894 protein-coding genes, 14 tRNA genes, 2 rRNA genes, 2 other RNA genes, 9 pseudogenes and 3 riboswitches (2 of these 924 cut by a window edge) are annotated in these 904132 nt (G+C 59.9%); of the genes and pseudogenes, 409 read left to right on the top strand and 512 right to left on the bottom strand.

All coding sequences use genetic code 11. The annotated features are described in order from the left end of the window. Positions 1-374 carry the 3' portion of a LysE family translocator gene (locus KBW81_RS04985; RefSeq protein WP_254248548.1) on the top strand. It extends 286 nt beyond the left edge of the window, so the window shows 374 of its 660 coding nt (coding positions 287-660); its start codon lies beyond the left edge, outside the window; the stop codon is at positions 372-374. Here the strand turns inward: KBW81_RS04985 and KBW81_RS04980 are convergent, their stop codons facing one another. Then, entirely contained in the window at positions 375-2771 is a 2397-nt protein-coding gene (locus KBW81_RS04980; RefSeq protein WP_254248547.1) for an ATP-dependent helicase, read from the bottom strand. It abuts the gene before it with no gap. Between the two features lie 183 nt (positions 2772-2954). Between KBW81_RS04980 and KBW81_RS04975 the strand changes: the two genes are divergently transcribed. The 3 genes from KBW81_RS04975 (at position 2955) to KBW81_RS04965 (ending at position 6836) form a co-directional block, all read left to right on the top strand. Continuing rightward, complete coding sequence (locus KBW81_RS04975; protein ID WP_254248546.1) at positions 2955-6395, top strand: pyruvate carboxylase; 3441 nt, start codon at positions 2955-2957, stop codon at positions 6393-6395. Between the two features lie 154 nt (positions 6396-6549). Then, a tRNA-Gly gene (locus tag KBW81_RS04970) sits at positions 6550-6624 on the top strand. Positions 6625-6761: 137 nt separating this feature from the next. Beyond that, positions 6762-6836 (top strand) — tRNA-Gly (locus KBW81_RS04965). A 47-nt stretch (positions 6837-6883) separates the two neighbouring features. Here KBW81_RS04965 and KBW81_RS04960 read toward each other — a convergent pair. Continuing rightward, positions 6884-7123, bottom strand: coding sequence for an Lrp/AsnC ligand binding domain-containing protein (locus tag KBW81_RS04960; RefSeq protein WP_090184460.1), 240 nt, complete (start codon positions 7121-7123; stop codon positions 6884-6886). Positions 7124-7243: 120 nt separating this feature from the next. On the opposite strand from KBW81_RS04960, the gene hisB reads away from it, so the two are divergent. The 4 genes from hisB (at position 7244) to KBW81_RS04940 (ending at position 10023) form a co-directional block, all read left to right on the top strand. Further along, on the top strand, positions 7244-7834 hold the full coding sequence (hisB, locus tag KBW81_RS04955; protein ID WP_090184463.1) for an imidazoleglycerol-phosphate dehydratase HisB: 591 nt from the start codon (positions 7244-7246) through the stop codon (positions 7832-7834). Continuing rightward, the gene (hisH, locus tag KBW81_RS04950; protein ID WP_254248545.1) at positions 7831-8472 is read left to right on the top strand and encodes an imidazole glycerol phosphate synthase subunit HisH; all 642 of its coding nucleotides are present in this window, start codon (positions 7831-7833) and stop codon (positions 8470-8472) included. The genes hisB and hisH overlap by 4 nt, the downstream gene beginning before the upstream one ends. A 17-nt stretch (positions 8473-8489) precedes the next feature. Next, positions 8490-9401, top strand: a complete 912-nt coding sequence (locus KBW81_RS04945; RefSeq protein WP_090184469.1) for a glutaminase — start codon at positions 8490-8492, stop codon at positions 9399-9401. Between the two features lie 115 nt (positions 9402-9516). Further along, on the top strand, positions 9517-10023 hold the full coding sequence (locus tag KBW81_RS04940; RefSeq protein WP_372806217.1) for a lytic transglycosylase domain-containing protein: 507 nt from the start codon (positions 9517-9519) through the stop codon (positions 10021-10023). Between the two features lie 67 nt (positions 10024-10090). Here KBW81_RS04940 and KBW81_RS04935 read toward each other — a convergent pair whose 3' ends face one another. Next, on the bottom strand, positions 10091-10480 hold the full coding sequence (locus KBW81_RS04935; RefSeq protein ID WP_090184473.1) for a DUF2147 domain-containing protein: 390 nt from the start codon (positions 10478-10480) through the stop codon (positions 10091-10093). A 138-nt stretch (positions 10481-10618) separates the two neighbouring features. Between KBW81_RS04935 and hisA the strand changes: the two genes are divergently transcribed. Continuing rightward, positions 10619-11335, top strand: coding sequence for a 1-(5-phosphoribosyl)-5-[(5-phosphoribosylamino)methylideneamino]imidazole-4-carboxamide isomerase (hisA, locus tag KBW81_RS04930; protein ID WP_254248544.1), 717 nt, complete (start codon positions 10619-10621; stop codon positions 11333-11335). Here the strand turns inward: hisA and KBW81_RS04925 are convergent. Continuing rightward, positions 11332-11778: a DUF302 domain-containing protein gene (locus tag KBW81_RS04925; RefSeq protein ID WP_254248543.1), complete on the bottom strand. Its 447-nt coding sequence runs from the start codon at positions 11776-11778 to the stop codon at positions 11332-11334. The genes hisA and KBW81_RS04925 overlap by 4 nt on opposite strands. A 93-nt stretch (positions 11779-11871) precedes the next feature. Between KBW81_RS04925 and hisF the strand changes: the two genes are divergently transcribed. Together hisF and KBW81_RS04915 are read left to right on the top strand one after the other, a co-directional pair. Next, positions 11872-12633 (top strand): imidazole glycerol phosphate synthase subunit HisF, encoded by a 762-nt coding sequence (gene hisF / locus KBW81_RS04920; protein WP_254248542.1) that lies wholly within the window; start codon positions 11872-11874, stop codon positions 12631-12633. Continuing rightward, positions 12630-12941, top strand: a complete 312-nt coding sequence (locus tag KBW81_RS04915) for a phosphoribosyl-ATP diphosphatase (RefSeq protein ID WP_090184485.1) — start codon at positions 12630-12632, stop codon at positions 12939-12941. Before hisF ends, KBW81_RS04915 begins: the two co-directional genes overlap by 4 nt. Before the next feature lie 174 nt (positions 12942-13115). Here KBW81_RS04915 and KBW81_RS04910 read toward each other — a convergent pair whose 3' ends face one another. Both KBW81_RS04910 and rlmB read right to left on the bottom strand, forming a co-directional pair. Next, entirely contained in the window at positions 13116-13577 is a 462-nt protein-coding gene (locus tag KBW81_RS04910; protein WP_254248541.1) for a CoA-binding protein, read from the bottom strand. Positions 13578-13744: 167 nt separating this feature from the next. Continuing rightward, positions 13745-14524, bottom strand: a complete 780-nt coding sequence (rlmB, locus tag KBW81_RS04905) for a 23S rRNA (guanosine(2251)-2'-O)-methyltransferase RlmB (RefSeq protein ID WP_254248540.1) — start codon at positions 14522-14524, stop codon at positions 13745-13747. Between the two features lie 121 nt (positions 14525-14645). Between rlmB and KBW81_RS04900 the strand changes: the two genes are divergently transcribed. Beyond that, positions 14646-14729, top strand: a tRNA-Tyr gene (locus KBW81_RS04900). Between the two features lie 168 nt (positions 14730-14897). On the opposite strand, the gene KBW81_RS04895 is transcribed toward KBW81_RS04900, so the two are convergent. The 10 genes from KBW81_RS04895 to gabT all read right to left on the bottom strand — a co-directional run bounded on the left by KBW81_RS04895 (position 14898) and on the right by gabT (position 30718). After that, complete coding sequence (locus KBW81_RS04895; protein WP_254248539.1) at positions 14898-17963, bottom strand: efflux RND transporter permease subunit; 3066 nt, start codon at positions 17961-17963, stop codon at positions 14898-14900. Beyond that, on the bottom strand, positions 17960-19213 hold the full coding sequence (locus tag KBW81_RS04890; protein WP_254248538.1) for an efflux RND transporter periplasmic adaptor subunit: 1254 nt from the start codon (positions 19211-19213) through the stop codon (positions 17960-17962). Before KBW81_RS04890 ends, KBW81_RS04895 begins: the two co-directional genes overlap by 4 nt. A 170-nt stretch (positions 19214-19383) precedes the next feature. Next, a complete protein-coding gene (locus tag KBW81_RS04885) occupies positions 19384-20748 on the bottom strand; it encodes a sensor histidine kinase (RefSeq protein ID WP_254248537.1) in 1365 nt (454 codons plus the stop codon). Then, positions 20745-21416: a response regulator gene (locus tag KBW81_RS04880; RefSeq protein WP_090184644.1), complete on the bottom strand. Its 672-nt coding sequence runs from the start codon at positions 21414-21416 to the stop codon at positions 20745-20747. Before KBW81_RS04880 ends, KBW81_RS04885 begins: the two co-directional genes overlap by 4 nt. A gap of 175 nt (positions 21417-21591) precedes the next feature. Beyond that, positions 21592-22722, bottom strand: a complete 1131-nt coding sequence (locus KBW81_RS04875; protein WP_411914378.1) for a Do family serine endopeptidase — start codon at positions 22720-22722, stop codon at positions 21592-21594. Positions 22723-22891: 169 nt separating this feature from the next. After that, positions 22892-23863: a C45 family autoproteolytic acyltransferase/hydolase gene (locus tag KBW81_RS04870; protein ID WP_090184501.1), complete on the bottom strand. Its 972-nt coding sequence runs from the start codon at positions 23861-23863 to the stop codon at positions 22892-22894. Continuing rightward, the gene (locus tag KBW81_RS04865; RefSeq protein WP_254248535.1) at positions 23864-25324 is read right to left on the bottom strand and encodes a biotin carboxylase; all 1461 of its coding nucleotides are present in this window, start codon (positions 25322-25324) and stop codon (positions 23864-23866) included. 13 nt (positions 25325-25337) lie between these two features. After that, positions 25338-28106, bottom strand: coding sequence for an aminotransferase class I/II-fold pyridoxal phosphate-dependent enzyme (locus KBW81_RS04860; protein ID WP_090184509.1), 2769 nt, complete (start codon positions 28104-28106; stop codon positions 25338-25340). An 84-nt stretch (positions 28107-28190) separates the two neighbouring features. Continuing rightward, entirely contained in the window at positions 28191-29162 is a 972-nt protein-coding gene (locus KBW81_RS04855) for a carbon-nitrogen hydrolase family protein (RefSeq protein WP_090184512.1), read from the bottom strand. Between the two features lie 149 nt (positions 29163-29311). Further along, positions 29312-30718: a 4-aminobutyrate--2-oxoglutarate transaminase gene (gene gabT, locus KBW81_RS04850; protein WP_254248534.1), complete on the bottom strand. Its 1407-nt coding sequence runs from the start codon at positions 30716-30718 to the stop codon at positions 29312-29314. Between the two features lie 211 nt (positions 30719-30929). On the opposite strand from gabT, the gene KBW81_RS04845 reads away from it, so the two are divergent. Next, positions 30930-31493, top strand: a complete 564-nt coding sequence (locus KBW81_RS04845) for a cupin domain-containing protein (RefSeq protein WP_090184518.1) — start codon at positions 30930-30932, stop codon at positions 31491-31493. Between the two features lie 12 nt (positions 31494-31505). Here KBW81_RS04845 and KBW81_RS04840 read toward each other — a convergent pair whose 3' ends face one another. The 4 genes from KBW81_RS04840 to KBW81_RS04825 form a co-directional block, all read right to left on the bottom strand. Continuing rightward, positions 31506-31928, bottom strand: a complete 423-nt coding sequence (locus KBW81_RS04840) for a hypothetical protein (protein ID WP_090184521.1) — start codon at positions 31926-31928, stop codon at positions 31506-31508. Between the two features lie 174 nt (positions 31929-32102). Next, on the bottom strand, positions 32103-33989 hold the full coding sequence (locus KBW81_RS04835) for an acyl-CoA synthetase (RefSeq protein WP_254248533.1): 1887 nt from the start codon (positions 33987-33989) through the stop codon (positions 32103-32105). Between the two features lie 103 nt (positions 33990-34092). After that, a complete protein-coding gene (locus KBW81_RS04830) occupies positions 34093-35886 on the bottom strand; it encodes an ABC transporter transmembrane domain-containing protein (RefSeq protein ID WP_254248532.1) in 1794 nt (597 codons plus the stop codon). A gap of 123 nt (positions 35887-36009) precedes the next feature. Continuing rightward, positions 36010-36084 (bottom strand) — tRNA-Gly (locus tag KBW81_RS04825). A 140-nt stretch (positions 36085-36224) separates the two neighbouring features. On the opposite strand from KBW81_RS04825, the gene KBW81_RS04820 reads away from it, so the two are divergent. Then, a complete protein-coding gene (locus tag KBW81_RS04820; protein ID WP_254248531.1) occupies positions 36225-36593 on the top strand; it encodes a hypothetical protein in 369 nt (122 codons plus the stop codon). A gap of 7 nt (positions 36594-36600) precedes the next feature. Here KBW81_RS04820 and KBW81_RS04815 read toward each other — a convergent pair whose 3' ends face one another. Further along, positions 36601-37263, bottom strand: coding sequence for an SOS response-associated peptidase (locus tag KBW81_RS04815; protein ID WP_254249003.1), 663 nt, complete (start codon positions 37261-37263; stop codon positions 36601-36603). A gap of 174 nt (positions 37264-37437) precedes the next feature. After that, the gene (locus KBW81_RS04810; protein WP_254248530.1) at positions 37438-38994 is read right to left on the bottom strand and encodes a bifunctional metallophosphatase/5'-nucleotidase; all 1557 of its coding nucleotides are present in this window, start codon (positions 38992-38994) and stop codon (positions 37438-37440) included. Between the two features lie 213 nt (positions 38995-39207). Between KBW81_RS04810 and KBW81_RS04805 the strand changes: the two genes are divergently transcribed. Both KBW81_RS04805 and KBW81_RS04800 read left to right on the top strand, forming a co-directional pair. Beyond that, complete coding sequence (locus KBW81_RS04805) at positions 39208-39543, top strand: DUF952 domain-containing protein (RefSeq protein WP_090184652.1); 336 nt, start codon at positions 39208-39210, stop codon at positions 39541-39543. A gap of 3 nt (positions 39544-39546) precedes the next feature. Beyond that, positions 39547-40596 (top strand): quinone-dependent dihydroorotate dehydrogenase, encoded by a 1050-nt coding sequence (locus KBW81_RS04800; protein ID WP_254248529.1) that lies wholly within the window; start codon positions 39547-39549, stop codon positions 40594-40596. Positions 40597-40701: 105 nt separating this feature from the next. On the opposite strand, the gene KBW81_RS04795 is transcribed toward KBW81_RS04800, so the two are convergent. Next, a complete protein-coding gene (locus KBW81_RS04795; protein WP_254248528.1) occupies positions 40702-42144 on the bottom strand; it encodes a Glu/Leu/Phe/Val family dehydrogenase in 1443 nt (480 codons plus the stop codon). Positions 42145-42491: 347 nt separating this feature from the next. Between KBW81_RS04795 and KBW81_RS04790 the strand changes: the two genes are divergently transcribed. The 3 genes from KBW81_RS04790 to KBW81_RS04780 are packed head-to-tail and all read left to right on the top strand — an operon-like array spanning position 42492 to position 45297. Next, positions 42492-44054, top strand: a complete 1563-nt coding sequence (locus KBW81_RS04790; RefSeq protein WP_254248527.1) for a pilus assembly protein TadG-related protein — start codon at positions 42492-42494, stop codon at positions 44052-44054. Next, on the top strand, positions 44051-44647 hold the full coding sequence (locus KBW81_RS04785) for a TadE/TadG family type IV pilus assembly protein (RefSeq protein WP_090184543.1): 597 nt from the start codon (positions 44051-44053) through the stop codon (positions 44645-44647). The genes KBW81_RS04790 and KBW81_RS04785 overlap by 4 nt, the downstream gene beginning before the upstream one ends. Then, positions 44638-45297: a TadE/TadG family type IV pilus assembly protein gene (locus tag KBW81_RS04780; RefSeq protein ID WP_254248526.1), complete on the top strand. Its 660-nt coding sequence runs from the start codon at positions 44638-44640 to the stop codon at positions 45295-45297. Before KBW81_RS04785 ends, KBW81_RS04780 begins: the two co-directional genes overlap by 10 nt. An 81-nt stretch (positions 45298-45378) precedes the next feature. Here the strand turns inward: KBW81_RS04780 and KBW81_RS04775 are convergent, their stop codons facing one another. Together KBW81_RS04775 and KBW81_RS04770 are read right to left on the bottom strand one after the other, a co-directional pair. Then, positions 45379-45843 (bottom strand): hypothetical protein, encoded by a 465-nt coding sequence (locus KBW81_RS04775; RefSeq protein WP_254248525.1) that lies wholly within the window; start codon positions 45841-45843, stop codon positions 45379-45381. A gap of 105 nt (positions 45844-45948) precedes the next feature. Further along, complete coding sequence (locus KBW81_RS04770; RefSeq protein ID WP_254248524.1) at positions 45949-46545, bottom strand: TetR/AcrR family transcriptional regulator; 597 nt, start codon at positions 46543-46545, stop codon at positions 45949-45951. Positions 46546-46638: 93 nt separating this feature from the next. Between KBW81_RS04770 and KBW81_RS04765 the strand changes: the two genes are divergently transcribed. The 5 genes from KBW81_RS04765 to KBW81_RS04745 all read left to right on the top strand — a co-directional run bounded on the left by KBW81_RS04765 (position 46639) and on the right by KBW81_RS04745 (position 51357). Then, the gene (locus KBW81_RS04765; protein WP_090191050.1) at positions 46639-46941 is read left to right on the top strand and encodes a hypothetical protein; all 303 of its coding nucleotides are present in this window, start codon (positions 46639-46641) and stop codon (positions 46939-46941) included. Between the two features lie 57 nt (positions 46942-46998). Next, positions 46999-48282: a homoserine dehydrogenase gene (locus tag KBW81_RS04760; RefSeq protein ID WP_254248523.1), complete on the top strand. Its 1284-nt coding sequence runs from the start codon at positions 46999-47001 to the stop codon at positions 48280-48282. Positions 48283-48402: 120 nt separating this feature from the next. Further along, positions 48403-49368, top strand: a complete 966-nt coding sequence (glpX, locus tag KBW81_RS04755; protein WP_090191053.1) for a class II fructose-bisphosphatase — start codon at positions 48403-48405, stop codon at positions 49366-49368. 64 nt (positions 49369-49432) lie between these two features. Further along, on the top strand, positions 49433-51184 hold the full coding sequence (recJ, locus tag KBW81_RS04750; protein WP_254248522.1) for a single-stranded-DNA-specific exonuclease RecJ: 1752 nt from the start codon (positions 49433-49435) through the stop codon (positions 51182-51184). A gap of 98 nt (positions 51185-51282) precedes the next feature. Further along, positions 51283-51357: transfer RNA gene (locus KBW81_RS04745), tRNA-Glu, on the top strand. A gap of 88 nt (positions 51358-51445) precedes the next feature. Here KBW81_RS04745 and KBW81_RS04740 read toward each other — a convergent pair. From KBW81_RS04740 to KBW81_RS04730, 3 genes are read right to left on the bottom strand one after another with little or no spacing between them, the layout of a single operon-like run. Next, positions 51446-52483 (bottom strand): ABC transporter substrate-binding protein, encoded by a 1038-nt coding sequence (locus tag KBW81_RS04740; RefSeq protein WP_254248521.1) that lies wholly within the window; start codon positions 52481-52483, stop codon positions 51446-51448. Beyond that, entirely contained in the window at positions 52480-53868 is a 1389-nt protein-coding gene (locus KBW81_RS04735; protein WP_254248520.1) for a sensor histidine kinase, read from the bottom strand. The genes KBW81_RS04740 and KBW81_RS04735 overlap by 4 nt, the downstream gene beginning before the upstream one ends. Next, positions 53861-54532 (bottom strand): response regulator transcription factor, encoded by a 672-nt coding sequence (locus KBW81_RS04730; protein ID WP_254248519.1) that lies wholly within the window; start codon positions 54530-54532, stop codon positions 53861-53863. The genes KBW81_RS04735 and KBW81_RS04730 overlap by 8 nt, the downstream gene beginning before the upstream one ends. Before the next feature lie 167 nt (positions 54533-54699). On the opposite strand from KBW81_RS04730, the gene KBW81_RS04725 reads away from it, so the two are divergent. The 3 genes from KBW81_RS04725 (at position 54700) to KBW81_RS04715 (ending at position 57772) form a co-directional block, all read left to right on the top strand. Further along, on the top strand, positions 54700-55689 hold the full coding sequence (locus KBW81_RS04725) for a Bug family tripartite tricarboxylate transporter substrate binding protein (RefSeq protein WP_090191076.1): 990 nt from the start codon (positions 54700-54702) through the stop codon (positions 55687-55689). A 97-nt stretch (positions 55690-55786) separates the two neighbouring features. Then, positions 55787-56218, top strand: coding sequence for a tripartite tricarboxylate transporter TctB family protein (locus tag KBW81_RS04720; protein WP_090191078.1), 432 nt, complete (start codon positions 55787-55789; stop codon positions 56216-56218). A 12-nt stretch (positions 56219-56230) separates the two neighbouring features. Then, positions 56231-57772 carry a tripartite tricarboxylate transporter permease gene (locus KBW81_RS04715; protein WP_090191079.1) on the top strand — a complete coding sequence of 514 codons (1542 nt, stop codon included), beginning with the start codon at positions 56231-56233 and terminating at the stop codon, positions 57770-57772. A gap of 79 nt (positions 57773-57851) precedes the next feature. Here the strand turns inward: KBW81_RS04715 and KBW81_RS04710 are convergent, their stop codons facing one another. Continuing rightward, entirely contained in the window at positions 57852-58121 is a 270-nt protein-coding gene (locus tag KBW81_RS04710) for a hypothetical protein (protein WP_254248518.1), read from the bottom strand. A 381-nt stretch (positions 58122-58502) separates the two neighbouring features. Between KBW81_RS04710 and KBW81_RS04705 the strand changes: the two genes are divergently transcribed. The 9 genes from KBW81_RS04705 (at position 58503) to KBW81_RS04665 (ending at position 65595) form a co-directional block, all read left to right on the top strand. Then, positions 58503-59699: a tyrosine-type recombinase/integrase gene (locus KBW81_RS04705; RefSeq protein ID WP_254248517.1), complete on the top strand. Its 1197-nt coding sequence runs from the start codon at positions 58503-58505 to the stop codon at positions 59697-59699. Between the two features lie 185 nt (positions 59700-59884). Continuing rightward, complete coding sequence (locus KBW81_RS04700) at positions 59885-60670, top strand: hypothetical protein (protein ID WP_254248516.1); 786 nt, start codon at positions 59885-59887, stop codon at positions 60668-60670. 142 nt (positions 60671-60812) lie between these two features. After that, complete coding sequence (locus KBW81_RS04695; RefSeq protein WP_254248515.1) at positions 60813-60983, top strand: helix-turn-helix transcriptional regulator; 171 nt, start codon at positions 60813-60815, stop codon at positions 60981-60983. Between the two features lie 110 nt (positions 60984-61093). After that, entirely contained in the window at positions 61094-61378 is a 285-nt protein-coding gene (locus KBW81_RS04690; RefSeq protein ID WP_254248514.1) for a hypothetical protein, read from the top strand. A gap of 90 nt (positions 61379-61468) precedes the next feature. Continuing rightward, entirely contained in the window at positions 61469-61639 is a 171-nt protein-coding gene (locus tag KBW81_RS04685; RefSeq protein WP_254248513.1) for a hypothetical protein, read from the top strand. Then, positions 61639-62028, top strand: a complete 390-nt coding sequence (locus KBW81_RS04680; protein ID WP_254248512.1) for a helix-turn-helix domain-containing protein — start codon at positions 61639-61641, stop codon at positions 62026-62028. The genes KBW81_RS04685 and KBW81_RS04680 overlap by 1 nt, the downstream gene beginning before the upstream one ends. 101 nt (positions 62029-62129) lie before the next feature. Continuing rightward, positions 62130-62456, top strand: a complete 327-nt coding sequence (locus KBW81_RS04675) for a hypothetical protein (RefSeq protein ID WP_254248511.1) — start codon at positions 62130-62132, stop codon at positions 62454-62456. A gap of 637 nt (positions 62457-63093) precedes the next feature. Then, complete coding sequence (locus KBW81_RS04670; protein WP_254248510.1) at positions 63094-64017, top strand: SEL1-like repeat protein; 924 nt, start codon at positions 63094-63096, stop codon at positions 64015-64017. A gap of 972 nt (positions 64018-64989) precedes the next feature. Continuing rightward, positions 64990-65595, top strand: a complete 606-nt coding sequence (locus tag KBW81_RS04665) for a hypothetical protein (protein ID WP_254248509.1) — start codon at positions 64990-64992, stop codon at positions 65593-65595. A gap of 113 nt (positions 65596-65708) precedes the next feature. On the opposite strand, the gene KBW81_RS04660 is transcribed toward KBW81_RS04665, so the two are convergent. The 12 genes from KBW81_RS04660 to KBW81_RS04605 all read right to left on the bottom strand — a co-directional run bounded on the left by KBW81_RS04660 (position 65709) and on the right by KBW81_RS04605 (position 72874). After that, positions 65709-65783, bottom strand: a tRNA-Phe gene (locus KBW81_RS04660). A 77-nt stretch (positions 65784-65860) separates the two neighbouring features. Continuing rightward, on the bottom strand, positions 65861-66034 hold the full coding sequence (locus tag KBW81_RS04655) for a DNA gyrase inhibitor YacG (protein ID WP_090191082.1): 174 nt from the start codon (positions 66032-66034) through the stop codon (positions 65861-65863). Then, the gene (locus KBW81_RS04650) at positions 66031-67062 is read right to left on the bottom strand and encodes a ribonuclease E/G (protein ID WP_090191084.1); all 1032 of its coding nucleotides are present in this window, start codon (positions 67060-67062) and stop codon (positions 66031-66033) included. Before KBW81_RS04650 ends, KBW81_RS04655 begins: the two co-directional genes overlap by 4 nt. Further along, positions 67059-67637 (bottom strand): Maf family protein, encoded by a 579-nt coding sequence (locus KBW81_RS04645; RefSeq protein WP_090191118.1) that lies wholly within the window; start codon positions 67635-67637, stop codon positions 67059-67061. The genes KBW81_RS04650 and KBW81_RS04645 overlap by 4 nt, the downstream gene beginning before the upstream one ends. Positions 67638-67736: 99 nt before the next feature. Next, the gene (infA, locus tag KBW81_RS04640; protein WP_056038395.1) at positions 67737-67955 is read right to left on the bottom strand and encodes a translation initiation factor IF-1; all 219 of its coding nucleotides are present in this window, start codon (positions 67953-67955) and stop codon (positions 67737-67739) included. 172 nt (positions 67956-68127) lie between these two features. Continuing rightward, positions 68128-68556 (bottom strand): YqaA family protein, encoded by a 429-nt coding sequence (locus KBW81_RS04635; protein ID WP_254248508.1) that lies wholly within the window; start codon positions 68554-68556, stop codon positions 68128-68130. A 9-nt stretch (positions 68557-68565) separates the two neighbouring features. Continuing rightward, positions 68566-68961 (bottom strand): arsenate-mycothiol transferase ArsC, encoded by a 396-nt coding sequence (locus KBW81_RS04630; protein ID WP_245754274.1) that lies wholly within the window; start codon positions 68959-68961, stop codon positions 68566-68568. Between the two features lie 73 nt (positions 68962-69034). Continuing rightward, positions 69035-69514 (bottom strand): UPF0262 family protein, encoded by a 480-nt coding sequence (locus KBW81_RS04625; protein WP_090191089.1) that lies wholly within the window; start codon positions 69512-69514, stop codon positions 69035-69037. After that, on the bottom strand, positions 69511-70815 hold the full coding sequence (gene hisD, locus KBW81_RS04620; RefSeq protein WP_254248507.1) for a histidinol dehydrogenase: 1305 nt from the start codon (positions 70813-70815) through the stop codon (positions 69511-69513). Before hisD ends, KBW81_RS04625 begins: the two co-directional genes overlap by 4 nt. Positions 70816-70901: 86 nt before the next feature. After that, positions 70902-71378 carry a DUF2948 family protein gene (locus KBW81_RS04615; RefSeq protein WP_254248506.1) on the bottom strand — a complete coding sequence of 159 codons (477 nt, stop codon included), beginning with the start codon at positions 71376-71378 and terminating at the stop codon, positions 70902-70904. After that, positions 71375-72643, bottom strand: coding sequence for a UDP-N-acetylglucosamine 1-carboxyvinyltransferase (gene murA, locus KBW81_RS04610; protein ID WP_254248505.1), 1269 nt, complete (start codon positions 72641-72643; stop codon positions 71375-71377). Before murA ends, KBW81_RS04615 begins: the two co-directional genes overlap by 4 nt. A 75-nt stretch (positions 72644-72718) precedes the next feature. Beyond that, complete coding sequence (locus KBW81_RS04605; protein WP_175499394.1) at positions 72719-72874, bottom strand: hypothetical protein; 156 nt, start codon at positions 72872-72874, stop codon at positions 72719-72721. 85 nt (positions 72875-72959) lie between these two features. On the opposite strand from KBW81_RS04605, the gene KBW81_RS04600 reads away from it, so the two are divergent. Next, positions 72960-73034: transfer RNA gene (locus tag KBW81_RS04600), tRNA-Thr, on the top strand. A 461-nt stretch (positions 73035-73495) separates the two neighbouring features. Here the strand turns inward: KBW81_RS04600 and KBW81_RS04595 are convergent. Further along, the gene (locus KBW81_RS04595; RefSeq protein ID WP_254248504.1) at positions 73496-75763 is read right to left on the bottom strand and encodes a choice-of-anchor F family protein; all 2268 of its coding nucleotides are present in this window, start codon (positions 75761-75763) and stop codon (positions 73496-73498) included. A 146-nt stretch (positions 75764-75909) separates the two neighbouring features. Between KBW81_RS04595 and KBW81_RS04590 the strand changes: the two genes are divergently transcribed. Beyond that, the gene (locus tag KBW81_RS04590) at positions 75910-76977 is read left to right on the top strand and encodes an IS630 family transposase (RefSeq protein WP_254247130.1); all 1068 of its coding nucleotides are present in this window, start codon (positions 75910-75912) and stop codon (positions 76975-76977) included. Between the two features lie 536 nt (positions 76978-77513). Here KBW81_RS04590 and KBW81_RS04585 read toward each other — a convergent pair. Further along, positions 77514-78434, bottom strand: coding sequence for an MBL fold metallo-hydrolase (locus tag KBW81_RS04585; protein ID WP_254248503.1), 921 nt, complete (start codon positions 78432-78434; stop codon positions 77514-77516). Between the two features lie 201 nt (positions 78435-78635). Further along, positions 78636-79109, bottom strand: a complete 474-nt coding sequence (locus KBW81_RS04580; RefSeq protein WP_090188231.1) for a tRNA (cytidine(34)-2'-O)-methyltransferase — start codon at positions 79107-79109, stop codon at positions 78636-78638. 245 nt (positions 79110-79354) lie between these two features. Between KBW81_RS04580 and KBW81_RS04575 the strand changes: the two genes are divergently transcribed. From KBW81_RS04575 to KBW81_RS04550, 6 genes are all read left to right on the top strand, one after another. Continuing rightward, on the top strand, positions 79355-80272 hold the full coding sequence (locus tag KBW81_RS04575) for a sugar ABC transporter substrate-binding protein (RefSeq protein ID WP_254248502.1): 918 nt from the start codon (positions 79355-79357) through the stop codon (positions 80270-80272). A gap of 79 nt (positions 80273-80351) precedes the next feature. Then, positions 80352-81923: a sugar ABC transporter ATP-binding protein gene (locus KBW81_RS04570; RefSeq protein WP_254248501.1), complete on the top strand. Its 1572-nt coding sequence runs from the start codon at positions 80352-80354 to the stop codon at positions 81921-81923. Beyond that, complete coding sequence (locus KBW81_RS04565; protein ID WP_254248500.1) at positions 81923-82909, top strand: ABC transporter permease; 987 nt, start codon at positions 81923-81925, stop codon at positions 82907-82909. Before KBW81_RS04570 ends, KBW81_RS04565 begins: the two co-directional genes overlap by 1 nt. Continuing rightward, positions 82906-83316: a D-ribose pyranase gene (rbsD, locus tag KBW81_RS04560; RefSeq protein ID WP_254248499.1), complete on the top strand. Its 411-nt coding sequence runs from the start codon at positions 82906-82908 to the stop codon at positions 83314-83316. The genes KBW81_RS04565 and rbsD overlap by 4 nt, the downstream gene beginning before the upstream one ends. Further along, positions 83313-84245: a ribokinase gene (locus KBW81_RS04555; protein ID WP_254248498.1), complete on the top strand. Its 933-nt coding sequence runs from the start codon at positions 83313-83315 to the stop codon at positions 84243-84245. Before rbsD ends, KBW81_RS04555 begins: the two co-directional genes overlap by 4 nt. 33 nt (positions 84246-84278) lie before the next feature. Next, positions 84279-85268 (top strand): LacI family DNA-binding transcriptional regulator, encoded by a 990-nt coding sequence (locus KBW81_RS04550; RefSeq protein ID WP_090188218.1) that lies wholly within the window; start codon positions 84279-84281, stop codon positions 85266-85268. Between the two features lie 13 nt (positions 85269-85281). Here the strand turns inward: KBW81_RS04550 and KBW81_RS04545 are convergent, their stop codons facing one another. After that, positions 85282-85824 carry a hypothetical protein gene (locus tag KBW81_RS04545; protein ID WP_254248497.1) on the bottom strand — a complete coding sequence of 181 codons (543 nt, stop codon included), beginning with the start codon at positions 85822-85824 and terminating at the stop codon, positions 85282-85284. 176 nt (positions 85825-86000) lie between these two features. On the opposite strand from KBW81_RS04545, the gene KBW81_RS04540 reads away from it, so the two are divergent. Further along, a complete protein-coding gene (locus KBW81_RS04540; protein ID WP_254248496.1) occupies positions 86001-87002 on the top strand; it encodes a hypothetical protein in 1002 nt (333 codons plus the stop codon). Positions 87003-87108: 106 nt separating this feature from the next. Here KBW81_RS04540 and KBW81_RS04535 read toward each other — a convergent pair whose 3' ends face one another. Continuing rightward, the gene (locus KBW81_RS04535; protein ID WP_254248495.1) at positions 87109-87522 is read right to left on the bottom strand and encodes a VOC family protein; all 414 of its coding nucleotides are present in this window, start codon (positions 87520-87522) and stop codon (positions 87109-87111) included. Positions 87523-87598: 76 nt separating this feature from the next. Between KBW81_RS04535 and KBW81_RS04530 the strand changes: the two genes are divergently transcribed. Continuing rightward, entirely contained in the window at positions 87599-88891 is a 1293-nt protein-coding gene (locus KBW81_RS04530; RefSeq protein WP_090188210.1) for an O-acetylhomoserine aminocarboxypropyltransferase/cysteine synthase family protein, read from the top strand. 36 nt (positions 88892-88927) lie between these two features. On the opposite strand, the gene KBW81_RS04525 is transcribed toward KBW81_RS04530, so the two are convergent. Next, positions 88928-89617: an SIMPL domain-containing protein gene (locus KBW81_RS04525; RefSeq protein WP_254248494.1), complete on the bottom strand. Its 690-nt coding sequence runs from the start codon at positions 89615-89617 to the stop codon at positions 88928-88930. Between the two features lie 145 nt (positions 89618-89762). On the opposite strand from KBW81_RS04525, the gene KBW81_RS04520 reads away from it, so the two are divergent. Next, a complete protein-coding gene (locus KBW81_RS04520; protein ID WP_254248493.1) occupies positions 89763-92606 on the top strand; it encodes a hypothetical protein in 2844 nt (947 codons plus the stop codon). Between the two features lie 88 nt (positions 92607-92694). Continuing rightward, the gene (locus tag KBW81_RS04515; protein ID WP_090188202.1) at positions 92695-94617 is read left to right on the top strand and encodes a cation:proton antiporter domain-containing protein; all 1923 of its coding nucleotides are present in this window, start codon (positions 92695-92697) and stop codon (positions 94615-94617) included. Here KBW81_RS04515 and cobT read toward each other — a convergent pair. After that, on the bottom strand, positions 94614-95630 hold the full coding sequence (cobT, locus tag KBW81_RS04510) for a nicotinate-nucleotide--dimethylbenzimidazole phosphoribosyltransferase (RefSeq protein WP_254248492.1): 1017 nt from the start codon (positions 95628-95630) through the stop codon (positions 94614-94616). The two genes, KBW81_RS04515 and cobT, sit on opposite strands and share 4 nt — an antisense overlap. Before the next feature lie 79 nt (positions 95631-95709). Between cobT and cobS the strand changes: the two genes are divergently transcribed. Beyond that, positions 95710-96471, top strand: coding sequence for an adenosylcobinamide-GDP ribazoletransferase (gene cobS, locus KBW81_RS04505; protein ID WP_254248491.1), 762 nt, complete (start codon positions 95710-95712; stop codon positions 96469-96471). A gap of 64 nt (positions 96472-96535) precedes the next feature. Here cobS and KBW81_RS04500 read toward each other — a convergent pair whose 3' ends face one another. Then, entirely contained in the window at positions 96536-97306 is a 771-nt protein-coding gene (locus KBW81_RS04500) for an FG-GAP repeat domain-containing protein (protein ID WP_254248490.1), read from the bottom strand. After that, complete coding sequence (locus KBW81_RS04495) at positions 97306-97629, bottom strand: 2Fe-2S iron-sulfur cluster-binding protein (protein ID WP_090188190.1); 324 nt, start codon at positions 97627-97629, stop codon at positions 97306-97308. Before KBW81_RS04495 ends, KBW81_RS04500 begins: the two co-directional genes overlap by 1 nt. 153 nt (positions 97630-97782) lie before the next feature. On the opposite strand from KBW81_RS04495, the gene KBW81_RS04490 reads away from it, so the two are divergent. Then, the gene (locus KBW81_RS04490) at positions 97783-98289 is read left to right on the top strand and encodes a peptidoglycan-binding domain-containing protein (RefSeq protein ID WP_254248489.1); all 507 of its coding nucleotides are present in this window, start codon (positions 97783-97785) and stop codon (positions 98287-98289) included. Between the two features lie 58 nt (positions 98290-98347). On the opposite strand, the gene KBW81_RS04485 is transcribed toward KBW81_RS04490, so the two are convergent. From KBW81_RS04485 to KBW81_RS04460, 6 genes are all read right to left on the bottom strand, one after another. Continuing rightward, the gene (locus KBW81_RS04485; RefSeq protein WP_254249002.1) at positions 98348-99853 is read right to left on the bottom strand and encodes a Do family serine endopeptidase; all 1506 of its coding nucleotides are present in this window, start codon (positions 99851-99853) and stop codon (positions 98348-98350) included. A gap of 150 nt (positions 99854-100003) precedes the next feature. Continuing rightward, entirely contained in the window at positions 100004-100201 is a 198-nt protein-coding gene (locus KBW81_RS04480) for a DUF2065 family protein (protein ID WP_175499227.1), read from the bottom strand. A 7-nt stretch (positions 100202-100208) separates the two neighbouring features. Further along, the gene (hflC, locus tag KBW81_RS04475; RefSeq protein ID WP_254248488.1) at positions 100209-101135 is read right to left on the bottom strand and encodes a protease modulator HflC; all 927 of its coding nucleotides are present in this window, start codon (positions 101133-101135) and stop codon (positions 100209-100211) included. After that, entirely contained in the window at positions 101135-102307 is a 1173-nt protein-coding gene (gene hflK / locus KBW81_RS04470; protein ID WP_254248487.1) for an FtsH protease activity modulator HflK, read from the bottom strand. The genes hflC and hflK overlap by 1 nt, the downstream gene beginning before the upstream one ends. 76 nt (positions 102308-102383) lie before the next feature. Next, positions 102384-103844, bottom strand: coding sequence for an FAD-dependent oxidoreductase (locus tag KBW81_RS04465; RefSeq protein WP_254248486.1), 1461 nt, complete (start codon positions 103842-103844; stop codon positions 102384-102386). 94 nt (positions 103845-103938) lie between these two features. Continuing rightward, entirely contained in the window at positions 103939-105240 is a 1302-nt protein-coding gene (locus tag KBW81_RS04460; protein WP_090188173.1) for an Nramp family divalent metal transporter, read from the bottom strand. A 141-nt stretch (positions 105241-105381) separates the two neighbouring features. On the opposite strand from KBW81_RS04460, the gene KBW81_RS04455 reads away from it, so the two are divergent. Both KBW81_RS04455 and KBW81_RS04450 read left to right on the top strand, forming a co-directional pair. After that, a complete protein-coding gene (locus tag KBW81_RS04455; RefSeq protein ID WP_254248485.1) occupies positions 105382-106476 on the top strand; it encodes a carboxynorspermidine decarboxylase in 1095 nt (364 codons plus the stop codon). A 38-nt stretch (positions 106477-106514) separates the two neighbouring features. After that, the gene (locus KBW81_RS04450) at positions 106515-107753 is read left to right on the top strand and encodes a saccharopine dehydrogenase family protein (protein ID WP_254248484.1); all 1239 of its coding nucleotides are present in this window, start codon (positions 106515-106517) and stop codon (positions 107751-107753) included. Between the two features lie 148 nt (positions 107754-107901). Here the strand turns inward: KBW81_RS04450 and rpiA are convergent, their stop codons facing one another. Beyond that, on the bottom strand, positions 107902-108690 hold the full coding sequence (rpiA, locus tag KBW81_RS04445; RefSeq protein ID WP_090188168.1) for a ribose-5-phosphate isomerase RpiA: 789 nt from the start codon (positions 108688-108690) through the stop codon (positions 107902-107904). A gap of 166 nt (positions 108691-108856) precedes the next feature. Between rpiA and KBW81_RS04440 the strand changes: the two genes are divergently transcribed. Genes KBW81_RS04440 through KBW81_RS04425 form a run of 4 tightly spaced genes read left to right on the top strand, consistent with a single transcriptional unit; the run spans position 108857 to position 112570 of the window. Then, complete coding sequence (locus KBW81_RS04440) at positions 108857-109963, top strand: type III polyketide synthase (protein ID WP_254248483.1); 1107 nt, start codon at positions 108857-108859, stop codon at positions 109961-109963. Continuing rightward, a complete protein-coding gene (locus KBW81_RS04435; protein WP_254248482.1) occupies positions 109960-110478 on the top strand; it encodes an isoprenylcysteine carboxyl methyltransferase family protein in 519 nt (172 codons plus the stop codon). The genes KBW81_RS04440 and KBW81_RS04435 overlap by 4 nt, the downstream gene beginning before the upstream one ends. Before the next feature lie 50 nt (positions 110479-110528). Beyond that, entirely contained in the window at positions 110529-111197 is a 669-nt protein-coding gene (locus KBW81_RS04430; RefSeq protein ID WP_090188163.1) for a glutathione S-transferase family protein, read from the top strand. After that, complete coding sequence (locus KBW81_RS04425; protein WP_254248481.1) at positions 111197-112570, top strand: L-serine ammonia-lyase; 1374 nt, start codon at positions 111197-111199, stop codon at positions 112568-112570. Before KBW81_RS04430 ends, KBW81_RS04425 begins: the two co-directional genes overlap by 1 nt. On the opposite strand, the gene KBW81_RS04420 is transcribed toward KBW81_RS04425, so the two are convergent. After that, a complete protein-coding gene (locus KBW81_RS04420; protein ID WP_254248480.1) occupies positions 112551-113231 on the bottom strand; it encodes a thiamine diphosphokinase in 681 nt (226 codons plus the stop codon). The genes KBW81_RS04425 and KBW81_RS04420 overlap by 20 nt on opposite strands. A 223-nt stretch (positions 113232-113454) precedes the next feature. Here KBW81_RS04420 and KBW81_RS04415 point away from each other — a divergent pair, with 223 nt between their 5' ends. Further along, the gene (locus tag KBW81_RS04415) at positions 113455-115665 is read left to right on the top strand and encodes a hypothetical protein (protein WP_254248479.1); all 2211 of its coding nucleotides are present in this window, start codon (positions 113455-113457) and stop codon (positions 115663-115665) included. Positions 115666-115741: 76 nt separating this feature from the next. Here KBW81_RS04415 and KBW81_RS04410 read toward each other — a convergent pair whose 3' ends face one another. After that, positions 115742-115978, bottom strand: a complete 237-nt coding sequence (locus KBW81_RS04410; RefSeq protein WP_090188153.1) for a DUF2842 domain-containing protein — start codon at positions 115976-115978, stop codon at positions 115742-115744. Then, entirely contained in the window at positions 115975-117270 is a 1296-nt protein-coding gene (locus tag KBW81_RS04405; protein WP_090188151.1) for an adenylosuccinate synthase, read from the bottom strand. Before KBW81_RS04405 ends, KBW81_RS04410 begins: the two co-directional genes overlap by 4 nt. Positions 117271-117450: 180 nt before the next feature. Here KBW81_RS04405 and secG point away from each other — a divergent pair, with 180 nt between their 5' ends. Both secG and KBW81_RS04395 read left to right on the top strand, forming a co-directional pair. Then, complete coding sequence (secG, locus tag KBW81_RS04400; protein ID WP_254248478.1) at positions 117451-117801, top strand: preprotein translocase subunit SecG; 351 nt, start codon at positions 117451-117453, stop codon at positions 117799-117801. A 164-nt stretch (positions 117802-117965) separates the two neighbouring features. After that, a complete protein-coding gene (locus KBW81_RS04395; protein ID WP_254248477.1) occupies positions 117966-119609 on the top strand; it encodes a CTP synthase in 1644 nt (547 codons plus the stop codon). A 191-nt stretch (positions 119610-119800) separates the two neighbouring features. On the opposite strand, the gene KBW81_RS04390 is transcribed toward KBW81_RS04395, so the two are convergent. Continuing rightward, a complete protein-coding gene (locus KBW81_RS04390; protein WP_090188143.1) occupies positions 119801-120562 on the bottom strand; it encodes a MipA/OmpV family protein in 762 nt (253 codons plus the stop codon). A 102-nt stretch (positions 120563-120664) separates the two neighbouring features. Here KBW81_RS04390 and rlmJ point away from each other — a divergent pair, with 102 nt between their 5' ends. The 9 genes from rlmJ to KBW81_RS04345 all read left to right on the top strand — a co-directional run bounded on the left by rlmJ (position 120665) and on the right by KBW81_RS04345 (position 128881). Then, positions 120665-121447 (top strand): 23S rRNA (adenine(2030)-N(6))-methyltransferase RlmJ, encoded by a 783-nt coding sequence (gene rlmJ, locus KBW81_RS04385; protein ID WP_254248476.1) that lies wholly within the window; start codon positions 120665-120667, stop codon positions 121445-121447. A 45-nt stretch (positions 121448-121492) separates the two neighbouring features. Continuing rightward, positions 121493-121927, top strand: coding sequence for a tellurite resistance TerB family protein (locus KBW81_RS04380; protein WP_254248475.1), 435 nt, complete (start codon positions 121493-121495; stop codon positions 121925-121927). A gap of 43 nt (positions 121928-121970) precedes the next feature. Continuing rightward, a complete protein-coding gene (locus KBW81_RS04375; RefSeq protein WP_254248474.1) occupies positions 121971-122750 on the top strand; it encodes an ABC transporter ATP-binding protein in 780 nt (259 codons plus the stop codon). A gap of 109 nt (positions 122751-122859) precedes the next feature. Then, a complete protein-coding gene (locus KBW81_RS04370) occupies positions 122860-123585 on the top strand; it encodes a transporter substrate-binding domain-containing protein (protein WP_090188138.1) in 726 nt (241 codons plus the stop codon). 90 nt (positions 123586-123675) lie between these two features. Continuing rightward, positions 123676-124560: an ABC transporter permease gene (locus tag KBW81_RS04365; RefSeq protein ID WP_254249001.1), complete on the top strand. Its 885-nt coding sequence runs from the start codon at positions 123676-123678 to the stop codon at positions 124558-124560. After that, positions 124557-125363 carry an ABC transporter permease gene (locus KBW81_RS04360; RefSeq protein ID WP_090188134.1) on the top strand — a complete coding sequence of 269 codons (807 nt, stop codon included), beginning with the start codon at positions 124557-124559 and terminating at the stop codon, positions 125361-125363. The genes KBW81_RS04365 and KBW81_RS04360 overlap by 4 nt, the downstream gene beginning before the upstream one ends. A gap of 66 nt (positions 125364-125429) precedes the next feature. Continuing rightward, entirely contained in the window at positions 125430-126113 is a 684-nt protein-coding gene (locus tag KBW81_RS04355; protein WP_254248473.1) for a type 1 glutamine amidotransferase, read from the top strand. Then, complete coding sequence (locus tag KBW81_RS04350; RefSeq protein ID WP_090188129.1) at positions 126110-127462, top strand: glutamine synthetase family protein; 1353 nt, start codon at positions 126110-126112, stop codon at positions 127460-127462. The genes KBW81_RS04355 and KBW81_RS04350 overlap by 4 nt, the downstream gene beginning before the upstream one ends. A gap of 114 nt (positions 127463-127576) precedes the next feature. Beyond that, positions 127577-128881 (top strand): NAD(P)/FAD-dependent oxidoreductase, encoded by a 1305-nt coding sequence (locus KBW81_RS04345; protein WP_254248472.1) that lies wholly within the window; start codon positions 127577-127579, stop codon positions 128879-128881. Here KBW81_RS04345 and KBW81_RS04340 read toward each other — a convergent pair. The 4 genes from KBW81_RS04340 to KBW81_RS04325 form a co-directional block, all read right to left on the bottom strand. After that, a complete protein-coding gene (locus KBW81_RS04340; RefSeq protein WP_254248471.1) occupies positions 128878-130056 on the bottom strand; it encodes a hypothetical protein in 1179 nt (392 codons plus the stop codon). The genes KBW81_RS04345 and KBW81_RS04340 overlap by 4 nt on opposite strands. A gap of 12 nt (positions 130057-130068) precedes the next feature. Then, on the bottom strand, positions 130069-130614 hold the full coding sequence (gene phaR / locus KBW81_RS04335; protein WP_090188123.1) for a polyhydroxyalkanoate synthesis repressor PhaR: 546 nt from the start codon (positions 130612-130614) through the stop codon (positions 130069-130071). A gap of 128 nt (positions 130615-130742) precedes the next feature. Continuing rightward, positions 130743-131189 (bottom strand): Phasin, encoded by a 447-nt coding sequence (locus KBW81_RS04330; protein ID WP_254248470.1) that lies wholly within the window; start codon positions 131187-131189, stop codon positions 130743-130745. Positions 131190-131365: 176 nt separating this feature from the next. Further along, entirely contained in the window at positions 131366-133156 is a 1791-nt protein-coding gene (locus KBW81_RS04325; RefSeq protein WP_254248469.1) for a PHA/PHB synthase family protein, read from the bottom strand. 68 nt (positions 133157-133224) lie between these two features. On the opposite strand from KBW81_RS04325, the gene phaZ reads away from it, so the two are divergent. After that, positions 133225-134532, top strand: coding sequence for a polyhydroxyalkanoate depolymerase (gene phaZ / locus KBW81_RS04320; protein WP_254248468.1), 1308 nt, complete (start codon positions 133225-133227; stop codon positions 134530-134532). A gap of 59 nt (positions 134533-134591) precedes the next feature. On the opposite strand, the gene KBW81_RS04315 is transcribed toward phaZ, so the two are convergent. From KBW81_RS04315 to KBW81_RS04300, 4 genes are all read right to left on the bottom strand, one after another. Next, on the bottom strand, positions 134592-135305 hold the full coding sequence (locus KBW81_RS04315; protein ID WP_254248467.1) for an alpha/beta fold hydrolase: 714 nt from the start codon (positions 135303-135305) through the stop codon (positions 134592-134594). 75 nt (positions 135306-135380) lie between these two features. Beyond that, complete coding sequence (locus KBW81_RS04310; protein WP_254248466.1) at positions 135381-136727, bottom strand: MFS transporter; 1347 nt, start codon at positions 136725-136727, stop codon at positions 135381-135383. A 69-nt stretch (positions 136728-136796) separates the two neighbouring features. Then, entirely contained in the window at positions 136797-137543 is a 747-nt protein-coding gene (locus tag KBW81_RS04305; protein WP_254248465.1) for an alpha/beta hydrolase, read from the bottom strand. Continuing rightward, positions 137536-138816 (bottom strand): MFS transporter, encoded by a 1281-nt coding sequence (locus tag KBW81_RS04300; protein WP_254248464.1) that lies wholly within the window; start codon positions 138814-138816, stop codon positions 137536-137538. Before KBW81_RS04300 ends, KBW81_RS04305 begins: the two co-directional genes overlap by 8 nt. Before the next feature lie 150 nt (positions 138817-138966). On the opposite strand from KBW81_RS04300, the gene thrS reads away from it, so the two are divergent. Beyond that, the gene (gene thrS, locus KBW81_RS04295; protein WP_090188100.1) at positions 138967-140913 is read left to right on the top strand and encodes a threonine--tRNA ligase; all 1947 of its coding nucleotides are present in this window, start codon (positions 138967-138969) and stop codon (positions 140911-140913) included. A 33-nt stretch (positions 140914-140946) separates the two neighbouring features. On the opposite strand, the gene KBW81_RS04290 is transcribed toward thrS, so the two are convergent. After that, the gene (locus KBW81_RS04290; protein ID WP_090188098.1) at positions 140947-141270 is read right to left on the bottom strand and encodes an arsenate reductase family protein; all 324 of its coding nucleotides are present in this window, start codon (positions 141268-141270) and stop codon (positions 140947-140949) included. An 858-nt stretch (positions 141271-142128) separates the two neighbouring features. Further along, positions 142129-143049, bottom strand: a complete 921-nt coding sequence (thyX, locus tag KBW81_RS04285) for an FAD-dependent thymidylate synthase (RefSeq protein ID WP_090188095.1) — start codon at positions 143047-143049, stop codon at positions 142129-142131. A 163-nt stretch (positions 143050-143212) separates the two neighbouring features. Here thyX and KBW81_RS04280 point away from each other — a divergent pair, with 163 nt between their 5' ends. The 4 genes from KBW81_RS04280 (at position 143213) to KBW81_RS04265 (ending at position 147047) form a co-directional block, all read left to right on the top strand. Continuing rightward, positions 143213-144274 (top strand): hypothetical protein, encoded by a 1062-nt coding sequence (locus tag KBW81_RS04280; protein ID WP_254248463.1) that lies wholly within the window; start codon positions 143213-143215, stop codon positions 144272-144274. Next, entirely contained in the window at positions 144271-145716 is a 1446-nt protein-coding gene (locus KBW81_RS04275) for a tetratricopeptide repeat protein (RefSeq protein WP_254248462.1), read from the top strand. The genes KBW81_RS04280 and KBW81_RS04275 overlap by 4 nt, the downstream gene beginning before the upstream one ends. Positions 145717-145787: 71 nt before the next feature. Next, positions 145788-146216 carry a VOC family protein gene (locus tag KBW81_RS04270; RefSeq protein WP_090188088.1) on the top strand — a complete coding sequence of 143 codons (429 nt, stop codon included), beginning with the start codon at positions 145788-145790 and terminating at the stop codon, positions 146214-146216. Between the two features lie 3 nt (positions 146217-146219). Then, a complete protein-coding gene (locus tag KBW81_RS04265) occupies positions 146220-147047 on the top strand; it encodes a DUF1194 domain-containing protein (RefSeq protein WP_254248461.1) in 828 nt (275 codons plus the stop codon). On the opposite strand, the gene KBW81_RS04260 is transcribed toward KBW81_RS04265, so the two are convergent. The 3 genes from KBW81_RS04260 to KBW81_RS04250 all read right to left on the bottom strand — a co-directional run bounded on the left by KBW81_RS04260 (position 147041) and on the right by KBW81_RS04250 (position 148285). After that, the gene (locus KBW81_RS04260) at positions 147041-147517 is read right to left on the bottom strand and encodes a MarR family winged helix-turn-helix transcriptional regulator (RefSeq protein WP_392338353.1); all 477 of its coding nucleotides are present in this window, start codon (positions 147515-147517) and stop codon (positions 147041-147043) included. The two genes, KBW81_RS04265 and KBW81_RS04260, sit on opposite strands and share 7 nt — an antisense overlap. 103 nt (positions 147518-147620) lie before the next feature. After that, on the bottom strand, positions 147621-147899 hold the full coding sequence (locus KBW81_RS04255; protein WP_254248459.1) for a succinate dehydrogenase assembly factor 2: 279 nt from the start codon (positions 147897-147899) through the stop codon (positions 147621-147623). Further along, the gene (locus KBW81_RS04250; RefSeq protein ID WP_090188080.1) at positions 147896-148285 is read right to left on the bottom strand and encodes a helix-turn-helix domain-containing protein; all 390 of its coding nucleotides are present in this window, start codon (positions 148283-148285) and stop codon (positions 147896-147898) included. Before KBW81_RS04250 ends, KBW81_RS04255 begins: the two co-directional genes overlap by 4 nt. Before the next feature lie 81 nt (positions 148286-148366). Here KBW81_RS04250 and KBW81_RS04245 point away from each other — a divergent pair, with 81 nt between their 5' ends. Further along, positions 148367-149569, top strand: a complete 1203-nt coding sequence (locus KBW81_RS04245; RefSeq protein WP_090188077.1) for a pyridoxal phosphate-dependent aminotransferase — start codon at positions 148367-148369, stop codon at positions 149567-149569. Between the two features lie 72 nt (positions 149570-149641). Next, positions 149642-150067: a hypothetical protein gene (locus tag KBW81_RS04240; protein ID WP_090188074.1), complete on the top strand. Its 426-nt coding sequence runs from the start codon at positions 149642-149644 to the stop codon at positions 150065-150067. On the opposite strand, the gene KBW81_RS04235 is transcribed toward KBW81_RS04240, so the two are convergent. The 4 genes from KBW81_RS04235 to KBW81_RS04220 all read right to left on the bottom strand — a co-directional run bounded on the left by KBW81_RS04235 (position 150064) and on the right by KBW81_RS04220 (position 154064). Then, complete coding sequence (locus tag KBW81_RS04235; RefSeq protein WP_254248458.1) at positions 150064-150672, bottom strand: DedA family protein; 609 nt, start codon at positions 150670-150672, stop codon at positions 150064-150066. The genes KBW81_RS04240 and KBW81_RS04235 overlap by 4 nt on opposite strands. Before the next feature lie 15 nt (positions 150673-150687). Next, positions 150688-152064, bottom strand: coding sequence for an MATE family efflux transporter (locus KBW81_RS04230; protein WP_090188068.1), 1377 nt, complete (start codon positions 152062-152064; stop codon positions 150688-150690). 150 nt (positions 152065-152214) lie between these two features. Continuing rightward, positions 152215-153099 (bottom strand): NAD-dependent epimerase/dehydratase family protein, encoded by an 885-nt coding sequence (locus KBW81_RS04225; protein WP_254248457.1) that lies wholly within the window; start codon positions 153097-153099, stop codon positions 152215-152217. Between the two features lie 14 nt (positions 153100-153113). Beyond that, positions 153114-154064, bottom strand: a complete 951-nt coding sequence (locus KBW81_RS04220; RefSeq protein WP_254248456.1) for a D-2-hydroxyacid dehydrogenase family protein — start codon at positions 154062-154064, stop codon at positions 153114-153116. An 83-nt stretch (positions 154065-154147) separates the two neighbouring features. Between KBW81_RS04220 and KBW81_RS04215 the strand changes: the two genes are divergently transcribed. The 3 genes from KBW81_RS04215 to KBW81_RS04205 all read left to right on the top strand — a co-directional run bounded on the left by KBW81_RS04215 (position 154148) and on the right by KBW81_RS04205 (position 158277). Further along, entirely contained in the window at positions 154148-155428 is a 1281-nt protein-coding gene (locus KBW81_RS04215) for an alpha/beta hydrolase family protein (RefSeq protein WP_254248455.1), read from the top strand. 82 nt (positions 155429-155510) lie between these two features. Beyond that, positions 155511-157466, top strand: a complete 1956-nt coding sequence (locus tag KBW81_RS04210; protein ID WP_254248454.1) for a DNA gyrase/topoisomerase IV subunit B — start codon at positions 155511-155513, stop codon at positions 157464-157466. Between the two features lie 13 nt (positions 157467-157479). Continuing rightward, complete coding sequence (locus KBW81_RS04205) at positions 157480-158277, top strand: hypothetical protein (protein WP_254248453.1); 798 nt, start codon at positions 157480-157482, stop codon at positions 158275-158277. Positions 158278-158343: 66 nt separating this feature from the next. On the opposite strand, the gene KBW81_RS04200 is transcribed toward KBW81_RS04205, so the two are convergent. The 3 genes from KBW81_RS04200 to KBW81_RS04190 form a co-directional block, all read right to left on the bottom strand. Further along, positions 158344-158736, bottom strand: coding sequence for a cytochrome c (locus KBW81_RS04200; RefSeq protein WP_254248452.1), 393 nt, complete (start codon positions 158734-158736; stop codon positions 158344-158346). Positions 158737-158808: 72 nt separating this feature from the next. After that, positions 158809-159444, bottom strand: a complete 636-nt coding sequence (locus KBW81_RS04195; protein ID WP_254248451.1) for a DUF3047 domain-containing protein — start codon at positions 159442-159444, stop codon at positions 158809-158811. Between the two features lie 118 nt (positions 159445-159562). Continuing rightward, positions 159563-159961, bottom strand: a complete 399-nt coding sequence (locus tag KBW81_RS04190) for a c-type cytochrome (protein ID WP_254248450.1) — start codon at positions 159959-159961, stop codon at positions 159563-159565. 95 nt (positions 159962-160056) lie between these two features. Here KBW81_RS04190 and KBW81_RS04185 point away from each other — a divergent pair, with 95 nt between their 5' ends. Further along, entirely contained in the window at positions 160057-160491 is a 435-nt protein-coding gene (locus tag KBW81_RS04185; RefSeq protein ID WP_254248449.1) for a DMT family transporter, read from the top strand. Here KBW81_RS04185 and KBW81_RS04180 read toward each other — a convergent pair. The 6 genes from KBW81_RS04180 to proS form a co-directional block, all read right to left on the bottom strand. Then, complete coding sequence (locus tag KBW81_RS04180) at positions 160488-161177, bottom strand: ABC transporter ATP-binding protein (RefSeq protein ID WP_254248448.1); 690 nt, start codon at positions 161175-161177, stop codon at positions 160488-160490. The genes KBW81_RS04185 and KBW81_RS04180 overlap by 4 nt on opposite strands. Then, positions 161170-162453, bottom strand: a complete 1284-nt coding sequence (locus KBW81_RS04175) for a lipoprotein-releasing ABC transporter permease subunit (RefSeq protein WP_254248447.1) — start codon at positions 162451-162453, stop codon at positions 161170-161172. Before KBW81_RS04175 ends, KBW81_RS04180 begins: the two co-directional genes overlap by 8 nt. A 176-nt stretch (positions 162454-162629) precedes the next feature. Further along, complete coding sequence (locus tag KBW81_RS04170) at positions 162630-163337, bottom strand: ThuA domain-containing protein (RefSeq protein WP_254248446.1); 708 nt, start codon at positions 163335-163337, stop codon at positions 162630-162632. 20 nt (positions 163338-163357) lie between these two features. Beyond that, positions 163358-163945 (bottom strand): DUF2937 family protein, encoded by a 588-nt coding sequence (locus KBW81_RS04165; RefSeq protein WP_254248445.1) that lies wholly within the window; start codon positions 163943-163945, stop codon positions 163358-163360. Further along, positions 163942-164523, bottom strand: coding sequence for a peroxiredoxin (locus KBW81_RS04160; protein ID WP_254248444.1), 582 nt, complete (start codon positions 164521-164523; stop codon positions 163942-163944). The genes KBW81_RS04165 and KBW81_RS04160 overlap by 4 nt, the downstream gene beginning before the upstream one ends. 168 nt (positions 164524-164691) lie before the next feature. Continuing rightward, positions 164692-166029 (bottom strand): proline--tRNA ligase, encoded by a 1338-nt coding sequence (proS, locus tag KBW81_RS04155; protein ID WP_254248443.1) that lies wholly within the window; start codon positions 166027-166029, stop codon positions 164692-164694. 129 nt (positions 166030-166158) lie between these two features. On the opposite strand from proS, the gene KBW81_RS04150 reads away from it, so the two are divergent. The 4 genes from KBW81_RS04150 to KBW81_RS04135 all read left to right on the top strand — a co-directional run bounded on the left by KBW81_RS04150 (position 166159) and on the right by KBW81_RS04135 (position 171719). Then, positions 166159-167217, top strand: coding sequence for an AI-2E family transporter (locus tag KBW81_RS04150; protein ID WP_090188030.1), 1059 nt, complete (start codon positions 166159-166161; stop codon positions 167215-167217). Positions 167218-167225: 8 nt separating this feature from the next. Further along, positions 167226-167885 carry an HdaA/DnaA family protein gene (locus KBW81_RS04145; RefSeq protein WP_335641206.1) on the top strand — a complete coding sequence of 220 codons (660 nt, stop codon included), beginning with the start codon at positions 167226-167228 and terminating at the stop codon, positions 167883-167885. Positions 167886-167927: 42 nt separating this feature from the next. Then, positions 167928-170093 (top strand): RNA degradosome polyphosphate kinase, encoded by a 2166-nt coding sequence (locus KBW81_RS04140; RefSeq protein WP_090188025.1) that lies wholly within the window; start codon positions 167928-167930, stop codon positions 170091-170093. Between the two features lie 78 nt (positions 170094-170171). Next, a complete protein-coding gene (locus KBW81_RS04135) occupies positions 170172-171719 on the top strand; it encodes a Ppx/GppA family phosphatase (RefSeq protein WP_090188022.1) in 1548 nt (515 codons plus the stop codon). Here KBW81_RS04135 and KBW81_RS04130 read toward each other — a convergent pair. The 7 genes from KBW81_RS04130 to KBW81_RS18735 all read right to left on the bottom strand — a co-directional run bounded on the left by KBW81_RS04130 (position 171716) and on the right by KBW81_RS18735 (position 177353). Beyond that, positions 171716-172114 carry a hypothetical protein gene (locus tag KBW81_RS04130; RefSeq protein WP_090188020.1) on the bottom strand — a complete coding sequence of 133 codons (399 nt, stop codon included), beginning with the start codon at positions 172112-172114 and terminating at the stop codon, positions 171716-171718. The genes KBW81_RS04135 and KBW81_RS04130 overlap by 4 nt on opposite strands. A gap of 5 nt (positions 172115-172119) precedes the next feature. Beyond that, positions 172120-173148: an endonuclease/exonuclease/phosphatase family protein gene (locus KBW81_RS04125; RefSeq protein ID WP_090188303.1), complete on the bottom strand. Its 1029-nt coding sequence runs from the start codon at positions 173146-173148 to the stop codon at positions 172120-172122. Between the two features lie 8 nt (positions 173149-173156). Further along, positions 173157-173837: a molecular chaperone DjiA gene (locus KBW81_RS04120; RefSeq protein ID WP_090188017.1), complete on the bottom strand. Its 681-nt coding sequence runs from the start codon at positions 173835-173837 to the stop codon at positions 173157-173159. Between the two features lie 10 nt (positions 173838-173847). Continuing rightward, the gene (locus KBW81_RS04115) at positions 173848-174333 is read right to left on the bottom strand and encodes a GNAT family N-acetyltransferase (protein WP_254248442.1); all 486 of its coding nucleotides are present in this window, start codon (positions 174331-174333) and stop codon (positions 173848-173850) included. After that, positions 174330-174935, bottom strand: a complete 606-nt coding sequence (locus KBW81_RS04110; RefSeq protein ID WP_254248441.1) for a VOC family protein — start codon at positions 174933-174935, stop codon at positions 174330-174332. Before KBW81_RS04110 ends, KBW81_RS04115 begins: the two co-directional genes overlap by 4 nt. Before the next feature lie 120 nt (positions 174936-175055). After that, the gene (gene scpA, locus KBW81_RS04105; protein WP_254248440.1) at positions 175056-177182 is read right to left on the bottom strand and encodes a methylmalonyl-CoA mutase; all 2127 of its coding nucleotides are present in this window, start codon (positions 177180-177182) and stop codon (positions 175056-175058) included. Between the two features lie 36 nt (positions 177183-177218). Beyond that, positions 177219-177353, bottom strand: coding sequence for a hypothetical protein (locus KBW81_RS18735; protein WP_281245318.1), 135 nt, complete (start codon positions 177351-177353; stop codon positions 177219-177221). An 81-nt stretch (positions 177354-177434) separates the two neighbouring features. On the opposite strand from KBW81_RS18735, the gene KBW81_RS04100 reads away from it, so the two are divergent. Beyond that, a complete protein-coding gene (locus tag KBW81_RS04100; RefSeq protein WP_392338184.1) occupies positions 177435-177938 on the top strand; it encodes a DUF4174 domain-containing protein in 504 nt (167 codons plus the stop codon). 25 nt (positions 177939-177963) lie between these two features. On the opposite strand, the gene KBW81_RS04095 is transcribed toward KBW81_RS04100, so the two are convergent. The 6 genes from KBW81_RS04095 to KBW81_RS04070 all read right to left on the bottom strand — a co-directional run bounded on the left by KBW81_RS04095 (position 177964) and on the right by KBW81_RS04070 (position 183545). Next, on the bottom strand, positions 177964-178341 hold the full coding sequence (locus tag KBW81_RS04095; RefSeq protein WP_090188007.1) for a hypothetical protein: 378 nt from the start codon (positions 178339-178341) through the stop codon (positions 177964-177966). Continuing rightward, the gene (locus KBW81_RS04090) at positions 178338-180335 is read right to left on the bottom strand and encodes an acetyl-CoA carboxylase biotin carboxylase subunit (protein ID WP_090188005.1); all 1998 of its coding nucleotides are present in this window, start codon (positions 180333-180335) and stop codon (positions 178338-178340) included. Before KBW81_RS04090 ends, KBW81_RS04095 begins: the two co-directional genes overlap by 4 nt. 93 nt (positions 180336-180428) lie before the next feature. Next, entirely contained in the window at positions 180429-180653 is a 225-nt protein-coding gene (locus KBW81_RS04085) for a hypothetical protein (protein WP_090188002.1), read from the bottom strand. A 190-nt stretch (positions 180654-180843) separates the two neighbouring features. Beyond that, the gene (locus KBW81_RS04080; protein WP_254248439.1) at positions 180844-181188 is read right to left on the bottom strand and encodes a hypothetical protein; all 345 of its coding nucleotides are present in this window, start codon (positions 181186-181188) and stop codon (positions 180844-180846) included. 331 nt (positions 181189-181519) lie between these two features. Beyond that, positions 181520-182038 (bottom strand): DUF6497 family protein, encoded by a 519-nt coding sequence (locus tag KBW81_RS04075; RefSeq protein WP_254248438.1) that lies wholly within the window; start codon positions 182036-182038, stop codon positions 181520-181522. After that, a complete protein-coding gene (locus KBW81_RS04070) occupies positions 182019-183545 on the bottom strand; it encodes an acyl-CoA carboxylase subunit beta (protein WP_090187994.1) in 1527 nt (508 codons plus the stop codon). Before KBW81_RS04070 ends, KBW81_RS04075 begins: the two co-directional genes overlap by 20 nt. Before the next feature lie 256 nt (positions 183546-183801). Between KBW81_RS04070 and KBW81_RS04065 the strand changes: the two genes are divergently transcribed. Further along, the gene (locus tag KBW81_RS04065) at positions 183802-185028 is read left to right on the top strand and encodes a multidrug effflux MFS transporter (protein ID WP_254248437.1); all 1227 of its coding nucleotides are present in this window, start codon (positions 183802-183804) and stop codon (positions 185026-185028) included. On the opposite strand, the gene KBW81_RS04060 is transcribed toward KBW81_RS04065, so the two are convergent. The 4 genes from KBW81_RS04060 to betI form a co-directional block, all read right to left on the bottom strand. Further along, complete coding sequence (locus tag KBW81_RS04060; protein WP_367305323.1) at positions 185025-185594, bottom strand: thermonuclease family protein; 570 nt, start codon at positions 185592-185594, stop codon at positions 185025-185027. The genes KBW81_RS04065 and KBW81_RS04060 overlap by 4 nt on opposite strands. A gap of 149 nt (positions 185595-185743) precedes the next feature. Continuing rightward, positions 185744-187402 (bottom strand): choline dehydrogenase, encoded by a 1659-nt coding sequence (betA, locus tag KBW81_RS04055; RefSeq protein WP_254248435.1) that lies wholly within the window; start codon positions 187400-187402, stop codon positions 185744-185746. A 49-nt stretch (positions 187403-187451) separates the two neighbouring features. Further along, positions 187452-188912 (bottom strand): betaine-aldehyde dehydrogenase, encoded by a 1461-nt coding sequence (betB, locus tag KBW81_RS04050; protein ID WP_254248434.1) that lies wholly within the window; start codon positions 188910-188912, stop codon positions 187452-187454. A 45-nt stretch (positions 188913-188957) separates the two neighbouring features. Further along, positions 188958-189524 (bottom strand): choline-binding transcriptional repressor BetI, encoded by a 567-nt coding sequence (gene betI / locus KBW81_RS04045; protein ID WP_090187982.1) that lies wholly within the window; start codon positions 189522-189524, stop codon positions 188958-188960. Positions 189525-189606: 82 nt separating this feature from the next. Between betI and choX the strand changes: the two genes are divergently transcribed. From choX to choV, 3 genes are all read left to right on the top strand, one after another. Beyond that, a complete protein-coding gene (choX, locus tag KBW81_RS04040) occupies positions 189607-190536 on the top strand; it encodes a choline ABC transporter substrate-binding protein (protein WP_090187980.1) in 930 nt (309 codons plus the stop codon). A 68-nt stretch (positions 190537-190604) separates the two neighbouring features. After that, positions 190605-191438, top strand: a complete 834-nt coding sequence (gene choW, locus KBW81_RS04035) for a choline ABC transporter permease subunit (protein ID WP_090187976.1) — start codon at positions 190605-190607, stop codon at positions 191436-191438. After that, complete coding sequence (gene choV, locus KBW81_RS04030; RefSeq protein WP_254248433.1) at positions 191435-192448, top strand: choline ABC transporter ATP-binding protein; 1014 nt, start codon at positions 191435-191437, stop codon at positions 192446-192448. The genes choW and choV overlap by 4 nt, the downstream gene beginning before the upstream one ends. A 54-nt stretch (positions 192449-192502) precedes the next feature. Here the strand turns inward: choV and KBW81_RS04025 are convergent, their stop codons facing one another. The 5 genes from KBW81_RS04025 to mgtE form a co-directional block, all read right to left on the bottom strand. Next, a complete protein-coding gene (locus KBW81_RS04025) occupies positions 192503-193252 on the bottom strand; it encodes a YebC/PmpR family DNA-binding transcriptional regulator (protein WP_090187969.1) in 750 nt (249 codons plus the stop codon). A 79-nt stretch (positions 193253-193331) separates the two neighbouring features. Further along, positions 193332-195110 carry an SLC13 family permease gene (locus KBW81_RS04020; protein WP_090187966.1) on the bottom strand — a complete coding sequence of 593 codons (1779 nt, stop codon included), beginning with the start codon at positions 195108-195110 and terminating at the stop codon, positions 193332-193334. Positions 195111-195234: 124 nt separating this feature from the next. After that, complete coding sequence (locus KBW81_RS04015; protein WP_254248432.1) at positions 195235-196053, bottom strand: TIGR00282 family metallophosphoesterase; 819 nt, start codon at positions 196051-196053, stop codon at positions 195235-195237. A gap of 79 nt (positions 196054-196132) precedes the next feature. Further along, positions 196133-196687, bottom strand: a complete 555-nt coding sequence (locus KBW81_RS04010; RefSeq protein WP_254248431.1) for a 5-formyltetrahydrofolate cyclo-ligase — start codon at positions 196685-196687, stop codon at positions 196133-196135. Then, positions 196675-198063: a magnesium transporter gene (gene mgtE, locus KBW81_RS04005; protein ID WP_090187961.1), complete on the bottom strand. Its 1389-nt coding sequence runs from the start codon at positions 198061-198063 to the stop codon at positions 196675-196677. The genes KBW81_RS04010 and mgtE overlap by 13 nt, the downstream gene beginning before the upstream one ends. A 105-nt stretch (positions 198064-198168) precedes the next feature. Here mgtE and guaD point away from each other — a divergent pair, with 105 nt between their 5' ends. Beyond that, positions 198169-199458 (top strand): guanine deaminase, encoded by a 1290-nt coding sequence (gene guaD / locus KBW81_RS04000; RefSeq protein ID WP_254248430.1) that lies wholly within the window; start codon positions 198169-198171, stop codon positions 199456-199458. Here the strand turns inward: guaD and KBW81_RS03995 are convergent. The 4 genes from KBW81_RS03995 to KBW81_RS03980 all read right to left on the bottom strand — a co-directional run bounded on the left by KBW81_RS03995 (position 199455) and on the right by KBW81_RS03980 (position 202682). After that, positions 199455-199997 (bottom strand): CAP domain-containing protein, encoded by a 543-nt coding sequence (locus tag KBW81_RS03995; RefSeq protein ID WP_254248429.1) that lies wholly within the window; start codon positions 199995-199997, stop codon positions 199455-199457. The genes guaD and KBW81_RS03995 overlap by 4 nt on opposite strands. Positions 199998-200058: 61 nt before the next feature. Next, positions 200059-201393 carry an 8-oxoguanine deaminase gene (locus KBW81_RS03990; RefSeq protein ID WP_254248428.1) on the bottom strand — a complete coding sequence of 445 codons (1335 nt, stop codon included), beginning with the start codon at positions 201391-201393 and terminating at the stop codon, positions 200059-200061. Then, positions 201386-202189, bottom strand: a complete 804-nt coding sequence (locus KBW81_RS03985) for an inositol monophosphatase family protein (RefSeq protein ID WP_254248427.1) — start codon at positions 202187-202189, stop codon at positions 201386-201388. The genes KBW81_RS03990 and KBW81_RS03985 overlap by 8 nt, the downstream gene beginning before the upstream one ends. A gap of 118 nt (positions 202190-202307) precedes the next feature. Further along, positions 202308-202682: a helix-turn-helix domain-containing protein gene (locus tag KBW81_RS03980; protein WP_090187949.1), complete on the bottom strand. Its 375-nt coding sequence runs from the start codon at positions 202680-202682 to the stop codon at positions 202308-202310. Between the two features lie 278 nt (positions 202683-202960). Here KBW81_RS03980 and KBW81_RS03975 point away from each other — a divergent pair, with 278 nt between their 5' ends. The 3 genes from KBW81_RS03975 (at position 202961) to KBW81_RS03965 (ending at position 205914) form a co-directional block, all read left to right on the top strand. Beyond that, positions 202961-203932 (top strand): NADPH:quinone oxidoreductase family protein, encoded by a 972-nt coding sequence (locus KBW81_RS03975; RefSeq protein WP_254248426.1) that lies wholly within the window; start codon positions 202961-202963, stop codon positions 203930-203932. A gap of 203 nt (positions 203933-204135) precedes the next feature. After that, positions 204136-204906, top strand: coding sequence for a Bax inhibitor-1/YccA family protein (locus tag KBW81_RS03970; protein ID WP_090187943.1), 771 nt, complete (start codon positions 204136-204138; stop codon positions 204904-204906). A 114-nt stretch (positions 204907-205020) separates the two neighbouring features. Further along, on the top strand, positions 205021-205914 hold the full coding sequence (locus tag KBW81_RS03965) for a DMT family transporter (protein WP_254248425.1): 894 nt from the start codon (positions 205021-205023) through the stop codon (positions 205912-205914). 60 nt (positions 205915-205974) lie between these two features. Here the strand turns inward: KBW81_RS03965 and rpmG are convergent, their stop codons facing one another. The 6 genes from rpmG to gatC all read right to left on the bottom strand — a co-directional run bounded on the left by rpmG (position 205975) and on the right by gatC (position 209916). Beyond that, positions 205975-206142, bottom strand: a complete 168-nt coding sequence (gene rpmG / locus KBW81_RS03960; protein WP_090187941.1) for a 50S ribosomal protein L33 — start codon at positions 206140-206142, stop codon at positions 205975-205977. A gap of 149 nt (positions 206143-206291) precedes the next feature. Further along, positions 206292-206708: RNase P RNA component class A (rnpB, locus tag KBW81_RS03955), an RNA gene on the bottom strand. Between the two features lie 12 nt (positions 206709-206720). Next, positions 206721-207344, bottom strand: a complete 624-nt coding sequence (locus tag KBW81_RS03950) for an N-acetylmuramoyl-L-alanine amidase (protein WP_254248424.1) — start codon at positions 207342-207344, stop codon at positions 206721-206723. Between the two features lie 59 nt (positions 207345-207403). Further along, the gene (locus KBW81_RS03945; RefSeq protein WP_090187935.1) at positions 207404-208111 is read right to left on the bottom strand and encodes a hypothetical protein; all 708 of its coding nucleotides are present in this window, start codon (positions 208109-208111) and stop codon (positions 207404-207406) included. A 36-nt stretch (positions 208112-208147) separates the two neighbouring features. Continuing rightward, positions 208148-209629 (bottom strand): Asp-tRNA(Asn)/Glu-tRNA(Gln) amidotransferase subunit GatA, encoded by a 1482-nt coding sequence (gene gatA, locus KBW81_RS03940; protein ID WP_254248423.1) that lies wholly within the window; start codon positions 209627-209629, stop codon positions 208148-208150. Beyond that, positions 209629-209916, bottom strand: coding sequence for an Asp-tRNA(Asn)/Glu-tRNA(Gln) amidotransferase subunit GatC (gene gatC, locus KBW81_RS03935; RefSeq protein ID WP_254248422.1), 288 nt, complete (start codon positions 209914-209916; stop codon positions 209629-209631). Before gatC ends, gatA begins: the two co-directional genes overlap by 1 nt. Before the next feature lie 182 nt (positions 209917-210098). On the opposite strand from gatC, the gene lysM reads away from it, so the two are divergent. Both lysM and KBW81_RS03925 read left to right on the top strand, forming a co-directional pair. Then, entirely contained in the window at positions 210099-210539 is a 441-nt protein-coding gene (gene lysM / locus KBW81_RS03930) for a peptidoglycan-binding protein LysM (protein ID WP_090187927.1), read from the top strand. A 79-nt stretch (positions 210540-210618) separates the two neighbouring features. Further along, entirely contained in the window at positions 210619-211302 is a 684-nt protein-coding gene (locus KBW81_RS03925) for a metal-dependent hydrolase (RefSeq protein WP_254248421.1), read from the top strand. 24 nt (positions 211303-211326) lie between these two features. Here KBW81_RS03925 and KBW81_RS03920 read toward each other — a convergent pair whose 3' ends face one another. Further along, a complete protein-coding gene (locus KBW81_RS03920; RefSeq protein WP_254248420.1) occupies positions 211327-211773 on the bottom strand; it encodes a nucleoside deaminase in 447 nt (148 codons plus the stop codon). Positions 211774-211838: 65 nt separating this feature from the next. Between KBW81_RS03920 and KBW81_RS03915 the strand changes: the two genes are divergently transcribed. The 16 genes from KBW81_RS03915 (at position 211839) to KBW81_RS03840 (ending at position 225399) form a co-directional block, all read left to right on the top strand. Further along, a complete protein-coding gene (locus KBW81_RS03915; RefSeq protein ID WP_254248419.1) occupies positions 211839-212873 on the top strand; it encodes a pseudouridine synthase in 1035 nt (344 codons plus the stop codon). Positions 212874-212953: 80 nt separating this feature from the next. Further along, complete coding sequence (locus tag KBW81_RS03910) at positions 212954-213157, top strand: hypothetical protein (protein ID WP_090187917.1); 204 nt, start codon at positions 212954-212956, stop codon at positions 213155-213157. Continuing rightward, positions 213157-214032, top strand: coding sequence for a 5-bromo-4-chloroindolyl phosphate hydrolysis family protein (locus KBW81_RS03905; RefSeq protein ID WP_254248418.1), 876 nt, complete (start codon positions 213157-213159; stop codon positions 214030-214032). The genes KBW81_RS03910 and KBW81_RS03905 overlap by 1 nt, the downstream gene beginning before the upstream one ends. Before the next feature lie 3 nt (positions 214033-214035). Further along, positions 214036-215205 carry a toxic anion resistance protein gene (locus KBW81_RS03900; RefSeq protein ID WP_254248417.1) on the top strand — a complete coding sequence of 390 codons (1170 nt, stop codon included), beginning with the start codon at positions 214036-214038 and terminating at the stop codon, positions 215203-215205. Positions 215206-215208: 3 nt separating this feature from the next. Then, a complete protein-coding gene (locus KBW81_RS03895) occupies positions 215209-216195 on the top strand; it encodes a DUF2927 domain-containing protein (protein ID WP_245754174.1) in 987 nt (328 codons plus the stop codon). Between the two features lie 27 nt (positions 216196-216222). Then, positions 216223-217335 carry an SPFH domain-containing protein gene (locus tag KBW81_RS03890; RefSeq protein ID WP_254248416.1) on the top strand — a complete coding sequence of 371 codons (1113 nt, stop codon included), beginning with the start codon at positions 216223-216225 and terminating at the stop codon, positions 217333-217335. A gap of 78 nt (positions 217336-217413) precedes the next feature. After that, positions 217414-217905, top strand: a complete 492-nt coding sequence (locus tag KBW81_RS03885) for a cytochrome b (RefSeq protein WP_090187908.1) — start codon at positions 217414-217416, stop codon at positions 217903-217905. 69 nt (positions 217906-217974) lie between these two features. After that, positions 217975-219087 (top strand): TFIIB-type zinc finger domain-containing protein, encoded by a 1113-nt coding sequence (locus KBW81_RS03880; protein WP_254248415.1) that lies wholly within the window; start codon positions 217975-217977, stop codon positions 219085-219087. A gap of 13 nt (positions 219088-219100) precedes the next feature. Continuing rightward, a complete protein-coding gene (locus KBW81_RS03875) occupies positions 219101-220006 on the top strand; it encodes a carbohydrate kinase family protein (RefSeq protein ID WP_254248414.1) in 906 nt (301 codons plus the stop codon). A 1-nt stretch (position 220007) separates the two neighbouring features. Next, positions 220008-220445, top strand: a complete 438-nt coding sequence (gene dtd / locus KBW81_RS03870; RefSeq protein ID WP_254248413.1) for a D-aminoacyl-tRNA deacylase — start codon at positions 220008-220010, stop codon at positions 220443-220445. 64 nt (positions 220446-220509) lie between these two features. Continuing rightward, the gene (locus KBW81_RS03865; protein ID WP_254248412.1) at positions 220510-221673 is read left to right on the top strand and encodes an alpha-hydroxy acid oxidase; all 1164 of its coding nucleotides are present in this window, start codon (positions 220510-220512) and stop codon (positions 221671-221673) included. A 191-nt stretch (positions 221674-221864) separates the two neighbouring features. Then, complete coding sequence (locus tag KBW81_RS03860) at positions 221865-222509, top strand: 50S ribosomal protein L25/general stress protein Ctc (protein WP_090187896.1); 645 nt, start codon at positions 221865-221867, stop codon at positions 222507-222509. A gap of 82 nt (positions 222510-222591) precedes the next feature. Continuing rightward, on the top strand, positions 222592-223296 hold the full coding sequence (gene pth / locus KBW81_RS03855; RefSeq protein ID WP_254248411.1) for an aminoacyl-tRNA hydrolase: 705 nt from the start codon (positions 222592-222594) through the stop codon (positions 223294-223296). Beyond that, on the top strand, positions 223293-224330 hold the full coding sequence (locus tag KBW81_RS03850; RefSeq protein WP_254248410.1) for a DUF2332 domain-containing protein: 1038 nt from the start codon (positions 223293-223295) through the stop codon (positions 224328-224330). The genes pth and KBW81_RS03850 overlap by 4 nt, the downstream gene beginning before the upstream one ends. Positions 224331-224359: 29 nt before the next feature. After that, on the top strand, positions 224360-224734 hold the full coding sequence (locus KBW81_RS03845) for a DUF2237 family protein (protein ID WP_254248409.1): 375 nt from the start codon (positions 224360-224362) through the stop codon (positions 224732-224734). Continuing rightward, positions 224731-225399: a DUF4893 domain-containing protein gene (locus KBW81_RS03840; RefSeq protein ID WP_254248408.1), complete on the top strand. Its 669-nt coding sequence runs from the start codon at positions 224731-224733 to the stop codon at positions 225397-225399. The genes KBW81_RS03845 and KBW81_RS03840 overlap by 4 nt, the downstream gene beginning before the upstream one ends. A 10-nt stretch (positions 225400-225409) precedes the next feature. On the opposite strand, the gene trpB is transcribed toward KBW81_RS03840, so the two are convergent. The 18 genes from trpB to miaB all read right to left on the bottom strand — a co-directional run bounded on the left by trpB (position 225410) and on the right by miaB (position 242580). Continuing rightward, positions 225410-226636: a tryptophan synthase subunit beta gene (gene trpB / locus KBW81_RS03835; protein ID WP_090187883.1), complete on the bottom strand. Its 1227-nt coding sequence runs from the start codon at positions 226634-226636 to the stop codon at positions 225410-225412. Between the two features lie 78 nt (positions 226637-226714). Beyond that, positions 226715-227356 (bottom strand): phosphoribosylanthranilate isomerase, encoded by a 642-nt coding sequence (locus tag KBW81_RS03830; protein WP_254248407.1) that lies wholly within the window; start codon positions 227354-227356, stop codon positions 226715-226717. 3 nt (positions 227357-227359) lie between these two features. After that, positions 227360-227728: a lipopolysaccharide assembly protein LapA domain-containing protein gene (locus KBW81_RS03825; protein ID WP_090187878.1), complete on the bottom strand. Its 369-nt coding sequence runs from the start codon at positions 227726-227728 to the stop codon at positions 227360-227362. A 37-nt stretch (positions 227729-227765) separates the two neighbouring features. After that, a complete protein-coding gene (ihfB, locus tag KBW81_RS03820; protein WP_090187877.1) occupies positions 227766-228047 on the bottom strand; it encodes an integration host factor subunit beta in 282 nt (93 codons plus the stop codon). Positions 228048-228348: 301 nt separating this feature from the next. After that, entirely contained in the window at positions 228349-230010 is a 1662-nt protein-coding gene (gene rpsA, locus KBW81_RS03815) for a 30S ribosomal protein S1 (protein WP_245754187.1), read from the bottom strand. Positions 230011-230254: 244 nt separating this feature from the next. Continuing rightward, the gene (locus tag KBW81_RS03810) at positions 230255-230887 is read right to left on the bottom strand and encodes an NAD(P)H-dependent oxidoreductase (protein ID WP_254248406.1); all 633 of its coding nucleotides are present in this window, start codon (positions 230885-230887) and stop codon (positions 230255-230257) included. Positions 230888-231113: 226 nt separating this feature from the next. Then, on the bottom strand, positions 231114-231722 hold the full coding sequence (locus tag KBW81_RS03805; RefSeq protein ID WP_254248405.1) for a (d)CMP kinase: 609 nt from the start codon (positions 231720-231722) through the stop codon (positions 231114-231116). After that, on the bottom strand, positions 231719-233071 hold the full coding sequence (gene aroA, locus KBW81_RS03800) for a 3-phosphoshikimate 1-carboxyvinyltransferase (protein WP_254248404.1): 1353 nt from the start codon (positions 233069-233071) through the stop codon (positions 231719-231721). Before aroA ends, KBW81_RS03805 begins: the two co-directional genes overlap by 4 nt. Before the next feature lie 133 nt (positions 233072-233204). Next, on the bottom strand, positions 233205-233921 hold the full coding sequence (gene trmB, locus KBW81_RS03795) for a tRNA (guanosine(46)-N7)-methyltransferase TrmB (protein WP_254248403.1): 717 nt from the start codon (positions 233919-233921) through the stop codon (positions 233205-233207). Between the two features lie 104 nt (positions 233922-234025). After that, the gene (gene metK / locus KBW81_RS03790) at positions 234026-235207 is read right to left on the bottom strand and encodes a methionine adenosyltransferase (RefSeq protein ID WP_254248402.1); all 1182 of its coding nucleotides are present in this window, start codon (positions 235205-235207) and stop codon (positions 234026-234028) included. A 6-nt stretch (positions 235208-235213) separates the two neighbouring features. Next, a riboswitch (SAM-SAH riboswitch) is annotated at positions 235214-235263 on the bottom strand. Positions 235264-235295: 32 nt separating this feature from the next. After that, positions 235296-236795, bottom strand: a complete 1500-nt coding sequence (gene lnt, locus KBW81_RS03785) for an apolipoprotein N-acyltransferase (RefSeq protein WP_254248401.1) — start codon at positions 236793-236795, stop codon at positions 235296-235298. Between the two features lie 12 nt (positions 236796-236807). Then, on the bottom strand, positions 236808-237704 hold the full coding sequence (locus KBW81_RS03780) for a hemolysin family protein (protein ID WP_090187858.1): 897 nt from the start codon (positions 237702-237704) through the stop codon (positions 236808-236810). Positions 237705-237735: 31 nt separating this feature from the next. Further along, a complete protein-coding gene (gene ybeY / locus KBW81_RS03775) occupies positions 237736-238227 on the bottom strand; it encodes an rRNA maturation RNase YbeY (protein WP_254248400.1) in 492 nt (163 codons plus the stop codon). Continuing rightward, complete coding sequence (locus KBW81_RS03770) at positions 238217-239032, bottom strand: ORF6N domain-containing protein (protein ID WP_090187853.1); 816 nt, start codon at positions 239030-239032, stop codon at positions 238217-238219. Before KBW81_RS03770 ends, ybeY begins: the two co-directional genes overlap by 11 nt. Then, positions 239029-240042: a PhoH family protein gene (locus tag KBW81_RS03765; RefSeq protein ID WP_090187850.1), complete on the bottom strand. Its 1014-nt coding sequence runs from the start codon at positions 240040-240042 to the stop codon at positions 239029-239031. The genes KBW81_RS03770 and KBW81_RS03765 overlap by 4 nt, the downstream gene beginning before the upstream one ends. Before the next feature lie 136 nt (positions 240043-240178). Then, positions 240179-240496 (bottom strand): hypothetical protein, encoded by a 318-nt coding sequence (locus KBW81_RS03760; RefSeq protein WP_090187847.1) that lies wholly within the window; start codon positions 240494-240496, stop codon positions 240179-240181. Positions 240497-240510: 14 nt separating this feature from the next. After that, positions 240511-241068 carry an OmpA family protein gene (locus KBW81_RS03755; protein ID WP_392338222.1) on the bottom strand — a complete coding sequence of 186 codons (558 nt, stop codon included), beginning with the start codon at positions 241066-241068 and terminating at the stop codon, positions 240511-240513. Positions 241069-241269: 201 nt separating this feature from the next. Next, positions 241270-242580, bottom strand: a complete 1311-nt coding sequence (gene miaB, locus KBW81_RS03750; protein WP_090187842.1) for a tRNA (N6-isopentenyl adenosine(37)-C2)-methylthiotransferase MiaB — start codon at positions 242578-242580, stop codon at positions 241270-241272. A gap of 111 nt (positions 242581-242691) precedes the next feature. Between miaB and KBW81_RS03745 the strand changes: the two genes are divergently transcribed. Beyond that, positions 242692-243555 carry a hypothetical protein gene (locus KBW81_RS03745; protein WP_254248399.1) on the top strand — a complete coding sequence of 288 codons (864 nt, stop codon included), beginning with the start codon at positions 242692-242694 and terminating at the stop codon, positions 243553-243555. A gap of 39 nt (positions 243556-243594) precedes the next feature. Here KBW81_RS03745 and KBW81_RS03740 read toward each other — a convergent pair whose 3' ends face one another. Both KBW81_RS03740 and irrA read right to left on the bottom strand, forming a co-directional pair. After that, entirely contained in the window at positions 243595-244014 is a 420-nt protein-coding gene (locus tag KBW81_RS03740) for an REP-associated tyrosine transposase (RefSeq protein ID WP_139222598.1), read from the bottom strand. 138 nt (positions 244015-244152) lie between these two features. Continuing rightward, on the bottom strand, positions 244153-244587 hold the full coding sequence (gene irrA / locus KBW81_RS03735) for an iron response transcriptional regulator IrrA (protein ID WP_090187834.1): 435 nt from the start codon (positions 244585-244587) through the stop codon (positions 244153-244155). A 156-nt stretch (positions 244588-244743) separates the two neighbouring features. Here irrA and fabA point away from each other — a divergent pair, with 156 nt between their 5' ends. The 3 genes from fabA (at position 244744) to KBW81_RS03720 (ending at position 247447) form a co-directional block, all read left to right on the top strand. Further along, complete coding sequence (gene fabA / locus KBW81_RS03730; protein ID WP_090187831.1) at positions 244744-245253, top strand: bifunctional 3-hydroxydecanoyl-ACP dehydratase/trans-2-decenoyl-ACP isomerase; 510 nt, start codon at positions 244744-244746, stop codon at positions 245251-245253. A 173-nt stretch (positions 245254-245426) separates the two neighbouring features. Further along, positions 245427-246656 carry a beta-ketoacyl synthase N-terminal-like domain-containing protein gene (locus KBW81_RS03725; protein ID WP_090187828.1) on the top strand — a complete coding sequence of 410 codons (1230 nt, stop codon included), beginning with the start codon at positions 245427-245429 and terminating at the stop codon, positions 246654-246656. Positions 246657-246661: 5 nt separating this feature from the next. Beyond that, the gene (locus KBW81_RS03720) at positions 246662-247447 is read left to right on the top strand and encodes an enoyl-ACP reductase FabI (RefSeq protein ID WP_090187825.1); all 786 of its coding nucleotides are present in this window, start codon (positions 246662-246664) and stop codon (positions 247445-247447) included. Positions 247448-247683: 236 nt separating this feature from the next. On the opposite strand, the gene KBW81_RS03715 is transcribed toward KBW81_RS03720, so the two are convergent. Beyond that, a complete protein-coding gene (locus KBW81_RS03715; protein ID WP_090187822.1) occupies positions 247684-248118 on the bottom strand; it encodes an FKBP-type peptidyl-prolyl cis-trans isomerase in 435 nt (144 codons plus the stop codon). A gap of 118 nt (positions 248119-248236) precedes the next feature. Here KBW81_RS03715 and KBW81_RS03710 point away from each other — a divergent pair, with 118 nt between their 5' ends. The 6 genes from KBW81_RS03710 to KBW81_RS03685 all read left to right on the top strand — a co-directional run bounded on the left by KBW81_RS03710 (position 248237) and on the right by KBW81_RS03685 (position 253928). Next, positions 248237-248914, top strand: coding sequence for a haloacid dehalogenase type II (locus KBW81_RS03710; protein WP_254248398.1), 678 nt, complete (start codon positions 248237-248239; stop codon positions 248912-248914). After that, complete coding sequence (locus KBW81_RS03705) at positions 248914-249729, top strand: alpha/beta fold hydrolase (protein WP_254248397.1); 816 nt, start codon at positions 248914-248916, stop codon at positions 249727-249729. Before KBW81_RS03710 ends, KBW81_RS03705 begins: the two co-directional genes overlap by 1 nt. Then, positions 249726-250697, top strand: a complete 972-nt coding sequence (locus KBW81_RS03700; protein ID WP_254248396.1) for a threonine ammonia-lyase — start codon at positions 249726-249728, stop codon at positions 250695-250697. Before KBW81_RS03705 ends, KBW81_RS03700 begins: the two co-directional genes overlap by 4 nt. Before the next feature lie 61 nt (positions 250698-250758). Then, a complete protein-coding gene (pcaD, locus tag KBW81_RS03695; protein ID WP_254248395.1) occupies positions 250759-251571 on the top strand; it encodes a 3-oxoadipate enol-lactonase in 813 nt (270 codons plus the stop codon). 4 nt (positions 251572-251575) lie between these two features. Beyond that, entirely contained in the window at positions 251576-252772 is a 1197-nt protein-coding gene (locus tag KBW81_RS03690) for a TCR/Tet family MFS transporter (RefSeq protein WP_254248394.1), read from the top strand. 73 nt (positions 252773-252845) lie between these two features. Next, on the top strand, positions 252846-253928 hold the full coding sequence (locus tag KBW81_RS03685; RefSeq protein WP_254248393.1) for a zinc-binding dehydrogenase: 1083 nt from the start codon (positions 252846-252848) through the stop codon (positions 253926-253928). 144 nt (positions 253929-254072) lie between these two features. Here KBW81_RS03685 and KBW81_RS03680 read toward each other — a convergent pair whose 3' ends face one another. After that, positions 254073-254468, bottom strand: coding sequence for a (R)-mandelonitrile lyase (locus KBW81_RS03680; RefSeq protein WP_254248392.1), 396 nt, complete (start codon positions 254466-254468; stop codon positions 254073-254075). 124 nt (positions 254469-254592) lie between these two features. Between KBW81_RS03680 and rpe the strand changes: the two genes are divergently transcribed. Next, the gene (gene rpe / locus KBW81_RS03675; protein WP_090187805.1) at positions 254593-255273 is read left to right on the top strand and encodes a ribulose-phosphate 3-epimerase; all 681 of its coding nucleotides are present in this window, start codon (positions 254593-254595) and stop codon (positions 255271-255273) included. Between the two features lie 3 nt (positions 255274-255276). Here rpe and KBW81_RS03670 read toward each other — a convergent pair whose 3' ends face one another. From KBW81_RS03670 to KBW81_RS03655, 4 genes are all read right to left on the bottom strand, one after another. Next, the gene (locus KBW81_RS03670) at positions 255277-257715 is read right to left on the bottom strand and encodes a heavy metal translocating P-type ATPase (protein WP_254248391.1); all 2439 of its coding nucleotides are present in this window, start codon (positions 257713-257715) and stop codon (positions 255277-255279) included. A 64-nt stretch (positions 257716-257779) separates the two neighbouring features. Then, on the bottom strand, positions 257780-259255 hold the full coding sequence (locus tag KBW81_RS03665) for a PhnE/PtxC family ABC transporter permease (protein WP_254248390.1): 1476 nt from the start codon (positions 259253-259255) through the stop codon (positions 257780-257782). Then, positions 259252-259911 (bottom strand): ATP-binding cassette domain-containing protein, encoded by a 660-nt coding sequence (locus KBW81_RS03660; protein WP_254248389.1) that lies wholly within the window; start codon positions 259909-259911, stop codon positions 259252-259254. Before KBW81_RS03660 ends, KBW81_RS03665 begins: the two co-directional genes overlap by 4 nt. Then, positions 259911-260756 carry a putative selenate ABC transporter substrate-binding protein gene (locus KBW81_RS03655; RefSeq protein WP_254248388.1) on the bottom strand — a complete coding sequence of 282 codons (846 nt, stop codon included), beginning with the start codon at positions 260754-260756 and terminating at the stop codon, positions 259911-259913. Before KBW81_RS03655 ends, KBW81_RS03660 begins: the two co-directional genes overlap by 1 nt. Positions 260757-260925: 169 nt before the next feature. On the opposite strand from KBW81_RS03655, the gene KBW81_RS03650 reads away from it, so the two are divergent. Next, a tRNA-Arg gene (locus KBW81_RS03650) sits at positions 260926-261002 on the top strand. A 354-nt stretch (positions 261003-261356) separates the two neighbouring features. Here KBW81_RS03650 and KBW81_RS03645 read toward each other — a convergent pair. Together KBW81_RS03645 and KBW81_RS03640 are read right to left on the bottom strand one after the other, a co-directional pair. Then, positions 261357-263207, bottom strand: coding sequence for a TniQ family protein (locus KBW81_RS03645; RefSeq protein WP_254248387.1), 1851 nt, complete (start codon positions 263205-263207; stop codon positions 261357-261359). Between the two features lie 316 nt (positions 263208-263523). Continuing rightward, complete coding sequence (locus KBW81_RS03640) at positions 263524-264045, bottom strand: 3'-5' exonuclease (protein WP_254248386.1); 522 nt, start codon at positions 264043-264045, stop codon at positions 263524-263526. A gap of 700 nt (positions 264046-264745) precedes the next feature. Between KBW81_RS03640 and KBW81_RS03635 the strand changes: the two genes are divergently transcribed. From KBW81_RS03635 to KBW81_RS03615, 5 genes are all read left to right on the top strand, one after another. Further along, complete coding sequence (locus KBW81_RS03635; RefSeq protein WP_254248385.1) at positions 264746-265885, top strand: extracellular catalytic domain type 1 short-chain-length polyhydroxyalkanoate depolymerase; 1140 nt, start codon at positions 264746-264748, stop codon at positions 265883-265885. A gap of 299 nt (positions 265886-266184) precedes the next feature. Continuing rightward, positions 266185-269178, top strand: coding sequence for a TrlF family AAA-like ATPase (locus KBW81_RS03630; protein WP_367305319.1), 2994 nt, complete (start codon positions 266185-266187; stop codon positions 269176-269178). 467 nt (positions 269179-269645) lie between these two features. Then, complete coding sequence (locus KBW81_RS03625) at positions 269646-270806, top strand: amidohydrolase (RefSeq protein ID WP_254248383.1); 1161 nt, start codon at positions 269646-269648, stop codon at positions 270804-270806. Positions 270807-271300: 494 nt separating this feature from the next. Continuing rightward, positions 271301-271774 (top strand): putative pterin-binding protein, encoded by a 474-nt coding sequence (locus KBW81_RS03620; protein ID WP_254248382.1) that lies wholly within the window; start codon positions 271301-271303, stop codon positions 271772-271774. Between the two features lie 14 nt (positions 271775-271788). Then, positions 271789-273180 carry a sensor histidine kinase gene (locus KBW81_RS03615; protein ID WP_254248381.1) on the top strand — a complete coding sequence of 464 codons (1392 nt, stop codon included), beginning with the start codon at positions 271789-271791 and terminating at the stop codon, positions 273178-273180. On the opposite strand, the gene KBW81_RS03610 is transcribed toward KBW81_RS03615, so the two are convergent. The 4 genes from KBW81_RS03610 to KBW81_RS03595 form a co-directional block, all read right to left on the bottom strand. Next, positions 273177-273866, bottom strand: coding sequence for a sulfotransferase family 2 domain-containing protein (locus tag KBW81_RS03610; protein ID WP_254248380.1), 690 nt, complete (start codon positions 273864-273866; stop codon positions 273177-273179). The genes KBW81_RS03615 and KBW81_RS03610 overlap by 4 nt on opposite strands. 706 nt (positions 273867-274572) lie before the next feature. After that, positions 274573-275070: a DUF1415 family protein gene (locus tag KBW81_RS03605; RefSeq protein ID WP_245754335.1), complete on the bottom strand. Its 498-nt coding sequence runs from the start codon at positions 275068-275070 to the stop codon at positions 274573-274575. Positions 275071-275409: 339 nt separating this feature from the next. Further along, positions 275410-275832, bottom strand: coding sequence for a GNAT family N-acetyltransferase (locus tag KBW81_RS03600; RefSeq protein WP_254248379.1), 423 nt, complete (start codon positions 275830-275832; stop codon positions 275410-275412). Between the two features lie 353 nt (positions 275833-276185). Further along, positions 276186-276773 (bottom strand): hypothetical protein, encoded by a 588-nt coding sequence (locus KBW81_RS03595; RefSeq protein WP_254248378.1) that lies wholly within the window; start codon positions 276771-276773, stop codon positions 276186-276188. A gap of 66 nt (positions 276774-276839) precedes the next feature. Between KBW81_RS03595 and KBW81_RS03590 the strand changes: the two genes are divergently transcribed. From KBW81_RS03590 to KBW81_RS03575, 4 genes are all read left to right on the top strand, one after another. After that, positions 276840-277358, top strand: a complete 519-nt coding sequence (locus KBW81_RS03590) for a Crp/Fnr family transcriptional regulator (RefSeq protein ID WP_254248377.1) — start codon at positions 276840-276842, stop codon at positions 277356-277358. Between the two features lie 322 nt (positions 277359-277680). Next, the gene (locus tag KBW81_RS03585) at positions 277681-278607 is read left to right on the top strand and encodes a sulfotransferase family protein (protein ID WP_254248376.1); all 927 of its coding nucleotides are present in this window, start codon (positions 277681-277683) and stop codon (positions 278605-278607) included. 20 nt (positions 278608-278627) lie between these two features. Then, complete coding sequence (locus KBW81_RS03580) at positions 278628-279725, top strand: acyltransferase family protein (protein WP_254248375.1); 1098 nt, start codon at positions 278628-278630, stop codon at positions 279723-279725. A gap of 25 nt (positions 279726-279750) precedes the next feature. After that, on the top strand, positions 279751-280233 hold the full coding sequence (locus KBW81_RS03575; protein WP_367305318.1) for a luciferase domain-containing protein: 483 nt from the start codon (positions 279751-279753) through the stop codon (positions 280231-280233). A gap of 102 nt (positions 280234-280335) precedes the next feature. Here KBW81_RS03575 and KBW81_RS03570 read toward each other — a convergent pair whose 3' ends face one another. The 9 genes from KBW81_RS03570 to KBW81_RS03530 form a co-directional block, all read right to left on the bottom strand. Next, positions 280336-280491, bottom strand: coding sequence for a hypothetical protein (locus tag KBW81_RS03570; RefSeq protein WP_254248374.1), 156 nt, complete (start codon positions 280489-280491; stop codon positions 280336-280338). Between the two features lie 285 nt (positions 280492-280776). Beyond that, complete coding sequence (locus tag KBW81_RS03565; RefSeq protein WP_254248373.1) at positions 280777-281901, bottom strand: Gfo/Idh/MocA family protein; 1125 nt, start codon at positions 281899-281901, stop codon at positions 280777-280779. Next, positions 281898-282956, bottom strand: coding sequence for a sugar phosphate isomerase/epimerase family protein (locus KBW81_RS03560; RefSeq protein WP_254248372.1), 1059 nt, complete (start codon positions 282954-282956; stop codon positions 281898-281900). The genes KBW81_RS03565 and KBW81_RS03560 overlap by 4 nt, the downstream gene beginning before the upstream one ends. After that, positions 282953-283264, bottom strand: a complete 312-nt coding sequence (locus KBW81_RS03555; RefSeq protein ID WP_254248371.1) for a putative quinol monooxygenase — start codon at positions 283262-283264, stop codon at positions 282953-282955. Before KBW81_RS03555 ends, KBW81_RS03560 begins: the two co-directional genes overlap by 4 nt. Positions 283265-283268: 4 nt before the next feature. Further along, on the bottom strand, positions 283269-284222 hold the full coding sequence (locus tag KBW81_RS03550) for an ABC transporter permease (protein WP_254248370.1): 954 nt from the start codon (positions 284220-284222) through the stop codon (positions 283269-283271). After that, on the bottom strand, positions 284215-285783 hold the full coding sequence (locus KBW81_RS03545) for a sugar ABC transporter ATP-binding protein (RefSeq protein WP_254248369.1): 1569 nt from the start codon (positions 285781-285783) through the stop codon (positions 284215-284217). Before KBW81_RS03545 ends, KBW81_RS03550 begins: the two co-directional genes overlap by 8 nt. Beyond that, the gene (locus KBW81_RS03540; protein WP_254248368.1) at positions 285780-286946 is read right to left on the bottom strand and encodes a levoglucosan dehydrogenase; all 1167 of its coding nucleotides are present in this window, start codon (positions 286944-286946) and stop codon (positions 285780-285782) included. Before KBW81_RS03540 ends, KBW81_RS03545 begins: the two co-directional genes overlap by 4 nt. Positions 286947-287050: 104 nt before the next feature. After that, on the bottom strand, positions 287051-288172 hold the full coding sequence (locus KBW81_RS03535; protein ID WP_254248367.1) for a substrate-binding domain-containing protein: 1122 nt from the start codon (positions 288170-288172) through the stop codon (positions 287051-287053). A gap of 56 nt (positions 288173-288228) precedes the next feature. Continuing rightward, on the bottom strand, positions 288229-289050 hold the full coding sequence (locus KBW81_RS03530; protein ID WP_254248366.1) for a sugar phosphate isomerase/epimerase family protein: 822 nt from the start codon (positions 289048-289050) through the stop codon (positions 288229-288231). Between the two features lie 223 nt (positions 289051-289273). Here KBW81_RS03530 and KBW81_RS03525 point away from each other — a divergent pair, with 223 nt between their 5' ends. Next, entirely contained in the window at positions 289274-290647 is a 1374-nt protein-coding gene (locus tag KBW81_RS03525; protein ID WP_254248365.1) for an ROK family protein, read from the top strand. Then, positions 290647-291648, top strand: coding sequence for a substrate-binding domain-containing protein (locus KBW81_RS03520; protein ID WP_254248997.1), 1002 nt, complete (start codon positions 290647-290649; stop codon positions 291646-291648). Before KBW81_RS03525 ends, KBW81_RS03520 begins: the two co-directional genes overlap by 1 nt. A 427-nt stretch (positions 291649-292075) precedes the next feature. On the opposite strand, the gene KBW81_RS03515 is transcribed toward KBW81_RS03520, so the two are convergent. Both KBW81_RS03515 and KBW81_RS03510 read right to left on the bottom strand, forming a co-directional pair. Beyond that, a complete protein-coding gene (locus KBW81_RS03515; protein ID WP_254248364.1) occupies positions 292076-293347 on the bottom strand; it encodes a Y-family DNA polymerase in 1272 nt (423 codons plus the stop codon). After that, the gene (locus KBW81_RS03510) at positions 293344-293778 is read right to left on the bottom strand and encodes a LexA family protein (protein WP_254248363.1); all 435 of its coding nucleotides are present in this window, start codon (positions 293776-293778) and stop codon (positions 293344-293346) included. Before KBW81_RS03510 ends, KBW81_RS03515 begins: the two co-directional genes overlap by 4 nt. A 149-nt stretch (positions 293779-293927) precedes the next feature. On the opposite strand from KBW81_RS03510, the gene KBW81_RS03505 reads away from it, so the two are divergent. The 5 genes from KBW81_RS03505 (at position 293928) to parS (ending at position 298115) form a co-directional block, all read left to right on the top strand. Next, on the top strand, positions 293928-295310 hold the full coding sequence (locus KBW81_RS03505) for a Y-family DNA polymerase (protein ID WP_254248362.1): 1383 nt from the start codon (positions 293928-293930) through the stop codon (positions 295308-295310). A 29-nt stretch (positions 295311-295339) separates the two neighbouring features. After that, positions 295340-295813, top strand: coding sequence for a DUF427 domain-containing protein (locus tag KBW81_RS03500; RefSeq protein WP_254248361.1), 474 nt, complete (start codon positions 295340-295342; stop codon positions 295811-295813). A 190-nt stretch (positions 295814-296003) separates the two neighbouring features. Continuing rightward, positions 296004-296333, top strand: coding sequence for an H-NS histone family protein (locus KBW81_RS03495; RefSeq protein WP_254248360.1), 330 nt, complete (start codon positions 296004-296006; stop codon positions 296331-296333). A gap of 8 nt (positions 296334-296341) precedes the next feature. Further along, entirely contained in the window at positions 296342-296809 is a 468-nt protein-coding gene (locus tag KBW81_RS03490) for a thermonuclease family protein (protein WP_254248359.1), read from the top strand. A gap of 835 nt (positions 296810-297644) precedes the next feature. Further along, positions 297645-298115 carry a type II RES/Xre toxin-antitoxin system antitoxin gene (parS, locus tag KBW81_RS03485; protein WP_254248358.1) on the top strand — a complete coding sequence of 157 codons (471 nt, stop codon included), beginning with the start codon at positions 297645-297647 and terminating at the stop codon, positions 298113-298115. A 337-nt stretch (positions 298116-298452) separates the two neighbouring features. On the opposite strand, the gene KBW81_RS03480 is transcribed toward parS, so the two are convergent. Both KBW81_RS03480 and KBW81_RS03475 read right to left on the bottom strand, forming a co-directional pair. Beyond that, positions 298453-298710, bottom strand: a complete 258-nt coding sequence (locus KBW81_RS03480) for a WGR domain-containing protein (RefSeq protein WP_254248357.1) — start codon at positions 298708-298710, stop codon at positions 298453-298455. Continuing rightward, complete coding sequence (locus tag KBW81_RS03475) at positions 298707-299405, bottom strand: SOS response-associated peptidase (protein WP_302059309.1); 699 nt, start codon at positions 299403-299405, stop codon at positions 298707-298709. Before KBW81_RS03475 ends, KBW81_RS03480 begins: the two co-directional genes overlap by 4 nt. A 163-nt stretch (positions 299406-299568) precedes the next feature. Between KBW81_RS03475 and KBW81_RS03470 the strand changes: the two genes are divergently transcribed. Then, positions 299569-300078: a 3'-5' exonuclease gene (locus tag KBW81_RS03470; RefSeq protein WP_254248355.1), complete on the top strand. Its 510-nt coding sequence runs from the start codon at positions 299569-299571 to the stop codon at positions 300076-300078. Positions 300079-300235: 157 nt separating this feature from the next. Next, positions 300236-300532 carry a hypothetical protein gene (locus tag KBW81_RS03465; RefSeq protein ID WP_254248354.1) on the top strand — a complete coding sequence of 99 codons (297 nt, stop codon included), beginning with the start codon at positions 300236-300238 and terminating at the stop codon, positions 300530-300532. Positions 300533-300548: 16 nt separating this feature from the next. Here KBW81_RS03465 and KBW81_RS03460 read toward each other — a convergent pair whose 3' ends face one another. Together KBW81_RS03460 and KBW81_RS03455 are read right to left on the bottom strand one after the other, a co-directional pair. Then, entirely contained in the window at positions 300549-300887 is a 339-nt protein-coding gene (locus tag KBW81_RS03460) for a hypothetical protein (protein ID WP_254248353.1), read from the bottom strand. Between the two features lie 115 nt (positions 300888-301002). Then, on the bottom strand, positions 301003-301557 hold the full coding sequence (locus tag KBW81_RS03455; protein WP_254248352.1) for a metallophosphoesterase: 555 nt from the start codon (positions 301555-301557) through the stop codon (positions 301003-301005). Positions 301558-301763: 206 nt separating this feature from the next. On the opposite strand from KBW81_RS03455, the gene KBW81_RS03450 reads away from it, so the two are divergent. The 7 genes from KBW81_RS03450 to KBW81_RS03425 all read left to right on the top strand — a co-directional run bounded on the left by KBW81_RS03450 (position 301764) and on the right by KBW81_RS03425 (position 310784). Then, positions 301764-302411, top strand: coding sequence for a hypothetical protein (locus tag KBW81_RS03450; RefSeq protein WP_254248351.1), 648 nt, complete (start codon positions 301764-301766; stop codon positions 302409-302411). Further along, positions 302408-303136, top strand: coding sequence for a hypothetical protein (locus KBW81_RS03445; RefSeq protein ID WP_254248350.1), 729 nt, complete (start codon positions 302408-302410; stop codon positions 303134-303136). Before KBW81_RS03450 ends, KBW81_RS03445 begins: the two co-directional genes overlap by 4 nt. A gap of 518 nt (positions 303137-303654) precedes the next feature. After that, positions 303655-305025, top strand: a complete 1371-nt coding sequence (locus KBW81_RS03440) for a hypothetical protein (protein WP_254248349.1) — start codon at positions 303655-303657, stop codon at positions 305023-305025. Positions 305026-305641: 616 nt separating this feature from the next. Further along, entirely contained in the window at positions 305642-306196 is a 555-nt protein-coding gene (locus KBW81_RS18785) for a transposase (protein ID WP_367305316.1), read from the top strand. A gap of 498 nt (positions 306197-306694) precedes the next feature. Continuing rightward, entirely contained in the window at positions 306695-307522 is an 828-nt protein-coding gene (locus tag KBW81_RS03435; protein ID WP_254248348.1) for a PDDEXK family nuclease, read from the top strand. Beyond that, on the top strand, positions 307519-309834 hold the full coding sequence (locus tag KBW81_RS03430; protein WP_254248347.1) for a hypothetical protein: 2316 nt from the start codon (positions 307519-307521) through the stop codon (positions 309832-309834). The genes KBW81_RS03435 and KBW81_RS03430 overlap by 4 nt, the downstream gene beginning before the upstream one ends. Beyond that, positions 309831-310784, top strand: a complete 954-nt coding sequence (locus KBW81_RS03425; RefSeq protein WP_254248346.1) for a TniB family NTP-binding protein — start codon at positions 309831-309833, stop codon at positions 310782-310784. Before KBW81_RS03430 ends, KBW81_RS03425 begins: the two co-directional genes overlap by 4 nt. A 313-nt stretch (positions 310785-311097) precedes the next feature. On the opposite strand, the gene KBW81_RS03420 is transcribed toward KBW81_RS03425, so the two are convergent. The 3 genes from KBW81_RS03420 to KBW81_RS03410 all read right to left on the bottom strand — a co-directional run bounded on the left by KBW81_RS03420 (position 311098) and on the right by KBW81_RS03410 (position 316544). Continuing rightward, the gene (locus tag KBW81_RS03420; protein WP_254248345.1) at positions 311098-311562 is read right to left on the bottom strand and encodes a hypothetical protein; all 465 of its coding nucleotides are present in this window, start codon (positions 311560-311562) and stop codon (positions 311098-311100) included. A gap of 603 nt (positions 311563-312165) precedes the next feature. Further along, positions 312166-314859, bottom strand: a complete 2694-nt coding sequence (locus KBW81_RS03415; protein ID WP_254248344.1) for a DUF2339 domain-containing protein — start codon at positions 314857-314859, stop codon at positions 312166-312168. 842 nt (positions 314860-315701) lie between these two features. Next, positions 315702-316544 carry a shikimate dehydrogenase family protein gene (locus KBW81_RS03410; RefSeq protein WP_254248343.1) on the bottom strand — a complete coding sequence of 281 codons (843 nt, stop codon included), beginning with the start codon at positions 316542-316544 and terminating at the stop codon, positions 315702-315704. A gap of 610 nt (positions 316545-317154) precedes the next feature. Between KBW81_RS03410 and KBW81_RS03405 the strand changes: the two genes are divergently transcribed. The 4 genes from KBW81_RS03405 to KBW81_RS03390 all read left to right on the top strand — a co-directional run bounded on the left by KBW81_RS03405 (position 317155) and on the right by KBW81_RS03390 (position 320902). Then, on the top strand, positions 317155-318144 hold the full coding sequence (locus tag KBW81_RS03405; RefSeq protein ID WP_254248342.1) for a taurine ABC transporter substrate-binding protein: 990 nt from the start codon (positions 317155-317157) through the stop codon (positions 318142-318144). Between the two features lie 31 nt (positions 318145-318175). Beyond that, positions 318176-318964 (top strand): taurine ABC transporter ATP-binding protein, encoded by a 789-nt coding sequence (locus KBW81_RS03400; protein ID WP_090191314.1) that lies wholly within the window; start codon positions 318176-318178, stop codon positions 318962-318964. Then, on the top strand, positions 318961-319806 hold the full coding sequence (locus KBW81_RS03395) for an ABC transporter permease subunit (RefSeq protein ID WP_254248341.1): 846 nt from the start codon (positions 318961-318963) through the stop codon (positions 319804-319806). Before KBW81_RS03400 ends, KBW81_RS03395 begins: the two co-directional genes overlap by 4 nt. Before the next feature lie 61 nt (positions 319807-319867). After that, a complete protein-coding gene (locus KBW81_RS03390; protein WP_254248340.1) occupies positions 319868-320902 on the top strand; it encodes a YeiH family protein in 1035 nt (344 codons plus the stop codon). Between the two features lie 50 nt (positions 320903-320952). On the opposite strand, the gene KBW81_RS03385 is transcribed toward KBW81_RS03390, so the two are convergent. From KBW81_RS03385 to KBW81_RS03370, 4 genes are all read right to left on the bottom strand, one after another. After that, positions 320953-322092, bottom strand: a complete 1140-nt coding sequence (locus KBW81_RS03385; RefSeq protein ID WP_254248339.1) for a YHYH protein — start codon at positions 322090-322092, stop codon at positions 320953-320955. 64 nt (positions 322093-322156) lie between these two features. After that, on the bottom strand, positions 322157-325276 hold the full coding sequence (locus tag KBW81_RS03380; RefSeq protein ID WP_254248338.1) for an efflux RND transporter permease subunit: 3120 nt from the start codon (positions 325274-325276) through the stop codon (positions 322157-322159). Further along, positions 325273-326508 carry an efflux RND transporter periplasmic adaptor subunit gene (locus tag KBW81_RS03375; RefSeq protein ID WP_254248337.1) on the bottom strand — a complete coding sequence of 412 codons (1236 nt, stop codon included), beginning with the start codon at positions 326506-326508 and terminating at the stop codon, positions 325273-325275. Before KBW81_RS03375 ends, KBW81_RS03380 begins: the two co-directional genes overlap by 4 nt. Before the next feature lie 158 nt (positions 326509-326666). After that, a complete protein-coding gene (locus KBW81_RS03370; RefSeq protein ID WP_254248336.1) occupies positions 326667-327557 on the bottom strand; it encodes a LysR family transcriptional regulator in 891 nt (296 codons plus the stop codon). 105 nt (positions 327558-327662) lie between these two features. Between KBW81_RS03370 and KBW81_RS03365 the strand changes: the two genes are divergently transcribed. The 11 genes from KBW81_RS03365 to KBW81_RS03315 all read left to right on the top strand — a co-directional run bounded on the left by KBW81_RS03365 (position 327663) and on the right by KBW81_RS03315 (position 335889). Beyond that, positions 327663-328163: a lactoylglutathione lyase family protein gene (locus KBW81_RS03365; protein ID WP_090191322.1), complete on the top strand. Its 501-nt coding sequence runs from the start codon at positions 327663-327665 to the stop codon at positions 328161-328163. 143 nt (positions 328164-328306) lie between these two features. Further along, a riboswitch (TPP riboswitch) is annotated at positions 328307-328407 on the top strand. A gap of 62 nt (positions 328408-328469) precedes the next feature. Then, the gene (thiD, locus tag KBW81_RS03360) at positions 328470-329279 is read left to right on the top strand and encodes a bifunctional hydroxymethylpyrimidine kinase/phosphomethylpyrimidine kinase (protein ID WP_411914377.1); all 810 of its coding nucleotides are present in this window, start codon (positions 328470-328472) and stop codon (positions 329277-329279) included. Then, entirely contained in the window at positions 329276-330283 is a 1008-nt protein-coding gene (locus KBW81_RS03355; RefSeq protein ID WP_254248335.1) for an FAD-dependent oxidoreductase, read from the top strand. Before thiD ends, KBW81_RS03355 begins: the two co-directional genes overlap by 4 nt. After that, on the top strand, positions 330267-330464 hold the full coding sequence (gene thiS, locus KBW81_RS03350) for a sulfur carrier protein ThiS (RefSeq protein WP_090191325.1): 198 nt from the start codon (positions 330267-330269) through the stop codon (positions 330462-330464). The genes KBW81_RS03355 and thiS overlap by 17 nt, the downstream gene beginning before the upstream one ends. Before the next feature lie 3 nt (positions 330465-330467). Continuing rightward, positions 330468-331241 (top strand): thiazole synthase, encoded by a 774-nt coding sequence (locus KBW81_RS03345; protein ID WP_254248334.1) that lies wholly within the window; start codon positions 330468-330470, stop codon positions 331239-331241. Further along, a complete protein-coding gene (locus KBW81_RS03340; RefSeq protein ID WP_254248333.1) occupies positions 331238-331834 on the top strand; it encodes a thiamine phosphate synthase in 597 nt (198 codons plus the stop codon). The genes KBW81_RS03345 and KBW81_RS03340 overlap by 4 nt, the downstream gene beginning before the upstream one ends. Next, positions 331831-332805 carry a HesA/MoeB/ThiF family protein gene (locus KBW81_RS03335; RefSeq protein WP_254248332.1) on the top strand — a complete coding sequence of 325 codons (975 nt, stop codon included), beginning with the start codon at positions 331831-331833 and terminating at the stop codon, positions 332803-332805. Before KBW81_RS03340 ends, KBW81_RS03335 begins: the two co-directional genes overlap by 4 nt. A 12-nt stretch (positions 332806-332817) precedes the next feature. Continuing rightward, complete coding sequence (locus tag KBW81_RS03330) at positions 332818-333756, top strand: ABC transporter substrate-binding protein (protein ID WP_254248331.1); 939 nt, start codon at positions 332818-332820, stop codon at positions 333754-333756. Beyond that, positions 333753-334433: a thiaminase II gene (tenA, locus tag KBW81_RS03325; RefSeq protein ID WP_254248330.1), complete on the top strand. Its 681-nt coding sequence runs from the start codon at positions 333753-333755 to the stop codon at positions 334431-334433. The genes KBW81_RS03330 and tenA overlap by 4 nt, the downstream gene beginning before the upstream one ends. Continuing rightward, complete coding sequence (locus KBW81_RS03320) at positions 334430-335152, top strand: ABC transporter ATP-binding protein (protein WP_254248329.1); 723 nt, start codon at positions 334430-334432, stop codon at positions 335150-335152. The genes tenA and KBW81_RS03320 overlap by 4 nt, the downstream gene beginning before the upstream one ends. Continuing rightward, positions 335149-335889 carry an ABC transporter permease gene (locus KBW81_RS03315; RefSeq protein ID WP_254248328.1) on the top strand — a complete coding sequence of 247 codons (741 nt, stop codon included), beginning with the start codon at positions 335149-335151 and terminating at the stop codon, positions 335887-335889. The genes KBW81_RS03320 and KBW81_RS03315 overlap by 4 nt, the downstream gene beginning before the upstream one ends. Here the strand turns inward: KBW81_RS03315 and KBW81_RS03310 are convergent. The 7 genes from KBW81_RS03310 to KBW81_RS03280 are packed head-to-tail and all read right to left on the bottom strand — an operon-like array spanning position 335886 to position 345123. Then, positions 335886-337307, bottom strand: coding sequence for an AMP-binding protein (locus KBW81_RS03310; protein WP_254248327.1), 1422 nt, complete (start codon positions 337305-337307; stop codon positions 335886-335888). The two genes, KBW81_RS03315 and KBW81_RS03310, sit on opposite strands and share 4 nt — an antisense overlap. Further along, complete coding sequence (locus KBW81_RS03305; protein WP_254248326.1) at positions 337300-338145, bottom strand: hypothetical protein; 846 nt, start codon at positions 338143-338145, stop codon at positions 337300-337302. Before KBW81_RS03305 ends, KBW81_RS03310 begins: the two co-directional genes overlap by 8 nt. Further along, a complete protein-coding gene (locus KBW81_RS03300) occupies positions 338142-339452 on the bottom strand; it encodes a diacylglycerol/polyprenol kinase family protein (RefSeq protein ID WP_254248325.1) in 1311 nt (436 codons plus the stop codon). Before KBW81_RS03300 ends, KBW81_RS03305 begins: the two co-directional genes overlap by 4 nt. After that, complete coding sequence (locus KBW81_RS03295) at positions 339449-340546, bottom strand: BtaA family protein (protein ID WP_254248324.1); 1098 nt, start codon at positions 340544-340546, stop codon at positions 339449-339451. The genes KBW81_RS03300 and KBW81_RS03295 overlap by 4 nt, the downstream gene beginning before the upstream one ends. After that, complete coding sequence (locus tag KBW81_RS03290; protein WP_254248323.1) at positions 340536-342956, bottom strand: PEP/pyruvate-binding domain-containing protein; 2421 nt, start codon at positions 342954-342956, stop codon at positions 340536-340538. Before KBW81_RS03290 ends, KBW81_RS03295 begins: the two co-directional genes overlap by 11 nt. Beyond that, positions 342956-343816 (bottom strand): UbiA family prenyltransferase, encoded by an 861-nt coding sequence (locus KBW81_RS03285; RefSeq protein ID WP_254248322.1) that lies wholly within the window; start codon positions 343814-343816, stop codon positions 342956-342958. The genes KBW81_RS03290 and KBW81_RS03285 overlap by 1 nt, the downstream gene beginning before the upstream one ends. A 41-nt stretch (positions 343817-343857) precedes the next feature. Then, positions 343858-345123: a hydroxymethylglutaryl-CoA reductase gene (locus tag KBW81_RS03280; RefSeq protein WP_254248321.1), complete on the bottom strand. Its 1266-nt coding sequence runs from the start codon at positions 345121-345123 to the stop codon at positions 343858-343860. 81 nt (positions 345124-345204) lie between these two features. Here KBW81_RS03280 and KBW81_RS03275 point away from each other — a divergent pair, with 81 nt between their 5' ends. After that, positions 345205-346323, top strand: a complete 1119-nt coding sequence (locus tag KBW81_RS03275; RefSeq protein ID WP_254248320.1) for a sulfotransferase family protein — start codon at positions 345205-345207, stop codon at positions 346321-346323. Then, positions 346320-347564, top strand: a complete 1245-nt coding sequence (locus tag KBW81_RS03270) for a cytochrome P450 (RefSeq protein ID WP_254248319.1) — start codon at positions 346320-346322, stop codon at positions 347562-347564. Before KBW81_RS03275 ends, KBW81_RS03270 begins: the two co-directional genes overlap by 4 nt. Here KBW81_RS03270 and KBW81_RS03265 read toward each other — a convergent pair. Together KBW81_RS03265 and KBW81_RS03260 are read right to left on the bottom strand one after the other, a co-directional pair. Next, complete coding sequence (locus tag KBW81_RS03265; RefSeq protein WP_254248318.1) at positions 347551-348324, bottom strand: COG4705 family protein; 774 nt, start codon at positions 348322-348324, stop codon at positions 347551-347553. The genes KBW81_RS03270 and KBW81_RS03265 overlap by 14 nt on opposite strands. Before the next feature lie 23 nt (positions 348325-348347). Beyond that, entirely contained in the window at positions 348348-348980 is a 633-nt protein-coding gene (locus KBW81_RS03260; protein ID WP_254248317.1) for a hypothetical protein, read from the bottom strand. Positions 348981-349193: 213 nt separating this feature from the next. On the opposite strand from KBW81_RS03260, the gene KBW81_RS03255 reads away from it, so the two are divergent. Together KBW81_RS03255 and KBW81_RS03250 are read left to right on the top strand one after the other, a co-directional pair. After that, positions 349194-349868 carry a winged helix-turn-helix domain-containing protein gene (locus KBW81_RS03255; RefSeq protein ID WP_090191356.1) on the top strand — a complete coding sequence of 225 codons (675 nt, stop codon included), beginning with the start codon at positions 349194-349196 and terminating at the stop codon, positions 349866-349868. After that, the gene (locus KBW81_RS03250) at positions 349865-351319 is read left to right on the top strand and encodes a sensor histidine kinase (RefSeq protein ID WP_254248316.1); all 1455 of its coding nucleotides are present in this window, start codon (positions 349865-349867) and stop codon (positions 351317-351319) included. Before KBW81_RS03255 ends, KBW81_RS03250 begins: the two co-directional genes overlap by 4 nt. Here the strand turns inward: KBW81_RS03250 and KBW81_RS03245 are convergent. From KBW81_RS03245 to KBW81_RS03220, 6 genes are all read right to left on the bottom strand, one after another. Continuing rightward, positions 351259-351885 (bottom strand): cytochrome b/b6 domain-containing protein, encoded by a 627-nt coding sequence (locus KBW81_RS03245; protein WP_254248315.1) that lies wholly within the window; start codon positions 351883-351885, stop codon positions 351259-351261. The genes KBW81_RS03250 and KBW81_RS03245 overlap by 61 nt on opposite strands. Before the next feature lie 370 nt (positions 351886-352255). Then, positions 352256-353335: a methyl-accepting chemotaxis protein gene (locus KBW81_RS03240; RefSeq protein ID WP_254248314.1), complete on the bottom strand. Its 1080-nt coding sequence runs from the start codon at positions 353333-353335 to the stop codon at positions 352256-352258. A 62-nt stretch (positions 353336-353397) separates the two neighbouring features. Beyond that, positions 353398-353976 (bottom strand): hypothetical protein, encoded by a 579-nt coding sequence (locus KBW81_RS03235; protein WP_254248313.1) that lies wholly within the window; start codon positions 353974-353976, stop codon positions 353398-353400. Further along, positions 353973-354359, bottom strand: coding sequence for a hypothetical protein (locus KBW81_RS03230; protein ID WP_254248312.1), 387 nt, complete (start codon positions 354357-354359; stop codon positions 353973-353975). The genes KBW81_RS03235 and KBW81_RS03230 overlap by 4 nt, the downstream gene beginning before the upstream one ends. Positions 354360-354579: 220 nt before the next feature. Then, a complete protein-coding gene (locus KBW81_RS03225) occupies positions 354580-354885 on the bottom strand; it encodes a transposase (protein ID WP_254248311.1) in 306 nt (101 codons plus the stop codon). 288 nt (positions 354886-355173) lie between these two features. Further along, positions 355174-356934: a sensor histidine kinase gene (locus KBW81_RS03220; protein WP_254248310.1), complete on the bottom strand. Its 1761-nt coding sequence runs from the start codon at positions 356932-356934 to the stop codon at positions 355174-355176. A gap of 192 nt (positions 356935-357126) precedes the next feature. Between KBW81_RS03220 and KBW81_RS03215 the strand changes: the two are divergent. After that, positions 357127-357351, top strand: a pseudogene (locus KBW81_RS03215) (transposase domain-containing protein); the annotation flags it as partial. Here KBW81_RS03215 and KBW81_RS03210 read toward each other — a convergent pair. From KBW81_RS03210 to KBW81_RS03190, 5 genes and pseudogenes are all read right to left on the bottom strand, one after another. Next, positions 357338-357562, bottom strand: a pseudogene (locus KBW81_RS03210) (transposase); the annotation flags it as partial. The pseudogenes KBW81_RS03215 and KBW81_RS03210 overlap by 14 nt on opposite strands. 199 nt (positions 357563-357761) lie before the next feature. Beyond that, positions 357762-358372, bottom strand: a pseudogene (locus KBW81_RS03205) (IS5 family transposase); the annotation flags it as partial. A gap of 132 nt (positions 358373-358504) precedes the next feature. Then, positions 358505-360904, bottom strand: a complete 2400-nt coding sequence (locus KBW81_RS03200; RefSeq protein WP_254248309.1) for a hybrid sensor histidine kinase/response regulator — start codon at positions 360902-360904, stop codon at positions 358505-358507. Between the two features lie 23 nt (positions 360905-360927). Then, complete coding sequence (locus KBW81_RS03195) at positions 360928-361170, bottom strand: YgaP family membrane protein (RefSeq protein WP_254248308.1); 243 nt, start codon at positions 361168-361170, stop codon at positions 360928-360930. 349 nt (positions 361171-361519) lie between these two features. After that, positions 361520-362011, bottom strand: a pseudogene (locus KBW81_RS03190) (IS5 family transposase); the annotation flags it as partial. 77 nt (positions 362012-362088) lie between these two features. Here KBW81_RS03190 and KBW81_RS03185 point away from each other — a divergent pair. Continuing rightward, positions 362089-363242, top strand: a pseudogene (locus KBW81_RS03185) (IS3 family transposase). A gap of 264 nt (positions 363243-363506) precedes the next feature. Here the strand turns inward: KBW81_RS03185 and KBW81_RS03180 are convergent. Then, positions 363507-363728 (bottom strand): hypothetical protein, encoded by a 222-nt coding sequence (locus KBW81_RS03180; RefSeq protein ID WP_411914376.1) that lies wholly within the window; start codon positions 363726-363728, stop codon positions 363507-363509. Positions 363729-363748: 20 nt separating this feature from the next. After that, entirely contained in the window at positions 363749-364528 is a 780-nt protein-coding gene (locus KBW81_RS03175; RefSeq protein ID WP_254248306.1) for a PRC-barrel domain-containing protein, read from the bottom strand. 479 nt (positions 364529-365007) lie between these two features. On the opposite strand from KBW81_RS03175, the gene KBW81_RS03170 reads away from it, so the two are divergent. The 4 genes from KBW81_RS03170 to KBW81_RS03155 all read left to right on the top strand — a co-directional run bounded on the left by KBW81_RS03170 (position 365008) and on the right by KBW81_RS03155 (position 368407). Continuing rightward, complete coding sequence (locus KBW81_RS03170) at positions 365008-365166, top strand: DUF3309 family protein (RefSeq protein WP_254248305.1); 159 nt, start codon at positions 365008-365010, stop codon at positions 365164-365166. Between the two features lie 267 nt (positions 365167-365433). After that, positions 365434-366381 carry a YihY/virulence factor BrkB family protein gene (locus KBW81_RS03165; protein ID WP_254248304.1) on the top strand — a complete coding sequence of 316 codons (948 nt, stop codon included), beginning with the start codon at positions 365434-365436 and terminating at the stop codon, positions 366379-366381. Positions 366382-366417: 36 nt separating this feature from the next. Further along, complete coding sequence (locus KBW81_RS03160; protein ID WP_254248303.1) at positions 366418-367155, top strand: DUF5765 domain-containing protein; 738 nt, start codon at positions 366418-366420, stop codon at positions 367153-367155. Between the two features lie 325 nt (positions 367156-367480). Further along, complete coding sequence (locus tag KBW81_RS03155) at positions 367481-368407, top strand: extracellular catalytic domain type 1 short-chain-length polyhydroxyalkanoate depolymerase (protein WP_254248302.1); 927 nt, start codon at positions 367481-367483, stop codon at positions 368405-368407. Between the two features lie 84 nt (positions 368408-368491). Here KBW81_RS03155 and KBW81_RS03150 read toward each other — a convergent pair whose 3' ends face one another. Continuing rightward, positions 368492-369817 carry a DUF2254 domain-containing protein gene (locus KBW81_RS03150; protein WP_254248301.1) on the bottom strand — a complete coding sequence of 442 codons (1326 nt, stop codon included), beginning with the start codon at positions 369815-369817 and terminating at the stop codon, positions 368492-368494. A gap of 725 nt (positions 369818-370542) precedes the next feature. Between KBW81_RS03150 and KBW81_RS03145 the strand changes: the two genes are divergently transcribed. The 4 genes from KBW81_RS03145 to KBW81_RS03130 all read left to right on the top strand — a co-directional run bounded on the left by KBW81_RS03145 (position 370543) and on the right by KBW81_RS03130 (position 372879). Beyond that, positions 370543-370743 (top strand): hypothetical protein, encoded by a 201-nt coding sequence (locus KBW81_RS03145; protein ID WP_254248300.1) that lies wholly within the window; start codon positions 370543-370545, stop codon positions 370741-370743. Between the two features lie 131 nt (positions 370744-370874). Next, positions 370875-371093, top strand: coding sequence for a hypothetical protein (locus tag KBW81_RS03140; RefSeq protein ID WP_254248299.1), 219 nt, complete (start codon positions 370875-370877; stop codon positions 371091-371093). A 30-nt stretch (positions 371094-371123) separates the two neighbouring features. Then, positions 371124-371927 carry an SLC13 family permease gene (locus KBW81_RS03135; RefSeq protein WP_254248298.1) on the top strand — a complete coding sequence of 268 codons (804 nt, stop codon included), beginning with the start codon at positions 371124-371126 and terminating at the stop codon, positions 371925-371927. Between the two features lie 124 nt (positions 371928-372051). After that, positions 372052-372879 (top strand): IS630 family transposase, encoded by an 828-nt coding sequence (locus tag KBW81_RS03130; protein WP_367305331.1) that lies wholly within the window; start codon positions 372052-372054, stop codon positions 372877-372879. Positions 372880-373013: 134 nt separating this feature from the next. Here the strand turns inward: KBW81_RS03130 and KBW81_RS03125 are convergent, their stop codons facing one another. The 4 genes from KBW81_RS03125 to KBW81_RS03110 form a co-directional block, all read right to left on the bottom strand. After that, complete coding sequence (locus KBW81_RS03125; protein WP_254248297.1) at positions 373014-373946, bottom strand: response regulator; 933 nt, start codon at positions 373944-373946, stop codon at positions 373014-373016. 1317 nt (positions 373947-375263) lie between these two features. Continuing rightward, the gene (locus KBW81_RS03120; protein WP_254248296.1) at positions 375264-376109 is read right to left on the bottom strand and encodes a sterol desaturase family protein; all 846 of its coding nucleotides are present in this window, start codon (positions 376107-376109) and stop codon (positions 375264-375266) included. Positions 376110-376154: 45 nt separating this feature from the next. Next, positions 376155-377564 (bottom strand): multicopper oxidase domain-containing protein, encoded by a 1410-nt coding sequence (locus tag KBW81_RS03115; RefSeq protein ID WP_254248295.1) that lies wholly within the window; start codon positions 377562-377564, stop codon positions 376155-376157. Positions 377565-377729: 165 nt separating this feature from the next. Then, on the bottom strand, positions 377730-378101 hold the full coding sequence (locus tag KBW81_RS03110) for an SHOCT domain-containing protein (protein WP_254248294.1): 372 nt from the start codon (positions 378099-378101) through the stop codon (positions 377730-377732). A gap of 240 nt (positions 378102-378341) precedes the next feature. Here KBW81_RS03110 and KBW81_RS03105 point away from each other — a divergent pair, with 240 nt between their 5' ends. Then, entirely contained in the window at positions 378342-378728 is a 387-nt protein-coding gene (locus KBW81_RS03105; protein WP_254248293.1) for a DUF302 domain-containing protein, read from the top strand. A gap of 173 nt (positions 378729-378901) precedes the next feature. Further along, complete coding sequence (locus KBW81_RS03100) at positions 378902-379405, top strand: rhodanese-like domain-containing protein (protein WP_254248292.1); 504 nt, start codon at positions 378902-378904, stop codon at positions 379403-379405. Positions 379406-380011: 606 nt separating this feature from the next. Here the strand turns inward: KBW81_RS03100 and KBW81_RS03095 are convergent. The 3 genes from KBW81_RS03095 to KBW81_RS03085 are packed head-to-tail and all read right to left on the bottom strand — an operon-like array spanning position 380012 to position 381922. Further along, positions 380012-380470, bottom strand: coding sequence for a DUF305 domain-containing protein (locus KBW81_RS03095; protein ID WP_254248291.1), 459 nt, complete (start codon positions 380468-380470; stop codon positions 380012-380014). 50 nt (positions 380471-380520) lie between these two features. Then, complete coding sequence (locus KBW81_RS03090) at positions 380521-381336, bottom strand: MauE/DoxX family redox-associated membrane protein (RefSeq protein ID WP_411914375.1); 816 nt, start codon at positions 381334-381336, stop codon at positions 380521-380523. 28 nt (positions 381337-381364) lie between these two features. Then, positions 381365-381922: a DUF305 domain-containing protein gene (locus tag KBW81_RS03085; protein WP_254248290.1), complete on the bottom strand. Its 558-nt coding sequence runs from the start codon at positions 381920-381922 to the stop codon at positions 381365-381367. A 154-nt stretch (positions 381923-382076) separates the two neighbouring features. On the opposite strand from KBW81_RS03085, the gene KBW81_RS03080 reads away from it, so the two are divergent. Both KBW81_RS03080 and KBW81_RS18780 read left to right on the top strand, forming a co-directional pair. Further along, positions 382077-382277, top strand: a complete 201-nt coding sequence (locus KBW81_RS03080) for a metal-sensitive transcriptional regulator (protein WP_367305314.1) — start codon at positions 382077-382079, stop codon at positions 382275-382277. Between the two features lie 306 nt (positions 382278-382583). Continuing rightward, the gene (locus KBW81_RS18780; protein WP_367305313.1) at positions 382584-383039 is read left to right on the top strand and encodes a GFA family protein; all 456 of its coding nucleotides are present in this window, start codon (positions 382584-382586) and stop codon (positions 383037-383039) included. 464 nt (positions 383040-383503) lie between these two features. Here the strand turns inward: KBW81_RS18780 and KBW81_RS03075 are convergent, their stop codons facing one another. The 6 genes from KBW81_RS03075 to KBW81_RS03050 all read right to left on the bottom strand — a co-directional run bounded on the left by KBW81_RS03075 (position 383504) and on the right by KBW81_RS03050 (position 391451). Then, complete coding sequence (locus KBW81_RS03075; protein WP_254248288.1) at positions 383504-384085, bottom strand: hypothetical protein; 582 nt, start codon at positions 384083-384085, stop codon at positions 383504-383506. Continuing rightward, positions 384082-384378 (bottom strand): hypothetical protein, encoded by a 297-nt coding sequence (locus KBW81_RS03070; RefSeq protein WP_090190568.1) that lies wholly within the window; start codon positions 384376-384378, stop codon positions 384082-384084. Before KBW81_RS03070 ends, KBW81_RS03075 begins: the two co-directional genes overlap by 4 nt. Positions 384379-386048: 1670 nt before the next feature. Beyond that, positions 386049-387545: a TniQ family protein gene (locus tag KBW81_RS03065; protein WP_254248287.1), complete on the bottom strand. Its 1497-nt coding sequence runs from the start codon at positions 387543-387545 to the stop codon at positions 386049-386051. Further along, on the bottom strand, positions 387536-388513 hold the full coding sequence (locus KBW81_RS03060) for a TniB family NTP-binding protein (protein WP_254248286.1): 978 nt from the start codon (positions 388511-388513) through the stop codon (positions 387536-387538). Before KBW81_RS03060 ends, KBW81_RS03065 begins: the two co-directional genes overlap by 10 nt. A gap of 2 nt (positions 388514-388515) precedes the next feature. Continuing rightward, positions 388516-390612, bottom strand: a complete 2097-nt coding sequence (locus tag KBW81_RS03055) for a hypothetical protein (RefSeq protein ID WP_254248285.1) — start codon at positions 390610-390612, stop codon at positions 388516-388518. Between the two features lie 83 nt (positions 390613-390695). Continuing rightward, positions 390696-391451 carry a hypothetical protein gene (locus tag KBW81_RS03050; RefSeq protein WP_254248284.1) on the bottom strand — a complete coding sequence of 252 codons (756 nt, stop codon included), beginning with the start codon at positions 391449-391451 and terminating at the stop codon, positions 390696-390698. Between the two features lie 1107 nt (positions 391452-392558). On the opposite strand from KBW81_RS03050, the pseudogene KBW81_RS03045 reads away from it, so the two are divergent. The 3 genes and pseudogenes from KBW81_RS03045 to KBW81_RS03035 all read left to right on the top strand — a co-directional run. Continuing rightward, positions 392559-393050, top strand: a pseudogene (locus KBW81_RS03045) (IS6 family transposase); the annotation flags it as partial. A gap of 233 nt (positions 393051-393283) precedes the next feature. After that, the gene (locus tag KBW81_RS03040) at positions 393284-393454 is read left to right on the top strand and encodes an RSP_7527 family protein (protein ID WP_254248283.1); all 171 of its coding nucleotides are present in this window, start codon (positions 393284-393286) and stop codon (positions 393452-393454) included. 79 nt (positions 393455-393533) lie between these two features. After that, positions 393534-393860, top strand: coding sequence for a DUF1127 domain-containing protein (locus tag KBW81_RS03035; RefSeq protein WP_254248282.1), 327 nt, complete (start codon positions 393534-393536; stop codon positions 393858-393860). 390 nt (positions 393861-394250) lie between these two features. Here the strand turns inward: KBW81_RS03035 and KBW81_RS03030 are convergent, their stop codons facing one another. Both KBW81_RS03030 and KBW81_RS03025 read right to left on the bottom strand, forming a co-directional pair. Then, positions 394251-394586 carry a hypothetical protein gene (locus tag KBW81_RS03030; protein WP_254248281.1) on the bottom strand — a complete coding sequence of 112 codons (336 nt, stop codon included), beginning with the start codon at positions 394584-394586 and terminating at the stop codon, positions 394251-394253. A gap of 23 nt (positions 394587-394609) precedes the next feature. Beyond that, a complete protein-coding gene (locus KBW81_RS03025) occupies positions 394610-394936 on the bottom strand; it encodes a hypothetical protein (protein WP_254248280.1) in 327 nt (108 codons plus the stop codon). A gap of 530 nt (positions 394937-395466) precedes the next feature. On the opposite strand from KBW81_RS03025, the gene KBW81_RS03020 reads away from it, so the two are divergent. Continuing rightward, positions 395467-395862, top strand: a complete 396-nt coding sequence (locus KBW81_RS03020) for an XRE family transcriptional regulator (RefSeq protein WP_254248279.1) — start codon at positions 395467-395469, stop codon at positions 395860-395862. After that, a complete protein-coding gene (locus KBW81_RS03015; protein ID WP_254248278.1) occupies positions 395859-396053 on the top strand; it encodes a hypothetical protein in 195 nt (64 codons plus the stop codon). The genes KBW81_RS03020 and KBW81_RS03015 overlap by 4 nt, the downstream gene beginning before the upstream one ends. 401 nt (positions 396054-396454) lie before the next feature. Here KBW81_RS03015 and KBW81_RS03010 read toward each other — a convergent pair whose 3' ends face one another. Continuing rightward, entirely contained in the window at positions 396455-397117 is a 663-nt protein-coding gene (locus KBW81_RS03010) for an ArsR/SmtB family transcription factor (RefSeq protein ID WP_254248277.1), read from the bottom strand. Positions 397118-397204: 87 nt separating this feature from the next. Here KBW81_RS03010 and KBW81_RS03005 point away from each other — a divergent pair, with 87 nt between their 5' ends. From KBW81_RS03005 to KBW81_RS02990, 4 genes are read left to right on the top strand one after another with little or no spacing between them, the layout of a single operon-like run. Next, positions 397205-398056 carry a sterol desaturase family protein gene (locus KBW81_RS03005; protein WP_254248276.1) on the top strand — a complete coding sequence of 284 codons (852 nt, stop codon included), beginning with the start codon at positions 397205-397207 and terminating at the stop codon, positions 398054-398056. Further along, positions 398053-399354 carry an MFS transporter gene (locus KBW81_RS03000; RefSeq protein ID WP_254248275.1) on the top strand — a complete coding sequence of 434 codons (1302 nt, stop codon included), beginning with the start codon at positions 398053-398055 and terminating at the stop codon, positions 399352-399354. The genes KBW81_RS03005 and KBW81_RS03000 overlap by 4 nt, the downstream gene beginning before the upstream one ends. Next, entirely contained in the window at positions 399347-400066 is a 720-nt protein-coding gene (locus KBW81_RS02995) for a DUF1499 domain-containing protein (RefSeq protein ID WP_254248274.1), read from the top strand. Before KBW81_RS03000 ends, KBW81_RS02995 begins: the two co-directional genes overlap by 8 nt. Before the next feature lie 24 nt (positions 400067-400090). After that, positions 400091-400516 carry a rhodanese-like domain-containing protein gene (locus tag KBW81_RS02990; RefSeq protein ID WP_254248273.1) on the top strand — a complete coding sequence of 142 codons (426 nt, stop codon included), beginning with the start codon at positions 400091-400093 and terminating at the stop codon, positions 400514-400516. Positions 400517-400998: 482 nt separating this feature from the next. Here KBW81_RS02990 and KBW81_RS02985 read toward each other — a convergent pair whose 3' ends face one another. Then, positions 400999-401580 carry a hemerythrin domain-containing protein gene (locus KBW81_RS02985; protein ID WP_254248272.1) on the bottom strand — a complete coding sequence of 194 codons (582 nt, stop codon included), beginning with the start codon at positions 401578-401580 and terminating at the stop codon, positions 400999-401001. 434 nt (positions 401581-402014) lie between these two features. After that, a complete protein-coding gene (locus tag KBW81_RS02980) occupies positions 402015-402776 on the bottom strand; it encodes a Gfo/Idh/MocA family protein (RefSeq protein WP_254248271.1) in 762 nt (253 codons plus the stop codon). Positions 402777-403275: 499 nt separating this feature from the next. Here KBW81_RS02980 and KBW81_RS02975 point away from each other — a divergent pair, with 499 nt between their 5' ends. Together KBW81_RS02975 and KBW81_RS02970 are read left to right on the top strand one after the other, a co-directional pair. Continuing rightward, the gene (locus KBW81_RS02975; RefSeq protein WP_254248270.1) at positions 403276-404400 is read left to right on the top strand and encodes an SIR2 family protein; all 1125 of its coding nucleotides are present in this window, start codon (positions 403276-403278) and stop codon (positions 404398-404400) included. Next, positions 404397-406202, top strand: coding sequence for an ATP-binding protein (locus KBW81_RS02970; RefSeq protein WP_254248269.1), 1806 nt, complete (start codon positions 404397-404399; stop codon positions 406200-406202). The genes KBW81_RS02975 and KBW81_RS02970 overlap by 4 nt, the downstream gene beginning before the upstream one ends. A gap of 680 nt (positions 406203-406882) precedes the next feature. Here the strand turns inward: KBW81_RS02970 and KBW81_RS02965 are convergent. Continuing rightward, entirely contained in the window at positions 406883-407194 is a 312-nt protein-coding gene (locus tag KBW81_RS02965) for an ETC complex I subunit (RefSeq protein ID WP_090190802.1), read from the bottom strand. A gap of 117 nt (positions 407195-407311) precedes the next feature. On the opposite strand from KBW81_RS02965, the gene KBW81_RS02960 reads away from it, so the two are divergent. After that, positions 407312-407818: a superoxide dismutase family protein gene (locus KBW81_RS02960; protein ID WP_254248268.1), complete on the top strand. Its 507-nt coding sequence runs from the start codon at positions 407312-407314 to the stop codon at positions 407816-407818. A gap of 1 nt (position 407819) precedes the next feature. Here the strand turns inward: KBW81_RS02960 and KBW81_RS02955 are convergent, their stop codons facing one another. Continuing rightward, the gene (locus KBW81_RS02955) at positions 407820-409058 is read right to left on the bottom strand and encodes an aminopeptidase (protein ID WP_254248267.1); all 1239 of its coding nucleotides are present in this window, start codon (positions 409056-409058) and stop codon (positions 407820-407822) included. A gap of 146 nt (positions 409059-409204) precedes the next feature. Between KBW81_RS02955 and uvrB the strand changes: the two genes are divergently transcribed. Continuing rightward, complete coding sequence (gene uvrB / locus KBW81_RS02950; protein ID WP_302059299.1) at positions 409205-411415, top strand: excinuclease ABC subunit UvrB; 2211 nt, start codon at positions 409205-409207, stop codon at positions 411413-411415. Between the two features lie 3 nt (positions 411416-411418). Here the strand turns inward: uvrB and KBW81_RS02945 are convergent, their stop codons facing one another. Beyond that, a complete protein-coding gene (locus KBW81_RS02945; RefSeq protein WP_254248266.1) occupies positions 411419-411721 on the bottom strand; it encodes a GlsB/YeaQ/YmgE family stress response membrane protein in 303 nt (100 codons plus the stop codon). A gap of 267 nt (positions 411722-411988) precedes the next feature. On the opposite strand from KBW81_RS02945, the gene KBW81_RS02940 reads away from it, so the two are divergent. Continuing rightward, complete coding sequence (locus tag KBW81_RS02940) at positions 411989-412246, top strand: hypothetical protein (RefSeq protein ID WP_090190810.1); 258 nt, start codon at positions 411989-411991, stop codon at positions 412244-412246. Here the strand turns inward: KBW81_RS02940 and KBW81_RS02935 are convergent. Further along, the gene (locus tag KBW81_RS02935) at positions 412243-412860 is read right to left on the bottom strand and encodes a PIN domain-containing protein (RefSeq protein WP_254248265.1); all 618 of its coding nucleotides are present in this window, start codon (positions 412858-412860) and stop codon (positions 412243-412245) included. The genes KBW81_RS02940 and KBW81_RS02935 overlap by 4 nt on opposite strands. Before the next feature lie 299 nt (positions 412861-413159). Between KBW81_RS02935 and KBW81_RS02930 the strand changes: the two genes are divergently transcribed. The 5 genes from KBW81_RS02930 (at position 413160) to KBW81_RS02910 (ending at position 420262) form a co-directional block, all read left to right on the top strand. Continuing rightward, the gene (locus KBW81_RS02930; RefSeq protein ID WP_254248264.1) at positions 413160-414542 is read left to right on the top strand and encodes an aminotransferase family protein; all 1383 of its coding nucleotides are present in this window, start codon (positions 413160-413162) and stop codon (positions 414540-414542) included. A gap of 107 nt (positions 414543-414649) precedes the next feature. Next, a complete protein-coding gene (locus KBW81_RS02925; RefSeq protein WP_090190814.1) occupies positions 414650-415390 on the top strand; it encodes a TSUP family transporter in 741 nt (246 codons plus the stop codon). A gap of 273 nt (positions 415391-415663) precedes the next feature. Continuing rightward, a complete protein-coding gene (locus KBW81_RS02920) occupies positions 415664-418504 on the top strand; it encodes a molybdopterin oxidoreductase family protein (protein ID WP_254248263.1) in 2841 nt (946 codons plus the stop codon). Positions 418505-418631: 127 nt separating this feature from the next. Continuing rightward, positions 418632-419393: a 4Fe-4S dicluster domain-containing protein gene (locus tag KBW81_RS02915; RefSeq protein ID WP_254248262.1), complete on the top strand. Its 762-nt coding sequence runs from the start codon at positions 418632-418634 to the stop codon at positions 419391-419393. Further along, a complete protein-coding gene (locus KBW81_RS02910; protein WP_254248261.1) occupies positions 419393-420262 on the top strand; it encodes a dimethyl sulfoxide reductase anchor subunit family protein in 870 nt (289 codons plus the stop codon). The genes KBW81_RS02915 and KBW81_RS02910 overlap by 1 nt, the downstream gene beginning before the upstream one ends. Before the next feature lie 89 nt (positions 420263-420351). Here the strand turns inward: KBW81_RS02910 and KBW81_RS02905 are convergent, their stop codons facing one another. Further along, a complete protein-coding gene (locus KBW81_RS02905) occupies positions 420352-421407 on the bottom strand; it encodes an ABC transporter ATP-binding protein (RefSeq protein WP_254248260.1) in 1056 nt (351 codons plus the stop codon). Between the two features lie 3 nt (positions 421408-421410). Beyond that, on the bottom strand, positions 421411-422223 hold the full coding sequence (locus tag KBW81_RS02900; protein WP_254248992.1) for an IclR family transcriptional regulator: 813 nt from the start codon (positions 422221-422223) through the stop codon (positions 421411-421413). Positions 422224-422368: 145 nt separating this feature from the next. Between KBW81_RS02900 and KBW81_RS02895 the strand changes: the two genes are divergently transcribed. From KBW81_RS02895 to KBW81_RS02850, 10 genes are read left to right on the top strand one after another with little or no spacing between them, the layout of a single operon-like run. Next, positions 422369-423616 (top strand): ABC transporter substrate-binding protein, encoded by a 1248-nt coding sequence (locus KBW81_RS02895; RefSeq protein ID WP_254248259.1) that lies wholly within the window; start codon positions 422369-422371, stop codon positions 423614-423616. Between the two features lie 58 nt (positions 423617-423674). Next, the gene (locus KBW81_RS02890) at positions 423675-424592 is read left to right on the top strand and encodes a carbohydrate ABC transporter permease (RefSeq protein ID WP_090190825.1); all 918 of its coding nucleotides are present in this window, start codon (positions 423675-423677) and stop codon (positions 424590-424592) included. A 1-nt stretch (position 424593) separates the two neighbouring features. Next, the gene (locus KBW81_RS02885; RefSeq protein WP_090190826.1) at positions 424594-425439 is read left to right on the top strand and encodes a carbohydrate ABC transporter permease; all 846 of its coding nucleotides are present in this window, start codon (positions 424594-424596) and stop codon (positions 425437-425439) included. Beyond that, complete coding sequence (locus KBW81_RS02880; RefSeq protein ID WP_254248258.1) at positions 425440-427518, top strand: alpha-galactosidase; 2079 nt, start codon at positions 425440-425442, stop codon at positions 427516-427518. Beyond that, positions 427515-428273 (top strand): SDR family NAD(P)-dependent oxidoreductase, encoded by a 759-nt coding sequence (locus KBW81_RS02875; protein ID WP_254248257.1) that lies wholly within the window; start codon positions 427515-427517, stop codon positions 428271-428273. The genes KBW81_RS02880 and KBW81_RS02875 overlap by 4 nt, the downstream gene beginning before the upstream one ends. Beyond that, complete coding sequence (locus tag KBW81_RS02870) at positions 428270-429151, top strand: 2-dehydro-3-deoxygalactonokinase (protein ID WP_254248256.1); 882 nt, start codon at positions 428270-428272, stop codon at positions 429149-429151. The genes KBW81_RS02875 and KBW81_RS02870 overlap by 4 nt, the downstream gene beginning before the upstream one ends. Continuing rightward, a complete protein-coding gene (locus KBW81_RS02865; RefSeq protein ID WP_254248255.1) occupies positions 429148-429753 on the top strand; it encodes a 2-dehydro-3-deoxy-6-phosphogalactonate aldolase in 606 nt (201 codons plus the stop codon). Before KBW81_RS02870 ends, KBW81_RS02865 begins: the two co-directional genes overlap by 4 nt. Beyond that, positions 429750-430577, top strand: coding sequence for an SMP-30/gluconolactonase/LRE family protein (locus KBW81_RS02860; protein ID WP_254248254.1), 828 nt, complete (start codon positions 429750-429752; stop codon positions 430575-430577). Before KBW81_RS02865 ends, KBW81_RS02860 begins: the two co-directional genes overlap by 4 nt. Before the next feature lie 51 nt (positions 430578-430628). Beyond that, positions 430629-432530, top strand: coding sequence for a beta-galactosidase (locus KBW81_RS02855; protein ID WP_254248253.1), 1902 nt, complete (start codon positions 430629-430631; stop codon positions 432528-432530). Continuing rightward, positions 432530-433504: an aldose epimerase family protein gene (locus KBW81_RS02850; protein WP_254248252.1), complete on the top strand. Its 975-nt coding sequence runs from the start codon at positions 432530-432532 to the stop codon at positions 433502-433504. The genes KBW81_RS02855 and KBW81_RS02850 overlap by 1 nt, the downstream gene beginning before the upstream one ends. Before the next feature lie 9 nt (positions 433505-433513). Here the strand turns inward: KBW81_RS02850 and uraH are convergent, their stop codons facing one another. Continuing rightward, entirely contained in the window at positions 433514-433873 is a 360-nt protein-coding gene (gene uraH, locus KBW81_RS02845; RefSeq protein WP_254248251.1) for a hydroxyisourate hydrolase, read from the bottom strand. A gap of 218 nt (positions 433874-434091) precedes the next feature. On the opposite strand from uraH, the gene KBW81_RS02840 reads away from it, so the two are divergent. Beyond that, positions 434092-434168 (top strand) — tRNA-Met (locus KBW81_RS02840). 481 nt (positions 434169-434649) lie between these two features. Beyond that, a complete protein-coding gene (locus KBW81_RS02835; RefSeq protein ID WP_254248250.1) occupies positions 434650-436068 on the top strand; it encodes an FAD-binding oxidoreductase in 1419 nt (472 codons plus the stop codon). A gap of 3 nt (positions 436069-436071) precedes the next feature. Here the strand turns inward: KBW81_RS02835 and hemC are convergent, their stop codons facing one another. Further along, positions 436072-437010 carry a hydroxymethylbilane synthase gene (hemC, locus tag KBW81_RS02830; RefSeq protein ID WP_254248249.1) on the bottom strand — a complete coding sequence of 313 codons (939 nt, stop codon included), beginning with the start codon at positions 437008-437010 and terminating at the stop codon, positions 436072-436074. An 81-nt stretch (positions 437011-437091) separates the two neighbouring features. Here hemC and hemE point away from each other — a divergent pair, with 81 nt between their 5' ends. Then, a complete protein-coding gene (gene hemE, locus KBW81_RS02825) occupies positions 437092-438126 on the top strand; it encodes a uroporphyrinogen decarboxylase (protein ID WP_090190843.1) in 1035 nt (344 codons plus the stop codon). Next, positions 438126-438743 carry an FMN-binding negative transcriptional regulator gene (locus KBW81_RS02820; RefSeq protein ID WP_254248248.1) on the top strand — a complete coding sequence of 206 codons (618 nt, stop codon included), beginning with the start codon at positions 438126-438128 and terminating at the stop codon, positions 438741-438743. Before hemE ends, KBW81_RS02820 begins: the two co-directional genes overlap by 1 nt. On the opposite strand, the gene KBW81_RS02815 is transcribed toward KBW81_RS02820, so the two are convergent. Both KBW81_RS02815 and hemF read right to left on the bottom strand, forming a co-directional pair. After that, positions 438740-439285 carry a cell wall hydrolase gene (locus KBW81_RS02815; protein ID WP_411914374.1) on the bottom strand — a complete coding sequence of 182 codons (546 nt, stop codon included), beginning with the start codon at positions 439283-439285 and terminating at the stop codon, positions 438740-438742. The genes KBW81_RS02820 and KBW81_RS02815 overlap by 4 nt on opposite strands. Before the next feature lie 129 nt (positions 439286-439414). Next, positions 439415-440305, bottom strand: coding sequence for an oxygen-dependent coproporphyrinogen oxidase (gene hemF / locus KBW81_RS02810; protein WP_254248247.1), 891 nt, complete (start codon positions 440303-440305; stop codon positions 439415-439417). Between the two features lie 99 nt (positions 440306-440404). Between hemF and KBW81_RS02805 the strand changes: the two genes are divergently transcribed. Further along, a complete protein-coding gene (locus tag KBW81_RS02805; RefSeq protein ID WP_254248246.1) occupies positions 440405-440791 on the top strand; it encodes a hypothetical protein in 387 nt (128 codons plus the stop codon). A gap of 3 nt (positions 440792-440794) precedes the next feature. Here KBW81_RS02805 and KBW81_RS02800 read toward each other — a convergent pair whose 3' ends face one another. The 6 genes from KBW81_RS02800 to KBW81_RS02775 all read right to left on the bottom strand — a co-directional run bounded on the left by KBW81_RS02800 (position 440795) and on the right by KBW81_RS02775 (position 444659). After that, a complete protein-coding gene (locus tag KBW81_RS02800; RefSeq protein ID WP_090190852.1) occupies positions 440795-441598 on the bottom strand; it encodes an SDR family NAD(P)-dependent oxidoreductase in 804 nt (267 codons plus the stop codon). A gap of 15 nt (positions 441599-441613) precedes the next feature. Continuing rightward, positions 441614-442591 carry a class I SAM-dependent methyltransferase gene (locus KBW81_RS02795; protein ID WP_254248245.1) on the bottom strand — a complete coding sequence of 326 codons (978 nt, stop codon included), beginning with the start codon at positions 442589-442591 and terminating at the stop codon, positions 441614-441616. Positions 442592-442615: 24 nt separating this feature from the next. Further along, positions 442616-442960: an ATP-dependent Clp protease adapter ClpS gene (clpS, locus tag KBW81_RS02790; protein ID WP_254248244.1), complete on the bottom strand. Its 345-nt coding sequence runs from the start codon at positions 442958-442960 to the stop codon at positions 442616-442618. Between the two features lie 115 nt (positions 442961-443075). After that, positions 443076-443678, bottom strand: a complete 603-nt coding sequence (locus tag KBW81_RS02785) for an SCO family protein (RefSeq protein WP_254248243.1) — start codon at positions 443676-443678, stop codon at positions 443076-443078. A 10-nt stretch (positions 443679-443688) separates the two neighbouring features. Next, positions 443689-444213, bottom strand: coding sequence for a copper chaperone PCu(A)C (locus KBW81_RS02780; RefSeq protein WP_254248242.1), 525 nt, complete (start codon positions 444211-444213; stop codon positions 443689-443691). 92 nt (positions 444214-444305) lie between these two features. Next, complete coding sequence (locus KBW81_RS02775; protein ID WP_139222645.1) at positions 444306-444659, bottom strand: hypothetical protein; 354 nt, start codon at positions 444657-444659, stop codon at positions 444306-444308. A 298-nt stretch (positions 444660-444957) separates the two neighbouring features. Between KBW81_RS02775 and KBW81_RS02770 the strand changes: the two genes are divergently transcribed. Continuing rightward, the gene (locus tag KBW81_RS02770) at positions 444958-446289 is read left to right on the top strand and encodes a D-alanyl-D-alanine carboxypeptidase family protein (protein ID WP_090190882.1); all 1332 of its coding nucleotides are present in this window, start codon (positions 444958-444960) and stop codon (positions 446287-446289) included. A 137-nt stretch (positions 446290-446426) separates the two neighbouring features. Here the strand turns inward: KBW81_RS02770 and KBW81_RS02765 are convergent, their stop codons facing one another. The 6 genes from KBW81_RS02765 to KBW81_RS02740 all read right to left on the bottom strand — a co-directional run bounded on the left by KBW81_RS02765 (position 446427) and on the right by KBW81_RS02740 (position 453462). Further along, positions 446427-446945, bottom strand: a complete 519-nt coding sequence (locus tag KBW81_RS02765) for a redoxin domain-containing protein (RefSeq protein WP_175499368.1) — start codon at positions 446943-446945, stop codon at positions 446427-446429. A gap of 94 nt (positions 446946-447039) precedes the next feature. Then, a complete protein-coding gene (locus KBW81_RS02760) occupies positions 447040-448635 on the bottom strand; it encodes an ABC transporter ATP-binding protein (protein WP_254248241.1) in 1596 nt (531 codons plus the stop codon). Further along, positions 448632-449765: an ABC transporter permease gene (locus tag KBW81_RS02755; protein WP_254248991.1), complete on the bottom strand. Its 1134-nt coding sequence runs from the start codon at positions 449763-449765 to the stop codon at positions 448632-448634. Before KBW81_RS02755 ends, KBW81_RS02760 begins: the two co-directional genes overlap by 4 nt. Before the next feature lie 34 nt (positions 449766-449799). Continuing rightward, positions 449800-450876 carry a microcin C ABC transporter permease YejB gene (locus tag KBW81_RS02750; RefSeq protein WP_090190861.1) on the bottom strand — a complete coding sequence of 359 codons (1077 nt, stop codon included), beginning with the start codon at positions 450874-450876 and terminating at the stop codon, positions 449800-449802. A gap of 6 nt (positions 450877-450882) precedes the next feature. After that, positions 450883-452778, bottom strand: a complete 1896-nt coding sequence (locus KBW81_RS02745) for an extracellular solute-binding protein (protein ID WP_254248240.1) — start codon at positions 452776-452778, stop codon at positions 450883-450885. 159 nt (positions 452779-452937) lie between these two features. Then, positions 452938-453462 (bottom strand): c-type cytochrome, encoded by a 525-nt coding sequence (locus KBW81_RS02740; protein WP_090190888.1) that lies wholly within the window; start codon positions 453460-453462, stop codon positions 452938-452940. A 131-nt stretch (positions 453463-453593) separates the two neighbouring features. Here KBW81_RS02740 and KBW81_RS02735 point away from each other — a divergent pair, with 131 nt between their 5' ends. Further along, positions 453594-454439: a prephenate dehydratase gene (locus KBW81_RS02735; protein WP_254248239.1), complete on the top strand. Its 846-nt coding sequence runs from the start codon at positions 453594-453596 to the stop codon at positions 454437-454439. On the opposite strand, the gene KBW81_RS02730 is transcribed toward KBW81_RS02735, so the two are convergent. Together KBW81_RS02730 and nudC are read right to left on the bottom strand one after the other, a co-directional pair. Beyond that, complete coding sequence (locus tag KBW81_RS02730; RefSeq protein ID WP_254248238.1) at positions 454436-454900, bottom strand: SRPBCC family protein; 465 nt, start codon at positions 454898-454900, stop codon at positions 454436-454438. The two genes, KBW81_RS02735 and KBW81_RS02730, sit on opposite strands and share 4 nt — an antisense overlap. Before the next feature lie 57 nt (positions 454901-454957). After that, the gene (gene nudC, locus KBW81_RS02725; RefSeq protein WP_254248237.1) at positions 454958-455911 is read right to left on the bottom strand and encodes an NAD(+) diphosphatase; all 954 of its coding nucleotides are present in this window, start codon (positions 455909-455911) and stop codon (positions 454958-454960) included. Positions 455912-456047: 136 nt separating this feature from the next. On the opposite strand from nudC, the gene ffs reads away from it, so the two are divergent. After that, positions 456048-456145: signal recognition particle sRNA small type (ffs, locus tag KBW81_RS02720), an RNA gene on the top strand. A 66-nt stretch (positions 456146-456211) separates the two neighbouring features. Next, positions 456212-457231: a ribosome small subunit-dependent GTPase A gene (gene rsgA, locus KBW81_RS02715; RefSeq protein WP_254248236.1), complete on the top strand. Its 1020-nt coding sequence runs from the start codon at positions 456212-456214 to the stop codon at positions 457229-457231. Here the strand turns inward: rsgA and KBW81_RS02710 are convergent. Beyond that, positions 457228-457644: a protein-tyrosine phosphatase family protein gene (locus tag KBW81_RS02710; RefSeq protein ID WP_254248235.1), complete on the bottom strand. Its 417-nt coding sequence runs from the start codon at positions 457642-457644 to the stop codon at positions 457228-457230. The genes rsgA and KBW81_RS02710 overlap by 4 nt on opposite strands. 123 nt (positions 457645-457767) lie before the next feature. Next, entirely contained in the window at positions 457768-458865 is a 1098-nt protein-coding gene (gene ychF, locus KBW81_RS02705) for a redox-regulated ATPase YchF (RefSeq protein WP_254248234.1), read from the bottom strand. A 73-nt stretch (positions 458866-458938) separates the two neighbouring features. On the opposite strand from ychF, the gene KBW81_RS02700 reads away from it, so the two are divergent. Then, a complete protein-coding gene (locus tag KBW81_RS02700) occupies positions 458939-459403 on the top strand; it encodes a VOC family protein (protein WP_254248233.1) in 465 nt (154 codons plus the stop codon). A 4-nt stretch (positions 459404-459407) separates the two neighbouring features. Here KBW81_RS02700 and KBW81_RS02695 read toward each other — a convergent pair whose 3' ends face one another. Continuing rightward, positions 459408-459593, bottom strand: a complete 186-nt coding sequence (locus tag KBW81_RS02695) for a hypothetical protein (protein WP_090190969.1) — start codon at positions 459591-459593, stop codon at positions 459408-459410. Between the two features lie 114 nt (positions 459594-459707). Here KBW81_RS02695 and trpA point away from each other — a divergent pair, with 114 nt between their 5' ends. Beyond that, a complete protein-coding gene (gene trpA / locus KBW81_RS02690; protein WP_090190970.1) occupies positions 459708-460499 on the top strand; it encodes a tryptophan synthase subunit alpha in 792 nt (263 codons plus the stop codon). A gap of 91 nt (positions 460500-460590) precedes the next feature. Here trpA and def (KBW81_RS02685) read toward each other — a convergent pair whose 3' ends face one another. From def (KBW81_RS02685) to def (KBW81_RS02675), 3 genes are read right to left on the bottom strand one after another with little or no spacing between them, the layout of a single operon-like run. Next, a complete protein-coding gene (gene def, locus KBW81_RS02685; RefSeq protein WP_254248232.1) occupies positions 460591-461082 on the bottom strand; it encodes a peptide deformylase in 492 nt (163 codons plus the stop codon). Then, positions 461082-461540, bottom strand: coding sequence for a peptide deformylase (def, locus tag KBW81_RS02680; protein WP_254248231.1), 459 nt, complete (start codon positions 461538-461540; stop codon positions 461082-461084). Before def (KBW81_RS02680) ends, def (KBW81_RS02685) begins: the two co-directional genes overlap by 1 nt. Continuing rightward, on the bottom strand, positions 461537-462058 hold the full coding sequence (gene def / locus KBW81_RS02675) for a peptide deformylase (RefSeq protein WP_254248230.1): 522 nt from the start codon (positions 462056-462058) through the stop codon (positions 461537-461539). Before def (KBW81_RS02675) ends, def (KBW81_RS02680) begins: the two co-directional genes overlap by 4 nt. A 113-nt stretch (positions 462059-462171) precedes the next feature. Here def (KBW81_RS02675) and KBW81_RS02670 point away from each other — a divergent pair, with 113 nt between their 5' ends. After that, entirely contained in the window at positions 462172-463341 is a 1170-nt protein-coding gene (locus KBW81_RS02670) for a MalY/PatB family protein (RefSeq protein ID WP_254248229.1), read from the top strand. Here KBW81_RS02670 and KBW81_RS02665 read toward each other — a convergent pair whose 3' ends face one another. The 9 genes from KBW81_RS02665 to KBW81_RS02625 form a co-directional block, all read right to left on the bottom strand. Further along, positions 463342-463692, bottom strand: coding sequence for a hypothetical protein (locus tag KBW81_RS02665; protein ID WP_090190979.1), 351 nt, complete (start codon positions 463690-463692; stop codon positions 463342-463344). It abuts the gene before it with no gap. A 96-nt stretch (positions 463693-463788) separates the two neighbouring features. After that, a complete protein-coding gene (cobM, locus tag KBW81_RS02660) occupies positions 463789-464559 on the bottom strand; it encodes a precorrin-4 C(11)-methyltransferase (protein WP_254248228.1) in 771 nt (256 codons plus the stop codon). Between the two features lie 62 nt (positions 464560-464621). Beyond that, positions 464622-466442: a precorrin-3B C(17)-methyltransferase gene (cobJ, locus tag KBW81_RS02655; RefSeq protein WP_254248227.1), complete on the bottom strand. Its 1821-nt coding sequence runs from the start codon at positions 466440-466442 to the stop codon at positions 464622-464624. After that, the gene (gene cobI / locus KBW81_RS02650; RefSeq protein ID WP_090190984.1) at positions 466433-467134 is read right to left on the bottom strand and encodes a precorrin-2 C(20)-methyltransferase; all 702 of its coding nucleotides are present in this window, start codon (positions 467132-467134) and stop codon (positions 466433-466435) included. The genes cobJ and cobI overlap by 10 nt, the downstream gene beginning before the upstream one ends. Positions 467135-467180: 46 nt before the next feature. Continuing rightward, the gene (gene cbiE, locus KBW81_RS02645; RefSeq protein WP_090190985.1) at positions 467181-468383 is read right to left on the bottom strand and encodes a precorrin-6y C5,15-methyltransferase (decarboxylating) subunit CbiE; all 1203 of its coding nucleotides are present in this window, start codon (positions 468381-468383) and stop codon (positions 467181-467183) included. Between the two features lie 64 nt (positions 468384-468447). Beyond that, positions 468448-469086, bottom strand: a complete 639-nt coding sequence (locus tag KBW81_RS02640) for a precorrin-8X methylmutase (protein ID WP_254248226.1) — start codon at positions 469084-469086, stop codon at positions 468448-468450. A gap of 72 nt (positions 469087-469158) precedes the next feature. Beyond that, positions 469159-470406 carry a sirohydrochlorin chelatase gene (locus KBW81_RS02635; RefSeq protein ID WP_254248225.1) on the bottom strand — a complete coding sequence of 416 codons (1248 nt, stop codon included), beginning with the start codon at positions 470404-470406 and terminating at the stop codon, positions 469159-469161. Then, positions 470403-470606 (bottom strand): DUF6732 family protein, encoded by a 204-nt coding sequence (locus KBW81_RS02630; protein ID WP_090190990.1) that lies wholly within the window; start codon positions 470604-470606, stop codon positions 470403-470405. Before KBW81_RS02630 ends, KBW81_RS02635 begins: the two co-directional genes overlap by 4 nt. 206 nt (positions 470607-470812) lie before the next feature. Beyond that, entirely contained in the window at positions 470813-472369 is a 1557-nt protein-coding gene (locus tag KBW81_RS02625) for a sensor histidine kinase (protein WP_254248224.1), read from the bottom strand. Between the two features lie 313 nt (positions 472370-472682). Between KBW81_RS02625 and KBW81_RS02620 the strand changes: the two genes are divergently transcribed. After that, on the top strand, positions 472683-473669 hold the full coding sequence (locus tag KBW81_RS02620; RefSeq protein WP_254248223.1) for a glutathione S-transferase family protein: 987 nt from the start codon (positions 472683-472685) through the stop codon (positions 473667-473669). Here KBW81_RS02620 and KBW81_RS02615 read toward each other — a convergent pair. Next, complete coding sequence (locus KBW81_RS02615; RefSeq protein ID WP_254248222.1) at positions 473649-474065, bottom strand: response regulator; 417 nt, start codon at positions 474063-474065, stop codon at positions 473649-473651. The two genes, KBW81_RS02620 and KBW81_RS02615, sit on opposite strands and share 21 nt — an antisense overlap. A 148-nt stretch (positions 474066-474213) precedes the next feature. On the opposite strand from KBW81_RS02615, the gene KBW81_RS02610 reads away from it, so the two are divergent. The 4 genes from KBW81_RS02610 to KBW81_RS02595 are packed head-to-tail and all read left to right on the top strand — an operon-like array spanning position 474214 to position 477638. Further along, complete coding sequence (locus KBW81_RS02610; RefSeq protein WP_254248221.1) at positions 474214-474606, top strand: DUF1636 family protein; 393 nt, start codon at positions 474214-474216, stop codon at positions 474604-474606. After that, a complete protein-coding gene (locus KBW81_RS02605; protein WP_254248220.1) occupies positions 474603-475538 on the top strand; it encodes a threonine-phosphate decarboxylase in 936 nt (311 codons plus the stop codon). Before KBW81_RS02610 ends, KBW81_RS02605 begins: the two co-directional genes overlap by 4 nt. Beyond that, positions 475535-476434: an adenosylcobinamide-phosphate synthase CbiB gene (cbiB, locus tag KBW81_RS02600; protein WP_254248219.1), complete on the top strand. Its 900-nt coding sequence runs from the start codon at positions 475535-475537 to the stop codon at positions 476432-476434. The genes KBW81_RS02605 and cbiB overlap by 4 nt, the downstream gene beginning before the upstream one ends. Positions 476435-476483: 49 nt before the next feature. Further along, positions 476484-477638, top strand: coding sequence for a lytic murein transglycosylase (locus KBW81_RS02595; protein WP_254248218.1), 1155 nt, complete (start codon positions 476484-476486; stop codon positions 477636-477638). Positions 477639-477727: 89 nt separating this feature from the next. Here KBW81_RS02595 and KBW81_RS02590 read toward each other — a convergent pair whose 3' ends face one another. Continuing rightward, entirely contained in the window at positions 477728-481183 is a 3456-nt protein-coding gene (locus KBW81_RS02590; protein WP_254248217.1) for a chromosome segregation SMC family protein, read from the bottom strand. 216 nt (positions 481184-481399) lie between these two features. On the opposite strand from KBW81_RS02590, the gene KBW81_RS02585 reads away from it, so the two are divergent. The 4 genes from KBW81_RS02585 (at position 481400) to KBW81_RS02570 (ending at position 484702) form a co-directional block, all read left to right on the top strand. Next, entirely contained in the window at positions 481400-482101 is a 702-nt protein-coding gene (locus tag KBW81_RS02585; protein ID WP_254248216.1) for a class I SAM-dependent methyltransferase, read from the top strand. 42 nt (positions 482102-482143) lie between these two features. Next, a riboswitch (cobalamin riboswitch) is annotated at positions 482144-482381 on the top strand. A gap of 36 nt (positions 482382-482417) precedes the next feature. Continuing rightward, complete coding sequence (locus tag KBW81_RS02580; protein ID WP_254248215.1) at positions 482418-483086, top strand: energy-coupling factor ABC transporter permease; 669 nt, start codon at positions 482418-482420, stop codon at positions 483084-483086. Positions 483087-483167: 81 nt separating this feature from the next. Next, positions 483168-484253, top strand: a complete 1086-nt coding sequence (gene cobW, locus KBW81_RS02575; RefSeq protein WP_254248214.1) for a cobalamin biosynthesis protein CobW — start codon at positions 483168-483170, stop codon at positions 484251-484253. Further along, positions 484250-484702: a GNAT family N-acetyltransferase gene (locus tag KBW81_RS02570; protein WP_254248213.1), complete on the top strand. Its 453-nt coding sequence runs from the start codon at positions 484250-484252 to the stop codon at positions 484700-484702. The genes cobW and KBW81_RS02570 overlap by 4 nt, the downstream gene beginning before the upstream one ends. Before the next feature lie 4 nt (positions 484703-484706). On the opposite strand, the gene KBW81_RS02565 is transcribed toward KBW81_RS02570, so the two are convergent. Further along, positions 484707-484952: a hypothetical protein gene (locus KBW81_RS02565; protein ID WP_139222656.1), complete on the bottom strand. Its 246-nt coding sequence runs from the start codon at positions 484950-484952 to the stop codon at positions 484707-484709. Between the two features lie 65 nt (positions 484953-485017). On the opposite strand from KBW81_RS02565, the gene cobN reads away from it, so the two are divergent. The 4 genes from cobN to bluB all read left to right on the top strand — a co-directional run bounded on the left by cobN (position 485018) and on the right by bluB (position 490690). Further along, on the top strand, positions 485018-488734 hold the full coding sequence (cobN, locus tag KBW81_RS02560; RefSeq protein ID WP_254248212.1) for a cobaltochelatase subunit CobN: 3717 nt from the start codon (positions 485018-485020) through the stop codon (positions 488732-488734). 232 nt (positions 488735-488966) lie between these two features. Next, on the top strand, positions 488967-489575 hold the full coding sequence (gene cobO, locus KBW81_RS02555) for a cob(I)yrinic acid a,c-diamide adenosyltransferase (protein ID WP_090191009.1): 609 nt from the start codon (positions 488967-488969) through the stop codon (positions 489573-489575). Between the two features lies 1 nt (position 489576). Continuing rightward, the gene (locus KBW81_RS02550; protein WP_090191011.1) at positions 489577-490038 is read left to right on the top strand and encodes a cupin domain-containing protein; all 462 of its coding nucleotides are present in this window, start codon (positions 489577-489579) and stop codon (positions 490036-490038) included. Between the two features lie 28 nt (positions 490039-490066). Further along, positions 490067-490690: a 5,6-dimethylbenzimidazole synthase gene (gene bluB, locus KBW81_RS02545; RefSeq protein ID WP_254248990.1), complete on the top strand. Its 624-nt coding sequence runs from the start codon at positions 490067-490069 to the stop codon at positions 490688-490690. A gap of 77 nt (positions 490691-490767) precedes the next feature. On the opposite strand, the gene KBW81_RS02540 is transcribed toward bluB, so the two are convergent. Next, the gene (locus KBW81_RS02540) at positions 490768-492402 is read right to left on the bottom strand and encodes a thiamine pyrophosphate-binding protein (RefSeq protein WP_254248211.1); all 1635 of its coding nucleotides are present in this window, start codon (positions 492400-492402) and stop codon (positions 490768-490770) included. 105 nt (positions 492403-492507) lie between these two features. On the opposite strand from KBW81_RS02540, the gene KBW81_RS02535 reads away from it, so the two are divergent. Next, on the top strand, positions 492508-493302 hold the full coding sequence (locus KBW81_RS02535) for an HTD2 family dehydratase (RefSeq protein WP_254248210.1): 795 nt from the start codon (positions 492508-492510) through the stop codon (positions 493300-493302). 75 nt (positions 493303-493377) lie between these two features. Here KBW81_RS02535 and KBW81_RS02530 read toward each other — a convergent pair whose 3' ends face one another. Beyond that, positions 493378-494415 (bottom strand): NAD(P)/FAD-dependent oxidoreductase, encoded by a 1038-nt coding sequence (locus tag KBW81_RS02530; protein ID WP_254248209.1) that lies wholly within the window; start codon positions 494413-494415, stop codon positions 493378-493380. Between the two features lie 49 nt (positions 494416-494464). On the opposite strand from KBW81_RS02530, the gene mnmD reads away from it, so the two are divergent. The 3 genes from mnmD (at position 494465) to KBW81_RS02515 (ending at position 497165) form a co-directional block, all read left to right on the top strand. Continuing rightward, complete coding sequence (gene mnmD, locus KBW81_RS02525; RefSeq protein ID WP_254248208.1) at positions 494465-495139, top strand: tRNA (5-methylaminomethyl-2-thiouridine)(34)-methyltransferase MnmD; 675 nt, start codon at positions 494465-494467, stop codon at positions 495137-495139. Next, complete coding sequence (locus tag KBW81_RS02520) at positions 495139-496017, top strand: DMT family transporter (protein ID WP_254248207.1); 879 nt, start codon at positions 495139-495141, stop codon at positions 496015-496017. Before mnmD ends, KBW81_RS02520 begins: the two co-directional genes overlap by 1 nt. A 113-nt stretch (positions 496018-496130) precedes the next feature. Beyond that, complete coding sequence (locus tag KBW81_RS02515) at positions 496131-497165, top strand: HWE histidine kinase domain-containing protein (RefSeq protein WP_254248206.1); 1035 nt, start codon at positions 496131-496133, stop codon at positions 497163-497165. A gap of 36 nt (positions 497166-497201) precedes the next feature. Here the strand turns inward: KBW81_RS02515 and KBW81_RS02510 are convergent, their stop codons facing one another. Beyond that, positions 497202-499556 (bottom strand): transglycosylase SLT domain-containing protein, encoded by a 2355-nt coding sequence (locus KBW81_RS02510; RefSeq protein ID WP_254248205.1) that lies wholly within the window; start codon positions 499554-499556, stop codon positions 497202-497204. Positions 499557-499714: 158 nt separating this feature from the next. On the opposite strand from KBW81_RS02510, the gene dapA reads away from it, so the two are divergent. Together dapA and KBW81_RS02500 are read left to right on the top strand one after the other, a co-directional pair. Then, positions 499715-500587 carry a 4-hydroxy-tetrahydrodipicolinate synthase gene (gene dapA / locus KBW81_RS02505; RefSeq protein ID WP_254248204.1) on the top strand — a complete coding sequence of 291 codons (873 nt, stop codon included), beginning with the start codon at positions 499715-499717 and terminating at the stop codon, positions 500585-500587. Further along, positions 500587-501057 (top strand): hypothetical protein, encoded by a 471-nt coding sequence (locus KBW81_RS02500; RefSeq protein ID WP_254248203.1) that lies wholly within the window; start codon positions 500587-500589, stop codon positions 501055-501057. The genes dapA and KBW81_RS02500 overlap by 1 nt, the downstream gene beginning before the upstream one ends. A 46-nt stretch (positions 501058-501103) precedes the next feature. Here KBW81_RS02500 and KBW81_RS02495 read toward each other — a convergent pair whose 3' ends face one another. Further along, positions 501104-502282, bottom strand: coding sequence for a winged helix-turn-helix domain-containing protein (locus KBW81_RS02495; RefSeq protein ID WP_254248202.1), 1179 nt, complete (start codon positions 502280-502282; stop codon positions 501104-501106). Beyond that, positions 502279-502713, bottom strand: a complete 435-nt coding sequence (locus tag KBW81_RS02490) for an ion channel (protein ID WP_254248201.1) — start codon at positions 502711-502713, stop codon at positions 502279-502281. Before KBW81_RS02490 ends, KBW81_RS02495 begins: the two co-directional genes overlap by 4 nt. A gap of 120 nt (positions 502714-502833) precedes the next feature. Here KBW81_RS02490 and smpB point away from each other — a divergent pair, with 120 nt between their 5' ends. From smpB to KBW81_RS02465, 5 genes are all read left to right on the top strand, one after another. After that, the gene (smpB, locus tag KBW81_RS02485; RefSeq protein ID WP_254248200.1) at positions 502834-503307 is read left to right on the top strand and encodes an SsrA-binding protein SmpB; all 474 of its coding nucleotides are present in this window, start codon (positions 502834-502836) and stop codon (positions 503305-503307) included. A gap of 118 nt (positions 503308-503425) precedes the next feature. Next, positions 503426-504292 carry a 3-mercaptopyruvate sulfurtransferase gene (gene sseA, locus KBW81_RS02480; RefSeq protein WP_254248199.1) on the top strand — a complete coding sequence of 289 codons (867 nt, stop codon included), beginning with the start codon at positions 503426-503428 and terminating at the stop codon, positions 504290-504292. Positions 504293-504336: 44 nt separating this feature from the next. Further along, on the top strand, positions 504337-505521 hold the full coding sequence (locus tag KBW81_RS02475; protein WP_254248198.1) for an amino acid aminotransferase: 1185 nt from the start codon (positions 504337-504339) through the stop codon (positions 505519-505521). Positions 505522-505719: 198 nt separating this feature from the next. Continuing rightward, complete coding sequence (locus KBW81_RS02470) at positions 505720-506676, top strand: L-malyl-CoA/beta-methylmalyl-CoA lyase (protein WP_254248197.1); 957 nt, start codon at positions 505720-505722, stop codon at positions 506674-506676. Between the two features lie 83 nt (positions 506677-506759). Further along, positions 506760-507722: an acetyl-CoA carboxylase carboxyltransferase subunit alpha gene (locus tag KBW81_RS02465; protein ID WP_254248196.1), complete on the top strand. Its 963-nt coding sequence runs from the start codon at positions 506760-506762 to the stop codon at positions 507720-507722. Between the two features lie 79 nt (positions 507723-507801). Here KBW81_RS02465 and KBW81_RS02460 read toward each other — a convergent pair whose 3' ends face one another. From KBW81_RS02460 to KBW81_RS02445, 4 genes are read right to left on the bottom strand one after another with little or no spacing between them, the layout of a single operon-like run. Further along, complete coding sequence (locus KBW81_RS02460) at positions 507802-508404, bottom strand: pyridoxamine 5'-phosphate oxidase family protein (RefSeq protein ID WP_254248195.1); 603 nt, start codon at positions 508402-508404, stop codon at positions 507802-507804. Next, positions 508401-509174, bottom strand: a complete 774-nt coding sequence (locus KBW81_RS02455; protein WP_254248194.1) for a lysophospholipid acyltransferase family protein — start codon at positions 509172-509174, stop codon at positions 508401-508403. Before KBW81_RS02455 ends, KBW81_RS02460 begins: the two co-directional genes overlap by 4 nt. Further along, complete coding sequence (locus KBW81_RS02450; RefSeq protein ID WP_090191035.1) at positions 509171-510085, bottom strand: cell division protein FtsX; 915 nt, start codon at positions 510083-510085, stop codon at positions 509171-509173. Before KBW81_RS02450 ends, KBW81_RS02455 begins: the two co-directional genes overlap by 4 nt. Then, on the bottom strand, positions 510085-510756 hold the full coding sequence (locus KBW81_RS02445; protein WP_090191037.1) for a cell division ATP-binding protein FtsE: 672 nt from the start codon (positions 510754-510756) through the stop codon (positions 510085-510087). The genes KBW81_RS02450 and KBW81_RS02445 overlap by 1 nt, the downstream gene beginning before the upstream one ends. 171 nt (positions 510757-510927) lie before the next feature. On the opposite strand from KBW81_RS02445, the gene KBW81_RS02440 reads away from it, so the two are divergent. Then, the gene (locus KBW81_RS02440) at positions 510928-511818 is read left to right on the top strand and encodes a zinc-ribbon domain-containing protein (RefSeq protein WP_254248193.1); all 891 of its coding nucleotides are present in this window, start codon (positions 510928-510930) and stop codon (positions 511816-511818) included. Between the two features lie 41 nt (positions 511819-511859). Here the strand turns inward: KBW81_RS02440 and KBW81_RS02435 are convergent, their stop codons facing one another. The 5 genes from KBW81_RS02435 to argH all read right to left on the bottom strand — a co-directional run bounded on the left by KBW81_RS02435 (position 511860) and on the right by argH (position 517886). Next, positions 511860-514448: a DUF4175 domain-containing protein gene (locus KBW81_RS02435; protein ID WP_367305329.1), complete on the bottom strand. Its 2589-nt coding sequence runs from the start codon at positions 514446-514448 to the stop codon at positions 511860-511862. A 67-nt stretch (positions 514449-514515) separates the two neighbouring features. After that, positions 514516-515781 carry a diaminopimelate decarboxylase gene (lysA, locus tag KBW81_RS02430; RefSeq protein WP_254248192.1) on the bottom strand — a complete coding sequence of 422 codons (1266 nt, stop codon included), beginning with the start codon at positions 515779-515781 and terminating at the stop codon, positions 514516-514518. Positions 515782-515923: 142 nt separating this feature from the next. Further along, on the bottom strand, positions 515924-516241 hold the full coding sequence (locus KBW81_RS02425) for a DUF2834 domain-containing protein (protein ID WP_090190780.1): 318 nt from the start codon (positions 516239-516241) through the stop codon (positions 515924-515926). A gap of 8 nt (positions 516242-516249) precedes the next feature. Beyond that, positions 516250-516501, bottom strand: coding sequence for a hypothetical protein (locus tag KBW81_RS02420; RefSeq protein WP_090190765.1), 252 nt, complete (start codon positions 516499-516501; stop codon positions 516250-516252). After that, positions 516498-517886 carry an argininosuccinate lyase gene (argH, locus tag KBW81_RS02415; RefSeq protein WP_254248191.1) on the bottom strand — a complete coding sequence of 463 codons (1389 nt, stop codon included), beginning with the start codon at positions 517884-517886 and terminating at the stop codon, positions 516498-516500. The genes KBW81_RS02420 and argH overlap by 4 nt, the downstream gene beginning before the upstream one ends. 16 nt (positions 517887-517902) lie before the next feature. Here argH and KBW81_RS02410 point away from each other — a divergent pair, with 16 nt between their 5' ends. Next, positions 517903-518466, top strand: a complete 564-nt coding sequence (locus KBW81_RS02410; RefSeq protein WP_254248190.1) for a TlpA family protein disulfide reductase — start codon at positions 517903-517905, stop codon at positions 518464-518466. Here the strand turns inward: KBW81_RS02410 and KBW81_RS02405 are convergent. Continuing rightward, the gene (locus KBW81_RS02405) at positions 518463-520388 is read right to left on the bottom strand and encodes a cation:proton antiporter domain-containing protein (protein ID WP_254248189.1); all 1926 of its coding nucleotides are present in this window, start codon (positions 520386-520388) and stop codon (positions 518463-518465) included. The genes KBW81_RS02410 and KBW81_RS02405 overlap by 4 nt on opposite strands. Positions 520389-520450: 62 nt before the next feature. Beyond that, positions 520451-521008 (bottom strand): YqgE/AlgH family protein, encoded by a 558-nt coding sequence (locus tag KBW81_RS02400; RefSeq protein ID WP_342713983.1) that lies wholly within the window; start codon positions 521006-521008, stop codon positions 520451-520453. A gap of 115 nt (positions 521009-521123) precedes the next feature. Here KBW81_RS02400 and KBW81_RS02395 point away from each other — a divergent pair, with 115 nt between their 5' ends. Next, the gene (locus KBW81_RS02395; RefSeq protein WP_254248188.1) at positions 521124-521885 is read left to right on the top strand and encodes a protein-disulfide reductase DsbD domain-containing protein; all 762 of its coding nucleotides are present in this window, start codon (positions 521124-521126) and stop codon (positions 521883-521885) included. On the opposite strand, the gene KBW81_RS02390 is transcribed toward KBW81_RS02395, so the two are convergent. The 3 genes from KBW81_RS02390 to moaB form a co-directional block, all read right to left on the bottom strand. Then, complete coding sequence (locus KBW81_RS02390; RefSeq protein ID WP_254248187.1) at positions 521882-525271, bottom strand: efflux RND transporter permease subunit; 3390 nt, start codon at positions 525269-525271, stop codon at positions 521882-521884. The two genes, KBW81_RS02395 and KBW81_RS02390, sit on opposite strands and share 4 nt — an antisense overlap. A gap of 20 nt (positions 525272-525291) precedes the next feature. Beyond that, positions 525292-526743, bottom strand: coding sequence for an efflux RND transporter periplasmic adaptor subunit (locus KBW81_RS02385; protein ID WP_254248186.1), 1452 nt, complete (start codon positions 526741-526743; stop codon positions 525292-525294). Positions 526744-526812: 69 nt separating this feature from the next. Further along, a complete protein-coding gene (gene moaB, locus KBW81_RS02380) occupies positions 526813-527355 on the bottom strand; it encodes a molybdenum cofactor biosynthesis protein B (protein ID WP_254248185.1) in 543 nt (180 codons plus the stop codon). Positions 527356-527515: 160 nt separating this feature from the next. Here moaB and KBW81_RS02375 point away from each other — a divergent pair, with 160 nt between their 5' ends. Then, positions 527516-528505 carry an LLM class flavin-dependent oxidoreductase gene (locus KBW81_RS02375; protein ID WP_254248184.1) on the top strand — a complete coding sequence of 330 codons (990 nt, stop codon included), beginning with the start codon at positions 527516-527518 and terminating at the stop codon, positions 528503-528505. Here KBW81_RS02375 and KBW81_RS02370 read toward each other — a convergent pair. Both KBW81_RS02370 and KBW81_RS02365 read right to left on the bottom strand, forming a co-directional pair. After that, on the bottom strand, positions 528502-530022 hold the full coding sequence (locus KBW81_RS02370) for a cryptochrome/photolyase family protein (protein WP_254248183.1): 1521 nt from the start codon (positions 530020-530022) through the stop codon (positions 528502-528504). The genes KBW81_RS02375 and KBW81_RS02370 overlap by 4 nt on opposite strands. After that, the gene (locus KBW81_RS02365; RefSeq protein WP_254248182.1) at positions 530016-530669 is read right to left on the bottom strand and encodes an SDR family NAD(P)-dependent oxidoreductase; all 654 of its coding nucleotides are present in this window, start codon (positions 530667-530669) and stop codon (positions 530016-530018) included. The genes KBW81_RS02370 and KBW81_RS02365 overlap by 7 nt, the downstream gene beginning before the upstream one ends. 303 nt (positions 530670-530972) lie before the next feature. Here KBW81_RS02365 and KBW81_RS02360 point away from each other — a divergent pair, with 303 nt between their 5' ends. From KBW81_RS02360 to KBW81_RS02330, 7 genes are all read left to right on the top strand, one after another. Continuing rightward, positions 530973-532532, top strand: a complete 1560-nt coding sequence (locus KBW81_RS02360; protein WP_090190747.1) for a 2-isopropylmalate synthase — start codon at positions 530973-530975, stop codon at positions 532530-532532. 212 nt (positions 532533-532744) lie between these two features. Next, the gene (locus KBW81_RS02355) at positions 532745-533782 is read left to right on the top strand and encodes a rod shape-determining protein (protein ID WP_072858148.1); all 1038 of its coding nucleotides are present in this window, start codon (positions 532745-532747) and stop codon (positions 533780-533782) included. Positions 533783-533809: 27 nt separating this feature from the next. Beyond that, entirely contained in the window at positions 533810-534724 is a 915-nt protein-coding gene (mreC, locus tag KBW81_RS02350) for a rod shape-determining protein MreC (protein WP_090190746.1), read from the top strand. After that, positions 534717-535256 carry a rod shape-determining protein MreD gene (locus KBW81_RS02345; RefSeq protein ID WP_090190744.1) on the top strand — a complete coding sequence of 180 codons (540 nt, stop codon included), beginning with the start codon at positions 534717-534719 and terminating at the stop codon, positions 535254-535256. The genes mreC and KBW81_RS02345 overlap by 8 nt, the downstream gene beginning before the upstream one ends. Continuing rightward, a complete protein-coding gene (gene mrdA / locus KBW81_RS02340) occupies positions 535253-537193 on the top strand; it encodes a penicillin-binding protein 2 (protein WP_254248181.1) in 1941 nt (646 codons plus the stop codon). The genes KBW81_RS02345 and mrdA overlap by 4 nt, the downstream gene beginning before the upstream one ends. Beyond that, a complete protein-coding gene (gene rodA / locus KBW81_RS02335) occupies positions 537193-538332 on the top strand; it encodes a rod shape-determining protein RodA (protein ID WP_090190741.1) in 1140 nt (379 codons plus the stop codon). The genes mrdA and rodA overlap by 1 nt, the downstream gene beginning before the upstream one ends. After that, entirely contained in the window at positions 538329-539261 is a 933-nt protein-coding gene (locus KBW81_RS02330; protein ID WP_254248180.1) for a 2-hydroxyacid dehydrogenase, read from the top strand. The genes rodA and KBW81_RS02330 overlap by 4 nt, the downstream gene beginning before the upstream one ends. 6 nt (positions 539262-539267) lie before the next feature. Here KBW81_RS02330 and KBW81_RS02325 read toward each other — a convergent pair whose 3' ends face one another. Together KBW81_RS02325 and KBW81_RS02320 are read right to left on the bottom strand one after the other, a co-directional pair. After that, complete coding sequence (locus tag KBW81_RS02325; protein WP_254248179.1) at positions 539268-540062, bottom strand: SseB family protein; 795 nt, start codon at positions 540060-540062, stop codon at positions 539268-539270. After that, the gene (locus tag KBW81_RS02320) at positions 540059-540640 is read right to left on the bottom strand and encodes a uracil-DNA glycosylase family protein (RefSeq protein ID WP_254248178.1); all 582 of its coding nucleotides are present in this window, start codon (positions 540638-540640) and stop codon (positions 540059-540061) included. Before KBW81_RS02320 ends, KBW81_RS02325 begins: the two co-directional genes overlap by 4 nt. A gap of 201 nt (positions 540641-540841) precedes the next feature. On the opposite strand from KBW81_RS02320, the gene KBW81_RS02315 reads away from it, so the two are divergent. The 5 genes from KBW81_RS02315 (at position 540842) to KBW81_RS02295 (ending at position 545467) form a co-directional block, all read left to right on the top strand. After that, complete coding sequence (locus tag KBW81_RS02315) at positions 540842-541501, top strand: ABC transporter ATP-binding protein (RefSeq protein ID WP_090190735.1); 660 nt, start codon at positions 540842-540844, stop codon at positions 541499-541501. Next, on the top strand, positions 541479-543149 hold the full coding sequence (locus KBW81_RS02310; protein WP_254248177.1) for a capsule biosynthesis protein: 1671 nt from the start codon (positions 541479-541481) through the stop codon (positions 543147-543149). The genes KBW81_RS02315 and KBW81_RS02310 overlap by 23 nt, the downstream gene beginning before the upstream one ends. Continuing rightward, entirely contained in the window at positions 543149-543982 is an 834-nt protein-coding gene (gene kdsA / locus KBW81_RS02305) for a 3-deoxy-8-phosphooctulonate synthase (RefSeq protein WP_090190731.1), read from the top strand. The genes KBW81_RS02310 and kdsA overlap by 1 nt, the downstream gene beginning before the upstream one ends. Before the next feature lie 58 nt (positions 543983-544040). After that, a complete protein-coding gene (locus tag KBW81_RS02300; RefSeq protein WP_254248176.1) occupies positions 544041-545327 on the top strand; it encodes a mechanosensitive ion channel family protein in 1287 nt (428 codons plus the stop codon). Between the two features lie 65 nt (positions 545328-545392). After that, a tRNA-Gln gene (locus KBW81_RS02295) sits at positions 545393-545467 on the top strand. A 129-nt stretch (positions 545468-545596) separates the two neighbouring features. On the opposite strand, the gene KBW81_RS02290 is transcribed toward KBW81_RS02295, so the two are convergent. Further along, positions 545597-545836 (bottom strand): HNH endonuclease, encoded by a 240-nt coding sequence (locus KBW81_RS02290; protein WP_254248174.1) that lies wholly within the window; start codon positions 545834-545836, stop codon positions 545597-545599. A gap of 320 nt (positions 545837-546156) precedes the next feature. On the opposite strand from KBW81_RS02290, the gene KBW81_RS02285 reads away from it, so the two are divergent. From KBW81_RS02285 to KBW81_RS02275, 3 genes and pseudogenes are all read left to right on the top strand, one after another. Beyond that, complete coding sequence (locus KBW81_RS02285; RefSeq protein ID WP_254248175.1) at positions 546157-547551, top strand: primase-helicase family protein; 1395 nt, start codon at positions 546157-546159, stop codon at positions 547549-547551. 109 nt (positions 547552-547660) lie between these two features. Further along, positions 547661-547900: an HNH endonuclease gene (locus tag KBW81_RS02280; RefSeq protein ID WP_254248174.1), complete on the top strand. Its 240-nt coding sequence runs from the start codon at positions 547661-547663 to the stop codon at positions 547898-547900. A gap of 849 nt (positions 547901-548749) precedes the next feature. Next, a pseudogene (locus KBW81_RS02275) lies at positions 548750-549123 on the top strand (IS5 family transposase); the annotation flags it as partial. A gap of 194 nt (positions 549124-549317) precedes the next feature. Here KBW81_RS02275 and KBW81_RS02270 read toward each other — a convergent pair. The 3 genes from KBW81_RS02270 to KBW81_RS02260 form a co-directional block, all read right to left on the bottom strand. After that, on the bottom strand, positions 549318-550631 hold the full coding sequence (locus KBW81_RS02270) for a pilus assembly protein TadG-related protein (protein ID WP_302059293.1): 1314 nt from the start codon (positions 550629-550631) through the stop codon (positions 549318-549320). 1 nt (position 550632) lies between these two features. Beyond that, positions 550633-551046: a TadE/TadG family type IV pilus assembly protein gene (locus KBW81_RS02265; protein ID WP_254248172.1), complete on the bottom strand. Its 414-nt coding sequence runs from the start codon at positions 551044-551046 to the stop codon at positions 550633-550635. A 738-nt stretch (positions 551047-551784) separates the two neighbouring features. Then, positions 551785-552180: a hypothetical protein gene (locus tag KBW81_RS02260; RefSeq protein WP_254248171.1), complete on the bottom strand. Its 396-nt coding sequence runs from the start codon at positions 552178-552180 to the stop codon at positions 551785-551787. 182 nt (positions 552181-552362) lie between these two features. On the opposite strand from KBW81_RS02260, the gene istA reads away from it, so the two are divergent. From istA to KBW81_RS02245, 3 genes are all read left to right on the top strand, one after another. Beyond that, on the top strand, positions 552363-553892 hold the full coding sequence (istA, locus tag KBW81_RS02255) for an IS21 family transposase (protein ID WP_254248170.1): 1530 nt from the start codon (positions 552363-552365) through the stop codon (positions 553890-553892). Further along, positions 553882-554673, top strand: a complete 792-nt coding sequence (gene istB / locus KBW81_RS02250) for an IS21-like element helper ATPase IstB (RefSeq protein WP_254248169.1) — start codon at positions 553882-553884, stop codon at positions 554671-554673. Before istA ends, istB begins: the two co-directional genes overlap by 11 nt. A gap of 278 nt (positions 554674-554951) precedes the next feature. Then, a complete protein-coding gene (locus tag KBW81_RS02245; RefSeq protein WP_254248168.1) occupies positions 554952-555884 on the top strand; it encodes an IS5 family transposase in 933 nt (310 codons plus the stop codon). Positions 555885-556201: 317 nt separating this feature from the next. Here the strand turns inward: KBW81_RS02245 and KBW81_RS02240 are convergent, their stop codons facing one another. The 4 genes from KBW81_RS02240 to KBW81_RS02225 all read right to left on the bottom strand — a co-directional run bounded on the left by KBW81_RS02240 (position 556202) and on the right by KBW81_RS02225 (position 560454). Beyond that, complete coding sequence (locus tag KBW81_RS02240; RefSeq protein WP_254248167.1) at positions 556202-557230, bottom strand: IS110 family RNA-guided transposase; 1029 nt, start codon at positions 557228-557230, stop codon at positions 556202-556204. Positions 557231-557266: 36 nt separating this feature from the next. Further along, the gene (locus KBW81_RS02235) at positions 557267-557455 is read right to left on the bottom strand and encodes a hypothetical protein (protein ID WP_254248166.1); all 189 of its coding nucleotides are present in this window, start codon (positions 557453-557455) and stop codon (positions 557267-557269) included. A gap of 909 nt (positions 557456-558364) precedes the next feature. Beyond that, on the bottom strand, positions 558365-559639 hold the full coding sequence (locus tag KBW81_RS02230; RefSeq protein ID WP_254248165.1) for a glutamate-5-semialdehyde dehydrogenase: 1275 nt from the start codon (positions 559637-559639) through the stop codon (positions 558365-558367). A 35-nt stretch (positions 559640-559674) separates the two neighbouring features. Next, positions 559675-560454, bottom strand: coding sequence for a pyrroline-5-carboxylate reductase family protein (locus KBW81_RS02225; RefSeq protein WP_254248164.1), 780 nt, complete (start codon positions 560452-560454; stop codon positions 559675-559677). Between the two features lie 274 nt (positions 560455-560728). Here KBW81_RS02225 and proB point away from each other — a divergent pair, with 274 nt between their 5' ends. The 5 genes from proB (at position 560729) to KBW81_RS02200 (ending at position 565896) form a co-directional block, all read left to right on the top strand. Beyond that, complete coding sequence (gene proB, locus KBW81_RS02220) at positions 560729-561889, top strand: glutamate 5-kinase (protein ID WP_090190724.1); 1161 nt, start codon at positions 560729-560731, stop codon at positions 561887-561889. Between the two features lie 224 nt (positions 561890-562113). Then, positions 562114-563022, top strand: coding sequence for a glycine betaine ABC transporter substrate-binding protein OsmF (gene osmF, locus KBW81_RS02215; RefSeq protein WP_254248163.1), 909 nt, complete (start codon positions 562114-562116; stop codon positions 563020-563022). A gap of 56 nt (positions 563023-563078) precedes the next feature. Next, a complete protein-coding gene (locus KBW81_RS02210; protein WP_254248162.1) occupies positions 563079-564218 on the top strand; it encodes an ABC transporter permease in 1140 nt (379 codons plus the stop codon). Continuing rightward, positions 564215-565150 carry an ABC transporter ATP-binding protein gene (locus KBW81_RS02205; protein ID WP_254248161.1) on the top strand — a complete coding sequence of 312 codons (936 nt, stop codon included), beginning with the start codon at positions 564215-564217 and terminating at the stop codon, positions 565148-565150. The genes KBW81_RS02210 and KBW81_RS02205 overlap by 4 nt, the downstream gene beginning before the upstream one ends. Beyond that, complete coding sequence (locus KBW81_RS02200) at positions 565147-565896, top strand: ABC transporter permease (protein ID WP_254248160.1); 750 nt, start codon at positions 565147-565149, stop codon at positions 565894-565896. The genes KBW81_RS02205 and KBW81_RS02200 overlap by 4 nt, the downstream gene beginning before the upstream one ends. Positions 565897-565942: 46 nt before the next feature. On the opposite strand, the gene KBW81_RS02195 is transcribed toward KBW81_RS02200, so the two are convergent. The 4 genes from KBW81_RS02195 to KBW81_RS02180 form a co-directional block, all read right to left on the bottom strand. Further along, positions 565943-566491: a YaeQ family protein gene (locus KBW81_RS02195; RefSeq protein ID WP_090190772.1), complete on the bottom strand. Its 549-nt coding sequence runs from the start codon at positions 566489-566491 to the stop codon at positions 565943-565945. Positions 566492-566660: 169 nt separating this feature from the next. Next, a complete protein-coding gene (locus KBW81_RS02190) occupies positions 566661-567791 on the bottom strand; it encodes a C4-dicarboxylate TRAP transporter substrate-binding protein (RefSeq protein ID WP_254248988.1) in 1131 nt (376 codons plus the stop codon). A gap of 44 nt (positions 567792-567835) precedes the next feature. Further along, positions 567836-569146 (bottom strand): TRAP transporter large permease, encoded by a 1311-nt coding sequence (locus tag KBW81_RS02185; protein ID WP_254248159.1) that lies wholly within the window; start codon positions 569144-569146, stop codon positions 567836-567838. After that, complete coding sequence (locus KBW81_RS02180; protein WP_090190715.1) at positions 569143-569655, bottom strand: TRAP transporter small permease subunit; 513 nt, start codon at positions 569653-569655, stop codon at positions 569143-569145. The genes KBW81_RS02185 and KBW81_RS02180 overlap by 4 nt, the downstream gene beginning before the upstream one ends. 147 nt (positions 569656-569802) lie before the next feature. Between KBW81_RS02180 and KBW81_RS02175 the strand changes: the two genes are divergently transcribed. The 4 genes and pseudogenes from KBW81_RS02175 to KBW81_RS02160 all read left to right on the top strand — a co-directional run bounded on the left by KBW81_RS02175 (position 569803) and on the right by KBW81_RS02160 (position 573732). Next, positions 569803-570681: a LysR family transcriptional regulator gene (locus tag KBW81_RS02175; protein WP_254248158.1), complete on the top strand. Its 879-nt coding sequence runs from the start codon at positions 569803-569805 to the stop codon at positions 570679-570681. Positions 570682-570793: 112 nt separating this feature from the next. Next, positions 570794-571534, top strand: a complete 741-nt coding sequence (locus KBW81_RS02170) for an alpha/beta hydrolase (protein WP_254248157.1) — start codon at positions 570794-570796, stop codon at positions 571532-571534. Between the two features lie 141 nt (positions 571535-571675). Beyond that, positions 571676-572569, top strand: a pseudogene (locus KBW81_RS02165) (bifunctional enoyl-CoA hydratase/phosphate acetyltransferase); the annotation flags it as partial. Next, positions 572566-573732 carry an acetate/propionate family kinase gene (locus KBW81_RS02160; RefSeq protein WP_254248156.1) on the top strand — a complete coding sequence of 389 codons (1167 nt, stop codon included), beginning with the start codon at positions 572566-572568 and terminating at the stop codon, positions 573730-573732. The pseudogene KBW81_RS02165 and the gene KBW81_RS02160, both read left to right, overlap by 4 nt. Before the next feature lie 22 nt (positions 573733-573754). On the opposite strand, the gene KBW81_RS02155 is transcribed toward KBW81_RS02160, so the two are convergent. The 7 genes from KBW81_RS02155 to chvE form a co-directional block, all read right to left on the bottom strand. Further along, the gene (locus tag KBW81_RS02155; protein WP_254248155.1) at positions 573755-575266 is read right to left on the bottom strand and encodes an aldehyde dehydrogenase (NADP(+)); all 1512 of its coding nucleotides are present in this window, start codon (positions 575264-575266) and stop codon (positions 573755-573757) included. A gap of 15 nt (positions 575267-575281) precedes the next feature. Next, positions 575282-576205: a Gfo/Idh/MocA family protein gene (locus KBW81_RS02150; RefSeq protein WP_254248987.1), complete on the bottom strand. Its 924-nt coding sequence runs from the start codon at positions 576203-576205 to the stop codon at positions 575282-575284. Between the two features lie 40 nt (positions 576206-576245). Then, entirely contained in the window at positions 576246-577988 is a 1743-nt protein-coding gene (araD, locus tag KBW81_RS02145; RefSeq protein ID WP_254248154.1) for an L-arabinonate dehydratase, read from the bottom strand. A 9-nt stretch (positions 577989-577997) separates the two neighbouring features. After that, on the bottom strand, positions 577998-578987 hold the full coding sequence (gene araD1, locus KBW81_RS02140) for an AraD1 family protein (RefSeq protein ID WP_254248153.1): 990 nt from the start codon (positions 578985-578987) through the stop codon (positions 577998-578000). Between the two features lie 5 nt (positions 578988-578992). Then, positions 578993-580201 (bottom strand): multiple monosaccharide ABC transporter permease, encoded by a 1209-nt coding sequence (mmsB, locus tag KBW81_RS02135; protein ID WP_411914373.1) that lies wholly within the window; start codon positions 580199-580201, stop codon positions 578993-578995. Further along, positions 580198-581730 carry a multiple monosaccharide ABC transporter ATP-binding protein gene (gene mmsA, locus KBW81_RS02130; protein WP_254248152.1) on the bottom strand — a complete coding sequence of 511 codons (1533 nt, stop codon included), beginning with the start codon at positions 581728-581730 and terminating at the stop codon, positions 580198-580200. Before mmsA ends, mmsB begins: the two co-directional genes overlap by 4 nt. A 109-nt stretch (positions 581731-581839) precedes the next feature. Further along, a complete protein-coding gene (chvE, locus tag KBW81_RS02125; protein ID WP_254248151.1) occupies positions 581840-582901 on the bottom strand; it encodes a multiple monosaccharide ABC transporter substrate-binding protein in 1062 nt (353 codons plus the stop codon). A 205-nt stretch (positions 582902-583106) separates the two neighbouring features. Between chvE and KBW81_RS02120 the strand changes: the two genes are divergently transcribed. Beyond that, complete coding sequence (locus KBW81_RS02120; RefSeq protein WP_254248150.1) at positions 583107-584087, top strand: LysR substrate-binding domain-containing protein; 981 nt, start codon at positions 583107-583109, stop codon at positions 584085-584087. Positions 584088-584138: 51 nt separating this feature from the next. Here KBW81_RS02120 and KBW81_RS02115 read toward each other — a convergent pair whose 3' ends face one another. The 8 genes from KBW81_RS02115 to KBW81_RS02080 all read right to left on the bottom strand — a co-directional run bounded on the left by KBW81_RS02115 (position 584139) and on the right by KBW81_RS02080 (position 593278). Then, the gene (locus KBW81_RS02115) at positions 584139-584843 is read right to left on the bottom strand and encodes a DUF1003 domain-containing protein (RefSeq protein ID WP_367305312.1); all 705 of its coding nucleotides are present in this window, start codon (positions 584841-584843) and stop codon (positions 584139-584141) included. A 99-nt stretch (positions 584844-584942) separates the two neighbouring features. Continuing rightward, complete coding sequence (locus KBW81_RS02110) at positions 584943-586013, bottom strand: DUF1513 domain-containing protein (protein WP_254248149.1); 1071 nt, start codon at positions 586011-586013, stop codon at positions 584943-584945. A 1-nt stretch (position 586014) separates the two neighbouring features. Continuing rightward, positions 586015-586998 (bottom strand): imelysin family protein, encoded by a 984-nt coding sequence (locus tag KBW81_RS02105; protein WP_254248148.1) that lies wholly within the window; start codon positions 586996-586998, stop codon positions 586015-586017. Next, a complete protein-coding gene (locus KBW81_RS02100; protein WP_411914372.1) occupies positions 586995-588572 on the bottom strand; it encodes a di-heme oxidoreductase family protein in 1578 nt (525 codons plus the stop codon). The genes KBW81_RS02105 and KBW81_RS02100 overlap by 4 nt, the downstream gene beginning before the upstream one ends. Before the next feature lie 106 nt (positions 588573-588678). Then, positions 588679-589941 (bottom strand): imelysin family protein, encoded by a 1263-nt coding sequence (locus tag KBW81_RS02095; protein ID WP_254248147.1) that lies wholly within the window; start codon positions 589939-589941, stop codon positions 588679-588681. Between the two features lie 23 nt (positions 589942-589964). After that, positions 589965-590468 carry a hypothetical protein gene (locus tag KBW81_RS02090; protein ID WP_254248146.1) on the bottom strand — a complete coding sequence of 168 codons (504 nt, stop codon included), beginning with the start codon at positions 590466-590468 and terminating at the stop codon, positions 589965-589967. Beyond that, positions 590465-590611: a hemin uptake protein HemP gene (hemP, locus tag KBW81_RS02085; protein ID WP_341223190.1), complete on the bottom strand. Its 147-nt coding sequence runs from the start codon at positions 590609-590611 to the stop codon at positions 590465-590467. The genes KBW81_RS02090 and hemP overlap by 4 nt, the downstream gene beginning before the upstream one ends. Before the next feature lie 399 nt (positions 590612-591010). Continuing rightward, positions 591011-593278 carry an adenosylcobalamin-dependent ribonucleoside-diphosphate reductase gene (locus KBW81_RS02080; protein ID WP_254248145.1) on the bottom strand — a complete coding sequence of 756 codons (2268 nt, stop codon included), beginning with the start codon at positions 593276-593278 and terminating at the stop codon, positions 591011-591013. 394 nt (positions 593279-593672) lie between these two features. Here KBW81_RS02080 and KBW81_RS02075 point away from each other — a divergent pair, with 394 nt between their 5' ends. Both KBW81_RS02075 and KBW81_RS02070 read left to right on the top strand, forming a co-directional pair. Further along, complete coding sequence (locus KBW81_RS02075) at positions 593673-594104, top strand: DUF1489 family protein (protein ID WP_090190528.1); 432 nt, start codon at positions 593673-593675, stop codon at positions 594102-594104. Between the two features lie 119 nt (positions 594105-594223). Continuing rightward, complete coding sequence (locus tag KBW81_RS02070; RefSeq protein WP_254248144.1) at positions 594224-595783, top strand: AMP-binding protein; 1560 nt, start codon at positions 594224-594226, stop codon at positions 595781-595783. Positions 595784-595905: 122 nt separating this feature from the next. Here the strand turns inward: KBW81_RS02070 and KBW81_RS02065 are convergent, their stop codons facing one another. The 4 genes from KBW81_RS02065 to hisS all read right to left on the bottom strand — a co-directional run bounded on the left by KBW81_RS02065 (position 595906) and on the right by hisS (position 600073). Beyond that, on the bottom strand, positions 595906-596679 hold the full coding sequence (locus KBW81_RS02065; RefSeq protein WP_254248143.1) for a glycoside hydrolase family 25 protein: 774 nt from the start codon (positions 596677-596679) through the stop codon (positions 595906-595908). Between the two features lie 135 nt (positions 596680-596814). Beyond that, a complete protein-coding gene (hisG, locus tag KBW81_RS02060; RefSeq protein WP_254248142.1) occupies positions 596815-597504 on the bottom strand; it encodes an ATP phosphoribosyltransferase in 690 nt (229 codons plus the stop codon). After that, on the bottom strand, positions 597504-598589 hold the full coding sequence (locus tag KBW81_RS02055) for an ATP phosphoribosyltransferase regulatory subunit (RefSeq protein ID WP_254248983.1): 1086 nt from the start codon (positions 598587-598589) through the stop codon (positions 597504-597506). The genes hisG and KBW81_RS02055 overlap by 1 nt, the downstream gene beginning before the upstream one ends. Beyond that, positions 598583-600073, bottom strand: coding sequence for a histidine--tRNA ligase (hisS, locus tag KBW81_RS02050; RefSeq protein ID WP_254248141.1), 1491 nt, complete (start codon positions 600071-600073; stop codon positions 598583-598585). Before hisS ends, KBW81_RS02055 begins: the two co-directional genes overlap by 7 nt. 217 nt (positions 600074-600290) lie before the next feature. Here hisS and KBW81_RS02045 point away from each other — a divergent pair, with 217 nt between their 5' ends. After that, complete coding sequence (locus KBW81_RS02045) at positions 600291-600494, top strand: SlyX family protein (protein WP_090190519.1); 204 nt, start codon at positions 600291-600293, stop codon at positions 600492-600494. Between the two features lie 150 nt (positions 600495-600644). Here KBW81_RS02045 and KBW81_RS02040 read toward each other — a convergent pair whose 3' ends face one another. Then, a complete protein-coding gene (locus KBW81_RS02040) occupies positions 600645-601220 on the bottom strand; it encodes a hypothetical protein (protein WP_254248140.1) in 576 nt (191 codons plus the stop codon). 79 nt (positions 601221-601299) lie between these two features. Beyond that, entirely contained in the window at positions 601300-604800 is a 3501-nt protein-coding gene (gene dnaE, locus KBW81_RS02035; RefSeq protein ID WP_254248139.1) for a DNA polymerase III subunit alpha, read from the bottom strand. Positions 604801-604902: 102 nt separating this feature from the next. Between dnaE and KBW81_RS02030 the strand changes: the two genes are divergently transcribed. The 9 genes from KBW81_RS02030 to KBW81_RS01990 all read left to right on the top strand — a co-directional run bounded on the left by KBW81_RS02030 (position 604903) and on the right by KBW81_RS01990 (position 615271). Further along, on the top strand, positions 604903-605247 hold the full coding sequence (locus tag KBW81_RS02030; protein WP_254248138.1) for an ArsR/SmtB family transcription factor: 345 nt from the start codon (positions 604903-604905) through the stop codon (positions 605245-605247). Beyond that, positions 605244-605723 (top strand): SRPBCC domain-containing protein, encoded by a 480-nt coding sequence (locus tag KBW81_RS02025; protein WP_254248137.1) that lies wholly within the window; start codon positions 605244-605246, stop codon positions 605721-605723. The genes KBW81_RS02030 and KBW81_RS02025 overlap by 4 nt, the downstream gene beginning before the upstream one ends. 276 nt (positions 605724-605999) lie before the next feature. Beyond that, positions 606000-607352 (top strand): xanthine dehydrogenase small subunit, encoded by a 1353-nt coding sequence (locus KBW81_RS02020; protein ID WP_254248136.1) that lies wholly within the window; start codon positions 606000-606002, stop codon positions 607350-607352. Further along, positions 607349-609787 (top strand): xanthine dehydrogenase molybdopterin binding subunit, encoded by a 2439-nt coding sequence (xdhB, locus tag KBW81_RS02015; RefSeq protein ID WP_254248135.1) that lies wholly within the window; start codon positions 607349-607351, stop codon positions 609785-609787. Before KBW81_RS02020 ends, xdhB begins: the two co-directional genes overlap by 4 nt. Beyond that, positions 609784-610524: a xanthine dehydrogenase accessory protein XdhC gene (xdhC, locus tag KBW81_RS02010; RefSeq protein WP_254248134.1), complete on the top strand. Its 741-nt coding sequence runs from the start codon at positions 609784-609786 to the stop codon at positions 610522-610524. The genes xdhB and xdhC overlap by 4 nt, the downstream gene beginning before the upstream one ends. Beyond that, positions 610521-612044, top strand: a complete 1524-nt coding sequence (locus tag KBW81_RS02005) for an ABC transporter ATP-binding protein (RefSeq protein WP_090190508.1) — start codon at positions 610521-610523, stop codon at positions 612042-612044. The genes xdhC and KBW81_RS02005 overlap by 4 nt, the downstream gene beginning before the upstream one ends. A 123-nt stretch (positions 612045-612167) precedes the next feature. Beyond that, positions 612168-613250: an ABC transporter permease gene (locus KBW81_RS02000; RefSeq protein ID WP_254248133.1), complete on the top strand. Its 1083-nt coding sequence runs from the start codon at positions 612168-612170 to the stop codon at positions 613248-613250. Then, positions 613250-614164, top strand: a complete 915-nt coding sequence (locus KBW81_RS01995) for an ABC transporter permease (RefSeq protein ID WP_254248132.1) — start codon at positions 613250-613252, stop codon at positions 614162-614164. The genes KBW81_RS02000 and KBW81_RS01995 overlap by 1 nt, the downstream gene beginning before the upstream one ends. A 24-nt stretch (positions 614165-614188) precedes the next feature. Next, positions 614189-615271 carry a BMP family ABC transporter substrate-binding protein gene (locus KBW81_RS01990; protein ID WP_090190503.1) on the top strand — a complete coding sequence of 361 codons (1083 nt, stop codon included), beginning with the start codon at positions 614189-614191 and terminating at the stop codon, positions 615269-615271. A 67-nt stretch (positions 615272-615338) separates the two neighbouring features. On the opposite strand, the gene KBW81_RS01985 is transcribed toward KBW81_RS01990, so the two are convergent. The 4 genes from KBW81_RS01985 to KBW81_RS01970 form a co-directional block, all read right to left on the bottom strand. After that, entirely contained in the window at positions 615339-615647 is a 309-nt protein-coding gene (locus tag KBW81_RS01985) for a hypothetical protein (protein WP_254248131.1), read from the bottom strand. Between the two features lie 105 nt (positions 615648-615752). Continuing rightward, positions 615753-616070 carry a lysozyme family protein gene (locus KBW81_RS01980; protein WP_254248130.1) on the bottom strand — a complete coding sequence of 106 codons (318 nt, stop codon included), beginning with the start codon at positions 616068-616070 and terminating at the stop codon, positions 615753-615755. Positions 616071-616154: 84 nt separating this feature from the next. After that, complete coding sequence (locus KBW81_RS01975; protein WP_254248130.1) at positions 616155-616472, bottom strand: lysozyme family protein; 318 nt, start codon at positions 616470-616472, stop codon at positions 616155-616157. A gap of 84 nt (positions 616473-616556) precedes the next feature. Continuing rightward, entirely contained in the window at positions 616557-616874 is a 318-nt protein-coding gene (locus KBW81_RS01970) for a lysozyme family protein (RefSeq protein WP_090190500.1), read from the bottom strand. A gap of 230 nt (positions 616875-617104) precedes the next feature. On the opposite strand from KBW81_RS01970, the gene KBW81_RS01965 reads away from it, so the two are divergent. The 3 genes from KBW81_RS01965 to KBW81_RS01955 all read left to right on the top strand — a co-directional run bounded on the left by KBW81_RS01965 (position 617105) and on the right by KBW81_RS01955 (position 619662). Then, the gene (locus KBW81_RS01965) at positions 617105-618037 is read left to right on the top strand and encodes an aldo/keto reductase (protein WP_254248129.1); all 933 of its coding nucleotides are present in this window, start codon (positions 617105-617107) and stop codon (positions 618035-618037) included. Continuing rightward, entirely contained in the window at positions 618034-619107 is a 1074-nt protein-coding gene (locus tag KBW81_RS01960; RefSeq protein WP_254248128.1) for an NAD(P)/FAD-dependent oxidoreductase, read from the top strand. The genes KBW81_RS01965 and KBW81_RS01960 overlap by 4 nt, the downstream gene beginning before the upstream one ends. Positions 619108-619332: 225 nt before the next feature. After that, positions 619333-619662 carry a hypothetical protein gene (locus tag KBW81_RS01955; protein WP_254248127.1) on the top strand — a complete coding sequence of 110 codons (330 nt, stop codon included), beginning with the start codon at positions 619333-619335 and terminating at the stop codon, positions 619660-619662. Between the two features lie 60 nt (positions 619663-619722). On the opposite strand, the gene KBW81_RS01950 is transcribed toward KBW81_RS01955, so the two are convergent. Next, on the bottom strand, positions 619723-622221 hold the full coding sequence (locus KBW81_RS01950) for a GcvT family protein (protein WP_254248126.1): 2499 nt from the start codon (positions 622219-622221) through the stop codon (positions 619723-619725). Positions 622222-622423: 202 nt separating this feature from the next. On the opposite strand from KBW81_RS01950, the gene panC reads away from it, so the two are divergent. From panC to KBW81_RS01935, 3 genes are all read left to right on the top strand, one after another. Then, on the top strand, positions 622424-623266 hold the full coding sequence (gene panC / locus KBW81_RS01945; RefSeq protein WP_254248125.1) for a pantoate--beta-alanine ligase: 843 nt from the start codon (positions 622424-622426) through the stop codon (positions 623264-623266). Further along, positions 623263-624075 (top strand): 3-methyl-2-oxobutanoate hydroxymethyltransferase, encoded by an 813-nt coding sequence (gene panB / locus KBW81_RS01940; protein WP_090190492.1) that lies wholly within the window; start codon positions 623263-623265, stop codon positions 624073-624075. Before panC ends, panB begins: the two co-directional genes overlap by 4 nt. 195 nt (positions 624076-624270) lie before the next feature. Next, complete coding sequence (locus KBW81_RS01935; protein WP_254248124.1) at positions 624271-624417, top strand: hypothetical protein; 147 nt, start codon at positions 624271-624273, stop codon at positions 624415-624417. A gap of 93 nt (positions 624418-624510) precedes the next feature. Here the strand turns inward: KBW81_RS01935 and KBW81_RS01930 are convergent, their stop codons facing one another. Continuing rightward, positions 624511-624834, bottom strand: coding sequence for a hypothetical protein (locus tag KBW81_RS01930; RefSeq protein WP_090190490.1), 324 nt, complete (start codon positions 624832-624834; stop codon positions 624511-624513). Between the two features lie 66 nt (positions 624835-624900). After that, positions 624901-625887, bottom strand: a complete 987-nt coding sequence (locus tag KBW81_RS01925; protein ID WP_090190489.1) for a 2-hydroxyacid dehydrogenase — start codon at positions 625885-625887, stop codon at positions 624901-624903. A gap of 108 nt (positions 625888-625995) precedes the next feature. Here KBW81_RS01925 and KBW81_RS01920 point away from each other — a divergent pair, with 108 nt between their 5' ends. Together KBW81_RS01920 and KBW81_RS01915 are read left to right on the top strand one after the other, a co-directional pair. After that, entirely contained in the window at positions 625996-626517 is a 522-nt protein-coding gene (locus tag KBW81_RS01920; protein ID WP_254248123.1) for an SH3 domain-containing protein, read from the top strand. Positions 626518-626555: 38 nt separating this feature from the next. Continuing rightward, positions 626556-627467 carry a cation diffusion facilitator family transporter gene (locus KBW81_RS01915; RefSeq protein ID WP_090190485.1) on the top strand — a complete coding sequence of 304 codons (912 nt, stop codon included), beginning with the start codon at positions 626556-626558 and terminating at the stop codon, positions 627465-627467. 32 nt (positions 627468-627499) lie between these two features. Here KBW81_RS01915 and KBW81_RS01910 read toward each other — a convergent pair whose 3' ends face one another. The 8 genes from KBW81_RS01910 to KBW81_RS01875 form a co-directional block, all read right to left on the bottom strand. After that, positions 627500-629521 carry a M3 family metallopeptidase gene (locus tag KBW81_RS01910; RefSeq protein ID WP_254248122.1) on the bottom strand — a complete coding sequence of 674 codons (2022 nt, stop codon included), beginning with the start codon at positions 629519-629521 and terminating at the stop codon, positions 627500-627502. A gap of 134 nt (positions 629522-629655) precedes the next feature. Further along, a complete protein-coding gene (locus tag KBW81_RS01905; RefSeq protein ID WP_254248121.1) occupies positions 629656-630423 on the bottom strand; it encodes an amino acid ABC transporter permease in 768 nt (255 codons plus the stop codon). Positions 630424-630429: 6 nt separating this feature from the next. Continuing rightward, the gene (locus KBW81_RS01900; RefSeq protein ID WP_254248120.1) at positions 630430-631209 is read right to left on the bottom strand and encodes a transporter substrate-binding domain-containing protein; all 780 of its coding nucleotides are present in this window, start codon (positions 631207-631209) and stop codon (positions 630430-630432) included. 30 nt (positions 631210-631239) lie between these two features. Continuing rightward, positions 631240-632313 (bottom strand): HesA/MoeB/ThiF family protein, encoded by a 1074-nt coding sequence (locus KBW81_RS01895; RefSeq protein WP_254248119.1) that lies wholly within the window; start codon positions 632311-632313, stop codon positions 631240-631242. After that, complete coding sequence (dut, locus tag KBW81_RS01890) at positions 632310-632798, bottom strand: dUTP diphosphatase (RefSeq protein ID WP_254248118.1); 489 nt, start codon at positions 632796-632798, stop codon at positions 632310-632312. Before dut ends, KBW81_RS01895 begins: the two co-directional genes overlap by 4 nt. A 65-nt stretch (positions 632799-632863) precedes the next feature. Next, entirely contained in the window at positions 632864-634060 is a 1197-nt protein-coding gene (coaBC, locus tag KBW81_RS01885; RefSeq protein ID WP_254248117.1) for a bifunctional phosphopantothenoylcysteine decarboxylase/phosphopantothenate--cysteine ligase CoaBC, read from the bottom strand. 60 nt (positions 634061-634120) lie between these two features. Next, a complete protein-coding gene (locus KBW81_RS01880; RefSeq protein ID WP_254248116.1) occupies positions 634121-634933 on the bottom strand; it encodes a ChaN family lipoprotein in 813 nt (270 codons plus the stop codon). Then, the gene (locus KBW81_RS01875; RefSeq protein ID WP_090190473.1) at positions 634917-635795 is read right to left on the bottom strand and encodes an RNA polymerase factor sigma-32; all 879 of its coding nucleotides are present in this window, start codon (positions 635793-635795) and stop codon (positions 634917-634919) included. The genes KBW81_RS01880 and KBW81_RS01875 overlap by 17 nt, the downstream gene beginning before the upstream one ends. Before the next feature lie 92 nt (positions 635796-635887). Here KBW81_RS01875 and cobU point away from each other — a divergent pair, with 92 nt between their 5' ends. The 3 genes from cobU to KBW81_RS01860 are packed head-to-tail and all read left to right on the top strand — an operon-like array spanning position 635888 to position 637885. Then, entirely contained in the window at positions 635888-636415 is a 528-nt protein-coding gene (gene cobU, locus KBW81_RS01870; protein ID WP_254248115.1) for a bifunctional adenosylcobinamide kinase/adenosylcobinamide-phosphate guanylyltransferase, read from the top strand. After that, positions 636412-636990, top strand: a complete 579-nt coding sequence (locus KBW81_RS01865; RefSeq protein WP_254248114.1) for a histidine phosphatase family protein — start codon at positions 636412-636414, stop codon at positions 636988-636990. Before cobU ends, KBW81_RS01865 begins: the two co-directional genes overlap by 4 nt. A 13-nt stretch (positions 636991-637003) precedes the next feature. Then, a complete protein-coding gene (locus KBW81_RS01860) occupies positions 637004-637885 on the top strand; it encodes a glutathione S-transferase (RefSeq protein WP_254248113.1) in 882 nt (293 codons plus the stop codon). 88 nt (positions 637886-637973) lie between these two features. Here KBW81_RS01860 and KBW81_RS01855 read toward each other — a convergent pair whose 3' ends face one another. From KBW81_RS01855 to KBW81_RS01840, 4 genes are all read right to left on the bottom strand, one after another. Then, positions 637974-639488, bottom strand: a complete 1515-nt coding sequence (locus KBW81_RS01855) for a YifB family Mg chelatase-like AAA ATPase (protein WP_254248112.1) — start codon at positions 639486-639488, stop codon at positions 637974-637976. Positions 639489-639644: 156 nt separating this feature from the next. After that, positions 639645-640718 carry a 5-(carboxyamino)imidazole ribonucleotide synthase gene (locus tag KBW81_RS01850; protein WP_254248111.1) on the bottom strand — a complete coding sequence of 358 codons (1074 nt, stop codon included), beginning with the start codon at positions 640716-640718 and terminating at the stop codon, positions 639645-639647. After that, positions 640711-641199, bottom strand: coding sequence for a 5-(carboxyamino)imidazole ribonucleotide mutase (gene purE / locus KBW81_RS01845; protein ID WP_090190464.1), 489 nt, complete (start codon positions 641197-641199; stop codon positions 640711-640713). The genes KBW81_RS01850 and purE overlap by 8 nt, the downstream gene beginning before the upstream one ends. A gap of 83 nt (positions 641200-641282) precedes the next feature. Further along, the gene (locus tag KBW81_RS01840) at positions 641283-641501 is read right to left on the bottom strand and encodes a YdcH family protein (protein WP_090190463.1); all 219 of its coding nucleotides are present in this window, start codon (positions 641499-641501) and stop codon (positions 641283-641285) included. Positions 641502-641712: 211 nt separating this feature from the next. On the opposite strand from KBW81_RS01840, the gene KBW81_RS01835 reads away from it, so the two are divergent. Both KBW81_RS01835 and KBW81_RS01830 read left to right on the top strand, forming a co-directional pair. Continuing rightward, a complete protein-coding gene (locus tag KBW81_RS01835; protein WP_090190461.1) occupies positions 641713-642126 on the top strand; it encodes an Hsp20 family protein in 414 nt (137 codons plus the stop codon). 3 nt (positions 642127-642129) lie between these two features. Then, complete coding sequence (locus KBW81_RS01830) at positions 642130-642354, top strand: DUF1150 family protein (protein ID WP_090190460.1); 225 nt, start codon at positions 642130-642132, stop codon at positions 642352-642354. 124 nt (positions 642355-642478) lie between these two features. On the opposite strand, the gene KBW81_RS01825 is transcribed toward KBW81_RS01830, so the two are convergent. Then, the gene (locus KBW81_RS01825; RefSeq protein WP_090190458.1) at positions 642479-644182 is read right to left on the bottom strand and encodes a bifunctional sulfate adenylyltransferase/adenylylsulfate kinase; all 1704 of its coding nucleotides are present in this window, start codon (positions 644180-644182) and stop codon (positions 642479-642481) included. A 220-nt stretch (positions 644183-644402) separates the two neighbouring features. Further along, a complete protein-coding gene (gene trxB, locus KBW81_RS01820; RefSeq protein ID WP_254248110.1) occupies positions 644403-645407 on the bottom strand; it encodes a thioredoxin-disulfide reductase in 1005 nt (334 codons plus the stop codon). 156 nt (positions 645408-645563) lie between these two features. Here trxB and KBW81_RS01815 point away from each other — a divergent pair, with 156 nt between their 5' ends. Next, positions 645564-646064, top strand: a complete 501-nt coding sequence (locus KBW81_RS01815; protein WP_090190455.1) for an Lrp/AsnC family transcriptional regulator — start codon at positions 645564-645566, stop codon at positions 646062-646064. Here the strand turns inward: KBW81_RS01815 and KBW81_RS01810 are convergent. The 6 genes from KBW81_RS01810 to lgt form a co-directional block, all read right to left on the bottom strand. Continuing rightward, on the bottom strand, positions 646061-646801 hold the full coding sequence (locus KBW81_RS01810; protein WP_254248109.1) for a SpoIIAA family protein: 741 nt from the start codon (positions 646799-646801) through the stop codon (positions 646061-646063). The two genes, KBW81_RS01815 and KBW81_RS01810, sit on opposite strands and share 4 nt — an antisense overlap. A 94-nt stretch (positions 646802-646895) precedes the next feature. Beyond that, positions 646896-647696: a Hint domain-containing protein gene (locus tag KBW81_RS01805; protein WP_254248108.1), complete on the bottom strand. Its 801-nt coding sequence runs from the start codon at positions 647694-647696 to the stop codon at positions 646896-646898. A gap of 446 nt (positions 647697-648142) precedes the next feature. Continuing rightward, entirely contained in the window at positions 648143-648325 is a 183-nt protein-coding gene (locus KBW81_RS01800) for a hypothetical protein (RefSeq protein WP_254248107.1), read from the bottom strand. Between the two features lie 275 nt (positions 648326-648600). Beyond that, positions 648601-649356, bottom strand: coding sequence for a peptidoglycan editing factor PgeF (gene pgeF / locus KBW81_RS01795; protein ID WP_254248106.1), 756 nt, complete (start codon positions 649354-649356; stop codon positions 648601-648603). Beyond that, a complete protein-coding gene (locus KBW81_RS01790; protein ID WP_254248105.1) occupies positions 649353-650360 on the bottom strand; it encodes a class I SAM-dependent methyltransferase in 1008 nt (335 codons plus the stop codon). The genes pgeF and KBW81_RS01790 overlap by 4 nt, the downstream gene beginning before the upstream one ends. Positions 650361-650404: 44 nt before the next feature. After that, positions 650405-651283, bottom strand: a complete 879-nt coding sequence (gene lgt / locus KBW81_RS01785) for a prolipoprotein diacylglyceryl transferase (protein ID WP_254248104.1) — start codon at positions 651281-651283, stop codon at positions 650405-650407. Positions 651284-651401: 118 nt separating this feature from the next. Between lgt and KBW81_RS01780 the strand changes: the two genes are divergently transcribed. Continuing rightward, a complete protein-coding gene (locus KBW81_RS01780) occupies positions 651402-651647 on the top strand; it encodes an accessory factor UbiK family protein (RefSeq protein ID WP_090190445.1) in 246 nt (81 codons plus the stop codon). Between the two features lie 124 nt (positions 651648-651771). Here KBW81_RS01780 and KBW81_RS01775 read toward each other — a convergent pair whose 3' ends face one another. After that, on the bottom strand, positions 651772-652518 hold the full coding sequence (locus tag KBW81_RS01775; protein WP_254248103.1) for an alpha/beta fold hydrolase: 747 nt from the start codon (positions 652516-652518) through the stop codon (positions 651772-651774). A gap of 78 nt (positions 652519-652596) precedes the next feature. On the opposite strand from KBW81_RS01775, the gene KBW81_RS01770 reads away from it, so the two are divergent. Further along, entirely contained in the window at positions 652597-653043 is a 447-nt protein-coding gene (locus KBW81_RS01770; protein ID WP_254248102.1) for an NUDIX domain-containing protein, read from the top strand. On the opposite strand, the gene KBW81_RS01765 is transcribed toward KBW81_RS01770, so the two are convergent. Further along, the gene (locus KBW81_RS01765) at positions 653040-653552 is read right to left on the bottom strand and encodes a GNAT family N-acetyltransferase (protein WP_254248101.1); all 513 of its coding nucleotides are present in this window, start codon (positions 653550-653552) and stop codon (positions 653040-653042) included. The genes KBW81_RS01770 and KBW81_RS01765 overlap by 4 nt on opposite strands. Positions 653553-653674: 122 nt before the next feature. Between KBW81_RS01765 and KBW81_RS01760 the strand changes: the two genes are divergently transcribed. Together KBW81_RS01760 and KBW81_RS01755 are read left to right on the top strand one after the other, a co-directional pair. Next, positions 653675-654199, top strand: a complete 525-nt coding sequence (locus KBW81_RS01760; RefSeq protein ID WP_254248100.1) for a methanogen output domain 1-containing protein — start codon at positions 653675-653677, stop codon at positions 654197-654199. A 3-nt stretch (positions 654200-654202) separates the two neighbouring features. Continuing rightward, the gene (locus KBW81_RS01755) at positions 654203-655189 is read left to right on the top strand and encodes a GGDEF domain-containing protein (protein ID WP_254248099.1); all 987 of its coding nucleotides are present in this window, start codon (positions 654203-654205) and stop codon (positions 655187-655189) included. 231 nt (positions 655190-655420) lie between these two features. Here KBW81_RS01755 and groL read toward each other — a convergent pair whose 3' ends face one another. After that, entirely contained in the window at positions 655421-657070 is a 1650-nt protein-coding gene (gene groL / locus KBW81_RS01750; RefSeq protein ID WP_090189725.1) for a chaperonin GroEL, read from the bottom strand. 79 nt (positions 657071-657149) lie between these two features. Then, positions 657150-657434: a co-chaperone GroES gene (groES, locus tag KBW81_RS01745; protein ID WP_090189426.1), complete on the bottom strand. Its 285-nt coding sequence runs from the start codon at positions 657432-657434 to the stop codon at positions 657150-657152. A 186-nt stretch (positions 657435-657620) separates the two neighbouring features. Here groES and KBW81_RS01740 point away from each other — a divergent pair, with 186 nt between their 5' ends. Beyond that, positions 657621-658604, top strand: coding sequence for a TraB/GumN family protein (locus KBW81_RS01740; protein ID WP_090189429.1), 984 nt, complete (start codon positions 657621-657623; stop codon positions 658602-658604). Here the strand turns inward: KBW81_RS01740 and KBW81_RS01735 are convergent. After that, a complete protein-coding gene (locus KBW81_RS01735; protein WP_090189728.1) occupies positions 658601-659257 on the bottom strand; it encodes a DUF2161 domain-containing phosphodiesterase in 657 nt (218 codons plus the stop codon). The genes KBW81_RS01740 and KBW81_RS01735 overlap by 4 nt on opposite strands. A gap of 81 nt (positions 659258-659338) precedes the next feature. Here KBW81_RS01735 and KBW81_RS01730 point away from each other — a divergent pair, with 81 nt between their 5' ends. The 6 genes from KBW81_RS01730 to KBW81_RS01705 all read left to right on the top strand — a co-directional run bounded on the left by KBW81_RS01730 (position 659339) and on the right by KBW81_RS01705 (position 664299). Beyond that, positions 659339-660256 (top strand): manganese-dependent inorganic pyrophosphatase, encoded by a 918-nt coding sequence (locus KBW81_RS01730; protein ID WP_254248098.1) that lies wholly within the window; start codon positions 659339-659341, stop codon positions 660254-660256. A gap of 104 nt (positions 660257-660360) precedes the next feature. Next, the gene (locus KBW81_RS01725; RefSeq protein WP_090189431.1) at positions 660361-661236 is read left to right on the top strand and encodes a TIGR01459 family HAD-type hydrolase; all 876 of its coding nucleotides are present in this window, start codon (positions 660361-660363) and stop codon (positions 661234-661236) included. 107 nt (positions 661237-661343) lie between these two features. Then, complete coding sequence (locus tag KBW81_RS01720; RefSeq protein WP_254248097.1) at positions 661344-661787, top strand: MaoC family dehydratase; 444 nt, start codon at positions 661344-661346, stop codon at positions 661785-661787. Positions 661788-661847: 60 nt separating this feature from the next. Continuing rightward, positions 661848-662786, top strand: a complete 939-nt coding sequence (locus KBW81_RS01715) for a bifunctional riboflavin kinase/FAD synthetase (RefSeq protein WP_254248096.1) — start codon at positions 661848-661850, stop codon at positions 662784-662786. Then, on the top strand, positions 662779-663249 hold the full coding sequence (locus tag KBW81_RS01710; protein ID WP_090189436.1) for a YcgN family cysteine cluster protein: 471 nt from the start codon (positions 662779-662781) through the stop codon (positions 663247-663249). The genes KBW81_RS01715 and KBW81_RS01710 overlap by 8 nt, the downstream gene beginning before the upstream one ends. Next, complete coding sequence (locus tag KBW81_RS01705; RefSeq protein ID WP_254248095.1) at positions 663250-664299, top strand: threonine aldolase family protein; 1050 nt, start codon at positions 663250-663252, stop codon at positions 664297-664299. Here the strand turns inward: KBW81_RS01705 and KBW81_RS01700 are convergent. Beyond that, a complete protein-coding gene (locus KBW81_RS01700) occupies positions 664280-665053 on the bottom strand; it encodes an alpha/beta fold hydrolase (RefSeq protein ID WP_254248094.1) in 774 nt (257 codons plus the stop codon). The genes KBW81_RS01705 and KBW81_RS01700 overlap by 20 nt on opposite strands. After that, positions 665053-665652, bottom strand: a complete 600-nt coding sequence (locus tag KBW81_RS01695) for a 2-hydroxychromene-2-carboxylate isomerase (RefSeq protein ID WP_254248093.1) — start codon at positions 665650-665652, stop codon at positions 665053-665055. Before KBW81_RS01695 ends, KBW81_RS01700 begins: the two co-directional genes overlap by 1 nt. Positions 665653-665751: 99 nt before the next feature. On the opposite strand from KBW81_RS01695, the gene KBW81_RS01690 reads away from it, so the two are divergent. Beyond that, on the top strand, positions 665752-666768 hold the full coding sequence (locus KBW81_RS01690; RefSeq protein ID WP_090189444.1) for a ribose-phosphate pyrophosphokinase: 1017 nt from the start codon (positions 665752-665754) through the stop codon (positions 666766-666768). Here KBW81_RS01690 and KBW81_RS01685 read toward each other — a convergent pair. The 7 genes from KBW81_RS01685 to KBW81_RS01655 all read right to left on the bottom strand — a co-directional run bounded on the left by KBW81_RS01685 (position 666765) and on the right by KBW81_RS01655 (position 673092). Continuing rightward, a complete protein-coding gene (locus KBW81_RS01685) occupies positions 666765-667112 on the bottom strand; it encodes an H-type lectin domain-containing protein (protein WP_090189446.1) in 348 nt (115 codons plus the stop codon). The genes KBW81_RS01690 and KBW81_RS01685 overlap by 4 nt on opposite strands. A gap of 125 nt (positions 667113-667237) precedes the next feature. After that, complete coding sequence (locus KBW81_RS01680; protein ID WP_090189448.1) at positions 667238-667678, bottom strand: F0F1 ATP synthase subunit epsilon; 441 nt, start codon at positions 667676-667678, stop codon at positions 667238-667240. A gap of 9 nt (positions 667679-667687) precedes the next feature. Then, the gene (gene atpD, locus KBW81_RS01675) at positions 667688-669112 is read right to left on the bottom strand and encodes a F0F1 ATP synthase subunit beta (RefSeq protein WP_090189450.1); all 1425 of its coding nucleotides are present in this window, start codon (positions 669110-669112) and stop codon (positions 667688-667690) included. A gap of 19 nt (positions 669113-669131) precedes the next feature. Continuing rightward, a complete protein-coding gene (locus KBW81_RS01670) occupies positions 669132-670010 on the bottom strand; it encodes a F0F1 ATP synthase subunit gamma (protein ID WP_090189452.1) in 879 nt (292 codons plus the stop codon). Between the two features lie 27 nt (positions 670011-670037). After that, entirely contained in the window at positions 670038-671573 is a 1536-nt protein-coding gene (gene atpA, locus KBW81_RS01665; protein WP_090189454.1) for a F0F1 ATP synthase subunit alpha, read from the bottom strand. After that, positions 671574-672134: a F0F1 ATP synthase subunit delta gene (locus KBW81_RS01660; RefSeq protein ID WP_175499289.1), complete on the bottom strand. Its 561-nt coding sequence runs from the start codon at positions 672132-672134 to the stop codon at positions 671574-671576. It abuts the gene before it with no gap. A 223-nt stretch (positions 672135-672357) separates the two neighbouring features. Next, positions 672358-673092 (bottom strand): class I SAM-dependent methyltransferase, encoded by a 735-nt coding sequence (locus tag KBW81_RS01655; RefSeq protein WP_254248092.1) that lies wholly within the window; start codon positions 673090-673092, stop codon positions 672358-672360. 63 nt (positions 673093-673155) lie between these two features. Here KBW81_RS01655 and gloB point away from each other — a divergent pair, with 63 nt between their 5' ends. From gloB to KBW81_RS01640, 3 genes are all read left to right on the top strand, one after another. Continuing rightward, positions 673156-673917 carry a hydroxyacylglutathione hydrolase gene (gene gloB / locus KBW81_RS01650; RefSeq protein WP_254248091.1) on the top strand — a complete coding sequence of 254 codons (762 nt, stop codon included), beginning with the start codon at positions 673156-673158 and terminating at the stop codon, positions 673915-673917. A 192-nt stretch (positions 673918-674109) separates the two neighbouring features. Next, positions 674110-676428, top strand: coding sequence for an ATP-dependent Clp protease ATP-binding subunit ClpA (clpA, locus tag KBW81_RS01645; RefSeq protein WP_090189461.1), 2319 nt, complete (start codon positions 674110-674112; stop codon positions 676426-676428). Beyond that, positions 676425-677390 (top strand): M23 family metallopeptidase, encoded by a 966-nt coding sequence (locus KBW81_RS01640; RefSeq protein ID WP_254248090.1) that lies wholly within the window; start codon positions 676425-676427, stop codon positions 677388-677390. Before clpA ends, KBW81_RS01640 begins: the two co-directional genes overlap by 4 nt. Here the strand turns inward: KBW81_RS01640 and KBW81_RS01635 are convergent. The 3 genes from KBW81_RS01635 to KBW81_RS01625 all read right to left on the bottom strand — a co-directional run bounded on the left by KBW81_RS01635 (position 677387) and on the right by KBW81_RS01625 (position 680746). Next, entirely contained in the window at positions 677387-678982 is a 1596-nt protein-coding gene (locus tag KBW81_RS01635; protein ID WP_254248089.1) for a peptidoglycan -binding protein, read from the bottom strand. The genes KBW81_RS01640 and KBW81_RS01635 overlap by 4 nt on opposite strands. A 3-nt stretch (positions 678983-678985) precedes the next feature. Next, complete coding sequence (locus tag KBW81_RS01630) at positions 678986-680086, bottom strand: biopolymer transporter ExbB (protein WP_254248982.1); 1101 nt, start codon at positions 680084-680086, stop codon at positions 678986-678988. A 129-nt stretch (positions 680087-680215) separates the two neighbouring features. Next, the gene (locus KBW81_RS01625; RefSeq protein WP_090189736.1) at positions 680216-680746 is read right to left on the bottom strand and encodes a gamma-glutamylcyclotransferase; all 531 of its coding nucleotides are present in this window, start codon (positions 680744-680746) and stop codon (positions 680216-680218) included. 63 nt (positions 680747-680809) lie between these two features. Between KBW81_RS01625 and KBW81_RS01620 the strand changes: the two genes are divergently transcribed. Then, positions 680810-681778, top strand: coding sequence for a DUF2125 domain-containing protein (locus KBW81_RS01620; protein WP_254248088.1), 969 nt, complete (start codon positions 680810-680812; stop codon positions 681776-681778). Here KBW81_RS01620 and gshB read toward each other — a convergent pair. From gshB to rsmI, 3 genes are all read right to left on the bottom strand, one after another. Beyond that, positions 681775-682719: a glutathione synthase gene (gene gshB / locus KBW81_RS01615; RefSeq protein ID WP_254248087.1), complete on the bottom strand. Its 945-nt coding sequence runs from the start codon at positions 682717-682719 to the stop codon at positions 681775-681777. The genes KBW81_RS01620 and gshB overlap by 4 nt on opposite strands. Before the next feature lie 66 nt (positions 682720-682785). After that, positions 682786-683187 carry a YraN family protein gene (locus KBW81_RS01610; protein WP_254248981.1) on the bottom strand — a complete coding sequence of 134 codons (402 nt, stop codon included), beginning with the start codon at positions 683185-683187 and terminating at the stop codon, positions 682786-682788. An 11-nt stretch (positions 683188-683198) separates the two neighbouring features. Beyond that, positions 683199-684062, bottom strand: a complete 864-nt coding sequence (gene rsmI, locus KBW81_RS01605; RefSeq protein WP_090189468.1) for a 16S rRNA (cytidine(1402)-2'-O)-methyltransferase — start codon at positions 684060-684062, stop codon at positions 683199-683201. 117 nt (positions 684063-684179) lie between these two features. Here rsmI and KBW81_RS01600 point away from each other — a divergent pair, with 117 nt between their 5' ends. From KBW81_RS01600 to murJ, 3 genes are read left to right on the top strand one after another with little or no spacing between them, the layout of a single operon-like run. Continuing rightward, the gene (locus tag KBW81_RS01600; RefSeq protein ID WP_254248086.1) at positions 684180-685379 is read left to right on the top strand and encodes a penicillin-binding protein activator; all 1200 of its coding nucleotides are present in this window, start codon (positions 684180-684182) and stop codon (positions 685377-685379) included. Position 685380: 1 nt separating this feature from the next. Continuing rightward, positions 685381-688152 carry a [protein-PII] uridylyltransferase gene (locus KBW81_RS01595; RefSeq protein ID WP_254248085.1) on the top strand — a complete coding sequence of 924 codons (2772 nt, stop codon included), beginning with the start codon at positions 685381-685383 and terminating at the stop codon, positions 688150-688152. A gap of 24 nt (positions 688153-688176) precedes the next feature. Continuing rightward, a complete protein-coding gene (gene murJ, locus KBW81_RS01590) occupies positions 688177-689763 on the top strand; it encodes a murein biosynthesis integral membrane protein MurJ (protein ID WP_090189472.1) in 1587 nt (528 codons plus the stop codon). Positions 689764-689808: 45 nt separating this feature from the next. Here murJ and KBW81_RS01585 read toward each other — a convergent pair whose 3' ends face one another. Next, positions 689809-690501, bottom strand: coding sequence for a rhomboid family intramembrane serine protease (locus tag KBW81_RS01585; protein WP_090189474.1), 693 nt, complete (start codon positions 690499-690501; stop codon positions 689809-689811). 117 nt (positions 690502-690618) lie between these two features. On the opposite strand from KBW81_RS01585, the gene trpS reads away from it, so the two are divergent. From trpS to KBW81_RS01515, 14 genes are all read left to right on the top strand, one after another. Next, entirely contained in the window at positions 690619-691632 is a 1014-nt protein-coding gene (gene trpS, locus KBW81_RS01580) for a tryptophan--tRNA ligase (RefSeq protein WP_254248084.1), read from the top strand. Between the two features lie 188 nt (positions 691633-691820). Continuing rightward, positions 691821-692327 (top strand): VOC family protein, encoded by a 507-nt coding sequence (locus KBW81_RS01575; protein ID WP_254248083.1) that lies wholly within the window; start codon positions 691821-691823, stop codon positions 692325-692327. Positions 692328-692497: 170 nt separating this feature from the next. Then, a complete protein-coding gene (locus KBW81_RS01570; protein ID WP_254248082.1) occupies positions 692498-693364 on the top strand; it encodes a branched-chain amino acid aminotransferase in 867 nt (288 codons plus the stop codon). A 54-nt stretch (positions 693365-693418) separates the two neighbouring features. Further along, positions 693419-693874 carry a universal stress protein gene (locus KBW81_RS01565; RefSeq protein WP_090189482.1) on the top strand — a complete coding sequence of 152 codons (456 nt, stop codon included), beginning with the start codon at positions 693419-693421 and terminating at the stop codon, positions 693872-693874. Positions 693875-693955: 81 nt separating this feature from the next. Continuing rightward, positions 693956-694519: a NifU family protein gene (locus KBW81_RS01560; RefSeq protein ID WP_090189483.1), complete on the top strand. Its 564-nt coding sequence runs from the start codon at positions 693956-693958 to the stop codon at positions 694517-694519. Between the two features lie 109 nt (positions 694520-694628). After that, entirely contained in the window at positions 694629-695291 is a 663-nt protein-coding gene (tsaB, locus tag KBW81_RS01555) for a tRNA (adenosine(37)-N6)-threonylcarbamoyltransferase complex dimerization subunit type 1 TsaB (RefSeq protein ID WP_254248081.1), read from the top strand. Next, positions 695288-695716: a GNAT family N-acetyltransferase gene (locus KBW81_RS01550; RefSeq protein WP_254248080.1), complete on the top strand. Its 429-nt coding sequence runs from the start codon at positions 695288-695290 to the stop codon at positions 695714-695716. Before tsaB ends, KBW81_RS01550 begins: the two co-directional genes overlap by 4 nt. Before the next feature lie 142 nt (positions 695717-695858). Further along, positions 695859-696854, top strand: coding sequence for a BMP family lipoprotein (locus KBW81_RS01545; protein WP_090189489.1), 996 nt, complete (start codon positions 695859-695861; stop codon positions 696852-696854). A 73-nt stretch (positions 696855-696927) separates the two neighbouring features. After that, a complete protein-coding gene (locus KBW81_RS01540) occupies positions 696928-697284 on the top strand; it encodes a nuclear transport factor 2 family protein (RefSeq protein ID WP_254248079.1) in 357 nt (118 codons plus the stop codon). Further along, positions 697281-698870 (top strand): ABC transporter ATP-binding protein, encoded by a 1590-nt coding sequence (locus KBW81_RS01535; protein WP_090189493.1) that lies wholly within the window; start codon positions 697281-697283, stop codon positions 698868-698870. The genes KBW81_RS01540 and KBW81_RS01535 overlap by 4 nt, the downstream gene beginning before the upstream one ends. A gap of 3 nt (positions 698871-698873) precedes the next feature. After that, on the top strand, positions 698874-699995 hold the full coding sequence (locus KBW81_RS01530) for an ABC transporter permease (RefSeq protein ID WP_090189495.1): 1122 nt from the start codon (positions 698874-698876) through the stop codon (positions 699993-699995). Positions 699996-699999: 4 nt separating this feature from the next. Beyond that, entirely contained in the window at positions 700000-700968 is a 969-nt protein-coding gene (locus tag KBW81_RS01525; protein ID WP_254248078.1) for an ABC transporter permease, read from the top strand. Between the two features lie 67 nt (positions 700969-701035). Then, entirely contained in the window at positions 701036-701953 is a 918-nt protein-coding gene (locus tag KBW81_RS01520; protein ID WP_090189499.1) for a sulfite exporter TauE/SafE family protein, read from the top strand. Then, positions 701950-702702, top strand: coding sequence for a TIGR02186 family protein (locus KBW81_RS01515; protein ID WP_254248077.1), 753 nt, complete (start codon positions 701950-701952; stop codon positions 702700-702702). Before KBW81_RS01520 ends, KBW81_RS01515 begins: the two co-directional genes overlap by 4 nt. Before the next feature lie 47 nt (positions 702703-702749). On the opposite strand, the gene KBW81_RS01510 is transcribed toward KBW81_RS01515, so the two are convergent. The 5 genes from KBW81_RS01510 to KBW81_RS01490 all read right to left on the bottom strand — a co-directional run bounded on the left by KBW81_RS01510 (position 702750) and on the right by KBW81_RS01490 (position 709060). Then, positions 702750-704291, bottom strand: coding sequence for an ATP-dependent DNA helicase (locus tag KBW81_RS01510; RefSeq protein WP_090189506.1), 1542 nt, complete (start codon positions 704289-704291; stop codon positions 702750-702752). A gap of 39 nt (positions 704292-704330) precedes the next feature. Further along, complete coding sequence (locus KBW81_RS01505) at positions 704331-704969, bottom strand: acyl-homoserine-lactone synthase (protein WP_254248076.1); 639 nt, start codon at positions 704967-704969, stop codon at positions 704331-704333. Positions 704970-705045: 76 nt separating this feature from the next. Next, positions 705046-705828: a helix-turn-helix transcriptional regulator gene (locus KBW81_RS01500; protein ID WP_254248075.1), complete on the bottom strand. Its 783-nt coding sequence runs from the start codon at positions 705826-705828 to the stop codon at positions 705046-705048. A gap of 449 nt (positions 705829-706277) precedes the next feature. Beyond that, complete coding sequence (gene ccrA, locus KBW81_RS01495) at positions 706278-707570, bottom strand: crotonyl-CoA carboxylase/reductase (protein WP_254248980.1); 1293 nt, start codon at positions 707568-707570, stop codon at positions 706278-706280. 107 nt (positions 707571-707677) lie between these two features. Next, a complete protein-coding gene (locus tag KBW81_RS01490; protein ID WP_254248074.1) occupies positions 707678-709060 on the bottom strand; it encodes a 1-acyl-sn-glycerol-3-phosphate acyltransferase in 1383 nt (460 codons plus the stop codon). Between the two features lie 135 nt (positions 709061-709195). Here KBW81_RS01490 and KBW81_RS01485 point away from each other — a divergent pair, with 135 nt between their 5' ends. Both KBW81_RS01485 and KBW81_RS01480 read left to right on the top strand, forming a co-directional pair. Further along, the gene (locus KBW81_RS01485) at positions 709196-711151 is read left to right on the top strand and encodes a protein meaA (RefSeq protein WP_254248073.1); all 1956 of its coding nucleotides are present in this window, start codon (positions 709196-709198) and stop codon (positions 711149-711151) included. 92 nt (positions 711152-711243) lie between these two features. Next, entirely contained in the window at positions 711244-711576 is a 333-nt protein-coding gene (locus tag KBW81_RS01480; protein WP_090189515.1) for an H-NS histone family protein, read from the top strand. Positions 711577-711578: 2 nt separating this feature from the next. Here KBW81_RS01480 and KBW81_RS01475 read toward each other — a convergent pair whose 3' ends face one another. After that, complete coding sequence (locus KBW81_RS01475; RefSeq protein WP_254248072.1) at positions 711579-712091, bottom strand: DUF4329 domain-containing protein; 513 nt, start codon at positions 712089-712091, stop codon at positions 711579-711581. 60 nt (positions 712092-712151) lie between these two features. Between KBW81_RS01475 and deoD the strand changes: the two genes are divergently transcribed. Further along, a complete protein-coding gene (deoD, locus tag KBW81_RS01470; RefSeq protein WP_090189520.1) occupies positions 712152-712856 on the top strand; it encodes a purine-nucleoside phosphorylase in 705 nt (234 codons plus the stop codon). Here the strand turns inward: deoD and KBW81_RS01465 are convergent. The 10 genes from KBW81_RS01465 to KBW81_RS01420 all read right to left on the bottom strand — a co-directional run bounded on the left by KBW81_RS01465 (position 712853) and on the right by KBW81_RS01420 (position 720282). Then, a complete protein-coding gene (locus KBW81_RS01465; RefSeq protein WP_254248071.1) occupies positions 712853-713686 on the bottom strand; it encodes an urea carboxylase-associated family protein in 834 nt (277 codons plus the stop codon). The two genes, deoD and KBW81_RS01465, sit on opposite strands and share 4 nt — an antisense overlap. An 83-nt stretch (positions 713687-713769) precedes the next feature. Then, positions 713770-714549: a succinate dehydrogenase iron-sulfur subunit gene (locus KBW81_RS01460; protein ID WP_254248070.1), complete on the bottom strand. Its 780-nt coding sequence runs from the start codon at positions 714547-714549 to the stop codon at positions 713770-713772. 27 nt (positions 714550-714576) lie between these two features. Further along, on the bottom strand, positions 714577-714876 hold the full coding sequence (locus tag KBW81_RS01455) for a hypothetical protein (protein ID WP_254248069.1): 300 nt from the start codon (positions 714874-714876) through the stop codon (positions 714577-714579). Further along, a complete protein-coding gene (gene sdhA / locus KBW81_RS01450) occupies positions 714876-716681 on the bottom strand; it encodes a succinate dehydrogenase flavoprotein subunit (RefSeq protein WP_254248068.1) in 1806 nt (601 codons plus the stop codon). The genes KBW81_RS01455 and sdhA overlap by 1 nt, the downstream gene beginning before the upstream one ends. 20 nt (positions 716682-716701) lie before the next feature. After that, on the bottom strand, positions 716702-717073 hold the full coding sequence (gene sdhD, locus KBW81_RS01445; protein ID WP_090189530.1) for a succinate dehydrogenase, hydrophobic membrane anchor protein: 372 nt from the start codon (positions 717071-717073) through the stop codon (positions 716702-716704). Positions 717074-717085: 12 nt separating this feature from the next. Beyond that, positions 717086-717469, bottom strand: a complete 384-nt coding sequence (gene sdhC, locus KBW81_RS01440; RefSeq protein ID WP_090189532.1) for a succinate dehydrogenase, cytochrome b556 subunit — start codon at positions 717467-717469, stop codon at positions 717086-717088. 196 nt (positions 717470-717665) lie between these two features. Further along, entirely contained in the window at positions 717666-718691 is a 1026-nt protein-coding gene (locus tag KBW81_RS01435) for a MaoC family dehydratase (protein ID WP_254248067.1), read from the bottom strand. Next, positions 718688-718894, bottom strand: a complete 207-nt coding sequence (locus tag KBW81_RS01430; protein WP_090189536.1) for a DUF1737 domain-containing protein — start codon at positions 718892-718894, stop codon at positions 718688-718690. Before KBW81_RS01430 ends, KBW81_RS01435 begins: the two co-directional genes overlap by 4 nt. Before the next feature lie 3 nt (positions 718895-718897). Beyond that, a complete protein-coding gene (locus tag KBW81_RS01425; protein WP_254248066.1) occupies positions 718898-719443 on the bottom strand; it encodes an NnrU family protein in 546 nt (181 codons plus the stop codon). Beyond that, on the bottom strand, positions 719440-720282 hold the full coding sequence (locus KBW81_RS01420; protein WP_254248065.1) for an HpcH/HpaI aldolase/citrate lyase family protein: 843 nt from the start codon (positions 720280-720282) through the stop codon (positions 719440-719442). The genes KBW81_RS01425 and KBW81_RS01420 overlap by 4 nt, the downstream gene beginning before the upstream one ends. Positions 720283-720443: 161 nt before the next feature. Here KBW81_RS01420 and KBW81_RS01415 point away from each other — a divergent pair, with 161 nt between their 5' ends. After that, entirely contained in the window at positions 720444-720755 is a 312-nt protein-coding gene (locus tag KBW81_RS01415) for a hypothetical protein (protein ID WP_254248064.1), read from the top strand. A gap of 131 nt (positions 720756-720886) precedes the next feature. Then, positions 720887-721525, top strand: coding sequence for a PRC-barrel domain-containing protein (locus KBW81_RS01410; protein ID WP_254248063.1), 639 nt, complete (start codon positions 720887-720889; stop codon positions 721523-721525). A gap of 63 nt (positions 721526-721588) precedes the next feature. Here KBW81_RS01410 and KBW81_RS01405 read toward each other — a convergent pair whose 3' ends face one another. Next, positions 721589-722344: a sulfite exporter TauE/SafE family protein gene (locus KBW81_RS01405; RefSeq protein ID WP_090189744.1), complete on the bottom strand. Its 756-nt coding sequence runs from the start codon at positions 722342-722344 to the stop codon at positions 721589-721591. Positions 722345-722499: 155 nt separating this feature from the next. On the opposite strand from KBW81_RS01405, the gene mdh reads away from it, so the two are divergent. The 9 genes from mdh to lpdA all read left to right on the top strand — a co-directional run bounded on the left by mdh (position 722500) and on the right by lpdA (position 733266). After that, positions 722500-723462, top strand: coding sequence for a malate dehydrogenase (gene mdh, locus KBW81_RS01400; RefSeq protein ID WP_090189546.1), 963 nt, complete (start codon positions 722500-722502; stop codon positions 723460-723462). A 350-nt stretch (positions 723463-723812) separates the two neighbouring features. Then, positions 723813-725006: an ADP-forming succinate--CoA ligase subunit beta gene (gene sucC, locus KBW81_RS01395; RefSeq protein WP_090189548.1), complete on the top strand. Its 1194-nt coding sequence runs from the start codon at positions 723813-723815 to the stop codon at positions 725004-725006. Beyond that, the gene (locus KBW81_RS01390; RefSeq protein WP_090189549.1) at positions 725003-725272 is read left to right on the top strand and encodes a hypothetical protein; all 270 of its coding nucleotides are present in this window, start codon (positions 725003-725005) and stop codon (positions 725270-725272) included. The genes sucC and KBW81_RS01390 overlap by 4 nt, the downstream gene beginning before the upstream one ends. Before the next feature lie 43 nt (positions 725273-725315). Then, the gene (gene sucD / locus KBW81_RS01385) at positions 725316-726200 is read left to right on the top strand and encodes a succinate--CoA ligase subunit alpha (RefSeq protein WP_090189551.1); all 885 of its coding nucleotides are present in this window, start codon (positions 725316-725318) and stop codon (positions 726198-726200) included. Positions 726201-726212: 12 nt separating this feature from the next. Next, entirely contained in the window at positions 726213-727121 is a 909-nt protein-coding gene (locus KBW81_RS01380; protein ID WP_254248062.1) for a hypothetical protein, read from the top strand. A 70-nt stretch (positions 727122-727191) separates the two neighbouring features. Beyond that, positions 727192-730152 (top strand): 2-oxoglutarate dehydrogenase E1 component, encoded by a 2961-nt coding sequence (locus KBW81_RS01375; protein ID WP_254248061.1) that lies wholly within the window; start codon positions 727192-727194, stop codon positions 730150-730152. After that, positions 730149-731399, top strand: coding sequence for a 2-oxoglutarate dehydrogenase complex dihydrolipoyllysine-residue succinyltransferase (gene odhB / locus KBW81_RS01370; RefSeq protein WP_254248060.1), 1251 nt, complete (start codon positions 730149-730151; stop codon positions 731397-731399). The genes KBW81_RS01375 and odhB overlap by 4 nt, the downstream gene beginning before the upstream one ends. Positions 731400-731454: 55 nt before the next feature. After that, positions 731455-731865 carry an MAPEG family protein gene (locus tag KBW81_RS01365; RefSeq protein ID WP_090189559.1) on the top strand — a complete coding sequence of 137 codons (411 nt, stop codon included), beginning with the start codon at positions 731455-731457 and terminating at the stop codon, positions 731863-731865. A gap of 12 nt (positions 731866-731877) precedes the next feature. Beyond that, positions 731878-733266, top strand: coding sequence for a dihydrolipoyl dehydrogenase (gene lpdA, locus KBW81_RS01360; RefSeq protein WP_090189561.1), 1389 nt, complete (start codon positions 731878-731880; stop codon positions 733264-733266). A gap of 200 nt (positions 733267-733466) precedes the next feature. On the opposite strand, the gene KBW81_RS01355 is transcribed toward lpdA, so the two are convergent. Further along, positions 733467-734114 carry a GntR family transcriptional regulator gene (locus tag KBW81_RS01355; protein ID WP_090189563.1) on the bottom strand — a complete coding sequence of 216 codons (648 nt, stop codon included), beginning with the start codon at positions 734112-734114 and terminating at the stop codon, positions 733467-733469. Positions 734115-734146: 32 nt separating this feature from the next. Then, positions 734147-734833: a M48 family metallopeptidase gene (locus tag KBW81_RS01350; protein WP_254248059.1), complete on the bottom strand. Its 687-nt coding sequence runs from the start codon at positions 734831-734833 to the stop codon at positions 734147-734149. A 110-nt stretch (positions 734834-734943) separates the two neighbouring features. On the opposite strand from KBW81_RS01350, the gene KBW81_RS01345 reads away from it, so the two are divergent. Together KBW81_RS01345 and KBW81_RS01340 are read left to right on the top strand one after the other, a co-directional pair. Then, positions 734944-735270, top strand: coding sequence for a TIGR02300 family protein (locus KBW81_RS01345; RefSeq protein WP_090189567.1), 327 nt, complete (start codon positions 734944-734946; stop codon positions 735268-735270). Between the two features lie 96 nt (positions 735271-735366). Continuing rightward, positions 735367-735442, top strand: a tRNA-Ala gene (locus tag KBW81_RS01340). A 135-nt stretch (positions 735443-735577) separates the two neighbouring features. Here KBW81_RS01340 and KBW81_RS01335 read toward each other — a convergent pair. After that, positions 735578-735742: a hypothetical protein gene (locus tag KBW81_RS01335; protein ID WP_254249084.1), complete on the bottom strand. Its 165-nt coding sequence runs from the start codon at positions 735740-735742 to the stop codon at positions 735578-735580. Here KBW81_RS01335 and KBW81_RS01330 point away from each other — a divergent pair. Continuing rightward, complete coding sequence (locus tag KBW81_RS01330; protein WP_254248979.1) at positions 735668-736216, top strand: 3'-5' exonuclease; 549 nt, start codon at positions 735668-735670, stop codon at positions 736214-736216. The genes KBW81_RS01335 and KBW81_RS01330 overlap by 75 nt on opposite strands. On the opposite strand, the gene KBW81_RS01325 is transcribed toward KBW81_RS01330, so the two are convergent. From KBW81_RS01325 to KBW81_RS01310, 4 genes are all read right to left on the bottom strand, one after another. Beyond that, the gene (locus KBW81_RS01325; RefSeq protein ID WP_254248058.1) at positions 736213-737625 is read right to left on the bottom strand and encodes a carnitine 3-dehydrogenase; all 1413 of its coding nucleotides are present in this window, start codon (positions 737623-737625) and stop codon (positions 736213-736215) included. The genes KBW81_RS01330 and KBW81_RS01325 overlap by 4 nt on opposite strands. Next, on the bottom strand, positions 737622-738530 hold the full coding sequence (locus KBW81_RS01320) for a beta-keto acid cleavage family enzyme (RefSeq protein WP_254248057.1): 909 nt from the start codon (positions 738528-738530) through the stop codon (positions 737622-737624). The genes KBW81_RS01325 and KBW81_RS01320 overlap by 4 nt, the downstream gene beginning before the upstream one ends. Positions 738531-738677: 147 nt before the next feature. Then, positions 738678-739898 (bottom strand): bifunctional alpha/beta hydrolase/OsmC family protein, encoded by a 1221-nt coding sequence (locus KBW81_RS01315; protein ID WP_254248056.1) that lies wholly within the window; start codon positions 739896-739898, stop codon positions 738678-738680. Positions 739899-739949: 51 nt separating this feature from the next. Beyond that, on the bottom strand, positions 739950-741392 hold the full coding sequence (locus KBW81_RS01310) for a DUF6880 family protein (protein WP_254248055.1): 1443 nt from the start codon (positions 741390-741392) through the stop codon (positions 739950-739952). Between the two features lie 183 nt (positions 741393-741575). Between KBW81_RS01310 and KBW81_RS01305 the strand changes: the two genes are divergently transcribed. Together KBW81_RS01305 and KBW81_RS01300 are read left to right on the top strand one after the other, a co-directional pair. After that, positions 741576-742628, top strand: a complete 1053-nt coding sequence (locus tag KBW81_RS01305; RefSeq protein WP_254248054.1) for a YeeE/YedE family protein — start codon at positions 741576-741578, stop codon at positions 742626-742628. Between the two features lie 63 nt (positions 742629-742691). Then, positions 742692-743612 (top strand): MBL fold metallo-hydrolase, encoded by a 921-nt coding sequence (locus KBW81_RS01300; RefSeq protein WP_254248053.1) that lies wholly within the window; start codon positions 742692-742694, stop codon positions 743610-743612. Between the two features lie 49 nt (positions 743613-743661). On the opposite strand, the gene KBW81_RS01295 is transcribed toward KBW81_RS01300, so the two are convergent. From KBW81_RS01295 to KBW81_RS01245, 11 genes are all read right to left on the bottom strand, one after another. Next, positions 743662-744087: a DUF302 domain-containing protein gene (locus KBW81_RS01295; protein ID WP_254248052.1), complete on the bottom strand. Its 426-nt coding sequence runs from the start codon at positions 744085-744087 to the stop codon at positions 743662-743664. A gap of 29 nt (positions 744088-744116) precedes the next feature. Continuing rightward, positions 744117-745229, bottom strand: coding sequence for a c-type cytochrome (locus KBW81_RS01290; protein WP_254248051.1), 1113 nt, complete (start codon positions 745227-745229; stop codon positions 744117-744119). After that, the gene (gene soxC / locus KBW81_RS01285; RefSeq protein ID WP_090189582.1) at positions 745213-746478 is read right to left on the bottom strand and encodes a sulfite dehydrogenase; all 1266 of its coding nucleotides are present in this window, start codon (positions 746476-746478) and stop codon (positions 745213-745215) included. The genes KBW81_RS01290 and soxC overlap by 17 nt, the downstream gene beginning before the upstream one ends. Positions 746479-746505: 27 nt before the next feature. Further along, positions 746506-746937, bottom strand: a complete 432-nt coding sequence (locus KBW81_RS01280) for a DsrE family protein (protein ID WP_254248050.1) — start codon at positions 746935-746937, stop codon at positions 746506-746508. Positions 746938-746946: 9 nt separating this feature from the next. After that, positions 746947-748647, bottom strand: coding sequence for a thiosulfohydrolase SoxB (soxB, locus tag KBW81_RS01275; protein ID WP_090189586.1), 1701 nt, complete (start codon positions 748645-748647; stop codon positions 746947-746949). Between the two features lie 93 nt (positions 748648-748740). After that, positions 748741-749583: a sulfur oxidation c-type cytochrome SoxA gene (gene soxA / locus KBW81_RS01270; RefSeq protein WP_090189588.1), complete on the bottom strand. Its 843-nt coding sequence runs from the start codon at positions 749581-749583 to the stop codon at positions 748741-748743. A 33-nt stretch (positions 749584-749616) separates the two neighbouring features. Beyond that, positions 749617-749946 carry a thiosulfate oxidation carrier complex protein SoxZ gene (gene soxZ, locus KBW81_RS01265; RefSeq protein ID WP_090189590.1) on the bottom strand — a complete coding sequence of 110 codons (330 nt, stop codon included), beginning with the start codon at positions 749944-749946 and terminating at the stop codon, positions 749617-749619. A gap of 17 nt (positions 749947-749963) precedes the next feature. Beyond that, positions 749964-750383: a thiosulfate oxidation carrier protein SoxY gene (gene soxY, locus KBW81_RS01260; RefSeq protein ID WP_090189592.1), complete on the bottom strand. Its 420-nt coding sequence runs from the start codon at positions 750381-750383 to the stop codon at positions 749964-749966. Positions 750384-750409: 26 nt separating this feature from the next. Then, entirely contained in the window at positions 750410-750880 is a 471-nt protein-coding gene (gene soxX / locus KBW81_RS01255) for a sulfur oxidation c-type cytochrome SoxX (protein WP_090189594.1), read from the bottom strand. 122 nt (positions 750881-751002) lie between these two features. After that, on the bottom strand, positions 751003-751566 hold the full coding sequence (locus KBW81_RS01250; protein ID WP_254248049.1) for a thioredoxin family protein: 564 nt from the start codon (positions 751564-751566) through the stop codon (positions 751003-751005). Between the two features lie 12 nt (positions 751567-751578). Further along, on the bottom strand, positions 751579-752316 hold the full coding sequence (locus KBW81_RS01245; RefSeq protein ID WP_254248048.1) for a cytochrome c biogenesis CcdA family protein: 738 nt from the start codon (positions 752314-752316) through the stop codon (positions 751579-751581). Positions 752317-752398: 82 nt separating this feature from the next. Here KBW81_RS01245 and KBW81_RS01240 point away from each other — a divergent pair, with 82 nt between their 5' ends. From KBW81_RS01240 to KBW81_RS01220, 5 genes are all read left to right on the top strand, one after another. Next, positions 752399-752779, top strand: coding sequence for a hypothetical protein (locus tag KBW81_RS01240; RefSeq protein WP_411914371.1), 381 nt, complete (start codon positions 752399-752401; stop codon positions 752777-752779). Between the two features lie 72 nt (positions 752780-752851). Beyond that, positions 752852-753187, top strand: coding sequence for an ArsR/SmtB family transcription factor (locus KBW81_RS01235; protein ID WP_245754219.1), 336 nt, complete (start codon positions 752852-752854; stop codon positions 753185-753187). A 181-nt stretch (positions 753188-753368) separates the two neighbouring features. Continuing rightward, complete coding sequence (locus tag KBW81_RS01230) at positions 753369-754502, top strand: efflux RND transporter periplasmic adaptor subunit (RefSeq protein WP_254248047.1); 1134 nt, start codon at positions 753369-753371, stop codon at positions 754500-754502. After that, the gene (locus KBW81_RS01225; protein WP_254248046.1) at positions 754502-755707 is read left to right on the top strand and encodes an ABC transporter permease; all 1206 of its coding nucleotides are present in this window, start codon (positions 754502-754504) and stop codon (positions 755705-755707) included. Before KBW81_RS01230 ends, KBW81_RS01225 begins: the two co-directional genes overlap by 1 nt. Continuing rightward, the gene (locus KBW81_RS01220; protein ID WP_254248045.1) at positions 755704-756381 is read left to right on the top strand and encodes an ABC transporter ATP-binding protein; all 678 of its coding nucleotides are present in this window, start codon (positions 755704-755706) and stop codon (positions 756379-756381) included. Before KBW81_RS01225 ends, KBW81_RS01220 begins: the two co-directional genes overlap by 4 nt. 19 nt (positions 756382-756400) lie before the next feature. On the opposite strand, the gene KBW81_RS01215 is transcribed toward KBW81_RS01220, so the two are convergent. The 9 genes and pseudogenes from KBW81_RS01215 to KBW81_RS01175 all read right to left on the bottom strand — a co-directional run bounded on the left by KBW81_RS01215 (position 756401) and on the right by KBW81_RS01175 (position 765485). Further along, positions 756401-758257 (bottom strand): heavy metal translocating P-type ATPase, encoded by a 1857-nt coding sequence (locus KBW81_RS01215; protein WP_254248044.1) that lies wholly within the window; start codon positions 758255-758257, stop codon positions 756401-756403. A gap of 60 nt (positions 758258-758317) precedes the next feature. After that, positions 758318-758728 carry a SpoIIAA family protein gene (locus tag KBW81_RS01210; RefSeq protein ID WP_090189607.1) on the bottom strand — a complete coding sequence of 137 codons (411 nt, stop codon included), beginning with the start codon at positions 758726-758728 and terminating at the stop codon, positions 758318-758320. Positions 758729-758867: 139 nt separating this feature from the next. Then, on the bottom strand, positions 758868-759872 hold the full coding sequence (locus tag KBW81_RS01205; protein ID WP_254248043.1) for an endonuclease/exonuclease/phosphatase family protein: 1005 nt from the start codon (positions 759870-759872) through the stop codon (positions 758868-758870). Then, entirely contained in the window at positions 759869-760912 is a 1044-nt protein-coding gene (locus KBW81_RS01200) for an ABC transporter ATP-binding protein (RefSeq protein WP_254248042.1), read from the bottom strand. The genes KBW81_RS01205 and KBW81_RS01200 overlap by 4 nt, the downstream gene beginning before the upstream one ends. An 11-nt stretch (positions 760913-760923) precedes the next feature. Then, on the bottom strand, positions 760924-761787 hold the full coding sequence (locus KBW81_RS01195; RefSeq protein ID WP_090189612.1) for an ABC transporter permease subunit: 864 nt from the start codon (positions 761785-761787) through the stop codon (positions 760924-760926). 12 nt (positions 761788-761799) lie between these two features. Then, positions 761800-762681, bottom strand: a complete 882-nt coding sequence (locus KBW81_RS01190; RefSeq protein ID WP_254248041.1) for an ABC transporter permease subunit — start codon at positions 762679-762681, stop codon at positions 761800-761802. 57 nt (positions 762682-762738) lie between these two features. Continuing rightward, positions 762739-764040: an extracellular solute-binding protein gene (locus tag KBW81_RS01185; RefSeq protein ID WP_254248040.1), complete on the bottom strand. Its 1302-nt coding sequence runs from the start codon at positions 764038-764040 to the stop codon at positions 762739-762741. A gap of 386 nt (positions 764041-764426) precedes the next feature. Then, a pseudogene (locus KBW81_RS01180) lies at positions 764427-764759 on the bottom strand (IS3 family transposase); the annotation flags it as partial. 123 nt (positions 764760-764882) lie between these two features. After that, positions 764883-765485, bottom strand: a complete 603-nt coding sequence (locus KBW81_RS01175; RefSeq protein WP_090189624.1) for a TetR/AcrR family transcriptional regulator — start codon at positions 765483-765485, stop codon at positions 764883-764885. Positions 765486-765599: 114 nt separating this feature from the next. Between KBW81_RS01175 and KBW81_RS01170 the strand changes: the two genes are divergently transcribed. Beyond that, positions 765600-766031: a DM13 domain-containing protein gene (locus KBW81_RS01170; RefSeq protein WP_245754221.1), complete on the top strand. Its 432-nt coding sequence runs from the start codon at positions 765600-765602 to the stop codon at positions 766029-766031. Positions 766032-766518: 487 nt separating this feature from the next. Here KBW81_RS01170 and KBW81_RS01165 read toward each other — a convergent pair whose 3' ends face one another. The 7 genes from KBW81_RS01165 to KBW81_RS01135 form a co-directional block, all read right to left on the bottom strand. Beyond that, complete coding sequence (locus KBW81_RS01165; protein ID WP_254248039.1) at positions 766519-766992, bottom strand: DUF2269 family protein; 474 nt, start codon at positions 766990-766992, stop codon at positions 766519-766521. Next, a complete protein-coding gene (locus KBW81_RS01160) occupies positions 766989-768281 on the bottom strand; it encodes an SDR family oxidoreductase (protein ID WP_302059278.1) in 1293 nt (430 codons plus the stop codon). Before KBW81_RS01160 ends, KBW81_RS01165 begins: the two co-directional genes overlap by 4 nt. Positions 768282-770389: 2108 nt before the next feature. Further along, entirely contained in the window at positions 770390-771439 is a 1050-nt protein-coding gene (locus tag KBW81_RS01155) for an acyltransferase family protein (RefSeq protein ID WP_254248037.1), read from the bottom strand. Positions 771440-772150: 711 nt separating this feature from the next. Beyond that, positions 772151-772227, bottom strand: a tRNA-Arg gene (locus tag KBW81_RS01150). A 58-nt stretch (positions 772228-772285) separates the two neighbouring features. Beyond that, complete coding sequence (locus KBW81_RS01145; RefSeq protein ID WP_254248036.1) at positions 772286-773686, bottom strand: sensor histidine kinase; 1401 nt, start codon at positions 773684-773686, stop codon at positions 772286-772288. Between the two features lie 13 nt (positions 773687-773699). Further along, on the bottom strand, positions 773700-775118 hold the full coding sequence (locus tag KBW81_RS01140; protein WP_254248035.1) for a dihydrolipoyl dehydrogenase family protein: 1419 nt from the start codon (positions 775116-775118) through the stop codon (positions 773700-773702). Between the two features lies 1 nt (position 775119). Next, entirely contained in the window at positions 775120-775872 is a 753-nt protein-coding gene (locus KBW81_RS01135) for a TVP38/TMEM64 family protein (RefSeq protein WP_090189634.1), read from the bottom strand. A gap of 282 nt (positions 775873-776154) precedes the next feature. On the opposite strand from KBW81_RS01135, the gene rpmH reads away from it, so the two are divergent. The 9 genes from rpmH (at position 776155) to KBW81_RS01090 (ending at position 782624) form a co-directional block, all read left to right on the top strand. Beyond that, positions 776155-776289, top strand: coding sequence for a 50S ribosomal protein L34 (rpmH, locus tag KBW81_RS01130; RefSeq protein WP_072858510.1), 135 nt, complete (start codon positions 776155-776157; stop codon positions 776287-776289). Positions 776290-776313: 24 nt separating this feature from the next. Then, entirely contained in the window at positions 776314-776694 is a 381-nt protein-coding gene (gene rnpA / locus KBW81_RS01125; RefSeq protein WP_411914382.1) for a ribonuclease P protein component, read from the top strand. Beyond that, positions 776691-776912 carry a membrane protein insertion efficiency factor YidD gene (gene yidD, locus KBW81_RS01120; RefSeq protein WP_090189636.1) on the top strand — a complete coding sequence of 74 codons (222 nt, stop codon included), beginning with the start codon at positions 776691-776693 and terminating at the stop codon, positions 776910-776912. Before rnpA ends, yidD begins: the two co-directional genes overlap by 4 nt. Before the next feature lie 104 nt (positions 776913-777016). After that, a complete protein-coding gene (ttcA, locus tag KBW81_RS01115) occupies positions 777017-777859 on the top strand; it encodes a tRNA 2-thiocytidine(32) synthetase TtcA (RefSeq protein ID WP_090189638.1) in 843 nt (280 codons plus the stop codon). Between the two features lie 63 nt (positions 777860-777922). Further along, entirely contained in the window at positions 777923-779755 is a 1833-nt protein-coding gene (gene yidC / locus KBW81_RS01110) for a membrane protein insertase YidC (protein ID WP_254248034.1), read from the top strand. After that, a complete protein-coding gene (locus KBW81_RS01105; RefSeq protein WP_254248033.1) occupies positions 779752-780501 on the top strand; it encodes an MOSC domain-containing protein in 750 nt (249 codons plus the stop codon). The genes yidC and KBW81_RS01105 overlap by 4 nt, the downstream gene beginning before the upstream one ends. Further along, positions 780501-781151, top strand: a complete 651-nt coding sequence (gene yihA / locus KBW81_RS01100) for a ribosome biogenesis GTP-binding protein YihA/YsxC (RefSeq protein ID WP_090189645.1) — start codon at positions 780501-780503, stop codon at positions 781149-781151. Before KBW81_RS01105 ends, yihA begins: the two co-directional genes overlap by 1 nt. A gap of 90 nt (positions 781152-781241) precedes the next feature. Next, a complete protein-coding gene (argB, locus tag KBW81_RS01095) occupies positions 781242-782120 on the top strand; it encodes an acetylglutamate kinase (RefSeq protein ID WP_175499299.1) in 879 nt (292 codons plus the stop codon). Between the two features lie 3 nt (positions 782121-782123). Then, on the top strand, positions 782124-782624 hold the full coding sequence (locus KBW81_RS01090) for a SixA phosphatase family protein (protein WP_254248032.1): 501 nt from the start codon (positions 782124-782126) through the stop codon (positions 782622-782624). A gap of 99 nt (positions 782625-782723) precedes the next feature. On the opposite strand, the gene KBW81_RS01085 is transcribed toward KBW81_RS01090, so the two are convergent. The 28 genes from KBW81_RS01085 to rpmC form a co-directional block, all read right to left on the bottom strand. Next, complete coding sequence (locus KBW81_RS01085; protein ID WP_090189651.1) at positions 782724-783515, bottom strand: amino acid ABC transporter ATP-binding protein; 792 nt, start codon at positions 783513-783515, stop codon at positions 782724-782726. Between the two features lie 13 nt (positions 783516-783528). Beyond that, on the bottom strand, positions 783529-784839 hold the full coding sequence (locus KBW81_RS01080; RefSeq protein ID WP_090189653.1) for an amino acid ABC transporter permease: 1311 nt from the start codon (positions 784837-784839) through the stop codon (positions 783529-783531). A 1-nt stretch (position 784840) separates the two neighbouring features. Continuing rightward, positions 784841-786079, bottom strand: coding sequence for an amino acid ABC transporter permease (locus KBW81_RS01075; RefSeq protein WP_090189656.1), 1239 nt, complete (start codon positions 786077-786079; stop codon positions 784841-784843). A gap of 141 nt (positions 786080-786220) precedes the next feature. Next, positions 786221-787240, bottom strand: coding sequence for an amino acid ABC transporter substrate-binding protein (locus KBW81_RS01070; RefSeq protein WP_090189657.1), 1020 nt, complete (start codon positions 787238-787240; stop codon positions 786221-786223). Between the two features lie 204 nt (positions 787241-787444). After that, on the bottom strand, positions 787445-788158 hold the full coding sequence (locus KBW81_RS01065) for an ATP12 family chaperone protein (protein ID WP_090189659.1): 714 nt from the start codon (positions 788156-788158) through the stop codon (positions 787445-787447). Continuing rightward, positions 788155-788829 (bottom strand): HAD-IA family hydrolase, encoded by a 675-nt coding sequence (locus KBW81_RS01060; protein ID WP_254248031.1) that lies wholly within the window; start codon positions 788827-788829, stop codon positions 788155-788157. Before KBW81_RS01060 ends, KBW81_RS01065 begins: the two co-directional genes overlap by 4 nt. 16 nt (positions 788830-788845) lie before the next feature. Further along, positions 788846-789901: an RluA family pseudouridine synthase gene (locus KBW81_RS01055; protein ID WP_090189663.1), complete on the bottom strand. Its 1056-nt coding sequence runs from the start codon at positions 789899-789901 to the stop codon at positions 788846-788848. After that, entirely contained in the window at positions 789898-790275 is a 378-nt protein-coding gene (gene crcB, locus KBW81_RS01050) for a fluoride efflux transporter CrcB (protein WP_254248030.1), read from the bottom strand. The genes KBW81_RS01055 and crcB overlap by 4 nt, the downstream gene beginning before the upstream one ends. Positions 790276-790305: 30 nt before the next feature. Then, entirely contained in the window at positions 790306-791628 is a 1323-nt protein-coding gene (locus tag KBW81_RS01045) for a replication-associated recombination protein A (protein ID WP_254248029.1), read from the bottom strand. A 115-nt stretch (positions 791629-791743) separates the two neighbouring features. Then, the gene (gene rplQ, locus KBW81_RS01040) at positions 791744-792160 is read right to left on the bottom strand and encodes a 50S ribosomal protein L17 (protein WP_090189668.1); all 417 of its coding nucleotides are present in this window, start codon (positions 792158-792160) and stop codon (positions 791744-791746) included. 135 nt (positions 792161-792295) lie between these two features. Further along, on the bottom strand, positions 792296-793312 hold the full coding sequence (locus tag KBW81_RS01035) for a DNA-directed RNA polymerase subunit alpha (protein ID WP_090189670.1): 1017 nt from the start codon (positions 793310-793312) through the stop codon (positions 792296-792298). Between the two features lie 113 nt (positions 793313-793425). Then, positions 793426-793818, bottom strand: a complete 393-nt coding sequence (gene rpsK, locus KBW81_RS01030) for a 30S ribosomal protein S11 (RefSeq protein ID WP_072858530.1) — start codon at positions 793816-793818, stop codon at positions 793426-793428. Between the two features lie 12 nt (positions 793819-793830). Beyond that, complete coding sequence (gene rpsM, locus KBW81_RS01025; RefSeq protein WP_090189672.1) at positions 793831-794199, bottom strand: 30S ribosomal protein S13; 369 nt, start codon at positions 794197-794199, stop codon at positions 793831-793833. Positions 794200-794404: 205 nt separating this feature from the next. Continuing rightward, complete coding sequence (locus KBW81_RS01020) at positions 794405-795049, bottom strand: adenylate kinase (RefSeq protein ID WP_254248028.1); 645 nt, start codon at positions 795047-795049, stop codon at positions 794405-794407. Next, positions 795046-796407, bottom strand: coding sequence for a preprotein translocase subunit SecY (secY, locus tag KBW81_RS01015; protein ID WP_245754222.1), 1362 nt, complete (start codon positions 796405-796407; stop codon positions 795046-795048). Before secY ends, KBW81_RS01020 begins: the two co-directional genes overlap by 4 nt. A gap of 105 nt (positions 796408-796512) precedes the next feature. Beyond that, positions 796513-797001: a 50S ribosomal protein L15 gene (rplO, locus tag KBW81_RS01010; protein WP_090189675.1), complete on the bottom strand. Its 489-nt coding sequence runs from the start codon at positions 796999-797001 to the stop codon at positions 796513-796515. Positions 797002-797252: 251 nt separating this feature from the next. Beyond that, complete coding sequence (locus KBW81_RS01005) at positions 797253-797474, bottom strand: DUF1127 domain-containing protein (RefSeq protein WP_245754223.1); 222 nt, start codon at positions 797472-797474, stop codon at positions 797253-797255. A 248-nt stretch (positions 797475-797722) separates the two neighbouring features. Next, positions 797723-797911 (bottom strand): 50S ribosomal protein L30, encoded by a 189-nt coding sequence (gene rpmD / locus KBW81_RS01000; protein WP_090189679.1) that lies wholly within the window; start codon positions 797909-797911, stop codon positions 797723-797725. 12 nt (positions 797912-797923) lie between these two features. Further along, positions 797924-798529 (bottom strand): 30S ribosomal protein S5, encoded by a 606-nt coding sequence (gene rpsE / locus KBW81_RS00995; protein WP_090189681.1) that lies wholly within the window; start codon positions 798527-798529, stop codon positions 797924-797926. 113 nt (positions 798530-798642) lie between these two features. Next, positions 798643-799002 (bottom strand): 50S ribosomal protein L18, encoded by a 360-nt coding sequence (rplR, locus tag KBW81_RS00990; RefSeq protein ID WP_090189683.1) that lies wholly within the window; start codon positions 799000-799002, stop codon positions 798643-798645. 11 nt (positions 799003-799013) lie between these two features. After that, positions 799014-799550 (bottom strand): 50S ribosomal protein L6, encoded by a 537-nt coding sequence (rplF, locus tag KBW81_RS00985; RefSeq protein ID WP_090189685.1) that lies wholly within the window; start codon positions 799548-799550, stop codon positions 799014-799016. 10 nt (positions 799551-799560) lie between these two features. Then, a complete protein-coding gene (rpsH, locus tag KBW81_RS00980; RefSeq protein WP_090189686.1) occupies positions 799561-799953 on the bottom strand; it encodes a 30S ribosomal protein S8 in 393 nt (130 codons plus the stop codon). Between the two features lie 12 nt (positions 799954-799965). Next, positions 799966-800271, bottom strand: a complete 306-nt coding sequence (gene rpsN / locus KBW81_RS00975) for a 30S ribosomal protein S14 (protein WP_090189688.1) — start codon at positions 800269-800271, stop codon at positions 799966-799968. A 17-nt stretch (positions 800272-800288) separates the two neighbouring features. Then, positions 800289-800852 carry a 50S ribosomal protein L5 gene (rplE, locus tag KBW81_RS00970; protein ID WP_254248027.1) on the bottom strand — a complete coding sequence of 188 codons (564 nt, stop codon included), beginning with the start codon at positions 800850-800852 and terminating at the stop codon, positions 800289-800291. Beyond that, positions 800852-801157, bottom strand: coding sequence for a 50S ribosomal protein L24 (gene rplX, locus KBW81_RS00965; RefSeq protein ID WP_090189692.1), 306 nt, complete (start codon positions 801155-801157; stop codon positions 800852-800854). The genes rplE and rplX overlap by 1 nt, the downstream gene beginning before the upstream one ends. Next, a complete protein-coding gene (rplN, locus tag KBW81_RS00960) occupies positions 801157-801525 on the bottom strand; it encodes a 50S ribosomal protein L14 (RefSeq protein ID WP_009574016.1) in 369 nt (122 codons plus the stop codon). Before rplN ends, rplX begins: the two co-directional genes overlap by 1 nt. An 84-nt stretch (positions 801526-801609) precedes the next feature. After that, positions 801610-801840, bottom strand: a complete 231-nt coding sequence (rpsQ, locus tag KBW81_RS00955; protein WP_090189694.1) for a 30S ribosomal protein S17 — start codon at positions 801838-801840, stop codon at positions 801610-801612. A 3-nt stretch (positions 801841-801843) separates the two neighbouring features. After that, positions 801844-802053, bottom strand: coding sequence for a 50S ribosomal protein L29 (gene rpmC / locus KBW81_RS00950; protein ID WP_090189696.1), 210 nt, complete (start codon positions 802051-802053; stop codon positions 801844-801846). A gap of 208 nt (positions 802054-802261) precedes the next feature. Here rpmC and KBW81_RS00945 point away from each other — a divergent pair, with 208 nt between their 5' ends. Together KBW81_RS00945 and KBW81_RS00940 are read left to right on the top strand one after the other, a co-directional pair. Continuing rightward, positions 802262-802438 carry a hypothetical protein gene (locus KBW81_RS00945; protein ID WP_254248026.1) on the top strand — a complete coding sequence of 59 codons (177 nt, stop codon included), beginning with the start codon at positions 802262-802264 and terminating at the stop codon, positions 802436-802438. A 222-nt stretch (positions 802439-802660) separates the two neighbouring features. Continuing rightward, entirely contained in the window at positions 802661-803170 is a 510-nt protein-coding gene (locus tag KBW81_RS00940) for a hypothetical protein (RefSeq protein WP_254248025.1), read from the top strand. On the opposite strand, the gene KBW81_RS00935 is transcribed toward KBW81_RS00940, so the two are convergent. After that, a complete protein-coding gene (locus tag KBW81_RS00935; protein ID WP_254248024.1) occupies positions 803171-803794 on the bottom strand; it encodes a TIGR02466 family protein in 624 nt (207 codons plus the stop codon). A gap of 117 nt (positions 803795-803911) precedes the next feature. Between KBW81_RS00935 and KBW81_RS00930 the strand changes: the two genes are divergently transcribed. Further along, on the top strand, positions 803912-804151 hold the full coding sequence (locus tag KBW81_RS00930) for a YdcH family protein (protein ID WP_090189703.1): 240 nt from the start codon (positions 803912-803914) through the stop codon (positions 804149-804151). 86 nt (positions 804152-804237) lie between these two features. On the opposite strand, the gene rplP is transcribed toward KBW81_RS00930, so the two are convergent. From rplP to KBW81_RS00800, 26 genes are all read right to left on the bottom strand, one after another. Beyond that, positions 804238-804651: a 50S ribosomal protein L16 gene (gene rplP / locus KBW81_RS00925; RefSeq protein ID WP_090189705.1), complete on the bottom strand. Its 414-nt coding sequence runs from the start codon at positions 804649-804651 to the stop codon at positions 804238-804240. Positions 804652-804664: 13 nt separating this feature from the next. Further along, positions 804665-805381: a 30S ribosomal protein S3 gene (gene rpsC, locus KBW81_RS00920; protein ID WP_090189707.1), complete on the bottom strand. Its 717-nt coding sequence runs from the start codon at positions 805379-805381 to the stop codon at positions 804665-804667. Then, positions 805381-805761 carry a 50S ribosomal protein L22 gene (rplV, locus tag KBW81_RS00915; RefSeq protein ID WP_090189709.1) on the bottom strand — a complete coding sequence of 127 codons (381 nt, stop codon included), beginning with the start codon at positions 805759-805761 and terminating at the stop codon, positions 805381-805383. Before rplV ends, rpsC begins: the two co-directional genes overlap by 1 nt. Positions 805762-805764: 3 nt before the next feature. After that, positions 805765-806043 carry a 30S ribosomal protein S19 gene (rpsS, locus tag KBW81_RS00910; RefSeq protein WP_090189711.1) on the bottom strand — a complete coding sequence of 93 codons (279 nt, stop codon included), beginning with the start codon at positions 806041-806043 and terminating at the stop codon, positions 805765-805767. A 1-nt stretch (position 806044) separates the two neighbouring features. After that, positions 806045-806887 carry a 50S ribosomal protein L2 gene (gene rplB, locus KBW81_RS00905; protein ID WP_090189713.1) on the bottom strand — a complete coding sequence of 281 codons (843 nt, stop codon included), beginning with the start codon at positions 806885-806887 and terminating at the stop codon, positions 806045-806047. A gap of 186 nt (positions 806888-807073) precedes the next feature. After that, a complete protein-coding gene (locus KBW81_RS00900; RefSeq protein ID WP_254248023.1) occupies positions 807074-808090 on the bottom strand; it encodes a hypothetical protein in 1017 nt (338 codons plus the stop codon). A 109-nt stretch (positions 808091-808199) separates the two neighbouring features. Then, positions 808200-808496 (bottom strand): 50S ribosomal protein L23, encoded by a 297-nt coding sequence (locus KBW81_RS00895; protein WP_090189717.1) that lies wholly within the window; start codon positions 808494-808496, stop codon positions 808200-808202. Further along, the gene (gene rplD, locus KBW81_RS00890; RefSeq protein ID WP_090189719.1) at positions 808493-809113 is read right to left on the bottom strand and encodes a 50S ribosomal protein L4; all 621 of its coding nucleotides are present in this window, start codon (positions 809111-809113) and stop codon (positions 808493-808495) included. The genes KBW81_RS00895 and rplD overlap by 4 nt, the downstream gene beginning before the upstream one ends. Further along, the gene (gene rplC, locus KBW81_RS00885; RefSeq protein WP_254248022.1) at positions 809103-809960 is read right to left on the bottom strand and encodes a 50S ribosomal protein L3; all 858 of its coding nucleotides are present in this window, start codon (positions 809958-809960) and stop codon (positions 809103-809105) included. Before rplC ends, rplD begins: the two co-directional genes overlap by 11 nt. 14 nt (positions 809961-809974) lie before the next feature. Then, positions 809975-810286 carry a 30S ribosomal protein S10 gene (gene rpsJ / locus KBW81_RS00880; protein ID WP_056032218.1) on the bottom strand — a complete coding sequence of 104 codons (312 nt, stop codon included), beginning with the start codon at positions 810284-810286 and terminating at the stop codon, positions 809975-809977. A 189-nt stretch (positions 810287-810475) separates the two neighbouring features. Beyond that, positions 810476-810922 carry an acyl-CoA thioesterase gene (locus KBW81_RS00875; protein ID WP_090189723.1) on the bottom strand — a complete coding sequence of 149 codons (447 nt, stop codon included), beginning with the start codon at positions 810920-810922 and terminating at the stop codon, positions 810476-810478. Between the two features lie 116 nt (positions 810923-811038). Beyond that, the gene (tuf, locus tag KBW81_RS00870; protein ID WP_254248021.1) at positions 811039-812214 is read right to left on the bottom strand and encodes an elongation factor Tu; all 1176 of its coding nucleotides are present in this window, start codon (positions 812212-812214) and stop codon (positions 811039-811041) included. Positions 812215-812274: 60 nt separating this feature from the next. Further along, positions 812275-814398 (bottom strand): elongation factor G, encoded by a 2124-nt coding sequence (gene fusA / locus KBW81_RS00865; protein WP_254248020.1) that lies wholly within the window; start codon positions 814396-814398, stop codon positions 812275-812277. A 15-nt stretch (positions 814399-814413) separates the two neighbouring features. Further along, entirely contained in the window at positions 814414-814884 is a 471-nt protein-coding gene (gene rpsG, locus KBW81_RS00860) for a 30S ribosomal protein S7 (protein WP_090191914.1), read from the bottom strand. Positions 814885-814947: 63 nt separating this feature from the next. After that, positions 814948-815319 carry a 30S ribosomal protein S12 gene (rpsL, locus tag KBW81_RS00855; protein WP_090191912.1) on the bottom strand — a complete coding sequence of 124 codons (372 nt, stop codon included), beginning with the start codon at positions 815317-815319 and terminating at the stop codon, positions 814948-814950. Between the two features lie 286 nt (positions 815320-815605). Then, the gene (locus KBW81_RS00850; RefSeq protein WP_254248019.1) at positions 815606-816508 is read right to left on the bottom strand and encodes a DMT family transporter; all 903 of its coding nucleotides are present in this window, start codon (positions 816506-816508) and stop codon (positions 815606-815608) included. A 158-nt stretch (positions 816509-816666) separates the two neighbouring features. After that, entirely contained in the window at positions 816667-820926 is a 4260-nt protein-coding gene (rpoC, locus tag KBW81_RS00845) for a DNA-directed RNA polymerase subunit beta' (RefSeq protein WP_090191909.1), read from the bottom strand. Positions 820927-821022: 96 nt separating this feature from the next. After that, the gene (gene rpoB, locus KBW81_RS00840) at positions 821023-825162 is read right to left on the bottom strand and encodes a DNA-directed RNA polymerase subunit beta (protein ID WP_254248018.1); all 4140 of its coding nucleotides are present in this window, start codon (positions 825160-825162) and stop codon (positions 821023-821025) included. Positions 825163-825454: 292 nt separating this feature from the next. Beyond that, positions 825455-825826: a 50S ribosomal protein L7/L12 gene (gene rplL / locus KBW81_RS00835; protein ID WP_090191905.1), complete on the bottom strand. Its 372-nt coding sequence runs from the start codon at positions 825824-825826 to the stop codon at positions 825455-825457. A 72-nt stretch (positions 825827-825898) separates the two neighbouring features. Next, complete coding sequence (gene rplJ, locus KBW81_RS00830) at positions 825899-826411, bottom strand: 50S ribosomal protein L10 (RefSeq protein WP_090191903.1); 513 nt, start codon at positions 826409-826411, stop codon at positions 825899-825901. A gap of 252 nt (positions 826412-826663) precedes the next feature. Further along, a complete protein-coding gene (rplA, locus tag KBW81_RS00825; protein WP_090191902.1) occupies positions 826664-827362 on the bottom strand; it encodes a 50S ribosomal protein L1 in 699 nt (232 codons plus the stop codon). Then, positions 827362-827787, bottom strand: coding sequence for a 50S ribosomal protein L11 (gene rplK, locus KBW81_RS00820; protein ID WP_090191901.1), 426 nt, complete (start codon positions 827785-827787; stop codon positions 827362-827364). Before rplK ends, rplA begins: the two co-directional genes overlap by 1 nt. Positions 827788-827892: 105 nt before the next feature. After that, positions 827893-828426, bottom strand: coding sequence for a transcription termination/antitermination protein NusG (gene nusG, locus KBW81_RS00815; protein WP_090191899.1), 534 nt, complete (start codon positions 828424-828426; stop codon positions 827893-827895). A 210-nt stretch (positions 828427-828636) separates the two neighbouring features. Further along, positions 828637-828834 carry a preprotein translocase subunit SecE gene (gene secE, locus KBW81_RS00810; protein ID WP_090191897.1) on the bottom strand — a complete coding sequence of 66 codons (198 nt, stop codon included), beginning with the start codon at positions 828832-828834 and terminating at the stop codon, positions 828637-828639. A 71-nt stretch (positions 828835-828905) separates the two neighbouring features. Then, complete coding sequence (locus KBW81_RS00805) at positions 828906-829796, bottom strand: immunoglobulin domain-containing family protein (RefSeq protein WP_254248017.1); 891 nt, start codon at positions 829794-829796, stop codon at positions 828906-828908. 38 nt (positions 829797-829834) lie between these two features. Next, a tRNA-Trp gene (locus KBW81_RS00800) sits at positions 829835-829910 on the bottom strand. 167 nt (positions 829911-830077) lie between these two features. On the opposite strand from KBW81_RS00800, the gene KBW81_RS00795 reads away from it, so the two are divergent. Further along, a complete protein-coding gene (locus KBW81_RS00795) occupies positions 830078-830578 on the top strand; it encodes a ferritin-like domain-containing protein (RefSeq protein ID WP_090191893.1) in 501 nt (166 codons plus the stop codon). A 210-nt stretch (positions 830579-830788) separates the two neighbouring features. Here the strand turns inward: KBW81_RS00795 and tuf (KBW81_RS00790) are convergent, their stop codons facing one another. Both tuf (KBW81_RS00790) and KBW81_RS00785 read right to left on the bottom strand, forming a co-directional pair. Further along, positions 830789-831964, bottom strand: coding sequence for an elongation factor Tu (gene tuf / locus KBW81_RS00790; RefSeq protein ID WP_254248016.1), 1176 nt, complete (start codon positions 831962-831964; stop codon positions 830789-830791). A gap of 215 nt (positions 831965-832179) precedes the next feature. After that, positions 832180-834522 carry a DNA topoisomerase IV subunit A gene (locus KBW81_RS00785; RefSeq protein WP_254248015.1) on the bottom strand — a complete coding sequence of 781 codons (2343 nt, stop codon included), beginning with the start codon at positions 834520-834522 and terminating at the stop codon, positions 832180-832182. 151 nt (positions 834523-834673) lie between these two features. Here KBW81_RS00785 and KBW81_RS00780 point away from each other — a divergent pair, with 151 nt between their 5' ends. The 6 genes from KBW81_RS00780 to KBW81_RS00755 all read left to right on the top strand — a co-directional run bounded on the left by KBW81_RS00780 (position 834674) and on the right by KBW81_RS00755 (position 838728). Further along, positions 834674-835216 (top strand): SH3 domain-containing protein, encoded by a 543-nt coding sequence (locus tag KBW81_RS00780; RefSeq protein ID WP_254248014.1) that lies wholly within the window; start codon positions 834674-834676, stop codon positions 835214-835216. Between the two features lie 40 nt (positions 835217-835256). Further along, positions 835257-836081, top strand: a complete 825-nt coding sequence (locus KBW81_RS00775) for an SDR family NAD(P)-dependent oxidoreductase (protein WP_090190669.1) — start codon at positions 835257-835259, stop codon at positions 836079-836081. A gap of 61 nt (positions 836082-836142) precedes the next feature. Continuing rightward, positions 836143-836343, top strand: coding sequence for a twin transmembrane helix small protein (locus KBW81_RS00770; protein WP_090190667.1), 201 nt, complete (start codon positions 836143-836145; stop codon positions 836341-836343). Between the two features lie 3 nt (positions 836344-836346). Beyond that, complete coding sequence (locus KBW81_RS00765; protein ID WP_254248013.1) at positions 836347-836919, top strand: cob(I)yrinic acid a,c-diamide adenosyltransferase; 573 nt, start codon at positions 836347-836349, stop codon at positions 836917-836919. Between the two features lie 124 nt (positions 836920-837043). Continuing rightward, the gene (locus KBW81_RS00760; RefSeq protein WP_090190664.1) at positions 837044-837802 is read left to right on the top strand and encodes an electron transfer flavoprotein subunit beta/FixA family protein; all 759 of its coding nucleotides are present in this window, start codon (positions 837044-837046) and stop codon (positions 837800-837802) included. Beyond that, positions 837802-838728 (top strand): electron transfer flavoprotein subunit alpha/FixB family protein, encoded by a 927-nt coding sequence (locus KBW81_RS00755; protein WP_254248012.1) that lies wholly within the window; start codon positions 837802-837804, stop codon positions 838726-838728. The genes KBW81_RS00760 and KBW81_RS00755 overlap by 1 nt, the downstream gene beginning before the upstream one ends. A gap of 56 nt (positions 838729-838784) precedes the next feature. Here KBW81_RS00755 and KBW81_RS00750 read toward each other — a convergent pair whose 3' ends face one another. Continuing rightward, positions 838785-839633: a DUF6473 family protein gene (locus tag KBW81_RS00750; protein WP_090190660.1), complete on the bottom strand. Its 849-nt coding sequence runs from the start codon at positions 839631-839633 to the stop codon at positions 838785-838787. Between the two features lie 167 nt (positions 839634-839800). Here KBW81_RS00750 and KBW81_RS00745 point away from each other — a divergent pair, with 167 nt between their 5' ends. Next, on the top strand, positions 839801-840676 hold the full coding sequence (locus tag KBW81_RS00745; protein WP_254248011.1) for a 3-hydroxybutyryl-CoA dehydrogenase: 876 nt from the start codon (positions 839801-839803) through the stop codon (positions 840674-840676). On the opposite strand, the gene KBW81_RS00740 is transcribed toward KBW81_RS00745, so the two are convergent. Genes KBW81_RS00740 through KBW81_RS00710 form a run of 7 tightly spaced genes read right to left on the bottom strand, consistent with a single transcriptional unit; the run spans position 840643 to position 845982 of the window. Then, entirely contained in the window at positions 840643-841554 is a 912-nt protein-coding gene (locus KBW81_RS00740) for a lysophospholipid acyltransferase family protein (protein ID WP_254248010.1), read from the bottom strand. The two genes, KBW81_RS00745 and KBW81_RS00740, sit on opposite strands and share 34 nt — an antisense overlap. Further along, entirely contained in the window at positions 841529-841798 is a 270-nt protein-coding gene (locus KBW81_RS00735) for an HPr family phosphocarrier protein (RefSeq protein ID WP_090190655.1), read from the bottom strand. The genes KBW81_RS00740 and KBW81_RS00735 overlap by 26 nt, the downstream gene beginning before the upstream one ends. A gap of 2 nt (positions 841799-841800) precedes the next feature. Then, the gene (locus tag KBW81_RS00730) at positions 841801-842193 is read right to left on the bottom strand and encodes a PTS sugar transporter subunit IIA (RefSeq protein WP_090190653.1); all 393 of its coding nucleotides are present in this window, start codon (positions 842191-842193) and stop codon (positions 841801-841803) included. Continuing rightward, a complete protein-coding gene (gene rapZ / locus KBW81_RS00725; protein WP_254248009.1) occupies positions 842190-843125 on the bottom strand; it encodes an RNase adapter RapZ in 936 nt (311 codons plus the stop codon). The genes KBW81_RS00730 and rapZ overlap by 4 nt, the downstream gene beginning before the upstream one ends. Next, complete coding sequence (locus KBW81_RS00720) at positions 843125-843541, bottom strand: HPr kinase/phosphorylase (protein ID WP_254248008.1); 417 nt, start codon at positions 843539-843541, stop codon at positions 843125-843127. The genes rapZ and KBW81_RS00720 overlap by 1 nt, the downstream gene beginning before the upstream one ends. Positions 843542-843544: 3 nt before the next feature. Next, positions 843545-845278: a sensor histidine kinase gene (locus KBW81_RS00715; RefSeq protein ID WP_090190648.1), complete on the bottom strand. Its 1734-nt coding sequence runs from the start codon at positions 845276-845278 to the stop codon at positions 843545-843547. Positions 845279-845280: 2 nt separating this feature from the next. Beyond that, the gene (locus KBW81_RS00710) at positions 845281-845982 is read right to left on the bottom strand and encodes a response regulator transcription factor (protein WP_090190645.1); all 702 of its coding nucleotides are present in this window, start codon (positions 845980-845982) and stop codon (positions 845281-845283) included. Between the two features lie 293 nt (positions 845983-846275). Between KBW81_RS00710 and KBW81_RS00705 the strand changes: the two genes are divergently transcribed. Both KBW81_RS00705 and KBW81_RS00700 read left to right on the top strand, forming a co-directional pair. Then, a complete protein-coding gene (locus tag KBW81_RS00705) occupies positions 846276-847874 on the top strand; it encodes a phosphoenolpyruvate carboxykinase (RefSeq protein ID WP_254248007.1) in 1599 nt (532 codons plus the stop codon). Between the two features lie 60 nt (positions 847875-847934). Further along, positions 847935-848468 (top strand): DUF3859 domain-containing protein, encoded by a 534-nt coding sequence (locus KBW81_RS00700; protein ID WP_254248006.1) that lies wholly within the window; start codon positions 847935-847937, stop codon positions 848466-848468. A gap of 1 nt (position 848469) precedes the next feature. Here the strand turns inward: KBW81_RS00700 and KBW81_RS00695 are convergent, their stop codons facing one another. Next, positions 848470-849240, bottom strand: coding sequence for a sulfite exporter TauE/SafE family protein (locus KBW81_RS00695; protein ID WP_090190687.1), 771 nt, complete (start codon positions 849238-849240; stop codon positions 848470-848472). Between the two features lie 150 nt (positions 849241-849390). Here KBW81_RS00695 and KBW81_RS00690 point away from each other — a divergent pair, with 150 nt between their 5' ends. Next, positions 849391-851073, top strand: a complete 1683-nt coding sequence (locus tag KBW81_RS00690) for an acyl-CoA dehydrogenase family protein (RefSeq protein WP_254248005.1) — start codon at positions 849391-849393, stop codon at positions 851071-851073. Here KBW81_RS00690 and KBW81_RS00685 read toward each other — a convergent pair. The 13 genes from KBW81_RS00685 to folK all read right to left on the bottom strand — a co-directional run bounded on the left by KBW81_RS00685 (position 851070) and on the right by folK (position 861708). After that, positions 851070-852281 (bottom strand): MFS transporter, encoded by a 1212-nt coding sequence (locus KBW81_RS00685; protein WP_254248004.1) that lies wholly within the window; start codon positions 852279-852281, stop codon positions 851070-851072. The genes KBW81_RS00690 and KBW81_RS00685 overlap by 4 nt on opposite strands. Before the next feature lie 81 nt (positions 852282-852362). Continuing rightward, positions 852363-852857, bottom strand: coding sequence for a DUF421 domain-containing protein (locus KBW81_RS00680; RefSeq protein ID WP_254248003.1), 495 nt, complete (start codon positions 852855-852857; stop codon positions 852363-852365). 54 nt (positions 852858-852911) lie between these two features. Continuing rightward, positions 852912-853640 carry a DNA repair protein RecO gene (gene recO, locus KBW81_RS00675; protein WP_254248002.1) on the bottom strand — a complete coding sequence of 243 codons (729 nt, stop codon included), beginning with the start codon at positions 853638-853640 and terminating at the stop codon, positions 852912-852914. A gap of 72 nt (positions 853641-853712) precedes the next feature. Beyond that, a complete protein-coding gene (locus tag KBW81_RS00670) occupies positions 853713-854048 on the bottom strand; it encodes a DUF1491 family protein (RefSeq protein ID WP_090190636.1) in 336 nt (111 codons plus the stop codon). Continuing rightward, positions 854041-854955: a GTPase Era gene (gene era, locus KBW81_RS00665; RefSeq protein ID WP_254248001.1), complete on the bottom strand. Its 915-nt coding sequence runs from the start codon at positions 854953-854955 to the stop codon at positions 854041-854043. The genes KBW81_RS00670 and era overlap by 8 nt, the downstream gene beginning before the upstream one ends. Beyond that, entirely contained in the window at positions 854952-855632 is a 681-nt protein-coding gene (gene rnc, locus KBW81_RS00660; protein WP_090190633.1) for a ribonuclease III, read from the bottom strand. The genes era and rnc overlap by 4 nt, the downstream gene beginning before the upstream one ends. Further along, complete coding sequence (gene lepB, locus KBW81_RS00655; protein ID WP_175499357.1) at positions 855629-856465, bottom strand: signal peptidase I; 837 nt, start codon at positions 856463-856465, stop codon at positions 855629-855631. Before lepB ends, rnc begins: the two co-directional genes overlap by 4 nt. A gap of 108 nt (positions 856466-856573) precedes the next feature. Further along, the gene (gene acpS, locus KBW81_RS00650; RefSeq protein WP_254248000.1) at positions 856574-856978 is read right to left on the bottom strand and encodes a holo-ACP synthase; all 405 of its coding nucleotides are present in this window, start codon (positions 856976-856978) and stop codon (positions 856574-856576) included. Continuing rightward, complete coding sequence (locus tag KBW81_RS00645; protein WP_254247999.1) at positions 856975-857718, bottom strand: pyridoxine 5'-phosphate synthase; 744 nt, start codon at positions 857716-857718, stop codon at positions 856975-856977. Before KBW81_RS00645 ends, acpS begins: the two co-directional genes overlap by 4 nt. A 26-nt stretch (positions 857719-857744) precedes the next feature. Next, entirely contained in the window at positions 857745-858392 is a 648-nt protein-coding gene (locus tag KBW81_RS00640; RefSeq protein WP_254247998.1) for a DUF2062 domain-containing protein, read from the bottom strand. A 20-nt stretch (positions 858393-858412) separates the two neighbouring features. Next, complete coding sequence (locus tag KBW81_RS00635; protein WP_090190627.1) at positions 858413-860548, bottom strand: RelA/SpoT family protein; 2136 nt, start codon at positions 860546-860548, stop codon at positions 858413-858415. Between the two features lie 40 nt (positions 860549-860588). After that, positions 860589-860942 (bottom strand): DNA-directed RNA polymerase subunit omega, encoded by a 354-nt coding sequence (gene rpoZ, locus KBW81_RS00630; RefSeq protein WP_090190625.1) that lies wholly within the window; start codon positions 860940-860942, stop codon positions 860589-860591. Between the two features lie 118 nt (positions 860943-861060). Beyond that, positions 861061-861708: a 2-amino-4-hydroxy-6-hydroxymethyldihydropteridine diphosphokinase gene (gene folK / locus KBW81_RS00625; protein ID WP_254248976.1), complete on the bottom strand. Its 648-nt coding sequence runs from the start codon at positions 861706-861708 to the stop codon at positions 861061-861063. Between the two features lie 47 nt (positions 861709-861755). Between folK and KBW81_RS00620 the strand changes: the two genes are divergently transcribed. The 6 genes from KBW81_RS00620 to KBW81_RS00595 all read left to right on the top strand — a co-directional run bounded on the left by KBW81_RS00620 (position 861756) and on the right by KBW81_RS00595 (position 865630). Beyond that, positions 861756-862316, top strand: coding sequence for a LabA-like NYN domain-containing protein (locus KBW81_RS00620; RefSeq protein WP_090190624.1), 561 nt, complete (start codon positions 861756-861758; stop codon positions 862314-862316). Positions 862317-862437: 121 nt separating this feature from the next. Beyond that, complete coding sequence (ispH, locus tag KBW81_RS00615) at positions 862438-863388, top strand: 4-hydroxy-3-methylbut-2-enyl diphosphate reductase (protein WP_254247997.1); 951 nt, start codon at positions 862438-862440, stop codon at positions 863386-863388. 88 nt (positions 863389-863476) lie between these two features. After that, positions 863477-863923 carry a DUF3429 domain-containing protein gene (locus tag KBW81_RS00610; protein ID WP_254247996.1) on the top strand — a complete coding sequence of 149 codons (447 nt, stop codon included), beginning with the start codon at positions 863477-863479 and terminating at the stop codon, positions 863921-863923. Beyond that, positions 863920-864516 carry a class I SAM-dependent DNA methyltransferase gene (locus KBW81_RS00605; RefSeq protein WP_254247995.1) on the top strand — a complete coding sequence of 199 codons (597 nt, stop codon included), beginning with the start codon at positions 863920-863922 and terminating at the stop codon, positions 864514-864516. The genes KBW81_RS00610 and KBW81_RS00605 overlap by 4 nt, the downstream gene beginning before the upstream one ends. Beyond that, entirely contained in the window at positions 864509-864961 is a 453-nt protein-coding gene (rnhA, locus tag KBW81_RS00600; protein ID WP_090190617.1) for a ribonuclease HI, read from the top strand. The genes KBW81_RS00605 and rnhA overlap by 8 nt, the downstream gene beginning before the upstream one ends. A gap of 45 nt (positions 864962-865006) precedes the next feature. After that, on the top strand, positions 865007-865630 hold the full coding sequence (locus KBW81_RS00595; RefSeq protein WP_090190616.1) for a trimeric intracellular cation channel family protein: 624 nt from the start codon (positions 865007-865009) through the stop codon (positions 865628-865630). Between the two features lie 66 nt (positions 865631-865696). Here KBW81_RS00595 and KBW81_RS00590 read toward each other — a convergent pair whose 3' ends face one another. Next, the gene (locus KBW81_RS00590) at positions 865697-866665 is read right to left on the bottom strand and encodes an NAD(P)H-quinone oxidoreductase (RefSeq protein WP_254247994.1); all 969 of its coding nucleotides are present in this window, start codon (positions 866663-866665) and stop codon (positions 865697-865699) included. Continuing rightward, the gene (locus KBW81_RS00585; RefSeq protein ID WP_254247993.1) at positions 866662-867366 is read right to left on the bottom strand and encodes a COQ9 family protein; all 705 of its coding nucleotides are present in this window, start codon (positions 867364-867366) and stop codon (positions 866662-866664) included. The genes KBW81_RS00590 and KBW81_RS00585 overlap by 4 nt, the downstream gene beginning before the upstream one ends. 103 nt (positions 867367-867469) lie before the next feature. Between KBW81_RS00585 and rpsU the strand changes: the two genes are divergently transcribed. Further along, the gene (gene rpsU / locus KBW81_RS00580; RefSeq protein WP_072857096.1) at positions 867470-867676 is read left to right on the top strand and encodes a 30S ribosomal protein S21; all 207 of its coding nucleotides are present in this window, start codon (positions 867470-867472) and stop codon (positions 867674-867676) included. Positions 867677-867818: 142 nt separating this feature from the next. Beyond that, positions 867819-868589 (top strand): EAL domain-containing protein, encoded by a 771-nt coding sequence (locus KBW81_RS00575; protein ID WP_090190611.1) that lies wholly within the window; start codon positions 867819-867821, stop codon positions 868587-868589. Between the two features lie 7 nt (positions 868590-868596). Here KBW81_RS00575 and KBW81_RS00570 read toward each other — a convergent pair whose 3' ends face one another. Then, complete coding sequence (locus tag KBW81_RS00570; protein ID WP_254247992.1) at positions 868597-869832, bottom strand: DUF2254 domain-containing protein; 1236 nt, start codon at positions 869830-869832, stop codon at positions 868597-868599. Positions 869833-870191: 359 nt separating this feature from the next. On the opposite strand from KBW81_RS00570, the gene KBW81_RS00565 reads away from it, so the two are divergent. Both KBW81_RS00565 and KBW81_RS00560 read left to right on the top strand, forming a co-directional pair. Continuing rightward, entirely contained in the window at positions 870192-870407 is a 216-nt protein-coding gene (locus tag KBW81_RS00565) for a hypervirulence associated TUDOR domain-containing protein (RefSeq protein ID WP_090190608.1), read from the top strand. Continuing rightward, positions 870407-871414 carry a DNA topoisomerase IB gene (locus KBW81_RS00560; RefSeq protein ID WP_254247991.1) on the top strand — a complete coding sequence of 336 codons (1008 nt, stop codon included), beginning with the start codon at positions 870407-870409 and terminating at the stop codon, positions 871412-871414. Before KBW81_RS00565 ends, KBW81_RS00560 begins: the two co-directional genes overlap by 1 nt. On the opposite strand, the gene KBW81_RS00555 is transcribed toward KBW81_RS00560, so the two are convergent. Both KBW81_RS00555 and KBW81_RS00550 read right to left on the bottom strand, forming a co-directional pair. Next, positions 871415-872143 carry a Crp/Fnr family transcriptional regulator gene (locus KBW81_RS00555; RefSeq protein WP_254247990.1) on the bottom strand — a complete coding sequence of 243 codons (729 nt, stop codon included), beginning with the start codon at positions 872141-872143 and terminating at the stop codon, positions 871415-871417. A 114-nt stretch (positions 872144-872257) separates the two neighbouring features. Then, the gene (locus KBW81_RS00550) at positions 872258-873073 is read right to left on the bottom strand and encodes a response regulator (protein WP_090190603.1); all 816 of its coding nucleotides are present in this window, start codon (positions 873071-873073) and stop codon (positions 872258-872260) included. Between the two features lie 103 nt (positions 873074-873176). On the opposite strand from KBW81_RS00550, the gene KBW81_RS00545 reads away from it, so the two are divergent. From KBW81_RS00545 to KBW81_RS00535, 3 genes are read left to right on the top strand one after another with little or no spacing between them, the layout of a single operon-like run. Next, positions 873177-873338 (top strand): NepR family anti-sigma factor, encoded by a 162-nt coding sequence (locus tag KBW81_RS00545; RefSeq protein ID WP_139222640.1) that lies wholly within the window; start codon positions 873177-873179, stop codon positions 873336-873338. Continuing rightward, a complete protein-coding gene (locus KBW81_RS00540) occupies positions 873335-873889 on the top strand; it encodes an RNA polymerase sigma factor (protein WP_090190602.1) in 555 nt (184 codons plus the stop codon). The genes KBW81_RS00545 and KBW81_RS00540 overlap by 4 nt, the downstream gene beginning before the upstream one ends. Continuing rightward, complete coding sequence (locus KBW81_RS00535) at positions 873889-875625, top strand: sensor histidine kinase (protein WP_090190600.1); 1737 nt, start codon at positions 873889-873891, stop codon at positions 875623-875625. The genes KBW81_RS00540 and KBW81_RS00535 overlap by 1 nt, the downstream gene beginning before the upstream one ends. Positions 875626-875944: 319 nt before the next feature. On the opposite strand, the gene mscL is transcribed toward KBW81_RS00535, so the two are convergent. The 6 genes from mscL to KBW81_RS00505 all read right to left on the bottom strand — a co-directional run bounded on the left by mscL (position 875945) and on the right by KBW81_RS00505 (position 882877). After that, positions 875945-876373 (bottom strand): large conductance mechanosensitive channel protein MscL, encoded by a 429-nt coding sequence (gene mscL / locus KBW81_RS00530; protein WP_090190598.1) that lies wholly within the window; start codon positions 876371-876373, stop codon positions 875945-875947. A 159-nt stretch (positions 876374-876532) separates the two neighbouring features. Beyond that, positions 876533-878929 carry a phenylalanine--tRNA ligase subunit beta gene (gene pheT, locus KBW81_RS00525; RefSeq protein WP_254247989.1) on the bottom strand — a complete coding sequence of 799 codons (2397 nt, stop codon included), beginning with the start codon at positions 878927-878929 and terminating at the stop codon, positions 876533-876535. 132 nt (positions 878930-879061) lie between these two features. Further along, complete coding sequence (locus tag KBW81_RS00520; protein ID WP_254247988.1) at positions 879062-880342, bottom strand: TRAP transporter large permease; 1281 nt, start codon at positions 880340-880342, stop codon at positions 879062-879064. Positions 880343-880344: 2 nt separating this feature from the next. Beyond that, positions 880345-880875: a TRAP transporter small permease gene (locus KBW81_RS00515; RefSeq protein ID WP_254247987.1), complete on the bottom strand. Its 531-nt coding sequence runs from the start codon at positions 880873-880875 to the stop codon at positions 880345-880347. 79 nt (positions 880876-880954) lie between these two features. Next, positions 880955-881947, bottom strand: coding sequence for a TRAP transporter substrate-binding protein (locus KBW81_RS00510; protein WP_254247986.1), 993 nt, complete (start codon positions 881945-881947; stop codon positions 880955-880957). A gap of 240 nt (positions 881948-882187) precedes the next feature. After that, positions 882188-882877 carry a GntR family transcriptional regulator gene (locus tag KBW81_RS00505; RefSeq protein ID WP_254247985.1) on the bottom strand — a complete coding sequence of 230 codons (690 nt, stop codon included), beginning with the start codon at positions 882875-882877 and terminating at the stop codon, positions 882188-882190. 213 nt (positions 882878-883090) lie between these two features. On the opposite strand from KBW81_RS00505, the gene KBW81_RS00500 reads away from it, so the two are divergent. After that, complete coding sequence (locus KBW81_RS00500; RefSeq protein WP_254247984.1) at positions 883091-883825, top strand: ribonuclease activity regulator RraA; 735 nt, start codon at positions 883091-883093, stop codon at positions 883823-883825. Here the strand turns inward: KBW81_RS00500 and KBW81_RS00495 are convergent. Continuing rightward, positions 883822-884421, bottom strand: coding sequence for a TetR/AcrR family transcriptional regulator (locus KBW81_RS00495; protein ID WP_090190589.1), 600 nt, complete (start codon positions 884419-884421; stop codon positions 883822-883824). The two genes, KBW81_RS00500 and KBW81_RS00495, sit on opposite strands and share 4 nt — an antisense overlap. A gap of 148 nt (positions 884422-884569) precedes the next feature. Here KBW81_RS00495 and KBW81_RS00490 point away from each other — a divergent pair, with 148 nt between their 5' ends. Beyond that, positions 884570-885133: a carboxymuconolactone decarboxylase family protein gene (locus KBW81_RS00490; protein WP_090190587.1), complete on the top strand. Its 564-nt coding sequence runs from the start codon at positions 884570-884572 to the stop codon at positions 885131-885133. Between the two features lie 40 nt (positions 885134-885173). Here the strand turns inward: KBW81_RS00490 and KBW81_RS00485 are convergent, their stop codons facing one another. The 5 genes from KBW81_RS00485 to KBW81_RS00465 all read right to left on the bottom strand — a co-directional run bounded on the left by KBW81_RS00485 (position 885174) and on the right by KBW81_RS00465 (position 890374). Next, entirely contained in the window at positions 885174-886304 is a 1131-nt protein-coding gene (locus KBW81_RS00485; protein WP_254247983.1) for a patatin-like phospholipase family protein, read from the bottom strand. Positions 886305-886358: 54 nt separating this feature from the next. Next, positions 886359-886622, bottom strand: coding sequence for a hypothetical protein (locus KBW81_RS00480; RefSeq protein ID WP_254247982.1), 264 nt, complete (start codon positions 886620-886622; stop codon positions 886359-886361). A 172-nt stretch (positions 886623-886794) separates the two neighbouring features. Continuing rightward, on the bottom strand, positions 886795-887469 hold the full coding sequence (locus KBW81_RS00475; protein WP_090190583.1) for a response regulator: 675 nt from the start codon (positions 887467-887469) through the stop codon (positions 886795-886797). Continuing rightward, a complete protein-coding gene (locus KBW81_RS00470; RefSeq protein WP_254247981.1) occupies positions 887466-888911 on the bottom strand; it encodes an ATP-binding protein in 1446 nt (481 codons plus the stop codon). Before KBW81_RS00470 ends, KBW81_RS00475 begins: the two co-directional genes overlap by 4 nt. A 95-nt stretch (positions 888912-889006) precedes the next feature. Further along, positions 889007-890374, bottom strand: a complete 1368-nt coding sequence (locus KBW81_RS00465; RefSeq protein ID WP_254247980.1) for an MATE family efflux transporter — start codon at positions 890372-890374, stop codon at positions 889007-889009. Between the two features lie 347 nt (positions 890375-890721). Here KBW81_RS00465 and KBW81_RS00460 point away from each other — a divergent pair, with 347 nt between their 5' ends. The 6 genes from KBW81_RS00460 to KBW81_RS00435 all read left to right on the top strand — a co-directional run bounded on the left by KBW81_RS00460 (position 890722) and on the right by KBW81_RS00435 (position 898489). Next, positions 890722-891825, top strand: coding sequence for an ABC transporter ATP-binding protein (locus tag KBW81_RS00460; protein ID WP_254247979.1), 1104 nt, complete (start codon positions 890722-890724; stop codon positions 891823-891825). Further along, positions 891822-892817 carry an ABC transporter permease gene (locus KBW81_RS00455; RefSeq protein WP_090190578.1) on the top strand — a complete coding sequence of 332 codons (996 nt, stop codon included), beginning with the start codon at positions 891822-891824 and terminating at the stop codon, positions 892815-892817. Before KBW81_RS00460 ends, KBW81_RS00455 begins: the two co-directional genes overlap by 4 nt. Before the next feature lie 12 nt (positions 892818-892829). Beyond that, positions 892830-893711 (top strand): carbohydrate ABC transporter permease, encoded by an 882-nt coding sequence (locus KBW81_RS00450; protein WP_254247978.1) that lies wholly within the window; start codon positions 892830-892832, stop codon positions 893709-893711. Positions 893712-893740: 29 nt separating this feature from the next. Next, positions 893741-895306, top strand: coding sequence for a type 2 periplasmic-binding domain-containing protein (locus KBW81_RS00445; protein WP_254247977.1), 1566 nt, complete (start codon positions 893741-893743; stop codon positions 895304-895306). 81 nt (positions 895307-895387) lie between these two features. Next, entirely contained in the window at positions 895388-897721 is a 2334-nt protein-coding gene (locus KBW81_RS00440; RefSeq protein ID WP_254247976.1) for a DUF4962 domain-containing protein, read from the top strand. A gap of 24 nt (positions 897722-897745) precedes the next feature. Beyond that, on the top strand, positions 897746-898489 hold the full coding sequence (locus KBW81_RS00435; RefSeq protein ID WP_090190573.1) for an SDR family NAD(P)-dependent oxidoreductase: 744 nt from the start codon (positions 897746-897748) through the stop codon (positions 898487-898489). A 51-nt stretch (positions 898490-898540) separates the two neighbouring features. On the opposite strand, the gene KBW81_RS00430 is transcribed toward KBW81_RS00435, so the two are convergent. Beyond that, a complete protein-coding gene (locus KBW81_RS00430) occupies positions 898541-898852 on the bottom strand; it encodes a cupin domain-containing protein (protein ID WP_090190571.1) in 312 nt (103 codons plus the stop codon). A 161-nt stretch (positions 898853-899013) separates the two neighbouring features. Here KBW81_RS00430 and KBW81_RS00425 point away from each other — a divergent pair, with 161 nt between their 5' ends. The 3 genes from KBW81_RS00425 (at position 899014) to KBW81_RS00415 (ending at position 901807) form a co-directional block, all read left to right on the top strand. Further along, the gene (locus KBW81_RS00425) at positions 899014-899958 is read left to right on the top strand and encodes a sugar kinase (RefSeq protein ID WP_254247975.1); all 945 of its coding nucleotides are present in this window, start codon (positions 899014-899016) and stop codon (positions 899956-899958) included. 974 nt (positions 899959-900932) lie between these two features. Then, positions 900933-901229 carry a hypothetical protein gene (locus tag KBW81_RS00420; RefSeq protein ID WP_090190568.1) on the top strand — a complete coding sequence of 99 codons (297 nt, stop codon included), beginning with the start codon at positions 900933-900935 and terminating at the stop codon, positions 901227-901229. Further along, positions 901226-901807: a hypothetical protein gene (locus KBW81_RS00415; protein ID WP_254247974.1), complete on the top strand. Its 582-nt coding sequence runs from the start codon at positions 901226-901228 to the stop codon at positions 901805-901807. Before KBW81_RS00420 ends, KBW81_RS00415 begins: the two co-directional genes overlap by 4 nt. A gap of 503 nt (positions 901808-902310) precedes the next feature. Here the strand turns inward: KBW81_RS00415 and KBW81_RS00410 are convergent. The 3 genes from KBW81_RS00410 to KBW81_RS00400 all read right to left on the bottom strand — a co-directional run. Further along, positions 902311-902387, bottom strand: a tRNA-Met gene (locus KBW81_RS00410). An 84-nt stretch (positions 902388-902471) separates the two neighbouring features. Next, positions 902472-902586, bottom strand: a 5S ribosomal RNA gene (rrf, locus tag KBW81_RS00405). Between the two features lie 153 nt (positions 902587-902739). Continuing rightward, positions 902740-904132, bottom strand: a 23S ribosomal RNA gene (locus KBW81_RS00400); it runs 1448 nt beyond the window's last position.

Here is a 904132-nt window from a genome sequence, read left to right as displayed (position 1 = left end):
CAGAGGCATCGCGCGTCACCGGCAAACCTTTTACATTTTTGCAAGCGGCGGCGTTTCAATGGGTGAACCCCAAGGCTTGGGTCATGGCGATCACGGCCATCACAGCCTATGCCCCGCAAGACTGGAGCGTTTGGTCAGGCTCCATGCTCGTGGCGGTCATTTTCCTGTGCACCAATCTGCCGTCGATCACGGTTTGGGCGGTGCTTGGCGTACAGGTGCGCCGTTTTCTTGGCACGGCAAAGCGCCTGCGGATTTTCAACATCACGATGGCCGCGCTGCTGCTGGCCTCACTCTATCCGATGCTTGTGCATTCGGATGGGACGGCGGGCGGGGCGTCTTTGGGCGGCAGCCCAAACAGCGCCGCACTGCCGTGATCAGAACGGCACGTCGTCGGCTGCGTCTGCGGCCACGATGAATTTGGCGACGACCTTCTTGGACCCAGCCTTGTCGAAAGCGATGTCCAGCTTGTCGCCCTCTATCCCCTCGATCACGCCGTAACCGAATTTCTGGTGAAACACCCGGTCGCCGGTCGTAAAAGCGCTGACCGCGCTCATATCGATGACCATATTGCGGGCCTCGACCGGCTGGGCCATGCCGCGCTGCTGGCCGCGTGCCTGCAACCGCCGCCAACCCGGCGAGTTATAGACGTTCGCGTCATGGGCCTTTTGATGCAGGTCCGACATGCTTTCTTCGCGCAGCTTGGGGCTCGCGCTGGCCGCCATCCCCGCCGCGCCGTAGCCGCCGCCGTAAAGCCCCGGCGGCGTCAGCACCTCGACGTGGTCTTCTGGCAGCTCGTCGATAAAGCGGGACGGCAATGCACTTTGCCACTGCCCGTAAACCCGCCTATTCGCGGCAAAAGAGATCGTGCAAATCGCCTCGGCCCGCGTGATGCCGACATAGGCCAGCCTGCGTTCTTCCTCGAGCCCCTTCACACCGCTTTCATCCATACTGCGCTGGGACGGGAACAAACCATCCTCCCAGCCCGGCAGGAACACGGCGGGAAATTCCAGACCCTTGGCGGCGTGTAGGGTCATGATGCTGACCTTCTCGCCCTCTTGTTCTGTCTCGTTGTCCATGATCAGCGCGACGTGTTCCAAGAACCCTTGCAGGTTCTCGAAGTTATCCAGCGCCTTAACCAGTTCTTTCAAGTTCTCAAGCCGGCCCGGCGCTTCTGGCGTTTTGTCGTTTTGCCACATGCCAGTATAGCCGGATTCGTCCAAGATCATCTCGGCCAGTTCTTGATGCGTATCCGCCTCTGACCGGACTTGCGCGTGCCAGCGATCCAAGCCGTCGACGAGTTGCGCCAGTTCTTTCAGGCCCTTACCGCCCAGCAGTTTGGCCTGCACCACGATCCGCGCGCCTTCGACAAGGCTGACGCCATTGGTCCGTGCGGCCTTTTGGATGGTCTGCACCGCCTTGTCCCCAAGGCCGCGTTTGGGGGTATTCACGATCCGCTCGAACGCCAGATCATCATCCTGCGATACCGCGAGCCGGAAATAGGCCATCGCGTCTCGGATTTCCAAACGCTCGTAGAATCGTGGCCCGCCGATGACGCGGTAGGGCAGACCGATGGTCAGAAAGCGATCCTCGAAGGCGCGCATCTGGTGGCTGGCGCGCACCAGAATCGCCATGTGATCAAGGCTGACTTTTTCCAGCCCGCGCGTGCCGCGCTGCAGGGCCTCAATCTCTTCACCGATCCAGCGGGCTTCTTCCTCGCCGTCCCAATGACCGATCAGGCGTACTTTTTCGCCGCCCGTCGCCTCGGTGAACAGGGTCTTGCCCAGCCGCCCCTTGTTGCCTGCGATCACGCCAGAGGCGGCCGCCAGGATATGTTCCGTAGACCGGTAGTTCTGTTCCAGCTTGACAACCGTCGCGCCGGGGAAATCCTGTTCAAACCGCAGGATATTGCCGACTTCGGCGCCGCGCCAGCCATAGATCGACTGGTCGTCGTCGCCCACGCAGCAGATATTTTTATGCGCCGCCGCCAGCAGCCGCAGCCACAGGTATTGGGCGACGTTCGTGTCCTGATATTCGTCCACGAGGATATAGCGAAAGCGCCGCTGATACATTTCCAGCACGTCGGTATGCGTCTGAAAAATCGTGACCATATGCAGCAGCAGATCGCCGAAATCGCAGGCATTCAGGTCCAACAGACGGCGCTGATAGGCGGCGTAAAGGTCGACACCTTTCTGATCAAAGGCCCCTGCTTCGGCCAGCGGCACCTTATCAGGCGTCAGCGCCTTGTTTTTCCACCCGTCAATGATTCCGGCCAGCATGCGCGGCGGCCAGCGTTTTTCGTCGATCCCGGCGGCAATGATCAGCTGTTTCATCAGCCGGATCTGGTCGTCTGTATCCAGAATCGTAAAGTTCGATTTCAGCCCGATCAGTTCCGCATGGCGGCGCAGCAGCTTGACGCAGATCGCGTGAAAGGTGCCCAGCCACGGCATCCCCTCGACCGTTTCGCCCATCAGGCGGCCCACGCGGTTCTTCATCTCTCGGGCGGCTTTGTTGGTGAAAGTCACCGCCAACACGTCCTGCGGGCGGGCCGTTCCCGTCACCAAAAGATGCGCGATTCGCGATGTCAGCGCCTTGGTTTTCCCAGTGCCAGCGCCCGCTAGCATCAACACAGGACCATTCAGCGCCATAACGGCGGCGCGCTGCGCGTCGTTCAGCCCCTCTAGATAAGGGCCGGCACTGCGTTGCGGCATGGCCCGCTGGCTAAGGGGGCGGGCGGCGGCCTCAAAGGCGTCGTCTTCGGAATAACTGCTCATGCCCTTAGGCATACGCCTGAACGCGGCGCAGATAAACCCCTGTTCACGATCCGTTCACATCACCGCGCGATCAATAAGCGGGCGATCTGCAAAGGGCACACACCCGCCAGCGCCTTTGCGCAACGGCTACTGGACATCCTTTCAGCAGCGCTTAACAATGCTGCAACTGCAAAAGGGATGACCATGGCCGACTTTGAAAAAATTCTAATCGCAAACCGCGGTGAAATCGCCATCCGCGTCATGCGTGCTGCAAACGAAATGGGCAAGAAAACCGTCGCGGTTTATGCCGAAGAGGACAAGCTGTCGCTGCACCGCTTTAAGGCAGACGAAGCCTACCGCATCGGCGAAGGCATGGGTCCCGTCGCGGCCTACCTGAGCATCGAAGAGATTATCCGCGTCGCCAAGGATTGCGGCGCTGACGCGATCCACCCCGGTTATGGCCTGCTGTCCGAAAACCCCGATTTCGTTGACGCCTGCACCGCGAACGGCATTACATTCATCGGCCCCAAAGCCGAAACCATGCGCCAGTTGGGCGACAAAGCCAGCGCGCGCCAAGTCGCGATCGACGCTGGCGTGCCGGTCATCCCCGCCACGCCCGTGCTGGGCGATGATATGGAGCTGATCAAAAAACAAGCAGCAGAAGTCGGCTATCCCTTGATGCTAAAGGCATCCTGGGGCGGCGGCGGGCGCGGGATGCGGGCGATCAACTCTGAAAAAGAGCTAGAAGAAAAAGTCCGCGAAGGCCGCCGCGAAGCCGAGGCCGCCTTTGGCAACGGCGAAGGTTATCTGGAAAAGATGATCATCAAGGCGCGTCACGTCGAGGTGCAAATCCTTGGCGACAACCAAGGCAACATCTATCACCTGTGGGAACGTGACTGTTCGGTCCAGCGCCGCAACCAAAAGGTCGTGGAACGCGCCCCTGCCCCGTACCTGTCCACCGCGCAGCGCGAGCAGATTTGTAATCTGGGCAAGAAAATCTGCCAGCACGTCAATTACGAATGTGCCGGCACCGTCGAATTCCTGATGGATATGGAAAACGGAGAGTTCTACTTCATCGAAGTGAACCCCCGCGTGCAGGTCGAGCACACCGTGACCGAAGAGGTCACCGGTATCGACATCGTCCGCGCCCAAATCCTGATTGCAGAAGGCAAATCACTGGTCGAGGCGACGGGCTGCGCGTCGCAATATGACGTCAAGCTGGACGGTCACGCGCTGCAATGCCGGGTCACGACAGAAGACCCGCAAAACAACTTTATCCCCGATTATGGCCGCATCCAGATGTATCGCAGCGCCACTGGTCCGGGCATCCGCCTTGACGGCGGCACCGCTTATTCCGGCGCTGTGATCACGCGGTATTACGATAGTCTGCTGACCAAGGTCACGGCCCGCGCGCCCACGCCTGAAATGGCGATTGCCCGCATGGACCGCGCCCTGCGCGAATTCCGTATTCGCGGCGTGTCGACGAACATCGCGTTTGTGGAAAACCTGCTGAAGCATCCGACGTTCCTGAACAACGAATACCACACTAAGTTCATTGACCAGACGCCAGAGCTGTTCGACTTCAAGCCGCGCCGCGACCGGGCGACGAAGATCCTGACCTATGTCGCTGATATCACTGTGAACGGTCACCCGGAAACTGCCGGCCGCCCGCGCCCTGCGGCGGATGTGAAACTGCCGAAGGCGCCGGTCAAATCGCTGGAAAAGATGATCCCCGGCACGCGCCAAATTCTAGACGAACAAGGCCCCAAAGCCGTCGCCCAATGGATGAAGGACCAGCCGCAACTGCTGATCACCGACACCACGATGCGCGACGGGCACCAATCCTTGCTGGCGACGCGGATGCGGTCGATCGACATGGTCACGGTCGCCCCGACCTACGCCGCCAAGATGCATCAGCTGTTTTCAGTTGAATGCTGGGGCGGCGCGACCTTTGACGTCGCCTACCGCTTTTTGCAGGAATGCCCGTGGCAGCGTCTGCGCGATATTCGCGAAAAGATGCCGAACGTCATGACGCAGATGCTGCTGCGTGCATCGAACGGCGTTGGCTACACCAACTATCCTGATAACGTCGTGCAAAGCTTTGTCGCGCAGGCGGCAACGTCCGGCGTTGACGTGTTCCGCGTCTTCGACAGCCTGAACTGGGTCGAAAACATGCGCGTCGCGATGGATGCGGTGATCGAATCGAACAAGGTGCTGGAAGCGTCGATCTGCTATACCGGCGACATGCTGGACCCGGACCGCGCCAAGTATGACCTGAAATACTACGTCGCGATGGCCAAAGAGCTAGAGGCCGCAGGTGCCCATGTTCTGGGTCTGAAAGACATGGCTGGCCTTCTGAAAGCCCCTGCCGCAGCGCAACTGTTCAAAGCGCTCAAAGAAGAGGTCGGCCTGCCGATCCACTTCCACACGCACGATACATCTGGCGCTGCGATTTCCACCGTGCTGGCCGCATCGGCCGCGGGCGTTGATTGTATTGACGCCGCGATGGACAGCTTTTCGGGCAACACATCGCAGCCGACGCTGGGATCGATCGTCGAGGCGCTACGCGGCACTGACCGCGACACGGGCCTTGATATCAAGGCGATCCGCGAGATCAGCAACTACTGGGAACAGGTCCGCGCGCATTATCTCGCGTTCGAATCTGGCCTGCAGGCCCCGGCGTCAGAGGTCTATCTGCACGAGATGCCCGGCGGCCAGTTCACCAACCTGAAGGCGCAGGCCCGCAGCCTTGGCCTAGAGGATCGCTGGCATGAGGTCGCCCAGACCTATGCCGACGTGAACCAGATGTTTGGTGATATCGTAAAGGTCACGCCGTCGTCCAAGGTCGTTGGCGACATGGCCCTCATGATGGTGTCACAGAACCTGACCCGGTCGCAGGTCGAGGACCCTAAGGTTGACGTGTCCTTCCCGGATTCGGTGATCGACATGATGAAAGGCAGCCTGGGCCAACCGCCGGGCGGCTGGCCTGCGGGCATTCAGAAAAAGGTGCTTAAGGGCGAAAAGCCGAACCTTGATCGCCCCGGCAAGCACCTGAAGCCTGTCGATCTGGCCGCTGTGAAGGCAGAGCTGACCGAGAAAGTCGGACATGAGGTCGATGGCGAGGATCTGAACGGATATCTGATGTATCCCAAGGTCTTTACCGATTACGCCGCACGCCACGACATCTATGGCCCGGTGCGGACGCTGCCGACCAAGACCTTCTTTTACGGGATGGAACCCGGCGAGGAAATCAGCGCCGAAATCGACCCCGGCAAAACGCTGGAAGTTCGCATGCAGGCTGTGTCCGACATGAATGAGGACGGCGAGGTGAAGGTGTTCTTTGAATTGAACGGCCAGCCCCGCACCATCCGTGTGCTGAACCGTCTGGCCGCTGCCGACCGCGTGCAGAACCGCAAGGCAGAGCTGGGCAACCCGAACCACATCGGCGCGCCGATGCCCGGTGTTGTGGCCACTGTCGCTGCTGTTGTCGGTGCAAAGGTCAAAGAAGGCGATTTGCTGCTGACGATTGAAGCGATGAAAATGGAGACCGGCATCCACGCCGACCGCGACGCTGTGATCAAGGCCGTGTTGGTTGGCGCTGGTAGCCAGATCGACGCCAAAGATCTGCTGATCGAGCTGGAATGAGTTAATCCGCCCCCTGATGGGGGCGGATGCCTCCGGCGGGAGTATTTGGGGCAAGATGATGCGCCATGACGCTGCGAAATAATTTGGACGTTTTTTGCATATTTCCTCTTGCGGCGGGCGTGCAGTGTTTATAGATCACGCCTACCGACGGGACGCGGGCGTAGCTCAGGGGTAGAGCATAACCTTGCCAAGGTTAGGGTCGAGAGTTCGAATCTCTTCGCCCGCTCCAGTCGGTGAAAACGAAAAGGGTCGCCCTGTTGGGCGGCCCTTTCGCGTTTCAGGGTCTTGAAAAATCTTGTGAATTTTTGTGCGATTGCCCCTTGCGACTGCCGCGCTGCTTTTGTAAATCCCCACTTACCGACGGACGCGGGCGTAGCTCAGGGGTAGAGCATAACCTTGCCAAGGTTAGGGTCGAGAGTTCGAATCTCTTCGCCCGCTCCATCGGTTAAATCGAAAAGGGCCGCCCTGTTGGGCGGCCCTTTCGCGTTTCAGAACGCTTTAAAGGTGAGCGTTGTCAGGGTGCGTTCGATCCCTTTGATGCCAGCGACGCTTTCGTTGATGAAATGGCCGACGTCACGATCTGTTGGCACATAGGCCTTCATCAGCAGGTCGAAATCGCCGCTGGTGGAATAAAGCTCTGAATGGATTTCGCGCAGGGCAATGGCGTCGGCGACATCGTAGGTGGTGCCGGGGGTGCAGCGAATCTGGACGAAAACGCAGGTGGTCATAGGCTTGGCCTTTCTTTGGAGTTGCGCCGAACTTGCACCACAGGGGCGCGGCGCGCAATCGGTGCCTTGGCGCAGGCCCCGCCCCTGCCTATAAGGCCCCAAGACATAAGGGAGACGCCGATGCGCACCGCCACTATCACCCGCCAGACCGCCGAGACGCAGATCAGCGTCACGCTGAATTTGGACGGCACTGGAGTTTACGACAACCAGACCGGTATTGGTTTTTTCGACCACATGCTGGACCAGCTGTCACGTCACGCGCTGATCGACATGACCATCCGCACGTCAGGCGATCTGCACATCGATGACCACCACACGGTCGAGGATACGGGCATCGCCATCGGGCAGGCGCTTGTGCAGGCGCTGGGTGATAAGCGCGGCATTAACCGCTACGCCGATTGCCACCTTGCAATGGACGACGCGCAGGTGCGCTGTGCGCTGGATCTGTCGGGACGCCCCTATTTGATCTGCAATCTGGATCTGCCGTTTGGCAAGATCGGGCCCAGCTTTGACACAGAGCTGGTGCGCGAATTCTTTCAGGCGCTGTCCACCCATGGCGGCATCACGCTGCACATCGACCGGCTGCACGGCTTTAACGCCCACCACATCACCGAGGCGGCGTTCAAATCCGTTGCCCGCGCGTTGCGCATGGCGATCGAAGTTGATCCGCGCAAAGCTGACGCCATTCCATCGACCAAGGGTAGCCTGTGACCACCACCGTTCTGATTGACTACGACAGCGGCAATCTGCACTCGGCGCAAAAAGCGTTCGAGCGGATGGCGCGGGAAACGGACGCCGGGCAGATCGTTGTGACGGGCGATCCTGATGCCGTGGCTAAGGCGGACCGCATTGTGTTGCCAGGCGACGGGGCCTTTCCCCATTGCCGCAATTCACTGTTTGAGCATGGCGCGCTGGCCGAGGCCTTGACCCAGGCGGTAGAGCAGCGCGGCGTGCCCTTTATGGGGATTTGTGTCGGGATGCAGATGCTGGCCAGCACCGGATTCGAGTACGAACCGGTGCAGGGTCTTGGCTGGATCCCCGGTGAAATCCGCCGCATTACCCCAGCCGATCCCGCGCTAAAGATTCCGCATATGGGCTGGAACGATCTGGTTATTGACCAGCCGCATCCGGTGCTGGCGGGGCTGGCGACGGGTGATCACGCGTATTTCGTGCACTCATATGCGATGCAGGTCACGGACCCCGCGCATTTGCTGGCGCATGTCGATTATGCGGGCGATGTGACGGCCATTGTTGGCCGCGACAACATCGTCGGCACGCAGTTCCATCCAGAGAAAAGCCAAGATGCCGGTCTGCGCCTGATCGCCAACTTTCTGAACTGGAAACCCTGACCTAAAGGACCGCTGCCATGGATATCGCTGCGATCCTAGACGACATCGGCGCAGCCATGGCCCGCGCGCCGGACCGGGGCCGTGTGGCCAGCTATATCCCAGAGCTTGCGGGTGTTGACCCCGGCCGCTTTGGCATGGCGGTCGCCCTGCCCGATGGCCGGATGTTCAGCACCGGTGACGCGGCGGCGGCGTTTTCGATCCAAAGCATCAGCAAAGTCTTTACCCTCGCGCTGGCGCTGGGGCGTATGGGCGATCAGTTTTGGACCCGCGTCGGGCGCGAACCGTCAGGGCAAGCCTTTAACTCTATCCTGCAGCTGGAACATGAAGGCGGCATTCCCCGTAATCCGTTTATCAACGCGGGTGCCATCGCGACCACTGATGCCGCGCTGGCGGGCCACGCACCGCGCGAGTTTCTGGGCGAGCTCCTGCGTTTCATCCGCACCGCGGCGGGCGACGAATCAATCCACATCAACGAAAAAGTCGCCGCCTCAGAGCAAGCGACCGGCGATCTGAACCGGTCGCTTGCCTATTTCATGGCCGCCCACGGCAATATGGTGAACCCTGTTGAACAAACCTTGGGGGCCTATTTCCATCAATGCGCGGTCGAAATGTCCTGCATCCAGCTTGCGAAAGCGGCGCTATTCCTGACCGGAACCGAAGGCGCGCCGCGGCTGGTATCCCCTGCCCGCCGGCGGCGGATCAATGCGATGATGATGCTGTGCGGGCATTACGACGCCTCTGGCGATTTTGCCTACCGCGTTGGTTTGCCGGGGAAAAGCGGCGTGGGCGGCGGCATTATGGTCGTTGCCCCGGCCAAGGCAGGGATTGCGGTCTGGTCGCCGGGTTTGAACGCGCAGGGCAATTCCAAGCTGGGCACTGACGCTGTCGAAATGTTTGCCCGCGCGACGGGCTGGTCGGTTTTTGACTAAGCGCCAAATCGCACCCCCTGCGGCAACAATCTGCCGACGGATTATCGCATTGTTTACCAATGACGCGGCGGCAGGTTAAGCCCGTCCTTAGGGACAACATCAACAGGCCAAAAAAATGCTTAAGCTACTGCGCGGCACATGCGCGATGATGACTTTGGTGGGCCTGTCGGCCTGCATGAATTCCACCGCGACACCGCCAGACGCTATGTCTTTTATGGGCACCGCACCGCAGATGGAATCGACGATCCCAATGCACCCGAACGAGACGCGCGAGCTGCGCGCCCTGATCCGGAAATACGCCGACATCTATGATATCCCCGAAAGCCTGCTGCACCGCGTGATTATCCGCGAAAGCACCCATAACCCGGGTGCCCGCAATGGCCCGTATTATGGCCTAATGCAGATCCTGCCCGCGACAGCGCGCAGCATGGGGTTCAAGGGCGGTAACGCTGATCTGCTCGATGCGGAAACCAACCTGAAATATGCGGGTAAATATCTGCGCGGGGCGTGGATGCTGTCCGACGGGTCGGAAGCGACGGCCGTAAAGTGGTACAGCCAAGGCTACTACTACGAAGCCAAGCGCCGTGGCATGTTGGTCGCAACGGGCCTGCGCAAGGCGTAACCTTTTTCGCGTTTTTGCCTAAGAAACACGCCGGTGCAGCAATGCCCCGGCGTGTTTTGTTTTCAGCTTACTGGATGCGCGCCCAGTTCTGGCTGGCGCACAGCAGACCGCCAGCAACGCAACCCTGCAGGCGCAGCGCGTTGCCGTTCACCTGCATCTTGCCGACATAGGTCTTGCCATTGGACGGGCGGTACACCTGCCCGCCGTATGTGCCGTCGCCGTTCGCTGCCATGTTGATCACGATCTGGCGGCCAATGTTTTCAGACTGATAGGGTGCGCCGTCAGCCTTGTAGGTGTTGGTGATCGTGCCGCAGACGGCCGCGCCGCAGGGCGACATCGTGACATAGGCGAATGCGCCGTCGTCAACTTCGGTCTGCCAGACGCCGACTGCGGCGTCCTGTGCGGATGCCGCTGTGGCAAAGGTTGCGGCCACAAGAGCTGCGATAAGGTGTTTCATATTGGGTCTCCTCCCCGATTGAACTGCGCTACCTTGCAAGGCGCGCGCGATTCCACGCAAGACTGACGCCACGTCGGTTGCCTTTTCATTAAGATCGCCGCAAAACGCAGCGAACTGATGCGCCTTAAGGAGCCTGCCATGATCCTCTATCCCGCGATTGACCTGAAAGACGGCCAGGCCGTGCGCCTTGTGCATGGCGAAATGGATCAGGCCACGGTGTTCAACGACGATCCGGCTGCGCAGGCGCAGGAATTTGTCGATGCGGGCTGCCAGTGGCTGCACTTGGTCGACCTGAACGGTGCCTTTGCCGGCACCCCCGTCAACGCCGCCCCGGTCGAGGCGATCCTGAAACGCTGCAAGGTCCCTGCCCAGTTGGGCGGCGGGATTCGCGATATGGCGACGATTGAACGCTGGCTTGATCTGGGCCTTGCCCGCGTGATCCTTGGCACCGTCGCTGTCGAAAATCCGGATCTGGTGCGCCAAGCCGCCAAGGCGTTCCCCGGCCAAGTCGCCGTCGGCCTAGATGCCCGCAATGGCCGCGTCGCCACCCGCGGCTGGGCCGAGGAAACCGACGTCATGGTCACCGATCTTGCGAAATCCTTCGAGGACGCAGGCATTGCCGCGATCATCTACACCGACATCCTGCGCGATGGCGCGATGAAGGGTCCCAACATCGACGCCACAGCCGATTTGGCCCGCGCCGTCGATATCCCGGTTATCGCCTCTGGCGGCGTGTCGTCGCTGGCGGATTTAACCGCGCTGCGCGACACGGGCGTCATCTCTGGCGCGATCTCGGGCCGCGCGCTTTACGATGGGGCTATCGATCTGCGCGCGGCGATGAATTTGCTGGCTTAATTCGCGGCCTTTTCGGTCAACATATCCAGCGCGCCGGCCATTTTCGCGGCATATTCCGCATCTGCGGGGATGTTCAAACCGTCGAACATGTCCGGCACCGCCTCATAGGCAATCAGCGTCTGGCCGTCCTTCTCGTAGACTAGCACTTTGAGCGGCAGAACAAGCCCGGCCAGACCGTCGGCCTGCAGCGCGGGCGTGCCAAGCTGCGGGTTGCCAAAAATCAGCAGCTCCATCGGCATCAATTCCATATCGACGCTGGCCGCACCGGTGGCATGATCGACGCGGGCAAAAACGGTAGCGCCTGCGTCGGTCACAGCCGTCTCTAGCGCGTTCATTGCGTCATACACGGTGCGATCTGTCGTTTTGGTGATGACCTCGGAGGACGCCGGGGCGGCCAAAGCGGGCAAGGCCAGCGCGGCGGCGGCAAGTGTTGTGCGAATCATGGATAGGTCCTTTGTGATGTGACCATAGTCTAACCTTAAAATCCCGGTCAGGTTCCCCTTCCCCTGCCCGGCGCTGCGCGGTATCACGCCCATATGCTGAAAACCCGGATCATCCCCTGCCTTGATGTCGCCAACGGACGCGTTGTCAAAGGTGTGAATTTCGTCGGTCTGCGCGATGCGGGTGACCCCGTCGACGCGGCCATCGCCTATAACGCGGCTGGCGCGGACGAGCTTTGCTTTCTCGACATCATGGCCACCGAAGAAAATCGCGGCACCATGTTCGAACTTGCCACCCGCACAGCCGAGGCGTGCTTTATGCCGCTGACCATCGGCGGCGGCGTACGCACGCACCACGACGTGCGCGCCCTGCTGCTGGCGGGGGCGGACAAGGTCAGCTTTAACTCTGCCGCCGTCGCCAACCCCGATGTCGTGACAGAGGCCGCGCTGCGCTTTGGCAGCCAGTGCATCGTCGTCGCCATCGACGCCAAAACCGTGGCCCCCGGTCGGTGGGAAATCTTCACCCATGGCGGGCGCCGCGCGACAGGCATCGATGCTGTGGAATTTGCCCGCACCGTGGTGGAAAAAGGCGCAGGTGAAATCCTGCTGACCGCAATGGACAACGACGGCGTTAAGACCGGCTATAACATCCCCCTGACCCGCGCCGTCAGCGATGCGGTCAACGTCCCCGTCATCGCCTCTGGCGGGGCCGGCACGCTGGATCACCTTGTCGAAGGCGTCACCGAAGGCCACGCCAGCGCCGTGCTGGCCGCGTCGATCTTTCACTTCGGCACCTACACAATACCGCAGGCCAAACAGCATATGGCCGACGCGGGCATCCCCATGAGGCTGTCATGACCCTTGATGATCTGGCCGCAACGATTGCCGCTCGCAAAGGCGCTGACCCGGATACCAGCTGGACCGCAAAACTGCTGGCCAAAGGCCCCGCGAAATGCGCTGAAAAATTCGGTGAAGAATCAATCGAGGCCATCATCGAGGCCGTGCGCGGCGACAAAGCGGCGCTGACGTCAGAGGCGGCAGATACCCTCTATCACCTGCTCGTCATGCTGACCGCCTGCGACGTGCCCCTGTCCGACGTGATGGATGAACTCGCCCGCCGCCAAGGCACCTCCGGCATCGCTGAAAAAGCGGCCCGCCAGCCCTAAAAGCCGTCCCTTTCTTCTCGCCTCAAATATTCCGGGGTCCGGGGCTGGCCCGGGTCAACACTTCCGCCTGCGGCGCCCTAAAGTGGCCCCTTCTTCTGGTCATAAATACCTCGGAGGTCTGGAGGCAGAGCCTCCAGCTGGCCCGGCACGGGCCACCGCGTCAAATGACGCACCTTACAGCTTTGACGAAATCACGCCCGTATTGAATCCGCCCATCCGCAGCTCGCCGAAAAGCCGCTGATATTCGATCTTCGGGCAGCGGTCTTGCACCACCGTGACACCGCGCGCAGTTGCGACCGCCGCTGCCGCGTCATGATGCACCCCAAGCTGTAGCCAGATCACATCCAACTGCGGCCAGCGGGCCAGCGCCTCGTCCACGATACCGGGCACCGCGTCGGACCTGCGAAAAACATCGACCATATCCACGTCCCCCGGCACCTCGGCCAAGCTGCCGTAAACCCGCTCGCCCAGCAATTCCTGCCCTGCAAGTCCCGGATTGACCGGTACAATCGTAAAGCCCTTCAGCTTAAGATAGCGCGCTACGAAATAGCTGGGGCGGACCGGATTGGCGGACACCCCCAATATGGCGATCCGCTTGACGCGGGTCAGAATGGATTTCAGCTCTGCATCTATCATAGCGCCATCATCAGGGCAAAAAAACGCCCGGGTCAAGCCCGGGCGTAAAGGTGTGGAACGAGGGACAGTCAAAGGCGCGGATCGGTTCCAGTGATCCGCTCTGACCCCATACATGGGGGCAAAATCAGCCGCCCCAAGTCCCGCTCGCCAAAGTGTGAACTGCGGGCTTAGACGCCCTTGCTGGCATAAAGCGCCACAGCGGCCGCGTTGGACACGTTCAGCGAACCAAAACCGCCCGCCGCACCAATCCGCACCACGGCATCGCAGGTCTCCATGCTTTTTTCGCGCAGGCCGGGGCCTTCAGCGCCCATGACCAGCGCCACGGGGCGGTCATGCTTGCCAACAAGCGCCTCGCCAATCGTCTGCTCGGCCTCGCCGTCCAGACCCAGCACGATATAGCCCATGTCCTGCAATTGGGTCATCGCATCCGCCAAATTGCGCACCCGCAGATAAGGCTGCCGTTCCAGCGCGCCAGAGGCGGTCTTGGCCAGTGCGCCTGTCTCGGGCGCAGCATGGCGCTGCACGGCGACAACGGCGCGCGCGCCGAACACTTCGGCAGAGCGCAGAATCGCGCCGACGTTATGCGGATCGGTCACCCGGTCCAAAAGCACGATGCGTGGCGGCTGTGGGCCGTCACCCAGCGCGATATCCTGCAAGCTGCCCCAATCCAGCGGCTTAACCTCCATCGCGGCCCCTTGGTGGACGGACTGCGGGTCAATGGGGGCGGCGAATTTGCGCGGATCGCTGATCTCTGGCTCGATCCCCGCCTCGGCCACGGCGTCGGCCAACTTATCCAGCGCATTGCGCGTCACGACCAGACGCAGCTTTTCCCGCTTGGGGTTCAGCAACGCATCGCGCACAGCATGCAGGCCAAACAGCCAGATCGTCTCTGCTGAGGCCAGCCGCTTGGCCTGTTCTTTTTCGATCACCCACTTCGGCTTTTGCATCTTCACGCTCCTGACTGTTGGCCCCCCGATACAGGGAATCGCAGCGAGTGTGAAGCAACCGCACAAAGGTGCTTTTTTGCGGTTGACGGCCCCATGGGGCAAGGTTATCTCGACCGCAAGTGGGCGACAGGCCGCAAGGTGTGGCAGGAGACTGTAACTCTCTCGCGGAGACGCACGCCTGGTTCGATTCCAGGGTCGCCCACCATTTCACCGCGAGACAGTCTTGATCGAAGCATACGATTTTCCTATGGAAAATGATGCTTCGTTATTTCACGACATCAAACACATCGCTGCGCTGATCGATTTGTCGATCAACAGCTGGCATGCCCCTTTTGACAGAAAAAAAGGGCTGCATGACACAGCCCCTTGATCGTTACTCTGCCGGCGCATCCTGCGGCTTGTTGACGTTCAAGCCGCGCATCAACAGCCGGGACACCCTGCTGCGCCCGCCGTCGATCACTGAAAACAGCGACGGGATGAAAATGAGCGATAGCAGCGTCGACAGCAGCAAGCCGCCAATCACCGCAACCGCCATCGGAGAGCGGAATTCACCCCCAGCCCCAAAGGCGAGTGCTGATGGCACCATGCCTGCGGCCATCGCGATGGTGGTCATGACAATCGGCCGTGCTCGTTTGTGACCTGCATCCATCATGCCTTCGGTCCGGGTTGCCCCTGCCTTCATCGCCTCTAGCGCGAATTCGACCAGCATGATCGCGTTTTTGGTGACGATTCCCATCAGCATCAAGAAGCCGATGATCACCGACAGGCCAATCGCCGATCCGGTCAGATACAGCGCCAGAATCGCCCCGCCGATGGCCAAGGGGAGTGACATCAGGATGGTAAATGGCGTCACAAAGCTGCCGAACAGCAGCACCAGCACAACATAGACCAGCATCACGCCCGCCCCCATCGCCGTGCCGAAGGATGCAAAGACTTCGCCCTGCACCTCGGCGTCGCCGGTGGGCTGCACACGCACGCCAGTCGGCAGATCGAACCCCGCGGCGGGCAGCGCAAAGATGCTGCCTGTCGCCTGACCCAGCACCGCGCCGTCAGCGAGGTCGGCCTGCAGGGTGATCCGTGTTTCACGGTCATAGCGTTCGATAGACGACGGGCCATTGGCCAGCGTCACGTCCGCGACAACCGACAACGGCACGGGCGCGCCTGCCTGCGTGGGGATACGCTGGCTGGTCAGCAGTTCCAGATTGCGGCGGCTATCTTCGGCGATGCGCACAACGATGGGGATTTGACGCCCATCAATGCTGAACTTCGCCAGATTCGCATCCGTATCACCGATCGTCAGCACCCGAATGGTCGAGGCGAGGTCGGACGCGGTAATGCCCAGCTCTGCCGCGATTTGCGGACGCGGGGTGATGCGCAGTTCTGGCCGTTCCAGACTGGCGGCATTGGTGATGTTTTTGATGGTCGCGACGCCGGACATCTGGCTGGCCAAATCCTGCGCGGCCTGTGTGACCGTTTCCAAATCATCGCCCAGCACGGCGACGTTCACGGCCCTTTCACCATTTGCCGCCAGCATGTTGATTCGTGCATCGGGAATATCGGCAAGGCGGGCGACCAGATCGTCCTCGATATCGAACTGACTGCGTTCGCGCGTGTCTTTCGCCCCGAGTGTGACCGTCACATTGGCCTTGGCCACATTGCCACCCGCGCCGCCCTGTACCAGCACATTTTGCACTTCTGCGATGTCCTGGGCACGGCTCGCGATTTCGTTGGTGATCGTGCGGGTTTCGGCCAACGTCCCGCCCGGTGGCAGCTCTACACTGACTTGCAAACGGCCCTCGTCTGCCTCTGGGATAAACTCGGACGGCAGCAGGGTCGCGGAATAGATAGAGCCCGCGAAAATCCCAAGGCCAAGGATCATCGTGATCAGGCGATGATGCAGCGTCCACGTCAGCAGGCGCATATAGCCGCGCATGATAAAGCCGTCTTTTTCCGCGACGTGGTTCGGCGCATCCTTTAGGATATAGGCCGCCATCATCGGCGTGATCAGGCGCGCGACAAGCAGGGAAAACAGCACTGCAACCGCGACGGTCAGGCCGAACTGTTTGAAATACTGCCCCGCGATGCCAGACATAAAGCTGACGGGCGCAAAGACGGCGACGATGGTAAAGCTGATCGCGATGACGGTCAGGCCGATCTCTCCGGCGGCTTCTTCGGTCGCCTCATAGGCGGGTTTGCCCATGTGGATATGGCGGACGATATTCTCGATCTCGACAATCGCGTCGTCCACCAAAATGCCTGTCACCAGCGTGATCCCTAGCAATGACACGGTGTTGAGCGAGAAGCCCAGCATCTGCATGACAAAGAACGTCGGGATGATCGACAGCGGCAAGGCCACGGCGGTGATCAGGGTGGCGCGCCAGTTTTTCAGGAACAGGAACACCACGATGATCGCCAGCGCGGCACCCTCGTAAAGGGTTTCCATCGCCGAATGATAGTTGCCGGCAGTGTATTCGGTAGCATCGTCAATCAGCGTGATTTCAACGCCGGGATAGGCGGCGCGCACCTCGTCCAGACGTTCGATCACGCGCTCTGCCACGGACAGATCCGACGCACCCGTTGCACGGAACACGCCAAAGGCCACGACGGGCTGCCCGTCGAGGGTCGCAAAGCTGCGCGCCTCTGACGGGCCGTCGATGACTTCGCCCACGTCAGACAGGCGGATCGTACGGCCATCCGCCAGCGACAACGGCGTGGCGGCAAGTTGTTCAATGGTGTCCGCCCCGCCAAGGGCGCGGATGGAAAATTCCTGCCCGCCGATATCGCCGCGGCCACCGCCAAGGTCGATATTGGTCGCCGACAATTGACGGCTGATTGAAGCGGCAGAGATACCAAAGGCGAGCAATCGCTGGGGATCAAGCTCTACCTTGATCTCTCGGTCGGCGCCGCCAAGGCGGGTGATTTTACCAAGTCCGGTGACGCCCTGCAGTTCGCGGTTCAAGACCTCGTCCACGAAATAGGACAGGTCTTCGATGCTGCGGCTGGGGTCAGCGACGGCATAGGTCATGATCGCCTGCCCGGTCACATCCAGCCGCTGCACCAGCGGCTCTGATATGCTGTCGGGAAGTTCAGCCCGCACGCGCGTCACGGCGTCTTTGACGTCATTAAGCGCGCGGTCGCTGTCAGTCGACAGTTCGAATTCGACGGTGGTCACGCTGCTGCTGTCCGTCGCGACAGAGGTGATATGTTTGACGCCCGTGATCGCAGAAATGCTGTCTTCAATCGGTTTGGTGACCTGAGAAATCAGTTCTGACGGGGCGGCACCGGCCTGCCCGACGCTGACGTTGATGATTGGCACGTCGATATTGGGAAATTGCGTGACCGGCAGGCTGCGAAACGCGAACAGGCCGACGATGACCAAGACCAGAAAGGCGGCGATCGACGGTACTGGGTTCCGGATCGCCCAGGTGGACATATTCATTCGGAAACCTCTGCGCTGTTGGTTGCGGGCGGCGCATCTTCGGCCAGCGGGGCAACGGGCGTCACCTTATCCCCGGTCCGAAAGAACGCACCGGCGCGCAGCAGCACGCTGTCGCCCTCCACCAAGCCTTGCGTGATTTCGCGCAGACCGGCTGACACAACGCCAAGCGACACGCTGGTTTGTTCAACCGTGTTGTCGACGACCTTTTGCACGACACTGTCGCCGCCCGTTGTGGTGACAGCGGACACGGGCACGGTCAGCGCCAAACGCTGCGCCGTCTGGATGGCAGCGCTGGCAAAGATACCCGCACGCAGACCGGATTGATCGTCGACGGACACGCGCACAGTGCCAAGCCGGCTGACCGGGTCGACCTGCGGGCTGATGCGGCGCACGATACCGCTGCGCGGCGGCAGGCCTGCGACCTGCACGCTGGCGGCGTTGCCGACACTGATCTTAACCAAATCGGTTTCGACAATCTGAAACTCAGCCTCGATCACACCGTCGCGGATCATATCGAACATCGCAGTGCCAGCGGACGACAAATCCCCCAAACGCGCAGAGCGGTCTGCGATGATGCCGTCCACAGGTGCGGTCACCGTGGCCCAAGACAGATTGAGCGCCGCGATATCGCGGGCTGCCATCGCTTGCGCCATTTGCGCATTGCCTGCCGCAATTGCAGCCTGCGCTGTCTGAATAGTTGCATTCGCGCTGTCGGCGGTGGCCTGCGCCTGATCCAACGCGGACTGCGATACCGCGCCATCCCGGCGCAACTGCGTGTTGCGCTCCAATGCCGTTGTCGCCTGCTTGGCCGTCGCATTGGCCGAGGCAAGCTGCCCTTCGCCCTGCGCAATCGTCGCCTGCGCGGCGGCAAGGTTGGCATCGGCTTGCGCCAGTTGCGCGGTCAGGGTCTGATCGTTCAGCCGGGCCAAAATATCGCCCTGTTTGACTGTATCGCCAACATCGGCCAGCAACTCGACGATTTCCGTGCCGGACACGCGGGCCGAGACGACAACGTCTTCACGCGCCAGCAGATTGCCCGATGCGCTGACGATCTGCGTCACCTGCGTTTGCTGGACGGGTACGACAGTGACCGACGGCGGCGCGACGCTGGCCGCGGTATCCTGCGGGGCCGCGGCGGTGTCTTGCGCCATCGCGGGCAGGCCTGTCAGGCAAAGTGCCGCCACCATCGCAAGGCACGTCCCCGCTGGGCGCAGGGACAACAGCGGCAGTTGGACAGCGTTATTTTTCATCGCGAGAGGCCCTTTAATACGTCAAGGGCCAGTCAGCACTGCCATCGGCAATGCAAAGGATCGCGCCCAGATTGAATTTCTTGTGTCAATGATCTGACGGCAGCGCGGCGCTAAAGCAAGTGCGCAGAATATCACAGCCGCGCACGGGCGATGGATTTATGCGCAGAAGGCTATTGTTTAAGCGCGGCCATTCGCAACGACACCATCAGCCCCGGCGCGTGATCCGTTAGGGTCAACGTGGCATCGTGCAGGTCTGCAATCACCTCGACAAGGCTAAGCCCCAGACCGCTGCCCGGCGTGGCGCGGCTGCGGTCAAGACGGTAGAGGCGCTGCAAAACGCGGCTCCGCTCGTCTTGGGGAATACCGGGGCCTTTGTCGGCGACGGTCAGGATCACATCGCCGCCCTGCCGGTGCAGACCAATGGTGATCGGCGTGCCAGCGGGGGTGTGGCGCAGGGCGTTTTCGATCAGGTTAGCAAGGATCTGCCCCAGCAAATCCCGATCGCCCAACACCATTGCTTGCGGCGCGGTGACATCAAGGATCAAATCGCGGCCGTCTTCGGTCGCGGCGGGATCGTAAAGCTCTGCAAAGGTGGCGACCAAGGCTGTCAGATCGACAGGGGCAAAGCGCGACTTGGGCGTGCCTGCCTCGATCTGGGCGATCTGCAGTAAGGCGTGAAAGACGGACACGACGCCCGCGACCTCTGCCTGCGCAAGGTCGACAAGGGCCGCCGCGTCATCCGGCAGCGGCAGGCCGGACAGATCGTCCAGATGCACGGAAATGCGCTGGATCGGGGTTTTCAGATCATGGGCCACGTCCGACGACACCTGCCGCAGCGCATCCACTGAGGTTTCTTGCGCCGCCGCCATCCGGTCAATGCGCGTGCCGATGCGGCGAAAATCGTCGGACCATTGCGCCGTGGGCTGCACGCGGGCTGCCAAATCGCCGCTGGTCAGCTGGTCCAGCGTGCGCCCCAGCGCATTCACCTGCCGCGCAGACCGCCGCGCCATCACCAGCCCGGCCCCCAGCGCGATCACAAGCGTCGGTAGCAGGGACAGCAGCACAATGTTGCGGAACACCGTCCAAAGCTGGTCAATCTCGGCCCGGCTGCGCGCGATGCTGAGCTGGCCCCCATAAAGCCGCGTGGTCAGCGCCAGATATTCGCCGCCGATGCGCGTGCCTTCGCCGTCCAGCGTCGTCAGGAAATAACCGTCTTGATCCTGCGCCAGCACGCCGTTGCCATAGTGCCGCCCGCGCGGGGAAACATAGGACAACACAATGCGCGCAGGATCGCTGACCCGCGCCTCTGCCGCGACCAATGCGGCCAGCGCGGTGGCCGATGGCGCGGCGCGAAAGCCTGCAACGTCCTGTTGCAAGTCGCTGCGCATGGTGGCATCCAGCGATTTCCGGCTGGCGGTATAGCTGGCGGTTAGGCTGGCGATACTAATCAGCGCAAAGACAGCAACCAGCCCCAAGGCCAGCCGCACGGGGCTGGCACGCAGCAGCGCGATGAGGCGGTGCAAGAAGGTCTTCATCCCTCGATCCGGTAGCCAGAGCCGCGCACGGTTTTGATCAGGTCCACATCAAACGGCTTGTCCACTTTGGCTCGCAGGCGGCTGATGTGGGTTTCGACGACATTGGTTTGCGGATCGAATGAAATGCCCCAGACGTTTTCCAGCAACATGGTGCGGGTCTGGATGCGGCCCTTGCGGCGCAGCAGGTGTTCAAGGATCGCAAATTCACGCGGCAGCAGATCAATCTTTTGCCCCGCGCGGGTGACGTCACGGGTGACAAGGTCCATCACCAGATCGCCAGCGGTCAGCGTCACGTCCTGCGCCAGCGCACGCGGGCGGCGGCCAAGGGCGTTGATCCGGGCTGACAGTTCGCCAAAGGCAAAGGGTTTAACCAGATAATCGTCCGCCCCCGCGTTCAGCCCGCCAATGCGGTCATCTACTGATCCCATCGCAGTCAGCATCAGAACCGGCGTGCGGTTTCCCGCGCCGCGCAAGGATTTCACGAGCGTCAGGCCGTCGATTTCCGGCAGCATCCGGTCGATGATCATCACGTCATGCTCTGCGCTTGTGGCCTGCACCAAGCCGTCGCGGCCATTTTCCACCAGGTCGACCGTATGCCCCTCTTCGCGCAGACCGCGCGTGATGTATTGGCCAGTCGTCCGGTCGTCTTCGACCACGAGTATCTTCATCGTGTTTCCATGCGTCATGCCTGATCCTTTGACAGATGGGGCGTGCGCGCCCGCTTGGCAAGAAAAAGGCCCCGCGCGTCCCAAGGCAGGAACGGCGGGGCCAAGGCTCAGCTGGTGCATCAACCAGAGCCAAGGACAGCAGCCCGGTGCATCGGGCCGTGCCTATAGGGTCGCCTTAGGCGGCTTTTTTCGCCAGATCGCCGACGGTCACGTCAATCGACATCTCGCGCCCTTGGCGCCAGACCGTCGCGACGGTGTCGGTGCCGGGGGTCACGTCAGCCACAGCGCGGGTCAGATCGCCGATATCCGCGATGTCTTTGCCCGCGAAGGTCAGAATGATATCGCCGTTCTTCAGGCCAGATTTTGCGGCGGGGCTGTCTGCAGAGACGTCTTCAATCACGGCCCCTTTGGGACTGTCATAGCCCAGCACAGAGGCGATTTCCTCTGTCATTGGCTTAATCTGAACGCCCAGCCAGCCACGCGCGATGGTGCCGTCATCTTGCAGATCGGCGACGACTTTTTGCACCAGATCAGATGGCACGGCGAACCCGATGCCCACAGACCCGCCGCCGGGGCTGAAAATCATCGTGTTCACGCCGATAACTTCACCATCCGCGTTGAACAGCGGACCGCCAGAGTTGCCCTTGTTGATCGCGGCATCGGTCTGGATGTAGTCGTCATAGGGGCCAGAGTGGATGTCGCGGGACACGGCGGACACGATGCCAGAGGTCACGGTGCCGCCAAGGCCAAAGGGATTACCGATGGCCAGCGCTTCGTCACCCGGGCGCACGGTATTGCTGTCGCCCCAAGGCACGATTGGCAGGTCAGCGCCGGTGTCGATCTTGATCAGCGCGATATCGGTCAAGGGGTCCACGCCGATCACTTCGGCATCGTATTCCTTATCGTCGCTCAGCGTGACCTTGACCGTCTGGGCACCGTCAACAACGTGGTTGTTGGTGACGATATAGCCGTCCTTGGACACGATAAAACCGGACCCCAGCGCGTGCATCGGCTCTGCCTGGCCGCCTTGCGGAGTCTGGAACATGGGGCCAAAGCGGCGCTCTAGCTCTTCACGGGGAAAGCCGGGCGGCAAGGCGTCGGCCAGCGACTGCGCGTCCTGCGCCTTTTCCGTCACTTCGATAAAGACCACGGCGGGGGACAGGGTTTCGACCAGATCCCCATAGCCGCCAGCGGGAACAGCCAGCGCGGCGGTCGGGGCGAGAGTCATGGCGGTGGAGCCGGCCAAAGCGGCAAACATCGTCAGCGCGGCAGCAGAGCGGCGGATCGAGGGGGTCATGGGCAGCATCCTTTGGTTGCGTCTTGATGAACCTTAGATGCACCCCTGCCCTGACGATTGCCTGACGCGCGCTATACAGATTTGTAAGGTTTGGATTGGCAGTGCGTTGGGCATCTGCCCCGCTGCGGGCGGGCACTGATTTTGAGTATTTTTGGCAAGATGAATGCCAAAGGCGCTATTATGCGACGCCGGGGATTGCGACGCGGCGGGCGCTATCTTGGAAATGATGCATCGACATGGGCCAGACGGTGCCGGGCCAGCGGACTTCCATCTCGCGTAGCCTTGGGCGGTAGACGGTGGTGTAAAGCGTGCCGAAGCCTTGCGCGAAGGCGGTGGAGTAGAGCGGCGGTTTCAGGAAGGCGTCGATGAACACATCCTGCGGGTCGCGGTGCAGGGTCAGGCGGTGCAGCAAGAACCGTTCGCGTTCGACCGTGGCGGTAAAGCGGGCGTGGCTGACCCATTCGACCTGTTCTTGGTGGTTGGTCGCGACGGCGTTGCGGGTCAGCAGCGTCTTGCGGTCCGGGCCCATCATCGCCGTCAGATAGTTGCGGTGCTCGTCCAGCACCGTGACGTTGTAGGACATATGGGTCGGGATACGCATCAGCACCTCGCCCGCCTCTTCTGTGGTGGTGCAGGTTTGCAAGATATAGCGCAGGATCAGCGGCACGCCGAACCCCTGCCCCACGATGCGCCGACCACCAAAGGTCAGCGAGATCGCCAGTCCCGCGTCGTTGATCCCGTCGACAAGGCCCCAAAGCCCGTCGCTGATGCCCATGACGCGGCGGCCGTTCCAATTGGTGTTCAGGATCAGGCTGTCAAAGGCGTTCGGGTTGTAGTCGTAGTTGCGCACCAGCACAGGTTCTGTGCCGGGCCAGATCGCTTGACTGCACCCGCTCAAATAGGGTGGCGGGTTGTAAAAGGACAAGAAACGGGCGGCCATATCGCCGCCGCCAGCCAATTCGCACAGGGAATCGTAAAGTGGCACCAGCTCTGGCATGTTGGATGCCAAAGCGCGGTGGCATTCCAGATAAGTCGGGCGCGCGCTTTCGCCGTCCCGCAACCACCACTTGCGGTAGGCAGGCCAGTATTCGGCGAACAGCCCGGCCCACCGGGGACCGGGCTGTTCTTCTGATAGCGCGCGCCAGAGCATTTACATGATCTTGAAGGCAGGTTCTGCCAGCGCGGGCCCTGCGGAGGCGACGGGAAGCGGCTTGCCCGAGACGCACTTCTTAATGCCGTGGATCCACTTGGCGGCGCGGTCGTTCAACTGGAACGACTTCGTCATGGACCGTCCGCGCGTCACAAGGATGCCGATGTCGGCACCTTCATAGCGGTAATCGCCGGGCTGCAGGATGCGCAGAAAGAACGCCTCGTTTTCCGATTCCACCGCGCGGCGGTGATAGTCGAAGCGGTCATAAACAACGCGGCCGTCTTCCAGCATTTTGTAGATGCCAGTCTCAGGCGCCTCGGTGCAGATATCGACCGTATCAGCCGTGTGCTTGATCACCATCTGCGACCAGCTGTCGATCATGTCTGGGTTCGCCCAGCGGTTGTTCAGCTCGTCCACGTCCAGCTGGAACTTTTTGCGGCTGAATTCCAGCAGGTGGAACAGGAACAGCGGCGCGTCGGCATGCGCAAACGCGGCGTGGTTCGTCATGGACGAACAGCCGGTGATGCGTGGGTTCAATTCGCCCAGCCACAGATCGCCCGTCTTTTTGTCGATCAGGAAGTCGAGTTCGAAGTAGCCCCGATAGCCTTCTTTGCGCAGCTGTTCGCCGAACTTAAAGGTCATGTCGCGCGCTTGCTGACGCACCTTGGGCGGAAAGGCTGTGGCAAGAATTTCGTTACCACACCAGCCGCCGCGATACGGCGTCAGGTCTTTGAAACCGACAAGTTCCGTCATCAACGGGCCAACGATCGTGCCTTGGGACGTGGCGCAAGCCTCGATCGCAGAGCCACGGCAGTCGATCCGTTTCATGATCTTGATCTCGCCCTCGCCGACGATCTCATGCTCGTGGCGGCGGAAATCCTCTTCGGATTTGATAAAGAACGTGGTGTGCCCGCTATCGCCAAAGGCCGATTGCAGAACCAGATCGTGACCGATCCCGGCCTTTTCGGTGATCCGGCGCAGCTCTTCGTAGGATTTGACCTCTGCCAGCGTGTTCGGCACGGACGGGACGCCCGCCTTGTTGCCGATACGCACAGTTTCGATCTTGTTATCCAGCGATTGACGCAGCTTGGCCTTGGGGAACCAGACGTCGGCGCCCAGTTCCTTGGACAGGCGTTCGGTTTCCTCGTCGAACATCAGGAACACAAACTTGGGCTTGCCACCGCGGCGCTTAATGAAGTCGATGACCTCTTTGTGCTGCAGCAGATAGTTGTTGATGTCCTCGATGGACTGGAATTCTGCGTGGGGCTGTTCGGACGGGCAGAACACGTTGGGGTGCTTGCCACCGTAACAGTCGATGTAGCAGATATACTTGAAGTTTTTCACCCACTCATCAAGGCCGAGCAGGTTAAAGTTGGTCGCAGAGATAAAGTAGACGGGCTCTTCGTTGCGGTGAAAGAACCGGCGAATTTCGGAGATATTCTTGAGAACTGTCGTGGTCATGAATCGTCCTTTGTTATTCTGCGGCGGTTTTATTTGATGTTAGCTTCTTCGCTGCTGTCAGTCGTTTTTGCGGCGTTTGGGCTGCCAAGGCTTCGGGTGTGAAGACGCGCAGGCCAAGGTCGGCGCGGTAGCCGTGGATCTCGTTCACGTCCAAAGCGCGCATGAAGGCGAGGATTTCAGACGAAATCACCTGCCCCGGCACGAGGATCGGAAAGCCGGGTGGGTAAGGAATGATGAAACTGGCGCTGACGACCTCTTCGCCCGCGTCTAGGGCGTGCTGAAGCGATCCGTCTAGGTCCATGTAATCGCAGTTGTTTTCGTCGTAAGCCATGTAATAGGCCGTGCGAATATCGCCCTCTGACGTGACATTGTCGGCGCGAAAAGCATCGTGGAAGCGGCTGAAATCGGGCAGCGGCGGATACTTTTCCGTCAGGTTGGCGACGCGGCGCTCAAAGCCAAGACGCTCCATCTTTGACGCGTCATCCAGCAGGTCATCCAGCCCGCGGGCAATTTCGACCAGCACTTCGATCAGGTAAGCGACGCTGGACCGCGTGGTGCCGATGTTCGTCATGAACAGCACCGAATTGCGCGAGGTTTTGTTGATCTGGATGCCGTATTTATCCATCAAGATCTGCGTCTTAAAGGTATCGCCATCCCAGCCCGTGCCGCCAACGCCCAGCGTCACGCGAGTGGCATCAAGGACGAATTCGTCGTCCTCCCACGCCTCTAGCATGTCGATCCAACCGCGGTCGGGATCGTAATAGCTCTCGGTCCCGCTTTCGCGGTATTCGGACGGGATCATTTCCGCCAGGCTGAGCACCTTAAAGTATTTCTTAAGCAGCGGATGCGTAGATATGGCGCGGCGCATCGACATGGCCGCCTCTAGCTGGCGCTGCACAAATTCGAACCCTTCAAGTTCGACTTGGCGGCGGCCCACATCAAGGGAGGCGATGATTTGATAATTTGGCGATGTTGACGTATGCGTCATATAGGCTTCGTGGAAGGCCTGTTCGACCTCGCCTTTGAAGTCCTGATCGTTGACGTGGATCATTGATCCCTGCCGCAGCGATGTCAGCGTTTTATGCGTCGATTGCGTGGCATAGACGCGGATGCGTGCCGTTGGCGGGGCGATCAACCGGGTATTCAGGATGGTTTCGGTGTCGGCCCCTTTGAGCATTTCCTGCTGCGCGGCATAGGCCTCGGCGTGCTCTTCGGTCTTAAACCGCGCGCGCATTTTATTAGCGGTCCGCATCGCGGTACGCTTGCGATAAGTCGGGTTAAAACGGGCAAAGGCGAACCATGCCTCGTCCCACAGGAAAATCAGGTCGGGCTTGATGGCCAGACACTCTTCCATCACGCGGTCGACGTTATAGACGATGCCGTCAAAGGTGCAGTTCGTCAGCAGCAGCATCCGCACGCGGTCCAGCTTGCCAGCGGCCTTAAGGTCCAGCAGCTGCTGCTTCATCTCGCGCAGCGGCACAGCGCCATACATGGAATATTCGTTCAGCGGATAGCTATCGAGGTAGCAAACCTGCGCGCCCGCCAGCACCATGCCGTAATGATGCGACTTGTGGCAGTCGCGGTCGACCAGAACGATATCTCCTGGTCGAACAAGGGCTTGCACGACGATCTTATTACAGGTCGAGGTGCCGTTGGTCGCGAAAAACGTCTGCTTGGACCCAAACGCGCGGGACGCCAGTTCCTGCGCCTCTTTGATCGGGCCGTGCGGTTCCAGCAGGGAATCCAGCCCGCCCGATGTGGCAGAAGTTTCGGCGAGGAAGATATTCGGCCCGTAAAACGCGCCCATATCCTGAATCCAATGGCTGCGCGTAATCGACTTGCCGCGTGAAATCGGCATGGCGTGAAAGACGCCTGTCGGCTGCTTGGAATAGTTAACCAAAGCCGTAAAGAACGGCGTTTTATAGCGCGACTGCACACCGCGCAGGATGTTCAGGTGCAGTTCCATGAAGTCTTCTTGGTTATAGAAAACACGGCGGCAGATGCCGAGTTCGGTGCCGGCAATATCCTCGACCGACCGTTCCGTCACCAAATAGGCGTCCAGTTCTGGCCGCACGTCATCGATCAGGCGGCACAGGGCGGGGCCATAATCCTTGGTTTGCAGGTCGTTCAGCTTGTCGGTGCCAGCAACGCCTTCAAGAAAACGCGCCAGAATGGGGTGGTCGGACTTGGACCGCAGGGTCACGCCGGGGCGCACGACGATGGCTTGAATGTTGTGGTTAAACAGCACCGCGATCAGCGCATCCTCGACCGATGGGACAACCAAAGCCTCGTAAATAAACGGATCTTCGGCGCGGCGCATGGCGTGGACATTGGCCTTGAGCCAGTGTTCCTGCGCGTCGGACACCTCGTCCACGATCAGCACCTCGAAATAGGGCTTGGTCATGGCGCGCACTTCGGGGGACAGCAGCGCCTCGTCGTCGTGCTCTTCGCGGTCGTCGCTGTCGTGGTCCAGCGGAATGTGGCGGCGGCGGTATGCGCCGGTGGTCAGGGCGCGGGCGACGCGGTGGACGCTGTAGGACAGTTCGGTAAAGCTGTTATGCTCGAACTGGCGGCGCATGTGGTCGAACACCTGCATGCCGGGGAAAGCCCAATAGGCCTCGATCTCGGCCAAGCCATCGAACAGTTCAGAGGCTTGGCTGCGCAGCGTCGGGTCGATCTTTGCTGGTGCCTCGCGGGCCAGTTGCGCTGTGACTTCTCGCAATTCGCTCCAACGGTCGGCACGCAACTGGGTCGCAGAATAATAGTCGGTCACGGAATGCATTACGGTCGGTCCTCGGTATTGTTACGCGGGACGCCGATTGGGCGGACTGGTCCGGTGAAACCCGGGCCAGTCGCCAAGGTGGCGTTAGATAACGTCAGTGTGGGGGACGATTGGCGGGACTGCAACAGTGCCCGTCGGAGTTTTATATTCGATCTCCATCTCGGCCTCTCCTGGCACGTCGACCATCAGACCGGCGCGTGTGCCCTGATGTGGAATTGCCAATGGTCCCAAGGTATTAAGGAAGCTGTCTACGCCGCTGGTGCGATCATAGACAGAGAAATCGACGTCCCGGTCACGGAAGGATTTCAGGACTTGCCCCAGACCCTTCATGCCAGTTTCGCGCTGGCGGCGAACCATATCCAGATCGATTTCAATCGGGAACATGTCCTCTTGACCTTGGCTTTGGTGCAGCACCATGGACGTCGGATCGACGACGCACGACCGCCCGATGCCGCCCGATCCCAGACCGTTTACGTCGATGACGTAGCACTGGAATTGCGCCGCCGTGGCGCGCGCGATGGCCAGTTCGGCGTCGCGGTCGGTGGTTCCGGTCAGCACGGGGTGCAACAGCACCTCGACCCCTTGGGCGGTCAGCTGGCGGGTCGTTTCGGGGAACCACATGTCATAGCAAATCGACAGGCCAAACCGGCCCACATCCGGCACGTCAAAGACGCAAAATTCGGTGCCTGCGGCGATGCCAGCCTCGTAGGGGCGGAATGGGAACATCTTGGCGTAGCGTTTGACGATATTGCCGTCGGGGTCGATCACAAAGGATGTGTTCAGAATGCGCCCGTCCGCGTGGCGGATGAACATCGAGCCGGGGATCAGCCAGACCTTGTGCTTGCGCGCGGCTTCGCAAAACCGATCAAGGGTTTCGTTCTGCGGCTCTTGCGCGAACTTATCCAGCGGGCCGAATGGCGCGAGTTCCGAAAACAGCACCATTTGGGTCCAAGGAAAGCGTAGCATCAGCACATCAAGGCGCTGGATCATGCCATCCACGTTGGAATGAAGCGGGTTCACGTACATCTGAACACCGGCGATTGCGAAGGGAGTCATTTCTATTTCTTCCTGAGGGCCGGGAAAATCCGGGAGGCCGTATGTCTAACAGGTCGCGTACGAAAAAGGAACGGCGTCCCCTGCAAGGCAAATTTGGTGGCAAAAAATGGCGAACCGACAGGTCCGCCATTTCATTGTTTTTTAGCTATTTAGGCCTGCTGCTGCTCGGCCACGGCAGCGGTCAGGGCGGCCTCAAAGATCGCGAGACCTTCGTCTATCACCGCATCAGACGCCGTCAGCGGCACCATGATCCGCAGGGCGTTGCTATGCAGGCCGCAGGACAGAAGGATCAGGCCACGCTGCAAGGCGTGCGCCACAACGCGCTTTGTCAGGTCGGCATCGGGTGCAGCAGTCGAGAAGTCGGTCACGAATTCAACGGCAACCATGCCGCCAAGGCCGCGGATGTCCCACAGACGGAAGGGCGCGGCGCGGGCACCGATTTCGGCAAAGCGCGCCTTGAAGTGCTCGCCGATTTCGGTCGAGCGCTCTAGCAGGCCTTCCTCTTCGATGACGTCAATCGCGGCCAGCGCTGCGGCGCAGGCGACAGGGTTGCCGCCGTAGGTGCCGCCAAGCCCGCCGGGGATCATCGCGTCCATCACATCGGCGCGGCCAATGACGCCAGCGATCGGATAGCCGCCCGCCATGGATTTCGCGACGGTGATCAGGTCAGGCACGACGCCAGAGTGTTCAATCGCAAACCATTTGCCAGTCCGGCCAAAGCCCGCCTGAATCTCGTCCGCGATCAACATGATACCGTGCTTATCGCACAGGGCGCGCAAGGCTTGCATCATTTCGAACGGAACAGGGGTATAGCCCCCCTCGCCCAGCACAGGCTCGATAATGATCGCGGCGATGCGTTCTGGCTGCGCGTCGGTCAGCATCAGGTTGCTCAGCGCGGTCAGGGCGTCCTGCACCGAAATACCATCGCGGGCGTTCGGAAACGGTGCGCGGTAGATGTCAGACGGGAACGGGCCGACGTCTTTTTTGTAGGGGCTGATCTTGCCGGTCAGGCCCAGCGTCAGCAGGGTGCGGCCATGATAGCTGCCAGTGAAAGCGATGACGCCGGGGCGGCCCGTGGCGGCGCGGGCGATCTTGACCGCGTTCTCCACGGCTTCAGCGCCAGTTGTGACCAGCAGCGTCTTTTTCGGGTGATCGCCGGGGGCCAGCGCGTTCAGGCGTTCGGCCAGCGCAACATAGGGTTCATACTGCACGACCTGAAAAGAAGTGTGCGTATACAGGTCTTCTTGCGCCTTTGCGGCGGCAACAACGCGCGGGTGGCGGTGGCCGGTGTTCAGCACAGCAATACCGCCGACAAAGTCGATAAAGCGGTTACCCTCGACGTCCCACAGCTCTGCGTTTTCGGCGTAGCTGGCAAAGATCGGCGTGGCAGAGGCAACGCCGCGGGGCACGGCCTGCGTACGGCGGCGCAGAAGGGCGGCGTTCGACTGCTGTTCAATGGGCAGATCAGGCACGACAGTCAAGGGGGTGCGCGGTGCCTCGGCTGCAGCGGTCGCAGGTTTGATCTTGGTCTTAGATGTCTTGCTTTTCTGGGTCATGCGCGCGGTCCTTTGCGGGCCAAAGAGTGTATAATAAATCATTGCCTCGTGTTTAATATAATTGTCAAACGGAGTTTTCGTTCCATTTTGCGTCACCTTTTGTCGCGCAACGACCTTTCGTTGATTTCGCTTGAAACTTTGCCGCGCAACGCCCCTTAATATTTCCTGCACCCGGCACACGCACGGGCGGCAACCGAAAGGGAGACAGGCGTTGGACATCGGAGAGCGGCTGCGCAGCCTGCGCGAAGAACATGGGCTGTCACAGCGTGAACTGGCCACGCGGGCGGGGCTGACGAATGGTACCATCAGTCTGATTGAAAAGAACAAGACTTCGCCGTCTGTGGCGTCGCTCAAGTCTTTGTTGGATGCGATCCCGATCAGTATGGCGGACTTTTTTACGCCCCCTGCGGCGGCTGAGGACAAGCCAGCATACTTTTTTAAGGCGCATGAGTTTCACGAAATTGCGCCGCAAGACGCCGATCCGCGCCCCCATGTCTCGCTGCGCCAGTTGGGCCGTGCATCGGAACACGCGCTGCAATTGCTGCACGAATCCTATCCGCCCGGCGCGGACACGGGGCCAGAGTTTCTAAGCCATACCGGCGAAGAGGCTGGCATTGTCGTAAAGGGGCAAATCGAGGTCACAGTGAACGGCGAAGTGTCCGTGCTGGTGCCCGGCGACGGATATATCTTCGACAGCCGCCTGCCCCACCGATTTCGCAACGCCAGCGATCAGGTCTGCGAAGTCATCAGCGCCTGCACGCCGCCGACGTTTTAGGCGGTTCGTTCATTAATTGTCACAAAGCTTGATCTGCGGATCAAGCGCGGCGTAGCGGCGGGCGGTGATCTTGTGGATTTCGGTTGGTGGAATGAACTGCCATTCCGCCAGAAATTTACGCTTTGCCGCACCGCGCAGATAGCGCGCCATCTGTTGATTACCGATGGGGCCCTTGTTCACATTCGATCCATGAAAGCCGATCGTCGCGGCGGGTCCGACACAGGCGTTTGGCAAGGTCGTGAAAATCACACAGGCCGAGCGGCAAAAGCCACGCACCTCTACCCTGCCACCCCAAGCCAGCAAGTCGGCGCGATCCGCCTCGGCGCTGATCAACTGACCTCCGCCGTCGTTTACGATCATGTAGGGCTCTGCTGTCGGGGGCGGTCTGCGGTCGGTGCAGAGGCCCATCTGACAGGCAATCGCGAACCAAAGCATAGGGCGGCCTTTCCAAGCGGTATGACGCGATCATCGATGCTGCGCGGACTGCAAGCAAGGGGGATTGGACTGTATCGGCGGCTTGGCGCGTGGCAGATAGCAAAGCGCCGAAGGCATCGTGTGATGCCTTCGGCGGGAGTTTATTGAGCCAAGTGAAGGTGCGGCTGGCCCCCGTTAATTCGCTTGGTTCCAAGCGACGGTGTAGTGCGACAGGACCCCCGAAATCTCCTCGGTGGTGGCCGTGCCCGCGATATGGGCGACAAGGCCGAGCTTTTTGTCCTCGGTCACCGTTTCCACATGGGCGGCGACGCCTTCGTCCTTGAGCGCTTTGTCATAAACGCGGGCGATGGCCTTTTTGCGCAGATCCGGCTTGAAGATCTTGCCGACGGCGGTTTTTGGCAGCTCGTCCAAAATTTCCAGATACTTGGGGTGTGCGGCGCGTTCATGAATGTGCGCCTTGGCATACTCCAGCAGCTCTGCCTCGGTGATCTTGGCACCGTCGACGAGTTCGACATAAACGCATGGCAGCTCGCCTGCGTGGGCATCGGGCTGACCGATGGCGCCAGCAAAGGCGATGGCGTCATGGCCCGCCAGCGCTTCTTCGATCTCGGCGGGATCGATGTTGTGGCCGCCGCGAATGATCAGGTCCTTGGCGCGGCCTGTGATCCAGACGTAACCGTCTTCGTCGACGCGGCCCAGATCGCCAGTCCGCAGGAACTGCGCAGCGTGATCGTCGCCCGCATAGTAAAGGTTCTTGTTCTTGTCGGCCTCTGTGTAGGTATTTCCGTTGAAAATACCGGGCGAGGACACGCAGATTTCGCCAATCTGATCGGGCCCGCATTCGACATGGCTTTCGACGTCCATGATCTTGACGCGGGTATAGGGGAAGGGAATGCCGATCGAGCCGACCTTCTTTTCACCATGCGGCGGGTTGATCGACACAAGGCAAGTCGCCTCTGTCAGACCGTAGCCTTCGCAGATCGTGACGCCTGCGGCCTCTTCAAAGCGGCGATAGAGTTCGAGCGGCAACGGCGCAGAGCCGCAGAACACAAGTTTTAGCGAAGAGATATCGGCGTTGACCGGGCGCTGCATCAGGGCCGACATCGCAGTTGGCACGGTGATAACAAAGGTGACCTTGTAACGCTCGATCAGCTTCCAGAAGTTATCGAACACCCCTGCCCCGCGATACCCCTGCGGCGTCGGAAACACGACATGCGCGCCAGAGCCTAGCGAGGATCCCAGCGACACGATGGTCGCAAACACGTGGAAAAGCGGCAGCGGGCAAATCTGAACGTCGTGTTCGGTGAACAGCAGGCGCGCACCAAGAAAGTTGTTGTAGATGATACCGGAATACAGATGCTGCACGACCTTGGGCATGCCTGTCGTGCCGCCGGTGTGGAAATAGGCGGCGACGCGGTCGGTCGGGCTGTCGATGAATTGCAGCGATGTCGGCTGTTTTTTCACGGATTTGTCGAAATCCATGATCTTGGCTTTGTGGTTCGCCACGTTCTTGGGGCGGATCCACGGCACGATCAGCTTTTTTGCGCCGGTCAAATAGCGGAGCAAGTCAACCTCGATCACGTGGCCCACATTCGGCGCCAGCGCCACGGCGGCAGCCGCTTTTTGCGCGACGTCGGATTTAGGGAAGGATTTCATCGTGACCAACACTTTGGCCCCGGTTTCGCGCAGGATCGCGGCGATCTGTTCGGGTTCCAGCAGCGGGTTGATCGGGTTTACGATGCCCGCAATCTGCCCGCCAAGATAGGTCAGGACAGCTTCGGTGCAGTTCGGCAGCATAAAGGCGACGACGTCGCCTTCGCGGATGCCAAGGCTGCGAAACAGGTTCGCGCTCTGCACGGTGCGGTCCAGCAGTTGCGACCACGTCAGCGTCTCTGCTGGGTCTTTGGGGCCCGATTCCAGTTGGAACGTGACCGCAGGGCGATCTGGAAATTTCCCAGCCGTTTGCGTCAGTTGCGCGAACGTCGTGACGGGTACGTCACGATTGGCCCAGGGTGTTTCCGCTTCGATGGCTGCGGCGTCGGCCCGGCCTGCATATCCCATGATGTCCCTCCCAGAACGTCTTCGGCCGCTCAACGGCCTGTTATTACCTGCCAACACTGAACGGAAAAGGCGCAGCGTCGCAAGACTGACGCCACGATATTTCCTATTCTGCAGCGATACCGTCGGTAAATTGCAGGCGCGCCAGCTGCGCGTATAGCCCGCCTTCGGCGACCAATTCGTCGTGCGTGCCGGTGGCCACGATGCGTCCGCCGTCAAAAACGACGATGCGATTTGCCTTTTTCACGGTCGCAAGACGGTGCGCCACGATCAGTGTGGTGCGGCTTTTGGCCAGATCATCGACGGCAGCCTGTACCAGCCTTTCGCTTTGCGCATCCAGCGCGCTGGTCGCTTCGTCCAGCAGCAAGATTGGCGCGTCGCGCAGAATCGCGCGGGCGATGGCGATCCGCTGCTTTTGACCACCGGACAGCATCACGCCGCGCTCTCCGACATAGCTGTCGTAGCCGTCAGGCAGCGCCATCAGGAAGTCATGCGCGGCAGCCGCCTTTGCAGCATCCTCTACCTGTGCGTCGGTCGCATCGGGGCGGCCAAAGCGGATGTTTTCCCGCGCGGTATCGCCAAAGACGACCGGATCTTGCGGCACGAGCGCGATCATTTTGCGGAAATCAGCGCGTTTCATATCGCGCAGATCGACACCGTCCAGACGGATCGCGCCTTCGGTCGGGTCATAAAACCGCTGCAGAAGTTGGATAATCGTGGTCTTGCCTGCCCCGGACGGGCCAACCAGCGCAATCGTTTCGCCCGGCTGTACGGTCAGGTTCACATGATCAAGGGCCGCAACGCCCAGACGCGAAGGATAGCGGAAGGTCACATCGTCAAAGCTGATCTGCCCTTTGGCCACGTCGGGCACAGCGACGGGCGCAACCGGATCGCGCACGGCGTCGTCGGCATTCAGCAGTTCAACCAGACGTTCGGTTGCGCCAGCGGCGCGTTGCAATTCGCCCCAAACTTCGGTCAAGGCCCCGACGGCCCCGGCGACCATCACAGCATAGATCACGAATTGCACCAGTTCGCCGACGGTCATGGTGCCAGCGCGCACGTCATGGGCCCCGATCCACATCACGCCGACAACGCCAGCAAAGATCAGGAAAATCACGATGGCCGTCATCCAAGCGCGGACCGCGATGCGGGTGCGGGCGGCGTCAAAGCTTTTCTCGGTCACGGTCCAGAACTTTTTACGGCTCAGGTCCTCGTGGGTGAAGGCCTGCACGGTCTGCACGGACAAAAGCGCCTCTGACGCGTTGCCGGACGACTGGGCGATCCAGTCTTGGTTTTCACGGCTCAGCACGCGCAGGCGGCGGCCCAGCACCACGATTGGCACGATAACGGCAGGCACCAAGAGCAGCACCAGCGCAGTCAGTTTGAACGACGTGATCATCAGCAGAATCAGACCACCGATAAAAATCAAAAAGTTGCGCAGGGCGATGCTGACCGAACTGCCGATCACGGAAAGGATCAGCGTTGTGTCGGTGGTGATGCGCGACAGCACTTCGCCGGTCATGATATTTTCGAAAAACGCGGGCGACATCCCGATCATGCGGTCAAAGACAGCGGTGCGGATGTCGGCGACGACCCGTTCGCCAAGGCGCGTCACAAGGTAATAGCGCAGGGCCGTGCCCACAGCGAGCAGCGCCGCGATACCAAGGGCGGCAGCAAAGTAACGGTCCAGCAACTGGCCCGCTTGCACGTCGAAGTTATCCACCACCCGGCGCACCGCCAGCGGCAATATCAACGATACACAAGCCGTCAACGTTAGCGCACCCAGCGCCAACGCCATCAGGCGGCGATAGGGCGCAAGAAACGGCCAAAGCTGGCGCAGCGCGCCCATGTTTTTTGATTTGGCGCGTTCTGCGTCGGTGACTGGGGGCGCATCGGCCATATCATTCATCCTGCTTAAGCTGCATCGCACATAAAACTGTGACAGCCGGGGCACAAGCGAAAGGCGCGACTATACAAATGCCAAAGCGGCACACCATCGACTAATCAACATAAGGGGGGAGCATGGAGCGGGCGACGGGAATCGAACCCGTATCTTCAGTTTGGAAAACTGAGGTCTTAACCATTACACAACGCCCGCGCGCTTTGCAGGTTTGGGTATAGCCCTGCCCCGCGCGCAGGTGCAAGCCCATTTTCGTGCATCATTTCGCCTTAGTCGCGCCACTTTTTTGCAGCAAGACCTTCTTAACAATCGTGGTGATCCGACCGGAGGACGTGCCAATGCGCAAACTGCTAATGAATTCGTGCCTGACTATCTTCGCCCTGCTGGCCCCCCTAGCGGCGGCAGCTGGTGATTGCGGTAGTGTCACCAAGATCATGCGGATTGAACCTAAAGGCTATGTGCCGGACGTCCACTATATCTGCAGTGGTCAGTCCGTGGCGATCTATAACCAAACTGGCCAGTATGTGACGTTTTATTATAAGGACTCCTACGGTCGTACGACAAAGCAAAGCGACTTACGGTCCGGTTCTTGGATCTGGATTTCGTCAGCGACGTCGATCTACAGCTCCACCTACACGCAAAGCCGTAGCACAGTTTACCTTGCGGACGGCACGGTTCGAAGCGGATCTGCGCCCGATAGCTACTAACCGTAAATTAGCTTACTGGTGTGATCAAATCCGGGCCGCTGGCCCGGTTTGAATTCACCTGACGCGATACTTTCGTAAAACGTAGCACGTCATCTGGCGCGGGCCGCATCAAAACCGCCGCGCCGTGCCCTGCTTCCCCTAACCAAAGCGGCCAGTCAGCGGGCTTTAGGATCACCGGCAAACGGTCGTGAATAGGGGCCATCGCCGCATTGGCAGTGCAGGTCACAACAGCGCAGGACACAAGGGGCGCATCGCCCTTATCCCACGCCTGCCAAATTCCGGCCATTGCCATGGGCGCGCCGTCACTGCGGTCAATGAACCAAGGTTGCGGCACCTGCCCCGCCTCTCGTTTCCATTCATAAAAACCGCTGGCTATGATCAGACAGCGCCGCGCGCGGACAGCGGCGCGAAAGGCAGGCTTTTCAGCAATCGTTTCAGAGCGCGCATTGATCAGCAGCGGCCCTTTCGTGGGCGTGTCGTACCACTGCGGCACAAAACCCCATCGCATGGCGCGCAGCCGCCGGCTGCCCTGATCCGATGTGACGACATGCACCGGCACCGTCGGGCAGACGTTGTAATTGGGTGTATCGGGCAAATCATTTGCGGGCACAGCAGAAAAGACCTGCGCCATCGCGTCATGAGGTAGGGTAATTGCCATGCGTCCACACATCCCAAAGACATAAGGTGGATCGCGGCAGCTGACCAGATGCAGGCAAATGTGTGCGGCGGGCAGCGGCAAAAGCTTTTCGTACGAAAAGCTTTAAGCGGGGGGAAATCTTCGAGGACGATTTTTCGGGTATCAAGGTGCACCGCCCCGGAACACGTCCGGGGCGGCGCATTATCATCAGTTCATGTTGATGCGGCCATCGGTGTACGGCGTGTAGCTGCCGACCTCTGCGATGTAATCCGCCACGACGTCAGCCAGATCGGGGCCAAAGTCGTAGGCGTTATCGGCAGTCTTGAACATCGCATAGCCGTCGCCGCCGTTACGCACGAAGTTGTTGGACACAACGCCGTAGGTCGCAGCCGGATCAAGCGGCGCGTCGCCGACCATGACGTTGGACACGCGGCTGCCTGCCTCGTTCGCGGCGGTCACGTCAAAGGTGATGCCAGCGACTTGGGGGAAGCGGCCATCGCCTTCGCCAACCTTGCTGACGCCGTTTTCAAGCGCTTCTACCAGAACCGCGCCGGTGACTTCGAAGGTGGACAAGGTGTTCTGGAACGGCAGCACCGTCAGGACTTCGCCCTTAGTGACTTCGCCCGCATCGATGCTGGCGCGAATACCGCCAGAGTTCGAGATCGCGACCTGAATGCCTTGATCGGCCACGCGGGCCAGCATGGCGTCGGAAATCAAGTTACCGCCGGAACACTCCATCTCGCGGCACACATCGCGGTTGCCCTCGATCGCCTCGGCCGCGTCACCCACAACCTGAGAGCGGATCGCTTCTAGCGGTGCGGCCAGTTCAGCGATCCGGTCCACGGTCGGCTGGTCTTCGGCGACAGCGCCGTCCATGACCAGCGGCTGACCAGAGGCTTCGGTGATGACGCCAGCGTCGTCAAAGGTCACGTTCAGCTCGCCCAGATATTTGCCGTAGGCATAGGCCTGCACGATCGCGGTGTCGCCAACCATGGTGGGGTATTTGCCCTTGGCCCCCTCCATATCGCCCAGCAGTGTGTTGTCGTGGCCGCCGACGATTACATCAACGCCGGTGGTGTTTGCCGCGACGTCTTGGTCAACCACGTAGCCAGAGTGGGACAGCACGATGATCTTGTTCACGCCTTCCGCTGTCAGCTTGTCGACCTCGCCCTGCACCGCATCGGCCGGCTGGGTAAAGGTGACGTTCGGACCGGGGCTGGCGATTTCCGGTGTATTGACCGGGGTCAGGCCGATCAGGCCGATCTTTTCACCGCCACGTTCGATGATCGCGGACTTGGCGATCTTGCCGGACAACAGCGCCTCGCCCGAGACGTCGGCGTTCGACATCAGGATCGGGAAATCGACAGCATCGACAAAGGCACCCAGCACTTCGGGGCCGTCGTCGAATTCGTGGTTGCCCACGGTCATCGCGTCATAGCCCAGCTTGTTCATGAACTCGGCCGTCATCGTGCCTTTGTACTGCGTGTAAAACAGCGTGCCCTGAAACTGGTCGCCGCCATCCACCAGAATCGAATTGTTGGTCTTGGCACGCGCCTCTTCCAGTGCTGTCACCAGACGGGCAGAGCCGCCAAAGCAATCGCCAGCGGTGTTATCTTCAACAGCGCAGGGGCCGTCGTATTTGCTGATCGGCTCGAACCGGTCATGAAAGTCGTTGGTGTGCAGGATGGTCAGGCTGTAATCAGCGCTGGCAGCCCCGGCCAAAAGCGCAAGCGCGCAAGAGGTTCCCAGAATGCGAAAGTTCATGTCGTGTCCCTGTCATTTTTAATTTGATGGTCAAAGATTGGCCGCTGACTGCACTTGAGTCAAATGAAGGTCGCATGACAGGCTGCTCCTTGCCGTTGGGTCAGGCGGTGCATTTAGGCAAATGACCGCAAAACGGGCAGATTGGGGCAGCAGGCCACCTGCCAGCGCCGGCCTGCGCTTGCTTTTGCCCCTGCCCTGCGTCATTTAACGCCCATGCTGATCTATAAAATCTTTCGCGCCCCGGAATGGGACGCCCTGCGTGCGGACGGATCGACGGCGGGTGCGCCCGTGGATCTGGCCGATGGTTTCATTCACTTCTCGACCGCCGCCCAAGCGCGCGAGACTGCAGCGCGTCATTTCGCCGATGTCGCGGGCCTGTGGCTGATCGCGGTCGATGCGGACGCCCTTGGCACCGATCTGCGGTGGGAGCCGTCGCGCGGCGGCGATCTGTTCCCGCACCTGTATCGTCCCTTGCTGGATGATGACGTGCGCTGGGCCAAGCCGCTGCCGATCAAGGACGGTGTGCATCAATTTCCAGAACTGGACTAAGTGATGTTTCGCCACCTCGATGATCTGGCCCTAACGGTTCTGCAACAGTTCGATCCCGAACGTGCGCATGGGCTGGCCCTGACGGCGCTTAATATGGGTCTTGGCCCCAGCGGCGGGCCTGTCACCTCGCCGCGGTTGCGGACAACGGTTGCGGGCATCGCAATGCCGAACCCTGTCGGTCTAGCTGCGGGGTTCGACAAAAACGCCACCGCCCTTGGGCCGCTGTCGCGCTGCGGTTTCGGCTTTATCGAGGTGGGCGCCGCAACGCCCCGCCCGCAACCCGGCAACGCCAAACCGCGCCTGTTTCGCCTGACGCAAGACCAGGCGGCGATCAACCGGTTCGGGTTCAATAACGACGGAATGGAAGCGATTGCCGCGCGTCTAAAGGGCCACAAAGGCATCGTCGGGTTGAACCTTGGCGCGAACAAGGACTCGGGCGACCGCGCTGGCGATTTCGCGCAGGTGCTGGCCGCTTGCGGGGATCACATCGACTTTGCGACCGTGAATGTCTCTTCTCCTAACACGGAAAAACTCCGCGATTTGCAGGGCAAAGCGGCTTTGGCCGCCCTACTTGCCGGAGTCGTCGCGACGAATGATGCGCTGAAGCGGCCCGTGCCCGTATTCCTGAAAATCGCGCCAGACTTGTCGCTGGACGAGGTGGCAGAGGTCGCCGAAGTCGCCAATGCCTCTGGTATCGCGGGCATCATCGCCACCAATACGACGCTGGATCGCAACGATCTGCACGGCCCGCACAAGGCAGAGGCTGGCGGGTTGTCAGGCCAGCCTTTGTTTGAGAAATCGACGCGGGTGCTGGCGCATCTGGCCGGGTTGACCGCATTGCCGATCATCGGTGTCGGCGGCGTTGGGTCGGCGCAGCAGGCCTATGACAAAATTCGCGCAGGTGCCTGTGCGGTGCAGCTTTATACGGCGCTGGTCTATGGCGGCATCCGGTTGGCCGAAGACATTGCCAAGGGGCTGGACGCACTGCTGGAACGCGACGGTTTCGCAAATGTGGCCGACGCCGTCGGCACTGGGCGCGGCGACTGGACTTAACACCGCTACGGCGGCGTTTGCTCTGCTCCGACTTTTCGCCAAACGAACAACAATACCGCAGCTGGGCGCAAAGGCATAAAACCTTTGCGCCCAGCGCGTTAGGACTTACAGACCCTTTGCGCGATAGCTATCGGCAACCTTGCGGATCGACACCAGATACGCCGCTGTGCGCAGATCGGGCACGTCATCCCGGCTGTGCCACACGTCGCGCATCGCCTGATAGGCCGTCCGCATCGTGTCATCGAGGCCCGAACGCACCAGTTCCAGTTCGTCCGCGCCGCGCAGGTACTTTTCCTTAAAGTTCGGCGTCATCGACCAGCGATGCTCTAGCATCTCGTCCAGACGCTCCAGCTCTGCCACGATCAACTCGTGACGCGCCTCTTCTGCGCGGCGCTGCATGCGGCCAAAGCGGATGTGGGACAGGTTTTTGACCCATTCGAAATAGGACACCGTCACACCGCCCGCGTTGGCATACATGTCGGGGATGATCACGACACCCTTCTTGCGCAGCACCTCGTCGGCACCGGCGGTGGTGGGACCATTCGCAGCCTCGATTATCAGCGGGGCCTTGATGCGGTCAGCGTTGGTCATGTTGATGACCCCTTCCAACGCGGCGGGGATCAGGATGTCGCATTCGTGTTCTAGCAAAGCTGCGCCGTCGGCATCATGAGTGGCGTGCGGATAATTCGCCACGCCGCCATGGGTCGCGATCCACTTCTTTACATCCTCAACGTCCAGCCCGGCTTCGGCATAAAGCGAGCCGTCACGTTCGATGATGCCGGTCACAATAGCATTATCTTCCTCGCTTAGGAACTTCGCGGCGTGGTAGCCGACATTGCCAAGACCCTGCACGATGACGCGCTTGCCAGCCAGTTTGCCTGACAGGTTTGCCTTGGCGATATCTTCTGGGTGGCGAAAGAATTCACGCAAGGCATATTGCACGCCGCGGCCTGTCGCCTCTGTCCGGCCTTGAATACCGCCCGCATTAATCGGCTTGCCCGTCACGCAGGCAGAACCGTTAATATCCGTCGTATTCATCCGCTTATACTGGTCAGCGATCCACGCCATTTCACGCTCTCCCGTGCCCATATCAGGGGCGGGGACGTTTTGGGCAGGGTTGATCAGGTCGCGCTTTATCAGCTCATAGGCAAAGCGGCGGGTGATCTGTTCCAGCTCATGCTCGTCCCAGGCGCGCGGGTCGATGCACAATCCGCCCTTGGACCCGCCAAAGGGCGCATCCACCAGCGCGCATTTGTACGTCATCAGCGCGGCCAGCGCCTCCACCTCGTCTTGGTGCACGCTCAGGGCATAGCGGATGCCGCCTTTGACAGGCTCCATGTGTTCAGAGTGCACCGACCGGTAGCCCGTAAAGGTATGGATCGCGCCGCGCAGGCGGACACCGAACCGGACCACATAGGTCGCGTTGCAGATGCGGATTTTTTCCTCAAGCCCGGGGCTAAGGTCCATCAGTTTGACAGCACGATTGAACATGATGTCAACGCTTTCGCGAAAGCCGGGTTCTGCCGGAGGGGTCTGCTGGTCCATCATGCTATCCTTGTACTGCGCCGACATACGGCCACCCGCGTGAATACGGGGCTGATGAAAGCCTAGACCGATTCGTAGCCTTAACCCAACACAACACTTACTTTCACAACAGACAGTTAACGCAGCTTTGTTCGCAACCATGCTTACCGCCTGCCGCGCGCGTGATCGCGTTGCGCGTGTCAACACAATCGACATCATTGCCCGCGATTGTCGGCGCAAATCGGCGGTTTAGCCAGTTTGACGGCGCAGTTCTGCCGTAATTTCGCCACCCCTTCCGTGTTTATGTCGGGTTGGCGGAATGGGTTTTCAGACCTGCCATGCGCCAAACGGCACCTGAAGGGGAAGATACGATGCGACACACAGGCCAGTCCCATAGCCAGCGATCCAACCGTTTGCGCGGCTGGCTCTTGCACCTTGTACGGTCCGAGGACGGCAACCTTTTCCTCGTCTTTATGCCGATGCTGTTTATCATGATGGTATGGGGCGGCATTGCCGTCGACCTGATGCGCTTTGAATCCCGCCGCGCCACGTTGCAGGGCGTGACAGACCGCGCCACGCTGGCGGCGGCCAATCTGGACCAGTCGCAGGATCCGGCAAGCGTCGTGGCAGACTACTTTGCCAAGTCAGGCTTGGCAGACAGCATGGATGGCCCGCCAATTATTGAACAAGGCTTTAAACGGCGCGAGGTGTCGGTGAAGGGTCGTTATGAACTTGATACCTTCTTTATGCGCCACCTGAACAATATCCTTTACGCCAACAACAGTGAAAACGACTTTAAAACGCTGACAGCCATTGCGAATTCCACGGCTGTTCAGGGTGTCGGCGCTGTTGAAGTGTCCCTCGTGCTCGATCTGTCGGGCTCGATGTACTATTACATTAACGGCACAACCACACGCCGGATCGACAAGCTGCGCACCGCTGCGGTAAAGTTTGTCGAAACGTTGCTGGTGCCTGAATTCAAAGACCGGATTTCGGTCTCTCTCGTGCCGTATTCGGAACATGTGAATGTTGGGCCGAATGTGTTCAATCTTTTGAACGTTGATCAGACCCACAACTTTTCCCATTGCGTCGAATTACCAGCTTCGGCGTTTACAACGACGTCGTTCAGCGCAAGCGTGGGCTACGAGCAGACACAAAACATCCAGACCAACGCTAACGGGTTTGGTAGTGCGTCAAAAGCGGCATCGGGCTACACGCGTGACAGTTCCAATCCCGTCTTGGATCAACCCGTTTGCCCGAAAGAGACATTTGAGCGGATTATTCCGATCAGCCAGAATAGTTCCGAGATTACCACAGCGATTAGGCAATTCCAGCCGCGCGCAGGTACCTCAATCTTTTTGGGGCTGAAATGGGGGACAACGCTGCTTGATCCTACGTTTCAGACCACGGCAGCCAGACTGCCGAACGGTGTCATCGACGCTGCCTTTGCTGACCGCCCAGAGCCCTATGAAGCGAGTGACGCGGCTAGCGCCAAGGTTCGGTCACTGAAATACCTTGTGCTGATGACCGACGGCTATAATGATCGGTCCTATCGTATGCGCGATGATTACTACGATGATCCCAGCGAACGGTATTACTGGGCGCACCATAACCTTTCTTGGGCAATGCAGTCCTCAAACAGCGGCCCAAGGCTATCACAGTGCAATTATCTTAACTGTAGCGAATACTACACGGCATCGCAGGGCGCGGGATATATGCGAAGCATGTGCACAGCGGCCAAAGATAAAGGCATCATCATCTATACAATCTCTATGTCTGGTGATGACGCCGATGCCGACGCTGTGGCAGGCCGGACCGAGATGTTAAACTGTGCCAGCACGTCGAACCACTTTTTTGCGACATCCGGGCAAGAACTGGACGAAATCTTTGCCACCATTGCAAAGCAGATCACCGATCTGCGGTTGACCCAATGATGCGCCGTCATCCCAAAACCGCGGCCCCCACCGATTGCGGGGCACCAACATCGCGCCTTGGGCGACTTCTGCGCCGGTTCCGCCGGTCAGAGGCCGGATCATCGACAGTGGAATTCGTCATCTTGTTTCCAGCGATCTGGATGATGTTTGGCATGACAATCGAGGCGGGCATGTATTCCATGCAGCAAGTCATGCTGGAACGTGGACTAGACCTGACGGTACGCGAAGTGCGCCTGGGGATCATGGAAAACCCAACGCACGACAAACTGGTGGCCTCTACCTGTAGCAATGCGCTGATTATGGTAGATTGCGAATCCAGCTTGCGGCTTGAAATGATCACCAGCAGCCCGACCGCATTTGCGGCACCAGCGGGCGGGATCACCTGCATCAACAAAGAAGAGTCCCCTCCGGGCCCAATCGAGATCGTAAACGGCAAGAACAACGATTTGATGATGCTGCGTGTCTGCATGCAGATCAAACCTTTGCTGCCCTTTGCGGGCCTCGGGAAGGCGCTGATTCAAGACGGCAATGGCGGTTATTATTCGCTGACCGCGACCTCTGCCTATGTGATGGAGCCATTCCAATGGAGTTAAAGGCACGCCTGCGCGCAGCGCTTTACCGCCTCTGGCGGCAAGAAGACGGCACACTGACGATCGAATTTCTGATTTTGGCCCCGATCATGTTCTGGACGTTTCTGGCCACGCTTGCCTATTTCGACGCCTATCGCGCCGAGGCGATCAGCGAAAAGGCCGCCATAACGATCGCCGACGTGATGAGCCGCGAGACGAACGCCGTCAGCGACACTTATCTTGACGGGGTCTATGGGCTGCTAAAATTCCTGACCTACAGCGATGCCAACCCCGAAATGCGGGTCAGCGTTTTGCGCTATCACGACAAGGACAGCGAAACGAATGAAACGTCGGACGACCACTTTCACGTTGTCTGGTCAGAAACGCGCAATGGTGGCGGCTCGAGCGTTCAGAGCAGGCTAACAACGGATGACTCCAGAGCAATGACCGCAAATCTGCCGACGATGGGGAATGAGGATCGACTTATCCTCGTCGAGACATGGACGCATTATTCGTCCGCTTATAACCTTGGTTTGCGCAACGTCTGGGGCGGGAATTCGGGCGACGGGGAAATCAAAGACATCGTGATGCAGACTTATGTCTTCAACGCGCCGCGCTTTGGACAGACCTGCTTTAGCAATACGCCGGCTGATGTGGACAGTCGCAACTGTTAAGGCGGCAGGGAAACCAAAGTTACCCGACCGCGTCTTAGACCAATCTTGCCTGCCCAGCCGCTGGGCAGGCACCACACCGCGCTAGATCACGCCCGCGATATCAAGGGCGATCCGGTCAGCCAACGCCTTTGCCACGCCCGGCGACGTCAGCCCGCCAACGCCGACCCGGCTGCGAATGCGCCAGTATAGCCCGGGCTGCCAACCACGCGTTTGCGCCGTCTTCATCCGCAGCGTGAACCCGTTCGACGGCTTCAGCGCCATTGGATTGCGATCAACCGCTTCAATGTCGCCCCGCGCCGCAATCAAGCGGCCCGCCCCGTCGGTCAGCCCGTCTTGCGTCCAGTTCAAACTGTCACTGCGCCCCCGCCACATCGCATAGGCCAGCGCCAGCGCGGCCAAAGCGGCGGCGACCATCAGCGCCTGCGTGACAAGGCCTTGCGAAAACGCAGTGCGCAGCAGCAGCGCCGCCATCGCCAGCATCACGCCAATCCCCGTCGCCGTGCGAAACACTGTAGGGGCAAGGATGGGCGGCGGGATATCGGTCATACGGTCTGCTCCGGTCGGGGCCGCAGGACGTTGCGGCGCGTGGCTGTGATAGCGGCAAATGGGGGTGGCGTCATGGACCATCTTAGCGCTGCTCGCGTTGCGGCCTTACGCCAAGCGTGCGCCGACGGATTGGCAGACCAAGGTGCAATAATTCGCCTCAATCTCGGCCGCGGTCAGGCGGCCACCCGGGCGATACCAATTCGTGATGCCGGTCAGCAGCGCAATCAGGCCAAGCGTCGCGACGCGGCAGTCGGGAACGGTAAAGTCGCCGGATGCGACACCATCGTGCAAGATATCCTCTAGCCGGTCCTCGTAGGCGCGGCGCAGTTCGGCAATCTGGGCAAAGTTTTCGTCCGTCAGATTGCGCAGTTCCATATAGCTTAGGAACACCGTGTCCCGGCGCGGCAGGTGAAACCGGATGTGGAACCGCGTGAAGGCGTCCAGCCGGGCCAAAGGCGACCCCGTCAGCGCCGCCGCATCAAGCGCGTCAATCAGTTCGGTCATATTGCCGCGCAGCAGGTCGAACAAAAGCGACTGCTTGTCGGCGGTATAATTATAAAGCGCGCCAGCTTGTACGCCGACCTCTGCCGCGATTTGGCGCATGGAAACGGCCGCATAGCCATGCTGCGCGAACAGCCGCAGGGCGGCGTCCTGCACCTTTGGTCCGGTAATCCCGGCATGAGAGCCTTGCTTGCGCGCCATGACCCCAATTAACTGAACATCCGTTCAGATGAAAAGCGGTTTCCCCCGGGGGCGGTCCTGCTATGTTGCGTGCGTGTCCCAAAGGTAGCACCCATGCCCCCTGCCCGCCCATTGTTCCTATCCCTGATGCTGCTTGCCGGCTGCGCCGATGCGCCGTCGCTAGACGGACGCATTTCCGCAGCCGCGGCTGCCGCCCCTTATCCGCAATTGCAGCCCTTGGCCCCGCTGTTGGCGCAGGCCGCACTGCCCGGTCGGATCACCCCAGCATCGACCGTGCAGATGGATGGCAGCACCGCCGGACTGCGCGCCCGCGCCGCTGCCCTGCGCGGCCCCGTTGTCGATGCCGCCACACGCGCCCGGATGCAGCGCGCCATCGCACGGGCCGCGTTGCGGTAGCCACCGCTTTTCGCTAGTACCGCCACAACTTATCGCCGCAATATCGGAGCCGCCCCTATGTCAGACCCCCTTCGCCTTGGTATCGCGGGACTTGGCACCGTGGGTGTCGGCATCGTGCGGATCGTGCAAAAGCATGGCGATCTGCTGGCGGCCCGCGCTGGGCGGCCCATCGTCATCACCGCCGTATCGGCCCGGTCGCAAAAGGATCGCGGCGTCGATCTGTCCGGCTACGCCTGGGAAGACGACCCTGTCGCCCTTGCCGCACGCGACGACGTCGACGTTGTGATCGAAGTCATGGGCGGCCATGAAGGGCCTGCCAAACACACCACCGAAGCCGCCCTTGCCGCTGGCAAAGATGTGGTCAGCGCCAACAAAGCGCTGCTGGCGATCCACGGTCAAGCCTTGGCAGAAGCGGCAGAGGCCACGGGCCGCGTCATCCGCTTTGAAGCTGCCGTCGCGGGCGGCATTCCCGTCGTCAAATCCCTGATCGAAGGGCTGGCCGGCAACGAGATCACCCGCGTGCTGGGCGTGATGAACGGCAGCTGCAACTATATCCTGACCCGCATGGAAGACGCAGGTCTGACCTACGCCGAGGTCTTTGAGGAAGCCAACCAGCTTGGCTATCTTGAAGCCGACCCAGAGCTTGACGTGGGCGGCATCGACGCAGGGCACAAACTGGCCCTGCTGGCCGCGATTGCCTTTGGCACGCAGGTCGATTTCAGCGGTGTCGCGCTGGAAGGCATTGGCGCGGTCACGATCGAGGATATCCGCCAAGCCGCTGATATGGGGTACCGCATCAAACTGCTGGGCGTGGCGCAGATGACCGGTCGCGGTCTGGAACAGCGCATGTCGCCTTGCCTTGTGCCCGCCACCTCGCCTTTGGCGCAGCTGCAAGGCGGCACCAATATGGTCGTGCTGGAAGGCGATGCTGTCGGCCAAATCGTGCTACGCGGCGCAGGTGCGGGCGAAGGTCCAACCGCCAGCGCGATCATGGCCGACGTCATGGATCTGGCACGCGGCACCCGATATGCCACCTTTGGCCAACCTGCGCACACACTGCGCCGCGCGCGTGCGGCAACCGCCGCCATCCCGGCGCCGTATTACCTGCGCCTGCAGCTGCTGGATAAACCCGGCGCGCTGGCCAAGGTGGCCGCTGCGCTGGGCGACGCGGGTGTCAGCATCGACCGGATGCGCCAGTATGACCACCACGACACCGCGGCACCCGTGCTGATCGTGACGCATAAAACGACCCGCTCGGCCTTGGACGAAGCCTTAGCGCGCTTCACGCAAACCGGCGTCGTCACGATGGCCCCCGTCGCGATCCGAATCGAAGCGGTGTAAAAAAGGCTTCGAACGAAGACTTTTAGGGCCGGCCTAGAATTGCAGGGCCTGTTAGCGATCACATGCTTGTCATCTGGCCCGGTTAAACGCTAGGCCAAGGCAACATGCGAAGGAGCTATCATGTCCGCCAATCCCGATTTCAACGACCGCAGCCTGTCACTTGGCCTTGCGCGCGTGTCCGAAGCCGCCGCCATCGCCTGCGCCCCGCTGATCGGGCGCGGCGATGAAAAGGCCGCCGATCAGGCCGCCGTCGACGCCATGCGCACCCAGTTGAACAAGCTGGACATCGCAGGCGTCGTGGTGATTGGCGAAGGCGAGCGGGACGAAGCGCCCATGCTGTTCATCGGCGAAGAAGTCGGAACAGGAAACGGCCCGGGCGTCGATATCGCGCTTGATCCGCTAGAAGGCACAACGCTGACCGCCAAGGACATGCCGAACGCTTTGGCTGTGATCGCGATGGGCCCGCGTGGATCAATGCTGCATGCACCCGACGTCTATATGGACAAACTGGCCATTGGACCCGGTTTCGCGCCGGGTGTCGTGACGCTGGATATGAGCCCGTCGGAGCGCGTCAAAGCGCTGGCGGAAGCCAAAGGCTGTTCGATCCGCGATATCACGGTCTGCGTGTTAGAGCGTCCGCGCCACGAGGACATGATTGCCGAAATCCGCGCCACCGGTGCCGCGATCCGGCTGATCACGGACGGCGATGTCGCTGGTGTCATGCATTGCGCCGAGGCCGCACGCACAGGGATTGATATGTACATGGGCTCTGGCGGCGCGCCAGAAGGCGTGTTGGCCGCAGCCGCGCTGAAATGCATGGGCGGGCAAATCTTTGGCCGCCTGATGTTCCGCAACGACGATGAACGTCGCCGCGCCACGGCGGCTGGGATCACCGATTTCGACCGCATCTATACCCGCGACGATATGGTCACCAGCGATGTGATCTTTGCCGCGACCGGCGTGACAGACGGCAGCCTGCTGCCCGGGATCAAGCGCGAGCCGGGGTTCGTGACGGCGGAAACCATGCTGATGCGGTCCAAGACCGGCTCTGTGCGGCACATGCGCTATCGCAATCCGGTTGCATAAGGGGCATCTGTGTGGCCCATGCCTTTCGCAAAGGCAGATATGACCACAAGACACAGGTGACACGATGACAGATCAAGCGGCGTATTTGGGTGTTGGGGCTTCTCTGACCGGACGCCGCTGGATCGGCCCCACCGCAGAAGAAGACCGTCTGGCCGAGGCGATGGCGCAGGACACGGATTTGCCCCCGGCGCTGTGCCGCACCTTGGTCAAACGCGGCATCACCGCAGACGGCGCTGCCGCGTTTCTGGCCCCTACCCTGCGCGATCTGCTGCCCGACCCGCGTAGCCTGCGCGATATGGAAAAGGCGGCAACGCGGTTTTTAGCAGCTGTAAAAGCACGAGAGCGGATCGCCGTCTTTGCCGATTACGACGTGGACGGCGGATCATCTGCGGCCCTGCTGCTGGTCTGGCTGCGCGATATGGGCCTGCGCGCGACGCTTTATGTGCCCGACCGCATAGACGAAGGCTATGGCCCCAATGATGCCGCCATGGCGGGTCTGGCAAAAGATCACGATCTGATCGTCTGCGTGGACTGCGGCACTGTTTCGCATGGCCCGATCGCTGCCGCTGCGGCCGCCGATGTGATTGTGCTGGACCACCACTTGGGCGCCGAAACCCTGCCCCCAGCGCTGGCCGTGGTGAACCCGAACCGGCAGGACGAAAACGGCGATCTGGGGCATCTGTGCGCCGCTGGCGTTGTGTTCTTGATGCTGGTCGAGGCGAATCGCCAGCTGAAGGACGCAGGCCAGCGCGGGCCTGACCTGATGGCCATGCTTGATCTGGTCGCGCTGGCCACCGTGGCCGATGTGGCCCCGCTGATTGGCGTGAACCGTGCGCTGGTCCGCCAAGGCCTGACCGTTATGGCGCGGCGGCAGCGCGCCGGGCTGGTGGCGCTGGCCGACGTGGCGGGCATGGATCAGGCCCCGACGTCGTACCACCTTGGCTTTTTGCTGGGCCCGCGCGTGAACGCGGGTGGACGCATCGGTGCCGCCGATCTGGGCGCGCGCCTGCTGGCGACCGCTGATCCGCATGAGGCGGGCGCACTAGCCGAACGCCTCGATTTGCTGAACACCGAACGCCGAGAGATCGAGAACCGCGTCCGCGAAGCAGCGCTAGAACAGGCGACAGAGCGCGGCCTTGACGGCCCCCTTGTCTGGGCCGCTGGCGCAGGCTGGCACCCCGGCGTCGTCGGCATCGTCGCCGCCCGCCTAAAAGAAGCGACCAACCGCCCTGCTATCGTTATCGGACTAGAGGACGGCGTCGGCAAAGGCTCTGGCCGGTCGGTCAGCGGCATCGACCTTGGCGCGGTGATCCAGCGCGTCGCCGCCGAAGGGTTGCTGTTGAAAGGCGGCGGTCACAAAATGGCCGCTGGCCTGACCGTGGCAGAGGACATGTTGCCCGCTGCGATGGACCGGATCGCCGTCCTTTTGGACAAACAAGGTGCGGGCGCCCTTGGGCCGTCAGATTTGCGAATCGATGCATTGCTGATGCCCGGTGCGGCCACGGTCGAACTGATCGAAAAAATCGCGGCAGCTGGTCCCTTTGGTGCCGGTGCCCCCGCCCCGCGATTCGCGTTTCCCGATTGCCAGATTCTTTTCGCAAAACAGGTCGGCACAGGGCACCTGAAGGTGACTTTTGGCGACGGCATGGGCGCACGCATCGACGCAATCGCCTTTGGTGCGATGGACGGACCGCTTGGCGCACGGTTGACGCAGCACGGCGGCGCGCGTTTTCACCTTGTTGGCCGGCTAGAGGTCAACACATGGCAAGGTCGGCAAAGCCCGCAGTTGCGATTAGAGGACGCAGCACCCGCTTAAGATGCGAAAAACGGGGGTCGGCAACTTTTTTCGAAATCTACGCGAAAATGTTCTTGCACCCCCCCAGCGCATTACTTAGAAGCCCCCTTACCAACAGTGGCCCGTTCGTCTATCGGTTAGGACGTCAGGTTTTCAACCTGAAAAGAGGGGTTCGACTCCCCTACGGGCTGCCACGGTAACTTCCTGAAAATGTTGATAGAAACATCCCCTCCGGGGTCATGTGACTAACGCGCGCTGCAGCGTTTGCGGCGCTTTTTCAGGTCAATACGCCTCTCCGAAAATCGCACGCCAGTTGCCAACAAATATGCGGCGCCGCGCTTGATCCATTGCGACCAAAAGGGTGGGTGCGATGGGGATCGTGCGCTGGATGCTGTCTTGCAGGACGGTTTGGTCGGGTTCGGCCGATTGCACCAAACGGTTGCGGCGCAAGATCGTTTGCCCTGCCGGGGACAGGATGAAATCCAGCAGCAGCGCGGCACCTTCGGGATGCGGCGCGGATTTGGGAATCATGTAAGCGCGGGACAGCACCAGCGTATAGTCCTGCGGATAGATCACCCCGACCCGCCCGTTCGCCATCACGTCCAGATAGGACCCCAGCACGTTGTAAGCGATCAGAAACTTGCCGCTTTCGACCGATGAGATAATCTCGGCCGAGCAGCAGGTGGCAACGGCATCAACGCGGGCGAAACCTTCGAGCAGGCCGCCAAAGGTCGTGGCTTGCTGGCTGTCCATAAAGGCGAACAGATAGCCAAGGCCCGATGCCTCGATATCATAGGTCGCGATCTTGCCCCGGTAGGATTCGGGTTTGCGGCGCAGCAGATCCAGCAGGTCGAAGCGGGTGCGCGGCACGTCCACGTCTGGCACCAGATCCTTGTTGTAGATCGTGACGGCCGCCTCTGCGGTGATGCCCCAAACCTCGTTGCGCCAGCGGCGCGCGTCCGGCAGCGCAAGGGTCCGGCCAGAGGTATAGGGCCGCGCGCAGGCCCGGTTCACCAGATCGACAATCTGATGCACCCCGGACGAGATGACTGCATCGGGCTGTGCGTCCCCGCTCCCATCGCAGGCCCGCAGCGCGGCGGCATAAAGCGCGTTAGAGCCCCATTGTTCGTAGGTGAGAGCAATGCCCGGATGAGCCGTAACAAAGGCGTCCAGCAGCGGGGCAAAGATTTCTGTATCGGTCGTGGAACGGACGACGAGCGGTGTGGTCACAGCCGCGCCGGGGGCGGCGTAGGTGCTGACGGCCTCTTGCGCGTGGGCGGCTGAGGATAGCAGCAGGCTGAGTGCGATGGCGCGGATCATGGCGTGTCCTGCTGTTTGAGCGGCAAGGTCAGGCTAACGCGAAAGCCGCCGGGCACATTTGCCATGATCATTTGCCCGTCAAAGGCGCGGGCGACGGCAGCGACGATGGACAGGCCCAGCCCTGCGCTATTGCCTTTGGATGCGGCGGTGCGTTCGAACCGCTGGCCAAGGGCCGCGCGCACGGCGTCAGGCGGGCCCGGGCCAGTGTCCTGCACCCAGATTGCGGCGCTATCGCCATCCACTGACACGCCCACAATGACAGGCGCGGTGCCATGGCGCAGGGCATTGCCCAGCATGTTACGCACCGCTTCGGTCAGGGAAATCTCGTCCGCGAGGGCCATCACAGCGTCTTCGCCAATTTGCAGTTGCACGTCTTTACCGGGGGCCAGCAGTTCGTGATCGCGGCTGTCCAGCACGGTCAGGGCAATGTCGCGCAGGTCAATCGGCGTTGGCGCAGCGTTATCGATGCGGTGGATCACCAGCGCCCGCGACAGCATCTGATCCAGCAGCGTGCCAAGCGATCTTGTCCGCAGCACCAACCGGTCCAGCCGCTGCGGGCGCTGCGCCTCGTCTTCAAGCGCAAGTTCGGCCTGCGCACGGATTGCGGCGACAGGGGTGCGCAGCTGGTGCGCGGTGTCGGAAATCAGGTTCTTCATCGCGCCGACTTGGCGATCAAGGCGGCCCATAAAGCGGTTCATCGCGCCAACCATGATTGTCACCTCTGCCGGGCCGCCGGCCTGCATGGGTGTCAGGTCATAGGGGTCGCGGTGCATCAGATCGCGGGTCAGGACAGCAAGCGGGCGCATCGCCGATCGGATCACGACAAAGGCGCTGACGATCAAGGCGATGCCGCCCAGTGCGGTCAGCAGCAAAGCGCGGCGGGTCAGGTCCAGCGCCATGGCGCGGCGCGCCTGCATGGTCTGGCCGACGGTGACGAACACCCGCCCGGAATAGGCACGTTCAGAAAATAGGCGCGACACGGTGACGAATCGCGCCGCGTCACCCTGCATGGTACCATCGCGGTACCGGGTCTGGGCGGGATTGCCGCTGCGTTCTGGCAAATCCTGACCATCGTAGCCCGTCAACAATGCACCGTCAGGGCCGTAGATCGCATAAAAAATCCGGTCATCCGGGGCGAGTGACAGCAGGCCAAAGGCCGAAACGGGCAGGTCAATCACTGGCGCGCCGTCGCTGATCGAGATTGATTCCGCGATATCCTGCGCCGCGCCCACCAGCAGCGGGTCAAACGCCTGCCGCGCGGCGCTGCGGCCATAAGCAAAGGACGCCAGCGCCACCACGACCCCGCCAAGCGCCAGCAGCGACAGCACGCCCACCATGACGCGGCTGACCAGCGTCCAACGGTGGTGCGGCGATCCACTAGGCATCAAGGCAAATCCGGTAGCCAATGCCGCGCTGCGTTTCAATCTTCACCGCCGACGTCCCGATCCGTTTGCGCAGGCGCGCAATATAAAGCTCGATCGCGTTCAGGCCGACGTCGGCATCGTCAAAAGCGAACAGCCCCTCGTACAGGCGCTGCTTGCTGATCGCTTGGCCTTGGTGGCGCAGTAGCAGGCCCAGCAGGGCAGCTTCGCGGCGCGTCAGGTCCATGGCGGCCCCGTCCAGCGTGGCGGTCTGGGTCGCGGGGGAAAAGGCCAGCGGGCCAAGCGTCAGCGCATCGGTTTTCTGGTCCGCATCGCGCCGCATCAAGGCGCGCAGGCGGGCGTCGAGTTCGCGCTGATCGAAAGGTTTCACCAGATAATCGTCCGCACCAAGGTTCAGCGCCGACACCCGGTCATCGACGGAAAACAGCGCCGTCAGCATCAGGACCGGCGTACGGTCGCCCCTTGCGCGCAGGTCTTTAAGCAGGTCCGTGCCATGGCGATCCGGCAGGTTAATATCCAGCACCATGGCGTCATAGCGCTGAACGCGCAGGAAATCCTCGGCATCTGCCACGCTGCCGGCAACATCGCAGGCCATGCCAGATTTCCCCAGCCGCGTCGCAATCGCGTCGGCGACATCGGCGGCATCTTCGACGATTAAAACGCGCATAGTCCCCCCCGCGGTGCCTAGCTGCCGCCCCATGACAGGTTGGCGACAGCTTTAGCGCCTAACCTCTTATCAGCCAAACGCGAGGAGACCGCAATTCTTGCGGTGCGTTGGCTCAGGCTTCCGGGCGGCCATAAGCCCCGGCAAAACGAATCTGGAGGGATTTCCACATGACTATTAAGGCAACACGCCTGACCATCGCCGCAGTTCTGCTGGGCGCATCGACCATCGCCGCATCGGCGCAGGGCTTTACCCCCGAAAGCCCAGAGTGCATCGCACCCGCCAACCCCGGCGGCGGCTGGGACTTTACCTGCCGTCAGGTCGGCAAGCTGATGCAGGACGAAGGTCTGATCGAGAAGACCATGCAGGTCGTGAACCTGGCTGGCGGCGGCGGCGGTGTCGCTTACGCCGAAGTCGTGAACAAGCGTGCCGACAGCAACGACCTGATCGTCGCGGCATCATCCGCCACGACCACCCGTCTGGCGCAGGGTGCATACCCCGGCAACACAATGGACCAGGTCCGTTGGTTGGCATCGGTTGGCGCTGATTACGGCATTATCGCCGTATCCGCCGATTCAGAGCTCGCCGACCTGCCCGCCCTGCTGGAGCAGATGAAGACCGATCCGACTTCAATCTCCATCGCTGGCGGCTCTGCTGTGGGCGGCTGGGATCACCTGAAGGTGCTGATCGCGGCCAACGCTTATGGCATCGATGACGTGCGTTCGGTCAAGTACATCGCCTTTGACGGCGGCGGCGAGGCTGTGACCCAGCTGCTGGCCGGTTCCGTGCAGGCGTTCACTGGCGACGCATCCGAAGCCAAGGGCTTTGTTGAAAGCGGTGACATCCGCGTGCTGGCCGTGCTGGCACCAGAGCGTCTGGAAGGTGACTTTGCCGTTTTCCCAACAGCAAAAGAGCAAGGCGTTGACGCGATCGGTGCCAACTGGCGCGGCTTCTACGCCCCCGGCGGCATGAGCGATGAAGCCTATGACGCTTGGGTGTCCAAGATCGCTGACCTTTATGCCTCTGACGCTTGGAAAGACGTCATGGCGAACAACGGTCTGGCCCCGCTGGACCTGCAGGGCGCAGAGTTCGAAGCCTTCGTGGCTGACGACGTTGCGCGCATCAATGCGATTTCCAAAGAAATCGGCATCATCCAGTAAACGGCGCGTTTGCCGTTGAACATCAGGGGCGCTGCAAAAAATTTGCGGCGCCCCAACCGTTCCCCCCTTCCCCACATACCTGTCAAAGGATCCCACCATGACCGATCGCATTTTTGGCGTCGTCGGGCTGCTTCTGGCGATTGGCTTTGCGCTAGCCGCATTGACGATCAATGAAAGCTTCTTGTCTGATGCCGTCGGCCCCAAGGCCTTTCCGCTGATCATCGCCACCATCCTTGGCCTTAGCTCTGCCGTGATCGCACTGCGCCCCGACGAATCGCCCCAGTGGCCCGCCCTTGGCCGCCTGGTCGAGATTTTCGCCGCCGCCGTCGTCATGGTGCTTTATGCCCAGCTGCTGCCAGAGGTTGGCTTCATCATCGCGACCTTCTTTGCCTCGGCTTACCTGACATGGCGTCTGGGGTCCGGGCTGGTTGGCTCGCTGTTGACCGGCGTTGGCACATCGCTCGGCATCTATGTCGTCTTTCACCTCGTGCTGGGCCTGTCGCTCGCACGCGGTCCACTTGGTTTCTAAGGACGCATCACCATGGATACCCTTACTTCCCTCGTCGATGGCTTTGCCATTGCGCTGACATGGCAGAATATTCTGCTGGCCCTGCTGGGCTGCTTTTTGGGCACGATCATGGGCGCCTTGCCCGGTCTTGGCCCATCGAACGGCGTGGCGATCCTGATCCCGCTGGCGTTTACCCTGGGCCTTGGGCCGACGGCCTCGCTGATCCTGCTGACTTCGGTCTATTACGGGGCCATGTATGGCGGGCGGATCTCCTCGATCCTGCTGAACATTCCGGGCGACGAGCCTGCAATGATGACCTGTCTTGACGGCTACCCCATGGCGCAAAAGGGCATGGCCGGTCAGGCGCTGTCGCTATCGGGTCTGGCGTCCTTTGTCGGCGCGTTCTTTGCCACGTGGGGCCTGATCTTTTTGGCACCCCAACTGGTCAAGATCGCGCTGCTGTTTGGCCCCGCCGAATACTTCGCCCTCTTCGCGCTCGCCTTCATGACGCTGGGCGGCGTGTCGTCCACGAACCAAGCTAAATCGGCCTTTGCGGCCGCCCTTGGCCTTGGCCTTGCGATGATCGGTGTGGACACCCAAACCGGCGTGCCACGCTTTACCTTTGGCGAAGTCCACCTTTACGACGGCCTTGATTTTCTTGTCGCCATCGTCGGCCTGTTCGCCCTGTCAGAGGTGTTCATCTTTCTTGAAAATCGCCACGGCGAAGCCAGCGCCGATGCCGCCAAGATCAAGATTGGCCGCCTGACGCCGCCGATGTCGATGATCAAGCAGACGACCCCAACAATGATCCGGTCCACCATCCTTGGCTTCCTTGCGGGCGTCTTGCCGGGAGCGGGTGCATCGCTAGGGTCATTCATCGCCTATACGTTTGAAAAGAAGCTGGTCGATCCCGAAGGCAAAACCTTTGGCAAAGGCGATCCACGCGGTGTCGCAGCGCCAGAGGCCGGCAATAACGCGGCCGCTGGCGGTGCGCTGGTGCCCATGTTGGCGCTGGGTGTGCCGGGATCAGGCACAACAGCCGTGCTGCTGGCGGTGCTGCTGTCGCTTAACATCACCCCCGGCCCGCTGCTGTTCAGCCAGAACCCCGACGTCGTCTGGGGCCTGATCGCCGCGCTGTTCATCGCGAACTTTATGCTGCTGGCGATGAACATCCCGATGGTTGGCATCTTTACCCGCGTGCTGATGGTGCCACCGCGCATCCTGATGCCCGTGGTCGCGATGGTGTCCTTTGTCGGGATCTACGGTATCTCTGGCTCGTCCTTTGACCTGCTGGTCATGGTCGGCTTTGGCCTGATGGGCTGGGTGCTGCGCAAACTGGACGTGCCGCTGGTGCCCATCATCCTTGGCACCCTTTTGGGCAACGCGATGGAGAACAACCTGCGCCGCGCGATTACCATCGACAACGGCAACTGGTTCACGCTGATCGACAGCCCGCTGGCCATTGGCCTGTGGACCATCGCCATCATCGGCTTTGTCATCCCGCTGATCGTCGGTCGCCGGGTTAAGGCGCAGATGCATGCGCGCCGTGACGAAGAAGGGTCGCTGTCCGACTAAAGCACCGGACGGCGCAAAAGACAGGGGCGGCGCGCCATATGGCACGCCGCCCCTTTTTGTTTCTCAATGACATTGCCGATTACGGGCGCGGTGGCCGGGCGTTCACCGATAGATCACAGACCGCGTCCGGGTCTTCAGACGCGCATCCTGCCTGCGTCTTCAGGCAGGACAGGATCGCGTTCCCGCCCGCCTCGCCTGCGTGGTAATGATAGCTCACGCCCTCGACCTCGTGGCCGTTGCACGCGTCCAGATCGTCCGGGGTCGCACCGTTGGCAAGGGCATGGGTACGGCGCGATGGTGTGCGCCGACAGAATAGCGTCCACTGGCGCAGGCCCATCCAAACCCACATGAATATAAACTACGCCAGAGCCAGAGACATTCCGCAGGTCAAAGAGGATCATTCTTGCCAAAATGGCCGTCGGTGATGAGGCGGACGAGAACCATTGCTGCCACAACTACCCCAGTGCAACCCAAACGCACCGCACAGTTACGAATGCACCAAAACGCGCGGCCATAAGGCGATCAGCACGATCTGTCTGTAAGTAAGTGTAACGCACTAAAGCGTTATAAATGGTGCCCAGGGGCTGCATCTAATCCCTACATCTTGATGCACCACCGCGACCGCAAACCCCTATTTTTCAATGCTTTTCACATCAACCACTGTATCAAGCCACTTCACAATGCCCCATAGCATACCATATGTTGAGGGGGATACAGAGGGGGATTGAAAATGGCGCGCGAGACAAACCGTCTAAGTGCATCCGGCGCGAAAGCGGCATCCGCTGGCAAACATGCGGACGGCGCGGGCCTGTGGCTGCACAAGCGCGATGACGGCGGGGCGCAGTGGGTGCTGCGCGTCACGGCGCACGGACGGCGGCGCGAGATGGGCTTGGGGGCATTCCCCGCTGTATCGCTCAAGGCAGCGAGAGAGGCAGCGGACGCCGCGCGGGCCGTGGTGCGGCAAGGGCTGGACCCAATCAAAGAACGCGAACGTCAGCAACGCGAGGCGGCGCGCAATATCCACATGCTGTCCGATATCGCGCTAGACGCCTTTGAAAGCCGCAAGGCCGAACTGAAAGGCGACGGCACGGCGGGCCGCTGGTTTTCCCCACTTGAATTGCACGTCCTGCCCAAGCTGGGCCGCGTCCCCGTCGCTGATATCGACCAAAAGGATATCCGCGACACGCTAGCACCCATCTGGCATACAAAGGCCGAAACCGCGCGCAAGGCGATGAACCGTCTGGGCATTGTCCTACGTCACGCGGCGGCGCTGGGCTTAGACGTGGATCTGCAAGCGACGGAAAAGGCCAAGGCGCTTTTGGGGAAACAGCGGCACACCGTCACGAACGTGCCCGCGATGAACTGGCGCGACGTGCCCGCCTTCTACCAATCGCTAGGGGGCAGCATCACCGAACTGGCGCTGCGCCTGCTCATCCTGACGGCAGTGCGCTCTGGCCCGCTGCGCATGATGCACGTTGACCAGATCGAAGGCGATATCTGGACCATCCCCGCAGCGGCGATGAAAGGCCGTCTGGGCGCAACCTCTGACTTTCGAGTGCCGCTATCGGCAGAAGCGCAGGCCGTCATTGCAGAGGCCCGCAAATTCGCCCGTGACGGGTTCCTGTTCCCCGGCGCGCGGCGCGGCGTCATATCCGATATGACAATGACCGCCTACATGGACCGCAGGGGGCTGTCAGAGCGTCCCCACGGGTTCCGGTCGTCATTCCGTGACTGGACAGCAGAGGCCACACAAACCCCGCACGACGTGGCAGAGACTTGCCTTGGACACACAACAGGCGGCACGGTGGAACGCGCGTATCGGCGCACGGACTTTCTAGAGCAACGGCGGGTGCTGGTCGAGAGTTGGTCAAACCGCATAATTCAGAACGATGACAACTTAGTATCCTTCGAGAGGCCGATTAGATGAAGATTCAGTTATTTCGGCGCGTTGAACTGCCCAGCCATATGTTAGTCACGGAGCTAATCGCTTGGACTGCGTTGGGCCGTGCGCCGGAAGTTGAGCTAACAGAATCACGGTCCCATCCTGGAAGATACGAAGTCATTGATTGGAGGCAATCATCGGATTGCTTTTACGACGGGACCCCCGACATAATGGGTTTTCCATTTTCAGAATCCGAGTTTTCAATAGTTGGCCAAACCGTCGACTATGATGAATACATTAAGCTGTGGGGGATTGTCGGAAGTGAAACAAGTGAGGAAATAATTGACAGACACGAGCGCGTTTGGGCATCACTAGAGGCCCACGGGGTCGACAAATTATCTGCCGATAGGCAAGCCGACAAAGAAGAAGTTCTCAGAGAAGCTCAAATCGCAGATAAACTGCGATATATTGAGATGAGCTTTCAACCGCTAATTGACCGCGCAACAGCTAAAGCTTTCGGGGCGCTATCAGAAGGAACATTGAAAAGCGAAGCATGGCTGTTGACCGACATAGATGACCCAGAGGCTGAGCCACAAACAGTTGAGGTCCCAGCAAGTTCTTGGACCTTAAAAGGGTTTTCGCTGACCGACAGTAGCTTAATATGTCGAAGCGATAAATATCATGCCGTCCGAGTTAACTTGAATGACGCCTTCACACTTTTCGACCGACCAGGAACGTCTGCAATCCCCGCCAACGGTCAAGTATTTGGTGATACTATGCTGATTGAAACAGACCATCCGGTTATGCAGCATCGCAGACCAGTAGGGCGACCGCCAAAAGGAAATGCGTCCGCACGCGATGTTATAAAAAATGTATTTCACGGCAGATTGCGCCGGGGGGAACTGCCCGGCAAGAAAGAAGCTCAAATACAAGAAGTTATTGAATTTGCTCGCGAGGCATTCGGTGAAGAATTGAGTAGGACGACTGCGCAGTCTTACCTTAAGAGCATACTTTGAACGTTGCCCGAATTTTTGCCCGAAATCCGCTGCACCATCATCGCATATTTTCGGCGCGAACTTTGAATAATAGGCTTAGTTCGCCCTCTCAGCGGGAAACTCCAGCTGTTAGATTGATCGTGTTGAAACACGGAGCAATCGCATGCGTTATCTTTCCTTCCCAGACCTACAATCCAAAATCGGCGGGCGTAGCCGTTCTAGCGTTTACCGCGATATCGCAATGGGCCGCCTACCGAAGCCGATCAAATTCGGAGCGAGACTGTATTGGAACGAGGCCGATATTGACGCGGCCCTGACCGCAGCCCAGAAATAACAACACCCCCGCACTTGCGGATAACCGCAGGCGCTGGGGGTGCTGTCCTGTTCTGACAAACAATGGATAGACCCAGCGTCCTGCTTTTTCAATCTGAAAGGCACGACACAATGACACTCAGCAAATTCTATTCTAGCGACAGTCAGGTTTACTGGACCTGCAAAGCATTACTGGACGGTCGCACCATCAATCACCGCACTGAAATCAGGGAAGTGCGCGGCTGGCGGTTGGGCGCAATCATCCACCGCCTGCGGCATCACTACGACTGGCCTATCCATGCGGAATACGTCGGGCCGCAGAACGTGGCGCATTATTCACTGAAAGCAGGGATAGACCGGGCCAAGCTGCGCTTTCCCAGATCCGCACAAGGGCTAGGCCAAGGGGGTGCGCAATGACCCCCGCCAGCATCCTGCGCCTGCGCCGCCGCTATGGCCTGACAGAAACCCAAGCCCGCCTTGTAGCGGCGCTGCACTATGGGGGCACACATGACTGACCCGCACACCCGCCTGACCCGCCGCAACGGCAAGTGGCATATCATCGCCCGCAAGGTCGCACACTGCACCGCGCAGGCCGTCTACACTGACATTGGCGGCTGCACCTGCCCCGTGGTCGCGGTGCGCCTCTGGCTGGCTACTCTGACAGGGGGCAAGCGTTAGTGGCAGGCAAGCGATACAAGCACAACAAAAAGGGGGCTGGGCGTTTCGTCCAGCTTCCCGAATGGGTGCAGGCATCCCCGGCATGGGCCACCCTGCCCCCCGGTCCCCGCGCGCTCTACATCGAACTGAAACGCAGGTTTAACGGCACGAACAACGGCGCAATCTATCTAAGCCACCGTGACGCGTCGGCGGCGCTGGCTGTTCATCGCAACACGGTCGGCCCGTGGTTCAAAATGCTAGAGGCGCGCGGGTTCATCTTTCTGACCTGCGCACCCCATCTAGGGCCGTCCGGTATCGGCAAGGCGTCGGTCTGGGGCTTGGCAGAGGAAGCGACGCCAGACGGTCGGCCCGCTCGAAAAACATTCATGCAATTTGGGAATTCAAGTTGAATTGCCCCCGCTTTGCCATTTTCCGGCCAAACATGAGACACAACCTAAGGGGCTTATCACAAACACGTTAACAACTTTTCAACACACCCCTAAGGTTAAATATGAAACTGATTAAACTCGCTTTTCCTTGCGTTATTGCTTTGTCGGCGGCTTGCACGCCACGCCCTGATAGCATTGCCCCTGTCCCAATGACCGGAGCGTTTTCAAGCATGGGTTGTTCACAAGCAGCAGCAACGCTTGCAACAGAGCGCCAGACTCTTGCCGCCCTTGAAGCCGATCAGAACCGCGCAGCCACTGCAGACGCAGTCGGCGTGTTCTTTGTCTTGGTCCCGGTCTCGAAGCTAACTGGAGGCGATAAAGCTGGAGAGGTCGGCACTTCGAAAGGCAAAGTCCTAGCCTTGGAAGATCGACTGGGCGCTTGCGGCTAATTTAAATTTGCGTCGCGGCAGCTTTTAAGCCGCGACGCACTACAAAAACTAAAATCCCCGCACAAAATCAGTGCATGGGCGTCACAAAAATCAGGACGGTTACGGATGAATGCTGACCGCCGGAGCCTACCACGTCCGGTATTTTGTGACGTAGTTTCCTAAATGCTGGAAAGCCGCGTCACAAATATCAGGACATATATACATCTAGCCATAGGCAGTGCCTTTAAGCGCGGCGTCGGAACATCTGGCTCAGACATATTGTGCAGCAGATAATCTGGACTCGGTACGATTGCCTCCCTAGCCTCAATCCATGACGAAGCTCGCCGACATCAAAGGCCACAGCCTATCACTGGAATGTTCCTGCGGTCATGCGGCGCTGCTGTCCGTGGATCGGTTGCTAGAACGCCTGCCACCCACGACCAAGTTCGCACAGATAGTGGCTGAGGCGCGATGCAAGGCGTGTGGCTGCAAAGGACAGGTGCTTTTCCCTCGCATCATTTACGCCATTCCCGGTGAGGTTCAGGGGACTTAGAACCCGCGCATCCCCCAGCGGAAATTTAAAGCCACCGTCTATTAAGACGGGTTGAATGGCATCGCTACCTAAGCCTAGCATGTTCTGAATTTGTAGGAAGTTATCATGCTCGGTTCGCTTCGCACGGCCCTCTTCGCCCTAACCCTAGCCTGTTCAGGTTCGACCGCTAATGCCGCTGATTTCGACAAGGGCCTAGCTGCTGCACAAGCTGGCGATTTTGCGACCGCATTGCAGGAATGGCGACCGCTCGCAGAGCAGGGCGACGCAGACGCCCAGACAAGCCTCGGCTGGATGTATCGCAACGGCGTGGGTGTGCTGAAGGACGACGCGGAGGCTGTGCGCTGGTATCGCCTCGCCGCCGAGCAGGGCTACGCCGGCGCTCAGTACATCCTCGGCTTCATGTATAGCAACAGCGAGGGTGTGCTGGAGGACAACGCGGAGGCTGTGCGCTGGTATCGCCTCGCCGCCGAGCAGGGCTACGCAGACGCCCAGTTCAACCTCGGCGTGATGTATCGCAAAGGCGATGGTGTCCTGAAGGACGACGCGGAGGCTGTGCGTTGGTATCGCCTCGCTGCCGAGCAGAGCAATGCAGACGCTCAGTCCAACCTCGGCTTCATGCATAGCAACGGCGAGGGTGTGCTGAAGGACGACGCGGAGGCTGTGCGTTGGTATCGCCTCGCTGCCGAGCAGGGCAACGCCGGCGCTCAGTCCAACCTCGGCTTCATGTATACCAAGGGCGAAGGTGTGCGGAAGGACGACGCGGAGGCTGTGCGCTGGTATCGCCTCGCCGCAGAGCAGGGCTACGCAGACGCCCAGTACAACCTCGCCGTGATGTATCGCAAAGGCGAAGGTGTCCTGAAGGATGCCGCTTTGGCGCACATGTGGTTAAATATTTCCAGCGCCAACGGCAAAGAAGCTGCTGGAGAATTACGCGATTTTATTGAAAAAAATATGACGCGTGAACAAATCGCCGAAGCAACGCAGTTAGCAAGGTCCTGCATGGAATCGAATTATCAGGACTGTGGCTGAGGTTATTAGGCCGAACCTGACAGAACCTTATATTGGCGCGTGACCCCGCCCCATAGGCCCCGTCGCTTTGGCGATGCTGTCGGATCTATTGGGGGCATCACAGCGAGTGAGCAATGGCGGCAAACCCAGTTGGAAAACAATCATGAAATTCAAAACCGCCGCACAAAATCAGTGCATGGGCGGCACAGAAAAGAGGACGGTCGCGAATGGATAACCACCGCCGGGGCCTGTCACGTCCGGTATTTTGTGACGTGGTTTCCAGAATGATGGAAAGCCGCGTCACAAAAAGCAGGGCATATATATCTAGCCATAGGCCATGTTCATAAGTAGCGTTCCGATGAAATTGAATTTTTAGAAAGCCAGAAGAAATGAGAATTTTTTACGCAGGAGCGTTTCTTGCCTTATCAGCTTGCACCGGGCCACTAACGGCCGCCACCACCGCTGATAAACCAACGGGCTTTCTCTGCCGCATTCTTGGACCAGACTACCTAACGACACCTTCTGAGCAGGAAGTCATCTATCGTGAACTGGATAAACGTGGTGAGCAGTGCTTGCCCACCCAACGGATTATAGTCGGATAGCTACCAAATTTGGCAAGGCATATGCCTTGCAGTGAAGCGCGGCGAGGCCAACCACACCGACTATCAAATTTCTGAACTGTGGATGCGCGTTTTTCAGGTCTGGCATCGGTCCCGACCCGGCGACAGTCAAAGTATCAGACCACCCCCCCGTGCTTTTAAGACCCGCCACCTTCACCGCCACCCTGCCCCATCATTCGTTTGCACTTTCACCCGCAAGCCAGACGGGGTGGGGGTGCTTCAAAGTCTGGCAGTCCCGGCGGCGAACCGGACCCACCCGCAGAATTTGTGCGCCGTCAGATCAGAGATAAAAAGTGGTGCTGTCATATCCGGCCCAGCGCTCCAGGATAAATCAAAACTTCCCAATGGATTTGGATAAAATAGGGGCGAATAAATGGGCGGTATCGGCAGCGGCACACACACGAGGTGGGGCACCCGCGACACGGTTGACGACATGCGCGCCTTGCCCATCGGCAAGCTGTCAAAGGCTGGCTGGTTATCCAGCGGCGGCACCTGCGCTTTCACGTGGTCACGCGCTGGGCGCAAGACGGGTGCTATCAATGTGACGGCAGCGGCGGGGCACGTTGTGCTGTCCTACAAGGCCAGATCGAACGGCGACGAATGGCGGGATATGAAATACCCCGTCCACATCCACCGCACACCCTGCAATCTAGGCGGCACACGCGCTTGGTTCATATGCCCAGCGCAAGGCTGCGGACGGCGCGTTGCAACACTCTATGGCGGCGCTGTGTTCGCGTGTCGGCATTGTCACCGCCTTGCCTATCCATCGGAGAATGAAAGCCGCCATGACCGGACAGCGCGGCGGGCCGACAAGCTGCGCGACCGCCTGCAATGGCCGCAAGGTATTCTGAATGGATCTGGCTGGGGCAGACCGAAGCACATGCACCGCGCAACGTATCATCGGCTTGAGCAAGAATATCGCCAGCTAGAGGCGCAGGCGCTGGGCGGCATCATGGAATGGCTGCACCGATTCAAATAAACAAACCCGCAAAAACGGCAAACCACCGCGCAGCGCAAAGGGGACACAGAGGGGGATTGGAAACTGACCAGTCAGCCCAAATACCTGATATTATTCAAGTATTTGGTAATAAATGGTGCCCAGGGGCGGAATCGAACCACCGACACGAGGATTTTCAATCCACTGCTCTACCCCTGAGCTACCCGGGCACCGGGATGGCCAAGGCCATCGGGTAGCGGCGTTCTAGGTCAGCCACGCGGGGGTGTCCAGAGCCTTTTTCACGAAATCAGTGAGGTTTTTCGAGGCCTTGAAAATCTTCGTCGTCGGCTTGCTCTTCTGGGGCCGCAGGAATGGCGTAAGAGCCGGTCAGCCACTTGGCTAGATCAACGTCAGCGCAGCGCTTTGAGCAGAATGGGCGGTATTGTGGGTCGGTTGCACGCTCGCAGATCGGGCAGCTCATGCAGGCAAACCTTTCCACGGCAGACGCTCGCGTTTGCGCTGCAGCTCGAACAGACCCATCGTGGTCCATCCGACCAACGACGTCTCGACCGCGTCAGCGCGAAAGGCCGCGCGCAAGGATTGTTCGACCTGTTTGCGGTGCGCCTTGGACATGGGCGCGAAATCGACGGCGATCTGCCCGCCAAAGCCGCGCAGACGCAGCGCACGGGGCAGCACACGGGCAGCCGCAAGGTTCACCTTGAGCGCCGCAGCAGGCGAGGTGTCGCCGCCTGTGTTCACATCGACGGCCACCAGCGCGCGGGTGGCTTCGACGTACATGGTGCCTTCTGCCAGCGTGATTTTTGGACGCAAGATATCGTCAATCTGGTCCAGCACGCCAAGGCTCTCGAACCCGCCCGGCTCGGTCACGACCTCTGCGGGGATGACCCACTCGCGCCACGCCAGCGCATGCGGGCCGTCGCCTTCGGTCAGGGCCTCAGGCTCGGTGCCTTCTGCTTCTGCCATGATGGCGGCGGCAAGGTCCTGCATCGCGATGATATCTTCGGTGATGTCGTCCTCTGATGCAAAGGCGCAAGAGGAGCGCAGAATCAGGCCCGTCTCTCCGTCCGCCTCGAACGCCGCATTGGCGATGCCAAGCAGCGCGTCGCGCTGGTCGTCGTCGGTAATCTGGCGGCTGATGTTCAGACCGGGTTTGCCGGGCGTCACAATGGCATAGCGGCTTTTGAACAGCACGCGGTCGGTGACAGGCACGGCCTTGCCGTCCTCGGCGTAGCCCGTGACCTGTACCAGCATGGGCTGACCTGGGCGCAGGCCCTTGGCGCTGCGCAAAAAGGCTGTGCCGCCCTCTGGCAGGCGCAGCATCATGCCGCCCTGCCCCTTGAGCGGACGATCGCAAATGCCGCGATAAATCGCGCCGGGGCGCGGCGCGTCAACGGCATCAACCAGCAGGTCGTCCAGCTGGCCATCGACCAACAAGGCTGCGGCTTCGATTCCGTTCAGATCGTCGAGGATAATCGTGCGGCCCTTCATGCGGGGACTCCGTAAATGGGATAGCCAGCGCTGGCCAAAAGGGTTGCGGTTTCCGCCAGCGGCAAGCCGACGACACCGGTAAAGCTACCGTTGATCCATGGGATAAAGGCACCGGCAGGCCCTTGGATGGCATAGCCACCCGCCTTGCCGCGCCAGTCATCACTGGCAATGTAGCTGTCGATTTCAGGTTGCGACAAACGCTTCATCATGACCGTGGTCTGCACGTCGCGCGCCCAGGTCTTGTCGCCGCGTTTGACGACAACGGCGGTAATGACCTTGTGACGGCGACCCGATAGCAGCGACAGAAAGGCACGCGCCTCGGCCGCGTCCACGGGTTTGCCCATGATGCGGCGCCCAAGTGCAACGGTGGTATCAGCGACCAAAACGATCTCGTCCGGGCCCGCGATAATAGCCGCGCTTTTCTGGGCGGCGATGCGTTTGACGTAATCGCGGGGTAATTCGCCTTTGGCCACATCTTCGTTAATGTCAGGTGGCGATACGGCGTCAGGCACAACGCCGATCTGCGCAAGCAGCTCGAGCCGGCGTGGAGAGCCGGAACCGAGGATCAGTTGCATTTTGTCAGTCATATTAGCACCCCGGTGCATGCGCAGGGTGTCGGTCGCGGTTTGCCAAGCAAACCGCAGGCCCGCAAAGGCGCGACACCGCGCCCTTGTTTATTTGAAACGATAGTTGATCCGACCCTTGGTCAGATCGTAGGGGGTCATTTCGACCTGCACCTTGTCGCCCGCGAGGACACGGATGCGGTTCTTCCGCATCTTGCCAGCCGTATGCGCGATAATTTCATGGCCGTTTTCCAACTCGACCCGGAATGTCGCATTCGGCAGCAGTTCCTTCACGACGCCCGGAAATTCGAGAAGTTCATCCTTGGCCATGTGGTCTCCTGTCTAAAATGTTGCCGCGCAAAGGCGGCTGCGGCGTGTAAATGCGCCTCATTCCCAAGATTTTCAAGGGCAAATGTCAGCCCCTGCCCCCCATATCCGGCGGGCTTTGCAAAAAACCCAAGGCAAAACGGGTTCTAAGGGGACCAATCGGGGTGTCCCGCTGTCATATCCACGCCAGAACCAACCCCGCCAATATGATATAGCGTAGGCCCTTGGCGCATGTCACCAGCAGCAAGAACGGAATAAACGGCTCTTTCATAACGCCCGCGACCAGCGTCAACGGGTCGCCGACGATGGGCAACCAGCTGCCCAGCAGCGACCAGCGGCCATAGCGCCGATACCAGCCCTGCGCGCGGTCAAGCTGGCGGTCATTCACTGGGAACCAGCGCGCATTTTGCCAGCGCAGCAACGACCGCCCCAGCACCCAATTCACCAACGATCCTAAAACATTGCCGAAAGTCGCGACAGCGATCAGCGCGGCGGCTGGATGGTCCCCCGCCACCAACAGGGCGGCCAAGACAGCCTCTGACTGCGCAGGAAGCAGCGTTGCCGCCAGAAACGCGGCAAGCCACAGACCAAGATATGAAATCATATCAGCGCGTTAGTCAGCAGGCGGCGGGCCAAAGCGGTCGGTCAGACGCGCGATGATCTGATCGCGGGTCTGGCGATACAGCGCAAGGCGCTCCTCGCGCTGGTCGACCATTCCCGTGGGGTCCAGAATGGGCCAATATTCAACGTCCAAATGATAGAACTGCGTCAAATCCAGCGCGCGGCGCTGGCTGGCGGGCGATAAGGCCAACACCAGATCAAAGGACGACAGATCGTCGCCCCATTGCTCCATCTCGTCAAAGCTGCGGGACCGGTGTCGTTCCAGCGCCACGCCGATTTCAGCGCAGACAGAAACCGCAAAGCCGTCGATCTCCATGTCGTTATTCACGCCGACGGATTGGATGTAAGCCCGCGTGCCGTATAGCTTTTTCATGATGCCTTCGGCCATGGGCGAACGGACGGCATTATGGTCGCAGCAAAACAAGACAGACTGCGGCAAACCTGCCGCCTTATGTCCGCTGTCATCCGCCAAAATGAAGCACACAGATCAGGGTAAACAAACGGCGCGCCGTGTCGATATCCACTTCGGCCTTGCCCTCAAGCCGTTCCTGCAACACCCGCGCACCCTCGTTGTGGATGCCCCGGCGGGCCATATCGATCGTCTCGATCTGGCTGGGCGGCATGGTTTTCACCGCGTCGAAATAGCTTTCACAGATCTGAAAGTAATCCTTCACCACCTGCCGAAACGGGCCAAGCGACAGATGAAATTCCCCCGCCTCGCCCAATTCTGCGTCGGTGATGTCGAACACCAGACGGCGTTCGCGGATTGACAGCTCTAGCCGGTAAGGGCCGGGCGGCACATCACGCCCTTCGCGGGCGGGCAAGGTAAACGTGTTGTCTTCAAGTAGATCAAAGATCGCGACCCGGCGCTCTTGCTCGATCTCTGGGCTGGGCGGCGGCAGGCCGCTGTCATCCAGCGAAATATCAACGATGCGGCTCATGTGCGGTTCAATCGGTCAAGGCGGGCCTGCACGGATAGCCCGTGCGCCTCTAGGCTTTCGGACTGCGCCAGACGCGCCGCAGCGGGGCCGATGGCGGCCAGCGCCTCGGGCGTCATCCGGGCCAAAGTGGTGCGTTTGATAAAGTCCATAACCGACAACCCACTTGAAAAGCGCGCCGACCGGGCAGTCGGCAATACGTGATTTGGTCCGCCAATGTAGTCACCAATCGCCTCTGGCGTCCAGCTTCCGATGAAAATGGCACCGGCATGGGCGATCTGTGTACTCAGCGCCTCAGCCTCTGCCACGCAAAGCTCTAGGTGCTCTGGCGCGATCCGGTCGGACAGCGCAACAGCGGTGGCCAGATCGGGCACGGTGATAATCGCGCCAAAGTCGCGCCAGCTGGCCCCGGCAATCTTGCGCCGCTCCAGCGTTTCTAAACGCTTGTCCACTGCCGCCGCGACCGCTTGGCCAAAGCCAGCATCGGTGGTGATCAGGATCGACTGGGCGCTTTCATCATGTTCGGCTTGGCTGAGCAGATCGAGCGCGATCCAATCGGGATCGTTGTCCGCATCAGCAATCACAAGGATTTCCGACGGACCCGCAATCATGTCGATGCCGACCTTGCCGAACACCCGCCGCTTGGCCGCCGCGACATAAGCATTTCCCGGCCCTGTGATCTTGTCCACCGGCGCGATGGTGTCTGTTCCATAAGCCAGCGCCGCAATCGCTTGTGCGCCGCCAACGCGGTAAATCTCGTCCACACCCGCAATCCGCGCCGCCAACAAAACCAACGGGTTCAGCACGCCGTCCGGCGTCGGCACAACCATCGCAAGCCGCCCCACGCCGGCCACCTTCGCCGGGATCGCGTTCATCAACACGGACGATGGATAGCTTGCCAGCCCGCCCGGCACATATAGTCCAGCCGCAGACACAGGTGTCCAGCGCCAGCCAAGGCTCGCGCCCGCATCATCAATCCAGCTTTGATCTTCCGGCATCTGCCGCGCGTGATAGGCGCGAATGCGATCCGCCGCCAATTCCAGCGCCGCGCGGTCCTCTGCGCTGACCTCGGCGCAGGCGGCATCAACCTCTGCCGCAGAAATCCGCAGTTTGTCCGCCGTCAGCGTCAAACGATCGAACTTGGCCGTCAGATCAATCAGCGCCTGATCACCCCTGCCCCGCACATCCGCAATGATCGCAGCGACGGCGTCATCGACATCGGGGCTGTCCTCACGCTTCGCGCTTAGCAGCCCTTGAAACTGCGCTTCGAAATCTGCGCTTTGCGCATCCAAAAACTGTGGCATATCTCGGCATCCTTGGTGGATTAGGCCTTCATCTGGCCAGGAAAACTCCCGCCGGAGGCATATAGCTCGTGATCGCGATCAGGCAATCAGTCCGGATGTCGCGGGGCCTTGCGCGACGGCGCAATATAGGGCCGCGTCACGTCGCGCAGCACGACTTCCAGCGCCTCGACCGCGCAGGAAATCACGCCGTCGCCGGCAAGCGTCATCACGATCTCTCCAGTGCCATCCGGGCCGGGGCGAAACTCTAGCGCCAGCAGCGACAGGATCGTATCCGCGTCGCCCTTTGGCACACCTTGGGACCGCACGCCCATGACGTCCTCGATCAGCAGAACGCTCTGCACCCGCTCGAAATCGCGGCGGCCATGCGCCTTGGCCGCGTCTTCCCAGCGAAACCGGTTCAGCAGTATCGCAAAGCGGCGGTCTGCCGGGGTCCAGCGCATTTCGGACGCGGGAAACACCGCATCCTGCGCCAGGGCAGAGATAACCTGCAAATCCTCGGCGTCCCGCGCCATCAGGGCGAGCGGTTTGTCGACCCCGTCTTCAAAGCGTGCATCTTCGGTCATACGCCTGTGACCCGTTCGATCTGGGCCCCAACGCCGCCAAGCTTTTCCTCGACATGCTCATAGCCGCGATCAAGGTGATAGACGCGGTTCACAATCGTTTCACCCTCGGCGGCCAGACCAGCAAGGATCAGCGACACGCTGGCCCGCAGATCGGTCGCCATAACGGGGGCACCTTTCAGCTTTTCAACGCCGTGCACGGTAGCATGGCCGCCGTGCACTTCGATATTCGCGCCCATACGCACCAGTTCTGGTGCATGCATAAAGCGATTCTCGAAAATCTTTTCTTCCAGCACCGATGTGCCTTCGGCCAAGCACAGCATCGCCATCATCTGCGCCTGCAAATCCGTCGGAAAGCCGGGGAACGGTTCAGTCACGACGTCAACCGCACGCGGCCGGTCGCCGCGGCGCTTTACCTTCAGGCCGTTCGGCGTCTCGGTCACATCGACACCTGCCGCATCCAGCCGTTCGGCAAAAGATTCAACCAGATCCATGCGCCCGCCAAGGCATTCGACTTCGCCGCCGCAAAACACAGGGGCCAGCATGTAGGTGCCCAGCTCGATCCGGTCTGTGACAACGGGGTGCGTCGCCGCGCCCAGACGGTCCACGCCTTGGATCGTGATGGTAGAGGTCCCCTCGCCTTCGATCTGCGCGCCCATGCTGCGCAGGCAGCGGGCCAGATCGACGATTTCCGGCTCGCGCGCGGCGTTTTCCAGAATGGTCGTGCCTTTGGCCAAAGTCGCGGCCATCAGAATATTCTCGGTCGCGCCGACAGAGGCAAAGCGCAACGGCACCCGCGCGCCCTTAAGCCCGCCGGGCGCTTTCGCGTGCAAATAGCCGTCGCGCAGTTCAATCTGCGCGCCCATCGCTTCCAGCGCTGTGACGTGAATATCCATCGGCCGCGCACCAATGGCGCAGCCGCCCGGCAGCGACACAATCGCCTGATGATGCCGCGCCAGCAGCGGGCCCAGCACAAGGTTAGACGCCCGCATCTTGCGCACGATTTCATAGTCAGCCGTCGTGGATGTCATGTCGTGGCTCGACAGCACCTGCACCTTGCCGTCCTGCATAGAGGTCACTTCGACCCCCAGCGACTGCAGCAAAGCGGTCATCGTCTTGATGTCCGACAGGCGCGGCGCATTGGTCAGCGTCAGCGGCTCTTCTGACAACAAAGTCGCGGGCATCAACGCCAGCGCGGCGTTCTTGGCCCCTGCGATAGAAATCTGACCTTGAAGCGGGCGGCCACCCTTGACGACGATTGAATCCATGGACCTGACCTTCCTGCTGCCGGCGTTGGCTGCCGTGTTACAGCGACCCGTCCGCGAGGTCCAGTCGCGCAAGTCTTAGTCGGCGGTATCAGCGCTGCGCGCCTTGGCCTGCGCTTTGCGCTTTGCCATGTTCGCCTTTAGCGCGGCCTTCAGCCTGTCTTCGCGGGTCTTGCCCTTGGCAGCAGGCTTGGCGCGCGGCGCGGCGGTATCGGGTGTGGATTTGTCTGTCATGCAATTCTTCTACCTGCTGTGCAATTTTTGGTCCAGAGAGGGCTTGCACCCCGCGCAAACGTCCGCTAATTCCCCGCTCACGGATGCTGTGGTAGCTCAGTGGCAGAGCACACCCTTGGTAAGGGTGAGGTCGAGAGTTCAATCCTCTCTCACAGCACCATCTGAACCCCTTGATAATAAATAGTACCCTTACGCTACAGGCGCATTGTCCCTTTTCGGGGTTACAAAACGCTGCATGATAGCGGGCAGATTTCGATACTTTACGGAACGTGATGGCCGGTTCTTTTGAACGACTCGTCATCCTTAGGATTTAAAGCCTTACCTCGACAATAGAACCGAACTGCGCGCACCATTGGGCGGCGACAGCTCCAGGCCGTATCCCCTGACGGTTCAGCAGATCGCATCGCACAGCTATTAGGATCGACGGATGCGGCAATAGCTTTGGCAGAAGAATGAGGAAAGCAGGCCCGAGGCTTATCACGGCTGGACGTGTCACCGCTGCCTTCATTTAATTCGCATTAAGCGACGTAATTTGTTTCAGGAAACCTAGCGTGGATCAGTCAAAAAAAGCGGCACCCAGTTCGGGTGCCGCTTCCATGTCGTGTCAGTCAAAGTCGAAGATTAGAAGCGGATGTTCAATCCAACCTGCACTTGCTGACTGTCATATTCGCTACCAAAGGACCCGCGGTAGCCGCCTTGGAATGCGACCTTTCTGGATGCGTTCGACGACAGGACACTTTCAAAGCCAAAGCTGACATTTACCATGTCGTCATCCATACCCGCGACGGTAAAGGATCGACCCGGCAAGCCGACAAAGCCGCTTTGCACCACCATGTCATCGCCGGATGCCTTGGTGTATTCCAAGCTTCCCGTCATGCGGCTGTCGGTCGCTGTGTTTGGCATTTGGTATTCACCGCGCACACCCACCGAAGCAAGGAGCGTATCAGCTGATTGCTCTGCGACGTCCAAATTCCAAAGGCCAGCACCGGTTTCCGTAAATGCATCGACTGAACCGCTATAGTATTCCAGCGACGCGATTGGACCTAGTTTGAACGCGCCCATGTCTTTCATATAGTCAAGCTTCAGCGCCGCGAAGGTCTGAGAGCCGTCTGTGCTGCCAGTTGCCGTTTGGCCCATCACATACCGCGACGAGTCATAGGAAAGGTTCTGATAGCCAACCAACGCCTGAACCAGACCGCCCTGACCAAACTTTGCGCGGGTAAATGCCGTCAGCGAAAAGCCGTCGGTGTCGATTTCGCCAAGTCCTTGGTAAGCGTCAGCAGAGCCAGATGCCGCCCCGACAGCAAGACCCACTGAAGCATGGGCACCCTTGATGTGTTTCTCGATACCGGCCGTGACCGATACGAGGCCAATGTCGTAACCGACCGATCCTGTCGTTGGCGAAAACGAGGATTGCGATCCGCCCACGGCGGCAAAGCCATAAAGGCCGTCGTGCATCGACCACGAATTCGCGTTGCCCTTGCTGGAAACGGCGTCAACCTCGCCGCTATGGTGGCCCCACGGCATGGACGAGGTGATCGTCGAAACCTGATTGCGTGCCGCTTCTAGCCCAAGGCTGGAAAAGGCTGGCGCATAGCTAAAGCCGACGCTGTTCAGGGCTGTCGCCCGCTCGCTTTGGGGCAATGCCATAATATCCGCGATGGCCGCCTGATATTCTGCTGCGTTGCCAAGGTCCCAGTAGGGCAGATTTGCCGCCGCATCAAAGTAGCCGGCCAGTTGGAACTGATAGTCGTCCTGTGCGCCCGACACGATGGGCGCGAAGACCGGAACGATGCGCAGGGTGACTTCGCCGCCATCCACTGTGCCGACCGTCATTGTGTAGTTCAGGTTGGCGTTGCGCAGGTCTTCGACCTCGGCGACTTCGAACAGCCCGTTCGCTTCGGCAAGGGCGACGATTTCGCTCGGCACAAGTTGCCCGTCGACATATCCCAACGCCGCGACATCGACACCAAGCGTGGATGCAAGTTCGGCCAGCCGCGCGTCGATATCGGCATCGGTGCCCAACGTGCCATAGGTCCACCCACCGCCGGCGATGTTATTCCACGCGACCAAGGCCGCCTCGTCTGCGGGATCGTTGTTGTCATCCCAGAACAGGCCGTCCGGGGTCATTGTGTTGTCGATGAAGCCAGTGCCGAAATTCGCCACGTAGTCTTCGTTGCTCAGCGCGCCAAATGTCAGGACGTCGTCGGATGCCGTCAAGGCGAGCGATGCGCGGCCGTCAGAAAAGAAACCGACTTCGCCTTCTTGCCCGCCAGCGCCGAACAAGCCGTCAGGCAGTCTGGCACCGAGGCCAATGTCTGCTGCATCAAGGTTGAAAAGAACGGCGTTCGACGGGTCAAGCTGACCCATGGGGTTTCCGTCAGCATCCAGCAATTCCAAAGAGAAACCGGTCATACGCGCACCGGTAAAGTTCGAGACCTTGCCAAATGTGAAGTAATCGACAGACGGGTGGTCCGCGCTGGCGGTTGTGCGCAGCGTGATGTCGAATGGATTGCGGCCGGTCAACTGCGTCTTGATACGCTTGCCGCTACCGCCTTCGGAATCGCAATAAATGTCTGGGTTGTTCGCCATCAGGCAGTTCGGCACAGCACCGCGCGAGTCTAGCGTGGAAAAGTCAGTGACGACAGTTTCGAACGGATCAACGTAGGTAAAACCGCCCGAACCGTCAGGAATTCTGGTCTGGGTAAAGGTGACAGCTTTAAGGCCCGGTTCCAACACGCCCTCTGCTGGATCAGAAAAGATCAGACCATCGCCAGATGTACCGATCAGGGGATTCGTATCGAATGTGTCCGCCCATGACGCGCTACACGTCAGCGCCAATATCGCAGCAGGTGCGACTGTGCCCAGCTTGTAGTTTATAACTTTCATTTGTTTCCCCTTCAGTGCTCCCAAACGCGCAAGACCGCACGGGCCTGTGATCGCGCAAAATTCACAAATATGAATTTGTATTATACTCCGAGTCCTGCGGAAGCCGAATTTGGTGACTTGACGGCTGGGTTTGGAACGATTCAGCTATGCCTATGATCCGCCCCGGCTTTCTTTCCTCAGCAGACCGCCTCGAGCTTGAGGCTTGCGTGCGTTGCCAGCGCGAGGACCACGGCATTGCCCGCCGGGCAAATGCGATCCTGCTGCTCGACGACGGGGAAAGCTGTGCTCGGATCGCAAAGTTTCTCTACTTAGACGACGATACCATCCGGGGCTGGCATAAAACCTACCTGCAAGATGGTTGGGATGCGCTTGCCTACGACGGCTGGAAAGGCGGTCAGTCCCGTATGACACAGGCACAGGAGGTTGCTTTATGCGCCTGGCTGGAAGCACGCTTCTGTCGCTCGACGGTCGAGATCAGGGCCCATGTCGCAGCTGAGTGCGGTCTGAACTATTCCCATTCTGGCTGCATTAAACTTCTGGCCCGACTGGGCTTTGAATACCGCAAGCCCAAGCCCCTGCCGCGCGTGGCATCCGTGGAAAAACAGGCCGCTTTCATCGCATTCTACGACCGCCTGATGCGTGAGTTACCAGCGGATGAAGCCGTCTACTTCGCCGATGCGGTGCATCCGGAATACCAGACCAAGCCTGCGTTTGGCTGGGTGAAGGTAGGATCAAATCCAGCGGTTCTCAGCACGGCAGGGCGCGGTCGTGTGAATATTCATGGGGCTGTGAACCTTGAAACCTTCGATGCACCCTTTGTCGAGCCCACAACCGTTGATGGCGTCAGTGCAGCACAGCTTCTGACCAAGATCGAAGTGCGCAACCCTGACAAGCGCATCATTCATGTCATCTGGGACAACGCGGCCTACCACAAAGGGCCCGATGTCAGAGCCTTCCTCGCCAGGGCAGCTTGCCGTATCCATCTGATCCAGCTGCCGCCTTACTGCCCTCATCTCAATCCCATTGAGCGGCTTTGGGCCGTCTTGCATCAATACGTTACCCACAATCGCTACTACCCAAGTCAAAAGCAGTTCGCCGACGCCATCCTTGCATTCATGCGTGAAACCATCCCGCAGGAATGGACGAAGTTCCGCGACAAGGTCTCAGACAACTTCCGCGTCATAACCTACGAAAACTTTCGGGTTTTGAAGTAGTGGCGGTATAACGGTATGGTTTCCTGAAAGAACCGGATTTGATCTGGATCAAGATCCGCAATGGGCGTGGCAAAAATGTATCACCCCACCCCCGAATGACGCAGGCAGTTGCTTTACGGCTATTCAACCGCACAGAAATGCCCGGCAGCCGCAGGTTTCACACGGACTCTCAGATAGTTAGGGACTGCTTGCGCACAATTTTGCTAAATTAACCCGCTGACGCGCAAGATAGGCGCGCGGTCTGACAGCTGTTGGCGGAACCCTGAAATCTGATCTTGCGCCCGCGCCTGCCCCGCTCGGAAAGCGCGCAGCGTATCCTTTGTCTTGGGCGAGCGACGACCGTATGACGTCCGATTCGAGCGCGCAGAGGGTCCCTGATCACGTATTCAGCCGAACCGCGGCTCTCGAACTTCATCCACCCACCGAAGCTGTGTCGGGCTTACCGCTTGGCCGCCCGCACAAGCTGATGCGCAAAGCGTGCGCGGTGTCGACGGATCAGGCGGCACTTACCCGCGGCCGCCTGCAGTCCGCCAAGATCAGAACTTGTCGACGGGGATTTTCAGGTAAGCGGCCCCGTCATCCTCTGCCACGGGCAGTTGCCCAGCGCGCAGGTTGATCTGCAAGGCGGCCAGCATGCGTTGCGGCAGGGACAGCGTCGCGTCCCGGTCCATGCGGGTTTTGATATAGGCGGCCTTTTCGGTGCCGTCGCTGACATGGATATTGTGCGCCTTGTGGTCCGCCACGGTCGCTTCCCATTCTGGCGCGTCCCGCCCGGTCGCCCCGTAATCGTGACCGACGAACAGCCGGGTGTCGTCCGGCAGCGCGAGGATTGCTTGCAACGATTCCCACAGATCGGTGGCACTGCCGCCGGGGAAATCGGCACGCGCCGTGCCGCTGTCCGGCTGCATAAAGGTATCGTGAACAAAGGCCGCATTGCCGCACACATAGGTGATCGACCCAAGCGTATGCCCCGGCGACAGCATCACCCGCACCGTCAGATCGCCTAGGGCAAAACTGTCCCCGTCGGCGAACAGATCATCGAAATCCGCATCAGGATCAAAGGCGTCCGGTGTGTTGTAGATATCGCGCCAAAGCTTTGCGATATCGCGCACCTTTTCGCCAATGGCATTCGGCGCGCCAGTACGGGCCTTTAACAAAGTGGACGCCATGACGTGATCGGCGTGCGGGTGGGTGTCGAGCACACGGTCAACGACAAGTCCGTTGTCGCGCACAAGGTCCAGCACCTGATCGATACTTTCGGTGCTTGTGGCGAAACTGGCAGGATCAAAGTTCCAGACCACATCGATCAGCGCCGCCTTTTTGGTCGTTGGATCGGCGCAAATATACTGGATCGACCCCGTGCCCGGTTCGTAAATGCCCCAGACATCTGGACTGCCTGCCCCGGTCGAGGCCGAGTGTCGCACGACAGGTTGTTTCAGCTTGCTCACTTCAGTCATCTATCTTGTCCTTCGCAGCTTGAAAAATCTGAATACGCTCAGAACACGACCCTTAACGTAGGCCTGATTCCTGATCCGGCAAAACCTGATGCGGTATCTGCGAACCTTTGGCGTTACCCAATCATCTTATCTTGCACCCGGCGCGCAGCAGGGCTTTGCGGCCGCGCGCAACTTACAAGTCGCGGATGAACTACCTTACACTCAACCGCCCAGTTGGGTGCGCATTGCTTGATAAACGACAGCTGTCGCCACGTTTGCTAGGTTCAGCGATCGGACAAGGGGATTGCGCATCGGCAAGCTAAAGACACGGTCGTCCATGTCATTCAGGATTGTAGCCGGAAGCCCGGCAGATTCACAACCAAAGACAAGATAGGCATCAGGTTGATACACCGGATCAAAGACGCTTTGCGCGCCGTGTTCCTCGAAGAAATACAGGCCATCCCGCGGTGGTTTGCGTGCGTCCAGAAAGCTTTGCCAGCTCTCATATTCACTTAGGTGAACATGCTTCCAATAATCCGTTCCGGCGCGGCGTACTGATTTTTCATCCAATGAAAATCCGTACGGCTTGATCAAGATCAGCTCTAGGTCCAGCGCGACGCAGGTCCGTCCAATTGCACCTGTGTTGAACGGAATTTCGGGCGTGACCAAAACCACTTTCATGCTCGGATTAGACATAGGGGATAGGCTCTCTGGGTCATGGGCGCGCAGTCACATCGCATTTCAAGCGTACCTAGTCGGTTACAGCCGTTTGTAACAGCGCCAACCGCGCGCCTTTGCCCTGCCCCAAACGGCCCCAATCGACGTTTTTGCAAATATGAAACGTTTCATATTGACAGATCTGTCGTCGCTATGGTCAGTTCCCCCCTATCGCATCGCACCAGATTAGGGGCGGCGCGGTATATATCCTTGGGAGGGAACCAATGACTTTTACAAAAATCGCAGCCTCGGCTGCGGCCGCTATCGCTTTGCTTGCTGCACCCGTAATGGCGCAGGACAAACCCGTCGTGGGACTGGTGATGAAATCGCTGGCCAACGAGTTTTTCCAGAACATGATGGAAGGCGCAGAGGCCCACGCAGCCCAGCGCGGCGATTATGAACTGCGCGCCGTCGGCATGCAAAACGAGACGGACTTTGAAAGCCAGATTAACGCGGTCGAGAATTTTATCACGCAAGGCGTCGATGCCATCGTCATCGCCCCCGCCGATTCCAAAGCCATGGTGCGCCCCATCAAAAAGGCGATCGCAGCGGGCATTACGGTCGTCAACTTTGACGTCGCCTTGGACGCGGACGCCAAGGCGCAGCAAGGGTTGGAACTGGCCTTTGTCGGCCCCGACAACCGCGGCGGCGCAAAGATGGCGGGCGATGCCCTTGCCGAAGCTTTGGGTGCTGGCGCGAAAGTTGTCATCATCGAAGGCAACCCCGGCGCAGACAACGCGACGCAGCGCCGTTTAGGCTTTGAAGACGCCGTGGCAGAGCATAGCCTTGACCTGCTGGACAGCCGCACTGCGCATTGGGAAACGGAAGAGGCGAACCAAGTCTTCTCGACCATGCTGACCGCGCACCCTGACCTGCAAGGCGTCATGGCCGCCAATGATTCCATGGCGATCGGTGTCGTCAAGGCGCTGGAAAACGCAGGCCGCAGCGACATCATCGTTGTGGGCTTTGACGCGATCCCCGCCGTGCTGCCCATGATCGAAGACGGGCGCATGCTGGCGTCGGTTGACCAGTTCGGCCAGCAAATGGCGGCGAATGCCATCGATCTGGCGCTGGACGTCGTCGCTGGCGGACCAGAGCTGGAAGGCTGGGTCACGACCCCTATCGAGCTTGTCACCAAGTAAGCGGTCCGGCGCGCCCGGCCGCCGGGCGCGCCACTTTTCTATACCCCCAAAAGAAGTGGTCGTTTTGATGTGTTCAGCTGTGCCTGATCCCAACCCTGTCGCCGCGCCGGATGACATCCTGACCGTCACGGGTCTGAAAAAGCACTTTGGCGGCGTGCGTGCGCTGGATGGTGCCAGCTTTTCCCTGCGACGCGGCGAAATCCACGCCCTTGTGGGCGAAAACGGTGCCGGTAAATCGACGCTGATCAAGATCCTGTCCGGGGTATTTCCCCATGACGCGGGTCAGATCACGCTGAACGGCGCGCCCTATCGCCCCGCCAGCCCCCATGACGCCAAGGCCAGCGGATTGCAGGTCGTGCATCAAGAATTCAACCTGCTGCAACATCTGAGCGTGGCCGAGAACATCTCGATCGAGGCAATGCCGCGCAACCGGTTCGGCCTGTTGAACCGGCCAGAGATGAACCGCCGCGCCCGCGTTGCGCTGGATGCCATCGGGCTAAGCGACGTTGACGTGCGCGCCCCTGTCAGCAGCCTTGGCATCGCGCATCGACAATTGGTGGAAATCGCCCGCGCCCTGCAATCGGACAGCGCGATCCTGATCCTGGACGAGCCGACGGCTACGTTAACCGAACGTGAAACCACCCGCCTGTTCGACATCGTCACCGGCATCCGCGACCGGGGCGTCACCGTCGTTTTTGTCACGCACTACCTTGATGAAGTCTTTGCCATTTGTGACCGCGTCACCGTATTCCGCAGCGGCGAGACGATCATCACCGAGAACATCCCCGACACCACGCCGCAAAACGTCGTGCGCAACATGGTCGGCCGAGAGTTGGAGGCCCAGATGGGCACCGCCACCGCCGCCCGCATCCCCGGCGATGTTGCGCTGTCGCTCAAAGGTCTGCGCGTCGCCTCTGACCCCAACCCTGCGGGCGTCAGCCTTGATCTGCACTACGGCGAAATCCTTGGCATCGCGGGCCTTGTCGGCGCGGGTCGGACGGAATTGCTACGCGGTATCGTGGCGGCAGACCCGGTGCTGTCGGGCACACTGGAATGCAACGGCAGCGCGGTGCATTTCAAAGGCCCGCGCGACGCCATCGCCGCCAGCATCGCCTTCGTCACCGAGGATCGCAAGGACGAGGGCCTGATCCTTGATATGCCCATCGCCGCAAATATCGCGCTGGCCAGCATGAAGGACATATCGCGAAGCGGGCTGCTGCGCTTTGCCCGCGAACAGCAAATTGCAGAGGAAGGCGGCGCGCGGCTGCGGCTGAAATGCGGCTCTGTGCGCGACCCCGCCTCTAGCCTGTCGGGCGGCAACCAGCAAAAGGTCGTCTTGGCCAAGTGGCTGGCCCGCAATCCCCGCATCCTGATTCTGGACGAGCCGACCCGCGGGATCGACGTCGGTGCCAAAGCCGAAATCTATGCCATCTTGCGCGATCTGGCCGCCCAAGGCGTCGCCCTGTTGATCGTGTCGTCGGAACTGCCGGAACTGACCAACCTGTCCGACCGGATCATGGTCATGGCCAACCACCGCATCATGGGCACAGTCCACCGCCCCGATTTCACCGAAGAGGGCATCCTCAATCTGGCTTACGGCCAGAGTGACACCTCCCCCATCGCAGACTTGCAAATTGAAGGAGCCCGCTGATGGCATCCCCCACCACCGCAACCCCAAAGCTGGCGGCCCTTCGGTCCCTGATCAACAACGCCGGCATTGGTCTGGCGCTGCTGTTCCTGATCGTCATCTTTTCGTTTTCGTCCGAATATTTTCTGACCGCGAATAACATCACCAACATCCTGACGCAGATCACGATCAACCTTATCCTTGCCGTCGGCATGACCTTCGTCATCCTGATTGGCGGCATCGATTTGTCGGTCGGATCGGTCATGGCATTCGCCGCCGTCGTCGCAGGCAAGGCGATCACCTTGCCCGGCTTTGGCGACACAGAACTGATCCTGCTGGCCTGTATTGCGGGTCTTGGCGTCGGCATGATCTGCGGATTACTCAACGGCGTGATCAGCGCCTATTGGGGCCTGCCGTCGTTTATCATCACGCTGGGCATGCTGAATATCGCGCGCGGCGCCGGGCTTCAGGTGTCAAACGCTGAAACCATCTATGCCTTCCCGCTCGCGTTCGAGGATTTCGGCTCCATGCTGATCGGCGGCGTGCCCGTAGTGTTCATCGTGGCGCTGGTGATGACGCTGATCGCATGGTTCGTGCTGAACCGCACCGTGTTTGGCCGCCTGCTGTACGGGATCGGCAATAACGAAGAAGCTGTCCGCCTCGCCGGGCATCCCGTGTTTTGGTACAAGGTCATCGCCTTTTCGATCAGTGGTCTGGCCGCCGGTTTCGCCGCGATCATCTATATGGCGCGCCTGAACATCGCGAGCCCGATTGCCGGCATTGGGTTCGAGCTAAACGCTATTGCAGCCGTGATCATCGGCGGCACCAGCCTTGCAGGCGGGCGCGGTTCGGTGATCGGCACGCTGCTGGGGGCCTTTATTATCGGCGTGCTGGCCAATGGTTTGATCCTGATGGGGCTCAGCGATTTTCTGCGCCAGATGATCACCGGCGTCGTCATCATCGTCGCCGTCATCCTTGACCACTACCGTGCAAAGTATAGCGCATCATGAAACGCACGGCCCTTCTGAACCGCCACCTCAGCGCACTGATTGCGACCCTTGGGCATGGCGACCGCATCGTCGTGGCGGACGCAGGCTTGCCTGTGCCGCCGGGGGTGGCGGTCATTGATCTGGCTGTCACAGCGGGCGTGCCGCGCTTTGATCAGGTCTTGCAGGCGATCCGCGCGGAACTGGTGATCGAAGGCATCGTCTGGGCGCAAGAAGCCTCTGCCGACCTGACCCGCGATCTGACTGCGGCCTGTGATGGCTGGGCTGCAGATCAAGGCCGCCCTATCGCCCGCAGTACGCTGACGCATGAGGCGTTCAAGGAAAGCACAGCCAGCGCCCGCGCCATCATCCGCACTGGCGAGGTCACGCCCTACGCCAATGTCATCCTGATCAGCGGAGTTGCGTTTTGAGCGTTCTTGTCGTCGGCAGTATTAATATGGACATGACCCTTTACCTGCCGCGCTGGCCCGCAGTGGGTGAAACCATCCGTGCGCACGAAACGCTGGTGCAACTGGGCGGCAAAGGCGCAAACCAAGCGATCGCCGCCGGGCGGCTGGGGGGCCGTGTCACCATGATCGGCGCCCTTGGCCGCGACGGGTTTGGCAGCCGCGCCAGTGCAGAGCTGATCGCGCAAGGTGTCGCGCTTTATGCCGATAGCTTGGACGATACGCCCACAGGCATCGCCAGCATCGACGTGGGGCCGGATGGTCAGAACATCATCCGCCTGTCCCCCGGTGCAAATGACGCCGTGACCGCGCAGACTGTGACCCGCAAAGCGGATGTCTTTGCAGGCGTATCTCTGTTGCTACTGCAAAATGAAATTCCCTTGGACGGCTCAAGCGCCGCTGCGCATCTGGCGCGGGCGGCCGGAGCGTTGGTGGTCATGGACCCCGCCCCTGCCCCAGACACACCTTGGGGCCCGGACATCCTAAGCCAATTTGACATCGTCACCCCCAACCTCGCCGAGGCGCGCCTGCTGTCCGGCCTTAGCGATGACATCCCGCCCGCACAGGTCGCAGCCAAGCTTGCCCAGCATTGCGGGCGCGGCGCGATTGTGACGATGGGCGGCGACGGTGTGGTCTGGTGCATTGACGGCCAGTCCGGTGCGGCCCCGGCCTGCAAGGTTGATGCCATTGATACGGTCGCGGCTGGCGATTGCTTTAACGGCGCGCTTGCCACTGCGCTGGCGCAAGGCGCACCCGTTGCGGATGCTGTGACTTACGCCCTGCATGCCGCAGCCCTTGCCACCACCCGGCGCGGCGCGGCCGCGTCCCTGCCCGCACACAGCGAGGTGACAACTTTCATCTCCAGCCGTGCGTCCGGTGCCAAGCAGTGCTAAACCGTTGATACCAGCGGTATCACGGAGCGGAACATGGCCACGATCAAGGACGTCGCAGCCACGGCAGGCGTATCCGTCGGGACTGTATCCAAGGTCCTAAGCGGCGATCCCACGGTCAAGCCCGCCCTGCAAACCCGCGTGCGCGACGCGGTCACGCAGCTGGGTTATCGCCCTAATCTAGCCGCCCGCGCCCTGCGCACGAATATGGTCAATGTGATCGGGCTAGTCGTGCCCGACATTTCCAACCCCTATTTCGCCCAGCTTGCCAAAGCGATCGAGACAGAGGCCGCGGTGCGCGATCATATGGTCATGCTGGCCAATTCCCACGACGACAAACCGACAGAGCATCGGCAGATCATGGCCCTGCTGGATCGCACCCCGCGCGGCATCATCGTCTGCGCCGTGTCGGACGAGGTGTCAGACCGCTACGTCACCGACACCGCCATCGTGTCCGTGGACCGCCGTCTGTCCGATTACAGCCTGATTTCGACCGATCACGCCGAAGGGTCGGCGCAGATTGCGGATCATCTGTTCGGGCTGGGCCACCGCCGCATCGCCTATATCGCGGGACCGCAGGACACGTTTGTCGGCCGCGCCCGTCTGGCCGGTTTTCAGTCCCGCATAGACGCCCTGCGCCAGCGTGACCCTGCCGTTGAACTGACAATCCACAACGGCCATTTCGGCTATCAATCCGGCGAGGATATCGCTCGCACAATCTTTGCCGCCCCTGCCGCCCAGCGCGTCACGGCCATCGCAGCCGCGAACGATCAGCTTGCCATCGGGGTGCTGCGCTGTGCGCGCGATTTACAGATCGAGGTGCCAGCGCAGGTGTCTGTCACAGGGTTCGACGACATCGACCTTGCGTCGCTTGTGGTGCCGCGCCTGACATCGTTTCAACAGCCGATGGACCAACTGGCCAAGCGGTCCATCGCTGCGATCTTTGACTGCAAAGCCGGATCAGCCGACGTGCTTCTGCAAGGCACGCTGATGGTGCGCAGCTCCAGCGGCGCTGCGCAAATTTAGGCCCGCCGCGCCCTTACCGCTTTTTAAGAAACGCAGCCGCCTGCAAGATGGCATCGGTCAGCCCGGCAAAGAAACCGGGATCCGTCACATCCACCAATCCGGCAGGGCGATCCGCGCCCTCAGTCTTAGCCTCAGTCTCAACCTCTGACAACGCCGCGTCCGGCGCGGGCCGCAGTACGACCAAAGGCGACGGGTCTTTGACAAGCGCGCGGTAGCTGTCGCCCTTGCCATGTTTCAGCACGTTCACTGCCAGATAATACTGATAAATCCGGTCCGCCAAATCAGCCTTGCCGCTTTCAATCAGCAGTGCCTGCAGCTTGCGCGAAAACGGTCCGCGTTTGAAATGGTGCTGCATCCGCGCTTCAAAGGCGGTGTAGATATCAATCGCTTCCAGCTCTAGCGCGACGGTCGCAGCGCGCAGCGCCTCGGCCTGATCGCCGGTGACATCAGCGCCGCCCGCCGTGCGCAAAATTTCACCAATCGTATCCTGCGCCGCCTGCGCATTCGCGCGCGATACGGCAACCAGTTCGACAACGTTCTTGGACGAGGCCATCATTCACCCTCCATAGGTTACAGCAGCCATAAGCGATCTGGCCGCGAATGTGAGGGGCAGAAATGCGCGCGCGCCTGCGAAAGTGCCCTGCCCCATCTTAATCCAGTCCTGTTCGCGTCTGGTCAGCCTGCCTTGCAGCCGTTATGGTCCGCCGAAAGGCCAAACAGGACGCATAGACCATGGCAAAGATGCAAGCGGGCCAGCAGCCCTTCAACATCATGATCGTGGGCCAAGGCGGGCGCCTGCAGTACGAGGCCTTGGTCTTTGTCGCGTCGCTGCGCGAGATGTCACCGCAGTTTTCAGGCGGGGTTTTCGTCGTAGAACCCCAGCCCGGCCCGCTGTGGGATCACGACCCGCGCATGAGCCAAGACATCCGCGACGCGCTGCTTGAGATGGGCGCGCAGGTCGTGCCCTTTGACAGCCATGTTTTTGGCAGCAGCTATCCTTATGGCAACAAGATCGAGGGGTTAGCGGCCCTGCCTACGGGCGAGCCGTTCATGTTCTTTGACACCGACACCCTAATCACCGGAGAGCTGTCGGAGCTGCCCCTAGATTTCAACCGCCCCGCCGCGTCCATGCGCCGCGAAGGCACCTGGCCCCAAGAAGAGCTGTATTGGCCGGGCTACACCGCGGTGTGGAAGTCGCTTTACGACCGTTTCGGGCTGGATTTCGCATCCAGCCTCGATCTGTCGCACCCGGATGATTACTGGCAGCGGTATCTGTATTTCAACGCCGGTTGGTTCTTTGGCGCGGACCCGGCGGCCTTTGGCCAACGTTTTTTGGACTACGCCAAAACCGTGCGCGACGACGCGCCAGAGGAACTCGTGATCCAATCGCTTCATCCATGGCTGGACCAGATCGTCCTGCCGCTGGTGATCCACAGCTTTGGTGGCGGCCGGCCAGGGCCAGAGCTAGACGGGCTCGACGGCGATGTGACCTGCCACTACCGCATCCTGCCGCTGTTCTATGCCCGCGAAAGCGACCGCGCCGTGCAAGTGATGGAGGCCGTGACCGCCCCCAATAAGATCAAGAAACTGCTGAAGGGGTATGATGCCTACAAGCGGATGATCTATCAGGGCCGTGGCCAAAAAGTGCGCGCGATGTTCGACCGCAATGATTTACCAAAGCGCGAACAACAGATCCGCAATCAGATCAAAGCCAAGGGATTTTGGATCCGCTAGGAATTGTGCGACAGCAGAGGGTTCCGATTTTTCGGCGAAAAATCGGATCTTGGGGCGCTGCCCCAAACCCCGAGGTATTTTTGACCAGAAGAAGGGGGGCGCGGCGCTATTTGGCGAAGATATCCGAGTCGGGCGCAAGGCCTTTAACTTCGATGGGATTACCCGAGGGGTCGCGGAAGAACATTGTCCATTGCTCGCCCGGCTCGCCCTTAAAGCGGACAGAGGGGGCGAGGATGAAATCGGTCTGACGCTCTTCTAGCCGGCCTGCGAGCTTATTCCATTCGTCCAGCGGCAGGATGATGCCAAAGTGCGGCATTGGGACCATGTGATCGCCGACCTTGCCCGTTGCGGCATTGGCGAAAGGCGCGCCCAGATGCAGCGACAATTGGTGGCCGTAGAAGTCGAAATCGACCCAAGTGTCCGTCGAGCGCCCCTCAACCGCGCCAAGCGCCCCGGTATAGAAGTCCCGTGCTTCGTCCAGATCGGTGACATGATAGGCAAAATGGAACGGGTAAGGCATTGGCGGCTCCTTGGTCGTTGAGTGGTGGGTTGAAACCTCCTAAACCTGTCGCAACGCATTGCAAAGGGAGAGAGACATGTCCGGCGAACCTACCTACGGTTTTGATACGCTACAGATTCACGCGGGTGCACGGCCCGACCCGGCCACGGGTGCGCGGCAGGTGCCGATCTATCAAACGACGGCCTATGTGTTCCGCGATGCGGACCACGCGGCGGCGCTGTTTAACCTGCAAGAGGTCGGCTATATCTATTCGCGCCTGACCAACCCCACGGTCGCAGCGCTGCAGGAACGGATCGCAACGCTTGAAGGCGGCGCAGGCGGTGTCTGCTGTTCGTCCGGTCATGCGGCCCAATTGATGGCGCTGTTTCCGCTGATGGCACCGGGTAAGAATATCGTCGCCAGCACGCGGCTTTATGGCGGCACGGTCACGCAGTTCACCCAGACGATCAAGCGTTTCGGCTGGTCCGCGACCTTTGTCGACTTTGACGATCTGGACGCGGTGAAGGCCGCGATCAATGACGACACGCAGGCGATCTTTGGCGAGGCGATTGCCAACCCCGGCGGCTATATCATGGACGTGCGCGCGATTGCCGATATTGCCGATGACGCAGGGATTCCCCTGATCATCGACAACACCACAGCCACGCCATATCTGTGCCGCCCAATCGAGCTTGGCGCGACACTGGTCGTTCATTCCACCACGAAATACCTGACGGGTAACGGCACTGTCACCGGTGGCTGCGTTGTGGATTCGGGCAAATTTGACTGGGCGGCATCAGGAAAATTCCCGTCCCTGTCAGAGCCCGAGCCTGCCTATCACGGCCTCAAGTTCGCAGAGACCTTTGGCCCGCTGGCGTTCACCTTTCACGGGATCGCTATTGGTCTGCGCGATCTGGGTATGACCATGAACCCACAGGGCGCCCACTATACCCTGATGGGGATTGAAACGCTGTCCCTGCGTATGGAACGCCATGTGCAGAACGCGCAAAAGATTGCCAAGTGGCTAGAGGACGACCCCCGCGTCGACTATGTCACCTATGCTGGTTTGAAGAGCAGCAAGTACTTTGACCGCGTCGAAAAAGTCTGTCCCAAAGGCGCGGGCGGCTTGTTCACCTTTGCGGTCAAGGGCGGCTATGAGGCCTGCATCAAGCTGATCGACAACCTCGAGATCTTTAGCCACGTGGCGAACCTTGGCGATACGCGCAGCTTGATCATTCACCCGGCGTCCACCACCCACCGCCAGTTGGACGAAAACCAGCAGCGCGCGGCAGGTGCAGCACCGGAAATCGTGCGTGTGTCCATCGGGATCGAGGATGCGGACGATCTGATTATGGATCTGGATCAGGCGCTGTCCAAAGCGACGGCCTAAAAACAATGGGCGGGGTTTCGGCCCCGCCCACATTAGTTACTCGCCAAAGCCCCAAGTCACAGTGACATCGGCGCTGATCGTGATTTGGCCAGCCGCCACGGGCACCTTTTCGGCGCTGTCCATCGCCATGCGCATATATGGCTGCGGCGCGCCGCCAGATGCGCCGCCTTCGGTCAGCGATTGCACTGGCCCCAAGGCTACGCCAGCCGCCTGCGCGTAAAGCTCAGCCTTATCCATCGCATCGGCGACTGCGGCGCGGCGCGCGTCGTCTAGGGCGGGCTTGCGGTCCTGCAGATCAAAGGTCAGGCCGTTCATCTGGTTCGCGCCCTCTTGGACCACGGCGTCGAGCGTCTGACCCAATTTGGACAAATCAAGCACTTGCACGCTGACATCTGTGGCCGCGACATAGCCCGTGATGCGCGACGACTGGGTCGCCTCGTCATAACTTTGCTGCACATCAACGCGCAGACCGCTGGTCTGGATATCCTCGGGCGCGATCCCGGCAGCGGTCAGGCTGGCCATGACCTTGTCCATATCCGCGCTCATGTCGCGCACGGCCTGCGCCGCTGTCGGGGCCCGCGCCAGAACGCCCAGCGACAGGCTGGCCATATCGGGGCTGGCCATGACCTGGCCGGTGCCCGTTACCGTCAGCCCGGCATCCTGCGCCGCAGCCGGAATGGCCGCACTGCACAGCAGCAGGCTTGCGATCTGTAATGTCTTAATCATGGCTCTATTCTTTCCAAATGGTTTACCACAAGCGAGCGAGCGCCAACGCCGTGTCGAACGCCTTGGCCCCGGCCCGGTTCTGCGTTAGCCTGCGCATAAGAATACCGAACATTTCTTGTATTGCGCACGGACGTATGGCCAATCGATGACACCTAATTTCGCACTCTCGCTTTCATTCGACGGTATCGCCCTTCTGCAACAGGTGCCAGATGGCTGGCACCTTGTGGGCGAGGTGCCGCTTGAGACAGCCGACCTACCTGCGGCCCTGTCAGTTTTGCGGGACCAAGCGCTTGCGCTGGACCCTTCTGGCATGCGCACAAAGCTGGTGATCCCAAGCGATCAAATCCGCTATATGACGCTGCAGGGCGAAGACACGACCGCGGACGATGTGCACCACGCGCTGGACGGCGAAACGCCCTATGCGCTGAATGAACTGGTCATTGATACGGTGCGCGCGAATGGCAGCACCTATATCGCCGCTGTCGCCCAAGAAACGCTGGTCGAGGCGACAGCCTTTGCCACGGACAATCTGTTCAACCCCGTCGCCTGCGCCGCCCTACCCGAACCGGGCACCTTTGACGCAGAGGTGTTCTTTGGCGCCCTGCCCGCCGGGCGCACTATGGACCTGACCCGGGCCGATAAGCCTGTCGTCCAAACCGGCGTCGTCGATTTGCCAAAATCCGCACCTGCGGCAGAACCTGACGCCGCGCCCACGCCTGAACCTGAACCCGAGCCCGATCCAGCGCCTGAAGCAGCCGCGCAGTCCGATGCGCCCATGCCGGTCAGCGACGCGGTGCCAGACCAAGACACCGCGCCCCAAACCGCAGAGGCATCTGCGCCGCCGCCAGAGGCAGATCAGCCCGCCTCCGTACCGGACCCGATCGAGCTAGGCGACGCACCAGTTTTTGCATCGCGCAGTAAAATCGTAGCACCGACGATCAACGCAGCCAAACGGTCCACGCTATCAGCCCAACCTGCCGACAACGCAATCGCGACAGCTTTGGCCGCACGCCGCGCGCCAAGCGAAGCAGCCTTGGCGCAGGGCACGAGCACCGCATCCCACCCCCCGCGTATCGCCCAGCCGGTAACAGGCACCGCGCCTGCCATCAAAGCCACAGCCATGCCCGATGGCGTGACCGCCGCCCCCCTAGCCGCCCCCGCGCAAGAGCCGTTGTTCACCCGCCGCAAAGAACCCCCCGCCCCGGTGGCCGCCAATGGGCGTGCAAAAGAGCCGGTGTCCGCACTCGCAGCCGCCATCGCGGCCCAGTCCGGCGTGCAGATCATCGACGACCGCCCTGCAGCGCAGGCGCAGGCCGCACCGCAGCCTGCAAAAGGACGCGTCAAGGAACGCGGCAAAACGCGCTTCCTCGGGTTGATCCTGACTGCAATCTTGCTCTTGGTAATGCTGCTGGTGGGATTGTGGTCCCTGACGTTGCCAAGCGGCACCGTGACAAGCTGGTTCACCGGCGCGGATGCCGAACCGCAAATCGCAGCCGCGACACAAGAGCCTTCCTTCGACGACACGCTTGCCGCTGATTTGGCGCAAGGCGAACCTGCGCCGCAAACGGATGTCGCGCCTCAGACATCTGTCGCCACCGCAGAGGAAACCGACGCCCCTACGGCCGAGGTCGCGCAAGCGGCGGAACCCGCCCCCTCTGCCATTGTGCCACAAGATATGGCGGCCGTAGTGCCCCCAGCGCCCATCGTGCGCGCCCCCGCCGGGCGGGTGTTGTCCCCTGACGAAGCGGACCGCATCTATGCCGCGACCGGCGTCTATCAACGCGCGCCCCGCATTGCCGCAACGCCCAGCAGCACAGCGCTGGAAGGGGTCGATCCGGTCGCCACCGTCGATGTCCCGCAGGCACTGGACCAGCCGGACATGCCCGGCCAAGACGCCGCTGCCCCCGACGCCGTGATCGCAGACCAGCCAGTGCCGCCCGCAGCGGGCGTTGTGTTTGCCCGCGATGCACGCGGCAATATCGCCGCCACGCCAGAAGGCGTCGTGACGCCGCAAGGCGCGTTGGTGATCGCAGGCGCGCCGGACCTGCGCCCGGTCCTGCGCCCCGGCACCCCGCGTGTGGCGACAGCACCTGTGGACCCGGTGGTGCGACCTGATGATCTAGCAGAGGCCGCTGCGGCTGCCGTCCCTACCGATGCGACAGAGCCGGAAGCAGCGCCCGCGACAGGCAGCCCCGCCTTCGTCGCCGGGCCACCGCCCCTGCGCCCGGTGCTACGGCCCGGTGATGCGGCGGCGCTGACCTTGCCGACCACCGACGTGGCAGAGGCGCCCACCTTGCCTGTTTCGCTTCCCTATACCGGGGTGCGTCCGCGCCTGCGGCCGGGCGGGTTGATCGCCACCGCCGCCACCCCGACCGAAGCTGAAGCCGTCATCGCCGCCTATACCGGCTCTCGTCCTGTTCTGCGTCCATCTGATCTTGCACCAGAGGTCGAAGCCGCGCCGGAAGAGCCGCAGCCCCTTCCCGGTGCCATCGTCACCGCCGATATTAACGCTGTTGCCGCTGCCATCGCCGCCGCCGCCCCGGCGTCATCGTTTAGCAATCGCACAGCGCTTGCTGTCAGCGTCGCCCGCCGTCCCGACGCACGCCCCAATAATTTTGCGCAGGTCGTGGCCCGCTCGCGCCAAGCCGCAGCGCCGCCGCCCGTGGCCGCCGCCCCAGCACCAACCCGCACCGCAGCCGTCGCCGCAACGCCAGCCCCGCCCACAATCGTCGCCCCCAGCGGCAATGTCCCCGGCGGCGTGGCGCAAGCGGCGACCGTCGACAATGCGATGAACCTGCGCCAGATGAACCTTGTCGGTGTCTACGGCAAACCCAACGCCCGCCGCGCACTGGTGCGTCTGGGCAATGGCCGCTTTGTTAAGGTCGAAGTTGGCAGCGCCCTTGATGGCGGCCAAGTCACCGCGATTGGCGATACCGCGCTGAATTTTGTCAAACGCGGAAAGACCTACGCCCTCGTGCTGCCCGGCTAAGGCGTTTGCCGCACATTTGTGACGGCTTCGAAACCTTCCGTGATTGCACCACCATTGCGTAACGCCAAGCGCCTTGTATGACAGGCACATGGAAACATTTCTGCTTCAGGCTACGATTTATCTAGGCGCCGCTGTCATTGCGGTGCCTTTTGCTGCCCGCCTCGGTCTTGGCAGCGTGCTTGGCTATCTGGCCGCCGGTATCGTGATCGGTCCCCTGACGGGATTGGTCGGGACAGAGGCGAAGGACATCCAACACTTTGCCGAGTTCGGCGTCGTGATGATGCTGTTCCTGATCGGGCTAGAGCTAGAGCCGCGCGCCCTGTGGGATATGCGCGGACGCTTGATCGGCCTTGGCGGCCTGCAAATCGTGCTAACGACGGCCATCGTCACCGGCGCGGGCATGTTTCTGGGCTATCCGATCCAGACCTCGCTGGCGATTGGCCTGATTATGGCGCTGTCGTCGACGGCCATCGTACTGCAGACCCTGTCGGAAAAGGGGCTGATGCAAACGGGGGGCGGGCGATCTGTCTTTTCGGTCCTGCTGACGCAGGATATTGCCGTGATCCCGATGCTGGCGCTGCTGCCGCTGCTGGCGGTGGCTGGCAATAAACTCAGCATCGCGCCCGATGGATCGCTGGTGCGAAACCTTGGCGAAGACAGCCACGCTGCCCTGTCCCTTGTCGACGGGCTGCCCGGCTGGGGCGTCACGCTTGTCACGATCGGTGCCGTCGCCGCCGTCGTGCTGACCGGCGTCTACCTGACGCGCCCCGTGTTCCGCTACATCCACCACGCGAAATTAAGGGAAATGTACACCGCCCTCGCCCTGTTGATGGTTACCGCGATCGCCGTGCTGATGGGCACGGTCGGCCTGTCACCTGCGCTTGGTACCTTTTTAGCGGGCGTCGTGCTGGCGAACTCTGAATTCCGGCACGAGCTGGAAAGCGACCTAGAGCCGTTTAAAGGCCTGTTGCTGGGCCTGTTCTTTATCACCGTTGGCGCAGGCATTAACTTTGCCCTGCTGGCGGCGCAGCCCGTGCGGGTTGCGACCTATGTCATCGGCATCATCGTGATCAAAGGCGCGGTGCTTTATGCCCTGTCCTTCCTGTTCAAGATGCGCGGCAAGGATCGCTGGCTGTTCACCCTTGGCCTTGCGCAGGCCGGGGAATTTGGCTTCGTGCTGATCTCTTTCTCTGACCAACAAGGCGTGCTGCCCGGCAGTCTGTCGGAAATGCTGCTGCTGGTCATTGCCCTGTCGATGCTGGTCACGCCCGCGCTGTTCATCGGCTACGACTGGCTGTCCCGCCGCATGGATGACAGCGAAGAGCATGAACACGACGAGGTCGACGAGCAAGGCGCGGTCATCATCGCGGGCATCGGCCGCTTTGGCCAAATGGCGAACCGGCTAATCCAATCCGCTGGCTTTTCCACCGTCGTGATCGACAACGACCTGCCAGCCGTTCAGATGATGCGGAAATTTGGCTATCGCGGTTTCTTTGGCGATCCCACCCGCCCCGATCTGCTGGCCGCTGCCGGAATCGACGACGCCCGCGTGATGCTGGTCGCCATCGACGACAAAGACATGGCAACACGCCTTGTCGCCTATGCCCGCAAGGTGCGGCCCGATCTGCACATCATCGCCCGCGCCCGTGACCGGGTGCATACCTACGAGCTTTACGCCGCTGGCGCAGACGACATCGTGCGTGAAATGTTCGACAGTTCCTTGCGGGCAGGCCGCTATGCGCTGGAAAACCTTGGCCTTACGGACTTCGAGGCCGCCGAGGCGGAAACGCTGTTCTATCACTCTGACCGCGACATGGTCCGCGATCTGGCCAAGCTGTGGAAGCCGGGCGTGCCGATTGCCGACAACCCCGACTATATCGCCCGCGCGCGGCAGCTGAACAGCGATCTTGAAACCGCCCTCGCCGCCCGCGCCCAGAACCAAGAGACAGAAGAAAAAGAGCGTCTTTTGCCCCGCCGGCCTGGCGACACCTCTTCTGGCGGCAATAGCTAGCCTGCGCTGACGGCCGCTTCGGCAAAGGTCGCCATATCCGAATGGCAGGCGGCAGCGGCTTTGACGATGCTGATCGCCAGCGCAGCCCCCGACCCTTCGCCAAGGCGCAGGCCCAGCTGCAACAGCGGCGGCTTGCCCAAGCGGTCCAGCAACGTAGCATGGGCCGCCTCGGCGCTTTGATGACCCGCAACCGCATGATCCAGCGCGCCGGGCACCGCAGCGGCGAGTGTCGCGGCAGCCGCGCAGCAGATGAACCCGTCAAGGATCACCGGAATGCCGTCCACCCGCGCCCGCGCGATGGCCCCCGCCATGGCAGCGACCTCGCGCCCGCCAAGGCAGCGCAGCGCCTGCAACGCATCCGTGCCTGCTGCCGGGTTGGCACCAAGCCCGCGCGCGACAACATCGGTTTTGCGCGCAAGACCCGCATCATCAACGCCCGTACCGCGCCCCGTCCAAGCGGCCGGGGTGCCGCCATACAGCGCATAGGCAATCGCCGCCGCCGATGTTGTATTGCCGATCCCCATTTCGCCCACGACCAGCAGGTCCGTCGCCGGATCAACTGCATCCCACCCAGCGGCTAGGCCTGCGACAACCTCTGCCTCGGTCATCGCCGGGCCTTGGGTGAAATCCTGCGTCGGGGTGTCCAGATCCAGCGGCACGACATCAAGGCGCGCGCCGCAGGCCTTCGCAAGCTGGTTTATGGCCGCGCCGCCGCCTTGGAAGTTTCCGACCATCTGCGCCGTCACCTCTGCCGGAAAGGCCGAGACGCCCTGCGCGCAGATGCCATGATTGCCCGCAAAGATCACGATCTGCGGCGCGGCAATGCGCGGTCTGTCCGTGCCCTGCCACCCGGCCAACCACAGGGCCAAATCCTCTAGCCGGCCAAGGGCACCGGGCGGTTTGGTCAGCTGGCCGTTCCGCGCGGCTGCCCCATCGACTGCGACCTGATCGGCCCGGGGTGCAGCGGCAAGAAGGCCACGAAAATCGGTAAGCGTGGTAAATGGGGCAGTCATGGTCGTCCTCGTTGCGGTTCGGTCCCGACCTGTCTAACCATAAGCGGACGAAAGAAAACCCTGTTCGATGGACACGCCTTTGCCCCGTACTGACGCACTGATGACCCTTGGCGATTTGCCCGCCGCTCTTGGCCTGCTGACGCGCCTGCCGGTGCGCGTCAACACCGCCAACGCCACAGCGCGCGGCGCGCGGGCGGCTTGGGCGTGGCCGCTCGCCGGAGTCGCGGTGGGCGCGATCGCAGCCGGGGCTGCGGCAGCGGCAATGTGGTGCGGTCTGCCCCTTGGGGTCTGCGCCCTGCTCTTAATCGCGGTTCAGATGATCGTAACCGGTGCGATGCACGAAGACGGGCTGGCCGACAGCATCGACGGCCTCTGGGGCGGCTGGGACAAAGACCGCCGTCTTGCGATCATGAAAGACAGCCAAATCGGCACCTACGGCGTGCTGGCACTGCTCGTGTCAGTCTTGCTGCGGTGGATGCTTTGGATCACGCTTTTGGACACGATGCTCTGGCCTGCGGCGCTGGCCATCGGCGCAGTATCGCGCCTGCCCATGATCGCGCTGGCCTTCGTCCTGCCCCACGCGCGTGGCAATGGACTGAGCCATGCCGTCGGCCGCCCGGCCTTGCCAACGCTTCTGGTCGCAACGGGCGTCGCGCTGGGTGCCGCCCTGCTTTGCCTTGGCTGGGCGAGCCTGCCCGCGATCATCATAATCACGGCGACATCCGCCGCTTGGGCGCTGATCGCCCGGCGCAAAATTGGCGGCCAAACCGGTGATATCCTTGGCGCATCCCAGCAAATCGCCGAAATCACAGCCCTCATGGCCCTCGCCACGCTGGCCTAACCGCTTCTTCTGGTCAAAAATACCTCGGGGGACGGCGCAGCCGGGGGGCAGCGCCCCCGCACCCTTACCCTTTACAGGCCAAAGCCCGATCAAACGCACCCGGCCCAACCGGTCCTAAATCACGCACCAATGCCGTGCCCGCATCGATCTGCACCGCCAAAACGCGCGACCAGTCGGGCGCGGCGACGACAGCTTCGGTCACACCGTCGCAAATGCGAAACCCGCCGCTGATCTCTCGTTCGCCAATGCGGTGGTTGGTCAGATTTGGCACGCGGTAGGCCTCAGCCAAATCCGCACCATCAAAGCGCCAGACCCGCAGCACCCGCGCCAGATGCGGGCGGTCGATATAGGCAACCTCGATCCGGCCATCGCCGTCGATATCACCCGCGCCAATCGGCGAAAGCCATCGGTGCGTCTGTCCGATATAGGGTGTCTGAGCCAGCAAAGCCAACGCGCCGCTGCGCATCCCATAGATCACCAGTTGCGCACCCTGCGTCAGGCTCGTGCGCACGGCGATGACTTCGGTTTGGCCATCCCCGTCTAGATCAGCCAGACGCGGGGCCGTGTCCTCGAACACATGGCCCGCGCCCGCTGCGATCCGAATGTCGCAATCCCCAGCAGCTGCGATCCGCAGCGTTGCCGCTTCAATCGCGTCACCAAGGATGCCGTGATCGTAAATTGTCGTGGGGTCGTCGTACCAGGCGCGCGTGATATCGCCGCCCGGTGCCACCGCCACGCTGCCTGACAGCGCAGCAGGCGGCGGTGGTGGGTTCTGGCAGGCCGCAGCAAGGCTCGCGTGCATGACAAGCAAACCTGCGGCGACCACGACCCGCATCAGATCTGCTTTTCAGGCATCTGCACGCGCAGGCCGTCCAAAGCGTCAGAGACTTTCAGCTGGCAGGTCAGGCGGGACAGCTCTGGGTTCGGCTTGTAAGCGAAATCCAGCATGTCTTCTTCCATCGCGTCCTTGGGCTCTAGCTTGTCAGCCCACGCTGGATCGACATAGACGTGGCACGTCGAACAGGCGCAGGCGCCGCCGCAGTCGGCCTCGATCCCCGGAATGCCGTTGTCGCGGGCACCTTCCATGACAGTCATGCCATTCGCCACGTCGACGACGTGCTCTTTGCCGCCGTGCTCTACATAGGTAATTTTCGCCATCGTCTTATCCTTTCGCGCCTATCAGCTTTGCCCCGATAACTAAGGGAATGGGGCTGGCCCTGCCAGTCACAAATGCACACGGCCCCGCCCTGCCCCACAATGGCGTTTGACCTGCACCGCCGACGCTTTAAGACGGACTGCGAAGGAGTCCCGATGCACCGCTTTTTACCATTCGCCCTGTTGCTGTCCGCCTGCACTCCGCTGCCGCCGCAAAGCGGCACTGGCACGGCACCGATCATCGTGTCCCTTGGCGATATCGAAACCGATGCAAAGGGTCGCTGCTTTGCCCGCACCGAAGGGCCGACGCAGACCAATATCATTAGCGAATTGATCGAAGTCGCGCCCGAGACGCGCGACGCCGCGGGCACTGTCATCAACCCGGCCGTCTTTCGCACAATCACCCGGCCGCAGACCGTTAAGGTCGGCGAAGGCAGCCGGTTCGAAACCGTTTGCCCGCCAGTTTACACGGCGGCTTTTGTGTCGACGTTGCAGCGCGCCTTGCTGATCCGCCGCGCCTATGACGGGCCGATTACGGGGCAATATGACGCGGCCACCAGCCTTGCTGTGCAAAGCTATCAGCGCCGCAGCGGCACGGACAGTCCGCTACTGGCGACTGACATCGCCCGCGACCTTGGGATTCTGGCAGTCCCCCGCAGCTAAACAAACGCAAAACGCCGCCCCCTTTCGGGGACGGCGCGCGTTTGAAGCTTAGCTAGATTTATTCGCTGTCGGTTTTATCCTCTAGCGCCAGCGCAAGAAAGCGCGGGTTGCCGTCGCGGCGGACCAGCAAAAGCAGGGATGTCTGACCCGCCTCAACCGCGTTATCGATGCGCGCTTGCAGCTCTTCCACGGTCGTCACGGCCTGTTGGCCCGCGTCCGTGATCAGATCGCCCGGTGTCAAACCTTTGCCTGCGGCGTCCGACGCGGGATCAACATCAGTGATCACCAGACCCGGACGGTCGTCCAAGCTGAACTCTTCGACAAGTTCCGGCGTGACGGGCGACAAGGTCAGGCCCAGCATTTCCGCGCCTGCGTCAGCGGGTTCAGGTGCCTCTTCGGACGCTGGGAAAGCGGTCGCTTCGTCCGTCTCGCGGCGGCCAAGGGTCACTTCCATTGCGGTTTCTTCGCCGCCCCGCAGCACTTGCAGCGGGATCGTCGCGCCCACGGCAGAGTTGCCGACCATGCGCACCAATTCGCGCGTATCAGCAACTTCGGTGCCGTCATAGGACAGGATCACGTCACCGGCCAGCAGACCGGCGTCTTCGGCTGGACCCGCTGGCACGTCGGTGATCAGCGCGCCGCGTGCGGTGTCCAGCCCGTCAATGGCGCTGACCATGTCGGGCGTGACGTCCTGAATGCGCACGCCCAGCCAACCACGACGGGTTTCGCCGAATTCCTGCAGCTGATCGACGACGTTTTCCACGACCTGCGACGACATCGCAAAGCCGATACCGATGGACCCGCCATTGGGCGACAAGATCGCGGTGTTCACGCCGACGACTTCGCCGTCCATGTTGAACAGCGGCCCGCCCGAGTTGCCACGGTTGATCGCCGCGTCAGTCTGGATGTAGTCGTCATAGGTGCCAGACAGCGCGCGGTTGCGGGCGGACACGATACCGGCAGAGACAGAAAAGCCCTGCCCTAGCGGGTTGCCCATCGCCATGACCCAGTCGCCGACGCGGGCCCCGACGCCATTGCTGTCGCCAAATTCCACGAACTGCAGCGGGCTGTCGTATTCAACCTTTAGTACGGCGATGTCGGTGTTCGGATCAGTGCCGACCAGCGTGGCGGGCAGTTGCGCAGCAGGCTGGCCATCGCCGGGAAAGAACTCGATCTCGATCTCGTCCGCGCCTTCAATCACGTGGTTGTTGGTGACGATATAGCCGTCCGCCGAAATCACAAAGCCAGAGCCAAGCGCGCTTGATCTGCGGGGCTGGCCGCCGGGGCCGTTTTCCAGATCGTTAAAGAAATCCTCGAACGGGGACCCTTCGGGCACGATACCTTGCGGCATTGTGCGTTCGGCCACGGTGGTGGAGGTGGTGATGTTTACGACGGACGGGCTGACCTGAGCGGCCAGATCGGCAAAGGTCAGCGGCCGGCCAGCAACGGCGCCCGGCAGGGCCTGTGTCGTTTCCGCAGTCGTGGTTTCGGGGTTCACCTGCGCAAATCCGGGCAGCGACTGCGACAGGATCAAGGCGGTGGTCAGGGCAAGGCCGGACAACATGTAACGGGGATCGGCGAGTGTTAAGACTTTGGCCTGTGACCTCACGGGGCGGACTCCTTGTTGTGTTGCGCAGGGCAGCGTTGACACTGAACCTAGGGCGCAAACCTGAGAGCGCAAAGTCTCAATGTAAAGGGTGAACGGATCGTGACTTTATGTCCCAATCAATGCCGCAAGCCATAACAAGGCGGCACCTGTCGCCAGCACCGCCAGCCCGACAAGGCGGCGTTCCGGCAAACCCAAGCTGCGCAGGGCTGCCAGCATGTCTTCGATAAGCGAAGGGGCCAGTGCGTACACCAGCCCCTCGATCAGCAGAACAAGGCCAAGGCCTGTTAATGCCAGTGCGATCATGCGCGCGTCAGTTCGACGCGGCAGGTGCCGGTGCCGCTGGGGCCCGCGCTGCATTATCGTTTGCGGCCTGACCCTGATCCGATTGCAGATAGTTAAAGAACTCTGAATTCGGGGACAGCACCATGGACGACCGGCCAGAGGCGGCAAAGCGCTCGTAGGCGGTCATGGAACGGTAGAATTCAAAGAACTCTGGGTCTGCGCCAAAGGCTTCGGCAAAGATGCCGTTACGCTCGGCGTCGGCCTCACCGCGTGTGACCTCGGCCAGACGGTTCGCCTCTGATGTGACCTCGACCACGGTGCGGTCTGCGGCTGCGCGGGTCCGCTGGGCGGCCTCGTTACCGCGTGCGACTTCGTCTGCGGCTTCACGGTCACGTTCCGCAATCATCCGCTCGTAGGTCGCGTTCAGGTTTTCTGGCGGCAGGTCCGTACGCTTCAAACGCACGTCGATGACCTCTAGACCCAAGCTGCGCGCCTCGGTGATTGCGTTGTTGCGGATGCGCAGCATCAGCGCGGCGCGGTCGGTGGACAGGATGTCGTTCGACGCAACCGTACCCAGCACGTTCCGGGTGGTGTCGCGCAGAATGCCGTCCAAGCGACGCGCTGCGACCTCTTCGCCGCCCGCGCCAACAGCCTGACGGAACTGGCGCACATCGGCGATGCGGTAGCGTGCAAAGGCATCGACGACCAAGCGGCGGTCATCGGATGGCGTGACTTCCAGCGGGTCCAGATCACGGGACAAGATGCGGTCGTCATAGCGCACGACGTTCTGGATAAACGGGATCTTAAAGGCAAGACCCGGCTCTTCTTTCACTTTCACGATCTGACCAAATTGGAGCACCAGCGCTTTTTCACGCTCGTCCACGATAAACACCGAGGAGATAGCCACAAACAGCACGACAACGAGGACGGGGAGTAGGAAAATAGATTTCCGCATTAGTTTGTCCCTTCGGTCGTTTGCGTCTGAGGACGGTTAGAGCCGCCGCCCAGTTGGTTCAGCGGCAGATATGGCACGACGCCCTGCCCGCCTTGGGATTCGTCAAGCAGGATGATGTCCAACTCTCCTAGAACCTTTTCCATGGTTTCCAGATACAGCCGCTTGCGCGTCACCTCTGGGGCTTTTTGGTATTCCGTCAAAACGGCCGAGAAACGGCTCGCCTCACCAGAGGCTTCGTTCACAGTCTGCGCGCGATAACCTTCGGCTTGCTCGATAGTCTGAGCCGCTTGACCGCGTGCCTCGGCCTCGACCCGGTTGGCATAGGCGTCAGCGACGTTCTGCAACCGGTCGCGTTCCTGCTCGGCGTCCTGCACCTTGCGGAAGGATGCAATGACGGGTTCGGGCGGATCGGCCTTGTCAAAGTTGACACGGATGATGTTCACGCCGGACTGATAGCTATCAAGCGTGCTTTGAATCTCGCTTTTCAGGCGTTCAGCAATCGAACCGCGATCCCGGTTTAGGATCGGTGCCAGCTGGCTTTGCGCGATGATTTCACGCATCACAGATTCAGATACAGCCTCGATCGTCTGTTCGGGATCGGCAAGGTTGAACAGGAAAAGCTGTGGATCAAGGATGTTCCACACAACCTGAAAGTCGATGTCGACGATGTTTTCGTCGCCCGTCAGCATCAAGCCCGCGTCCAAGCCGGACCGGCTGGTGCCGATATCGATGGACCGCTCTGACGTGACCGCCAGCACTTCACGCGTGACGATAGGCCAAGGCGCAAAGTTCAGGCCGGGGCCGTTGGTGGACATGTAATCGCCCAGCAGCAGCTCTACCGACTGTTCTTCTGGCTTGACGGTATAGATGGATGCCATGCCCCAAAGCACAGCCGCCGCCAGCACGCCAAGGCCAATGGTGCCGCGCGTCAGTGCCGGACCATTGCCGCCGCCCGTGCCGCCGCCGCCCGTGCCGTTGCCGCCGCCGCGTCCGCCCATCAGGACCCGCAGCTGTTCGCGGCCTTTGTTCATCAGCTCGTCGATCTCAGGAATTTGTGGCCCCTCGCCAGTGCGACGTGGTGGACGCGGCGGAGGGTTGGACCCATTGCCGTCGTTCTTACCCTGATTATCGTCGCCGCCGCCCCCCCAGGGGCCCCCGTTATTGCCTGCCATCGTGTGTCAGTCTTCCTTGATGTTACGATCCTGTTCGGACCCGTCAGTCTTTAGATCGGGCCAATGGCCCGATAATTCAAGTTGTCCGCACCGGTGTCTTCATCGTGACCAGTTCTTCGCCCATGGTTGGGTGGACGGCGCAGGTGCGGTCGAAATCTTCTTTTGTAGCGCCCATCTTGATTGCGATGGCCACCATCTGGATCATTTCGCCCGCATGGTCCGCGACGATGTGACACCCCAAGATCTTGCGGGTTTCGGTGCTGACAATCAACTTCATCAACACACGCTGGGGTGTATCCAAAAATGCAGTCTGCATCGGGCGGAACGCGGTGGAATAAACCTCGACGCTTTCGCCGCGGGCGATGGCGTCGTCTTCGGTTTCACCAATCGTGCCCAGTTCTGGCTGGGTGAACACGGCGCTGGCGATCAGTTCATGATCGACAGGCGTCGGGTTGCCCTTAAAGACGGTTTCGACAAAGGCCATGCCTTCGCGGATCGCAACGGGCGTCAGCTGCACGCGGTTGGTCACGTCGCCGATGGCATAGATCGACGGCACATTGGTTTGGCTGAACTCATCCACGACGATCTCGCCTTGGCGGCCAACATCGACGCCAGCCTCGTCCAGCCCCAGCCCCTTGGTGTTCGGGGCGCGGCCCGTGGCGAACAGCACGTGGTCGAATACCTTTTCGTCGCCGTTTGTCGCACGGGTCCAGATTGGGCCAGCGGCGCGGGCGTCGGTAAAGCTTTTGGGGTTACCGCCGAGCGGGTTCGTGCCACCAGCGGCCGCGTCAGACCCAGCTGGGACGCGGCCCTTGGGGGCCTGATCGGCAGCGCAAAGCTCTGTGATGGTGGTGCCAGTATGCAGATCAATGCCCCGGTGGCGCATCGATTCCGCCAAAAGGCCGCGGGCTTCGTCGTCGAAGCCTTTCAGGATCTGCGCGCCGCGGTGATACATCGTCACCTTCACGCCAAGGCCCGCCATGATGCAGGCAAATTCGCAAGCGATGTAACCGCCGCCGATGATCAGCAGCGTTTCGGGCAGCTTTTCCAGCAGGAACATGTCGTTGGACACAAGGCCCAGATCGCCGTTTTCCATGTCGGGGCGCACAGGGTGGCCGCCGGTGGCAATCAGGATGTGCTTGGCAGTAACAGATTTGCCGTCACCCAGTTTGACCGTATGCGCGTCCGTGACCGTCGCGCGGCAGTCGTGGATTTCCACGTTAGAACCGTTCAGCAGCTTGCGATAAACGCCTTCCAGACGGTCCAGTTCGGCGTGCAGCTTGCCGCGAAACTTGTCCCAGTTGAAATCGCCAATGGTGGCGTCCCAGCCATAACCCTGCGCCTCTTCGACCTTTTCAGCATAGGTGGATGCGTAGACCATCAGCTTTTTCGGCACGCAGCCGCGAATAACGCAGGTGCCGCCCATACGGGACTCTTCGGCCAAGGCGACTTTTGCACCTGTCTGCGCTGCCACACGGGCTGCACGCACACCGCCAGAGCCACCACCAATAACAAAAAGATCGTAATCGAAAGACATGTGCAGGCTCCGCATTGCAAATTTCAGTCGCAACCTAGCCGCAACCGGTCCGAAAGGCCAACGCCCCCTACCGGAAAAGTGAGCGCAATGCAGATCAGTTTGACAAGAACGGAATCGGCAGACCTGCCACATTGGCCAGCAGCACAAAATTAAGCGTCAGCACCACCGTAGCGGCAAGGATCGCAAGGGATTTCAATACCGGACCGATAGTGAAGGCCCCCATCACGGATCGCTTGGACGAGAAGATCACCAGCGCGATCATCGGGATTGGCAAGGCGATGGACAGTACGACTTGGCTGGCCACCAGCGCCGTCGTCACGTTTACACCCATCGCCACGACGATAAACGCGGGCAGCATGGTCACGACGCGGCGGATCAGCAGCGGGATCCGCAGGCGGATAAAGCCCTGCATGATCATCTGCCCCGCCATGGTGCCTACCACGGATGACGACACGCCGCTGGCGATCAGCGATATCAGGAATGCCGCCGCCGCCATCCCGCCCAGCAAGGGTGTCAGGGTGTGATAGGCGGTCTCGATCTCGGCGACCTCTGGGTTGCCAGCGTGAAAAGCGCTCGCCGCCATCATCACCATGGCGATGTTGATCATGCCCGCGATGGCAAGCGCCACGACGACTTCGACGTTGGAAAACTTCAGCACACGGGCGCGTTCAGTGTCGTTCTTAATCTGCACACGGTTCTGCGTCAGGCCAGAATGCAAATAGATCGCATGGGGCATCACCGTTGCACCGATGATCCCCACGGAAATCGTCAATGCCGCAAGGTCCGGCATCTGCGGAATAATCGCGCCGCGCGCGGCCTCGCCCCATGCAATCGGGGCGATGAACAGCTCTGCCAGATAGCAAAGCCCGATGACGCCCACCAGCGTGCCGATCAGCAGCTCCATCGGGCGAAAGCCGCGATTTTCCACCAGAAGCAAGGCATAGGTCACGATGGCGGTGATCCCCATTCCGGCCATCAGCGGCATATTGAACAGCAGCGCCAGACCAATGGCACCGCCCAGAAACTCTGCCAGATCGGTCGCCATGGCGGCGATTTCCGACACGATCCACATCGCAATCACCACTGGACGCGAAAACCCATCGCGGCAGTGTTCGGCCAAGTTCTTGCCCGTCACAATCCCCAGCCGTGCTGACAGCGCCTGAAACAGCATCGCCACAAGGTTCGCCATCACCACGACCCACAGCAGGGCATAGCCATAGCCCGCCCCCGCCTGAATGTTCGTCGCGTAATTGCCCGGGTCCATATAGGCGACGGACGCGATGACAGCAGGCCCGGCAAAGACCAGCCATGACCGCGGCCCGCGAATGCGGCCGGCCAACACATCATTCATGCGCTGCGACGTGCGATCGGTCAGGGATGTGCTGGGCGTGGACATATGGGCAGCCTGCCTTTTGCGAACGATTCGCAGCAATCTATGCACCCGCCCGTTGCAAACTGCCAGCGCCGCCTGCTTGTCTCTGATCTGTCATCTGATTATAGGACATCGTTTCATAGTTCCCGGCGAAAGGCCCCCGCAATGCAGACGCCTTATTACTTGATCGACAAAAGCCGCCTGCTGCCGAATCTGCAAAAGATTGCTTGGCTGACAGAGCATTCCGGTGCCAAGGCTCTGCTGGCGCTCAAATGCTTTGCGACCTGGTCGGTGTTCGATCTGATCTCTGAATACCTTGACGGTACCACGTCGTCGTCCCTGTTCGAGGTAAAGCTGGGCCGCCAACATTTCCGCGGCGAAACCCACGCCTATTCCGTGGCTTGGGCCGATCACGAGATTGATGATGTCCTGCGCAACTCCGACAAGGTGATCTTTAACAGCATCGGGCAGTTGTCCCGCTTTGAAGAGGTATCGCGCGGCCATACCCGAGGCCTTCGGGTCAATCCCGGCGTGTCGACATCGACCTTTGATCTGGCCGACCCGGCGCGCCCGTTCAGCCGCTTGGGCGAACATGACCCGGCTGCGATTGAAGCGGTGATCGACCAGATCAGCGGCTTTATGTTTCATAACAACTGCGAAAACGGCGACTTCGACCGCTTTGACGCGATGCTACAAGGGATCGAGGATCGCTTTGGCCATCTGATCGCGCAGATGGACTGGATCAGCCTTGGCGGCGGCATCCACTTCACCGGCGAAGGTTACCCGCTCGAAAAACTGGCCGCGCGGCTCAAAGCCTTTGCCGATACCTATGGCGTGCAGGTCTACCTTGAACCCGGCGAGGCGGTGATCACAAACTCCACCACGCTGGAAGTCACCGTGCTGGACACGCTGCACAACGGCAAAAACCTTGCCATCGTCGACAGCAGCACAGAGGCGCATATGCTTGATCTGCTGATCTACCGCGAAAGCGCCAAAATCGCACCGAACGCCGGACCAGAGGACTGGATGATCTGCGGCAAGTCCTGCCTTGCGGGCGATATCTTTGGCGAATTCAAATTCCCCGCCCCGCTGGCTGCCGGCGACCGCATTAGCATTCAGGACGCGGCTGGCTATACGATGGTCAAGAAGAACTGGTTCAACGGCGTGCAGATGCCGTCCATCGCGATCAAGGAACTGGACGGCACTGAACGCCTTGTCCGCGCCTTTTCTTACGACGATTTCGCCGCGGCGCTGTCCTAAGCGCCCTTCACCCACCCAGACGACAGGGGATGTTACCGATGAAGAAGAACGTTCTAATTATTGGCGCCGGCGGCGTGGCTCAGGTTGTGGCGCATAAATGCGCGCAGAATAATGATCTGCTGGGCGATATTCACATCGCCAGCCGCACGGTGTCGAAATGCGATGCGATCATCGCCTCTGTCCGTGAAAAATCCGCGATGAAGGTGGACGGCGTTTTGCAGGGCCACGCCCTGGACGCGCTGGACGTTAATGCGACATCCGCCCTGATCCGGGACACCGGCAGCCAGATTGTGATCAACGTCGGCTCTCCTTTCGTGAACATGTCGGTGCTGGACGCCTGCATCGCCACGGGTGCCGCCTATATCGACACCGCGATCCACGAAGAGCCGGGCAAGATTTGCGAAACGCCGCCGTGGTATGGCAACTACGAATGGAAAAAGCGCGAGATCTGCGCCGAAAAAGGCATCACCGCGATCCTTGGCTCGGGCTTTGATCCGGGCGTTGTGAACGCCTATGCGCGCTATGCCATCGACACATTTATGGACACCGTGACCGCCATCGACATCGTCGACATCAACGCGGGCAGCCACGGCAAATACTTCGCCACGAACTTCGATCCGGAAATCAACTTCCGCGAATTCACGGGCACGGTTTATTCGTGGCAGTCCGGCGCGTGGCAAGAGAATGAGATGTTCGAGGTTGGTCACGACTGGGACCTGCCCGTCGTCGGCACCCAGCGCGCCTATCTGTCCGGCCATGACGAGGTGCATTCGCTGTCCGCCAACTACCCGGACGCCGACGTGCGGTTCTGGATGGGCTTTGGCGCGCATTACATCAACGTCTTCACTGTGCTGAAAAACCTTGGCCTGCTGTCCGAACAGCCCGTCACCACGGCCGAAGGGCTAGAGGTCGTGCCACTGAAGGTCGTCAAAGCCTGCCTGCCCGACCCCGCGTCGCTTGCGCCGAACTACACCGGCAAAACCTGCATCGGTGATTTCGTCAAAGGCATCAAAAACGGCCAGCCGGTTGAAGTCTTCGTATACAACGTCGCCGACCACGCCGAGGCCTATGCAGAGGTCGGATCCCAAGGCATTTCCTACACCGCAGGCGTGCCGCCCGTCGCAGCTGCCTTGCTGGTCGCAGACGGCACTTGGGATGCGAACGCGATGAAAAACATGGAAGAATTGCCGCCCGCCCCGTTCCTGGCCCAGCTGGACCGCCTTGGTCTGCCGACCCGGGTAAAGGACGAAAACGGCGACCGTCCCTGGAACGCCTAAAAGGCGAAGGGGGCGATCACGCCCCCTTCGTCACATCTAAATTGGCAAACACGACCTGCCCTCCCCCTTCTTCTGGTTAAAAATACCTTGGGGGTTTGGGGGCAAAGCCCCCAAGCGGTCGCCTGAGCGCAGCTCAGGCGAAACCGGATCAGTCGCCCAGATCAGCGAAAATATTACCATCATCCAGAAAGTCGTAACGCGTCTCATCAACTTCGCCTTTGTTGATGTCATGCACTTCGACCCGGCCATCGCCGTACCCGGTAATCACGATGTCACAGATGTCGATGAAAAGCCCGTTTTCAACGATGCCCGGGATCTGGTTCAGGACAAGGCTCAACTGACGCGCGTTTCCGATACGGTTCAGGTGCAAATCAAGGATGTGGTTGCCCTCGTCCGTGATAAAAGGTGCCTGACCGTTCATGCGCAGGCTGGTCGTTGCCCCCATGACGTCCATGCCCACCAGCGCTTCTTCGACCAAGGCTTTTGATGTTTGCCAGCCAAAGGGGATCACTTCGATCGGCAGCGGGAAAGCCCCCAGCGTTTCGACCTTTTTGGATGCGTCAGCGATGACAATCATCTGATCGCTGGCGGTCGCCACGATCTTTTCCTGCAACAGCGCCCCGCCGCCACCTTTGATCAGGTTCAGCGCGCCGTCATATTCATCCGCGCCGTCGATGGTCAGATCCAGCCAGCGGGCCTCGTCCAGGGAAATCACCTCGATGCCGACGTCGCGGGCCAGTTGCGCGGTGCGCGTGGATGTTGGCACGCCTTTGATCTTCAGGCCCTCGTCACGCACCAGCTCGCCCAAGCAGCGCACCAGCCATGCGGCGGTGGACCCGGTACCAAGGCCCAGCTTCATCCCTGATTCGACATAGTCGCAGGCGCGTTTTGCGGCGACGTATTTCGCCTTGTCGATGGGGGACAGGTCAACGGGCATGGCGTGGCTCCTTTAAAACACGGGCGCGTTATAGGCGGCGCAGGGCCTGCATGACAGGGGCAATTGCGCCGTTACCGCAAACACATGGCGAATTAAGAAACCGGCCCGCGCGGAACTCTTTCGCTTTGGCCTTCGTTACTGAAATAACGTCTGAAAGGTTTTGAATATGTTGCAACAGCCCGCGACCCGCCGCCGCGCAATGACTGGGATGGGCAACACCACCGCCCTCAAAGGGATCGGCACCGCCCTGCCGGCGCATGAACTGGCGCAATCCGACGTGCTGGACCAAGCGCGCGCGCTGCTGGCGCCCAAGTATCCCTTTTTTGAAAAGCTGGTACCAGCGTTTGAAAACGCTGGCGTTGATAAGCGGTACAGTGTGATGCCGCTGGACTGGTTCGCCGCGGATCACGGCTGGGCTGACCGCGGCGCGGCCTATATGACCGGGGCCAAGGCGATGTTCATCGCCGCCGCTACCGATGCGCTGCAGGCGGCTGGCATCAGCGCCGACCAAGTCGACACCATCGTCACAGTCTCATCCACCGGCATCGCAACCCCCACGCTAGAGGCGCAGGCCCACGCAGAAATGGGCTTTCGCCGCGATGTGCGCCGGGTGCCGGTGTTCGGTCTGGGCTGCGCGGGCGGCGTGTCGGGCTTGTCCATCGCCCGGCGCTTGGCCGCTGCAGACCCCGGCAGCACCGTCCTGATGGTCGCGGTCGAGGCATGTTCCCTGTCCTTCCGGTCCGACCGTCTGCAAAAGGCCGACGTGATCGCCACCGTGCTGTTCGGCGACGGTGCGGCGGCGGCTGTGATCGGCGCAGGCTCTGGCTCTGGCGCGGCGGGCGAAGTCACCCTGCACGAGGGGCACGAGCATCTATTCCCGGACACCCTGCCGATCATGGGCTGGGACGTGGATGAAACCGGGCTTGGCGTGATCTTTGACCGCTCTATCCCCAGCTTCGTCACCGACGAATTCCGCCCCGCCATCGCATCCATGCTGCAAGAGGCGCAGCTGGACCTAAGCCAGATCGACCGTTTCGTCTGCCACCCCGGCGGCACCAAAGTGGTCGAGGCGATCGAGGCGACGATGGACCTGCCCGCAGGCGCACTGGACGCGGAACGCGCGACCTTGCGTGACTATGGCAATATGTCCGCCCCGACTGCGCTGTTCGTGCTGAAACGTGTGCTCGCCGCTGGGCAGACAGGCAAGCTGGCGCTTTGCGCGCTGGGGCCGGGCTTTACCGCAGCCATGATGCCGCTTACGGTCGCGCCATGACAACCGGCACATTCCTCTTCCTCGCCTTCATCGTCGTGCAGCGGCTAGGAGAGCTCGTGATCGCCCGGCGCAACACCGCCCGCTTGATGGCCCTCGGGGCCTATGAGGTCGGTGCAGGTCACTATCCCGTCATGGTCGCCCTGCACTCTGCTTGGGTACTGGCGCTGCTGGTCTTTGGCTGGAACCAGCCGCTGCATATGGGCTGGCTGGCGTTTTATGCCGTGTTGCAGGTGTTTCGCGTCTGGATCCTAGGCACGCTGGGGGCGCGGTGGACCACGCGGATTATCGTGCTGGACGAGCCGCTTGTCGTGCGCGGTCCGTTCCGGTTTATCCCGCATCCCAATTATACTCTTGTCGTGCTGGAAATCATCGCAGCCCCAATGGTGCTGGGCCTGACATGGGTGGCCGTGGTCTTTACCGTGCTGAACGCCGCGATGCTGTATCACCGCATCGGTGTCGAAGACGGCGCGCTGCGCGGCACGGGTCGCCATGCGGCTGGCCCTGCGCGCCGTTAAAGCGTCGCTTTCGGACTGACGCGGGCTGCGGCTTTGGATAGGGTTGGCGCATGGAATCTGTGTGCCTTCATTATGCCCCCGACAATGCCTCGCTTTGTGTGCGGCTTGCTTTGGAATTTGCGAACCGCCCGTATCGTACTGCTCTGGTCAACCGCGCCGCTGCGGGTCAGCGCAGCGCGTCTTATCTGCAGCTGAACCCGGCGGGATTGATCCCGGCGCTGGAAACGCCCAGCGGTCCGATCTTTGAAACCGGCGCGATCCTGCTCTGGCTCGCTGACAGCGCGCCCGGCACTTTGATGCCTGCGCCGGATGCGCCCGGGCGCGGCGCGGCGCTCAGCTGGCTGTTTTGGATGTCGAACACGCTGCACCCGACGCTGCGGACGCTGTTCTATCCCGAACAATACCTGCCCGCCGCCCCGTCCAGCCTGCGTCACGCGGCAAAGCATAGGCTTGCCAGCCATCTTGATTTGCTAGAGGCAGAATGGTCCCCCGATCATGTGGCGCAGATGTGCTATCTTGCGCCGATGCTGCGCTGGCCCGCGCTTTATGGCGGCCCGGCCGGGTGGTATGATTTGGGCAACTGGCCCCGCCTGCATCTATTTGCGCAGGTGTTCGAGCAAATGCCCGCCACAAAGCGGGCGGCTGCGGCCGAGGGCCTTGGTGCCACACCGTTTTCCGCGCCGCACCACCCAATCCCACCAGAAGGCAGCCCCACCTGATGTTCGTATCCGTCTTCGACATGTTCAAGGTCGGGGTCGGCCCGTCGTCGTCCCATACCATCGGTCCCATGGTCGCCGCCGCGCGGTTCCTAGATCATTTGCGCGCGCAGCCCTTTGCCGTGGCGGGCGTCCGGGTGTCGCTGCACGGATCGCTGGCCTTTACCGGCGTGGGTCATGCCACCGACCGCGCCGTGATCCTTGGCCTGACCGGCATGCGCGCCGATGCCTATGATGCCGACATCGCAGAGGCCGCGTTGAAGCAGGTCAAGCAGACCGCACAGGTCGCGCCTATGGGCCTGCCAGTGCTGCGGTTCCATCCTAAGGATGACTTGATCTTTGACTACGGCCCCGCCCTGCCCGGTCATGCGAATGGCATGATTTTCAAAGGCCTAGATAGCCAAGGTGACACGGTTACCCAGGTGACTTACTATTCCATCGGCGGCGGTTTCGTCCTGACGGAAGCAGAGCACGCCGCAGGCCGTGACGGCGACAGTGGCCCGCCCATCCCTTATCCGTTCAGCACCGCCACGCAGATGGTCCAGATGGCCGAAAGCAGCGGCAAATCCATTGCCCAGTTGAAACGCGACAACGAACGCAGCCGCCGCACCAGCCCTGACCTAGACGCTGGCCTACAGAATATCTGGTCGGTCATGTCGGATTGTATCGACCGCGGCCTTGCCACAGATGGTATCCTGCCCGGCGGGTTGAAAGTACGCCGCCGCGCGCGCGGCATTCATCAGGCCCTGCTGGCAGAGCGCGGGATGAACCAGCCTGCGCCTCATACGATCAACGATTGGATGTCCGCCTATGCCATGGCGGTGAACGAGGAAAACGCCGCTGGCGGCCGCGTCGTCACTGCGCCTACCAATGGCGCGGCGGGGGTTATTCCCGCAACAATCCGCTATTGGCTGGACCACGTACCGGGGGCAAGCGCCGCTGGCGTGCCTGATTTTCTGCTGACAGCGGCCGCGATTGGCGGGCTGATCAAGTTCAACGCCAGCATATCCGGCGCGGAATGTGGCTGTCAGGCAGAGGTCGGCTCTGCCGCCGCCATGGCCGCTGCGGGCCTGTGCGCTGTGCTGGGCGGCACCCCGGCGCAAATCGAAAACGCGGCAGAGATCGCGCTGGAGCATCATCTTGGCATGACCTGCGATCCGGTGCGCGGGCTGGTGCAGGTGCCTTGTATTGAACGCAACGGTCTGGGCTGCATTAAGGCCGTCAGTGCCGCAAGCCTCGCGCTGCGCGGCGACGGTGTTCATCTGGTGCCGCTTGATGCCGCAATCGAAACAATGCGCCAGACCGGCGCGGATATGAGCGACAAGTATAAAGAGACCGCCCTTGGCGGCCTTGCCGTCAACGTGCCGAACTGCTGACCTGCGCCAAGACGCATGCAACCACCGCGTCGCATTCCGATAGCGGCAAGGTCAGCAGGACCGGGCCAGTCACATCAAACGTCACCGCAGGCTGCGCCACCGCGTTAGAACTGCTGACCAAACCGTCCGGTGCCATTGCGCGGGACGCCAGATCCCACCTTAGCCCATCGCTGCTAACCTGCGCTTGGCCCAGCGGCAGAACGCCCGCCCGCAGGCCGGGCGACAGGTGCCACGTGCTACGCCCCTGCGGCAGCAAGACACAGACATCATCCTGCGACACAAGAATCACGTGATGTGCCCGCAGCCGCGCCAGCGTGCCCAGCACCGCAAGCGTATGATCCAGCCGCCCGCCCAAAAATCCCGTCGCCATTATCAGCGGTGCCACGATTCGCGTCAGACATTTTTCGAAATCCGTGCTATCCTGTTCCGATACACGGTGCAGCCCACTGGCAAAGGCCGCGCCGGCCGCAACGCTTAGCGAATCCATGTCGCCAATCACCGCGATCGGCGTCAGCCCATGGCGCAGCGCATGGTCGGCCCCGCCGTCAGCGGCCACCACGGATGGCGCAACCTTTAGGCAGATGTTAAGCTGACTGTTGTCTGTATCAGCACCACCAAGCAAAGTGATTGGGGACGAGATGTGAACAATCGGGTCAAACATGGCGTATTGTCTCTTTTTTGTGGACCTGCCTTGAAAGTGCCACGAAATCAACCCGCCAGCACCGCCGGACTGTTCCGATTTGCGAACCAATTGCTGGTAAACAGGCTGTCACTAGGACTGGCAAAAAGCGAGCGAAATCATGGTTGAGTCGAGCAAGATTCTTACCGTTTCCTATGGCACCTTTTCGTGCACGTTGGAGGGATTTGAAGATTCCTTCTCTACGATGAAGGCGATTGCAGAATATTTCCGCGATCTGGCCGCAGGGGACCGTTATTTTGGGGCTGAACCCCCTACCCCCGATGCAGAAATGCTGACGCGGATCGCAGAGCGCGAGATTTCGCGCCGTGTTGATGTGCGATCAAGCGAGACGGGCATTGTTTTGCGCGCCTCTGAACCGGCCGCAGTGCCGATGCAGGTTGCAGCGCCGATGGCAGCTGCCGCGCCTGCACCCGCACCAACCCCGGCAGCGCCGACGCCTGCACCTGCACCTGCACCCGTGCAGGCTGAAGTCGCCGCGCCAAGCGTTGCGGATGCACCAGCAGCAGTCGATGCGCCCACAGCCGATGCGACCGCGGCTGACAGCGACGAATCGCCCGTCATGCCCCCCGCGCCGCGCCGTCCGGTTGAAACGGACACCATGCGTGAAAAGGCAATTGCAGCGGCCCGCGATGCAGCCCCGGTCGAGGCTGTGGCACAGCCCGCCGCACCCCGCACCGAGCCCCCTGCCCATCCCGATTCGGAAAGTGTCGCAGCCAAGCTGCAGCGCATCCGTGCGGTCGTCGGCGGCGTGAACCCCGCCAGTGCACCCTCTGCCTTTGTAGAGGATCTGGAAGAGACGGCCCCGGTGGCTGGCGCGCCCGATCAACTGGAAACACCAGTCGAAACGGCAGAGCCTGCGCCAAAAGCCGAAACAGCTGCGGTAGAAGCCGTCGCTGAGGCCGAACCTGAGACGGACGATATCGTTGCGGATGACACCAGCGACGCTGATGTATCCGGCGACGAGGCGACGTCTTTGGACCAGGACGATGCGGAAACGGATACGGCGGAAGTTGAAGCGTCTGCACCTGTGGCAGAAGCTAAGCCAGACGAAGCTGAGCCAGACGCGGCACCCACCGCCGAGGCGGACGAGACTGACGATCAGATCAGTGCCGTTCTGCGCAATCTGCAGCGCGCGGGCCTGCGTACAACGCAAGCAGATGCGTCCCCCGAAGAGGCAGAAGCGGCCACCGCTCCTGCTGCGCCACGTGGCCGCATTCTGCGCGTCACACGTCGCCAGCGCCCGGTTGAGGCAACTGAGGCTGTCGCGACGCTGACCGCTGCGGATATTGCACAGCTGGCAACTGAAAAGTCGGAAGCCGCGGATCAGGCTACGCCGAAAGAGGACGACGATGCCTCTGCCGCGTCAACCTCGGTTGCGGCGATGATGGCTGCAACGCAAGACGCGCCGCAAGCGCAGGTCGACGTAGCTGATCTGGATGAAGCCGTTGATGACACGGCTGAGCTGTCCGACGACCGCGATGATGCGGCATCGACGATGATGCTTGATGACGCAGATGATATGTCGGATTTCGATACGCAGGCTGCGGATAGCACCCTGTCCGACGATGACGAGGCCGATCTGCAGCGCACCCTTGCGGCCCTGCGCCATGAGGATGATGCCGACACCGATACCGCGCCAGAAGTGGAACCCACATCAGAAGTGGAAGCCGCCCCAGCCGCAGAAACGACACACAAGCTGCGCCGCGACCCGCTGCCCGACACGTCAGAGGCAGAAATGTCGCGGATTATGTCGCAAGCGAACGAAGAGCTGGCCGATCCAGAAGCAAGCCGTCGCCGCAATGCGATTGCCCAGCTGAAGGCTGCTGTCGCCGCGACAGAGGCGGCACGCCAACTGGGTGAAACCGGTGACAAGCGGGCCGAAGCAGAGGATGTGTTCCGCGAAGATCTGGATCAGGTTGTCCGCCCCCGGCGTGCCCCGCGTGCCGAAGGCACATCCGATCGCGGCGAACGCGCCCGTCCTGCTCCGCTGAAGTTGGTGCCAAGCCAGCGTGTCGATCTGGAAAAGGAACTGGCGCAGGACAAGGCCGACGGCCCGGTCCAACCGCGCCGCGTGGCAACCGCCGCCCCTGCGCCCACCCAAGAGGCCGGCAACTTTGCCGAGTTTGCAGAGAATATGGGCGCGACAAGCCTGCAGGACCTGCTGGAAGCCGCTGCCGCCTACACCGCATTTGTGGAAGGCTCGGAGGACTTCTCTCGTCCGCATATCATGCAAAAGGTGCGCCAGACTGTGTCAGAGGACTTCTCTCGCGAAGACGGTCTGCGGTCCTTTGGCACCTTGCTGCGCCAAGGCCGGATCGAGCGGGTCCGCAATGGCCGCTTTGCCGTATCTGAACGGATCCGGTTCAAGCCAGAGGCAATGGCCGTCGGCAGCTAACCTGCCCGGCAGATGCACAAACAAAAAGGCGGGGGTGAAAACCCCCGCCTTTTTTCATGTCAGTGACCGATTGAAATCAGTCTTTTTCGTCCGGATCGGCCTGACCTATCCCTTTGAATATGCTGCGGAACGGATAGGCCCACAGAATGCCAAGACCGACGTAGATCGCCAGTTCAAGGAGGAACGATGGCCTGTCCAGCGTCGACGTGATGGTCACGGCGACAATCATGTAAGTCGGCAAACCCAGCACCAAAATCAGCAGCGCCCAGCGTTTGCGCGCCTTGTAGCTTAGATTGGCGAACCAGCCGTTCATCGTGCGGCGAACGGGTCGGTGACAAGGATCGTGTCCTCACGCTCTGGCGAGGTCGACACAAGCGCGACGGGGCAATCAATCAGCTCTTCGATGCGGCGGACGTATTTGATCGCCTGCGCAGGCAGATCGTTCCACGACCGGGCCCCTTCGGTCGATTCGGACCAGCCGGGCATTTCTTCGTAGATCGGCTTGCAACGTGCCTGTTGGTCTGCGGCGGTCGGCAGATAGTCCAGCACGGTGCCGTCCAGATCGTAACCAGTGCAGATTTTCAGCGTCTCAAACCCGTCCAGCACATCCAGCTTGGTCAGGGAAATGCCTGACACGCCAGAGGTCGCGCAGGTCTGACGCACAAGGGCCGCGTCAAACCAGCCGCAGCGCCGCTTGCGGCCCGTGGTGGTCCCGAATTCATGGCCGCGCTGGCCCAGCTTTTCGCCGTCGGCGTCCAGCAGTTCGGTGGGGAACGGGCCTTCACCGACGCGCGTGGTATAGGCTTTGACGATGCCCAGCACGAAATCAATCGCGCCCGGTCCGACGCCCGTACCAGTCGCAGCTTGGCCCGCGATCACGTTGGACGAGGTCACAAAGGGATAGGTGCCAAAGTCGATGTCCAGCAGCGCGCCTTGCGCGCCTTCAAACAGGATCCGCTTCCCCTCTTTGCGCTTGTCGTTCAGCACTTTCCAGACGGGGGCCGCGTAAGCAAGAATCGCAGGCGCGATCTCTCGCAGCTGCGCCAGCACCTCGTCCCGGTCGATCGGCTCTAGGCCCAGACCCCGGCGCAGCGCATCGTGGTGCACCAGCGCGCGGTCAATGCGCAGTTCAAGTGTGGCCGGATCGGCCAGATCGGCAACCCGAACAACGCGGCGGCCGACCTTATCTTCATAGCACGGCCCGATGCCGCGGCCGGTGGTGCCGATCTTGGCGACGCTGGCCTGATTTTCGCGGGCGCGGTCAAGTTCACCGTGGAACGGCAGAATCAGCGGTGTATTTTCCGCGATCATCAGGTTTTCTGGATTAATATCAACGCCCTGCGCGCGGATCGTCTCGATCTCTTTCAGCAGGTGCCAAGGGTCAAGAACGACACCATTGCCGATGACGCTCAGCTTGCCGCCGCGGACAACGCCGCTGGGCAGCGCGTGCAGTTTGTAGACCTTGCCATCGATCACAAGGGTATGGCCCGCATTGTGCCCCCCTTGAAAGCGGGCGACGACATCGGCGCGCTCGCTCAGCCAATCAACGATCTTGCCTTTACCTTCGTCGCCCCACTGGGCGCCAACGACGACAACGTTTGCCATGATACTTGTCCTATTACGGAAATTCCGCTGTCCGCTATATGCGCCTTGGGGCAGGCATGAAACCGAAAAAGCAAAGCTGCGCGCGGATGTACCTTTCGCGCGGCGGCCTTTGGGGTTGCGGCATGGGGGCCAACGGCATAGATAGCGCCGAACCGCAGACAACCCGCAGGCCCGTCCTACATGGAAAACGTCGTCCTCGTCATTCACTTGATCCTTGCACTGTCGCTGATCGGCACAGTCCTTTTGCAACGCTCTGAAGGCGGCGGATTGGGCATTGGCGGTGGTGGCGGCGCGTCCACTGGGCGCCCGGCCCCGACTGCCATGGGCAAAGTCACATGGATTTTGGCGCTTGGGTTTATTGCCACATCAATCGCGCTGACAATCATTGCCGCCGAAAACGCGGCAGGTGCATCGGTCGTTGACCGCCTGCAGGATGCGCCGGCCGCTGATGCGCCAGCATCATCCGGTCTGGGCGACAATCTGTTGCCGCCGTCAGCAAGTGATGCGCCGCTGGTGCCATCAGGCAACTAAGCCACTGATACCACAACACTTGGCCGGCCCTCGGGCCGGTTAATCAAAATATTGCGTCACGGGTTGCACGTGGGGGCCTGTTTCGGCTATCCGTCAATCCCGTGATGATGCGATCCAAAGCTGGATCGCAGGTCTGAATTATTGACACACACGGGGGCCCTTCCATGGCACGTTTCATCTTTATCACGGGCGGGGTTGTGTCGTCGCTAGGCAAGGGCCTGGCCTCTGCCGCACTGGGATCGCTGCTGCAGGCGCGCGGCTATACGGTCCGTCTGCGCAAGCTAGACCCGTATCTGAACGTCGATCCGGGCACGATGTCGCCGTTTGAACATGGCGAAGTCTTTGTGACCGACGATGGCGCGGAAACCGACCTCGATCTTGGCCACTACGAACGCTTTACCGGCGTTGCAGCCCGCATGACCGATTCTATCAGCTCTGGCCGGGTCTATTCCACGGTTCTGGAAAAGGAACGCCGCGGCGATTATCTGGGCAAGACCATTCAGGTCATCCCCCACGTCACGAATGAAATCAAAGACTTCATCTCTATTGGCGAAGACGAAGTCGATTTTATGCTTTGCGAGATCGGCGGCACTGTCGGCGACATCGAAGGGCTGCCGTTCTTTGAAGCCATCCGCCAGTTTTCCCAAGACAAGCCGCGCGGGCAGTGCATCTTTATGCACCTGACCCTGCTGCCCTATCTGGCCGCGAGCGGAGAGTTGAAGACCAAACCGACGCAGCACTCTGTCAAAGAATTGCGTAGCATTGGCATCGCCCCTGACGTTCTGGTCTGCCGGTCAGAGCATCCGATCCCAGAGCGGGAACGCGAAAAAATCGGTCTGTTCTGCAACGTCCGCAAGGACGCCGTCATTGCGGCCTATGACCTGAAATCAATCTACGAAGCCCCCCTCGCCTATCACGCGCAGGGCCTTGACCAAGCTGTGCTGGACGCCTTTGGCATTGCCCCCGCGCCCGCGCCGAACCTGACGGTCTGGCATGACGTCGCTGACCGTATTCACAACCCCGAAGGCGAAGTGCGCGTTGCCATCGTTGGCAAGTACACCCAGCTTGAAGACGCTTATAAATCCATCGCCGAGGCGCTGACTCATGGCGGCATGGCGAACCGGGTGAAAGTCCGCATCGACTGGGTCGACGCCGAGCTTTTCGACCGCGAAGACGCCGCGCCCTACCTTGAAGGTTTCCACGCGATCCTTGTCCCCGGCGGCTTTGGCGAACGCGGCACCGAAGGCAAGATCAAGGCGGCGCAATTTGCCCGCGAAAAAGGCGTGCCTTACCTCGGCATCTGCCTTGGCATGCAAATGGCCGTGATTGAGGCTGCGCGCAACGTTGCTGGCCTGACCACTGCCGGATCCGAAGAGTTCGACCACGAGGCTGGCGTTAAACGATTTGAGCCTGTCGTCTATCACCTGAAAGAATGGGTGCAGGGCAACAAGACAGTCGCCCGCAAATCCAGCGACGCCAAAGGCGGCACCATGCGCCTTGGCGCCTATAATGCGACCCTGCGCGAAGGCTCTAAAGTTGCCGAAATTTACGGCACCACCACGATCGAAGAACGTCATCGCCACCGCTACGAGGTTGACACCAAATACCGCGAACAGCTTGAGGCAACTGGCTTGTGCTTTACCGGCATGTCGCCCGACGGCAAGCTGCCGGAAATCGTCGAATGGAAAGACCACCCTTGGTTCATCGGCGTGCAGTTCCACCCGGAACTGAAATCCAAGCCCTTCGCGCCCCACCCCCTCTTTGCCGACTTCATCCGCGCCGCGGTTGAAAATTCGCGCTTGGTCTAAGCCCTCCGTCGCGACGTGATCGCGGTCCTTTCTTCTGGTCAAAAATACCTTGGGGGTATGGGGGCAAAGCCCCCACGGATCGGCCTGGCGGAGCAGGGTCGATCCTCACTCGCCCACGATATGCCCGACACAAAGCACAAAAAAAGGCGCGCCCCGCAGGACGCGCCTTTTTCAATTCAATAGCCGTCGCTTCAGAAGCTAAAGCGGCGGGTCACCAGCACACTAGCGGTCGTCGCATTGTCGCTGCCCTGCTGAACGATGGGGCTGTCAGCCGCGTCGTTTGCGAACTCTTCATAGCGCACGGTGCCGGTCAGACCCCAATCCTCGGAAAACGCATAGGACGCGCTCGCCTCGATGCCTTGGGACAGCAGGCCGCCTTTGGCGTTGTATGCGGTCAGGGTGTTGCCGTTACCGGCCTCTGCGGCCTCTGCGGCGGTCACGCCGAAATACTGCTGGGCGTATTCATCATCGCCGAAAAAGAACCGCGGTCCGACGCGCAACTCGACCGGGGCGGACGGGCGATAGATCGCATCAGCGCCAAGTTCGCCAACCAGCGCGTCGTGGCCGGTCACGCCTTTGCGTGCCAGCGCGAAGACGTAAAAGTTGTCTGCGGTGTAGGTCAGACCGCCACCCAGCTCCAGTGCGGCGTCGATCGTCTCGGTGCCGGCCAGCTCGGAATACTCAGCGCCGCTGCGCTCTCCGATGAAACGGACGGAGGCTGCAAAGCCAAAGCCCTGCGCTGTGCCGCCCTCAGATCCGCCGAGGCTCAGCGGGCCAAAGTTTAGCTCTTGGATGCTGAACGCACCCGTCAGGCTTGTCTCGTTCTCGGAAGAGCCGAAGTAGCTGGGGGCCGATTGTGGGCCTAGGCCGATCGACAGGGTGTTCTGGGCCGCAGCAGCGACGGGCAAAAGCGCCGTAACCAGCGCGGCGGACAGCAAGCGAGAGGACAACATGCGAAGACTTTCTGGGAAAGAGGTGTAATTGTTCGCACTCTAGCACCAATGCTTTGTGCAACAAGGCTTCACGGCCCCACCCGAACAGGTTAGGGCAATGTGATGCTTTCATATCAACACGCCTACCACGCCGGAAACATGGCCGATGTCCACAAGCACGCGCTGCTTGCTTGGATGCTGGATTACATGATCCAAAAACCCAAACCCTTGTCCTATCTGGAAACCCACGCAGGGCGTGCGGTCTATGATTTGCGCAGCCCCGAGGCGGTGAAAACCGGCGAGGCCGCGCAGGGCATCGCATTGGCGCAAGGCTGGTTTGCCAAGGATCATCCCTATGCGCGCGCGCTGGCGAAAAGCCGCGAACGCCATGGCCCGCACATCTATCCCGGCAGCCCGCAGATCGCGCTTGATACGCTGCGGTTCGAGGACAACGTGACCCTTGCCGAACTTCACCCAGCAGAGGCAGAGGCCCTGCGCGCCGCCCTGCCCGGCATCACCGTGACCCAGTCCGACGGGCTTGCCATGGCCCTGTCGCGCTGCCCCCCAGATCCGCGCCGCGGCCTGCTGCTGTGTGATCCCAGTTGGGAGGTGAAGACCGAATACGAGGATATCCCCGAATTCCTGCGCAAGCTGCACCGCCGCTGGCCCGTGGGTATTCTGGCGCTGTGGTATCCCGTGCTGACCGATGCGCGGCACAAGCCGATGCTGCGCGCGCTGCATCGCCAATTTCCTGACGCGATATCCCACACCGTGAACTTTCCGCCTGCGCGGCCGGGGCATGGCATGGTGGGATCGGGCATGTTTGTCATCAATCCGCCCTACGGTTTCGTTGATGAAGCCAACGCCTTGTCACGGCTTTTTGCGCGGGTGCAGCCACAGACCTGACGCCCGACCCTTTCCGAACCTCTGCGCCGGCTCTATAACCACCTCATGTTTGCAGATCTGATCCGGCGCATGACCGCCCCCGCCCCCGACCGTATCCCCGACGCCGACGCCCGCCTTGCGCTGGGTGCTTTGCTTGTCCGTTTGGCGCGGGCGGATGGTCACTACGACCCAATCGAAAAATCCCGGATCGAGGCGATCCTGCGCCGCCGCTACGGCCTGTCCGACGCCGGCGACCTGCGCACGCAATGCGAGGCGCTAGAGGCCGAGGCCCCCGACACCGTCCGCTTTACCCGCGCGATCAAGGATGCGGTGGATTACGACGACCGCCTCGCGGTGATTGATGCCATGTGGCAGATCGTGCTGGCCGACGGCGAACGCGACGCGCAAGAAGACAGCATCATGCGCATGGTTGCCCCAATGCTGGGCGTCACGGACCAAGACAGCAACGCCGCGCGCCGTAGAATCGAAAACGCGGGCTAAGGCCCGTTGCATTCATATGGGTTTTGCGGCCATATCGTCCCCCATGAATACCGCACAAACACCCGTCATCGCGATCCGCAACCTGCACAAGGCTTACGGCAACCTAGAAGTGTTGAAAGGCGTGGATATCACCGCGCCTGCAGGTCATGTCGTGTCCCTGATCGGCTCGTCCGGGTCGGGGAAATCCACCCTGCTGCGCTGCGCCAACCTTTTGGAAGACAGCCAGCAAGGCGATATCATCTTTGACGGCGAGCCGGTGAAATGGAAAGGCACGGGGTTGAACCGCCGCCCTGCCGATCATGCCCAAATGATCCGTATCCGCACGAATCTGTCGATGGTGTTCCAGCAGTTCAACCTCTGGGCGCATATGACGATTCTGCAAAACGTGATGGAAGCGCCGCTGACCGTGCTGAAACGCGACCGGGTAGAGGTCGAAGACGCCGCCCGCCGCTATCTGGACAAGGTCGGCATCGGCGACAAAGCAGACGCCTACCCCGCCATGTTGTCCGGCGGCCAGCAACAGCGCGCCGCCATCGCCCGCGCCCTGTGCATGGAGCCAAAGGCGCTGCTGTTCGATGAACCCACATCTGCGCTGGACCCGGAACTGGAACAAGAAGTCGTGCGCGTCATCCAAGCGCTGGCCGAAGAAGGCCGCACCATGCTGATCGTGACCCACGATATGCGCATGGCCGCCGATGTATCCGACCACGTCGTGTTCCTGCACCAAGGCGTGATCGAGGAACAAGGCGCGCCCGGAGATCTGTTTACGAACCCGCAAACCGACCGCCTGCGCGGCTTTCTATCTGCCACCTTGCCCGCCTAGGCCACCTGACCTAGCGTCAGCCTATTCACGCTTGCCATTTTGCGGGTTTCGCATAACCCTCCGTCCGATCAACGGGGCGCAACGCCGCCCCATCCAACGGGAGACGACAATGAATAAACTAACACTCACCACAGCAGCCTTCGCACTGCTGGCCGGGTCCGCCATGGCGCAGGACGTCGTGCGCATGGGCACCGAAGGCGCCTACCCTCCGTATAACTTCATCAACGACGCTGGCGAAGTCGACGGCTTCGAGCGCGTTCTGGGCGACGAGCTGTGCAAGCGCGCTGAGCTGAACTGCACATGGGTCACCAACGACTGGGACAGCATCATTCCGAACCTCGTGTCCGGCAACTACGATGTCATCATGGCCGGCATGTCGATCACGCCAGAGCGTGACGAAGTCATCGATTTCTCCGACCCTTATACCCAGCCCGATCCCAGCGCATTCGTGTCGATGACCGACGGTGTTGATCTGGCTTCCGCTGTTGTGTCCGCCCAGTCCGGCACAATTCAGGCCGGCTATGTCGCGTCCGAACTGCCCGGCGCGACCTTGCTGGAATTCGCAACCCCAGAAGAGGCCGTCGCCGCCGTGCGCAACGGCGAAGCTGACGCTGTTCTGGCCGACAAAGCCTTCTTGCTGCCAATCGCAGAAGCTGACGGCGATCTGAACATGATGGGCGAAGACGTCCTGATCGGTGGCGGCATTGGCCTTGGCCTGCGCGAAAGCGACGCAGAGCTGAAAACAAAGTTCGACGCTGCGATCCAGTCCATGAAGGCTGATGGCACCTTGAACACGCTGATCACCGACATGCTGCCGGGCTCTGCCACGTTCTAAAAATCAGGCGCCGCGCCCCCGTACTTGGGCGCGGCGCATCCCCATCATCTTGCCAAAAATACTCACATACCAACGTCAAGGATCGGCGCCATCTTTAGCTATTGCACAGATCCCGCCAGCTTATCTGGCCTGACGTGGCTCTCTTGCTACCTGACCACAGGCAAGCATATGGGCATCTATTGGTCCGTCGGTACGGTGCTTTTGCTGCTGGCGATCACCGCACCTGTGGCGCTGCTGTTCGGCTATGGCGGGGCCTCTGCCGCGCGCAGCCAGATCGCGCCAATCCGCTGGTTTGGCAAAACCTACATGGCCGTCGTGCGCGGCGTACCAGATATCGCGTTTTTCTTATTCTTCGTCATCGCACTGGATCAGGGCATCGAATACCTGCGCCAAAAGGTGCTGTGCCCCGATTGGACCGAACCTGTGCGGCAGGGCAACGACTTTGTCGTCTGCCAACAGGCCAAGATGCCGCTCGGCAATGCGGCGCAGTGGGTGCATGAAACTTACGGCTTCGGCCTTGCGGTCCTGACCTTTTCCATCGTCTTCGGCGCTTTCGCGGCCAACGTGATGTTCGGTGCCATGCGCGCCGTGCCGCGCGGCCAGCTGGAAACGGCAGAGGCTTATGGCATGACCCGCCGCCAAGTCACCCGCCGCGTGCTGGTGCCGCAGATGTGGGTCTATGCCCTGCCCGGCCTGTCGAACCTGTGGATGGTCCTGATCAAGGCGACCCCGCTGCTGTTCCTGCTGGGCGTCGAAGATATCGTCTATTGGGCGCGCGAGCTTGGCAGCACCAAGACCCCCAATTTCACCGACTACCCCCACAGCGACTGGCGCATGTGGTATTTTGGCGCGCTTTTGGTGTTCTACCTCGCGCTGACCAAAGTTTCCGAAGTTGTGCTAAGCCGCGTCATGGCCCGCCTGACCCGCGGCCAAGCCACCGCTGGCGGTGAAGCGCAGCGAAAGGCCGCCGGATGAGCTGTATTCAAACCATCGCCGACTACGGTTTGCGCAGCCTTGGCATAGGCGAGCGGCTTTTGCCGCGATCCGATTTCACCTTGTGCCAGCAGTTCACGCTGATCGGCTCTGGCATGATCTGGAACATCTATTTCGGCATCTTCGCGCTGGCGGCAGGCTTTGTGCTGGCGACTGCCCTAGCACTTGGCAAAGCCTCGCGCCACACTGTGCTGCGTAAAGTGTCGGAATGGTTCATCTTCATCTTTCGCGGCTCGCCGCTGTTCATCCAGTTCTTCTTTGCCTATTTCCTGTTCCTCTCGCTCAAAAGCGTGGCACCGGTCTTCGGCATGTTTACATCCGCTTGGGCGGGCGCGCTGGTCGTGCTGTTCTTTAACACCGCCGCCTATTCCGCCGAGATTTTCTACGGCGCGCTGCTGTCGATCCCCAAAGGCGACACAGAGGCGGCAGACGCCTACGGCCTGTCCGGCTGGTCGCGGTTCCGCCGCGTGATCTGGCCGACGATGCTGCGGCTGGCCTGGCCCGCCTACACGAACGAGGCGATCTTTTTGTTTCACGCCACGACGCTGGTCTACTTCTCTGGCTTTCCGGCGCTGCAACAGCGGGGCGACGCGCTGTATTACGCCAATTACTTCGCCGATAAGACCTTCAACCCCTTCGTCCCCTACCCGATCCTTGCGGGCTATTTCATCATCCTGACGCTGATCGTCATCACGTCCTTTGGCCTGATCAACGCCCGTCTGAACCGCCACTTGCCGCAGGAAAAACGCAAGCGGCTGCGGATCCGGCCCCAGATTATTCGCTAGACAAATGGCCCGCTTGCACGGGCGGACACGGCGTCCTAGATTACCAACATTAATAGCAGGTGATCCATGAAAATCGGAATTTTGCAGACCGGGCACGCACCAGATGCGATGCGGCCGGACACGGGCGACTACGCGGATCTGTTCAAGCAGCTGCTGGGCGATCAGGGGTTCGAATTCGAAACCTATGACGTCGTCGATATGCAGTTCCCGGCAGACGTTCACGCCGCCGACGGTTGGCTGCTGACCGGATCAAAGCACGGTGCCTACGAGGATCACCCGTTTATCGCGCCGCTGGAAATCTTTATCCGCGACGCCTATGCCGCTGGCGCGCCGATGGTCGGGATTTGCTTTGGCCACCAGATTATCGCGCAGGCCTTGGGCGGCCGCGTCGAAAAGTTTCCCGGCGGCTGGGCTGTCGGGCGGCAGACCTATGACTGGCAGGGCGACACTGTCGCGCTGAATGCATGGCATCAGGATCAGGTGACACAGCGCCCCGACGGCGCAGAGATTGTCGCCACCAATGACTTTTGCGAAAACGCAGCGCTGGTTTACGGCGACCGGATTTTCACAGTTCAGGCGCATCCAGAGTTCGAAAACGCCTTTACCAAGCGCCTTGGCGATGAACGCGGCGAAGGGGTTGTGCCAGATCCGCTGCTGACAGCAGCCCGCGCGGCCGCGACGATGCCCATCGACAACCACCGGATCGCGGATCAGATGACCCGCTTTTTCAAAACCCGGAGCCTGACATGACTTGGATGGATGCGATCCCAGAGGCCGCGCGCGTCTATCTGGAAAACAACCGCTTGGACGAGGTCGAATGCGTCATCGCCGACCTGCCCGGCATCGCCCGCGGCAAGGCTGTGCCCGCCTCGAAATGGGAAAAGCAGGCGCATTTCCACCTGCCAAACTCGATCTTTTTTCAGACCATCACCGGTGAATGGGGCGAGGCTGCTGGCCCCGAAGGCTTCTTAGAGCCTGACATGATCCTCCGCCCTGACATGTCCACCGCGACTGCCGCGCCGTGGACAAAAGACGGCACATTGCAGGTGATCCACGATGCCTTTGATCAAAAGGGCCGCCCAGTTGGATGCAGCCCGCGCAACGTGCTGAAACGCGTCGTCGACCTGTACAAAGCCGAAGGCTGGACGCCCGTCGTCGCGCCGGAAATGGAATTCTATCTGGTGGGCCGCAACATCGACCCCGCCAAGCCGATTGAACCGATGATGGGCCGCACAGGCCGCCCCGCTGCGGCGCGGCAGGCCTATTCCATGTCCGCCGTGGACGATTATGGCCCGGTGATCGACGACATCTATGAATACGCCGAAATCCAAGGGATCGAGATCGACGGCATCACCCAAGAAGGCGGCGCTGGTCAGCTTGAAATCAACCTGCGCCACGGCGATCCGGTCAAGCTGGCGGACGAGGTGTTCTTTTTCAAACGCCTGCTGCGCGAGGCGGCGTTGAAGCATAACTGCACCGCGACCTTTATGGCCAAACCGATCGAGGGCGAGCCGGGCAGCGCGATGCACGTCCACCACTCTGTACTGGACCGCAAAGGCCGCAACATCTTTACCGGCCCGCAGGGCGGAGAGACCGACGACTTCTTTCACTTCATCGGCGGTTTGCAAGAACATATGCCAAGCGTGATCGCCGTGATCGCGCCGTATGTGAACAGCTATCGCCGCTATGTGCGTGACCACGCCGCGCCGATTAACCTTGAATGGGGCCGCGACAACCGCACGACAGGCATCCGGATTCCGATTTCCCCGCCAGAGGCGCGGCGCGTGGAAAACCGTCTGGCTGGTATGGATTGCAATCCCTACCTGTGCATCGCGGCATCGTTGGCCTGCGGTTATTTGGGCATGAAAAACGAGATTTGGCCCGACAAACGTTTCCAAGGCGACGCCTACGAGGCCGAGGATGCGATTCCGCAGGGCCTATATGCCGCGCTAGAGCTGTTCGACGGAGCGAAAGAGATGCAAGCCGTGCTAGGCGAGGAATTCGCCCGCGTCTATTCCATCGTCAAGCATGCAGAATATAACGAGTTTCTACAGGTCATCAGCCCTTGGGAACGTGAACATCTGTTGCTCAATGTCTGATCGGATGAAACGCAACCTGCTTGCGGCCCTTGGGTTCGTGTTCTGCCTTGGCGCGCTGTCATTGGCCGTCGCGACGACATGGGACAAGGTCCAGCCACAGCAAATAGAGGCCGAATGAACCCACTGTATCGCAACGACACCGCCGGTGAATTTCCCGCCAGCTGGTATGCAGCGACGGCCGATTTGCCGCCGCAACGCCCATCACTGCGCGGTAACCAACAAGCTGACGTTTGCATCATCGGTGCCGGCTATACCGGGCTGACGGCGGCGCTGCGATTGGCGCAAGCTGGGCGCAAGGTCATCGTGCTAGAGGCGCATCGCGCGGGCTTTGGCGCGTCGGGGCGCAATGGCGGTCAGGTCGGGTCAGGCTATAATTGGCACCAGATTGATCTGGCGAAAAAGCTGGGCGATGGCCCGGCGCGGGCACTGTGGGACTGCGCGGAACAGGCCAAGGCCGATCTGCACGATTTAATCGACACCCATGCACCAGATGCGAAATGGACACCGGGCGTGGCCTTTGGCACCTATTCGGACAAGGGCCGCAAGGACTTGCACGCCGAGGCGGAGTTTCTGGCGCGCAACTACGGCTATGACAAGATCACGCCGCTAGACCGCGACGGGCTGCATGACATTGTGCGCACCGATGCCTATGCGGGCGGCTGGCTGGACAACGGTGCCGCCCATATCCACCCCCTGCGCTATGCCGTTGGCCTTGCCGCCGCGGCAGAGGCTGCGGGCGCTGTGATCCTTGAAGGTTCAGAAGTTCACTGCATCCAGCAAGGCACGCCCGCCCGCGTGCAGACCGGGCGCGGTGTGGTGACAGCGGATCACGTCATTCTGGCAGGCAACGGCTATTTGCCGGGCATCAACCGCAAGGTCGCCGCCCGCGTGATGCCGATCAATTCGTTCATCGGCGCGACAGAGCCGCTGGGCGATCTGGCGGACGAGGTTCTGACCCGCGATATCGCCGTGGCGGATTCCAAGTTCGTTGTGAATTATTACCGCCTGTCCGAAGACCGCCGCCTGCTGTTTGGTGGGCGCGAAAGCTACTCTGTCGGCTTTCCCACAGACATCGCCCCGGCGCTGCATGCGCGGATGGTATCGCTGTTTCCACAACTGGCGCAGGTCAAGCTGGACTACGTCTGGGGCGGCACGCTGGGCATCACGATGACCCGCCTGCCCGCGCTGCAACGCGTCGCGCCGAACATGATGTCGGGGGCTGGTTTTTCCGGCCACGGTGTCGCGTTGTCCGGTTTCACAGGTCGCGTCATGGCCGAAGCGATCCTTGGGCAGACCGGGCGCTTTGACGTGATGTCAGCGCTGCCAGTACCGAACTTTCCGGGCGGTGCTCGTTTCAGCACCCCGCTGCTGACGCTGGCGATGACATGGTATGCGCTGCGGGACAGGTTGGGGGTCTAACCGCCCTCTGCCGCGCGGCCCAGCACGACGATCAGCGCGCCAAATATCGCAAGGGTGGCCCAGCCAAAGGCGCGTGTCTTGGCACCCCGGCCTAACGACGTTTGCGCCGCAACGACGGCTTGAAGCGTATAGTACAACGCAAAGGCGCGGCTGGCGAAGGCGATGATCTGGAACACATCCAGCGTCCAAGTCATCACGATACCAAGCCCCACCAGCACCGCATAACCTGTGCGCGGGTCAACGCGTCCGCGCGTCACCTCTGCAATCAGCCCGCCTGATCCGCTGGTATCCGCTACCGCCGCGCTGAACTGCGCGGCAAGCGCGGCGGCGACCAGCAGCAGCGGCAACACCGGGGCGACCCCGTCCATCATGTCGATGATCGCGGTTTCCGACAGCTGGTACTCGGAAGCCGCAAACAGAGGCACCAGCAAGATGATATAGACCATGTAGATCGCGGCGGCTGTCAGCTGCGCCAGCTTCATCGATCGCACGCGCATGGGGGCGTCATAGCTTTCGCCAAGGAAGCGCGACGTCTCGAACCCTTGCACGGTCACGATTAGACCAAAGCCCAAGGTGATTGCAGGCCAAAACGCCAGATGCTGGGTTTCGATAATGAGCGTCCCCGCCCCGGCGCGCTGCGCAAAGGTGATGGCCAGCCCGGTTAGCAGTCCCGCGATAATCGCGAGTTTAATCCCGACCGACACCTGCTCCATCCGTTCCAGCGCGGCAAAGCCTTTGGTCCAGCCGACGATCAGGACGCACAGGAACACCGCGGTCGACACCGTGCGCGCCGCCAGATCCGTATCAAACGGTGTCAGGCTGACGGCGAAGGCACCGAACAGGTTCAGATAATATGCGACCGAAATGACATAGGCGAAGGCCAGCACCACCGACGCCGCCGTATCAAGGCGCGGGGATGGGCGCGGGTCTGCGATGCTTTGCCGGATCGCCGCACCAAAGGCCCAAGCCACAGCGTTCAACACCGCCATGACCAAGATCGCCCAGATGCCGTATGCCCCGCCCAGCAGCGGCCCCAGCACCAGAAATCCGCTGCCGATAATTGACGCGAGCGGCGTTGTCGTCGCGCGCCACAGCGGGGCGGATGCAACCCGGCGCGAGGCCAGAAGCGCGGCCATCGCAGTGACGACCGCCACCACGACGACATTCAGGATCATTGGCTTGGGCCTTTACTTGCCCAACTTGGACAGCTTGTCCTGCATTTCAGCAAGCTGCGCCTTGATCGTTTCCAGATCATCCGCAGGCTTCGTCTTTTGCGGCTCGCGTGACACGCCGGGAATCAACCCACCGGTCATCGCCTTAAAGAACGCGGATTGCTGGCTGCGCATCGCCTCGAACCCCGGCATATTCAGCAGCGGGTTCGTTTTGGTCATATTGTCCATCGCCTTGCTTTGCCCATCGCGCAGCATCTCGAAGCTGGCGGTCAGGAATTGCGGCACGACGGATACGGCTTGGCTGGTATAGCCGCGCACAAGGTCGGTCAAAAGATCGACGCCCAGCACGCTTTCGCCGCGGTTTTCGTGTTCGGCGATGATTTGCAGCAGGTACTGCCGCGTCAGGTCATCACCAGATTTCAGATCAACGATCTGCACTTCGCGGCCTGCGCGGATAAAAGTCGCGATATCTTCCAGCGTGACGTAATCGCTGGTCTCGGTATTATACAGGCGCCGGCTGGCGTAGCGCTTGATCAGCAGTGGTTTATCGGTGGCGGCCACGGTCTGCCCTCCCAAGCATGATGCAGTGCAGCAATGCTATGCCGCGACTGCAAGACAAACAAGAAAAACTCTAGATACAAAAAGGCGCACCCCGAAGGGCGCGCCTGATACTCGTCAACAGTGACGGATTACTTAGAAGTCGTTGCTTTTTTAGCAGCGGCTGTCATCTCGTCGGACGCTTTTTTCGCAGCGTTGGTCATGTCCTCGGACATGTCCTTGCCAGCGGCCATCATCAGTTCCAGCGTCTGGGTCTGAACCTTTTTCGCGATCTCAGCGAAAGCGGCCATGTGCTCGGCTGCGGACTCGGCGGTGGCCGATGCGAAGTCGGTCATCGACTTGGCGTAGTCTGCTGGCTCTGCCTTGACCTTGGTCATGTCCTGCATCTTGGTCAGGGTGTCCTGTGCCCACTTAGCGGACAGCTGTGCGGATTCCTGAGCGGCGGACAAGGAAACGGTCGACATCTTTTCGGCCAGAGTTGCCTGCGACTTGTAGGCATCTTCCATCGACTTTGTGTCGACTGGGAAAGAACCCATCATGTCCTTGAAAACGGTGGTGAAATCTTGTGTCTTAGCCATGGTATGCATCCTTTGCTATGTTGGCGAAGGTCATTCCCATCGCCTGTATCTGTACAAACAAGCTATATGCTGCACTGCAGCATTGCAAGTTTTTTCCGCACTGCAGCATTTTGATTTTCTGCAGGTGCGTAATGCTCTGATATGCCGATACAATTCATACGCGAAACAAACTGCCCCTAAGTCACATAGGTTCCAGGTGCCGGGCAAATCGGCGGAAATTTGGGCGAACCCGGTGCGCGGGGGGGAATCATCTCGCCTGATTTTTCCGCAAGCCACGCCTGCCAATGCGGCCACCAGCTGCCCTCTTGCTGGTTTGCCGTATCCTTCCACGCATCCGGATCAAGCGACAGATCAGGGTTCAGCCAATGACCGTACTTCTTTTTCGCGGGCGGATTGACGATGCCTGCGATGTGGCCAGAGCCGGACAGGATAAAGGTCTTGTCGTCCGATCCCATCTTTTGCACCCCGCGAAAGCAGCTTTTCCACGCGGCGATGTGGTCCGTTTCGCAAGCAATCGCGCAGATTGGCTGGGTGATCTGCCCGATCTGCACCGTCGCGCCGGCAACGTCGAACCCGTCGCTCGCGAACTTATCGTCCTGACATAGACCGCGTAGATATTGCTGCGCCATCTTGCCCGGCAGGTTCGTCGCGTCGCCGTTCCAATACAGCAGATCAAAGGCAGGCGGAGCCTTGCCCAGCATGTAGCTTTTGATCGCAGGCCCATAAATCAGGTCGTTGGACCGCAAAAAGCTAAAGGTCCGCGACATGTAGTATTTGTCCAAGATCCCCGTCTTGGCGACCTCAAGCTCAATCCCATTCATAAAGTCTTCGTCCAAGAAAACTCCGACCTCTCCGCGATCGGAGAAGTCGGTCAGCGCGGTGAACAAGGTGGCCGATTTGACCGAAGCATCACCGCGCTGCGCCAGCAAGGCCAGCGTCAGCGACAAGGTCGTACCCGCGATACAGTAGCCGATGGCATTGATCTGCGGCACATCGCAGATCGCCTTGACCGTGCTGATCGCCTGCAAGAACCCGTCCTGGATATAATCGGTCATCGAAGTGTCGGCATAGCTGGGGTCCGGGTTCACCCAAGACACCACGAACAGCGTATGCCCCTGATCGACAATCCATTTGATCAAAGAGTTTTCGGGCTTCAAATCAAGGATATAGTATTTGTTGATCCAAGGCGGAAAGATCACCAGCGGTGTTTCATACACGGTCTTGGTGGTCGGCGTGTACTGGATCAACTCGAACAGATGGTTACGAAATACGACCTCTCCCGGCGTAGTCGCCAGGTTTTCGCCAACGGTAAAGGCGTCCTTGTCCGCCAGCGTGACCACCAGATCACCGTTGTTCGCCTCTAGGTCGCGAACAAGGTTTTCCAGCCCTTTGACAAGGGATTCGCCCTCCGTCTCGACCGCAAGGCTCAGCGCCTCGGGATTTGTGGCCAAAAAGTTGGTGGGGCTGAACAGATCGACGATCTGCTGGCCGAAATAGCGCAGGCGCCTCTTTTCGGCAGGGTCCAGCGTTTCGACATCGTCAATCGCCTGCGTAATCGCCTCGGCGTTGATCATGTACTGCTGTTTGACGAAATTGAAAAAGGGATTGGTGCGCCACAGCTCGTGGGAAAAGCGGCGATCTGGCGGGGTCTTATCCTCTGGCGCGGCGATATGGCCCTGCGCCAGCAGCGCCTGCGCCTCAACGAAATGGGTCACGGATTTTGACCAGAACGACAGCTGATGTTCGATCAGCTTCGCCGGGTTGTTGACCATCTCGGTCCAATAGGCACCTGCGGCTTTGGCATAAAGCTCTTTGCTTGGCCCTTGCAGCGCGGTCGGCACCTGCCGCCCTTTGGACAACGCTGCAACCAGACGTTGTGTCAAAGCATCAACACGCGCCAAATTCTTTTCTAAATTGTCAAGTTCTTTACGGCTCGTTTCACCTTCATGAATATCAATAGTTGTCATATCACTCCCCCCGGCCTACCTTCGCAGCTGCAGCATTCATTGCGCGACCACATCAGGAACGTTCCAACATGAAGTATATGATGACCTACGACATGATGGAAAGCATGCGTAACACGAACCAATGGCTTGGGTCGACTGCGCGGGCTTTTGCCAGCTACCCCGCCATGGCGATGACGGCCAATCCGTTTATGGATTGGCTTGGCGCTTGGGGCGAAGTCACCGAACGTGCCTTCAGCCGTATGGTCGTGAAACCTGACTGGAACATTCCATCGCAAACCGCCGCTGACGGCACGGACCATATCGTTCATATTGAAACGGTGTTGGAAAAGTCATTTGGCAACCTGATCCACTTCAAGGTTGGCGGCCGCGAGCCTAAGAAACGCCGCGTGCTGCTGGTTGCCCCCATGTCGGGTCACTATGCGACGCTGGTGAAAAAGACCGTGATTTCCCTGCTGCCCGATTGCGACGTATATACCACCGATTGGCACAATGCGCGCGACATCCCTGTCAGCTCCGGCAAATTCGATATCGAAGATTACACGCTCTACCTTGTTGATTTCATGAAAGAGCTTGGCGCCGACCTGCACGTCATCGCCGTCTGCCAGCCTGCGCCGCTGACCATGGCCGCCGTCGCCTATTTGGCCGCCGAAGACCCCAGCGCACAGCCACGGTCGATGACCTTGATTGGCGGTCCAATCGACCCTGATGCCAACCCGACATCGGTCACAGAATTTGGCCATTCCGTCAGCATGGGCCAGTTGGAACAGCTGATGATCCAGCAGGTTGGATTTAAATTCAAAGGGGTGGGCCGCAAGGTTTATCCGGGCCTGTTGCAGCTGTCCTCCTTCATCTCGATGAACCGCGAAGCGCATACAAACGCCTTCCGCGACCAGATCATCGCGACGGCCAAGGGCGAAGCGTCAGAGCATGACAAGCACAATGAATTCTACGACGAATACCTTGCTGTCATGGATATGCCTGCCGAATTTTATCTGTCCACAGTCGAACGCGTGTTTAAAAACCGCGATATCGCCCGCAATGATTTCACGGTTGCTGGCAAAAAGGTCGATATCGGCGCAATCACCACGGTCGCTGTGAAGGTGGTCGAGGGTGAAAAAGACGATATCTCGGCGCCTGGCCAATGCCTTGCCGCGCTCGCCCTGATGACAGGCCTGCCCGACAGCAAAAAAGCCGCTCACCTAGAGCCGGGCGCAGGTCACTTTGGCATCTTTGCTGGCGGCAAGTGGCGCAAAAACATTCGCCCACTGGTGCTGCAGTTCATCGACGACAACGCTGATGCGCCGCAAACTGCGAAACCAGCCAAGGCCAAGGCGAGCAATGTCACGGCAATGCCAGCCAAGACCGCTGCGAAGTAAACGCACTGAAGTTATCAATCAGCCCCGCCCGATGAAAATCGGCGGGGCTTTTTGCTGCCCTATCGCAACACAAGCGGTTGCCGCATCCAATCGCGCATGACGGCCAATGTTGCCTCTGGCTGTTCCAGCATCGGCAGATGGCCAGCGCCTTCGATGACTTCCAGCCGCGAATAGGGAATCATTTCCGCCATAAATTCGTGGCGGCGCACAGGGTAAATCGTGTCTTCGGCCCCGCAGATCACCATCGCGGGCTGGCGAATCTGGCGCAGGGTCGCGGATTGATCGCGGCGGCGCTGCATGGCGCGGGCCTGCGTGACGTAGTGCTCTGGCCCCATCGCCCAAGCCATATCGGTCACGCATTCCATCGCCGTGCGGCGGTGCGGGCCTTCGGCAAAACAGGCGGCGGGCATTTCCTGCGCGACGACGTCCTTGAACCGCCCAGCGCGGGCGGCGACGATCAGCGGCTCTCTCGCGGCAGAGGTTTGCGGCGTTTCGGGCTGCGACGTGCAATTCATCAGCGCAATGCGCAACACCCGCGTCGGTGCGCGGCGGATGACCTCTAGCGCGACAGAGCCGCCCATGCCCGCCCCCAGCAGCGCAAAGCGTGCGGGAGCCCAGTCCAGAATGCGGCTTGCGATATCTTCGATCCGGTCGCCCCCGGTGGTCGGCATGATGCAGGTCGCATGGTCGACCGACATGGCGGCCGTCAGCGGGGCAAAAACGCGGGCGTCACACAGCATTGGCGGAATCATCACCAGCGGTTCGCGCGTCATATCTTTGCCCTGCCCTTGCGTGTTTTTTCCGTCATCGCACCGGGGGCAAGGCGGTGCAACCCTTAGCGGCGGGGGCTAGCGGTGGCTTGCCACATGCTTTGCCAGCGGGCGATAAATCAGCCACAGACCCAGCCCGCCAACCACAAAGATCGCCGCTGGCACCAAGGTCAGCGCCGTGCGCAGCGCGTTCAGCGCCTGATCGCTTTGCGCCGTAACACCCGCCGTTGACGCCTGCCAGCCCGCCGCCTGCAACATCAGGCCCAGCGCCAGCGGTGCCAGTGCGTTGGCGACCTTTTGCCCGAACAGCCACACGGCGCTGAACGCGCCTTCAATCGCGGCCCCTTGCTGGGCGCGGGTGACGTCCATCAGATCGGGATACATCGCCCAAGGGATCTGCTGATAGGCCCCGTTTGCCGCCCCCGCTGCCAAGAACAGCAAGGCCATCGCGGTCACGCCGCTGGCTGGCAAGCACAGCCAAACGCCGATCAGAACAACGACATACAGCATCAGGCCCAGCATCAGCGCCGTGATCTTGCCCCACCGCGCACTGGCCCAAACCCACGGAAATTGCGACAGGATTGACCCTAGGATGAACATCGCAAACAAGGTCGAAAAGATGCCCAGCGCGCCCGTCAACGCCGACAGCGGCCCCGGCGCATCGGTCATCAAATATAGCGCTGCCAATTGCAGCCCTGCCGCGATCAAGGCGACACCCAAGGTCAGCACGCCGTAAAGCGCGACGAGTATCGCAAAGGGGCGATTGCCAAGGACCAGTCGCAGCACGGCAGTGAACCCCGCGCTGGCGGGTGCCGTGATTTGCGGCGCGCGCCGCGTCGCCAACAACATCCACCAGATCGTCAGCACCACAACAGGGGCCACGATCAGAACCGCCCGCGCGTATCCGGCCTGCGTATTGCCCGCCAAGGCCGGCACCAGCGCCCCCGCTGTCAGCAACCCAAGCGATGCAAAGCTCATCCGGTAGGCCATCATCGCAGAGCGTTCGGCCGGGTCTTGCGTCATTTCCCCCGCCATTGCGCCATAGGGGATTGCAACAAAGGTAAACCCGACAGAGGCCAAGCCGAAAAACAGCGTGACCCATAAGGCATTGCTTTGCCAAGGCAGCCCCGCAGGCACCGCGAACATCAACACGATGGAGGTCGCCAAGATGACCGCACCGACGGCGATCCACGGGGCGCGGCGGCCCCAGCGGCTTTGGCTGCGATCAGACAGATAGCCGACGATCGGATCAGTCACGACATCGAAGGCCAGCACCGCAAAGGTGACAAGGCCCGCGACCGCTGGTGGCACGCCCAGATGCGTCGTCAGAAACGTGAAAACCAGCAGCTGCTTGACCACGACAAAGACGTTCACGCCCATGTCTGCTAAGCCCCAGCCCGCCATTTGCCCGCGTGTTAGTGCCATATGCCACCCCTTGTTCCAGCGGACGCTAGTGGCGGCGTGGCCTAATCCAAAGCAAGACGTTGCGGCAGATCAGTCAGCGGCGCGGTCCAACAGTTGCGTCACCGCAGCTGTTATCATGTCCAGACAGTCTGGGTCGGAAAAACGGTGGTCTGCGCCTTTGACCAAAGTCAGCCGCACATCGTCCCCCGTGACATGATCCATCAGCCGCAGCGCGACGCTAACATCCACGTCCAGATCGGCTGTCCCCTGCAGAAACCGCACCGGGAACGGCAGGTCCAGCGGGCTGCGCAAGACCAGTTGATCGCGGCCATCCTCGATCAGGCGACGGGTGATGATGTAAGGATCGCCATACTCTGACGGCAGCGCGATCTGGCCGTCGGCCAACAGGGCTTCGCGCTGGCTGGCGTCAAAGCTGGCCCACATGCTGTCCTCGGTGAAATCAGGGGCTGCGGCGATCGTGACCAGCCCCGCGATCCGTTCCGGCATCGCCCTTGCGCAAAGCAGGGAAATCCAGCCGCCCATGCTGGAGCCGACCAGCACCAGCGGCCCCTTGATCATGTCCAGCGCCGCGCGGGCATCCGCGAACCAATCGCCGATGGCCCCGTCGGTAAAAGCTTCGCTGCTTTCGCCGTGGCCGGAATAGTCGAACCGCAAGAACGCGCGGCCTTGTGCCTGCGCCCATGCCTCTAGGTGCACAGCCTTGGTGCCGCCCATGTCGGATTTGAACCCGCCCAGAAACACAATCGTCGGCCCCTGCCCGGGCGTGTGGCGATAAGCGATCTGCCGCCCCTGCGGTGTTTTCAACATGTTAGGCATCGGCCTGCACCTCTTTCAATCCTGCGGCCAGTCCCGCCGCACCCCAACACATCACGGCGAACAGGGCAATGACAAGGGGCACCGACGCCGCCCCCACGGCCGCGAACAGACCGCCCGCGACCAGCAGAACCAGCCCGACGATGGTGTTCGACAGCGCGGTATAGGGCGCGCGGTCGCCTTCATCCGCCATGTCGACCAGATGCGTGGACCGGCCGATCCTGACGCCTTGGTAGGCGATCATCAGGCCAAACAGCGCCACGGGGATCACGCCCGGCACGGCTATCCACCCTACCTGCGTCAGCGCGACAACCGCCGACAGCACCGCCCCGCCCGCGATCCCCGCATACATCAACACCTTGCGCGACGACTGGTCTGACAAGCGCCCCCAAACATAGCTCGACACCAGCGCCGCAGTGGCCGAGGCAAGGACCAGCGCCCCAAGTTGGTTCAGCGCGCTATCAGGGCGCAGCAGCAGGAAATACGGCGGCGCAAGCGCGGTGCCGACCAACAGGCTGCGCACTGCGATAAAACGCAACAGCTGTGGATCGGTGCGCAACAGACGGAACTGGCGCAACCCGATGCCACTTGCATCCTCTGGCTGGGAACGCGGCTCTTTGAGCCCCGCCATCACCGCCGCGGCAATCAGCCAGACCGCCGTCGCCAGCAGCAGCGCAGCGATCACGATGACCGCGCGATCGCCAAGGTCCAGCAGCAGTACCAGTGCAAAGGCGATGACACCGACAGCGGCAGCAGAGCTGGCAAAGCCTGTGGCCGTGCCCCGCCGGGACTTGCCCACGGTTTTGCCCAGCACGTCCTTATAGCTGGCCGAACAGACCGACCGCGCCAGCGCGAGCACGCCCAGCAGCGTGACGATCACCGCCCCGGCCACTGCGCCTTGCAGCGTGAGCCCCGCCACCGCGATCCCGCCAGCGCAGAGGCCCTGCACCGCCGATCCGCCCGCCCAGAACCATTTGCGATAGGGCGAGGCCGCAATATAGGGCGTCGTAAAAAGCTGCGGCAGCAACGCGCCGCTTTCGCGCACGGGCACCAGCAGGCCAACCCAGAACGATCCCGCCCCCAAATGTGTCAGCAGCCACGACAGCACCAGCTTGGGGTCGATCAACCCGTCCGCCAGCTTGCTGCCCGACAGCGCCGCGATATGACGCAGAAAATTGCCCGGCTCGGCCTGCTGCGCGTCCTTGTCCAAACCACCGCTGGCACCTGCATCCCGCGTTACGCGGTTAAAGACGGTTTTGGCAAAATCTTGCGGCATGACGCTTCCCTGCTTTGGCGCCGCAAACTTAACCGCAAACCGCGCACACGCCAGCCTCTTGACCCCGCGCGCACCAAACGGCATCTAAGCGCCACACATATCCCGCAACCGGGCGTTCCGTGGGCGCCAAACCGATGAGGAGCCAGCATAATGGCCCAGATCACCCTTACTTTTCCCGATGGCAATGCGCGCAGCTATGATGCTGGCGTCACCGCTGGCGATGTCGCGGCGGATATTTCGTCGTCCCTGCGCAAAAAGGCGATTTCCGCGACTGTGAACGGTCAGCACTATGACCTGCAGTGGCCCATTGACGCCGACAGCTCTATCGCCATCAACACAATGAAAGACGCTGTTCCCGCGCTGGAACTGGTACGCCATGACCTGGCCCACATCATGGCCCGCGCCGTGCAGGAAATCTGGCCTGACACGCAGGTCACCATCGGCCCGGTGATCAAGGATGGCTGGTATTACGACTTTGACCGCAAGGAGCCCTTCACACCAGAAGACCTTGCGACCATCGAGAAAAAGATGAAGGAAATCATCAACAAGCGTGATGATGTGCGCACGGAAATCTGGGACCGCCCCAAGGCGATCCAGTATTACCAAGACCGCGGCGAACCTTATAAGGTCGAGCTGATCGAGAGCATTCCCGGCGACGAGCCGCTGCGCATGTATTGGCACGGCGACTGGCAGGACCTGTGCCGCGGCCCGCACCTGCAGAACACCGGCCAAGTCCCCGGCGACTGCTTTAAGCTGATGTCCATCGCCGGTGCCTATTGGCGCGGCGACAGTGACCGCGCCATGCTGCAACGCATCTACGGCACCGCCTTCACCAACAAAGAGGACCTGAAGGCCCACCTGCACATGCTAGAGGAAGCCGCAAAGCGCGACCACCGCAAGCTGGGTCGCGAGATGGACCTGTATCACATGCAGGAAGAGGCCCCCGGTCAGGTGTTCTGGCACCCGAACGGCTGGACGATCTACACCGAACTGCAGGACTACATGCGCCGCAAGCAGCGCGCTGACGGCTACGTCGAGGTCAACACCCCGCAGGTCGTGAACCGCGTGCTGTGGGAAAAATCCGGCCACTGGGACAACTATCAGGACCACATGTTCATCGTCGAAGTCGACGAGGATCACGCCCGCGAAAAGACAGTCAATGCGCTTAAGCCGATGAACTGCCCTTGCCACGTGCAGATCTTTAACCAAGGCCTGAAATCCTACCGCGACCTACCGCTGCGCATGGCCGAATTCGGATCGTGCAACCGCTACGAGCCGTCGGGCGCGCTGCACGGCATCATGCGCGTGCGCGGCTTTACGCAGGACGACGCCCACATTTTTTGCACCGACGACCAGATCGTGGCGGAAACCGAAAAGTTCATCAAACTGCTCGCCTCGGTCTACGCCGACCTTGGGTTTACGAACTGGACGATCAAACTGTCCACCCGCCCTGAAAAGCGGATCGGCAGCGACGAAAGCTGGGACCGGGTCGAGGCTGCGCTGGGCGACGCCTGCAAGGCCGCTGGCTACGGGTTTGAACTGCTGCCCGGCGAAGGTGCATTCTATGGCCCCAAGCTGGAATTCACGCTGACCGACGCAATTGGCCGTGAATGGCAGTGCGGCACATTGCAGGTCGACCCCAACTTGCCCGAACGTCTGGACGCCAACTATGTCGCCGCCGACGGCGACAAGCATCGCCCTGTGATGCTGCACCGCGCCGTGCTGGGCAGCTTTGAACGTTTCATCGGCATCTTGATCGAGGAACACGCCGGCAAGCTGCCATTCTGGCTGGCCCCACGTCAGGTTGTCGTGGCCACCATCGTGTCCGACGCCGACGACTATGCCATGGAAGTCGTCGCGGCCCTGCGCGCCAAAGGCATCCGCGCCGAGGCGGACACTCGTAACGAGAAGATCAACTACAAGGTCCGCGAACACTCTGTCGGCAAGGTGCCGATCATTCTGGCGCTGGGCGGCCGCGAGGTTGAAGAGCGCACCGCCTCTGTCCGCCGCTTGGGCGAACAGCAGACGAAAGTCATGGCGCTGGACGAGATCGTGGCAGAGCTGGCGTTGTCCGCGACCGCGCCGGACCTGCGCTAAACACTTGGGCGGCCTGCCGAAAGGTGGGCCGCCTTACAGATGCGCGGCTTGCGCGTCTGCCTTCCAGCCAATTGTCCAAACATCGCCGTTCTGGATCACCGGACGCTTCATCAGCGTCGGATACAGGGTCAGCAGACTGGCCACAGGCTGCGCCTTCTCCCCCTCCTCTAAGTTTCGCCAAGTGGTTGACGATTTGTTAATCGCTGCATCACCGAACTGACCGATGATCGCCGCGCGGTCAGCGTCCGTCAGCCCGTCGGCACGCACGTCGATGATCTGCGGATCATGGCCCGCGTCCCGCAACGCTTTGATCGCTTTTTTGCAGGTATCGCAGGATTTGAGGCTAAAAACCTTCATAGTGGGTAACACCTTATGGCTTTGACAAAACAAGACTGACGCGCGTGACATTTGACATAGCACGAGAATAATCAAGAGCCACTTGCCGCGCGGCCTGCCAAGAGCGCAAGGGCTCAATTCGCACGATAAAGCCCGCTCCGGCGGATGCCGTGCGGGCTTTAAAGCACTCTGAAAACTGGCTAATCGTAAACAACGGGTGGTGATTTGCGCTAGGTTGGCAGACCATCCCAAACTCGACGGTTTAAAACCGGAGCTGGGTGCGCATCATCACATTACCAAGACAGCAAACGCGTCCAGCGGTGCAAAATATTTGCTTTCGTCTTCTGTGGCGGTGCCGCCAACCGGTCGGCTTGCTGAGACAGACGGTCCAGAATAGCCATCTGGATTTCTGGAAAACTAGAAGTTGCGGTCGAACATTTTGTAGCGTGCATTTTGACCCCCAAGGCGTTTGTCATTTCTAAGGCAAAATTATCGGATACGGGCAAAGCGCACTATGGGAACACGGGGCAAGATTTCCCCGAAAAGTGTTAATTTCCTGAAAAATCGTTTTATATCAGCGCTCAAACACGCCAAGGCATGGTTCGGACGTAGCGTCATTAACCAGATATCGTTGCACAATTAAGGCTATTTTTTGCCTCAAACGATCCAAGTCCAGCACGCGTGCGCAGCCAAATTCCCCTGCCAGAATCGTCTCGATTCGACCAATTCCGGACAACTTAAAGGGGTTACACATCTGCGCCACAGGTCGCATGCCGGAAATTCCCGGCATGCGACATTAGCAAAGCGCAGTTCAAACGAGTGTCGTCGACGATAGCACCGACCAAACGTCAGGCGATCAAGAGGATCGAAGCGCTGAGATTACGCCAAGACGCCCTGAAACTCCCGCCATTCGCCCTTGCTCATGCCAGAGGTCTCTTGCGTGACCTCCTCGCCCTTCAGCATGCGCTGCAGACAGGCCAGTCCCTTGGCGGACAGCACGGCCCCGCCCAGACGGTAGTCGGCAAAGGCACCGTAAGCGGCGGGGACCCAGTCGGCGACGATGTTGCAAATCACGTCGGCATAGACCCGAATTTCGTATTGGGCGTGGGCGTCGGCGCGCAGGCGCAAAAAGTGGAACAGGTTGTGCAAGTCCACCTTCCAGTACCACTGGGTATAGATGTTCGCGGGCAGGTTCATGCGGGCAAGCTCGCGGGCAAGGCCCTGCTTTGGGGTGCCGTCGGGACCTTCTTCGGCGATCATTTCCGCATAGTGATCATAGGTTTGCGCGGCGTCCCCCTTAAGGATGTCCAGCACCCGCGCGGATTCATCGGGTGTCAGGCTGGCGCCCCTACCCTGATTGTTGATGGTGCTTTGCGCCGCCAATTGGGACGGATCAGGCATGTAGAATTCACGATCAAGAATCGAATACCGCGCAGAATATTCGTTCACATTCGCCGTCCGGTGACGGATCCACTGCCGCGCGACAAAGACGGGCAGTTTGACGTGCAGCTTAATCTCGCACATCTCGAACGGTGTGCTGTGCCAATGCCGCATCAAATAGCGGATCAGCCCTTCGTCGTTCTGCACGGATTTGGTGCCTTTGCCGTATGACACACGGGCGGCCTGACAGATCGCGGCATCGTCGCCCATATAGTCGATCAGCCGGACAAAACCGTGATCCAGCACGGGGTGCGCTGTGTACAAATGCTTTTCCGCGCCGTCGGACACGGCCCGCAACGTCTGGCGGGGGCTGGCGCGCAGGGCATCGATTTCGGCCTGTTGGTCCGGGGTCACGGGCATGGGGATCGTCCTTTTATCGCGAATCGCTGCACTTTAGGCGGGGCGTGGCAAAACCTCCATAAGTGGTGAACAAACCGGCGGCGATATGGCGGCGCGCATTGACTCAGCGCTGTCAGCCCCGGACAGTAAAGTTCAAATTAAAGCCATTCCAAAGGACGATTCCATGATCCGTTTAACTCTCGCAAGCTCGCTGCTTGCACTGCTTGCAGCCTGCGGCGATGGTCAGCCCTTGTTCGACGAGAACGGCACTGACCCGACGGATACCACAGATACGACGGATCCGACGGATACCGATGGCGATGGCGGCGATATCGACACCGACGGTGCAACACCGCCCCTGCCCGGCACCGATGCGCCATCGCCCGACAACGGAATTTTCCGTTACGAGGATCGTAACGACAAAGGCGGCGGTTTGGTGACGGATGTGTCATACGACGCGGCTAACGATACCTTTACGGTCGACAACCTCGGCTTTGACGGCGCGAACACCTATCAGCGTGTTGATGCACCGCTGAACACCTTGGGTGTGACGCGGGTTTTTGCCGCTGACGAAGTGGTAGAAGATACCCTAACCGGCAAGCCCGTTGAGCAAATCATCCCTTATCGCGCACTCTACGGCGTCAGCGACAATCAGGTCGACGGCGAGCCGCGCACAAGCTTTGCCATCGTGCGTACCGGCGGCTACCGGGAATATGGCTTTGGCGGCTATGTTTACGAACGCAATGGCGGCGTTGTGATCCCAACCGAAGGTCAGGCGACATTTTCTGGCCAGTATGCCGGATTGCGCGTATTTGATAACGCCACTGGTCTGGAATATACCACTGGCAACATGTCGATGGACTTCGACTTTGACGATTTCAACGCGAATGATGCCGTCAAAGGTCAGATCACAGATCGGCGCGCAATCAATCAAGATGGCACCGCCGTCGCGTTGCGTACAGCCGACGGCCAGCTGCTGCTGCCGAACATCAACTGGGTCATCCAAGAAGGTTCACCGTCATTGAATGAGAATGGTGAAATCACCAGCGAAGTCGTCAACACGCGGCTCAACGACAGCGGCGCGCCTGAGACTTACGAATCAGGGACATTTTACGGCGTCTTGGCAGGCGATGCCACACGCGGCGACGGCGGAGAGATTGTCGGCATCATCACGATCGAATCGACGGACCCGCGCTACGAGGGTATCACTGCTCAGGAAACAGGCGGAGCGATCCTTTACCGATGATCACTCTGAAATCCATCGCCGCTGCGGCCGTGATATTGATGGCTGCGCCGGTGATGGGCGTGGCGCAAACGAGTTCGGACGAGGCCGTCAGCATGACGGCCGACGACATGCGTGTCCTTGCGCAGCAACTGCTGAACGCCGGGCGGCCATCGGACGCGGCGCAGATCCTAAATGCGCTTTTGACACGCGACGCGCGCGACCCCGCCGCCCTGATACTTGGCGCGCAGGCTGCCTTGGATCAAGGGCAGCCGGCACAGGCGACAGGTCTGGCGCAGCGCGGATACCGCGCTGCTGGTGACGACACCTCGCGCTATGTTGCAGCGCGGCTTGCGGCGCGGGCCCATGCGAGCCAAGGGCACGACACGCGCGCCCAGTTCTGGCTGCGCCGCGCCCGGCAGGCCGCGCCATCTGCGTCCGGCGCGCAGTCGGTTGCGCAAGACTACGCATTTTTGCGCAATCGTAATCCGCTGTCGTTCAACCTAGAATTCGGCGCGTCCCCGTCGAATAACATCAATAACGGCTCTCGCTCTGACACCGCGACGATCGGCCCCTTCGTGACCGTGCTGAGCGAGTCCGCCAAGCCGCTGTCCGGCGTCCAATTCGATGCTGCCGTGTCCGCGCGTTATCGCGCGCTTGAAACAGAGCGTGCGCAATTGTCCCTTGGATTTGATTTGCGCACCACTACCTATGCCCTGGGTCAGTCGGCCAAGGACGCCTTGCAGCGCGATATCGACGCAAGCTTTACCGACCCCAGCGACCTGCCCCGCAGCGGTAGCGATTTTTCCTATACAGAGGCGTCATTCAGCCTCATTCAAAAACGGATTTTGAAGGCCGGCGCGCGTCCGACGACAGTCACGTTACAGGTCGGAAAATCGTGGTATGGCGGCGAGCCATATCAGCGGTTCATTGCCCCGTCCATTTCGCATACCTTTCGTCTAAGCCAGACGGATCAGGTGCGTCTGGATGGATTTGGACGTAAAAATCAGTCAGCGCGCGGGGACCGGACAGACGCTTTCGGCAGCCCAATCGTTGATCCGGACATCTTGAATTACGGCGCTGGTATCAATTATTCGACCCTGCAGCCCTCTGGCAATCTTGTCAGCCTTGGCGTTGCGCGCCGTATCAGCAGTTCCGACAGCGCCGAAAATGATTTTACGGCGTGGCGGGTCAGCGCAGGACTTGATCTGGCTAAGCCGATCATGGACGTGAAATTCGGCTTTGGCCTACAGCTGGAAGAACGCAACTACGGCGAATCCATTTATGTCGACGGAACCCGGCGCGATCGCAGCGTGAACGCACAGGTGGCGGCGCAGTTTGACAACGTCGAATACTATGGTTTCAGCCCGGTCGTAACCTTGGGCGTTGGCCGCACCTTCTCTGCGGCAGAGCGGTTTGACACGGAATATGCCACCGTCGGAATGGATCTGCGCTCTGCGTTCTGATTGCGACTTGGCGGCGGCGACCTGCATGCTAGGTCTGGGCGCAGATACACCTCGATAAAGGAATGACAGCAATGTCCTTGAAATATCTGCACACCATGGTCCGCGTGAAAGACCTGGAAAAGACGATGGCGTTCTTTAACCTGCTGGGTCTGAAAGAAACCAAGCGCCGCGACGACGAAGGCGGTCGCTTTTCGCTGATTTTCATGGCGGCCGAGGGTGACGAGGATTGCCCGGTCGAGCTGACGTATAACTGGGACGGCGACGATGCGCTGCCGTCTGACAGCCGCCACTTTGGCCACCTCGCCTATGAAACCGACGACATTTACGCGCTGTGCCAGCACCTGATGGACAACGGCATCACGATCAACCGCCCGCCGCGCGACGGCAACATGGCGTTTGTGCGCTCTCCCGATAACATCTCGGTCGAGCTGCTGCAAAAAGGCGATGCATTGGCCCCGGCTGAACCTTGGGCGAGCATGCAAAACACCGGTCACTGGTAAGTCATGGCGCGGGCTGGCAGGTCTGAAGGCGGTGGCGCATTCGGCGTCGTTGTCACAGGCCTGCCAGCCCAAGCTGATATTTCTTATCACAGGGGCAGCGATATTCACCGCGCAGGGATCGCCCTAGCGGGCGTTATCACTGCCCTTTTGCTGACTGCCCCGGCAGCGAATGCCGCTTGCCGTCAGGCTCTGGCGCTGGGGCTTGATATCTCAGGCTCGGTCGATACGCGCGAATATGATCTACAACGGCAGGGACTGGCGCAGGCCTTGGGCACCGATGACGTCGCCCGCGCCATCCTGCAACAGTCCAGCGCACCCATCCGGCTGACCGTGTTTGAATGGAGCGGTCCAACCGCCCAGACTGTCATTCTGCCGTGGACGACAATTGCGAATGCCGATGACCTGACCGCAGCCCGGCAACGCATCCGGGCCGCCCCGCGCAGTATTCAGGACCAGACCACCGCACTTGGCTCTGCCCTGCTGACGGGATTTGCCATGCTGGACATGCAGGCAGATTGCTGGACCCGTACGCTGGATCTGTCCGGCGACGGCATTGCAAATACCGGGCCGCGTCCACAAGACATCCCCGCCAGCCGCACGCCGCAGGGTGTGACTGTGAATGGATTGACCATCGCACCAAACCAACACCCCGGCCAAGACGACAGCATTGCGGATATCACAGAACTATCCGCGTATTTCCGCGCCTACGTCATTCGCGGACCCGGCGCTTTTGTCGAAACGGCGCTTGGCTTTGAAAACTACGCCGCCGCGATGGAACGCAAACTGCTACGAGAGCTGCAAAGCCTCGCGCTGTCGGATGCCCGTCAATAGATATAGCGGATCTGTTCGGTCCAATACCGTTCCACCCGGCGCAGCGATCCTGTGATATCTTCGATCCCTTGCTGATCCACGACCCCGCGCGACAGCAATCCTTCGGCATGGGTCGCAAATAGGGTCGACACAATCTGCCGGATTTCCCGCCCTTTTTGGGTCAGGCGCACACGCACAGATCGTCGGTCAATTTCGGACCGTTCGTGGTGCATATAGCCGTTATCGACGAGCTTTTTGAGGTTATAGCTGACATTGCTGCCTTGGTAATAGCCTCGGGATTTCAATTCCCCTGCCGTCACCTCGTTTTCGCCGACGTTGAACAGCAGCAGCGCCTGCACAGGGTTGATTTCCAGCACCCCCATCCGTTCAAATTCGTCCTTGATCACGTCCAGCAGCAAGCGGTGCAGGCGTTCAACCAACAAAAGCGAATCCAGATAGGTCGCCATAAAGGCCGCGTTGGCCGGTGACATCGTGCTGTCATCGGTTTTCGTGTTCAGTTTGGCGTGCAAGGTCATTGCAGTCTCCGTTCCAGCTGTCTGAAACGGAGCCTGCACCAAATTATCAAAAATTTCGTTAAGTTGCGTGCGGTCGTGTCAACCCAGTTGCACCAGCTGAAATTTCGCTAACCAGCGGCGCAAATCTGTCAGGCGCTCCGCTTTGGCCGCTGACCCAGTGATAAATGTCCAGATCGCTTTCATCCAACAACGCCTCGTACAAGGCCAGCTGGTCCGCGTCATAGCCGCGTAGCGCGCGGCTGGCGAAATCGGACAGGATCAGGTCCATTTCCTTGATGCCGCGGCGCATGGACCGCATGATCAGGCGCTTGCGCGCAATTTCAACAGTCTCGGTCATTTGTCGTCCTTTAGCTTTTCACGCAGCCGCTTTTCTAGCCGCGCCAGCCGGTCCGCGCTAGCAGCCATCGACAGGCGCAAATCGCGCAGTTCAGCCAGCAAGGCGCGGGCATCCGTATCTGCCGGCGTGTCATCGCTCGGCGGCAGTAGACCGTCGCCCTGCCCTGTCAGTAGCCATGTCAGGCTGACGCCCAGCATACCTGCCAGCATTTGCAGCCTGTTGGCGCGGGGTTCTTTTACGTCCTGTTCCCACCCTGCAAGGGTGGACACCTTGACGCCCAGCCGGGTGGCCAAACCGTCAACGGTTAAATCTGCAGCTTCGCGCGCCGCTGTCAGGCGGTCGCCAAAGGTTGCTGCTTCGTCGCTGTACCAATCTGAATCGGGCATATAAACCTTCTGATCGCTTGCGTGAACTTAGGTCATCATCCTATGACACAGACAACGCCACTTGACCACAGGATGCCCCTGATGACCTTTCTGTCTGCGACCCTAGACCGCGTCAAACCATCCCCCACTATCGCCGTCACCACCCGCGCTGCAGAACTAAAGGCGCAGGGCCGCGATATCATCGGCCTTGGCGCAGGAGAGCCGGATTTCGACACGCCCGCCAACATCAAGGCCGCCGCGACGCAGGCGATCAAAGACGGCAAGACGAAATACACCGCTGTCGATGGCATTCCAGAGCTAAAGCAGGCGATCTGCGCCAAGTTCAAGCGCGACAACAACCTGTCCTATGCCCCCGCGCAGGTCAGCGTCGGGACAGGCGGCAAACAGGTGCTGTATAACGCCTTTATGGCGACGCTGAACCCCGGCGACGAAGTCATCATCCCCGCCCCCTATTGGGTCAGCTATCCCGATATGGTTTTGCTGGGCGGTGGCACGCCTGTGTTTATCGAAGGCGAAATGTCGCGCGGCTACAAAATCACCGCAGACCAGCTAGAGGCCGCGATCACCCCGCGCACCAAGTGGTTCCTGTTCAACTCGCCGTCCAACCCGACTGGCGCAGGCTATAGCTGGGACGAGCTAAAGGCCCTGACCGACGTGCTGCTCAAGCATCCCCATGTCTGGGTGATGACGGATGATATGTATGAACATCTGGCTTACGGCGCTTTCACCTTTTGCACCCCAGCAGAGGTCGAGCCGGGCCTGTATGACCGCACCCTGACGGTCAACGGCGTCAGCAAAGCCTATGCCATGACCGGCTGGCGCATCGGCTATGCCGCCGGGCCAGAAGCCTTGATCAAAGCGATGCGCAAGGTGCAGTCGCAGTCCACGTCCAACCCCTGCACCATCAGCCAATGGGCCGCGGTCGAGGCGCTGAACGGCACCCAAGAGTTCCTGAAGCCCAACAACGACATGTTCATTCGCCGCCGCGATCTGGTGGTTGATGCGCTGAACGCGTGCGAGGGCATCACCTGCCCCCGGCCAGAGGGTGCGTTTTATGTCTATCCGTCCATCAAGGACTGCATCGGCAAGACCAGCGCTGGTGGCACCTTGATCGACACGGACGAGGCGTTTGCCACCGCGTTGCTGGACGAAACCGGCGTGGCTGTCGTCTTTGGCGCGGCCTTTGGCCTGTCCCCGCATTTCCGCGTCAGCTATGCCACCGCCGATAGCGCGCTGGCGGATGCCTGCGGGCGGATCAAGACGTTCTGCGCGGGCCTCACCTGATGATGGCCGCCGCCTGCGGGCTTGATCGCCCCGGGCGGTCCGCTATCGTGACGCAAAAAGGGGCAACCGTGCATGGGCGCTGATCTTCCAGACTATTACTTTCGGATTCGTGAAAACGGGGCCGCCGTGTTCCGCGTGGACACGGAAAACCGTCAGCGCCGGATCGAGATGGACCAGATCGCCGTCGTCAATGTCCGCAACGGAGAGGTGAAGCCGCAAGGCGACCGCAGCCTGACCGATGCGGATATCGAAGCCATTCAAGAGTGGCTCAACAACCGTGTCGCCCTACTGGCCCAGCGCGATATCGACGATATCCACCGGGCTGTCGATTACCTGAACATCACGACGCAATGGGTGCAGGCCAAAGCCTCTGACGACCAGCTAGAGGATGTCACCGACGCCCTGCTGCTGGCGATGCACGACCTGCGCACCGTTCTGATACGCAAAAAGGCGGACCGCATGTTGGCGGAAGATGAAAAGAAATCAGGCGACGATTAAGCCTTGCGGCGCTGCATCAGCTGCCGCGCGACGCGGTACAGATAGGTGACGGCGATAGCGGCAAGGATCAGGTTTGTGACTGGGTTCAGGTAATCCACCACACGGTCATATTGCGACTGCAACAGATATCCCGCAGCAATCAGCGCCAGATTCCACAGCGCACTGCCTGCGGTTGTGTACAGCATGAAACGGGGCAACGACATTTCTGCCAGACCCGCAGGCACAGAAATCATCGTGCGCACGCCCGGGATCATCCGCCCGAAAAAGGTGGCCCCCTTGTCGTGACGGTCGAACCACTCGATTGCGTTTTGCACGTCGTCCTGGCTCAGCGTCAGCCAGATACCGTATTTGCCGATGAACCGCTGCAACCGCGCACGGCCAAGGCGGCGGCCCACCTCGTACCACAGCCACGCGCCCAGCACGGTGCCGATGGTGCCCCAGACAAACACCGCCAGCAGCGATACGCTGCCCTGCGCCGCGTTAAAGCCTGCCAGCGGCATGACCAGTTCCGACGGAATCGGCGGAAACACGTTTTCCAAAAACATCACGATACCGACGCCAAAAGCGCCCATCGTGTCGATCAGGTTGGTGATGAAATCAAACATGCAACTCAACACACCCTAAGGGGTAGCGGTTCCACTGGTCATCGGATGCTTGAACCGCCTGCGCCAGAACCGCGACGTCAGCGCCACGGCTGCAAACGCCAGACCGACAACAAGCCCCAGCCACAACCCCTGCGGCCCCCAGCCCAGCGTAAAGGCCAGCAAGTATCCCGTCGGAATACCGATGACCCAATAGCTGACAGCCGCAATGATCATCGGTATTGCAGTATCTTGGATACCGCGCAGCAGGCCCAGCGCCATAACCTGCGCCGCATCGACCAGCTGAAACAACGCCGCAAAGGCCAGAAGGCTGACGCCAAGGGTAATGACTTCGGCCCGCACAGGCGAATCCGCATCCACAAAGATCGCGATCAGCGGCTCTGGCACAGTCAAAAAGACGGCAATCGTCAGGGCCACGAAAATGCCCGACAGCGTGGTCACGGCAATCCCGCCGCGCCGCAGCGCTGTTTCGTCCGAGCGGCCAACAGCGCGCCCGGCCCGCACCGTGGCAGCTTGGCTTAGCCCGATGTGCACCATGAAGGTCAGGCTGGTGATTTGAAGGGCAATACCATGGGACGCCAGCGGGATCTCTCCGATCCAGCCCATCATGATGGCAGAGGCGGTGAACAGCCCGCCCTCGGCCAATGACGTCAGGCCAATCGGCACCCCAAGGCGGAACACGCGGCCCATGATCTGCGGGTCAGGCCGCAGCGGATTGCGCATCAATTGATAGTCGGGCAAGCGGCGCAGGACGTAGGCCCCCAGCACAAGAACGGTGGCGACTTGCATGGTGACAGAGGCAATGGCCGCGCCTTGAATCCCCAGCTCTGGCGCACCAAAGTTGCCGAAGATCAGCACATAGTTCAGCCCGATATTCAGCACGGCCGCAACCACCGTCGACCACAGGATCATCGCGGTCATTTCCAGCGCGACAAGGAAGGATTTGAGCACCATGACGATCAGCGCCGGGATCATGCCCAGCGCGATGATCCAGAGGTAATCCGCCCCCTCTGCCGCGACAGCAGGTGTTTGCCCCATGGCCAGCAAGATCGGCTCTGCCACAAAAAACGGGATCATAACGATCACGCCGTAGATGATGGACAGCCACACCGCCATGCGGGTGGCGCGCCGGGCGGTTGTGATATCCCCCGCCTCTGCCGCAGAGGCGACCACAGGCGTCACCGCCTGCGCAAAGCCCGCGCCCACGATGAAGATCACGAAATAAAGGCTACTTGCCAGCGTCGCCGCAGCCAGAGCCGTCACGTTGTACCACCCCAGCATCAGCGTATCAGTCATGTGGATCGCAAATTGCGCCACGTTCGACAGCGTCAGCGGCAGCGCGAGTTTCAGCGCGGCGCGGATGTGTTGCGGGTAGGTGTGGGCGGGTTGATCCATGGGGACTCGATTAGGCGTGTTTCGGGCGTTGGTCCAGCGCTGTGCGTGCGATGGAGGCTGTGGGCGCGGTGAAGGTATGGGGGGCCAGCCCCCCACCGCCTGCGGCGGCCCCCCGAGGTATTTTTGACCAGAAGAACGGGGGACGTGCGGCTAGGACTTCAAGACGTCGCGCCAGCTATGTTTGGGGGCAAAGCCGAGCATGCGTTTGGCTTTATCGTTGGCATAGAAGGTTTCGTTTTCGCCCATTTGCCGTGTTTTTGGCACGCCTTGATAAAAACGCGCGATTACCTCGTCAGAGGTCAGGTCCACGCTGAGGTCGTCGTTGGAGACGTTAAAAACCTCGTAGCCCAGACCGTCCGTGGCGAGGCAGCGTTCCACCATCTGCGCCAGATCGCGGGCGTCGATATAGGCAAAGATATTGCGGCGGCGCTTTTCGGGGTGCGCCATGAAGTCGGGGAAATTTTCCTCATATTCATGGGGTTCGATGACGTTGTTAATGCGCAGCCCATAGATGTCGGTGCCGGAGCGCGCCTGAAAACTGCGGGCCGTCGCCTCGTTCACGACCTTGGACATCGCGTAGCTATCCTGCGGCACGGTGGGGTGGTCTTCGTCGATGGGGATATAGGCGGGCTTCACCTCTCCATCATGGAAACACACGCCGTAGGTTGTTTCAGAGCTGGCAAAGATGATCTTAGGCACGCCCGCCTTCACGGCGGCGTCGATCACGTTGTAGGTCGACATGGTGTTGATGCGAAACGTTTCGTTGTCCGGGACGATCATGATGCGCGGCACGGCGGCAAAGTGGACGACGGCGTCATAGCGCGGCACGCCGGTGCCGGGGTCGAGTTCGTCGAAATCCGCATAGGCCTGCATCGCGCTGGCGACTTGCCCTGCATCCGCCAGGTCGACCCGCAGGCTGCGGCCATCGGCGGGGGCGTCCAGGTCAATGTTGGTGACAAGGTGGCCCAGATCACGCAGATGCTTGACCGCATATTGCCCGGCCTTGCCGCTGCCGCCGGTGAAAAAGATACGCATGGGGGTCATCCTTCTTACAATTCTCTGATCGGGGTGCCGGCCTGATAGGCGCGGATCGCCTCGACCGTTTGGGTATAGAACAGGCGAAACGTCGCCTCTGTGGTGTAGCCAAGGTGGGGCGTCAGCAGCAACTGGCCAGAGGCGATAAGGTCCGCGTCGCGCAGGGGGTCGTCCAGCGGCAGGGGTTCCACGTCAAACACGTCAAGCCCAGCCATCGCAGGTTTGCCAGCGCGCAGGCCGTCTAGCAAGGCCCCGGTGTCGACCAGCGCCCCGCGCGAGGTATTAATGAACACCTGTCCCTGTTGAGCAGCCGCAAAAGCCGCCGCATCCACAAGGCCCCTGCTGCGATCCGATAACACCATATGGACAGAGGCAACATCGGCCCGCGCCATCAGATCGGTCAGGCTCTCTGCACGTGCGACGCCAAGTTCAGTGCAACGCGCCTGCGCCAAGTTCGGCGACCAAGCGACGATATCCATCCCCAGCGCCCGGCCAATCACCGCCATCTGCGCACCGATATTGCCCAGCCCGATCAATCCCAGCGTCAGCCCCGCCACATCGCGGCCAAGGCCGCTTTGCCAGCCGCCTGACGACAGGTTTGCGACCTCTGGCAAGAGGCGGCGGTTCAGGGCGAGCATCATGAGCGTGGTCAGCTCTGACGTCGTCGTCTTGCGGCTTTGGGTGCCGCAGACGGTAATTCCGGCGGCGCCGGCCGCGGGCAGATCAATGCTGGCGTTACGCGGGCCGCTGGTCACGATCAGGCGCAGGTTTGGCAGTTGTGCGATCAGGTCCGCGCCCATGGGCGTGCGTTCGCGCATCAGGCAGATCACATCGAAGGGCCGTAGGCGGCCCACCAGATCGGTGCCCGTAATGGTATCCTGAAACACCGTCACATCGCCCAACTCGGGCCAGTCCGCCAGACGAGGTGACGCTAGGGCATAATCATCTAAAACCGCGATCTTCATTGTTTCCCCTCCGCCAGTCCGCTCTACCTAGCGTAGTAATCCGGCATGGCCAACGCAGCCGGACCATAAGTGGAGGAGAAACCATGAAACGTATACTGCCCATGGCCTTGATGAGCCTTGCCGCATTGCCAGCCGCCGCCGAAAACCGGATCGACGTGATCCGCCCAGACGCCCCCGCGCTTGCCGCATATGGCGACTACAAGGTCGGCGTTCAGACCATGACATTTACCAACATGGGTCAGGTCGATGTCGCCCAGACGCAAGCCGATGGTGATATCCCGACCTATGACCGCCCCCTGACGGTTGAAATCTGGTATCCCGCCGCCGCCGACACGGCCGCTGGTGGCAGCTATCAGGCGATGATGCGCGATGGCACCGACGTGACCTTGCAGGGCCAAGCCGTGCGCGACGCCGCCGCCCTGACCGGAGAGACGTTTCCGCTGGTTATCATCAGCCACGGCTATCCAGGCAACCGCTGGCTGTTGGGCCATTTGGGTGAAAACCTCGCGTCCAAGGGCTATGTCGTCGCCAGCATCGACCATACCGACAGCAACTATGACGACATGGGGAATTTCGGCTCTACCCTGTATAACCGCCCATGGGACCAGAAATTCGTGATCGACAGCATGGAATCGCTGGACGGTGATCTGGGCGCAATCACCGACGCCAGCAATACAGCCGTCGTCGGCTATTCGATGGGCGGCTACGGCGCGCTGATTTTGGCGGGCGCTGGCCTGACAGAGGCGATCACGTCATCCGACTACGCCCCGCCGCAGGGCCTGCTGGAACGCAATGTCATGGGCAGCGACACCCATGCGGAACTTGAAGACGACCGGATCAAGGCGTTTGCGGCCTTTGGACCTTGGGGTAACAACCGCGGGTTCTGGGATGCGGACGGTTTGGCGGGCATCGACAAGCCGCTGCTCCTGATTGCAGGCAGCGTTGACGATGTGTCCGAATATGACGCGATCCGCGGTATCTTTGACGGGGCGGTGAACAGCGACCGCCACCTGCTGACCTATCTGAACGCCAACCACAACGCCGGTGCACCGATGCCATCGCCCCAGGAAGGCTATGCCATTAACGAAACCCTCGGCTGGGCGCCGTTCGAACACTATGGCGACGCGGTCTGGGACAACGTGCGCATGAACAACATCGCGCAGCACTTTGTCACCGCTTGGGTCGACCAGAACCTGAAGGGCGCTGATATGTCCGAATATTTCGACCTGACCCCAAACGCCGCTGACGGCGTCTGGGCTGTGGATGACGCAGGCGCGCCGACGCAAGACAACACCTATTGGACCGGTTTTGCCAACCGCACCGCCGTTGGCCTGACCTTTGAATCCAAGCCTGCCGGGGAATAACCGCGCCTTGGGGCGGGGCGAGGCATTGCCCCGCCCCGCCCCGCCTGCCAATATGTGCCAAACCGTGAAAAGAGCAGCGCATATGTCCGATCTCCTGTCCGGGGGCTCCCCCGATTCTTATAATGCCTCGTCCATTCAGGTGCTGGAGGACATGGAACACGTCCGCCTGCGCCCCGGTATGTATATCGGCGGCAAGGACGACCGCGCCCTGCACCACATGGTGGCAGAGATCATCGACAACTCTATGGACGAGGCCGTCGCCGGCCACGCCACCTGGATTGAGGTCGAGCTGCACGCCAACGGCCACGTCACCGTGCGCGATAACGGCCGCGGTATCCCAATCGGGCCGCACCCCAAGGATCCCACCAAATCCGCGCTGGAAATCGTGTTCTGCACGCTGAACGCGGGCGGCAAGTTTTCCGGCGACAGCTATTCGACATCCGGCGGTCTGCACGGTGTGGGCTCGTCCGTTGTGAACGCCCTGTCCGACCACCTGCGGGTCGAAGTCGCGCAGAACAAAGAGCTGTTCGCGATGGAGTTTTCGCGCGGCGTCCCGCAGGGCAAGCTGGAAAAGATCGGCGCGGCCCCCAACCGGCGCGGCACATCGGTCACATTCCACCCGGACGCTGATATTTTTGGCCCGCTGCAACTGAAACCCGGCCGCCTGTTCAAAATGGCGCGGTCCAAGGCCTACTTGTTCAGCGGTGTCGAAATCCGCTGGAAGACAGACATCGACGACGGCGAAACGCCCACCACCGCGACGTTCAAATTCCCCGGCGGCCTGTCCGATTACCTGAATGAAACGCTGGGCGGGTCCACCACCTATTCCGACACCCCCTTTGCGGGCAACGTCAGCTTTACCGAAAAGTTCGGCGTGCCGGGCAAGGTGGAATGGGCGATCAATTGGACCCCCGCCCGCGACGGCTTTATCCAGTCCTATTGTAACACCGTCCCCACGCCAGAGGGCGGCACCCACGAAGCCGGCTTTTGGTCTGCGATCCTGAAGGGCATCAAGGCCTACGGCGATCTGACCAACAACCGCAAAGCGGGCAATATCACCCGCGAGGACCTGACCGCTGGCGGCTGTGCGCTGGTGTCCTGCTTTATCCGCGAGCCTGAATTCGTCGGCCAGACCAAGGACCGCCTTGCCACCGTTGACGCGCAGCGCATGGTGGACGCCGCTGTGCGCGACCACTTTGACAACTGGCTGGCGGCGGACACGAAATCAGCCGGCGCGATCCTTGATTTCCTAGTCCTGCGGGCCGAAGAACGCATGCGCCGCAAGCAGGAAAAGGAAACCGCCCGCAAGACGGCGACCAAGAAACTGCGCCTGCCCGGCAAGCTGACCGACTGCAGCAACAAGACCCGCGAAGGCACAGAGCTGTTCATCGTCGAGGGCGACTCGGCTGGCGGGTCCGGCAAGGGCGCGCGCGATCGCAAGACGCAGGCGCTGCTGCCGCTGAAGGGTAAGATCCTGAACGTGCTGGGCGCTGCGTCCAACAAGCTGACCACAAACGCCGAGATTTCGGACCTGTGCGAAGCGCTTGGCGTTGGCATGGGCACGCGGTTCAATCTGGACGATCTGCGCTATGACAAGATCATCATCATGACCGACGCCGACGTCGACGGCGCGCATATCGCATCCTTGCTGATGACATTCTTCTTTACCCAGATGCGCCCGCTGATCGACGCGGGCCACCTGTATCTGGCCTGCCCGCCGCTGTACCGCCTGACCCAAGGCGCGAAACGCATCTATGTCTCTGACGAAGCAGAGAAAAACAAGATGCTGGAAAAGGGCCTAGGCGGTAAGGGCAAGATCGACCTGCAACGCTTTAAGGGTCTAGGCGAAATGGACGCCGCCGACCTGAAATCCACCACCATGGACCCCGCCACCCGCAAACTGATCCGCGTCACCGTGGCCGACATAGAGCCCGGAGAGACCGCCGATCTGGTCGAGCGCCTGATGGGCAAAAAGCCGGAATTGCGCTTTGCCTATATTCAGGAGAATGCGCGGTTTGTGGAGGAGTTGGATGTTTGAGTGATAAAGTTGAATGAAACCTAAATCACAAAGATTTTCACTTTTCGACAGGATAGTTCACGAGACAACTCGCGGCTTTAAAGAGCTATTGAAGGAGGGGCACGATCAGGTCACTTTATCAAAAAACATCCAAGACCTTGAGCTAAAGAGCTTAAAAGATCTGCTTAAGGTTGGTGCCTTTTATCTTGCGCTATCTTTCTCCATGATGAGCTCAGGGCCGTCCAAAATCATCTCAATACCCACGCCGATTGGTAAGCTTGACTTACCTCTATCAATTTCAATTTTTATCGCATCCGCCGCACTTGCTGGAATTTGTCTTGGGCTTATTAAGTTCGCAGTACTAACAACAACAAAAAGTATAATAGCTCACAAAGTACAATCGAAGAGCCGCTTCATTGCTGGCCGATCTGTTGCTCAGGGCGATGAGAACTCCGATATTACGTCACCGCTAAGAGTTGGAACTTTCATCAAACTACAGACTGGCGACACAATTGGAGTATTTGGAATTTATGGATTTATCTTTACTTTATCAATTCTGCCATTAGTCTTTTCGTTGCCGACAATTATATCAGCAATATTCCTAGGAATATATCAGATCGACGGCATAAACTTAGAAAGCGCGGTAATCATATCGTCCTCCCTACTTCTATTCTCTTCCTTAGTTTACCTAATTCTATTCTTCACTCCACTAGATATAAAGCCGGATAGATATAAAATTAGGTATGGCCTTCTTTATCAGATAGGAAAAGATGAAAAAGGGCTTCACCCCAGATCATTTCAATGGGCAAGAGAAGACAACCCCCAGAAATAACAGGGTCTCAGTCACCTTTTTAGAACCCTATTTCCGAAGGTTCTAACAGAACAGACATTATCACCCTCACCTCTGCACACTCGCCAAATACGCCAGCAAATCGACAATCGGCAGGCTGGTCATGATCGGCTGGCCGGTCTCGGATTTGACGGCGACGTCCCAGCCCTCGAAGAAATCGCCGTAGACGGGCATCGGTGATCCGTGGCTGGTCAGGGGGTCGCGGCCGTCGATGCGCATCACGATGCGGGTGATCGGCAGCGTGCCGCCAAAGCGGAACTGCATGCGCGTCAGGTCGGGCGGCTGGATCAGGATCATGTTCGCCATCGGCCCGTCGCCCTGCGCCCCGACCCCGTGGCAGGTGGCGCAGTGGGTGGTGAACAGCTTCTCTCCGACCTCGGCGTTTTGCGCGTGCAGCGGCAGGCCAAGGCAGATCAGCAGGGCGGCAAGGGTGTGGCGCATGGGATCACTCCAATTTCGGTTTGATCCCAGCGTGGTCCCCCTGCCCGCCTTTTGCGTTGATTTAGATCAAAATCAGTTCAGGCTTAGCCCGCTGACCGTGGCTGCAATGCTGGTTTTGGTGTCGTCGCTGTCGCCGGATACGGCCAGCCCGATCAGCGCCCCCGGCGCGCCGCCGAATGCGCGGGTATAGTCGGCGGCAAGGTTCACGCGTTCGTTAAACGCGCCGGTGCCGGCCTGCCGCAGCGGGATCGTGACGCCGGTGCCAGCGGTGCCATAGGGCGACGGCAGGACCGATCCGACGGCGTTGTTTCCGCCGTAGGCGTATTGCAACACGCGCACGTCACTGCGGCCCAGCAGCGCGCGGATATCGGCGCTGGCCAGCTCTGCCGCGACGGCCTGCGGGACAAAGACGAAATAGACCGCGATGTTGCGGTCATCCCCGCCTTTGCGGCTTAGATCCGTGGCGGGCACGCTTTGCGTCACGTTCCACGACCAGCTGGCCGATGTCGCGGCCCAGTCCGCCTGCGGCGCGCGGCCCCATGCGATGCTGACGGTGCCGTTCGACGCCAGCCCAAGGGACGAGCCAAAGCTATAGTCGTTCGAGCCGAACAGCGACAAGCGCTGCTCTTTCCAATTGGCAAAGCTGACGGGGCCAGCGGTGGCGGCTGTTGCGGCGAGGATCAGGGCGGCGGCAAGGGGCAGTTTCATTGGGGCATCCTTTGGCTGATTTGGTCAAAAGATAGCCGAAGCCCCCGCTAATTCACCCCGTGACACCGTTTGTCACGCCATTGTCAGGCGCGCGGGGCGCTTTGCAACATGGGCCAGCTTAGGGCTGGCGCTGGATCAATTGCAGATAGTTGGACAGGGCCAGCAGCTCTGCCGGGACGGGCACCGGGTTGCCGTCCTGCGATGTCATCACCAGCGGGCCAAGGTCGCCGTCGCCGAAATGCGGCATCGGGTCCGCGCCGCCGTGTGCGCCGCGGGTAAAGCCGTCGATCTGGCTCATCACGCGGTCCTGCGGAAAGGTGCCGCCGTTGCGGTCGCTGATCAGGGTCAGGTCAGGCGGCGTCACGGCAAGGCTGGCCGCCATCGCCGCATTCCCGCGCCCGTCCCGGCCATGACAGGCGGAACATTGCGCCATAAAGGCGGCTTCGCCGTCGATGGTCGTCTGCTCTGGCGCGCAAGCGGCCAAAGCCAGAAGTCCTGTCAGGATGATGATACGCATGTGGGGGCCTCGTGCTGCTTGTGCGCGCCGTTGGTCCGGCGCATGTTGCCGCCAATCATGGGCGCTATGGCCCGGTCTGGCAAGTGAGGGCGCTGATGTCTGTGCAAGTGTGGATCATGTTGGCAACGGGGTTCGGCATTCCCGTGCTGGCGGCGATGAACGGCGCGTTGGGCCGCCATATCGGATCGCCCGCCGTCGCGGCCTGCGTGCTGTTTGCCGTGGCTTTCAGCATCGCGCTGGTGGCGGCGCTGGTCACGAACCCGGGCGCGGTGGCCAAGCTGCCGACTGCGCCGAAACAGTGGTTCATCGCGGGCAGCTTTGTCGCGTTCTATGTCTTGGCGATCACATGGATCGGCCCTGACATGGGGATCGGCAAGGCCGTATTCTATGTCCTGCTGGGCCAGCTGATCGCGGCAGCCGTCATTGACCACTTTGGGTTCTTCAACGCCCGCGTCGCGGCCATAACGTGGACCCGTTTTGCGGGCATCGCGCTGATGGCGGCGGGCGTCTACGTCGCCCAGCGCGCCTAGGCCGCGCCGTCCACCAACCGCCCATCCACCAAGCGCACCGCGCGGTCCATACGGGCAGCAAGTTCCAAGTTATGCGTGGCGATCACCGCCGCCAGCCCCGTGCTGCGGACCAGCGCCATCAGCGCGTCAAACACCTTGTCAGAGGTTGCGGGGTCAAGATTGCCTGTCGGCTCGTCCGCCAGCAGCAGCACCGGATCATTGGCCAGCGCGCGGCAGAATGCGACGCGCTGCTGCTCTCCACCTGATAATTCGGCCGGCCGATGGGCGGCGCGGTGGGCGACACCGACGGTTTCCAGCAGCATCATGGCGCGGTCGCGCGCGTCCTGATCACGCACACCGTTGGCCATCTGCGGCAGGGTGATGTTTTCAAGCGCCGAAAACTCCGGCAGCAGGTGGTGGAATTGATAGATAAAGCCGACGTCATTGCGGCGGATCGCGGTGCGGCGGCGGTCGTTCAGATTGGTCATATCCTCGCCCCGGATCGCAACCGTCCCAGTGTCGGCCGTGTCCAGCAGACCCGCGATATGCAGCAGCGTCGACTTGCCCGCGCCAGAGGGCGCGACAAGGGCGACGACCTCTCCGGCCTGCACGGACAATGTCGCGCCTTGCAGCACGCGCACTTCGTTCGGCTTACCGTGATTGTAGCCCTTTTTCAGGTCAGTCAGGGTCAGGATCGGATTATTCATAGCGCAGCGCCTCGACCGGGTTCATGCGGGCCGCACGGCGGGCCGGAAAGATGGTGACGATCCACGACAGACCCAGCGACAGCGCCACGGATGACAGCACATCGCCAAGGTTCAGCTGCGCTGGCAGTGCATAGATGCCGCGGATTTCAGGGTCCCAAACACCGCCGCCAGCGACGTAGTTCACGAAGGAAAAGATCGGATCGATATAAAGCGCAAACAGGCACCCAAGGATCAGGCCCAGAACAGTACCAACGGTGCCGATCCCTGCCCCGCAGATAAAGAAGATGCGCAGGATCGACCCTTCGGTCAGGCCCATGGTGCGCAGGATGCCAATATCGCGGCCTTTGTTTTTCACCAGCATGATCAGGCCAGAGATGATGTTCATCGAGGCAATCAGCACAAGGATCGAGAGCAGGACGAACATCACGTTATCCTCGACCGTCAGGGCCCGCAGGAAAGCGCCCGCGCTATCGCGCCATGACCACAGATAGGCGTAGTCGCCAGACGCATTCAAAATTTCGGGCATGATGTTTTCGACGTCGTCAGGATCGGCGACCATGACTTCAATCTCGTCTGCGACGCCTTCGCGGTTAAAGAAGGTTTGCGCCTGATCCAGCGGCATGTAGACGCGGGTTTTGTCGATATCATAGCGGCCAGCGGTGAAGATATAGACCACAGGATAGACGTTCACGCGCGGGCTGGTGCCCATCGCGGTGCGCACGCCGTTAGGGGAAATCAGCTTGATCCGGTCGCCAACAGCAACGCCAAGCTCGCGCGCGACGCCGGACCCGATGGCGATGCCGGTGGCAAAATCATCAAGGCTGCCGGTGGAATCTTCTGGTGTGACGATGCGCGGAACGGTGCGCAGGTCAGCCTCGGTGATGCCGTAGACTTCGACACCGGCGTTCTGCGTGCCGCGGTTCGCCATGACCTGCTGGCGCACCAAGGGGGCGGCGCGGGTGACGCCGGGGACCTGCGAAATGCGGTCCGTCAGCGCGGCATAGTCCGAAATGATCCGCGTGAACTGGTCCGTGCCTGCAATCGGCGTTTGTTCATAGACGGTCACATGGGCGTTGGAGCCGAGGATGGTGTCTACAAACTCTGCCCGGAAACCGGACCGGATCGCCAGCGTCGCGATCAGCGCGAAGACCGCCAGCGTGATGCCGATCAAGCTGATCCACGTCATTGTGGACACGCCGCCCTCTGCCCGTTTGGCGCGGATGTAGCGCCAGGCGATCAGCCATTCAAAGCGCGCGAAAGGAGGGGTCTGGGCCATGGCGGGTTCCGGTCTTTTGGTCGAGCGGACCTTGAACGCAAATCAAGGGGCGCGTCAATGCAAGGGGGTGTGAGGTGGGCGCTTGTCGCTTGCGGGGCTTGATCTGGGAGTGTCGAGGGGGCGCAGCCCCCCGTCGCGATGCGACGTCCCCCGGAGTTTATCTGGCAAGGTGAAGCTTAGCCGTGGTTGCCGCTGTTTTGCAGGTGGGCGATGGACTGGCCTGCGGCGGCGGCTTTGCCTTTGGCCGCCCAGATAAGCCCGCGGCGGAGCATTTCATGGGGCGGGCCGCTGGCGATGACATCGGCTTTGTGCCCAAGGGCGTTGTAGTAGACACGCCCGAGGCCCCATTTGCGCGTCCACGCGGCCGGCATATCCACGGCCCCGTTCGGGCTGTGGTACCATGTCACAACGTCGGTGCGGGTGGTGGCGAGGACGTGGTTGGCAGGGTCGGTGTGCAGGTAATATTGCTCTGTCTCGATGTCGAAATCCGGGATGCCGCTGGTGAGTGGATCGTCCCCGGTCATCGTCACGCGGTGTTTGACACCGTCGCCGCCGGGGTGGGCGACCCAGTTTGCGCCGGTGATGAATTGCCACAGCGGATTGCCGCGAAAGGCGTCGCACATGCCGCCGTGGCAGCCGGCAAGGCCGGTGCCGCGCGCGACGGCTTCTGACACGTGTGTTGCGGCCGCGCGGCTGAGGTCGGACATGGTCCAGACCGGCACGATCAGGTCGAGTGTTTGTAGCAAATCGGGATCGTCGAAGGGCGCAAGGCTGTCGGTTAGGGTGACGTTGGCTCCCTCTGCTGTCAGCATATCGCGAAAGACATGGGCGACCTGTTCAGGCTGGTGACCGTCCCAGCCGCCCCATGTGATCAAAGCCTTCATATTGCGTGACCTTTCAACGGTTAGCCCCGGCGCACGCCGGACAGGCGCGGGGTTGCCCGGGTGGTTTGGTGGGGATGCAGAGCGGGCTCTTGACGCAGGGCGGGTCCGCCGCGCTTTGGCCCCGGGCTGCGGCCGCGCAGGGTGCCCATGACCAATGCCAGCGCGATGCGCAGCGCGGCCCAGCCAAGCACAAAACCTGCGCCCGTCGCGGCCACGCCTGCCACGGACAAGGGCACCGCCGGGGTGAAGTCGGACCATGTTGCCGCAAAGGTTGCCGGATCGCCAAGGCGCTGCGGCATCGTCATGCGCGCCAAGGGGGACGCGCTGCGCAGGGTGGCAAGGTTATCGGTCAGCACGGCATGGCGGCGAAAGGTGCGGCGCATGTCGGCTTGGCGATCTTGCAGGAACGGGGTGCCTGTCAGTTCCTCCAGCGCTTGGGACCGGGTCAGTCCAGCGCGCATGGCAGAGTTTTCGAAATCTGCGACCACGATGTTCAGCGCATCCACTTGGCCTGCTAGCCGCTGTAGGTATTGCTGCGAAAATTCGGGGTATTGCGACAGCGCAGCACCGCCCGCCAAACCCCCGATCAAGGCCAAGGCGCGGATCATGCGTTCACCGGATCGTCGAGCCAAGCGATGACGCGGGCGGCATCCTCGTCCGGAGGAAAGACGGGGTAGTTGACGTGTTGGATCAGGCCGTCCCGCAGGATCAATGTGCACCGTTTAAGCAAGGTCAGGCCGTCAGCAGTCAACCGTGGCAGGTTCAGCGCACCCATCAGCGCGCCCTGCGCGTCGGACAGCAGCGGATAAGGCAGATGCAGACGGTTTGCTGCCTCTTGTTGATACGCCGTGTCTTGGGTGGACAGGCCAAAAAGGTGCTGCACGCCGCGCGCGCGCAGATCGGCCGCGTGATCGCGGTAGGCGCAGGATTGCGGTGTGCAGCCGCGTGCGCCGGGGGTTGCGTCCCAACCTGCGGGCAGATCGCGGTCCGGGCGGCCGGTCATAGGGTAGATGTAGACGACGCAGCGCCCGGCCAGCTTGGACAGATCCACAACCTGCCCGTCTGTGGCGGGCAGCGGGACGGACGGCATAGCAAGCCCCGGAAGATGGGCCGCGCCGCCGTCATCGCGCGGGGCTGGGATTTGGGTCCAGTCGACTTGCGTAAGGGACATCGGGGTCGGGGACATGGGATTTGCCTGTCTGCTGCGTCTTGTTTTGCGGGCACTGTGCCGCAAGTCGGGCTGCAGGTCTACCGCGGGGTACACGGGCGGCAATGATCAGCAGATGATGCGCAAAGGGCGGCGCAGGTTGCCCTGCACCGCCCTTTGTTAAGGTCATTCAGGACGATCGCCCGTTTAGACGTTCGCGTAGATCGCGATCAGCTTGGCGACGGCATCGCCGGGGGACAGCTCTTCGCTTTCCCCGGTGCGGCGGCTGGTCAGTTCGACCACGCCGGATTTCAATCCGCGCGGGCCGACGGTGATGCGCCATGGCAGGCCGATCAGGTCCATCGTGCCGAACTTGGCCCCTGCCCGTTCGTCCCGGTCATCATACAGCGGATCAAGGCCAGCGGCGCGCAGGCTGTCGTAGAGATCCTCGCAGGCCGCGTCCGTTGCGTTGTCGCCTTGGCGCAGGTTCACGATGCCGGCGTGGAAGGGGGTCACGCCCTCTGGCCAGATGATGCCTTTGTCGTCGTGGCTTGCCTCGATGATCGCGCCCAGCAGGCGGGACACGCCGATGCCGTGCGATCCCATGTGGACCGCGACGGGCTTGCCGTCGGGGCCCTGCACGGTTGCGCCCATGGCGTCGGAATACTTGGTGCCAAAGTAGAAGATCTGGCCGACTTCGATCCCGCGCGCGGTGCGGCGGCGTTCTTCTGGCACTTGTGCGAACAGCGCCTCGTCGTGGGTTTCATCCGTGCGGGCATAGCGAGAGGTGAATTCGTCAAGCACGGCAGCGCAGGCGGCTTTGTCGTCGAAATCAATCTGGCGATCGCCAAAGGTCAGATCGGTGATCTCGCTGTCATAGAACACCTCTGATTCGCCGGTTTCCGCCAACACGAGGAATTCGTGCGTATCGTCGCCGCCGATGGGGCCGGAATCGGCGCGCATTGGAATCGCTTGCAGGCCCATCCGCTCGTAGGTGCGCAGATAGCTGACAAGGTGACGGTTGTAGGCGTGCAGCGCGTCCTCTTGCGTCAAATCGAAGTTATAGCCGTCCTTCATCAGGAACTCGCGGCCACGCATCACGCCAAAGCGGGGGCGGGTTTCATCGCGGAACTTCCACTGGATTTGGTAAAGCGTCAGCGGCAGGTCTTTGTAGCTGCTGACATGAGAGCGGAAGATGTCAGTGACCAACTCCTCTGCCGTGGGCGTGAACAGCATATCACGGCCGCCGCGATCCTTGATGCGTAGCATTTCATCGCCGTAGGCGTCATAGCGGCCGCTTTCGCGCCACAGATCGGCGGACTGGATCGTCGGCATCAGCATTGCGAGATGACCCGCCTTTGCCTGTTCTTCATGCACGATCTGTTCGATCCGCTTGAGGATTTTGTACCCCATTGGCAGCCAGGAATAGATGCCAGCGCTGGCCTGTTTGATCAGGCCCGCTTGCAGCATCAGCCGGTGGCTGACGATCTGCGCCTCGCGCGGGGTTTCCTTGAGGACGGGGAGGAAGTAGCGCGACATACGCATGGGGTGTGTGACCTTATAACGAAAAGTGTTGCGGAACTGTCTAGTCGTCCCCCTGCCTGCCCGCAAGCATGGCTTGCGCGGCGGACGGGGCTGCGGCATTGAAAGAGAAGTGATCGAGAAGGATACCCGATGCCCATGTCAACGCGCCAACAAGCTGTCTATTGGGGCATCGCCACCATCATCTTTCTGATCGTGCTTTATGCGCTGGGCAACGTGATCATGCCCTTCATCTTGGGCGGGGCGATTGCCTATATCCTTGATCCCGTGGCGGACCGGCTGGAACGGCTGGGCCTGTCACGCAGCCTGTCGGTGGCGATCATCGCGCTGGTTGCGCTGTTGGTCTTTGTGCTGCTGATCCTGCTGGTGATCCCGACGCTGATCACGCAGGCCACGCAACTGGTCGAAACCGCGCCGCAGCTGTTTGACACGCTGCAAAACTGGCTAACGACCCGCTTCCCCGAGATTTTGGTCGAAGGGTCCACGATCCGCACCCAGCTTGATAATATCGGCAACATGATCCAGTCCCGCGGCGGAGAGTTGCTGAACACCGTGCTGTCGTCTGCGCTGGGCTTGGTCAACATGGTTGTGTTGCTGGTGATCGTGCCGGTCGTTGCGATCTATCTGCTGCTGGATTGGGACAATATGACCGCCCGCGTCGATGCGCTGCTGCCGCGTGATCACGTCAACACCATCCGCGATCTGGCGCGGCAGATTGACCGCACGCTGGCCAGCTTTATCCGGGGCCAAGGCCTGGTCTGCCTGATCCTTGGCACATTCTACGCTGTTGCGCTGGCGCTGGTCGGGCTGAACTTTGGCCTTGTTGTCGGGGCCATCGCCGGGGCGCTGACCTTTATCCCTTACGTCGGGGCCATCGTTGGCGGCGGCCTTGCGCTGGGTCTGGCGCTGTTCCAGTTCTGGGGCGAATGGCCTTGGCTGATCGCCGTCTACGCGATCTTTCAATCCGGCCAATTCGTCGAAGGCAACATCCTGACGCCGAAACTCGTCGGCTCTTCTGTCGGGTTGCACCCGGTCTGGCTGCTGTTCGCGCTGTCGGTGTTTGGATCGCTGTTCGGCTTTGTTGGCCTGCTGGTCGCCGTGCCCGTCGCCGCTGTCATCGGCGTGCTGGCCCGCTTTGCACTGGACCGCTACCGCGCCAGCCCGCTGTATCGCGGCACGCTGGGCGACTAAATATGGCGATGCAACTGACATTTGACTGGCCAACGGGTGTTGCGCTGGGGGCAGAGGATTTCTTTGTCACCGATGCCAACCGCGCCGCCTATACCATGATCGCCGCGCCAGAAATTTGGCCGCAAGGCAAGCTGGTGCTGACCGGGCCAGAGGGCGCTGGTAAAAGCCACCTGACCCGCGTTTTCGCCGCCCGCCACGGCGCGCAGCTTGTCAGCGCCGAAGATTTGCCAGACGGTTTGAACCCCGATCGCGCTGTCGTGGTCGAAGATATGGACCGCCTGCCGCCCGCGCGCGAAGAGGCGATGTTTCATCTGCACAACAACCTTGCCGCGCACCGCCTGCCACTGCTGATGACCGCGCGCAGCCACCCTGCCCGCTGGGCGATCGCCCTGCCCGATCTGGCCAGCCGGATGCAGGCGACGACCCCTGCCACCATCACCGGCCCCGACGACGCACTATTGCAGGCGGTTCTGATGAAGCTGTTCGCCGACCGCCAAATCCTGCCCTCGCCCGAAGTCGCCAGCTATCTGGTGCCCCGGATTGAACGGTCATTTGCCAGCGCCCAGCGGATCGTGGCGGCGCTAGATGCAGCAGCGTTGACGGAAAAACGGGCGATCACCGTTAAACTGGCAGCACAGGTTCTGGACAAGCAAGACGGCTTGTTGTGAACTCTGTCACACGCCTGCCATATCGGCGGGGTATAAGGCCCCATGATGAACGCTGATTTTTTAAATAGTGCCCGCCCTGACCCGGTGACACTCGACCTTGATCTGACCACCGCAGACCGCTTTGTGAACCGAGAGCTGTCTTGGATCGGCTTCAACATGCGCGTGCTCGAAGAGGCGGAAAATACCCGCGTGCCCTTGCTGGAACGCCTGCGGTTCTTGTCGATTTCGGCGACCAATCTTGATGAATTTTATACCGTGCGCGTGGCTGGCCTGCGCGAACTTGCCCATGCGGGCAACACGACCCCCGGCCTTGACGGGCTGACCCCTGCGGAACAATTGCGCCTGATCGACGTGAACGCCCGCGCGTTGATGGACCGCCAGCAGACGGTTTACCGCACCCTTGTCACCGAGATGTCGGACACAGGCATCCACATCCTGACCCGCGATGATCTGCGGGATGACGATATCAAATTCCTTGGCGATTTCTTTCTTGAACAGGTGTTCCCGGTCCTGTCGCCGCTGGCGATTGACCCGGCCCACCCCTTCCCCTTCCTGCCGAACGAAGGCTTCGCCCTTGCCCTGCAACTGGAACGCGGCAGCGACAAGCGGCCCTTGCGCGCCCTGTTGCCGGTGCCTGCGCAGATCAAACGCTTTGTGCGCCTGCCCGGCGAAGATTTCCGGTTTATCCCGCTCGAAGAGCTGCTGCTGCACTTCGTTGGCCGCCTTTACCCCGGTTACAAAGTCCGCGGGCAATGCGCCTTTAAAGTGCTGCGTGATAGCGACCTAGAGCTTGAGGACGAAGCCGAAGATCTGGTGCGCGAGTTCGAGACCGCCCTGAAACGCCGCCGCCGCGGCGAAGTGGTACGGCTGAAAATCTCTGACAATGCCCCCACCGCCCTGCGTGATCTTATCATGCACGAGCTGCATGTGACCGAAGAAGAGGTCGTGAACGTCGACGGTCTGATCGGTATCAGCGACCTGAGCGAGCTTGTGCTGGACGAGCGTCCCGACTTGCTGTGGCCCACGTTCAGCCCCCGCGTGCCCGAACGCGTGCAGGACCACGAAGGCGATATGTTCGCCGCGATCCAGCAAAAGGACATGCTGCTGCACCACCCGTACGAGACGTTCGATATGGTCGTGCGGTTCCTTGCGCAGGCCGCCCGCGACCCTGACGTCGTGGCGATCAAACAAACGCTGTACCGCACGTCCAAGAAATCCCCGATTGTCGAAGCGCTGTGCGAAGCAGCCGAAGACGGCAAATCGGTGACGGCATTAGTAGAACTCAAAGCGCGCTTTGACGAGGCCGCCAATATCCGCCAGTCGCGGCGCCTAGAACGGTCCGGCGCGCATGTCGTCTATGGCTTTTTGAACTACAAAACCCACGCCAAGATCAGCACTGTGGTCCGCCGCGAAGGCGAAAAATTGGTGACCTACACCCACTTTGGCACCGGCAACTACCACCCGATCACGGCGCGGATTTACACCGACGTATCCCTGTTCACCTGCGACGCCGCCCTTGGCCGCGACGCGACCAAGGTGTTCAACTACCTGTCCGGCTATGCCCAGCCAGAGGGGCTGGAAAATCTTGCGATCTCTCCCATCTGCCTCAAATCCCGCCTGATCGAAATGATCGAGGCAGAGGCCGCGAACGCGCGGGCCGGCAAGCCTGCGGTGATTTGGGCCAAGATGAACAGCCTGATCGAAAAGGACGTGATCGACGCGCTTTATGCGGCCAGCCAAGCCGGGGTCCGTATTGATCTGGTCGTGCGCGGTATCTGCGGCCTGCGCCCGAATGTGGCTGGTCTGTCAGAAAATATCCGCGTCAAATCTATCGTCGGACGTTTTCTGGAACACAGCCGCATCGTGTGTTTCGGCGCAGGCCACGCGCTGCCCAGCAAAAAGGCCAAGGTCTTTATCAGCTCTGCCGATTGGATGAGCCGGAACCTGAACCGCCGGGTCGAAACGCTGGTCGAGATCACGAACAACACCGTCAAGGCGCAGATCGTGAGCCAGATCATGGCCGCCAATATGGCCGATGTCGCGCAAAGCTGGGTGATGCAGGCTGACGGCAGTTTCATCCGCGCGACGTGGCCGGATGGCGAGTTCGCGTTCAACTGCCATAGGTTCTTTATGGAGAACCCGTCCCTGTCCGGCCGCGGCTCTGCCGGTGCGTCCGATGTGCCGCAGCTGACCCACACCGACGACTGATCGCACACCGCGGGGCGTTGACTCTGCGGCGCAGCGCGTCACATGGTAAACGGCAGAAATGACCGGGACGATAAGACGATGACGGACGATACCGCCACCGAAACCATCGACTGGGGCCCGTTTGGCCGACCGCTGTTCGACGATGCGGCATCCCAGAACCTTAGCCGGGTTGGCGTGGTGGACGTGGGATCAAACTCTGTCCGTTTGGTGGTCTTCGACGGTGCCGCCCGCAGCCCCGCGTATTTTTACAACGAAAAGATCATGTGCGCCTTGGGTGCAGGCCTGTCCGACACAGGCCGCCTGAACCCCGAAGGCCGCGTGCGCGCCCTGTCCGCGATCCGTCGCTTTGCCGCGCTGGCACAGGGGATGGGCATCGCCCCCCTGACCGCCGTCGCCACCGCCGCCGTGCGCGAGGCCAGCGACGGCCCTGATTTCCGCGCCGAGGTGGAACGTGAAACCGGCATCAAGCTGTGGGTGATCGACGGCGAAGAAGAAGCCCGCCTGTCCGCCCAAGGCGTCCTTCTGGGCTGGCCTGGCAGCTTTGGCACCGTCTGCGATATTGGCGGGTCCAGCATGGAGCTGGCAGATCTGTCCGAAGGCCGTGTCGGCCGCCGCGTGACCTCTCCGCTGGGTCCGCTCAAGCTGCGCGAGGTGAAGGGCGGCAAGAAGGCCTTGAAGGCGCATATCAAGACCATCATCGCCGATCTGCACGAAAAGATGGATTACGAGACTGGGATGCGTCTGTTTCTGGTCGGTGGATCGTGGCGTGCTATTGCCCGTGTTGACATGGAACGGCGCGGCTATCCGCTGACCGTTCTGCACGAATACCGCATGACCGCCCGCCGCATCGGCGAGACGGCGCATTATATCGCGGATTCGGACCTGCAAGACCTGCGCAGCCGCTGCGGGATTTCTGACAGCCGCATGTCGCTAGTGCCCCTTGCCGTGCTGGTCCTGAAAGAACTGGTGCGCGTGTTCAAGCCCAAGGACGTCGCCGTGTCGTCCTATGGCATCCGCGAAGGTATGCTGTACGAACAGATGCCGCGGGCCCTGCGCGAACGCGATCCCCTGATCGAGGCGTGCCGCTTTGCCGAAGCAAAAGACGCCCGCCTGCCCGGCTTTGGCCGTCTGCTGTATGATTTCGTCAAGCCGCTGTTTCCCCGCGCCAATTGGCAACGCCTGCGCATCATCAAGGCGGCCTGCCTGCTGCACGACGTCAGCTGGCGCGCGCATCCTGACTACAGGGCCGAGATTACGTTCGACAACGCGACCCGCGCCAACCTTGGCGGGTTAAAACATAGCGAGCGGGTGCAGCTGGGGCTGGCGCTGATGAAGCGGTATTCCAGCAAAACGCCGGACGGCCGCTTTGCGCCGCTGTTTGCGATGCTTTCGCCAGAACAGATGAAAGAGGCCGACATCCTTGGCCGCGCCCTGCGCTTTGGCGCGATGCTATGGCTCGAAGGCGACACACCGCCGGGCACGATCAAGTGGAGCGCGAAGTCCAAGCACCTGACCCTCACGCTCGCCGCTGGGGCCCGCCCGCTTTATGGCGAGGTCGCCGCGTCGCGTTTGACGGCTTTGGCGCAGGCCATGGACGCGACATTTGAGGTGAAGTTCAAAGGCTAAAGGTCGATCTCTCGCGGTGGATCGGACGGCACAAACTTTGGTGCGTCCGGCGCGCGGCGGATGATGATGTCGCCGTTGGGCAGCAATTCCGGGCCGCTGTAGTTTTTAATATCGTCGATCATCGCCATGATATCGGCCAGCGCAGGCCCCATCTGATCCGTCAGCGATTTCATCGCCGGACCCATCTGATCGGCAAACTCTTGCAGGTCACGCATCGCGGGCTCTGCCTCACTCAACAAGCCGCGCAGCAGCAGCTTTGCGCCCTCTTCCATCAAGCTGCGACCGGGCCGCTGCTCTTCGACCGCATCCGGGCTTTCAACCGGCGGATCGGACATCTGTGCCACGGCTGCAACTGCGGTCAGGGCAAGAACGGAGGCGAGGATGAGCTTTTTCATGCTCTTTAGGTAGGACCGTTGCCCACGCTTGCCAAGGGGCTGGGCAAATCCAAGGTGACGGGGAAATGATCAGACGCCAGCAGCAAGGCATCCCGCAACGCATCATTGGTATAGCAGGCAGGCGTGTCAAAGGGGTGCCAGATCGTCCACCGCGGCGCGCGCGCGGCAAGATCGGGACTGACCATGATGTAGTCCAGCAGCACCGACAAAAACACGCCGTCATGTTCAAACCGGGCAGAGGCAGGCTGCGCTGCGAGCCGTCCTGACAGCGCGAGCCGCGCGTTGGGGTCGAACATCGGCACAGTTCCGACCTCACCCAAGACCACCTCGACGCTGGAGCGGCCGAACAGCGTTTCGAACTCGTCCAGACCGGGGCCATCGTTGAAATCGCCCAGCACGGCAACCGGCTGCCCTTGCTGCAACAATTGATCCACCCGCGCGCGCAGCCAGACGCATTGCGCAAGCTGTTTGCGGCGGTTTTCGATATTGATCCGCAGCCTATGTGCGGGGTTGTCAGCGCCGTGCGGGGCCTTTGATTTCGCGTGAACACCGATCAGCGATATAGGCTGTCCGCCGTGCGGGGTCAGCGTGACCTCTAGCGGGGGTTTGGACCAGCGCACCGGCTCTGGTCGGCCGTCATGATCCAGATCGACGGAAAAGCTGCCATCGAATTGCGGCACATCCTTGGACCCAAGTGGCGCATGCGCGGCGTCCATCTTGCGCGGATCATACATCAGCGCGATTTCCTGCTGCGTGTCGTTCAGAAATCCGGTCAGCACGCGGTTTGCGCGCAGGTCAAACCGCTTGGCAAAGCCTTCAAGCGAACGCTGCGTGCTGCGCCTGCGCGATGTGTCCGGTGCCTCGATCACCATGATGGCGTCGGCGTCCATCGCGGTAAAAACAGCCCCAAGCGCCGCGATCTGGTCGCGCCGCGTCACGCCCCAGCGGCCCGACCAGTGAAGGTCATCCAGCAGATCACCCGCGTCATTGAACAGGTTATTGAACCATTCGATATTATACGTGGCCAGCCGCAGCCGATCCGTCACTGCCGCAGGTCCGAGATGTCTTCCCAAGCGCGGTTGATCGCGACCAGCCGCTTTTCTGCCAGCTTGACCGCCTCTTCTGGTACGCCGCGCGCGAGCATCCGGTCGGGGTGGGTTTCGCGGACCTGCGTGCGCCACGCGGCCCGGATCGTCGCCAAATCAGCATCCGGGGCGACGCCCAGCACGTCGTATGGATCGCGGGCGGCGTCGGGCACGAATTGCGCCCGGATGCGGCCAAAGCGGCGTTCGTCAAAGCCGAATATATCGGCTACGCGGGATAGAAAGGCGTCCTCTCCCGGGTGGTAGTTTCCGTCGGCAAGGGCGATGTGGAACAGCCCTTCCATCAGATCACACAGCGGGGCGTCGTTGTCGCCGAACATGCGCTTGATGCCCGCGGCGTATTCCTCAAAGCCGGCAACATCGGTGCGGGCCATGTTGAACAGGCGGGCGGCGTGCGCCTCTTCTTGCGGGGGGATGTGGAACACCTCGCGGAAGGCCGCGACCTCTGACCGTGTCACGGTGCCGTCCGCCTTGGCCATCTTGGCCCCCAGCGCGATGACCGCGATGGTAAAGGCGACCGACCGGTCGGGCGGTGTGCGCAGGCGGTCAAACACCGCGAACAGGCTTTCACCTGCGCGCAGGGCGGCAATAGCATCGGCAATGCGGGTCCAGATCGACATGAAACTTAGCCTAAAGCATCTTTTGCAAAAGGATAAGGTCGATCCAGCGATCAAATTTGCGCCCGACCTGCGGCAGATGCGCCACCTGCACGAATCCAAGGCGTTCGTGGAAGCGGACCGCGCCCGGATTATCGCCGCTGCACCCCGCCCACATGCTGTGCATCCCTTGCCCCGCGGCGTGATCACAAAGCGCCGCCATCAGCGCCCGGCCCGTCCCCAGACCCCGTGCAGCGGGGGCAAGATGGACCGTATGTTCGACCGTATGACGATAGCCGTCGCCGCCCCGAAACGGGCCATAGGTGGCGAATCCGGTGATGTCATCGCCTGCGGTGCTGACCCAGAACGGATGGCCGCTCGCGGCCTTATCGGCCAGCAGCGCAGTGATACCGGCGGGGGTCTTTTCAATCGCCGTGAAGGTCGCGGTGGTGTCCCGGATCACTGGGTTCCAGATGCCGCAGATCGCGGCTGCGTCAACTGGCGTCGCAGGCCGGATCATAGCGTCACAATCCCGCGCGGTGTTTGTAATGTCATCGCAAAACGGGCGGGGCCGGCGACGAACTGCACGCGGTGATCCACCAGCGGCAGCGTATTTTGCAGCATCTGCGCTTGTGGATGGTATACCGTCCAGTGTTGCAGGCGGCACGTGCTGTCGGGCAGCCGGTCCACCGGGTGACGGGTGCCCGCTGCCCACTGGATTAACGTCGGCACCCCGCCGTCCAGCGGCAGGCTGCCATCGTCCGGCACAGTGATGTCCCACACCAGATCACCGCGCGTCAAAGGCACTGCCGGGCCCGGATCGACGGGCATTTTTGCCCGCTCAGCCCCCAGATCATCGGTGCGGCAGATCCAGTTCGCGGGCCGCATCGGGCCGGTGAAATGATCAAGCCCGAACCACGTGGGCCGCCCAGTCTGTGCGGCGTCCGGGTCGCGGGCGATAAGTTCAAGATAGATATCCCCCATCCCCAGCAGCACATTATGGGTGCCATAGCGCGGATGTTGTCCGCCCGTCTGCAGCGGCGCGCCGATCATCTGCGACAGCAGGTCGGCCGAAGCGGCCAGATCGGTGCAGGCCAGTGCGATGTGGTCAAGTGTCAGCATGTTCACCTCTGCCGATTGCAACGAGAGGAGACAACGCGGTGAAGGAGGATGCAAGAGGTGCCGCCCTTTGCGTTGCAAAGGACGGTGCCTCCGGCGGGAGTATTTCCGGCAAGATGAAGCCTAGTCGCGGGTGGCGCGGATCAGGGTCAGGATATCGGCGGCGGCTTTGGGGATATTGGTGCCGGGGCCGAAGATGGCTTTGACACCCGCGTCGGTCAGAAACTTGTAGTCCTGCTGCGGGATCACACCGCCGCAGATCACAAGGATATCGCCAGCGCCAGCGTCTTCAAGCGCGCGGATCAGTTTGGGGGCAAGGGTTTTATGCCCCGCCGCCTGAGAGCTGATACCGATGACATGGACGTCGTTGTCGATCGCGTCCTGCGCCGCCTCTTCTGGGGTTTGGAACAGGGGGCCCACGTCGACGTCAAAGCCGATGTCGGCAAAGGCGGTGGCGATGACCTTGGCACCCCGGTCGTGCCCGTCCTGGCCCATTTTGACGACCAGCATGCGCGGGCGGCGGCCCTCTTCTGCGGCAAAGTCTTCGACGTCTTTCTGGATCGCGGCGAAGCCGGCGTCGCCATCATAGGCGGCACCGTAAACACCGGCGAGGGTTTTGACCTCGGCCCGGTGGCGGCCAAAGACTTCTTCCATCGCATCGCTGATTTCGCCCACGGTGGCGCGTTGGCGGGCGGCCTCGACCGCGGCCTCTAGCAGGTTGCCACCGTCGCGGGCGCGGCGGGTGACTTCGGCAAGGGCTGCGTCGCAGGCAGGCTGATCGCGGCCGTCGCGGGTTGTCTTCAAGCGCGCGATCTGGCTGTCGCGCACGCCTGCGTTGTCGATGTCGCGGATGTCGATGGGGTCTTCTTTGTCTTTGCGGTACTTGTTCACGCCGACGATGACTTCGGTGCCGCGGTCAATATCGGCCTGACGCTTGGCTGCGGTTTCCTCGATCCGCAGCTTGGGCATGCCAGAGGCGACGGCCTTGGTCATACCGCCAAGCTCCTCGACTTCCTCCATCAGCGCCCAAGCGGCCTCTGCCAGATCGTGGGTCAGCTTTTCAACGTAATAGCTGCCAGCCAGCGGGTCGACGACGTTGGTGACGCCGGTTTCCTCTTGCAGGATCAGCTGTGTGTTGCGGGCGATGCGGGCGGCAAAGTCGGACGGCAGGGCGATCGCCTCGTCCAGTGCATTGGTATGCAGGGATTGCGTGCCGCCCAGCACGGCGCTCATCGCCTCATAGGCCGTGCGCACGACGTTGTTGTAGGGGTCCTGTTCCTGCAAGCTGACGCCGCTGGTCTGGCAGTGGGTCCGCAGCATGGAGGATTTGGGATCCTTCGGTTCGAACTCCTCCATCACGCGGCTCCACAGCAGGCGGGCAGCACGCAGTTTTGACGCCTCCATGAAGAAGTTCATGCCGATGGCAAAGAAGAACGACAGACGACCTGCGAAACTGTCCACGTCCATACCCGCCGCAATGGCGGCGCGCACGTATTCGCGCCCGTCAGCAAGGGTATAGGCCAGTTCCTGCACCAGGTTCGCCCCGGCCTCTTGCATGTGATAGCCAGAGATCGAGATCGAGTTAAATTTCGGCATCTCGTCGGCCGTATACTGGATGATGTCAGAGATGATCCGCATCGACGGCTCCGGCGGGTAGACATAGGTGTTGCGCACCATGAACTCCTTGAGGATGTCGTTCTGGATCGTGCCCGACAGCACGCGGCGGTCATGGCCCTGCTCTTCCCCAGTGACGATAAAGTTGGCGAGGATCGGGATCACTGCGCCGTTCATCGTCATGGATACGCTGACTTTGTCCAGCGGGATGCCGTCAAACAGGATTTTCATATCTTCGACGGAATCGATAGCCACACCAGCCTTGCCGACGTCGCCTTCGACGCGGGGGTGGTCGCTGTCATAGCCGCGGTGCGTCGCCAGATCAAAGGCGACTGACACCCCCTGCTGGCCACCAGCAAGGGCTGCTTTGTAGAAGGCGTTGGATTCTTCGGCCGTGGAAAAGCCGGCGTATTGACGGATCGTCCAAGGGCGGCCTGCATACATCGTGGCCTTAACGCCGCGCGTATAGGGGGCCGCGCCGGGAATGCCGCCCATATGGGGCAAGTCCGCGATATCGTCCGCCGTATACAGCGGCTGTATGTCGATCCCTTCGAGGGTGTGCCACGTCAGATCGTCAAGGCTGCGCCCGCGCAGTTCTTTGGCTGCGATCTTTTCCCATGTGGATTTGTCAGTCATCGGTATCCCCCCAAATGATGTTGTGCGGCCCGGCGATCAGGCGCGCCCTGCCCAGCGGTGGGCTGTTAAAGCATTGATGGCAGCGACCAAGGCAAAGGTCAAAAACGGTGCAGCGCTGCCGCGTAAAAACGTCAGGTCATCGGTGCGGCGCAGGGCGATCATCCGGTGCATGACGTCCCATTCCTGTTCGCCGCGCCCGCACAGGCAATATGGCGCATCGTAAATCTGTGCGTAGTGGCTATATGATAGGGTATGATGAAAACAGTTTTTGCAATTGCCTGTCTTGCCACCCTGTCCGCCGCGCCCGTCTTGGCGCAAGCAGAGGCCGCGTCCACCGATCCCGTCAGCAACCCTGTTAGCGATCCCGTCGCGGCATGGAACGCGGACCGCACCATCTTTGTCGATGCGGCGGGGCTGGATTTGGACGCCTTCAAATGGATCGCACGCCCCGTGCTGGTGTTTGCAGATTCGCCCAATGACCCGCAGTTTGTGCAGCAGATAGAGCTTTTGGCCGCCCGCGCCGAAGAGCTTGCGCTGCGCGATGTCGTGGTGATCTTTGATACCGATCCAGCGGGCCGCAGCGACACCCGGCTGCGGCTGCGGCCGCGCGGGTTCATGCTGGCGCTGATGGGCAAGGATGGGGCCATTAAGGCGCGCAAACCAAGCCCTTGGGATGTGCGGGAATTGTCACGGTCCATCGACAAGATGCCGATGCGCCAGCAGGAAATGCAGGATCGGCGCGGCGTGGACCAGTGACGCAGGCCAGACAACGCTAAAGCCGTCATCGCCGGGCCTGCGCCGCCAGTTTGATCCACCACCATGCCAGTGACATCAGCGCGATCAGGTTGACCGCCAGCACCAGCGGCGGGCTTATGCCTGTGACGGCCAACACACGGCCCACCAGATACAGCATCCCGTAAACCGCAAGCGCGCCGAAAACATAAGTTTTCATCGGATCAAGCGGCACACCGCACGCGCGCACGATGCCCCAGAACACGACAACCGCGATCATCGGCGCCGTCACCGCGCTGCGCGGCATTTCAGTCGCGTAGCTGACGGTGCCAGAGGGGATCATCACCACCAGCGCGCCAAAGGCCACAAGCACCGCAGCGATGCAGGCCACAGCCCAGATCAGAACAAGAGGCGGCCTGCGGCTCATTCAAACTCCATGATGACATCGTCCACCGCAAGGCTGTCGCCCGCGCTGGCGTTGACCTTGGACACCACACCGCGCCGTTCAGCGCGCAGGATGTTTTCCATCTTCATGGCTTCGACCGTGCACAGGGTCTGACCCTCTTGCACTTCGTCGCCCACGGCCACGTCGACTTTGACGATCAGACCGGGCATCGGGCACAGCAGCAGCTTGGACGTATCCGCCGGGACCTTTTCCAGCATCAGGCCCGCCAGTTCCGCCTGACGCGGGGTGCGCACATGCACCTTTAGGTCGGCGCCCCGGTGCCGCACGCGGTAGCCGCCGGGAATACGGGCTGCTTTCAGCACCAGCGGTGTGCCATCAACGGACAATCGCACCAAGGGTTGCCCCGGCAGCCAATCGCTTTCGACCCGCAGCGTTTGCGCCCCGATTGTCACGTCAGCGCCGGCGCGGTCCGCTTTGACCACGGCGTCAAACGACTGGCCTTGAACCGCGACATTCCAGTCGGTTCCGACCGTGCGTTCGTGGTTATTCATACGCCCCGTAATCCGCGTGCGGCGGATTTCGCTGATCCGGTGCATTGCTGTGACAGCTGCCGCGATGCGAACCAATGTATCGCCGCCCAGCGCGACACCGTCGAAACCGTCGGGGAATTCCTCCTCGATGAACGCCGTTGTCATATTGCCGCTGGTGAACTTGGGATGGTCCATCACCGCCGCCAAGAATGGCAGGTTGTGACCGATGCCTTCCAATTCGAACCCGTCCAGCGCTAGGCGCATGTGGTCAATCGCCTCCGACCGCGTCGGAGCCCAAGTGCAGAGCTTGGCGATCATCGGATCGTAGAACATGCTGATCTCACCGCCCTCGAACACGCCGGTATCGTTGCGCACGGCGTAAGCATCCGTCGCCTCTTCAACCGGCGGACGGTAACGGGTCAGACGGCCGATGGACGGCAGGAAGCCGCGATAAGGGTCCTCGGCATAAAGGCGCGATTCAATCGCCCAGCCGTTGATCTTTAGATCGCTTTGCCCAAAGGCTAACTTTTCGCCAGCCGCGACGCGGATCATCTGTTCAACCAAATCGATGCCGGTGATCAGCTCCGTGACCGGATGTTCGACCTGCAACCGCGTGTTCATCTCTAGGAAATAGAAATTGCGATCCCCGTCGACGATGAATTCCACCGTGCCCGCGCTGGTATAGCCAACGGACTGGGCCAAAGCGACAGACTGCGCACCCATCGCAGCGCGGGTTTCTTCGTCAAGGAAGGGGCTTGGTGCCTCTTCGATGACCTTCTGGTTCCGGCGCTGGATGCTGCATTCCCGCTCGTGCAGGTAAACCGCGTTGCCATGGCCATCGGCCAAGACCTGAATTTCAATGTGCCGCGGCTGGGTCACAAACTTTTCGATGAATATCCGGTCATCGCCAAAGCTGTTGGCCGCCTCGTTCTTGGACGACTGAAAGCCCTCGCGGACCTCGTCCTCTTTCCAAGCGATCCGCATGCCCTTGCCGCCGCCACCAGCGCTGGCCTTGATCATCACCGGATAGCCGATTTCGCCAGCGATCTTGATCGCCTCGTCCGCGTCCGCAATCAGGCCCATGTGGCCCGGCACGGTGCTGACGCCCGCCTCTTGGGCCAACTTCTTGGACGTAATCTTGTCGCCCATCGCCTCGATTGCGCCGACGGGCGGCCCGATAAAGGCAACGCCTGCGGCCTGCAAAGCTTGGGCGAACTTTGGGTTTTCCGACAGGAAACCATAACCCGGATGCACCGCCTCTGCGCCGGTCTGGCGCACGGCATCCATGATTTTGTCGATCACGATATAGGACTGATTGGCCGGGCTTGGGCCGATGTGCACCGCCTCGTCCGCCATTTTCACATGCAAGGCATTGCGGTCCGCATCAGAATAGACCGCGACAGTGGCGATCCCCATCCGGCGGGCCGTCTTAATGACGCGGCAGGCGATTTCGCCTCGATTGGCGATCAGAATTTTCTTGAACATGTGAATCAGTCCTTCAAACGCAAAACCGCCGCCGAGGCGTAAACCTCGACGGCGGAAATGATCGTCCCTTGCGCCGAAATGGCGCCAGAGAATTTAGCGGGTGCTGCGGCAGATGCCTGCGTCATCGCACAGCAGGCCAGCGGCAACGCCAGCAACAGCCGTTGCAGTTGGGTCCGTGTTAAGGACTTCAGCTGCGACCAGACCTGCGCCTGCGCCGATAACGCCGCGCTCCAGGTCGGTGTCACCAATGCCAGAGCCGGCACATGCAGACAGGCCGAGTGCTGCGATAGGGGCGAGGATCCAGGTAGCTTTGAACATGTTATGTTGCCTTTGATTAGATTGTTAATGGGCGCAAAATCACTTGAGTCAGCGAGTAACTCAAGCCCGATTAGGGACAAAAGGCGCTTTGCCGCCGATTTGTTCCCATAAAAGCGATTGCTATACGATAGCAAAGCCGAAAAGGCCGCCGCATCACGGTGCATCGCACTTAAATGATGCGGCAAAGCCATCATGCAAAGATCTCTGGAAAGCTGATCCGCGCCCGCGCGACGTCGATACGCAGCAGCGCTTCATAGCTTTCGGGATCAAACGGATCCTCAACCGCGACGACCTCTCGGCCGAACAGCCAGCTCAGACGACCCGCGTCCAGATTGCCCCGCACGAATGGCTCTTCGCCAAAGTGCAGCCACAACGCTTCCATAAAGCCGACGTCCGCCCGCTTATCCGGCGGCCTGCGATCGGCATAACGCTCGCGTTCCACCAGTTTGGTCGCGCCTGCCTTCAGGCCGCGGCGAATCACGAATTGATAATCAGTGCCCGGCAGACGTCCGGGGAAACCGCGATGCTTTTCCATCACGCAGCCCCCTGTGCAGGGTTACTGGTTTGTTGTGATCTCGCCCAAACCAACGCGGGCTTGGCCTTTTGACCCGCTGACAGCGACAACTGCCATAAGGGCCATGACACAAAATAGTTTAAAACCGTTCGACATTTGCCTGATCTACCTGACTGCCGCAGCCAGCGTTGATCGCCGGTCTGCATGTGTTTCAGGGACGATTCTGTTGCGTCCCTCGAAACAGTCCTAGCAGGCCGGGCGATCCGGCATAGCGTATTATGCGCAAGATCACGCAACAGTGGCAGGAAAACACCGCTTAAGCGGCGGTAAACTGCCATCGCATCCATTGGCATCAAAAGTCCTCCCAGATGCATGTTTGATCTTTCAACCGAAACGGCTGAAAAAATTGAGTAATGGCCGGATCATAAGTTCCGAAATCAGCGCGCTGGTCTGAAATAGACAGCACAATTTCAGCTTCGCTCCAGCCGTTGCCTTGCAGCGCAGGCACGATCACTCTGTCGCAGACAAATTGCAGATCATCAACAATATCAGCAAATTCCAGATGCGCGCCCGCAGGGGCAATCGCCGGTACAACAAAGCGAAAACGCGCAATCCCGGCGTCTTCCTCTAGAATCACGTCATACAGCGCAAACTCGACCCCAGAAGGCACAGCAATTTGCTGCGCCGCGACTGCCGCGCCCGAAAACAGCGCACCTGTCAAAGCAAGCGCCGGACAAATTCGCGCAAATTGCGCCCCGGCGACAGACACCGCATTCATCTTGCCAAAAATACTCCGGGGGGAGTCCGCCATTGGCGGACGGGGGGCTGGCCCCCCTTCCCTGTTGCCGGTTCTAAAGCGGAATATTGTCATGCTTCTTCCACGGGTTCTGCAATGACTTGCCGCGCAAGGACGCGAAGGCACGGCATACCCGGCGGCGGGTAGACCGCGGCATGATCACCTCGTCGATGAAACCCTTGCTGGCCGCAACGAACGGATTGGCAAATCGGTCCTCGTATTCCTTCGTCCGCTCTGCGATCTCTTCCACGCTTTTGCCGCGATGGATAATCTCGGTCGCGCCTTTAGCGCCCATCACAGCAATCTCTGCTGTAGGCCAAGCGTAGTTAAAATCACCGCGCAGATGCTTGGACGCCATCACGTCATATGCGCCGCCATAGGCTTTGCGGGTGATGACCGTGACCTTGGGCACTGTCGCCTCGCCGTAGGCGAACAGCAGTTTGGCCCCGTGCTTAATCACGCCGCCGTATTCTTGGCTTGTCCCCGGCAGGAACCCCGGCACGTCAACCAGCGTCAGGATTGGAATTTCAAACGCATCGCAGAACCGCACGAACCGCGCGGCTTTACGCGAGCTATCGATATCAAGACACCCTGCCAGCACCATCGGCTGGTTGGCGACGACGCCGACGGTGGACCCTTCCAGCCGGATAAAACCGGTCAAAATGTTCTTGGCGAAATCCGCCTGAATTTCGTAAAAGTCGCCTTCATCCGCAAGCTTGTGGATCAGCTCTTTCATATCATAGGGCGTGTTCGTGTTATCGGGGATCAGCGTATCAAGGCTGTCATCAATCCGGTTCACATCGTCAAAAAACGGCCGCGTCGGCACTGTCTTGCGGTTGTTCAGCGGCAAGAAATCGAACAGGCGGCGGCATTCGGCAATCGCCTCGACATCGTTGTCATAAGCGCCATCCGCGACCGAGGATTTCTTGGTATGCGTGCTTGCGCCGCCCAGCTCTTCTGCGGTGACGACTTCATTGGTGACGGTTTTCACCACGTCAGGGCCGGTCACGAACATATAGGACGTGTCGCGCACCATAAAGATAAAGTCGGTCATCGCAGGCGAATAGACCGCGCCGCCCGCACAGGGCCCCATGATCAGACTGATCTGCGGCACAACGCCGGACGCCATCACGTTGCGCTGAAACACCTCGGCGTAGCCAGCAAGCGACGCCACGCCTTCTTGAATACGCGCGCCGCCGGAATCGTTAATCCCGATCACAGGCGCGCCGTTCTGCATCGCCATATCCATGATCTTGCAAATCTTCAGCGCATGGGTTTCCGACAGCGATCCGCCAAAAACGGTGAAGTCCTGAGAGAACACATAGACCATGCGGCCATTGATCGTGCCCCATCCGGTCACAACCCCGTCGCCCATCGGCGTGCTGTCCTGCATGCCAAAGTCGGTGGCCCGGTGCGTTACAAAGGCGTCGAATTCCTCGAAGCTGTCTGCATCCAGCAGCAGATCGATCCGCTCGCGCGCGGTCAATTTGCCCTTGGCATGCTGGGCATCAATGCGCTTCACGCCCCCGCCCAGTTGCGATTCCGCCCGCCGCGCCGCCAGCGCGTCCAAGTGATCTTTCATAATATCCCCCCGCAGCCTTCGCCTTGCTTTGGCAGGGATCATAGGTTCGCTGCACGCGCAGGTGAAGCCACAAAGCGCGGATACGTAGCGGAGTTTGTCAACAAATTTTCCTTTGCCAGCGTAGGGATGCGTCCCAAAGGCACAGTGCATGGGGTGTTAGCGCTATCCCCAAGGCGGCCCTTTGCGTTCATTTTTGCACAGAATGCTGCGCCGTGACGGCCATGGACAACCAAAGCGCGACTTGTAACTTGCGCCGATGAATACACCCGCGCAAATTCGGTTCTTTGACAACCGCACCCCGCCACATATTTCGACGCTGATCCTGCTGGCCGGGATTTCAGCGCTGAACATGTCGATCTTTTTGCCATCGTTGACCCGGATGGCTGAATTCTTTCAGACCGATTATGCCACGATGCAACTGTCGGTGTCCGGCTATCTGGCGGCGACGGCGGTGCTGCAAATCTTTGTCGGCCCGCTGTCGGACCGGTTCGGGCGGCGCAAGCTGATGCTGGGATCGCTGCTGATCTTTATTGCGGCGACGATTGGCGCGTTGTTTGCCACATCCATCGCCGCCTTTCTGACCTTTCGCATTCTACAAGCGACGGTAGCCACAGGCATCGTGCTGTCGCGGGCCGTCGTGCGCGACATCTATCCCGCGAACGTCAGCGCGTCCAAGATCGGCTATGTCACCATGGGCATGGCTGTGATCCCGATGATCGGGCCAACCATCGGCGGCGTGCTGGATCAAGCCTTTGGCTGGCAGTCGTCGTTCGTGTTCCTGTCGCTGGCAGGCGCATTGGTTTTTGTGTTTTGCTACTTCGATCAAGGCGAAACCGTGCGCCCCGGCGGCACCAGCTTTGCCCAGCAGTTGCGCAGCTATCCTGACCTGCTCAGCGCGCCACGCTTTTGGGGCTACGCCCTGTGCAGCGCTTTCGGCTCCGGCTCTTTCTTTGCCTTTCTGGGCGGCGCGGCTTTTGTCGCCGACCACCTGTACGGGCTGTCCGCGATGATGACGGGCGCAGCACTCGGCGCCCCCGCTATTGGCTATGCCTTGGGCAACTTTCTGACCGGGCGTTACGCGATCCGGTTTGGTATCGACACCATGGCGCTGGCGGGCTGTATCGTCAGCATCGCGGGCCTTGGCGCGTCCTTGCTGGTGTCGCTCGCCGGGTTCAACACCGCCGCGCTGTTCTTTGGCTTTTGCACGCTACTGGGCCTTGGCAATGGCTTGATGCTGCCCAATGCCACCGCTGGCCTGCTGTCGGTGCGCCCCCTGCTTGCGGGCACAGCCTCTGGCCTTGGTGGCGCGTTGATGATCGGCGGCGGCGCGGCGCTGTCGCAATTCGCGGGCACCTTGCTGAACGACACCTCTGGGACCGTTCCCTTGCAGGTCTTGATGCTGGTCAGCGCGATCCTGTCGCTGGTGTCGATTGGTGTTGTCATCTTGCGCACGCGCGCCTTGGCAAGCCGGCTGCCCGCCTAGCGACGCGATGCGCGCCAGCCTGCGGCGCGCGCTTCGCTTTCAGAGCAGAACCACCGCTCGCCCTTCGCTGTATTGATCCGGGTCGCGCCGTAATGCTCTTGCCCCGGCATGTGATAGATACTGCCAGAGCCGCTGATATTGCCCTTGATCGTGCAGCCATCCGGCGCGGCGGGCTGATCGGCTTTGGCGGCGCGGAAATCGGCGGGGTTTTGCATTTGCACGGCCCAAAAGCCAAGGCCCTTGGCCTGCGCTGCCTGTTCGACCGGGACATAGTCCATGCTGTATTGTCGGTAGGCAATCGCAAGGCCAGAGGCGACCATATCGCGCCCCAGATCCCGCCCGCCCACGTCGCAGCGCGCGATTGTCCGGCCATAGCGGTCGATATCACGCGGGGTGCAATGCACGGTATCGGTGCCAATCAGCACCTGCATCGCCCGCGTCGCGGCCAGACCGCAAGCGGCCGCCACACCTCCTGTATCAAGGCACGTCTGGCTCGCCTCTGGCGCGTCGATGCCATGCAGGCGGATGCGCGTTTGGCCGATTTGAAGCGTGTCGCCATCAATCACCCGCGCGCGGCCCGATATATCGGCAGCAGCCGGCACAGCACAAAGTAGTAAACAAATGGTTAATGATTTTCGCATATCCCCAAGATGGGTGCGAATGATGGCAAGGTAAAGGCAGCAAGTGCCGCCTTTACCCTTGATTTAATTCAAAATCAGCGCTGCTTGGTCTGCCAGTCCGGATGGATCCAAGGTGCCTCGTTCGCACGGGCCAAAGGATCAAGGCCAAGGATATGATCCGACGCCTTTTCACCCACCATGATCGACGGCGCATTCAGGTTGCCGTTGGTGATACGCGGAAAGATCGAGCTGTCTGCGACGCGCAACCCTTCGACACCGATGACCCGGCATTCGGGATCAACGACCGCCAGCGGATCATCCGTCGCCCCCATCCGGCAGGTACCGCAGGGGTGATAGGCGCTTTCGGCGTGTTCGCGGATGAAGTCATCTAGCGCGTCGTCCGATTCCACCGCCGCGCCGGGCTGAATTTCATGGCCGCGGAACGGCGCGAAGGCCTCTTGGGCGAAAACCTCGCGGGTCAGGCGGATGCAGGTGCGGAAATCCTCCCAATCCTTGGGGTCGGACATGTAGTTGAACCGGATTTCCGGCGCGACATCAGGATCACCGCTTTTCAGCGTCACCGCACCGCGCGACGCAGACCGCATCGGCCCGACGTGCGCTTGAAAGCCATGCCCCTCTGCCGCGACCTTGCCGTCATAGCGAATGGCGATGGGCAAAAAGTGGAACTGGATGTCGGGGTATTCAACGCCGGCCTTGGACCGCACGAAAGCCGCGCTTTCAAAGTGGTTCGACGTGCCAAGCCCGCGTTTGCCAAACAGCCACTGGGCGCCGATCAGCGCCTTCCAGAACAGTTTCCAATAGGTGAACAGCGTCACCGGCTTGGTTGCCGCCTGCTGGATATAAAGCTCTAGGTGATCCTGCAGGTTCTGCCCCACGCCGGGCCGGTCGGCCACGACGGGGATGCCATGCTGCGCCAGATGCGCGGCGTCGCCGATCCCCGACAACATCAGCAGCTTGGGCGAATTGATGGCAGAGGCCGCGATGATGACCTCTTTGCTGGCCGTAATCACCTCGGTCACGCCGCGACGAGATACTTCGACCCCGGTGGCGCGGCCATCCTCGATGATCACGCGGCGGGCAAAGGCGCGGGTGACGCGGCAGTTGCCGGTCTTTTGCGCAGGCCGCAGATAGGCGTTCGCGGCAGACCAGCGGCGGCCCAGATAAATCGTCGCATCAAAGGGGCCAAAGCCCTCTTGCTGCTCGCCGTTGTAGTCGTCCGTTGCCTGATAGCCAGCTTGCTTGCCCGCCTCGACAAAGGCTTTGACCAGCGGATTACGGCGCGGGCCGCGGGTGACATGCAGCGGGCCGTCTTTGCCGCGCCATGCCGGATCGCCGCCGTGCAGACCGGCGTGCCAGTGTTCCATCCGTTTGTAATAGGGCAGCACATCGGCATAGGCCCAGCCCTGCGCGCCCATATCGGCCCAGTGGTCGAAGTCCTTGGCGTGGCCGCGCACATAGACCATGCCGTTGATCGAGGACGATCCGCCGATCACCTTGCCGCGCGGTGTCGCAAGCTTGCGATTATCCAGATGCGGCTCTGGCTCTGTCTGGAAACCCCAATCGTAGGTTTTCATGTTCATCGGATAGGACAGCGCGGCAGGCATCTGGATAAAGGGGCCAGCATCGGTGCCGCCGTGTTCGATCACCAACACATCCTTGCCCGCCTTTGCGAGGCGGTAGGCGATCGCGCAGCCTGCGCTGCCCGCGCCGATAATGACATATTCAGCGTTCATTGGATGACCTCTTGGGATAATTCGGCGCGTGGGAACGAGGCAGCGCGCATTAGAACGGCGCCTCGACCGGGTTCATCGCGACATAGATGCCCTTGGTCTGGGTGTAGTTCATCACCGCTTCTTTCGAATTCTCGCGGCCGACGCCCGACAGCTTTGAGCCGCCAAAGGGGGCTTCGACCGGGGCAAGGTTGTGGGTGTTGATATAGCAGGTCCCCGCCTCGAACCCGGCGGCCATGCGGTGCGCGCGAGTCAGATCGCTGGTAAAAACGCTGGCGGCCAGACCGTAGGGCGTGGCGTTGGCGCGGCGCAGGACTTCGTCTTCGTCATCAAAGGTCAGCACCGACATAACGGGGCCAAAGATTTCGTCCGTGGCGATGGTCATCTCATCCGTGACATCGGCAAAGACGGTGGGTTCCAGAAAGAAGCCATCGCGGTCAGGGCGCGTGCCGCCGTAAACCAGCCGCGCGCCTTCAGCGACGCCCTTGGCGATAAAGCCTTCGACGATGTCGCGCTGGCGGGCGCTGACCATGGGGCCAAAGTTAGTGCCCATGTCCTGCGGATCACCCATAACAACAGCGCCGAGGCGTTCAGTCAGACGCGCAAGGAAGGCATCAACCATGCCGCGCTGCACAAAGACCCGCGTGCCGTTGGAACAGACCTGCCCGGTGGAATAGAAGTTACCAAGGATCGCGCCAGACACGGCATCCTCGAGGTTGGCATCGTCAAACACGACCTGCGGCGACTTGCCCCCCAGTTCCATCGTGACATTGCGCAGGCCAGCGGCGGCGGCGGCATAAACCTTTTGCCCCGTGGCAACAGAGCCGGTCAGCGACACTTTGGCGACGCGTGGGTCGGTGATCAGCGCAGACCCGACGGCCCCCATGCCCTGCACCACGTTGTAAACGCCCGCAGGCGCGCCGGCCTCATGCAGGATCTCTGCTACTTTGAGCGCGCAAAGCGGCGTGGTTTCCGACGGCTTAAAGATCATCGTATTGCCGCAGGCCAGCGCAGGTGCGCCTTTCCAGCTGGCGATCTGGGTGGGGTAGTTCCATGCGCCGATGCCGACGCAGACGCCCAGCGGCTCGCGGCGCGTATAGACGAAATCACCGCCAGCCAGCGGGATATGCTCGCCGGTGATCGTCGCGGCCATGCCGCCGAAGTATTCAAAGGCGTCCGCACCGGATGTCGCGTCGGCCACGGTGGTTTCCTGCAGCGGCTTGCCCGTGTCGAAGGTTTCGAGGACGGACAAATCGTGGTTCCGCTCGCGCATGATATCAGCGGCGCGGCGCAGGATGCGGCCACGCTCTGTTCCGGTCATCGCGGCCCAAGCGGCCTTTGCCTGCGTCGCGGCCTGCAAGGCGCGTTCAATGATGGCAGGGGTCGCGGCGTGGACGCGGGCGATAACCTCGCCGGTGTAGGGGTAGATGACCTCGATCACCTCACCTGCGGTGTCTTCGACGTATTCACCACCGATAAAGTGGCTGGCTTTGGGTTGTGTAGGATAGGTCATAGGTGCCTCCGGCGGGAGTATTTCAGGAAAAAGCGAGGATGAGGGTCAGGTCTGGGGCGTGGCGGCCCGCAGAACCTGCAGAAGCGAAAGAACTTGCGCAGCGGCGTCCGTATCAGGCGCGGCAAGAGCGCGGCGGATGTAGATGCCGTCGATTAAGGCGGCCAGAACATCAGCCACTTCGGCGGGATCAGCGACCTGCCCGCGCAGGGAATGGGTCAGGTTAGACCGCAGGCGCCGCTGGTACAGCGACAGCAAGCGGCGCGCGGCGGGGTTGGTTTGGGCCTGCACGTAAAATGCCATCCAGGCGGCGACAGTGCCGGGATCAAAGTGGGTCTTGGCAAAGCTGGCGCGAATGATCGCCTCTGCCCGGTCGGGAAAGGCGTGATAGGCGCGCAGCACTTCTTGGCGGAATTCGCGCAGCAGGTAGCGCATGGCAGCAAGGAAAATCTGATCTTTGCCGCCGAAATAATGGTGCGCCAGCGCTGATGACATGCCTGCACGCTTTGCAATTTGGCTGACGCTGACATTCAGCGAGCCATGGATGCCGACCTCTGCGATTGTTGCTTTGACCAAAGCGTCGCGGCGTATAGGTTCCATCCCAATCTTGGGCATTGCAGTATTCCTTGTTGCAATATCTGTCTAAACCGTTTTTGATTGACTCATCAATCAATAAAAACCGACCGGGAGAATTTCGATGACTTTGAAGACCACACTTTCCGTACTGGCGCTGGTCGCCGCGACACCTGCGCTGGCGCAAGATGACTGCAGCGCGGTGACCTTTGCCGACGTCGGCTGGACCGACATCACAGCGACCACAGCGGCCACATCCGTCGTGCTGGACGCGCTGGGCTATGACACCGAAACCAAATTGCTGAGCGTGCCGGTCACCTATATTTCCTTGGCTGCTGGCGACATTGATGTGTTTCTTGGCAACTGGATGCCGACGATGGAAGGCGATATCGCCCCCTACCGCGAGGCAGGCACCGTCGACACCGTCCGCGCCAACCTTGAGGGTGCCAAGTACACGCTGGCTGTGAACAAGGCCGCCGCTGACATGGGCATCAAAACCTTTGCCGATATCGCGGCCAACCGCGACGCGCTGGACGGCGAGATCTATGGCATCGAGCCGGGCAACGACGGCAACCGCCTGATTCTGGACATGATCGAGGCGAACGCCTTCGCGCTCGAAGGCTTCGAGGTCGTCGAATCGTCCGAGCAAGGCATGCTGGCGCAGGTCGAGCGTGCCGATGGCCGCGAGACGCCGATCGTGTTCCTTGGCTGGGAGCCGCACCCGATGAACGCCAAGTTCGACATGACCTATCTGGAAGGCGGCGATGATTGGTTCGGCCCCGACCTGGGCGGTGCGACTGTTTATACCAACACCGCTGCTGGTTATGTCGCTGCCTGTCCGAACGTCGGTAAGCTGCTGGAAAACCTGTCTTTCACGCTGCCGATGGAAAACGAAATCATGGGCGCGATCCTGAATGACAACGCCGACGCCGAAGTGGCCGCAAGCGCTTGGCTGAAGGCGAACCCAGACGCATGGGCTGGCTGGTTGGACGGCGTCACCACGCTGGACGGCGGCGACGCTGTTGCGGCTGTGACGGCCAAGCTGGAAGGCTAAGCCCCGCGGCTTAGTAACATATCGGCGCGGGCCACGGCGGCCCGCGCCATCCTAATTGAAGGCACCCGATGAACTGGCTGACTGATACGAAAATTCCTGTGGGCCTGTGGGCGCGCGAGATCTTTGACTGGATCAATGCAACCTTTGGCGGGGTGATCGATACCTTTGCCGACGGCCTGAAAGACGGCTTTGAAGGCATCGTCGATGGCCTGCTGGTCGTGCCGCCGCTGGCCATGGTCGCCATCTTCGTCGCGATTGCCTGGGGCATTCAACGCCGCTGGCAGACGCCGCTGCTGGTGCTGCTGGGCTTTTTGTTCATCCTGAACCAAGGCTACTGGGAAGAGACGATACAGTCTTTGACCCTTGTGATTATGGCCTGCACGGCCTGCATGGGGATCGGTGTCCCGATTGGGATCGCGGGGGCGCATAACCCGCGTTTTTACCGCGCCATCGTGCCGGTGCTGGACCTGATGCAGACCCTGCCGACCTTTGTTTACCTGATCCCCACTGTCGTGCTGTTTGGCATTGGCATCGTGCCGGGCCTGATTGCCACGGTGATCTTTGTGCTGCCTGCGCCGATTCGGCTGACCTACCTTGGCATCTCGTCCACCCCGACCGCGCTGGTCGAGGCCGCACAGGCCTTTGGCGCGACCAAACGGCAATTGCTGTGGAAGGTCGAACTGCCCTCTGCCCTGCCGCAGATCATGGCGGGCCTGAACCAAGCGATCATGTTGTCCCTGTCGATGGTCGTCATCGCAGGTTTGGTCGGCGCGAATGGCCTTGGTGTGCCGGTTGTGCGGGCGTTGAACACGGTCAATACCGCCCTTGGATTTGAATCCGGCTTCGTCATTGTGATCGTTGCCATCATGCTAGATCGAACTTTGCGGGTGCGTAAAAAATGAGTGCTGTAGAATTCGACAACGTCTCTATCGTGTTTGGCGACACGCCAGAGGTAGCCCTGCCCCTGATGGATCAAGGCATGACCCGGCCCGAGATTCGCAAAGCCTGCGATCAGGTGCTTGGCGTCCACAATTGTTCGCTGAACGTCGAGGATGGAGAGATCCTTGTCCTGATGGGCCTGTCCGGGTCTGGCAAATCGACGCTACTGCGTGCGGTCAACGGGTTGAACCCCGTCGTGCGCGGCGATGTGCGTGTGAAAACGCGGCACGGGATGCGGTCGGTCACCAGCGCCGACGCCAAGACCCTGCGCGATCTGCGCCTGCATGACATTGCGATGGTGTTCCAACAGTTCGGCCTGCTGCCGTGGCGCACTGTGCGCGACAACGTGGGGCTTGGGCTGGAACTGGGCGGCCAAACCGCAGCGCAGCGCCGGGCGCGGGTCGATGAAGAGCTGAAGCTTGTCGGTCTGGCAGATCGCGGCGATGCGCTGGTGGAGGAACTGTCAGGCGGTATGCAGCAGCGTGTCGGCCTTGCCCGCGCCTTTGCCACGGACGCTGCGATCCTATTGATGGACGAGCCGTTTAGTGCGCTCGATCCGCTGATCCGCACCCGCCTGCAAGACGAGTTGCTGGACCTACAAAAGCAGCGTGGTCGCACGATTATCTTTGTCAGCCATGATTTGGACGAAGCGTTTAAGATCGGCAATCGCATCGCGATCATGGAAGGCGGGCGCATTGTGCAGGTCGGCACCCCGCGCGAGATTTTCACAAATCCCGCCAATGGCTATGTCGCTGAATTCGTAGCGCATATGAACCCGCTTGGGGTTCTGACCGCGCGTGACGTGATGATTGACGGGGTGTCAGGCGGCGACCAAGTCGCGGCAGAGACACCGGTGAAAGACATCATCGACAAGGTGCAATCCGGCGCGGCACTGGACGTTATGGAAAACGGCCAATCGCTTGGCCAGATCACGCCATCGTCCTTGCTGACAAGGCTCGCACAGCGCGGCTGACAAAAAAGCCCGGACCATGGTGCAACCAAGGTCCGGGCGATGTGCGCATAAAAATTAGCTATTCGCGTAGGCAGCCATGACTTCGTCGCTGGCTTCAACGTTGGTTGTCACAGACTGGACGTCATCGTCGTCTTCCAGCGTTTCAACCAGACGCATCAGCTTGGTCAGACCCTCAAGATCCATCTCTGTCTGCATGTTCGGCAGCCAGATCAGCTTGGTGCTTTCAGACTCGCCCAGCGCCGCTTCCAGCGCGGTCGAAACCTCGTTCAGGTCGGTCGGCGCGCAATAGACGACGTGGTTGTCCTCGTCCGACTGCACATCCTCTGCGCCCGCCTCAATCGCGGCCATCATGACGGTGTCTTCATCGCCAACAGACGCGGGGTAGACGATCTGACCCTTGCGGTCGAACATAAAGCCAACGCTGCCCGTCTCGCCCAGATTGCCACCGTTCTTGGTAAAGGTGGAGCGGACGGAGGACGCGGTGCGGTTGCGGTTGTCGGTCATCGCCTCGACGATGACAGCGACGCCGTTCGGGCCGTAGCCTTCATACCGGATCTCGTCATAGCTTTCAGCGTCGCCACCGACGGCTTTGGTAATCGCGCGCTCGATCACTTCCTTGGGGACAGAGGACTGCTTGGCCTCTTTCACCGCAAGCCGCAGGCGCGGGTTTTTGTCGGGATCGGGGTCGCCCATCTTGGCAGCGACGGTGATTTCCTTGCTCATCTTGGAGAACAGCTTAGCGCGCAGTTTGTCCTGGCGCCCCTTGCGGTGCTGGATGTTCGCCCATTTGGAATGCCCGGCCATGGCGTGAACCCTCTTTTTGGTCTGTCGGTGATTGCGGCTCGCTATAGCGCAGAGGACCCTGCCCCCGCAAGCCTGCGCCTTACAGTGGGTAAAGCCAGGGGATTGCGGCAGAGCAGATGACCGCCAGCGACAGGTTCAGCGGCACGCCGATCCGCAGAAAGTCGCTGAACTTGTATCCGCCCGGGCCATAGACCAGCGTGTTGGTCTGATACCCGATGGGCGTCGAAAAACTGGCAGAGGCCGCCATCATCACGGCAATGACCAAGGGACGCGCATCGACGTCCAGCGCAGCAGCAAGGCCGATGGCGATGGGCGTCATGACGACAGCCACGGCGTTGTTGGACACCAATTCCGTCAGGACCATCGATAGCGCATAGATCGCAAAGACGACCACAAAGGGTGGCAGCACGGTCATATAAGGGGCCAGCGATCCGGCGATAATCTCGACCGCGCCAGAGGCTTCAAGCGCGGCACCAACGGCGAGCATGGCAAAGATAAGTGAGAGCAGATGGCCGTCGATCGACTCGAACGCCTCGTCCGCGTCAATGCAGCCGGTGACCAGCACGATGACCGCCCCAAGGAACGACAGCTGCAAGATCGGCGCAACGTTGAACGCAGCCAGCACCACGACAGCCAGCATCACACCGATGGCAATCGGCGCATGGCTGCGGCGATAGGCACGGGCCGACGGCTTGGACACGTCGGCAAGGTTCATGTCCGCTGCAAGGCGCTGGATATCCTCTGGCGCGCCTTCCAGCAGCAGGGTGTCGCCAACCTTGACGACCAGCTCGTCCAACTGACGGCCGATATTGCGGTCGCGGCGGTGAACGGCCAGCGTGTAGACGCCGTAACGGCGACGCAGGCGCAGCGCACCCAAAGTGCGGCCAACCATGCGGCATTCAGGCGAAATAAGCACCTCGACCGTGGATGTTTCCACCGCCGACACCTGATCGACCCGGCGCAATTCCTTGGTGGCCTGCAGCGACAACAGCTCTGTCATCGCGGTGCGCAGGACGATGCGGTCGCCGACCTCTAGCTTCACGTTTTCCAGATCGCGGCGCAGGGATGCATCGCCGCGGATCACGTCAATCAGGCGCACACCTTCACGCTTGAACAGCTGAACGCTCAGGACTTCGCGGCTGACCAGGTTGCTATCGGGGGGGATAACCGCCTCTGCGAAAAAGCGCATTTTGGACCGATCCGATAGCATGGTCGCCATGCTGGTACGGTCCGGCAGCAAGCGATTACCGAACAAGATCAGATAACCCATGGTCCAGACCGCAATCACGAGGCCAATGGGGGTCACTTCGAAAATGCCAAAAGGCTCCATCCCGGACTGGCGGGCCACACCGTCGACGACAAGGTTCGTCGATGTGCCGATCAGCGTCAGCGTACCGCCAACTATCGAGCCATAGGACAGCGGAATCAGCAACTTAGAAGCCGAAACCTTTAACGTTCGCGCCATTTGCACAAAGACCGGCAGCATCACCACGACGACAGGTGTGTTATTCACAAAGGCAGAGGCAGAGACCACGAAGCCCATCACGCCGCCGATGGCCTGACGCGGGTTCCGTTTCGCCGCGCGTTCGGCCATTTGCGTGACGTAGTCCAGCGCCCCGGTGCGCACGAGCGCGCCCATGATGATAAACATCATCGCGATGGTCCAAGGGGCCGCGTTCGACAGCACCTTGACCGCTTCGTCATAGGGCAGAATGCCTGTGAACAGCAAAAACGCTGCACCGATCATCGCCACAACTTCGGTCGGGAAGGTTTCGCGCATGAACAGAGTGAACATCGCAGCAAGGACCGCAAGGGTCACAATGGCCTGATGCTGGTCCAGAAAGGCGAAGTGAATCATGATTGGCTTTCGATGAATTGATCCACCCATTGTCGCCTTTTGCCCCGCCCTGCGCAATGTCCATCAGCGCGGGGCGCGGCGTGTTGCGCAAGGTCAGATGACGCCTTTAGGACGGACCGCTGGGTCAGACAGCAGGGCCGGATTGCGACAGTGCACCGCCTTGTCGGACCATCATGCAGGTCTTGGCCTTGCCCGTGGCATCGTCGGTTTCGACATAAATGCCAGACAGCGTCGCCTCGCCTTCGGCAGGGGTAAAGCGGGCCTTGGGCATCCCGGTGATAAAGCGGCGCAGCGGCTCTGTCTTTTCCATGCCAATGACAGAGTTGTAGTCGCCGCACATGCCAGCGTCGGACTGAAACGCCGTCCCGCCCGGCAGCACCATCGCGTCGGCCGTGGGCACGTGCGTATGAGTGCCGACAACGATACTCGCGCGGCCATCGCAATAGTGGCCGACGGCCATCTTTTCGGACGTCGCCTCGCAGTGGATATCAACCAGCGTGGCCTGCACCTGCCCGCCCATCGGATACTGCTTCAGCACCGCATCCAACGCCGAGAACGGGTCATCAAAGGGACGTTTCATAAACACTTGGCCCAGCGCCTGCACGACCAGCACCTTGCGCCCGCGCGCGTCGGAAAACACCCGCGCACCCGCACCGGGGGATGCTTTGGAAAAGTTCAGCGGGCGAATGATACGCGGCTCTTTGTCGATAAAGGACAGCATGTCCTTTTGATCGAAGGCGTGATCGCCCAGCGTTACAACGTCCGCCCCCGCATCAAGGATTGCCTTGGCGTGATCGGGCGACAGGCCCGCGCCATTGGTCGCATTCTCGCCGTTGACCACGACGAAATCGAGTTTCCAATCCTTGCGCAGTCGCGGCAAGTGATCGGTAATGGCGCTACGGCCGGCGCGTCCCATGACGTCGCCCAAAAACATGATTTTCATGGCCCCCTGTTAGGGGCTGAGGGCAAAATCTTCTAGAAGATTTTTTATCTTCCGGTTTTTCGACGAAAAATCGGCCTTTTCAGACGGTCAGAACGCCCGCTTCTGTCACGATCATGTCCAGCGGTTGATCCGTCGGCTCTAGCGGCAGGTCGTCCGTTTGCTGCGCCGCAAAGGCGAATCCAATCGCCAGAACAGGCCCCTGCGCGCGCAGCGCCTGTAAGGTGCGATCATAAAAGCCGCCGCCATAGCCCAGCCGCCCGCCGCGCAGATCAAAGGCAACCAGCGGCACGATCAGGATCTGCGGCACCATCCAATCGCCCGCCTTTGGGACGGGCGCGCCAAAGGTGCCGGGCACCGTGGCACACTCAGGGGTCCACGTGCGAAATTGCAGCGGCTGGTCCCTGGCCATGATGACTGGCACGCCGACGACGCCATGCGCCGCCGCCTCTGCCATGGCAGGCAGCGGGTCGATTTCCGTGCGCATTGGCAGATAACCCGCAAGCGGCGCGCCGCGATAGCCGGCCAGTACCTCTGACAGATACCCCGCCTGCGCGCCGTCCTGCGCATGGGCAACTGCGCGGCGGGCCAGCGCCGCCTGCCGCGCGGCAGCCTTGTCCAGCATCACAGCAGCCATACGGCCGCCAGCCCGAGGAAGGCAAAGAAGCCGACAATATCCGTCACCGTCGTCACAAAAGCGCCAGAGGCCAGCGCCGGGTCAACGCCCATGCGTTCCAGCACAATCGGCACGCCGGTGCCCGCAAGACCCGCCACGACAAGGTTGATCACCATCGCGCAGCCGATCACCGCACCCAGCATGGGCGAGCCGAACCAGACGATGCCAACGATCCCCATCACCACCGCAAACAGGATGCCGTTGATCAGACCCACAAGCACCTCTCGGCGGATGACGCGCCAGACGTTCGCACCAGTCAAATCCCGCGTTGCTAGTGCGCGCACGGCGACGGTCAGCGATTGCGTGCCTGCGTTACCGCCCATCGACGCCACGATGGGCATCAGCACGGCCAGCGACACCAGCGATTGCAGGGTACCTTCGAACAGGGAAATCACCATAGACGCCAGGATCGCGGTGAACAGGTTCACCGCCAGCCAAGGCGCACGCTGCTTTGTCGTCTCGATCACGCGGTCGGACAGGCTGCCTTCGCCCACACCAGCCAGACGCAAAAGGTCTTCTTCGGCCTCTTCTTCTAGAAAGGCCATGGCGTCGTCGATGGTGATGACACCCACGATGCGGTCGTCGTCGTCCACCACAGGGGCGGTGATCATGTGATAGTGGTTGATGGCCTGCGCGACCTCTTCCACGTCTTGTTCAACGTGAAAGGTGCGAAAGGTATCTTCCATGATGTCTTGCAGCCGCGTGGCGCGCGGATGGCTTAGGACGCGGCCCAGCGTGACATAACCCGTGGCCTTGAGCCGGGGATCGACAAGGATGATGTGATAGAACTGATCGGGCAGCGACACGTCGGATCGCAGAAAGTCGATGGCGTCCCCAACGGTCCAGTGATCGGGCGCGCGCACCAGTTCCACCTGCATGTGGCGACCAGCGGATTCCTCGGGATAGGACAGCGATTGTTCCACCGCGACACGGTCGCCGGGTTCCAGCGCGTCCAGCACCGCCTCTTGCTGCTCTTCGTCCAGATATTCGACAAGGTCCACGACGTCGTCGCTGTCCAGATCGCGCACGGCGTCGGCCAGTTCGGTCGGGGAAAACGCCGAGATAATCTCTTCGCGGATCCGCTCGTCCAATTCGGACAGGATATCGCCGTCCATCCCACCCTTCCACAGGGTCAGCAATTCGCGGCGCTGGCGGCTGTCGATCAGCTCGATCAGGTGGGCGATGTCGGCGGGGTGCAGCGGTTCCAGCAGCGCGTCGATGTCTTCGACATTGCGCGCCTCGATCGCGTCCAGCACATCCGCGACGACGCGGTCGTTAATACCAAAGGCTTCTTCGTCGTCGTCCTCAAGGTCGGGGAGCGTGTCAGATTCGGTCATAGCGGTCCCCTTGATGGCTTGCCCCGCAACATAGACAAGCTGGGCCGCGCCACAACAGTGATACAGCCGATTGTAGCCCCCCACGCCGCGCTTTAGGATGGGGATATGACAAAACAACTTCTTTTAGGACAGACCCTAGGGTTTGACGGCGACGCCCTTGCGGATTGGCAAGGCGCGACGCGCCATGACAGCGCTGGCGGCGTTGTTATTGATGCGGGCTTGATCGTGGCGACGGGCAGCGGGGCTGCGTTGCGTGCTGCACACCCTGATGCCGCCGTGACCGATTACGGCGATGCGCTGATCAGCGCGGGCTTTGTCGATGCGCATATGCATTACCCCCAGACGCCGATCATCGCCAGCTGGGGCAAGCAGCTGATCGACTGGCTGAACACCTACACCTTTCCCCAAGAAATGCGTCTGGCGGATACGGATTACGCGCGGCAGGTGGCGGATACGACGCTTGATCTGGCGCTGGCCCATGGCACGACGACGCTGACCAGTTTTTGCACGATCCACCCCGGCAGCGTGGATGCCTGGTTTGAAGGGGCCGCCGCCCGCGGCATGGCCGTTGTCGGCGGCAAAACCTGCATGGACCGCAACGCGCCGGATGGGCTGCGCGACACGGTGCAAAGCGCCTATGACGACAGCAAAGCCTTGCTGGACCGCTGGCACGGCAAGGGCCGCGCGACCTATGCGATCACCCCGCGCTTTTCGCCGACCTCTACCCCTGATCAGCTGGCGGCGCTGGGTGCGCTTTGGGCTGAACGACCCGAAGTGCTGATGCAGACGCATCTGTCGGAACAACTGCCGGAGATCGCGTGGGTCCGCGACCTGTTCCCCCAATCGCGGGACTATCTGGACACCTACGAGGCATTTGGCCTGCTGGGTCCGAAGGGTCTGTACGGTCATGCGATCCATCTGGAACCGCGCGAAATCGACCGCTTGGCCGAGATTGATGCCGCCGTTGTGCACTGCCCGACGTCAAACACCTTTATCGGCTCTGGCCTGTTCGACATGGCGGGGCTTGCGGCACGCGGGCTGCGCATCGGCCTTGCGACGGACACCGGGGGCGGGTCGAACTTTTCAATGCTGCGCACCATGGCTGCGGCCTACGAGATTGGGCAGTTGCGCGGCACCCCGCTGCATCCGGCGCAGCTGATGTGGCTGGCGACGGAAGGGTCGGCACGCAGCCTGCACATGGGCGGGCAGATCGGTCATCTGGGCGTCGGGTCTGCTGCAGATATCACCGTGCTGGACTTGTCATCCACCCCCGCCATCGCCCAACGCGCAGCCCAGGCGACTGACATCTGGGAGGCGCTATTCCCCACCATCATGATGGGCGACGACCGCGCTGTGCGCGATGTCTGGGTCGGCGGCGTGCGCGCCCGCGTTTAGGCCGCGCAGGGCATCAGCAGCACGATCACCCAAACATCGGCCCCGCGCCCGGACAGATCCGCCGCGTGGCCAAAGCCATAGTTGGCATAGCGCGTATCCATCAAGATTTTGGCCTGCTTCGGGCTGGACAGCCATGCGCTCAGCGCTGCGCCCTCGGTCGGGTAGCCTTGAGAGATCACTTCGCCTGACGTGCAGCCGGACACGCCCGCCGCCTTGATCCGTGCGCCCGCCCGCGCGCCGGTATCCAACCCCATCATCAGCTTGTCGCCCTGCGCCAGATCGGCTGCATATTGCGCAGCAACCCGGTCAAGGCCGCTGTTGGACACCAACGGCGCACGGCCCGTATCAGCGCGTGCCTTGTTCAGGGCCGCATCAACGGCGGTGGATTTGGGCGGGGTTGCTGCCAGCGCAAGCACCGGCTGATTGGTGACTGGCTGGCCAGAGGCGCTGAGCGGGACAACCATCGGGATCGGAATGGGCACACAGGCGGACAAAGCCAGCGCAGCAATCGCGGAAAAGGCGGACAGACGGATCGACATGGCAAAGCACCAGCGGCTAGGGAAAGGTCACCCGCATAGGGGCAGACCCCGCCCGCCACTGTCAATCCATCAAGGCGCGGGCCAGCTGGTTCTGGCGCAGGGTCAAGGCGGCGGTATCCACCGTCAACATCCGGCCATCGCCCACAACCTGCCGCCCTTCGACGAACAAATCGCGCACGCGTGTCGGGCCGGCCAGCACCAGCGCAGCGGCGTCCCAGCTGCCTGCGCTTTCAATGCCAGACACATCCCAGATCGCCAGATCAGCACGTTTCCCGGTGGCGATCTGGCCCAGATCATCGCGTCCCAGCACAGCAGCCCCGCCGCGCGTGGCAAGGCGCAATGCTTCGCGCGCGCTCATCTTATCGGCGCCGTTTTGCACGCGTTGCAGCAACATCGCCTGACGCGCCTCGCCGATGAGGTTACCGCTGTCGTTGCTGGCTGATCCATCAACGCCAAGGCCCACATTCACCCCCGCATCCCGCATGGCCCGCACGGGCGCGATGCCGGACCCAAGCCGGCAGTTCGAACAAGGGCAGTGCGCTACGCCGGTGCCCGATCTGGCAAAAAGGTCGATTTCGCCTGCGTCCAGCTTAACGCAATGCGCGTGCCAGACATCAGGGCCGGTCCAACCAAGGTCCTCGGCATATTGGCCGGGGCGGCAGCCGAAGCGTTCCAGCGAATAGGCGACATCCTCGTCATTTTCCGCCAAATGCGTGTGCAGCATCACGCCTTTATCGCGCGCCAGCAGGGCGGCATCGCGCATCAGGTCGGTGCTGACCGAAAACGGCGAACAGGGTGCCACGCCGACGCGCACCATCGCGCCGGGGCGCGGGTCGTGGAAGGCGTCGATGACGCGGATACAGTCGTTCAGGATCGCGTCTTCGCGTTCGACCAAAGCGTCAGGCGGCAGGCCGCCGGCGCTTTCCCCGATGCTCATTGCGCCGCGTGTGGGGTGAAAGCGCAGGCCGACCTGTGCTGCCGCCGCGATCGTGTCGTCCAGCCGCGCGCCATTGGGATAAAGGTACAGGTGGTCCGACGACAGGGTGCAGCCTGACAGCGCAAGTTCAACCAAGCCCGCTTGGGCCGATATGAACATTTCCTCTGGTCCGAACTTAGCCCAGATCGGATAGAGGGTACGCAGCCAGCCGAACAGCAAGGCGTCTTGCCCGCCGGGCACAGCGCGGGTCAGGGTTTGATACAGGTGGTGGTGGGTGTTGATCAGGCCGGGGGTGATGACGCATCCTGCGGCGCTGTGCACCGTGCCCGTCGTCGTCAGCCCCTGCCCCACCGCAGCAATCACGCCGTCCCGGATCAGGACGTCAGCGGCGGCAAGCTCTGTCCCGGCATCGTCCATCGTGACGACAACCTTGGCCCCGCGCAGAAGGGTTTCAGCCATCCATCGCGTCCTGCAGGATTTGCAGCGCAACGGTGTGGATATCGCGGTTCGCGGCGGCGATGATCTGGCCGCCGTGGTGCGCCGCGCCGCCTTGCCAATTCGACACAATACCGCCTGCCGCCTGAATAACGCAGATCGGGGCATGCACGTCATAGGGCTTTAGCCCCGCCTCGATCACCAGATCGACCTGACCGGCCGCCAGCAGCGCATAGCCGTAGCAATCCATGCCATAGCGCGTCAGCTTCATCTGGCTGGCAACCGCGTGAAAGGCGCGGCCTTCGGCGGTGGTGCCGACCTCTGGAAAGGTGGTCAGAATGATCGCATCCTTAAGCGGACGGCTGGGGCGCGTCGCCAACTTATGCGTGCCATGCGGGCCGCGCACTTCGGACTGGCCAAAGCCGCCGACAAAGCGTTCTTGAATAAAAGGCTGGTCAATCAGGCCAAACAGCGGCCCCGTCGCGTCAGCCACCGACACAAGCACGCCCCAGGTCGGCGTGCCGCACAGATAACCGCGGGTGCCGTCGATGGGGTCCAGCACCCAGGTCAGCCCGCTGGTGCCGCCTTGCACGCCAAGCTCTTCGCCTAGAATACCGTCGTTTGGGCGTTCGCGCGCGATCACGGCGCGCATTGCGACCTCTGCCGCGCGGTCGGCTGCGGTGACAGGGTCAAAGCCGCCATCTGCCTTGTTGTCGGCCAGCAAATCTGCCGATCGAAACAAGCGCATCGTTTCAGGCCGGGCCGCGTCAGCGATCAAATGGGCCACACGGATCAGGTCGGCTTTGAGTGCGTCATCCAAGGTAAGGCATTCCCGTAACTAAGAAATCTAGAATGACGCAGGCCAACCGGGCGTCAACCCGGTTAGCCTATCTGACGCATGCGCCTTTGAAAACGCCCAACCGGGCTGACGTTAGCGGTTACGCTGCAGCTTCGCTAAGGACGCGGGCCAGATCGAACAGACGGCGGCGCTGATTTTCAGGAATCGCATAGTAGGACCGCAGCAGATCCAGCGCTTCTTTGTCGGTCATGATGTCGCCCGGCAAATCGCCCGCTTTGGGCGTCGTCTGCGTATCGCTGTCCAAACCGTCAAAGAAAAACGACACCGGCACACCCAAGACATGCGCGATATCCCACAACCGAGAGGCACTGACACGGTTCATGCCCGTCTCGTACTTTTGGATCTGCTGAAACTTGATGCCGACGGCTTCGGCCAGTTGTTGCTGCGTTGTGCCATTCATCCACCGGCGGTGGCGAATACGTTTACCAACGTGGACGTCTACTTCATGCTTCATCGTAATTGATCCTGTTCAAAGGGACATATGCCCGACTTTTAATCTTGTAAAACGGCCTTAAAATCTCTTTCGCCGTTGCTGTTTGCCTGCCTAAATGATCGCACGGCGAACACGCAACGGTTGCACGCGGCATGCTTACCTTAAGGACAGGCACAGGGGTTCGAACCCACCCAAAAGGCTATAAGTTACCTTGCGTAAGACTACCCCAATGCGCCCTTGACTTTTGCGCGTTTCGGTTGCGCCATTGCCGCCCCGCACTCATTAATAGGTCCCGCCCCATGCGCGCATTCCAAGTTACGGGCTTTGACGCCCCGCCCAGCATCACTGACGTGCCGCAGCCCGTGCCCGCGCAAGGAGAGGTCTTGCTGCGCATCAAAGCCTGCGGGGTGAACTTTGCCGATATGCTGATGGCCAAAGGCAAGTATCAGGACACGCCCGCCCCGCCCTTTACCCTGGGCATGGAAGTCTGCGGCATTGTCGAAGGCCACGGCCCCGGCACAACGCAGCCTGCGATAGGCACGCGGGTGTCCGTGTTTGGCGGCCAAGGCGGGATGGCTGAATATGGCGTGTTTCCTGCTGATCTGTGCCGCCCCGTGCCAGACGCGATGCCCGACGACATCGCTGCCGGGTTTCAAGTCGCCTATGGCACATCGCACTTGGCGCTGACCCGCCGCGCGCGATTGCAGGCTGGGCAGACCCTGCTTGTCCTTGGCGCTGCGGGCGGCGTGGGGCTGACGGCGGTTGAAATCGGCAAAGCGCTGGGGGCCACCGTCATCGCCGTTGCGCGCGGCGCGGATAAGCTGGCCGTCGCGCAGGCCGCCGGGGCGGATCACCTGATCGATTCCGATGCTGGCGATTTGAAAGCCGCGCTCAAGGCGCTGGCCAAACAGATTGGCGGCATCGACGTCGTCTATGACCCCGTCGGCGGCGATGCGTTCAAGGCGGCGCTATCATCCTGCAACCCAGAGGCCCGCGTGATCGTCATCGGCTTTGCCAGCGGCGACATCCCGCAGATTCCTGCCAATATCCTGCTGGTCAAGAATATCGATGTCATCGGGTTCTACTGGGGCAACTACCTAAAGTTTGCGCCAGACGCCCTGACGGACAGTCTGGCAGAGCTGATGGAGATGTTCGCCCAAGGCCGGCTGAAGCCCCACATCAGCGACACCCTGCCCCTAAATCGCGCGGCAGAGGGGCTAGAGCTGATCGCAAGCCGCAAATCCACAGGCAAGGTCGTGATCACGCCCTAGGCGCAGCCCCATATCGGGGCCTTTAAAACAGGCTGATACAAAGCCATTTGAACCGCATCACAACGTGGCTGTCCGAACTGTGTGGCAACACACTGTGTCAACCTGCCGCGACGGGGTATGAGGTCTTGAAACGTGGGCCTGCTGTGCCAATATGTTACCCGAGCGCAGTACAAAATGCGCACGACATTAAACAGGAGGTCTTGATGGCTGAATATCAAACGATCAGGACCGCGGGCACCGTCCGCGGCGCCGCAATCGACGAGGGGCTTCGTGCCCACATGAACAAAGTCTACGGCATCATGTCCGTCGGCATGCTGATCACCGCTGCCGCTGCTTGGGCCATTTCCGGTCTGGCGCTGTCGTCCGTACCAACGGGCGCGCAGATTGGCGCGAATACCTATCTGACCGATCTGGGCGTGCTGCTGTACACCAGCCCGCTGAAGTGGGTGATCATGTTCGCACCGCTGGCCATGGTTTTCGCCATGGGCGCGATGATTAACAAGCTGTCGGTTGCTGGCGCGCAGACGTTCTTTTACGCCTTTGCGGCGTTGATGGGTCTGTCGCTGTCGTGGATCTTTGCGGTCTACACCGGCTTCTCGATCATTCAGGTGTTCCTGTTCACCGCAGTGGGCTTTGCCGGTCTGTCGCTGTATGGCTACACGACCAAGAAAGACATCAGCGGTTGGGGCAGCTTCCTGATCATGGGCGTTATCGGCCTGATCGTGGCGTCGATCGTGAACATCTTCCTTGGTTCCGGCATCGTGCAGCTTGCGATCTCTGCACTTGGTGTGCTGATCTTTGCAGGTCTGACCGCTTATGACACCCAGAAGATCAAGACTGACTACATCGCGCACGCCCAGCAGGGCGACGCAGAGTGGCTGGGCAAGTCCGCCATCATGGGCGCGCTGAACCTCTACCTCGATTTCATCAACATGTTCATGTTCATGTTGCAGCTGTTCGGCAACCGCGAGTAATCGCACCAGCCTAACACGATCAGGGGCCGGTCCGCAGGGACCGGCCCTTTTTCGTTGCAGCCTCGCCGCGTTCGGCGTTCAGTGCCGCGAACACCAAACTGCGGGACACATACCATGATCGACACGGCCATCGCCCGCAAAGCCGACCTGATCGGCAGCGCCTTTATGGTGCTTGCCATGGCCCTCTTCGCGGTCGAGGACGCCTTTATCAAAACCGCTGCCCTGACCCTGCCGATTGGGCAGGTGTTGATCCTGTTCGGATTGGGCGGGGCTTGCGTCTTTGCCGCGCTGCTGCGCTTGAACGGCATGGCACTGTTCGTGCCAGACGTCCTGTCCCGCCCCATGCGAATCCGCGCGGTGTTCGAGGTGACAGGCCGTCTGTTCTATGTCCTTGCCATCGCAATGATTCCCCTGTCGGCCGCCACGGTCATTTTGCAAGCGACGCCGCTGGTGGTCGTGGCGGGGGCTGCGATTGTCTTTGGCGAAACCGTCGGCTGGCGGCGCTGGACGGCGATTATTGTCGGGCTGATCGGGGTGATCATCATCATCCAGCCGGGGACTGACAGCTTTTCCGCGCTATCGTTGCTGGCGATCATCGGCATGTTCGGCTTTGCGGGCCGCGATCTGGCCAGCCGCGCGGCACCCGCCAGCATCGGCACCCTGCGGCTTGGGCTATATGGGTTCTGCGCCGTCATCGTCGCAGGGGCCCTGTATACGCTGTGGGAGGGGGCAGGCGTGATCCGCCCTACCCCGCTTGCCGCCTTATCCCTTTTGGGCGCTGTGGGGGCTGGTGTGGCCGCTTATGCCAGCCTGATGAAGGCGATGCGCACCGGTGACGTGTCCGCCGTGACGCCGTTCCGATATACCCGCCTGCTGTTTGGTATTGGGATGGGCGTTGTGCTGTTCGGCGAACGTCTGACAACAGCCACTTGGGCCGGGTCCGCGCTGATCGTGCTGTCAGGGTTGTTCATCATGTGGCGCGGCAAAAAGGCTGCCGCGCAAACCTGAGCCCCAAAACGCAAAAGGCCCCGCAAATGCGAGGCCCAGCGTAGCAATGAATGGCAGATCTTACTTGATCTTGCCTTCCTTGTACTCGACGTGCTTGCGCACAACGGGGTCGTACTTTTTGCAGACCATTTTCTCGGTCATGGTACGGGCGTTCTTCTTGGTGACATAGAAGTGCCCGGTGCCCGCGCTGGAGTTCAGGCGGATCTTGATGGTGGTTGGCTTCGCCATGTGTCTTCTCCTGTTCGCGGCGCGGAATGCGTGCTGCGCATCAAATCTCTTGAGGATTGCCTTCTAACTGGCGCTGGCCCCGAGTCAACCACAAAAGGGGCTTTTTGGGGCAGGTAACGCGCACAGGCGCCGATTGGCGCAGGCGGCAGGTGTGCGGATGGCCTATAAGCCGGATTTTGTCCCCCGCCTTGCGGCAGTTGGACGATCATTCATCTAAGATCGCCGTTACCGACGACCCTCTAGCTGCCAACCCGGGCCTTTTGGGTCAGGCGTCCCTACCGGGATATCCATTGCTGGATCACACCGGCGCAAGGCCCCTATTTGGCATTGCTCCCGGTGGGGCTTGCCGTGCCGCTTCTGTTGCCAGTCGCGCGGTGGGCTCTTACCCCACCGTTTCACCGTGACCTTGGTTTCTGCAATGCCGCACGCGTGGTGCGACCAAGGCCGTCTCTTCTCTGTGGCGCTTTCCCTGGGGTTGCCCCCGCCGGGTGTTACCCGGCACCGTTGCCGTCATGGAGTCCGGACTTTCCTCGGACATTGCTGCCCGCGACCGTCCAGCCATCCGCACGACAAATCGCCTAAGCGGTGACGGTGCCATCGTCAACGGGAAAGCGATGGGCCAGATCAGCGATCAGCGCCATGTCAGCGGCGCACAGCGGCCCCGTGGCACGGGGGCGAAAGCGCAGGCGAAAGGCGGACAGCAGCACGTCATCTGGCGCATCAGCGGTATAGCCAAAGCGCTGCATCAGGGGGCGGAAGTCTGTTGTACCCGGAATTTCACCGTGCGGCGCAGGCCAGATCGACAGGCCCAGCCTGACCAGCCGCTGCCAGTCGAACCGCGCGCCGGGGTCAATCTTGCGCCCCGGTGCCATGTCGGAATGGCCGATGATCCGCGCGGGACGGATCGCCCAGCGATCCGTGATGCCCGCCAGCAAATCGCACAGCGCATCCATCTGCGCTGCGGCAAAGGGGCAGTTGCCGGGGTTTGCCAGCTCGATCCCGATGGAGCTGCTGTTCACATCCGTCACCGCGCCCCAGCGCCCTGCCCCGGCATGCCAAGCGCGCATGTCCTCGGGCACAAGGCAGTGCACCGCACCATCCTGTGCGATCAGGTAATGCGCCGAAACTTCGGTGTCAGGATTACACAGCGTATTACAGGCCGCAGCGGCACTGGTCATCGCTGTATAGTGGATCACCACCATATCAGGCAGTTGCCCGCCCCGCCGCGGCCCGTGATTAGGCGATGTACGATCGGTAAGGATCAGTTTCCGCCCTCTGCCAGCAGAAACGGTGCCGGATCCCAGCCGCAGGCAAAGCCGTCGCCATCAGGATCAAGGCCGCGCGGGTCTTTGTCCGGGCCGCCCCGCGCCAAGAAATCGCGCTGCGCTGCATCGGGCGAATTATAGGTCGCGCAGTTGCGCTGGAACTTGCCCTGCCCCGCAAAGATAGAGCGGGAATACCATTCCTGCCCTTTGCGATTCGGTGCCTTCAGCGCGTATTCGACGATGTTCGGACCCGTATCGCTTGGCCGCTGCGGCAAGGCGCTTGGCATCACGACTTGGCGTTGCGCGATCTGCTGCGCACGGCGCTCTGCGTCGCTTTCGATGGTTTCGCGGCTAGAGACGGCAGTAAAGGACTGCTCGTCCGACAGGCCGGGATTGCTGGCCAGCGCCGGCTGCGGGTTCTGTGGCGACGCCTCTAGCGGGACTTGCTGCGCTTGTGCCTGCGCTAGCCCCACCGGTGCACCGCTGCCAATGCCCAATGCGGCAAGCTCTGACGGGTTCACCGCCGCGGACGGATCGGCAAGACCGCCGGACAGCGGCGTCGCCGCGACCTGCGCGGGGGCGTTAAAGGTCGAGGTCTGGCTTGCAGATTGCGCCTGCGCCACAGCCCGCCCGCTATCGGGCACCTGCGGGGCACAGGCAGCAAGCGTCGCAGCGACACCCAAGAATGCAAAGGAACGGATCACGGCAAAGGCCTTTTCAAATCAAAGATCGCACTGATGTTACCACCAGTGGTTCGGTTTCGCGACAAAACCTGCCGCACGTTCCAGTGAATAAGCAACATTCAGCAGATCGCCCTCTTCCCAAGGGCGGCCGATCAGTTGCAGACCCAGCGGCAAACCGCTGGCATCGGTGCCGGTCGGCACGGCGATACCGGGCAGACCTGCAAGGTTGACGGTCACGGTAAAGACGTCGTTCAGATACATCTTGATCGGGTCCGCATCCGCCATTTCGCCAAGGCCAAAAGCGGCCGAAGGCGTGGCTGGCGTCAGGATGGCATCAACGCCAGCGGCGAAGACTTCATCGAAATCACGCTTGATCAACGCGCGCACCTTGCGGGCGCGGTTGTAATAGGCGTCGTAAAAGCCCGCAGACAGCACATAAGTGCCGACCATGACGCGGCGCTGCACCTCTGCGCCAAAGCCTTCGGCGCGGGTCTTTTCATACATCTCGGTGATGCCGTCGCCTTTATCCAGCTTGGCGCGGTGGCCAAAGCGGACGCCGTCATAGCGGGCCAGGTTCGACGATGCCTCTGCCGGGGCGATGACATAGTAAGCAGGCAGCGCGTATTTGGTATGCGGCAGGCTGATATCGCGGATGTCGGCGCCAGCGTCGCGCAACATGGCGGTGCCGTCCTCCCAAAGCTTCGCGATCTCGGCGGGCATGCCGTCCATGCGATATTCTTTTGGGATACCGATGACTTTGCCGCGAATGTCGCCGGTCAGGGCGGCTTCGAAATCAGGGACAGGGATATTGGCGCTGGTGCTGTCTTTGGGATCGAACCCGGACATCGCGCGCAGCATGATCGCCGAATCGCGCACAGTCTTGGTCATCGGACCCGCTTGATCCAGCGAGGACGCAAAGGCCACAACGCCCCAACGGCTGACGCGGCCATAGGTCGGCTTGATGCCCGTGATGCCCGTAAAGGCGGCAGGCTGGCGGATAGAGCCGCCGGTGTCGGTGCCGGTCGCGCCTAGGCACAGATCAGCCGCAACAGCAGCGGCAGAACCGCCCGAAGAGCCGCCCGGTGTCAGTTTGCGATCGTCGACCTTCCACGGGTTTACAGCGTCGCCGTAAACCGAGGTTTCGTTCGACGAGCCCATGGCGAATTCGTCCATGTTCAGCTTGCCCAGCATGACCGCGCCTGCGTCGAACAGCTGGCTGGTCACGGTGGATTCGTATTCGGGTTTGAAGCCCGCAAGAATGCCGCTGGCGGCTTGGCTTGGCACGCCTTTGGTGCAGAACAGGTCTTTGATACCCAGCGGGATACCGCACAAATCAGGCGTATTACCTGCCTTTAGGCGGGCATCTGCGGCCTCGGCTTGGCTTTTTGCAACTTCGGGCGTTTTGTGCACGAAAGCGTTCAGCGCATCAGCGGCGTCGATAGCGGTCAGGCAGGCCTGCGTCAGCTCAGCGCTGGTGACGTCACCTTTGCGCAGGGCGTCGCGGGCGTCTGCGATGGTCAGTTTGGTCAGATCGGTCATTATTCCACCACCTTCGGCACGGCAAAGAACCCTTCACGGGCATCGGGGGCATTGGCGAGCACGGCGGCCTGCTGATTGCCGTCGGTGACGACGTCTTCGCGGCGGAAAAGGCGCTGCGGCGTGACGCTGGTCATCGGCTCGATGCCGTCAACATCGACTTCGTTCAACTGTTCGATAAAGCCCAGAATCGCGCTGAATTCTTGTGCCAGCGCTGGCAGGGCGGCGTCCTCGACCTTGATCCGGGCGAGTTTCGCCACGCGGCGGGCGGTGTCTGTATCAATGGCCATGCGGACTCCGAAACATCGTTGCAGGGTGTGTTGGCCCCGCATTTACCCCGCCCCCGCGTCCGCCACAACCATTTGCCGCCACGCGGTGTCACATGACAACTTGTCGCATGAACAATGCCGCCCTAGGTTTACCCGCAGGACGCGCCCCAGCATGGGCCGCGCAATGATCTGAGGATACGACCATGGGACTTTGGAACTTCGTAAAGAACGCTGGCAAGAAGCTGACCGGCCACGGCGACGAGGGCCCCTCGGCTGAGGCGCTGAACAAAGAAGTCACCGATCTGGGCCTCGACGCCAAGGACGTGGACATTAAAGTTGACGGCGACAAAGTCACCGTGACGTCCAAGGGCAAAGCCCTGACGCAAGAAGCAAAAGAAAAGCTGATCCTAGCCGTCGGCAACGTGGACGGCGTGGCTGCGGTTGAAGACGCAGTCGAAGCCGAAGACGCAGCAGAGCCCGTCTTTTACACTGTGAAAAAGGGCGACACCCTGTCCGCCATCGCGCAGGAAACCATGGGTAAAGCCAGCGCTTATCATGCGATTTTCGAGGCCAACAAGCCGATGCTGTCGCACCCCGACAAGATCTATCCGGGCCAGATGCTGCGGATTCCGCAGGACGCCTAAGCCTTTCGCGCTACAACCCTGAACACGGGGGGCAGACCATCCCGGTCTGCCCCCTTTTTCAATTCTGGAGCATGCCCTTATGAATATCATCTGGCTTGGCCATGCCAGCTTTCGCATCGAGATCGAAAACGCTGTGCTGCTGATCGACCCTTGGTTAGACGGCAACCCATCCTTTCCCGCGGACAAACGAGCCGATGCCATCGCTGGCGCGACCCATGTTCTGCTGACGCATGGTCACGGCGATCATACGGCAAATGCCGCCGCGATCTTGAAAGAAACCGGCGCTGTTCTGGTGGGCATCCCTGAAATCTGCGCGCTGCTGGGCGGCGAAGATGCAATTGGCTTTAACAAAGGTGGCACGGTCGATCTGAACGGGGCCAAGGTCACAATGGTGAACGCGGTGCATTCGTCCTCGATCGAAACAGGCGACGGCCCTCGATATGCTGGGCACGAGGCTGGTTTCATGATCGCCGGTGAAGGGCACACGATCTATGTCAGCGGCGATACGGACATCATGGCCGACATGGACTGGATGGGCGACTTGCACAAACCAGATATCGGCATCCTATGTGCTGGTGGTCATTACACTATGGACATGGCCCGCGCGGCCTATGCGGCGAAACGGTATTTCAATTTTACAACCGTGATCCCCTGCCACTATAAAACCTTCCCTGCGCTGGCCCAAGATGCACAAGTGCTGATCGACGGACTGCCGGGTGTGGACGTTAAAACGCCAGAGGTGATGGAACTCATCAGCATCTAGCTCCGAATTTTCCCCGAAAAATCGTCAGCGGCGCTGCGCAAAGAAATCTTTGAGCAACGCCTCTGACGCCGTCGCGTTGATACCGTCATAGACTTGCGGCGCGTGGTGGCACTGCGGCTGGGCAAAAATGCGCGGCCCCTGCGCCACGCCGCCGGATTTCGGATCTGCGGCCCCGTAATACAGCCGTGCGATACGGGCGTTGGAAATGGCGGCGGCGCACATTGGGCAAGGCTCTAGCGTCACATACAGATCATAGCCCGTCAGCCGTTCCTGCCCCAGGGCCGCGCAAGCCGCGCGGATCGCCAGCACTTCGGCATGGGCGGTGGGATCAAACAGTTCCCTTGTCCGGTTGCCAGCCTGCGCCAGCACACCGTCCGGTCCGGCGATCACGGCCCCGACCGGCACCTCGCCGCGGGCGGCGGCGGCCTGCGCTTCATCAAGTGCGATCTGCATGTAGCTGCGAAATGTCATGCCATCGTCATGCCCGCCCCTGCCCCGCTCTGGCAAGCCCCCGCGAAAGGCGCTATGCGTCAGGGATGAGCAATACCCCCCCTGAGGGCGACCGAATCGCCAAAGTTTTGTCCCGCGCCGGCATCGCCTCGCGCAGGGATGCGGAACGTATGATTAGCGAAGGCCGCGTGTCGGTGAATGGCAAGACCATCACCAGCCCCGCGCTGAACATCACGGACCGCGACCGCATCGTTGTGGATGGCAAGCCTGTTGGCCAGCCAGAGGTCGCGCGCCTGTGGCTGTATCACAAGCCGGCTGGCCTTGTGACGTCCGCCAAGGATGAAAAGGACCGCGCGACGGTCTTTGACAACCTGCCAGAAGACATGCCCCGCGTGATGTCGGTCGGACGGCTAGACATCAATTCCGAAGGTTTGCTGCTGTTGACCAACGACGGCGGCATCAAGCGGCGGCTGGAACTGCCCAGCACCGGCTGGCTGCGCCGTTACCGCGTGCGGATCAACGGATCGGTATCAGAGGCGCGCTTGGACGAGCTGCGCAAAGGTATCACCGTGGACGGCATTGATTATCAGCCGATGCTTGTGACCTTTGACCGCCAGCAAGGCGCGAACGCTTGGCTGACGATCAGCATCCGCGAAGGCAAAAACCGTGAAATTCGCCGCGCGATGGAAGCGGTGAATACAACCGTGAACCGTCTGATCCGCGTCAGCTATGGCCCATTCCAACTGGGCAAGCTGGAAGCTGGCGCTGTGGAAGAGGTCAAAGGCCGCGTGCTGCGCGAGCAACTGGGGCTAGAGTCGCCGGAGCCGCAAAAACCGCGCGCCCGCAAGCCCTTGACCCGCGTGATGAAACCCGGCGCTGGCGCGACGCGCGGTGAAGGCGGTCAGGGCGGTCCTGCAAAGGGCAGCGCGGCGCGCAGCGGGCCTGCGAAATCCGGTGACGTGAAATCCGGGCCATCAAAGGCTGGATTTTCAAAGGCTGGCCCTTCAAAGGCTGGGCCTTCTAAATCGGGACCACCAAAGGCTGGGCCTTCAAAGGCTGGGCCTTCTAAATCAGGGCCAAGCAAATCGGCCCCGCCTAAGCGTGGAACACGCCGGGACTGACCTTTGTGGCGAAAATACCTCGCAAATTGGGGTGAGCCTGATTACCTATCGGCTGTAACTGACTGCGCGAGTGTTCCGCCATGGCCCGATTGATACTGTTCCTGACGCTGCTCTGCGGCCTTGCCATCGTCGCGATGGCAGGGATTGCAGCGCTGCGGACGGCATCCACGCAAGAGGACGCCAGCACACCGCAGGGCCTGCCCGGCCCGGTACGCATGATCGCTTTTATCTTTTTATTCGCACTGACCACCGGGGTCAGCACCGGATTGCTGGGGGCTGACTGATGGCGAAATCTTACGGCGGTAAATTTAGCCCCGGCGCTACGCCTGCTGGTCATGTGCAGCAGCGACCTGTGGTTGATCCGGTTGGCGCGCGGGCGAACCTGATGCTGGTGCCGCCGGCAATCTTGCTTTTTGCGTCGCTTGGCAGCGATCCGGCCGGGCTGGCGACAGGGATTGCGGGGGCTGCGGCCTTGGGCCTTGGCGCTTGGCTGCTGCGCGGCGGCTTACGGGCCACGGCGGCATGGCAAGCGCGCAGCGTCGCGCGGCGCCCTGCCCTGCCGCGCAAGATCCTTGCCGCGCTGCTGACAGGTCTTGGCGTCGCGCTTGCCACGGCGACGGGCAGCGACGGGCTGCTTGGCAGTGCCATCTACGGCATCGTCGCCACCGCCGCGCATCTGGCGGCCTTTGGCATTGATCCGTTGCAAAACAAACGCTTGGCTGGCGTCGACAGCTTTCAACAAGACCGCGTCGCCCGCGTCGTCGAAGAGGCAGAAGCGCATTTGTCCGCCATGATGGCGCAGATCACGGCGCTGGGCGACCGTCCACTGCAGACCCGCGTCGCCGCTTTTCAGTCCACCGCCCTCACCATGATTCGCACAGTCGAAGAAGACCCGCGCGATCTGACCTCGGCCCGCAAGTTTCTGGGCGTCTATTTGCAGGGTGCCACGGATGCGACGACCAAGTTCGTCGATCTGACCCGGCGCAAACCCAGTCCCCAGGCCCGCGAGGCCTATGTCGCGCTGCTGGATGATCTGGACCGGAACTTTAATGCCCGCACCGCGCGTTTGTTAGATGACGACCGCAGTGATATGGATATCGAAATCAAGGTGCTGCGCGACCGTCTGGCGCGCGAAGGCATCGCAGACAGACAGGACTGATAGATGGCTGACACGACTCGCGACCGCGCACAGGCAACCCTTGCCGATGTGGAAAAAATGACGGCCGTCGTGCTGCCCGAACCGCCTGCGGAAATGGTCACGCTGGATACCGCCGACAAATCCACATCAGAGGCGATCACCCGACGCATGAACGAGATTGATCTGACGGACACGAACTCTATCGTGACCTTTGGCACTGCCGCGCAGGCCGGACTGCAGCAGATTTCCCAAGATATGCTATCGGGCGTGCGCAATAAGGACGTGGGCCCGGCGGGTGAAAGCCTGCGCAGCATCGTCAGCACGATCCGCGGCTTTTCCGTGGCCGAACTGGACCCGAACCGCAAGCAAAGCTGGTTCGACAAGCTGCTGGGCCGTGCGACGCCGCTTTCGAAATTCGTCGCCAAGTATGAGGACGTGCAGACCCAGATCGACAAGATCACCGACGATCTGCTGGGCCATGAAACCATGCTGATGAAGGATATCGAATCCCTCGACCGGCTGTATACCAAGACGCTGGCGTTTTATGACGAGCTTGGCCTGTATATCGTCGCTGGCGAAGCGCGTCTGGCCCGCATCGACGCCGAAGAAATCCCCGCAAAAGAGGCAGCCGTCGCTGCTGCCCCAGAAGCGGGCAGCGTCATGGAAGCGCAGCAACTGCGCGATCTCCGCTCTGCGCGGGACGATCTGGAACGCCGGGTTCATGATTTAAAACTGACCCGTCAGGTGACGATGCAATCGCTGCCGTCGATCCGGTTGGTGCAGGAAAACGACAAGAGCCTTGTGACCAAGATCAACTCGACCCTGCTGAACACGGTGCCTTTGTGGGAAACGCAACTGGCGCAGGCGGTGACGATCCAGCGGTCGGCCCAAGCGGCTGGCGCGGTGCGCGAGGCGAATGATCTGACCAATGACCTGCTGAAGGCCAACGCCAAGAACCTGCGCGATGCGAATACCGCGATCCGCACGGAAATCGAACGCGGCGTGTTTGATATCGAGGCGGTGAAGGCCGCGAATGCCGATCTGATCGCGACGATCGACGAAAGCCTGTCCATCGCCGACGAAGGCAAGCGCAAGCGCGCCGCGGCAGAGGCTGACCTGCAAAAGATGGAGCAGGATTTGAAAACCACGCTGGCCTCGGCCAAATCGCGCAACACTCCGGCAAAAGGCGCTTAAAACATGACAAAGCGGGCGGCATTGCGTGTTGGGATGATGGCAGCGGGGCTTGCTGCGCTGTCCGCCTGCACGACCCCGGCGGATGTCGCGGTCACGCCGGTGATCCCCCAGCAGGTCGCCCGACCCATTGTGCGCACGCCGCAGCCAGCGCCCGCACCGGAAACGGTGCCGCCCGTCAGTGCCGAAAGCGCGGCGCTTAAAGTATACTATCAACGCCTGCAGAACGATCTGATTACCCAAGGGTTGCTGCGCAGTGACGGCGGCGGCTCGGACACCCCGTTCACCGACACCATGCTGGCGCGAAACTTTGTCCGCATTGCCCTATTTGACGAATACGTCACGGACGGTGATTTCCTGCGCGCACAGGCCACGGAATCGCGCCTGCGGCGGTGGGATCAGCCGATCCGCATGTCAGTCGAATTCGGCCCCTCGGTCACGGCGGATCGACGCAGCAAGGACCGTGCCAGCGTTGCGGCCTATGCCGCGCGGCTGTCGCGGGTATCAGGCGTGCCGATCAGCATGACGGATAATAACGCCAACTATCACGTGCTGTTCTTGTCCGAAGATGACCGCGCCGGGTATGAGACGCGCCTGCGCGAACTGGTGCCCGGTATCGGCGGCAGTAGCCTGCGGGCGATCATGAACCTGCCCCGCGATCAGCTGTGCATCGTCATCGCCTTTTCCGAAGGCGGCTCTGCCAGTTATGCCAAGGCCGTCGCCGTGATCCGCGCCGAACACCCGACCCTGCTGACGACATCGTGCATCCACGAAGAACTGTCGCAGGGCCTTGGACTTGCTAACGACAGCCCGCAGGCGCGGCCTTCGATCTTTAACGACGACGAAGAATTCGGCCTGCTGACCCGCCATGACGAACTGCTGCTTAAAATGCTTTACGACAAGCGCTTTAAAACCGGCATGTCCGCCGCAGAGGCGGCACCGATTGCGCGGGTCATCGCAAAAGAATTGCTGGGCACGGACAAGGCCAGCTGATTAGACCGACTTACATAGGAGCCTGACATGGGTATTCTCGACTTCCTTTCTGGCCAGTTCATCGACGTTATTCAGTGGACCGACGACACCCGCGACACGATGGTCTGGCGGTTTGAACGTCACGGCCACGAGATTAAGTATGGTGCCAAACTGACGGTTCGCGAAGGTCAGGCTGCTGTTTTTGTTCACGAAGGTCAGCTGGCTGACGTGTTCACCCCCGGCATGTATATGCTGGAAACCAACAACATGCCGATTATGACGTCCCTGCAGCATTGGGATCACGGCTTTCAAAGCCCGTTCAAATCGGAAATCTATTTCATCAATACGACCCGCTTTACCGATCTGAAGTGGGGCACCAAGAATCCGATCATGCTGCGCGATCCCGAATTCGGCCCGATCCGCCTGCGCGCCTATGGCACCTATGCGATCAAGGTGAGCGATCCGGCCGTCTTTATGCGCGAAATCGTCGGCACGGATGGAGAGTTTACAGCGGATGAGATCAGCTATCAGATCCGCAATGTCATCGTGCAGGAATTCAGCCGCGCGCTGGCCGCGTCCGGCATTCCCGCACTGGATATGGCGGCGAATACCAAGGACATGGGCGATCTGGTCGCCAAGGCGATTGACGCCACCATGACCGCCTACGGCATCACGATCCCAGAGCTTTATATCGAAAACATCAGCCTGCCAGAGGCTGTGGAAAAGGCGCTGGACGCCCGCACCAGCCGCGGTATCGCGGGCAATCTGGACGAGCATATGAAGTGGAAAGCCGCAGAGGCGATGACCCAGCCGGGTAGCGCGGCAGGCCAAGCGATGGGCATGGGCATGGGCGCAGGTCTGGGCATGCAGATGGGCAACATGGTGCAATCCGGCCCTTGGGGTCAGATGCCGCAGCCAAGCGTCGCCGCTGCGGCCCCGCCGCCGCCGCCCCCTCCGGTGGAGCATGTTTGGCATATCGCCATTGCAGGCCAGACGACGGGTCCGTTTTCTAAGGCCGCAATGGGCCGCAAAGTGACCGAAGGCGCGCTTGGCCGCGATACGATGGTCTGGACCCAAGGTCAGGACGGTTGGAAGCCTGCCGTGGATACGGAACTTGCACAGCTTTTCACCGTCATGCCGCCGCCGCCGCCCGCAGGGTAAAAACTTGTAACGGCCCGCGACGGAACTGTGTTTACCTTGCGTTAGATGTCGGATGGCACAACGCAAGGGACCAGACTGATGGCCGACAAAACCCGCTATTCCAAACTTCAAATCGGCCTGCATTGGCTGATTGCGGTGCTGATCCTTGCAACCTGGTGGCTGGGCGATGGCATGGGCCGCGCCCTGCGGACCCGGATGCAGGAAAACCTAAGCGGGTTTGACGGCAATACATGGCATGTCTGGCTGGGCACGGCGGTGCTACTGCTGGTCGTGATCCGAATGATCGTGCGCTGGATGCAAGGTGCGCCAGCCCCCATTGCGGGCCAACCACCGCTGATGGAAAAAGCCGGGACTTGGGGCCACCGTCTGCTGTATCTGCTGATGTTTCTGGCCCCGGCGATGGGTGCCGTGACGTGGTATCTGAAAATCCGTGCCGTCGGCGATCCGCATGCGCTGGTGGCAAATGCGTTGATGATCGTGGCCTTGGGCCATGCGCTGATCGCGCTTTATCATCACTATTTCCTAAAAGACGCGACCCTGCGCCGCATGACACGCGGCACCGCAGATTAAGCCGCGCTGGCGCCCCGCCGCGCACCGCGCTATCCCTTGGGCAGTTCCGCAAACCTGCCCGAGGGTCCGATGACCGCCGAAGCCCCCCTAGTCGCCCCCCAAAACGACCACCGCTTTCCGTGTCACACCTGCGGGTCCGACCTGCGGTTTGATCCCGCCAGCGCGCAATTGGTTTGTGATCACTGCGGCAACACCGAAGCCATCGGCGGCGGCGCTGGCCCTTTTGGCGGCATGGTCGAACTGGATTTCCGCAAAGCCTTGGACAACGCACTGCCGGGGGCCGAGATGGAGGACACACGCGTCCAGTCCTGCCCCAACTGCGGTGCGCAGTTCGAGCTGGCAGGCGACACACATGCCGCCGAATGCCCCTTTTGCGCAACGCCCGTCGTCACCGACACTGGCCCGCACCGCCAGATTAAACCACGCGGCCTGCTGCCCTTTGCGCTGGACCAAGCCCGCGCCCGCGATGCGATGACCGACTGGCTGGGCAGCCTGTGGTTCGCCCCCGGCGGTCTGACCGAATACGCCCGCAAGGGCCGTGCGATGGACGGCATCTATGTGCCCTACTGGACCTTTGATGCGCAGACGGCCAGCAGTTACACCGGCCAGCGCGGCACCCATTATTACACCACCCGCACCGTGACGCGGGACGGTAAAACCCGCACCATCCGCGAACAGCACACCCGCTGGCGCAGCGCCGCTGGCCGCGTGCAGCGCTTTTTTGACGATGTGTTGGTGCTGGCCTCCACCAGTCTGCCCAAGCAATACACCGACGGGCTAGAGCCGTGGGATCTGTCGGAGCTTGAGCCTTACCAGCCGCAATACCTCGCTGGTTTTATGGCCGAAGGTTATCAGGTCGCACTGCAAGACGGCTTTACCCAAGCGCGCGGTTATATGGACCGGATGATCCTACGCGATGTGAAGTTCGACATCGGCGGGGACGAGCAGCGGGTGACAGGCGTGCAAACGCAGGTGTCAGCGGTGACCTTCAAACATATCCTGCTGCCGGTCTGGATGGCGGCCTATAAATACAACGGCCAGACCTACCGCTTTGTCGTCAATGGCCGCACCGGGCGCGTGCAAGGCGAACGGCCCTATTCCAAGTGGAAGATCGCGTTTGCGGTCCTCCTCGGGCTGGTGTTTGCGCTAACAGTCGGGTATTTCTACGCGATGAACCAATAGGGGGACCTGTCCGATGATCATCTGTTGCGGCGAAGCGCTAATCGACATGCTGCCACGCGAAACGCCTGCCGGCGAAGCCGCCTTTGCCCCCTATGCCGGCGGCGCGGTGTTCAATACGGCGATCGCTTTGGGCCGCTTGGGATCGCAGGTTCAGTTCTTCTCTGGCCTGTCCTCTGACCTATTCGGAGAGCAGTTGCGGACCGTGCTGGCGGACAGCAAGGTCGACAGCAGCCCATCCCATATCTCTGACCGGCCAACAACGCTGGCGTTTGTGCGGCTGCTGAACGGGCACGCGACCTATGCGTTTTACGACGAAAATACCGCTGGGCGGATGCTGACGGCCGCCGACCTGCCCGATATCACCGCCGATGCGCTGTTCTTTGGCGGCATCTCTTTGGTCGTCGAACCCTGCGGCGAGGCGTATAAAGCGCTGATGCTGCGCGAAGCACCGACCAAGCTGACCATGATCGACCCCAACATCCGCCCCGGCTTCATCAAGGACGAGGCCGCCTACCGCGCCCGCCTGAACGCGATGCTGGCCGTGGCCGATATTGTCAAAATCTCGGACGAGGATCTGACGTGGCTGACGGGCAACCACGACGGCGCATCCCTGCTGGGCGACAGCGCAACCCAGGTCGTGCTGATGACCAAAGGGGCCGAAGGCGCGACGATCATCACCCGCCGCGGCCAATTCGACGTGCCCGCCGTCAAGGCAACGGTTGTCGATACGGTCGGCGCTGGCGATACGTTTAACGCGGGCTTCTTAGCCGGGCTGGACCAAGCGGGTCTGCTGTCCAAAGCTGGCGTCGCAGGTGCAACGCACGATCAGCTGCGTGATGCCGCCGCCCTTGGCGCAAAATCTGCCGCTATTACCGTCGCCCGCGCCGGGGCAAATCCGCCTTGGGCGCACGAGCTATAAGATGCGCGCCCTAATCCAGCGGGTCACTCAGGCCAGTGTTGCCATCCACGGTGATACCGTCGGGGCCATTGGTCCCGGCCTGCTGATCCTGATCTGCGCGATGGCGGGTGATGCCCCGGACGCCCCGGCGAAAATGGCCGCCAAGATCGCAAAGCTGCGCATCTTTAAGGATGACGCTGGCAAGATGAACCTGTCCCTGCTGGACACGCATCGCACCGCGCTGATCGTGTCGCAGTTCACGCTGGCCGGCGACACAAGCCGCGGCAACCGCCCCGGCTTTTCCAGCGCTGCCCGCCCAGAAGAAGGCCGCGCAGCGTATGAGGCGTTCATCGCTGAGGTCCAAAAGCTGGGTATCACCACACAAACCGGGCAGTTTGGCGCGGATATGGCGGTGAACCTGACCAATGATGGGCCGATTACCTTGTGGATTGACATCTAGCAGGCATTGCCAGCGCACCCCGAAATTGGCAAGGTAAGCTGACCAATTTGCGAAGGTAGCGCCCATGCCCGTCATCACAACCATCGACGATCTGAAACAGATGCACCGCCGCCGGGCGCCAAAGATGTTCTTTGACTACTGCGAAAGCGGCAGCTGGACCGAACAAACCTTCCGCGAAAATACCTCTGACTTTGACAAACTGCGCCTGCGTCAGCGCATCGCTGTCGATATGTCCAACCGCACGCTGGCCAGCACGATGATTGGCCGCGACGTGGCCATGCCCGTCGCCCTTGCCCCTGTTGGCATGACCGGGATGCAATGCGCCGATGGCGAAATCAAAGCCGCCCGCGCCGCGCTGAAATTCGGCGTGCCCTATACCCTTTCGACCATGTCGATCTGTTCCATCGAAGACGTCGCCAAGGCCACCAAGGCCCCCTTTTGGTTCCAGCTTTACGTCATGCGCGATGAAGAATTCGTTGATAACATCATCAACCGCGCCAAACACGCAGGCTGCGATGCACTGGTGCTGACGCTAGATTTGCAACTTCTTGGCCAGCGGCACAAGGACCTGAAAAACGGCCTGTCTGCCCCGCCGAAACTGACGCCTAAAACGATCCTGAACCTTGCGACCAAGTGGTCTTGGGGGTTGGAGATGCTGCAAACCAAGAACCGCAGCTTTGGCAATATCGTCGGCCACGCAAAATCGGCGACCGATATGTCGTCCCTGTCGTCTTGGACCGCCGAACAGTTCGAGCCGAAGCTTGATTGGGGCATGATCGCGCGCCTCAAGGAAAAATGGGGCGGCAAGCTGATTCTTAAGGGTATCCTTGATGTCGAGGACGCGAAAAAGGCCGTCGCCGTCGGCTGCGACGCCATTGTCGTGTCCAACCACGGCGGCCGCCAGCTGGACGGCGCACTGTCCGCGATCCGCATGCTGCCCGCCATCGTTGCGGCCGTCGGCACCCAGACCGAAGTGCTGATGGACAGCGGTATCCGGTCCGGTCAGGACATCCTGAAGGCCCGCGCGCTGGGGGCCCACGGCGTCATGATCGGCCGCGCTTACATCTATGGCCTTGGCGCGATGGGCGAAGCGGGCGTGACGAAATCGCTCGAAATCTTGGCCCGCGAAATGGATCTGACCATGGCCCTGTGCGGCAAGCGCGACATCGCCGATGTCGACCGCGACGTCCTGCTTGTGCCAAAGGACTTTGAAGGCGACTGGGCCTAACGCCTCCCATCATCTTGCCAGATACACTCCCGCCGGAGGCACCGACCCCGCACCCGGCACCACCGCCAGCCACGGGGCGCACATTTTAATATACGCACCCTCTTTCAAAACAGACCAAGGAACGCTATAGGCGCGACTTCATCGGACCGCACACCCTTGGAGGGCGGTCCCACTACATTTGGAGAATACCAATGGCTGACAAGATCCCTGATCTGCACGCCGAGGTCCGCGCGGGGACAGGCAAGGGGGCCGCCCGCACAGCCCGTCGTAACGGAATGGTTCCTGGCGTTGTTTATGGTGGCGGTGTTGACCCCGTTGCCCTGCAACTGGACTTTAACAAGCTGCTGACGCGTCTGCGTAAGGGCCGCTTCATGTCCACGCTGTTCAACCTGAAGGTTGAAGGCCACGACGACGTCCGCGTCATCTGCCGCGGCGTTCAGCGCCACGTTGTGAAAGACCTGCCAACGCACATCGACTTTATGCGCCTTAAGCGTACAAGCCGCGTGAACATCTTCCTTCCTGTTGAGTTCATCAACGAAGAAGAGTGCAAGGCGCTGAAATCCGGTGGCGGCACGCTGACCGTAGTTCGCAACGAAGTCGAGATGAACGTCCTGGCCGGTGAAATCCCCGACCACCTGACGATCGACCTGGCTGGCCGTGCGATGGGCGATACCATCCACTTCAGCGACGTACAGCTTCCCGAAGGCGCAAAGCCGGTCATCTCTGACCGTGACTTCGTCATCGCCAACATTGCAGCACCTAAGACGATGACTGCCGATGATGAAGATGATGTCGCAGCTGACGAAGTTCCAGCGACCGAAGTCGACGGCGAATAAGACGACCGAACGGGGGCCCTGCGGGGCCCCTTTTCACATCAGGCCCCTTTTCCATGCGCCGCGCGCGGGTTAACGATGGGTCATGAAAATACTTGTTGGTCTTGGTAATCCCGGTTCGCAATATGCGGGCCACCGTCATAACATCGGGTTCATGGCGATGGACCGGATCGCGTCCGATCACGGCTTTGGCCCATGGCGCGCAAAATTCAACGGCGATGTGTCCGAAGGCCGGCTTGGCGCGGACAAGGTGCTGCTGCTGAAACCCACCACATTCATGAACGATTCGGGACGATCGGTTCAGGCTGCCTGCGCCTTTCATAAAGTCGCGCCTGCCGATGTGATCGTGTTCCATGATGAACTGGACCTTGCGCCTAGCAAGGTGCGGCTGAAAACAGGCGGCGGTCATGCGGGGCACAACGGGCTGCGGTCGATCCATGCGCATCTGGGGCCTGAATACGACCGCGTGCGCCTTGGCATTGGGCATCCTGGGCACAAGGACCGGGTCGCGGGCTATGTGCTGCACGACTTTGCCAAAGCGGATCAGGACTGGCTGGACGACGTGATGCGCGGCATATCTGACGGCATCGGGCAGTTGATCGACGGGCACGGCGACAAATTCCTGAATGCGATTGCCCTGCGCGCCGCGCCGCCCCGGTCTTCGACGACAAAGCCCGGCAAAGCCCCCGCCTCTGCCCCCGCGTCCAGCCCCGCCCCCGCCCCATCCGAAGCCGCACCACAAGAAGACACCCGCAGCGCACTGGAGCGTTTGAAAGACCGTTTCCGATGATGCCTCAGGCCATCGCCGCGTCGTTCATCGATCAGGCGGTGCATTGTGCAAACATGGAATCGCCCTTTATGGCGCGGCTGTGCACTTTGTTGACCCAGCGCGAATGGCCTGAAGGCCAGATCCGGGACCGGGTCTTTCACTGGCTGGGTGACACGGGCGCAAAAGGGCAAAGCGTGCCGCTGCGCCTGTGCGGTGCGCTGCATGCCCTTCGGTTGAACGGGGATGACGCCTTGATGCTGGCCTATCCGCCCCATAATGTCAGCGATGATGCGCTATGGCAGGCGGTTAGCGCGGCGCTGGTGGAACACGCGGCCTTTATCGACCGCTTTATCGACAATGCGCCGCAAACCAACGAGGTGCGCCGCGCTGCGGGCATCATCGCCGCACTGCACTGGCTGCACGCACGTCATCCGCTGCCCGTGCGACTGACAGAGCTTGGGGCCAGCGCAGGGCTGAACCTGATGTGCGACCGCTTTGCCCTATCGCTGCCAGATATGCGCTATGGACCGGATGATGCCGCGCTGACGTTGTCGCCGACATGGACCGCGCCTGTGCCGCCCTGCGCTGCGCCTGTTGTCGTGGACCGCCTTGGTGTCGATCTAAACCCGCTGGACCCGCAAAACCCCGATGACGCCCTGCGCTTGCAAGCCTACCTGTGGGCGGATCAACCGCATCGGCTGGACATGACCCGCGCTGCCATGGCAATTGCGGGCGCGCCTGTCATCAAAGGCGATGCCATCGACGAGCTGACGCCCCGCCTGCCCCATGTGCGCGGCCAATTGCACCTGATCTATCACACGATTGCATGGCAATATTTCCCCGCTGACCGCCAAGCCCTAGGCCGCGCCCGCATCGAGGCCGCCGGAGCATGCGCAACCGATGACACTCCGCTGGCATGGCTGGGGATGGAGGCGGACGGCACTGACGCCCCCGGTGCTGCACTGACCTTGCGCCTGTGGCCGGGGAATGTGACCGTACAGTTGGCGCGGATCGATTTTCACGGACGCTGGATTGACTGGATCGCCCCAGACTGACGCCGCCCGCCATAACGTTAGGATACCGCATGGAAAAAGACCCCTCTTTCAACGTTCTTGGCAGCACGTTGCAGACCTGCTCGACCGCGCCCATGACTGGGTTCTTTCGGAACGGGGCCTGCGACACCTGCGCTGCCGATCAAGGCAGCCACACGGTCTGCGCCGTAATGACGGCAGAGTTTCTGGCATTCTCAAAATACCTAGGCAACGATCTGACCACGCCGCGGCCAGAGTTCGGCTTTGCCGGCCTAAACCCAGGAAGCAGTTGGTGCCTGTGCGCCAGCCGCTTTTTGCAAGCTCATGACGAAGGCTGCGCGCCGCAGGTGAACTTGTACGCGACCCACGTCCGCGCCTTGGAAAACGTGCCCATCGATGTGCTGCGGCTGTATGCGGTATCCCTGTGATCCGCGCCGTTTCCCTTGCGCTGCTTCTACCCACCGTTGTCTTCGCGCAAGACGCGTCCCCTATCCGCGGCGCAGATCAGGCGCGGCTGGATGCTTTTGACGCAACCGCCGGATCGGCGCTGCTGCAGGCCTTTGCGGGTGGCGGCTTGGGTGATGTGGACCTGCTACAGGAAGTCCTGTCAGGCACCGCTTTGGCACCGCTGGCCACCAGCCTGCCCGGCGACTGGACCTGCCGCACGCTGAAGCTGGGCGGGGATTTAAGTGCGCTTGTTACTTATGCGCCCTTCGACTGCACAATCACCGCAGACGGCGCTGCCTTTGTCATTGATAAGACAAGCGGCTCTCAACGCCTGACGGGGCAGATTACACTGGTTGATGGTGAGATGATCCTGACCGGTACCGGCTATGTCACGGATACCGCGCCCATGCCCTATGCCGATCTGCCGCCTGAGAATACCAGCGACGGCACCCTATGGCCCGTCGTCGGTATCGTCACCCAGCCAGAGCCGGACCGGATTCGCATTCTGATGCCGCAGCCCTTGCTGGAATCTGATCTGGATATTTTGGACCTGCGCCGCAAACCAGCGCCAGAGGCACCAGAAGAAGCAGCCCCCACCAAAGAGGCGGACGCCGCCCTGATCCCGGACGACGCCCCTGTTGAATGACCCGCTAAGGTCAGATTTTCATATCAAACCCAAGGTGCTTGGCGACGGTAAAGATGTCTTTGTCGCCGCGCCCACACATGTTCATCACCAGCAGGTGATCCTTTGGCAGGGTCGGTGCGATCTTCATCACATGGGCCAGCGCGTGCGACGGCTCTAGCGCGGGAATGATGCCTTCTAGCGCGCAGGACAGCTGGAACGCCTCAAGCGCCTCAACATCCGTGATGGACACATATTGTGCGCGGCCGATGTCATGCAGCCAAGCATGCTCTGGCCCGATGCCGGGATAATCAAGGCCGGCCGAGATGCTGAACCCTTCAAGGATCTGGCCGTCATCGTCCTGCAGCAGATAGGTGCGGTTGCCGTGCAGAACGCCGGGGCGCCCGCCAGTCAAGGACGCACAATGCTCCATCTTGGCATTCACGCCTTTGCCGCCAGCCTCGACCCCGATGATGTTCACCGATTTGTCGTCAAGGAAGGGAAAGAACAGGCCCATGGCGTTCGACCCGCCACCGATCGCAGCAATCAGCGTGTCAGGCAAACGGCCCTCAGCAGCGTGCATCTGTTCGCGGGTTTCTTTGCCGATGATGGCCTGAAAATCGCGGACCATCGCAGGATAAGGGTGCGGGCCAGCCACAGTGCCGATGCAATAAAAGGTGTCGCGCACGTTGGTCACCCAGTCGCGCAGCGCGTCGTTCATCGCGTCCTTCAGCGTGCCACGACCAGAGGTCACGGGCACGACTTCCGCCCCCAGTAGGCGCATGCGGAACACGTTGGGGGCCTGACGTTCAACGTCGTGGGCACCCATGTAAACAACACACTTCAGACCAAACTTGGCGCAGACCGTCGCGGTGGCCACGCCGTGCTGCCCTGCCCCGGTTTCAGCGATGATCCGGGTTTTGCCCATGCGGCGCGCCAGAATGATCTGGCCCAGCACGTTGTTGATCTTATGCGCGCCGGTGTGGTTCAGCTCGTCGCGCTTCATATAGACCTTGGCACCGCCCAGATGGTCGGTAAGCCGTTCGGCAAAGTATAGCGGGCTGGGACGGCCAACGTAGTGGGTCCACAGATCGTTCATCTCGGCCCAGAAACTGTCGTCCGTCTTGGCCTTTTCGTATTCTTCCTCAAGGCTCAGGATCAGCGGCATCAATGTCTCTGACACGAAACGCCCGCCGAAATCGCCAAAACGACCCTTTTCGTCGGGCCCATTCATAAAGCTGTTGAAAAGATCTTCAGGCATGGCCCATCCCCCGTAAAATTGTTGAGCTAGCAGTAAACCCGTGCGCGCCAAGGGTAAAGCGGGCAGCACGCCGCAGGGTTAGACGCTGCGCACCGCCGCGCAGAAATCGCGGATCATATCGGCATCTTTAACGCCCGGGCTGCTTTCGACGCCAGATGACACATCGACTTGCGGCGCGCCGGTCAGACGGATCGCCTCTGCCACGTTGGACGGACGCAGACCGCCGGCCAACATCCAAGGCACAGACCAGCTGCGCCCTTGCAGCAAACGCCAGTCAAAGGTCAGGCCATTGCCGCCGGGCAACACAGCTGTTTTCGGCGGCTTAGCGTCGACCAAGATTTCTTCGCAGACGGCCATGTAGGCGTAGAGCGCCTCCAAGTCTTCTGCGTCGCCGATGCCGACAGCCTTCATCACAGGCACACCGGTGCGGGTGCGAATCTCTGCCACGCGGTCGGGCGATTCGTGGCCGTGCAGTTGCAACAGGTCGACGGGCACGCGGGCTAGCAAGGTATCAAGCACCTCGTCCGTCGGGTTCACGGTCAGCGCGACCTTGCGCACGCCCAAAGGGACGGTCAGTGCAAGTTCGGCTGCGGCATCTAACGTCAAGTGGCGCGGGGATTTTTCAAAGAAAACCAAACCGATATCATCGGCACCACAGGCCACGGCTGTTGAGACGTCCTGCGGAGTCCGCAGGCCGCAAATCTTGATACGCGTTGTCATACCTTAGGCAGTCTGCCGCTTGGGTGCGTCCAGCAGAGCAAGCACATCGTCACCCTTTTTCGGGCTGGCACTGACAGACCGTAGCTGGGCGACTTCGGCGCGCAGACGCTCAATCTCGCGCGCACGGGCGCGGGCTTCGACGCGTTCGGGGTATTCACGAATCCATTCCCAGACCAGCCCCAGCAGCAGACCAGCACCGACGGCCAGAAAGATCACGATGAACAGCGGCAGCGTGATTTGCGGGGAAATGCCAAACAGATTGGCAAAGGCAGTCGGCATCGCCTGCAAGGTCGTCGCGTCGCGGTTCGCAAGCCCAACAAGGATCAGAACCACGGCCACAATGGCCCAAAAGACGTATTTCAGGGTTTTCATCCGGTCGCGATCCTTATTTGTTTTCTAAAGCAGCGCGTTACGCGCCGTTCAGACGGTCGCGCAGCAACTTACCTGTTTTGAAGAATGGCACATGCTTCTCGTCGACTTCAACCGCTTCCCCCGTCCGCGGGTTCCGTCCGGTACGGCCATCACGTTTTTTCACCGAAAATGCGCCGAAGCCCCGCAGTTCAACCCTGTCACCTTGGACCAGGGCACCTGTGATCTCTTCAAAGATCGTGGTTACGATGCGTTCGACGTCACGTTGGAACAGATGTGGGTTCTGTTCAGCAATCTTTTGAATAAGTTCCGAGCGAATCATGTGTCACCTCGCAGGCACAAACAGCTAAAATTGGCAGACCTGCCATATGCTTGACCATAGACCGGATGCCCCAGTCAAGAAATAGCCCGCATACACGTAAAGGTGTAAAAATTCTTGGTTTTCCGGCAAGAACCGGCCGATCAGCCCCGCAAAACCCAACCCGACTTTGGTCGCGGGACAATTGCGCGCCCGCGCGGCGGGCCTATTCGAGCAGCGATTCGGGTTATGGAAATTGAAAAAGGCCCCGCCGGATCAACCGGCGAGGCCTTCTTATTTCAGATCGTCAGGTGACGGTCCGGGTTTAGTTGTCGCCTTTCAGCGCTGCACCCAGAATGTCGCCCAGCGACGCGCCGGAGTCGGAGGAACCATACTGATCGATGGCCTCTTTCTCTTCTGCGATCTCGCGTGCCTTGATCGACAGGCCCAGCTTGCGGGTCTTGGAGTCGATGTTGGTGACGCGCACGTCGATCTTGTCGCCAGCACCGAAACGCTCAGGGCGCTGCTCGGCACGGTCACGGGACAGGTCAGAGCGACGGATGAAGGATTTCATGCCCTCATACTCGACCTCGATGCCGCCGTCTTCGATCTTGGTGACCTCAACGGTGATGATCGAACCGCGCTTCACGCCGCCAATGGCGTCGGCAAACGGGTCAGCGTCCAGAGCTTTGATCGAGAGCGAGATACGCTCTTTCTCGACGTCAACTTCGGAAACCTTGGCTTTGACGATGTCGCCCTTGCGGAAGTCACCGATGATGTCTTCACCGCGACCATCCCACGACAGGTCGGACAGGTGAACCATGCCGTCGATGTCGCCTTCAAGGCCAACGAACAGACCGAATTCGGTGATGTTCTTGACTTCGCCTTCGACTTCAGTGCCCTCGGGGTGGGTTTCTGCAAACACTTCCCATGGGTTACGCTGAGTCTGCTTAAGGCCAAGGGAAACGCGACGCTTGGCAGAGTCGATTTCCAGCACCATGACTTCGACTTCTTGCGAGGTCGACACGATCTTGCCTGGGTGCACGTTCTTCTTGGTCCAAGACATTTCGGACACGTGAACCAGACCTTCAACGCCTGGCTCCAGCTCCACGAATGCGCCGTAGTCCGTGATGTTGGTCACGCGGCCAGTGTGGTTGGAATCAAGTGTGTACTTGGCTTCGACTGCATCCCACGGATCGGCCTGCAGCTGCTTCATGCCAAGGCTGATACGGTGAGTTTCTTTGTTGATCTTGATGACTTGCACCTTGATCGTCTCGCCGATCGACAGGATCTCGGACGGGTGGTTGACCCGGCGCCAAGCCATATCGGTGACGTGCAGCAGACCATCAACGCCGCCCAGATCAACGAACGCACCGTATTCGGTGATGTTCTTGACCACGCCGTCAACTTCCTGACCTTCGGTCAGGTTGCCGATGACTTCAGCACGCTGCTCTGCACGGGATTCTTCGAGGATCGCACGGCGCGACACAACGATGTTGCCCCGGCGGCGGTCCATCTTCAGGATTTGGAAAGGCTGCTTCAGACCCATCAGCGGGCCAGCGTCGCGCACGGGGCGGACGTCAACCTGAGAGCCGGGCAAGAAGGCAACAGCGCCGCCGAGGTCGACAGTAAAGCCACCCTTCACGCGGCCAAAGATCGCGCCATCGACACGCTCTTCGTCAGCATAAGCTTTTTCCAGACGGTCCCACGCTTCTTCGCGGCGAGCCATTTCACGCGAAATGACGGCTTCGCCACGGGCGTTTTCCACCTGGCGCAGGAACACTTCGACTTCGTCGCCAACCTTCAGGTTGGGTTCTTCGCCGGGTTCTGCAAATTCTTTAAGATCGATGCGGCCTTCCATCTTGTAGCCGACGTCGATGATGGCCTGACCGGCTTCGATCGCGATGACCTTGCCTTTGACGACCGAGCCCTCTGCGGGCGTATCAATTTCGAAGCTTTCGTTCAGAAGGGCTTCGAATTCTTCCATGCTTGTGTTGCTTGCCATGTGGCGCTGATTTCCTAATCTTGTGTTTTTATACGGGCCGTGCGGTTGTCTCCGCCGGTCTTTGGATTGCGGTTTGGCCGGTGCGGCGAGTCGAACATAAAACAACAGGGCCGGTGTGATACCGACCCTGCTCGAGTCTCATGCCCGCACCTGTCTCGATGCTTCGGCCCGCCCCATATACAGCGTGGACCGTTTTATCGCAAGCCCTAGGGCTGGACAGGCGAGATTAGGCCACGTGTGTGAACAGAACCTTTGGATCGCGGCGCACCTTGGCTTGACCGTTCAGCCAGTCGCCTTCGGCAGCGCGGTAGCCCAGCGGTAAAATGCAGACGGATTTCAATCCCTTGGCACGCAGGCCGAGAATTTCGTCAAACTTGGCAGGCTCGAAGCCTTCCATTGGGGTGGCGTCAACCTTCTGCTCTGCTGCGGCGACCATTGCCACGCCAAGCGCGATATAAGCCTGACGCGCGGCATGCTGAAAGTTCACCTCGGCGTCGCGGCCAACGTAGTTGCCCTTTAGGTTCTTGTAGTATTCCTTGATGTTGTCGCTCACGCCGCCACGCGCTTCGCCGGTCTCATCGCGGACCATGTCGATGCGTTCTGCGGTGTAATTATCCCAGGCCGCGAACACGAGGACATGGCTACCGTCGACCAGCTGCTGCTGACCGTATGCGGCCTCGGACAGCTTGGCGCGGGTGTCTTTGTTAGTGACAACGAAGACTTCGAATGGCTGCAGACCGCTGGATGTCGGGGCTAGACGCAGGGCGTCAAGGATTGCCTGCACCTTGTCTTCGGAAACGGATTTGTCGGCGTCCATTTTCTTGGTGGCATAGCGCCAGTTCAGATCATCAATCAGCATAAGAGCTCTCTTTCGTGATGCGGCGGCGTCCACATCGGACGACCTGTCCCCTGCCAGATAGGGCATTCCAAACGGGTCCGCAGCATCCCGCTTTGCACATGGTCTGTGCAGCGCTGCACTGGGTGCGGCGCGTCCCGCGAACGGAAGATCGGGGTGAGAGGTGGATTGCGGGGGCCAGCCCCCGCGCCCCCGAGGTATTTTTAACCAGAAGTAGGAGGACGCTGGGCTAAGCGCGCTTTGCGGTCACGATAGTGATGGCCTCAGCCAGCGCCTCTGCGGCGGTCATGGACGTGGTGTCGATCAAGGTTGCGTCGGCGGCGGCGATCAAGGGGGCCTCTGCCCGGTTTTGGTCGCGGTCGTCGCGGGCGCGCACTTCGTCAAGGATCGCGGCAAGGTCGGTTTGCACACCTTTGGCGGTGAGTTCGGCAAAGCGCCGGTCGGCGCGGATTTCCGCGCTGGCGGTGACGAAGAGTTTCACGTCCGCGTCAGGGCAAATCACCGTGCCAATATCGCGCCCGTCCAGCACCGCGCCGCCGTCCCGGCGGGCAAAGCTGCGCTGAAAGGCTACGAGTGCGGCGCGCACGTCGGGAATAACCGCAACGCGGCTGGCGGCCTCTGCCACAGCTTGTGTACGCAGGGTGTCCGCATTCAGGTCGGATGGATCAAGGGCCTGCGCAACCGCGACCGGATCACCGCCCGCAATCACGCCAGCGCCGACGGCGCGGTAAAGTAGTCCGGTGTCCAGATAAGCAAAGCCGAAATGCGCGGACAAGGCTTGGGCGAGCGTGCCTTTGCCGGCAGCGGCGGGGCCGTCGATGGCGATGGTGAAGCTCATCCGTTCGCCCGGCTGACCTGCGCGCCGAGTTGCGCCATCAGCGGTTCAAATATCGGGAAGGACGTGGTGATCGGGCTGCCGTCATCAACGCTCATTGGCTTTTGCGAGGCCATGCCCATGACCATAAAGGCCATCGCGATGCGGTGGTCGAGGCGGCTTTCGACCGTGGCCCCGCCGGGCACATTGCCAGCGCCAAGGCCCGTAACCTGCCACCAGTCGTCGCCTTCGGCCACGTCGATGCCAGCGGCGCGCAGGCCCTTGGCCATCGCGTCGATGCGGTCGCTTTCCTTGACGCGGAGTTCCCGCACGCCCTGCATATCGGTGACGCCCGTGGCAAAACACGCCACGACGGACAGCACAGGGTATTCGTCAATCATGCTGGCCGCCCGGGCAGGCGGGACGCTGTTGCCCTTCATATCAGGCGAATAACGGGCGCGCAGGTCGGCGACAGGCTCGCCGCCCTCGATGCGCTCGTTCTCATAGGTCAGGTCGGCGCCCATTTCGCGCAGGGTGGTGAACAGACCCGCCCGCGTTGGGTTCAGGCCGATCCCGGGCACCAGCACGTCAGAGCCGGGCACGATCAGCGCCGCGCACACCGGAAAGGCCGCGCTGCTGGGATCGCGCGGCACAGCGATCTGCTGCGGCTGCAGTTCTGGCTGGCCTTGCAGGGTGATGACGCGGCCCTCGTCTGTGTCCTCGACGTCAATTTCGGCACCGAAGCCGGCAAGCATCCGTTCAGTATGATCGCGCGTGGCTTCTTTTTCGATCACGACCGTCTGGCCGGGGGCGTTCAGGCCGGCGAGCAGCACGGCGGATTTCACCTGCGCCGAAGGCACCGGCACGACGTAGCGCACAGGCACCGGGTGCGCCGCACCGACAATGGTCATCGGCAGACGCCCGCCTTCACGGCCCACGGCGCGGGTGCCGAACAAGGCAAGCGGATCGGTCACGCGGCCCATGGGGCGGCTGCACAGGGATGCATCCCCGGTAAATGTCGCGGTGATGCCGGTGGTCGCCATCGCGCCCATGATCAGACGCACGCCGGTGCCGGAATTCCCGCAGTCGATAACGCCCGCAGGTTCGGCAAAGCCGCCAACGCCCACGCCCTGCACCGACCATTCGCCGCCGCCGTGGTCCGTGACCGTCGCGCCAAAGGCCCGCATCGCCTTTGCCGTATCCAGCACATCGTCGCCTTCGAGCAGGCCGGTGATCCGCGTTTCGCCCACGCACATCGCGCCAAGGATCAGCGAGCGATGAGAGATCGACTTGTCCCCCGGCACTTCGGCCACGCCGGTCAGCGGCCCGCAAGCGCGAGAGGTCATCGGAACGGGGGTGCCATGGCCGGACATAGGGGCTTCCTTTGCAAATTCGGCCCCTGCTTAGCCCAGCCGCCGATCCGGGTCGAGGGGCGCCAGATCAACGAACGTCTGGGATGGCGGGCGGGGTGCCTTGGCCCCGCAGTGTCAACAGCGCCGGACGGCGTCAGGCCGGTTTGCGGAATGTCAGGTAATGGGGATCGCGCCCTTCGCGCAGCGCTTTCTGCTCGTAACGCGTTGACACCCAGTCATCCCAAGGCGTGTTCATACCGTCCGGCAGCGCCGTTTCCAGCACAAAGCCCGCCTTTGGCACCTCTTCCAGCGTCTGGCGCACGTAGTCGGGAATATCCGTCGCCACGCGGAATTCTGCGCCGGGTTTCAGCACGCGAAACAGCGGCTCCAGATGCTCTGCCGTCACGAAACGGCGGCGGTGGTGGCGGGCTTTGGGCCATGGGTCGGGGTAGTTTAGAAACGCTTTGGATATTGCGGCGTCAGGCATCACGTCGAACAGATCGCGCACGTCGCCGGGATGCACCTTTAGGTTTTCCACGTCAGCCTTGCGGATCTTGCCCAGCAGCATCGCCACGCCGTTAATAAACGGCTCGCAGCCGATCAGGCCAATCTCGGGATAGCGCTCTGCCATGGCGACCAGATGTTCGCCGCCGCCAAAGCCGATTTCCAGCCAGATATCTTTGCCGTCAAAGATCGCGGCAGGGTCCAGTTTTACCCGGTCCGGGTTGATGTCCCAGTCAATCGGCCCCGGCGACAATGCGTCCAGGTCGTTTTCAAGGTAATCCTTCTGGCTCGCACGGATGGTCTTGCCCCGGAAGCGGCCATAGAAATTGCGCCATGGGGCGCCCGATGGGTGTCTATCTTCAGTCATGGCCGCAGGCTTTAGCCGAGCCCGACCGCGCCCGCAACCGCTGCCGAGATGCAAAAAGGGCGGACCACTGGCCCGCCCCTTTCCGCTGTCACATCAGTCAGCGTTTAGACAGCGCGCTTGAGCGCATCAGCCAGATCAGTGCGTTCCCAGCTAAAACCGCCGTCCGCCTCTGGCGCGCGGCCAAAGTGGCCGTAGGCCGCGGTGCGGGCATAGATCGGGCGGTTCAGGCCCAGATGGGTGCGGATGCCCTGCGGGGTCAGGTCCATCGTGGCGCGGATCGCTTTTTCGACCGCAGCCGGATCGACTTCGCCCGTGTCATGCAGATCGACATAGACCGACAGTGGCTGCGCGATGCCGATGGCATAGGACAGCTGCAATGTGCACTTTTCGGCCATGCCGGACGCGACGACGTTCTTGGCCAGATAGCGCGCCACATAAGCGGCAGAGCGGTCAACCTTGGTTGGATCCTTGCCAGAGAACGCGCCGCCGCCATGCGGGGCCGCACCGCCGTAGGTATCCACGATGATCTTGCGTCCGGTCAGGCCGGCGTCGCCGTCGGGGCCGCCGATGACAAAGATGCCAGTCGGGTTGACCCACCATTCGGTTTTGTCGGTGATCAGCCCCTCTGGCAGCACTTCGTGGAAATACGGCTCGATGATCGCGCGAATATCGGCGCTGGTCTGGCTTTCGTCGGAATGCTGGGTGGACAGCACAATCGACGTGACCTCCACCGGCTTGCCATCGACATAGCGCATTGAGATTTGGCTTTTCGCATCGGGGCGCAGCGTCGGCTGTTCGCCGGATTTGCGCACTTCTGCAAGGCGGCGCAGCACGGCATGGGCGTACTGGATCGGGGCTGGCATCAGCTCTGGTGTCTCGCGCGTGGCAAAACCGAACATGATGCCCTGATCGCCCGCGCCTTCGGGCTTATCGTCCGAGGCATCGACGCCCTGTGCGATATGCGCCGACTGCTCGTGCAGCAGGTTCGTGATCTCGCAGGTGGCGTGGTGGAACTTGTCCTGCTCGTAGCCGATATCCTTGATCGCAGCGCGGGCGATGTCAGGAACGCCAGCCAGAAACGCTTGTGTTTTCTCTAGGGTGCTCAGGCCGACTTCGCCGCCGATCACAACGCGGTTGGTGGTGGCAAAGGTTTCGCAGGCGACGCGGGCCTCGGGCTCTTCGGTTAAGAACGCATCAAGGATGCTGTCGGAAATACGGTCGCAGACCTTGTCAGGGTGTCCCTCTGACACGGATTCAGAGGTGAAAATGTAATCTTGGCGTGCCATGGGACGTGCTCCATTTAAAATTACCCCGCCACGTCAGGAAGCCGTTGTGGCAGGTCATCCGCTTCGTTAAGCAGACAACCCCGCAGGGTCAACGCAAATCGCCCCGCCCCTTGCGGTGGTGCAAGGCCGCTGCGATCAGGCTCAACAACACCAAAATCATGACCGGCACATCACCCCAACGCACGTAGGGCGTTGCAGCGCGCGCCGCAGGTAGCGGTGCATCAACATAGCCCGCTGTATCCAGCGGGATCATCGCGGTGATGCGACCATATGCATCAATCATCGCACTGATCCCTGTATTGGCAGAGCGTACCATTGGTAGCCCTTGTTCAATTGCGCGCAGCCGGGCCTGCATCAAATGCTGCGTCGGCCCTGCCCCTTTGCCGAACCAAGCGTCATTGGTGATCAGCAGCAGCAGGCGCGGCCGTTCGGCTGTCGCGATCTCTTCGGCAAAGATGCCTTCATAGCAAATCAGTGCCCGCGCAAGGCCGATGCCCGGCAAATCGATCAAAGGCTGCGGCACCGTGCCGCTGGCAAAGCCGCCGCCTTCTGACGTGGCAAGGCCGTGGATGCCGAACCGCTTTAATGTCTCACCAAAGGGAACGTATTCGCCAAAGGGCACCAGATGCGCCTTGTCATAGGTCTGCACCACCTGCCCCATCCGGCCCAGCACGATCAGCGCGTTATAATAAAGCCCGCCTTGACTGCGATTGATGCCGGTGACCAGCGGCACGCCCATGGCGGCCTCAGATATCGCCTCTAGCTCTGGCTGGGCATAATCCATCAGGACAGGCACGGCGGTTTCGGGCCAGACGATCAGATCAGGGCGCGGGCCCGCTTGGGTATAGCTGATCATGCGGCGCAAAAAGGTCAGGTTGCGTTCGGGGTCCCACTTTTCCTCTTGCGGGGCATTGGGTTGCACGATGCGGATGTTGGGGGCATTTGCGTCGATCACCGTGGCAGGCGGCAGCAACAGCGGCACCGCAGCCAGTGCGATGACGAAGGGCACAGCGCCAAGCCACCGTTTGCGTGCCACCCAAACTAGACCCGCTGCCACGCCAAGCGTCAGCAGCGTCAACAGATGCGGGCCGCCATAGGATGCAAGCTGTGCCCAAGGCGTCGGGATCAGCACATGACCGATCAGGGCCCAAGGGAAGCCCGTGAACAGATAGCTGCGCACCGCCTCGACCAGCGTCAGCGACAAAACCAGCGCGGACAGTCGTCCCGGTGCGATCACGCGCGCAAGGCATGTCCCCGCAACCCAGAACAGCGCCGCCCCCAGTGCCATCAGCGTGACAGCCAACGGCGCGGCCCAGCCCCACGTGCCCGCGTCGACCAAGAACGGATCGACCAGCCAGCGCAGGGTCAGGCCGAAATAGCCAAGCCCTATGAGCAGCGCCCCGCGCCCCGCCGCCCGCAGCGTCGGGGCAGAGGTCAGCACTGCCAGCACCAACGCCCAGCCCGGCACGGCAACAAACCACCAGTCCAGCGGCGCCATGCCAAGGGCGATAACCAGCCCAAGCGCAAGCAAAGCCGCAACGCGCGGCCAGCGGCCAAGCAGCCACAGCCGGTCTGTCAGGATCGTCACATCAGCCCCGCATCAGGCCTGCGGCATGCGCACGCGCAGCCGCTTTATCCGGCGCGGATCGGCGTCCAGCACTTCGAACTCTGGCCCGTCAGGATGGCGGATCACTTCGCCGCGTACCGGCACATGGCCGGAAAGCATCATGACAAGGCCGCCAAGGCTGTCGATTTCCTCTTCGTCGATGTCATCGTGATCGGTCAGGTTCATCCCGATTTCGGCCTCGAAATCCTCCAGCGCGGTCTTGGCCTGCGCGATATAGACGCCGGGGCTTTCTAGGCTGAAGCTTTTCACCTCGTCCACGTCATGTTCGTCCTCGATCGCGCCGACGACCTGTTCCAGCAAGTCCTCGATCGTGACCAAGCCGTCAGTGCCGCCGTATTCGTCGATCACAAGCGCCATATGGGTGCGGTCGGCCTGCATCTTGGTCAGCAAAATGCCAAGCGGCATAGACGGCGGCACAAACAACAAAGGCCGCAGCAAAGCGCGCAGATCAAAGGCAATGGCATCGCCGTTAAAGCCGTATTTCAGCGCAAAATCCTTGAGGTTCACAAACCCCAGCGGCGTATCCAGCGTTCCGTCATAGACAGGCAGCCGCGTCAGGCCGCTTTCGCGGAAGGTCGCGACAAGGTCTTCCTTGGTCGTGGTGACAGATGTGGCGATGATATCGGCCTTTGGGATCGAGACATCTTCGACCCGCATCCGGCGCAGATTTAGCATACCCGGCACGGTCAAGGTCGGCGCAGTGGACCTTGCACCTTCGCTTTCCTCATCCTCGCCGTCGCCGTTTGGCGAAAGGGCGTCAAACAGCCTGCTAAAGAAATTGCCGCGCTGTTCGTCGCTTTGTTGTTCGTCTGCCTGCTCAGGCTGCGCGCTTTGCGCTGCCTCCAAAGACCCGTCGTCGGTATCGCCCATCGTCTCCCTGCCTATCTGGTGCCTTGCGGCGTTATTCACGGTATGGATCATCTAGACCCATCTTGCCAAGTATCTGCGTCTCCAACCCCTCCATCAGGGTGGCGTCTTCGTCGCGTTCGTGATCGAAACCCAGCAAATGCAGCGTTGCATGCACGATCAGATGCGTCACATGCTCTGTCATCGGCTTGCCCGCGGCCTGCGCTTCGGCTTCGCAGGTCTGATAGGCAATCGCAATGTCGCCCAGTTCGGGGTCAGTGGGATCTGGGGCGGCCGGCATTTCGCCCGCCAGATCCACGCCGCGTTCATCCGATGGCCATGACAGCACATTTGTCGGGGTCGGTTTGCCGCGAAAATCAGCATTCAGCGCGGCGATGCGATCATCGTCGCAGCCCATCAGGCTGATGTCCCAAGCTTCTGGATCAAGGCCAAGTTCGGCCAAGGCCGCGTCCGATGCGGCCAGCGCAAGCGCTTCCAAATCCAGCGCATCCCAACGCGGGTCTTCATTCAGGCAATCAATCGTCATGTATCGTGTCCCGTGACGGCAAGCTGACCGGCGCCCGTGCCGGCCCAAAGCTGTCATCCAGCATTCCGCTTAGATCGTCACGCTCTATCTGCTGCACCATCGCGCGAAGCTGCCGCACCGCGTCGAGGCGTTTCAGCACCGTATCCGCCCAAAGGTTGGCGGTTTCCGCATCCGTGCGCCTAATTTCGGCATAGGCCTTTTGCGTATCAGCGGCCAGTTTTGCGATCTCGCCGTCAAGCTTGGTGTTTTCCTTGCCCGGCTGATCCAGCCAAGCGCGCACCCGGCCCAGCGCCGATTGCGTGGCTTGATCCAGTTCCGTCATCACGGTGGACCCGCCCGGCAAGGGCATCGCGGCAATCGCGCCCAGCATTTGCCCCAACTGCGTACGCAAGGACTGACGCAGTTCGGGCGCATCGGCCCCGTCAAAGACGCGGCCTGCGGGCAATTCGCCCCGGCGGTACGCGACAAAGGTTTCCGCGACCGTGCGGGCCACCCGGTCTGCCGCCGCGCCGCGAAACCCCGTGACCAACATGATAAAGCCCTGTTCGGAATAGGCCCAAGGCCGCCCGCGCCGCCCGCCATGCGCACTTGAAATCACATTTTGTGATTTCAAGTTGGCCCATTCATCGGCGGTCAGCTGAAAGGCATAATCGTCCAAAAACCGCCCCGCATTGCGCTGGCGGCTTTGGTTTACCGCCCCTGTCGTGCGATCAAAGATCGCCGCGACATCAGCGTCCAGAATGACGGGCTGGCCGCGCAGGTGAAAGATCGCCTGCCGCACGCCAGCCACAAGGTCATGGCTCATCCGGTCTTTTCCGCGTCCGCCTCGTAGGCTTCGATGATCCGCGCGACCAGCGGGTGCCGCACCACGTCCTTAGAGGTGAAGTAGTTAAAGCTGATCTTGGGAATATTCTTCAGCAGACGCTCTGCTTCCCACAGACCGGAATTCACACCGCGCGGCAGGTCGATCTGCGTGCGGTCGCCCGTGATCGCCATGCGCGACCCTTCGCCCAGACGGGTCAGGAACATCTTCATCTGCATGGTCGTGGCGTTCTGCGCCTCGTCCAGCACCACGGCGGCATTGGCCAGCGTGCGGCCACGCATAAAGGCGAGCGGCGCGATCTCGATCCGCTTTTCCTCGATCAGTTTTGCGACCTGCTTGGACGGAAAGAAATCGTTCAGCGCATCATACAGCGGCTGCATGTAAGGATCGATCTTGTCCTTCATGTCGCCCGGCAAATAGCCCAGCTTTTCCCCCGCCTCGACCGCGGGGCGCGACAGGATGATCCGGTCGACATTGCCGCTGATGAAATGGTTCACCGCGACGGCGACGGCCAAATAGGTCTTGCCCGTGCCCGCAGGCCCAATGCCAAAACACAGCTCGTTTTCGAACAGCGACCGGACATAGGCTTTTTGTGCCTCGGTCCGCGGCTCGACCAGCTTTTTGCGGGTCTTGATTTCCACCCGGTCGGCCAGTTCGCCTTTGAACAGCTCTGGCTGGTCGCCGTTGGTGATGGACATGTCAGGGTGCATCCGCAATTCGCGGTCGATATCGCCCGGCTCCAGCGTTTTGCCGGATTCCAACCGCTCGTACAGCGATTTAAGGATATCTAGCGCATCATGGCGCGGGGCTTCGGCGCCGACCACCTCTAGCCGGTTGCCCCGGCGCAGGATTTGCACGCCAAGCGCGCTTTCGATCGCAGTCAGATTGCGATCGAACTGGCCGCACAAGTCGATCAGCAAAAAGTTGTCGGGAAATTCCAGAACGGATTCCGAAACGTCGGCAGCGGTGGGGGTCAGAACGCCAGAGGGCAATCGTATCTCCTGATACAGAGTGTCTATGATTATCGTTGCAAGGCTGAACGCCGGCCGCAAGTCATTGGTCGCACCGGAAACGAAAAAAGGCCGCAGCGTGTGCTGCGGCCTTTGAAATGCTTATGATGCAAGCAAATTACAAGAAGTCCGGGATCGGAGATCCGGCCTTGAATGGGCCAACGGCGGTGTTCGGCGGGGCAACGCCGGAACAAACCGGAAGGCCATCGGGCGTCAGACGCTCTGACAGGTAGCCTTCGACGCCGTCATCGATGATCCAGTGATCGCAGCCTTCTGGGTCAACCCAGACGCCAGCAACCAGCGTGGACAGGTGGTGCGCGTTCACGCCGCCGTCGATGGATTTATCAGGACCGATTTGGCGAATACCTTCGCCGCCTTCGCAAGCTGCAAGCGCGCCGCCAATGGCCAAAAGCCCGATGAGTTTCATGATTTTCATATCAGGGCTTCCTTTCAGCGGATGCAGTAGATTTCGACGCGGCGGTTTTCTTGCATCCCGGCAGCGGAGTTGTTGTCGGCGCGTGGCTGGCGTTCGCCAAGGCCCCGGACGTCCACAACGCGGCCACCAACGGACTGCGCAACACCTGCAACAGCGTTAGCGCGGTTGGCAGACAGACGCATGTTGTATTCGTCAGATGCACGGCTATCGGTGTGACCGTAGATCATAAAACCAAAGGCGTTCGCCGTCTGGAAAAAGTTCTGCAAGGTCGCGCGGCCAGCCGCGCTGATCGCGTATTTGTCCGTTGCGAACAGCTGATCTGTCGGGACCACGCCGCAAATTTCAGAGCGGTGGCACACGGCGCTGCCGTCACGGCGGCGGTGCGGCGACATGAAGCCTTCGGAACCGTCGTCCATCGCCCAATGCTCGCAGCCATCGGGATCGATCCAAATGGTGGGGACGTACTTTTCGGAACGGTTGACCTGCTGGGCAGATGCGCCCCCGGCGACAACTGTCAGCGCCAGAACGCCCGCAAGCGCGGCCTTTGCAAATTGGGTCGGGGTGGTTGCCACGGCGAATACCTCTTTATTGAAACAGCGCATACCATCATGGGTATGGATAGGTTTCTTTAACACACAATGGACGCAGTTTTAGCAAGATCAGCGGACATTGAAAGCGGAATTCACAACATATTGTGTCGCAGGCGGCAACAGTGGGTTGCCACAACTGACATTCCTTAACAAAACGTTAACGCTCTCGGGCATTGGCACTTTTCAGCGCACAAGCTCTCCGCCCAAAGAATTCGTGCCCGCGACGGTGATTCTAACCTGCCGCACCTGCCCCAGCACATCGGCGGGTGCGTCCGCGTAAACCGCATGCAGGTAATCAGATTTTCCAATCATCTGCCCGTCAATCCGGCCCGGCTTTTCAAACAGCACGCCCACGGTGCGGCCCACCATGTCGTCCTGAATCTTGCGCTGCTGCTGCGTCAACAAGGCCTGCAGGCGGGATAGACGCTCTGCCATGACGTCCTCTGGCATCTGCGGCTTTTCGGCCGCCGGGGTGCCGGGACGGGTGGAGTATTTGAACGAATACGCCTGCCCAAATTCGACCTTGCGGATCAGCTCTAGCGTCGCCTCGAAATCCTCTTCCGTCTCGCCGGGGAAGCCGACGATAAAGTCAGAGGACAGCATGATATCAGGCCGTGCTGCGCGGATGCGGTCGACCAGTTTCAGATAACTTTCCGCCGTATGCTTGCGGTTCATCGCCTTCAGGATGCGGTCAGAGCCGGACTGCACAGGCAAATGCAGATAGGGCATCAGCTTGTCGCAGGTGCCATGCGCCTCGATCAGGGCATCATCCATGTCGTTGGGATGGCTTGTGGTAAAACGGATCCGCTTTAGCCCATCAATGGCGGACAAATCCCAGATCAGACCGGCAAGGCCGGCGTCATGACCGTGATAGGCGTTCACATTCTGCCCCAGCAGCGTGATCTCTGCCACGCCAGCGTCGACCAACTCTCGCGCCTCGCGCATGACGCGGTCGGCCGGGCGGCTGACCTCTGACCCGCGGGTATAAGGGACAACGCAGAAGGCGCAGAACTTGTCGCAGCCTTCTTGCACGGTCAGAAACGCAGCTGGCGCGCGCTTCATCTTGGTGCGCGCCTTAAGCGTGTCGAATTTGTCGTCATCAGGGAAATCGGTGTCCAGCGCCTTGGCCCCGCCGCGCACGGCGCGGTCCATCGCGGGCAGACGGTGATAGCTTTGCGGGCCAACCACCAGATCAACCATCGGCGCGCGGCGCATGATCTCTTCGCCCTCGGCCTGCGCGACGCAACCTGCGACACCGATCTTCAGATCAGGGTTCGCGTCCTTGAGCGCCCGCATCCGGCCAAGTTCGGAATAGACCTTTTCCGCTGCCTTTTCACGGATATGGCAGGTGTTCAGCAGGATCATATCCGCATCTTCAGCGCGGTCCGTCGTGACATACCCCTCGCCGCCCAATGCTTCCGTCATACGCTCTGAGTCGTAGACGTTCATCTGGCAACCATAGGTCTTGACGAAAAGCTTGCGTGGCGCGGACATGGGCGGGACCTGACAAAAAGGGACGGCTCCTTCCCTAACGCTTGGGCGGCGGGCTTGCAATGCAGGGCGATTCCGCCGAAGTTGCGCGCGACCTTCTGACCCGGCGCATCCATGACATTTTCCAGCCTGACCGACTTTTTGCAAAACGGCCGCGCGGCGCTGGCCAAAGGACCGATCGCGATTATCTTGCTAGAGGACAGCGTCGAGGTCGACAGCACCCTGCGCCACTACCTTAAATCTGGGTTCCGGCAGGTCGTCGCGATTGGCAAAGCGGATATCGACGTCGCCGCTGACCTTGCTGCGCAAATCACGCGGGTGAACCACGATGCTGCCACGGAAAACACCCTGACCGACGCCGTAAATGGCGTGATCGATGCGGCACCGGGGCAGTGGATTTACTACGGCTACAACACAGAATACCTATTCTTTCCCTTCTGCGAAACGCGCGCTGTCGGCGAAATGCTGGCCTTTTCCGTAGAGGAACGGCGCTTTAGCCTTCTGACCTATGTCGTCGACCTTTATGCCCGCGATCTGGACGCCCACCCGACCGCTGTTAGCCTGCAGGACGCCCATCTGGACAAATCCGGCTACTACGCGCTGGCCCGCAAGAATAAAGACGACGCCTTTCTGGACCGGCAATTGGACTTCTTTGGCGGCCTGCGCTGGCGGTTCGAAGAACATATCCCCGTCCCCCGCCGCCGCATCGACCGCATATCTTTGTTCCGGGCGCAGCCCGGTCTGCGACTGCGGGACGATCACACATTTAACGACCCGGAATTCAATACCTTTGCCTGCCCGTGGCACAACAGCCTTACCGCGACCCTATGCTCTTTTCGCACGGCCAAGGCACTGCGCCGCAACCCCGGATCCTCTGCGCATATCAAGACATTCCACTGGCACAACTCTGCGCCGTTTGAATGGCACTCCCAGCAGCTGTTGGACTTAGGCCTGATGGAGCCGGGTCAGTGGTTCTAAGGCCGTAGCTTTACGGCTGCGCCCCTTGGACTGCGCGACCTACCGACCACCCTCGATCACATGCAACAGCGGTGACCCGCCGGAATTTCCGCGCAGGTAGGCTTGGCTTGCTGTGGAATAGGGCCAATCAGCGGCATGACGCACCAACCCCGCGCGCACCGGCGCCTCGTTGATCAAGGCGCGGCACTCCGCCAAATCAGCCTGCGTCAAGATGGGCCGGTCCCAGACCCGCCGCTGCCAGATCGCCATCTTTCGCTCATGGACCTCTTGCTCTGGCACGTGGCGCGCAAAGGTGGACCGGATGGACTGCCAGCGGACGGCATAATTGTCATCCCCCGGCGGCAGGGTCCAAATCACATGCAGCCGGTCCGGCAACGCGACCGCATCCCCAATATCAAAAGGGTGCCTGATTTGGCACATGCGAGTCGACAGCCGCAGCAGTTCAATATGCCGCGTCAACAAATCCGATTCTGGATCAGCCAAGCGGACAGTAAAGAAATATGTGCCGACTCCAGGTAGGACCCGGCGTCCTGAATTTACCATGTCCCAACGTGCCTCGCAAAAGGTTAACGCGCCGTTAACGCTTTGACGAATATCTCAGCTGCGCCGCAGCCGGATGACTACATCGACGGCCACGATCTGGGCGCCGTTCGGGGCTTGCGGCAGGCTGCGGATATCCAGCGCCTCGCGCGGGGCATCGGTCAGCTCGGCGGTGTCTTCCCAATAAAAGTGCGGATGATCGCACATATCGGTGTCGAAATAGCTTTTGGCACCGTCGACAGTGATTTCACGCAGCAACCCCGCCGCACAGAACGCACGCAGCGTGTTGTACACGGTGGCAAGCGATACCCGCTCGTCACAAATCGCGGCGGCCGCAAACAACCCCTCGGCGGTGGCGTGACGGTCCATCCCGTCCCCCATCAGCAAGGCGGCCAGCGTCACACGTTGGCGGGTCGGACGCAATCCAACGCCCGCCAGCCATTGGCTTGCGGTGTCGGTCGTGCCGGGCGAAAGGTTGGCAAATTCACTCATGTCCCATTCATATGGGATCAAGGCCCTGCGGATCAACGTCTTTCCCGCATCTAGGCAAGCCTTGCCCTTGCAAAGGCCGTAATGCTAGACGTGGCGCGCAAAATACTAACCTGCAGCCGGCGCAAGATGCGCCCAGACCGGACACGAAGGATCGCCATGGCCGAGTATCCCACCCACTTCGACAAAGACGCCCTTTTGGCCTGCGCACGCGGCGAACTTTTCGGCCCCGGCAATGCCCAACTGCCTGCGCCGCCCATGCTGATGATGGACCGGATCACCGACATCTCTGGCGATGGTGGCGCGCATGGCAAGGGCCACGTGGTCGCTGAATTCGATATCACGCCGGACCTGTGGTTCTTTGACTGCCACTTCCCCGGCAACCCCATTATGCCCGGCTGCCTTGGCCTTGACGGCTTGTGGCAGCTGACAGGCTTCAATCTGGGCTGGCGCGGCTGGCAGGGTCGCGGCTACGCTCTTGGTGTTGGCGAAGTGAAGCTGACCGGCATGGTCCGCCCCGACCGCAAACGCCTGACTTACAAGATCGATTTCACCAAAGCGATCCAGACCCGCCGCCTGACGATGGGCGTCGCTGACGGCATCGTGGAAGCTGACGGCGAAGTCATTTATATCGTCAAGGACATGAAGGTCGCCCTCAGCGAAAGCTGATCGCGACAGCCTTTGGCACCCCCTTTCTTGCGGATCGGCTTGCGCGAGCAAGTCGATCCCTTTGCTACTAAAAACCCTACAATTTGCCCCGTAGCGCGCCGCCGCACCTCTATATGGTTGCGGCAGCAGGCCAGTGTGGCCTAAACATACCCCAACTATGAAGGAGTGCGCCCATGCGTCGCGTCGTCATCACCGGTTTGGGAATCGTGTCCCCCATCGGTAATAATGCACAAGAAGTCACCGCTGCCCTGAAAGCAGGGACCAGCGGTATCGAAGCCTCGCCCGAGATGGCAGAACGCGGTTTCCGCAGCCAGATCGCTGGCACGCTTAAGATCAACGTGGCGGACCACGTCGACAAGCGGACCCTGCGGTTTATGGGTCCGGGTGCGGCCTATGCCCATATTTCCATGACGCAAGCGATTGCGGATGCGGGCCTGACAGAGGAACAGATCGTCAATCCCATGACCGGCGTGATCGCCGGTTCGGGCGGGCCGTCCACCTCTGCCATGTTTGCCGCGCACCAATCGGTGCTGGCCACCGGCGCGACCAAACGGATCGGGCCGTTCGCTGTGCCCAAGACGATGTCTTCGACGGTCAGCGCAAACCTTGCGACGGCCTTCAAGATCAAGGGCATGAACTTTTCCATCACCTCTGCCTGCTCGACATCCCTGCATTGCATCGGCATGGCCGCGCAGCAGGTCGCGCTTGGCACGCAGGACATCATGTTCGCGGGCGGCGGCGAGGAACTGGACTGGACTCTGTCCTGCCTGTTCGACGCCATGGGCGCGATGAGCAGCAAATATAACGACACCCCCACCAAGGCCTCTCGGGCGTTTGACGCAGGCCGCGATGGTTTCGTGATTGCAGGCGGCGGCGGCATGGTTGTGCTGGAAACGCTGGAAGGCGCGCAGGCACGCGGCGCCAAGATCTATGCCGAAGTCACCGGCTTCTCTGCCACCTCTGACGGGGCCGACATGGTCGCGCCGTCTGGCGAAGGCGGCGAGCGGGCGATGCGGATGGCGCTGAAAACGCTGCCCGAGGGCCGCAAGATCAGCTATATCAACGCCCATGGCACCAGCACCCCCGTCGGCGATGTAGGCGAAGTTGAGGCCGTGCGCCGCGTCTTTGGCCAAGGCAGCACGCCGCCGATCTCCTCGACCAAGTCGATGACGGGCCACAGCCAAGGCGCAACTGGCGCACAAGAGGCGATCTATTGCCTGCTGATGCTGCAGGACGATTTCATCGCACCGTCAATCAATGTGGAAACGCTGGACCCAGCGCTCGATGCGTCCGAGATTGCCATGACCCGCGTCGATAACGCAGGTTTGGATACGATTATGACGAATTCGTTTGGGTTTGGCGGCACCAACGGATCTATGTTGCTGTCGCGCTTCAAAGGGTAGTGAGTATGATCGAGCTAAAGGGCAAACGCGGCCTGATTATGGGCGTGGCCAACGAGCGGTCGATCGCTTGGGGCATCGCCAAGGCCATGGCCGAGGCGGGCGCGGAACTGGCGTTCACCTATCAGGGCGAAGCCTTTGGCAAGCGTCTGGCCCCGCTGGCGGAAAGCGTCGGATCGGACATCATGATCGACGTCGACGTGAATGATGATGCGAGCATGGACGCCGCGTTTCAGACCTTGAAGGACAAGTGGGGCAGCATCGACTTTGTCGTGCACGCCATCGCCTATTCCGACAAAAACGAACTGGCAGGCCGTTTCATCAACACGACGCGGGCGAACTTCCAAAACTCGCTGACCATTTCGTGCTATTCGCTGATCGACGTCGCCAAACGCGCGTCAGAGATGATGCCGGACGGCGGCACGATCCTGACGCTGACCTATCAAGGCAGCAACCGCGTGACCCCGTTCTATAACGTCATGGGCGTCGCTAAGGCCGCGCTGGAATCTGCAGTGCGCTATTTGGCGAACGATCTGGGCCCGCAAGGCATTCGCGTAAACGCGATCAGCCCCGGCCCAATGAAAACGCTGGCCGGATCGGCCATCGCCGGTGCGCGGCGCACGTTCAAGCACACCGAACAGAACACCCCGGCCCGGTCCAATGCGACATTGGAAGCGGTGGGCGGTACGGCAGTGTATCTGGCGTCCGATGTTGGTGCTTACACCAACGGCGAGATTATCCGCGTCGATGGCGGGTTCCACGTTCTGGGCATGCCGCAGCCGGATCACCTGTAAAGCGGGTCGATTTTTCGGCGAAAAATCGCAAAAGGCGGGGGGCCAGCCCCCCGTCCCTGCGGGTCTCCCCCCGAGGTATTTTTGACCAGAAGAAGGATGGATCTCCTTCAGCGGCGCAGACCTTCGGGGGTGCGCGACGTCAGGTGCATAATTTTTGGGTAAAGTAAGAGGCGTGACCTTGGGGTGCGCCGGTCGGCCGCGGGGATGATCCCCGCGGCCTTGTTCGTATTGCCTGATTAGGCTGCCTTGATTTCGACGATCTCGATGTCGAAGTTCAGGTCTTTGCCAGCCAGCGGGTGGTTTGCGTCCAGCGTGACTTCGGTCTCATTCACGTCGGCGACCGTGACGGGCACAACTTGGCCGTCAGGGGTCTGCATCTGCAGCTGTACGCCAACCTCTAGCGGGATATCCGCGGGGATGTCAGCGCGCGGCACGGCCTGACGTGCTTGGTCGTTGACCGGGCCGTATGCCTGATCAGCCGCGATGTTCACAGTCTTTGTATCGCCAACGGTCATGCCGGGGATTGCCACGTCCAGACCGGGGATGATCATGCCGGATCCAACTTCGAATTCCAGCGGGTCGCGACCCGTAGAGCTGTCGAAAACCGTGCCGTCGTTCAGCGTGCCGGTATAGTGGATGCGGACGGTGTCGCCCTGTTTTGCAGTCGTCATTTTGCGTCCTTTCAGTTCAAAATCCCGGGGACGCTAACGAATCGCGCTATGGGATGCAAACCGCTTTGCCCCTGCCGCCGCGTCGTGCAAGTCTTCGCCAAGCGACAGGAGCCTTCCCATGACAATCACCACATGTATTTTCGACGCCTATGGCACATTGTTTGACGTCAACGCCGCCGCCCGCAGGGCCGCACAAGAGCCGGGGCAAGAGCGACTTGCCGCCGTTTGGGAACAGCTGGCCCGCGACTGGCGGCAAAAGCAGCTGGAGTATAGCTGGCTGCGCGCCGTCGCCGATCGGCACTGCGATTTCTGGCAGCTGACCCAAGACGGTCTGGATTGGGCGATGGAGGCGGCGGGCCTAGACGATCCTGCCCTGCGCAAGCGTCTGCTTGCGCTCTATTGGGAACTTGAGGCCTATCCAGAGGTCCCCGCCATGCTGCGCACCTTAAAGGATCGCGGCATGACAACGGCGATTCTGTCGAACGGGCCGCCTGATATGCTGCGCGCGGCGATCACGCTGGCGGGCTTGAATGACCTGCTTGATGACGCGCTGTCGGTCGAGGATGTGGGCGTCTTTAAGCCGCATGTGTCCGTCTATGACATGGTCGGCAACCGCTTTGGCTGCCGCCGCGATCAGGTGATGTTCGTGTCCTCGAACGGCTGGGACGCAGCGGCGGGGGCTGGCTATGGCTTTCACACGGCTTGGGTCAACCGCCTTGGCGCGCCGATTGACCGGCTTTATGCCCAGCCACAGCATGTGCTGCCGGACCTGTCCACCTTACCGGAGTATGTCTAATGCCAAATTTCATCGCACCAGACGGCACCCGTCTGCATTACACCGATAGCGGCAGCGGCCTGCCCGTACTGGCGCTGGCAGGGCTGACGCGCAACGGCACGGATTTTGACCACGTCGCGCCGCATCTGGACGCCCGGCTGATCCGGCTGGACTATCGCGGGCGCGGCCAATCGGATTGGGCCGATCCAGCCACCTACACCGTCCCGGTCGAGGCGAAAGACGCGCTAGCCTTGATGGATCATCTGGGCCTGGCAAAGGCGGCCGTGCTTGGCACGTCGCGCGGCGGGCTGATTGCGATGATACTGGCCGCCACCGCGCACGACCGATTGCTGGGTGTGGCCCTGAACGACATCGGGCCAGAGATTGATCCAGCAGGGCTGGCCGTCATTGCCGGATATGTCGGCAAGAACCCGGCGCAGAAAACCTATGCCGACGCCGCCGCCTTTCGGGACCGCGTCTGGACGACGTTTCGCGGCGTGCCCATGGATCGCTGGCTGGCCGAGGTTGAGCAGCATTATGAGCAAACAGACGGCGGCCTTGTGATCCGATATGACCCGGCGCTGGCGCAATCGCTAGGCGATGGTAAAACCGCGATGCCGGACCTGTGGCCACTGTTTGATGCGACAGCTAACCTGCCCTTGGCCGCCATACGCGGCGCGAACAGCGATCTGCTGACGCCCGCGACATGGGCCGAAATGCAGCGCCGGCGCCCGGACGGCATCTTTGCCGAAGTGCCGGATCGCGGTCATGTGCCGTTCTTGGACGAGGGCCCTGCCCTAACAGCGTTGCAATCTTGGATAAGGTCCATGGCATGAATATCGATATGATCACCGCCGCCGCAGCGCGCCTTGATGGCCACGTCCGGCGCACGCCGCTGCTCTCCTCGCCCTTTCTGGATCAGATCGCGGGCCGCCGCGTTTTTGTCAAAGCAGAATGCCTGCAGCACACCGGCAGCTTTAAGGCGCGGGGCGGATGGTCGGCAGTATCGGCCCTGACCGAGGCCCAGCGCAAAGCGGGTGTCATTGCCTATTCGTCCGGCAACCATGCGCAGGGCGTCGCCCGCGCTGCGGCCGCCCATGGCAGCCCCTGCGTCATCATCATGCCCGCAAATGCGCCAGCGATCAAAATCGCAAACACCCGTGCCTTGGGCGCCGAAGTCGTTCTGTATGACCGCGCGACCGAAGACCGCGATGCCATTGGTTTGCGCCTCTCCGCCGAACGTGGCCTGACGCTGATCAAGCCCTTTGACGATGCGCAGGTCATGGCGGGCCAAGGTACCACGGGCCTAGAAATCGCCGCTCAAGCCGCCGCGAGGGGCATCACAAACGCCGACGTTCTGATCTGTTGCGGCGGCGGCGGATTGACCGCTGGCGTGGCCCTCGCACTGGAAGCATCGGCCCCCAGCCTGCGCGCGCGCCCCTGCGAGCCGGAGGGTTTTGACGACACCGCCCGCAGTCTGGCCACGGGGCAGATCCAGCGCAATGCCGCTGCCGAAGGGTCGATCTGCGACGCCATTGTCACGCCGCAGCCGGGCGATCTGACCTTTCCGATCATGCAACGCCTGTGCGGTCCCGGCCTTGTGGTCAGCGACGACGACTGCCTGCGCGCGATGGCGCTGGCCTTTGCCCGCCTGCGGATCGTGACTGAACCGGGCGGCGCGGCTGCACTGGCAGCAGCCCTGTTCCACGGGGACAGCTTGCAGGGCGACGCGGTCATCGCCATCGCCACGGGCGGCAATGTCGACCCGAACACCTTTACACGCGCGATCGCCATGGACACCTGACCGCCTGACGCGTCAATCAATACCGGGTCTGTCGGCCCCACTTCCACACAAAGGCTTTCGCATGAGAGAAACCACCGTCACCCGCGGCGATATCACCCTTCACACCCGCATTGATGGCGTGGACGACCCTGCCGCGCCCACCGTGGTCTTTGCCAATTCGCTTGGCACCACCCTGCACCTGTGGGACCCGGTGATGGACCTGCTGCCAAAGGGCATCCGCTATATTCGCTGGGACAAGCGCGGCCATGGCCAAAGCAGCGTGCCGGACGGCCCCTATACCATGGGCCAGCTGATCGGTGACGCAGAGGCCGTGTGCGACGCGCTGGACGTGCGTGATTGCGTCTTTGTCGGCCTGTCCGTCGGCGGCATGATCGCACAGGGACTGGCGGTTAAACGCATGGACATCGTGCGCGCCATGGTGCTGTCGAACACGGCCGCCAAAATCGGCACCCCCGCCATCTGGGCGGACCGGATCGCCACAGTCCGCGCACAAGGGCTAGAGGCGATGGCGGGCGGCATCATGCTGCGCTGGTTCGGACCGGACTTCTGCGCCACCCCCGCAGTGCAGCCATGGCAAAAGATGCTGATCGACACCCCGCTAGAGGGGTATCTGGGCGTCTGTGCCGCCATTTCCGGCACCGATTTCTTTACCCCGACTAGCGGCCTGCGCTTGCCGACGCTGGGCATTGCCGGCAGCGAGGATAAAGCCACGCCCCCTGATTTGGTCAGGGAAACGACCGACCTGATCCCCGGCAGCAGCTTTGCCTTGATCCGCCGCGCGGGCCACCTGCCATGCGGCGAAAAGCCAGAAGAATACGCGCAGATCCTGACGGACTTTCTGACCCGCACCGGCACCGTGCCGCACACCACCTAACGCCATGCCGCTGCCGGTCCTTTTTATTCTGATCACGGTTGTCATTGATGCGATGGGGATCGGGCTGATCCTGCCGGTTATGCCCGACCTGATCCAAAGCGTCGAAGGCCCCGGCCTTGCCAGTGCCGCGCTTTGGGGTGGTTTGCTGGCAACGATCTTTGCCGCAATGCAGTTCCTGTTCGGCCCGATGATCGGCGCGCTGTCCGACGCATATGGGCGCCGCCCCGTGCTGCTGCTGGCGCTTGGCGTCATGGCGCTGGACTATCTGCTGATGGCCCTCGCCCATACGATTTGGCTGCTGATCTTGGGCCGCATCATCGGCGGCATCACGGCAGCGACGCAATCGACCGCCAGCGCCTATATGGCCGACATTTCGAAACCGCATGAAAAGGCTGCCAACTTTGGCCTGATCGGCGCGGCCTTCGGCGTCGGCTTTGTGATCGGCCCGATGCTGGGCGGCGCACTCGCAATCTGGGGCGAGCGCGCGCCGTTCTATGCGGCGGCTCTGCTGGCGGCGCTCAACCTTGGCTTTGGCTGGTTAATCTTGCCCGAAACCGTGACCGACCGCATCCGCCGCCCCTTTACCCTTGCCCGCGCAAATCCGCTTGGCGCGCTGCGCCACATTGCAGCCCTGCCCGGCCTTGCGCCACTTCTGACCGTCAGTTTCATCTATACCATGGCGTTCTTCGTCTACCCGGCGATCTGGGCCTACTACGGCCAAGCCCGCTTTGGCTGGGGGCCGGGTATGATTGGCCTGTCGCTTGGGTTTTTCGGCATCGGCATCGCCATCGTCCAAGGCTTGCTGATGAAGCCAATCCTGCGCGTGCTGGGTGAACGCAACACCGTCATCGCAGGCCTGGCCGTCGACGTGGGCGTTTTTATCTTCCTCGGCTTTGTCACCAGCGGCTGGCTCGCGCTGGCGCTCACCCCGCTCACCGCCCTCGGCTCTGTCGCGGGGCCTGCACTGCAAGGCATCATGTCGCGCCGTGCCGCCGACAACCAGCAAGGCGAATTGCAAGGCGTGCTGACCGGCGTCAACGCGATCGCCACTATCATCGGCCCCTTGCTGATGACGCAGACCTTCTGGCTCTTCACGGCGGCATCCGCGCCCATCTACCTGCCCGGCGCGCCGTTCCTGCTGGCGGCTGGCCTGGTCGTCCTTGCAGTCGCCGTTTTCATGCGCGCGCGCACCGCTTTCTAGCGCAGCCGCATTCGCCCTTGCAGCCTAACGCCCCCCGGCCCAGACTGACGGCCAACCCCAGCAAGAGGCCCCCATGCCCCAGATCAAAGCCGCCGTCAGTCACGCCCATGGCGATCCTCTGCAGATCGAAACCTTGAACCTGCGCGCCCCCCTGATGGGAGAGGTCGAAGTCACCCTGAAAGCCTGCGCGATCTGCCATTCCGACATCCACTTTGCCGAAGGGGCTTGGGGCGGAAAGCTGCCCGCCGTTTATGGCCACGAGGCCGCCGGCCACGTCACCGCCATCGGCGAAGGCACGCGCGGCCTAGCCATAGGCGATCCCGTCGTCGTCACCTTAATCCGCGCTTGCGGTACCTGCGCCACCTGCGGCGGCGGCATGCCGGTGCTGTGCAGCGCGCCCGCCGCCCACGATGGCCCGCTGACCACCCTTGATGGCGCGCCGGTAGAGCAAGCTATGAACAGCGGCGCATTTGCCGAAAAAGTCGTCGTGGACCAAAGCCAGATTGTAAAACTGCCCGCTGATATGGACCTTGTCGCCGCATCCCTGCTGGCCTGCGGTGTCATCACTGGCGTCGGTGCTGTGGTTAACGCCGCAGGCCTGCGTGCCGGCCAAGACGTCGTGGTCATCGGCGCAGGCGGCGTCGGGTTGAACGCGATCCAAGGGGCCCGCATTGCTGGGGCCCGCCGTATCATTGCCGTCGATATGACGGACGACAAACTTGCTATCGCCCGCGATTTCGGCGCGACCGACGGCGTCCTTGCCACCGACACCAAACCGTGGCGCGCCGCGAAAAAGGCGATGGGCAAAGGCGCTGACGTCGTCGTCGTCACCGTCGGTGCCATTCCCGCCTATGACACCGCCGCGCAGTACCTTGCGCCGGGCGGCAAGGTCATCATGGTCGGCATGCCACACTCTGGCGCCACCAGCAGCTACCAGCCGGTGATGATCGCCGCCTCTGGCCAGGCGATGATCGGATCAAAAATGGGCGACGTCGTCATCGCCCGCGACATTCCGTGGCTGGTCGATCTTTACCAACAAGACCGCCTGAAATTGGACGAACTTGTCAGTCGCACTTGGACGCTGGACCAGATCAACGACGCCATCGCCGACACTAAATCTGGCGCGGCCAAACGCAATGTCATCGTTTTCGACTAACGCCCTGTCCTCGCTTTTTCTTAAATACTCAAAACGGGGCACCTGACTGTATCGCCTTGCCCCGCCCGACAGGCCGCGACGCCGCATTCATCTTGCGAAATAAACTCCCGCCGGAGGCATCCTGCCTCCGGCGAAACGTCCACGTCAGCTAAGGTAATCTGCCTCTGCAACAGGCTCCGCCCAGGTCACCGCACTGCCATCAACGGCCTCATGGATGGCGATATGCGTCATGGCAAGGCCCGGTGCAGCCCCGTGCCAGTGCCGCTCGCCGGGGTCAAACCGCACCACATCGCCGGTGCGAATGACCTGCACTGGACCGCCCTCGCGTTGCACGCGTCCTTCGCCCTCCGTCACGATCAGGATCTGCCCCAGCGGATGAGTGTGCCAATTTGTGCGCGCTCCCGGCTGGAACGTCACCCGCGCCCCGGCTGCGTGCGACGGGGCCTCGTCGTGGAATAGCGGCGACATTGTCACGTCCCCAGTAAACCAATCCGCACTGGCGGGCTTTACGATCAGATCGGCGGCGGCAGTAATCTTCATAGCAATTTTCCCTTGCGTGATCCCCCACCATCCGCCGTGCCGCGCCCCGTTGTAAAGCCGCCGTGTTTGGACGATGGTGCGCCGCACCCTTTGCCCCTGCCCTTTTGACCACAGGAAAGCCGCCATGACCTTTGATCGCAGCCTCAAGATTGCCCCCTCGATCCTGTCCGCAGACTTTGCCGACTTCGGCCGCGAAATCCGCGCGATCGAGGCGCAGGGTGCTGACTGGGTCCACATCGACGTGATGGACGGCCACTTTGTGCCAAACCTGACCTTTGGTCCCCCCGCCGTCAAAGCCTTCCGCCCGCACGTGAAAACCGTGATGGACGTGCACCTGATGATCTCTCCGGTGGATGCCTATATCGACGCCTATGCCGACGCCGGGGCCGACATCCTGACCGCGCATATCGAGGCTGGACCCCATATCCACCGCACCCTGCAGGCGATCCGCGCCGCGGGCATGAAAGCTGGCGTCGCCCTGAACCCCGGAACCCCGGCGGATGCCGTCGCTGACCTGATGGACGTCGCCGACATGGTGCTGGTGATGACCGTGAACCCCGGCTTTGGCGGGCAAAAGTTTATCGACATGACCGCCAAAATCCGCCGCGTCCGCGAACTGATTGGCGACCGAGACATCCACATTCAGGTCGACGGCGGCGTCGACCCTGTCACCGCCCCGTTGGTTGTCGAGGCCGGGGCCGACGTGCTGGTCGCGGGCTCTGCCGTGTTCCGGGGCGGATCGGTCGATAAGGCGGATGTTTACGGTGCCAACATGGCCGCGATCCGTAAATCCGTCGCTGGCTAAGGTTTAGCCAGCGCGGCGCAGGCGCAGCGCGTTGGAGACCACAAGCACGCTGGACGCCGCCATCGCGCCGGCGGCCAGCATCGGTGACAGCATCATGCCTGTGAACGGATACAGCGCGCCTGCCGCAACCGGGATCAGCGCGACGTTATAGGCAAAGGCCCAGAACAGGTTCTGCCGGATATTCCGCAGGGTTGCGCGCGACAAGTTCAGCGCGGTACCCACGCCAGCCAGATCGCCCGACATCAGCACCACGTCCGCCGTTTCAATCGCCACATCCGTGCCGGTGCCCACTGCGATGCCAACGTCAGCGGCGGCCAAGGCGGGCGCGTCGTTGATGCCATCGCCCACAAAGACCAGCGTGTCCCCTGCGCGGCGCAGATCGTCCAGCGCTGCGACTTTGCCCTCGGGCCGTACCTCTGCCACGACGGTATCAATCCCAAGGCTGGCCCCGACCGCATCCGCCACGCTTTGCGCATCGCCTGTGATCAGGGCCGTGCGTAAGCCCCGCGCTTTTAGGGCGGCGATGGTTTTGGCGGCGTTCGGCTTGACTGGATCGGACAGGCCGAGCACTGCGACCGCCACACCGTCGATCACGGCGAAAACGGGCGTCTGCGCCGAGGCCGCGATCTGATCTGCTGCCTGACGCAAAGCGCTGATATCGATCCCCTCTTGCACCATCAGACGCGGCGCGCCGACGAACACAACCGCGCCGTCCACCACGCCGCGCACGCCCATGCCAGTCAGGGCCGTGACCTGCGTCGCGGCGGGAACGGTAAGCCCACGTGCCTTTGCGGCCTTCACGATGGCGCGGGCCAAGGGATGCTCTGACGCGCCCTCTACCGCTGCGATCTGCGCAAGCACGCGGCCTTCGTCCTGTCCGGGGGCCACAGTCAAGGCGGTCAAATCCGGTGCGCCAAGGGTCAGCGTTCCGGTCTTGTCAAAGGCAATCACGGTCGCATCCGACAGGCGCTGCAAGGCATCGCCCCGGCGAAAGAGCACGCCCAGATCCGCGGCCCGGCCCGTGCCGACCATGACGCTGACCGGTGTGGCCAGCCCCATGGCGCAGGGGCAAGCGATGATCAGGACCGACACACCAGCGACCAGCGCATAGGTCAAGGCGGGCGTGGGGCCAAACACCAACCAAGCCGCCACGGTCAAGGCGGCGACCACCAGAACAGCCGGCACGAACCAGCGCACGACCCGGTCGGCCAGTGCCTGAATGGGCAGCTTTGCACCCTGCGCGTCCTGCACCAGCCGCACGATCCCGGCCAAAACCGTCTGCGCGCCCACAGCCTGCGCCCGCACCCGCAAGGCGGATTCGCCGTTCACGGTACCGCCTGTCACGCTGCGACCGGGCTTCTTTTCGACGGGCGCGGGCTCTCCGGTGATCATGCTTTCATCGACCCAGCCGGAGCCGGTCAGGACGGTGCCGTCGACGGGCAAACGCTCTCCGGGCCGGACGATCACAATGTCGCCGACGACGATCGCATCCGTGGCGATTTCGGTCGCGACCCCGTCACGTTCCACCTGCGCAGACTGCGGCCGCAACCCGGCCAGTGACCGGATCGCAGCGCCTGCCCGGCCCCGCGCCCGCGCCTCTAGCCAGCGGCCCAACAGGATCAGGGTGACGATGACGGCGGCTGCCTCGAAATAGACGGCCTGCGTGCCTGCGGGCAGCAGGCCGGGCGCGAAGAGGGCGACGGTGGAATAGGTCCACGCGGCGGCTGCGCCAAGGGCGACAAGGGCGTTCATTTCTGGCGCGCCGCGCAGCAAGGACGGGATGCCGTGGACAAAGAACCGGCGGCCCGGACCGATCAGCACAAGGGTCACCAGCACGAACTGGATAAGCCACGACGCGGTGCGCCCAATGCTGCCGTCGATGGCCGCGGCCATTCCGGGGATGACGTGACCGCCCATTTCCATAATGAAAACCGGCAGGGTCAATGCGGCGGCAATCGCCGTGTCGCGGCCCAAGGCGTGCTGCTCTGCCGCTGTGCGATCCTCTTGCGGGGCGGAAGGTTCGGCGCTGGCGGTATAGCTGGTATTGTCGGTGACACGCTGCGCCAAGTCCTGCGCTGTGACCGCCCCAACCAGCGCCGTCACAGTGGCGCGGCGGGTGGCCAAATTGACCTGCGCGTCCAACACGCCGGGGGCCTTGGCCAAGGTGCGTTCGACCGTGCCGGCGCAGGACGCGCAGGTCATGCCGTCCACTTCGATCTGCATCACGGTGGTGGCGGCGGGATAGCCCGCGCGCGTCAGTGCCTGCGTGACGTCCGTCAGCGATGCCCCGTCCAGCGACAGCCGCGCCTGTCCCGTCGCAAAGTTAACGCGCGCGTCCTGTGCGCCCGGCACGGCGGCCAAGGCACGCTCTGCCCGGCCAGCGCAGGCGGCGCAGGACATGCCAGTGACATCAAATGTCAGATCGGTGGTGGTGGCGGCCATGATGCAGGCTCCGGTTTGGAATACACTCTATGAAAGCCCGCAAGGCGCGGACGTCAAGGGACGCCTATGTCGCGAGGCAGCGCGACGCCTCGATCCGCAGGGGCGGGCCGTCGCGCATGGCGCGGCGCAGGCGGCGTGAAAGCGTGTCGATCAGCAGCGTCAGGAGGGCCGACACGACGAGTAGCGCAACGACCCGGTCCATGCGCAGGGTCTGTACGTTGCTTTGAATATAAAAGCCCAGCGTGCCGATCCCAAGCAGGCCCATGATGGCGCTGTCGCGCAAAATAATCTCCCACCTATACAGACACAGCGCCCAAAAGGCGGGGGACAGGCGGGGGAACAGATCCCACGCCCACAGCGTCACGCCGCGCGGCGCGCCGGTGCGCTGCGGCAGGCTCGCCGCTTGACGGCCCAGCAGGTGGGCGATGATCGCGCCGTTGTGCAGGCCAAGTGCCAGAATGGCGGGCAGCATCGACGGGCCCAGCACTTGCAGCAGCACAAAGGCCAGCATGTAATCCGGAATTGATCGTAGCACGACCAGCACGCCATGGCCGATCACGGCACCCGCGCGGCCCACGACGCGGGGCACGATCGCCGGAAAGGCCACAGCCGCGATCAGCGCCGCCGCCGCCAGCGCGATTTGCGACAAGATGAGCGTGTCGATACTGCCGGGCAGCGCTTGTTGCAGAAGCACCTTATCAAGCCAGCCGCCCCAATCGGCCCCAGTGCGCAGCGGGCTTGGCACAATGCCTGTTAAGAAACGCATCAGCGCGCCCTGCCCCATCGGCGGCGTCGGCAACCAGATCAGCGCCGTGGCAGAGGCCGCGAGCATCAGCGGCACCAGCCGCCAGATCACCCAAAAGCGCAGCGGCAAGATCAGCGCGAGGAACAGCGCCAGCACCGCGGCGGCTTGGCCGTATTGCGCCTGCTTGAACGCGGTTTCCAACTGAAAGCCCAAGGTCGGCAGCCCGATGAACCCCAGCACAGCGGACGAGCGCAGACCGCATTCCAAGCGATACAGCGTATAGGTCCGCATCTGCGGCAACGCCTGCGGCAACCGGACCCACAGTAGCGCCGTCAGGCGCGGCAAGCGGCGGCTCAGGGGCGCGCTGGCGGCGGCGTCCTCTAGATATTCAGAGAAGACTTTGGCGAAGATGCCCGCATAGGGCAGCCCGATGGCCAGCACGCCGGTCAGGGGCGACAGGCCCGTCAGGCCCAGCAGCAGAAGGGCCCAGAACAGTTCGTGCACGGACCGCACCGCGATGCAGGTCAGGCGCACGGCGGCGCGGCCATAAAATGGGGCCAGCAACAGGCCCAGCACAGCGCCCAGACCGACACCGCAAAAGGCAAAGGCAACCGTCAGCCCGGTCGCCCGCAGCAGACCCGCGATATCGGAAAAATCAGGATGCAGAATACCCTGCCCAATCGCGCGAAGCGTCATCCAAGGGTCAGGACGCATCGCGCCAAGGTCGGCGAACCAAAGGGCCATAAGGGTGAGCGCGGCAAAGCCCGCCAGCACATGACGCCGCTGCAAGATCATCGGTAAAGCTGTAGCAGATCGTCTGCGCTTAGATCAGAAGCAGGCGCATCCACGGCAACCCTGCCCTGCCGCAGACCGATAATCCGCGTCGCGACCCGCAAGGCTTGATCCACGTCATGCAGCACCAGCACGCTTGTCGGAAAGGCCCCCAGCAGATGATCGAGCAAGGCCGCGCCTTGTTCGGGGTCCAGCGCCGTCACAGGCTCGTCCCCCAGCACCAGCGCCCCGCCGCGCAGCAAGGCGCGGGCCAGCGCGACCCGCTGCCGCTGCCCGCCGGACAGTTGCGACACGGGGCGTCGCCCCAGATCATCAAGGCCGACAACGCCAAGGACCTGCGCAACCCGTCCGCGTTCATCAGCATTCGGCCAAATCAGCGTGCGCAGGTTGCTGGCGGTGCCGTGATCATCCAGCACGCCCATCCAGACGTTGTGAAATACCGACAGCGCCCCGATCAGCCCGTGGTCCTGCGGCACCAGCGCCAGCCGCCCCTGCGCCCGGTCGTGCAGCGCAGTCAGCAGCGTGCTTTTGCCCGCGCCGCTGCGCCCTAGAATGGCAATCCGCTCGCCCTGCGCAATCTGCAAGGACACATCGTGCAGCGCCAGCTGGCCACCCCACCCAAGGCTTTCGCCCGTCAGCGTGACCAGCGGCTGTGTCATCAGTCGATCAGATCCAGCGCGCGCGCCGTATCAACGATGGGCTGATACAGCGCATCATCAGCTGCGATAAAGGCGCTACGCGGAAAGGATTCGAGCAGCACTGGATCGTCCATGCCGATCAAAGCAGCCTGCACCTTGTCCGCAAAGCCCGCGCCAAAGGTGGCATCGACATCGCCGCGGATCGTCCAGTTATAGTCGGGATAAGGCGGCGTTTCCCAGATGATCGTGGTCGCCGCAGCCTCTGGCGTCATATCAGCGACCGCAGTGTCATAGACGGAATAGTTCAGCGCGCCGATCTCGTAAGCGCCCGATGCCACCAGACGCAGCGTCTGCCCGTGATCGCCAGAGAAGCCGACGTTGGAGAAGAGCTCTTCTGGCGCTTGGCCCGACTCTGCACGGATGTAAAATTCCGGCATCAAGCGGCCAGAGGTCGAGGTTTCAGCGCCGAAGGTAAAGCTGCGTCCTACCAGATCGGGGAATGCGGGGTCCAGCGTCAGGCCGGTGTCCTTATTGGCGATGAAATAGGTGACGAAGGTCTCGTCCTCTGCGCCTTGCGCAATCGCGTGGGATTCCGGCACTGCAATGCGCGCCTGCACGCCGGACAACCCGCCGAACCAGCCCAATTGGATTTGATCATTCGCAAAGGCGGTGACGGCCGCGGCGTAGCTTTTGACCGGCACATACTGCACGTCAACGTCCAGGGCGTCCGACAGATAACCCGCCACCGCGCCAAAGCGTTCGACCAGACGGGATTCGTCATCGTCAGGAATCGCCGAAAAATATAGCGTCTGCGCCGCAAGCGGCTGCGCGGACAGGACAAGCAGACCAAGCAAGATATGACGCATGGGGGCACCTTTCATAATTGTTGCGCCCTCATACCGTGTCCCGCGATCAAGTGTCACGGGGCCCGCCCTAAGAATGCTGCGATCCGGCCGGGAAATTCCGCTTTTGCCGCGCTTTAACGCGCAACCCGCTTGCCAACCGCCCGCCAACCCCGCAAAACACGACCTGTGCGGTCCCGTAGCTCAACTGGATAGAGCAGCCGACTTCTAATCGGCAGGTTGAGGGTTCGATTCCTTCCGGGATCGCCAGTTTTGATAAGTTGCTGTCAGTTACAGCATCCCTTTTCTGGGAATCACACCATGCGCTTTCCGAGTGCTTTGGTCCGACACGCCGACGGTCGACAACTTTAGTAGAGGCAATGGTAGGAAGCGCCTCCCCAGGCCTTAAAATTCAGGCGTAAGCGCACTGCACTACTGTCAGAAAAAGACAAATCTTGCGCAATAATTGTTTGTTGCTGTCAGTTGGAGCGTGCCTTTTCCGGAAATCCTAACATGCGCCATTCTAAGCTCTTTGCTCCGGCCGGTCGGCGGATGCCAACTTAGTAGAGGCGACACAAGTGAGCGCGAACTGAGGCTATAAAAGTTAGAAAGTATAGCTCTGGACTACAGGGACTTTCCTGACGCTGAGACCGCTGCTTCAACATCACGCCTCAGGTAAATGCCCTCGAAACAGACGTCTTCAAATGCAAATGGCCTTACTCCAGCATTCTCAAGTATGAACTTCAATATCCGCTTCTGGATACCAAAAGCGGCGGCCCCCGTCCGAAGGGTGACGAATTTCGCTTGAAACGCATCAGCGTCGGCTTGCGTCACCCGGTGGCGCGTTTTCCCCGACCGGGAGTCGCGGATGAGGGTGGCAGGCATTTGGCCGCTATCGAACAACGCCTGCATGGTCCCCTTCGACGTTATCCCGACGCTCTGGCCAAATACAAAAGGGGATTGCCCCTCAGGGACAACAGCGACGCGCAGCCGATCAACCTCAGCAGAACTTACAAATAATGCCGCATACCCGTTCACCCCGTGAAGCCGCCCGACAGAGATTGCCCCCTCTCGCACTGCGTTAGAGATAAGGGTGACGGCGATGCCAGCTCTGACTGACGCGTCGTGGATTTGTTCCCATCCATTATCCTGAGCTACTATGTTGACAGAATTCCGGAACATATCTTTCAGAAAGCAGGCGAACGGCTCTGGATCCCAGGCCGATCTTGCGCGCCGTCTGTCCAACGTAGGCGCAAAAAGTTTTTCACGTCTGAGAGAGATAAATTGAAACTCCGTAACATTAAATCTGTCGCGTAAAGTTGCTAGATCAACCAAGCCAGACAGCTTAGTGCTTAATCCTTCTAGTGCAGTGGCTGGGAACGTCAGGCGAGCGTCTGAGCGCGGGTCATTATCCGAAATAATATCTTCAGCCGCCAAGACCAAACGCATACGGTCAGGATGCAGACCAAAGGCACCAGCGGCACTGGCAACCGAATGAAGCCGTGATTTTTCCTGAACTTGTCCCAGCAAAACTTCACCAACTTTTATGGGCCATTGGTCTAAAATAACATCTCGGAGAATGTCCCTGAACGGATCAAATGCAGTATCATAGCTTAGGGTCGTTGAAAGATCCCGGTAGAGGTCACCAAAGGCGCTGGCAGCCCCACCCAGGCCGCCAGATTTTTCAGCTACCAGATCGACCAGCACCGCTCTGAAGTCACGTTCATTACCGCTAATTGTCTCGAAACCAAGTGAATAGCATTGCCAGTCCCGATCTGCTGGCGGGACATTGTCCAGCAAACGATCCGTTAATAGTAGTTGCCTGCCGATAAGACGGCAGATTGTAGCGGCGACGTGGGGTGTATGGCAGGAAAGCCAAGTCTCGTCGTCGCCAGTTTCCAGCCGCGCAATCAACCATTTGTCGTAAGCTGTTTGTGTTCTAAACGCGCGTTCAAAAGTGCTGTTGCTTAGCGGCTTGATCAAGCTCGACATTTGATCTGCAAGATATCGGCGCGTCGGATTCTTATCCGACCAAAGCATGACCAGCGGATGGCCATCCTTGCTACAGGTCTGGCTATGCCGGAAAAGAAATTCACCGCGAAGCACCATCTTCGTTAGCGGGTTCGCTTCGCTACTTGCAGCATCGTCGCGCAAGCATATTGGGCAGCCATACACATCCGGGTTTCGCACGGCGCGCGACACGACGGCAGCCCCCCGAAATTCTATGCGGACGCTTTTAAGTGGTCGACCAGTCCACGACATCAACTCAGCTATCTGTGTGTGCGATAGACCTGCAATATCAGCAACCTTGTCGACTGCCTTGGGTTCAAAATTGCTTAGAGACCGAAGCGGCACCCCCATATCCTGACAGAAGCTTGCGGTATCAAGCCGGTTAACAGCGGCCATACGACCGACAAATGAAAAGATCGTCTCTCGCGGAGCAGGACAAACGCGGAGTGGCAGTGGGCTCGTCATGTCATCGCTTTAATTACAAATTAGCAGAGGGAAACAGATCAGGATCGATCCGCCTACAGTGAATAGAGAAGGCTCTTATGAATGCCGGCGTAAAAGTGAAGTCAGACAACATCGCACCATATACCTAAATATTACATCTGACAGTTGCTCTCTGATGGGATCGCAGACACCCGGGGGATCGAAGGGGTTGATGACAATGCCCGCAATAACCCGCTCGCATGCGATGATGCCGTGTTCCGTTTTCAAGAACTGCATTACACCCCTTAACCCATTCTCTAAGCAAGGCACTGCCGCTGACTGACACATCCCGCCATACTCAGTTTTCAGCCCTCAACTTCATCGCAAGTAAAATTGCCTCCGCCAATCGGGCCGCGTCAGGGCCGGCCCGGTGTGGTCGAGGCGTTCCATTAAGTTGCGTGTGGACATGATGGGTAAGCGCTGAATTACCTTTGCATACCGCCGTGATCACCTTTTCGATGCTGGCAAAAGGCGGCGGCTGGAAACCCAGCGGCTCCAGTAATAATTCCGCCCACCAGTGATCGTGCGCTACGGCGTCACTGACAACGTGTTTTCCATGTATCCGATGAAGAAGGTCACTGGCGACGTCAGCCGCGCTTGGTGCGGATCGAAGCTCTTCTCGTTGGATTTTGTGAATGCTGGCTGATTGCGATGACCACGCATTTTCGTTCCAGTTCGGTTCGGGTCGGATCAGAGAGGACCATTTTTCAACAGTGTCATTCTCAATCCACGCCACTCCGACTTCAATCGGCCACGAATTCGGGCCAAGACCTGACGCCTCGAAGTCGATGAAGATGAGGTTCTGTGGTGTCAGCGTCATATGCGGCAATCGCTACGCACCTTCGGTGTCGCGACTTTCAGGTTCGGCTTTGGCCATATCCCAACCACACTGCGGGCAACGCGGTGGCCGCCTCTTGGAAATCCGATCTTGCATGAAGGCACTATGCCGCTCCTTGCTCTCCTTACGCCATTCCCAGTTTGACCAAAACATTATGGCCGCCGCAAAGGTGAGAAAGGCCACGATCGCACTGTCGACGTATGGCAATCTCTATCTCCCTGCTCTGCTCTGCTCTGCTCCCCGAACAAATTCGGATGTCGGAAAATACCAGGGAAACCTTACATCCGCAAGAATTAATAATAATTAAGTCACTGTTTATACTGTATAATTTTTCGCAACTCAAAGACTCACGAAAGCGTCATGAAAAGAAGAACAACCGTTGTCTTAAGGATTTTCGGGACGGCCTTTTTCGCAAATTCGTTCGCGCATTTCATAGCCGCCGAGACCGACAAGGTGCCGTTTGATAGCTATAGGAATGACGAGGCGCGGCCATGGATGAATAGTCATTCATTGCAATGCAACCCCAGACTTTGACCCCAACGCATAGCCGGTTTGCGCCGCGCAGTCCGTTTCTAACGAAACCCATCACGTCCTAATTGGTTGTGCTATGTCTGCGCTGGCATGTGCAGCACGATTAGGAAGCCGCTGCAGCGGCTTTGTCCGCATTCAACTGGTGAGGCGCATGTTTAACCCATTTCAGAAAGTGCAAGCTCGTAGCCGCAAGAAGGTCCGCCATGCCACTGCAACGGCATTTGGACAGATGGTTGGTGTAATGCTGCCCAAACCCGCCAAGGCAAAGGCCCGGCCAAAACCCACATCGAAGGGTGCCGGCCAAGCGCTGAGCCGGGTCAAAGTTCATCCAATACTATCTGTAAAACCTGCGGCTAAAGCCAAGCCGGTAACGGCAACCGCACGGGCGCAAATGCCGATACCGCGCGGAGCAACCTTCAGGTCGCTGACCCACGACAGTTCGTTTGGCAGCCTAGACTACAAACTGTATCTGCCCGCCAGCGCCACAAGTGCAGAGCGCCCCCTACCACTCCTCGTCATGCTTCACGGCTGCGGACAAACGCCCGATGATTTCGCGACCGGCACGAGAATGAACGCATTGGCCGAGGAGTTGAGCGTCATCGTCGTCTACCCTGCCCAGAACCGGCAAGCGCAGAAGAACCGCTGTTGGAACTGGTATCGCCGGGGGGATCAAAGCCGGGTTGCCGGTGAACCTGCCCTTCTTGCAGACCTGACGCGCATGGTCCTCAGCACCACACCCGCCGATCCAGCGCGGGTCTACGTCGCCGGTCTGTCTGCAGGGGCCTCAATGGCACTGATCCTCGCCGCAGCATATCCGGACATTTTTGCCGCCGTCGGTGCCCACTCGGGACTTTCAGTGGGGTCAGCACACGATGCGTCCACGGCAATGATTGCCATGAAGCATGGCGCGCCGGGTAGCCGCTCGCGCGCGCCGATACCCACGATCAATTTCCACGGCGAGAACGACAAGGTCGTTCATGTCCGGAACGGACGCTATGTTGCCGCGCGCGCCGCCGACGCTTACCCGACCCTGGTCAGCACCGAACGCAAGGGGCGCATCATTGAAGGGCATCTGTTCGTGCGGCAGTCGCACCGCAAGGGCAAAGGGAAATCGTTCACCGAATTCTGGGTCATTATGGGCATCGGTCACGCGTGGTCAGGCGGGAGCCCGGCGGGGCGATTCACCGATCCGGCCGGCCCCGATGCGTCCCGTGAGATGCTGCGCTTTATGTTGCAGCACCGGACGACGTTGAAGCAACGCAAGGCTGGGAAACTGGCCAGCGCGGCCTGATATCTGGGAATATAAGACAACGATGTTTTCGCGGAAGTCGGTGAACTGGACATTGGTGTTGGGCGCGGCGAAAGTCCGGTTCGAACCCTCTTTACCGAATGCCGTCGCGCAGCATTTTGCGAGTGCAGAAAATCCAGCCTGTTGCTCACGGCCCAATGCGGACCTTCGCGATGGGTTCGATCGCTGCGGTGCAACTTCCCCGTAGCGGCCATTCGTCAAACAGCAAGCCCCAAAGGCGCGGCAATCAACAATGCCCAAATGAACTCAGTTCAATCTAAAGTAGTGCGACCGCTAGATTTGTGGTGCGGCGAGGCCCCCTCCTAGATAAGATAATCGAAATTCTACTTGGTTGGCTGGGGCAAGCTGTCGTGATCACAAACAAAATTGAACAAGGTGCAACGTGGCGTAGATGGGATCTACACGTTCACACCCCTGAAAGTGTAATTGGATCTCGGTCAGCTACGAATTCGTATTACGGTAACTGGGATGAGTACTTGGATGTACTTGAGCAAAAGGCGCTAGACCACAATATTTCAGTAATTGGTGTGACAGATTATTGGAGCATTGAAGGCTACAAACGCCTATTTAAAGAAAAGAAAGCTGGGCGCCTTTCAAGCGTTGACCTTTTAATACCAAACATAGAATGCCGGTTTGCTCTTCAGACGCAGGCAGGCAAGTCATTTAATATTCACCTTCTGATTGATCCAACTCCCAAGCTTAACGAAGCTGATGATGCTCATATCAAAGAGATTGAGGCTGCACTTAAACACCTTCGATTTGAGGTGGAGAAAGGTAAGAAGTTCTCCTGCACTCAGGATGACTTGCGTAGCTTAGGTGAATTCATGGAATCGTCCCCAACTGATGCCAAAGGGCGTCTGAAGCTTGGGACCGAGCAATTCAAACCTAGCCATGATGTGTTTCTTGAATGGTTAGACAATGAAGCTGGCCAATGGTTGAAGTCTCGAACGCTTTTGGCGGTCGCCAACGGAAGTGATGGTATCACCGGTTTAACCCAGTCGTCCGGACTGACCGCGTTGCAGGGACGCCTCCAGCAGTGGGCTGATTTGGTGTTCTCAGGCAGCGATCGAGACAGAGAGCACTACCTTCAGTTGCCCAAGCCGAAGCCCTGCATCCATGGGTGTGATGCGCAAGCCGTTTTTGAGCCGGTTGATCAGAAATACTGTTGGATAAAATCTGACCCCACATTTGTTGGCTTTCGGCAGATACTCAGGGAACCCCAAGAACGTATTTGGATTGGCTCGACCAAACCTGGGCCAACTGACCCTGCAAAAATCATCGAAAGGGTTTCACTTAGCGGAAACGCATGGTTCGAGACTACTGACATAACTTTAAATTCTGCACTAGTAGCCGTTGTTGGAGAAAAAGGTGCGGGGAAAACAGCGATTGGTGAGCTGATAGCCCGAGCTGCTGGTGTAAAGATTTCTGAGCTGCGGTCAGGTAATCATTCTCAGACCTTCGTTGGAAGGGCAGGCAAAAGTTTGAATGGATTGTCCGTGACGCTTGGCTGGGGCGATGGAAGCAAAACTTCATTCAAGGTTGGTGATGAACCCATGAGCTTGACCGAAAGAGTGAGGTATTTATCTCAGGACTTCGTAGAGCGGCTATGTAGCGAAGACCATTCTGGCGATAGCTTGGTCAGTGAACTCGAAAAAATGGTTTTCAATCATCTCCCTGTTGAGAAACGCCTGCAATGCGCAACATTCTCGGAACTACGAAATAAGCACACTGCAGCGATGGTAACGAGAAAGGTAGACCTTCAAGACGAAATCAAGATTCTGAATGAAAAAATTGACAACGCAGAGAAAGAAATTGAGTCCAAGCATAGGCTCGAGGCCGAAACGGCTGAACTTCAGGTTGAAATTGTTCGGCTCAAGTTGCTTCTCGAAGAAGCCCAGTCATCTATCAATCCAACAGCTCTCGCAAGGTTAGAGAAAGCTGCAACGATCAATCAGAAATTGGAGAGCGAGTTATCTGAACTGAATGAACAGCGATCTCAGCTGAAGAACGCCTTTGAAGCTTATGAACTATTTAAAAGAAGAACGTTTGTCGCTTTTTCTGAGCTGGAAACACAGCTGATACGTGCTGGAATTGATCAGGAAAGCATCGCAACTTTCAAACCAAGCTTCCAAGGGTCTGTGGTTCTGGTTTTTGCGAAATTGCTGGAGAAAGTAGAAGCAAACATTACTGCATTGGGAGCCACATCGTCAGATGATGGTGACGGCTTGACGCCGGGCACGAGGTCGGATGCAGCACTTGAACTGGCGGCAGCTCAACAAGAAGTGTCCATTGATATGCAAGTCAAAGCCAAGGTTCTTAAGCTGCGTGAACAAATATCGGACAATGAACAGCGCGCAGGATCAGGTCAGAAACGCTTAGAGCGCTTAACGGCAATAGAGTTGGACATTGCCGAACAGAAGGAACGGCGGTTTGAATGTTACCGCAAGGTTTTGAAAACTCTTCAAGATGAGGCTGAGGTACTAAAGGTTCTATACAGTCCGCTGACGCAGCAGATTGCTGAAAGGCTCGCGGAAACTGAGACAGAAGAATTCTCAGTAGGTGTCCGACCTCGTTCCAATTGGAAAGGTTGGCTAGAAAAATGCCCGGATTTTTTCGATAGAAGAAAGCCATCCAATGTCAATCTGACCGATGAGAGGGTCAAGCAATTGAATGAGGCGTTACTGACAGATGAGACAGGAAATGAGCTCATTGCGGTTATTAAAACATTAGACGCTGAGTTAGGTTCTCGGGAAGAAATGGAGCAGCGGCTAAGAACGGGCTTCAAAACGCAAGACGTTTCGGATTGGTTGTTTGATACCACAGGTATTTCGGTCAGCTATGTTCTTGAGTATGGTGGTGTAGAGCTTTCACATCAGTCGCCGGGTACGCGAGGAATCGTACTCTTACTCTTGTATTTGCTGGTCGATGACAAAGACAATCGCCCTCTCATCATTGATCAACCCGAAGGAAACTTGGACAACTCATCAGTCGCAAAAGCGTTGGTGCCGTTTATCCGGACGAGTAAGCGAGAACGGCAAATCATCATTGTATCTCACAATCCTAATCTGGTCGTTGTCACGGACGCGGAGCAAATAATCATATCTACTGCAACGCGTCCCACAGGCTTAGACCATCCTGTGTTGTCATATAGCGGGGGAGCTTTTGAAGCTATTGAGGGCGAAAGTTCACCACATGAAGAGACAATCCGAATCTTGGAAGGTGGGCGTGCCCCCTTTGGTCAACGTACAGAAGGCTATAAAATTTCGAACCGTTGAGCCTGCATCTAATCGTCGCCTTAGACCTGTCGCTCCTTAAGCTACCTCAAGTGCTCATTAAAGTGACTTTTCATTCGAAAGCGATGGACTTTTCCAACGCAGTGCTGAGTAGCGTAGCCTGACGTTCAGATGGCTGCTTAGAACCATTATCACATACTTTTCGCACCTGCAGCGAATGACCGTTGTCCGCCCTACGTGTCAGCGTCAGCGAACGGCCCAGACCGGCCATTCACGCGCTGACACGATGCTGCGGCGCAGCCCGTCAGAGCGGCCATTCGTGCATCGCGCAGCATTTTGCTGGATGAAACGTCGGTCAGTGGACGAAGCGTGAATTCGTTGCGGCGGAGCCAGTTGCGGCTATGGATCTCGGGTGCGCTGTAGGTTGTTTTCTGAAGGCGGCTGTCGGTCCGTTGTTCGGCTTGGTATGGCAATGATTAAGGAAGTTGAATTCGAAGGCGGAGCGAAACATGCTAACAAATAGCGACCTGGTCGAATTGACAGAATTTCGCCGTGCTCTTCACCGTCGTCCGGAAGTGTCTGGCGAAGAAGCGGAAACCGCTAAGACTGTTGTGGCTGCATTGAAACTGATGTGTCCGACGGGCATCCTCACAGGGCTGGGCGGACATGGCGTGGCTGCGATCTTTGACAGCGGCAAGGACGGCCCGACAGTTCTCTTTCGCGCTGAACTTGATGCCCTGCCCATCGAGGAACGCAATGACGAAATCGCGTGGCCTTCGGAGATCTCTGGCAAAAGCCACGTCTGTGGTCATGATGGCCACATGACGATGTTGCTTGCCTTGGGCCGTATGATCTCGCGCAAGCCGGTCGCGCAAGGGCGCGTCATCTTGATGTTTCAGCCCGCCGAAGAAGACGGAAGCGGTGCGAAGGCGGTCGTCGCTGATCCGGCCTTTGACGAAGTTAAGCCGGACTGGGCCTTTGCCATTCACAACGACCCCGGAAGCCCGTTTGGGTTCGTCTCGACCCGTGTGGGGCTGATGAACTGTGCGTCGCTGGGGCTGAAGGTCATGCTCAGCGGAAAAACTGCCCACGCTGCCAACCCGCAGGACGGTGTCTCCCCTGCGTTAGCGGTCGCCAAATTGATCCCTGCGCTGGATGATCTGGGGCATGGCGAAGGCGGTCCACGCAACGATGCATTTCGACTGGTGACGATCACTCATGCCAACATCGGGGAACCAAACTTTGGCATCGCCCCCGGTGAAGCAGAGGTTTTCGCAACCCTGCGCGCGGCTGGTGATGCTGGCATAGAAAGCCTTGAAGACGCCGCACGAAGCCTTTCAACATCTATCGCAGACGAATACGGGCTTAGCGTCGTGTGCGATATCCATGACCATTTCGCGGCGTCGGTAAATGACGCGGACGCCTACGATGTCGCGACCAGGGCGATGGAGGCAATCGGTGTTCCCCACGGGCAAGAGAGCGTGCCGATGCGTGCATCAGAGGATTTCGGCGTATTTGGATGGGGCGCAAAAGCCGCGATGTTGTTCTTGGGCTCCGGCGAAGATCATGCGGCCTTGCACAATCCGGACTACGATTTCCCCGATGATTTGATCCCTATGGGGAGCGCAATCTTTGAGCGCATTGCGCGAGATTTGTTGGGAACCGCTTAGGCGCATCGGAACCTACGGCTTCCCTAAAGCAGCTATTCGCTGCGATGCAAATTGGGCTCGGACCTGCCGTTCGTTGCGGTCGCGAACAAATTGGACGACGAATGGCGGCAGAGCGAACTTAGACTAAGTGTGCTTTTTCTGCGGCTGCGCCAATGGCTGCTTTTAGCAACTGGGCATGAGAACGCCATAAGGTTCGCGTTGGACGGATATCGAGCGGCGCTCGCTTGAAGCAATTTTCCGCCATGAGGGCGGATTGCAAAATTACCGGTCGCGTTGATCCATCGCCATTCGCTCCTTTGCTGATTGCGAAAGGATGTGACGTGTGATTTCCGGGCCAGCCAGCGCCGCACCGGGTCGCCTGGAGGCGAAATCACCCTGCCTGCCTCAAGCCCATGGTTTTACATAATATTTCTGGCACTCCGGCAGTTGCCCAAAAAATGCCATAAGTATATGTCAGCGCCTTGGTAGACCGGCGAACTCAATAAGGATCGAAGATGGATATTCAGAGAATAATGCGGGCCGCCCTCGCGTCCTCCCTGCTCATGCTGCCGACCTTTGGTTTTGCGCAGGCGATTTTAACTGTCACGAATTCTGACAATTCAGCAACCTACACCCTCGAAGAATTGTTGGCGATGCCGCAGACAACTGTCGTGACTAAAAACGACTATGTGGACGATTTGACCACCTTCCAAGGGCCGAGCCTGCGGTCGGTCCTCAACGATATGGACATCGACCGCACTGCGAATTTAAAAATGGTCGCGCTCAACGATTTTGCCTCTGAAGTGCCCGCCGGCGACGCTTTCACCTACGACGTCATTCTGGCGGTGCTTCGCGACGGTGAGGTGATGTCGGTGCGGGACAAAGGACCAATCTGGGTCATATATCCGATGGACGATTATCCCGAACTTCAAGACGACGTCTTTAATGGCCGGCTGGTATGGCAACTCAAGAGCATTGCTGTCAAGTGACCCATCGGAGCAGGTTGACCCGGATTGTTTTCCTGACTTTGTTTGTCGGAGCCGTTTTTTTTGGTATCGGCGTGATCTACAAACTGGGCGATAGAGTCCAAAGTATCCAGACTGCTGAGCAGAGTGATCCTCTTTGGATCGGGTCGCAGTTGCAGTTTGAATTGCTGCGGCTCGAGAACAACCTCGGCGAGGTGGCTCTTGGTTACAAACCTGCGGCAGATGCGGTGCTGCGCTTTGACATAGCCTGGAGCCGGATAAATATCCTTCAGGAGGGCAAGCTGCCGCAGCTTCTCGCAAACTTTGAGATAGACCAAGGCGTCCTGACCGACCTCGAGGCCACATTCACGACCATTGAGCCTCAGATTGAGGGGCTCACCGCGTCAGGTATGACCGACGAGGTGCGCCGTCAGAAGGCCGCGACTATTCTGGCCGCGCTTGAAGGCTTTGATCTGTCGCTCAGGGAATTCTTGCTGGCGCTGGCGCAAGCAAAGAACCACGCTATGGCGGAGTTTAGAACCGGCATACTGTCTCTGTCTCATGCCATTGCATACCTCGGTGCTACGATCCTGACCCTTTTCGGCATCTTCGTGTTTCTGCTCATGATCGAGCTTAGGGCCGCCAAAGACACAGAAAACGAAATGCGCGTGCTCGCGCAGGAGGCGACATCGGCATCACGGATGAAAATGAACTTTATGAGTGTCGTCAGTCACGAATTGCGCACCCCCCTTACATCAATTCTCGGTGGACTTGCCCTGTTGAAGGTCAGAATTTGCAAAACATCCAAAGACGAATCCACCCTAAAGTTGCTCGATGTAGCCAGCCGCAACGGAGATCGACTTCTGATGCTGGTCAATGACATCTTAGACGCCCAAGCCCTTAGTGACGGAAAAGTCTCTATAGAGCGCAACCCAGTGGACCTTAATGAAATTGTCGTAACGGCGGTCGAGAATTGCAACGTCTATGCCGAAAAGCTCGGGGTTGCCTACTGTGTGACCACGACGAATGAGAAGATGGTAGCTTTGACCGACAGTGCGCGCGTCACGCAGGTTCTTGTCAATCTCATCTCTAACGCGGCAAAGTTCACCGCCTCGGGCGATGTGGTGAAAATCGACGTGAGGCGAAACAAACAAATGGCGCGGATCGAGGTCATCGATCACGGTATAGGCATCTCAGCCGACCAACAGGACAATGTCTTCTTACCATTTCATCAGATCAACCCCGGCACCACCGCTGGCAACAAGAGCAGCGGCCTCGGCCTGAGCATAACAAAGCAACTGATGGATCTGCTTGGCGGAAAAATCGGCGTCAGTTCGATCGAAGGAGAAGGGTCAATTTTTTGGATCGAATTGGATCTGGTTCCTGCACAGCACGACAGCCGCAAGGTGTCACCATTGCCCGTAGTCTAAATAAGCGACGCAAATATTGAAGTTCGGGCAACCCTGGCCTTCTTGACCAACAAGAAGTCCCCACGGTAGTAGTCCAAGATCATCTTGCGGGTCGCATCCAGCATGTGGATGGTGAACTTCGAACTGGCATTGCGGTCGAGGTTGACCAAAGCCCGCTCGGTATCCGTGATATGGTCAATCCAAGTAAAAACCGGTTCAAGACCGTCCTCGAACAAAAAGACCTTTGCCGTTCTCCCGATGAAGTCGGCCTGCGGCCTGACGTGATTGTCGCAGAGATAAGGATCACTAGCTTGGCCTGAGAAGATTCGCTCAACCCATTGATCGAAGGTGCCGTGAAATTCAGCTTCCCAATCAAACTCTACTGTAAGCTTGTCGCAAGGTCCGATGCGGTCGGGAAGGTCATTGGCGTGGTTTCGCCGCAAGGCGCGGTAGCGATACTCACTCAGTAGGCGGTCGAATGGGTCGCGCAGAATAGCAAAGGTGTGATCGGCAAACCCATCTGGTATGAGCACACTCTGTGTTGCTAATTCAATGTGTTGCGGCGTCGACCTCGACCATTCTACGCGTTCACGACTGTATAATGCCACCGGGCCTTTTGCCCTTAGATAGCTTGAGACGGAGGATCCACCTGTCTTGGGTATATGGATAAAGTTGAGAAGTCGTCCATTGATCTTCGCAAGTGGCACCGGTTGCCTCGCGCAATACCCTATTTTTCCAAACCCCTGGGGGCAAACCACGGATGAGTCAACTTGAGATCGGAGGTTGGACAACGTTTTCCGGCATAGTCACGCTAACCGGCAGCGGTTGCCTTCTGCTGCGTAATTCCTCGGACGCGCTCATTTACCACGACGCGCAGCATCCGAGCCGGTGGAAAGGTTTGCACCTCGAGTTAAAGCGAGGGTGGTCGGTCGTGCTCATCCCTACCGATGGTCGCTTGGCAAGGTTTTGACCTCAATTCGGATGCTGCCATTCGCGACGATGCAGAATATCAGCAGGAAGGGCTCACTGCCGACCTTCGCTGCAGATGCACCCCCGAAGAAAACTGGGTCGTGGCCCTGAGCGTCTGCTTTCTTAGGACGTGCCCATTTAGTTTGCAGGTGCAGCGAATGTCGGCAAACCGCCCCTCGTGTCAGTGCGGTCACTTCCGGCCCAAACCGGACCTTCATGCTCGCTGCGACGAAGGTCCGGTTTGAGCCCTCTTTACCGAATGCCGTCCCGCAGCATTTTGAGAGTGCAGAAATTCCAGCCTGTTGCTCACGGCCCTTTGCGGACATTGGCCCAATGATCGGCATGCTGCGGTGCGGCCCGTCATTGCGGACCTTCGCTGCCACTGCAAAACGAGCGATAATGGTAGCTGGGTTAACAGCGGTTACAATACAATGCTAACGTTTTTTATTTACCCCAGGGGCAGAGTGCTTCGACCTGTTGGCGACCAAGTTTATTCAATGTTTTTATGTTATCTATATAAATCTTCTTAGGGTCCAAAACGTGAGCGAGGGCTTTAGTCATTTGATCTTGACGCAGAAGATGTATGGTTGGATAGGGTGAGCGATTAGTGAAATGGCTAAGATCGTTAGCAGCTACACCTTCAAATTGATATTGAGGATGAAATGATGCTAATTGGACATGCTCTGTCAGTTCTGCCTTCTCCAATAGCTGCTGAAACCAATCGAGTAAGTCGAGGTAATCGTCGAACTCTTCTAGACCTCGGGTAAACATGAGCAAGCTAGTGGCAACGTCATTTTCGTTAGCCCCAAGCAGGCGCTGTAATTCATTCACATAGAACTGCTTTAGTTGTGCATCGATGGTGGCATCACAGATGGCATAATACACTTGGTCTTGGGCTATGACGTTATGGGAAAATGGGCATAGATTTAATCCTACTACCATTTGTTCAAGCCATCGACGGGTGTTTTTAACTACGTCTTGATGAGCTATTGATAGTGTCTTAGGGCCAAACTTATTGATACGATAGATCCTTTCTTGCTTAACTAACTTAAAGCATATTTTGCCTATATCTCTAATTTATCTGCAAAAGCCAAATCCATCAACTCGGTGGAGTTACAAGCGTCCATTGTGTCATACCATCCTTCGCCATTGGCAAGCGGCCCTAAGCTGACATTGACTATGCCTTCCCAATGCTGCGGTGTGGCCCGTCGAAGCGGACTTTCGCGCATCGCACAGCTTTTTGTCGGCTTGAAACGTCGCTGTGCAGACTGAGCTACTTTGTCAGGAGAGTCTCATCTCCATGTCTCGATGTAAGATTCCAGCATCTAAATACTCTTTGCTGCATTCGATGAATCCTAGCTTGTGATAGAATTCAAGGGCATGTGTCTGCGCACCCAAACGGATCGAAGCGATGCCCCCAGAATTTGAGGCGTGACCGACAATAAATTTGATAACTTCGGCACCAATCCCATGTCCGCGGTGCTCTTTGGGGACACAAACTCGTTGGATTTTTACATATGAACCAAGCTGCTGAAAACGGGCTGCACCCGCTGGCATTCCGTTTGCCAACGCAAGAACGTGAGTGCAATTTTGATCTTGGCCATCGACTTCTTCATGTTCGGCGACGTTCTGCTCTTTGATAAATACTGCCCGACGAAGCCGCATGCATGCGGCCACCTCGCTCTCATCGTTAGCAATTTTCACGTCTAGGTTCATTTCACATACCCACATCAAAGATCGTTAATGATTAGGTTCTCATGCGATTTTCTACAAGGCACTAAGGACTCACAGCCGCCTTCAGCGCTGCTAAGTGAACTTTGTCGCCGTGGATCATGCTGCGCGACATGGACGGCCAAAAGCCGCCTTCCAGCGACCATCCCGAATGCTGCGGCGCGGCCCGTCATTGCGGCCATTCGCGCATGGCGCAGCATTGAAACGTCGGTCAGCGGACTATGCTGCCTTCCAACCCAGCGAAGCGAACGGCAGGTTATCATCGACCTCGTATCCCTTGCGCCACAATATATTCCGCGGCTTTAGGCAGAACGTGTCGCATCGCGTCAGTGCGCGTGGGCATCTTCTCCGCGCGCCATCATCATATGATGTGCGCGATGATGGTCTTGGCTTGCCATAAGTCCGAAGAACCCCAGCCCTCTTATGCGCGCCACCACGGCAGGATCACCGCTTGTCACGCGAAGCTCCACACCGTTTTCCGTTTCGATTGCCTCGACGCTCCACCGATCGTCCTGCGCCAGCTGGGCCGCGTGTGCGGGCACCATCCGTCGGAGCGTGGCGACCGTGTCCGCATCTCCCGTCGCCATCGCGGAAAGGCCGTTCGGCAGATCTGTCTCTTTGACAATCGTGTCCGAGAACATGCGATCCATATCGACCAAGTGTGCCCGCAGTCCCGTCAGGTCGACGCGCTCCCAGTCGGTGCCGGGATCGGCTTCCAGCACACCCACGATTTCCGAAAGTGCCGCAAAGGCGCCTTGCCCCGGTTCGGTCAGCCTCGCCACCCCGGGCGGCTGGTATTGACCATGCATCGCGTGATCCATGACCTCCCCGTGACCGGAGTGAGCTGTCTGGGCGGCCGCGAAAGCTGTTCCACCAAGCAGCGCCGTCACGATCAAAATCATCTTTGTTTTCATTCTGTGTCCTCACATTTTTCAAGAACACCCTATCGGTCACTGCGGCCATACCGTATGATTTCTATCATGTCAGACTGGCAGCATATATTTGGTGACGCGCTGATGAAGACCTTCGATCAGGGGGCCGTTCTCTTTCGCAGGGAGGATCGCGTTCATTCGATGTATCTTGTTCGATCCGGCATAGTCGCACTTGAGCGTCCACTTACGGATGGAACCGCACTTACGCTCAACGTTGCCACGGCTGGAATGGCGCTGGCCGAGGCGTCGTTGTTCGCCACTACCTATCATTGCGATGCGATTGCACGCATGAATGCCGAAATAGCGATCATGCCTCGCGCCGCCTTTCGGTCCGCGCTGCGCGAACGGCCAGACGCTGCTTTGAGCCTGATCGAAACTCATGCCAAAGAGGTCCAATCCCAACGGACGCGGATCGAGATATTGCGCCTGCGCCGGGTGTCCGACAGGCTGGACGTTTGGCTGGATCTAAATGCTGAGCCACCGACGGGTGAATGGATAAGGGTTGCCGATCAGATTGGTGTATCGCCACCCGCGCTTTATCGCGAGCTTGCACGTCGGAGAAAGTGAGCGAGATCATCGTCCGAAACATTGATCGGTAAGAGCAGACCTTCGCTGCGCAGCAGCATTTTCGGTAAGATGGGCTCACTGCCGACTTTCGCCGCGGCTGCACACGAAATCAGCGCGAAATCGGAAGGCGAGCGGCGGCAGTGCGGACAAAGCTGCCGTTGGGTTTCACCCTACGAATGACTGCTTAAGATCGCATCTTGTAATACGACAGCTCTGAATTGAGGAATTGGCTATCCGAAAGTATGATGACGTACTCCAGAAAGCCAACGAACCTATACCGTTCCGTTGTTGAAATGGTGGGCCAATATGCGATGTCTCGAACATGATTAAATCGCATACAGACTTCTCCCCACAATTCTTCGTCGTTGGAGCACCAAAAGCTGGTACGACGGCAGTCTATCATTGGTTACGTTCGCATCCTGCAGTTTTCTTACCGAGTGTTAAAGAGCCAAGCTATTTCGCCTATGTTGACAGTTCTGCAACTCCAAGAGGCGGTCCCTACGATCCGGATTACGTAAGGAAAATCACCGTCAACCGTAAATCCTATGCCGAACTCTACGACGCAGCGGGCTCAGGGCTAACTGGTGACATCTCGCCAGTTTATCTGTTGAATGAATGTGCGGCAGAGCGGATCGCAGCGGCGCGCCCTGATGCACGGATTATCATTCTTCTGCGAGATCCAGTTGAACGGGCATTCTCGCAGTTCATGCACCACCTGCGCGATAGTATCGAACCCTGTGAAACTTTCGAAGAGGCGCTTGAGCAAGAAGAGAAGCGTTTGTTTGACGGCTGGAGCCCGGGCCATGCCTACGCGGCCCATGGCCACTACCTGTCACAGATCGAAAAATACTTTGCCGTATTCCCCAAAGAGCAGATACTCGTTCTGGAATATCAAGATTTGCAATCCGCACCCGAACACTGTTGGCGTCAGATCTGTGAGCATCTGCGCATTGAACCAATTGGCTTGGTTCAAAATGAGCGGGTCAACGCAACCTGCGACTTGGTGGACGTGTCAGGCCGCCCTGGATTGGCACGCCGATTAAAACATCCAGGACCGGTTCAGGCGCTGCTCAAACGATTAATGCCCCCGCGCCTTAGGGCAAAGCTTCGTCATTTCCTCGAAGGACCTCGGCGTCCGGTTCCTGCGTTGCGCGCGGACACAGCGCATTCTCTCGCAGGCAGGTACCAAAGCGAACGCCGCAAAATCGAACAACTCATTGGTCTGTCTCTGGCTCACTGGACATCATGAATCGAAGAAAGCATACGTTGGTGCATGATGCAGCATCTGTCACGATGGGACTCTGTCCCGTCATTCGCTGCAATCCGAGTGAACGGCGGCTTATGATACGATTACGCCCCCAGCCGGACTCGACCCCTATCTTGCAAGAACATTCTACGAGATCACGTAAGAAACACGTTCCCGAATTGGATGGGCTTAGAGGGATAGCTGTACTTGCCGTTATCGTAGCACATTGCGCTAATGCTGGCTTCCTGCCACAATTTCTAGGGAAGGGGTTTGGGCAGCAAGGCGTCGCGCTGTTCTACCTACTCAGTGGGTATCTGATCTTCTATCTCTACCTCGACCGGGATTTTACAAAGCATAACATTGTCCAATATACGGTTGCGCGAGGTGCGCGAGTGTTGCCGCTGTTTTATGCCGTAGTTCTCGGAGCAGCGGTTGTCTGGGCTATTACAGGCCTTACCGCTTATGGCTTTGATTCCACCCGCGAACTCATGGCTAACCTGCTTCTAATACAGGGAAACGCCGTGCTGTGGTCGATTCCGGTCGAGATTCAATTCTACGTTCTCTTCGTCGGTCTGTGGTGGGTATATGCGTATGGCTATCCAATCTGCGCTCTTCTTGGTTTGCTGGCGATACAGGCGGCACTGTTAGTGCTGACAGATACAAGTGAATACAGTCTACCATATTGGTTGCATTTCTTTGTTATTGGAGGAGCAGCGTCGCTGATTAACCCCAATATCAAGGTGCCCAGCTGGATTAGCGTCGTAATGCTATGTGCCCTACCACTAGCGCTACCTGAGGTGCGGCGGATGCTGAACTGGACTGTTCTTCCGAATTATTATGATCCGATTACTGCTGGCTATCCAGTGTTGTTGTTTCTTCTGGTGCTATGGGCCACGCCCGCCTTTCGTTTCCTCGCACATCCCCTGCTGCGTTATCTGGGAAAGATTTCATTTGGCGCGTATCTGCTTCACTGGCCATTGATTGGAGTCATGTTCAAACTCGGTATAGGGGGGTGGGGAGCATTTAGTCTCGTAACGGGAGCTACACTGATACTGGCAAGTATGAGCCTTTATTTATACGAACGGCCTATCCAGAGTTTCTTACGATCTCGAAGATGGTAGAACCGCGGTCGATCATTCTTCCAGTATGTCTGCGCCTGCAATGGCCCAAGACGGGTCCTTCCCAATGCGTGAACTCCCTCGGCCTGAAACAACGAATGGGGTGCCACACGTGCAGGCAATCCCTGAGCTATCCGAAGAGATGCTACGTCAGGCTGCAGAATTTCCCGGAGTCGTTCTTGGTGCTACCCGTGTATCACTTCCCAATGCTGTCGGCTTTCAAATGGCGGGTGAGGTCTCGATAGCCCAACCACAGGCAATTGTCGGGGGGCGTGAGTTTGCGCATCTCCATCCTGATGGCTGCCTCCATACGTCGCTTCACTGGGACACAGCTCGCGGCGCAATAGACGCCGGTTGGGCCGTGGCGCATCCTTGGGCCGATCAACGCGCAGGTTGGGAAGGGTTCGTTATGATCTACACCCCGATCACCGAAGCCGCATTGGACGTGGTGCTTCAATTGGTGCGTGGGTCTTACACATACCTCACAGGCGAGTTGTTACCCGAAACGTAACGATAGCAGCCATTGGTGCGACGTGCAGCATAGGTCAAAGAGGGCTCAATGCCGACCTTCGCTGCAGATGCACCCCGAAAGAACTGGTCGATGCCCTGAGCGTCAGCTTTCTTCGAGCTGCCCTTTCGATTTCGCTCTTGCGGCGAAAGTCCGCAATCCGCCCATATTGCCGGGCAACTGAGCAGCGACACGAACGGCCCAAACCAGACCTTCACGATATTGTAGAGCGCTGCGGCGCAGCTTCACCAGACCGGCCATTCGTGCATCTTGCAGCGTTATGTTGGCTCAAACATCGGTCAGCGGACCTTTTTGCCGTTAACTGCAGACGCGCAAGCTCTGTCTAACTCGGTGCCGCATTCGGTCTATGGCGGAATGAAAACGGGTCCCAAGTGGCCTTACTGCTCAGGATCAACGAGCATCGGACACTCATCCACTTGCTGAAAGAATACAGCGCAAATTCAGGATCCCAGCCCAATCTCCCCTTTGGCAAATCGAGGGGTTGGCTCGGCGGAATTGCCGACGTCCTGTCGTCAATGCTGTTTTTCATAGATTGATCCACACCGCGCCACCTTCGTGCGACCGAACGCCAGCAGAGATAAAGCGCATACCCGCCAGCCCGTCAGTCACCGTCGGCAACATCGTCGCTTGATCCGGTTTTGCCCCTTCGCGAAACCTCCGAACCATTCCCGCGGCCTCGGCGTAAAGCGTGGCAAAGGCCTCAAGATAGCCTTCCGGGTGACCTGCCGGCAAACGGGATGCTGTGGCCACCCCCTCACCGCCACGCCGCAAGCTCTGTGTGGGTTGGCCGATGGGAGTAAACTCCAGATCGTCGGGGTGCTCCTGATCCCACATCAGGCCCCCGGCCTCGCCTACCACGCGGAGGCGTAGACCATTCTTCGTGCCAGGCGCCACTTGGCTTGCCCAGATCATGCCCTTGGCCCCGCCCTCGAACCGGAGCAGGAGTGCCGCATTGTCGTCAAGTGCTCGGCCAGGGACGAAAGCTGTCAGATCAGCCAGTAGGGCATGCGGCACAAGACCGGATACGAAGGTTGCAAGGTTGAAGGCATGGGTGCCGATATCTGCGATGCACCCGCCCGCTCCCGACTGCGCTGGGTCAGCGCGCCACGCAGCCTGCTTCTGACCCCCACGCTCGACCGGTTCAGCCAGCCAGTCTTGTAGATACTCTACCTGCACATGGCGCACGTGCCCAATACGGCCTGCCGCGACCAAGGCGCGCGCCTCGCGGACCATCGGGTAGCCGGTGTAAGTCTGGGTTAGAATGAAGGGTATGCCGGTCTCGGTCACCAAACGCACAAGCGCCTCGGCGTCTTTAACAGTCGTCGCCAGCGGCTTGTCGCAGATCACAGGAATCCCCGCGCGCAAAAAAGCCGTGGCGATCGGAACGTGCAAGTGATTGGGCGTGACGATCGCGACAGCATCGATGCAGTCTGGCCGTGCTGCCTCTGCTTTAGCCATAGCGGCGAAGCTGCCATAGCTGCGCTCTGCCACTATCCCCAGTTCCGCCGCTGACGTAGCCGCCCGTGTAGGATCAGATGAGAAGGCCCCTGCTACCAGTTCCCAGTGGCCGTCGAGCCGCGCCGCAATGCGATGCACTCCGCCGATAAAGGCACCCCTGCCGCCACCCACCATCCCGAGTTTCAGGCTCATTCCGCAATCCCCAGCATGGCACACAGCGCCGCACGATCAACCTGTCCGCCCGCAAAGTCATCGAACGCCTGCCCCGTCACCTCGATCAGATGCTGCTCAATGAACGGCGCTCCCTCAGCCGCCCCTTGCACAGGGGACTTCAGGAAACACTCCCACTCCATCACCGCCCAGCCGCGATAACCGCGCTGCGTCAGTTTTGTGAAGATGGCGCCAAAATCAATCTGCCCGTCTCCAAGACTGCGAAATCGTCCCGCCCTTTCGGGCCAGGCAGAATAGCCGGAATAGACACCCTGCCGACCATCTGGCCGAAACTCGGCATCCTTTACATGAAAAGCCGAGATGCGGTCATGATAGAGGTCAATGAAGGCCAGATAGTCCATGGCCTGCAGTAAAAAATGTGATGGGTCATAGTTGATCCGGGCACGCGGATGTTCTGCCACCGCCGACAGGAACATTTCCCAGCTAGCGCCGTCAAAGACATCTTCTCCGGGATGCAATTCAAAACCGATATCGACCCCGACCTCGTCGTAGGCATTCAAGATCGGCGTCCAACGACGGGCAAGCTCGGCAAATGCTTCGTCGATCAAACCGGCTGGTCGCTGTGGCCATGGGTAAAGGAAGGGAAAAGCCAGCGACCCGGTGAAGCTCACCGTCCCAGCAAGCCCAAGGTTGCGAGCAGCCCGTCCGGCATTGATGACCTGTGCCACCGCCCAATCCTGTCGGGCCTGCCTGTTACCTTTCACCGCTGCGGGCGCAAATGCTTCGAAGGCCGCGTCATAGGCCGGATTTACGGCAACCAGTTGGCCCTGCAGATGGGTCGAAAGCTCGGTGATCTCCACGCCTGCCTCGAAGCAGACACCCGCAACCTCGTCAGCATAGGTCTGGCTTTCCGCGCAAAGCTCCAGATCGAACAGCCGCCGATCCCATGTCGGGATCTGAACCCCCTTGTAGCCCAGCCCCGCTGCCCACTTCGTGATAGCGGGCAGACTGTTGAAAGGTGCGGCGTCAGCCGCGAACTGAGCGAGAAATATGCCTGGTCCCCTGATCGCAGTCATGTCTGACCCGCCATATCCGACAGCATCTTCAGAGGCCGGATCTCAACCGGCCGGGCCAGCAACCTATCAAGCTGAGAAAACAGCGGCGCAAGGTGGGGCATGACCATATGCATGTCCAGATCAGCCTGTGTTCGCCAGTTTTCGTAAAACACAAAGCAGCACGAGTCGGCGGCATCGCAGTGGAAGTCGTAGTTGAGACAACCGGGTTCGGCTCGTGTAGCGGCTACTTGGGCGCTTAGCAGCGCCTGCAGCTCGTCGCGGGTTTCCGGCTTGGCGGTGACGGTGCCAATGATGGTGACATGTGCCATGGTTTCACCGCTTCTGGCTAAGGGCGACGGCAATGATAATGATCCCGCCCCGCGCGATCAGTTGCTGGCTGAACTCCAGCCCGAACAGTATCAGCCCGTTGTTAATCAAACCGATCATCATGGCACCTACGATCGTGCCTATGACTGTGCCCTTGCCGCCAAACAGGCTGGTACCGCCCAGGACCGCTGCCGCGATGACCGAAAGCTCATCCCCTTCGCCCAGCTGAAAGCGGCCCGACTGCAGACGCCCGGCATAAAGCATCCCGGCCAATGCAGCGGCACAGGAGGACAGAACCAGCACCTTCATCTTGATGTTGGCGGTATCAATGCCGGAATAGCGCGCGGCGGTCTCGCCGCCACCGGTGGCCAGCACCCGACGGCCAAATCCCGATCGGCGCAGCACGATGTGTCCCAAGCCTCCCAGCACCGCGATCCAGACAAGGAGCACCGGGATCGGCCCGACGGACCCGCCGCCAAACAGCCAGGCATAACCGGGCGACAGGATCGGCACGGCAGCGGTATCGGAAATCCACATCGCCACCCCCTTAGCTATGCCCATCATCGCAAGGGTCGTTAGAAAGGAAGGGATACCGATGCGGGTCGTCAGCCAGCCGTTGAACATGCCGACTGCGAGGCCGGTGGCAATACCTGCCGCGACCCCACCGATCGGGCCCGCTACGGCGATGGCCATAGCAACGGTAACCGTCGTCAACCCGGCAACCGCACCTACGGAAAGGTCAATCTCTCCAGCCGACAGAACGAAGGTCATTGCGATCGCCATGACGGCAATCATCGCCGTCTGCCTTACGATGTTCAGCAGGTTATTGGGGTTCAGAAAGCCTTTGTCGCCGAGTGTCACCGCGAAGATCAGAAAGATCACGACAAAGCCGATGTAGATGATGTTCTGCCGCCAATTCGCGAACAGGGCCCTGCCGGGGGCTGATACTGCATTAGCCATGTGTGGTCTCCTTTGCGGTCAGTGCTTTCTGGATTTCGATCTGCAGACGGCGCTCGGCGGCTTGCAGGGCATGTTCGGGGTTGGTCTCGGTCGGATCGTCCAGATCGGCACGGTCCAGCATTTGATGTGCGCGGCCATCGGCCATGACCAGAATTCGGTCGCAGGCGGTCAGTAGTTCTGACAACTCAGACGAGATTACCAGCACCCCTTTGCCCGCCATTGCAAGATCGCGCACTAAGCGAATGATTTCGGACTTCGATCCGATGTCGATGCCGGCCGTGGGTTCATCCAAGATCAGGATGTCAGGGTCAGTGGCCAACCATTTCCCGATGACCACTTTCTGCTGATTACCGCCCGAAAGCGTAGAAACAGCATGATCCCGACTGGCCGTCTTAATTGACAGACGTTGGATCATCTGGTCAGCGATCTCGCTCGCCTGGGTGCGATCCACGAGACCACCTTTGGTGATGCGGCCAAGAACGGCCATGACCATATTGTCAGAAACGCTGTGGGCTGGGATGATGCCCTGCGTTGCGCGGGCTTCGGGCACCAGCGCCACCCCTTCCGCAATCGCATCCGCCGGACGGCGGATCTGCACTGCGCGGCCATTGATGGCGATCTCTCCCGCAACGGCGGGTTCGATTCCCGCGATGACCCGCGCCAGCGCGGAGCGGCCCGAGCCAAGAAGCCCCGCCAACCCCAGCACTTCACCCCGATGGAGAGTAAAACTGACGTTGTCGGGCTTGTGCGGCCCAGTGACGTCTTTCAACTCCAGCAGCGCCGCGCCCCGGGTCACATCGCCGCGCACCACGTCGGCAAACCCCTTTGATCGCCTCCCAACAATATGCTCGATCATCGTGTCGACAGGTAGGTCCGCCAGCGGTGCAGTAATGACGTGCCGCCCGTCGCGCAGGATCGTGGCGCGGTCCGCGATGCGGGCAATTTCGTCCATCCTGTGGCTAACATAGATGACCGCCACACCTTTGGCCTTCAGCTTACGCAGGAACACGAACAACCGCTCAACATCCGAAACGGCCAACGCGGTCGAGGGTTCGTCCAGGATCAACACCCTTGCGTCTTGGCTGATGGCTTTGGCAATTTCCGTTAATTGCTTTTGCCCAGCCCCCAGATCCCCCACCAGAGCACGGGGGTTGACCTCTACCTCAAGCATCTTGAAGATTGCTGCTGCCCGGTGGATCGAGTCTTCGTCGTCGATCAAGCCGCGCGCATTTCGGGCTTCGCGCGTCAGAAACACGTTCTGTGCTACGGTCAGGGTGGGGACCAGCGACATTTCCTGAAAGTTCATCGCCACTCCCGCAGCGCGGGCCGCTTCCGGGGTATGAGCGGCAAGTTTCTGGCCTGCCACCTCGACTATGCCTTCATCTGGGATATGCACCCCGTTCAGCACCTTGAGAATGGTCGATTTGCCAGCCCCGTTGCCACCCAGAAGGGCGTGGACCTCGCCCGGCAGAACCTCCAGATCAACATTGTCCAACGCGCGCACTCCGCCGAAGGATTTGGAAATTCCCGTCATGCGAACAGCAGCAACGGGGCTGGTCATTTTACCGATTCCCACTTGCCGGTTTCACCCGAACGCAACATCGCATCCGCCACCAACTCGGTCAGAAGTCCATCCTCGAAGTTAGGGCTGGGCTGCTCGCCAGAGGCAATGGCGCTGAAGAAGTCAAAGCATTCCACGATCTTTGTCTCGGAATAGCCAATGCCCAAGCCCGGGATCGGCCACAGGCCGTTACCGTAGGGGTGCGCCGGACCGGTATAGATTGTGCGGAACCCGCGCGCATCCGCTGGATCATCGGCGAACATGACCTGCAACTCGTCGCGGCGCTCGTAGTTAAAGTGGATTGACCCCTTGGTGCCGTGAATTTCCAGCGTGATGAAGTTGTTGCGACCCCAAGCGTTACGCGTCGCCTCAAGGCTTCCGACAGCACCATCGGCGAATCGCAGCATTGAGATCACCTCGTCATCCACATCCACCGGGGCGCGCTCGACATCGGCGGCCTTCTCTGACGCGCCCAGCTTATCGACGCCGCCCTGCTGGATCGGACGTGTTTCCACATAGGTCTTAGTCATCGCGATCACCTCGGCGATGGGGCCGACAAGGTAGTGAGCCAGGTCGACGACGTGGGTGCCAATATCGCCCACTGCGCCAGACCCGGCGATTTTCTTCTGGAACCGCCAGGACAGCGGGCCATTCTCATCCGCCGACCAGTCCTGCAGATAGGTGCCGCGGAAGTTCAGGATACGGCCAATGCGGCCTTCCTCGATGAATTTTTTTGCCAGCGCCACGGCGGGCGTGCGGCGGTAGTTGAATGCGACCATGTGGATTATACCTGCGGCCTTGGCCGCCTCGGTCATCGCGCGAGCCTCTTCAACAGTGCGCGCGAGGGGTTTCTCGCAGATGATGTGCTTGCCCGCTTTTGCCGCCGCGATGGCGATTTCGGCGTGGACGTTGTTCGGGGTGCAGATATCCACGACGTCAATATCCGGCCGGTTTATCACGGCACGCCAGTCGCTGCTGGCCTCGTCGAAGCCGAAGCGTTGACGCGCCTCTTCGGCTGCTCCATCAGTGATATCAACCACGACCTTGCGGTGCGGAATGGCTGGGGCGGGCCAGAAGAACATTGGCATCGACGCATAGGCCATGGCATGCGCCTTGCCCATGAACCCGCCGCCGATCATGGCTACATTCATCACTTTAGTCATTTTCAGTCTCCATGGCTGAGGGAGAGGCTTCGGTCGGGCCAGGAAATAATCTGCCGAGCCGAAGACTCTGATGTCGCGCGGGGATGATCCCCGCGCCGCAGTGATCACTTCATCAACGACTTGATGTTGTCGGTCGCTTCGGCGGAGTAGACTTGCGTCCAGGCTTCCAGCAGGTTGTCCCTTGTGACGGGGAGCGCGGGCAATGCTACAAATGCCGGGGCCTCTTTGCCCAAAAGCGCGTAGCCAGCCAGTTTGGCCTCGACGATACCCGCATCATAAGGACGCTGCGCACCAAGACCCTTGATGAATCCGCCTTGTGCCATGTTGATTGCCACGTTTTCCCCAAGGTCGACGGTCGTAATGATCAGATCATCGCGCCCTGCAGCCCTTGCAGCGGAAACCACGCCCTCGGCGGGCACGTCCCAGACCGCCCAGATGCCTTTGATCGATTGGTTGGACGTCAGCATAGCCCCGGCGGCCTTTTCTGCGTCGCCCGAAAAGTCAGGCCCGCCGATCCCTTGTTCTGCTACGATATTGATCTGGGGATAGTCGCTTGCGATCGTCGCTTTGAAGGCGTCGTAGCGCTGCTTAGTCACGAAGAAATCGGCGGCGTGATAGACGAGGCCGATATCCCCGCCGTCCGGACCCAAGGCCTTGGCCATCAGATGTGCTGCGGCGACACCGTTGCCGTAATTATCTGCCGAGACAACCGAGACGAAGTCCTCGCCTGCAACAAAACCGGTGGGCACGTTGTCCATAAAGACCAGCTTAACCCCGGCCTCTGCTACTGCCCGATAGGCGGCAGCGGTGGCGGTGGGATCGGCCGGGATCGACACAATAATGTCTGGCGCCTGCGCCATGATAGTTTCCAGATCGCTGACCTGCTTTTCCGGCTTGAACCCGGCATCGGTGACCGCGATCACCTCAATCCCCATTGCGTCAAACTGCGTCTGTAGCCCGTTGATCTGTGCGCGGGACCAGTCATTGCCACCGTAGTGCATGACGATGGCGGCAGTGGCCCCCATCTCCTTGATCTTTGCCAGTTCTTCGTCGCTAAGGACAACGGCTGACGGCGCCGTCGGCTCCTCGCCGTTCGGACCCTTAGACAGCACGGTTTCCTGCAGCGCAGCCAGTGCCGCATCGGGGTCGGCAAAGGCGGGGGTATTCAACCCGAGGACCAGCGCAAAGGCGGTGGCCGAACCTAAAAGAACACGTCTATTGAGCATAACTTCTTCCTCCCAGAGAAGAGATGGGGGATCACCCCAGGTAAAGGGCTGGCGGTTCAGTCCGCCATCGCCCGGTTCAGATACTCCATACTGACACGCGCGCCTTCGGCGGGATCGTCCCAGCTGTCGAGTTCGGTGCAGACCCATCCCTCAAAACCCACGTCCCACATTGCCTCAAGGATGGGGCCGGTCGGCACGTCCCCCTGGTCCAGGGGGGTGAAGGCGAAGGGGTCTTTCTGCAATCCTTTGAGGTGGATATAAGAGATGCGCGTCGCGTGATCGCGGATCAGTTGCGCAGGGTCGCCCCCTGCGGCGGCCAGATGCGCCGTGTCCGGGCAGAATTCGATGGCGGTCAAATCAAAGATTTTGGCGACCTCGGCCGGTCCCTCGACGATGGTGGAAAGGTGCGGGTGATAATGCGCACGCAGCCCCCGGGCATCGGCAATTGTCTTGACCCGGTCCAGCGCCCCGCCCAGCTTGTGGTAATCCGTTTCCCGTACACCGTCGAACCGCTTGGCCCCGCCACCCACCACCAGATGCGGCGCATCCAGTTCGGCGGCGCGGTCGGCCGCACGGGTCACCCGGGCCAGCTCCTCTGGCAGGATATCGTCGAAGATAAAGTTCCCGCCAGCATAGGCGGCGACGAGCGTCAGCCCGTTGTCCGCTAGACTTTGCCGCATTTCCGCAGCTGTAGCGTCCAGCAGGTTGCCGTCGAACAGCTCCACCCCCTCATAGCCCGCTGCCGCAATGTCAGCGAAGGCGCGGTCCATCGCGCCGAAGGTGCGATAGCTGAGTTGGGTGATTGAGGTGACGCCCTCGGCATTACCGCCAAGCGCCCCCCAGCAATTGGCGTGATACGCCAGCTTCCATGCGGCCATTTGCGACCCCTCCCTCGTTGCGTGCCCGGCGCGGTCTTACTTGCCGAAGCGATCCTCCCAACGGCCTCCTCGACCGCAAGAACAGCATTAAGTCTACAAACAGCACAGGTCAACTATATATCTGCTAAAGTTATTCAACTTTTGCAGATAATATGCAAAAGTATCTTCTTGAACGACGAAAGCGTGGCGACTATTCCTGTTGTATCCACTCGAGGAGTCACTTTTGCCAATCGACGCTACGGACACTGCCGAATCATCCCGCTCACGCGGCAAGGGCCGTCCACGCATTAGCGAAACGGCAGTCCCCTCGCTGGTCCAAATCCTGAACCTGATCCGCACCGGGCGCGCTTCGACGCGGCAGGAACTCGAACAGAAGGGCGAACTGGGTCGGGCGGTGGTAGCGGACCGGTTGCAGCTGTTATCGGATCTGGGCCTTGTCGATGAAAGCGAACTTGGTAACGCGACTGGCGGGCGAGCACCGCGCCTTGTGCAGTTCTCGGGCCGGCAAGGGTTCATATTGCTGGCGACGCTGGATCAGACGTCGATCGGCGTGGGCGTTTCGGATCTGACGGGAAAGCTGCTGACCCAACACCACGAGGCCGCCGACCTGACTGCCCCTGTAGCACAACTGGCAGACAGGCTGACGTCCCTGTTCAACTGGTGTCTGGAACGCCAGGCCACGCCAACCGCGCCCTGGGGGATCTCCCTGTCGGTTCCGGGCACGGTGCAGGCCGGACGCGACGATGTATTCATGACCACGACTCCGACCACTCTTCCCGCTTGGGAAGATTTTCCGCTGGTCGAAACGCTGACCCGCCAGTTCGGCGTGCCGGTCTGGATCCGTTCCAGCGTCGAAACCATGACGATGGGAGAGTTGCACGCCGGCGCGGGGCTCGGCCGACGCTCTATTTTATTTGTTAAAGCCGGGCGCCGGATCGGAGCCGGGATCATTTGCGACGGGCAGTTTTATCGCGGTGCGCAGGGAGCGGCTGGGCTGATCGGAGCGCTGCCGGTGGTCTCGGACGGGGTAACCGGCACGCTGGACGTGATGGCAGGCTCCGACATGATCGAGCGCGAAGGGCGCAACGCGGCGCAGAGCGGTCGCAGTCCCGTTCTGGCGGATCTCTTGCGTCGCGGATCCGAGATTACCGCCATTGAAGTGTCTCAGGCTGCACAGATAGGCGATCCTGCTGCGTCGGCGATCCTGTCGAAGTCGGGGCATCTGATCGGGCAAGTGGTCGCGACGCTCGCCAATGCCCTAAATCCTGAAATCATCGTGCTGTCGGGCACGCTGACCCAGACCAACGACATTTTGCTGGCGGGCATCCGAGAGGCGGTCTACGGCGCGTCCCATCCGCTGGTGACGCGGGACCTGCAAATTATCTGCTCGCAAATGGGCAGTTCCGCCGGGCTAGTCGGCGCTGCGCGCGTTGCCTCCGAAGCATTGTTCGCCCCTGCCTTCCTCAAGGACTGGATTCTTCACGGAAAGCCAACCCTGCATCCCGATTTCGTCAACTTTCGGGCCCGTGCTAACAAGGCAGAGCTCCCACCACCAACTCACTTGCCGCCATCTGACCCAGGGAGAAACGCACCGTGATGATTTCCGGACTCGGCCCCCATGGCGAGCGCGCATCGCCACCTGAACGGGTCAGCCTGCTGCCCGAAGATATGGCCGCCGCGAAGGCGGCAACCAGACGCGTTGCCATCGTGCTTCATACGCTGGACGGCGATTGGACCAAACAGCAGATCTCCGGCATGCTGGGCATCTTCGGCGATTGTGGCGTGGTCGTCACCGAGGTGATCGATTGCGGCTTCTCGGCAGACCGGCAGGTGTCCGAACTGGACCGACTAATAGTGGCGGCACCGGATGCAATCGTGGCCCTGCCCGTGGCAAACGAACATGTCGCAGCAGCATTCCAGCGGGTTTCGGAGGCAGGCATCCGCCTTATACTGCTGGAGAACGTTCCCACAGGCCTCTTGCCCGGCACGCATTACACCTCGATGGTATCGTCGGATAATTTCGGGTTGGGGAAAATGGCCGCCGCCGGCCTTGCGCCCCACCTACTTGAGGGGGCGGAAGTAGGTGTCCTCGGCTTTGCAGCAGATTTCTTCGCCACCAACGAACGTGAGATCGCCTTTACCAACTGGATGCAGACCAACCGCCCCGACGTGCGCAGTCATGTCCGGCGGTTCGGTGCGATGGATGAAGCCTCCGATCTGGCCCTGCAGATGATTGCGGATGACCCTAACATATCGGCCTTTTTCGTTGTCTGGGACACACCCGCGAATGCGGTGGCGACCCGGCTGCAGTTGGCGGGCCACACACCTGCTATGGCGACGGTCGATCTGGGCGAAGATGTCGCCATCGCGCTGGCAGCCGGGCGGCAATTCGTCAGCGTGGCCGCCCAATTGCCCTTTCAGCAAGGGGTTGCTGCTGCCCGCACGACGATCCTCGCACTTTTAGACCGGACAGTTCCGGCCTGGATCGCCATACCTGGAATGTCTGTGGCCCAAAGCAATGTGGCCGACAGTTTTCAGATCATCTGGAGAAAGCCTGCCCCCCGCGAGGCACTGCGCTTGCTTGGCCTGGCGCCCTGACGGCAAGGGTCGAACCGTTCGCCCGGTATAAAATGATTGGCTGCATAGACCCCTGCTGTCCTGATGAAAGGCCGCTATGTAGAACTCCATCGAAACGAAAGCACTGTCAGTTAATGACCGAACAGGGTCGTCTTTGCTAACCGTTTGGAAGCTACGGGATCGAAGACAGCCAGGAATAGCGCGGTCCGTTAGGGACCTCTGCTGCCTATCGGCGGCGCAAGGAAAAGTTTCATTTTGAGGATTCACAATGTCGACTCCCGCGTCATTGGCAACCCGACTTCGCGCTTGCAGCGAAGGTCCGGTTCCCGCCCTTGGTGTCTGTGCTGGCTTTCAGGCCAATCCAATTTCGCGGTTGCAGCGAAAGTCGGAAAAGTCCGCGTCGTGGACCTTGCAGCACTGCGGGATGAACGTCAGCTTCGCCGTCTACCTATTTCACCACCGGCAAATCGCTCAGCCTTGTTGTGTAGCGCGGGCTGCGGTGATCCGCGCGCAGCTGCCAGGATCGCAACATTCCCTCGCTCGCCAAGACCATGGTCTTCTTGCCGAACCGCCCGTTGACCTCGTCTAAGGCCTGCATCAGTGCTGGCGATCCCTCCCGAGAGGCGTCGAATAAGGTCAGCGGCCGTTGCTCAAAGGGCAGCAAATCGTCGAGCATGACGCCAGCCTTCGTAAATCCGTAGCTTGCCGCGCCTATCTTAGGCCAGGCCGCCAAAGCGCAACGCTTCGCCGCTGCGACTAGGTCGAACGTGTCCGACGACATCGGCGTCAATCGTGTCGATCGTGAGCCAGCATACTGCGGACGATCTTGACGGTGGCGGTTTGTGTGGAAAAACACTGTGAGTGTTCCCGCCACCAGGCCATGCTGCCTTAACTTCTCTGCAGCACGGGTCATATGCGCAGTGATCGCCTGAAACAGCGTATCAAAATCGGTCATCGGCGTGCCTGAAGACCGCGTAACCGCCATGCCCTTGCGCTGCGGCTCCACATCGTCGAAGGCGATGCAGGGCTCTCCCTGCAACTCCAGCACGGTCCGCTCCAGCACGACGGTTCCGAGGGCGCGGGCTTGGCGCAGCGGCATGTCACGTAGCTCCGCCGCCGTGCCAATGCCGATCCCTTTCAACTTGGCTTGCGTCTTTCGCCCGACCCCCCAGATGTCACCGACCGGCACCAGTGGCAGCAGCCAGTTGGCCAGCGATTGGTCCATAATGTCGAGCACACCCGCAAAAATGGGGTTCTTCTTCGCGATGTCATTGGCGCATTTCGCCAAGGTCTTCGTTGGCGCAATCCCGACACGCACCGGCACACCCACCCGACGCAGCACATCACGCCGGAGCGCCTTGGCATGGGCGGTGCGATCCTTGAACCCGGTGAAGTCTAGAAAGCACTCGTCGATCGAGTAGATCTCCACGGTGGGCGTGTAATCCTCATAGACCTCCACAACCCGCCGGCTGATGTCGCCGTAGAGGGTGTAGTTCGACGAGAAGACGCGAATGCCATGCGCCTCGACCTTATCGCGGATGAGGTGCAGGGGCTCGCCCATCTTGATGCCTAAAGCCTTGGCCTCGTCGCTGCGGGCTACAGCGCAGCCGTCGTTGTTCGACAGCACGATGACTGGCACGTTCTTCAGCGTCGGATCGAATATCCGCTCTGCACTGACGTAGAAGTTCGCGCTGTCGCTAATCGCGATCGGCCGCGTCACGCCAGATCATACCGACGCACAATGCCGGCAATGACACCCCAAATCTCGCTGTCCTCGGTCAACTCAATGTCCGGATAGGACTCCCGGCTGTTGGCCGGTGCCAGGTAGAACCTGCCATCCCGCTTGCGCAGGATCTTCGCCGTCACGGCCCCCTCGACCACCGCGAGGACGGCACGTCCCAGCCGCCTCTTGCCTGCGCGATCGACAGCAATGATATCACCGTCACGAATGCCGACATCCCAGAGGCAATCCCCCTCTACGCGCCACCAGAAGGTCGATGCGGGGTGCCGCACAACCCAAGCGATGGGATCAATCTCGTCTTCGAGATCATCACCTGCGGGTGACGGAAAGCCTGCACTGACTCGCATGGCAGGCATGCCAATGATGTGCCGGTCTGCCAAAATGGGGGCTTCGATGGGATGAAGGGGCATCCACGACTCCTGCGTTGTTCTTGTTATGTTCCACTTCTATCTGATACCCGTGTGTCACCTGTCAAGCAGCGCTCGCGAGACGATCACGGTTTTCCAAGCGCCCACATCTTGCGACGTGTCGCATTGTCCGACACGCACCAAAGGCTATAATGACCATTCCCGGTCCGGAGCTCTCGATGACACAGCATTCACGCGGTCAGGCACGCGGCATTGAACGGCTCTACTTAGATTTCGACAGCTTCTTCGCGTCGGCCGAGCAGCATTTCAATCCGGACCTGCGCGGCCGTCCCGTCGGTGTCGTGCCACTGGATGCGCTGCATACCGGCTGCATCGCGGTCAGCCGCCAGGCCAAGGCGCGGGGCGTCAAATCCGGTGCGACAATCCGACAGGCGCGCGAGATCGTCCCGGACATGGTCTTCGTCGTGGCACGACACGACGTCTACGTCCGCCTGCACAAGCGCATCCTCGACGTCATCGAAACGGTCGTGCCCGTCGCCCACGTGAGATCAATCGACGAAGTCGTCTGCAACCTACTGCCTTCGGAAGGCGAACGCGCTGAAGGTCTTGCCCAGCAACTGAAGACCGCACTCTCCGCCGCGTTCAGTGACGTGCTGACCTGCTCGATCGGGATGGCACCGACCGAACTTCTCGCCAAGATTGCGGCTGAATTGCATAAGCCGGACGGGTTCAAGCTTATCAAAGCCGAGGATCTGCCACAGGCTCTGTCCGGCATAGACCTTGATGATCTCCCAGGCATCTCAAAGGGCATGCGCGCGCGCCTTGAGGCAGCGCAGGTTCACAGCTTTAATGACCTCTGGGCGCTGGCCCCCAAACAGGCGCGGGCGATCTGGGGCAGCGTCGAGGGAGAGCGGTTTTGGAATGGGCTACACGGCTACCACACCGAACGCCCAGCCACCAAGAAGAGCATGTTCGGTCACAGCCGGATATTACCGCGGGACTGGCGCAATCCAGAAAAGGTAAAGAGCTGCGCGAGGCTCCTGACAGAGTGCGCCAGCCGCCGTGTCCGCCGCGCCGACGTTCGCGCGACAAAGCTGACGCTGAGCTTTAAAGGCGGCGGAGCCCGGGATCCATCTGGCCGGCGATCGGACGACAAGCACTGGAGCTGGGAAGGGTCATTCGCACCGGCCCGTGACGACCACACCTTCATGACAGCCCTCGGCGCCGGACTTGCAGAGGCTGAGCGCAGACTGCCCTTTCAACCGCGATCGGTCAGCGTGATGATCCACGGCCTGATTGGCACCACCGAGGTCATGGACGACCTATTCGCGGCGTCACCGGGCGTATCTGGCGGCGCATCGGAGACGGAAAACCGCGCCAAGTGGGAGAAGGTCAGCGATCTGATGGACGGCCTGCGCGCAAAGCTAGGACCGCAGGCACTGTCGATGGGACCACAGACAGAAGTGCCCGGCGGCTATGTCGGCGCGAAGATCGCCTTTGGCCGGATTCCGGACGAGGAGGACTTCAGTGGGCCGCCAGTCGCTGATGAAGACACCCACTTCGTCACGTTTTGAACCACGATCAGAGAATTCAGGAAACAGACATGCAAACGCTTCCCATCGAGAATGTTCAGGACTACCCGCGACCGCCCAGCCTTGAGGACGTCCCGCAGCATCTGCGGGTCATGCTCGCCGATCAGGTCGCCGCTGATACCACCAAGGGGCTGCGCGTCCTCGAAACGCATCATGCACCGACCTACTACTTGCCGCGCGACAGCGTTCATGCCGATCTTGTGCCCGTCAGCGGCGGCAGCTTCTGCGAATGGAAAGGGCAAGCGCAGTATTATGATGTCGTGGTAGAAGGCAAAGTCGCACGACGCGCGGCATGGACCTACGAGCGACCGTCGTCCAGCTTTGCGCCCATCGCCGGACATGTCGCCTTCTACGCCGGACTCATGGACGCGTGTTTTGTGGGCGAGGAGCGCGTCATCCCGCAACCGGGCGACTTCTACGGCGGCTGGGTGACGTCCAACCTGCGAGGCACGCCGAAAGGCAGTCGCGGAACGACGCACTGGTGATCAAGGCAACCAATGTGCAGCCCCTTTCTGGACACATCACTGCCAATTCGACGTTTCTCGTTCACGAAACAAAATGGCATAATCACGCACATATCAGGCACCGCTGTGAAGCGTTCCATTGCCGACCTGTTGCCTATAATAACAATTGGAGATGTCCGTTTTGCAGGGCAAACAAGACAAGGAAATGAGAATGGCCGATATCGATCTGAACAGCATGTCGCTGGATGACCTCAAGAAGCTTCAAAAAGCCGTAAACAAGGCTGTTGATGGCTATCAGGACAAGCAGCGCAGAGAGGCCCTGGCGGCCGCAGAAGCCGCAGCACGAGAATTGGGCTTTACCTTGGCCGAATTGACCGGACAGCCGAATAAGAAGGCCAAGGCAGTTTCATCCCCGAAATATCGTCATCCGGAAAACCCGGAGCAGACTTGGACCGGTCGCGGCCGCCAGCCTGATTGGATGAAGGACGCCTTGGAAAATGGGCGATCCAAAGACGAGTTCTTGATCTCGACAGCCGACTGAGTTGCAGCGTGATGCGCATTCAAAGACGTGTGTGCTCCAGCTTCATTGTCATTTGCCTGCTCGCAGCAGGCAAATGCTCTGACGCATCTACGACTGAGAGTAATGTTGTCCCCGCCGCAAACCTCCCGATCTGCGGGCAGAACCAGCGCAACACGTCAGACAAGACATGCATCGTCGACGGGGATACCCTCTGGCTGAATGGGGTCAACATCAGGCTGAAGGACTTTGATACGCCGGAATCCCGCACGAATATCTGCGGCAGTTTCTTTGAGATCGACTTGGCGCGAGCAGCCACGGATCGGCTTCAAGAATTGCTCAATGGTAATGCATGGACCATTGAGACCTTTGGAATTGATGGGACGGGAAAGCGTCAGCTGGCAACGATCCTGATCGACGGCGGCGATATTGGCGACATCCTGATTACCGAGAAGCTTGCAAGGCGCTGGCCAGATGGCGACGAATTCTGGTGTCGGTGAGCGGCCCAAGCGCGAGCTATCCCTTCCATGGGACTTGGGTTTTCTGACGATATTCTAAAGACGTGGATTTTAAATGTGTGGATGCTCATTTTAGTGACAAAGGAGAACGGGTATGACTGAGGCCAAAATCCTTCTCATTGGACTGCGCCATATTCTACGGTGAATTGTTTTTTGTCAGGAAAGACGTTTGCGGAAATGGAAAAAAATTTGCATCTTCAACAGATGATCGAGCCCGATGGCACCGTCATGGCTGATGATCTCGCGCAAATATTATGCACGTCAAAGCCTGATCTTGCGGCCGTTTTGGGCCTGCCCCTGAATGCGTTGTCCGCGAACGCAATATCGACCGCAGAGGGAACGCACAGAACGCTAAGAGGCTTTATTGATGTTCTAACCAGCGTGAGTCGGTGGACAGAGTCGCCACCACAAGCATTCGTATGGTTTAGCACAGAACCCCTTCCCTCGTTTGGCGATCAGACTTGCGCAGATCTCATGCGTGAAGGCCGGGTAAGTGCAGTGAAGAGTTACGTTTCTCGCATCGCGATAGGAGGCTATGCCTGATCCCTGCTACCAGCTTCTGTGAGGCCAAGAAGCGCAACGCTGTGACCTGTGTCTGGTTCGGGGTGACTGGTGAGGATGTGCGGCCATCTTTCGCGCTTGCGCGTATTTGGAAGGCCTACAGGGCAACCACGGGGCGGAGGGAGAAATACTTTCCACCATATTGGCGTGCTTGCCGTGGTCACTGTATATTTCGCTGTGGTTAACGCGGTCTGGCGCGGTCGATGGGGGAAGGCCTCAACCTCGAATTGTCATGCGTGCAACATTGGAGATTTGAATGACCCAGACAGGACTGATCAAGCACAACATCGCTCGGACTTACGCGCTTTTGGGCGGCGGCAAAACAATTCGAAAACCGTTACGCAATCTATTGGACGCACATGACGCCCTTATCGCAGGTCTGCCTACCTCTGCTCTATTGCACCTCCAGTCTAAAGTTCCACTTCTGGCCACAGATGATGCCCTAGAGAAAGTGATCGGGATTAGTGCGAAAGCGCTTCGGCGGCGAAAGATAGATGCGTCCGAGATTGCTCTAAGCACTGAGCAAAGCAATCGAACTTGGACATTTACGGAAATCCTCCTGCGAACCACAGACGTTTTAGGTGCGCAAGCAGAAGCGGAGGCATGGCTAAATAGGCCTGCGATCGGTTTAGATCGGCGACGGCCTATCGATTTGCTCTGCACGGCCGCAGGGGTTGACGCCGTTGAGGACTATCTTACCCGTATCGAGTATGGGGTTTATGCATAACGCCATCGACCGGACAGCCATGTGAAAATTACGCTTCAGCATGTTACCTTTGGTCACGGATGAGGACCGTAACAGTGCGTTCGAAATTAATTTGAGCGTAGCTAACATGGACTGCTCACGTCCCTTTAGCGATCAGATGGGGGGCTCTACTTTATCAAGAATGGCGAGAAAGCTTGCGACCTCCTCAGCCACCTGATGGGCCGGCGGTTTCGGGGGTGCGATGCCGCGATCGGCCAGCGCGTTGAGAAGGTGAGAGTAAGTTGACATATGCAGCCTCTCCATCGTGTCTTCCCTGCTAAGGTCACCAGCCACGAAACTGTCGATTATTTGGGTGGTGCTAAACATCGCCGTAGCCGCGTCGCGATTTGATCTTTGCCATTTGTGCCAAAGCATCGATTGCCTGCCCCTCATCAGGGTATACCTCGCGCACTATTTGACCTCCCGCGCCGATCCGTCCCCATTCTCGGATCAATGCTGTGCCACCAAACAGATCGGCTTGAACCGTCATAAGGTAAAACCGCTGCATATTGCGATCCGGATCCCGACGCTGCAGGCGTATCGAGGTCGGAAACATTTCGATTTGGACGTTTGTCATGTGGGCCCTGTTTCTTCCAGACCGCCGTGATCCGACTTAAGGCCCTCCCCACTTTGATGGATTACCATCCGCTCTGCCGGGAACGGCTTGAGAAGTGCGTAGGCCTCGTCCGGCGTGCCGATCAGCCACTCCGCGTAGTCCTCGGGGGCCAGGATCACCGGCATCCGGTCCGGGTGGGTCTGCCTGACGAGTTCGTTCGGCGTCGACGTGACCATAGAACTCATGATCATGTCGCGTAGCTCGCCGCCATCGTAGATCCCCTTGTAGGCGCGCCAAATGCCCGCCAAGGCGAAGGGCGGCCGCGCCCCCTCCCCGGCCACGCCGAACCAGACGTATGTCGCCGGATTGCGTCCCTTGGCCTCACAGAAGCTTGTTGCCGGGATCAGACAGCGGCGCTCTTCAAAGCTCTTTTTCCAGAAGCTGGACGTGCGCAGCTTGTCATCGCGTGCATTGTTCACGGCCTTTGGTTGGATCGGCTTGCCGGTCTTCTTTGACACCTGCGGCATCACAAAGCCCCAGTGCGCCGGCTGGAGCCAGCGCATGCCGTCGGCGTCGGTGCCGACAATCGGGGACATGCCTTTCGGAAAAATGGCCATCAGCGGTTCGACATTGCCGAGCGCGTCATGCGCCGCATCGACAGCGAAGAGCTGTCGCATCGCGTCCTTCGCCATCGTGTTCGAATAGAGATTGCACATGCATCCAAGGATAGAACCTTGGGGGCGCGTCGGCACCTGTTTTCCGCGGTATTAGTTTTCACGCCAATGTCGCGACAACTTTCTGGCAAGGTAAACAGCAGCCTTTGACAAGTCGACTGCCCAGCTGCGTAAGATAAACATGTGATGTGAGCGGGGACGTTTCGTGAAAATTGACGATATCATCTTCATCGACTTCGAAGCCTCAAGCCTTTCGGCTCAGTCTTGGCCGATCGAGGTTGGGCTTGCGTGGATCGTTAGTGGCTCTGTCAAAACGTGGTCTTCGCTCATTCGACCGCATTATAACTGGGACGAAGTTGCCTGGTCGGAACAATCGGCCGACATTCATGGGATCCCGCGAAACACTCTCGATACTGCGCCATCGGCTGACGTTGTCGCAGAAGATACTGCGAGGCGCTTAGAGGGTAAAATCGTCGTCAGCGATGCCCCGGAACACGATTATCGCTGGGCTGAAATGCTCGGTAATACCATTGGGGTTCAGCTAAAGCCGTTTGCCGATTTCGACGCAGCAGTCGGCACGTTCTGTGCAGTAAACCCCAAGGCAGTGAGTGCTGTTTTTGCCCATCTTGAAGCGACACCCAGTCCACACAGAGCCGGTCTAGACGCTGCGCGTTTGGCATTAGCGATCCTCAAAGGCATAAGCGCCGCCAAATAACCAACGCACAATTGAAGTCGACGTCACGGCTGGCGACATCGGATTCCAGATTGAGCGAGACCTGAAGTCGGGTCACAGCTGTTACAAAGTCGCCGCAACTTGACTTTGTTCATGTTATGTTCTATCTGCAAGCTTCAGTCATCGTTGGAGTTCTGTCATGGAAACATCAGCCTTTGTCCTGCCCGCCACCTCGCGTCAGATTGCCTACGCACGCTCGCTTGCAACGCGGAACGGCACACTCTTGCCGTGGGACGTGCAGCAAGATCGCCGGACCCTCAGCGCTTGGATCGATGCGCAGGCTCAGTTGACGCCAGCTGCGGACAATGACCCCCGGCCCAGCTCCAAGCAGGTTGCCTTCGCGGAGAAACTTGCACGAATTAAGCGACGCGCTGTGCCCGATGAGTGCTTTCGCGATAAGGGCCTGATGTCGAAGTGGATCGATGGCAATAAATAGCTGGGGCGGCTTAAGGCTATGATTTCCTTATGAAGCGATAGGGCTTTGCGACGTGTAACATTCCTTTGCGCCGTAAGGCCTTCGTGCGTGCCTGCGCTTTTCGATAAGCCTGTTTTTTTGCCGCTGCTTCTAAGGTATTCACGTCAACAAGCAGCGGCGTGCCATCTGGTGTTATAGGTTTCATCGGCCGCGTGTTATCGATACGGTTCCAGTCCTTTAGCAAAGCTTCAAAACCGCTGAAAAGACTGTCTCTGGCATCACGTTCCATCTTGACTTGCGCATAGACACCGTGCGCGAAGAAAAGGAAAAACCCGATCAACAGAGCGCCATATACGATATTTTCAGACGTCATCATTTAAGCCTCTCCGTTCCAAATAGTTACGGCACCATATGAAATACGATAGCGTCTTTCATATTCGGTTTCTACTTACTGTCGTTTCGGGCGCAGCGAAGACGCAATCCAAGCCAAATCATTCAGGCTCAACGGCAGTCCAGTGCGGGCTAACAGGCAAAGCAGCACCTCGCGCAGCGATGTCCTCAAACCGCACCGGCTTGAAGTCCCAGACATCCACCCCGACATTCACGCAGTTCCGGTGCCCCTGCCAGTTATCGTGGACGTGACCAAACATCATGAGGGCGTCGCGGCGCGAATGGTTCCACGTCAGCATCGGATAGTGGCACAGGGTGTGACGCTGGTTCCTTGGCCCGTCACGCACTTCGGCGAGCGGCGTGACCGTGTCCCAAGGCAAGGACAGCACCAGATCCTTGTCATGGTTACCGGTGACGAGATGCTTACGCCTGCCGGGCAGTAAGCCGAACAAGCTATCCAGCCAGTCGCGGCTCTTTGCGCGGGGACCCACCACCACGTCGCCCAAAATCCAGAGATCATCCTCGGCACCGACACTGGCCTGCAAATTATCCAGCAGGACTTGCTCCATGTGCGCGGTGCTGCGGAATGGGCGATTGCAAAACTTAATGATGTTGTCGTGACCAAAATGGGGGTCGGCCGTATACCAGTTGACCATGAGCTATTCCTGTTCGTGAAGGGGATCACACAGGTGGCGATGGGTCTCAGGGTGATGTCAGGTCACGCGCATGGCCAATGCCACCCGCGATGCGGGTGTCTATGGGCGTGGGGGTATGAGACACAGATGAACCATAAGATCAAAATAAGCCTGTTTCAGTTGGGTCAGCAAGAGACTTCACGATAATGGTTTGGTAGCTGAAGGACATGACAGACACGATCGACAGCACCATTAGAGACCTACAAAATGCATCAGATCTGTTGACCGCAATCACTGGTCGCATTTTGCAGGTCTCTGACCGCAAGGCCGGCGTTGTCATGGGGGTGACGACGAAAGTTTTGACAGGATCAGCTTTTGCATCTGTAGTGACAGGGGCAGTTGGTTCACTTGGGACGGCTGGGACAGGCGCAGCGATTGCAGGATTATCAGGCGCCGCAAAGACGACTGCCACTCTTTATTGGATCGGTGGCGTTGTCGGAGGTGGCGTAGCCGCCGGGTCCGCCCTTCTCGGCGTCGGTGCGCTCGGGGTAGGTATCTACGGATCGGTTAAAGTCAGGCGCGCGATCTTGGGTCATGCACGCGATAAGGGTTCCCTGTCCCCGCAAGAGGAGAAGATCCTTCACGCTGCCAACTCTTTGGTATCAGGAATCCAGACTGCGATCAGCAGTAGCCAAACGATCCGTCAGAATGAACGGATAGTCTTCTCACGAGTCGGGATCGGTCCATTTTTGGCGGAGATTGATCATGCCCTTTTCAAAGGCGATTTTGATGACTTGAAAATCTATAATCGGGCCAGGTTGCGTGGACACGTGATCAACCTTCGGTCTCTTCAGCTGAAGCTGGAGCGCGCATGATCCGCCGAAGTGCAGCAGTCGCTGTTGCTGTTACAATCCAGCAGCTTGCTTCCGGCAAAACAGCCGATTGGACACCGGATCAAAAACTCGTCCTTGATGCACTGCGCCGATCCAAAGAGACCCTAAATCACGCCTCGGACGCTGACTTGAGCGAGTATGTCAAATCATTGCGACCTGACCAGCTGAACGGTGTCGCATCGAACGTGAAGGGCATCTTTCATGAAATGCTGGTCAAGCGCGCTGAAAATATGGATGGAGATCTGACTACAGCGGAGATCTTCGATGCAACCAACCATCCAGGTGCTGATATTGAGTTCATAATCGATGGAACGGTTATTCAGCAGGTGCAGCTGAAAGCGGTCCAAGATCCTGCGTCGATCGTTGAGCATTTTGCCTGCTATCCGGATATCGACGTTATGGCGACCTCTGAAATTTATGCAGAAGTTGGCGCCGACTATGCAGGTCGGCTTTTTGACTCAGGATTCAGCAATATCGAGATTTCCAAGGAAACTCAGGAAACGCTTTTGGATTTGGCCGGTGAAGACATCAGTGATTTCATCGAGGATGGAGCTTTGACCTCAATACTGATCGCCGGGGCGCTACAGGCGAAGGCGACCCTTCAGGGTCAAGCAATAGATCGGACACAAATCCGCTCTACGCTTGAACTTGTGGGTATTGGAATGGGCACAGCTATTACCGTGGAAACCCTTCTCAATCTGATTTGATGTCACCGTCCATAATGAGCCGATTTGATCACGCATATCACTGGCGCTATAATACTGATTTTCTATAGCTCACATGTTCTGAGCCAGCCCAACTTACCGAAATTTTGCAGCCTTTTCTATTCGTGGAGTGGGCCTTCGTTTAAGCACATTCCCAGTTCGTGTTGGTCAGCTAAACTGACAAAAATGAGAGCATAGAGTGGTGCTCCATAAGTCGACAGTTCGTGTTTGTCGTAAAAGCTCTCACTCAGACTGGCATCAAAAATTCGGCTTGAAGGCTTGGGTTGCAGCGAGGTTGATCGTAAGCGCAGCGCTTCAGTAGCAAATCTTTACATCGCCACTTGGGCCTCAGACGGAACGGATGTGTTGATGATATCTTGCGGTAGCAAATGTGCCGGTATAAGTGCTCAGACCAGACGCTTACCATTCAAAAGAGTTTATTATTTTTTTCTGCAAAGTATTAACTCTCGTTAGTCAAGAGCCTGCAGAGCGTCGAGAGTTAATTAAAAGATGACAAGTGAATGAAATTACTAAACATTGAGTCGTTAACATTTAGCTTTATTCTGGGGGTCGTAGCAGTCATTGCCGCCATAACCCTATCATTAATGATGGCTTCAACACTACTTCTAGAAGTCTCCGCTGATTGGGGCAATAGGTCAGAGTATATCACTCTTATATTAGGATTGCCATTTGCCATTGGAGCAACAACAGTTACAATATGGATCGCGTTCAGGGTTGAGAGAATATCCAATGAACAAACAGATATTCTCAAAAGGCAAGAGATATTTTCGATTAAACAGAACGAATTTGAAGTCGGGAAACAGATATACGACCAGATCGGCGAGGAGCTCGCGCATAGAATATTAGAGTTCACAACAATACGAGAGCATATTGCAAAGACTCTAGTGGCTGATGCAAATCTCGCAGAAGAGTTAAAGCTTGTTAACGAATATATCGATGTGGAGGAAATTCATTCGGATCGCGACCAATGTCAATCTTGCAACAAACGGCTGCCGAGCGCTAAACTCAAAGATCTCCAGAAAAGACGAGATGAATATCAAAATGCCTTGGTGGCCAACTCTCTAGTACTACTCACGATAATATTTAAGCACTTCAATAGCGATCAGCGTATGAGTATTATTTCAAAATTAGTTAGTGAGAATGAGAGCAAGAATACTCCATTTGACTATCACCTCAAAAATAAAATTCTCACCGCAATGCAAGAAACAGATGAAAATACTGATTCTTACAACTCCGACTCAGAAATCTTGGACCTCAGAAGAGAAAATATCAGATTTCTCGAATCCTTAAGCGCAGAATCTCAAAATTTCAGTTCATTGTTACCAATAAAGGCAACACAGGCAATCGTTGAAATTATACTATTAGACTGGATACGCAAGGCATCTTCTGAAGATAAGATGGATTTGGACGATCTCCTTTCACATACGACAGCTGAGAATAGCGAAAACCTATGGAAAAGGAACTGGAACTTTAAAAAAGAACTTCCGAAATTTCATGGTGTTAAAATTGAAGGTTTCGCCCTATCAAATTCGCTTGGTATTAGCTCAAATCTAATCAGCACCATAGCAGATGCAAGTGTTTCTGGAGTGTCATTTGATAGCTTCAAGAACATATTAGACTCTGAAGATTTCGATCATTTAGACGATAGGCTGGTAGAAATCGCACTTAAGCGTCACTTTGGTAAAATTCGTAATTCGATAGAAAATATGTGTCGAAACTTCAGTCACATTAAGAAATTTGAAGGAAGACTTAAGTCAACAAAGCTAGAATTCGTTGTGGGGTATTTCGATTATTCAGAATTCGACAACGAAGATACTTATTCCTATGAGTACGTCACACCTCATGATGTCTGTGTAAGCTGTGACCAATAATCTCCGTCATAGTTGGTTCCCTCTACAGTTCGGTTTCTATAAACCGCTATAGGGACCTTAGACCCGGCTATGACTACCACCTGTGCTATTTGGAGGGTTGCGCTGATGGCCATATCCTCTCAATCAGCGATATTCCTAAGGCGTTGCTGACCGGTGCTGCGCGACAATCACGATTAGATTCCCCGTCAATCTGGAGGCACACACCCACCGCGGCGTGAACTTTCTGTCTCCATAATCGCAGTCGGTTCGATTCGCTGGTATTTTTCTGTAAGGGAGAACCCCTTTGTGCCGGGCCGCCACGCAACCGATCAACAGATAAGGCGTTCATGAAACTCAGGCATGACCACCCGACTGAAGCTCCCGCCGCCAGGGCGGTTATTTGTAAGCGTTGGCTGCAAGTGATGACCAGCTAACGCTTACTCTGAGCCGTCGCTCTCAAAAAACTTTCTTCATGTCCAAGGGAGTTGCCAGCCATGCGGCTCTCTGCAGTGGAAGTTATTCATACGCGCTGGACCATGGAGGTGGTCATAATGATACTAAGTGACTACCTCCCTCCCTGCATGAGCCGCGGCTACGTCAAGCCGTCAGACAAAATTCGAGGCCGACGATTTCAAAAGTGGACGACCACCCAACAGATACAAACGATAGCGATCTTGAATGGATTTACTGGCTCACTCTCGCAGCACAGCTTCCAACGGAGGGCGTTAGATCAGCTTTTCCAACCGAAGCAGATTGCCTTCAGCGGCTCCAAAAGGTGCGCTGGACCAACGAGCAGCGTTGTGAACACTGCGGCAGCAACAAAATTGTTTCGCTCGCCACGCGCCCGGTCTTCCAATGCCAAAACTGCAGACGGCAGTTCTCAGTCACATCTGGCACGACCATGCATCGAAGTCATTTGCCCCCAACACTGTGGTTCGCGGGTGCCGAGCTACTGATAAGGACCCACGCCTATCGCGGCGGCCTAAGACACGTGATCAACCGTGAGATGGCCGACTGTCTGGGCGTGGAATACGAAGCAGGTTGGCGAATGAATAAGAAATTGCTGGCTGACCTTACGCTTGGCGGACCCGGCCTTCTCAGAAAGGCTATATGCGTAACTTCACCGATTATGCCATCAGGCACCGTTATTGGAAGCGCAGATCATCTGAACTGGCTGCTTGAGCAGGAATAGCTCGCCCTTACGATCTTCCGCCAACAACTGAGGCTGCAACTCGACCGGCCATCTGCTGCGTAAAGCAGATAGGCGCTCCACAGCCCTGGTGTGCCAGCTGTCTACCGCGAGACGCACCTTAGCATTATACCTTATGACATCACGGCAGGATCATCCGCAGCCGAGAGGTGATACGAGTAATGAGGAAAAACGGGAAAATAAGAGGTTTAGATATTTTCGCAATTATTAAGCTATATCAGGTGGTTGACTCAAAAATGCAGGCATGGAAATGGAAGCGCGCACGGCGCGCTGCCCTCAATGTGGCAACCGGGTCAGCAAACTCAAATGTAGTAACAACAAATGGTAGGGAAACTGCGTGTCGGCTTACGACGAACCCAAGCGACGCAATACAACGCAACAATCCCGCTGAGGCCCCTTCGAACGACCGATAAGTAACACCCCAACATAGCACACAAGTATAAACGAGCCGGCACTCCGATGTCCGGCAACGGAGAAGTCATGCCTGAAACCGAGACCACATATGCTGACACGGCCAAGGTGACCTCTTGTGAAACACAGGAAAGCAATTCCTTCGTTGTCGAGGATGATCATGGCCATTCAATGTATGTCGACTTGGCACCGCGCCAAGAGGTTTTCGCAGACAATCTGGAAGGTATGCTTCTTTACGATGGGCTTCGCGGAACCGTTCATCGAAGCCATGTCGCCAAAACAGGCATGCTCGTCGGGCGCACTGAAGACGACGGCGGCAATCCACGCCCAGTTGGGTTTGAAAGTAGCCTAGAACGAGCGACTGCGATTGCATTTCTGCTGCACCCAAACACAGTTGGCCTGAAGTGTCAGCCGCGCAAAGTGGAATTTCTCGAGCCGGTTCACAAGGTCGCGTCAAATACTTTGGATTTTCTTTTGACGCAGAGGTCGGGTGCAAAAACCTACGTTTTCGTCAAAAATGAAGAGGCGCTCGGACTGCCTAAAACCGCCTTGATTTGTCAAGCGATCCGTAAAGTCTTACCCGAAGGCTACGGTTTCGCCACAATTTCTGAGGCGACGCTGCCAACAATTATGCGTGGCAACAATGAACGGATGTTCTTAGCAAAACGCTTTCCCGACCCTGAAGCAGACGCTCGTCTTGCTTTGGTTTTCAACGACATTCTGGATGTTGACCGGTTCACTGTGAACGAATTGGTGCAGCGGTGCCAACCGGGATCAAGACTTGCTGATCAGGGTCGGATTTTCGACGCAATTCTTCGCGCGATCGCTGACCAAAAGATTGCGACCTCTCGGCTTGAAGCGATCGACTACCCCACCGTTCTGGGCTGGCACGCGTGAACGCGATCGTCCAACACTTTCATTTTTCGCCCGGCACGCTCATCGCGTATGACGGGTATGAAGTGGTTGTGTCGGGCCCCGTAAAAGGAGGCATTGCCGTCCGAGACCGTTTCGTTGGAGAGAACGAGGCTCAACGGTATTTCGTTCTTGACGACCAAATGGTGCAGAAGCTATTGCAACGCACCGATGCTGTTATCGACGATAATTTCGACACTGATAGCTCAGATATTTCCGAAAATTTAAATTCACCTTCGCGATTTGAGGACCGGTCAGAGGCTGAGCGTCATACAGCCTTTCAGCGCGAAGCTTGGTGCAAAGCGACCCATTCTACTCTGCAAGGTGGCCCGTATACTGAGACGAGGATCAAATATAAGTTTGCGCAAATTCAATCCCACGCCATTGACCTCCAGCGCATCAACGCACTGGGCATAAAGTCTAAGAATGGGAAATTCGAGGGCCGCACATGGGGAGCAAAATCTGTAAGCAACTTTTGCAAGACCTATTACGCGCAAAAGAATCCCCATCCCCGCGCACTTCTCAGCGACACTCCTTCCGGCAATACAAGAAGGCGCCTGAGTGCTGCGGAAGATTGTCTCTTGGAAACTTGCTGCCGGGCTTATCTTAGCAAGGCGCAGCCGGCTAAAGCGTCCATCGTTAGGCTTGTAGAGCGACGGTTCAGGGAAGTGCGCAACGAACGCTTGAGGGCTGGAAACACAGCACCGTTCCTGACACCCCATAGCAACACCGTCTACAGGCGCCTTGACCGGTTTAACCGTCTTGAATTGGTTTTCTCACGAGAAGGCCGTCAGGCCGCCCAGAAGGAGTTTTCGCCAACTCAGCATGGTGTCAGGGCCCTGAAACCCGGCGAGCTGATAGAACTAGATTTTTGGAAGGGTGATGTCTTCACCTTCAGCAAGCGTAGCGAATTTTGGGATCTATTAACGCCCGATCTGCAAAAAGTCCTGAAAGACGGAAAAAAAGATGGGCCCAAAAGTCAGCGCCAACGCCTCTGGATCTGCGTTGCGCTCGATGTGGCCACCAGGATGCCTCTAGGCATCGGCATTGCTGAGACCCCAAACCCCAGAACTGTAATAGAACTGCTCGATCAGATCATGCGTGAGAAGATCGAAATGAGCACCCTAGCCGGGTGCAGCACGCCTTGGAGCCAGCATTCAGGCATCGGCACCATCATCGTTGATACGGGAGCGGAGTTTTTTGATAACGAAGTGCGCACGGCCATTTTGGCTACGGGTGGATCGTTCGTCTACGGTCGGGCCGCTGTGCCAATGGACAAGCCGTTTGTCGAGCGCCTTTTTGGAGGCTTTCGAACTCTTTTTGCGGATGAGCTGCCAGGTAAGACAGGCTACTCCCCGCAATGTCTTGTAGCATACGACAAAGCCGGTATGGCCGCTTTTAATACTGAGCAGTTCCGACATTTAATCCTACGCTACCTGGTAGATCACTACCCTCTTCGCAAACACACTGGCCTGTTGGGCAAACGCCCGATCGATGCATGGAAAGACTCCCAAAAATACGGTGCTGTAAGACCCCCGACCCTCCGGGTTCGACGCAAAGCGACAGGCTTGAAGCTCAAAAGGATGCTATCGAAGGAAGGCATCAAGATTTGTGGCATACCGTTCAGCTCCCCATCCCTGTTTCCGCATGCGCTGCGAAATGGAAAAATTAAAGTCGAAGTGTTTGTTGACCCGCAAAATCTGCGAGAGGTGACCATCCACGTCGAGGATCAAATTTTTTACCTTGCGAACCAGCGTCCCGACCTCGAGCATCATTCAATTCGGACTTTGATGGCAGCAATCAAAAAAATGACTGCAACCAAACCGTCAGACCGCACCTATTACGAATATGTTCTCGCAAAGCACGCAGATTGGTTTGCCGAGCAAATCCGAGCTGGAATTCAAGCGCGCGGCCTTCCTTCCCAAGAGGCAACTGCGCAAGAGATTGATTGGTTCGAGTCCACCTTCTGCCTGAGGCTTCAAATCGAGAAGAACCCTGAACAGGCTCAGTCAGCCGACATTGCTACTCTGCTGCAAGGTGGGACAGGGCCCGGTATCTTCAGTCCCGCTGACATTGCAGCAGAAAAGGCATCAGCAACGGCCGAGCCTGTAGTCGAAGTGGATCAAGAAGCAGATCCGCCTCCTCAACCAAAACTAATCGGCGCTGTGGATATCACTGGCAGCAATGATGCCAGCGTCGAAGGCCCGACCGTTCAATCCAGAACTCGTAAACGTAAAGATACCAGTTCAACTGGACCATTTGTCGGAAAGCCGAAAGGAAAAGGAAAATTCATATGACGTCCACTAAGATAAAAACATCTATTACACCCGTGCAGCGTCGCGCGTTCCTCAAGTCAAAGTATTTCAAAATGGCTCGTGCAGAGGAATTAGACGCGCGGCTGAGAGCCATCGTCGATGATTTTGATGCGGGTAAGTTGTCAGGGGAGCGCTTGGAAGGACAAGGATTGGTCGTCATCGGCGAGAGCGGCTCAGGAAAGTCCACAGAAATCGATAAGGCTCTGGAGCGCTTCTTGGCCGATGGATCGGCGTTAGAATGCGGCCTTGAAAAACTTATTCTGCAGGTTGCACTTGACGGCGAGACAACGTGGAAGGCTTTGGGGCTGCAGGTCCTCACCAAGCTCGGCTATCCGCTTGCAACAAGTCGGACGGAGCATGAAATTTGGGAGCGTGTTCGTTCTCAGTTAGAGGGGCAAGGCATTTGGCTCCTCCATATCGACGAGTGCCAACATATGTTCGAAACGCTTGGTGAAAAGGAAACTCGAAAGGTCATAAATTCAATCAAAACCTTAATGAAACATCGTGAGTGGCCCGTTATCGTTATACTGAGCGGCATCCCGGACCTTTTGGCTAAAGTGAATCTCGATCCACAACTCCGCAATCTTATGACACCATACTCCTTAAATCGTCTCGATCCACGGTCCGATGATCTTCATGAAATCGACAGCGTCATCTACGAAATGGCAGAAGCACTGGGTCTCGATATCAGCGGCATCCGCACCGAGGAAACCTACCTACGCATTTGTTATGGGCAGGAACATCTATACGGCAAAATCTTCAAATTTATTGTCAACGTCTTCAGCGCCCTCCCCAGTGGCGAAACCATGGTAACGGTGTCGCATCTGGCGGGTCAGTATGAGTGCGACACAGGCTGCATGCCTGGGCACAATGTCTTCCTGCGTGCTGATTATGAATCCTGTAACGTGCAGGAGCTCATGGCCGACTACTGACCGGCTAAGCGACTTTCGGACATTCCTGTTGGGCTAATGGAGCGTCGGCAGTGTGAACGATTCCCCTATTAGATCTATTAGCCCAAAGTGGGTGTCCAGTCTTAAGCAGCCGTTGCGTAATAGGAGTTAAGCAGGGAGTTGAAGGTATTCAACAAAGTCTTCTGTAAATTCATATCGATCAATGTTGTTGTGCGTCGTTTCGGTGATCGCACCGTAATTTTGCATCACTTTTAGCATTGGCTTCAGATTTTCGTGCTCTTCGAAGTAATACAGAAAAATGGGATTCTGGGGATCACCATTATATGACCAATGCTTAGCGAGAATTACAAACTCGAATAAAAGGCGCATTTCTGATATGATTTCGCATCTCCATCACAAGGCTTGGCATCTTGCCTTCAAGTTTTTGAAAACTCCTAGACACAGCAATCGCAAACCCGCGAATGCCCAAGTAGGCCCGCATTTCAGCGAAGGTTTTCCACTCTCTTAGTTGCTCTTTGGAATGACTAATGACATCGACGTCAACCAGCCTGCTACAGGTCTGACAGAGCCAAATACCATTTTCAGCAGCAGCTCGTTCTCTGGAGGTCAAAGCCGGATCATACCTTGGCCCGCCCTCAGCAGCGGCAGTGATGTGCGCGGCAACACCTATGCTCGCGCTATCATCGGCACCGTCCGGTCCGATGGCAGGGCGTAAACAGGTTTGATTTGAACAGCGGTAACCTGCACGTTGCGCAATCGTTCTTATAATGGGCGCTCTAAAATCATCACGGTTTGACATAGATAACCCGATACGGCACCGGACGTCTCGTGAAAAGGGCTGAAACAGAGCGTGAGCCTGCTTTGCGACTTTTCGAAGTCCAACGAAAGTCGACTTTCACCATATACTGCTTACAAACGTGTCTACAGCTGACCTGCTCCCCTTCGGAAGACATTTCTGCTCGCTCTATTATTTGACACTCCGGGCTCGAATATGCCCTTAGCTGCGTCCTAAGTGAATGGCAGCTTTTGTTGTAATATCAATGTGGGCGTCCAACCATCTAAGGTTGCGCGGTCAATCTTCCTGAGTTTTAGCTTGATCGGTGGGAGTTTGCAGTGCCCGGCGGAAAAGGCTTAGTGGAAAACGGAATACGGTTGGTGTGAGTGAATGTTAAGAAGTTCAATAAAATCAATCTTCAGTATTCGGGATTTAGAAAAAGGATGCTGTAACTGACAGTTGCTGTCGGCATCGATCGGCGGACTTCGCTAAAAATTCCTGTTCATTGATCACCGCGATGATCTGTTCGTCCGTAAATTCGTGCCTTCAATTGCCCGTCCTCTTTTCGGACGGACTCTACACAAGATCGGAGGCGTTTTAGGGGCTCCGGTCAGAGGCATCAGCAGATTACTTTTCAGCCTGCTGATGTTCCAACTGCGGATCGTGGCCGTTTGCCCAGCGGTTAAGCCATGCGAGCGCGGCTAATGTCAGGCCTAGGAAAAGCAGCGCGAACACACGTGTCAGTCCATCCAGTTCACCGATGTCGATGAAGAAGACCTTGGCGACAGCAAGTCCGATGATGATCAAGCCAGCTCTGCGTAGATTTACGCTCCTTCGGGCAAGGGACTGGTAGAATGCGGCCGCCCCGACAATCATGATTGCCACGGTATAGGTGTAAAGCTCGCCCTGACTTGCGCTGACAGAAGCCATATCCTCCGCCCCGCGCCAGCCGTGCCTGATCGTCATTGTCAGCCAGAAGGTCGCCACCGCGCCCGCGAGTATCATAAGAGCCTTCCTGAGGACGCTTTGCAGATCCTTGAGCCATATGGCCCCCAGCAGCAAAGCCGCGGCAGGAAGCAAGTAAGCGGGCATCAATGTATTCAACAGGACGGGTCCGATGACCTGATCATCTATGTAAACAGATATGGGGTTTGAGAATACCAGCGCGACAGCGAACCGGATGAAGGCGATAGTGAAAAAGATCACCGCCATGCCAATCCTTACCGACCGCAGCGGCCCGCCAAGCTGCAAGCGGCGCAATTGAGCCAATCCAAGCACAATCCAGATCGCTGTATCAATACCTGCCGCCCAGTGGCTTTCACCGGCGCTGGGTAGTCCCGTCCAATGCAGCAGAAAGCGATACAGCGCCACGGATAGCAGCAGCCCAAACGATGAGATGGACGCGCTTTCTAAAATGACCTCTGACCGCGGACGGTTGATGGATGTCATGAAAACCCACGACACGGCAAAAGCGGTAAATGCGATAAGATAGGTCGGCAGCACTTCCATGATGGGCGCATCCAATGCCCAACCTAGTCCGGGATCGGCGACGAGCCGGTAGCCGATGGCTGCAACGCCGGCGAGGATATAGGTGCCCATCAGTGGCAAGCTATACTGCCGATCAAGCCAAGCTGCAGCGACGACCGTAACCGCCAAGGAGATCGTTAGTGCGGCTGATGTCAGGATCACCACCATACCAAACGCGATACAGGCCAATGAGGAAAGAACCGCAAAGGAAACCCGAGTTCTATCTTCAGGACCGTCCTGCCGTGCAAACCGATAAGCAATCAGCACCATAGCTGCGCCGATAACCATAGCGTGCAGGGCCCAAGGATATGCTCCTATGGAATGCGCCGGCTGCCACTGGACCTCGATGATGACTGCCAGAACCGGAGCAAAGAGCGCTGCGAAGGCGGCGGCGAATTGGTAGGCCGGACCGCCGCGCAGGGATCGCCAAGCTGCGGCAATCGAGATGAGTAGACCGATCGCAACCATAAGCGTTGGCATCAGGATAAGCTCGTTGCCTGGCGTCTGAGAGGCGTTGACGACGCTTCGCCAAACTCGAGAGCTGCTCCATACGATGGCCAGCAGAGCGGCGGCCGGCAAGGCGATTAGATCGGCCAAGGCAGGTGCATTGCGGGCCCAGACGATCAGCGCCATGGTCAGCGCGGTGAGCGTTAGAACGGCGACCCAGAACAAGCTTTGGTCTGAGGTTTCCAACGTCGTGTGCAAGATCAAAAGGCTCGCGGCCAAAATTGCAGCTCCAGCGAGGCGCGCGGGGAACTCTGGCCAAGCAGCGCCTTCCGACCGCGCCAGAATGGACATGCTAAGCAGCGCCCCCTGATGATCGGGCTTCAGGCTTCTGACCGGGACCGTGATCGCGGCAAACGATAGTACGGCAAGGTAAAGCACAAACGAGATTGAAACGATCGCTCCGGCACCGACACTCAGAAGCCATCCTGACGCGAAGCCTGAAATGAGCGCCAGCACCGACACCCATGCCCAGCGTCGGAATGTGTCGATGGCTAGCCCCATTACGGTAACGACCGCGAAGTATGCATATAGGCCTGAAGGATCTTCCGATGGTCCACCAATGACAAACGGTGCGGCCATTGCGCCAAGGATACCTACTGCGGCGAGGAAGGGACCGTAGAACCAGCCTAGCACCATGGCGATGGCACCAACCGCGGCCAGACCCGCTAATGTCACCTCTGGACCGGTAAAGCCGTATAGCCAACGTGCAGCCAGTATGGCCGCAAACAGCGTGACGATACCTGCTCCTGAAAGCGTGGATGGCAGGTAAGTCGTGCTGACTGTTTTCCCGTCGCCATATCGCCGTCGGATATACTCTCCTGCAGCTATGAGGCCGCAACCAAGCGCCAGAGCCGATATGATACGGATCGATGGCGGAAGCAGGCCTTGTTCAGCGCCGTAGATGACCAAGAACACCCCGGCGAGAGCCAGAGACAGCGCTGACACCGCGTAGAACCAGTTCTGAGTGATCCAGCTGGTAAGCTTCCTCATGTTGACTGCGGTGAACACGATAGTTTGCGAGACGGTGGCTGAATTGTCCGGCTGTGGCAGAGGTGGCCGTTCATGAAAGTCGCCGCCAACACCGTCAGTTTCTGAAATCTTAGTGAGCGGTGGCGGACCAGCGCGCTGGACGGGAATGGCTGGCGTGGCGTTTCCCGGTCTCGCAAATGCCTGCTCTAAAATGGCAACGCGGCGACGCAAGCTGGCATTTGATATCAATAGATAGATGATGGCGGCAGGAACGCCAAAAACCACCAGGGCACCGATAAGCATATATGCCGGGATCATGATGGCTCCATCTCTAACTTCTTTAACGCACGTCAGTCATCAGCTTGCCCTAAATACTTAAACTATCTTGAACAAGAAGGGCCGGGCAGCTTTATCAATGTGAGCAAAAAACCATGCAATGCTAGGCTTTTATAAGCGTTCAAAAAGATTGGGCTGTGGAACAGTTTGCGTAATACAGATGCCCGTCTGGCACCCTAAAAACCAGCACGCCTCGAACCACAGCGCCAAACACATCGGATCGATCCATGAAGAACCGCTTGAAATACATAACCCCTGCCGGTCTTGCTTCGTCCTGTTTAGCTCAGCGGCATCTGCAAACTGCCTGCCACCGATGCAGACCTTGTTCGCTTGCACCTTTGAAAACATCGATACGCGGGTCGAATTTTGCCACGAAATAGCGACAGAACGCACATCGAACGCATCTTCGGTGCCAGGGGACCAAAGCAGCTATTCCTTAGCGCGGGGAACCGCCCCAACAGAGCTATATTTCACGCCAACAACGTCCTATTTTAACGTAATAAGTGCCAGTGCGATTGACCAAAAGATATACGGTCGAGATTTACCGATTTCTTGGTTATCGGGTATGAAAACGTCGATTACGTTTACGCAGCCCTCATAGGTGTGGACGACAGATACTACGACAGCTTTTATGGCGCCGAGGTTCGGGTCTATAAGAACGAAAATGATTTCCAAAATATGGCTGACGCAACTCCCACAGGAAATCTCCAGAAGCCCCGCTGGCGACAAGAATTGAAAAGGGGCGGTAAAACCTCCACCTGTCGGTCAAACCGCATTAAGAATACAGTCGAATGCTTAGCGCGCTGCCTTCGGTAATCTAATGACTATTCGTCTTCCTTTGTGTGAATCAGATCATGGCGCAGCGCGTCTTCGTCCAGCGGTAGCCCGGCAAAAATCGCCCAAGCGTGCACGCCTTGGTAAAAAAACAGTTCCCACCCGGACATCACCGTCAGACCAGCGGCGGCGGCATCGGTCAGGAATTGCGTGTCAGCCGGCGTATAGACGGCATCAAAGGCCCATTCGGCCCCGGTCATTGCTGCAGCGGCAAGCGGCGTGCCCTCGTACCCGGTCATGCCCACCGGCGTGCAGTTGATCAGCCCAGCCGCCCCCGGCGCTGCTGCAACGGCGTCGCTGCCAACGCTGATCTGCACATTCGGGGCCGCGCAGCGCAGGTCGGCGGCCAGAGCTTTGGCCTTGGTCAGATCCCGGTCCACCAACCGCAAATCGGTCGCGCCAAGTGCAATCAGGCCAAAGGCCACGGCCCGCCCGACACCGCCAGTGCCGATCATCAGCACCGGACCGGTGGCCGCATCGCCGCGCACCCGCGCGTAGGCTGCTTTGAACCCAGTGTAGTCCGTGTTGTGGCCCTGCGGCCCATCCGCGGTAAAGATCACTGTGTTGACCGCCCCAATCGCCCGCACCAAGGCATCGTCGATCCGCAGCCCTTGGGTGACGCGTTCTTTATAGGGATAGGTCACGTTGACCCCGCGATAGCCCCCGTCGCGGCAGGCGGCAAAGACCTCCTCGAACAGTGCGCCGCGATCAACCGGGACCAGCAGATCATAGGTCACCGCCAGGTCATTTTGCTCCCCCGCCAGCCGGTGCAACAAAGGCGAACGGGACCGGGCGATATTGTCCCCGATAAGCCCCAGTTTTAACGTCGTCATGCGCGATCCTTTCGCAGCAAAGCCTTACATTGCGCCCGGGCCGAAAGGCACCGCCGGTCCCTGGCAATGCGCCGATGATGACGCCGATCAACGCGGTTTGCACTGTCTGACAGACTTTCGCGTCAAAATGGACATCACGCGACCGTTTTAGGTCACCACGTCGGTTTTGATCGGCAGGGTTTCCTACACAGGGTGCCCGATCAGATCTTGTTGCACCAGTCCGGCCACGGTGACGCATGGCTGGACTGCAAGGGGATGCCTCCTAAACAAAACGGCGCGGCTTTTGCTAATCCGCGCCGCGCCATAAATAGCCGCTGGCTACTTACATTGCAGGCAAGATCGCAATGTCGCGGATCGTGCCGTCGACGCCTGCCAATCAAGGCTGCGGTCGGACCGCTGTCATAAGGACGCTACATTCGCCCTTCACGCACGCGTAACCTGCGCCCCGTTCGAAAAAGGAGGGGTGGCAACGCGGGCCGCGACATTTCATAGTCACCCCAATCCGCGCCAGACAATCGTGTCTTGCGCGAGGGCCATACAAATGACCTTCGGCCCCTTTCGACCACGAAGAATGCAGCATAATCCTATTATTCCATTCAGGAGCCGACCTATGACCCGCCCTTCAAAGATCATCATGATGGGGACTGCGGTGCTGGCGTTTTCGGCCTCTACCCTTGCGGCCGAAACGATGGTCATCGCGACCTTCAGCGATCCGACCCCGATGAACGCAGTGCGCGGCACCGACGCCTTCGCCGCTGCAACCGGATGGGACATCGAATGGCGGGTCTTTAACTCTGGCACAGAGGTCATCGCGGCATTGGCCTCTGGCGATGTGAAGGTGGCGGAACTGGGCTCGTCGCCTCTGGCAATTGCGGCAAGTCAGGGCGTCGACTTGCAGATGTTCATGCTGTCCTATGCGATCGGCCAAGCGGAAAGCCTGATCGCGCACGACGGATCGGGCATCACCACCCTTGCCGATCTGAAAGGCAAACGCGTCGCCGTTCCGGTCGGATCGACAGCGCATTATTCCCTGATGGGCGCAATGGCCCACGCTGGCCTGACCGAGGCTGACGTGACCATCGTGTCCATGCCCCCGGACCAGATCGCCGCAAGCTGGAGCATGGGCGTGCTGGACGCCGCCTTTATCTGGCCGCCCGTGCAGACCCAACTGCTGGAAAGTGGCACGCGCATCGTCGGCGCGGATCAGACGGCGGACTGGGGCTATCCGACGTTTAACGCTTGGGTCGTCGACACGGATTTCGCCGCCGCGCATCCGGCGGAAATGGCCGCCTTTGCCCGCGTGATGGACGGCGCCAATCAGGCCTATCTGGCCGATCCTGCCGCGTGGACACCCGGCAGTGCGCCCGTGACGGCCATCGCCGATCTGACCGGCGCGCCAGCGGACCAAATCCCCCAAATTTTGCAGGGCTATACCTTTGTCCCGCTGGCAGATCAGACCGGCCCGGCGTGGCTGGGCAATGCGGCGAATGTGATGCAATCCACCGCTGCATTCCTAAAATCAGCCGGGCGGATCGACACGGTCGCAGATGATTATGCCCCCTTTGTGAACGCCGATATTGCGGCGGCCGCTACGCAATAGCCGCCGCTTTGCCCAGCTAAGGAGCCCCCGTTTGGGACTGATCATTACGGACGCCTCGGTCGTCTATCCGGCGGCGAAACGTCGTGCGCCAGTTGCGGCGCTCAGCGAAATTAATCTGACGATCAAGGATGCTGAATTTGTCGTCGCGCTTGGTGCCTCTGGCTGCGGGAAATCGACGCTTTTGAACCTGATCGCAGGCTTTCTGGCCCCCAGTTCGGGTCAGTTGCTGCTAGATGGCAAAGTGGTGTCTGGCCCCGGCGCGGACCGTGCGGTGGTGTTCCAGAAACATGCGCTGCTGCCATGGCTTAGCGTGCGCGACAACGTCGCCTTTGGCCTGAAAATCCAAGGCGTGCCCAAGGCGCTGCGCAACAAAACGGCCGATGCGTTTCTAGACATGCTGGGGCTAGACGGGTTTCACGATGCGCCGGTTTACGAATTGTCCGGCGGCATGCAGCAACGGGTCGGCATCGCCCGCGCCCTGACCTGCGATCCGCGCATTTTGTTGATGGACGAACCGCTTGGCGCGCTGGACGCACTGACCCGCGAAAAGGCGCAAGAGCTGATCCTGAAGGTTTGGAACGACACACAAAAATCGGTGTTTTTCATCACTCATAGCGTTGAAGAAGCACTGTTCATGGGCACCAAACTGGTCGTCATGTCGCCGCGTCCGGGCCGCATCACCCATACCTTTGACCTGCCGTTTTCGCGCGCCCATCTGAACGGCACCCCTGCCCGCGCACTGAAATCCAGCCCCGATTTTATCGCGATGCGCGAACAGGTGCTGGACATCGTCTTTGCCGACCAAGAGGCCATGGCATGAGCCAAAAACCGTCCCTGTTCGCCCGCCTATCCCGCGGCCGTCCAGTCAAACCGGGCGCAGTTTACGGCGTCCCCGGTGAAGGCAACACGCTGTGGCTGTCGCTAATGTCCATCGCGGCGCTGCTTTTTGCGTGGTGGCTGGTGACCTTCATGGGCTGGGTCAAACCGCTTTTTGTGCCCGCGCCCATGACCGTTTTGCAGAAATTTCTATCGATCTGGGACACAGGCTTTACCGGCACACCGTTTTTGGAACACGTGGGCATTTCGACAGCGCGCGTCTTTGGTGCCTTCATCCTTGCCTGCGTGATCGGCATCCCGCTGGGGCTGGCCATGGGCATGAGCCCGGTCATGCGCGGGTTGCTTGACCCGCCGATTGAATTCTATCGCCCGATCCCGCCGCTGGCCTATCTGCCGCTGATGATCATTTGGTTCGGCATCGGAGAGACCTCTAAGGTTTTGCTGATCTTTCTGTCTGTCTTTGCGCCGATTGTTTTGGGCGCACGGTCTGGCGTGAAATCTGCTGCGATTGAACAGATCCACGCGGCCTATTCCTTTGGCGCAAGCCGCTGGCAGGTGCTGCGCCACGTCATCCTGCCATCCGCGATGCCAGAGATTTTGACCGCGATGCGCATCGGGATCGGCTTTGGCTGGACGACGCTGGTCGCCGCCGAAATGGTCGCCGCGACCAAGGGTGTGGGGTATATGGTTTTGTCGGCCAGTCAGTTCCTGCAAACGCCCGTCGTCATCATGGGCATCTTTGTCATCGCGTTTATCGCCTTTGCCTTTGATCTTTTCATGCGGCTGATGATCCAGCGCCTTGTGCCTTGGAAAGGCCGGATGTAGCCCGTCGGTTGCGCGGGCGCGGCTGCCACGCCGCGCACCGCCCCCAGATCAAGGCCCGCCAATGTCCCGACCAGACGATATGAAGCTGTCACCTCGCCCCCAAACTGGCCCCGTTCCGCAAACTTTGGCGTGGATCGCGGATCATCGCGGCGGCATTATTTTGGCGGTCACCGTCGCGCTGGCGTCCAGCTTTTTGGCGGATCACTACAACGCCCCCGCAATGCTGTTTGCCCTGCTGATCGGCATGGCGTTCAACTTTATGACCGACACGCCGCGCACGATGGAAGGCATCACCTTCTGCTCTCGGACCCTGCTGCGTGTCGGGGTCGCTTTGCTGGGGTTGCGCCTGACCTTTGCGGATGTGTCACAACTGGGCATCACGCCGATCATCGGCGTGGTGGGGATGCTGATCCTGACCTTGCTGGGCGGTGTTGTGTTTGCGCGGCTGTTTGGGCGGACGACGGCGTTTGGCCTGCTGACAGGCGGCTCTGTCGCGATTTGCGGTGCCTCTGCCGCCATGGCCATCGCGGCGGTACTGCCCAAGAAATACCTGAAAGAAGAAGACGTCTTGCTGACCGTCGTCGGCGTGACGGCCATGTCGACCATCGCGATGATCGTCTATCCAATGCTGTTCAGCCGGCTTGGCCTTGCAGATGTCGAAAGCGGTTACATGATTGGCGCGACGATCCACGATGTCGCGCAAGTCGTCGGCGCGGGCTATTCGGTCAGCGACACCGCAGGCGATATCGCCACCTTTACCAAGCTGCTGCGCGTCGCGCTTTTGCCGGTCGTCCTGCTGGTCGTCGCGGTGATTTTCCGCAAGGACGCTGGCGGCACCGCTGGTCTGCCATGGTTCGTCGTAGCGTTCATCGCGCTGATGCTGCTGCGCAATTTCGTGCCGCTGCCAGAGGAGCTGCTGAACTTCGTCAACGACACGTCGCGGTTCCTGCTGGTCGTCGCGATTTCGGCGCTTGGGGTCAAAACATCGCTGCAAAAGCTGTTTGCGCCGGGCGTCAAAGGCTTGGTCCTAATCGCGGTCGATACGGTGTTTCTGCTGCTGCAGGCCGTGATCTTTGCGCATATCTTCTTGCTTTGAACTGCGGAGGTGTTCAGCCCAGCTTGGACTGAACACCACTTCGTAACCCGTTATGGCCGCCCCGGCATAGCGGCCTGAAGATCGTCCAGCGACACATTCAAACGTGCGGCCACCTTGGCAAGGTCAGCGTCCCGGCCCCCCTCTGCGTCAAGTGCGGCTTGCAGATCGGCCAGATCAACGCCCAGCGCCGCTGCAGTGCCTGAGAAGTCGGGACCACCTTGGCCACCGCCGCCCGGCCCACCAGCAGAACCGATACCCTGCGCCGCAGTCGTTGCAAAATTATCCTGCACAACAACGCCCACCAGACAGGTCGGCAGGTTCGGAAAACCGTCACCCGCGTGGTAATGGTAAACCTCTTCCGCGCTGCCCAGAGTCGTACCGATATGGCCGCCGCATTGGTCCAGCCCGACAGGTGCCGCTCCATCTGCCTCAAGCGAGCCGAACATCGCAAAGCCGTCAAAGGCATAGGCGAACTGCGCGGTCTGATCTTGCGCGACATTGGCGCAACTGGCGTCAACACCGTCTTGGGCAAAGACTGTGTCGATATCCGTCGCCGTGGCGTGCCAGTGATACCAGCCGCCCGGATCTACGTGGCCGCCGCAGGTGTCCAGCGCGGGCATATGTCCGGTGTCCAGCACGCTGGGCGCATCGGCAAAGATCGGAACGCCGTCGAGCGCGATCCCGACCTTGGCCACAGTGCCGAGCGACGTTGGCGCGTCCGCCAAGACGGGTGCGATCGGGATCAGCGTGGTGATCGACATCTCGCTGCCCGCGTCCAGCGATCCGGCGATACATTCGTGCTCGGCTTCTGGCCCTTCGACGCGGATGTCAAAGACGTTCACGACGCCGTCGTCGTTGTAGAACGTGTAGCCAAGTCCTGACAGCATCTTAAAGTAGTCGCCGTCGATCCGGTAAAGGCCTGCGTTCTCTCCATCCCAGTCCCAGATGCCGCCGACGTCGTCTAGTGTCGCGGGGCAGAACGGCCCGATTTCCAAATCATCCGGCACGAATTTCAGCGTATAGGACGCGCATTGCGCCACGTCCCCATTTTCCAGCGTGCAGTCCACGATCTGCGCAGGCTGCACCAAAGCTTTGTCGGAAATGCTGTCCACATCCGAATGGGCAAATGCCATGGCAGGTGCAAAGCACCCTGCCGCGATAAAGATTGAGGTCGTCCAAACACGCTGCATCGTCAACTTTCCTTTTCACTTTGATGGTTCAAACGTCAGCCCGCCGTTTTTACGGCGTTAAAACTCACACCCGGTCAAACGTCGTGTCGAACCCGCGGGCCTGCTGCTCGCCTTGCAGACGCTTGGACGCCATCCCGGGCTCTGACCCCCAAATGGCAATCCAGCGATAGAACACCGGCGTCAAGAACAGGGTAAAGATAGTGGCAAAGCCAAGCCCGCCGACGATGACCCAACCCACGGCAATCCGCGCCTCTGCCCCCGCGCCAGAGGTGATGATCAGCGGCAGGCCGCCAAAGACGGTGGACACCATCGTCATCATCACAGGCCGGATGCGCAGTGCCAGCGCGTCACGGATGGCGCTGTCGATATCCTGCCCGGCCTCGCGCAGCTGGTTGGCGAATTCGACGATCAGAATGCCATTCTTAGCCATGACCCCGATCAGCATCACAAGGCCGATCTGGCTGTAATAGTTTAGTGATCCGCCCGTCAGTTTAATCGCGAACAAGGCCGCGGCCAGACCGAAAGGCACGGTCAGCATGATGACAACCGCACTTGCGATGCTTTCGAACTGGGCGGCCAGCACAAGGAACACAATCAAAAACGCCACGCCAAAGACAGTGTACATCGCCGACTGGCCGTCCGTCAGCGTTGCGGCTTCACCGGTAAAGATGATGCCCATGTCATCCGGCAAAACCTCCTCGGCGATTGTGGTCAGATGCGCCATGGCCGTGCCCAAATCGACGCCTTCGGCAAGGTTCGCTTGCGCTGAGACGGCCAATGATCCGCCCTGCCGGGTGATGCTGGACTGGCTGACCACAGGCACCAAGGTTGCCGCTGACGACAGCGGGACAAAGCTGCCGCCGGGCAGCTGCAAAAAGATGCCTTCGATATCGCTTGGATCGTCAATCGGCGGCCCGCCCGCGACGACATTGACGTCAGTTTCCGTGTCATCTTGGAACACGGTGACGGCCACGCTGCCTTGGATCATGGTGCTGACGGTTTGCGTGATTTCTGCCTCGGTCAGGCCGAACACTTCGGCCATTTCAGGGTCCACGCGCACCTCGTATTGCGCCTGCACATCGTCGCCAGACAGCTGCGGATTCACAAAGCTGGCGTCGTTGCCCATCGCAGCCACCAGCGTATCAGCCGCATCCGTCATCGCATCGACGTTGTTCCCCGTCACCGCGAACCCAAGACCCTGCCCCGCGCCGCGAATATTCAAGCTGTTGGTGGACCGGGCGCTGACCTGCACACCGGGCACGCTGCCCAGCTTGGCGTTAATCTCGGCGATCAGTTCTGCCTGCGACCAGTCGCGATCTGCCCAATCTGGCAAGCGCACCACGATAAAGGCACTGGTGCCGCCGCCGACGCCGATGATGCTTTGCACCACGTCGATCTGGCCGCTGGCGCGGTAGGGATCAAGGATCGCTTCGATCTGGGCGACCTGCGTGTCTAGATAGGCGACGGTTGTATCAGCCGCGCCCCGCGCTTGGATCAGGAAAAACCCGCGGTCTTCCTCTGGTGTGATGCTGGACGACAGGGTCTGCGACGCGCCTGCGGCCATGATGGCAAAGCCCATGGCGACGGTCAGCACAAGGATCGGCGCGCGAATTGCCCGGTCCATGATCGCGTCAAAGCCGCGCGCCATGCGGCTTTTCGGCTTCGGCTCAGCCTCTGCCTTGCCCGGTTTTCCCGGGTCTAGGAACGCCGCCATGACGGGGGCCAGCGTCAGCGCCGTCAGCGACGACAACGTGACAGAAAACGCCAGCACAAAGCCAAATTCGCTGAACACGCCGCCCGCTTGGCCCGGCAGAAATGAAATCGGAATGAACACAGCGGCAAGCGTCGCCGTGGTTGAAATCACGGCAAAGAACACCTCGTTTGTGCCAGCGGCGGCGGCGGCAAAGGGGCCCATGCCTTCTTTGCGTTTGCGCACGATGTTTTCGATCACGACGATGGCGTCATCCACGACCATGCCCGTGGCCAGCACCAGCGCCAGCAAACTGATCGAGTTCACGGAAAAGCCTGTGATCCAGATCGCCGCGACCGTGCCGACCAGCGACACCGGGATCGTAACCGCCGGGATGATCGTCGCGCGCGGCGAGCGCAGGAAGGCAAAGATCACGGCAACAACGATCACCGTCGCAAGGCCAATGGATTTGATCACCTCGTCGATGGACCCTTCAATGAACACACCATCGTCGGATGCGATCAGCAGCTCGACCCCTTCTGGCAGGGTGGTGCGCAGATCATGCACAGCTGCGCGCACGGCCTTGGAAATCGTCAGCGTGTTGCCCACGGATTGCCGCGTAATATCAAGGCCCACCGCCGATTGGCCATTCACGCGCGTGGACACATCGCTGTCCTCTGGCACGATCTGGACAAAGGCCACGTCTGACACGCGCGTCGTCGCATTGATCGCCACCTGATTGACGGAATCGACAGTCACATCGGCATTGCCGACCCGCAGCGCCAAGGTTTGCGCATCCGTTTCCACCGACCCCAGCGGCGTGTCATCGCGCAAGGACGCCAGCGCATCGGTCACGTCTGCGACGTCCAGCCCCCGGCTTAGCAAGGACCGCATATCAAGCGTGACCCGAAATTCATTCGCGCGATTGCCGCGCACAGTCACCTCGGCGATGCCATCAATCGTGGATAGGCGGTCATAGACCGCGCCTTCGGCAATCGCTGTCAGTTCGTCAAAACTCGCGTCCCCCAGCAGGGCCAAACGGATGATCGCATCGGCGTTGCTGTCGCTTTTCGTCACGCTGGGGTCATCGTCGATATCGTCCGGCAACTGCCGCAGCGTGGCGAATACGATCTCTCTGGCCTCGTTCGCGGCGACGTCGACATCGGTGCCTTCGGACAAGTCGATTGTAATGCGGCTGGACCCAGTAGAGGAGCTGGATTCCATATAGGACAGCCCCTCAAGCGCGCTGAGCGCGTCCTCTAGGACCTGTGTGATTTCTTGGTCCACGGTGGACGGCACAGCGCCCTCATAGGACGTGCGCACAGACAGCACCGGCTGGTCCACGTCAGGCATTTCGCGCACATCGACCGAAGACAGCGCCGCCAGACCCGCGATCAGGATCAGCAGGTTCAGCACGATCCCAAGCAAGGGCCGCGCCACGAACAGGTCGGCAAAACCCTTTTTGACGTGGTTCATTTTCGAAGGATCGCTCATGTCGGATCACCTGCCGGTGCAGTTTGCGCACTTGCGTCAGCCCCGACACGGGCACCGCCTTCTCGTGGCGCACCGTCCCTAGCACCGCTGCGCACGGCATCCGGCGTCGTGATCGCCGCGCCAGCGCGCAGCTTTTGCGCGCCTTCGCTGATCACAGCGGTGCCTGCAGCGATATCAGCATCAATCCAAACAGTGCTATCGCGCCGATACAGGATCGTCACGGCGACCTGCTCTGCCTTGCCATCGGCGTCGATCCAAACGCTGGACCCGGCCCGCGACCACGTAATCGCCGTCGCGGGCACGGCAGGCAGCGGGTCGCTTTCTTGCAAGATGCGCACGGCAAAGGTCATGCCCGGCCACAGTTCCCCGCTGGCGTTATCAATCCGCGCCTTGACGGTCACGCTGCGGGTCACATCATCAAGGCGGCTGTCAAAGGACACCACCTCGCCCTCGAAATTGCGCCCGGTAAAGCTGGGGGTACTGGCGACGACGGTCTTGACGTCCTGCAGAATGCCGATGGCACGCTCTGGCAGTTCAAACTCCACCAGCAAGGCTTCGTCATTGTCGATGGTGACGACGACATCATTGGCGGACAACTGATCGCCGACCTCGATATCGCTCAGCCCCAGCTTGCCTGCGATGGGCGCGCGCAGGGTGCGATCGTCTAGCGCCACTTGCGCCAAGCCGACATTCGCCTCGGCCAACCGCTGGGCGATGCGCGCATCCGACAGGGTCACGTCGGTCACGGTGGAATTGCCGCTGGCCCGCAGGCGATCATAACGCCCAACGGTCTCGTTCGCTTGATCCAGTTGCGCCTGCGCGATTTCCAGATCCAGCGTCTGGGTGCGGGCGTCCAGTTGCACTAGGACATCACCCGCCGCGACAGTGGTATTGGCGCTAAGGTTAACCTGCGTCACCTCGCCCGCCGTGTCGGACACAACATCGGCGCTGCGCAGGGCGACAGCGGTGCCAAGCGCGTTCAAGACGACCTCAAAGGGTTGCAGTTCCAGCGGCGTGGTTACCACGGTCGTCGCACGGCTGCCCCCGCCGGGCCGTCCGCCGCCGCCGGGGCGGCCCCCAGCGGCAGGGCCAGCAGCTGCGGCCTGATCGCCTTGTGCCTCTGCCGTTTCTAGATTGAGAGCGCTCGTGACGCGGTCCGGCATGCCAAAGACCGCAGCATAGATCACAAACAAAATCACAACCGAGAATATCACTGAAAATAGTCTGCGCACGCCCTGTGCCCCTTTGATGCCAAGATGTATCCCGGCTTGAACGCGCGGTGATGCAGCATCCGTCGCAAGTTTCTTTCGATTGTTTTGCTTTGCAGATCACATCGGCGTCAGACGCGCCGTTGCGTATCAAGGCCGCGCGCGAATTTAAGGCATTTAACTTAGCTTAACTGTCCCGCCGCCAATGCAATCAGTTCGCTGGCATACTGCAGCCGCGCCGACATCGTGCGTCCGCGCCGCCCCGCGAGCCACAGCGGATGCCGCCGCCGCTTTGCCAGATGCACGACCTTTAGCAAATCCCTGCGAGCAAAGGCTTCTACCCCGCTGCGCGGCAACAACGTATAACCAACGCCCTGCGCCACCGGGGCCGGGATCTGGCCGATCTGGTTGACAAAACCACGCACGCGCAGCCTGTCGGCACCGGGGTATGCGCCGGGAAAATTAAGGTGTAGCAAGTCATCGGCATAGGCGTCGCCATCAGGATGCCCGATCATCCCCCGCGCTTGCAAATCGGCAAAGCTGGGCGGCGTATCTGGCGCATCTGCTGGCAGGACAAGGCACAATTCTTCTTCGCCCAAATGCGTCGCTTGCAGGCGCGGGTGGCCGGGGTCTGCGTCCAGCACGCCCAAGTCAAACTGCCCGTCGATCAGCCCCGACAGCACCTGCGCTTGCGGCGCGGCTTGCAGGTGGATCACCAGATCAGGCGCAGCCTGCATCCAAGGCATCAGCGCGGGATACAGCAGCATCGCAAAGCTGCCGGAACAGGCGATCCGCACGGTGCCACTGTCGCGATCATCGGCGGTGATTGCGCGGCGCAAGGCGTCCTCTTGCGCGCGGCGGGACTGACCAAGGGCCAAGACCGCTTCCCCCGCCGGGGTCAGGGTAAAGCTTTTGCCTTGCCGCGTGATCAGGCTTTGACCGACCTGCGCCTCTAGCTTTCGCAGATGCTGCGACACGCCGGGCTGCGTCATGTTCAACCGCGCCGCCGTGCGGGTGAAATGTTCCGCCTCGCACAGGGTTGTAAAGGTCTCGAGCCAAGTCGCGTTCAGCATGGGCTAACCAAATATTTTGTTATGATTTTTATTGTATATCATAATTTCACACGCAAGGCACGCATCGCTATCTGATGGGTATCGCAACCTTGCAGGAGACCTAAAATGTCCCAGACACCCCGCACCTTTTCCCACATCGGCCTCTCCGTTCCCGACCTTGACGCCGCCGTAAAATTCTATGCCGACGTGCTTGGTTTTTACGTCGTCATGCAGCCCACCGAAGCGTTCGAAGATGACAGCGCCATCGGCGTGATGTGCACCGATGTTTTCGGCCCCGGCTGGGTGTCGCTGCGCATCGCGCACCTTTCCACCGCCGATGGTATCGGTATCGAAATCTTTGAATTCCCTGGCAATTATGCCCCTGATGAAAAGCTGGAACACAAGCGCCACGGCGCCTTTCACTTTGCCGTCCAAGACCCCGATGTCGAAGGTTTGACCAAAGCCATCGTCGCCGCAGGCGGCCGCCAGCGGATGCCGATCCGCGAATATTTCCCCGGCGAAAAACCGTATCGCATGGTCTATGTCGAAGACCCTTTTGGCATCGTGTTCGAGATCTACAGCCACAGCTACGAGCTGACCTACTCTGCCGGGGCCTACGCGTCGTAAAGCCCGCGCGACCGGGAGGACGCCCAGCGGCACGCGGTTGCAGTGCGCGCCCCCGGCACAACCATTCCGCTGTTGCGATCCGCAAAATTCGCAACTAGCGTCCGGTCAAATCGCCACCCCAAACTTGGGGGCGGCGCAAGACATATTATCCGTCGGGGGGCCCTTTGGGGCTGAGAGGTGCACGCACCGACCCGTCGAACCTGATCCGGGTTATACCGGCGTAGGGAACGGGTAGAACGCACCACTCTTGGGGCGTATTCTCGTTTTTTCACGTCGGCATTTCCCAAAACTTGGAAAGTTGCCGCCGTGAACACTGCCCCTCCGATCACCTTGACGATTGCCGGATCCGACAGCGGTGGCGGCGCTGGCGTGCAGGCTGACATCAAGGCGATGTCCGCCAATGGTACCTATGCCGCCAGTGTCATCACCGCCGTGACCGCGCAAAATACCTGCGCTGTCACCCATCTGCACGCGATCCCCGCCGACATCGTTGCCGCCCAGATTGCAGCAGTGCTGTCCGATCTGGACGTGCGGGCGATCAAGCTGGGGATGCTGTTTTCCGCGCCCATCATCGATGCCGTGGCGCAGGGGCTGGCTGGATTTACAGGCCCCATCGTCCTTGATCCCGTAATGATCGCCAAATCCGGCGATACGCTTTTGCAAGATGCCGCCGTCGCCGCCATGACCCGTGCACTGCTGCCCCGCGCGACCCTGCTGACCCCCAACCTGCCGGAGGCCGCCCGCCTGCTGGGCACCGCCCCCGCCACGACCAAGGTTGAGGTGATCGCCCAAGGCATGCGCCTGCTGGACCTTGGCCCGCAGGCCGTTTTGATGAAAGGCGGCCATGCTGAAGGTGCGGTCTGCACCGATATCCTGATCGGCCCGGACGGCGTAATGGCCACGCTAAACGCCCCCCGCGTTGCCACCCGCAACACTCACGGCACCGGCTGCACCTACTCTGCCGCGATCACGGCGCAACTGGCGCTGGGGCTGGACTTGCCTGCCGCCGTCACGGCCGCGCACCGCTATCTGCAAGGCGCGATCAAAGCCGCCGATCAACTGAACGTCGGTGCCGGTCACGGTCCGGTGCATCATTTCCACGCGGTCTGGGCATGACCGCCAACACCGCCTCTGTCACCGTCATCGGCGCAGGCGTTGCAGGCCTGTGCACCGCCCGCGCCTTGCTGGATCGCGGCGCGCAGGTCACGGTCATCGACCGCCACGCCGCCCCCGGCCCCCACGCCTGTTCATGGTGGGCGGGCGGCATGCTAGCCCCATTTTGCGAAGGCGAAAGCGCCGAGGAACCCGTGGTGCGGCTAGGCCAAGAGGCGGCAGACTGGTGGGCCCGGCGCACCGGGTCCGTGCAACGCTGCGGCTCTCTCGTAATCTCTCCCGCGCGGGATAGGGCGGAACTTGCACGCTTCGCCAAGCGGACGACCGGGCACAGCACCGTCGATCAAGGCGCCATCGCCGCGCTGGAACCCGATCTTGCCGGACGTTTCACCAGCGGGCTGTATTTCGCGCAAGAGGCGCATCTGTCCCCCCGCACCGCGCTTGCCGATCTGCGTGCTGGCCTTGTGGCAGATGGTTGCGCCTTCCAGATCGCCGACGCGCGCCCCGAAGATCACGCCGCCCGCAGTCTGACGATTGACTGCCGCGGCTTTGCAGCGCGGGATGCGATCCCTGATTTGCGCGGTGTGAAGGGTGAAATGCTGATCCTGTCTTGCCCTGACGTGTCGCTGTCCCGCCCCATCCGCCTGCTGCATCCCCGCGCGCCGCTCTACATCGTGCCGCGCGGGGATGGCATATTCATGCTGGGGGCGACGATGATCGAAGGCCGCGCAGGCCCGCACATCACCGCCCGCGCCCTGCTGCAACTGCTGTCCGCCGCCTACGCCCTGCACCCCGCCTTTGCCGAGGCGGAGGTGATCGAGGTTGGCGTCGATAGCCGCCCCGCCTTTGCCGACAACCTGCCGCGCATCCGCCGCAGCGGCAATCTGATCCGGCTGAACGGCCTGTTCCGTCACGGCTTTCTGCTGGCCCCTGCCGCCGCCCGCATGGTGGCCGACCTGATTTTCGACAACCAAATGCCAGAGGTGATGGATGAGACTGCAGCTTAACGGAGCGCCCATCGCGGCGCAGGCAGCGACCCTTGCAGAGCTGTTGGACGCCTACGGTTTTGCCAATGCCAAAGTGGCAACCGCGGTGAACGGCAAATTCGTGCCCGCCACCGACCGCGCCGATTATGCGCTGTCAAACGGCGATCAGGTCGAAATCCTTGCGCCGATGCAGGGGGGCTGAGTGATGCGTGATTTTTATGGCACCGCCTTGCCCGGCGGTTTGATGCTGGGCACCGCGCAATACCCGTCGCCTGCGATCCTTGCCGACGCCTTCCGCCGCAGCGGGGCCAGTGTCGCCACCGTGTCCCTGCGCCGCGAAAGCGGACAAGACCGCGCAGGCCAAGATTTCTGGCGGCTGATCAGCGATCTGGGCGTACGCATTCTGCCCAACACCGCAGGGTGCCACACGGTAAAAGAGGCGGTGACCACCGCCCATATGGCCCGCGAAATATTCGATACGCCGTGGATCAAGCTAGAGGTCATCGGCGATGCCGACACGCTGCAGCCCGACGTCTTTGGCCTTGTCGAAGCCACCCGCATCCTGACCGCCGATGGCTTTCAAGTGTTCCCCTACACGACTGAGGATCTGGTTGTCGCAGACCGCCTGCTGGATGCGGGATGCGAAGTCTTGATGCCTTGGGGGGCACCCATCGGGTCGGGGCTGGGGCTCAACAACATCTTTGGCCTGCGGGCCTTGCGCGCCCATTTTCCGGATGTGCCATTGGTGATCGACGCAGGCCTTGGCCTGCCATCGCAAGCCGCACATGCGATGGAACTGGGGTTCGACGCCGTGCTGTTGAACACCGCCGTCGCCGCAGCCGGCGATCCCGCCGCGATGGCAGAGGCGTTTGCGCTGGCAATCCGCGCCGGACAACTCGCCGCGCACGCAGACCCGATGGAGCCGCGCGACATGGCCGCACCGTCCACCCCCCTGCTTGGAAAGGCGTTCCTTGGATGAGCCTTGATCGTTTCTATCCCATCTTTGACAGCGCCGACTGGCTGGAACGGCTGGTCCCGCTGGGCATCAAACTGGTGCAACTGCGGATGAAAGACGCCAGCGAAGCCGTGCTGCGGGGTCACATCCGCCGCGCCAAAACGATCTGCGCCGCGCAGGGCTGCACGCTGGTCATCAACGATCACTGGCGCATCGCGATTGATGAAGGCTGCGACTGGCTGCACCTTGGTCAAGAGGATCTGGACACCGCCGACATGCCCGCAATCCGCGCCGCTGGCCTGCGCCTTGGCGTCAGCACCCATGACCGCACAGAACTGGCCCGCGCGCTGGAATTGGTCCCCGACTACATCGCCCTTGGCCCGATCTATCCGACGATCCTGAAGCAGATGAAGTGGCACCAACAAGGCGTGGACAAGCTGACCACATGGCGCAGCCTGATCGGTCAAACGCCCCTGATCGCCATCGGCGGCATGACCATTGATCGCGCGGCGGGGGCCTTTGCCGCCGGGGCAGACACGGTGTCCGCCGTGACAGATATCACCCTGCACACAGACCCAGAGGCGCGGGTCCGCGCTTGGCTGGCGGCCACTCGATGAGCCGCTATATCCGCCAGGAAATCCTGCCCCAGGTCGGCCCCGCAGGTCAGGCCGCCATCAGCGCCGCCCGTGTGCTTGTCATCGGCGCTGGCGGGCTGGCCGCGCCGGTGCTGCAATATTTGGTTGGGGCAGGCATCGGACATCTGACGTTGGTCGATCCGGACACCGTGTCCCTGTCCAACCTGCACCGGCAAACGCTGTTTCGCATGGATGACATCGGCCAACCGAAGGTAGACGCCGCCGCCGCGACCCTGCGGCAACTGAACGATGACTGCCGGATCGACACGGTGCAGGCCGCCCTTGATCCGGCAAATGCCGCTGCGCTGATTGCGGCCCACACCCTTGTGCTGGACTGCGCCGATAGCTTTGCCGCCTGCTACATCCTGTCTGACGCCTGCCTTGTCGCCGGGGTGCCGCTGATCAGCGCCTCGACCCTTGGATTTACCGGCTATGTCGGCGGGTTCTGCGCCGGTGCCCCATCCCTGCGCGCCATATTCCCCGATCTGCCGGACCGCGCCGCCAGCTGCGCGACCGCAGGCGTGATGGGCCCCGTTGTCGGGCTGATCGGGGCGGCGCAGGCGCAGATGGCGCTGGCTGTCCTGATCGGGCAAACCCCTTCCCCGCTTGGCCAGATGTTGCAGTTCGACTTGGCCAGTTTTCGCGCCAGCGGCTTTCGTTTTGACACAGCGCCAGAGCCCGAAGCCGGTTTTCGCTTTATCGCCCCCGCGCAGATTGGCCCCGCCGATGTGGTCATCGACCTGCGCGATACCCAAGAAGCACCATCCCCCGTCATCCCCACCGCCCTGCGCATGACCAACGCGCAGATCGCGGATCAAACTTTTCCTGATACGGGCCGCATCGTTTTCGCCTGCCGCTCTGGCCTGCGGGCATGGCAGGCGGCCAGCACGTTGCGGACCAAACGGGGCGGCGAAATCTCACTCATTGCATGCGGCGATACGCCGGAAATTTGAAAGGCACAGACCATGAAACTGACCACCCTCACCGCCGCATTGGCCCTCACCGCTCAGCCGCTTTGGGCTGCTGACGATATGACTATTCTACTGGATTGGTTCGTGAACCCCGACCACGGCCCGATCATCGTGGCGCAGGAAATGGGCTATTTTGCGGACCAAGACCTGAACGTCACGATCATCGCCCCGGCTGATCCGTCCGATCCGCCCAAGATGGTCGCCGCGGGTCAAGCCGATCTGGCGATTTCCTACCAGCCGCAACTGCACCTACAAATCCACGAGGGGCTGCCGCTGCGCCGTGTCGGCACGCTGGTCGCGACCCCGCTGAATTGCCTGCTGGCGCTGGCGGACGGGCCGATCAAATCCCCCGCCGACCTTGCGGGCAAAAAGGTCGGCTTTTCTGTCGGCGGCGTTGAAGAGGCGATGCTGGGGGCCATCCTGACCCACAACGGCGTCGCCCCGGATGATGTCGAAATGGTCAACGTAAATTGGTCACTATCGCCGTCGCTGATGTCGGGCCAAGTCGACGCGGTCATCGGGGCCTTTCGCAATTTCGAGCTGACCCAGATGGAACTTGAAGGCGTCAAAGGCCACTGCTTTTTCGTCGAAGAAGAAGGCATCCCGTCCTATGACGAGCTGATCTATGTCGCCAACGCGGACACGATGGACAAAGACCGCATCGCCCGCTTTTTGGCCGCTACGCAGAAGGCGACCCAATATATCGTCAACCACCCGCAAGACAGCTGGAAGGTCTTCGCCGCCACCTCGGCAGAGCTTGACGACACCCTGAACGCCCGCGCTTGGACCGACACGATCCCGCGCTTTGCCCTGCGCCCCGCTGCCTTTGACGTCGGCCGCTATGCCGCGTTCGAGGCGTTTCTGGCCGAAGCTGGCCTTGTGCCTGACCAGACGCCTGTGTCCGGCATCGCGATTGACGTGACCGCGCCATGACGGCACCGGATTACGGGCAAACCTTTGCCCTGTGGCGCGGCGGCGCACTGGGGCCGTGGCGCGATTATACCCGCCACGCCTTTGTCGCGGGACTGGGCGACGGGACGCTGCCGCGTGCGGCGTTCCTGCACTACCTGACGCAGGACTACGTCTTTCTGGTGCACTTCGCCCGCGCGTGGTCGCTGGCCGTGGTCAAATCGGAAACGCTGGAGGAGATGCGCACCTGCGCCGCAACCGTAGACGCGCTGGTCAATCACGAAATGGCCCTGCATATCGGCGTCTGCGCTGCGCACGGCATTGACGAGGCAACACTTTTCGCAACGGCCGAGGCCGCGCCCAACCTTGCCTATACCCGCTACGTTTTGGACGCGGGCCTGCAGGGGGATTTCCTTGATCTGATGGCCGCGCTTGCGCCCTGCGTCATGGGATACGGCGAAATCGGCCTGCATCTGGCGCAGACCTGCACGCCGGACACGCCCTACAAGGACTGGATCGATACCTATGCCGCCCCGGACTATCAGGCCGTTTGCAAAAGTGTCGGCGTGATGATCGACGACGCCGTGACGCAGCGGATCGGCACCTTGTCCGCCTCTGCGCGTGCTGCGCGGTTGCAGCAGCGTTTCACCACGGCGACCCAGCTAGAGGTCGGCTTTTGGCAGATGGGTCTGGACGCATGACACCCCCGCCGGGCATCACACTAGCGGGGGATTATGCCCTAGGGGGTGCGCCGCTGTTCAGCGCGGATTTGCACCTGCGGGCGGGGGAATGGACCTGCTTGCTTGGGCGGTCCGGCACTGGCAAAACGACGATCCTGCGGTTGCTGCTTAGCCTGCCGACGGGTGGCCATTTTGCCGGGCAGATTGCGGCCTCGGACAGTGCCAGCCTGCAAAACCGCGTCAGCTATATGGCGCAATCTGATCTGCTGCTGCCCTGGCTGAACGTGCTGGACAATGTCTGCATCGGCGCCCGCTTGCGGGGCACGCCCCCTGACCGTGCCCGCGCGGCAGAGCTGCTGCGCCGTGTCGGTCTGTCAGGTGCCGCACATTACATGCCGCGCCAGCTTTCCGGCGGCATGCGCCAACGCGCCGCCCTTGCCCGCACCCTGTGCGAGGATCGCCCCGTTGTTCTGCTAGACGAGCCCTTCTCGGCGCTTGATGCAGGCACCCGCGCCGATATGCAGGACCTTGCGGCGCAGGCGCTGGCGGGCCGCACTGTCCTGCTGGTCACTCACGACCCGGCAGAGGCCGCGCGGCTGGCCCATCAGATCGTCCTGCTGTCGCCGCAAGGGACGGCAGTCTGGCCGACCCCGCCGCAATCCCCGCCCCGCGCCATCGACGCCCCGGACACGATCGCGAGCCAAAGCCGCCTGCTGGCGCATCTGCGCTGCGCCGCATGAGGGGGCGGGATATCTTGGCTGCGGTACTGCTTGCGCTGGCCCTGTGGCAGGCGGCGGTCACACTGACAGGCGCGCCGCATTTCATCCTTCCCTCGCCGCTGCGGGTCATGCAGGCCGCTTGGGCAAGCCGGGCTTTAATCGCGCAAAACGCGTGGGTGACGGGGATCGAAGTGATGCTGGGCCTGGTCCTTGGCACGGCTTTGGGCGCCGCGACGGCGGTCGGTCTGGCGTTCTCAAAAAGGGCAGAGCGGCTGATGCTGCCGCTGCTGGTCTTCAGCCAAGCGGTCCCGGTCTTCGCCCTCGCACCCTTGCTGACGCTGTGGTTCGGCTATGGCATGGGGTCCAAAATCGTGATGACCGTGCTGATCATCTTCTTTCCCGTGACATCAGCCTTTCACGACGGGTTGCGCCGCGCGGCCCCAGGCTATCACGATCTGGCCGCGACGATGGGCGCAAGCCGCTGGCGGTTCATGCGCCAAATCGCGATCCCGCAGGCCCTGCCCGCGCTGGGGTCTGGCCTGCGGTTGGCCGCAGTTTATGCGCCGATTGGGGCCGTCATTGGCGAATGGGTCGGGGCGTCGCGGGGGCTGGGATATCTAATGCTGCTGGCCAATGGCCGGGCCAAGATCGACCTGATGTTCGCCGCCCTGATCGTTTTGGCCTGCCTGACGGTCGCTTTGCATCTGGCTGTGGGAAAGCTTGCAGATCAGTTGTCACGCTATGCGCACGGCGATTAAAGCAGCTTTTGCAACGCCTTGCGGTCTACCTTTGACGCATGGCGGCGGTCCATCGGGATGCGAGCGATATGCTTGATGCTGGGGATATCCAGCTGTGCGGCGGCTTTCGTCCAAGCGTTCAGGCACGCCGCGTCCCCTGCGATCACAAGACAGGGCGCACCGCGCACCGACATCAATGCGCATTGGGCCGCTCCGGGCCAAGACCGCGCGGCGACCTCAATCTGAAACGGATATGTCGGCTTGCCAGCCAGATCGACCTGCGTGCCAACGCGCCCCAGAAGCCACAGCCGTCCTTGCGCGTCGAAATACCCCGCATCGCCAGTGCGGTGCCAGATGATTTGCCCGATCCGCACCTTGTTTTCCGCATCATGCGCGGGGTCCAGATAGCCGCCGTTGACATGCCCGCCGGCGACCTGAATTTCGCCCGCGACGATGCGCACCTGAATATCGCGAACGGGCGGTCCGACCAGAAGGCCCTGCCCCGCCGCCATTGCCGCCACGTCCTGAGCGGTGATCTGGGCGCTGCTGAGGTGCGCAATCGGCTCTGCCTCGGTCGAGCCGTAGACGCAGGTGATGTCCAAGGCGGGCCCCTCAGCTTGCAATCGCCGCAGCAGGTCCGGGAAAATCGGGCCGCCGCCAGTAAAGACGGTGTGCAGTGACGGCGGTATCGCGCCGCCAGCCAGCGTGTCGCAAAGCGCGGGCGGCAGAAGGGCGCGGGTGACGATGTGCTGCGCTATCCAAGCCGTCAGCGCGGCGGGTTGCACCTGCGCGAGCTGCGACATCTTCCAGTTTGGCAGGACGGACGTGCGGCCGCTGGCGATGTTGATCAGGACAAAGACCGGAAAGGCGACAAGGTCGACCTCTGCGGCGCTGCTGTCCAGCATCGGCGCAATGGCGCGGTGCTGGGCGGCGAGGAAGCCATGGCTGCGCGGGATCGCTTTGGGCGCGCCGCTGGTGCCAGAGGTGAAAGAGATCAGCGCCAGATCACCCGCATCTGGCAGGGGCAGTTCAAGCGCGGGGCCCAGCTTTGCGATGGGGCGCAAATGCGGCAAGCGCCACAGCGCTGGCAAGGCAAAGCGGAGCAGCCCGTATGCGCCCGCGCTGGCAAAGGCCGTGACCCCCGCCACCCGCACCGCATGGCGCAGGCCCGCCAGACCCATCGCAGGCTCTGGCAAGACCACGGTCGCGCCCAGCGACCACAGCGCCGCAAGGCTGGCGTAAAGGTCGGCGTCCACGCGCATCGCAAGCAGCACGCGGTCGCCTTTGCCGATGCCGCAGGCGTGCCACGCCCGCGCCAATCCCTGCGCGCGGGCCTGCAACTGCGCAAAGCTGACCCGCCGCCCTAGCCCGTCGATGATTGCGGTTCGGTCAGGGGTCCGTGCGACGGCGGCGGCAAAGTCGGACAGCAGATCAGCCATCGCGGATCAGCCCGAACAGACCATAGCGGCGAAAGATCTCCGCGCCTTCGGACGCGCTGCGCAAGGCCGACAGGTTGTCGTCATGAATCAGCGCATGGATCGCGGTGTCATAGCCCAGCGCGGCGGCGGCGGTGTGAAAGGCATGGGCCAAATGCTGCCCCGCACCCTTTTGTAGGCTGGCATAAGTCTTGAGGATCGCACTGCGCGGCGCAAACCCTTCGGCATAATTGGGCGTGCCGAACAAAAAGCCCGCCAGCGTGCCATCCGGGCGGCGGGCAAAGAAGATCAGCTCGCGCTTTAGCATCGGCACCATGGGCATATACATCGCCAGAAAGGCGTCCCGACTGATCGGTTTGTAGAAGGCGTTGCGCGCAAAGGCTGCGCTGGACAGGGCGTAGACCTGCGCAAACAGCGCCTCTGGCGCGGTGCCGTCCCACGCCTGAATTGTAAAATCATCGGTGGGCGCAGGCGGCGTGGCTGCGGCAGTGGCCAGTGGCACCCGGGCGGAAAAGTAGCTGCTGATCTGGGTGAAGCCTGCGTCCGTGAACAGGACGCGCGCTGCGGGATCGTCCTTCGGCTCCAGCAGGAATGCGGGGCTGCCGTCTGTTTGCGTGACAAAGCGGTAGCTGTGCCATGTGTCGCCGTCCATCGGGCCGATAATGCGGCGCTGGCAAGCATCCCAGACAAGGGCGATCGCCTGATCCAACACCGCGCGGCCTGCCTCTGGCGTTTTGCAGGCGAACCCGCCCAGCGTCGCCGTTGGTGCGCCGTCCCATGCCGGGCCGTCCAGATAGACGGTGATCTTGGCGCCGTCATTTTGAAACACACGGCTTGTCATGCGGCAAATCCAATCGCTGCCAGATAGGTTGTCACCGGGATCGCGAGGGACATCAGCGTCACCTTTGTCACGCGGCTTGCCCCGAACGCGGCTGGGATCAGGGACGGCGTCAGCCCTGAAAGCAAAACGCTGGCGACCACGGCGGGCCACATCGGACCGTTCCAGTTCGACGCATCAGGGTTTAGCCCAAATGCCACTGCGTAAATCACGCAAAGCCCCCCTGCTGCCAGCAACAGCAGCCCGCCGCGCACCGCTACGGGACGGTCTGCCAGCGCTAAGGCGCACAGCGCCAAGGTCATGCCCATCGCGGTCAGCCCGTAAAAGGTCACCGCGTTCCACCCCGTCGCATTGCCCAGCGTCAGCCAGCCGAAACTGACCAGCGCCAGCCCGGCGACGATGTCCAGATCGGGGTATTTGCCCCGGCAGGGTGCGGCGCTGCGGCTGAACGCATGGGCGGCAAGGACAAGGATCGGGATGATCGCGTTGTGCACCTCTACCGTAGCAAGCAGCAGGAAAACCGTGGTGACATAGACGTGGGACGCGTGATGCGTCAGCCCGATGCGCGGCGCAATCAGGCGGAATGCCACAAGGGACGCCGCAAAAACAGCCGCCAGCCACAGCAGGTCGCCCAACGGGCTGGCCGCATGGACGGACAGGAATGTCAGCAGACCCAAGGGCAGGAACAGGTTGTCGAAGCCGCGCCAACTGGCGGCCTCGACCAGTGTGCCAAAGCCGGCGACCATCAGGGCAATGACGATGATATTGGGCGGCGGGAACGGCGTCATCAGCATCAGGCACAGGATCGCAATCAGCAGGGTGACTATGAAAAAGACGACGCTGCCTTCGACGCTTTTGCGCCCTTCTTCGATCTTGAAAAACCGCGTGCCATAGGTGCTGCCCGCCAGCGCCGCCGCAGCATCCGCCAGTGTCAGCACGGCCATCGGCAGCACATAAAGGTAAGGCTCGTCGCCCGCGAGAAAGAGGCAAACGCCGACGGACAGCGCCAGCAGCAGATCGCCATAGGACGTGCGCTCGACGCCGTGCAACGTCTGCCCAAGCCGCGATCCGGGACGCCGCAGCACCAGCATGACGACAAGCGTCACCGCGACCAGCACATAGACAGGCCAGCGATCCGGGAACAGCCACGGCAGGGTCAGGGCGTAAAGGCCGGTGGCGATGTGCACCAGCTTGCGCTGCACTTCTGCCCCGATCTGCCAGACGCCCGCCAGCCGCCGCACCAAAGCCATCACCCCCAGCAGCACCGCAACAGAGCCAAGCGCCAGCCCGATCTGGAGCGGAGCCGTCACGCAGTGACCTCTTCGACGATCAGGTCGGAGTAGAAGAACGCCTTGTCGATAGCTTTCAGGCGATCCTCGGTATCTGCCAGCGTCCGGACGCGGCCGGCGTATTGTGGCGGCATCCGGCGCGGGGCCATCATATTCCAATACACCAGCCGCGCACCGGGGGCCGCGGCACCAAGGATGTCGCCATAGACCTGCGCAAAGGTATCCGGCGACATGTATTCAAAGATGTCTGACAGGTTGAACCCGTCGGCCTTTTCCCCGGTCGAGATAAATGCCTCTAACGCACCGGGGCGGATGTCGAGGCGATCAAGGCGCGCCTTGATCACCTCAAAATGCTCTGCCCGCCACGTCATCGGCAGGGCCGCGCCGTGAGTGCCTTTCATGATCCAGTGCAGATAGGGGTTTTCCGCCGGATCACAGGTGACGGCAGCATGGTGAATGCGGCGGGCAACGTGTTGCGCCGGGCTGCCGTCGACGTGGTCAAAGAACGCCTTGTCCCGCCCCATCCGGCCCATAACAAAGCGCGAAAAGAAGGTGTTCAGCAGCAAACGCCACCGCCACGTGTTAAAGCGCTGATCCAGAAACGCCTGACGCGCGGCCAAAGGGCGGGTTTCAAAGATAGCATCGATCGTCCGCTTGCTGTGGACCAACGGCAAAAGCCGGGTGCGAAAGATGCGGAAATAGCGTTCGAACTTGCCCACGCCGCCAGCGCCATAAAGCGCGACGTCATCGGCGAGCGCCTGCCAGAAGGTCTGCGTGTCTGGGTCCAGCCCCGCCAGCGCCCGGTCCAGCAGACCTGCGCGCTGCGTGCTGGGGCGCGCGCCCATCAGCTCCAGAAACTCTGAGTGGGATAGGTTGCGAAACGCGCCGATCCGCAAGTGCAGGCAGGCGATTTGCGCCGGCGACAGATCGACGACCACGACCTTTGCAGGGTCCAGCGTCAGCATCGCCAATGCGTTATCCCCGGCGGAACAGATCGACACCAGCGTCCCGCCTGCGCAATCGCCAAGGGCCTGGGTCAGGACATCCGCGTCCTCCCACAACTGGGCATAGCGGATGTGGTCAAAAGCCGCCTTGCCTGCGATTTCAGAGGTCATTCAAACGCTCCACTATGCCAGTTGCCCCATCGACGCAGATCAACTCCCCGTCGCTAATCCACTGTGTCGCGCCTTTCAGACCCACAACGCAAGGGATGCCCAGTTCGCGCGCCACGATGGCCGAATGGGACAAGAGCGAGCCGCGTTCGACCACGATGGCGGCGGCGTTGGAAAAGACCGCGATCCAGCCCGGATCGGTATGGCGCGCAATCAAGATGTCGCCGGGGGTCAAGGTTTCCGTGCGCGGATCGCGGATCACCCGCGCCCGCGCCGTGACGCGGCCAGCAGAGCAGCCTGTCGCGCTGCGCTGCGTGGCGAGGTCTTTTGTCGTGCTTTCGGGTTGCCACACCGGTGCAATCGCAGGGCCGCGCAGCGTAATCCGCTCTGGCGGGTCGGGGCGCAGGGCGGATGCGGCGTCGTCTGCCTTGCGCAGGGCGATCAGGGATTTCAGGTTCGGCGACAGACCGTAACCTTCGACCGCGCCCAGCGCCTCGTCCTTGGTCAGATAGAAGATGTCGCGCGGCGCGGCGATCAGCCCACGGGCAGCGAATTCGCGCCCCAGCGCCAGGAAGACGCGGCGCGTCAGGCCAAAGATGCGCGTGCGTTCAAACCGCAGGTTTTCGCGGTCGCGCACCCGGGCCTTGGTCCAGTTGATAAGCCATTTGGCAAAGTGTCGCTTGATGGGATTTTGGGGAAACAGCGCGGACCAGTCCGGCGCGGTCCCCACCCGATCAGCCACCGGGCCGCGCCCGGCACTGGCGGCGATGGCCTGCAATAGACTGCTGGGATCATCCGTCAGCGGGATGCTTTCCAGCTTTAGCTCTTCGGTGCAGCGATCACCAAAGCGGTCCAGATAAGCGTGAACCTTTTGCAATATCGCCGGATGTCCGGCCAGCGCGTCCAATCCATCAGCGGCCAAAGCCTTGGCCAGACCCGCCTGCGCCACCAACTGCCCCATCTGCGCAATGCGCTGCGCAGGCTCGGCCGAGACGATATCCCCCTGCCCGATCATGACATCGTTGTGCAGGATAAGCCCCTGTGGCCCCAGCCATTTTTCCAGCAGATTGCGCGAGGCCCCAAAGGCGATCATGCACAAAAAGTCATTCACCAGCGGCGCGTCCCAGCGGTCCAGTAGCGTGCTTTCAATCCGGCGGTATTCGGCGGCCAGCGCGGTTGGCCCCGCCGTTTGTGGAGCAAATCCGCTATCCAGTGCCGCGTTCAGGCGGTCATAAAACCGCGCGCGCGTGCGGGGTAGCCGGGTCGCCTGCCAGATCAGACCGCCCGCAACCCGCACCAGCTTGAGGTATTCCCGCGCGCGCGCGGCACCCTTGGCGGGGGGCGGGCCGATGCTTTGCGTGACTTCATCCGGCATCGGGGTCGCGACGCCCATCATGGTTTCCATATAGGCGCGGTTCAGCGAAAACCCCGGCAGCAGGGCCAAGGCGCGATACCAGTTCACAAGGTTATAATAGACACGGCCATCAACCCGCCCCAGCATATTGCCAAAGACGCCGGCATGCGCTGCAACCGTGGCATCAGGGACCCCCAACAGGCCAACAAAGGCGCGGTAAACGCGGGCATAGACATGCACGGCAAAGGAATAGGTTAGCGGGCTAACCATGCCGGGATAGCTTTCGACAATGTTGGAATTGTCAAAGATCGTCAGCGCGCTGTCTGCCTGCGGCGCTGGCAGCAGCGGCGTCGTGATCGGGCGCGATTGCAGGATATGCAGGCCAGCGGCGTCGATGGCCCATTCGATATCCTGCGGCGCGGCAAAGGCCGCCTCTGCCCGGCGCGCAAGGTCTGCGACGGCCAGCGCCTGCGCGGGGGTCAGCACCTGCGGCGCATCTGGCCCTTGCGCTGTATCCGTGACGATCCAATCCTCGCCGTCGACTTCGCCCGACACCAGCCTTTCGCCCAAGCCTGCGATGGCAGAGATCACAACAACGCCCCGCTGCCCCGACACCGGATCGGCGGAAAAGGCGACGCCTGCGGATTGCGCGTCAATCATGCGCTGGACAATGACGGCGGGCCCTTCTGCCGCACCGCCGGATTTAAGCTGGCGATAGGTGGCGACGGTATCGCCAAAGCCTGACTGGTAAACCTGTTGCGCGGCCTGCCAGACGTTAGCGGCCGCGACGTTCAGCATCGTATCAAACTGCCCCGCGTGGCTATGCTCTGCCCCGTCCTCTGCCCGGGCAGAGCTGCGCACGGCAAAGGGGCCGACCCCCAGCGCGTGCAAGGCCGCGTCCAGCCCGGCGATCGGTTCACGCGCAGCGCAGGCGCTTGCCGGGATGACAAAGAACGCAGGCGGGTTGAACCCCAGCTTGGCCAGCTGCGCGAGGGACGCAGCCTTGCCGCCGACCTGCTGCACGTCCTGCGCGGCCTCTTGAGCGATGATGCCAGACATTAAAGAACCCTTATCAAGACGGGCACAAAGCCTGCGATGGCATAGCAGGCGAAAACCCAAAGACCCGCAACCGTATCCATGCGCTTTTCCGCGCCGGGTGTGGGGGATATGGCATAGGCCCGCGCGGCCCAAAGGCAGGCGGCAAAGCCTGCCCCGCCCAATACAAGCGTGATCCAAGGTGCGCCTGTTACGGCACCGACGCCTAGCAGCAGGCCAAAGGATAGCGCGGTGCAAGCCGCCCAGATAATGGCCGCGCGGCGCGGCCCCCAGAGGCGGGAATAAGTTTCCACCCCCGGCAATTCGCTTTGCGGTGCCCACAGCTTGCGCCCGATTTCCAGCACGCAGCCATTGACGAAAGATAGCGCCAGAAACAGCCAGATGCCCCGCGCTGCCCCGCCGCCGGGCATCCATTCGATCCCGGTCAGCAAAAGATCAATCAACGGCATGATCGCCATATGGCTGACCAGATACAGCAGCGGCCGCGCCTTGAGCCACGCTGCCACGCCGAATTCTGCGGTCATCGCAGCCAGCCAGAGCCAGACCAGCGCGAGCAGCCAAAGCGCGGGGGGATGCCACAGCCAAACGGCCAGCGCCGTGACGGGCAGCGAGGCAAGCCCAAGCGCGATAATCTGGCGCAGCGACACCAACCCGCGGGGGATCGGGCGGTGCGGTCGATAGCGGCGGTCGTCGTCCAGATCCTTGTATTCATCGCAAACGCGCATCTGGAAAAACAGCATCATCGCGGCCATGAAGGCCGCCACAAACGCCCACGCTTCGGGCAGCGGCCGCCCTGCCATTTCAGCCGAAGCGCACAGGCTTGCCGCTGAAAACACCGCCAGCAACGGGACCGTCTTGGCCAACGGAAAGCGTTCCTTTTGATAGGTCCAAAGCGCCGCAGTCTTCATCGGTGCCGCGCCAATTGCTGATGCGCCCGCGTAAAATGCCCCGCCGCAATCGCCGCCACGATCGAGATTTCACCGCACAGACACGTCGCTGCCGCGACCTCTGCCAATGCCGCGCCTTTGCCCGCACCCTTGAGCCCCAGAATGTTCAGCCCTGCCGATTGGCTGGGCAGCGATGTGCCGCCGCCGACCGACCCCACAAGGATGTTGGGCATGGTGACAGAGCAGAACAAATCATCGCCCCGCGCCTCCATCCTTGTGATCCCAACGGCGCTTTCGGCCACGCAGGCGGCGTCTTGCCCGGTGGCCAGATAAAGCGCGGCCAAACCGTTCGCGTAATGCGCCTGCGCGCCAAGCTGGCCTGACAGATGTGATCCAAGGTTCGCAACCTGACCGTAATCCAGCATCGCCTGCACACTGGTGCCAAGCACGCCTTCGACCACCTTGGCGGGCAAGGTGACAGACGCGCTGACCTTGCGGCCGCGTCCGGTGACGAGGCCCAAAAAGGACGCCTTTTTATCGCCGGAAAAGTTGCCTTCGATATACCACGCCTTCACCTTGATGGGGCAGCGCGCGTTGATGTCTTCGCACAGCGCGTTTGTCGCGATGGTCACCATGTTCTGCCCCGCCGCGTCGCCCGTTGTGTAGCGGCAGATCAGAAACACGATGTTATTGTCCACCATCGGCTCGACCGAGGTCAGCTTGCCGTGGCGCGTTGTCGCCTCTGCTGCGGCCTTGAGCGTTTCGATGTCATTCACGACCCACTCCACGAACAGCCCTGCGTTGACCAAGCTGTCAAAGACAAAGGCTGGCGTGCGGATCACGCCCTCGTACAGCAGCGCGGTGCTGATGCCGCCGGATTTTGTCGCGGCATAGGCGCCCCGCCCGTAGGACGCGACCAAGGCCGCCTCTGTCGTGGCCAGCGGGACGTTGTAATCGCCGTGGGCGTTCAAGCCGTTGATGCGCAGCGGGCCGATGATGCCGACGGGGATTTTTACAGTGCCGATGAAGTTTTCAATATTGGCGTCGAATAGCGCCGGACCAGCCATGGTCAGCGGGTCGGCCAAGGCGTCTCGGTCCTGCGTCGATGCTGTATCCAGCAAACGGTTCCAGTATTTCGCGACCGATGCCGCCGTGGCGCGGCGCACCGGGCGAAGGGCGGCAAAGGCAGCCGCGCTGGGCTGCATACGGTTTGCCAGTGGCTCTGCCTGAAACGTTGCGCGGACTTTGCGCAGCATGTCGATCACATGGGACGGGATGGTCATAGGCAGAACTCCGGCTTTACTTCGCGGGTGATAGCCTAAAAACATATCGGCAATGCGGTAAATATGCGATCGGACCCGGAAATGAGCGCCCAGCTGAAACATCAATGGAGCATTGGGCACAATTATCTGACCGGAATCACCTTTGGGCGGTGGTGCAAATTGCTGGCGCAAAACGGGTTTCAGGTGTCCCCTGCCTATTTGCACCGCGCTGCCGCGATTACGCTGGCAAGCTTGTCCAATTCGGTCTGCGCCGGGGTAGAGGAATTGCGCTATGGCCCGGCGATCCGCCAGGCCCCGCGCCCCAAAGCGCCGCTATTTATCCTTGGCCATTGGCGCAGCGGCACGACCCTGCTGCACGAATTGCTGGCGCAGGACCGCGCCCAGTTTCAATTTCCTAACACCTATCAGGTTGTGAACCCTTACACTTTTCTGACGACCGAAGGCTTTACCACCCGCATGTTCCCATGGCTGGTCCCGCCAAAGCGCCCGATGGATAACATGGCGCTGGCCTTTACGTCCCCGCAAGAGGACGAGTTCGCGCCGCTGCTGATGACGCTGACCTCGCTTTACCTTGGCACGAGTTTTCCGCGCCGGATGGATCATTACGACCGCTACATGACGTTTCAAGATGCCGACCCGCAAGAAGTTGCAGCCTGGCAGTCCGCCTTTGTCACCTTTTGCAAAAAGCTATCGCTGCATGACACACGCCATTTGCTGATCAAATCACCGCCGCATACCGCGCGCATTCGGCTGATATTACAGATGTTTCCGGACGCCCGTTTCATTCATATCCACCGCGACCCCTACCGCGTCTTTCAATCGCAGCGGCATTTCTTTGATACCGCTGGCTGGTACACCTATCTGCAAAAGCCCGATCTGGGGGCGATTGACGATGGCATCCTGCGCCGCCACGAGGCGATGTATGACGCCTATTACGCCGACCTGCCCTTGGTCCCAAAAGGCCAGATTCACGAGCTTCGCTTTGATGCGTTAGAGGCCGATCCGGTCGGCGAAATCGCAAAGGCCTATGACGCGCTGTCGCTGGACGGTTTCGCGGAATTCTCTTTGGTCTTGCGCGATTATGTAGCCAGCCTGAAAGGGTATAAAAAGAACAGTTTCGGCGAATTGGACGCCCCCACCAAAGCCATCGTCGCAGACCGCTGGGCCCGCAGTTTTGAACGCGGGGGCTATGCGAAATGACGCGTGCGCCGGGGCCAAAGGGCAGCTTGCTGTGGGGATCGCTAGGGGCGTTTAAGGCGGACTCGCTGGGGTTTTTGGCGCAGGCCGCGCAGGACCATGGCGATATTGTGCGCCTGCGATTTGGGCCGATCACGGCGCATTTAGTCAACCACCCTGCGCTGGTGGAACGGGTGCTGTCGCGCAATGCGGCAAACTATGACAAGGCCACCCGCAGCGCGGACCGGATCGCGGCCACCACAGGGCGCAGCCTTTTGTCTGCCGATCAGACCGCATGGGCCCGGCACCGCCGCCTGATCCAGCCCGCATTCCAGCCTCGCGCCTTCGATGGGATCGGCCCTGTCTTAGACGACCTGATTGCTCCGATGTTTGTCCGTTGGGACAAGGCGGGCAAGATCGATATCGTGGACGAGATGATGCAACTGGTCATCGCTGCCGCGATCCGCATCCTGTTTTCATCCAGCATCGATCCGCAGCGCATTAACGCGCCTTTGGAAATCCTGCTGGCCGACACCTGGCGCCGGATCGAGGCCCCTTTGGACGCCTCTCTCCTCTCTCCCCGTCTGCACCGCCCCGCCTTTAAAAAGGCTGTTGCGCAGATTGATGCGATCGTGCTCGATCTGATCCAAACGCGCCGCGCCAGTGTCCAGCGCCCGGACGATGTGCTGACCCGCCTGCTGGATGCCCACGCGGCAGAGGGAGAGGCGCAATTGACGGATCAAGAACTGCGCGACGCCGCCGTGACGCTGCTGCTTGCGGGGCACGAGACGACGGCCAATGCATTGTCTTGGGCCTTCATCCACGCCTCTGGTACCATTCAGGTCGCAGACCCCGCACACATTTTTGCAGAGGCGATCAGGCTTTACCCGTCGATCTGGATCATCGAACGCCGTGCGTTGCAGGCGGACACCATTGGCGGCGTTGACATCCCGCGCGGCAGTTCGGTCCTGATCTCTCCGTTTCTGCTGCACCGCCGGGCTGATTTCTGGCCTGATCCGACGCGATTTGACCCCGCCCGCTTTGCCGATGGCACACCGCGTCCGCGCGATGCTTACCTGCCGTTCGGGCTGGGGCAACATCGCTGCGTCGGCCTGCATCTGGCGAACAAGATCGCAGCCCACGTGATCGGCCGGGTCTTTGCAGAATTTGACCTGCAGCCCCTGCCCGGCCAGACGCCCCGCACCGATCCCGGGATCACCCTGCGCCATGCGCAGCCATTCTGGATGAGCGTTAGCCGATCATAGGCTGCACGCGGGTTTGGCGCCCCAGCGACATGTAGATGACAATCGCGACAATGGCGGCCAGAAACAGCGCGCTGGTCATGATCGCCCCAAGACCGTAGCCGCCATATTCCGCAGGCTGCGACAACAGATCGCCAAAGGATGCGCCCAGCGGGCGGGTAAAGATATAGGCGATCCAGAATGCCCAAACCCCGTCAAGTTTGAGCACAAAATAACCCGCCGTCACCGATGCGATGATCATGCCGAACAAGATGCCCGTCGCCATGTAGCCCAGCGCAAAATGCTCTGCCACCAGATCGCCCGCAGCGGTTCCAAGGGCAAAGGTGAACAGGATCGCAAGCCAATAGAAGCCCTCGCGCAGGGTCGTCTTGACCTCGTGGATCGACAGTGTGCGTTCTGACGCGAACCAAGCGGCAAAGGTCAGGGCCAGCAAGGCGCTGAACAAAACCGTCGTCGTCACCAGCGATACGCCAAAGTTGTCGACAAGGTTGTCAGTCACCAACGTGCCAACGATCGAAATCAGCACGACCGCCAGCCAATATGACCACGGCACGTACCGCCTTTGGCGAAATTGCAGCGCCAACGCGCCGATCAGAATGGCCGCCATCAGCAGCGAGGTCGCAGTCAGCCCAAGGCCAAGGTTCACAGCCAAAAAGTCGGCCGCGGTTTCCCCCATCGTAACGGCCATCAGTTTGATCAGCCAGAAGTCGACGGTCACATCAGGTACGCGGTTCAGGGCGGCGGATGGTGCAAAAGTGCTCATGGTTTTTCCCTTAGCTCGCAGATTCAGTGGGTCATCAGGGCAATGCCCTGCACGAAAAAATCATCGGCGCGGGTGTCGTCGTCAGCGTTGCAACGCTCTGTCCCCTTCGCCTGCAGCGTGTCGATGGTGGCGCGATCGAGCGGCGCGATGGTGGCTTGCGACAGGGCCGTGCGGAACTTGTCCAGCATGACTTCACACGGCAGGGCGCGACCGTTTCCGTCAGTGGTGGCCACGCCGGACACGGTTTGTAGCGGCCCGCCTGCGGCCCCTGCGGCGGGATCGGCAAGAGCGGTTTGCAAAACGGCCAGCGTCGCGGTGACCGTGGGGCCGTCCGGAGCCTTAGCGCGCAACGCCGTCAACGCGTCGTCAATCGCCCTGTCAACATTGCCCCAAGCCATTGTATTATTGGGCCGCAACGTGCTTTGTGCGTCATCCCAAGCGGCTTCCAGATCAGTGATCCGCGCCTTGGCAGCTGGCAAATCGCCAGTCGCCGCGATCCCCTGTACGTCCGTTGTGATTACGACGAAGGGCGCCATGTCGCCAAGGCTGGGCGCGGCGGCCTGCACAATCTGCGCCGGCGTTAAAAAATTGTATCCGGCGGCGAAAAGGCCGACCGGGACGATGACAAGCACCGTGCTTAACAAAAGGTTCCTCATCGCGGCTGCCCCTGATGGTCCGGCACAGGGCCGGGGATGATCGTGCAAGCAGTCGCAAATCCTACGCTGCCATGCTGCGTGGCGTGACAGCCCCGCCCCCACGCGGCGTTTTCCGGATCATTGCAAATTTGCAATGATCGCAGTTCAGCGCTCTGTGATACTCAGCCCCAAAGCCGCGGCTTTGTCAGTCGGTTCAACGCGTAAGGGGCGACCATGAAAATACTCGTCATCGAAGACGACGCAGCCACCGGGGCCTATATCGCGGACGGGTTGCGCGAAGAGGGACATAGCGTTGATCTGATCGCCTCTGGCGCTGACGGATTGGTGCAGGCCACGATCGGGACCTATGACGTGATGGTCGTGGACCGGATGTTGCCGGGACTAGACGGCATGAGCGTGGTCAAAACCCTGCGGGCCACGAAAAATGCAACACCCGTGCTGTTTCTAACTGCGATGGGCGGCGTCGATGACAGGATCGCCGGGCTGCACGCGGGCGCGGACGACTATCTGGTCAAGCCGTTTGCCTTTGGCGAACTCTCTGCCCGGATCGCAGCCATTGGTCGGCGCCCCAAGATGCAGGACGACCCGATCAGCCTAACCGTCGCGGATCTGGACATGAATTTGCTGACCCGCAAGGTCACGCGGGCGGGCCAGATCATTGATCTGCTGCCGCGTGAATTCGCCCTGTTAGAGCAGTTGATGCGCCGAAAAGGCCGGGTGCAAACGCGGACCATGCTGATGGAATCGGTCTGGGACATTCACTATGATCCGCTGACCAATGTTGTCGACACCCACATCAGCAGGCTGCGGGCCAAGATCGACAAACCCTTTGGGTCAGAACTGATCGAGACAGTGCGCGGCGCGGGCTACCGGATCAACGTCGCATGATGCCCGCCCACTTGCTGCGCATCAGGTCTACGCCGCTGCGCCTGACCGTCATCTTGTCGGTCATCTTTACCGCGGCGTCGCTGGCCTGTTTTGCCACAACATTTTTCCTCGTGCGCGCCAATCTGACGGCGGCGATCCTGTCTGATATGCAGCAGACCGTCGATACCTTTGGGTCAACCGCCGACCTTGCCGAACTGCGCGAACATTTGACAGAGGCGTCCCTGACGACCGACCCGGCTTACCGGATCCTGCACTTTCTGCCGGATGATGGGGCTGTCATTGCGAACGTTAAACGGGCCGCACCGGTTAGCGGATTTGCCGTCTTGCCGGGGTCCGACTTTGCCACGTCTGGTCGGCCCCTCGCCGAAAGTTATCAGGTGCGCAGCCTTCGGATCGGGGATGGGCAATTGATCGTCGCGCAATCCCGCGATTCTATTATTGAAATGGCCGAAGTGTTTGCCGCCGCCGTTTTAATGGGATTGTTGCCCGCGATTGGCATCGCCGCCAGTGCGGGCCTGTGGGTGGCCCGGCGGACGCAGCAGCGGATTGGCACCATCCAGACCGCGTTAAGTGCAATCACAAGCGGCCAAACCGCCGCGCGCGTGCCGGGCGTTGCTGGCCGCCACGATGATCTGTCAGGCATCGGGCAGGACGTGAACGACATGGCCGCCGCGCAAGAGGCGCTACTTGTGTCCATGCGCCAAGTCTCGACCGATATTGCGCATGACCTTAAGACACCGATCCAGCGGGTGTCGGTGCTGCTGGATCAAGTGATGACGAAAACACACCTGTCCGCAGCGCAGGAAACGCTGCTGCTACGCGCAAAGGATGAGACCGCGCGCATCGTGCGCACGTTTCAGGCGCTGCTGCAGTTGGCACAAATCGAAGGCGGTGCCGCACGCGACCGCCTGACGACGGTTGATCTGACAGATATCGCCCGCGACGTTGTCGATTTTCTAGAAGTCGACGCCGAGGCAAGAGGGTTGATCCTGACGACGGATTTGACTTCGGATGCTATCGTGGCAGGCGACCGACAACTGCTATCGCAATTGCTGGTCAACCTGATCCAAAATGCCATGCTGCATGGCGGCGATGGCGGCACCATTCAGGTCACCGTTTCCACTGGAGCGGATGGCGTCACGCTTGTTGTCGCAGACCGAGGTCCGGGTATTCCAGAGCATGAGCGCAGCAAGGTTTTACAACGTCTTTACCGCCTTGAACGCAGCCGCACGGCGGATGGAAACGGGCTTGGCCTGGCGCTGGTGGCGGCAGTCTGCACTTTGCACCGCGCGCATTTGACCTTGGCCGACAATGCGCCCGGACTGGCCGCGCGCATCGATTTCCCTAAGCCCCCGGACTGGCCGCGCGCATCGATTTCCCTAAGCCCCCGTCAGGCACCGGGATGTTTGCGCAAGGACCACATCTGCCGCAGTGATAGGGTGCCACCATAGTGCGCAATCAACCCCATCGCCGCGTGACCGATGAGATAAATCCAGACAAGATTAGCCAGCGTCGTATGGACGGTCATCGCAACCTTGACCAAGCCGCCTGCGTCAGGATCGCCCGTGGTTACGAAATAATACAGCGTGCCCGACGCAGCCATCGCCGTCACCAACAGCAAACCAAGACCATGAATGGCTGAAGCAAAGGGGGAATGGGTGTCGTGCACCGGAAGGCGTCGTTTTGTCAGCGCGGACAGGTGCGCCTTAAAATCAGACCAGACCGCGCCAAGGCGCTGGCCGTTAAACCAAGGGATCAACATGCCTAGCGGCGTGCCGCGCTGGCGCAAAAGCGTCTGCACCCAAAAAGCAAGCACGAGGGCAAAGGCCGCCAGCCCAACATAAGAATGAACACGAAAGATATTATCGCCCCCGTCGTCAGGGTTCATGAACTGACTACTGCCAAGCTGCACGACGATCGCCGTCGCAAGCCCTGCATGCAAAACGCGCGTTGCGATGGCGTGGCGCGGCGTTTGGGTGGCACCGGTCGTGTAGAAAAGCGGGGGTGTCTGCGACATGATCAATCTCTCGGACCGTGGACCTGACCCGGTGTCAGATCGCTTACCCTTCACGATATTGGGCATACCATGTCGCTTCATGTCGCAAACATGTCTTCGGTGTAATGTGCGCCCCATTTGCCCAAGGATCACGCAGTCATAAGATTAGGCCGCCTTCCACAAATCGTCAGGTCCGGGTCTAGGCACCCGTCATTTTGCGGCATTAGATCCGCCAAACGAACGGCGGATCTAATGCGGTCCCATCTGGCTTTTAGGCGCGATCACGGGATCAATCGAAATGTGCTAGACGCGTAAATCGGCAAGATTTGAATACATTCACCTTTTTCGATTCTATCTGACCAAACTTGGCCAAGAGACAGGGCTTGATACTTTACGCTACTTTGCGTTTGACAGATTTCGTGCTTTTAGGAACGAACACAGCAATCGTCTGCACCAATTCCTGCACATTTGTGGCGACCGAAGAACTGGCTGCTGTTGTCTCTTCAAAGGTTGCGGCATTGCGCTGGGTTACCAGATCAAGCTGGCCCAAAGACTGATCGATCCCTTGACTCACTTTGGCTTGTTGTTCTGCGGATGTCGCAATTTCCGTGACGCGCGATGACATCGCGATGATACGCTCTGCCACGTCTTTCAGTGCGACCCATGTGCGCTGCACCAGATCAACGCCTTGGGTCACTTGTGCGCCGCTGTTTTCGATCAACCCTCTGATCTCGCTTGCCGCCTGCGACGAACGTTGTGCAAGGGCGCGCACTTCAGATGCGACAACCGCAAAGCCCCGACCAGAATCCCCGGCGCGTGCAGCTTCTACGCCGGCGTTCAGCGCCAATAGGTTCGTCTGGAAGGAAATGTCTTCGATCACTTTGATAATTGATGTGATTTGCTGGGACGATGCTTCAATCTTTCCCATGGCAACGACCGCATCGCCAACCAATGCAGCACTTTTTTCCGTTTCGACCTGCGTTTGGTTCGCTTCCCCGCTTGTGGTTTTCGCCAGCTTTGCCGTGCCGCGCACGTTTTCATTCACCCGCGACATCTGCGCTGCGACATCAGCAAGCATGGTTGCCTGACTTTCAGTCCGGGTCGCCAAATCTGCTGTCGCCTTAGAGATTTGACTGGTTTCGACACTGATATCGTCAGCGCCTTCTAGGACAGATTCCATCGCCCGCCGCAGTGACACGACAGCGTCGTTAAAATCGCGGCGTAGGTCATCATATTCGTCAGAAAATAGCTGATCGAGCTGCTGATCCAGACGCTTATCAGACAGGTTTTTCAATCCGATCCGCAACTGTTCGACGACAAAGGACACCCGCTCGGCTTGGGCGCGGTCGCGCTCCGCCTCGTTTTGCTGACGTTCGCGTTCGCGCGCGTTAGCGACATCCAATTGGGCCATCGCCTCGCTTGATTTCAGAGTATCTTGTTCTGCTTTGGTCACAGCGGTCTCTGCGCGCATGCGCAGTTCCTCGCTTTCTTTTTGACCGGCTTTAGCCTGCACAAGCGCAGCAGCAGCATCAGTCATTGCCGTTTCGATCGCGCTACGATCAAACTGGACTGACGATCCAAGCGTGCCCGTGTCGAGATGGCCCGGAGTAGCGCAGCAGTTTCAACAATCACGGCAACACCGTGAAAAAGCGATCGTTCGACATTTAGGATCATGTCCGACGACGGGTAAATAAGCGAGGGAACCAATACTGATAGCAGCAAGTGATGTACGACGATCGCGAGCGCAGCGACGATGGTGGCAGAGGCATCGTTAACCAGCATGGTACAGGCCAGAATAGCAGAAAACATCATGTGACTGTCCAGTTGCCACCCCTGCCCGGCCAGTGATGCGGTCAGCATAAAAGCCTGCCCTACCAAGGCGAGGCAAACACCGACCGTCGCGTGTTTTTCACCCATCCGTAGCGCGATAGATCCCATAACAGCGAAAAGGGCCGTCCCGATCAAAATTGGCAAAATCGGGTTTCCAACGAAAAATCCAACCAACACTGGGATCGGCGCAAAACACCATCCACTGACAGCGACGATGCGCATGGCGCGCTGGCGTTCGATTCGGATGTTATCGCAGAGTTTCGGTTCGGTTGAAGAAGTCATATTGAAGCTCCACAAAGTTGGGCAATCGAACGACCATCCAGCACCATAAAGGTGCCTAGGGATCGCAACCGTTCGACAAATTCAGGATCGTCAGACACAGCAAGGCTTGCCAGCGGGGCTGATGTTGGACCTATCAATCGGCCCCCACTGCTGCGGACAATGTGTTCGCGCGACAAAACGCCTTGCGCCGAAAGGATCAAGACGGGTTCACCTGGCACAGGATTAGCCGACACAACGGCGACAAGACTGCCCGAGGTGACGACCATGAAAAAAAGAAAAAGGTTTGCAATATTTTGCAAGGCGGCAATGACCCCGTAGGTTGATACCGGGGTTGTTGAATTGTGCGAGAAATTGACCCAGTTTTCCGAAACGTCGTGACCCACCAGCTTTCATTAATTCCGCCGCCTTTCCATGATGTTATCATAAGCCAGAGGGGTCAACGCGAAATGAAAAAATGGATCAATTCGACCCGGAAATCAACAGAGCGGCATCAAACCGCGACAGGTCCAGTCTCACCCTGCGGCGTGTAGTAAAACGACGACCGAGGGATCGACAGCAGTGCGCACTGCTCACCAACCGACAGGTCCGGATGATCGCGCAGGGTCATCCCGCGCCTCTCTTCCCGCCCCAGGGTTTGAGCTTTCTTTCCAAAAAAGAGTTGGCCACCGCCAGCTCTCCGATCTTGGCATGCAGGTCCCTGACCTGGTCTTCATCGATGACCGGGACCTTACGGCTACCGCGTTCAAACACATCGGACGCGCCATCTAGCAGCGCACGTTTCCATTGATTGATCATCGTCGGATGCACGCAGAACCTGCTCGCCAGCTCAGACACGGTCTCCTCGCCTTTTAGCGCTTCAAGCGCCACCTTCGCTTTGAAATCAGGGGCATGTTGCTTTCGTTTCGACATCTTCGATCTCCTTCGTGGTGAAGATCAGCAGACAGCAAATCGGAGCTTACGTCAGTGTCCAGTTTTCGGGGACCACCTCATACCAAGGGTTCGCCGTCGTCGGTGGCGGACATGATTGATGCATTGACTGCGGCGGGAAAGGCTCAGAAGGGCTTCGTGTTAAGGGCGGAAAGCTATCCGTTGGATGGTTTTCTGATCACCCCTCATCCCGCGAGGCCTCAGCCGGGACCATCTTATCCAGCGTCAGATCAAATACAGATAGCCTTCAATTTGCATCATATGGGTTAATTATTCGATCCGAGGCACGGTAAACCAGAAGGTCGTCTCTTTATTGATGTCGCTGGTAAAACCAATACGGCCCCCGGACTGTTCAACAATCTGCTTACTGATAACCAGTCCAAGACCCGTGCCGCCACGCGAACGAGTATCCGCCATAGAGGCTTGAGCGAATGCAGAGAAAATCTTATCACGAAACGAAAGGGGAATGCCTTGTCCAAAGTTGGTAACTGAGATCTTGATGAAATCACTATCCTCCTCAATTTTCAAGCGAACTTCGCTTTTTGTGTCAGAAAATTTCGCAGCATTCGTAAGCAAATTTGTCATCACTTGTTGGAACCGTTTGGGATCCAAGTGGCCAAGATTGCCTTCGCATGACTCATATAGCTTGAACGTCACATCATACCTGCACGCGACGTCTGCATTCGTCGCGATAGCTTCGTTAACCTGCGACCAGACATTATGGGACCCTAGGGATAGTTCCAGTTGGTTTGCCGAAAACTTTTCGAAGTCTAGAAGATCGTTGATTAGCGAATACAACCGATCGCCATTTTGCTGAGCAATGAAAAGCAACCGCTTCACTTTCTCGGAGAGGTTTTCGCTCTTCATTGCCGTCAGCAGGCGTAGTGAGCCGAGTACGGATGTCAAAGGTGTTCTCAGCTCGTGGCTGATGACCGCTATAAACTCACCTTTCATAGCTGCAAGTTTGTGCTGCTCGGTCATATCCACAACTTGAGATATAATATGATCAGGCTTGCCTGCGGCACCCCTGACCAGACTGACGGTAACTTGGGCCCACATCGTTGATCCGTCTTTTCGAATGTAGCGTCGGTCTTCAGAGTAAGTATCGATCTCACCAGCGATCAATTTGCCTAACTGCTCGGAGGCCCTCCCCATGTCCTCGGGATGGGTTAGTTTCTCGACTGGTCGGCTATAGATCTCTGTTCGCGTGAAACCGAGTGCGTTGCAAAGGGCTTTGTTGGCCCGTCGCCACTGACCATCGATACCGAAAATAGCGTGTCCGATCGGGGCATTCTCGAATGCTGATCGAAACTGCTCGTTGCTGCTGCGCAGTGAAACTTCTATATTCTTGCGTGCCGATATATTGCTCATTGAGCCAACCAGTGACGTCACCTCCCCCAAGTAGTTTCTGTTGATACCTGCGACGTTCACCTGCATCCACTGCCAGGTGAAGCCATCCTTGGATAGTAGTCTGTATTCACTTTGTGCCTTTTCTTGCTCACCTTCGACACAAACACGGACTGCTTCCTCGGCGAAAAAGAGATCGTCCGGGTGGACCCGAGAACGCCATTCAACTTGGGTGTCGACGGGATCACCTTTTGACAGTTCCATGAGTTCGCGCCACATTTCGGAAACAACAACGCGGCCCTCAATCGGGAAATACTCGAAGACACCGATACGTGCTGAGTTTATGGCTATGTTTGCTCGCTGTAGCTCAACACTTGAAGCCCTCTCAGCAATCATCAGTTCGGTGAGGTTTCGTAAAATCATCGCGTATTGGAGCCCTCCCTCATCTGTCCATGATGTCAGATGTATCGACAATGGCACCTCCCCGCCGGACTTGGTCTTTCCCATCATCAACTTGATGTTCGCATCAACCTCCGGAGGGTGAATGAAGCTGTCAAGAGCTTCCAATGATTGAACATCTAAGAGCTCAGAAACAGCCAACCCCATGAGTGATTCATCATAGCCAAACAGTTTGTCAGCCGCTGCATTGCTATGGGATATGCCGCCATGAACATCGATGGTCAAAATTGGTACCTGGACATGCCTAAAAGCTTGAAGGATTGGGGCGGTAAGCATAAAATCGCTTTCACTTCAAATAATGCGGCGTTTACTGCATATACTCCGTAGTATTTGTCAAATCAAACGTAACCACTCCATTGGGACCGCCTGCCTGATTTCCTGATGATTTGCTAAGAGACGTGCTTAACGACGTCCTTTGGAATCGGAAGAAAAAACTGGCTCTTCGCCGGGGCCGACACCGGTGCGGAAACACTCGCCCGCGCCATGACGATCATTGAAACCGCAAAGCTGAACGGCCTTGATCCGCAGGCGTATCTCGCTGACATCCTCGAACGCATCCATGATCACAAGATCAACCGGCTGGATGAACTACTGCCGTGGAATTGGACGCCGATGGCCATGCAGAACATTCAAGCTGCATGACCGCGGTCTCAATGGAGCGGTTACCATTCTCTTGAGCGAGGCTCATATCCTCTTTTGACACCACATCCGTGTCTCGATCCGCCGTGATTCACTTGTTCAGTGTCGACATACCGACACCAAGGTCGTCAGCCACCTGTTTGCGTGTCAGCCCACTGGTTAACGCGATACGCACCGCATCTTGGCGGAATTCGTCTGTCCGTTTCAGTCCCATAGTCCGTCTCCTTTGTTGCAGTAAATGCTATCACAGGAGCGGCATCAAACCGCGACAGGTCCAGCCTTCAGCCTGACGCAGGATCGCAAGGATCTGGGATTCGCTAAATCTCGTCATCTTCATCAGAATCTCATCAGGTATCTTGCTGAGAAAATTCTACGTCCGCATCCCCTTAGTTTTGGGGAGGATTACCCGAGGTCTCATTGCCATGCAGCAGCGCATCCCAGACCTGGCTGTCGTGCAGCTTGGCCGTCGAGGTCTCAAGGCTATGTGTCACGCCGCTCTCGGCGTCGACGCCAATGTTGGCTTTCATACCGAAGAACCAGTCATTGCCCTTCTTCGTGGACGACATTTCGGGATCTCGCGCCTTGGACTTGTTCTTGGTCGATGACGGCGCGTCGATAATTGTTGCAACCACCAGTGTTCCCGAGCGTAGGGTGATGCCCTTGTCGGTGAGATGCGCATCACCTCCGCAAAGATCGCCTCGGTCAGCCCGTGCCGCTCCAGCAGGTGGCGGAAGTTAAGGATGGTGATCTCATCAGGAATGCGGTCGTCGCTCAACTCGATCCCGGCGAAACGGCGCATAGCCTCGCTGTCATAGAGCGTCTCCTCAGCCATTGGATCGCTCAGGGCATACCAGTTCTGGAGGAAGTAGACGCGCAGCATGGTCTTAATTGGCATCGGTGGGCGACCGCCCTTCGGTCCGGTTTTCGGGTAATGTGGTGTGATCAACCCCAGCAACCGACCCCAAGGCACCACGGCCTCCATCTCGGACAGGAACACCTCGCGCCGCGTTTGCTTCTTCTTCATCGCATCGCGCAGGACCGGAAAGGCAGGTTGCTTTGGCATCTTAAAGGCTCCTCGCTGGGGATGCCCAAGATTACCACATAACGCTGATAGCGGGAGGTTTTTCAGATGTTCCTTAGGTAGTAATTAAGAGATTCAAATTTGTGTCCCTGAGCTCTTCTTCCACTCGCGGCCTGACCCGGTGACGCTCAGAGCTTCTTGCAATTCATTAAGCCTGGTCGGCTTCGATAGGTAGCCATCCACTCCTGCGGCACGGCACCTTTCGGCTTCACCCTGCATCGCATTGGCAGTAATCGCGATGATCCTAGTAGGCGTACGCCTTTCGGCTTTTTCCGTTTCGCGAATCCACCGGGTCATTTCGAGACCGTCCATCTCAGGCATATGGCAGTCCGTCATCACTAAATCAAAATCTCCAGTTTTCCACTTCTGAAGCCCCTCTAAACCGTTTCCGGCAACCTCGGGCACAAATCCTAGTATTTCTAACTGCCTTGTTAGTACCGCGACGTTGATTTCGTTGTCTTCGACCAACAGGATTTTTAGGTTCTTACGACCTGATTCAAATTTTGCTGAGCACCCAATTGGAGGTGATTTCTTCTCGGTAGCCAGCTCCTCTTTTGGATGCAAAAGAGCGGCCGTCGCTTTTTCTAGTTCGGAAGGCAAAACTGGAAAACGTGAGGCGACGTAGTACCCTGACGGATGAAGCCCCAATTTTGCTGATCTATCTGAAGTCAAAAGCAGAAACCTTTCGCAACCGGCTGCCTTGATCAGTCTTTCTCTTGCAGCGAGATTATCTGACATCATTCCCAAACCGAGGACAATGATGACGCGTTCCTCTGTTTCAAGAACGGCGGAGCGTAATTTGTCCTCATCCAGAAATTCACGAATGGGGTCCGATTCCGGCACCTTTGCATTCACGTCTGCCAATTGCGGGTTCATTTCTTCGTCAGACAGAAAATATAGGGTGACCGGTTCCTTTGACTCTTCAAGCCCCTTCGTTTTCAGCTCCTTGCAGGGCAAACTGACCGTAAAGGTCGATCCCTTCCCAAACTCTGATTCAAGCTTGATATGCCCACCCAGAAGCTCGGCAATGTTCTTGGTTATGCTTAACCCCAAACCGCTTCCGCCAAACCGCCGTGTCGTCGAAGCTTCAGCTTGTGAAAAAGGTAGGAACAATTTCTCAGATTGTTCTGCGCTGATGCCGATTCCATTGTCGCAAACCTTAACTTCCAAGACCTCGCCATCGAGGTGGTCAAGCCTGAAAAGGACCTTTCCTGGTTTATCAAGGTTGGCGCTTTCCGAGAATTTGATCGCGTTGCTCAAAAGGTTGTAGAAGATTTGCCGCAGTCGGACGGGATCGGATAGCAACTCTTCAGGAACATCAGGAGTAACGATCATGCTGAGGCGAACATTCCTCCTGTCTGCTTCCGGCGCAAGGGCCATCGAAATGGTCTCTGCTAGGTCACGGACTTTCGTCCGGGTATGTTCAATCTCCAGTTGGCCAGCCTCGATCTTCGAAATATCCAATATGTCATCAAGGATTCTCATAAGCGCCTGGCTGGAATTGATAATCGTCTGAAGTTGTCGGCGCTGGTCTTCCCCCAAGTCGGTTCTGGCCATCAGTTCCGCCATACCTAATACACCGTTCATCGGCGTACGGATTTCGTGGCTCATGTTAGCAAGAAAATCACCTTTTGACCTGTTGGCGGATTCGGCTGCCACCTTGGCCGCCTCAAGTTCACTCGTCCGATCGGACACGATGCCTTCCAGCTCAAAATTGATCCGGTCACGGGCCTGCAAAGCCTCGACGATCACGGAGTTTGACTGATCGATACGGCGACCGACGAACGTTGCCACTAAGATTGCGAACCAAACGCCAAGCCAAAACACTACCACGGCAAACGCTATCGAACTCCGAACCGTACTCCAGAGCGCGACTTGGCGCGTGATGGATTTCTGGACAAAAATTACTTGTCCTTTTCCGCCCATGAACCGCGCTTGCGCTACCAGAAAACTCTCGGAACCGAGGTCGGTGTAAATGAATTGATCAAGCTGTTCGAGCATCAATTCGAAATCGTTCGTCAGCAGTGTGTTTTGAATTCCGTTTTCCGCCAAGAAATTGGATACGACTGCGGTTTGTTCTTGGCGCATATTACTGGAGACGGCAAACTTCTTCTCCCCAACCCCGACGCTCAACAAGGATGGGGAAGACATGTGCAAATCGTCGAGATGGTTTTCCTCGCCGAGGTACTCCAGAAACTCCTCGACAGCACGCGCTTTGTCACCCGGGGTAGCTTCGATCATTCCCGCGTATTTAGCTTCCAGATGGTCCCCGATCATCTGAAGCTCGCCTAAATAGTTTGAAATCTCCACTCGCTGCGCACTGGCGACCGCTGACCGGACGGAATCGTAGGCATGACCAGCGTTGAGAAGAACAAGCGCTAAAGTTACGAAAAAGATAATCCTGACCCGGACCGGTCCGGACTTGCGGATCATGCATTCAAGATTGCCGGGCGAAGAAGGGTTGGCATCTGCCAATTCCGAACACATCTTTTCCTATATCATTTCTCAGAGTCTTCGGGGGTGACATGGGATGAAATCCCCACCAAGTGGTAAACCAAACACCATCCCGAAAAAGCTGTGGCGATGTTCAGGATTCCGAAAAGGAAGATTACGTACTTGAAAATCGATTCACCGAGTAGGTCGACACCTGGTGCTGCCACGAACATTAGGCAAATTCCTGACACTAATCGCACGCCGCGGTCGAACATGCCGACGTTCGGGTTCAATTCAATAAGTGCCATGTTACCCCTATCACTATTTTGCGTCATAGCCCATTATAAATATTCTATGCAGATGGCCGGTCGCTTCGAATGTCCAGCAAAGAATCGCCGAAACATAACTTCCTCGCAATGAATTTTACGCTAATCTCAGGACGTGGCGCTGGCAATGTATCCTTTAGAATAGTGGGCCGACGAAATAGTATAGGAACATCTGATCAACGCTGTCGGCTGCGCCGCAATTACCGCCTGAGCTTTGCGGGGGCGGATTTCGGAGCCAAAAGCAGCCGTGGTCATGCGTTTTGTGCCGCTGTTGCGGCCTGTCACCTGTTTCCAGGCGGACTTGTCCTCATGCCATCAGCTTTCGTCGAACCTAAAACAGGTTGCCGAGGGCGAACAGCGTAAAGAGTTGGGCCCGGTTCTTGGCGAGGCCGCGGTAACGGGTCTTCACATGGCCAAACTGGCATTTAATGACACGGAAGGGATGCTCAACCTTGGCCCGCACCTTGGCGATGATGCGGTTTGCGCTTTCCTCAAGCGGATGCAGGTTGCCGCCCTTTGGGGCCTTGCGCATGACGCCCCAGAACTGGCCAGGGCCACTGAACACGCCCGCGCGCTCGGCACTGACATATCCTTTGTCAGCCCAGACAGAGGTCTCATTGCCATGCAGCAGCGCATCCCAGACCTGGCTGTCGTGCAGCTTGGCCGTCGAGGTCTCAAGGCTATGTGTCACGCCGCTCTCGGCGTCGACGCCAATGTGGGCTTTCATACCGAAGAACCAGTCATTGCCCTTCTTCGTGGACGACATTTCGGGATCTCGCGCCTTGGACTTGTTCTTGGTCGATGACGGCGCGTCGATAATTGAGGTGGTCCCCGAAAACTGGACACTGACGTAAGCTCCGATTTGCTGTCTGCTGATCTTCACCACGAAGGAGATCGAAGATGTCGAAACGAAAGCAACATGCCCCTGATTTCAAAGCGAAGGTGGCGCTTGAAGCGCTAAAAGGCGAGGAGACCGTGTCTGAGCTGGCGAGCAGGTTCTGCGTGCATCCGACGATGATCAATCAATGGAAACGTGCGCTGCTAGATGGCGCGTCCGATGTGTTTGAACGCGGTAGCCGTAAGGTCCCGGTCATCGATGAAGACCAGGTCAGGGACCTGCATGCCAAGATCGGAGAGCTGGCGGTGGCCAACTCTTTTTTGGAAAGAAAGCTCAAACCCTGGGGCGGGAAGAGAGGCGCGGGATGACCCTGCGCGATCATCCGGACCTGTCGGTTGGTGAGCAGTGCGCACTGCTGTCGATCCCTCGGTCGTAGTTTTACTACACGCCGCAGGGTGAGACGGAGCAGAACCTTGCGCTGATGCAATTGATCGATGTTCAGTTTTTGGAGACGCCCTTCTTCGGCGTCCGTCAGATGACCTGTCACCTGCGCAACAAAGGCCACGAGGTAAACGAAAAGCGCATCCGTCGGCTTATGCGCCTGATGGGGTTGATGCCGATCTATCAGAAGCCCAACACCAGCAAGCCAGCGAAGGGGCATAAGACCTACCCCTATCTGCTGCGAGGGCTGCGAGTGGACCGGCCAAACCAGGTCTGGTGTGTGGACATTACATACCTGCCGATGCCTCGCGGGTTCCTTTATCTGGTGGCGATCATGGACTGGCATACTCGCATGGTTCTGTCGTGGCGGATATCGAACACGCTGGACGCCGACTTCTGCGTCGAGGCGCTGAACGAGGCAATCCATCGGTTCGGATCGCCGGACATCATGAATAGCGATCAAGGATCTCAGTTCACGTCGTTTGTCTGGACAGATCGCTTGCGCCGGTCAGGCGTCCGCATCTCAATGGACGGCAAGGGTCGTTACTTGGACAACATCTTCATTGAACGCCTGTGGCGCACCCTGAAATACGAGTGCGTCTATCTGCATGCTTGGGAGACCGGCTCTCAGGCTCGCGCGGGTGTCCGGAAATGGATGGAGTTCTACAATCACCGCCGCCCACACAAGGCTCTTGGCGGCCGACCGCCAGCGGTGGTCTACTCACTGAGATTCGATGCAACGCAACCCGATCAGCAGGAGCAGATCAGAGCTTGAAAAACGCCAGATCCTGTCCAGGGAATGGGGAGCACCTCACTGTCCGACATTCCCCAAGTAGAATGCCGTTCGGCGTCAAGGTCGCCTGATCAGGCGCGTAGATCAGGGATTTTGGGGTCATTGAGGCTCACATCGCTGCGGAGGCAGCTGGAACTGTGCGGATCAAGCTGCGAATCCGCATCATCCTAGCCTGGCTACCCCGTTTTTCAGCGCGACGGACAGACCTGTCCTGCTGCTTTCGTCCGGTTTGGGTCTGGTTTGCGGTCACGCGCATGACGGCGGCGCTCGCAGGCGTTGGATCGCGGCAAGGATGGCGCACACCATCGGGCCGGTCACCGGACCCGGGTGGCGGCCTTCGGCGCGAAAGGCGCGGCCATCGTCCAGCACCAGATCGAGCCGCCCGTTTTCCAATGACTGCGCCACGTCGAACACCTGCGCGAAGTAGCGCGGCAAGCCGGTCTGGCCCTCAACGGAAGTCAGCATCATGATCCCATCCCACAGCCCTCTTAACTTGCGGCTCCATGCGTGGCCTCAGGGATGTAGTGACGCGCCATCCGCGCCTCGAACGCCGCATCCACCGGAACGGAAGGGTCATAGGTTGGGCTGTCCATGACAGTTTTCCTATCGACATCCAGATTGACCAAATTCTCCGCCCACTGGATGTTCTTTGCTGAGCGCGGCGAAATCAGGACATGTTTGCCCGGCCACCAGTTCTTTGTATCCACGGTCAGGAAATGGATCGTCCAGTCGGTATCGTCGATCAAAAAGCCCTCGACATGACCGATGGAGCCATCGGTGGCCTGCAGGTTATAGCCGGTCACGGCATCGATGCTGCGCAGATGGGGTTCATCGCCCTGATGCCGCTTGGCGTCAAGCGCGTCCTGACGCCGTCGTGAATCAACGTAATGCACGTCTGACATGTCCGCGGTCCAGCCGCCATAACCGCTCATGTAGAAGCCGTTTCCCCAATAGGGACTCATGTTGTAGTAGCTATACATGCGTTCTTCGTGCTGCCGCGACACGGGTTTATGCGTGTCGATGGCCGGGCTGTCTTTGACCCTGGCCATTGTCAGGCGGACTGGAAAACTGCGGGCAGACGTATCCGGGTGACCCAGAACTGAAACCGGCAGCAGCACCTTGCGCCCAGACAGCCAAGTTCCAGTATCGACGACGATCCAGCGGAGTGTCCAGCTTTCGTCATCGAACAGGAAATCCGTCACGGTGCCGATGCTGCCGTCGGTCGCGGCGATCTTGAAACCCTTGAGAGTCGAAGCCTCTATTAACATTTGATATTTTCCTTTCATATGACTGAGTTTGGCGCCCCAACTGGCGCCGCCCGCCTTGCGCGTAGTGTTCGCCGCGCTCGGCGGGTTAGGAACCTGCACACAGCAAACGTTTCTTCGGTAGCCTCATGTCGTGGCCTTGCGATCAAAACCGATGTCTCCGGCACATAATGCGTGCTGCGGCACGCCGCGCATTGATCCATGTCAGTTCGCCCGGAATTGTGATGGCTTATGCTTGGCGATATCGGTGGCCTTGGGCCACTCCCTGAGCAGATAGGAATGCAATGAACCGGATCGTGTATATCATCGGCCTCGTGGTCGTCGTCTTGGTCATCCTGGGCTTTTTTGGCCTGCGCTGAGCGCAGATACGCGGCGAAGCAGCCCCGAATGATTGACTTGGGGATGAACCCACGGACCTCGATTGCCATCGAGGTTACAGGTGCTTCACTCTTAACCCATCGGCAAATAGAAAGTTATCTCCCATGAGTACAATTCTGATTATCATTGTCCTGCTGTTGGTGTTCGGCGGCGGCGGCGGTTACTACGGTTACAACCGCTATGGAACGCGTGGCCTCGGTGGCGTCCTCGGCCTTGTGATCGTTATCTTCATCGTGCTCTGGCTATTGGGTGTGCTCGTTTAATGCGCCCGTTGCCGGGCCTTTGGCGTCCCAATCAGGTTAGCCAGAATTATCGTTTCTGGTGACCTGATAGGGATCAGTATACTGATTGAACGAGCTACTTACCGTTCAGGACAGAATGGCGGCATTTGGAATGCTTCCCTCGTCAAATGACGAGGGTTTGCCGGGGCTTTGCTTGTCCATCACAAGAAGCGACGGAATACGACAGCGTGAAGGTCATACGAGAGGGGCGTGTGCAGTCGCGATATTTTTCTGAAGTGAGGATCGCCTATGACACGCCGCCGCGATGCCGCAACTCCGGCAGACATACCGGTTGTGGGCTGGAAGGACGTGGCATTTCGCGTCAAGGATGAAATCGCAAAGGACCGCGTCGGGCTGCTTGCTGCCGGGGTGGCGTTCTATGGCTTGCTGGCCCTCTTTCCGGCCATCACCGCTGCCATCGCCATCAGCGGCCTGTTGATAGAGCCAAGCCGCATCCTCGCGCAACTTAGCAGCCTTTCGGGGCTTGTCCCCGAGGACGTGATCGCAATCGTGACCAGACAGGCCACGGCTGTTGCGAATTCCCGCCAAGGCAGCTTGGGCTTTGCTGCCATCCTTGGACTGCTGATTGCATTTTATTCCGCATCCAAGGGCATGGCCAGCCTGATGCAAGGCCTCAATATCGCTTATGACGAACAGGAAACGCGCGGGTTCACCGCGCGTTTGTTGGTCACGTCCGCTTTAACGCTGCTGTTGATTGCCGGGCTTGTCTGCGGGCTTGGCGCGACGCTGGCCCTGCCCGTCATTCTGGCCTTCGTGGATATGGGACGGGCCGTCGCGATCCTATTGACGGCGGCCTTTTGGGCCGGATTGATCGCACTGACCATTGCCGGGCTTTGCGTGCTTTATCGCTTTGCACCGTCACGCGAGACGCCAGAGTGGAAATGGACGTCGGTCGGCGCAGTCGCAGGATGCCTTGTCTGGATCGCGGCGTCGGCCAGCTTTGCGTTCTTCGTCAGCAATTTCAGTTACTATAACCAAAGCTTTGGGACTTTGGCCGGCGTTGTCGTGCTGCTGATGTGGTTCTGGATTTCAGCCTACATCGTCCTGATGGGGGCGGAATTGAATGCCGAACTCGAGGCGCAAACGCGCGCCGACACGGCGGCCGGGGACGACAAAGCGACGGCCCCGCAGGACGCCGCAAAACCGGGCAATCCGCGTGCAACGGGCGGCAGATGACAGTCGCATTATTCTGGAAGTCGAAGGAGATGTCTTATGTGCTGGAGCGGTGAAGCCTCGGCGGCGCTGGCAATCGTTGGTATTTCAACCACCGTCTACGCCGCATACAAGAAAGAACCGGCGCCATTGTGGATGGCTCTTGGCTATTTCTCGTCAATGGAGCTTTTGCAGGCCTTCACTTATTCGGTGATTGACCAATGCGCACTGCCTTCAAATCAGGTCGCCACCCTGCTTAGCTATTTGCACATCGTATTTCAGCCCTTTTTCATCAACATGCTGTCGATGTATTTCATTCCAGATGCTGTGCGGGTCAAGATTCAGTGGCCGGTTTATACGGTCTGTTTTGCATCGGCCATCGTCATGCTTTTGCAGCTTTATCCGTTCGCATGGGCAGGATCATGTCCACTGGGTGAGGTGCTGTGCGCAGAGCGCCTTTGTTCAGTGTCGGGCAATTGGCATATCGCTTGGGAGGTGCCGACGAACGGCATGCTGAACTTTATAACGGTTGATTCCTGGGCCTCTTTTTTGACCGCTTATCCCACTTATTTCATCGCAGCGTTTGCAATGCCGCTTCTTTACGGGTCATGGCGCATCACGATCTATCACTTCCTAATCGGACCACAGTTGGCCGTTCTGCTGACCAACGACCCTAACGAGGTCGCCGCGATCTGGTGCCTGCTATCAATCGGCATCCTGCTGCTTGTCGTGAAAACACCCATAAGACGCTTCATGTTTGTGAAATCTTGGTGGCTGTGGCCAAAACAAAGCGCCTGAAGCCGAAGCGCTTTGTGATCAGGCCATACCTTTGGACGGCAAAAGCGGTCCGTCCTACGGATGCGCCGCGCTAAGGTCAGGCTCATTTCGATTATAAGTGCCCACGCTAACCTACATCGGTGCGCAAGACTTAGGAAACGGGCAAGCTGCGCAGGACAATCCACACAATTGGCCTGCGCATCAGAGGGAAATCACCACGTTCGGGTGCCAAAGCAATTTGGCGCCCGTCATGAAATGCCATCCTTCACACAGCGCCCGGCCCGCAAAATCTGGCCAAATGCGCCCCGCGCAGGCCGCCCACCCCCGCCCATTCAAAGAGGTTTCTATGTCAATATTTTCCAATACCAGCGATCGCCTTTCCGTCCTTGCAAACTTCGGGACGGACCCAGGTTCGCTAAGTGCCGACATCTACGTGCCAAAGAACTTCCCGAAAAACGGACCGCTTGTGGTGGTGCTGCATGGCAGCACCCAGTCACCAGATGACTACGATATCGGATCCGGCTGGTCCACGCTCGCCGAGGAGTGCGGGATCGCGCTGCTGTTTCCGGGGCAAAGACTGACCAACAACATGATCGGCAGCTTTAACTGGTTCGAGACAGGCGACAGCCAGCGCGGCGAAGGCGAGCCTTTGTCTATTCGTCAAATGATCGGCCAAGTCGTCGATGATCATGCAGTCGACCCGTCGCGTGTCTTTATCACGGGGATGTCGTCGGGCGGTGCCATGACATCGGTGATGCTAGCAACCTATCCAGAGGTCTTCGCCGGAGGGGCAATCATCGCAGGGATCGCCTTTGGCAGCGCGACCAACATGATGGAGGCGGTCATGCGCATGAATGGTTTCGGAAGCCCATCGGACAGCCGCCTAGATGCGCTTGTCCAAGGCGCGACGGACTTTGCCGGGCCTTGGCCGACGATCTCGGTCTGGCAAGGCGATAGCGATACGACCGTCGCCAGTTCCAACGCCGCGTCCATCGTCGCCCAGTGGCAGCAAATTCACAAAGTCGCAGACAAGCCGACCCGTGTTGAGACCGTTGACGGCTTTCCGCGCAAGGTCTGGTGCGACGCGGACGGGCGCGTGGTGATCGAGGAATTTATCATCACGTCCATGGGCCACGGCACGCCGATCAGCGCAGATGGCGTTGAGGGATTGGGGGAAGAAGGCAAATACATGCTAGAGGTCGGCATATCTTCCACCCGCCACATCGCTGATTTCTGGGGTTTGACGCAAGGCTGGTGCCGCAAATGCGGCTGAACCGGACATACAAGACGCGGGCTTCGGCATAGGCCACGGCCGGGTGCGTCTCCGCGTCGCAAGGGCGCAGGAACGCGCCCGGACTCAGGGTATCTTCTCGCTATTCTCCTGTAAATCCAAAATAATTTTGCGGTCAAAGGCATGAACTGTCGGCCCCCCGCTTTCGCGCAAAACCTGTTCACGCAACTCGGCAACGGCGGCACTCGCGGCCAGCGGAAAGGACTTTTCCAATTTCGCGAGGGTTTCAGCAAGCCGGGTGACGACATCCGCATCGGTCATCCCGTATCGTGCAATCGCCGCGAAGGCCCGGCAGGTGACTTCCCCAAGATCAAAGACTTCGGTCAAGACGCGCAACTGGCCGCCCTCGTCGAGCCGCATTGGCGAGGGAATGTCCCGGTCGGCCACTCGGCCAAGAACTTGTCCCAGCCGGTCGATACAATAAAGCGCGGTGGTGGGGTCGTTGATTCCGGGCGACAGGGAGCGTTGCGCCAATTCTACGATGCGGCGGATCGCGAACTCCAAATCCTGATAGGGTGTCCGATCCCGTCCGATGACGACCGCACCGCGCAGATCCTCGTCGATTTCATCCGAAACCCTTGCCTCCGGATAGGCTGCAATCACGCACGTGCCTTTGGTGACGAACACGCCGGGGCGCGCTGCGATCGACAGGACAAGATCATTCTTGGTAGCGATCCGCATCAGTACATCACCGCCGATATACTGGACGTAGCCATCTGAATCGGCCGGGATTTGCCTGCTGTCAGCCTCGAAATCGAAAGGAAGAGTCTGTCCGGCCGCTTCGTCTGCCGGCCCATGGCCGAGTCGCTCGGGAAAGACCTGCTCGACGGCGGCGCAACCCTCGACAGCGAGATTTTCCAGCAGTGTTTCGACCCGGATCGACGTTGCGATGTGATGAATGAAGTAGAGAAGGACAGCCACACTTGCCGCAGCCATCAGCACTCCGAACGCAACCGCCAGATGCGGAACGAAGCTGAACCCTTCGGTGCCGCGCACCGACCGCAGCACGAACAGGCAATATAAAAAAGTCGCAATGAACGTACCCAGCACGATCTGGTTGCTGCGGTCCCGCATGAAGTTGCCGAGTGTCCGCGGACCAAACTGCGAAGAGGCAAGCTGCAACGACAGCATCGTGATCGAAAAGATCAGGCTGGCCACCGTGATCATGGAACTTGCGATCACCGACAGCATCGTCCGGGCCCCTTCAGGTCCGAACGTAAAGAGAGCGCCCGGATTGTCCCCCTGGGTCACATCGAGTAGGGTATCTACCGCAATGAGCACAAACGAAAGAGCGACACCTGACAATGCCATGGCTGCGGGCACAAACCAGAAGCTGGAGTTGAGCCGTCCCCAAAACGCTGTGACGCGGGTTATCGAAAATGAGGCAGCCATGCGCAACTCCTTGCTTTATTACAATCTACGAGGCGGATGAGTAGCCGGTTTCCGATGGGCTGCTTGCTTTTCCCTCGCGCCAAACATTTTGGACCTCGAACCTCATTTCACGGTGTTCACCGCACCATTGGCATGATTGCGGCACGCAGGCTGAGCCCCTCAACAATCCCTTCCGGCGCAATCACGGCGTCGAGCCGCAGCACGAGTTCGGCGATCCCGGCATCTTCCAAGGGCAGGCCATCGGTCGCGCATCGTGTTCAATACGCTCTGAGGGTATCACGCGGGCCGGTCGCAGCATTGATATGGATCATGCCGCCCTTCTTAAATTGTTTGTGGAGATGCCCTCGACCGCGGCTAACTGAGGCGCAAGGCGACGAATCTTGCGAGAACCGGTATGACGCGGCGGGACCCATTGTATCATGACGCCATTTTCTGCGTCGGTGGGTGGCGACTCTTCGCCAAGGCTAATCTCGATCAGCACCATCTCACTAATCTTGTGGTAAGTTGACTGAGCAGTCGGTGCCAAACTCAGCCTGAACGCCATCTTGGAGAAATCCAGTAGGTCCATCGCTGCCGTGCCCTATCCGGTCAGATATGCGTTCAGGACCATTCTGTCGCTGATCGGGGGATCTTTCTCAATGATCCTGTTCTGACGCACCCAACTCGACGGCCTATCCGGACGCGGGTGCGTTCATTCGGTAACACTACAAAGCAGAGGAACAACCATGACCCAGGATAAAGCCCCAAAACCCGACACCTCAGACCACGGCCTTGGTGCCGAAGGCACGATATCGCAGGCCGGTCGGTCCGGCGGCCGTCTGCCGCGAGACATTGGCACGCAAGATGAACTTAAGCGGTCCAACGAACGCCCTGCCGGCAAAACCCGCGTCAACAAAGCCGACGAGAAGGAAGGTTCGTCAGAGTGACAGAAATGGGGTGAGGCGTAAGCGATCGTTCAGTTTCGCTTGTGACCGAGGGCTGAGCCAAGTGGTCCTGACACTGGGGCGCATCCGGATCAGCACCCGATAAAGAAACGCGTCTTGCACGAAGACCCGGCTTGAAAGCTATGTCCCTGACCACGCCGCAGATCCTGATCTTCGCAATCCTCGTCGCTATGATGGGACTGTTCCTGTGGGGACGGTTTCGCCACGACGTGGTCGCACTCACGGCTCTTTTGGCCTGCGTGATCGCGGGGCTCGTTACATCAGGCGTGGCCTTCGCAGGCTTTGGCCATCCGGCGGTCATAACGGTGGCTTGCGTCCTGGTGCTAAGTTAGGGGCTGCGCAGCATAGGCGCGGTTGATTGGTTGGCGCGCAGCATTCTGCCACGCCATGCCGGACGGATCACAACCCTGCTGGCGTTGATCGGGCTGGGGGCCGCGCTGTCGGGCTTTATGAACAACGTGGGCGCGATGGCGCTTTTGATGCCCATCGCAGTCCAACTGTCGGCTCGTTTGAATCTGGCACCCGGACAAATCCTGATGCCGCTGGCCTTTGGGACAATTTTGGGCGGCATGACCACGCTGGTCGGCACGCCCCCCAACCTGATCGTTTCCGGATTTCGCGAAGAGGCCGGGCTGGGGCAATTTGCGATGTTCGACTTTGCGCCCGTTGGCATTGCGGTTGCGACCTTGGGCGTTCTGTTCGTCGCGTTGATCGGTTGGCGTCTGGTACCTGCCCGCAAATCTGCCGCTGGCACAGGTTTCGACACTGGCACCTATCTGACCGAGGTCCGCGTCCCTGACGGTGGCAAGGCCGTCAGCCTGACCCTGCGCGATTTCGAGGCCGAAATCGAAGACAGCGGCGCACAGATTATCGGCTTAGTGCGAAACGAAGTCCGCCTGACCGGGCCCCATGGCTTGCGCCGGATCAAGGCGGGCGATGTGCTGGTGCTGCAGGCCGACGTTGACGCCTTGGCCGAAGCGCTGTCCGTCTTCGGCATTCAGCTTGAGGCGCAGAAATCAGCCGACGATGAAAAAGACGCGCCGGCAGACGACGCCTCCGAAAAGGTGCCGCATAAGGTGATGGCAGAAGCCGCCATCCGCACTGCTGAAAAAGTAGAGAAGACCGCCGAGAGCGATGAAAGCGACCAGCGTGACGAGGACTGTTGAATTGTGCGAGAAATTGACCCAGTTTTCCGAAACGTCGTGACCCACCAGCTGTCATTAATTCCGCTGATTTCCCATCAGGTTATCATAAGCCAGAGGGGTCAACGCGGAATCAAAAAATGGGTCAATTCGACCCGGAAATCAACAGACACAGGCACAGGAGGTTGCTTTATGCGCCTGGCTGGAAGCACGCTTCTGTCGCTCGACGGTCGAGATCAGGGCCCATGTCGCAGCTGAGTGCGGTCTGAACTATTCCCATTCTGGCTGCATTAAACTTCTGGCCCGACTGGGCTTTGAATACCGCAAGCCCAAGCCCCTGCCGCGCGTGGCATCCGTGGAAAAACAGGCCGCTTTCATCGCATTCTACGACCGCCTGATGCGTGAGTTACCAGCGGATGAAGCCGTCTACTTCGCCGATGCGGTGCATCCGGAATACCAGACCAAGCCTGCGTTTGGCTGGGTGAAGGTAGGATCAAATCCAGCGGTTCTCAGCACGGCAGGGCGCGGTCGTGTGAATATTCATGGGGCTGTGAACCTTGAAACCTTCGATGCACCCTTTGTCGAGCCCACAACCGTTGATGGCGTCAGTGCAGCACAGCTTCTGACCAAGATCGAAGTGCGCAACCCTGACAAGCGCATCATTCATGTCATCTGGGACAACGCGGCCTACCACAAAGGGCCCGATGTCAGAGCCTTCCTCGCCAGGGCAGCTTGCCGTATCCATCTGATCCAGCTGCCGCCTTACTGCCCTCATCTCAATCCCATTGAGCGGCTTTGGGCCGTCTTGCATCAATACGTTACCCACAATCGCTACTACCCAAGTCAAAAGCAGTTCGCCGACGCCATCCTTGCATTCATGCGTGAAACCATCCCGCAGGAATGGACGAAGTTCCGCGACAAGGTCTCAGACAACTTCCGCGTCATAACCTACGAAAACTTTCGGGTTTTGAAGTAGTGGCGGTATAGCGCTGACCCGTCTGGCTTATGAAAAGCTCATTCAACGTCGACGGAATTGATGACAGCTGATGGCTCACGACGTTTCGAAAGGCTGGGTCAAATTCCCACATAAATCAACAGACAGAATTGCCCCTATGCGCATTTGATTTGTGTCCGCTCGCGCGCACGTAGCAGGGTTTCGTCGATGCTGTCAAAATCGCCGGACGTCTTAAGAAAAACGCGGCCAACAGACATCTCTATTGGACTCAGGTCGCTTGCCGGATGGCGCAAGTCTATGCGCGAGAGCTCTTTCCTTACCAAAAACTCAAGCTCAGTCTGGAAATTGGACTTTTCAGTAGCAACTTTCATGACGAGGAAGCATCCGTACCCACCATAAGTGAAGTGACATTGTTCCTGTCTCAACGCGACAGAAAGCGCTTCGCTTATGTCTGAAAGTAGCCCCAAAAATTCCTGTGGGGTCGAATTTTCGAAAAGTTGGAGAGGGTTCTGGAACTTGACCGAGGCGACCCCGCCAAGGCGGAATTGGCTGCGCTCCATCCGGTCGATGTAATTTCTGAACGCAGGCTGCTCAAGGTAGCCCGTCGTGCCTTCGAAGCTGACAGCATCCTCAAACTTTAGCCCCGATAGAATGCCCTGGCCCTGACATGCCGAAGCGATCTGACGCACAAGCCGATCAGTGGATGTAATTTGGCGGCTCAGACGCGCTGCCGTCTCGATCCTAGCCATCAGGTCATTGAACTGAAAAGGCTTCACGATGTAATCGTTCGCACCGGCCGAAAAAGACTTCTGGATGTACTCCCGATCAGACATTGCGGTCAGCATTATGATCGGCGCGCGCTTGTATGCCTGATCCTGTCGAAGCTCCCTGCACAACTCCATTCCGTCCATACCCGGCATTTGGATATCGATCAGAAAACATTCGTATGGATCATTAGCTCTTTTGACCATGGCCAGCGCCTCGTGCGCGTTGTTCGCGGCCTCAAAATTTGCGAACCCCATAGCTTCGAGAGCCATCCCGAGAAGCTCAATGATGAAAACATCATCATCTACAATCAAAATTTTCATTTCATGATCGCTTTTGCCACACTCTATAACTTGATCCCGAAGAATATCAGTCTCCACTCAGCTGTATAATCAATGCCCTAATCGTCATGTAGGTGCCGATTATGGCCGGAGTTGGACCAAACTGACAGAACTTTAGTTGCTGAGGCCGAAATCTCGACCACGTGTTAAGTCCGCGAACCCAATCGCAGCGAGCTATATGTGCGGCTAGCTCTATGATTAAACGTTGGAAGGGGGGGTGATGGGCTGGATTTGGCCTGAACGATTAGGTGTGAGCTGTTGTCGAACGGGACTTTCCAAAGCAAGAGCGCGGATAGGCAGGCAGAGACAACCGGATGGTGCCGAACGGAAACTTAAACTGGCACGCCGTGGCGGAAATCGCCGGGAGCACACAACCCTCACACGACTGTCTAAAACCGCTATGTTCTCTGTGCTGAACGCGGCATTTTGCGAGGGATTGATTGATCCGAATACCAATGCTGCGACGTTTATGGACGCCCGCGCGGCTAAAGCTGATGCGTGGATTCGAGCCAACCAGCAAACGCTGGGTTAGAACTGAAGAAAGATTCGATTTTAGCTCTGCGTGCATCGCATCAATTCTACCTATGTGCACCATGGGGTACTTCGGGCTCACTGCCGACCTTCGCTGCGTATGCACCCCGAAAAGTATTGTGGCGCGGCCCTGAGCGTCCGTTTTCTCTAGATTGCCCATTTTAGTTTGCGGGTGCGGCGAACGGCGGCTTTCCGCCCTTCATGTTGCTTGTCGCTTCCGGCCCATTGCGGACCTTGGGCGGCACTTGGGACGCTGCGATGTATCTTCCCGAAAGCGGTCATTAACTGGTGTTCTAATTTTCCATCTACAAGCTGATCTCTACGCGCAGTTGCACGAGCCGCACACTGCATGTTAGCGGGGCCATAGCCATTCTTGGGTATGCTGCTCAGGTGTCGGTTAGGGCTGGCTCGGTGATTGCACACCTTGCCAGCCTGAACAGGGACGGCCCAAAGCCGCCTTCCAGCGATCATCCCGAATGCTGCGGCGCGGCCCGTCATTGCGGCCATTCGCGCATGGCGCAGCATTTTCGGCAACTGATAGACCGGTTCGCGGACAAAAATGTGATTTTGCTGCGCTTACGGCATGTCTTCTTTGGGCTGGTTACTTGCTATCGTTCTACCAAGCGTTCTTCCATTGGTGAGGACTGAACGATGGGCGAGTCTATCGCGCCAAAAGGCGTTCAAGAAAGCCCACCATTTCGCACCTTCTGCTTTGCCGAAAACACTTAAAACAGTTGGCGGTCGGAACGCGACCACCAGCATGTTCGCTTAAGGCTTCCGCGCCGTCTTACGATTGATCGGATAGCCGCTTGCCGGGCCTTTGATCGGTTGGACCAGCATCCGGTCGAGCCACAGGTCGCGCGTTGTCCGGAATTGCTCGATCCCGATCGACATTTCCTCGTGGCCCGCTTTTGGCTGCGCCTTGTAGGTCCCGAGCAGTCTGTCCCACCAGGGAAGGTTGAAGCCAAAATTGCTGTTTGTTTCCTCTGGAATGATTGAATGATGGACGCGGTGCATATCTGGCGTGACCACGATCAAGCGGAGGACGCGGTCCACAAGCATCGGCAGCCGGATATTGGAATGATTGAACATCGCAGTTGCGTTCAACAAAACTTCGAAGATTAACACCGCGACGGCGGGTGGCCCCAATGCCACGACCACCGCCAACTTGATCCCCATCGACAGTAGGATTTCGACCGGATGAAAGCGCAGGCCCGTCGTGACATCAAACTCAAGGTCGGCGTGATGCATCCGGTGCAGCCGCCACAGCGCGGGCACCGCATGGAACATGACGTGCTGCAGATAAATGACCAGATCGAGGACGACGATCGAGACGAGAACCGCAACCCATCCCGGCACCGCGATGATATTGAACAGCCCCCAGCCAAGGTCTTGAGCAGTCACGGCTAATCCGACCGCAAGGATCGGAAAGCTCAATCGCAACACAATGGTATCGATCACAACGAGACCCAGATTGTTCGTCCAGCGGATGACTCGCGGAATCTCTCGCCTGCGCCGGGGCGCTGCGAGTTCCCAAAGGGCCATCGCTACCAAAACACCGAGAAACACGATGAGGCGTAGCTGCGGTTCAGTAGCAAGTAGGGACTCTGTCATCGGCACTCCCGGAGCTTCTTTGTCGCGGTCCGCGCAGCGCGCGCGTCAGGTGACGGTGAATTGCCCCATCATGCCTGCATCTTCATGTTCGAGGATATGGCAATGGAACATGAACGGCGTGTCGCGGCTTGCGGGTTGGTCGAACCGCGCGAGGATTTCGGCCTCTCCGGTCACCAACACGGTGTCTTTCCAGCCGGAGTTCTCGGGCCGCGGAGGGCCGCCGTTCTCAGTGACCACCCGGAAGCGTACGCCATGAACGTGGAACGGATGCGCGACCATGGTGCTGCGGATTTGCCAGCGTTCTACCGACCCGAGGGCGACTTCAAAATCGATCCGGCCCATGTCATAGGGGCGCCCGTTGATGGCAAAGCCACCGCCGCCCATCATCATGCCACCCATGCCCATGTCGAGAGAGACCTGCCGCGTCGCAACCTCTGCTCCTGTCAAATCTTCGGGCGCACCATCCAACTGCTCTGGCAGGCGGGTGATCCGCGCGGGAAGCGTGTTGTCGGAGGCGAACTGCAGGACACCGTAGGCTTGGTCAGGATCGCTCATCAGTACGGGCGCGCCACCATCCGAGAAATCGACAAGAACCTCGGCCCGTTCTCCGGGTGCAAGGCGCAGCACATCCAATGCGACGGGCGCTGGCAGGAAGCCACCATCTGTCGCCACCAGATGCATCGGGCGCGTATCGTCGAAAAACAATGCGTAGCTGCGCGCATTCGAGCCATTCAGCAGGCGCAGTCGGGCGAATCCCTCTGGCACGACCGCTGTGGCACCCGCCTGACCGTTGACCAGCATCCGGTTCCCGACAAACCCGTGCATGATGTCCATCATCGACGGGTCATAGGCCATACGTCCGGCGGCATCGAACTGACGATCCTGTAAAACAAGCGTCAGATCGTCGATCCCGTAAGCGGACGGCAGTCCGCGCGCATCGTCCTGCCCGTCCGTCACGTGGATGACCCCGGCCAGCCCGAAATAGACCTGTTCTGCAGTGCGTTCGTGAATATGCGAATGATACCAAATGGTTGCCGGATCCTGTGCAATCGACATTTCTGGCTGCCATGTCGCACCGGGCGCGATCGGAAGGTGCGGGCCGCCATCATGCTCTCCGGGCACTAGAAGGCCGTGCCAATGCGCGCTGATGGGTTCATCAATGTTATTCTGCACCTCGGCCGCCAAATCGCCGTTCTGCATGATGATGGTCGGTCCCAGATAACCCTGATTGAACCCAGCGGTCGGTGTGCCGGGCCCGCCGAAAAAGCTGCTGCTGCCTGACGTTGCCGTCAGCGATAACCGGCCAGTCGGACGCGTGTCCAAAAGAGGCGGCATTGCAAGGCGGGTCAAAGCCGGTTGGCCTTGTGCAAATGCACGCAGGCCGAACATTGGTGACACAATACCCGCAGTCATGATCGCTGCGGAGGTAGAGGTCAGGAATTGGCGTCTTTTCATGCTGATCTTTCAAGGCTTGGTTAGAAGCGTTGCAATAGCAAACCACGTCTGTGGTTAAGGCGTATGACCCAGCGCTTCACAAGGCAACAGCAGGCTGAAGCCCCGCGCATCAATGACGGAATCGCCACGGTACCGCGAGGCTTGAACCCACACGAAAATAGCAGGTTAGTCAGCCAGCAGCTTCTTGCGCTCGGCGAACTCGGTCGAGTCGATTTCACCTTTGGCATAGCGTTCCTTCAGCAGCACCAAGGCACGGTCTTGCGCAGCGTGACTGCTGGTGGCAGGTCCAGTCGCACCAAACAGGCGCAAAAGATATATGATCGCGGCGACGATCCCGACGACGGTCAGGATCATAAAAATCGGCCCAATGACCATGCCGAAGCCGCCCCACTGGTTGCTGCCCCACATCATGTCATGTCCATGATTGTACTGGCCAAAACGCTCTGGGATTTCCCCGACCTGCGCCATTGCAGAGGTGGCGGTCGTGTAAAGTATGCCCGCGACAATCGGGGCAATCGCCCTATTTTTGAATTCCATTCTGCGACTCCTTTTGCACGGCATCAACGCTGGCCGCCTATTGCATGTGTCAGTGTAGGATCGAAGCGGCGCGAGGGCTTTGATCTAAATCATGGCGGGAAGATTGAGATACGTTAGCCAGCTGCACACAGACAAAGGCGTGAATTATGGACCGTCGCAACTGATTTGGGCGCGCAAGGCCGATGTCAGTGGTGCCTCGCCTACTCATCGCCCTTCACCCGCAAAATAAGGATATTTTCAGTGAGCTATACGATAAACCGCATGTTCGAAGGTGCCACACTTAACGATATTGATGCCCGCACTCGAACTGCCCTTGCGAACAACGGCTTCGGCGTGCTGACCGAGATTGACGTGAAGGCGACGATGAAAAAGAAGCTCGACATCGAAATGCCAGCTTACCGCATCTTGGGGGCCTGCAATCCGAAGATGGCGCATCAGGCGATCGGGATGGAGCCGCGGGTGGGCGCGATGCTGCCCTGCAACGTCATCCTGCGCGAAGTCGATGGCGGCGTTGAGGTCAGCGCCATTGATCCGGTGGCGTCGATGCAGGCGATCGAAAACGCTGAACTGACGGCCGTTGCGGGCCAGGTCCGGGACCTTCTGGCGGAGGCGGTAGAGGCAATCTGAGATGCGATTACGCATCGGCATCCTTGCTGCGATTGTAGTCTTGGGGCTCGTCGTATTCGGGGTCTGGTGGTTTGTCGGTCTTGACCGACAAACAACCTGATGCCGCGTAAGACGCCCAAGGTGCCGATGGCGCCGGCTGCAAAATGAAACAAGAATGGACCGGAGATCGATCAATGGTTGAACTGCTCAATATCACGGCGGACGAGACGAAACGGGTTATCGAAATGGCTGGCGGACCGGTTGAAATCGAACGCCACCGGAACGACATGCAACTCATTACCGGGTATCTGCAACCGATGGTCCCGATCGTCGGTGTCACCCCCGTCGGCGAGCTTGAGGTTCTGACCTGCTTGGGGGATGACGACTATATCGTGGTGGACATGCGCGATCCCGACTGGCGATTGAAGGGCACGATTCCAGGAAGCATCTCGGTTCCATTTGAAGAGGTGGCCAACCGTCTGGACGTGTTGGGATGTGTGCGATCATCGTCCGGCTGGAATTGCGACGCCGCCAAGAAAGTAGTCGCGTTTTGCAATGGCCCAGCCTGCCCTCAAAGTACGCGCGCGATGCACGCGATGGTCGACAACGGCTTTCCGCCGGACAAAATCTACTACTACCGCGGCGGCATGCAGGACTGGCTGGTGCTGGGCCTGACAACAGAGGCTTCGGCTGCGTGACCGTGCCTGGTCCTCTAGGGCTTGCCGCCCGACCTGCCGACGACAAGGTTCCGGCAGGGCCCATGGACTGGGCCGGGCTCAGTTCGCTGAGTGCTTGGCGTTTCGCGCCAACTACAGTGGCCGATATTGTGCCTGTGAGTTTCCTCCCCGCGCATTTCGGTTGCGAGATAGTCATCGGGAACCTCGGGCGTGCGACATAGGCGGCAGTCGGCCTCGGCTTGGTCATGGGATTGCCGCTGCTCTGGATCGCGACCCCACGCAAAACCGATGCACCCCAAAAAGTACTGGGGCGCGTTCCCGAGCGTCCGCTTTCTTCGGATTGCCCTTTTTAGTTTGCGGCCGCCGCGAACGGCAGCTCTCCGCCCTTGGTGTCGATCGACGTGTTCGGCCCAAAGCCGCCTTCCAGCGACCATCCCGAATGCTGCGGCGCGGCCCGTCATTGCGGCCATTCGCGCATGGCGCAGCATTGAAACGTCGGTCAGCGGACAAAGAAAGCCTTAGCTCCGCTTGGCTAAAGGTCCGCTTTCGGCACAGCTACAAAATTGTCTTTTTTGAGAGATGGCGAGGTTCTGGCTCCATAGTCTGGACCATGAGGCCTGAGCCGTATTATTTGGCGTTCTCGACCAACCAAGTGGTCATCTCATCAATCTCACCGACCTGCGCGGCAATAATTTCGCCTGCAAGTTCGATCATCTGTGGGTCATCGCCATACTCAAGCAGAACCTGGGCCATGTCTATTGCCCCCTGGTGGTGGGCTATCATCGCGCAAGCGAATGCCACGTCGGCATCTTCCTGCATCATGCCTTCCTCCATCGCAGGCATGGTTGTAGCCATTCTGCGCAGGTTTTCCTGCACATGCTCTGGCATGGCATCAAAACCAGCAATTTCTGACCCCATGTCACTCGCCTGATCTCCATGGCCAATGGCAGAATGATCCATTTCGCTCCTAGCAGACATGTCGGTGCACTGTTCAGGAAGTTGGAAACTGGCATCCTGCGCCCAAGCCGGTGCAGAAAACGCAAACGCCGCAAGGGCAGTTACGAAGACCGGCTTTATTATGTTCATTTTGAATTCTCCTGTTTCTATCATTTCGAAATGGGTAGGTGCGGAGCGTTTTAGGCTGCGAACCACATCGCCAGCATCCAGAGGCCCATGCCGAGCATGACTAGGTTCTCGCTCAGCGAGATGAATCCGAGCGGCACATTTGATCCACCGCCAACACAGGCGCATTTTAGGTCGCGCTTTTCGATATAGACCGCCTTGATGACGCTGACGGAGCCGATGGTGCCGATGAAGATGGCCACTGGGGCTACCAGCCAGACCAGAGCGCTGCCGGTGCCGATCAGCGCCATCATGCCCACGCCCGCATAGAGTTCGGCGAAAGGATAGGCATAGCCGTAGGGGACGTATTTTCGGGCCAACAGATCGTAGCCAAGAAAGCCGTTCACGAAGCCCTCGACGTCTTGCAGTTTCTGGATCGCAAGGACGACCATCGAGGCTGCGAAAAACCACTTGAGGAACGTGAGGAAGGGAAAGCCGTCGTATAGGTTCAAAACGATGGCCAGTGCCATCAGCGCCGTGGAGGCGAAGATAGCGATCACCGGCGTGTAGGTCGTGTCGTCCTTACCCAGAACCTTGTAACCAAAGTGCTTCTTAAGGTCAGTGTAGCCACCAACCTGTTCGCCGCTGATAAAGGTGACCGGTGTCGTCGCGACCCCATGCGCTTTCTTGAAGGCGTCCACGTCGTCGCGGGTCGTGAGCAGGTTGTCATCTACCGTGTAACCCTTGCGCTCCAGCATGGACTTGGACTTCAGGCCGAAGGGACACAGGTGACCTGGCATGGCCATCCGATAGAGGGATGCGGTTTTTCCCGTGCCTTCGCTCTTGGTGCGTGCGGTGTTAGGGCCGTCTATCATATCTGTTGCCGGCATAACGGGTTCTCCATTTGTCTGATGTCGGTCACTTGTATTGCTCGTCGCGGGCGGTGCCCGCAGGCGCATCTCCGTTCGCTTCGATATCGGTGATGTAGAGCTTCATTTCTGCAATTTCGGCGAGCTGCGCGTCGATGATCGCATCGGCGAGTGCGCGCACACGCGGATCGGAAATGTTGGCGCGCTCGCTGGTCAAGATCGCAATGGAATGGTGCGGGATCATCGCCTTCATCCAGGCCACATCGCCTACCGTTGACTGCGTGCGAACAAGACCGACGCCGACTGCGAACGCTGCCAGCGCGCCGACGATGAGCGCGATGTTCGCGCGTTTGTTGGAATACATGCCCAGCATGAATGCGAGCATCACGATGGCCATGGCCCCTCCCATGTAGAGAGCCATCCACATGCGGGTCTGCGAGAAGAAAACATGATCGAGTGCATAGGTGTTGAGATACATCAGCCCGAACATCACGACCGTCGAGGTTGCGATCATTGCGAGGAAACGTCCGTATCCGCCGCCCTTGTCGCCGGACCTATCGTGATGCGTCGAATTTGAGTTCATTGTAGTGTCGTCCCGCTGTGCCATTGCCTGTCTCCTTGATATACCCATGGTGGGTATACAACTAAGAAGTCGATAGCCGGTTCCAAACCACAGGGAGACGTAGAACGTGAAGGCAAACAAGGATAGGACACTGGACCGGCTTTCTCGGCTTGAAGGTCAGGTGCGAGGAGTAGCACGCATGGTCGAAGCGGATCGTTACTGCATGGATATCCTTGCGCAGACGGCCGCCATCCGGTCCGCAATCCTGGGCGTTGAAAAGCTCATCCTAGAGAACCACGCAGAGCATTGCGTCGAGACCGCCATCCAGAGCGGCGACCCGGATGAGCAGCGCGCAAAGTTCGGTGAACTGATCGGTCTTCTGCAAAAAGCGTCGCGGTAGGCTTTTCGGATCGAGAAAGCATTAGGTCCGCTATAAGGCCCTCATTTGGACGAACACCAACCTCCTTGATTACCGTTGCAATAAGCCTCAGTCCAAGCCCCAAACTGCCGTGAAGCAATCTGGCTACACCTTAAAAGCAGTCATTCGCCGCACAGCAGAAAACATGCACTTTAGGCTCACTGCCGACTTTCCCCGCGGCTGCACACGAAATCAGCGCGAAATCGGAAGGCGAGCGGCGGCAGTGCGGACATAGTGAACATTAGATTCCGCGCATCGACTGCTTGCTCCCAAGACTGATGTCTGACTATGCTTGCGACCGTTGACCAAAGTCTTGTGGGATTGGCGATGAGCGATGAAGTTTTTTCCGGCGGCTGCGCATGTGGTGCTATCCGCTACGGTGCATTTGGCCAAGCTCGATACATGGGCAACTGTCATTGCCGCGACTGCCAGCAGGCAACAGGGAGCGCTTATTTCCCTGCTGTCCTTATCAAAAGGTCGGATTTTAATCTTAAGCGCGGCGAACCGAGTTGGTTCGAACGCATGTCTGATAGTGGTCATGCAATGAGCCATGGATTCTGTTCGAAGTGTGGCTCACCATTGTTTTTAAAAAATGAAGTGAATGAGGGTGCGATTATGTTGTTCGCTGGGAGCTTAGATGACCCAAGCTTATACAGACCCAGTCGCAATATATATGTGAATAGCGCACAGCACTGGGACTTTATGGATTCTAGTCTTCTAAAGTCGGATGGGATGCCGCGATAGCCACGAATACGATTAGTGAAAAAAGGGCTCGAAGCGGACCTCTGCGGCGCATAGCACTAAGGTTCGGTCTGCGGACAAAACTGCCGTAGAGTATGGCTGCGCAAACGTCCGGTTCGGGCGCTTCAATTCAACGAACGGTGATCTCTGGAAACGTCATGCGACGCATGCGAAGGCAGCAGCGTATTCCTACCTCTGCATAAATTTAACTATGAGAAAATTTAAGAAGTCCGGGGAGTTGATGATCTCAAAGCCATACTTCAGGATCAATGATCGAAAAGCGTGGGAGCGACGTGTCAATTTCCAAGAACGATACGCTGCGATGAATATCGGCTGGGCGGACAAGCTTAACAAAGCTTGTGTCGGTAACTACGAAAAGCCAATGACAAATGGCGCGAGTCTGACATCAACAACTTCGTAGTGCTGGCGACGCGCTTCTTTTGGTGAGCGACTAATTTCTGTGGGACTTAATCGCTCACGGTTTCAAATCTGCGCAACACCTTAAAGGCAAGCATCAGTATTAGCATACAGGCAAACATCCCTGAAACATCACCGACGAGATATCCAGCGGACGTTGAAGCGGCTTGCTGGAAGGCTAGCAACATGCCGCCGGTATTGATGACGGATGCGATACAACCAGCAATCAGGATGTCTCGCCAGTTCGCACGGGTGCCTGAGGTGATGCGAAAATCCATGCCAGCGCGTGCCAGTGCCCAAAATGTAACAACGGCACAGACGACACCTGACATCAGTCCGATGATCTGAAGCGGTGTGAACCCGGACAAGCCGAAGTTGAGCCAGTGGGTAAATGCTGCGGCCGGTAGCAGGAGAGGGATCGCCTTCCACCCCATCAGCCAAGCTGATAGCACCCGAACCCCATGAGGTAGGAACAGGAGGCTTGCATAGGCTGCCATCTCAGGGGTGTATTGCTGTTGCCACGGCAAAAGCACATCCATCGAGAGGCTAAAAGCCGCTAAATATGCGATAGATATAAGAGCGAACGCGATAAGTAGGCCGCCAAGATTTCGACCGAATTCTGAAATGGTCACGTCAACTTCTTTGATAATGAATAGGTTGATCGCTTTTTTTCATTGCTATGGACAAGATAGCCGGCATCTACGACGTCCTTCATAGCTCGGAAGAAGCTACTGCGTGGCACGCCAGCAAGCAATGCGTGCTTGCGGATTTCGTCCGTCTCAACGGTTGTGCCATTGGTCTCGGACAAGATTGTAGCGGCATAGACAATGTCCTTTTGAATCGACCCTAAATCATCGATCCCAAGATCCCGCTCCATCCCGAGGAGCAGCTCCTTAAGATGAGCGATTGAAGCGAGCCTTTTCATAGCAACCTTTCTACGCGACGATAAATTTGTCAGACCCGTCAGGCCTTCAACGATAGGAATTGACATCTGTGAGAGCAAGTCTCAAATTGGGACTGCATTAGCAGAAAAAATTTATTTTGTAGCACCAGCGCCCCGCGAGCTTACGCCCGCGGGGCGTGATTGTTTTAGCCTATCAGGTGGCTCTTCCGGTGGCGAGTATCGACAGCATCTCATGCGGAAAGAAGTCGACCACGGCGATCACGTCCTCGCCATCCCTGCCATACTGGTTCTGCACAAAAATAATGTTTTCATTGGATCAGATACAAGCGTCCGCTTTCTCGATCATGTCGAAGCCGACGGTGTGCTGTCCCACGAATTTGTAGCGAGGGATGTCGGACCCGCCAGGCAATGGTGCCATCCGAAAAGAAATTGGGTGGAAACGGCCGGTTGCTGCCATTGTCTATATTAGCAGGGTATGGGCTGTTCGTCCTGCTCAGGCTCGGCATCAGCATTGGGGGACTCGGCGGCCTTCTTGTTCCAAGGCATCATGGTTTCAGACAGCTTGTTCAGTTAATCCTAAGATATTTGACAAGTCACTTTGAAAGCGGTTGAGAAGCGCCCGCCGAAAACGCTCGTTTTTGAAATATGCGTAAGCCACCTCACCTGAAGCTACCAAAAATCCCGTTCCAAACCCGAGCCGTAGTTGAAGGTTTTTGAATGTCTCTTAATAGCTTACAATCGCTGCGAAGCAGAAATCCTGCAACACGGGCTCGCTGCCGACCTTCGCTGCAGATGCACCCCGAAAGAACTGGTCGATGCCCTGAGCGTCAGCTTTCTTCGAGCTGCCCTTTCGATTTCGCTCTTGCGGCGAAAGTCCGCAATCCGCCCCTATTGCCAATCAACTGAGCAGCGACACGAACGGCCCTAAACGTAGAAACTCGAGTAGTTTCAGGACCCCCAAACCTCCCGAAAGTTTGATGAAAATGATTTCGTCCATTGAATGCCGGTCGACGTTGCGATGAGCCACAGCCTCTACAGCTGGATGATAACCTATAGGGACATTGGGGGCATGTTGCGCCTTCGTTCTACGCAAAGAATTAAACGGAAAACGCCGCCTCGAAAGGCGGCGTAATATTACTCTATTAAATCAGCCCTTGACGCAACTTGGCAAAAATAGGCTACGAAAGTGGCAGTCAAAACACCCATTTTGGCAGAGAAAGGCCGGCATTCTCATCATCATGTGACCCAACAGCTGATCATCAGCACTTTGAATAGCCGCAGCTGTCGCAGGTCATGCACCCTTCAGCCATGCGCAACCTCGCCACTCGCCTATCAATCTGAGCGTTTCATGCTGAAGAAGACTGGAAGCTATAGGCGGCTATCCGAGCCGACTCGTCGCTCCCTACATTTAGATGCCGCACAGATTGGAACCCAACATATTGATGCCATGTCGCCATCGCGGGATCTTTACGCCGATTCCGCGACAACTTTGCCCCGATTTACAATAATGACAATGTGAGTAAAGTTGCCGCCGAACTGCCGAAATAACCCAATGAAATCAATGACTCTTTCCAGGCTCGCACTAAGGATCCAGCCACTTGGCGGTAAAGATCCCGCCAAGTCATATAGCCACAAAAAAAGGCCCGCGAATGCGGGCCTGATAAAACGGAGTTTTTGAAGTTAAAAGGGTTTCAAGCCGCAGCAGGATCCTTAGTGGCAATTGCTTCAGAAGGCCTTACCAAAACCTTGGAAAGGCCGGGCTCACCTGGTCGGCGCATGGCAAAGATCTTCCCATTGAGAATTCTCGCGACAACATCTGTGGTTGTTCCGCCACCTCTCTGACAAGCATACGATATCGACTGAAAATCATCGAAGCCGTCACTTTCCAGAACGATCAAATCAGCGATCTTTTGCAAAAATACGTTCAAGTGACGCTGAGCGAAGACAACATTTCGGACGGCCCCTCGCTCCTCAACTGGGAAAATTGGACTGATTATTCCAGCAGCATAGAGGGCCAGGAACTGACCTTTCGAAGCACCGATAAAGTCAGGGGCATCTTGAAGCTGGATTGCGTCCGCGATGTCAGCACATAGGTCCTCAACATCTGTCGCCGGAAATACCAAACGGCCACTTTCGGCGTCAGACATCCCATCAGGAACCAGCCCTGATTTTTGAAGAAGTCTTGAAAGACGACGGCGCTCAATCCCGGTCACCTCAACCAAGCTGTTCAGGGAATGAAACTTCCGACGTGCAATTTCGACACCCAAAACAACATCACCGTGGCCGACAGCAGAGTGCTCCACGATGTGGTCTCGAAGTATGTCCCTGATTGGCCCAGGATCAATAAGATTTGCCCGGCGATCAAGCCAATCAAAAAGGCGGCCATACATCGCAAGTGGACCTGCTTGGACGGCCCTTGCTTGGCTCGCCCTTCGAATGTCAGTCAGGGCTTCGGCAACGACATCATGACCTTGCATGTAGATCCTAAATCCCCGCTCTGTTGCATCCTCGAGGTTGACGGCAGACACCCTTTTCAAGTTAACGTCATGCCCGAATGTCATGACAGCACCGATCATTTCTGCTGCTGCGATCACCTGCTCAATCGTTTGATCTGCCGTCCAATCCGTCGCAAGGCTCCGGTTGTTCAATCGGCCTGACAGCCATGCAGCGAACGATGGCCTCTCGTTGTTTTGCGCGATGCCCCTCCCTGCCCCACTCAAAAGGATTGAACTCGCAACCTGACGCAAATCCATTGCCTTGGTGGACCCAGTTTCAATCAATGTCGTGCCGTGAAATTCGCAGCTTCGGATACAGCGAAAGGTCCACATGACCTGGTGCCGATAACCACCCAGAATGCGATCTTTGGCCAGGCACTGCGGACAAATCTTCGTAACGCGGGGATTGATGAACTCTCGGGACATGGCCTCCCCTCTGAACTCATTATGGCGCGTCAAAAGCCGGATCGTGCCGCGCCTTATTTTTTCGTAATCGGATCCCGTTTGTTCGGAGAATTGAGCCACAGCGTCCAAGTCGCCGGACAGGAATGCTTGTCGGTTGATACCTAAATCCGAAAGCAACTGCTGAGTGCCCAAACCCGTGTGGATGGCAGCAAGACGCGCAGCATAAGACAGAAGCGTTTCCGACCCATCAAAATGAATATGCGGCTTTAAAATGTGCATCAGACCCATCCCAGCTCTATGAGAGTGGCTTTGACCACGGGCCAAGTGCCGGCGTCGAAAGGGCCGGCCTGCGTATGCTTATGCAGCATCTTGTAGGTTCGTGCAGCATCGCCAAGAGTGAGCTCTACCTTGCCGCTTGTTAAGGCCTGCCGCAGAATTGCCTTGGCGAGCTTGATCGACCGACCAAGCTCACCATTCATCGCAAATACGATCCGCTCTGCGAAATGTGGGTCTCGCGGCATACCAACGCCGAGTTTGTCGGCGCAAATCTGTATGAAGCGCTGAAACCGTTCGAATTCCCCAGCACCCTCCGTCATCGGGAAAAGGTTCAATGTCACGAATCGCAGCGCAGTTTCTTCGTCTTTCAGGATGACCTCTTCGAGTTTGGGAACACCCGAAATAATGACTGATACACCAGTGTTTTCTTGGAGAAGGCTCTTGAGAGCCTGCACCGCGCCTGCAACGTCGCGCCCAGCACCAGGGCGCAAAAGGTGATGCGCTTCGTCAATCCAAACCAACTTGACGCCAAACTCCTTCATTCGATGCCGCACGATGGTCCAGACCTCGTGACCTTTTGATCTGTCGGAAACCTGATAACCCGTCGCCAGAGCAACGAGCTGGCCAAGGCTCTTGATCGTCGCATCAGCAGGAACCCGGCAATGAACATAGTTGCCAGCTGCATCGCCGTCCATTTTCGAAAAGATGCCAAGGTGTTTCAGATTGCGATCAATGAGCGCCGACTTACCAGTTTGTGACGCGCCGATCACCATCAGCCCCCTAACTTCATTCGTCAGGGGATCGCGGACGGGTTCGGGGATTATGGAGCCATCTATGTCGACTTTCAGGATTTCGCGGAGGTAATCAGCAAAAATTTCGTCACGGTCGTTTTTCAAATAGCGATCTGCGAGCCAATCCAGCTTTTCTTTCAAATTCATTTGTTCGTTAGAATTCATGGGATTTTTGATATATTTGGTCATGTTCACTCCATCAGATCATCGACCGAGATCACATCAGAAGACTCATCACGGTTGGTTGCAGGGTTCGTTTCAGGTCTGACCGACACAGGCGTTGCTGCATGCGACGGGACGACCTCATCGCCAAATAGGCTCATTTTAGCCGGTGCTGCGTGACGGCGGTCGGCCGTGTCAGTATGCCGTGTGAATAGTTCTTCCAGCTTCTCAAATTCTTTAGCCGTAGGAGAACTGGCAATCATGCCGCGCAGCTTCTTCTTCCTGTGCGATAAGGCATCAATATCAACGACGGCTTGGTCGTGTGCAGCTTGCTCGACAGGGTCAATTGGATCGCGTTGAGCTAACCACTCTTCAAGATCAATGTGATCTTTGCCGATCCATCGCTCATCGGCGGCCGTGACAGTCATCCACGTATCGCCGTGAAGCTTAACTTCGATTGCGCCAATATCTCCACGCCAATAGGCGAATTCGACAAACCCCAGCCGCTTCTTTAAAGCAACCTTTTCGAATGCTTTGGTCTGATAGTTAATGTGCATGGCGAGTAGGCCGTGCGGGCCAGCCTTGCGGGTCAGACGAGTCCCGAAAACCAAGCGCATTTCTCTGCTAGAAAGTTCCTTGAGTTTGCAATCACCAATTGCCCTGCGCCACGCTGTTTGAGGCGTGGTATGATTGAGCCCGGGATGCGGTGTCGTATGATACATATCAACAATCCAGCGAACGAGTAATGGAAGGAATTCGTCCAGCGTAACCGTCGCACGCGCTTCAGCGTCGTTATCGCCTTTTGCAACGACATCGGAGAAAGTGCGGCCACTCAGGCGATGCAACAAAGTTTTATGTAACGTCTGAAAGATCCGTTCAATGAACGGTCGGAGCCACGGCAAACCTGCCGGCGCTCCCATATTTGTAATTCCAAGAGAGGACAAAACAGAATACGCATCATCTGCGGTATACTTAGATCCACGATCCATACAAATTTCTTCTGGTTTTCCAAATTGCTCCCAAGAAAATTCACAACCTGCCGCATCTGATAGCGGCTTTTTGTTGGTGTAAATCATTTCGACAGTATCGCGCAAAGTATGGCGGGCCCCTTCAGGCACCATTTGCATGGCTACAATGCAGCGGGTATGAACATCAATTGCAGCTGATATGGTGACGCGCTTTGGTCCGCCGTCCAGGCCCCACTGAAGCTTCTGCCATGGCAGCAGATTTTCAAGAATTCCGCTATCGCGAAATAGCACCATTAGGTCTACAGTATATTCATCAGTCTCAACCCTCTCAAGAGCCCGACTGGTCGTAACACCGACGCCGACACCATGCATATTCTTATATGCGACCTTCAGACCACGCGTACGAATTGCGTGTTCGACCGGAGCCATTTCGTTAATAAGGCTCCAGACATACCGGTAGCCTGGAACTGCGAGAGGCGCATGCGGTGATATTTGCCGTGCCCGTCGCTTGTTCAGCAATCGGATGAAGGCCTGAACGCTGTTAACAATGCTTGAAATCGAGCAGCGCTCCTCATCCAAACGCCTGCCGACAATCTTCTCGCTGATCTTTCTTTCTTCTTCAGTGTAGCGCGAACCACTTCCGCAGCAGCGATAATTGTCGAAAAGCCCGCCTTCTCCACCAGACTTCCAACGCTGGTACCAATCGAAAATTTGCCGACCGCTTTCAGAATAACCGAGTTCACCCACAACAACTTTGGTCTTTGCCATTCCACGGGCCTGTGGCCGGCCAGAGCGATCTCTCGCCCACTTTTGGTCAAGTCGCTTAGCGTCGTGGGCAATTGCCTCAGCTTGCCTTTCAAAATCAGCGCGACGATCTCTCAAGTCGCCGCGCGCGATCATATCCTCCACCGAAACAGCAAACGCCTTCCGAAGAATCATTCTCCGAATTTCGTCTTGCGACCGGTCATGCCGCAAGACATCTTCACCAAGACTTACGCTGACGTTTGGGCGTCGAACCACGCGAAGAGTTCCAAACCGGTCTCCCTTTCGAACGTCTTCGTGCGACAACATACTGCAGTCAGACTCACGGACCTCACCGGTTTCGGGATCGATCCATTCATCCCAGAGGATCACATACCCCTCTTTTCTGATTTCCAATACCGAGCCCGGCCGCTCAGACATCGTGAAAGCGCAGTCTGTCTCCAATATATCATGCGTTCGGGGTAAATACGGAGCGGGCATTACGCTGCTTCCGCCACACGAATGTGAGTTGCACCGGTGATTTTCTCACCGTCCTCAGCAGCAAGAGCTTTGCTTCTGATGTGGCGCGCTATGCTGTGAAAGCCATCACCCCTCAATCCGATTTGGTCAAGAAAGGCGTTGATTGGTGTCGGAATTCTCAGCTTCTGAATATTTGCGGAAATGTGTTCATCGATACTGGCTTCTGTCGTCCGCGCAGCGTGGAATAGCTTCGCATTATGAAACTCGACCGGGCAGATATTTTGCTCTGTGACGATGCAGACCCTGTCTGCCACCGTCGGAACAGCTGCGTCTGCAATCAATTGCATTTTTGCTCTGAACTTCGCTGTGATGGCGATCTTTCTTGGTTTGACTGCCATAGCAATGCGCAATCCACCTGTCATCGTCATCCGAAAATCAAACCAGTGCGGGACAATCCGTCCCTTTAGGTTCCGATAGAAAACGGGATCGATCTGTTCCTCCAGATCAAAGAAACCAGGCTGGTACACGGCACAGAGTCCTGCCTTATACTCGAGCAAACTTTCAAATCCGACGACTTGGCTAACGCCATTTCGATCAAACACAAACTCCCCTACGAAATGCCCTTGAGAGGACTTGGGAATCTTGCGGCGTGCGCGGCTCGGGATCGGGTCCCGGTAGATATAGGTGTCGTCGTCAAGCATAAGCATGGCGTGCAAAATCCATCGTTGCCGCGCAGATTCATTGCGCGGATCGTGAGGCATGGTGGTTTCAGCCACCGTTAGAGTGTGATCCGGAAATTAAGGCGGTCCGGCACCGCTGCAATTTTGAGGTCACCCACGTGATCAGCTGCTTTTGAAGCGGCTTTCCTCGCTGAAGCCATTGCTTCGGCGAGATGAAAATCCTTTGCCTTTTCGACGCCTTTCGGCTATCGAAAACGTACGAAGTTTGGCTGGAATTCCGGTCACAGAAGCTCAGCCGTTTGACCCGGCTGGGCTTTTTTTTGGACCCTGTGTCTGTTTCATCGGCCTCCTTTCAGTCCAAATTTCTCTTGCGTATCAAGCCTTCCGATCCGCGCTGCCCTAAGCATCCGTTGAATCTAGGAAAAACACTAACGCCAATTTTGGTTTTCCACAGGAAATACGTGGATGAGTCAAGCAATTGTTTTTAAACGATTTTGTTAATACTTGCACCGTTGTGTTTTTCGCAACGCGGCAGAAGGCGAAAAAACTTGGCAGAGTTTAAGGTGTAGGTTCCTACTAACGAATCACTTCAATATCTGCCCAAAGACAAGTTTTCGATCCGCAGACTGCGCCATTACGGAATCCGGAAATCACACACAGATCGGTTGCCCGTGTTCACATCTTGAAAATCAATTAGTGCAAGAGACTGCGAGGCGGTTGGAGGGCAAGTTAGCAGTGAGCGACGCTCCCGAACACGACTGTCTCTAGGCTGAGAAGTTGACTGATCCCGTCAGGGTGCGTCTCAAGATGCTTGCCAATTTCGATGCCGCGATCGGCGCGTTTTGTGTGGGAAATCCCAACGCGGTGAGTACGGTGTTTGCACATCTCGAAACCACGCCCAGTCCGCACCGAGCGGGCCTAGACGCAGCACGCTTGGTGAGAGCGACCCTCTGCGTGATGAGCACCCCCTAAAACCCAGTGCGCAATTTACGCTGATATAATCGGCTGGCGGCAGGCGGTAACGGTCTCTGCAAGACCTGAAAGAGCAGCAGCTGTTGAATTGTTCGAGAAATTGACCCAGTTTTCTGAAACGTAGTGGCTCACCAGCTGTCATTAATTCTGGCGACTTCCCATCAAGCTATCATAAGCCAGAGGGGTCAACGCGAAATGAAAAGATGGGTCAATTTGACCCGGAAATCAACAGTGGAGGATCTGTTGCACGAACGCGGCATCGACATCAGCCATGAGATGGTTCGATTTTGGTGGAACAGATTTGGCCCGATGTTTGCAGCTAAGATCCGCCGCAGACGTGTTGACCGAATGCGGTCTGGCACACATTGGCAGTGGCATCTGGATGAGGTGTTCGTGAAGGTCAACGGCGAGACGCACTACCTCCGGCGGGCTGTGGATCACGAAGGGGAAGTCTTGGAAGGACTTCGTCGCGAAGCGCCGTGATCGCCCACATATCTTCGTCACCGACAAGCTACGTTCCTACGGCGCGGAGATGAAGGAGATCGGCAACGTAGTCAGACAGGAATCCGGACGCTCGCTAAACAATCGAGCCGAGAACTCACACCAGCCATTTAGACGAAGAGAGCAGGCCATGCTTCGCATTAGGCAGATGCGAACTTTACAGAAATTGTCGCCGTCCACGCCTCGGTCCACAACCATTTCAATCAACAGCGCCACCTCTATTGACGCAATTCCTTTAAGCTCAACCGCGCCGCCGTTCTGGACGCGTGGCGTCAACTTTTTCAACATAGGCTCCGACGTGTGGCGGCGAACTCAGACTGGATCGAATTAGTCTGACAGCACCCATCGCGCCCTTTGCCATGCAGCCATAGCATACCGTCTATGGTTAGGGATTTGGTGTTTGGCCCATATCTTTGGGTCAAGCAAAGACGCACAGTCAATACGAAAGGCCCACCATGAATACGCAACCACAATTCAAGACGCCCACCCAGGCCGAAGTTCAAAAGATCATCCATCGGGCGCATCGGATGCGCAGCGAATATTTTGCCAAGTCGATCAAGGCTGGGTTGTTCAACCTTCAAGGTGTTTTTGGTCACAAGAATCCTGTAGCCAAAGCAACTGCCTGACCCCTGGCTTCCGCAGATGCAGTGATCGCGGCTTGTCCGCGACCGATCGCTCTCAGGCTTAGTCCAAGCTGAGGGTACAGTGACGATCAGCGTACAAATCCAGAATGACCCAAACGCCATCATCGGCGATATTTGGTGGATCGAATTCCACCATTTGAAACGAAAGACCGAAAACATGACACTTCAGAACATTCTTACCGTCCATCCCTTCGAGGGATTCCACAATACGATCCAACAGTTTAGGGCTGACCACGCCGAGCGGCGCAGGGTAAGAGCCGTTTACGACAGGACATGGCGCGAGCTTTCGGCAATGTCCGGACGTGAACGAGCGGATATCGGTATCCACAGTTCCGACATTCCCCGGATCGCCTCCGAGGCCGCCGCAATGAGCCGCAAGACATCGTAGCTCCGCGACGGTTGCTGCGGCTGCCAAGCTGCACCACGCATGCCCGTTACCCGCCCGACCTGCTGGTCACATCGTTCTAACAGTACGCCGTCGCTGAACGTCCGCTATGAAAAATTCTGCGGCTGCTGCGCCGCGCCGCCGTGTGTCCGCTCACCGCCCCTCGTGGCGAATTTACCAAGCCTGTCATTTCCGGCCCATAGCGGACATCCAGTTGCCGATACAAAACTGCACCGCAGCCCGCTAAAGCCACTATTCGTGCATAGCCCGGTAGTGGGCCCGAAACGCCTTAAGCAGTGGAAACTTAGAAAAGATGCACAACCTGCTCTGCCACAAATTTGCAGTGGGGAGGCTCTGCATGGTTGTCGTAGCAGTCAAAAAATACGACATCTTTTATTGCCATTTTTCCGCCCTGCAAACTGCTTCCATTTCGTATGCAAAGGCCAAATTTGCAGTTTGTTGAGCAGTGTAGAGCTCATGCAGATGCACCCCCGTAGCGAGATCGCGCTTGAACGCTTCCTTCACGATAAACGCGCCATGTGTGCCCTGATTGTTCGCGCTCATGTCGGCGGCGGCGACCTCCAGCTGCCGAAGGCCCATCGTAACTTTCGCTAGATCGTGGATTGCCGTGCAATAGCGGTCGAGCAATTGTTCTTGGACTGAAGGGGAAGCCTCCGCAGAGGTGGCGTAAGCGAGCACAAGGATTGCCAAACTAGTGTAGCGTTTCATGTTCGGGCCCTCCGTTCAGTTGCTTACTGATTGCTCTTGTAGCACATTAACATGACATCGTTCTTGAACGTCTGGACGGCGTCGGCACGTCGGCCTTCGCTGGCATATTGCGGTTGCTCGTATGCTGCCAACACCATGGTTTGGAAAGCTGGATAAGCTGCGAAAATGCCCATAATTGTGCCGATGTCCACGCCAAGTTGTCGGTTGTCCATTATTTCTGCAGCAAACTGACCTAGCTGGTTACAGTCTGTCTGTGGTTTTTCCGGCTGGGGCTGCATCCACTGGCTGGAGACGGATGTGGCCGTCATTGTTAAAATGGCAATGGCAAGTGAAGTTGCGGTCAGTTTCAAGATTGCATCCCTAAGAAAAATTTCATCCTCTGATATAGTGGGCAATATTCAAGCTGGATATAGCTAAAGCGTATGGGTGAGTTAATCCCCCCCCCAACTTTGGCAGCGAGTCGTAGCCTGTCGATCCAGCGTGGCGCGGGGCGATTACCTACGGCGGCTGGGAAAGGGGTAGTGATAGAAATTTGACAAATAGCAAATGCCTTGCGTTTTGCCATTTGAAAATCGTTAATAGCGTCAGACACCCGAGTTTAAATTCTATATTCTTACGACATCTGCAAATGTAGCCGTCGGGAAAGTAAGTGTAGGTGGAAACGCGCATACCTAACAGGCGAACAACTTTGTTTGCCCCTAGGGGCAACACAAGATTTAGATGTGCTGACTAACATCGTCAAATATTTGATGTGAATAAATTGAGGAACATGCGTTTGTGTTCCGGAGCTTAATCGCTAGCAGTTCCCAATCAGCCCCTACTTGCGCGACGCTATAAAGAAAGTGCAGCAGTCAGCTGTGTGCTTTTTTGGAATTGAAAGATGAAACGACCCTATGCAGACACCGCACTTGCGGCCTACGTCTCTAAGCGCACCTTGCAATTGCGGCCGAAGTCACAGATCGAAATTGCGGGTGAGGCAGGTTTCGTGAACGCCAACGTTTTGTCGATGATTAAATCTGGCACGACGAAGCTTCCACTCGACCGCGTTCTGGCACTTGCGAATGCGCTAGAATGTGACCCAAAGCGCCTTTTCCTACTCGCATTCCAGCAGCGGGGCAACGAGACCGAGAAAACCGCGATTGCGGACATCTTTGGCACCGTCGTCACACGAAACGAAGTGATCTGGTTGGAGGAGTTGCGCGATGCTTCCGGTCGCATCGACCCGTCCCTCACGAGCCGCTCGCGCACCGCACTCCGGGGGATATTCTCGAAATGACAGAGCATGGTGATGGGATGTTCAAGCTGCCGAACCGCCGTCCTCTGACGGATACAGAATGGGAATGGGTCATGACGTTGCGCGCGATTACGGGTGGTCGGTTGCCACGCGTGACGTTCAATCTGACGCAAGAGTTGCAGCTACTGCTGAAGGAGGGTGTGCGGGCTGATCCTGAGCCACCGCGCGCCTGACATCACGTCCCGCTTTATCACTTCGGTGATTGGTGTGCAGGACGCCTTAGCAACTAGTTGAGGGAGGAATGGCTCGTCATTTGTGACGATGTCCTAGAAAGGGTGCCTATGCTGACGGGGATGCCTTGGGGTGCCGATGCATCGGGGTGAACAATTCTGCCTATCATCGTCAGGCCGTTTGAGGCATCTCGGCTGACAGTCGAGCCATCGTCGGGAACGGCCCACAGCTGCCGTTGGTGTGAAACACGTCTAACAACCGCTCACAGCGCGAAGCGGACGCGAGACGGACTTCCAATCAGGCCGCCAAAGCAGTCGCCGCGCGGTTCTGAAACCCGCAACGTCTGCTTTGAAAGGAAGTAACTAAATTGGACGGTGGTGACAGCAAACAAGGTTTCTGTTCATCAGGACATTGACCGAATGGCACGCCCGTCCTCGCGCCATTCGGGAAACCCGCCCTCAAGGCGCCGTGCATTGAAGCCATATTTGCGCAGGGCGGCGACGGCTTGGTGGGCATAAACACAGTAGGGTCCCCGGCAATAGGCCACGATCTCAGCGCGTGGATCGAGGGTCGCGATAATTCCTTCAATCTCAGTCACTGTCGCGTTGACCGCCCCCGGTATGTGGCCGACGGCGAATTCATCCGCGGGTCGGATGTCGAGTACGGTGACTGACCCCTCGGCCAATCGGGTTGCGAGTTGATCTCGGCTGATCGGTTCGGGCGCGTCTTCGCCGCCTGAGAGCCCACGCAGGATGCACCCTACCTGCGCCAGATTCCGTTCGGCGACGACGCGCATGAGGTCCATCAGTTCCAGCGTCTTCGCGTCGGTCAACCGGTAGATCACGGCCTTTCCGTCTCGGCGGCTGGTGACAAGGCCCGTGCGTCGCAGTTGCTGCAAATGCTGGGAGCAATTTGCGATGGTGAGGCCGGCCTTCTCAGCAAGTGCCTCTACGCCACGCTCGCCTTGCGCCATTTGTTCAAGGAGCATGAGACGTGCGGGTGCCGACAGGGCCCTCGCGACGAGGGCGTATTCGTCGAGAAGGGCCTTCTTTGGGCTGATTGACATGGGAGACCTCGGGAGATTATATCATTCAAGCAATAACTTGAATGATATCGATTCCATCGCGCATCGCAAGTCGGAAGTCCCAAACGAATGACCGAGACCATCCTTGCCGCTGGGCCAACGATCCGACTTGCCGCTTTCTTGGGCGTCCTGGCGACGATGGCACTGTGGGAGGTTACAGCCCCTCGGCGGCAAAGGGACATCCCGCGCGTGATCCGGTGGACGAACAACATTGCCCTTGTCGTTCTCGATACCGTGATCCTGCGCACGATGTTCCCGATCCTCGCGGTCGGACTTGCCGTCATGTCGGAGGAACGTGGATGGGGTTTCTTCAATAACATAGATGTGCCTGCCTCGGTCTCCATTGTCGTGTCGATGGTGATGCTCGACCTCGCGATCTACCTTCAACACGTCATGTTCCACGCGGTGCCGGGGCTTTGGCGGCTGCACCGGATGCACCACGCGGATCTCGACTTCGACGCGACGACGGGGCTGCGCTTTCATCCTGTGGAAATTCTCATCTCCATGGGGATCAAGTTGGCCGTAGTTGCCGCCCTTGGCCCGCCAGCCGTTGCCGTCCTGCTTTTCGAGGTGATCCTGAATGCCACCGCACTCTTTAACCACGCCAACATCAACCTGTCGCGTCCTGTCGATCGCGTGCTGCGCCTGTTCGTGGTGACACCCGACATGCACCGGGTTCACCATTCTGTCGACCCGCGCGAGACCAACTCGAACTACGGTTTCAATCTGCCATGGTGGGACCGATTGCTTGGCACATATGTCGCCCAACCCGCCAAGGGTCATGAAAAAATGAACATCGGGATCGAGCAGTTCCACACCCGCCGCGATCTCTGGCTGGACCGGATGCTGATCCAACCCTTGCGCGGCCCGCCATCGGGTCACGCGCTTGATTCACACTCAACAGCGAAAGAGCAGAAATGACCTACGCCCTCGGTATCCGCGAGAACCTGCGCCCGTTTCTTGAGCAGCTATTACAGGTATTCTTCGTAGGCCTGACTATCGGCCTGCAACGCACAGTGGTCCCTGCTCTGGCCGAAACGGAATTCGGCGTCGTTCAGGGCTCAATGACGACAATCTTTGCCTTTGTTGTCTCTTTCGGGATCGTGAAGGGCACGATGAACTTCGTTTCGGGCCGCCTATCCGAGCGGGTCGGGCGGCGGCGGGTTTTGATTTGGGGTTGGCTGGTCGCCCTGCCGATCCCGTTCTTGATCCTTTGGGCACCGTCCTGGGGCTGGATCGTGGCCGCAAACGTGCTTTTGGGCGTCAACCAAGGGTTCTGCTGGTCGATGACCGTCACCGCCAAGATGGACATCGTGAAGGGATCGCAGCGCGGGCTGGCCACCGGATTCAACGAATTCGCAGGCTATGGAGGCGTGGCGCTGGCAGCCCTCTCGACCGGCTATCTGGCCAGCTATTTCGATCCGCGTATGACCCTGTTTGCTTTTGGCCTTGTCGTGACCCTTATCGCCCTTGCGGCAGCGGTGCTGGCTTTTACCGAGACGCTTCCTTATGCCCGCGCCGAGGCCGCGCGACACAAGTCGGGCACGAGCAACGGACCGCACCCGCGTTACGTCGAAGGGTCCGAAAACCCGACCTCGGCCCAGATCTTTGCCTTGGTCACTTGGCGCAACCGCACTTTTATGGCGCTGGCGCAAGCGGGCAGTATCGAGAAATTCGTCGATGCGCTGATGTGGGCTCTGGTGCCGGTCTTCATGGTGGCGAAGGGGGCAAGCTTGATCGAGATCGGCTGGGTAACTGGCATCTACGGTCTCGTCTGGGGCGGTAGCCAACTGTGGACTGGACCACTGTCTGATGTTTTGGGGCGCAAGTGGCCTACTGTTGCAGGCTTTTTCATCTGTTCCGGTGGCGTCCTTGTGTTTCCGTTCCTCGCAACAACTTCGGGTTGGGCCGTTGCCGCCGCCATCATCGGGGTCGGCATGGCGCTGCTCTATCCAACCCTCATTGCAGCGATGGGTGACATCGCGCACCCCGCTTGGCGCGGTTCGGCACTGGGCGTTTACCGGTTCTGGCGTGACCTCGGTTATGCCATCGGGGCGCTTGCTATGGGATTGATCGCAGATGCCTCGGGTATGCTCGAGGCAGGGTTCTGGTTGACGAGTGCCGCAATGGCGCTGTCGGGGCTTTGGCTTGTCCTTAAAATGGACGAAACGCACCCTCGCCTCAATCCCGTCCCCGATCAGGAGCTTACAGATGCATGACTCGTTGACCCGCCGCCTTGGCGTCCTATCCACCTTGCTGGGCCTTTCGTCCCTTGCGCTTTTTACCGTATCGGTCTGGGGCTTTCGGGCAGGCGGCTGGCCTTGGCCCAAAGCCTATGACCTTGCCGGTTGGGGTGCTTGGACGGCGGGAGCCGGAGTCATCGTTGCGCTCGCCGCATTGCTGAGGTGGATGCTTTCGCGACGGGGCGGAGCCTTGGTTGCGCTACTTGGCCTGATCCTGTCGTTGCCAATTGCTGGTCTCGGAACTGTCTTCGAGATCGCCGCGCGAACGACACCACCAATCAACGACATCTCGACCGACATCGAAGATCCGCCGGTATTCTGGTTCACCGTGACACCGAGCGACTACCCGACACTGAATGTTGAACCGCAACTCGCCGCTTACCCGCATGTGCGGCCGCTGGAATTGCCGCTCTCTGTCGACGACGCATTCGAAACGGTGCGGGCCCTAGTCGAGGCGCGCGGCTGGGAGGTGCTCTCGGCCGATCCCGTCGAAGGCCAGCTCGAAGCCATCGCCCGGAGCCATATCTTCGGGTTTGAGGACGAAGTGGCGATCCGCGTCACCGAAACCGAAGTGGGCACCCGTCTCGACATGCGCTCGCGCTCGCGCCTTGGCCAGATCGACCGTGGCGCCAACGCCCGGCGTATCGAGGCTTTCTTTACAGACTTGAAACTGAAAACCGGTGAATGAGAACGAGAATAGAGGAGTAATTTGATGAAGGTATGCCACGTTCTTGCGGCGGCGACCGTCGCGCTCGGCATCCATATGGCACCCGCCCTGGCGCAAGACGCCGCCATAGAGGCGATGCAGGAATATATGATGTTCTCGGAATATGAATCCGGCATCATCCTGCCCCAACAGATCGATCAGTCCGTGTTCGAGTCGGCACTCTTCGTCGACACACGTGATCCGGGACAGTTTGAAGACGGAACGATTCTGGGTTCCGTCAACATCGAATGGCGCGAAGTGCTCGACCGGATCGATGAAATTCCAGAAGGTCGCATGACGATCCTATTCTGCAATACTGGGAGCTTGTCGGCCCAGGCGGCCTTTGCCCTGCGCGTAGCCGGTCGAGCGAACGTCGTTGTGATGCAAACCGGACTCATCGGTTGGCAACAGGACGCGGCATACAAGCCTTGAAGGAAACGTCCTGCTCGAAATCTCGGGCAGAACGAATTTACCTAAGCAGACAATGGTCGTGGGCGCACCCGGTTGCCCCCACCAGGCCGATACGACCCAACTATACCGTAGGAGCGCCGTGCCTTTGCAAAAGGCAGCTTCCTGCGCATTGCAGACATCGGAGCAGACCGCAGCGAACGGCAGCTCTCCGCCCTTGGTGTTGATGCTGGCTTTCAGGCTAATTCAATTTCGCGGTTGCAGCGAAAGTCGGAAAAGTCCGCTCAGCAGACCTCGGTGCAAGTTGCAGCGAAGGACCGCTTCCCGCCCCTCGTGTAGGTGGGGTCGCCTCGGTCGTTATCGGCTCATAGCTACCGATTGAAGGCCAGCTTCGCTACGGCCGATCGCGTCCAATTCCGGACCTTTGGTAAAATGGTCATCGCTGAGGCACCGCTTTTCCATAGCGGCATGTCGTAGCGCTTTGCAGAGTTATCCGGGGTGCGACGTCAGATCGCCCCGAGGTAATACCCGATGGCCTCCGCCAACTCCGTTTCCTCATAGCCAAAATGGGAGCGAACGACCTCTTCCAGCTTTCGGTAGGTGGTGGCCGCTTGAACGAAGTTCGCCTCTCCTGGATCGTCCGCCAGCGCGTCAGCGGCTCGACCGAGGCGGATTATCAATTCATGGACCACCTCGTGCTCTGAAAGCAGCTTGGCTACGACCTCTCGGAACTTACCTCCGCCAGCCGCCTCGATCCGGGGGAACATATCGGAGCCTTCGATGTCGTGGTGAAACTTGAGAACCTGGCACTCTCGCCCGCAGAGAGATCCGAACGCGCGAAAGTTCTCGGCCATATCGAGAGAAAGCACGATCTTCTTCAGATGTTCCGGGGGGGTATCCCTCGCTTCGATCCGCGCCAACACCGCACCGATCTGGGCCATCTCCATCAGATAGTGACGATGAATTGCCGCCAGCTGTCGACCTTGGCGACGGTGCATGTCTGTTGCCGCCGAAACCTTCGGCGCTTTAGGCCGTGAAGCCTCATCAATATTGAGGTCATGGAGCGATTGGGTTGAGAGGTCAGTCATGCTTGGTAAGAAAGCCTTTACCCACGCCGTGTCAAGAACGTCGTCTCGGCGGAAGAGGCAATCGCCGTAAGGTTGCAAACGATATCGGCCCAAACCAGACCTTCACGATATTGTAGAGCGCTGCGGCGCAGCTTCACCAGACCGGCCATTCGTGCATCTTGCAGCGTTATGTTGGCTCAAACATCGGTCAACGGACCTTTTTGCCGTTAACTGCAGACGCGCAAGCTCTGTCTAACTCGGTGCCGCATTCGGTCTATGGCGGAATGAAAACGGGTCCCAAGTGGCCTTACTGCTCAGGATCAACGAGCATCGGACACTCATCCACTTGCTGAAAGAATACAGCGCAAATTCAGGATCCCAGCCCAGTCTCCCCTTTGGCAAATCGAGGGGTTGGCTCGGCGGAATTGCCGACGTCCTGTCGTCAATGCTGTCTTTCATAGATTGATCCACACCGCGCCACCTTCGTGCGACCGAACGCCAGCAGAGATAAAGCGCATACCCGCCAGCCCGTCAGTCACCGTCGGCAACATCGTCGCTTGATCCGGTTTTGCCCCTTCGCGAAACCTCCGAACCATTCCCGCGGCCTCGGCGTAAAGCGTGGCAAAGGCCTCAAGATAGCCTTCCGGGTGACCTGCCGGCAAACGGGATGCTGTGGCCACCCCCTCACCGCCACGCCGCAAGCTCTGTGTGGGTTGGCCGAGGGGAGTAAACTCCAGATCGTCGGGGTGCTCCTGATCCCACATCAGGCCCCCGGCCTCGCCTACCACGCGGAGGCGCAGACCATTCTTCGTGCCAGGCGCCACTTGGCTTGCCCAGATAATGCCCTTGGCCCCGCCCTCGAACCGGAGCAGGAGTGCCGCATTGTCGTCAAGTGCTCGGCCAGGGACGAAAGCTGTCAGATCAGCCAGTAGGGCATGCGGCACAAGACCGGATACGAAGGTTGCAAGGTTGAAGGCATGGGTGCCGATATCTGCGATGCACCCGCCCGCTCCCGACTGCGCTGGGTCAGCGCGCCACGCAGCCTGCTTCTGACCCCCACGCTCGACCGGTTCAGCTAGCCAGTCTTGTAGATACTCTACCTGCACATGGCGCACGTGCCCGATACGGCCTGCCGCGACCAAGGCGCGCGCCTCGCGGACCATCGGGTAGCCGGTGTAAGTCTGGGTTAGAATGAAGGGTATGCCGGTCTCGGTCACCAAACGCACAAGCTGTTGATTTCGGGGTCGAATTGACCCATTTTTTCAATTGGCGTTGACCCCTCTGGCTTATGATAACCTTATGGGAAGTCGGCAGAATTAATGGCAGCTGGTGGGTCACGACGTTTCGGAAAACTGGGTCAATTTCTCGCACAATTCGACAGGTACGTAAAAATATGAAAAATTTATCGCGCCCTACGCTCCGTAGGGCGCTAAAAGTTCACATAAAGCCGATTATTTGCGGTCAGAACGCTAGTACGGTCAACGATCGACTTCTGACTAAGATTATCACCACCAAGCACCCGCAAAGAATTTTTCTCAGCTCAATTTGGTGCCAAGACGCCGCATTTAGGCGTGCCCGTCGAGCATCGCGACCTTAGCAGAAATCCTCACACCTTGCACTGCTTGACAAAAATCGTGCTCAGGCAACATCAGCCTGAAACGCTTGATGCTGGAGGGGTCTAATCGTATAGGTTGTAGCGTAAAATTAGGGGGCAACGTGACTATCATTAATAGAAGCGATATTTACGACAAAAATCTGAGTTTCCTTATTGGCTCAGGTGCATCAGTTGGAATTCTTCCCACACTCGAGTTAAAGATAAAGCAAAGCAGTAATTCTAAACCGCATACACTAGAGACTCTTGCCACTCTGTTCGAAGATGATGAAGACATAATGTGTCTTTTATTCTCTTACTACGTCGAGAACGTCATAGCCCCCGCCGCGAATTTTGATGTTGACTCACTGAAATCGCCGCAGAGAGCGGTTCTCATAAATTACATTAAGTTCTTGAAGTCCATTCTAGCTATATTAAACAAAAAGGGACAAACTAAAAGAGCTAACATTTTCACCACAAATTATGACGGGCTTATCGCACACTGCGCGGAAAGAATGTTGCAAAGTGGAAAATATGATTTCATTTTGAACGACGGCAGTATCGGATTTGTAAAGCGCACACTTCAAACGAGAAGCTTTAACAGATATGTAAAGGATCAAGGTACTTTTGATCAACACGAAATTAGCGTACCTCAGATCAACCTTATCCAGCCGCATGGTTCTGTCTATTGGTACAAAGATGGCGAAAATATCGAAGTTTCTTACGATCTAAATAAGTCCTCAAATCGAGCGACGAACGTTTCCACGTGGATGACATCTGATTTTGAAGATATAATATGTGATGAAACATTAGATGATAGCGATATTGACCCCGATGAATTTGTAGTGCCCGATAGTGATCGCAAAGCATTCTGGGACGATTACCGCGAACTGCCAATCGTCAACCCGACAAAATGGAAATTCCACGAAACAGTCTTCGAGGAACACTACTACCAATCGCTGCGAGCTTTAAGTTATGAACTTGAACGACCGAACTCGGTATTCATAATATTTGGTTTTTCCTTTGCAGATGAACATATTTTAAGCTTGGTAAAAAGATCGCTATCTAATCCAACGCTCAAAGTTTTCATTTGCTGCTACTCCGATTCAATAAAATCTTTCCTCGAATTTAAATTCAGTGGCTTTGATAACGTGCAGCTCATTCGAACAGTAGGCGCATTAAATTTCGACGCCTTTAACAATGATGTCTTTTCAGCAAATCCTCCACCTCCGACGAGTAGCGAAAAATGATTGAGATAGGTCAAGTAACTGCTGTGGTCGGAGTTGAAATAACGATCAAGGCCAACGACAATTCAAACCTTGAAACTCACTTTTACCATGGGCAGTCCTACAAGGGAGTATCAATTCGTGAATTTATTGCAATCGACCATGGCTTCCGAGAAGTAATATGCATTGTCGAGGGTGAAATTCTGGATGAAAGATGGAAGGAGGGAGAGGGGCCGAATTTTCAATATGTCAGGAAACTAAAGGCACGTCCCATCGGGTATTTTGAAGACGGGAAATTTCAAGACGGCATAAAATTTCTACCTAAAATTGGCGACCCAGCCAAACTGATGCCTGCGAAACAAGTGGAAAAAATATTTGAGAAGAAATCTTTAGATAGCTTTGTAATTGGGAGCCTACTTAAAGAGGACTTACCAATCTCTCTACCCTGGAGAGATATTTTCAATACTCATATTGGTATTTTTGGGAACACCGGTAGCGGTAAATCTAATACGCTTGCTAAATTATTTACCACGCTTTTCGATACTAAGATCGAAGGAATGATTAATAAGAGTAAGTTTATTTTTCTCGACTTCAACGGAGAGTATACGGGCGAACAACTTGCGCAAGAACAATTTAAAGAAGTTATAAAGTTGAGCACAAGGCGGTCTAAGGCTGACCGCTTCGCTATATCCAATCAAGAATTTTGGGATGCGGAAACTCTAGGAATTTTGTTTCAAGCTACAGCCAACACGCAAAAGCCATTTCTAAAGCGTGTTGTGTCAGGTCGCAACAGATTCAAAGAAATTGATAATTCTCTTGCAAGGTACCTCAGAGCAACCTTTGAACTAGTTCTTAAATCGAAATCTCCTAGCCTCGAAGCCCTAGAACAACTCAAGTATCTTGCGCGTTTTCTAGACGATGAAGGCGATTTGACAGAAGCACTTGATGGTGTTGGACTTAGGCGCGGTCCTGATGTCGACAGCTTCCATTATATAGAGAATGGAACATGGAAATTCCTAAGTCAGGAGGGCGAGTCCAAATTCTGCAAGAAGAGGTTTTTGGATTATGTGGATGATCTAGACGCCGGAACGTTAGATGGATTCGATGAGCTTCAAGTGCGCTCAAATCTGCAAATTATTCGTGACGTTTTAGGCGGCTCAGCACAATACGACCACATTCAACCCCTTCTTCGTAGAATGGAGGCCATAAAAGAGGATCTAAAAAAAGTTATTTCAGTAAGCGATGATCAAGCTGAGACTACTAAGCCATTGACTGTAATTTCTCTCAGAGAAGTTAAGCAAGAAATAAAAAAAATCATTCCTATACTTGTCGCAAAACAATATTTTGAACACCAAAAGGAAACAAGCACATCACCCCCTACCACTACAGTTCACCTAGTTATTGATGAAGCTCATAATATATTGTCGACACAATCCTCCCGAGAAGCTGAAAGTTGGAAAGACTATCGGTTAGAGCTTTTTGAGGAGATCATTAAGGAGGGCCGGAAATTTGGAGTTTTTCTTACACTTGCAAGTCAAAGGCCGTCGGATATATCTCCGACCATAGTTTCGCAAATCCACAACTATTTCATACATCGTCTCGTCAATGATCGAGACTTGGCATTACTTGACAGTACTATTTCAACACTTGATTCCGTTTCAAAATCCCAAATCCCTTCTTTACCTAAAGGAGCGTGTGTGGTGACGGGGACAACATTTGACATACCCATGTTGCTACAAATCGATAAACTAGAGGTCGACCGTGAGCCTGACAGCAGAGATGTCGATCTGACCGAGCTGTGGGGCGGCGTCGACGATATCATATAGACTTGACGAACAATGCGCCGCTAGTACGACAGCGACGGATCATTTTCTACATCTCGTTTGAATGCCCTGCTTGTGTGCCAATCGAAGGTTCCTGCACCACGCTAGGCTGGAGAGAATCCGATTTTAAAATATTCCAGCACAGGTGCTCCATGGAATGGCGGATTGGCATGCAGATCTAGGAAATCTTGTCTTTCAATCCGCGAGACATGAGTCTCTTTTAGTGTGTTCCAAGCGCCACAGTAGAACAAGAGGTTCCTATAAGCTTCCGGAATTTTAAGACAGCTATCGTCAGAACCGAAAACTATACAAGTACTTGAATTTTATATAAAAATGGTGCCCCCACACGGACTCGAACCGCGGACCTACTGATTACAAAGCAGTTGCCAATGCCACGTCAGCGGCTTCTTTCTTATCCCGAACACTACTTATGAAAAATGTCATGCTCTGGGGAGGTTCGAGCCCTTTCCGTGCCACGCTGAACGCGCTTACAGCAGCACTCTTTCAGTTCGCAACGAATTTTACGCGACATCAGGCTTCGACATTTAGTCGCAAACCAAACAAGAAAACGAAAACCATATCTACACAAAGAAATCGCAAAGCCACATCATGTTGATTTACACAGTGTTTTGGCCAAATCTTTACGTCGAATTGGCGGCAACTTTACTACGATTCACAAATAATCAGTGTGTCCAAACACCGCGCCGGAAGGTCGCGAAATTTTCACCGTAGCCGCCAGCGCGCACGTTGGCTTGGCGCGTTTGGGGTTCGGTCACGACAGCGTCGATACCGTGGTCGCGGGCGTAATCGACGGCCTCTTGCTTGGTGTCGAACTGCAGGCGCACTTGGCTTTGCGTATCGGTAGAGCTGGTCCAGCCCATCAGCGGATCGATCTCTCTTGCGCTGTCTTTCACGAAATCCAGAACCCAGACGTGAGTCTTGGCTGTGCCAGATGACATGGCGGTTTTAGCGGGGCGATAGATACGGGCCTGCATGGACTGTGCTCCTGTTGAACCGCCGCTGTTATCGGCAAAACCAGTGCCAAGGGCAAGAGGAACCCGCAGTCACATCGCCGCGTTGATCCCTCACAGACATTAACAAAGGCTGAACCCATGAAAATGCTTCCTCTTATTGCTGCGCTGAGCGTCCTGCCCGCCAGCGCATTTGCCGCAGCACATGCTGATATGACGCCGACGACCGCCGCCATTTCAGGCCCAGATGGTGCCGCTGGCACCGTCACCGTCACGCCCACAGAATCAAGCGCGGTGCTGGTTCAAATCGATCTGTCCGGCCTGCCTGCGGGCCAGCATGCGATCCATGTGCATGAAACCGGCGACTGTTCCGCCGCTGATTTCACCAGCGCTGGCGGTCACTTGGCGGACGGGCACGACCACGGCGTGATGGCCGCCAATGGTCCGCATCCGGGCGATATCCCCAACATCACCGTGGCAGAAGACGGCACGGCGAAGATGGAATTCTTTAACGCGATGTTGACGCCAGAGCTGATGAACGACGAAGACGGCTCTGCTTTCATCGTGCACGCCGGGACTGACGATTACGCCAGCCAGCCGTCGGGTGCCGCAGGCGACCGGATCGCCTGCGGTGTGTTTGGCGAATAACTTAAAACGCCCATTCGCCTTTGCGCATCACCGGGACGATGTCCCCCGTCCGGGTGATGCCATCGATATCGACATCGCCAGACCCGATCATCCAATCGACATGGATCAGCGACTGGTTCGCGCCCTTTTGCTTTAGCTCGTCCTCGCCCAGCTCTGATCCGCCAGCGACCGTATCCGCATAGGACTGGCCCAGCGCGATGTGGCAGGAGGCGTTTTCGTCGAACAGCGTGTTATAAAACAGCGTGCCTGACTGAGAGATCGGTGAGGAATGCGGCACCAGGGCGACTTCGCCAATACGGCTAGACCCATCATCAACGCCTAGCAAGTCGCGGAACACCGCCTCGCCGGCTGACGCGGTCGCATCCACAATCTTGCCCGCTTCGAACCGAACAGAGATGTCGCGGATCACTGTGCCTTGATAGGCCAGCGGCTTAGTCGCGGACACGGTGCCGTCGACCTTATAGGCGTGCGGGCAGGTAAAGACCTCCTCTGTCGGAATGTTGGGCTGGCACACAACGCCATTGAGCGCAGGCGATGCGCCGCCCTTCCAAATGTGACCTTCGGCCAGACCAAGGCGCAGGTCGGTACCGGGGCCAGTGTATTGTAGCGCTTCGAAGTTCTGCGCGTTCAGCCACTTCACGCGGGTTTTCAGCTCTGCCGTGTGGTCAGCCCAGTTCTGCACCGGGTCTGCGCCATCAAGGCGGGATGCGTCATAGATCGCGTCAAGCAATTTGGACTGCGCCTCTTGCACCGGAACATCGGGAAAGACGCGCGCGGCCCATGCGGCACCGGGAAAGGCGACGATGTTCCAGTTCACCTCGAACCCGACAATCGGGCCCATCGCGGGTTTGCCAGCGATGGACACAGCCTTGGACGCGCGGGCGACCTTGCCAGCGTCTTGGTCTGCCAGCAGCATCGGGTCGTCGCCGGTGATCGCCATGCGCGCAGCCCCGCCGTTATAGGCTTTACCCAGACCTTCGTAAAACCAGTCGGCGGCCCGGTCAAAGCTGGCGTCATCAGCGTTTTCATACCGCGCCAGCGTGATCGCATCATCGGTAAAGAACGGCAGCACCAGACCGGCCCCGGCCTTATAGGCGTGCACCGCAATCCGCTGCACCAGCGGCAGGGCAGACATGTTTGCGGTGATGATCAAGTCCTGCCCCTTTTGCAGGTTCACACCGGTACGCACGGCAACTTCGGCAAGACGGTCTAGTTTTTCAGGATCTAGGTGGGATGACATAATGTGTCCTTTTCAGATGTGCCCCATACCTACGCCCGCTATGCGTATCGTCAAGCAGCGCGCGCCTGCTGACGTATCCTGTCAGCAGTGCCCCTTGAACCGGGGCGCTTCGAGGTCAAATATAGCGCAGCCCCAAAGGATTCCGCATGGCCTACGCCCAAACCGACAAACGTGAAATTGCTGACGCTGCCTATCTGTCCAATCCCGCGCCCAATGTGCGCGACCGGGAAAAGATGGAAGGCGGGCGCGCCTTTGTGCTCAAAACCGAATTCGAACCTGCAGGCGACCAGCCCAAGGCAATTGTTGAACTCGCAGGCGGCTTGCGCGCCGGCGAGCGGGATCAGGTGCTGCTGGGGGCGACCGGCACGGGCAAGACATTTACCATGGCGAAACTGATCGAAGACACCCAGCGCCCAGCCATCATCCTTGCGCCGAACAAGACGCTGGCGGCGCAGCTTTACGGCGAATTCAAAGGCTTCTTTCCCGACAACGCCGTCGAATACTTCGTCAGCTACTACGACTATTACCAGCCCGAAGCCTATGTCGCGCGGTCGGATACCTATATCGAGAAGGAATCCCAGATCAACGAGCAGATCGACCGGATGCGCCACTCGGCCACGCGGGCACTGCTGGAACGCGACGATGTGATCATCGTGGCGTCCGTGTCTTGCATCTATGGCATCGGGTCTGTCGAAACCTACGGCGCGATGACGCAGGACATCCACGTCGGCAAATCCTACGACCAGCGCAAGATCATGGCCGACCTGATCGCGCAGCAGTACCGCCGCAACGATGCAGGCTTCCAGCGCGGCTGTTTCCGCGTGCGCGGCGATAGTCTGGAAATCTGGCCCGCCCACATGGATGACCGCGCATGGAAGCTGTCGTTCTTTGGCGAGGAACTAGAGGCGATCACCGAATTCGACCCCCTGACCGGAGAGCGCACGGATACCTTTCAGAAAATCCGCGTTTACGCCAACAGCCACTACGTCACGCCGAAACCCACGATGCAGCAGGCCGTCATCGGCATCAAAAAAGAGCTGCGGATGCGGCTGAACCAGCTTGTCGCCGACGGCAAACTGTTAGAGGCGCAACGTCTGGAACAGCGCACCAATTTCGATTTGGAAATGCTAGAGGCCACCGGCGTGTGCAACGGGATCGAGAACTATTCCCGCTATCTGACCGGCCGCGCCCCAGGAGAGCCGCCCCCCACCCTGTTCGAATTCATCCCCGACAATGCCATTGTTTTCGCTGACGAATCCCACGTCAGCGTTCCGCAAATCGGCGCGATGTATAAGGGTGACTTTAGGCGCAAGATGACGCTGGCGGAACATGGCTTCCGCCTGCCGTCCTGCATGGATAACCGCCCGCTGAAGTTCGAAGAATGGGACGCCATGCGCCCGCAATCCGTGTTCGTCAGCGCCACGCCAGCGGCGTGGGAGCTGGAGCAGACAGGCGGCGTCTTTACCGAACAAATCATCCGCCCCACCGGTCTGATCGACCCGCAGATCGAAATCCGCCCGGTCGAAATGCAGGTCGACGACCTGCTGGACGAGGTGCGCAAGGTCAACGCCGCAGGCTACCGCACGCTTGTCACGACCCTGACCAAACGCATGTCAGAAGACCTGACCGAATACATGCACGAACAGGGCATCCGCGTGCGCTACATGCACTCTGACATCGACACGATCGAACGGATCGAGATTTTGCGCGACCTGCGCCTTGGTGCATTCGACGTGCTGATCGGCATCAACCTGCTGCGCGAGGGTCTGGATATTCCCGAATGCGGCCTTGTCGCTATTCTAGACGCGGACAAAGAAGGCTTTTTGCGCTCTGAAACCTCGCTTGTGCAGACCATCGGCCGCGCCGCGCGGAACGCCGAAGGCCGCGTGATCATGTATGCCGACCGTATCACCGGCTCTATGGAACGGGCGATGCTGGAAACCGAACGCCGCCGCACGCGGCAGATGGCCTATAACGTCGAACACAACATCACGCCGATGACCGTGAAAAAGAACGTCGAGGATATCCTTGCCGGCCTCTACAAAGGCGACGTGGACATGAACCGCGTCACCGCCAAAGTGGAACGCCAAGGGTCAAACATGAAGGCCGTTCTGGAAGGTCTGCGCACCGATATGCGCAAAGCGGCCGAGAACCTAGAGTTCGAAGAAGCCGCCCGCCTGCGCGACGAGTTGAAGCGGCTTGAGGCGGTTGAACTGGCCATCGCCGACGACCCACTGGCGCGCCAGCAGGCCGTAGACAAAGCGGTCGAGGATTCGGCCAAAGCGTCAGGCCGATCCACCGGTGGCCGCGGCGGCATGCGCGGCGGCAAGTCCCGATATGGCGGCAAGAAGAAATAAATCCTAACGGCGGGGCGTGTCGGCACGTCCCGTCAGCGCCTTAAACAACACGACCAGCAGCACCGCGCCAATTATCCCCATCACCAAGATCGCAATCAGGCTTGCGCCGATGGCAGCCGTGACGCCCAGCAGCGCCAGCACAAAGGGCAGCGCGATTGCGCCAAGAATGCCTGCGATCACATAGGCGGCGCGGTTGCCGCCGGTAACAGCGGATGCAATCAACCCCGCCACAAGGCCGATGATCGCAAGGAATGTCAGCGCACCCCAGCCGACTACTTCGAAAAACGTCTCCATCACCGTCTCCATTTGTTAACCTTGATTTAGCATGATGGATGATGCGCAGCGGCGCAATGGGACCTGCCCCGCACCACCTTATGTGCAACGGTGGGAACCTAGCCCCGCCGGGAGGGCGCGTCGTTCGCAACGACAAGGTGGCCGATCGATCCCGATCGGCTCCACCATTTTGCACCATCTATGAACTATATATTTTGCATGCGGGATCGCGCCCTACTTGCACGCCTCAAAATTCACGCCACTTACAGTTTTGTAACACTTTACCCAAGGACACCGGCCATGCGCCTTTTGTTGATCTCTGCTGCCCTGACCGCCTTTGCGCTGCCCGCGCTTGCGGATGATACCACCGGCACCGTTGTCGCCTATGACCGCGTGTCCCATGTGATCGTGCTGGACGACCGGTCCATCTGGGAAGTCCCCGCTGACTTCGCCCTGCCGACGGATCTGATCGCCGGTGATCGCATCCTGATCGACTACCAAAGCAATGGCGACAACGGCGTCGGCAAATTCCTCAGCATCACCCGCGTCGAAGGCTAAAGCTGCACCATGGGGGTGCCCTGCTGCCAGCGCCCCTTGACCAAAAAGCCGCGGTTTCCGATTTGCGGGAACTGCGGCCGCCACTCCATAAATCGATCATTAGTGACAACTCGCAGCCCCGCCTTGATCGCATGTTCTAGCAGCACAGGATCGGCAGGGACGCCGGCGTCGACGACGGTCACGCGCTTTTCAGGCAGGCCCAGCATCGCCGCCATGGCGCGATCGCCCAGATACTGCCCTTTCAGTTTATACCCAACATTGGCGTCGAAATAGACATGAGGGCGCTCTCCGCTTTGGACCAGCTTGGCGATGACGCGGGTCAGAACCATATGCGACGCTTCGCCGTTCCAATGCATCACGTTTGATCCGTCCACGATCAAGGTTGCCGGACGGGCCTGTGCGCGTGGCGCTGGCCGCGTCGGCCGCCGCGGCCTGACCCGCCCCCGCTGCCGGGCAGGCCCGCGCTGCACCAGCAACGACAGCCCGTCCCACAACAGACCCAGCGCCAAAACGATCAACGTCGCCACGCCAAGCGCGCGCAATGCGGCAGGATCCATCCCCGCCAGCGCGGCCAGCACGAACAGCGCGCCCAGCGCCCCTGCGACATTCAACATGATCTTCGCCTTAGCCCTTTTGCGCAGCGCCGCCGCCACAAGGGCGGCATCCGGCGATCACGCAAACGTCAAAACCTACGGTTGTGGTATCAGTGCTTTGACATCCCAAAGCAACCGCGATCCTACGTATCCCCCGCGCAATGGGGCAAAGCGCCAACCCGCGTGTCGCGGACAGACTGCGAACTGTCGCGGTCCTTGCTGCAATTTTAACCATTTGGTCACATTCTCTTGCAAATGATCGGGCCTGATCTCAAGATTGGGCTTGCCATCGCATTGCACCAGCTTACCGGAACCCAGCCATGAACCAGCACGCCTTGTCGAACGATCCCGCCGCAATCATCTCTGCCGACAAGGCCCATGTCTGGCACCATTTGGTGCAGCACAAACCTTTTGAAACCGTTGATCCGCGCATCATGGTCGAAGGCAAAGGCCTGCGCGTCTGGGACATCACAGGGCGCGAGCATCTGGACGCGGTGTCCGGCGCGGTCTGGACAGTGAACGTCGGCTACGGGCGCAAGCGGATCGCTGATGCGATGGCCGCCCAACTGACCAAGCTGAACTTTTATGCCGGTGCCGCTGGCAACATCCCTGCCGCACAGTTTGCCGAAATGCTCACCGCCAAAATGCCGGGGCTGGACCGCGTCTACTATGCCAACTCCGGGTCCGAGGCGAACGAGAAAGCCTTTAAGATGGTGCGCCAGATTGCGCACAAGCACCACGGCGGGCGCAAATACAAGATCCTGTACCGCGAGCGGGATTACCACGGCACCACCATCGCCAACCTGTCCGCCGGCGGTCAGGAAGAGCGGAATGCGCAATACGGCCCCTTCACGCCCGGCTTTATCATGGTGCCGCATTGCCTTGAATACCGCCGCCAAGACGGATTAACCGACGCCGATTACGGCCGCCGCGCTGCCGTCGCGATTGAAGAGGTCATCCTGCGCGAAGGCCCCGACACCGTCGGTGCGCTGTGCCTAGAGCCGATCACCGCAGGCGGCGGCATCATCACCCCGCCGCAGGGCTATTGGGATCGCGTGCAGGAAATCTGCAAAAAATACGACATCCTGCTGCACATCGACGAAGTCGTCTGCGGCCTTGGCCGGACCGGCACATGGTTCGGCTACCAGCACTACGGCGTGCAGCCCGACATCGTGACGATGGCCAAAGGCGTTGCCTCTGGCTATGCGGCGATTTCGTGCTGCGTGACGACGAATGCGGTCTTCGAACAGTTCAAGGACGACACGGACCACCTGTCCTATTTCCGCGACATCTCGACCTTCGGCGGCTGCACCGCAGGCCCGACAGCCGCGATCGAAAACATGGCGATCATCGAAGAAGAGGGTCTACTGGAAAACTCCACCACCATGGGTGCCCACCTGCTGAGCAATCTACATGCGCTGATGGACAAACACGCCGTCATCGGCGACGTGCGCGGCCAAGGCTTGTTCGCCGGGGCGGAACTGGTGACAAACCGTGGCACCAAGGATCCGCTGAACGAAAAGCAAGTCGGCGCCATCGTCGCAGACTGCATGGGGCAAGGCGTGATCATCGGTGCAACCAACCGCTCTGTCCCCGGCTTTAACAACACCCTGCTGTTCGCCCCCGCCTTGATCGCGACGAAAGATGACATCGACGAAATCACCGGTGCCGTCGACAAGGCCCTGACCCGCGTCCTCGGGTAAGGGTCCGTCCTTCTTCTGGTCAAAAATATCTCGGGTTTTAGGGCAGAGCCCTAACCCGATTTTTCGCCGAAAAATCGGGTCGCCCCCCGGATGTTAGGCCGTGAAATATGCCTTTTGACCTCGCCCCAGCCGCAGCGGCCTTTCTGGCATGCGCCCTGCTTGGGGCGGCGATCATACGCGGCTACACAGGCTTTGGCTTTTCCGCGATTTTCATTGCCTGCGCGAGCCTTGTCACAAACCCGCTGCCTTTGATCCCGGTCGTCTTCATGGCAGAAATTGCCATGACATCCCTGCAAGCACGGGGCATGCGGGGGCACATTGACTGGCACCGCGCGGGCGCGTTGCTGGCGGGGGCGGCGTTGGCCCTGCCCGCCGCGATCTGGGTCATGTTGCAACTACCCGCGCCAACGGTCCAACTGTTGATCAGCGCCATCATCGGGGTTCTGTCTCTCGTCATGCTCAGCGGCTGGACGCTCCAGCAGCCCTTAGGCCGCATGGGTCACGTCCTCACGGGCATAGTTGCAGGCAGCGCGAATGCAGCAGGTGTCGGCGGGTTGCCCGTTGCCGCCTGCCTTGGGGCGCAGCCGATCCCCGCCGCAACTTTTCGCGCGACTATGATCGTGTTTCTGACCGGCCTTGATCTGATGACCCTGCCCCTGCTGGGGCTTGGCGGCCAGATCACCACGGACACCTTTGCCGCAGCCTTGATCGCGACGCCCTTTCTTGCCGCTGGTATCCTGCTTGGCAATCGCCGCTTTGCCGCAGCGCCGCCCGCCACCTTTCGCCGCTTTGCCACGTGGTTGCTGCTTTGCCTGTCAGTGCTTGGTGTTCTGCGCAGCTTGACCTGATTGATACGGCCCGCTCTGCGCGGTTTTACGTCGGTATTCTTGCCCCTTGCGCCGCAAACCGCTGCAGAGATTACCAAATTGATACACTGGTCATTGCGCCTGTCATCATGAACAATACCCGCACCATCAGCGCCGCGACCCGCAAGGGGGGCTGGTCCATGACGGACCGGGCAGGGTCACAGCAGCCAATGCGACAGGAGGGGCCCGTTTGCACATGATCCGCACGTCGACCAAGCCGCAACCTTGCGCCGATCCGGCACGAAAGGCGAACCCATGACCGACCCTGTGCTCGACCTGTCCAAGCCCATCGGCACCGAAATCCGCAAAACCACTTGCTATATGTGCGCCTGTCGTTGCGGCATCGACGTGCATATGAAGGACGGCCCTGACGGCAAAAAACGCGCCGCCTATATCGAAGGCAACCGCGACCACCCGCTGAACAAAGGCGTGCTCTGTGCAAAGGGCTCTGCGGGCATCATGCAGCACAATGCGCCGTCCCGCCTGCGGGCACCGATGAAACGCACTGGCCCGCGCGGGTCGGGGGAATACGAAGAAATCACCTGGGACGAGGCGCTGGAGCTCGCGACGTCTTGGCTCAAGCCACTGCGCGAAACAGCGCCGGAAAAGCTGGCGTTCTTTACCGGGCGCGATCAGTCGCAAAGCTTTACCTCGCTTTGGGCGCAGGGCTTTGGCACGCCGAACTACGCCGCCCACGGCGGCTTTTGCAGCGTGAACATGGCGGCGGCGGGCATCTATACGATGGGCGGCGCGTTCTGGGAATTTGGCCAGCCGGATTGGGACCATACCAAGCTGTTCCTGCTGTTCGGCGTGGCCGAAGACCACGACAGCAACCCGATCAAGATGGGGATCGGCAAGCTGAAGGCGCGGGGCGCGCGCATCGTCGGCGTGAACCCGATCCGGACCGGTTATAACGCTGTCGCAGACGATTGGTTCGGCGTGACCCCGGGCAATGACGGGCTGCTGATCCTATCGCTAATTCACTGCCTGATGACCGCAGCCCAGATCGACACCGACTATCTGGCGCGCTTCACCAATGCCTCTGTCCTGGTGAACCAAGACCCCAAATCGCCAGACTATGGCCTGTTCATCCGCGATGACGAACTACGCCCGCAAGTGATCGATCGCCGCACCGGCAAGCTGGCCCCATGGAACGGGGTTGGTGTCGAACCCAGCCTGACTGGCACATGGCGCAACGCGGGTTTCACCCACCGCAGCGTGTTTCACCTGATGGCCGACCGTTATACCGACCCGGTCCATGCGCCCGAAAACGTGGCGGACCGCGTCGGCATCCCCGCGTCCCGCATCCGCCAGCTGGCCGCCGATATGGCCGACGTCGCCTTCAATCAGCCCGTCATTCTGGACCAGCCTTGGACCGATTTCCGCGGCAAAAAGCACGACCAAATGATTGGCCGCCCCGTCAGCGTCCACGCCATGCGCGGCATCAGCGCCCATTCCAACGGCTTTCAGACCTGCCGCGCCCTGCATACGCTGCAGATCATCCTCGGCGCGGTGGAAACCCCCGGCGGCATGCGCTTTAAACCGCCCTACCCCAAGCCCGCGACGGCTCACCCCAAACCGCATTGCAAAGTTGTCCCCGGTCAGCCGCTGAACGGCCCCCACCTTGGCTATCCCCAAGGGCCAGAGGATCTGTGCTTGACCGACGCTGGCGATCCAGCCCGCATCGACAAGGCCTTCACCTGGGAAAACCCCATGTCCGCCCATGGCCTGATGCACATGGTCATCAGCAATGCCCACGCCGGCGATCCCTATAAAATCGACACGCTATTTATGTATATGGCGAATATGTCTTGGAATTCGTCGATGAACACGCGCGGCGTGATCGATATGCTGACCGACCAAACCGAGGACGGCGACTATGTCATCCCGCGGATCATCTATTCCGACGCCTATGCGTCTGAGATGGTGGCCTACGCCGACCTGATTTTGCCCGATACAACCTATCTGGAGCGTCACGACTGCATTTCCCTGCTCGACCGCCCAATCTGCGAGGCGGACGCCGTCGCTGACGCGATCCGCTGGCCCGTGGTCGCACCGGACCGTGACGTGCGCGCCTTTCAATCCGTGCTCTGCGATCTGGGTGCGCGGCTGGACTTGCCCGGTTTCGTGAACGCCGACGGCAGCGCCAAATACGCCGACTACGCCGATTACATCACCCACCACCTGCGCCGCCCCGGCATCGGCCCACTGGCGGGCTGGCGCATAGGCGACAACGGATTGCAAGGCGGGCGCGGTGAGCCGAACGACAACCAGCTGAACGAATACATCGCCAACGGCGGCTTCTGGACCAGCCATATCCCGGCAGAGGCAGCATACTACAAACCCTTCAACCGCGCCTATCAGGACTGGGCGGTAACCATGGGTCTGTATGACGCGCCGCAGCCCTATATCTTTCAGCTTTACGTCGAACCGATGCGCCGCTTTCAGCTCGCCGCCGAAGGGCACGGTTTGCGCCAGCCCCCCGACCACCTGCGCGGCCAGATCAAAGTCACCATGGATCCCCTGCCGATCTGGTATCCCCCGTTCGAGGATGGCCATATCGACCCCGCCGAATACGACCTGCACGCCCTGACCCAGCGGCCCATGGCGATGTATCACAGCTGGGGCGGCCAGAATGCGTGGCTGCGGCAAATTCACGGGCATAACCCGCTTTATGTACCGACGAAAATCTGGACCAAGCACGGCTTCAAGGACGGCGACTGGGCCCGCGTAACCTCTGCCCACGGGTCGATCACCGTGCCTGTCGCGCTACAGGAATCCCTGAACGAAAACACAGTCTGGACGTGGAACGCCATTGGCAAACGCAAGGGCGCTTGGGCGCTGGACAAGGACGCGCCGGAGGCAACAAAAGGCTTCCTGCTAAACCACCTAATCCACGAGCTGCTGCCGCCCAAAGGCGACGGTCTGCGCTGGTCCAATTCCGACCCGATTACCGGCCAGGCCGCGTGGTTCGACCTACGCGTCAAAATCGAAAAATCCGGCGCACCGCAAGAATCGCAACCGATCCTACCGCCCATCGCGTCCCCGCTTCCGCAGGCACCGCGCAGCCTGCGCTGGAAGGTTGGCAAAGCATGATCGCTCTTTCGCACCGCCCCGCCCTCCTTCTTCTGGTCAGAAATACCTCGGGGGGAGTCCGCAGGACGGGGGGCTGGCCCCCCCGATTTTTCACCGAAAAATCACCCTTCCGCAAAGGCTGCACCAAATGACAACCTTGCCGCCGCCCTCTGCCGTAAAGCTCGGCCTTGTGATCGACCTTGATACCTGCGTTGGCTGTCATGCCTGCGTCGTGGCCTGCAAAGCGTGGAACACGCAAAGCGATCTGGGCGCGCCGCTCTCGGACCAAGACCCTTACGGCGCGGACCCCAGCGGCACATTCCTGAACCGCGTGCACAGCTACGAGGTGACCCCCCAGGACCGCCCGACGCAGCAAGTCCACTTTCCCAAATCCTGCCTGCACTGCGACGACGCGCCCTGCGTTACCGTTTGCCCCACGGGTGCCAGCTATAAGCGGCAGGCCGACGGCATCGTCTTGGTGAACGAGGACGCCTGCATCGGCTGCGGGCTGTGCGCTTGGGCCTGTCCTTATGGCGCGCGGGAAATGGACCCGGCGGCGGGGGTGATGAAGAAATGCACGCTTTGCGTCGATCGCATCTATAACGAGGCCCTGCCAGAGGTCGACCGCACCCCCGCATGTGTGCGGACCTGCCCCGCAGGCGCGCGGCACTTTGGTGATCTGGGCGATGCGGACTCGGACGTCAGCAAGCTGGTGGCCGAACGCGGCGGCTTTGATCTGATGCCAGAGATGGGGACCAAGCCCGTGAACAAATATCTGCCGCCGCGGCCCCGCGACGCCGATCAAATCAATATCCTTGCGCCCTTGCTGGCCCCCGTGGCCAGCGACAGCAAAGGGCTGATTGCGTGGCTGGACAAGGCGTTGTCCAAGCTGCCGGGGGGACATGCCTGATGCATCCGGCACCCTCCGTCATTTTATTCACGACGTTTTCCGGGCTCGGGTTCGGCCTGCTGTTCTGGCTTGGCCTTGGCCAACCCGCCCCCACCGGCTGGGTCGCCTTTGCGTTTTTTGCGCTGGCCTATGCCATGGCGGTCGGCGGGCTTTTGGCATCGACATTCCACCTTGGCCATCCAGAACGCGCCTATTTGGCAGTCACCCAGTGGCGCACCAGCTGGCTGTCACGCGAAGCGATCGCGGCGATTGCGACGCTGCTCACAGGCGGGGTGTTCGCCTTGCTGCGGATCTGGGACATCTCGGCCGCGCCCTTGGGATGGCTGGTATCGCTGGGTTGCCTTGCCACCGTTTTCACCACCGCGATGATCTATACCCAAATGCGCACCGTGCCGCGCTGGCGGCACTGGACGACGCCTTCGCTGTTTCTGGCGCTGTCGCTGGCGGGCGGGGCCATCTTGGCCAATCGCGGCAGTGCCGCGCTGGTCCTGCTGGCCTTGGCCGCCGTCTTGCAACTGGTTGCGTGGATCACGGGCGATACGCGCTTGCAGCAGTCTGGCACGACATTGGGCACGGCCACCGGGCTGGGTGACATCGGCCGCGTGCGCGCATTCCTGCCGCCGCACTCGGGGTCAAACTATCTGCTACGGGAATTTGTTTATGTTGTCGGCCGCCGCCATGCGCTGCAGCTGCGCGCCATCGGGCTAATTCTGGCGTTTGGCGTGCCGATCCCGCTGATTGCGGCCGGGCTTGGGCATATCACAGCGCTGGTCGCCGTACTGGCCCATATCGCCGGTGTGCTCTGCCTGCGCTGGCTGTTTTTCGCACAGGCCGAACATGTGGTCGGCCTGTACTATGGAAAGCGATAGCGGCGGGGCGGTCCGATTTTTCGGCGAAAAATCGGGTTGGGGCGCTGCCCCAAACCCCGAGGTATTTTTGACCAGAAGAAGGGTGGACCTTACGTTCTGATGCGCGCTTCGGTCTTTGCGTCAAACAGGTAGACACGGTTTGCGTCGATGGTGATGCCAACGCGGTCGCCGAGACGCGAGCGGTGGTCGCCGCGTTCCTCAATGACGATCCGCTCTCCGGTGTCGCCCAGAAGATAGACGTAGGACACGCCGCCAAGGCTTTCGGTCAAGTCGACCGTGTGCGTGTCGCCGTCCGAATCCACGACAAGGTGCTCTGCCCGCATACCGACGGTGAAAGGGCCACTATGCGATGTGACGCCAAGGTCGAAGTGTGCCTTCATCCCCGGGACTGCGACCGTGCCATTCGCGATTTCGCCAGCCATAAAGTTCATCGCGGGGCTGCCGATAAAGCCGGCGACGAATTTGTTGTCTGGGTCGCGGTACAGGTCCATCGGTGCGCCGACCTGTTCGATCACGCCTTTGCGCAGCACGACGATTTTATCAGCCAGCGTCATCGCCTCGACTTGGTCGTGGGTAACATAGATCATCGTCGCGCCGATTTCCTTGTGAAGGCGGGCGATTTCGACGCGCATCTCGACGCGCAGTTCAGCGTCAAGGTTCGATAGCGGCTCGTCGAACAAGAACACCTCTGGCCCGCGCACGATGGCGCGGCCGATACTGACACGCTGGCGCTGACCGCCGGACAGGGCGGCGGGCTTACGGCTGAGGTATTCATCCAGCTTTAGGATCCGCGATGCCTCTGCCACCTTGGCAGCGATTTCCGCCTTGGGGTGGCCGTTCATTTTAAGGCCGAACCCCATGTTATCCTGCACGGTCATATGCGGGTAAAGCGCGTAGGTTTGGAACACCATGGCCACGCCGCGGTCGGACGGATCAAGGCGCGTCACGTCCCGCGCGCCGATGTTGATCTGGCCTGCGGTCGTTTCCTCTAGCCCTGCGATCATGCGCAGCAGGGTGGATTTGCCGCAGCCTGACGGGCCGACAAAGACGCAGAATTCGCCGTGTTCAACTTCTAGATCGATCCCGTGAACGACCTGGATGTCGCCATATTTCTTGATCGTATTCTTAAGCGTTACGCCCGACATGAATTATTCCCACGCGAGTTTCAGTGTGTGTGTCCCGTGATCGGGAAAGCTCCATTTCGCCGCGTCCTGCGCGATGGCATCGGCCGCGTCGCGCACTTTGGGAGCCAGTGTTTCCAGCCCCTTTAAATCGGTACGCGCTGTCGTGCTGGTGACGGACACCGCCCCCAGCACCCGGCCTGACGGCGTCAGAATTGGCATGGCGATGCAGATGATCCCCGGCTCGTGTTCTTCGCGGTCAAAGGCATATCCGCGTGCCCGGATCGCCTGCAGTTCCTGCCGCAAGGCGGCGGGCGTTGTCAGGGTGCCGGGCTGAAATCTGTGGAACGACTGCTGCGCGATGATGTCATCCGCCTGCGCGTCATCGGTAAAGGCCAGCATCGCTTTGCCAACGCCCGTGCAATAGACGGGTCCAACCTTGCCCGCCTGAGAGAAAATCTCGACCGGGTGGGCGGCGTTGCGTTTATCTAAATACAGCACCTGCGCATGATCTAGCTGCGCCAGATGCACAGTTTCGCTGGTGGCAACGGACAGCCGCAACAAATGCGGGCTGGCGACTTGCACAAGGCTTGATTGTGCCCAAGCGGCATGGGCCAGCCGCACCAGCCGCGCACCGGGGGCATAGGTTTGCCGGTCCAGATTATAGGACAGCATATTCTGGCTCACGAGGGTTTGTAGAAGGCGATACAGCGTTGGCTTTGGATAGGCGCTATCCGCCAGTACCTCAGAAAATCGTACCGGGCGGCCAAAGCTGGCCACCTGATCTAACACCTCTAGTGCTTTGCCGACTGTGCCATCGCCGCTGCCGCTGCCTGCCATATCCATCCCTATCCCTCACCCGAATGCTGCGCTGCCGCGTAACGGGTGTGTTGACAAGCCTAGGGGATTCGCGATTAAGTATCAATACCCAAAACCAAGTTTCAAATAATGAAACCATTGGACGCTAATTTAGGGAGGAAACCAAATGTTGCGCAAACCACTCACCGCCGGTCTGGCACTTTCGATCGCTCTGCTTGCTGGCACATCTGCCATCGCCCAGCAGCGCGTGCTGACGTTCAACACCGACACGTCTGACCCCGCACCAAAAGCCGCCTTTGAAGCGCTGATCGCTGATTTCGAGGCCGAGTATCCCGACATCGACGTGCAGGTGAACCTGTTCGACCACGAGGGTTACAAGACTGCGATCCGTAACTTCCTGACCGCTGACAGCCCGGACCTTGCCAACTGGTACGCCGGCAACCGCATGAAGCCTTTCGTTGACGCAGGCCAGTTCATGGATGTGTCCGACGTTTGGGCCGACAATGGCCTGAACGAACAGCTGGCCTCTGCCGCGTCGTCCATGACCATCGACGACAAGCAGTGGGGCGTGCCCTATACCTACTACCAGTGGGGCATGTATTATAACAAAGCCCTGTACGAGCAGGTCGGCGCAAAGGTTCCAGAAACCTATGACGCGTTCGTCGAGAACTGCAAATTGTTCAAAGACGCAGGCATCGACTGCTTGACCACTGGCACATCCGCGATGTGGCCCGGCGCTGGTATCTTTGACTATTTCAACCTGCGCACCAACGGCTACGACTTCCACATGCAGTTGACGGGCGGCGAGATCCCGTGGACGGACGAGCGTGTGCGCGAAACCTTTGCGCAGTGGAACCGTCTGGTCGAGCCGGGCTATATCACTGCCAACGCAGCTGCCATCGACTGGCAGGACGCTGCGGCCCTGATGAGCCAAGGTAAGGCTGCGAACTATGTCATGGGCAACTTTGCCGTGGCCACGTTCAAAGACGGCGGCATGACCGACGATACGCTGGGCTTCTTCCCGTTCCCAACGATCAACCCTGACGTCGCCCGCGCCGAAGACGCGCCGACTGACACGGTCCACATCCCTGCCGGTGCGAAGAACCCAGAAGACGCCAAGACCTTCCTTGCGTTTCTGGCCCGCGCCGATGTGCAGACCAAGCTGAACGCCGCCCTTGGCCAGCTGCCCGTCAACAACGAGTCCACCGTGGACGAAGCTGACCCCTTCCTGTCCCAAGGCTTCGAGATGCTGTCGACGGCATCTGGTCTGGCGCAGTTCTTTGACCGTGACGCGCCTGCCGAAATGGCCGCATCGGGCATGGAAGGCTTCCAAGAGTTCATGGCGTACCCAGACAATCTGGAAGACATCCTGACCCGTCTGGAATCCGATCGTCAGCGTATCTACGCAAAGTAAAACTTGATGGCGGCCCCTGTTGCGGGGGCCGCCGTTCATCGCAAGGGGGGACTACACCATGACCGCACTACCCGACGCCCACGGACCCAAGCGGTCTTGGTGGAAATCCAACCAACAAAAGCTGACGCCTTGGCTGTTCCTCGCCCCGGGCATATTCATGTTTGCGGTCTACGTCGTCTGGCCCATCTTCGCGTCGTTCCAGTTCTCGTTCTATGATTGGGACGGATTGTCGCCCAAAGAATGGGTCGGCTGGGGCAATTACCAAGAGCTTTGGGGTGATCGCAATTTCATCATCTCGCTGAAAAACAACCTGATCTGGCTGGTGCTTTACATGCTTGCCGTGCCTGCAGGTCTGGGGATCGCGATTTTCCTGAACCAGACGGTCAGCGGTATCCGCATCTATAAGTCCCTGTTCTTCTTCCCTTTCGTGATTTCCCAAGTCGTCGTCGGCCTGATGTTCGCGTGGTTCTATGCGCCCAACTTCGGCCTGTTCTTTCAGCTGACGGAATGGCTGTTTGGCACCGGCACCGCCGTTCTGGCGAACCCCGACTACGCGACCTATGGCATCATCGTCGCCGGCCTGTGGCCGCAGATTGCCTATTGCATGATCCTATACCTGACCGGCCTGAACAACGTCGCCCCCGACCAGATCGAGGCGGCCCGTCTGGACGGTGCCAAGGGCCTGAAAATGCTGTGGTATGTCGTGCTGCCGCAGCTGCGCCCCGCCACGTTTATCGCCGTCGTCGTCACAGTCATCGGCGCCCTGCGCAGCTTTGACCTTGTGTCGATCATGACCAACGGCGGCCCCTTTGGCCAAACCCGCGTGCTGTCGTTCTACATGTATGAAAAAGCGCTGTCGGAATACGGCTACCGCATGGGTTATGGCGCTGCCATTGCCGTTGTTCTGTTCCTAATCATGATGGTCTTCATCGCCGGCTTTGTCTGGAAGATGGTCCGCGACGAGAGAGGCCACTAAGATGTTCCCACGCCCCATTGCCCAGCGGTCCCGCGCCGCACAACTGACATATCAGGCCCTGCTACCCGTGGCCCTGATCCTGTGGCTGCTGCCCCTGCTTGGTATCGCCATGACGTCCATCAAACCGTCCTCCGATCTGGCGGCTGGCAACTATTTTGGCCTGCCCACGCATATCGCGATCGAAAACTACTGGACGGTCCTGTTCGATTTCGACCTGTGGAAATACATCCGCAACTCTTTCATCGTCACGATCCCGACCGTGATCGGGTCCGTCGCCCTGTCCTGCCTGACCGGCTTTGCCCTTGGCATTTACCGGTTCAAAGGCAACCTGCTGATCTTTTTCATGTTCGTGGCGGGTAACTTTGTACCCTTCCAGATCCTGATGGTCCCGGTTCGCGACCTGACGCTGAACCTTGGCATGTACAACACACCGCAGGCGCTCATCCTGTTCCACATCGCCTTTCAGACCGGGTTCTGCACCCTATTCATGCGCAACTTTATCGCCGCCCTGCCGCGCGAACTGATCGAGGCCGCCCGCGTCGAAGGCGTAGCCGAATGGCGCATCTTTTGGTTCGTCGTGCTGCCCCTGATGAAGCCCGCGATTGCGGCGCTGTCGGTGCTGATCTTTACCTTCATCTGGAACGACTTCTTCTGGGCGACCGTGCTGACCACTAGCGCCGAAACCCGTCCCGTTACCGCTGGCCTGTCATCGCTCAACGGCCAATGGGTCGCTGCGTGGCATCTGGTCTCTGCCGGGTCTATCGTCGCCGCCCTGCCCCCTGTCGCGATGTTCTTTTTGATGCAAAAGCACTTCATCGCTGGCCTCACCCTCGGAGCCGTCAAGTAAATGACCCACTATCGTCTTGATGCCGGTCGCCAGACGATCGTTCTGGCCGCCCCCGCGAACGGTTTGCCGCACTGCACCTATTGGGGTGCGCGGCTGCCGGACGGGACCGACCTTGGCGCGATTGCCGCTGCCGCTGAAATCGACCTGACGGGCGGTATGCTGGATGCGAACCCGCTGGTCACGCTGTGTCCGCAAACCGCGTCTGCCTTTCCGGGGCAGCCGGGCCTTGACGTGCGCAGCAAGGATGGCACGCCCCTGCGCCCCGTCTTTGCACAAACCGCGACCAAACGGGCAGAGGCACTGTCGCTGTCCTATGCTGACGCCGCCCTTGGGCTGACCCTGACCTTCAAGTTCAGCGCCGATGCGGCGACTGGAATCATCACCGCCCAAACCGCGCTGGATGCAACACAACCTGTCCTGTGCGACTGGCTGTCCGCGCCGACCCTGCCCGGCCCGCAGTTGGCCGACGAGATGATCGATTTCGCGGGCCGCTGGTGCGATGAATTCCAGCCCGTCCGCACACCTTGGGCCGCTGGCATCCGCGCCCGCGACAACCGCACGGGCCGCACCGGGCACGAACATTTCCCCGCGTTGATCCTGCCCGCCCGCGGCTGCACTAATACCGGCGGAGAGGCGCACGCCCTGCACTATGGCTGGTCCGGCGGCCACCGCATGATCGCAGAGGAGCTTCCCGACGGGCGCCGCCAGATCCAGTTCGGCCACGCCAGCGGCAGCGATCCCCTGCCCGGCACCCATTTTAAAAGCGCCCCGCTTTATGTGGCCTATTCGGACACAGGCTTGAACGGCTGCGCTGTCAGCTTTCAGCGCCATCTGCGCGACCGCATCATCACCTGGCCGCAGCCAAACACACCCCGCCCCGTGCATTACAACTGCTGGGAGGCGATCTATTTCGACCACTCTCTATCTGCCCTGACCGCCATCGCCGACCGCGCCGTTGCGCTAGGGGCAGAGCGTTTCGTGCTGGACGACGGCTGGTTCAAGGCGCGCAATGACGACACCACCAGCCTTGGCGACTGGACCATCGACGCCGCGAAATGGCCAGACGGGCTGACCCCGCTGATCGACCATATCCACAGCCTTGGCATGACCTTTGGCCTGTGGTTCGAGCCTGAGATGGTCAACGCCGACAGCGACATGGCCCGCAATCACCCAGATTGGATCCTTGGCCCAATGGATCAGCCGCTTGGCCGGGGCCAATATGTGCTGGACATGGCGAACGCCGATCTGCGCGAAAATCTGTTTGATCAAATCAGCAGTATTCTAGCCAGCCACGACATCGAATACATCAAATGGGACCACAACCGTGTGCTCCCTCATAACGACGCGGCCCAGACACGCGGCACCTACGCCCTGCTGGACCGCCTGCGCACAGCACATCCAGAGGTAGAGATTGAATCCTGCGCCTCTGGCGGTGGACGCATCGACTTTGGCATTTTGAAGCACACCCAGCGCGTCTGGCTGTCCGACAGCAACGACGCCCTGACGCGCCTGCGCATTCAGCACGATGCGGCCCTTTTCTTGCCATCCTGCGTCACCGGCAGCCACGTTGGCCCGCGCCACTGCCACACGACCGGACGCGTCCATTCCATCAGCTTCCGCGCATGGGTCGCCGCCCAGCGCCACATGGGGTTCGAGATGGACCCGCGCGAGCTGACACAGGACGAGGCCGCGACCCTCACGCGGGTCACCGCGTGGTACAAAGCCAACCGCGACTGGATGCGCAGCGCCGATATCTTGCGGCTGGAGAGCGCCGACCCCGCCATCATCGCCGAACAGCAGCAAGCCGCCGATGGCACGCGGTTTGTCGTCTTCGCGGGTCACGCAGGCACCAGCACACAGATCGCGCCGCGCCCGCTGCGCCTAACGGGGCTTGATCCGGATGCCACCTATACGGTTAATATCGCGAACAAAGACGACCTATCCACCCTGTCACGCGGCACGCCTGCGCTGAAATCTGGCCCCTTGACCCTGACGGGCCGTACGTTGATGTCACAGGGCATTGCCCTACCCTATGCCGTCCCCGACAGCATATGGATCATCGAAGGACATCGCCTATGACAGCCCAGTTTCACGACCTTGAAAATGCCCACGTTTTTATCACCGGCGGCGGCGGCGGCATCGGTGCCGCGCTGACGGAATCTTTTCTGACGCAAAAGGCCAAGGTCAGCTTTGTCGGCCGCTCTGACTACAGCGATTTCGCGGACGACATGGCGGAAAAAACCGGCACTAAGCCGTTCTTCCTGCAATGCGACGTCACCGACACCAAGGCGCTGCACGCCGCGATGGACGAAGCCGTCGCCAAGCAAGGCGCACTGAAAGTCCAAATCAACAACGCCGCTGCCGACACGCGCATGGACCCCGCCGACATCACGGTCGAAGATTGGGACAGCCAAATTGCCGTGAACCTGCGCCACTACTTCTTTGCCTGCCAAAAGGCGGGTGCGCTGATGACGGATGGCGGGTCAATCATCAATTTTTCGTCCGCCAGCTACCAGATCGCAGGCGAACAGCTTGCACCCTATGTGTCGTCAAACGCAGGCATCCTCGGGCTGACACGCTCGCTGGCCCGCGACTGGGGCCCGCGCGCTATTCGCGTGAACGCGATCTCTCCCGGTCTTGTGCTGACCAAAAAGCAGATTGAAGAGGTGCATACCGATGAAGACCTTGCTGAATTCCGCAAAAAGCAGTGCATCCCCGAAAACCTGTATCCCGAAGACGTGCCGGGCACCGCGCTGTTCCTTGCCTCTGATTTGTCGCGCATGATGACCGGGCAGTGCCTGTTCATTGACGGCGGCTTGGCGTTCACAGGATGAGTGCCGCCGCCGCCACATGGATCGCCGCCGATTGGGGCACGACGCATCTGCGCGTTTGGGCCATGTCGGACAGTGGCACCGTGCTGGCGGCGGCTGGGTCCGCCGACGGCATGGGCACGCTGACCCGCGACGGCTTTGCCCCGGCGCTGGACGCCCTGACCGCCGATTGGCCCGCCGTGCCCGTGATTGCCTGCGGCATGGTCGGGTCCCGCCAAGGCTGGACAGAGGCACCCTATTCCGCCGTCCCCTGCCCCGCACTGGCCAGCAACCTGACCCTTGCAGGCACCCGTTGCCACATCATTCCGGGGTTAAAACAAGCCAGCCCCGCCGATGTCATGCGCGGCGAAGAGACCCAGATCGCGGGATTTTTGTCGCTGAACCCGCGCTGGGACGGCGTGATCTGCCTGCCGGGCACCCACACAAAATGGGTGCACGTCAGCGCGGATGAAGTCGTCAGCTTTCAGACTGTGATGACCGGCGATCTGTTCGCCGCCATCACGGGCCACACCGTGCTGCGCCATTCGTGCACCGACGGCTGGGACGACGCGGGCTTTTTGCAAGGCGTCGATGACGCCATCGCCCGCCCGGAAAAGCTGGCCGCCCGCCTGTTTTCTTTGCGCGCCGAAGGGTTGCTGAACGATCTGCCCAATGCCACCGCGCGCGCCCGCCTGTCGGGGCTGCTCATCGGGGCAGAACTTGCCGCGACCAAGCCCTACTGGCTCGGGCAGCAAATCGCCGTGATCGGCGCTGGCACCTTGGCGGGGCTTTACGTGACGGCCCTTGGGGCGCAGGCTGCCCCGGCGACCCAAGTCAACGCGGACCGCGCCACACTGGCCGGGCTAACCGCCGCCTATCGCAGCTGGAAGGACCAGACATGACCCGCCCCATCATCGCCATCCTGCGCGGCGTCACGCCCGACGATGCCGTCGCCGTCGCCCGCGCCTGCATCGACGCAGGCATCACACGGATAGAGGTGCCGCTGAATTCCCCCGCACCCTTCGACAGCATCCGCCGTATGGCTGACGCGCACGGGGATATTGCTGAAATTGGCGCAGGTACCGTGCTGACGCCAGACGACGTGAACCGCGTGCGTGATGCTGGCGGAAAGCTGATCGTATCCCCCAACGCCGACCCGCGCGTGATCATGGCGACCAAGGCCGCAGGCATGGCCAGCTGGCCCGGCGTGATGACACCCACCGAATGCTTTGCGGCGCTGAAAGCCGGCGCTGACGGGCTCAAGATTTTCCCCGCCTCGCTGATCGGTCCCGCCGGGATCAAAGCCATGCGCGCCGTGCTGCCTACGGATTGCCCGGTCTATGCCGTCGGCGGCGCTGGCCCCGATAACTTTGGCGACTGGATCAAGGCAGGTGCCGACGGCTTCGGCATCGGCACCGCGATTTACACCCCCGGTCTAAGCGCCGACGACGTTGCCACCCGCGCCCGCGACATCGTGGCCGCCTTTGATGCAGCCATCCAATGATCTTCGACGCCACCCCCTGCGCCTTGGGCGAAGGCCCGCTCTGGCATCCTGAACGCGATCAGCTGTTCTGGTTCGATATCCTGTCGCGCCGCATGCACACCAAAGGGCAGCATTGGGATTTTCCCGGCCATGTCTCGGCTGCGGGCTGGGTGGATTATGAAACGCTGCTCGTCGCCTCTGACATCGCACTCAGCCGCTTTGACATCGCCTCTGGCGACACCGTCAAGATCATGGATCTGGAACACGATCTGGCGGGCAACCGGTCCAACGATTGCCGCGCTGACCCGCAGGGCGGCTTCTGGATTGGCACGATGGGGTTAGGGGCAGAGGCAGGCCACGGCAGCATCTGGCGCTATTACCGGGGCGCGCTGCGCAAGATCTACGCCGACCTTGCGATCAGCAACTCGATCTGCTTCGCCCCAGACGGCAAAACCGCCTATTTCACCGACACACCCACCAAACAAATCATGCGCGTCGCGTTGGACGCCGCTGGCTGGCCATCAGGTACACCGCAACTCCATATTGACCTGACCGGCACGGACTATAACCCCGACGGCTCTGTCGTGGACGCCGCGGGCAACCTGTTCAATGCGCAATGGGGTGCGGGCCGCGTCGCCGCCTACGACCCACATGGCCAGTTCATCGAAGCCTTCGCATTCCCCGCGCACCACACATCTTGCCCGGCTTTTGGCGGCGCGGACCTGTCGACGCTCTATGTGACTTCGGCCCGCCAAGGCATCGACGCCCCGGACGACGCCCAAGGCGCGACTTACGCCATCAAAACCAGCTATACCGGCCAACGGGAACACCGCGTTATCCTTTAAACGCGGGCGTCCCCCATCATCTTGCCAAAAATACTCAAAAAGGTCCCAGACATGACCCGCACGCTCGGCGTTTGCTACTACCCCGAACACTGGCCCGAATCCCAATGGGCCGTTGATGCCGCCCAGATGAAGGCCACCGGCCTGACGTGGGTGCGCATTGGCGAATTCGCCTGGAGCCTGATGGAACCCACCCCGGGCACCTACGACTGGGATTGGCTGGACCGAGCTGTTGAAACGCTTGGCGCGGCTGGCCTCAAGGTCGTGATGGGCACACCCACTGCCACCCCGCCGCGCTGGTTGGTGGACAGCATGCCCGACATGCTGCCCGTCGACGCGCAGGGGCGCACGCGGGGCTTTGGCTCGCGCCGGCATTATGACTTCAGCCACATGGGCTACCGCGACGCATGTCGCCGCATCGCAACAGCGATGGGCGAGCGTTATGGCCGCAATCCCCATGTCGCCGCTTGGCAGATCGATAACGAATACGATTGCCACGATACGACGCTGTCTTATTCGAGTGCTGCAAAGCAGGGGTTTCAGGATTGGCTTGCGCAGAAATACCAAAGCACGGACGCGCTGAACCGGGCTTGGGGCAATATCTTTTGGTCAATGCAATACGACACCTTCGACCAGATCGAATTGCCGAACCTGACCGTCACCGAACCCAACCCCGCGCATGTGCTGGATTTCCGGCGCTACAGCTCTGACCAAGTCGCCGCGTTCAACCGCGTACAGGTCGACGCTCTGCGCCCTTTGACCGACACGCCGCTGATCCACAACTACATGGGCCGCACGCTGACGTTTGATCATTTCAAAGTCGGTGCCGACCTCGATATCGCGTCGTGGGACAGTTACCCTATCGGCTTTCTGTCCGATAGGATCGAAGGGACGACGAAGGAAAAGCAGACCTATCTGCGCCAAGGTCACCCGGATAACCAAGCCTTTCACCACGATCTGTACCGCGCTGTCGGCAATGGCCGCCTTTGGGTGATGGAGCAGCAACCCGGCCCGGTAAACTGGGCCCCCTACAACCCGGCCCCCCTGCCCGGCATGGCCCGCCTTTGGGCATGGGAAGCCTTCGCGCACGGGGCAGAGGCCGTCTGCTATTTCCGCTGGCGTCAAGCCCCCTTTGCGCAGGAACAAATGCACGCAGGCCTGCTGCGCCCCGACAGCGAACCCGCCCCGGCCTTGGGCGAGGCCGCGCAGGTCGCGGCAGAAATCGCTGCCATGCCAGACCTTGATCACGCCACAGGCTCTGCCGCGCTGATGTTTGATTACGAAAGCGCATGGGCGTGGGACACGCAGCCGCAGGGTGCGGACTTTGACATGTTCCGCCTGGCCTTTGCCGCCTACCGCGCCTTGCGCCGGGCGGGTCTGTCCGTGGACATTCTGCCGCCCCATACGGGCGATCTGTCGGCCTATAAACTGGTCCTTGCCCCCGGCTTGATGACGATTTCGGACAACCTGCGCGCCGCTTTGGCAACATACGAAGGCATCGCGCTGATCGGCCCGCGCAGCGATCTAAAAACCCGCGACATGGCGATCCCCGTGCCCATGGGCCCCTCCCTGCCCGATACGGACGTCACCGTCACACTGACCGAAAGCCTGCCTCCCAGCGACAAGATCAAGCTGCAAGGCGGCGGCCGTTTCCGCCATTGGTTCGAACATCTGGACGGCACAGCGCCGGTGCATCTGTCCACGAAATCAGGCCAACCAGCGATCATGGGCGGCGATCACCTGCGCTATCTGGCCGGCTGGCCGGATGACGCGACCTTTGACGGCATCATTGGCGGGCTTTGCGACGCAGCGGGCATTGCGACCCTGCGCCTGCCAGATGGCCTGCGCGTGCGCGACACGGCCACCACGCGATTTTTCTTCAACTACGGTCCCAAGCCTGTCACATGGAAAGACACAATCATCCCCGCTGCGGGGGTTCACTGGGAGGCACTTTGATGATCGCACATTTTGGCACATCCGCCGCTGGTCATGACATCGACAGCGTCACACTGCATGCAGGCGACTTGTCCGTCACCCTGCTGACATGGGGCTGCGTCGTGCAGGACGTGCGGCTTGCGGGCGTTGACTATTCCCTGACCCGCGGCTCTGACCTTCTGGCCGATTACGAGGGCGAGATGCGCTATAGTGGATCGCTGATCGGTCCGGTTGTGAACCGGATCAGCACCGGCCGGGTCGAGATTGACGGCATGATGTACGAGCTGGAACGGAACCTGAAAAACCGCATCCACCTGCATTCCGGCAGCCGCGCGACGCACCTGCGGCCATGGAAGCTGCACGAATCCTCGGCCGACCGTGCTGTGTTCAAACTGCATCTGCCCGATGGTGATGGCGGACTGCCCGGCGACCGGCATATTCGCGCTGTGTTCACCGTGATCGCCCCCGCCATCCTGACGATGGAAATCACGGGTACCACCGACCAGCCGACGCTGATGAACTTCGCGAACCACTCTTATTGGAACCTTGACGGCACCCCGACATGGGACGGCCACACCTTGCAAGTCGCCGCCGACCGCTATCTGCCCACGACCGAGGATTTCTATCCCACCGGAGAGATCGCCGATGTAGACGGCACCCCGCTCGATTTCCGCGCACCGCGCGAGATCAGCGTCAAGAACCCCGAGATGGACAACAACATGTGTCTGTCAGATGGACAGGTGCCGCTGCGTGATGTTCTGTGGCTCACCGGGCAATCCGGCGTAAAGCTGACCATCGCGACCGATCAGCCCGGCATGCAGGTCTTTGACGGGCGCCACGCGATCCGCCCCGGCAAGCCGCAATACGAAGCGCTGGCGTTCGAGGCGCAAGGCTGGCCAGACGCCCCCACCCACGCGAATTTCCCGTCCATCCGCGTGGGCGAGCACACACCTTATCGCCAGTTCACGACTTATACCTTCGCTAAGCCAGACTAAGCCGCAGGCTTAGCTGCCGCGATAGGTCGAATAGCCGTAAGGCGACAGCAGCAGAGGCACATGGTAATGCGCCTCTGCATCCGTGATGCCAAAGCGGATTGGCACAATATCCAGAAAGAGCGGCTCTGTCCCGTCCTGACCGGTCGCGCGCAGGTAGTCACCCGCATGGAATGTCAGCTCATAGGTGCCGACGGCGAACTGCCCTTTGGGCAGGATCGGCGCATCAGTGCGCCCGTCAGCATTCGTCGTCATGCGCGCGATCTCTGCCGGGCCCGCGTCCGTGATCCGCGACAGCACGATCTGCAACCCGCCCGCAGGCAAACCGCGTGCAGTATCAAGTACATGGGTCGTTAAATATCCCTGCGACATAAGCGCACTCCTTTTCATTTCGCCTGTGAACAAGCGGCCTGCTTCCCCGCTTGTCAACCCGGTCAGCGCCAAGCCGGAGCCTAAAACTTTTCGCCCAAAAGGTTTAACGCCGGACGATTATTCATCGAAAAATCGTTGCACCCCGCATCCCGCGCATAAAAGTGGAAAAATGCGTTTGACACCGCCCCCTGGTCCGCTTATCGGATGCGCCGTGGTGAGGCGCGGTAGCTCAGTTGGTTAGAGCGATCGACTCATAATCGATAGGTCGGGAGTTCAAGTCTCCCCCACGCCACCACCACAGTCTCCCAGTTCAAATGCAGCACGACATCGACACCCCGGACCGACCGGCGCGTTTGCTGCGCAAGCCACGCAGGGTCGAGAGTTCAAGTCTCCCCCACGCCACCACCACAGTCTCCCAGTTCAAATGCAGCACGACATCGACACCCCGGACCGACCGGCGCGTTTGCTGCGCAAGCCACGCAGGGTCGAGAGTTCAAGTCTCCCCCACGCCACCACCACAGTCTCCCAGTTCAAATGCAGCGCGAAATCGACACCCCGGACCGACCGGCGCGTTTGCTGCGCAAACCACGCAGGGTCGAGAGATCAAGTCTCCTCCACGCCACCACCACAGTCCCCCAGTTCAAAACGAAACGCAAAGCAGCCACCGCAGATCGCTCACGCGCGTTTGCCGTTCAGCGCGCCTCAAAATTTGGCATACCATCTTGCAACGTCCCCACAGCAGGTTCAGGGTCTGCGCAACAGACCGGGGGACCACGATGACTTTGCTGACGACACTTGCTGATATTCTAGGCCCCCAAGGTCTACTAACCGACCCCGCCGATATGGCGCGCTGGACCAACGATTGGACGGGCTATTACACCTCTGTCCCGCTGGCCGTCGCGCGGCCCACCACGACGCAGCAGGTCAGCGCTGTGATGGCCGCTTGTCACGCTGCCGGGCAGGCTGTGGTGCCCGTGTCGGGCAATACCGGGCTGAATGGCGGCGCGTCCGCCATGGGGGCTATTGCCCTGTCGCTGGACCGGATGACGGCAATCCGCAACGTCGATCCCGCCTCTCGTACGGCAGAGGTAGAGGCTGGCGTTATCATTTCGCGCCTTCACGACGCGGCAGACGCCCATGATCTGATCTTTCCTCTGACGTTTGGCGCGCGCGGGTCTGCAATGATCGGCGGTGCGCTTTCGACGAACGCGGGCGGGTCGAACGTGCTGCGCTATGGCAATACCCGCGATCTGGTGCTGGGCCTGACCGTCGTGCTGGCGGATGGTCGGATCATGGATCTGATGGGGCGGCTTCATAAAGATAACAGCGGCCTGAACCTGCGGCACCTGATGATCGGCGCAGAGGGGACGCTTGGCATCATCACGGCCGCCACGGTCAAGCTGTTCACCAAGCCGCGCGCCTATGCCACGGCGATGGTCGCGGCCGCGTCGCTGGATGCTGCCCTGACCCTGCTGCACCGCATCCAAGCTGCCACAGGGGGCGCGGTCGAGGCGTTTGAATACATGCCTGCCAATTACATCGACACCCATCTGCGCATCACCCCCGGGGCCAAGGCGCCCTTTGCCGACCGCCACGACGTCAACATCATGATAGAGGTCGGTGCCACCGCCCCCCGCGATGCCACCCCGCTAGACGACGGCTCTGTGCCCATCGTCACCCTGCTAGAGGAAACGCTGGCCGAGATGATGGAGGACGGCCTGATCCTGGACGCCGTGACCGCCCAATCCGAACAGCAGCGCAGCGACATGTGGGCCCGGCGCGAGGCAGCGTCAGAGGTGATCTTTGACCGCCGCCCCTTTGTGAACACAGATATCGCCGTCGCCCTGCCCGACGTGCAAACCTTTCTAACCGAAGCGCGCAAACGCCTTCTGGCGCTGGACCCCGGCGCAGATGATCTGTCTGTCGTGCACTTGGGCGATGGCAATGTGCACTACACCGCATACCCCAGCAAAGAGGACCCCGACCTAAGCGCCGCGATCCGCGAGATGGTGGATGATGTAGTGCAAGATTTGGGCGGATCATTCAGCGCCGAACACGGCGTAGGGCTGTCAAAGCTGGATAGCATGGCAAAGCGCAAGGATCCGGTCGCGCTGGATGTCATGCGGGCGATCAAGGACGCGCTGGACCCCAGCGGCATCCTGAACCCCGGCAAGGTGATCCCGCCAAAGCGCTAGGGTTTAGTCAAAGAACCCCGGCCCGGCGCGTTCCAGCAGCTTGGCCGCCATTTCGCGGCCCATCTGTGCGCCGTCGGCAATGGGGCCTGTCATATCGTCGGACAGCACGCGGGTGCCATCCTCGCGCAGGATCTCGCCGCGCAGGCGCAGATTGCCGCCCTCAAGCTCTGCCAGACCCGCGATCGGCGTTTCGCACGACCCATCCAGCGCCAGCAGCAAGGATCGTTCTGCAGCAAGCCGGTAGCCGGTTTCGGCGTCGTGGATCGCTTCCAGCATCTGGGCGGCGCGGCTATCATCTGTGCGCCGCTCAATCCCGATGGCACCCTGCGCAATCGCGGGCAGCATGTCGTCGGCGCTGATGCCGTGATGCGGGACGTCGTCCATTTTCAGACGGTTCAGGCCCGCCATGGCCAAAAACGTCGCGGTGGCCACGCCATCATCAAGCTTTTTCAAACGTGTCTGCACGTTGCCGCGAAATTCGACCACGTTCAGGTCAGGGCGTCGCGCCTTGACCTGTGCGCGGCGGCGCAAGGACGATGACCCGACCGTCGCCCCCTGCGGCAAATCAGCCAGCCCGGCGGCATTGCGGGATACAAAGGCGTCGCGCACGTCTTCACGCGGCAAATAGGTATCCAGCAGCAAGCCACCCGGTTGCAGAGTCGGCATGTCCTTCATCGAATGCACCGCGATATCAATCTCGCCAGACAACAGCGCCTCTTCGATCTCGCGGGTAAACAGGCCCTTGCCGCCGATTTCTTTGAGCGGGCGATCAATGATCTGATCGCCTGTCACCTTGATGATGACGATGGTAAACGCCTCGAACGGCAGATCAAAAGCCTGCGCCAGACGCGCACGCGTCTCGTTGGCTTGCGCCATCGCAAGAGGCGATCCTCTGGTTCCGATCTTGAACGCGGCGGCGGGTGTGGGCAAATTCAGCTTCATAACACAACTGTTAGCCCTGCCAATCCGGGTTGACAACAGCCCTGCGCGTTGCGACGAAACCCACAACACAAAGGACGTCACATGCCTCAGCAAAAGACCATTCTGCGCGCCCTTGCGGGTGAAACACTGCCCACGCCGCCGATCTGGATGATGCGCCAAGCCGGACGCTACTTGCCGGAATACAAGGCGACCCGCGCGCAGGCCGGTGATTTCCTGTCGCTGTGCTATAACCCCGAACTGGCGGCAGAGGTGACGTTGCAGCCGATCCGCCGCTACGGCTTTGACGCGGCGATCCTGTTTGCGGACATCCTGCTGCTGCCACAAGCGCTGGGTGCGGACCTGTGGTTCGTCACGGGCGAAGGCCCGCGTCTGTCCACAATCACCGATCAGGCCGGTTTGGATAAACTCGGCCCCGTGGACGAGATCGACGCCGTGCTGTCGCCCGTCTATGAAACCGTCAAGATCCTTTCGCGTGAACTGCCTGCGGATACCACGCTGATCGGTTTCGCTGGCGCCCCTTGGACCGTCGCGACCTATATGATCGCAGGCCAAGGCACCCCGGACCAAGGCCCGGCGCATGCGCTGAAAAACGAAAACCGCCCCGTGTTCGAAGCGCTGCTTGCCAAGATCACCGCAGGCACGATCCACTATCTGTCGCGCCAGATCGACGCCGGGGCAGAAGTCGTCAAGCTTTTCGATAGCTGGGCCGGATCGCTGCAAGGCGAGGATTTCGCCAAATACGCAGTAGAGCCCGCGCGCGAAATCACGGCGGCGCTCAAGGCTAAGTATCCGCATATCCCGGTCATCGCCTTTCCGCGTGGCGCAGGTCACCGGTACGAGGGGCTGCATGCCGCGATTGGGGCCGATTGCATCGCGCTGGATGACGGCGTCACGCCGAACTGGGCGGCTGGTCATGTCCAGATCGATGGCTGCGTGCAGGGCAATCTGGCGTCACGGCACATGGTTACCGGCGGCAAGGATCTGATCCGCGAGACACGCAAAGTCGTGCAAGCCTTTAGCAATGGGCCGCACATCTTTAACCTTGGTCACGGCATCACGCCCGACGCCGATCCGGCGAATGTGCAGCTGATGATCGACACGGTGCGCGGCATCTGATGTACGCCCCCCCGGCCTTTCAAGAGGACCGGACTGAAGTCCTGCGCGCCGCCATCGGTGATATCACCTTTGGCGCGCTAGTCACGCAAACGGATGATGGTCCGGTCGTCACGCATGTGCCAATGATGCTGACCGGGCCGGACGATGCCATGGTACTGGAAACGCATGTCGCCCGCGGCAATCCGCATTGGCGCCACGCAGGGCCGACGGTCGCGATCTTTCAAGGGCCGCACGCCTATATCCGGCCGGGGTTTTATCCGTCAAAGGCGGAAACGGGCAAGGTCGTACCGACTTGGACCTATATCGCGGTGCATGCGCACGGGATGCTGACCGCTGTGCAGGACGGCGACTGGCTGCATGCCCATGTGACCGCGATGACCAATAAGATGGAATCAGGCCGCCCTGCCCCTTGGGCTGTGGACGACGCACCTGCCGGTTATATCGCTAGCTTGCAGCGCGGGATCGTTGGTCTGCGCATGCCTGTCACACGCCTGACAGGGGCGTGGAAGGTGAACCAGCACAAGTCAGAGGCCGATCGCGCGGGCACAGCGCAGGGGCTAGCAGACAGCGGAGAGATGGGCCGCGCCCTTGCCCAAGTGCTAAAGCCGGAGGCTTAGCGCCCCGTCAGCCCCTCGATTGCTGGCAGCGGCACGGGCTGGGTCACATATGCGCTTTTGCGCTTTTCATAAAACGCATTGCCACCAGCGGTGACGACGTAATTCATGTTGTCGTAGGAAAACCGATGGCCTGCCTGATGAAAAAACTTTGCATCGCCAATCATCGGATGCCGCTCGCCCAGCATGACTGAAATCGCCGCCTCTTGCACCGTCGGCAGGCCGCTGGCGGACATCGGGCGCGACATCACGCCGGGGGCAAACTGGTTCTTTTGCCCCACAACACCGCAGACCGTATCGGGATATGCGTCTGACTGAACACGGTTCATCACGACATTTCCGACGGCAACCAACCCGTCGCGGCTGGACCGGTTCGATTCAAAAAACATCGCCCGTTCAAGGCATTCCAAGTCATCCGTGTCCACGCGGGCAAAGCTGCGCGCGGCAACGTCATCCTTTTTGCCGCCGACCATGCCGCATCCCGCAGCCGTCAGCGCCAAAGCGATCAGACCTGCCAGCCACAGTGCTTTGCCCGATTGGTTCATTGAATGGCCCCCGCCCCTATTTTGAAGGCACCTTATGCGGGGCGATACGCCGCGCTCAAGCCCCGCTCTGCCCATGAAGCGCCCCACGCCCGCCCGCAGGCGGACACTCGCCGATCCGCATGGGCCCTGTCAGACCCACTTGGCCATCGGCGGCAGGCTCATCAGGACCGCGTTGGCGTCGTGCCCGGTGGTCAGGCCGAATTTGGTGCCGCGGTCGTAGACAAGGTTATATTCCGCATAAAGGCCGCGGTGGATCAGCTGCGTGTCCTTGTCGGCGTCGGTCCAGTCTTGGCTGCGGCGCTTTTCCACCAACGGCTGATAGGCGGGCAGAAAGGCGCGGCCGATGTCTTGGGTCAGGGCAAAGTCAGCATCCCAGTTGCCGGTGCAGTGGTCGTCCATAAAGATGCCGCCGACACCCCGCGCACGGTTCCGGTGCGGGATATAAAAATACTCATCCGCCCAAGCCTTTAGCCGGGGGTAAAGGTCGGTGCCATGCGGGTCGAGGTGGGTTTGCTGGGCTGCATGAAAATGGGCCGTATCCTCTGCGTATTCGATGCAGGGGTTCAGATCGGACCCGCCGCCAAACCACCACGCGTGCGGCGTCCAGAACATGCGGGTGTTCATGTGCACGGCAGGCGCATGGGGGTTTTGCATATGCGCGACCAGCGAAATGCCAGACGCCCAAAAGCGCGGATCGCTGTCCATGCCCGGCACACCGCGTGCGGCCATAGCGCGCTGCGCCGCCTCGCCCAATACGCCGTGGACGGTCGACGTGTTTACGCCGACCTTTTCAAACACCCGCCCGCCGCGCATGACGGACATCAGGCCACCGCCCGCCTCTGACCCATCATCGGCGGTGCGACGCGTCTGCGTGCGTTCAAACCGGCCTGCGGGCAGCGCTGCCGTGGGGCCTGTGGTCTGGGTGTCTTCTAATCCTTCGAACGCGGTCACGATCGTGTCGCGCAGGGTTTCGAACCATGCGCTAGCCCGCGCTTTTTCAGTATCCATCGTGTCGGTCATCTGGCCCTTGCCCTGCTGTTATTGCATATCATCTTAAAGGGACACTAAGGGTAAAGCCAAGCGCCAGCCCCTTGGCACACCCTCTACCGGAGCCCCGATATGCGGTATCTTCTGCCCCTTGCCCCACTTGCCCTGCTGGCCGCTTGCGCCACGCCGCAACAGCAATGCCTGAACAATGTGTCAGAGCCGCTGCGTGTGAACGCCTTTTTGATTGCGCAAACGCAGGCTAATCTGGATCGCGGCTTTGCCGTTGACCAGCAGCAGCGCGTCAGCCGGGGCTTTGATATGTGCCGCCAGCGTGACCGCGACGGCAACGTGTCGACCACGCTTTGTCCGACAACGCGGGTGAAGACGGTCAACGTGCCGCAGGCGATCAATATGGATGTGGAACGCGGAACGCTCGATCAACTGCTCGCGCGGCAAGCGATTTTGGAAAAGCAGGCCAGCACCGCGACAAACCAATGCCGCCTGCTGTATCCTGAATAGCGACTAGTGAACAGCGATGGCGGCGGGATCGACCAATGTGCGACCGCCGTCCAGCGTCACGATCTGACCCGTCACAAAGCTCGACGCATCAGAGGCTAGGTATTGCACCGTGTCCCCGACCTCTGCCGCGTTAGCAAGGCGGCCCATGGGCGTGGCGTCTAGGATCGCGCTACGGGCGTGTTCGTGATCGCGCATCCAGCCGAGCAAATTGTTGGACAGCACCGAACCGACGGATACGCCGTTCACCCGGATCTGCTGGGGCGCAAGCGCGACCGCCATAGAGCGTGTCATCTGATCCAGCGCCGCATTCGCGATGGAAAAGCCCATCAAGTCAGGATGCGCCCGCTGGCCTGCGATGGATGACAGGTTCACGATGGACCCGATGGGGCCGTCTTCGCTAGGTGCCTTTTGTTTAACAAAGCGCCGCGCGATGGCCTGCGACAGGCGCAGCGGCATCATCAGGTTCTGCTGCATCAGCTCTTCGACAGAATTATCTTCGGCGTCCAGCGGCGCAGTGCCAGTCACAAGACGCGCCGCATTCACCAGAATATCGACCCGGTCAAAGGCATCCACTGTCGCCGAAATCAGGTTCGCCACGCACAGCTTTTGCCGCAGATCGCCGGTAAACATCCGCACGCGGTCCTCATCGGCGGACAAATCAGCAATCTCACGCTCTAACGCTTCTTCGTTTATATCAGCGAACATAACGTTGGCACCGGCACGAACGAAGTGGCGGGCAATCGCCAAACCAATGCCGTTACCAGCACCGGTCACGATGGCCGTGCGGCCTTTGATGGAAAAAGACATGAAACAGTCCTTTGATCAGGATTTCAGCGGGCGGGTCGCGTGAAACAGCTTAAAGCCGCCGTCGCCCGGCAGTTCTTCGACATTGCGGAAATGCTCGCGCAGCGCCGCCTCGTAAGGCAGATGGCGGTTTGCAACCATCCACAGCTTGCCATGCGCGGCCAGCATCCGAGCAGCACCCGCGATAAAGCCTTGGCCCAGCGATGGTGTGCCCTTGGACCCGGTATGGAACGGCGGGTTCATCACGATGCCATCGTATTTCGTGGCGGGCTTGAACGTCAGCGCATCGCCCCAATGGAACGCGGCGCGGGGGTCGGTCACGTTAAGGCGTGCGCAATCCAGCGACAGCGCCTCTGCCTCGATCAAGTCCAGCGATTTGACGCCATCGCGCCCTAGCACGGCTTGGCTCAGATAGCCCCAGCCTGCGCCAAGGTCGGCCATACGGTTGGGCAGTTTCGCAGGCAACGCGCCCGCCAGCAGGGCAGAGCCCTTGTCGATTGCGCCGTCAGAAAAGACACCAGCGGTGGTGTAAAAGCCGTGATCGCCAACTTCGGGCGGCGGAGCGGCCCAGTCTGCCAGCTTGTCCGTGGCATTGAACCAGAACAGACGGCCCTTGGCCTTGGGCAGGGATGGCAGATCGCCCAGCACGGCGCGCACATCCTTGAACAGGCTATCGATGCCGTCGGTACGCTGACCGTCAACAATGACGACCTTCCCCAATGCACAGGCCTGCGCGATCATCGACCGCGCCAGTGCCTTGGACCGGGGCACAGTGACGATCATCGTCGGCGATGCGGCGGTGTCTTGGCTGACGGCATAGCCTGCCTGGGCAAAGGCGTTGGCGTCGGGGGCAAAGCCATGACTGATGCGAATATCGCGGTCCGCCAGCGGCGACAGGTCATAGTCGGCGGCGGGGCGCATGACTGTGACAGGGCCTGCAGGCAGGGTCACAAGTTCGTCGTTCAAGACGGTGAAAAGGCGGGATGTTGCGGCCATTAGGGGCGGAACAGCGCGACAGCGCTATTCCTTCTCCATCGTGCATTGCAGCGGATGCTGGTGACGTTGAGCATAATCCATGACCTGCGCCACCTTTGTTTCTGCGATTTCGTGGCTATAGACGCCGACAACCGCGACGCCTTTTTTGTGGACGGTCAACATGATGTCGAACGCCTGCGCGTGGGTCATACCAAAAAAGCGTTCCAGCACCATGACGACAAATTCCATCGGCGTGAAATCGTCATTCAGGATCAGCACTTTATAAAGCGGAGGCTTAGCCGTCTTTGGCTTTGTCTTCAGCACGACGCCGATGTCGTTTTCGCCGTCATCGTCGTTATTGGCCGCCATGATGTCGTGTCGCGTCTGCATCGAGACTCCGGTCCTGCATCCATGTGAATAAGGCTGTCTATATAGTCGGAAATGGCCACAAGAAAACCCCCTGCGATCCAGCAGGACCGCAAGGGGGTCGATATGCCGCCGCTGCCTAGCTGGCGATCATGCGCCTGATTTTCGCAAGCGCGCGATCGGTGCCTTCTTGATAGCCGATCGGTTCATAAAAGCGGCCCTGATCGTCGAACAACAGCACAGAGGCGGAATGGTCCATCGTATAGCCGCCGCCATCCAGCGGCACTTGGCGGGCATAGATTCGGAACGCCGCCTCTGCCGCCTTTACCTGTTCTGGCGTGCCAGACACACCGGTCACGCCGGGCACCCAAGAGACATAGTCGCGCAGGGTGTCCACCGTGTCACGTTCGGGATCAACTGTGACGAAATAGACGTTCAGCGCTTGGCCGTCCGTAGCCAGCGCCTCTTGCCACATCGACACATCGCCTAGGGTTGTCGGGCACACCTCTGGGCAGTGGGTGAAGCCGAAAAACACCGCTGTCGCGCCGCCTTTTAGGTTGTCAGAGGTAAAGGCCCCGCCGTCGGTTGTCGTCAGCGCGTAATCGCCCTGCCCCAGTGTATCGGTCAAGTTCAGCGGATCGCTGCCGTCCGGCCCGGCCAGTTGCAGCCAGACCAAAGCGCCAAGGGCCAACACGACGGCACCCCACAGCGCAAAGCCTGCGCGTTTCATATTGCGTGTCATCAAGAGCCCCCTAGTGCGCCATCTTGGCCGCGGTCGCGCCAACGGGCAGCACCACGTCAATTTCGCCGGCGGTTTCAAACGTCAGGGTGACGGTGACGGCCTCTCCTTCAACCAAAGGCTGGTTCAAATCCATGAACATCAGATGAAAGCCGCCGGGTTGCAGGGTCACGGATTCACCCGCTGGGATCGGCAAACCTGCTGGCAGCTCGCGCATTTTCATCACGTCGCCTTGCATCGCCATTTCGTGGATCTGGGTGTCACCTGCGATGCTGCTGCTGGCCCCAATCAGCGTGTCATCGACCGTGCCCGCGTTGGTCACAGTCAGAAAACCGCCCGCGACGGGGGCGTTCGGCAGGGTTGCGCGGGTGAATGTACCTGCGATGGTCAGATCGCCAAGCGTGTAGGTGGCGCCGCCCGCATGATCCATTGCGCCATGATCCACGTTGCCGTGCATCATCGTGCCGTCTGCCGTTTGGGCCTGCGCTGCGGTGCAAAGGGTCAGGGCGGCTGCAAGTGTCAGAGTTGTCAGTTTCATAATATATCTCCGGTATCGCTGGACGCGTGCGGACACACCGCAACCCGCGCCTGCGAAATTGACTGAAAAACACGCCAAAGGGGCGCGGTGGATCAGACCGAAGTGGGGGGCGCGCGGGACCGGACATGGGGATCGCCGCTTTGCGATCCGGCGATCAGGTCGGATTGATCCGCCAGATCGAACACTGTGGACAGGCGAAATTCGCGCGGACTGGCGTGACAGGATGGCGGATCGGGCAGCAGGTGACAAAACGGGCAATGATTGTGGCCCGAAATCGGACCATCGCCGCACAAATCATCTGCCGACGCACCAAGAGCGACGAGCATCTGAACCGCAGCAGCCTGCGCAGGTGTCGGTGCCTTTTGCGCAGCAGACGTGATGCTGGACACCGCAACGACAAGAATCGCAGTCAGGGTCAGCAAGGTGTGGCGCAGGTGGCGGATCATTGCCAACGCATACAAAACTGTCGCGCGATCTGTAAGAGGCCTTTACGTCGCAACCACGCCGACCCACCGCATCTAGACGTGCGCACAACATCGCCCCACTACATCTGGAAATTGTGCAGAAAGACCACAGTCAAAGCCTTTGAAAATTAGCTATTTTCGCCTGTACCGCGCCTGTGTTAGCGTTAATGCAATAACAATGGTCACCGAAAAAATTCGGGGCTTTGAGGCAGATTCGTAAAAAGAGGCAAGAGACGTGCAAAACCGTCCCCATACCCGCGCTATGCGTGCGATTTCCGTGATGCTATTCCTTGCGTTGACGCCGGTGGTCGCATTCGCTGCCCCCTACGCCGCCTACGTGATGGATGCCCGCACCGGAGAGCAGCTGTATTCGCAAAACGCCGATACCCGCCTGCACCCCGCGTCCCTGACCAAGATGATGACCCTTTATATCGCCTTCCAAGCGATCCAGCGCGGAGAGATCACGCTTGATTCGATGGTTACCGTCACCAGCAACGCGTCGGCAGAGCCGCCCAGCAAACTGGGTCTAAAGACCGGCCAGCAGATCAAGCTGCGCTATCTTTTGCGCGCTGCGGCTGTGAAATCGGCAAACGACGCTGCCACCGCGATTGGCGAGGCGATTTCGGGATCCGAAGAGGCATTTGCCGTCCGCATGAACCGTACTGCCGCTGCGATGGGCATGACCAATACGACCTTTAAAAACGCCAACGGCCTGACCCAAGAAGGCCATTTGTCCACCGCCCGCGACATGAGCGTGCTAGGCCGCCACGTCATTTATGACTTCCCCCAGTATTATAACCTGTTCTCGCGCCGCACCGCTGATGCAGGCATCGCCGAAGTACGCCACACGAATCGCCGGTTTCTGGACAGCTATGAAGGTGCCGACGGCATCAAGACAGGCTTTACCAACGCGGCCGGCTTTAACCTTGTTGCCTCTGCGCAGCGCGGCCAAGAACGCATTATCGCGACCGTCTTTGGCGGCACATCGACCGCGCAGCGCAACGGCAAGATCAAAGAGCTGATGGACATGGGCTTTAACCGCGCGCCAGCGAACGCAACGCTGCAGCGGCCCCAGCCGCCTTCGGCTGCACCTGCGACCGATCCCTTGCTGGTATCCTCCAACGTTGGCCCGGCCACGAATGGCGGCGCGGGCAAGACCGTCCGCGTGTCTGGCCGCGTATCCCGCAGCCTGCGCCCCGCCGCGCGTCCAACACAGGCCGTCAGCGCACCCGTGCAGCTGGCCGTCGACACGGACCTGATCAACTCGGTCCTGGCAGAGGCCGTTCAGGTCGCCGCCGTCGCCCCTGCAGCCGGAGCCATCGCCTCTGCCCCCGCCGCACCAGAGGTTGTCACGCGGATCTCGACGTCTGGCGGACGCCATTGGGGCGTTAACGTCGGCCGTTACAATTCCCGCTATGAGGCGGAAAAGGTGCTTTTGCGCGTAGCTTTGAACGAAATGAGTACGCTGGACGGTGCTGTGCGCCGCGTAACGCAGAATGCCCGTGGCTTTGATGCCAACTTTATGGGTTTAACGCGAGAAGGTGCCGATTTAGCCTGCCGACGCTTGCAGGCCCGTAGCCAATCGTGCTTCATGATCGGGTCAGAGGGTTAATAGCCCTCGCTAGCGACAATCGGATGGCCGATTTGGACGATCGTTCGCCATCTGTGATGCCGACGCTGCCGGGAAACCGGCGGCGTCGTTTTCGTTTGGGGGGTTGGCAGAGGGCGCTTTAGCCCCCTGCCCCGCCTTCAGGCGGTACCGCGCACGGGGCGATCGTTGGTGATGTTGAACTTCATACCGTCCAGCAACTCTTCTAGATCAGGACGTGCAGCTGGCCCGTTCGAGATATCGACCAGCATCAGCGTGCCATTGGGCCGGATCGCGAAAGCGCCTGGTTCTGCGAACATTTCGGTCGTTTCCGCATCCGACAGTGGCTCTGACACGTAAAGCCCCAATGCGCGCATCTGATCGACGCTAAGGCCATAGCACAGATCGAAGTCCCAGCCGAATTCCGCCTTATCCGCAATCGCCTTATCCTGCGTATCAGCCGACACGACCGCGACGTCCATGACGTCTGTCCACTGCGGCAGCACGGCATTCAGCTTGTTCAAAAAGCGTTTGCACCGCGGGCAGTGGCGACCGCGATAGACGAACAGCATCGTCCAGCGATCCTTTGGCGCGCCAATCGTGACGGTTCCGTCCTGCCCTGCGATGGCAAAGGTCATCTGTTCGACTTGTGCGCCGACGTTCGGCTTGGCTGTGGTCATCTGCTGTCCTACTGATTTGGTTTAAGAAATGGCTTGCGGCACACTGGCCCAAAACTTTCCCAATCAGCAAGTCACAATCCCCGGATCAAATCCTTCAGACGGCACGCCCCTCAAAGGCGGCAGCCATCAGGGCGCGGGTGTAGTCAGTTTGGGGCGCGTCAAAGATATCTGCCGCGCTGCCCGCCTCGACCACGTCGCCCTGCTTCATCACCATGACCTTGTGCGACATGGCGCGCACGACCTTCAGGTCGTGGCTGATAAAGATATAGGCCAGCCCGTACCGCTGCTGCAGATCGCGCAGCAGATCAACGATCTGCACCTGCACAGTCATATCCAGCGCACTTGTCGGCTCGTCCAGCACCACCAGTTTCGGACGCAGAATCATCGCGCGAGCGATGGCGATGCGCTGGCGCTGCCCGCCAGAGAATTCGTGCGGGTAGCGGTCCATCAGGATAGGATCAAGGCCGACCTCTGCCATGATCTCTGCCACCATGTCGCGCGGTTTGCGGGCCGGGTCGATGCGATGGATCGTCAGCCCTTCTGCGATGATCTGCTCGACCGTCATGCGCGGCGACAGGCTGCCAAAGGGGTCCTGAAACACGATCTGCATGGCAGAGCGCAGGGGCCGCATCTGGCGTTGATTGTGGTCCTGAATGTCCTGCCCTTGGAACCGGATCCGCCCTTCTGATGCAATCAGGCGCATAATCGCCAGTGCCATGGTCGTCTTGCCAGAACCCGATTCGCCGACGATGCCTATCGTCTCCCCTGCCCGGACGGACAGGTTCGCGTCGTTCACGGCCTTGATATGCCCGACCGTGCGCTTCATCAGCCCGCGGCGGATCGGGAACCAGATTTTCAGATGATCCGTTTGAACGATAACGGGCGCGTCAGTAGCAACCGGGCCGGGCGTGCCGACGGATTCAGCGGCCAGCAGCATCTGCGTATAGGGGTGCTGGGGGCGGGCAAAAATCTCGGCCGTGGGGCCGGTTTCAACGATGACGCCGTCTTTCATCACGCAGACCCGGTCGGCGATCTTGCGCACGATGGTCAGGTCATGGGTGATGAACAGCATCGACAGCCCTGTGTCGCGCTTTAGCTCTGCCATCAGTTCCAGAATTTGCGCCTGGATCGTGACATCCAGCGCTGTCGTCGGCTCGTCCGCGATCAACAGGTGCGGGCCGTTCGCCAGCGCCATCGCGATCATCACGCGCTGACGTTGGCCGCCGGACAGCTGGTGGGGATAGGCCTCTAGCCGCTCCTCAGGCTCGCGGATGCCAACTTTCGTCAGCAGTTCAATCACACGGGCGCGGACGGCGTCGCCGCGCAGGCCCTGGTGCAACTCGATGGATTCGCCCAGCTGCCGCTGGATCGTGTGCAGCGGGTTCAGCGATGTCATCGGCTCTTGAAAGATAAAGCTGATGTCGTTGCCGCGCACCCGCATCAGATCGCGTTCCGGCGCGCCGACCATCTGGGTGCCGTCATAGGTGATCGACCCCGTGACCTGCGCCGAATCGCCCAGCAACTGCACCGTGGACAAGGCGGTCACGGATTTGCCCGACCCGCTTTCGCCGACGATGGCGACGGTTTCACCCTTATGCACCTGAAACGACACCCCGCGCACGGCGTGGGTCGTGTCGCCGTCCTGCCGGAAGGAAACGTTCAGGTCGCGGACATCAAGCAGGACGGTCAAGAGAAGGTCTTTCTGGGGTCGAACGCATCACGCACCCCTTCGAAAATGAACACCAGCAGCGACAGCATGATCGCAAAGGTAAAGAACGCGGTGAAGCCAAGCCAAGGCGCCTGCAGGTTCTGTTTGGCCTGCAACGTAAGCTCGCCTAATGACGGAGCAGAGGATGGCAAGCCAAAGCCAAGGAAATCCAGCGTCGCGAGTGTGCTGATGCCGCCTGTGATCAGGAAGGGCAGCATTGTGACGGTGGCGACCATGGCGTTGGGCAGGATGTGCCGCATCATGATCGTCCGGTCGCGCACACCCAACGCGCGCGCCGCACGGACGTATTCAAAGTTACGCGCCCGCAGGAATTCAGCGCGCACAAGGCCCACAAGTGACGTCCAGCCAAACAGCACGATTAAGAACACCAGCAGCCAGAAACTTCGCCCCAGAATCGCGAACATAATGATGATGACGTAAAGCGACGGGATGCCGGTCCAAATCTCGATCACGCGTTGAAAGGTCAGATCGACCCAGCCGCCGAAATAGCCCTGCACCGCCCCGGCCACGATCCCAATCAACGATGACGCCACGGTCACGATCAGGGTAAAGACGATGGACAGGCGGAAGCCATAGATCACACGCGCAACCACATCGCGCTTGGTGTCATCCGTGCCCAGCCAGTTGTTGGCGTCAGGGGCGGACGGTGCCACGCCCGGCACGTCAACGATGGTGTTGTAGCTATAGGGGATCAGCGGCCAGACCATCCAACCCTTTTGGTAGTTCGGATCGTCAATCGTGCCTGCGTCCGACGCCGCAATGGTGGCTTCGGGGTCGTCAAAGCACATATCCGCAAGGCCGCCCGTGGCGATCAGGCACTTCACCTCAACGTCGGTGTAACCCGCTTCGGTCAGGAAATCGCCGCCAAAGTCCGCCTCTGAATAGAAGCCAAAAATCGGCATCCGCAATTCGCCGCGGTAGTCGACCAGCAGGGGTTTGTCGTTAGCGATGAATTCGGCCAACAGCGACAGACCGAACAGGATCGCGAAAATCCAAAGCGACCAGACGGCCCGGCGGTTGCGTTTGAAATTGCGCCAGCGGCGCTGGTTGAGCGGCGACAGGTACGGCGCGCGGGACTTGGCTGCGCCCATCAGCGCCTGTTCATTTGGGTCGATATTGGTCATGTCAGCCCCTCGCCTCGAAATCGATGCGCGGATCGATGAACATATAGGTCAGATCGGTGATGATCCCGACGACAAGCCCCATCAAGGAAAACGCAAACAGCGTGCCAAAGACGACAGGATAATCGCGGGCCACGGCGGCCTCGTATCCCAAACGCCCCAAACCATCGAGGCTGAACAGCGTCTCGATAATCAGCGAGCCGCCAAAGAAGACAGAGATAAACAGCGCCGGAAAGCCAGAGATGACGATCAGCATCGCGTTGCGGAAGACGTGGCGATACAGGATCGTCCGTTCCCCCAATCCCTTGGCCTTAGCGGTCAGAACGTACTGCTTTTTAATCTCGTCCAGAAAGCTGTTCTTGGTCAGCAATGTCAGCGTTGCGAAACTGGCGATGGTCATCGACAGCACTGGCAAGGCGATGTGCCAGAAGTAGTCGCCGATCTTGCCCAGCATCGACAGGTCGTCAAAGTTCGTCGACGTCAGACCGCGCAGCGGGAAAATGCGCCAATAGCTGCCACCTGCAAAAAGCACGATCAGCAGGATCGCGAACAAAAAGCCGGGGATCGCATAGCCGACGATGATTGCGCCGCTGGTCCAAGTGTCGAACTTTGACCCGTCGCGCACCGCCTTTTTGATGCCCAGCGGGATCGAGATCGCGTAGGCGATCAACGTCGTCCACAGGCCCAGCGTGATCGACACGGGCATTTTTTCCATGACCAGATCAAAGACCGAAATCGACCGGAAGTAGCTTTGGCCAAAGTCGAACCGCACGTAGTTCCACATCATCGACAGGAACCGCTCCAGCGGCGGTTTGTCGAAACCGAACTCTTTTTCCAGCTCTTCAATGAACCCCGGCGGCAAGCCGCGCGATCCGATGTAGTCACTGCCGCCGCCATCAACCAGCTCTCCGCCGCCGCCGCCAGAGATGCCCTCGAACACGTCACCGCCGCCTTCCATCTGGGCGATGATCTGTTCAATCGGCCCGCCGGGGACGAATTGCGTCAGGGTAAAGTTCACCACCATGATCCCGATCAGAGTCGGAATCACCAGCAGCAAGCGACGTAGGATATAGGCGCTCATGTCAGGTCAGCGCAGCGCGCCGGACGCTTTCAGCGCCTCGGCTTTATCGGCGTTGAACCACCAGAAATCCGTCTCTCCAAGCGCGTAGGGCGGCAGGTTTTCTGGATGCTCGAACATGTCGTAATAGGCGACGGTATAGACCGCCTTGAACCATTCCGGCACCCAAAACCCCTTGGCCCGCAGGACGCGGTCCAGCGCGCGGGTTGCGGCATGCATGTCATCGGCCGTCTGGGCGGCCACGACCGTGTCGATCAGGCTGTCGACAGCCGGATCGGCGAGGCCCATCAGGTTGCGGCTGCTATCCTCGGCGGTCTCGGACCCGAACCACTGCTTCAGCTCTGTCCCCGGCTCTAGCTGCATCGAGAAGCTATGCGTCACGATATCCCAGTCGCCCGACCGCGTGCGTTCGGTTTCCTGTGCAGGATCAACACGGTCCAGTTTGGCATTCACGCCAAGCCGCTTTAGGTTTTCAACATAAGGGTTAATCACGCGGTCAAACGCCGGGCTGCTTTCTAGGAAAGCCACATCCAACGTCTTGCCATCCTTGCGGCGAATCCCGTCATCACCCGCAATCCAGCCTGCATCGTTCAGCAGGGCAGATGCACTGCGCAGGTTGCCCCGGTCCAGCTGGTTTGCGTTGGATGTCGGGGCCATCGTGACCTCGTCCGTCAGGATGGCGGCGTCCAACAAACCTTGATCGACCAGCGGCTGCAGCACGGCGATCTCTTCTGGCGTGGGCGTGCCCTTCGCCTCCATCTCTGTGTTGGCCCAAAAGGATTCGACCCGGTCGTAAAGGCCGTAAAACAGCGTCTCGTTCGACCATTCGAAATTGAACATCAGCCTGATCGCCTCTCGGACCGCCGGGTCCTGAAACTGGCTGCGCTTAAGGTTAAAGACAAACGACTGCGCACTTGGCAGGCTGCCGTTGGGCAGTTCTGCCTTGATCACGCTGCCGTTCTGGATGCCGGGGAAATCGTATCCCGTCGCCCAGCTTAGGGACGAATTTTCCACGCGGAACGTATATTCGCCCGCCTTAAACGCCTCGAACGCGGTATCGCCGTCGGCGAAGTATTCAATGCGGATGGAATCAAAGTTGTTGCGGCCCAGATTGATCGGCAGGTCCGCGCCCCAGAAGTTCGGATTACGGCCATAGGTCAGGCTGCGGCCATAGTCGAAATCCGCCAGCATATAGGGACCCGTGCCCATAGGCGGTGTTTTCCATGTCTGGTCGATCCGGCGGCCATCGCGCTCCCACTCTGCCTTGGAGAACGGCGGGAATGTCGCGGCAAGGCTGATGCGGTCGCGCAGGGGCGCGTCATCGCCAAAGGTGAATTTGATTCGGTGGGGGTCCAGCACCTCTACCAGTGTAATCTGGCCGTCAAAGGCAGCGCGGAATTCCGGCAGGCCCTGTTCCATAAACGTGTCGTAGCTGAACTTGATATCATCGGCGGTCATCGGGCTGCCGTCGCTGAATGTCACGTCATCGCGCAGGTTAAAGATGACGTAGGACAGGTCCTGCGGATACTCCATCGTTGTGCACAAATAGCAGTACAGCGCAGTCGGATCGTCCGCCGTGGTGGTCACAATCGCCTCGAACGGGGCGGTGGACATTACGGCGGTATTGCCACCGCGGAAATACGGGTTGTAGCCGTCAAAGGTGCCGGGGGCCCATTCGGAGATTTCCCCGCCCTTGGGGGCGTCCGGGTTCACATAATCCAGATGGGGGAAATCGGCGGGGTATTTCAGATCGCCGAAATAAGAATAGCCGTGGGATTTGACCAAATCCTGCGCGCCCGCCTGCCCTGCCAAAAACATGCCACCCAGCAGTAAAACCGAACCAGCCAGTAAATCCAGTGGACGCGGCACAGCAAGGGCGCGGGGGCGGCGGGGGGTCTGAGGCATCGAAGTCTCCGGTCAATGGGCTAAGCTACAGCGTAGCGCCCCGAAAGCGGGCGGCACAAGTTGCGAAAATGTAATGTCTGCGTGAACATCGGCTGGCGCAACAAAAAACCGCGCCCATTGCAGGGCGCGGTTCAAATCTTGCGCAACCTGCGCGAGCAATTAGCCCGGAATGGTTGCGAGGTATGCGATCAGGTTCGCGCGATCCTCTGGCTTGGCCAGACCCTTGAACGACATTTTGGTGCCGGGGGCATAACCTGCGGGATCTTGCAGGAAGTTATAAAGGTTCTCTTCGCTCCAGACTTCGGCGACCTGCTCTAGTGCGCCGGAATAGGCGTAGCCATCAACCGCATCGACGGCGCGGCCGACGACACCGTCCAGGTGGGGGCCGACGCCATTGGCACCGTCTAGCGCGTGGCAGGACCTACAGTTCCGGAACACGCCTTCGCCTGCAGCCGCATCAGCAGCAGCAAAAGCGACGTCGAACGGCACTTCTTCTTCGACAGCGGCGGCTTCACCAGTTCCAGCTTCTGGAACCTCGATGACATAGGCGGCGTGCTCGCCTTCGCCGTGCCCGCCTTCGGACCCTACATAAATGGCTTCAGCTGCCCAGCCGCCCAGCAAAAACACCAGAAACGTGCCGCAAAGGCCGCCGACCACCTTGGTCATCGTCATTGTGTCGAACATGTCGCGTTCCACCCCGCTTTGATCAGTTGCGTCCTAGTATCCGTTTCCCCCCCGGATACGCAAGCTATAGTGGCGCGACGAAACGACCTGTTTGTCGCAAATGCTGCCAATTTGTCTGGGGGGACACACTTATGCCCGCAAAAATCGCCTTTCAGGGCGAACTGGGTGCCTACGGCCACCAAGCCTGCGCCGAGGCGCGGCCTGATCATGACCCCCTGCCCTGCGGCACGTTCGAGGACACGATCGAGGCCGTGCGCAAGGGCGATGCCGAACTGGGCATGATCGCAATTGAAAATTCGACCTATGGACGCGTCGCCGACGTGCATTCCCTGCTGCCCGGCAGCGGTCTGCATATCGTGGACGAAGCGTTTGTGCGCGTGCACGTCAATCTGCTCGGCGTGCCCGGTGCCAAAGTTGCCGACGTGAAACAGGCGCATGGTCATGTTGTTGTTCTGCCGCAGTGTTCCAGTTTTTTGCGCGAACATGGCATCAAGGGAATCGTCAACGCCGACAACGCCCGCGCCGCACGCGAAGTGGCCGAACGCGGTGACATCACCCAAGCCGCGCTTGCGTCAGAGCTGGCCGCCGATATCTACGGCCTGCACGTTCTGGCTCGCCACATCGAGGATCACGCCCGCAACACGACTCGCTTTGTGATCATGTCGCGCGAACCTGATTTGCGCCGCCGCGGCCGCGGCCCGATGGTCACGTCGTTCGTGTTCCGTGTGCGCAACATCCCTGCCGCGCTGTATAAGGCGATGGGCGGCTTTGCGACGAACGGCGTGAACATGACAAAGCTGGAAAGCTACATGGTCGGCGGCAACTTCACCGCAACCCAGTTCTATGCGGAAATCGAAGGACACCCAGACGATCGCAACGTGCAGCTCGCGCTAGAGGAACTGGATTACTTCACCGACCACATCAAGCTGATGGGCGTCTTCCCCGCAGCTCCGCGCCGGCACGAGCGCAGCGATTAAACGCTGCGCTTTTCGCCGTCGATGCCCACGGCGAAATCGGCAACCCGCTTTTTAAAGCGCTTGGTTAGGTTCGATTTCGCCAGCTTCAGCGATTGCAGCAGCAGACGCGCCGACAGCGATTTCGCCGATAGATCAATCGACACAGACAGCCGCGTACGCTGGGGCGACAGGGCCACCAGTTCCACGGTTGTTTTGCCATCAAGCCCGTTCGACGCCAGATCAATCACCACATCCGTGGGCGATTTCAGGCTCGCGACAACTGCCCGCAGCCGCCGTTCGCGGCTGCGAAACGTAAACGCCACATCCCATGCAGATCCAATCGTTACCGTCTGCCCCGGATCCATCCGGCGCACATCGGCCCCGCGCCGCATCATCTGACGCTCGAACCCGGCAAAATCCGTGACCTGCGCATAGACTTTTTCAATCGGTGCTTCGATATCTTCGCGGGCGCTGAATTTCATTGAGTCTGCCTTGTCCTGTCCTGTCCGGTGCCCCGGTACTTTATGCGCGTAAAAAGCTTAACCGAGCCTGTCTGCCAACCAGTTTTCCAGCAGAAAATGGGCGATTGCACCTTTTCTTGCTGGGTTAATGTCCGGGTGCTGTCCGGCGAAAACGTCAGCCATCTCTTCGCGGGTCACCCAGCGGGCATCCTCGATTTCAGCGGGATCGATCGTGATATCGCGGCTCGTCGCCTCGCCCGCCATACCGCACATCAAAGATGCGGGGAACGGCCAAGGTTGGCTGGCCAAATAGCGCACATTGCCCACGCGCACGCCTGATTCTTCGAACACTTCGCGCCGCACCGCGGCCTCCAGCGTCTCGCCCGGCTCGACGAAGCCGGCCAGCAAGGAATACATCCGCTCCGGCCAGCCGGGCGAACGACCGACAAGGACAGAATTCCCATGCGTAATCAACATGATGACGACAGGATCGGTGCGCGGAAAATGGTGACGTTCGCAGGTCTGGCAATTGCGCTGCCATCCGCCCATCGCCAGATCGCTGGCTGTGCCGCAATTGGCGCAAAACCGGTGGCTGCCGTGCCACATGAACATCGCCCGCGCGGTGGCGGCGAGTTCAGCCTCGATCGGGGTCAGCCGGGTCATGACGCCGCGCAATTCGGCAAAGGCGGGACCACCCGGCAGCGCGGGATGCACCTGCAGGCTGGCATCCATAAAGCTGTTCAGCGCCCCGGTGTCCGCATCGTCTTGCGGCGTCCAGCCTGACAGATCGGCGGCAAAAACCGCTGCACCATCCACGCGCCCCAGCATCAGCCAATCGGGCTCGGCATCGTCCAGAATAGGGTGATCGGGCGGCAGCATCACAAGACCCGAGTCATCCATCAGGGGCTTGCCCTGCCACAAAACGATCACGCGCGAATCGGCATGCTTAGCGCGGTCAGTGGCGGTTGAACGCCACTCTGCCGCACGATCAAGGCCGCCTCCGGCGAATGTCACGGTCTCTGCAATTTTCATGCACTTGCAATCGCATGAGCCGCTGCGATGCGCAATGTTTTGAATGGGGCGGAATTCCCCCTAAACCCGGCCTTGCGGCATCAGCATTTACATCGCAGCGGGTTGCACAGCACCCTATGCCTCGCTATATGGACATTGAGAGGTTGGCGCGGGCGAGCGCCTCGCCAACCTGGTCAGGTCCGGAAGGAAGCAGCCATAACGAGCCCCGCTTGGGTCGTTGTCAGCCTCTCACCTAAGTTTTCCCCGCATTTGTCAGGGTCACACGCATTTGCCCTACCCCTTTCCCAAGCAGTATTCCCGTTGAGCGACCTTACGCTTGATGCCTTGGGCTGGTCCGCGTTCGAAATTGAACAGCTGACGGCAGATGACGCAAACCTGCACCCTGCGCGTATTACCAGCGTGCACCGGCGCAATGTATCCGCGCTGACCGCCAGCGGCCCCCTGACCCTTGTTGCCGACCCCGGCGTGACGACCGCCAGCTTTGCCGTCGGCGATTGGGTGATGTGCGATCTGGAATCAGCGCACTTGGTCCGCCGCCTGGATCGCCGCAGCCTGCTGCAACGCGGGGCAGAGTATAAATCAAGCCAGCGCCAGCTGATCGCAGCCAATCTAGATACCTTGTTCATCGTCACGTCCTGCAACGCCGATTTCAACGTCGCCCGGCTGGAACGCTATCTTGCCTTGGCGCATGACGCCGAAATTGCCCCCGCGATCCTGCTGACCAAAGCCGATCAAACTGATGAAGCCGCCGATTACATAGCGCAGGCGCAGTCCCTTGGTGATTTCCCCGTGCTCGCGATCAACGCCAAAGGCGCAGATGTCGCGGACGCGCTCGCGCCGTGGTGCGGGCCGGGCAAAACCGTGGCTTTGGTCGGATCATCCGGTGTAGGCAAAACAACGCTGGCAAACGGTCTGACGGGCCGCGTCGACGAAACCCAAGACATCCGCGAAGACGACGCCCGCGGCCGCCACACCACAACGAAACGGTCGATGCACGTGCTGCCCACCGGCGGCTGGCTGATCGACACCCCCGGCATGCGCGGCCTTGCGGTCGCCGATGTGACCTTTGGCATCGACGCGACCTTCCCGGAAATCAGCGCCCTGACTGACGATTGCCACTTTCGCGATTGCAAGCACGAGGGCGAGCCGGGCTGCGCGGTGCAAGCTGCCGTGGACGCAGGCCTTGTCGATGCTGAACGCGTTCGCCGCTATCGCAAACTGCGGGCCGAAGACGCGCAAGCGACCGAGACAACGGCCGCCGCCCATGCCCGCAAGCGCCGGACGGGCAAACCAACCAAATCTGCCAGCCGCCGCCGCTAACGCGTCGCCCAAATCTGCTGCCCGCGCGCATCGACCGCGCCCGGCTGCACCGCCCGCAACCGCGCCAGCGCATTCTTTGGCGGCTCGCCATGCAGAACCATCAGGCGCAACACGGCCATCCCGGCCCTGCCGCAGTCCCCATTGCCATGAAACAAAACCCGGCGACCCGCTGCCAGCTGCGAAGTGATCCGGCTTTCAAGGCCAATCCACCGCGTTGTTGTTGGGGCGTCCGGCACACCGGAGAAGGGCATAGGCAACCCGGTCCAATCAGGCGGCGCATGACTTAGGTCTGTTCCTAAATTATGATCCAGCGCGTCCATTTCCGCAGGCCCGGTCAAGGAGACGACAAGCGCAGGCTGCCACCGCAGGATGGCCCGGAAATCAGCGGCATAGTCGCCCCCAATCCCCGGCATCGGACACATCCCAAGCTTGCCCCGCCCAACCGGCAGGCGCGCGATACGAAAGTCAGAAATCACACGCGTCATCAGCGCGCGGCGCGCCGATTTTTCGGCGAAAATCTGGCCTCTGCACGCATCTTAGGTATTGAACAAGAAGTGCAGAACGTCGCCGTCCTTGACGGTATAAGTCTTGCCTTCAGACCGCATCTTGCCCGCTTCTTTCGCAGCCTGCTCGCCGCCCAGCGTGACGAAATCATCATAGCCAATGGTTTCAGCGCGAATGAATCCACGCTCGAAATCGCCGTGAATAACGCCAGCCGCCTTGGGTGCCGATGTCCCCGCATTGATCGTCCAAGCGCGCGCTTCTTTCGGACCGACGGTGAAGTAGGTCTGCAAATGCAGCAAGGCATAGCCCGCACGGATCAGGCGATCGAGGCCGGCCTCGGCCAGACCCATTTCGGACAGGAACATTTCTGCTTCTTCGGCGTCCAACTGGCTGATCTCTTCCTCGATCCGGGCAGAGATCACGACGGCAGAGTTACCCTCTGCCTCGGCCATGGCGCGCACGCGCTCGGACTGGCTGTTGCCTGTGGCGCTGGCTTCTTCCTCGACGTTGCAGACATACAGCACTGGTTTGGTGGTCAGCAGCTGCAGCATCCGCCACGCCTTCGCGTCTTCGGGGTCGACATCGACGGTACGCGCGGGCTTGCCGTCTTCCAGCGCCTTTTGCGCGGCTTCCAGCAGGCGGACCTGCTGACCGGCCTCTTTGTCACCACCGCGCACTTTGCGCTGCAGGTTGGTCAGGCGCTTTTCGATGCTTTCCAGATCGGACAACATCAATTCAGTCTCGATCACCTCAGCGTCGTTGACTGGGTCAACACGGCCTTCGACATGGGTGATATCGTCGTCTTCAAAGCAGCGCAGGACGTGGGCAATAGCATCGCACTCGCGGATGTTCGCCAGAAACTGGTTGCCCAGCCCCTCGCCCTTGGACGCGCCTTTGACCAAACCTGCGATATCAACAAAGGTCATCCGCGTTGGAATGATTTGCTTGGACCCCGCAATCTGCGCCAGTTTGTCCAAACGCGCATCGGGCACAGCCACATCGCCGACGTTCGGTTCAATCGTGCAGAACGGAAAATTCGCCGCCTGCGCCGCCGCCGTCCGCGTCAGTGCGTTGAACAGCGTGGACTTGCCGACGTTCGGCAGACCAACGATCCCCATCTTGAAGCCCATGACGCATCTCCTGTTTTAAATCCCGCTGGGCATAGCCCCGCAGCCCTGTCCGCGCAAGCCAAAGGCTTTGGGAATGCACCGATCCGTGCTATCCTGCCGCGACATTCCGCCACAGGAGGTGAAAATGCAGCCCGTCCCTTACCTTTTCTTCAATGGCACCTGCGAAGACGCATTCCTGTTCTACGCCTCTGTCTTTGGAAATGCGCCTGATTTCATGCGCGTCAAAGGGTCACCCATGGAAGAACACCTTCCGCCAGAGGCCGCCAATTCCATCATGCACGCAAGCCTCAAGATCGGCAGCGGCCAAATCTATGGCTCCGACGATCTGGACCCCGCACCGGGCGCGGCCATGGCAGGCTGTAACGTGATGGTCGAACTGCCGGACGCGGACACCGCCCGCCAACACTTTGACGCGCTATCAAAGGGGGGAGAGGTCCGTATGCCGTTCGAGGCGCATTTCTGGACGCCCGGCTTTGGTGCCTTCACCGACCGTTTCGGTATCCGCTGGATGATCGGCACCGAAGACGGCGCGCCTTAGGCCGTTATTCGGTCCGGTTGCGGCCTTCCCAGATCAGAATCCAAGCGAGGATAATGAACATCGGATGTGTCAGCCCGCCACTGAACAGCAGCGCCGGAATCCACACCAGAAACGTGATGATCGCGATGATGGGACGTCCTGCGAACAGGATCGACAACGGCGGAAGCAGCAGGGCGAGTAAATAATTCATAGCCCCAATATGGGGCGACCTGCGCAAATTTCAATTCTGGCGAAAACAATTGGGGGCCATTGCATTTGCGCGTCCCATCCCCCAAAAACACGGCGACCCAAGAAGGATGCCGTCATGTCCCGTATCGACGCTAAATTTGCTGATCTGAAAGCGCGCGGCCAGAAGGCGTTTGTCGCCTATGTCATGGCGGGCGATCCGACCTACGACACCAGCGTCGAGATCGTCAAAGGCCTGCCCGCTGCAGGCGTTGATATCATTGAACTCGGCCTGCCCTTTACCGACCCAATGGCCGACGGCACCACGATCCAGCTCGCCGGTCAACGCGCGCTGGCCGGGCATATGACCTTGGACAAGACGCTGAATATTGCCCGCGAGCTGCGTAAAACCGACGACACCACACCAATTGTGCTGATGGGCTACTACAACCCGATCTACTCGCGCGGCGTGCCTAAGTTTCTAGAGCAGGCGGCAGAGGCCGGGATCGACGGGCTCATCATCGTCGACCTACCGCCAGAGGAAGACGAAGAGCTTTGCCTGCCCGCACAGGCCGCCGGCATCAATTTCATCCGCCTTGCGACCCCGACCACGGACGACAAACGCCTGCCTAAGGTGCTAACGAACACATCCGGCTTCCTCTACTACGTTTCGGTCACCGGAATCACCGGCACCGCCGCGGCACAAACCGCCGATGTCGCGCCCGAAGTCGCACGCATCAAGTCGCACACCGACCTGCCCGTGATCGTCGGCTTCGGCATCCGCACACCAGAGGCAGCAGAGGCCATCGCGAGCGTCGCAGACGGCGCTGTTGTCGGTTCTGCTATCGTCGAAAAGATCGGCGCAGGCGAATCCGTCGCGGACGTCCTCGCCTTTGTCAAATCCCTCGCCGACGGTTGCCATCGCGGCTAAGCGTCCGGACTTCTTCTGGTTAAAAATACCTCGGGGGAATCGGGCATAGCCCGATGGGGGCAGCGCCCCCCTCCCTCTCCTCATTTGTCGCCTAGCGCGCCAGCTTTGCCGCTTTTTTCAGCAGCATGTCCCGCTTCAGCTTGGTCAGCCGATCAAAATACATCTTGCCCGCAAGATGATCGATCTGATGCTGCACGCTCGTCGCCCAAAGCCCGACAAAGTCGCGCTCTTCGGTCTCGCCCGCTTCATTCAGAAAGCGGACCGTCACAGCCCGGGGACGTTTGACGACCGCTGAAACTCCCAGCAAACATGGGCTGGCCTCGTCATGCTCGCGAAATTCAATGCTGGCATGCAACACTTCCGGGTTCGCCATCCGCACCACCTGCCCACGCGCCGTGCTGGCATCGACGACAGCCAGACGCAGCGGAACGCCCAGTTGCACAGCGGCAAGGCCGACGCCCGGCATCGCCTCCATCACATCGACCATATCCTCCCAGATCGCGCGGACCTCGTCCGTGATCTCGGGAACATCAGCTGCAGGGGTCCGCAGGGCGGCATGGGGCCAGGATACAACAGTCCGCATCACATAATCTCCGTGTAATCGGTGCATAGGATGCCATCCAGATGGTCGCGCTCGTGCTGAACGATGACAGCATCTGTGCCCTCAAACGCCTCTTCATGCGCGGCGCCATCCAGATCCTGCCACCGCAGCACCAGATCGCGCGGACGCGGGACGGCGACGGTCAGCATCGGGATCGACAGGCAGGATTCGTCATTCACGACCAGCGCCACATTGGCCGTCACGATGTGCGGGTTCACAAACACACGCGGGGTCCGCGCGCCCGTTTTCCATGTCACGTCCATGACAAAGATCCGCTGCAGCACGCCAATCTGCGGCGCCGCAAGCCCCCGCCCCGGCGCGGCATACATCGCCGCGAACATCTCTTCGCTCAAATCCGCAAGCGCTGCGTCAAACACCGTAACCTGTGCACAAACCGCGCGTAGCGCCGCGTCTGGCACGGTCAGAATGGGGCGTGTCACGCCCGCGCTCTTTCGCGCTTTAGCTTTTGCATCTTGCGCGTAATCATCTGGCGCTTCAGCGGTTTCAGATAATCGATGAACAACTTGCCATCCAAATGGTCAATCTCGTGCTGCACACAGGTCGCCCACAGTCCGTCGAATCGCTCTGTCTGCTCGGCACCATCAAGGTCCATCCAGCGCACCTCGACCTCTGCCGGGCGTTCGACATCGGCGTATTGCTCTGGGATCGACAAACAGCCTTCTTCATAGACGCTGTGCGTGTCGCTTTCCCACGTAATCTCTGGGTTGATCAGCACCATGGGCCGCGCCGGATTGATGTCATCCTTAACGCAATCCATCACCATCACGCGCAGCATCACGCCGACCTGCGGCGCAGCAAGGCCGATGCCGGGGGCGTCGTACATCGTTTCCAACATATCGGCAGCCAGTACCCGCAGGTCATCGTCCACCTGCGTGACAGCTGCGGTGACCTTTTTCAGGCGCGGATCGGGGTGGATCAAAATGGGGCGTAATGTCATGCCCCCGATCTAATCGCTGGACCGCCAATTGCCAAGATGGCCCGCGATTTATCCCTTGGCACGCGGTTTGCGCCTGCTAGGGTCGCCGCAAACTCCCAAATAGGTATCCCGCCATGAGCTTTGACACCCCCGTAAACCGTCGCAACACCCACTGCGTCAAATGGGACGCGATGGAATCCGTCTACGGCGTATCCCCCGATGACGGCATCGCGATGTGGGTGGCAGACATGGAATTTCGCGCACCAGACGTCGTTCAGGACGCACTCGCCGCGATGCACGATCACGGCGTCTATGGCTACTACGGCAACCCAGAGCCCTATACCGACGCGATCCGCTGGTGGATGCAAACCCGCCACGGCTGGCAGGTAGACGCGGACGCGATCATGACGACCCATGGCCTTGTGAACGGCACCGCGCTGTGCGTCGACGCCTATACCAAACCCGGCGATGCCGTCGTGCTGTTCACCCCCGTCTACCACGCCTTCGCCCGCGTCATCACTGCCGCCGGGCGCGAGGTCCGCAGCTGCGAGCTGGTCAATAACGCCGGCCGGTACGAGATGGACTTTGACGCCTACGATGCCCAGATGACCGGGTCAGAGCGGATGGTCATCCTCTGCTCGCCGCACAATCCCGGTGGCCGCGTCTGGACAAAGACCGAATTACAAGCCGTCGCCGCCTTTGCAAAACGCCACGATCTGGTGCTGGTATCCGACGAGATTCACCACGACCTACTGATGCCCGGCCAGACCCATATCCCCATGGCCCACATCGATGGGATCGAAGACCGCCTTGTCATGATGACCGCCGCGACCAAGACGTTTAACATCGCAGGCAGCCACACCGGCAATGTGATCATTCCAAATGCTGACCTACGCGCGCCCTTTGCCGCCCGGATGGCGGCCCTTGGCATATCTGCCAACAGCTTTGGCCTGCACATGACCACCGCCGCCTATTCCCCCAAAGGGGCCGCTTGGGTGGACGAACTTTGCCTCTACCTCGACGCGAACCGCCGCTTGTTCGACGACGGCATCAACGCCATCCCCGGCGTCCACTCCATGCCGCTCGAAGCAACCTACCTCGCGTGGGTCGATTTCACAGGGACCGGGATGAGCAGCGACGAAGTCATCCGCCGCGTCCAACAAGACGCACTGATCGCGCCAAATCACGGCGTGACCTTTGGCAAAGGCGGCGAGAATTTCCTGCGTTTCAACCTAGGTGCCCCGCGCGCGCAGATCGCCGACGCGGTGGACCGTCTGCAAAAGGCCTTTGCCGACCTGCAATAACTACAGGCGGGGCAATAGCCCCGCTGGCGCATCATCCGCGCGTACGAAATCGACAGGCGGGTTATCCGTGACGGCGTGCAACCATTTGAAATCAAAGATGCACTCTTCACCCTCGACCCGGCTGCCGACGATCAGCGCCTGATACAGGTGCCGCATCCCGTCATAAATATCGACGCGGCCCCGCAGCAGGTCGCCAGCATCAGCGTCCAGCGCCATGCCATCGGCCCAAAAGCGGCGGATGCGCATGATATCGTCGCCATCATGCACACACAGGCGATTGCCGCGCGAAATCGACGCGCGGCGGGCGTCCTGCAATCCCTTGATCACGGCATCGGGCAAAAAGTCATTCATAGCAGCGCCTCCTTCGCGTTCACAGTAACGCGCAAGTGTGACGATTATTCAAACGCCTTATCCGCCGCGCTGCAGCAGTGCAGTCGCAGAAAGCGGTCAGCCCGTTTTCACCTTAGGCCTTAAAACATGGGGTTTCGCCGCATCATACAGCGCCGAGTCGGGGAACCCGTGTTGCGATCCCAGCACGGGGCCAACCATAATTAATGCCGTACGCGTAATTTTCGCGTCCCGCACCTTGGCGTGAATGTCGCTGAGCGTGCCGCGCAGAATCAGCTGATCCGGCCAAGACGCACGGTAAATCACCGCCACTGGACAATCGGCGCCATAAAATGGCGTCAAACGCCGCTCGATATCGCGCAGCGCCCTGATCCCCAGATGGATCGCCAGCGTCGTGCCGGTGGCCGCAAAATTCTCGAGCGTCTCGCCCTCGGGCATACCGGTGGATTTCATGCTCATCCGCGTCAGCACGATCGACTGCCCAACCTCTGGCACGGTCAGCTCCGTCCCCATGGCCGCAGCAGCCGCTGCATAGGCAGGCACGCCGGGGATGATCTGATAATCGATCCCATCCGCCTTCAAGCGCCGGATCTGCTCTGCAATCGCACCGTAAAGCGACGGATCGCCCGAATGCACCCGCGCCACATCCTGCCCCGCCGCATGCGCCGCCAAGATTTCGCCGTGCGTGTCATCCAGCGTCATCGGGGCCGTATCCAGCACCCGCGCGCCTTCGGGCGCAATCGCGACCACCTCTTCTGGCACCAGCGATCCCGCGTACAAACACACCGGACAGGCTGCGATCAGCCGCGCCGCTTTCAGCGTCAACAGCTCCGGATCACCCGGCCCCGCACCAATAAAATAAACCGTCATGCCCGTCCTCGCTTTTTTCTAAATACGCTCGCCGAAAGCCTGAATTTTCGACGAAAATTCGACTACCCCGCCAGATCGCCATCAATCTTGCGGGCATAGCCGCGCGGCGTAAACATACGCGGCCCCTCGCCCAGCTGTGCAAGGCGCGAGTTGCTCGACCCCACCAGCACGACCGTCAGCATGTCGACCTCGTCAACTTCCAGCGCGTCCAAGCGCCGATAGCGCACATGCTCCTCTGGCCGCCCAAGCGAGCTTGCCAGCATAACGGGCGTATCGCCGGGGCGATGTTGCAGCAAAATATCCCGCGCCTCTGCCAAAAGCGTGCGCCGCGTTTTACTGACCGGGTTATAAAAGGCGACGACAAAATCGCCCTCTGCCGCAGCCTTCAGCCGCCGCAAAATATCATCCCGCGGCGTCAGCAAATCGGACAAGGAAATCGCGCAGAAATCATGCCCCAGCGGTGCCCCCGCCCGCGCTGCCGCGCCCTGCAAAGCACTGACGCCGGGCGAGCAAACGACCTCGACCCGCCGGGCGGCATCAGACACACCCAGCGCCTCTGGTCCGCGATCAAGCAATTCGAACACCAAGGCGCCCATGGCGTAAATGCCGGCATCGCCCGAACACACCAGCGCGACGTTCTTGCCCTGCCCTGCCTGCTCTAGCGCATAGCGGCAGCGCGCCTCCTCCCCGCCCAGCGGGAAATCCGACCGCGCCTTGCCCACGGCCAGTGGCCCAAGCAAATCGATATACAGCCCGTAGCCTACCAATTCCTCGGCATCGGCGACCAGCCGCGACACTTCTGGCGTGCGCCAGGATGCCTGCCCCGGCCCGATCCCCACGACCGACAGCTTGCCGCGCGCGCGGCCTTGCAGCGCTGTCAGCGGCGCATCCAGCGCAGCCACGGCGCAAGTTGCCATCGCCGCCTTGCGCTTTTCGACAACCAAACGCCCCTGCGCGCCGACCTGTGCCAAAGCTGCTGCTTCGGACACGCCGTGCGTGCCGACCTCGGCAAATACCACGTCTGACGGATGCGCCAGACGGGGCGTCTCTGCCTCAAGCGTATCCGCATCGAACAACCGAAGCGGCACGCCAAAGGCCTGCGCCAGCGCGATAATCGCGGGCTCGTCCGCCTTCAGTGAAATCGTATTGACGCAAGCAATCGCCTCCGGCGCGATCCCAGCTTCCGCCAAAGCCTCGCCCACCAAGGTCGCCAAATCCACCTCTGGGCAATTGCGCGCGCACCCTACGCCCAGTGCAAAGCGCTGCGGTGCAAACTGCAAGTGATGCGGACCAAGTTCCGCGACAGGCGCCGTGCCGCAAGTGATCGTCACGCCGTCCCCCGCCGGCAGATCCGCCAACCATTCCGCAGCAGCCGCCTCTGGCCCGGTCACCCGCGCGCCAGCGCCGGACAGCAGCAAGGCCATCGCGTCCTTCGCATCCCACGGATTGACCAATCGCCACCCCAAAGGCGGTGCATCCAAAGCAACCCCAAGCGCCACATCGCCCGCCGTCGTGACAGCCGCAACCGCCCCCAGTGCATCCGCAATCCGCGCCGCTAGCCGGTTCGCGCCCCGGTGCCCGCCCAGCAACGGCACGACAACGCCGCCATCATCACTGACCGACACAACAGGCGGCTCGGTCGTCTTATCCGCCAGCAATGGCGCCACCGCCCGGATCAGGATCCCGCTGGCACAGACGCCAACAACAGGCACGCCCGCCGCAAACAAGTCGCGGGCATGATCCAGCGCGTTGTCAAAAAACGCATCCGCCACATCGACACGCCCTTTGCGCCCATGCACCAAAGCGCCAAGCGTTGCCGCCACACGGTGCGCCGTCGCCTCGCCAGACCGCGACAGGGCCAATACGACAGGTTCTACAGCCATGGATCGGCCCCTTTTGTCAGTAAGATCATTGAAAAATAAGGTGCCGAAGCCGGTGCCTGCGCAAGCGGGCAAACGACCTGCTCTGGCAGACTGGCCCGTTCGACATAGACCGCGTGGTCCGTCAGCCCAAGGTCATCGAACACGGCGCGGATCTTCGCCAGATGCCGGCCAACCTTCATGATGACAACGCTTTCGGCCCCCGCAATCCGCTCTCGCAACTCTGCCTCTGGCAGCGGGCCGGGCAGCACCGTCAAACGCTCGTTCCGCGCAACAAGCGGACGCGCAGCCACCGCGGCACAGGCCGCAATAGACGTCACGCCAGGCACAACTTCGACCCGGTAATCAGCCGACAACCGGGCAAACAAATACATAAACGATCCGTAAAAGAACGGATCCCCCTCGCATAGGCAAACCACGTCCCGCCCCGCATCCAGATGCGCCGCAATCGCCGCCGCGCCGGTATCATAGGCCGCCTGCGCAGGTGCGCGTTCCACGCTCATCGGCACGTCCATGACGATCTCAATCGCATCCGCCGGGATCAAATCCGCAGCGATCGACCGGGCGAAACTCGCGCCGCCCGCCAGCGCCGGATAGGCCACGACCGCAGCGCCTTCAATCAGCCGCGCCGCCCGCAGTGTCATCAGATCCGCCGCCCCCGGCCCCAAACCCACACCATAAAGCACGCCGCTCATCCGCATTCACCTTGCCAAATAAACTCCCGCCGGAGGCTCCGCCCCCTCATCGCTTCACAAGGCTCCATTGGGTCACCGGCATCGCTGGCCGCCATCCTGTCAAACGCCCGACCGGTTCAGCCCGGCACACCGACAGCCGCACCAGATCGCCGCCATGGCGGGCGTGCAGCGCCATCAGCACCGCCTCTGACTCCAGCGTCACCGCATTGGCCACTAACCGGCCCAGCGGACGCAGCGCAGACCATGCCGCGTCAAATACCGCTTCGCTGAGGCCCCCGCCGATAAAGATCGCATCCGGCGCGGCAAGACCATCAAGACAGTCCGGCGCAGTGCCTTCCAGCAGCTCTAGTTTTGGCGCGCCAAGCGCCAGCGCATTGGCCGCCGCCATCGCGCGGCGATCATCGCGCGGCTCTATCCCGATAGCGCGGGCATAGCGCGCCGCGCGCATCCATTCGATCGCAACAGAGCCGGAACCGCAGCCGATATCCCACAGCAGCGCCCCGCGCATCGGCATCAGCTTGGCCAGCGTGGCCGCACGAATTTCCTGCTTGGTCATCGTACCGTCGGACTGGAACAAATCATCCGCAAGCCCCGGCACCCGCGGCAAAAGCGCAGCGTCCGGGGCTGCTATGCACTCGACCGCCAGCGTATTGAACGGCGGCACGACATGGTCCCAGCTCTCGGCCACGCCATCAAAGCGCGCCTCGTCCTTGCCGCCCATCGCAGCCAACACCGTCATCCGTGACTGACCAAAGCCGCGCGCTGCCAGATAGGCCGCAATCTGATTTGGTGTCTCGGCCCCGGTCGTCAGGATCAACAGGCGTGCATCGGGCTGGATAAACGCCACCATCTGCGCCACGGGCCGCCCGTGCACGGTCAGCGTTTCAACATCCGCAAGGCTCCACCCCATGCGGGCCGCTGCCAGCTGGAAGGCACTCAGTTGCGGGTGATAGACGATCTCTGACGGATCAATCGCCCGCCCGATCCGCGCGCCAACGGAAAACCACAACGGATCGCCGGTCACCAGAACAACCGCCCGCCGTCCGCGCAATCCGTGAATAGTCTCGATCATGGCGTCAAAAGGCGATGGCCAAGCCAGACGTTCGGCAGTCACGCTGCCTGACAGGGCATGATGCCGCCCGCCGCCCAAAATGACCTCTGCCGCCTCGACCACCGCGCGGGTGGCGGGGCTCAGCCCATCCATGCCGTCTTCGCCAATGCCGACAATGTGCAGCCACGGTTGCGTCATGATCCACTCCGATTTTTCGGCGAAAAATCGGCACTGCCGCCCGCCTTGCGATAATTTTGTGCCATTAAATCCGGTCTTCCGGCAGGCCAGCAGCCAAAGCGTTGACCGCCGCCGCCGCCAGAGCAGAGCCGCCGCGACGCCCCCGCAACGCGATGAAGTCGCAGCCGCGCGGATGCGCCGCGAGTTCAGCTTTGGATTCAGCCGCGCCGACAAAACCCACAGGAAAGCCCAAGATCACCGCAGGCTTCGGCGCGCCTGCGTCGAGCAGTTCCAGAAGGTGAAACAGCGCTGTTGGCGCATTGCCGATCGCGACGACCGCACCTTCAAGATGCTGGGCCCACAGCTCTACCGCGGCAGCAGAGCGGGTGTTGCCAATCGCTTGTGCACGGTCCGGCACGCTGACATCGTTCAAGGTGACGATGACCTGGTTCTGCGCTGGCAGATAACGGCGGATGATCCCCGCCCCCACCATTTCGCAATCGCATAGGATTGGTGCCCCAGCCGCCAGCGCGGCATGGCCTGCTTTGGCGGCCCCTGCCGAAAACGCCAGCCTATCCGCAATTTCAACCATGCCGCAGGCGTGGATCAAGCGAGTCATCACCGGATGCATGTCTGCGGCAAAGCGGTCCAGACGTGCCTCGGCCCGCACGGTCGCAAAGCTTTGCGCGTAGATCGCGGCGGGGTCTTTTTCGTAGGGTCTCATGCAAGCGAGGCCTTTGCGTGGGAGGAGAGGGCGGACCCTCTGGGGGGAGTTTATTTGGCAAGGTGATGAGGATCAGACCTTGCGGGTTTTGCGCGCGCTTTCGGGGCCGTGGGGGTGCTGGGCGTGCGGATAGACCGGGTGGGCGTGGTCGTGATCGTCGTGGTGGTGATGATTGTGCCCGTGGTCGTGGCTGTGATCATGGCCGTGGTCATGACTGTGCGGCAGGCCGTGCGCGTGGGCGTGGGCGTGTTGCGCTTCTAGGCGGCACATGCCGGTGCAGAAGGTGTCGCACAGCGTGCAGTCGGCCACGTTAGAGCCGGGGGCGTTGGCACCCTGACCTTCAACGTGGTGGTGGTGGCTTTCTTGCACTGCGCCGACTTCGCCTTCGAACCCAAGCACTTTGGTCCGGTATTTGCACATGACGCACAGCGCAGGCGGCGTTGCGGCAAAGGCCGGGTGTTGGCGGTCAGCGGCACTGATTTCGCGCTGCTCTCCCCCTGCAAGGGCCAGCACTTGATCACGGTAGGCACAGATGCCGCAGTTGGGCGGCGGCGTCGCGCCCGCCTGTTCGGTGATCCGTTCGGCGAAGGTTTCCAGCACTTTGGGATGATCGCCCAGATAGCCGGCTTTGACGAATTGGATGCCGGGATGCTCTGCCGCGACTTGGTCGGTGAAGCCATAGATGCGGTCGATCAGAATGCCCGAAAACAGGAAATACGGGAACACGATGACGCGCTTGTAGGGCAGCATCGCGACGTGTTGCAGGCAAGGTTCCACCAGCGGGAAGGTCACGCCGGAATAGCCCACCTCGTGCCAGCCAAAGCCCATGCCTTCGGCCAGCATCCGGGCGATCTTGGCCACGTTGCCATTGGCGTCCGGGTCAGAGGCACCGCGGCCGATCACGACAAGGCAGGTCTGCGTCAGCGGCAGCGCGCCGTGTTCGGCGTTGGCGCTGTCCACAGCGTCCTGAATACGGCTGGCGGCGGCGGCGATCATCTTGGGATCAACACCAAGTTCGCGGCCATAGCTGATGGCCGTGCCGTGCTGGGCGGCATAGGTGTTGAGCACCGTGGGAATGTCGTTCTTGGCGTGCATGGCAGCAAACAGCATGCCCGGCACCGCAAAGATCCGGTCGCACCCTGCATCCCGCAGCCGGTCTAGACCGTCGCGGATCACCGGGTTCGCAAATTCCAGATAGCCGTAGTCGACCATCCAGTCGGACGGCAGGAACGCGGGCAGCTTTTCGGCCAGCGTGGCAAATTCGTCGACGGCGGACTGGCTACGCGAGCCGTGGCCGCAAATCATCACACCGGTTTTCATGCGGGCTGTTCCTCGCGCTCTGGTTCGGATTTTTGTTTTGCTTTGCGGCCCTTCAGCGCGCCCAGCGCGATGGCGATTCCCGCCGCGCCAAGGGCAATACCCGCGACCCAGTGGTTATGCCCTGCCGCATCGACCAAATGGCCGGGGTGGGCAGAGGCTGTCGTGGCCGTCAAGATCAAGATCGTCGTCAGCAGGCGCATGGCGTATCTCCGGGCGTGGGTAGGCCGGGGCCGAGAGCTGGCTATTGACGATGTGGCATTCCGGTCCCCGTCAGGGTCGACCCGTCTGCCACCAACCGCTCTGGCCCCGTATCGGGCTTCGTCAGGGATGGGGTATAGGCGGGAGCCGCGCAGTGCGCAATGCATAGGACCCGTTGAAATCGCAGCGCCGTCTGTTGGCGCAGCGTTTAGCTGACGAGGCGCAAGCCGGACCGCGGGCGGGCCGCCGCTGCCTCTTCTGCGGCTTGCAGGGCGCTGGTGGGCATAGCGACGGTAAAGGTCGTGCCTGCGCCAGCTGCGCTTTGCACCGTCACCCCGCCGCCGTGCGCGATGGCCAGCGTCTTGCAGATGGCAAGGCCAAGGCCTGCGCCGCCTTCGGACCGGTTATGGGTCGCTTCAAGTTGCTGGAAAGCATTGAAAATCACATTGTGGGATTCTTCCGGGATGCCGCAGCCGTTGTCTTCGACCTCGATGTTAAAGCCGGTCGCCGTCAGCCTTGCGCGCAGGGTGATATCGCTGGACTGGGCAAACTTGAACGCATTGCCAACAAGGTTCGACAGAATCTGCAAACAGCGGGCGCGGTCGGCAAAGGCCATGACCTCTTCGCAATCGACGCTGATCGTGACGCCCTTTTCAACGGCCATCGGGGCGAACTGCGCTTTGACGTCTTCAAGCAGTCCGCGCACCGGAAAGGCCGTGCGGTCCAGCGTTGCCTCGCCCAGCTCCATGCTGGTGTAGTCTAAAATCTCGTTGATCATGCCCAGCAAGTGGTTCGCCGCGACGGTGATCTTGTGGCCATAAAGCTCTGCCTGATCGCCGATCCGGCTGTCAGATTCTATAGCCGCTTGCCCTGTCTTGGCGGCGTTCATGTCCTTCAACCGCCCTAGAATGCTGGCGTAGCCCAGCACGATGGTCAGCGGCGTGCGCAGCTCGTGGCTGAGGATGCCAAGGAATTCCGACTTTGCCCGGCTTGCGCTTTCGGCGGCATTGCGCGCCTCGGTCAGTTCTTGGATGTTTTCCATCCACGTGCGGTTTTCGATCGTATAGCTGAACAGCGCGCCCATCACGATGACGATGGCCGTGCCGGTGATGGCAAGAGCTAGCACCTTGAACGCTTCGGGGTTGATAAAATCGCCAGAGATATCTAGCGGCGACACGCTAAAGGCCGCCATGCCTGTAAAGTGCAGGCTGATGATGCCGATCGCCAGTGCGATGGACATCTGGTATTCGCCCGCGCCCTTGCTTCGGTTGCCAAACACCAAGGCCGCCGCGCCAAAGACCACGGCTAAAACGATAGATGCGATCAGATAGGTTTGATCCCAAAAGATCACGCCTTGGACCCGGTAGGCAATCATGCCCGCATAATGCATCCCGGCGATCGCAAGGCCCAGAATTGCGCCGCCCAGCAGCGGGGCAAAGCGGATCGAGCTGATCGTAGACACCAGAACGCCAATGGCGCTGCCCAGAACCGCAATCGCGAAAGACACCAAGGTCAGACCCAGATCAAAGCTGACAGGAACATTGGGGCGAAAACCCAACATGGCGACAAAATGGGTACACCAGATCGACACACCAGCGGTCAGCGCCGTCAGCAAATACCACGAAATCGCATGCCGATGTGACCGATTGCGCGCGTGGCGATACAGGCGCGACGTCACCCAACTGCCAAAGCCGCATAGGATCGCCGCCAAAGCGACCAGGCTCATGTCGTGGAATGCCGTAATACAGGTGACGATGGTCATCATAGTGCTGCTCTGACTAACTCTTTACCAAGTTTAACGATTAACGATGTTTTAACCTCTCTATTCTGGCCAACTGTGGCGAAGTTTGGGCGCAGTTAAGTATATCGCAGGTTGTTATTTTCTGACGTTAGGTCACGCTTACGATGATCCCGAAATGTGCCTTTAAGATCGGCCATTTTCGTCCAATCCAGCCGACTAGCCGCCGAATCCCGGCATCATCCGCGCTGCGCACAGCACCTGCGCGGCAATCCGTGTATCCAGTTCGTCCCGCCTGCCCTAGCTTTCCCTCAACACGGTAAAAAAGGGAGCGATGGCTATGGGCCTGCTGGTTGACGGACAATGGCAAGATAAATGGTACGACACCAAGAAAAGCGGTGGCAGCTTTGAACGTGACGTCGCCAGCTTTCGCAACTGGATCACCGCAGATGGCAGCGCCGGGCCGTCGGGTGATGCGGGTTTTAAGGCGGAAACCGGGCGTTATCATCTGTATGTCAGCTATGCTTGCCCTTGGGCGCACCGGGCACTGGTGTTTCGCATGCTCAAGGGTCTGACGGACCATATCAGCGTCTCGGTCGTGCATCCGAACATGCTGTCCGAAGGCTGGGAGCTGTCGGATGATTGGGACGGGGCCACCGGGGACACGCTGTTTGGCCTGGATTACCTGCGGCAGGTCTATCTGAAGGATACGCCGGATATGACCGGCCATGTCACCGTGCCCTTGCTGTGGGACAAGGTGCAGGGGCGCATCGTGTCGAATGAATCGTCCGAAATCATCCGCATGTTCAACAGCGCCTTTAACGATCTGACCGGCAATACAGACGACTATTGGCCAGAAGACCTGCGCGCCGCGATCGCGCCGATCAACGACCGCATCTACAACACGGTCAACAACGGCGTCTACCGGTCAGGCTTTGCCACCACGCAAGAGGCATATGACGCCGCCGTGCACCCGTTGTTCGACAGTCTTGACTGGCTCGAAGACATCCTGTCGCGCAATCGCTACCTGATGGGGGACCGCATGACAGAGGCTGACTGGCGGCTTTGGACGACCCTCGTGCGGTTCGACAACGTCTATCACGCCCACTTTAAGTGCAACCGCGCCTTTATCCGCGACTATCCGAACCTGTGGGGTTTTACGCGCGAGCTATATCAGTGGCAGACGCAGGACGGCGCGATCGCGGATACGGTGAATATGGATCACATCGTGCAGCATTATCACTACAGCCATGAAACGGTGAACCCCTACCGGATCATCCCGATCAATCCGAACCCGGATTTTGACTTAGCGCACGGCCGCGGCTGACTGCTCGCCGTAATGGGACGCGATATCCGCCAGCTCGTCTGGCGGAACATCGCGGTTCAACGTCAAACGCGCCGTTGCGCAATGGTTAAAGATCGACCCGTCCGAGAAAAAGCTGCTGTCCGTGACGCAAAGCACATTCGCCCACGGCTGCCGGAATGCGGCAACATCAGCGACGGTCAGCCCGTTGCCCCGTTCAAGCACCAGATCCAGAACAATGGCGTCAAAGGTGAAATCTTCTAATGCCTGCACCGCAGAATCGGAATCGCCGCACAGTGTCACCTTAGCCCCGTGCCGCTGCATATGGCGCTGCCAAACCGCGCCAAGCGCCGCATTGCTTTGCACGATAAGGATACGCACAGGCGCAAGAGCGATATGATGATCCGAAGATTTTACCATGAGTAAAAATTTACCGCAGAAAACGGCATCTGCATACACTCAATTGATACCTTACCCCCGAAAGGCTGATTCTTGCCGCGGTCAGCTTGTATCGTAGGCGAAAATCCGGTTGAAACAGGCATAACTTGTTGCAAAGGGCCGCGCGAAGATGACGACATGGATCACGATCTGCGACACGTGCAAACGTGACGGCTGGGATTTGACTGGCGCGGCACAAACCGACGGCGAAGCACTGGCCGCCCTGATCGAGGATGCAGCCCGCGATGTGCCTGACGTGCGTACCCGCCGCGTGGCCTGCTTGATGGGCTGCAAAGCTGGCTGCAACGTCGCCGTGCAGGCCCATGGCAAACTGTCCTATACCATCGGTAACTTTGAACCCATGGCAGAGGCCGCAGACGGCATCGTGACCTATGCGGCCCTGCATGCCGGGTCCAAAAACGGGCAAGTGCCGTACCGCGACTGGCCGCAGGCGATCAAAGGCCACTTTGTCACCCGCCACCCGCCCCTGCCGGACGCCGCATCAGACTCGGACGCTGCATGAAGGCGCCGCGCGATCACGGCGGCGGTCTGGACGCGGCTATTGCGGAATACGGCGGCACCCGCGCCGATTGGCTTGACCTATCGACGGGCATTAACCCCGTCCCCTATCCGCTGCCCGACCTTGCCCCCCATGCGTGGAACGCCCTGCCCGATCAGGCCGCGCAGGCCAAACTGATCCAGCGCGCCCGCGCCTTCTGGAATGTCCCGGACGCAGCGGCCGTGTTGCCGATCCCCGGTGCCTCTGCCGCGATTGCCCAACTGCCGCGCCTTGGCAAAGCGGGTCAGGTCTCGATCCCCGGCCCGACCTACAACGAACACGGCGCAGCCTTTCGCGCTGCGGGCTGGACACTGGTGGATGATGCCAGCGATGCCATCGTCGCGGTGCACCCGAACAACCCGGACGGCATGGTGTGGCAAGCGGATCAGATCACCGCGGACCTCAGCATCATCGACGAAAGCTTTTGCGATGTCATGCCAGAGGCGTCGCTGATCCGCCTGTCCGCGCGGCCCGGCACCATTGTGCTGAAAAGCTTTGGCAAATTCTGGGGGCTTGCGGGTCTGCGCCTTGGCTTTGCCATTGGCGATCCGGCGATTATCGCCGATCTGGCAGAAGCGCTTGGCCCTTGGCCCGTGTCCGGTCCGGCCCTTTCCATCGGGGCAGAGGCGCTGGCCGACCCGATGTGGGCGGACGAGACATGCGCCCGGCTGACCAAAGATGCCCAGCGCCTTGATGACCTGCTCATCGCACAAGGTGCGATCGTGAAAGGCGGCACATCCCTGTTCCGCCTGTATCAGGTCGAAGACGCCGCCGCCGCGCAGGCGCATCTGGGCCAGAGCCATATCTGGAGCCGGATTTTCCCCTACGCGACCGACTGGCTGCGCCTTGGCCTGCCTCCGCCGGACCGCTGGGATCAAATTGAAGGTGCCTTTTGACGCTGATCTTCGGCCTTTTGCTGGACGCCATGTTTGGCGAACCGCGCTGGCTATGGTCCCGTATTCCCCATCCTGCCGTCATGATGGGAGCCTGCGTCAGTTGGATCGACCGCCGCGCTAATAATGGTGCCAATCGCCGTGCCAAGGGCGTCATTGCCTTTGGCCTACTGGCGCTGGCCTTTGTCCTGCTAGGCTTTGTGCTGGCCGCCATTCCCGGGCACGCCGTGGACATTATCGTGCTGGCCATCCTGCTGGCGCAGCGCAGCCTTGTTGATCACGTCCGCCTTGTGGCAACGGCCCTGCGCCAGTCGCTAAGCGCTGGACGCACCGCCGTCGCGCAGATCGTCGGCCGCCAGACCGCGACCCTGAACGAAGCCGCCGTCAGCCGCGCCGCGATTGAAAGCGCCGCCGAGAACTTCTCTGACGGTGTGATCGCGCCTGCTTTCTGGTTCGCCGTTGGCGGGTTGCCGGGTTTGCTGCTGTATAAAATCACCAATACCGCTGATTCCATGATCGGCTATCGCACCGAAAAATACGCTGAATTCGGCTGGGCCGCGGCGCGGTTCGACGATCTGCTGAACCTGATTCCTGCGCGGCTATCTGCCCTGCTGATCTGGCTGACCGCCCCTAATCGCTATGCCCTGCCCGCGATCATGACAGAGGCGCCGCGCCACCGCTCTCCCAACGCAGGCTGGCCAGAGGCGGCGATGGCCCAAGTGCTGGGCGTCGCCCTCTCCGGCCCGCGCACCTATGACGGTGTGCGGCGCGATTATCCCTTCGTGAACGATGATGGCCGCCATTTGATCGGCCCCGCCGACATCGAAAACGCCTGCACCGTGCTGTGGCGTACCTGGGCACTGGGGCTTTTCGCCGCCCTGATTGTGACCCTGTTCTAATCCGCAGATGCCTCTGGCAGGATAGGGTCACATCAAAAGGACCGATCCCATGCGCTTGACTGCCCTGCTCCTCACCCTCGCCACGCCATTGGCCGCACAGGACTGCGGCGCACCGTTGCCGGACTTCAAGGCGGGGGTTCTGGCCGAGGCAACCGCAATGGGCATCGCACCCGATGTGGCAGAGGCATTCTTGTCCAGCGCGCAGATTGACCCAGCTGTGTTGAAGGCGGACCGGGCGCAGGGGGTGTTCCAGCTTGATTTCGTCACCTTCTCTCGCCGCTTGATCAGCACCGCGCGGCTGGACACCGGCAAAGCGATGGGACAGCAGTATTCCGACACCTTTGCGCAGATCGAGGCGCAATACGGCATCCCGCGCGGTGTCCTGCTGGCGTTTTGGGCGTTCGAGACCGACTACGGCGCAATCCAAGGTGATTTCAATACGCGCAACGCGCTCTTTACCCTCGCCCATGATTGCCGCCGGCCAGAGCTGTTCCGCCCCGAACTGCTGGCCGCAATGCAGCTATACGCACGCGGTGATTTCGATCTGGGCACGACGGGTGCTTGGGCCGGAGAGATCGGACAAGTCCAAATGCTGCCCCGCGACATCATCGCCCACGCCGTGGACGGCGATGGTGACGGACATATCGACCTGAAAGGCTCTGCCGCCGATGCATTGATGTCAGGCGCGGCGCTTCTGTCCGCGCTGGGTTGGCGCGCGAATGAGCCTGCGCTGCAAGAGATTACCGTTCCCGATACGTTGGACTGGTCCCGCACGGGACTTAATCACGAACTGCCCGCTGCCGATTGGGCCGCCCTTGGCGTGACGGGACGCGGCGAAGCGCTTTCGGATCTGCCCGGCGCAGTGCTGCTGCCCATGGGGCGGAACGGTCCGGCCTTCATGGCCTACCCCAATTTCAGCGTCTATTTCGAATGGAACCAGTCGCTGACCTACGTGACAACCGCCGCCTATTTCGCGACCCGGTTGGCGGGGGCACAAATCTATGATGCGGGGGGCACCGACCCGGGTTTGGACGGGGCGCAGATGATGGCGCTGCAGGAAAAGCTGGCGGCACGCGGCTATGACGTGGGCGGGATCGACGGGATCTTGGGCGAGAAAACGCGCGAGGCTGTGCAGTTGGAGCAGGCGCGGCTGGGCTTGCCTGCGGATGCGTGGCCAACGGCTGCGCTGCTGGGACAGCTTTGATCGGGGGGCCAGCCCCCCGTCCCTGCGGGACTCCCCCCGAGGTATTTTTGACCAGAAGAAGAATGGACCCGGGCTGCGGGGCGGCGCGACTAGGCGACCATGCTTTCGGCTTTTTTCAGATCGACCGAGACAAGTTGGCTGACGCCTTGTTCGCCCATGGTGACGCCGAACAGGCGGTCCATGCGCGCCATCGTCACGGCGTGGTGCGTGATGATCAAAAAGCGCGTGTCGGTGCGGCGGGTCATTTCGTCCAGTAGATCGCAGAAACGCGTCACGTTGGCGTCGTCCAGCGGCGCGTCGACCTCGTCCAGCACACAGATCGGGGCGGGGTTCGCAAGGAAGACCGCGAAGATCAGCGCCATCGCCGTAAGGGTTTGTTCGCCGCCTGACAGCAGCGAGAGGGTCGAGAGTTTTTTGCCCGGCGGCTGGCACATAATCTCTAGCCCCGCGTCAAGCGGGTCTTCGCTTTCGACAAGGACCAGACGCGCCTCTCCGCCGCCGAACAAGCTGCGAAACAGGGTCGAGAAGTTGGCGTTGACCTGCTCGAAAGCGGTCAGCAGCCGTTCGCGGCCTTCTTTGTTCAGCCCAGCGATTCCAGAGCGTAGGGCGTCGATTGCGCCTTCAAGGTCGGCCTTTTCCGCGACCAGCGTGTCGTGTTCGGTCATGACCTCGGCCGCGTCTTCTTCGGCGCGCAGATTCACCGCACCAAGCGCGTCGCGCTGGCGGCGATGGTTCACGATATCGACATCGATTTTATCGGCACCCGGCAGGTCCGCGGCATCGATGCCTAGGCTGTCCCACAAAGCTTGCGGGGTGATGTCGCGATCCTCGCTGATCCGCTCGACCGCCGCAGTTACGGCATCGCTGGCTGCATCGCCGCGGGCCTGGGCGCGGGCGCGGGCCTCGCGGGCGTCCGAGGCGGCACGTTCGGTTTCGCGTTCCGCCAATGTTACATCGCGCAGGCTGGCTTCGCCCAGTGCCAGCGCCTCGGCGGCGGCGGCGCGGCGGGCATCCGCGTCTGCGATGCTGGCGGTCAGCTGTTCGCGCGTTTCCGCGATCTGGGCGGGGACGCTGGCGGCGTCTTCCAACTCATCCTCTGACGCGTCTTTGCGGGCGGCAAGCTCGTTGCTGCGCTGGGTTGCGTTATCAAGGCGCAGCCGCCAGCCCGACAATTCCTTGGTGATTTCCTGACTGCGCTTGAGGCGCGCGTCACCTGTCCGGCGCAGATCATCCGCGCCAGCACGGCGGGCAATCATCGTCATCCGCGCGGCTTCAACCGTCATACGGATGTCGTCAACGCCAGCGCGGGCGTCGTCCAGATCGGCAAGGTCCGCTTGCGCGGCCTCTGCCTCGATCACCTGTGCGCGTGCGGTGGCGGCTTCTTCTGCGTGGCGCGCCATGGCGAGCGAGAGGGATTCCAGTTTGCCAGCAGCCAGATTGCGGTCGGCTTCGGCGCGGCTGGCGGCGCGCTGCGCTTCGGCGACGCGCATATCGGCGTCGCGGCGGGCATGGCGGGCGGTTTGGTCGGCCTGCGTCAGGGCGGATAGGCGGGCGGTCAGGGTTTCATGCGTCTCTACCGCTTCGGCAGCAGCGGCCTGTGCGATTTCCAGCTCACTCCGCAGGTCGGCCAGCCGGTTCAGTTGCTGCAAACGCAGCGCGGCGGCAGAGGGGGCGTCGGCCGCGCCAGCGCGGTAGCCGTCCCAGCGCCACAGATCGCCTGCTTGAGATACAAGGCGTTGGCCCGGCATCAAATCGGCCTGCAAACGGGGACCATCGGCGGGATCGACAACGCCGATCTGGCCGATCCGGCGGGCCAAAACGTCCGGCACATCGACAACTTCGGATAGGGGCCGCGCCCCGGCAGGCAAAGGCTGCGCGCGCGCGTAGCCGGGCAGTTCGACCCAGCCAGAAGGGTCAGTCGCGAGCACGGCAGGTGCCTTGAGATCATCCGCCAGCGCCGCACCCAAAGCCGCCTCGAATCCGCGAGCAACGGTCAGCAGGTCAAGCACTTGGCCACCTGCCCCCGCATCGCGTTCGACCAGCCGCGCCAATGCGCCAACTTCGGCTTGCAGCGCTTTCGCCTCGCCTTCTGCCGAGGAACGCTGCGCGCGGGCATCGCTTTCCAGGCCTTGCGTCGCCGCACGGGCCGCTTCGGTTTCAGCCAGTGTCTCTTCGGCATTGGCCGCCGTCGCTGTCGCGATCTCCTCGGCCAGCGTGGCTGCATCAAAGGCCGCTTCAGCGCTGCTCCGTGCGGCCTCTGCCTCTGCCATGGCGCTGCGGGCACGGGCGGCTTCGGCTTCTGCGCGATCAGCCGTCTTGCGGTAATCGTCCAGCAGGCGCTGCGCCGACTGGTGGCGCGCGGACAGGCGGGCGACATCTTCGGTTAGCTGGCCAAGGTCCTGTTCCCGCTGGGCCAGCACCTCTGCCGCCTCTGATGCGGCGTCTTGCGCGGCAGACAGGGCATCGTCGTGGCCCGCGCTGGCCTTGGCGATTTCCGCCGCTTCCCACGTCAGGCGCGCGATGGTGTCTTCGGCGTCGGCGTTCAGGCTGTCCTCTCGCGCGATGTCATGCGCCAGCTGTTCAATGCGCCGCGTCAGCGTGGCGATTGCAGCGGTGGCCTGCGCGTCCTGATCGGCCAGCTGGTCGCGCTGGACGGTCAGGCGCTGTAGAACCGCGCTGGCGATTGCGTCCTCTTCACGCAGAGGCGGCAAAGCCTCTTCGGCGCCTGCGCGCCTTGCAGTCGCCTCTTCTGCAGCGCGTTCCGCCTGCGCTGCCGCAAGGGCAGAGCTGCGGACCTCGGCCAAAGCGGCCTCTAGCGCGGCGTTGGCGTCATGCCAGCGGCGATACAGCAGCAAGTCTTCGGCATGGCGCAGGGCGGTGCCGATTTCGCGGTAGCGGGCGGCCTGCCGCGCTTGCCGCGCCAGTGTGCCAAGTTGCGCGGCCAATTGGCCAACCACGTCATCCACGCGCAGCAGGTTCGCCTCTGCGCCTTTTAGCTTCAGCTCTGCCTCGTGACGGCGCTGATACAGGCCCGAAATGCCTGCCGCCTCTTCCAGAATCCGGCGGCGGCTGGTGGGTTTGGCGTTGATCAGCTCTGAAATCTGGCCTTGCCGCACCAAGGCGGGCGAATGCGCACCCGTCGAGGCATCGGCAAAGAGCATCTGCACGTCCCGCGCACGCACGTCCTTCGTGCCGACTTTATACGCCGAGCCTGCGTCGCGCGTGATGCGCCGGGTGATGTCCAGACTGTCGCTGTCATTAAACGCGGCAGGTGCAAGCCGCTCGCCGTTGTCGATGATCAGCGCGACTTCGGCAAAGTTGCGGGCCGGGCGTGTAGCGGTGCCGGCAAAGATCACGTCCTCCATCCCGCCGCCGCGCATCGCTGTGGGACGGTTTTCGCCCATCACCCAGCGCAAAGCTTCAAGCAGGTTGGACTTGCCGCAACCATTGGGGCCGACAACGCCGGTCAGGCCATCGGCGATCACCAAGTCAGTGGGATCAACGAAGCTTTTGAAGCCGTTCAGGCGCAGGCGGGTAAAACGCATGGGCCATGGCCCCTTGTTTGATTCTTTGAGGGTCGAGGTTGATCGTCGAAACTGCGCCAAGTCAACCAAGCCGCCGCTGAACCAGCCGGGGACACCGAAGTTATCCACAAGATCTTAAATGCGCGGCACCACAATTATCAGTAGGCACCGCCATATTGTCGCCATCCCAGACCTGTCTAAGGCGGCGCAATACACAGTTAAAAGGGTCCCCGCGTTTTGGCATTTTTCGATTTTCTGCACGAGCTAGAGGATTACTCTCCCGATATGGTGACGCGGATGAACCGCCGTCATGCGCGGATCGTCGCCCCCTTCAAAGAGGATCTGATTGGTGCGCAGGTGCTGGATCTGGCCGCCCATGACGGCCGGTGGAGCTATGCCTTGGCCGAACATGCAGAGCGTGTCGTCGGCGTCGAAGCGCGCCCAGATTTGATCGGCCGCTTCGCCCAATATCCCGCAGGGCCGCAGCATGGCCGGGTGAAATTGGTCTGCGACGACATCTATCGCGATTTGGACAAACGGCTGATCCGCGACGAAACCTTTGATGCGGTCATGCTGTTCGGCATCTATTATCACGTCATGGATCATTACGGCCTGCTGGCCCGCGTCACACAGCTAGAGCCAGAGCTGATCGTGATCGATTCGGAGTTTATGGTGGACCGCAATCCGATCATCCAGATGGTCAAGGAACGCACCGATAACCCGCTGAACGCCATCGCGCAGGTGCCGGGCCAAGAGGTCACGATGAAGGGTGTGCCGTCCACTGGTGCGATGGAACGCATGGCCGATGTGCTGGGCTATGGCTGCACCTGGGTTGATTGGGACGCCGTGCCCGAAGATCAGCGCGGCACCGTGCGCGATTATTTCCGCGACGGCGAAATGCGACGTAAAACCTGCGTTCTACGCCCCCTGCCCACCTAAGATCACGCCCGAATCCGGGTTGACGCGCCCGCTGCGCCGGGCGCACAAAGAACCCTGCAAGGTTCCCCACGACAGACGCAAAGCGTTGGGGATGAAACTGGGAATGTGGAAGGGGCCGATCCTGCGATCGGGAGGCCCCGTGCCACAGCCGCCCCCGCGACTGTAAGCGGTGAGCGTGACGTCATTAAGCCACTGGGCTGCCAAGCAATTGGCCCCCGGGAAGGCGACGCCGCGTGCACGAGCCGCAAGCCAGGAGACCGGCCTCGCATGATGAAACCCCATCCCGTCGGGTGTGACGGGCTATAGGAGAGACAAAATGCATATCGAACCCGGCGTCGTGACAGGCGCAAAACTGGCTCTTGGCAGCGTGACCGCTGCAGGTGCCGCCACTGTGTCCGCCAAAATGGTTTGGGAAAATCTGGTGCAGCGCGGGGCCGCGTCCCTGATCGCACGCAGCGCCATGGCCACCGCCGCGACCTTCGTCTTCTTTGAACTGCTGCCGCATCTGGCCGTCGGCCCGTCCGAAGTGCACCTGATCCTTGGATCGACCCTGCTGCTGATGCTGGGCACCGCGCCCGCCGCTGTCGGTCTGGCCCTTGGCCTGCTGCTGCAAGGTCTGCTGATGTCGCCAACGGATCTGCCCCAGTACGGCATGAACGTCACCACCTTGCTGGTGCCCCTGCTGGCGCTGCACATGGTCACGAAATCCGTCGTCGCGCGCGGCACGGCTTATGTCGATCTGACCTACACGCAGGCGCTGAAGCTTTCGACCACGTACCAGGCTGGCGTTGTGGCTTGGGTCGCGTTCTGGGTTGTCTGGGGCGAAGGTGCCAGCATGTCCACGCTGGCGTCGCTGTCGACCTTTGGCGCAGCTTACATGACCGTCGTGCTGATCGAACCGCTGGTTGACCTGGCCGTGCTGGCTGTCGCCAAGCGCATGAAAGCACAGGGTTCCGGCCTTCTGGACGCCCGCGTTTACGGCTAAGCCCGCATTCGCTGATCTGACACGCCGGGCCGAAGTCGCAGGACTTCGGCCCGCATCCCTTTGACATATCGAGTTCCCCTCATGGCCGCGAAAATCCCCGCAACCGTCGTCACAGGCTTTCTGGGCGCTGGCAAAACAACCCTGATCCGCAATCTGCTGCAAAATGCCAAAGGCAAGCGCATCGCGCTGATTATCAATGAATTTGGCGATCTTGGCGTCGATGGCGACATCCTGAAAGGCTGCGACAGCGATGTCTGCGCCAAGGACGACATCGTAGAGCTGTCGAACGGCTGCATCTGCTGCACCGTCGCCGACGACTTCATCCCCACAATGGAAGCGCTGCTAGCCCGCGATCCGCAGCCCGATCACATCGTCATCGAAACATCGGGCCTTGCCCTGCCGCAGCCGCTGGTGCGGGCCTTCAACTGGCCCGGCTTGTCGACCCGCGTGACCGTCGACGCTGTCGTGACCGTGGTTGACGGCGTCGCCGTGACCGAAGGGCGCTTTGCCCATAACGTTGCCGCCGTGGACGCCCAGCGCGCCGCAGACGACGGCCTTGACCATGAAACGCCGCTGTCGGAACTGTTCGAAGACCAGATCGCCTGCGCCGACATGATCGTCATCAACAAGACCGACCTGATGGACCCCAAGGCCGCGTCCGAACTGGCCGACCGCCTCAAATCAGAGGCCCGCACCGGCGTACAAGTCATCCGCACCTCGATGGGAGAGTTGCCCGTCGACGTGCTGCTGGGCCAAGGCATTGGTGCTGAAACCGACCTGGAATCGCGTCACGAAGTGCATCACCACCATCACCACGACGATGACGAAGATGATGACCACCACGATGACGATCATCATGACCATGATCACCACGACCATGGGCACGATGAATTCGAATCCTTCATCGTGGAACGCGGCGAAATCACTGATCCTGCCGCATTCGCCGCGCAGGTCTCTGACGTGATCCGCGCCCATGACATCCTGCGCCTTAAGGGCTTCGGCTCTGTCACCGGCAAGCCCATGCGCCTTACCGTGCAGGCCGTCGGCCCCCGCGTGGATCACTACTTTGACCAACCGCTCGGCGACGCGCCCCGCGGCACACGTCTGGTCGTGATTGGCGAAGCTGGCCTTGATCAGGACGCGATCCGCGCTGCGTTGCAGGCATGACGATCACGGTCGATCTGGCTGACCCCCGGTCGGCCGAGGGACTGGCGCTGCTAAACGCCAGCCACGCCTTCCTGATGTCGCGTTACGCGCCAGAGCACAGCTTTGCCCTAAACCCCAACCAACTGGCAGAGCCGCATGTCAGCTTCTTCATCGCAGACCGCAATGGAGAGGCGCTAGGCTGCGCGGCCTTGTCCAACAAGGGCACCTACGGCGAGATTAAATCGATGTTCGTCCACCCCGACGCCCGCGGCAGCGGCACTGGGGCCGCCTTGATGCAAACGCTAGAGGACGAGGCCCGCACGCAGGGTCTGACCCTGATGCAGCTGGAAACCGGCAACGATCTGTATGATGCCCACCGCCTGTACCAGCGGCACGGTTTCGCAGTTTGTGGCCCCTTTGGCGATTACGCCGAGGGGCCCCATTCCGTCTTTATGGAAAAGCGGCTGTGAGCCTTCAGTCCGGCAGGTTTTCTGTGCCGCGAATGGCCTTACCCTTTGCCTCGTCCGTGGCAAAATCGTCGGCAGGATCGCTGGGCTTATCCAGATCGGTCTTGCCCGCGCTTTTCTTCATGCGCGCCAGCAGCTCTTCTTTCGAAGGCCGAGAGCCAAATGGCGTCTTGTCAGAACCATATTGGTTATGTTCCTGATGCTTCGGCCCTTTTTTCGCCGTTTTCGGTGTTCCCGATTTTCCGTAGTCCATGGGACTGGCCCCCTTGCGTGGTTTGATAACCCCATGTGGCCTTTTGCAACGAAAGGTCAAGCGTGATGCACCTGCTTGCCGCCAGCGCCAACGCGATCCCCGACGGCACAGAGCCTGTCGATCCCGGCCAGACCCCCGCCGATGTGGTCTTTATCAGCGCCGCTGATACCGAACTCGCCGCCTTGTCAGAAGCGCGAGCCGCAATGGACGCGGCCCCGTCCCTGCGCCTGCTGAACCTGATGAACCTGACCCATCCGGTGTCCGTGGACATGCACCTCGATGCCTGCGCGACGCGGTCCCGCTTGGTGATCGCCCGCGTGCTGGGCGGCATGGGCTACTGGAACTACGGTGTCACCCAATACGCCGCACGCCTGCGCGAATCCGGCGTCAAACTGGCCCTGCTGCCTGGCGACGACAAAGACGACCCCGACTTGCGCGGCCTGTCCACCGTCACCGACGCAGACTACGATGCGCTTTGGTCCTACCTTGTCGAAGGCGGCCCGCAGAACACAGTCCGCTTCCTTGCATGCGCCAAGGCCATCGTGGATGGCACTGACCGCCCCGCCGGCCCCAGCCCCTTGCTGCGCGCCGGCGTCTACTGGCCCGGCGCAGGCATCGCAGATTTGTCCACCGCGCAGGCCGCGTGGCAGCCGGACGCCCCCATCGTGCCCATCGTCTTCTACCGCGCCCTCGTGCAGGGCGGCGGCCTCGCGCCGATCAACCGCCTTGTGCGGTCCCTAACCCGCGCGGGCCTGAACCCGCTGCCAATCTTCGTGGCCTCGCTCAAGGACTCCCTGTCCGCCGACACGTTGGGCCAGTTGTTCAGCCAAGCCCCCCCTGCCGCGATCCTGAACGCCACCGCATTTGCCGTCGGCAGCCCGCATGACGGCGATGATAGCCCCGCGAACCCGCTGATTGCCAATGACGCTCCCGTCTTCCAGATCGTCCTGTCCGGCGGGTCCGAAGACGCATGGCGCGCCTCCCCCCAGGGCCTGACCGCCCGCGACATCGCCATGAACGTCGCCCTGCCAGAGGTCGACGGCCGCATCCTGACACGCGCCATCAGCTTCAAAGGTGCCGCCTATTTCGACGAGGCAACGGAATGCGCGATCACGACCTATCAGGCGATGGGCGACCGCATCGACTTTGTCACGCAGCTGATCGCAAACTGGACCCGCCTGCGCAGCACCGCCCCAGCGGAGCGCAAAGTCGCCCTGATCCTCGCCAACTACCCGAACAAAGACGGCCGCCTGGCCAATGGTGTCGGCCTCGATACGCCAGCGGCGACGGTCCACACCTTGGACCTGCTGGCTAAGGCAGGCTACACCACCACGCCGCCAACTGACGCCCAAACCCTCATGAACACCATGATGGCCGGCCCCACCAACTGGCTGACCGACCGCGCGGATACGGACGGCGGCGAACTCCTCTCCCTCGACGTCTACAAACAACACTTCGAAACCCTCCCCTGGGACGTCAAAAACCAAATCACCACCCGCTGGGGTGCGCCAGAGGACGACCCGTTCCTCTCTGTTTGTGAAATATCCCCGCCGGAGGCATCCAAGCCCTCAAAGGCCACAGGCTTCAAGCTATCGATCCACCGCTTCGGTAATGCCGTCGTCGCCCTGCAACCTGCGCGTGGCTATAACATCGACCCGACTGAGACCTACCACTCCCCCGACCTCGTGCCGCCCCACAACTACCTCGCCTTCTACTTCTGGCTGCGCCACCACTGGGGTGCCCACGCTGTTGTCCACATGGGCAAACACGGCAACCTTGAATGGCTACCGGGCAAGGCGCTGGCCCTGTCACAAGACTGCTGGCCAGAGGTCGCCCTTGGTCCCACGCCGCACATCTATCCCTTCATCGTCAACGACCCAGGCGAAGGGACGCAAGCGAAACGCCGCACCAGCGCTGTCATCGTCGACCACCTGACCCCGCCCCTGACCCGCGCCGAAAGCTACGGCCCGATGCGCGACCTAGAGGCGCTGGTGGACGAGTATTACGAGGCCGCAGGCCTCGACCCGCGCCGCCTGACCTACCTGCGCGAACAAATCCTGTCGTTGTCAGACGCCACAGGCCTTGCCCAAGACGCAGGCCTGTCCGGCGATGCCGACAGCGATCTGGCGAAACTCGACGCCTACCTGTGCGAGCTGAAAGAGGCGCAGATCCGCGACGGGTTGCACATCTTTGGCCAAAGCCCGACGGGCCAGCAGGAAATCGACCTGACCATCGCCCTCGCCCGCGTCCCGCGCGGCGACGGCAAGGGCGCGAATGCCTCGCTCTTGCGTGCGCTGGCCCTCGACTTCGGGCTCAGCATCGATCCGCTCGACTGCGACCTGTCGGCCCCTGCCCCCGAAAAGCCCGCCGCTTTGGGTGACCTCAAAGGCTGGCGCAGCAACGGGGACACGGTTGAACGGCTCGAACTTCTCAGCCAGCAGATCATCGGGAACGGCGGGCGGGGTGCCTTAGGCGTCAGCCCCATCGCGTCATCTGCTGTCCTTGAGGAAATCGAAACCCGCATCCGCCCCGCCGTCGCCGCCTGCGGCCCCAGCGAAGGCGCAGGCTTGCTCCGCGCGCTCGATGGCCGCGCCATCCCCCCCGGCCCATCCGGCGCGCCGACCCGTGGCCGCCTTGACACGCTGCCCACAGGACGCAACTTTTACTCCGTCGACAGCCGCGCCGTGCCGACCCCGACCGCTTGGGCGCTGGGCTGGAAATCGGCGAACCTGCTGCTGGACACCCACCTGCAATCCGAAGGCGATTGGCCCAAATCCTTGCTGATCACCGCATGGGGCACGGCCAATATGCGCACGGGCGGCGATGACATCTCACAGGCGCTGGCGCTGATGGGCGTCAAGCCGACATGGGACGCCGCCAATCGCCGCGTCACCGGCTTTACCGTCATCCCCGCCACCACCCTTGGCCGTCCGCGCGTCGACGTCACCTTGCGCATCTCTGGCTTCTTCCGCGACGCCTTCCCCCAGCTGATCGCCCTCGTCGACGGTGCCGCCCGCGCGATCCAAGCACTGGACGAGCCCGAGGACATCAACCCCGCCGCCGCCCGGACAAAACGCGGCGAAGATGCCTCGCGCGTCTTCGGCTCCAAACCCGGCGCTTACGGTGCGGGCTTGCAAGCCATGATCGACGAACGGCTTTGGTCAGACCGGGCCGACCTTGCGCAGGCCTATCTAACATGGGGCAGCTACGCCTACGGCGCAGACGGAGCGGGCACCGCTGCCCGTGCAGCCTTCGAGGCGCGGCTGTCGCAAACCGACGCCATCGTGCAAAACCAAGACAACCGTGAACACGATATTCTGGACAGCGACGACTACTACCAATTCGAAGGCGGTGCTGCTGCCGCTGTGGCCACCCTGCAAGGCACGGATCGCCCGATCTATCACAATGACCATTCACGCCCGGAACGCCCGGTCATCCGGCGGCTAGAGGATGAAATCGGCCGCGTGGTCCGGTCCCGCGCCACGAACCCGAAATGGATCGCAGGCGTAAAACGCCATGGCTACAAAGGCGCGTTCGAAATTGCGGCAACAGTCGACTATCTCTTTGCCTTCGCGGCAACGACAGGCGCCGTGCGGAACCACCACTTCGATCTGGTCGAAGACGCCTTCCTTGCCGACGACGATACCCGCGACTTTATCGCAGAGGTCAACCCGCCCGCCCTGCGCGAAATCGCCCAGCGCCTGCAAGAAGCCATTGACCGCAATCTGTGGACGCCCAAGTCAAACTCGGCCCGCGCCCGTATCGCGGGACTGCTGGATTAGCCTGCGACAGACAGTGCGCCAATCAACAAATAGGACAACAATAAAAATCCGGCAAAATAGTGCATAACATACCCCAATGTGTTCTGCCGCTGTTCCTAGTCTGACTTCATTCGTGCGGCACGGGGAATAACACGCAATCCGGCCCCCTGTTCCCACGACTGGCGCATTCGGCCTTGCTTGCGCCCACACCCCACGCCGCCTACACATACACCTGCAAAAAGGGAGTGCCGCCATGACCGACGATCCAGACCGCCACGCGATGAAAATGGCCAAGAAAAAGGCCGCCCGCGACAAGATCATGGCGACCAAGACCGACCAGAAGGGTCTCGTCATCGTCCACACTGGCAAGGGCAAAGGCAAATCCAGCGCCGCCTTCGGGATGATTTTCCGCTGCATCGCACACGATATGCAATGCGCCGTCGTGCAGTTCATCAAAGGCGGCATGAGCACGGGCGAGCGCGACTTGATCTTGGCGAAGTTCACCGACATCTGCGCGTTCCACACCATGGGCGAAGGCTTTACCTGGGAAACGCAGGATAAATCCCGCGACACCGAAATGGCGCAGGCCGCTTGGGCCAAGGCCAAAGAGCTGATCCGCGATCCCGCCAACACCATGGTCCTGCTGGATGAAATCAACATTGCGATCCGCTACGACTATGTCGACATCAACGACGTCGTCACATTCCTACGCGATGAAAAGCCGCCCATGACCCATGTCGTCCTGACGGGCCGCAACGCCCACGACGACCTGATTGAACTGGCCGACTTGGTAACCGAAATGGAACTGGTCAAGCACCCGTTCCGTGCAGGCATCAAAGCGCAGATTGGCGTGGAATACTAATATGCCGCTGATTCCGCAGGGCACGAGCCGCATTGACCACGGTGACGGTGTCTGCGGGCCGTACACGGCTGCGCTTTTGTCTGACACAGGCGGGCTGACGCAATTCGGCGCGTTCATCGAAACCCTGCCGCCCGGCTCGGCCTCCTCCACGCTACACTGGCACGCGCAAGAGGATGAAATGGTCCACATCCTAACCGGTACCGTGACCCTGATCGAAGGGGACATGCAGACAGCAATGCACCCCGGCGATACCGCCTGTTTTCAGGCCGGCATTCCCGTCGGACACTGCCTGCGCAATGACAGCGACGCGCCGGCCAGTTACATGGTGATCGGCACACGGTCAGGCCGTGATGACGTGACCTACCCGCTCACCGGCGATACGCTGACAATCCGGGACGGCATCAAGACCTACCGCGACGCGGATGGCACCATCACCCACACCGCGCCATATCACGGCGCATGACAATGCCCTGCCCGCCCAAGGCTCGCCCATGCAGATGACCCCAGACCACGCGCAAGCCTTGCAGGATATCCTGACATGGCGCCGCGATGTGCGGCATTTCCGCCCTGACCCGGTCGCGCAGGACCGCTTGGACCGCCTGCGCGCCGCCATGGACCTTGCGCCATCTGTCGGGAATGCGCGGCCGTGGCGCGTGATGCAAGTCACCACGCCTGCACTGCGATCCGCCGTCATCGCCAATTTCGAGGCCGCCAATACCCAAGCTGCCGCGCGCTACGACGGTGCACAAAAGGACGCTTACAACGCCCTGAAACTGGCGGGCCTGCGCGACGCCCCCGTCCATCTGGCGATCTTCACCGAACGTGACCCGGACGAAGGCCATGGCCTTGGCCGCCAAAGCATGCCGGAGATGCTGACTTTCTCGACCATTTGCGCCATTCACAGCCTGTGGCTCGCCGCCCGCGCCGACAACATCGGCGTCGGCTGGGTGTCGATCCTCGATCCAGAAGCGCTCCACGCCACCCTGAACGCCCCGTCAAACTGGACCTTCACGGCCTACCTCTGCATTGGTATTGCCGCCAGTGACGACGACACACCGCTGCTGCACCGCACCGACTGGCAGGCCAACACCCGCACTGCGTGGCGCAGGGTCTAACCTTCTTCTGGTCCCAAATACCTCGGGGTCCGGGGCAGCGCCCCGGCTTTTTTTCCGATTTTTCGCCGAAAAATCGGCTAGCTCAGCGACGCCCCCGGCGACAGCACACGCGGGTCAAGCACACATTCGATCACCGCAACCGTCCCCGCAGCCCGGGCCTGCGCGAAGGCATCCGCAAACTGCGCCTGGTCCGTCACGGTTGCGCCAAACCCACCGTAAGCCCGCGCTAAGGCGGCGAAATCAGGGTTCGCTAGCACCGTGCCCGATACGCGTCCCGGATAAGTCCGCTCTTGATGCATGCGGATCGTGCCGTAGCGGCCGTTATTCATCACGATGATGATCGGAGCCGCGCCATGCTGAACCGCCGTCGACAGCTCGTTGCAGGTCATCTGAAAGCAGCCATCGCCCGCCAGACAGACCACCGTTTTCGCTGGATGCTCTAACGCCGCTGCGATGGCTGCGGGAAAGCCATAGCCCATGGAGCCAGAGGTCGGCGCCAATTGTGTGCCGTATTGTTTGTAGGTGAAATAGCGGTGCAACCAAGCTGCATAATTCCCGGCCCCATTCGTCAGGATGGCGTCCTGCGGCAGCGTTTCTGACAACCAGCGGATCACCTGCTCTTGCTTCACATCGCCGGGGCTTTCCACCGGGTCCTGCCATTTATCAAAGGCCGCCCGCGCCGATTGCACCTCGCCGGGCCAACCCGCCCAATCAGCTTGCCGCTGCACCGCACCCGACAGGCCAGCCACCGCAACATCGCCGCGGCACACGACGCCCATATCCACGCCGTAAACGCGCCCGATCTCGTCCGCGTCCGCGTGGATATGCGCGATCATCTTGCCGGGGGCCGCAGGCTCCACCAGCGTATAGCCCTGCGTTTCGATATCGCTGAACCGCGTGCCCACCAGCAGCAGCGCATCCGCATCGCGCACCCGCGCCGCAAGCGCCGGGTTCACGCCGACATTCAGATCGCCAGCAAAGCAAGGGTGGCGGTTGTCCATGTAGTCCTGCCGCCGGAACGACGTCGCAACCGGAATTTGCGCCGCGGTTGCAAAGGCGGCCAGCGCCGCCGCGGCCTCTTGCGACCAATGCGGCCCGCCCACGACCATAAGGGGCCGTTTGGCACGGCGCAGCCGCGTCAGCAGGTCATCCCAAACGCCCGCGTCTGGCGTCACATCTGTGTGCCAACCGCCGGTGAAATCAGGTACGTCAGAAGACGCGCTCAGCATATTTTCAGGCAGCGCCAGCACCACTGGCCCGGGACGCCCGGACATCGCTAGGCGAAACGCGCGCGCGATGTATTCCGGCAGGCGGGCCGTGTCATTGCATTGATAAACACCCTTGGCCAGCGTGCCAAACATCGCTTTGTAATCAACCTCTTGAAAGGTCTCCCTATCCGTCTGGCCATTGTCGATCTGGCCAACGAACAGCACCATCGGCGTGCTGTCCTGCCGCGCCACATGCACGCCCGCACTGGCGTTGCAGGCCCCCGGCCCGCGCGTGACAAAGCAGACGCCAGGCTGGCCGGTCAGCTTGCCCTGCGCCTCTGCCATCATCGCGGCCCCGCCTTCGTGGCGGCACACGACGTTTTGGATGCCGCTGTCATAGAGCCCGTCAAGCGCGGCCAAAAAGCTTTCGCCCGGCACAGAGAACACGCGCTGCACGCCAAGTTTCACCAGTTGATCGCTTAGGATTTTACCGCCGTGCCGCATGTCATCCGCCCTTTTTTAAACTTGTCCCAGCATGTCGCGGCGACAGCAGCCCCGCAAGGTAGATCGGCATTTGCGCCCCTTTGATTTTGCAGTCACATTAGCGGGATGAACACAGCCGACGACCGCACACAAACCCGCACAGACCTGATGGACCCCGCCCGCGCGCAGGCCTTGCAGGCCGCCATGGGCGCAGAGCCGACGATTGCAGCGGGCGATCCGCTGCCGCCCTTTGCGCATCACATCTATTTCTGGGAGGCCGCGCCGCCTTCCCGCCTAGGCCGCGATGGTCATCCGGCCACAGGCAGCGGCTTTATCCCCGACCTTGGACTGCCGCGCCGCATGTGGGCGGCGGGCCGTTTGGTGTTTCACCAGCCGCTGCTGGCAGGTGTGCGGGCGGAACGGATCAGCCGGATCGAAGGTATCACCCGCAAGGACGGCCGTAGCGGCCCGCTGGCTTTTGTGCGTGTGCGGCACGACATCCGGCAACGGCAAGCGCTGGCGCTGACGGAGTGGCAGGATTTGGTCTATCGCCCGGACGGCACGGACCAATCGCCGCCGCCTGCGGCCCGCACGGACGAGGCGATCGCTGAACCCTTTGCGCCAGATACCACGCTACTGTTTCGCTATTCAGCGCTGACCTTCAACGGTCACCGCATCCACTACGACGAGACCTACGCCCGCGACGTTGAAGGCTATGACGGCTTGGTCGTCCATGCCCCGCTGCTGGCGCATCTGCTGATGGGATTGGCGCAGCGGCAGTTGGGCGAGTTGCGTGAATTTGCCTATCGCGCCACAGCGCCCTTGCTGCACCACGAGGCGGCCAGCCTGTGTTGGCGCGATGGTGTCGCATGGGTGCGGGCCGCAGACGGGCGTCAGTGCATGGTGGCCGAAGCGCGGTGATATCTTCAGCGGCAAAGGGGGGCCAGCCCCCCGGCGCTTTGCGCCGCCCCCCGAGGTATTTTTGACCAGAAGAAGCTAAAGGGACGCGGCGGGGTCGAAGTCGGCGGGGATCGTGTCCCGGTCGTCGATCAGCAGATCTGCCATGACCTGCGCCATTTTTGGGGCCATGCCGAAGCCGATCTTGAACCCGCCATTCGCGACGAATGCGCCGGGGATGAAGGGGTGCCGGCCCAGCATCGGGGCGCGGCTGCGGCTGCGCGGGCGCACGCCGGCCCAGCGGGCGATGACCGGCGCGTTTTGGAGAGCCGGCAGGGCAGCGCGGGCCTTGGCGACCAGTGCGTCAAGTTGATCATCGGTGGCGGTGCCGTCATCGAAATCCCGTTCTGTCGTCGATCCGATGGCAACGGTGCCGTCCAGATGCGGCACGATATGCAGCGTATCGACGAAAAGTTGCGGCAACCCGCGCGCATCAAGGCGCAGCAGCGCTGCTTGCCCCTTCACCCCTGCCCCAACAAGGCGGGTATGGGTCCCGGTCATCTGCTCTAATCCGGCGGCACCGGTGGCCCAGACGACCTTACCCTGTGCATCGCCGCCCCGCAGGATGTCCCCGCCGCCCGCTGTGATCGCAGCGGCAAGGGCGAGGGTCGCTTGGCGCGGGTGGATCAGGGCGGTCAGCGTGTCTTGGACCAGAAGGCCGCTCGGGCTTGGCGGTTCCCAATCCGCATGGGTGGCGGGCACGATGCGCCAGTCCGCCTGCCCCAGCCACAGGCCTGCCGCGCCAAACGCGCGGGCCTGCGCGAGCGCTATGGCAGCCTCGTCCGCCAAGGGCTGCAGGCGGCCTGTGCGCGCGTAGCCGGTGGCGCGCCCAGATGCCTCTGTCACGTCCGCCCAAAACGCTTGCGACATCAGCAGGCTGCCCAGCTGAAAGTCCTTCTTGGCGTTCCAATTTTCCGGCACATGCGGGGCCAGCGCCCCGACGATCCCGCCAGAGGCACCTGCCGCCACGCCGTTTGGGTCGATGACCTGCACCTTTGCCCCGCGCTGCACGCAGGCCCACGCAATTGACAGGCCAATCACGCCCGCGCCCATTACCGTCACATCCGCCGTTGCCATTACCCGCCCCGCGCTTCACAAGTCAGCTTACCCCATACGGCAAAGCATCATGACCGGCCAGAGCACCGACCCCCATCCCCTTGACTGGCGCGAAACTGCGCATGGCACCGTGCCGGTGTCCTTGCAGTTCGACGATCCATTCTATTCGCTGCAAGGCGGGCTGGCGGAAACGCGCCACGTCTTTTTAGGCGGCAACGACCTGCCTGCGCGGTTTGTTGATGGGTTCCATATTGCAGAGCTTGGCTTTGGCACGGGGCTAAACTTTTTGACGACGCTGCAGGCCTTTCGCGACAGCGGCACCCCCGGCCGTTTGCAGTTCACCAGCTTCGAGGCTTATCCCCTTGACCCTGCAGCCTTGCAGCGTGCTCTTGCGCCTTTTGCAGCAGACTTGCCTGTACAGGTGTTGAGCCGGGTCGGCGATATCACCGGGCCGGATTTCGATCTGCGCGTGGTGATTGGCGATGCGGCCACAACCTTGCCCGCGTGGGATGGCCGCGCAGATGCGTGGTATCTGGACGGCTTTTCGCCTGCCAAAAATCCCGGTCTGTGGACGCCCCAGATTATCGCCGCCGTTGCGGCACACACCAAAGCCGGCGGCACCGCCGCGACCTATTCGGCGGCGGGCCATGTGCGGGCATCGCTGACAGCGGCGGGCTTTGACGTGACCCGCGTGGCGGGTTTCGCCACCAAACGCCACATGACCATCGCGCGAAAGGCGAGTTGATGCAAAGCTCGAATACCAAGCTGGGCATCGGCCTGATGATCGCCACGACCTTTGTCTTTGCGGTGCAGGACGGGATCTCTCGCCACTTGGCGGGCGAATACAATGTGCTGATGATTGTGATGGTCCGGTATTGGTTCTTTGCCGCTTTCGTGATCGCGATTGCGCGGCTTAAGGCCGGATCGGTCCGCCGCGCCGCGGCCACCCGCCAGCCCGCCGTGCAAATCTTTCGCGGCCTGCTGCTGGCCGGAGAGATCTGCATCATGGTCGCGGGTTTCGTGGCCCTAGGGCTTGTCGAAAGCCACGCGATCTTTGCCTGCTATCCGCTGCTGATTGCCGCGCTGTCTGGCCCGGTATTGGGCGAAGGTGTCGGCTGGCGCCGCTGGGCGGCCATCGGGATCGGCTTTGTCGGGGTGCTGATCATCCTAGAGCCGGGGATCACCGTTTTTGCCCCTGCCGCCATCCTGCCGCTGGCTGCGGCTGTGATGTTCGCGCTTTACGGCCTGCTGACCCGCTATGTCGCGCGCCAAGACACCACGGCCACCAGCTTTTTCTGGACCGGGGTCAGCGGCGCTGCCGTGATGACCTGCGTCGGCATCTGGGGGTGGGAGCCGATGAGCGCGCCGGACTGGGGCTGGATGGCAGCGCTGTGTGTCACCGGCGTGACCGGCCACTGGCTGCTGATCCGCTGCTACGAGGTCGCCGAGGCCAGCGCTGTGCAGCCCTTTGCCTATCTGCAACTGGTCTTCGCCAGCGCCATTGGCCTGCTTGTGTTTCAGGAAACGCTGCAGACGCACGTGGCCGTCGGTGCGCTGATCGTTGTCTGTGCAGGCGTTTTCACGCTGATCCGCAGCCGAAAGGTTGCAACAGGCGGCGCATGATGGGAGGAACGGGCCGTTTGGTTCACTTTGCTGCCATAGCTTAAGGCGGCTTCGTTGATCAAAGATTCAATGTTTGTTAAGGTTTTCCTCCACCGATAAGAAGCAAGGCGACGATGTCACAGACCGAACCCCTCGCGGCATCCGCTGCCCCCCCTTCGGACGCATTGCCGCCACTTGGCATGCGAGTGACCGATCTTGGCCTCGGGCTAGGAACAATCGATTATATCGCCGATACGATTACGTTGGATGACCGGGCCGCCGCGCTGTTCGAACTGCCTGCGAATACGCCTGTGCCGCGCAAGACGCTTCATGCGCAAATCCATCCCGATGACATCGGCGAAGTCGAATGTCTGGTGGAACAGATGCTAAGCCCGCAGTTGCCCAACTTCATCGACGTGATCCACCGGGTCCAAACCGCCGACGGCAGTGAACGCTGGGTCAGTGCCCGCAAGCGGGTCAGCTTTGGCCCTGCGGACGCGAACGGGATTATGCCACCGGTTTCTGGTATCGTGGCGATCATGGACATGACTCCGCATAAAAAGGCCGAACGTCAGGTGCAGGACCTGATGCGGGAAACCAACCACCGCCTGAAAAACCTGCTGACTGTCGTGCAAAGCATCGCCCGCATGACGGCGCGCAGCTGCGACGTGTCCGAATTCCTGCCGCGCTTTAATGCGCGCCTGCGGGCGCTGTCGCATAATCAGGATTTGCTGGTGTCGCGCGGCCACGAAGGCGTCGTTCTGGGCGATTTGGTCAGAGAACAGCTGCGCCCCTTCTCCGGTGATGCCAATGCCGCGATCAGCATCAGTGGCCCGGACTTGCCTCTGCGCTTTGCCGCAATCCAGCCCATCGGGCTCGCCCTGCACGAGCTTGCCACCAATGCCGCCAAATACGGCGCGCTGTCGGTGCCGGATGGCACGTTGGACATCCGCTGGGATATTCAGGACGGGCAGTTCACCCTGTCATGGACCGAAAGCGGCGGACCTGTTGTCGTGCCGCCGCAGCGTACCGGATTTGGCAGCACGGTGCTGCAAGGCATGACGCGCAGCGCGCTAGAGGCAGAGGTCACCCTGCGCTACGACCCAACGGGTGTGCATTGGGGCGTTACCTGTGATCCGTCCATCGTGCGGGACCCCGCCGCGCTGTAACTTGCGCCGCGCGATATTTAGCCAAATAGACTACTTTCAGGGCCGCGCGACGGGACGCAGTGTTGCGCGCGGACCGTTCGCTGTGGGCGGGTTTGCCGCGACCACATCAGACGGGGCAACATCAGACGGGGCGGCCGCAGCGGCCTGCACCGCTGGGGCAGGCGTCGTCACAGCACCCGAAGCTATCGTCGCCGAGGCATCATCCGCAATATCCTCTGGCCGCGCGATAGGGCGCTGCGGTGGCACGCTGGCCGTCGTCAAAGAGGTCTGCACAAGCTCTGCCGCAGTCGGCGTCGCCGCACCATCCGTCACCGCATCAACCGGACGCGCCACAGGGCGGGGCAAAGCGGGGGACGGGTCTTGTTCGCTGTTATCCCCGGTCACAGGGGCCGGAAGTTCCAAAGTACCATCGGCCCGCGCGACCGGGCGCACGATGTTTTCTTCGCCGCGCAGCAGCTGCGTAAAGGCGATAGGTCCGGCCACACCCGTCAGGCGCGCCTCATAGACCGGGATCGATTCTGTGACGCGCTGCACGTAGTTGCGGGTTTCGCGAAAGGGGATCATTTCGATCCAGTCGATGACATCAACCTCGCCGCTGCGCGGATCGCCGCGTTCTTGCATCCAGTCGCGCGGACGGCCCGGCCCAGCGTTATAGCCTGCGGCGATCTGCACCGGGCTGTCGCCAAAGCGGTCGGTCAAATCGGCCAGATAGCGACTGCCAAGCGTGGCGTTATAGCGCCAATCCGTCGTCAGGCGGTTTTTGTCGTAGGGCAAATCAAGACTGCGGGCGACATCGCTGGCGGTGCCCGGCATCAACTGCATCAGGCCCAGCGCGCCAACAGGGCTGCCAGCAGCCTCGTTAAACTCGCTTTCGCGGCGGGCGATGGACAGTGCCAGCGCGGTGGACACGGGCAGCTCAGCCTCTGCCAAACCATGCAGCGGGAAATACAGCGACGGGATAACCATGCCGCGGGTGGCGGCGGTTTTGCCCAGCAGCACCTCAAAGTAGGTTTGATCCTGCGCTTCAAGCGCTGCGCCAAGGCGGGACAGATCGTCCGCGTCCAGCGTTTTGCCGAGCTCTGCAAAGAAGAGCACAGCCTTGCCACGCTCCCCCGCCTCTAGCAGGGCCATGCCGGCCTGAACAAAATCGTTCTGCATCACATCAGCGTTTTGCCAGTCCCGCGCATCGCCACGCCCCGTCAGGAAAGGATCAAGCGGCACGCCCAGCTTTTCCGCTGCCAGCAGCCCGTAAAAGCTAGTCTGATGCTGCGCCGCGCGGGCATAGGCCATGCGCGCATCATCCGTTCGGCCCAGCACATCCAGCGCCCGCCCCTGCCAATACCCGGCGCGGCCAAGGGAAATCGGGCTATCAACCTCTGCCGCGGTGCGGTCAAAGTGCGTCAGGGCTAGGGCTGGATCATTCAGGAACCGCAGCTGCAGATAACCCGCAAGCCATTCGAGGTCGGCGTAATTGGCGGCGCTATCGGATGGCGCAACAAAATGGTTCGCCGCCAGATCATAGGCCGCTTGATAATTCCCGTCACGCATCTGCCAGCGCGCCAGAATGCGCCGCCAGCTGGCCCAACGCCACGGCTGCCCCAGTGCTTCGGCAGAGGTGGATTGCGCCGACAAAATAGCAATCGCGTCGGACTGCCGCCCCTTGCCGGCCAACCAGTTGAAGCGGTCATACATCAGCCCGGGCGTATTGCGAAGCGCAGCTGGCACAGCCTCGATCGCGGCGTCAGGGTTGCTGGCTTTGCGGATCAGCGCAATGCGCGCGCGCACCAATGCGGCCTGGCCGTCGTCCAGCAGGGGCAGCATCAGCTCTGCCTCTGCGGTCTGCCACCGCCACAGCAGGGCATCCGCCCGCGCGGGGTGCAGGTCGGCCAGATCAGGGCCGAAAGCGTCCAGCAAAGCGGTCTGTCCATCAGCCGTCAGCGACAGGTCCAACCAAGCGGCCCGCACTGCGCTGCGCGCGGCGGCCTGATCGCCAGTGGCCACATAGGCTTGCGCAAGCCGCACTGCCCCTTCGCCCGTTGTCGGCGCGGCACTGCTGAACCAGCCGATAACGCTTTCAGGCTTAAAATTTGCCGGGATCAGCAATTCGCCCGCGCCGCGCAGCACGTCCTGCCCCGGCCAGTCGCCATGGGCCTGCTGAAAATCGACGTAGTCCTGAAACACCGCATCGCCAAACCGCAGCCGCTGCCACGTCACCAACGTCCTGATCGCGTCATCCTGCGGTCCCGCCTTGGAATAAGCGTTCAGAAAATCCCGCTTCATCGCGAATTCCACAGCGGCCACGTCATTACCAGACACTTGCCCGGCAACGGGCAGTGGCAAGGCAAACAAGCAGGCTGCGACGGCAAGGCGGCGCGCGGCGGGGAACGGCATCAATAGGTCCCGGGGATCAGGGCAAGAGTTTCACTATGGTATCGTGCATGCACTGCGATGCAACGCACAATCTTGGCATTGCGCGCAAACCGGTCTAGGGTCCGCGACGTTCTACCGGCCCGGTTCTGGGCCGCCCATTCGCACAAGGTCACAGGTCTATGTTCAAAGGCTCTTACGTCGCACTCGTCACACCGTTCACACACGGAGAGGTCGACCTTGCCGCCCTGAAACGCCTTGTCGACTGGCATGTCGATCAGGGCACACACGGGCTGGTTCCGGTCGGCACAACTGGCGAAAGCCCGACACTTACCCACGCCGAACACGATCTGGTCGTGAAAACCGTCGTCGACCACGCCGCTGGCCGCATTCCGGTCATTGCAGGTGCCGGGTCCAACAACACGACTGAAACCGTGCGTCTGGTGCAGGCCGCCAAGGATGCGGGCGCCGCCGCCGCGCTGGTCGTCACGCCCTATTACAACCGCCCGACGCAGGCTGGCCTGATCGCGCATTTCGCCGCCGCTGCCGACTGCGGTTTGCCCATCGTGATCTACAACATCCCCGGCCGCTCTGCCGTGGACATGAGCGTCGCGACGATGGCCGAACTGGCCAAGCTGCCGATGATCGTCGGCGTCAAGGACGCCACCGGCGATCTGTCCCGCGTGCCCAAGCAGCGCCTGTATTGCGGCACCGACTTCGTCCAGCTGTCTGGCGAGGACGCCACAGCGCTTGGCTATAACGCCCACGGCGGCGTCGGCTGCATTTCCGTCACCGCCAATATTGCCCCCGCGCTTTGCGCGCAGATGCAAGAGGCGACACTGGCTGGCGACTTCGCCACAGCGCTGGATATCACCGACCGCCTGATGCCCCTGCACGAGGCGATCTTCCTCGAGCCCGGGCTTGTCGGCGCAAAATACGGCATGTCCCTGCTGGGCATGGGCAACGAAGACGTGCGCCTGCCGCTGGTCGTTCTGACGGACGGCGTAAAAGACCGCATCCGCGCTGGCATGGTCCACGCTGGCCTGCTGAACTGATGCCGCAGCCCGCTGCTGTCTATGCAACGACCCGCTCTGCGGACGCGGCAAAGCGTTTGCGGCGCAATGCACTGATGGCAGCGGTCGGTTTGGGCGTGATCGGCTGGGCTTGGGTGACGACCGATCTGTCCTATTGGGCGATTTCGTTCTTTATCCTGCTGACGCTGTTTCAGGCGCTGATCCTAGCCCTGACGGTGGCGGGGCTGATCGTGTCGCGCCAGCCGCTGATTGTCACGGATCAGGACGTTGTCATCCGCACTGCGCTGACAGCCCGCGTACCCCGTGCGCATATCACCGCCATCGCCCCCCACGCGGATGGCAAAGGCATGGCGCTGACCTATGACGATCCAGCCAAGGGCCATCAGGGGCAGATCAAACTGCCTTGGAATTTCATTGCAGAGCCGCAGGATCAGGTCGTGGCCGATCTGTCCCGCATTCTAAAAATCCCGAGCCAAAGCGCCGCGGCTTAGCGGGCCGGTGGGCGGGGTGCCTTTGCGGGCCTGCCCGCAAACAGCTTCAGCCGCCGGATCGCAACCAATCTTCTGCATAAACGACCTCACCGCAGCCACCAAACCGCGCAGCCCGTGACAGCTCTGACCTGAGCCGCGCTAGCCGCCCTGCCCCCATGGCAACGCCGGATTCGGGCCAGAAGGCGCGCACCTGCAGCACATCGCCCTGCCGCGCCATGTCGATGCGGCCGATGGCCCGCGCGCCTTCCCACACCGGGAAAACGTAATAGCCATAGGTGCGCTGCGCCGCTGGCACGAAAATCTCGATCCGGTAGCGAAAGCCGAACAACCATTCCGCCCGTTTGCGGTCGCGCAAGGCAGGGTCAAAGGGCGACAGGATGCGCACCTTTCCCGGCAGGTCAGCGGCTTGATCCAGCACATCGGGCCGCGCCAGACAACGGCGCAGCTTACCGTCCGCCCCTGCCACATCCAGCGCAATCGCGTGCCCATCCGCCAGCGCCGCCTGCGCCCAATCGCGGGCCTCTTCTTTTGTGACGACATCCCAGAACGCCGCGACCTCGGTTGGTGTCGAAAACCCCAGCCGGTCCAGCGCCGCATGGCACAGCGCGTCCACCGTCGCGGCCGCATCAGCGGGCTGATCGCGCACGGCATCCGGAATCACCCGCTCTGTCAGGTCATAGACCTTGCGAAACCCCTCGCGCCGGGCAACCGACACTTGCCCACTGCGCCACAAATACTCCAGCGCGGTCTTGCTGGGATGCCAGTCCCACCACCCACCTTTGCCGCGCACCTCGTCCTTACCCACGTCACCGGACGTACAGGCCCCGTGATCCGCAATCTGGCGCAGCACTGTATCAACCTGCCCGCCAAAGCCTGTCGGCCGGTCATTTTCCCAGCGCCGCTGCAGCCGCGCCGCGTCGCGGGCAAAGCGCAGCCGCCAATGCGGCCACAGGTCTATCGGAATAACCGCTGCGTCATGGGTCCAATGTTCGAATACAGCCCGGTCCTGCGCCAGCAACCCGTTCATCGCATCCGGGCGATAACTGCCATGGCGCGACCACAAGATCAGATCATGGGCGCGGGCAAAGGTATTCACGCTATCCAGCTGCACAAAGCCCAGATCAGCGATCACATCCATGGCCGAGGCCGGTGCCTTCGCCCCCAAGCCATGCCGCGCCAGAAACACAGCCCGCGCGCGGGCATTGTCCAGCACGGGCACGCTCATACGTCTGGCCCCATCTGGCCCGCACGGATGCTGCGCAGACTGTCCAGCATCAGCGCTGTCGTCAGACCGATATTCAGCAACCCATTCGTCGCCGCCATCCCCGCAAGCAACCGCCATTCCACCGGCAGCAACACATCGCCAAACCCAAGCGTGGTAAAGGCGACCAGCGCGAAATAAACCGCCTCTTCGAGGTGTACGAAAATCCCAAGCCCCCGCAACGCCAGCGCCCAGATCCACACGCCCACCGTCATTTGCGCCAGCACCCAGACAGCCGTCATGCACAGAACCAACACCAGCTTGGGCTTATGTGGCCGCTTGGCCAGCCACGGATGCAGACGGCTTAGCACCACTTCCATCAGCCAATAACTGATGCCCGCGACTAGGATCGACGCCAGCACAAGCGCACTGCCAAGGGTAATCTGGATCAGCATGACGCCTCCTGTTGTCGCAGCCTCACCATAGCAGCCCTGCCCCGCGCCACCAGACGCCCCGTGTAACCTGTCGGCGCAGAGCGCCTTGTGCAGACTGGCTAGCACGACTACATCGGGGCCATGGCCAAGAAACCTGACAGTAAAAACTACAAAGTCGTCGCCGAAAACCGGCGCGCCCGCTATGATTTCGAGATCCAAGAGGACCTTGAGGTCGGCATCATCCTGCACGGCTCCGAGGTGAAATCCCTTCGCGTCGGTCAGTCGAATATTGCCGACAGCTACGCCTCCGTCGATAACGGCGAGCTGTGGCTGACGAACGCCTATATCGCGCCTTACGAACAGGCGATGTTCAGCCACGAGTCGCGCGCCAAGCGCAAGCTGCTGGTGAAATCGCGCGAGCTGGCCCGGATGTGGAACGCTACCAAGCGCGAGGGCATGACCCTTGTCCCGCTCGTGATGTATTTCAACGAACGCGGCTTGGTTAAGCTTAAGATCGCCATCGCCAAGGGTAAAAAGAACCACGACAAGCGCGCCAGCGATGCAAAGCGCGACTGGTCCCGGCAAAAGCAGCGTATCCTCAAAAACCACGACTAACGCCCGCAGCACAGGTGCCGCGCACCGCACCCGCTGCACGCATCTGCGTGTCAGCGCGAACTTGCACGGGGGCGGCCCCTGCGCTAGGCAGTGACCGATCAGCTGCAAAAGGTGCAATATGGCCGAACTGTCCGACGATCCGCAAACGCTGGTCAGCACTGACTGGCTCGCTGCCCACCTCAATGACCCCGATCTGCGCCTGCTGGATGCCTCTTGGCACATGCCGGACACCGGGCGCAGCGGCGCGGCTGAATACGCGCAGCAGCACATCCCCGGCGCACGTTTTTTCGATATCGACGATATCAGCGATGCGCGGTCCGAACTGCCCCACATGGCCCCTGCCACGGAAAAATTCATGTCCCGCCTGCGCGCCATGGGCGTGGGCGACGGCCATCAGGTCGTGATCTATGACAGCACAGGCCTGTTTTCCGCCGCCCGCGTCTGGTGGCTGTTCCGCCTGATGGGCAAACGCGACGTTGCCGTCCTTGATGGCGGATTGCCGAAATGGCTGGCCGAGGGTCGCCCGGTCGAGGACATGGCCCCCGTCATCCGCGACCGCCACATGACAACCAGCCGCCAGAACCAGATGCTGCGCGATGTCACCCAAGTCGCCCGCGCGGCCAAGCTGGAAGACCACACCATTCTGGATGCCCGCGGCCCCGGCCGGTTCGAAGGCGCAGAACCCGAACCCCGGGCAGGCCTGCGCAGCGGCCATATCCCCGGCGCGCGCAATGTGCATTACGCCACATTGCTGACCCCCAATGGCACGATGAAATCCGTCCCCGCGCTTCAAAAGGTCTTTGCCGAAGCTGGTGCCGATCTGACCAAGCCCGTCATCACGACCTGCGGCTCTGGCGTGACCGCTGCGATCATCAATCTGGCGCTGGAACGCATCGGCAAGACGGATCACGCGCTTTACGACGGATCGTGGTCCGAATGGGGCATGTTCCCCGACCTGCCGATCGAAACTGGCCCCGCCCGCTAAACCTTACCTTCGCAACTGGCCTGCAGGCCCAAAGGAAATCCGCGATGTTCCAAACGCTTAAGGCGCAAGCCCCTGACAAGATCCTGTCCCTGATGCAGGCCTACAAGGCTGACGACCGCGACACCAAGATCGACCTTGGCGTCGGTGTCTACAAGGACGCATCCGGCAACACGCCCGTCATGCGCGCCGTAAAAGAGGCAGAGCGCCGCTTGGTCGCGGAACAAACCACCAAGGCCTATACCGGCCTTGCCGGCGATCCTGCGTTTGCCGACGCCATGATCGACTTGCTGCTTGCGGACACTGTCAAACGGGACCGCATCGCCGCCATCGCGACCCCGGGCGGCACAGGCGCCATCCGCCAAGCGCTGGAAATGGTAAAGCTCGCAGCACCCGGCGCCACGATCTGGATCAGCAACCCCAGCTGGCCGAACCATGCGTCCATCATCAAATTCCTCGGCCTGCCCCTGCGCGAATACCGCTACTTTGACGAAGCGACCCGCGGCGTCGATTTCGACGGCATGATCGCGGACCTGTCCACCGTGGCAGAAGGCGACGTCGTCCTGCTGCACGGCTGCTGCCACAACCCGACCGGCGCGAACCCGACGCTGGACCAATGGGACCAGATCATCGCCACCTTGCAAAACGTGCAGGCCGTGCCTTTCGTTGACGTCGCCTACCAAGGCTTCGGCGACGGCCTTGACCAAGACGCGCAGGCCACCCGCAAAATCGCGGCAGCCTTCCCCAACGTGATGATCGCCGCCAGCTGTTCCAAGAACTTCGGCATCTACCGCGAACGCACCGGCATCCTGATGGGCATCGCCCGCGACGCGGATGAAGCGAAACTGACCCAAGCCAACCTGAACTTCCTGAACCGTCAGAACTACTCTTTCCCGCCCGACCACGGGGCCCGCGTCGTCACCACGATCCTGACCGACCCCGCCCTGCGCGCCGATTGGGAAGCAGAGCTGGAAGAGACTCGCAACGGCATGCTTGGCCTGCGCAAACAGCTAGCCGACGAGCTGCGCCAGCGTGCGAACGACGACCGCTTTGACTTTATCGCCGACCACCGCGGCATGTTCAGCCGCCTTGGCACGACAGAGGCAAAGGTCGAAATCCTGCGCGCCGATCACGGCATCTATATGGTCAGCGACAGCCGTATGAACATCGCTGGCCTGAACGCCGAAACCGTCCCGATCCTCGCGCAAGCGATCGTCGACGCTGGCATCTAAACCTCTGTGGGCCCGCCAATAACGCGGGCCCACCCTTCTTCTCGTCCGAAATATACCGGGGGGAGGCGCAGCCGCAGGGGGCAGCGCCCCCCCTTTTTGTTTGCGCAAACATGCTGCACCTGCAAACAGAACCCTTGCGACTCGTCACGCAACAATATACCGATTGCGTAACTTAAAATGAAATAAAGAACCTCACTCATGTCATTCCGCATCCAACCGACACCCCCTGCCCGTCCCAATCGCTGCCAGTTGTTTGGCCCCGGCTCGAACACCAAGCTTTTCGCGAAAATGGCCGCGTCGGATGCGGATGTCATTAACCTCGACCTCGAAGATTCCGTGTCCCCAAACGACAAAGACGCCGCCCGCGCCAACATCATTCAGGCGATCGGCGACATCGACTGGAACACCAAGCACCTCAGCGTGCGGATCAACAGCCTTGATACACCCTTCTGGTATCGCGATGTGGTCGACCTGCTGGAACAGGCGGGTGACCGGCTTGATCAGATCATGATCCCCAAGGTCGGCTGCGCCGCCGATGTCTACGCCGTCGACGCCCTTGTCACCGCGATCGAGGCCGCAAAAGGTCGCCGCAAGCGCATCGCCTTCGAAGTCATCATCGAATCCGCTGCAGGCCTAGCGAACGTGGGCGACATCGCCGCCGCCAGCCCGCGCCTGCAAGCCATGAGCCTTGGCGCTGCCGACTACGCCGCCTCGATGGGTATGCAAACAACGGGCATCGGGGGCACGCAGGACAACTATTACATGCTGCACGGCGAGACCCGCCACTATTCCGACCCGTGGCACTGGGCGCAAACCGCAATCGTCGCCGCCTGCCGCACCCATGGCATTCTGCCCGTCGACGGCCCCTTCGGCGATTTCAGCGATGACGAAGGCTACCGCGCCCAAGCCCGCCGCAGCGCAACGCTCGGCATGGTCGGCAAATGGGCGATCCACCCTAAGCAAATCGCTCTCGCCAACGAGGTATTCACCCCCTCGGCAGAAGCCGTCGCAGAGGCGCGCGAGATCCTTGCCGCAATGGAACAGGCCAAGGCCCAAGGCCAAGGCGCAACCGTCTACAAAGGCCGCCTTGTCGACATCGCCAGCATCAAACAGGCCGAGGTGATCGTAAAGCAATCCGAGATGATTTCAGGTTAACGCAGCCTCGCGCAAATTGGGGTGCCCATTGCAATTCGAACCTTACGTCGCCTATATCGACGTAAGGCAAAAAGGGCGTTCCCATGACTCAGTATCTCGACTTTGAAAAACCACTCGCCGAAATCGAAGGCAAGGCAGAAGAACTGCGTGCCATGGCCCGCGACAACGCCGAGATGGACATCGAGAAAGAGGCCGCCGCGCTGGATAAGAAAAGCGCCGACCTGCTCAAATCGCTCTATAGCAACCTCACGCCTTGGCGCAAATGCCAGGTCGCGCGCCACCCAGAGCGCCCGCATTGCAAGGACTACATTGCCGCCCTGTTCACCGATTACACGCCGCTGGCAGGGGATCGGAACTTTGCCGACGACCACGCCATCATGGGCGGCCTTGCCCGTCTTGATGGCCGCGCTGTCATGGTGATCGGCCATGAAAAAGGCAACGACACCAAATCGCGGATCGAACATAACTTCGGCATGGCCCGGCCCGAGGGCTATCGCAAAGCCATCCGCCTGATGAACATGGCGAACCGGTTCGGCCTGCCCGTGGTCACGCTGGTCGACACCCCCGGTGCCTACCCCGGCAAAGGCGCAGAAGAACGCGGCCAATCCGAAGCCATCGCCCGCGCGACAGAAGCCTGCCTAGAACTCAACGTGCCCCTCGTCAGCGTCGTGATCGGCGAAGGCGGCTCTGGCGGCGCTGTCGCCTTTGCCACCGCAAACCGCGTCCTGATGCTCGAACACTCCATCTATTCCGTGATCAGCCCCGAAGGCTGCGCATCGATCCTGTGGAAAGATGCCGCAAAAACGCAAGAGGCGGCCGCCGCCCTGCGTCTGACCGCACAAAACCTTAAGGAACTTGGCGTCTGCGACACGATCATCGCCGAACCCCTTGGCGGTGCCCACCGCGGCGCACAGACCGCCATTGCGGCGGTTGGCAAGGCCCTGACGGCGACGCTCAAAGACCTCGACAAAGTCGCCGCTGACAAAATCCGCCTTGATCGCCGCAAGAAATATCTCGACCTCGGCAAAAAAGGCCTCGCCGCCTAAGGCTCGCCCTTCTTCTGGTCAAAAACACCTCGGGGGAGGCGCAGCCGGGTGCAGCGCCCCCTCCGTCCCCCGGCGCAGATCACCACATCCCGTCTTGTGCGCGCGCCACATAGTTGTCGTCGTAATCGACCGCATCGAACGTGCCGTCTTGCTCGCGCAGCATCTCTCCCGCTGTTGGCACAGCGGTACGCATCGCCCCTGTATCCCATGTCTGCGACCGCATCAGTGCTTTGGCGCATTGAAAATACGCCTCTTGCACTGTCACAACGATCACGCTGCGGGGGTGCTTGCGGTTCTGGGTAAAGCTTTCCAGCACCTGCGCATCCGCCGTTACAATCGCCTGCCCGTTCACGCGCACGACGTTGTTTTCACCCGGCACCATGAACAGCAGACTAATCCGTCCGTCGCGGACGATATTGCGCAGGCTGTCGATGCGGTTGTTACCCTGCCAATCGGGCAGTAGCAGCGTGCGCGCATCCGCGACCCGCACCACCGGCCCCACATCGCCGCGCGGGCTGCAATCGGTACCTTCCGGTCCGGCCGTGGACACCATGACCAGCCGCGACGCCGCGATCCAGCGCCCATATGCGGGCGTAATCTGCTGTACGACCTTCGTCAGCGATGCTGGCACCGGGGGACCATACAGCGTCTCTAGCGCGGCCAAATCCGCAATGGGGGTCATACAGGCGGCCCTTCGACCTCTGGCGGGGTCGCAGTACGCACGGGCACAGTAAACCCAGCCTCGCGCGCTAGCGCGTCAGAGGCACCTTCGACTGCGACCTCAAGCTGGTGCAAAAAGGGTCGTAGGCCGATGCCTGCCGGGATCGGGTCTAGGAACTGGAACACCGCCGTGCCGGGTTTGCGATAGATGCCGCGCTTGGGCCAGAAGACGCCCACATTCGTCGCCACGGGCACAACCGGCTGCTTCAAATCGGCATAAAGCGCTGCTGTGCCTTTCTTATAGGGCATGACAGCGCCCGGCCCGACGCGGGTGCCTTGGGGATAGATGCACAGTTGGCCCGGCGCGCCGTCACCGGATTTCACCCGCGCCAGCATATCCCGGATCGCTGCACCCTTTTTGCCGCGGTCCACGGGGATACAGCCAGCACGATAGGCGAAAAAACCCAAGATAGGTGCATAAAGCAAAAGCCGCTTCATGATGAAACGTGGGCGCGGCAGCAGTTGATAGATATACATCACATCCATGAACGACTGATGCTTGGCCGCAATCATGCAGCCATAGGTCGGCGGCGTGCCGCGCACCTCGAACTTCAGGCCGATCATCCAGCCGGCCAGCCAGATCACAGCGCGAGAGTACCACAGGCAGGTATTCGCCGCACCGCGCGGATGGATTAGCGCATAGGGCAGAAACACGATGCCCATGACGGCCATCAGAATATACATCACGATGCTGAACAGCAGCGATCGCAGCCATTGAATTGCATAGCTCATGATTGCGTCCTCAAGGTACGCAGGGCAGCAGCCCTAGTGGCGAAAAAGGCGGTCACGCCCGCCAATGGCGGAATCATCAGCGGCGCAAGCCAGCCCAAACCTGTAAAGCCCAAACCGGTTAAGAAACCACCCGCATCGCCGCCGTCAGGCAAAATGGCCACCGCCATCACGCCCAGCAATGTCCCCAGCGCCGCCCCTGCCGCAGCCCGCAAGGTAAATCGCCGCACAAAAGCGCGGGCAATATAGGTGTCGCGCGCGCCGACCAGCCGTAGCACACGGATCACCTGCGCATTGGCCGCCAGCGCCGATTGCGCGGCCAGTGTGATCATCGCAGCCGTCGCCCCGCCGATCAGCGCCAGCGCAACCCAGCCCAGCATCCGCAGCCGGTTCGCGGCCGTCACGAGCGGCTGCCGCCACCGCGTGTGATCGTCCAGCACCGCGCCGGGCACCTCGGCTTGCAGGCGGGCACGCAAGCCCGTCGCGTCGTAGCCGTCCGCCGTTTCGACGATTTCAATCAGTTGCGGGATCGGCAAGGCGTCGAGCGGCAAATCAGGCCCGAACCACGGCTCTAGCAAGGCGCGCTCTTCATCATCGCTGAGCGCGCGGGCACTGGCGACACCGGGCGTTTGTTCCAGTACCGTCAGCGCGGCCCGGACCTGTGCATCGGCTTGATCGGCGGGCGCAGAAATGCGCAGCGTCGCGGTGCGCGCCAGTTCGGCTGACCAACGATCGGCCAGACGGCCTGTCGCTAGCGACAAAGCAATCGCAAAGACGGCCAGAAACGCCATGGCAGCTGCTGTGAATAGCGTCAGCCGCGCGGTAAATCCCGTGGGCGGCACAGCGCGGTCTGCTTGCGGATCACCGCCCAAAAGCGCCAAGGCGCGGGCTGTCAGTTCTGATATACGGTCCATCACAGCGCCACCCCCGCCTGCAATCGCCCGCCCTTTAGCCGCAGCACATTGGCGCTGACCTGCGCCTTAGCGGCGCGGATCAGGTTCAAATCATGGCTGGCGATCAGCACGGTTTTGCCCATGCGGTTCAACTCGACCAGCAGCGTCAGCAGGCGCTGCGACATTTCCCAATCGACGTTGCCCGTCGGCTCGTCCGCGATGATCACATCCGGCGACGTAATCACAGCCCGCGCTAACGCGGCGCGTTGCCGTTCGCCGCCTGACAGCTCTGGTGGCAATTGACCCGCTTGGGCGGACAGGCCGACCCACGCCAGCAGCTCGTCCAGATTGCCCTCAGCCTCGTTCGCGCGGCCAGCGACCTGCAAAGGCAGCGCGATATTTTCGGCGACCGGCAAATGGTCAAGGAACTGACAATCCTGATGCACGACGCCAATCCGGCGCCGCGCCAGCGCGATTTCGTCCCGGTTCATCTGCGCAGCATTTTGCCCAAACAGGCTGACCACCCCGCTTGTCGCCCGCAGATCGCCGTAGCATAATTTCAGCAACGTCGTCTTGCCCGCGCCTGACGGGCCGGTCAGGAATTGAAACGATCCCGGCGCAAGCGCAAGCGAAAGGCCCGAGAACAGCTCTGCCCCGCCATAGTTGTAGGCCACGTCCGATAGCTCGATCAAAGTGGTATCCTCACCTGTGTCAGCAATGTTTTGCCCAAATCTGCAACAGGTTACAATGCAATCACGCCGGATCGTGCTGCAAAACCTTGGCCTTAGGCGCGCGCATTGCTAGGAATGACGAAACAATGGGTGCCGATTGGTGCCTTGTGCTGTGCAAAAGGACCTGTGGCGATGCGGCTGATCTGCCCGAACTGCGGCGCTCAATACGAAGTCGGCCTGGATGTCATCCCCGATGACGGACGTGATGTGCAGTGTTCAAACTGCGGCCAGACATGGTTTGAAGACCCCAAAGACCCCTCTGCTGCGGCAGAAGACGATATGCGTGCGCCTGCAAAACCGGGATCTGTGTCGGTCGCCGCCGCATCGCTGGCTGCTGTTGTTGCACAGCCCCAAACCGCGCAAAGCGCGCCAGAGCAAAAGCCCGCGCCGAAGGTTGATGATAAGCCAGAGCCGAAACCGACTGCCCCTGTGGCCAGCACACCGCCGCAGCCTGTGCGCAGCCAGCTGGACCCATCCATTGCCGATATCCTGCGCGAAGAGGCCGCACGCGAAGAAGCTGCGCGCAAATCCGAATCCGCTGGTGGTCTGGAACAGCAGGCTGATTTGGGACTGACCGAACCGGTCCGCCCCCGCCCCGTCCAGCCGGTCCCGCCGATGCCTTATGACCAAAGTCATGTGCACAAAGACAACGCGCAAAGCGCGCCCCCTGCCATGCCGCCAAAACTGCCATCTGACACGCCGGGCAGCCGCAAAGAATTATTCCCCGATATCGAGGAAATCAATTCGACCCTGCGGTCCAGCGCGGACCGGGGCGGCTTGCCCCTGCTGCCGTCAGAAGAGGACGAGATCGCACGCCGCAGCAGCTGGCGCGGCTTTTTCGTGATGATCACACTGATCGTCATTCTGGCACTGATCTATGCCTATGCTGACACGATTTCAGCGCAGGTCCCGGCCCTGTCGGCGGTCCTGTCAAGCTATGTCGATGCTGTGAATGGCGCGCGCCTTTGGCTGGACAACCAGATCGCAGCGATGCTGGGCGACGCGGTACCGCCCACCACCTAAGCCGTACCGCCGCGCAGGCGGTACGGGCCTCACCCCTTAGATCAAAAGCGGTCCAGCAAACGGTCCAGATAGTCCCGCTCGACCTGCGGGCGTTCTTGTTCGGCCGAGCGGCGGCGCAGCTCTTCCAGCAGTTCTTCGGCGCGGCGATAGGTGTCTTCGCCCTGCAGCAGGTTTTCTTCGGTGCCATATTGCCCGGTGCTGCCCAATTGGCGCCCCAACGGATCGCGGCGGCCGGGCTGCGCTTGCCCAGTCTGATCGCCCGTCGCATTGCCCTGCCCCGGCTCTTGGCTCTCGTTCTGGGCCAGCGCTTCGCCAATGGCGCGCATGCCGTCGCGCAGGGCGTCCATGGCATCGGCCTGACGATCAATCGCCTGCGCCATATCGCCATCACGCAGTGCCTGTTCCGCCCCGTCCATGGCGCCTTCGGCGCTGTCCAGTGACCGCCGCGCCTGATCGCCCGCATCGCCGGGCAGACCGGGCAAGGCACCGCGCTGACGGTTCAATTCATCGCGCAAGGCTTGCTGGCGCTGCGCGAGGGACTGACCTTCGTTTTCCCCTGCGCCGCTGCCCTGTCCGTCGTTCTGGCCTTCGCCGTCACCCTGCCCTTGCTCTTGGCCCGGCTGCTCGCCAGAGCCATCAGCCCCCGGCTGCTGACCTTGCCCGGGTGCCTGGCCCTGCTGGCCTTCGCCCTGCTCTTGGCCGGGTTGCTGGCCTTGCTGGCCCTGCTGCCCTTGGTTCTGCATATCGCGGAAGGCATCATCGGACAGATCTTGCTGGTCGCGCAGCGTATCAGCCAGATCCTGCATCGACTGTTGTCCCGGCGTCTGCGGGCCATCGCCGCTGCCTTCGCCTTGGGTGATGCGCATGTTTTCCAGCAGGCTGTTCAGCTGCTCCATCAGTGCCTGCGCCTCGGCCATACGGCCTTCTTGCATCAGCTCTTCGATGCGGTCCATCAGCGCCTGCAGTTCGTCTTGGCTCATCTGTGTTGAATTTTCGGCCGACTGCGGCTCGTCCGTGCCGTCGCCCGGCTCCATCTGATCGGCCAGCATTTGCATATAATCCTGCGTGGCGTCGCGCAGCTCTTGCATCAGCTCTGCGATTTCCGCCTCTGACGCGCCGTTACGCATCGCCTCTTCCAGCCGCTCTTGGGCGCGGGCAAGGCGTTCGCGGGCGTCGGCAAGGGTGCCATCCTCAAGCTGGACCGCCAGATCCCACAGGGCCTGCACGATCTCTGCCTCGTTCTCGTCCGTTATGCCGTCGCGATCGAACTGGTCCAGCCGCTTAATGATAAAGCGCAGGCGCAAATAGGTGGCCTGATTGGTGAACAGCGTGTCCGGCTCGTAAGAAATGGCGCGCAGCACCTGCACGATGCGGCGGGCGTTGGCCCTGCTCCACATCAAATCGCGGCGCTGTTCTACAATCGCCTTGGCGACAGGCTGGAAAAAGCGGCGGCCCGGAAGGGTGATCGGCTCTGCTGGGGTGCTTGCGGTCTGGCCTGCCGCGTCAGTTACGGACAGCGTCAGCGTGACGGGCAGGTTCGCCAATTCATGCTGGGACAGGTTGTCGATCAGAAATTCGTCAAAGTCGCTGCGGTCACCGCTGAATGGCATCGGCAGATCCAGCACCACCGGGTCAATCGGGTCCGGGTCCACCGTCAGGCCAAAGCTGCGATCAACCGCGCTAAGGTCCAGCGCGAATGTCGCCGTGCCGCTTTCCACACCGTAATCATCCGAGGCGGCGAAGGCTTGGTTCAACTCTCCCATTGCGTCGGATTCAATCGGGGCGGTCAAAGTGACATAGGGGGCGGCGTCGGCCAATATTCCGACATCCCACGCCGCGCCGTTCGGCCCGTCGATGGTGATTTGCCCCGCCTGCGCGACGCTAAAGCTTTGCTGTGGATCGGTGACGGGGGGCACCGCGGCGTCGCCCGATACGGTCTGTTTCACGCTCAGCGCGCCAACCTCGCCGTACAAACGCAAGGTGATGTCAGAGCCGAGCGGCAACTGCACCGCCCCCGGCGCGATGTCGTTCAAATATAGCACAGGCTTGCCGGTATAGGCGGGCGGCGTGATCCAGCCTTCCCAGACGGGGCCGGTCGCCAGCGCAGCGCCGCCGCCATTTTGGGCGATCTGCGCGACAGACCCCACGCGCAGGACCGATCCGAACAGCAAGGCCACGACGAACATCAGCAAAGCCATAAACCGCAACCCATAAGGATCGCGGTCCGACACGCGCAGGTCAGGCTGCACCGCGCGGGCGGACTGCGTGGCCACGCGCATCCGCGCCTGATGCGCCTGCCACACAGCGGCAGAGGCCGGATCGGACGCCCCGATCGCCTGCGCATCACGCACGGCAGAGATCGGACGCCCTGGCAAGGCGGCGTCAACGCGGGCAAGCGCCTCGTCTTTGCTCGGCCAGCGGAACATCCGCAGCCCGCGCACCAAGGCGGCACCCACCGCCAAAGCGGCAATCAGCGACAGACCCCAGAACACCTCTAGGCTCATGCGGTCCTGAAAACCGAACATCAGCGGGGTCAGAATAACGAAAAGCACGCTCCACAGCGGCCAGAAGGCACGCGTCGCGCGCTCGGCCACAAGGCCCATGCGGGTCAAGGCAACGGGACGCGACAGGTGCGCTAGATCGTCAGGGTGATCGGTCAGCGGGCCTCTCCCTTGGCGCGTCGTGCGACCGAATAGGTCACAACCATGCAGGGATGATATCGCGCGCAATCATTTCGTCAAAGGTCGGACGTGCCCGGATAACCGCAAATTGATCGTTGTGGACCAAAACTTCGGGGATTAGCGGGCGCGAGTTGTATTCCGACGCCATGACCGCGCCATAAGCCCCGGCAGAGCGGAAGACGACCAGATCGCCGGGCGCGACCTGCGCCATGGCGCGGCCCTTGGCAAAGGTGTCGCCGCTTTCGCAAACTGGCCCGACGATATCATAGGTCGCACGCTCTGCCCCGGCTTCGGGCTGCACAACAGGCACGATATCGTGGTGCGCATCATACATCGCCGGGCGGATCAGGTCGTTCATCGCGGCATCAAGGATCAGAAACTGGCGATCAGCGCCGTCTTTGACGTAAATCGCGCGGCTGACCAGCACGCCAGCATTGCCGGAAATCAGACGCCCCGGCTCGATCTCGATCTCGCACCCCAGATGGCCAACAGTGCGCTTAATCATCGCGCCGTAATCCAGCGGGCTTGGGGGGGCTTCGTTCGACTGCACATAGGGAATGCCCAGACCGCCGCCCAGATCAAGGCGCTTGATCGTATGACCATCCGCGCGCAGCTGCTCTGTCAACTCGGCGACCTTCAGATAGGCGGCCTCGAACGGGGCCAGATCGGTCAATTGGCTGCCGATGTGCACGTCGATGCCAATCACTTCGATCCCCGGCAAACGCGCGGCGTGGGCATAGACCTCGCGGGCGCGGGCGATGGGGATACCGAACTTGTTTTCCGACTTGCCCGTGGCAATCTTGGCATGGGTCTTGGCGTCAACATCGGGGTTCACGCGGATGGTAATCGGGGCGATCTTGCCCAGCTCGACCGCGACAGCGGACAGCGCTTCCATCTCTGGCTCGCTCTCGACGTTGAATTGGCGAATGCCGCCCTCTAGCGCTTGACGCATCTCAAGCCGCGTCTTGCCGACGCCGGAAAAGACGATGCGATCGCCGGGCACACCAGCGGCGCGGGCGCGGGCGTATTCGCCGCCCGACACCACGTCCATGCCGGCCCCAGCCTCGCCCAGCAATTGCAGGATCGCCTGATTGGACAGCGACTTCATCGCAAAGCAGACAAGGTGGTCCATGCCCGCCAAGGCTTCATCGAACAGGCGGTAGTGGCGCAGCAAGGTCGCGCTGGAATACAGATAGAACGGCGTGCCGACCTGCGCCGCGATTTCCGCGACTGACACATCTTCGGCGCACAAAACGCCGTCTTGATACACAAAATGATCCAAGGCACTGCTCCCGCTCTTACCGGGGCGTCATAGCAGATTGATCCGCCAACCCAAGCGCGGAATCCGAAATCAGGTGCGATGGAACGGGACGGCGGGCGGGGCGCATTTGCCGCCGTAGGGCGGCAAACAGCAGCGCGCGCCGTCAGCGGATCGGTTTGGCCCGCAAGAACAGATACAGCGGCAGCCCGCAGCTGACCCCGATGCAGAACGTCGCCGGGATCGCCAGCAAGGCGATCCAATTGCGCCGCACCGCGACCTCTGCCAGCACCCAAACCGTCAGGGTGATCGCTGCAATCGTCAGATCCCAGGTCAGTCCGGTTGTGGCCGTATTGACATACCACGCGTCGATCATGCGCGGCAGCGACCAGCCTTCGGTCCGGAACCAAGCGACGAACCAATACATCGGATGCACCGCGCCCCAGACGGCCAGCGCCGCCCAGACCCAGCGCAGGGGCGACATATCACGCATCACAGACCAAGGCTAAGCGGGATGCCCGCAGCCCCAAGGCGCACGCCGCCCGGTCCAAGTGTGACGCGGCCAATGCCGTCCGCCAAGGTCACGCCCGGGGTCACGCCGTTCGGCCCAAGGCCGAGGCCCACGTTCGCCGTCGCCCCCGTCTGCGCCGCACCCGGCGCGACAGGTTTATCCTGCGCGCCGCAGCCAGCCAGTGTCATGGCCAGTGTCAGGGCCAGCAGCCCCGCAATCGTTGCCTTGTTCATCCAAGCACCTTTCGCCAATGGGCGACGGCCTCCCGCACGCAGGCGGGGGACGTGCCGCCGAAACTGGTCCGCGATGCGACAGAGTTTTCCACCCCCAGCACGTCAAAGACCTCTTGGGTGATACCCTCATGTACCGATTGCATCTGGGCAAGGGTCAAATCAGGCAAATCTTCCCCTTGGCTTTCGGCAAGCGCCACCAGTGATCCAGTGATGTGGTGCGCATCGCGGAACGGCAGACCCAACTCGCGCACCAGCCAGTCGGCCAGATCGGTGGCGGTGGAAAAGCCGGTGCCAGCGGCAGCCTTCAGGCTTTCGCGGTTGGCGGTCATATCGCCCACCATGCCCGCCATCGCGGCCAGCGCCAGCATCAGGTGGTCGGCGGCATCAAAGACCTGCTCTTTGTCTTCTTGCATGTCCTTGGAATAGGCCAGCGGCAGCCCCTTCATCACCATCGTCAGGGCAACGTTGGCACCAAAGATGCGGCCGATCTTGGCGCGGATCAGCTCTGCTGCGTCAGGATTGCGCTTTTGCGGCATGATGCTGGACCCGGTGGACCACCGGTCCGACATCTTGACGAACCGGAATTGCGCGGACGACCAGATCACCAGCTCTTCTGCCAGACGCGACAGGTGGACGGCGCAAATTGTCGCAGCCCCAAGAAATTCCAGCGCAAAGTCGCGGTCGCTGACGGCATCGAGCGAATTGCCCATCGGTCCGTCAAAGCCCAGCGCCTGCGCCGTCATGTGGCGATCGATCGGGAACGACGTGCCCGCCAGCGCAGCTGCGCCCAGTGGCGACAGGTTCATCCGCTTGCGCGCATCAGCAAAGCGGGACCGGTCGCGGGCGAACATTTCGACGTAAGCCATCATGTGATGACCCCATGTGACAGGCTGCGCGACTTGCAGGTGAGTGAAGCCTGGCATGACCCAATCGGCCCCGGCCTCTGCCTGACCCAGCAGCGCGTTCTGCAACGCCTTCAGTGCCTCGCCGGCTGCATCGCATTGATCGCGCACCCACAGGCGGAAATCGACGGCGACTTGGTCATTGCGCGACCGGGCCGTGTGCAAACGGCCTGCCGCCTCGCCGACGACCTCTTTCAGGCGTGCTTCCACATTCATGTGAATGTCTTCTAGCGCGGTGGAAAACTGAAACGTGCCGCCCTCGATCTCTGACAGTACCGTGAGCAGGCCTTCCCGGATCGCGTCCGCGTCGTTATTGCTGATGATGCCCGTGGCCGCCAGCATGGCGGCATGGGCACGAGAGCCGGCGATGTCTTGGGCTGCCAGCCGCTTGTCGAACCCGATCGAGGCGTTGATCGCCTCCATGATCGCGTCCGGCCCTGCGGCGAAACGGCCGCCCCACATCGAGTTAGCAGTTTTGGTCATGAGAAGGACGCGCCCCTTGAAATCCCTGAAATCCGCCTTGCTTTATACGGGCCTTGCGATCCTTGCAAATGCCGCCGCAACCACGGCCCACGCAGATGCGGCGCTAGAGGCGCTGAAAGACGGCGATATGCGCAAGCTGGTGATCGCATCAGCGCCCGCCGCGGCGCCTGATGTGACCTTTACCGCGCAGGACGGATCGCAGGCCACACTGGCCGATTACGTTGGCACTCCGGTGCTGTTGAACTTTTGGGCGACATGGTGCGCGCCCTGCCGCAAAGAAATGCCGCACTTGTCCGAATTGCAGGACGCGATGGGTGATCAGATCAAAGTGCTGACCATCGCCACAGGCCGCAATCCGCCAGAGGCGATTGACCGATTCTTTGCCGAAATCGAGGTCGAGAACCTGCCCAAGGCACTGGACCCGAAACAGGAAATGGCCCGCGCCTTTGGCGTGCTTGGCTTGCCCGTGACGATTATCCTGAACGCCGAAGGCCAGGAAATCGCCCGCCTGCAAGGCGACGCCGATTGGTCGTCGGATAGCGCCAAAGCAATCCTGACGGCCGTGGCTGCAGGCGATTAAACCTTAGGCACCTCGTCGTCAGGCGACAGCGCCACACCGTAAAGGCGGATAATTTCGTCCACATCGTCGCCCGCATCTTTCATGCGGGCGCGCATCAGGCCAAAGCTAGGACCGTTCTGGGCAAAGACCTGATCTTGCAGCGCAATCAGCGCCTTGGTCTTGTCCAAATAGCGCGGGTCCATGGGATCGCCTTTGACCTCTGCGAAGACGGGTGCCATGACGATCAGCCGCGCCGAATCGTCGTCGACAAAGCCATCCGCCATGTCGGTTGCGTCCGCGTGGGACACGCCCATCGCCTCTAGCGCGGAACGCCCCATCCGGACCGAGCTGTCAAAGGTTTCGCGAATAATGTCCCGGCAGCCAGCGTTGAATAATTCATAAACATGATGCCTGTCGCGGGCGCGGGCGATGACGTGGACGCGGGGGAAATGTTCTTTCACATAAGCCACCAGTTGCGTCGCCTTTTCGCGGTCATCAATCGTAACAATCAGCATTTTCGCGCTGCGAATGCCTGCCGCCTCTAGCATGTCGGGGCGGGTGGCATCGCCAAAATAGGCGCGCAACCCGTACAGGCGCAGCGTGTCGATTTGGGCGGCGGAATAGTCGATCACGGTCGGGTCAAAGCCGCCGCCTTCCAGCATCCGCTTCACGATTCCGCCGACCCGTCCGTGCCCTGCGATGATAATATCAGCAGGACCGTCGATCGTGTCCTGTTCGCGGGCCAGCCCCTTGGCGGCGCGGGGCAGGATCACCTTGTCATGAAAGATAAACAGCCCCGGCGTCAGCAGCATCGACAGCGCCACCACCAGTAACAGCTGGTCGGCCAGCGCCTGCGGCAGGATATCCCCCGCCACGACAAAGGACAGCAGCACAAACCCGAACTCCCCCGCTTGCGCAAGGCCAAGGCTGAACAGCCAACGATCAGTTGGTCGCAAACGAAACACCAGCGCCAGCCCGAACAAAACCGCCGCTTTGATCGCGATCAGGCCCAGCGTCAGGCCGATGATCAGCGCGAATTGGTCATACAGCAGGACAAAGTTGATCCCCGCCCCCACCGACATGAAAAACAGGCCCAGCAGCAGGCCGCGAAACGGGTCAATATCGCTTTCCAGCTCGTGCCGGTAATCACTACTGGCCAGCACGACGCCTGCGATAAACGTGCCCAGCGCGGGCGACAGGCCCACCAGCGACATCAGCAACGCGATGCCCACAACCATCATCAAGGCTGCGGCGACAAACAATTCGCGCAGGTCCGCCTTGGCGATAAAGCGAAAGACCGGGCCCGTCAGGGTGCGCCCGATGATCACCACCGCCGCAATCGCGGCAACGGTGGCCAGCGCGGTCTGCCAACCGTTCAAATCCGCCACAAGGCTAAGGCCCGCGTCATGCGAATCCGCAGCCCCTGCCCCGGACACCGCCAGCAGCGGCAATAGCGCCAGCATCGGGATGACCGCGATGTCCTGCGTCAGCAGCACGGCGAAACTTGCCTGCCCGCCATCGGATTTCAACACGCCCTTTTCCGTCAGGGTCTGCAATACGATCGCCGTGGATGAAAGCGCCAGCACCGCCGCTGCCGCCAATGCGACGGTCCATGTCAGTCCCAAGGCGATACCGGCCGCCATCACGGCGGCCATCGTCAGCACAACCTGCCCGCCGCCCAGCCCAAGCAGCCGGCCGCGCATGTCCCACAGCTTTGCTGGCTCAAGTTCTAAACCGACAAGAAACAGCATCATGACGACGCCAAATTCCGCAAAATGTTGGATTTGTTCTACATCGACATTCAGCACATGCAGCGCAGGGCTGATCACGATGCCGGCAATCAAATAGCCCAGCACCGACCCTAGCCCCGCGCGGGTCGCAAGCGGGACAGCCACGACCCCGGCCACCAGAAACAGAAACGTCAGCAGCAGGATCGAGGTCATATCATCAGCCCTTTGGCAAAGTGGCGGTCACATTAGGCCACATTTCCGCCGGGGAACAGTGTTCAAGCGCGCCCGCCCGACTGGGACAACGCCACAGGAGAGATCCCCATCAGCGCCAGCGCTGCCGCCCATTTGCCAGCATGATCGGTGCCAAAAAGGATGGCTTGATTCGCAGGCCCAGTCAGCCAGCCATTGTCAGCTAGCTCTTCTTCTAATTGGCCGGGGCCCCAGCCAGTGTAACCCAGCGCCAACAGCGATGTGGCGGGGCCTGTCCCCTCGGCCAGTGCTTGCAGCACGTCTTGCGTGGCTGTCATGCCGATGTCGTCATCCACCTGCAGCGTGCCCTTGTCAGCGGTATAATCCAGCGTGTGCAAGACAAAGCCGCGCACCTTTTCGACCGGGCCGCCAAAATGGACGCCAATATCTTGGCACGCGTCGCCGCAGGAAATTCCCATTTGCGCCAATAGTTTGCGGAATGCGATGTCTGGGAATGGGCGGTTGACGATCAGGCCCATCGTGCCTTCATCCGAATGATCGCAGATATAAATGACGCTGCCCGCAAAGCGCGGGTCTTCCATGTCGGGCATTGCGATCAGCAGCTTGCCTGCCAGCGTTGTCATTTCATCCATACCCCATGATGCGCGGCACCGTGCGCCTGTGCAAGTGGATCACGCAGGTTTGCAATCGCCCTTTCGTGACTTCCCATGTCAAAGGGTTTTGCGCAGGAAGGGCGGCATGACATATATCCATGCCCTTTTTGCCGCCGCCTTGCTGGCACCCGCCACAGCCCATGCCCAAGACGTCGCGTCGGTCGAGGTTCTGCCCGGCTGGGAAACCGCGCAAGGCACCCATATGGCCGCCCTGCGCCTGACGCTTGCGCCCGGGTGGAAAACCTATTGGCGCGCGCCCGGGGATGCGGGCATTCCGCCGCAAATCACCATCACGGACGGAAACGTGCAAAGCGTCGCGTTTCACTGGCCCACGCCAGAGGTGTTTGATCAGAACGGCATGCGGTCCATTGGCTATCACGACAGCCTGACGCTGCCGATCGAAGTGACCGGCAGCGGCGATCTACGCCTGACCGGCACGCTGGATATCGGGGTTTGCCTTGATATCTGTATTCCCGCGCAGCTGCACTTTGACGCGCCCTTGACCGACGGCGGACGCGATCCGGCGATTGTTGGGGCGCTGCTGAACCAGCCGCAAAGCAGCGGCACCGCCACATGCCGCGTCACACCAACAGAAAACGGCCTGCATCTAGAGGCCGTTTTGACCCTGCCCACAACGGGCACGCGAGAGGCTTTGGTGGTCGAGGCTGGCGATCCGCACATCTGGGTGTCCGAACCCGTCATCGCACGGCAAGGCAACACTGTGACCGCGCAGGCCGAATTGGTGCGCGGCGCTGGCGACGCCTTTGCCTTTGACCGCAGCGCCGTGCGCTTTACGCTGCTGGGATCGGATCGCGCGGTCGAAGTGCAGGGCTGCACCGCAGGCTAACTGCGGCGCAGGCCCAGCGCTAGCGCGGCCATCAGATAGATCGCCCCAAGAATGGCCGCCAATCCAGCGATGAAGATGCCCATCGCCAACCCCGCGTTGGCGGGCGCAATACCTTGCAGCGCAGGCCACGCCGCCCCGGTCAGCAGCACCGGCACCACCAAGGCACCGAACAGTGCAAGGGCCGCCGCAACGCCAAGGCCCGCAGGCAGCCACATCGCCCGTCGGCCAGCGCGCAGGGCGCGGCGGGCGGCGGTGATCTGCCGCGCAAAGTCCGCCTGCATCGCGATCAGCGACGGCACGACCAGCAGCACCAGCACCATGCCAAAGCCCAAGCCATAGACCAGCGTCACCACCGTCGGCTTTAGGAATTCGGCCTGCGTCGACCCTTCGAATAGCAGCGGCGCAAGGCCCAGCACGGTCGTCAACGTGGTCAGCAGCACAGGCCGCAAGCGGTTCGCCGTGCCGTCGATAATCGCAGGTACCAACCCGCGATCGGCGGCGTATTCGTCGATGGTTGTGACCAGCACAATCGAATCGTTAATGATGATCCCGACCATGCCAATCATCCCGACCACGGTGAACAGGCTCATCGGGATGCCCCACGCGTTGTGGCCGTAAATCGTGCCGATCAAACCAAAGGGAATGATCGCCATCACCACCATGGGGCGGGTCCAGCTGCTGAAAATCCACGCAAGGCTAAGGTAAATGCCGCCCAGCACAAGGATCAGCGCATTGCGTGCGTCGGTCAGAAACGCGCTCTCTTGCTCTGACAGACCAGCCAGCCGGGTTTCGACGCCAAAGCGTTCGGCAATCGCGGGCAGGATCGTCTCATCAATGATCTTGTTCACCTCTGCCGCGCGGTCAGGGTCGTCGTCCGACAAATCGCCCGTGACGGAAATCAGTGGAACGCCGTTTTCCCTGCGCACCGTGCTAAAGCCGGTGCGGCTGGTCACGGTCACCACGTCGCCCAAGGGCACATAAATGCCGTCGCCGGTGCGGATTTGGGTGCGATCAAGGAAGTCCTGCGTCAACTCGTCGTCAGGCAGTTGCACCTGGATCGTGGCGGACCGGACACCATCGGGATAACTCGCCGCCTCGATCCCGCCAAGGCGGTCGCGCAGGATGCCGCCCAGCGCGTCGATGGACAGGCCCAGCGCCTCGCCCTGCGGGGTCAGTTCCAGCAGCAGTTCTTCTTTGTCGTAGGCAAGGCTGTCCTCTAGCCCGCTGATTTCGGGGAATTGGGTCAGTTCGGATTTGAGCGCCTCTGACGCGGCTTTCAGCGTTTGCGCGTCCGCGCCGAACATCTGCACATCTAGGCTATCGCCCCCCGGCCCCGATCCCCAACTGCGAAAGCTGACAGTTTCGGCCATGGGCGATTGCACGACCTCTTCCTGCAGGGCGCTGACGAACTCAGAACTCGTCATCTCTCGGCTATCGGCATCGACAAGGCTGATGCTGATGGCGCCCAATTGATCAGGGTCTTTCTGGTCGGACCCAGCAATCCCGCGCCCCGCATTGCCGCCGATTTCCGCGACGACATAGGTCACCGGATTGGTGCCCGTCTCGGCCGCGATGCGGTCCGATAGGACCTGCGTTGCGCGCTGCATTTCGTGCATCATTTCAATCGTATCAGCGCGGGTGGCACCGGGGAGCATGGCGAAATTGCCCGTCACCTCGCCCTGTTCGGGGTTGGAAAAGAACTGCCAGCGCACGTCACCCCGAATGAACAGCGCGACCTGGGTGGCCAGGATCAACAGGACGGCTGCAAACACCGGATAGCGCGCGCGGATCACCAGCGCCATGAAGGGGCGAAACACCCGCAGGCTAAAGGCATCAAAGCCGCGATTGACCCAGCGCGAGGGCGCATCATACCACGCCTGTCCGGCGTTAGGGCCGATGGAATGGCTTAGGTGGTGGGGCAAAATCAGAAAGCATTCGACCAAGGACGCCGCCAACACCACGATCACAGTGAACGGAATGTCCGCGATCAAACTGCCAAAGCGCCCGCCCACGGCGACAAGGCCAAAGAAGGCGATGACCGTCGTCAGGGTCGCAGAAAACACCGGGCTGAACATCTTTTTCGCCGCATTTTCGGCGGCAACCTGCGGCGGCTCTTTCAAGGTGCGGGCGCGGTAATCGGCGTGTTCGCCCACGACGATGGCGTCATCAACGACGATACCCAGCGTCAGGATCAGCGCGAACAGGCTGATCATGTTGATGGTGATGCCAAAGCCATACATCAGCGCAATCGCCGCCAGCATCGACGCCGGAATCCCCATCGCGACCCAAAGTGCGGTGCGCGCGTTCAGGAACAAAAACAGCAGGATCACAACCAGCGCGAGGCCTTGCAGCCCGTTTTCGAACAATAGGTCCAGCCGTCCGGTAATCTGCTCTGCCCGGGCGTTGATCAGGTCAATCGTCGTGCCCGCCGGCAAAGTCGCCTGCAGCTCTGCCGCGACCTTTTCAACGCTTTCCTGCAAACCGATGGCGTCCCCAGTGGCAGAGCGCACGACGCTGATTTCCACCGCCGGGTTATCGCCGACGAAATACGCGCGGCTGCGGTCCACGCCTTCCACACTCACCCGCGCCACATCACCTATGGTCAGGGTCGACCCATCAGGGTTGGACCGCAAGGCAATCGCCGCGATCTGCTCTGCGCTGCGTTTTGCCACGCCCGTGCGCACCCGCGCAGCGCCACTGACGTCGCCGACCGCATCGCCGACCGCTTCTTCCGCGATCCGGTCCGCAATATCGGCAAGCCCGATGTCGTATTCGATCAGCGACAGCGACAGCACTTCAACGACAGTAGAGGGCGCGGCGATGCCTTTGACGGTGGCCTGCGTGACGCCCTCTTGGAACAGGCGCACGATCATCTCGTCTGCAAAGCGGCCCAGCTGGTCCACGCCGACGGGGCCGGTGATCACAACGTCCGTCACCCGGTCGGACCAGCCACCGCGGCGCAGTTCGGGATCTTCGGCGTCGTCTGGCAGATTGCCCGCGGCATCTATCGCGGCCTGCACGTTTTCGGCGGCGCGGTCGATGTCGGTGCCGGGCGTAAATTCAAGGCTGATGCGGGCGCTGCCTTCGGTCGACCGGGCAGAGGTGTCGCTGACGCCTTCGACGGCTTGCAACGCAGGGCCAAGCACCTGCACGATGCCTTCGTCCACGGACTCGGCCCCAGCCCCATCCCAGCGGACGCTGACGTCGATTCCATCCACAATCACATCGGGGAAATACTGGGCGCGCATATTCGGCCAAGCCATCAGGCCCGCGCCAATCATGATGAACAGCAACAGGTTCGCGATGGTCCGGTGCCGGGTGAAATAGGACAGAATGCCCCCGGCGCGGGCGTTCAACGCGTCGCCCCCCGTTTGATGAGGTCCCATTTGATTGTTACCCCCTGCCATCAGCTCCCCATCCGGCTTTCCAACCGCGCAATAGTCGCGGCGGGCACTTCGGGTTCATCCAGTTGCGCCAGAATACGCGCCTTGGCGTCATCCGGCATACGGCTATCCGTGACAAACGCCTTCAGCTTGGCGCGGCGGTCATCATCCAGCGTGATATTCTCTGGCGCGGGCGCGGCGGTGCCCTCAGGCGCGATGGGACGCACGCCGATGCCAGCGCCAAGCAAGGGGGTGCGGGCGGTGACGATGCGCGCGCCCTCTAGCCCGGCGGTGGCGATAATCACGTCGTCGCCTTGCCGCCGCAGGACCTGCGTTTGCTGCGATTGCAGGCGGTCATCCGCATCAACGACCAGCACGGTGCCATCGGCAGCGACCGCTGTGGCGGGCACTTGCGCCACGCCGTCAAGCGGCGGTTCGAGCACATGAACGGTCACGAAATCCCCCGGCCGCAGCCCCGGCGCGTCATCCAGCGCGGCAAAGATCTGCCGCCCGGTCTGACCTGCGCCCACCGCCCCACCAATGCGGTCGACAGTGCCGCTGGCATCCAAATCCAGCCCTTCGACATTCAGGCTGGCCGTCACAGGCAAGCCGATCACCTCGCCACCATCCTGCAGCAGCCGCGCGAATTGCGCGGTCGAGATGCGGAACGCGATCTCTAGCTGATCGGGGTCCATCAACGTGCCGAACTCTTCGTTCGCGGTCAGGCGCGCGCCCTGCGCGGTGGACACGCCCGTCAGCACGCCGTCGAAGACCGCCGTGACAACTGTGTCGTCTAGCGTGCGGTCCGCCTCGCTTAGGTCGATTTGCACGCGGGTCAGTGCGGTGCGGGCGAGGTCCAGCCGCGCCGCCGCCTGCGCCTGCGATTGGCGGCGGGTCAACACGGTGGATTCGGCGTTTGAGACGGCAAGCTGCGCCTCTTCAACCACCGACTGCGTGCCCACGCCGCGCCGCGCCAGATCGCTGGCCCGCGTCAAGACTGCCCTGCGTAAATCCAGTTGGGACTGCGCTTGCGTCAGCTCGTCCGCGGCCAGCGTCACACCCGTTTCGGCGTCCCGCACCTCGCCTTGCGCGTCTTGCACATCAGCGGCGATCCGGTCGCGGGCGGCCTGTGCGTTGGCCCCGTCCAGTCGCAGCAGGTCCTGCCCTGCCGTGACGCGGCCGCCTTCGACCAGCGCCGGCGCGGTCCAGATCACCGTGCCGCCAACCGCGCTGCGCAGGCCAAGGGTCGTACGGCTGCGGACCTCTCCGAACACGGTCAGTTCGGGCGACAGGGTGCCGGGCGTGATTTCGGTGACATTGACCGCAAACACCCGTTCCCGCTGGGCAAAGCTGCGCGGCTCTTCGTTCATGCGGGCGACGACAGCGCCGCGCAGGGTGTTCACAGCCCAAGCCGCAAGTCCCAGCGTTACCGCCAAAAGAAACACACCAACCAAGGATCGCCGCAAAAATCGCATTCACTCATCCCGTAAGTTTACTTGACGCAAGGTAGGCCGAAACCCGCAGATCACCACATCACAGGCGCGTCACTTGCGCCGCTGATGTTCGTCCAGTCGCGGCATGATTTCCACAAAATTGCAGGGCTTGTGCCGATAATCGAGCTGTTTGACCAAGATTTCATCCCAAGCGTCCTTGCACGCCCCCGGGCTACCCGGCAGCGCAAACAGATAGGTGCCCTGCGCCACGCCGCCCGTCGCGCGGCTTTGCACGGCGCTGGTGCCGATTTTAGCCATGCTGACATGGGTGAACACCGTGCCAAAGGCGTCGATTTCTTTCTCGTAGACATCGCGGTGCGCCTCGACCGTCACATCGCGGCCGGTCAGCCCAGTGCCCCCGGTCGAGATGACGACATCAATGTCAGGGTTCGCACACCACGCCCGCAGGCAATCCGCGATCGTTCCGCGATCATCCTTCACGATATCACGGGCCGCCAAACTGTGCCCAGCATCCTGCAACCGCGCCACCAGCGTATCACCGGATTTGTCATCGTCTGGCGTACGAGTATCGCTGACCGTCAGCACGGCGATGCGGACGGGGATGAAGTCTCTGGTCTCATTGATACGGCTCATGGCGGGCCTCCTTAATGGCAGCGGGGCGTTGGGGCGCAGTCTTTTTCTGTGCGCAATAGCACAGAACAGGACGCTGCGGCGCGTGCAAGCATGTTATCACACCACTTGCACAGATCGGGATGCGGCATAACTTACAAGTAACCCTAAAGTGGACCACCCCATGCAGTATTCCATCCTCGACCTTGCCTCTGTTCCCGAAGGCAGCACCACCGCGCAGGCGCTTGCCGCCAGCGTCACCCTTGCCCAGCGCGCCGAACAGCTTGGCTATCATCGCTATTGGCTGGCAGAGCATCACAACATGGCGGGCATCGCATCCGCCGCGACCTCTGTGCTGATCGGGCATATCGCTGGCGCGACCAAGACGATGCGCGTCGGTGCCGGCGGCATCATGCTGCCGAACCATGCGCCGCTGGCGATTGCTGAACAGTTTGGCACGCTTGCGACGCTGTATCCAAACCGCATTGACCTTGGCCTAGGCCGCGCGCCGGGCGGCGACGGCCATGTGATGCGTGCGATGCGTGTCGAACGGCGCGGCGACACCTTTCCGCAGGACGTGATGGAGCTGATCGACTACCTTGGCGACGACGCCTCTGGCCCGGTGCAGGCCCACCCCGGCCAAGGCACGCATGTGCCAGTCTGGATGCTGGGCAGTTCGCTGTTCGGCGCGCAACTGGCGGCCCATCTGGGTCTGCCCTATGCCTTTGCCAGCCACTTTGCGCCTGACGCGCTAGAGGATGCGATTGCCACCTATCGCGGCAACTTCCGCCCATCTGATAGCTTGGCCAAGCCCTATTTCATGCTGGCCGCCAACGTCATCGCGGCCGATACAGATGCAGAGGCGCAGCGCCTGCGCACCTCTGTCCAGCAAGCCTTTGCCAACCTGCGCAGCGGCAAACCGGGCAAGCTGCCCGCCCCTGCTGACGATATCGACGGGCTGATCGGCGCTGGCATGCGCGCGGCGGTGGATCACGCCCTGCGCATCACCGCCGTCGGCAGCCCTGACACGGTGCAACGCCAGATGTCCGACCTGATCACCCGCTACCAGCCGGACGAAGTCATCCTGACCGGCCAGATCCACAACACCGCCGCCCGAATCCGCAGCTTTGAGATCGCGGCAGAGGTGATGCAGGGCACGTCCTTGGCGGCCTAAACCGGTTCGCCCGCGTCCAGCCGCGCCAGAATGTCGTCGCCTTCGGTGATGATGGTCTGGCGTTTGGCCGCGTCCATTCGGTCCCAGACGGCATACATATTGCCCATGCGCGGATTGCCTTTGAACAGATCGCGGTGCCGGTCAAGGAAATGCCAGTACAGCAGGTTGAACGGACAGGCCTGCTTGCCCGTTTTCTGCGCCACCTTATAGGCGCAGCCACCACAGTAATCCGACATCTTGTTGATATAGTTGCCAGAGCTGACATAGGGCTTGCTGGCGATGATGCCGCCATCGGCGAACTGGCTCATGCCGATGACATTGGGGGCCTCGACCCATTCATAGGCGTCAGCATAGACCGCCAGATACCATTCATGCACTTGCGCGGGCGCGATCCCCGCCAGCAACGCAAAGTTACCCGTCACCATCAACCGCTGGATATGGTGGGCATAGGCTTCCTCTTTGGTTTGCGCGACGCTTTGCTTCATGCAGCGCATGAACGTCGCGCCGCCCCAATAGACGGCAGGAAGATCGCGCGTGTGCTTTAAACCGTTGCGCTGGGTGTAATCCGGCCCTTCTAGAAAATAGATCCCCCGCACATATTCGCGCCAACCAATTATCTGGCGGATAAATCCTTCTGCCGCGTTAATCGGTGCGTCACCCGCCTGCCAAGCAGCCTCTACCGCCTCACAAACCTCCACCGGGTCCAACAGCCCCGCGTTGATATAAAGCCCGACCAGCCCGTGATAAAGAAAGCGGTTGTCGTCCAGCATGGCGTCCTGAAAGTCGCCAAACTGCGGCAGACCGCCCTTGATCCAATGCGCCAGATGCTGCCGCGCCTGCCCCTGATCGGTGGCGAACCAAAAGTCATCCAGATCACCAAAGTTGTCGCCAAAACGCGCCGCCACCAGCGTCAGCACCTCTTGCACAGTATCGTCCGGGGTGAACCGCATCGGCCCGCTGTAATCCACCTGCCCTGGGGCAGGTTTGCGATTGTCGTGGTCATAATTCCACTGCCCGCCCGCGGGATCGTCCCCTTCCATCATCAGGCCTGTCTTGCGGCGCATATCGCGATAGAAATACTCCATCCGCAGCGCTTTGCGTCCCTTGGCCCAGCCGGCAAAGTCCTGATGCGACGCGATAAAGCGATCGTCCGGGCGCTGATCTACGGGCACAGGGCAATGGGTCAACGCCTCAATCAGACGCCATTCGCCCGGCTCTGTCGCGATCACACGGTCCGCCCCGTGCCGCGTCGCGGCGGCCAGCAGCGCGCCGACGATACTGGTCTCGCCAGCCTCTAGCCGGGCATAGTCGACGGTCCAGCCATCATCGCTAAGCCGCTTGGCAAACTTTCGCATCGCAGCAAACAAAAACGCGATCTTCTTAGGATGATGCGGCACATAGCCCGCCTCGTCCGCCACCTCTGCCATGACGACCACATCGCTGGCTTTGTCGCCCGCGCGCAGGGCGCTTAGGTTCATCGACAGCTGGTCGCCCAGCACCAAGATCAAGTTTACCATGGCACAGCCTTTCCGGCGTAATCAAAAAACCCGCCGGACTGATCCGCCGTCAGCCCGCCCATCACGCCCAGCAAATTGCCAGCCGCCTCACCCGCCGTCACCGTCTTATGTCGTCCGGCATAATTTGCGGTAAACGCCGTTTCGACCGTCCCCGGATGCAGCGAGACCACGATGCTATCCTTGTGACTGCGCCCCAGCTCAATCGCCGCGCCATGGACGATCTGGTTCAGCGCCGCCTTGGACGCGCGGTAGGAATGCCAGCCGCCAATGGCGTTATCGCCAATCGACCCCACCCGCGCCGACAACACAGCACAGACGCTGCGCCCACTGCGCGGCAAAAGCCGGGGCAGATGCCGCAGAATAAGCGCGGGACCAATCGCGTTCACCGCGAACACCTGTGCCATCGCGCCTGCGTCAATCGCATCCAGCGACTTCTCTGGCACGCCCAGCACACCCACTGCGACAAAGATCGTCTCGAACGGGCCATCAAGCCCGCCCAAAACCGCCGCGACTGACGCGGCATCTGTGACATCCAGCCCGTCCGCACGCCGCGACAGCGTCACCACGTCGTCGCCGCGATCATGCAGCGCCTGCACAACGGCCTGCCCGATCCCGCCGGAGGCCCCAATCACCAATGCCCGCGCCATATGCCGCCCCTTATCCAAGCCAGACTGTGACCTAGCCCCAGCTTCCCGCAGGTCCATATTTCTTCTCGTCAAAAATGTCCCGGGTGAGGCCGCACCGCGGCCGAGGGCAGTGCCCTTATTTCCCCCCTTTCATCCCGCGAAACCTGCGCTATAGTCACCCCCATGAATTCGAGCCGCATCACCTTGGCCCTAGGCCTGCGTAACCTACGCCTGAACCACGCCTGAGCGTGCCCTTCGGCGCGACCGCTCGATAGGTGACAGCGCCGAACATCCCCACACAGACCAAGCTCAGGACCAAAGACCATGACCGACCGCGTTCTCATTTTCGACACCACCCTTCGCGATGGCGAACAATCCCCCGGTGCCACGATGACCCATGCTGAAAAGCTGGAAATCGCAGGCATGCTGGACGACATGGGCGTCGATATTATCGAGGCAGGCTTTCCCATCGCGTCTGAGGGCGATTTTGCCGCCGTCGCCGCCATCGCCAAAGCCTCGCGCAACAGCACGATCTGTGGCCTGTCCCGCGCGAACTTCAAAGATATCGACCGCTGCTGGGAAGCGGTCAAGCACGCCGCCAAGCCGCGCATCCACACGTTTATCGGCACCTCGGAATTGCACCGGGCGATCCCGAACCTGACGATGGACCAGATGGCCGAACGCATCCATGACTGCGTCACCCATGCCCGCAACCTGTGCGAAGACGTGCAGTGGTCGTCAATGGACGCGACCCGCACGGAATGGGACTTCCTCAAGCGCACGGTCGAGATTGCGATCGCAGCCGGTGCCACGACGATCAACATCCCCGACACCGTCGGCTACACCGCGCCTGTCGAATCTGCCGACCTGATCCGGCGCTTGATTGCAGAATGCGAAGGCGGCACGGACGTGATCTTTGCCACGCACTGCCATAACGACCTTGGCATGGCGACGGCGAACAGCTTGGCCGCTGTCGAAGGCGGCGCGCGTCAGATCGAATGCACGATCAACGGCCTTGGCGAACGGGCGGGCAATACCGCACTGGAAGAGGTCGTAATGGCCATGAAGGTCCGGTCTGACATCATGCCGTTCCATTCGAACGTGGACAGCAAAAAGATCATGGCGATCTCTCGGCGCGTGGCCACGGTGTCCGGCTTTCCGGTGCAGTTCAACAAAGCCATCGTCGGAAAGAACGCCTTTGCCCACGAATCCGGCATCCACCAAGACGGCATGCTGAAAAACGCCGAGACGTTCGAGATTATGCGCCCCACCGACGTGGGCCTGACCGAAACCTCGCTCGTCATGGGCAAGCATTCTGGCCGCGCCGCGTTGCGATCAAAGCTGCTGGAACTTGGCTACGAGCTTGCCGACAATCAGCTGGCCGATGTCTTCGTCCGGTTCAAGGAACTGGCCGACCGCAAGAAAGAGGTCTTCGAGGACGACCTTGTCGCGCTGATGCGCCAGAACGATGCGGTCGAAGACCGGATCAAGCTGAAATCCCTGCGCGTGGTCTGCGGCACCGATGGCCCGCAAACGGCCGATATCGTGCTGACGATTGACGGCGTTGAAAAGTCCGCCAGCACCACGGGCGACGGTCCCGTCGATAGCGCCTTTAACGCGGTCAAAGCGCTGTTTGATCACAAGGCGCGGTTGCAACTGTATCAAGTCCACGCCGTCACCGAAGGCACCGATGCGCAGGCCACCGTCAGCGTCCGGCTTGAGGAAGATGGCCGTATCGCAACCGGCCAATCGGCGGATACCGACACGGTTGTCGCGTCCACGAAGGCCTATATCAACGCGCTGAACCGCCTGATTGTGCGCCGGGAAAAGACCGCGCCCGATCACGACACCAAGGGCGTCAGTTATAAGGACGTTGGTCAGTAGTCGACTGAATGTTGCAAAATGACAAATTGCGGGGTGATCCGAACCTAGGATCGCCCCGCAAAGTTGCAAAAGTCATAGTGGCAAAAACGTGCCACTACGTCACCAAACCGGGGCTTTCATTTCACCAAGGCTTGTCCTTATAAGGCACAAGCCTAGCGGCACCGGGAATCGCTTGGCAAATCTGCTTTTGCGACTTGGGAAGGCCACTACACATGGCGATCTGGCACAGTTTGTTTTCATCCGACATGGCGATCGACCTTGGGACAGCGAATACGCTGATCTATATCAAGGGTCGTGGGATCGTGCTGTCGGAACCTTCCGTCGTCGCATATCACGTCAAGGATGGCGTGAAAAAAGTGCTCGCTGTTGGCGAAGACGCCAAGCTGATGCTGGGCCGCACCCCCGGTAGCATCGAGGCGATCCGCCCGATGCGCGACGGCGTTATCGCTGACTTTGACGTCGCCGAAGAGATGATCAAGTATTTCATCCGCAAGGTCGCGAAACGCTCTACCTTCTCTAAACCCAAGATCATCGTCTGCGTGCCCCACGGCGCGACGCCCGTTGAAAAGCGCGCGATTCGTCAGTCGGTTCTGTCCGCTGGTGCCCGCCGCGCTGGCCTGATCGCTGAACCGATTGCGGCCGCTATCGGTGCAGGCATGCCCATCACCGACCCGACTGGTAACATGGTCGTCGATATCGGTGGCGGCACGACCGAAGTGGCTGTCCTGTCGCTGGGCGATATCGTCTACGCACGGTCCGTCCGCGTTGGCGGCGACCGCATGGACGAGGCAATCATCAACTACCTGCGCCGCCAGCATAACCTGCTGATCGGCGAATCCACCGCCGAGCGTATCAAGACCAGCATCGGCACCGCCCGCATGCCCGACGACGGGCGCGGCGCATCCATGCACATCCGTGGCCGCGACCTGCTGAACGGCGTGCCCAAGGAAACCGAAATCAGCCAAGCGCAAGTCGCCGAGGCGCTGGCCGAACCCGTGCAGCAAATCTGCGAGGCCGTGATGACCGCGCTAGAGGCGACTCCGCCGGATCTGGCCGCCGATATCGTTGACCGCGGCGTCATGCTGACGGGTGGCGGAGCGCTGCTTGGCCAGCTTGATCTAGCCCTGCGCGAGCAGACAGGTCTGGCGATTTCCGTCGCAGACGAGTCGCTGAACTGCGTTGCACTCGGCACCGGCAAAGCGCTGGAATACGAAAAGCAGCTGCGCCACGTCATCGACTACGACAGCTAAGCCCTAACCCCGGAAGGGCGCCGAGCATTGGCCCGCGATCGCAACACCCATGACGATTTCATCGCCCCGATCCGCAGATTGCTGGTCGGGGTTGGTGTTGTGTTGCTGCTGGGTATTTTCCTTGTGTGGCGCATCGATAGCCCCCGTGTTGAACGCTTTCGCGCGGCCGTGATCGACCGGATCGTGCCGTCCTTCGACTGGGCCATGGCGCCTGTGACGGGCGCGGTGGAGCTGGTCGATGACTTCCGCAGCTACTCTGCCCTGTCAGAGCAGAACGCCAACCTGCGCCGCGAATTGCAGCAGATGAAAGCGTGGAAAGAGGCGGCCCTGCAGCTAGAGCAGGAAAACGCCCGCTTGCTAGAGCTGAACAATGTCCGCCTTGATCCCCAGCTGACCTATATCACCGGCGTCGTCATGACCGACTCCGGGTCGCCGTTTCGCCAGTCGGTGCTGCTGAATGTAGGCCACCGCGATGGGATTGTGGATGGCTGGCCGGCGATGGACGGGATCGGCCTTGTGGGGCGGATCAGCGGCGTGGGGCGCAGCACGTCCCGCGTGATCCTGCTGACCGACACGTCCAGCCGCATTCCCGTGACGATCCAACCGTCAGGACAAAAGGCGATTCTGGCGGGCGACAACACGCTGAACCCGCCGCTGGAGTTTTTGGAAAACGCCGATGCCGTCCGCCCCGGCGACCGGGTTGTGTCGTCCGGCGATGGCGGTGTGTTTCCTGCCGACCTGCTGATCGGCCAAGTCGCGCTTGGCAGCGACCGCCGCTTGCGCGTGCGCTTGGCCGCGGATTACGGCCGCCTTGAATTTCTGCGCATTCTGCGCGCCCATGCCCACGAAGACATCAGCGATCCCGGCGGCCTGCTGATCCCCGAAGAAACGCTGATCGGCCCCCTGCTGCCGCAGTCGGCGCAAGTGGGCAGCGATGGCTGAAAGCCCTGCCGCACGCATCTGGATTGGCCGCGCCGTGTTTCTGGCATTGGCGACAGCGGTGATCTTTATCCAGCTATTACCGCTGGATACTGCTCCGCCCAGCTGGGCCGCGCCGGACCTGCTGCTTGCCATCTCGCTTGCTTGGGTGGCGCGGCGGCCTGAATTCCTGCCGTTCATCGTGGTCTTTGCGGTGTTCTTACTGACCGACCTGCTATTTCAACGCCCGCCGGGCCTCTGGGCCGCGCTGGTCGTGGTCCTGACAGAGACGGTGCGATCACGCTCTCGTGGTTTGCGCAACGTGCCTTTGGCGCTGGAATGGGGTACAGTGGCCTTCGGGATCGTCGCGATCACGCTGGTCAACCGCTTGGTGCTGGCGATCATGCTGACCCCGCAAGCGCCGCTAACGCTGACCCTGATCCAGATGGTGATGACCATTATGATCTATCCGGTTGTCGTGCTGGTGGCGCAGGTTCTTTTTGGTCTGACCCGGCCCGCGCCCGGTCAGGTAGATAGTCTGGGGCACCGATTATGAAGCGACCCGTCAAGGAAAACGAACAGTCGTCACGCGGCATCAGCCGCCGTGCGTTGATCCTTGGGTCGGCGCAGCTTGGCGTGGCGGGCGTGCTGGGCTGGCGGATGCAATCGATGCAGATCGAACAGGCCGACCAGTTCCGCCTACTGGCCGAGGAAAACCGCATCAACGTGCGCCTGCTGCCGCCGGCGCGGGGTCTGATCTTTGACCTGAACGGTATTCCGCTGGCTGCGAATGAACAAAACTACCGCGTCGTCATGGTGCGCGAAGACGCAGGCGACGTAGACGCTGTGCTAGCCCGTCTGCAAACCATCGTCGACATTGACCCCGCCGACATCGCACGCGCCAAGGAAGACATGCGCAAGCTGTCGTCCTTCGTGTCGGTCACCATCACCGACCGCCTGCGCTGGGAAGACGTCGCCAAGATCAACGTCAACGCCCCCGCCCTGCCCGGCGTCAGCGCCGAGGTCGGCTTGTCCCGCCATTACCCTTACGGCGCAGATGTGGGTCACGTCATTGGCTACGTGGGCCCGGTCAGCGATTACGACCTGTCCAAGATCGAAGATCAGGACCCTTTGCTGCAAATTCCAAAATTCCAGATCGGCAAAACCGGTGTGGAAAACAAGCTGGAACACACCCTGCGCGGATCGGCTGGCACCAAACGGATCGAGGTCAACGCCCTTGGCCGCGTGATGAGGGAACTTGACCGGCAAGAAGGCCTTGCTGGCAAAGATATCCAACTGACGCTGGACGAGCGGCTGCAATCTTATGCGCAGGCGCGCATGGACGGCGAAAGCAGCGGCGCGGTGGTGATTGATCTGGAAACCGGCGATCTGCGGGCCATCGCCTCTGCGCCGTCGTTTGATCCAAACCTGTTCGTGCGCGGCATTTCGGTCAAGGATTGGACCGACCTGAACGAGAATAAATACCGCCCCCTTGCGGCAAAGGCCGTGCAGGGTGCCTATCCGCCCGGCTCTACCTTTAAGATGGTCACAGCGCTTGCCGCGCTAGAGGCCGGCGCAATCAGCCCCGAGGAAACCGTCTATTGCCGGGGCTACACCGAAGTCGGCGGCACGCGGTTCCACTGCTGGAAAAGCGGTGGCCACGGCAATGTCAATTTCCACGACAGCCTGAAATTTTCCTGCGACTGCTATTATTACGAAGTCAGCCAGCGCGTCGGGATCGACAAGATCGCTGAAATGGCGCGCAAGATGGGGATCGGACTGAAGCATGACCTACCGCTGTCTGCAGTGTCGTCAGGCCTTGCCCCCGACAAACAGTGGAAGACCGAAGTGCGCGGCGAAGCGTGGCGCATCGGCGATACGGTGAACGCGTCGATTGGTCAGGGCTATGTCCTGGCCTCGCCCTTGCAACTTGCGATCATGACGGCGCGGATTGCGACGGGCAAAATGGTGACCCCGCGCCTGATCAAATCCATCGACGGCGTCGAAGAACCGAGCGGTATCGGCGAGTCCCTTGGCATTAACGAGAACATGCTGCGGCGCTGCCGCCAGTCGATGGACGCCGTGGTCAACGACCGGCGCGGCACCGGCGCGCGCGCAAAGATTCTGACCGCCGGGTACGAGATGGCCGGCAAAACCGGGACATCACAGGTGCGGCGCATCACAGCGGACGAGCGTGCCCGCGGCGTGACCCGCAATGAGGACCTGCCGTGGGAACGGCGTGACCACGCGCTGTTCGTCTGCTTTGCGCCGATCAATAATCCGAAATTCGCGGTGGCCGTCGTGGTCGAACACGGCGGCGGCGGATCGACCGCCGCGTCACCCATCGCCCGCGATATTATGTTGCAGGCGCTGTATGATGGCCCGCCCCCGCTAGAGGCCTACCCTTCGGCCGATCGCGGCCGGATCGAGGAACAGCAAAAGCGCATCGCAGAGCGGATCACAAAGATTAGACCAGCACAGGACCGCGTCTGATGAGCTATCTGGCGCATAACACCCAGTTCGTTCCCACCGGGTTTCGCAAGATCCTCTACCTGAACTGGCCCGTCATCATGCTATTGATGGCTGTCGCCTCTGCCGGGTTTGTCATGCTGTATTCCGTCGCGGGTGGATCGGCGCAGCCGTGGATGGAGCCGCAGATTAAGCGTTTCATCCTTGGCGTCGTCCTGATGATCGGCGTTGGCATGGTGCCGATCTGGTTCTGGCGCAATATGGCTGGTCTTGCCTTTGCCGTGTCCCTCGCCTTGCTGGTCGGGGTAGAGCTGTTCGGCAGCGTCGGCATGGGCGCGCAGCGTTGGATCGATCTGGGCTTTATCCGCCTGCAACCGTCAGAGCTGACGAAGATCACCCTCGTGATGTTTCTGGCCGCCTATTACGACTGGCTGCCGACGAACAAGACGTCGCATCCGGTGTGGGTTGCACTGCCGGTGATCTTTATCCTCGTGCCAACGGCGCTGGTATTGAAGCAGCCCGACCTTGGCACGGCCTTACTGCTGCTGTTTGGCGGCGGTGCGGTGATGTTTTTGGCAGGCGTGCACTGGGCCTATTTCGCGACCGTGATCGGGGCTGGCGTGGGCGCTGTCTATGCGGTGTTTGTCAGCCGGGGCACGACATGGCAGCTGCTAAAGGATTATCAGTTCCGCCGGATCGATACGTTTCTGGACCCGGCCAATGACCCTCTTGGCGCGGGCTATCACATCACGCAGGCCAAGATTGCGCTGGGATCGGGCGGTTGGACCGGGCGCGGCTTTATGCAGGGCACGCAAAGCCGGCTGAACTTTTTACCAGAAAAACACACCGACTTTATCTTTACGACCTTGGCAGAAGAGTTCGGCTTTGTCGGCGCGTTTTCACTCCTTGCGCTTTATGTGCTGATCATTGTGTTCTGCGTCGCCTCTGCCATGAATAACAAAGACCGCTTTGCGGCGCTGCTGACGATGGGGATCGCGATGACGTTCTTTTTGTTCTTTTCGGTCAATATGGCGATGGTCACGGGACTGGCCCCGGTGGTTGGCGTGCCGCTGCCGCTGGTCAGCTATGGCGGGTCCGCGATGCTGGTGTTGATGGTGGCTTTCGGTCTGGTGCAATCCGCACATGTGCATAAGCCGCGATGATCAAAGTCCTATTTTCTGCCCGCCCCGCCGCTTGGGATGAATACGAGGCCCCGCTGCGCCGCGCCTTTGACGCCGCCGGGCTGGACTGCGATCTGTCCCGCGATCACGCGCCGCAGGACACGCGCTATATCGTCTTTGCCCCTAGCGGGCCGGTCAAGGATTTCACGCCCTACGTGAACACCCGGCTGGTGATGGGTCTATGGGCCGGGGTCGAAACCGTTGTCGGCAACACCACCCTGACCCAGCCGCTGGCACGTATGGTGGATGACGGGCTGACGCGCGGGATGGTCGAATACGTCGTCGGCCATGTGATGCGCCACCACCTTGGGATGGATGCGCATTTGGCCGGGCAAGACGGCGTCTGGCGCGATACGGTCTATCCGCCGCTGGCCAAGGATCGCCCCATCACGGTGCTGGGCCTTGGCGCGCTTGGTGCTGCCTGCGGGCAAGCGCTGGCCGCGCTTGGGTTTCCGGTCACGGGGTGGAGCCGGTCGCAAAAGCAGATCGACGGGCTGACCTGTCTGTCAGGCGACGATGGTTTGACAACGGCCCTGTCCGGCGCGCAGGGCGTCGTGCTGTTGCTGCCGCAAACGCCTGCGACGGACAGTATTCTGAACGCCCGCAGCCTTGCGCTGCTGGAACCGGGTGCTTTTATCGTCAACCCCGGACGCGGGCCGCTGATTGACGACGCGGCTTTGCTGGCGGCACTTAGCAGTGGACAAGTCGGGGCGGCAACGCTGGATGTGTTCCGCAAGGAACCCTTGGCCGCGGGCGACCCCTATTGGTCCCACCCCCGCGTGACCGTGACGCCGCATATCGCATCGACCACCCGCCCCGATACGGCGGCGCAGGTCATCGCAGAGAATATCCGCCGCGGCGAGGCAGGCTTACCTTTCCTGCATCTGGTGGATCGCAAGGCTGGCTATTAACGCGCCTTAACGCAGCTTTGGCGGCGCGGATGGATCAGACCCCGGTGCCATCGGCACGGCAGCCGCCGGGCGCGATACATCGGGCAGATCGAACCGCAGGCCGACGCGGGCTAAACGCTGCGATACCGCATCGGCGCTCGCCACGAACATCACGTCCATCACGCCTGCTTCGATACCGGAAAAGGTCAGCGCTTCTCCTGCTGCATGGGCCAGCGCGGCTTGCGCTGTTTCGGGCGCATCCACAAAGGCCAACACGTGCCCCTTGGCCCCGTCGGCATAATCCGCCGCAACCAGCAGTGCGTGATCGGCCAGACCGGCGCAGCGGCTTAGCTTGCGATCCAGCGCCTCTAACACTGCGTCCGGCAGGCCAGTGGGGCGGGACACGCCGGTCAGGCGCGCCTCTGCCTGCTCTGGCGCGTGATCAAGCGTCGAGGCTAGCCAGTCGACCGCATCCGCAGGGATCAGCATTTCGCTAGGGGCGGTTTGCAAGTTCAGCCCAAGGCCAATGCCCTGCCCGGCCATCATCTGCACCAAGGCGCGGCCCGGAAGGCCAGCATAAGGCGCGGCGCGGCCGGTGAAGGCGGACAAACGTTCCTCTGCGTCGAAAACCAGCGTGTAGGATGCGCCATCAACCGTGAAAAGCGAGGGGCGCACGCTGTCGCCGTCAGGCTCTGCGTCCAGCAGAATGAACAGGTCCGTATCGGCCAGCAGTTCATAGAACCGCAGGCGCAGGGTGTCAGAATCGCCCATCAACGCATGGGCGCGGTCCAGGTCGGTTTCGATTTCGGGGGCGGCAGTCATGACAGCACCTCTTGTACGCGGGCCCGCAGCACGGGCAACAGATCGGTCGCAAACCAAGGATTGCGGTTCAGCCAAGCCGTATTGCGCCACGACGGATGAGGCAAGCAGAACACGCGCGGCGCATGATCGCGCCACGCGGCAACGCGGTCCGTGACGCCGACCTTACCGCCCAAGTGCCAGCCTTGCGCATAACCACCGATGAGCAGCGTCAGGGGGATATCGCCAAGGCTGTCCATCACCGGCTGCCGCCATGTCGCTGCGCAAACACGCGGCGGCGGCAGGTCGGACCCTGCGGCGTTATACCCTGGAAAGCAGAACGCCATTGGCACGATCGCAACCCGGTCCCGGTCATAAAAATCGTCGTGGCCAATCCCAAGCCAGTCGCGCAAACGGTCGCCGGATTTGTCCCAAAACGGCGTTTGCGCTGCATGGACCCGCGCGCCGGGGGCCTGACTTGCGATCAAAATGCGCGGCGGACCACTGAACCAAACCACCGGGCGCGGCGCGTGACGCGTCGCCGTTGCGGCAAACCGGTCCGCACAGATGCGGCAGGCAGCAATGTCGTGTTTTAGATCCATGCCATCCATTTAGGTCGCGCGCCCGGCAATCAACCGCTAACGCCCGGTCACACCACAGTGAAAGGCTGCGCATCTACGAGTTCCGCCTGTCTTTAGCCATAATTCTACGGCATACCGATGAAAAGAAGGCCCGATGTGACGGACGGTTAACCCCTGTGCGTCATCAAAAGGCACCCAAAAGTTGGGCGGATCAGGGACGCGATGTTGGAGTTTAATCAGGTCAGCAAGTCCTATTGGACGGGCAAAACGCGCAAGGTGATCCTTGATCGCGTGTCGTTTCGCGTTGAACTGGGCAATTCGCTGGGCATCCTTGCACCGAACGGAACTGGCAAGACCACGCTGATCAACATGATGGCAGGCCTTGAAAAACCTGACGAAGGCACGATTTACCGCGGCTGCCGGATTTCGTTCCCGCTGGGGTTCATGGGCGGCGTCGTGAACCGCCACACGGCGCGGGAAAACGTGCGCTATATCGCACGGCTTTACGGGCTAGACCCTGACTATATCGAGGCGTTCTGCCGTTGGCTTTGCGGGATCAAAGAATACTTCGACATGCCCGTCGGCACCTATAGCGCGGGTATGCGGTCGCGCTTGACCTTTGCCTTGATGCTGGCGCTGGAATTCGACATCTACCTGATCGATGAAGGCATGCCATCCACGACTGACGTCGAATTTAATCGCAAAGCTGGTGAAATCCTGCGCGAGCGGCTGGAAAAGACGACCGTGATTATCGTGTCGCATCAGGCGCAAATCTTGGAACGGTTCGCCCGCTCTGCTGCCGTTTTGCGCCACGGTAAATTACACATGTTCGACACTTTGGAAGAGGCCAAGCAGCTTTATGACTACGAAGCCGACCGCTAAGAAATTCCGCATCCGCACGCCGGGTGCCGCCGCTGCAACGCCCGCCGCGCCTGAACCCCTGCGCCCCGCAGAGGCAGAAGCCCCGCGCCCAGTGCCCCCGCAGCAGCCTACGCTGGACGAGCCTGCGGATGTTCCTGCGACGGGCGATGCACCCGAAGGCAGCGCCGATATCGAAGACATTCGCCGCGAGGGTCTGACTGGACGGCAGCTGCGCATGGCACGGCGCGTCGCGCAAAAGAACGGCATGGCCGTGACCTCTGATTTTGATGCCGTACGGCAGCTGCGGCTAGCAGGTGTTGACCCATTCCAGCGGTCCACCGTGCTGGAACTGGTTGCCCCTGATGGAAACGCGACCGGCGGCACGCGTGCGCCGGGTGCAGCGCTGGGTGCGCCGCCGGGCATGCCGGGGATGCCAAATGCGCGCGTTCAACTGCCACAAACCATGGCCGACACGTCCGGCAACCTGCCGTCCACTGAATTTGCCAGCCCTGCCGACCGGCACCTGTCAGAGATCATGAAAATTCAGGCCGATCTGGGCAAACGCCGTCGCCGGCGCACCGCGATGATGATGTCCCGGCTTGCGGTTTTCGTGCTGCTGCCGACGCTGATGGTCAGCTATTATTTCTACAATGTCGCGACCCCGATGTATGCGACAAGCTCTGAATTCGTCATTCAGCAGGCGGAACCTGCGGCGGCTTCAGGTGGGCTTGGCGGGTTGTTTCAAGGCACGTCGATGGCCACGCAGCAGGATAGCATCACGGTGCAATCCTATCTGTCGTCCCGTGCGGCGATGGTACGGCTGGACGACGATCACAACTTTAAGGATGTGTTCAGCGATCCGGCGATTGATCCCATTCAACGCCTGCCAGAGGGTGCCACGAACGAGGCCGCCTTTGGCATCTACAAAAGCCGCGTCAAGATTAGCTATGATCCGACCGAAGGCATCCTGAAAATGGATGTCATCGCCCCCTCGCCCGAGACCAGTCAGGAATTTTCAGAGGCGTTGATCGGCTATGCCGAGGATCAAGTCGACCAGCTGACCCAGCGTTTGCGCGAAGACCAGATGGCCGGCGCGCGCGAAAGCTACGAATCAGCGGAAGGCAAGCGTAGCGACGCTCTTGCCGCTTGGCTGCAGCTGCAAGAAGACGTGCAGCAGATCGACCCGATTGGCGAAACGCAGGCCCGCACGCAGCAGATCTCTCAACTCGAAAGCGAACGCCAACGCCTGACCCTGTCCTTGCAGGAACGGCTGAACGTGCGCGTCCCGAACGAGGCGCAGGTAAATGGCTTGCAGGCGCAGATTTCCAATATCGAAGCCTTGATCGCCGATCTGCGCAACCAAATGACGAACTCTGCCATCACAGGCACGTCGCTGGCGTCGCGTAACACCGAACTGCGGCTGGCCGAGGAAAACTATACCTTCCAGACCATGCTGGCCCAGCAAGCCCTGACTCAGATGGAAACCGCCCGGATCGAAGCAAACCGCCAGGTCCGCTATTTGTCGATGGGCGTCGAACCCGTCGCCCCAGACGAGGCGACCTATCCCAAAGCCTTCGAGAATTCGATCTTGGCCTTTTTGATCTTTGCAGGCATCTACCTTATGATCTCGATCACCGCTTCCGTCCTTCGCGAACAGGTAACAAATTGATGCATGACGTCCACATCGGCGACCTGACGGTCGGCAACGACCGCCCCCTTCTGGTCATCGCTGGCCCTTGCCAGCTAGAAAGCGCGGACCACGCGCAGATGATCGCCGGCCAAATGGCCGAGGTCTGCAAAGCTGCCGGCGCGCAGTTCATCTTTAAGGGCAGCTATGACAAGGCCAACCGTACGTCCCTATCGGGCATGCGCGGCCTTGGCATGGACGAGGGGCTCAAGGTGCTGCAAGGCGTCAAGGACTCCATCGGTTGCCCGGTCCTGACGGACATCCACGGCATCGACCATTGTGCCACCGTCGCCGAAGTTGTCGACGTGCTGCAGATCCCCGCCTTCCTGTGCCGCCAGACCGACTTGCTGCTGGCCGCTGGCGAAACGGGCGCGGTAATCAACGTGAAAAAGGGTCAGTTTTTGGCCCCCTGGGACATGCCAAACGTCGTGTCCAAAATCGAAAGCACCGGAAACAAACGCATCTTGCTGACCGAACGCGGTTCTTCTTTTGGTTATAACACACTGGTTGCGGACATGCGGTCCCTGCCAACGATGGCGAAAACAGGCTATCCCGTCGTTATGGACGCGACCCATTCGGTGCAGCAACCGGGCGGCCAAGGCGGATCGTCTGGCGGGCAGCGTGAATTCGCCCCTGTCATGGCCCGCTGCGCCGTCAGCATCGGTATCGCCGCCGTCTTTATCGAAACGCACGAGGCGCCGGATACCGCCCCGTCTGACGGGCCGAACATGATCCCGCTGGACCAGATGGGCGCGCTGATCAATTCGCTGATGCAATTCGATGCGCTGGCCAAGGCGAACCCACTACGGGTCTAACTTTACGACCCTCCCCCCTGCCCTAGATTGCAGGGCAGCCAAACCAAAGGGGCTGCCCATGCGATACCTGCTGCTGATTGCCGTTTTGTCCTGTCTGGCCGCCCCCGTGGCAGCGCAGGACCCCACCACCACGATCGACACTGTCGCCACGACGCAGCAAGACGGCGCGATCGCGGCCCGCTTGCAGGATATCCTAGGCGTGCTGGGCGGCTACGATGCCGTCAGCGTCGCGGTACAAGAAGGTGTCGTGACCTTCGACGGCACGGTGACAAACGCCAGCGATGCCGCGCGCCTTGATGATCTGGCGAACCGCGTGGCGGGCGTCGTCGCGACCCGCAACAATGTCGCCGAAACCTCTGACGTGGGCGCACGGCTGAACCCTGTGCTGGACCGCTTTCAGACCCGGATTGCGCAGACCATTGCGCTCTTGCCGCTGCTCGCTGTGGCCACCGTCGTCTTTGCTCTGATCGTCTGGGGCGGGTTCTGGATCGCCCGGCGCCCCCAGCCGTGGAACAGGCTGGCCCCCAATCCCTTTATAGCCGAGATTTTTCGCCAAATCGTGCGCCTTGGCTTTGTTGTGCTCGCGCTGGTCATCGCGCTGGATATCCTTAGCGCGACGGCGCTGCTGGGCACGATCCTTGGTGCCGCTGGTATCGTCGGCCTCGCGCTTGGTTTTGCGGTCAAGGACACGGTTGAAAACTTCATCGCCTCGATCATGTTGTCGATCCGCCAGCCGTTTCAGCCCAATGATTTGATCGAGATTAATGGCGACCAAGGCAAAGTCATCCGCCTGACCAGCCGTGCCACAATCCTTTTGTCAAACGATGGCAATCACATCCACATTCCCAACGCGACGGTCTTTTCTAACCGCCTGATCAACTACACCCGCAACGCGGAACGGCGGTTTCAATTCCGCATTGACGTGTCCCGCGATAGCGACCTATCCGCCGCCCGCGCCCTAATCGAAGCGACGATCCAAGACCTGCCCTTCGTGCTGAACGCCCCCGCGGCGCAGGTCTGGATCACCGCGCTAGAGGCAGGCGGGATCGCCATGCAGGCCACCGGCTGGATAGACCAACGTAGCGCATCACTGACGCTGGCGCAGGGCGAAGCCATCCGCAAGGTAAAGCGCGCACTCGAGGCGGCGGGAATCACCATTCCCGACAACACACAAGCCATCGCCATCACCAAATCCGCCCCCCACCGCGAACACCCCGCCCCCGAGAATGACACCGAAACCGTCGTCGATTCGAGCCATGAAACCGCCCTAGAAGCCATGATTGCAACCGAAAGGCATAGCGACGACAGCCCCGATCTTCTTCGGGATGGCGGTCAGTCAGAATAGTGCGAAAAAAGTGCGATCTGGGGCTTGAAGCCCCCCGAAGCTTATCGTATCCACCGCCTTGCTGATGGGGTGTAGCCAAGCGGTAAGGCAACGCTTTTTGGTAGCGTGTACCGTAGGTTCGAATCCTACCACCCCAGCCAGCTCCTCCCTCCACTTGATTACTTAGGCCTACGGGCCCGCCGAGAGCGCAAAGTGCCCCGGATAATGCCTCGGGTCCTGCGGGTGTTGTGGGTGCCTTCAGAGGTCGCCCGGACGGCCTGCGCCACACGCTACAAGTGGCGGTAATCAGTCCCGTTGGCCCAGTGATCATAGTCGTCGCGCTTGTTGTCTGCCCGGGTCCCCTCAATCAGATGCTCGGGGTTCACACAGCGCCGGTTATGGCACCGATGCCGCACGACCTGATCCTCGGTCAGCACCGATCCGGTCAGCACACAATACACGAAGCGGTAAGCCGCGACCTGCCGCCCGTTGAACCTGATCTTACGGGGCCGCTCCGTATCCGTGACCATGCAGCCATTCTCGTCGGTCGTCGTGAGCTCAAGAAGGTTGGCAGCCCTCGCAAGGGCCACCTCCGTGTGGTTCGTCAGCAGGTCTTGGAGCCAGACCTCGGAAGGGTCTTTATCAGGACGTCCAGTCGATAAGGTGTATTCCTGCTAAGTGGCTGTAATTGCTTAAAATTGATCCACCCCCTCCGCCAGGGGACATTATAGCTAGAGATCACAGTAAACTGATGCGCTTGGCCGAGCGATTGCACCCCACTCTAAGCACCTTTCATTCATAGCAATCCGGCCCCTAAGTCAGCGCGATCAGTCAATGGATATTCAAATCTATGACTACTCTAAACGATCAGAACCCCGATACTACGCTCGACAAAATCTGCGCCCTCGCAAGCTCATGGTTCGTGCGGCAGGACAATAAGTTTTATGCCGTCGACCGGCCAACGGTTAAGCTATCCCAGAACGACGTCCAGCAGATCATTCTCCACCGCTTATCGGAAGCGCTGCCGGACACCGAACTAACGCACAAACTCATTGGTGAGATGTTCAGACGCATCATCACTGAGCGCCACACGGATCGAGCGCAAAGCATTCCCGTCTGGAACGGTGCGATTGACTGCACCCCGAGCACCGGCGAACGGGTCGTCTGGCAGAACGGGTCCGTGAGCCTGAACGCTTGGTCCTCCCCTGAATACCGAAGTCAGCGCGGGAACTCTCGCGAATACGGGCCACTACGGGAGCTACTTTCTGCAATGTTCGCTACTGATATCGAGGCTGATTTATTCCTCGACTGGGTTGCGTGGAGCTTACAGAACGAAAGTGACAAGCCGTTCTGGGCTCCCTTCCTCTTCTCCAGCTCTAAGGGCACCGGGAAGAGTACCCTGTGCGGGATCGTGGCCCAGCTCTTCGGGCTAGAGAACACAGCGACCCTGAACAACGTCGATCAGTTGACCGGTCGCTTCAGCTCCACCTCGCTGCAAAGTAAGCTGGTCGTTTGCGAAGAGACCCAACTGCGGCCCGGGTCATCGCAGGGCAATACCCTGAAGATGAACATTACCGAGGAATACATGATGGTAGAACGGAAGGGCCGTGAAGCCGAACGGATCCGCCAGCGCTGTTGCTTCCTCTTCACTTCTAACCACCTCCCGACGTGGATGGAGAAGGGAGAGCGGCGTTATCAGGTCTTCGACGTTGACCATGAAGGTCGCGCTGGTGGGGCAAGAGCTAAGGAGTTCAGCGAACTTGTCGGTCATTGCCGGGAGTTCTTCTCGCACCCCCACAACCTCGCCAGCCTCTACGCGGCACTGATGGAGCGCGAGCTGTCGGATCACTTCAACGCAAAGGCGCTGGACCTGAGCCACTACCAAACGTCCACCATGATGCGACTATCCGAGCTCTCTGACCACACGGTCGTGGACCAGCTGAGGGAGGCCTTGGGCAAGCTGAAGATCGTTGTGATCGCACAGGATCGGTTGATCGAGATCATCAGGGACAAACTGGGAGGGTCAACGAACCAAACCAAGTATCTGATGGATGATCTGGGCTGGAAGATGCGCAAGCTGAAATGGGGTGGCGTCGACTACGCTCGGGCGGTCTGGCACACGGACGATGTGCAACTGGATGCCGGTAAAATCTACGGTTCCGGGTTCGATGGGAAGTCGATCGGGGACTACCTCGATGAAACGTCCTCGCCTGAAGAACAGGAGTTGGTCAATGGTCAGGTATAAAGACCCTTCCGAGGTCTGGCTCCAAGACCTGCTGGATAACCGTAAGGAGGTGGCCCTTTCGAGGGCTGCCAACCTTCTTGAGCTCACGACGACCGACGAGAACGGCTGCATGGTCACGGATACGGAGCGGCCCCGTAAGATCAGGTTCAACGGGCGGCAGGTCGCGGCTTACCGCTTCGTGTATTGTGTGCTGACCGGATCGGTGCTGACCGAGGATCAGGTCGTGCGGCATCGGTGCCATAACCGGCGCTGTGTGAACCCCGAGCATCTGATTGAGGGGACCCGGGCAGACAACAAGCGCGACGACTATGATCACTGGGCCAACGGGACTGATTACCGCCACTTGTAGCGTGTGGCGCAGGCCGTCCGGGCGACCTCTGAAGGCACCCACAACACCCGCAGGACCCGAGGCATTATCCGGGGCACTTTGCGCTCTCGGCGGGCCCGTAGGCCTAAGTAATCAAGTGGAGGGAGGAGCTGGCTGGGGTGGTAGGATACCCTCTAGCTGGAAGAAGCGGATCAACTTCCCTCTTTCTTGCGGCACCTTGAGGCAAAGCTTGAGGCATTCCGGGTGGTACGGGTGCTTCGGGTTGGCTCAAAACGACGCTGGGCGGACTGGACCACGGGTCGACTTAGTGTGGACCACTAGCCCTCCTCAGCACGGCCCCGGTCCCGGTCTAGTCCCATGAAGTCGGCGGCAACGGGGACGGTGAACCAGTATGACGGCTACGACGATCGAGGCTCCGGCGGTCCCACACGACCCGAGAGGCGACCCCCACCCAATCCATGCGACCCGAACGTCGAGCTCAAGCAACGGCCCCAGCAACGTCCAAGGCCCGCTCTACAAAGCCTGACCGGACTGATCAGCACAAAGAAAGGTGGGGCAGGACGAACCCCCAGCAGCCGAAGCCACCGAGGGTCAGGATCATCTAGCTACCGTAGTGGAACAGCTGGACCTCGTCTGACTGCACCACCGGGTCTAGGTCATTAAAGGTTGCCTGTTCGAAGTACTCCGACGCCTTCACCAACTCCTGCAGAGGAGGCGGTAGCCAGTCGCCGTTCCAGAGCTGGTGGTCAGGATCGGTGACCGACCGGCACAGGGGTTCGCTGTAGACGGCCCCTAGGTCGATACGGCCGGTAAAGCGCTGCAGCCATAGTTCCAGTTGCCCTGAGTGGGGAACGGCCTCGAACTTTGGGGCAAAAAGGGGGGGCTGGACGTCTGATCGGGCGAACGAAAGGCAGTACGAACAGCAAGTTTCATGCTTTTACCGATGCGCGTGGTTGGCCCATACAGATCTTCATGACGGCCCGGCAAATCAGCGATTATACTGAGTGAGGGCACTGCTGAGCCGTCTTCCGTCCGCTGACTGGCTCTTAGGGGACCGCGGACATGACGCGGATTGGTTCCGCGAAGCCCTTATCGACAAGAAAATAACGCCCTGCATTCCGGGTCGAAAGTTGCGCGAGAAACCCGTCAAATACGACAAGCGTCGCTACAGAAAGCGCAACCGGATCGAAATCATGTTCGGACGACTGAAGGACTGGAGGCGCGTGGCCTCACGTTACGACTGAAGCCCCAAGGGCTTTCTCTCAGCCATCGCTCTCCCTGCGGCCGTGATCTTTTGGTTATGAGGCCAGAGCCTAGGAGAGACGATGCGAGGGCCTTGGGGATATAGGAAAGGTAAGTTTACAGGGTTGCATGATCGTACACGCGGACTTTCAGGCAAAAGGCTAATGCCGTGTGAACTATCGGATTACTTGCCCCTTTATTCAGCCATCCGATAGTAGTCAGTTTCAAAATTCTGCTCCATTCCAGACAAGCAAAACCCCATCTTTGAGTTGGATGTTCCATTGATCGTGCCGCGTGTAACAATGGAGGCACCTTGCATGCCATCCGCGTTTGCAGCGAAGTCTACATCCTTTTTAGCTAAAATCTGACCTCCAAACATTGAGAGCTTGGAGGCGACACTTACGCCACCCATCGTAATCAACTGGGCACCGCCGCCTTCAGCGCAGTCGTCGTTTCGTCCGATCTGAAGGCCTTGTGGTGCCGTGATGGATCTTGCCGATGTGTCCGTCGTGAAAATTGCTGCATTAGCTATTTTGCTGTCATTAGAAAAACTGATAGGGCATGGTGTAATGATTACTACATTTTCAATTGCCGCCGACGATCCATCGATGGTCAGTTTAGATCCTTGGCAGTCAATTCTGTGGATGACGTTTGAAGTTAACATGTCTTGAGTCACCGTCTGAGCTTTCATGTAGGCAATCACTGGTGATTGAATATAGGTTGGAACATATTGGCCGATGCCAGATTCCAGTCCAGAGCGAATTTCATCAAGGCGGTTTAATACATTCAAATTCATTCTCTGATCACGCAACGCTTCTTGGAGGCCGCTGTTCTTATCGAAACCGGATCTTGGCATGTCCAAGTCTGCAATGTTGGGCATTGACACCACAGTCCCTGGTTCAAAGTAGTTGTTCTGGTTAATTGAAACATAGGTATTGGAATGCATGCAAAAGCCGTTCGAGAAGCTGTTGTTTGACTGGAGGTCAACGATACCGTCCGCCATCAAGCCTTCCCTTAGGCAACCCGGCTTATAGGTCATGAAGGTTGCTCTGGCCTTAATATCGAAATGATCAACGCCCAGCATGGTGAATAGATAGCTTGGTGCGGCATTGTTCTTCTCTGCCAGCATTGATGTAGTCACGCGAACGGCTTCGTTTGATCCCGCCTCTGATGTGAACTGTAAGCTGTCACGATCATATGTTCCAAATTCAATGCTGTAATCCGAGATTATTTCTCCGTACTTTCCGCTTGGTAGCAGGGGTTGAATTATTCCAACCGCAGCTATTTTTGCATCTGCCTCAGACATTGTTCGTCGGTTGTAAAGCGCGGCATGGGCTGCTTGATCCGCCGCCACTTGAAGCTGGGTCTTCGTCGCCTCAAGGTAAGTGTAATCAAGAGCAAAAGCACCGATCATCGTACCTACAACGAACATATAGAGCCCCAAAAGGCTTACTGATCCTTCGCAATCGTGGAGTAGCTTTGAGCGTTTCTTGATTTTGCAATTTCCCATCTTATTGCTCCAGAAAATGTTGTGATGCAATTGTAACATCAACGTTTGAAAGTCCGGGGACTGCGCCGACTGATGTAAAGCTGCTGGCGGGCAGCGTAAGTACCGTCTTAATGATTCCGCTTGTGACAGTTGTGGTAACCGAAAGCTGCTCTGATACATGGGACATGCCGGTACGCACTAAATTTTCCACTTCGTCGGTCGTAGCGACGTGGCCGACTGAGAGGGCGCGATTGCTGTCCTGAACCAACCTAAGGGCTTGCGCCTTGCCATAGAAAACGAATGAGAAGTCAGCAATCATGGTCATTAGGTAGACAATGATTGGAACCCAGATGAGCGCTTCTAAGGTGGATGAGCCCGATTCGGACTTGCGAAAACGTTCGAGGTAAAGAGTAAATCTATTGCTTATCAGTGACATTATGCATGTCCATTTATTGGGTTAACCCTAGATTAAATAAGATTGTGTTTTGACTAAGGCGGGTTAACGCAGAAATTACGTCTATGAAGTGCATCAAATCTTTGCCTTGCGCTCATTTAGGTCAAAATCGGGTGAGGGCCCCAGATCTATAGACGCTTTGCTTGATAATTTTGTACCGAGGAGAGACGGATATGAGTAAGGGCATTCGGTTTAAGGACGAGTTCAGACGGGACGCTATGGACAGGTTGTCGAGCGTGGATGTGCGGTTAGCCAGGTGGCTGAGCGCTTTGGGATTAGCACGAAGTCGTTATTATACTTGGCAGGCGCAGTTTTCGAAGCCACCACAGGTACGTGCCAAAGTAGTGGATCAGGCTGCCGAAACGTGGCGATTAAAGCAGATCCTGGGCCTGTCCCGCTTTACTTTAGTGTGGATCAGAAGCCCCCCTCAGCACGACCCCGGTCCCGGTTTAGTCCGATGAGGTCGGCGAACGGCGACGGTGAACCAGACTGAAGGCTGTGACGGTCTAGGCTTCGGCGGTCTCACTCGCCCCAAGAGGCACCCCCCCCCCCCCACCCGAACGTCGAGCTCAAGCAACAGCCCCATCAAAGTCCGAGGTCCGCTCTCTAAAGCCTGACCGATGTCTCTGAGGGGACTGATCAACAAAAAGAAATTTAAGGCAGGATGAACCCCCAGCAGCCGAAGCCACCGAGGGTCCCCTTTAATCTGCCGTAGATGGCCTAGCTACCGTAGTGGAACAGCTGAACCTCGCCCGACTGCACCACAGGGGTTAGAGCAAGGAACACCCCCTGATCGACGTACTCGGACGCCTTCAGCAACGTCCGATGTTTTACGTGCACCCAGTTGCTGTTCCAAAGCTGGAACTCAGGGTCGACGACGGCGTCGCAGAGCGGCTCACTGTAGGTCACGTTCAGCCCGAAAGGGGCAGCAACCCGCTGCAACCACAATTCCAGCTGGCCAGCATGGGGGACGGACTCGAACTTGGTCTGGATATTCTCCAAGAGCCCCTCCCGTTCTTGTGGCCTGACCCACGTAAACATCCGGCTCAGGATCGACGCGTAGATCGAGAAGGTCCGGGGGTTGTGGATGGCAATGTCTGTCAGGATCGCGACCATGGGCCCAACTCTTTCCGCCGTGCCGGCTATCCCCACAATCTCCTTCTGAAACTCCATCAAAGCCCGGGCTGTTGATTGTCACTGAGAACTGACCCGGCAACTGCAGAAATTGTCATTGAGAATTGACCCATGTGCAACCTTGCCCCTGCTTGATTCAGCTGGGGGCTATTGGAGTGGTAGACATGGGATTTTTGAGGGTTATTCGGAAATGGGCGCTGCGAGACAAGATGCCCATTCGCGAGATTGCGCGGCGGACAGGCGTGTCTCGCAACACGATCAAGAAGTATCTGCGGGCCGGGATTGTTGAGGCTGAGTTCCAGATGCCGGACCGTCCGAGCAAGCTGGACCCGTATGCTGAGAAGCTGACAGCCTGGTTGGTGTCTGAGCAGCGCAAATCACGCAAGGAGCGGCGAACCGCCAAGCAGATGCATGCCGATCTGGTGCAGCTTGGCTTTGATGGTTCATATGAGCGTGTCGCGGCCTTTGTGCGGGACTGGAAGGGTGAACGACAGCGCGCGCAGCATACGACTGACCGCGGGGTCTTCGTGCCGTTAGTGTTTCAGGCTGGTGAAGCGTTTCAATTTGATTGGAGCGAGGACTGGGCCTATGTCGGCGGCGAGCGCATCAAGCTTCAAGTCGCCCATATCAAGCTGTCGCACAGCCGCGCCTACTTGGTGCGGGCCTATCTGCTGCAAACGCATGAGATGCTGTTCGATGCCCACTGGCATGGCTTCCGGGTGTTTGAGGGTGTTCCGGGGCGCGGCATCTACGACAACATGAAGACAGCCGTCGACCGGGTTGGTGTCGGAAAGAAGCGGGATGTAAACGCACGGTTCCTGGCGATGACCAGCCACTATGTCTTTGATCCTGAGTTCTGCAATCCAGCAGCAGGGTGGGAGAAAGGTCAGGTTGAGAAGAATGTGCGCGATGCGCGCCATCGGCTTTGGCAGATCATGCCCGCCTTTCCTGACCTTAATGCGCTGAATGACTGGTTGGAGGAGCGCTGCAAGCTCCTGTGGGCGGAGACCCCGCATGGCACCTTACCTGGCAGCATTGCCGATGTCTGGGAGGCCGAAAAGCCCGCGCTGATGCCACTGCCCACAATGTTTGATGGCTTTGTCGAGCAGAGCAAGCGGGTGTCGCCCACCTGCCTGATCACATTCGATCGCAATCGCTACTCAGTGCCCGCCAGCTTCGCAAACCGGCCCATCAGCCTGCACATCTACCCCGAACGGCTGGTCATCGTCGCCGAAGGGCATGTGGTCTGCACGCATGAGCGCATCATTGAACGATCGCACCGTCAGCCGGGGCGTGTCGTTTATGACTGGCACCATTACCTCGCTGTGGTCCAGCGCAAGCCAGGCACATTACGGAACGGTGCTCCCTTCGTTGAGATGCCAGAAGGGTTCCGGAAGCTGCAGGATCAGATATTGCGCAGGCCCGGTGGCGATCGCGAGATGGTCGATGTCCTGTCACTGGTGCTCCACCATGACGAACAGGCCGTGCTTTGTGCTGTGGAAATGGCGCTGGAGGCAGGAGTGCCAACAAAGACCCATGTGCTGAACCTGCTCCACCGTCTGGTGGACGGCACACCGATAGACCAGCCCGATGTGACTCAGCCCGAAGCCCTTTCTTTGAGCAAGGAACCCGAGGCCAATGTCGCACGGTATGATGGGCTGCGCACCACGGGAGGAACACGTCATGCGTCATGATCCCGCCGGTGCTGCCATCGTTATCATGATGCGCAGCCTGAAGATGCCGGGCATGGCGCAAGCCGTGCAGGACCTGCATGAGCAGGGATCGCCCGCTTTCGATGCAGCGATCCCCATCTTGTCGCAGCTGCTCAAGGCCGAAATGGCCGAACGTGAGGTGCGTTCCGTTGCCTATCACATGAAGGCAGCACGCTTCCCAGCATACAAGGACCTCTCTGGCTTCGACTTTGCTGCCAGCGAAGTCCGTGAAGCCTTGGTCCGCCAACTTCATCGGTGCGAGTTCATGGACGCGGCTGAGAATGTAGTGCTGATCGGAGGCCCCGGAACCGGAAAATCGCATGTCGCCACCGCCCTCGGCATTCAAGCGATCGAGCATCATCGCAAGCGCGTGCGCTTCTTCTCGACGGTCGAACTCGTCAATGCGCTGGAGCAGGAAAAGGCCCAAGGCAAGGCGGGGAAGATCGCTGAAGCGCTGGTGAAAACCGACTTGGTGATCCTGGATGAGCTGGGATATCTGCCTTTCAGCGCTTCAGGTGGCGCTTTGTTGTTCCACCTTCTCAGTAAACTCTACGAGCGCACCAGCGTCGTCATCACAACCAACTTGAGCTTCAGCGAATGGGCCAGCGTGTTCGGCGATGCGAAAATGACTACCGCGCTCCTCGACCGCCTCACCCACCGCTGCCACATCCTGGAGACCGGTAATGACAGCTATCGGTTCAAGGCCAGCTCAGAGACCGCGAAAAAGAAACGAAAGGAGACAGCAGCATTGACGCCATCATGACGCAAAGAACATAACAACTGGGTGGGTCAAGTCTCGGTGACAATGCCGGGTCAGTTCTCAGTGACAATCAACAGACTGATCAACAAAAAGAAATTTAAGGCAGGATGAACCCCCAGCAGCCGAAGCCACCGAGGGTCCCCTTTAATCTGCCGTAGATGGCCTAGCTACCGTAGTGGAACAGCTGAACCTCGCCCGACTGCACCACAGGGGTTAGAGGCTCTGTTGCACAAATCGGTTGAGGGATTCATGTCGTGAATCCAGTGTGGTAGCTGGCCCGCATGAGCAAACCGTCATCACCTACCTATAAGACGACGAACTGGGCTGCCTATAACGCGGCGCTGAAGCGCCGCGGATCACTGACGATCTGGTTCGATCCCGAGATGAACTGGGATGCCAAACCTTCCGGCAAGAGGGGCAGGTCGCGGAAATTTAGTGACGCTGCCATCCAGACGTGCCTGACCATGAAAGTGCTACTCGGAATGGCGCTTCGGCAGACGACGGGCTTTGTGGAAAGCCTCTTACGGCTGACGGGCCTCGATTGGGACGTTCCTGACTTCAGCACCATCTGCCGACGCCAAAGGACGCTTGCGGTCAACATCCCGTATCGTTGCGCGAAGGGCCCGCTGCACCTGCTTATCGACAGCACAGGCATCAAGGTCGAAGGGGAAGGCGAGTGGAACGCCCGCAAGCATGGCGGCCGCAAACGGCGCGTCTGGCGCAAGATCCACATCGGCATTGATGAGCAAACGCTGGAAATCAGAGCAGTCGAGATCACGGGCAGCAACACCGGAGATGCACCGATGTTGCCCTGTCTGCTCAACCAGATTCCAGCTGACCAGCAGATCGTCACCGTGACTGCGGATGGTGCCTACGACACGCGCAAATGCCATGACGCCATTGCCGATCGTGGAGCCTCTGCAGTCATCCCCCCGCGTAGAAATGCCCAGCCATGGAAGCCAACCACTGCCGGCGCCATCGCCAGGAACGACGCACTGCGCGCATCGAGATATTTGGGTCGGGCACTCTGGCGAAACTGGAGCGGATACCACCGCCGGAGCCGCGTCGAGACAAAGATGCATTGTGTAAAACTGCTGGGCCAGCGGCTGATGGCGCGCGACTTTGACCGCCAGGTCGCCGAGGTTCAGGTGCGCATCGCGATCCTGAACGGTTACACCGCCCTTGGCATCCCTGTCACGAAAGCCGTGGGGTAAATCCGTCTGGGAAAGGGGAGAACCGTTCGTCAGCTGATTTGCGCATGTATGGATGCCCCCGTTGGTGCAAGTGATTTTTGAACGGTGCGAGCGTGTGATCGGGTGCTGTCATGTATCAGGCCTCTGTGTGCGGCGTTGATGTGACCGCGGGCCGGTATGGCGATGCGCGGACCAGAAGCAAATCAACAAACCGAGCTCTTTGGCTCCTGCGCAAATGCTGCTTTCTCTGACCCGGATCTGATCGATCCTTTGCCCTTACTGTTCAGTGACCTCCTCACACCCCCAACTTACCGGGACGTCGTGACGCGCAATCTTTGCTACGCTATCGTCGCCGCCGGATTCCGGTAATCCTCTTGTTTCGTCATCATGGCCCAGAGGCCTCGCGCCATCTTGTTGGCGAGCGCAATCGCGGCAACCATGCGTGGCTTGCGGGTCAGCAGGCGTTTCAGCCAGCCATTATTTGGTGTGTCAAACCTCTCGACAGCCTGAAGAACTGCCATGGCTCCTGAGACTAAGAGGGTGCGGATGTCGCGCTGTCCCATCTTCGACGTCTTCCCGAGCCGGGCCTTGCCGCCTGTCGAGTGCTGCTTAGGCACGAGTCCAAGCCACGCGGCAAAATCGCGACCGCGTTTGAAGGTGGCCAGGTCAGGTGCAAACGTCTCGATCGCAAGAGCCGTGACAGGGCCTACGCCCGGCATGGTCTGTGCGCGGCGGACCGAGTCCGCTTTCTTAGCGGCGCATCTCATCTTCGCGTCGAGCTCTGCAACACGTGCATTCAACCCCTCGATTTGCTCCAGATACATCCGACCAAGTTCCCGCACTTCAGGCAGCAGAGTCGTGTCAGTGTCTGCAATTGCGTGCGCGAGCGTCTTGAGATGAGCAGGCCCCCGGGCAGCGACCAGTCCATGTTCGGCGAGGTGGCCGCGTAAAGCGTTGATCATCTGGGTGCGTTGGCCAACGAACATCTGCCGCGTGCGAAACAGCATGGCGCGGGCCTGCTGATCTTCCGTCTTCACTGAGACAAAGCGCATGGTTGGACGCAATGCAGCCTCTACGATGGCCTCTGCATCGGCCACATCATTCTTTTGACGTTTGACGAACGGCTTCACATAGATTGGCGGGATCAGGCGCACGTCGTGGCCCAACTTCTCAAATTCCCGAGCCCAGCCATGCGCCGTTGCACAAGCCTCCATGGCGATCAGGCATTTAGGCTGCTGCGCCACGAACGCGAGAAACTGACCTCGTGAAAGCTTCTTACGAAACGCGACCGAACCGTCTTGGTGTGCACCGTGCAGCTGGAAAACGCGCTTTGCCAGATCGACACCGATAATAGTAACTTCGGACATGGATGCTCCTTCCTTCTGTGATGGCTTCAACACTCATCATAGTGGCACATTGCGATGCCGTCGGGAGGGGGCATCCAAGCCATCAACAAAGCCGCGCTGGCTATTCAAATAGCGTGACACCAGTTGCGTGCTGTCATCCACGACGCGGCGGTCCAGTTCTGACGAAAACATCACAACACCAGAACCGACGACCGCCAGAAATATGATCACGGACAGTAACGACATCAATGTCATCTTACGCGGTGTGTACATAGACATTTTCACCTGGCTATACATTCAATATTTTGCGTACTTTGGACATCTTAAATAACGATGAAGATGCCACTCCAGACGTCCCTGACGAGCCACGACTAAATGCTGTTGATGATGTATTGGTCGGGCCACTAGCACCTAACGGTGCGGCCCATATCGCGCGATGTAGGCGTTCTGATCTGGCGAAGACGCGTGCGCTGGGGAGGGCTGCCTGCTCAGGGACTTGGTGAGAACTGGGATGGCGTTAACAAGCAAACCGATGCTCGCCTGCGGGCTGCTCTGGAACCCTCTGGGGTTAAGGGTTTCAGCGGAACCAAACGAACCTCTGCAAAGGTTGGGGATCTTGCCAAAATCTACCTTAGGAAGCGGGCCGAGGCGTTGCGTCCTGGGGGCTACAAATCAGGCCGGCATTCCATCGGGCTGTTCGTTAGCCAGTACGCCAACGTTCCAGTGTCCCATCTAGGCCGTGACGAGGGACGGGCATTCCCTGAAACCACCCCCTGCTGTCAAAGGTAATCGGGAAGTCGGAGGTTTCCGCTGCCGCGAGAAAGAGGGAAGCTGACCCGCTTCTTCCAGCTAGACGGTATCCTACCACGCCAGCCAGCTCCTCCTATATCTTAGTGAAGCATGAATGATCTGATCACTGCATGGCAAACACCGCCGCAGGTTACGATCGCTCTGCTGGTATGCATCCGCGGGTTCAGACATCCGCGAAACAATTGCTTCGTTTGCGCTGGAAAGACCAGCCAGCTTTCGACCGAAAGCTGGCTTGGAACGCGCATATGGGGCGGCTCGGCATCGCGGCCGGGCCACCCTAGCTTAGATCGACGTCAGCCCGTGACCGCTCGCGCCGCCTGTCTATTGCTCCAGCGGTTGCGAGAGTTATGGCCGCTGCTGCCCGTCACCGAAGACGAAATACTTGAAGCTGGTCAGTTGTTCGGCCCCCACCGGGCCGCGCGCATGCATTTTACCAGTTGCGATGCCAATTTCTGCGCCCATGCCAAACTCACCTCCGTCGGCGAACTGCGTTGACGCATTGTGCATCACGACGGCTGAATCAATCGCCGTCATGAACCGCTTCGCGGCGTCATGGTTTTCCGTCACAATCGCATCAGTGTGGCCGGACGAATGGGCCTGAACGAACGCAATCGCCTCAGCCAAGTCGTCGACAACCTTCACAGAAATAATGTTGCTAAGGTATTCGGTGTCCCAATCGGCGTCCGTTGCAGGGATTATGCCGGGCAGGATCTTTTGCGCCGCATCGTCGCCACGCAATTCGCAGTCGCCAAGTGCATCGCGCAGCAGCGGCAAGACCTGATCTGCGATCTGGCGGTCGATGACGACACATTCGGTCGCACCGCAAATCCCAGTGCGCCGCATCTTGGCGTTTCGCACAATGCCCACGGCTTTCGCGATATCGGCATCTTGGTGAATATAGCTGTGATTATTGCCATCCAGATGCAGCAACGTCGGCACGCGCGCCTCTTTTTGCACCAAGGACACAAGCCCGCGCCCACCGCGCGGGATCACCAGATCGACCGTATCCGTGCTGTGCAGCAAAAGCTTTACCGCCTCGCGGTCGCGGGTATCCACCAGTTGCACGGCATCCTCGGGCAGGCCCGCAGCCAAAAGGCCCTGCGCCAGACAGGCCACAATAACCCGCGAGGAATGAAGGCTTTCTGAACCGCCCCGCAAAATCACCGCATTGCCGGATTTCACGCAAAGCGCACCTGCGTCAGACCCGACATTCGGGCGCGATTCATAGATCATCGCGATCACGCCAATGGGCACGCTGACGCGGTCAATCTTGAGGCCATTGGGCCGGTCAAACGTCGCAAGGGTGCGGCCCAGCGGGTCGGACTGCCCCGCAATAGCATCGACCGCATCCGCCATCGCCGCGACGCGGTCTTGGGTCAGGGTTAGGCGATCAATGAATGCCGCATCCTTGCCGCTGATGCTGTCCAGATCGGCCGCATTCGCGGTCAGAATGTCATCCGTGCGCGCACGCAGCGCCTTTGCCGCCTCGCGGAGCGCCAAATTGCGCTGGTCTGCCGTGGCCAAAGCAAGCTCTTGCGCCGCGGCTTTCGCGCGCTGGCCAAGGTCTGCAACAACGGCGGCCACGTCCATACCGGCTGTATCGGTGCTTAGGTCATTCATATGTCTCTCCTTTCGCAGCGCCAAAAGCGCCGCGCTTATTTCAATTCTGTGGCCCGGCGATATGCGGCCTGCACGGTATCACGAAACAGCGCGTCCAATTGCCCGTCGTGCATCAGCGCGTTCAATCCGGCCTCCGTCGTGCCGTTCTTGCTGGTCACGGAATTGCGCAATTCTTCAAGCGAAGCGTCTGACTGGCGCGCGGCCTCGACCGTGCCCGTGATCGTGTCGAACACCAGCGCACGCGCCGTGTCGTGGTCAAACCCCAGCTCTTCAGCGGCGGCCACATAGGTGCGCATCACCTCGAATACATAACCCGGGCCGCTGCCACTGATGGCGGTCAGGCGGTCAATCTCGTCCTCGCTTTTTAGCGGAACGCAGCGCCCTGTCTCGGCGATGAACGCGGTGACGTCGGTGATCTGCTGCGGCGTGCAGGCATCGTTCGCGTAGAGCCCCGACACGCCCATCCCGACCATCGCCGCAAGATTTGGCATGACGCGAATGATCGCAGCTTGGCCGACGATATCCGTCAATGCGCCAACGCTGAAACCCGCCGCGATCGACACAAAGCAGCCACCGGGTTTCAGGGCGTGGGCATAACCCGGCAGCAAATCGGCGATCATCTGCGGCTTGATTGCGATCACGATGACATCAAATGCGGCGGACGGCAGATCTGTCGTTTTTGTGACATGAGTTACGCCGTCCGGCAGGTCTGTGGCCCCCGGATCAGCGACCGTAAATTGGTTTGCGTCCTGCTTGATCCACTGGCGCAACATCGCGCCGCCCATCTTGCCGCAGCCTATCAAAAGTATGTTCATCGCTTTTGTCCTTTCTGTTCTCGGTGACCCTTGCATATAGCGCAGCGCGCCTGCACTGAGCCCGGCACCGGATTGCGCCCCTTTGATCACGTCGCCCGGCGGCCAAAAGGCGCCAGAATGAATGCTGCAATGCAGCGACATGGTTGCACTTATGCAGTGGGTGCATGTTATAGGACCCCTAACAATGATTAGGGGCTGGCTACAAGGGTGCGTCCAGATACGCAAACGGCCAAGGTTTTTCCCTATTAATTCAAATATATATCGGAGACTTACTATGTCGAAGAAACAAAAGATCGTCGTAAAAATCGGGTCCAGCCTGCTTGCGAACAGTGACAACCTGACCTTGCGCTATGCATTTATGAATGGGCTGATGAGCGATCTAGCCCACCTTCAACGCGAAGGTCACGACATTGTTTTGACCTCGTCCGGCTCTGTCGCGCTGGGTCTGAATATGATCGGAAAGCGGCCCGAGGATGCCGGCATTTTGGACAAACAGGCCGCTGCCGCCTGCGGCCAACCCCTGCTGATGAACGCCTATCGCCAGGTCGCGTCAGAGTTCGATTTGGACGTGGCGCAGATGCTAGTCACGGTCGAAGACATGGAAGAACGTCGCCGCTTTTTGAACATTAAGAACACGATGTTTAGATTGTTCGAAAACGACATCTTGCCGATCATCAACGAGAACGATTCAGTCGCAACCCGCGACCTGCGCGTAGGCGACAACGACCGCCTGTCAGCCAAAGTCGCCCAGATGATCGAGGCGGATCTTTTGATCATCCTGACCAGCGTCGAGGGTCTGTATGACCGCGACCCGTCCGACCCGGATGCGACATTCATCTCTGAAATCGAAGACGTCAGCGAGCATCTGGAATCCACAACAGGCATCAGCGCTTTGGGCAGCGGCGGCATGTTGACCAAGATGCAGGCTGCGAACATGGCCCAGAACGCAGGTGTCGAAACGATTATCGCCGAAGGCATCATTGAACGCCCCGTGTCATCAGTGCTGAACAAAGAACGGCGCTTTACCCGCTGCTTGGTCACAGGCGAAACCGCGTCTCCGTTGAAAGTCTGGCTCAGCAACCGGCTGCAGGTATCCGGAACGCTGGTCGTGTCCAATGCATTGGCCGCCGATCTGGCGAAAAAGGATCGCGGCATTAGCCGGGCCGATGTGATTTCGCTGCAGGGCGATTTCCTAAAAGGCGATGTGCTGCACGTCTATAGCGAAGACGGCGAAGAGGTCGCCCGCGGCCTGACCAACTTCTCCTCTGAGGAAACGCTGCTGATGGCGCGCAATCTGGATAGACCGGTCGAAGACGTCATTGGATATAAGACCCAAAGCAACATCATCGGTGCGGAAAACATATTGGTTCTTATGGATAACCACCTTCCGCTTGATGCGCCTGCGCAGGACCAGAAGGTCGTCATTCCCGTCTAAATGACCGGGCGAAAAATTAAATCACGGCCATAAGGCAGCGCAACTTGATGCGCTGCCTATGCGGGGCGAAAGCGGATAGCTCGATTGCTTTTCTTTCGCCGTGGCACAGCCCGCCTAGGTATTCCCAAGATTTTCACTTGGCAAAAGGTCCCCCCACGCTAGATTTTAGCGTCGAATGGCTGCATTGTGTGATGCAGACACAGGTAATCAGGGACACCGTGAACATGGCTTCTAAACTCATTCTTGCCTCGCTGGGGCTGACTGCCGCACTGACATCAGCCGCGCAGGCCGACGTCGTGGTGTCCTCTAAGATCGATACCGAAGGCGGCTTGCTGGGAAATATGATCGCCCTCGCGCTGGAAGACGCGGGTCTGCCGGTTGAACGGCGCCTGCAATTAGGCGGGACACAGGTCGTGCGCGAAGCTCTGCTGACAGGCCAAATCGACCTTTATCCCGAATACACCGGCAACGCGGCATACTTCTTTAACGAAGCTGACAGCGAAATCTGGAAAGATGCCGCAGCTGGCTATGCCCGCGCGGCAGAGCTTGATTTGGATGCCAACGGTCTGGTCTGGCTGCAATCCGCGCCAGCGAACAACACATGGGCCATCGCAGTGACTGGCCCTGTCGCCGAGGAAAACAGCCTTGTGACCATGTCCGATTTCGGCGCTTGGGTTGCGGGCGGCGGTGATATCAAGCTGGCCGCCTCGACAGAGTTTGTATCCTCTCCTGCTGTGTTGCCTGCGATGCAAGACACCTATGGCTTTACCCTTTCGCCGGATCAGACGGTCGTGCTGTCGGGCGGCGATACGGCGGCCACCATTCAGGCGGCAGCGCGCGGCACATCGGGCGTTAACGCGGCGATGGCCTATGGCACCGATGGCGGTGTTGGCGCGACGGGTCTGGTCGTGATGGCCGACGATAAGGGCGTGCAGCCGGTGTATGAACCAGCGCCCGTGATCCGCGGCGAAGTGCTGGCCGAATATCCCAGCATCCCAGAGGTTCTGAATCCGATCTTTGCAGGCCTAGACATGGCGACCCTGCAAAAGCTGAACGGCCGCATCCAAGTCGGAGGAGAGCCAGCTGAGGCCGTCGCGCGGGATTACCTGACGCAAATCGGAGTCCTGCAGTAATCTCTGCCCGGTGGTCATACGGCTTGGCAGGCCCGGTGCTTTCAGCGCCGGGCCTGTTGTTTTTCATCCTCGGGTGCGCGGCCCTGACCGCACCCTATATGACGCTCGCGGCGAACCGCATCGTGGCGGGCGATGGATTTCGCGCATGGCAACTTGCGGGCCCCGGCCCGTCGGTGCTTGCACTGGGCGTGCTGGCGGCAGGATTGGCGATGGGTGTGCTGGGCGCATGGCCCACCCTGCGCGTCATCGGTGCCGCGGTTGGTTTGGGGGCGCTGATCTGGCTGCTGACCCTCGGCAGTACGACCTTGCTGGACGGCGCCGGGGAATATGCACGCGTCTCTCCTGCTGCGGGGTTCTGGTGTTTGGTGGTGGTATTGGCGCTGCTGCTGGCAGACGGGCTGACCAACCTATCGCCGGGGCCATGGGCGCGGCTTGGCATTCTGGGCGTCATACTCGGCCTTCTCGCTGCGCTTTTGACATCAGGGCTGCTGTCCCACCTGTCGATCATGCAGGAATTTTCCAGCCGGAAACCTGCGTTCTTTGACGCCTTGTCACGGCATCTTTGGCTTTCGCTTGGATCGCTGCTGTTGGCTGCCATCATCGGCCTGCCACTCGGGATCGCCTGCTATCGCAAGCCGCGCCTGCAGGACACGCTGTTGCCGGCCCTTAGCTTTTTGCAGACGATCCCGTCGCTGGCGATGTTCGGCATCATGATCCCGCTACTGGGCTGGGTCGGTGACACCATCCCTGGCGCGCAGGCAATCGGCATCGCCGGTATCGGCTTTGCCCCCGCCTTTATCGCGCTGGTCCTGTATTCCCTTTTGCCCGTTGTCGCCAATACCGCTGCCGGGCTCAGCAGCACGCCCCCCGCCGCGCAAGAGGCCGCGCGCGGGATGGGCATGACGTTTATCCAACGCTTAGCCAAGGTAGAGCTGCCGCTGGGCCTGCCAATCATCCTTGCCGGATTGCGCATCGTTTTGGTGCAAAACATCGGGCTTGCTGTGATTGCCGGGCTGATCGGCGGCGGAGGCTTTGGCGCATTTGTTTTTCAGGGGCTGAACCAAACTGCGACCGATCTGATCCTGCTGGGCGCGCTGCCGACGGTGGCCCTTGCCCTTGTCGCGGGCGTCTTGATGGACATCCTTGTCGCCCTGACCCAGCCGCACACTCGCCACGTTTCAGAAAGCGCGCCATGATCGAAATTGACCAGATCTCAAAGGTGTATGACGGCAAGGCCGCTGTCGATGCGGTGTCGATGACGGTGGAAACCGGCACGATCACCGTCATCGTCGGCACCTCTGGCTCTGGCAAAACGACACTTCTGCGCATGATCAACCGGCTAGAAGAGCCTACCTCTGGCGAGGTGCGGATCAACGGCGTGGTGACGACATCCATGCCCGGCCATATTCTGCGGCGGCGGATCGGCTATGCCATTCAAGGGCACGGGCTGTTCCCGCATCACACCGTGGGGCGCAACATCGGGGCCGTGCCGCAGCTTTTGGGCTGGTCCAAAGAGAAAACCCGCGCCCGCGTGGACGAACTGCTGGACCTGTTTTCAATGGACCCGGCGCAATTCCGCGACCGCTATCCGGCAGAGCTGTCGGGCGGGCAGCAGCAGCGCGTCGGGGTCGCACGCGCCTTGGCATCGCGGCCCGATCTTTTGTTGATGGACGAACCCTTTGGTGCGCTTGACCCCATCATTCGCGCGCGGGCGCAGACCGACCTGCGGCGCATCCAGCGCACCCTTGGCTCGACCATCATGCTGGTCACGCACGACATGGAAGAAGCGATTCATCTGGGCGACCGCGTTGCTGTCATGGACGGCGGCCAGCTGGTGCAACACGGCACCCCGGCCGAGATTATCCAGAACCCCGCGACCCCCTTTGTCGCTGATATGGTCGGCGGTGTTGATCGCCCCCTGCGGCTGCTATCGCTGATCGCGGTCGCGGATATCGTTGAAGACGGCCCCGCCACCGGCACCCCCATCGCGGCAGAGGCAAGCCTACGCGACGCGCTGTCCGCCTGCCTATGGAGCGGGCGAGACGCCCTGCCCGTCACGCGCGGCGATGCGATCATTGGGCGTGTCACCCTGCCCGCGATCCGTGCACAAGCGCAGGCCACGGCATGACCGGCGGAGGCCTGCGCCGCATCGCGCTGACCGCGTTGCTAATTGCCCTTGTTGTGCGGCCCAGCTGGTTCGCTTGGGCCTTTGCACCCTTTGCCCCCACGGGCGGGCCGGTAATTTATGAGCGCGCCTCGCTGCTGTCCCTCTCGCTCAACCACCTTGGGCTGGTTGTACTGGCCTCTACCGCGGCGACGGTCGTGGCGGTAACGCTGGCGATCTTGGTGACCCGGCCCGCCGGGGCGGCATTCCTGCCGCTGTCGCGCACGATCACGAATATTGGGCAGACTTTTCCACCCGTCGCCGTTCTGGCGCTTGCGGTGCCTGCGCTTGGCTTTGGGTCTGGCCCAACACTGGTTGCGTTGTTTCTGTATGGCCTGCTGCCGATTTTCGAAAACGCGATCACCGGCCTGACCACCCTGCCCCCCGCCACGATGGAGGCCGCGCGCGGCATCGGCCTGAACGGCTGGCAGCGGCTAAACCGGGTAGAGCTTCCGCTTGCCCTGCCAGTCATCCTGACCGGCATCCGCCTATCCGTCGTGATCGCCCTTGGCACCGCAACCATCGGGTCCACCGTCGCGGCCAAAACGCTGGGAGAGGTGATTATCGCCGGCCTGCTGACCAATAACACCGCCTACGTTCTGCAAGGCGGCCTGATTGTCGGCCTATTCGCAGTGCTGATCTATGACGCCATGATCCGGCTGGAAACCTATCTATCGCAGCGCGTGACAGGCGGGGCTGCCGGGCGCTAATCACCCGTCCAGCCCGCGCATATGTCAGCGGTTTAGAGAATTTACTTTACTGGTCAGCAGATTTCCATTTGACCGGGTTAACGTAGACGATGCGGTCATCGACGCTGACCATAACTTCACCGTCTTGAATATTGACCTGCAATTTCATCGACCGATCCGCCAGATTTGCCAATTCGCTCGTCTCGTTTTCGGACAAATTGACAACCTGAAGGTTGTTAAATCGCGTGGTGCTATTCTTAATCTTGTCCCACCAGACCTCTGCCGTGCGCCCGCCATAGCAATAGATAACGACCGCATCCGCCTTGCCGCAGGACTGACGCACGACCTTCTCGCTCGGCAGGCCTAGCGCCACCCATAACTCTAGCTCGCCGCTTAGGCTTTTCTGCCAAATGTCCGGCTCGTCATCCGTCGACAGGCCTTTTGTCATTTCTAATTGTTCGTGGGCATTCAAGGCGAAGGCAAGAATGCGCACCATCAGCCGTTCGTCCGTTTCGGACGGATGCTTGGCTACGGTCAGTTTATGGGTTTCGTAATAGTGTCGATCCATATCCGATACGGACAGTTCAACTTTATAGATGGTGGCTTTTTGCGCCATGATGTTCCCCAAAATAGCCAAGTTGGGGATGCCTAGTGCGTCCAGACCGTTTGTGAAAGCGGATAAAAGGGGCGCGGTGCCCCATCGCGGTGCCAGCGATCTGAGCCGCAAAAAGGTCGGGGCGACCCCATGGCCGCCCCTTTTGCGTCACCTCAAAGGCGGTGAACGATCAATTCACGCCGTAAGTTGTTTCGTCGATCTTGTCATAGATTTCGCTGCGGGCCAGCGCTGCAAGGGCGTCAACGTCGGTTGTATCCACATCCGCCAGCAGTCCATCCCATTTATCGATGATCGCTTTGAACGCGGTCAGGATCGCCTCTGGGTCTGCCACGCCACGCTCTTTGGCGGTCGAAATCAAGGTGGCTTCGTCAGCGACCACGAATTCCGCCAGCGCATTTGTCAGCGTCTCGTCGGGGTCAACGACCGTCATGCCGCCGTCCTTGGCGGACTGGACGGCTTCATCGACGTCCTTGTCGAACGCGATGCGGTGCTCGCCCAGATAATAGGCCATTTCGTTGAACAGCACGCGGCGGTTTTCAGGTGTGATGGATTGCCAGAACGGCACGTTATAGCCCCATTCAAACCCGGCATAGTAATTGCCGATGGCAAGGGTATTCATGTCGGTGACGACGTCTTTCAGGCTAAAGCTGTCCAGCGCATCAGCCGCAGCCACGGCGCAATCAAGCGATCCTGCATCAAGGCCGGTATACATCTCGCTTGACGGAATAGAGACAGGCACCGCCCCGGCGAATTCAGCGAAACGCGACCAAGCGCCGCCAGCCATCCGCAAACGCTTGCCTTGCATATCTTCCAACGTGCGGATCGGGGTATTGCACTGCATGAAATATTCAGAAGTCGAATAGCCGCCGCCATAGACAACGCCGTTCGCTTTCCATTCCGCCTGCTGTTCAGCATTGGTCAGGCCGAATTCAGTCGATGCAAAGGCCATGACCAGCGGGTCTGTATTATAGAACGCCATGTTGCCAATCAGGTTATCAATTGGCAATTCGGACGGCGTATAGGTGCCCGCGTGATAGGTGACCTGCGCGACGCCGTCACGCACGCCTTGCAGCGACGATGCTGGCGGCAGCAGCGAACCGGCTGAAAAGACTGTAAAATCAATCTCTCCGTTGGTTTCCTCTGCGACCTTTTTCGCAAACTCAACGTAGGGGCCGCGCACCATCGAATGGCGTTCGGCAAAGAAATGGTTCGCATTATAGCTCTCGGCCGATGCGGCGGTGGTCATAGTCGTTGTCATGGCCGCAAGTGCGACGACCGTGGATTTCAGAATGGACGTCATGTTCACAGGTTTCCTCCCTTTGGAACGTGCAGTGGTTGTGTGGTTCAGTTCGCCATCAAGGACGGCAGGAACAGGCTAAGCGCGGGGAATGCGATCAGCAGGATCAGGGTCACCATGTCCATCGCGATGAACCATGTTGTCCCGGAAATGATGTCGCCCAGCTTGACCTTGCCCGACAGGGCAGAGTGCAGGACGTAAAGGTTCAGACCAACGGGCGGCGTCACAAGGCCAATTTCAAGCAGTTTGATCGTGATGATGCCGAACCAGATCAGGTTGATGTCAGCGCCTTCCAAAACCGGCAGCAGGACCGGCAGTGTCAGCAGCATCAGGCCAATGGAATCGATCACCATGCCAAGGATCACGAACAGTCCAGCGACCATCAGAATGATAACAATCTTGTTGTCAGACACCGACAGCATCGCGTCCGTCAGCGCGCGCGGCACGCCCGACAGCCCCATAAAGCGGGTGAACATGATGGCACCGATGGACAGGAAAAAGATCGACGACGTCGCCACGACGGTTTGCCGGATGGCGTCGCGCATCGCCTCCCATGTCAGGCTGCAGCGCAAAAGTGCGATGATAATGGCCAGCGTCGCGCCGACCCCGCCCGCCTCGGTCGGGGTGAAAAAGCCGCCGAAGATGCCGCCAAGCACGCCCATGATCAGCACCGGGAACGGCCAGACCGACCACAGCAGGCGCAGGAACTTAGACGCGTCGAAGGTATCCGTGCTACGCGGGGCAAGATCCGGGTTCAAGGTGCAGCGCACCGTGATCATCCCCATGTAAATCAGGGCCGAAATCACGCCCGGGATGACGCCAGCAATGAACAGCTGGCCGATCGATTGCTCTGTGAAAATACCGTAAAGCACCATCAGGATCGACGGTGGGATCAACGATCCCAACGTACCAGAGGCGGCAACCACGCCCGTCGCAAGCGATGGGTGATACTTTGCCCGCAGCATTTCCGGCACAGCGATCCGCGACATGGCGGCGGTCGTGGCGATGCTGGACCCAGAGGCCGCGGCGAACAGCCCGCAGGCCCCGACGCTGGCCGATGCAAGCCCGCCGGGCACACGGGCCAGCAGCAGCTTTAACAGATCAAACGCGCCCGTGGTCAGGCCCGTATTTGCCGCAATAAACCCCATCAGCAAAAACATCGGAATCGCCGTCAGGGACCAGTCCCCGATAAAGCTAAAGGGCAGCGCGCTGACGATCCCAAAGGCCGCCGTTGTGTTCAGCATGACCGAAATGCCAATGAACGACACAATCATCAGGGCGATGCCGATGGACATGCGCAGGGCGAGCAGACCAAAAAGGCTCGCGACCCCGATCCAACCGATGGTCAACATGCTCATGCTGCGGAATCCAAATCATGAAGTTTCGTGACAGGGCGGCCGCGCAATAGCATGACCGCCCGCAAGACGGCCGCGACAGCCGCCAGACCAAAGCCCAGTGGCAACATGCAGCGCGCGGGCCAGACGATGATTTCGCGGCTGCCCATGACAACCTCGCCCACCTTGAATGCGCGCACGGCGTCTAGCCCGGTGCGCCAGGTCATGACCGACAACATCACCGCCGTGGCGACGAATGTGATCATCAGACATGTCCGCTTTAGCCAGCTAGGGAAATGGTTGAACAACAGATCCACGCTGATCTGCTCATCATCATATTCCACCATGGCCATCGGCAGCATGACGATCGCAACCATATAATAATATGACGAAATCTCGACCGTGCCTTGGATTGGGGCGTTCCAAAACACCTTTAGAATGACATCGAGTGTGATGTTCAGCATCATCAGAATGATACCCAAGCCGCCGACAAGCATCAGCCCATGGGTCAGTTTGCGAAATGCACGGTCCATAGATCCTCCCTGCGCATTTGACCCTCCTGATCTCCTGCGCCTTACCACAGCATTCCGCACGGACCCGCCCACTTCAAATCGCAAAGCTTGATCGGGTGATCGCACTTCGTTATCGGTCCGGTATTCAGAATATAATCGGAGAACGCGATGGGTCCGACCCGCATAGGCATCCGTCACCTACGCTATACGATTGCCGTCGCCGATGCTGGCGGGTTTCGCTCCGCCGCCGAGGCGCTGAATATCGCACAGCCCGCGGTCAGCAAGACCATTCAAGACACGGAAAAGGATCTCGGCTTTGCCATCTTCCTGCGCGCGGCCGGCGTGTTTGAAATCACCGACGCCGGGCGCGTTTTTCTTGACGATGCCCGCCTGACGCTGGCCACTTTTGAACGCACCATCCGCGCATCCCGCCAGAACGAGCTTGGGGCACGCGGCCATATTATCGTGGGATATTCGGCGCTTGCGACCTCTGCCCAGATCTCTGCCGGGCTGGATCGCTTTCACAAACGCTATCCGGGCTGCCAGGTCGAAATGCACGTGATGTCGACCGACGCCATGATGCGGAACCTTAAAACCGGAAAGATCGACATCGGCTTTTTGCTATCCCACGACAGCGTGCAAGACCCAGAGGTCGCGCAGCAGCCGGTCTGGTCAACACAGATCGGGGTCGTCGTACCCCGCGATGTCCACGCCGTGACGCTGGATACCCTGCGCGGCAGCGATTTCGTCATGGGTGTGCGCGAAAACTGGCGGTCCTTTCGCGCCCTTCTTGACGCTGCGTTCCTTGCGCCCGGCCTGACCCCGCACGTCGTGGACGAGGCGTGGGACGTGCAGGTTATCTTTCAGCGGGTGGCCGACGGGCGCGGTTTGACCTTCTATCCGATCAGTGCCGCAGATAGCATGCCCGCCGCTTTGACCATCCTGCCGGTCCCCGATTGGACCCCGCAACTGACCATCTCAATGGCATGGAGCCGCGTCGTCGATACCAAGCTGCTGCAAGCTTTCCGCGACAGCTTTCCTAAATAGCGGCGCGCGGGTGATCCAATTCTACGATCACCCGATCACACAACCCTATTTGAGCGCCGTGCCAATCCTGCGTCTTATGATCCAGCAATAGCCGCTGCGAGTGTAAAAGCCGATGGATTACGACACCGATCCCCGACCGTTTCATCTGAAGGGATCGACCACGGGGGTGCTGCTGCTGCATGGTTTCACCAGCACACCGCAAAGCGTCGCCTATGTCGGCCACGCCATTCACGCGGCCACCGGCGCAAGCGTCAGCGTGCCCTTGCTGGCGGGCCATGGTGACACGCCGCAGGCTTTGGCGCAGACCGGTTACCGCGATTGGCTCGCCTCGGCCGAGGCTGCGCTAGATGCCTTGCGGACCACTTGCGATCACGTCGTCGTCGCAGGCCTGTCGCTAGGCGGCACGATTGCGCTGAACCTTGCCATCCGCTTGCCGGACCGCGTTGACCGGGTGATCACCATCAACGGCTCTACGGGCATTTACCGGCCGGATCAGGTCGCCAAACTCTTTGCCGATCAGCCCACCGCATTCCACCCCGGCATCGGATCCGACATCCAGCACCCAAGCCGCAAAGAAGTTTGCTACGATCAAATCCCCACCGCAACACTGCGCGAGCGTTTCATTCTGACCTGCGCGACGGGTCTGATGCTGCCAGATCTGAAACAGCCGATTTTGGTGTTTCAATCCCGCCAAGACCATGTTGTTGCGCCCGAAAATGGCCTGCGCATCGTGCGCGACGTCGGCTCTTCGGACGTGACGCTGCATTGGCTGGAACGGTCCTATCATGTCGCCACACTGGATCACGACCGCGATACCATCGTCGCCCGCGCCGCAGCCTTTATCACTGGCTAAACCTCGCCAATTTGCCCGCACCTTGCGTCAAGATTGATGTGGATCAACACCCCAATCATGGGATACGACTATCAGACGGACAGGAGCCCTTTGCGTCCCTGCTTCGAAGGATATTCAATGCCTCGCACCGTAGCCCTACCCAGCCAATACGCCCGCTTGATCGACGCCAGCGCCGCTTTGCCGCCGGTCCGCACTGGGGTCGTTCACCCCTGCGATGCCTTATCCCTAACCGGCGCGCTGGACGCGGCGGCGCGCGGTATCATCGTGCCGGTCCTGATTGGACCCGCAGCTAAGATCACGGCGACAGCGCAGGACGCAGGCCTGTCCCTGACCGGCATCGAAATCATCGACGCCCCGCACAGCCACGCCGCTGCCGCCACAGCCGTCGCCCTTGCCCGCGCGGGCAAAGTCGCCGCCTTGATGAAAGGTGCACTGCACACGGACGAGCTGATGGACGCCGCTGTCGACAGCGCGGCCGGGCTGCGAACAGAGCGCCGGATGAGCCACATCTACGTCCTCGACGTGCCAACATATCCAAAGCCGCTGCTGATCACGGACGCCGCGATCAACGTGGACCCGGACCTGTCCGCCAAGCGCGACATCGTGCAGAACGCCATTGATCTGGCCCATGCCCTTGGCGTCGCCTTGCCCAAGGTCGCGATTTTGGCGGCGGTCGAAACCGTGAACCCGCGTATGATCTCGACCCTGCATGCGGCGGCGCTTTGCAAGATGGCGGATCGCGGCCAGATCACAGGCGGGCTGCTGGACGGACCGCTGGCGTTTGACAACGCGATATCATCCGAATCCGCGACCGCTAAGGGGATCGTATCGCAGGTCGCAGGGGATGCAGATATCCTTGTCGCGCCCGATCTAGAGTCCGGCAACATGATGGCCAAGCAGCTGATCTACCTTGCCGGGGCGCAGGCCGCAGGCTTGGTCATGGGGGCGTCGGTGCCGATCATCCTGACAAGCCGTGCTGATAACAGTTGGGCGCGGCTGGCGTCCTGTGCGCTGGCACGGTTGGTGATCGGATGACACAGGCGATTTTGACGCTGAACGCGGGATCAAGCAGCCTTAAGTTCGCGCTGTTTCCCGTCACTGACGATTTTCCCGCCCTGATGCGCGGCAAGATCGCAGGCATAGGCACGGCAGCGCGTTTCACGGCGACCGACCACGATGGCAAGCCCGTGACGCAACCGATGGGGGTCAAGCCGGACGCCCAGCACGATGCCCTGATCCCCGACCTGCTGCGCTGGCTTGGGCGGCAATTTCCGGACGTCACCATCACCGCCGTCGGGCACCGCGTCGTGCACGGCGGGCGCAGCTTCAAGGCGCCAACGCTGGTCACGCCAGAGGTGCTGGACACCCTGACCGATCTGGTGCCGCTTGCGCCGCTGCATCAGCCACATAACATTGCCGCCATTCGCCGGGTTGCGGCGCTGCTGCCGAAGGTGCCGCAAGTGGCCTGCTTTGACACCAGCTTTCACCGCACCCAATACCGCCTTGCCCAACTCTTTGCCCTGCCCCGCGCGATGACGGACGACGGCGTCATCCGCTACGGCTTTCACGGGCTGTCCTATGATTACATCGCAGGCGTCTTGCCTGACTACACGGACCGGGCGCAGGGCAAGGTCGTCGTCGCCCATCTGGGCAACGGGGCTAGCATGTGTGCGCTGTCAAAGGGGCGCAGCACCGCGACCAGCATGGGGTTCACCGCGCTAGACGGCTTGATGATGGGGCAGCGCTGCGGCGCGATTGATCCCGGTGTGCTGCTGTATCTGATGGACGCAAAGGGCATGACGGCCGCGCAGCTTTCAACCCTGCTGTATACCCAATCCGGGCTGCTGGGCGTGTCCGGCATCAGCCCCGACATGGCTGTGCTTCAGGCCAGCACAGCGCCTCAGGCGCACCAAGCCATCGACCTGTTCTGCTACCGCGCCGCGAACGAGCTGACGGCGCTTGCCACCGCGAACGGCGGGCTGGATGCGATCGTCTTTACCGCCGGGATCGGCGAACGATCCGCCCTTGTCCGCGCGCAAATTTGCGAACGGCTGGCGTGGCTGGGCGTGAATATTGACCCAGAGGCCAACGCAGAAAACGCCCCGCGCATTTCCACGGACACCTCTGCGATAGAGGTGCTGGTCATCGCCACCGACGAAGAAATCGTGATCGCCGAAGCGACCCGACGCTGGGCCTAGGCACCAGCGGCGGCGCGTTTTACTAGTCCTGCAAGTCCTGCGGAAGCAAGGCCTGCGGCATGTCCTGATAGCACACCGGGCGAGTAAAGCGGCGGATCGCCAGCGTTCCGACGGACGTCGCGCCAAAGTTCGTGCTGGCCGGGAATGGGCCACCGTGGACCATGCTGTCCGCCACCTCTACCCCGGTCGGGAAGGCGTTGACCAACAAACGGCCCGCTTTGCGTTCCAGCACGGGCACAAGCGCGCGGGCGGCGTCCAGATCGGCGTCGTCCATCTGCAAGGTGCAGGTCAGCTGACCATGCAAAGCCTGCGCGATCTGCTGCACTTCGCCCTGATCTTTGGCGCGAATGACAATGCCAGCGGGGCCGAACATCTCTGCCGCCAAATCGGGGTTTGCCAGCCAATCGGTGCCCGCGACAACAAACAGCGCCGGACCGCCTTCGCGCCCTGTGCCGCCGGCATTCAGGCAGGTTTGCACGCTGGCATGCGACGCCGCATGCGCCACGCCCGCGCGGTAACCTTCCGCCGTGCCGCCCGTCAGCATCGGGGTGGGCGCGACCTGCGCCAATGCATCCTGCGCTGCGCCGATAAAGGCGTCTGCCTGCGCATCAGGCACCACGACAACGCCGGGGTTGGTGCAGAACTGGCCAACGCCCATGGTTAGCGATCCGGCCCAGCCAGTGCCGATAGCAGCGGCACGCGCTGTGGCAGCGGCGGGCAGGATAAAGACGGGGTTGATCGCGCCAAGCTCGCCAAAGAACGGGATCGGCTCTGGCCGTGCCATCGCCAGATCGAACAGCGCCTTGCCGCCGCGATAAGACCCGGTAAAGCCTACGGCGCGGGTCAGCGGGTGCTGGACCAGCGCCTCGCCTGCTGCGTTCGTATTGGACTGCACAAAGCCAAAGGTGCCCTTGGGCATGCCTGTCTTTTCAACCGCGGCGGCGATGGCTTGCGCCACGATTTCCCCGGTTGCGGGGTGGCCGGGGTGGCCTTTGTAAACCACCGGACATCCAGCGGCGAGGGCGGCCGCCGTGTCGCCGCCAGCGGTCGAGAACGCGAGCGGGAAGTTCGACGCGCCAAACACCCCCACCGGGCCAAGCGGGCGCTGGATCATCCGCAGATCAGGGCGCGGCAACGGCGCACGGTCCGGCAGTGCGGGATCAAAGCGGCGATCCAGAAACTCGCCCTTGCGGATGTGATCAGCAAACAGACGTAGCTGCCCGCAAGTCCGCCCCCGCTCGCCGTTCAGGCGGGCGGCAGGCAGGCCAGTCTCGGCGCTGCCATAGGCTGTTAGATCATCGCCGCGTGCGTCAATCTCGTCGGCAATCGCATCGAGCAAGCCTGCGCGGTCTTCGCGGCTAGTCCAACCATATGTGGCAAAAGCCGCCTCGGCCGCCTGCATCGCCGCGTCGATTTCCGCCGCGCCACCAGAGTGGACCGTCACCGGATCGCCACTGACGGGATCGGACTGAAACGTTGTTCCGCCTGCGACCCAAGTGCCGTTGATGTAATGAAGGCCAGTCAGTTCGGTCATGTCGTGTCCTTTAATTCAGTCATAAAAAGCGGCGACCACCTCGCGGCGGCCCAGCATGAAGGCATCTGCAACATGCTGTAACGGGCTAATGTCCACATCGGACTGACCAGCCTCGATAAGTTCGGCAAAGCGGTGATACAGGCCCGGATATTCACCGGGGCCTTCGGTTTTTTGCGCCATACCGTCGATAATTAATGTTGCACCCCCGTCGGTCAGACGAAGCTGGCCATCAGTCGTATCTACGGTGATATTCCAGCTTTGCGGACCTTCCTGACGCCAATCGAAAACCGCATCAACGGTCATGCCCGCAGGTCCGGCAAAAGCCAGATCCGCCGCAATCGGCGTTTCGCAGTTGTCCGGGAATGCCAGCGTTGCGGCAGTCAGATGCACCGGGTTTGGTAGGATTTCCGTCATAATCGACAAAGCGTTGATGCCAGGATCGAACACCCCAAGGCCGCCAGCCTGCCAGATCCAGTCTTGTCCCGGATGCCAGCGGCGCACGTCCTCTTTCCAGTCAATCTGGACATGTTTGATCTGCGCATCACGCAGATAGGCGCGGGCCTGCGCGACGCCAGCGGCATGGCGCGAATGCCATGTCGCAAACAGGGTAACACCCTTGGCGCGCGCAAGGCGTTCAAGCTTGAGCACCTCTGACACTGTAGCGCCGGGGGGCTTTTCCAGCATGACATGCTTGCCTGCCGCCAGCGCGGCCATGGCGATATCAAAGCGCGGCACCGGCGGCATGCAGAGCGACACCGCGCGGATATCCGGACGGGCCGCCAGCAGATCCGCAATATCGTCATGGTTTTCAACGCCGTCCACACCGCCCGAACGGCTGACCGTGGCCGCCAGCGCAAAGGCGTTTAATGCGGCAATCGCCGGGATGTGCTGATCGCGCGCGATCTTGCCGATGCCCAGCAGGGCAATCGGCTCGCTCATCAACTGGCGGCCCACGCCGCCAGCGCCTGCGCCTCTAAGATTAGTGACTGTCACGCGGCACCTCGTTTCCACGGTTTCCTTTCAGGATCCCGAAGTCGGCCCCTGTATCCGCCCCTTCCACCATATCGACGAACAGCTTGGAATACCCCGACGTGAACATCGGCGCGGCGGGGGTCCATGCGGCCAGACGCGCGGCAAGCTCGTCATCGCTGATGTCCAGATGGATGCGGCGGGCCTCGACGTCGAGCTCGATCATATCGCCCGTGCGCACGACGGCCAGCGGGCCGCCAGCGGCTGCCTCTGGCGCGGTGTGCAGGACGACAGTGCCGTAAGCCGTGCCTGACATGCGTGCGTCAGAAATGCGGACCATGTCGGTGATCCCCTTCTTCAGCACCTTGGGCGGCAGGCCCATATTGCCGACCTCGCTCATGCCCGGATAGCCCTTTGGGCCGCAGTTTTTCAGGACCATGACGCAGTTCTCGTCGATATCCAGCGCATCATCGTTGATCCGCGCCTTATAGTCGTCGATGTCTTCAAACACGACGGCCCGGCCCCGGTGCTTCATCAGATGCGGGCTGGCGGCAGACGGTTTCAGCACCGCGCCATTGGGCGCAAGGTTGCCGCGCAGCACGGCGATGCCACCGGATGCCGCAAGCGCCTTTTCCACCGGCAAGATCACGTCGTCGTTCCAGTTTTGGGCACCGGCAACTTCTTCGCCAATGGTGGTGCCGGACACGGTCAACGCGTCGTCATGCAGCATCCCGGCCTCTGACAGACGCTTCAGCACGACAGGCAGGCCGCCCGCGTAAAAGAACTCCTCCATCAGGTATTTGCCCGATGGCATTAGGTTTACGATCGTCGGCACATCGCGGCCGCAGCGATCCCAGTCGTCCAGCGTCAGGTCAACGCCAACCCGGCCCGCCAACGCCAGCAGGTGAATGACTGCATTGGTCGACCCGCCAATCGCGCCGTTGCAGCGGATCGCGTTCTCGAACGCCTGCTTGGTCATGATGTCCGACGGTTTCAGGTCGTCCTTGACCATCTGCACGATACGGCGGCCCGTCATCTGCGCCATGACCCGGCGGCGGCTGTCGACACCGGGGATCGCGGCGTTGCCGGACAGGGCCATGCCCAGCGCCTCGGCCATGCTGGCCATGGTGGACGCGGTGCCCATCGTGTTGCAGGTACCCGATGAACGGCTCATCGCCTGCTCTGCCGCAAGGAAGTCTTCTTGCGTCATCTTGCCAGCTTTGATGTCTTCGGACATCTGCCAAAGTGCAGTGCCAGAGCCCACGCGCTCGCCCTTGAACCAGCCATTCAGCATCGGCCCGCCGGTGACGACGATGGACGGGATGTCCGTCGACGCGGCCCCCATCATCAAGGACGGCGTCGTCTTATCACAGCCGACCAGCAGCACCGCGCCGTCGATGGGCTGGGCGCGCATCACCTCTTCCACCGCCATCGCGGCAAGGTTGCGATACATCATCGCCGTGGGGCGGAATGTGTTTTCGGACGCGCTGAACACGGGAACTTCGACTGGAAAGCCGCCAGCTTCCCACACGCCAGCTTTCACCTTTTCCGCCAGCTCGCGCAGGTGGCCGTTGCAGGGGGTCAGATCAGACCATGTGTTCAGAATGCCAATCACAGGGCGCCCGTCGAACAGATCGTCAGGATACCCCTGATTTTTCAGCCAACCCCGGTGATAGATATTATCGCGGCTCGTGCCGCCATACCATTCTTGCGAACGCAGGGTGCGGGGCCATGGAGCGGGAGTGAAAGTCATCGCAAATTCCTAAAGAGTTGTAACGTGAACGCGGGGCGATTGCGGCGCGTCATCTATGGCCAGGGGATTGCGCAGGGGCAAGCCAAAGGCCGGGGCACCGATTTCATAGATATCGCCCGACTGGCACACAACTCCCTTGGCGAACGACAGAGTCGCCGTGCCGAACATATGCACATGCACATCGCCGGGCTGGCAAAAGATCCCGTATTTGAAATGGTGATGCTCCAGATTGGCGATGGTGTGAGACATGTTCGCCTCGCCGCTCACAAATGGGGCGTCAAAAATCGTCTCTTCCCCGCGCAGAATGCGGCTGTAGCCCTGCACATCCGCAGGCAGATCGCCAACCAGCAACTCTGGGCCAACGGAACAGACACGCAGCTTAGAATGGGCCAGATAAAGGTAATTCTGCTTTTCCGTCACATGGTCCGAAAACTCGTTCGCAAGGGCAAAGCCGACGCGGAATGGCGCACCGTCCGGGCCGATGATGTAGATGCCTGCGATCTCCGGCTCCTCGCCCGCGTCCAATGCAAAGGACGGCGAAGGCAGTGCGGCACCCGGGGCCATCATGGCGTGGCCCGTGCCCTTATAGAACCACTCCGGCTGCACGCCGGGACCATCGCCAACGGGCTTGCCTGACTCCACACCCCAGCGGAACATCTTCATCGAATCCGTTTCGGCCTTGTCGTCCTTTTCATGCATCGCCGACCGGGTAGAGGCGCTGCCCAGATGCGTCAGGCCGGTACCGGTCAGATAGGTATGCGCGGGATCGGGATGGAACAGGGGCGGTAACATCTGACCGGCGGCATAGATTGCTTCTAGATCGACAACATCGCTCATACCCAGCTGTCCCACCCGGTCGCGCAGGGACGTGCCAGTCGCGGCGCAATCCATCGCCAGATCATACAGCGACAGATCAGTCGCCACATTACAGGCCTGTGTGCCGTCGCGGGCGACAAGCTGAATGCGGCCATCAGTCGTACGGTATTGTGAAAGCAGCATGTCGCTTATCCTTTTCTTTTGTTCATGACGTCAAAGATGACGGCGGCCAGCAGCACCAAGCCTTTGATGCATTGCTGCCAGTCGATGCCGATGCCCAAAATCGACATACCGTTGTTCATCACCCCCATGATGAAAGCACCGATGACGGCACCCACCACGGTGCCGACGCCGCCCGCCATGGACGCCCCGCCGATAAAGACGGCGGCAATTACGTCAAGCTCAAACCCCGCCCCGGCCTTGGGGGTCGCGGTGTTGAGACGCGCAGCAAAGACGAGGCCCGCCAGCGCTGCCAGCACGCCCATGTTGGCAAAGGTCAAAAAAGTCAGGCGCGGCGCGTTGATGCCCGACAGCATCGCCGCCTTCTCGTTCCCGCCGATGGCATAGATGCGCCGCCCGATGGTCGTGCGACTGGTGACAAAGGAATAGACCGCGATCAGCAGCGCCATGACGATGAACACGTTCGGCAAACCTCGGAAGTCAGCCATGAGATAGCTCATGTAGACCAGTGCTATAAAGATCAGGCCGTTCTTTGCCACGAAGAAAGCAAAGGGCTCCTCGACGCTGCCGGTTTTGGCAGCCTCACTCCGGCTACGGATTGCCAGAAACAGGATGGTGCCTGCGACCAGAACGCCCAGCGCGAGCGAGAAAAGGTTCAGATCTTCGCCGCGAAACACATCGGGAATAAAGCCAGAGGCGATCAGTTGGAACTGTTTGGGGAACGGCCCCACCGACTGACCGGCCAGCAGCCACAGGGTCAGACCCTTAAAGACCAGCATCCCGGCCAACGTGACGATAAAGCTGGGAATCTTAAAATAGGCGATCCAGAACCCTTGCGCCATGCCGATCAACCCGCCCGCAACAAGGCAAAGCAGTCCGGCAAGAAAGTAGGGAATATCGAAATTCACGATCATCACAGCGGCCAGCGCCCCGACAAAACCCATGACAGACCCAACGCTCAGGTCGATGTGGCCCGCCACGATGACCAGCAGCATGCCGATCGCCATGATAATAATATAGCTGTTCTGCAGGATCAGGTTGGTCAAGTTGACAGGCTTTAGCAGGATGCCCCCCGTCGCGATTTGAAAGAACGCCATGATCGCGATCAGCGCAAACAGGATGCCGTATTCGCGCATGTGACCGCGCAGGAACGACCAGCTGGATTTAACCTGCACGGGCGGCAAGTCTGCGGTGTCCGGGTTGGTGGTATTGGTCATGGACGATCCCCTGATCTGATAATGGTTGCCATGATCTTCTCTTGGCTCGCCTGCGCCGTGGGCATTTCCCCCACAAAGCGGCCTTCGTTCATGACATAAAGGCGGTCAGTTATACCCAGCAGTTCCGGCATCTCGGACGAGATCACGATGATCGCCTTTCCCGCCGCCGCCAGATCACGGATCACCGTATAGATTTCGTATTTCGCACCGACGTCGATGCCGCGCGTGGGCTCGTCCAGGATCAGCACGTCCGGGTCCGCGAACAGCCATTTCGACAGGACAACCTTTTGCTGGTTGCCCCCAGACAAGTTCACGGTCTGCTGCTCGATACTGCTAGATTTGATGTTCAGCCGGGTGCGGTATTGCGCTGCCACCTCGGCCTCGCGCTGACGGTCCACGACCATGCCATTCGCGACACCATCCAAATGTGCCAGCGGCACGTTGCGGCGGATCGTGTCGTCCAGCACAAGGCCATATGTCTTGCGATCCTCGGTAGCATAGGCAAGCCCCGCATCAATCGCGCGGCGCACAGTGGACAGGTCTGCATCTGTACCGCCGATCTGCACCGATCCGGTGATATGGGTACCATAGCTGCGTCCAAAGAGGGACATAGCCAGCTCTGTCCGGCCAGCGCCCATCAGGCCCGCAATGCCAACTACCTCGCCCTTTTTGACGTGAAAGGACACGTCCTTCACCACTTGACGGTCAGAATGCAGCGGATGAGTGACGCACCAGTTGCGCACATCCATGGCGACCTCTACCTTCGCAGTATCCACTTTTGGCGGATAGCGGTCATCCAGCGACCGGCCGACCATGTCGCGAATGATGTCACCTTCGCTGATGCCATTGCGGCAGTCCAGCCGCGACACCGCAGCGCCATCGCGAATGACGGTGATCGTGTCGGCGACCTTGCTAATCTCGTTCAGCTTGTGACTGATCAGGATGGACGTCACGCCGTGGCGTTTGAATTCTAGCAACAGGTCCAGAAGCTTGGCACTGTCTGTCTCGTTCAATGACGATGTCGGCTCATCTAGGATCAGCAGGCGCACGTCCTTGGACAACGCCTTGGCGATTTCAACCAACTGCTGCTTGCCCAGACCCAGTGCGTCGACCAGCGTGTCGGGGTGTTCCCTCAGGCCAACGCGGGCCAGCAGTTTCGCGGCACCAGCGCGGGTCGCGCGCCAGTCCATGATACCGCGCGTGGCGCGTTCATTGCCCAAATAGATATTTTCAGCGACCGATAGCAGCGGCACAAGGGCCAGCTCTTGGTGGATAATAATGATACCTTGCGCTTCGCTATCGCGAATGCCCCCAAAGGACTGCACCTTACCGTCATAGACGATATCGCCGGAATAGCTGCCGTGGGGATAAACGCCAGACAGCACCTTCATCAGCGTGGATTTGCCTGCGCCGTTTTCACCAACGAGAGCGTGGATTTCGCCCTCTTCGACCGTCAGGTTGACGGCGTCCAGCGCTTTGACGCCGGGAAATTCCTTGGTGATCGCCCGCATTTCAAGAAGTATTGTCATGGCCCCCCCGGATGCCCGATTGAAAAAAAGGGCCTTTGATCTGTGCCAACCGGCGCAGATCAAAGGCCAGCGCCGGGGTCGCGCAACCGCGCGCCCCCGGCAGGGAGGATTACTCGATCTGGTCTTTGGTGTAGTAGCCACCGTCGATCAGAACAGATTCAACGTTGTCCTTGGTGACAGCCACAGGCTCCAGCAGATAGGCCGGGACGACTTTGACGCCGTTGTCATAAGTCTCGGTGTCGTTGATCTCTGGCTCGCCGTCGTTCAGCAGCGCCTCGACCATGCCAACGGTGACACGGGCCAGCTCGCGGGTGTCCTTGAAGATCGTCGAATACTGCTCGTCCGCCAAGATCGACTTGACCGACTGCACTTCAGCGTCCTGACCCGACACGATCGGCATTGCCATATCGCCAGAGCCGTAGCCCACGCCTTTCAACGAGGACAGTATGCCAATGGACAAACCGTCATAGGGCGAAAGGACCGCTTGGACTTGCTTGTCAGTATAGTTTGCGGACAGCAGGTTATCCATCCGCGCCTGCGCAACAGAGCCATCCCAACGCAGCGTGCCGACCTGATCCATGCCCATCTGGCCGGATTGGATGACAATATCACCAGCGTCGATCAGTGGCTGCAGGACCGACATCGCGCCATCATAAAAGAAATAGGCGTTGTTATCGTCCGGGCTGCCGCCGAACAGTTCAACGTTCCATGGCTTTTGATCGGCAAAGCGCGCGTTCAGACCATCGACCAGTGTCGATGCCTGCTGTACGCCAACTTTGAAGTTGTCGAAGGTCGCATAGTAGCTGACATCGCCGCTGTCGCGGATCAGGCGATCATAAGCGACTACGTCGATGTCGGATGCGGCGGCATTGGCCAGAGCGTTCGACAGGGTCGTGCCGTCAATGGCCGCGATGACCAGCACGTCGACGCCCTTGGTGATCATATTCTCGATCTGGGCCAGCTGGTTGGGAATGTCGTCTTCTGCGTATTGCAGATCAACGGTATAGCCTGCTTCTTCGAACTGCTTGACCATGTTGTCGCCGTCCGCGATCCAGCGCGCCGACGATTTCGTCGGCATCGCGATCCCGACATAGCCGGCGTCCTGCGCGATTGCGCCGCTGCTAAAGGCCACGAGCATCGTCGTCGCCAGCATGGATGTCATTAATTTCATGTCGTCCTCCCTTGCGCGAATACCACCCGTTTCCTCCCGGTGGTTGCCGCTGATGATATTCGGCAGGTCTCGGCGGCCCAATTTGAACGCCATCTGCACGGGCGCACCTTGAGCGCCCGCGATATGACCTTCAAATGCAAAAATGCCGCTTGGATATATCAGTACGGGTATGTCATTATTCCCGAGAAACCAAATGGGCGGCGAAATGATACGATCAAATGTATTAGACGGCACAGCCGCCAACCTGATCCACCGCGGCCTGCGCTTGCCGCAATTACGCCTGCTCATCGCGGTTGCCGATTTGGGTCAAATCTCGGGCGCTGCGGCGCAAGTTGGCATCACGCAGCCGGCCGCCTCTCGGATGCTGACAGAACTGGAACATACGACCGGCACGCGCCTGTACGAGCGTCACCCGCGCGGCGTAATCCTAACCGCGGCAGGCGCTTTGCTGGCCAAAGGCGCGCGGACCGCCTTGCATGATCTGGAAATCGCTTTTGCCCAAGTTGACACGCTTGCGCAGGGAACTGGTGGACTAGTCCGGATCGGCACTGTGACGGGTGCAGGCTTGGAACTGGTCCTGCCCCTGATCCGCGATATGCGCGTCACCTATCCAGAGATCGAATTCGACGTCATGGTCGATACATCCGATGTGCTGGCCGATGCCCTTTTGGCGCAGCGCATCGACTTTTACCTTGGGCGGATGCTGTCCAATGTCACCGCCCACGATGTCACCACGACGACCATCGGCGCAGAGCCCATCGCCCTTATCGTCCGCAAAGATCACCCCTTGATGCGGCGCAGCGATACGACGCTGGCCGACACGCTGGCCTATGACTGGGTCATGCAGGCACAGGGCGGGTTGATGCGGCAGGCGGTCGAATCCTATCTGCTTCATCACAATCTAGAGCCGCCGGTCCGCACCCTTAGCACATCGTCGCTGGTGCTGACCTTGGGGATCGTTTCAGACACCAATGTCGTGGCACCCGTCGCCCGGTCCGTGGCCGACGTGCTGGTGTCCCCCAAGCGTATGAATAGTGACATCCGCATCCTGGATGTCACCCCCGACATGGCGGTTGCCCCCTACTCCCTGATTTGTCGCCGCCAGTCGGAAACATCACCCACCGTCGCGCGTGTCCTACGGATGCTGCAAAGCCGCATCAAAGACAGAGAGCCCCACCTAACTTAAAAGACCGATCGTCGAGGTCCCGCGTCATGGAACCTTTATACGGCTGCCCCCCTACTGCCCCGACAGAGTGTCTATTGGGTCAGCCATATCCAACTGCGCGCGCTGAATGCGCAACAGATGCTCCCACTGGTGGTCGATTTTTTCATGCAGGGCGCGGATTTCCAGCTCTGACTTCAGATTGACGCGGTAGTCACTCTCGGCACGGATGCGGTCCTTTTCGTCCTGCCGGCGCTGGCTCATCATAATGATTGGGGCCTGCAGCGCCGCCACACAAGACAGGATCAGGTTCAAAAAGATGAACGGATAGGGATCGAATGCCCGGAACATCAAGCCGGTCACGTTCAGCAACATCCACGCCACCAGCGTCACAACAAAGCCAATGATAAAGGTCCACGACCCACCAAAGGCGGCCACCCGGTCCGACATACGTTCGCCAAAGCTGGTTGCGGCTGGGTCGTCGCTATCGCCCGGATCTTGCGTCAGCATTTGGCCAGAGGCGAGGGCATCGATCACCTCGCGGTCCAGCGCGCTCAGGCGGCCCGCCTCGTCGGTCAGGATGTGTTCCAGATGCTTCCTGCGATAGCGCGCCAGATCGGCACGGCAGATCAAGGCGTTCGGGCCCATATCTGGATGATCCGCCAAGATCATTGCCGTCATATCGGGCCGCATAACAGCAAGCGACACAGCATCGCCGCGCGGCATCGCCTTGCCGCACAGGGCGCAGGTCGTCTTGTCTTGATCGTCGTCGCCAGCCATCCCGGCCTCCTTGATGCCCAACCACAGGGCGAAACCGGCGGGGGCTGCGGGCAGCTTACAGGACCGCCGCAGGGCCGCAAAGCCTGCGATATCAGGCGATCAGATCGTGATCAGGTGGTTATCCCAAGCGACATCAAAGGCCGCGACACCCGCCAAAGCACTGGCCCCAAACCGCGCCATCCCGCCAAAGCCATCCGTCAGCATAAAACCATCCGGCGCGGCCCCAATCCCGCAGACATCGGCCCGCACGGGCATGTCGATGAATGTCCCGTCCAGATCGAAAATCGCCAGCACACCGCCCTTGGGCGATGTGATCGCGACGCGGTCCCCTGCGGCCTCGAACACGACGCTGCCCGCGTAATTTTGCATCCGCGTCGCCATCGTGTCGGGCAGTTTACACATAACGGGTGCCTGCCGGCGGCGGTGCAGCCCCAGCAAGGGCGGCGTGACCGCTGCCGCGCCTTCCCACTGCATCGCAAAGGCGATGGTGCCATCCGCATGGGCGGCCAGATGGCGGATCGAATTCCAGTGCAGATCGGGGGACAGTGCGACCTGTTCCTCGACCGTGCCATCCAGCGCCAGATAGGTCAGGTTCGGGCGCATCGTATCAAGGTTCAGCTTGGTGCGGTCGTCGTCCAGCGCAGCGATGATCCCGCCATTGGCGACAACCAAGCCCCCATCCGGGCGGCGCAAAATCTCGTGCGGGCCAATCCCGCCGGAGGCGAATTGCCGGGTACGGCGATAGCCACCGGAACGGGTCCATTGACCAATCCAGCCGCTGCCGGTGGCGTTATCGACCTCTCCGGTGAACAGCAGTTCACCATCCGCCGAAAACGCGCCATGCCCGCTGAAATGATGCCCCTCTGGCGCGGTCAAGGTGCGGATCACGCGGCCCTGCGCGCAGTCGATCACCAACGCATAGGTGCCGGGCCGGCGGGCAAAGGTCACCGCCTCTGGCCGGACTGGATGGCCCGCGCCGGCATGGCCGCGCCCCGGCAGCGGAATGCGAAACCGCTGTTGCCCCTGCGCCGTCACACCGTACAGCGCAAAGCTGCCGTCAGGCTCTCGCGCGGCGGCAAGGTAGTCCGGCGATCCCGCATCCGCCCAGGTCACACTTGGGATCGCAACCGCTGCCGCAAGGCTGGCCAGAAATCCGCGCCGTGTAGTCATGTCAGTCCCCGTCCGCGGAGTTAAAGCCTGCCGAAACGCCCAGCGATGCGCCGATTTCGCCCAGCACCGCGTCATATGCGGTGGTGATCGCTTGTTGCACAATTTCAATCTTTAACCGCTTGGATGGGTTGTCCACCCCTGCCAAAATTGGATCATCCAGACCTTCGGCCAATTCAATCGCGCGGGTCATAGCGGCATCCGTGATCGGCGCATTGCCATCCGTTAACTGCCGCGCCAGATCGGCCAGCCCCTGCAGAGACAGCGCGATGTTGCGCTGACTGCGGCCAGACCGCCACGCCTCTGCCCGGTTCGGACGGGGGCGATCAAAGGTACCCAGCGGACGCGCCAAACGCTGTTCAACATCAAAGTCGAGCCCCGCCAGCAGCGCCGTGAACAGCGCCTGCGTGGCCTCGTCATCGCTCAGGTAAGTCTGGTTGCCAGCCGCGCCCGCCGTGCGCATCGTCTCGGCGTAGCCGTCCTGCCAATCCTGATCAACGCGCGCCGCAATGGTCGCCAAGTCGGCGGTCAAAGCCCGGAGCAAGGCACAGCCATAATCCCCCGCCTGATCGAACTGCGGATCATACAGCAGATATTCCAACGCATAGATGCCCCGCGCCGCGACCGAGATTTGCGCCGTCCCCGTCGCCGTGTCGATGATCGGGTCTTGATCGGCGATCAGCCGGGCCAGCGCCTTTGGCGTCGCGCTGCGTTCGTCCGGCCAGAAGGCCACGATAACGGACGCGCCGTCTTGTTCGATGGGTCCGAACTTCAGATGGCTGACCGCCATCCAAGCGTCAAAGGTGTCGTTCCAGGCCGGGCGCACCGCATCCGGCGTGCAATCGGAAGCGGCAATGTCGCGCAAGTCAGCGGCGGACGCTTCGAGCGCCGCATAGCCGGGCAGGATGTGGGCATCCACCACCTCCTCTACGCCAGCAAAGGCAGGGGATGCGGCCAGCGCGGCGATCAGGGACAATGCGGATTTCATAGGGACTTCAGATATTTGATCAGATCAGCGCGGTCCTGCGGAGCCATCGCGACGACCGCATCACGCTGCGATTGCGCCTCTCCACCATGCCACAGCACGGCTTCCAACAAGGACCGGGCGCGGCCATCGTGCAGAAAATATGTGTGCCCCGATACCGTCTGCGTCAAACCAATGCCCCACAACGGCGGGGTGCGCCATTCTTGGCCATTTGCGCGACCTTCGGGACGGTTGTCTGCCAGACCGGGGCCCATGTCGTGCAGCAGCATGTCGGTATAGGGCCAGATCAGCTGAAAGCTTTGCTCTGGCTGATCGTCCAGCCGTTCGGTGACATATTTCGGCGTATGGCAGGCGATGCACCCGGTGTCATAGAACACCTGCTTGCCGCGCAGCACGCGCGGATCGTCCACATCGCGCCGTTCCGGCACGCCCAGATTGCGGGCATAGAAAGTCACCAAATCAAGCCCTTCGGCGTTGATCTCGGTCAGCTCTTCGGTGCCTGTCGTGCCGTGCGGCGCGCCTTGGCAATCTGCCTGCGCCTGCGTGCAATCGCCCCAAGGCGCGTCAAAGATCGGGGTGGAAATGCCGATATCGCCAGCAAAGGCAGCGGCGGATTGTTCCCGGATCGTCGGCGCGCCCGCCTTTAGGCCAAAGCGGCCCAGCATCGGGCGGTTTTTGTCAAAGGACCAAACCACCTGCGCCCGCCCCGAAATACCGTTCCCATCCGCATCATCCGGGTCAGCTTGTGCCAGAATATCGGCGGCAGGGATCGCCTCTAGCAGGCCAAGACCGATCATCTGCGGGGCCACGCGGGGCGACAGCATCGCGCCGGGGGCCAGCGGGCCATAGCCTAGATTGTCAGCCGTATAGGTCGGCTCGGTCAGTGTGGCCGTCTGCCCGCCCGCCAATTGCACCTTTTCATCCGCATAGGTGATGCCCATGCGATATTCCGCCGGATGCCCTTGCACCGCAAAGTTCTGCAACTGCCCGCCGTAGACCGGATCGGGCGCTGTGCGCGGCGTGTCATCATCGCCAAGGCTCAGCAGGAAAGCGTCCAGTTCTGACATATCCGCATCGGTCGGTGCCGGGACCGAGATGCGCAGGAACATCGACACGGCCTCTTCATCGCCTTCAGGCGGATGGCCGCGCCCGTCTTTCAGGTGGCAATTCTGGCAACTGCGCGCATTATACAGCGGCCCAAGCCCGTCCGACACAAGCGTCGAGGACGGCGACGACACCCAAAGTTTGCGAAACAGCCCGTCGCCGACCTTAAAGTCCAACTCGCGCGCGAACGGCATATTGGCAGAGGGGATCGAGAATGCATCGCCGTTGTCCCGCGCCCGCACCGTGGCCGCGCCTGCGCCATTCGCCTCGAACGGTTCCGCCTTGGTGAAATCTGTCGTCGGCGCGGTGACCGCCGCGATGCGCGCGGCCTCTGCGTCCGTCCGCGGTTGACCCGTCAGATGCGGCGCGTTCAGGTCGTAGCTTTCAGCCTGCGTCTGCGCCGTCAAAGCCGTGCCGCCCAGCGCCATGGCCGCCGCGCATCCAAGCAAAAGGGTTCTGTATCGCTGGGTCATATCGGCATCTTGTCTTTTGAAATGGGTCGATGCGGCGAGGCCCCGCCGCATCACTTGCAAACATCACATGGCGCCGTCTGACAAACAGCGCAACGCGAGACCTGCGTTACTGGAACACGGCGTTCGGGTTATCCAAGCTATCGGACCCTTCGACCGCGATCCCGTTCAGGTCCAGCGCAGCGACCGCCCGCTCGATCGACCGGGTCTGGATAACCAACGCGTCCACCGCGCCCATCACCAGCGCCTCGCCTTCGGTATTGTCGCGGGCCAGCATCTGGTCATAGGCCATTCCAGCCTCTGCCTTATCGCGGATCACGGCCAGCGCAGCGACGGAAGCCTCAAGCTCGGTCTTTAACTGCGCATCAATCGCCGGATCAGCCTGCGCGACCAAATCAGACAGCGATGGGCCGCTGACGGTGCTGCCATCAACGCGGGTATAGCTGCCAAGATAGACGTTTTGGACGCCAAGCCCGTCGTAATAATGGCTCATATGCGTGTTGTCGGAAAAGCAGTCATGCTCTTCTTCTGGGTCGTTCATCATGACGCCCAGTTTCATGCGCTGGCCTGCCAGCTCGCCATAAGACAGCGACCCCATGCCCGTCAGCATGGCCGAAATGCCAGCGGTTTCATCCGCCAAAACTGCGGTCCGCGCAGCCCCGCCATCGGCCCAAGCAGCGGCCATTTCGTCCAGATCCGTCACCAGCAAATCAGTCACCGCACGCAGGTAATCGCCGCGACGATCACAGTTGCCGTTGGTGCAATCGTCCCCTGCCGCATAGTCGGTCCAAGGCCGGTCCCCGGCCCCCGCATCCGTGCCGTTCAGGTCTTGGCCCCACAGCAGGAACTCCACCGCGTGATAGCCTGTCGCGACATTCGCCTCGACGCCGTCCGCCTCTTGCAATGTGTCCTGCAACAAGGCGGGGGTGATCGCGCTCGCGTCCACCTCTTCGCCGGACAGGGTGAACGACGGGTTCGCCACGACGTTCAGCACGGCAAATTCGTTTTCGTCCGTCGCACCGCCATAGGTGGCGTCAACGTAGTCGATCAGCCCTTCGTCCAGCGGCCAGGCGTTCGCGCGGCCCTCCCAATCGTCGACGATCGCGTTGCCAAACCGGTAGGCTTCGGTCTGCATGTAGGGCACGCGCGCCGCGATCCATGCAGTGCGGGCTGCTTGCAGCGCCGCCTCTGACGGTTGGTCCAGCAATACGTCCACTGCCGTTTGCAGCGCCTGCGCGGTGGTCAGGCTGTCGGCATATCCGGCCGCCGCGATGTTGGCATAGGTGTCCAACACCTCGGCCCGCTCGACCGCGAATGCGGGCAGGGCCGTCAGTGCCGTGGTCGCCGTCATGGCGAAAAGCATGGATTTCATCGGATCGTGTTCCTTAGTTTTTTTTAGCGTAAGTTATGTTGGCTATGTGTCGGGACGGGTGCGGTATTTGGCATCCGTGCAAGCCGCAGGAAAACCTGCCCAAGGCGCAAAGCCAGCTCCACCGCAGCCCATGCCGCATGGCCCTTGATCAAAGTGCTGGCGAACAAAAGCGCCTCTTCATGGTCCCGCCCAGCGGCAGCAGCCACCAGATTGGCAAAGGCGCTTTCATCCCCGCAGAAACAACTGCATCCCAGCCCGTGCCGCATAATAGGCCGCCGGGCATTGGTCAGAACCGCGGTCATCAGCGCATCAAAATCGGCCACCATCGGCCCAGCGGCATCGCCCATGACAAGGGCAAAGTCCCGCGCAATCATGCCGCGATCCGCGCCGCCCGTGCACCACGCCCGCAGGTAGACAACGGCCCCAAGCTCAATTGGCCCCAGTTCCTGCAAAGTGCCAACAGGGGCACCGCCACGCGGTGTCTGCTGCGGCACATCCACACCGGGGAAATGCGGACGCACGCTCATTTCGTCAGGATCAGTTTGCCAGCGCGGGTCACGCGCAGCAGATACGCCTGCCCCGAAAGCAAAATCCACGCCTGATCGCCGCCCGCCATTAGGTCTTTGGCGTTATGCGTTGGCGCATCCTGCGTATGGGTAGAAGCGGACATAGCGTCACCTTTTGGCATTGTGTGTTCCGGGCTGCCGTAAGGGTGGCTAGGATGATGCGCCTTTTCTGACTGAAACAGTCAGATACGTCAACGGGAATAGTTGACTAAAAGAGTTTATAGCGCGAGCGGGGGATATATCCTTCGATATTTTCACTTATTAACAACAACTAAACAAAAAAATGACGGCTTTCTGATCTGCGCACGCCACGCGTCAATCACCCGCACCGCGCCCAGTCGCGTCATCAGCGGCGCTCCATCATTCTTCCGAAAATTGCCATATAGAATGCAAAAAAGGGCCACGCCGCAGCGTCGCCCCCTTTCTTATGTCGCGTTCGGAGCCGCGTCAGTGCTTCACGTAAAGCACATCAGACGATCAACAGATGGCCGACTGGCCACCCATCACCCACACTTGGAATAGCCGCAGCTCCCGCATGTCATGCAGCCTTCGACCATGCGCAGGTCATAGCTGCCGCAGCTGCCGCAGGCTTTACCACGTGGCGCATTGCCAAGGGTGACCACATCCGCCTGCGGATCGCTCTTCAGGCCTTCGCCCTCGCCCGACAAAAAGCTCGTCGCGATCATGTGCTTTTCGATCACGCCGCCAATGGCCGCCAAGATCGAAGGCACGTACTTGCCCTGCATCCAAGCGCCGCCGCGCGGATCGAACACCGCCTTCAGCTCTTCGACCACAAAGGTCACATCGCCGCCGCGCCGGAACACAGCAGAGATCATCCGTGTCAGCGCCACGGTCCAAGCGAAATGCTCCATGTTCTTGGAGTTGATGAAGACCTCGAACGGACGGCGATGCCCGCCGACGACCAGATCGTTCACAGTGATGTAGATCGCGTGCTCGCTATCGTGCCACTTCAGCTTGTATGTCGCGCCTTCCAGCTCGGTCGGGCGATCCAGCGGCTCGGTCATATAGACGACCTCGGCGGTGCCGTTCTCTTGCTCGACGGCGACTGGCTTGTCGTCAGACACGCTCAGCACGGAACCGGTCACGGCGTTCGGACGATAGGTGGTGCAGCCCTTACAGCCTTGATCCCAAGCGGCCATATAGACCTCTTTGAAATCGTCAAAGCTGATGTCTTCGGGGCAGTTGATCGTCTTGGAAATCGACGAGTCGATCCACTTCTGCGCCGCAGCCTGCATGCGCACATGCTCTAGCGGGGCCAGCGTCTGGGCGTTGACGAAATAGTCGGGCAGCGGGGTGTCACCCTTCAGCTCGCGCCACATCTGCACGGCGTAGTCCACGACCTCTTCTTCCGTGCGCGACCCGTCCTTCTGCAACACCTTGCGGGTGTAGGCATATGCGAACACCGGCTCGATGCCCGACGACACGTTGCCCGCGTAAAGAGAGATCGTGCCAGTGGGCGCAATCGAGGTCAGCAGCGCGTTGCGGATGCCATGCTCGCGGATCGCTTCGCGCACATCCTCGTCCATTGCTTCCATCGCACCGGACGCAAGGTAGGCCTCTGCGTCGAACAGCGGGAACGCGCCCTTTTCCTTGGCCAGATCGACCGACGCCAGATAGGCGGCGCGGGCGATCGCGTGCATCCACTCATCCGTCTGACGCGCCGCTTCTTCAGAGCCATAGCGCAGACCGACCATCAGCAGCGCATCGGCCAGACCCGTCACGCCCAGACCGATCCGGCGCTTGGCCTTCGCCTCTTGGCGCTGCGCTTCCAGTGGGAATTGCGACGCATCGACGACGTTGTCCATCATCCGCACAGCGGTGGCGACCAGTTCGCCCAGCGCCGCAATATCCAGCGCAGCCGCATCGCCAAACGGATCGCTGACCAGCCGCGCCATGTTGATCGAGCCAAGCAGGCAAGCACCGTAGGGGGGCAAAGGCTGCTCGCCGCAGGGGTTGGTCGCGGCAATCGTCTCGCAATAGCTCAGGTTGTTCGCCTTGTTGATCCGGTCAATGAAAATCACGCCCGGTTCTGCGACCTCATAGGTCGACTTCATGATCGCATCCCACAGATCGCGAGCCTTGACGGTGCGGTACACGGTGCCCTTGAACACCAGATCCCAGTCGCCGCCAGACTTGACCGCATCCATAAACGGATCGGTGATCAGCACCGACATGTTAAACATCCGCAGCCGGGCCGCGTCGTGCTTGGCGGTGATGAAATCCTCGACGTCGGGGTGATCGCAGCGCATCGTCGCCATCATTGCCCCGCGGCGCGAGCCTGCGGACATGATCGTGCGGCACATCGCGTCCCAGACATCCATGAATGACAGCGGACCAGAGGCATCCGCCGCCACACCATGCACAATCGCGCCCTTGGGGCGGATCGTGCTAAAGTCATACCCGATCCCGCCGCCCTGCTGCATCGTCAACGCAGCCTCTTTGAGCATGTCAAAGATGCCGCCCATGCTGTCTGGCACAGTGCCCATGACGAAACAGTTAAACAGCGTCACCTGACGCGCGGTGCCTGCACCGGCAGTGATCCGGCCAGCGGGCAGATATTTGAAATCCTCCAGCGCACCGTAAAACTTGTCTTCCCAAGCCTTCGGCGACTTCTCAACCGACGCCAAAGACGTCGCAATCCGCCGCCACGTATCCTCGACTGTGATATCCTTCGGCGTGCCATCAGCTTCTTTAAAACGGTATTTCATATCCCAAATCTGCGCGGCGATGGGGGCACTGAAATGGGTCATGATAGCAATCCTTGGGATGGGGGAATCAAGTAGGGTTAAGGATGCCCGTTCTAGGTGACGGGTCTTGAATTGGCAATTCACTTACGGCCATTTTGCACACAAAATATCAGGCCAAAATGCCGCATAGGCACAACATATGGGGTTGCGCTTCGCACTCCACCGCATATGTGGCCCTAACTTCCCTCGCGACGGAACGCCGAATCTGGGCTTGGGGTGGGTTAGCTCAGCGACCTCAATTTCGGACTCAACAAGGTAATTTTTATAGGAATACTCGCGTCACCTCGAGCCTCCCCCCGCTCACCAAGCCTTGCAGTTGGCAACGCCCGGACTAATTGATAACCACTGATGACCTGCGGTAAGGCGTCACACATACCACAACATCTAGGTGAACTCATTGCCCTCTCACATAAATCTGGTGAAACTCTCTGTCGGGACCGAGTCCATCGACGACATGCTCGGCTGGCAGCAGCAACGCGCCAGTCAATCGCGTGATGGCCAGTACTACCACGTCACCCGCATGTGGCCCAAGCGCGAGGCAGAATTGCTGGACGGCGGCAGTATCTACTGGGTGATCAAGGGCGTCATCCAATGTCGCCAACGCATTTTGGAACTGCGCGAGGTGATCGGCCAAGACGATATCCGCCGCTGCGGCATCGTGCTTGCACCCGAAATCATCCGCACCGCCTCTACCCCGAAAAAGGCGTTCCAAGGCTGGCGCTACCTGTCCCCCGCCGACGCGCCCGGCGATTTGACAGACAGTCAACAGGCCGAAGATTCCCTTCCCCCAGAGCTGCAAAAAGCCCTCGCCGCCCTCGGCGTCCGCTAACCGCCCGGCGCACAAGACACCCGCCCCAAGCCCCCAAATGGTCTATATCATGACGTGGCGTCAAAACCGGTGACAGTCGCCCCGCTCCGATGCATGCTCTGCACAAGAGGAGATCCATCATGACCATTTTCCAAAGCCCCTTCGACGACGTCGCCCTGCGCGATATCTCGATCACGGAACGCGTCTTTGAGGGCCTGCGCGACCGCCCGTCAGAGGTCGTGCTGACCGACGGCCCCACGGGCCGCACCATCACCGCCGCGCAGTTCATTGATCAGGTCGAATCCCTCGCGGGCGGGCTTACCGCACGCGGCTTCGGCGCGGGTCACACCATTGCCTTGATGGCCCCGAACTGCCCCGAATACTGCGTGATCTTCCACGCCGTCGCCTTCGCTGGCGGCACCATCACCACGATCAACCCGACCTATACCGCCTCGGAAATCCGCCATCAGTTGCAGGATTCCCGCGCTGAATTCCTGATCACCGTGCCGATGTTCCTCGACACCGCCCGCGAAGCACTACCCGGCACCAACGTCACAGACATCGCGACCATCGGTAAAGCCGACAACACGCTGGAACTCAGCGACCTGATGGAAGAGCCGCTGTCCGCCCAAGTCCTCGTCGATCTGGACCACCATACCGTCGTGCTGCCCTATTCCTCTGGCACCACCGGCCTGCCCAAAGGCGTGATGCTGTCGCACCGCAACTTGGTCGTGAACGTCGATCAGATCATCGCGGGTGCAGACTTTGAACGCGGCGAAGTCGCTGCCGCCTTCCTGCCGTTCTTCCACATTTACGGCATGACCGTATTGATGAACCTGCACCTTGCAGGCGGCGGCGGCCTCGTCACCCTGCCCCGCTTTGATCTGGAAATGTTCCTGCGCATCAGTCAGGACTACAAATCCAAACGCATGTGGATCGTCCCGCCCGTCGCCCTCGCACTGGCCAAGCACCCGATGGTCGATCAGTTCGACCTGTCCGCGCTGCAGCAAGTCTTTACCGGTGCCGCCCCTCTGGGTGCCGACCTGTCGAACGCCGTCGGTGCCCGCCTAAATTGCGTGTCCCTGCAAGGCTACGGCATGACCGAACTGTCCCCCGTCAGCCACCTGTCCCCGATCGACAGCGCCATCCCCGGTGCCTCCGGCCTTGCCGCGCCAAACGTGCTGTGCCGCATCGTTGACATCGAAACCGGGCAAGACCTTGATACCGGGGCAGAAGGCGAGCTTTGGATCAAAGGCCCCAACGTCATGCAGGGCTACCTCAACAACGCCAAAGCCACTGCCGAAACCATTGTAGAGGACGGCTGGCTGCGCACGGGCGACATCGCCGTGATCGACGCAGACGGCCAGATGTTCATCGTCGACCGCCTCAAAGAGCTGATCAAATACAAAGGCTTCCAAGTCGCCCCGGCAGAGCTGGAGGCGACACTTGTCGCGATGGACGGCATTACCGACGCCGCCGTCATCGGCCTGCCAGACCCAGAGGCCGGTGAAATCCCCATGGCCTTTATCGTGCGCACCGAAAACGGCCCTGATGACGCCGCGATCAAGGCGCACCTTGCGAAAACCCTGTCGTCCTACAAACAGGTCCACCGCATCGACTTCGTGACCGAAATCCCGAAATCCGCCTCCGGCAAAATCCTGCGCCGCTTCCTGCGCGACAAAATCAAAGCCGAAGGCTAACCGCAAAACCCGCAGCCCCCCACCTTCTTCTGGTCACAAATATCTCGGGGGGCCGCGCAGCGGCGGGGGCAGCGCCCCCTCAACGCCCGCCCCGGCACCGCCGGGGCGACACCATCAGGCGATTACTCGATCCACTTCGCCCATTGCGCCGGGCTCCCGGCAAAGGCGTTCACGTCGACAGGCCGTGCAATCCCCGGCACAATCCCGGTGCCGGTGTATTGCCAAAACGCCCAGCCCTCACCGGGATAGCGCTCGGATGGATGCGCCGCGACGGACCGCAGCCAGAACTGCGTGCGCGGCAGCTGGCCAAGGGCTGTGTCCCAATAGAAATCAGGCGTCGTATAAACCAGCGGCCGCTTGCCATAGTGCCGCTCTAGCATGTCCAGAAACACCGTAGCCTCTGCCCGCACAGTGGCGGCATCGGGCTTGCGGCTGCACGTCCGGGACTGGTGGTTCCATTCCATATCCAGCACCGGCGGCAGCGCACCCGGGTCGCGCGGCACGTTCCGGATAAACCACGCCGCCTGCTCCTGCGGCGAACGGCAGAAGTAATAGAAATGATAAGCCCCATGCCGCACCCCGGCTGCGGCCGCCCCCGCGCGGTAGGTATGGAACATCGGATCGGCCACATCGCCGCCCTCTGTCGCCTTGATATAGGCAAAGGAAATGCCCCCCGCCCGGGCACGGTGCCAGTCAATCGCCCCTTGATAGCGGGACACATCAACCCCGTGGATCGGATAATACGACGGCAATTGCCCGACGTTTGCGTGGGGCGCGGCATCGGCAAAAACCGGATAAACTGGCGCGCTTGACGTCGCAATGCGGTCGCGAGACACGCGCCCGCCGCAGCCGGCAAGGACAAGAGCACAGGCAGCAAGACAGAAAAATGACCGCATGACGGCTCCTGCAGAAATGGTTGAAAAATGACTAAGGGCCCGGACACAACCGCACGGCCCAGCGCACAAGTCAACGGCCGGGACCGCTGCACAAGCGGATCCCGGCCGTTCACATCATCACAAAGGCGCCCGCCTTTAGGTGCCCAGCAACTGCTCTAGCGTCTTAAATGTCGCGCGCTGCTGCATGGTCCAGTCGCGGCGGGACGTGCGGAACAAGGTCGCCTGCGACGCATGGATCATACCGTCGCTTAGGATTTTCAGCCCGTTCGCGCGCAGCGTTTCCCCGGTCGAGGTGATGTCAGCAATCGCCTCGGCGGTCTCGTTCTTGACCGTACCTTCTGTCGCGCCCTGGCTGTCGATCAGCGCGTAATCCGCAACGCCCGCTTGCTTCAGGAACTCGCGCACCAGGCGGTGATACTTGGTCGCGATCCGCAGCCGATGACCGTGCACCGCACGAAAAGCGGCAGCCGCTGCATCCAGATCGTCGAGTGTATCGACATCGACCCAAGCCTGCGGCACGGCGATAATCAGGTCCGCCCCGCCAAAGCCCATCAGCGCGACCTCTCGCACCGACTTTTCCCAATTCACCAGCTTTTCACGGACAAGGTCCGATCCGGTCACACCCATCTGGATGCGCCCTGCTGCCAGCTCGCGCGGGATTTCCCCGGCGCTCAGCAGAACCAGCTCGACACCCTCGATCCCATCAACAGCGCCCGCATATTCGCGGTCGCTGCCCGATTTGCGCAGGGTTACGCCGCGCTGGCCAAACCATTGAAAGGTCTTCTCCATCAGCCGCCCTTTGGACGGCACACCCAGCTTCAGCATCAGATATCCCCCCGCAGCTGCAGCAGCAGATCAGGCCGGATCACACCGCCCACCGCAGGCACGGCCACGCCTTCGCCCAGCCGCGCTGTCAGTGCGTCATAACGCCCGCCGGTCGCCACAGGCGGCAAGGTCGGATCGTCCGCTGCGTAAAAGCCAAAGACAAAGCCGTCGTAATATTCAAGCGAAGTGCGGCCATAGCTGCCCTCGAACTCGAGCTTAGACACATCCACGCCGTAATCCTCTAGCGCGTCCAAACGTGCATTCAGACGCGTCACAGCCGGACCAATCGCCGGCATATCCACCGCGATATCACGCAGTTGGCTTAGCACATGGTCAGAGGTTTCGCGCAGCCCCGTCAGCGTATCCAGCAAGGCCAGTTCCTCGCCGCTGATCGGCGCAGTGGCCGCATCAGCCCGCAGCGCCTCGATCCGGCGCGCGACCTCGACGCGGCTGCGTTTACCCATATCAGCACCCGCCCCGGCAAAGGGATCGCTGGCCGCCAGCAACGCTGCGCGGCTTGGCGGCACAACTGTACGCCCGCCGAACCGGTCGAGCAAATTGCGAAACCGCCGTGGCCGCCAGATATGCCGCGCCAACGCATCCTTGCGCGCCTGCGACGTGCGCAGACCCGAAACGGCAGCCATCAAAATCCCGATGTCCCCCGTCGCAGCCCGCAGCGGCACATCGCCCAGCGCATCACGGATCGCGGCAAAGACTTCGGCATCGGCCAACGCCGGATTAACGCCATCAAAGACCTCGTACCCGACCTGCACGAATTCATTCGCCCGGTCGGGATCGCTATCCTGCTTACGAAACACCTTGCCCGCATAGGTATAGCGGGCCGGGTCCGCGTGGGACTGCATGTGCATCTGTACGACGGGCACCGTAAAGTCGGGGCGCAGCACCATCTCTCCACGGATCGGATCGGCGGTCAGGTAGGACCGGCCGCGAATATCCTCGCCGTACAAATCCAGCAAAGTGTCCGCCGATTGCAGCACGTCGGTCTGCACCACAACAGCATCGCGCGCGGCAAAGAAATCGCGCAGGCGGTCGGCTTCGGTCAGTGTGGCGGCTAAGGTCACGATTGCGATTCCTGTTGTCCGGCCAGCATCTTTTGGACTTCGGCCACAAGATCAGTCCTCGCGACTTCAATCTGGCTTGGGCGGTCTTTCCACTCTTCCAGCGTCGCGTTTTCGGCCATCTGCGCGCCAAGGATCAGGTCCTTGATCTGCACGATGCCTTTCTCAAACTCATCCCCGCCCGCGATGATCGCGATGGGACTGTTCCGCTTGTCCGCATATTTCAGCTGGTTGCCAAAGTTCTTAGGGTTGCCCAGATAAACCTCTGCCCGCACGCCTGCATTGCGCAATTCAGCAACCATGGTCTGATAATCCGCCATCCGCACCTTATCCATGACGGTCACCACGACAGGCCCCACGTCCTTGGTATCCAGCCGCCCCGTCGCATGCAGCGCCGCCAGCAGGCGATCCACGCCGATGGACACGCCCGTCGCAGGCACCTCTTGCCCGGTGAAGCGCTTGACCAGATCGTCGTAACGCCCGCCGCCCGCAACAGAGCCGAAGTTGCGCACATTGCCCTTCTCGTCCGTGACCTCAAAGGTCAGTTCGGCCTCGTAAACCGGCCCGGTATAATAGCCCAAACCGCGCACGACGGACGGGTCGATCACGATCCGGTCGGGGCCGTAACCTTGGGCCGACAGCAAGTCCGCGATCGTCTGCAATTCCTGCACACCCGCCTCACCCACGCTTGATCCAGCGACAAGTTCGGACAGCCGGGCCACCGTCGCAGCGCCGGTTTCGCGGCCCGCATCCATAAAGCCCATGACGACGTCGGCAGACACGTCATCAAGCCCCGCACCCTTGGTGAAATCGCCGCTCTCGTCCTTGCGTCCCTCGCCCAGCAAGGCGCGTACGCCGTCCACGCCAAGGCGGTCCAGCTTGTCGATGGCCCGCAGCACGATCCCGCGCGCAGCCTCTTTGTCGTCGCCAGCCAGACCCGCGACTTCAAGCACGCCGTTCAAGACTTTGCGGTTATTCACCCGGATCACATAGTCGCCGCGCTTGATGCCGACGGCCTCTAGCGTGTCGGACAGCATCGCGCAAATCTCGGCGTCGGCCGCGACAGAAGGTGCGCCGACCGTATCCGCATCGCACTGATAAAACTGACGGAAACGCCCCGGTCCAGGCTTTTCATTGCGCCACACCGGACCCATCGCATACCTGCGGTACGGCGAGGGCAAATCATTGCGATACTGCGCCGCGACGCGGGCAAGCGGCGCAGTCAGGTCATAGCGCAGGGCCAGCCAGTCGCTGTCCTCTTCCCAAGCAAAGACGCCCTCGTTCGGGCGATCAACATCGGGCAGGAACTTGCCCAGCGCCTCGACCGTCTCTACGCCAGAGGTTTCCAGCGGATCAAAGCCATAACGATGATAGACCTCGGCGATCTGGCGCAACATCTGGGTGCGCTGCGTCACCTGCGCGCCGAAATAGTCGCGAAAGCCTTTGGGCGTTTCCGCCTTAGGGCGCGGGGTCTTCTTTTCCTTGGCCATGGCATCCTCGCATCCGCTGGTCATCGCTGCGCGACATAACCCGCAGGGGCCAGCGTGGCAATGGCGGTGCGATTTACATTGCAAAACCTAAATGTTTCGCACGCGAAACATATTATGTTAAATAAGGCACTGAAATTAGTGACTTATTCACAAAATCCGTCAATCCAGCCACATCAAGCTGTGGCGCAGTCCCCGCCCCTACGCTAGAACTTGCCTCATGACCGATATCCTGCGCCTTGAAGAACAAATTGCCCACCTCACCCGCTTGGTGGAGGACTTAAGCGACGTTGTCGCCCGCCAAGACCGCACCATCGACACGGCCCAGCGCCGGATCGAGATGCTGATGCAGCGTGAAGCCACGCGAGAGGCCGACGCCGGCGGCACGATCCCCCTTGGCGATGAACGCCCGCCGCACTGGTAAGGCCGTCCTCTTCTTATCGTCCTAAATATCCCTGGGGGGCCGCGCCAGCGGCGGGGGCAGCGCCCCCTCAACCAACACACATCACTCTTCTTCTGGTCAAAAATACCTCGGGGGGAAGGCGAAGCCGGGGGGCAGCGCCCCCTGCCATCGTTAGCGTTCTGCCCCGGCGTCGGCGACGACGCCTTCGTGCAGCAGATACTCGACCCAGTTGTCGCTATCAGAGAACGACGGATAGGCGGTCAAAAACACAGTGCGCCGCCCAAGCGCATCAATCTTCGCACCGCAGCTCTGACCAGAGGGTGCGCCGCAGTACTTGCCCTTAATCACCTCGTATGCCGTATCCGTTTCCGAATAAGGCCGCGTGTTCGAGGCTTGATAACGGACGCCCTCGTGGGTCTGCACATCGCCAGTCAACACCAGCGCCGCAGTGAATTGCCGCAAGCAGCCATCGGTGAACCCATCGACATAATGTGCGCGAGGCGCGGTGCTGGTGGGTTTCGAATCGTAGACCGTATAGCCAGAGGCGCTCGCCACAGCGGTCCCAAGGCTGGCGGGCGCAACACCGCAAGTCGTGTCAATCTTGCCAAAGGCCAGCCCGGCCCCCGGGGCGGCTTGCCCGATATCAACGTCACTATTCATGATCGGCGTCCCGGTTCCGGTGGCACCGACGCCAGCGCAGCCAGCAAGGGCCAAACAGGCGATAACACTCGAAAACAAAAACTTCATAACTGGCCCCTCCGCTGATTGAATTTGACTACCATGCCCCGAAAGGCGCGCCGAGTAGCGGTTGCGTGATGCGGCAGATTCACGCGTCTTCGACCTCGATCACGCCGCCAAGGCTGCGCAGGGCGCCGCGGATCTGCGGATTGACCGGAAAGTCCTGCCCCAGATCCAGCTCGACCTCTCCCGGCAACGACGGGTCCATCAGGCAGAAATACACAGGCCCGCGCGCGCCTTTGACCTTATCCTTCATCGCCGATTCCAAAATCGACGCGACAGAAGGGATCGCATCAGCGCAATCAAGGAACACCCGCAGCCCATTGCTGGTGGCATCCACGACGGCTGTGTCGATCGGACTGACCGACCGGCCCAGCAGCTTCAGCTGATCGGATTCCATCGTCGCCTCGACTTGGATCACGACGTGAGAGCCGGTCTCCAAATGCTCGCGCGCCAGTTCCAGCGTATCGCTGAACAGCGTCACCTCGTACTGCCCGGTTGGATCGCTCAGCTGGGCAAAGGCAAAACGATTGCCCCGCGCCGATTTGCGTTCCTGCCGCCCAGACACGGTGCCTGCCATCTTGACGATACAAGCGGCGCGGCCCGCTTTGACGATGACCTCGTCCAGCGTCAGCACGTTCTTGCGCTTGAGCGCGCCCATATAGTCGTCCAGCGGGTGGCCTGAGAGGTAAAAACCGATGGCCTTGAATTCCTCGGCCAGACGTTCCGCTGGCAACCAGTCGTCGCCGCCTGCAAGGCGCGGCTCGGGCAAGTCGTCGCCCGCCTCTCCGAACAAGGACACCTGATTACTGTTCTTTTGGTCGTGGATCGCGGCAGAGTATCCGACCAGCGCATCAAGAGAGGACATGACCCGGCGGCGGTTAGGGTCCAAAATATCAAATGCGCCTGCACGGGCCAGCATTTCCATCGGGCGCTTACCGACCTTTTTCAGGTCCACCCGGCGGGCGACGTCGAACAGGTTCACGAAAGGACGGTCGCCCCGCCCTTCGACGATCAGCTTCATCGCCTCGACACCGACGTTCTTCAGGGCGCCCAGTGCATAGATCAGCTTGCCGTCGCGCACATCAAAGGTCGCCATAGACCGGTTCACGCAGGGCGGAATGTATTCCAGCCCCAAACCCTTTTTCACCTCTTGGAAATAAACCCCCAGCTTGTCTGTCAGGTGAATATCGCAGTTCATCACACCAGCCATGAACTCGACCGGGTGGTTTGCTTTTAGCCAAGCTGTTTGATAGCTGACCACCGCATAGGCGGCGGCGTGGGATTTATTGAATCCATAGTTGGCGAACTTTTCCAAAAGGTCGAAAACCTCAGAGGCTTTCTTTTTCGCAACGCCGTTTTCCATCGCCCCTTTTTCGAATTTGGGACGCTCCTTCGCCATCTCCTCGGCGATCTTTTTACCCATGGCACGGCGCAGCAAGTCAGCGCCGCCAAGCGAATAGCCCGCCATGACCTGCGCGATCTGCATCACCTGTTCCTGATAAACGATGATGCCTTGGGTTTCGGCCAGCAGATAGTCGATGGATTCGTGGACAGATTCGATCTCGCGCTGGCCATTCTTGACCTCGCAGTAGACCGGGATATTTTCCATCGGACCGGGACGATACAGCGCCACAAGCGCGACGATATCCTCGATACAGGTCGGCTTCATCCGTTTCAGCGCGTCCATCATGCCGCTGGATTCCACCTGGAACACGGCGACAGTTTTGGCACTGGCATAAAGTTTATAGGACGCTTCGTCGTCCAGCGGGATCGCCCCTATGTCGTATTCAAACCCGGCGGGCGGTTGATAAAGCTCTCGCCCGTCAGCGGATTTATTCAGCGGCCGTCCGTTTTTGCGGACAAGCTCTACAGCGTTCTGGATGACGGTCAGCGTTTTCAGGCCCAGAAAGTCGAACTTCACCAGACCCGCTTGTTCGACCCATTTCATGTTAAACTGGGTCGCGGGCATGTCGGACCGGGGGTCCTGATACAGTGGCACCAGCTCGTCCAACGGGCGGTCGCCGATCACGACACCGGCGGCGTGCGTGGACGCGTTCCGCAGCAAACCTTCGACCTGTTGGGCATAGCGCAGCAGGCGTTCGACCACTTCTTCGTTCTTGGCCTCTTCGCGCAGGCGCGGCTCGTCTGCCAACGCCTTTTCAATGCTGACGGGTTTGACCCCCTCGACCGGAATCATCTTGGACAGACGGTCGACCTGACCATAGGGCATTTGCAGCACGCGGCCCACGTCGCGCACGGCAGCCTTGGACAGCAGCGCACCAAAGGTGATGATCTGCCCCACCTTATCACGGCCATATTTATCTTGGACGTAGCGGATCACTTCCTCGCGCCGGTCCATGCAAAAGTCGATGTCGAAGTCGGGCATCGACACCCGTTCTGGATTCAAGAAACGCTCGAAGAGCAAAGAATATCGCAGCGGATCAAGGTCCGTAATCAAAAGAGCATAGGCCACGAGCGAACCCGCACCCGAACCACGGCCCGGCCCGACGGGGATACCGTTGTCTTTGGCCCACTTAATAAAGTCGGCCACGATCAGGAAATAGCCGGGAAACCCCATGCCTTCGATAATGCCAAGCTCGAACTCAAGCCGCTTCTCGTATTCCTCGACGCTGACCGCGTGGGGGATGATCGATAGGCGAAACTTAAGCCCCTCTTGCGCCTGACGCCGCAGTTCGGCGACCTCGTCATCAGCGAATTTGGGCAGGATCGGCGGACGTTTGTAGACCTTAAAAGCACAGCGCTTGGCGACCTCGACCGTGTTTTCCAGCGCCTCCGGCAGGTCGGCAAACAGGGTCGCCATCTCGCGCTCGGATTTAAAATAGTGCTGCGGCGTCAGGCGGCGGCGCGGTTCGGACTGGTCGACATAGGACCCTTCGGAAATACACAGCAGGGCGTCATGCGCCTCGTACAGACCCGTTTTCGGAAAATAGACGTCATTGGTCGCGACAATCGGCAGACCCTTGGCATAGGCCATCTCGATCAGGCCACGCTCGGTCAAAACCTCGGCCTGCGGCAGACCGCCGCCGTCAGGATGGCGCTGCAATTCAACATAAAGCCGATCGCCAAACAGCGCATGCAGCGTATCAAGCACCTGCTCTGCCCGCGGCTGCTGGCCCTGCTGCAACAGACGCCCGACAGGCCCGTCCGGCCCGCCGGTCAAACAGATCAGCCCAGCGTTATGATGGCTCAGGTCATCAAAATCGATCTGCGGCAACTGGCCCTCGTTATCCAGATACGCGGCAGAGTTCAGCTTCATCAGGTTCAGATAGCCCTGTTCGGACTGGGCCAGCAAAACGATAGGTGCCGGATCTGGTGCACGCTTGCCCGGCTCTGGCACCGTATAGGCCAGCGACATCTGACAGCCGATGATCGGCTGGATGCCCGCCTTTGACGCATATTCGCTGAATTCAAGGGCAGCGAACATGTTATTCGTATCGGTCACGGCGACGGCCGGCATGCCAGCCGCCTCGGCCATACCGGATAGCTTTTTCACCGGAACGGCCCCTTCCAAAAGGGAATATTCGGTGTGCACGCGCAGGTGAATGAATCGAGGGGATTGGGTCATGCGCTACCCTAGATCGCCCGGCGGATGGGGGAAAGCCGCTAACGCTTAGTCACACAGCTAAGCGCGTTGACGCTGGCCCGCCCGCGGCGCAAGTTCGCCGCCATGACATCGCCCCTGAATCACTTCTTTTCCGCCCTATCGGACCCGACCCGCCGCGCGGTGATCGAACGCCTTGCCGCAGGTCCGGCATCCGTCAGTGACCTCGCGGCACCGCATCCGATGGCGCTGCCGACCTTCATGAAACACCTTGGCGTGCTGGAAAAAGCGGGCTTGGTGCACACGATCAAAAAAGGCCGGGTGCGGATGTGCCATCTGGACGCAACGCCGCTGGTGACAGCCCAAGGCTGGCTGGCGTGGCAACGCCGCCTGTGGGAAACACGGCTAGATCACGTCGACCAATTAGCGCTAGCCTTGGACAGCGATTCTGCCCCGCAGGAAGACGAATGAGCGACGATCTCACCCTCAGCTTCACCCGCACGCTGTCCGCAAGCCCCGCCAATATCTGGCGCTGCTGGACCGAACCTGCGCTGATAAAACAATGGTTCGCCCCTGCCCCTGTGCAGACGACCGAGGTGGAGATTGACCCCGTCCCCGGCGGCACCTTTCGCACCGTGATGGTCGTTCCCGACTACGGCACCATGGCCGGCGACGCAGGCTGCATTCTTGTTGCCGAAACAGCACGGCGGCTGGTCTGGACCAACGCGCTTGGCCCCGGCTTTCACCCGAACAAGATCGGCGATGGCCCGATGGACTTTGCCTTTACGGCCGAAATCCTGCTTGCCCCCGCCCCCGGCGGCTGCACCTACACCGCAACTGTCACACACGCCTCGGCGCAAACAGCGCAAGCCCACAAAGACATGGGCTTTTACGATGGCTGGGGCACCGCCACAACGCAACTCGGCGCGCTCGCCAGCAGCCTCTAACCGCCCTTCTTCTGGTCCCAAATACCTCGAGGGAGGCGCAGCCGGGGGCAGAGCCCCCTCACCCCCGCCCAAAAAACATGCCTATAAATCAGGCAGACCTCCCCCTTCTTCTCGTCAAAAATATCCCGGGGGACGCCGCCGCCGGGGGGCAGCGCCCCCTCCGCTCTTGCAAATCAGACGCCAAGCGGCTTTGCTGTGCCAAACGGGGGCCGATCTCTACGCCGCATCGACGTCGTGCCGTGACCCGATTGACCTGGTAAGGCGGCAGGTTTTCACATGGATATCACGTTTCTTCTGAACGGAGAGACTGTCACCGCCCAAGCGGCCCCAACAGTCACTCTGTTGGATTGGCTGCGCACAGAGCGCGGGCTGAATGGCACAAAAGAGGGCTGCAATGAGGGCGATTGCGGGGCCTGCACCGTCATGGTCACCGACGCCAGCGGCGCGCGCAGCCTGAATGCTTGCATCCTTTTTATGGGGCAGCTTGCGGGCAAGGCTGTCCGCACGGTCGAAGGCATCGCCGGCCCGGATGGCGCTTTGCATCCGGTGCAGCAGGCGATGGTGGATCATCACGGCTCGCAATGCGGGTTCTGCACGCCGGGGTTTGTCGTCAGCATGGCGACGGCCCATCTGAACGGGCGCAGCGATCACGATGACCAGTTGGCAGGTAATCTGTGCCGCTGCACAGGCTACGCCCCGATTGTGCGCGCTGCAAAGGCGGCGGCGGATGCGCCGGTTCCGGTCTGGATGCGCGACACTGCGCCAGACGCCAAGACACCCCATGCCCCCACAAGCGCGGACGATCTGGCCGCCTGGTATCTGGACCACCCGAACGGAACATTGATCGCAGGGGCCACCGATGTGGGCCTATGGGTTACCAAGCAGTTCCGCGATCTGGGCGATGTGGCGTTTCTGCACGCCTGCACCGATCTGCAAACGATTGAAGTCACTGACGACGCGATCCGCTTTGGTGCGGGCGTGACCATGACGCAGGTGCTGGACGCCGTGGCGGCGGACTATCCGTCTTTCGCGGCGATGATCCGGCGCTATGGCTCGGTTCAGGTGCGCAATGCGGCGACGATTGGCGGCAATATCGCCAACGGCAGCCCCATCGGGGACAACCCGCCTGCGCTGATCGCGCTGGGGGCGACCTTGCATCTGCGGCGCGGGGATGCGCTGCGCGATGTCGCGTTGCAGGATTACTTTCTGGCCTATGGCAAACAGGACCGGCAGCCCGGCGAGTTCGTCACAGGCGTCACCATCCCGCGCGGACGGGATGCGCACCGCGTCTATAAACTGTCGAAACGGTTTGATCAGGATATCAGCGCCGTCTGCGGCGGCTTTGACGTCACGGTTTCGGACGGCAATGTCACCGCCGCCTGCATCGCCTTTGGCGGCATGGCAGGCGTGCCAAAGCGGGCAGCGGCGGTCGAGGCCGCGCTGATCGGCCAGCCTTGGAACGCACAGACGATAGCAGATGCTTTGCCCGCCTTTGCGGCAGACTTTGAACCGCTGAGCGATATGCGCGCCAGTGCCGCCTACCGGCTCGAGGCCGCACAAAACATGTTACAGCGGTATTTCGCGGACCTTTCTGGTGTCAGCGTCAACGTGCGGGAGGTGTCGGCATGAGCGTCGCAAGCCCCCTGCCCCACGACAGCGCCGCCCTGCATGTGACGGGCACCGCGCGGTATATCGACGATCTGCCGGTGCCCGCAGGTACGCTGCACCTTGCCTTTGGCCTAAGCGAGGTCGCGTGCGGCGCCATCACTTCGGTTGATCTGGACGCGGTGCGCGCCGCGCCGGGCGTCGTCATGGTGCTGACGGCGGATGATCTGCCCTTTGCCAATGACGTCTCGCCCAGCAATCATGACGAGCCTTTGTTGGCCGTGGGCCGGGTGCATTACGCCGGGCAGCCGATCTTTGCCGTTGTCGCCGACAGCCACCTGAACGCCCGCCATGCGGCGCGGCTTGGTCGGATCGAGATTGCAGCCGAGACCCCGATCCTAACAGTCGAGGACGCGCTGGCTGCGAACAGCCGGTTCGAGGATGGACCCCGCGTCTGGACCAAGGGCGACGTCGGTACCGCATTGTCCGGCGCCGCGCACCGGATCAAGGGCCGGATCGACATGGGCGGGCAAGAGCATTTCTATCTGGAAGGCCAAGCCGCCCTTGCCCTGCCACAAGAAGGCGGCGACATGACCGTCCATTCCAGCACCCAGCATCCCACGGAAATCCAGCACAAAGTGGCCGAGGCGCTTGGCGTGCCGATGCATGCCGTGCGGGTCGAGGTGCGGCGCATGGGCGGCGGCTTTGGCGGCAAGGAAAGCCAGGGCAATGCGCTGGCCGTCGTCTGTGCCGTGGCGGCCCGCGCAACCGGGCGGCCGTGCAAGATGCGCTATGACCGGGATGACGACATGATCGTCACCGGCAAGCGTCATGATTTCCGCATCGATTATGACGCCGGCTTTGATGAGGGCGGGCGGCTGCTGGGCGTGGATTTTACCCAGTATACGCGCTGCGGCTGGGCGATGGACTTATCCCTGCCCGTCGCCGACCGGGCGATGCTGCATAGCGATAACGCCTATCTGCTGGACGCCTGCCGCATCACGTCGCATCGGCTGAAGACCCACACGCATAGCGCCACGGCGTTCCGCGGCTTTGGCGGCCCGCAGGGTGTGCTGGGGATTGAGCGGGTGATGGATCACGCGGCCCATGTGCTGGGTATGGACCCGGTCGCGTTGCGGCGCGTGAATTACTATGCGCCGATGAATGCCGCGACTGACGGTGCAGGCGGCCACGTTGCAGGGGGGCTGTCTGCCCCCCGGCCTGCGGCCCCCCCCGAGGATATTTCCAAAACAGAGAGCGAAGCGGACCTGACGTCGCGCGGGGCGCAGACTGTGGCCGATGACCGGGTTGCAGTGCCAGAGGCGGCGGTGAACACCACGCCTTATGGCATGGCAGTCACGGATTTCATTCTGGATGCGATGACGGAGAGCCTGCTGGCGACGAGTGATTACCACGCGCGCAAGGCGGCGATTGCGGATTGGAATGCCGCCAATCCCCTGCTGAAGCGCGGCATTGGGTTTAGCCCGGTGAAGTTCGGGATTTCCTTTACGCTGACGCATCTTAATCAAGCCGGCGCCTTGGTGCATGTGTATCAGGATGGCTCGGTTCATCTGAACCATGGCGGGACCGAGATGGGACAGGGTTTGTTCCAGAAGGTTGCGCAAGTCGCGGCGGCGCGGTTCGGGATTGATGTCGCACAGGTCAAGATCACGGCGACGGATACAGGCAAGGTGCCGAATACGTCGGCGACGGCGGCGTCGAGTGGGGCCGACCTGAACGGAATGGCTGTCGCGAACGCCTGCGATATTATTCGCGCGCGGATTGCTGAACATTTAGCAGATGCGCATCAGACCGCTGTCGCGGATGTGCAATTCGCCCAAGGCCGCGTGCGTGTGGGAGGCAAGGACATGAGCTTTGCCGAGGCGGCGATGTTGGCCTATCAAGCGCGTGTATCCTTAAGCGCGGCGGGCTTTTACAAGACGCCGGATTTGGCGTGGGACCGGGTCAAAGGTCAGGGGCGGCCATTCTTTTACTTTGCCCAAGGGGCGGCAGTGACAGAGGTCGTGATTGACACGCTGACCGGGGAAAACCGGATTCTGCGCTGCGATATTTTGCATGATGCGGGGGACTCGCTGAACCCCGCGCTGGATCTGGGACAGATTGAGGGCGGCTATGTGCAGGGCGCGGGCTGGCTGACGACGGAAGAGCTGATCTGGGACGACAAGGGCCGGTTGCGGACCCATGCACCAAGCACTTATAAGATCCCCGCCTGCGGCGACCGGCCGGATGTGTTCAACGTCGCGCTGTGGGATCAGCCCAATCCGGCGGCGACGATCTATCGCTCGAAAGCCGTGGGCGAGCCGCCGTTTATGCACGGCATCTCTGCCTTTGCCGCGCTTGGCGATGCGGTGGCGGCTTGCGGGCCTGTTTGGCCAGATTTGCAGGCCCCCGCGACGCCAGAGGCGATCTTGGCCGCTGTAAAGCGCGCGCGCGGATGAGCGGGATTAAGGTCACAGTCGCGCGCACCGCCGGGTCGGTGCCGCGCGAGGCGGGCACGCAGATGATGGTTTGGGCGGATCGCACCGCAGGCACCATTGGTGGCGGCGCGCTGGAGTGGGAAGCCATGGCGGCTGCCCGACGCATGATCACGGAGGGCCACACGGCGCAGGTTTTGACCTTGCCGCTGGGTCCGGCGCTAGGCCAATGCTGCGGCGGATCGGTGACGCTGGAACTCGCGCAAGCGGATGCTTTGGAGGTACCGAAGGGTGCGCCGCTGTGGATTTACGGTGCGGGGCATGTGGGCCGCGCGCTGGTCGATGTAATGGCGCCGCTGCCGGAGTGGGACATCACTTGGGTTGATACAGGCGCAGATCGGTTTCCGCAGGATGCAAAGGCCGCAGTGCTTGTCGCCGCGGATCCGGCGCGGGCAGCGGCGCATGCGCCAGCGGATGCGCATCACCTGATCCTGACCTATAGCCATGCGATCGATCTGGAGCTGTGCCACGCGGTCCTGTCGCGTCCCTTTGCCAGTTGCGGGTTAATCGGGTCCGCTACGAAATGGGCGCGGTTTCGCGGGCGGCTGGCGGCCCTTGGGCATAGCCCTGCAACCATTGCGCGCATTGCCTGTCCCATTGGCGACACGCGGCTTGGAAAACATCCTCAGGCCATTGCCATCGGCGTCGCCATGGCGATGCTGGGCCGAAATGCAGCTAGGCAGATTGAGGCGGCGGGATGAGCGAGACCCTTTTGACACTCGATGGGCTGACCAAGGCCTATCCGGGCGTGGTCGCCAACAAGGACGTGTCATTTTCCATTGAACGCGGTGAGATTCACGCGCTGCTGGGGGAAAACGGGGCGGGGAAATCGACGCTGGTGAAGTCGATTTACGGCCTGGTGAAGCCTGACAGCGGCACGATGACACTGAACGGGGTGCCCTTTGCACCGGGCGAGCCGGGGGATGCGCGCAAGGCGGGCGTCGCGATGGTGTTCCAGCATTTTTCGCTGTTCGATGCGATGAGCGTGGCCGAGAATATCGTGCTGGGCATGGATAATCCGCCATCCCCCCGCGCGATTGCGGGCGAGGTGCGGCGGGTATCGCATCTGTATGGCCTGCCGCTGGATCCGGACCGGATCGTTGGCGATTTGTCGGCGGGGGAACGGCAGCGGGTCGAGATTATTCGCTGCCTTTTGCAGGACCCCAAACTGCTGATCATGGACGAGCCGACCAGCGTGCTGACGCCGCAAGAGGTGGACATCCTGTTCCTGACGCTGCGCAAGCTGGCGGCAGAAGGGACGTCGATCCTGTATATCTCTCATAAGCTGGGCGAGATCGCGGCGCTTTGCGACAATGCGACGGTGCTGCGGCTGGGACAGGTCGTGGCGACCTGTGATCCGCGCCAGACGGCTCCGCGCGAAATGGCAGAGCTGATGGTGGGTACGGTATTGCAATCGCCCGTGCGCACGGCGCGGCCAGAGGGGCCGATCCGGCTTGCGCTGAAGGGGCTAAGCGCCCCTGCCCCGCAACGGTTTGGCACAGCACTGAAGGATGTGACGATCACGGTTCGCGCGGGCGAAGTGCTGGGTATTGGCGGCGTCGCTGGCAATGGGCAGGACGAGCTGATTGCAGCGCTGTCAGGCGAGATGCCTGTCGCGTCCGCGATGGTAGAGCTGGACGGCACGCCGATTGGCGCGGATGCGGTCAATGCGCGGCGCGCGGCCGGATTGCTGTGCGCGCCAGAGGAACGGCTCGGACATGCCGCCGCCCCTGATATGACGCTGACCGAAAACGCATTGCTGACCGGGGTGCGTCGCAAGCATCTGGAACAGCGCGGATTTCTGCGCTGGCCCGCTGCCACGGCTTTCGCGAAAGAGATCATTGAGGCGTTTGACGTACGCACGCCGGGGCCGGGAAATACGGCGCGGTCGCTGTCAGGTGGAAACTTGCAGAAATTTGTGATCGGCCGCGAGATTATGCAAAATCCAAGCGTGTTGGTGGTGAACCAGCCGACTTGGGGGGTCGATGCCTCTGCGGCGGCGGCGATCCGGCAGGCGCTGCTGACGCTGGCCGACGAGGGTGCTGCGGTGATTGTAATCTCGCAGGATCTGGATGAATTGATGGAAGTCTCTGACCGGTTTTGCGCATTAACCGATGGGCGATTGTCGCCTGCGCGGCCTGCGCGGGGGCTGAGCGTTGAAGATATCGGAATGATGCTGGGCGGCGCTCATGATCTGGAGGTCGCGCATGTGGCGACGTGAGGAACGCCTGCCGCGGGCGAGTATTTTCGGCAAGATGATGAATAAAAGCGGCGCTGTGCTGGGGGAAGGCTTTGGCGCCTCCGGCGGGAGTTTAGGTGGCCAGATGAAGACGGGGATGCGGCGATGATCGTTCTGGACAAGCGGCCACAGCCGAGCCGGATGTGGAGCTATGCCGCGCCCGTGTTGGCGGTTGTGCTGACAATGCTGGTGGGGGGCATCCTATTTGCCGCGCTGGGCAAGAACCCGGTAGAGGTGATCCGGACGATTTTCCTTGATCCGCTGTTTTCCAAGAACGCGTGGTTTTATCGCCCGCAACTGCTAATCAAAGGCGCGCCGCTGGTGCTGATCGCGGTCGGCTTAAGTTTCGGCTTTCGCGCTGGGATTTGGAATATTGGCGCTGAAGGCCAGTACATTATGGGCGCGCTGTGCGGCGCGGCGGTGGGGCTTGCGTTTTATCCGATGGAATCGTGGCTGATTTTCCCGCTGATGATTATGGCGGGGGCGATTGGCGGGGCGCTTTGGGGGTTGATACCGGGGCTTTTGAAGGTCCGATTTGGCACTAACGAGATTTTGGTGTCCTTGATGCTGGTTTATGTGGCCGAGAGTCTGCTGGCTGCGATGGCGCTGGGGCCGTTGAAGAACCCCGAAGGCATGGGATTTCCGGGCAGCCGGAACCTGTCGCAATATCCGAGCGCGGCTAATCTGGAGCTGATTTCAGGCTCTGGCATGCATTGGGGTGTGGTTGCCGCGCTGATTGCCGTGATCTTTGCCTATGTGCTGCTGGCGCGGCACATGTTCGGGTTTCAGGTACGGCTAGCAGGCCAAGCGCCGCGGGCGGCGCGGTTTGCGGGCGTGAATCCGGCGCGCATGATCCTGATTTGCATGGGCCTATCGGGCGCGCTGGCCGGTTTAGCGGGCATGTTCGAGGTGTCCGGCCCGGCAGGTCAGGTGACGATCGATTTTAACGTCGGCTACGGTTTCACCGCGATCATCGTCGCGTTTCTGGGGCGTTTGCATCCCGTGGGCATCTTGCTGGCGGGGGCTGTGATGGCGCTGACCTATATCGGCGGCGGCATTGCGCAAAGCAATCTGGGCCTGCCTGCTGCGGCGATCAGCCTGCTGCAGGGGATGCTGCTGTTTTTCCTGCTCGCGGTTGATGTGCTGACAAACTACCGCGTGCGGTTTTCCAATAAGGTGGCGGCGTAATGGACCTAAGTGCAATCAATCCGATCCTGCTGCTGGCGTCCTTGATGGTCGCCGCTACGCCGATCCTGCTGGCCGCGATTGGAGAGCTGGTGGTGGAACGCGCGGGCGTGCTGAACCTTGGCGTTGAGGGGATGATGATCACCGGTGCCATCTGCGGCTTTATCATCGCCGTGGCGACGGGAAGCCCATGGCTCGGGTTTATTGGGGCCGCGATTGGCGGCGCGATGTTGTCGCTGCTGTTTGGGGTGCTGACGCAGTTCCTGCTGTCCAACCAAGTGGCGACAGGTCTGGCGCTGACGCTGTTCGGTTTAGGCCTGTCGGCGCTGATGGGGCAAGGCTATCTGGGCATCCGCGCGCCGTCCTTTCCTGATTGGCATATCCCTTTGCTGGGCGATATTCCCGTAATTGGTCCCATCGTGTTTCAGCATGATCCCATGGTCTATATCGGGCTGCTCATCGTGGCTGGTGTGTGGTTTTTCCTGAACCGCACCCGCGGCGGTTTGATCCTGCGGGCGGTAGGCGAAAACCACGATGCCGCCCATGCGCTGGGCTATCACGTGCGCCGCACACGGATGCTGGCGATCATGTTTGGCGGGGCCTGCGCGGGCCTTGGCGGGGCTTACCTAAGCCTTGTGAGGGTGCCGCAATGGACCGAAGGCATGACCGCAGGCGCGGGCTGGATCGCGCTGGCGATTGTCGTCTTCGCCAGCTGGAAACCGGGGCGATTGGTGCTGGGCGCCTATCTTTTTGGCGGCGTTACCGTGCTACAGCTTAATTTGCAGGCAGCAGGGGTTGCGGTACCGGTCGAATATCTTTCAATGTCGCCCTACCTTGCCACCATCGCGGTTCTGGTCATCATGTCCGCCGGACGCGCGCCCGGAAGCTTGGGCCGAATCTTTCATGCCGCAAGATAAGCGGCGACTACAGGGGATATACCAATGAAAAGAAGAACACTTCTCGCATCTGGCGTTGCAGCAGCGACGCTGGCCATGGCCGGCCTGCCCGCACTGGCACAAGACAAGACCAAGGTCGGTTTCGTCTATGTCGGCCCCGTCGGCGATGGCGGCTGGACATACGAGCATGACAAGGGCCGCCAAGCGGTCGAGGCCGAGTTCGGCGATGCAGTCGAGACCGTGTTCGTCGAATCCGTGCCCGAAGGCCCCGATGCTGTGCGCGTGATGCAGCAGATGGCGCTGGACGGCGCTGACCTGATTTTCACAACGTCCTTTGGCTACATGGACCAGACGCTGGAAGTCGCGGCCAAGTTCCCCGATGTGAAGTTCGAGCATGCGACAGGCTTTAAGACCGCTGACAACGTCGGCATCTATTCCGCGCGCTTTTACGAAGGCCGCGCCGTGCAGGGTCACATCGCTGGCAACCTGACAAAGTCCAACATCATCGGCTACATCGGGTCCTTCCCGATCCCCGAAGTCGTGCGCGGCATCAACGCTGCCTATCTGGCCGCCAAGGCTGTGAACCCTGACGTCGAGTTCAAGATCGTCTGGGCCTACACTTGGTTTGATCCGGCGAAAGAAGCTGAAGCAGCCAATGTGCTGATCGAGCAAGGCGCTGACGTTGTGCTGCAGCACACCGACTCGACCGCGCCGCAGGCCGCCGCGCAGGCCGCTGGCAACGTTTACACCTTTGGTCAGGCGTCCGACATGGCCGAATATGGTCCAATGCCGCGCGTGTCGTCGATCATCGACAACTGGGCCCCCTACTACATCGCCCGCACCAAGGCCGTCATGGACGGCACTTGGGAATCCGACAGCACTTGGGATGGTATCGGCGCTGGCATGGTTGGCATCGGCGAGATCACCGACGCGGTCCCCGCTGACGTGAAAGCCAGCGCAGAAGCGCTGCGCGACGCGATTGCCGCTGGCGAAATCCACCCCTTCACCGGTCCGGTCAACAAGCAGGACGGCTCTGTCTGGCTGGCTGACGGCGAGACCGCTGATGACGGCACGCTGCTGGGCATGAACTTCTACGTTGAAGGCATCGAAGGCGACATTCCGCAGTAAGCGAAACGTTTCTGCGATATGCGAAAGGCCCGCCATTGGCGGGCCTTTTTGCATTTTCGGGGCGGTGTCAGTCGCCGCGTCGCGGATCAAACTCATTGCCGTTATTGACAAGGTTTTCGATCCGGCTCGCCTTGAGCGATGGGTCCGAGCGGTCATTCATAATCCGCTGCGCCTGAATATACGTATCCAGATTGAACGATTTCCCGCGATCAAGCTGCACGCGCAGCAGATCAAGGTTAAGATCAAAGGCCGCGCGCATTGCGGGGCTGGTGTCAGCGATCTTCATCTCACTCAAGCTTTGTGCGCCAGCCGGTGCAGCGGTAAGGCTGGCCATCATCGCGGCCATCATCAGGGCGGGTTTGGCATGAAACGACATCGTCGAATTCCTTTGTGCGGGCGCAACATGGTCGAAGTTTTAGAACGCAAAAGGGCCTGCCTGTAACAGGCAGGCCCTTCGGCACGGCGTGGCCGTGGCCTGCGCTTAGTAAGTGACGGAGTAGCCGGGGCCGTAGCCTGCGGACTCGCCGTTCACGATCAGGTTCACGCGCTTGGCTTTCGATGCTTCGTTCGACTGGTCCAGAATGATCTGCTGGATCGCGGTCAGTTCGCCGGTTGTCAGCACGTTACCAGCGCGGTTGCTCACGCCCAGTGCGGCAATGTTTGCTTCGGTTGCGGCGACGCCAGCAGCGGACAGGTCGTTGAAGCTTTTGGTGGGCTGGAAGTCAGCGGCGGAAGCAGCGGTCACGCCGAATGCAGAAACCAGGGCGGCGGCGATCAGGGAGGATTTGAAGTTTGTCATTGTCTTATCTTTCATATTCTCAGGGCAGCGCCCTGTGTATTTCCCGCTGGGAGGAGCGGAGGGAGGAAGGTCGCTAAGAAGCGATTAGTAAGTGACGGAGTAGCCGGGGCCGTAGCCTGCGGACTCGCCGTTCACGATCAGGTTCACGCGCTTGGCTTTCGATGCTTCGTTCGACTGGTCCAGAATGATCTGCTGGATCGCGGTCAGTTCGCCGGTTGTCAGCACGTTACCAGCGCGGTTGCTCACGCCCAGTGCGGCAATGTTTGCTTCGGTTGCGGCGACGCCAGCAGCGGACAGGTCGTTGAAGCTTTTGGTGGGCTGGAAGTCAGCGGCGGAAGCAGCGGTCACGCCGAATGCAGAAACCAGAGCGGCGGCGATCAGGGAGGATTTGAAGTTTGTCATTGACTTATCTTTCATATTCTCAGGGCAGCGCCCTGTGTATTTCCCGCTGGGAGGAGCGGAGGGAGGAAGGTCGCTAAGAAGCGATTAGTAAGTGACGGAGTAGCCGGGGCCGTAGCCTGCGGACTCGCCGTTCACGATCAAGTTCACGCGCTTGGCTTTCGACGCTTCGTTCGACTGGTCCAGAATGATCTGCTGGATCGCGGTCAGCTCGCCGGTTGTCAGAACGTTACCAGCGCGGTTGCTCACGCCCAGGGCGGCAATGTTTGCTTCGGTTGCGGCGACGCCAGCAGCGGACAGGTCGTTGAAGCTTTTGGTGGGCTGGAAGTCAGCGGCGGAAGCAGCGGTCACGCCGAATGCAGAAACCAGAGCGGCGACGATCAGGGAGGATTTGAAGTTTGTCATTGTCTTATCTTTCGTTTGGTGAGGGACATCGTGTCCTCTTCTGCCAAACGATATAGGGAGGTTTTTTGCGAATGTGCACACCTAGCTGTAAACTTTAATGTGATGTCTGCATTTGCGCACACAAGACAGATTTATTTTACACAGACGGAATGTGGAACTTTCGGCGTAGTATGATTGACAAGGTGCCCAAGTAGATTGCTAGGCGGCCACCTGCGTGTCATCGTTGCGTCATGAAACAGCTGCATACACGCGACGGGACCGCTTTGTCCCGACTGACATTTGGCACCATGCAATTCGGCGGCCGCGCCGATGAGCAGGCCAGTAAAGCCATGTATAGTGGGGCGCGCGCGGCCGGCGTCAATCATTTCGACACCGCCGTCCGCTATAACGACGGCGCAAGCGAGCTGCTACTCGGGCCGATGATCGCACCGGAACGGGATTCGATCTATCTTGCGACCAAAGTTGCCTTCGCGGGCGGTGCGGGCAAAACAAATATTTTGGCGCAGTTCGAAATTTGTCGCCAACAATTGGACGTGGACAGCGTCGATCTGCTGTATTTGCACCGCTGGGACAATGACACGCCCCTGATTGAAACATTTGAGACGCTTGCGCGCCTGCAATCGGACGGCGCAATCCGCCATATTGGCGTCAGTAACTATGCTGCGTGGCAAGTTATGAAGGCGCAAGCGGTCTGTGCAAGCCTTGGAACGCAGATTGATGTGATGCAACCGATGTATAATCTAGTCAAACGGCAGGCAGAGGTCGAGATTCTGCCGATGACCGCCGATCAGGGGATACAAGTCTGCGCCTATTCCCCGCTTGGGGGCGGATTGCTGACCGGAAAGTATGCGCGCGGCGGCACAGGACGGCTGAGCGAAGATAAAATGTATGCCGCCCGTTATAATCCCGACTGGATGCATGCCGCCGGGGCCGCTTTGGCGGATATGGCGGATGAATTGGGGACGGATGCGGCGACTTTGGCCGTCGCTTGGGTTGCAGCGCATCCCACTGCCCCCTCGCCCATCATATCAGCCAAGTCGATGGCGCAGCTTGCGCCGTCGCTGGCCGCACAGGATTTCGCGATGACCGATGCACTCTATACTCAGATCAGCGCGCTGAGCCCGACCCCCGCCCCTGCCACGGATCGGTTAGAAGAAGTATGACTGACATCGTAGTGATTGGCGGCGGGGTTGCTGGCATTTCTGCTGCAGCCCGGCTTTCGCATCTGGGCAACGTCACCTTGATCGAAGCAGAGGCGCAGACGGGTTATCACAGTTCTGCCCGCTCTGCCGCTTTGTTCGAGGAAAACTACGGCAAGCCCACCACCCGGGCGCTAAACGCCGCCAGCCGCGATTTCCACGAAAACGCCAATGGCGGCGTGCTGTCGCCGCGCGGGTTGATGCTGCTGGGGGCAAAGGACGAGGCTGATCGCTTTGCCGCTGATGTTGCGGATATGGGGCTAGAGCAGATCACCACGACAGAGGCACGGGCGTTGGTGCCGATCCTATCGGATTACGTGGACCGCGCGGCCTATCACGCAGCGGCATGGGATATCGACACCGATTTACTAATGCAGAATTGGCTGCGCGAACTGCGCGGCAATGGCGGCAGCGTCATGACAGGCGCGCGCGTGGAGACCATCACCCGCACACGGGCCGGATGGCAGCTGACGACACCTGCGGGCGATGTGACCTGCCGCGTGATTGTAAACGCCGCGGGGGCTTGGGCCGATCAGGTTGCCGTATTAGCCGGGGTGCGCCCACTGGGGCTGACACCGCTGCGGCGGTCTATGGCGCGGTTGGCCGCACCGGGCGGACATGCGGTCAGCAACTGGCCCATGATATTCGGACCCGGCGAAAGCTGGTACGCCAAACCCGACGCGGGGGCGCTACTGGTGTCGCCAGCGGAGGAAGACTTGGTTGATCCTCATGATGCATTTGCCGACGACATGACCTTGGCCGAAGGGCTGGCGCGCTATCAGGAATATGTCACGCCAGAGGTCACGCGCCCTGTCGCAACTTGGGCTGGCCTGCGTACCTTTGCCCCGGACCGTCAGTTGGTGTTGGGACGGGCGGTGGATGCGCCAACCTTTATCTGGTGTGCGGGACAAGGCGGATACGGGTTCCAGACCGCGCCCGCCGCATCTGCGTTGATCGCCGATGTCGTTGCAAACCGCACGCCGCAGCTGGGCGCTGATCTAGCCGCGGCGCTGTCACCGGCCCGCTTTGGCTAGGGCCAGCGGGCGAGGTTGCGATACAGAGCGGGCGATGCGGCGTTATGGATGGTTGCTGCCGCAAGGTTGCGGTAATGGATCTGAGCAAGAGATGTCGTCGCGGCCAGTGGCCTGACATGACTTGTCTATCGTTTTTGCCAGATGAGTAACCTGCATGCCCGGCTGGGATAAAATATGTAGCACTGCGCCACTTGATGATTGGCCCCGCGCAGCCATGTCCTGCTCATGATCAGACACCGCATCAATCCCGAAGGCCGCCGCCTGCACCGCCAATTCGAACGGCTGCGCCGTGACTATCCCCGCATGGGGAGCGTCCTGTTCCGCATCAGCCGCCCGGGATGGGCGCTGGTACGGGTGCCGGTAGGCGTGACGTTTATACTGGGCGGATTTCTAGCGATCCTGCCCGTGTTCGGGTTGTGGATGATCCCGGTGGGTCTGCTGCTGCTGGCGGTCGATGTGCCGTGGCTGCGCCGCCCCGTGTCAGGGGCGATCATTCGCCTGCGCCGCCGGGCTGACAGATTTCGTCAGCGGCGGCGGGAGAAGCGCGACGACTGAGGGGGCGCTGCCCCCGGGCTGCGCCCTCCCCCGGAGTTTATCTGGCAAGGTGAATGCGGATCAGCCGTCTTTGCGGATCGTGGCGTTTTGCGGATCGTAGGGCGAGTCTTCTACGATTGTCGCAGGCCAAAGCTGGTCGAACATCTTGACCTGTAGCTGGGTGCCGACGGCGGCGTGGTCCGGGTGGACGTAGCCCATGCCGATGCTTTTGCCGAAGTGGACCGAGTATCCACCAGAGGTCAGGCGGCCGACCCGGGTGTCGCCGTGGTAGAGGACTTCGCGGCCCCAAGGGTCGGCATTATCCGGCCCGTCGATCAGCAGCGTGACGCAGGTCGAGCGGATGCCTTTGGCCTGCATTTCAGCCTTGCCGTGGAAGTCTTTGTTCAGATCAACAAAGCGCGGCAGGTCGGCTTCCATCGGGGTGGCGTCACGGCCGAGTTCGTTGCCAAAGGCGCGGTAGGATTTTTCCTGCCGCAGCCAGTTCTGGGCGCGGGCACCGACAAGCTTCATGCCATGCGCTTCGCCTGCCTTTTCCAGCAGATCGAACAGGTAGTTCTGCATCTCAATCGGGTGGTGCAACTCCCAGCCAAGCTCGCCAGTATAGGCGACGCGGATGGCGCGGACGGGGCACATGCCCAGTTCGATGTCGCGCACCGACAGCCAAGGAAAGCGTTTATTGGACAGGGCGGTCGCGGGGTCGGCGTCCTTGATGATGGATTGCAGCACGTCGCGGGATTTGGGGCCAGCGATGGCGAAGACGCCCCACTGGGTCGTGACCTCTTGTTCGTTGATACGACCGAAGTCCGCCTCTTTGTCGGCGATGGCTTTATAAAGGTAATCTTGGTCGTAGGCCGTCCACGCACCAGCAGAGATCAGGTAGTAGTCGTCATCCCCCGTGCGGGCGATGGTGTATTCGGTGCGCGTGGTCCCTGCCCCGGTCAGCGCATAGGTCAGGTTGATGCGGCCGACCTTGGGCAGCTTGTTTGTCGTAAACCAGTCAAGGAACGCGGTGGCACCCGGGCCGCTGATGCGGTGCTTGGTAAAGGCAGAGGCGTCGATCAGGCCGACACCTGTCCGGATCGCCTTGGCTTCTTCGACAGCATGTTTCCACCAGCCGCCACGGCGGAAGCTGCGGGCGTCGTGGTCGAAGCTTTCCGGTGCGTCCACGGGGCCAAAGTAGTTCGGGCGTTCCCATCCGTTGACCCAGCCAAATTGCGCGCCGCGGGCCTTTTGCCGATCAAACGCGGGCGTGGTGCGCAGCGGGCGGCAGGCGGGGCGTTCTTCGTCCGGGTGGTGTAGGATATAGACGTGCTCGTAGGCTTCCTCGTTCTTGCGGGCGGCCCATTCGGTCGTCATCCACGGGCCGTACCGCTTGGGATCAAGGGACGCCATGTCGATTTCGGCCTCTCCTTTCACCATCATCTGCGCAAGGTAGTAGCCGGTGCCGCCAGCGGCGGTGATGCCAAAGCTGAACCCTTCGGCCAGCCACATGTTGTGCAGGCCGGGGGCCGGGCCGACGAGGGGGTTGCCGTCGGGAGTGTAGCAGATCGGGCCGTTGAAGTCGTTCTTCAGGCCAGAATCCTCGCAAGACGGGATGCGGTGGATCATCGCGAGATACTGCTCTTCGATCCGTTCCAGATTGAGTTCGAACAGATCGGCCCGGAAGCTGTCAGGGACGCCGTATTCGAACCGCGCTGGCGCGTGCTTTTCATAGACGCCAAGGATCCAGCCGCCGCGCTCTTCGCGGACATAGGATTGGGCGTCGGCGTCGCGCACGACGGGGTGTTCGGGGTTGGTCTTGCGGTATTCCTGAAGCGCGGGGTCGACGTCCATCACGATGAACTGGTGTTCGACGGGGATCGCGGGGATCTTGATGCCGAGCATTTTTGCAGTGCGCTGCGCGTGGTTGCCAGAGGCGGTGACGACATGTTCGGCGGTGATGACGATCTGTTCGTCAGATGGGACAAGGTTGCCGCCCTTTTCAACCATTTTGGTGGCAGTGACTTCCCAATGGGTGCCGTTCCAATGAAACGCGTCCGCCTGCCAGCGGCGTTCGATCATCACACCGCGCTGGCGCGCGCCCTTGGCCATCGCCATCGTCACATCGGCGGGGTTAATGTAGCCGTCGGTGTTATGATAAAGCGCGCCCTTCAGGTCAGAGGTTTCGATCAGAGGCCATCTTGCCTTGATTTCGTCCGGTGTCAGAAAGACGTAAGGCACGCCGCAGGTTTCCGCCGTAGAGGCATAAAGCTGATATTCCTCCATCCGCTCAATCGTCTGGGCCATGCGCAGGTTGCCGACGACAGCGAAGCCTGCGTTCAGGCCTGTCTCTTCCTCTAGCGTTTTGTAGAAGCGGATCGAGTAGTCGTGGATGTGGGTGGTTGCAAAGCTCATGTTGAAATAGGGCAGCAGGCCAGCGGCGTGCCAAGTAGAGCCTGACGTCAGCTCGTCCCGTTCCAGCAGCATGACATCGTCCCAGCCGGCCGCGGCCAGATGATAGGCAATCGACGTGCCAACGGCACCGCCGCCGATGACCAGTGCTTTGACGTTGGTTTTCATGTTCGATTCCCCGAAGCCTGCTATGTTGCTGGCAATCTGCTGCAAAGCAGCGCGCAGCGAAAGAACCAGCCGACGCAAATCGGCATGAATACGACAAGGGCGGACAAAGCGGGCCTTTACCGACGCAACGATGCACGGGTGCGCGCGTGACATGGCGGCTGCCGCGCCCTAGAACGTCAGGCAAAGGAAACAGGGAGCGAAGATGCTGATCTGCAAAACCGTGGCCGAGGTGAAAACCGCCGTGGCGGGCCTGCGCAAGGCAGGGACTGTCGGACTAGTGACAACGATGGGGGCGCTGCATGCGGGGCATATGGCGCTGGTCGCTGCTGCGGCCCGCGATCATGCATCGGTTGTTGCGACGATTTTCGTCAATCCGACCCAATTTGGCGACGCCAAGGATTTGGAAAACTATCCGCGCACCGAAGCGGCTGATCTGGCGATGCTAAAGGCCGCAGGCGTGGCGGCGGTGTTTATGCCGACCCCTGATGTGATGTATCCGGCGGGCGACGAGACGATCGTCGAGACGACGCATCTGGCGAATATTCTGCATGGCGCAGTGCGTCCGGGGCATTTTCGCGGCGTGGCGACGGTGGTGACCAAGCTGCTGAATATCGTGGGGCCTGATGCCGCCTACTTTGGCGAGAAGGATTACCAACAGCTTGCCGTCATCCGCCGCATGGTCGCCGATTTGTTCATCCCCGTGGCCATCCACGGCGTTCCAACAGTCAGAGAATCTGACGGGCTGGCGATGTCGTCACGCAACGTGCGCCTGATCGGGGACGAACGCTATGACGCGCGCGTTCTAAACCTGTCGCTGACCGTCGCCGCGGCGATGGTGAAAGAAGGCGCAACCATCGAGGTGATCGCCGAGACGATTTGCGGCGTCATCGCGTCGAAACGCGGGGCGACACTGGCGGGGCTGGATATCGTCGACGCCGAAACCTTTGCGCCCGTCACCGGCATCCCCACCCGGAAAATCGGCATCATGATCGCGGTCCAGTTCATGACCGTGTTACTTATCGACCAAAAGGAAATCACGCCATGAGCACGCAAACCCCAACCGTTCGCCGCACAACCGTGCCGCAAATCCGCAACCGCAAGGGCGGCGAGCCGATCGTCTCCCTGACGTCTTACCACGCGCATACCGCCGCGATCGTGGACAAATACGCCGACTTTATTCTGGTGGGCGACAGCCTTGGCATGGTGATGCACGGCATGGAAAGCACCGTTGGCGTGCCGCTGGACCTGATGATCATGCATGGCAAAGCTGTTGTGCGCGGCACCAAAAAGGCGCTGATCGTCGTGGACATGCCCTTTGGCACCTACGAGGAATCGCCCAATATGGCGTTCCGCAATGCGGCCAAGATCATGAAAGAAACCGGCTGCGGTGCGGTCAAGCTAGAAGGCGGCGCGCGCATGGCCGAGACGATCCACTTTCTGGTGGAACGCGGCATTCCCGTCATGGCCCACACCGGCCTGACGCCGCAATCGTCCCACGTTATGGGCGGTTTCAAAACCCAAGGCCGGGACGAGGAAAGCTGGGACGCGCACAGCAATGATGCCCGCGCTGTGGCCGACGCCGGTGCCTTTGCCGTTGTCCTAGAAGGCATGGTCGAGCCGCTGGCCGCCCGAATCACAAAAGAGGTCGAGATCCCGACCATCGGCATTGGGGCCTCTGCCGACTGCGACGGGCAGATTCTGGTGCTAGAGGATATGCTGGGCCTGAATCCCTGGACGCCAAAGTTCGTCAAGGTCTACGGCCAGCTTGGCCCGATGATCGAAGATTCCGTCAAACGCTATGCCGAAGACGTCAAATCCCGCGCATTCCCCACCGAAGACGAAGTATATCGCTAAGCCCCAAACGCCCGGAAAACAGCGCATCTGCGCCATCTTCCGGGCGTAACCCCCCAATATCGTTGATCTGTATTTGTATTTTTGACACGGGCTAGCCCGTTTCGTGATCTTTTGATCAGGAGGGGGGATCAATTGCGACAATTTAGTGTTATATCCCCAGTACCGCACGTCAGATGCGGATTTGAGGAGAGCACTATGAAACGCACCACGCTTTATGCGGTGGCTGCACTCATGGTTTTGGGCGGTTGTATTTCGCCAGAGCCAGAAGCAGGTCGCGCTGATACCAATATGATGCGGTTTTCAACCATGAGCTATTCGCCCGCGCTAGAGCGGTCAGAGTAGAAAAGCAAAAGGCGCAGAATATCTGCGCCTCATGCCATATTACCTACAGTTTTCAGGCTGCACTGCGATCGGTGCAGCCCTTTCGCCTTTGCGTCAGCCGGAAACGTCTTCATCCATAATCAGCGGCTCGAACGCAGGCAGGTCCGCTGGGACCGGGCCAACAACGCCGATTTCGACGGGCGGCGGCGGCATGCCGGTGGACGATGGCCGCGGCACAGGCGATGAAGCCGGGCCATCAAGCGACGTGGTGCTGACCGGCGTGGGTGGATCGACCAAGATCGGCTGTGGCACGGCGGGGATAACCAGCGGCACGGCGTTGCCGACCTGCGATTCTGATCCGTTAAAACTGGACGGCACTGGTGTGGCACAGGCCCCCAGCACAGCCAGCACGGCGGCTGGCATCACGAATTTCATCATCGACATTTCTCCTTTAAACATTGGGCCAGACGTGGCGCAAAGCGCGACCGCGTCAAACCCGCGGTGTTACATTTGCCCCGGCACGACCAAATCAGGCGGACGGTGGCCGTCGGCAAAGGTTTTAATGTTGATCAAAACCTTCTCTCCCATCTCGATCCGGCCTTCGGTGGTGGCCGAGCCCATATGAGGCAGCAAAATCACGTTGGGCAAGGCTTTCAGGCGGGGATTGATCTCTCCTCCGCGTTCGAACACATCAAGGCCAGCGCCTGCGATTTCATTGGCGCGCAGCATCCGAGTCAGCGCATTTTCGTCGATCACCTCGCCGCGGCTGGTGTTCACGATCACGGCGTCAGGCTTCATCAGCTTAAGCCGGCGGGCGTTCATCAGGTGGAATGTAGACGGCGTATGCGGGCAGTTGATGCTGATCACATCCATCCGCGCGACCATCTGATCAAGGCTTTCCCAATAGGTCGCGTCCAGCGGCTCCTCTGCCTCTGGCCGCAGGCGTTTACGGTTGTGATAATGGATCTGCATGCCAAAGGCGCGGGCGCGGCGCGCGACGGCTTGTCCAATCCGGCCCATCCCCAAAATGCCAAGGCGGCGGCCCGCGACGCGCCCGCCGAGCATGGCCGTCGGGGCCCAGCCCGCCCATTCGTCCGATTGCGCCACGCGCATGCCTTCGGGAATGCGGCGCAGCACGGATAGCATCAGCGCGAGGGTCATGTCAGCGGTGTCGTCGGTCAGCACACCCGGCGTGTTGGATACCAAGATCCCGCGCTGCCGCGCCGTGGCGACGTCGATATTATCGACCCCTGCCCCGTAGTTCGCTATTAGCTTCAACCGATCGCCGGCCTGCGCCAAGAGTCGCGCGTCAATCTGGTCGGTAATCGTCGGCACAAGCACATCCGCGTCCTGCATCGCCGCGACAAGCGCCTCGCGGGTCATTGGCGCGTCATCCTCGCGCAGCGTTACGTCGAACAATTCGGTCATCCGCGTCTCGACCACCTGCGGCAACCGTCGCGTGACGACAACACTCAGCTTCTTGCTCGGCATGTGGGCTCCTGCAGCACTTTTCAAAAGGTCGTTGTAGTGTCAGGTTGCCAGTCAGGGACGCGGGGCACAAGAACCAACGCGCCCATCAGGCGGATCGAGGCTGTACCCATGAAAATTACGCACATTCTGTGTCTTGTCCTTGCGACCTGTGTCGCGGTGCCAGCAAACGCGCAGGACACCACAGCCAATGTCGATGCGCCAGAGGTTGGGCCAGAGGTCGGGCCAGAAACGAACCTGCCCCTGCCCCGCTACGTCAGCCTCAAAGCGAAAGAGGCAAACGTGCGCCGCGGCCCCAGCCTGACGCACCGCATTGACTGGGTGTTCCAGCGCCGCGACATGCCATTGCAAGTCGTCGCCGAATACGGCCACTGGCGCCGGGTCATCGACCGCGACGGTCAAGGCGGCTGGGTCCATTACACCATGCTGTCGGGCGTGCGCACGGTCATCGTCGACCAAGACCGCCTGCCCCTGCGCGTCAAGCCCACCGATACCGCAGCCGAACGCGCCGAACTTGAACTGAACGTCATCGCCCGTCTTGGCGAGTGCGAGGCGGACTGGTGCGAACTGACCGCCGGCGGCTATACGGGCTGGGCGCATAAATCCGTGCTTTGGGGCGTCGACGCAGACTGACGCTTTCGCGCGCAGCGATCATGGGCTAGACGGCCCGCATGAGTAGCGCCGTATCCGATAAACGCCTGAACCTGTCCGCTGGCCTTTTGTCCTGCGCCGTCGCGCTGACGTTGGTCGTGGCGAAGCTTTGGGCATTTCAGCAGACCGGCTCTCTGGCCATTGCCGCCACGCTTGCCGATTCTGCGATGGACCTGATGATGTCGCTGGCCGCCTTGGCCGCCATCGCCTATGCCGCCAAACCCGCCGACGACGATCACAACTTTGGCCACACCTCGGCCGAGGATCTGGCGGCCCTTGGCCAGTCCCTAATTATCCTCGCCTCCTCTGCCGTGATCGGCACTGCGGCGGTCTGGCGGTTGTGGCAGGGTGATCCAAGCCTGCCCGAAAACGAAGGCGCTGGCATCGCGATCGTCACTCTTTCCATCGTGTTGACGCTGGGCCTTGTCGTCTGGCAGCGCCGGGTCGCGGCCCGTACCAACAACCCTGTCGTCAAGGCAGACAGCCTGCACTACTTGGGCGACCTGATCCCCAATGTCGGCGCGATCCTTGCGCTTTGGGCATCATCGGCATTGGGCCTTGCGCAGGTCGATAGTGTTGTCGCCTTGGGCGCGGCCTTGTTGCTGGCCTTCGGCGCGCTGCGCATCGGCAAAGAGGCGTGGGACGCCCTGATGGACCGGCAGGCCGACCCAGAGATGATCGCCGGAATCGCGGCCATCGCGCAGGGTTTCGACGGCGTACACGGCTTTCATGATCTGAAAACCCGCCGCGCTGGCAGCCGGGTCTTTGTGAACCTGCATATCGAACTGGACGGCGATCAGTCCCTGCACCGTGCCCACGCCATCGGCGCAGCCCTGCGCCGCGCGATCCTGCACACTTATCCCGGCGCCGATGTCCTGATCCACAAGGACCCCGTCGGGGTGCAAAAACACCCCGACGATCCATCCGTTTAGCGCTGCGCCCAAGATTTTTCGGACGAAAGGTTTTAGGCCGCCAGCCCGCGCCCTTTCAAAAGCGCCTCTACCCCCGGCATGCGCCCGCGGAACTGCTGGTAGAGCGCGGCCGCATCGACAGAGCCGCCAGAGGACAGCACAGTCTGCTCTAGCCGCTGCGCCAGCGCCGGATCAAACGGATCGCCCGCCTCTTCAAACGCAGCAAAGGCATCCGCGTCCATCACTTCGGACCACATGTAGCTGTAGTAGCCACTGGAATAGCCGTCACCCGCAAAAACATGGGCGAAATGCGGCGTCGCGTGCCGCATCCCTATAGCATGCGGCAGCCCCAGATCGCCCAGGATTTCCGCTTGCCGCTGCATCGGATCAGCCGGGGGCGGGCCCGCGTGAAATTCCAAATCGACCAAGGCGCTGGCGATATATTCGACCGTCTGAAAGCCCATGTCATAGGTGGCCGCGTTCAGCATACGGTCCAGCATGTCCTGCGGCATCGGTGCACCGGTTTCAGCATGAACGGCAAATTCGGACAGCACCGCAGGCACCTCCAGCCAATGCTCATACAGCTGGCTGGGCAGCTCGACAAAGTCCCGCGCCACGGACGTGCCGCTAATGCTTTCATAGGTCACATCCGACAGCATCTGGTGCAGGGCGTGGCCAAACTCGTGAAACAGCGTCCGTGCATCATCATAAGACAGCAGCGCGGGCTTGCCCGCTGCTGGCTTGGCAAAGTTGCATACGTTCACGACGATAGGCTGCACATCACCCGCCAGCTTTTGCTGGCTGCGCATCGCCATGCACCATGCGCCTGACCGCTTGGACGCGCGGGCAAAGTAATCGCCAACGAAAACAGCAATATGCTTGCCGTCCCGCGTCACGTTCCACAGCCGCACATCTGGGTGGTAAACCGGCCCGTCAAATGGTTCGAACTGCAGCCCAAACAACCGCGTCGCGCAGGCAAAAGACGCCTCGATCATGCGGTCAAGCTGCAGATAGGGCTTCAGCGCCGCCTCGTCCAAATCATGCTCGGCCTGACGGCGCTTTTCGGAATAATAGCGCCAATCCCAAGGCTCTAGCGGTCCTGCGATGCCGTCAGCGTGTAGCAGGGCGGTCAGCTTTTCGGCGTCCGCCTCAGCGGATGCCTTTGCCGGGGCCCAAACCTGCATCAACAGATCGCGGACCGCACCCGGCGTGCCCGCCATCTCTGTCTCCAGCTTATAATCGGCAAAGCTGTCATACCCCAAAAGCTTTGCCCGCTCGCCCCGCAGCGCCAGCGTTTCTGCCGCTAAGGCGCGGTTATCCGTCGCCCCGCCATTCATGCCCCGCGCCGTCCAAGCGGCATAGGCCCGCTGACGCAAATCGCGGCGCGGTGAAAACTGCAAGAATGGCACAATCAGCGACCGCGACAGGGTCACCACAGGCCCGCCATGATCACCGGCTTCGCCCGCCGCACGGGCCGCATCAATCACGAAATCGGGCAAGCCAACCAGATCTTCCTCGGCCAAAGGCATGAACCAATCCCGTTCATCCGCCAGCAAGTTTTGCGTAAATTGCGTGCCCAGAACCGCAAGCCGCGACTTCACATCCCGCAACCGGTCCGCAGCAGCTCCCGTCAGCTGCGCCCCCTGCCGCACGAAACTGCGCCGGCTCAGCATTAAGACGCGGGCCTGCTCGTCGCTCAGATCCAAATCATCCCGCCGCGTCCAAAGATCCTCGATCCGGGCAAACAGGGCCGCATTTGCAGTCACTTCCGACCCAAATGCGCTCAGCAGTGGGGAAAAGTCGCGCTGGAGCGCCTCGCGTGCCGGATTGCTGTCCGCCCCTGCCACGCCATAAAATACGCCCAAGACCCGCCCCAATGTCGCCTCCGCCAACTCCAGCGCCGCGATGGTGTTGTCAAAGGTCGGCGCATCCGGATTGTCCGCGATCGCTGCGATGTTGCCGCGCGCCTCGCTCAATGCGGCCTCAACGGCAGGCGCGAAATCGGCGTCTTTGATCGCATCAAATGGCGGCAAAGCATGGGGCGTATCCCAAGGGGTCAACAGCGGATTGGTCATAGCAAATCTCCTTTGCGCTCAAGGTAAGGCCGCACCCGCATAGGCGCCACCGCCCCGTGTTCATCTGGCAAAATAAACTCAATTCCGGCGCGCTCCCAAAGCGCAGGCCTTGTACATCATCTTGCTCTAAATACTCACCCGCGGCGCTGGCCCCGCTCGAACCGGCGCAGGACGATAGACAGGGTGATCGTCATGGTCAGATACACCAACGCCACGACGTTATAGGTCTCGAAATAGCGGAAATTGCCCGCCGCCAGCACCTTGCCCAGCTGCGTAATATCCGCGACGCCCAGCACCGACACCAAGGACGAATCCTTCACCATCGCCACGAAATCGTTGCCCAACGGCGGCAGGATCGTGCGGAACGCCTGCGGCCAAACCACAAAGCGGAAACGGTGCCAGCGTGACAGGCCCAAGGCGCGGCCTGCCTCGATCTGGCCTTTATCGACCGATTGCAAACCCGCACGAAACACTTCGGCCAGAAAGGCAGAGTAGGCCAGAAACAGGGCGATGATGGCACGCCAAAGCAGCGGAAAATCGCGGGTCCGCGCTTCTGGCAGGCCCAGTGCGTTCCACCCGGCCACCAGCGCCGGTGCCAGTACAAAGGCGACGTAAAGCAGCAAGACAAGGATCGGGATGCCGCGCATCACCTCGACATAGAACCGAGAGATTTGCCGCAGCACAATCGATCCCGACCCCGCCATCAACGCGAGCGAAAGCCCCAGCGCGCAGGCCATCGCGTAGCTGATGAGCGTGACGAACACCGTCGTCTTGACGCCCTGCATCAGCGTAACAAGCACACCCCTCGACGTAGGATCGCCCAGCACGGCGGCGAACATCGCAGCGCCGATCAGGCAGGCCGCAACCAGCCAATAGGGAAAGTCGCGGCCGCCGGGCGTCACGTTGTCTTATTCGCCCATTTTGAAATCAAGGAACCATTGGGTATTCAGCGCATCAAGCGTGCCGTCAGCCTTCATATCCGCAATGGCCAGATTGATTGGCCCGACAAGGGGCGAGCCTTTGGGAAAGATAAAGCCAAAGTCTTCTGTCCCCAGCTTCTCTCCAACGATCTTTAGCGCCCCATCAGAGGCATCGACATAGCCTTGCCCGGCTGTGCCGTCCGTCAGCACCAGATCAACATCGCCGGTGCGCAGCGCCTGCACTGTCGCGCCAAAGGTTTCCATCGTCCGAATCCGCGGGTTCGCCTCGTCCCCGTCCAACACGTCATAGACGCCGACGTAAAACGGCGTCGTCCCGGGCTGCGCGGCCATCAGCAGGTCGGCGTTGGCGGCAAAGCTGGCGGCATCGCTGAAACGGTCTTCATCGCCGCGCACCAGCATGACCATTTCGGATGTCATATAGGGGTCAGAAAAATCTACGACTTCAGCCCGGTCATCGCGGATCGTGATCCCGGTCATGCCGATGTCATACTGCGCTTCGGACACGGCGGGGATCATCGCGTCCCAGCTGCTGTTTTCATAGACGACGTCGATGTTCAGGCGGCGTGCGATCTCTGCCATCGCGTCATATTCCCAGCCGATCGCGTCGCCGTTCTGGATGAACTGCAACGGCGGATAGGCGTTTTCGGTCACGACGGTCACAACCTGCCCGCCCAGATCGGGCAGATGGCTTTCGGCGGTTGCAGTGGTCGCCAGCATAACGGCTGCAAGAGTGGTCAAGATTTTCATGGCAGTTCCGATCCCAGATGATGTCCCGGCTCAGACCTTGGCCGCTTGCGCGGCGGCCTGCAAGCCTTTGCCATGGCAGACGGCGCAATCGGCCCGCGGTGCCGCCTGCATGATCCGCGTATCGGCATAAAGCGCATCGTAAATCAGCAAACGCCCCCCCAGCCCCTGCCCGGCCCCGGTGATCGCCTTGACCGCCTCTAGCGCCATCATCGACCCCATGACGCCGGGCAGCGGGCCGATGACCCCCGCTTCGGCGCAGCTTGGCACAAGGCCGGGTGCAGGGCGATCTGGAAAGATGCAGGCAAAGCACGGCGTGCCATGGGCGGGATCATAAAGGCTGATCTGCCCCTCCCACTGGGTCATCGCGGCCGCGATCAGCGGCACGCCCAGTGCGGTGCAGGTCTGGTTTACCAGATAGCGCGTATCGAAATTATCGCAGCCATCCAGCACCAGATCATACTCGGCGATCAAATCAGCCGCGATCTCGGCGGTCAGGCGGCGCTGATAGGGTCGCACCCTGACATGGCGATTGCGGCGCGTGATCTCTTGCGCGGCGATCTGGACCTTGGGCTGGCCCACGTCAGCCTCGCCGTAAATCACTTGTCGCTGCAGGTTGCTGTTGTCGACCACATCGTCATCAATGATGCCGATCGTCCCAACCCCGCTCGCGGCCAGATATTGCAGCGCGGGCGATCCCAGCCCGCCTGCCCCGATCACCAGCACCTTTGCGCGGCCCAAGGCCGCCTGCCCGGTGCCGCCGACTTCGCGCAGCATGATGTGGCGCGCATAGCGTTGCAGTTCATCGTCCGAAAAGCCCGCCTTGGCCGCCGCGGCCGGCGCGGGCTTTGCCTGCGCGCGCGATTTGACGGCGCGCAAAATCGCGGCATAGCCCCAGATCACAGCGCCAAACCCAAGAAGCAGCAGCCACAGGCGCACATCACCGCCCGTCGCCTCGCGCAGCGGGTGACCGGTGGGCAAGGCAAGCTGCACTGCAATCACGGCGCCAATGAGCAGCGCCAGCATGACCCACCGCGCCCGGCGCGGCGCGCCCATAGCCGCCCCAACGCCCCAAATTACGGCAGCCAGAAACCCGACCATAATCATGATGCGCCCCCATCTGTTCCAGACCCAGTTGATCCAAACCCTCCGGCACCCCGCGCCGTATTGTCCAGATCACCCAGCGCAAAATCAGCCTGCACGACAGGGGCCACGACCAGCTGCGCAATCCGCATTCCGTGCGTCACAGTGAACGCTTCTTGTCCTAAGTTCACGACAAGCACCCCCAGCGGGCCACGATAATCGCTATCGATCGTGCCCGGCGCATTCACCAGCGCAATCCCGTGCTTCATTGCCAGGCCGGAACGGGCGCGGACCTGCACCTCGAATCCCTGCGGAATCGCAAGGCGCAACCCTGTCGGGATCAAGGCCCGCGCACCGGGGGCCAGCGTCATGCCCAACGCCCGATCATCCGCATCCAAATTCGCACAAACATCCGCACCCGCCGCCCCCGCGCTCTGATAGCTGGGCAGTGGCAATGCCTCATCAGCTCCCGCAACATAAGCCAGCGCGACACGCATTTCCGGTTTCATCTTGCCAAAAATACTCCCTTCTATGTCATTCGGCGCAGCCGAATTAACCTCCGATGCCCCGACGCTCATCCCAGCGCCTCGGCCATGCGCTGCGCAAGACGCTGCGCCACCGCTGCCTTGGCCATGCGCGGCCAATCCTCGGCACCCTTAGCGGTAATCAGGGTAACCGCGTTTTCCGTGCCGCCCATGATGCCTGTGCCGTCGCTAACGTCATTCGCCACGATCCAATCGCACCCTTTGCGCGCGCGCTTTTGACTCGCCAGTTCAGTCACATCCTGCGTTTCTGCGGCAAAACCCACGACGAGCGCGGGGCGCATCGCTGCGTCCAAACCGCTGACAGCGGCAAGGATGTCGGGATTTTCTGCAAACTCTAGCGCGGGCAGACCGCCTGCGGTTTTCTTTATCTTTTGCGTGCCTGCATTCGCCACACGCCAGTCGGCCACAGCGGCGGCAAAGACGGCGGCCTGCGCGGGCAGCGCGGCCATCACGGCGTCTTTCATCTGCTGGGCGGTCTCAACTTTGACCAGCGTCACGCCTGTCGGCGGCGGCACGCTTGCGGGGCCGGTGACAAAGGTCACCTGCGCGCCCAGCGCGACCAAAGCCTGCGCAATCGCCGTGCCCTGCGCACCAGAGGACCGGTTCGCGATATAGCGCACAGGGTCAATCGGCTCGTGCGTGGGGCCAGAGGTCACGATGATATGCTTCCCGCTCAGCGGGCCGCTGGCAAAGTGGCTCTGGATCGCAGCCAAGATCGCCGCAGGTTCAGCCAGACGCCCCGGACCATGTTCCCCGCACGCCATATCGCCCACGTCAGGGCCGACAAAGCTGACGCCGTCGCCCTGCAAGACTGCCAGATTGCGCTGCGTAGCGGGGTGGTCCCACATCCGCACGTTCATCGCCGGAGCCATCATCACAGGCGTGTCCGTGGCCAGCAAAAGCGTTGTCGCCAGATCGCCTGCCAGCCCGGTTGCGGCCTTGGCCATCAGGTCGGCTGTGGCCGGGGCAACGACAATCAGATCAGCGACGCGAGACAGTTGGATATGACCCATCTCTGCCTCGTCCGTCAGATCGAACAGATCGGTATAGGCCTTTTCCCCCGCTAGCGCCGCAACGCTCAGCGGGGTTACAAATTCGGATGCCGCGCGCGTCATGACTGGGGTCACCGCCGCGCCCGCAGTCCGTAGCAGACGGATCAGTTCCAGCGATTTATAAGCCGCGATACCGCCGCCAATGATCAGCAAAATACGCTTGTCGTGCAGCATGGACCCGCCCCCTTTGTTGCGCTCCAGATGTAGGGGGCCAAACCCGCGATGACAACAAGGCTAGTTGGTGAAGGCAGCGCAGGGATCGGGACGATTGGCCGGATCGGACAGGATGATCCTGTCGAAAGCGCCCTGAACATCCGTGCCGGGCGCGCTGCCCTCGAACTGGCCCAAGGCAAAGACAGATAAATCAAGGCGGGCGGCGGCCAGATAGGACGGCACGCCGACGTCCTTGCGCGCATGCCCGGTGCCTGTGATCAGCACGACCGGACCGCCCATATCATCAAACGCACCCGCTGCGGCGCGGGCGAATGCAACGTCGCGCAGCTGCTGCGCCGCGACCATGCCGGGTAGCATCTCGGGCGGTAAGGCACCGCAATGCGCCTCTGCCTGTTCTGCCTCGCGTGCTTGCTGATCGGCTGGGGCGATTGGCGATAGCCACATCGCAGCCGCTGAACCCAAGGCCGCGGCGGTGCCGTCCTGCATCGCTGTCATCACGCGTTCGCGCGGCACAGCTGCGCCAATGATCGCCGCCTTCGGCGCTGCGGCAAAGATGGGTGCATAGATCGCGAAATCTGGCCAGCCGCTGTTTGCCCAATCCGTCGCCTGCGCCACCGCATCTGGATCGCTGCGATCCACGCCCATCGCCGCCTTGGCCTGCGCAGGGGTCAGCATTTCAAACACCATCGCGCGCGGCGCGACCTTTTCGATGATCTGCGCCTGCACCACGTGGGTCGCAGCGTTGTCATGCACTTCGCCCAGAACGAAAATGTCGGCCCGTGGCAGCGGGCCGACATCTGCGGCCACAGGGGCCACTTGCCCGACCAGCACAGCGAGCAGATCAGGTGCTTTAAGATCATGCGAAAAACGCAACCACTTCGCGGCTTTGGCTTTCCAAGTTCTTGCGCATTTTGCCAAAGGCTGCGGCCTCTAGCTGGCGCACGCGCTCTTTGCTCAGGCCCAACTCGCCACCAAGGCTTTCCAGCGTGCGCGGGTCGTCACGCAGCTTACGCTCTCGCACGATAAACCGCTCGCGGTCGTTCAGATCGCCCAGCGCTGTCAGCAGCCACTGACGCAGCTGCGCGTTATCATGAGCCAGTTCGACGTTTTCCGCCGCCTGAGAGCTGTCGTCTTCCAGCGCATCAATCCACTCGCGGCCTTCATCCTCGGACGACTGGGTCGCGTTCAGGCTGAAATCGGAACCGGACAGGCGGCCTTCCATCATCTCGACATCATGCAGTGGCACGCCGACTTCGGTCGCGATCATCTGGCGCATAATGTGGCCTTCCAGCTTGCGCCCTTCTGCAGCGGCTTCCCGTTCCAGCCGGGCCTGCACGCGGCGCAGGTTGAAAAACAACGATTTCTGAGAGGACGTGGACCCGGTGCGCACCATCGACCAGTTGCGCATCACATAGTCCTGAATGCTCGCCTTGATCCACCAGACCGCATAGGTCGAAAACCGCACGCCGCGGTCGGGATCGAACTTTTCGGCCGCCTTCATGAGACCCACAGAGGCCTCTTGAATGAGGTCGTTCATCGGTGCCCCGTACCGCTTGAATTTCGCAGCCATCGAAATCGCCAAACGCATGTAGGCGGTGATCAGGCGGTGCAGGCTTTCCTCGCACCGCTCATCCCGCCATGCATAAGCTAACCGCAGTTCGGTTTCAGCATCCAGCAGCTCTGCTTTCATCGCAGTCCGCGACATGGTTTGATCTGAATATCCGTCAAAAGCCATTGTGGTATCCCCCAGGGTTGCGCGAACTGCTTGTGTCTTTTGGCGAGGCAGTCTCTATGTGAGTTCAAACCCGTTGCCGCAGCGAAAGTTCCATGAAGAAGTTGCATAGCCTCACATTCATACTAGGTGGCGCGTCGTCAGGGAAATCGGCCTACGCAGAAGGTCTGGTGATTTCCACAGGCAGACCAAAGACTTACATCGCGACCGCGCAGGCCTTTGACGCCGAGATGGAAGCAAAAATCGCCGCGCATATTATCCAGCGCGGACCCGGCTGGACGACAGCGGACGCGCCGCTTGACCCTGCGTCGGTGCTGCGGCGGCAAGGGCCTGGCGACATCGCGCTGCTGGACTGCGTGACGCTTTGGCTGACAAACGTGCTGCTGGCTGACCGCGACATATCAGCTGCCTGCGATGACCTGCTCGCCGCCCTTGCTGCCTGCCCCTGCCCTGTGGTCGTCGTATCGAACGAGGTCGGGATGGGCATCGTCCCCGACAACGCGCTCTCTCGGCGGTTTCGGAACGCGCAGGGCCAGATCAACCGCCGCCTTGCCGCGCAGGCAGACACTGTGGTTGCCGTCATGGCAGGCCTGCCGCTGGCGTTGAAAGGCGATTTGCCGTGACCCGGCTGTGGCTTGTGCGTCATGGCCCCACCCATCAAAAGGTGATGACGGGTTGGCGCGATGTACCGGTTGATCTGTCCGATACGGCAGCGCTGGCACGGCTCAACGCCTACCTGCCACAGGATGCATTGATCGTCTCGTCTGACCTAACACGCGCTGTGCAAACCGCCGACGCCCTGACCGCCAGCCGCACCCGCCTGCCCCACCGCAGCGACCTGCGAGAGATCGACTTTGGCGCGTGGGACGGGTTGCACCACACGCAAGTCAGTGCGCGCGATCCCGTGTTGTCACGTCAGTTTTGGGAAAACCCCGGCGATCTGAAAGCGCCCGATGGCGAAAGCTGGAACGCCGTCACAGCCCGGGTCGTAACTGCTATTCATGCGCTGATGACCACCCATACCCCGGCCCACCTGATCATCGTGGCGCATATGGGCGCGATCATGTCACAAATCCCCCGCGCAACGGGCCAGACAGCCTATCAGGCCATGGCGCACAGCATCGACCCGCTTGGCGTGACCGACATCACCGCCCACGCGGACCGCTGGCATATCGGCCAAATCAACCACCGCCCATAAGGACAAAGCCGCCATGACCCATCAGCTGATCATCGGAAATCGCCTCTACTTCAGCTGGTCGCTTGCCGCGTGGTTGATGGTCGAACGTTTCGGTCTGGCGGATCAGGTCAAGACAACTGTGCTCTACCCCGCATCAGAGGACGGCGTAGCCGCGCTGATGACAGATTACGCCCCAGCGCGCACACTGCCCACGATGATTACCGCGGGCGGCGCGACCCTGTCCGACAGCATGGCCATCGCTGAAGAGCTCGCAAGCCTTTACCCAAACGCGGGCCTGTGGCCAGCAGCCCCCCTTGCCCGCGGCACTGCCCGCACGCTTGCCAACGAGATGCACAGCAGCTTCCGCAATCTGCGATCAGACTGGCCCGTCAACCTGCATCGCAGCTACGCCCCAATCATACCCTCCCCCGCGGTCGCGGCGGAGCTGAACCGGCTAGAGGAAATTTGGACCCACGCCCGCCGCGTCACAGGCCAAGACACACCCTGGCTGTGCGGCGATTACAGCATTGCTGATGCGATTTTCGCCCCCATGGCCGTGCGACTGGCCAACTACGGTTTTGACACGCGCCCCACAACGAAAGCCTATGTCGCCGCCCATCTGGCCGATCCGGCCCTGCGCCGCTGGCGCGCGATGGGGCTGGCCGCGAACCAGACCTCTGACGTTTTCGAATACGATGGCTCTGCGCGCCCATGGCCCGGCCCCGCGCCGCTCGCCGCCGCGCCCGTCACCGATGGCACGGCAGAAAACGAAACTTGCCCATACTCCGGCGATCCTGTCACCCACCTGCTGAAAATTGGCGGCCGGATCTTCGGCTTCTGCAATGCCTTCTGCCGGGACAAAACCGTTGCCGATCCCGCCGCATGGCCCGCTTTCATGGCCCTGTATCAGAGTTGATCCAGCTTCACCTTGCCAAATAAACTCCCGCCGGAGCCACCGAATTTTCATCCGAAAATTCGGAACACCTCCCGCACGCCAGCCTGCCTTAGACTTCCTTCGTCAGAGTCAGACGAAAGCTCACGGCCTCGGCGATATGATTGCGCTGCACATCTGCTGATCCATCCAGATCTGCGATCGTGCGCGCGACCCGCAGGACACGGTGATAGCCGCGGGCAGACAGCCCAAACCGCTCTGCCACGCGCAGCAGCAAATCGCGGCCCTCTGCGTCAGGGGTCGCGACTTGTTCCAGTACAGCGCCTTGCGCATCTGCGTTGGCCCACATCCCCGCGTGGCCGTCGTAACGTGCGACTTGTACCGCGCGGGCCTGGGCAACACGCGCTGCGATATCGGCTGATGTGTCGCCGGACATCGGCAGATCAAGGTCGGTAAAGGCAACGGGGGGCACCTCGATCCGCAGATCGAAGCGGTCCATCAGGGGGCCGCTGATCCGGCCCATATAATCCTCTCCGCAGATCGGCGCGCGACTGCAGGCGCGGGCGGCGTCGGCCAGATAGCCGCATTTGCAGGGGTTCGCCGCGGCGATCAGCATAAAGCGGCAGGGGTAGCGGACGTGGGCATTGGCGCGGGCGACGACGACCTCGCCCGTTTCAATCGGTTGGCGCAGGGTTTCCAGAACGGCGCGCGGGAACTCGGGAAATTCGTCCATGAACAGCACGCCGTTGTGGGCGAGGCTGATCTCTCCTGGCTTTGCGCCGCGCCCGCCGCCGACGATGGCCGCCATTGATGCAGTGTGGTGCGGTTCGCGAAACGGGCGGGTGCGGGAAATGCCGCCGTCGTCCAGAAGTCCAGCAAGCGAGTGAATCATCGACGTCTCCAGCGCCTCAATCGGAGTGAGGGCGGGCAGAATGCCGGGAATACGGGCGGCAAGCATGGATTTGCCAGAGCCGGGGCTGCCGACCAGCAGCATATGATGCCGCCCAGCCGCGGCGATTTCCAAGCCACGCTTAGCGCGTTCTTGTCCTTTGACTTCTGACAGGCAGCGCGCGCCGCTCGCATGGGTCACATCGCCGGGCACCGCGGGGTCCAAGACAGCGCGGCCGGTCAGATGAGAGATGGCCTGCGCAAGTGACGTTGGTGCGATCACGCGGACGCTGTCGACCCATGCCGCCTCTGCCCCGCAGGCGGCGGGGCACATCAAGGATCGGTCGCCGTCACCCGCCGCCACTGCAGCAGGCAGCGCGCCGATCACGGGGACCAGTGTGCCGTCAAGCGACAGCTCGCCCAGCGCCACAAGGTCGGAGACTTCTTCATGCGGAACGACGTCCAGCGCCGCCAAGACCGCCAGCGCGATGGGCAGGTCAAAGTGAGAACCCTCTTTCGGCATATCAGCGGGAGAGAGGTTGATGCTGATCCGCTGACTGGGCAGCGCGATCGCCATCGCCGTCAGCGCAGCGCGGACCCGCTCGCGCGCCTCTGACACAGCTTTGTCGGGCAGGCCGACGATAGAAAACCCCGGCAGGCCGGGACTGATCGCGCATTGCACCTGCACCAGACGCGCATCGATGCCGTCGAAAGCGACGGTATAGGCCATCGCAACCATGCGCGCTCCTTAGATTAACTACGGTTAACAGGTAGCGGTGCGATGGTTGCTAATTGGTTAATTCAGGCGAGCAGATGTGAGGTTTTCCGCGTTGCGAAAAACCCCAGCGCGCCGCGCGGGAGTTTATTTGGCCAGATGAAATGGGCCAACTGCCAATTATGTCGCGGGGCCGGTGACGCGGTTGACGTGGCCCATTTTGCGGCCGGGGCGTGCCTGCGGTTTGCCGTAAAGGTGCAGGCTCGCGGGCTCTTTTGCGATCAGCGGGATGCGATCCACGTCGTCGCCGATCAGGTTTTCCATCGTGACGTTGCTGTGCCGTGACCCATCGCCCAGCGGCCAGCCCGCAACCGCACGGATGTGCTGTTCAAACTGGTCGATGGCGCAGCCGTTTTGCGTCCAGTGACCGGAGTTATGCACGCGCGGCGCGATTTCGTTCACGATAAGGGCTTTGGGCGTTACGAAGAGTTCGACGCCAAGGACACCGACATAGTCGAGCGCGTTCAAGACACGCGCGGCGATCAGGATGGCGTCTGTGCGCTGGGTCGGCGTCAGGGTCGCTGGGACCGTGGTGGTGTGCAAGATACCGCTGTGATGGACGTTCTGTCCGGGATCGAAACAGGCGACCGCGCCGTCTTGGCCGCGGGCGGCGATGACGGAAACCTCGTGCGTGAAATCGACGAAACCTTCAAGGATCGCAGGCTGGCCGTTCATATCGGCCAGCGCAGTTGCGGCGTCTTCCGGCGTCATGATGCGCGCCTGTCCCTTACCGTCATAGCCCATGCGGCGGGTTTTCAGGATCGCGGGGGTGCCGATGGTGGCGATTGCAGCGTCAAGGCTGGCTGCATCGGTGATATCGGCAAAGGGGGCGGTGGTCAGACCGAGGCCTTGTAGAAACGCCTTTTCGGTCAGCCGGTCCTGAGAGGTCGCGAGGGCCGTGCGGGGCGGATGAATCGGGCGCAGCGCCTCGATCGTATCAAGGGCGGCGGTCGGGATGTTTTCGAATTCAAAGGTGATGACGTCGCAGGATTGCGCAAAGCGGGTCAAGGCGTCGGTATCGTCGTAATCCGCCTGCATGTGAAAGTTCGCGACATGAGACGCGGGGCAGTCGCCGGCGGGTTCAAAGATGCAGGTTTTAAAGCCAAGGCGCGCGGCCGCGACGGACAGCATACGCCCTAATTGGCCGCCGCCCAAAATGCCGATGGTTGCGCCGGGGGCAAGCGGTTTAGTCATCAATCGGCTCCTGCGGGATAGAGGCAGACAAATCGCTGCGCCATTGGTCAAGGCGCTGCGCCAAAGCGGGATCATGCAGCGCAAGGATCGCGGCGGCCATCAGGCCCGCGTTCGCCGCGCCGGCTGCGCCAATCGCCATGGTGCCGACGGGAAAACCCCGCGGCATTTGCAAAATGGAATAAAGGCTATCGACACCCGACAGCGCGCGGGTCTGGATCGGCACGCCCAGCACGGGCACGCGGGTTTTCGACGCCATCATACCGGGCAGATGGGCCGCGCCCCCTGCCCCGGCGATGATGACCTGCAGGCCGCGATCAACGGCCGTTTTGCCATAATCCCACAGCCTGTCGGGCGTCCGGTGGGCGCTGACGATCTTTTTCTCGTACGGGATACCAAGCGCATCTAGGATGTCGGCGGCTTCTTTCATGGTGGGCCAATCGGATTGGCTGCCCATGATGATGCCGATCTGCACGTCTGCCATGACGTCCCCCTTGTGCTGTTGCATTTGCCTTATACCGCGCGCGCACGCAGCGGCAAGTAACGGGCCTTATAAGGACCCAATCCTTAGGCGATGATATCAGGGTTCAAGCGATCCTCGAGCCGGGCGATCAGATCTTTGAGCGACAGCTTCTTTTTCTTAAGGCGCGACAGCGTCAGCACATCACCGGGGTGACGTTCTTGTAGAGCAGCGATTGCAAGATCCAGATCCCGATGCTCGCCGCGCAGGACGGCGATTTCGATGGTCAGGATCTCTGCCTCGCTCATGCGGGAAGAGGAATTCATGGTGGTCTTTCAATCTGTGCGCGGATCGCCGTCCGTGCCGGGTTGCTGTAATCCTATCGCTTTTCGACAAAAACGCCTAGAGGTTTCAGTCCCGTAAACGCAAGCGAAGACCGTGACTTGCGACAGGACGCAAAGGTTCCCATATTGGATGTAGCGGTTGCCAAACGCGGGACCGCTTTGCAGATGTCGCTTAAAGGTAAGGACGTGCCGCATGACGAAACTGGCTTTGGGAACACATCCGTTCCTGCTGGGGTTTGAGCAGCTTGAACGCTTGGTGGAACGCACCGCCAAGACGGGTAACGACGGCTACCCCCCGTATAACATCGAACAGACCTCTGAGCGGTCGTATCGCATTACGCTGGCGGTTGCTGGCTTTGCCGAGGATGACCTGGCCATCACGGTCGAGGATTCAACGCTGGTCGTGCGCGGCCGCCAAAGTGAAGAGAACGGCGAGCGGGTATTCCTGCATCGCGGCATCGCGGGTCGGCAATTTCAACGCTCTTTTGTGTTGGCAGAGGGGGTCGAGGTCGGTGCCGCAACCATTGAAAATGGTCTGCTGCACATTGATCTGAACCGAAGCGAACCTGACCGCGTTATACAAACAATACAGATCCGGAAAGGATAAGCCATGTTCACGAAAAACGATCTGCAATCTTTGGGTCAAAATATCGTCTATCTGAAGCCCGTACTGACGGCCGATCTGCCCGATGACGTGCGCGCGCAGGCGGGTGATCTGAAGACACTGTTCGCGGTGCATAACACCATGGGCGAACAGGTTGCGCTGGTGGCCAGTCAGGGCATTGCAACCCATCTGGCAGACGAACATGACATGCAGCTGGTCACGCTGCACTAACCCGTTCGGCTGCTGCCTTTGCGCCCTTAGGGTCATCTGGCAAGATGCTTAGCCCGCAGGGCGCGACATAGAAAAAGGCCGGACGCGAGGGTCCGGCCTTTTGTATTTTAAAAATCGCGTACGATTAGCCGGTGATCAGGCCCATCGATTCCAGCTTTAGGATGACCTGATGCGCGCAGTTGTCGACTTCGGTGGACTCAGTCTCGATCCGCATTTCAGGGGTCTCTGGAACGTCGTAGGGGTCAGAAATACCGGTGAATTCCTTGATCTTGCCTTCGCGGGCCAGCTTGTACAGGCCCTTGCGGTCCCGGCGTTCACATTCCTCGATGGACGTGGCGACGTGGACTTCGATAAAGGCACCGAAAGCTTCGATATCTTCACGCACAGCGCGGCGGGTGGTCGCATAGGGCGCGATGGGCGCACAGATCGCGATGCCGCCGTTTTTGGTGATTTCCGACGCGACATAGCCGATGCGGCGAATGTTCAGGTCGCGGTGCTCTTTGGAGAAGCCGAGTTCAGACGACAGGTTCTTACGAACGATATCACCATCAAGCAGCGTGACCGGACGGCCGCCCATTTCCATCAGCTTGACCATCAACGCGTTCGCGATGGTGGATTTGCCCGAGCCAGAGAAGCCGGTGAAGAACACCGTAAAGCCCTGCTTGTTGCGGGCTGGACGGGTGCGGCGCAGCTCTGACACGACCTGCGGGAAAGAGAACCACTCGGGGATTTCCAGACCTTCGGCCAGACGACGACGCAGTTCGGTGCCCGAGATATCCAACACGGTGCCACCTTCGGGGACTTCGTCCGCAGGATAGTATTGCGCCTTTTCCTGCACATAGACCATGTGCTTGAAGTCGACCATTTCCAGGCCGATCTCTTCTTCATGCTTTTTGAACAGCTCCTGCGCATCGTAGGGGCCGTAGAAATCCTTACCGGCAGAGTTTTTGCCGGGGCCAGCGTGGTCACGGCCAACGATGAAGTGGGTGCAACCGTGGTTGGCGCGGATCAGGCCGTGCCAGACAGCTTCGCGTGGGCCAGCCATACGCATGGCCAAGTTCAGCAACGACATGGTCGTCGTGGACTGGGGGTACTGGTCTAGGACCGCCTCGTAGCAGCGCACGCGGGTAAAGTGGTCCACGTCACCCGGCTTGGTCATGCCGACAACAGGGTGGATCAGCAGGTTAGCTTGCGCTTCTTTTGCGGCGCGGAACGTCAGTTCCTGATGCGCGCGGTGCAGCGGATTGCGGGTCTGGAAGGCGACGACCTTGCGCCAACCCAGCTTGCGGAACAGGGCGCGCAGCTCGTTCGGGGTGTCGCGCTTGGACCGGAAGTCATAGTGCACAGGCTGCTGGATCCCGGTGACCGGGCCGCCCAGATAGACCGCGCCAGCGGTGTTGTGCAGATAGTTCACAGCAGGGTGCGCAGAATCGTCAGCGCCAAAGACCTTCTCGGCCTCCAGCGACTTGTTCGGCACCCATTTGTCGGTGACGGTCATGGTCGCAAGGATCACGCCCTCTTGGTCGCGCAGGGCAATATCCGTGCCCAGCTCGATCGTATCGGCGAACTTTTGCGATACGTCCAAGTTGATCGGCATTGGCCACAGCTTGCCATCGGCAAGGCGCATGTCGGACACGACGGAATCGTAATCGGCTTCGGGCAGGAAGCCCTTAAGCGGATAGAAACCACCGTTCATCAGCAGCTCTAGGTCGCAAATCTGACGAGATGTCAGGTCGTGACTAATCAGCTCGCCTGCCTCTTGCTTCAGCTTTTGCGCACTGTCGGGAGAGACAAAGAGTTCGGGGATCGGCGAGAGATTCTGAGGCATGGGCAGACCTGTAAAAATGTCGTTTCAATTAAGTAGCGTCCGAAACATGGAATCGTGGCAGTATCAAGACCTGCACGAAGATTCGAAATAACTCGGGGCGCAATGGATCAATATTGCCCCGATTACGGGAACATTATTCCGAAAAACGCGCCAATAGCAGAACGGCGCGGCGCGGCGTCAAGCTGGCCCACCACCCTTTGGCGGGGGCCAGTTGCGGATGTTATTCGGCGGGTTCTTCCGCGCCGTAGCCTAGGGGCAGCGTCACATCCTCGCGTTCCGCTTCACCGTGTTCCGCCAAGAATCGCTCTGCGTCCAATGCGGCCATGCAGCCCATCCCGGCCGAGGTGACAGCCTGGCGGTAGATATGATCGGTCAAATCGCCGGCCGCAAAGACACCGGGAATTGCGGTGCGGGTCGTGCCGGGCTCTACTTTGACGTAGCCGCCGTTGTGCGTTTCCAGCTGATCCTTCACCAATTCCGACGCCGGGGCATGGCCGATCGCGATGAACAGACCCTTTGCAGGAATTTCAGTGATCTCTCCGGTCTCGACGTGTTTGACGCGCACGGCCTCGACGCCCAGCGGATTGGTGGTGCCGACGACTTCTTCGACCGCATGGTGCCACAACGTGACGATCTTAGGGTTCTTGAGCAGGCGGTCCTGCAAGATTTTTTCCGCGCGCAGCGTATCGCGGCGGTGGACCAGCGTGACCTTGGACGCGAAGTTCGTCAGAAATAGTGCCTCTTCGACGGCGGTGTTGCCGCCGCCGACGACGACGATTTCCTGACCGCGATAAAAGAAGCCGTCACAGGTGGCGCAGGCGCTGACGCCAAAGCCCTTGAACTTTTCCTCGGACGGCAGGCCCAGCCATTTGGCGCGCGCGCCAGTCGCCAGAATAACCGCATCCGCCGTGACAACCGCGCCGCTGTCGCAGGTCGCCGTAAAGGGACGCTTGGACAGATCGAGCGAGGTCACGATGTCATGCACGATGTTCGTGCCCATGGCGCGGGCGTGTGCCTCCATCCGAACCATCAGGTCGGGACCCTGCACTTCGGTATCGCCGGGCCAGTTTTCAACCTCGGTTGTGGTGGTCAACTGGCCGCCCGGCTCGATCCCTTGGATCAGCATGGGTTCCAGCATCGCGCGGCTGGCATAGACGCCGGCGGTATATCCGGCGGGGCCGGAGCCTACGATCAAGACCTTGGTATGTGTGTTGCGATCCGTCATGGGATGCCTCCTGATGGCTTTGGTGTGGATATAGGCGCGCGGCGGCACCGTGAAAACCCACTGCGCGTTGTCAGTTGTTGCGCAAGTTTGTTATATTATTGCGCCCACCGCAGCGACCGCGTATGAATTGCAAAATTCGCAAGAGGACCGAAGATTATGCCAGGCGCCAAACTCGACGAGATTGATCGTATGATTCTTGCCGAGCTGCAAGCCGACGGACGCATGACCAACGTTGAATTGGCCAAGCGCGTCGGCATCAGCGCCCCGCCCTGCCTGCGCCGCGTTCGCACGCTGGAAGAGCAAGGTTACATCCGCGGCTATCACGCCGACATCGACCCGCGCGAGCTGGGCTTTGAAGTGCAGGTTTTCGCAATGGTCGGGCTGGTCAGTCAGGCAGAGGCGGACCTGAGCGCCTTTGAGGGCCGCTGCAAAGGCTGGCCGCTGGTGCGCGAGTGTCACATGCTAAACGGCGAGGTGGACTTCATCCTCAAATGCGTCGCGCCTGACCTGCGGTCTTTCCAGCGGTTCCTGACCGAAGAGCTGACCAGCGCGCCCAATGTGGCCAGCGTTAAGACGTCTTTGGTCATCCGGGGCGCCAAGGATGAACCCGGCGTCCCCTTTGAGGTGCTTGAAGCGCGGCTGGCGAAAGACGCTTAAGCCGCCTCGGTGCCCAGCACCCATTCGCGGGCCTCGGCGTATTTATCGGAGTCAAAGTAGTTAACCTTGGCCGCCAATACGCGCTTGCCGATCAGCTCTGCCGCGTGCTGCCAGTGCGACGCGCCAACGATGGCGATACGCTTGGCTTGCCCGGCGTGGGCCATGACCGTGCGCAGATGCGCTGCCATTGCGGCTGGACCCTGCCAGCCATCAAACCCGCGCACGTCCAGCAAGAGGCGGAACTCTTCGCCCTGCGTGACATGGGCAGCCAAAGCCTCGTTCGCGCGGGTGTAGGCGTCTGCATCGACCTCGCCCAGCAGGCATAACTCCATCGTGCCGGGGGCAAGCTCTTGTGCGTGGATCGTGCCAAGGGATTCGCGCAACCACAGGCGCGCTGCATCGATATCGACGTGGGCAAAGACCTGCACGGGACATGGCATCAGCGGCGCAAAAGCGCGCACACCAACACGGGCGAATCCCAGATCGGTGACAACGGCTAGACGGTCAAACCCGCGCCAATGCGCCAGCCCCAACTTGGTATCTTCCCAGACGGCACCGGCGTCCATCCCGCTCAAATCATTGTCGATGATGACAAGCACACGCAGCGTGTCTGACGTCGAAAATGCCTGCTCTAAGGCAGGCGACGACAGCGTGTCCTCGTAATCTGCTTGCGTCAGGTGGCCGGACACGCGGCATTCCAACTGTCCGGGCGTGGCGACGGTGTTGATTGTGATCATCTGTCTGCTCCCATGCATCATGCAGGCGGGGCCGCACGGCCCAGCCTTGCACGATGACTATGGGACACAGCCCCGCCGCCCGCCTTGATCTGCGTCAAGCGGCGCTGAACAGGTCCAGATCGCGCAGGGCGATGCGAGGGTGCAGCAATGGGCCAAAGTCAGACAGCGTCGATTTATGCGGGAACAGCGCCATCAGCGTCGCCGCCGTTTCGCCGCGCAGGTTCAGCTGATGCGGCAGGCCAGGATGCAGGGTTTCGACCTCTATCCCGTTGACGCTGACGGCGGCATGGTCGGAAAAGCCCAGCTGATAGGCGTGCACCGGCGCGATTGGTTGCAGCGCGATCACACTGCAATGATCAACGAAGTCACGCGCGGGGACGAAGGCAACCTCGTCCCCGGTAAGACGCTGGGTGCCGGGGGCGCGGTGGGCGATGCGGGCGGTTGGCCCCAGCACCAAATCCTGTGCCGGGCGGGACAGGCCCATCGCCTCTGACGTGATGCGGACCATGGTGCCGATTTCAGGACGCATTTGCGTGCTACGCGGCACGATCTGCATCTGGCCGCGCCATTGCAAGGTCTGCATGCCATGGCTAACTGTCAAGATGCGGTCGCCGGGCCATAGATCCTCGACTGCGCGCGGTCCGGAATCAGTTTGCAGGATTGCGCCGCGACCAAGCGCGCCAAAACAGTCTTCGAACACAGGACTAGCCGGCGCAAGGCGTTGAAATTCATGGGTTTCTAAGGAAGTCGTCAGGTGGGCAACCTCGTACCGACGCATGAGAGGCATCACGCGTCTAGGTTGCCCATCTGGACTAGCGATCCGGTCTGAGGACACCGGATTAGTATAGCGATCCGCCGCGAGGCCTGCGGCGGCAGTAGGAGTCTTTAGAGTCATGTGCACTACCTTGCGGTTTGTCACATCATCTGCCGGCCCCACCGACAACATCTGAGGAGATCGTTGCTGTTGTCCTAATTGTGTCAAAAAAGGGGTGGGGCTGTCAAAGTGTTTTCTCAAACGCCCTTAATTAACTACTAATCAGTTAATTAAACGTGTGATTGTCCACGATCGCAGATCAGTGACGCCACAATCTGGGCCATTCATGCCCTATTTTGGGCCGAATCAACGGCCCCTCGGCCCTGCGATCCTGCCAGACCAGCAACCGACGGCAGCAGGTGAAGCCCATCACAGTCAAATTTGAAGTGATCACATCATGACATCGGTCAGCGGCGGACCGCAGCGCTGCCGGAAACATGAAAAACCCGCGCAGCCAGAGGGGTGAACCGCGCGGGATCGTCGGACCGCAGGCAGGGAAAACCCAGCGGCCGGGGAATGGGTCAGTTTTAGCTGGCCAGGCTGATGCCAGCGGGTATCGGCGGCAGGGTCACTTTGACCTTGCGCTCTTCAGTGTCCAGTCGCCGGGAAATCATTGCTTGGCGGCGCAATCCACGCTCCCAAGGCATCTTGGTGGTGCAGGCCTCGGCCTCGGAAATCATGTTGGTCATCCAGCGCTTTTGCATTGTCATGGGGTGGTCCTCTGAGTGTTTGTGTGGCTGCAGGTACTGCAGCTGATAGAACCACTGTCACCCCGGGCTGCGGCACAAATTGGGCCATTCACGCGGTTTCTAAATAAAATCGCAGCGCTAATCCCGGCGAATAGGGCCGCATTGTTGCGCAGGCGGAAACCTCAAGCTTTTAACAGGATTGTGCGCGGTAGCAGCGCCAATCACCTTGTAAAAGCGCGCATTGTTGCGCAGATCAAGGCGGGATCTGGGCCGCCGCCCGCCGCATTTGCGCCCGATTACAGCGAAATCGCTGCGATCAGGCGGCCATAGTCCGGATCTTTGGCATGCACACTGCGACGATAGGAAAAGAATCGCGCAGGATCAGCATAGGTGCAGTGCCGCGTCCATTCGGCCTGCCCCACGCCCGCACCGCGCAAACGGTAAAGGCCGTAAGCGGGCAGATCGAAATGCAGGCGATCCCCCTGCCCCGCGACAAAGAAACGCTCTGCGCTCGCGTCCAGCGCCATAAAGCGGTCGCGGAATTCTGGCCCGACCTCGTAAGCGCGCTGGCTGATGGTCGGCCCGATAACCGCGCGAATATCAGCGGCGCGCGCGCCCAGTGCTTCCATCGCCTTGACGGTCGCACCGATGACGCCGTCCAGCGCGCCTTGCCAGCCTGCGTGGCAGGCCCCGATGACACCCGCCACCGGGTCGGCAAACAGGATCGGCTGGCAATCGGCGGTCAGCACCGACAGGGCAACGCCCGGCGTGGCCGTGACCAGACCATCGGCCTTGGGTTTGTTCACCGGTGCGGCGGTCACAGCGACGACATCGGCGGAATGCACCTGATGCACCCCCGCCAGCCCGTCATGCGCAACACCCATCGCGTCCGCAACGCGGCCCCGGTTGATCGCGACAATGTCCGACTGATCGCTACTGCCAAAACCGCAGTTCAAGCCCGAGAATACACCCGAAGATGCCCCGCCAACTCGGGTAAAGAACCCGTGGCGCACAGGGTCCAGCAAGGGTGCAGTAATGATATCCAGTGTCATGCGGTCAGTCCCGGTGGTGGGGTAGCGCCATCGGGATAAATCCCGATCACCTTAAAATGGTCGCCCATATCGGCAGGGTGGGTCAAGCGGCGATGTGCGGCGACATGCGCGTCCAGCGCCGGGCCGGACAGCCCAGCCGCCAGCGCTTGCGCACGTTGCGTAATCCCAAGGCGCTCCAGGAACACGCCCTGCGGCGTCAGGCGGGTATGCTTGGCTGGCGCAGCTGCGGCGGCCAGCGCGGCAAAATCGACATGCGCCGTCAGATCCGCCTGTCCGGGGTTCGCCAGCGGGTCGGTCACGCGGTGCGCCTGCACCGCCTGAAAGGTATCGCCAAGCGACGTCCAGTCGCCATAGTCGATCATCAGCGCCGCCCCGCCATGCGCGGCGATAAGCGCGCTGATGGCTGCGGTAATAGGCGCCAATGCGGGGCAAACCTCGACCAGATCACCGTCTTTGGTATCCGCAATCCGGTGCGCCAACGCCGCCAGCGGCGCGGGGTCAGTCACGCCAAAGGCCAGCTGATCACCTTGCAGCCCGACAACGACTTCGCGCCACCCTGCCCCGTCGCGGCGGAACTGACGGATCGGCAGCGCGTCATAGAACTCGTTCGCGACGAACAGCAGCGGCTGCTGCGGCAGTTGGTCCACGTGATCCAGCCAGATCGCCCCCGGCACGCGCTCTGCCTGCGCAGCACGCAAGGTTGCAGAAGCCTCGATCAAATGCACCTGCGCCGCGTCAAGGAACCCCGGCACACCGCGCGTGGCGCGCAGAATATCCGCCATCAGCGTACCGCGCCCCGGCCCCGCCTCGGCCAGCGTAAAGGGGGCGGGCGATCCCTGATCCAGCCAGGTCTGCGCCAGACACAGGCCAATCATTTCCCCAAACATCTGACTAATCTCGGGCGAGGTGATGAAATCGCCCCCAGCGCCGAAAGGATCGCGGGTCGCATAATACCCATGCGCCGGATCCAGCAGGCAGGCGGCCATGTAATCGGCCAGCGTCATCGGCCCGCTTTGCGCTATCCGCGCGCGTAGCTGCGCAGCAAGGCTCACCGCCGGCGCGACAGCACAATCAGGCTGACCCCAAATAAGAACATCGGCAGCGACAGGCATTGCCCCATCGTCAGGCCCCAATCGCCGAAATCAAGCGCCCAGCCCAGCGGGTTATCCGTGCCGCGAAACTGCGCATCCGGCTGGCGCACGAATTCCAGCATGAACCGCACGAGCGCATAGCCCGCACAAAAGACGCCCGTCGTCAGCCAAGGGAACTTCAACGCGCCCCGCCGGTAGACGAGGAAAAGCAGCAGCGCGCCCAGCACCAGACCTTCAAGCGCGGATTCATACAACTGGCTTGGGTGCCGTGCACAGAGGCCGACGACCCCGACGCAATCCTGCGCTGCCGCAGATGGGAATACGACACCCCACGGCAGATCGGTTGGCCGGCCCCACAGCTCGTCGTTGATAAAATTCGCAATCCGCACCAACAAAATGGCAGGCGTCGCGGCCAGCGCCGTCACATCGGCCATCGACCCAAGCGCCACACCGTTACGGCGGGCAAAGACGATGACCGCCAGAACGACCCCTAAAAAGCCGCCATGAAACGACATGCCGCCGGTCCAGATCGCCGGAATTTCCAGTGGATGCGCCAGGTAATATCCCGGCTGATAGAACAGACAGTAGCCCAGCCGTCCGCCCACAATCACACCGATGACGATATAGGTCAGGTAATCCTCTAGCCGCGCCGGCGCGATTGGCGGCTCGCCCCGCCACAGCGCGGGCCGTTTAAGGGCCCCGGCAATCATACGGTACCCGATCGCGATCCCCACGATATAGGACACCGCATACCAGCGCAGCGCAAAGGTCGCGCCAAATAGCGTGACCGAGAAAATCTCGGGCGAGATATCGGGAAAGGGAATGGCAGCCAACATGGGGCTATTCCTGTGGTGCAGCATCGGCGAAGTCAACCGCCCGCTTGCAGCCCAGCCATCACAACACCATATAGGAAGGGAAACGGGGCTGTGCCCCGCAACCGGATGGAGAAACCCGATGCAACCCAAGGGCAAGATTTTCGACGACCTCAGCAGCCTGATGACCAACGCCATGGGCGTCGCCCAAGGGGCAAAGGATGAGGCGAACAACGCCATGAAATCCATGATGGACCGCTGGCTGGCGGACCGCGATCTTGTCACCCGCGAAGAATTCGACGCTGTGCGCACAATGGCGCAAAAAGCGCGCGAAGAAAACGCGGCCCTGTCCGCGCGCATTGCTGCCCTCGAAGCCAAGCAAGGCTGAATATAAAACGCTGCAAAAGGCCGCGCCACCCGCGCATGGCCTTTTGTGCAGACCCGCACGCCCCCATTCACCTTGCCGGAAAAACTCCCGCCGGAGGCATCAGCTTTTCAACGAAAACCTGATATTATTCGTCGCCAAAGATCACCCCGGTCAGGCTGAGCCCGCGATCAAAGCTACCGCTTTGCAAGAACGCTAGCACCTGCGCCATGACCAGCGGATTGTTCATCATAAAGGTATGCGTCACGGGCAGCACGATGTGGTCCTGCATGCCTGCCAACTGCGTGCTTTCGACGCTGACCTTGCCGTCATCACCGCCGTCAATGACCGCCGAATAGACAGGGTTCAAACTGCGCGATCCTGCGATAATGCCCAGCTCATATCCCTCTGCCCCCGGCAGTTCATTCGGAAAGCTGTCTGGATCGGTACCAAGCTGCAGCCCTGCCGGACCATTAATCCATTTGAACGGCTCCCACGTCCCAAAAACGTCGACCAAATCGGACCCCTCGTTTGGGGGGGCCAGCATGACGACACGGCCTAGGTTTTCCGGGTGGTGATTGGCCAAATAAGCGCGGATCAAGATGCCGCCCATCGAATGCGTCACCACATTCACACGCCGATCGCCGCAGGCAGCGATATCCTGCCCCACGTTCTCGGCGACTAATTTCTGGATGGGGTCTTCGGTCGACGGATAGCCGCGATTTACGACGAAATAGCCTTTCCCTTCCAGATAAAGCTGCATCGGGGTCAGGCTGATTTCACTGCGCGCAAGCCCATGCAGCAGCACAACGCATTCGCGCGATTGCGCAACGACGGGTCCGCCGCGCGCGCAGGCCGTCAACAACACAAGCATCATCAAGGTGATATAATTCATCCGCCCTAGATAGCACCGCTGCGGCAAAGTCCTAGTCCAGCGCTTGCACAAACTTGCGCCGCAGGTCAGGTTGCCGCTATGTCACGCCCGCCCCGCACCGCTGTCCGCGCCGTTATTCTGCATCAGGATCGCCTGTTGCTGGTCAACGCCTATGCCGGGCGGACCGACCTGTGGTGCGCGCCCGGCGGCGGAGTCGAGGCCCACGCCAGCCTACACGATAACCTGATCCGAGAAGTGTTCGAGGAAACCGGCCTGACGATTTGCGTCGGCACCCCATGCCTTGTGAACGAATTCCACGACGTAGAGCGTGATTTCCACCAGATCGACATCTACTTTCATGCCAACATCACGCAGGGCACCCTAGACCCCGATTGGGCCGATCCTGAAGGGATCGTCACGCATCGCCGGTGGGTCACAAAGGATCAGGCGCAAGATATGCACGTCAAGCCTGATGCGCTGATCCAAGCGGCTTGGGGCGAAGCAGGTTTGATGCTTTACGACCCGTTAGAGCCGATCATTCGCTAGGCAGACGCGTTTTTCGGAGCAGTCGGGCCTTTACCGAAAGCTGCTGGATAGATCAGCTTTTGCGGCGGGACCTTGCCCCCTGCCCCGGCCAGCAAGGTTTGCGCCACTGGATAGGGCGATGTCAGCGCAGCGGCCGCAGCGGCGACGAACCCCGCCTTGGCATAAAATGCAGGCGCGCCCAGCACAGCGATCACAGTCTGCGTCTGATCCGCCCATGCCGCAAGCTGCGACACCAGCCGCCGCCCATGCCCGCGGCCCTGCCAGCCGGGCGCAATTGCGACAGGCGCAAGGCAAAGCCAGCCCGCCGGGGACTTCATTGCAGATAGCGCATAATAGCCAATGATTTCATCCCCAAGCGGGATCACCTGCTCGCCCCGAATAGCCCCGTCACGGCGCAGCGCGTGGACAAGGGCGACCTCCTCACTGCCGCCAAAGGCCGCCTTGAGCAGCGCATCGATAGCGGGGATATCGCCAGAGCTGGCGGGACGGATAAAGCCGGGAAATTGCATAACGCCACCATGGCGCGCCTTTTGCAATTTGCCCAGCCAAACCTGATCTGTGGTCAGGAATTAAGCTGGCGTTAAAGTTTGCCGCCATAGGATAGGCCACAACGCAAATATGGATGGCCAAGATGTTCGAACAGAAGATCGATGTAGCCACAGCGCAATCAGCGCAATCACTGAACCAACCGGATTTCTTTGCGAATGTCCTCGGCGATCTGGCAGAGCTGTTGGAAACGATCATCGGGCTGCAAGATGCGGAAGGCTTTATCAGTACTGTCGGCAGCCATATCGGGAAAGAAATCTCTGGCCTTTACCCCGTAGACCCCGGCAGCGCCGATCCTGACCAACTTGGGCAGGTTTTGCTTGATCTTAAAACGCGGATCGGGGGCAACTTTGAAGTCGTGTCTGCGGATAGCACCCAAATCATCATGCGCGCCGGGCGCTGTCCCTTTGGCGACAAGGTGACGGGCCGACCATCGCTTTGCATGATGACGACCAACGTCTTTGGCCGCGTGGTCGCTGACCGCAACGGTTATGCCCACGTCACAATCGACAAGTCCATCGCGCGCCACGATAGCCATTGCCATGTGGTCGTCGCGCTGCAGATTGACGAAAATGCCCCGACGTCCGGGTCTGAATTTTTCGCAGACTGACTTATGGAACGTCGCCTGATCGAAACGATGCTGTCCTTCAGCTCTGAACCATGCGTCGTGCTGAACCGGAACCTGCATGTTGTTGCGGGAAACGATCTAGCGCGCAGTTCGTTTGCGCTACAGGCCGGGGATACGTTCTTGGATTGGGTTTTGAATGCCCCGCGTGAAAAGCGCAAGTTGACGGCATGCTTTGGCAGTACAGCGCAGATCAGGTTTGCGATGCAGACTGAAGCGGGCCAAGGACTGACGGCCTGCGGCTGGCGGCTGGGCGGCGCGTTCCAATCCCATGATCTTATCGCGGTAAAGCTGGTGGAAACGCTGCGGATCAAAACGGGGTTCGCAAATATGACAACGGCCCACCGCAGCAATTTGCAAAGGGCGAAACGGCTTCACCTGCAAAAAATACGGTTAGAGCAGGAAAATCAGGTGCTGGCGACACAGGTCGAAACGGACCCGATGACCGGCCTTTTGAATGCCCGCGGCCTGCACCGGATGATGGAGGACGCCATCGCCCAACGAAAGGTCTTTGCGCTTTTCTATATCGACATGAACGGCCTGAAGGTCATCAATGACGCCTTGGGGCACGAGGCAGGCGATCAGGCGATCCAGACGCTCGCGCGAGCCATCAAGGAAAACTCGCGCGATCGCGACGTTGCGGCGCGCATCGGCGGCGACGAATTTGCGTTGCTGGCCCTGCATGTTCATTCGACAAATGTTCTGCGCGATATCGGAGAGGCGATTGCCACCACGCTTGCACAGCATAGCGTCATACTTCCGGGCGAACGGGTCCAGCAGCTATCGGCCGCCATGGGGATCGCCCGCTATCCCGATAACGGGGATACCATACAGGACATTGAAAAGGCCGCCGACCGCGCGATGTACGCAAGCAAGCGCATGGCGCTGACAACTGTGATCGCGGGCGACCCGCGCAACAGGTCGATCGCCGATGCATTGCAATCCAGCATAGTGGGGCGCCCCTGCGGGCCATAGCGCTGCTTTTGCTGCTACCCACGGGAACCCAGCCACTGCGCCGATGTCCAAATGCGGCGCGCAACTGAAGCCTAAGATCGAAAACGGGCCCGCAGTCTGCACTGCGGGCCCGTCTTTTGTAACGTTCAGATCGGTAAAGCGTCTGTTCGGCGATGTGTGGGGGCTTTGGCGTTTGCAAGCAAACCCCGCACCCCCACCGAAATCATTCAGGCCAGATGGCCTAAATGTTTCTTACATCATGCCGCCCATGCCGCCCATTCCGCCCATGCCGCCCATGTCGCCGCCGTTGCCGCTGTCTTTCGACGGACGATCAGCAACCATAGCTTCGGTGGTGATCAGCAGGCCAGCGACCGATGCTGCGTCTTGCAGCGCGGTGCGCACGACTTTTGCAGGGTCGATGACGCCGAACTTGAACATGTCGCCATATTCTTCGGTCTGTGCGTTGAAGCCGAAGGTCGGATCGGTGCTTTCGCGGATCTTGCCAGCAACAACGGAACCGTCAACGCCGGAGTTTTCGGCGATCTGACGCAGCGGTGCTTCCAGCGCCTTGCGGATGATCGAGATGCCGACGTCCTGGTCAGAGTTCGCACCCTTCAGACCGTCAAGCGACTTGCCAGCCTGCACCAGAGCAACACCGCCACCAACGACGACGCCTTCTTGCACAGCAGCGCGAGTTGCGTTCAGGGCGTCGTCGACGCGGTCCTTACGCTCTTTCACTTCGACTTCGGACATGCCGCCGACGCGGATGACAGCAACGCCGCCAGCCAGCTTAGCAACACGCTCTTGCAGCTTCTCTTTGTCGTAATCGGAAGAGGTCTCTTCGATCTGGCCGCGGATCTGGTTGACCCGTGCTTCGATCTCGGCCTTTTCGCCAGCACCGTCGATGATGGTGGTGGTGTCCTTCGTGATCGTCACGCGCTTGGCAGAGCCCAGCATGTCGATGGTCACGTTTTCCAGCTTCATGCCCAGATCTTCAGAGATGACCTGGCCGCCGGTCAGGATCGCGATGTCCTGCAGCATGGCCTTACGACGATCACCAAAGCCCGGTGCCTTCACAGCAGCGATTTTCAGGCCGCCGCGCAGCTTGTTGACGACCAGAGTCGCCAAAGCTTCGCCTTCGACGTCTTCCGAGATGATCAGCAGTGGCTTCTGCGACTGGATCACGGATTCCAGCAGGGGAACCATTGGCTGCAGGGACGACAGTTTCTTCTCGTGCAGCAGGATGATGACGTCATCCAGCTCTGCTGTCATCTTCTCGGTGTTGGTGGTGAAGTAAGGCGACAGGTAGCCGCGGTCGAACTGCATACCTTCAACAACATCGGTCTCAGTCTCGAGGCCTTTGTTCTCTTCGACGGTGATGACACCCTCGTTGCCGACTTTTTGCATCGCGTCAGCGATCTGACGACCGATTTCAGCTTCGCCGTTGGCAGAGATCGTGCCGACCTGTGCAACTTCGTCGCTGTCGTTGACGGGACGTGCAGCTGCCTTGATCGCTTCGACGACTTTGGCAGTTGCCAGGTCGATGCCGCGCTTCAGGTCCATTGGGTTCATGCCAGCGGCGACGGACTTCATGCCTTCGCGGACGATGGCCTGCGCCAGAACGGTTGCAGTCGTCGTGCCGTCACCGGCTTCGTCGTTGGTACGCGACGCGACTTCTTTGACCATCTGTGCGCCCATGTTCTCGAACTTGTCTTCCAGTTCGATCTCTTTGGCGACAGAAACACCGTCCTTCGTGATGCGCGGTGCGCCGAAGGACTTGTCCAGAACAACGTTGCGGCCTTTTGGGCCCAGCGTCACTTTGACGGCGTCTGCAAGGATGTTGACACCCTTAAGCATGCGATTGCGGGCGTCGGTGCCGAATTTGACGTCTTTAGCTGCCATTTTCATGTGCTCCTAAAAATTGTGTAGTGGGTTGGAAAAGCGATGGGCCAAGGCGCAAAAGCGCCAAGGCGTCCGGGCATTACATGATGCCGAGGATGTCGCTTTCCTTCATGATCAGCAGGTCTTCGCCATCAAGCTTGACCTCGGTGCCGGACCACTTGCCGAACAGAACTTTGTCGCCAGCCTTAACGGCCATCTCGATCAGCTCGCCGTTGTCCTTGCGGGCACCGGTGCCGACGGAAACGATTTCGCCTTCAGCAGGCTTTTCCTTAGCGGAATCAGGGATGATCAGACCGCCCTTGGTCTTGTCTTCGCCTTCGATGCGACGGACCAGCACGCGGTCGTGCAGAGGTTTAAATGCCATCTTGTGAACCTTCCTTGAAGCGTTTCAAATTTCGTTAGCACTCACCTAGGTCGAGTGCCAGCGACGGTTAGTTAGGCACCCGCGCGGCACCTGTCAACCGGATTGCACGCGATCCGCCATGCCTTATGGCGGACACCTTAATCCCGCCTTAAGCTTGGGCGGCATCTCGCCACATAAGGACCCGCCATGCGCGCTTTTTTGATCGTCCTCTTGATCGCTATGACCGGTCCGGCCCATGCCTTGTGCAGCGGGCCTGACATTAAGACGCTTTTGACGCAAACCGACCGCGACGCTGTGGCGCAGGCGGTTGCGAACACGCCTTACGGGCAGGGACTTTTCTTTCGCGCCGTCAAAGGCGGCACTCAGATCGACGTGATCGGCACGATGCACCTTTTCGATCCGCGCCTGATTCCCTTGGCCGCCCGCACAGCCCCCATCGTCGCCGCCAGCGACCTGCTGCTGGTCGAGGCGGGGCCGCAGGAAAAGGCCGATCTGACGCAAGCGATGACCACGGACCCGGCGCTGATCTTTATGCCAGACGGCCCCACCCTGCCCGAACGGATGGACGAAGCGACCTGGCAAGCCATCGTGCAGGCCGCCAGCGACCGGGGCATCCCCGCGATTCTTCTTTCCAAGATGCAGCCTTGGTACGTCGCCCTGACGCTTGCTATTCCGCCCTGTGCCATGGCCGATCTTCAATCGGGCAAGGATGGACTGGACGGCTTAATGATGGATCAGGCTGCGGCGGCCGGCGTGCCAGTGCAAGCGCTAGAGCCTTGGGATACCCTGTTTAACATGATGCGCAGCGACCCCATCGACGTCCAGGTCGATCAACTGCGGCTGGCCTTGTCGCCACCTGACCTGCAGGCCGCCATGTTCGCCACCATGCTGGACAGCTACTTTGCCGGACATACCGCAGAGCTTTGGCACGTGTCCCGCGCGGCGACCCACCTGCTTCCGGGCATCGACGCGGCAGAGGCAGAGGCGCTTTTCGATCTGTCGGAACAACAACTTCTGACCGACCGCAACCGAGCATGGATGCCCATGATCACGCAGGCCGCCGCCACCCATGACCATATCACCGTCGCCGTCGGCGCGGCCCACCTGCAAGGGCAAACTGGCCTCATGAACCTGCTGGCGCAGGCCGGTTGGACAATCACGCAGCCTTAGCTGTCGTCCCAATCCGCCAGCCCCTTGCGGCCCGCAGCCGTCAAATCGTAAACGCCGCGCCGCACGCGGGTGAACCAGCCGTAATGGTCATTTGCCATGATTCGCGTCGCATCGGGCACTTCTGCCCAGTCCTTGATCCGCGCGCCGGTGGATTCGCCATGCACCGCCAGAAACCGGGCGCAGGCCACTGCATCCTGCCGGTAACCTGTCACAAGCCCATGCCGCGTCGCGCCCCCCGCATTGGGATCACCCTTGAGCCGCGCAAACTTTTTCTTGATCGCCTTCGCCTTCTTGGGCGATTTGCGCGGCGTGAATGGCGCGGGCTCGGCCATCACCTCGACAAACCCGTCGCGCAAACGCACGGTCATCACGCCCAGCCGCAACCGCCGCGCCAGCCCGACATTGGCCAGCATCGCCTTGCGCTGCCCGCCCGCAGGCACCGCCAGATACACCTGATCTGTCACCGCCTGCCGCGCGATGCCTTGGTGAAACAGCGTCAGCGAAAAGCCAGTCTTTAGCTCAACCACCAGCATCTCTTCGCCCTTCAGGGCGACGACATCAGCCGCGCCCACCTCGCCCTTTACGTCATAGCCCTGCCGGGTCAGATGCGCCTTGATGGCGGGGTAAAGGTCAGCTTCGCGTGGTTTAGTCATTGTATTCCCGACTTGCGTGACAGCACGCGTCATCGCCACTATAAGGCGGCAAAATCATTCATCAGCATAGGCGAAATGACAATGACCACCCTGATCTTCGGCCACAAATCCCCCGACACTGATTCCACCGGGTCCCCCCTGATCTGGGAATGGTTCTTGAAGGACGCAGGCGTCGATGCCAAGGCCGTCCTACTGGGCCAGCCCAACACAGAAGCCGCATTTGTCGCTAAGCGCTGGGGCTTTGCCCTGCCTGAAATCGTCCGCGACGTGACCGACGGCCAAGCCTGCGTCATCGTCGACACCAATAACCCGGCTGAACTGCCGGAAAACATCAACGGCGCCGACGTGCAGGCGATCATCGACCACCACCTGCTGGTCGGCGGCATCAAAACCAAAGGCCCGATCGACATCACGATCCGCCCGCTGGCCTGTACCGCCACCATCATGCACCAACTGATGGGCGACAAAGCGGCCAAAATGCCCGAAGGCATCAAAGGCCTGATGCTGTCCTGCATCCTGTCCGACACACTGGCCTTCCGCTCGCCGACCACGACGCCTGTGGACCAGAAACTTGCCGAAGACCTCGCCGCCGATCTGGGCATCGACATCGCATCCTACGCGGATGAAATGTTCGCCGCCAAATCCGATGTCAGCGCCTTCTCTGACGCCGATCTGCTGCGCATGGACTCCAAAGAGTACGAGATCGAAGGCACAAAATTCCGCGTCTCCGTGCTGGAAACCACCTCGCCCGCCGTCGTGCTTGACCGCAAGGATGCGCTGGTCGCTGCCATGCCCGCCGTCGCAGCCGAAGACGGCGTCGATCAGGTCCTGCTCTTCGTCGTCGACATCATCCGTGAAGAAGCCACGATGCTGCTGCCCAACGATCTGACCAAGCAGGTCGCCAAGGCGTCCTTTGATGCCGACACCGCAGGCGACACCGTCGTTCTGCCCGGCGTGATGAGCCGCAAAAAGCAGATCATTCCAAACCTGAAGAAGTAAACCAAAGCGGGCGTGGCGGCTTCGCGTCATCATCTTGCCCGAAATACTCCCGCCGGAGGCTCCGACACTGGCCTCCGGCATCACCCCCCCATGAAGGCCACGCCATGACCCAGATCGTCCACAGCTTCCTCGACATCGCCAGCGAATACGACGCAGCTTTCGTCGATCTTTGGGGCTGCATGCACAACGGCGTCACGGCCTTCCCGGACGCGGTCAAGGCGATGCAGGATTATCGCAAAGCGGGCGGCCGCGTGATCCTTGTCACCAACGCCCCGCGCCCCTGGACCTCTGTCCAGAAACAGATCCAAGGCATGGGTATTCCTGACGACAGCTGGGACGCCATCGCGACCTCTGGCGACAGCGCCCGCGCCGCTATGTTCGAAGGTGCCGTTGGCCAAAAGGTCTGGTTCATGGGCGAAGACCACGATCAGAGCTTTTTCAAACCGATGGATATGCTCGCCAACCCGGTTGAAATCACGCAGGTTCCGCTGGACGAGGCTGACGGCATCGTTTGCTGCGGCCCTGCCGACCCTCACGCCGATCCGTCCGTCTATCGCCCACAATTTCTGGCGGCCAAGCAGCGCGGGCTAAAGCTGCTTTGCGCGAATCCCGATATCGTCGTTGATCGCGGCGAAAGCCGGGAATGGTGCGCTGGCGCTCTGGCGAAACTTTACACTGAAATGGGCGGCGAAAGCCTGTATTTCGGCAAACCGCATCCGCCGATCTATGACCTTGCCCGCCGCCGGCTGTCGCAGCTCGATGGCGGCGCGGATCTGACGCGGATCATTTGCATCGGCGACGGCATCCACACCGATATCCTTGGCGGGCAGCAAGAAGACCTTGATTCGCTGTTCATCACCGGCGGTCTGGCCGCCGCGGAAACGCAGACGACCGACATGCACCCCGCCGGTCCGGCGCTTGAATCCTATCTTGCCACACAGCAGGTCAACCCGACATATGCCATCGGCTTTCTGCGCTAACCGCCCCCCATTCGACCAAGGGCGCAGTTGACATTTCGCACCTGCAGCGTAATTTAGTTACAAATGATCCGCTTTATTGGGTCGTTTGTAACTTTAAGGATTGCGCCATGCTCGACAATTCCCCCCGCGGTACCATCGTGATTGAAAACCTCGAAGTCGGCATGATGCGGTCCCTGCGCAAGGTCGTCACCGACGAGGATATCGAGATGTTCGCGCAGGTCAGCACCGACCGGAATCCCGTCCACCTTGACGATGCCTATGCCCAAGACACCATCTTTGAGGGTCGCATCGCCCACGGCATGCTGACAGCAGGGCTTGTCTCTGCCGTGATCGGGGAACAGCTGCCGGGTCATGGCACGGTTTATTTGGGCCAATCCCTGCGCTTTTTGGCCCCCGTGCGCCCCGGCGACATGGTCACAGCAGAGGTAGAAGTCACCGCAATCGACTACACCAAGCGCAAGGTGACACTGGACACCCGCTGCCTCGTGGACGGCAAAAAAGTCCTCGCAGGGGAAGCCGTCGTGTTGGCACCGTCGGGCAAGTTCGACTGAAGCCAGCCCCTGCCCTGCGCGCACCTTGCGCCGGGTGCCGCACCGCGCTACGCAATCGCTATGCGCATCATTCGTGACACACTCTATCTTGATCCCTCCGACCGCGGTGCCGCCGCCGCCATTGGCAATTTTGACGGCGTTCATCTGGGCCATCGCGCCGTGATCGACGCAGCCCGGGGTGCCGCGACGCAACTTGGCGCGCCGCTTGGCCTGATGACGTTCGAGCCGCATCCACGCCAGCTGTTCGCCGCCGACGCCCCGCCCTTTCGCCTGATGAACGCCGAGGCGCGCGCGAACGAGCTGGCCAAGCAAGGCGTCGAAAAGCTGTACGAGGTGCCGTTCAATGCCGCCCTTGTCGCGCTTAGCCCCCGCGAATTTGCGCAAACAGTGATCCATGACCGCCTTGGCCTAGCCCATGTCGTGATCGGGGCTGACTTCTGCTTTGGCAAAGACCGCGCTGGCAATGCTGCTGACCTGCAACGCTACGGCGCTGAAATGGGTTTTGGCGTCACCGTCGCCCCTATGGTCGCGCTCGAAGGCGGGCGCGTCAGCTCTACCGCGATCCGCACGGCCTTGTCCGATGGCAAGCCGCGCGACGCTGCCGCCATGCTGGGTCATTGGCACCGCATCGTGGGCGAAGTCATTCGCGGCGACCAGCGTGGCCGTGAATTGGGCTATCCCACCGCGAACATGTCCATCGAAGGTCTGCACCCGCCAAAATTCGGCGTCTATGCCGTGCGCGTCGATATCGCCAAAGGCCCCCACGCGGGCCGCTATGACGGGGCCGCCAGTATCGGCGTACGCCCGATGTTCAACGGCGAAGTCCCCAATTGTGAGACGTTTATCTTTGATTTCAAAGGCGACCTTTACGGCCAGCACATCAGCGTCGCCCTTGTCGATTACCTGCGGCCAGAGCTGAAGTTTGACGGCCTGCCGGCCCTGATCGACCAGATGGACGCCGACTGCACCAAGGCAAGAGAGATCCTATCCCATGTCTGACGCCATTGACCGCAGCGGGTTGCGCCCGAAGTTCTGGAAAACCATCCCCATGGCCAAGCTGTCGCGCCCCGAATGGGAAGCGCTGTGCGATGGCTGCGGCAAATGCTGCCTGAACAAGCTAGAGGACGAAGACACCGGCGAAGTCGCCCTGACCCGTGTCGCCTGCCGCCTACTCGACAACGAATCCTGCCTCTGCGCCCGCTATGAAGTGCGGCACAAATTTGTACCTGAATGTATCGTGCTGACGCCAAAGACCATCGCGGACAACATGTATTGGCTGCCGCAGACTTGCGCCTATCGCCTCGTGGCGGAAGGGCGCGATCTATATCCTTGGCATCCGCTGCTGTCGGGTGATCCGGACAGCCCCCACACCGCTGGCGTTACCATGCGCGGGCAGACCCTGTCGGAAGTCGACGTGAACGACGACGAATGGGAAGACAACATCATCGAGGAGCCGACCTAGATGTTCTTTACCTCTGACAACGCGGGCCCGGCCCACCCCTCTGTGATGCAGGCGCTGATGGACGCCAACACCGGTTATGCCAGCGGCTACGGCAGCGACGATGGCATGACCCGCGTGCGCGCCATGATCCAAGAGATTTTTGAGGCGCCAGAAGCTGCCGTGCATCTGGTCGCCACCGGCACCGCCGCAAACGCGCTAACCCTCGCCACGTTATCGAACCCGTGGGACACGATCTTTTGCAGCCCCATGGCACATATCCAGGAAGATGAATGCAACGCGCCCGAGTTTTATACCGGTGGCACCAAGCTGACCTTGGTGCCCGCGACAGATGCCAAGATGACCCCGGACGCCCTGCGCGCGTCGATCTTGGGCGAGGAAACTCGCGGTGTGCACGGCCCCCAGCGCGGACCGGTCTCTATCACGCAGGCCACTGAAAAGGGGACGGTTTATTCCGTTGCTGAATTGCAGGCCCTGACCGCCGTTGCGCATGAATTTGGCCTAAAGACCCACCTTGACGGTGCCCGCTTCACCAATGCGCTGGTGTCTTTGGGCTGTTCGCCAGCGGAAATGACGTGGAAAGCTGGCATCGACGCCGTCAGCTTTGGCGGCACCAAAAACGGCCTGCTGGGTGTCGAGGCTTGCATCTTTTTCGACCCCGCTGCGTCGTGGGAATTCGAGCTGCGGCGCAAGCGTGGCGCGCATCTGTTTTCCAAGCACCGCTACCTGTCCGCCCAGATGGAAGCTTATCTGACGGACGATCTGTGGCTCACGCTTGCGGCTAAGGCCAACGCCGCCTGCGCCCGCTTGATCGCGGGCCTAAAGACCGCGAAAGACGTTGAAATCCAGTATCAGTCGCAATCGAACCTGGTGTTCTTTGACGCCCCCCGTGGGCTGCATCAGCGCATGCTGGCCGCAGGCGCGCACTACTACGTCACCTCTGGCGACCCAGACAGCGGCCCGGCGGACGAGGTCCTGACCGGGCGGCTGGTGTGTGACTGGTCATGCGATCACGCGGCGATTGACCAGTTCATCACGCTTCTGACGCAATAATCTGCGCGACCTGCGCCACATGGGACATCGGCACCATGTGGCCCGCGCCCGGCACGACGTGATCCCGCGCTTGTGGCACGGCCGCGCAAATCCCGGCATGAATGGCCGGGATGATCGGCGCTGAAAATTCGCCGCGGATCAAGGTGATTGGCATCCGCAGCTGCGACAGCCGTCCAGCGGCATTGTGGATATCATTCTGTATCGACGGCGTTCCCGCCATGATCAGGGGCATCCGCCGCGCAAACCCGGCCCGCGTGTGGTCCGGCATCGCATCCCACGCACCACCGCCCCAGTCGCCGTGAAACAGCCGTGCGGCCTCTTCCAGATCACCAGCATTGTAGGCCGCATAGATCGGCGTGAATCGCGCGACATGGTCCGCCTGCGCCGCCGCATCCGTTGCCAAGGCGAAATAGACAGGCTCGATCAAGGTCAGCCGCGCGACAGCCTCTGGGTGATCCAGCGCCATGCGCAGCGCGACCGTCGCCCCGAACGAATGGCCGATGACATGCATCGGCCCCTCGCACAGGTCCAGCGCGGCGGCGGCGTTCGCACTCTGGTAATCCCCCTGCCCGTCCCAATCAGCAGACTTGCCATGGCCCAGCAAGTCGATCAGCACAGACCCGGCCGGCAGCGTTTGCGCCAGCGGCAACAGCGCCTCTGACCGGGCCAAGGTGCAGTGCAGCAGCAGATTTGCAGGCGGCGCGCCAAGGCGCAGCACTTTCACATCGCGCCCGCCCCGCGTTTCAATGCTCATCAGATGCGCCCGGCAAGATGGGCATCCAGATCGACCAGACGATCCTCGCCCCAGAACCGCTCGTCGCCATCGGTGATGAAGAACGGCGCGCCGAACACGCCAAGGCGCACGGCGTCTTCGGTGTTGCGGTGATACGCCTCAGCGCCCGCCAGCAGCCCTTTGTCGGCCAGCGCGGCGTCAAAGCCGGCGGCGGTCAGGCAGTCGCGGATCACGTCGTCATCTGCGATATTGCGATCCTCAAGCCAGCACGCGCGGGTGATCCCGGCGACCAATGCGCCCAAATCGCCGCCACCTGCGGCCTGCGCTGCGATAATCGCGTAAGAGCTGGGCGCGGGGTTGGTTGGGAAAAACGCAGGCTTTTCGGTCATCTTTAATCCGGTCATCCCTGCGCGGCGGCGCATGTCTTGCAAACGATAGGCCTGCCGATTGGGGTGGCGTTCCGCAGGGGGCTGACCGCCGGTGCGGGAAAAGACGTTCATCAAATCGATCGGACGATAGGTGATCGTCGCCCCATGCGCCTTTGCGATGTCCGCCGGACGGACGCCGCAAAGGTAAGTATAGGGGCTAATCGTTGCGAAGTAGTAATCGATATGGGCCATTTTCGTCAGCCTTTCCTGCGAGAGTGTTTTCGGGACCGTAGTGGTGTGCTAGGCGGTGTCAACGCGGGCGATTCCGCGATGTGGCGATAAGGACCCCCCATGGCGAACCTGCACGAACCCAAGCTGATTTCCGGCAACGCGAACCGCCCCTTGGCAGAGGCCGTCGCGGCCCGCATGTCGATGCACCGTGGCATGGACGTCAACTTGGTCGATGCGCGGGTTGAACGGTTCAATGACGGAGAGATCTTCGTCGAAGTGTTCGAAAACGTGCGCGGCGAGGATATGTATATCATCCAGCCGACGTCGAACCCGACCAACGACAACCTGATGGAATTGCTGATCATCGCGGACGCGCTGCGCCGGTCTTCAGCCGCGCGGATCACGGCCGTCATGCCCTATTTCGGCTATGCCCGCCAAGACCGTCGCAGCAAGGCCCGCACGCCGATTACCGCCAAGCTGGTCGCCAACATTCTGGTCGAGGCCGGGGTGGAGCGCATTCTGACGCTCGACCTGCACGCGACGCAGATCCAAGGCTTTTTCGATATCCCCGTGGATAACCTGTACGCCAGCCCTGTCTGGGCGCTGGACGTCATGCACAATTTCAAAGATCAGATGGACGACATCATGGTCGTGTCCCCCGATGTCGGCGGCGTGGCCCGTGCCCGCGATCTGGCGCAGCGGATCGGTGCGCCCCTGTCCATCGTCGACAAACGGCGCGGCAAGCCCGGTGAAGTGGCCGAGATGACAGTTATCGGTGACGTCAAAGACCGCGTTTGCCTGATCGTCGACGACCTTGTCGATACGGCTGGCACCCTGTGCAAAGCCGCTGAAGTGCTGATGGAAAACGGCGCGCGCGAAGTGCATTCCTACATCACCCACGGCGTCCTGTCCGGCCCCGCGATTGAACGCGTCAGCAAGTCTGTGATGAAGAACCTCGTGATCACCGACACGATCATGCCCAAGCCGGAAACCATCGCCTGCCCCAACATCCGCATCGTGAAAACGGCACCGATCTTTGCACAGGCGATCTTGAACACATGGAACGGCACATCCGTGTCGTCCCTGTTCAACCACAAGACACTGCAGCCGATCTATGAGGGCGTCTACGGCCGCTAAAGGTCCCAGACCTCGTCGCTGGGGATCGGCCCAACGCTCATCCAAGACACTCTGACACGCGCCACGCGCGTGTCACCCCACGTCCGGAACACGATATCAAAGCCTTCGCGGGTGATGTTTTCAGATGAAACATCGGCCCGCGCATTGGCATTGTTCGAGATATCCCACATTGCCAGCGACACCTGCACCACCGGCGCAGCATCATAGCGGTCCGAGAACAGCACAGCATGCCGGGTCAGGCGCGGCCCCTCTCCCGTCCACATTTCACCGTCGTCTTCAAAGTCAGAAAACAGGACAAGATTGCCCTGATCAATGCCGACCGTATGGCTTGCGAATTTACGCATCGTTAAGTTTATCCAGAAAAAGATTGTTGATTAATTCTGCCTCAGTCGTCCAAAAGAAGTCCTTAAGACAGCAAAAAGGCCCCGGAATGCGGGGCCTTTTAAAATTTGTTACCAAAATACAGCGTTTAGCCGAAGTTTGACTGCTTTGGATCAAGTCCAATATGGGTGCCAATGGCCACCATATCTGCAATCAGCTTTGCCGCGTCGTCGACCGGGCCGGGCTCATTCTTGAACACGTCCTTGGCTTTCGACATCTCAGCGTGAGCGTCAGCCATCAGTCCGTTAAAGACCTCTTGCGTCATCTCGCCGCGTGGCAGTGCGCTTTCGGCCAGAACCGACACCGACGTTGCCGTGATTTCAGCGAAACCGCCAAGCACCACGAATTCGTCAGTACCGCCACTGCGCACGATGCGCAGAACGCCCGGACGCAGGGTGGTGATGGTGGGCGCGTGGCCCGCCATCGCCGTCAGGTCGCCATCGGCACCGGGGATTTGCACCTCGGAGGCCTCGACCGAGGCCAACCGGCGCTCGGGCGAGACGAGATCGAATTGCAGAGTTTCTGCCATGATCGCTCCTTACGCCGCGTCTGCGGCCATTTTCTCGGCTTTAGCGATAACCTGATCGATGCCGCCAACCATGTAGAAGGCACCCTCTGGCAGGTGATCGTATTCACCAGCCACAACGGCTTTGAACGACGCGATGGTGTCCTCCAAAGCAACCTGAACGCCTGGCGAGCCAGTAAAGACTTCTGCCACGTCGAACGGCTGGGACAGGAAACGCTCCAGCTTACGGGCGCGCGTGACGGTCATCTTGTCCTCTTCGGACAGCTCGTCCATGCCAAGGATGGCGATGATGTCCTGCAGCGACTTATAACGCTGCAGCATCTGCTGAACGTCGTTCGCCACTTTGTAGTGCTCTTCGCCCACGATGCCCGGATCGAGCAGACGCGAGGTGGAGTCCAGCGGGTCAACAGCCGGGTAGATACCCTTTTCCGAGATCGCACGGTTCAGAACCGTGGTCGCGTCAAGGTGCGCAAAGGACGTCGCAGGTGCCGGGTCGGTAAGGTCGTCGGCGGGCACGTAGATGGCCTGCACGGACGTGATCGAACCGTTCTTAGTGGACGTGATGCGTTCCTGCATCTGGCCCATGTCGGTCGCCAGCGTTGGCTGGTAGCCCACAGCGGACGGGATACGGCCCAGAAGTGCGGACACCTCGGAACCAGCCTGCGTGAAGCGGAAGATGTTGTCCACGAAGAACAGAACGTCAGTACCGGACTGGTCACGGAAGGCTTCTGCCATCGTCAGACCGGACAGTGCAACGCGCATACGGGCACCAGGAGGCTCGTTCATCTGACCGTAGACAAGAGCCACTTTGGACTTTGTCAGGTCTTCCATGTTGATGACCTTGGACTCGATGAATTCGTAGTACAGGTCGTTACCCTCACGGGTCCGCTCACCCACACCAGCGAACACGGAATAGCCCGAGTGCACTTTTGCGATGTTGTTGATCAGTTCCTGAATAAGAACCGTCTTGCCCACACCGGCACCGCCGAACAGGCCGATCTTGCCGCCCTTTGCGTAGGGGGCCAGCAGGTCGATGACCTTGATGCCGGTGACCAGAACTTCGGACGCGGTCGACTGCGCCTCGAAGGATGGTGCATCGCCGTGGATCGAGCGACGCTCGGTCTCGCCGATGGGGCCACGTTCGTCGATTGGCGCGCCAACGACGTTCATGATGCGGCCCAGGGTCGCGTCGCCGACGGGCACGGTGATCGTGTTGTCCATGTCGGTGACTTCTTGACCGCGGACCAGACCTTCGGTCGCGTCCATAGCGATGCAGCGCACGGTGTTTTCACCAAGGTGCTGGGCGACTTCCATCGTCAGCAGCTTGCCGTTGTTGTCGGTGGTCAGGGCGTTCAGAATTTCGGGCAGGTGATCCCCGAACTGGACGTCCACGACGGCACCAATCACCTGCGTGATTTTGCCTTTTGCGTTTGCCATAAGTGTTTCTCCAGTCTTCTTAGAGCGCTTCAGCGCCCGAAATGATTTCGATCAGCTCGTTCGTGATCTTCGCCTGACGCGAGCGGTTAAACTCGATGGTCAGATCGTCGATCATGTCGCCGGCGTTGCGCGTTGCGTTGTCCATAGCGGACATCCGTGCGCCCTGCTCGGACGCTGCGTTTTCCAGCAAAGCCGCAAAGATCTGCGTTGCGACGCCGCGCGGCAGCAGGTCAGCCAAGATGGCCTCTTCGCTGGGCTCGTAGTCGTAAAGCGTGCTTGCGGTTGCGGCATCCGCCACGGCTTCGAACTTGGCCGGGATGATCTGCTGCGCTGTCGGGTGCTGCGACACAACGTTTTCGAACCGCGAGAAGAAGATCGTTGCGATGTCGAATTCAGCCGCGTCAAAACGGTTAAGTACATCCTTTGCGACGCGCTGTGCGTCGGCATAGGACATCCGCTTGACGTCGGACATGTCGATGTGACCGACAAAGTGATCGCCCAGCTCGCGGCGCAATGAATCGCGCCCTTTTTTACCGACGGTCAGAATTTTGACAGTCTTGCCTTCGGCAACCAGCTTTTTCGCGTGCACGCGGGCCAGCTTGGCGATGTTGGCGTTAAAGCCACCGCACAGGCCGCGCTCTGCGGTCATGACAACCAGCAGATGCGTTTGGGTCGACCCAGTGCCAGCCAACAGCTTTGGCGCAGAGGGAGAACCCTCTGCTGCTTGGCTCAGGCCTGCCATGACCGCGTTGAATCGCTCCGTATAGGGGCGCGCGGCCTCGGCTGCGTCCTGTGCCCGCCGCAATTTTGCGGCGGCCACCATCTGCATGGCCTTGGTGATCTTGCGGGTCGATTTGACCGACGCGATCCGATTTTTAAGGTCCTTGAGACTAGGCAAAACCTAAACTCCTCTCTCGGGCAAAGGTTACGCGAAATCCTTGGCGAAGGCTTCGATGGCTGCCTTCAGCTTGGCTTCTGCATCGCCTTTGATCTTGGGATCTTCGTTCGTGATCATGTCCAGAACGTCGCGGCCTTCGCTGCGCATGTGCTTAAGCAGACCAGCCTCGAAACGACCAACTTCTTTTGTGGGGATCTTGTCCAAGAAGCCCTTCGTACCCGCATAGATCACGGTGACGATTTCTGCGTTGGTCAGCGGCGAATACTGCGGCTGCTTCATAAGTTCTGTCAGGCGGGCACCACGGTTCAGCAGACGCTGCGTTGCGGCATCCAGATCGGAACCGAACTGCGCAAAGGCCGCCATTTCGCGGTACTGCGCCAGTTCCAGCTTAACCGGACCTGCGACGGATTTCATCGAGTTGGTCTGGGCTGCAGAACCAACACGAGACACCGACAGACCCGTGTTCACAGCAGGACGGATGCCCTGGAAGAACAGTTCGGTTTCCAAGAAGATCTGACCGTCGGTGATCGAGATCACGTTCGTCGGAATAAACGCGGACACGTCGCCGCCCTGGGTTTCGATGATCGGCAAAGCCGTCAGCGAGCCGGAACCGTTGTCTTCGTTCAGCTTGGCCGAACGCTCCAGCAAACGAGAGTGCAGATAGAACACGTCGCCTGGGTATGCTTCACGTCCTGGTGGACGACGCAGCAACAGCGACATCTGACGGTAGGACACAGCCTGCTTGGAAAGGTCGTCATAGATGATCAAAGCATGCTTGCCGTTGTCGCGGAAATATTCGGCCATCGCGGTGGCAGAGTACGGTGCCAGATACTGCATTGGTGCAGGATCGGAAGCCGTTGCAGCGACGATAGTCGTGTATTCAATCGCGCCTGTCTCTTCGAGCTTTTTCACAAGCTGAGCAACAGTCGAACGCTTCTGACCGATAGCAACATAGATGCAGTACAGCTTCTGGCTGTCATCGGTGGCAGCGTCGTTATACGACTTCTGGTTCAGAATGGTGTCGAGCGCGACAGCGGTCTTACCAGTCTGACGGTCACCAATGATCAGCTCGCGCTGGCCACGGCCGATTGGGATCATGGCGTCGATGGACTTCAGACCCGTTGGCATCGGCTCGTGAACCGATTTACGCGGGATGATGCCCGGCGCTTTGACGTCTGCGACGCGGCGCTCGGATGCGTTGATCGGACCTTTGCCGTCCAGCGGGTTGCCCAGACCGTCAACAACGCGGCCCAGCAGCTCTGGGCCAGCAGGCACGTCCACGATGGACTTAGTGCGCTTGACGGTGTCGCCTTCTTTGATGTCACGGTCGGAACCGAAGATCACGACGCCGACGTTGTCGGTTTCGAGGTTCAGGGCCATGCCGCGGATACCACCGGGGAATTCGACCATCTCACCGGCTTGCACGGCATCAAGGCCATAAACGCGGGCGATACCGTCACCGACGGACAGCACACGGCCGACTTCGGCGACTTCGGCATCCTGACCGAAGTTTTTAATCTGGTCCTTTAGGATCGCAGAGATTTCAGACGCTTGGATCGCCATTTATCCGACCTCTTTCATGTTGTTCTGGAGTGCGTTGAGTTTGGACGCGATCGACGTGTCGATCATGCGCGAGCCGACCTTGACGATCAGACCACCAAGAATGGAGGCGTCCACAGTTTCCTTAATGCTGACCGACTTGCCGACCTGTTCAGTCAGAGCCTTAGCAAGGTTGTCGCTTTGAGCTTTGGTCATAGCCTTGGCACTGGTCACCTCTGCGGTGACCTCGCCACGGTCCTCGGCCAAAAGGTCGCGCAGCGTACCAACGATACTGGCCAGAACGAAAAGGCGACGCTTGTCAGCCAACAGGCCAAGAAGATTCGCCATCGTATCCGACAGTGCCATCTTTTGCGCGATCGCCTTCACGGCAGAAGCTTGCTGTTCACGATTATAAAGAGGCGATGTGATCAGATCGCGGAAATCCGCGCTCTCGGACAAAGCCGCGTCAAGCGCGTCGACGTCTTGTTCCATCGCCTTGAGATTGTTGCCGTCTTTAGCGATGTCAAACACCGCCGACGCATAGCGCCCGGCGATACCCTGAGTGATCGAAGCTGGTTCGGACACGTCCACCCTTCCGATATAAGGCCCCCGCGACCCCAAAAGGGTCCGGAGGCGTTCACGTCTCCCCGAAGTAACCGAGGCATTAAAATCAGCGTCGATCTAGCAGAGGAGTTTGCATCCCGCAACATGTTAAGGCGATGTTTAGCGTCTTATAAGCCCCAGTTTAGACGTCTGCGCGCACCAAAGGACGATCTGTCGCAGCGCGTCATCACGCCGCGGGGCACCATTATGCGGGTGCGGCCTCTGGGAAGGGGGCAAGCGCCGTTTCACGCCGCCGCACGCGCAGGCCGGGTCCGCTGGTCGCTGGCGACTGCTTATAAGCCTCGACAATCAGCACGCCGCCGCCCGCCAGCATTGGGATCGCATGGCCTGCACGTTCCAGCAGGCCTGCCATCCGCCGCCAGACCGGGTGGTGTGATGGCGGCTGATACAGCGTCGCGCGCACAGTGCCGATATCGAAACCATGGTCGCGCAGTTGGCTTTCCAACTGGCTTGGCGAATAGGGCCGGCCAAAGCCGAATGGCGTGCGATCCGACCGCGACCACAGCCCGGCGCGGTTTGGCACAATAAAGATCACCCGCCCTCCCGGCCCCAACACGCGGTGACATTCACTTAGCACCGCAGTTGCGTGGTCCGACGTTTCTAGCCCGTGCATCACAACCAGCTTGTCTACGAACCCGGTGGGTATGGGCCACAGCGTGTCTTCGCACAGCACGGATACATTTGGCTGCCCCGCCGGCCACGGCATCACGCCTTGCGGGCCGGGCATCAGACCAATGACACGCCGCGCCTGCCCCAGATAAGGCCGCAGCAAAGGCACGGCAAAACCAAAGCCTGCGACAGTCTGGCCCTTTGCCTCTGGCCACATCCGCACCAGTTCATCACGTATGACCTTCTGCGCCGCCCGGCCAAGGGCGCTGCGATAATAGAAGTTACGCAGTTGAAGTACGTCCAGATGCATTACAAAGTGCGAGGTCCCAAGGCGGTCTTAAGCACCACCCTACCAAAGAAAAGCGAATTTGCCATGCCCGTTGAACTGATCACCGTCCCTTGCCTGAATGATAACTACGCATTCCTGATTCACGACGCTGCGACAGGGCAAACCGCGCTGATCGACGCGCCAGAGGCCGCGCCGATTCAAGCTGCCCTTGATGCGCGCGGCTGGACCCTGACTGACATCCTGCTCACCCACCACCACGACGATCATGTGCAGGCCCTGCCCGCCCTGCGCGGCAACGCCCGCGTCATCGGTGCCAAGGCCGACGTGCATCGCCTGCCAGACCTCGACCTTGCCGTTACGGGCGGCGACACGTTCACCGTCTGCGGCGTGCAGGCCGACGTGATCGAGGTTTATGGCCACACCGTCGGCCATATCGCCTTTCACCTAGCATCTGAAAAGCTGCTGTTCACCGCCGACAGCCTGATGGCGATGGGCTGCGGCCGCCTGTTTGAAGGCACGCCAGCGCAGATGTGGGACAGCCTGCAACGCCTGCGCGCGCTGCCCGCCGACACGGTCGTTTGCTCTGGTCACGAATACACGACGACGAACGCAGCGTTTGCTTTGTCTCTTGAACCGGACCATTCTGCTATTATCTCTCGTGCAGCGGCGACACGGACTGCGCGGGAAAACGGCCTCGCGACTGTTCCATCGCCATTGTCGCTGGAGTGTGAAACAAACCCGTTTCTACGCGCCGACGACCCGGTTTTGGCAAAGGCCCTTGATATGGCTGGCGCACAACCTGCCGATATTTTCACCGAAATCCGCGCCCGTAGGGATCGGTTTTGACGCCACTTGGGCAGATTTGCGTAAATTTGTCCCCTCGACCGCCCTGTTCACACCACGTCAGTCTTTTTGTGAACACATCGGACAAGAAAAAACTTGAAGGTTGGGCCGAAAACCCAAACCTTGAACACTAAGGCCACGGTCCATAGCGGGTGCCAGCCCGCCGGACCTTCCGAACAGCAAGGAGCACCCGAAGTGCCATCTTTTTCAACGACGCTTGAGCAGTCCATTCACGGCGCGCTGGCCTTGGCCAACGCCCGCCGCCACGAACTTGCCACGCTAGAGCATTTGCTGCTGGCGCTGATTGATGAACCGGACGCCGCCCGCGTCATGCAGGCGTGTTCCGTCAATCTGGATGAGTTGCGTAAAGACCTAGAAGATTTCATCAGCGACGATTTGTCGACGCTGGAAACCGACGTCGACGGCTCTGAAGCCGTGCCAACGGCTGCCTTTCAGCGCGTCATTCAGCGCGCCGCGATTCATGTGCAGTCCTCTGGCCGCACCGAAGTCACGGGCGCAAACGTGCTGGTCGCAATTTTTGCCGAACGCGAAAGCAACGCCGCCTACTTCCTGCAAGAACAGGATATGACGCGTTACGACGCCGTCAATTTCATCGCGCACGGCGTCGCCAAAGACCCGGCCTTTGGCGAAAGCCGCCCCGTCAATGGCAGCCCACAGCCCGATGAAGACGAAAGCGTCACCGACGGCGACAAAAAAGAATCCGCGCTGGCAAAATACTGCGTGGACCTGAACGAGAAGGCAGGCAAAGGCGACGTCGATCCCCTGATCGGCCGCGCCCATGAAGTCGAGCGCTGCATTCAGGTTCTATGCCGCCGCCGTAAAAACAACCCGCTTCTGGTGGGCGATCCCGGCGTGGGCAAAACGGCTATCGCCGAAGGCCTTGCCTACAAGATCGTCATGAAAGAAGTGCCAGAGGTTCTGGCTAAGGCCACGATCTATAGCCTCGACATGGGCGCATTGCTGGCCGGCACCCGCTACCGCGGCGACTTCGAAGAGCGCCTGAAAGCCGTGATGACCGAGATGGAGAACCACAAGGATGCGGTTCTGTTCATCGACGAAATCCACACGATCATTGGCGCTGGCGCGACCTCTGGTGGCGCAATGGATGCGTCCAACTTGCTGAAACCTGCGTTGCAGGGCGGCAAGCTGCGCTGCATGGGTTCGACGACTTACAAAGAGTTCCGCCAGCACTTTGAAAAGGACCGCGCGCTGGCGCGTCGTTTCCAAAAAATCGACGTGAACGAGCCTTCGGTCGAAGATGCGGTCAAGATCCTAAAAGGTCTCAAGCCCTACTTTGAAGAGCACCACGGCGTGAAATACACTGCCGACGCCATTAAGGCGGCTGTGGAACTGTCCGCGCGTTACATCAACGACCGCAAACTGCCGGACAAGGCCATCGACGTGATCGACGAAGCGGGTGCGTCCCAGCAACTGTTGCCCGATTCCAAGCGCCGCAAAACGCTTGGTATCAAAGAGATCGAGGCTGTCGTGGCCAAGATCGCCCGCATCCCGCCCAAGAACGTCAGCAAGGACGACGCAGAGGTCCTCAAAGATCTCGAAGGTTCGCTCAAGCGTGTCGTCTTCGGTCAGGACAAAGCGATCGAAGCATTGTCGTCTGCCATCAAACTGTCCCGCGCGGGTCTGCGCGAGCCAGAAAAGCCGATTGGTAACTACCTGTTCGCAGGCCCAACTGGTGTGGGTAAAACAGAGGTCGCAAAGCAACTGGCGGATACGCTGGGTGTTGAATTGATCCGCTTTGACATGTCCGAATACATGGAAAAGCACGCTGTTTCGCGGCTGATCGGTGCGCCTCCGGGCTATGTTGGCTTTGATCAAGGCGGCATGCTGACCGACGGCGTCGATCAGAACCCGCACTGTGTGTTGCTGCTAGACGAGATGGAGAAGGCGCACCCTGACGTCTACAATATCCTGCTGCAGGTGATGGACCACGGCAAACTGACCGACCACAACGGCCGGACGACCGACTTCCGCAACGTGATCCTGATCATGACCTCGAACGCTGGTGCCTCTGAAATTGGCAAAAACGCCATGGGCTTTGGCCGCGAATCCCGCGAGGGCGAGGATATGGCTGCGATCGAGCGGATCTTTACGCCGGAATTCCGCAACCGTCTGGACGCGATCATCAGCTTCGGCACGCTGCCACAAGAGGTGATCATGAAGGTGGTCGAAAAGTTCGTCCTCCAGCTTGAGGCGCAATTGATCGACCGCAACGTCCATATCGAACTGACCCCGGCTGCTGCCGAGTGGCTTGGCAAGAAAGGCTATGATGTCAAAATGGGTGCGCGCCCGCTGGGCCGTGTCATCCAAGAGCACATCAAAAAGCCGCTGGCCGAAGAGCTGCTGTTTGGCAAGCTGACCAAGGGCGGCTTGGTAAAGGTCGGCGTCAAAGGCAAGGATCTGGAGCTTACGTTTGAAGCGCCAGAACAGGCCCGGATCTCTGGCAAGAAGCCTCCGCTGCTTACGGCTGAATGATCCGGCTGATCACGATAACGACCCTGTCCCTCGCAGCCACATCGGCTGCGGGGGATATTCTTTTAGAGCCGCCGCTCGACTGCGACCTGACGCAAACCTGCTATATTCAGCAGACCGCCGACCACGATCCCGGTCCCGGCGCGCAGGATTTCCAATGTGGCAACCTGAGTTATGACGGGCATAAAGGCACTGATTTCGCGCTTCCGACCCTCGCGATGCAGACGGCAGGCGTCGATGTCCTCGCCTCTGCCCCCGGCACAGTACGCGGCGTCCGCGATGATATGGCTGACATTCTGCAAGGCACCCCCGGCGCGCCAGATGTCTCTGACCGCGAATGTGGAAACGGCATTGTCGTCAGCCATGGTGACGGCTGGGAAACGCAATATTGCCATATGAAAAAAGGCTCTGTCACCGTGCAAACCGGGCAGACCGTGGCCATGGGGCAAGTGCTCGGGCAGGTCGGCTTGTCCGGCGCGACCCAGTTCCCCCATGTGCATCTTTCAGTGCGCAAGGACGGCGCGGTTGTAGATCCTTTCGCGCCGGATGCGCTGAACACCTGCGGCACCGTCCCGGACAAAACGCTGTGGAACACGGTTGTGCCCTTCACCCCCGGCGGGCTGATCTCGGCCGGGTTTAGCGATGCTGTCCCCGAATTCGATACGATCAAATCGGGCACTGCCGCGCAAAACGTGATGCCCACAACGGCCCCCGCGCTTGTGGTCTGGGGCTTTGCTTTTGGTGGCCGCACTGGCGATCTAATGACCCTCACCATTCGCGGCCCGGAAGCGGACATTTTTACCAACACCCAAACCCTAGATCGCACGCAGGCCCAACTATTCCGCGCTGGCGGCAAACGCACGCCTCCCGGCGGTTGGGCCGCTGGCGATTATACCGGCACGATTGAACTGCGCCGCGACGGCGATCTGCTGGATGTGCAGACCACCCAGGTCACGCTGGACTAGCGTTCGGTCAGCTTTAGCTCGATCCGCCGATTCTGCGCCCGCGCTGCAGCGGTATTGGCCGGATTCAGCGGCTGAAACTCTGCAAAGCCATTGGCAGACATCCGGTTCGGCGCAATGCCAAGCGTTTCCATATACTTCACCACAGACAGCGCGCGCGCCTGGGACAGTTCCCAATTGTCGGCAAAAACGCCGTTCCCAGACAGCGGCACATTATCCGTGTGCCCGTCGACGCGGATGATCCAGTCGATATTGTCTGGGATATTATCCGCGATCTGCCGCAGCAACCCTGCCACCTTGCCAATCTCTTCGCGTCCCCGCGCAGACAAGGTCGCATCACCGGTGCCAAACAGCACCTCGGACGAGAACACAAACCGGTCGCCTTCAATCTGCACGCCGTCCAAGCCTTCGACCAATCCGCGCAATTCGCCAAAGAAATCAGACCGGAAGCGTTCTAGATCCTGATTCTCTGCCTCTAGCCGCTGCCGTTCGCTTTCCTCCAGCGCGCGGCGGCGACGCTCTTCTGCTGCGACACGGGCCAGCGCCGTGTTCAACTGCGCGCCCAGCTGCTCAATCTGCACCTGCGCGTCCAACCCGTCCGTTGCGGTCACGTCCAACAACGATTGCAGTGTGCCAACTTGCTGGCGCAACGCCGCAACCTGCTCATTCAGCAGCGCCGTTTGCCGTTGCGCCTCTAGGCTTTGCGCCTGCTCTTGCGACAACGCCGCCTGCGCTGTGGCCAGCAAAGCGGCCTGACGCTCCGCCTCGGTTAACGCGTCTGCCCGGCCGCCATCGACCGATTCCAGATCGGCCTGCAACGCATCGCGGGCCGCATTGGCCGCCGCCAGCAAGGTTAGCGTTTCCTCAGCCTCGCGGCGCTGCGCCTCTAGCGACAGGGTCAAGGCGGTCAACTCGGTGTCCGCCCCCTCTAGCCGCTTGCGCAAGGCTTCCACTGCGGCTGCATCAGCCAATTGCGCCGCCTCTAGATCGCTAATACGGCGCGTCTGCTCCGAAGTTTGCCCCTGCAAGCCGTCGCTTTGCGCCTGCAAATCAGCGACCATCGCCTGCAACGCCTCGCGCCGGGCCGCTGCCAGACGGGCAGCTTCGGCCTGCGCGTCGACCTCTGACCGCGCGGCGGCCAGCGCCAATTCCTGCTGCTGTTGCTGCGTCATCAGATCCGCATTTGTCGCCTCAAGCCCAGCAACTTGGGCGGACAAATCTGTGCGCTGCGCCAGCAACCCGGCGACCTGCGCCTCGAACCCGGTGACCCGGTTTTGCGCAGCTTGCAGATCTGACGCCGCTTGATTCCGCTCGTCCAGCAACAGCGCGATCCGGCTGGATTGCGCGTCATTATCCGCTGAGAGCGCGGTATTCGCCGTTTCCGCAATACCCAGCGCACTGGTCAGGCTAGCCACCTGCCCCGCCAGATCATCAAGCTGCGTTTCCTGCCCGCTGATCGTTTCGCGCAGCACAAACTGGATCACCATAAAGATCGTCAGCACGAACATCAGCACCAGCAATAGCCCGGTCATCGCATCCACGAAACCGGGCCAAATGTTCGCGTTCATCCGCTGATTGCGCCGCGATAAAGCCATGACTTACACGTCCCGCCGCGACTGTTTCACCGCGCGGGTCAGCCCGGCCAAATCGCTGCGAAGATCGGCCAGCGTTTCCTGCCGTCCGGCGGCGACGTCCTCTAGCAGGCGCAGCATTTGCGTGTCGATGGACCGCAGCCGCATCCGGCTTTCCGCATCCAAACCGTCGACGCCGCCGTCCTGCATTTGCGCGATCAGCCGCTCTTGGCCCTCTGCGATCCGCGTCAGCAAAGCGACATCCGCGCCGCTGCCGCGCTGCGTATCGACCAGCCGTTCAATCGTGCGGGTCAGCTGGGTCAGATGATCATCCGCCTGCCCCCGCGTCTGTTCCGCCTGCACAAACATACCGCGCATCGTATCCAACTGCGCGCCCATATGTTCGGCAAAGGCCTGCATCATCGCGCTGTCTTCACCGCCTGCACCGTCTTCACCGCTGGCAAAGCCAAGCCGGGTGATCGTGGACAGCCATTCTTCCAACTCGCGGTAAAAGCGGTTCTGCCCGTGCCCGGCGAACAGCTCGAGCAAACCAACAATCAGCGATCCAGCAAGACCCAGCAAGGACGACGAAAACGCCGTGCCCATGCCGCCCAGCTGGCTTTCCAGCCCCTGCTGCAACCGGCCAAAGATATCGGCGCCGCTTTCGCCATCGGCTGGATTAAGCGACCGGATCGTCTCGACCAGCGCGGGTACCGTGGTCGCCAGACCATAGAATGTCCCCAAAAGACCGAGGAAAATCAAAGTGCTGCCCAGATAGCGCGTCATCTCTCGGTCTTCGTCAATGCGCTGCGCCACCGAGTCCTGAATGGACGTCGCTGCCGTTGACGAAATCTGCATCCGCGCACCGCGCGTTCGCAGCAATGTCGCCAGCGGCGCCAGCAAGGATGGCGCAATCGTCATCCGGTGCCCGACGCGGTTGGTCGCAAAACCTTCGATCCACTCGACCGATTTCATCAGCTGCCAGACCTGCGCAAAGGTCGAAGCGACGCCAAGAATGAAAACAACCAAGATCAGGCCGTTCAGGTAGGGGTTGGACAAAAAAATCAGCCGCATCTCGGCAAAGCCGAGATACAGGCCCGCCCCCACCAGCCCCAGCGCGATCAGCATGGATGTAATTTGGCGCACAGGTTGGGAAAACTGCGGCGGCACTTCCGGCCTGTTGAAATCCGTCACGTCGGCTGTCCTGTCCTGTCAATTGACCGCAGCCTAAGGGGCCAACGGGCCAAACGTAAATGGTTAATCCGCCTCGCCCAGCGCCTGCACCCGCGCACTCAACCAGCGCATGTCAGGATCGACGATCTCCATCTGATCCAGATGCGCGGCGGTCCGAAACAGATACTCTGGGTTAGGCCCGCGCCCGCCCGTGCTGCGGGCAATCATCTGGGCCTGCGTTTCCAGATCCAGCTGCACATATTGTTCATGATCCGGGTCAATCACATAGGCCACCGCGTCTTGCGGCCCCGTTTCAGTCTGCAAGGTCACGATCCGCTCGACATAGGCTGACGATACCAATTCGCGTTCGCGCAGCATCTGCAAAACTTCATCCGCATCGCTGTCATCAGCGCACAGCGCCATCCCCGTGCATTGTCCGCCCGGCACCGCATCCAGCGCCAGAACCAGCCCCGGCAGTTCCGGCGTGCCGCGATGGTGGATCGACAACATGCAAAAGCTGCGGTGGTAGTCATGCAACACCGCACGCCGCGCCGCGACCGGCGTGAAACCGGGGTTCCACAGCAACGATCCATACCCGAAAACCCACAAGCTCATGTGACTGGTCCTTTTCCCTGTGCCCCTATAAACGCGAGGCCAACTGAATACGAGGGGTCTGTCATGAAGCTGCTGTTGGTCATCGTTCTGACGCTCTCTGCGATTTACGCGGGCGTCTGGTTTGTCGCCGCGCGCGGCCTTGATCGCGGACTGCAGGCCGGGCTGAACGCGGCAACATCGCAAGGTTGGCAGGTTGAGACGAAAACCCTGAAAACTGGCGGCTTCCCCTCTCGCTTTGACGTCACCGCCCGCGATCTGACCGTCACATCACCCGGCGGCGGGCTGATCTGGCAGGCCCCTTGGGTGCAAACCGCCGCCCTGTCGTACCGCCCCAACAAAATCATCGCGACCCTCGCGCCGCAGCAAACCTTACAGGTCGGACGTCAGACATTCGATGTCACCTCGGACAGCCTGCAGGCCAACGTCGATGTCGCCGCCAACACTGCCCTTAGCTTTGACAGCATGACGGCAGAGGGGCAAAATCTGGCGATCCAATCCGGCGACGGCTGGACCCTGCAAACAAAGCGCACCTTACTAGCGCTGCGCAGCCTTGCGCCGCAGGCCAACACCTATGAAGCCTATCTGAACTTAACAGACGTCGCAGTCTTACCAGCCTTGCAGGTCTATCCGAACGGGCCGGCACAATTGGTGATGGATGCGACCCTTACCCTTGACCGCCCCCTCGACCGGCAAGCCTTCCTGCCGAGGCGTCCCCTTATCACCACAGCCATGCTTAATAGCATTGAGGCAACTTGGGGCGACATCCGCTTGACCGGCAGCGGATCAGTTACCGTTGATGCCGCGGGGCTGCCTACGGGTCGCATCGACCTCAAAGCCCAGGGCTGGCTGACGGCAGTTGATTTAGTAGCAAATCTTGGCGCGATCGCGCCAGGGTCTGTTCAAACGATCAAAGCCGTGGTCGGCATGCTCGCAAACGACGGTGCAGTCAGCCTGCCACTGACTTTCGCGAATGGCGCAATGGCGCTTGGGCCAGTCCCGCTGGGACCAGCCCCCGTCCTGCGCCTACCCTAGGCGGCGCGGCGTGCCTCGATCGCCAGCCAGATTTTTTCCGCGATGTTCGTGCCGTCAAACCGCTCAAGCTCTTGAATACCGGTCGGAGAGGTGACGTTGATCTCCGTCAGCCACTCGCCAATCACATCAATCCCGACAAAGATCTGACCCTTCTCGCGCAGCAGCGGCCCGATCCGGGCGCAAATCTCGCGGTCGCGGTCCGTCAGTTCAACCTTTTCAGGCCGGCCGCCGACATGCATGTTCGACCGGGTTTCCCCCGCCGCAGGCACGCGATTGATCGCACCAACAGGCTCACCATCAACTAAAATGACCCGCTTATCGCCCTTGGATACGGCAGGCAGAAACTTCTGCATAATGAGCGGCTCGCGATTGATACCGGCAAACAGTTCATGCAGCGACGCCAGATTGCCATCCCCCTGCACCAGCTTGAAAACACCAGCCCCGCCGTTACCGTACAGCGGCTTAAGGATGACATCCCCATGCTCCGCCCGGAAGCTGCGCAACGTGTCCAGATCACGTGCAACCATGGTCGGCGGCGTCAGGTCTTGAAACTGAAGAACCAGCAGCTTTTCGGGATAATTGCGCACCCAGAAGGGATCATTCACGACCAGCGTCGTGTCACGAATCATGTCCAGCAAATGCGTCGTGGTAATGTAGCCCATATCAAAAGGCGGATCCTGCCGCAGCCACACGACATCAAAAGTCGACAAATCGACCTCGACCTCTTCGCCAAGCGAAAAGTGGTTACCCTTTTCGCGGCGCACCGTCAGCGGCCAACCCCGCGCGGTGACGCGGCCCTGATTGAACGCCAGTTTGTCAGGCGTATAGTAAAACAGGCTGTGCCCGCGTGCCTGCGCCTCTTCAGCAATACGAAATGTGCTGTCCGCGTCGATATTAATTGGACCGATCGGGTCCATCTGAATCGCAACTTTTAATGTCATAGCCTGGCCCTTTGGATCGGATTTCCATCCGATATGGCGCCGCCCCACCCGTTGCGCAATGGCAGGTCACCATCCACCAAAGGCATTGGCGATCACCTGAACTTGTCCAGACTGGTCCACAGTTGCCACATCAAACCGCATCGGCGTCAACGCGCCACGCGGTTCAAGCCCGACAAACTCGGACGCTGCCATGCAAATTCGGTCCATTTGCCGCCGTGTCACCCGTTCCGCTGCACGCCCATGTGTGCGGCTTTTTTTGACCTCGACGAACACAACAGAATCGCCATCGCGCACAATCAGGTCAATCTCGCCGCCCTTACCGCGCCAGCGTCGGGCGGCCTCTGCGCAACCGCGCTGTGCGTAATTACGCGCCACGATATCCTCGGCCGCCAGCCCCGCATGATAATTTGCCCGGCTACGGTGTTGCACAGCTTTTCCCGGTTTATTGGTCCCGTCTGCGCATATCATGGCCTGCATTTTCACTCATCCTTATGTTCCAGCCCAAGAGCTGTCTGATACACTTGCCGCCGTGGTAGCCCCAATGCGCCCGCGACTGCAGTCGCCGCATCCTTCACACGCATCGACTTCATCGCATCGCGCAGTGCAGTTTCCACATCCACGGCTTCAATCGTTTCAGCGCCAGCGCGCCCGATCAGGACAACAATTTCACCCTTCACGGCGCGACCTTCAAAATCGCGGGCAAGCGACCCCAAAGTTCCGCGCGACACCTCTTCGAACTTTTTCGTCAGTTCCCGGCACACCACCGCAGACCGACCCTCCCCTAAAATCTCGCACGCACTCGCTAACATTCCATGAACGCGTTTCGGCGATTCATAAAACACCAGCGTGAATGGTAGATCGCGCAAATCGGCCAGTTGGGTCGCGCGCTGTGCCTGCGCCGCTGACAAAAAGCCAACAAAGGCAAAGCGGTCCGTCGGCAATCCTGCGACGGCCAGCGCCGTCAATACAGCCGAGGCACCGGGCGCGGCCGTCACCGGCAATCCGGCGGCCTGCACTGCCAGAGCCAGCTCATACCCTGGGTCCGCGATCAAAGGTGTGCCCGCCTCGGAGACGCAAGCCACAGACTTACCCTCTGCGATCGCGGCAACGAACCGATTGATCTGCCCTTCGCCGCTATGATCGTGGAACGCGATAACGGGGCGTTTACCCAGCGGAACGCCGTGGATTTCCAGCAACTTACGCGCTGTGCGCGTATCTTCGGCGGCAATCACATCGCAACTGGCCAAGATATCCAGCGCGCGCAGCGTGATGTCCCGCGCAGACCCGATCGGCGTTGCCACCAGATACAATCCCGCAACCAATGGTCTGATCTCGTGATTCATGCCTAGACCCCTGTGCCTGCTGCTTTATGATGTCCGAGCCTTGAACCATGGGGCGGAACAGGCGTGAGGACAACGCCCGTCGCACCTTGAGGCCCGGAAAACAAGAGGATGCCGCCGATGACTGCCCTGCTGCCCCACGCGACGACACCGAATCTGCGGCGATGGGCCGCCCGCGCCGCCGCGCTGTTTGCCATGTTGTGGATGGCGGCCTGCGTCGCGGTCCCCATGAACAACGCAACTGATACAGGCGTTGCTATCGATCCCAATGCGCCCGTTCAGGTTGCCTTGCTGGTCCCCGGTGGATCGGGCGATTCGAACGATGCCACACTCGCGCGCAACCTTGAAAACGCAGCCCGCATGGCGATTGCCGACCTGAATGGCGTGCAGATTGACCTGCGCGTCTACAACAGCGGTGCCGACCCAGCGAAGGCCGCCAGCGTAGCCACGCAAGCCGTGGACGAAGGTGCCAAGATCATCATCGGCCCGCTGTACGGCGAAACCGTGAACCCCGTCGGCAATGCCGTCGCCGCGCGCAACGTCAACGTGCTGGCACTGTCGAACAACCCCACCGTGGCTGGCGGTAACGTCTTTATCCTTGGCGCGACCTTCAACAATACCGCGAACCGCCTTGTCAGCTATGCCCGCCAGACCGGAGTAGAGCGTTTCGGCATCGTGCACGCGAACGATCTTGGCGGTCAGCTTGGCCGCGACGCGATTGTGTCTGCCGTGCAGGCCAATGGCGCACAGGTTGCAGGTGTCGGCAGCTACCCCCTGTCCCAGCAAGGTATCGTGTCTGCCACGCCGCAGATTGCCGAGACGCTGAAAGCCGCAGGCGCGCAGGCCGTGTTCCTGACCGCAGGTGCCAACGCTGACCTGCCCCTGATCGCGACCTCGTTGCCAGAGGCAGGGATCAACCCCGGTCTGACCCGCTACATTGGCCTGACCAACTGGGCCGCCGCACCGCAAGCGCTGGCGCTTCCCGGTGTTCAGGGCGGTCTGTTCGCCGTGCCAGACCGCGGCATGGTCGCGAACTTCGAAGCGCGCTACCGCGCGGCTTATGGCAGCGATCCGCACCCGCTCGCGGGCCTTGCCTATGACGGCATCGCCGCCGTTGGCGCGCTGGTCGCCACCGGCAACCGCAATGCGCTGACCAAATCTGCGCTGACCACGCAGCAAGGCTTTCAAGGCACCAACGGTATCTTCCGCCTGTTGCCCAATGGCCTGAACGAGCGCGGCCTTGCTGTCGCCACCGTGCGCGGCAATCAGATGGTCATTCTGCAGAACGCGCCGCGCAGCTTTGGCCGGACTGGCAGCTAAGTTGAACACGCCCCAAATCGACGCAGCGCCGCAGGATCTGATCCTTCCGGCGCTGCAAATCTTTGACGCCCCCGCGATGCAGATCGCATTGGATGCGGCCAACCTGATTGCGCCGGACGACAAGGCGCTGCGCGCCGCTGCCGTGGGCCTGCTGAAAAACGCGCAGGCCGCTGGCCGCGCCGCGATCAAGACCGCGTTCGAGGCGCAGCCCTTTCGCGCCGGTCCGACGACCCGCGCCTATAGCTGGCTGACCGACCAGATCCTGACCACTGTGCTGGACGTCGCCCGCAATCGCCTGCACCCCCTGTCCAACCCCACAGACGGCGAACGTTTGTCCGTCATCGCTGTCGGCGGTTATGGCCGCGGCGAAATGGCCCCCCATTCCGACGTCGACCTGCTGTTCCTGACCCCTTATAAAATGACCCCCTGGGCCGAAAGCGTGATCGAATCCACGCTCTACATGCTTTGGGATCTTAAGATGAAAGTCGGCCACGCCAGCCGCACCATCAAAGATTGCCTGCGCCTAGCCGAAGAAGACTACACCATCCGCACGTCATTGGTGGAATACCGCTATCTGACCGGCGACGCCGCCCTGGCCGAACAGCTAGGCAAGCGCCTGTGGACAGAGCTTTTCAAATCCACCGCACCCGATTTTATCGATGCCAAGCTAGAGGAACGCGCCCAGCGCCACCGCAAGCAAGGCGGCCAGCGCTACATGGTCGAGCCTAACGTGAAAGAGGGCAAAGGCGGTCTGCGCGACCTGCAATCGCTGTATTGGATCGGCAAATATATCCACGGTGTGCGCGACGCGTCGGAACTGGTGCGCCACAAGGTTTTCACCCAAGAGGAATACGAGGCGTTCCGCGCTGCGCATGAATTCCTGTGGGCCGTGCGCTGCCACCTGCACCTGATCGCAAACCGCGCGCAGGATCAGCTGACCTTTGACATGCAGGTCGCCGTGGCTGACGCGATGGGCTACGCCGACGGCGGCGGGCGGCGCGGCGTTGAACACTTCATGCAGGCCTATTTCCGCCATGCGACGATGGTTGGCGATCTGACGCGGATCTTCCTTGTCGCCCAAGAACGCCGCCACGCCAAGGCCGCGCCGATGCTGGAACGGCTGCTGAAACGCAAACCCAAGACCAAGCCGCCCTACGACATCAAGCAGAACCGCCTCACCGTCTCTGGCCCGAAAACCTTTCTGGCAGACCCGATGAACCTGCTGCGTATTTTCGAGGAATCGATGCGCACCGGCACCCTGATGCACCCCGACGCCATGCGCCTGATCAAGGGAAATCTGCACCTGATTGACGACGCGATGCGCAATGATCCGGACGCGAACAAGCTGTTCCTCGGCCTGCTGCTGAAACACGGCAACCCCGAACGATCCCTGCGGCGCATGAACGAACTCGGCGTGCTGGCCGCGTTCCTGCCCGACTTTGCCCCGATCGTGGCGATGATGCAGTTCAACATGTATCACCACTACACCGTCGACGAACACACGATCCAATGCATCAGCCACCTGTCCCAGATCGAACGAGGAGAGCTGATTGAAAGCCTCCCCCTCGCCTCTGGCATTCTGCAGGCTGGGGTGAACCGCAAGGTCCTTTACGTCGCCATGTTGCTGCATGACATCGGCAAAGGCCGGCCAGAGGATCACTCTATCCTTGGCGCGCAAATCGCCCGTCGCCTCTGCCCCCGTCTAGGCTTGTCGAAAAAGGAATGCGAAACAGTCGAATGGCTGATCCGCTATCACCTGCTCATGTCCGACACCGCGCAAAAGCGCGACATATCCGAACCGCGCACCATCCGCGGCTTTGCCAAGGCTGTGAAATCCGTTGAACGGCTGGACCTGCTGACCGTGCTAACCGTCTGCGACATTCGCGGCGTTGGGCCCGGCACGTGGAACAACTGGAAAGCTGTCCTGCTGCGCAACTTGCACGCCGCGACCCGTTCTGCCCTTGATAACGGGCTAGAAGACGTGAACCGCGAAACCCGCGAAACCGTCGCCAAGCGCAGTCTGCGTGATACGCTGGACGGGTGGGAACCTGCGGATATCAAAAAGGAAATGGGCCGCCACTATGGGCCCTACTGGCAGGGTCTGCCCCCCGCGACACACGTCATTTTTGCCGGACTTCTGCACGACATTCCCGACGACGAAATTCGTATCGACCTGATGCCCGACCCCGACCGCGATGCCACCCGCGCCTGCTTTGCCATGGTCGATCACCCGGGTCTGTTTTCCCGCATGACCGGCGCACTGGCGCTTGTTGGCGCGAACATCGTCGATGCGCGCAGCTACACCTCTAAGGATGGCTACGCGACCGCCGTCTTCTGGATCCAAGACGCCGACGGCCACCCGTTCGAGGAAACCCGCCTGCCCCGCCTGCGCAATATGATCCACAAGACGCTGCTTGGCGAAGTTGTGCCGCGCGACGCCCTTGCCGACCGCGATAAATTGCCCAAGCGCATGCGTGCCTTCCGTGTGCCAACCAACATCACCTTCGATAACGAAGGCTCCGAGATTTATACCATCATCGAGGTCGATACCCGCGACCGCGCTGGTCTGCTGTTCGACCTGACCCGCACGCTAGCGAACGCCCATGTTTATATCGCCTCTGCCGTCATCGCGACCTACGGCGAACAGGCTGTCGATACCTTCTACGTCAAGGACCTGACGGGCCTGAAATTCCACAGCGAAAGCAAACGCCACAGCCTTGAAAAGCGCCTGCGCGAGGCCATTGACCGCGGCGCGGAACGGGCGCACACGTGACGCCGCAATCTTAGGGGCCACGCCATGAAACCGATCCGCCTGATGTCCGGCTTTTTCACTGTCGGCATCTGGACGCTGCTAAGCCGCGTCATGGGCTTTGCGCGCGACATCATGATCGCGGGCTACCTTGGCACCGGCCCCGTGGCCGAGGCGTTTCTGGTCGCCTTTTCCCTGCCCAACCTCTTCCGCCGCTTCTTCGCCGAAGGCGCGTTCAACATGGCCTTCATCCCCATGTTTTCAAAAAAGGTCGAAGGCGGCGATGGTGCCGAGGAATTCGCCCAAGACGCCTTTGTCGGCATGGCCGTTATCCTGACGTTCTTCACCATCCTCGGCATCGTCTTCATGCCCCTGCTGGTCACGGCCATGGCATCCGGCTTTCGCGGCGACGAACGCTTTGATCTGGCTGTGGAATATGGCCGCTACGCCTTTCCCTATATTCTATTCATCTCACTCGCAGCGCTGCTGTCTGGCGTGCTGAACGCCACGGGCCGCTTCATGGCCGCCGCCGCCGCCCCGGTTCTGCTGAACGTCGTCTTCATCCTTGCGATCATCGTCGCTGCCGCGCTTGGCCGCCCGCTCAGCGACACTTTGGGCGTCAGCCTCGACCAAGCGCTTGGCCTGCGCGTCGGCGATTCCCTTGCCCTGTCCGTCCCCTTCGCAGGTTTTGTGCAAATGGCCGTTGTCTGGTGGGCCGCGGCCCGCGCGGGTTATCCGCTGCGCCTGAAACGCCCGCGCATGACGCCAGAACTCAAGCGCCTCGCCTATATCGCCGCCCCGGCCGCTCTGGCGGGCGGCGTGGTGCAGATCAACTTGCTTGTAGGCCGCCAAGTCGCCAGCTTCTTTGAAGGTGCCGTCGCGTGGCTAAACTACGCGGACCGCCTGTACCAACTGCCCCTTGGCGTTGTCGGCATCGCGATCGGCGTGGTGCTGCTGCCCGACCTGTCCCGCCGTCTGCGCGGCGGCGACACGGCGGGCGGGCGCGATGCGTTCAACCGCGCGTCAGAACTTAGCCTCGCTCTGACAGTCCCTGCCGCCGTCGCGCTGGTCGTCATCCCGATGCCGCTGACCTCGGTGCTCTTTCAGCGCGGGGCCTTCACCGCCGACGATACGGCCGCCACCGCCCTGACCGTGGCAGTTTACGGCCTCGGCCTGCCGGCCTTTGTGCTGCAAAAGACGCTGCAACCACTGTTCTTCGCCCGCGAAGACACACGTAGCCCATTTAAATACGCTGTCGCCGCGATGATTCTAAACCTCGTGCTCGCCGTCGGATTGTCGCCCTTCATCGGCTTCATCGCCGCCGCCCTTGGCACCACCATGACCGGCTGGGCCATGGTCGTCATGCTCTGGCGCGGCTCTCGTGATATGGGCGAAGCGGCAAATCTGGACGCCCGGTTCAAGACCCGCATCTGGCGCATCATCATTGCATCGGGCGGCATGGGTGTTGCCTTGTGGATCACCCAAGTCATCCTTGGCCCCTATTTCGGCACGCCGGGCCTGCGCTACATCGCGCTGACCGCCCTCGTGACCACTGGCATCATCAGCTACTTCGCGATCGGCCAAGCCGTCGGCGCCTTCAAACTCCACGAATTTCGCCGCGCGCTGCGCCGCTGATCCCATTCACCTTGCCCAATAAACTCCCGCCGGAGGCACCCAATCTTACCGCTGGCGCAACCGGTGCAGCAAGGCAGTCCACCCACCCGGAGCCAGCACCACTGACGCCGCAAAGCCAGCCACGAAGCCCGCCAACTCAGCGATCCACATCGGACTGGACCCGAAGATCAGACCAAAGACCAGCTGCAGTCCCAACAGAAACCCGATCAGCCGAAAGGCCGCGATCTGGTTTTGCCCGGCCTGCCCAAGCCGCAGCCACAGGATATAGGTGAAGGCACCGATCAGCCCGTAGACCGCAGGCCAGACGCCAAACAGCGGCACAGCGCCCTTGACGAAAACGCCGTAAACCAGTGCGCCCACCAGCGTGCCAATCACAAAAACCGCCAAAGTAGCCGCGCCGGAAAACACATCCCCCACGAACTTGCCCAGCGCCAGCAGCAACGCGACACCAAACAGCGCGTCCGTAAAGCTGCCATGCACAAAGGCATAGGTCATAAACCGCTTCAGTAGCTCTGGGCTGGTATCGCCGCGCGTCCACACATAGTCCCATACCGCAGGCGAAAATGCGTAGTCGTTCAGCGCCGACAGCCGCCAGCCGATCGCGCCGGGACCGCCCACCAGCCCTGTCGCGCCTGCGCTTAGCGTCAGCTCGATCGCGGCGACGATGGCCACCAGCACAATGATGACCGGCGGAATGGTGTTAAATGGGCTCTCAAAGGGGGCAGGATCGTCGCTCATGAAATCTATGACCTTGGCAGAGGCGGACGGCAGCCATGTCCACCTGTTGTTGAAGTTCGAGTGCGGCTCTGGCATGGGTATGACACCCTGCCCCCTGTGACCACCCCGGATGATCCCATGACCAAAGCGACCTTCACCCCCCGCGTCTTTTCCGGCATCAAGCCTTCTGGCGGCCTGACGCTTGGCAACTATCTAGGCGCAATCAAGCGCTTCGTCGGTATGCAAGGCGAGATGGAGACGATGTATTGCGTCGTCGATCTGCACGCGATCACGGTCTGGCAGGACCCCGCAGAGCTAAGCCACGCGACCCGCGAAGTCGCCGCAGGCTACCTTGCCGCGGGCCTAGATCCCGCGCAATCGATCCTGTTCAACCAGTCGCGTGTCAGCCAACACGCTGAACTTGGCTGGATCTTTAACTGCGTTGCGCGCGTCGGCTGGATGAACCGCATGACCCAATTCAAGGACAAGGCTGGATCGGGCGCTGAAAAAGTATCGCTTGGCCTATACGCCTACCCGTCCCTGATGGCCGCCGACATTCTGCTGTATCACGCGACGCATGTGCCCGTGGGCGAGGATCAGAAACAACACGTAGAGCTGACACGCGACATCGCGAACAAGTTCAACCACGACTTCAAGGTCGATTTCTTCCCTGAAACGATCCCTGTCATCGACGGCCCCGCCACCCGTGTGATGAACCTGCGTGACGGCACGAAAAAGATGTCCAAATCCGGCGAGTCGGACATGGAGCGCATCAACATGCGCGACAACGCCGATACGATCGCCAAGAAGTTCAAGAAGGCCAAGACCGACCCGGAGCCACTGCCAGACACCCTCGTTGGTCTAAAGGACCGCCCTGAAGCGCGCAATCTGGTCGATATCTACGCCGCCCTGTCCGACACAACGTCAGAGGCTGTGATAGGCGAATATGCCGGCGCTGGCTGGGGCCGCTTCAAGCCTGCGCTGGCTGATCTGGCCGTCGATAAGCTCGCCCCGATTTCGGACGAGATGACGCGCTTGATGGATGATCCTGCCGAGATCGACCGCATCCTCGCAAACGGGGCCGAACGCGCCCGCGCCATTGCCGCCCCGATCCTTGCCCGGACCTACGATATCGTCGGCCTGCTGCGCTAACGCGCGGCACGGTCGCCCCTTCGGCTCGCGCGTGAAAAGCGAAGCTGCCGGACGGCAGCTGCCTCCGGCGGAGGTATTTTCGACCAGAAGAAGGGCGGACCTGCGCTATTGTGCAGAGCTTCGGTTTGGAAATGCCGCCTATTGTGCAGTAGCGTAGCGATTATGTTCGTGGTGAAGGAGATTTCACCATGACAAACCTAGCCCCCGCCGCCACGCGTATCGGCCATGTTCACCTCAAGGTCGCTGACCTAGAGCGCGCCATTGCGTTTTACCGCGATGTCCTCGGCTTCGAAGTCACGATGCGTTATGGTAAACAGGCAGCGTTTTTGTCCGCTGGTGGGTATCATCACCATATCGGCCTGAATACCTGGGAAAGCGCCGGGGCCACCCCGCCGCCGCCGGGGCACACAGGGCTGTATCATACCGCTTTTCTGTATCCCGACAGGGCCGCATTAGCCGCCGTTCTGCACCGCGTGTTGGCGGCAGGACTACCGTTAGACGGCGCGGCCGACCATGCGGTGTCCGAGGCGATCTATCTGCGCGACCCGGATCAAAATGGCGTAGAGCTTTATGTCGACCGTGAAGAGGCCGACTGGCCCCGCGATGCGGATGGCAATCTGCAGATGAACAACACGCCTTTCGACCTGCAAGCGCTGCTGAACGCTTATCCTGTGCAGGCCCTGTCACAAAACTGATTCCACCCCCGGGTCAAACTACTTCCGCAGTTCCCCGGCTGCATTTCGACTGGGCCGCACCCTGTCCCAAAAGCGGCCTGTGGCGGCGTGTTCACAGCGTGAATGCGCCGCCTTTACCCCCCGCGCCCTGTTGCATACTGTGCCGTCAACGTTTCCCGAAAGGCGCAGTCATGGCAACCGGCACCCAGATCACCACCTATTTCGAAGGCCGTTGGCACGACGGCGACTTGGCCGTCATGCGCGCGGCGGACCATGGGTCCTGGCTGGGCACCACCGTGTTTGACGGCGCACGCTATGCCCATGGCGTTGTCCCCGATCTGGCCGCCCATTGCGCCCGGGTAAACCGCTCCGCCCAAGCGCTGATGATCACGCCGACCGTGGCCGCCGATGACATGGTGCAAATCGTCCGCGAGGGGCTTGCCCGCTACACCCCGGGCACCGCCGTCTATATCCGCCCGATGTATTGGGCACTTGATGGCGGCGATCTGGGCATCGTGCCGCGCGAAAACTCTACCGGCTTCGCCATCAGCCTAGAGGCGATCCCGATGGCCCCCGCTGGTGCCAGCACCACCTTGACCACCACCCGTTTCCGCCGCCCCGTGATGGAGGATAACGTCGTCAACGCCAAGGCCGGCTGCCTTTACCCCAATAATGCCCGCATGCTGGCAGAAGCGCGATCCAAGGGCTTTGGCAACGCGCTTGTCGCCGACGCCATGGGCAACGTCGCCGAAACCGCCAGCGCCAATGTGTTTATGGTGCGCGGCGGGGTTGTCTTTACGCCCATCCCCAACGGCACGTTTCTGGCCGGAATCACCCGTGCGCGGCACATCAAAAACCTGCGCGCTGACGGCGTTGATGTGCGCGAAACCGTGCTGACCTTTGACGACTTCCGCAGCGCCGACGAGGTCTTTCTGTCCGGCAACATGATGAAGGTCACCCCCGTCAGCGCCTTTGACGACGTGCGTTACAACAGCGGCCCGGTCACAGACCGCGTGCGGCAGATGTATTGGGACTGGGCCGCGTCCGAAACACTGTAACCGTTGCCAGCACGCCGATGATCCGGCACGATGCGCGCAAACAAGGGGGACACCATGCGCAAGTTTCTGGTCGTGCTGGATGACAGCCGCGAATGTCTGAACGCTATGCGATATGCCGCGATGCGCGCGTCCAAGACGGGCGCGGGCGTCACCGTTTTGTCGGTTATCCCGCCAGACGAGTTCAATCACTGGATCGGTGTCGGGGAAATCTTTCGCGAAGAAGCCCGCGAGCGGATCGAGGTCCACTTTGAAGTTTTCGCCAAATGGATGCGGGATCGCCAAAACGTGAACCCCGAACTCGTGATCCGCGAAGGCGAGGTAATGCCCGAAATCTTGGCACAGATCACCGAAGACCCCGCCATTGGCGTCCTTGTCCTTGGGGCTAGCACCGACAACAAAGGTCCTGGCCCGCTGATTAACGCGCTATCGCGGCAGGCGGGCACCTTGCCGATCCCGATTACCATCGTGCCGGGCGATCTCTCCAAGGAAAAGCTGGAATCCATTACCTGAGATAGGTTAGAATGGTTCCAAACCTTGACGAAAGCGCCACAAAGGCGCATATCTGATACCTGACAAAAAAGGACGGTTTTCATGTTCATCCAGACCGAATCAACGCCAAACCCCGCGACGCTCAAGTTCCTGCCGGGTCAGACAGTGCTGGATATGGGCACTGCCGACTTCCCGACTCCCGATGCCGCAGGCTCTAGCCCGCTGGCGCAGCGCCTTTTCGCCGTGGACGGCGTCGACGGTGTATTCTTTGGCATGGACTTTGTGACCATCACCAAAGCCGAAGCTGTGGATTGGGACCATATCAAGCCTGCCCTGCTGGGTGCGATCATGGAACATTATCAGTCCGGCCAGCCCGTCATGGGCGCGGATCATACCCCCGTGTCCGGCCATGCCGCGCATGACGGCGAAGATGGCGCGATCGTTGAGCAGATCAAAGAATTGCTCGATACCCGCGTACGTCCCGCCGTGGCGCAAGACGGCGGCGACATCACGTTCCACGGCTTTGAACGCGGCGTCGTTTACCTGCATATGCAGGGTGCCTGCGCCGGTTGCCCGTCGTCCACGCTGACGCTGAAAATGGGTATCGAAAACTTGCTGCGTCACTACATTCCAGAAGTGACCGAAGTCCGCCCCGTCGCGGCCTAAGCCGTGACAGGTCAGCCTTAATGCGAACAGGCCCGGTGCATCGCGCCGGGCCTTTGCATGTTCCTCCCAAGCCCATCCTCTCGTTTCCCGACCAAAGCAGGACCCGCGCATGAGCGACGATCCCACCGTCATCGCCTTTGACACCTCTGGCCCGCGCTGCGCGGGGGCTTTGCTGATTGGCGACCGCATCATCACCCGCACCGACGATATGGCGCGCGGTCAGGCGGAACACCTGATGCCCATGCTGGAAGAGATGTTGGCGAAAGAGGGCCTTGTCTGGGCCGATATCGACGTCATCGGCGTCGGCACCGGGCCGGGCAATTTCACCGGCATCCGCATGTCCGTCGCCGCCGCCCGCGGCCTTGCGCTTGGACTGAACAAGCCTGTCGTCGGCGTCGGCGTGCTAGAGGCGCAGGCCTTCGGCACATCTGGCCCGATCCTATCCACGGCTGCCGCGCCGCGCGACATGGTTTATGCCCAGCGCTTCACCGACGGCTGGCCCGAATCAGAGCCGATTTTCACCGATCTGACCGGGGCGCTCGCCGTCGCTGGTCCTGATGATGTTACCGTCCTTGGCGATATGGCCCCGATTCTTTTGGCCGCCCACGGCCTGCCGACCGGCCCGCAAGCCGTCAGCGTGATCGAGGGAATCGCCCTGCTTGCGGCCGATCCGATCTACCGCATGGATCACCCCGAACGCCCCGCGCCGCTTTATCTGCGGCCCGCAGATGCCGCGCCCGCGCGCGACGCGCCGCCCACCATCATCCCATGACACCGGACGATCTGGCCGCCACGCATGAACTGGCCTTTACCACTGACCGCCCTTGGTCCGCGGCTGAGTTCACAGCCCTGCTAGCGCAGCGCGGCGCCGTCCTATGCGGGACGCCAGCTTCCTTTGTCCTAGGCCGTGTTATCATGGACGAAGCTGAAATCCTGACCGTCGCCACAGCACCAGATCAACGCCGCAAAGGCCTTGCCTACAAGGCTGTCGCGGGTTTCTGCGATCAAGCACAACAAGACGGCGCCGCCACCGTCTTTCTAGAAGTTGCCGCAGATAACGCCGCCGCCATCGCGCTTTATACCGCCCTTGGCTTTGCAAAAGTCGGCCAGCGCCGCGCCTACTATGACCGCGCGAACGGCCCTGCCGTCGATGCGCTAGTCCTGCGCCGGACGCTGATACCGCTAACAAGCGCCTGATATTTGACCTTATGGCAAAAGATGCAGCATGTTCCGCAAAGAAACGGTTGACCCCCGCCGCGCCACATTGCCTTATCTCTTAATGCAACACGGACGGGCTAAACCGTTCGGAAAATAACACCGTCCTCTGGGAGACTCTGCAATGACGCTTTTCACAAAATTCCTCGGCGCATCCGCCGCTCTGGCGCTGTCCGCCGGCGCTGCTATGGCTGACCCCGCAATCATCTTTGACCTTGGCGGCAAGTTCGACAAATCCTTCAACGAATCCGCCTTCAACGGCGCGACCCGTTGGGCAGAAGAGACCGGCGGCAAGTTCGCCGAAGTCGAACTGCAGTCCGACGCCCAGCGCGAGCAGGCTTTGCGCCGCTTTGCCGAATCCGGCTCGAACCCCATCGTCATGGCCGGCTTTTCCTTCATGACACCACTGGGTGACATCGCTGCCGATTATCCCGACACCAAGTTCGTGATCATCGACGCCGTTGTCGACGCGCCGAACGTCAAATCCGTCGTCTTCAACGAAGAGCAGGGTTCCTACCTTGTCGGTATGCTGGCCGCTATGGCGTCCAAGACAGGCACCGTGTCCTTCGTCGGCGGCATGGACATCCCGCTGATCCGTAAATTCGCTTGCGGCTATGCCGAAGGCGCGAAGGCTGCGAACCCTGACGTGACCGTCATCGCGAACATGACCGGCACCACCCCCGCCGCATGGAACGACCCGGTCAAAGGCACAGAACTGACACTGGCGCAGAAGTCCCAAGGCTCTGACGTTGTGTTCCAGGCTGCTGGCGGCACCGGTGTTGGCGTCCTGCAAGCTGCTGCCGATAACGAGATGCTGGGCATCGGCGTTGACGCAAACCAGAACTACATGCACCCCGGTCAGGTCCTGACCTCGATGCTTAAGCGCGTTGACGTCGCTGTCTATGACGCCTTCACCGCTGGCACCGACGTAGAGCCCGGCGTTGCATCCCTCGGCGTCAGCGAAGACGGCGTCGGCTATGCGATGGACGAGAACAACGCATCCCTCGTCACCCCAGAAATGCTGGCCGCTGTCGAAGAAGCCAAGGCTGGCATCTCTGACGGGTCCATCATGGTTCACGACTACATGTCCGACGAATCCTGCCCGGCGCTGACGTTCTAAGCACCATTCAGGCCACACTAATCGGGGCCGCGCTGATCCATCGGCGCGGCCCTTATCCATCAGGGGACCCGGCATGACAGACATGATCCAGACCTTTTTCGACGCTTGGGGCACAGCAGACGCCGCCCAGCGCCGCGACTTGATTGCTGCCGCCATGGCCGATCAGTTTGTTTACGCCGATCCCCGCACCGGCGCGGATCTCACGACGCTGGACGGCCTTGACACCTACGTCGGCCAGTTCACCGCCAATGCGCCCGGCTGGACCGCAAAGGTCGTGCAATCTGATGGCCACGGCGACCACCAGCGCACCTTCGTCGCCTTTTGCGAAAACGGCGCAGCGCGCCAGCACGGCACCTATGTCGCGGGCTTGCAGGACGGCAAAATCGCCCGCCTTGTCGGCTTTGTCGGCGCAGAAGGGATCACAGCATGACCGCACCCGCCATCGAACTCAAAGGCATCTCCAAGGCCTTTGGCCCTGTGCAGGCCAACAAAGACATCAGCATCCGCGTCATGCCCGGCACGATTCACGGCATCATCGGTGAAAACGGCGCTGGCAAATCCACGCTGATGAGCATCCTTTACGGCTTTTACAAAGCCGACGCCGGAGAGATCTTTATCTCTGGCAAAAAAGTAGAGATTCGCGACAGCCAAGCCGCCATCGCAGCCGGCATCGGCATGGTCTTCCAGCACTTCAAACTGGTCGAGACCTTTACCGTCCTTGAAAACATCGTCCTTGGCGCCGAAGACAGCGGCCTGCTGCGCCCGTCCCTTGCCCGCGCGCGGCGCGAGCTTAAGGCGCTGGCCGATGAATACGAATTAAACGTCGAACCCGACGCGCTGGTGCAAGACATCGGCGTTGGCATGCAGCAGCGGGTGGAAATCCTGAAAGCACTGTATCGCAAGGCTGACATCCTGATCCTTGACGAACCCACCGGCGTGCTGACCCCGGCGGAAGCGGACCATTTGTTCCGCATCCTTGAAAACCTGCGCCGCGAAGGCAAAACCATCATCCTGATCACGCATAAACTGCGCGAAATCATGGAAACCACCGACACCGTGAGCGTTATGCGCCGCGGCCAAATGACCGCCACGGTCAAGACGTCCGAAACCAGCCCGCAAGAGCTGGCAGAGCTGATGGTCGGACGTAAAGTCCTGCTACAGGTCGACAAAACACCCAGCGTCCCGGGCGCAGTCATTCTGGATGTGCAAAACCTGAACGTCACCGACGACAAGGGCGTTCACCGCCTTAAGGGCATCAACCTTCAGGTGCGTGCGGGCGAAATCCTTGGCATCGCGGGCGTCGCGGGCAACGGTCAGTCCGAACTTCTGGAAGTGCTGGGCGGCTATGAAAAAGGCACCGGCACCATTTTGATGAACGGCACGCCGATTGATCTGACCGGCACCAAATCCGACGGCCAAAGCCGCCGTGCGCGCGGCATTGCCCATGTGCCAGAAGACCGCCAGCGCGAAGGTCTGATCATGGACTACGCCGCGTGGGAAAACATCGCCTTCGGCTACCACCTTGACGACAAATTCCGCACCGGCCCCTTCATGAACCACGCCGCGATGCTGCAAGATACCGAAGAAAAGATGGCCCGTTTCGACGTGCGCCCGCCCGATCCCAAATTGGCGGCCAAGAATTTCTCTGGCGGCAACCAGCAGAAAATCGTCCTTGCGCGGGAAATCGAGCGTAATCCCGACCTGCTGCTGATCGGCCAGCCCACACGCGGCGTCGATATCGGCGCGATCGAATTCATTCACCAGCAAATCGTTGCCCTGCGCGATCAAGGCAAGGCGATCCTGCTGGTCAGTGTCGAGCTTGAAGAAATCCTGGCCCTGTCCGACCGCATCGCAGTCATGTTTGACGGCCACATTATGGGCGAACGCGACCCGGCAAAGACAGACGAAAAAGAACTCGGGATGCTGATGGCTGGCATGACCGGCGATCCCGCCGATGTCACCGTCGCCCAAATCGAAGAACGTCTGGCCTACGCCGGTACAGGCGAGAAGGTATAAATCATGGATGCGATGCCAAAATGGGCCGATGTGGTCCTGATCCCCGTTATCTCGCTGGTGCTGGCCGCGCTGCTGTCGGCCCTCGTGATCCTTGCCATCGGTGAAAACCCGTGGGAGGCGCTCAAGCTGATGGTCGATGGTGCCATCGGATCGACCTATGGCTGGGGCTATACCCTTTATTACGCGACGAATTTCATCTTTACCGGCCTCGCCGTCGCCATCGCCTTTCACGCCCGCATGTTTAACATCGGCGGCGAAGGTCAGGCCGTCCTCGGCGGTCTTGGCGTCGCGCTTGTCTGCCTTTACATTCCATGGCCACATTGGTCGCTCGCCTTGCTCGGCGGCACGCTGGGCGCGGCCCTGTTCGGAGCCGCTTGGGCCGTGATCCCCGCGTATCTGCAAGCCAAACGCGGTAGCCACATCGTCATCACGACGATCATGTTCAACTTCATCGCAGCCGCTTTGCTGAACTACCTGCTGGTCGGCGCGCTGAAACCTGCGGGCAGCATGGAGCCTTCGACGGGCAAGTTCCCAGAGCCGACGCACCTGCCGTCGTTCCAAGACATGTTCTCAACCGCGGACACCGTGATGTTCCGCGGCGCGCCTGCCAACATCACCTTTTTCGTCGCCATCGCCGCCTGCATCGCGGTCTGGGCGCTGATCTGGCGCACGCGTCTGGGCTATGAAATCCGCGCCTTTGGCCATTCGGAATCCGCTGCCAAATACGCGGGCATCAGCCCGACCAAAATCATCATGATCTCTATGACCATCTCTGGCGCACTGGCTGGCATGATGGCGATCAACAACGTCATGGGCGAAGCTGAACGCCTTGTTCTGAACGCGGTAGAGGGCGCAGGCTTTATCGGGATCGCCGTCGCCCTTATGGGCCGCAGCCATCCCTTTGGCGTCTTTCTGGCCGCGATCCTGTTCGGGTTCCTGTACCAAGGCGGCGCGGAACTCGCGCTTTGGACAAGCATCCCGCGCGAATTGATCGTCGTGATCCAAGCCCTCGTGATCCTGTTCACAGGGGCCCTAGACAACATGGTCCGCATGCCGCTGGAAAGCTTCTTTCTGTCGCGGCGCCGTGCGGCCCAGCGTAAATCCAAACTGACCGCGGCGGAGTGACACCATGGACCTGATGACGCTTCTGCAACTGCTTGATTCCACCGTCCGTCTGGCCACGCCCCTGCTGCTGGCCTGTATCGCGGGCCTGTATTCCGAACGCGCTGGCATCTTTGACATCGGGCTAGAGGGCAAGATGCTTGCCGCTGCCTTCCTGTCCGCCGCGATTGCCTACACCACCGGCAACGTCTGGGTTGGCCTGCTGGCTGGCATCGGTGCGTCCCTGCTGCTGTCCGCGATCCACGGCGTCGCCTCGATCACGTTTCGCGGCAACCAGCTGATTTCTGGCGTCGCGATCAACTTTCTGGCCGCTGGCCTGACCGTCGTCATCGCGCAAAGCTGGTTCGGCCAAGGTGGCCGCACGCCCCAGCTTGCTGGCGGTGCACGGTTCAATCCGATCACCCTGCCCTTTGCCGACGCCCTGCGCGACGTGCCCATCCTTGGCCCGATCTATTACGAGCTGATTTCCGGCCACACCGCGCTGGTCTATATCGCCCTGCTGATCGTGCCCGTAACGTGGTGGGTGCTTTACGCGACCCGCTTTGGCCTGCGCCTGCGCGCCGTGGGCGAAAACCCCGCCGCTGTTGATACCGCTGGCGTGTCCGTCGTCGGTCTGCGCTTTGCTGCTGTTGCGATCTGCGGTGTGCTTTGCGGCCTTGCCGGTGCCTACCTTGCCACCGCCCTGCAGGCCGGCTTTACCAAAGACATGAGCGCGGGCCGCGGCTACATCGCACTTGCCGCGCTGATCTTTGCCAAATGGAAGCCTTGGCCCGCCCTTGGCGCGACCATGCTGTTCGGCTTTCTGCAGGCGCTTGCCCTGCGTCCCGACCTGATCCAGCGCACGCTTGGCTTCAGCGTCCAGACCCAGCTGCTTGACGCCCTGCCCTACATTCTGACCGTCGTGATCCTTGCCGGCTTTGTCGGCAAAGCCATCCCCCCAAAGGCCGGAGGCGAGCCCTACGTCAAAGAACGCTAACCTGTCGGTTTGACACTGCCGCCGATCCGCAGTCTGGTGGGTTAAACCACTTCCAATCGGACGTTCGATGCAACTTTACCTGCCCATCGCAGAAGTTTCGGTTAACATTTTCCTAATTCTGGGATTGGGCGGGCTGGTTGGCGTCTTATCGGGTATGTTCGGCGTCGGCGGCGGCTTTTTGATCACGCCGCTGTTGTTCTTTGTCGGCATCCCGCCTGCCGTGGCGGTCGCCACCTCTACCAACCAGATCGTCGCCTCGTCCTTTTCTGCGCTGCTGGCGCACCTGAAACGGCGCACCGTCGATTTGCGCATGGGCACCGTCCTGCTGATCGGCGGCCTCGTGGGCTCTACCCTCGGCCTGTTGATCTTCAACTACCTGCGCAGCCTTGGCCAAGTCGATCTGCTGGTCAGCCTGTTCTACGTCGTCTTCCTTGGCATCATCGGCGCGCTGATGCTGGTGGAAAGCCTGAACGCGATCCTGAAATCGCGCAAGCCCGGCGCACGCAAGACACGCAAGCATCACTACTGGGTCCACAACCTGCCGCTTAAGGTCAAGTTTCGCGTCTCTGGCCTTTATATTTCGGTCATCCCGCCCCTGCTGGTCGGCGTGCTGGTCGGCATTTTGTCCGCAATTATGGGCGTCGGCGGCGGGTTCATTATGGTCCCTGCCATGATCTATTTGCTTGGCATGCCGACCAAAGTCGTGATCGGCACTTCGCTGTTCCAGATCATCTTTGTCACGGCCTACACCACGATGCTGCACGCCACGACGAACTATACTGTCGATATCATGCTGGCCTTGCTGCTGATCGTCGGCGGCGTCATCGGGGCCCAAGTCGGCACCCGCATCGGTGCCAAGCTAAAGGCCGAAAGCCTGCGCATCTTGCTTGCCCTCTTGGTGCTGCTGGTCTGCGGTAAACTTGGCCTTGATCTGCTGCTGCAACCGGCAGAGCTGTACTCTCTTAAAGCGGCAGGTGACCTATGATCCGCGCCATCCTCGCCCTGATCCTTTTCGCCACACAGGCCCATAGCGAAACCATCGTGCTGGGCCTGAGCCAAGATTCCGTGTCCATCACCGCCACCTTTGACGGCTCTGACATCCTGATCTTCGGTGCCGTCAGCCGCACCGCGCCAGAGCCGCTCGACAAGGGCAAGCTGGGCGTCATCATCGCCGTGTCCGGCCCCGACCAGACCGTGTCGGTCTTTCGCAAACAGCGGCGCATGGGCATCTGGGTCAATACAGACGAGGTGATCGTCGACCGTGCCCCGTCCTTCTATGCCGTCGCCACCAGCGGCCCGATCGAAGACGTGCTGAGCGATACCGAAGACCTGCGCAACCGCGTCACCATCCCCCGCGCGATCCGGTCCGTCGGGGCCACCGTGGACGACAGCGACACGTTCAGCCAAGCGTTGATCCGTATCCGGGCCAAAGACGCGCTTTTTCAGATGAACGCAGGCGCGGTCGATCTGGAACAAGACACGCTGTTCCGTACCTCATTCAGTCTGCCCGCCAACCTGATTGAGGGCGACTACCTTGCCCGGATTTTTCTGACGCGCGGCGGCAAGGTGATCGACACCCACAGCACGGTCATTCCGGTACAAAAGGTCGGGCTGGAACGCTGGCTTTACAACCTTGCCCATGTGCAGCCGTTCTTTTACGGCCTGCTCTCGCTGGTGATCGCGATCGCCGCAGGCTGGGCTGCCTCTGCTGGGGCTGCTGCGCTAAAAAGGTAAATACTTGATAAATAAGGCGTACGTTTTACCCGCGGATAAGGTGCCGCCTATTCGTCATCCTCTTGCATGGTCAGGGTCAGCGGCGCTGGCCCCTTGTCCAGATCGTCGATCCGCAAGAACGGCTCTGCCGGTTTCGCCAGACGGTTCCGCACAACCCAGCGCAGCTGGTTTTCGGCCCGCGTGATGGCAACATAAGCCAACCGTTTCCACAGCGGCTGCCCCGCCTCGACCCGGCCCATGCGCGATGCCATTTCGATATCGGGGGCAAAGACTTGGACTGTGTCCCACTGGCTGCCCTGCGCTTTGTGGATCGTCACGGCAGCGCCATGCAGGAACGTCGCGCCCATCTTGGCGGCAAAGGGGATGAACGGCTCTTCATCGCCCTCAAGTTCGATTTTTACGATGCTCGCGGCAGACATCTGCGGGTCCAGTGCACCCAGCACATGCAAACGGCTGAAACCGGGCCGTTTTCCAGGTCCCAGATAGATAACCTGCGCGCCCTTGATCAGGCCGCGCGCCTCTAGGTCGAGCCGCTTTTTACGGTGCTTCACCGGCAATTCGATCCCGTCGCAGATCAGCGGCTCGCCCGGCAGCAGGCTATCGCCCGGCGCGTCATAGGCGGCGCGAAAGGCGTGGATCAGGCGGATGCGAGTCTTGTTCGTCCAGACAAGGCAGGGCGAGCGGGCCATCAAATCCGCCTCTACCCGCTGCGCCATGACGACGCGCTCGTCCTTCTCTGCCGCCTCAGCGACCATGCGTTCAAAATGGTAGAAATCCAGCATCGGATCGGCCAGCGCGTGCGCCAGATCAAGGATCGGGCTATCCGCGCTTTGCCGGTGGATGCGGTTCAGCGTCAACACGCGCTTTTCGGGCAGCGTTTCAAACACCATGCCGCCGCTGGATTGCACGGGGGGCAACTGCGCCGGATCGCCGAACAGGATCAGCGTGGGAAAGATTTCCTGCAAGTCTTCGAACTGCTTGGCATCCAGCATCGAGGATTCGTCAATAAACCCAATATCCAGCGTCTCTTCACGCCGCTTCCAACCGGTGATGAAATCACTGCCGCGCAGACCTGCGGCAGCCAATGCGGCGGGAATGGATTTGTGCCCTTGGTACGACACATAGGCCCGGTCCAGCGCGACATCGGTCAGCTGTTCCACATCCGGCCGCTCGCCCTGCCCGGCCAGCCATTCGGCGACCTTTTCATATTCGGGGTCATAAACGGGGGTATACAGGATCCGGTGGATCGTCGTCGCTGGCACGCCGCGATTGCGCAGAACGGACGCGGCTTTGTTCGTCGGGGCCAAAATCGCCAGCGTGCGCCGCCCGGTCCGCTTTTTGCCCTCGTAGTCACCAGAGACGATCTCGACCCCGGCCTTTTCCAGCGCACGATAAAGCTCTGCCAAAAGCATCGTTTTGCCGCTGCCCGCCTTGCCGATCACCGCAAGGACTTCGCTGACATCGCTTTGCGGCGGCTGCAGAAGGTCATTGTTCAGATCGACACCGGACTGGCGCAGCGTCATTTCGACACTGTCCCAAGCGGCGGCCTGATCTTCGGAAAAGGTGATGGTGGGGGCGGGTGTATTCATGGCGCGACCCTATCCGCCCCCGCCGCCCCCTGCCAGATGTCAGGCCGCCTTTTCTGACGATGCCTGCCCGATTACATGGCCAAAGGATCGCGCGAACCACGCCTCTGATATGGCAGAGCTAACCCCCGCGCGGCGCAACACCTTCAGCCGGTCATCGGCGCGGTAAGGCCAAAGCCCGACGCTGATCGTATCGCGCCCGGTGCCAGAACTACCGAGCACCTCTGGCGCGGCACCAATGGCGTTGTAGATGCGGATCATGCGGGCATCGAAGACACCCAGCAGATGGGTCAAGGAGAACGCCCGCATCAATTCCCCGCCCGCAAGCATCAGCAGACCAGCGACGCGCGGGCTGGCCCCTTGGGACAGACAAAAGCGGGTGCATTCCCAGATCAGCGGGCTTTTGATTTCGCCGCTCATCAAATCCGCAAAGTGGTCATTCACCATGGTGCGCCCCGACATCGGCAGAAAGCGCATGGACCCGCCGTGCACGCCGGGCGTCTGCTCCCATACAACGTAAAGCGGGTTCATCGCGTCGTATTCATCACGTTCCCAGCCGTTCTTATTGACCGAGACCTCCCACTTCAGGCGGTCGCGGAATTGGGCGGCGCGGTCTTTGTGCATGCTGGCTTGTAGGTCCGGGTGGCGGTGGAAGTCGTTGGCATAGATGTAGCGAATCATGGCGAAGGCCCCTGTCGTTGTGATGGGGTATTCTTCGGATCACTTGGTTAAGAAAATGATGCCCTGCGAACGGTGCCTAGTCGGGCGCAACATCGGTATCGCCTTGGCGTCCCGGCCAGCCGCCGGGCGCATCTTTGGCAGCGCCGCCGATGATGATCAGCCCTTCGGACAGGGCGCGGGCCACAGCGTGGACGGTGTTGAGGGCACCCAGTTTATGACGTGCGCTTTCAATATAGGCCCGCAACGTATGTTCGGAAATCGACAGCAAATCAGCGGCTTGAGAGCGGGAATAGCCCATGCCCAGAAAGCTGAGCGCATCAACCTCGCGCGGGGACAGCGGGCGTATCGCATCTGGGGTACGACCTGCTTCGATTTGAAGCGCCTTGGCGTTCAGAAAGTGGGCGATCACGATCAAGTCGCGCTGGTAATCAGCGGTGAAGGCGTCCCATTCGGCATCGGTCGCAGTGTGCGATAGGGTAAAAAGGGCGAACTGCCCATTAGGGCCGCGTATCGGAATCGTGAAACCCTGATTGCCGACGCCGTGCGCAATCGAATCGGCGCGAAATGCCCGGGCGGCCTTTGACGACCAGTCCATCCGCTTCCAATCGACAGGGTGAAAGCGTTGGAAACAGCCCGACACCACCGGATCGACGCGGATATATTCCATGTCCTGATAGCGTTGCGCCCAGCCGGGGTCGTAGGTTCCAAATCCGTATTGTTCGCCGTCGACGCTGACCCAGTGATAGACGACGTGATCGACACTTAACGCCTGCCGCAAGCTGACGATCAGCTCTTGAAGTTGGTCAAGCTGGTCTGTGGCTTCGAGCCGCTGCAAAAAGCGGTTCAGTTTGTTCCGCATCAATGCGCACCCGGCCTGCGTGGCCCTCGGATGTCGACGCGATTTCTGCCGATGCCACGACTGCGGCTTCACGCATCCGATCCGCCACAAGAGGCAGACCATTTTGGAACGCGAAAGACTCCAAGTCGGCCAGAACGTCGATTATCCACTTATGTCCCACGTTCACACTCCCTTACAAATCGTTAATGAGTCATTAACAACTCAAGGTAGCACGCGTTAATTTAACAAAATACTCACTTCTTAAGCCTCCCCCGATATAGGGGGGTGCCAGCGGCACAAACATCTGACTTCAAACGATGGGCGTCACGGAACCGACTTGACGGGTGCCAAAGGCCCTTTGCAGGGCGCAGGGCGTGCAGGTCAGTGATTGGTCATACAGATGAACAGATTCTAAATGGCAAAAGGCGCCCGCAGATGCGGACGCCTTTCGATAGCTTCAGCCGAGTTATTCAGCCGCGCGATTCAAACTGCGCGTCTTCAAAGGTGCGCAAACCGGTGCGCGGGCTTTGCACCAACACGGCCATGTTGCCGGGCTTATGCTCGTTCTTGCGCATCTTGGTGTGGGCGGCGGGGATATCGTCCCAGCCGAACACTTCGGACATGCACGGATCAAGGCGGCGTTCGACCATCAGGTTATTGGCGGCAGAGGCCTGCTTGAGGTTCGCAAAGTGGCTGCCCTGCAACCGCTTTTGGTGCATCCACATATAGCGCACGTCAAAGGTCAGGTTGTAGCCGGTGGTGCCCGCGCAAATCACAACCATGCCGCCGCGTTTGCATACGAAGGTTGAGACGGGGAAGGTCGCCTCGCCAGGGTGTTCAAACACCATGTCGACGTTATTGCCCTTGCCTGTGATCTCCCAGATCGCCTTGCCGAACTTGCGGGTCTCGTTGAACCATTCTTTGTATTCGGGCGTGTTCACCGTGGGCATCTGGCCCCAGCAGCTAAAATCATTGCGGTTCAGCACGCCCTTGGCCCCCAGCGACATGACGAATTCGCGCTTGGATTCGTCCGAGATGACGCCGATTGCATTAGCCCCTGCCGTATTGATCAGCTGGATCGCATAGGACCCAAGGCCGCCGGAGGCCCCCCAGACCAGCACGTTTTGACCGGGCTTCAGGTCGTGCGGTTCATGGCCGAACAACATGCGGTAAGCAGTCGCCAGCGTCAGGGTGTAGCAGGCGGATTCTTCCCACGTCAGGTGCTGCGGGCGGGGCATCAATTGCTGCGACTGCACACAGGTGAACTGGGCGAAAGAGCCGTCAGGGGTTTCATAGCCCCAGATCCGCTGGCTGGGCGAGAACATGGGATCGCCGCCATTGCAATGCTCGTCATCGCCGTCGTCTTGGTTGCAATGAATCACGACCTCGTCGCCGACTTTCCAGCGCTTCACCTTGTCACCCACAGCCCAAACGATGCCAGAGGCGTCGGAACCGGCGATGTGGAAATCGGCGCCGTGCACGTCAAACGGGCTGATCGGCACGCCAAGGCCGGCCCAAACGCCGTTATAGTTGACGCCAGCGGCCATCACCATGACCAGTACTTCGTGACTGTCGGGCTTGGGGCAGGCAACGATTTCGACCTCGAACGCCTTTTCAGGCTCGCCGTGCCGTTCGCGCCGGATCGTCCAAGCGTACATCTGGTCCGGCACATGGCCGAGGGGCGGCATTTCACCGATTGCGTAAAGGGGCTTTTGGCTCGCCTTGGTGGCGGGGTCCAGATCAAGGGGCATGTCCGTCTCCATCATTGCATCCATCATGTTTTTGCCGCGCTGCAGAGTCGGCTTCTGCGCCTGAGTATGCAAGCGCAGCGTAATGATGCAACCCCAAAGCGGAGTATTTTGTAATTTAATTACGTAACGGATTTTTCGTCTGGAAAGTGGTGCGCGATGGAATTGGCGTAGTAGGTCAGGATGTCCTGCCCGCGGTCGGTGATCGTGATGGCTTGGGGCGTGACCGCGACCAGCCCGCGTTCTGTCAGCCGGGAAAGTGTGTCATCGACGAGGATAGAAGGGCTGCGCTGCGGCAGCGGCATGTCGCGGGTGTGCAGTGCGTCAAGGCAGATGGTCGTCTGCGTCAGCAGCTCTGCCGGGGATAGGCCGGGGCTGCGTAGTAAAAGACGCGCGATCAGCGGGGTGGCCAGAACAGGGACGACGGCGCGGACCCGGTCCATCAATTCGGTCGCCACGACCTCTGTCCGATCGCCCGTCAGGTCTGGGTGCGCCTTAAGAAAGAGCGAGAGTTCGAGGGGCTCGCCAAAGCCGACAGAGGCGGTGCCGAAACCGTCAAAGCGCCGGGTGATACGTTGCCAAAGGTGCCAAGAAATCCCGCGCAGCACAGTCATCGCAGGCGGACGAAAGCGGCGGACGCCGCGTTTATCAGCGCCGATCAGGAATTGGTCTTCGAGCACACGGTCATAATTCAGTCCGACGGGGACGAAGATGACGTCCCGCCCGCCCGGGCGATAATTACTGACGATGTAGTTCAGCAGGCCCAGCTTGGGCGGCTTCACCTCTCCGTTCAAGGACAGGCCGCCTTCGGGGAACATAGCCTGCGTGACGCCTGCATCGGTGGCCATCTGGACGTAGCGGGCCAGCACCCGGCGGTACAAATCACCGCGCGACCGGCGGCGGATAAAGTACGCGCCAAGCGCGCGGATCAGCGCGGATAGCGGCCAAACCCGCGCCCATTCGCCGACGGCATAGGACAGCGCGCCAGCGCGGCTGACCAGATAGGTGACAAGGACGTAATCCATGTTGCTGCGATGGTTCATCACGAAGATTATCGTCGCCTCTGGGTCAAGCTGGTTCAGTTCTTGGCGTGGAAAGGTCGCGATACGAACGCGGTAAAGTGTGTTGGACAAAAACCGCGCGACCCGCATCCCGAAAGAGAAATAGGCCGTCGCAGAAAAGCTAGGGACGATTTCGCGGGCGTAGCTTTTGGCTTTTTCAAAGGCGACGTTTTCGGGCACGTCATGTTCGTGGGCATAATCGACAATCGCCTGCGTCACCTCTGGATCATAGATAAGTCGCTGGATCATGTCGTAGCGGCGCGCGAGCTTGAACGGCTCTATCGGGCGCGCAAGACGCTGGTTCAGCCGGGCAATAACCCGCTCTGCCCTTTTGCGAAAGAACCAGCGGACAGAAGGAAACAGGAAATGCGACGCAAAGGTCACGGCCGCGAACAGCACAATAAGGACAAAGGCCCAGGCCGGCAGGGTCACGGAATGCGTCATGGCGGAACCGTGACAGGTTTGCGCCGCCTCGTAAATCCCGCCATGCCGCAGCGCAGCGCTTGACGACGGTTCAAAGTTACATATAACCGACACTCAACGTAATAAAGTTGCGCAATGAATGACGGAGATTCCCCAATGACCGATCGCCCTTGGCTGTTTCGCACCTATGCTGGTCACTCCACCGCGAAAGCGTCGAATGCGCTATATCGCGGCAATTTGGCAAAGGGGCAGACCGGATTATCCGTGGCCTTCGATTTGCCGACGCAAACGGGGTATGACAGCGATCATGAATTGGCGCAGGGCGAGGTCGGTAAGGTCGGGGTCCCGGTATGCCATTTGGGCGATATGCGGATGCTGTTTGCAGATATTCCGCTGGACCAAATGAATACCTCGATGACGATCAACGCGACGGCGCCTTGGCTTTTGTCGCTTTATATCGCGGCGGCGCAGGAACAAGGTGCCGATATTTCGGCTCTGCAAGGCACCGTTCAAAACGATATCATCAAAGAATACCTGTCGCGGGGCACCTATATTTGCCCCCCTGCCCCGTCGTTGCGGATGATTACCGATATCGCCGCCTATACCCGGGAATTCCTGCCCAAATGGAACCCGATGAACGTTTGTTCATACCATTTGCAAGAGGCCGGCGCGACACCGGAAGAGGAATTGGCATTCGCACTTGCAACCGCAACGGCAGTGCTGGACGATTTGAAAGGCAAAGTACCCGCAGAGCATTTCCCGCAAATGGTCGGACGAATCTCTTTCTTTGTGAACGCGGGGATTCGTTTCGTGACAGAGCTGTGCAAAATGCGCGCCTTTGTCGCCCTGTGGGATGAAATCTGCCGCGAGCGTTACAGGGTCGAGGATGCCAAGTACCGCCGCTTTCGCTATGGCGTGCAGGTCAATTCGCTTGGGCTGACGGAACAGCAGCCAGAAAACAACGTTTATCGCATCCTGATCGAGATGCTGGCCGTGACCTTGTCGAAAAACGCCCGTGCACGGGCCGTGCAATTGCCCGCTTGGAATGAAGCGCTGGGTCTTCCGCGGCCTTGGGATCAGCAATGGTCTCTGCGCATGCAACAAATTCTGGCCTATGAGACAGACCTTTTGGAATTTGACGATCTATTCGACGGCAACCCGGCGATTGATCGTAAAGTGCAGGCCTTGATGGACGGCGCGCGCGCCGAATTGGCAACAATTGACGGCATGGGCGGCGCGGTCGAAGCGATTGCCTACATGAAAGGGCGATTGGTGGAATCCAACGCCGCCCGTATCCGCGGGATCGAAACCGGTGCCACAACGGTGGTGGGCGTGAACAAGTGGGAAAGCGGCGAGCCATCACCGCTGACCGCTGGCGACGATGCCATCATGGTATCCGACCCAGCGGCAGAGGCGGACCAGCTTGATCGCCTTGCAAAATGGAAGGCAGCGCGCGACCCCAAAGCGGTTGAGGCTGCCCTGACAGCCCTGCGCAAGGCCGCACAAGATGGCACAAATATCATGCCCCCTTCGATTGATGCGGCAAGAGCCGGCGTGACAACGGGCGAATGGGCCGACGTCGTGCGGGCGGCCTTTGGCCAATACCGCGCACCCACGGGTGTCAGCCACGCGCCGTCAAATCGCACAGAAGATCTGGACGAGATTCGCGCGCGCGTGGATGCGGTTTCGGCGAAATTAGGGCGTCGGTTGAAGTTTCTCGTCGGAAAGCCCGGCTTAGACGGTCATTCCAATGGCGCGGAACAAATTGCAACTCGTGCGCGTGATTGTGGAATGGATATTGCCTATGAGGGTATTCGCCTGACTCCTGATGAATTGGTGCGGGCCGCGCAGGATGACGAGGCCCATGTCATCGGGCTTTCGATCCTTTCGGGGTCACATATACCACTTATTGAAAGCTTTATGCTGAAATTACAGGCTGCTGGGCTTGGGCATATTCCCGTTATTGCTGGCGGCATCATTCCTGACGAAGACGCGCTGCGCTTGCAAAAAATGGGTGTTGCCCGCGTTTATACGCCAAAGGATTTCCGCCTTAATCGCATTATGGAAGACATCGTGACTTTGGTTGACCGGCCAGAAGTCGCTGCACTATAGGACAGCATTAACTAAATATTATCGACTTCGGTACAAATGCATTATATCGGGCCTATTGGGACTATTCCCGGCGCCTTTTTCAGGAGTTGAATATGAATGCCGATCTAAAATCTATGACCCGCAAGGATCTGGAAAAACTGCGCAAGGACGTCGATGCCGCGCTGAAGAGCGTCGAGAGCCGCGAATTGAAGATGGCCCATGACGCCGCTGCAAAAGCAGCCGCTGATTTCGGCTATTCGTTGAGCGACCTGGCCGATATGGCTGGCAGCAAAAAGCGTGGCGGCAGCGGTCCAAAGTCCGTTTCTGCGCCTAAGTATCGCAATCCTGCCGACGCAACACAGACCTGGACCGGCAAAGGCCGCCAGCCTGAATGGTACAAGTCGGAAATGGCAAACGGCACAGATCCCAGCACGCTGGAAATCTAAATCTATCGCTGATGGCGTCGCAATGCCTCGAAGGTATATTCTTCGGCAACCTCGCCATCAGCCTCTTTGCGGAATTGGGGTGCGACAGGTAAACACCCTAAACCACAAATCTGCCGCGATACCCGTGTGCGACCGTTGATAAACCACAACCGTCCACCAGGCGTTGCCACATATCCATTCATATAGGCGGCGCTATCGCTTTCCACGTCAATCGTGCTGGGCATTTCGTTGAAATAGCCCTCATCGAATGTGCCATGGGTATGATAGGATGCGATCACCGCAATGTCGTCCGGGAAGCGCGCGGCGCAGCTAGCCATATCGCCAACCACCGGATCGCTGCTGATCAATGTGCCGTCCCGGGTCAGCCCAAGATAGCCGCAGTATTCACGTTTTTTCTTGAACGACAGCGTTTGTAGATCGCTCAGCACAGTGCGGGCCAGAGCCAATTCTTGCGCGTCTTGCGCCGTGGCGGGGGCGGCAAGTAGAAGCGGCAGAAAGATCACGTAGCGTAGCATGGCTTTTCTTTCGATGCGGTTTCCAGCAATACTCGGTCGAAACAACAAGGAAACCAAGACATGACTATTCATATTGGCGCAAAACCCGGTGATATCGCTGAAACCGTCCTGATGCCGGGCGATCCTTACCGCGCCAAATGGGCGGCAGAGACGTTTTTGACCGATGCCGTTTGCATTAACGAAGTACGCGGGATGCTGGGCTACACGGGCATGTGGAATGGCAACCGCGTCACCATTCAAGGTTCGGGCATGGGTATGCCGTCGATGTCGATTTATGCGAACGAGCTGATCAAGGATTACGACGTCCAGACACTGATCCGGATTGGCAGCTGCGGCGGCATGCAGGATCGAACCAAGGTGCGCGATGTGGTGCTGGCGATGACGGCCTGCTCCTCCGGCACCCCATCGGACACGATCTTTCGCGAACTGAACTACGCCCCCGTCGCCGATTTCGGCCTGCTGCAGGCGGCTCACGCTGCGGCGACAAAGCGCGGCACCCCAACCCATGTCGGCAGCATCTATTCCTCTGACACCTTCTATGCCGAACGTACCGACCTTACGGAACAGATGATCCGTCATGGCGTTCTAGCAGTCGAAATGGAAGCGGCAGAGCTTTATATCCTTGCCGCCCGTTACAAGCGCCGCGCCTTGGCCGTGATGACCGTCAGCGACCACATCATCACCGGAGAGGCGCTGCCGTCCGATCAACGCGAGCGTAGCTTTGGCGATATGGTTGAAATCGCGCTGGAAGCCGCTTTCGCCTAAACGCCGTGGCTGCGTGAATACAAATTTAGGGGCGGTTCCTGCCAAGGTTCCGCCCCTTTTGGATCCAGCACCTCCATCGCGAGGGGATAGCAGACCGCCGTGTCGGACGAATGCTGGGCGCTGCAATCACCACCGGGACAGGCCGACAGGACCGCAAGCAGGTCAATTTCCGCAAGAAGGTCTAAATAGTCGCCCTTGCGCACGGGGCTGGCTTTCATGAAGTACTGCCCGGTGCCTGCGGTAAAACCGGTGCACATGAAAACGTTCAGCACATCATGCACATGCGGTTCCGCATCCAGCAGCGGCAGGCCAGACGCATCAGCCAAGGCGCGGGTCAGGTTAGAATGACAGCAGTGATGGTAATCACCCCCGCCGAGTAGCCGCGCCGTATAGGGATCGCAGCGCGTCCCGATCACGTCGTGCACCGCGCCGCCATAGGCATCCCGCCCGTACCAGCCCAGCGTGTCATGCGTGACTGTCGCCATAGGGCGCAGATAGGGGAAGTTCGACCAAAGCTGATCGCCAGTGGTGACATGGCTGCCGTGCAGCGCGCGGGTTTTGCCAGAATAGAACCGCTCTGACAGGTCATTTGCGTTGAACAGGTTCAAATCACCCACCTGCGGCCCGTCCGGGCAGTGAATGCGCAGCACCTGCCCCGCCTTCACGCGGATCGATGCGGCCTCTCGGGCTGGAACAGTGACGCGAGACACCGGCACAAGCGGTAAGGCACCGCGATCCAATGCGGCTTGCGGTACAGCCAAACTGTCATTGGGATAACAGATGACCGGCGCGATATCCCGCAGCGCCTGTGCGTCCAATGGCTCGCCCATGTCGTTCCTCGCTTTTTTCTAAGTACTCAAAACAAAACGCCGCCCACAAGGGACGGCGTTTGCGTTGTAACGTCCAGTCAGGATCAAACGATCCGCTCGACCATCATGTGCTTGATCTCTGCAATCGCCTTGGCCGGGTTCAGACCCTTAGGGCAAGCCTTGGCGCAGTTCATGATCGTGTGGCAGCGATACAGTTTGAACGGATCTTCCAGATCATCCAGACGCTCGCCCGTCGCCTCGTCGCGGCTGTCAACGATCCAGCGGTGCGCCGCCAGCAGGGCAGCTGGGCCAAGGTAGCGGTCAGAGTTCCACCAGTAAGACGGGCAGCTGGTAGAGCAGCAGGCGCACATGATGCACTCATAGCGACCATCTAGCTTTTCACGGTCCGCGATCGACTGCTTCCACTCTTTCGCGGGGGCATTCGTCTTGGTTTCCAGCCACGGCATGATGCTGGCGTGCTGCGCATAGAAGTGCGTCAGATCGGGGATCAGGTCCTTAACCACAGGCATGTGCGGCAGCGGATAGATCTTGATATCGCCCTTGGCTTCATCAAGGCCAGAAATACAGGCCAGCGTGTTCACGCCGTCGATGTTCATCGCGCAGGATCCGCAGATCCCTTCGCGGCAAGACCGGCGGAAGGTCAGGGTCGGGTCGATATCGGTTTTGATCTTGATCAAAGCGTCCAGAACCATCGGGCCGCAGGTGTCCAGATCGACAAAATAGGTATCCAAACGCGGGTTTTTGCCGTCGTCAGGGTTCCAGCGATAAACCTGCACCTTTTTCGTGTTCTTGGCACCCTCTGGCTTGGGCCAAGTCTTGCCCGTCACCATGCGGCTGTTTTTGGGTAGCGTGAATTCAACCATGTCTCAGGCTCCTGTCTGCAAACGGCCTTACCGGGTTGCGGTAGGCGAATAAGGGGTCAGCGGCGCGGCACCGGACAACCGGGTGTAGCATTCCGCATAAACGACGGCCGGATCGCGGCCGCGCAAGAAATCGTCCGTCACACCGATCGAGATGCCTGAGCGCAGCCCGTTGCTGCTAGAGGCACCGACAGTGACCTGACCGGTTGGTCCGGCCGCTGCGCGTGCCTCTTGGCTGCACTTGGCTTCGACCTGTTGCAAGGTCGGTGGCGTGGGCGGCGTGCAAGCCGCCAACACCGCCAAACCCGCAATCAGGCCGAAAGCGCGCATCAGTACACCCGCTTTTTCGGTGCGATCTTTTTCAGGTCGATCCCGCCTTCAGCTTCGGTGGTGAGCGGGTCCATGTGGACCGGACGATAGGTCAGGTTCACATTCGCGCCGTCCACTGTCGCAAGGCTGTGCTTGCGCCAGTCAGTGTCGTTGCGATCAGGGTAATCCTCGTGCGCGTGGGCACCGCGGGATTCCTTACGTGCCTCGGCAGAGACAATGGTCGCCAGCGCGTTCGGCATCAGGTTTGTCAGTTCCAGCGTTTCCATCAGGTCGCTGTTCCAGACAAGGCTGCGGTCGGTCACGTGCAGATCGTCCAGCTTGGCGGCGATCTTTTTCATCGCTTCCACGCCTTCGGCCAGCGTCTTATCCGTGCGGAAGACGGCGGCGTCGGCTTGCATGGCCTCTTGCATTTCAAGGCGCAGGGCAGCGGTTGGGGTGCTGCCATTGGCATTGCGCAGTTTGTCGAAACGGTCGAACGCCGCATCAACGGACGCTTGGTTCAGCGGCGCGTTTTCCGTGTTCGGGTCAACGATTTCACCAGCTTTGATCGCGGCGGCGCGGCCAAAGACCACGAGGTCGATCAAAGAGTTCGAGCCAAGACGGTTCGCACCGTGCACAGAGGCGCACCCTGCTTCGCCCACGGCCATCAGGCCGGGCACGACGGCATCGGGGTTTTCGTCCGTCGGGTTCAGCACTTCGCCCCAATAGTTCGTGGGGATGCCGCCCATGTTGTAGTGAACGGTCGGCTGCACCGGGATCGGCTCTTTGGTCAGATCGACGCCAGCAAAGATACGGGCCGATTCGGTGATGCCCGGCAGGCGCAGGTCCAGCGTTTCCGGCGGCAGGTGGTTCAGGTTCAGGTGGATGTGGTCCTTTTTCGGACCAACACCGCGGCCTTCGCGGATTTCCATCGTCATGCAGCGGGATACGACGTCACGGGACGCAAGGTCCTTATAGGTCGGCGCATAACGCTCCATAAAGCGCTCGCCCTCGGAGTTGGTCAGGTAACCACCCTCGCCGCGCGCGCCTTCGGTGATCAGGCAGCCAGCGCCGTAAATGCCGGTTGGGTGGAACTGCACGAATTCCATGTCCTGCAGTTTCAGGCCCTGACGAGCAACCATGCCGCCGCCGTCGCCGGTGCAGGTATGGGCAGAGGTCGCGCTGAAGTAGGCGCGGCCATAGCCGCCCGTGGCCAGCACGACCATCTTTGCGTTAAAGACATGCATGGTGCCGTCATCCAGCTTCCATGCGACAACGCCTTGGCACTGACCGTCTTCGCCCATGATCAGGTCGATGGCGAAGTATTCGATGTAAAACTCGGCCTTCTGCTTCAGCGACTGACCATACAGCGTGTGCAGGATCGCGTGGCCTGTGCGGTCGGCTGCGGCGCAGGTGCGCTGCACGGGGGGGCCTTCACCGAATTCGGTGGTGTGGCCGCCGAAGGGGCGCTGATAGATCGTGCCTTCTTCGGTCCGGGAAAACGGCACGCCGTAGTGCTCTAGCTCATACACAGCCTTGGGGGCTTCACGCGCGAGGTATTCCATCGCGTCGGTGTCGCCCAGCCAGTCAGAGCCTTTGACGGTGTCATACATGTGCCACTGCCAGTGGTCAGGACCCATGTTGGACAAGGACGCAGCGATGCCGCCCTGGGCCGCAACGGTGTGGGACCGGGTCGGAAACACCTTGGTGATGCAGGCGGTTTTCAGGCCCTGTTCGGCCAGACCCAGCGTCGCACGCAGGCCAGAGCCGCCAGCGCCGACAACGATCGCGTCATAAGTGTGGGTTTCGTATTCGTAAGCAGCCATCGGTCAGTTCCTCAAGCGATTCAAAGGGCAAGGCTAGCGACGGCAAGAACGCCGGCCGCAGCTGCGGTATAGGACAGGCAGATCATCGCGATGATCGCGACCTTCTTGGCTGTGCCGTGAACGTAGTCTTCGATCAGGGTCTGCACACCACCGCGAAAGTGGATGAAGCCGACAGCGATCGTCAGCAATGCGACGATCGCCGGGAACGGACGCTGATAATAGGCGACGACATCTTCATAGGGCGCGCCGTAGATGCTGCCGAAGGTGAAGATGAACAAAGGGATCAGGCCAGCAAGTGCGACAGAGCTGATCATCATGTGCCAGTGGTGCTGGGTACCGGATTTTGCGGAACCCATGCCAGCGGCGCGTTTACGGTCGGTCATATAAGCCATGGTCAGAACCCCTTACAGCACGATGACAGTGAAAATCGTCAGCAGCACGGCGATCAGCACCATGGCCTGACCGAACGTTTCCGACTTGTCGACATCTAGCATGCGGCCGCTGTCCCAGATCAGGTGACGGATGCCAGCGAGCGTGTGATACCAGATCCCCGCGACAGAGAAGAACATGATCAGATCGCCAAACCAGCTGGTGATGAAACCATCAGCGGTGGCAAAGGCGTCGGGGCCGGTCGCAGCGGCGACAAACCACCATACGATCAGCAGCGCGGTCACAATCAGCGCATTGCCGGTGATCCGCGTAAAGATCGACGTCATCGACGTCCACTGCGGACGGTAAATCGTCAAATGCGGCGAAAGCGGGCGATTGCCCCGGTTTGCATCAGCCATGTCAGTTCCCTTAAGCTACGGCATCCCGCGTCCGGGTGCGCAATTGGTCTAGTTCTGCACCATCACGAACGCGAAGTCACGCGCAGCGGCGGTCAAATTCTGCGCGATAACGCCGCGCCCGGCGGATTTTGGGTGTTTGTGATCACGTATTTTCAAGGCGTGATCACAAAAATTGCAGTCGAGGTTATCGCGCCCCTTAAAGTGGCATCAGCGCCCAATAATCCAGATCAAGAAGAACATCGGGTAAATATTTGCCATCATCATCCCGCAATTCGCCAGCGGCGCCTTTTGTCGCGACCAGACGCAGGCGGATTGCGCCGACGCCCGGGGCAGTGGTTTCAGCGGTATCCAGCACTTCGGACCAGGCCCGCACCGTGTCGCCTGCAAAGCAAGGATTAGCGTGGGCCCCGCCATTCAGCGCAACGATCAGCTGCGCATTGGCTAGTCCATTAAAAGACAGCGCGCGGGCAAGGCTGATGACGTGGCCGCCATAAATCAGCCGCTTGCCGTCAGGACGGTTGGTCGCGTCAAAGTGGACCTTGGCGGTGTTCTGCCACAGGCGGGTGGCCAACATATGTTCTGCTTCTTCCACAGTGACGCCGTCGACGTGGTCGATGATCTCGCCAACCTTATAGTCGCTCATGCGGTGCGGCTCGCCCGCGAGGGCGAAGTCGTAGTTGGTGAAATCCAGCCCGCGGGGGATGACCAGATCAGTGGCAGCAACGCTAACCGATAGATCTGGAATGACGGTTTGCGGCGCAGGGCCATCACCGCGTTTGCGGACCATGACCCAGCGAACATAGGACAACAGGACTGCGCCGTGCTGATTGCGGCCAGTGGTGCGGACCCACACGACGCCGCTTTTGCCGTTGGAGTTCTGCTTCACGCCGATCACTTCGGACGTGGCCGTGATGGTATCGCCCGGCCAAAGCGGGGTTTCCCAGCGGCCTTCGGCGTAACCAAGGTTGGCGACAGCGTTCAAGGACACATCGGGCACGGTTTTGCCAAAGACGGTGTGGAACGTAACTAGATCGTCCAGCGGGCTGAACGGCAAACCGCAGCTTTGCGCAAAGGTATCGGCAGAATGCAGGGCGTGCCGCGCGGGGTAAAGCGCGTGATACAGCGCCCGTTCCCCCATTTGGATCGTGCGCGGCACGGCGTGGGTGATGACATCGCCGACCGCGTAATCTTCGAAAAAGCGGCCGGCGTTGGTTTTGGTCATTGCTGCCCCAGCTTCATATCGGCGTGATAGTCGACCGAAATGTCCTTGGTCACGGCCTGCCCGCAGCGCATGACGCCGTTCGCCTGATCAAAGGCGTAGGTAGGTGTGCCATAAAGCTCCCACCCTTTGGACAGGGCGTCAGAGACTTTGTGGCAGAAAGCAGAGGTGTCGTCTTCGGTCAGGAGGCGATAGATTTTGGTCATGATTTATCCGAATGGGTTGTAGCCAAGAGCGATGTGAATACCGGCAGCGACGATAAATACTACCAGCGTCGCGAAGACGGCGATGAACTCCGATAGAATTCGGGGTGCGTGATAGGTGCCGCGCGGGCCTAGCGCCTTGTTCAGCACAAAGATTTCCGCCACGGCCCAGACCAACAAACCGCCAAACAGCAAGAAGGACGGGGTGTCGCCGTTCACCAGCAAATGCGCCACAGCCCAAACGATGACGGCGGTTAATTGCGGATGACGGATCGCACGGGTGATGCGGGTGCCTTTGCCAGAGGCGGCAAAAAGGTAGAAGGCCAGCAAGACCAGCAGGTTATTGATACCTGTCATCGCGGGCGTGCGGCCCCAGTAGACGGCACCGTCGGCGGCGCGGTAGCCGATCACCATGCAGACAATGCCAAGCACCGACAGGATTGCTACGGCAGTCCGTCCCTTTGGCCCCATGGCATCGCGGCTTTCAGGAGCAAGCCGCTTCCACAGGTGGCTGCCCGACCACAAGATCAGGCCCAGTAGGATTAATTTCATGTGCGCTCCAATGCGGCGATAGCGTCTGCTTTCGCCAGCGTGGCCCGCGCCGTGACGATATGCAAGTTCTCGACGATGCGGCCGTCCAGAACAGCCACCCCCTGCCCTTCGGCCACGGCGGCGTCGAAGGCCGCGATCTGGCGGTGGGCAAGGTCGATATCTTCGACCGTTGGGCCAAAGACAGCGTTGGCCGTGTCCAATTGCGCTGGATGGATCAGGGACTTGCCATCAAAACCCATATCGCGCCCTTCAATGCATTCGCGCTGCAGGCCGTCCTGATCTTGATAGGCGTTATAGACGCCGTCGATGGCGACAATGCCAGCGGCGCGCGCAGCCAGCAAGCAGTGCTGTAGCGCAGTGGTCAGGGCGGCGCGGGTGCGACTGCCCATATCCTTGGCCAGATCGTTGGTGCCAATCACGAAGCCTTCAAGCCGGGGATGGGCGGCGATGGTTTGCGCGTTCAGGATGCCCAGCGGGGTTTCCATCATCGCCCAAAGCGGCAGGTCCGGCACCAAATCGGCGACGGCATCCAGATCGGCGGGACTGCTGACCTTGGGCACCAGCACGCCGTCGCACGGCATCTTTGCTGCGGCGCGGGCATCATCAGCGCCCCAGTCTGTGTCCAGCCCATTGATCCGCACCAGCTTTAGCCGCCCACCATAGCTGCCCTGCGCCAAGGCATCATGCAAGGTGCTACGCGCCTCGATCTTGGCATCGGGGGCGACTGCGTCTTCAAGGTCGAACAGGATGACGTCGCAGGTCAGCCCGCGCGCCTTGTCCAGCGCACGCGGTTTAGAGCCTGGTATATAGAGGGCAGAGCGGGTGGGACGGGTTTGCATTTTTCAGCCTCGCAATAAGATTGCGCGAAATTGATCAAATGAGACGCAATAGTTCAACCCCAAAATGCCGCAGCGCAGCGTGTTAACCCTGCCGCACGATGGTTGACGGGCTGATTTACCACGGCAGCGCAGGATTGGGGCATGCAATCAAAGGACACGCCATGCGCCGCCATATGACCCACCTGCTGTTGACCTTTAGCCTTTTCATGATGCTCGCTCCGCGTGTGTTCGCGCAAGGGGCGGTGTGCCTGCCATCTGCAGACATGCCTGCCGCGTTGGCGCGCATATATAAAGAGCATCCATTGGCAACGGCACTGACACCGCAGAACCTGTTGATCGATATCTATGTCAGCGCAAAGGGCACATGGACGATGACCATAACCCAGCCCGGCGGGCCTGCTTGCATTATCGCATCAGGCCATGATTTCAGCCTGATGCACCGCGACGGGCTGGTTCCCGCGACCCCGACCTAGGCACTGGCGGTTTATCGCCGCCGCGCAAATATTAACCGAACGATGTGCAACCAAACGCGAAATAGCGGCGTTGTGTGGACATAGAAGGGCTAGAAGCTCTGGCCCATGAAACCACTCGTTAGGAACCAGTCATGAAACGTTTTCTTGCAACCACCGCGATTGCTCTTGTTGTTGCCAACGGCGCATTTGCTGAAAGCCACGTCGCTGCTGATGGCACTGCCACTGACGGCGCAATGACCACCGAAGCGCCCGCAACCACCGACGGCACATTGGCACCAGAAGCCACAACCGACACGATGGCCCCAACTGATGAAGCCATGCCAGCCGAAGAGATGCCAGCCGACACCATGACCGAGACGACAACGGAAGAGATGACGGACACGATGTCCGACACTGACGCCACATCGACCAACATGGAATCGGCCGACACCATGGACGGCGCAGGCGCGCCAATGATGGAAAAGGACGGCTACACCACAGCCGTGAACGCGGATGTCACAGCAGAAGAGCTGACCGGCCTCAATATCTATGGCCCGAATGACGAAGAAGTTGGCGAAATCAGCGATCTGATCATTGCCGAAGATGGCACAGTGACCGACGTGATCGTTGACGTAGGCGGTTTTCTGGGTCTGGGCGAAAAGCCAGTGTCCATCGCCTATGACGACGTACAGCTGATGAAGCAAACCGACGGCGACGACATGCGCGCCTATGTGTCGATGACCGAAGAGCAGCTGGAAGAGCTGCCCCAGTACGAAGCACCGATGAACTAATCCACGCTGGATTTGTGATCAGGCCGCCCCATCGTGGGCGGCCTTTTTCGTTTTGGCTTCGGCTTAAGTCAGCGCTTGCCAGAGCAGACGGGTGCCGGTCGCCAGTAACAAGACATACGTCAGGCCGAAGAACACACGGTCCGATACATAGTTGTGCGCCCGCACGCCGATATACGTGCCTGCGATGGCAAACGGCGCGAGGAACAGATCTGCCATTGCGGTCTGCGCATTAAAGATCCCCAGAAAGAAATAGGGTACGAACTTCATCAGGTTGATCGCCCAGAAGACGATGACTGTTGTGGCCTGATAGGTCGTCTTGGGCACGTTTTGGCCTAGCAGAAAGACCGCGACCGGGGGGCCTCCGGCGTGGCTGACGAAGCTGGTGAAACCGGCGGTCAACCCTGTGACCCATGCCCAAGGGCGGGAGAATTTGAAGCTACCGACACGAATTATTCCGCGCGACCGGCCGACCTGCCAGATCACGAAGGCGATGCAGATCACCCCGATCAGCAGACGAAACGAATCTGCGTTTACAGCGGCGTATATAAACGCACCCAGCACGACGCCCGGCACAGCACCGATCAAGATATGTAGCGACGACGGGGCGTCCCACTTGCGCCAATAAGGCCGCAAGGATGTGACATCGATCAGCATCAGCAAGGGCAACATGATGCCCAGCGCCGCCCCCGGCGGCACCACTAGCGCCAGCACGGCAGAGGCGGCAAAAGCGGCCCCCGACCCGAAGCCCGCCTTGGAAATAGCCGCAAATAGGACCGCCGGAATGGCAAGCGCGAAAAAAAGTAGATCGAAGGTGATCATCATCGAAACCTTATGAAAGATAGCCTTCGCCGGGTGAAATTACGCTGGCGATTAAGACCCGGAAAAGGGTGTTCTTGGCTGTCCCCTTGCACCCCTTATGTCAAAGGAATAACCAGCTCGCCAAGTTCAACCCGCATATTAGCAGGAGCCTTCCTATGGCCAGACCCAAGATTGCACTTATCGGCGCCGGACAAATCGGTGGTACGCTTGCCCACCTCGCAGCTGTCAAAGAACTTGGCGATGTCGTCTTGTTCGACATCTCCGAAGGCACGCCGCAGGGCAAAGCGCTGGATATCGCCGAATCGGGCCCCTCGGCCAAGTTCGACGGCTCTTTTAAGGGCACGAATGATTACGCCGATATCGCGGGCGCTGACGTCTGCATCGTGACCGCTGGTGTGCCGCGCAAGCCGGGCATGTCGCGTGATGACCTGCTGGGCATCAACCTGAAGGTTATGAAATCCGTTGGCGAAGGCATCGCAGCTCATGCGCCGAACGCTTTCGTGATCTGCATCACCAACCCGCTGGACGCGATGGTCTGGGCGCTGCGCGAATTCTCTGGCCTGCCGCACAAGATGGTTTGCGGCATGGCTGGCGTGCTCGACTCTGCCCGCTTCCGCCACTTCTTGGCTGACGAATTCAATGTGTCCATGCGCGACGTGACAGCATTCGTACTGGGCGGCCACGGCGACACCATGGTGCCGCTGGCCCGTTATTCCACCGTTGGCGGCATTCCTCTGCCCGATCTGGTCGAGATGGGTTGGACCACGCAGGACAAGCTGGACGCCATCGTGCAGCGTACCCGTGACGGCGGCGCAGAGATTGTTGGCCTGCTGAAGACCGGCTCTGCCTTCTACGCCCCCGCGACATCAGCGATCGAGATGGCCGAGGCTTTCTTGAAGGACCAGAAGCGTCTGCTGCCTTGCGCCGCGCATGTTGACGGCGCTTACGGCCTTGATGGTTTCTATGTTGGTGTGCCGACGATCATCGGTGCTGGCGGCATCGAGCGTGTGGTCGAGATCAAGATGGACAAGCCCGAGCAGGCGATGTTCGACAAGTCCGTCGACGCCGTGAAGGGCCTTGTCGCCGCTTGCAAAGAAATTGACCCGACGCTGGCCTAATCGCCGCATCAGGACAAAATGCTTGAAAGCCGCGCCGCAGAATATGCGGCGCGGCTTTTTCAATTTTGCACGATGCGCCCTAGCCTTGTCAGCGATGGCTTGCGCAAAAGGTACACGGGGGTGCGCACATTTCAGCGCAGCGCTGCCAGACCCATGAGTCGATTGCGCAGCTTGGCGGGCGGATTATTAAGAAATCGTCCACGCCTGCTGAAATAATCAGCTTTGTGATCACACGTTTCGTGGCTGTGATCACAAATGTCGGATTTATTGTCAGGAACAGCGTCCAGTAGTTTTTTGTTAAATCCAGATATGGTTCAAGGCTACAAACCCAATCGGACAAGGGACGCGACATGAACATTCACGAATACCAGGCCAAGGCACTTCTGCGGACTTACGGGGCCCCGGTCAGTGACGGCCGCCCGGTCACGAAAGCCGAAGACGCGAAATCCGCGGCTGGCGAACTCGACGGCCCGCTGTGGGTGGTCAAGGCACAAATCCACGCAGGTGGTCGCGGCAAGGGCCACTTCGTCGAAGCTGACGCCGGCGAAAAGGGCGGTGTTCGCCTGACCAAGTCGGTTGAAGAAGCCGCACAGGAAGCCAAGAAAATGCTCGGCCGCACGCTGGTCACGCACCAGACTGGCCCCGCTGGCAAGGTTGTGAACCGCATCTACATCGAAGACGGTTCCGGCATCGAAACAGAATTGTATCTGGCCCTGCTCGTTGATCGTCAGACAAGCCGCATCAGCTTTGTCTGCTCGACCGAAGGCGGCATGGACATCGAAGAAGTCGCAGCCAGCACGCCGGAAAAGATCCTGTCGTTCAGCGTCGATCCCGCCACCGGCTATCAGGCATTCCACGGTCGCCGCGTTGCATTCACGCTGGGTCTGACTGGCGGTCAGGTCAAGCAGTGCGTCACCCTGATGGGTCAGCTTTACAAAGCCTTCACCGAGAAGGACATGGAAATGCTGGAGATCAACCCGCTGATCGTGACCGACAAGGGCGATCTGAAGGTGCTTGATGCCAAGATCAGCTTTGACGGCAACGCCATGTACCGCCACCCCGACATCGCATCCCTGCGCGACGAGACGGAAGAAGACCCCAAGGAACTGGCCGCATCCAAGTATGACCTGAACTACATCGCGCTGGACGGCGAAATTGGCTGCATGGTCAACGGTGCTGGTCTGGCCATGGCAACGATGGACATCATTAAGCTGTACGGCGCAGAGCCTGCCAACTTCCTCGACGTGGGCGGCGGCGCGACCAAGGAAAAGGTTACGGAAGCGTTCAAGATCATCACCTCTGACCCCAACGTCAAAGGTATCTTGGTCAACATCTTCGGCGGCATCATGCGCTGTGACGTCATTGCCGAAGGCGTGATCGCTGCAGTGAAAGAAGTCGGCCTGAAGGTTCCGCTGGTCGTGCGCCTTGAAGGTACGAACGTGGAGAAGGGCAAAGAGATCATCCGCAATTCCGGCCTTGATGTGATTGCTGCCGACGACCTGAAGGACGGCGCGCAGAAGATCGTGAAGGCGGTGAAGGGGTGATTCGCTCCGTCGCTCTGCTTGCGACGCTTGGCCTGACGGCAGCCTGCAGTGATGCCGGCGAAGTCAGGTCCGGGCCGCAGTCGCAAAGCCCGTCTGGTGGGGCCGCGTTGGCCACACCTGTGACGATCTTGCCTGCAAGTGAACAGGCCGCGACGGACGTCATCATCGTAGAGTCTGCGCAACCCGCCCCCACAGGCGAGATCAATGCCGGAGCGGCCTTTGGCCGTCAGGCTGGTCTGATCATCGCGCAGGCCATGTTCCGCTAATTTCCGGCGGGCGACCGCCAAGACACAATATACGGAGGCCCCAATGGCCATTCTCGTCAACGAAAACACCCGCGTCATCTGTCAGGGCTTCACCGGCTCGCAGGGCACATTCCACTCTGAGCAGGCCATCGCCTATGGCACCAAGATGGTCGGCGGCGTGACCCCCGGCAAAGGCGGTCAGTCGCACCTTGACCTGCCGGTTTTTGACTCGGTCCACGAAGCACGTGCACGCACCGAAGCAAATGCCTCGGTCATCTACGTTCCGCCGCCCTTCGCAGCCGATTCGATCCTAGAGGCGATCGACGCCGAGATGGAGCTGATCATCTGCATCACGGAAGGCATCCCCGTGCTGGACATGATGAAGGTCAAGCGCGCGCTGGAAGGCTCCAAGTCCCGCCTAATCGGCCCGAACTGCCCCGGCGTCATCACCCCCGACGCTTGCAAGATCGGCATCATGCCCGGCCACATCCACAAACGCGGTAGCGTTGGTGTTGTGTCCCGCTCCGGCACGCTGACCTATGAGGCCGTCAAGCAGACGACCGATTCGGGTCTGGGCCAGTCCACGGCTGTCGGCATCGGCGGCGACCCCATCAAGGGCAGCGAGCACATCGACATCCTCGAGATGTTCCTAGCTGACCCCGAAACACACTCGATCATCATGATCGGTGAAATCGGTGGTTCTGCTGAAGAAGAAGCCGCACAGTTCTTGGCTGACGAGCGTAAAGCCGGCCGTTGGAAACCAACCGCGGGCTTCATCGCTGGCCGCACCGCACCTCCGGGTCGCCGCATGGGTCACGCTGGTGCCATCGTGGCTGGCGGCAAGGGCGACGCCGAAAGCAAGATCGAAGCGATGAAAGCCGCCGGCATCATCGTCGCGGATAGCCCTGCGACGCTGGGCGAGGCCGTTCTGGCAGCTATTGCAAAGTAAGGCTCGCTTGCAATGAACGCGCAAGACACATCCACTGGCCGCTACGCCCAGTTCGCTGACATCCGAAAGGAGGTTAGTGAACTGGGCGGGCAGTATATCGAGCTGCCAACCCATGTGATTGTGCACATCCCTGGGAAGGATCGCCTTGTGGCGACCTTTGACAATCGGGCCGCGCTGAACAGCAATGATCAGCGCCGGCCGTGGGGCGACAAGTTGATACTAGAGCAGGGCTGGGGCTGTTTGGGCGTCATGGCGATCGAGCAAAATTGGTATCGTTGCCCTGATCTATATCCCACCCTTGAAACGCTTGTCGCCAACACGCTGGTGCCCGCCTATAGCGGGTTCAGCTTATACGGAAATTCCATGGGTGGATTCGGTGCACTCACATTTTCGCGCTTGTTCCCCGATCCAATCACCGTCACGTTCAATCCGCAAACTTCGCTGATGCATGATGTCGTGCCTTTTGAACGTCGGTTTGAACCAGGTCGCGGGCTAGGCGATTGGACCGGTCCCTATGTCGACGGAGCGGAAGGTGCAGCTTGCGCCGCCAAAAACTACGTATTTTACGACCCTATGGTTGTCGAAGACAAGTTGCACGCGCTTCGCCTCGTCGGGGCTAATTCGGTCATGTTTCCCTGCCCGTGGCTGACCCACCCGTTCATGCCGGTGCTGGCTTCGATGCAACTTCTTAAACCATCGGCGGTGTCCGCGCTTGAGGGGACACTGACCCGAAAAACATTCTTCGACGATTTTCGTCGTCGTCGTTTCTCTGATCGCTATATGCAAGAACTTCTGACAGCCGCTGTTTCACGTGGGCACAGCCGCCTAGCGCGGGCGGCTTTGAAGAAGCGTCTATTGCAACGACAAAGCAATCAGCGAGATCTACTCGAAGGCATCGTTGCCGCCGGTGGACACCTATGATCTCTAACCGCCCTCCCATTTTTGGGTCCGTGACCCCTTTAACCACCCGTGCTGTCCGAAAGGCTCTGCCATGAACGACCAATCCCCGAACGACGTGCTTCACGCATCTAGCTTCTTGCAAGGGCATAACGCCGATTACGTCGAGCAACTTTACGCGCGTTATGCGGATAATCCGCAGGCGGTTGATGAAAGCTGGCGGGATTTCTTTGCCGCTTTGGGTGATGCGCCCGCCGATGCTAAAGCCGAGGCCGCTGGCGCAAGCTGGGGCCGGATGGACTGGCCGCCAGTACCAAACGATGACCTGACGCAGGCGCTGGATGGCCAGTGGGCGCAGGAACCCGATGCTGCTGGCAAAAAGATCGCTGCAAAGGCCGAGGAAAAGGGCGTCAACCTGACCGAGAACCAGGTTCGCGCCGCCGTTCTGGACAGCATTCGCGCGTTGATGATCATCCGTGCTTACCGCATCCGCGGCCACTTGATTGCTGATCTGGACCCACTGGGCATGCGCGAAGTCACCGCGCATCCGGAACTGGATCCGGCAAGCTATGGCTTTACCAAAGCCGACATGGACCGTCCGATCTTTATCGACAATGTACTGGGCCTTGAGGTCGCCACCATGGCCGAGATTATGGCCATCGTGAAGCGTACCTACTGCGGCACCTTTGCGCTGCAGTACATGCACATCTCTAACCCTGATGAAGCCGCTTGGTTGAAAGAGCGAATCGAGGGGTATGGTAAAGAAATCAGCTTTACCCAGAATGGCCGCAAGGCAATCCTGAACAAACTGGTCGAGGCAGAGGGCTTTGAAAAGTTCTTGCATGTCAAATACATGGGCACAAAGCGTTTCGGTCTGGACGGCGGCGAAAGCCTGATCCCCGCGATGGAGCAGATCATCAAGCGCGGTGGCCAGCTCGGCATGGAAGAGGTCGTGATCGGCATGCCACACCGCGGCCGTTTGTCGGTTCTGGCCAATGTGATGCAGAAGCCTTACCGCGCGATCTTCAACGAATTTCAAGGTGGCAGCTTTAAGCCCGAAGACGTCGAAGGCTCTGGCGATGTCAAATATCACCTTGGTGCGTCGTCCGACCGCGAGTTTGATGGCAACACTGTTCACCTGTCGCTGACGGCCAACCCGTCCCACCTAGAGGCAGTGAACCCCGTCGTGCTGGGTAAGGTGCGCGCCAAGCAAGACCAGAAGAACGACAAGGACCGTATTAAGGTTATGGCGATCCTGCTGCACGGCGATGCGGCCTTCGCGGGTCAAGGCGTTGTTGCAGAAGGCTTTCAGCTGTCCGGCATTCGTGGCCACCGCACGGGCGGCACGATGCATATCGTGGTGAACAACCAGATCGGCTTTACCACAGCGCCGCACTTCAGCCGGTCCAGCCCCTACCCCACCGATATCGCCTTGATGGTCGAGGCACCGATTTTCCACGTCAACGGTGACGATCCAGAGGCTGTGGTCCACGCCGCCCGCGTCGCGACGGAATTCCGCCAGAAATTCCACAAAGACGTGGTGCTGGATATCATTTGCTACCGCCGCTTTGGTCACAACGAAGGCGACGAGCCGATGTTCACCAACCCGGTCATGTACACAAAAATCAAAAAGCAAAAGACGACGCTGACGCTGTATACGGACCGTCTGGTCAAGGATGGCTTGATTCCTGAGGGCGAGATTGAGGACATGAAAGCCTCTTTCCAGTCCATGCTCAATGCTGAATTTGAAGCTGGGAAGACCTACAAGCCGAACAAGGCTGACTGGCTTGACGGCCGCTGGTCGCACCTGGACCGGGACAAGGACAACTATCAGCGCGGCGAAACTGCGATCAGCACCGAGGCGATGGCCGATATCGGCAAGGCGCTGACGACCCCGCCCGAGCATTTCGCGACTCACAAGACGATTGATCGTCTGCTTGATGCGAAAAAACAGATGTTCGAAGGCGGGACAGGCTTTGACTGGGCCACCGGTGAAGCCTTGGCGTTCGGCTCGCTCGTTTTGGAAGGCTACCCGGTCCGCTTGGCCGGACAGGACAGCACGCGCGGCACGTTCAGCCAGCGTCATTCTGCCCTGATCAACCAGAACACCGAAGAGCGTTACTATCCGCTGAACCACGTTCGTGAGGGTCAGGCGCAGTACGAAGTCATCGATTCGATGCTGTCGGAATACGCGGTGCTGGGCTTTGAGTATGGCTATTCGCTGGCCGAACCGAACGCCCTGACCCTGTGGGAAGCGCAGTTCGGCGATTTCGCCAACGGCGCGCAGATCATGTTCGACCAGTTCATCAGTTCTGGCGAAGCCAAGTGGCTGCGGATGTCGGGCCTCGTGTGCCTGCTGCCGCATGGCTATGAGGGTCAGGGACCAGAGCATTCCAGCGCGCGTCTGGAACGGTTCCTGACGATGTGCGGCAACGACAACTGGATCGTCGCCAACTGCACGACACCGGCGAACTATTTCCACATTCTGCGTCGCCAGCTGCACCGCAGCTATCGCAAGCCGCTGATCCTGATGACACCAAAATCGTTGCTGCGTCACAAGATGGCCGTGTCCGATGCCGCTGATTTCACCACTGGCTCGTCCTTCCACCGCGTGCTGTGGGACGATGCGCAAAAGGGTCATTCCGACACCCAGCTGGTGGCGGACGACAAGATCAAGCGCGTCGTGATGTGTTCCGGCAAGGTCTACTACGACCTGCTGGAAGAACGTGACGCCCGCGGCATCACTGACACGTACATCCTGCGGTTCGAACAGTTCTATCCCTTCCCCGCCCAATCCGCGGTGAACGAGCTGGAGCGGTTCAAAAACGCCGAGATGGTCTGGTGTCAGGAAGAACCCAAAAACCAAGGCGGCTGGTCCTTCATGGAACCCAACCTTGAATGGTGCCTGACCCGGATCAAAGCGAAACACACACGGCCCGTCTATGCCGGTCGGGCGGCCGCTGCGTCGCCAGCGACAGGTCTGGCCAGCCAGCACAAAGCCCAGCAGGCGGCCCTTGTCGCCGAGGCCCTGAACATCGAAGGAATTACGAAATGAGCACCGAAGTCCGTGTCCCAACCTTGGGCGAATCCGTAACCGAAGCGACCGTCGCGACTTGGTTCAAAAAGCCCGGTGACAGCGTCGCCGTCGACGAAATGCTTTGCGAGCTGGAAACCGATAAGGTCACCGTCGAAGTGCCAAGCCCGATCGCAGGCACCCTGTCCGAAATCGTCGCCGCCGAAGGCGAGACTGTCGGCGTCGATGCCCTGCTTGCGCAGATCAGCGAAGGCGGCGCGGATAGCGCGGCGGCCTCTGCGCCAAAAGCTAACAGCGACGCAGCCCCGGCTGAAAAGCCTGCTGACACGCCAGCGACTGGCGGCACGGGAACGGTGAACGCTGGCCCGGAAGACACAAAGCCGCGCGATCCCGAAGACGCCCCCTCTGCGCAAAAGCTGATGGCTGAAAAGGGTATCGACCGCGATGCCGTGACCGCGACCGGCAAAGACGGCCGCGTGATGAAAGAGGACGTGCTGAAAGCCTTGGCGCAGCCTAAGGCCGCCGCACCCGCAGCAGCCCCGCGCGCGGCATCGTCCGCCGATCAGGCTGACCGCGAAGAGCGGGTCAAAATGACACGCCTGCGTCAGACCATCGCTAAGCGTCTGAAGGACAGCCAGAACACCGCTGCCATGCTGACGACCTATAACGAGGTCGACATGACCGCCGTTATGGATCTGCGGAACGAATACAAAGACCTGTTCCTTAAGAAACATGGCGTAAAGCTTGGCTTTATGTCCTTCTTTACCAAAGCCTGCATCCACGCCCTGCACGAAGTGCCGGAAGTGAACGCCGAAATCGACGGCACCGATGTGGTCTACAAGAACTACGTCAACATGGGCATCGCCGCTGGTACACCGACCGGCCTCGTCGTTCCCGTGCTGAAGGACGCCGATCAGATGTCCTTTGCGGGTATCGAAAAGGCGATTGCCGAAATGGGTGGCAAAGCCCGTGACGGCAAGCTGTCCATGGCTGATATGCAGGGCGGCACGTTCACCATCTCCAACGGCGGCGTCTATGGCTCGCTGATGTCCTCGCCAATCCTGAACCCGCCGCAGTCCGGTATTCTGGGCATGCACAAGATCCAGGATCGTCCGATGGCCATTAACGGTCAGGTTGTGATCCGCCCGATGATGTATCTGGCGCTATCCTATGATCACCGGATCGTTGACGGCAAAGGCGCGGTGACGTTCCTTGTCCGCGTGAAAGAAGCGCTAGAAGATCCACGCCGTCTGCTGATGGACCTGTAAAAAAATATGCCGGGCAGGACTAACCTGCCCGGCGCTGACGAAAGCAAAGGCCGCCATGACCCCTGAATTGACCGTCCTTACCCTTGCTGGTCTTTTGCAAGGGGTGCAATTTGCGCTGATGTCAGTGCGGGTGAATATGGAACTGCCCAATGGCAAAACCATGGGACCGCGCGATCCGGACCGCCTTGGCAAACCAATTCCCGAACAGGTCACACCGCGCACGGGCCGCTTAATCCGCGCCATGAACAACCATTTCGAAGCGCTGATCATGTTCACCTTGGCGGTGGTCGTCGTCACGCTTGGCGACAAGGCGACCGGCCTTTCCGCAGGCTGCGCTTGGGTGTTCTTGATTGCGCGGATTGCCTATGTGCCAGCCTATTATTTCGGCCTGACGCCGTGGCGGTCAATCATCTGGATGTTTGGCTTCTTGGCGACCATGCTTATGTTAATTTCTGCCCTTTTCTGAACGGAGGCCCCAATGGCCAGCTATGACGTCATCATCATCGGTTCCGGCCCCGGCGGCTATGTCTCGGCCATTCGCTGCGCGCAGCTCGGTCTGAAAACCGCCTGCGTCGAAGGACGCGACACGCTAGGCGGCACCTGCCTAAACGTAGGCTGCATCCCGTCCAAGGCGCTGCTGCACGCAACTGAAATGCTGCATGAAGCGGAACATAACTTCGCCGAAATGGGCCTGAAGGGCAAAACGCCATCGGTCGATTGGCCGCAGATGCAAGCCTACAAGGACAAAACCGTCAGCCAAAACACGGGCGGCATTGAGTTTTTGTTCAAGAAGAACAAGGTCGATTGGATCAAGGGTTGGGGTTCGATCCCTGCCCCCGGCAAGGTCAAGGTTGGTGATGACGTCCATGACGCCAAGCACATCATCGTCGCCACCGGGTCCGAGCCGTCGCCGCTGAAGGGCGTCGAGGTTGACGAGGAAACTGTCGTCACATCGACCGGTGCGCTGAAGTTGAACAAAATCCCCAAGTCGCTGGTCGTGATCGGTGCGGGCGTCATCGGGCTGGAACTCGGCTCGGTTTATGCGCGCCTCGGCTCCGAGGTGACGGTCGTCGAATACCTTGACGCCATCACCCCCGGTCAGGATGCGGAAATCGCCCGCCAGTTTCAGAAAATGCTAACCAAGCAGGGGCTGAAATTCATTCTTGGGGCCGCCGTCCAAGGCGTCAGCATCAAGAACAAAAAAGCGACCGTCAGCTACAAAATGCGCAAAGACGAAACTGAAGCAGAGATTACCGCAGATACCGTGCTGCTTGCCACCGGCCGTCGCCCCTTTGTGGACGGCCTTGGCCTAGACGCAGTGGGCGTTAAAATGACTGAGCGCGGCCAGATCGACGTCGACGCCCGCTATCAGACCAGCACCCCCGGCATCTACGCCATCGGCGACGCGATTGTCGGCCCGATGTTGGCCCACAAAGCCGAAGACGAAGGCATGGCCATCGCTGAAATTCTGGCCGGCCAGCACGGTCACGTAAACTACGGCGTGATCCCCGGCGTGATCTACACCCACCCCGAGGTCGCCTCTGTCGGCGAAACAGAAGAAACACTGAAAAAAGCGGGCCGCGCCTATAAAGTTGGCAAGTTCCCTTTCCTCGGCAACGCGCGGGCTAAGGCGAACTTCATGGGTGACGGTTTCGTTAAGATCCTCGCCGACAAGGAAACCGACCGCATCCTCGGCGCGCACATCATCGGCCCGATGGCCGGTGATCTGATTCACGAAATCTGCGTTGCCATGGAATTTGGTGCCGCAGCAGAGGATCTGGCCCGTACCTGCCACGCCCACCCCACGTACTCCGAAGCTGTGCGCGAGGCAGCCTTGGCCTGCGGCGACGGCGCGATCCACGCCTAATAATGCGATCAGCCCCCGGATGACCTCCGGGGGCCTCTCTGTTTACGGTCATCGGCATCCCTGCCTGTCCCGCTTATCCAGATTGACGGGACAAGGTTAAGACCCGGTAAAAGCCCGCCCTCTCTGTTTTAAAAATATCCTCGGGGGACGGCGCGTAGCGCCGGGGGGCAGACAGCCCCCTGCGCCGCCAGCGCCAATCACTAGGTTTTAAGAAGCCGCAGACCCTTGGTGACATCGCCCCGCACCGCCAGCCGCAACCCGGGTTCATCCCCTGCCTTCAACGCAGCCACGATCAAACGGTGATGCGTCGGCGGGTCTGTGCGGTTCAATTTGCCATAAAGCGCACACATCGTCGGCCCCAGTTGCAGCCACACGGTTTCCGTCATCGCCAAAATGGCCGGTGCCTGCGCACGCAGATAAAGCGTGCGGTGAAATTCAAGGTTCATGCGGATATAGCCGCTGGCATCGTGACGGGTGACCATCTGGCTTACGCCGTGGTTAATCGCCTCGAGCCGTTCGATCAGGGCAAAATGCGCGCGGGGCAAGGCACGCGATGCCAGCTCTGGCTCTAATAATGCACGCAGCGTTGCCAGCTCTTCGATTCGTTCGTTAGACAAAAGCGGTGTGCTGACCCGGCCCGTCGCTGACAGCGACAGCGCACCTTCTGACGCGAGGCGGCGCACGGCCTCGCGCGCAGGGGTCATCGACACCTCATATTCCTTTGCGATGCCGCGCAAGGTCAGCGTTGTGCCCGGCGCGATCTGACCATGAAGGATACGCGTGCGCAACGCGCGGAAAACGCGGTCATGGGCGGCACCGGGGGGCGCAATCGGACGGGGCTGTATCATGGGGCGATCATGGGATCAGGCACGCGGCGGCGTCAATCATCGAAACGCAGACGATGAAGCAGTTCCCCGTTTTCGCGCAGCCATTCCCGCCGCGCCGCATAGTCGGGCATCAGATCGGCCACGACGGCCCAAAACGCTGGGCTGTGGTTCATCTGATCCAGATGCGCGACCTCGTGGGCGGCCACGTAATCGAGCACCTCTGGCGGGGCCATAATCAGACGCCACGAATACATCAGCGCACCGGCGGATGAACACGACCCCCAGCGCGAGCGCGTGTCGCGTAGGGTTAAACGCGCATAGGACCGTCCGATCTGGGCCGCATAGCGATCAGAGGCGGCCGCCAACGCATCGCGCGCCTGCGCCTTAAGCACCGCCATCACGGCACGCGCGCCTGCCCCTTCCGGCAATTCCAGCTGCCCATCACGGATTCGCGCACGCCGCCCCCCAGCCGTCACGATCGGTAGGTTCGCACCGCGAAACAGCACCTCGCCCGCTGCAATCACCGACACAGGCGGTGTCACATCAGCAAGGTGCCCGCGCAGCCAACTTTCGCGTTCGGTCAAAAACGCAACCGCCTCGCGCTCTGGCGCGCGGGGCGGCATCGTCAGGGTGACTTTGCCATCCAGCCGCGACACGCGCAGGCTTAATCTGCGTGCGCCAGCCGACCGACGCAGGTCCACCGTAATCGGGGGGTTGCCAATAATCAGATCGCGGCCCATATGGATCCTTTGTTCCGCCTGCGCCAAAGGTCTTTGACACCGTGCCTGCCTTATGGCAGTGGAAAACAGGCCGCCGCAAGGGCAGCACCGACATTCAAAGGGGGAAACCCATGCCAAAAGAAGAATGGGGCACAAAGCGCCTATGTCCTGAGACGGGCAAGCGTTTCTATGACCTAAACAAGTCACCCGTGATCAGCCCCTACACGGGCAGTGTCGTGAACACAGACACTGGCAAAACCCGGACCATGGTCGCTGACGCTGAAGATGCGCAGACCAAGAAGATGAAAGTCGCCGACGAAGAGGACGATCTGGTCCTGGACGACGACGATGATGAAGACGAGGACGTCGATCTGGGCGATGATGTCCTGGAAGACGACGACGACGATACCGTCAGCCTTGACGAAATCGCCGATGTTGCCAAAGGCGACGACGATTAAAAAACTTCTCGTCGGGGCGCGATTTCTTACTTGATCTCGCCCCGATGGCTGCATAGACAGCGGCACACAGACGACGCGGTTCGCGTCATACGGTTTGGGGCCTTAGCTCAGCTGGGAGAGCGCTTGCATGGCATGCAAGAGGTCAGGGGTTCGATCCCCCTAGGCTCCACCAAACCTTCCTTCCATTTTTGATCTGCACGCATTTTTTTTGCACGCCTTTGTCTTTGACAATATGCAATGCGATGGCATCGTTTCGACGGCTTCAGCCCTATGCGCGGCCGACTGTTGATGTCGGCGGTCAAGACGCCTATTGCGACACATTGATCGCCATAAAAGAGGCGCTGATGCGCAGGGTGCCCCATTGATTGACGACATGCCTGACGGCGACTTCCAGTTTATTGCGCTGGATGTCGAAACCGCCTGCGGCGACAGCGCGAGCATCTGTCAGATCGGTATTGCCTGCGTGGGCCATGATGACACCATCCATACATGGTCGGTCTATGTTGACCCGCAGATGGCATTTGCGCCGTTTAACACTCAATTGCACGGGATCGGCGCGGACACTGTGCGCGGCGCGCCGACGTTCGCGCAGATTTGGCCCGCAATGGTGCCGCTGTTGTCCCGGCATCCGATGGTGCAGCACAGCCGTTTTGACGAAAAGGCCATCAATGCGGCATGCCGCGCCCATCAACTGCCGCGCCCGCGCCTGACCTGGCACGACAGCGTGACAATTGCGCGTGCCGCCTGGCCAGAGCTGAAGGGCAATGGCGGTCATGGGCTTGCCAACCTCAAGCAGGTGCTCGGCCTGGATTTCCACCACCATGACGCAGGCGAGGACGCGCGCGCTGCTGCGATGGTTGTGCTGCGCGCACGGGCCGCGACATCGGGCGTCGCGGTTATTGATGCGCTCCGGACGCGGCCGATTCAATTGTCGTGGCCGTTTTAGGACTGCGCCTGCATCGTAGCCTGCGCCGCTACGATCGCCGCGAGCTTTTCAAGAACCAGAGGCGCAGGCTCGCATGACTTTCGCGTCTGTAGGCTGACGTGAATGAGCAGTTGCGTGCAGCTTGCCACCACGTCTTCTGACGCGTTTTTCATTTCGTGGTACAGCCGCAGCTTTTTCCCCGCCCCTTCGATGATTTGGGTCACCACGGTGATCGGCTCTCCGACAAGGCATTCGTTCATGAATTTGGTGTGCGTATCGACGGTGAAATAGCTGAGGCCCGCCGCGATATAGGCCGCATCCGCGCCGATCATGCGCATCACGGTATCGGCGGCGTCGGACCAGACCTGCCCATAACGGCTTTCGTTCATGTGGCCGTTGTAGTCGGACCAATCGACCGGGACCGTACGGTTCACGCTGATGATGGGCTTGGTGAAGTCAGGTTCAGTCGCCGCGCCCAGCCGTGCATCATGTTCGTTCAGCAAGGCACCTGCGCCCCAGTTGCGCCCCTTGAGGGATCGCATCATGGACACCAGATTGTCGTCGCGGATGCGCTCTAACTCTCGGATGCTATGGCTACCGGATTGGGCGTCAGACTGGCTGGCGATGGTCTGCACCAGTTCGTCCGTCAACTCTGGCACGTCCATAAGTTTGGTCCAAGGCCACTGCAGGCAGGGTCCGAATTGGGCGATAAAGTGGGCCATGCCCGCCTCTCCTCCGGCGACGCGATAGGTTTCGAACAGGCCCATCTGCCCCCAGCGCAGGCCAAAGCCGTAGCGGATCGCATCGTCGATTTCCTGCGTGGTGGCGATGCCGTCCTTGACCAGCCAAAGCGCTTCACGCCAGACCGCCTCTAGAAAGCGATCCGCGATATGCGCATCGATTTCCTTGCGAACCTTCAGGGGCTTCATGCCGATGCGGGTCAAAATTTCATGGGCACGCGCGGTTGTCTTATCGCTACCCACCAGTTCTATCAGTGGCAGCAAGTAGACGGGGTTAAATGGGTGCGCGACAAAGATCTGGTCCGGGCGCAGCGCGCCTTCCTGCAGCTCTGATGGCTTGAATCCAGAGGTTGAGGAGCCAATCAGCGCATCGTCGCGGCAGTGGGTTTGGATCTCTTTCAGGATCCGGTGCTTCATCTCCAGCCGCTCTGGCGCGCTTTCTTGAATCCAGTCTGCATCTGCGACGGCTTCGGCCAGCGTTGGAACAAATTTGATCTGGCCTTCCGGCGGCAAAGCCACCTCTGACAGGGCGGGCAAGGACCGCCGGGCGTTCGCCATGACGGCGTCGATCTTGCGCGCGGCGTCTGGATCGGGGTCAAAGATCGCGACGTCCCACCCTGACAGGGCAAAGCGCGCGGCCCAACCGCCGCCAATGACTCCGCCGCCGATAATCGCTGCTGTATGGGTCATTTTGGTGCTCGCTTTGTCAGGCCAAGTTTCGCACGGACCGCATCCGGCCCCATGATATTGCCGCCCATCGCGGTGATAATACCGGCGGCGCGGGTAACCAGCGCTTCATTCGTGGCCAGCTCGCCTTTGGCCAGCCACAAGTTATCCTCTAGCCCGACGCGCACATGGCCGCCCGCCAGCACAGCGGCGGCGACATAGGCCATCTGATCGCGTCCGATGGAAAAGGCGGACCAGTGCCAGTCGCCCGGGACGTTATTCACCATCGCCATAAAGGTGTTCAGATCATTCGGTGCCCCCCAAGGGACACCCATACAAAGCTGCACAAGCGCGGGGGACGACAGCACGCCGTCTTTGACCAGTTGCTTGGCGTACCACAAATGACCGGTATCAAAGGCTTCGATCTCTGGTTTGACGCCCAGTTCTTCCATGCGCGCGCCCATGGCCGTCAGCATCCCGGGCGTGTTGGTCATAACGTAATCGGCTTCGGCAAAGTTCATCGTGCCACAATCGAGGGTGCAGATTTCGGGCAGGCAATCCTCGATATGCACAAGGCGTTCTTCGGCGCTAACCATGTCGGTCGCAGGGCGCAGCGGCAGCGGGGCAGAGGGTGGTCCGAACACCATGTCGCCGCCCATACCAGCGGTCAGGTTCAGGACCACATCGACGTCGGCATCGCGGATCCGTTCGGTCAGCTCGCGATACAGCGCCGGATCACGCGATGGCACCCCGGTGCCCGGATCACGCACATGACAATGCACAATCGCCGCCCCAGCCTTTGCCGCAGCAATCGCCGACGCCGCGATCTGTTCGGGGCTGCGCGGCACATGCGGCGAGCGGTCCTGACTATTGCCAGACCCCGTCACCGCACAGGTAATAAAGACATCGCGGTTCATCTGCAAAGGCATCGGGCGTTCCTAACTGTGGTCGCTAATAGCCTATACAGAATGACGATTTATGATGCGCAATAAAGCCCTGTTCCTGTCAAACGGCCAAAAGCTTTGCCTTGACGTTGGTTTAGGTCTGACGACGGGGGCGCGGCACCCTATCCGCAGTTAATCAACAAGCTGCGTTCGAATGACGGCCACGGCTTCAAGGGTGCGATGCACTGGGCATTTGTCTGCAATACGCAGCAGCCCCGCGCGGTGATCTTCTGTCAAATCGCCCTCGAAACGCAGATGGCGGGTAAACACATCCGTCTTGTTCGCCCGCTCTTCGCAGTTCTCGCAGTCGGCCAGATGTTCACGGTCATGGGTGACGTCGACTTCGGCATGCGTCAAAGGAATGCCCTTGCGCCGCGCATAAAGGCGGATGGTCATGACGGTACAAGCGCCCAGTCCCGCGGCCAGATATTCATAAGGGGTTGGCCCCAGATCCGTGCCGCCAACGCTGATAGGTTCGTCCGCGATCAGCTGATGCCGCCCGCCTACAGCAATATCTTGCAGCAGGCCGTCCGGGTCACGTTCTGACACCCGTGTCACGCCTTCTGGTACCTGCGGCGCGGCCTTTGGCTTTGGCATATCCAGATAGCGGGACACCCATGTCGCGATGACGTCAGCGGCATATTTTGCGTCCTCCTCAGCCGTGATCAGATGGTCTGCCGTATCAAGCGAGACAAAGCTTTTTGGATGTTTTGCAGCGATGAAAATCTCGCTCGCGTTGTCGATGCCAACCGTCGCATCGCGCGGCGCGTGCAGCACCAGCAAGGCGGCATTCAGGTGCCGCAACGCATCCCGCAGGGACGCTGTGCTGATGTCATCAATGAATGACTTGCGGATGGTAAAATCGCGCCCGGCAAGGCTGACCGTCGCTGCCCCGTGCTCTTGGATATCATCTAGCTTGGAGCCGAAATTATTCGACACATGCGCGGGGGCAAACGGCGCACCAATCGTGACGACCGCGCGCAAACCGGGCACCTGAGGCGCGGCCTTGATGACAGCGGCCCCGCCAAGGGAATGACCGACCAGCAGCGATGGCGCCATGCCGCGATCCGTCAGATACGCGGCGGCGAGCAATAGATCGTCAACGTTCGACGAAAAATGGGTATTGGCGAATTCGCCTTCTGAATGGCCCAGCCCGGTGAAGTCAAAGCGCAGAACCGCGATGCCTTTGGCAGCAAGGCGGGCGGCGATGCGGCGCGCGGCGGGGATATCTTTAGAGCAGGTGAAGCAATGCGCAAAGATCGCAGTCGCGCCCACCGGCCCGTCCGGCAGATCAAGGCGCGCGGCCAGCATGTCGCCAGAATGGCCTTTGAATGTGATACGCTCGGTTTTCATGAAACTGTCCTTCACGGGAGATTTGGGGCGGATTGGCGGTTTCAAAAGCTGTCAGCCGGGCGGCGCAACAAGGTCCCAAAAGCCAGATTTGCGGTGATGTTTCTGCCTAAGATGCGCCAGATATGCGCTGTGATCCGGATAAGCGCCGTAGTTATCGATGCGCGCATCGCTCGACTGGCACTCCGCAAGGTGACGGGCTGCATGACGGTACCGCTTGGACTTTGCCCCGATGAGTGCGTCATCAATCATCGCGCGCCTGATGATCACTGCCGCAAGCGGGTGCTTTTCAGACAGCGCATCTGCGGCTGGGGTAAGCGCCTCGAACTGGTCCCCGTCCAGATGTTTTGCGCGGTCCAGCACCAACCGGGCGGCGCGGTCCAGCTCGGGCCATCCGGTTAGAAAATCGATCGCGACCTCTAGCTTGGCAAAGCGTTCGGCCAGATCCAGCGCCGCGTCCTCTGCGGCGATATCGTCAAAGTCGGGCAGCAACTTCAGGTGCCTGCGCAGGCTGTCTGCGTCCAGTGTCTGGGCAAAGCGCTGCCACAAATGATCCGTCAGCTCTGCCGTATTGCCCTGTTGTTTCAAGCCGTCCTCAAAGACCAGTTCCAGATCATGGCGGGCGGTGCCGTGTGACGCCTTGCCGCCCTCGGCCATCGCGCGGCGAATAATCTGCATCGCCTCTTCAACGCGGCCAGCGTCCAGCAATCGGCGCGCCACTTGCGGCGCGATGGTGCCAAAGGTCAGCTGCTGGGGCGAATAGCGCGCGATATAGGCATCGACGTCGCCCTGTACGTCGGCAATGTCCGCAAGGATCACCGACCGGGTCAGGTCTTTGTTGCGCTGGATGCTGCCTGCTGCCGACCGCGACAGGCCAAAGCCGCTGTATCGCTCGACCTCTTCTGGCGTGGGCGCAGCATCGGCCCATGCGTTGGCACCGGCTTTCAAGTGCTCTAGCCCGGTATTGCCCAAGATGGCAGACGTCGCCGGGATGATGCCGTCGAACTCGCCGTAGCCGGCCCCCACGACGGCGTCCAATATGCGGTCCGCAAACACCAAAGGCGCGACGTTGATCCGCGGTGCGATGGCGGCGATAGCGTCGATGGCATCACGAAATACGTCGCCCACGGCCCCGTTGCTATCGTCGGTCCGTTCGTGAATGGACGGGGCCAGTTGGATGAGTGACCACAGCAGATCAAAGCCCTCGTCTGCGTTATACGGGACAACGTTCGCGTTGATCATCTGCAACAGACCGTCCAGATCCTTGATCAGGGCCTTCTGTTTGCGCCAGTTCACAAAAGCCGCCGCGCGCCGCATCATGGCAAAGCGTTTGCGGATATCCACCGCGATATCCTGCGGGCCCTGCGCGGCACTAATCTCTAGCCGCGCGCGGCGCTGCAATGCGGCGCTTCCCTGCACCAGATCCATCACCAAAGCCGCCAGCCGCTCTGCGCCCAGCTTTTCCAGATTGGTCGTGTTCAGGGTCTTCTTGCTCATGGTCGCGGATATCGCATTCAGGAATTACCTGATGACACTGCCCCATCGCACCCGAAGCGACAATCAGGTTCGGCCCCCCATCACGAAGTTGTCGCGATGCGGAAACAAAGGCGGAAGATCACCCAGATCTATATTTTTCCGAATGGAATTGACCTATAAGTCCTTACGGTTGGAGGGCTGGGGATGATGAACGACATAGGAGAGCCGACAGTTCTGGCGCTGCTGGGGCTGCTTGGCGGCGTGGTCTTGGGGCTTGCGGCCCGGCTGGGCCGTTTTTGCACCCTTGGCGCGATCGAGGATGCCTTATACGCGCAAGATGACACGCGCTTGCGGATGTGGGGCATAGCGATTGGCACGGCGATCATCGGCAGTTTCGCCCTTGCTGCCACCGGGCTGCTGCAGCCTGAACAGACGATCTATCTGGCCTTTGCGTTTCAACCACTGGCCAGCATCCTTGGCGGATTGATGTTTGGCTACGGCATGGCGCTAGCGGGCAACTGCGGCTACGGCGCATTGGCGCGGCTCGGCGGCGGTGACCTGCGGTCCTTCGTCATCGTTTTGGTCATGGGATTGGCTGCATTTGCGACAATCTCTGGCCCGCTGGCTTACCTGCGCGTCGCGGCCTTTGCGCAGACGCCAGCCGACGCGGCACCGGGTATTGCGCAAGGACTGTCGGGACTAACGGGCCTGCCCGTCAACGGCATTGGCATCGCCATCGGGGCTGCCGTTCTGGCAATAACACTGTCTGCGGCCCCTTTCCGGTCAAACCTAAGGGCTGTCTTTTGGGGCGTCTGTGTCGGGCTTGCGATTGTGTCGGGCTGGGCGGGCACGCAGTGGGTCGCGGTCGCAGGCTTTGCGCCGACAGTCGTGGAATCCCACACCTTTGCCGCCCCCTTGGGCGAGACGATGCTTTACGCGATGACGGCGTCCGGCAGTTCCTTGTCGTTCGGCATCGGCTCTGTCCTTGGTGTGCTGTTCGGGGCGTTCATCGGGTCGCTGGTCAAAGGCCATTTCCGCTGGGAAGCCTGCGAAGATCCGCGGGAATTGCGCCGCCAGATTGCCGGGGCCGCGTTGATGGGTGTTGGCGCAGTGCTGGCAATGGGATGCAGCATCGGTCAAGGTCTGTCCGCGATTTCAGTACTGGCCTATTCGGCGCCGTTGGTCATGGCTGGCATCTTTACCGGGGCCGGGATCGGGCTGCGCCAATTGATTACAGGCTTTGCCCGGATCGCCTAAATTCGCTTTGCCGATGACAGCCACCCTGCTATCATTCAAAGATACGAATATGAGGGGGCGACCATGAAGATTTCGCGGCGGACATTGATTTCGGGGGTGATTGCAGTGGCTGGCAGCGCGGTGCTGCCGCGTATCGCCTGGGCGAATACCACGCTTAGCCTTGGCGCGGGCATGCTTGATACGCTGAGCGATGGTCACCTGATGCTGCCGCGCAGTTTCGTGCTGGGCGATATTCCCGTGGCCGAGGCGGACGCCGTGCTGGAACCTTTCGGTCTGGCTGGCGCGGCTTCGCTTCTGCCAGATTGCAACCTGACGCTTTGGCGGGGTGACGATCGCACCGTGCTGTTCGACGCAGGCTCTGGCCCAGATTTCATGCCAACCGCCGGGCATCTGATGGCCGCGATGGATGCGCTGGGGATCACGCCAGAGGACGTCACCGACGTTGTCTTTACCCATGGCCACCCTGACCATCTGTGGGGCGCGCTGGACGATTTCGACGAACCACTCTTTGCCAATGCCCAGCATCATATGGGGCAGATCGAGTGGGACTATTGGACCGACCCCGCCCTGCCAGATACGATTGCCGCCGACCGCCTGACCTTTGCCGTCGGGGCAGCCCGCAGGCTAGAGGTGCTAGCCGAGGGCATCAATCTGTTCAACGATGGCGATGAGGTCCTGCCGGGTATAACCGCCCGCGCCACCCACGGGCATACCCCCGGTCACATGGCGTTTGAAATCGCAACAGAGGAAGAGACCGTGATGGTGCTGGGCGATTGTATTGCCAATCACCACATCGCTTTTGTCCGGCCCGATTGGCCGAACGGGTCCGATCAGGACACCGCGCAAGGGGCCGAAACCCGTGCTACGCTATTGGCGCAATTGGCAGATACAGGCACCGTTTTTGCCGGGTTCCACTTACCTGCCCCCGGGCTTGGCCGGGCGGTACGGGACGGGAATGCGTTTCGATTTGAGCCGCTCACCTAATGGACGCGGAGGGGGGCCGCCGGCCTGACCGGCAGGGCGGCCCCTTTTCCTATTGCCCGGCGGCTTCGCGCGCGATGTCGTCCAGCAGCGCCTGCACGTCTTGCATGACGCCTTCGGGTTGGTTGCGGTAGCCGACCTGCACTTTACCGTCCTTGTCAGTGACGAACACGCCGTAGGGGCAATAGGCGATATTGGCGGGATCAGCCTCCATCACCTTGCGGGACAGCGTGGCAGAGCAGAACATGAAGATATCGGCATCGTCATAGATCACGACGTCGCTGCCAACATCGGCGCGGGTCCGTTCCAGCATTTCCCCGACGTGGCTGGTCCAATCGATCACCAGCCCCCGCCCCACAATGGCAGATTCAACACCAAAGGTCGCATCGTCAAAGCTGCCGTCATAATCATAGACGGTGGCCTGTTGCGCCAGCGCGGGGCTGGCGACAAGGACAAAGGCGAGGGCAAATTTACGCATGGGACTGGTCCTTTATGTGATGCGCTGCCTTATGGGCTGGCGCTTTGCAGATAGGCGATCAGTGCGTCGATATCGGCGGCGTCACGCACGCCGCGGAACGACATTTTGGTGCCGGGCATCGCGTCCTTGGGGTTGGCAAGGAAGGCGTGCAGCTTGTCGTTATCCCAAACCTCGCCCGCGGCCATCGCATCCTGAAACACGTCCGAATAGCGGAAATCAGGGATGGCACCGACGGTGCGGCCCATAATCGCATTCAGCTCTGGCCCGACGCGGTTTTGTGCCCCCTCGCCCACCATGTGACAGGATTTGCACTGGCGGAATGCTTTTTCGCCGTCCGCAATAAGGGCTGGATCAGCGGCAGCGACAACCACCGGGGCGGGTTCTGCTGCTGGTTCAGGTTCTGCTGCTGGCTCTGCTGCGGCTTCGGTGACAGGCTCGGCAGCAGGGGCTTCAACAGCGGCTGCTTCTGCGGCGGCCTCGTTTGCCTTGGCGGCCGTTTCCTCTGGCGTCACATCGACCACGCTGGCGTGCATCGTAATCTCGACGCTGTCTTTGCAGTTCTCCATGCAGGCTTCTGCCATGAAGATCGGAAACTCCGTCTCTGCCCGGTCGTCGTCGATAAAGTTATCGACGTTCGGCATGGACACTTCGGTGAAGTTTTCGTTCGACAGGGTGAAATCATCATCCACCAGATCGTTCAGATAAAGGATATAGGCCGTCAGCGCATAGGTTTCATCATCACTGAGCGAGGCTGCGTGGCCAAAAGGCATGGCGCGGTTCACGTAGTCGAACACAGTCGACAAATAGGGCCAGTAGCTGCCCACAGTCTTGACCGGATCTTTGTATTCCAACGTGCCATCACCGCCAGCCAACACAGGCCAGCGGCCGACAGCCTCGCCAAAGTCGCCATGGCAGACAGAGCAGTTTTCGACGTAGATATCTTCGCCCGTCAGCACATCGCCACTGCCGACAGGCAGACCCATGCCATCGGGGCGGATGTCGGTGTTCCAAGCAGCGACTTCTTCGGGCATCGCAGCGCGGCCAATGCCATATCCGCCGTCCTTTGACGGTGCCACGTCTTGCGCGGCGGCTGCGGTGGCAAAGGTCAGTAGGGCTGCAGCGAGATTAAGAGATTTCGACATTTTCAGCCTTTCCGTCAGCATCGATGGCCCAAGTCTGGATACCATTATTGTGGTAGATCGAATTTTCGCCGCGGATTTTGCGCAGCGCGTCCTTGGTTGGCTGCACGTATCCGGTGCTGTCATGCGCCCGGCTTTGCAGCAGCAGCGGCGCGCCGTCCCAGTCCATTTCATAATAGAAACGATGCATCGATTTATCGAAGCTAGGTCCAGACATGCGAGCCTTGTGCCAGTTCATGCCGCCATCGGTCGTCACGTCCACCTGCGGGATCGTACCGCGGCCGGACCATGCGACGCCTGTGATGACCAGCGGGCCTTTGCCATGGGTGATCGGGGCTTGCGGGCTCGGCGATGTGATGACGGATTTTGCGTCCATCTCCCACGTGAAGCGACGCGCGACACCGTTGGCCAACAGATCGGTGTATTTGCTGGTTTCCTCGCGGGCGTGCCAAGGCTGGTCGCCGACTTCGATCCGGCGGATCCACTTGACCCACATATTGCCTTCCCAACCCGGCACGACCAGCCGCAGGGGATAGCCTTGTTCGGGGCGCAGCGCCTCGCCGTTCATTTTGAAGGCGACCAGGCAGTCATCCAGCGCTTTTTCCATCGGGATAGAGCGGTTCATGCCAGCGGCGTCAGCGCCTTCGACCATGATCCACTTCCCCTCGGTCTTCACGCCAGCCTCTTCCAGCAGCAGCCGCAGGGGCACGCCGGTGTATTGCACGTTGTGGATCATGCCGTGGGTAAACTGGCAGCCGTTCAGCTGCGCGCCGGCCCATTCCATGCCGGAGTTGGCGGCGCATTCCAAGAAATAGACGTGGTTTTCGCGGGGGAAGCGCATCAGGTCTTCCATCGTGAAGACCAGTTCTTTGTCCACTAAACCGTTGATCATCAAGCGATGCTCTGACGGCTCAATCACGGCGACGCCGCCGTGGTGACGTTCAAAGCACAACCCATTCGGTGTGATGATCCCGTCTAGCGCGTGCAGCGGCGTAAAGTTGACCGAACTCACTGCGTCAGCAGTCAACCACGGCACGTCGCGGCGGATGACGTCAGCCTCGAACTTTGACGGCACACCGTAGGGCGCGGCATCAACGCCAGCGCCAAGGTCTTGGCGCCACGGCTGCGGGTTTACGATCAGCGGATCGGCGGTTTGCGCCGACAACCGCGATCCGGCCAGCGCACCGCCGACAGCGGCAGCCCCTGTCAGAAAATTGCGGCGGGATGGCTTCAAGCCCTTGTAGTGTTCCATGTCTCTCTCCTTCTCGGCCAACGGGCCCTAGGGCCGCACGTAGGCGTATCCATCTTCTTGCAGGGTGATCAGTTGCACGACGCCAGAGGGGACGACCGTCGCCTCTGACATCAGCGGAATGTCGTGGCCCGCCTTTTTCTCCATCCCGGCCAATGTGTTGGCACAGGCAGCGAAGGTCAGGCCGTCGTTTGCCAAGGTCATCGCGGCGATGCGGTCGGCAACGGGGCTTTCCCCTTCGACCAGCATCATCAGGCCAGGGCCGTAGGTAACGACCTCGACCGTGACGGTATCGCCCTGCTCTGCGTAATAGCTGATCAGGTTGCCGACATTGTTCAGGGCCATGTTCATGACCTGCGGATCGTTCTCGTCGACGTGGACGGCGACCTTGTGGTTAACTCCCTCCGCCATGGCAAAGGTGGCGGTGATGGCCAGCAATCCTGCGAGTACAAAGGTCTTCATGATGTTCCCCTATTCAACAACGACGACGTTGGTGTTGTCGGGCACCGACACGGTGCCCTGTGATGCGATGTAATCCTCGACCACATCCCAGATCTGCGGCCCTTCGGTGTCCTCGTTGACCGAGGCCCAGCCGGCGACGACATATGGCGTGGCGGCGTCAATCGCCTCGCCCGTTGCCAAAAGCGTCAGGTCGGAAATCCGCTCTCCAATAGGTTTGGTGATGTCGATCTTATAACCAATGCCGCCGACGCGAACCATGTCGCCGCCCTGCTGATAGTAGGGGTCGGGGTTGAACAGGTTGTCGGCCACGTCTTCCATGATCAGCTTCAGCGTCTCGCCGGTCATTTCGGACCGGTAGGCCTTGCCGTAGGTCATCGAAGTGACGTTCCAGATGTCTTCGCGCGTGATATCAGAACCGGGCAAGATCGACGGCCCCCAGCGTACACCGGGCGACAAGGCGATCTGCGCATCGCGTTGGTCCAGCAGAGCGTTGCAAATCAGGTCGTCCCATGTGCCGTTAAAATTGCCCCGGCGATACAGCAAAGAGGTGTCGTCGGTGCGCCCGATGACTTCCTCTAGCCGGTCTTTGAACGGCGCGCGTTCGGCGTCGATGGCTTTTGCCACTTCAGCGTCAGGGGTGATGACGTCAGAGAAGATCGGGATCAGCTTGTGACGGAAACCCATCATGCGGCCATCGCGCACATCCAGATCAACGCGGCTGACGAATTTCCCGTTCGAACCAGAGGCGACGATGATCGTCTCGCCGACCAGCACAGGTTCTGGCAGCGCGTCGTGGGTGTGACCGGACAGGATGACATCGATGCCGGTGACATTCGCGGCCATCTTTTTGTCCACGTCAAAGCCGTTGTGCGACAGGCAGACGACCAGTTCGGCACCCATGCCGCGCACCTCGTTGACCATGTCCTGCATATGCGCGTCGCGGATACCAAAGCTGTATTCGGGGAACATCCAGCCGGGGTTGGCGATAGGCATATAGGGGAAGGCCTGACCGATCACGGCGACCTTTACGCCGCCGCGTTCGAAGAATTCATAGGGTTTAAAATCCTCGCTAGGCTCGTCCCATTCGGCGTCAAAGATGTTCTGCCCCATGGCCGCAAACGGCAAATCTTGGACGATTTCGCGCACCCGGTCGGACCCAAGGGTGAATTCCCAGTGAAAGGTCATGGCGTCAGGCTTGAGCAGGTTCATGACGTTGACCATGTCCTGGCCTTGCGTCTCGTAACACGTCATGGAGCCATGCCACGTGTCGCCGCCATCCAGCAGGATCGCGTCTGGGCGGTCGGCGCGGATGGCGTTGATGACCGTGGCGACCCGGTCAAGACCGCCCATTTTGCCGTAGCCCTGCGCCAGCGCGCTAAAGTCGCCGGACGACAGCGCATAGTGCGACGCAGACCCATCATCGATCCCATAAAGCTTGCGGAAGTCGGCACCGGTGATGTGAGGCACCTCTCCCTTATTCGGGCCGACGCCAAGATTCACAGACGGTTCGCGGAAATAGATCGGCTTGAGCTGCGCGTGAATATCAGTGACGTGGATCAGGGACACATTGCCGTAGGTATCGAACTGCAACAACTGGTCCTGCGTAAGCGCCTGCTGCGCGGCCAGACGGCCCCAGCGGCCAAACCCGGACGCGCCGATGATGGCGGATGCCGCCACACTGGCCTGCAGGAAATCACGACGAGAGATCATGGGCGCGGTCCTTTGGTAAACTTATTCACGATTTGGAATATAATGAGAGGCAGAAAAGCCCGCGCATGGGAAAACCACGCGCGGGCTTGTTTGTTACGGGCGAACTGACGGCGCTTCGACCGACAGGCCGTTACCGCGCGATGCAACATAAAGCTCTAGCGCGACGAATTCGGCGCTGCCGGGGCTATAGGTTTCCGCACGCGTGTCGCGGATGCAGCCCTTAAAGCGGTTGTGCGTCTGCACCAAACCGTCGTTTTTCAGACGGAACGCCGGGAAGCCGTTGATCTGGCCTTGGCTCAGGTGGTCAGCGCGGATGTAGTTGTCATAGTTTTCTTCGTGGCAGGACGCGCAGGACAGCTCTAGCTGGCCATAGCGCGTGTAATACATCTCTTCGCCCTGCTTCCAGGTGTCAGCCACGGGGCCATCAATGGCCACGTTGACCGGCATGCCGCGTGATTGCATGGAAATCAGCGCCTCTGCCCCGGTCATGTCAGAGCCGTCGTATTTCCACGCCTCGGCCCCCATGTTCTCGGTGCGGCAGTCGTTGATCTGCATCGCAAGGGTGCGCACTTCGCCTGCGTCCTCGTTCCATTTCGGATAGACCGCGCGCACGCCAAGCATGCTTTGCTCTACATCTTCGTGGCAGGACGCGCAGGATTTGCCTTCGGTGCCGTCCACCGTTGACCATTGCACGATGGCTTTATCGACGGCGATGATGGCCGGGTTTTCGAAGTCGTCCATCTGCATTTCCTGCAGCGACGCGTCGCGGAAACGCCAGCCAGAGTAGATTGTACGCAGGCCCGAAATATAGTCGGGCGCGGGCGCTTCGGTCACGATTTCGATGTCGCCGTTTGTGACCAGCTGGTGGTCATCTTGGGCCACAGCACCGGTCGCAACCAATGCGATGGCGGCGGTCAAAAGTCCTGTTGTTCTCATTGTCGTCCCTCCCCTGTCGTCCTCCGCTTCGGGTTACCCGATCGCGATGTCCTGGCTTTCGGTGTAGACGGAGCCGTCGTCGTCATACCATGTGAAGGTGAATGTCCCGGCCTCTGGCACGGTGGCCTCGAACTCGAAATAAGGGTTGGTGGAAATCGCCGGTTCCATCGTCACGTCGATGACGCTCTGGCCGTTGAATTCACAGGTAAAGCGATTGATGATCGACCGCGGGATCAGGTTGCCCGCGTCATCCTTGCGCTGCCCGGATTCCATTGGGTGCGAAATCAGGGTCTTCAGCGTGATCGCCTCGCCTGCAGCCGCTGTTTTGGGTACGCGGACCTTGGGTTTTACGTTGTCAGCCATTGTTCATATCCTCCTGATCAGCCGCCGCAGCCGCCGATGGTAACCTTCACTTCTTGCGTGGCCTGAACGAAGCTGCCGTCCGCCATTTTCGCAATCGCCATCACGTTCTGCGTCTTGGCCAAGCGGATCCGGGTGGACGCCGTTTGCGACGCAGCCAGCGGGCCGAAGTTAAAGATCGCGGCGTCTGGCGTCGGGTTGCCCGTGGCCAGCAGCATGATTGACACAGCGCCGGGTGCGCTGACTTCGACCGGGACGGTGTTGCCGTTTTCCGCGATCTCTGGCGCGGTCAGCGTCAGACCTTCGGTTCCCATCTCGGCACCGCCGGTAAAGGCCGCGATCGAGTCTTCGGACGCGTCAGCAAAAGCGCGAAACGGCATGGCCGCTGCGACGGACGCGCCAAGCGCCATCATAAATGTTTGTCTACGTGTGATTGTCATCGGATGACCTCTTCCTTTGGGCCGCGTTATTCCTTGAGCGTCGTCAGATAGGCGACGACGTCTTCGATCTGTTGTGCGCTCAGCAGTGGCGGCAGTGGTTCTGTGCCTGCCTTGCCAGTGTAGGCGTCGCCGGGGCGGATATAGCCGTTGACCTTGTAAAAGGCGGGCATGACCGTTTCCGGGAACGTCATCTTGGCGTTTGCCACGATGCCGCGCAGCTGGGATTCATCCCAGCGATCCGCTGCACCGTCCAAAGACGGGCCGACATTGCCTTGAAACGTAGCCTCGAGCGCGGTGACCTGATGACAGGCCACACAGTTCCCGATGCTGCGTTCTGACATCACCTCTTTGCCGGCGGCCGCATCGCCCGGAACACCGGACAAGGACGCGGCAATTGCACCGTATTCATCAAAGCTGACGTCGAGTGGTGCCACCTCTTGCGCGGCAGCAGTCGTAGCAAGGCATACCCCTGCGATGGCTGTAAGCGTGCGGTTCATGACACCTCCCCTGCATGTTCGCATTCCGTTGCATACAGGGTAGACCGGTGTGACAGCATAACGCAATTACAAATTACAATTCTTGAATGTTTCTGCAGTGCGGCATAGTCAAGTCGCTGGGATCATTCAGGAAAGGCACCCGCCTCGATCATGCGGGCATGGTATTTTTGGAACGGCTCGTCGCTGTCGTAGCCATGATTCTTGACCCAGTTCAGCATATTGAAGGTCGTAAATTTGCCAAAAGCACCTGGTACGGTGGCGACAGCGGCCTGCACGGCGGTGACATCGTCCGGGACAGATTCGGGCATAAACATCATGGTTGGGGTGAACATCATATTCCACCGCGCGATCATGTCCTTTTCCGGCAGCACGGTGCCGTCAAAGTCCGTGACGTCAAGATCGCCAAACATGTTGAGCTGCACCACATAATAGTCGTCGGTCAGCAGCTTTTCGATGACCGGCAGCACGAAAACCTCCTCGTGCATTTTGCTGCAATAGATGCAGCCGCGTTGCTCGATGATGACCATCAGGCGCTTGCCCTCGGCACCCGCGTCGGCCAGATCCTCGCGCAGGTCCTTGAAGGTGTCGATGATCCACGGTGCCTTGTGCAGCCCATCGTCGCCAACCGTGGCGGACATGACGGGCGCAGCAACAAGAGCCAGCGCAAGCGTGAGTGATTTCAGCATCTTATCCTCCCTTTAGCCAAGGGATCCGGCACCGGGAATGGTGTCGATCATCCATTGGGCAATGACATTTATGGAATTGGTAACGATCAAAATGGCGAAGATAATCAGCATGATCCCCATCGCCTTTTCGACATAACCCATGGCGGCGCGGTGCCGTTGCACCCAGCCCAGAAAGGGCTTTGCAAATAGCGCGGCCACCACAAATGGGGCGGTCATGCCGACACCGTAGACGGCCAGCAACAACGCGCCGCGCCAGATGTCGCCCATGCCGCTTGCGATCATCAGGATCGCCGCCAACGCTGGCCCGACGCAGGGCGTCCAGCCGAAACCAAAGGCAAGGCCCATAACGTAGGCCCCGACAACAGTCGTCGGCTCGACTTTGCTTTCAACGCGCGCTTCGCGGTACAAAAACGGGACGCGGACCACACCAAGGAAATGCAGACCAAACACGAACAGCACCGCCGCCGCGACATAGCTAAGAGGCTGCTTCCACTGACCAAAGGCTTGGCCTACCGCCGTTGCCCCCATGCCAAGCAGCATGAAAATCGTCGTGACGCCCAGCGCAAAGAACACGGCCTGCAGCACCAATCGGCCCTGCGCACCGGGGGCAATTTCATCGTCGCCGCGCAGTTCTGACATGGAAATTCCGGCCATGTAGCACAGATAGAACGGCACCATCGGTAAGATGCAGGGCGTAAAGAACGACAGCAAGCCTGCGAATGCGGCCCCAAGGTATGTCATATCGAACACGCGTACGTTCCTTGAGTTATTCACATATTCAAATTATGAGTTATGTAATGCATTCCGTCAATCGCCGTGGAAGGTTGCGACTATGATCACACTTCGCACTGCGCTTGGCGCGATGATGCTCTTGGCCGGCACCCCCGCCGCGGCGCAGGACACCGGACCCGCGATGGAATTGGTGATGGTCGAACAGGCTGGCTGCCAGTGGTGCGCCCGGTGGAACGCCGAAATCGGGCCGATCTATCCCAAAACGCCAGAAGCCGCTTTAGCACCACTGCGGCGCATTGATCTGCGCGACCCGGTGCCGGACGATCTGACCCTTGCCCGGCCCGTGGTCTTTACGCCGACCTTTGTGCTGATCGCCGCGGGCACGGAAGTGAACCGTATCGAAGGCTATCCGGGGCCTGATTTTTTCTGGGGTCTGCTGGACAGCATGTTCGCGGACGCTGGCAGTGAAGTGATCAATTAGACGCATGACGCGGCGATCTTCATGCACTAAAGGTCTTGTGACCAAAAATGACTTAGAACAATAGGCTGGCCTGTGGGTATTCCGATCATTGATGACAGCATCCGGGGTGAAGACCTCGACAAGATGATGAAGAACGCCACCGAGGCGGCGAATTTTCTTAAGGCGATCAGCCACGAGGGGCGGCTGATGATCCTGTGTCACTTGGCCAGCGGCGAGAAATCCGTGACGGAACTAGAGGCGTTGCTCTCTGCCCGGCAGGCCGCTGTGTCGCAACAGCTGGCACGCTTGCGGCTAGAAGGATTCGTCGTACCGCGCCGTGACGGCAAAACGATTTTCTATAGCCTTGCAGACGACCGGTCCCGTCAGGTGATCGATCTGGTCTACGATCTGTTCTGCAGCCGCGACTAGGCACTGCCCATTCCGGCAGCGTCAGTGCCTGCACAACTTGGTCTTGGCCTGTCCCAGCGCGCATCGCGCGGCTGATTTAGATCAAAGCAATTGCGCATCAAACGCCTATCGTAGTGTCATCGGGTAGCGCCCCTTCAGGTCATGCCACCTGAACGGCCCCCGCTCTACGAAAGGTTTTGTCTTGAACCCGGCACCGACAGTCACACCAGCCACCGCTGTGGTCCCGCCGCAACCGCCGCATCAGGTCCCTGCCGTGATCAAAGCGGCCCCTGCCCCGCGCCGCTGGTGGCGATGGATCAGCGGCTTTGTGGTCGCTGTCGGCTTGTCGGCCCTTGCGTATATTACGCTTTGGCCTGCCCCCCCGCCACTGGTCGCGGTTGAGGTCGCAGCGCTTGCCCCCGTGACGCGCATCCTTGCGGTCAACGGCCGGGTTGCGGCGGTCAGACCGGTCGACGTGCGGTCCGTCGCCAGTGGCAATTTGACAGAGCTTATGGTGGCCGAAGGCGACATCGTAGCAGCAGGTCAACCGCTGGCACAGGTCGACACCGCCGCGCAGAACACCGTTTTGCGCCAAGCGGTCGCGGGCCTAGACGCCGCCTTGGTTGCCCAAACCGAAGCAACGGAAACCTATGCTCGCGCCAAGGCGCTTGGCACCAACATCGCCCGCGCCGTGCTAGAGGCGGACGCCCGCGCTGTGCAGTCCGCAGATCAAGAGGTTGCGCGTCAAACCGCCCTGCTTGATCAGGCGCAGGTGGCATTGAACAATCTGACGATCCGTGCGCCGATCGCGGGTAGCGTGCTGCAACTGCAGGTCGAGGCGGGACAGATCGTTGGCCCCACCCTTCCGCTACTGACCCTTGCCGATCTGGGCGACATCGTGGTCGCGGCGGACGTGGATGAAGCGTATGCCACGCAGATCGCCTTGCAGCAGACTGCGCATTTGCAGCTCGCTGGCGAAAGCGAAGTGCGCGATGGCCATGTCAGCTTTGTCTCTGACCGGGTGGACGTCACCACCGGCGGGCTTGCGATTAAGATGACATTTGATGCCCCGACTAAGGCCCCCATCGGCCTGACCGTGGTGGCCAATATCGTCGTTGACCAGCGGGACGCCGCGCTGACGGTTCCGCGCACGGCGTTGGCAGGCGGTGATGTTTATGTTGTCACCGACGGCAAGGCCGCACGCCGCGCCCTGTCTGTCGTGGACTGGCCCGCAGATCGGCTGATCGCCACATCCGGCCTTGCGGTGGGTGACGTTGTCATCACGGATGCCAGCGGTGTCACTGACGGACAATCCGTTACGGTGGCGACCCCCTGATGCGCTATGCCATCAAGATCGCAGCGCGGTATCTGACGGCCAGCAAGGCGCAGACCGCGCTTTTGGTGCTAGGCGTCGCTGTCGGCGTTTTCATTTTTATCTTTATGTCCGCGCTAATTGGCGGGTTGGCGGAATTCATCCTGTCGCGCACCGTGGGCGACATCCCCCACATCACCATCACGGCAGAGGATACCGATCCCCCGCTTCTGGTGACGCCGCCGGGGCATGTCCTGCTTGCGTCAGAACGCGGCAGCACCCGCACTGCAACGCTATCGCAGGCCGCCACTTGGGCCCCTTTGATTGCCACCGTGCCGGGCGTCATAGCCGTTTCCCCGCAAATCACCGGGGCCGGTTTTTTAACACGCGGCGCGCAGGTGTCGCAGGTCAGCGTGACGGGGGTAGAGCCGGGACTGGAATCCGCGATCCTGAACCTTGCCGGCTATACGGTCGCGGGGTCCGAAAGGCTGGGCGCTGGCGTCATCGTGCTGGGACGCGACCTGACGGATGATCTGGATTTGTCCGTCGGTCAGGTTCTGCGACTGCAAACGGCGCAGGGCGCGACGGCTTTACTGACGCTCGGCGGGATCTATCAGACGGGCAACGGAAGCATGGACGGCGCGCGCGCCTTCGTCAGCCTGTCCACCGCCCGCTCGCTTTTTGGTCTGCCGCAGGGGGCCACGCGGATCGAGATTAAACTGACCGACCTGAACGCAGCGGATGCCACAGCGCTGCGCATTCAAGCGCTAACCGGATTGGACGCCGTGCCTTGGACCGACGGTGCTGCGCAACTGATGGAGGCGCTGGCCGCGCAGGCACAGACGGGATATTTCCTGAAGACCTTCGCGCTGATCACCATCGTCATCGGCGTCGCCTCGGCGCTGCTGTTGTCGACCTATCGCCGCAGGCCGGAAATCGGGATCATGCGGGCGATGGGCGCTTCGCGCGGCTTTGTCGTCTTTGTTTTTGTCACCCAAGGGGCGCTGATCGGCTTGATGGGCGGCCTGACGGGCGCAGGCCTTGGTTATCTGGCGCTTTTGCCGTTTCCGACGCGCGACGCGTTTCGATCCGGCACTTTGCCGATGGACATCACGCAGGGCAGCTATGGCCTTGCCATTCTGCTGACCGTCATCGGTGCCATCGCCGCGTCTATCCTGCCTGCGCGGTCCGCCGCGCGCGTCGATCCCGTAACGGCCATCGGCCAATGAGCGCCCTGCTAGAGGTCCGCGATCTGGTCAAGACCTACGGGTCCGGCGATGCCGCAACCCACGTCCTGCGCGGTCTGACGCTGGCGCTGGAAAAGGGCGAAATGGCGGCCCTGCTGGGCGCGTCGGGATCGGGGAAAAGCACGCTGTTGACGATCCTTGGCACGTTGATGCAGCCGACATCGGGCAGCTATACCATGCTGGGGCAGGACTTGCTGGCCGCTGGTGACGCGCAGTTAACGCAGTTCCGCAACAAGCACATCGGGTTCGTTTTTCAATTCCACAACCTGCTGCCAGACTTTACCGCGCTGGAAAATGTTCTGTTTCCCACCGCCGTCCGCGAGGGCCGGGAAACGGCCGCCGCCCGGACCCGCGGGCGCGATCTACTGGCGCGTATGGGGCTAGCGGACCGGATCGACTTTCCCACGGCCAATCTGTCGGGCGGGCAGAAACAGCGGGTCGCCGTCGCGCGCGCGTTGATGAACGCGCCAGAGCTGGTCTTAGCGGACGAGCCAACGGGCAATCTTGACCGCGCATCGGCGATGCAAGTCATGGCGCTGATCGCGCAGATCAATGCAGAGGAAGGTACGACCTTCCTGATCTCGACCCATGACGACACCATCGCCGGGCTGTGCCGCCGCCGGGTTTTGGTAAAAGACGGGGTGGTGACTGGCTAAAACCGAACGCCTTGCAGGGTTACGTCGTGGCTGGCGCTGTCCAAACACTGGGCGAAATGCGCAGTGCCCGCAGCGCGTTAAGGATGACCGCGACATCAATAAGCTCTTGCGCGACAGCCCCCTGCACCGGCGTCAAATACCCAAGGGCCGCAACGACCATGCCTGCGACAGACAGGCCGATCCCGACGGCGACGCTTTGCACTGCGATCTGGCGGGCCTTTTGTGCAATCTCAATCCCCGGCAGCAGGCGGTCAAGGTTGTCGACCAGCAGTACGACATCAGCCGCTTCGGCCGACGCTGCGGCGCCGCGCGCGCCCATGGCAACGCCGATGTCCGCAGCCGCCAATGCGGGGGCGTCGTTCACACCGTCACCGACCATCATCACGCGCCCCGTCTGATGTTCGGCCACGACCAGCGCGACCTTGCGATCCGGTGTCAGATCGGCGTGGACCGCGTCCAGTTGCAACCCTTGCGTCACCGCATCGGCCACGGCGCGGCGGTCACCGGTGGCCAGCAGGATGCGACCAACGCCAAGGCCGCGCAGCCCGGCCAGCAGCTGCGCCGTGCCGGGGCGCAGGGCATCGGCCATCACCAGATAGCCGCCTGGTTTGCCGTCCACGCCCAGCGCCACGATAACCGAACCAGCCATTGCCGCGTCGGTGCCAGCAGAGCCGACCTTTGCGGCGACAAAATCCGCCCCGCCCACAACGACGCGGCGACCATCGACCGTGCCAGCGACGCCTTCGCCGGGGGTTTCCACAATGGACTGCGGCACCGGTAAATTCGCGCCGCCCGCCTTGGCTGCGGCGACAATCGCCTGCGCGATCGGGTGTTGCGACGCCTGATCAAGAGCGGCTGCAAAATACAGAACCTCGTCCTGCGTCAGTGCGCCCTGCGCGGTGACCGACACGATCTGAGGCCGCCCGTCTGTCAGCGTGCCGGTCTTATCAAGGATCAACGTCGTGATGCGGGCCAATGCCTCTAGCGGGCCGGCACCTTTGATCAAAACGCCAAAATGCGCAGCTCGTGACAGGCCAGCCACCAGCGCGACTGGCACAGCCAGAATAAGCGGGCACGGCGTCGCGATCACCAAAACAGCGACAGCGCGGATCGGATCGCCTGTGAACCACCATGCAGCCATCGCAAGCGTGACCGTGACGACAAGGAACATCAGCGACCAGCGGTCGGCCAGCCGGGACATGGGTGCCTTAGACGCCTGCGCCGCCTCGACAAGTCGCACGATCCCCGCAAAGGTACTTTGCGCAGCGGCCCGCGTGACCTGCAGGTCAAAGGCATCGCCCGCATTGGTCGCGCCGCTCATCACCTCTTGCCCGGACGTCACGCGCACGGGCATCGACTCTCCGGTCAGGGCGGATAGGTCCAGCATCGCGCTGTCACTGGTTATGGTGCCGTCGACGGGGGCCACATCACCCTGACGGATCAGCAACATGTCCCCCGGCGCGATGACGTCCAGCGGCACGTCTTCCAAGCTGCCATCGCGATACCGGGCAGCCGTGCGCGGCACGCGCGATAGCAGGGCAGACATCTCGCGCCGGGCGCGGCCTTGGGCGAAATGCTCTAGAACCGTGCCGCCAGCGTACATCAGCGCGACGACGGCGGCGGCAAGGGTTTCGCCAAAGAGCAGCGCCGCTGACATGGACAGGGCCGCGACGATATCTAGCCCGACTTCGCCCTTTAAAAGGCTGCGCAGGATGTCGATCACGAGCACTGCAAGCACGGGGCAAACGCCCAGCGCCCAGACGATGTTCGCCGTATCCACCCTGCCCGACAGCCACAACACGCTGCCCGTGATCAGGCCAAGCGCAGCGATAATCAGCAATGCGGTGACAAGGCGGTCTTGCGGGGCAGATTTCATAAGATACCGCTTTTGTTTAGGGCACTGCGAGGACGACGTTTCATGCGGCTTTGACGTACCCTAGACTGGGAAATTGTCGAAGGGTTCCTCGTTCTCGTCGTCCGGTTTATCCGCAAGCCACGCTTCTGCCCTGGCGGTGTCTGCCAATGCAAAGCCCTTGATGCTGATCATCGGGATCATCGCGCCCTCAAATTCGGCAGCGGTGCGCAGCCAGGGGCTGTCGGTGAGGACCGCGCATTTATCAAAGCGGGTCAGAAGTGACAGCAGGTTGGGCATGCGCGCGATTTCAGCGGTGATCGCGCCCAGCGTCGGCATTTCAAAATCCTGCACAGTATAAAGCATCTGGCCGTGGGTGACGTCCGCTGACTGCGCAATCAGATCATCAAGGGCTTCGCCCATTTCGGCCGTATCAAGAAGGCCAGACAAGACGATGTCGACCCTGTTCGGACTTGGTTTTGTAACAGTCATCATCGGCGGCACTCCCTGTTTCAATACCGTCATAATGCGCCAATTCAGCGGCGTTGGAGTTGATTCAGGTCAATATAATGCAGGTTTTCAGAACCGCCGCCGATGTGCGAGCAGAGGCGGCAGATCCGCCAGTCGCTAAAGCTTAACCCTCTGTTTTCAGCCTGCACCACACAGCATCATGGTCCGACAGGGGGCGTCCGGTTTGATCTTGCGCGGGGATAAGCGCTGTTTCCAATGGCACAGCGCCGCGTAGGGCAAACCAATCAAGCTTCATCTGGCGGTCCGGGTGCGGGGTAATCAGGCTGGCGCGGGTGGTCAGGCCATCGGGTGTCGCGGACCAGTCGTAACCGCGCGCAATTGCACGTTCGAACAGCGGCTCTGCACGCCAGTCAAAATCCGGCGGCATGTGGTTGCCGGTATTTAAGTCCCCGCCGATCACTACGGGCAGACCGGGGGCAAAGGCGTCGATGGCGTCTATCAGCAGGTCAAATTGCTGCGCGCGGTGGGCACCATTCGCGTTGCTTTCAAGGTGGGTCGACACGGCGCAGACCGCGCCCGTAGCGGTCGGTACAATAGCGAGCAAAGCCATTCGCCCGCCAACGCGGGGCTGGTTCGGGTCGGCGTCACGCTCATCCGAGGCGAACCAATGACCATGGTCGTCCAGCCGGACCAGCGTGACCCGCTCGAACGGCACCCGGCTTAGGATCGCATTGCCGTGCCACCCGCACGCGTTGAAATCATCGGTGCAAAAATGACGCTCTGTGGGGCCACCAAGGTCGAGTTCATGAAACTCCACCCCGAAGGCATAGGTCATGCCCAGCGCGCCGGCCATGTCCGCCGTGGTGTGGCGTTGGCTGGTGCGGGCCATGCCGTGATCGACCTCTGACAACAGCACGATGTCAGGGGCGTAGGGGCGCAGCAGGTCGGCGCTGGCCTGCGGGAACAGGCAGCGTTCGACGTTCCACGCGGCGACGGACAGCGTGTCTGGCAGGGACGCGGCGCTTGCCGTGCCGCCGCATTGCACCGCATTCATCGCCGGGATCGCCTGCATCAAGGCGCGGTGGCCTACGGCGGTGCGCGGGCTGGACAGAATGGCGGTGCGCTCTTGTGCTGTGACCAGCGGCAGCGCGGGCAAGGTCGCGATCACAGCCGTTCCCCCGTTCCGGCGTCAAAGAGCGACACAGCGCCCGGCTTTAGCGCGGCGCGAAAAGGCCCGGTCGTGGCGGGGCTGTCTTTTCCGACATGAACGCTCAGCTGTTGGCCCGCCAATGTGCCGTGCAACAGGCGGTGTGCACCGAGTTCTTCGACGATGGCGATATCGAGGGTCAGCGGGCCATTGGCGTCGGCGACAATATCCTCTGGCCGGATGCCAACGGTGACCGGCCCCGGGGCTACGGGCGCGTCTGTCATGACCGTATGATCGCCAACACGTGCGGCACCGCCAGCGATCTGGCCGTCCAACAAGTTCATTGGCGGCGCCCCCATAAACGACGCGACAAAGGTCGTTGCGGGGGTGTGATAGATTTCCGCGGGGGTGCCGATTTGTTCGATCCGGCCTGCATTCATCACGATGATGCGGTCGGCCATGGTCATCGCCTCGACCTGATCGTGGGTGACATAAATGCTGGTGACGCCAAGGCGGCGTTGCAGGGCCTTGATTTCAATACGCATCTGGTTGCGCAGCTTGGCATCAAGGTTCGACAGCGGCTCGTCAAACAGGAACAGCGCGGGGTCACGCACAATGGCGCGGCCCATGGCGACGCGTTGGCGCTGGCCACCGGACAGCTGGCTGGGCTTGCGGTCAAGATAGTCGTCAAGGTTCAGCAGGGCTGATGCTTCTGCCACCTTTGCGGCGATGACATCCTTGGGGATTTTGCGGTTCTGCAAACCATAGCCGATGTTCTTGCGCACGGTCATATGCGGGTAAAGCGCATAGTTCTGGAACACCATCGCGATATCGCGGTCAGCGGGGTCGAGCGTATTGACCACGCGCCCCGCAATTTCCAGCGTGCCGTCAGAGATATCCTCGAGCCCCGCAATCATGCGCAGCATCGTGGATTTACCGCAGCCCGACGGGCCGACCAGCACGACGAATTCGCCGGGGGTTATGGCATAGCTGGCCGGTTTGACGGCCTCAAAACCGTTAGCATAAACCTTGCGCAAGGCGGTCAGTGTGACGTGAGACATGGGTGTGGTCCTTACTTGTCGGATTCAGTCAGGCCTTTGACGAACCAACTTTGGAAGAAAATGACGATCATAACGGGGGGCAGGATCGCGATCAGGGCGAGCATATTGGCGCGGCCGTATTCGGGGATCTGGTTGCCTTCCAGCATCTGGGTGATTTGCTTGATCCCGCGGACAAGGGTGAACATCCCCTCTTCTGTCGTGACCATGGTGGGCCAAAGGTATTGGTTCCAGCCGTAGACAAACATGATGATGAACATCGCCGCGATCATGGTGCGCGACAGCGGGATCAGGATGTCAAAGAAGAACCGCACGGGCCCGGCACCGTCGATGCGCGCGGCCTCGACCAGCTCCTCTGGTATCGACCGGAAGTATTGGCGGAAAAAGAATGTCGCGGTGGCCGAAGCGATCAGCGGGATGATCAGGCCCTGATAGGTGTTCAGCATCCCCAGTCGCTGCACAACTTCGTAGGACGGCAGAATGCGCACTTCGAGCGGCAGAAGCAGCGTGGTAAAGATGATCCAGAACGCGAGCGAGGCATAGCGCATGCGGAAGTAAACGATCGCATAGGCAGCAAGCATGCCGACAAAAATCTTGCCGAAGGCAAAGCCGATGCCAAGGATGAACGAGTTCATCAGCATCCGCGTACCGGTGTTGATGCCGGAAAAGCCGTCGGCCTGAAACATCGCCTTTTCAAAGTTGGGCACCCATTGGTCGCCAATCGACAGGCTTGGCCCGGTCTTCATATTAATCAGATCGGGCATAGAGGTCATCTGCACCAGCATCAGCACTGGCACGATCATCAGCAGTGATCCGGCGATCAGAATGGCGTGGTCCACCACCGTGGACAGCCGCAGGCGGCGTTTGTGAGTTGTCATCTGCACTGTCCTTCAGGTGTAATGGATGCGGCGTTCGATCATGCGGAACTGGAACACGGTCAGCGCCAGAACCAGCACCATCAGCACCACAGATTGCGCAGACGATCCGCCAAGATCGTTGCCGCGAAAGCCGTCGACATAGACCTTGTAGACCAGCGTCATCGGGTTGTTGCCCGGCTGCCCCTTTAGCACCGTGTCGATCACGCCGAAGGTGTCGAACATCGCGTAGGTGATATTGGTGATCAGCAGGAAAAACCCAGTTGGGGCCAACAGCGGAAAGGTAATGTCCCAGAACCGACCTGTGGCAGAACGGTTGTCGATCAACGCCGCCTCGCGCACTGATTTCGGGATCGATTGCAGGCCAGACAGGAAGAAGATGAAATTGACCGGCACCTGTTTCCAGATCGACACGGCGATCATTGCAAAGGCGGTATCGAAGTAGTTCACGCCCAATTTGAAGTCCCAGCCGAACAGCGCAAAGAATTCCTTGAGCGGCCCCCAGCTTTGATTAAACAGGATCAGACCGATCACGCCGGCCACGGGCGGGGCGACGGCATAGACCCACATCAGCAGCGTGCGATAGGTCTTAGCCCCCCGAATGACCTTGTCGGCCTTAACCGCAAGCAGCAGCGCGATGCTAAGCGATCCGAAGGTGACGATCAGCGTAAAGAACACCGTGAACCACGCGGCGCGGCTATAGGCGGCGGATGTCAGCAGGGATGTGAAGTTTGAAAGCCCGACAAAGGTTTCACCGAACCCGAAGGGGTCTTGGAGGTAAAACGAAGATCGCAGCGCGTGGGCTGCGGGCCAGTAAAAGAAGATCGCGATGACTGCCAATTGAGGCAGCAAAAGCATGGCTGGCAGCCATGCTGAGGTAAATCCGGCACGTTTCATGAGACATTTCCAAAGGGGTGCCGAAGGCCGCAGGGGGCCTTCGGCGATTTTTCGTGATTAGCCTTGGGTCTGGGCGAACTTCGCCAGCAGCTCGTTCGACTCGGCCTCGATCGCGGTGAAAGCGTCGTCGACGCTGGTATCACCGGCCAGGATGCGGCCAAATTCGCGGTTCATCACGTCGCGGATCTGCACGTAAAAGCCCATGCGATAGCCTTTGGTGTGCTCGCCTGCGGGCAGCGACAGCTGCTCGATGCCAACTTCAGCAGCAGGCAGTTCGTCATAGTAGCCTTCAGCCTTGGCCATCTCGTAGGCGGCGGTGGTGACCGGGACGTAACCGGTTTCCTTGTGCCACATGACCTGCGTTTCAGGCGATGTCAGGTACTGAAAGAACGCAGCGGTTGCGGCGTTTTCCGCGTCAGACTTGCCGGACATGGCGAAGAGCGCCGCGCCGCCGATGAAGGTCTGCTTTGGCTCTGTCGTGACAGATTCCCAGTACGGCAAAACAGTTGCCGAAAAATCGAACGGCAGGTCCAGCTTGCTTAGCCCCCCGAAGGAACCCGAAGAGCCCATCCAGATCGCGACTTTACCTTCTTCAAACGGCTTTTGGTTGTCGTTCCAAGCGGCACCATACCACTCGTAGAAACCCGCATCGCGCCATTCCTTGACCTTGTTCCAGTGCATTTTCAGCTCTGGCGAATTCACCAAAATCTGGGTGTCCAGACCGGTGTAGCCGTTGTCGTTCGTGGCAAACGGCAGATCATGACGGGACATAAAGTTTTCGACCCAGATCCACGGGGAGTGGGACTGCGCCAGCGGGATATAGCCCGCCTCGACCAGCGCGGGGGCGGTCACGGTTTCGAATTCTTCGTAGCTCTTGGGCGGGGTAACGCCAGCAGCTTCCAGCGCCTGCACGTTATAATACATGATGGGCGAGGAAGAGTTGAACGGCATGCCGATCATCTTGTCTTCGCTATCGGCGTAGAAGTAGCGCACGCCGGAAATGTAGTCTTCGATATTAAAATCAACGCCATTGTCGATCAACAGATCCTGCACCGGAATGGTCGCGCCTTGGGCGGCGATCACGGTAGCAGCGCCAGCGTCAAAGACCTGCAGGATGTTCGGCTGCTCGCCCGCGCGGAAGGCGGCGATGCCAGCGGTCAAGGCTTCTTCGTAGGTGCCCTTGAACACGGGGGTGATGACATAGTCGGACTGGCTGGCGTTAAAGTCGGTCGCGATCTGGTTGACCGTGTCGCCCAGCGCGCCGCCCATGGCATGCCACCAGCTGATTTCGGTCTGGGCGGATGCGGCATTGGCAAAAAGTGCCAGCGCAGCGGCCGAGGCGAGTGAAATTCGGGTCATGTGTTAGCTCCGGTCTTTTGTATGCCCATGCTGGGCACGTGCAATAACGCAGCGGCCCCCGCGGGCACCGGCTGCGCCGTATTTTGGACCTTGGTGGTCCCCCAAAGATGAAGAGACGCAAGAGCAGCGGCCATCGCCTGACCACCCCCGCGCCAATCACTGCGCCTGACATGGCGCTGGGCTGTAACAGGAATGTGAAGCTTTTTATCGATTTGTGTGAAGAGGTTGGCGGCAACGTTGCCCGTATTTGAAGAGGACCTATGCTGCGATCTTCGAGGATATTCTCGTGAATCGACAACGGTTGCTCTGAAAGCGATGCAAAGGCGCGAGAGATAAAGAGTGCCTGAATACGCCGTCAAACCGCGACACGAGGTGCCCCTAGTTTCCTAGATGCCTGCATTTTTCAGGTTCAACTCTGTTGCTTCATAGTCAACCGGCGACAGCGTGCCGTTGTTGGTGTGCTTGCGCGTTGGGTTGTAAAGCATCTCGATGTAATCGAACACGTCCTGCCTTGCGGCACCCCGTGTGAGGTATGTTCGCCGCCTGATCCGTTCCCGTTTCAAAAGCTGGAACAAACTCGCTGCGACAGCAGCGTCATGGCCATTCCCACGCCTGCTCATACTGGCATCCAGATCATGTTTGCTAAGAAACGATCGCGACTCTGTACTGGTGAACAGAGAGCCCTGGTCGGAGTGGATCATCACTTTCTGTTTTGGCTCAGAGAACCGTTCCAAAGACGGTCGTTTTTGAATGCTATATATTGCTATGAAGTCATTTTGAGCAGGCTGCTCACGGACTGCTTTGCGGCAGCCTGATTTGTTGTTTGTTGGATCAGTGTCTGCTCATGCAGACACTTCCGACCTCCCGCCGCCAACAAATTTTCTCATGGCATTCACGCTCTTTTGGACTGCCTCGTCTCGGGTTTTCGATCTGATCATTGTGCGAAGCCCAACATATTGAGAGAGGAGCATTTCTGCCATATCCCCCCGCTCCTGCTCGCTCGTATGCGCGTGGGCGGCCGATTGTGTCAGTGCCACATAAAATGCTTGGCTCATCTTGTTGAGTTGTCGTTGCACGACTTCCGAAATATCTGGGTCTACTGCCGCAGGACCAGCAGCTGCGGAACACAATAAACACCCTCGCTGATCACCGTTCTTCACAGCTTCGATTACGCTGCAAAAGAGCCTATCAATGCGCTCTGCGCCATCTTCAGACCCAGTCGTCAATACCGCAATAGCCGCATCGACTGCCTCGACTTCATACCTGTCGAGAGCTTTCAGGAACAAGGTCTTCTTGTCTACAAACGCTTGATAAAGACTACTGCGGGTCATCCCCATTCCCTCAAGAAGAACCGCGAGAGATGCAGCATCATAGCCATGCTGCCAAAAGATATTCATCGCGTCTTTGAGGGCGTCCTCGATATCAAATTTCCTAGGGCGGGCCATAAAGAAAACTCCTTATCTTCCGTAAGCTATAGTTATGTACTGATAAGTACACAACTAACGAAACTGTGTATTGTACCGATCAGTACATAACTCTAGCTTAGAGGCACAGCAGACATGAAACTGCCAAACCAATCTAAGGAATTTACGATGAAATCGCTCTTCACAACCGCCGCAGCCGCAACCTTCCTCGCCGTAGCAGCACTGACTCCAACCTTGTCGTCAGCTGAAGAAGTGGCTGTCACAGGAACCTTCACGGGTGCCAATAATCACATCACGACAGGTGGTGTCACTGTCGTAAAAACTGAAGGCGGTGGCGCTATTGTTATCCTCGACACAGACTTCAGCCTCGACGGCGCGCCAGACCCAAGCGTTGGCTTTGGCAAAGATGGCGAATACGTCAAAGCATCCGATCTTGGCGATCTGGTGAATTTTGGTGGCCTCCAAGCCTACGTGGTGCCAGCTTCTGTAAATGTTGATGACTTCAACGAAGTCTATATCTGGTGCGACGAGTTCAGTGTTTCGCTCGGAGTTGCATCTCTGAAATAGCATCGCACATGCGGCTCCCGCCGCATACCTTAACGATATGGCCTGCACCGTCCTCTCCGGTGTGGGCCATTTCTAATTTTATTGAATATTTGCGGGCTGCCAAAACCCTCGCTCAAAACCCAGCCAGTTGTTGAAGGTTTTTGCCCCTCACCTGATAGCCGACCTTCGCTGCATTTTCGAAGAATGACCGCTTGCCCCGCCGTGGCATTTGGTCTTGTCGCTGCGCTCTAGGATACAGCGGACATACCGGCTTGCGGCCCGTTACGTTCCAGCCTCTCATGTCCGTGCTGATGCGCCCTCGCGGGTGACGATCACTGGGGCCGGCAGACAACGATCTAAGGCCCTTGTCAGGGACGTGACGTAAAAGTCAAACCCGCTTATCCACCAGAAAAAGCCGCGAAAATAGTGCGATGTATGGTGTATCTCACAAAGCATATCAGTGGCGTTTTACCACAAAGATTTAGCTTCGACCGCCCAGATATGATGATCACCAGCCGATGGAAGGTTTTGTAAGCATTAACCAGAAGATCATCAGGACTGCGGCAAAGGCCGGAAACCCGAAAGCGAACCACCAGCGATAAAGGCGATGATAGGCATCAGGTAGATCCTGACCTGCATCCTGCGCGGCCCGCGCCAGGTCTCGCATACGTATCTGCATCCAAACCACCGGAAGCCAGAACAGGCCGACGAAGACGTAGAGAGCAAGCGAGAGGGCGACCCAGCCCTCAAGGAGGGGCCAGCCGACCTCGCGGGCGAGCATCAATCCGGTAATGGGCTGAAACACGGCCGCAGTTGCCGTGAACACTGTATCGGCAAGAACAACAATTCCGGAAACATGTGCGATCAGAGCAGGATTTCTGGTTCGGTTCGAGGCGACCATGAAGAAGGCGATGCCAGCCCCCGTGCCGAGCAGGACCGTGGAACCGATGACATGCAGGAAGAGAATAATATCGTAGGTCATCGATCCTCAACCCCCAGCCAGACGATGAGCGCGAGCGCGATCGAGGGCAGGACCTTCACCAAGGGGCCGAGCGGATCGATCCAGAGATCGGGCGCGAAGAGCGTACCGCCAGCGAGATAGGCACCGGAGACGGCCACCATGCCGAGCGCGGCCCGCCGGCACCAGGGTCGCCAAAGGATAGCAACGCCGAGCGCGATATCGATCAGGCTTCCACCAATGACCGTTGCGCCGACGGCCCAAGTCGGAAGGGCGCCGCCCGCGAGCGCCGATGCGGCGGCCGCGGGCCGGACGAGAGCCACGAGACCAGAGGCGAGCCAGAAGATCGAGAGCACCAAAATCGCCAACGGAAGAGCGAAATAAAGCCGAGCGTAGAGGCGCTCTTGCCGCGTCGCCGGTAATGCACCTAGCGTCGCATCGAGATCTCGAGGCAATGTCCCACCAGCCGCAACCCACTGTCCGGGGTCGCCACGAATACCGTCGCGCAGGACGTTAATCGCCGTCGACCGCAGCGGAGAGCGCCACCCCAAGCGGCCCGCAATGTCCGCGCCGAATCCGATGAGGTCGAGAAGTTTGTTCGGCAAGCGAAGACGCAGGCGCGGCTGGGGATAGCCTTGCCAACTGCGGATTTTGCGGATGAGTTCGGGAAGAGGTCGAGCCTCCTTCTCTGTAATATCGGCAATCGTGCCGGAGGCGATATCTCCGCGCGCGGCCGCTACGACGGCAGCGGCCAAATCCTCGATATAGACAGTCTGGATCAGACTTTTTGATAGAACCTCCAGCAGAAGTCCAGGCATCGCCGCCGCGCCGCGCAGAAGTGCCGTGCCGCCATAGGCATCGGGTGCGAGCACAAGGCCCGGTCGTAGGATTACCCAGTCGCACGACGCGCCCGCGACATATGCGTCTCCGCGGGCCTTACTGCGAAAAAACTCCGTTGAGGCCTCCAAAGAGACACCTGCCGCCGAAATCTGGACGAGGCGCAGTGTAGGAGGAGCAGCCGCACAAAGCTGATTGAGCATCGTCGCGTGAATGGCCTCGAGATCGTCGCTGGGGCCATCTTGAAGCGCACCGGCGGCGTTCACGACGATGTCCACATCTTTCAGTATCCCTGTCCATGCGGCTGCATCGAGCACAGATAGATCCCGAAAAATCCATTTCTGGTTCGGTGCGGCCGCCATGGCGGCGTGGCGTGATCGGCCGAGGCCCACGACTTGGAATTCGGCCATTGAGAGAGCACGGCAACATGCTGAGCCGATGAGGCCATAGCCTCCAAGAACAAGAACAGTTGGCATTGGACCATTTCCCGGGATTGCTAAGAAAGAACTTACGCCCCGACCTAACCCGTTTCCAACAGTAGAGATCACGGCCAACAGATGCCATACTCCTCCGAAAGAGGCATATGTTTTTGAGCGGCGTCCTGAAGCGGGACAGGACCATAACCGATCCCGACAAGTGCTAGCACTGCCTCGTCCTCTGGCGGCTGGTAAGGCAAAACTGCAGACGTCATGATGCAGTTGACACTTTATGTGCTGTCCACGGTTCTTTCGCCGACGCTCGCTTCCTTTGCCTATCCGCCATTCGTCGAGGCTGCAGCGAAGGTCCGTTTTCCGCCCATCCCTGACATTAAGCGGGATCGAAAATCGCTATTCGCCTCATGCAGGGCATTAGAATAAGTCCAGCCCAGCTATTGCGACAACGGCTGCCACGCGGGCTGAATAACTTCACTACTCCGAGTCAGAATGAAGGCGCAGCCTTCCCTTTCGAGCAACCTCATTAGGTTTGGCGGTGTCCGCACTGCGCTGCAGGCCGTTCCCCCCAATCGAATAGCATCGCTTCGCCCCCATCCGCGTTCGCCACGTGGCAAGGTTTCAAAGCAAGCCGCTAAAGCGGCTGTCCCAAAAACCTGCGCCGACTGAAAGTAAGAGGGGTGCAGTTAAGCAACAGATGGCAGGGCTTAGGAAGCCTAAGCGCCACGATAGAAAAACCTATGCCGCAAAGGGCAGATCTATGTGTCGATTCACAGCAAGAGCCAGGAACCGAACCAACAAGTTACACGATTTTGGGAGGTTTTGTGAAGCGACACATGTTTGCCGCTAAGGGCAAAACTATGTGTCGCTTCACACGCATTTTTTGGTGGACTGGGGAGGAACATCATATCCGTTGATTATAAACGAAAAATCGTTGCGGACTGCAAACCTCTGCACCTATAGAAAACAATGACCTACCGATTGACTGCAAACCCCTTTGCTCGGGCGGCACCATCCGACACCGCCCGCACAGATGATCAGACAGCGCTGCCGTGCCACGGGTGCCCAACGGCACCGCGCCAATGATCCAGCGACTGAGCATCCACTTGCAGTCGAGCCGCCCGCCCCGATTGGCGGCACTCCAAGACCTCCTTCCGTTACAGGTTCAGCACGCCACCCTCATTCAGATATCCTTCAAGGGATGAGGGACTGAATATCATCTAACTTTCGCTCGATATCCTTTAGTTCACGTTCGTGCACCGCAATTTCGTGAACATATCCGTCGATATTAACAAAGCGTCGCTGTATTTCTCAGCGATACTCACCCACTGTTTTTCCGTACCCCGCCAATGACCGGACAGCGTCACTTAACTGCACATCACGACCCAGCTTGCGGCGAAACATCTGAGCCCAGTTCTATTCCAATTATTTAGCCTGCTCCATAACCACTTCAGACAAATGAAGCCGCGTCGGCCGACCCCCAAGATATTTCGCACCCAGATGAGTGGCGGCGACGTAATATGTTGCGATCAGTGCTGATAATAATGATTCTCAAAATGCCACAAAATCACTTACGACGGCGTGAGAAATGTCACGAGATAATAAAATGACTGGACCACACCCACGGCACTGCCAGACTACCAGATCAGAGCGAGCGCTGGTGGAATTGCGTGAGTGATCAGGATAGAAATACGAAAGAATATCTTCGTTGTATGAGTGGGCATGCCGTGCTTGAACAAAATACATATTCGCACCCGACAGGCCGTAGAAGTGCTTCATATCGATTACTTCCAAACGATTAATCGCTGATGAACAATCGATCATAAGCATGTAAATTATCGCACCCTAGCTGGCCATGACGCCATTTTAGCGCGGATGCCTAGATGACGCCTAAACGCGACTATCGACACTGGGCCAATGCCCATACGATGCGACCAACGCGGCACACATTCCTCCCAGTATCAGGCCGGGTCGGAAGGCACTGATCGACGGATCGCTGGACGTCGTATTTACCCGTACATTATGGAATGATTTCGCGCAGACTGCAGCCGGTCTAGACATTCGGCCGGCCAATAAATAGGATATTAAATCTCAAATCGCGCTGCCTTTCGAACCATTTCGGGACTTGATCCGCCAAACGATCGAATACTAGCCTAGTCTTGAAAGTACTTTCGTTGAGCAATAATCCCCAAGAACCCGTCGCGCCCAATCCGCATCGCGGGGCGTTCGATCAATATGTGAAGGGCTAACGCGACCACTACGCTCACGACGATCATTGCGCCTTTGAAAATAATGCTACCGTCAAGTGTAACGGGGCCCACCACCCGTGTAAAAACTAACAAAACCGGAATATGGACCATGTAAACACCGAACGACAAGCGTCCTGCCCATTGAAACAACCACGATGAAAAAAACGTATGCGAGCGGGAACCAAAAAACATCGCCGCTAAAAGCAGAAGCGGCAGAAAAAAGCCCAATAAGGGAAACCTAACGCTTCCCATGACCAGCCCGAAAAAACTTAGAATTATCAATATAAATATGGGGCCGTTCCAGCGCGGAAAACCAACAAACACGCCCCTCTCGTAAATTTTCCAGGCCATGAACCCAAGACCAAGCCCCGCAATCGCCCTTGCAAAATCTAGAAATGGGCCAAAGAATAACGTGTTCCGAGCCAACATTTCGTAAGAAGCGGCGGTCGCAATAACGAACAGGATTGCAGTGACCCCCGCTACAACTGGCGTGCTTAGGCCTCGTCTCGAAAAAAGAGCGACAAAGATAATCGGAAGGTAGAACTCAAAGCCCATACTCCATGCCGGGAAGTTCTCCATCTTTTGAAGCACCAGCGGAGCGATTGCTGAAATGTTTAATATAAGGTCGATCGCGCCTTCTTCTCCGTCGAAAAGTACAGGTGAAAAAAGGATCAAAACGGCTATATGAAGGGGAAATAGTCGCAAAATCCTTTTCGCCGAAAAGTGACGGACACTAACCGCGCGACCAGAGATCGACTTGCAAATAACAAAACCACTCAGCACGAAAAAAAAGTCAACGCACGAGTCCCAAACGGGAGGGCCAATGCCGATGGTGCGTGCCAAGATAGTGTTCAATCCATAATGGAAGAGCATCACTGTAAACGCCAGCAATCCCCTTACACCATCAAGATCGCTAAAATGGCCGCTATCTTGCATTTCGCTTTTGGCGATCATTATCCAAATTACCCTATTTCGCTTAAGAACAACTGAGTTGCTATGCGTTGCTCGATTAACCTACCAACTTACGGCACTGCTTGTGAAGTCAGAAAGGGGCCACGCAGCGCGAAAATCCATAGACATAACAACAGCTTATTTTGCAGACAAAAAGTAATGCCTTATCTGCAAAACGTGCAGGATGATTGCTCAAAACTGAACCAGTTGAAGCCTACTATGGAAAAATAGAAGTCGCGCCACGTCACTAATTTCGACATGATACATAAAAATACCAAAAATTGACATTCGCCGAAATGACAAGCAACGCTGACATTGCCCACGTTCACACCAATCGAAACCTTGGCTACCAGCCCAGACTCGCCGCGCAAAGCGCTTCCCATAACGACCCAATGCGAGCAAACTTTGCGGCTACGTCGACCGGTCATGTGACGTTTATAGCCGCGCAGATGGGACGCACGCGATCGCCAACTGGCCTTGACAACATAATCCGGGACAGCGCCGCCGTTGCCGGATTCAAAAAGTCAGCGCACTACCTGCGGGCGTCACGCTAAATAGCAGTGCAAATAACTAATGGAGATCATACCAAAATGAACTTCCAATGTCCTCAGGCAGTCTGTCTATCATGGCGATCGGCGTCAAATGCAAACACTATCGCGAAAAACTGCAAGCACCCGATTAAAATTCAGTATAATCAGGTGCTTGCGTATTTTTTGGTGGACTGGGGAGGATTCGAACCCCCGACCCCTTGATTCGTAGTCAAGTACTCTATCCAACTGAGCTACCAATCCGCCTGTGGTGGGATTTAGCTGCAGCGTCAGACCGATGCAAGCGCAAAACGTAAAATAATCATACAGTTTCTGGACTAAGTGCAAAATCAGCTTTTGGCAGGGTGATTTCAAAGGTGGTGCCACTGGCATCGCTTTGCAAAAGCGTCAGTCGGCCGCCGTGCCCGCGCACCAGATCGCCAGAAATGACGAGGCCAAGCCCTGCCCCGCCTTTACGCACACCGCCTTGGAAGGGTTGGAACAAATGCTCTTTCGCTTTTGGCGGCAAGCCCGGGCCAGTGTCTGACACGGTGATACGCCACAGCCTGTCGTCCTCTTCGCCGCAGATACAGATTTCACCGGGGTTACCTGTGGCCGTGACAGCTTGGCGCGCGTTGCGCACAAGGTTCGACAGCACGCGGTAGATCTGCTCTGAATCGGCGCGCAGGTTCATGGTCGCCGGAATATCTTCGGCGAAGGACAGGGGGTAATCGCCCGCCGCAAGGCGTTCACTCTCGACGACCTCGTCGACGATTTGCGCAAGCTCAACTCGGGCGAGGCGCGGCGAAGGCTCATCCGCACGGCCAAAGGCGAGCGTACTTTCGCACAGGTGAACGGCCCGGGTGATCGACCCCACAAGCTTTGGCGCCATGCGAATAACAAGCGGATCATCAGAGCCTTCGATCCGATCGGTGAACAGCTGCGCCGACGTGAGGATATTTCGCAAGTCGTGACTAACCTTCGCGACCGCGCCGCCCAACTGCGCAAGGCGATCCTTCTGGCGCAGAGCCGACGTCAACTGGGTCTGCATCATCTGCAGCGCGTTTTCGGCATCGCGCAACTCTCGTACACCGGCGCTGGGTTCAATGATGCGGCGTGCGTCCTCTGGTGCCTCTGCGTAGTTTTGCATGTGACTGATGACGCCCTTGATCGGGCGGACCAAAAACGTTTGCACCGCGAGGAACAGCAAAAAGGCCGTAATGACAGAGATAATAGCCGACAGCAGCAGCACGTTCAGACCGTATTCGATCATCGCGCTGCGCAGCGGCATCTGATCCATCGTAACCTCGATCAGCTGCCCCCCGCCCTGCACCGGGGTGCCGATCACACGAATGATCCGCGGCGACTGATCCCACAGGGTGCCCAAGGCCGCCCGAATCAATGCGGGTCCAGAAGGGTCGCGCATATCGTAGGTGGCCGCGATTTCCGCCGGGATTGGAGAGGACAACGCCAGCTGCCGCATGTCGTCGCGCCGCAACACGACGTTAAAGACGCCAGCGTTGGTCAGCAGCTCTGCCTCTAGCTCGGGCGCGATCATGTCGGTGGCTTCAACCGCCAGCGACGCGATCTGCGCCCGTTCCAGACGAGCCAGCAAATAGTCCTCTCGGAAGCGGGCAACCGAGGGGACGAAGATAAATATTTCTGCCAGCATCACGAAGATGACGGTCAGAATCAGGAAGCGACCTGAGAGAGTGTTCAGCATTGCACCTCCGACGTTAGGGAAGGAAGCGCTGTACCAGCCCCACGATCCGTTTGACCATATCACTTTCGAACAGCTTGGGGGTGAAATATGCCCCGGCGGCCCGCTTGTTCAGTTCCATATAGGTTGGATAAGGTAAAACGGTATTACTGATAGCCTGCATTTTCATCTTGTTGGCAATCGCCATAGCCCAAAGCGCGATCAATTCGCCTGCAAGATGCCCCGCAATCGACGCACCCACAGGCTTGCCACCGACAACCATGACCTTGATCAGACCGCGCATCTGAAGCTCTGTATTCGCGCGGTCATTATGAGAATATTCAGACCGCACGACCGTCAGCTTGTCGCCATGTGCTTCGCGCGCCTGCGCTTCGGTCAGGCCGACCTGCGCGAGTTCTGGGTCAGTATAGGTGACCCACGGAATGTGGTCTGTACGCACCTTGGACGGCAGGCCAAGCACCAGCGACCGCACGAGCTGTCCGCCGTGATAGCCCGCGACGTGAGTGAATTGCAGACCGCCAGCAACATCCCCCGCAGCATAAACGCGCTTGTTGCTGACAGAACGCAGGCTGTCGTCAACCTTAAGGCCCCTGCGATCATGTTCGACATTGGCCGTATCCAAGCCCAGATTTGCGACGTTCACAGCGCGGCCCACGGCCATCAACAAGTGAGAGCCGGTGAAGTCGCCCTTAGGTGTGTGCACTGTAATCGTGCCATCACCGCCGCTAATCCGGCTGGCTTGCGCATCTTCGACAATTTCGATGCCTTCGCTGCGCAGATTGTCCAGCACGATGGCAGCCATTTCAGGGTCATCCTTGCCCATCGCCTTGGCGCCTTCGATCACCGTGACTTTGCAGCCAAGTCGCACATGCGCCTGTGCCATCTCCATACCGATGGGACCGCCGCCCACGACCAGCAGGTGGTCAGGCTTTTCGCGCAGATCAAAAATCGTCTCGTTGGTGTGAACCGTTACGCTATCGAGGCCATCAATTGGCGGCACAAAGGGGCCGGACCCGGTGGCGACAACGAAACGGCGGGCCTTGATGATGGTCTCGCCGGCCTGCACTTCTGTTTCAGAGATGAAGCGTCCGTTTTCGCGGATGACTGTGCAACCAAATCCTTCGAATCGTTCCTGACTATCGACTGGGGCGATCGCATCAATCACGCGGCGCACATGATCCTTGGCACCTGCGTAGTTAACCTCTGGATGAGCCTGCGCGATGCCGAAGTCAGGATTATCCAGCCCAGCATGAGCGTGCTTGGCCGACGCCAACAGCGCCTTTGACGGAACACAGCCGTAATTCAGGCAATCGCCGCCCATCTTATGCCCCTCGATCAGGACAACGCGCGCGCCCATCTGGGCAGCACCCGATGCGATAGACAGGCCAGCGGATCCGGCACCGATGATGCAAATATCAGTTTCAATACGGCTCATGTTACAGGCCTTTCTTGCCGCGCAGGGCATTGATGATCAGAGGAAGGGCGGCCAGCAGGGAAAGCCCAAGGATTGGCAACAGAATCGCCGGCTGAAATATGATTCCCAGATCGGGCGTCTCGCCGCGGGCGAACACTTCACCAAGGCCCGCCCCCACCGAAGTATAGACAACCGCACCAGGCATGATTCCGAAAAAGGTCGTAACCGCGAAACGGTAAAGCGGTACGCCCACTAAGGCGGGCACTAGATTCGCAACAAAGAATGGTACAGCCGGAACCAACCGGATCAGGAACAACATCGACCACTGATTGCCTTCATCATCAATGCCGTCCTTGATTCGCTTAACGACACCGTCACTGGCATCCATTTTTTTCGCCAAAGACTGTCCAAGCCCCCAGCGTGCCGCAAGAAACAAGGCAATCGCGCCGATCGTCGCCCCGGTCACGTTAAAAATCGCACCCGGCAGCACCGGAAAGGCAGCGGGGAAGCTGCCGAACAGAAAGCCGCCCGTCAGTGTGGCAATCGTCGCACCGGGCAAACTGAACGCCACGATCACGGCATAGGCCGCGATAAACCCAAGCACGCAAAGCAGATAATTAGCATCGCGGAACGCCAGCAGCGCCTCTCTGTTCTGGCTAAGCGCATCGAAGGATAGATAGTCACGGAGCAACCAAGCCCCCAGAACCGCAACGATGACGATCACAATCAAAGGTAGGCGGCGCAAAATAGGGTTCGCGGTGGTCGTATCGGACATCTTCACTCTTTCTGCCGCAGGGGCGCTGGACCTTGGCACCCTACATGGCGCACTGGATGGGCGGCGGATAGACGACTCACGCGGCCTTGATCCGACCAGCCCAAAGTCGGGCTTCTAGGGGCTAAACTGTAACAATTCGTTGCACTATATATTGCACACCGTAGCAAAACTTACCGCGCAGCGCCGTTGACACGCGAGGGCCCTCCACTTAAAGGGCAGGTCTGAATGAATGACGGGCCTCGAATCCATCCTGGGTTTGGCCCCCGAACCGGAGGACAAGCGATGAAGCGCACGTTCCAACCCAGCAACCGCGTCCGCAAAAACCGTCACGGTTTCCGTGCCCGTATGGCGACGCCGTCTGGCCGCAAGATCATCAACGCCCGCCGCGCAAAAGGCCGGGCCAAGCTGAGCGCGTAAGCGCGTCACTTGACGATGACCGACATGACGCCGCCGGATACGCCTGACAAGGGCAAACCGGCGGTTTTAGTGTGTCCGCAGGTCCTGACAAAGCGGCGCGATTTTATCGCCGCAAGCCATGGTCGCAGACAAGGCACGCCCGGCATTCATTTGCAGGGCCGTCCGCGCGACGACGGCAGTGATCTGATGCGTGTGGGCTATACCTGCTCTAAAAAGGTCGGCAACGCCGTAGCGCGGAACCGAGCCAAGCGCCGTCTGCGTGAAATTGCGCGCATGATCCTGCCGGTGCATGGCCGCCCCGGCTGGGACTACGTCCTTGTGGGCCGCGCCCAGACAACCGGTGCGCTGCCCTTTTTGCAATTGCAATCAGACCTGATCCGCGCCCTTGCGAAGGTACACCAGTGACGCCGCTGGCGTATATTGTCGCGGTGCCCGTGCGTGCATATCGTTTGCTGCTGTCCCCGTGGGTTGGTCATGGCTGCCGCTTTCATCCGACCTGCTCGGCCTATGCCCTTGAAGCGCTGGAAAAGCATGGCGCGGTAAAGGGCGGATGGCTGACCTTGCGGCGCATCGGGCGCTGCCAGCCTTGGGGCGGGTCCGGCATCGATAACGTGCCTGACTAGCCACCAAATCTTAGGCAAAAAATTGGCTGGCGTCGCCGGACACGGGAATCGCCTTGCCGATCAATTTTACTAGTGTTTTGCCCCCTGCCGCAGTAGGTGATGCCATGCTTGACGAAACCGAAATTCATCCGCTGTTTCACGGCGCACCGGACACGGTCGCGTTCAAGAAATTACGCAAACGCCTCGTGCGCGACACCCGGGAAGCGATTGACCGCTATGGCATGATCGCTCCCGGCGGTAAGTGGCTCGTTTGCCTGTCAGGCGGCAAGGACAGCTATACGCTTCTGGCGATCCTATACGAATTGCAATGGCGCGGCTTGCTTCCGGTAGAGCTTCTTGCCTGCAACCTCGATCAGGGCCAACCTAACTTTCCCGCGACCGTTCTGCCCGAATTTCTGCAGAAAATGGGCGTGCCGCACCGGATCGAATATCGCGACACCTATTCCGTCGTGATGGATAAAACCCCGCAAGGGCGCACTCTTTGCACCATGTGTTCACGCCTGCGCCGCGCCAATCTTTATCGCATCGCCCGCGAGGAAGGCTGCACCGCCGTTGTGCTGGGCCATCACCGCGATGACATTTTGGAAACGTTCTTCCTGAACCTTTTCCACGGTGGCAAGCTGGCCACGATGCCGCCCAAGCTAAAGAATGACGAGGGCGATCTGTTTCTGTACCGCCCTCTTGCCCATGTGGCCGAAGCGGATTGCGAAAAATTCGCCCAAGCGATGAACTATCCCATTATCCCCTGCGACCTGTGTGGATCGCAGGACGGGTTGCAGCGCCAGCAGATCAAACGCCTGCTGGATGGCTGGGAAACCAACAGCCCAGGACGGCGCCAGAAAATATTCTCATCCCTGATGAACACCCGGCCAAGCCATCTGCTTGATACGGCATTGTTCGATTTTACGGGACTTGCCCTAAATCACAAAGACCCTGAAACCCCTTGACCTTTGGGGCCTGCACGGTTTGAACCAATCCCACCAGATTTCACAGACGGACGGTTGCGACGCATGGAAGATCAAAACAAGAACCTGATCCTGGCACTTGTGCTCAGCACGCTGGTTATCATCGTCTGGACATTCTTGTTCCCGCCAGAGGTGCAGGCCCCCGCGACGCTAGAGGCGACGCAGGAACAGATGGATACGACGGTGCCGACGGCTGATCCTGTCACTGGCGGCATCGCTGCCCCAACTGACGCGGAAGCAGCCGCTGTAGCCGACGCCCCGCGCGTGAACGTGCAGACACCAGAGCTGTCGGGCACGATTTCCTTGCTGGGTGGCCGGATCGACGATCTGAAGCTGACGCAATACAACGAGACAATCGACGACACCTCGCCCGAGGTGACGCTGCTGTCCCCCAGCGGCACGCCCGACGCCTATTTCGCGTCATTCGGCTGGGCCGCGGCGACGGGTATCGCTGCCGATGCCGTCCCCGGCCCCGACACCCTGTGGACCGTTGAAGCCGGAGAGACGCTGACCCCGGACACGCCAATCACGCTGGTTTGGGACAACGGCGCTGGCCAGATCTTCCGCAACCAAATCTCGGTTGATGACAAATACATGTTCAGCGTCGACCAAAGTGTCGAGAACACGGGCACCGAAGAGATCAGCCTGCGCCCCTACGGTCTGCTGCGCCAAGAAGGCATGCCGTCTGACTTGCAGAACTTCTTTATACTGCACGAAGGTCTGGTCCGCATGACCGACGGCACGCTGGAAGAAGTTAAGTACAAGAAAATGCTCGATTTCGCGGTCGATGACCGCGAAGGCACCAATGCGGAACGTCAGGACGTCACATCCGCAGGCTGGATCGGCTATACCGACCACTACTGGATGACGACGCTGATCCCGAACCAGGCTGTGCCCTTCCGGTCCGTCGCCAAATACTTCCCCGGCCGCGACATCTTTCAGGCAGAGGCTGTGCAGGACGCGCAGACCGTCGCCCCCGGCGGCACCGCCAGCGTGACAACGCAGCTTTTCGCCGGTGCTAAGGAATGGGAAACCATCCGTGACTACCAAGAGGCTGGTGTCACGGGCTTTGTCGACAGCATCGACTGGGGCTGGTTCTTTTTCCTGACCAAGCCGATTTTCTGGGTACTTCACCACCTGAACCTGCTGATCGGCAACATGGGTTTCGCCATCATCGCGCTGACCTTCTTCCTCAAACTCCTGGTTCTTCCGCTGGCCTATAAGTCCTACGTCAGCATGGCGAAGATGAAGGAACTTCAGCCAGAGATGGAGAAGCTGAAAGAGCGTGCCGGCGACGATAAATCGCAACTGCAAACCGGCATGATGAAGCTTTATAAGGAAAACAAGGTGAACCCCGCCGCGGGTTGTCTGCCGATCCTGATCCAGATCCCTATTTTCTTCTCGCTGTACAAAGTGATCTTCGTCACGCTGGAACTACGTCACGCGCCGTGGATCAGCTGGATCCGAGACTTGTCCGCACCCGATCCGTCGTCCATCCTGAACCTGTTCGGCCTGTTCCCATGGGCGACGCCTGATGTCACCTCGCCGATCCATATCATCAGCCTTGGCGTTCTGCCGATCCTGCTGGGTGTCTCGATGTGGCTGCAGCAGAAACTGAACCCAGCCCCAGCAGATGCGACGCAAAAGATGATCTTTGCGTGGATGCCTTGGGTGTTCATGTTTATGCTGGGTCGCTTTGCGTCGGGTCTGGTTCTTTACTGGATCACGAACAACACAATCACCTTTATGCAGCAGTACATCATCATGCGCAGCCACGGGGCAAAGCCTGATGTGTTTGGCAACATCCGAACCACCTTTAGCCGCAAAAAGGGTGAACCGGTCGCGGCCAATAGCCCTAAGAAGCCTAAGTCCAAGTGACCGGAACTGTCGCCGCACTGTGGCGGCACCCGATTAAAAGTCATGGACGACAGGCACTGGACGCGATCACACTGATTGCGGGTCAGACGATGCCATACGACAGGCGCTGGGCGGTTACGTCCGGCGCCTCTCGGTATCAGGGGGGCTGGGACGAGTGCCACGCCTTCATGATCGGCACCCACAACCCAGCATTGGCAGCAATGACGGCAACGCTGGACGAAGAATCGCAGACTGTGCATCTGCAGCACCCTGCCCTGCCCGATATTTCAATCCAGCCGGATGATCCGCAAAGCGCCGCCGCATTCGTCACTTGGGTCACGCCCCTGACGCCGCCGGGCCGCGCTGCGCCGCAGGCTATCGTCACCGCAGGCCAGCGCGGCATGACGGACACGAAATACCCCTCTGTTTCGATTATGAACACCGCCAGCCATGCCGCAGTGGCGGATCAACTGGGAAAACCGCTGGAACCAGAGCGGTGGCGCGGAAATATCTGGCTCGACGGTCTGCCCCCTTGGATCGAGTGGGACTGGATTGGACGTGACATTCGGATTGGCGCGGTAACCCTACGGATCCAAGAGCGGATTGCCCGTTGCGCCCATACCGCAGCCAGCCCAGAAACCGGCCTACGCGACGCTGATACGCTTGGTGCATTGTGCGATGGCTGGACTCATACCGACTTCGGCGTTTATGCAGCCGTAATGACCGGCGGCAGGATCGCCCTTGGCGACGAACTAGAGGTGCTGTGATGCAACTGCCATTCCCAGAAATTGAAATGCCCTCGGACGAGGCGTTGGAAAAAGGTCGCCTGCTATTCGCAGGCGAGACGACATTCCTAAAAGGTGTCGTCGCAATGGACGGCCTGCCCCCTGCCGACCGGTTAGAGGTCTGCTTTGCCGGACGATCGAACGTCGGTAAGTCGTCGTTGATTAACGCGCTGACGGGTCGCAAGGGCCTTGCCCGCGCGTCCAACACGCCGGGCCGAACGCAAGAGATCAACTTCTTCACCGCGGGCGAACTGTATGTCGTCGACCTTCCGGGCTATGGCTTTGCCAATGCGCCCGTCGCCGTCGTTGCCAAATGGCAGGCCCTGCTGAAAAACTATCTGCAAGGTCGCCCAACCCTACGCCGGGTCTTTGTTCTGATCGACGCGCGTCACGGGGCCAAAGCCGTGGACGAAGAAATCATGACCCTCCTCGACCGCGCCGCGGTGACGTTCCAAGTCGTGATGACCAAGGTGGACAAGGTCAAAGGCGACGCGCTTGACGCCAGCATGGCCGCAACCCGCGCCGCCATGGCAAAGCACCCCGCCGCCTATCCAGAGCTTATCCTGACCAGTTCGGAAAAAGGTGAGGGCATCGCCGCCTTACGCGCTGTGATTGCGTCTATCGAAGCTTAAACCTCGCTTGCGATCATCGCTTGAGGGGGCGCGCGCGCTCCGCTATCCCTAGGCAACACACCCCGGGGGATAGCCATGAGGACTCAGGACATGAACCGAGACTGGATCGCCACAGCGCGCACGCTGTCAGAGGCCCTGCCCTATCTGCAACGCTATTCCGGTGCCGTTGTCGTCGTGAAATTTGGCGGCAACGCTATGGGCGACGCCAACGCGATGGCTGAATTTGCCCGCGACATCGTGCTGATGAAACAAGTCGGTATGAACCCCGTGGTCGTCCACGGCGGCGGCCCGATGATTAACGAAATGCTCGACAAACTGGGCATCGAATCAAAATTCATCCGCGGCAAGCGGGTCACCGATCAAGCGACTGTCGAAGTGGTCGAAATGGTGCTGACCGGACTTGTGAACAAGCGCATTGTCCAGGCCATCATGGACGAAGGCGGCCGCGCTGTCGGCCTCTCCGGTAAAGATGACGACCTGATGGTCGCCGAGGTGGACGATCCAGAACTCGGCTTTGTCGGTCGCCCGGTCGAAATGAACGTCCAAGTGCTTCGCGACCTTTACGGCGCGGGCATCATTCCCGTGGTCGCCCCCGTGGCGACCGGCATGGATTTCCTTGAGACATTTAACGTCAACGGCGACACCGCCGCCGGCGCGATTGCGGGTGCCCTTAAGGCTGACCGCTTGTTGCTGCTAACGGACGTGGCCGGCGTCAAGGATGCGAATGGCGAAGTCCTGACCCAACTCAACCCCGACCAGATCCGCGACATGATCGCCGACGGCACTATCGCTGGCGGCATGATCCCAAAGGTGGAAACGGCCCTCAAGGCGATCGAGGACGGCGTGCGCGCCGTCGTGATCCTCGATGGACGTTTGCCTAACGCATCCTTGCTTGAACTCTTTACCGAACATGGTGCCGGTTCGATCATCCGGTCCACGGAATCGCGCGTCAAATCGCGGCAGGACTAATCGGTGCCCCTTACACTGATCCTGCTGCGCCATGCGAAATCCGGCTGGGACGATCCGATCGCATCGGATCACGAACGCACCCTAACAGATCGCGGCACACGCGATGCACATGCGATTGGGGCCTGGCTTCGGCAGAATCGCTACCTGCCAGATGCGGCTTTGTCCTCTGACGCGACCCGCACGCGCCAGACGATGCAGGGCGTTTTATCTGGCCTTAACCAAACGGATCAGACGCAGTACCTGTCTGCCCTCTACAATGCCTCTGTGGATACGATCGTGCGGCTTATCAAACGCCAAAGCGCAAAGACCGTCCTGATCTGCGCCCACAACCCAGGCATTGGGTTTGCGGCGCAGCAACTGGCACTAACACCGCCGCAGCACCAACGCTTTGACGACTACCCCACTGCCGCGACAACCGTCATGCGGTTCGATGCCGCCGACTGGTCAGACATTCGCCAAGGCACAGTCACCGACTTCGTTATCCCCGCCGATCTAAAACAATAAGGACCGCCTGCCAGCCAGCAAGCGGTCCTTAATTCTTCTGGTCAAAAATACCTCGGGGGTGCGGGGGCTGGCCCCCGCCCTTTTCCGAACGGGCTTTCGTCAGTGACCCAGAATCTGGCTCAGGAACAGTTTCGTCCGGTCTGATTGCGGGTTGTTAAAGAACGCATGCGGCTCGTTCTGCTCCACGATCTGACCTTGGTCCATAAAGATCACACGGTTCGCCACAGCCTGCGCAAAGCCCATTTCGTGGGTTACGCAAAGCATGGTCATGCCCTCTTCCGCCAGCTCGATCATGGTGTCCAAGACTTCCTTGATCATTTCTGGGTCCAGCGCCGAAGTCGGCTCGTCAAACAGCATGATGCGCGGCTTCATGCATAGCGACCGCGCGATAGCGACGCGCTGCTGCTGGCCACCGGACAGCTGACCGGGATACTTATTTGCTTGATCAGGAATCTTCACCTTCTCAAGGAAATGCATCGCCGTCGCTTCGGCTTCTTTCTTGGGCGTCTTGCGGACCCAGATGGGGGCCAGCGTGCAGTTTTCCAGAATCGTCAGATGCGGGAACAGGTTGAAGTGCTGAAAGCACATACCAACCTCTGACCGGATCTTGTCGATGTTTTTCAGGTCCGACGACAGCTCCGTACCGTCGACGATGATCTGACCGGACTGGTGCTCTTCCAACCGGTTGATGCAGCGGATCAGCGTCGATTTGCCGGAGCCAGAAGGCCCACAAATAACGATCCGTTCGCCGCGGTTCACCGTCAGGTTGATGTCGCGCAGGACGTGGAACGTGCCGTACCACTTGTTCATGTTGTTGATATCGATGGCAACTTCATCGCTGACCTGCATGGCGCTGCGATTAATTTGGCGATCTTGAACGGCCTCTGACATTGTCATGCCTCCCTTAACGGTTTTCGCGCTGGAGTTTCTTCTCCAGGTGCAGTGAATAACGGCCCATGCTGAAGCAGGCGATGAAGAACAGGACACCGATAAAGACGAACAGTTCCCAATAGACGCCGTTCCAGTCGGTGCTGGCACGGATTGCATTGGTCAGACCCAGCGGATCAAGCAGACCAATAAACAGCACCAGCGTGGTATCTTTGAACAGGCCGATAAAGGTGTTCACGATACCGGGGATCGAGATCTTGAGCGCCTGCGGCAGCACGATCAGCTGCATGGACTGCCAATAGGATAGGCCCAGCGAATCGGCACCTTCGTACTGACCCTTGGGCACAGCGGCCAAACCGCCGCGCACGACCTCTGCGATATAGGCGGCAGAGAACAGCGTCACCATGATGATAACCCGCAGCGTCAGGTCAAAGTTCGTGCCCGGCGGCAGGAAGTAGTTCAGCAGCAAGGACGCGGTGAACAGCCAGACGATCAGCGGCACGCCGCGGATAATCTCGATGAAACCAACGCTCAGCTTGGTCACGATGAACAGGTCGGACGCACGGCCAAGGGCAAGGATGATGCCCAGCGGCAGCGATAGCACGATGGCTGACACACCGATGACCACGGACAGCAGGAAGCCGCCCAACTGGTTCGACCGTACAGATTCAAGGCCGATTGGCGCGATAGAAGCCAGCGTATCGACCAGCGGTCCCATGACGAACAACCAATACAGCACCGGTACCAAGATTGCAGCGATCACGCCTACGATCTGGTTAACACCGACCAGTGCCCGGAATGCGAACACACCCAGCACAAAGCCAAGCGCAACAGCAATTGGCAGCCAGATCGGCCCGCCCCAGATCAGAAAGAAGATCAAGAAAGGCGATGCGAGCGAGAAGCCCATGAACCAGCGCGGGAAGTTACCGAACAGCACGGGACCAAGGCCCAGCAACATCACGACCAGTGCAAGTGTGGGACGCCAGTAAAACTCTGACGGGTAGAAACCGAACAACAACTGCTCCCAGCGGTCACGGATAACACCCCAGCAGGCCTTGGACGCAGCGTCGCCGCTGGCGGCCAAGATTTCGCGGCAGTTCGACAAAGACGTCGCCGTCCATGTTGGGCTGACGAACCACGGCACCAGATGGCTTAGGACGACCCAGACGACGTAGATCGCGATCAGTGTCATCAGGCCATTCAGCCATGTCGGGAACAGGTTTTCGCGCACCCATTTCACTGCACCCGCCTCCTTCAGGGGGGGCGGCTGCTGTGCAATCATGCTCTCGCGGACGTAAGGGGCGGTTTGTGCGTGCGTATCGCTCATCTTAACGCTCCTCTAGTTTCATTGAATTATTGAAGACGTTCATGACGAACGAAATCGCAAGGGACAGGGCCAGATAGACGAGGCCAAGCAGCAACATACATTCGAGCGCCCGTCCCGTCTGGTTCAGCGTAATGCCACCCAGCGTCGCCCGCACGTCGGCATAGCCAACGGCCAAGGCGAGGGACGAGTTCTTGGTCAAGTTCAAGTATTGCGATGTCAGCGGTGGAATGATGACACGCATCGCCTGCGGCAGGATCACAAGGCTCATCGCGCGGTTCGGACGCACGCCCAGGGCGGCTGCGGCCTCTGACTGACCTTTGGACACAGACAGAATGCCAGCGCGGACGATTTCAGTGATAAAGGCACCGGTGTAAAGCGACAGGGCCAACCACAAGGCCATCAACTGGTTGCTTAACTGAAAGCCGCCGCTGAAGTTAAAGCCAGTCAATTCAGGATAGCTTAGCGTCACAGGACGCCCCAGCACAAAGAACGCCAGAACGGACGGCACGATCACGATCGCAAACAGCGGCCAGACCATAGGCAGCAGGCGGCCCGTATCAAACAGCAACTTTTTCGCATAGCGCCGATAGGCGAAAGCCCCGATCAGCGATGCAACAAAGACCGCGACCAGCAGACCAGAGTTCGCACCCCAGATTGGCGCTGGCAAATAGGTGCCACGGTTGGTCACAGCGATGCTGTTCCAGATCAACGACGCTGTTGCCGTGCCATCGTCGCCGACACGGAAATCGCCGGGGCGCGGGGTAGCTTCGGAAAAGACTGCGTAGATCAATAGGATCCACAGCAGCAACGGCACGTTGCGGAAGCCTTCGACATAGACCGCCATCAGGCGGCTGACCAACCAGTTGCGTGACAGGCGCAGAACACCGGCTAGAACGCCAAGGATTGTTGCCAGAATGATGCCCAGAAAGGCGACGAGCAACGTGTTGTAAAGTCCGACAAGGGCCGCATCAAAGTGAGATCCTGCGTTGGTGTAGCCCACCAGCCATGTGCCGATACTCGATGTGATATCGTAGCTAGCGCGCGAGCTTAGAAAGCTGAAATCAGGCTGCAGTCCAAGACTGGCAAGGTTCGCCAAAAGGTTAGAGACCAGCCAATAAATACCGACGCAGACCAAGGCGAGCGTGATGACTTGGATGGTCAAAGACCGATAGCGTGTGTCGTAGATAAGCTGGCTCAGCCGAAAGCTTTCGCGTGGCGGGCTATCCGACATCGATGACATTATATTCTCCCCGGGCAATGCCAGACTTTGTTCAGGTTGCTCCGGTTGGCCCGGATGCACCACGCGCTGGCAGACGTTCTTAACGTAAGTGGATCAGAATGACGAAAGGCCCGGCATAAACCGGGCCTTTCGCTTATATTTTTAGCGGAAAGGTGGCGAATACAGCAGGCCACCGTCGGTCCACTGTGCGTTCAGACCACGTGCCAGACCGATGGGAGTGTTCTCACCGATGTTGCGCTCGAAGATCTCGCCGTAGTTGCCGCCAGCCATGATCGCGTTCTTTGCCCAATCAGCGGACAGACCGATCATCGCGCCCAGCTCGCCTTCGGTGCCGAGGATACGGTTCACTTCAGGGTTATTGGTCGGTGCTGCGGACATCTCTGCGATGTTGGCAGACGTGATGCCCAGCTCTTCAGCTGCGATCAGTGCGTTCAGCGTCCACATGGCGATATCGCCCCACTCGTTGTCGCCGTGACGGACCAGCGGGCCCAGCGGCTCTTTCGAGATGATTTCAGGCAGCAGAACGTGGTCGCCCGGTGCTTCGAAAGTCGCACGGGTTGCGGCCAGACCGGATGCGTCCGTGGTATAGACGTCGCAGGCGCCAGCCAGATACTGCTGCTGACCTTCGGCGTTCGTCTGAACGGCCACAGGCTGGTAGCTGATGTTGTTAGCGCGGAAGAAGTCGGCCAAGTTCAGCTCTGTCGTGGTGCCGGTCTGAATGCAGACGGTTGCGCCGTCCAGATCCTTAGCGGATGTCACACCCAGCGATTTCGGGATCAGGAAGCCCTGACCGTCGTAGTAGTTCACGCCGATGAAGTCGAACTTCAGGTCGGTGTCGCGGGACATTGTCCAGGTGGTGTTACGAGCCAGCAGGTCGATCTCGCCCGAGGACAGCGCGGTGAAACGTGTTTCGCCGGTTGTCGGAACGAATTCGACAGCGTCCTTGTCGCCAAAGATCGCAGCTGCAACAGCGCGGCAGACATCAACGTCAAAACCTTCCCAAACGCCATTGGCGTCTGGTGCACCAAAACCGGCAAGACCGGTCACGACGCCGCAGTTCAGGTGGCCGCGTGCCTTGACGTCATCCAGCGTTGCCGCGGATGCAGCAGCAGCTGTCAGACCGGCAACTGCCAGCGTTCCAAAAAGTACGGTCTTTTTCATTATTACCTCTTCCTGAGTATCCGCCCATAAAGGGCAGCCAATTACTCCGTTCGTCCGAACGGTTGGGTTTTGACGGGTTACCCCCCCAATGGAGAGAGATTGGGCGGATTCCAGCCCAGAGGTCAAGAGTTACTGCCGGGTCAATCGGCTGTATCTGCCTACGCGAGCGGCAGTTTGACTGGATTGGCCTATTTTCTGACCGCCTTAGGTTGATCGACTTAGGTTCAGAAACAACGCGGCATCGTAGAACGCCTGCTGTTTAATCGCTGCCGCTTCAGCGGCTTCCTCGTCGTCACCCCATTGGCTGATCTGAAAGTCCTCATCGATCCGGCTTAGCGGCCAAGCATCCTGCGGCGTCAATGCGTCCGATGCGACGGCAGCGGCCAGAACCAAAGAACCTGACAGTTGCACAAGATCGTGAAAGCCCGTTAGCGCAAAGGGATCGAACTGCCCGACATGGGCGTGCAACCGATCCAGCGATTCGGCAGGCTGCGGGATTGGCATCAGACCCGTCGTGACGTGCAGATGGGCTTGCAGTGTCGTCGCAGACCAATCTAGCCATGGGTCCCAAGCCTGCGATTGGGCCGCGACCAACACGTCAGGATTAGCAGCGCGATAGCACAGCAAATCGCTTTCGCCGTAAGACGCCAGCATCGCCACAACATCCGCATACTGCGGCGTCACCTTGTCGATGGCAGAGTTTGCAGCGCGTGTGGCTGGCATTGTTGTGGGGTCAATTTTCTCGCCTTGCGCCTGCCACTCTGCCGCGACACGGTCTGCCATGGCCTGCGTCGGCATGATCAGGGGCTGCTTGTAAGGCGTCTTGACCGCACGGCCGTCCAGATCGACGGCAAAGCCACCGTCGCGGGCGACAGTTGTGGCATTGGTCCAGAAACGTTTGGGGGCCCAGTCGCTCATGCGGGATCTCCGATCAGGTCATCAATGGCAGCGTCCAGCGCCGCGAAGGTATTAATCAGACGGTCAGCGCCAAGGGTATCTGGCGCGTGATAGCCCCAATCGACGCCAATCGTGGCAACCCCGGCGGCGCGGGCCATATCCATATCGTAGCGCGTGTCGCCGACCATCACCGCCCGGTACGGCGCAACCCCGGCGTCCGCCAAACAAGTCAACACCATCGACGGATGCGGCTTGGACGGGTGAAAATCTGAGGTCTGGCCGCTAATAAACAGCCCCTGCAGCGCATGTTGATCAACAAGCCGATCCAGCCCCCGCTTCGACTTGCCCGTCGCGACAGCAAGCAGCGTGTGATCCTGCGCTTGCAAGCGGTGCAACGCCTCTAGCGCGCCGGGAAACAGGGGGCTGCGCCGTTTCAGGTCCTCTACCGCATGGTCATGAAACGACGCGCGATATTGCTGCGTCAATTCATCGCGCGTCGCGGCGTCCAAATCGGGGCACAGCACGGCAAAGGTTTCTGGCAGCGACAGACCGACGATCGACAAAACCTCTGCCCTGCTTGGGGTGACAAGCCCAACCGCACCAAAGGCATGCGTCATCGCGCCAAGGATTTCCGCCTGACTGTCGACAAGCGTTCCGTCCACGTCAAAAATGACAAGGCGCAGGTCAGGCATAACGGGCCCCTTGTGATTAGTCGGGCATATTAAAGGGATCGACCGGCGCATGGCTGACCTGCCAGCCGACAAAGTCCCACGTGCGCTGCATATGGTCTGGCAGCGGTGCTGTCAGGTGCAGGATTGCGCCAGTTTCGGGATGCTCGATGGTCAAGCTGCGCGCATGCAGGTGCATTTTGCGGCTGATATCGCCGCCCATGCCAGCGCCCCAGCCGTCGCCCATGTTTTCTTGCTCTGTCCCACCATATTTGCCGTCCCCGATAATCGGATGACCGATCTCGGCCATGTGGGCGCGCAACTGGTGGGTCCGGCCTGTGATCGGCACCAAAGCAACCCATGCAGCCCGCTTTGCCAGCGTGTCTAGCACAGCGTAATCCGTCGTGGCGCGCTTTGCACCTTCGGTGCTGTCGACGTCTTTGGGGTGAATGCAGCGCATCTTTTCGTTCTCGCCGCCTTTGCCGTGACCCGGAGCCTTCAACAGGCCGTACTTGATCGTCGCAGCGCGGGGATGCGGCACGCCAGCGACGGCGGCCCAATAAATCTTGCGCGTGGCGTGGTGCTTTAGGTTCTCAGTCAGTTGCTTGGCAGCCATACGCGTGCGGGCCAAGATCAGAACGCCAGAGGTGTCCTTGTCCAAACGGTGCACCAGACGCGGCTTTTCGTCATAGCCAAACATCAGCGCCTCTGACATCGCGTCAACGTGGCGGGTGGTGTTCGTGCCGCCCTGCGTGGCGAGGCCAGCAGGCTTGTTAATGACAATCATATGATCGTCACGGTAAATCACGCAGGACATGATCAGCGCAGCGTCAGCCTTGGTGACGCCCTGCTTCATCATGCTCCGCTCGGCATCGACCTGTGCCTCTGTCGGCAGCGGCGGGATGCGAACGCTTTGCCCGACGTCCAGCCGCGTGTTCGACTTTACCCGGCCGCCGTCGACGCGGATGTCGCCCTTGCGGCACATCTTTTCGATCCGACCCTGCGTCAGGTGCGGAAACAGCCGCCGCAGGTAACGGTCAAGCCGCTGATCGCCGTCGTCCGGGCCAATTACCCGCGTCTGAACACCGCCGCTCATGCCAATACCATCCGTGTCAAAGTCATGCCAAAGACCAGCGCCGCCAGTCCAATAATTACGCTGCCGCCTACATAGGCGACGGCCAGATTGAACTGGCCTCTTTCCATCAGCGCCACCGCATCAAGCGAAAACGCCGAAAAGGTCGTGAAGCCGCCGAGCAGTCCGGTCATCAGAAACGGGGCTGCACGCATGCCGCCCTTTTCCGCCAGCGCCACAACGACCACGCCCATCAGCAACGAGCCGAGTACATTCACCGACACTGTTCCCCAAGGGAACCCCTGCCCCATGATGCGCAGGGTCAGTATTCCGGTCAGCCAGCGCAACGTCGCGCCGATCGCCCCGCCAAGGGCCACAGTGAAAGCAGTCAAGATCATCACCCCCTGTCGCCCGAACAGGTCAACTTGTCAATTCGTGCCGCCCTGACGCTTGACCCGCAGCCCCGCAAAGAAATCCACGCGCTTTTTCAGCTCGCGCTCGAACCCGCGATCGACGGGTAGATAGTAGATCCCCCGCTTCATCGTATCGGGGAAATAGTTCTGACCGGAAAAACCGTCCTCGGCGTCGTGGTCATAGGCATATCCAGTGCCAAAGCCTTGTTCCTTCATCAGCTTCGTCGGCGCGTTCAGGATATGTCGCGGCGGCGGCTCTGACCCGGTTTGCTTCGCAGCAGCCATCGCCGCCTTGAAGGCGACATAACCTGCGTTCGATTTAGGCGCGAGCGCGAGGTACGTGACCGCCTGCCCCAGCGCCAGCTCGCCCTCTGGGCTGCCAAGGCGCTCATAGGTTTCCCAGGCTTGAATGCAGATGTGCTGGGCCTGCGGATCGGCAAGGCCGATATCCTCGACCGCCATACGCACGATACGGCGCGCAAGGTAACGCGGGTCTTCACCGCCCGTCAGCATCCGCGCCAGCCAATACAGCGCAGCATCGGGGTCAGATCCGCGCACCGATTTATGCAACGCAGAGATCAAGTTGTAATGCTCGTCGCCGGACTTGTCGTATTTCGTCGCCCGCTTCATCAGGCGGGACGTCAGCGCGTCCGTGCCAAGCGGCTTGTCCGTCTTCCACGCCGCCACCTGTTCAATCAAGTTCAACAGGCTGCGCCCGTCGCCGTCGGCCATGTTGATCAGTTGACCCCGCGCTTGCGCGTCCAGCGGCAGCTTGCGGTCAAGGTCTGCCTCTGCACGCTGCGCGAGGCGTTCGAGGTCAGCGTCATTCAAGCGCGTCAGGATCAGCACCTGCGCCCGCGATAGCAAGGCGGCGTTCAGTTCGAAGCTGGGGTTTTCCGTTGTGGCACCGACCAAAAGAATCGTGCCGTCTTCCATATGCGGCAGAAAACCATCCTGCTGCGCCTTATTAAAACGGTGAATCTCGTCCACGAACAGCAAAGTCCCTTTGCCGTTCTGGCGGCGCATGCGGGCCGCCTCGAACACTTTGCGCAGTTCGGGCACACCGGTAAAGATCGCGCTGATCTGGACGAAATGCAGGTCCGTCTCATCTGCCAGCAGCCGGGCGATGGTAGTCTTGCCCACGCCGGGCGGCCCCCACAACACCAATGACGATAGTGAACCAGAAGCGAGCATCGCGCCAAGCGGCGCGTCAGGCCCCAGAACCTGTTCCTGCCCAATCACCTGCCCCAAGGTCTGCGGCCGCAAACGGTCCGCCAACGGGCGCGGGCCAGCGCTGGCAGAGGACGGCGTGGAGGGGCTATCAAAAAGATCGGGCATAAAAGATATCTAGGTCCGTTTCAGCAGTATTGAAAGACATCTGCGCAGCACCCCGAAAACGAAAAAGGCCCGGTCCACTGGACCGAGCCTTTCGCGATACGATGGAGGAGAGTGCTTACGCCTCTTCGTCGATCTCGATCAGGCGGGCCTTGTCAGCAGCGCCTTTGGCGTCGCGGTCACGGTCGACCAGCTCGATGATCGCCATCGGTGCCATGTCGCCATAACGGAATCCAGCTTTCATCACGCGGCAGTAGCCGCCCATGCGCTCTGCGTAACGTGGGCCGAGGATTTCGAACAGTTTGGCAGTGTGCATCTCTTGCTTCAGCTGCGCGTTGGCCTGACGGCGCGCGTGCAGGTCGCCGCGCTTGCCCAGCGTGATCAGCTTGTCGATGATACGCTTCAATTCTTTAGCTTTCGGCAGAGTCGTCTTGATCTGCTCGTGCTCGATCAACGAACCAGCCATGTTAGCGAACATCGCTTTACGGTGCTCGTGGGTCCGGTTCAGTTTGCGGTAGCCGCTTGCGTGACGCATTTGGTCATCTCCTAATTATACTTTGTGCAGCGGTCTGATGCGTGTCAGCCGCATTATTGGGGCAGTATTGCCCAGGTATTCCCCGCTAAGTGCGGGCATTTTGGAAAGGGGCGGATCGTGACCCGCCCCCTATTCTTAGAACTGGTCGTCGAACTTCTTGGCCAGATCTTCGATGTTGTCTGGCGGCCAGTCCTCGACGTCCATGCCAAGGTGCAGACCCATGCCCGACAGCACTTCCTTGATCTCGTTCAAGGACTTGCGGCCAAAGTTCGGCGTGCGCAGCATTTCGGCTTCGGTTTTCTGGATCAGATCGCCGATGTAGACGATGTTGTCGTTCTTCAGGCAGTTTGCCGAACGAACAGACAGTTCCAACTCGTCGACTTTCTTGAGCAGCAGCGGGTTGAATTCCAGCCCGTCGTCGTCGCCACCAGCAGAAGCCGATTCTGGTTCGTCGAAGTTCACGAAAACCTGCAGCTGATCCTGAAGGATGCGCGCAGCATAGGCCACAGCATCGTCAGGCGTCAGCGAGCCGTCGGTTTCGATCTTCATCGTCAGCTTGTCATAGTCCAGAACCTGACCTTCGCGGGTTGGCTGAACGTCATAGCTGACCTTCTTGACCGGGGAATAGATCGCGTCGATTGCGATCATGCCAATCGGGGCATCCTCGGGCTTGTTCTTGTCAGCGGCGACATAGCCTTTACCGGTGTTGACGGTCAGTTCCATGTACAGATCAGCGCCATCGTCGAGGTGGCAGATCACGTGATCCTTGTTCAGAACCTCAATGCCAGACGTTTCCGAGATGTCGCCAGCGGTGACAATGCCCGGACCCTTAGCCTGAACGCTCAGACGCTTCGGGCCTTCCACGTCCATACGGATCGCGACGCCCTTCAGGTTCAGAACGATGTCAGTGACATCTTCGCGAACACCAGAGACGGAGGAGAATTCATGCAGGACATTGTCGATCTGCACGGCCGTGATAGCGGCACCTTGCAGCGACGACATCAGGATGCGGCGCAGCGCGTTGCCAAGCGTCAGGCCAAAGCCACGCTCCAGCGGTTCTGCGATCAAGGTCGCCTGACGGTGCGGGTCATTGCCCGGCTTCACGTCCAGCTGTGTCGGCTTGATCAGCTCAGCCCAGTTTTTGTGGATCATAGTCCCTCCATCCTTGCTCGACTTCATGTCCAAAAAGTCGGGCGCTCGAGGTTTCAAAACGGCAGATTGGGGCCGCGCACAATCGCGCGGCCCCTCTCATGTAGTAGTCTAACTTAGACCCGGCGACGCTTTGGTGGGCGGCAGCCGTTGTGGGCCATCGGGGTCACATCACGGATCGAAGTGATGTTGAAACCGGCAGCAGCCAGCGCACGCAGCGCGGACTCACGACCCGAACCGGGGCCCTGCACTTCGACTTCCAGCGTCTTGACGCCGTGTTCTTGGGCTTTCTTGCCAACATCTTCTGCAGCCATCTGAGCAGCATAAGGAGTCGATTTACGCGAACCCTTGAAGCCCATGGTGCCTGCGGAGGACCAGGCAATCGCGTTGCCTTGAACGTCCGAGATCAGGATCTTGGTGTTGTTGAAAGAAGAGTTCACATGCGCAACGCCAGCTGCGATGTTCTTGGAGACCTTTTTCTTGCCGGTCCGGCGGGTATCTCGTGCCATGACGGGGGCTCCTTATTTCTTCTTGCCAGCAATGGCCTTAGCGGGGCCTTTGCGGGTGCGAGCGTTTGTGTGCGTACGCTGACCGCGAACGGGCAGACCACGACGGTGACGCAGGCCGCGGTAGCAGCCAAGGTCCATCAAACGCTTGATGTTCATCTGGGTTTCACGACGCAGGTCACCTTCAACAGTGACGTGCTCGTCGATGTATTCGCGGATCTTCAACACTTCAGCGTCGGACAGATCGTTCACGCGGCGCGTGACGTCGATGCCAGTTGCTTCGCAGATCTGTGCTGCAGTCGTGTTGCCGATTCCGGCAATATAGGTCAGGGCGATTGGAACCCGCTTTGCAGTCGGGATGTTTACGCCGGCAATACGTGCCACGTGAGCTTTCCTTTTCGTTGCGGGTCCGTGATACCAGACCCTTTTTTCACAACGCAGGCCCGACCGAACGTGCGGCGGGCCCATGTCATATAAGGTAATCCGTAACGTTTGGGTGCGACCCTAGCCACGGCAGTGATTCCCTTGCGGGATGGGGGTATCTAGAGGCGTGCTGGCCGGGGGTCAAGCCCCCAACCGAACAGTGCCGTCATAGGGATTTTTTGATCTGCGCCGCAACTTCGTCCATGCTGGCCAAACCATCAACCGACCGCAGGTCACCGCGGGCGTAGTAATAGCCGACTAGCGGACTAGTTTGCTTGTAATAAGCCAGCAGACGCGTCTTTAGGCTTTCTTCGTTGTCATCGGCGCGGCGAACAAACTCGGCTTTTTGGCCGCAGCTGGTGCAAACGCCATCACTCGGAATTGGCTTGGTCGCGTCGTTATAGACTTCGCCGCAATTCCCGCAGGTCGATCGCGCCGTGATCCGCGCAACAAGCGCATTATCGTCGACCTTCATCTCGATCACGCGATCAAGGTTCTCGCCCAGCTCAGCCAGTAAATTACCAAGTGCATCAGCCTGTGCCAGCGTCCGGGGGAAGCCGTCAAAGATGTAGCCGTTCGCCGAATCGTCATTGGTCAGTTGCTCGCGGATCAGACCGATGACGATTTCATCGGTGACCAGCTCGCCGCGATCCATGACATCAGCGACGCGCTTGCCCATTTCAGTGCCAGACGTGCGGGCGGCCCGCAGCATATCACCCGTGGAAAGCTGCACCATGCCACGTTCGTCAACGAGACGACGCGCTTGTGTTCCTTTGCCCGCCCCCGGCGGTCCTAATAGGATAATATTCATCGACGCGCCGGTCCCCTCCGCTTGCTCGCACCACGCTTGCCACGTAGCTGCGATTTTTCAATCAGTCCCTCGTACTGGTGTGCCAGCAAGTGAGACTGAATCTGTTGTATCGTATCCATCCCTACCGAGACGATAATCAAAACCGAAGTGCCACCAAAGTAGAATGGCACAGCAAACTGGCTACGGATGATTTCCGGCAACAAGGCGACAAGCGCCAGATAGCCAGAGCCCAAAACCAGAATGCGAGTTACGACATAGTCAAGATATTCGGCCGTCTTCTTGCCCGGACGAATGCCTGGAACAAAGCCGTTTTGGTTCTTCAAGTTATCCGCGACCTCATCGGTCTTAAAGGCGACCTCGCGGGTATAGAAGTAGGTAAAGAACACGATCATGATCGTGAAGAACAACAGATAAAGCGGCTGACCCGGGCCAAAGTAGGCCAGCAGCGTCGACATCACGACGTTGGTCGATCCACCAGAGAACGTGCTGATCGTCGTCGGCAGCAGAAGCAGAGCCGAGGCAAAGATCGCAGGAATCACGCCAGCCGGGTTCACCTTGATCGGCAAGTGGCTAGAGGAGGCATCATAGACCTTCATGCCGCGTTGCTGACGGGGGTACTGGATGTGGATCTTGCGCAAGCTCCGCTCCATGAACACCACAAATGCCAGAATTGCGATGACCATTAAGATCACACCGACAATGACGAAGGGGCTAATTGCACCAGACCGGCCCTGAGACAGGAACTGCGCCAAAGCAGCCGGCACCTCGGCAATGATGCCGACGAAGATGATCAAAGAGATACCGTTACCGATGCCGCGGCTGGTGATCTGCTCACCCACCCACATCAGGAACATGGTGCCGCCGACGATCGTAATCACGCAAGCTGCGGTAAAGAACAGGCCAGGGTTCGACGCAAGGCCGCCCGCTTCCAGTGACTTTGCAAGACCATAGGCCTGCGCCGTTGCCAGCAGAACCGTGCCATAGCGCGTGTACTGGTTCATCTTGCGACGCCCCTGCTCACCCTCTTTCTTGAGGTTCTTCAGTGGCTCCCACATGGAGCCCAGAAGCTGCACAATGATCGAAGCCGAGATATACGGCATGATCCCAAGGGCAAAGATGCCCATCCGGGAGAGCGCACCACCGGTGAACATCGAAAGGATGCCACCGATACCAGCAGCCGCGTCGTCCATAAAGGCGCGCAGCTGGATGCCGTCGATGCCGGGAACCGGAATATACGTACCAAGGCGGTACACCATCAGCATACCAATGGTGAAAAGGATACGGCTGCGCAGCTCTGTCGCCTTGCCGAAGGCGCCCCAGCTCATGTTGGCGGCCATTTGTTCTGCAGCGGATGCCATGCAAGTCTCTTTTATATGAAAAACGCCGCCAGTCGGATGTCCCGGTGGCGGCGTTTGGGAAAACTCAGACCCTATCTAGGCGACGAAGCCGTCGCCCGCAAGCGATCAGGCCGCTTCAGTGCCAGCCTTTGGCTTAGCAGTCACAGTCACGCTACCGCCGGCTTTTTCGATTGCCTCGATTGCGCCTTTGGATGCACCGTGAACGACCAGCGTGATCTTGGATGTGATCTCGCCTTTTGCCAGAACGCGGATACCGTCCTTCAGACGACGGATCAGGCCGGATGCGATCAGCGCATCTTCGGTCAGGTCGTTCTTAGGATCGATTTTACCTTCGTCGATGAACTTCTGGATCAGGCCCACGTTCACGACCGAATAGGTCTTTGCGTTGATGTTGTTGAAACCGCGCTTAGGAAGACGCTGGTACAACGGCATCTGACCGCCTTCGTAGCCACCGATCGAAACACCCGAACGGGACTTCTGACCTTTGATACCACGACCACCGGTCTTACCTTTGCCGGAACCTGGGCCACGGCCAACGCGCTTGCGACGGTGGGTTGCGCCTTCGTTGTCGGACAGTTCATTCAGCTTAAACATTGTCGCTTCTCCTTTAGCCGGAGGACCACACCCAGCGACGGGAACGTGGCACACGGCATTACATATGAATCGGCACCCGAACGGGAGCAGACTGGCGGCGTATAGCGTTGGCGCATTCCTGCGTCAAGGAACCGAATCTTGGATCGCACTATTTGCCCCCTGCCCTGCTAGCCGCCTTAAAATCCGACCGACTTAACGCAAAACGCCCCGGCGGTAGCCGAGGCGTTCATCATCATGCGGATGTTTTAAGTTTAAAGGCCGTAAGCGGACTGCTTGGCGATTTCCGCAATGTTGTTACGGCTGATACCGATGTCGGCAAGCTCGCGTGGGCCCATGGCGCTTAGTTCGTTATAGACGCGGCGATAGACAGCGCGCTGCGCACGGCGGTCGCGCAGGTCTGCGATGGTGTCGATGATGACCTGACCAAAGGTCGAGCCGGAAACGTGCGGTGCGAGAGTGTTCATATTTGCCATGATGGCGTCCAATCTATGTGCGGGCCATTTGGTGTTTTGGCCAAACAGTTCATTTCGTTTGTAAGGCTCATCTAGGCCCCGCAACCGAGTCGGACAATCGCTAGAAACTGCGGGCTGTTATGCGCGAAACGCATAGCATTTAAGCAGTTTATAAACGCTGAATTTACACTCTGTCAGAAACGCAAAACGCCCCAAGGTTTCCCTCGGGGCGTTCCGACAGTTCTCGCAACCAAATGGTCGCTGGCAGCTTAGCCGCGTTCTTCGATGATCTTAACGAGGTGCGGGATGCTGTTGACCATGCCGCGGACGGAAGGTGTATCTTCCAGCTCGCGCTCACGGTTCATTTTGTTCAGGCCGAGGCCGACCAGCGTTGCACGCTGAACGGCGGGGCGACGGATCGGAGAACCGATCTGCTTGACGACGATTGTTTTAGCCATGCTCAGATCTCCTTACGCGTCAGCCGAAGCTTCAGCTTCGGTGGCATTGTGGGCCACGTCGCTTTGCTCGGTCACGTGATCGTCACGCTTGGGCAGAATGTCGGCGACTTTCTTGCCGCGACGCTGCGCCACAGAGCGGGGCGATTGTTCTTTGTTCAGGCCTTCGATGGTGGCCCGGATCATGTTGTAGGGGTTCGACGAACCGATGGACTTGGACACAACGTCCTGAACACCCAGCATTTCGAACACAGCACGCATTGGACCACCGGCGATGATACCAGTACCAGCTGTTGCTGCACGCATCACAACGCGGCCAGCGCCGTGGCGGCCTTCCATGTCGTGGTGCAGAGTCCGGCCGTCCTTCAGGGCGACGCGAATCATCTGACGCTTAGCTTGCTCAGTTGCCTTACGGATCGCTTCGGGGACCTCTTTGGCCTTGCCCTTACCGAAACCGACGCGGCCTTTTTGGTCGCCGACGACGACGAGTGCGGCGAAGCCAAAGCGCTTACCACCCTTGACGGTCTTGGACACGCGGTTGATGGCGACCAGACGATCGGCAAATTCCGGTGTTGCTTCTTCGCGAGGACGACGGTTCCCGCGCTGTTCACGTTCTGCCATGTGTGGCATTCCTTATCTTGGTGGCTTGCGCCGCTTGGGTCGATCGCAGTGGGACAAAAAGCCCCCCGATCATCGAGGCGGACACCCTAACGGGCATCCGCCTTCACTTTAGCTTAGACTTTCAGACCAGCTTCACGCGCGGCGTCGGCAACTGCCTTCACCTTGCCATGAAACAGGAAACCGCCACGATCGAAGTACGCGGTTTCGACACCAGCTGCCTTGGCACGCTCTGCAATAGCAGCGCCCACCTTCTTGGCAGCTTCGATGTTGTTCTGACCAACCACGCCCAGTGCTTTTTCGAGAGTGGAAGCGGACGCAAGCGTCACGCCGTTCACATCGTCGATCAGCTGGACGCTGATGTTCTTGTTGGAACGGTGAACCGACAGGCGCATACGCCCGGAGTTCACAGCCCGCAGTTTGTTCCGGACGCGCATGCGGCGCTTCAGAAACAGAGTTCTTTTGCTGTTTGCCATGATATGCGTCCTTACTTCTTCTTACCTTCTTTGCGGAAGATATACTCACCTTTGTACTTGATGCCCTTGCCCTTATAGGGCTCGGGTGCACGCCACTCGCGAATATTCGCGGCGACCTGGCCAACAAGCTGCTGGTCGATACCTTCAACAATGATTTCGGTCTGCTTAGGGGCCGTCACAGTGACGCCCTCAGGCACTTCGAAGTTCACATCGTGGCTGTAACCGAGCGCCAATTTCAGGACTTTGTCGCCCTGCATTGTTGCACGATAACCAACGCCGTTGATTTCAAGTTCTTTCTTGAAACCAGTGGTGACGCCGGTGACGAGGTTTTCCACCATCGAACGAGACATGCCCCACTGCTGACGAGCGCGCTTGGATTTGCCGCGCGGCGTCACAGTGATTGCATTGTTCTCGACCGAGAAGGTCACGTCGTCGGTTGCCTTAAAGGAACGTGTCCCTTTAGGGCCTTTTACTTCGATGGTCTGGCCGGAGACTGTCGCCTCAACCCCGGAGGGCAGCTCGACCGGCTTCTTACCAATACGAGACATTATGCTCTCCTTAGAATACGGTGCAAAGCACTTCGCCGCCGACGTTGGCTGCGCGTGCATTTGCATCAGACATCACACCTTTAGAGGTGGAGACAATCGAAACACCGAGGCCCTGACGGACGGACGGCAGATCATTGACGGCCATGTAGACGCGACGACCGGGCTTAGAGACCCGCTTCACTTCACGAATGACGGCATCGCCTTCATAGTACTTGAGGCTAATGTCAAAGGCGGGGTGACCGTCCTTGCCATCTTTCGCCTCATAGCCGCGGATGTAGCCTTCGTCGGCCAGCACATCCAGAACCCAGCCACGCAGCTTGGACGCAGGTGTTTCCACCACGCTCTTGCCGCGCATTTGGCCGTTACGGATGCGTGTCAGCATATCACCGATAGGATCGTTCATAATAAATTCTCCTTACCAGCTCGACTTGACCATGCCGGGGATTTCGCCATTGGAACCAAGGTTCCGCAGCGCGATCCGGCTGATCTTGAGTTTGCGGTAATAGGCGTGAGGACGCCCGGTCAACTGGCAACGGTTGTGCAGACGCACGGCAGAAGAGTTGCGCGGCAGTTTGGCCAAAGCCATAGTTGCCTTGAAACGCTCTTCGACGGGCTTCTCTTGGTCGTTGATGATCGCTTTCAGAGCCGCACGCTTCTCAGCATACTGCGCCACCAGCTTTTCGCGCTTCTTCTCGCGCTCGATCATGGATTTCTTAGCCATATCTAATATTCTCCCAATCAGCTGTTGAAGGGCATGTTGAACGCTTTCAACAGGCTCTTGGCTTCAGCGTCGGTTGCTGCGGTGGTGCAGATCACGATGTCCATGCCCCAGTTCTCGTCGATCTTGTCGAAGTTGATCTCGGGGAACACCAGGTGCTCTTTCAGACCGGTGGCATAGTTGCCACGGCCGTCAAAAGACTTGCCGGACACGCCGCGGAAGTCGCGGATACGCGGCATTGCGACGGTGATCAGACGGTCCAGGAATTCGTACATCTTGTCGCCACGCAGGGTAACTTTCGCACCCAGCGGCATGTCCTCACGAACGCGGAAACCAGCGATGGATTTCTTAGCGCGTGTGGTCAGGGCCTTTTGGCCGGCGATTGTGGACAGATCTTCCTGAGCGGATTTGGCTTTTTTGCTGTCACGGACAGCTTCAGCACCACAACCGATGTTCAGAACGATTTTGTCCAGCTTTGGAACCTGCATTTGGTTCTTGTAGCTGTACTCTTCCGTCAGCGCAGCGCGGATCGTATCGATATACTGCTGCTTCAGGCGCGGGGTGTAGTTTGCTTGATCGAGCATCAGAGTGCATCCCCTGTGGTCTTGGCAAAGCGCACCTTGTTCTCGCCGTCCATACGGAAACCGACGCGAGTCGCTTTACCGTTGGCATCGACCAGCGACAGGTTGCTCAGCTGGATCGGCATCGCCTTAGGCGTACGACCGCCTTCGGACGACTGCGACTGCTTGGCGTGACGGATCGAGATGTTTACACCCTCGACGATCGCTTTGCCAGCTTTCGGATCCACAGATTTAATCTCGCCGGACAGACCTTTGTCCTTACCAGCAAGCACGATGACTTTGTCACCTTTGCGAAGTTTGGCAGCCATTACAGCACCTCCGGCGCAAGAGAGATGATTTTCATGAAGTTCTTGGCGCGCAGCTCACGAACAACTGGTCCGAAGATACGGGTACCAACTGGCTCGTTGTTGTTATTCAGAATAACAGCAGCGTTGCGATCGAAACGGATCGCGGTGCCGTCTTCACGGCGAACTTCTTTAGCGGTGCGTACGACGACGGCCTTACGGACGTCACCCTTCTTTACGCGACCACGTGGAATAGCTTCTTTGACCGACACCACGATGATGTCACCCACGGAAGCATACCGGCGGTGCGAACCGCCCAGAACCTTAATGCACTGAACACGGCGAGCGCCGCTGTTGTCAGCAACATCCAGGTTGGTCTGCATCTGGATCATTTGGTTACCTTTCGACCTTTAAGGCGCTTTGTCGATTTCTGTCCGACGGGCCCTAGGGTTTCGTTAAACTGTTGATGGCGCAGCTTAAGCTGCGATCACTTCCCAGCGTTTCGTCTTGGACTTAGGCGCACATTCCTGAATGCGAACCTGATCGCCAACGTTGAACGTGTTGTTCTCGTCGTGGGCGCGGTATTTCTTGGACTTCCGCACAGTCTTGTGCAGCAGCGGGTGCTTAAAGCGACGCTCGACCGAAACGGTCACAGTCTGCTCGTTCTGGTTCGACGTCACGACGCCTGTCAGGATACGCTTAGGCATTCTTTAGGCCTCCGACTTGGCAGCGTCTGCTGCTTTTTGGTTAAGAATCGTTTTCACGCGAGCAGCGGAGCGACGTGCGTTCCGGATGCCTGCGGTGTTTTCCAGCTGGCCGGTCGCCTGCTGGAAACGCAGATTGAAGGACTCTTTCTTAAGATTTACAAGCTCTTCCCGAAGTTGGTCGGGCGTCTTGTCACGCAGTTCGTTGGCGTTCATGCCATTTCCTTTCAACATCACTGGAGGGCCCAAAAGGGTCACCCGTCGTCCAGTGGAGTTCACGATGAAGCGCTCCTCTACAGGTGTTGCACCCATGTGGCAACCCCTTAGACCACTGTAAACTAGGGTTTCGGCTTGCGCTGCCATCGCTTTGGGTCGAGGGTTAATTTCGCACTAATGGCCCCGGCCAAATTGAAAGGTTTTAACCGTGATAAAGATTTCCCTAGCCCTCTCCGCCCTGATGGCTCTGACGGCCTGCAACTCGTTCGACCCCGTCGCAGCCGCCGCCCAAGATGCCCACAACGAAGCGCTAAAGCAGACCGTTTCACCAGAAGGCCAGTCCCTGCCCGAAAACATCGCCTCGCAGCGCGTTGTCGCTCAGTAACCGAACTGTGGCTTGTTGAATACGGGCCGCGATGCAGTATCTGCGCATATCTGCCTTTCGCGGTTTTAGGGATTCGATAAGATGGCGTTCAGACCTCTCCTTGCCTTTTGCGCTCTATCCGTGGCCTTGCAAGCCCACACCGCATCAGCCGGGGCCTGCGACTACAGACTAAGCTCCCTGATCGGCAAAGGCTCCGCCGCGGTCGCATCCACCGGAAGCAGCGTGACCAGCGCTGCTGGCAATGCCCTTGGGTATTACACCTTAACCGACGCCGCGACCGGGGCGTCCTTGTTGGGGTCGGCCGCCGTTAGCACCTCGGCGGCTGGGGCAGCGGGTCTGGTGGCAAGCACCGGATCCGGTCTTGGCGCAGCAGGCGCGGCACTGGTGTCACCGATCGGGATTGCGGTTGGCGTGGTCCTTGCCGTTGGTGTCGCGGGATCCGAAGGGTACTGCTACTTTAAGGATGAGCGGATCACCGAATACGATGATGTGCTCAGCGTAGTGCAAAGCCTCGCGGCGAACGCAGACCCGCTCTATTTCGAGCTTATTGAACCAAGCACCCCGCTCGCTAAGCAAGCGATCTTGATCATTGCCGATAGCACAGGCGCATTTACGAAGTATGAGGTCGCCAAGCTTTATATCGTCAACGGAGCCCTCAAGTATCGGGCTCCGCTGCGGGACAAGACGATCGGCAATATCAGCCTTGATATCGTACCGGCAGCAGCAGAGTAATCAATCGCCCCAGCGATAGTTAAAGCTCACGCTGATCCGGTCTTCCTCTGCCATGTTCATCGGCACCTCGTGGCGCAGCCAGCTTTCCCACAGCAGCACATCACCCACGTCCGGGGCGACATAGATGAACTGGCGCAGCGCCTCCTCTGCCCCCTTCACGCGGCCAGGAGAGGCCATCATCATCGGCAGACGCGGGTCTTCAAACTTGATCGCAGAGGTGCCCTTGGGCATCGCAACATAGGTCGTGCCAGAGATGACGGAATGCGGGTGGATGTGCGCCGTGTGAATGCCGCCCTCTGGCAGGATGTTGATCCACAAATCTTCCAGCTTCAGCTTCTTATCGCCCAGATCGAACGCCAGATCGACCGCAAAGGATTTGACGTGCTTATCCAGCGCTTTCTTCAGCGTCTTAAAGATCGGCATCCGCCACGGCAGGTCGGTCAGCGACGCGTAAGACGTGTAGCCCGGAAAGTCGTGCTCGTCGCACCACGCCTGCCCTGCCTCATCATCCTCGGCAATGGACAGACATGTCGCCTCCAACTCGGCGGCGTCGATGGGTTTGCCATGCTCTGACAGCTTGGCGCGATAAAGGCGGGTCACGAAGAGTGATGAAATATCTGACATGCCCCCGTCATATCGCAGCGCCAGAGCTGTGGCGAGAGCAGACTTACGCATCTTGATTTGGGTCAAGGCTGCTTGAGCGGCAGCAGGCTAGAATAGCGAGGTAAAAAGGAGACAACGATGTCCAACACACCCCACGAACTATCCGAAGAATTCCCCGCGCAAGCCGAGCAGCTGAAGGCCCTGCGCGCATCAAACGCGCACTTTGCAAAACTGACTGACGAGTACCACGAGGTAAATCGCGCTGTTCACCGGGCGGAAACTGACGTGGAGCCCACCACAGACGAGCATATGGCTGACATGCGCAAGCAGCGCCTGCATTTGAAAGATCAGATCGCTGCGGCACTTTCAGCCGCCTGACCTCAAGCTCACCATTGAAACGAAAAAGCCCCCGCCGATCACTCGGCGGGGGCTTCTTATTTCAGAAGGGCGATAAGCCCGACTTTTTACCAGTCTTCGCGAACGACCGTGCGGGTCTTGATCGGAAGCTTCATCGCAGCAAGGCGCAGAGCCTCGCGTGCAGTGACTTCGTCAACACCGTCGATTTCGAACATCACGCGGCCAGGCTTAACCTTGGCTGCCCAGAAGTCGACAGAACCCTTACCTTTACCCATACGAACTTCGACGGGCTTAGAGGTGACGGGCAGATCCGGGAAAATACGGATCCAGACGCGGCCTTGACGCTTCATGTGACGCGTCATGGCACGACGTGCAGCTTCGATCTGGCGTGCAGTGATCCGCTCGGGCTCAATCGCCTTCAGACCATAGGTGCCAAAGTTCAGGTCAGACCCGCCCTTTGCTTCGCCATGGATCCGGCCCTTGTGCATCTTGCGGAATTTAGTGCGCTTTGGTTGCAGCATCTTGTGTTACTCCTTAGCGATCACGGCGCGGGCCACCAGGACCGCGCGGGATAGCGCCTTCCTGAAGCTCGGCGTGCTTGCGATCATGTCCGGTTGGGTCGTGCTCCATCAGCTCGCCTTTGAAGATCCAGACCTTGATCCCGATGATGCCATAGGGGGTCATTGCTTCGTACAGCGCATAGTCGATGTCGGCACGCAGCGTGTGCAGAGGCACGCGGCCTTCACGGTACCATTCGGTCCGTGCGATCTCGGCGCCGCCAAGACGGCCAGCCAGGTTCACACGAATGCCCAAGGCACCCATACGCATGGTGTTCTGCACGGCGCGCTTCATAGCACGACGGAAGGACACACGACGCTCAAGCTGCTGACCGATGTTTTCAGCAACCAGGGCTGCGTCCATCTCGGGCTTGCGCACTTCAACGATGTTCAGGTGCAGTTCGGACTTCGTCAGTTTGGCCAGTTTCAGACGCAGACCTTCAATGTCTGCACCTTTTTTGCCAATGATGACGCCCGGACGTGCTGCGTGGATCGTGACGCGGCACTTACGGTGCGGACGCTCGATGATCACGTGGCTGATGCCAGCCTGCTTGCACTCTTTGCGGATGAACGCCTTGATGGCGAGGTCTTCCAGCAGCAGATTGCCGTAGTCCTTGGTATCTGCATACCAGCGGCTGTCCCAGGTACGGTTGACCTGCAGACGCATGCCGATGGGATTGACTTTGTTACCCATTATGCTTGCTCCTCAATCTGGCGTACCAGGATTGTGATTTCCGAGAACGGCTTGACGATCTTGCCGAACCGGCCACGAGCCCGCGGACGACCGCGCTTCATGATCAGGTTCTTGCCCACATAGGCCTCGGCGACGACCAGTTCATCGACGTCCAGGTTGTGGTTGTTCTCGGCGTTAGCGATAGCCGACTGAAGGCACTTCTTCACGTCGCCAGCAATACGCTTCTTGCTGAAGGTCAGGTCCGTCAGGGCCTTCTCAACCTTTTTACCGCGGATCAACGCAGCAACCAGGTTCAGCTTTTGCGGGCTGGTACGCAGCATCCGCAGCTTTGCGCGGGCTTCGTTGTCGGCCACGCGGCGGGGATTTTTGTCCTTGCTCATGGCTTACTTCCGCTTCGCTTTTTTGTCGGCTGCGTGACCGTAATAGGTCCGTGTCGGGGAATACTCACCGAACTTCTGACCGATCATGTCTTCGCTGACGTTGACAGGGATATGCTTCTTGCCGTTGTACACACCAAACGTCAGGCCCACAAACTGGGGCAGGATCGTGGAGCGACGCGACCAGATCTTGATAACTTCGTTGCGGCCGCCTTCGCGGACCGCTTCGGCCTTCTTCAACACATAAGCGTCGACGAAAGGGCCTTTCCATACAGAGCGAGCCATATTAGCGGCCTTTCTTCTTCTGGTGACGCGAACGGACGATCAGACGCGAGGACGCCTTGTTCTTGTCGCGAGTCTTGTTGCCCTTGGTGCCCTTGCCCCACGGGGTGACCGGGTGACGACCACCGGAGGTCCGACCTTCACCACCACCATGCGGGTGGTCGATTGGGTTCATAGCGACACCGCGAACGGACGGACGCACGCCATAGTGGCGCATACGACCGGCTTTACCGAGGTTCTGGTTGCTGTTGTCAGGGTTGGACACGGCACCGATGGTGGCCATGCATTCCTGACGGACCAGACGCAGTTCGCCCGAGGACAAACGGATCTGAGCGTAGCCGCCGTCACGACCAACGAACTGGGCATAGGTGCCAGCAGCACGAGCGATCTGGCCGCCCTTGCCTTGCTTCAGTTCGATGTTGTGAACGATGGTACCGATCGGCATGCCAGAGAAAGGCATAGCGTTGCCTGGCTTGATGTCAGCTTTGGCCGACGCGATGACCTTGTCACCGATCGAAACACGCTGAGGTGCCAGGATGTAATTCTGTGTGCCGTCTTCGTACTGGATCAGCGCGATGAAAGCGGTGCGGTTCGGGTCATATTCGATCCGCACGATAACAGCGGACATGTCCAGCTTGTTACGCTTGAAATCGACGATGCGGTAAAGACGCTTAGCGCCCCCACCAATACGACGCATGGTGATCCGTCCGGTGTTGTTCCGGCCGCCCGATTTCGTAAGACCCTGAGTAAGGGCCTTAACGGGACGTCCTTTCCAAAGCTCCGAACGGTCGATCAGCACCAGCCCACGCTGGCCCGGCGTCGTCGGTTTGTACGACTTTAGTGCCATGTTTCTGTCTTCCGTTTGCTTGGCGGCGCCTCTTGCGAGGTGCCTGAAGTGAAGGGCCCCGAAGGTCCCAAAGAATAAACCAAACGGCCCCGGAACGAATCCGAGGCCGGGTGATTGGCGGCTGATAGCAGGGAGGGGGTAGGCTGGCAAGGGGGGCAAGCCTGACTCACAATTGCTTCATCCGGTTTAGTTCCAAAAGACGGCGGGCTCGGCAACTCCACGATCAACACTAGCTGCAGTTAATAGAGTGGCCAAAGCAGGATTAGCTGAGTGTCGCAGAAACACTTTGTAACCTGGAAAAATCTTATCGTCCAACTGAATACACTTTCCAAAAGAGCCGATCAAATCAGTGCAAGCTTGCATAGCTGATAGAATGATATCGGCTAGCCATGGCCTAAGCGACACTAAATTTGCATTAAGATAGTGAAAGTCCTTCCAAATAAATTTAGAAAACAGTTCATCACATGGATTAACAGCGAACCCACGTTCATCAACGAATATATGATTGACCCCCTTCGTTCCATGCACAATAGAATCCCGATTAGCCCGCAACCTCATAAAAAATTCAGAATGACGGACATACTCATTAGCTACGTCAGCAGGCAGTAAATACTTCGCTATAATGTCGGGTTTCGACCGCAATTTACCACTGCTTTCTATCACTTTGCGGAATGTACCAGGAAGCTTATTTTGTTTCTTTAACGCATTTGAGTGCAAATCGATAAGCTGAACGTGATCGTTCCAAAACCGAGACATAATCTCCTGCGTCAAATCAAATGTGGACCTAATATTGACGAGCATGCCCTCTATTTCGGTTGATATGAACGAAGAGAGTAACACCGGATCAATTAAATTACGATTGTAAAACAAATGATCGATCTTAGCGGCATGAACAGCCAAATTTCCAAAATCGTCAGCGAGGGCGCTTGAAAATGACCTAAGGCTGGCGTAACTAAAATACTGATTAAAAAGATTAAGAAGCTCAAAGCCAAGATCATCAGATCTTGCCGCATCTCCATTAGAAAGATATTCGCCCGAAGCAATGTCATGTATTTGCATTTTCTGCAAACACGCGTCGCCGGTCAAAAACCACATGTGCCAGTCCCCATCTCTCCAGACAGGCAAGAGAGGCACATCACGTGTCTTTAGCGCCGATACGTCAAGGTGCTCGAGCTTCAATAACTCCGACTGCTTGATGTTCATTTATTCCCACTCCTACGACTCTTGTTACTCAGTGGCAGCTAAATAACAGAATAAAAAAGGCCCCCCGCTTTCACGAGGGGCCTTCTTCATTCTAACCGTAAAGCCAGCCTTACAGACCGGTGGACACGTCGATGGAATTACCCTCTTCGAGCGTCACATAGGCCTTCTTGACGTCCTTACGGGTACCAAGCGAGCCGCGGAAGCGCTTCACTTTACCTTTGGTGATCGTCGTGTTGACGGCCTTGACCTTCACACCGAACAGGGCCTCAACGGCCTGCTTGATCATCGGCTTGTTGGCGTCGATTGCCACCTCGAAAACAACACCGTTGTTCTCGGATGTCTGGGTCGCCTTTTCCGTGATGATCGGCTTGCGGATCACGTCGTAGTGTTCTGCCTTCGCGCTCATTTCAGTCGAGCCTCCAGTGCTTCGAGACCGGCCTTCGTGATGACCAAGGTATCGCTTTTCAGAATATCATAGACGTTCGCGCCCATGGAGGGCAGGACGTCCAGATTGGCCAAGTTGCGCGCTGCGCGGGCGAAGTCAGCGTTGACCTCGGCACCATCGATGATCAGCGCACGCTTCCAGCCACGATCGTTCACGTGCTTTGCCAGCGCCGATGTCTTGGCGTTGTCGACAGCCAGTTGGTCGATCACGACCAGCTCGCCAGCCAACAGCTTAGCGGACAGCGCGTGACGCAGACCCAGCTTGCGGAACTTCTTGGTCAGCTCGTGGCCATGGCTACGCGGGGTTGGACCCTTGTAAACACCACCGTGACGGAAGATCGGCGCGCCTTTGGAACCGTGACGTGCGCCACCGGTGCCTTTTTGGCGATAGATCTTCTTGGTCGAGTAAGACACATCGGAACGGCCCAGCGTGGAGTGTGTACCCTGCTGTGCGTTGTTACGCTGCCAACGGACCACACGGTGCAGGATGTCCGCACGCGGCTCCAGTCCGAAGATGGCGTCATCCAGTTCCACGGAACCAGCGGATGCGCCGTCGATCTTGATTGCATCAGCCTTCATTTTTGTCACCCTCGTTTGCGGCGTCGTCCGCCGGGGTTTCGTTTGCGGCCTCAGCTTCAGCTGCCTCAAGTGCGGCCTGCTCTGCTTCAGCGGCGGCCTGTGCGGCTGCTGCTTCTGCAGCGGCTGCGGCTGCTGCTGCTTCTTCGGCCAGACGCTTGGCTTCGTCGTCCATGGACTTCAGGCCAGCTGGGTACATCACGCCTTCGGGTGTCGCCTTTTTGACGGCATCCTTAACAGTGACCCATGCGCCCTTGGAACCGGGAACAGCGCCTTTGACCATGATCAAGCCGCGATCGGGGTCGGTCTTGATGACCTGCAGGTTCTGGGTGGTAACACGAGCGGAGCCCATGTGACCGGCCATCTTTTTACCTTTAAAGATGCGGCCCGGATCCTGACACTGGCCAACGGAGCCGTGCGAACGGTGCGACACGGAAACACCGTGCGACGCGCGCAAACCACCGAAGTTGTGACGCTTCATGGCACCCTGGAAACCCTTACCGATCGATGTGCCGGAGATGTCGACAAACTGACCAGCGAAGTAGTGGTTCGCAGTGATTTCTTCGCCAACGGCGATCATGTTTTCGGTCGCAACGCGGAATTCAGCAACCTTGCGCTTTGGTTCCACATTCGCCTTGGCGAAGTGGCCACGCATTGGCGCGCTGACGCGCTTTACCTTGGCTGTGCCAGCACCCAGCTGAACGGCTGTGTAGCCGTCACGCTCGGGCGTACGCTGTGCGACGACCTGAAGGTTTTCCAGCGCAAGAACGGTCACCGGGATCTGGCGGCCGTCTTCCATGAACAAGCGGGTCATGCCCAGCTTCTTCGCGATCAATCCTGTACGGAGCATATTCAATATCCTCCTTAAACGCTGATCTGCACGTCCACGCCAGCGGCGAGGTCGAGCTTCATCAGGGCGTCAACGGTCTGCGGAGTCGGATCGACGATATCAAGCAAACGCTTGTGCGTACGGATCTCGAACTGGTCGCGCGACTTCTTGTCGATGTGCGGACCGCGCAAAACGGTGAATTTTTCGATCTTGTTTGGCAGCGGGATCGGGCCACGAACCGAAGCGCCGGTGCGCTTAGCGGTAGAGACGATCTCTGCGGTGGAAGCGTCAAGGACGCGGTAGTCAAACGCCTTCAGGCGGATGCGGATGTTCTGGCTGGCTGCCATGTGACATCACCCTTCAACTAGGGCTTAGATCGGAGAGGAGGAGACAGGCTCATCCGGCCCCCTCGTCGCGTCTTATGGTAACTTAAAAAGGGCACGCAAAGCGCACCCTTGGTGAGTTGCTGGCCGTATAGGGTGAGTCGGGCGGTGTGGCAAGGGGGGTTCTTGCCCTGCAACGCCACACTATGCCCCCTAGCCTTCGTCGCGGGCCTGCTGCCTTCGCCTAATCGCGGCGTCAACTCGGCGTTGTCGCACCGGCGTGTCCACGGCAAGCTTAGGGATCGCAAATGGTTTACCCGCTGCGTCCACCGCAACCATCGTAAAATAGCATGAATTGGTATGTCGGCGCGTTCCATCGCGGATATTCTCCGCTTCAACCCTGATACCAATCTCCATGGATGTGCGCCCTGCGTAGTTCACGCTCGCCCGAAATGTGACCAATTCCCCCACTGCGATCGGTTCCTTGAACACCACGCGGTCAACCGAAAGGGTCACCGCGTATTCACCCGAATAGCGAGACGCACAGGAGAAAGCGACGCGGTCTAACAAGTTCAAAAGCGCGCCTCCGTGAACCTTTCCACTGAAATTTGCCATATCAGGCGTCATCAGAACAGTCATTTCTAGCTCTCTGCGGTCCATGTATTCCCTTTCGACGTCGAAGCGCTCATCGCAATGCTTTAAAATATACGAAAAAGGCCGCCTCCTTTCGGAAGCGGCCTTTCTGTTGTCGGACCGTTGCCGGTCTGACGGATGGCTTACGCCAGGATCTTGGACACAACGCCAGCGCCGACGGTGCGGCCGCCTTCGCGGATTGCGAAACGCAGGCCGTCTTCCATGGCGATCGGTGCGATCAGTTCGACTTCGAACTTCAGGTTGTCACCAGGCATAACCATTTCCGTGCCCTCGGGCAGGATCACGGTGCCGGTCACGTCCGTTGTACGGAAGTAGAACTGCGGGCGGTAGTTCGCGAAGAACGGTGTGTGACGACCGCCTTCTTCCTTGTTCAGGATATAGGCCTCGGCCTCGAACTTGGTGTGCGGTGCAACCGACTTTGGCTTACACAGAACCTGACCACGCTCCACGCCTTCACGGTCGATGCCGCGCAGCAGGATACCGACGTTGTCACCAGCTTGACCGGAGTCCAGCAGCTTGCGGAACATCTCAACGCCCGTGCAAGTCGTGGTCTTGGTGTCGCGGATACCAACGATTTCAATGCTGTCGCCAACGTTGATCACGCCGCGCTCGATACGGCCAGTCACAACAGTACCGCGACCAGAGATCGAGAACACGTCCTCGATTGGCATCAGGAACGGCAGGTCAACTGCACGTGCTGGTGTCGGGATGTACTCGTCCACAGCAGCGATCAGCGCCTTGATCGACTCTTCGCCGATTTCAGGACGGGTGCCGTTCATCGCGTGCAGAGCGGAGCCGCGGATGATCGGGATATCGTCGCCGGGGTAGTCGTACTTGGACAGCAACTCGCGGATTTCCATCTCGACGAGCTCCAGCAGCTCTTCGTCGTCGACCTGGTCAACCTTGTTCATGTAGACGACCATGTAGGGGATACCCACCTGGCGGCCCAGCAGGATGTGCTCGCGCGTTTGTGGCATCGGGCCGTCAGCAGCGTTCACAACCAGAATCGCGCCGTCCATCTGGGCAGCACCGGTGATCATGTTCTTGACGTAGTCGGCGTGGCCGGGGCAGTCAACGTGAGCGTAGTGACGTGCTTCGGACTCATACTCGACGTGTGCGGTCGAGATGGTGATGCCGCGTGCTTTTTCTTCGGGTGCGCCGTCGATCTGGTCGTAGGCTTTGAAGTCACCGAAGTACTTCGTGATTGCCGCCGTCAGCGTCGTCTTGCCGTGGTCAACGTGACCGATGGTCCCGATGTTCACGTGCGGTTTGTTGCGTTCGAACTTTGCCTTAGCCATGATGGCCTCCTTGGTATGCGAATTAGGTGTGGGGCGCGGGGTCTCCCCCGCGCAGCCCGATTAAGCGTATTTCTTCTGGATCTCGTCAGAGATGTTCTGCGGGACCGGCTCGTAGTGAGCGAACTGCATCGAGAAGTTCGCACGGCCCGAGGACATCGAGCGCAGCGTGTTGATGTAGCCGAACATGTTCGCCAGCGGCACGAAGGCGTCGATGACGTTCGCGTTGCCGCGGCTGTCCTGCCCCTGCACCATCCCGCGACGGGATGTCAGGTCGCCGATGATGCCGCCGGTGTACTCTTCCGGGGTCACAACTTCGACCTTCATGATCGGTTCCAGCAGCTTCGCGCCGGCCTTACGCATGCCTTCACGCATACACATACGTGCAGCGATCTCGAACGCGAGGACCGAGGAGTCGACGTCGTGGTACTTGCCTTCCAGCAGCTGCACCTTGAAGTCGATGACCGGGAAACCTGCCAGCGGACCAGAGTCCATGACCGACTTCACACCCTTTTCGACGCCCGGAATGTATTCCTTCGGCACCGAACCACCAACGACCTTGGATTCGAACGAATAACCTTCGCCCGGCTCTGTTGGCATGATCAGCAGCGTGACTTCACCAAACTGACCCGAACCACCCGACTGCTTCTTGTGGGTGTAGGTGTGCTTGACTTCGTGGCCGATGGTTTCGCGATACGCCACCTGCGGCGCACCGATGTTCGCCTCGACTTTGAATTCGCGCTTCATACGGTCAACGAGGATGTCGAGGTGAAGTTCGCCCATGCCCTTCATGATGGTCTGACCAGATTCAAAGTCAGTTTCCACGCGGAAGGAGGGATCCTCGGCTGCCAGACGTGCGAGGGCAAGGCCCATCTTTTCCTGGTCGGCTTTGGTCTTTGGCTCGATAGCGATCTCGATCACTGGCTCTGGGAACGTCATCGTTTCCAGAACGACCGGATCTGCAGGGTCGCAAAGCGTATCACCGGTCGTAGTGCCCTTGAGGCCACCCAACGCGATGATGTCGCCAGCCCAGGCTTCGTCGATCTCTTCGCGGTTGATGGCGTGCATCATCATCATCCGGCCGACGCGCTCTTTATTACCCTTGGTAGAGTTGAGCATCGAGTCGCCCTTTTTCAGCTTACCCGAATAGATGCGGGTAAACGTCAGCGAGCCAACGAACGGGTCGTTCATGATTTTGAACGCAAGACCAGAGAACGGCATATCGTCATCGGCACGGCGCGGGATGCTACGGGTTTCCGTCTCATCGCCGGGCTTGAAGCCCATGTAGTCAACAACGTCCATCGGGCTTGGCAGATAGTCGATGACTGCGTTCAACAGAGGCTGGACGCCTTTGTTCTTGAACGCGGAACCGGCCAGAATGGGGACGAATTTCATTGCCAGCGTACCCTTACGGATCAGCTTGCGCAGTGTTGGAACGTCAGGCTCGTTGCCTTCCAGGTATTCCATCATTGCTTCGTCGTCCATGTCGACAGCCAGCTCGACCAGCTTGCCGCGCCACTCCAGCGCCAGCTCGCTCATGCTTTCGCGGATCGGCTGACGAACCCAGGACGCGCCCAGATCTTCACCCTGATAGACCCACTCTTCCATGGTCACGAGATCGATGATGCCTTCCAGTTCGGTTTCGGCACCGATTGGCAGCTGGATCGGGGCAGGAACTGCTGCAACGCGGTCCTTAAGCATCTGTACGCACTTGTAGAAGTCAGCGCCGATCTTATCCATCTTGTTGACGAACACGATCCGCGGCACCTTGTAGCGGTCAGCCTGACGCCACACGGTTTCTGTCTGCGGTTCAACACCAGCGTTGGCGTCGAGCAAGCAGATCGCACCGTCAAGCACAGCCAGCGAACGCTCGACTTCGATGGTGAAGTCCACGTGGCCGGGGGTGTCGATGATGTTCATGCGGATCTTGGTGTCGGACGTGCCTTCTTCCGAAGGATCATCCTGGCGCTGCCAAAACGTGGTGGTCGCAGCGGACGTAATCGTGATCCCGCGCTCCTGCTCCTGCTCCATCCAGTCCATCGTCGCGGCGCCGTCATGAACTTCGCCGATGTTGTGGGACTTGCCGGTATAGAACAGGATCCGCTCGGTGCAGGTGGTTTTGCCTGCGTCGATGTGCGCCATGATACCGAAATTCCGGTAGCGCTCGAGTTTATAGTCGCGTGCCATAAAAGGTGCTCCTGCTTACCAGCGGTAGTGGCTGAACGCTTTGTTTGCGTCGGCCATCTTGTGAGTGTCTTCGCGCTTTTTCACGGCAGTGCCGCGGCCGTTGACTGCGTCAAGCAGCTCACCAGCAAGACGCTCTTCCATCGTGTTTTCGTTGCGCTTTTTCGCAGCAGCGATCAACCAACGGATCGCCAGCGCTTCGCGGCGCTCAGGACGCACTTCGACGGGGACCTGATAGGTCGCACCACCGACGCGGCGCGAACGCACTTCGACGGAAGGTTTGATGTTCTCAAGGCACTCGTGGAATACTTCCACGGGGGACTTCTTCAGCTTGCCTTCGACGCGGTCGAATGCGTTGTAAACAATCCGTTCAGCAACGGCTTTTTTGCCGTCGACCATCAGGTTGTTCATGAATTTGGTCAGAATGGTATCACCGAACTTTGCGTCCGGCAGGACTTGGCGTTTTTCAGCGGCGTGACGACGTGACATGTCTTTTTCCTCTTATCAAGTTGCGGGCGAATTCCCGGGCGTCGCCCGGGTCGGCCGAGTTTCTTACTTCGGCCGCTTCGCGCCATACTTGGAGCGACGCTGCTTACGGTCTTTGACGCCTTGGGTATCCAGAACACCGCGCAGGATGTGGTAACGGACACCTGGAAGGTCTTTTACACGGCCGCCACGGATCAGGACAACAGAGTGCTCCTGAAGGTTGTGGCTTTCGCCGCCGATGTACGAGATGACTTCGAAGCCATTGGTCAGACGGACCTTAGCAACCTTACGCATAGCCGAGTTCGGCTTCTTAGGCGTGGTTGTATAGACGCGTGTGCAGACGCCGCGCTTTTGCGGGCAACCTTCAAGGTGCATCGATTTCGAACGGACTACTTTAGGCTGACGCGGCTTGCGGATCAGCTGCTGGATCGTTGGCATTGGGCTTTTGTCCCCATCTTTCTTGTGTGGCGACCACCGGGGGCCGCGGATTGATGACGCGTGCAACTCCGATTGGAACAGCACAAAAAATCCGCAGTCGAACCCTTACCGGAGGTTCGGTGCGGTGGGTAACAGAGGAACAAGGCTATAGGTGCCCGGTTCTTGACCACTTCAACTATGATATCGGATTTGGACGGACTGCGCCCTGACCCGGATGAGGGGCCGTATAGGCCGTTGGACGTAGGGTGTCAACACATCCCCAACGGTCGTACAGGCCCAGTATTTCCTAACGAATACGGTCAGGGACAACGCGCCGCTTCATGCTTAGCCGCTGCTCACGCAGAAGCGTGAAAATACCCGTTGCGACAACGATTCCCGCCCCGATCAACGTCAGGCTGTTTGGGAATTCGCCAAAGACGACGACACCAAGCATCATTGCCGTCAGCAAGCTAGCATAGCGGAACGGGGCGACAAAGCCGATCTCTCCGACACGCATCGCGGCGACGGAAAAGATATAGCCAAAGATGACGAACACAGTCGCACCGGCCAAATTGAACGCCTCGTGGGCGTTCAAAGGCTGCCAGTCGTCCCAAAGTGAAACGAAGCCCGCAAAGACCGTCACCCCGGCCGCTGCGGCCAAGGACACCATTAGCGATGGCACCGACCGCGAAAGCTTGCGCACGATCAAGTCACGCAAAGTCACACAGGCGACCGCGCCAAGCGCATAAAGCGAGAAGATATTGAAATCAGCCCCTCCGGGGCGGACGATCAGCATGACGCCGCCAAAGCCCACCAGAATGGCAAGCAGCCGCCGCCACCCCAAAGCCTCGCCCATGAACAACGCACCGGCAAGGCTAACACTGAGCGGAAGAACCTGCATGATCGCGCTGACGTTTGCGATCGGCATATGAAACAACGCAGAGATAAAGAAGTAGGCCCCGCCGATCTCTCCGGCGGTGCGCAGCAGCATGATGATCCAGTCACGTAGTGGTAGATCAAACCGCAACTGCCCCATGACGCGCGCCATGATGATCAGACAAACTGTCACCCCTAGACCGCGCAGGCACAAAAGCTGCGACAACGGCAGGACATCCCCCAACGTCTTGGTAAAGGAGTCGTTGATCGTGAATGTCACCATCGCCCCGGTCATCAGGGCAGCGCCGCGCATATTGTCTGATATCTGTGCCATGACGTCGGCGTATCAGCGCCCCCTGCCCCGCGCCAGAGGGCGCGGCGAGCGGGCGAATAAATTCTCAACCGCAAAGGGTAAGTGATAGCCGCGCCGCAAAACGAAAAAGGCCCCCGCGCAATGCGGGGGCCTTTTCACTGACAGCCCGTAGGCCGTTTTTACTCGTCGCGGCTTTCTGGAGTGTCGACGATCACAGTGTCGAACACATCGGCACCAACAACGTCTTCGCTGGCAGGAGCGGGCATCGGTGCTGCCAGACGGGCAGCCTCTTCGGCCTCTTCACGACGCGTTTCGATCACAACACCATCACGCGATGCTGCGATGCCGCGGATCCGGCTGGTGGCACCACCGGTGCCGGCTGGGATCAGACGACCCACGATGACGTTCTCTTTCAGACCGACCAGTTTGTCCCGCTTGCCCTGAACCGAAGCTTCGGTCAGCACGCGCGTGGTTTCCTGGAAGGATGCGGCAGAGATGAAGCTGCGAGTTTGCAGCGACGCCTTGGTGATACCAAGCAGGATCGGCTCGCCCGTTGCCGGACGGTCGCCGCGTGCCAGAACCTTGGCGTTGGCTTCGTCGAACTCAGCCTTGTCCACGGTCTCGCCCTTCAGAAGAACGGTATCGCCGCTGTCCTGAATTTCCCACTTCTGCAGCATCTGACGCACGATGACTTCGATGTGCTTGTCGTTAATCTTCACACCCTGCAGGCGGTAAACGTCCTGCACCTCGTCGATCATGTAGTCAGCCAGCGCCTCGACACCCATGACCGCAAGAATATCGTGCGGGGCCGGGTTGCCGTCCATGATGTAGTCACCCTTCTGGACGAAGTCGCCTTCGGCCACGGGGATGTGCTTGCCTTTCGGCACCATGTATTCGACGCGGGTCTCAGAGTCGTCCGCCGCTTCAATCGCGATGCGACGCTTGTTTTTGTAGTCCTTGCCGAAGCGGACATAGCCGTCGATTTCCGCAATGATGGCGTGGTCCTTGGGGCGACGTGCCTCAAAGAGTTCGGCCACACGCGGCAGACCACCGGTGATGTCCTTGGTCTTGGCGCCCTCACGCGGAATACGCGCAACAACGTCACCAGCCTGAATGTCTTCGCCGTCTTCAACAGACAGAACAGCGTCAACAGACATGGCGTAGGAAACAGGGTTGCCGTCGTCCTTCAACGCGGGTTCCCCATCGGGGCCTGCGATGATGATCTTAGGTGCCAGCTCGTTGCCCTTGGGGGCCGCGCGCCAGTCAGACACGATACGCTGGGTCATACCCGTCGCATCGTCGGTGTCTTCGCGCATGGCGATACCGTTGATCAGGTCGACATAACGCACCTTACCACCTTTTTCGGCGATGATCGGCAGTGTGAACGGATCCCATTCAAACAGCTTGTCGCCGCGGTGGATGTCCTGACCTTCTTTGACAAAGACCTTCGAACCGTAGCCGACCTTGTGGTTTGCACGCTCGACGCCGCTTTCGTCGACGATCGCCAGAACCATGTTACGGCCCATGACAACATGCTCGCCTGCGGTGTTGTCCAGCAACGACGCGTTGCGGAACTCGACCTTACCGGGCTGGCTTGCCTCAAGGAAAGACTGCTGACCACCCTGCGCAACACCGCCGATGTGGAACGTCCGCATCGTCAGCTGTGTACCGGGCTCACCGATGGACTGCGCGGCGATGATGCCGACAGCTTCACCGATGTTTACGCGCGTACCGCGAGCCAAGTCACGACCATAGCAAGTCGCGCAGACGCCGTCGTCAGCTTCACATGTCAGCGGCGAACGGATGCGCATTTTCGCAACGCCAGCCACGTCGATCATGTCGGCCTTACGCTCGTCGATCAGCTCGCCTGCCTCGACGATGACTTCGTCGGTGCCGGGACGCAGCACGTCATCAGCCGAAACCCGGCCCAGAACGCGCTCTGCCAAGGACGATACGACCTCGCCATCGTTCACAGCTGCTTCTGCTGTGATGGCACGATCGGTGCCGCAATCGATTTCGCGGATGATGCAATCCTGTGCAACGTCCACCAGACGACGTGTTAGGTAACCCGAGTTTGCTGTCTTCAACGCCGTATCCGACAGACCCTTACGGGCACCGTGGGTCGAGTTGAAGTACTCAAGAACGGTCAGACCTTCCTTAAAGTTCGAGATGATCGGCGTCTCGATGATCTCACCCGACGGCTTGGCCATCAGACCGCGCATACCGCCCAGCTGCTTCATCTGGGTCACAGAACCACGCGCACCGGAGTGGGCCATCATGTAGACCGAGTTCGGCTCGTTCTCGGCACCATTCTCGTCAACACCCGACTTAGAGATCGTCGACATCATGGCGTCGGTGACTTTGTCGTTACACTTCGACCATGCATCGACGACTTTGTTGTACTTTTCACCCTGAGTGATCAGGCCGTCCATGTACTGCTGTTCAAAGTCTTTCACCAAGTCGCGCGTTTCTTCGACCAGAGGCCACTTCGTGTCAGGAACGACCATGTCGTCCTTACCGAAAGAGATGCCAGCCTTAAACGCTTCGCGGAAACCCATGGTCATGATCTGGTCACAGAAGATGACGGATTCTTTCTGACCGCAGTAACGATAGACCGTGTCGATGACCTGCTGCACTTCTTTCTTGCGCAGCAGACGATTGACCAAGCTGAACGGAGCCTTGGCATTCAGCGGCAGCAACGCACCAAGGCGCAGACGGCCTGGGGTCGTTTCAAAGCGCACGATGACTTCGTTGCCTTCGTCGTCGATCTGGCTCATCCGCGCCTGAATTTTGGCGTGTAGATGCACCTCGCCAGAGGTCAGACCATGCTCGACTTCTTCGATGTTAGAGAAGGACATGCCTTCGCCCTTCATCCCGTCGCGCTGAATCGTTGTATAGTACAGGCCCAAGATCATGTCCTGCGAAGGAACAATGATCGGCGCGCCGTTGGCGGGCGACAGAACGTTGTTCGTGGACATCATCAGAACACGGGCTTCCAGCTGAGCTTCCAGCGAAAGGGGCACGTGAACAGCCATTTGGTCGCCGTCAAAGTCGGCGTTGAACGCGGAACAAACCAGCGGGTGCAGCTGGATCGCCTTACCTTCAATCAGAACCGGCTCGAACGCCTGAATGCCAAGACGGTGCAGCGTAGGCGCACGGTTCAGCATGACGGGGTGTTCGCGGATGACCTCGTCCAAGATATCCCAAACCTCGGGACGCTCTTTTTCGACCAGCTTCTTGGCCTGCTTGACGGTCGAAGACAGACCTTTGGCTTCCAGACGCGAGTAGATAAACGGCTTGAACAGCTCGAGCGCCATCTTCTTGGGCAGACCGCACTGGTGCAGCTTCAGCTCTGGGCCGGTCACGATGACCGAACGACCAGAGAAGTCGACGCGCTTACCCAAAAGGTTCTGACGGAAGCGACCCTGCTTACCCTTCAGCATGTCGGACAGCGACTTCAGCGGGCGCTTGTTGGCACCCGTGATGACGCGGCCGCGGCGGCCGTTGTCGAACAATGCGTCAACAGATTCCTGCAGCATCCGCTTTTCGTTGCGGACGATGATGTCAGGTGCGCGCAATTCGATCAGACGCTTCAGACGGTTGTTCCGGTTGATCACGCGGCGATAAAGGTCGTTCAGGTCGGACGTCGCGAAACGGCCACCATCCAGCGGCACCAGCGGGCGCAGCTCTGGCGGGATGACCGGAATGACGGTCAGAACCATCCACTCGGGACGGTTGCCAGATTCGATGAAGTTCTCGACGATCTTCAGACGCTTGATGATCTTCTTGGGCTTCAGCTCGCCAGTTGCTTCTTTCAGGTCAGCACGCAGCTGCTCTGCTTCGGCATCCAGATCGATCTGGGCCAACATCTCGCGGATGGCTTCTGCACCGATGTTCGCTTGGAAAGCGTCGGCACCATAGGCGTCCTGTGCGTCGTTGAACTCTTCCTCGGTCATCAGCTGACCATAGGTGAGGTCCGTCAGACCGGGTTCGATCACGACGTAGTTTTCGAAGTACAGAATGCGTTCCAGATCGCGCAGCGTCATGTCCAGCATCAGACCGATGCGGCTTGGCAGCGACTTCAGGAACCAGATGTGCGCAACAGGTGCAGCCAGCTCGATGTGGCCCATCCGCTCGCGGCGGACCTTCTGCAGCGTGACTTCAACACCGCACTTCTCGCAGACAACGCCGCGATACTTCATGCGCTTATATTTACCGCACAGGCATTCGTAGTCTTTGATTGGGCCAAAGATACGCGCGCAGAACAGACCGTCCCGCTCTGGCTTGAACGTACGGTAGTTGATGGTCTCTGGCTTTTTGATCTCGCCAAAGGACCACGACAGGATCCGCTCTGGCGATGCCAAAGAGACCTTAATTTCGTCAAACGTTTTGACCGGGGCAACCGGGTTAAACGGGTTGTTTGTCAGTTCCTGGTTCATCTTCAATTCCTTGAATTGGGGTGCAGTGGGGGCCGACAGGAAAAGTCTTCGTCACGAAGACTTTTCCCGCCGTAAGAATTTTCGCGGGGAAAATTCTTACTCGCCGTCCTCCGCATCCAGGAGTTCCATGTTGAGGCCGAGGCCCCGGACTTCTTTGACCAGAACGTTGAACGATTCCGGCACGCCAGCCTCGAAGTTGTCCTCGCCTTTGACGATGCTCTCATAGACCTTGGTCCGGCCAGCCACGTCGTCCGACTTCACCGTCAGCATTTCCTGCAGGGTGTAGGCGGCACCGTAAGCTTCAAGTGCCCAGACCTCCATCTCACCGAAGCGCTGACCACCGAACTGCGCCTTACCACCCAGCGGCTGCTGCGTGACGAGCGAGTACGGTCCCGTGGAACGGGCGTGGATCTTGTCGTCGACAAGGTGGTGCAGCTTCAGCAGGTACTTCACACCCACCGTCACTTTGCGGCTGAACTGCTCGCCAGTACGACCGTCAAACAAGATCGACTGACCAGAGGTGTCGAAACCGGCCCGCGTCAGCGAGTCGTTCACGTCAGCCTCTTTGGCACCGTCGAAGACAGGTGTTGCGATCGGCACACCGCGGGTCACGTTACCAGCAGCTTCCAGCATATCCGCGTCGTCCATGCCTTCGATGCCTTCGTCGTAGACATCGTCGCCATAGGCAATGCGCAGCGCTTCACGGACCGGGGTCAGATCGCCAGACCGGCGATACGCACCCAGAGCTTCGTCAATCTGGATACCCAGACCGCGCGCAGCCCAACCCATGTGGGTTTCAAGGATCTGACCGACGTTCATGCGCGATGGCACGCCCAGCGGGTTCAGACAGAAGTCGACCGGTGTGCCATCAGCGAGGAACGGCATGTCCTCCATCGGTACCACTTTCGAAATCACACCCTTGTTGCCGTGACGGCCGGCCATCTTATCGCCCGGCTGCAGCTTGCGCTTCACCGCGACGAAGACTTTGACCATCTTCATCACACCTGGCGGCAGGTCGTCGCCACGACGTACTTTCTCGACCTTGTCCTCGAAGCGCGCATCCATTGTCTTTTTCTGGATCTCGTACTGCTCGTTCAGGGCCTCGACGATCTGCGCGTCAGCTTCGTCCTTCAGTGCCAACTGCCACCACTGACCGCGGGACAGTTCGGACACGGACTCTTGCGTGATCTCGGTGTTTGCCTTGAAGCCGCGCGGGCCCTTAACAGCAACCTTACCTTCGATCATCGACCACAGACGGGCGTAGATGTTGCGATCAAGGATCGCCATCTCGTCGTCACGGTCGCGCGAAAGACGCTCGACTTCTTCGCGCTCGATCTGCAGGGCGCGTTCGTCCTTTTCCACACCGTGGCGGTTGAACACGCGCACTTCGACGATCGTACCAAAGTCACCCGGCGGCAGACGCAGGGACGTGTCACGCACATCAGAGGCTTTTTCGCCAAAGATCGCGCGCAGCAGCTTTTCTTCAGGCGTCATCGGGCTTTCACCCTTTGGCGTGATCTTACCCACCAGAATGTCTGCCGGCCCAACTTCTGCACCGATGTAAACGATACCGGCTTCGTCAAGGTTGCGCAGAGCTTCCTCGCCGACGTTCGGGATATCGCGGGTGATTTCCTCTGGCCCAAGCTTCGTATCGCGGGCCGCAACTTCGAATTCATCGATGTGGATCGAGGTGAACACGTCGTCACGGGTAATCCGCTCAGAGATCAGGATCGAGTCTTCGTAGTTGTAGCCATTCCACGGCATGAAGGCGACGATGACGTTCTTACCAAGAGCCAGCTCACCCATATCGGTGGACGGACCGTCGGCAATAACTTCGCCCTTCAGAACCGTATCACCAACCTTAACCAGCGGACGCTGGTTGATGCAGGTGTTCTGGTTCGAACGCTGGAACTTGCGCATGCGGTAGATGTCGACGCCTGCGTCGCCCAATTCCAGATCGGACGTGGCGCGCACAACGATACGCTGCGCATCAACTTGGTCGATGATGCCCGCGCGCTTCGCCATGATCGCAGCGCCGGAGTCCCGGGCCACAACTTCTTCGATGCCCGTGCCAACCAGCGGTGCTTCTGCTTGCAGCAGCGGCACAGCCTGACGCTGCATGTTCGAACCCATCAAAGCGCGGTTAGCGTCGTCGTTCTCTAGGAACGGGATCAGCGATGCCGCGACCGAGACCAGCTGCTTAGGCGACACGTCGATCAGGTCCACGTTTTCACGTGGGGACAGCGTGTAGTCGCCGTTCTTACGGGTCGAAACCAGTTCGTTCCCGAAAGAGCCGTCTTCGTTCAAGTTCGCGTTGGCCTGCGCCACGGTGTGACGCATTTCTTCGGTGGCGGACATGTAGGACACGTCATCCGTCACCTTGCCGTCAACGACCTTGCGATAAGGTGTTTCGATAAAGCCATACTTGTTCACGCGGGCAAAGGTAGCCAGCGAGTTGATCAGACCAATGTTCGGGCCTTCCGGCGTCTCAATCGGGCACATCCGGCCGTAGTGGGTCGGGTGAACGTCGCGCACTTCAAAGCCAGCGCGTTCACGGGTCAGACCGCCTGGTCCCAGTGCGGAAAGACGACGCTTGTGCGTGACTTCCGACAGCGGGTTGGTTTGGTCCATGAACTGCGACAGCTGGGACGAGCCAAAGAATTCACGCACAGCTGCAGCAGCAGGCTTTGCGTTGATCAGGTCCTGCGGCATGACCGTGTCGATCTCGACCGAGGACATACGCTCTTTGATCGCGCGCTCCATGCGCAGCAGACCAACGCGGTACTGGTTTTCCATCAGCTCGCCGACGGACCGGACGCGGCGGTTGCCGAGGTGGTCGATGTCGTCGATGTCGCCCTTGCCGTCGCGCAATTCGACCAGCGCCTTGATGCAGGCGATGATGTCTTCGCGGCGCAGCGTACGCTGCGTATCTTCGGCATCCAGATCCAAACGCATGTTCATCTTGACGCGGCCCACGGCGGACAGGTCGTAACGATCGGCGTCAAAGAACAGGGTGTCGAACAAGGCGGAAGCCGCATCAACGGTTGGTGGCTCGCCAGGGCGCATCACGCGGTAGATATCCATGAGCGCGGTTTCGCGGTTCATGTTTTTGTCGGCCGCCATCGTGTTGCGCATATATGCGCCCACGTTGATGTTATCGATGTCCAGCACAGGGATCGTGGTGACGCCAGCGTCAACCAGTTCCTTCAGCGTACCGCCGATAACGTCGCCGGATTTGTCCATCTCGAGGGTCAGCTCATCGCCAGCCTCGACAAAGATCGCGCCGGTGTCTTCGTCGATGATGTCACGGGCGACGAATTTGCCAACGATGTGCTCGTAAGGAACCAGCAGCTCGGTGACATCGCCTTCGTCGATCAGCTTTTTCACGGACCGTGGCGTTACTTTTTCGCCAGCCTTGGCAATCACTTCGCCAGTTGCAGCGTCGATCAGGTCATAGGTCGGACGGGTGCCGCGCACGCGCTCTGGGAAGAACTTCGTGGTCCAAGCGTTGGACTTGGCGTCCAGCTTGAATTCAACCGTGTTGTAGTAGGCATCCATGATGGATTCTTGGTCAAGGCCCAGCGAATACAGCAGGGTCGTGACGGGCAGCTTACGACGACGGTCAATCCGGCAGAACACCAGATCCTTGGCGTCGAATTCGAAATCAAGCCACGAACCACGGTATGGAATGATACGGCAGGCGAACAGCAACTTGCCCGAGCTGTGCGTCTTACCCTTGTCGTGATCAAAGAACACGCCGGGGCTACGGTGCATCTGGGACACGATTACGCGCTCGGTGCCGTTCACGATGAACGTACCGTTATGCGTCATCAGGGGCATGTCGCCCATGAACACGTCTTGTTCTTTGATGTCTTTGACGGACTTCGCACCGGTATCTTCGTCTACATCAAACACGATCAGACGCAGTGTCACCTTCAGCGGGGCGCTGTAAGTCATGTCGCGCTGCTGGCACTCTTCCACGTCGTACTTGGGCTTTTCCAGCTCGTACTTCACGAATTCCAAAACAGCGGTTTCGTTGAAGTCTTTAATCGGGAAAACCGACTGGAACACACCCATTATGCCTTCGCCGTCCAGCGGGATCGGGCTGTCGCCGGACCGCAGGAACAGGTCATAAGAAGATTTCTGAACCTCAATTAGGTTCGGCATCTCCAGGACTTCACGAATTTTGCCGTAGTACTTGCGCAGGCGTTTCTGGCCAAGGAAAGAAGAAGCCATATCTAATATCACCTTATATCTGTCTGTCGCATATCACGTTGCCTGGGCTGCAAAGTGGTCTGCTTATGACTGGGGGCGTGCCGTCCATACGTGACCTTTGTCCCACCAAAGGCCTCCCGACGGAGCCACCTACCCAAAAGGGGGGCTGATTGATCAGCCAACCTTTAAGACAGGTGCGGCTGGACCTGCGACGTGCGCAGATCCAGCCATTTTTTACAGTGCGGGTGTGGCCGATTTTTCATGGAAAAACCGGAACTCCAAATCTTCAAAGAAGATCTGGCCCGCGAGAGGCTTAGGCCAGCTCGACCGTTGCGCCAGCTGCTTCCAGCTTTGCTTTGATCTCGTCGGCTTCTGCTTTGGAAGCGCCTTCTTTGACCTTGCCGCCAGCTTCGACCAGGTCCTTGGCTTCTTTCAGGCCAAGACCGGTGATGCCGCGAACTTCTTTGATCACGTTGATCTTCTGAGCGCCGGCGTCCTTCAGGACGACGTCAAACTCGGTCTTTTCTTCAGCAGCTTCGCCAGCAGCAGCTGGGCCAGCCATCATCACAGCGCCGCCAGCAGCGGGCTCGATGCCGTACTCATCCTTCAGGATGGTTTTCAGTTCTTGTGCTTCGAGAAGGGTCAGACCAACGATCTCTTCAGCCAGTTTTTTCAGATCAGCCATTTGATATGCTTTCCGTTTGCTTAATTGTGTTCCAACGTCAGGGTTTTCAAGCCCCAAGGCAGTCGAGGTGCTTTATGCAGCTTTCTCTTCGATAGTCGAAAGAATGCTCGCGATGTTCGAAGCAGGCGCGCCAATGGCCCCGGCGATGTTTGCGGCAGGTGCTGCGATGCAACCCACGATCGAGCTGATAAGCTCTTCGCGGCTTGGCATCCCGGCAACGGCTTTCACACCAGCTGGATCCAGAGCAGTCTCGCCCATTGCACCACCAAGAATAACGAGCTTTTCGTTCTTCTTAGCATATGCATCAACCACTTTCGCCGCAGCGACAGGGTCTTCGGAATAGGCAAGGACCGTCATGCCCGTCAGGTACTCAGCAATAGAAGCGCTGGGTTTACCTTCAAGGGCGATCTTGGCGAGCTTGTTCTTGGCAACGCGCACGGAACCGCCTGCTTCACGCATAGAAGCGCGCAGATCCTGCATTTCGGCAACTGTCATACCCTCGTAGTGGGCAACCACTACGACGCCAGAGCTTTCAAAGATCTGGCCGAGTTCTTCGACCAGCTTCTCTTTTTGTGCTCTATCCACAGTTTTACTCCAAGTTTGGGGGTTTCCCCCCGGCTCAATTTTGCCCCCGGACTTCAGGGAGCGTTCGGGTCCGTTTCAGGGTCCCGAGGCCAATCTCGCCCGAGGTCTAAACCCCGGAAATCTTGTTCTCGTTTCCCATCTCAGGAAGGAATTATAACAGACAGATGCCTGTACCCTCCGTCTCGGACAGCACAGCGACGATCGATTGTCACTGCGAAGTGGCGCACCCCCGAAGGGCTGCGCCAAATTCTATTAGTTGCCGTTCGCGGATGCGATGTCGACAGAAACGCCTGGGCCCATGGTCGAGGTCAGGTTGACCTTCTTCATGTATGTGCCCTTTGCACCGGCGGGACGTGCTTTTTGCACGGCGTCGACGAATGCTTTGACGTTCTCTTCCAGCTGCTCTTGGCTGAAAGATGCCTTACCGATACCAGCGTGAACAACGCCAGCTTTTTCAGCGCGGAACTGAACTTGGCCGCCTTTGGCGTCCTTCACAGCAGTCGCGACGTCAGGCGTCACGGTACCAACGCGTGGGTTTGGCATCAGGTTGCGTGGGCCAAGGATTTTGCCCAAGCGGCCGACAACACCCATCATGTCAGGAGTCGCGATGCACCAATCAAAGTCGATCGTGCCGCCCTGAATGGTTTCCATCAGGTCTTCTGCACCGACGATGTCAGCGCCAGCAGCTTTTGCTTCGTCAGCCTTATCGCCACGAGCGAAAACAGCAACGCGAACGGTTTTACCGGTGCCGTGTGGCAGCGTGACCGTGCCGCGGACCATCTGGTCAGCGTGGCGCGGGTCAACACCCAGAACCATTGCGATTTCGACGGTTTCGTCGAACTTTGCAGTTGCAGCGGCTTTCACCAGCGACACGGCCTCAGTGACCTTGACGTTTGCTTTGCCTTCGAATGCTGCGCGTGCAGCGGTTGTGCGCTTACCGAACTTTGCCATTACTTCACCTCGATGCCCATGGACCGGGCAGAGCCCGCGATGATCAGCATGGCGCCCTCGACGGACGTCGCATTCAGATCTTTCATCTTCGCTTCGGCGATTTCACGCACCTGCTTAGCAGAGATAGAGCCGGCAGTCGTGCGGCCCGGCAGCTTGGAACCGGAAGACAGCTTTGCAGCCTTCTTGATGTAATAGGACGCGGGCGGCGTCTTGATTTCCATCGAGAACGACTTGTCGGCGTAATACGTGATTACGGTCGGGCAAGGCGCGTCTTTTTCCATGTCTGCAGTCTTGGCGTTGAACGCCTTGCAGAATTCCATGATGTTGATGCCGCGCTGACCCAGTGCTGGGCCGACGGGCGGGCTTGGCTTGGCGTTGCCGGCCGGAACCTGCAACTTCAGCGTGCCTACTACTTTCTTGGCCATGAGGCCTCTCCTTCATTCAGCGGCGGATCAGATCCGCCCTACAAGCGGCCCACAAAGGGGCCAATTTGCCGTGGTTCGCGAAACCGCTCCCACGTCCGAGACACATCAGCCCTGCTTAGAGACCTGCGTGAATTCCAGTTCGACCGGGGTTGCCCGACCAAAGATAGACACCGTCACCTTGAGGCGCTGGTTGTCTTCATCAACTTCCTCGACCATGCCGTCGAAATCTTCGAACGGACCGTCGTTCACTTTGACCTTCTCACCGATCTCGAAGTGAATCAGCGTACGTGGGCTTTCTTCGCCCTCTTGTACGCGGCCAAGGATGGCCTGCACTTCCGCATCGCGCATCGGGCTAGGGCGACCTTGCGGCCCCAAAAATCCGGTGACGCGGTTGATCGAGTTGATCAGGTGATAACCTTCGTCCGACAGCTCCATGTGAACCAGAACGTAACCGGGCATAAAGCGACGCTCTGTTGTCACTTTCTTGTTCCGGCGGATCTCGATCACTTCTTCGGTCGGGACCAGCACTTCATCGATTTGATCTTCGATGCCTTGCTCGGCAACCTTTTGACGGATGGTCTCTGCGATCTTTTTTTCGAAGTTCGACAGAACGCTAACCGAATACCAACGTTTCGCCATGTTCCTCGCACCTCGCAACTACGGTCAAAACCCAAAGGGCATGCCGCATAAATTCCAATTTTATCAGCCGCTTACGCCGCCTGTCCGGACAATAAATTTTGGCGTGCAACACGATTCGCCGCACGCCATCCGGGTAAGTTGTGGGCTATTACCGCTGACGCCACCTGAATTCAAGGGGGCATGGGCAGTTTGTCGCCACCGTGTTGGTGGTTAGCTACCGAAGTAGGTCAGGACGAATTGCAGGCCCTGACGGATCACCAGATCAACGATGCTAAAAAATGTCGCCATCAGAGCAGCCATGATGAACACCATAACCGTGGTCAGAACGACCTCGCGGCGGGTCGGCCACACAACCTTTGCGATTTCAGCGCGGGTCTCGTTGATGAACTTGACGGGATTCGTGGCCATGACAGCGTCCTTCGATTGACTGTGCGCAGATACGGGGTTTGGCGCAGCAATTCAACCCTGCCATCGCGGCTTCATTGCCGCAACAGATCAACACCGTCCATTGCTGCGATTTCATCGACTTGCGCCGCGTAGAACGCGCGCGACAAGGCGACCTCTTCCGCTGCAAAAGCATTGTAAGGTGGATTGCCTGGGCCAACAGGCCAAGCCTGCCGCGCGGCGACAGGATTAAGGTTGTCATCAGGACCAGCAGCCAGAACATTTGCAACAGCCGCGCAGGACAGACCGCCGTGCACCGCATCCGGCAGGGGCGCGATCGGAATGCCGCAATCCCCCAGTAAGCGTTCACAAATCTGCGGGAACAGCGGGATATAATCCTCGTAACGCCACACCGTCAGCCGGTTCACGCCAGGCGTGGCCCGTAGCCGTCTAACGACATCAACCCAATCGACGTCACCAAGCGGCTGCTGGGCCTTAAACTCATCCGGCGCAACGACGTGACCACCCATCATCACCTGCCCGTAGGCTGAATTCAGAAACCCGGCAGGATCGCGGATCGCAAAACACAGGTCGACGCCTTGATCGGGCGACAGCACAGGGATCAGCATGGCCAGCCGTTGGCGGGCGCGTGGATAAAGCGGCAGGCGAATGCGACCCTCGCGCGTTTGTAAAACGCCTAGTAAGTTTTCCTCGCTCACCACAAAGCGCTTGGCCTGACCAATCAGCTTGGCGCGCACCTCTGCAGGGTTCGGCGCGTGGCCCGTCACGGTGCGATTGATTGGCAAATCGAACAGCGCCTCTAGGCTTTGCCCGCCACCGCGCAAATGCGGCGGCATCATCGTGCGGATGCCGCGCTGCCACAGATCAATACGGTGGGCGATCAGGGAATGCTGTAGATGCGTGGTCGCTGTCTTATGCGCACCAAGGTGCAACACGACTGTTGGCGCAGATGTGAAGGATGACATTGGTGCATCGCCTCCGAACGGAAAAGACGGCGGAGGACTGGCAGGGGCACACGGGCTCGAACCGTGGGCCTACGGTTTTGGAGACCGTCGCTCTACCAACTGAGCTATACCCCTAAGGCCGTCGTCCGATTAGCCCGAACCGGGATCAGGATCAAGAGGCCATGCGCCCTTCCGGTGCGAAACCGGCAGAAAAACGAAGCAGGGCATGTTGGGCAATCATGGAACATTCCCCCTGCCCCGCCCGTTGGCCATTCAAGCACATCATAAAAGGAGAAGACTTCATGGCGATGAACACCCTCAAAGATATCTACCTCGACCAACTGCAGGACCTGTGGAGCGCGAACACACAGTCCCTGCCCGTCGTGACAGAGCTTGGCCGCGCCGCCACAGACAAAGAGCTGAGCGAGGCCCTGATTGCAGGCGGCAATGGCATCAGTGACGGCATTGCCGCGCTGGAAAAGCTGTGCGCCGATCACGGGATCGCGCCAAATGCCGAGCATTGCAAAGGCATGGAAGGGCTCGTGAAAGAAGCCCGCGCCCACGGCTTGTCAGATGATATCTCTGACCCCGACGTGCGCGATGCCGCGATCATTCCGCAGTATCAGCGCATGGTGCACTACGCGCTGGCCGGCTACGGCACCTTGGTTGCCTTTGCGAACCGCCTCGGTTTGGACGGCGACGCTGCGGTCTTGCAACAGTGCCTCGACCAGACCTATGGCGGCGACCGCCACATGACAGCAATCGCGATGCAGGGCGGCGTCAACAAAGACGCTGTCGCCTAATCTAAACGATTTGCGATGACGGATCAGGCCACCCCTTGGGGTGGCCTTTTTATTAGGCACGGCTCGAGAACGAAAAAGACCGCCTCCTTTCGGAAGCGGCCTTCATTAGAACCTAGGCTTGCACGCTGTGGGACATTTTCATGACTTCTACGAAGTCACTGCCATGCCCCACGCGTCACGTTTGAGCCACAGGCCCAAGCCGCGACGTGCTTACGCCAGGATCTTGGACACAACGCCAGCGCCGACGGTGCGGCCGCCTTCGCGGATTGCGAAACGCAGGCCGTCTTCCATGGCGATCGGTGCGATCAGTTCGACTTCGAACTTCAGGTTGTCACCGGGCATAACCATTTCCGTGCCTTCGGGCAGGATCACGGTGCCGGTCACGTCCGTTGTACGGAAGTAGAACTGCGGGCGGTAGTTCGCGAAGAACGGTGTGTGACGACCGCCCTCTTCCTTGTTCAGGATATAGGCCTCGGCCTCGAACTTGGTGTGCGGTGCAACCGACTTTGGCTTACACAGAACCTGACCACGCTCCACGCCTTCACGGTCGATGCCGCGCAGCAGGATACCGACGTTGTCACCAGCTTGACCGGAGTCCAGCAGCTTGCGGAACATCTCAACGCCCGTGCAAGTCGTGGTCTTGGTGTCGCGGATACCAACGATTTCAATGCTGTCGCCAACGTTGATCACGCCGCGCTCGATACGGCCAGTCACAACAGTACCGCGACCAGAGATCGAGAACACGTCCTCGATTGGCATCAGGAACGGCAGGTCAACTGCACGTGCTGGTGTCGGGATGTACTCGTCCACAGCAGCAAGCAACGCCTTGATCGACTCTTCGCCGATTTCAGGACGGGTGCCGTTCATCGCGTGCAGAGCGGAGCCGCGGATGATCGGGATATCGTCGCCGGGGTAGTCGTACTTGGACAGCAACTCGCGGATTTCCATCTCGACGAGCTCCAGCAGCTCTTCGTCGTCGACCTGGTCAACCTTGTTCATGTAGACGACCATGTAGGGGATACCCACCTGGCGGCCCAGCAGGATGTGCTCGCGCGTTTGTGGCATCGGGCCGTCAGCAGCGTTCACAACCAGGATCGCGCCGTCCATCTGGGCAGCACCGGTGATCATGTTCTTGACGTAGTCGGCGTGGCCGGGGCAGTCAACGTGAGCGTAGTGACGTGCTTCGGACTCATACTCGACGTGTGCGGTCGAGATGGTGATGCCGCGTGCTTTTTCTTCGGGTGCGCCGTCGATCTGGTCGTAGGCTTTGAAGTCACCGAAGTACTTCGTGATTGCCGCCGTCAGCGTCGTCTTGCCGTGGTCAACGTGACCGATGGTCCCGATGTTCACGTGCGGTTTGTTGCGTTCGAACTTTGCCTTAGCCATGATCGGCCCCCTTAATAAATGCGGGGCCGTCCTGACCCCGCTTGAAGCATCGCGGGCGATGTATGGCGGATCGCAAGGGAAATCAACCCGTCATGTGCCAAGGCAATGACGCAAGCCAAAGCGGCCCGGTGGTTTCCCACCGGACCGCTGCTAAAAAATCCCATCAAAGGGTCAGATTTTAATGCCTGCGCGGGACACCACGGCCCCGACCAGCCCTATTCGAACCGGTTGGATTTCGGGAAACCGTGCGGTGCCCGTTTGCCCACGCCGCCGCGTGCAGCTTTCCATTCGGTCAGGTCAGCCTCTGTCCGGGTCTTGCCCCCGCCCATCGTCCAGGACAGGCCGTCGGCCCAAGCGAAGGTCGTCGCGTCGCCCAAGCCGCCATCAAGTTCGAGCGTACCCTGTCGGCCAAAGACCTTCTTGTACTTCTGAAGACGCACACCTTTGCCGCGGCCCATTTCAGGCAGCTCGTCCAGCGCGAAGACCAAGAAGCGGCCATTTTCGCTGACAACCGCGACGTGATCGCCAGACACCGGGCGTACGACCTTGGCCACGCCATCCTTGACGTTCAGCACCTGTTTGCCAGCGCGGGTCTGGGCGATGACGTCATCCTCTGGCACGACGAAACCGTCACCTTCGGACGACGCAACAAGCAGGCGGCCGCCGGGGCGGTGGATCATGATATCGACGATCTGCGCCTCGTTCGGCAAATCGACCATCAGGCGCAGCGGCTCTCCCATGCCGCGCCCGCCGGGCAGCGTACTGGCCTGCACCGTATAGAATCGCCCGGTCGAGCCGAAGACCAGCAGTTTGTCCGTCGTTTCAGCGTGGAAGGCGAATCGCGGGGCGTCGCCGTCCTTGAATTTCAGCTCGCGGTCCAGCGGCACATGACCGGTCAAGGCGCGGATCCAGCCCATCTGCGAACAGACGACCGTGATCGGCTCTTTCGCGATCATGGCTTCCAGCGGTACATCAGCAACTTCGCCAGCTTCGGCAAATGTCGTGCGGCGCGCGCCGCCTTTGCTGTCCTTGCCGAACTGTTTGCGCGTTTCGCGCAACTGTTCCGAGATGCGCTTCCACTGCAGACCTTCGTCGTCCATCAGGTCTTCTAGGCCCGCACGCTCTTCCATCAAGGCGTCGCGTTCGGCGATCAGCTCCATCTCTTCCAGACGGCGCAGGGACCGCAGGCGCATGTTCAGAATCGCTTCGACCTGCACTTCGGTCAGGCTGATTTCAGGATCGGCCCCGGCCACCATGGGCGAGACATAATCCTTTTCGTTGACGGCGCGGACGTGGGTTTTGGACCAGTCCTCGACCATCAGCGCCTTTTTCGGATCGTCATCATAGCGGATAATGTCGATGACCCGGTCAAGGTTGAGGAAGGCAATGATAAAGCCTTCGAGCACCTCTAGGCGGTGGTCGATCTTTTCCAGACGGTACTGCGACCGGCGCAGCAGAACGTCCCGGCGATGGTCGAGGAACGCGCGCAGCACTTCTTTGACGCTGCAAACTTTGGGCACAAGGCCGTCGATCAGCACGTTCATGTTCAGGCTGAACCGGATTTCCAGATCGGAATTGCGGAACAGCATGCCCATCAGCATTTCGGGGTCGACGGTCTTGGCGCGCGGTTCCAGCACGATGCGCACGTCGTCGGCAGATTCGTCGCGCACGTCGGCCAGCAGCGGGACCTTTTTGGTCTGCACAATCTCGGCCAGCTTTTCGATCAGGCGGGATTTGGGCACCTGATAGGGAATTTCTGTGACGACAACTTGCCACTGACCGCGGCCAAGATCCTCGACCTCGTACCTTGCGCGCAGGCGGATGCTGCCACGACCGGTGCGATAGGCGTCGGCGATGGCCTGCGGCTTTTCGACAATGACACCGCCGGTCGGAAAGTCGGGACCGGGGATATATTGCATCAAGGTATCGTCGCCCGCGTTCGGCGACTTGATCAGATGCAGACAAGCGTCGATCAGCTCGTGCAGGTTATGGGGCGGGATATTCGTCGCCATGCCGACGGCGATACCGCTAGACCCATTGGCCAGCAGATTCGGAAAGGCGGCCGGAAAGACAATGGGTTCTTCCAATGTGCCGTCATAGTTCGGGCGATAATCGACGGCGTTCTCGTTCAGCCCCTCCATTAGGGCTTCGGCGGCAGCGGTCATCCGCGCTTCGGTGTAACGCGCAGCAGCGGGGTTATCGCCGTCGATGTTGCCAAAGTTACCTTGGCCATCAACTAGCGGATAACGGACGTTAAAGTCCTGCGCCAAACGCGCCATCGCGTCATAAATCGCGGCATCGCCGTGCGGGTGATAGTTACCCATCACGTCGCCGGAAATCTTGGCGGACTTACGGAAGCCCCCGTTCGAGGCCAACTTCAGCTCTCGCATCGCGTAAAGGATTCGGCGATGCACAGGCTTTAGCCCGTCGCGCGCATCGGGCAGCGCGCGGTTCATGATCGTGGATAACGCGTAGGTCAGATACCGCTCGCCAATCGCGTGGCGCAGCGTTTCGGTTACGTCGTTCGGATTTGGGGTGTCGTCGATTGCATCGCTCATGGCTGGCAGACTTAGCGAAGCGCTGGATAGTCGTAAAGGCGGCAGTGGGGCCAACGGGCGGGAAATTCCCCGCAGGTGGAACTAAGAATCACGTTATGGTGTTCGTATTGCGACTGCCAAGCGCGATTGACTTATTACTGGGGGCTCTGTTTTGGGCAAATTCATCGTCGGAACCTTCGCCATTCTGGCCTGGGCGTTTTATGTCATGTCCGGAGGTGCGTCATATGCGCCCGAGACACAGGCGACCGCTGCGCCCGAGCCTCAGGCGATCTCGGTTGAACAAGCAGAGCCGATCACGATTGCCGCGCCCGAAGCCATAGCGATTCCCGTGCAGCCCCAGATGCCCCCAGCGCAGGCCGATACTGTGATTGCGGAACCGGCGAGCCTTCAGACTGCGCCCGCTTTTGACGGCTCGTCTGTCGGTGTGACCAGTATTGAGCCAGCGTTCACGTCTTTATCCGCCCCCGCGCCAGCCGCTGTGGCCAGCCCCGACATTGCGCCGCTGCGCGAAGTCGCGGGCCGTGCAGTCAACATGCGCGCTGGCCCCGACACCAGCTTTGACGTGCTGGACACACTGCCGCGTGGCACTCAAACCGAAGTGGTGGAAAGCGACGGCAACGGCTGGGTCCGCGTGCGGGTTGTGGGCACGGGACAGATGGGCTGGATGGCCGAACGGCTGCTGACGGGGGGCTAAACAGCTTGCGTGCCCGCCCGGCGCAGACCAAACAGGGCGCATGACACAGCGTACAGTTTTAATCACGGGATGCTCTTCTGGCATCGGTTATGATGCGGCCCATGGCCTTCGGGATGCAGGGTGGCGCGTCTTTGCGTCTTGCCGAAAAGCCAGCGATTGCGAACGGCTGCGAGGCGAAGGTTTCGATAGCCCGCAAATCGATTACACCGACACAAACAGCATCGCCGCCGGGCTTGCCGACGTTTTGGCGGCCACCGGCGGCACGCTCGATGCGCTTTATAACAACGGTGCCTTTGCCTGCCCCGGCGCGGTCGAGGATTTGCCGCGTGGCGGGCTTGAGTCGATTTTCCAAACCAACCTGTTTGGCGTGCACGATCTGACCTGCCGGGTCATTCCAGTCATGCGCGCGCAGGGACACGGCCGGATTGTGAACTGTTCATCCGTGCTTGGGCTGGTGGGCTACAAATGGCGCGGAGCCTATGTCGCGACGAAATTTGCACTGGAAGGGCTGACCGACGTGTTGCGGTTGGAAATGCGCGACACACCGATCAAGGTGATTCTTCTTGAACCCGGCCCGATCGCATCGCGCATCCGCGAAAACGCGATTCCGCATTTTGAACGCTGGTTCACGCCCGAAACCTCTGCCCGGGCGGCGCAATACCCTGACCTGACCAAACGCTTGTACGAAGGCGGCGAGGATAAATTCCAGCTGCCCGCCAGCGCCGTGACCGCGAAACTGCGCCACGCGCTAGAACATCCAAAGCCGAAAGCGCGGTACTATATCACCGTGCCAACCTATCTTGCGGCGATCATGCGGCGCGTTTTGCCGGTGTGGGCGCAGGATGCGCTGATTTCACGCAACTAAGCTGTCTGGCCTTCGGGCCCGGCGGTGCTATGTCGGCATGCAACGTTATACCGGGGGACCCATGGCCAACGATCCACTTTTCATTCTGGTCGCAGTCGCCTGCCTTGCCGTTTTGGCCGTCCTGATCTTAGGCATCGGCAGTTTTGGCAAAGGCGGCGAATATAATCGCAAAAACGCGAATAAGATCATGCGCTGGCGGATCGGGCTTCAGGCCGTCGCGATCGCGATGATCCTTCTTTTCGTCTATCTACGGGGGCATTGATCCATGGTTGTTCTAAACAAAATTTACACGCGCACCGGCGACGCGGGCGAAACGGCGCTTGGTAATGGCAGCCGCGTTAAGAAATACGATGACCGGGTAAACACTTACGGCACTGTCGATGAAGCCAATGCCACCGTGGGCATGGCGCGGCTTCATGCGGATGGCGAAATCGACGCGCAACTGGCCATGATCCAGAATGATCTGTTCGATCTGGGGGCAGACCTGTGCCGGCCCGATATGGCCGCCGATGCCAGCGCCGAATATCCGCCCCTGCGGATGTCGGATACGCAAGTGGACCGCCTCGAATCGCAAATCGACGCCATGACCCAAGCGGTCGAACCGCTGCGCAGCTTCGTTCTGCCAGGCGGCTCTGCACTGGCTGCACATTTGCATCTGTGCCGCACCGTGTCCCGGCGGGCGGAACGCTTGTGTGTCGAACTTGCTGCGCAGGACGACGTGAACCCTGCCGCACTGAAATACCTTAATCGTTTGTCGGATTGGTTCTTTCAGGCCAGCCGCATAGCTAACGATGATGGCCGTTCCGACGTGCTGTGGGTGCCCGGCGCGAACCGCTAGATTGCTACCGACAAGTTGACGCGAACGTCAGGACGCTGCGTCCAAGCCGTTTTGCCCTGTTGCCTTTCAGGCGCGGTTGATGTCTCAAAAGGCAAGTTTTGTAAAAAGATGGGAGTGATACGCGATGAAGGTATTGGTGCCGGTCAAACGCGTGATCGACTATAACGTGAAGGTTCGCGTCAAAGCGGACGGTTCAGGTGTCGATCTGGCCAACGTAAAAATGTCGATGAACCCTTTCGACGAAATCGCCGTCGAAGAGGCGATCCGCCTGCGTGAAGCAGGTAAGGTCGAAGAAGTCATCGCCGTATCTATCGGCGTAAAGCAAGCGCAGGAAACCCTGCGCACCGCCCTCGCCATGGGCGCGGACCGTGCGATTCTTGTCGTGGCCGCTGATGATGTCCACACGGACATCGAACCGTTGGCCGTTGCAAAAATCCTCAAAGCGATCGTCGACGAAGAACAGCCGGGCCTCGTGCTCTGCGGCAAGCAGGCGATCGATAACGACATGAACGCCACCGGTCAGATGCTGGCCGCGCTGCTGGGCTGGTCGCAGGCGACATTCGCCTCCGAAGTCGGAATCGACGGCGATCATGCGACTGTGACGCGCGAAGTTGATGGCGGCTTGCAGACCATCAAGGTCAAAATGCCGACAGTCGTGACCGTCGACCTGCGCCTGAACGAGCCGCGCTATGCGTCGCTGCCGAACATCATGAAGGCCAAGAAAAAACCGCTGGATGAAAAGACGCCCGCTGATTACGGCGTTGACGTCAGCCCGCGCCTGACGGTCGTCAAAACCAGCGAGCCTGCTACACGCTCTGCTGGTATCATCGTGAAATCCGTCGACGAACTTGTCGCGAAACTTAAAGAAGCGGGGGCTGTGTAATGGCTGTTCTTCTGATTGGTGAAGTTACCGACGGCGCGCTGAACGCTGATGCCACCGGCAAGGCCGTCGCGGCCGTGAAATCGCTGGGCGATGTGACGGTCCTGTGTGCGGGTGCCTCTGCATCCGCTGCTGCTGCCGAAGCGGCCAAAATCGACGGCGTCGCACGCGTGCTTTGCGCCGAAGATGCCGCGCTGGGTCACCGTCTGGCAGAGCCAACGGCCGACCTGATCGTCAAGCTGGCGGGTGACTACACCCACATCGCCGCGCCGGGCACGACGGACGCCAAGAATGTCATGCCGCGCGTCGCCGCGTTGCTGGATTGTCAGATCATCTCTGAGGTGACTGCGGTCGTCGATGCGGACACGTTTGAGCGTCCGATCTACGCAGGTAACGCGATCCAGACTGTTAAATCAGCTGACGCGATCAAGGTTCTGACCGTGCGCACCGCAGGGTTTGATGCTGCTGGCATGGACGGGTCCGCTTCAGTCGATACGATCGACGCCGCGGGCAACCCGAACCTGTCCGAGTGGATCGAAGACAAAGTTGCGGCCTCTGACCGGCCGGAACTGACGTCGGCTGGCGTCGTTGTGTCTGGCGGCCGCGGTCTTGGCTCTGAAGAGAACTTTGCCATGATCGAAAAACTGGCGGACAAGCTGGGTGCCGCTGTCGGTGCGTCCCGCGCTGCAGTCGATTCGGGCTATGCTCCTAATGACTGGCAGGTTGGTCAGACCGGTAAGGTCGTCGCACCCGACCTGTATGTGGCCGTCGGCATTTCCGGCGCCATCCAGCACTTGGCTGGCATGAAGGACAGCAAAATCATCGTCGCGATTAACAAGGACGAAGAGGCACCAATCTTTCAGGTGGCCGATTACGGCCTTGTTGCAGACCTGTTTGATGCGGTGCCAGAGCTAACCGAAAAGCTTTAAGCACTCGCTGCTATCAATGGAAAAGGGCGCGCTCATCTGGCGCGCCCTTTTTTATGTCACGCCGCTTTGTGCAGGATCTGCTGCAGAGCAGGCACCAACTTGGCAGCGGCCTCTTGATGGCAGCCGATACTCAACATCTCGGACGCGGCCTTGGCTTGCGCGGGGGAAAAATACATCCCCTTGGTGCCCATTGACAAAGCAACCGGACTTGGCTGCGCCTCGACCACGCTCAAAACTTGCGGGCGCAGTTGGTCAATCATACTCGCGGTGATGAACAACGGATCGGCTGACAGCTTGCCAGGCCGCGAATCCCACGGGACGTCAGACAACGGTTCCTTAGAAAACCAAAGCAGAATGGTGCGCGGACCGATCTGGTTCAGCATATTGCGCATCCGCGCGACCCAAGCCTCTCTCAGCTCTGACACGACGATGTCAAACCTTTCGGGGGACCGGGCGTAAAGGCTGGTCAGCATGTGGCGCGTAAAGGTAAAATCCGCGAAATCCACGTCGGAAAAGATCGCTTGCATCACAGTCGATGCACGCAAAAAGCGGTCATTCCGGCGCGGATGCACTGAATAGAACCGGTTCGAAAGGTAATTCGCCCCCATCACCTGTACCACAGTCACCTTGGCGTCATGGCACGTCGCCATGATGGTCGGATCGTTCACAAAGGCATCGACCCCGCCATTCACACAGCCCAAGTTCACGCAGGTTTGCCCGATTTCCCGCTCTACCAGCGCGGCCAGTGGCCGGTCGATAAATTTGCCAAATGTCTCTGTCCCGCCAACAAACGCGACATAGGGCGTGTCTAACCGCCGTTTGGGCCCGCGAAAGAAAATGCGGGATAACCCATAGCGACAAGGGGCATAGTGCAGTCCGGCACTATCGATTTCATCATGCTTCATTCGCTTCACCACAGATCGTTTCGTCATCCTTGGATTGCAGATTCGCGGATTCGTATTTCGATTTCGCTAAGTTAGGGATTTAAGCCTGATTTTAATGATCACTGGCGCTTGATGGCGCTACGCAGCACGGCCTATGCTGCGGTCACGTCAGACAAAGGATCATAGACATGGCAATCGAACGCGTTGGTATCGTGGGGGCCGGCCAAATGGGCAACGGCATCGCGCATGTCTTTGCAGTTGCAGGATATGATGTGCTTTTGACGGATGTCAGTCAGGATGCGCTGGACCGCGCCGTCGCCTTGATCGACCGAAATTTGACACGCCAAGTGTCCAAGGATTTGATCGACGATGCCGCAAAAAACGCGGCCATGAAACGCATCGTCACCACTGCGAAATTGACCGATTTGGGCCAGACCGACCTCATTATCGAGGCCGCGACAGAGCGCGAGACGATCAAACAGGCCATTTTCGAGGATCTGCTTCCCCATCTGAAGCAGGACACGATTCTCACGTCGAACACCTCTTCGATCTCGATCACCCGTCTGGCGTCCCGCACGGATCGGCCCGAACGGTTCATGGGCTTCCACTTTATGAACCCCGTTCCGATCATGCAGCTGGTGGAATTGATCCGCGGCATTGCAACAGACGAGCCGACCTTCCGCGCCTGCGAGGCGGTCGTGGCGCGCCTTGGCAAAACCTCTACCGCATCCGAAGACTTCCCAGCCTTCATCGTGAATCGGATCCTCATGCCGATGATCAACGAGGCGATTTATACGCTGTATGAAGGCGTCGGATCGGTGCAATCGATCGATACGTCCCTTAAGCTGGGTGCAAATCACCCCATGGGGCCGCTCGAACTGGCCGACTTCATCGGACTAGATACATGCCTTGCGATCATGAACGTCCTGCATGACGGGCTGGCCGACACCAAATACCGCCCCTGCCCCCTGCTTACCAAATATGTAGAGGCGGGGTGGCTTGGCCGCAAATCACAGCGCGGGTTCTATGACTATCGCGGCGAGACCCCGGTACCGACACGCTGACCCAAGGCCAGCGTTTGCGCCCGTAGCCATGCCATCAGCCCCCGCGGATCGGCAATGCGCGCGTTAAGATCATCATAAGGTATCGCCTGCCCGACCACCGGCGCGAAAACTGTGTTTCGCGTACGGGCAACCTCATGCAGCAAAAGGCTTTGGCGCAGCAACGGTGAAATTCGGTTCGCGATTTGGTAGGCGCGTGAATTTGCGCCAGGGAAAAAGCACGGGACTACGGTTGCGCCGGACATGCGGATCAACTTGGCGGTAAAGACGTTCCACTCTGCCTCCTCGGCTTTGGCGAAGGCGCGCGGCGCAGATGCGACGACGCCGGACGGGAATAAAGCGATCATGCCGTCTTGCGACAGATGATCCATCGCCTGACGGCGCATTTCGATCATCTTGGCCTGCGCATCCGGCTGGTGCGGAAACGGGACGGAAATCATGAAACGTGTCGCTTCCGCGTCAAGGGACGTCAGCAGCGACCGGCTTAGAATGCGGTAATCAGGGCGCCGGCGGCCAATCAGTTCTGCCAGAACCATCCCATCAACCATGCCATGGGGATGATTGGCGACCAGAATCACCGGCCCTGTCTGCGGGATATGGGCAATCTGATCTTCTGGCGTCGTCACACGAATGCCTTGTGCGGCAAGTGTCGCTGACCAGAATGCCTGCCCCGTCGCCGGGCCAGCCTGCTCGTAAGCGCGCACCATGCGAATGACGGTCATCTTGCCCGTCATCCATTCAACGGTTCGAATAAAGCCTTGCCGGAACGGACCATCAAAAGACGACGCATAGCTCAGCGTCCTACGGTCATAAACGATTGGCGTATTTTGGGGCGCGGTCGCCGCGCCGCCTGACTTAGCCGCCTTCGCCGAATTTGTCATCGACAAGCGCCGTTATTGCATCGGACAAGGCCTGCGCGTCAGGACCGCTTGTCTCTACGTCAATCCAGCTGCCGACGGTCGCAGCCAGCATCAGCAGTCCCATAATGCTGTCGCCGCCCGTTTGCATGCCGTCCTTGCTGACTGTCGCCGTGGCATCATGGGCCTCTACGACTTCCACTAATTTCGCCGAGGCGCGGGCGTGAAGCCCCTTAACGTTTTGTATCTTGAGGCGCGTTTGAGCCATTGTCACTGCGGTCCCACGATATGAGAATTAATATAGCGGTGTGCGGCCTCTATCGCCGCATTCACCGCGTCGGGCACGGATTTGCCACGCGACTTCGCCAGCTTAATCAGCATTGGCAGGTTGGCTCCATATAGGATCCGACGGTTGTCCGGGCTGCACGCGCGCAGGCTTAGGTTACTGGGAGAGCCGCCAAACATATCGGTTACGATGATAACGCCCTGGCCCGTATCGACGGCATCAGCAGCATCACAAATCTCGGCCTGTTTGGCATTGCGGTCATCATCTGGCGCAATCGCAATTGCCTGAATCCCGTCTTGGCGTCCGACAACATGTTCGACCGCCAACAGATATTCTCGCGCCAGGTTCCCGTGCGCCACGATGACGATTCCGATCAAGCGTTCTGTCCCCGCACTCCGCTGGCCCCAGACCCAATCCCAGTTCCGTCGCGGCGTTCCATTTCCCTGTGGCGTTTAGATACGGGCCAGCCGTCTAGCGCAAGGGATGCTGCCAGCCTTTCGGTCAGGACGACAGACCGGTGTTGCCCGCCGGTACAACCCAGACCGATGGACAGATGCGCGCGCCCCTCGTCTTTGTGCGCTGGTAGCACCAAATCAAGCAGGCCTTTGATTTGCGCCACAAACGGATCAAATCGCGGATCTTGCGCGACATAGGCTGCCACATCAGCATCCCGGCCGTCCAACGCGCGCAGCAGCGGATCCCAATGCGGATTGCGCAAAAAGCGGCAGTCAAACACCATGTCCAGCCCGCGCGGCAGACCGCGCTTGTAAGAAAAAGACTGCACGGAAATGCCAAGCAGCTTGCCCTTACCTTGGGCGAACAGACGTTCAACCTCGCTGCGCAGGTCGTGCGGCGACAGATCCGAGGTGTCGACAAGCACATCAGCGCGGGCACGAATCGGGCCCAAAAGCTCTTTTTCCGCGGCAATCCCGGCCTGTGGCGGCCCAGCGGGCGCTAGCGGATGATGCCGGCGCGTTTCGGAATAGCGCCGGATCAGCACGTCATCGTCTGCGTCCAGAAACAGAACCTGCGCGTCATGCCCCATCACACGGCTCAAGCGGTCAATCGCCTCGATCAGGGCATTGGTACTGAAATCCCGATTGCGCACATCAAGCCCAAGCGCCAGCGGCCCTGCGACTGCACCATCCAGAAGACGCGGTAGCAACGACAAAGGCAGGTTGTCGATCACTTCGAAACCGATGTCTTCTAGGGCATTGATCGCCGTCGATCGGCCAGCACCAGAAGGCCCAGTGACCAGCACAATGCGGGGGCCCGATAGATCTTCGGCAGATGAAGCGGTTTCAGTCATCAAGCGATCCGGCCCGCGCGCAGGTATTGCAGAAGGGCTGGGGCAAAGGATACGCCGATTGGCCGTTGAATTAAAGGCAGGTTACATCCCAAAAGCGTTAGACTTTGCAGATGCGGCAATCGGCCCTCGGCGGTTTGATCAAGATCGACAATACAGACGAGCGGCGCGGGTGAGGCAGGCTTGGCCCGCAGAATGCCAACACCCCGCGCCTCGATCATGCCGCGCAAAGCTGCCGGGCAACTTGCGACGACGTGGTCCACACGGCGGGACAATATGATGCGATCATCGCCAATCAAGTCTGCGCCAAAGGCCATAAGCTCCAACGCCAGCGCTGACTTTCCAGACCCTGACGCACCACGAATCAACATGCCGCGCCCGTTCAAAGACACGGCGCTTGCGTGGATCGTTTCGGTCACGAATTAAACCGGCAAGCCCACAACAAACCGCGCACCAAGCGGATCTGAAGTGACGTCGACTTCGGTTGGGCGAATGTTTTCCGCCCAAATTACGCCGCCATGCGCCTCGACGATCTGTTTACTGATCGCAAGGCCGAGCCCCGAATTGTTACCGAACTGTCCCTCTGGGCGCTCGGAGTAGAAGCGCTTGAAAATCTTAGTCAGCGCGCCGTCAGGAATGCCGGGGCCGGTATCTTCAACCACGACAAGGATCCGGTTTTCCCGGCGGCGCGCCCAAACGCGAATGGCATCGCCGTCTTCGCAGAACGAAATCGCGTTGGTAATCAGGTTTACGAAAACCTGCGCCAAACGTCCCTCTAGGCCTTGAACCATGATCCCCTGATCCGGCAGGTCAGAGATGTATTCAATTCCCTTGCTTTCGGCTTCGCGGCCAAGGAATTCATTCAGATTGCCCAACATTCTAAGCAGATCGAATGTCTCTTCTTCTTCTTTGACAAGCTCTGAATCCAGACGCGACGCGTTCGAGATATCACTTACGAGGCGATCCAGACGGCGGACGTCATGTTCGATCACTTCTAGTAGCTTTTCGCGATGCTCTTCTTTCTTGACGATCCGCAGTGACCCAACGGCAGAGCGAAGAGAGGCGAGCGGGTTTTTAATCTCGTGCGCGACGTCAGCAGCGAACTGCTCATTCCCCTCGATCCGCTCATAAAGCGCCTGCACCATGCCACGCAAAGCACCCGACAAGCGGCCAATTTCATCCGGCCGCGCCGTGAGGTCGGGAATGCGGATGCGCGTCGGGGCCATTTTACGCGCGTTCTTGTCGCGGCCCAATTCTGCGGCAGCGGCAAGGTCAGCCAGCGGATTCGCAATGGTCGAGGCAAGCACAAGGCTTAGAATCACACTAACTGCCATGCTGACCAAAAACAGGCGCAACACCTGCTCGCGCTCTCGGCTAACAAGCGCATCCAATTCGCCCGCGGCGCTGGTGATGGACACGACGCCGACGGGGCGACCATCTTGTTCGATCGCCGTCGCGACGACGAAATTTGTACCAAGCGCAGTCTGCAAAGCCCGTACATCAATGCCACGCTCCATCACCCGCGCCACGTCTTCAGCGGTGAGTGTCAGCGGATCTGCGGACAAGGTTTGATCCGCAGGAACCAGATTGCGCAGCGCAGTCCACGCCCGCGATAGGGCGTCAGTGATAATAGTGCGGCTATCGTCGGGTTGAAGTTCTTTAACGGCAGCAGCGCTGGATTTACCGGTTGCTGTCGCCAGTTGGCGACCTGTTGGCCCGAATATATTGACGATGATGCCGCCGCGCAGGTCCATATCGTTCAACGTACGAACCACATCGATCCCGTCGCCGCTGGCCAGATCAACGGGCGCGGTCAAAGGCATACGGGCTTCTAGAACATCGGCGATCAGTTCTGCCTCGTTCACCAAGCCAGAAGCGCGCTGATATGCCAGATTATCACGCGACGGGTTCAAGTAGAGCACGCCGGACACGAGCAAAATCATGGCTAACAAATTGAAAGTAATGATTTTGCGCGCAATCGGAGAGGACCGTAGGTTCACCATCCGCCGCTTTTTGCGATGGCGCAGCATTTCCTGCTCGTTTGCCGATTGCGGCGCGATCCAGTCGTCACCCAGCACAAGATCAGGCTCGTTCCGTGCGGCACGCCGCACGGAGTTCAGATCGCGCACATCAATATGGCGGGCAGCCTCGCTCATGATCAGGCTTCGTTATACCGGTAACCGATACCATAAAGCGTTTCGATTGCCGAAAACTCGTCATCGGCCTGACGCATTTTCTTGCGCAAACGCTTGATATGGCTGTCGATTGTACGGTCATCCACATAAATCTGGTCGTCATAGGCGACGTCCATCAACTGATCCCGCGACTTCACGAAACCGGGACGCTGCGCCAGCGCCTGCAACAGCAGGAATTCGGTGACGGTCAACGACACATCGTTGCCCTTCCACTTCACCGCGTGCCGCAGGGGGTCCATTGTCAGTTCTCCGCGGACCATGACCTTGTTGTCCTCGGTCTCTTCCACGACTTCGCCGCCGATCACATCCTGACGGCGCAGCAGCGCGCGGATACGCTCGACCAACAGACGCTGGCTAAACGGCTTTTTGACGTAGTCATCAGCGCCCATACGCAGGCCCAACACTTCGTCAATTTCGTCGTCTTTCGACGTCAAAAAGATCACAGGCATAGAGGTTTTCTGCCGCAGTCGCTGCAACAGGTCCATGCCATCCATGCGCGGCATCTTAATATCAAGGACAGCCATATCTGGCATGCGCTTGTTAAAAGCATCCAACGCGGACTGACCGTCGTTATAGGTTTCCACCTCGAAGCCTTCAGCCTCGAGTGTCATTGACACGGATGTCAGAATATTTCGATCGTCATCGACAAGTGCGATCCTGGCCATGGGTTTTCCCCTACTGCTCGATTGTTGTTATTAACTGCTTTTCCCAGAATCTTTCATGCTTTTGCCATAGCGAATCAACCCTCTATCGCGAATCAAGCGCTGATCCGTGCCTTATTTGCGGCACAAAACGCAAAGGAATGGCTAATGGGTCACAAAGTTGCGCAAGACGCCGCCTTGGTTGCGCTAACATGTCGCTGGTTGCGCTAACGTCGCAATTCCGGTCTGTTCGGTCGCAAAAGCATGGTGCTAAGAGAGGTCAGCCAAAGAGGCCACAAACCCCAAGGAGCGCACCCATGGACCACGGAACGGTCAACCCCGCGATGAAACTTGAAAACCAAGGCATCACCGGACTGGGCGCTGTCTATTATAACATGGCCGCCGCCGACCTTCAGACCGCCGCTGTTGCGAATGGTGAAGGCATCAACGGCAAGGGCGGCACTTTCCTTGTGACCACCGGCAAACACACGGGCCGGTCGCCAAAAGACAAGTTCGTTGTACGCACGCCAGAGGTCGAAGACACGATCTGGTGGGACAACAACCCGCCTATGGACCCGGCCAAGTTCGACACGCTTTACGCCGACATGCTGGCCCACATGAACGGCGGCACGGCCTATGTGCAGGACCTGTTCGGCGGCGCGGACCCTGCTTACCGCTTGGATGTACGCGTCGTGACAGAACTCGCATGGCACGGCCTGTTCATCCGTCACCTACTGCGCCGGCCAGAGCATTCTGAACTGAGCAGCTTTGCGCCAGAATTCACCATCATCAACGTTCCCAGCTTCAAAGCCGACCCGGCCAAGCATGGCTGCCGAAGCGAGACCGTCATCGCGCTGAACTTTGCGAAAAAGCTGATCCTGATCGGCGGCACAGAATATGCTGGCGAAAATAAGAAGTCGGTCTTTACGCTTTTGAATTACTTGCTGCCCGATAAAGGCATCATGCCGATGCACTGTTCAGCTAATCACGCGACAGGGAACCCCGTTGATACGGCCGTATTTTTCGGCCTGTCCGGCACGGGCAAGACAACCTTGTCCGCCGACCCGGCCCGGACGCTGATCGGCGACGATGAACATGGCTGGTCCGATCGCGGCGTCTTTAACTTTGAAGGTGGCTGCTACGCCAAGACGATCAACCTGCGGGCAGAGGCAGAGCCAGAAATCTACGCCACCTGCGCGATGCCGCACACGGTCATCGAAAACATGGTGCACGACCCGGACACGCTAGAACTCGACTTTGACGACACCAGCCTGACCGCAAACATGCGCTGCGCTTACCCGCTCGATTATATCTCTAATGCGTCAGACACCGCGCTTGGTGGTCACCCTAAAAACATCATCATGCTGACCTGCGATGCCTTTGGTGTACTGCCACCGATCAGCCGCCTGACTCCAGCGCAAGCGATGTATCACTTCCTGTCCGGCTTCACATCCAAGGTCGCTGGCACCGAACGCGGTGTGACAGAGCCAGAGCCGACGTTTTCCACCTGCTTTGGCGCGCCCTTCATGCCGCGTCGGCCAGAAGTCTACGGCAAGCTGTTGCAGGAAAAGATCGCGACCCACGGCGCCACCTGCTGGTTGGTCAACACCGGCTGGACCGGCGGGGCCTACGGCACAGGCTCGCGGATGCCGATCAAGGCAACCCGCGCGCTGCTGACCGCCGCACTTGACGGCAGCTTGACTGAAGAAAGCTTCCGCAAGGATCCGAACTTTGGCTTTGACGTGCCCGTCGCCTGCGAAGGCGTCGATACGGTCTTGCTGAACCCGCGCGACACGTGGGCCGACCCCGCTGCATACGATGCACAGGCGGCCAAGCTGGTGCAGATGTTCTCGGACAACTTTGCCAAATACGTCCCGTTCATTGACGAAGACGTCAAGGCAGCCGCGATCGGCTAAGGGGCGCTGCCTTTTGAAATGGTGCCTGTTCAGCGCCGCTAAATTGATTAGGGTCAGGCCATGCGCCTGACCCTTTTCATATCAATCCTGCTTGCAACGCCCGTATGCGCTGCGCCTGACACCTTCGTCAGCCCTGCGATTGGCGCGTTGGAAAGCGGCGTCATCTGCCCGCCGCCCTCTGTCGGCGATGCACCCGCGCCCGGCACCGTTGCGGGCGTGACCCATCTGGTCAACGAAGATCCGCCATTCGTGTCCATGTCGCGCCGCGTGCCGGCAGTGCTAGGGATTGGTTTCGGTGTAAAAACTTTGACCGCCGACATATTGGGCTTGTCCGAAGTCACGATGACCGTCACCCACCCGCCGATGGGCAAGGACGGCGCAACGCAGCAAAGCTTCCTTACGCGAATTGATGGCGGCACGCCGTCGCTGACGTTCTACCAATTCGATTTCGCCTACGAACTGGTGCAGGGCACGTGGGAAATGGAAGCGGTCAAAAATGGCGAGGTTTTGTATCGCACCACGTTTGACGTCGTTGCCCCAAAGGATGCGCCCGAACTGGCCCGTATCTGCGGGTTTGAAGAGCTGCTGTCCTAGGTCAGCCCATCAATCCGCGACGGATCAGGTTAATTCCCGCCACGATCAAAACCAGCAGCGTCACCTTGCGGAACATCTCTTGATTAAAACGATCACCCAGGCGGAATCCGGCCCACATTCCGATCACGGCAGGCACGACCAGCAGCGCTGACAGCTGCCACGTATGCGCGTTCAACACACCCGATTTCAGGTGACCCAGGAAAAGCATCACAGAACCAAGGCCATAGATAACGCCCTGCACAGCCATCTGCTTTGCCCGCGGCGTGCGCAACGCCAGCAGATACAGCACCGTCGGCGGTCCCCATGTCCCGGCAAGTCCGCCAAGCGTACCTGCAGCTAATCCCGCGCCCCACTCAAAGGGTCTGCGCAAATGCCCCGGGATCGTGGGCTGCCAGCCAAGAAGCTGCACTGCACAGAGCGCGACAACCGGCACACCAAGGATCACGAACATCGTATCGGCGGATATCGACGTCAGGAACTGCGCCGACACAAGGATCATCACGCAGACAATCAGCAGATAACGCCAGTGTTCCGCAACCGCCGCCCGCGCGGGGCCAAGGCCAGAACGGGCAATTTGCCACCCGTTGCTAACAAGAATCGGCAAGATGATTCCCGCGACAACAAGCTGCGGATCAATCAGGATGCCCATACCGCTGATCATGATCAGTGGCATCGCAAAGCCGACCGCCCCTTTGATAAAGCCGCCAAGCAGCGTCACCAGACAGGCAAAAAGGACAAGATGAAGCGGGATTACAGCGAGGATATCAGTCATATTGGCGGCACATTGCGCGATCCGTAACCCAAGCGCCACGCAAATCAACCGCGACATTTTCGTATTATTATTGACATAATGGCGCATCAATATTGCGCTGCAGGTGCAAACGTATTATCCGTGCAACTGCAACATAACGAGGACAAGCTGATGGCACACGACGGAGCAGGCCCCATGACAGACACTGTAATTCTGGCGAACCTGACCGATCTGACCAGATCCGCGCTTGCCCCCGTTCTGGCGATTACAGACAGCGCCAAATCCGCCGTCGCCGGACTTGTTACCAAAAATGGCCGTATCTCTGCGCAGTTAATTGAACAGCACCAAACCGCCGCGCATGGGCTTGCTTGGCTGGCGACATATGCCCAAGCCTTGCAGCAAATGCAGTCTTGGGCCGACCGCTTGACCACTGATAACCGCTTTAGCGAGGTCGAAGCGTTGATCCTGCAGATCGCCTTTGGCGAATACCTGTCCCAGATCGCTGGCGGTATCCAGATGAACCAAACAGAGGTCGTGCGTGCCGCCGATCTTGGCCTGACGCCAGCAGACCTTGCCCCGCTAAACGCCCCCGCCCCCGCCGCCTTGATGGCACGTGGCAATACGCAAGCGGCCCGTTCCATGCTGGCACAGCTGATGCAGGACCGCGCCGCAGAGCTGACAGTCGGCGCATCGGGTCTGGACGCAGAGCTTGAGATGATCCGCGATCAATTCCGCCGCTTTAGCCGGGAAAAAGTCGAACCCTTCGCCCACGACTGGCACCTGAAGGACGAACTGATCCCCATGGCGATCATCGACGAAATGGCCGAGATGGGCGTCTTCGGCCTGACCATTCCAGAGGACTTTGGCGGCTTTGGCCTATCGAAATCCGCCATGTGCGTCGTGTCAGAAGAGTTGTCGCGCGGCTATATCGGTGTCGGATCGCTCGGCACCCGGTCCGAAATCGCGGCAGAACTGATACTATGTGGCGGAACGGACGACCAGAAAACCCACTGGTTACCCAAACTGGCCAGCGGTGAAATCCTGCCCACGGCGGTCTTTACCGAACCAAATACAGGCTCTGATCTGGGCGCTTTGCGCACCCGTGCTGTGCCAGACGGCGACGACTGGCAGATCACCGGCAACAAGACCTGGATCACCCACGCCGCCCGCACCCACGTGATGACCGTTTTGGCTCGGACCGAGCCGGACACCACTGACTATCGCGGTTTGTCGATGTTTCTGGCTGAAAAGACCCCGGGCACCGATGAGGCCCCCTTTCCCGATGCCGGCATTACCGGAGGCGAGATCGAAGTCCTCGGTTATCGCGGCATGAAAGAATACGAACTGGCATTTGACGGTTTTGCGGTGAAGGGCGAAAACCTGCTCGGCGGGCAGACGGGCAAGGGTTTCAAGCAGCTGATGCAGACCTTTGAATCCGCCCGCATCCAGACGGCCGCCCGTGCGATTGGCGTGGCGCAATCTGCCCTTGATGAAGGCATGAAGTACGCACAAGACCGCAAGCAATTCGGCAAATCGCTGATCGACTTTCCCCGCGTATCCGGCAAACTGGCGATGATGGCGGTCGAAATCATGGTGGCCCGCCAGCTGACCTATTTCAGTGCCCACGAAAAAGACGAAGGCCGCCGCTGCGACCTAGAGGCCGGGATGGCAAAGCTGCTGGGTGCCCGCGTCGCATGGGCCTGCGCCGACAATGCGCTGCAGATTCACGGCGGCAACGGGTTTGCGCTGGAATACAAAATCAGCCGCATCCTGTGCGACGCGCGCATTCTGAACATCTTTGAAGGCGCCGCCGAAATTCAGGCGCAAGTGATCGCCCGCCGCCTTCTGGACTAAGCTGGCTGCGCGCGGGGCAATCCCAAACGCGGATGCAGGTTGCCGGCTACGATGTAGCCGGCTGCCAATCCAATACCGCACGCCGCAAAGATCCCCGCAACCGGGGCGACCAACAAGATCATCGAGGCCACGGCAGGCGTCGTGATCCCCGATGCGTCGCGGAAGGTCGCATAGACGGCCACCATCTCTGTCCGCTCGGCCGGGCGCACCGCCATCAGGAACGGCAAGCCACCGCAAACGTCGAGCAGAACCAGCGCCACAGACCCAACCATGATGCTGGCCACCGTCAGCCACGGCCAGCCTGACAATAAAAAGCCCACCATGAACAGACTGGACGAGACGGCAAAGCCCAAACGCACGCTACGCCGCACCCCGATCCGCCTGACCCTGCGCAGCATCAGCGGCGTCGTAAACAGCAGCCCGTTGCTCAGGCTCAGCGCGATCGCCGCGACCTTGTCGCCAAGCCCGGCTTCGATGCAAAAGATCGGCAGATAGACGATATAGACCCACCACCCGCAAGACCGCATGACGGCAAAGAACCAGCCCGCAATCAGCCGCGGCTGCGCGGCGAACCGCCCTAGATACGCCAGTGGATTAGGCGCAGGTGCCCGCGCCCGCGCGATCTGCCGCCCGTTCCCAAGCCGCAATCGCCAAAACTCTGCCGCCAGAAACAGCGCAAAAATGCCTGCCAAAATGAACGGCGCTGGTTCCCACCAGTTCAGCAGCGTCACCCCAAGGATCGGCCCGACGCTCCACGGGACAGCGCTATAGACCATGCGCATCGCTTCATTGCGGCTCAGCTCGATCCGGTTGATGTAGTCAAGGACGTAGGCGTTCAGGCAGATGGTAAAGGTTACCGTGCCGACGGCGTTGAACAGCAGCACAAGCGCTTTACCCTGCGCACCGCCAAACAGCGCCATCATGATACCCGCAAGGTAGAACCCGCAGGCCAGTGTCAGCATCCAGCGGCGCGGAATATAGCGCGCCGCGAAGGGTACCATCAGCCCGAAAAACATCGAGCCTATGCCGACGCACAGATAAATCCGGCTGACCACCGCCGCATCGCCGTAGGCGCGATAGATAACAAGCGGCATGACCGACAACAACGTCGCGCGGATGCACGCCTCTAACGCGGCCAGACGGGCGAAATCGCTGATCTTGGGCGTCGGTGCGTGGGTCAGGTAAAGCGGAGCGCGAGGCGCAATCATAGCGCGAAGACCTTGTTGGACCCCTTGCCTGTGACAGCGCCCCGCACGCCGCGCTTTGCCAAACGCGACATCGCGTGTCGATTATGCCTGCCGGACGCCGTCGAGCAATCTGTCGTCCATTTTATCACCATGTAGCACGCTAACATCCCCCGTCGGCTCGAATACCACGGCACGGATCTGCGAAAACTCCAGCGCGTTCGCCTCGCGCAACTTGCCGATTAGATCGCCCGTCGTCATGCCAGAGCGGTGCAAGTTGTCATGCAAGATTTCCCCATCCCGCATGATCAGCAGCGGATCGTTATCCGTGACATCAACCAGCCCCTTCAACCGGGACCGCGCCTGCGCAATGATTGACTGCACGCTAAAAAGTGTCGCCAGCGCCAATGCGCCCTGCCAGAACGGCGTCGTCGTCGACATCGCTGTCGTCGCTACGACCGAACCGATGGCGACCGTGACGGCAAAGTCGAAGCCAGACATTTTGGAAAATGATCGCAAGCCAAACACCCGCGTCAGCGCTACGACGAAAACGATGGCCCCGACGGATTGCACAATAATCTGAATGAATGGTGAAAGCATGGTGATCCTCCTTTTGGTCACAACACGCCCGCCCCGATGATCGTTCCGCCGGCCTTATTCCGATCGCTGAATCGCATCCAACAATCTGTTCCGCGCAGGCAGCACCCGCCCGGCATCAAGCGACCGTATCAGGCGATGCTCAACAAAATAGCCGGTCGTCGCCAATGCCTTGATGATCTCGGGTGTCGTGGCGTCACCCTTTCCGGCTAAGACCGGCGGTAGCAGCAGTAGACGGTCGGCCCACTCACCCGCCGCCTCTCGGCTGACGGCGCGGCCTGACCGCGGCGACACAAATGCAAGATCCTCGTTCACGCCGCGCACCGCGCAGGCGCTTAGGTCCATGCCAAAGCCCAGATCCTCAAGCAGAGCCTGCTCCCACCGCAGATAGGCCAGCGGCCAAACCTCAGTCTGTCCAAGCAAATCCAACAGCTGAACGGTTTGCTTATATAGCGCGCCATGCGCCTCGCGTTCTGGCAGCACGACAGCAAGCAGCCCGCAGACCGCATTCAATCCCGCAAGTGCAAGGCGGTCGCTCATCGCATTCACGGCCCGGCTGCGCAGCGGCTCCACAGTGAATGACCCCAGATGATCGTCCAGCCGCGCTTTCCAAGTCACTGCGATCTGTGCCCCGGGCTGTAGCGACGGCGCAATCTTACGACTGATCCCGCCGCGCACGACCCCAACATGGCGCCCGTGTTCAATCGTAAAGACTTCGACAATCGCCGAGGTCTCTCCATGCGGGCGCACGCGCAGCACTGCGCCTTCATCCTGCCAGCTGATCATAAGCGCGATCCTAGCAACTTCTTCTGGTCTAAAATACCTCCGCCGGAGGCTTGGCTGACCTCGCCTGTCAAATCAGGTCAATCCCGGCTGATCCAGCAAATGGCGACCTTGTCGATCTTCCACCTCGATCACCCAAAGATCACTGTCAAAACTGCGCTGTTTCGCGATAGAGGCATCGACATCCACCTCTGCCCCATCCGCCAGCGTAACCCAGACGCGGTCGCCCGACATCAAATCAAAGGACCGATTAAAGGCAACCGCCTGCCCGTCCAGCGTATTCAGCTTGACCAGCACCGCCCCCGCCGTGGAATCACCGCGCGCGACGACAAAGGCCGGAATATCCATCACCCGCAGCCGCGCCAGATAGGCGCTGACCCAGATGTCCGCCGTCAGGCGCGGTTCAGGCATCGCCGTCTTTAAAGTTCAGGCCCATTTCGTCGTAGCGCTCTTTGTCTTCTAGCCAGTTGGCGCGGACCTTGACCTGCAAGAACAGGTGGACTTTGCGGCCCAGCAGCTCTTCCATCTCAATGCGGGCGGCCTGGCCGACAGCTTTGATCGTCTCGCCTTTATTGCCCAGCACGATGCCCTTGTGGCCGTCGCGGATCACATAAATCAACTGGTCGATCTTGGCAGATCCATCGGGGCGCTCTTCCCAGTTTTCGGTCTCGACCGTTAGCTGATAGGGCAGTTCTTGATGCAGGCGCAGTGTCAGTTTCTCGCGCGTCATTTCGGCTGCAATGTTGCGCAGCGGCGAATCAGAGATTTCGTCGTCCGGATACAGCCAAGGCCCCGCAGGGACCGCGCCTGCAAGCCAATGCTTCAGCGCGTCGCAACCGTGGCCGCGCTCTGCGCTGATCATAAAGGTTTCTTCGAAAGCATAGGTTTCGTTCATCTGCTGCGACAGCTGCAGCAGCGCTTCGGTTTTGACCCGGTCGATCTTGTTGATCGCCAGTGCGACTTTGGCTTTGCCAACGCGGGTGGCAAGCACCTCTAGAATTGCTTTGACGCCCGCCGTCACACCGCGGTTTGCCTCGATCAGCAGCACGACCACATCCGCGTCGCCAGCCCCGCCCCAAGCGGCGGCAACCATCGCGCGGTCAAGCCGGCGCTTTGGCGCGAACAGACCGGGCGTGTCGACGAAGACCAACTGGGATGCGCCATCCTGGGCGACCCCGCGAATACGCGCGCGCGTGGTCTGGACCTTGTGGGTCACGATGCTGACCTTCGCGCCGACCATACGGTTCAGCAGCGTCGATTTGCCTGCGTTCGGCTCTCCGATCAAGGCTACAAAGCCTGCGCGTGTTTCGTCCGTCATTGTCCGACCCTTTCGAGCAGGGCTTGCGCCGCTGCTTGTTCCGCCTGCCGCTTGGCCCCGGCGGTCGCCTCGGCATGTTCGCCGGACTCTAGTGTAACACGAATTGTGAAAACCGGCTGATGATCCGGTCCTGTGCGCGCAACTTCGGTATAAACCGGCGGCGGCGCACCGCGCCCCTGCGCCCATTCTTGCAGCGCCGTCTTGGCGTCGCGCGCATCTGCGGCAACGCTGCCAACACGCGGCTGCCAGTGCTTTAGGATCACTTTGCGCGCGGCATCATAGCCAGCGTCGTAGTAAACCGCAGCAATCACCGCTTCCATCGCATCGGCCAGCAAAGCTTCTTTGCGGCGCCCGCCGGATTGCATTTCAGACCGGCCCAGTTTTAACACTTCGCCCAGCCCGATTTCCCGCGCCACATCGGCGCAGGTTTCGCGGCGCACCAAGGCGTTGTAGCGCGGAGCAAGCAGCCCTTCGGCAGCGCCCGGATCAGCCTGCAACAATGCTTCGGCAATCACGAGTCCAAGGACTCGGTCACCCAAAAACTCTAGTCGCTGGTTGTCGTCGCGGTGCACGCTCGACATGCTGGAATGCGTTACCGCGCGCACCAAAAGAGCTGGGTCGGCAAAGTCGTGACCCACGCGGGCGGCAAAGCCCGTCAATTGTACTGATAGCTTCACTCGATCCCCTTGAAGAAACGATCGCTGCGCCACGTCCAGAACGCCAGCATCGACGCCCCCGCAGAGGAAAAGATGACGCGATCCGCGCGGCCGACGATATCTTCGCGCGGCACAAAGCCCACGCCATTCAGCGACTGCGGTACGCGGCTGTCGGTCGAATTATCGCGGTTGTCGCCCATGAAAAAGAAGTTGTCTGCAGGCACGGTAAAGATGCCGGTGTTATCCAGCGACCGGTTGCCAATGTTCAAAATGTCATGGCTGACGCCGTTCGGTAACGTCTCGCGGCTGCTTTCCTTAATGCAATCGGCATCAAGACCAACAGGACCGTTAGCACAAGCAGGCATTGATCGTTCTGGCCCCTGCGGCGCATAGGTTTCGACAAAGATGCCATTATCTTCGACTTTGACAGCCTCGCCATTGATATAAAGCAGGCCGTCTTTCATCTGGATTTTATCGCCCGGCAAACCAATCAGGCGCTTGATGAAATCGCGGCCTGTGACCGGGTGACGGAACACGACAACATCGCCGCGCTCTGGGTCAGATCCGAACAGACGCTCTGTCTTGCCTTTGAAGGCACCGCAGAAATCATCCGCGCCAATGTCGACATTCAGCGCAGGGATCAGGATCGACGGGCAAGACGCATAGGAATAACCGTAGGCCATCTTGTTTACGAACAAAAAGTCGCCGATCAGCAGCGTGTCTTTCATGGAACCCGACGGAATCCAAAAGGGCTGGAACAGAATTGTGCGGAACAGACCGGCAATCAGCAGCGCATATACCACTGTTTTGACCGTCTCGATCACCCCGGCCATCACACCCGTCTTTTCGGCCATTGCATTATTCCCATTCACAGCTTTGCACGGCTACATGATCGCACGCACCCCCCCTGTCAAGGTAGGGTGCCGAACCCCTGCCCCAACGGGGTTTTCGGTTAAAAACCGTTATTCCGCGACGGGGCGCGCTTCGATCATGACAAAGGCCTGCGCCCAAGGGTGGTCATCTGTCAGGGTGACGTGAATGATTGCCTCGTGCCCCGGCGGCGTCATCTTGTCCAAGCGGTCCTTGGCCCAGCCAGTGACCTCCATCACGGGCTGACCGGTATGCAGGTTGCTCACGGCCATATCTTTCCACGAAATCCCCATGCGAAGGCCTGTGCCCAGCGCCTTGGAACACGCTTCTTTCGCAGCCCAGCGTTTGGCATAGGTGCCGGGGGTATCCTTGCGCCGCTCGGCCTTCGCCTGCTCGGTCGGCGTAAAGACGCGGTTGCGAAAACGGTCACCGAACCGGTCAAGCGTGCCTGCGATCCGGTCGATATTCGCCAGATCAGTGCCGATACCTAGGATCATCCCCGCGCCGCATCCATGCAGCGCCGCATCTCTGCGATGGCGTCCGGCAGGCCGCGAAAGATCGCCTCGCCAATAATGAAGTGCCCGATGTTTAGCTCTCGCACCTCGCGCAGGGCTGCGATGGGGCCAACGCTGTCATAGGTCAGACCGTGGCCCACGTGGATTTCAAGACCAAGGGAGTGGCCATAGGCAGCAGCCTCGGTCAGGCGCGCTAGTTCCCGGTCGCGATCATCCCAGCGTCCGGTCGCCCAAGCGTCGGCATAGGCACCCGCATGCAATTCGATCACCGGCGCGCCAATGCGGTGCGCGGCCTCGACTTGGTCGCGGTCGGCAGCAATGAACAGCGACACCCGGCAGCCCGCGTCGCGCAGGGGCGCGATGTAGTCACCTAGCACATTGGCCTGCCGCGCAACCTCTAGCCCGCCTTCGGTCGTACGCTCTTCGCGCTTTTCCGGCACAAGGCACACGGCGTGGGGCTGGGTCGCCAGCGCAATGCGCTGCATTTCGGCCGTGGCGGCCATTTCAAAGTTCAGCGGCACGCGCAGCGCGGCCTTTAGCCCCGCCATGTCATCATCGCGGATATGCCGGCGATCTTCACGCAGGTGCGCCGTGATACCGTCGGCACCGGCGTCCTGCGCCATCAGCGCGGCACGCACAGGGTCGGGATTGTCACCCCCGCGCGCATTCCGCACGGTGGCCACATGATCGATGTTCACACCCAGTCGCAGCTTTTCGGTCATCACATCACTCCTTCTTTGCGTCGCATCTAGCGTCCCGCAGGTCCCTTGCCACCGGTATCTTTGGGCTGGCCCAGCGATTCCAGCTTGGCACGCAGAATATTCCGTCGCCGTTTCTGATAGGCCTGCAGCACCGGCACCGACAGATAATAGGCAGCGGTTGCCGTGATAATACCCGGCAAAATGCCCCCAATCATATAGGGATAGAAAATATCAAAATAGAAGATCGACAAGCCCTGCCAGTCCATTCGCTCGGGCGTAAAGATCGCAATGACGTTATGCCACAGGTCAGCGCCCGCATCGGCAAACTTTTCGCCCAGCGAAATCGGCGGTCCGTGCGGCTTGCTGCCCAGCAACCAATGTCCGGTCTGGAGCGATACAGCGGCAATCGGAACATAGGTCAGCGGATTACCAAAGAACGTCGCCATCAAGGCAGCCAATATATTGCCGCGCATCACCCGGGCAATCAGCGCCGCAACGATGAAATGCAGTCCGTAAAACGGGGTAAACGTCGTGAACACACCGGCCCAAATGCCGCGCCCGATCTTTTCCGGCGTATCCGGCAAGCGGCGCACCCGGTGCTTGACGTAGGAAAAGGCCCGGCCCCACCCGCCACGCGGATAGACAGCAGCGGTCACGACCTTCCAGATCGGCCGCCTATCCCTGCGCTTGAACACCGCGTGTCCTTCCTCGAGCCTTAGCCCGCGTGATGTGACCCGGACTGGCCGGGGTCCCGGTGCCGACTGACGCCAGAGACGTTGCTGTCCGCCTCGACCGCCGTCATGACCCGGTGCAGATGTTCTGCGTCACTCAGATCGATATCGACCAAAAGCCGATAGTAATCCGGCTTGCGGTCAATGAATTTCAGGTCAGAGATATTGGCCTTCTGTTCACCGATCAATGTGCAAATCCGGCCCAGAACACCAGCGTCATTGGTGATCGAAATGTCAAAGGTCACCGTATTCACTGCCCGGTGTTGCCCGTCTTGCCAGCGCAGGTCGATCCAGCGATCCGGTTGGTCCTCAAAGTCCGCGAGGGCGGCGCAATCGATTGCATGTACGACAACACCTTGGCCGCGATAAATAATTCCGACGATCCGCTCGCCCGGCACGGGCTGACAGCACCGGGCGCGACGGTGCGATTGATCCACAGCCAAACCGACGACGGCGCGGTTCGCTTCAATTTCATCGCCAGTGGTCTGGGCCAGATCGGGGTAGATCGCACGCACGATATCACGGGCGCTGATGTCGGCGCTGCCAAGGCTGGCCAACATGTCATCGACACCTTCCAACGCCAGCGCCTTGGCGGCTGTGCGCAGCGCCTTTTCCGTCAGCTTTTTGCCGACGTTTTCAAACGCCACCCGCACCAATTCCCGGCCAAGCCGGATAAAGCGTTCGCGGTCCGCCTCGCGCAGGCTGCGCCGGATTGCGGTTTTCGCCCGGCCCGTGGTCGCGATGTCGACCCAAGTCGCCTGCGGCTTTTGACCTTCGGCGGTGATGATTTCGACGCTTTGGCCATTCTTCAGCCGCGTCCATAGCGGGACGCGGATGCCGTCCACTTTTGCCCCGACACAGGCCATGCCGATGCGCGTATGGATCGCAAAAGCAAAGTCGATGGGAGTAGCCCCGCGCGGCAGCTTGATCACGTCACCCTTGGGCGTAAAGCAAAACACCTGATCGGTGAACATCTCGAGCTTGACCGCTTCAAGAAAGTCATCGTGATCGCCGTCTTCGTCCAGCCGTTCCGTTAGCTTAGAAATCCAGTGCACCGGGTCGACGGCAAAGCGGTTTTCGACCCGTTCACCATTACGATAGGACCAATGTGCAGCAACGCCGGTTTCGGCGACTTCGTGCATTTCGCGGGTGCGGATCTGAACCTCGACCCGCTTACCATCGCGGCCTGACACCGTCGTATGGATCGAACGGTAACCGTTGGTTTTGGGCTGACTGATGTAATCTTTGAACCGCCCCGGCACAGCCCGCCAACGTTGGTGGATCGCACCCAGCACGCGGTAGCAGTCCGCCTCTGTCGCAGTAATAATGCGGAAACCATAGATGTCGGACAGGCGCGAAAAGCCCATGTCCTTTTCCTGCATCTTGCGCCAAATCGAATAGGGCTTTTTCGCGCGGCCCATGACTTCGGCCTGAATGCCTGCTTTTTCCAGCTCGACCCGCATGTCAGCGGTGATCCGGGCGACGACATCGCCAGCCTCGCGCTGTAGCGTGATAAAGCGGCGAATGATGCTGTTGCGCGCTTCAGGGTTCAGCACGCGAAAGGCCAGATCCTCCAGCTCTTCGCGCATCCATTGCATACCCATGCGGCCGGCCAGCGGCGCGTAGATATCCATCGTCTCATGCGCTTTTTGCGCCTGCTTTTCCGGCTTCATCGACTTGATGGTGCGCATGTTATGCAGGCGGTCAGCAAGCTTGACCAACGTGACCCGCAAATCCTTGCTGGTTGCCATGAACAACTTGCGAAAGTTCTCGGCTTCTTTCGATTCGCGGCTGGTCAGCTGTAGATTCGTCAGCTTCGTGACGCCGTCCACAAGCTCTGCGATTTCGCGGCTAAAGCGGTCATGGACCATTTTGAAAGAGGCAGGTGTGTCTTCGATCGTATCGTGCAACAAGGCGGTGATGATTGTTGCATCATCCATCTGCATGTCAGCCAAGATCTGGGCGACGGCGATCGGGTGGGTAAAATAGGCCTCGCCGGAATGGCGAAACTGCCCCTCGTGCATCTCTTCGCCAAAGGCAAAGGCGTCGCGCAACAGCGCTTCGTTCGTGCGGGGGTTATATGTGCGGACCAGCGCGATCAGGTCATCTGCTGTGTTCATGCTGGTCCGGCACTTCTTTCACTTGGGCCGGTGTGGACCCTTAACGCTGTCCTTGCGCTTCCATCAGGGCGCGCAGCAGCTTTTCTTCGCTCATGTCGTCTTCGACAGGCTTGTCAGCCTCTGCGCCCATCAGCAGCGCCATCGAGTCTTCTTCAGGCTCGTCGACTTCAATCTGCGTCTGGTTCGCTTCGATCATACGCTCGCGCAGATCATCAGCTTGCTGTGTTTCTTCTGCGATTTCGCGCAGGGAAACGACGGGGTTCTTGTCGTTGTCGCGGCTAACGGTGACGGGCGAGCCGGCAGCGATTTCACGGGCGCGATGCGCGGCGAGCATGACAAGCTCAAACCGGTTCGGGACCTTGTCGACACAGTCTTCGACGGTAACGCGGGCCATCGGCACACTCCAATTCTGTCCAGGCGTGGATGCAAGACCTGCACTTAGCCCGGCAAATCTGAAATGACAAGCCAGTTTTGCCGTCTGTCAAGTCTGATTTAACGGCGGCGCGCAGATGTCACCCAGCCATCGGCCTGATCGCAGCCACGTCAGATGCAGGCAAGGCATCGCGCATCTGGACAACGCTGCGACCTAGGACGGGATGCATCCAGTCCGGGGCCACCTGCGCCAGTGGCACAAGGACGAACGCGCGATCTTGCAGACGGGGGTGTGGAAGGATCAATTCGCCGGGCATTTCTATTTTTTGTCGCTCTGCGGGCAAATCGCGCCAAAGTGTTTGAACTTTGACGTTAGGAAATACTGCGCTGCCGAACGCAACCAAATCCAGATCAAGCGTGCGCGGACCCCAGCGCACATAGCGCGTCCGGTCTGCCTCTGCCTCAACTTTATGCATCAATCCAAGCAAATCATCCGGCGGCATCGTGGTCCGTATCGCCATGGCAGCATTCACAAAATCAGGCCCGATCCCGGCCGGAAAAGCGGGGGACGCATACAGACCGCTGAATTTATCGGCATCAAGATTCAGCAATTCCATTAGACGCAGCCTGCCATTTAGTACAAAATTCGCAGGTAAAATATCGCGGGATGAGGTATTGCTACCCAACAAAATAAGCGCGATGTCGCCGTCCTTGTTCATTTCGTCAACTTGCATGGTTGTTTTCATAGTAACATACACCAAAAACTCCGTGTCACGATCCACCACCATCGACACGTCACAACTAACACCGACCGACGCGTCGGAAAGGAACTTTCATGTTTTATCGGGACGAGCGCCTGGCGCTCTTCATCGATGGTGCGAACCTTTACGCTGCCGCTAAAGCGCTAGGGTTCGATATCGACTATAAACTGCTGCGCCAAGAATTTATGCGCCGCGGTAAGCTGCTGCGCGCTTTCTACTATACCGCGCTACTCGAAAACGAAGAATATTCACCCATACGCCCACTGGTGGACTGGTTGAATTACAACGGCTTCGCGATGGTTACAAAGCCTGCCAAAGAATACACGGATTCCATGGGCCGCCGTAAGGTCAAAGGGAACATGGACATCGAACTGACCGTCGATGCGATGGAACTGGCCCCGCACGTCGATCACATCGTGCTGTTTTCAGGCGACGGCGACTTTCGCCCGCTGGTGGAATCATTGCAGCGCAAAGGCGTGCGCGTGTCGGTTGTGTCGACCATTCGCAGCCAGCCGCCCATGATCTCGGACGAGCTGCGTCGCCAGTGCGACAACTTCATCGAACTAGATGAATTGCGTGACGTTGTGGGCCGCCCGGCGCGCGAAAACGCCGATCAGGACGAAAACGTCAACTGAACGTGACCAACCCGCAGTCCGCCACGTTGGCGTTCTGCGGGTGTCACGCTTTGTGTGCGCCCAGCCTTTACGCTTGCCCCATGCGCGACTACCTATGACCCATCCTAGGAGCGACGCGCAGATGACCCTTCCCCCCCTGACCCTTTATCTTGCAGCCCCTCGCGGTTTTTGCGCAGGCGTGGACCGCGCGATCAAGATCGTTGAAATGGCGCTGGAAAAATGGGGTGCCCCTGTATTTGTCCGGCACGAGATCGTGCACAACAAATTCGTCGTTGACGGGTTGCGCGACAAAGGTGCGGTGTTCGTTGAAACGCTGGATGAATGTCCCGATGATCGCCCGGTGATTTTCTCTGCCCACGGTGTGCCAAAGGCCGTGCCTGCGGCCGCCGCCAAGCGGCAGATGGTCTACGTCGACGCCACCTGCCCCCTGGTCAGCAAAGTCCATATCGAGGCCCAGCGCCACGCTGACAACGGCCTGCAAATGGTGATGATCGGTCACGCGGGCCATCCCGAGACCGTCGGCACCATGGGCCAACTTCCCGATGGCGAAGTGCTACTGGTGGAAACTGTCGCCGATGTGGCCAATGTCACGCCGCGCGACGCGGAACGTCTGGCTTTTGTGACGCAGACAACTTTGTCAGTCGACGATACCATCGACATCGTCACCGCGCTGAAACAGCGCTTTCCTGCAATCATCGGTCCCCACAAAGAAGACATCTGCTACGCAACGACGAACCGCCAAGAAGCGGTCAAAGCCATGGCCCCGAAATGCGACGCAATGCTAGTAGTCGGCGCGCCAAATTCCAGCAACTCCAAACGCTTGGTCGAGGTCGGCACAAAGGCTGGCTGCGGGTATAGCCAGCTAGTGCAACGCGCTGCCGACATCGACTGGCGCGCGCTAGAGGGCATTACCTCAATGGGCATCACGGCAGGTGCCTCTGCCCCAGAGGTGCTGATCAACGAGGTAATCGACGCCTTCAAGCACCGTTACGACGTCACAGTCGAGATGGTTGAGACCGCAATCGAGAACGTCGAATTCAAGGTGCCCCGCGTCCTGCGCGAAACGGCCTGACCTCAAGCAGCTTCACCCCCGCGATTGTTGCGCCGCACCCACGGCGCAGCCTAGACTGCAGCACACTTGCCCCGCCAAAGGACCGCTGATGTTCAAAGCCATCCCTCGCGCCCCCCTACTCCTTGGCCTTGCTGGCTTGCTGCCGTTTTTCTGGGGCCTCGCAACCTACCTGCACCAGCCTTTGGGCGAATGGGCATTGTTGACGCTTGGCGGCCGGTTCACGGCACCTTTTGTGCAACTCTCCTATGGCACTGTCATCTTATCCTTCATGTCCGGCGTGCTCTGGGGCTTTGCCACCAAAGACACCGACTGGACCGGCTACGCGCTATCAACCATCCCCGCGCTTTGGGCGTTCTTCATGGTCGGCGGCGGCCCGGCATCCGCAGCGTTGAACCTGTGCATCGGCTTTATCGGCCTGCTCTTGCTGGATCTTCATTTCTGGCAACGCCGGGCGACACCGCCGTGGTGGATGTCTCTTCGGCTCTTGCTCACTGGACTTGTCGTTCTGTCCCTCTTGCCCCTCGCCTTCGGATGACCGACGCCCGCACGATTGCCGTCTATAATGCGCGCGCTGAAGCATATGCTGCGATGGGGCCGGACAAGCCGCAGCGCGACCTAGCCCAGTTTATCGACGGCTTGCGCGCGCAGGGCAATGTCTTGGACGTCGGCTGCGGGCCAGGCACTGCCGCGGTGCAGATGGTGGCTGCTGGCCTGCGCGTTGATGCCATCGACGCCTCTGCAGCGATGGTCCAGCTTGCGCAATCCAAAGGCGTAGCAGCCCGCATCGCAACCTTTGACGATATCACTGGGGCTGACATCTATGACGGCGTATGGGCTAGCTTCAGCCTGCTGCATGCCCGGGCTACCGACTTGCCCCGCTATATTGCCGCCATCGCCCGCGCCCTGCGCCCCGGCGGCCTGTTCCACATCGCGATGAAAACAGGCGAAGGAGAGCAGCGCGACAGCATCGATAGGCTTTATACCTTTGTGACCAATCCGCAGATGAACGCGCTGCTGACAGACGCGGGCCTTACGCCTGTTTTCACGCGAACGGGGGTGGACAAGGGCCTCGCGGGCACCGATGACGCCTATCTCGTGATCCAAGCCCGGAAAGACGCCGATGCCTGAACTTTTTGCCTACACCGACGGTGCCTGCTCTGGAAATCCCGGTCCGGGCGGTTGGGGCTGCCTGATGATTGCCCGCGAAGGCGGCAGCGTCATCAAGCAAAAAGACCTCAGCGGCGGCGCGGCCCAGACCACGAACAACCAGATGGAGCTTTTGGCCGCCATCTCGGCCCTCGAAAGCCTGACAAAGCCCAGTAAAATTACGATCATCACCGACTCTGTCTATGTCAAAGATGGTATCACCAGCTGGATCCACGGCTGGAAAAAACGCGGCTGGAAAACTGCCGCCAACAAGCCCGTCAAGAACGAAGAGTTGTGGAAGCGCCTTGATGCCGCGACCAAATCTCATGATGTGACGTGGCAGTGGGTCAAAGGGCACGCCGGCCACCCGGAAAACGAACGCGCCGACGAGCTTGCCCGCGCCGGCATGGCCCCGTTCAAGCCTTAGCCCCCTCGCTTTTTCTGAAATACTCCCGCCGGAGGCACCGCCCACATGCCCCTACTCACAGCGCTCGAATATGCCTCAGTCTTTGTATTCGCACTGACAGGTGCGCTTGTTGCAAGCCGGGCGCAGCTTGACCTGATCGGCTTCGTCTTTATCGGCGCGCTGACGGCCGTGGGCGGCGGAACTGTGCGCGATGTCATCTTGAACCGCGACACGGTCTTTTGGGTCGCAAATCCCGGCTTGATCGGCGTTGCTGCTGTCGCGGCGATTTTGGTCTTTTTCACCGCGCACCTTCTCGAAAGCCGCTATCGCGGCATCGTCTGGCTCGACGCGCTTGCGCTGGCCGTCGCCGTCCCTTCTGGCGTGGGCGTTGCCTTGGCGATGGGCATGAGCTGGCCCGTGATCATCATCATGGGCATCACGACAGGCTGCTTTGGCGGCCTGATGCGCGACGTTGTCTGCAACGAGGTGCCACTGGTCCTGAAACAAGGCGAGCTTTACGTCACCTGCGCCCTTGCCGGGGCCACGACAACCGTCATCGCCCTCGCACTGGGCCTGCCCGAAAATATCGCGCTACTGGCCTGCGCGGGGGCGACATTTGCCTTGCGTTCAGGGTCGATCGCCTTCGGCTGGTGCCTGCCGGTCTACAAAAGCTTTCCGCCACGCCAGTAACTTGGCCGGGGATGGCGGGCGGGGCGTCGTGGCACCGCCAAAGGCGATGACACGCGCGCCGTTTCGTCAGACCTTTAGGACAATCTTGCCGATGTGATCCCCGGCTTCCATGCGGGCATGGGCTTTTGCGGCATCTTCTAGCGCAAATTCCAAGTCCATCACCGGACCAACACGCCCCGCCGCCAGCAGCGGCCAGACCTTCGCGCGTAGCTGATCCGCAATGCGTGCCTTGGCCAGATCGCTTTGCGGGCGCAGCGTGCTGCCCGTCAGGGTCAGGCGCCTCGTCATCATCTGGACCATGTTCAGCTCGGCCTTCATGCCTTGCAGGAACGCGATCTGCACCAACCGGCCATCATCGGCCAGCGCATTGATATTGCGCTGCATATAACTGCCGCCAACCATATCAAGGATCAGATCAGCGCCGCCTTCGGCCTTCACGACCTCGACGAAATCAGCCTGTTTGTAGTTGATCGCGATTTCGGCTCCCAGCTTGCGGCATGCCTCCAGCTTGTCCTCTGACCCGGCGGTCACAAATACCCGCGCGCCCAAGACATGCGCCAGCTGGATCGCGGTTGTGCCGATCCCGCTTGACCCGCCATGCACAAGGAACCTCTCCCCGGCCTGCAACCCGCCGCGCATAAAGACGTTGGACCAGACGGTAAAATAGGTCTCTGGCAAGCAGGCCGCCTGCTTCATATCCATGCCGTCCGGCACTGGCAGACAATGCGCGGCAGGGGTTGCGACGTATTCCGCGTAACCGCCGCCCGGCAACAACGCGCAAACTGCGTCGCCGACTTTCAGATCAGTGACCTGTGATCCAACCGCCGACACCTCTCCCGAACATTCCAGCCCCGGTAGGTCAGAGGCCCCCTTGGGCGGCGCATACACACCTGCTCGCTGCAACGCGTCAGGCCGGTTCACGCCAGCATAGGCGACCTTGATCACGACCTGATCCGGACCCGGCTGCGGCATCGCGCGTTCGCACAGCGTCAGAACCTCTGGCCCGCCCGGCTTGCTGATTTCTACGGCCTTCATTGATCGTCTCCTGTCCGCCACATTCCGGGCACCTTCACATCTGGCATCCGTGTCGGGGCCTTCACCATGCCCAAAAGCTGACCCAGCGGGCCTGTCAGCGGTTTCAGGAAACGGTTGCCGTTGACCTGCGCCTTGATCTTCTCGATCTGCATGACCTCGTCGATCCGGCGATCGATAAAGGCATCGGTATCGGCGTAATCCTCGCTTTGATCGCCCAGCCAATACAGCACCACGGACGCCCAGACCGCCGACAAGGTCGCGCGCTTCGTGTACCAATTCACATCATCCGACGTATCGCCAAGCGCGTTCCAAATCGCATCCGCTGTGCCCCAGATCAGCTTGGCCCCGTCGGCCGCTAGATGCGGCAACGCAAATAGCGCCGTGCCCCGGCGCACGGCTTCTTTGTCGTCGATTACGTCCAGACGGATGCGAATCGCACGGGCCACACGGTCGCGAAAGCGCAGCTCGCTTAGGTTTTCGCGGCCCAATTGCTGAACCATGGCGCGGTCGCCTTCGGTATGAAACAGCACGGCCATATCCGTCGCGCCGCGCGGGAATAGATGACGCGCACGATCTATACTGATGTCCGTTGCTGCCACCGCTGCGGTAAACGTGGCAGGCGACCAGCCGTCAAACGCAACATTCGGCAAGGCCGCATCAAGCAGCTGCAATTTGGTGGGATCGGGGGCGGAAAGGGGCATAATCAGTCCTTTTGTTCGACACTGGACAACGTAGCGCGATGTTGCTATGTGCCCACTTCCTGCAATTTTTGCAAATTTAACTTAGAGAGGTGGTGAAAACCACATGCAGGTTAGTGTTCGTGATAACAACGTCGATCAGGCGTTGCGTGCTCTGAAGAAGAAACTTCAGCGTGAAGGCGTGTTCCGTGAAATGAAGCTTAAGCAACATTTCGAGAAGCCCTCCGTCCGCAAGGCGCGCGAGAAAGCCGAAGCCATCCGCCGTCAGCGTAAGCTGGCGCGTAAGAAGGCCCAACGCGAAGGTTTGCTGTAAGGCAACCCGCCTCTCTGGCGACGACATGAATGAACCCCCGCACTGGCAACAGGCGGGGGTTTTTTTCGTAGCTTTTTTCGGCAGATTTTACGGATCTGAAAGATTCTGGTCGCAAAGTCGGATCAGAGTTGAAGGATTCATCATGCCATATCCACCCCAAAGCCTGCCTGGCGGCGCAAATTTCGACCGTCAAAATTTCGCCAACCGCTTCACCATGGCTTTTCAGCCGATCTATGACCTGCGCACCGGTGCGATCTTTGCACACGAGGCTTTGGCCCGCGGCGGTGTGAACGGTACGGCGGCAGAGGTGATCAAATCGGTCACCGCCCGGACACGCTATAGCTTTGACCGCAAGTGCCGGGTCAAAGCGATCGCAATGGCATCGGCTCTTGGCTTGCAGGCCAAGCTTAGCGTCAACTGCATGCCGAATGCTGTGTTGGACCCCGACACCTGTATCAGCGCCACACTGATGGCCGCTGACCATTATGGGTTCAACGTCGCGAATCTGATCTTTGAATTCACCGAATCGGAATACCTACGTGACCCGCAACACATGCGCGCCATCATCAGCAGCTATCGCAAACGCGGATTGCTGACGGCAATCGATAACTTCGGGGCCTGCTTTGCTGGGCTTGGCGCACTTTGCGACATGCAAACGGACCTGATCAAACTGGATATGCGCATCGTGCGCGGCATCGAAACGGACGAACGGCGGCAACGCATGGTCAGATCGGTCGTCGGCATGTGCAAAGAGCTTGGAACAGGTGTCATCGCCGAAGGTGTTGAAACGCAGGCCGAATTTGACGTGCTACGCGACGCGGGCATTACCCAGTTTCAAGGATTCTACTTGGGCCAGCCCCTGCTAGAAGGGTTGCGCACCGCCTCACTCATTCCCCTCCCCGTGGCAGCATAGCTTTGCATCACAAAGCGCGCTCTCGCGGCCCCGCACGCAAGGCAGGCACCAACGCAGCGATCACATCACGATTTCGCCCTGTGGCGCGAGTCAGCAACTCTTGCGTCAACGCCAGATGATGCGCGCGGCACATCCGATCGGTAACGGTATAAGGCAACGCCGCGCCAAAGCTGACAGCGAACAACGTTGGAAAATCAAGGTGCGGATATCTGACACGCTGAGTCGTCAGCGGCCTCAAACCGCCATCGTGCAGCAAGGCATCCTGCAATCCGGCATGTAGCCAGTTCAGACAGTTCATCGCGGTGAACGGATCATTGAACCCCGGCGACAAGGCACGAGCGATCATCTCGACCAATTGGTCTGCGAAATACGCCGTGGATTGCACCTCTGTCCGGTCATTTCCGGTCGCAAAGGCGCTTTGCAGCACCGTGATCTGTTTGTCGGTCAAAGGGGATACAGTCAGAACTGTCAGCACGTCCGTGTGGGGTGTGATGAATTCCCCGGCAGACCGTTCGACCTGAATAATCCAGTCATTGTCACAAGCGCAATTGTGCAAAGCATCAGTATCTAGCTGCTGAATGTATCCACGCGCAGCCAAAGTGACGCCAATCTCTTGGGCATTCGGGGCGTGTTTCACGTCCTCGACCTCGATCTTTGCCCGCTCTGCGATCAGTTCCCTAATGCTGGCACTAAACTGATGTCCCAGATCAGAGCTGATGTTGGACACATTGATCGTCTCTGGCACGTGGTGAATATAATAGATGATCGTAAAGACCGAGAAGAGGGCGAGAAACAGCGACATCGTTAACCCGGCGTAGGGGACGAACGCCGCATCGCCGCCTTGCACCGAACGCAACATCACGATGTTAAAAACAAAGGTGCCCAGCAGCAGACCAAAGCTGATCTGCGTGCCGCGATCCCGCATGAAGTTGCCGATCAGACGCGGACCAAAGATATCGGCGGCAAAAGATACCGCAACCAGCGTCATGGAAAACATGACGCCAGCCACCCCAATGACGGCCGTCGCAAGGGTCGAAAGCGTATCGCGCGCACCATCTGGATCAATGGCGGTCAACCAATTTGGCAGAACATCCCGCATCAAACCGGGCTGCGTATCGACCCATTCGACCAGCGCCGCTAAACACAGGGCACCCAGAACGAGCGTCGACGGCCAGAACCAATAGCTTGTACGCACCTGGCGCAAGATTTTGCGGCCAATTGCCCGGGACTTCAAAATCGCCATTCGGTGCCTGCCCTGTCAGATGCCAACATGACTAAGCAACATGATCTGCTCAGCCTATTTTTCAACGTAGACCCGTCCCAACAGCGGCCGTTTTAGTCGCGATCATGGCATTCTGCAGTATCCGGCGAATGACCTAAACTTTTCGTCCTACGGTGCGAAAAGCGTGGAACCAAATCGGCGCAGGTGGCGTTTCTATTTTACAAACGCACTTGTCCCCGTGCTTTGCGCGACTGGCCAGATCCCATGTTTCCCCGGCATTCCAATCGGCCAGTCGCACCCTACCTCCTCAATCCACCGTCATATCGTAAATGGAACCGAACCTGCGGCGGCTGGTTATGCCTGCAAAGCAGGAGGCAGTTATGAGTGACTTTAAAGAAGGCGACAGCGTGAAATGGAACTGGGGCAATGGCACCGGTACAGGCGAAGTCGTGAAACGCTATACGCGCAAGACGACGCTGACGATCAAAGGCAGCGACGTGACTCGAGACGCGTCTGACGACGAGCCCGCGTTTCGCATCAAACAGGATGACGGCGACGAGGTCCTGAAATCCATCACGGAAATCGAGGCGGCCTGATGTCCTTTGCCGATATCGCGCAGATTGCGGGGCTTGTTTACTATCCGGACACTGAACCGGGCATCAAGCGTCGCCGCGCGGGGCGTGGCTTCAGCTATACCGCGCCCGACGGCACACGGATCGATAACAAGGACGAACGCGCCCGCATCGCGGCGATCGCCGTGCCGCCCGCCTACAGCGACGTCTGGATTTCCCCCATGCTGCGCGGGCACCTACAGGCGACGGGTCTGGATGACCGCGAGCGGAAACAATACCGCTATCACGCCGACTGGACAGAGCATCACGCCCAGCTGAAGTTTGAAAAGCTGGTGGCGTTTGCGCAGACTTTACCAAAGCTGCGACGCTGGATCGGCACCCATCTGCGCGGCGCGGCGGGCGAGCGTGAAACGGCGATTGCGGCGACCCTTGCGCTGATCGATCGCGCGTCTCTGCGGGTCGGACATAGTGTCTATACAGCCGAAAACGGCAGTTACGGGGCCACGACGATGCTGCGTGAACACGGTGATTTTCAGGACGGCCGCGTGCGGCTGTCGTATATCGGAAAGGGCAATGCGCATATCAACAAAGACTTTTTCGCGCCGCGCTTGTCCGCCGTACTAGAGGCATGTCAGGATCTGCCCGGCGCGGAAATCATCACTTGGCAGGACGACGCAGGCACGCCCCACGCGGTTCGGTCAGACCAGATCAACGAGATCCTGCATGATATCTGTGGAGAGTTCGCGACCGCCAAGACGATGCGCACATGGAATGGCACCCTCGCCGCCTTTAACGTTGCTCTCGCCCCCGGTGACCTGACGATCAAAGCGATGACAGAGGCAGCATCAGACACCCTGCACAACACGCCAACTGTCGCGCGAAATAGCTACATTCATCCTGCGGTTATCGAATTGGCAGAACTTGATACCACGCAGCGCGCCGCCATGCTGGACCGTATCCGCGGCGCGCAATCTGAACCGGGGTTGCGGTCAGGCGAGGCACAGCTAACCGCATTCCTACGCGGCGATTGATCACATCAGCGGGCGCTGCGGGATGGACTCCAGCTCAACCTTTGCAATGACGGCAAGCTTGGCTAGGTCATTAATCGTCAGCTGCCCGTCCGACCAATTCGCCAATTGCCGGTCACGCAGTTTGGACAGCGTTTTGTTCGTATGGACCAGCGATAAGCCCATCGCATCCGCCAAATCCTGCTGCCGAAACGGCAGTTCCATGCTGCGATTATGCACCAGCCCCATCTGTTCGCCGCGCAGAAATATCCGCAGCAATGCCCAAGACAGCGCCTCTAGGGCAGAACGGCGACCAACGGCGGTCAGGGCTTCACCAAGGAAATGCTCTTCGACGGCGGCAAGCCATGTGATGTCAAAGCCGCGCTCTGGGTGCGTTTTGTAAAAATTCCAAAACTCTGAGCGGTTGAAGACGCATAGGGTCATTTTGGACGACGCTTCGACCGAATGGGCCATCTCGCCCATCACGCCAGCTTGCAGTCCAATAAAATCACCGGGAAAGATAAAGTTAACGATCTGCCGCCCACCATCCAGCGTCGTTTTATAGCGCAGCCCCATACCGCGTAGCGCTGTGAATAACTGCGGGCTGTTGGATCCCTCCATCAGCAATGGCGTACCAGCCTCAATGATCAGCTCGCCGACCTTGAACTTTTGCATCGCTTTGACGTCCTGTTCGGACATCGGTTTGAAAATGGGGTGACGGCGCAATGGACATTGGCTGCAGGGGGTCGCCATGGGATGTCCTTGTCAGACTAACCTATAAAAAGCCGCGCCCACGTGGCGCGCGCGGCACATCTGTAATTTCACAAAATGGCTGGCGGGACACATAGGCCCCGCCGGCCGTTATCGTTAGACGCTCAGCGTTTCTGTCGACGAAAAGAACATCGCCTGCGCCACAGCAGAGCGGACTTGTTCTTCGGTATAAGGCTTGGCGATCAGGAACGCTGGCTCTGGCTTGTTGCCCGTCAGCAGACGTTCTGGGAAGGCAGTGATAAAGATCACCGGCATGTCGCCAAATTCGCCGAGCAGCTCGTTCACGGCATCAATACCAGAAGAGTTATCGGCCAACTGGATGTCCGCAAGGATCATGTCAGGACGTTCAGATTTACCCAAAGCGATCGCGCCGGAATGCGTACGCGCAATGCCTGTAACCTTGTGGCCCATATCAGACACCAAGGATTCCAAGTCCATCGCGATGATGGCTTCGTCTTCGATGATCAGGATACGTCCAGCGACGCTATCGGCCATCTCGCGGTGCGCGACGTCGATCAGGTGAACGACTTCGGACTCCTCGATCGACATGATGTCGGCGATTTCCGCATGGCTGAATTCTTCGATCGTGTGCAGCAAAAGCGCCTCGCGCGTGTTGGCGGTCAGCTTTGCCAGATGGCGCTGCGCAGCGCCTTCAATGCCGACAGCGGTCTCGCCAGGGGCAGAGGTGTCTGTGCTGGCCCACAACATGTGCAGGGTCTTGAAAAGTGCGGACTTCGCCGAGATTTGCGTATCGAAAATGCTACGATCTTCTAAGATCGCTTCGAGAGTGGCAGCAGCATATGCATCACCGCTAGACTGCGTTCCGGTCAAGGCCCGCGCGTAGCGACGCAGATACGGCAGGTAAGTGCCGATCGCTGTGGTGATATCCTGCTGTGCGGTGCCGTTTGACATAATGTTTTTCTTCCTGTCTTACCCTTACACGGGAACCAAACGCCGTTATCGGCGTTTAAGTTCCTCAAGGCATCTATAATTTCAGATAACAGCAGGCGGGCGAATGTCCAACGATACTCCAAGTGAAAGGGCGCGCCAGCAGATCGACGCCAACCTTAAACGTGTTTTTCGCGAACAGGAACAGGCCGAGTTGCCTGATCGGCTAAAAGATCTGTTGGCCCAACTTAAGGCCTCTGAACCATCCGAACAGGATGGAAAGTCATGACCGGCGATCCGCGCGACGAGTTGGTTGTCCACCTGCCGGCGCTGCGTGCGTTTGCAATTTCGCTGACGCGCAACGGGTCTGTTGCCGATGACATGGTGCAAGACACCGTCGTCAAGGCGTGGACAAATATCGAAAAGTTCGAGCCCGGCACAAACATGCGGGCTTGGCTCTTTACGATTTTGCGCAACACCTTTTATTCCAGCCGCCGCAAGGCAAAGCGCGAAGTCGCCGACGTTGACGGTATCTTTACCGAAAACATGGCAGAAAAGCCGGCCCATGACGGCCATCTTCAAATGACAGACTTCCGGACAGCCTTTGCAAAACTCCCCGACGAACAGCGCGAGACGCTGATCTTGGTGGGCGCGTCTGGCTTTTCTTATGAAGAGGCCGCCGACATGTGCGGCGTGGCTGTAGGTACGATCAAAAGTCGCGCAAACCGCGGACGCAAGCGGCTGGCCGAACTAATGCATCTTGATGCAGACGGCCCGGTCGAACTGACCGACAAGGTAACCATCGCTGTCGTGGCGAATAACGGTAACTCGGCCTTCTGATGACGTCCGGGTCGGAAGTGCAAGCGGAACGCTGGCCGTTCCTGCAAAGCCTGCCGTTCCGGGTCGTGGCTTTTCTATCGCTTGCGTTGCTGCCCATTGGCCTGCTGGCGATCTGGCAGACCCAAAACCTAGACGAGACACTGCGCGCGCGCACACGCCTGTCACTGGTCGCGCTGACGGAAATCGCCGTATCTGGCGAACGGCAGGTTCTACAACGCGCGGTCGGTGCGGCGTCAGGTCAGGCCGTGACGTATGGCCTAACGGCCGACGATCCCATCGCCTGCAGCGAGTCGTTCAAAGCCTTTCAAGATGCGGATCCAGCAATCAGTTTTGCTGGTTTTTTACCGGAAAGCGGCCGCGTTGATTGCTCTTCCGAGCCCGCACCATTCACCATTGGCCCGGCAGAGCGCGTCGCTGAAATCGCGACATCGCCGCGGAACGCCCTCATTCCACGACTGCGCGCGGACGCCCCCGGCGGCCGGACCGCCGTGCTGACCCAGCCTGTCGTCCGCGATGAAGAGGTGATCGGCCAAATCGTCCTGACTATTCTGACCGATTCCATGTCCGAAATGCCGGATTTGAACGACCAAAACCAACCGCTTTCGCTAGCAATCTTCAACCGCGACGGCGCTGTGATCAACGTTCAAGGCGAACGCCCCGTCGCCGAAGAAGAGGCGATGGCCGAGGACATCGTGCGCCGCCTGAGCACCGAACCGACGGCGTTCGCCGGGCAAAATGCGGCCGGTGAACGGCGCATCTTTGTTGTCCTCACGCTTGTGCCAGATCTGGCCTATGCCGTCGCGGGCTGGGCCCCGACGGATGGTGTTCTGTCCTCGACCGCGTACACGCTGCCTTCTTTCTTTTTGCCCGCGTTGATGTGGCTGGCCAGCCTGCTGGTTGCTTATTTTGCAGTCCACCGCTTAGTTGTCAGCCCCGTTCAAGATCTAGGCATTCGGATGCGCCGCTTTGCCTCTGACCGTGCCCTACCGCAGCCTAAGAATACGGAAATGCTGCCGCAGGAACTGTTTGATCTGGAACAGACCTTCATCAACATGGCCTACGACCTGATTGATGACGAGGCGCGGATGGAAAACAGCCTGCGCGAAAAGAATGTGCTGCTGAAAGAAGTCCATCACCGGGTCAAGAATAACCTGCAGATGATTTCGTCGATCATGAACATGCAAATCCGCGCGGCCAAGACCGACGAAAGCCGGCATGCACTGCGCCGTTTGCAAGACCGCGTGCTTGGCTTGGCGACTGTGCATCGCGTTCTATACCAATCCAAAGAGCTCGCCCGCGCCGACGCCGCCCCATTGATGACCGACATTTGCGCCAGCGTTTTCCACGACCTCACAGAGGCGCGTCCCCACGCGGTTCATGCACTAGAAGTCGACAACTTTACCCTCGTTCCGGATCAGGCCGTACCCTTGGCTCTGCTGGTCAGCGAAGTTGGATCGAACGCGATCAAAAACCTGCCGGACACAAAGTCCCCTGCCCCGTTCCTAAACTTTAGCCTGCGGATCGTATCGCCGGGTATGGCGCAATTCCGGTGCCGCAACTCGGGTGGCTCTTTGCCAGAAAAAGTAGCGCCCGATGGCGGCGTTGGCCGGCAGTTAATTCGCGCCTTTGCGATGCAGCTTGGTGGCACGGTAGAGGTGCAGGACCACGACGGCATTCACACGATCAGCGTTGAATTCCCGATCACTGCGGCCATTCCAGACGCGTTAGATTACTAAAGCCGCGCTACACATTGATGTATTTTCCGCACCGCAGCGATGAATCGTCTGCGGCATGGAACCGAAGTCCGTTCGGCTGGTTATCCCGGCAGCGAAGGATGGATCTGCTATGACGTTAAGCGTATTTCTAGCAAGCATGACTGCAATCGGCATTGCTGCCCTTGTGATCCTTGCTTTGACGTCTAGGCGGGAGCCACCGAAATCGCAGCAGCGCGCTGTTCATAACAGATCAGAACAGCGCCGCAGCGATCACCAATCACGCCACTAAACGAAAAAAGGCCCGCACTTGGCGGGCCTTTTCGATCGTAATGAATAACGCTTAGCGGCGCAGTTGGTCGCGGATTTCCAGCAGAACGTCCAGTTCGGATGGGCCGGTCTCGACCTCTGGTGCAATGTCATCGGGCTTTTCTGCTTGGGCCTTCAGCTTGTTAACGGACCGAACCAGCATGAACACAACGAATGCGATGATCAAAAAGTTGATGCAGGCGGTGATGAACGCGCCATAGGCGAAGACGGCAGCGCCAGCGTCGCGTGCGACCTGCAGGCCAGAGTTGGCAGGAACTTCACCGGACAGCACAACGTACATGTTGCTGAAGTCCACGCCGCCCAGCACAAGGCCGATCAGCGGGTTGATCAGGTCGCCAACCAGCGATGTGACGATAGCCGTGAAGGCAGCACCGATGATGATACCGACCGCCAGGTCCATTACATTACCCTTGGCGATAAAGTCTTTGAATTCGTTTAACATTAGTCGTCCCCACACTGGATTTATTGTGCGGCACAATGCCGCAAGTTTGTTCCCAGCCGTCATATAAAGGAATTACATTAAACCAATAGGGTTTTTATCGGCAATTTTCCCCCTTCGGGGTTGATTTGACACCAAACCAACCCACCGGGGTAAAATCTATCAACCGCGGAGCGTGCCGCCCGTGGCCTTTTCAACCTTGGCGACGATCTGCTTCGCGACGCCATCGATCTGCGCCTCAGTCAGGGTCGCATCTGTCGGCTGAAGGCGCACAGTAATCGCAAGGGACTTGCGCCCCTCGCCCACGGCACCGCCAATAAATTCGTCAAAGACCCGCACGTCAGCGATCAACGCTTTGTCAGCGCCAGCGGCAGCATTGACCAGCGTCAGCGCCTCGACCTGCGCATCAACGACAAAGGCAAAGTCACGCTCTACCGCTTGCAGGTCGGTCGCCAGCAACGCGGGGCGCGTGTTGACCTTGTTGCGCGGCAGTGGAATTTCCGACGGGAAGATCGTGAAACCGACGGCGGTGCCCTTAATATCCAGCGCACGCAGCACCTTGGGGTGCAATTCGCCGAACACACCGAGCACCTTTTTTGGGCCAAGACAGATCTGACCGTGGCGACCGGGGTGCCACCAACCTTCACCGCCGCGCAGGATCTGCACTTTGGCGGGTGCGCCCATCGCAGCAAGGATCGCCTCGGCGTCGGCCTTCGCGTCAAACACATCGACAGCGCGCATATCGCCATGCACCGATTTCGGCCCTGTGCGGCCAATCAGGATGCCGCTGACGCAGGGGCGCTGTTCGCCCGGCTCGCCACCGGTAAAGATATCGCCGACTTCGAACAGGGCCACGTCATTGAAACCGCGCGCTTGGTTGCGGGCGGCGGCCTGCAGTATGCCGGGCAGCAAAGCGGGGCGCATATGTGACATCTCGGAAGAGATAGGGTTTTCCAAACGCGTCACATCTGTGCCGCCCCCGAACAGCGCCGCAGCGGCCTGATCGATGAACGTGTAAGTGACACATTCGTTATAACCAAGCGATGCCGCCGTCCGCCGCGCCGCGCCGGCACGGACCTGCGCGGGTGTCAGCACAGGCTTTGGCACGCCCGGCTGGGTGCGCGGCATCGGCACGCCAACCAGCTTCGTCAACGATGCGATGCGTGCCACCTCTTCAACCAAGTCAGCCTCGCCCTGAACATCACCGCGCCAGCTGGGGACATGCGCCATGTCGCCATCCAGCACAAAGCCCAGCGCCGTCAGGGTCGCGCGCTGCGTTTCAGCAGGAATATCCATGCCAACAAGGCTGATGACGCGGTCGGTATCCAGCTTATAAGCGCGGTCCGTATTCGGCACAGCGCCCGCCATGACAACGTCAGAGGCTTCGCCCCCGACGACCGCAAGGATCACTGCGACGGCGTGATCCAGCCCCTCGGGCGTAAAGGCGGGGTCGATGCCGCGCTCGAACCGGTAACGCGCATCAGAGTTAATTTTCAAAGCGCGGCCCGTGTAGGCGATCTGCACCGGGTCCCAATAGGCGCTTTCGACGAAAACGTTGACCGTTTCAGCCGTGCAGCCCGTCGCCGCCCCGCCCATGACGCCAGCAATGCTTTGCACGCCAGCATCGTCAGAAATCACCATCTGGCCAGCGGATAGCGTGTAGGTCTTGTCGTCCAGCGCCACGATCTCTTCGCCGCCCTTGGCGCGGTGAACGCGCAGATTGCCCTGAACCTTGTCCGCGTCAAAGACGTGCAGCGGGCGGTTCAGATCGTAGGTCAGGTAGTTCGTCACATCGACGAGGAAGGAAATCGGACGCAGCCCGATGGCGCGCAGCCGGGTCTGCAACCAGTCCGGGCTGGCACCGTTTGTCACGCCTTTGATCACGCGACCGGTGAAAACGGGGCAGCCGTCCAGCGTGTCATCGTCAATGCTGACCGCGATGCCCGATGCGCCCTTGCCCGCAATCTGCGGTGCCTCTAGCGGCTTAAGCGTCCCCAGACCGCGCGCGGCCAGATCGCGGGCCACGCCGCGCACGCCCAGCGCATCAGCGCGGTTAGGCGTGATCGCAATCTCGATGACAGGGTCAACGCGGGCCGGGTCATGTTCGGCCAGCCAATCGGCAAAACTGTCGCCGACGGTACCTTCGGCAAGCTCGATGATGCCGTCATGCTCCTCTGACAGCTCAAGCTCGCGCTCTGATGCCATCATGCCAAAGCTTTCGATGCCGCGGATTTTGCCCACACCGATGGTCGTGTCGATACCGGGGACATAGACACCGGGGCTGGCGACGACGACGGTGATGCCTTGCCGCGCGTTGGGCGCGCCGCAGATGATCTGCTCAACACCTTTGCCGGTGCGCACTTGGCACACGCGCAGCTTGTCGGCGTCGGGATGCTTTTCCGCGCTTTCGACGTAACCGATGGTGAAGGGGCGCAGCAATTCCGCGGGATTTTCAATCCCTTCGACCTCTAGCCCAAGGTCGGTCAGGGCTTCGGCGATTTCATCAACCGAGGCTTCTGTTTCAAGGTGAGTTTTCAGCCAAGACAGGGTGAATTTCATCGCGCGCACTTTCGCCAGATCAACGTTTGCGCGTTCTTAGCGCATCACCATGCTGGGTGAAAGCACTGCTCGCCCTTGTTTGCTGATCGAAGCGCGCTGCCCCCGGCATTAAACCGGGGGCAGCGCATTAGATCACTCGTACAGCGACGGCAGCCACAGCGACACGGCAGGAACGTAGGTCACCAGCATTAGCGCCACGAAGATCGCCAGATAGAACGGCCAGATCGTTTTCAGCGCTTCTTCGATCTTGATCCGGCCCACAGCGCAACCGACGAACAGGCAGGTGCCGACAGGCGGCGTACACAGGCCAAGGCCAAGGTTAATCAGCAGCATGATACCGAACTGGGTCGGGTCCATGCCAAGCCCCTTGGCAATCGGCAAAAAGATCGGCGTACAGATCAAGATCAGCGCGGCCATGTCCATGATCATGCCAAGCAGCAGCAGGATCACGTTGATCATCAGCAAAATAATGATCGGGTTGTCAGAGATCGACACAAGCAGATCGCTTAGCTTGGCAGGCACCTGATACAGCGCCAGCAGATAGGCAAAGGAACTGGCAAAAGCGATCAGGATCATCACCATCGCAGTGGTGCGCACGGCACCCGTGACGGACATGACGAACTGCTGCCAGCTGAGGCTGCGGTAATAGAACCGAGTCAGCAGCACAGCATAGATTGCACCAAAAGCGCCTGATTCAGTGACTGTAAACACGCCCGACAGCGTGCCGCCAACGATGATGACCGCGGTGAAAAAACCGGGGATCGCGTCAGCAGCGGTCCGGCCAACAGTGCCCCACCCCGGGAACGGCTCTGACGGGTAATTATGCTTGATCGAGATGATATAGGCTGCGACGGCAAGGCTGACGCACATCAGGATGCCGGGGATCACACCCGCAAGGAACAGCTTAGACACCGAAATGCCGCCGCCTGCCGCCACGGCAAAAATGATCATGTTGTGGCTGGGCGGGATGACGATACCTGCGATGGACGACGTCACCGTCACGTTGACCGCAAAGTCAGGCCGATAACCGCGTTCTTTCATCACCGGCACGAGCAAAGAGCCCAGCGCCGAAATGTCTGCAACTGCAGAGCCAGAGATGCCGCCAAACAGCATCGACGAGAAGATGTTCACCATCGCAAGGCCGCCCTTAAAGTGGCCAACAAGGGCAGAGGCAAGGCCGACTAACCGCTTGGCGATTCCGCCGTGCAGCATGATTTCGCCCGCGAAAACAAAGAACGGGATCGCAAGCAGGGAAAAAACAGACACGCCCGCGGTGGCCCGCTGAAAGGTGATCAGCATCGGAAAACCTTCGTACCAAAAGGCCGAAGCGGCGGCGATGCCCATGGCAAAGGCGACCGGAATCCCGATGACAACGCCCGCGCTAAACGCGAGTAGTAGAATAGCTAGACCCACGGTCAGACTTCCTTGAATTCGGCGTCTGGATCCCAAGATCCAAAACGCATGATGCGGATAAGGCCGCGCACGGCGGCGAACAGCATGACCAAAGCGCCACAGGACGTGATGGCGAGGGTGCGAAAGCTTTCGGGGATATCCAGCATTGGCAGCATCGTATCCCAACCGAACCGCATCAGGGTGATCCCGGCAAACAGCATAATCGCGCCAAAGGCAGCCAGCAGGCCGTCGATCACAATCAGCGTGACCTTTTGTGCAGTGGTGGGCAGCATATCCCGAAACAGCGTGACGCCGATGTGGGTATCTTCGCCAACGCCAACAGCGGCCCCTAGAAATGCGACATAACAGATCAGCAGCAAGGCAAGCTGTTCAACCCATGTGGGCGTGACGTTCATCACGTAGCGGCCAAACACCAGCCAGCCGAAAGTTGCGATCAAAACGACCAGTGCAATAGAGGCGATCAACATGCAGATCGCACGCAGCACTGCCATCACTCGCTCTGCCGCACGGATCATGGGCGTATCTTGCGTCATCGCAACCTCTGATAAATGGGGGATTTAGAATGGATTGGGGCCCGCCCGATGTCGGACGAGCCCCGGATCCCGGTGCCGATTACTCGGCGTTGCGGATCAAGTTCACAAGGTCAGTCAGGTCCGGGTTGTCAGCCAGAAAGGACTCGTAAACAGGGGCCATCGCATCTTGGAACGGCTGCTTGTCAGCAATGGCGTTCACTTCGGTGCCGCCAGCCGTGATGACTTCCATGCTGGCCGCTTCACGCTCAGCCCACAACTCGCGCTGCAGGTTGGCACTGTTGCGACCGGCGGTCATAACAATATCCTGCTGCTCTGGGGTCAGCTTTTCCCAGGTCTTCAGGCTCATGCACAGGCATTCTGGGATGATCAGGTGCTCTGTCAGCGAATAGTACTTGGCGACCTCGTAGTGGTTGGTCGACTCGTAGGACGGCGGGTTGTTTTCCGCGCCGTCGACAACGCCAGTCTTGATCGACTGATACACTTCGCCAAAGGCCATCGGGGTGGCGTTACCATCCATCGATTCGACCATCTGCACGAACAGGTCGTTGCTCATCACGCGGATCTTCAGGCCAGCAACGTCGGCGGGTGTGTTGATAGGCTGCACAGAGTTATAGAACGACCGCGCGCCAGCGTCATACCAGCCCAGTGGCACGATGCCCTTGGCCTTCATGCCCTCGCCGATCGCCTCGCCAGCAGCGCCATCCATCAAAGCATACATGTCGGGGATGCTTTTAAAGATGAAGGGCAGCGACACGACGTTGGTTTCAGGAATCGCCTGGCCCATTGGCCCAAGGCTGAATTCACCGAAATCGATCACGCCAAGGCGAACCTGTTCGATTGCGTCAGGCTGATCGCCCAGAACGCCGTTGTGGAATGTCTTTGCGGTCAGCTCTCCGCCGGTCTTGTCAGCAACTTCAGCGGCGAACGATTCCATTGCGATAGACACAGGATAATCTTCGACGTGGATGTTCCAGCCGCGCAGTTCCTCTGCACCAGCGGATGTCGCCATACCGATTGTCGCGCACAGCAGCGCGCCCGACGTCATCAATGTGGTCTTTGAAAAAATAGTCATGCGATCCTCCCCGATCGTTATTGACTGCTAAGCGCTCTGGTCGAAACCTCCCCCAACCAAGAGCGCAGTGCAGTAAATCTGGAATACTAGTAAACAATAACCTGTGTCAATTAATATCCGCGGATTGTCATCAAACCGCTAGTTTGTTGGGCATATCTTCTATCACGCATAAAAAATGCCGCCCCGCGCCGGGACGGCATATTTAGAAAAATCGGTGCTTTGGTCGGCTCTTAACCCGGATCAGCTTTCGTCTTCGAAGTAGTCCGGGTTGCGCACTTTGATCGTGTCGATTGTGATATCAAGCCGGGACAGATGCATCGCGCCCGCCTCTGCTGCCTTTTCGGCCTCACCCGTCTTCACCATCGTAGCAATCAGCAGGTGATCCTCGATCAGCTCTGGCATACGCGCCTCTTTTGACAGGCTTAGCAGGCACAGACGGTCCACTTTCGCCTTTTCCTCTGAGATGATGTCGAACGCAAAGGGGACACCCGCAATTTCGCACAGCGTTTTGTGAAAGTCATAGTCGTGCTTGCCAAAGGTCGCGTAGTCGCCAGCATCGCAAGCGATCTGCTGCTTGGCGATACAGGCGTCCAGTCGGTCGCCCCCCGCCTTATCACATAGGCTCGCGGCACGGCGCAGCACGTCTAGATCAACGGCCCGGCGCAGATAACGCGACTTTTCAATCGCGGCGCTGGAAAAGCGGCGCACCTCTGTTGCGCGCTGCGGACGAATTAATAGCAGGTCCATGTTCGCCAAACGGCTAAAGGCATCGCGGACCGGTTGGCGTGACACCCCAAATTGCGCGGCGACATCCGCCTCTGATATCTTGGCCCCGGGCAAAAGCCGCAGGGTCGAAATTTCGTCGAACAGAAAATCAGCCACTGTATCAACAGCGGTCCGACCATAGCTCATCTGTGCGGCTTGCTTCATGTTTATGCCTCCCGGTCGCGTCCCATTAAAGCCTTTGTATGCGAAAATCCATATGTCGGCACCGTGGCGCGTTATCTTCGTCCAAGGCACCTTCTTACGATACTAGTATACCAGACCGAGTCTTGCTATTGTTTTATCACGGCAGCGTTGCTGACAAGTAAATTGCCACACGCCAGGCATCGCCGTGGTTCATTGCAAACAAGGGAATACCCGATGGCCAATCCAACACCCGCTGACCAGATCACGCTAAACGACGATACCCTTGACCTGCTCAAGGGTATTAGCACTGCGACCATCGCGACGCTGCTTTATAAAAAAGGGTTTCGCACCTGCTATATCCAAGGCGTCGCACCCTTGGGCGCGGGCCAGGACCGCATGGTCGGCCCGGCGTTCACCCTGCGTTATATCGTGGCGCGCGAAGACACCGATCCGCTGACAGCCTTTCGCGAACGCGACCACCCGCAACGGGTTGCGATTGAAACTTGCCCCGAGGGCCATGTCTTAGTGATGGATTGCCGCGGCGATGCGACTGCGGCCTCGGCCGGGTCGATCCTTCTGACGCGCCTGCAAGTGCGCGGCGGCGCGGGCGTTGTGTCTGATGGCGGCATCCGCGACGCAGCGGGCGCAGCAGCGCTGATGATGCCTGTCTTTGCTGCCAAACCGTCAGCCCCGACCAACCTGACCCGCCACCACGCCGTCGACATCAACGTGCCTATCAGTTGCGGGAACGCCGCCGTCTATCCCGGCGACATCGTCGTCGGGGACGCTGACGGCGTCATGGTCATCCCGCGCCATTTGGCCGCCGAGATCGCGATCGAAGGCGCGCCGATGGAGGTGTTCGAGGATTTCGTCCTAGAGGAAGTGCTGAACGGCCGCCCAATTATCGGCCTTTACCCGCCAACCGACGACGAAACGCTGGCCCGCTTTGAGGCGTGGAAAAAACGTTAAGCGGCGCGCGCCAACCCGGCGATCTCTTGCGAGAGGTCGTCGGCCAGCCGCTGCATCGCGACAGGATCAGTTTCGCGCTGCGCCTGAATTTTCAGACCAAAGACATAGGTCTGCATCCGCTGTGCCAGCCGATCTGGATCGGCATCTGCGGGAATTTCACCCGCTGCCTGCGCGTTTACGAATGCCTGCGTCAGATGCTGTCGCACCTTTTCCAAATGCGCCAGCACAGCACCGCGCAAGACGGGGTTGTCGGTCTGAATTTCCAACAAAGACTTCACCAGCATGCAGGCCGTCGACGGCTTTTCACACGGTTCTAGCCCGCCAAGCGACACCAAATAACCACGCAGTGCACCCAAAGGCGACGCCGCATTTGCGATCGTGGCAGCCAACTCAGCCTCCATCCGGCCTGCGTACAAATCAAGCGCTTCGTGGAATAGCGCCTCTTTGCTTTGAAATGCCGCATAGATCGAACCGGGGCGCATCTTGAGCGCGGCTTCAAGATCTTTAAGGGATGTCGCGTTGTATCCCTTCACCCAAAACAGGTTCATCGCGGACTGCAAAGCCGCTTCGCGATCATATGATGGGTCACGGGGCATGCGGGTTAGATACACGTTTAGGTCGATTATTTAAAGGCCCCAGCTATATTTGAGCGATCACTCTTTTATTACTTGAGTGATCGCTCAAATATATCCATACCGCCCCTCAGAAGCGGCACACTCCGGTGCTGCATGATAGGAGCTTCACATGTCCACTCTTGACCGCCTTGACGAAACCAACGCCCCCGAAAAATCCATCCCGCTGATCGAAAAGTCCAAAGCTGCCTTTGGTCGCCTGCCCGGCCTGCACAGCGTTCTGGCCGGCTCTCCTGCCGCATTCGAAGGCTATCAGGTTCTGCACCGCCTGTTCGCAGAAGAAACCGCCTTTGACGCCGACGAAAAGACCGTTGTCTGGCAGGCCATCAACGTCGAACACGCGTGCCACTACTGCGTGCCCGCCCACACCGGCATCGCCAAGATGATGAAAGTCGACGACGCGATCTCTGACGCGCTGCGCGACGAAACGGCTCTGCCAACGGCCAAGCTGGAAGCACTGCGCACCTTCACCCTCGCCATGGTGCGCGAGCGCGGCAATGTCAGCGACGAAACGCTGCAGGCCTTTTACGACGCAGGATACGAGCAGCGCCACGTGCTGGAAGTCATCCTTGGCCTCGCGCAGAAAGTGATGAGCAACTACACCAACCACATCGCCAACACGCCGGTTGATCCGATCATGGAAAAGTTCGCCTGGACCCCTGTGTCCGAGCGCTAAGACCTGCGGCCCGGCGCGCTATTTGTGCGCCGGGCCGTCATCACATGACGTGCCAAAGGCCGCCCTGGGCAGCCCGATCATACCCGTGGCGATACATCGCATTCATATACGCAGTCGAAAAACGATCCGACGGATCAAAGATAATCCCCGAATCGGGACTAACCGCCGCCACCGAAAGCGACAGACCATTTGCATGCGCAAACAGCGTCGTCGCATCCACCGCAGCATCCGCAATCGCACGCGTATTGGTCGTCAGCGCCGCTTGCGAAATCGCAAGGGCGGATCGCGATACGATATTTGGCGCAGGATCGAGCGTATTGTTGATCAACACATAGACGCTGCCCCTGCCAAGCTTTGAATGCACCTGTGTCAGCGCAAATTCCGGGATCGCCAAAAACTGCATATGAATGCCGCCATCCATATGGGATTCCGCATAGCGCACGCCGCCGACCTCGAACTGTAAATCAACTGGCGAAAACAGGCCCGGCAGCGCGGACGATGCCCGCATAACGCCGCGAAACAAATCATAGCGTCCGGCCTGCGCAATCGCGCCCATGTTCCAGATATGAGCCCGCGCGCTGTCCAGCTCTGATGTGACCACGAACATCCGTGCCCCAGCAGCATGGCGGACGGCAACAGCGTCAATCACCTCTGGCGGCGTGAAATGCGCGATTAAGTCTGCCAAGGGCGCGGTGTCATAAAGCGCATCGCTAAAAACGGCATTCAGCGGGCGCATTTTCATGATGTCATTCGCCCCGTATTCCGTAAAAATGCGGCGCAACGTGTCGTCTTGTTCAGTCCCTAAAAAGGCAAAAGGCGCAATCAAAGCCCCGGTCGATACGCCTGTGACGATATCAAACTTCGGCCGTGTTCCGGTCTGCGACCACCCCACCAAAGCCCCCGCACCAAAGGCACCGTCTTCGCCGCCGCCAGATACCGCAAGCGTACAGGGCGCGTCACCCGCAGTCGCCGTCGGCAAATGCTGCGCCCAGATGTCCGGCCCAGCGCTGGCCAGCAACCGGAACGCGGCCAGCGGATCCGGCACATCGATGGATTGCGTAGACACCGTCGGCCCGTTCGTGCCCGCACAGGCCGTCAGACCGGTTGCCGCAAGGCCAGCCATAAACCGGCGGCGCCCCAACACCGGGGCCGCTTTATTCGAAATATTCACGCAAAAGTCCTAGCTGAGGTTTGTAAGGGGAACGGCAGATCGCGCGCGCTGCGCTTACAGCGGCAAGCTGCACACATCCCCTGTCGCAGCTTCGCCGCAAGAGTTGGCAGTTTCCAACGGCAAGGCTTCAACCATGATCGCAGCGGGAACGGATAACGCAGCCTCTGCGCGGGCAGACGACAGACCCAAATCAACGGCCAACAACGCGGCAAGCAAGGCCGCGGCGGCAAGCATACAGGACGGCCGCCACCGGACGACCGTCGAATAGAACTTTTGTGATGCGCCTGATCGCTTGGGGTTCAGAGGGGGCTGCGTCATGATCGTATCGCTCCTGTGATGGCATTATTCGCCTTGTGCAAAAGCTGTTTGCCACACCGCGAAGGAGCCATGATGAAGCGAATATGCAACCAGCGTGCAGGCCCCGAAAAAACGCCAACAGATGTTTTTGGAACGATCCGCCCGCTGGATGTCAAAACCCGGCCGTCAGACTCTAGCCATCAAAGGCATAGCCGACACCGTAAACCGACCGGATCGGATCGTTCGGGGTGACCGCTGCAATCTTGCGGCGGATATTGCGAATGTGACTGTCGATCGTCCGGTCGAAGACATCAGTGTCACCGGGAAAGGCATGTTCCAGCAAGGCATTGCGGGAAAACACGCGGCCCGGGCGGTTCGTCAGACACTGCACAATCATAAATTCACGCCGCGTCAGGTCCAAGGGTTGCCCGTCCAGTGTCGCGCTCCAACGATCCGCATCCATCGTGATCCGGTCCTTTGGCGCATCCGTGCCGGACACGCGCCCAGCGCTGCGCCGCAAAATCGCCTGCACACGGGCAACCAGTTCGCGCGGCGAATAGGGTTTGCACAGATAATCGTCCGCGCCCATGCCCAGCCCCAAAAGGCGGTCAATCTCCTCTACCTTGGCGGTCGTCATGATGATTGGCACATCACTGCTGCGCCGCACCTCTTGGCAGATGACAAGTCCGTCGACGCCGGGCAGCATCAGGTCAAGTACCAGCAAATCATAGGCACCGGTCAGCGCAGCTTCGGCCGCGCCGGTCCCTTCGGCAAGGGTATCAACCTGCATGCCAGCGGCGATCAGATAATCGCGCACGACCTCGGCCAGCGCGATTTCGTCTTCAATGATCAGGATACGGGTCGTCATAAGGGTGCCTTTGGTAGAACGATTGCAACACATAGCCCGCCAAGCTCCGATAGGCTGGCTGAAATCGTGCCGCCGTGACTTTCGACGATGGCTTGGCACACCGACAATCCCAACCCAGACCCGCCATAAGCGCGAGAGCGCGAGGATTCAGCGCGAAAGAACCTCTCGAACAGGCGCGGAATATCTTCAGGGCCCGGCCCCGGCGGGGTGTCGTCAACGGTCAGGTGAAACGCCGTTTCCGCGTCGAAAATGCACAGCCGCACGGTGCCCGGTGCATTGGTATAGCGCGCCGCATTCTGCATCAAATTGTCGATCACTTGCCCAATCCGTATCCGGTCGCAGATCAGCGGTGCGGTGCTTGGCATATCCAGCGACAAGGTCAGGCCTTTATCTGCCAGATGCGGCTTCACCACTTCGGTGACGTCCAAAACGATATGGCACAAATCCTCTGGCCGCATGGTGGCGGTCATGCCCCCTTCACGGGCATGGGACAGCGTCTTTATATCCTGCACCAACCGCGACAATCGCAGCACGGCAGAGTGCATGGCCGACATCGTCAGCGCATTCGGAACGCGGATGCCATCCTGCACCGCCTCGATCTGTGCGCGCAGGGTGGCCAGCGGGGTCTGCAATTCATGGCTGGTGTTCGACATCCACTCTCGCTCTGCCTTGTCCGTCTGTTCCAGCGTCGCGGCCAGCGCGTTGTAATGGCCAACTAACTGCCCCAACTCGTCCGTGCGATCCTGCGGAATACGCGCAGCATAGTTGCCAGCGGCCATGGTTTTGGCCCCCGCGGCCAGATGCCGGATCGGGATCAAAATCTGACGCGACACAAACCACGCCGCCAGTGCAGAGACGGCAATCGCAATCAGCGCCGCAAGGCCCAGCGAGGCATATTGCCCACGCAAAAAGAACTGATCGCCGCCGCTGACATCCGCCAGCGGCGCACGCAAAGCCAGATAACCAAGGACAGCGCCGCTGGCACAATCACCACCAGCGCAAATTGCGCGTCGCTCTATGACGCCGGACTGACCGGGGGCGCCTGCGATACGCTCTCCCGCAGGGCCAAGCAGAATTAGCCGTTCTAGTATCGACATCCCGCCCATCCCTGGCGGTCCAGCAGGCGGCGGGCCGCCGGGCTGATCACCTTCAGCAGGGCGCTGCGGCCGCACGGGCGGCGTGTCCTTTTGCCGGACCAATTCGCCCCACGCTTCGGGGCTTACCGCCAAAGAGGCCCAGCCAGATGGCGCAGCTGGGTAATCTTGCGCCAAAGCCAAGGTCAGATCGTCAAAGCGCGACAACTCTCCACGCAGCAAATAGCGGGCAAAGCCGTCGCGCATCGACAGCGCGACAAGCAACGCCATGATGGCGACGACGACAACGGCCGTTGCGGCAATCGCGACGAACAAACGCACGGCAAGTGAAGACTGGATTCGGGTCATGCCGCCCACTTTCACACAAATATGCAAGAATGATGCACGCAAGTCCTGCATCAGCATAAATATAAAGCGGAACGGTTACCTTGGTGCAGGCGCGCCTAAGCGCCGCCAGCCTGTCCGGTTTTCCATTTCCCCTTGAACAGACGCATGTGAAAGGCCGGAAACTTGACCAGTTCCTCGACCAGAAGCAGGGTGAACACCCATGTCACCGACAAATCGAAATACAGGATCATGATTGCCGTCAGCGGAATGCGGACCAGCCACTGCCCGCCGACAAAGATATTCATGACATAAATCGTGTCGCCCCCTGCCCGCAGCGTATTGCCACAAATCGCGTTCGACCCCTTGGGAAACGGCAAGATCAGAAGGACGGGCAGAAAGCTCATCAAGGCGAACTTCGTCTCGTCCTGCAGGCCTTGATATATCCAGCCAGAGGCAAGACACACGAACAGATAGGTGACCGACACCAGCGCCGCCGCGACGAAGGCGATCCGCCACGCGCGCCGCAAAAAGACATCAAGCGCGGCGCTGCTATACGCCTTGCCCAGCAACTGCGCGACAATAATCCCCGTCGCCTGCGCCCAAGTAATCCCCAGCGTGCCAGCGATCTGCACCCACGGCATCATCAGCGTCATGGCGGCGAACTGGTTCACGCTCATCTTGGCATAGATCAGCGCCGCAGCACTATTCGCGACGGTGCTGCTGCCAAAGGTGGCGGCGATCGGCAGCGCAAATAGCAGGTGCCGCTTGGTCGCGATCCAGAATGATCCCTGCCGCCACCCCGAAACATAGCGGTACCAACGGTTCTGGCGGTAAAATACCGCGCCTAAGAACCCTGCCCGCAAAATCGACGATACCGCGCTGCCCACCGCCGCGCCGGTCAGCCCCATTTGCGGCAGGCCAAACAGGCCATAGATCAGGACAACGCTGCACGCGACGTTCGCGGGCACCGCGATCAGATAGCTGTAGAACGGCACTTTGGTCTGGCCGCTGCCGTCAAAATGCCCTGACAGGCATTGGCCGACCGCCTCGCTGAGCACGACAAACATGAACACGCCCAAATAGCGTTGCGCTTGCGCGGCGATGTCCGGGGTATGCGCCAGCGATTGCACGATGCCGCCAGCGAACAGCCAGACGCCGACGATGCCGATGAGGGCGACGCAGAGGTTGATTGCCAGCCCGCAGTAGAACCCGGATTTCAGATCGACGGGATGGTTCGCGCCAAATGCCACCGCGACGCGGATCTGTGTTGCATTGGAAAACGCGAGCAGGATGCCCAAAAGCAGCGTCCCGATGGCCGCGGCTAGCCCCATAGCGGCCAGCGATTCTTCGCCCAGCGCCGCGATCAGCAGCGAATCCGTCACCACGATGCCATGCAGCATCATCGCCTTCAGCGTAAGCGGCCAAGCGAGTTGAAAGATGTTCCATGTGGTCGGAATCGGCGCGGTGCTGGCGGTTTCGCTCATATTCAGCAATCTTTACAAACGATTAAAATAACCCGTCCGCAGCACAACCATGACCTGTGCAATCTAACGAAGCCGCAACTATGCCGCAGCGCGCATTCGGGTCTCATATTTGGTCTTTCGCAATCTTCCATTGCAGAGCAGCAAAAGTTAACCGCCATAAAACAAGCAGTTACATCGGCGGCTCGACGCTGATGACCGTAAATTCCGGCCATCCCCCCTCAAATTAAATCTAGTATGCCAGATCGTTTACTAGTATACCAGATGGACTGGTAGGAATTTATGGATTCGTGCTGCCAGGGACGAAGCGGTGCGTCGCGCCGTGGATTGCTTTTGTGGGGGGAGAGTTCATGTCAGGCGTGCAGTTAAAAGGCATCGTGAAAACGTATGGCGCGGTCGAGGTCGTCCATGGGATCGATCTTGATGTCGCCGAAAAGGAATTTGTGGTGCTGGTCGGCCCGTCGGGTTGCGGCAAGTCCACGACCCTGCGGATGATCGCCGGGCTAGAGGAAATCTCTGGCGGCGAACTGACGATCGACGGGCGCATCATGAACCGCACCGCCCCCAAAGATCGCGACGTGGCGATGGTGTTCCAGAACTACGCGCTTTACCCGCACTTGAACGTTGCCGACAACATCGCCTTTGGCCTAAAAATCCGCAAGGAAAGCAAGGAACACATCGCGTCCGCGGTGAAAGAAGTCAGTGGCATCCTTGGCCTGACCGATTATCTGGAACGCCGCCCCGCCGATCTGTCCGGCGGCCAGCGCCAGCGCGTCGCCATGGGCCGCGCGATTGTGCGCCGCCCCAAAGTGTTCCTGTTCGACGAACCGCTGTCCAACCTTGACGCAAAACTGCGCACCCAAATGCGCGCCGAGATTAAGCGCCTGCACAAACGCCTTGGCGTCACCAGCATTTACGTGACCCACGACCAGGTCGAGGCGATGACGCTGGCCGACAAGATCGTCGTCATGCACGACGGCCGCATCGAACAGATCGGCACCCCGATGGAACTGTTCCTGAACCCCGCCAACGCCTTTGTTGCGGGCTTTCTAGGCGCGCCGCCGATGAACCAGATCAAGGCGACCATCGCCGCTGGCGACACCGGTCCGGTTGCTCAGTTCGGCGACCAGACCCTTGCGCTGGCCCCGCTGGCCGACCTGCAAAACGCCGTTGGCCGCGAAGTAATCGTCGGCGTGCGTCCCGAATACGCTGCCATCGTGACTGAAAATCAGCCCGGCGCTGTCCGCTGCGGGTTGGAACTGGTGGAAACACTCGGGTCAGAGGCGCTGTTGCACATGACGCTTGGCGATGCGCCTTTTGTGATCCGCACCGAAACGCTTGGTAATCTGGACCGCCTGAATGCGGTCAACGGCTTTACCGTCGCGCCAGAGCTGATCAAGATTTTCGACGGCAAAACCGGGTTGGCCCTATCCGGCCAGACGCGTGCCGCATGAGCATGCAAGAGGATCATACTGGCGGATCGACCGAGAAACTGGTCGCCGAAGCCAAAGAAGCCCTGCGTTACCGCCACCCGAGCCGCATCCAAAAGGTCGGCGATCACATGCGCCGCGAATGGCAGCTTTACCTGCTGCTGGCCCCGACGATCATTTGGCTTTTGGTGTTCCTTTACACGCCAATGTACGGCCTGCAGATCGCGTTCAAGGATTACAGCATTTTCCGCGGCGTAGCGAACAGCCCTTGGATCGGGCTTGAGCATTTTCACACTCTTTTCGGCAGCGATCAGTTCATTCGCGCGCTGAAAAACACGATCTACATCAGTCTTCTTAGCCTCGCCTTCGGCTTTCCCGTTCCGATCCTTCTGGCGCTGATGTTTAACGAAGTGCTGAACCAGACCTTCAAGAAGACCGCGCAGACCATCGTCTATCTGCCGCACTTCATCTCTTCGGTGATCATCGCCGGTATCGTCATCACGGCGTTTTCGCCCTCTGCCGGTATCGTGAACACCATTCTGGAATGGTTCGGCGTTGATCCGATCTACTTCCTGACCAAGGCCGAATGGTTCCGCCCGATTTTCGTCGGCACCACAATCTGGCAAGAGGCCGGTTTCCAATCCATCGTCTATCTGGCCGCCATCGCTGGCGTGTCGCCAACGCTGTATGAAAGCGCGGTCGTCGACGGCGCTTCGCGCTGGCAGATGATGTGGAAGATCACCGTGCCGTCGATCATGCCGACGATCATCATCATGTTGATTATCCGCATCGGCAACATGCTCGAAGTGTCGTTCGAGATGATCATCCTGCTGTACCAGCCGGCCACGTATTCCACCGCCGATGTCGTGAACACATTCATCTATCGGCAAGGTTTGCAGGGCGGACAGTACGATCTTGCCGCCGCAGCGGGCCTGTTCAACGCCGTCGTCGCCTTCGTCCTCGTGATGACTGCGAACACTGTGTCCAAGCGCTATTCGCGCACATCGCTTTGGTAGGGGACTGAAATCATGGCTAAAATGAACCTCTACTCACGCGGCGACAAAGCCTTCGTTATCCTGAACATGGTGCTGATTAGCATGTTCACGATCTCGGCCCTGTATCCGTTCATCTACATCGCGTCCCTGTCCATGAGCTCTGGCTTCGAGGCGCGCGCAGGCAACGTGCTTCTGACGCCAGTGGGCTTCACGCTAGAGGCTTACAGCCGCGTATTGTCAGAGCCGATGTTCTGGATTTCGTACAAAAACACCTTCATCTACACCATCGGCGGCACGCTGATGAGCCTCGCGTTCATCATCCCCGGTGCCTACGCCCTGTCCCGGCCCCAGCTTTACGGGCGCCGGTTCTGGAACCTGATGGTGGCCTTCACCATGTGGTTCCACGCAGGCATGATCCCGTTTTTCCTGAACATGCGCGACCTGAACCTGCTGGACAGCTATTTCGGCATCATCATCGGCTTTGCGGTCAGCGGCTTTAACATCATCCTGCTGCGTAACTTTTTCGAAGGCATCCCGCAGTCTTTCGAAGAAGCAGCCCGGATGGACGGTGCCAATGAATTTCAGGTGCTGTGGAAGGTCTACATGCCCCTGTCGAAACCGGCGATCGCGACCGTTGCGCTGTTCTGCATCGTGTCACGCTGGAACGGGTTCTTCTGGGCGATGATCCTGCTGCAGGACGAAGGCAAAATCCCACTGCAGGTCTATCTGCGCCACGTCATCATGGAACTGTCTGACGACGAAGAATTCGCCAGCACCCTGATCAACGCGGCCTACTCGTTCGAAACGGTCAGCGCGGCGATCATCGTCTGCTCGATCATTCCGATCCTGCTGATCTACCCGTTCCTGCAGAAATACTTCAACAAAGGCATCCTTCTGGGAGGGGTGAAAGAATAACTGACGACCGCATCTAGGGAGGAAACCAAATGCGACATCTTACACTGACTTCGGCGATCCTGATGACCACGGCGATGACTTCGCCCGCCTTCGCAGAAAGCCACCTGCAAATCGTTGACGAACCGCTTGAACTGACGATCCACATGCACTGGCCTCGCGCCCAAGGCTACGGCGTTGGCGGCGATGCGTCCAAGATCTATCCGGTCGAAGAAGCGGCGCGCGCGATGACCAACATCTTTCTTAAGGACGCAACGGCCGGTGCAAACTCGACCGATAGCGCCGAGGCGATGAACCTGATGCTGGCCCAAGGCAAACTGCCCGACATCGTCGGCGGTCACCTGATCCAACAGCCTGTGAACGAATACGGTCCAGAGGGCGCATTTGTGCCGCTGAACGATCTGGTCAAAGAACACGCGCCCAACATCCAGAAGTTCTGGGACGAACACCCAGAGCTGCAAGAAGCGATCTCTGCCTACGACGGCAACTATTACTACATCCCATACCTGCCCGATGGCGAATTCGCCCGCGCTTGGTACATCCGTCAGGATTGGCTGGATGTGCTGGGTCTGGAACAGCCGCAGACTGTCGATGAATACCACGACGTCCTCGTCGCGTTCCGTGACGGCGATCCGAACGGCAACGGCAAGAAGGACGAAATCCCCTTCTTCTCGCGCCAGTGGGAAGAAGTGAACCGCCTGCTGACCCTGTTCGACGCCCGCTCTTCCGGCTCTGACACCTATCACGACTTCTATGTCGATGACGCTGGCGCCATCGTGCACCCCTATGCGCAAGACGCCTACCGCGACGGTTTGGCCAATATCGCGCAGTGGTATGCCGAAGGCCTGATCGACCCGGAAATCTTTACCCGTGGTTCGTCCTCGCGCGATTACCTGCTGTCGGAAAACCTTGGCGGCTCGACCCACGACTGGTTCGCGTCCACCTCTGGCTACAACGCAGCACTGGCTGACAAGGTCGAAGGCTTTAACTTCATCCCCTTCCTGCCGCCCGCATCCACGTCCGGCGTGCGCATGGAAGAGCATCGCCGCATCCCGATCAAACCCGATGGCTGGGCGATCAGCTACATGAACGAGCACCCCGTCGAGACGATCAAATACTTCGACTTCTACTTCACCGAAGAAGGCCGCAATCTGGCGAACTTCGGCGTTGAAGGTAAGACATGGGATATGGTCGACGGTGAGCCAACCTTTAAGCCAGAAGTGCTCAGCAGCGACGTCGCCGTGAACAGCCAGATGTATCTGGAAGGCGCACAAATCCAGCGCGGCTTCTTTCAGGACTACCGCTACGAGCTGCAGTGGACATCCCCAGAAGCACTGGAAGGCATCGCACTGTACGAAGCCAACGATCTGCTGATTCCGCAATTCCTGGGCGTCGCGTTCAACCAAGAAGAGCAGGCCACCTTTGACAAGTACTGGCCGTCCATCCGCACCTACATGCTGGAACGCCAGCAGGCTTGGATCCTTGGCGCAGGCGACGTGCAGACCGAGTGGGATGACTACGCCGCGACCCTCGACAAGATGGGATACCCACAGGTCATCGAAGTCATGAACGCCGCCTACGCGCGTCAGTACCAGTAACAGTTCCTCCCGAGCAGAGGTGCGGCCGCCTAGGTGGCCGCACCTCACCCCTCTCCTTTGATCCGATCAGAAAGCACTCCGATGCCTCCTCGCACAACTCCCATGCTGGACGAGCCCAAGACTGGACGTCTGACCATTCAATACGGGCCAGCTGACGGCTTTGCCGTGGCTGAAAACCCGCCGCGTTTCACATGGCTTCCGGTGATCGAGGACGAGGCGCACTACGTGCTGCGTATGTCGACCGACCCGTCCTATCCTGCCAAATCGACCCACACATTTTCCGGCATCGCGCTGAACTTTTTCACGCCTGATACCGTGCTGCCCGCTGGCAACTACGTCTGGTCCTACGCCGTCTGCGACGACGCTGGCCAACCCGTCACCGCATGGAGCAGCGATCGCAGCTTTACCGTCGCAGACGGTTTGCCCGAAACGCCCCTTGCCAGCCGCAAGACCCGCTTTGCCACCGCAGACCGCAGCCACCCGCGCCTGTGGCTGACGCCAGACCGGCTGGATCAATTCCGCAGCGATATCGCGGCCGACGCAGACCATTGCACATGGTCCACCTTCTTTGAAAAATCCGTCCTGCCGTGGATGGACCGGGACATCATGCCCGAACCAGCTGGCTATCCGGATCACAAGCGCACCGCGCCGATCTGGCGTCAGACCTATATCGACTGCCAAGAGCTGCTTTACGCGATCCGCCATCTGGCCATCGGCGGCCAAGTCACCCGCGACGCCGATATGCTGGCCCGCGCCAAAGACTGGCTGCTGTCCGCCGCCGCGTGGAATCCTGCGGGCACAACCTCGCGCAGCTATACTGACGAATGGGCGTTCCGCGTGAACGTGGCCCTCGCATGGGGCTATGACTGGCTTTTCGACCAGCTGACCGAAGAAGAGCGCACAACCGTCCGCACCGCCCTGCTGGCGCGCACCCGCGAAACCGCAGACCACATCATCAAGCACGCGAACATTCATCTGTTCCCCTTTGACAGCCACGCCGTGCGCGCCGTGTCTGCCGTGCTGATCCCCGCATCAATCGCCCTGCTGGACGACGCACCAGAGGCAGAGGGCTGGCTGAACTATTCCATCGAATTCCTGTTCACCGTCTATTCGCCTTGGGGCGACAAAGACGGCGGCTGGGCCGAAGGTCCGCACTATTGGATGACCGGCATGGCCTATCTGATCGACGCGGCGAACCTGCTGAAAAGCTATACTGGCATCAACCTGTATGACCGCCCGTTCTTTCAGCGCACCGGTGATTTCCCGCTCTATACCAAAGCCCCCGACACCCGCCGCGCCACCTTTGGCGACGACAGCACCATGGGCGATCTGCCCGCGGTAAAGATCGGCTATAACCTGCGCCAATACGCCGGCGTCACCGGCAACGGGGCCTATCAGTGGTACTACGACGAAATTAAACGCACCAATCCCGGCACAGAACAGATGTTCTATAACTGGGGCTGGTGGGACTTTAACTTTGACGAGCTTGCCTACCGCACTGATTTCCCGATTATTGATGCCGTCCCCCCTGCGGATGACGACCAGTTCCGTTGGTTCAAAGGCATCGGCTGGGTCGCGATCCAGCACCGGATGCAAGACCCGGAAAACCACATCCAGTTCGTGATGAAATCCTCGCCCTATGGCTCGATCAGTCACAGCCACGGCGATCAGAACGCCTTTTGTCTGGCAGGGTTTGGCGAGGATCTTGCGATCCAGTCCGGCTATTACGTCGCCTTTAACAGCACCATGCACCAGAACTGGCGTCGCCAAACGGTGTCCAAGAACGCGATCCTGATCAACGATAAGGGTCAGTATGCGGGCAAGGACAAGTCGCTTGCGATGCAGTCCACAGGCAAGATCAACATCGCCGAAGATCGCGGCGATCACATCTACATGCAGGGCGATGCCACAGCGGCCTATCAAACGCTGTCGCCTGAAATCACCTCTGTGCTGCGCGACGTCTATTTCGTGAATAACGAATACTTCGTCATCGTCGATTCCATCGACGCCGATGAACCGGTCGAGGTCAATTTCCTGCTGCACGCGAACGCGCCCATGACATTGGGCGACACAACATTCCGCTACACTGGCGAGAATGCTGGCTTTTACGGCCAGTTCCTGTGGTCAGAGGCCGGCGTGCCGACCCTGACCCAGCAAACCGGCTTTCCCGATGTCGACCCATCAGAGATCGAGGGGCTGCCCGTCAGCACCTGTCTGAAGGCGACATTCCCGAAAGCTATTCGTCACCGCATCGCAACCTTGCTGGTGCCCTATCCCACAGCCGCACCGCGCCGGATCTTCAGCTTTTTGGATGATCAAGGCTACGACTGCGACCTGTACTTCACCGATGCCGACGACCGCTCTTTCCGCGTCATCGTCCCCAAGACATTCGATGTCGGCACAACGCCGGCCTGATAAAATAAACTGGAAGGAAGACACATGAAACTTCAAGGCAAAACAGCGATCATCACAGGTGGCGGCCGCGACATTGGCCGCGCTTGCGCAATTCGTCTGGCAGAAGAAGGCGCAAACGTCGCCATCAACTACTTTTCCAGCAGCGAAGGTGCAGACAGCGCCGTGGCTGAAATCACCGCCGCTGGCGGCAAGGCGTTCGCGCTGCAGGGTGATCTGAACACCCAAGAAGGCGTCGATGCACTGGTCGGCAAAGCTGTCGCAGATTTCGGCAGCGTCGACATTCTGGTGAACAACACCGGCGGCCTGATCGCACGCAAGAAAATCTCCGAGATGTCATTGGAGCATTGGAACGCGGTCATGGACCTGAACCTGACCAGCACGTTCCTGATGGTTAAGGCGTGCCTAGAGCACATGACAACCGGCACGATCGTCAACCTTGCCAGCCAAGCTGGCCGTGACGGCGGTGGCCCCGGTTCGGTTGCTTATGCGACGTCCAAAGGCGCTGTCATGACCATGACACGCGGCTTGGCGAAAGAGCTTGGCCCGAATATCCGCGTCAACGCTCTTTGCCCCGGTATGATCGACACGGACTTCCACAACGTCCACACCAAGCCAGAGGTTCGCACCTTTGTCGAAAACGCATCCCCGGTGAAACGTCAGGGCCTGCCCGTCGATATCGCCAATCTGGTGCTGTTCTTGGCTTGCGACGACAGCGCGTTCATCACGGGCGCAAACGTCGACATCAACGGCGGCATGCTGTTCAGCTAAGCGCGGTGACAATGCAAAGGCGGGCCAATCACTGGCCCGCCTTTTTCGTGCTTACAAAAAGTCGTCGCGCCGCGGCGTAAAGCAATCCACCAGCAACCCCGGCTCCAGACAGACACAGCCATGCACGACATTTGACGCCACGACAAAGCTATCGCCAGGTCCGACTTCGGTCACTTCGCCGTCCACCGTAAAGCGAAAGCGACCCTCTTTGACGAACGTCGATTGCACATGCGGATGATTATGCAGCGCGCCCTCTGCCCCCGTCGCACCGAACCGAAAGGCGACAACCATCAGATCGGGGTGATCTGCTAGCACTTGCCGCGTGACATGCTCGCCTGTGCTGACGACCGGAAATTCACTCATATCATTTGCCTCCTGTGATATGCCCGCCCTTGCCCGCACCTATATGCGCCTTGCAGATCCACGATCTGGCGCTGAAAGTGAGGGGCAAGAATTATCGTTAATCTTGCAATCATATCGCCTGGTTGCAATGGTATACTAGTCTAACACCTGAAGGCCGCAACATGACCTCCTCCCCGTTCTTATCCCCCACCGCCCCGGCAACCGCGCTGCGTTTTTTATCGATCGGCGAATGTATGGTCGAAATGGCTCCCGGCGACGCACCGGGCGCGTTTCAGATGGGTTTTGCCGGCGATACCTTCAACACGGCGTGGTACATGCGCGCCCTGCGGCCTGACATCACGACGCAATATTTCACCAAAGTCGGCACCGACGCGGTGTCTGATGCTATGCTGACAAAGATGACGGACGCTGGCATCGACATCGCCCACGTCGCCCGCTCTGCCAACAGCACCGTCGGCCTTTACATGATTTCGTTAAATGATGGAGAGCGCAGCTTTTCCTATTGGCGGTCCCAATCCGCGGCAAAGCAGCTGGCCAGCGATAGCCAAGCCTTAGCGCAGGCCATGGGATCGACCGATCTGATCTATCTGTCGGGCATCACCGTTGCGATCCTTGACCCCGCCGGCCGCGACGCCCTGCTAGACGCCGTCCAATCCGCGCGCCGACACGGCAAGACCGTCGCCTTCGATTCCAACCTGCGACCCCGTCTATGGGCCAACGACAAACAGATGACCGAAACGATTATGCGCTTCGCACAGGCCTGCGATATCGTCCTGCCGTCCTTCGACGACGAAGCCGCACATTTTGGCGACGCCACCATTCAAGACACGCTGGACCGCTATCGCAACGCCGGGGCCACCACAGTGGTGGTCAAAAACGGCGGCGGCGATATCCTTTACGCACACGCAGGCGAAACCACGACCGTCACCCCGCCCCCTGTCAGCAAAATCGTAGACACGACCTCTGCCGGAGACAGCTTTAACGCCGGTTTCTTTGCCGGGCTAGATAAGGCGCTCTCTATGGAAGACCGCATTTTGGCGGCCTCCCGTATCGCAGCACAAGTCATCGCAGCCAAGGGCGCATTGGTTCAGCTCAAGGACATCTAAGTCCCTCGATAGGCCATAAACTACGACCTACTCCCGGCATCATAGCGCGCTTGGGCTGGTTTCGATTTGTTGTTCCATCAAATGCGATACTTGCATGTCCGGATCGGACCGAAAGGATCGATAAGCGAACGAGCGCAAGATCACCAAAACCAATCAGGCCATCAGGCGGCTTTTGATCTAGTTAAGGACCCAATCGAGAACGCGTCGTTCTTATGGCCGATCGGGTCCGCTTGCAGCGAGCGCTGAGGCAGTTCAGCAAATCCTTGAAACAGGTTTTCCGACAGCGGCTGACCGCATTGCAAGCGAAGACGCCCATGTTGTTAGGCTCAAGACGCTGCTGTCTGCGTACCCAAGTGATTGTCAGTCGAGCGTCTTTGACGTCGCTGCGAACTGTCAGTGACAATACCATTTTTGCAAAGCTGACATCGGTGTGCAGCGAAGCAAACGTCCGGTCCGAGCCCACGTAGCAAGATTGCAGCTTCGCAGCGATTGCCAGCTATTCAGAGACATTCAAAAACCGTCAACGACGGCACGGGTTTGGAACCAGGAGGCCGCCGAGCCCCAATTTCTTTCCGGATGGTGCCATTGCCTGGCGGGCCCGACATCCCTCGCTACAAATTCGTGGGACAGCACGCCGTCGGCTTCGACATGATCGAGAAAGCGGACGCTTGGATCTGATCCAACGAAAACATTATTTTTGTGCAGAACCAGTATGGCAGGGATGGCGAGGACGTGATCGCCGTGGTCAACTTCTTTCCGCATGAGATGCTGTCAATACTCGCCACTGGAAGAGCCACCTGATAGGCTAAAAAAATTACGCCCCGCGGGCGTAAGCTCGCGGGGCGTTGGTTCTATAAAATAAGTTTTTTCTGCTAATGCAGTCTCAATTTGAGACTTGCTCTCACGGATGTCAATTCCTATCGTTGGAGACCTGACGGGTTTGACCAAATTAGTCGTCGCGTAGAAAGGTTGCTATGAAAAGGCTCGCTTCAATCGCTCATCTTAAAGAGCTGCTCCTCGGGATGGAGCGAGATCTTGGGATCGATGATTTAGGGTCGATTCAAAAGGACATTGTCTATGCCGCTACCATCTTGTCCGAGACCAATGGCACAACCGTTGAGACGGACGAAATCCGCAAGCACGCATTGCTTGCTGGCGTGCCACGCAGTAGCTTCTTCCGAGCTATGAAGGACGTCGTAGATGCCGGCTATCTTGTCCATAGCAATGAAAAAAAGCGATCAACCTATTCATTATCAAAGAAGTTGACGTGACCATTTCAGAATCCGGTCGAAATCTTGGCAGCCTACTTATCGCGTTCGCTCTTATATCTATCGCATATTTAGCGGCTTTTAGCCTCTCGATGGATGTGCTTTTGCCGTGGCAACAGCAATACACCCCTGAGATGGCAGCCTATGCAAGCCTCCTGTTCCTACCTCATGGGGTTCGGGTGCTATCAGCTTGGCTGATGGGGTGGAAGGCGATCCCTCTCCTGCTACCGGCCGCAGCATTTACCCACTGGCTCAACTTCGGCTTGTCCGGGTTCACACCGCTTCAGATCATCGGACTGATGTCAGGTGTCGTCTGTGCCGTTGTTACATTTTGGGCACTGGCACGCGCTGGTATGGATTTTCGCATCACCTCAGGCACCCGTGCGAACTGGCGAGACATCCTGATTGCTGGTTGTATCGCATCCGTCATCAATACCGGCGGCATGTTGCTAGCCTTCCAGCAAGCCGCTTCAACGTCCGCTGGATATCTCGTCGGTGATGTTTCTGGATTGTTTGCCTGTATGCTAATACTGATGCTTGCCTTTAAGGTGTTGCGCAGATTTGAAACCGTGAGCGAATAGGTCCCACAGAAATTAGTCGCTCAACAAAAGAAGCGCGTCGCCAGCACTACGAAGTTGTTGATGTCAGACTCGCGCCATTTGTTATTGGCTTCTCGTAGTTACCGACACAAGCGTTGTTAAGCTTGTCCGCCCAGCCGATATTCATCGCAACTTTTCGATTTTGGAGATCAAACCATCCGCTCCGCGCTTTCGGTCATTGATCCGAAAGTAGGGCCTTGAGATTGTCAGATCCCCGGACTTCTTAGATTTACTCAAAATTCAATTTATGCAGATATAAGAATACGCTGCTGCCTTCGAATGCGTCGTGACTTGCACAATCCGGCCTATGTAGGAGACTCGCAGATCCGTGTTACCGGGCGGATCTGGCCGTCCTGCTCGCGTGTCCGGTTGGCCACACCTACGAGGTCGCTCTGCGCGCTTCCACTCTGCTTCCACACCAGCAACACGAACGCAAAAAGCCACCCGAAGGTGGCGTGTATCTTGTTGTTACTGCTGGGTATATTTGGTTGCGGGAGTAGGATTTGAACCTACGACCTTCAGGTTATGAGCCTGACGAGCTACCGGGCTGCTCCATCCCGCGCCATTATTGGACGTTATTTTTGTCCATATGTCGCTGTATTTGTTTGTTTTATATCGTTGAGAGATACGTGTCTGTGTTTATTAGGTGTGGCAATGACTTACTCTCCCACGTCTTAAGACGCAGTACCATCAGCGCGGTGGCACTTAACTGCCGAGTTCGGGATGGGATCGGGTGTTTTGCTCACGCTATGATCACCACACCAAAAAAACACAGACCGCGGGGGATTTTATCCCCCGCGTTTTCACATCAGCGGCCTGCGTTTTCACGCAAACCGTCGTTCAAGTCAGCACAACTGATGTTGTGGTGTGTATGTATTTTGATTTGGTCAGTGGAAGTCTTGCTTCTACTGGATCAAATCAAGCCTATTGGACCATTAGTACCAGTCAACTGAACACATTGCTGCGCTTACATCTCTGGCCTATCGACGAGGTGGTCTACCTCGGTCCTCAGGGATACCTTGTTTTGAGGGGGGCTTCCCGCTTAGATGCCTTCAGCGGTTATCCTGTCCGATCATAGCTACCCTGCACTGCCGTTGGCACGACAACAGGTCCACCAGTGGATCGTTCACCCCGGTCCTCTCGTACTAGGGGCAACTCCTCTCAAGTATCCTACACCCACGGAAGATAGGGACCGAACTGTCTCACGACGTTCTAAACCCAGCTCACGTACCTCTTTAAACGGCGAACAGCCGTACCCTTGGGACCTGCTCCAGCCCCAGGATGAGATGAGCCGACATCGAGGTGCCAAACGGTGCCGTCGATATGGACTCTTGGGCACCATCAGCCTGTTATCCCCAGCGTACCTTTTATCCGTTGAGCGATGGCCCTTCCACTCGGGACCACCGGATCACTATGGCCGACTTTCGTCTCTGCTCGACTTGTCAGTCTTGCAGTCAGGCTGGCTTCTGCCATTGCACTCAACGAGCGATTTCCGACCGCTCTGAGCCAACCTTCGCGCGCCTCCGTTACAATTTGGGAGGCGACCGCCCCAGTCAAACTACCCACCATACAGGGTCCCGGATCCGGATAACGGACCGCGGTTAGACATCAAGCAGAGCAAGGGTGGTATCTCAAGGGAGGCTCCACCGAGACCAGAGTCCCGGCTTCAAAGCCTACCACCTATCCTGCGCATGCTGTACCTGATGCCAATGTAAAGTTGTAGTAAAGGTGCATGGGGTCTTTCCGTCTAACCGCGGGTAGCCTGCATCTTGACAGGCAATTCAATTTCGCTGAGTCCACATTTGAGACAGCGGGGAAGTCGTTACGCCATTCGTGCAGGTCGGAACTTACCCGACAAGGAATTTCGCTACCTTAGGACCGTTATAGTTACGGCCGCCGTTTACCTGGGCTTCAATTCGGAGCTTGCACTCCTCCTTTTAACCTTCAGGCACCGGGCAGGCGTCAGACCCTATACGTCGTCTTACGACTTCGCAGAGCCCTGTGTTTTTAGTAAACAGTCGCCACCCCCTGGTTTGTGCCCCCGCCCAAAACTTGCGTTCTGAACGGGCCTCCTTCTCGCGAACTTACGGAGGTATTTTGCCGAGTTCCTTAAATGTGGTTCTCTCAAGCGCCTTGGTATTCTCTACCAGTCCACCTGTGTCGGTTTAGGGTACGATCTTAAAGGAGGGCTATTTCCAGGAACCTGTTAGCAGCCCATTCAATCCGATAAGGATGAACTACGTCTCAGATCCGTCACCACTCCACGGCCCAGGAATATTAACCTGGTTCCCATCGACTACGCCTTTC

This window comes from Loktanella salsilacus (assembly GCF_024206795.1).
In the GTDB taxonomy this organism is placed as follows: Bacteria; Pseudomonadota; Alphaproteobacteria; order Rhodobacterales; family Rhodobacteraceae; genus Loktanella; species Loktanella salsilacus.
The sequence above is the reverse complement of the archived record's forward strand: the minus strand, read 5'-3'. Positions and strand labels throughout refer to the sequence as shown.

What these genes read in the sequence shown, in the direction of transcription:
- KBW81_RS01420 (WP_254248065.1), bottom strand. Translation starts at nt 720,282, where the DNA reads ATGCAAACCCGTCCCACCCGCTCTGCCCTCTATATACCAGGCTCTAAA.
- KBW81_RS04110 (WP_254248441.1), bottom strand. Translation starts at nt 174,935, where the DNA reads ATGCTGACACTTGACCACATCGCACTGGCCTGCACCGATCTGGCCGCT.
- phaZ (WP_254248468.1), top strand. Translation starts at nt 133,225, where the DNA reads ATGAAGTATATGATGACCTACGACATGATGGAAAGCATGCGTAACACG.
- KBW81_RS03440 (WP_254248349.1), top strand. Translation starts at nt 303,655, where the DNA reads ATGAAATTACTAAACATTGAGTCGTTAACATTTAGCTTTATTCTGGGG.
- KBW81_RS01215 (WP_254248044.1), bottom strand. Translation starts at nt 758,257, where the DNA reads ATGAAATCTGCCCCGCAAGACCGCCTTGTCACCGCATTGCTGATTATC.
- KBW81_RS01600 (WP_254248086.1), top strand. Translation starts at nt 684,180, where the DNA reads ATGACTGCCCTGCTGCCCCACGCGACGACACCGAATCTGCGGCGATGG.
- KBW81_RS04115 (WP_254248442.1), bottom strand. Translation starts at nt 174,333, where the DNA reads ATGATCCGGCCTGCGACGCCAGTTGACGCAGCCGCGATCTGCGGCATC.
- KBW81_RS02190 (WP_254248988.1), bottom strand. Translation starts at nt 567,791, where the DNA reads ATGACGTCCATTCTGAAATCCACGGTCGTCGCACTTGCGGCCATGACA.
- KBW81_RS02170 (WP_254248157.1), top strand. Translation starts at nt 570,794, where the DNA reads ATGGATTACGACACCGATCCCCGACCGTTTCATCTGAAGGGATCGACC.
- KBW81_RS02590 (WP_254248217.1), bottom strand. Translation starts at nt 481,183, where the DNA reads ATGCGTTTTACCCGCCTGCGCCTGAACGGCTTCAAAAGCTTCGTTGAT.
- KBW81_RS02875 (WP_254248257.1), top strand. Translation starts at nt 427,515, where the DNA reads ATGACAGCCCAGTTTCACGACCTTGAAAATGCCCACGTTTTTATCACC.
- KBW81_RS01550 (WP_254248080.1), top strand. Translation starts at nt 695,288, where the DNA reads ATGACACCGGACGATCTGGCCGCCACGCATGAACTGGCCTTTACCACT.
- gatA (WP_254248423.1), bottom strand. Translation starts at nt 209,629, where the DNA reads ATGACCGATCTGACCAAACTGACCATCGCAGACGCCCGCGACGCCCTG.
- kdsA (WP_090190731.1), top strand. Translation starts at nt 543,149, where the DNA reads ATGCATGACGTCCACATCGGCGACCTGACGGTCGGCAACGACCGCCCC.
- KBW81_RS01135 (WP_090189634.1), bottom strand. Translation starts at nt 775,872, where the DNA reads ATGTCCGATACGACCACCGCGAACCCTATTTTGCGCCGCCTACCTTTG.
- soxB (WP_090189586.1), bottom strand. Translation starts at nt 748,647, where the DNA reads ATGATCTCTCGTCGTGATTTCCTGCAGGCCAGTGTGGCGGCATCCGCC.
- KBW81_RS00595 (WP_090190616.1), top strand. Translation starts at nt 865,007, where the DNA reads ATGCCCCTACTCACAGCGCTCGAATATGCCTCAGTCTTTGTATTCGCA.
- KBW81_RS00690 (WP_254248005.1), top strand. Translation starts at nt 849,391, where the DNA reads ATGGCACACGACGGAGCAGGCCCCATGACAGACACTGTAATTCTGGCG.
- KBW81_RS01305 (WP_254248054.1), top strand. Translation starts at nt 741,576, where the DNA reads ATGATGAACGACATAGGAGAGCCGACAGTTCTGGCGCTGCTGGGGCTG.
- KBW81_RS04980 (WP_254248547.1), bottom strand. Translation starts at nt 2,771, where the DNA reads ATGAGCAGTTATTCCGAAGACGACGCCTTTGAGGCCGCCGCCCGCCCC.
- rplV (WP_090189709.1), bottom strand. Translation starts at nt 805,761, where the DNA reads ATGAGCAAGGACAAAAATCCCCGCCGCGTGGCCGACAACGAAGCCCGC.
- KBW81_RS04675 (WP_254248511.1), top strand. Translation starts at nt 62,130, where the DNA reads ATGAAACTGATTAAACTCGCTTTTCCTTGCGTTATTGCTTTGTCGGCG.
- KBW81_RS03260 (WP_254248317.1), bottom strand. Translation starts at nt 348,980, where the DNA reads ATGAGGAACCTTTTGTTAAGCACGGTGCTTGTCATCGTCCCGGTCGGC.
- KBW81_RS04690 (WP_254248514.1), top strand. Translation starts at nt 61,094, where the DNA reads ATGACACTCAGCAAATTCTATTCTAGCGACAGTCAGGTTTACTGGACC.
- KBW81_RS04715 (WP_090191079.1), top strand. Translation starts at nt 56,231, where the DNA reads ATGGATACCCTTACTTCCCTCGTCGATGGCTTTGCCATTGCGCTGACA.
- KBW81_RS01315 (WP_254248056.1), bottom strand. Translation starts at nt 739,898, where the DNA reads ATGAAAACCGAGCGTATCACATTCAAAGGCCATTCTGGCGACATGCTG.
- rpsA (WP_245754187.1), bottom strand. Translation starts at nt 230,010, where the DNA reads ATGGAAGAATTCGAAGCCCTTCTGAACGAAAGCTTCGAAATTGATACG.
- KBW81_RS01560 (WP_090189483.1), top strand. Translation starts at nt 693,956, where the DNA reads ATGTTCATCCAGACCGAATCAACGCCAAACCCCGCGACGCTCAAGTTC.
- KBW81_RS02080 (WP_254248145.1), bottom strand. Translation starts at nt 593,278, where the DNA reads ATGACCCATTTCAGTGCCCCCATCGCCGCGCAGATTTGGGATATGAAA.
- KBW81_RS00685 (WP_254248004.1), bottom strand. Translation starts at nt 852,281, where the DNA reads ATGATTGCGCCTCGCGCTCCGCTTTACCTGACCCACGCACCGACGCCC.
- KBW81_RS00795 (WP_090191893.1), top strand. Translation starts at nt 830,078, where the DNA reads ATGGCGATGAACACCCTCAAAGATATCTACCTCGACCAACTGCAGGAC.
- KBW81_RS02185 (WP_254248159.1), bottom strand. Translation starts at nt 569,146, where the DNA reads ATGAGCATGTTGACCATCGGTTGGATCGGGGTCGCGAGCCTTTTTGGT.
- nudC (WP_254248237.1), bottom strand. Translation starts at nt 455,911, where the DNA reads ATGAAAATTGCAGAGACCGTGACATTCGCCGGAGGCGGCCTTGATCGT.
- KBW81_RS04090 (WP_090188005.1), bottom strand. Translation starts at nt 180,335, where the DNA reads ATGTTCAAGAAAATTCTGATCGCCAATCGAGGCGAAATCGCCTGCCGC.
- rplD (WP_090189719.1), bottom strand. Translation starts at nt 809,113, where the DNA reads ATGAAGGCTGATGCAATCAAGATCGACGGCGCATCCGCTGGTTCCGTG.
- KBW81_RS04210 (WP_254248454.1), top strand. Translation starts at nt 155,511, where the DNA reads ATGTCCGATCTCCTGTCCGGGGGCTCCCCCGATTCTTATAATGCCTCG.
- KBW81_RS03905 (WP_254248418.1), top strand. Translation starts at nt 213,157, where the DNA reads ATGGCGAAATCTTACGGCGGTAAATTTAGCCCCGGCGCTACGCCTGCT.
- rplX (WP_090189692.1), bottom strand. Translation starts at nt 801,157, where the DNA reads ATGGCTGCCAAACTTCGCAAAGGTGACAAAGTCATCGTGCTTGCTGGT.
- KBW81_RS03535 (WP_254248367.1), bottom strand. Translation starts at nt 288,172, where the DNA reads ATGCTCAATAGACGTGTTCTTTTAGGTTCGGCCACCGCCTTTGCGCTG.
- KBW81_RS03495 (WP_254248360.1), top strand. Translation starts at nt 296,004, where the DNA reads ATGGCCGATATCGATCTGAACAGCATGTCGCTGGATGACCTCAAGAAG.
- KBW81_RS02615 (WP_254248222.1), bottom strand. Translation starts at nt 474,065, where the DNA reads ATGGTAAAATCTTCGGATCATCATATCGCTCTTGCGCCTGTGCGTATC.
- KBW81_RS02815 (WP_411914374.1), bottom strand. Translation starts at nt 439,285, where the DNA reads ATGAACCAATCGGGCAAAGCACTGTGGCTGGCAGGTCTGATCGCTTTG.
- KBW81_RS02040 (WP_254248140.1), bottom strand. Translation starts at nt 601,220, where the DNA reads ATGAAGTTTTTGTTTTCGAGTGTTATCGCCTGTTTGGCCCTTGCTGGC.
- KBW81_RS00455 (WP_090190578.1), top strand. Translation starts at nt 891,822, where the DNA reads ATGAGCATGCAAGAGGATCATACTGGCGGATCGACCGAGAAACTGGTC.
- KBW81_RS02500 (WP_254248203.1), top strand. Translation starts at nt 500,587, where the DNA reads ATGCCGCAGCCCGCTGCTGTCTATGCAACGACCCGCTCTGCGGACGCG.
- KBW81_RS03700 (WP_254248396.1), top strand. Translation starts at nt 249,726, where the DNA reads ATGAATATCGATATGATCACCGCCGCCGCAGCGCGCCTTGATGGCCAC.
- rpmD (WP_090189679.1), bottom strand. Translation starts at nt 797,911, where the DNA reads ATGGCTAAAACAATCGTCGTCAAGCAGATCGGTTCTCCGATCCGTCGC.
- KBW81_RS01365 (WP_090189559.1), top strand. Translation starts at nt 731,455, where the DNA reads ATGACCCCTGAATTGACCGTCCTTACCCTTGCTGGTCTTTTGCAAGGG.
- KBW81_RS03235 (WP_254248313.1), bottom strand. Translation starts at nt 353,976, where the DNA reads ATGACTTCTTCAACCGAACCGAAACTCTGCGATAACATCCGAATCGAA.
- KBW81_RS02770 (WP_090190882.1), top strand. Translation starts at nt 444,958, where the DNA reads ATGCTATTCCTTGCGTTGACGCCGGTGGTCGCATTCGCTGCCCCCTAC.
- KBW81_RS01545 (WP_090189489.1), top strand. Translation starts at nt 695,859, where the DNA reads ATGACGCTTTTCACAAAATTCCTCGGCGCATCCGCCGCTCTGGCGCTG.
- KBW81_RS01530 (WP_090189495.1), top strand. Translation starts at nt 698,874, where the DNA reads ATGGATGCGATGCCAAAATGGGCCGATGTGGTCCTGATCCCCGTTATC.
- KBW81_RS03115 (WP_254248295.1), bottom strand. Translation starts at nt 377,564, where the DNA reads ATGAAAAGACGCCAATTCCTGACCTCTACCTCCGCAGCGATCATGACT.
- KBW81_RS01610 (WP_254248981.1), bottom strand. Translation starts at nt 683,187, where the DNA reads ATGATATGCGCAGACGGGACCAATAAACCGGGAAAAGCTGTGCAACAC.
- KBW81_RS01900 (WP_254248120.1), bottom strand. Translation starts at nt 631,209, where the DNA reads ATGAAAATCTTGACCACTCTTGCAGCCGTTATGCTGGCGACCACTGCA.
- KBW81_RS04415 (WP_254248479.1), top strand. Translation starts at nt 113,455, where the DNA reads ATGAAGGCGATTGCAGAATATTTCCGCGATCTGGCCGCAGGGGACCGT.
- soxX (WP_090189594.1), bottom strand. Translation starts at nt 750,880, where the DNA reads ATGAACCGCACGCTTACAGCCATCGCAGGGGTATGCCTTGCTACGACT.
- KBW81_RS04480 (WP_175499227.1), bottom strand. Translation starts at nt 100,201, where the DNA reads ATGATCGCACTGGCATTAACAGGCCTTGGCCTTGTTCTGCTGATCGAG.
- hisB (WP_090184463.1), top strand. Translation starts at nt 7,244, where the DNA reads ATGCGCACCGCCACTATCACCCGCCAGACCGCCGAGACGCAGATCAGC.
- KBW81_RS02800 (WP_090190852.1), bottom strand. Translation starts at nt 441,598, where the DNA reads ATGTCTTTTTCCATCAAAGGCCGCACGGCCATCGTGACCGGTGCTGGT.
- KBW81_RS01335 (WP_254249084.1), bottom strand. Translation starts at nt 735,742, where the DNA reads ATGGCCCACGCAGGCAATACCGATCTGACAGATGCTCGCGCTGTCGCC.
- KBW81_RS02940 (WP_090190810.1), top strand. Translation starts at nt 411,989, where the DNA reads ATGCGCCTTTTGTTGATCTCTGCTGCCCTGACCGCCTTTGCGCTGCCC.
- thyX (WP_090188095.1), bottom strand. Translation starts at nt 143,049, where the DNA reads ATGCCCGTGACCCCGGACCAACAGGCCGAAATCGATGCCCTGCGCGCC.
- KBW81_RS01790 (WP_254248105.1), bottom strand. Translation starts at nt 650,360, where the DNA reads ATGACGCTGGCCGATTACATGGCCGCCTGCCTGCTGGATCCGGCGCAT.
- KBW81_RS01730 (WP_254248098.1), top strand. Translation starts at nt 659,339, where the DNA reads ATGACCACCCTGATCTTCGGCCACAAATCCCCCGACACTGATTCCACC.
- KBW81_RS04760 (WP_254248523.1), top strand. Translation starts at nt 46,999, where the DNA reads ATGTCAGACCCCCTTCGCCTTGGTATCGCGGGACTTGGCACCGTGGGT.
- KBW81_RS02090 (WP_254248146.1), bottom strand. Translation starts at nt 590,468, where the DNA reads ATGAGCGTGCGTCCGCATTTCCCCGGTGTGGATGTGCCGCAGCAGACA.
- KBW81_RS02930 (WP_254248264.1), top strand. Translation starts at nt 413,160, where the DNA reads ATGAACCAGCACGCCTTGTCGAACGATCCCGCCGCAATCATCTCTGCC.
- KBW81_RS04350 (WP_090188129.1), top strand. Translation starts at nt 126,110, where the DNA reads ATGACTTGGATGGATGCGATCCCAGAGGCCGCGCGCGTCTATCTGGAA.
- KBW81_RS04925 (WP_254248543.1), bottom strand. Translation starts at nt 11,778, where the DNA reads ATGATTCGCACAACACTTGCCGCCGCCGCGCTGGCCTTGCCCGCTTTG.
- KBW81_RS04865 (WP_254248535.1), bottom strand. Translation starts at nt 25,324, where the DNA reads ATGACCACGACAGTTCTCAAGAATATCTCCGAAATTCGCCGGTTCTTT.
- KBW81_RS04490 (WP_254248489.1), top strand. Translation starts at nt 97,783, where the DNA reads ATGCACCGCTTTTTACCATTCGCCCTGTTGCTGTCCGCCTGCACTCCG.
- rplP (WP_090189705.1), bottom strand. Translation starts at nt 804,651, where the DNA reads ATGCTGCAACCAAAGCGCACTAAATTCCGCAAGATGCACAAGGGCCGG.
- cobT (WP_254248492.1), bottom strand. Translation starts at nt 95,630, where the DNA reads ATGACTGCCCCATTTACCACGCTTACCGATTTTCGTGGCCTTCTTGCC.
- KBW81_RS04705 (WP_254248517.1), top strand. Translation starts at nt 58,503, where the DNA reads ATGGCGCGCGAGACAAACCGTCTAAGTGCATCCGGCGCGAAAGCGGCA.
- KBW81_RS00755 (WP_254248012.1), top strand. Translation starts at nt 837,802, where the DNA reads ATGGCTGTTCTTCTGATTGGTGAAGTTACCGACGGCGCGCTGAACGCT.
- KBW81_RS04435 (WP_254248482.1), top strand. Translation starts at nt 109,960, where the DNA reads ATGACAACCGGCACATTCCTCTTCCTCGCCTTCATCGTCGTGCAGCGG.
- KBW81_RS02820 (WP_254248248.1), top strand. Translation starts at nt 438,126, where the DNA reads ATGTACGCCCCCCCGGCCTTTCAAGAGGACCGGACTGAAGTCCTGCGC.
- KBW81_RS02620 (WP_254248223.1), top strand. Translation starts at nt 472,683, where the DNA reads ATGGGCCTGCTGGTTGACGGACAATGGCAAGATAAATGGTACGACACC.
- KBW81_RS00465 (WP_254247980.1), bottom strand. Translation starts at nt 890,374, where the DNA reads ATGAGCGAAACCGCCAGCACCGCGCCGATTCCGACCACATGGAACATC.
- KBW81_RS00620 (WP_090190624.1), top strand. Translation starts at nt 861,756, where the DNA reads ATGTTTTATCGGGACGAGCGCCTGGCGCTCTTCATCGATGGTGCGAAC.
- mmsA (WP_254248152.1), bottom strand. Translation starts at nt 581,730, where the DNA reads ATGACAATACTTCTTGAAATGCGGGCGATCACCAAGGAATTTCCCGGC.
- rpsC (WP_090189707.1), bottom strand. Translation starts at nt 805,381, where the DNA reads ATGGGTAACAAAGTCAATCCCATCGGCATGCGTCTGCAGGTCAACCGT.
- KBW81_RS03990 (WP_254248428.1), bottom strand. Translation starts at nt 201,393, where the DNA reads ATGGCTGAAACCCTTCTGCGCGGGGCCAAGGTTGTCGTCACGATGGAC.
- KBW81_RS03435 (WP_254248348.1), top strand. Translation starts at nt 306,695, where the DNA reads ATGCCTGAAACCGAGACCACATATGCTGACACGGCCAAGGTGACCTCT.
- KBW81_RS02995 (WP_254248274.1), top strand. Translation starts at nt 399,347, where the DNA reads ATGCATGACTCGTTGACCCGCCGCCTTGGCGTCCTATCCACCTTGCTG.
- rapZ (WP_254248009.1), bottom strand. Translation starts at nt 843,125, where the DNA reads ATGACTGAAACCGCTTCATCTGCCGAAGATCTATCGGGCCCCCGCATT.
- KBW81_RS00510 (WP_254247986.1), bottom strand. Translation starts at nt 881,947, where the DNA reads ATGACTATTTTTTCAAAGACCACATTGATGACGTCGGGCGCGCTGCTG.
- KBW81_RS03170 (WP_254248305.1), top strand. Translation starts at nt 365,008, where the DNA reads ATGAGTACAATTCTGATTATCATTGTCCTGCTGTTGGTGTTCGGCGGC.
- KBW81_RS00535 (WP_090190600.1), top strand. Translation starts at nt 873,889, where the DNA reads ATGACGTCCGGGTCGGAAGTGCAAGCGGAACGCTGGCCGTTCCTGCAA.
- guaD (WP_254248430.1), top strand. Translation starts at nt 198,169, where the DNA reads ATGACAAAACAACTTCTTTTAGGACAGACCCTAGGGTTTGACGGCGAC.
- KBW81_RS00680 (WP_254248003.1), bottom strand. Translation starts at nt 852,857, where the DNA reads ATGCTTTCACCATTCATTCAGATTATTGTGCAATCCGTCGGGGCCATC.
- glpX (WP_090191053.1), top strand. Translation starts at nt 48,403, where the DNA reads ATGTCCGCCAATCCCGATTTCAACGACCGCAGCCTGTCACTTGGCCTT.
- KBW81_RS01630 (WP_254248982.1), bottom strand. Translation starts at nt 680,086, where the DNA reads ATGCTGATCGCGCTGGGGCTGGTGGGGGCGGGCCTGTATCTCGGCTTT.
- rpsE (WP_090189681.1), bottom strand. Translation starts at nt 798,529, where the DNA reads ATGGCAGAACGTGAACAGCGCGGGAACCGTCGTCCTCGCGAAGAAGCA.
- KBW81_RS04380 (WP_254248475.1), top strand. Translation starts at nt 121,493, where the DNA reads ATGTTTGCAGATCTGATCCGGCGCATGACCGCCCCCGCCCCCGACCGT.
- KBW81_RS03910 (WP_090187917.1), top strand. Translation starts at nt 212,954, where the DNA reads ATGGCCCGATTGATACTGTTCCTGACGCTGCTCTGCGGCCTTGCCATC.
- KBW81_RS03575 (WP_367305318.1), top strand. Translation starts at nt 279,751, where the DNA reads ATGTCTGCGCCTGCAATGGCCCAAGACGGGTCCTTCCCAATGCGTGAA.
- KBW81_RS02870 (WP_254248256.1), top strand. Translation starts at nt 428,270, where the DNA reads ATGAGTGCCGCCGCCGCCACATGGATCGCCGCCGATTGGGGCACGACG.
- KBW81_RS01855 (WP_254248112.1), bottom strand. Translation starts at nt 639,488, where the DNA reads ATGGTTGCGATGGCCTATACCGTCGCTTTCGACGGCATCGATGCGCGT.
- KBW81_RS01195 (WP_090189612.1), bottom strand. Translation starts at nt 761,787, where the DNA reads ATGACAACTCACAAACGCCGCCTGCGGCTGTCCACGGTGGTGGACCAC.
- trxB (WP_254248110.1), bottom strand. Translation starts at nt 645,407, where the DNA reads ATGACGGATCGCAACACACATACCAAGGTCTTGATCGTAGGCTCCGGC.
- KBW81_RS04695 (WP_254248515.1), top strand. Translation starts at nt 60,813, where the DNA reads ATGCGTTATCTTTCCTTCCCAGACCTACAATCCAAAATCGGCGGGCGT.
- KBW81_RS03845 (WP_254248409.1), top strand. Translation starts at nt 224,360, where the DNA reads ATGGAAAAAGACCCCTCTTTCAACGTTCTTGGCAGCACGTTGCAGACC.
- KBW81_RS01980 (WP_254248130.1), bottom strand. Translation starts at nt 616,070, where the DNA reads ATGACAAACTTCAAATCCTCCCTGATCGCCGCCGCCCTGGTTTCTGCA.
- KBW81_RS02605 (WP_254248220.1), top strand. Translation starts at nt 474,603, where the DNA reads ATGAAGGCGCCGCGCGATCACGGCGGCGGTCTGGACGCGGCTATTGCG.
- era (WP_254248001.1), bottom strand. Translation starts at nt 854,955, where the DNA reads ATGACGGACGAAACACGCGCAGGCTTTGTAGCCTTGATCGGAGAGCCG.
- KBW81_RS03065 (WP_254248287.1), bottom strand. Translation starts at nt 387,545, where the DNA reads ATGGGTCTGATGCACATTTTAAAGCCGCATATTCATTTTGATGGGTCG.
- lepB (WP_175499357.1), bottom strand. Translation starts at nt 856,465, where the DNA reads ATGGCCGAAAAGACGGGTGTGATGGCCGGGGTGATCGAGACGGTCAAA.
- KBW81_RS02990 (WP_254248273.1), top strand. Translation starts at nt 400,091, where the DNA reads ATGAAGGTATGCCACGTTCTTGCGGCGGCGACCGTCGCGCTCGGCATC.
- KBW81_RS01160 (WP_302059278.1), bottom strand. Translation starts at nt 768,281, where the DNA reads ATGCCAACTGTTCTTGTTCTTGGAGGCTATGGCCTCATCGGCTCAGCA.
- KBW81_RS03030 (WP_254248281.1), bottom strand. Translation starts at nt 394,586, where the DNA reads ATGAAACGCTACACTAGTTTGGCAATCCTTGTGCTCGCTTACGCCACC.
- KBW81_RS00445 (WP_254247977.1), top strand. Translation starts at nt 893,741, where the DNA reads ATGCGACATCTTACACTGACTTCGGCGATCCTGATGACCACGGCGATG.
- def (WP_254248232.1), bottom strand. Translation starts at nt 461,082, where the DNA reads ATGCGGACTGTTGTATCCTGGCCCCATGCCGCCCTGCGGACCCCTGCA.
- KBW81_RS02355 (WP_072858148.1), top strand. Translation starts at nt 532,745, where the DNA reads ATGGCGATCTGGCACAGTTTGTTTTCATCCGACATGGCGATCGACCTT.
- KBW81_RS02580 (WP_254248215.1), top strand. Translation starts at nt 482,418, where the DNA reads ATGCATATCGAACCCGGCGTCGTGACAGGCGCAAAACTGGCTCTTGGC.
- KBW81_RS03520 (WP_254248997.1), top strand. Translation starts at nt 290,647, where the DNA reads ATGATTTCCGGACTCGGCCCCCATGGCGAGCGCGCATCGCCACCTGAA.
- KBW81_RS01290 (WP_254248051.1), bottom strand. Translation starts at nt 745,229, where the DNA reads ATGTCGAAATCTCTTAATCTCGCTGCAGCCCTACTGACCTTTGCCACC.
- KBW81_RS04305 (WP_254248465.1), bottom strand. Translation starts at nt 137,543, where the DNA reads ATGCCTAACATGTTGAAAACACCGCAGGGGCGGCAGATCGCTTATCGC.
- KBW81_RS02570 (WP_254248213.1), top strand. Translation starts at nt 484,250, where the DNA reads ATGACGATCACGGTCGATCTGGCTGACCCCCGGTCGGCCGAGGGACTG.
- KBW81_RS04785 (WP_090184543.1), top strand. Translation starts at nt 44,051, where the DNA reads ATGATGCGCCGTCATCCCAAAACCGCGGCCCCCACCGATTGCGGGGCA.
- KBW81_RS01060 (WP_254248031.1), bottom strand. Translation starts at nt 788,829, where the DNA reads ATGCCTGACCTGCGCCTTGTCATTTTTGACGTGGACGGAACGCTTGTC.
- KBW81_RS02000 (WP_254248133.1), top strand. Translation starts at nt 612,168, where the DNA reads ATGATCGTTCTGGACAAGCGGCCACAGCCGAGCCGGATGTGGAGCTAT.
- KBW81_RS01075 (WP_090189656.1), bottom strand. Translation starts at nt 786,079, where the DNA reads ATGTCATCGATGTCGGATAGCCCGCCACGCGAAAGCTTTCGGCTGAGC.
- KBW81_RS04775 (WP_254248525.1), bottom strand. Translation starts at nt 45,843, where the DNA reads ATGACCGATATCCCGCCGCCCATCCTTGCCCCTACAGTGTTTCGCACG.
- KBW81_RS03390 (WP_254248340.1), top strand. Translation starts at nt 319,868, where the DNA reads ATGTCCCGACCAGACGATATGAAGCTGTCACCTCGCCCCCAAACTGGC.
- KBW81_RS04895 (WP_254248539.1), bottom strand. Translation starts at nt 17,963, where the DNA reads ATGAATATGTCCACCTGGGCGATCCGGAACCCAGTACCGTCGATCGCC.
- KBW81_RS01455 (WP_254248069.1), bottom strand. Translation starts at nt 714,876, where the DNA reads ATGCGCGCTTTCGGCCTGATTGCGGGTTTGGCGGTGTTGGCGGCTTGC.
- KBW81_RS01430 (WP_090189536.1), bottom strand. Translation starts at nt 718,894, where the DNA reads ATGACCAAAATCTATCGCCTCCTGACCGAAGACGACACCTCTGCTTTC.
- KBW81_RS03665 (WP_254248390.1), bottom strand. Translation starts at nt 259,255, where the DNA reads ATGATCTTGCAGCGGCGTCATGTGCTGGCGGGCTTTGCCGCGCTCACC.
- trmB (WP_254248403.1), bottom strand. Translation starts at nt 233,921, where the DNA reads ATGACTGAAGATAGACACCCATCGGGCGCCCCATGGCGCAATTTCTAT.
- KBW81_RS04645 (WP_090191118.1), bottom strand. Translation starts at nt 67,637, where the DNA reads ATGCAACTGATCCTCGGTTCCGGCTCTCCACGCCGGCTCGAGCTGCTT.
- deoD (WP_090189520.1), top strand. Translation starts at nt 712,152, where the DNA reads ATGACTATTCATATTGGCGCAAAACCCGGTGATATCGCTGAAACCGTC.
- KBW81_RS01655 (WP_254248092.1), bottom strand. Translation starts at nt 673,092, where the DNA reads ATGCATCTGGACGTACTTCAACTGCGTAACTTCTATTATCGCAGCGCC.
- KBW81_RS02395 (WP_254248188.1), top strand. Translation starts at nt 521,124, where the DNA reads ATGACATATATCCATGCCCTTTTTGCCGCCGCCTTGCTGGCACCCGCC.
- rplF (WP_090189685.1), bottom strand. Translation starts at nt 799,550, where the DNA reads ATGTCTCGTATTGGTAAGAAGCCGGTCGAGCTGCCCTCCGGGGTTGAG.
- KBW81_RS03410 (WP_254248343.1), bottom strand. Translation starts at nt 316,544, where the DNA reads ATGACGACGTTAAAACTGGGGCTTATCGGGGACAATATCGCCCGGTCC.
- murJ (WP_090189472.1), top strand. Translation starts at nt 688,177, where the DNA reads ATGAAACCGATCCGCCTGATGTCCGGCTTTTTCACTGTCGGCATCTGG.
- mscL (WP_090190598.1), bottom strand. Translation starts at nt 876,373, where the DNA reads ATGTTAAACGAATTCAAAGACTTTATCGCCAAGGGTAATGTAATGGAC.
- KBW81_RS00935 (WP_254248024.1), bottom strand. Translation starts at nt 803,794, where the DNA reads ATGTCAGATATTTCATCACTCTTCGTGACCCGCCTTTATCGCGCCAAG.
- KBW81_RS01620 (WP_254248088.1), top strand. Translation starts at nt 680,810, where the DNA reads ATGAAGCTGCTGTTGGTCATCGTTCTGACGCTCTCTGCGATTTACGCG.
- KBW81_RS02670 (WP_254248229.1), top strand. Translation starts at nt 462,172, where the DNA reads ATGAGCTTTGACACCCCCGTAAACCGTCGCAACACCCACTGCGTCAAA.
- rpsL (WP_090191912.1), bottom strand. Translation starts at nt 815,319, where the DNA reads ATGCCAACGATCCAGCAGCTGATCCGCAAGCCGCGTCAGCCTAAAGTA.
- KBW81_RS01635 (WP_254248089.1), bottom strand. Translation starts at nt 678,982, where the DNA reads ATGGCTTTATCGCGGCGCAATCAGCGGATGAACGCGAACATTTGGCCC.
- KBW81_RS01585 (WP_090189474.1), bottom strand. Translation starts at nt 690,501, where the DNA reads ATGAGCGACGATCCTGCCCCCTTTGAGAGCCCATTTAACACCATTCCG.
- KBW81_RS03095 (WP_254248291.1), bottom strand. Translation starts at nt 380,470, where the DNA reads ATGAACATAATAAAGCCGGTCTTCGTAACTGCCCTTGCGGCGTTTGCG.
- KBW81_RS01535 (WP_090189493.1), top strand. Translation starts at nt 697,281, where the DNA reads ATGACCGCACCCGCCATCGAACTCAAAGGCATCTCCAAGGCCTTTGGC.
- KBW81_RS04160 (WP_254248444.1), bottom strand. Translation starts at nt 164,523, where the DNA reads ATGTCCCCGACCCCGATGTCCCTTACGCAAGTCGACTGGACCCAAATC.
- tenA (WP_254248330.1), top strand. Translation starts at nt 333,753, where the DNA reads ATGACGGCACCGGATTACGGGCAAACCTTTGCCCTGTGGCGCGGCGGC.
- ttcA (WP_090189638.1), top strand. Translation starts at nt 777,017, where the DNA reads ATGCTTGACGAAACCGAAATTCATCCGCTGTTTCACGGCGCACCGGAC.
- purE (WP_090190464.1), bottom strand. Translation starts at nt 641,199, where the DNA reads ATGGCAGACGTGCAGATCGGCATCATCATGGGCAGCCAATCCGATTGG.
- KBW81_RS03890 (WP_254248416.1), top strand. Translation starts at nt 216,223, where the DNA reads ATGGGTATTCTCGACTTCCTTTCTGGCCAGTTCATCGACGTTATTCAG.
- KBW81_RS03540 (WP_254248368.1), bottom strand. Translation starts at nt 286,946, where the DNA reads ATGACTAAAGTGATGAATGTAGCCATGATCGGCGGCGGGTTCATGGGC.
- KBW81_RS02710 (WP_254248235.1), bottom strand. Translation starts at nt 457,644, where the DNA reads ATGCCGGGGATTGGGGGCGACTATGCCGCTGATTTCCGGGCCATCCTG.
- KBW81_RS02465 (WP_254248196.1), top strand. Translation starts at nt 506,760, where the DNA reads ATGACTCAGTATCTCGACTTTGAAAAACCACTCGCCGAAATCGAAGGC.
- trpS (WP_254248084.1), top strand. Translation starts at nt 690,619, where the DNA reads ATGACCAAAGCGACCTTCACCCCCCGCGTCTTTTCCGGCATCAAGCCT.
- KBW81_RS01045 (WP_254248029.1), bottom strand. Translation starts at nt 791,628, where the DNA reads ATGCCCGATCTTTTTGATAGCCCCTCCACGCCGTCCTCTGCCAGCGCT.
- irrA (WP_090187834.1), bottom strand. Translation starts at nt 244,587, where the DNA reads ATGAGTGAATTTGCCAACCTTTCGCCCGGCACGACCGACACCGCAAGC.
- KBW81_RS04810 (WP_254248530.1), bottom strand. Translation starts at nt 38,994, where the DNA reads ATGAACTTTCGCATTCTGGGAACCTCTTGCGCGCTTGCGCTTTTGGCC.
- KBW81_RS02345 (WP_090190744.1), top strand. Translation starts at nt 534,717, where the DNA reads ATGGCTGAAAGCCCTGCCGCACGCATCTGGATTGGCCGCGCCGTGTTT.
- KBW81_RS04590 (WP_254247130.1), top strand. Translation starts at nt 75,910, where the DNA reads ATGCCTATGATCCGCCCCGGCTTTCTTTCCTCAGCAGACCGCCTCGAG.
- KBW81_RS04765 (WP_090191050.1), top strand. Translation starts at nt 46,639, where the DNA reads ATGCCCCCTGCCCGCCCATTGTTCCTATCCCTGATGCTGCTTGCCGGC.
- KBW81_RS00775 (WP_090190669.1), top strand. Translation starts at nt 835,257, where the DNA reads ATGACACAGCGTACAGTTTTAATCACGGGATGCTCTTCTGGCATCGGT.
- KBW81_RS01955 (WP_254248127.1), top strand. Translation starts at nt 619,333, where the DNA reads ATGATCAGACACCGCATCAATCCCGAAGGCCGCCGCCTGCACCGCCAA.
- KBW81_RS01465 (WP_254248071.1), bottom strand. Translation starts at nt 713,686, where the DNA reads ATGGGCGAGCCATTGGACGCACAGGCGCTGCGGGATATCGCGCCGGTC.
- KBW81_RS02735 (WP_254248239.1), top strand. Translation starts at nt 453,594, where the DNA reads ATGCCCGCAAAAATCGCCTTTCAGGGCGAACTGGGTGCCTACGGCCAC.
- KBW81_RS01190 (WP_254248041.1), bottom strand. Translation starts at nt 762,681, where the DNA reads ATGAAACGTGCCGGATTTACCTCAGCATGGCTGCCAGCCATGCTTTTG.
- acpS (WP_254248000.1), bottom strand. Translation starts at nt 856,978, where the DNA reads ATGATCCTAGGTATCGGCACTGATCTGGCGAATATCGACCGGATCGCA.
- KBW81_RS04790 (WP_254248527.1), top strand. Translation starts at nt 42,492, where the DNA reads ATGCGACACACAGGCCAGTCCCATAGCCAGCGATCCAACCGTTTGCGC.
- hisF (WP_254248542.1), top strand. Translation starts at nt 11,872, where the DNA reads ATGCTGAAAACCCGGATCATCCCCTGCCTTGATGTCGCCAACGGACGC.
- KBW81_RS04625 (WP_090191089.1), bottom strand. Translation starts at nt 69,514, where the DNA reads ATGAGCCGCATCGTTGATATTTCGCTGGATGACAGCGGCCTGCCGCCG.
- ispH (WP_254247997.1), top strand. Translation starts at nt 862,438, where the DNA reads ATGACCCTTCCCCCCCTGACCCTTTATCTTGCAGCCCCTCGCGGTTTT.
- KBW81_RS02225 (WP_254248164.1), bottom strand. Translation starts at nt 560,454, where the DNA reads ATGAACATACTTTTGATAGGCTGCGGCAAGATGGGCGGCGCGATGTTG.
- KBW81_RS00425 (WP_254247975.1), top strand. Translation starts at nt 899,014, where the DNA reads ATGACCTCCTCCCCGTTCTTATCCCCCACCGCCCCGGCAACCGCGCTG.
- KBW81_RS04370 (WP_090188138.1), top strand. Translation starts at nt 122,860, where the DNA reads ATGAATAAACTAACACTCACCACAGCAGCCTTCGCACTGCTGGCCGGG.
- KBW81_RS01970 (WP_090190500.1), bottom strand. Translation starts at nt 616,874, where the DNA reads ATGACAAACTTCAAATCCTCCCTGATCGTCGCCGCTCTGGTTTCTGCA.
- KBW81_RS04735 (WP_254248520.1), bottom strand. Translation starts at nt 53,868, where the DNA reads ATGCCTAGTGGATCGCCGCACCACCGTTGGACGCTGGTCAGCCGCGTC.
- hisS (WP_254248141.1), bottom strand. Translation starts at nt 600,073, where the DNA reads ATGGCCAAGGAAAAGAAGACCCCGCGCCCTAAGGCGGAAACGCCCAAA.
- KBW81_RS04250 (WP_090188080.1), bottom strand. Translation starts at nt 148,285, where the DNA reads ATGCCCGATTCAGATTGGTACAGCGACGAAGCAGCAACCTTTGGCGAC.
- KBW81_RS03020 (WP_254248279.1), top strand. Translation starts at nt 395,467, where the DNA reads ATGAAACGACCCTATGCAGACACCGCACTTGCGGCCTACGTCTCTAAG.
- KBW81_RS02420 (WP_090190765.1), bottom strand. Translation starts at nt 516,501, where the DNA reads ATGAACAAGGCAACGATTGCGGGGCTGCTGGCCCTGACACTGGCCATG.
- KBW81_RS00545 (WP_139222640.1), top strand. Translation starts at nt 873,177, where the DNA reads ATGTCCAACGATACTCCAAGTGAAAGGGCGCGCCAGCAGATCGACGCC.
- KBW81_RS02100 (WP_411914372.1), bottom strand. Translation starts at nt 588,572, where the DNA reads ATGACCCAGCGATACAGAACCCTTTTGCTTGGATGCGCGGCGGCCATG.
- KBW81_RS04205 (WP_254248453.1), top strand. Translation starts at nt 157,480, where the DNA reads ATGAAACCTAAATCACAAAGATTTTCACTTTTCGACAGGATAGTTCAC.
- KBW81_RS04615 (WP_254248506.1), bottom strand. Translation starts at nt 71,378, where the DNA reads ATGACCGAAGATGCACGCTTTGAAGACGGGGTCGACAAACCGCTCGCC.
- KBW81_RS02625 (WP_254248224.1), bottom strand. Translation starts at nt 472,369, where the DNA reads ATGATGACCATCGTCACCTGTATTACGGCATTCCACGACATGAGCCTG.
- lpdA (WP_090189561.1), top strand. Translation starts at nt 731,878, where the DNA reads ATGGCCAGCTATGACGTCATCATCATCGGTTCCGGCCCCGGCGGCTAT.
- KBW81_RS03625 (WP_254248383.1), top strand. Translation starts at nt 269,646, where the DNA reads ATGCTAACAAATAGCGACCTGGTCGAATTGACAGAATTTCGCCGTGCT.
- KBW81_RS04340 (WP_254248471.1), bottom strand. Translation starts at nt 130,056, where the DNA reads ATGATCCTGAATGTCGTCGTGGTGGCGGTCGTCACTGCGATGGCCGCG.
- KBW81_RS04495 (WP_090188190.1), bottom strand. Translation starts at nt 97,629, where the DNA reads ATGGCGAAAATTACCTATGTAGAGCACGGCGGCAAAGAGCACGTCGTC.
- KBW81_RS03865 (WP_254248412.1), top strand. Translation starts at nt 220,510, where the DNA reads ATGCCCGTCATCACAACCATCGACGATCTGAAACAGATGCACCGCCGC.
- KBW81_RS01055 (WP_090189663.1), bottom strand. Translation starts at nt 789,901, where the DNA reads ATGAGCGGCGGTGTTCAGACGCGGGTAATTGGCCCGGACGACGGCGAT.
- KBW81_RS04280 (WP_254248463.1), top strand. Translation starts at nt 143,213, where the DNA reads ATGATCCGTTTAACTCTCGCAAGCTCGCTGCTTGCACTGCTTGCAGCC.
- KBW81_RS02270 (WP_302059293.1), bottom strand. Translation starts at nt 550,631, where the DNA reads ATGGGAAATTGCAAAATCAAGAAACGCTCAAAGCTACTCCACGATTGC.
- KBW81_RS01950 (WP_254248126.1), bottom strand. Translation starts at nt 622,221, where the DNA reads ATGAAAACCAACGTCAAAGCACTGGTCATCGGCGGCGGTGCCGTTGGC.
- KBW81_RS02160 (WP_254248156.1), top strand. Translation starts at nt 572,566, where the DNA reads ATGACACAGGCGATTTTGACGCTGAACGCGGGATCAAGCAGCCTTAAG.
- KBW81_RS00735 (WP_090190655.1), bottom strand. Translation starts at nt 841,798, where the DNA reads ATGGCTCAAACGCGCCTCAAGATACAAAACGTTAAGGGGCTTCACGCC.
- KBW81_RS02290 (WP_254248174.1), bottom strand. Translation starts at nt 545,836, where the DNA reads ATGGTCACGGATACGGAGCGGCCCCGTAAGATCAGGTTCAACGGGCGG.
- KBW81_RS02750 (WP_090190861.1), bottom strand. Translation starts at nt 450,876, where the DNA reads ATGAGCGCCTATATCCTACGTCGCTTGCTGCTGGTGATTCCGACTCTG.
- KBW81_RS03825 (WP_090187878.1), bottom strand. Translation starts at nt 227,728, where the DNA reads ATGAAAACCCTGAAATACGTCTTTTGGGCCATTGTGGCCGTGGTTCTG.
- KBW81_RS01415 (WP_254248064.1), top strand. Translation starts at nt 720,444, where the DNA reads ATGCGCCGCCATATGACCCACCTGCTGTTGACCTTTAGCCTTTTCATG.
- xdhC (WP_254248134.1), top strand. Translation starts at nt 609,784, where the DNA reads ATGAGCGGGATTAAGGTCACAGTCGCGCGCACCGCCGGGTCGGTGCCG.
- KBW81_RS01300 (WP_254248053.1), top strand. Translation starts at nt 742,692, where the DNA reads ATGAAGATTTCGCGGCGGACATTGATTTCGGGGGTGATTGCAGTGGCT.
- crcB (WP_254248030.1), bottom strand. Translation starts at nt 790,275, where the DNA reads ATGATCTTGACTGCTTTCACTGTGGCCCTTGGCGGGGCGATCGGCGCG.
- KBW81_RS02885 (WP_090190826.1), top strand. Translation starts at nt 424,594, where the DNA reads ATGTTCCCACGCCCCATTGCCCAGCGGTCCCGCGCCGCACAACTGACA.
- KBW81_RS04010 (WP_254248431.1), bottom strand. Translation starts at nt 196,687, where the DNA reads ATGGCTGCTGTGATGCTGGACAAGGCTGCCGCGCGGCAGGCGGCGCTG.
- secY (WP_245754222.1), bottom strand. Translation starts at nt 796,407, where the DNA reads ATGGCATCCGCTGCAGAACAAATGGCCGCCAACATGAGCTGGGGCGCC.
- KBW81_RS00760 (WP_090190664.1), top strand. Translation starts at nt 837,044, where the DNA reads ATGAAGGTATTGGTGCCGGTCAAACGCGTGATCGACTATAACGTGAAG.
- KBW81_RS02440 (WP_254248193.1), top strand. Translation starts at nt 510,928, where the DNA reads ATGCGGCTGATCTGCCCGAACTGCGGCGCTCAATACGAAGTCGGCCTG.
- soxY (WP_090189592.1), bottom strand. Translation starts at nt 750,383, where the DNA reads ATGACAATCACACGTAGACAAACATTTATGATGGCGCTTGGCGCGTCC.
- KBW81_RS00495 (WP_090190589.1), bottom strand. Translation starts at nt 884,421, where the DNA reads ATGCCCCGTGACCCATCATATGATCGCGAAGCGGCTTTGCAGTCCGCG.
- hemE (WP_090190843.1), top strand. Translation starts at nt 437,092, where the DNA reads ATGCCTCAGCAAAAGACCATTCTGCGCGCCCTTGCGGGTGAAACACTG.
- KBW81_RS03550 (WP_254248370.1), bottom strand. Translation starts at nt 284,222, where the DNA reads ATGGCTAATGCAGTATCAGCCCCCGGCAGGGCCCTGTTCGCGAATTGG.
- KBW81_RS03165 (WP_254248304.1), top strand. Translation starts at nt 365,434, where the DNA reads ATGACACGCCGCCGCGATGCCGCAACTCCGGCAGACATACCGGTTGTG.
- KBW81_RS04740 (WP_254248521.1), bottom strand. Translation starts at nt 52,483, where the DNA reads ATGATCCGCGCCATCGCACTCAGCCTGCTGCTATCCTCAGCCGCCCAC.
- KBW81_RS03720 (WP_090187825.1), top strand. Translation starts at nt 246,662, where the DNA reads ATGATCGAGCTAAAGGGCAAACGCGGCCTGATTATGGGCGTGGCCAAC.
- KBW81_RS02310 (WP_254248177.1), top strand. Translation starts at nt 541,479, where the DNA reads ATGACTACGAAGCCGACCGCTAAGAAATTCCGCATCCGCACGCCGGGT.
- KBW81_RS03110 (WP_254248294.1), bottom strand. Translation starts at nt 378,101, where the DNA reads ATGGAATTCAAAAATAGGGCGATTGCCCCGATTGTCGCGGGCATACTT.
- KBW81_RS04330 (WP_254248470.1), bottom strand. Translation starts at nt 131,189, where the DNA reads ATGGCTAAGACACAAGATTTCACCACCGTTTTCAAGGACATGATGGGT.
- KBW81_RS02775 (WP_139222645.1), bottom strand. Translation starts at nt 444,659, where the DNA reads ATGATCCGCCACCTGCGCCACACCTTGCTGACCCTGACTGCGATTCTT.
- KBW81_RS01915 (WP_090190485.1), top strand. Translation starts at nt 626,556, where the DNA reads ATGAGTAGCGCCGTATCCGATAAACGCCTGAACCTGTCCGCTGGCCTT.
- KBW81_RS00900 (WP_254248023.1), bottom strand. Translation starts at nt 808,090, where the DNA reads ATGAACATCAAGCAGTCGGAGTTATTGAAGCTCGAGCACCTTGACGTA.
- KBW81_RS01240 (WP_411914371.1), top strand. Translation starts at nt 752,399, where the DNA reads ATGATCACACTTCGCACTGCGCTTGGCGCGATGATGCTCTTGGCCGGC.
- soxA (WP_090189588.1), bottom strand. Translation starts at nt 749,583, where the DNA reads ATGAGAACAACAGGACTTTTGACCGCCGCCATCGCATTGGTTGCGACC.
- KBW81_RS04425 (WP_254248481.1), top strand. Translation starts at nt 111,197, where the DNA reads ATGTTCGTATCCGTCTTCGACATGTTCAAGGTCGGGGTCGGCCCGTCG.
- KBW81_RS03595 (WP_254248378.1), bottom strand. Translation starts at nt 276,773, where the DNA reads ATGAAAACAAAGATGATTTTGATCGTGACGGCGCTGCTTGGTGGAACA.
- betB (WP_254248434.1), bottom strand. Translation starts at nt 188,912, where the DNA reads ATGACCTATCCTACACAACCCAAAGCCAGCCACTTTATCGGTGGTGAA.
- hflK (WP_254248487.1), bottom strand. Translation starts at nt 102,307, where the DNA reads ATGGCAGGCAATAACGGGGGCCCCTGGGGGGGCGGCGGCGACGATAAT.
- KBW81_RS03670 (WP_254248391.1), bottom strand. Translation starts at nt 257,715, where the DNA reads ATGGCCGCCACCACCACCGATCTGACATTTGATGTCACTGGCATGTCC.
- KBW81_RS04805 (WP_090184652.1), top strand. Translation starts at nt 39,208, where the DNA reads ATGCTGATCTATAAAATCTTTCGCGCCCCGGAATGGGACGCCCTGCGT.
- KBW81_RS01840 (WP_090190463.1), bottom strand. Translation starts at nt 641,501, where the DNA reads ATGAATTCCTCTTCCCGCATGAGCGAGGCAGAGATCCTGACCATCGAA.
- KBW81_RS02150 (WP_254248987.1), bottom strand. Translation starts at nt 576,205, where the DNA reads ATGAGCGAGCCGATTGCCCTGCTGGGCATCGGCAAGATCGCGCGCGAT.
- KBW81_RS01985 (WP_254248131.1), bottom strand. Translation starts at nt 615,647, where the DNA reads ATGTCGTTTCATGCCAAACCCGCCCTGATGATGGCCGCGATGATGGCC.
- KBW81_RS02510 (WP_254248205.1), bottom strand. Translation starts at nt 499,556, where the DNA reads ATGCCGTTCCCCGCCGCGCGCCGCCTTGCCGTCGCAGCCTGCTTGTTT.
- KBW81_RS04465 (WP_254248486.1), bottom strand. Translation starts at nt 103,844, where the DNA reads ATGTCTTTCGATTACGATCTTTTTGTTATTGGTGGTGGCTCTGGCGGT.
- KBW81_RS00490 (WP_090190587.1), top strand. Translation starts at nt 884,570, where the DNA reads ATGTCCACTCTTGACCGCCTTGACGAAACCAACGCCCCCGAAAAATCC.
- KBW81_RS03980 (WP_090187949.1), bottom strand. Translation starts at nt 202,682, where the DNA reads ATGAAGCATGAAGTAGACGTCCACGTTGGTAAACGTATTCGCCACCGC.
- KBW81_RS02425 (WP_090190780.1), bottom strand. Translation starts at nt 516,241, where the DNA reads ATGTCGCCCCTGCGCTGGGTCTGGGCGGCGCTGGCCGTCTGGGGCGCG.
- KBW81_RS01965 (WP_254248129.1), top strand. Translation starts at nt 617,105, where the DNA reads ATGAAACAGCTGCATACACGCGACGGGACCGCTTTGTCCCGACTGACA.
- KBW81_RS01380 (WP_254248062.1), top strand. Translation starts at nt 726,213, where the DNA reads ATGAACGCGCAAGACACATCCACTGGCCGCTACGCCCAGTTCGCTGAC.
- KBW81_RS04650 (WP_090191084.1), bottom strand. Translation starts at nt 67,062, where the DNA reads ATGAAGGGCCGCACGATTATCCTCGACGATCTGAACGGAATCGAAGCC.
- KBW81_RS01475 (WP_254248072.1), bottom strand. Translation starts at nt 712,091, where the DNA reads ATGCTACGCTACGTGATCTTTCTGCCGCTTCTACTTGCCGCCCCCGCC.
- KBW81_RS03480 (WP_254248357.1), bottom strand. Translation starts at nt 298,710, where the DNA reads ATGACAAACGTCCAAATCGAAATGTTTCCGACCTCGATACGCCTGCAG.
- KBW81_RS01815 (WP_090190455.1), top strand. Translation starts at nt 645,564, where the DNA reads ATGCCAGGCGCCAAACTCGACGAGATTGATCGTATGATTCTTGCCGAG.
- rpiA (WP_090188168.1), bottom strand. Translation starts at nt 108,690, where the DNA reads ATGCCCGTTGACCTGTCCCCCATCGACAAGGCGAAATACGTCGCCGCA.
- cbiE (WP_090190985.1), bottom strand. Translation starts at nt 468,383, where the DNA reads ATGACGCAACCGTGGCTGCACATTGTCGGCATTGGCGAAGACGGCATG.
- KBW81_RS01085 (WP_090189651.1), bottom strand. Translation starts at nt 783,515, where the DNA reads ATGTCAGAGGCCGTTCAAGATCGCCAAATTAATCGCAGCGCCATGCAG.
- KBW81_RS03225 (WP_254248311.1), bottom strand. Translation starts at nt 354,885, where the DNA reads ATGTCGAAACGAAAGCAACATGCCCCTGATTTCAAAGCGAAGGTGGCG.
- KBW81_RS00500 (WP_254247984.1), top strand. Translation starts at nt 883,091, where the DNA reads ATGGCCAATCCAACACCCGCTGACCAGATCACGCTAAACGACGATACC.
- atpA (WP_090189454.1), bottom strand. Translation starts at nt 671,573, where the DNA reads ATGGCGATCCAAGCGTCTGAAATCTCTGCGATCCTAAAGGACCAGATT.
- KBW81_RS04730 (WP_254248519.1), bottom strand. Translation starts at nt 54,532, where the DNA reads ATGCGCGTTTTAATCGTCGAAGATGCCGCCGATGTCGCCGACGCGATT.
- ybeY (WP_254248400.1), bottom strand. Translation starts at nt 238,227, where the DNA reads ATGACGATTGATTGCCTGAATGAAGACCCGCGTTGGGATGCGCTGGAT.
- miaB (WP_090187842.1), bottom strand. Translation starts at nt 242,580, where the DNA reads ATGTCCGCGCCACGCAAGCTTTTCGTCAAGACCTATGGTTGCCAGATG.
- KBW81_RS01835 (WP_090190461.1), top strand. Translation starts at nt 641,713, where the DNA reads ATGACGAAACTGGCTTTGGGAACACATCCGTTCCTGCTGGGGTTTGAG.
- KBW81_RS01525 (WP_254248078.1), top strand. Translation starts at nt 700,000, where the DNA reads ATGGACCTGATGACGCTTCTGCAACTGCTTGATTCCACCGTCCGTCTG.
- KBW81_RS01225 (WP_254248046.1), top strand. Translation starts at nt 754,502, where the DNA reads ATGCGCTATGCCATCAAGATCGCAGCGCGGTATCTGACGGCCAGCAAG.
- KBW81_RS04580 (WP_090188231.1), bottom strand. Translation starts at nt 79,109, where the DNA reads ATGTCTAATCCGAGCATGAAAGTGGTTTTGGTCACGCCCGAAATTCCG.
- KBW81_RS03265 (WP_254248318.1), bottom strand. Translation starts at nt 348,324, where the DNA reads ATGAGCACTTTTGCACCATCCGCCGCCCTGAACCGCGTACCTGATGTG.
- panC (WP_254248125.1), top strand. Translation starts at nt 622,424, where the DNA reads ATGCTGATCTGCAAAACCGTGGCCGAGGTGAAAACCGCCGTGGCGGGC.
- KBW81_RS03570 (WP_254248374.1), bottom strand. Translation starts at nt 280,491, where the DNA reads ATGGCCGGTCTGGTGAAGCTGCGCCGCAGCGCTCTACAATATCGTGAA.
- KBW81_RS00560 (WP_254247991.1), top strand. Translation starts at nt 870,407, where the DNA reads ATGTCCTTTGCCGATATCGCGCAGATTGCGGGGCTTGTTTACTATCCG.
- KBW81_RS02370 (WP_254248183.1), bottom strand. Translation starts at nt 530,022, where the DNA reads ATGGTAAACTTGATCTTGGTGCTGGGCGACCAGCTGTCGATGAACCTA.
- KBW81_RS03315 (WP_254248328.1), top strand. Translation starts at nt 335,149, where the DNA reads ATGAGGGGGCGGGATATCTTGGCTGCGGTACTGCTTGCGCTGGCCCTG.
- KBW81_RS01930 (WP_090190490.1), bottom strand. Translation starts at nt 624,834, where the DNA reads ATGATGAAATTCGTGATGCCAGCCGCCGTGCTGGCTGTGCTGGGGGCC.
- KBW81_RS02280 (WP_254248174.1), top strand. Translation starts at nt 547,661, where the DNA reads ATGGTCACGGATACGGAGCGGCCCCGTAAGATCAGGTTCAACGGGCGG.
- KBW81_RS04240 (WP_090188074.1), top strand. Translation starts at nt 149,642, where the DNA reads ATGGGCGCTGATCTTCCAGACTATTACTTTCGGATTCGTGAAAACGGG.
- thiS (WP_090191325.1), top strand. Translation starts at nt 330,267, where the DNA reads ATGAGACTGCAGCTTAACGGAGCGCCCATCGCGGCGCAGGCAGCGACC.
- rnhA (WP_090190617.1), top strand. Translation starts at nt 864,509, where the DNA reads ATGCCTGAACTTTTTGCCTACACCGACGGTGCCTGCTCTGGAAATCCC.
- KBW81_RS03195 (WP_254248308.1), bottom strand. Translation starts at nt 361,170, where the DNA reads ATGGCACTTATTGAATTGAACCCGAACGTCGGCATGTTCGACCGCGGC.
- trpA (WP_090190970.1), top strand. Translation starts at nt 459,708, where the DNA reads ATGTCCCGTATCGACGCTAAATTTGCTGATCTGAAAGCGCGCGGCCAG.
- rpoC (WP_090191909.1), bottom strand. Translation starts at nt 820,926, where the DNA reads ATGAACCAGGAACTGACAAACAACCCGTTTAACCCGGTTGCCCCGGTC.
- mrdA (WP_254248181.1), top strand. Translation starts at nt 535,253, where the DNA reads ATGAAGCGACCCGTCAAGGAAAACGAACAGTCGTCACGCGGCATCAGC.
- KBW81_RS03970 (WP_090187943.1), top strand. Translation starts at nt 204,136, where the DNA reads ATGGCTGAATATCAAACGATCAGGACCGCGGGCACCGTCCGCGGCGCC.
- KBW81_RS03660 (WP_254248389.1), bottom strand. Translation starts at nt 259,911, where the DNA reads ATGACACAGCCGCTGGTCACGCTGACGGGCGAAAGCCTTGGGTGGGGT.
- KBW81_RS00610 (WP_254247996.1), top strand. Translation starts at nt 863,477, where the DNA reads ATGTTCAAAGCCATCCCTCGCGCCCCCCTACTCCTTGGCCTTGCTGGC.
- KBW81_RS02460 (WP_254248195.1), bottom strand. Translation starts at nt 508,404, where the DNA reads ATGACCCCCATTGCGGATTTGGCCGCGCTAGAGACGCTGTATGGTCCC.
- KBW81_RS04525 (WP_254248494.1), bottom strand. Translation starts at nt 89,617, where the DNA reads ATGATTAAGACATTACAGATCGCAAGCCTGCTGCTGTGCAGTGCGGCC.
- rplQ (WP_090189668.1), bottom strand. Translation starts at nt 792,160, where the DNA reads ATGCGTCACGCAAGCGGCTACCGCAAACTGAACCGGACCCACGAGCAC.
- KBW81_RS02795 (WP_254248245.1), bottom strand. Translation starts at nt 442,591, where the DNA reads ATGGCCGCAACATCCCGCCTTTTCACCGTCTTGAACGACGAACTTGTG.
- mgtE (WP_090187961.1), bottom strand. Translation starts at nt 198,063, where the DNA reads ATGACCGAATCTGACACGCTCCCCGACCTTGAGGACGACGACGAAGAA.
- KBW81_RS02935 (WP_254248265.1), bottom strand. Translation starts at nt 412,860, where the DNA reads ATGTTGAATGTCGCAGGGGCGCTGGGCGCGCTGTTCGTGCTGGCCGCG.
- KBW81_RS01760 (WP_254248100.1), top strand. Translation starts at nt 653,675, where the DNA reads ATGTTCGAACAGAAGATCGATGTAGCCACAGCGCAATCAGCGCAATCA.
- KBW81_RS02025 (WP_254248137.1), top strand. Translation starts at nt 605,244, where the DNA reads ATGAGCGACGATCTCACCCTCAGCTTCACCCGCACGCTGTCCGCAAGC.
- KBW81_RS04780 (WP_254248526.1), top strand. Translation starts at nt 44,638, where the DNA reads ATGGAGTTAAAGGCACGCCTGCGCGCAGCGCTTTACCGCCTCTGGCGG.
- groES (WP_090189426.1), bottom strand. Translation starts at nt 657,434, where the DNA reads ATGGCATTTAAACCTCTGCACGACCGCGTGCTGGTCCGTCGCATCGAA.
- KBW81_RS01755 (WP_254248099.1), top strand. Translation starts at nt 654,203, where the DNA reads ATGGAACGTCGCCTGATCGAAACGATGCTGTCCTTCAGCTCTGAACCA.
- KBW81_RS00750 (WP_090190660.1), bottom strand. Translation starts at nt 839,633, where the DNA reads ATGAAGCATGATGAAATCGATAGTGCCGGACTGCACTATGCCCCTTGT.
- KBW81_RS04215 (WP_254248455.1), top strand. Translation starts at nt 154,148, where the DNA reads ATGAAACGTATACTGCCCATGGCCTTGATGAGCCTTGCCGCATTGCCA.
- KBW81_RS03715 (WP_090187822.1), bottom strand. Translation starts at nt 248,118, where the DNA reads ATGACGACTGCAAAACAGGGCGACACCGTCCGCATCCACTATACCGGC.
- KBW81_RS03885 (WP_090187908.1), top strand. Translation starts at nt 217,414, where the DNA reads ATGGCCGACAAAACCCGCTATTCCAAACTTCAAATCGGCCTGCATTGG.
- KBW81_RS02945 (WP_254248266.1), bottom strand. Translation starts at nt 411,721, where the DNA reads ATGGAGACGGTGATGGAGACGTTTTTCGAAGTAGTCGGCTGGGGTGCG.
- rplK (WP_090191901.1), bottom strand. Translation starts at nt 827,787, where the DNA reads ATGGCCAAGAAAGTAGTAGGCACGCTGAAGTTGCAGGTTCCGGCCGGC.
- KBW81_RS04410 (WP_090188153.1), bottom strand. Translation starts at nt 115,978, where the DNA reads ATGAACGGCTGGTTCGCCAATCTAAGCTACAAGGCGCGCAAACGCTGG.
- rplO (WP_090189675.1), bottom strand. Translation starts at nt 797,001, where the DNA reads ATGTTTAAGCTGAATGAACTGTCCGACAACGAAGGCGCAACCCACCGT.
- KBW81_RS01700 (WP_254248094.1), bottom strand. Translation starts at nt 665,053, where the DNA reads ATGAGCATTGAAACGCGGGGCGGGCGCGATGTGAAAGTGCTGCGCCTT.
- KBW81_RS04770 (WP_254248524.1), bottom strand. Translation starts at nt 46,545, where the DNA reads ATGGCGCGCAAGCAAGGCTCTCATGCCGGGATTACCGGACCAAAGGTG.
- rpsJ (WP_056032218.1), bottom strand. Translation starts at nt 810,286, where the DNA reads ATGGCAGCCAGCCAGAACATCCGCATCCGCCTGAAGGCGTTTGACTAC.
- KBW81_RS04175 (WP_254248447.1), bottom strand. Translation starts at nt 162,453, where the DNA reads ATGGCCCAGACCCCTCCTTTCGCGCGCTTTGAATGGCTGATCGCCTGG.
- KBW81_RS03830 (WP_254248407.1), bottom strand. Translation starts at nt 227,356, where the DNA reads ATGACAACGCGTATCAAGATTTGCGGCCTGCGGACTCCGCAGGACGTC.
- KBW81_RS03295 (WP_254248324.1), bottom strand. Translation starts at nt 340,546, where the DNA reads ATGACCTCTGAAATCGCAGGCAAGGCGGCTTTTGACCACATCCGCTAT.
- KBW81_RS02005 (WP_090190508.1), top strand. Translation starts at nt 610,521, where the DNA reads ATGAGCGAGACCCTTTTGACACTCGATGGGCTGACCAAGGCCTATCCG.
- rpsU (WP_072857096.1), top strand. Translation starts at nt 867,470, where the DNA reads ATGCAGGTTAGTGTTCGTGATAACAACGTCGATCAGGCGTTGCGTGCT.
- KBW81_RS04070 (WP_090187994.1), bottom strand. Translation starts at nt 183,545, where the DNA reads ATGAAAGATCACTTGGACGCGCTGGCGGCGCGGCGGGCGGAATCGCAA.
- KBW81_RS00770 (WP_090190667.1), top strand. Translation starts at nt 836,143, where the DNA reads ATGGCCAACGATCCACTTTTCATTCTGGTCGCAGTCGCCTGCCTTGCC.
- KBW81_RS01410 (WP_254248063.1), top strand. Translation starts at nt 720,887, where the DNA reads ATGAAACGTTTTCTTGCAACCACCGCGATTGCTCTTGTTGTTGCCAAC.
- betA (WP_254248435.1), bottom strand. Translation starts at nt 187,402, where the DNA reads ATGAACGCTGAATATGTCATTATCGGCGCGGGCAGCGCAGGCTGCGCG.
- KBW81_RS04310 (WP_254248466.1), bottom strand. Translation starts at nt 136,727, where the DNA reads ATGGCACTAACACGCGGGCAAATGGCGGGCTGGGGCTTAGCAGACATG.
- rpmG (WP_090187941.1), bottom strand. Translation starts at nt 206,142, where the DNA reads ATGGCGAAGCCAACCACCATCAAGATCCGCCTGAACTCCAGCGCGGGC.
- KBW81_RS00715 (WP_090190648.1), bottom strand. Translation starts at nt 845,278, where the DNA reads ATGAGCGAGGCTGCCCGCCATATTGATGTGCGCGATCTGAACTCCGTG.
- soxZ (WP_090189590.1), bottom strand. Translation starts at nt 749,946, where the DNA reads ATGGCTGACAACGTAAAACCCAAGGTCCGCGTACCCAAAACAGCGGCT.
- KBW81_RS01295 (WP_254248052.1), bottom strand. Translation starts at nt 744,087, where the DNA reads ATGCGTAAATTTGCCCTCGCCTTTGTCCTTGTCGCCAGCCCCGCGCTG.
- KBW81_RS03290 (WP_254248323.1), bottom strand. Translation starts at nt 342,956, where the DNA reads ATGTCTGGCATCATCGCTCAAGAGGCCGCGCAGGACGTGCAGCAGGTC.
- KBW81_RS02115 (WP_367305312.1), bottom strand. Translation starts at nt 584,843, where the DNA reads ATGGCTGGCGACGACGATCAAGACAAGACGACCTGCGCCCTGTGCGGC.
- KBW81_RS00420 (WP_090190568.1), top strand. Translation starts at nt 900,933, where the DNA reads ATGAAAAGGCTCGCTTCAATCGCTCATCTTAAAGAGCTGCTCCTCGGG.
- KBW81_RS04535 (WP_254248495.1), bottom strand. Translation starts at nt 87,522, where the DNA reads ATGCCTTACCCGTTCCATTTTGCCTATCATGTCACCGATCTGGACGAA.
- KBW81_RS04390 (WP_090188143.1), bottom strand. Translation starts at nt 120,562, where the DNA reads ATGTTGTCCTCTCGCTTGCTGTCCGCCGCGCTGGTTACGGCGCTTTTG.
- KBW81_RS00460 (WP_254247979.1), top strand. Translation starts at nt 890,722, where the DNA reads ATGTCAGGCGTGCAGTTAAAAGGCATCGTGAAAACGTATGGCGCGGTC.
- KBW81_RS01070 (WP_090189657.1), bottom strand. Translation starts at nt 787,240, where the DNA reads ATGAAAAAGACCGTACTTTTTGGAACGCTGGCAGTTGCCGGTCTGACA.
- KBW81_RS04015 (WP_254248432.1), bottom strand. Translation starts at nt 196,053, where the DNA reads ATGAAAATCATGTTTTTGGGCGACGTCATGGGACGCGCCGGCCGTAGC.
- KBW81_RS02030 (WP_254248138.1), top strand. Translation starts at nt 604,903, where the DNA reads ATGACATCGCCCCTGAATCACTTCTTTTCCGCCCTATCGGACCCGACC.
- KBW81_RS02205 (WP_254248161.1), top strand. Translation starts at nt 564,215, where the DNA reads ATGATCGAAATTGACCAGATCTCAAAGGTGTATGACGGCAAGGCCGCT.
- scpA (WP_254248440.1), bottom strand. Translation starts at nt 177,182, where the DNA reads ATGACTGACAAATCCACATGGGAAAAGATCGCAGCCAAAGAACTGCGC.
- rplN (WP_009574016.1), bottom strand. Translation starts at nt 801,525, where the DNA reads ATGATCCAGATGCAGACCAACCTGGATGTTGCTGACAACAGCGGCGCT.
- KBW81_RS04065 (WP_254248437.1), top strand. Translation starts at nt 183,802, where the DNA reads ATGAATACACCCGCGCAAATTCGGTTCTTTGACAACCGCACCCCGCCA.
- KBW81_RS01460 (WP_254248070.1), bottom strand. Translation starts at nt 714,549, where the DNA reads ATGGTTGAATTCACGCTACCCAAAAACAGCCGCATGGTGACGGGCAAG.
- cobO (WP_090191009.1), top strand. Translation starts at nt 488,967, where the DNA reads ATGACCGACGATCCAGACCGCCACGCGATGAAAATGGCCAAGAAAAAG.
- KBW81_RS02850 (WP_254248252.1), top strand. Translation starts at nt 432,530, where the DNA reads ATGATCGCACATTTTGGCACATCCGCCGCTGGTCATGACATCGACAGC.
- parS (WP_254248358.1), top strand. Translation starts at nt 297,645, where the DNA reads ATGACCCAGACAGGACTGATCAAGCACAACATCGCTCGGACTTACGCG.
- KBW81_RS04245 (WP_090188077.1), top strand. Translation starts at nt 148,367, where the DNA reads ATGACCTTTCTGTCTGCGACCCTAGACCGCGTCAAACCATCCCCCACT.
- cobU (WP_254248115.1), top strand. Translation starts at nt 635,888, where the DNA reads ATGAAGAAGTTGCATAGCCTCACATTCATACTAGGTGGCGCGTCGTCA.
- KBW81_RS03565 (WP_254248373.1), bottom strand. Translation starts at nt 281,901, where the DNA reads ATGAGCCTGAAACTCGGGATGGTGGGTGGCGGCAGGGGTGCCTTTATC.
- KBW81_RS03560 (WP_254248372.1), bottom strand. Translation starts at nt 282,956, where the DNA reads ATGACTGCGATCAGGGGACCAGGCATATTTCTCGCTCAGTTCGCGGCT.
- KBW81_RS03420 (WP_254248345.1), bottom strand. Translation starts at nt 311,562, where the DNA reads ATGTCAAACCGTGATGATTTTAGAGCGCCCATTATAAGAACGATTGCG.
- KBW81_RS03160 (WP_254248303.1), top strand. Translation starts at nt 366,418, where the DNA reads ATGTGCTGGAGCGGTGAAGCCTCGGCGGCGCTGGCAATCGTTGGTATT.
- KBW81_RS04345 (WP_254248472.1), top strand. Translation starts at nt 127,577, where the DNA reads ATGAACCCACTGTATCGCAACGACACCGCCGGTGAATTTCCCGCCAGC.
- KBW81_RS01925 (WP_090190489.1), bottom strand. Translation starts at nt 625,887, where the DNA reads ATGCCGAGCAAGAAGCTGAGTGTTGTCGTCACGCGACGGTTGCCGCAG.
- KBW81_RS02965 (WP_090190802.1), bottom strand. Translation starts at nt 407,194, where the DNA reads ATGCAGGCCCGTATCTATCGCCCCGCTAAAACCGCCATGTCATCTGGC.
- KBW81_RS01805 (WP_254248108.1), bottom strand. Translation starts at nt 647,696, where the DNA reads ATGACTCTAAAGACTCCTACTGCCGCCGCAGGCCTCGCGGCGGATCGC.
- gabT (WP_254248534.1), bottom strand. Translation starts at nt 30,718, where the DNA reads ATGACCCAGAAAAGCAAGACATCTAAGACCAAGATCAAACCTGCGACC.
- def (WP_254248230.1), bottom strand. Translation starts at nt 462,058, where the DNA reads ATGACATTACGCCCCATTTTGATCCACCCCGATCCGCGCCTGAAAAAG.
- cobJ (WP_254248227.1), bottom strand. Translation starts at nt 466,442, where the DNA reads ATGGCTGTAGAACCTGTCGTATTGGCCCTGTCGCGGTCTGGCGAGGCG.
- KBW81_RS04710 (WP_254248518.1), bottom strand. Translation starts at nt 58,121, where the DNA reads ATGTGGGTTTGGATGGGCCTGCGCCAGTGGACGCTATTCTGTCGGCGC.
- KBW81_RS04550 (WP_090188218.1), top strand. Translation starts at nt 84,279, where the DNA reads ATGGCCACGATCAAGGACGTCGCAGCCACGGCAGGCGTATCCGTCGGG.
- xdhB (WP_254248135.1), top strand. Translation starts at nt 607,349, where the DNA reads ATGAGCGTCGCAAGCCCCCTGCCCCACGACAGCGCCGCCCTGCATGTG.
- araD (WP_254248154.1), bottom strand. Translation starts at nt 577,988, where the DNA reads ATGACTTTCACTCCCGCTCCATGGCCCCGCACCCTGCGTTCGCAAGAA.
- KBW81_RS02955 (WP_254248267.1), bottom strand. Translation starts at nt 409,058, where the DNA reads ATGTCATCCCACCTAGATCCTGAAAAACTAGACCGTCTTGCCGAAGTT.
- KBW81_RS00705 (WP_254248007.1), top strand. Translation starts at nt 846,276, where the DNA reads ATGGACCACGGAACGGTCAACCCCGCGATGAAACTTGAAAACCAAGGC.
- rplE (WP_254248027.1), bottom strand. Translation starts at nt 800,852, where the DNA reads ATGCTCGATCAAGCAAACTACACCCCGCGCCTGAAGCAGCAGTATATC.
- KBW81_RS00575 (WP_090190611.1), top strand. Translation starts at nt 867,819, where the DNA reads ATGCCATATCCACCCCAAAGCCTGCCTGGCGGCGCAAATTTCGACCGT.
- gloB (WP_254248091.1), top strand. Translation starts at nt 673,156, where the DNA reads ATGCCCGTTGAACTGATCACCGTCCCTTGCCTGAATGATAACTACGCA.
- KBW81_RS04530 (WP_090188210.1), top strand. Translation starts at nt 87,599, where the DNA reads ATGTCCGGCGAACCTACCTACGGTTTTGATACGCTACAGATTCACGCG.
- KBW81_RS01640 (WP_254248090.1), top strand. Translation starts at nt 676,425, where the DNA reads ATGATCCGGCTGATCACGATAACGACCCTGTCCCTCGCAGCCACATCG.
- KBW81_RS02230 (WP_254248165.1), bottom strand. Translation starts at nt 559,639, where the DNA reads ATGAATGACCTAAGCACCGATACAGCCGGTATGGACGTGGCCGCCGTT.
- aroA (WP_254248404.1), bottom strand. Translation starts at nt 233,071, where the DNA reads ATGTCCGGCCATGGCACCCCCGTTCCGATGACCTCTCGCGCTTGCGGG.
- KBW81_RS01515 (WP_254248077.1), top strand. Translation starts at nt 701,950, where the DNA reads ATGATCCGCGCCATCCTCGCCCTGATCCTTTTCGCCACACAGGCCCAT.
- KBW81_RS02540 (WP_254248211.1), bottom strand. Translation starts at nt 492,402, where the DNA reads ATGCGGCACGGCGGTAAAATCCTAAGCGATCAACTGGTGAAACTTGGC.
- KBW81_RS04725 (WP_090191076.1), top strand. Translation starts at nt 54,700, where the DNA reads ATGACTATTAAGGCAACACGCCTGACCATCGCCGCAGTTCTGCTGGGC.
- KBW81_RS01490 (WP_254248074.1), bottom strand. Translation starts at nt 709,060, where the DNA reads ATGACGCATTCCGTGACCCTGCCGGCCTGGGCCTTTGTCCTTATTGTG.
- rnpA (WP_411914382.1), top strand. Translation starts at nt 776,314, where the DNA reads ATGACGCCGCCGGATACGCCTGACAAGGGCAAACCGGCGGTTTTAGTG.
- KBW81_RS01830 (WP_090190460.1), top strand. Translation starts at nt 642,130, where the DNA reads ATGTTCACGAAAAACGATCTGCAATCTTTGGGTCAAAATATCGTCTAT.
- KBW81_RS03875 (WP_254248414.1), top strand. Translation starts at nt 219,101, where the DNA reads ATGATCATCTGTTGCGGCGAAGCGCTAATCGACATGCTGCCACGCGAA.
- KBW81_RS02910 (WP_254248261.1), top strand. Translation starts at nt 419,393, where the DNA reads ATGCATCCGGCACCCTCCGTCATTTTATTCACGACGTTTTCCGGGCTC.
- KBW81_RS01500 (WP_254248075.1), bottom strand. Translation starts at nt 705,828, where the DNA reads ATGCGGAACAAACTGAACCGCTTTTTGCAGCGGCTCGAAGCCACAGAC.
- KBW81_RS04685 (WP_254248513.1), top strand. Translation starts at nt 61,469, where the DNA reads ATGACTGACCCGCACACCCGCCTGACCCGCCGCAACGGCAAGTGGCAT.
- KBW81_RS00710 (WP_090190645.1), bottom strand. Translation starts at nt 845,982, where the DNA reads ATGGCCAGGATCGCACTTGTCGATGACGATCGAAATATTCTGACATCC.
- KBW81_RS03760 (WP_090187847.1), bottom strand. Translation starts at nt 240,496, where the DNA reads ATGAAAATCATGAAACTCATCGGGCTTTTGGCCATTGGCGGCGCGCTT.
- lysM (WP_090187927.1), top strand. Translation starts at nt 210,099, where the DNA reads ATGGGACTTTGGAACTTCGTAAAGAACGCTGGCAAGAAGCTGACCGGC.
- cobI (WP_090190984.1), bottom strand. Translation starts at nt 467,134, where the DNA reads ATGAGCGGCGTGCTTTATGGTGTGGGTTTGGGGCCGGGGGCGGCGGAT.
- choW (WP_090187976.1), top strand. Translation starts at nt 190,605, where the DNA reads ATGAACTGGCTGACTGATACGAAAATTCCTGTGGGCCTGTGGGCGCGC.
- mnmD (WP_254248208.1), top strand. Translation starts at nt 494,465, where the DNA reads ATGACCGGCCAGAGCACCGACCCCCATCCCCTTGACTGGCGCGAAACT.
- KBW81_RS03070 (WP_090190568.1), bottom strand. Translation starts at nt 384,378, where the DNA reads ATGAAAAGGCTCGCTTCAATCGCTCATCTTAAGGAGCTGCTCCTCGGG.
- KBW81_RS04485 (WP_254249002.1), bottom strand. Translation starts at nt 99,853, where the DNA reads ATGTTGTCCGGCCTTGCCCTGACCACCGCCTTGATCCTGTCGCAGTCG.
- KBW81_RS04185 (WP_254248449.1), top strand. Translation starts at nt 160,057, where the DNA reads ATGTCTGTGCAAGTGTGGATCATGTTGGCAACGGGGTTCGGCATTCCC.
- KBW81_RS01780 (WP_090190445.1), top strand. Translation starts at nt 651,402, where the DNA reads ATGCAACCCAAGGGCAAGATTTTCGACGACCTCAGCAGCCTGATGACC.
- KBW81_RS01035 (WP_090189670.1), bottom strand. Translation starts at nt 793,312, where the DNA reads ATGATCCACAAAAACTGGGCTGAGCTGATCAAGCCGACACAGCTGGAC.
- mmsB (WP_411914373.1), bottom strand. Translation starts at nt 580,201, where the DNA reads ATGACCAATACCACCAACCCGGACACCGCAGACTTGCCGCCCGTGCAG.
- KBW81_RS01175 (WP_090189624.1), bottom strand. Translation starts at nt 765,485, where the DNA reads ATGGCCCGCCCTAGGAAATTTGATATCGAGGACGCCCTCAAAGACGCG.
- rlmB (WP_254248540.1), bottom strand. Translation starts at nt 14,524, where the DNA reads ATGCAAAAGCCGAAGTGGGTGATCGAAAAAGAACAGGCCAAGCGGCTG.
- KBW81_RS04665 (WP_254248509.1), top strand. Translation starts at nt 64,990, where the DNA reads ATGGGCGGTATCGGCAGCGGCACACACACGAGGTGGGGCACCCGCGAC.
- KBW81_RS04195 (WP_254248451.1), bottom strand. Translation starts at nt 159,444, where the DNA reads ATGAAACTGCCCCTTGCCGCCGCCCTGATCCTCGCCGCAACAGCCGCC.
- KBW81_RS03805 (WP_254248405.1), bottom strand. Translation starts at nt 231,722, where the DNA reads ATGAGCTTCACCATCGCCATCGACGGCCCCGCCGCTGCCGGCAAAGGC.
- KBW81_RS04830 (WP_254248532.1), bottom strand. Translation starts at nt 35,886, where the DNA reads ATGGCCGATGCGCCCCCAGTCACCGACGCAGAACGCGCCAAATCAAAA.
- KBW81_RS03340 (WP_254248333.1), top strand. Translation starts at nt 331,238, where the DNA reads ATGAGCCTTGATCGTTTCTATCCCATCTTTGACAGCGCCGACTGGCTG.
- KBW81_RS04670 (WP_254248510.1), top strand. Translation starts at nt 63,094, where the DNA reads ATGCTCGGTTCGCTTCGCACGGCCCTCTTCGCCCTAACCCTAGCCTGT.
- KBW81_RS04220 (WP_254248456.1), bottom strand. Translation starts at nt 154,064, where the DNA reads ATGAAGATCGCGGTTTTAGATGATTATGCCCTAGCGTCACCTCGTCTG.
- KBW81_RS01280 (WP_254248050.1), bottom strand. Translation starts at nt 746,937, where the DNA reads ATGAAGACCTTTGTACTCGCAGGATTGCTGGCCATCACCGCCACCTTT.
- KBW81_RS18780 (WP_367305313.1), top strand. Translation starts at nt 382,584, where the DNA reads ATGCTTGCGACCGTTGACCAAAGTCTTGTGGGATTGGCGATGAGCGAT.
- KBW81_RS03085 (WP_254248290.1), bottom strand. Translation starts at nt 381,922, where the DNA reads ATGGCACAGCGGGACGACACTACAATGAACTCAAATTCGACGCATCAC.
- KBW81_RS03180 (WP_411914376.1), bottom strand. Translation starts at nt 363,728, where the DNA reads ATGATGCTGACTTCCGTTGAGGGCCAGACCGGCTTGCCGCGCTACTTC.
- KBW81_RS01435 (WP_254248067.1), bottom strand. Translation starts at nt 718,691, where the DNA reads ATGACCAAAACCAACGCCGGCCGCTTTTTCGAAGATTACGCGGTCGGC.
- KBW81_RS04375 (WP_254248474.1), top strand. Translation starts at nt 121,971, where the DNA reads ATGAATACCGCACAAACACCCGTCATCGCGATCCGCAACCTGCACAAG.
- KBW81_RS02535 (WP_254248210.1), top strand. Translation starts at nt 492,508, where the DNA reads ATGAACACAGCCGACGACCGCACACAAACCCGCACAGACCTGATGGAC.
- rplC (WP_254248022.1), bottom strand. Translation starts at nt 809,960, where the DNA reads ATGCTCCGTACAGGATTGATCGCGAAGAAGCTGGGCATGACCCGCTTG.
- KBW81_RS02155 (WP_254248155.1), bottom strand. Translation starts at nt 575,266, where the DNA reads ATGACCGAACTGACTGGCCTTCATTACATCAACGGCACTTGGGTCGCA.
- cobN (WP_254248212.1), top strand. Translation starts at nt 485,018, where the DNA reads ATGCACCTGCTTGCCGCCAGCGCCAACGCGATCCCCGACGGCACAGAG.
- KBW81_RS03000 (WP_254248275.1), top strand. Translation starts at nt 398,053, where the DNA reads ATGACCTACGCCCTCGGTATCCGCGAGAACCTGCGCCCGTTTCTTGAG.
- folK (WP_254248976.1), bottom strand. Translation starts at nt 861,708, where the DNA reads ATGGTGGTGGATCGTGACACGGAGTTTTTGGTGTATGTTACTATGAAA.
- lgt (WP_254248104.1), bottom strand. Translation starts at nt 651,283, where the DNA reads ATGTTGGCTGCCATTCCCTTTCCCGATATCTCGCCCGAGATTTTCTCG.
- KBW81_RS03090 (WP_411914375.1), bottom strand. Translation starts at nt 381,336, where the DNA reads ATGCCGGCAACAGATATGATAGACGGCCCTAACACCGCACGCACCAAG.
- chvE (WP_254248151.1), bottom strand. Translation starts at nt 582,901, where the DNA reads ATGAAATTAATGACATCCATGCTGGCGACGACGATGCTCGTGGCCTTT.
- rlmJ (WP_254248476.1), top strand. Translation starts at nt 120,665, where the DNA reads ATGCTTTCATATCAACACGCCTACCACGCCGGAAACATGGCCGATGTC.
- KBW81_RS04720 (WP_090191078.1), top strand. Translation starts at nt 55,787, where the DNA reads ATGACCGATCGCATTTTTGGCGTCGTCGGGCTGCTTCTGGCGATTGGC.
- KBW81_RS04575 (WP_254248502.1), top strand. Translation starts at nt 79,355, where the DNA reads ATGACTTTTACAAAAATCGCAGCCTCGGCTGCGGCCGCTATCGCTTTG.
- KBW81_RS03450 (WP_254248351.1), top strand. Translation starts at nt 301,764, where the DNA reads ATGACAGACACGATCGACAGCACCATTAGAGACCTACAAAATGCATCA.
- KBW81_RS00605 (WP_254247995.1), top strand. Translation starts at nt 863,920, where the DNA reads ATGACCGACGCCCGCACGATTGCCGTCTATAATGCGCGCGCTGAAGCA.
- KBW81_RS04080 (WP_254248439.1), bottom strand. Translation starts at nt 181,188, where the DNA reads ATGGAAAAGCATCGCGGTTTCCCCGGACGTCTGCCGGGCACTGATTAT.
- KBW81_RS04150 (WP_090188030.1), top strand. Translation starts at nt 166,159, where the DNA reads ATGCCCATGTCAACGCGCCAACAAGCTGTCTATTGGGGCATCGCCACC.
- KBW81_RS03355 (WP_254248335.1), top strand. Translation starts at nt 329,276, where the DNA reads ATGACCGCCAACACCGCCTCTGTCACCGTCATCGGCGCAGGCGTTGCA.
- ccrA (WP_254248980.1), bottom strand. Translation starts at nt 707,570, where the DNA reads ATGGAGACGGACATGCCCCTTGATCTGGACCCCGCCACCAAGGCGAGC.
- KBW81_RS03365 (WP_090191322.1), top strand. Translation starts at nt 327,663, where the DNA reads ATGTCCCAGACACCCCGCACCTTTTCCCACATCGGCCTCTCCGTTCCC.
- KBW81_RS00475 (WP_090190583.1), bottom strand. Translation starts at nt 887,469, where the DNA reads ATGACGACCCGTATCCTGATCATTGAAGACGAAATCGCGCTGGCCGAG.
- KBW81_RS00930 (WP_090189703.1), top strand. Translation starts at nt 803,912, where the DNA reads ATGTCCAACACACCCCACGAACTATCCGAAGAATTCCCCGCGCAAGCC.
- KBW81_RS03010 (WP_254248277.1), bottom strand. Translation starts at nt 397,117, where the DNA reads ATGTCAATCAGCCCAAAGAAGGCCCTTCTCGACGAATACGCCCTCGTC.
- panB (WP_090190492.1), top strand. Translation starts at nt 623,263, where the DNA reads ATGAGCACGCAAACCCCAACCGTTCGCCGCACAACCGTGCCGCAAATC.
- KBW81_RS02260 (WP_254248171.1), bottom strand. Translation starts at nt 552,180, where the DNA reads ATGGTCGCGATCCTGACAGACATTGCCATCCACAACCCCCGGACCTTC.
- KBW81_RS04975 (WP_254248546.1), top strand. Translation starts at nt 2,955, where the DNA reads ATGGCCGACTTTGAAAAAATTCTAATCGCAAACCGCGGTGAAATCGCC.
- KBW81_RS02315 (WP_090190735.1), top strand. Translation starts at nt 540,842, where the DNA reads ATGTTGGAGTTTAATCAGGTCAGCAAGTCCTATTGGACGGGCAAAACG.
- araD1 (WP_254248153.1), bottom strand. Translation starts at nt 578,987, where the DNA reads ATGCTGCTTTCACAATACCGTACGACTGATGGCCGCATTCAGCTTGTC.
- KBW81_RS00745 (WP_254248011.1), top strand. Translation starts at nt 839,801, where the DNA reads ATGGCAATCGAACGCGTTGGTATCGTGGGGGCCGGCCAAATGGGCAAC.
- KBW81_RS00550 (WP_090190603.1), bottom strand. Translation starts at nt 873,073, where the DNA reads ATGTCAAACGGCACCGCACAGCAGGATATCACCACAGCGATCGGCACT.
- KBW81_RS01685 (WP_090189446.1), bottom strand. Translation starts at nt 667,112, where the DNA reads ATGCGTAAATTCGCAAGCCATACGGTCGGCATTGATCAGGGCAATCTT.
- rbsD (WP_254248499.1), top strand. Translation starts at nt 82,906, where the DNA reads ATGAAACGCACGGCCCTTCTGAACCGCCACCTCAGCGCACTGATTGCG.
- KBW81_RS03280 (WP_254248321.1), bottom strand. Translation starts at nt 345,123, where the DNA reads ATGACCATCCCGTCCCATGTGATCGACATGCTGCGCAAAGTCCGCGCA.
- KBW81_RS03780 (WP_090187858.1), bottom strand. Translation starts at nt 237,704, where the DNA reads ATGGGCGATACCGACGACGGGTCTTTGGAGGCAGCGCAAAGCGCGCAG.
- KBW81_RS01910 (WP_254248122.1), bottom strand. Translation starts at nt 629,521, where the DNA reads ATGACCAATCCGCTGTTGACCCCTTGGGATACGCCCCATGCTTTGCCG.
- KBW81_RS04875 (WP_411914378.1), bottom strand. Translation starts at nt 22,722, where the DNA reads ATGCTGCCCATGACCCCCTCGATCCGCCGCTCTGCTGCCGCGCTGACG.
- KBW81_RS03155 (WP_254248302.1), top strand. Translation starts at nt 367,481, where the DNA reads ATGTCAATATTTTCCAATACCAGCGATCGCCTTTCCGTCCTTGCAAAC.
- KBW81_RS01425 (WP_254248066.1), bottom strand. Translation starts at nt 719,443, where the DNA reads ATGAAATTAATCCTACTGGGCCTGATCTTGTGGTCGGGCAGCCACCTG.
- KBW81_RS03770 (WP_090187853.1), bottom strand. Translation starts at nt 239,032, where the DNA reads ATGAGCCATGACCTTGTGGCTGGCGTGCGGCAGGCGATCTTTCACCTG.
- KBW81_RS04455 (WP_254248485.1), top strand. Translation starts at nt 105,382, where the DNA reads ATGCAGACGCCTTATTACTTGATCGACAAAAGCCGCCTGCTGCCGAAT.
- KBW81_RS04890 (WP_254248538.1), bottom strand. Translation starts at nt 19,213, where the DNA reads ATGAAAAATAACGCTGTCCAACTGCCGCTGTTGTCCCTGCGCCCAGCG.
- KBW81_RS04135 (WP_090188022.1), top strand. Translation starts at nt 170,172, where the DNA reads ATGACGGACGATACCGCCACCGAAACCATCGACTGGGGCCCGTTTGGC.
- KBW81_RS02780 (WP_254248242.1), bottom strand. Translation starts at nt 444,213, where the DNA reads ATGAAACTGACAACTCTGACACTTGCAGCCGCCCTGACCCTTTGCACC.
- recJ (WP_254248522.1), top strand. Translation starts at nt 49,433, where the DNA reads ATGACAGATCAAGCGGCGTATTTGGGTGTTGGGGCTTCTCTGACCGGA.
- KBW81_RS04815 (WP_254249003.1), bottom strand. Translation starts at nt 37,263, where the DNA reads ATGTGTGGACGCATGGCAATTACCCTACCTCATGACGCGATGGCGCAG.
- KBW81_RS02905 (WP_254248260.1), bottom strand. Translation starts at nt 421,407, where the DNA reads ATGTCGGGCGTAACGCTTAAGAATACGATCAAGAAATATGGCGACATC.
- KBW81_RS02455 (WP_254248194.1), bottom strand. Translation starts at nt 509,174, where the DNA reads ATGAGCTATGCAATTCAATGGCTGCGATCGCTGCTGTTCAGCATCGTG.
- KBW81_RS02630 (WP_090190990.1), bottom strand. Translation starts at nt 470,606, where the DNA reads ATGCGCCTGCTGACGACGATCTTGATCTTGACGGCCACGACAGCCTCT.
- KBW81_RS01895 (WP_254248119.1), bottom strand. Translation starts at nt 632,313, where the DNA reads ATGATTATGGTCGGGTTTCTGGCTGCCGTAATTTGGGGCGTTGGGGCG.
- KBW81_RS02475 (WP_254248198.1), top strand. Translation starts at nt 504,337, where the DNA reads ATGTTCCAAACGCTTAAGGCGCAAGCCCCTGACAAGATCCTGTCCCTG.
- KBW81_RS01320 (WP_254248057.1), bottom strand. Translation starts at nt 738,530, where the DNA reads ATGCCTTTGCAGATGAACCGCGATGTCTTTATTACCTGTGCGGTGACG.
- KBW81_RS02330 (WP_254248180.1), top strand. Translation starts at nt 538,329, where the DNA reads ATGATCAAAGTCCTATTTTCTGCCCGCCCCGCCGCTTGGGATGAATAC.
- KBW81_RS04960 (WP_090184460.1), bottom strand. Translation starts at nt 7,123, where the DNA reads ATGACCACCTGCGTTTTCGTCCAGATTCGCTGCACCCCCGGCACCACC.
- KBW81_RS04515 (WP_090188202.1), top strand. Translation starts at nt 92,695, where the DNA reads ATGGAAACATTTCTGCTTCAGGCTACGATTTATCTAGGCGCCGCTGTC.
- rpsQ (WP_090189694.1), bottom strand. Translation starts at nt 801,840, where the DNA reads ATGCCTAAGCGTATCCTGACAGGCGTCGTGACGTCGAACCAGAACGAG.
- metK (WP_254248402.1), bottom strand. Translation starts at nt 235,207, where the DNA reads ATGGCACGCCAAGATTACATTTTCACCTCTGAATCCGTGTCAGAGGGA.
- KBW81_RS00480 (WP_254247982.1), bottom strand. Translation starts at nt 886,622, where the DNA reads ATGACGCAGCCCCCTCTGAACCCCAAGCGATCAGGCGCATCACAAAAG.
- KBW81_RS02640 (WP_254248226.1), bottom strand. Translation starts at nt 469,086, where the DNA reads ATGAGACCCTACGAAAAAGACCCCGCCGCGATCTACGCGCAAAGCTTT.
- hisG (WP_254248142.1), bottom strand. Translation starts at nt 597,504, where the DNA reads ATGCTGAAGCTGGGTGTGCCGTCCAAAGGGCGGCTGATGGAGAAGACC.
- KBW81_RS04190 (WP_254248450.1), bottom strand. Translation starts at nt 159,961, where the DNA reads ATGCGTATCATCATCCTGACAGGACTTCTGGCTTTGGCCGCTTGCGCG.
- sucD (WP_090189551.1), top strand. Translation starts at nt 725,316, where the DNA reads ATGGCCATTCTCGTCAACGAAAACACCCGCGTCATCTGTCAGGGCTTC.
- KBW81_RS00540 (WP_090190602.1), top strand. Translation starts at nt 873,335, where the DNA reads ATGACCGGCGATCCGCGCGACGAGTTGGTTGTCCACCTGCCGGCGCTG.
- KBW81_RS04290 (WP_090188098.1), bottom strand. Translation starts at nt 141,270, where the DNA reads ATGAAGGTTTTTAGCCTCAAATCCTGCGATACCTGCAAAAAAGCGATC.
- KBW81_RS00470 (WP_254247981.1), bottom strand. Translation starts at nt 888,911, where the DNA reads ATGACCCGAATCCAGTCTTCACTTGCCGTGCGTTTGTTCGTCGCGATT.
- KBW81_RS02550 (WP_090191011.1), top strand. Translation starts at nt 489,577, where the DNA reads ATGCCGCTGATTCCGCAGGGCACGAGCCGCATTGACCACGGTGACGGT.
- rplL (WP_090191905.1), bottom strand. Translation starts at nt 825,826, where the DNA reads ATGGCTGATCTGAAAAAACTGGCTGAAGAGATCGTTGGTCTGACCCTT.
- KBW81_RS00805 (WP_254248017.1), bottom strand. Translation starts at nt 829,796, where the DNA reads ATGTCATCCTTCACATCTGCGCCAACAGTCGTGTTGCACCTTGGTGCG.
- KBW81_RS04880 (WP_090184644.1), bottom strand. Translation starts at nt 21,416, where the DNA reads ATGAAGATACTCGTGGTCGAAGACGACCGGACGACTGGCCAATACATC.
- KBW81_RS02095 (WP_254248147.1), bottom strand. Translation starts at nt 589,941, where the DNA reads ATGAAATCCATGCTTTTCGCCATGACGGCGACCACGGCACTGACGGCC.
- KBW81_RS01155 (WP_254248037.1), bottom strand. Translation starts at nt 771,439, where the DNA reads ATGATCGCCAAAAGCGAAATGCAAGATAGCGGCCATTTTAGCGATCTT.
- KBW81_RS01505 (WP_254248076.1), bottom strand. Translation starts at nt 704,969, where the DNA reads ATGATTCGCTACATCTATGCCAACGACTTCCACCGCCACCCGGACCTA.
- KBW81_RS04420 (WP_254248480.1), bottom strand. Translation starts at nt 113,231, where the DNA reads ATGTTTGACCCGATTGTTCACATCTCGTCCCCAATCACTTTGCTTGGT.
- KBW81_RS03860 (WP_090187896.1), top strand. Translation starts at nt 221,865, where the DNA reads ATGGCTGACAAGATCCCTGATCTGCACGCCGAGGTCCGCGCGGGGACA.
- KBW81_RS00765 (WP_254248013.1), top strand. Translation starts at nt 836,347, where the DNA reads ATGGTTGTTCTAAACAAAATTTACACGCGCACCGGCGACGCGGGCGAA.
- KBW81_RS03635 (WP_254248385.1), top strand. Translation starts at nt 264,746, where the DNA reads ATGTTTAACCCATTTCAGAAAGTGCAAGCTCGTAGCCGCAAGAAGGTC.
- KBW81_RS00555 (WP_254247990.1), bottom strand. Translation starts at nt 872,143, where the DNA reads ATGGCGACCCCCTGCAGCCAATGTCCATTGCGCCGTCACCCCATTTTC.
- dut (WP_254248118.1), bottom strand. Translation starts at nt 632,798, where the DNA reads ATGAAACCGGAAATGCGTGTCGCGCTGGCTTATGTTGCGGGAGCTGAT.
- KBW81_RS02195 (WP_090190772.1), bottom strand. Translation starts at nt 566,491, where the DNA reads ATGGCGCAAAAAGCCACCATCTATAAAGTTGAACTGTCCGTATCGGAT.
- KBW81_RS04275 (WP_254248462.1), top strand. Translation starts at nt 144,271, where the DNA reads ATGATCACTCTGAAATCCATCGCCGCTGCGGCCGTGATATTGATGGCT.
- KBW81_RS03060 (WP_254248286.1), bottom strand. Translation starts at nt 388,513, where the DNA reads ATGACCAAATATATCAAAAATCCCATGAATTCTAACGAACAAATGAAT.
- hemP (WP_341223190.1), bottom strand. Translation starts at nt 590,611, where the DNA reads ATGTCCGCTTCTACCCATACGCAGGATGCGCCAACGCATAACGCCAAA.
- KBW81_RS02665 (WP_090190979.1), bottom strand. Translation starts at nt 463,692, where the DNA reads ATGAATGACTTTTTGCCCGATGCCGTGATCAAGGGATTGCAGGACGCC.
- KBW81_RS03745 (WP_254248399.1), top strand. Translation starts at nt 242,692, where the DNA reads ATGACATTTTCCAGCCTGACCGACTTTTTGCAAAACGGCCGCGCGGCG.
- KBW81_RS03685 (WP_254248393.1), top strand. Translation starts at nt 252,846, where the DNA reads ATGCCCCAGATCAAAGCCGCCGTCAGTCACGCCCATGGCGATCCTCTG.
- infA (WP_056038395.1), bottom strand. Translation starts at nt 67,955, where the DNA reads ATGGCCAAGGATGAACTTCTCGAATTTCCGGGCGTCGTGAAGGAACTG.
- sdhA (WP_254248068.1), bottom strand. Translation starts at nt 716,681, where the DNA reads ATGGCTGCTTACGAATACGAAACCCACACTTATGACGCGATCGTTGTC.
- proS (WP_254248443.1), bottom strand. Translation starts at nt 166,029, where the DNA reads ATGCGTATGTCGCGCTACTTCCTCCCCGTCCTCAAGGAAACCCCGCGC.
- KBW81_RS04360 (WP_090188134.1), top strand. Translation starts at nt 124,557, where the DNA reads ATGAGCTGTATTCAAACCATCGCCGACTACGGTTTGCGCAGCCTTGGC.
- KBW81_RS02120 (WP_254248150.1), top strand. Translation starts at nt 583,107, where the DNA reads ATGATACGATCAAATGTATTAGACGGCACAGCCGCCAACCTGATCCAC.
- KBW81_RS01975 (WP_254248130.1), bottom strand. Translation starts at nt 616,472, where the DNA reads ATGACAAACTTCAAATCCTCCCTGATCGCCGCCGCTCTGGTTTCTGCA.
- KBW81_RS01145 (WP_254248036.1), bottom strand. Translation starts at nt 773,686, where the DNA reads ATGCTGAACACTCTCTCAGGTCGCTTCCTGATTCTGACCGTCATCTTC.
- KBW81_RS03590 (WP_254248377.1), top strand. Translation starts at nt 276,840, where the DNA reads ATGTCAGACTGGCAGCATATATTTGGTGACGCGCTGATGAAGACCTTC.
- KBW81_RS00635 (WP_090190627.1), bottom strand. Translation starts at nt 860,548, where the DNA reads ATGAACACAGCAGATGACCTGATCGCGCTGGTCCGCACATATAACCCC.
- KBW81_RS03915 (WP_254248419.1), top strand. Translation starts at nt 211,839, where the DNA reads ATGAGCAATACCCCCCCTGAGGGCGACCGAATCGCCAAAGTTTTGTCC.
- KBW81_RS04225 (WP_254248457.1), bottom strand. Translation starts at nt 153,099, where the DNA reads ATGCGTATCTTTTTCACCGGCGGCAGCGGCAAGGCCGGGCAATATGCG.
- KBW81_RS01990 (WP_090190503.1), top strand. Translation starts at nt 614,189, where the DNA reads ATGAAAAGAAGAACACTTCTCGCATCTGGCGTTGCAGCAGCGACGCTG.
- KBW81_RS03310 (WP_254248327.1), bottom strand. Translation starts at nt 337,307, where the DNA reads ATGGCTGATCTGCTGTCCGACTTTGCCGCCGCCGTCGCACGGACCCCT.
- ychF (WP_254248234.1), bottom strand. Translation starts at nt 458,865, where the DNA reads ATGGGCTTCAAGATGGGGATCGTTGGTCTGCCGAACGTCGGCAAGTCC.
- KBW81_RS04605 (WP_175499394.1), bottom strand. Translation starts at nt 72,874, where the DNA reads ATGACAGACAAATCCACACCCGATACCGCCGCGCCGCGCGCCAAGCCT.
- KBW81_RS01810 (WP_254248109.1), bottom strand. Translation starts at nt 646,801, where the DNA reads ATGATCACAATCAACACCGTCGCCACGCCCGGACAGTTGGAATGCCGC.
- KBW81_RS02895 (WP_254248259.1), top strand. Translation starts at nt 422,369, where the DNA reads ATGTTGCGCAAACCACTCACCGCCGGTCTGGCACTTTCGATCGCTCTG.
- tsaB (WP_254248081.1), top strand. Translation starts at nt 694,629, where the DNA reads ATGAGCGACGATCCCACCGTCATCGCCTTTGACACCTCTGGCCCGCGC.
- KBW81_RS01875 (WP_090190473.1), bottom strand. Translation starts at nt 635,795, where the DNA reads ATGGCTTTTGACGGATATTCAGATCAAACCATGTCGCGGACTGCGATG.
- KBW81_RS01765 (WP_254248101.1), bottom strand. Translation starts at nt 653,552, where the DNA reads ATGCAATTTCCCGGCTTTATCCGTCCCGCCAGCTCTGGCGATATCCCC.
- KBW81_RS02865 (WP_254248255.1), top strand. Translation starts at nt 429,148, where the DNA reads ATGACCCGCCCCATCATCGCCATCCTGCGCGGCGTCACGCCCGACGAT.
- KBW81_RS01625 (WP_090189736.1), bottom strand. Translation starts at nt 680,746, where the DNA reads ATGAGCTTGTGGGTTTTCGGGTATGGATCGTTGCTGTGGAACCCCGGT.
- KBW81_RS03405 (WP_254248342.1), top strand. Translation starts at nt 317,155, where the DNA reads ATGACCCGCCCTTCAAAGATCATCATGATGGGGACTGCGGTGCTGGCG.
- murA (WP_254248505.1), bottom strand. Translation starts at nt 72,643, where the DNA reads ATGGATTCAATCGTCGTCAAGGGTGGCCGCCCGCTTCAAGGTCAGATT.
- KBW81_RS04200 (WP_254248452.1), bottom strand. Translation starts at nt 158,736, where the DNA reads ATGCGCCACACCCTTGCCGCCCTGCTGATCTGCCTTGGCCTGCCGCTG.
- KBW81_RS04315 (WP_254248467.1), bottom strand. Translation starts at nt 135,305, where the DNA reads ATGACGCGCGAACCGCTGGTGATGATTCCGCCAATGCTGTGTGACGCC.
- tuf (WP_254248021.1), bottom strand. Translation starts at nt 812,214, where the DNA reads ATGGCTAAGGCAAAGTTCGAACGCAACAAACCGCACGTGAACATCGGG.
- clpS (WP_254248244.1), bottom strand. Translation starts at nt 442,960, where the DNA reads ATGCAGACGCGACACGACATCATGGCGGCCAATAACGACGATGACGGC.
- KBW81_RS01170 (WP_245754221.1), top strand. Translation starts at nt 765,600, where the DNA reads ATGAAACTGCCAAACCAATCTAAGGAATTTACGATGAAATCGCTCTTC.
- KBW81_RS00585 (WP_254247993.1), bottom strand. Translation starts at nt 867,366, where the DNA reads ATGCCCCTTTCCGCCCCCGATCCCACCAAATTGCAGCTGCTTGATGCG.
- KBW81_RS02700 (WP_254248233.1), top strand. Translation starts at nt 458,939, where the DNA reads ATGCACCGATCCGTGCTATCCTGCCGCGACATTCCGCCACAGGAGGTG.
- KBW81_RS00570 (WP_254247992.1), bottom strand. Translation starts at nt 869,832, where the DNA reads ATGGCGATTTTGAAGTCCCGGGCAATTGGCCGCAAAATCTTGCGCCAG.
- choV (WP_254248433.1), top strand. Translation starts at nt 191,435, where the DNA reads ATGAGTGCTGTAGAATTCGACAACGTCTCTATCGTGTTTGGCGACACG.
- KBW81_RS03040 (WP_254248283.1), top strand. Translation starts at nt 393,284, where the DNA reads ATGAATACGCAACCACAATTCAAGACGCCCACCCAGGCCGAAGTTCAA.
- KBW81_RS02240 (WP_254248167.1), bottom strand. Translation starts at nt 557,230, where the DNA reads ATGTCCGAAGTTACTATTATCGGTGTCGATCTGGCAAAGCGCGTTTTC.
- KBW81_RS01140 (WP_254248035.1), bottom strand. Translation starts at nt 775,118, where the DNA reads ATGAGCCGTATTGAAACTGATATTTGCATCATCGGTGCCGGATCCGCT.
- KBW81_RS02860 (WP_254248254.1), top strand. Translation starts at nt 429,750, where the DNA reads ATGATCTTCGACGCCACCCCCTGCGCCTTGGGCGAAGGCCCGCTCTGG.
- KBW81_RS04260 (WP_392338353.1), bottom strand. Translation starts at nt 147,517, where the DNA reads ATGTCACCGGCCAACGCGGCCTTTATGGCGACCTATCTGGATTCGCTT.
- hflC (WP_254248488.1), bottom strand. Translation starts at nt 101,135, where the DNA reads ATGCGGAAATCTATTTTCCTACTCCCCGTCCTCGTTGTCGTGCTGTTT.
- KBW81_RS01680 (WP_090189448.1), bottom strand. Translation starts at nt 667,678, where the DNA reads ATGGCAGAAACTCTGCAATTCGATCTCGTCTCGCCCGAGCGCCGGTTG.
- KBW81_RS04405 (WP_090188151.1), bottom strand. Translation starts at nt 117,270, where the DNA reads ATGGCAAACGTTGTCGTCGTTGGCGCCCAGTGGGGCGACGAAGGTAAA.
- KBW81_RS01715 (WP_254248096.1), top strand. Translation starts at nt 661,848, where the DNA reads ATGCGCATCATTCGTGACACACTCTATCTTGATCCCTCCGACCGCGGT.
- KBW81_RS02450 (WP_090191035.1), bottom strand. Translation starts at nt 510,085, where the DNA reads ATGGACCGTATATCAGAACTGACAGCCCGCGCCTTGGCGCTTTTGGGC.
- KBW81_RS01850 (WP_254248111.1), bottom strand. Translation starts at nt 640,718, where the DNA reads ATGACTAAACCGCTTGCCCCCGGCGCAACCATCGGCATTTTGGGCGGC.
- KBW81_RS04655 (WP_090191082.1), bottom strand. Translation starts at nt 66,034, where the DNA reads ATGAGCTGCCCGATCTGCGAGCGTGCAACCGACCCACAATACCGCCCA.
- KBW81_RS02495 (WP_254248202.1), bottom strand. Translation starts at nt 502,282, where the DNA reads ATGAGCGTGCCCGTGCTGGACAATGCCCGCGCGCGGGCTGTGTTTCTG.
- KBW81_RS02265 (WP_254248172.1), bottom strand. Translation starts at nt 551,046, where the DNA reads ATGTCACTGATAAGCAATAGATTTACTCTTTACCTCGAACGTTTTCGC.
- KBW81_RS01935 (WP_254248124.1), top strand. Translation starts at nt 624,271, where the DNA reads ATGAAACGCACCACGCTTTATGCGGTGGCTGCACTCATGGTTTTGGGC.
- KBW81_RS01210 (WP_090189607.1), bottom strand. Translation starts at nt 758,728, where the DNA reads ATGATGACTGTTACAAAACCAAGTCCGAACAGGGTCGACATCGTCTTG.
- KBW81_RS04265 (WP_254248461.1), top strand. Translation starts at nt 146,220, where the DNA reads ATGGCGCGGGCTGGCAGGTCTGAAGGCGGTGGCGCATTCGGCGTCGTT.
- rodA (WP_090190741.1), top strand. Translation starts at nt 537,193, where the DNA reads ATGAGCTATCTGGCGCATAACACCCAGTTCGTTCCCACCGGGTTTCGC.
- KBW81_RS02365 (WP_254248182.1), bottom strand. Translation starts at nt 530,669, where the DNA reads ATGGCGCGGGCATTGGTGATTGGGGCCTCCGGCGGGATCGGGCAGGCC.
- KBW81_RS04450 (WP_254248484.1), top strand. Translation starts at nt 106,515, where the DNA reads ATGAAGAAGAACGTTCTAATTATTGGCGCCGGCGGCGTGGCTCAGGTT.
- KBW81_RS03725 (WP_090187828.1), top strand. Translation starts at nt 245,427, where the DNA reads ATGCGTCGCGTCGTCATCACCGGTTTGGGAATCGTGTCCCCCATCGGT.
- fusA (WP_254248020.1), bottom strand. Translation starts at nt 814,398, where the DNA reads ATGGCACGCGACTATAAACTCGAGCGCTACCGGAATTTCGGTATCATG.
- KBW81_RS02635 (WP_254248225.1), bottom strand. Translation starts at nt 470,406, where the DNA reads ATGAAAACCGGTGTGATGATTTGCGGCCACGGCTCGCGTAGCCAGTCC.
- KBW81_RS04130 (WP_090188020.1), bottom strand. Translation starts at nt 172,114, where the DNA reads ATGAAAAAGCTCATCCTCGCCTCCGTTCTTGCCCTGACCGCAGTTGCA.
- KBW81_RS01405 (WP_090189744.1), bottom strand. Translation starts at nt 722,344, where the DNA reads ATGATCACCTTCGATCTACTTTTTTTCGCGCTTGCCATTCCGGCGGTC.
- KBW81_RS04145 (WP_335641206.1), top strand. Translation starts at nt 167,226, where the DNA reads ATGCAACTGACATTTGACTGGCCAACGGGTGTTGCGCTGGGGGCAGAG.
- KBW81_RS01825 (WP_090190458.1), bottom strand. Translation starts at nt 644,182, where the DNA reads ATGCCTCAGAATCTCTCGCCGATCCCCGAACTCTTTGTCTCTCCCGAC.
- KBW81_RS01020 (WP_254248028.1), bottom strand. Translation starts at nt 795,049, where the DNA reads ATGAATATTATCCTATTAGGACCGCCGGGGGCGGGCAAAGGAACACAA.
- KBW81_RS01250 (WP_254248049.1), bottom strand. Translation starts at nt 751,566, where the DNA reads ATGCTGAAATCACTCACGCTTGCGCTGGCTCTTGTTGCTGCGCCCGTC.
- KBW81_RS01325 (WP_254248058.1), bottom strand. Translation starts at nt 737,625, where the DNA reads ATGACCCATACAGCAGCGATTATCGGCGGCGGAGTCATTGGCGGCGGT.
- KBW81_RS03385 (WP_254248339.1), bottom strand. Translation starts at nt 322,092, where the DNA reads ATGCAGCGTGTTTGGACGACCTCAATCTTTATCGCGGCAGGGTGCTTT.
- KBW81_RS02855 (WP_254248253.1), top strand. Translation starts at nt 430,629, where the DNA reads ATGACCCGCACGCTCGGCGTTTGCTACTACCCCGAACACTGGCCCGAA.
- KBW81_RS02755 (WP_254248991.1), bottom strand. Translation starts at nt 449,765, where the DNA reads ATGGGCGCAGCCAAGTCCCGCGCGCCGTACCTGTCGCCGCTCAACCAG.
- KBW81_RS04235 (WP_254248458.1), bottom strand. Translation starts at nt 150,672, where the DNA reads ATGTTTGATTTCATCACCAACCTGATCGACACGATGGGCGCTTTTGGC.
- atpD (WP_090189450.1), bottom strand. Translation starts at nt 669,112, where the DNA reads ATGGCAAACGCAAAAGGCAAAATCACGCAGGTGATTGGTGCCGTCGTG.
- moaB (WP_254248185.1), bottom strand. Translation starts at nt 527,355, where the DNA reads ATGAGCCGTATCAATGAGACCAGAGACTTCATCCCCGTCCGCATCGCC.
- uvrB (WP_302059299.1), top strand. Translation starts at nt 409,205, where the DNA reads ATGGCCTACGCCCAAACCGACAAACGTGAAATTGCTGACGCTGCCTAT.
- KBW81_RS04835 (WP_254248533.1), bottom strand. Translation starts at nt 33,989, where the DNA reads ATGGGATATGCAGGCCGGGCCGACGCCGCAGCCATCGAAGCGGAAACA.
- KBW81_RS01520 (WP_090189499.1), top strand. Translation starts at nt 701,036, where the DNA reads ATGCAACTTTACCTGCCCATCGCAGAAGTTTCGGTTAACATTTTCCTA.
- KBW81_RS03415 (WP_254248344.1), bottom strand. Translation starts at nt 314,859, where the DNA reads ATGATCCCGGCATATATGCTTATCGGTGCCCTGGTGGTTTTTGGCGTT.
- KBW81_RS03465 (WP_254248354.1), top strand. Translation starts at nt 300,236, where the DNA reads ATGGAAACATCAGCCTTTGTCCTGCCCGCCACCTCGCGTCAGATTGCC.
- KBW81_RS03605 (WP_245754335.1), bottom strand. Translation starts at nt 275,070, where the DNA reads ATGGTAGTAGGATTAAATCTATGCCCATTTTCCCATAACGTCATAGCC.
- secE (WP_090191897.1), bottom strand. Translation starts at nt 828,834, where the DNA reads ATGGCCACGAATCCCGTCAAGTTCATCAACGAGACCCGCGCTGAAATC.
- pheT (WP_254247989.1), bottom strand. Translation starts at nt 878,929, where the DNA reads ATGAAATTCACCCTGTCTTGGCTGAAAACTCACCTTGAAACAGAAGCC.
- yihA (WP_090189645.1), top strand. Translation starts at nt 780,501, where the DNA reads ATGCAACTGCCATTCCCAGAAATTGAAATGCCCTCGGACGAGGCGTTG.
- rplR (WP_090189683.1), bottom strand. Translation starts at nt 799,002, where the DNA reads ATGGCAAACAGCAAAAGAACTCTGTTTCTGAAGCGCCGCATGCGCGTC.
- KBW81_RS02520 (WP_254248207.1), top strand. Translation starts at nt 495,139, where the DNA reads ATGCAAAGCTCGAATACCAAGCTGGGCATCGGCCTGATGATCGCCACG.
- rpsH (WP_090189686.1), bottom strand. Translation starts at nt 799,953, where the DNA reads ATGAACGATCCTATCGGTGATATGCTGACACGCATCCGTAACGGCCAA.
- KBW81_RS02200 (WP_254248160.1), top strand. Translation starts at nt 565,147, where the DNA reads ATGACCGGCGGAGGCCTGCGCCGCATCGCGCTGACCGCGTTGCTAATT.
- KBW81_RS02745 (WP_254248240.1), bottom strand. Translation starts at nt 452,778, where the DNA reads ATGCCTCAGACCCCCCGCCGCCCCCGCGCCCTTGCTGTGCCGCGTCCA.
- KBW81_RS01375 (WP_254248061.1), top strand. Translation starts at nt 727,192, where the DNA reads ATGAACGACCAATCCCCGAACGACGTGCTTCACGCATCTAGCTTCTTG.
- sseA (WP_254248199.1), top strand. Translation starts at nt 503,426, where the DNA reads ATGGCCGAACTGTCCGACGATCCGCAAACGCTGGTCAGCACTGACTGG.
- istB (WP_254248169.1), top strand. Translation starts at nt 553,882, where the DNA reads ATGCGTCATGATCCCGCCGGTGCTGCCATCGTTATCATGATGCGCAGC.
- KBW81_RS04915 (WP_090184485.1), top strand. Translation starts at nt 12,630, where the DNA reads ATGACCCTTGATGATCTGGCCGCAACGATTGCCGCTCGCAAAGGCGCT.
- KBW81_RS02470 (WP_254248197.1), top strand. Translation starts at nt 505,720, where the DNA reads ATGTCATTCCGCATCCAACCGACACCCCCTGCCCGTCCCAATCGCTGC.
- KBW81_RS03370 (WP_254248336.1), bottom strand. Translation starts at nt 327,557, where the DNA reads ATGCTGAACGCGACTTGGCTCGAGACCTTTACAACCCTGTGCGAGGCG.
- KBW81_RS01695 (WP_254248093.1), bottom strand. Translation starts at nt 665,652, where the DNA reads ATGGCCCATATCGATTACTACTTCGCAACGATTAGCCCCTATACTTAC.
- sdhD (WP_090189530.1), bottom strand. Translation starts at nt 717,073, where the DNA reads ATGGCTTATATGACCGACCGTAAACGCGCCGCTGGCATGGGTTCCGCA.
- KBW81_RS01740 (WP_090189429.1), top strand. Translation starts at nt 657,621, where the DNA reads ATGCGCGCTTTTTTGATCGTCCTCTTGATCGCTATGACCGGTCCGGCC.
- argH (WP_254248191.1), bottom strand. Translation starts at nt 517,886, where the DNA reads ATGACCAAAACTGCTAACTCGATGTGGGGCGGCCGTTTCGCCGCAGGG.
- KBW81_RS01310 (WP_254248055.1), bottom strand. Translation starts at nt 741,392, where the DNA reads ATGAGCAAGAAGACCCTGAACACGACCAATCTGGAAAAGCTGGGCGCA.
- KBW81_RS04540 (WP_254248496.1), top strand. Translation starts at nt 86,001, where the DNA reads ATGGCAAAGATGCAAGCGGGCCAGCAGCCCTTCAACATCATGATCGTG.
- groL (WP_090189725.1), bottom strand. Translation starts at nt 657,070, where the DNA reads ATGGCAGCTAAAGACGTCAAATTCGGCACCGACGCCCGCAATCGCATG.
- KBW81_RS04100 (WP_392338184.1), top strand. Translation starts at nt 177,435, where the DNA reads ATGATGAAAACAGTTTTTGCAATTGCCTGTCTTGCCACCCTGTCCGCC.
- KBW81_RS03925 (WP_254248421.1), top strand. Translation starts at nt 210,619, where the DNA reads ATGAATATCATCTGGCTTGGCCATGCCAGCTTTCGCATCGAGATCGAA.
- rpmC (WP_090189696.1), bottom strand. Translation starts at nt 802,053, where the DNA reads ATGAACGCCAACGAACTGCGTGACAAGACGCCCGACCAACTTCGGGAA.
- KBW81_RS00590 (WP_254247994.1), bottom strand. Translation starts at nt 866,665, where the DNA reads ATGAAGGCCGTAGAAATCAGCAAGCCGGGCGGGCCAGAGGTTCTGACG.
- KBW81_RS00505 (WP_254247985.1), bottom strand. Translation starts at nt 882,877, where the DNA reads ATGAAGCAAGCCGCACAGATGAGCTATGGTCGGACCGCTGTTGATACA.
- KBW81_RS00700 (WP_254248006.1), top strand. Translation starts at nt 847,935, where the DNA reads ATGCGCCTGACCCTTTTCATATCAATCCTGCTTGCAACGCCCGTATGC.
- rpsS (WP_090189711.1), bottom strand. Translation starts at nt 806,043, where the DNA reads ATGGCTCGCTCTGTATGGAAAGGCCCTTTCGTCGACGCTTATGTGTTG.
- secG (WP_254248478.1), top strand. Translation starts at nt 117,451, where the DNA reads ATGGAAAACGTCGTCCTCGTCATTCACTTGATCCTTGCACTGTCGCTG.
- KBW81_RS03705 (WP_254248397.1), top strand. Translation starts at nt 248,914, where the DNA reads ATGCCAAATTTCATCGCACCAGACGGCACCCGTCTGCATTACACCGAT.
- KBW81_RS03645 (WP_254248387.1), bottom strand. Translation starts at nt 263,207, where the DNA reads ATGACGAGCCCACTGCCACTCCGCGTTTGTCCTGCTCCGCGAGAGACG.
- gshB (WP_254248087.1), bottom strand. Translation starts at nt 682,719, where the DNA reads ATGACATTAAAAGTTGCGATTCAGATGGACCCGATCGGTCCAATTAAT.
- KBW81_RS04935 (WP_090184473.1), bottom strand. Translation starts at nt 10,480, where the DNA reads ATGAAACACCTTATCGCAGCTCTTGTGGCCGCAACCTTTGCCACAGCG.
- KBW81_RS02925 (WP_090190814.1), top strand. Translation starts at nt 414,650, where the DNA reads ATGCCTTTTGACCTCGCCCCAGCCGCAGCGGCCTTTCTGGCATGCGCC.
- KBW81_RS03015 (WP_254248278.1), top strand. Translation starts at nt 395,859, where the DNA reads ATGACAGAGCATGGTGATGGGATGTTCAAGCTGCCGAACCGCCGTCCT.
- KBW81_RS02920 (WP_254248263.1), top strand. Translation starts at nt 415,664, where the DNA reads ATGACCGACCCTGTGCTCGACCTGTCCAAGCCCATCGGCACCGAAATC.
- KBW81_RS01200 (WP_254248042.1), bottom strand. Translation starts at nt 760,912, where the DNA reads ATGTCTCACGTCACACTGACCGCCTTGCGCAAGGTTTATGCTAACGGT.
- KBW81_RS04700 (WP_254248516.1), top strand. Translation starts at nt 59,885, where the DNA reads ATGGGTTTTCCATTTTCAGAATCCGAGTTTTCAATAGTTGGCCAAACC.
- KBW81_RS02490 (WP_254248201.1), bottom strand. Translation starts at nt 502,713, where the DNA reads ATGCTGATCCAGATTACCCTTGGCAGTGCGCTTGTGCTGGCGTCGATC.
- KBW81_RS02405 (WP_254248189.1), bottom strand. Translation starts at nt 520,388, where the DNA reads ATGACCTCGATCCTGCTGCTGACGTTTCTGTTTCTGGTGGCCGGGGTC.
- KBW81_RS03320 (WP_254248329.1), top strand. Translation starts at nt 334,430, where the DNA reads ATGACACCCCCGCCGGGCATCACACTAGCGGGGGATTATGCCCTAGGG.
- KBW81_RS03125 (WP_254248297.1), bottom strand. Translation starts at nt 373,946, where the DNA reads ATGAAAATTTTGATTGTAGATGATGATGTTTTCATCATTGAGCTTCTC.
- KBW81_RS02835 (WP_254248250.1), top strand. Translation starts at nt 434,650, where the DNA reads ATGACTTTGCTGACGACACTTGCTGATATTCTAGGCCCCCAAGGTCTA.
- mdh (WP_090189546.1), top strand. Translation starts at nt 722,500, where the DNA reads ATGGCCAGACCCAAGATTGCACTTATCGGCGCCGGACAAATCGGTGGT.
- KBW81_RS01575 (WP_254248083.1), top strand. Translation starts at nt 691,821, where the DNA reads ATGACAAACCTAGCCCCCGCCGCCACGCGTATCGGCCATGTTCACCTC.
- KBW81_RS03275 (WP_254248320.1), top strand. Translation starts at nt 345,205, where the DNA reads ATGAGCGCCCAGCTGAAACATCAATGGAGCATTGGGCACAATTATCTG.
- KBW81_RS04170 (WP_254248446.1), bottom strand. Translation starts at nt 163,337, where the DNA reads ATGAAGGCTTTGATCACATGGGGCGGCTGGGACGGTCACCAGCCTGAA.
- KBW81_RS03950 (WP_254248424.1), bottom strand. Translation starts at nt 207,344, where the DNA reads ATGGTGGTGATCCACTATACAGCGATGACCAGTGCCGCTGCGGCCTGT.
- KBW81_RS04075 (WP_254248438.1), bottom strand. Translation starts at nt 182,038, where the DNA reads ATGACAATATTCCGCTTTAGAACCGGCAACAGGGAAGGGGGGCCAGCC.
- KBW81_RS02325 (WP_254248179.1), bottom strand. Translation starts at nt 540,062, where the DNA reads ATGACTGCCGCCCCCGAAATCGAAACCGACCTGGACCGCGCCCATGCG.
- KBW81_RS00785 (WP_254248015.1), bottom strand. Translation starts at nt 834,522, where the DNA reads ATGAGCGATGCAATCGACGACACCCCAAATCCGAACGACGTAACCGAA.
- KBW81_RS04430 (WP_090188163.1), top strand. Translation starts at nt 110,529, where the DNA reads ATGGAATCTGTGTGCCTTCATTATGCCCCCGACAATGCCTCGCTTTGT.
- KBW81_RS01725 (WP_090189431.1), top strand. Translation starts at nt 660,361, where the DNA reads ATGACCCAGATCGTCCACAGCTTCCTCGACATCGCCAGCGAATACGAC.
- KBW81_RS04795 (WP_254248528.1), bottom strand. Translation starts at nt 42,144, where the DNA reads ATGATGGACCAGCAGACCCCTCCGGCAGAACCCGGCTTTCGCGAAAGC.
- KBW81_RS01570 (WP_254248082.1), top strand. Translation starts at nt 692,498, where the DNA reads ATGGCAACCGGCACCCAGATCACCACCTATTTCGAAGGCCGTTGGCAC.
- KBW81_RS04635 (WP_254248508.1), bottom strand. Translation starts at nt 68,556, where the DNA reads ATGATTTCATATCTTGGTCTGTGGCTTGCCGCGTTTCTGGCGGCAACG.
- soxC (WP_090189582.1), bottom strand. Translation starts at nt 746,478, where the DNA reads ATGGAACACTACAAGGGCTTGAAGCCATCCCGCCGCAATTTTCTGACA.
- pth (WP_254248411.1), top strand. Translation starts at nt 222,592, where the DNA reads ATGAAAATACTTGTTGGTCTTGGTAATCCCGGTTCGCAATATGCGGGC.
- KBW81_RS03530 (WP_254248366.1), bottom strand. Translation starts at nt 289,050, where the DNA reads ATGGCCGCATGGAAGCTGGCGTATCACGCCAATTGCTGGGGGGCGCTT.
- KBW81_RS03510 (WP_254248363.1), bottom strand. Translation starts at nt 293,778, where the DNA reads ATGCCCCTTCATCCCATCGAAGCCCCCATTTTGGCAGACCGGCACATC.
- KBW81_RS02890 (WP_090190825.1), top strand. Translation starts at nt 423,675, where the DNA reads ATGACCGCACTACCCGACGCCCACGGACCCAAGCGGTCTTGGTGGAAA.
- KBW81_RS00645 (WP_254247999.1), bottom strand. Translation starts at nt 857,718, where the DNA reads ATGACCGAAAAGCTGCGACTGGGTGTGAACATCGATCATGTGGCCACC.
- rpoZ (WP_090190625.1), bottom strand. Translation starts at nt 860,942, where the DNA reads ATGGCCCGCGTTACCGTCGAAGACTGTGTCGACAAGGTCCCGAACCGG.
- KBW81_RS18735 (WP_281245318.1), bottom strand. Translation starts at nt 177,353, where the DNA reads ATGCACCGGATGATCGCCCTGCGCCGCACCGATGACCTGACGTTTTTA.
- nusG (WP_090191899.1), bottom strand. Translation starts at nt 828,426, where the DNA reads ATGGCGAAACGTTGGTATTCGGTTAGCGTTCTGTCGAACTTCGAAAAA.
- KBW81_RS02360 (WP_090190747.1), top strand. Translation starts at nt 530,973, where the DNA reads ATGACCGACCGCGTTCTCATTTTCGACACCACCCTTCGCGATGGCGAA.
- KBW81_RS01510 (WP_090189506.1), bottom strand. Translation starts at nt 704,291, where the DNA reads ATGAATACACCCGCCCCCACCATCACCTTTTCCGAAGATCAGGCCGCC.
- KBW81_RS02300 (WP_254248176.1), top strand. Translation starts at nt 544,041, where the DNA reads ATGCGATACCTGCTGCTGATTGCCGTTTTGTCCTGTCTGGCCGCCCCC.
- KBW81_RS04500 (WP_254248490.1), bottom strand. Translation starts at nt 97,306, where the DNA reads ATGCGGGTCGTGGTCGCCGCAGGTTTGCTTGTCATGCACGCGAGCCTT.
- KBW81_RS03345 (WP_254248334.1), top strand. Translation starts at nt 330,468, where the DNA reads ATGCGTGATTTTTATGGCACCGCCTTGCCCGGCGGTTTGATGCTGGGC.
- KBW81_RS03850 (WP_254248410.1), top strand. Translation starts at nt 223,293, where the DNA reads ATGATGCCTCAGGCCATCGCCGCGTCGTTCATCGATCAGGCGGTGCAT.
- KBW81_RS00440 (WP_254247976.1), top strand. Translation starts at nt 895,388, where the DNA reads ATGCCTCCTCGCACAACTCCCATGCTGGACGAGCCCAAGACTGGACGT.
- KBW81_RS01860 (WP_254248113.1), top strand. Translation starts at nt 637,004, where the DNA reads ATGACCCATCAGCTGATCATCGGAAATCGCCTCTACTTCAGCTGGTCG.
- KBW81_RS04300 (WP_254248464.1), bottom strand. Translation starts at nt 138,816, where the DNA reads ATGCCGCAAGATTTTGCCAAAACCGTCTTTAACCGCGTAACGCGGGAT.
- recO (WP_254248002.1), bottom strand. Translation starts at nt 853,640, where the DNA reads ATGATCAGCTGGCAGGATGAAGGCGCAGTGCTGCGCGTGCGCCCGCAT.
- hemF (WP_254248247.1), bottom strand. Translation starts at nt 440,305, where the DNA reads ATGACCGACACGATGGATACTGAAAAAGCGCGGGCTAGCGCATGGTTC.
- KBW81_RS02110 (WP_254248149.1), bottom strand. Translation starts at nt 586,013, where the DNA reads ATGACTACACGGCGCGGATTTCTGGCCAGCCTTGCGGCAGCGGTTGCG.
- KBW81_RS04255 (WP_254248459.1), bottom strand. Translation starts at nt 147,899, where the DNA reads ATGACCGAGACTGTTGAAATTGCGCGCAAGCGCCTGATCATGCGGTCC.
- cobM (WP_254248228.1), bottom strand. Translation starts at nt 464,559, where the DNA reads ATGACGGTTTATTTTATTGGTGCGGGGCCGGGTGATCCGGAGCTGTTG.
- KBW81_RS04520 (WP_254248493.1), top strand. Translation starts at nt 89,763, where the DNA reads ATGACACCTAATTTCGCACTCTCGCTTTCATTCGACGGTATCGCCCTT.
- KBW81_RS03255 (WP_090191356.1), top strand. Translation starts at nt 349,194, where the DNA reads ATGAAAATACTCGTCATCGAAGACGACGCAGCCACCGGGGCCTATATC.
- KBW81_RS01165 (WP_254248039.1), bottom strand. Translation starts at nt 766,992, where the DNA reads ATGACCTACGATATTATTCTCTTCCTGCATGTCATCGGTTCCACGGTC.
- KBW81_RS00850 (WP_254248019.1), bottom strand. Translation starts at nt 816,508, where the DNA reads ATGGCACAGATATCAGACAATATGCGCGGCGCTGCCCTGATGACCGGG.
- KBW81_RS01720 (WP_254248097.1), top strand. Translation starts at nt 661,344, where the DNA reads ATGCTCGACAATTCCCCCCGCGGTACCATCGTGATTGAAAACCTCGAA.
- KBW81_RS02765 (WP_175499368.1), bottom strand. Translation starts at nt 446,945, where the DNA reads ATGACCACAGCCAAGCCGAACGTCGGCGCACAAGTCGAACAGATGACC.
- KBW81_RS01065 (WP_090189659.1), bottom strand. Translation starts at nt 788,158, where the DNA reads ATGAGCGACTGGGCCCCCAAACGTTTCTGGACCAATGCCACAACTGTC.
- pcaD (WP_254248395.1), top strand. Translation starts at nt 250,759, where the DNA reads ATGAGAGAAACCACCGTCACCCGCGGCGATATCACCCTTCACACCCGC.
- KBW81_RS04860 (WP_090184509.1), bottom strand. Translation starts at nt 28,106, where the DNA reads ATGCATTCCGTGACCGACTATTATTCTGCGACCCAGTTGCGTGCCGAC.
- KBW81_RS04095 (WP_090188007.1), bottom strand. Translation starts at nt 178,341, where the DNA reads ATGAGCCGCAGGCCGCCTCTTGTTCTGATCTGGGCTGTGGCCTGCATC.
- KBW81_RS04565 (WP_254248500.1), top strand. Translation starts at nt 81,923, where the DNA reads ATGGCATCCCCCACCACCGCAACCCCAAAGCTGGCGGCCCTTCGGTCC.
- KBW81_RS03655 (WP_254248388.1), bottom strand. Translation starts at nt 260,756, where the DNA reads ATGCGTCATATCTTGCTTGGTCTGCTTGTCCTGTCCGCGCAGCCGCTT.
- KBW81_RS03330 (WP_254248331.1), top strand. Translation starts at nt 332,818, where the DNA reads ATGAAACTGACCACCCTCACCGCCGCATTGGCCCTCACCGCTCAGCCG.
- fabA (WP_090187831.1), top strand. Translation starts at nt 244,744, where the DNA reads ATGGCCGAGTATCCCACCCACTTCGACAAAGACGCCCTTTTGGCCTGC.
- KBW81_RS00565 (WP_090190608.1), top strand. Translation starts at nt 870,192, where the DNA reads ATGAGTGACTTTAAAGAAGGCGACAGCGTGAAATGGAACTGGGGCAAT.
- KBW81_RS02530 (WP_254248209.1), bottom strand. Translation starts at nt 494,415, where the DNA reads ATGGCAACGGCGGATGTGACGGTAATGGGCGCGGGCGTGATTGGCCTG.
- KBW81_RS02805 (WP_254248246.1), top strand. Translation starts at nt 440,405, where the DNA reads ATGCGGTATCTTCTGCCCCTTGCCCCACTTGCCCTGCTGGCCGCTTGC.
- yidC (WP_254248034.1), top strand. Translation starts at nt 777,923, where the DNA reads ATGGAAGATCAAAACAAGAACCTGATCCTGGCACTTGTGCTCAGCACG.
- KBW81_RS04910 (WP_254248541.1), bottom strand. Translation starts at nt 13,577, where the DNA reads ATGATAGATGCAGAGCTGAAATCCATTCTGACCCGCGTCAAGCGGATC.
- KBW81_RS02020 (WP_254248136.1), top strand. Translation starts at nt 606,000, where the DNA reads ATGGATATCACGTTTCTTCTGAACGGAGAGACTGTCACCGCCCAAGCG.
- hisA (WP_254248544.1), top strand. Translation starts at nt 10,619, where the DNA reads ATGATCCTCTATCCCGCGATTGACCTGAAAGACGGCCAGGCCGTGCGC.
- KBW81_RS03335 (WP_254248332.1), top strand. Translation starts at nt 331,831, where the DNA reads ATGAGCCGCTATATCCGCCAGGAAATCCTGCCCCAGGTCGGCCCCGCA.
- KBW81_RS04885 (WP_254248537.1), bottom strand. Translation starts at nt 20,748, where the DNA reads ATGAAGACCTTCTTGCACCGCCTCATCGCGCTGCTGCGTGCCAGCCCC.
- KBW81_RS00875 (WP_090189723.1), bottom strand. Translation starts at nt 810,922, where the DNA reads ATGGACCGCAGAGAGCTAGAAATGACTGTTCTGATGACGCCTGATATG.
- smpB (WP_254248200.1), top strand. Translation starts at nt 502,834, where the DNA reads ATGGCCAAGAAACCTGACAGTAAAAACTACAAAGTCGTCGCCGAAAAC.
- KBW81_RS02180 (WP_090190715.1), bottom strand. Translation starts at nt 569,655, where the DNA reads ATGGACCGTGCATTTCGCAAACTGACCCATGGGCTGATGCTTGTCGGC.
- KBW81_RS03270 (WP_254248319.1), top strand. Translation starts at nt 346,320, where the DNA reads ATGACGCGTGCGCCGGGGCCAAAGGGCAGCTTGCTGTGGGGATCGCTA.
- sdhC (WP_090189532.1), bottom strand. Translation starts at nt 717,469, where the DNA reads ATGGCTGATGCAAACCGGGGCAATCGCCCGCTTTCGCCGCATTTGACG.
- KBW81_RS02235 (WP_254248166.1), bottom strand. Translation starts at nt 557,455, where the DNA reads ATGTCGTTACTGTCCGTGATCATATTTCTGGCGGTCGTCGGTTCTGGT.
- KBW81_RS03100 (WP_254248292.1), top strand. Translation starts at nt 378,902, where the DNA reads ATGGTTGAACTGCTCAATATCACGGCGGACGAGACGAAACGGGTTATC.
- KBW81_RS02730 (WP_254248238.1), bottom strand. Translation starts at nt 454,900, where the DNA reads ATGAAATTCAGCGCCCGCGAAGATATCGAAGCACCGATTGAAAAAGTC.
- coaBC (WP_254248117.1), bottom strand. Translation starts at nt 634,060, where the DNA reads ATGCTGCACGACAAGCGTATTTTGCTGATCATTGGCGGCGGTATCGCG.
- KBW81_RS02695 (WP_090190969.1), bottom strand. Translation starts at nt 459,593, where the DNA reads ATGAATTATTTACTCGCCCTGCTGCTTCCGCCGTTGTCGATCCTGTTC.
- KBW81_RS02285 (WP_254248175.1), top strand. Translation starts at nt 546,157, where the DNA reads ATGACTACTCTAAACGATCAGAACCCCGATACTACGCTCGACAAAATC.
- KBW81_RS02175 (WP_254248158.1), top strand. Translation starts at nt 569,803, where the DNA reads ATGGGTCCGACCCGCATAGGCATCCGTCACCTACGCTATACGATTGCC.
- KBW81_RS01080 (WP_090189653.1), bottom strand. Translation starts at nt 784,839, where the DNA reads ATGAGCGATACGCACGCACAAACCGCCCCTTACGTCCGCGAGAGCATG.
- KBW81_RS04270 (WP_090188088.1), top strand. Translation starts at nt 145,788, where the DNA reads ATGTCCTTGAAATATCTGCACACCATGGTCCGCGTGAAAGACCTGGAA.
- dapA (WP_254248204.1), top strand. Translation starts at nt 499,715, where the DNA reads ATGTTCAAAGGCTCTTACGTCGCACTCGTCACACCGTTCACACACGGA.
- KBW81_RS01345 (WP_090189567.1), top strand. Translation starts at nt 734,944, where the DNA reads ATGCCAAAAGAAGAATGGGGCACAAAGCGCCTATGTCCTGAGACGGGC.
- KBW81_RS03555 (WP_254248371.1), bottom strand. Translation starts at nt 283,264, where the DNA reads ATGGCACATGTCACCATCATTGGCACCGTCACCGCCAAGCCGGAAACC.
- rpsN (WP_090189688.1), bottom strand. Translation starts at nt 800,271, where the DNA reads ATGGCTAAGAAATCCATGATCGAGCGCGAGAAGAAGCGCGAAAAGCTG.
- istA (WP_254248170.1), top strand. Translation starts at nt 552,363, where the DNA reads ATGGGATTTTTGAGGGTTATTCGGAAATGGGCGCTGCGAGACAAGATG.
- KBW81_RS04800 (WP_254248529.1), top strand. Translation starts at nt 39,547, where the DNA reads ATGTTTCGCCACCTCGATGATCTGGCCCTAACGGTTCTGCAACAGTTC.
- KBW81_RS00435 (WP_090190573.1), top strand. Translation starts at nt 897,746, where the DNA reads ATGAAACTTCAAGGCAAAACAGCGATCATCACAGGTGGCGGCCGCGAC.
- rpsG (WP_090191914.1), bottom strand. Translation starts at nt 814,884, where the DNA reads ATGTCACGTCGTCACGCCGCTGAAAAACGCCAAGTCCTGCCGGACGCA.
- KBW81_RS03460 (WP_254248353.1), bottom strand. Translation starts at nt 300,887, where the DNA reads ATGATGACGTCTGAAAATATCGTATATGGCGCTCTGTTGATCGGGTTT.
- pgeF (WP_254248106.1), bottom strand. Translation starts at nt 649,356, where the DNA reads ATGACACTGGATATCATTACTGCACCCTTGCTGGACCCTGTGCGCCAC.
- KBW81_RS03995 (WP_254248429.1), bottom strand. Translation starts at nt 199,997, where the DNA reads ATGTCGATCCGTCTGTCCGCCTTTTCCGCGATTGCTGCGCTGGCTTTG.
- rpe (WP_090187805.1), top strand. Translation starts at nt 254,593, where the DNA reads ATGACCTTTGATCGCAGCCTCAAGATTGCCCCCTCGATCCTGTCCGCA.
- KBW81_RS01565 (WP_090189482.1), top strand. Translation starts at nt 693,419, where the DNA reads ATGCGCAAGTTTCTGGTCGTGCTGGATGACAGCCGCGAATGTCTGAAC.
- KBW81_RS02375 (WP_254248184.1), top strand. Translation starts at nt 527,516, where the DNA reads ATGCAGTATTCCATCCTCGACCTTGCCTCTGTTCCCGAAGGCAGCACC.
- KBW81_RS02385 (WP_254248186.1), bottom strand. Translation starts at nt 526,743, where the DNA reads ATGCGATTTTTGCGGCGATCCTTGGTTGGTGTGTTTCTTTTGGCGGTA.
- tuf (WP_254248016.1), bottom strand. Translation starts at nt 831,964, where the DNA reads ATGGCTAAGGCAAAGTTCGAACGCAACAAACCGCACGTGAACATCGGG.
- KBW81_RS01355 (WP_090189563.1), bottom strand. Translation starts at nt 734,114, where the DNA reads ATGATACAGCCCCGTCCGATTGCGCCCCCCGGTGCCGCCCATGACCGC.
- KBW81_RS04630 (WP_245754274.1), bottom strand. Translation starts at nt 68,961, where the DNA reads ATGGCCGAAGGCATCATGAAAAAGCTATACGGCACGCGGGCTTACATC.
- KBW81_RS04545 (WP_254248497.1), bottom strand. Translation starts at nt 85,824, where the DNA reads ATGATGGCCTCGTCCAAGAACGTTGTCGAACTGGTTGCCGTATCGCGC.
- KBW81_RS04025 (WP_090187969.1), bottom strand. Translation starts at nt 193,252, where the DNA reads ATGGCCGGGCATTCCAAATGGGCGAACATCCAGCACCGCAAGGGGCGC.
- KBW81_RS01770 (WP_254248102.1), top strand. Translation starts at nt 652,597, where the DNA reads ATGTCACGCCCGCCCCGCACCGCTGTCCGCGCCGTTATTCTGCATCAG.
- KBW81_RS03445 (WP_254248350.1), top strand. Translation starts at nt 302,408, where the DNA reads ATGATCCGCCGAAGTGCAGCAGTCGCTGTTGCTGTTACAATCCAGCAG.
- argB (WP_175499299.1), top strand. Translation starts at nt 781,242, where the DNA reads ATGAACCGAGACTGGATCGCCACAGCGCGCACGCTGTCAGAGGCCCTG.
- KBW81_RS02320 (WP_254248178.1), bottom strand. Translation starts at nt 540,640, where the DNA reads ATGGATCTAAAACACGACATTGCTGCCTGCCGCATCTGTGCGGACCGG.
- KBW81_RS03145 (WP_254248300.1), top strand. Translation starts at nt 370,543, where the DNA reads ATGACCCAGGATAAAGCCCCAAAACCCGACACCTCAGACCACGGCCTT.
- KBW81_RS03120 (WP_254248296.1), bottom strand. Translation starts at nt 376,109, where the DNA reads ATGACAGAGTCCCTACTTGCTACTGAACCGCAGCTACGCCTCATCGTG.
- KBW81_RS03920 (WP_254248420.1), bottom strand. Translation starts at nt 211,773, where the DNA reads ATGACATTTCGCAGCTACATGCAGATCGCACTTGATGAAGCGCAGGCC.
- ihfB (WP_090187877.1), bottom strand. Translation starts at nt 228,047, where the DNA reads ATGATTCGCTCGGAACTTATTCAAAAGATTGCTGAACAGAACCCACAT.
- KBW81_RS04460 (WP_090188173.1), bottom strand. Translation starts at nt 105,240, where the DNA reads ATGTCCACGCCCAGCACATCCCTGACCGATCGCACGTCGCAGCGCATG.
- KBW81_RS01705 (WP_254248095.1), top strand. Translation starts at nt 663,250, where the DNA reads ATGTTCTTTACCTCTGACAACGCGGGCCCGGCCCACCCCTCTGTGATG.
- KBW81_RS02970 (WP_254248269.1), top strand. Translation starts at nt 404,397, where the DNA reads ATGATTGAGATAGGTCAAGTAACTGCTGTGGTCGGAGTTGAAATAACG.
- KBW81_RS04325 (WP_254248469.1), bottom strand. Translation starts at nt 133,156, where the DNA reads ATGACAACTATTGATATTCATGAAGGTGAAACGAGCCGTAAAGAACTT.
- KBW81_RS03175 (WP_254248306.1), bottom strand. Translation starts at nt 364,528, where the DNA reads ATGTTAATAGAGGCTTCGACTCTCAAGGGTTTCAAGATCGCCGCGACC.
- KBW81_RS00670 (WP_090190636.1), bottom strand. Translation starts at nt 854,048, where the DNA reads ATGCCTGAACCGCGCCTGACGGCGGACATCTGGGTCAGCGCCTATCTG.
- KBW81_RS01710 (WP_090189436.1), top strand. Translation starts at nt 662,779, where the DNA reads ATGTCTGACGCCATTGACCGCAGCGGGTTGCGCCCGAAGTTCTGGAAA.
- KBW81_RS04230 (WP_090188068.1), bottom strand. Translation starts at nt 152,064, where the DNA reads ATGGATCAACCCGCCCACACCTACCCGCAACACATCCGCGCCGCGCTG.
- KBW81_RS03395 (WP_254248341.1), top strand. Translation starts at nt 318,961, where the DNA reads ATGAGCCAAAAACCGTCCCTGTTCGCCCGCCTATCCCGCGGCCGTCCA.
- KBW81_RS00695 (WP_090190687.1), bottom strand. Translation starts at nt 849,240, where the DNA reads ATGACTGATATCCTCGCTGTAATCCCGCTTCATCTTGTCCTTTTTGCC.
- KBW81_RS03150 (WP_254248301.1), bottom strand. Translation starts at nt 369,817, where the DNA reads ATGGCTGCCTCATTTTCGATAACCCGCGTCACAGCGTTTTGGGGACGG.
- KBW81_RS02985 (WP_254248272.1), bottom strand. Translation starts at nt 401,580, where the DNA reads ATGACTGACCTCTCAACCCAATCGCTCCATGACCTCAATATTGATGAG.
- rpoB (WP_254248018.1), bottom strand. Translation starts at nt 825,162, where the DNA reads ATGGCTTCTTCTTTCCTTGGCCAGAAACGCCTGCGCAAGTACTACGGC.
- cobW (WP_254248214.1), top strand. Translation starts at nt 483,168, where the DNA reads ATGGCCGCGAAAATCCCCGCAACCGTCGTCACAGGCTTTCTGGGCGCT.
- KBW81_RS04595 (WP_254248504.1), bottom strand. Translation starts at nt 75,763, where the DNA reads ATGAAAGTTATAAACTACAAGCTGGGCACAGTCGCACCTGCTGCGATA.
- KBW81_RS00450 (WP_254247978.1), top strand. Translation starts at nt 892,830, where the DNA reads ATGGCTAAAATGAACCTCTACTCACGCGGCGACAAAGCCTTCGTTATC.
- KBW81_RS04165 (WP_254248445.1), bottom strand. Translation starts at nt 163,945, where the DNA reads ATGATCCGCGCCTTGGCCTTGATCGGGGGTTTGGCGGGCGGTGCTGCG.
- KBW81_RS01690 (WP_090189444.1), top strand. Translation starts at nt 665,752, where the DNA reads ATGGCGAACCTGCACGAACCCAAGCTGATTTCCGGCAACGCGAACCGC.
- KBW81_RS02960 (WP_254248268.1), top strand. Translation starts at nt 407,312, where the DNA reads ATGAAAATGCTTCCTCTTATTGCTGCGCTGAGCGTCCTGCCCGCCAGC.
- KBW81_RS03080 (WP_367305314.1), top strand. Translation starts at nt 382,077, where the DNA reads ATGGTCGAAGCGGATCGTTACTGCATGGATATCCTTGCGCAGACGGCC.
- KBW81_RS04820 (WP_254248531.1), top strand. Translation starts at nt 36,225, where the DNA reads ATGCGCAAACTGCTAATGAATTCGTGCCTGACTATCTTCGCCCTGCTG.
- KBW81_RS04120 (WP_090188017.1), bottom strand. Translation starts at nt 173,837, where the DNA reads ATGTCGATCTGGACCCGCATTGCCGATGCTATTGCCGCCCTGCGCGCA.
- dnaE (WP_254248139.1), bottom strand. Translation starts at nt 604,800, where the DNA reads ATGACCCAATCCCCTCGATTCATTCACCTGCGCGTGCACACCGAATAT.
- proB (WP_090190724.1), top strand. Translation starts at nt 560,729, where the DNA reads ATGTCGAAGAAACAAAAGATCGTCGTAAAAATCGGGTCCAGCCTGCTT.
- KBW81_RS01485 (WP_254248073.1), top strand. Translation starts at nt 709,196, where the DNA reads ATGACCGATCGCCCTTGGCTGTTTCGCACCTATGCTGGTCACTCCACC.
- KBW81_RS03545 (WP_254248369.1), bottom strand. Translation starts at nt 285,783, where the DNA reads ATGACCAGCCCCGTTGCTGCTGTTCGCATGACGGGAATTTCCAAATCC.
- KBW81_RS02400 (WP_342713983.1), bottom strand. Translation starts at nt 521,008, where the DNA reads ATGACAACGCTGGCAGGCAAGCTGCTGATCGCAATGCCCGACATGGAA.
- KBW81_RS03240 (WP_254248314.1), bottom strand. Translation starts at nt 353,335, where the DNA reads ATGCGCGCAGAGACCGCTGTGACCAAAGCAGAACAAGATACTCTGAAA.
- KBW81_RS03505 (WP_254248362.1), top strand. Translation starts at nt 293,928, where the DNA reads ATGACCATTCCCGGTCCGGAGCTCTCGATGACACAGCATTCACGCGGT.
- gatC (WP_254248422.1), bottom strand. Translation starts at nt 209,916, where the DNA reads ATGGCCATTGATACAGACACCGCCCGCCGCGTGGCGAAACTCGCCCGG.
- bluB (WP_254248990.1), top strand. Translation starts at nt 490,067, where the DNA reads ATGCAGATGACCCCAGACCACGCGCAAGCCTTGCAGGATATCCTGACA.
- KBW81_RS04085 (WP_090188002.1), bottom strand. Translation starts at nt 180,653, where the DNA reads ATGTTCAAAGCTACCTGGATCCTCGCCCCTATCGCAGCACTCGGCCTG.
- KBW81_RS04140 (WP_090188025.1), top strand. Translation starts at nt 167,928, where the DNA reads ATGATGAACGCTGATTTTTTAAATAGTGCCCGCCCTGACCCGGTGACA.
- KBW81_RS01735 (WP_090189728.1), bottom strand. Translation starts at nt 659,257, where the DNA reads ATGACTAAACCACGCGAAGCTGACCTTTACCCCGCCATCAAGGCGCAT.
- KBW81_RS01185 (WP_254248040.1), bottom strand. Translation starts at nt 764,040, where the DNA reads ATGACCCGAATTTCACTCGCCTCGGCCGCTGCGCTGGCACTTTTTGCC.
- KBW81_RS04355 (WP_254248473.1), top strand. Translation starts at nt 125,430, where the DNA reads ATGAAAATCGGAATTTTGCAGACCGGGCACGCACCAGATGCGATGCGG.
- KBW81_RS01005 (WP_245754223.1), bottom strand. Translation starts at nt 797,474, where the DNA reads ATGGCAAATATGAACACTCTCGCACCGCACGTTTCCGGCTCGACCTTT.
- KBW81_RS03710 (WP_254248398.1), top strand. Translation starts at nt 248,237, where the DNA reads ATGACAATCACCACATGTATTTTCGACGCCTATGGCACATTGTTTGAC.
- KBW81_RS03245 (WP_254248315.1), bottom strand. Translation starts at nt 351,885, where the DNA reads ATGTCGCAGACACCCCCGCTTTTCTACACGACCGGTGCCACCCAAACG.
- uraH (WP_254248251.1), bottom strand. Translation starts at nt 433,873, where the DNA reads ATGTCGCAGGGATATTTAACGACCCATGTACTTGATACTGCACGCGGT.
- KBW81_RS03900 (WP_254248417.1), top strand. Translation starts at nt 214,036, where the DNA reads ATGGCTGACACGACTCGCGACCGCGCACAGGCAACCCTTGCCGATGTG.
- KBW81_RS03640 (WP_254248386.1), bottom strand. Translation starts at nt 264,045, where the DNA reads ATGACGCTGACACCACAGAACCTCATCTTCATCGACTTCGAGGCGTCA.
- KBW81_RS02065 (WP_254248143.1), bottom strand. Translation starts at nt 596,679, where the DNA reads ATGCGGTCATTTTTCTGTCTTGCTGCCTGTGCTCTTGTCCTTGCCGGC.
- KBW81_RS01960 (WP_254248128.1), top strand. Translation starts at nt 618,034, where the DNA reads ATGACTGACATCGTAGTGATTGGCGGCGGGGTTGCTGGCATTTCTGCT.
- KBW81_RS03455 (WP_254248352.1), bottom strand. Translation starts at nt 301,557, where the DNA reads ATGGTCAACTGGTATACGGCCGACCCCCATTTTGGTCACGACAACATC.
- KBW81_RS03585 (WP_254248376.1), top strand. Translation starts at nt 277,681, where the DNA reads ATGATTAAATCGCATACAGACTTCTCCCCACAATTCTTCGTCGTTGGA.
- KBW81_RS00515 (WP_254247987.1), bottom strand. Translation starts at nt 880,875, where the DNA reads ATGACGCAAGATACGCCCATGATCCGTGCGGCAGAGCGAGTGATGGCA.
- KBW81_RS03680 (WP_254248392.1), bottom strand. Translation starts at nt 254,468, where the DNA reads ATGAAGATTACTGCCGCCGCCGATCTGATCGTAAAGCCCGCCAGTGCG.
- KBW81_RS02515 (WP_254248206.1), top strand. Translation starts at nt 496,131, where the DNA reads ATGTCACAGACCGAACCCCTCGCGGCATCCGCTGCCCCCCCTTCGGAC.
- KBW81_RS02880 (WP_254248258.1), top strand. Translation starts at nt 425,440, where the DNA reads ATGACCCACTATCGTCTTGATGCCGGTCGCCAGACGATCGTTCTGGCC.
- thrS (WP_090188100.1), top strand. Translation starts at nt 138,967, where the DNA reads ATGGCCCAGATCACCCTTACTTTTCCCGATGGCAATGCGCGCAGCTAT.
- KBW81_RS02595 (WP_254248218.1), top strand. Translation starts at nt 476,484, where the DNA reads ATGCGCTTGACTGCCCTGCTCCTCACCCTCGCCACGCCATTGGCCGCA.
- rplA (WP_090191902.1), bottom strand. Translation starts at nt 827,362, where the DNA reads ATGGCAAAGTTCGGTAAGCGCACAACCGCTGCACGCGCAGCATTCGAA.
- trpB (WP_090187883.1), bottom strand. Translation starts at nt 226,636, where the DNA reads ATGCCTGAAGATCTTTTCAACAGCTTTATGAATGGGCCCGACGAAAAG.
- KBW81_RS02105 (WP_254248148.1), bottom strand. Translation starts at nt 586,998, where the DNA reads ATGAAATCCGCATTGTCCCTGATCGCCGCGCTGGCCGCATCCCCTGCC.
- KBW81_RS04940 (WP_372806217.1), top strand. Translation starts at nt 9,517, where the DNA reads ATGCTTAAGCTACTGCGCGGCACATGCGCGATGATGACTTTGGTGGGC.
- KBW81_RS02245 (WP_254248168.1), top strand. Translation starts at nt 554,952, where the DNA reads ATGAGCAAACCGTCATCACCTACCTATAAGACGACGAACTGGGCTGCC.
- KBW81_RS02045 (WP_090190519.1), top strand. Translation starts at nt 600,291, where the DNA reads ATGACCGATATCCTGCGCCTTGAAGAACAAATTGCCCACCTCACCCGC.
- KBW81_RS03895 (WP_245754174.1), top strand. Translation starts at nt 215,209, where the DNA reads ATGACAAAGCGGGCGGCATTGCGTGTTGGGATGATGGCAGCGGGGCTT.
- KBW81_RS04395 (WP_254248477.1), top strand. Translation starts at nt 117,966, where the DNA reads ATGGCACGTTTCATCTTTATCACGGGCGGGGTTGTGTCGTCGCTAGGC.
- KBW81_RS03810 (WP_254248406.1), bottom strand. Translation starts at nt 230,887, where the DNA reads ATGCTGATTGATGATCTGAACTGGCGCTATGCCACCAAGAAAATGGAC.
- KBW81_RS03475 (WP_302059309.1), bottom strand. Translation starts at nt 299,405, where the DNA reads ATGTGCAATCTCTATTCGAACACGATGGCGAAGGACGCGATGCGACAG.
- KBW81_RS04840 (WP_090184521.1), bottom strand. Translation starts at nt 31,928, where the DNA reads ATGCTTTGGTTCGCGATTGCCTGTCAGATGGGCCTCTGCACCGACCGC.
- KBW81_RS04855 (WP_090184512.1), bottom strand. Translation starts at nt 29,162, where the DNA reads ATGACTCCCTTCGCAATCGCCGGTGTTCAGATGTACGTGAACCCGCTT.
- KBW81_RS00895 (WP_090189717.1), bottom strand. Translation starts at nt 808,496, where the DNA reads ATGAGCGCGAAGGCAGAACACTACGACGTGATCCGCAAGCCGATCATC.
- KBW81_RS01220 (WP_254248045.1), top strand. Translation starts at nt 755,704, where the DNA reads ATGAGCGCCCTGCTAGAGGTCCGCGATCTGGTCAAGACCTACGGGTCC.
- KBW81_RS03380 (WP_254248338.1), bottom strand. Translation starts at nt 325,276, where the DNA reads ATGAGCGATCCTTCGAAAATGAACCACGTCAAAAAGGGTTTTGCCGAC.
- KBW81_RS01350 (WP_254248059.1), bottom strand. Translation starts at nt 734,833, where the DNA reads ATGGGCCGCGATCTGATTATTGGCAACCCCCCGATTACGGTGGACCTG.
- KBW81_RS03880 (WP_254248415.1), top strand. Translation starts at nt 217,975, where the DNA reads ATGACCGCCGAAGCCCCCCTAGTCGCCCCCCAAAACGACCACCGCTTT.
- dtd (WP_254248413.1), top strand. Translation starts at nt 220,008, where the DNA reads ATGCGCGCCCTAATCCAGCGGGTCACTCAGGCCAGTGTTGCCATCCAC.
- KBW81_RS03620 (WP_254248382.1), top strand. Translation starts at nt 271,301, where the DNA reads ATGGATATTCAGAGAATAATGCGGGCCGCCCTCGCGTCCTCCCTGCTC.
- KBW81_RS01995 (WP_254248132.1), top strand. Translation starts at nt 613,250, where the DNA reads ATGGACCTAAGTGCAATCAATCCGATCCTGCTGCTGGCGTCCTTGATG.
- KBW81_RS03500 (WP_254248361.1), top strand. Translation starts at nt 295,340, where the DNA reads ATGCAAACGCTTCCCATCGAGAATGTTCAGGACTACCCGCGACCGCCC.
- KBW81_RS04870 (WP_090184501.1), bottom strand. Translation starts at nt 23,863, where the DNA reads ATGCTCTGGCGCGCGCTATCAGAAGAACAGCCCGGTCCCCGGTGGGCC.
- hisD (WP_254248507.1), bottom strand. Translation starts at nt 70,815, where the DNA reads ATGCCACAGTTTTTGGATGCGCAAAGCGCAGATTTCGAAGCGCAGTTT.
- KBW81_RS02390 (WP_254248187.1), bottom strand. Translation starts at nt 525,271, where the DNA reads ATGGGACCTCATCAAACGGGGGGCGACGCGTTGAACGCCCGCGCCGGG.
- KBW81_RS04440 (WP_254248483.1), top strand. Translation starts at nt 108,857, where the DNA reads ATGTTGCAACAGCCCGCGACCCGCCGCCGCGCAATGACTGGGATGGGC.
- KBW81_RS02740 (WP_090190888.1), bottom strand. Translation starts at nt 453,462, where the DNA reads ATGTTCGACACAATGACGATGACCAAGGTGGTCGGCGGCCTTTGCGGC.
- KBW81_RS01540 (WP_254248079.1), top strand. Translation starts at nt 696,928, where the DNA reads ATGACAGACATGATCCAGACCTTTTTCGACGCTTGGGGCACAGCAGAC.
- KBW81_RS02900 (WP_254248992.1), bottom strand. Translation starts at nt 422,223, where the DNA reads ATGGCAGGCAGCGGCAGCGGCGATGGCACAGTCGGCAAAGCACTAGAG.
- betI (WP_090187982.1), bottom strand. Translation starts at nt 189,524, where the DNA reads ATGCCCAAGATTGGGATGGAACCTATACGCCGCGACGCTTTGGTCAAA.
- KBW81_RS04585 (WP_254248503.1), bottom strand. Translation starts at nt 78,434, where the DNA reads ATGACTGAAGTGAGCAAGCTGAAACAACCTGTCGTGCGACACTCGGCC.
- KBW81_RS03425 (WP_254248346.1), top strand. Translation starts at nt 309,831, where the DNA reads ATGACGTCCACTAAGATAAAAACATCTATTACACCCGTGCAGCGTCGC.
- osmF (WP_254248163.1), top strand. Translation starts at nt 562,114, where the DNA reads ATGGCTTCTAAACTCATTCTTGCCTCGCTGGGGCTGACTGCCGCACTG.
- KBW81_RS01480 (WP_090189515.1), top strand. Translation starts at nt 711,244, where the DNA reads ATGAATGCCGATCTAAAATCTATGACCCGCAAGGATCTGGAAAAACTG.
- KBW81_RS04020 (WP_090187966.1), bottom strand. Translation starts at nt 195,110, where the DNA reads ATGATTCACTTCGCCTTTCTGGACCAGCATCAGGCCATTGTGACCCTT.
- choX (WP_090187980.1), top strand. Translation starts at nt 189,607, where the DNA reads ATGACTTTGAAGACCACACTTTCCGTACTGGCGCTGGTCGCCGCGACA.
- KBW81_RS02785 (WP_254248243.1), bottom strand. Translation starts at nt 443,678, where the DNA reads ATGACACGCAATATGAAACGCGCAGGCTTTGCGCTGTGGGGTGCCGTC.
- KBW81_RS03250 (WP_254248316.1), top strand. Translation starts at nt 349,865, where the DNA reads ATGATGCCCGCCCACTTGCTGCGCATCAGGTCTACGCCGCTGCGCCTG.
- KBW81_RS00740 (WP_254248010.1), bottom strand. Translation starts at nt 841,554, where the DNA reads ATGACAAATTCGGCGAAGGCGGCTAAGTCAGGCGGCGCGGCGACCGCG.
- KBW81_RS03690 (WP_254248394.1), top strand. Translation starts at nt 251,576, where the DNA reads ATGCCGCTGCCGGTCCTTTTTATTCTGATCACGGTTGTCATTGATGCG.
- KBW81_RS03965 (WP_254248425.1), top strand. Translation starts at nt 205,021, where the DNA reads ATGATCGACACGGCCATCGCCCGCAAAGCCGACCTGATCGGCAGCGCC.
- KBW81_RS02610 (WP_254248221.1), top strand. Translation starts at nt 474,214, where the DNA reads ATGACGACATGGATCACGATCTGCGACACGTGCAAACGTGACGGCTGG.
- KBW81_RS01775 (WP_254248103.1), bottom strand. Translation starts at nt 652,518, where the DNA reads ATGAATTATATCACCTTGATGATGCTTGTGTTGTTGACGGCCTGCGCG.
- KBW81_RS01800 (WP_254248107.1), bottom strand. Translation starts at nt 648,325, where the DNA reads ATGACAATGCAAAAGCGCTGGATGACCAACATGATTTCCGAGGCCGAG.
- rplB (WP_090189713.1), bottom strand. Translation starts at nt 806,887, where the DNA reads ATGGCACTAAAGTCGTACAAACCGACGACGCCGGGCCAGCGTGGGCTG.
- odhB (WP_254248060.1), top strand. Translation starts at nt 730,149, where the DNA reads ATGAGCACCGAAGTCCGTGTCCCAACCTTGGGCGAATCCGTAACCGAA.
- hemC (WP_254248249.1), bottom strand. Translation starts at nt 437,010, where the DNA reads ATGAAGCTGAATTTGCCCACACCCGCCGCCGCGTTCAAGATCGGAACC.
- KBW81_RS03005 (WP_254248276.1), top strand. Translation starts at nt 397,205, where the DNA reads ATGACCGAGACCATCCTTGCCGCTGGGCCAACGATCCGACTTGCCGCT.
- rsmI (WP_090189468.1), bottom strand. Translation starts at nt 684,062, where the DNA reads ATGAATCACGAGATCAGACCATTGGTTGCGGGATTGTATCTGGTGGCA.
- KBW81_RS04180 (WP_254248448.1), bottom strand. Translation starts at nt 161,177, where the DNA reads ATGAATAATCCGATCCTGACCCTGACTGACCTGAAAAAGGGCTACAAT.
- KBW81_RS02565 (WP_139222656.1), bottom strand. Translation starts at nt 484,952, where the DNA reads ATGGACTACGGAAAATCGGGAACACCGAAAACGGCGAAAAAAGGGCCG.
- KBW81_RS02070 (WP_254248144.1), top strand. Translation starts at nt 594,224, where the DNA reads ATGACCATTTTCCAAAGCCCCTTCGACGACGTCGCCCTGCGCGATATC.
- KBW81_RS01920 (WP_254248123.1), top strand. Translation starts at nt 625,996, where the DNA reads ATGAAAATTACGCACATTCTGTGTCTTGTCCTTGCGACCTGTGTCGCG.
- KBW81_RS04945 (WP_090184469.1), top strand. Translation starts at nt 8,490, where the DNA reads ATGGATATCGCTGCGATCCTAGACGACATCGGCGCAGCCATGGCCCGC.
- KBW81_RS03975 (WP_254248426.1), top strand. Translation starts at nt 202,961, where the DNA reads ATGCGCGCATTCCAAGTTACGGGCTTTGACGCCCCGCCCAGCATCACT.
- KBW81_RS02915 (WP_254248262.1), top strand. Translation starts at nt 418,632, where the DNA reads ATGACAACCTTGCCGCCGCCCTCTGCCGTAAAGCTCGGCCTTGTGATC.
- rpmH (WP_072858510.1), top strand. Translation starts at nt 776,155, where the DNA reads ATGAAGCGCACGTTCCAACCCAGCAACCGCGTCCGCAAAAACCGTCAC.
- rpsK (WP_072858530.1), bottom strand. Translation starts at nt 793,818, where the DNA reads ATGGCACGAGATACCCGCCGGACCGGCAAGAAAAAGGTCTCCAAGAAC.
- KBW81_RS03305 (WP_254248326.1), bottom strand. Translation starts at nt 338,145, where the DNA reads ATGACAAGCCGTGTGTTTCAAAATGACGGCGCCAAGATCACCGTCTAT.
- sucC (WP_090189548.1), top strand. Translation starts at nt 723,813, where the DNA reads ATGAACATTCACGAATACCAGGCCAAGGCACTTCTGCGGACTTACGGG.
- KBW81_RS00430 (WP_090190571.1), bottom strand. Translation starts at nt 898,852, where the DNA reads ATGAGTGAATTTCCGGTCGTCAGCACAGGCGAGCATGTCACGCGGCAA.